Raw genomic sequence first — 922746 nt, forward strand, 5'->3', positions numbered from 1 at the left:
TCGCGTCGATCGACTACACCGGCCCCGTCACCCTGGCCTCGGCGATCGAATGCGGCCACGCGGCCGCCGAACAAGGCGACGACCCGCGCATCGGTGTGGCCTCGGCCGAAGGTCTGCAATTGCTCTCGCGCCAGGCCGATCGGCGCAGCGCGGACGTGGTCCAGGCGACCCGCCGCAGCGGCGTGCGCGTGGTCTGCAGCCAGGCGCACCGTCTGGGCGAAGGCGTGAGCTTCGGCGAGGCCGAAATCGGCGAGGAGCATGTCGCCCAGCGCTATCTCGCGCAGTTGCAGCCCGGACAGGCGGCGACGATCGAGAAGTTCGTCGTCTACGCCACCGACACCAACCCGCACGCGACCGACCTGCCCGCGCACGCCGCGCAGGCCTTGCATCAGGCGGTGGCGGACGGCTTCGATGTGATCGCCGCGCGTCAGGCCGCGTCGCTGGCGCAGTTCTGGGACGGCGCGGAATTGTTCATCGACGGCGATGCCGCCGCCGAACAGGCGCTGCGTTTCAACCTGTTCCATCTGCTGCAATCGGCCGGGCGCGACGGCGTCAACGGCACCGCCGCCAAGGGCCTGACCGGCGAAGGCTACGAAGGCCATTATTTCTGGGACACCGAAGCCTTCATGCTGCCGGTGATGGCCTACACCGCGCCGGACGTCGCGCGCGCGATGCTGCATGCGCGCTTTCTCGCGCTGGAACCGGCGCGCGAGCACGCGCGCGAGATGAACCATCCGCGCGGCGCGCTGTTCCCGTGGCGCACGATCACCGGCGGCGAATGCTCGGCGCACTACCCCTCCGGTTCGGCCGCGTATCACATCAATGCCGCGGTCGCGTATGGGCTGGGCCTGTACCTGGACGCGACCGGCGACCTGGATTTCCTGGTCGAATGCGGCGCCGAAATCCTGTTCGAAACCGCGCGCATCTGGCCGCAGATCGGCCACTTCAACCCGCGTCGCGGCGGCGCGTTCTGCATCCACGAAGTCACCGGCCCGGACGAATACACCGCGCTGGTCGACAACAACTTCTACACCAACCGCATGGCCCAGCAGCATCTGCTGCGCGCGGTGCGGGTGTGGGAACAGCTGCGGCGCGAACGTCCCGAGCAATTACAAGCCCTGGCCCAGCGCCTGCAATTGGAGCCGCACGAGATCGATACCTGGCGCCGCGCCGGCGAGCGCATGTTCCTGCATTACGACGACGCGCTGGGCATCTACGCCCAGGACGACACTTTCCTCGACAAACCGCGCTGGCCGTTTCCCAAGCACGAGGGCGAACACCGTCCGCTGCTGCTCGACTACCACCCGCTCACCTTGTACCGCCACCAGATCTGCAAGCAGGCCGACGTGGTGATGGCGCTGGTGCTGGCCGGCGACGGCATCGGCGCCGACGTCAAGCGTCGCAGCTACGACTATTACGAAGCGGTCACCACCCACGACTCGACCTTGTCGGCATCGGTGTTCGGCATCCTCGCCAGCGAAGTCGGCCACGCCGAGCAGGCGGCGAAATTCTTCGGCGACAACCTGCGCGTCGATCTGGACGATCTGCACGGCAATACCGATCACGGCGTGCATATGGCGGCGCTGGCGGGGACGTGGCTGGGTCTGGCCTCGGGTTTCGCCGGCTTGCGCACGGCCGACGGCGTGCTGAAATTCGCGCCGACCTTGCCGCGGCAATGGCGCGGTTTCGGTTTCGGCCTGCGCTGGCAAGGCCGGCGACTGCGCCTGCGGGTCGATCGCGACGGCGTCGAATACACCTTGCTCGACGGCGCGGCACTGCGCATCGAACACGCCGGCCGCGCGATCGAACTGAGCGCGCAAACGCCGGTGCGGGTCGCGCTCGCGCGGCCCGGCAGCCGGCCCGGCGACGACGGCAAGCTCGCGTTCCCGCGCCCGGCGCAGGCGCTGATCTTCGATCTCGACGGCGTGCTCACCGACACCGCGCAGACCCACTACCGCGCCTGGAAGCGCATGGCCGACGAAGAAGGCCTGCCGTTCGACCAGCACGTCAACGAGCAGCTCAAGGGCGTCGACCGGATGAATTCGCTGGAGATCATCCTGCGCCACGCCGGCAAGGTACTGAGCGCCGAGCAGAAACTTGCGCTGGCCGAACGCAAGAACGGCTACTACGTCGAGGCCATCGCCGAAGTTACGCCGAAGGATCTGTTTCCCGGGGTCGAACGCGTGCTCGAACAGGCGCGCGCGCGCGGCCTCAAGCTCGGCCTGGCCTCGGCCAGCCGCAACGCCGCCGCCCTGCTCGACCGCCTCGGCATCGCCGATCGTTTCGACTACATCGCCGACGCGGCGCGGATCGCCCGCGCCAAACCGGCGCCGGATATTTTCCTGGATGTCGCCGCCGCCTTGGGCGTCGCGCCGCCGCTGTGCATCGGCCTGGAAGACGCCGCCGCCGGCGTGGTCGCTATCAAGACCGCCGGCATGGCCGCGATCGGCATCGGCGACGCGGCGACGCTCGCGCGCGCCGACGCCTGTCTGCCCGACATCGCGTCCTTCGATCTGAACGCTTTCGTTTCGCCCTGACCGCGTCGGCACGTACCGCCGCGGCAGACCGCCTTGCAGTTCAACAATCCATAACAACCGGGTGGGGAGATCACCATGCACCACGCAGCCTTCAAGCAAACCCGTCTGATGCGTTACGCGCTGTCCGCGGCGATCGCCGCCGCGCTCGCGCCAGGCCACGCACTGGCCCAGGACGCGGCCGCCGCCGCGCCGCAGGACGCCGCGCCGGCCGAAACGTCGGCGACCACTCTCGACGCGGTCGTGGTCAGCGGCACCGCGCGCTTCAAGGGCCTGCGCAAGCGCGACGCGAGCTTCTCGATCACCACCGCATCGCTCGAGCAGATCCAGGAAGCCGTGCCCTTGAGCACCGCCGACGCGCTCAAGGTCGTGCCCGGCATCTGGGCCGAATCGGCCGGCGGCAGCACCGGCGCCAACATCTTCGTGCGCGGCATGCCCTCGGAAGGCGACGCGCCGTTCGTGACCGTGCAGATGGACGGCGCGCCGCTGTTCCCGCCGCCGACCCTGTCGTTCCTGGAAAACTCCACGCTGTTCCGCATGGACGACACCATCGACCGCATGGAAGTGCTGCGCGGCGGCCCGAGCCCGATCTTCTCCAACGGCCAGCCCGGCGCGACGGTCAACTTCATCCAGAAGAAAGGCGGCGAAGACCCCGCCGGCAGCGTGCGTGTGGGCGTGGGCAGCGACAATCTGCGCCGGGTCGACCTGTTCAACAGCGGCAAGCTCGGCGAAGGCTGGTACTACAGCGTCGGCGGTTTCTACCGCAGCACCGACGGCGTGCGCGACACCCAGTTCCCGGCCGACAAGGGCGGCCAGCTCAGCGCCACCCTGACCCACAGCTGGGACAAGGGCGAAATCACCGTGTACGCGCGCCACACCGACGACAAGAACGCGTTCTTCACTCCGATCCCGCTGCTTTCGCGCAATAACGGCGGCAGCCTGTCGAGCTTTCCCGGCCTGGACGCGCAGACCGGCACCCTGCTCGGCAACGATTTCCGCCACGTCACCATTCCGACCGGACCGAACGGCCAGACCATCAGCCGCGATCTCGCCGACGGCCGCGGCATCAACCTCGACGTGTTCGGCGCGTCGATGGATTTCTACGCCGGCGACTGGACCATCAGCGACCGGGTCAACTTCGTCAGCGGCAGCGCGCCGACCAACGGCCTGTTCACCGGCGCCAGCCCGCAGACGCTGGGATCGTTCATCGCCGGCTACGGCAGCGCCGGCACCGCGACCTACGTCAACGGCGGCGGCGCGGTCGATCCGAATCAGCAGGTATTGACCGCCGGGTTCTGGGTGGTCGACAAGGAAATCGAATCGTTCACCAACGACCTGCGTTTCAGCAAGGATCTGTTCGAAGGCAACACCCTGACCGCCGGCGTGTACTTCGCCAAGTATTCGTCCAAGGACACTTGGTACCTGGGCAACAACATGCTGCTGACCGCGCAGAACAACGCGCGCCGGATCAATCTGACCCTGGCCGACGGCCGCCAGGTCACCCGCGACGGCTTCACCGGCACCTCGTTCTTCTCGTTGCGCGGCGACTACGACGGCCAGAACACCGCGGTGTTCCTCGCCGACGAATGGCAGATCAACGACCGCCTGCGCCTGGACGGCGGCATCCGCTACGAGTGGCAGCAGGTCGACGGCACCGTCCACGACACCGCCACGGTCGACCTGGACGGCAATCCGAACACGCTGTACGACAACGCCACCTCGATCTCGCTGCCGGGCAGCCGCCGCATCGACCAGGACGACAAGCATTTCTCCTGGACCCTGGGCCTGAACTACAAGCTCAACGACAGCTCCAGCGTGTTCGCGCGCGCCAACTCGGGCTACAAGCTGCCGACCTTCGATGCGTTGCGCGACGGCAACAACAAAGTGCAGGAAATCGACCAGTACGAACTGGGCTTCAAGTCCGGCAACTCGGTCTACGACTTGTACCTGACCGCGTTCTACAACAGCTTCACCAACTCGCCGTTCCAGGCCTTCCTCGACGACGGCACCAACTTCACCACCGCCGGCGATTCGCGTGCCTACGGGATCGAGGTCGAAGGCGCGGTGCGGCCGGTCGGCGGGCTGGAACTGGCCCTGACCGGCGTGTGGCTGGATGCGAAGTACGAGAACTACCGCGAGTTCACCGGCAATCAAGTCATGCGCCAGCCCAAGCAGCAGTTCCGCTTCACTCCGAGCTATTTCTGGACCCTGCCGTTCGGCGATCTGAAGATCTTCGCGACCTACTCGCGCATCGGCGATCGTTTCGCCGATCTGGCCAACACCCAGAAGCTGCCGTCGTACGAAACTTTGGATGTCGGCGCGAACATGCATGTCGGCGACAACTGGGAGTTCGCGCTCAGCGGCAGCAACGTGACCAACGAGCTGGGCCTGACCGAAGGCAACGTGCGCGTGCCCGGCGCGGCGACCGGCGGCGTGTTCATGGGCCGGCCGATCGCGGGGCGTTCGTATCTGTTCTCGGCGGCGTATAAGTGGTGATCGCGCGCTGAGTCGACGTGCTCAAAGCCCCTCTCCCGCTTTGCGGGAGAGGGGTTGGGGTGAGGGCAAGATCATCGCCACGCGCCCTCATCCGCCCCGTCGGGGCACCTTCTCCCGCGCGCGGGAGAAGGATTCACTCTCGATACGTTCAAAGCCCCTCTCTTGCGAAGCGGGAGAGGGGTTGGGGTGAGGGCAAGATCGCCACGCGCCCTCATCCGCCCCTTCGGGGCACCTTCTCCCGCACGCGGGAGAAGGATTCACACTCTGGATGCGTTCAAAGCCCCTCTCCCGCTTTGCGGGAGAGGGGTTGGGGTGAGGGCAAGATCATCGCCACGCGCCCTCATCCGCCCCGTCGGGGCACCTTCTCCCGCACGCGGGAGAAGGATTCAATACGCGGTAGATGATTCGCCGGAGCCCGCATGACCGCCACCGCCACCGCCGCCAACCGCCGCCTGATGATCGTGGCGATGATCCTGACCTACATGATGTTCGGGATCCTGCTCAACAGCGTGGGCACGGTGATCCTGCAGTCGATCCAGGGCTTCGGCATCAGCAAGGGCGACGCCAGCATCCTGGAGGCCTTCAAGGACCTGCCGATCGCGGTGGTGTCCTTCCTCACCGCCGCGCTGATGCCGCGGCTGGGCTATCGCCGCGCGATGATGCTGGGCCTGGGCATCGTCGGCGTCGCCTGCGCGCTGATGCCGCTGCTGTCCTCGTTCTGGATGACCAAGGTCTTGTTCATCGCCACCGGCGTGTCGTTCGCCCTGACCAAGGTCTCGGTGTATTCCTCGATCGGCCTGCTGACCGAAGGCAAGCAGGCGCATGCCAGCCTGACCAGCATCATCGAAGGCTGGTTCATGGTCGGCGTGCTCGCCGGCTACTGGATCTTCGCCTGGTTCATCAACCCCGATTCGCCGGCCGACCCGGTCTGGCTGCGCGTGTACTGGCTGCTCGCGGCGATGGCCGCGTTGATCGTCGTGCTGCTCGCGTGTTCGCGCATGGACGAATCGGCCGCGCGCGACGGCCATGCCGCCGCCGATTCGTTTCTCGACATGTTCCGCCTGGTCGCCCAGCCGCTGGTCGCCGCGTTCCTGGTCTCGGCGTTCCTGTACGTGCTGATCGAACAGAGCGTCGGCACGTGGCTGCCGACCTTCAATCGCGAAATCCTGCACCTGCCCACGACCATGAGCGTGCAGGCGGCGAGCATCTTCGCGGTGTCGCTCGCGCTGGGCCGGCTCGCCGCCGGCCTCGCGCTGCGGCGCGTGCCGTGGCACTGGCTGTTAATCACCTGCGTGGTGGCGATGGCGTTGCTGGTGATCGTGGCCCTGCCATTGGCCGGTCAGGCACGGCCGAGCGACGACATGACCTGGGCGCGCGCGCCGCTGGCGGCGTATGTGTTCCCGCTGATCGGCCTGTTCATGGCGCCAATCTATCCGGCGATCAACTCGGTCGTGCTCAGCTCGCTGCCCAAGTCGCGGCATGCGGCGATGACCGGCCTGATCGTGGTGTTTTCCGCGCTCGGCGGCACTACCGGTTCGTTCATCACCGGCCAGTTGTTCGCGCGCATCGGCGGCGGCACCGCGTTCTATCTGTCGCTGCTGCCGATGGCGCTGTTGCTGCTGGCGATCGCGATGCTCAAGCGCCAGTCCGCGCGCGCCGAACGCGCGATCGCGGCCGCCTGAGCGGGCGCGCCGTTCGCGACCGATCATCGGCATTCTGTTTCTCCCAGGGCTGGGCTATGCTCGACCTCGTGGCTATGGGCGTCCTTCCTTCTACTTGAAACTAGGGTGCCCGCTTCCCACACAGCCCGCCTCCCGGCGGGCTTTTCATTGAGGACCTCGCGGAGGCACGGCGAATGAATGGAATCTACCTGCGGCGACGCGGCAAGCTGTACGTCAAGCCCGGCGACGGCGGCGTCAGCACGGCCGAGGTGGCGATGGTGCAGAAGGAAACCGAAGCGCTCGGCTACGTCTTATCCGAGGCAGCAGTCGAGCGCCTGAGCACGCTGTCGATCGAGCAACTCACCCGGGTGCTGCGCGAACTGCGCAAGCATCTGGCGCCGATGACCGGCGCGCACCGCAAGCACAGGCCCTTGTTTCCGGATTTTCCGAAGGGCTCGCTGGCGCTGGCCGAAGCCGAGTTGTACCTGCGCGCGGTCTACCACTACCTCACCCATCGTCGCCTGCACCTGCAGCAACCGTCGCAAACCACGCCGCTGCTGCATGGCCGCGAGCCGCGCGAGATCGACCTGGGCACGACGGAGGATTTCGAAGCCATCTGCACCCGGCTGGCCGCCGCGCCCACCTCGCTGTCGGCGCAGGACAAGACCGATCTGCTGTGGTTCATCAAGCAGTACCAGGCCCAGGTGCTGCGCCTGTTGCCCGAACAAATTCCGTTCAAGGAGAACCTCGCGCTGATTGGCGCCGGCCTGCTGCGCTACGCGCCGGGCGCGGCCGCCAATGCGTTCGTCGCCACCCGATTCAAGACCGCGACCGACCTGCTGCGCCTGGCCGTGGCCTTGAACGACGGCGACGTCTCGCTGGCCGAACCGACCCGGTTCAAGGCGATGAAGCGCGCGCATCGCCGGCTGCTGCTGGACGGGCTGGAAGCCTGCGGCGATCCGACCGAGGACATGCGCCGTTGGCGCGAACGCTGGAAGCGCCTGGGCGAAGTGCTGCATCCGGGCGATTACCGCGAACGCTGCCCGAACACCTGGCGCGCGTTCCAGGTGCTGCGCGAGGACCTGCCGTTCGAGAGCTTCAACAGCGCGGTCGAACGCGAACTGGAGCAAGGCCGCACCGATGCGGTCGCGCAACGATTGCTCGCGCGTCCGGGCGAACTCGCGCGCCGGCTCGATCATCTGCTGCGCGGCGACGCGCCGGCGCGGGCCGTGCTCGATCACTTCCGATCTGTTGCCGAACGAGTGTCCACACCGGTGCTGCTGCAGGCCTTGAGCCAGTTCGAACATCGCGGTGAATCGTCGTTGCGCACCTTCTTTCCGAAGGGCGACGCGGCGCGCGCGTGGACGCTGCACGATCGACGCGCGCCGATCGACCCGACCGTGCTCAACGACGTCATCGCACTCTGCCGCGGCGCCCTGCTCGCCCGCTTCGCTCAGCGCGCGCCACTGGGCCGCTGCTACGTCGACCCGGCCCTGGCCGACATGCGCGTGCCGCTGGTCCAGCGCTCGGCCTCGCGCGCGCTGCGCACGCTGGTGCGCGGCAGCCGCCTGCCACTGCCCGACACCCGCTTCATCCGCCTGTTCCTGTGGTGGACCAACGGCCGCGAGCGCACCGACATCGATCTGTCGGCGGCGTTCTTCGATCGCGACTTCGTGTTCCGCGATGTCGTCGCCTACTACAACCTCAAGGGTTACGGCGGCCATCACAGCGGCGACATCGTCGATGCGCCGCGCGGCGCGGCCGAGTTCATCGATCTGGACCTGGCGCGCTTGCGCGAGCTCGGCCTGCGCTTCGTCGTGGTCAGCATCCACAGCTTCACCAATCAGCCGTATTGCGACCTGCCCGAATGCTTCGCCGGCTGGATGGCGCGCAGCGATGCGAACTCGGGCGAACCGTTCGAAGCGCGCACGGTCGAAGACCGCCTGGACCTGGCCTCGAACCAGCAAAGCTGCCTGCCGTTCGTGCTCGATCTGGAAACCGACCGGATCGTGTGGACCGATATCGGCCTGGGCGGTTTCCCGCGCTGGAACAACGCCGCCAACCATCTGTCCGGCATCTCGCTGATCCTGCGCGCGATGACCGCGCTGGCGACGCCGGACCTGCGGACCTTGTTCGAACTGCATGCGCGGGCACGCGGCGAGCTCGTGGATACGCCCGAACAGGCCGATACGGTGTTTTCGATGAGCGAGGGCATTACGCCGTTCGACCTGGATCGGATTCGCGCGGAGTTTCTTTGATCGCTCTTATGTAGGAGCGGCGCGAGCCGCGACCGCGCAGCGGCCGATCGCGGCGGACACCGGCAATCGCGCATGACTTCACATGCGGATGGATCGGCCAAACCACGACGTGCGGTGACGGGATCGATGCAGGTCTCGCCGGCTGGCGTGGGTGCGCGGTCGCGGCTTGCGCCGCTCCTACAGGGAGCGCCGGGCTGCACCTCGTCTAACGCGGGTCAGGCGTTTTGCTTCAACGCGATCAGGCTTTGCGCGGTCGCGATCAACGCGTCCTCGCGCGGTCGCGGCACCCAATCCAGCACGCGGTGGGCCTTGGCGCTGCTCGCGTTCTTGCGCTTGCCCAGGTCCGGGATCACCTGCCGCACCGCCGGATCGCGCAGCGCGGCCAGGCGCACCATCCAGTTCGGCACCTCGCGTTTGGGCACCTTCGCCGCGGCGGCGCCGAGGTGGTTGCGCAGGGTCTGGGCCATCTGCAGCACCGACATGAAGTCGCCGGCGACGGCCAGGAAACGTTCGCCGTTCGCGGCCGGATCGGTCATCGCGCGCAGGTGCAGGTCGGCGACGTCGCGCACGTCGACCGCGCCGAAATGCAGTTGCGGGCAGCCGGGCAAGCCGCCGTCGAGCATGCGCTGGATCAGGCCGATCGAGGTCGAATAGTCCGGCCCCAGCACCAGGCCGAACACGGCGACCGGATTGACCACCGCCAATTCCAGCGCCCCGCCCTCGCGTTCGATGAAGTCCCAGGCCGCGCGTTCGGCCAGGGTCTTGGATTTCGGATACGCGGCCACCTCTCCGCTCAGGTCCGACCACACGCTCTCATCGAAAGGCTCGGTGCGCCCGGGATGGCCGTAACCGATCGCCGCGAACGACGAGGTCAGCACCACCCGCTTGACCCCGGCGTCGCGCGCGGCGCGCAACACCCGCAGGGCGCCGTCGCGCGCAGGCACGATCAGATCGTCTTCGTGTCTGGGCAATCCGGGCGGAAACGGCGAGGCCACGTGCAGCACGTAGTCGCAATCGGCCATGGCCTGCGCCCAGCCGGCGTCGTGTTCGAGATCGGCGACGACGAACGACAGGCGCTCGTCCGGATCGACCCCGGCCCGCCGCAACATCGCCCGCACCGCGCCTTCGCGCTCGAGGCTGCGCACGCTCGCGCGTACGCGATGGCCGGCCTGCAACAACTGGACGATGCAATGACTGGCGATGAAGCCCGAGCCGCCGGTGACGACTACGGTGTACATCGGTGGCGTCTCGCATTGCAGCGGCGCGACGATCGAATGCGGCGCGGTCGCGTGGCGATCGGACACGCGGGATTACTCCGCCCCCGCCGGCTCGAGCAGCACGTACTCGCCCTTGGCCCCGTAAGTCTTTCCGGCGCGCGCACACAGCGCTTCGCCGCAGCGGGTCAAGGCGCCCGACTGGGTCGCGTGCAGGATGTCCTTGGCGAACTGGGCGCGCTCGATCTCGCGCATCGACTTGCGCATGAAGTACCAGCTGCTGCCAACCGCCAGGATCGAGCCGACCAGCAAGGCCGCCACGCCCTTGTAGATCAGCCCCTGCTGCGAGCGCAGCAGGCCGATGTGCTGGTCCTCGAGCGCCTTGGCCGCGCGCTCGGCGAGTTCGGCGCTTTCGCGCAGTTGCGTGCCGATCGGACCGAAGGTCTGATCGACGCCGCGGCCGATCGCCTCGCGGGTCTGGTTCTGCACCGCGTTGATCAGCTGGTGGGTCAGTTCCTGCGCGTCGGCGCCCATGCCCTGGGCGGTGCGATGCAGTTCGTCGGCGCTGCGGTCCACATGCTGGACCGCGCGTTCGCTTTGTTCCTGCATGTGCTGGGCGAACACCGCCAGATCGGCGGCCAATCGTTTCAGGTCTTGCGCGTCCTGCACTTCGTTCTCCGTCAGGGTTACAGGCCCGGCGCGCGCGGATGCGCGCTGGGCGGTTCTTGCTGCGGCGGCGGCTGTTGTTGCGTCGGCGGCGGCTGGGTCGGTTGCTGCGGCGCCGCCTGCGCCTGCTCGGCCTTCATCTGCTGGTATTGCTCGCGTCCGTTCTGCAGCCAGGCCTGGCCGGCGTCGGAACGCGCATGGTCCTGCGCCGCGGCGCGGAACGCACCGTCGTCGCGATTGCGCGCCGCTTCGGTCAGGCGGGCGAAGGTGCGGTCGATGTCGCTGCCTTCCTGCGCGGCCGCTTGCGGCGTCGCCTGCTTGCCCGGGGTGTCGCCGATCGGCACCGGCCGGCGCTCGAAGCGGCCGTCCATGCGCTCGTCGATCGGCTCCTTGCGGGTCGGATCGGGCACCGAGTGATCCTTGACCTGCTGCTTGCTCGCGACGATATCGGTGTGGTCGCGCTGGCCGTCGCGGAAATCGCGGGTGGTGTAGAAGAACTGGTGCTTGTCGGACCGATGCACGACGTTGAGTGTCGGGTCCTGCGGCTCGGCGCGCTTGTCCAGAAACGGTTTATCGCTGAGCCCGTTGAGGTAATCGGTCATCAGATTGCCGCTTCGGATCGACAGGCCGTTGAGCTCGTAGCTGCCGCCGATGTTGCTGTGCGCGCCGCCGACGGTGACGTTGAGGAAGCGTTTGTCCTCGCTGAAGCCCTCGCGCAGGATGCTGGTCGACTTGAACAGGTCGCGGCGTTCGTCCTCGGCGGTGATCTGGAACGCCGACATCACCGACGGCGGCAGGCGCCGGTCGTGATTGCGCGGCTCGCCGGTGCCGACCGGGTCGAACAGACCGACCGCCTGCGGCACCTGCCCCGGCGCCACCAGCGGCGGCTTGCTGAACTCCACGCCGGTGATGTTGCCGTCCTTGTCCTTGCTGTAGGTCGCGCCGCTCGGGTCCTGGATGCCACGCTCGTGGACCAGCCGCGCGAACGCGGCCTCCTGTTCGGCGCCGCGGCTGAAACCGATCCCGGCCACGTTGATCTGCGCCTTCGGGTCCTGATCGAGCCACTGCTTGGACTGCTCGGTGAACTGCCGGTACATCTGCTCCACGCGCGGCTCGAAGGTGCGCCCGCTCATCTGGTCGCGGGTGCTCTTGAGCCAGCCGTCCTGAGTGCCCGGGCCTTCCACGTAGCCGTAGCCGATATTGCGGTGCATGCCGGCTTCGAGTTGCTGCACGACCCCGGCCACATTGGTGTGGTTCTTGGGGTCGTCCTTGTACATGCTGTTGCCGGTGCCATCGAAGGCGGCAACGAACAGGCGCGCATGCGGATCGCTGGAATCGAGCAACAGCGGCGCGCGCAGCTGCGACAACTGGCCGCTGGCCTGCACGTAGCTGTCGAGGTCGTGCTGGTCGGCGGGATAGGTCTTGACGCCGTCCGGATTCTTTTCGCCGCCCATCGCAAACTCTCCTTAGCGCTGCGGTTGTGGTACTGCCGGGTGCTGCGGCTCGGGGCTGCGGCTCAGTAGGTCTGGCTGAAAACCTGGATCAGGTCGGCACGGTAATCGCTGTTGGGATTGCCCGGATCGCGCGGCGCCTTCAACGGAATGAAGCTGCGCATGTAGACGTTGATGGTGCGGTCGTCGACTTCCAGGATGATTTCCGGATCGTTGATGCTCACGCCCGGCGCGATGTCCTCGCGCGCGACCTCGTGCCGCACCAGCCGGTCCTTGAAGATCTCGCCGATGTCGATGCGCGCGCTGTGCTCGCTTTGGTCCTTCGAACGCCAGCTGACCTCTGCCGGCGGCGGGAAGTTGACGATATCGATGTGGCCGGCCTTCATCAGGCTGCGGTAATCGGCGCCGAACGACGCGGTCGAGGCGCTGAGTTTGCTTTCGTCGGGCTTACCGTGCGGAAAGCCGTGATAGACGATGCGGCAGCCGTAGGTATCGAAGCAGTAGGCGCCGAAGCGGTGGCGCTCGAAACGCAGCGGCCATTCGGCCGAGGTGCCCGCGCCGGCTTGCGCGGCGGCGGACGGGCTGGAGGCGGCGGACGTAGACATGGCGGTTTGACATCCTGTTGCGGCAAATAGGGCAAGCATCGCGGCCAGTGCGCGCGCGCGGCGGGCATGCGCCTGCCGGCGATGCGGTTCGCAACGCGGCACGGCATGACGGCGACGGCGGCCGGTCACGGATTGACTGTCCATCTGGGTCCCTTCGCTGGCTCCGGCACACTAGCATCGGCGGGTGGGCGAACCCACTGTACGGATAGTTCCCCTTCCGTACTGCGCTGCGATGTGCCGGAACACGAGACCGGAGTTTGCACGCAATCGGCGACAAGACTCAACTGATGTGCCGGTCTGTCACTTGGCGCTGAGAGGTTTGTGCGTATTCGCGTGCCGGGTTTGCGCTGGTGGCGGCGCGGCTATCGAGCGGTCCTGGCCCGGTCGTGTGGCGACCGGCAGCGGGCCGAGTCGGCAAACAGGCGCGTCCTTCGCCATCTGCGGATCTGCGACCGATCGCACCGTTTCGGGGGCGAGACGCTTCCAGCAGGAACTGCGTCTGATGGCGCTGTCGGGGCGTGCTGGCCTGGGAAACACGGACGAACTGATCGCCGCGCTTTGCCGGGGCGAGACGGTCACAGACTTATTGGTGCTGGCGCAATTGATCGCCGTTATCGCGCGAAAGTCGCTGGATTCCCGCGTTCGCGGGAATGACGTTCTGATAAGACCTGGCTATTTGAGTGAGTTGAGTAATCAGCCTTCAATCCCGCGCCACTCCCAGCCCGTCATTCCCGCGAACGCGGGAATCCAGGGACTTTCGTGCGAAAGAGTACGAAGTCGCAAACGTTCCCGTTTCAATCTTTCGCTTGTCGCGTTGCCTGCGTGAAAGCAGAGCGCATCGACTTCAGGCGTTCTCACTCGAAAAGCCCTGGATGTTCGGCTTCGCCGAGGTAAAGCAGAGCCCGCCTTCGTGGGAATGACGACTGAGAGTGACGCGGCGAACCCGAACTTCACTGCTCCGGCAACAGTTCCCTACAACCGCAACTCGCTCTCCCGATCAAAGAAATGCATCCGTTCCGCCGAATACGCCAGATGCACGGTGTCGCCGACCTTCGGCAAGTGGAACGGCGGCAGGCGCACCACCAGGTCGCAGCCGCCGCAGCCCAGGTTCAAGAACGCTTCGTTGCCGACCGGTTCGACCACCTCGACTTTGGCCGGCAAGGTGTCCGGGCCGGCCTCGGCCGGATGCATGTCTTCCGGGCGCAGGCCGATCATCAGCTCGCGGCCAAGATAAGCGCGGACTTTCTCCAGCAACTCGCCTTCCGGCCGCAGGCGCAGTTCGACGCCGTCGGCGATGCGCAGGTACAAGGCGTTATCGCGTTCGACCACCTGGCCCCACAGGGTGTTCATCTTCGGGCTGCCGAGGAAGGTCGCCACGAACAGATTGACCGGCCGGTTGTACAAGGCCATCGGCGTGTCGATCTGCTGGATCTTGCCGTCCTTCATCACCACGATCCGATGGCCCAGGGTCATCGCTTCGACCTGATCGTGGGTGACGTAGATCATCGTGGTCTCGAGCTGCCGGTGCAGGCGCGCGATCTCGACCCGCATGGTCATGCGCAGCTTGGCGTCGAGGTTGGACAGCGGCTCATCCAGCAGAAACACCTGCGGCTTGCGCACCAAGGCGCGCCCCAGCGCGACGCGCTGGCGCTGCCCGCCCGACAACGCGGCCGGCTTGCGGTCCAGCAGCGATTCCAGCTCGAGCGTCGCCGCCGCCGCCTTGACCCGCTCGGCGATCTCGACCTTGCTCGCGCCGCGCAGTTTCAGGCCGAAGCCGAGGTTCTCGGCCACGGTCATGTGCGGATACAGCGCATAGCTTTGGAACACCATGGCGATGTCGCGATCCTTCGGCGGCATGTCGTTGACCACCCGGTCGCCGATGCGCAACTCGCCCGAACTGATCGACTCCAGCCCCGCAACCATGCGCAGCAAGGTGGATTTGCCGCAGCCCGACGGGCCGACCAGCACCAGCAACTCGCCGTCGTCGACCTCGAAACTGGCGTCGGCGACGCCGACGTAACCGTTCGGATAGACCTTGCGCAGCTGCTGCAGAGTGACCTTCGCCATGAATTCTCCCGACAATGCGATCGAGGCGATGCATTTGTGCCCGCCCTGGGCTATTCTGCCATGTAACCGTTTTCATGCACGCCCGCTTCCAATTCGATTGGCTCCGGAGGCCACGACGAATGACCGATTCACGCAATGCCGCCGACCGCACCTTCCCGAACGGCTTTCTGTGGGGCGCCGCCACCGCCGCGCACCAGATCGAAGGCTCGCCGATGGCCGACGGCGCCGGTCCCAGCATCTGGACCCGCTTCGCCCACACCCCCGGCATGACCCTCAACGGCGATACCGGCGATGTGGCCTGCGACCACTATCGACGCTGGAAAGAAGACGTCAAATTGATGAAGGAGCTGGGCCTGCAGGCGTATCGCTTCAGCGTCTCGTGGTCGCGCATCCTGCCCGAGGGCACCGGCCGGGTGAACCAGGCCGGCCTGGATTTCTACTCGCGCCTGGTCGACGAACTGCTGGCCAACGGCATCGAACCGCTGCTGACCTTGTACCACTGGGACATGCCGGCCGCGCTCGACGATCGCGGCGGCTGGCTCAACCGCGACTGCGCCGACTGGTTCGCCGAGTACGGCCAGGTCATGTACCGCGAGCTCGACGGCCGGGTCAAGAAGTGGGTCACGCTCAATGAGCCGTGGGTGATCACCGACGGCGGCTATCTGCACGGCGCGCTCGCGCCGGGCCATCGCAGCCGCTTCGAAGCGCCGATCGCCTCGCACAACCTGATGCGCGCGCACGGCGCGGCGGTGCAGGCGTATCGCGCCGAAGGCAAGCACGAGATCGGTCTGGTGGTGAACATCGAGCCCAAATACGCCGCCACCGATTCGGCCGAGGACGCCGCCGCGGTCAAGCGCGCGCACGCCTACATGAACGAGCAATACCTCGATCCCGCCCTGCTCGGCACCTATCCGCCGGAACTGCGCGAGATCTTCGGCGAAGCCTGGCCGGAATGGCCGCAGGCCGATTTCGACCTGATCAAGCAGAAGCTCGACTTCATCGGCGTCAACTACTACACCCGCAGCGTCACCAAGGACGCGGTCAGCTACCCGCTCAACACCGGCGTGGTGCGGCAGCCGTCGGGCACCTACACCGAAACCGGCTGGGAAGTGTTCCCGCAGGGCCTGACCGACACCCTGACCTGGGTCAAGGACCGTTACGGCGACATCCCGATGTACATCACCGAAAACGGCGCGGCGTTCTTCGATCCGCCGGTGGCCGAGCCCGATTCGACCGGCCAACGCCGGGTGCGCGATCCGCTGCGCATGGACTACCTGCAAAAGCACATCGGCGCGATCCACGACGCGATCCAGGCCGGCTGCGACATCCGCGGCTACATGGTGTGGTCGCTGCTGGACAACCTGGAATGGTCGCTGGGCTACTCCAAGCGCTTCGGCGTGGTGCACGTGAACTACGCCACTCAGGACCGTACGCCGAAGGACAGTGCGCGCTGGTATTCGAAGGTGATTGCCAGCAATGGCAAGTTCCTGGAAGAGCCGTTGCCTTGAGGCGGGATTTGAGATTTGGGATTTGGGATTTGGGATTCGAGATTGGAATTCGAGAGTCGGAAGTCAGTATCCGGAACCCGGGACACGGCGAATCCGACATTCGACATCGCATCCCTAAGGAACGTCATCCCCGCGAACGCGGGGATCCATCGACTTTCGTGCAGGTCGCGACAAAGACACTGGATATTCGGCTCCGCCGAAGTAAAGCGGAGCCCGCGTTCGCGGGAATGACGGAGTGATGGTTCGCGGCTGAAGCCCTGATGGCCTCGCCGCGATAACGTCAACCACCCGCTCCACGGCACGTCGCCGCCCCACTCCGCTCCCTGAGCCCAGCAGCACCTCAAACCCACCAAGACCGATACCCCCGACACCCCCAAACCCCGCACCAACCGACATCCATAACAACGAATACTCGCCCCGACCCCGAGCGGCGATATGCTTGGGGCCCGAGCCGGGAGCCCTTCCCGGCGCACGATCGAACGCAGTTGCCGCGCCCGATCGCTGTTTCCCCCACTTTCAGAGCTCGCGGTTCCATGCACGACACCCTGCTGCTGTTCGGCGCCACCGGCGATCTCTCCCAGCGCTATCTGTTTCCGTCGCTGGTCCATCTGTGGCGCGATCGGCTGCTGCCGGCCGGGTTCCGCATCGTCGCGGTCGGCCGCCAGGAGCTGTCCGACGACGAGTTCCGCGCCTGGCTGCGCGAGCACATGGCCGGCGAGGTCGCCGACGATCCGGCGCTGGTGGAAGACCTGCTGTCCAAGATTGCCTACGTCTCGGTCGATCTGCGCGACGAGACCTCGATCGCCGCGGCGCTGTCGAAATACGCCGACCGCCCGAGCGTGAGCTACCTGGCCACGCCGCCGGACCTGTTCGTGCATTGCGCCAACGGCCTCAAGGCCGCCGGCCTGCTGGAGGGCGAATCGCGCCTGGTGCTGGAAAAACCGATCGGCCGCGATCTGGCCTCGGCGCGCGAGATCAACGCCGCGCTGCGCGCCTGCCTGGACGAATCGCGGATCTTCCGCATCGACCATTACCTGGGCAAGGCGGCGGTGCAGAACCTGCTCGCGCTGCGCCTGGGCAACACCTTGCTCGAAGCGGTGTGGGAACACCGCTGGATCGAATCGGTCGACATCCTGGTCGCCGAAACCGCCGGCGTCGACGGCCGCGAAGGCTATTACGCCGGCTACGGCGCGCTGCGCGACATGGTCCAGAACCACATGCTGCAATTGCTCGCGCTGATCGCGATGGAGCCGCCATCGGTGCTCGACGCCGACAGCATCCGCGACGAGAAGCGCAAGGTGCTGCGCGCGCTGCGGCCGATGAGCCGCGACGACGTCGCCGCCCGCACCGTGCGCGGCCGCTACGGCGCCGGCGTGGTCGAGGGCCGCGCGGTCAAGGGTTTCGTGCACGAATCCACGGTCGAGACCTTCGTCGCGGTGGAAACCTATATCGACAACTGGCGCTGGGCCGGTGTTCCTTTCAGGCTGGTCACCGGCAAGCGCCTGGCCGAACGCGCGACCGAGGTGGTGGTCTCGTTCCGTCCGACCTCGCACTGGCTGTTCGAACGCCCGCGCCGCGGCCGCGAACGCCCCAACCGCCTGCGCATGCGCCTGCAACCCGACGAAACCATCGAGCTGGGCCTGATGGGCAGCCTCGCCGCGCCCGAATGGGGCGCGATGGAGCTCAAGCCGATGTCGCTGGATCTGTCGATGTCGGGCTCGCCGCAGCGGCGCATCGCCTACGAGCGCCTGCTGGTCGACGCGCTGCGCGGCAACCAGACCCTGTTCGTGCGCGACGACGAAGTCGAAGCGGCGTGGCAATGGATCGACAGCATCGAAGGCGCCTGGAGCCAGACCGAGCAACCCGCGCTGGACTACCCGGCCGGCTCCTGGGGCCCGGCCGAGGCCGAACGCTTCCTGCCGCCGACCAATGGCTACAAGTCCGGCGGAGGTTCGGCATGAGCGGCGCGTTGCTGGCCGACATCGGCGGGACCAACGCCCGCTTCGCCCTCGCCTCGTCCGATCCGGCCGTGCCGGCGCTGTTGCCCGACAGCGTGCAGGTTTTCTCGGTCGCCGACTTCCCGTCGCTGGCCGACGCCGCGCGCCATTACCTCGACCGCATCGGCGCCAGCCCGACCGATGCCGTGTTCGCGGTGGCCGGGCGCGTCGATGGCGACGAGGCGCGAATCACCAATCACCCGTGGGTGATCTCGGCCGAACGCACCCGAATCGCTCTGGGGCTCACCCAGCTGCGTTTGGTCAACGACTTCGCCGCGCAGGCGATGGCGGTGTCGCTGCTGCAACCCTCCGACGTGGTGCCGATCGGCGGCGTGCGCTGGAACGGCTGGAGCGGCGACGGCGACCGCACCTACGCGATCATCGGCGCCGGCACCGGCCTGGGCGTGGGCGCGCTGCTGCGCCGCGACGGCCGCTATTACCCGCTGCAGACCGAGGGCGGCCACGTCAGCTTCGCCCCGGGCACGCCGGAAGAAATCGAAGTGCTGCAACGCCTGTCGGGCGAATTCGGCCGGGTCTCCAACGAGCGTCTGCTCAGCGGCAGCGGCCTGGTCAACCTGCATCGCGCGCTGAGCCAGATCGCCGGCGAAGACCCCGGCCCGCTGCAGCCGCAGGACATCACCGCGATGGCGCGCGAGGGCGACGTGCGTTGCCTGCGCGCGATCGACGTGTTCTGCGCGGTATTCGGCGCAGCCGCGGGCGACCTCGTGCTGACCCTCGGCGCCTGGGACGGCGTGTTCCTGCCCGGCGGCCTGGTGCCCAAGCTGATGCCGTGGCTGGCGCATTCGGGCTTCCGCCAGCGTTTCGAACACAAGGGCCGGTTCTCGCCGACCATGGCGCGGGTGCCGACCCTGGCGGTGACCCATGCGCAGCCGGGCCTGCTCGGCGCGGCGGCGCTGGCGGCGCGGCACGCGCCGATGGCGGCGCCTGCGAGCGAGGTCAGCGCGGGTTGAGCGGCGCTGCCGCGCTTCGCCGTTATCGGCGCGGCGCGGTCGCGGCTTGCGCCGCTCCCGCAGGTAGTGGGCGCGGATTCCAGATCGTGATGTGACGCAGGCCGCGACCACCCGGCCGCGCCACGACATGGCCTTAAACAAGCCCGTGCGACGATGGACGGATGCTCGACGACTCCGCCCCCGTCCCGCACGATCCCGCCCTGCCTCAGGCCGCGCCGTATCGCTGGCATGAGCATCGCAGCGTCGACACCTGGGTCTGGGCCAGCGCGGTGGCCATCGCGGCCGAACTGCGGCGCGATCTGGCGCGGCGTTCGCGCGTGCGCCTGCTGCTGTCGGGCGGCACCACTCCGGCGCCGGTCTACCGCGCCCTGTCGCGCGCGCCGCTGGACTGGGCGCGGGTCGATATCGCCCTGGTCGACGAACGCTGGCTGCTGCCCGACGATCGCGACAGCAACGCCTGGCTGGTCCGCCAGTACCTGCTGCGCCACAACGCCGCCGCCGCGCGCTTCGAAGCGCTGACCGCGCCCGGCCGCAGCCTCGAGGAAGCCGTCGCCTTCGCCAATGCGCACGCACGCCAGAGCGCCAGCGCGGCGGTGCTGGGCATGGGCGAGGACGGCCACACCGCATCGCTGTTTCCCGGCCTGCCGGGCCTGGATCGGGTACTGGCGTCGAAACAGCCGTATGTCGCCATCGACGCCACCACCGCGGCCGGCGCCAGGCAATGGAGCAAACGCATCAGCCTGACGCCCGCTGGCTTGGCGTATGCGCAATCGCGGTTCCTGCTGATTCAGGGCAAGGCCAAGCGCGAGGTGTTCCGTCAAGCCATCGCCAGCGGCGAGGTACAGCGCTGGCCGGTACTGATCGGCATGCAGGGCGACGTCGGCCTGGATGTGCATTGGTGCGAGTGATTCGATCGGGCTGTGCGTTCTGCCCAGAGCAACTACCTCGGCTTGTCGATCCGCCTTAGCCCCTCTCCCGCTTGCGGGAGAGGGGTTGGGGTGAGGGCCGCCCACTGCGGCGCACCGCCCTACTCCATCTCCACCACCACCCGCGCCGGCACCTGTTCGATCTTCAACTCGCCGTCCATCCACGCACGTTCGCGCCCATCGACCCGGGTCTTGCCCGGGGCGCGATCGAACGGCCACTTCACCATCACCCCGCCCGGCGGAACTTGCAGACCGGGCGACAACTCCAGCGACACGCGCTTGCCGTCGCGCTTGAATCGATAGCCCAGTTCGCCATACGGCGTGCGCAACTTTTCGACCGACACGCCCTCGCCGTCCAGCCACGCCGCCGGCACGCCGGCCGCGATCACCAGCGCCTGATCGACGTCGCGGGTGTAGGCGAACATGTCCAGCGCCGAGCGCACATAGTCCGACTCGACCCAGGCATGCGGCAGATCGCCGACGAAGAACGGTTTGCGCGGCGTGCGCGACACCACCTCGGCCCATTGGTTCCAGCCGCGCGGTTGCTGATCCTTGAAGAAGAAATCCAGCGCCTCGTGCGCGCGATCGCGCCAGCCCAGGCGGACGAAACTGCCGATCGTGCGCAGTTCGTACGGCGTGTAGTCCTTCCACTCGCGGCGGCCGTCGCGGCGATCGACGAACTCTTTCCAGTAGCGCTCGAAGGTGTTGTTCAACAAGGTGGGCGGCAACAAGCCCTGCTCGCCGCCGGGCGCGAGCGCGATCGTGGTCGAGGTCGCGTCGAAATCGCCGAGTTCGGCCGCGCCGGGAATGTAGTCGATGCGGTGTTGCTGCGTTGCCGATTGGATCGAACGGTATAGATCGTCGCGGAACTGATCGCGCGACGCGGTGTAGGCCTCGGCCGCCTCGTCCTCACCCAACCACTTCGCGATCTCGACCGCGTCCTTGTAACCGCGCAGCGCCCAGAAATTGTCCCAGTACGAATGCATCGGCTTGGCCGAATAGCCCTCGTGACTGATCGAGGCCGGCATCATGCCGTAGAAGGCCGGATTCAAGGCGCGGTTGGCATCGGTGCGCTCGCTCGATCGCAGCTCGTCCATGTAGCGCACCGCGCCCTGCACGTGCGGCCACATCGCCTTGAGCAGTTCGCGATCGCGGGTGTAGCGATAGACCTCGGCGACGGTGAAGATCAGTTCGCCGTGGCTGTCGTTCTCCGGCACCGGATCGCTGCCGCGGTCGTCGACGCAACACGGCACCTTGCCGTTTTCGAACTGATACGGCGCGTACCAGCGCAGGAAATCCTCGGCCACGTCTTCGCGGCCCATGCGCAACAGGCCCTCGCCGATCATCGCGCCGTCGCGGATCCACGCACGCGCATACGAGCGCGTACCCGGCTGCAGACGCGGGCCTTCGCGGCTGATCAGCATATGCGCCAGCCCGGTGCGCAAGGTGTCGACCACGTGCTGTCCGGCCGCCGGCACCCGCAGCTTCACCCGGTCGAGTTTGTCGCGCCACATGCGCGCGGTCGCGGCCTGCCACTTGATCGCGTCGGCGGGATCCAGGCTGGGCAACGACGCGCCCGGATCCTGCGGCAGATAGATGAACACCTCGCGGCTTTCGCCCGCGGCCAGACGCATCGGATACAACATCGCGCCGGACGCCAGGCCATCGGGATCGACCACCTCGCTCTTGGCGTCCGCGACCCGCCCCGAACGCAGACGACCGACCACTTCCCCGCTTTGCAAGCCCGACACCAACGCACCCGCCACCGGCGTCAGCGATTGCACGCCGGGATTGCCGTTGACGGTGGCCAGGCCATTGCCGACGCCGTCGCGAGTTTGGTCGGCGACATCGATGCGCAACCGACGAATACTGCTGACCCCGCCGGTGGTGCTCAGGAACTGGGTCGGCGGATTGACCTGGAACGGCCGCACCGCCAAGGCCAAGGTCAGCGCGCGCGCCTGCTTGCCGGTGTTGCGCACGCGATAGCGCGCGACGATCTGCTCCTGCCCTTCGAATTCGGGCGAGAACGCGGTGACGGTCAGCTTCAGATCGCCGGCATCCCAATGCACGCTCGGGATCGGCAGATAGCCGTCCTGCAGACTCTGGGTGATCGCCACGTCGGCCCAGGTCTTGAGTTCGCGTCTGGACGCGTCTTCAAGCAGCAGCAACGGCTCGACGCTGAAGCCGGCCTTGTAAACCTCGATCGCACCGTCCTCGCCGATCAGTCCCTGTTGCAGGCCGCCGTCGGTGCCGACGATGGTCCAGTACGGCTGCTCGCCGCTGAAACCGCGCGGGTAGTCGCCGCGCGGCGCGCGCTTGGCCAGTTCCTTGACGAAATCGTTGGGCGTGGCCGCGAACGCCAGCGGCTGCACGCTCAACTCGGCCAGGCCGAAACCCAGACCGAGGCCGCGGATCGGCACCACGCGCAGATAGCGCGCTTGCGCTTCAGGCAAGGCGATCAGATCGGTGCCGCCGTCGCCGTGATCGACATGGCCCGCGTTTTCGCGCCACCGCTTGCCGTCATCGGACAGATCGATGCGGTAGTCGGAGGCGAACTCGTCGTCGGCCCATCGCAGCACCACGCCGCCGAACTCGCGCACGCGGCCGAGGTCGAGCGTCAACGCCGGCTCCGGATCGGTTTCGAAACCCGCGCGCCAGGCCGTGGCCGGATCGCCGTCGATCGCATAGTCGGCGCGGCTGCCCTGCGCGGTCGTGGTGGCGACGACGGTTCCGGTCAACGGCGAGCCGTCGTCCTTGGCCAGCGGTTGAAACGTCAATTGATCGAAGCAGACCGAGCCCTTGCCGCCGGCACTGTTGTAGACGGTGAATTCGAGCTTGGCGCTCTTGCGCAGCGCCGGATCGGGCGCCGGCCCCCAGGCGCGGCTGATATGCCGCTGCTTGTAGACCACCGGCGTCCATTGCTTCGGATACTCGTACTTGGGCCGGTTCACCCACCACACGTTGTCGCCGCTGGCGTCGACCAGCTTGAACTGCAGATCGTTGGCCGGCGAATCGCCGCGCATCTGGAACGCGAACTGGTAATTGTCCGGATAGTCCAGCGGCAATTCGCGCTGCAATCCGGCGTAACCGGACACGCCGTTGAAATCGTAGTCCAGGCACAGCGCGCGCCCCTTGCTGCTGTCGACCGGGCGCAGGCTCGCGGTGACCTGGTTGGAGGTCACCACGGTCCACGGCTTGGCCGATTCGAAATCGTCGAGCACCCGCGGTTTCTGCGCGAACGCCGCGCCGCCGCTGGAAAAAAATGCGAGCAACGACAACCAGGCCACCGCCACAACGGACTTCGCTGCAGCGCGCCGCGCCGATCGAGGCGATGCGGCGACGGGATGCGATGCGGCGACAACCCGCGCCACGACCGATGGGTAGCGTTCCGACATCGAGTTCACTCACCTTGTTCGCGCCGCATCATCGCGGCAGACGGTTCAACCCTTGACGCTGCCGACCAGCAGACCTTGCAGGTAGTGGCGTTGCAGCACCAGGAACAGCAACAGCACCGGCACCACGGTGACCACCGAGCCGGCCATCATCATTTCGTTGTCCTGCACGTGCTCGCGCGACAGCGACGCCAACGCGACCGGCAGGGTCTGCAGGTTCTCGTCGCTGAGCACGATCAGCGGCCACATGAAATCGTTCCAGGCGCCCAGAAAACTGAAGATCGCCAGGGTCACCAGGATCGGCCGCAACGCCGGCAGGACGATCTGGAAGAAGATGCGCAACTCGCCGGCGCCATCGATGCGCGGCGCCTCCAGCAGCTCATCGGGAATCGAGCGCGCGTACTGGCGGACCAGGAAAATGCCGAAGATGCCGGCCATGCCCGGCACCACCGCGCCGGCATAGCTGTTGATCAGGCCCATCTGCTTGAGCATCAGGAACAGCGGCATCATCGACACCTGCGCCGGAATCACCAGCGCCGCGAGCAACACACGGAACACCCGCTCGCGCCCGCCGAAATCGAGTTTGGCGAAGGCATAACCGGCCAGGGTGTTGAGCAGCACCGCGATGATCGTGACCAGGGTCGAGATCAGAAAACTGTTGAACAGGTAGCGGCCCATGCCCATGCGCGCGAACAGTTCGTGGTAGTTGTGCAGGGTCGGGCTGGACGACCACAGCGGCGGCGGAAACGCGCTGGCCTCGCCGGGCTGCATCAGCGAGACCGCGAACATCCACAGCAACGGCGCCAGGCTCAGCGCGGCCAGACCGACCAACAGGCCGTTGACGATCGCCTTGGCCAGCCAGGCCGGCATCCCGTCGCGATTCATTCGACCCCCTTGCGGCGCGCGATCCACATCAGGCCGCTGGTCGCCACCGTCATCAACACGAACAGCAGGAACGCCACCGCCGAGGCGTTGCCGAGGTTCCACCACTTGAAGCCTTCCTCGTACATCAGGTACAGCACGCTGACCGTGCTCTGCAGCGGCCCGCCCTGGGTGATGACGTAAGGTTCGGCGAACAACTGGAAATAGCCGGCCAGGGTCAGGATGCTGACCATCAACAGCACCGGCCCGAGGATCGGCAAGGTGATGTAGCGGAACTGCCGGCCGTGACTGGCGCCGTCAATGCGCGCGGCTTCGTACAGGTCTTCCGGGATCGCCTGCAGGCCGGCCAGGAAGATGATCATGTTGTAGCCGAAGTTCTTCCACACCGCGAACAGGATGATGCTCGGCATCGCCCAGTGCGGGTCGCCGAGCCAGTCGATCGGGTCGATCCCGGCCCACGACAGAACCCAGTTCACCAGGCCGTAGCGGGTATGGAACAGATAGCGCCAGATCACCGCGACCGCGACCACCGTGGTCACCACCGGCGCGAAGAACGCGGTGCGGAAGAACGGCTTGAAGTAGCCGAGCTTGGAATGCAGCAGCAAGGCCGCGCCCAGCGACACGCCGATCGACAGCGGCACCCCGACCACGACGAAATACATCGTGTTGCCGAGCGCGCGCCAGAACAGCGGATTGTTGAGCAGGTTGATGTAGTTATCGAAAGCGACGAAGCGCAGGTTGTCGATATGCGCCAAGGCGTAAATATCGAAGTCGGTCAGGCTCAACGCCAGCGCGGCCAGCACCGGCAGGCCGAAGAACAGGCCGATCACGGTCAATGCGGGCGCGGCGAACACCCAGCCGGCGGTGGACGGTTTCATCCGCCCTCCTTGTTGCTCGCGGCCGGCGCGGTCGTGGTCTTGATGGTCTGGTGATCGAGCATCCAGCGGCGCTTTTCGAGAATGCGGTCGGCGCGGCGATCGAGTTCTTCGGCCGCCTGATCCACGCTGACGCGCCCGTTGGCCAGTTGTTCGCCGACCAGTTTGATTTCGGTCGCGATGCGCTCCCACTCCGGCACTTTGGGCGCCGGCCGCGCGCGTTCGAGCTGATCGCGGAACGCGCGCGCGTACACATCATTGGCCAGAGCCGGCGTGGCCCAGGCCGCGCGCCGCGGCGGCAGGTTGCCGGTCAGGCCGTGGAAGCGCACCTGCACCTGCGGCTCGGACAGGTACGAGATCAGTTTCCAGGCCGCGTCCTGGCGCTTGGAACTGCGGAACAGCACGAAGCTCGCGCCGCCGGCGACCGAGGCGCCCAGGCCGTGTTCGCCCGGCAGCGGCATGGTCATCCATGAGGCCTGCTGCTGCGGCGGCAGTCGTTTCTTGAATTCGGCGATGTTCCAGGGGCCGTTGACGTAGAAACTGAAATAGCCGCGGCCGAATTCGTTCCACACATTGGCGATCTGGGTATTGCTGGCCAACGGCGCCCACTTGTTGTCGAAGACTTCGCGATAGAACGTCAGCGCGCGCTTGAACCCGGGGCTGCGAAAATTGCCGTAGCGCCCGTCGTCGCGCAGCAGCGGATCGGGCGACTGGATGCCCAGGTTCAACAGCGGCTCGGCTTCGTTGAGCGGCAGCAGCGCGGCATAGCGGTCGGGCCCGACCTCGCGCTTGATCGCCGCCATCGCGATCTTCCATTCGTCCCAAGTCTGCGGCGGCCGCGCGATACCGGCCTGCTTGAGCAGATCCTGGCGATAGAACGGTAGCCGCGTTTCGACGTACCACGGCACCGCGTACACGGTGCCGCCGATCACGCCGGTGTCCCAGGCGCCGGCGAAATAATCACGGCTTTGCAAACCCGGCGTTTGCGCCAGGCGCGGATCGAGCGGGATCAAGGCATCGAGCAAGGCGAACTCGGACACCCAGGTATTGCCGATCGCGCACACGTCCGGCAAGGCATCGCCGGCGAACGCGGTCAGCAGCTTCTCGTGCGCGGCGGTGATCGGCAGTTGCTGCACTTCCACCCGGATGCCGGGATTGCGCCGCTCGAATTCCGGAATCAGCTGGGTGACGACTTCGCCCTCGTAGCCCATCGCCCAGAACCGCACCAACTCGCGCCCATCGTCGCGCCGCGTGCAACCGCCGAGCAGCACGACCGCGCACACAAGGATCAAACCTCGTACCGCCCCGTAGCCCGCGCCACCACCACGCCCACCACGACCCAGTTCCCCCCTTTGCAAAAGGGCGGCCAGGGGGGATTTGCTCTTGGCCACGACCTCGCGCGAACCCGCGCCCATCAAGCGCCGCCTCAGCGTCCGCACACACCCCAACGCATAAGCCGCCACCACGCTCACGCCGTCATTCCGGCTTCGGCGCATTCTGCTTCACCGGCGCATTGGTGCGCCCGGAGCGCGACTCGGCCTCGCCCAGCGCGCGCGCCGTGGCCGGGTCCATGGTGCCGGCCGGCTTGACCTCCGCCTTGGCCTCGCCCTCGCCCGCCTTCTTGTCCTTGCCGTCCTTGGCGTCCTTGCCCTGCGCATCCACCGGCGTCAGCCAGCCGCCCTTGAACCCCGCGCGCTCCAGGCCGCTGCGGATATAGGGATTGCGCTTCATCACGTTCCAGACGAATTCGTTGCGGTAGTTGCTGATCATCGCCAGGATCGGGCCCTGATCGATGCCGATGTAGTCGCTGGCGACCCAGCCGTGATCGGGCACCAGGCGGCCGGTCTTCAACGGAATGTCGTAGTTGAAACTGGGATTGAACGAATCCAGGAAACCGTAGCTGGAATAGATGTACTCGCCGTAGCGCTCGTGCATCGCCACGGTCGTCGGAATCACGATCTCCGGCGCGAACGGCAGGGACGCGATCGCCGCGGTCGGGGCGATGGTGCCGTCGTCGAAATTCTCGCGCAGGCCGGCGCCGCGCGCCGAATAGTGGCGGAACTGGCGCTGCTCGCCGCGGTAGGTCTGCAAGGTCTGCTGCGGGCCGTCGCTCGCGGTCAGGCCCCACAGCTCCGGGCCGTAGCCCTCCCACTTCATCGGGTTGGCGATCGCATACGCGCGCTGCGCGTACGCGGCGCGGCGGCTGTTCTCGAAATAATCGATGCCGCGCTCGCGGATGTATTCGTCCTGGATGCCGCGGAAATCGATCCAGACATGGCTGTACTGATGGCCGAACAAGGGACCGAAGGCCAGGAATTCCTCGCCCTGGTACACGCCCCACACGTCGTTGTAGGTGCGCGTCCATACCGTCCAGGCTTCCGGCTCGACCGGGTGCGAGGGCGAACCCAGCGCCAGCACGTACAACAGCATGGCCTCGTTGTAGCCCATCCAGTCGTGCTTGATGAAACCGCTCTCGGGAAACCAGCCCATCGAGATCAGCGGCTTGTTCTGCTGCAGCCAGGTCCAGTCCACGCGCTTGTACAGCGTGTCGGCGATGTCGCGGATTTCCTTTTCGCGCGGGTCGTCTCGGTCGTAATACGACTGGGTGAACAGCACGCCCATCATCAACAGGCCGGTGTCCACGCTCGACAGCTCGACCCAGCTGTTGAAGCGCTCGCCCTTCTGCATGTCGAGGAAGTGATAGTAAAAGCCCTTGTACGCGCCCTTGCCGGTCGGCTGCGGGCCGCTGGGCAGATCGCGCAGGAACTTCAAGGTGGTCAAGGTGCGATCGACCGCCTGGGTGCGATTGACCCAGCCGCGCTCGATCCCGATCGGGTACGCGGTCAACGCGAATCCGATCGAGGCGATGCTCGCGAACGGCCGCGACGGGTAGCGGTCGGGGGTCAGGCCGTTTTGTTCGTTGGTGGTGTCCCAGAAGAACTGGAACGTGCGTTTTTCGATGTCGCGGAACAACGGCGGCAGTTCCAGCCGTTCCTGCTTGAGCGGTTCGATCACCACCGGCTCCGGACTGACGATCGGCTGGGTCTGCGACTGCGTCTCGGGTTTCTTGCATGCGGACAAAGCGAGCAGCAACGTGCTCAGAACAGCGAATGAGACTGCACGTGTTGTCGGCTTGGCGCGTTGCATGAAACTCGAAACCCCTGTGTTGTGATTGGAACCCGATGCCGGTGACGCTATCTATGACCGGCGAAGCGGCCCATGGTTCTTTGCCGATGCCGGCCGTCCGCGAACGGACGGCCGGGATGCGGGTTACCAGCTGAAGCCCATCGACAGCTTGAACATGCGGGTCGGCAGGATGATGCCGTCCTGGTGATCGCCGAAATTGGCGTTCGGCGCGTTCAAGCGGCCGGCGAAGGTGTCGTACTGGTTGTAGTTGCGCGCGTTGGTGACGTTGAGCACGTCGCCGCGGATGCGGAACTTGATGCCGGCGCCGGTATCGAACTCCTTGGTCACCGCCAGATCGAGCTGCTTGAAGCCGATGGTCTTATCCGGCTTGAACTGATCGGTGAAGCAGAAATTGTCGTTGGGCCCGGACTGCGAGCAGTTGACGAAGTAGTAACCGGTCGGGCTGGCCAGGGTCATCTTGCCGGAGAAGGTCAGGCCCCAGGGACCATCGTAGATACCGGTTGCGACCAGCCGATTACGCGGCACGCCCTTGGCATCGTGCCAGCCGAACCCGGACAGGTTCGGATGATCGAGCGAGAACGACTCGCCGTTCTCGCGGTTTTCCTCGGCATCGGTGAAGGTGTACGCGAGGGTCACGCCCCAGCCCGATTCGCGCGTGTACGGCTTGTCGATCTTGACCAGCAACGAGTTGGCGCGGGTTTCGATGCCGTTGACGCCCAGGATCAGCGCGCGGCCGAATCCGGGAATGCCGGCGCCGAACGGCGCGCCCCACACCGCGTCGGGCGCCGGATAGAACGAGCCGTCCGGATTGCGATTGCCCAGCAGGAACGCGAAACCGTCCTTGCTGACGATGCGCGACACGCCGATGTCGGTCTGCCATTCGGTCTCGCCGATCATCACCGCGTTGCGCATGCCGATGCTGTACTGATCCGAGTACGGCGTCTTGAGATCGTTGTTGAGCAGGAACACTTCGCGGCCGGTGTTCGGATTGGCCGCGACCAAGGCTTCCAGCGCCTCGCGGCTCAGCAGGCCGGGATTGAAGGCCAGGCAGTCGCCGACGCCCGGCGTGCAGGCATGACCGGGCTGATTGAACCGGAACGAATAGGTCGGGAACGTGCCCTTGGTGGTTTCCAGCTGCAGATTGTTGAAGATGTTGCGGTCGTAGGCGCGACCGGCGCCGCCGTAGATCACATGCCGCTGGTCGGCGTTGAGATCGTAGGAGAAGCCCAGGCGCGGCTGGAACGCGTCCTTGAAGTTGCTGCGTTCGCGGCCGGTGCTGATGTAATCGTTCAGATCGACGCCGCCGCGCGCCAACGTCTGGCGATAGGTCTGCCCGGACGGTGCGCGCGGATCCTGGCTGTTGAGCGCATTGACCACGTCGTTCGGCGTGCGGTAGTCGGTGTAGACGTCGCTGGTCTCGTAATCCCAGCGCACGCCGAGGTTCAAGGTCAGCTTGTCGTTGACCTCCCAGTCGTCCTGGATGTAGATGCCGAACTGCTTGTTGTTCGACTTGACGCTGCCGTCGGCGATCCCCGGCAGACCGGCGCCGAAGCGCACCAGATAGGGCGAGGCCAGATCGCCATTGATGTCGTAGAAGAACTGCGGATTGAACGGGATCTGCTCGGTCGCGCTGATGTCGATCGACTTGTACTTGATGCCGGTCTTGATGGTGTGGCTGCCGTGCCACTGCAGGTCGGTGAAGGTCAGGTCGTCCTGGAACGAATACCCCTTCTGCGCCTTGTCCTGGAAATTCTCGCCCGGCCCGGCGTTGAGCACGCGCTTGTCGCCGGTCGAGTTGATGTCGGCGCGGGTCAGCACATAGCCGTTACCGAACGAATTGGCGCGCGGGTTGTAGCTGCCGTCCTCGTAGGTGATGTGGGCATCGTTGAGCCAGCCGTTGCCGGTGTACTGGTAACGCAGGTCCAGGCGCTTGTCGCTGTTGTCCTTGGCGGTGCCGAACGGAACGGTGCTGATGCCGTCCACGCCGGTGATTTCGGTTTCGTCGCGGTACTTGCCGGTCAGTTCGAAATAATGGTTTTCGCCGAGGGTCAGGTCGACCTTGCCGAAATACAGGTCTTCCTTGAACGGCGCGTTGACGCCGCCGACCAGCGATTGGAACTGCGCCGGCAACTGCGCGGCGGTCACGCCCTCGCCCGGCTTGATCGTGAACGGCGTGTTGTATTCCTTCGCCTCATAGGCGACGAAGAAATGCATCTTGTCCTGGATGATCGGGCCGCCGAAGGAGATGCCGTACTGCTCTTCCTTCGAGTCGGTCTTCTTGCCGGACTTGTCTTCGGCCGGGGTCGGCGAACGCCACTTCTCGGAGGTGTGATCCCAGAAGAAATCGCCGTGGAATTCGTTGGTGCCCGAACGGGTCACCGCGGTGATCGCGGCGCTGCTGAGCTGGTCGAACTCGGCCTTGTAGTTCGAGGTGATGACCTTGTACTCGCCGATCGCCGACTGCGGGAACGGATTGCCGCGGGTGTCGTCCTGGCCGCCGACGCCGCCGGGCAGCACATAGTTCTTCTGGCCCACGCCGTCGATGTAGACGTTGACGCCGTTGGAGCTCTGCGCGCCGCTGCGGATCGAGGTCGAGCCGTTGCCCGATTGCACGAACTGCACGCCCGGCACGGTATCGGCGAAGGCGAGGAAGTTGCGCGTGCCCTGCGGCAGCGATTCGATCTGCTTGTTGGAGATGTAGGTGGCGTTCTCGGAGGTGCGCACTTCGGCCAGCGCCGAGGACGTCACCGTGACCTTGTCCAGATCGGTCGCCTCGCCCGCCGGCGCGGTCTCCGCGACGCCGCCGGTCGACAGGTTCAAGGTCGCCGACTGGCCGACCGCGACGGTGACGTTGCGGGTGTTGCTTTGCCCATCGGCGTTGACGTCGATGCGGTAGGTGCCCGGCGGCAGGCCGGCCAGGGTGTAGTTGCCGTCGGCGGTGGTCTGCACCTTGCGGACCAGGCCGCTGGCGGTGTTGGTGGCGGTCACGCTGGCGTTGGCGGCGGGACCGGCGTTGCCGCTGATCGTGCCGCGAATGGTCGCGGCGGTGCTTTGCGCCAAGGCGACCGGCGCGGCCATCGCCAGGCAGCTGGCGAGCGCGCAGGCCAGCAGGTTGCGGCCGGTGTCGAAGCGCAAGCCGGATCTGGGGCGTTGCGGGGTTTGCGGATTGGTCTGATTCATGAGCGTTCCTCCCTCCAAGGAGCACGTACTGCAAGGTTGCGTGGTGGTGCGGCTGTTCTGGTGTAATCGCTTACACGCGCGACCAAATTTTTTTCGCCGCGATCAGGCACCGCCCCCTCGGCGAACTCCCGACTCGCGCACGATCAATTCCGGCCGCAACGGCTCGCTACGCCGCGGTTCTTCTTGGTTGTGTTGCGATTCCTGCACGCCGGTATCCGCGCTCAGACGCGTCAGCAACAGACGCGCCGCGCGGGCACCGAGCTGGGCGATATTGACCCGCATGGTCGTGAGCGTCGGGTGGACGTAACGGGCCAGCGGGATGTCGTCGAATCCGGCCAGGGCGATATCGTCCGGCACCTTGACCCCGGCCTGCACGAACGAAAACAGACAGCCCAGGGCCATCATGTCGTTGGCCGCGAACAACGCATCGGGCCGTTGCCCGGCGGCGAGCAAGGCCTGTCCGGCGGCATGGCCGGAGGCTTCGTCGAACGCGCCCGGCAGCACCCATTCGGACGCATCCGGCAGCAGACGCGCGAGCGCTTCGCGGTAGCCGCGCAGGCGCTCGTGGGCGTCGAAATTGTCTTCGGGGCCGGCGATGAAGGCGATCCGGCGATGACCGCAGGCGACCAGATGCTCGGTCATGGCCTGGGCGCCGCCGTAATTGTCCACGCTCAGCGACAGCACGTCGGGCGACGCGTCCTGGGTGTTGATCAGCACCACCGGCAGCGCCGAGGCCAGTTCCTCGACGATCGACACCTGCGCGGCGGCGTACGGCGACATCACCAGCAAGCCGTCGACCCGGCCGCGCATCGCGCGCAAGGCGGCGACTTGCTCGTCCGGTCGGCCGTGATAGCTCGACACCAGCAGATGCAGGCGGTGTTCGCGCGCGACCAGATCGACGCCGCGCACCAGTTCGGAAAAGAATTCGCCGTGCAGATCGGGCAGCACCACGCCCAAAGTGTGGGTACGCCGGCTGCTGAGGCTGCGGGCCGCGGCATGCGGCGTGTAGCGCAGGTCGTTGGCGACCGCGAGCACGCGCCGACGCACGTCCTCGGCCACGTTGCCGTGGCCGTTCAAGGTCCGCGATACGGTCGCCACCGACACTTGGGCCGCGCGGGCGACATCTTTGATCGTCACGCTCACCACTGTCCTGGCCGCCCCTCGCGGTTGGAAAGTGGGACGACTGTAAACGTTTTCAAGAACGAGTGTAAAGCGCTTGTTATGTAAAGCGCTTAGGGCGTCCGCGCTGGACCGCGGCGTGCTGCGATGCAGCACGAAGTGCCGTCATGGTGAGCGACGAACACGCCACGCGATAGGCGATGGCATGTCGGTGCGATCAGTCGGTACGCGAACCGTGCACGCATGCCGACACGACGACGATGGTGTCATCGGCCGCGAGCGTGGGATCCGACCGACGTCGCATTCCGCGCACCGCCCTGCCCGATCCACCGCTTACGACCGCGCCGCTTCCTCGGGCGTCTGCGCGCTGATCGACAGCGCGTGGATGTCGGTGGTCATCAACTCGCCGACCGCCGCGTACACCGCGCGATGGCGCGCGATCGGCGCGAGCCCGGCGAACGCCGCGCTGACCACGGCGACGCGGAAATGACCGCGCCCGTCCTGGGCGCCGGCGTGACCGGCATGACGATGGCTTTCGTCTTCGATCTCCAGCGCGGTCGGCGCCAACGCGGCCTCGATCGCCGCGCGGATCGCGGCGACGCGCTGATCGCGCGGCAAGGTCACGGCAGCACCTTGCGGAACGGACGCACCTCGACCCGCTCGTACACGCCGGCGGCGACATACGGATCGGCATCGGCCCAGGCGCGCGCGGCGTCGAGCGATTCGAATTCGGCGACGATCAGACTGCCGCTGAAACCGGCCGGACCCGGGTCTTCGGCATCGATCGCCGGGCACGGGCCGGCGAGCAGCAGACGGCCTTGATCGCGCAGCGCGGTCAGTCGTTCAAGATGCGCCGGGCGCGAAGCGCCGCGCTTGGGCAGCGCGTCGGGGAAGTCGTAGCCTTCGATCAGATACCACATAAGCCCTCTTCGCGAGACGTCGCGCGCGGCGCCGCCCCTGTGAATTCCAGCGATGGCGGCCGCCATCGTCGCCTGCGTCAGGCGCGCTCATGATACATCCGCGTCTACGTGTCGATCCGGACCGGATCGGTCGGCTCGCTGTGTCCACAGCCATGCGAGCGTCGCATGCGCGCTCGCCCGCGACGAAGGCAGACAACCGCGACGCGGCGATCGCAAAACAAACGGCCCGCATCGTCACGATGCGGGCCGTCGATAACACCGACGAGCGACAGCGGCTTACGCCACCATCGATTTCGCCTGCTGCGGCTGCTGCGCCGGCTGCTGGGTCTGCTGCGGCACGTCCTGCTGCAGCTTCTGGGTCGATTGCTCGATCGTCTGCTGGGTCGCCTGCTCTTTATTGACGAAGGCGCGATGGCTGGCCGGGTTGCCCAGTTCGCCCTGCACCGCGAACAGGCCGGTGCCGTTGGCGTTGGGGACGACGTGGTCGATCTTGTTCAGACCGCTCACGCGCGCGTCGTAGGTCAAGGTGGCCGCGGCGCGCTCGAGCGCGGCGTGGTCCTTGAAACCGGCCTGCGGGCCGAGTTTCTCCAGGCCTTCGACCGCCTGCTTGTACATCGCGTTGTTCGGATGCGCGGCGTCCGACAGCAGCGGGCCGCGCACGGCCGGATCGACGTTGCCGACGGTCTTGGGGTCGGCGGTCTTCGGATCGGCATGCGGGTGGGCATGATTCGGCTGCGCGGCCTTGAGCGCCTTGAGCGTGTCCGGACCGGCGATGCCGTCTACGTCGAGCTTGTGGTCGCGCTGGAAGGCTTCGACCGCTTCCTTGGTGTGCTTGCCGAACTTGCCGTCGGTGCCGAGCGCATGGCCCTGCGCATCCTTGTAACCCAGCGCGTTGAGCCGTTCCTGCAGCGCCTTCACCTCCGGACCGTGCTCGTCCTTGCGCAGCACGCCGTCGGCCATCGGCGCGGCGGCCGTGGTCGAACCGGCGCCGCCCGGGCTGTGCACGTTGCGGCCGTTGCCGGAGACGTTGCTGACCTGGGTGTGGCCGGTGGCGTTTTCCTGGTGCGGCGGGCGCTTGTCGGTGGTGATCGCGCCGCTGTCCATGTCGCGCACGTAGCGCTCCATCTGCGGCAGGTAGCTGGTGTTGATGTCGATGTGGACGTGCTTGCCGAACGCGTTCGGGTTGCCGTTGTTGAAGCCGCCCTGGATGCCGAGCGGCTGGCCGTATTCGACGTGCTGCCCGACCTTCAGTTCGGTATTGCGCAGGTCCATGTGGCGGTACTGGGCGATCATCTCGCGGCTGGGATCGTTGGCCGGCTTGTCGTATATCTGGACGATGCCGTCGCTGGGATCGATGCGGCCGATGTAGCCGTTGGCCACCGCCGGCACCTTCACCGCCGAGGAATTGCCGGCCTGCAGCACGAAATCCTTGGACACGTAGTAATCGCCGTCGCGCGAGACGGTCGGGGTGCCGGCGTAGTTGCCGAGCAGCTCTTCGCGCTCGCCGTTGACCGTGCCGTAGACGCGGCCGCGCTCGTTGCCGCGGCTGGGGTGGTGACGCTCGATGTCTTCGTAGTCGTGGACGTGCTGGACGCCGCTGCCGACCGATTCGACGATCTTGTAATTGGGCATCGTACTTCTCCTTGTCGATGAACTTCAGATTTGGGCGCGCATGCCCGCGATGTATTCGAGGCCTGCGTTGCTGCGAACTGCTGTGATCCAGGGATCGGTACGGCCCCGCCTGGGTCGAGCAGGCGGGACGGGATCAGCGCAGCTGCTGGGTGAGTTGCCAGCAGCCTTGCTTGAATTCGAATACGTAGGCTTCGGGCTTGCCCAGGGTCTTGGTCACTTCCTCGTCGGGCGAGAACTCGGCCTTGACGAAATCCACGCGCATGCGGTCGCCGTTGAGCGTGCGGTCCATCTTGACCCGGGCGAACTGGCCGGCGTCCTTGCCCGGTTCGTTGTAGGACCACTGGTTGTCGACCATCGCGATCCGGAACGGGCCGGGCTGCTCGGAACCCAACAACTTGGCCGGGTCCTTGATGTCGCGCACTTCCACGGTCGGCGCGCTGTAGGCCGCGCGCACCGGCGCTTCGTAGACGAACTGCTCGAAGAAGCTGGCGAAGCCGTCCTCGCTCTTGACGCAGGCCTCGGGCGGTAACTGCACGGCCGGAGCCGCGGGCGCGGCGGTCGGCGCGGCGGCGGTGGGCGCGGGCGCCGGAGCGGCGGTCGTTGCAGGCGCCGCGGCGGGCGCGGCCGGCGCTGGCGCGGCGGGTGCTTCTGGTGCAGCCGCTTTACAGGCCGTGAGTGCCAACACCAATACGGCGATGGCGGTCCTTGCTGGTTTCATCGTGCGTCCCCGGTCCCTTATTTACCCCAGACGTCAGTCTAATGCGGTTGCGGACAGATTTGGCCGGCGGCGGCGCCGACTTCGACCGGCCCCTCCCACGGGCCGAACCCGACCGATCGGGGCTGAACACTCGCCCGTTGCGGACAGCCGCGCGGGCCGCGGCATTCATACCGGCGCTGGACACTGCCGCCCCCAGCCCTTACCCTAAACCTCAATTGCCGTCAGGCCGGATGCAGCAAGCCCCGTCGCGACCGGAACCCCACACCGTCGCCACGTCCGCACCCGTACTTCCCCGCACATCATCGGTGCGCCAGTACGCAGTGCATCGCTGCAGAGCACCGGTCCGCGCCCGCAACCCCCTTCAGTCTTACGCCGCCACGCCCCGCGTGTCGGGCAGGCCGGGGCCGTTCGGGCCAAGCACCCGCCTTTTATGAGTGGTCCGTAGCACCCGTAGGGACGCTTCGATCCGGTCTTGCACGACCGGACCGCGTGCGTTCCGATGCGGCCCGGCGCCGCATGCATCGTCGCAACAGCAGTGCCCACGGCCCGGAGGGGCCGGTCTCGAATGACCAACGAATCCGCGCTCGCCGCGACCGAATCCAATGTGGGGCCAAACCCGGGCCCGACCGCGCCTCAGCAGCAGGAAATGCCGCTGGCGGTGGTGCATGGCCAGCCGGTGCTGCAGATCCCACAGGACCTGTACATCCCGCCGGACGCGCTGGAAGTCATCCTGGAAGCCTTCGAAGGCCCGCTCGACCTGCTGCTGTACCTGATCCGCCGGCAGAACCTGGACATCCTCGACATCCCGGTCGCCGAGATCACCAAGCAATACGTCAACTACATCCAGGCCATGCACGAGATGCGTTTCGAGCTGGCCGCCGAATACCTGGTCATGGCCGCGATCCTGGCCGAGATCAAATCGCGCATGCTGCTGCCGCGCGCGCCCAACGAAGAAGGCATCGAGGAAGACCCGCGCGCCGAGCTGGTCCGCCGCCTGCAGGAATACGAGCGCTTCAAGCAGGCCGCCGAGGACATCGACGCCCTGCCCCGTCAGGACCGCGACACCGTGCCGGTGCAGGCCTTCGTGCCGGACCGGGCCTCGGTCAAGCTGCCGCCGCCGGTCGACCTGAAGGAAATGCTGCTGGCCCTGCACGACGTGTTCAAGCGCGCCGAGCTGTACACCCAGCATGCGATCAAGCGCGATGCGCTGAGCGTGCGCCAGCGCATGGGCGAGCTGCTCACCCGCATGAGCGACGGCGTGTTCCACCGGTTCGAATCGCTGTTCACGGCCGAGGAAGGCAAGCTCGGGGTGGTGGTGACGTTCCTGGGCCTGCTGACCCTGGCCAAGGAACAACTGATCGAGATCGTCCAGGAGCTGCCCGACGACGCCCATTCGGGCGCGACCAAGCCGCCGGCGCCGATCTACGTCAAGTCCCTGGCTCTGATGAAGGACCCCGACGAGATCGAACTGAGCAGCGAGTTCGACGACGCCGCCAACGACGACCGCGCCTCGTGATCGCCCGCGCCCGACTGTCCGCACACCGGACCTCGCCAGCGCCCGGCACGCCATCGCCACCCGCAGCACCGCGCCCCGCGCCATCGGGCACGTCCGCTTCACGCCCGACCGGCCGGCGCTGATCCGCCGCCCGCGAACCACCGCACGAATCCCTACTCCCGAATCCCGAATCCCGGCTCCATGGACCAACTCCTCGTTACCCGCATCGTCGAAGCCTCCCTGCTCGCGGCCACCCAGCCGCTGACGCTGGCGCAATTGCATGCGCTGTTCCCCGAGGACCAGCCGGCCCCGGCCGACAGCGTCGAGACCGCGCTGCAGATCCTGCGCGAAGGCTGCGCCGATCGCGGGGTGGAACTGGTCGAACTGGCCTCGGGCTTCCGCTTCCAGGTCCAGGCCGACGTGCATCCGTGGGTCGCGCGCCTGTGGACCGAGCGCCAGACCCGCTACACCCGCGCCACCCTGGAAACCCTGGCGCTGATCGCCTACCGCCAGCCGATCACCCGCGGCGAGATCGAACAGGTCCGCGGCGTGGCGGTCAGCAGCAACATCATCAAGGCGCTGGAAGAGCGCGAGTGGATCCGCGTGGTCGGCCACCGCGACGTGCCCGGCAAGCCGGCGCTGTTCGGCACCACCAAGGCCTTCCTCGACTACTTCGGCCTCAAGCGCCTGGACGAGCTGCCGCCGCTGTCGGAGCTCAAGGACATCGGCGAACTCGAGCCGCAGCTGCAGTTCGGCGCCGAAGCGATCGCGGCCGGCGGCATCGGCGGCGGCGATGAGGCGGGCAACAGCGAGCAGGCGAATGCCGAGGGCGAATCACAGGATGGCGAAATCGCCGCCGCGGCCAACGACGAAGCCCTCGGCCACGCCGATGCGCCTTCCGACCAATCCGGGCAAGACGATGCAGACGCGGCCGCGCAATCCGGCGCCGCCCAGATCGATGACACCCACGCCGATGAAGCCCACGCGGCCCCGGCCACCGCCGGCGAAACCGCCGAGGCGCACGGCGCCGACGATGCGGGCGACACCGCCGCTTCCGAGACCGATGAAACCGTCGCCGACGCACCCGCCAGCGACGAGCACCACCCCCAATCCCACGACGCCGACGAGCCCGAGCCCGCCGACGCCGAAGATGCCAACGAACATACCGTCCTGTCGGACGACCCCGAAGCCGCGCCGGGCAAGCGCGCGGCGGACGCGAACGATCACGAGCAAGACCAACACGCCGTCGAGACGACGACCGTTCCGGAACTTGAGGCTGAGTCCGAAGACGACCAGCCGGAGCAACAGAAATGACTGACGAAAAACCCCGCAAGCTCTCTTTGAAGCGCAGCGGTGACAGCGCGGCCCCCGAAGCGCCGCGCCTGGAAGAACGCCTGCACAAGGTCCTCGCGCAAGCGGGCCTGGGCTCGCGCCGCGCGCTGGAACAGCGCATCGCCGACGGCCTGGTCAAGGTCAACGGCGAGACCGCGCAGGTTGGCATGAGCATCAAGGGCGGCGACAAGATCGAACTCGACGGCCGCAGCTTCGTCGCCAGCGCGCTGACCGAACCCTCGCGCGTGCTGATGTACAACAAGCCCGAAGGCGAAGTCACCACCCGCGAAGATCCCGAAGGCCGGCCGACCATTTTCGATTCGCTGCCCGCGCTCAAGGGCGCGCGCTGGATCGCGATCGGCCGCCTCGACATCAACACCACCGGCCTGCTGCTGCTGACCACCGACGGTGAGTTGGCCAACGCGCTGATGCATCCCTCCTTCGAGGTCGAGCGCGAATACGTCTGCCGCGTGCGCGCCCCCGAAGGCCAGGAGACCGTGCCCGACAACCTGGTCGACCGCCTCGCCCGCGGCGTTTCGCTCGACGACGGCCCGGCCAAGTTCGACGAAATCGAACGCATCGGCGGCAGCGACTCGCACGACTGGTTCCGGGTCGTGGTCAAGGAAGGCCGCAACCGCGAAGTCCGCCGTCTGTGGGAATCGCAGGGCTGCCAGGTCAGCCGGCTCAAGCGCATCCGCTACGGCACCGTGTCGCTGCCGCGCGAACTGCTGCGCGGCCACTCGCAGGAACTGGTCAACGACAAGGTCGACGCGCTGCGCGCGAACCTCGGCCTGGAAGACGGCACCCCGTCGGCGCTGACCCTGCAGCCGGTGATCGGCCAACGCAAGGCGGCCAAGTCGACCGTGCATCTGTCCGGCAACGAGCGTTCGGCCGGTTATGTCGGCGGCCACAACACCGCCGACGAAGGCCGCGAACTGCGTCGCTTCGACCACGTGCGCGAAGACCGCAACGGCCGCGGCCGAGGCGGTCCGCGCAAGCCCGGCGGCCTGACCGTCAGCGGCGAAGCCGCGGCGCGCCAGTCGCAGAAGCCGTTCAAGCAGCGCAAGGACAAGGGCGCCAACTCGCTGCCCGACGGCAACCCGGCGGCGTTCCGCACCTGGTACGTGCCCGAAGGCGTCGAGACCGGCCCGAGCGGCCATCGCAATCCCGACGGTCGCGGCAAGAAGCCCTACGCCGGCAAGCCCGGCGGCGGCGCCGGTCGCGGCCCGGCCGGTGCCGGCGCGGGTGCCGGTCGCGGCCGTGCGCAAGGCGGCGGCTTCGGCGGCGATCGCAACGGCAACACCACCGGCGGCGGCAACGGCCCCTACGGCGAGCGCCGCAGCGGCGGCGGTCAGGGACAAGGCCAGGGTCAGCGCAGCTCGCGTCCCTACGGTCACCCGGGCAACGCGCCGAGCTTCCCGTCCGATCACGCCAATCCGGGCTTTACGCCTTACGGCAGCGAGCGCCCGGCACGCAACAACAACGGCCCGCGTCCGGCCGGCGGCAAGCCGGGCGGTCGTCCCGGCGGCCCGGGCGGTCCGCGTCCGGCCGGCAATGCGCGTCCCGGCGGCAACCGTCCGCCGGGCGGCGCGCCGCGTCCGGGCGGTCCGCGCGGTGGCGGCCGTCCCGGCGGCGGTCGCGGTCCGCGCGGCTGAGGTCGCGAAGGCTGATGCGAGGCCCGCGGATTCGCCGGCGATCGCAGTGACTTAAAGACAAGGGCGCTTCGGCGCCCTTTTCTTTTGGACGTCGCGCTCAAACCGCCGCTCTGCTGCAGGTACGCACGACCTTGGTTTGCGCCGTGGTTCAAGTGACGTGGTCGCGGCTCGCGCCGCTCCTACAGTGACCGTCGCCAACTTGCCGAAAGCCACATGGGCTACCTGTAGGAGCGGCGCAAGCCGCGACCGCGCCATCCCGGCAACGACGCAAGCTGCGCCGGAAGCCGCATCCCCATGCTTGCGACGCACGCCCTGCGAGCACCCCATCGGCAAACCGACTGTCCGCATTCGGTAAACCCCGCGCCCTACCCTGCAATCACCTGCGCCACGCCACGCTTAACCACAATCCCGCGCGCGGCATGGCAGTGTTTCACCGTCACCGCTTGTAGCCGGCGAAGCCGCAACCAGCTTCGCACTGTCTTTCCGTTGGCATAGGCAATCCCCCCATGAATCTGCCCGCTTCCGCCCCGATCGAGTCGCTCGCCGCGCTTGAACCGCCCGCCCCCACCGTGCTGCGCGACCGCGTCGACGATGCGATCGACCGCGCCATCGCCGAGCGGCGGCTGATCGGCGCGGTCGTGCTGATCGCCCGCGACGGCGTGCCGGTCTATCACCGCGCGGCCGGCCTGGCCGATCGCGAATCCGACCGGCTGATGCGCGAGGACGCGATCTTCCTGCTGGCCTCGGTGACCAAGCCCTTCGTCGCCGCCGCGGCGATGAAACTGGCCGAACAAGGCCGCATCGACCTCGACGCACCGGTCACCCAATGGCTGCCGCGGTTCCGCCCGCGCCTGGCCGACGGCACCGCGCCGGCGATCAGCCTGCGCCAATTGCTAAGCCACACCTCGGGCCTGAGCTATCGCTTCGGCGAAGCGCCCGGCGGCGATTACGACACCCTGGATATTTCCGACGGCTTCGATCAGCCGGGCCTGGGCATCGAGGAAAACCTGCGCCGGATCGGCGAAGCGCGGCTGCGCTTTCCGCCCGGCCAGGGCTTCAAGTATTCGATCGGGATCGACGTGCTCGGCGAAGCGATCGCGCGCGCGACCGGCACGCCGCTGCCGAAACTGATCGAAGAGTTGATCACCGCGCCGCTGTCGCTGCACGACACCGGCTTCCACATCGCCGATCACCGCCGCACCGCCACGCCGTACACCGACGGCGTGGCCGCCGACGGCTCGCGCCGGCCCGCGCGCATGCTCGACGGCGCCACCGTGCCCTTGTTCGACACGGTGCTGCGCTATGCGCCGAGCCGCTTGGAACACCCCGCCTCGTATCCGTCCGGCGGCGCCGGCATGGCCGGTACCGCCGCCGACGTGCTGACCCTGCTGGAAACCCTGCGCCAGGGCGGCGGCGCGATCCTGCAGCGCGAATCGGTCGCGGCGATGATGCGCGAGCAGGTGCCCGCGCCGATCGAAGGCCTGGATCCGGGCTGGGGTTATGGCTACGGCTGGGCGTTGTTGAACGACCCGCTCGCGACGAACACGCCGCAGTCGCCGGGCACCATCGCCTGGGGCGGCGTGTACGGCCACTCGTGGTTCGTCGACCCGCAGCGCCGGTTGAGCGTGGTCGCGCTGACCAACACCGCCATCGAAGGCATGCAGGGCGAATTCACGATTGATCTGCGCGATGCGGTGTATGCGGGCCTGGGCGCGGATTGACTTTAATCCCGTCGCGTAACCGATCCCTGTAGGAGCGGCGCAAGCCGCGACCGCGAATCCACACCGGCGTCGTTGCTTTGTCTCATGCGACGTTGCTGCGGATACGTCGGCACTTCGTCGCATACGACGTTGACGTGAATTCGCGGTCGCGGCTCGCGCCGCTCCTACAGTCGCTTCGCCCAGCAACGACTACGCCCCAGCGCGAATACGTCGTCGCATGCGACGTTGCCGCGGATACGCGGTCGCGGCTTACGCCGCTCCTACAGTCGCTCCGTGCGGGAACGACTGCATTCCTGGCGCGGATACGTCGTCATGTCGTCGCATGCGATGTTGCCGCGAATTCGCGGTCGCGGCTTGCGCCGCTCCTACAGTCGCTCCGTCCGGCAACGACTACATCCCTAATTCGCTCAAGCCGGGATGATCGTCCGGCCGGCGGCCCTGCGGCCAATGGAAGCGACGTTCGCTCTCGGCGATCGGCCGGTCGTTGATGCTCGCCAGACGCAGCCGCATCAGCCCGTCGTCGCCGAATTCCCAGTTCTCGTTGCCATAGCTGCGATACCACTGCCCCGAATCGTCGCGCCACTCGTAGGCGAAACGCACCGCGATGCGCCGGCCTTCGAACGCCCACAGTTCCTTGATCAGCCGGTACTCGAGCTCGCGGTTCCACTTGCGCCGCAGAAACGCCACCGCCGCGTCGCGGCCCTCGACGAATTCGGCGCGGTTGCGCCAGCGCGTGTCCAGCGAATAAGCCAGCCCGACCCGTTCGGGATCGCGCGAATTCCAGCCGTCTTCGGCCAGGCGGACTTTCTCGATCGCGCTGTCGCGCGTGAACGGCGGCAACGGGGGACGGGTTTCCATGACGGCTCCTCAGGCATGTAGACAGATCGGTCTACATAACATTAATCAATGTGGACAGGTTTGTCTACTGCGAATGGAAAAGGCAGACGAAGCGGTCTACGATCGCGGCATGAGCCGAAAACCGACCGCCTCCGCCCGCCTCGCCGATGCGCCTTCCGCGCGCGAGCGCATCCTGCAGACCGCGCACGACCTGTTCTACCTGGAAGGCATTCGCGCGACCGGCATCGACCGGGTGATCGCCGAATCCGGCGTGACCAAGGTGACCTTGTACCGGCATTACCCGAGCAAGAACGACCTGATCCTGGCGTTCCTGGACTATCGCCATCAACGCTGGATGACCTGGTTCGACGGGGCCCTGCATCGTTTCGGCGCCGACGCGGCGGCGCTGCTGCCGACGATGGCCGAATGGTTCGCCCATCCGCAGTACCGCGGCTGCGCCTTCATCAACACCGTCGCCGAACTAGGCCCGGTGCTGCCCGAAGCAGTGCAGCGCGCACGCGACCACAAACGGCAGATGCAGGCCCGCATCGCCGAATTGCTGCCGGCGAGCGAGGATCGCGAGGCTCGCGCGCAGGCGCTGGCGATCGCGGTGGACGGCGCGATCGTGCGCGCGGCCTGCGATGCGTCATCGGATGCGGCGTTGGCTTCGTTGAAGATGGCCATCGATGCATTCGCGTATGCCGGTGATCGCAGTTCGTCATGAATCGTCGTCTGCGATAGAACGAAACCGGACACGCGCAAACCATTGCCCACTTTGGAAAAGGGGGCACGCGCCCGGCGCAAGTTCGTTTCTATGCGTTAAGCGGAGCGCGGGGGATTCGCTTTGGCTTGGGGCGAAAAGCGAATCCCCCCTGCCCCCCTTTTCCAAAGGGGGAACAGCAAAAGCGGATGCACAGGGATGGGTGAATGCGCGAGCCACACACTTCACACAGCCCCCATACGCGCTTCGTACTGCGCTCCCACACTGCGTCGCAACTCCCACGACAAGGTGCGTCCATGAACTCCGATACCGGCCGTTACGATTGCGATCTGGTCGTCGTCGGCGCCAGTTTCGCCGGCGCCGCCTGCGCCTTGGCCGCGGCGCGCGCGGGGCTGCGCGTGGTGGTGCTCGAGCGCAAGCGCGATCCCGGCGACAAGCTGCGCACCACCGGCATCGTGGTCAAGGAGGCCGCCGAGCAGACCTGGCTGAGCCGCGCGCCGGCCGGGTGCGTGCATCGGGTCGAACGCGTGCGGCTGTATTCGCCGAATCTGCGCAGCATGGCGTTGAGCGCGCCGGGTTATTACTTCCTCACCACCGACACCCCGCGGCTGATGCGCTGGCTGGCGCAGGAACTGGTCCGCCACGGCGTCGACCTGCGCCTGGGCGCGTCGTTCAATCAGGCTGAACGCGACGGCGACGGTTGGCGGGTCGAAGGGGTCGGCCGGTGCCGTTTCCTGGTCGGCGCCGACGGCGCCAAATCGCGCGTCGCCGAGCGCGCCGGGCTGGGCCGCACGCGCGAATTCCTCTACGGCATCGAATACGAATTCCCCGGCCTGTCGCTGCCCGAATCCGGCGCCCTGCACTGCTTCGTCAGCAAGCGCTATGCGCCTGGCTACATCGGCTGGATCGCGCAGAACCCGACCGGCGTGCAGGCGGGCCTGGCGCTGCGCCACGATCCCGAGCGCGCTCGCGTGCCCGATATCGACGGCTTCCTCGCCCGCGTCGGCGCCGCGGTCGGGCTGGATCCGCAACTGCGTCCGAGCGCGACCCGCGCCGGCCTGATCCCCTGCGGCGGCCCGGTGTTTCCGCTGGCGCGCGACGGCGTGATGCTGACCGGCGACGCCGCCGGCATCGTCTCGCCGGTCACCGCCGGCGGCATCCACTCGGCCTGGGCACACGGCGAAACCCTGGGTCAGGCGATCGCGCTGCACGCGCTCGGCCACGGACCGGCGCCGGAAATCGTGGCCCGCGACAGCGCGCCGCGGTTCCGCCGCAAGCGCGCCCTGCGCTGGGCCTTCGACCGTTTCCAGTTCGACTGGCCGTTCGATCTGCTGCTGCATTCCGCGCCGCTGCGCTGGGCCGCCGAGCAGGTGTATTTCCACAAGCGCGGCTCGCGCGAAGACGATGAGCCGGCGCGTGCGCCGCGCTCGTCGGAAACGTATTGAGGCGGGTGTCGCGGGCTTGAGGTCTACGAGGCCGCGCGTCGAGCTGCCAGGCCCGCTTCGTCGATTCGCGTGGGGCCGGAACAAATCCGGCCCGCCGCCTTCACGGGCGGGAAGCGCAATTGAAACTTGGCGGCGATGCGTCGTTTTGGCGGTGGCTCGCGCGCGCGGCGCGGGGACGGCGTACATTCGGCGGATGAAGACACTCACCGCGCCCGCCCGTTTCGTCCTGTCCGCCTGTCTGTTCGCGGGCCTGTCCATCGCTCAGGCCGAACCGGCCAATGGCCTGAGCCTGCAACCCGATTCGCGCAATCGCGACGTGGTCGCGATCGTCGGTTCGCAGCGCAAGCCCTTGCTGCTGTGGAAGGTCGCCTCGATCAAGGGGCCGATCCAGGGCCAGACCTTGATCGCCGACTCCGGCCCGGGCAAGGAACGCTACATCCTGCTCTCGGTCGATTCGCGCAGCGGCACCGGCCCGGCCGACGGCCCCTGCGGTAAGGGCGTGGAAACCGATCTAATCTGGCTGGCCTTGAACGACAAGCTGGAGGTTCGCAAGAACGACACCTACCGGATCGCGTCCTGCCTGGAACCGCTGGAAGGGTTGAAGCGCGAAGACCAACCCGACGGCTCGGTGCGCGCCACCTTGGTGCGTCCGGCGCATGGCGGCGAACCCAGTCGCAATGTCACCGTGCGTTACGACGCCGCCGATGCGGCGCAGGGGTTGCAGGTCCACGACCGGGTCAATTGATCGGGCACCGACTGTAGGAGCGCCGCGAGTCGCGACCGCGACATCGCGCTGACGAGGTAACTGTGATGTCGCGGTCGCGACTTGCGTCGCTCCTACAGCGGGTATAGGTGAGCACCGCATCCACTCACGCCAGCTCGAACCGATCCCCATCCAGCATCGCCGGGAAACGCTCGCGGTGCGCGGCCAGTTCGGCGGCCTGCAAGGTGGTGGTGACCACGACTTCTTCGTCGGTGCATTCGCTCACCGCATGGCCGAGGAAATCGATCACCGCGCTGTCGCCGGCATAGTGCAGGCCGTTGCCGTCGTCGCCGACGCGGTTGAGGCCGGCGACGTAGCACAGGTTTTCGATCGCGCGCGCGCGCAGCAGGGTCTTCCACGGGTAGGCGCGCGCCGACGGCCAGTTGGCCACGTACAGCAGCAGGTCGAAATCCAGCGCGCCGGGGCGCTCGACATCGAAACGGTTGCGCGAAAACACCGGGAACCGCAGGTCGTAGCAGACCAGCGGACAGATCCGCCAGCCCTTCCATTCCACGGTCAGGCGCTCGCGGCCGGCGGCATAGCGCTCGTGTTCCTTGGCGTAACGGAACAGGTGGCGCTTGTCGTAGGTCTGCAGCCCACCGTCGGGCGTGGCGAACAGCAGCCGGTTGAACACGCCCTCGTCGGTGCGCAGTTGCACGCTGCCGGTCACCGCGGCGCCGAGCCGGGCGGCCTGCTCGCGGATCCAGGCCACGGTCGGCCCGTCCATGGTTTCGGCGTTGCCGATGGCCTCGTTGCTGAAACCGCTGGTGAAGGTTTCCGGCAGCAGCACCAGGTCGGTGATGCCGCGCAGCGAGGCGAGCAGATGACCGTAATACTCGCGATTGCCGGCCGGGTCGTGCCAGCGGGTCGCGCCCTGGACTAAGGAGATACGCAGATCTTTCATGGCGGGTCGGCCTGACGTACGTGCAGTCCGCATTATGCCGCGCGGCCGAGGCGATGGATCAGGTCACCGGTGCAAAAAGCGCGCGTCGAGATCCTGTGCTCAGAACCCATCGTCATGACGCCGCCATCGGCTCGGACCTGGGTTCGGTTTTGCCATCGCCATAAACCAGAACGCCGCCGCGATGAGCCATCGCGGCGGCGTGCGGAGTCAGACGTTCGCGCCGATCAGACCTTCAGGTCCAGCATCGGCACCGTCACCTTCGGCAACAGCCGCTGGGTGAACATCTTGTCCTGGTAGTACTTGATCTTGTCGCACTTGACCGGGTGCGGGATGCCTTCGTACAGGAACACCTCGGTGTCGAAGCCCATCGCCTTGAGCTCCTGCGGCAGCATCAGCGCGCGGCGCTCCTCGGACTCGCTGCGCGAGATGTCCTTGCCGCGGGTGATGTTCTCCTTGCGCACGGTGGTGTAGCCGAGCATGTCGGAGTAATCGTTGGCGTCCTGCTGTTCGCGCGGCGCGTAGATGATCTGCAGCGCGTGGTTGGTGATGATGGTGCGCGAGATGTCCTTGCCGTAGGTCGCGTCGAGCTGCGACATGCTCTGGATGATCGGCAGCAGACGGATGTTGTAGCCGGCCATGTACGACACCGCCGAGGCGATGATGTCGACCTTGCCGATGGAGGTGAATTCGTCCATCAGCAGCAGGCACTGGAACTTGAGCTCGGGATTGTTCTGCGGCAGCTCGCGGGTGTTGAGGTTGATGATCTGGCTGAAGAACAGGTTGATGATCAATCGGCTTTCGGCCAGCTTGTTGGGCTGGATGCCGACGTAGATCGTCATCTTCTTCTTGCGCAGGTCGGTCAGCAGGAAATCGTCGGTCGCGGTGGCCGCGTCCAGCACCGGGTTGATCCAGGGGTTGAGCGGTTCCTTGAACGTGCCCAGGATCGAGGCGAAGGTTTCATCGGCCTGCGAGAGCATGTTGGCGAACGCCGAGCGCGCGTTGGAGCTGAGGAACGGACGCTCCGACAGGCCCTTGAGGAAGGGCTTGAGTTCGCTCTTGCCGTCGCCCGAGGACAAACGGTAGACCGCGCCCAGGGTCGGGATGGTGCCGAACGGGAAGCCGACCTTGTTGGCGTCGTCGTAGGCTTCGAACAGGTACAAGGTGAACGCCATGAAGGCGTTGCGGGCCTGGCTGACCCAGAACTTCTGATCGTCCGAGCCGTCCGGATACAGCATCGCGGCGATGCTCATCAGGTCGGACACGCGGAACGCCGGATCGGCCGAGACGTAGGTCAGCGGGTTCCAGCGATGGGTGCGGCGGTCTTCGGCGAAGGGGTTGAACAGGAAGATCTCCTGGCCCTGCTGCGAACGCCAGCCGCTGGTCAGGTCGAAGTTTTCCTGCTTGATGTCCAGCACCACCATCGAGCCCTGGTAGTTGAGCAGGTTCGGGATCACGATGCCGACGCCCTTGCCCGAGCGGGTCGGCGCGGCGAGGATCACGAACTGCTGGCCGCTGAGCTGGACCAGCTGGCCGTTGTACTTGCCGACCACGATGCTGGTCGGGGTCGACTTGAACATGTCCTTCTTGCTCAGGTCGCCGCCGTTGGCGAAGCGCGCATCGCCGTGGATCGACTTCTTGGCCGGCTTGAACATCAGGTACAGCAGGCCCAGGTAAGCCGCCACCAGCAGGCCGTAGCCGATGAAGCCGCCGGCCTTGATCTTGCCGGCATAGGGCTTGTACTGGGGAACGTCGAGCACCTTGAGGTAATCGAGGTAGGTGTTCCACTTCAACGCCGCGGTGTCGATCTTCATCAACATCAACGTCAGGTATCCCGACAGATACGTCCCCGCGACAGCCACCAATACCAGCGCCACCAGGGCGAAAATCGCTTTCCCTTTCACGTTTGTTTCCTGCTTGTGTCCCCGAACCCGCTGTCGGTCAGCGTCGCTTCCGGCCTGCCCGGAGCCCGGAAGACTCCGCCGGGCGCGATGGCGCCATCATATCCGGGCCGGCGCCGCCGCTGGAGACCATTTCTCTGACAATCCAGTCGTCGAGCCAGATCTGGGCGTCGCTGAGGGTCAATTCCTGGCGCATTTTGACCCCCGACGACGACATCACCGCGTAGGCGTAGATGTCGTTGGGATCAAAGGACGCCTCGTCGGTCAGGGCCACGATCTGGTAGCGGCCCTTGGTCAGTACGTGGTGCTGGTACTCGTTCATTGCAGCCTCCTGGGCCGCGCGCCCGGGTGCGGGTGCGCGCGGCGGGTGTCAGTCCTTGTCCTTGAACAGGCTGCGCGCCGGCGCGGATTGCTCGCGTTCGTTGCGCTCGCCCTGCTGTTGCGCCTGGGTCCCGCCCTGGCGCTGTTCGTGTTCGCGCTGGCGCTCGAGCAGGTCCTGCTCGCGATTGAGCTGGGCGAACTGTTCGCTGCTGCGCTGCATCGACTGGCTCGCCGCCTGATGGGCGTCGACGTAACTCATGCGCCGGCTCGGCGAATCGGGGTCGCCCTCGACCGCGAACGCGCGCGCGCCGTCCTTGCTGAATACGACATGGTCGACGCCGTGATGGCCTCGCGCGGCTTCCAGCGCCAGCGCGGCGGCGAGATTGTCGCGTTCGCCGCTGCTGTACTGACGCGCCATCTCCTGCTTGTCCAGGCACACGCGCGTGGTCGAAAACAGATCGTGCTGCGGATGGCTCGGGCTGCTGAGCAGGTTGCGCTGCTCGCCGCGGCGCATGTCGTCCAGGGTCTGGCTGCTGGCCCCGGTGCCGATGCCCAGATGTTGATCGGGTGGATTGGCGTTCATCGCTGCGACCCTCCGCTGGTTTCGTGGGCGACGCCGGCCGCGTGTCCGCCACGCCTGCCGATCCCGTCGACCTGTATATATCCGATTGCCCGTCGGCGCATTACCGCTGGTCCCACCGCGCGTGCCGCCCCACGTCGGCGCGACGCGCGCCCGGCGCCGCCGAAGCGACGACAAAGCGGCAGCGGCAGGCTCGATCTCCCTAGCGATCGAGCCTGCCGTGCCCACCCCGCCCTTGCGGGAGGAGCAGCGACATCCCTGTCCAGGACTCCACAGCGACTGCAAAGCCGTCCATGGCCTGCGAAGCCCTCAAGCCGAACCGGACGACCGCCTCCACCGATGGTTGCGGGCGCCGGCTCGGACCAGCTGTCGAAGCGGCGGCGCCCCACGCGCCACCGCCCCTTGAATTAGTGCCGCGACGCATCCGTGCGCCGCTTTCCTTGCCGTCCGGTCCGATCTCGCGATCGAGCCGGTTCCTGCAACACCGATCAGGCTCGCCAGCCGCGGCCTCCGTCGCCGCGCCGTTCGATCCCGCTGTCGATCAAGCAACGACGCATGCCGCGTCGCCGCCTGTTGAATGGGTGCCGCGACGCATCCGTGCGCCGCTTTCCTTGCCGTCCGGTCCGATCTCGCGATCAAGCCGGTTCCTGCAACGCCGATCAGGTTCGTAGGCCGCGGCATCCGTCGCCGCGCCGTTCGATCCTGCTGTCGATCAAGCAACGGCGCATGCCGCGTCGCTGCCTGTTGAATGGGTGCCGCGACGCATCCGTGCGCCGCTTTCCTTGCCGTCCGGTCCGATCCTGCGATCGGGCCGGTTCCAAACCGAACTTGCTGCGTACATCCACATCGGGCGTCACGGTGAAGCGGATCGCGCCGAGGCCTCCAGAATCTGTCGCCGCGACGCATCCGTGCGCCGCTCTCCCTGCCGTCCGACCCGATCCTGCGATCGCGCCGGTTCCAAACTCAGACCGAAGCCGTCAAATCAAACTCATCTTCGGCGACGCCTGCTGCTGCGCCTGCTGTTGTTCCTGCTGCTGTTGCTGCGCCTGCGCCAGCTTCGGCGCGTCCTGCTGCAATTTCTGCGAGGACTGCTCGATCGACTGGCTCATCGCCTGATCCTTGTCGGCGAACACGCGCTGGTGCGCCGGATCGTTGAGCCCGCCCTGGACCGCGAACAGGCCGCTGCCGTTGACGCTCGGCACGACGTGATCGATGCGGTTCATGCCGCTCATGCGCGCTTCGTAGGTCAAGGTGCCGGCGGCGCGCTCGAGCTGCGCGTGATCGCGGAACCCGGCCCGCGGCCCGAGCTTCTCCAGGCCGTCGACCGCCTGCTTGTACATAGCGTGGTCGGGATGGCTGGGGCTCGACAGCAGCTTGCCCTGATCGTCCTGGCGCGGGGTCGCGTGCTTCATCGCGTCCAGGGTCTTCGGACCGGCCACGCCGTCGTCCTTGAGCCCGTGTTCGCGCTGGAACGCCTGCACCGCCTGACGCGTGCGCTCGCCGAAATCGCCGTCGGCGCTCAATGCCTTGCCTTCGCCGTCGCGATAGCCCAGGCGATTCAAACCTTCCTGCAAGGCGCGCACGTCCTGGCCGCGCTCGCCGGCGTGCATGACGCCGTCGTTGGGCTTGTGCTGTTCCGCGCCTGCCTGGTTCGCGCTGCGCGCGCCGGTGGTCTGGCGCTGGTTCCAGAACTCTTCCGGATTGAGGTTACGGCCTTGCGGATCCTTCATCTGGTAATGCACGTGCTGGGCGTACTGCGCCTCGCCGTTCGGGCCGCGCCCGCCCATCGTGCCGATCACCGCGCCGGCCTCGATGCGCTGGCCTTCGACCACCGACTGGCTCTGCGTGTGCAGCAATTGATGACGGTTGCCTTCGGCGTCGCGGATCGAAATCGTGCCGTAACGGCCACCGACGAATTCGACCGTGCCCGCGACCGGCGAATGGATCGAGGGATGCTCGAGATTGACCCCAGCCTGGCCGCCGACGTAATTGAAATCCGAACCGCCGTGCGGACCGCTTGCGCGATGCTCGCCGTAGTGGCCGGTGATGTGCGACGAACGCCCCTGCTGCGGCGGCAGAATCACGTTCATGATGTCCTGGTACGACATATCGATGTCCTCTCAGCTCAGAGCGAATCGTCGCGCTTGCGGTACAGCGTCCAGCACTCGCCCTTGCGGAAGAAGAATGACAGCTGGTAGTCGGTATCGGGCTTGACCAGCATCACTTGCTTGTCGCCGTTCAACTCGGTCTGGCTCAGGACCAGGCCATCGTTCTTCTGGGTCTGGCTGCTCGGCATGACCGGGAATTGCAGCGCATCGCCGTCGAGCATCGCGGTCACCTGCTTGGGCTCGGGATCGGCGTTGGGATCGACGCTGTCGCTCTGCAGCGGCCGCTGGGTGTGCGCCTTCTGCACTTCGACGTCGTCGGTGAAGGCCTTGAGGAAGGCATCGAAGTCCTGCGACGGGCAGGCGATCGCGGCTTTCGCCGGTGCCGCAGCCGGTGTCGTCGCCGAGGGGGCCGCAGCCTGTGTGGCCGGCGCCGCTTGCGAACTTTTGGACGCGACATCGCAACCGGCCAATGCCAGTGAGCCAAGCAACGCGGACAACAACAGCAACTGATTGCGCTTCATCATTTGAGCTTCCGTCGGATCATGAGTGGTTCGCCTTACCGGCCCAGGTCGGCCTTGAACGTTGCCTGGAAATCGATGCGCTGGTCCGGCGCGTCGAGCAGGAAGTACTGCCCCGCCACGATCAGCTGACCATCGTCCCAGCGCAGGTGCTGCGCGCCTTCGGCGACGACCGCCGAGTACGCGCCCTGCGCGCCCGGCACCGCCACATCGCCACCGCCGCGCACCGCGCCGTTGCCGGCGTCGAGCTCGACCACCCGCAACAAGGTCTGCGACAGCGACTGCTGCGGCTGGGTGTCCGACTGCAGCAGCACGTACAAGGCGTCGTCCTGGTGCAGGCAATGGGTCGCGCGGCTTTGGTACGTGTCCTTCGGCAATTCCAGCGTGCGCGTCCACACCGGCTTGCCCGAGGTCTGTTCGATGTAGACCACCGGCTTTTGGTTCATGCCGTCCTCGTCGACCGCCGCGCCGACCACGCACTGCCTGCCGTCGCCGATCGATTCGCTGGCATACGAGGAAAAACCCGCAGGAATGACCGTTTCGGTGGCCGCTCCGCTCGCGCTCGCAGCCGGCGCGGCCGGGCCCGCCGTAGTCGCGCCCGCCGCAGTCGGCGCCACCGGCGCGACGTCGCCGTGCGAGGACGAATCGCAGGCGACCAGCGCCAGCGATGCCATGCACACGGCCATCAGGGACATGCGGTGGTGCTTATTCATCGGAACAATTCATAACGGCAGCGAATCCAGGCCATCGATCATTAATAACCAAACAACATAAAACCTTTGCGACGCAGGTTGCGGAACCATCCCGATGTCCGGGATGACGCGCCCGCCGGATTGCCCGGCGGACGCGCCATCCCCAACCCGTGCCCGCGCGCCGGTCTCGACGCGCGGGACTTGACTCATGCCGCGATCAGACCAGCACCGGCTTGGCCGGCTGACGCTGTTCGGCGTCCTGCGCCGGCGCGGCCTGCGGCTTCTGCGCCGGCACGTCCTGCGCCAGCTGATGGGTCGAACGCTCCACCGGCTGGCTCACCGCGGTGGCCTTGTCGACCAGCGCGCGCTTGCTGGCCGGATCGCCCAGTTCGCCCTGCACCGCGAAATAGCCGGTGCCGCTGGCGTTCGGCACGACGTGGTTGATCTTGTCCAGACCGCCCAGGCGCGCTTCGTAGGTGATGCCCGCCGCGGCGCGCTGACGCTCTTCGGCGTTCTTCAGGCCGCTGTTGGCGCCGAGCTTTTCCAGACCCTTCAACGCGTCTTCGTACATGCCGTGATCGGGGTGCCTGGCATCCGACAGCAGCGGCGACTTCTGCGCGTTCTTGAGCGCTTCCAGGGTCTTCGGGCCGGCTTCGCCGTCGACGGTCAGGCCGTGCGCCTTCTGGAACGAACGCACCGACTCCTCGGTGTGCTTGCCGAAATCGCCGTCGGACTTGAGCGCATTGCCCTGCGCGTCGCGGTAGCCGAGCTTGTTCAACGACTCCTGCAACTCGCGCACCGCGGTGCCCTTCTCGTTGCGCTCGAGCACGCCGTCGGCGTTCGCCGCCGCGGCGGTGCGGGCCGGCGCCGGGTCCTTCTTGGCTTCGGTCTTGGCGGCCGGATCCTGGCTCTGGGCCTGCTGGTTGTCCTTGAGCAGCGAGCGCGATTCGGCCAGCGGATCGGTGGCGTACAGCTTGACGCCGTTGGCCTGCTTGCGGCTGAGGTAGGTGTCCAGCGACGACAGCTCCACGCCTTCGCCGCCGCGCGACTGGCTGATCATCAGTTCGTTGGTCTTGGGATCGCGCACCACCATGGTGATGTGGTCGATGCCCTTGAAACGGCCCTTGTCCCAGCTCTTCGGACCGTTGTCCTCGCCGATGATCATGCCTTCCTTGAGCACGTCGCGGGTCACCGCCTTGCCCTCGATCATCACGCCCGAACGCTGCTGCGCCTTGTCGACGATCATCGCCGCGCCGTCGTTGCCGAGATTGAACTTGTCTTCCTTGCCGAAGACTTCGCGGCCGGCCTTCTTGTTGATCTCGTTCATGGTCGCGTTCTGCATCGTCGCGACCCAGCCCGAGCAATCCACATAGCCCTGGTCGGGATGCTTGCCGTCGACGCCCGGGTACTTGCCGCTCATCGCGTACTTGACGTTGTCGTACTTGACGCTGAGGTCGTGCGCGGCGGTCAGCGAGATGCCGGCGCCGGTCTGGGCCTGAGTCTGCGTCTGAGCCGGGGCGGTCTGCGTCTGCGACGGCGCGGTCTGGGTCTGGGTCTGGGTCGGCGCGGTCTGGGTCGGCTGACGGTTATCGGTGATCGGCGCGATGCCCTTTTCCGGAATCGCCACGCGGTCGAACTTGGTGTCCCAGTACTGGGTGAACGTGGTCGCCATGTCGCGATCGGACATGCGCGAGAACTCGGAGTACTTGTGCCCGGTCACGCGCTCGAAATCGCGCGAGCTGACGTTGTTGAGGATGTTCGAACGGGTGTCGTCGCGCGAGAAATGACCGGTCGCGATCGCCGACTGGATCGAGCGATAGCCCGCGCCGCCCTGCTGATGCGCCATGTACATGTCCAGGCCATCGGGTTCGGGCTTGCCCGACAGGTACGGACGGCCGTCGCGCTCGTGGCGGTTGACCAGGGTGTTGCGGTTGTCCAGGTACAGGCGCGCGGCGGCGTCGGTGTTGGCGACCGCATCGAGCTCGCGGCCGCGGATGCCGTAGGCCTCGGCGGTCGACGGCACGAACTGGAACAGGCCCTTGGCGCCGGCCGCGCCGCGCGAAGCCTGTTCGTTGAAGCTGCCGCCGGTTTCGATGTAGGCGAAACGCATGAAGTCGTCGCGCGGGATGTGCCGCTCGGCCGCTTCGCGTTCGATGATGCCCAGGACTTCAGTGCGGGAATAGTCGCGTGCCATGTCTCAATCTCCTTATGAGTGCCGCTATGTCTTTGTGGGCCGCCGTGATCGGATCGGCCCGCCGGTGTGAATGTGGTTACTGCGCGCTGGGCTGATACTGGTTTTCGGTCGCCACGTAGCGGTACTCGAGCGCATCGGCCGGGCCGAGCGTGCGCACCTTGCCGGCCGCGACGATCCGGGTGCCGCTCATCGCGACATGGATCAACGGCAGGTCGTCGCCATGCGGTTCGAAACTCAGCGCGCCGAAGCTGCGCGCGCACGGCTGCTGGTCGTCGTCTTCGTCGCAGCTGGCGCCGTTGTCTTCGCCGGCGGCGACGCTGCCCAGATAGGTCCAGTGGGTCGTGTTGGGATCGGTCAGGTCGGCCGGATCGAACGCGAACAGGTCGTACGCGTCCACGCGCACGCCGCCGCTCAGCGACCAGGTCGGCACCGCGAGCACGAACTTGCCGTCCGGGGTGTTGTAGGTCTGCGGCTTGCGCTTGTCGTCGATCGCGTTGCCGCGCTCGAACGCGCCGAACTTGCCGATCGAGAATTCGGCCATCTCGAAGCCCCACGAACGCGCCGCGCCGGGCTGCGCCAACGAGAACGTCGCCTGGCTCAGGGTTACCTGCGTGTCCGGGGTCGGATCGGCGTCCTTTTCCGCGTCGTTGTATTTTTCCGGGGTTTCGGCGACGAAACCGGTGTAGTAGCCGGCGCCGTCGAGTTCGAAGGCATGGCCGAACCAGAACGTGGCCACGCTGCCGTTCTCGATCTCGTACGAGTCCGAGCCGTCGCCGGCGATGTCGTGGATGGCGTTGATCACTTCGCCCGGTGTCGGCGGCGTCGCGGCGGAAAGCAGTTTGGCGATTTCAGACATGAAGAACATCCTGTTTTATGCGGTTTTTTGAACACCGCACGCATGGGTTGGCGAGGCTTCGACCAGCTCGGCATATGCCGGGCGCATCGTGGTCGGAACAACTCAAAGCCAGGCACGACGTGGGCGAGCGGTGCGGGCATCCGACGACGCGTAAGCGGCGGCGATGAAACCCGATGGATTCAGGCGAAGGTCGGAACGACGGATTCGAACGGCTGACAGGCCACGCGACGACGCGAACGTCGACGCGGCACGATCGGCTGCGCGCAGGCAGCGGAGCGTTCCGCGCTACGTGCCGAGGACCTTGCCGGGCTTGGGCTCTTGCGAGGCCTGAGCCGGTTGCGGCGCGTCCTGCTTGGCCTGGAAGGTCGATTGTTCGATCGGCTGACTCGCCGCCTGCGCCGTATTGGCGTGGACGCGAAGATGGCCGGGATCGTTCAAGGCGCCCTGGACCGCGAACAAGCCGGTGCCGTTGGCGGTCGGGACCACGTGATCGATCCTGTTCAGACCGCTCACCTTGGCCTCGTACGTCAACGTGCCCGCGGCGCGCTCGAGGTCTTCGCGATTCTTGAACGCCTGCGGGCCGAGTTTTTCCAGCCCTTCGACCGCGCCCTTGAACATGCCGTGATCCGGGTGCGCCGGACTCGACAGCAGCGGCGTGCGCTCGGCCTGCTTCAACGCATCGAGCGTCTTCGGGCCGGCAATGCCGTCTTCCTTCAAGCCATGGGCCTTCTGGAACGCCTGCACCGCTTCCTTGGTGCGATCGCCAAAATCGGCGTCCGCGCTCAACGCACGTCCGTGCGCATCGCGGTAGCCGAGCTTGTTGAGGCCTTCCTGCAGCGCGCGCACGTCCTGTCCGCGTTCGCCATGCTTGATCACGCCGTCGGCGGCCGCATTGGTGCGGGCCGGCGTGGGTTTGGCGTCGTCCGGGGCCTGGTTGAGGCTTTTCGGATCGCGCGTCATGTACTGGTTCAGACCATCGCGGTTGCGCGTGATGTCGTGCAGATAGTCGTAATTGCTGGTGCCGTTGGCGTCGCGGATCGCGCGGCCGCCGGTGACGGCCGCCTTGGCGCCGCCGTAGCCGGCGATGTGGCGGGCCTTGAGGAAACCGGCCACGGTTTCGGCCTTGTCGTCCTCATGCAGCACGCCGTCCTTGATCGCCTGGCGATAGGACTTGTCGCTGTTGATCTTGAAGGCCTTGTCCTGCAGATCGCCGGAGGCCTTGTACTTGTCCAGGCTCAGGCCGTCTTTCCAGTTATGGGAATCCTGGAGAAAACGCGACATGCCGCCGCTGCTCGCCCACTTCCACTCCGCCCCGCGCACTTTCTCGGGGTCGAAGCCGTCGTGTTTCATCGCAGCGTCGAGCTTGTGCTTGTCGACATAGCCGGCATCGGACAGCCAACCGGCTCCCGCCTGGTAGCGTCCTACATAGCCTTGCTTGTTGGTGATGGCCAGATCACCGCCGTTGCTTTCGGTCATAACCGTGGAAGCAACCAATCGTCGGGTCATCGCGGCATCCAAGCCGGCGATATTGCCCTGGTCGTACTCGTTGGCAGTGGCCACTGCCTTCTCTCGTCGATCAGCCATGACGCTGTCCTCTTGGATTGACGAAGTTATTGGGTTGTGTGGGTCTTGGGAGACCGCGTACCGCACCGCTTAGGGTCTTATGACTCCTTGCACCGCATCGAGGCGATCTTCTGCGTCGGGCGACTGGTGGTGAATTCGAAGGTCGTGGTGCCGGGGCCTTGATTGCCGCCGTCGTCCACATAGCCTTCAGCATACACGATTTTTGTGTTTGTCAAACTCAGCTTGAAGAACTGGTTGGCCTGGGTGTTTTCGGCCGTGGTGCCGTAATCGAGCTCGCATTGGCCCGCGATCGGCTCGACCGTGGCGCCCGGCCCGAACTGGCGCTGCAGCACCTGCTGGTAGTCCTCGTTGGCGTAGAACTTGACCAAGGTCACGGAACGGACCTGGTCGGCGCTGCCGTTCAAGGTCACCCCGACCTCGCCTTCGTTGGCCTGCTTGGTGCCGGCCTCGGCGCCGACCTTTCCGTCGGGCACCTCGACCACGCCGAAGCCCGCGAGCAGCAGATTGCCGCTGCGGTAGCGCGCGTTGTCGGGCGAATTGGAATCGGGATTGTCCTGCGGCGCGGGATCGCGCCACTGCACGCCGGCGGCGTGATCGAACGTCGACCAGGCCGCACCGTCTTTCGCGAGAAGTAGATCCAGTACACCTTCCAGCGGACTCATCTGCTGCTTTCCTTGCTGATCTGCGGCTGCCGGAGCGGCGGGAGACGGGGCCGTAGCGGCCGAAGAAGGCGCCGCGGCCGCGTCCGGTGCCTTATCCGGAGCTCGGCTACAGCCTACCACCAGCGACGTGGCGAGCATCAAGGCGAAATGCGCTGAGTACTTCATGGGGTCCTCGTGTGCGGAGCTGACTGCGTTGCTCGTACCTCAATAGCATAGACGCACGCGGTAGCGCTGGGTGAGACCGAAGGGCTTGGGTGGCATGCACGAGGCGTGAAGACGAAGCGTCGTTCGCAGCGCGCCTCGTCGGGCCGGTTGTCGTGGCCAACGGGCAGATCTGGCAAGACCGCGTTGTACTCATGAGCGCGGTATGTCGCATAGCTCCAGGCTGACATCGTGACTGCGGTAGCGCGGTCGCGGCTCGCGCCGCTCCTACAAGAATCACCCACCGCCACGTTACTGCAACGCAGCGACTGTAGGAGCGGCGCAAGCCGCGACCGCGCCACTACGCCGACGTCGCCAATCCGATGATCCCGGCGCAACCAGCATCACTACGATGCGATGTTCCGCGCGACGAGTTGAAGCGGCATCGACCTTGGTTTTTCGCACTGGGCACGCAAAAAAACGGCGAGCAAGGCTGTTCGTCGTCTATTTTTACTTCCTGATGCAGTGCTCTCAGTTCGTCATTCCCGCGAACGCGGGCTCCGCGTTACTTCGGCGGAGCCGAATATCCAGTGCCTTTGACGCCCTCGCACGAAAGTCGCTGGATTCCCGCGTTCGCGGGAATGACGGGCCTGGGAGGCATCACGCGAACTTGAAACATCCAGCAGTCAGACCGACCATCGCTCCCTACCCCAACCGCCCACTACCGGCCGTCTCCTACCCCGGCCGCTCCCGCACCGGCCGCTTAGCCAACCGCCGCTGCAAGGTCCGCCGATCCACACCGAGCACCCGCGCCGCAGCCGAAACGTTGCCTCCGCATTCGGCCAGCACCCGCTGCATGTGCTCCCAGCCTTGGCGACGCAGCGAGGGCGGATCGCTCGGCGGCTCCGGCGGCGGCGTTTCCGGCGCCGATTCGAAGGCTTGGGTGAGCGCGTCGATGTCGAACGGCTTGGGCAGATAATTCCAGGCGCCGCGACGCATCGCATCGACCGCGGTGGCGATGCTCGCGTAACCGGTCGCGAGCACGATCCGCGCCTGCGGACGGCGCGCGAGCAGATCCCGGATCAGCAGCAGTCCATTATCGGCGCCGAGCTTGAGGTCCAGCACGATGCCCTCGGCGGCGAAATCCTCCAGCGCCGCCAGGGCGCTGGCCGCGTCGTGGCGCGCCTGCACGCTGATGCCGCGCCGCTGCAACAAACGCGCCAGCACCTGGCAGAACGCCAGATCGTCGTCGATCAGCAGCATCTTGCCGGGCAGGCTCATGCCGGCAGTTCCACCAGCGGCAGATCGACCTCGGTCACGCAGCCGCCGCCTTCGCGTTCGACCTGGCGCATCCGGCCGCGGTTGCGTTCGATGCTGGCCTTGGAAATCATCAGGCCGATACCGAGCCCGGGGCCCTCACGCTCGCGCCGCGGCAACGCGGTGATGCGCGCCGGGCCCGCGCCGCGGTCGAGAATCGACACGATCAGCCAACCGTCGCGGACTTCAGTCGCGACTTCGACCGGTCCGTCGTGGCCGCGCCCGGCATTGGCGTCGGCGGCGTTGTTGATCAGATTGATCAGCGCCTGCGGCAAAGCGGCATCGACGCGGACCGCGCGATCGGCCGCGGCCGGCGTGAAGATCGCGCTGGCATTGGGCCGCAGCAGACGCCAGCGATCCACGCAGGCATGCACGAAGTCGTCGGCGGCTTCCACCGTGGCTTCGCCGGCCGCGCCGCGTCGCGCCATGTCGGCCAGGGCGCGCACGTGATCGCGGCAATGGGTCAGTTGCGAACGCAGCAGTTCGATGTCCTCGCGAGAGGGCGTCTGTTCGCTGCCGATCCAGTCGTCGACCAGCAGGCTCATCGTCGCCAGCGGCGTATTGAGTTCATGCGCGGTGCCGGCCGCGAGCGAGCCCAGCGCCGACAGCGATTCGTCGCGGATCGCGCGTTCGCGCGCTTCCGACAAGCGCCTGCGCTGATCGCGCACGATGGTCATGAACCGGCTCAGCACCACCACCATGATCCCGGCCGAAAGCAGGAAATTGACCCACATCCCGGTCACGTGCAGTTGGAAATCGCTGCCGTGCACATGCGGCAACGCGATGTGATGCCGCAGCAGCCAGGTGTACAAGGCCGCGGTCAGCACGGTCAGGCCGAGCATCGGCGCGATCTCCAGGCCGATCGCCGCGACCGCCACCGGCAGCAGGTACAGCGAGACGAACGGATTGGCCGGTCCGCCGGAGTAATACAGCAACGCCGTCAGCGCGAGCAGATCGACCAGCAACTGCAGGACCAGGGTGCGGGTGCCGGAGTCGCGATGACGCAGCCACCACAGATGGCTGACGAGGTTGAACGCCAGCAGCGCGCCGGAGATCGCCAGCAACGGACGCACCGGCACCGGCAGGTTCAAGCGCTCCACGACGAACACGACCGTGAGCATCTGCCCGGCCACCAACAGGTATCGCAGGTAGATCAGCAATTGCAGCACGGGGCCGTCCGTCAGGCGTGAGGGCACGATTATCGCACCCGCGCCGGGTCCGGCCCGCCGGTGTTGCGATGGCGGTCACGCCGGCCTGCGACATTCGGACGCAGCCGCGGTTTTCGCGGCGGTATTCTCGTTGCGCCAGGGTCGTCTGGCGATCACAGGAATGGATCTCATGGAATCGAAGATCATGCAAACAACACGATGGACTGTCATGAATGCCCTGCTGTGCGGCGCGCTGGGCCTCACCGCGCTCGGCACCAGCGCACCCGCGTCGGCGCAGCCGAATCCCACCGGCACGGTGCTGCACTGCTACGTCAGTCCGAACGATCAACCCATGCCGCCGGGCAATCTCGGCCGCTGCACCTCCTTCTATCCGAGCCCGCAGGGCTATGTGGCCGAGTTCGAAATCCGCAATCTGCCGGCCGGCAGCTACAGCTTCGTCTGGACCTCCGACCTGGGCGTGGTGCTGCCCTGCTCCACCGCGTATTGCAGTCAGCGCTATCGCGGCGACATGGCGGTGTTCGACTTCGTCACCGTGACGTATACCAACCTGGTTACCGGTGAGGTCAAGAGTCTCAGTCGCGGGGTCAGGATTGGTGGGCCGTTGTGAGGTTTGGGAATCGGTAATTGGTCAATGCGTGACATTGCCGCCTCGATGCCGCGCCAGGCATCCATGGTTTCAACTGTCTTCTTGTATCTAAAAAGCGGGCTCAGGCCCGCTTTTTTTGATGGCACGAATCACGCACGGCTTGCCACATCGGCATCGATCGAAACGCCAGGATCGGCTATTCATGCGCCTATCTTCGCGGCCGGACCTCGTAAGGCGCGGCCCATGCCACTGCGTTCCACGCGATCGCGACGCCTGTCAATTCCAACAGTTCGCGTGCCGCGCGACAGCCCGACGTTATCCTCGTCCGGCCAGATTCTTCTGGCGATCACAGGATCGGATCTCATGAAATCGAAGGTCATGAAAACAAACGGATGGACTCTCATGAACACCGCGCTGTGCGGCGCGCTCGCCCTTGCCGCGATCGGCTCCAGCGCAATCGCTCCCGCGGCCGCGCAATCGTTCCCGAGCGGGCCGGTATTGCACTGCTACATCAGTCCGAACGATCAACCGATGCCGCCGGGCAACTTCGGCCGCTGCGCGTCGTTCTCCCCGGGCCACAGCAGTTACCGCGCCGACTTCGAAATCCGCAATCTTCCGGCCGGCAGCTACACCTATGCGTGGACCACCGAGATGGGCCTGGTGCTGCCATGCAACACCTCGCGTTGCAGCGTGACCTACCGCGGCAACGCGCCGGTCTCCGACATCGTCAACGTGACCTACACCAACCAGGCCACCGGCGCGGCCAACACGCTCAGCCGCAGCGTGCAGATCAACGGGCCGCTGTAACCCGTCGCGGCGCCTTGCAAAGAAAAAGCGGGCATGCGCCCGCTTTTTCTTTGTATCTAACAACGTCAGGCTCCCTCTCCCGCTTGCGGGAGAGGGCTGGGGTGAGGGTCGGCGAGCGCGGTAAAACTGCCGAGCGCCACCCTCGCCGCTCCACCCATTCGTCAATTGAACTTGTAATTCGCCTCCAGCCAGAACTGGCGGCCGTACGGATCGTAGTTGCCGACCGGATAGAACGGCCAGCCGCCGCCGCTGCGATCGGCCGGCGGCCGCGAGTCGCGCAGGTTGTTGACGATCAGCGACACGCTGGCCTGATCGCTCAGGCGATACGACACGCTGCCGTTGTAGCGGGTGTACGGCGCGATGCGGCCGCTGCCGTCGCCGTTGGGCAAGCTGCCGTAACGCAGCGCGGTCAGGTTGCTGTTCCAGCGGCCGATGTTCCAGCCCAGGCTCGCGTTGACCTTGCTGCGCCAGTCGGTGTAGTCGAGCGAATTGCGCACGTCGATCTTGGGATCGTCGGAGAATTGCTGATAGTCGTGCTTGAGCACCAGGGTATAGCCCACACGCGTGTTGAAGTCGCCGAAACGGCCGGCGCTCCAGCGGAAATTGCTCTTCAGGTCGATGCCGTCGGTGCGTTCGGAGGCGGCGTTGATCGCGTTGATCAGCACGCGTCGCACCTGGTCGGGCTGCACCGGCGCATCGGAAGGATTGCGGATCACCCGGCTCAGCACATCCTGGCAGTTCGGCGAATTGATATCGCGCGGCTCGCCGCCGATGGTCTGGCCCAGGCGGCAATCGGCTTCCTCGCGCAGGATGCGGCTGCTGCTGAGGTTGGTGACCTGATCGTCGAGGCGGATGCTGTAGTAATCCACGGATACATCGAAATGATCCGACGGCGACCAGACGATGCCGAAGCCGTAGGACTTGCCGTTTTCCGGCTTCAGATTGGGGTTGCCGGCGCTGGTGTAATCGATCGACAGGCCCGAGTAATCGCAATCGTCGAAGTCCTGGCCGGCGGTGCGGCAGCGCCAGTAGTCGGTCATGCCCGGGTTATAGCCGCGGGTTTGCGCGGCGAAGATATAGTTCATGTCCGGCGCGCGGAAACTGGTCGCGGTGGTCGCGCGCAGCAGCAGGCTTTCGATCGGGCGGAATTCCAGGCCGACGTTCCAGGTCGCCTTGCCCGACTTGCGTCCGGCGAAACGGAAATCGTCGTAGCGCGCGGCGGCCGAAGCGGTCAATGTGCTGAAGATCGGCACGCTGATTTCGGCGCCGATCGCGTAACGGTCGCGTTCGCCCGAAGCGCTCACGCCCGCGGTGGTGTTCCAGAACGTGCCGTCGCCCAGACGCGGATCGGGCAGATTGCGATAGCCCTGGTTGCCCGCCTCGATCACGCCGGCGAAACCGACCGGACCGGCCGGCAGGTCGAACAACTCGCCGTTGACGGTGAAGCTCAGGTTCTGGATCCAGGCGGCGTTGTCGCTTTCGTAGAAGCCGGTCAGGCGCTGGTAATCGGCCGGGGTCAGCGGCGTGTACAGACGCGCCGGATCGGGGTTGTAGATGCCGATGCCGGACGCGGTCGTGCCCAGGCGCGGGCCGAGGTAGAACTCGTTGATGCCCGACAGGAACTGGCGACGCTTGGTCAGGTTCTGATAACGGCCGCGGTTGTAGGCCAGTTCGTAATCCCAGTCGGACTCGCCGAAACTGCCGCGCACGCCGGCGCTGAACGACCACGAGCGCTCGAGGAAGCGGTTGTTGTTGGCGTGCGCCGAACCGATTTCCTCCGGCGCGATGCGGCGGTACCAGATCTCGTTGAGGCCAGTGGCCTGGTTGAGGAAGTAGTTGTTGTCCGACGTCCAGCTCGGCGCGCGGGTATTGTTCTCGATGCTGGAAATGCCCAGTTGCAGATCGGCGAACACGTCGGTGCGATCGGACACATGCCAGGTCAGCGAGCCGTAGGCGTCGGCGTTCTTCTTCTGCGTCTGCACGGTCCAGAACGCCGGCGAGGCTTCGTTGCTGCCGCAGTACCAGCCCTGACGCGGGTTGTTGGCGCGGAAAGTGGAGCCGTGATACAGGCCGCCGAGATTGTCGCAGTTCGCACCCGGATCGATGTAACCGTTGGTGCGCGCGTTGCGGCGGAAACCGACCTGGGTCGGCGGCAGCGGATCGCCGGCCGGCTTGTCGAGCAGCGAATCCATGAAGTCGCGCTGATCGCCCCAGATCGCTTCGCGATGCGACAGCTCCAGGCCGTAGACCGCATCGATGCGGTCGTTGGAATAACCGCTGACCACTTGCAGGCGCTGGTTCTGGCCGCCGCCGGCCTCGGTGCCGCCGACGCGCAGATTGATGTCTGTGCCGTCGAACTTGTCCTGCAGGATGATGTTGACCACGCCGGCCACCGCATCGGAGCCGTACACCGCCGAGGCGCCGCCGGCCAACACTTCGATGCGCTTGATCAAGGCGCTGGGAATATTCGCCAGATTGACCACGTTGACCGAGCCTTCGTAGGCCAGCGGGTAATCGGCCAGGCGCCGGCCGTTGACCAGCACGAGGGTGTGATTGGGGCCGAATCCGCGCAGATTGATGGTATTGGCCGCGGGCGTGAAGGTGTTGCCGTAGTCCTCGCCCTGCACCGAGCCGGTGTTCTGGGTCAGCGCGCTGATCGCGTCGAACGCGCTGCGATAACCCTGCGCATCGATGTCCTGCTTGGTGATCACGGTGACCGGCGACGGCCCTTCCAAGGTCGCGCGCGGAATGCGCGAACCGGTCACCACGACCTGATCGAGCAAGGTCGCCGGCTGACCGTTGTCCGAAGCGGCCTGGGTCGGCGTGCGCTCCTTGGCGGTCTGCGCCTGAGCGACGGCGGAAGCGAGAAAGGCCGGCAGGGCCAGGGCGACGAAGACGGTCAACGGGCGGCGTCGCAGCCGTGGAGTGGCATGCATGAATATTCCTTCGAAAGGGGGAATTCGCGCCGGCGGGTTGTGATCCCCACGTCCGCCGTCGCGAGGTTGCACGCATCTTTGTTGCCCCGCAGCAAACGCAGAAATGAAGGCGCGGCATCTGCATATGGCGACGGGGCATTTGCGCTGCGCATGGCAGTCTGCCGAACACGCCGCAGCGGGCCTGTGCGCGCGGACACGAATCGCGGCGCGGGCGTGGACGCGACGCGCGCGCTCAAGCCGACACAATCGGCAAACCGACACAGTGCCTCGCTCGACTCGCGCGCACTGCCGGCGTGATCGCGCGCACGCACGACCCGGTATGCGCGGCCGCGAACGTGTCGCAGATGTAAACACCGCGTTGAGAACAGTGACGCAGCGCATGCCGATGCGCGGCGATCTGTGACGCAGCCGGGGCTTTGCCGCTTGCCGGCCGACATAAGCTCGCGCTCCCCGAGCCACCACAACAAAGGAGTGCGCCATGACCCGCTCCATGTCCGTTTCCGAACAAGCGGCGATCCGCAGTCATCTGTTGCAGCGCTATGGCGCGCTCGGCCGCGCCGTGCCGTCGACGGCCGCGCGCAGCAAGCTCGACAGCGCGCTGGACAGCGCGCGCGTGACCGCGCCCGATGCGCAGGCCTGGCCGGTGATGCCGTTGCCGCTGGACCTGCCGCGTCCGTCGCTGGCGATCCGCGTGCTGGGCAATCTGAGTTACGGCGCCACGCCGCAATCGATCGCCGAATTCAACGCGCTCGGCAGCACCGATGCGCAACGCCTGGCCAACTACGTCGACTGGCAGCTCGACTGGGCCGCGATCGACGACAGCGCGGTCGAAACCCGTCTGACCAACGCCGGCTACACCACCCTGGGCAAATCGCTGACCCAGCTGTGGAACGATCACGTCAAGGCCGATCCCACCTATGACGTGCGCATGCGTCCGGCCTGGGAATCGCAGCGCGCGGCGCTGGTGCGCGCGGTCTATTCCAAGCGCCAACTGCGCGAGATCATGGTCAATTTCTGGCACGACCATTTCAACGTCACCGCCAGCGATTACGATGCCGGCCCGGTGTACGTGAGCTATCAGCGCGACGTGCTGCGGCCGCAGGCGTTCGGCAATTTCCGGGTCATGCTCGAGGAAGTCGCCAAGAGCACTTCGATGCTCTACTACCTCGACAACGCATCGAACACCCGCGCCGGCCCGAACGAGAATTTCGCCCGCGAATTGCTGGAACTGCACACCCTCGGCGCCGAGCATTACCTGGGTTTCATGGACCCGTTCCAGGTGCCGCCCGATGCCGAAGACCCGAGCTATCCGGCCGGTTACACCGATATCGACGTGTACGAGACCGCGTCGGCCTTCACCGGCTGGTCGGTCAAGAACGGGCATTGGCAGTATCCGGCCGAGAACGACGGCAACTTCGTCTACCGTCAGGCCTGGCACGACGCCGGTCCGAAATTCCTGCTCGGCCGCATGCTCTATCCCGAGCAGCCGGCGTTGAAGGACGGGCGCGACGTGCTTGATCGCCTCGCCAGCCATCCGGGCGTGGCGCGCTTCATCTGCAAGAAAATCATTCGCCGCTTCGTCAGCGATACGCCCGATCCGGCATTGGTCACCAGCGCGGCGACGATCTTCCGGCAGAACTGGCGCGCGGCCAATCAGATCGAACTGACCCTGCGGCATATCCTCACTTCGACCGCGTTCGCGCAGACCTGGGGCGCGAAATCGCGGCGGCCGTTCGAAGCGGTGGCCGCGGCGATGCGCGCGCTCGGCAGCGACTGGACGCTCAACGTCGGCACCGCGAAGAGCGACGAATTCGCCTGGCGCATGGGCTTCACCGGCCATGCGCCGTACGACTGGCCGGCGCCGAACGGCTATCCGGACACGCAACAGGCATGGTCGGGTTCGAGCAGTTACGCGATGACCTGGAAGATCCTCAACTGGCTGACCGAAACCAGCGACAACGCCGTGCCGCTGGCGCCGATCCTGGCGACCACGCGCGCGCAGGTGCCGTCGTGGACCGCGACCAAGCTGGTCGACTTCTGGTGTCAGCGCATCCTCGGCTACGCGCCGACCGCGGCGCGGCGCCAGACCCTGATCGCCTTCATGGCCCAGAACGGCGACCCTGCCAGCTACGTGATCACCGACACCAACACCTGGGCCGCGACCGATCTCAAGCGGCACTACAACCAGGAACGTCTGCGCAGCATGGTCTCGCTGATCCTGATGTCGCCCGAATTCCTCAGCCGCTAGCCGTAACTCAGCCAGGACGCCGACATGACCCTGACCCGACGCGAATTCCTCAAGGGTACTTGCGCCACCGCCGCCGCAGGCGCGGTGGGCGGACCCGCCCTGCTGTTCGCCGATTCCGCCATCGCCGCGCCCAACGGCCACGACACCGTCGTGCATCTGTTCCTACGCGGCGGCCTGGACGGCCTCAACCTGGTGGTGCCGATCGACGGCGCCGACCGCGGTTTCTACGAGCAGGCGCGGCCGAACCTGGCGATCGCCGCGACCGGCGCCTACGGCGCGCTGCCGCTGACCCTCGCCAGCGGCGCGGGCACCGGCTTCGGCCTGCATCCGTCCGCGAGCGGCCTGCGCGATCTGTGGAACGCCGGGCATCTGGGCATCGTGCATGCCTGCGGCCTGTTGACCAGCGTCACCCGCAGCCACTTCGACGCGCAGTTGTACATCGACCTGGGTACGCCCGGACAACAGGGCATCGGCAGCGGCTGGCTCGCGCGCGCGATGAACACTCAGCCGAATTTGAACGGCGCGGAGAAATTGCCGGCGCTCGGCGTCGGCGCGCGCCAACCGGTCGGATTGCTCGCCTCGGTGCAGGCATTGACCATGGCCAGTCCGTCGGACTTCGCGCTCAATGCAGGCGCCTGGTCGTGGCAGACCGTGCGCGCGGGCGCGCCGACCGGATTCGCCGGCGTCAACGAAACCCTGGCCGCGTTGTGGAACGGCAGCACCGCGCTGGAACTGGGCGGACAACGCGCCGATCGCGCCTTGAAGGTGATCGCGCAGCAGACGTACAGCGCGCCGCCGACCGGCTGGCCGACCGGCGCCTTCGCGCAGCAGATGTGGACGATCGCGCAATCCATCCAGTTCAACCTGGGCCTGCATTACGCGACGCTCGATCTGGGCGGCTGGGACACCCATGACGGCCAGGGCACGGCCGGCAGCGGCTATCACTACTACCAGAACAAGATCGCCGAACTGTCGCAGGCGTTGTCGGCGTTCTACGCCGCGCTCGACGCCAGCGGCCACGCCGGACGCGTGACCGTGGTGGTGCAGTCCGAATTCGGCCGGCGCGTGCGCGCCAACGCCAACGGCGGCACCGACCATGGCTACGGCAATCCGGTGCTGGTCCTGGGCGGCGCGGTCAACGGCCGGCGTTTCTACGGTTCGTGGTCGGGCCTGGACCCGGAGATCCTGTCGCCGCATTTCGGCGACGTGCCGGTGACCACCGACCACCGCCGGGTGCTGTCTGAGATTCTGGTCAAACGCATGGGCAATGCGAATCTGTCGACGGTATTCCCGGGCTATAGCGGCTATGCGCCGTTGGGGATCGTGCGCGATTTCGGCGCGGTGGCCAAGCCGATGCCGGGCATCTCGACGGAGTTGCGGGCGCGTTCGGCGATGGCGGCGCAGCCGCGGGTGGAGGATCCGGATTTGCTGGAGCGGTTGATGCGGTATATGCGCGAGTTGGTGGACTGACGTCCAGCGCGACTGGTGCGAGGCCTAAGCTTGGGCTTGGGCTTGGGCTTTGGCTTTAGCTTTGGCTTCGCTTTAAGCCACGTTTCGCGCATCACATCCAGCGCTGCGAGTCAGAGAACTCGCGTTGACAAAAGCACACCCGAAGGGCGGCGTGCAGGATGCACGCCGTGCGCCACCGGGACAAGGATGTCCCGTGTGGCGCATGCCTGCGTCTGCACCGATCGCGCGGGCTCTTGATTCACAAAAAAGCGTTTTTCTTTGGTTACCTTTCTTTTGTCGCTTTTGACAAAAGAAAGTAACTCGGCCGCTTGCGGACGAAAGCTGTTGATCTTGCCTTTGGCTTCAACAGCTCTAGAGCTTCAAAGCTTTGAAGCCTTTAAAGCTGCAAGCAGGATCAAAAGCGTTCCGCCGCTGAAGCGGCGGGTCACTTTCTTTTGTCTAAAGCAACAAAAGAAAGGTAACCAAAGAAAAATGCTTTTTTGTGAGTCAAGGGCCCGCAAGATCGTTGCAGACGCGGGCATGCGCCACACGGGACATCCTGTCCCGGTGGCGCACGGCGCACATCCATGTGCGCCGCCCTTCGGGTGTGCTTTTGTCAACGCGAGTTCTCTGCCTCGCAGCGCTGGAGGTGAGGTAGGAAATCGGGGCTTAAGCCAAAGCAGTAGCCACAGGCAAAGGCAAAGGCAAAGGCGAAACCAGATGAAGTGGACGCGCGATGGCGATCCTCTTCACCGCGATGCCACCACTCACCAGCGACTACGCCACCGCCGCGGAACCCCCAAACTTGTCCGCAAACACCCCCGACACCCAATCCACGAACACCCTCACCCGCGGCGACAACTGCCGATGCTGCGGATACAACACCGACACCGGCACCCCCGGGCTCGCGAATTCGCTCAACACCTCGATCAAACGCCCATCGCGCAGATAGGTTTCCACACCGTGCCGCGGCAACTGGATCAGGCCGCAACCGCGCAGCGCCGCGGCGGTGTAGCAGGCGGCGTCGTTGACGCTGATCCATGAGCTGAGTTGATACTCGCGCAATTGCCCGTCCACGGTCAGTTCGAACGGATAACGCAGATCGCGGTTGCTGGCGAAAAAACCGACCGCCTGATGCGCCGACAAGTCGTCGGGATGCCGCGGCGTGCCGAAGTTCTGCAGATACTCGGGGCTCGCGCACACCACTTCGGGCATCGTCGCCAGACGCTTGGCGATCAGCGAGGAATCGCGCGGGTTGCCCGAACGCACCACGCAGTCGATGCCCTCCCGGACCAAGTCGACCAGGCGATCGCCGCTGCTGATCACCAGGTCGATGTGCGGATAGCGCGCGCGGAATTCGTTGATGCGCGGCAGAATGATGCCGGTCGCGTGGGTGCCGTGCAGGTCCAGGCGCAGGCTGCCGCGCGGGTTGCTCGCGAGCGAGCGCAGCGCCGACTCGGCGTCGTCGAGTTCGGCCAGCACGTGCATGCAGCGTTCGTAATAGGCCTGCCCGTCCAGGGTCGGGCGCACCTGACGCGTGGTGCGTTCGAGCAGGCGCACGCCCAGGCGGGCCTCCAGTTCCTTGATCGCATGGGTCGCGGTGGCGCGCGGCAGGTCCAGCACCGCCGCGGCGCGGGTGAAGCTGCCCAGTTCGACGATGCGGGTGAACAGGCGCAAGGCTTCGAAACGGTCCATGACGGCTCCCGGGCCGCCCATCCGGCAGCCATTGTTGGCAATTATTGAATTGTATTGCCAATACAGCCTGATTTATCCAGACACGCGCAACCTGCAAACTGTCTCCACCGCGGAACCCCTGGCATCCCGCCAGCGCCGCCCGACCTGGAGAGCCGTCATGACCCCTCAATCGTCCACTCAAGCCGTGACCCCGAAGGCCGCCTTGGTCACCGGCGCCTCGCGCGGCATCGGCCGCGCCATCGCCCTGCGTCTGGCCGCCGACGGCTATGCGGTAGTGGTCAACTACGCCGGCAACGCGGCCTCGGCCGATGCGGTGGTCGCGCAGATCGAAGCCAACGGCGGCCAGGCCATCGCCGCCCAGGGCGACGTCGCCGATCCGGCCGACATGCAGCGGGTGTTCGAGCTCGCGCTGCACACCTACGGCCGCCTCGACGCGGTGGTCAACAGCGCCGGCGTGATGCCGTACGTACCGATCGCCGGCGGCGACCTGGGCGAATTCGACCGCGTCATCCACACCAACCTGCGCGGCAGTTTCATCGTGCTCGGTCTGGCCGCGCAGCACCTGAGCGACGGCGGCCGCATCGTCGCGCTGTCGACCAGCGTGATCGGCAAGGCGTTTCCGAACTACGGGCCGTACATCGCGTCCAAGGCCGGCGTCGAAGGCCTGGTCCACGTGCTCGCCAACGAACTGCGCGGCCGCAACATCACCGTCAACGCGGTCGCGCCCGGCCCGGTCGGCACCGAGCTGTTCTTCAACGGCAAGACCGAGGAACAGATCGCCCATTTCGTCAGCCTCGCTCCGCTCGAACGCCTCGGCCAGCCCGAGGAAATCGCCTCGGCGGTGGCGTTCCTGACCGGCCCCGACGGCAGCTGGGTCAACTCGCAGGTGCTGCGGGTCAACGGCGGCTACGTGTTCTGATCGATCTGGCCCATCGGCGTTCGCATGCGCGTGGATGCGTGCGGACCCGTCTTCGCGCATCGCTTCGTGATCGATCGATGTGGCAAACCATCGACACCACGCGCGGCCGCGATCCGAAAGCCGCCATCGCAGTATCCGGCGCCGCATTCGCCACGCCGCCCTCGCCTTCCGATCCCTCATCCCGGACGTCTTCGCGACGTCCGTCAGCGGAGCATTGCCATGAACCAGCAGCAGATCGTCCTCATCACCGGCGCCTCCAGCGGTTTCGGCGCCCTCGCCGCGCGCGCCCTCGCCCGCGCCGGCCACACCGTCTACGCCAGCATGCGCGAAACCACTGGCCGCAATGCCGCCCAGGTCGAAGCGGCGCATCGCTACGCCGACGACCATCGGGTCGACCTGCGCACGCTCGAACTCGACATCGCCTCGCAGGCCTCGGCCGATGCCGCGATCGCGCAGTTGATCGCCGCGCACGGCCGCCTCGACGTGCTGATCCATAACGCCGGGCACATGGTGTTCGGCCCGGCCGAAGCGTTCACGCCCGAACAGTTCGCCCAGCTCTACGACAGCAACGTGATCGGCGCGCAGCGGGTCAACCGCGCCGCGTTGCCGCAGATGCGCGCGCAGCGTCGCGGCCTGTTGCTGTGGGTGTCGAGCAGCAGCAGCCGTGGCGGCACGCCGCCGTACCTGGCGCCGTACTTCGCCGCCAAGGCGGCGATGGATTCGCTCGCGGTCAGCTATGCCGGCGAGCTCGCGCGCTGGGGCATCGAAAGCTCGATCGTCGTGCCCGGCGCCTTCACCTCGGGCACCAACCACTTCGCCCACGCCGGCACGCCCGCCGACAGCGCGCGGCTGGCCGATTACGACACCGGCCCGACCGCCGGGTTCGGCGAGGAAATCCTGCGCAAGCTCGCGGGCAGCGTGCCCGAGGACGCCGACGTGGCGAGCGTGGCCGATGCGATCGTCGCGATCGTCGGCGCGCCTTACGGCCGTCGACCGTTCCGTGTCCATATCGATCCGGCCAGCGATGGCGCGGAGGTGGTCAACGCGGTGGGCGATCGGGTTCGCGCGGAATTTCTGCGCAGGGTTGGGCTGGGCGACTTGCTTGCGCCGCGGATGGATCGGGCTGCGGATGCGGATTTCGACGCAACGTGACGTACGCCGTTATCGCAGTCTGCATTTCCCGCCGCGATTGCCGTTGCCTCAAATCTTTGGCTTTGGCTTTTTGCTTGGCTTTGGCTTGAGTCCGAAGCCGCGCAGTTCATCCAGCGCTGCGAAGCCACTGACTCGCGTTAGCAACAGCACACCCGAAGGGCGGCGTGCAGGATGCACGCCGTGCGCCACCGGGACAAGGATGTCCCGTGTGGCGCATGCCCGCGTAAGCCCCGCACTTGCGGGCACTTGATTCACAAAAAAGCATTTTTCTTTGGTTACCTTTCTTTTGTTGCTTTAGACAAAAGAAAGTGACCCGCCGCTTTAGCGGCGGAACGCTTTTGATCCTGCTTGCAGCTTTAAAGGCTTCAAAGCTTCAAAGCTCCAAAGCTTTGAAGCTTTGAAGCTTTGAAGCTTTGGAGCTTTGGAGCTTTGGAGCTTTGGAGCTTTGGAGCTTTGGAGCTTTGGAGCTTTGAAGCTCTAGAGCTTTTGAAGCCAAAGGCAAGATCAACAGCTTTCGTCCGCAAGCGGCCGAGTTACTTTCTTTTGTCAAAAGCGACAAAAGAAAGGTAACCAAAGAAAAACGCTTTTCTTTGAATCAAGGGCCCGCAAGTGCCGTGCTTCCGCAGGCATGCGCCACACGGGACATCCTGTCCCGGTGGCGCACGGCGCACATCCATGTGCGCCGCCCTTCGGGTGTCCTCTTGTTCTCGCGAGTTCCGAGCTTCGCAGCGCTGGATGAACTGCGCGGCTTCGGGCTCGAGCCAGAGCCAGAGCCAGAGCCAGAGCTAGAGCTAGAGCCAGCGTCACCGAAGTTTGGCGACTATCGGACGCCGCAGCGGCATCCCAACCTGCCAGGCGACATCCCCGCCTCATCCCACCCGACCGGCAATCGGACGGCACAAGCACACACGCGCAATCGCTTCTATGATCCGCCGATCACCTCGACGGAACGATATCGACCATGAGCGACACCACCCGACACGGACGCGTTGTGATCTGGCTGCTCGCGCTGGCCGCGACCGCGGCCGGCATGTACTACTGGGGACGCCGCAGCGGCGAAGAACAACTCGACTCGCGCGCGCCGGTCGCCGAAACCGCCGCCGAGGGCGGCAGCCGCGCCGCGCCTGCGAGCGCCTCCGGATCGGCGCCGGCCGCGATCCCCCGCTACACCGGCACCGCCGCACGGCCGCTGCCCTCGCTCGACACGCCGCTGCGCCTGGTGCTGCCGGAACTGCAGCGCCGCGCCGCCGACGAGCCGGCCGCGGCCTGTCGTCTCGCCGCGGAAATGGAGTATTGCGACGGCCTGCGCCAGCGCCTGTCCGGGGCCGAGAGCAATCTCGACAACCTCGAACGCCAGCTCGAACGCATGCCCAACGACACCGCGCAGCAACGCGAGCAGCGCCAGCGCATGGCCGACGGTTACCAGTCGATGACCGAAAAGCTGCTGAGCCAATCCGAACATTGCGCGCAGGTGCCGCCGATCACTCCCGAGCAGCGCACCGCGTACTGGCGCCGCGCCGCGCTCGCCGGCCATCCGGCGGCGATGCGTCACTACGCCAGCGGCAACGCGTTCCGCTTCGCGCAGTTGCTCGACAACCTGCCGGCGCTCGCGGTGTACCGCAACGAGGCCGAATCGGTCGCGCGCACCGCCGCGCAACGCGGCGATTCGCGCATGCTCGCGTCGCTGGCGTATGCCTATTCGCCCGGTCGCGACGGCGGCCGGCGCAGTTTCCTGAGCCAGGCGGTGCAGCCCAATCCGGTCGAATCGCTGAGTTTGTTCCTGCAATTGCGCGACGCTCTGCCTGCAGCGCAACCCGGGGCAACGCCCGAACCGGTCTCGCCTGGCGGCGGTTGGCGCGGTGGTGGCGGTCGGCGTGGGTTCGGGGCGGGCGGCGGGCTACCGCCGCGCGAGGCGATCGATGCGCAGATCAGCGCGCTCAGTCGCGATCTGTCGCCCGAACAGGCCAGTCAGGCGCGCGAACGCGCGGCCGAACGCGCGCAGAGTTGGACGGCGCCGGCCGCGGCCAATGCACCGGTGGGTGCTGGTGGGGCGCCTTCGCCGATGTTTTTGTTTCAGGGGGCGGTGCCGGATGTGCAGCGGCAGGAATGTGGGCCTACCTGAGGCTCAGCGCCATGCCTGACATCTGTCGTTAAAAAACTCTGGAGCTTCGGGGCTTTCGAGATTTTGAGAGCTTTGAAGCTTCAAGCAACATCAGAAGCTTCCGCCGCTGAAGCGGCGGGTCACTTTCTTTTGTCTAAAGCAACAAAAGAAAGGTAACCAAAGAAAAATGCTTTGTTGTGAATCAAGGGCCCGCAAGCTCGGTGCCTACGCGGGCACGCGCCACACGGGACATCCTTGTCCCGGTGGCGCGCGACGCGCATCCATGCGCGTCGCCCTTCGGGTGTGCTTTTGTTCTCGCGAGTTACAAGCGTCGCAGCGCTCGATGAACTGCGCGGCTTCGGGCTCAAGCTAAGCTAAGGGTTGGTAGATCGGATTTACGATGCGATCGCCTCGCTGACTGCATCGGCCGTCACCGCGTGCGGCCTCAAGACTTCGCCGCGGACGCATCCAGGTCATAGCAATGATCGCCAGCCGGATGACGCCAGCCTTTGCCCAGCCACGGCATCGGATCGCGCATTGCGGTCGCTCCTTGCGCGGTGTCGGTGGCGAACCTGGCGCACAGGCGGAAGCGTCCGTTCTGGCCCGGTTGGTAGGCATACGGCGCGGTCGTGTCCGGGTCGCGGATGCTCAGCGCCAGACCCGGCTGCGCGGCCAGTTTGGTCAGGTCCGGCGGCAAGGCCTTGTGCACGTCGAAATAGCTGCGCAGTTCTTCGACGATACGGCTCAAATCCTGCACCCGGCGCTCGTCCAGGCGCATCTGCCGCTGCGCGCCCGGCCCGCCCATCTTCACCACCGCCATGGCGATCGCCGCCACGATCACGACTCCGGCCGCGATCAGCAGCCCACGTCCGACCGATACGCTCATGCCTGATTCTCCTCGCGACGCAGATCCCACAGGTAATAGCCGAACACGGTGCCGGCGATCACCGCCACCACCAGCACCTTCAGCACGAAGCGCACGCTCAATTCGCCGCCCAGCAGGTTGTAGACCAGCGAGGTCATGTCGCCGATCAACACCGCCGCGGCGATGAACAAGGTCAGGTAGGTCAACCATCGCCGCACCGGCGACAGGCGCTTGATCGGGTAGCGGGCGACATCGCGCGCGACCCGGTGCGAGACGAACGCGAACACCGGGAACGCGATCACCAGCGCCGACACCGACCAGCGCAGCGAATCGGCGACGTTGCGATACCACAGCTGAAAACCGCTTTCGGCCGGGTCCGGCCAACTCAGGTTGATCAGATCGAACAGCAGGCTGCCCAGGTGATAGGCGACGAAGTACAGCGTCGAGAACATCACCAGATAGGCGAAGGCCTCGCGCGCCGACAGCGACGCGCGCGGCTTCGGCACCGGCACCACGAAATCGACATCGGCGTAGGCGTCGAGCGCGCCACGGGTCTGCTCGGGACTCCAGCCCGCCGCCAGCGCCTGCGCGGTCGCCTGTTTCGACTGCCCACGCAACAAGGCTTCGCGTACGAAGCCATCCAGTTCCAGACTTGCCGAGGCCATGCGGGCGGCTCCATTGAGTGACGCCCGGAATTTAACAGCAAGCCGACGCGGTACGCGGCGCATCGTCGAGGTAGCGCGGAACGCTACCTGGCGGATACAGGCGGACTACGTTCTGCCGGGATCGCGAACGCATGCATCGGCCAGTGAGTTGCGAGCCTTTCGCCTCATCGCAACAGGCTTCCAGCGCAATCCACCGGCGTGACCGCCGCCGGCTGCCGCGCGTACGTGTCGCTGTTCGCCAGTACGTATCGAAACGGGCGAATACCGCCGTCAGCGCTCGCGCGCGGCGGATCGAGCGTCATATACATCCGATTCGGCCCGGTATTCGGCCGACCATTCCAGCAGGTCCGGCCGTTTCAGCCAGTACGACTCGCCGACGATGCGCAGCATCGCCCAGTGCCATGCGTGGTCGTGGAACACCAGCCCGCGTAAATGTTTCCCAGCCGGCTCGTAGGGATAGAACGACTGCGCGGCTTCGCGCGCATCGGATGGCAACAGGCCTGCGTAGGCGACAAGGCACCACGCATACATGTGCCGCTCGCTTTCGAGGTAATCGAGGTATTCCTGCTCGGTCCAATTGGCTTGGATGACGGCATCTCGGGCGCGTGTGGCGAATATTATAAACGAAGCCGGCGCGCGCCTTGGCGCTGGCTCCGCGGTGCGCATTCCCCGGCCCGCGCGGCCGATCCATGCCGGGTATCGCAAAACGGCAAAAACGCGGTCTTCGCCTTGCTCCGGCCAGCCGGATCGACGGCCCGCGCGCCGCGCCCGGCGCTGATCATGAACGCGGAAAACCTGTGTTATGTTCGCGCCCAGCCGCACTTAACCCGGATCGAGACGGCCGCGAATGTGACAAGGACCCCGTTGACCACGCGCCTGTTCCACCCTGCCGCCACGACCGCGACGCCCACTGCGCGATCGCGCCGCGCACTGCCGTTCCTGCAATCCCGATCCATGCGCGCAAGCGCGCTGCGCTGCGCCGTGCTCCTCACCCTTTTGCTATCGGCCTGCACCATGCAAACCACAGCCCCCTTCGATTCCGCCAGCTGGAAATCCCAACGCGGCGCCGACGCCCAGCACAACCGGCGCGGGACCATGGTCGCCGCGCTGGAAAAATCGATCGCGGTCGGCATGCCGCGCGCGCAGGTGCTCGGCCTGCTCGGCGAACCCGACTCCACCGATGCGGCCAGCTCGACCGATGTGTACGAACTCGGCGTGGCCCAGTACGGCGTCGACGAAGAGTTCTACCAGATCCACTACCAGGACGGGAAAGTCGCCTCCCATCGCTGGGGCCGCCGCTAGACCCCGCCCGCACTCACACAACCGACGCGTACGACTGAAGAATCAGGGAGCCTGCCATGCCGACCCGGCCCGATCTGGCGAACGTCCGCACCACCTACCAAGTCGCCGACGATCAGATGATCGATTACCGGCCGCGCTTGTACGGCGCGGTCGATATTCCGTTCACCGATTCGGTCAAGGTCACCAAGACCGAAGGCGCCCTGCTCGACAAGCTGACCCAGGATCACGGCTTGATGGGGCTGAAGGATTTCGACGGCATGCGCAAGCTGGCTTTCAGCGAGGGCGTCGCGCGTTTTCCCGACAATCCGCTGCCGGCCACTGTTCCGCCGGACCGCGCGCGCGAATGGCAAGGCAACGACGGCCATCGCGATGCGTTCCGCCACGCGTACTGGAACGCGCAGATGGCGCAGAAGTACGGCTCGCAATGGTCCGAGGCCTTCGCCACCGCGCACGAAGGCGTGCCGGGCAACACCGCCAATCGCGAAGCGATGGATCTGTACAACAACCAGATCGGGCGTTCGATCGGCGCCGGACACCCCAACGCCACGCCGAAGGAACTCGCCGATCTGGTCGAGCAATCCTTGAACCAGGGCAAGCTGGTGGTGATCGATCGCAACGGTCAACTCGAATGGAGCGATCGGGTCGCCAAGGGCCAGCACGGACTCGCGCCGGACGAGGTGATCGGGCCGCATCTGCGCACGCCCGGGGTCGTGTCCACCGACACTTCGATCAGCGCCAACACCGCGCCGCCCGCGCCCGGTCAGCCCGAGACGCGCTTGGCCGCGACGGACCCGTCGGGCAGCGTCGAGCGGATGCGTCAGGACCCGATGTACGCGCAAGTGGTCGCGGCGATGGAAGCCAAGGGCCTGCGCGACGACGGCCTGGCCGCGAACTTCTATGCCGGCGCGACCCGCGAAGGTCTGTCCGGCGTGGCCAGCATCGAGATCGGCAAGCCGGTCAACGACGCCCGCGGCCAACCCGACCGCAATTACTTCGTGATGGAAGGCAGCACCGGCCCGCTCGGCCCGGCGCACGCCCGCGTCAGCGAGAACGAAGCGCGCGCGACTTCGGTGCAGGTGGCGGCGAACAACGCCGAGCAGGCGCGCAGCCAGCAGGTAGCGGCCGCCGATCAACAGCAAGAGCGCAAGCCGGTTTCGTTGAACGTCTGACGCCGCCTGAACCGGCCGGTCACGACCGACCGCGCGGTCGGCGTGGCTTCTCATGCCGCGCGGCGGTGGCTGCGTTGCCGCCGCCGTGCCTTAGTTGAACACCCTGCCCGACTGCGCGCTGATCTGGCTGTCCGCATAGCCCGACGCCCGCAACTGCGCATACGAGGCCGGCGCCATGTCGGCGAAGGTCGCCATCGGCTGGGCGCAACCGGGACAGGCGAATGCGATGACCTCGGGCCGTCGCAGATCGACCATCTCGCCGGTCTCATCGCATACACCGAACAGCGCGCGACAGCGCGGGCAACACGCGAGGATCAACGCGCCTTCGCCGCGGCAGCACGGGCAACGCGGTAGTTTCAGGGTGTAGTGGGTGATTTCAGACATGGGGCTCAGGTGGATTGCGGGAACGCGGCCGACGCCAGTTCGGCCGCGAGCGACTGCTGCCGTCGATAGAACAAGGCCATACGAGGTTCGCCGCGCAGTGGTTCATCGCTTGCGCGGCGGGGGGATCCACTTCAACGGAATGCTGGCGCGGATGGCGGTGAAACAATCCGCGCCTTCGCGCCCGGAAACAAACGTATCCAGACAGGAGGCCCGGTCGCTGTACCGCACCGCCGAGGGTTCGACCGGTTGCAGATCCTCGGAGAAACGCCGGTTCAGCAGAACCAGCGCCGCGCCGACCAGGGCGACGCACTCGGGCATGATCGCCGCGGCCGGCGGCCTGTCGAAATGCATCGGGCAATCGACAGCGACCGCGGCATCGTTGGATCGCAGATCGCGCTCGGAAGCGGCGGCCACGTCGTAGACATCGCACCAATCACTGTTTTCCTTGCTGCATGCCCCGCTGGAATCGGAGTCCGGCACGGTCGCGCAGCCCGAAACAGAGAGCATCGCAAGCAATGCCCACGGCATGCCCGCGCGCATCGTGGCGCCACCGGCCCGGTCGACGCGCAAGCGGGCGACAGGTCGATTCGATGGCGCGATCGCCGCTGCGAATTTCATGGCTGCATCCAATGCTGTAAACCGCGACCAATATCAGTCCCACCAGGTTATGACAACCTGATCGCTCTCGCTCGCCGCAGCATAGAATTTAACGAGTGCGGACGCATGCCGCCGGATATACGCGGGAAAATCGTCGGGTAGCTCACGATCAGGATGAGCCGCACGTACTGAGGCGCGGGTTTTCGTCATCGATGCGATGGGCAGACGCGACAGTTCGGTCGCGATCTTCTTGACCGTATCGCGCTGATGCATCGCGATTTCACTGTAAACCCGATGGGTCGGCGTTCCGTCCGGGTAATCGGCATTGAGCCGTTCCGCACCGTCGAACGCCTGTTCCACTACCGCGGCCAAATCCGCTTCGTTCATGGCATACAGCGACCAATACAGAACCTGCGGCGACCAGTCGAAGTCGGCGAATGCGTCGTTCCCGGCGATATCCAAGGACACGATGGACTCCAAAGCGGCCGCGCTGCCGCGTGCGCAAGATGCTCTGAGGGCGCTGATTCGAGCCAACTGCTGGGTGACGGCCATTGCCGATGATCCTTGAATCGGTTTCGCAGGCAAGTCGAACCTGCGTATTGCAAACCCTGGCCGCTTCAGACTTCGTCGATTGCCGCGGTCACTCAATACGACGACGCCGGCAAGATCAGACCGCTCCGGCACTCACCGCGACCCCATGCGCGAGCGCATGCGCCAGGAACGCCGACTCCAGCCCCCAACGCGCATAGAGCACTCCGAACAGAAAACCGGGGACGGCGTTGCCGACGATCGCATAGATCACCACCTCCGGATCGAGCCGTATGCCCATTGCCGAGATCGCCGGAAGGTGACCGATTCCGAACAGCAACGCGGCCACCAAGGCGGCGCTCCACAGATGGACCGGCCGCGGCATGCCCGCACCGCGCGCAACGATTCGCCAACCCAGCCAGGCCAGTAGCGTCATCAATCCCCAACGCATCAGGATCTCTTCGGTGATGCCGCCGTAGAGCAGCCGAGCGGCGAGCGGGATCGTCAACGTGGCGCCCGCCTCGCGCAGCGCCGCGGGCGCGGCGTTCACCGCGGACACCAGCATCGCGCCAGCGACGAGGCCGCCGATGAGGCCCGGAACGATTTGCGGTTTTGCCGTGCTCCACCAACCCGATCGATCGGCGATCGCCTGCATCACCGGCGCCCTGAGCCCCAACGGTCGCGACAGCGCGACACCGGCCCAAACCGCCAGCGCCAGCAGCACGCCGCTTTGGACCAGGCTCGCGGTGAGGATCAACCACACAGGAACCGGGACCGGCCCCTTGAGCAAAAGCTGCGGAACGACGGTGAGCGTCAGCACGATCACCCCGGCCATGCCGGCCAGCCAGATGACGCCACCCAAACGCAGTCCGGGGCGAATACCCATCCCGTCCTTCTCAAAGCCCGCGATGCCGCCAGTCTAACCCTGAGCATTTCGCGGCGACGCCGGTTCTGTCGCGCCCCTCGCCGGCTTCATCGGAAAGTATTCCGTCGCGGACGAGCCTGTTCTTCGTGTTTTCGACACATGCCGTGCGAGACAGACCGCGTCTTGGGCGCCCGAGCCCGCTCGAACGCGCCCACGGGCCCTGGTCTATGGAAGCTCAACGGGCTTGCGGATGATCACGCCGCTTCGCCGATCGCGTCGCGGCTCACGTCCTGAAGAATATTCATCGTCCGCCGGCACGCGGCACCGGCGCGTATCTGTCGGCGCGAATCCGAGCGAACGCAGGGACCTTGGCCGCTATCGCATGCCCGCCGAGACGTAGCGACGATCGCCGCCACGTCCCTGCCGTCCAGCCCGTATCGCCCGATCAGTTCACCTGGCAGTCGAAGCTCAAGGTCGCGCTCTGGCCCGCCGCCAGCGTCGCCAGCACGATGCCGCCGGCGCCGGTCAGATCGGCGACGGTGAACGAGCCCGGCGGGACGCCATTGCCGGTGATGGTGACCGGGTTGCCGGGGGCGCAGGTGATGCCCGCGGTGGGCGCGTCGCGCACCACCGCGCCGGTGATCGAGCTCGTACCGTTGTTGGTCGCCACCAGGGTGTAGGTCGTCGTCTGCGCGGCGTTGACCGTGTCGCCCGCCTGATCCAGCGGGCCGGCCGCCGGCGTATTGGTCTTGGTGATCGACAGGTCGGTACTGCGGTGGGTATTGGTGTAGGTGCACACGATCGCCGTATCGGCCGCGCCGACGCTGAGCCCGTCGGCCGGATTGGTGTCGGCGGCGCCGGTACAGGCCAGGACGGTGTCGTACGCGCCACCGTTCGCGGCCGCCAGGGTCTCGGCCAGGGTCAGGTTGTCGCCGACGAAGCTCACCGTCGGCGTGGCGTCGGTATCGAGTTCGTTCGGGGCGCCGGCATCGGAATCGAAGGTGTCGATGACCGTGCCGCCACGCGAGGCCGTGATCGTCGCATCGTCGCCGACCACCGCGGAGGCCCATTGCTTGCGCAAGGTCAGGTTCACGGCGCGCGGCGCGTTGGTAAAGGTGCACTGGATCTGGCGTCCGCCCGTGGTCACCGACAGGCCGGCGAACGGCAAGGTCAACGTGCGCGTGGCGGCGGTGTAGGTCGCGCTCTGCCCGGCCGCCAGCCCGGTGCACGACGGCGTGCCGCTCACGTCCCAGCCGGCCGGCAGGGCGGTTTCGGTGACCGTGGTGTTCGCGGTCAGGCTTGCGATCGTCAAGGTCTGCGCCGCGCCCGCCGTGCCCGGCGCGCCGGCCGCAGTGGTGACGATGGTGTGGTTGGCGATGCCGTTGTTGCCGCTGAAGCTGAAGCTGCCGGTGGTGTCCTGCGAGATCTTGGTGACGGTCAGGCGGTTGACCACCCACTCCATCGCAACGGTCTGCAGTGCCAGGTTGAGGCCGGTCGAGGTGGTGATGTTGTCCACCGCGCCGTCGCCGTTGTTGACCACGTTGTTGAACACGCCGGCCGTGTTGCTGACCACGTCCACGGCGATCGTACAGGCGGTGGCGATGCCGCCGTTGCCGCTGGGGGTGCCGGCCGGCAGGTTGCCGTTGGTAACCGTAAGCGTGGTGCCGCCGGCGGTGGCGTTGGTGGTGGCCGTGCAGCCGGGGGTGCCGCCGACCACGATGTTGGGCGTGGCGGCGATGGTCACCCCGGCCGGCAGGGTTTCGGTGAAGGCCCAGCCGTTCTTGAGCTGGTTATCGCCCGCGGTGTTGGTGATGGTGAAGGTGATTCGCTTGGTCTGGGTGACGTAGTCGATCCCGTCCACCGCCTTGGAAAGCGTGGGCGAAACGTCCACCGCGGTGAAGTTGTCCCAGGCCCAGTCGTTGCCCGCGCCGGAGGCCTGCTGGTTGGCGATGCTGAAGGTCATCGCGGCGTTGACCAGCCGGGCTCCGGCGCCGGCTGGAAAGTAAGTGGCCACCCGGCCAGTGATCGCAGCGGACACCCCTTTGGGCGGGATGTTATAGGTTCTGACATCCGAGCCCATGGTGCATAAATCGGTATTGCCGGCGCCGAGCTGGGTGCCGTTGAGCGAGAACGTGATCAGCGGGTGGGCCGCCTGGCAGTTCTGCGCGGCGGCGATGAAACTGAAGGTCACGAAGCGGCCGGTGCCGCCGGGCGGACGGGCCGGCAGCGGGATCGTCGCCGCGTTGGTGATCACGGTATTGGGAGCGCCCGGGTCGCCGCCGGTATAAGCGGTCAAGGCCAGGTTGTTGGTCGCCGTGGCGCCCGCGTTGACGGGGTCCTGCCCGCCGGGGAGATTTGCCTGGTAAGCGCCCAGGCTGAGCGCGAGGCCTTGCACGCGGTTCCAGTTCACCTGGCCGCCGCAGGCCGTGGAGCCCGTGGCGTTGTTATCGGTCATCGCCCAGGACGTTACCCGGCCGTTGCAGTTATTGGCGGTGCCCGACCAGACCGGGTTATTGGCCGTGTAGGTCATGTTGGTGGGAGCGGCGCCGGTGAAGTTGGTGATCGACGCCGGATCGCTGGTCGGCGTGACCGGAGTGCCGCTCGAGGTGACGCGACCGCCGCTAAACGTCTCCTGGAAGATGGCTGTCTGCGCATAGACGGGAGAAGCCGCGCCCAGGCCGCAGGCCAGCAGCAATGCGAGCGGGCCCCGCCGCAGTCCCGACGAAGCCGTCGCCCGCCGCGCGCGCGCCGCAGCGCCGTCCAAACGTCCCGCCGAGGCCGCGACACCCGCGCGCGCGCCCATCTTCCCCGATCGCTTACCCATTGCATCCCCTGAGCATTGCCGAGGCGAAATCCGCCTTATTGCTTGCTATCGCCGAAAGCCCGGCGATCAGGACATGACCTGGGCGATCGCATCCGTCGCCACCGCTTGAGCGGATTGGCAAGCACGCCCGGCGGACGCAGAACACGATTTTGGTGAGCGCAGGCGCAGCGCGAAACGCGCGAACCACCCAGATGGCCCGCCACAAACGAAAAAACGGGCCGAAGCCCGTTTTTCCGAATCCGACAATGACGCGCGGCGATTACTCGGCCGCGACGCCCTCGCCTTCTTCCACGGCCTTGATCGACAGGCGGATGCGGCCCTGCTTGTCGACTTCCAGCACCTTGACCTTGACGATGTCGCCTTCCTTGAGCTTGTCGCTGACCTTCTCGACGCGCTCGCTGGAGATCTGCGACACGTGGACCAGACCGTCCTTGCCCGGCAGGATCGTCACGAACGCACCGAAGTCCATGATCTTGGCGACCTTGCCCTCGTAGATGCGGCCCGGCTCGACGTCGGACACGATCTGGTCGATGCGCGCCTTCGCGGCCTGCGCGGCGGCGGCGTTGACCGAGGCGATGACGATGGTGCCGTCGTCCTGGATGTCGATCTGGGTGCCGGTTTCCTTGGTGATCGCCTGGATGGTCGAGCCGCCCTTGCCGATCACTTCGCGGATCTTGTCCGGATGGATCTTCATGGTCAGCAGACGCGGCGCGTACTCGGACAGCTCGGTGCGCGACTCGGTGAGGGCGTGCGCCATCTCGCCGAGGATGTGCAGACGGCCGGCCTTCGCCTGGTCCAGCGCGACCTTCATGATCTCTTCGGTGATGCCCTGGATCTTGATGTCCATCTGCAGCGCCGAGATGCCCGTGGCGGTGCCGGCGACCTTGAAGTCCATGTCGCCGAGGTGATCCTCGTCGCCCAGGATGTCGGACAGGACGACGAAGTTATCGTCTTCCTTGACCAGGCCCATCGCGATGCCCGCGACCGGCGCCTTGATCGGCACGCCGGCATCCATCAGCGCCAGCGAGCTGCCGCAGACCGAGGCCATCGAGGACGAGCCGTTGGACTCGGTGATTTCCGAGACGATGCGGATGGTGTACGGGAACTCTTCCATCGTCGGCATCACCGCGAGCACGCCGCGCTTGGCGAGGCGGCCGTGGCCGATTTCGCGACGCTTCGGGCCCATCATGCGGCCGCACTCGCCGACCGAGTAGGGCGGGAAGTTGTAATGGAACAGGAAGTGTTCCTTGTACTCGCCCGAGACGGCGTCGATGATCTGACCGTCGCGCGCGGTGCCCAAGGTGGCGACCACGATCGCCTGGGTCTCACCGCGGGTGAACAGCGAGGAGCCGTGGGTGCGCGGCAGCACGCCGACGCGCGAGGCGATCGGACGCACGGTGTCGAGCGCGCGACCGTCGATGCGGACCTTGGTGCTGAGCACCGAGTTACGCATGGTCTGGTACTCGAGCTCGCCGAATTCCTTCGACAGCTCGGCGGTCTGCCAACCGTCGGCTTCGGCGCGGCCGGCGAGGCTCTGCAGCACGTCCTTCTTGATCGCGCTGATGGCGTCGCGGCGCTGCAGCTTGTCGCGCACCTGGAAGGCCTGGTCGAGCTGGCTGCCGACGGCTTCCTTGAGCGCGCCGATCAGCGCCTGGTTCTTGGCCGGAGCTTCCCACGACGACGGCTTGGTGCCGGCTTCGACGACCAGCTCGTTGATGATGTTGATGACCTTCTGCATTTCGCGATGGCCGAACATCACCGCGCCGAGCATGACCTCTTCGGACAGCATCTTGGCTTCGGATTCGACCATCAGCACCGCGTTGGAGGTACCGGCGACGACGAGCTCGAGCTCGGAGTCGGCCAGTTCGGTCGCGGTCGGGTTGAGCAGGTACTGGCCGTTCTTGTAACCGACCTTGGCCGCGCCGATCGGGCCCTGGAACGGGGTGCCGGCCAGCGCGAGCGCGGCGGACGCGCCGATCAGCGCCGGGATGTCGCCGTCGACTTCCGGATTCATCGACATGACGGTCGCGATGATCTGGACTTCGTTCTTGTAGTCTTCCGGGAACAGCGGACGGATCGGACGGTCGATCAGACGCGAGATCAGCGTCTCCTTCTCGGTCGCGCGGCCTTCACGCTTGAAGAAGCCGCCCGGGATGCGACCGCCGGCGTAGAACTTCTCCTGGTAATCCACGGTCAGCGGGAAGAAGTCCTGGCCCTCGCGCGCGCTCTTGGCGGCGACGGCGGCCACCAGCAATACGGTGTCGTCCATCTTGACGATCACGGAACCGCCGGCCTGACGGGCGATTTCGCCGGTCTCCAGGGTTACCTGATGGTTGCCGTACTGGAAGGTCTTGGTAATTTTTGCCACGTTGGGTTCCTTCGGTATCTATGCGTTCCGGTCGGGGCCCTTGCCCCGCTCCGGTCGGCCGCCGGCGCAGCGACCTAGGGTTGGTGTGTCTCGCGCGCGTTCCGGTGCGCGGCGTCGCACGTGGCCTCGTGGGGCCGGTCCAGTTCGACGGTCGCGCTTGCGTACCGGCGCTGGCGGCGCTGCATCCTGCAGAGCCTGCGGACTTTCATGCCCGCCAAAACAAACCGCGGCGCATCGCTGCGCCGCGGTTGGGTGTCCGATTAACGGCGCAGACCGAGCTTCTCGATCAGGGCCTTGTAACGCTCGGCATCTTTACGCTTGAGGTAGTCGAGCAGGCTGCGACGGCGGTTGACCATCATCAGCAGGCCACGACGGCTGTGGTGATCCTGCTTGTGCTGCTTGAAGTGACCGGTGAGCTGCTCGATGCGAGCGGTGAGCAGAGCGACCTGGACTTCCGGCGAACCGGTGTCGTTGGCGCCGCGCTTGTTGTCTTCAATAACCTTGCTGGTGTCGATCGACATGACTTATGTTCTCTGTAGATGCGGGGCCCGCAGAAGCGAATCGGTCGCGGAATTACCGCCCCGACGCACCGCCTGGCCCGCCGCTTGCTTTAAGTGAGGATTGCCGTCCAAGCGGCCTTCGAACCGAGGGCCGGTGCGAAGTGCTTGAAAAGCGGCGGAATTGTAACAGCCCGTGGCTGCGATTGCGACCGTGGTTTGGTGCGCATCGGCTATCGCGGGCGTGTATCGCGACGACTCGCGTCATGCCGACCGCCCCCGTTCAGGACCGCTCAACCGCCCTGCGCGGCCCAGCGGAACAGGCGCTGTGGCTGCAGCCGGCCATCGGCCTGGCGCAGGCCCAGGCCGAGGCAGCGCCCGGCTTCGCCGAAGATCGCCACCTGACCCGGCTCGCCGGCCTCGCAGGCCACCGCCTGGCCCTGACCGAGCCGGTGCGCGGCGGCCAGGTCGATCGAGACCCGGGCGAATTCGCTCAGGCCGGCTTCGATCGGCAGCAGATGGGCGTCGAGGGCGACGTCGCTGCCCTGTTCGGCCAGTGCGCGCAGTTGTTCCAGGGTGATCATGCGCGGCTGCATGAACGGCTCGACCCACAGCCGCCGCAGCACGCTGACATGGGCGCCGCAGCCCAGGGTCTCGCCGAGGTCGCGGACCAGGCTGCGCACGTAGGTGCCCGAGCCGCATTCGATGTGCAGTTGCAGACGCGGGCCGTCGCGGCCGGTCAGGCTCAGCCCGTGCACGACCACGTCGCGTTCGGGCGCCTCGATCGCTTCGCCGCGGCGGGCCTTGGCGTACAGCGGTTCGCCGCCCTGCTTGAGCGCGGAATAGATCGGCGCGCGCTGGCGGATCGGGCCGCGCAGCGGCGCCAATGCGGCTTCGATCGCGGCCTCGTCGAGGTCGGGCACGGGGCGTTCGAGCAGCGGCGCGCCGTCGGCGTCGTCGCTGTCGGTGGTCAGGCCGAGCACCGCGGTGGCGGTGTAGGCCTTGCGCGCGCCGAGCAGCAGGCCGGCGATCTTGGTCGCCTCGCCGAAGCACAGCGGCAACAGGCCGGTGGCCAAGGGATCGAGACTGCCGGTATGGCCGCCCTTCTCGGCGCGGAACAGGTGGCGCGCCTGTTGCAGGGCCTGGTTGGAACTCAGGCCCTGGGGTTTGTCGAGCAGCAAGATGCCGTCGACGTTGCGCCAATTGCGTTTACGCGTCGTGTTCAAGCAGCTCGTCCGCCCGTGCCTGCGCGATTTGCGCGTCCTGTACCGATTGCATGCCGGACACTCCGAAGGCGCCGATGAGGTCGCCGCCAACGGCAGCGGATTTGTCCATCCCGAGCCGCCGCATGCCCAGTCCGCCGACGGCGACCGTGTTCTCGAACGATCGGATCGGGCGAGGCGACGCCAGCGCCGTCCGGCCTCGGCCCGCGTCATGGAGATGCTGCCATATTGCGCCCGATCGGGCGTGTGCGGCATCGCCCTATGGCCGCCACTGCGGCCGATAGCGATCGCCTTCGGCCAGGGCCCTCGACGGGACTGTCGGTCCGCTCAGACCGACGAGCGGCCGGTCACTCCGGCTTGCCGCCGCCCTCGCCTTCGCCGCCGTCTTCGCGATCGACCAGATCGGGATGATCGCGCAACAGGTTGTCGATGCTTTCGCCGCGGTCGACCGAGTCGTCGTAATGGAAGTGCAGCTCCGGCACATGCCGCAGCTTCATCGCCTTGCCGAGCTGGTAACGCAGGTTCGGCGCGAGTTCCTTGAGGTCCTTGACCGCCTCGAGCGAACGCTCGGGCTGCAGCGCGGTGACGAAGACCTTGGCATGAGCCAGGTCGCGCGAGATTTCCACGTCGGACACGCTGACCGACGGCAGGCCGTGCTCGCGCACGGCTTCGTGCACGATCTTGCCCAGCTCGCGACGCAGCTGGGCGGAAACGCGATCGGTGCGGTGGAACGATTTACTGCTAGGCATTGGTGTCCGGGAATCGGGAATCGGGAGTCGGGAATCGTAAAAAGCAGGGAGAGAGTCGGAGAAATGGGAAACCGCCTTCGGCGATTCCCCATTCCCGATTCCCGGCCTTACAGCGTGCGCTGAACCTCGATGCGCTCGAAGCACTCGATCTGGTCGCCCGGCTTGACGTCGTTGTAGGCCTTCACGCCGATACCGCATTCGGTGCCGTTGCGGACTTCGTCGACGTTTTCCTTGAAGCGGCGCAGCGATTCGAGTTCGCCTTCGAACACGACCGCGTTGTCGCGCAGCACGCGGATCGGCTTGGAGCGCTTGACCACGCCCTCGACCACCATGCAGCCGGCGACCGCGCCGAACTTGGAGCTGCGGAACACGTCGCGAACCTCGGCGATGCCGATGATCTCTTCGCGGATTTCCACGCCGAGGATGCCCGATGCCACCTGCTTCACCTGGTCGATCACGTCATAGATGATCGAGAAGTAGCGCAGGTCGACGCCGTTGCCTTCGATGATCCGGCGAGCGGACGCGTCGGCGCGGACGTTGAAGCCGATCACCGTGGCCTTGGCGGTCGCCGCGGCGTTGGCGTCGGACTCGGTGATGCCACCGACGCCCGAGCTGATCACGTTGATGCGGATCTGATCGTTGGACAGCGCGACCAGGGCCTGACGCAGCGCCTCGACCGAACCTTGCACGTCGGCCTTGATGACCAGGTTGAGGCTCAGCTGGCCCTCGCCCTTGCCCATCTGGGCCATGATGTCTTCCATGCGGTTGCCGGCGGCGGCGACCAGGCGCGATTCGCGGCGCTTGGCGTCGCGCTGCTGCGCCACGTCCTTGGCCAGACGCTCGTCCTCGACCACGACGAAGTCATCGCCGGCATCGGGCACGCCCGACAGACCGAGCACCTGCACCGGAATCGACGGACCGGCTTCTTCGACCTGCTTGCCGGTTTCGTCGAACAGCGCGCGCACGCGGCCGTACTGCACGCCGCACACGAGGTAGTCGCCCTTCTTGAGCTGGCCCTGCTGGACCAGCACGGTGGCGACCGGGCCGCGGCCCTTGTCGAGCGAGGATTCGATCACCGTGCCGATGGCGCGGCCGACCGGCACCGCGCGCAGTTCCAGCACTTCGGCCTGCAGCGAGATCGCGTCGAGCAGATCGTCGACGCCGTCGCCGGTCTTGGCCGACAGCTCGACCATCTGGGTGTCGCCGCCGAAATCCTCGGCGACCACTTCCTCGGCCAGCAGTTCGTTCTTGACCCGCAGCGGATCGGCGCCGGACTTGTCGATCTTGTTGATCGCCACGATCAGCGGAACGCCGGCCGCCTTGGCGTGCTGCACGGCTTCGCGGGTCTGCGGCATGACGCCGTCGTCGGCGGCGACCACCAACACGACGATGTCGGTCAGCTTGGCGCCGCGCGCGCGCATCGAGGTGAACGCCGAGTGGCCCGGGGTGTCGAGGAAGCTGATCACGCCGCGAGCGGTTTCGACGTGGTACGCGCCGATGTGCTGGGTGATGCCGCCGGCTTCGCCGGAGGCGACCTTGGTGCGGCGGATGTAATCCAGCAGCGAGGTCTTGCCGTGGTCGACGTGACCCATGATCGTGACCACCGGCGGACGAGCGACCTTCTCGCCCTGCACTTCCTCGGCGTGCGCGATCAGCGCGTCCTCGGCGGCATTGGCGTTGGTGCGGACCACGGTGTGGCCGAGTTCCTCGGTGACCAGCGCGGCGGTGTCGAAGTCGATGCTCTGGTTGATGGTCGCCATGACGCCCATCTTGAACAGCGCCTTGACCACGTCGCCGCCCTTGAGCGCGAGCTTCTGCGCCAGATCGGCGACCGTGACGGTGTCGCCGATCGCGACGTCGCGCACGATCGGCGCGGTCGGACGCGAGAAGCCGTGCTGACCGCCGCCGGAACGCGCCTGCTCGTTGGAGCGACGCTGCTGCGGACGGTTGCCGCCCTTGCCGCGCGAATTGGTGGTGCGACGCGCGCGATCCGACGGGCTCAGGTGCAACTGGCCGGCGAAGCGGTTGGCCGCATCGTCGTCCTCGACCCCGGCGACCATCGCGTGCGAGCCGCGGGTCTTGTTACGCGGCGCATTGTGGTCGACGCGGGCCGGCGTGGCCGGCGCGGGCGGCTTGGGATGGCCGTGACCGTGCGTCGGCGCGGGCTTGCGCACCGCCGCCGGCGTCGCCGCCGTCGGCGCATCGCTGACGCTCGGCGCGACCGCGCTGGCGTCGGCCAGCTTGAGCTTGAGCTCTTCCTCGGCCTTGGCGCGCGCGGCGTCTTCGGCCGCCTGTCGCACCGCCGCGGCGGCATCGGCGCGACGCTTGTCGTCGGCGGCCAGTTTTTCCTGCTCGGCGAGGTTGCGCTGCTTGGACTCTTCGAGCTTGCGCAGGATGTCGGCGCGCTCATCGCTCGGCGACATGGGGCCGTCGTTCGGCTTGACCAGCGTCACCTTCTTGCGCACGACCACATCGACGGTGGTGCGGTTCTTGCCGCCACCGACGGTGATTTCCTGCTTGCGGCTGCGATTGAGCGTGATCTTCTTCGCCGCTTCGTCGGTTTCGGCCGGTTTATCGGCCTTGCCATGCGAGCGCTTGAGGAAGCCGAGCAGCTTGACTTTCTCGATACTGGTCACGACCTGATCGGGGCCGCTGAACTTCATGCCGGCCTCGGCCAGCTGTTCCAGCAACTTCTCGACCGGCGTGTTCACCAGTTCGGCCAGCTTGCGGATGGTGGTTTGCTGCGACATTCGGTTTTCCGTGTCCTTCTTGGCGTGGGACGCATCCCGCGCGTGATGGCGCCATTCTAGCCCCGCGCGCGCCCTTGCACCGGCTCGCGCAAGCCTTCCGGCCTGCCCGCGGACCGGGCCGATGCCCGATCCTGCGAATCCGGGGCCGGCCCAAGACCGTCCCCCGGTTTGCCGCAAGACGCCTCGCCGGGCCTCTTGCGACGCATCTCACCTCATTCGAACCAGTGCTTGCGCGCTTCCATGATCAGGGCGGCGGCACGTTCCTCGTCCACGCCTTCGATATCGGTCAACTCGTCGGTCGCCAGATCGGCCAGGTCGTCGCGCGTGACCACGCCGCGCGCCGCCAGGGTGAAGGCCAGCGCCTCGTCCATGCCTTCCAGCGACAACAGGTCGGCGGCCGGCTGGTGCTCGTCGAGCTCTTCCTCGGCGGCCAGCGCCTCGTTGAGCAGGGCGTCGCGGGCGCGGGCGCGCAGTTCCTCGACGATGTCCTCGTCGAAGCCCTCCACCGCCAGCAGCTCGCCGACCGGCACGTAGGCGATTTCCTCGACCGTGCTGAAGCCTTCCGAGACCAGGATGCCGGCGATTTCCTCGTCGACCTCGAGCTTGTCCTGGAACAGCTGACGGGCCGAATTCTGCTCGGCTTCCGACTTGGCCGTCACCTGGTCCTGGGTCATCACGTTGAGCTGCCAGCCCGACAGGCGGCTGGCCAGGCGCACGTTCTGCCCGCCCTTGCCGATCGCCTGGGCCAGACGGTCCTCGGCGACCGCCAGGTCCATCGAGTGCTTTTCTTCATCGACGATAATCGACTGCACTTCCGCCGGCGCCATCGCGTTGATCACGAACTGGGCCGGATTGTCCGACCACAGCACGATATCGACGCGCTCGCCGTTGAGTTCGTTCGACACCGCCTGCACGCGCGAACCGCGCATGCCGATGCAGGCGCCGATCGGATCGGTGCGGTTGTCGTGCGCGAGCACGGCGATCTTGGCGCGGTCGCCCGGATCGCGCGCGCAGGCCTTGATCGAGACCAGGCCCTGGCCGACTTCCGGCACTTCGAGCTTGAACAGCTCCATCATGAATTCCGGGGCGGCGCGGCTGATGAACAGCTGCGGGCCGCGCGGCTCGGTGCGCACGTCGAACAGGAAACCGCGCACGCGGTCGCCGGCGCGCAGCACGTCGCGCGGAATGCCCTTGTCCTTCGGGATGATCGCCTCGGCGTTGCCGCCCAGGTCGACGTAGATGTTGCCGCGCTCCACGCGCTTGACGATGCCGGTGACCAGTTCGCCGACGCGATCCTTCCAGCCGTCGACGACCTGCGCGCGCTCGGCTTCGCGTACGCGCTGCACGATCACCTGCTTGGCGGCCTGCGCGGCGATACGGCCGAAATCGGGGTTTTCGATCTGCTCTTCGATGTAGTCGCCGACTTCCACGCCCTCGACTTCGTCGATCGCGTCCATCAGGCGGATCTGCCGGTCCGGCGATTCCATGACCACGTCGTCGGCGACGACTTCCATGCGGCGGAAGGTTTCGTAGTTGCCGTCTTTCTGGTCGATGCTCACGCGCACCAGCACGTCTTCGTCGTGATAGCGCTTCTTCGCGGCCGACGCCAGCGCCGCTTCGATGGCTTCGAAGATGACCTCGCGCGGCACGCCCTTTTCGTTGGCGACCGCATCCACCACCAGCAACAGTTCCTTGCTCATTTCGTCACTCCGCACGGGTCGGCTCGCGGCCGCCGGCTATTCGGGTTGGTAATAGGCTGAAGCTTGGTACCGCTCTAAATTCTCGTACTTCTGAATTCGTGTTTACTTCTTTCGCGAAGCACCCGGCTTCGAGGGTTTGTTCTTGCCCGGCCGGGCTTTGGGCTTGGGCTTGTCGGCGCGGGCCGGCGGCGGTTCGCCCTTGCTCGGCGCGAAACCCAGCGCGGCCCAGTCCGGCACGATGCGGCCCTTGTCGATATTGCTGAACGGCACGGTGAAATGGCTGCCGTCCGGCGTGCCTTCGATCGCGAACGTCACTTGCTCGCCTTCCACCGCGACGATCTCGCCCTGCAGGCGGCGGCGGTTTTCGTGCGGCAGCTTCAGCGTGACCTTGGCGGTCTCGCCGACGAAGCGGCGGTAGTGCTCGAGCGTGAACAGCGGGCGGTCGATGCCGGGCGAGGACACTTCGAGGGTGTAGTTGCTGCTGATCGGGTCTTCGACGTCGAGCTGGGCCGACACTTCGCGACTGACCGCTTCGCATTCCTCGATGGTGACCGAGCGCGGCGGCTCGCCTTCGGCGTCGACATGCGCGGCCGGCACATCAATGTAGATGCGCAAGGTCGCGTTGCCCGCCGCCGGCAGATATTCGATGCCGAGCAATTCCACGCCCAGCGACTCGACCGTCGGGGCCAGCAATGCGGCGATTTGCGTTGCCTTGTCCGTCACTCGCCAGCTCTCCGTTAGCGTTTGTAGGTAGGGGTGCGACTGGTGCAGCCGATCTTCGGTACGCGAGGTTTCCGCAAATGGTTGCGTGCTCCGGCGCGATAAGAAAAGCCAGCGCGCGGCACGTAGCGAATCGCGGAAACCGAAAAACAACAAGGGGCCCATTGGGCCCCTTGTCCGTACAACTGGATTTCGGTGTGTTCGCGCGAGCAGAGCGCGATCACAAAGCCCAAGCCGGCGGCCAAAAAAGAAAGCCTCGTGAGAGGCTTTCCATCAGCCGAAGCTGGTAGCGGGGGTAGGATTTGAACCTACGACCTTCGGGTTATGAGCCCGACGAGCTGCCAGACTGCTCCACCCCGCATCAGGCCGACCACTATAACGGCCGGCGGAACTTCCTGCAAGCGTTTAATCAGATTTACTTGATTCTCGCCTGCCGCTTCGAGACCGTTTATTTCCGCCGGAAACTGCGCGGAAACGATGTCATTGCGTGAGCCCGCAATAATAGAGCGTGTTCAAAATATTTCAAGTCTTTTTTCGGTAATGGCATGACGCGCGAATACCAGCGAGGCGCTGGGCGTGTCAGGCGCGTGCATAGCCGCCAACGCGACGGTCGTTGCATCTGCGCTGCGACAGCCACGGGTAGGAGCGGCGTGAGCCGCGACCGTGGGGTGACCGGTCGCGCCGCAACCTGCGCCGCAAGCGTGGTGTCGTGGTCGCGGCTTACGCCGCTCCTACAACGGCTGCCCCACTACGATTGCGGCTCGCCACACGGCATTTCGGCGGCCCTGTAGGAGCGGCGCAAGCCGCGACCGCGGGGTGTCCAGTTGCGTCGAACCTGCGCCGCGAGCGTGGTATCGCGGTCGCGGCTTACGCCGCTCCTACAGGTTAGGGCCTCTAAAACGCATCGGGCCGGCATAAAGCCGGCCCGATGGCGAATCGATATGGTCGGCCCGGATCAGGCCTGGAACGCGCGCAGGCACCATTCCATGATCGGATTCCAGGTCAGGCCCAGGGTCAGCAGCGCGAGCGCGTTGACCGCGAAGACCACCCGCAGCGGACGGTCCTCGCTCGGCGCCGGCATCTTGCCCTCGGGCTCGTCGAAGTACATCGCCTTGATCACGCGCAGGTAGTAGAACGCACCGACCACCGCGAACACCACGCCGACGATCGCCAGCCACAGCATGTCGCCGTGCAGCGCGGCCTTGAGCACCGCCAGCTTGGCCCAGAAGCCCAGGAACGGCGGCAGACCGGCCAGCGAAGCCATCACGCACAGGATCATCGCGGCCAGCCACGGGTTGCGCGCGTTGAGGCCCTTGTAATCGTCGATCTTGTCAGCCTCGAAGCCGCGGCCCGACATCACGATGATCGCGCCGAACGCCGCCGCGGTCATCAGCGAATAGCTGATCACGTAGAACATCGCCGCGGCGAAGCCCTGCGGGCCGCCGCCGGCCATGCCGATGAACAGGAAGCCCACGTGCGAAACGGTCGAATACGCGAGCAGTCTCTTGATATTGGTCTGCACCAGCGCGCTGAGGTTGCCGATCGCCAGCGAGATCACCGCCAGCCCGGCCAGCAGCAGGCGCCAGTGGGCGTCGAGGCCGGCGGCGCCGACATCGAGCAAGCGGTAGGTCATGCCGAACGCGGCCAGCTTGGGCGCGGCGCCGATGAACAAGGTGATCGGAGTCGGCGCGCCCTGGTAGACGTCGGGCAGCCACATGTGGAACGGCGCGGCGCCGAACTTGAAGGCGATGCCGGCGACCACGAACACCACGCCGGTGACCATCATCAGCGAGGACGGACCGACCGAGCCGGCGACCGCGATCTGGTCGAGCATCAGGCTGCCGGTGGCGCCGTAGATCAGCGACAGGCCGTACAGCAGCAGGCCCGAGGCCAGCGCGCCGAGCACGAAGTACTTGATCGCCGCTTCCGAGGCCAGCGGGCTGTCGCGGTCCACCGCGACCAGCGCGTAGGAACACAGCGCCAGCATTTCCAGGCCGACGTAGACCATCACCAGGCTGCCGGCGGAGACCAGGAACATCATGCCGGCGATCGCGAACAGCATCAGCACCGCGACCTCGCCCTTGTACAGGTTGCGCGCGCGCAGGTACGGCCAGGTGTAGATCAGCGACAGGATGCCGACCACGCCGATGCCGAGCTTGAGCCCGTCGGCGGCGGTGTCGCGCACGAACATGCCGCTGAGCACCGTGCCCTGCCCGCCCACGTCGAAGGCGATCAGCGCGGTCGCGATGGCGACCACGACGATCGAGGCGACGTGGGTGATGACGCGATTGCGCTCCTCGACGAACAGATCGAGCATCAGCAGCGCGAACGCGCCGATGACCACCACCAGTTCGGGCAGCAGGGGCATCAGGTCGGCGAAGGTCCGTACGGGCATGTTCATTAGTGAATCTCTTGGCGGATCAGGCCCGGTTCGAGCCTTGCTCTAGGAACGAGTGGAGAGGAGTGAGAAGTGAGCTGCGGTGCCCGCGCTTGCCTCTCGTTCCTCACTGCTCGCTTCTACTCACTTCTGCGCGGGCGAGGCCCGCGCCTTACAACTTGCTGGCGACGATCTGGGTGGCGAGATTGGCGATCGCCGGCTCCATCAGGTCGGTCAGCGGCTTGGGCCACAGGCCGAGCACCAGCACGCCGGCGGCGAACACGCCCAGCACGAAGGCTTCGCGCGGGTTGATGTCTTCCAGCTCGGCGACGTGCGCGTTGCCCACTTCGCCCCAGATCACCCGCTTGACCAGCCACAACGTGTAACCCGCGCCGACGATCAGCGTGGTCGCCGCGCCGAAGGCGATCAGCGGATGGGCCTGGAACGAGGCCAGGATCACCATGAACTCGCCGACGAAACCCGAGGTGCCCGGCAGACCGGAGTTGGCCATCGCGAACAACACCACGAACGCGGCGAACCACGGCATGACATTGGCCACGCCGCCGTAATCCTTGATCATGCGGCTGTGCATGCGGTCGTACAGCACGCCGACGCAGGTGAACATCGCGCCCGACACGAAGCCGTGGCTGATCATCTGCACCATCGCGCCCTGCAGGCCCAGGCGCGCGGCATCGCTGCCGTGGACGTCGCCGTTGTGCACCAGGGTGAAGGCGATGAAGGTGCCCAGGGTGACGAAGCCCATGTGCGAGACCGACGAATACGCGATCAGCTTCTTCATGTCTTCCTGGACCAATGCGACCAGGCCGACGTAGATGATCGCGATCAGGCTCAGGCCGATCACCAGCCCGGCGTACTCGTGGCCGGCGTCGGGCACGATCGGCAGGACGAAGCGCAGGAAACCGTAGCCGCCGATCTTCAGCATGATCGCCGCCAGGATCACCGAACCGGCGGTCGGCGCCTCCACGTGCGCGTCCGGCAACCAGGTGTGGACCGGGAACATCGGCACCTTGACCGCGAACGCGATCAGGAAGCCGAAGAAGATCCACATCTGCTCGGTCGCGGTGAGCTGCAGCGCGTACATGTCCGCCAGCTGCCAGCTGCCGCCCTTGAGGTACAGGTAGATCAACCCGACCAGCATGAACACCGAGCCGAGGAAGGTGTACAGGAAGAACTTCACCGACGCGTACACGCGGCGCGGGCCGCCCCACACGCCGATGATGATGAACATCGGGATCAGCATGCCTTCGAAGAAGACATAGAACAGCAGCGAGTCCAGCGCCGAGAACACGCCGACCATCAGGCCTTCGAGGATCAGGAACGCGGCGTAGTACTGGCTCACGCGCTTGTCGATCGAGGTCCAGGCGCTGATCAGCACCAGGGTCGAGGTCAGCGTGGTCAGCGCGATCAGCGCCGCCGAGATGCCGTCCGCGCCGAGGTGGTAGCGGATGTCGTAACTGGGAATCCACGCGCGCTGCTCGACCAGTTGCATCGAGGCGCTGGTGAAGTCGCCGTGGGTGAACATCGTCAGGCTCAGGCCGAAGGTGACGATGGCCACGATCAGCGCGAACCAGCGCGCGGCGTTGGCGCGTTCGTTGCCGAACGCGAGGGTGGCGAAGCCGCCGAGAATCGGCAGCCAGATCAGGAGGCTAAGCAAGGGCACGGGGCTCACGTCTCGGGTCCTTGTGTGGTTATTGCCAGAACCGGATGACGACGGCCAGAAGCACAATCAGGCCGATAATCATCGCGAAGGCGTAGTGGTAGAGGTAACCGGACTGGACCCGGCGGGTCAGGTTGGCGACGAAGCCGACCAGACCGGCGCTGCCGTTGACGATCGCGCCGTCGATCAGCTTGCTGTCGATCGCGCGCGAGGCCTTGCCGACCTGCACGCCGCCGCCGGCGAAGCCGTCGATCCAGAGATTGTCCATGCCGTATTTGTTTTCCAGGATGCGGATCGGCAGCTTGAACAGCTTGGCGGCCTTGGCCGGAAGTTCCGGTTTCCACAGGTACATGATCGTGGCCAGCGCGAAGCCGGAGAAGGCGAGCCAGAACGCCGGCGCGGTGAAGCCGTGCAGCGCGAACTTGATCGGGCCGTGCCAGGCTTCTTCGCCGACCTGGGCGATGGTGTCGCGCGCGGCCGACAGGTCGATCGCGCCGAGGAAGAACGGCAGCTGCTTGTGGTGACCGAGCCAGTCGGTGCCGAACAGCATCGGACCTGCGGTGAAGAAACCGATCAGCACCGACGGGATCGCCAGCAGGATCAGCGGCAAGGTCACCACCCACGGCGATTCGTGCGGCTCGTGCGCGCCATGGTGGCCGTGATCGTCGTGGGCGCCGCCGTCGTGGGCATGATCGTCGTGCTTGTGCCCGTCATGCGCATGCGCATCGTGCGCATGATCGTCATGGCCGTGCTCGGCATGCGCGTCGCGGAAACGCTCCTTGCCGTGGAAGGTCATGTACAGCAGGCGGAAGCTGTAGAACGCGGTCACGAAGGCGCCCAGCAGCACCGCCCAGTAGGCGTACTGCGAGATCCAGCTGGCATGTTCGCCATGCGCGGCATGCGCGGCGGCTTCGATGATGGTGTCCTTCGAATAGAAACCGGCGAAGAACGGCGTGCCAACCAGAGCCAGGGTGCCGAGCAGGCTGGTCCAGTAGGTGATCGGCATGTACTTGCGCAGGCCGCCCATCTTGCGCATGTCCTGCTCGTGGTGCATGCCGATGATGACCGAGCCGGCGGCCAGGAACAGCAGCGCCTTGAAGAAGGCGTGGGTCATCAGGTGATACACCGCCGCCGAGTACGCCGACACGCCGAGCGCGACGGTCATGTAGCCCAACTGCGACAGGGTCGAATACGCGACCACGCGCTTGATGTCGTTCTGCACGATGCCGATCAGGCCGGTCCAGAACGCGGTGGTGGCGCCGATGAACAGCACGAAGTTCAGCGCGGTCTGCGACAGCTCGAACAGCGGCGACATGCGCGCGACCATGAAGATGCCCGCGGTCACCATCGTCGCGGCGTGGATCAGCGCCGAGATCGGGGTCGGGCCTTCCATCGAGTCGGGTAGCCACACGTGCAGCGGGACCTGCGCCGACTTACCCATCGCACCGATGAACAGACAGATGCAGATCGCGGTCGGCGCCGACCATTCGACCGGCTGGTCGAGCAAGGTCCAGGTGTGGCCGAACAGGCTCAGGCTGCCGCTCCACACCGGAATGGTCTTGTCGGCCAGCGTGCCGGCGTTGGCGAACACGATGCCGTAGTCCAGCGAACCCAGGATCGACAGCACCCCGGCGATGCCGAGCAGGAAGCCGAAGTCGCCGACGCGGTTGACCAGGAACGCCTTCATGTTGGCGAACACCGCGGTCGGCTTCTTGAACCAGAAGCCGATCAGCAGGTACGACACCAGGCCCACCGCTTCCCAGCCGAAGAACAGCTGCAGGAAGTTGTTGCTCATGACCAGCATGAGCATCGAGAAGGTGAACAGCGAGATGTAGCTGAAGAAGCGCTGGTAACCCGGGTCCTCGGCCATGTAGCCGATGGTGTAGATGTGCACCAGCAGCGAGACGAAGGTGACGACCACCATCATCATCGCGGTCAGCTTGTCGACCATGAAGCCGACGTGGGCCTCGTAGCCGCCGATCTGGAACCAGGTGTAGATGTTTTCGTTGAACGGGACGGCGCCCTGCCCGACCAGCTGCCACAGCACGAACATCGACATCGCGCAGCTCGCCGCGACGCCGAGGATGGTGATGCTGTGCGAGCCGGCGCGGCCGACCTTGCGTCCGAACAGGCCGGCGATGATGGCGCCGAGCAACGGCGCAAGCACGATCGCGAGCAGGAGGGACTTGGAGAGTACGACGGGTTGCATGCCGGTCAGCCCTTCATCGTGTCGATTTCAGCGACGTTGATCGTGCGCCGGTTGCGGAACAGCGTGACCAGGATCGCCAGGCCGATGGCGGCCTCGGCGGCGGCGACGGTGAGGATGAAGAACACGAACACCTGACCGGCCGGATCGGCCAACTGGCGCGAGAACGCGACGAAGTTGATGTTGACCGCGAGCAGCATCAGCTCGATCGACATCAGCAACACGATCACGTTCTTGCGATTGAGGAAGATGCCGGCGACGCTGATGCAGAACAGCACCGCGCCCAAGGCCAGATAGTGGCCGAGGGCTAAGCCCGACCCGATGAATTCGTTCATGGCTTGGCCTCCTGCGCGGCGGGCTCGGCGGGCGTGGGTTCGACCACGGCGGGCTTCGTCGCGTCCATCTTGATCATGCGCACGCGGTCGCTGGCGCGGACCCGCGACTGCTCGCTCGGATTCTGGTGCTTGGCGCCGGGACGGCGACGCAGGGTCAGCATCACCGCGGCGATCACCGCCACGGTCAGGATCACCGCGGCGACCTCGAACGGCAGCAGGAAGTCGGTGAACAGCGCCATCGCCAGCCACTTGGTGTTGGAGCCGCCGGAGGCGTCGGCGGTCAGCGGCGCGACGATGCTGGCCTTGACCCCGATCAGGGTGACCATCTCCACCAGCATCACCACCGCGACCAGCAGGCCGACCGGCAAATATCTGACGTAGCCCTCGCGCAGCGGCGCGACGTCGATATCGAGCATCATCACCACGAACAGGAACAGCACCATCACCGCGCCGACGTAGACCAGGATCAGGGCCACGCCGAGAAATTCGGCGCCGGCGATGATCCACACGCAGGCGACCGAGAAGAACGTCAGCACCAAGCTGAGCGCGGCATGGACCGGGTTCTTGACGCTGATCACGGCCACGGCCGATAGCGTGGCCGCGGCGGCGAAGACGAAGAAGGCGATCTGGGCGAGATCCATATCAGTACTCAGCGGAAGGCGGCGTCGGCGGCGCGGCGCTCGGCGATCTCGGTCTCGAGACGGTCGCCGATCGCCAGCAGCTGCGGTTTGGTGACGATGTTCTGTCCGCGCTGTTCGAAGTGGTATTCGTGGATATGCGTTTCCACGATCGAGTCGACCGGGCACGACTCCTCGCAGAACCCGCAGAAAATGCACTTGAACAGGTCGATGTCGTAACGCGTGGTGCGGCGGGTGCCGTCGGCGCGCTTTTCCGAGTCGATCGTGATCGCCAGCGCCGGACACACCGCTTCGCACAATTTGCAGGCGATGCAGCGCTCTTCGCCGTTGGGATAACGGCGCAGCGCGTGGATGCCGCGGAAACGCGGCGATTGCGGGGTCTTCTCCATCGGGTACATCAGCGTGTACTTGGGCTTGAACAGGTACTTGAGCGTCAGCCCGAGGCCCTGCATCAGCTCGATCAGGAGCAGACTCTTGAAATAGGAAACGATGCGATTCATGTCGAGGATGCCTGTCCTTACACGTTCGGCAGGAACACTTTGTAGTACGCCATGACGGCGACTACGCAGATCCAGGCGATGGTCAGCGGGATGAAGACCTTCCAGCCCAGCCGCATGATCTGGTCATAGCGGTAGCGCGGGAACGAAGCACGGAACCAGATGAAGCAGCTGGCGAAGAAGAACACCTTGGCGAACAGCCACCACCAGCCGTCGACCGACAGCAGCGGAATGCCCAGGCCCTGGAACGGGCTCAGCCAGCCGCCGAGGAAGAAGATCGCGGTCAGGAAGCTGATCAGGATCATGTTGGCGTATTCGGCCAAGAAGAACAGCGCGAACGCCGAACCCGAATACTCGACCATGTGACCGGCGACGATTTCCGACTCGCCCTCGACCACGTCGAACGGCGCGCGGTTGGTCTCGGCCACGCCGGAAATGAAATACACCACGAACAGCGGCAGCATCGGCAGCGCGAACCATTCCAGCGCGCCGGCGTTGCCCGACTGCGCCATCACGATGTCGGTGAGATTCAGGCTGCCGGCGCCGACCATCACGCCGACCATGGCGAAGCCCATGGCGATTTCGTAGGACACGACCTGCGCGGCGGCGCGCATCGCGCCGAGGAAGGCGTACTTCGAGTTCGACGCCCAACCGGCGAGGATGATGCCGTACACGCCCAGCGAGGTCATCGCCAGCAGATACAACAGGCCGGCGTTGGCGTTCGACAACACCGCTTTCGCATCGAACGGCACCACCGCCCAGGCCGCGAACGCCGGCGCCAGGGTCAGCAGCGGCGCGAGCTTGTACAGGAACGACTCGGCCTTGGTCGGCTGGATCACTTCCTTGAACAGCAGTTTGAACACGTCGGCGAAGGCTTGCAGGACGCCCATGCCGACGTACATCGGACCGCGGCGCACGTGCATCCAGCCGATCAGCTTGCGTTCCCAGACCACGTAGAACGCGACGGTGATGATCACCGGCATCGCGATCAGCAGGATCTTGAGCACGATCCAGGCCACCGCGCCGGCCATGCCGAACGACAGGAACCATTCGCGCGTCGGGTCGACGACCTGGGTGAAGAACATTCCGTCGGCCATGGTTTAAGCCCTCCCCGCCTGCACGCGGCCGGCACCCAGCGGTGCGGTGGCGCCATGCCCGCTTTCGATCCATACCGTGCCCGGCGCGACCTGCGCGCTGAGCACGACCGGCAACGTCGCCGTGCCGGCGTCGGCGCTGAACTTGCCGACCATGCCGTCGCCGAAACCGAGCGCGGCCGCATCGTTGGGATTGAGCACGGCGCGCGGTTCCAGATTGAGCGGATGCGATTGCAGCGCCGGCGCGCGGCGCACGGTCGCGTCGCTGCGGTAGATCGCGGTCGACACCGCGACTTCGAGCCCCTCGCCCGCCACCGTGGGCGCGCGGCCCGCGGCCGGCGTGACGGCGCGCGGCGCGATGCCGGCGCGCAGACCGGCCAGATCGGTGAAGGCGAAGCCATCGGCGTTCAACTCGCCGCCGAGCGCGCGCAGCACGCGCCAGCCCGGACGCGCTTCGCCCGGCAGCTTGCCGCCGGCCGACGCGTTCTGGGCGATGCCGTCGAGATTGGTCAAGGTCGCATCGACCTCGGGCAGCAGGCCGATCGGCAGGATCACGTCGGCGACGGCCTTGGTCGAACGACAGGCGTAATGACTGAAGGCCACGACCTGGGCCGCGCCGAGCGCGCGCAGCGCGCTTTGGGTGTCGGCGAAATCCAGACCCGGCTCGATGCCGTAGATCACATAGGCGCTGCGCGCATCGCTGAGCATGCCGCCGGCGTCGCGCGAACTCGGCAGCACGCCGTACTGGGCGAGACCGACCGCGTTGGCGCCCTGCGGAATGCGGCACAGCTTGGCGCCTGTCGCAGCGGCCAGCGACTTCGCGGCGGCGCGGATCGACGCGGCGTACGGGCCGTTCTCGGCCAGCGCGCCGACGATGATCGCGGCGTGATTACCGGCCTTGGCGACTTCGCGCAGCGCCTCGTCGCCGAGCGCGGCGGCGAGCTGCGACGGCGCGACGATGCGCTTGCTGGCGATGTCGAAGGTGAAGTCAAAATCGACCGGGTTGACTACGTGAATCTTGGCGCCGCGGGTGAACGCCTTGCGGATGCGCTGATGCACCAGCGGCAGCTCGTGACGCAGGTTGCTGCCGACGATCACCACCACATCGGCCTTGTCGAGCTCGGCGACCGGCATGGCGAAGGTTTCGGCGACCGCGGCGTCGGACAGATCGTGCTGCGAGATGCGGTGATCGATATTGCCGGTGCCGAGCGCTTCGGCCAGGCGCGCGAGCAGCGCGCCCTCTTCGTTCGAAGTCGCCGGATGCGCGAGCACGCCGAGATTGTCGCCGGCGTTGTCGCGCAGGATCTTCGCCGCGCGCGCCAGCGCTTCGTCCCACGAAGCCTCGCGCCATTCGCCGTTGTCCTTGACCAGCGGACGCTGCGCGCGATCTTCCGCGTACAGGCCCTGGTGCGAGTAGCGGTCGCGATCCGACAGCCAGCACTCGTTGACCGCTTCGTTGTCGCGCGGCACGGTGCGCAGCACGTCGCCGCGGCGCAGATGCAGGAACAGGTTGCTGCCGAGCGCGTCGTGATAACCCAGCGACTCGCGCGCGGTCAGTTCCCACGGACGCGCCTTGAACTGGAACACCTTGTTGGTCAGCGCGCCGACCGGGCACACGTCGATGACGTTGCCCGACAGCTCGGTGGTCAACGGCTTGCCGTCGAAGGTGCCGATCTGCAGATTCTCGCCGCGGTACATGCCGCCGAGTTCGTAGGTACCGGCGATTTCGGCGGTGAAGCGGACGCAGCGCGTGCACTGGATGCAGCGGGTCATCTCGGTCGCGACCAGCGGACCGATATCCTCGTCGGGCACCACGCGCTTGCGCTCGGAGAAACGGCTGACCGAACGGCCGTAGCCCATCGACAGGTCCTGCAGCTCGCACTCGCCGCCCTGATCGCAGATCGGGCAGTCGAGCGGATGGTTGACCAGCAGGAACTCCATCACGTTGCGCTGCGACTTCAACGCCTTTTCGCTGCGGGTGACGACCTTCATGCCGTCCATGACCGGCGTGGCGCAGGCCGGCGCCGGCTTGGGCATCTTCTCGACTTCGACCAGGCACATGCGGCAGTTCGCCGCGATCGCCAGCTTGTCGTGATAGCAAAAACGCGGGATCGGAATGCCGGCCTTGTCGGCGGCCTGGATGATCATCGAACCCTTCGGCGCGGCCATCTCGACGCCGTCGATGAAGACGGTGACGTGATCGGGCGGCAGGTTGGGGTTTACCGGTTGGGCGCTCATGCAGCCACCTTCTTCTCGACCACGGTGCCCGCGGCCTGATCGTCCACCAGGAATCGCTTATTGACGATCGCGTACTCGAACTCGTCCCAGAAGTGATGCAGGAAGCCCTGCACCGGCCACGCCGCGGCTTCGCCGAACGCGCAGATGGTGTGGCCTTCGATCTGGCCGGCGGCGGCGCGCAGCATCTGCAGGTCTTCCAAGGTCGCGTGCTTGTCGACGATGCGGGTCAGCATGCGGTACATCCAGCCGGTGCCTTCGCGGCACGGCGTGCACTGGCCGCAGCTTTCCTTGAAATAGAACCGCGCGATGCGCTGACACGCGCGCACCATGCAGGCGGTTTCGTCCATCACGATGACCGCGCCCGAGCCCAGACCGGAACCGGCCTTCTGCAGCGAGTCGTAGTCCATCGTGCAGGCCAGCATCTGTTCGGCCGGCAGCACCTTCATCGACGAACCGCCGGGAATCACGGCCTTGAGCTTGTTGCCGTTGCGCACGCCGCCGGCCATCTGCAGCAGATCGGCGAACGGGGTGCCCAGGCGGATTTCGAAATTGCCCGGATTATTGACGTGACCGGAGACCGAGAAGATCTTCGGACCGCCGTTGTTGGGCTTGCCCAGGTTCAAGAACCACTCCGCGCCGTTGCGCAGGATCGCCGGCACCGAGGCATAGGTCTCGGTGTTGTTGATCGTGGTCGGCTTGCCGAACAGGCCGAAATTCGCCGGGAACGGCGGCTTGTAGCGCGGCTGGCCCTTCTTGCCTTCCAGCGATTCCATCAGCGCGGTTTCTTCGCCGCAGATGTAGGCGCCGGCGCCGAGCGCGCCGTAGATGTCGATGTCCACGCCGCTGCCGAGCACGTTCTTGCCCAGCCAGCCGTTCTCGTAGGCTTCCTTCAGCGCCTGCTCGAAATGCTCGAACGGCTCGTGATGGAATTCGCCGCGCAGATAGTTGTAGGCCACGGTCGAGCCGGTCGCGTAGCAGGCGATCGCCATGCCTTCGACCACCGAATGCGGGTTGAAACGCAGGATGTCGCGATCCTTGGCGGTGCCCGGCTCGGATTCGTCCGAGTTGCACAGGATGTACTTCTGGGTGCCGCTGCCCTTGGGCATGAAGCTCCACTTCAGGCCGGTCGGGAAACCCGCGCCGCCGCGGCCGCGCAGGCCCGAGGCCTTGACCGCGTTGATGATCTCGTCCTGCGGGGTTTTCTCGGTCAGGATCTTGCGCAGCGCGCTGTAGCCGCCGGTCTTCAAGTAGTTATCGTACGACCACGGCGTGTCGTAGTGCAGCGTCGTATAGACGACCTGGTGCTCCTGCGGAGCCGGGCCGACCGGGCCGTAGCCCTTGGAATAGTCGTGGTGACCGTGAGCCATCTCGCCCGACCTCACTTCAAACCATCGAGCAGCTCGTCGACTTTCGTCGCGTCGAGCTTCTCGTGGTAATGACCGTTGACGACGACCACCGGCGCGCCGCAGCACGCGGCCAGGCATTCTTCCTCGCGCTTGAGGAAGACCCGGCCATCGGCGGTGGATTCGCCGAGCTTGCAGCCCAGCTTCTTCTCGGCGTGGCGGACCAGGTCTTCCGCGCCGTTGAGCCAGCAGCTGATATTGGTGCAGAACGCGACGTTGTTGCGGCCGACCTTTTCGGTCTCGAACATCGAGTAGAAGCTCGCGACCTCGTAGGCCCACACCGGCGGCAGGCTCAGGTACTTGGCGACCGCGGCGATCAGCTCATCGGTCAACCAGCCGCCGTTCTGCTCCTGCGCCGCATGCAGGCCCTGCAACACGGCCGAGCGCTTGCGGTCCGGCGGGAACTTGGCCAGCCAGTGGTCGATGTGCGCGCGCGTGCCGTCCGACAGTGCCACCATCGGATCGACGTGCTGTGCGGCCTCGAAATTGCCTGTCGCTTTCATAGGGGTAAAGCCGGGAATCGGGAATTGGGAATCGGGAATCGGTTGGAGCGGGACGCAGGAACTTGGGATATCCGCAGCGATCGATGCTCGGCGCGTTGCGCAGCCTCAGCTTTATCGATTCCCGACTCCCTGTTCCCGATTCCCGTCTTCACCGATCGATCTCGCCGAACACGATGTCGTAGGTACCGATCATCGCCACGACGTCGGCCAGCATGTGGCCCTTGACGACTTCGTCCATCGACGACAGATGCGCGAAGCCCGGCGCACGCAGCTTGCAGCGGAACGGCTTGTTGGCGCCGTCGGAAACCAGGTAGCAGCCGAACTCGCCCTTGGGCGCTTCGACCGCGGCGTAGGTCTCGCCGGCCGGCACGCAATAGCCTTCCGAGAACAGCTTGAAGTGATGGATCAGGGCTTCCATGTCGTCCTTCATCTCCTCGCGCTTGGGCGGGGCGACCTTGAAGTTGTCGACGATCACGGGGCCGGGATTGGCACGCAGCCACTTCACGCACTGCTTGATGATGCGGGTGGATTCGCGCATTTCCGCGATGCGCACCAGATAGCGGTCGTAGCAGTCGCCGTTGACGCCGACCGGGATGTCGAAATCGACTTCCGCGTACTTGGCGTAGGGCTGCTTCTTGCGCAGATCCCAGGCGATGCCCGAACCGCGGATCATCGGGCCGGTCATGCCCCAGGCCAGTGCCTGCTCCGGCGGAATCACGCCGATGCCGACGGTGCGCTGCTTCCAGATGCGGTTGTCGGTCAGCAGGGTCTCGTATTCGTCGACGCGCTTGGGGAAGTCGTCGGCGAAGGCGTCGAGGTAATCGAGCATCGAGCCTTCGCGCCAAGCGTTGAAGCGCTTGAGGCCGGCGCCCTTCTTCCACGGCGATTCCTTGTACTGCGGCATGCGCTCGGGCAGGTCGCGGTAGACGCCGCCGGGGCGGTAATACGCCGCGTGCATGCGCGCGCCGGAGACCGCTTCGTAGCAGTCCATCAGCTCTTCGCGCTCGCGGAACGCGTACAGGAACACCGCCATCGCGCCCAGGTCGAGCGCGTTGGAACCGACCCACATCAGATGATTGAGGATGCGGGTGATCTCGTCGAACATCGTGCGGATGTACTGCGCGCGCTCGGGCGCTTCGATCCCCAACAGGGTCTCGATCGCGCGCACGTAAGCGTGCTCGTTGCACATCATCGACACGTAGTCCAGCCGATCCATGTAACCGATCGACTGGTTGAACGGCTTGGACTCGACCAGCTTCTCGGTACCGCGATGCAGCAGACCGATATGCGGATCGGCGCGCTGCACCACTTCGCCGTCCATCTCCAGGATCAGGCGCAGCACACCGTGCGCGGCCGGATGCTGGGGACCGAAGTTGAAGGTGTAGTTGCGGATCTCGGCGTTGTTGAGGCCGGAGGTGCCGCTGTTGACCAGCGGCATGTCGGTCGCGGGATTGCTCATCACTTCACCTCGCCACGCTGGGCGGTTTCGCCCTGGGCGGTCTGGTAGCGCGCGTCGTCGCGGATCACGCGCGGCACGCCGACGCGGGGATCGATCGACACGGGCTCATACACCACGCGGCGCTTTTCGGCGTCGTAACGCACTTCGACGTTGCCGATCAGCGGGAAATCCTTGCGGAACGGATGGCCGACGAAGCCGTAATCGGTGAGGATCCGACGCAGGTCCGGATGGCCTTCGAACACGATGCCGTACAGGTCGAACGCTTCGCGCTCGAACCAATTCACGCCGGGCCAGATGTGGCACAGCGAACCGACCACCGGCAGATCGTCGTCGGCGGCGAAGGTCTTCAGTCGCACGCGCTGGTTGTGCTGGCACGACAGCAGATGCGCGACCGCGGCGAAACGACGCGCCGGCAGCGAATCGGCGGCGCCGTTGGGCGACTCGCCCCAACGGAAACGGCCGGCGCTCTTGCCTTCCACGCCACGCGAGAAGCCTTCCGAGGACACGTCGGTGTCCCATTCGTCGCTGCCGTAGCTCAGGTAGTCCACGCCGCTGACGTCGACGCACTGTTCGAAACCGAACTCGTCGCGCAGCGCGAGCGCCGCGGCGAGCCATTCGGTGGGCGCGACTTCCAGGGTGATCTCGCCGCGCGGCTGCGCCACGATGACCGAAGCGCCGGCGAAGCGTTCGTTCAAGCGCTGGGCGAGCTGCGCGCTGCTCGGAGCAACGCCGCTCATTCGCGCACGCCCTGCTTGTTGTCGCCGAAGTTGGTGCCGCGACGGATCTTGCGCTGCAGCTGCAGGATGCCGTAGACCAGCGCTTCGGCGGTCGGCGGGCAGCCCGGCACGTAGACGTCGACCGGGACCACGCGGTCGCAGCCGCGCACCACGGCGTAGGAGTAGTGATAGTAGCCGCCGCCGTTGGCGCAGCTGCCCATCGAGATCACCCACTTCGGGTCGGGCATCTGGTCGTAGACCTTGCGCAACGCCGGGGCCATCTTGTTGACCAGGGTGCCGGCCACGATCATCACGTCGGACTGGCGCGGCGACGGGCGGAACACCACGCCGTAACGGTCCAGGTCCAGGCGCGAGGCGCCGGCGTGCATCATCTCGACCGCGCAGCAGGCCAGGCCGAAGGTCATCGGCCACATCGACCCGGTACGCGCCCAGTTCCACAGCGTGTCCAGGTTGGTGGTGACGAAACCCTGCTGCAGCAGCGGGTTTTCGCCTTCCGGTCGCAGGATGTCGTCGAGGCGTCCTTCCGGAATCGGGTTATGCATCAGGCCCGACACGGTGTCGCTGACGGTTTGGATCACTCCCATTCGAGCGCTCCCTTCTTCCAGACGTAAACGAAGCCGAGCAGGAGCATGCTGGCGAAAATGCCCATCTCGATGAGCCCGACCGGACCGAGATCGCGGAACACGGTGGCCCAGGGCACGATGAAGATGATTTCCAGATCGAAGATGATGAACTGGATGGCGATCAGGTAGTAGCGCACGTCGAATTGCATGCGCGCGTCTTCGAAGGCTTCGAAGCCGCATTCGTAGGGAGACAATTTCTCCGCGGTCGGGCGCTTGGGCCCGAGCACATTGCCTACCACCAACAGGGCGACGCCGATACCACCGGCGACGATCAGGAACAGCAGAGTCGGCAGGTATTCGGCCAGCACGCGGTGTTCTCTCGGCTACTTGTTCGGCTACATGGGCGCGTTTCCGCGACCTTGGCTTGGCGCCACAGCGCCCAGTCGTGTGGACACGCGGCGCGGCCCGCCGTGCGTGCCGCACCTGCGTACCGTGGTGCGAGTTGCGAATAACTCGATAAAGCTGACAGTTGGATGTGGTGCCCAAAGGGGGACTCGAACCCCCACGACCTAAGTCGCTACCACCTCAAGGTAGTGCGTCTACCAATTCCGCCATCTGGGCACTGCTACCAACCTGCGGCCATCCTGGCCTGGACTTCGTAAGCGCTTTGCGAAGCCGCCTGGTCATCGCTGACCGATCCTGCCATCCGAAGCAGGATACTGGAACTCTATTTTAACCTGTTTATCTCAGCCGCCAGTAGCCGGCTGCTTTGCCGGGACTGCCTGCTGAGCCGGCGCCTGCGCGGGCGTCGCCGACGGCGCGGCCGGAACCGTGCCCGTGGGCGCCGGAGCAGCCTGACCCGTCGGAGCCTGCGGGGTCGCGCCGGCCGGAGCGGTGCCGGCCGGAGCGGTGCCGGCCGGAGCCGTACCCGTCGGAGCGGCCGGGACGCCAGTCGCGGGCGCGGCCGGCGTACCGGTCGCCGGCGCGGGCTGGGTCGCCGGGATCTGCTGATTCATCAGGCTCTGATCGAGCGCCTTCGGCGCGGCGGTGGTGACGCGACTCGCCTGCCAGGCCATGAACAGGCTGATCACGAAGAACGCGATCGCCAGCCACTTGGTGGCCTTGGACAGGAAGTTGGACGAGCCACGGGCGCCGAACACGGTCGCCGAGGCACCGCCGCCGAAACCCGAGCCCGCCTGCGCTCCCGCGCCGCGTTGCATCAGGATCAGCGCGATCATGGCGATCGCGATCAACACATAGATGACGTTGAGGAACAACAGCATCGTTAGGGATTCTTCGCTGGGTGGAACTCGTTACGACCGCGTCGGCCCGGACAGGTTCGCCGGAACGTCGCGATCAGGGTGCCGCCGCTGCCGCGATGGCGTTGAAGTCCGCTGCGACCAAGGAGGCGCCGCCGACCAGGCCGCCATCGACGTCGGGCTGGGAAAACAGCGCGGCGGCATTGTCGGCTTTCACGCTACCGCCATAAAGGATCGGTAGCGAGCCAGCAATTCTAGCATCGTGCGCCGCGATTTCGCTACGGATGAATGCGTGCATTTCCTGGGCCTGCTCGGGGCTGGCGGTTTTGCCGGTGCCGATCGCCCAGACCGGTTCGTAGGCGAGGATCGCGCCGTCCAGACCGAGCACGCCGACCAGTTCGAAGATCGGCGCGAGCTGTTCCTGCAGGCGCCATTGCGCCTTGCCGTCCTCGCGTTCGCTCAAGGTCTCGCCCACGCACAGGATCGGCACCAGCCCCGCGGCCTTGGCCGCGGCGAACTTGCGCGCGACCAGTTCGCTGCTTTCGCCGTGGTACTGGCGGCGCTCGGAATGGCCGACCAGGCCATAGACCGCGCCGACTTCCTTAAGCATCGCCGCGGAGACTTCGCCGGTGTAGGCGCCCTTGACGTTGCAGCTCACGTCCTGCGCGCCGAAGTTCAGGCCGCGCTCGCCGTAGTGCTCGACCAGCTCGCCCAGATACGGCAGCGGCGGCAGGATCACCCGCTCGACCCCGGCCGGCGGCGTTTGCGCCGCGACTTCATCGAGCAGGGCGAATGCGAATTCGCGGCTGCCATGCAGCTTCCAGTTTCCGGCGACGATCCTGCGGCGCATGGCCACTCCCTTGGTGCGAAGACGGCGCAGTCTAGCGGCTGGGCGGCGTTTGGGCTAACCCGGTCGCCGCGCGGCGACGCGAGCGAATTGCGGCGCGGGCACCTTGCGCGCCGCGCGATCGGCGTCACGAACGGAGCCGTTCGCCCCACTCCGCCTTTGCCGGACGCGGTTCCGCCCCCATTGCATCGGCATGGCCACGACCTCCAACTCAGCCGTGCTGCACAGCTTCGCCCCGATCCAGTCGCCACGGGCGCGGGTGCTGATCCTGGGCAGCATGCCCGGCGCGGCTTCGCTCGCCGCCGCTCGTTATTACGCGCATCCGCAGAACCGGTTCTGGCCGATCATGGGCGCGCTGATCGGCGCCGGGCCGGAACTGGAGTACCCGCGGCGGATCCAGGCCCTGCGCGCGGCAGGGATCGCGCTGTGGGACGTGCTCGCCCAATGCGAGCGCGAAGGCAGCCTGGATTCGGCGATCCGCGACGACACCGCGGTGGCCAACGACTTCGCCGGTTTCTTCGCCGGCCACCCGCGGGTCGCCACGGTGCTGTTCAACGGCGCCAAGGCCGAGGCCAGCTTCCGCCGGTTCGTGCTCAAGCCGCTGGCGCGCCCGGACTTGACCTTGCTGCGCCTGCCCTCGACCAGCCCGGCCAATGCCTCGCAGCGTTACGAGGCCAAGCTGTCGGCCTGGCGCGAGGCCTTGCGCGCGGCCGGGGTGGCGGTGCGCGAGGCCTGAGGGCGCAGATCGCCCGCAACCATCCCGCGATTTGGGTTGCCGATGACGGCTTGCCGGACCCGAGCTGCGTGACGGCTCAGCGCAAAGCACCAGGGCTGAAGTCCCGCGCGAGCCGTCGCCCACATCGGCCCAATCTCGCATCGGCACCCCGAAATCGCGTTGCATCGATGAAACACCGCGACCCCGCGTCGCGGTCCGGAGCGCCGCACTCAAACCCTTGCCGGCCAAGGCTTTGCGGCCGATGAACCGGTGCCCGGCGGCGGCCCGGCGCGGCCGCGCTCGCCGCTTTTCTTCGCTGCCGCGCTGTCCTGCGACCGCGCGCACCGCCGTTTCCTGGGGTTAGCCGCCCGCAAGGGGGCCGCCCATCACCGAACGATCGCTTGCGCCGCGCTTGAGGCGGCGTGGGAGGCCGGGCTGTTGCCCGCCACCTGGCGATCGCTCGTGGATCGGAGTTTCAACGCCGGCGCGCCGCTCGGGTCGAGCGCGCCGGACGCCACAGTCGTCGACCCGTCAATCGCCAATGGAAGCGATACCACAAGGAGCTCCACCATCATGAAGTCGCATCGCATCAATCCCCCGTGCCGTCTTTCGCGCAAGCTCGCCTTGCTCAGCGGCATCGCGCTGCTCTCCTCCGCCGCCCTCGCGATGGCCGGCGAAAAAGTGATCCGCACCGCCTACGGCGACGTCGCTTCGATCGACGCCCCCAAGTCGCAGCAGCTCAACGCCAAGAACGCCCAGGCCCACCCGTTCGCGACCGCGCGCCAGCGCGCCGCGGCCAAGCCGGTGATCTGGGTCGACCGCGACAGCAAGGCCGGCCCCGCCGCTTCGGCCGAACTGACCGACAAGCTGGTCCGCACCGCCGGCAGCGCGCCGGGCGGCGACGCGCCGGCGTTCGGCAACTACCTCGCCCGCACCCATTTCCGTGCCACCTGGGACAAGCTCGACGCGCTGGACGCGCGCCAGGGCGCCGCCCCGGACGTCTCGATCTCGCAGGAGAAGGACGGCGCGCACTACGGCTACACCCGCACTCTGGGCAACTACTACACCACCCAGTGGAAGGCGGCGCCGTGGAACAAGATCGGCAAGCTGTACTTCACCAAGCCCGACGGCAGCGGTTCGTACTGCACCGCGCAGGTCTCCAGCGGCACCGCGGTGCTGACCACCGCGGCGCATTGCGTCTACACCTTCGGCTCGGGCTGGAACTCGAACTTCCTGTTCGTGCCGGCCGAGCGTTACGGCGAGGCGCCGTACGGCAAGTTCGGCTGGAGCACCGCGCGCGTGCCGACCAACTGGATCAACCAGGGCACCCGCCGCTGGGACGTGGCGGTGATCAAGCTCACCGGTGAACAGGTCAGCGGGATTCCGGTGACCAGCTATGTCGGTTGGCTCGGCCGCGCCTGGAACCAGCCGTATTCGCTGTTCACCTACTCGCACGGCTACGCCAGCAATCTGAGCACGCAGTACACCAACATCTGCGCCGGCCAGACCTACGACTCGGTGTCGGAAGGCACCAACGTGGTGGTTCAGGGCTGCGACATGACCTACGGCGCCAGCGGCGGCGCGTGGCTGATCAACTACACGCCCAACTCCAGCGCCGGCAATCAGGTCAACAGCGTGGTCAGCGGCCCGCACATCGGCGCCTTCGGCACCGCCTGGGTGGGCGCGCGCTTCAACGACGACAACATCGTCGCGCTGTGCACCGCGATCGGTTGCTGATCGCGGCGTGACCGCCTCGTGGCGGCGGGCGCGAGGGAGCGTGCCCACCGCCATCGCGGTGATCGCGCTTGCGGCCGAGGGATCGGCCGACTCATCGGGCTCCGGAGACGGGCTCGCCGCGCGGCCCACTATCGAGGCCGCGGGCTGGGGCAAGGACGCCCGCGATACCTCGACGAAGCCGGCCATGCGCCGGCTTCGTCATGTCCGCGGCGGTGAAGTCCGGTGCCTCGCGGTCCGTGCCCGACCATCGGCAAGCGCACCTGGTCAGCGACGATCCGCACACCGGACACGCCCGAGGCCGAGGTTACGTACAAAGGATGCGGCGCTACGTCGCAATATCGGTGCAAATAGAATGCCGCCGTGGCGAGCGGCGGCAGGCGGCGTGGTTAGAGTGGGCACCATGAAACCGATCCCGCCCCGCCCGCTGCTGCCGATCCTGCCGTATCGCAAGCCGACACCGGGCCGCGACTACTGGGTCGTCGACGATGTCCTGCCCGACCCCGACGGCGTGCGCGCCCGTTTCCTGGCCAAGACCGACTGGAGCCAGGGCTACCCGTACAAACCCGAAAGCTGGCCCGGGCAGCGCGCCATGCCCGGCCTGAGCGAGGAGGAACTGGCGATCGTCGAGACCCGGGTGCGCGAGGCGCTCGGCGCCACCCGCCTGTGGGTCGGCGCCGCGCCGGACGGGCAGACCCTCAATCACAACTGCGTGCAGGTGGTCGGCATCGACGAATGCGAACCGCGCCCGCATACCGACTCACGCACGATGTGCCGCTACGCCGCGGTGCTGTACCTGAACCCTTCGGTGCCGGATCACTGCGGCACCGGTTTCTATCGCCAGCGTCTGGGCAACGGCCAGCGCGGCGGCAATACCGTGTCGCCGCCGCACGCCAATCTGGTCGAAGCCCTGGGCACCCGGTTCGTCGCGCCCGACGCCTTCGTCGAGGACGTGGTGGTCCCGCACCGCTACAACCGCCTGCTGCTGTACCGCGCCAACCTGATCCACAGCGCCAGCGGCTACTGGGGCCGGACCCTGGACACCATGCGCATGGCCGCGGTGTTCTTCTGGATGGTCTGAGCCGGGCGCGTGCGGTTTCGCACGAGGCCCGACAAGACGAAGCCGGCGCAAGGCCGGCTTCGCGACGAACGCAAGCGCTGCGGACGCTTACTTCAGCTTGATCTCGCGCAGGCGTTCTTCCAGATAACCCTGAGCGGTGATCGGCTCGGGATAGCGGCTGGGGTTGTCGGCGCTGATCGTCGAGGGCAGCACGTCGATCAGGAAATCCGGATTCGGGTGCAGGAAGAACGGGGTCGAATAGCGCGGCTGGCGCGCCTTCTCGCCGGGCGGGTTGACCACGCGGTGGGTGGTCGACGGGTACACGTGGTTGGTCAGGCGCTGCAGCATGTCGCCGATGTTGACCACGATGGTGTCGGCGTCGGCGGTGAACGGCACCCACTCGCCCTTGCGCGATTTCACTTCCAGGCCGGCGGCGCTGGCGCCGACCAGCAGGGTGATCAGGTTGATGTCCTCGTGCGCGCCGGCGCGCTCGTTGGGGATGTCGTCGGCGGTGATCGGCGGGTAGTGGATCGGGCGCAGGATCGAATTGCCGAAATCGGTCTTGTCGGCGAAATAGGTCTGCGGCAGGCCGATGTGCAGGGCCAGCGCGCTGAGCACGCGCGAACCCAACTGGTCCAGGGTGGTGTACAGGCCGTAGGCCTGCTCGCGGAACTCGGGGATCTCGTCGGGCCACAGGTTGGCCGGCATCTCGGCGGCGTACTTGGAGTCGCGCGGGATCTCGCGGCCGACGTGCCAGAACTCCTTGAGGTCGAAGTGCTTGGCGCCCTTGGCGGTCTCGACCCCGAACGGGGTGTAGCCGCGCGCGCCGCCGCCGCCGGGCACGTGGTACTTGCGCTTGACCTCCTCGGGCAGGGCGAAGAAGCGCTTGAACACGTCGTAGGACTGATCGATCTGCTCGGCCGGGATGCCGTGGCCGTTGATGCCGGCGAAGCCCCATTCGCGGTAGGCCGCGCCGAGTTCGGCGACGAACGCCTCGCGGTCGGTGTCGAAGCGGCGAATGTCCAGGGTGGGAATCTGACTCACGTGGGATGTCCTGTTGGTGTCTCGTCCGAATAGGCCGCTATCTTCGCTCAAAGCCGCCATCGGCGCGCAAGCCCGCCGGTGGCACATCGAAAGCCGCCGGCGCGGTGGCCCTGGGGATGAACGAAACCGCCCCAGCCTGAACCACTTGGCACACAAGCCGTGAACAGATCGACCGGCCCGTCCAAAGGTGGTGTTTTAGCGCTGTGCGACAGGCTAAAGTCGCGCCCCCGACCCGGCGATGTCCGCCGGTTGCAGCACTGCCCGCCGAGGCCCGTACCGCATGCAAGACCCCGCCGCTCGCCCCGCCACCCCGGCACGCCGTGCCCTGGCCTGGTTGACCGGCTTCACCCTGGGCAATGCGGCGGTCGCGATCGCGATCGCCGCCTCGAACATTCCCTTCGCCCACCTGGCCGCGCACTGGAAGGCGGCGTTCTTCCTGACCCTGGCCCTGCCCGGCCACTTCGTGTTCTTCGGGGCCCTGCTCGGCCTGATCCCGTCGCTGCTGGGCCGCCTGAGCCGGCGCGCGAGCTGGATGACGGTCGCCGCGGTCGTGTTGCAGACGGCTTGGCTATGTCTGTTGGTCGCCGACGCCAAGGTGTTCGCGCTGTACCGCTTCCACCTCAACGCGATGGTCGCCAACATGGTGTTCGGCGGCGCGATGCAGGACCAGGTGGTGTTTTCCGGCACGGTCTGGGGCCTGATCGCGCTGGCGATCGCCACCGTGCTGGCCCTGGAAATCGCCGCGGCCTGGCTGTGCTGGCGCTGGATCGAGCGGCGCCCGGGCGCGGTCAAGATCCTGCGGGCCTGGTGGGTCGCGCTCGCGGTGATGCTGTTCGGCCAGGCCATGATCGCCTACTACGATGCGCGCGGCGATCGCGCGGTGTTGTCGCAACTGCCGTACATCCCGTGGGCGCAGCCGATCACGCTGAAGGATTCGCTGCACCGCTTCGGGGTCAAGAACAACCCCAACTCCGCCCTGCCCGTGCTCGGCTCGGGCCTGCTGGCGTATCCGCGCAAGCCGCTGGACTGCGAGGCCGCGCCCAAGCTCAACGTGGTGGTGATCCTGCTCGAATCGCTGCGCCACGACGCGCTCGATCCGACCGTCATGCCCAACACCTGGCGTTACGCCCAGCAATCGCAGTGGTTCGACGACCACTACAGCACCGGCAACGCGACCCGCTTCGGCCTGTTCGGCCTGCTGTACGGCCTGCCCGGCGGTTACTGGCACCCGATGCTGGCCGAACAGCGCGGCTCGGCCTTCATCGGCCAGATGAAGAAAGACGGCTACGCGATGCACATCTACGGCAGCGCGCCGCTGTACAACCCCGAGTTCGACCGCACCGTGTTCTCGGAGGTGCGCAATCACGTCGTCAACGGCCCGCGCGAACGCCACAGCGCCGAGCGCGACCGCGCGATCATCGACCGCCTGCGCGGCGACCTCGCCGCGACCCGGCCCGACCAGCGCTTCTTCGGCTTCGTGTTCCTGGACTCGCCGCACCAGCCCTACTACATGCCCAAGGGCTACCCGCCGCTGTTCAAGCCGATGGCCGATTCGATCAATCCGCTGGAATTCGGCCCGGACCACGACCCGATCCCGGACTTCAACCGCTACCGCACCGCGGTGCATTACAGCGATTCGCTGATCGGCGATTTCCTGGCCAGCCTGCGGGCCAGTCCCTTCGCCGACAACACCGTGGTGCTGATCACCGGCGATCACGGCGAGGAGTTCAACGACCTCAAGCAGAACTACTGGGGCCACAACGGCAATTTTTCCGACTACCAGCTGCGCACGCCGTTCGTGCTGCACTGGCCGGGCAAGCCGCCGCGCAAATTCATCCACACCACCTCGCACCAGGATTTCGTGCCGACCGTGATGCAGCATGCCTTGGGTTGCCGCAACGATCCCAACGACTACAGCACCGGCCGCGACCTGTTCGGCCCGGCCCAGACGGCGCGTCCGCTGCTGGTCGAAAGCTGGTCGCAGCGCGGCATCCGCCAGGGCGACCGGATCTACCTGTTCGACAACTACGGCGCGGCGACGGTGGTGGATCGCAACTACCGGCCGCTGCCGGACGCGAAAGTCGACCCGGCGGCGGTGAGTCAGTCGTGGGAGATGTTGACGCGGTTTCAGCAGCGGTGAGGTTGGGTGTTTGAGGGCTTGAGGGTTTGAATCGCGCCTGTTGCGTACCCGAGTGATGGCGGCGATACGCGAACCCCATCGCCCACTTTGGAAAAGGGGGCGCGCGCCCGGCGCCGGTTCGTTTCGATGCGAACAATTGGAGCGCGGGGGATTCGCTTTTCCGCATGACGCAGTGTGCTTGGAGGAAAAGCAAATCCCCCTGCCCCCTTTTTCAAAGGGGGGGAGTGCATTCCGGTGATCTGGATGGGTTGCCAGATACATCGCTCCGTTATGAAAGGAGCGATGCATCCAGGTGCTTTAGGGGAACGCCGCTGTTCTGCCTAAACCCGCCACCGCGCAACTCAAACCGCCGCGCGCACCGCCGCCGCAAGACTGTCGAGCGTGTTCTGCATCAGCGTCGCATCGTCGGCTTCGACGGTGACGCGCACCACCGGCTCGGTGCCGGAGGGACGCAGGAAGGCGCGGCCATGGCCGGCGACGGCCGCTTCGGCTTGCTTCAGCGCGTCTTTGACCGAAGCCGCTTCGGTGGGCTTGGACGTGCCTTCGAAACGCACGTTGACGGTCTTCTGCGGTACCCGGCTCAATCCGTCCAGCGCCTGGCGCAGGGTCAGGCCGGTGCGGCCCAGCACTTCCAGCACCTGCAGCGCGCTGACGATGCCGTCGCCGGTGCTGGTGCGGTCCAGACACAGCAGATGACCGGAAGCTTCGCCGCCGAGGGTGCCGCCGTGCGCGATCAGTTGCTGGTGCACGTAGCGGTCGCCGACCTTGGCGCGCAGGAAACCGATGCCGCGTTGTTCGAACGCGCGCTCCAGGCCGTAATTGGTCATCAAGGTGCCGACCACCGGGCCCTGCAGGCGTCCGCTGCGCTGCCAGTCGGTCGCCAGCACGTACAGCAGATCGTCGCCGTCGCAGATGCGGCCTTCGCCGTCGACGAACAGCACCCGGTCGCCGTCGCCGTCGAAGGCGATGCCCAGGTCCGCGCCGGTGGCCTGCACGCGTTCGACCAGGGTCTGCGGATGGGTCGAGCCCACGCCGTCGTTGATGTTCAAGCCGTTGGGATCGATGCCGATCGCATCGACCCGTGCGCCGAGTTCGCGCAACACCAGCGGGCCGGTCTGGTAGGTCGCGCCGTTGGCGCAATCCATCGCGATGCGCATGCCGCTGAGGTCGAAACCGCGCGGCACCGAGTTCTTGCACGCTTCCAGATAACGGCCGATCGCGTCGCGGGTGCGCACGGCCTTGCCGAGGCGTTCGGACTCGACGGTGCGGAACGGTTCTTCCAGCGCGGCCTCGATCGCCAGCTCGGTTTCGTCGTCGAGCTTTTCGCCCTCGGCCGAGAAGAACTTGATGCCGTTGTCGTAATGCGGATTGTGCGAGGCCGAGATCACGATGCCGCCATCGGCGCGCAATGACCGGGTCAGGTGCGCGACCGCCGGGGTCGGCATCGGCCCCATCAGCTGCACGTCCACGCCGGCGGCGACCAGGCCGGCTTCGAGCGCGGCCTCGAACATGTAGTTCGAGATGCGCGTGTCCTTGCCGATGATGACCATCGGGTTGCGCCAGCCGCGCCGGATCAGCGCGTGGCCGTATGCGTTGCCAAGGCGCAGGACGAAATCGGCGGAAATCGCGCCTTCGCCCACGCGTCCGCGGATGCCGTCGGTACCAAAATATTTACGAGTCATGTGTTCGGTTCGGGAATGGGGAATGGGAAATCAAAGCCACGCGGCGTGGTACGGCGCGGTGCCGTCGGGGGATCGCCGCAGCCCGAGTTTGCCGCATGCCGCATGCGCTACGGTGCCGCGCAGCTGAACGACGCCGCGTAGCGCTTCCGGGTTCACAGTTCCGTAAAGCGGGAATGGAGAATCGGGAATGGAGAATCGAAAAAGCCAAAGCGCGCGCCGCGGCTTTGGCTTTGGTTTTGGTTTTTCCGATTCCCGATTCCCCACTCCCGATTCCCGTCGAAGCGGCCGCTCAGGCCGCCTCGACGTCGTCCTCGGGCTGCGGCTGCTTCATCATCATCGCCAGCAGATGGGCGAGACGATCGCGCAGTTCGCGCCGGTCGCAGATCTGGTCGACCGCGCCGTGATCGACCAGGAATTCGCTGCGCTGGAAGCCTTCGGGCAGTTTCTCGCGCACGGTCTGCTCGATCACGCGCGGGCCGGCGAAGCCGATCAGCGCTTCGGGCTCGGCCATGTTGATGTCGCCGAGCATCGCGAACGAGGCCGACACGCCGCCGGTGGTCGGATGGGTCATCACCGAGATGTACGGCAGGCCCGCCGCGCGCAGGCGGCCGAGCGCGGCCGAGGTCTTGGCCATCTGCATCAGCGAGAACAGGCTTTCCTGCATGCGCGCGCCGCCGCTGGCGGAGAAGCACACGAACGGGCTGCCGATCTGCAGCGCGGTCTCGGCGCCGAGGGTGAAGCGCTCGCCGACCACCGAGCCCATCGAGCCGCCCATGAAGGCGAAGTCGAACGAGGCGGCGACCAGCGGCCGCTGCTTGAGCGTGCCGCGCATCGCGATCAGCGCGTCGCGCTCGCCGGTGGCTTTCTGCGCGGCCTTGATCCGCTCGGAGTACTTCTTCTGGTCCTTGAACTTGAGCACGTCGACCGGGCCCAGTTCGGCGCCGATCTCGACCGTGCTGCCCGGATCGAACAGCGCGTTCAGGCGGACCCGGCCGCGGATCGGCATGTGGAAGCTGCACTTCGGGCAGACCTCGAGGTTTTCCTCGAGCTCGGGGCGATACAGCACGGCGCCGCAGCGGTCGCACTTCTCCCACAGACCCTCGGGCACGCTGCGCCGCTTGGCCGCGACCGTTTCGGTGCGGATGCCGGACGGCATGAGTTTCTTTAGCCACGACATGCGTTGGGGGTTTCCTATTCAAACGTGTTCAGGCGGTCCCGATGCTGCGGACCGGAGCGCCGCGAGCCATGCTCGCCGGCACGTGATGGGTTGAGTCTAACGCAGCCGGCCGCGGCGCCCGCCGCGCCCGCGTTCAGCCGGCGGCGCCGTCCAGGGCCTGGCGCAGCGGCGCGAGGAAGGCGCCGGCCGCCTGCGCGGCCGCCGCGGCATCGGCGGTTTCGGCCAGCACCGCGACCAGCGCGCTGCCGACCACCACGCCATCGGCCTCGCGCGCCATGGTCGCGGCGCTGGCAGCGTCCTTGATCCCGAAACCGGCCACCACCGGCACCTTGCTGCGCGCGCGGATGCGGAGCAGGCGGTCGTTGGCGGCGCCGGTGTCGAGCAGGTCTGCCGCGCCGGTCACGCCGGCGAAACTGACGTAATACAGATAGCCCTGCGCGTCGTCGCACAGCAAGGCGATGCGTTCTTCGGTGGTGGTCGGCGAGGCCAGCAGGATCAGCGCCAGTCCGGCGGCGGCGAAGGCCGCGCGCAGTTCGGCGGCTTCTTCCGGCGGCAGGTCGACCAGCAGCACGCCGTCGACGCCGGCCGCGACCGCGTCGGCGGCGAAGCGGGTCGAACCGCGGATCTCGATCGGATTCAGATAGCCCATCAGCACCACCGGCGTATCGGCGTCGCGGCCGCGGAACTCACGCACCGCTTCGAGCACCCAGCTCAATCCGGCGCCGCGCGCGATCGCGCGCTCGGAGCTGCGCTGGATGGTCGGGCCGTCGGCCATCGGATCGGAGAACGGCACCCCGAGTTCGATCACGTCGGCGCCGGCGGCGACCAGCGCGTGCATGACCGGCACGGTCGCCTCCAGCGACGGATCGCCGGCGGTGACGAACGGGATCAGGGCCTTGCGGCCGGCGGCGTGCAGGTGTTGGAACTTGGCGTCGATTCGATTCATGCGTAGGTCAAAGCTTCTGCTTTTAAGCCCCTCTCCCGCGTGCGGGAGAGGGGTTGGGGTGAGGGACCGGCGGCGGGCGTGGAGTTCGAAAATTCGAACATTGGAGCAACAATGCCGTGCGTATATCGCAGCTGCGTCGCCCTCATCTGCCCTGCGGGCATCTTCTCCCGCGAGCGGGAGAAGAAAAATCCGACGATCAGAAGTGCAAGCCTTCGCGTCCGGCGATGGTATGCACGTCCTTGTCGCCGCGACCGGACAGGTTGCACAGCACCACCTGATCCTTCGGCATCGTGCGCGCGAGCTTGATCGCCTGCGCGATCGCGTGGCTGGACTCGAGCGCGGCCAGGATGCCTTCGGTGCGCGCCAGGGTGCGGAACGCGTCCAGCGCTTCCTCGTCGGTGATGCCGAGGTACTCAGCGCGGCCGGTGTCTTTGAGGAACGCATGCTCGGGGCCGACGCCGGGGTAATCCAGGCCCGCGGAGACCGAATGGGTTTCGATGATCTGGCCGTCGTCGTCGCACAGCACATAGGTGCGGTTGCCGTGCAGCACACCCGGGCGTCCGGCGGCGAGCGAGGCGGCGTGGCGGCCGGTGTCGATGCCGTCGCCGGCCGCTTCGGCGCCGACGATGCGCACCGAGGGGTCGTTCAAGAACGCATGGAACAAACCGATGGCGTTGCTGCCGCCGCCGACGCAGGCGGTGATCGCATCGGGCAGGCGGCCGTATTCGGCCAGCATCTGCGCCCTCGCCTCGCGCCCGACCACCGCGTTGAAGTCGCGGACCATGCGCGGGTACGGATCGGGGCCGGCGACGGTGCCGATGATGTAGAAGGTGTCGCGCACGTTGGTGACCCAGTCGCGCATCGCCTCATTCAGTGCATCCTTGAGCGTCTGCGAACCGCTGGTCACCGGCACCACGGTCGCGCCGAGCAGCTTCATGCGGTAGACGTTGATCTTCTGCCGCTCGATGTCGGTCGCGCCCATGTAGACCACGCATTCCAGGCCCAGGCGCGCGGCCACGGTGGCGCTGGCGACGCCGTGCTGGCCGGCGCCGGTCTCGGCGATGATCCGGGTCTTGCCCATGCGGCTGGCCAGCAGGGCCTGACCGATGGTGTTGTTGATCTTGTGCGCGCCGGTGTGGTTGAGGTCTTCGCGCTTGAGCAGGATCCGCGCGCCGCCGACTTCGTCGCTCAATCGCTGGGCGTGGTAGATCGGGCTCGGCCGGCCGACGTAATGAGCCAGGTCGTTTTCGAATTCCTTGATGAAGGCCGGGTCGACGCGCGCGGCGTCGTAGGCCTTGGCCAGTTCCTCGATCGGCGCGATCAGGGTCTCGGCGACGAAACGCCCGCCGTAGCGGCCGAAGTGGCCGTTGGCGTCGGGATAGGCATGGAAGTCGATTGGCGGGGCGATCGGTTCGGCGGACATCGGCTGGCGTTCGTTCGGCAGACGCCACGCGGCGCGCGGCGGAACCGCCAGTTTAGGGCATCGCGACGCCGACCGTACGCATCGCGGCGTGTCGGAATGGGCTGCGCGGTTGCGCTGTGATCGGGTGGGCAGGGGCGAATTCCTACCGACGCCCCTGTTTCAGACTGGGGACGTGTCCAGAAGGACGGCGCAGCTGGCCCGACGCCGCAGCCCGCGAACTCCATCGCCCCTTTCCAAAGCGGCAATGCATTCCGGCGATCAGGGTGGTCCGCGAACTCCATCGCCCACTTTGGAAAAGGGGGCGAGCGCCCGGCGTTTGTATGTTTCGATGCAAAGAATCGGAGTGCGGGGGATTTGCTTTTATTCGCACGACGCTGGGCGCTTGAGGGCAAAAGCGAATCCCCCCTAGCCCCCCTTTTCCAAAGGGGGGAATGCATTCGGGCGATCGGGATCGTCCGCGAACTCCATCGCCCACTTTGGAAAAGGGGGCGCGCGCCCGGCGTCGGTATGTTTCGGTGCGAACAATCGGAGCGCGGGGGATTTGCTTTTATCCGCACGAAGCGGCGCGCTTGAGGGCAAAAGCGAATCCCCCCTAGCCCCCCTTTTCCAAAGGGGGGAACGCATTCCGGCGATCGGGATCGTCCGCGAACTCCATCGCCCACTTTGGAAAAGGGGGCGAGCGCCCGGCGTCGGTATGTTTCGATGCGAAGAATCGGAGCGCGGGGGATTCGCTTTTATTCGCACGACATGGCGCGCCCCGCAGGACACGGCGCGCTGGGGGCAAAAGCGAATCCCCCCTGCCCCCCTTTTCCAAAGGGGGGGAAAGCATTCATTGCGCCGCGCACCTCAATCGACGTGGCAATCGGCCTTGCGCACTTGTTCGACGAAGTGACGCATCTTGTCGCCGTCCTTCAGGCCCGGCGCGCTCTCGATGCCGCTGGACACGTCCACGCCCCAGGGCAAGGTCGCCAGGATCGCTTCGAATACGTTGTCCGGGGTGATCCCGCCGGCCAGCACGAAGGGTTTCTGCACGCCGACCGGGATGCGCTTCCAGTCGAAGGTCTTGCCGCTGCCGCCGCTGCCGCCGTGGGCATGGCTGTCGAACAGGAAGCCGGCCGCGCCCGGGTAGCGCATGTGCAGCGCCGAGGGGTGCTGGTCGGCCAGTTCGCCGCCCATCGGGATGGCTTTCAGGTATGGCACGCCGAAGCCGCGGCAGAACGCGTCGTCCTCGTTGCCGTGGAATTGCAGCAGGCTCGGCCGGACCTGGCGCACGACTTCGCGCACCTCGTCGACCGGGTTGTCGCTGAACAAGGCGACCGCGTCGACCAGCGGCGCCAGCGCCTGGCGCATGGCGCGCGCTTCCTCGGGCGCGACCCGGCGCTTGCTGCCGGCGGCGAACACGAAGCCGATCGCGTCGGCGCCGAGCTCGCAGGCCAGGCGCACGTCGCCGGGACGGGTAAAACCACAGAACTTGATGCGGGTACGGAACAGGGTACGGGGCTGGCTCAAAGGGTGACCTCGGCAGGCAACTGACACTCGACGGGGTAGCGCGGCCCGACGAACACCAAGCCCGACGAGGGCGCCGTCGGGCCGGCGACCGTGCGGTCGCGACCGGCCAGCAACTCGGCGATCCAGGTTTCAGGTTGTTCGCCGCGGCCGACCAGCAGCAAGCTTCCAACAATGTTGCGCACCATATGGTGAAGAAAGGCATTCGCCTGCACCTCCATCTCCACCACCTCGCCGTCGCGGCGCAGGGCGATGTGCTGCAGGTCACGGCGCGCATGCGGGGCCTGGCAGTGCACGGTGCGGAACGCCGAGAAGTCGTGTTCGCCCAGCAAGGCCTGGGCGGCGCGGTGCATGGCGTCGGCGTCGAGCGGGCGCCGCTCCCAGGTCAGGTATTGGCGTTGCAACGCCGGCCGCACCGGCCGGTTGAGGATGCGGTAGCGGTAGCGACGGGCGCGCGCGGAAAAACGCGCATGGAACCCGGGCGCGACCGGCACGCACCAGCGCACGCACACCGACGGCGGCAGGCGCGAGGTGGTGCCCAGCACCCAGCCGCGCGGCTCGCGTTCGACCGGGCTGTCGAAATGCACGACCTGGCAGGCCGCATGGACCCCCGAATCGGTGCGTCCGGCGCAGGTCACATCGATCGGCGCGCCGGCGACGAAGCTCAGGGCCTGCTCCAGGGTGGTCTGCACGGTCGCTTCGCCGCGCAGGTCCGGCTCGCCCGGACGCACCAGGCGCTGCCAGCCGGAGTATTCGCTGCCGTCGTATTCCACGCCCAGGGCGTAGCGCCGCACCGGTGCGGCGCCGTCGCTGGTCTGAGGCTGTTGCTGCTCTACCGCCATCGGTGGTTGCCCCGCCCGCTCGCCGCGCTGGCGCGCTTCAGCTGGACGCCTCGATCTCGCGCAGCAGGCGCGCGGCCTGCTGGCGGGCGGCGTGGTCGCCGTTGATCAGCACTTCGCCGAGCAACTGGCGGGCGCTGCTTTGATCGCCCAGGTCCAGGTAGGCGCGGGCGAGTTCGATGCGTTCCTGGCCCGGATTGGCCGGGGCCGGGCTAGCCGGAGCCTGACTGGCTTGAACCGGCGCGGCCGCAGCGGCGACGGCCGCCGCGGGCGCGACCGCCGGTTCGACCCGCGCCGGCGCCGCGCCGCTGCGCGCCGGGCTGGCGCCGACTTCGCTGGAATGCCAGGTCGGCACCTTGGACTTGGTTTGCGGCTCGGCCTTAGGCGCGGTCCAGAACGGCGCGCTGGCCGCTTCCTCGGCGACCGCCGCGGCCGGGACCGGTTCGACCGGTTCGACCGGTTTGGCCGGACTGTCGGCCGCGGGTTCGCCGAGCAATTGCGCGACCGGATCGACCAGCGGCGCGGCCGGCTCGCTGCGGCGACGCAGCGAATCGACCGGATCGGCCAGCGGCGCGGAGCGCTCGCTCGCCGCGTCGGAAGCCGGCAGCGGCGCGCGGAACGCCGGCTTCTTGGGTTCGCGCCGGCTCATCACCCAACCGCCGACCAGCAACGCCAGCACGCCCAGGCCGCCGAAGATCCACGGCAGCGGCGAACCGCCGTCGTTGCGCGCCTGCTGTTCGGCCAGGCGCTGCTGGCTCGCGGCCAGCTCGCTGTCCTTCATCGCGATCAGCTTCTGCTGCTTGCTCTGCAACTGTTCCAGATCGGCGACCTTGCTCTTGAGCTCGGCCAGTTCCTGCTCGCGCGCGGCGAGGGTCTCGGTGGTCTGCTGGATGTCCTGACGGACCATGTCGCCCTCGCCTCCGGCGCTGATGCCGGACTGTGCCCCGGCCTGGGTCGCGCGACTGGCGCCCGGCGGAACGATTTCCAAACGTGCGTCGTCGCTGCGCGCCGCGCTGGCGGCCGCCGGCGCGACCGGCGCCTTGGCGACCGCGTCGGACTCCAGGCCGATCGGCTGCGGCACCGGCGCGCTGGCCACGCCCTGGCGCCACTGCTGCACCTGGACCCGGACCAGCTCGCTGGCTTCGCGCGGATCGAGCGTGGCCAATTGATTGGTCGGCGGCAGCCGCAGCACCGCGCCCTGCCTGAGCCGGTTGATGTTGTTGCCGATGAACGCCTCGGGGTTGGCCCGCAGCAAGGCGATCATGGTCTGGTTGAGCGTGTGCGGGCCGCCCAGGCTGGCGGCGATGCCCGACAGGGTCTGGCCGCCCTGCACGGTGATGTCGCCTTCGGCGGCGACCTTCGGCGCGGCCGCGACCGGGCGCGGTTCGCGCGGCTCGCGTGGAATCTTGCCGGCGTTGGGACGCTGCGGCGCCGGTTGCACGGGCGCGGCGGGGACCGGAACCGGGTCGGCCTCGACCGCGATCGGCTCGGCCGGCAGCGGTTGCGCCCGCGGGTCGCCCGGCGCGATCACGCTGCCGGGGTCGTAGCGGTCGAGCTGGTTCTCCACCGCCAGCGGATCGGTCGCCTGCGGCTGGGCGCCGAACGGCAGCGGCGCCTCCAGCGGACGTTCGATGGTGTTGGGGTTGGCGCCGGTCGCGGCCTGGATCGGCGGCTGCATCGGCGCGGACACCGTGCGCGGCGCGTCGATCAGCGCGGAGTATTCGCGGGTCAGGCGGCCTTGGCCCCAGTCGACTTCGATCAGGAAGGTCAGCGCCGGCTGATTGACCGGCTGGGTGCTGGTGACGCGGATCACCGGCTTGCCGGCGGCGTCCAGCGCCAGGGTGAAGCGCAGGTCGGTGACGATGCCCTGCGGCGCGTCCAGGCCGATGCGGCGGAAGGTTTCCGGCGAGGCCAGGCCGGCGCGCAACTGCGCCAGTTCGTCCGGTCCGGTGGAAATCACCGGGATCTCCGCCAGCAAGGGTTGGCCCGCGCGCGACTTGACCTCGATCTGGCCCAGACCCAGCGCACAGGCCGCTCCGCTGGCCAGAGCCAGCGCCAGAGCCAGGGCGGTGCGTGCGAAACCCGATCTCACGGACGACATCTTGCGGACGATCCCCATTACCTAAAGTCAGGCGGCGACTCTAGCGGTCGGCGGGCGTAATGCGCAACGCGGAGTGAAGATTTCGTTGCGAACGCCGGGCGATCCGGGCGCCGGAACGCGGCTTTGTCGCCGCCGATCACGTTATCGAGTCGCGGCTTCATGCGGAGCATCGAAGCCCGCGCTGGCAAGGCGTCGCCATCGCGCTCATTGAATGAGTGCGCGCCGCAAACAAGATCGGGCCCCGCGGGGCCCGATCTTCAACCGCGACAACCGGCCCCGGCGGGGCCACCGGCGATCAGCGCTCGTTCCAGACCAGTTCGGCCAGTTGCACGGCGTTGGTCGCCGCGCCCTTGCGGATGTTGTCCGACACCACCCACAGCGACAGCCCGCGCGGATGCGAGATGTCCTCGCGGATGCGGCCGACGAACACCGGGTCCTGCCCGGAGGCATGGGTAACCGGGGTCGGATAGCCGCCGTTGACCGGTTCGTCGACCACCACCACGCCCGGCGCCTTTTCCAGCAGCGCGCGCGCGTCCGCGGCCGAGAGCTTGTCGCGGGTCTCGATATGCACCGCCTCGGAGTGGCCGTAGAACACCGGCACCCGCACCACGGTCGCGTTGACCCCGATGCTGTCGTCGCCGAGGATCTTGCGGGTCTCCCAGACCAGCTTCATTTCCTCGGTGGTGTAGCCGTTGTCGGTGAAATCGCCGCCGTGCGGAATCACGTTGAAGGCGATCTGCACCGGATACACCTGCGGATCGATCTGCTGGAAACTCAGCAACGCGGCGGTCTGCTTGCCGAGTTCCTCCATCGCGCGCTTGCCGGTGCCCGACACCGACTGGTAGGTCGCCACGTTGATGCGCTCGATCTTGGCCTGGCGGTGGATCGGCGCCAGCGCGACCAGCATCTGCATGGTCGAGCAGTTCGGATTGGCGATGATCCCGCGCGGGCGATTCTTGGCCGCTTCGGGATTGACCTCGCTGACCACCAGCGGGATGTCGTCGTCGTAGCGGAACGCCGAGGAGTTGTCGATCACCACCGCGCCGGCCGCGGCGAACTTGGGCGCGTATTGCTTCGACACCGAGCCGCCGGCCGAGAACAGCGCGATGTCCACGCCGGCCGGATCGAACAGCGCCAGATCCTCGACCACGATGGTTTTGCCCTCGTACTCGAGTTTCTCTCCCGCCGAGCGTTCGCTCGCCAACACATGCAGCTTGCCGATCGGAAATTTGCGCTCGGCCAGCACCTTGAGCATGGTTTCACCGACCGCGCCGGTAGCACCGACCACGGCGACATTGCAGGACGTCTTGGCGTTCATCTGTTCTCAGTTACCTGACTTGTGGGGACCGCCGGACCCATTTCCGGCGGGTGTTGCTATGGAGCGGGAATCGGGAATCGGGAGTCGTAAAAGCGCTGCGTCACTTCGCGGCATTCCGTTTCCCAATCCCGAATCCCTAATCTCGAATCCCGGCATTCAACAGCGATGGCGGCTTGCCGGCATTCGGGCCGTGGCCCAAGGCCGCGATCAGATTGTCGACCGCCAACGAAACCATCGCCCGGCGCGTGGCCAGGCTGCCGCTGGCGATATGCGGGGTCAGCACCACCCGGCGCTGCTCGAGCAGGCGCGGGTTGAGCCGGGGCTCGCCTTCGTAGACATCCAGTCCGGCCGCGGCCAAGCGCCCTTGTTCGAGCGCGTCGCACAGCGCGTTTTCGTCGACGATGCCGCCGCGCGCGATATTGGTCAGCGTCGCATGCGCCTGCATCTTCGCCAGCGCCGCGGCGTCGATCAGATGATGCGACTGCGGCGAGTACGGCAGCACCAGGATCAGATGATCGGCGCGGCCCAGCAGTTCGTCGAAGCTCACATAGCGCGCGGCGCATTCGCGCTCGACCGCCTCGGGCAGCCGGCTGCGGTTGTGATACAGCGTGCGCATGCCGAACCCGGCCGCGCGGCGCGCGATCGCCTGGCCGATCCGGCCCATGCCGAGAATGCCCAGGGTCGAACCATGCACGTCGCCGCCGAGCAGACTGTCGAAACTCCAGCGCTGCCAGTGGCCCTCGCGCAACCAGCGCTCGGCCTCGGAAATCCGCCGCGCGGTCGCCATCATCAGCGCCCAGCCGAAATCGGCGGTGGTTTCGGTCAGCACGTCGGGCGTGTTGGTGGCGAGAATGCCGGCCGCGCTCAGCGCCGGCAGGTCGAGATTGTTGTAGCCGACCCCGACGTTGGCGATCGCGCGCAGGCGGGTGGCGCCGGCGATCTGCGCCGCGCCGATCGGATCGTTGAGGGTGACCAGCGCGCCGTCGGCCTCGCGCAGCGCGGCGGCGACGGCCTCGGGCGCGTGCTGGGTCACCGCGGTCGTCGCCGACACCTCGAAATACTCGTCCAGCCGCGCGATCACATCGTCGAACAGCGGCTGCGAGACCCACACGCGCGCACGCTCAGACATCGCCGTCGAACTCCGGCGTGGCGGGAATGCGCGGGGTGATCGTGCCGACATCGCCGCACTGGGCGCGATGGCGCAGGGCCTGGTCGATCAGCACCAACGCGACCATCGCCTCGCAGATCGGCGTGGCGCGGATGCCGACGCAGGGGTCGTGGCGGCCGGTGGTGATCACCTCGACTTCGTTGCCGTGGATATCCACGCTGCGGCCCGGCAGACGCAGGCTCGAAGTCGGCTTGAACGCGGTCGAACAACGCAGTTGCTGGCCGGTGCTGATGCCGCCGAGGATGCCGCCGGCGTGATTGCTGGCGAAGCCTTGCAGGGAAATCTCGTCGCGGTGCGCGCTGCCCTTCGACGCGACCGAGGCGAAGCCGTCGCCGATCTCCACGCCCTTGACCGCGTTGATGCTCATCAGCGCCGCGGCGAGTTCGCCGTCGAGCTTGCCGTAGATCGGCTCGCCCCAGCCCGGCGGCACGTTGTCGGCGATCACGTCGACGCGCGCGCCGACCGAATCGCCGGACTTGCGCAGCGCGTCCATGTAGGTTTCCAGCTCGGCGACCTGGGCCGCATCGGGCCAGAAGAACGGATTGCTTTCCACCACCGACAAGTCGTATCCGTTCGGCACGACCTCGCCGATCTGCGACATGAAACCGCGCACGACCACGCCGAAACGCTCGGCCAGCCACTTCTTGGCGATCACGCCGGCGGCCACGCGCATGGTGGTCTCGCGCGCCGAGGAACGCCCGCCGCCGCGCGGATCGCGCAGGCCGTACTTCTGCCAATAGCTGTAGTCGGCGTGGCCGGGACGGAATTGTTCGGCGATCGAACCGTAGTCCTTGCTGCGCGCATCGGTGTTGCGGATCAGCAGCGCGATCGGGGTGCCGGTGGTACGGCCTTCGTAGACGCCGCTGAGGATTTCGATGTCGTCGGTCTCGCGCCGCGCCGAGGTGTGGCGGGTCTTGCCGGTGGCGCGGCGGTCCAGATCGTGACGGAAGTCTTCCGGCGCGATCGACAGCCCGGGCGGACAACCGTCGACCACGCACCCGATCGCCGGACCGTGGCTTTCGCCGAAGGTCGTCACGGTGAAGAGCTTTCCGAAGCTGTTGCTGGACACGACGGGGTTCCTGGTGCGTGCCGGTCGCGGCCGGCGTGTGGGGCAAGAAGAATGTTCGGTGCTGCGCGTGTGGTTTTTATGAAGTGGGTCGTGGCTTGCGTCGCGCGTATCGCTTCGATGGTATGACGCGGGGTTCGCGAGGGGAAATGAGCATTGGTGTGGGCTCGGAACCACGAGTGATGCAGTCGTGGCGGCTTGGCGTTGGCCCTCACCCCAACCCTCTCCCGCAAGCGGGAGAGGGAGCTTGAGGCGCGGCAAACCCGGATAGGCGCGTCACTACCAAGCGACGATGCACTACTCCCTCTCCCGCTTGCGGGAGAGGGCTGGGGTGAGGGGCCGAAGTCTCAAGCCATGAACACTCCCGCCAACACCCGCAAACCTTCGTCGCGAACGCACCACCGGCCCAAGCCACGATAGCCGACATGGCCGGTTTCCGCTGTAACGAAGGCCCGCGCGCATCCGCCACGGAGGGCGAACCCCGCGGGCATTCGACGGAAAAAGTCGCTTCCGGCGCTCACCCGCGTGCGACGGACCCAGCAACAGCGGGCCCGTCAACAACAGATAAGTTCCGACCGGCTCGGCGCCGGGACGCAGCGCTGGCGATCAGCGCAACGCGCGGCGCTGCGAAAGGCGTGAACCGCCTTTCGCTACCGGCCGCCGACGCGCGTGGCTCAGGCTCGCGCGTCGGCGAGCCGTTTGATGGCGTCGTGGTGTTCGACCAGATCGTGGCGCTGGGCCACGAAGATGCCCATCTGGCCGACCTTGAATTCGACCCAGTCCAGCGGCAGCTGCGGCAGCAGTTCGACCAGGGCGCGCTCGGCCTCGCCGACTTCGCAGATCAGCACGCCGTGCTCACTGAGGTGATCGGGCGCGTCGCGCAGGATCTTCAGTGCCAGGTCCAGGCCGTCGTCGCCGGCGCGCAGGCCCAGCTCGGGCTCGTGCGAATACTCGCGCGGCAGCGCGTCGGTTTCGTCGTTGGTCACGTACGGCGGGTTGGTCACGATCAGATCGAAGACCTCGCCCTGCAGGCCCTGGAACAGGTCGGACTTGCGCAGCTCGACGTTGCCGGCGTGCAGGCGTTCCTTGTTCTCGGCCGCCAGCGACAGCGCCGCGTCGTTGATGTCGGCGCCGATCACCTGCCAGTCGGGATGGTAATGCGCGGTGGCGATGGCGATGCAGCCCGAACCGGTGCACAGGTCCAGCACGCGCTCGACCTCGCCGCCGCCGAGCCAGGGCCCGAAGCCCGACTCGATCAGTTCGGCGATCGGCGAACGCGGCACCAGGGCGCGGCTGTCGCTCTTGAAGCTCAGGCCGGCGAACCAGGCCTCGCCGGTCAGGTAGGCGGCCGGGATGCGTTCGCCGATGCGGCGCTCAAACAGCGCCAGGACCGCGTCCTTCTCTTCGGTGGTGACCTTGCCCTGGCCGTAGACCGGGCTCAGGTCGTGCGGCAGGTGCAGCGCGTGCAGGACCAGTTGGGTGGCCTCGTCCAGGGCATTGTCGTAGCTGTGGCCGAAGGTCAGCCCGGCCGCGCTGAAGCGGCTGGCGCCGTAGCGGATCAGGTCGACGAGGGTCAGCGATTCGAAGGAGACGGAAGCGGGCACGGTGGGTCCAGGGCGAAACAAGGCGCGCAGTATACCGGCGGCGCGGGCGTTATCGCAGGGATTGCGCGGTTTTCGGGTGGGTTGGCTTGCGTTTGCGATGGATGCCGCAGGGCCGCGGGGCGCGAACTCGCGGCTCCTGGTTGAACCCACCCGAAGGGTTCCTCCCTTTGGAAAGGGGGACCAGAGGGGGATTCGCTTTTGGCTCGGAGCACGTCGTTTCTACGGAGCTAAAAGCGAATCCCCCCTGCCCCCCCCTTTTGCAAAGGGGGGAAAAGCACGGGCCGTTGGGGTGATCGCCGGTATCATGGCCCGGCACACACGCTGGAACCGCCATGTTCAATCGCACCACCGCCATCGTCCTCATCGCCGCGCTCGCCGCCGCGCTCGGCCTGTGGGCCTCGCAGAAGTATTTCGGCAGCGTGCGCCACGCCTCGCTGCCGCAGACCGAAGCGGTCCGCCTGATCGAACCGCGCCGCACCCTGCCCGCGTTCTCGCTGCGCCAGTCCGACGGCACCCAGCTGATCCCCGGCGAACTCAAGGGCCACTGGACCCTGGTGTTCCTCGGCTTCACCCACTGCCCCGACGTGTGCCCGACCACCCTGGCGCAGATGTCGGTCGCGCAGAAGGCCTGGGAATTGATTCCCGAAGCGACCCGGCCGCGGGTGCTGTTCGTCTCGGTCGACCCCGAGCGCGACACGCCCGACAAGATCGGCGAGTACGCCCACGGCTTCCATAAGGACACCCTGGCCGCCACCGCCGATGTCCCGGCGCTGGAGAGCTTCGCCAAGTCGCTGAGCATGGTGTTCGCCAAGGTGCCGGCGCCCGACGGCGCCCCGGCCGACCAGTACACGCTCGATCACAGCGCCAGCATGGTCGTGCTCGATCCGCAGGGCCGCATGGCCGGGCTGCTGCGTCCGCCGTTCGACCCGAACGTGATCGCCAAGGACATGGCCGTGCTGACGGAGGCCGCGCCTTGAGCCTCGTCACCACCCTGACCTACGTCCTGCCGCATCGCCTGATGTCGTCGCTCGCGCGCGCGCTGGCCTATTCCGAACGTCCCGGCGTCAGCCGCTGGCTGATCGACACGGTGACGCGCAAGTTCGGCGTCGACCTGGGCGAGGCGGCCAACTCCGATCCGCGCTCGTACCCGACCTTCAATGCCTTCTTCACCCGCGCGCTCAAGCCCGGCGCGCGCGTGCCCGATCCCGATCCGCGCGTGCTGCTGATGCCGGCCGACGGCCGCATCAGCCAGTGCGGGCCGATCCGCGACGGCGAGATCTTCCAGGCCAAGGGCCAGTCGTTCACCGCCACCGAACTGCTCGGCGGCGACGAAGCGGCGGCCGCGCCGTTCCGCGACGGCGTGTTCGCCACCGTGTACCTGTCGCCGAAGGACTACCACCGCGTGCACATGCCGTGGGCCGGCACTCTGCGCGAAACCGTGCATGTCCCGGGCCGCTTGTTCAGCGTCGGCCCCGACGCGGTGCGCAACGTGCCGCGCCTGTTCGCGCGCAACGAACGCCTGGTCTGCCATTTCGACACCGAGTTCGGGCCGATGGCGATGGTGATGGTCGGCGCGCTGCTGGTCTCGGGCGTGGAAACGGTCTGGAGCGGCGTGGAGATTCCGCGCTACGGCGACATCGTCACCACCAAGGACTATCGCGGCGAAGCCGTCACCCTGGAGCGTTTCGCCGAAATGGCCCGCTTCAACTACGGCTCGACCGTGATCGTGCTGTTGCCGCCGGGCGTGGCCGCGCTGGACCCGGGCCTGGGCGCGGAAACCGCGGTGCGCCTGGGCCAGGCGCTGGCCCGGCGCAGCGACTGAACCTTATCAACGCTTTCCTAAGGAAGGGACCATGCCATCGACCCACCGCCCGGCGCTGCGCCGGGCTTGCCTGAGCGCGACCGTCGCGCTGCTCACGTTCGCCCTGGCCGCGTGCGGCAGCAAGAGCGAAACCGAACAACTGGCCGAACTGCGCGACGGAATCGCCTACACCCAGTACCGCCGATTGTCCGAAAACGGCCTGCCCGGCGGCTTGGCCGCGTACCAGAAAGGCCTGCGGTGGACCGGCGAAAACTGGGCGTCCAAGAATCCTGTCGCCGACCTGCCCAAGGGCGATTTCAGCGAAGCCGACCTGTGCGTGGTGCATGTGCTGATGGCCTACGGCGCGCTGATCGCCAACAAGAACACCATCGCCCTGGCCGAAAGCGACATCGTCGAAGGCCAGTCGTGCAGCGCGTTCAATCGCGCCGCGGCGACCTCGCTGCGCGCGGTGGTGTTCCAGCGCGAACAATGGCCGGGACTGGCCAAGCTGGAGGGTCAGAAGGCCTGGGCGCTGCCGAAGCAGGCCGGCGAGGATCTGCCTCCGGCCGAACACATGCTGGTGCTGCACGCGGCGCTGGCGTATTTCGCCGCCAGCGAGCAGGAATGGGAACGCGCCCAGGTGCATTTCGACGCGCTCGGCCATTTGCTGGGACAGCCGTGGTTCGCGCAGATACCGCCGGTCGGCATCGCGTTCAAGGAAGGCCGCACCCGCGACGGCCTGAGCGCGCTGAAGAAACTCAGCGTCGATCCGAGCGCGCCGGCGGAAGTGCGCAAGGAACTGGTCGCGCTGATCGCGAAGGTCGAAGCCAAGGGCGGCGATGTCGACTCGGCGATCTTCATGCCGCGCCTGGTCGCGACCTTGACCTGGGAAATGATCGCCGCCGAAGGCCCGCAACTGCTGCGCACCGCGACCGGTTTCGCCGAGGAGCAGGCCGACTGGGCGGCGCTGAGCGACTCGGTCAAGGACGGCACCGGCAAGGCCAAGGCCACCGCGGCGCAATGGTGGAACAAGGCGCGCGAGGCGGTGTCCTCGCCGAACCAAACACCCGCGGACGACACCACCGATACTCCGGCCGAAACCGACGCCCGTTCCAGATAGCCGCGCGGACCCGCGCCGCGGCGACGATCGCTAGTGGATGCCGGCGCGGGCGCAGGCCGATGCAATCGCCGCAGGCGTGCGGCGTTGCATCTAGCGATTCCACATCAGCGACGGTTTGCACGGCGTAACTCGCGACCATGCCGCAACTCGCAGGCACAAGGTGCCTGGTTCGTGCCTGTCAGAAATCACGACCTCTTAAAATCGCACTTATTTTGCGCTTCGACGCAATAGAGAAACGTTCGCGCGAAGGGCATTCGCCGCCGGCCCAGCGCTGATTTAGCCGGGATTTGATCCGCTCAAGCTCTCCACGCGTCGGCAACCTGCACTGAGTTTCCAATCGCCGCGCCATCAATCACCACGCAGGCACAACCGCCGCGCGCGAACGCCCGACCCATGCACCGACGCGCTTGACCGATCCGGCCGGCCGCGTACCATCGGGCAAGCTCCGCAATGCGCGTCGATCGAACTCGAGTGCGGGCGCGCAACATACGAAGAGGCGTGGCATGTTGCAGGGGATCTACAGCGGATACCTGGTGGCGATCTCATACGTCGTCGCGGCGCTCGCCTCGTATGTCGCGCTCCAGTTGGCCGGTCGCGCGACGCATGGCGACGGCGCGGCGCGCTGGTGGTGGCGCATCGGCGGCGGTTGCGCCATGGGTTTCGGCATCTGGTCGATGCATTTCATCGGCATGCTCGCATTCCATTTGCCGATACCGCTGGGCTACGACCTGCCCAAGACCGTCTACTCGCTGATCGCGGCGTGCATCGCCTCGAATTTCGCGCTGTGGCTGGTGACGCAACGCGAACTGCCGCCGCTGCGGCATGCGCTGGGCGCCGTGCTCATGGGCGGCGGAATCGCCGCGATGCATTACACCGGCATGGCCGCGATGGAGATGAACCCCGGCATCGTCTGGAATCGATTCTGGTTCGTCTTGTCCATCGTCGTCGCCGTGGTCGCCGCCGGCACGGCGCTATGGATCGCTTTCAGGTTGCGCGGCGAAAGCCGCGACGCATGGCGCATGCGCATCGTCGCGGCGATGGTGATGGGCTTGGCCGTGACCGGCATGCACTACACCGGCATGGAGGCGGCGGGGTTCCCGGAAGGCAGCATCTGCACGGCGGCCGGGCCGAACGGCATGCCGGTGAAATGGCTGGCCACCTTGGTGACGATCGCCGCTTTCGCGATTCTCGCGATCGCGTTGATGACCGCCGTGCTCGATCGGCGCCTGCAAGAGCGCACCTCGCGGCTGAGGTTCTCGCTCGGCAAGGCCAAGGATCAACTGGTTTTCCTCGCCCTGCACGACAATCTGACCCGGCTGCCCAATCGCGTGCTGCTGGAGGACCGCATCGACGAAGCGGTACAGAAGAGCGCCCGTTCCGGCGCCCGCTTCGCTGTGATGTTTCTCGATCTGGACGGCTTCAAGGCGGTCAACGACGTGTACGGCCATCACATGGGCGACCGCCTCTTGCGCGAGGTCGCCGCGCGCCTCACCGCTGCATTGCGGGCTCAGGACACCGTGGCGCGCATCGGCGGCGATGAGTTCGTCGTAGTGATGGAACTGGGCGAGCCGGCCGACGCGGCGATCGTGGCCGGGAAACTCATCGGCGTCATGAGCGCGGACTTCCACATCGACGGCACGCACATCCGCGTGTCGGGCAGCCTTGGCATCGCGATCCACCCGCAAGACGGCGCGGATGGGCGCGAACTGCTCACCAACGCCGACGCGGCGATGTACCACGCCAAGGAACACGGCCGCAACGGCTTCAGATTCTTCGAGCCGTCGATGAACGAAGGCGTGCGCGAGCAGCTGAGCCTGATGCAGGATTTGCGCCATGCGATGGAGCGCAACGAATTCGCATTGCACTACCAGCCCAAATACGGCGCGCCGAACGGCCCGCTGATCGGCGCCGAAGCGCTGCTTCGCTGGTATCACCCGACCCGCGGCATCGTGCCGCCGGAGCATTTCATCGTGCTGGCCGAGAAAAGCGGCACCCTCGTCAAGCTCGATGCCTGGGTGCTCAACGAGGCCTGCCGCCAACTGCGCGTCTGGCACGATGCCGGATTGGTCCTGGCCGGGATCTCGGTCAACCTGTCGCCGGCGCAATTCGAATCGACCGAACTGTTCGATCTGGTGCGCGATGTCCTGGCGCGGCACCGGCTGGAACCCGGCGCGCTGACCCTGGAAGTGACCGAATCGACCGCGATGAAAGATCCCGAGTCGAGCCTGGTGATCCTGCGGCGCCTGAGCGATCTGGGAGTGCGGATATCGATCGACGACTTCGGCACCGGCTATTCCAGCCTGCTTTACCTCAAGCGCCTGCCCGCGCGCGAACTCAAGATCGATCGCGGCTTCATCCGCGACTTGAGCCAAGGCACCGAAGACGCGGCGATCGTGTCGGCCATCGTCGAACTGGGGCGGATGCTCGATCTCAAGATCATCGCCGAAGGCGTGGAAACCACCGCGCAGGCCGGGTTGCTGGCCGACCTGGGCTGCGACTCGCTGCAGGGATATCTGTTCAGCCATCCCTTGCCGCCGGACGATTTCATGGCGCTGGTCGCTCGCGAAGCGGTGCATTGAGCCACGATGCGCACAGGTTTAACCCGGAAGAGCGTCTTCGCGGCTTGAGCGCGGCCGCGATGGCCTGTCAGGTTCGTCGCTGGCCCGACTGCCGCACGGACGAGCCGATCAACAGCTGGGCGATCCAGTAGGTCGCCAGCACCACCGCCGATGCCGCGCCGAACGGCGCGGCGAAGCGGTCGATCGCAAGCGTCGCGTCGGATGCGACGAAGAACGCGCCGCCCAGCGCCGCGAGCGCGGTCGACTGCGAGCGCCCGCATCGCCATACCACCGCCGCCTGCGCCGCCATCGCCGCGAGCACCGTCACGTAAACGATCACCGGGATGCGCAAGTCGCCCGGCAGATGCGCCCACAGCACGCTCAGCACCGCGCCGGCCAGCAGCGCATAGGCCAGATACGGCCAGCCCCGCGCGAACAGGCGCGCACGCCGCGTCAGCCCGAGCAGATAGGCGATGTGCGCGCACAGGAACGAGCCCAGGCCGAACACGAACCAGTCGCCGGGCAGCATCAGGAACACGTCGCCGCAGGTCGACAGCAGCAGGCCGATCACGATCGCGCGGCGATACGCGGGCTCGGCCGCGCCGCCGTGGCGCCAGACCATGGCCACGATCAGCAGCGTGGTCAGCGGTTTGAACAAATAATGCAGCCACGGCGAGGCGTAGGCGCCGACGATCGCGAGCACGGCCGCAACGGCCACCGTCGCCAGCCATGCGCGCGGCACGGTCACGGCATCGTCGATCGGCTGATTCATGCGCCTGCATCCTGGGTGATCGCGACGGGTCCGCGTACCGGCGTCGCGCCGGCTCCGGTATCGGGGCCGATACCGGCTTCGTCGATTATGGCGGCGATGCGTTCGCGCAAACGTGCTTCGCTCTTCAGCGTCGAAGCGAGGCCCGAGTTATCGGCACCCAAGACTCCGTCGCCGCGACGACGGAGCCTTCTTCATCGGGTCCATGTGCGTGCATGCGTCAGGCCACCGCCCCGCGCGCGGCGCGGATCAGCCCCCGCAGCCGCTCAACTTGAGCGTCTGCCCCGGCTTGACCATATAACGCGGGCCCTTGATGCCGTTGGCCTTGGCCAGCTGCTTGGTGTCGCACTGGAACTTCTGCGCGACGTCGGTCAGGGTCTGGCCGCGCTGGACTTTGTGAGTGCGCGGCGTGGCGGGCTTCTTGGCCGGCGCCGGCTTGCCGGTGGCCACCGTGGTCGGCACGCCGGTGGCGACGGTGACCGGCACCGTGCCGTCCTCGCCCGTGGCCTCGGCCGGCAACACGGTCAGCGGGCCGGTGCGCACGATCGCGGTGGTCGCATCGCTCATCACCAGGGTGCGCGCGAGTTCGGCGCGCTTGCCCTGCACGCACCAGCGGTTGTACAGGCTGACCATCTTCGGCGTGGCGTTGAGCGTGGTGCCCGCGGCCAGGTAGCTTTCGCCCTTGTAGCGCGGATTGAGGTTGCGCAGCGCGCGCATGTAGCCGTCGCGGCTGCCGCTGCTGCCCATGCAGATGGTCAGCTCGTAGATCGAGGTCGGCTTGACCAGGCGCATCGTCGCCGCCTTGTTGTCGATCTTCGGAAACTGCAGGCCGTATTCGCGCGGATGCAGGAACAGCCAGGCCGCGGCGATCACCATCGGCACGTAGTCGCGGGTTTCGGCCGGGAACTGGTTGTAGACCGATTCGTCCCAGAAATTGCGTCCGCCGCTGGCGTTGTTGATGCGCAGCGCGCGGCCTTCGCCGCCGTTGTAGGCGGCCAGCGACATCTCGATGCTGTTGTTGAGCTGCCCCAGGCGTTCGTTCAAATATTCCGCCGCCGCCTGCGAGGACGCGCGCGGATCGTAGCGGGTATCGAAACCGCTGCCGTCGTCGCCCAGGCCGAAGCGCTTGCCGGTGGCGAACATGAACTGCAACGGCCCGGCCGCGCCGGCGCGCGAGGTCGAATGCACGCGGCCGTTGGATTCCTTGGCCATGATCCCGAACAGCAGCGCCTCGGGCAGGCCTTCGCGCTCGAACGAGGGCCACATCATCTGGCGCATGTACTGATAGTTGTCGTAACTCTGCATCAGCGGGCCGCGCATGTCGGTCAGCCAGCGGCGGATGCCGGCCTGCACCGCCGGGTTGTACTGGACCATCTTGACGAAGCGCTGGCCGTCGTCGCTGAGCAGCGCGGCCGCGCGCGCGGCCTCAGGCACGTCGGCGGCGAAGTTGTCGCTGTCCAGCGCGGTGGCGTCGTCGCTGTCTTCGTTGCTGACCGCCGAGGCGTCGGCGTTGGCCTTGAGCAGGCGCTTGTAGCCGGCCAGCATGGTGTTGACCTGGCAGCCCTTCTGCTTCAGGCAGACTGCGATCACGTCCTCCATGTCCTCCAGCGCGGCGTCGCTGTCCTGGCGGCCGCTGGGATCGGCGTTGCGGATCTTGACCAGGGCCGACTGGTAGCGGGTCTCGGCCGATTGCATGCGTTGGGTCAGCGCGTCGACCGCGGCCTGATCGCGCTTGGACAACGCGGCGGCTTCGGGAGCGAGACAGCACAGGGCCAGTGCGACGGCGAGCGGCGCGAACAAGGCGCGGCCATTGAACGAAGCGAAGCTTAAGGAAACGGGCATGAGGGCGCGCGGCAGGTCCTTGTTGCGGGGGGCCAGGGTAACGGCGCGGGTCCGCGCGCGGCAAGAACTGCGACGCGATCGGGTTTTCCGTGCGTGGCGAGTGGCTCGGCGGTCTTGACGGCCATCGACACGCCGCCGGCGTTCACGAACCACCCACGCCTGCCGCTAGAATCGGCGGCTTGCTCCCACTCGAACCACGGACGCGGACATGGCCCCGACCCCCGACGCACGCCCGAACGACATCCTGCTCGGCAAGGCCGTCACCACGCCCGACAGCGGCCTGGTCTACCTGCACACCAAGCTCGGCAATCGTCACGGCCTGGTCGCCGGCGCCACCGGCACCGGCAAGACCGTCACCCTGATGACCCTGGCCGAAGGTTTTTCGCGCCAGGGCGTGCCGGTGTTCCTGGCCGACGTCAAAGGCGACGTGGCCGGCCTGGCGATGCCCGGCGCGGCCAACGACAAGCTGCAATCGCGGCTGACCGAGATCGGCATCGCCGACTGGGCCCCGGGCGCCAGCCCGGTGGTGTTCTGGGATCTGTTCGGCAAGCTCGGCCATCCGGTGCGCACCACGGTCAGCGAAATGGGCCCGACCCTGCTGGCGCGCATTCTCGAACTCAACGACACCCAGTCCGGCGTGCTCGACATCGTGTTCAAGCTCGCCGACGACCGCGGCCTGCTGCTGCTCGATCTGGAAGATCTGCGCGCCCTGCTCGGCCTGGTCGCCGACGAGCGCAAGGACATCTCGACCAGCTACGGCCTGGTCAGCACCCAGTCGGTCGGCGCGATCCAGCGCTCGCTGCTGCGCCTGGAGCAGGAAGGCGGCGATCATTTCTTCGGCGAACCGGCGCTGCAGTTGGCCGACCTGATGCGCACCAATACCGACGGCCGCGGCGTGGTCAATGTGCTCGCCGCCGATTCGCTGATCCTCAAGCCGCGCCTGTACTCCAGCTTTTTGCTGTGGCTGCTGTCGGAACTGTTCGAACAGCTGCCCGAAGTGGGAGATATCGACAAGCCCAAGCTGGTGTTCGTGTTCGATGAGGCGCATCTGTTGTTCGACGATGCGCCGCCCGCGCTGCAACAGCGGGTCGAACAGGTCGTGCGCATCATCCGTTCCAAGGGCGTGGGCGTGTACTTCTGCTCGCAGTTCCCCGACGACATCCCCGACAACATCCTCGGCCAGCTCGGCAACCGGGTGCAGCACGCGCTGCGCGCGTTCACCCCCCGCGACCAGAAGGCGGTCAAGACCGCGGCGGAAACCTTCGTGCCGAACCCGGCCTTGAACGTGGCCGAGGCGATCTCGCAGCTCGGCACCGGCGAGGCGCTGGTCTCGACCCTGCAGGACAAGGGCGTGCCGATGCCGGTCGAACGCACCCTGATCGCGCCGCCGCGCTGCCGCATGGGCGCGATCACCGAGGCCGAACGCGCCCAGGTGCGCGCGACCAGCCCGATCGGGCCGAAGTACGACACCGCGATCAACCGCGAGTCCGCCGCCGAGATGCTGCTGCAGCGCGCCCAGGCCGCGACCGAACAGGCGCAGACGCCGCCGGCCAAGACCCGCGAACAGGACGATCAGGAAGAAGGCGGCTTCGGTCAGGCGGTCAAGGACGCGGTGTTCGGCACCAAGCGCCGCCAGGGCATGGTCGAGGCCATGGCCAAGCAGACCGCGCGCACCGTCGGCAACCAGGTCGGCCGGCAGATCCTGCGCGGCCTGCTCGGCGGCATCTTCGGCGGCAAGCGCTGAGAGCGCCCGCACACGCGACCGCATCGCTCGTTTCAACCCGACACCCGTTCGTTTCCACTCATTGCACAGGAAGCCGCACATGAATCAGAAACTGCTCGCTCTCGCCTGCCTCGCCGCGCTCGCACTGAGCGCCTGCAACAAGCCCGCCGAAGCGCCGGCCGCGCCGGCCGAAACCGCCAAGGCCGCCGAACCCGCGCCGGCGCCCGAGCCCGCCCCGGTCGCCGAAGCGCCCAAGCCCGGCTTCGACGTCGCCGCCTTCGCCGGCAGCTTCAGCGGCACCCTGCCCTGCGCCGACTGCAGCGGCATCGACACCAAGATCGAATTCAAGGCCGACGGCAGCTACGCCATCGACGAGACCTACCAGGGCAAGAAGGACGGCGCCGCCAAGGGCGACGGCACCTGGACCGCCGAGGAAGACGGCAAGCGCCTGCGCCTGGATCCGAACAGCAAGACCGATCCCGATCGCCTGTTCGAGGTCGTCTCGCACGAGGAAATCCGCCAGCTCGACACCGAGGGCAAGGCGATCACCTCGCAGGCCAACCTCAGCCTCAAGCGCGCAAGCGCGGCGCAGTAAGGCCGACATGGGTCGCTGGCGTCCTCCCGCCGAACACGGCACGGCCCTGATCACGCGGGAGGGCCACGCGCGGCTCAAGCACGAACTCGACGACCTGTGGCGGATACGCCGGCCGGAAGTCGTCAAAGCCCTGGCCGCCGCGGCGGCCGAGGGCGATCGTTCGGAAAACGCCGAATACACCTATCGCAAGAAGCAGCTCGGCGAAATCGACCGGCGCGTGCGTTACCTGAGCAAGCGCCTGCCGCTGCTGCGGGTGATCGAGACCACGCCGAGCGACCCGCAGTCGGTGTTCTTCGGCGCCTGGGTCGAGGTGGAGAAAGTCGCCGACGGCGAGCTGGCGCGGTATCGGATCGTCGGCCCCGACGAAACCGACGCGCGCCTGGGCCATATCAGCATCGATTCGCCGCTGGCGCGGGCGATGCTCAAGCGCCGGGTCGACGACGAATTCGAAGCGATGCTGCCCGGCGGCATGGCGCGGTTCGCGATCGTGCAGGTCGACTACAGCGGCCCGGGACCGAACGCGCCGGACTGAGCGCGGCGCACCGTCGCATCGCGCCAGGCCGATGCACGAGCGCATAAAGCGCTCAACGCGGGCGAGGCGAAACCACCCCGACGAAATCGGTCGGCACCGCGAAGCCTTCCTTGCGCATCCACGGCGCATGCACCGGACTGAGATCGCAGCGGAAGTCGCGGACCATCATCGCGCAGAACAACACCAACTGGGCATGCCCGACCGAGGCGCCGACGCACGAGCGCGGGCCGAAACCGAACGGCACGTAGGCGCCCTTGGCTTCCTGCCGTCGCGACGACAGCCAGCGGTCGGGATCGAACACTTCCGGCTCGTCCCAGTACTCCTCGGAGTGATGCAGGATGTACGAGCTCAACTCGTAGATCTGGTCTTTCCTGACCGACACGCCGTCGAGCTCGATGTCGCGCTGGGCGACCCGCCGGGTCACGAACGGCGTCGTCCACAGCCGCATCGCTTCCTTGATGAAGCGCATGGTGTGCGGGAGTTTGCGGATCGGCAGGGTGTACAACTCCTCCCACTCCAGCGCGTCCATTTCCTCCTGCAGGTGCTCGCGCCATTGCGGGTACTGCGACATCGCATACACCAGACAGGCCGCCATCATGCCGGGCACGCCGGAGATCGCGATCATTTGCACCGTGACCAAGTAAGTGACGCGATCGACCCCGATGCGATCGACCAACCCGAGCAAGGGCTGAGTGAAGTCGTCGCGTGATTCGCCACGCGCGACACGTTGTTTGATCTGCCGCGTGATCGCCCGCGTCGCCGCGCGGTGCAGCAGGAAATCCGGAATGCGCCGCCACAACGGCACGTGTTGTTCGAGCTGGACGCGAAAACGCAGTTCCTGCTCGGCGATCAGGGTGCGCAGATCGCGGCCGTCGATGCCGTCGATCGCCAGCGGAATCAGCGCGCGCGACACCGTGCGCCACATCAGCTTGGTCAGGTCTTGCTCGGATCCGGTGTGTTCACCGAGATAGGCCTGCATGCGCTGGTGCAATGCGCGCATCTGTCCGGGCGTGACCAGGGCGCCGCTGCGCTCGGTCAACAGGGTGCGCACTTCGCGCCAGGTCACCGGTTCGGACTTGCGCATGCCGAGCACGTCGGCGAGCGAATCGATGACCTTGAGATCGTCGGAATTGATCTTGTCGACCTTGTTGGCCAGGGCCGGGCTGAAAATGCCGACGACGCCTCCGGGCAACGGAAGCACCGGGCCTTCGCGACGCACGCGCTCGAGCAGGCGCGCCGCGGGATCGTCCGCGGGATCGGGTTGGGTGGTCAAGGAGCGCCTCTGTCTGAGAGGAAGGCGACCGGCGATCGGCCGCCCTCCTTGTTCACATCGTCCTGATCACATCGTCCTGAACGCGTCAGGCAAACGTGCGGATAGAGCCCAGGATCAGAATTCCACCCACAGCGGCCACGTCTTCCACAGGCTGCTGGTTTCGTTGGGATGGATGTTCATAGCGACACGAGCAGCGCGGAGCAACCTTGCCATCTCTCATCTCCTTGTCTATGAGTACGTATCAGTACGCAACGGTGGACTGCGCGGCGAAAACCGCACAGTACCGGCCTTATAGCACCGCGTTTCCGCAAGGGTCTACCTGTCAGAAATACGCTTGCCACGACGTGTTGCGACAATGGAAATCTTCGTGCGCATCACAGAAAACCGCTGACGAGGCGACTACTTTTGTCGGCTGTCCGCTCGCCTCACGCCGCCTTGAGTTGGCGGCGCAACCCGAAGAACTGCAGCTCGGCGAACACCGCCACCACCGCCGCCTGCGCCAGCACGAAGGTCAGACCCAGCGCGTTCGGCGCGATCGCCCCCTCGACCAGCACCAACACCGAGCCGGCGACCCAGGCGAGATTCACCCCGATCACCGTCCACGCCAGCGAAGGCGCGATCGGCTTGCGCGTCGCCACCCAGCCCACGAACAGCATCCAGGCCAGCAGCACCGCGCCGCCGCCGCGCAGCCAGCCCGGATCGATCGCGAGCAAGCGCGACAACGGCGCGGTCGCGGCGAGCTGCAGCAAGCCGGCGGCGCCGGACACGCCGGCGTCGAGCACCAATGCGCGGCGCAACAAGGTCGAAGCCTGCGATTGGAAGGTAATGGCCATGATCGTTCTCCTGTGGGTGATCGTCGTGATCGTTCGTGTTTGCTTGACGCCATCACACACCCGCGCCCGCGGCCGGTCGATTACGTGCCAGGTAATGCCAACGCGCACCGCCGCTGGGCTATCGTGGCCGGCATGAACGATCAACGCCCCGTGGGCGAGCTGCTGCGCGATTGGCGCCGCCGCCGCCGTCTGACCCAATTCGATCTGGCCGGCCTGGCGCAGATCTCGACCCGCCATGTCAGCTTCATCGAGACCGGCCGTTCGCTGCCGAGCCGGGCGATGCTGCTGCGCCTGGCCGACCGCCTCGACGTGCCCTTGCGCGAGCGCAATCAGCTGATGACCGCGGCCGGTCTGGCGCCGATGTATTCCGAACGCAGCCTCGACCATCCGGCCCTGCACGAGGCCCATGCCGCGATCGAACTGGTGCTGTACGGGCACGAGCCGCATCCGGCGCTGGCGGTCGACCGGCACTGGAATTTGATCGCGCACAACCGCGCGGTCGCGCCGCTGCTCGCAGGCCTGCCCGACTTCCTGCTCGCGCGGCCGGCCAACGTACTGCGCGCGAGCCTGCATCCCGAAGGCCTGGCCACGCGCATCGTCAATCCCGGCGAATGGCGCGCGCACATCCTGCATCGGCTGCGGCATCAGATCGACACCACCGGCGACCCGGTGCTGCAGGCGCTGTACGAGGAACTCGCCGCCTACCCCGCGCCCGAGGATTACGACGAAACCGAACTGCCGTCGTCACTGCACGTCGCCGTGCCGTTCCGCCTGCGCAGCGAACTGGGCGAACTGGCCTTCATCAGCACCACCACCGTGTTCGGCACGCCGATGGACGTGACCTTGTCGGAAGTGGCGATCGAATCGTTCTTCCCCGCCGACGCCGCGACCGCGCAGGCGATGCGCGCGTTCGGCGCCAGCCTGACGCCGGACGATCCGGCGCAAGGCCGCATGCGCGACGGGCACTGATCGCGATGCACTGGCGGTTCGACCCCGAAACCCGCGCCGCGCTGCAGCGTCACGGCTGGCGCGACGATCGCGACGTCGAAGTCGGCGCGATCCAACGCGCCTGGGAGAGCGACGGCTACGACGTGTTCGCCAGCGGCCTGCGCTTCGCGCGCGCTTTCGCCGGGTTGCGCCTGCGCCATCCGTCGTGGTCCGGCGCCGATACCGATGAGTCCGTCTTCGACCCGATCCTCGCGGTCGCGCGTTTCGACCGCGCCTGGGCCGGCGAGCGCTACCAGCCGGCGGCGAAGCAGCGCCTGCTGCCGATCGGCCAGGGCTACAGCGCGCATCTGACCTATCTGATCGGCGACGACGGCGCGATCTTCGGCGGCTACGACGACAGCCTGCGCCGTTTCGGCGACAGCGTCGAAGATGCGCTCGGGAATATTCTTCTGCGGCGCAATCAGCGCATCGTCGCGATCGCGCTGGATTGAGCAGGGTCTGGCGCGGCGGCGATCGTTCGCGGCGTCGCTGGACGTACGCGACGCGGTACATCGCGCCGCCGTGGGCGAGCGCGCATCGCACGATTGCTTCGCGGGCAATCGCTCGACGCGCATCCGATCGGCTCGATCAAGGCGAACGACGGCCGTCGCCCGCTTCGCCGGCCCCTAGGCAGCAAGCCCTCATCCGCGCGTAGAGCGCGACCACCGAAGCGCTTGCCGAGACCGCGCCGCGCGCTTAACGGCTAAGCTGTAAACCCGTCATCGCCAAACCGAGGCCGCGCGTGTCCTTCGTTCCTGATCTGTCCGCCGATGCAAACCTGCCGGCCCGCCGTGTGCGCTCGGCGCTGCGCCGCGGCCTCGCGGCCTTGCCGCTGGCCTTGGCGCTGGCCGCCGCGACCGTGAGCCTGAGCGCCTGCAAGCGTCCGGCCGCGCAAGAAGAGCAAGCCGCCGCGCCGAAGGTGTTCAGCGGCCGCATCGCCCAGTTCCAGACCATCGACGAACGCCCGGGCACCGGCGCGGTCGCCCAGTCGGGCCAGGAAGTGATCGTGCAGTACACCGGCTGGTTCTACGACGAAAAGGCCGTGAACAAGCGCGGCAGCAAGTTCGACAGCTCCTACGACCACGGCAAGCCTTTCAGCTTCCTGCTCGGCGCCGGCCGGGTGATCCGCGGCTGGGACGACGGCGTGGCCGGCATGCGCGTCGGCGGCAAGCGCGTGCTGATGGTCCCGCCGGACATGGCCTACGGCCGCGACGGCGCCGGCGGCGGCGTGATCCCGCCCGACGCCTCGCTGGTGTTCGAGGTCGAATTGCTGGGCGTGCAGGCGCATTGAGTCGGCGCACGGGCCCGGCCCGCTAGCCGGCCAATCGAATCGCCGGATGCGATGTTCGCGACTGTAGGAGCGGCGTAAGCCGCGACCACGACACTTCATCTGCATCGATACCAGCGCCGAAGGCGTTGTCCCGCGGTCGCGGCTCACGCCGCTCCTACAGGGGGCGGCCCTGAATCACCGCGACCGGGGTGCGAGGTTCGCGACTGTAGGAGCGGCGCAAGCCGCGACCGCGACACTTCATCTGCATCGATACCCGCGCCGAAGGCCTGATGCCGCGGTCGCGGCTCGCGCCGCTCCTACAGGGGGCGGCCCTGAATCACGACGACTGGGCTGCGACGTTCGCGACTGTAGGAGCGGCGTAAGCCGCGACCGCGACACTTCATCGACATCGATACCGGCGCCGAAGGCCTGATGCCGCGGTCGCGGCTCGCGCCGCTCCTACAGGGGGCGGCCCTGAATCACGGCGACCGGGATGCAACGTTCGCGACTGTAGGAGCGGCGCAAGCCGCGACCACGACACTTCATCTGCATCGATGCCCGCGCCGAAGGCGTGGTCCCGCGGTCGCGGCTCGCGCCGCTCCTACAGGGGGCGGCCCTGAACCACGGCGACCGGGCTGCGACGCTTGCGACTGTAGGAGCGGCGCAAGCCGCGACCGCGACACTTCATCTGCATCGATACCCGCGCCGAAGGCCTGATGACGCGGTCGCGGCTCGCGCCGCTCCTACAGGGGGCGGCCCTGAATCACGGCGATCCGGATGCAACGTTCGCGACTGTAGGAGCGGCGCAAGCCGCGACCGCGACACTTCATCTGCATCGAGACCCGCGCCGAAGGCCTGATGCCGCGGTCGCGGCTCGCGCCGCTCCTGCAGGGAGCATCCCCAAAGCCAGCGCTCGCGCGACTCGAACCGCCCCAGCACCAACAAAACTTTGCTTATCCGGTCGTTAGCAAGCGACTGCAAAAACTGACAGTGGGTCGGTGGTTCCTGTCCGCCACTTGCCCTACACTGTGACGCAATGCATATTTTTTTGTGATTTATTACACTAATTAGTCACAGCACAATCTGCGTCAAGCGTGCTCAGGGGATCGCAAGGACATGCAGCAAACCACGGTGGAATTGTTGTTGGGGCGACTGGAATCGTCCCACCGTACCGAGAATTCGCTCGGCGTACTGCTGACGGAGGAACTCGCGCGCTGCAAGCAGCGGCTGCCGGACCTGCGCACGATCTGCGTGTCCACCGCCGACGGCCGGCCGCTGGCCGAACTCGAATCCGGCCAGGCCGATGCGCGCCGGATCGCGGCGATGGCCAATTCCTTTCTGACCCTGGGCGAGACCCTGGCCAAGGAGGTCAAGCTCAGCGGCGCCGATTACGCGACGGTGTGCACCTCGCGCGGCAACATCGTGCTGTTCCGCATCGATGCGCCCAAGCCGCTGACCCTGCTGGCGATGGCCGGCAGCGACACCAACCTGGCCTTGCTGCTGGTCGCCACCCGCGACTGCGCCACCCGCATCGGCGCCCTGCTCGCGCGCCGCTGATCCCGTATACGCCGCCCTCGCGCGCATCCGCGCGCGCGCGGCGAATGCGCGCAGCGGCCGCAACCGCGCCACCCGCTACACGCCCGACCCACCGCACTTCCCATCGAACCGCAACGGAGCCGCACATGTCGAAACTGCAACTGGACGAACTCAACAACCTGGCCGGCTTCGTCGGCGCTGCGCTGGTCGACAGCGACAGCGGCATGGCGCTGGCCACCTCCGGCGGCGGCAACGTCGATCTGGAAGTCGCCGCGGCCGGCAACTCCGAAGTGGTGCGCGCCAAGCGTCGCGTCGCCGAGCAGCTAGGCCTCAACGACACCATCGAAGACGTCCTGATCAGCCTGAGCAAGCAGTACCACCTGATCCGCCCGCTCGAAAGCAACCCGACCTTGTTCCTGTACGTGGTGCTGGACCGCTCGCGCGCCAACCTGGCGATGGCCCGTCACGAACTCAAGTCGTTCGAAAAGACCCTCGACTTCAAGTGATGGCCGCGCGGCCGCGCGCCATAACCGCCACCGGTTGATGCGAGACACGCGCATGCCATCGTCCAAACGCTACCTCGTCGTCAGCGCCGATCTCGACAAATCGCGGCATGCGCGTCTGCATGCCGCGTGCGTCGGCCTGCGCGAGCAAGGCATCGAGATCGACCTGCAGGCGTGGAGCGATCGCCCCGCGCATCTGCTGGTCACCGGCACCGAAACCAGCCTGAGCCGCAACGCGGTCGAGCAGGCGATGCGCCGCGGCATTCCGGTGTTGCGCATCGGCCGTCTGCCGTGGGATCCCGATTCGGTGCATTCGGTCGACATCAATATCGAGGCCGGCGAGCTCGGACGCAGCCTGCGCGAACGCCTGCGCCACGGCCGCGACGACGCCGAGGCCAACGGTACGAGCGCCGCCGGCGCGCTGCCGTTCGTGCAACACCTGTTGAGCGCGCCCAAGGGCCTGTACCTGTTCGAATCGGGGCTGTTCCGCCTGGTCGCCGATCTGGGCGCCTCGCGCATGCACATGATCCGGCGCATGCCCTACCCGGAGTTGGTCGCCGAAGCGATGAGCCCGAACTGGTTCATCACCGCGCTGACGCAGAAGCAGTACGTCGAGAAATACCGGCAGGACGTGACCCAGAGCTATTCGCTGGAATCCTTGCTGTGGGACATCGCCATCGCCCACGACGCGCCGCTGGCGCAGGTCGATCCGCTGCGTCCGCTGCAACTGCGCGGCTGGCCGCTGATGCCGTCGACCGCGTTGCCGACGCAATGGCTGCTGCCGCTGGGGTGTCTGTTGCGCGGTCCGTGGTCGCTGCCGGCGCTGGCCGAGGCCACCGCCACGCCGCACGCCGAATTGAAGCGGCTGTTCGCGGTCGCCCTGGCCACCGGACTGGCCGAAGCCGCGCCCGCCGCGATGCCCGCGCATCGTCAGGGCGGATCGTCCGAACTGGGTTTGATCCGACGCCTCGCGCGCCGGTTCGGCCTGAATTTCCTGGGAGCCGGCAGTGGCCAGTGACGTGATCAAACTCGCCTTCGTCGGCGGCATGGGCGCCGGCAAGACCACCGCGATCCGCGCGATCTCCGACGTCGAACCGGTCAGCACCGAAATGCCGATCAGCCATGCGCTGATGGGCGAGAAGACCCACACCACGGTGGCGCTGGACTACAGCACCATCGAACTGGACGGCGGCGAGCTGCTGCACGTGTACGGCGTGCCGGGCCAGCGCTACCTCAACTTCATGTGGCCGCTGGTGTGCGACGGCGCGGTCGGCATCATCGTGCTGGTCGCGGCCGATGCCGGCGATATGGTCGCGCAAACCGACATGCTGCTGGTCGAGTTCGCCAAGATCGCGCCGCAGGCCTCGTTCGCGGTCGGGGTCACCCACACCGACGTGAGCAACGATTTCGGCCTGCTGCATTTCCGCGACGCGCTGACCCAGCTCGGCCACAAGCTGCCGGTGGTGCGGCTGGACGCGCGCGACGGCGCGCAGGTCGAGGCCTTGATCCGGATATTGCTGTCGTACCGCTACGCCGAGTCGGTGGTGAACCAGCGCGCGTCGACATCGGTCTGAGCCGACGCCAAGACAACCACAGCGCAAGGCTCGCCGCGGCGAGCCCTGCGTGTTGTCGCCGTAACGACTAAGCGATCGCCCGCAACGCCTGCGCCGCCAGTTCGAACGAGCGCAGCCGCGCGCCGTGGTCGAACACGTTCGCGGTGATCATCAGTTCGTCCGGCCGATGCCGCTCGATGAAGGCGGCGATGCCTTCGCGCACTTCAGGCGGGTCGCCGACCACCGCGCAGGCCAGCGCCTGGGCCACGCCGGCTTTCTCGATCGGCGTCCAGAAGGTTTCGATGTCATCGATCGGCGGCGGGATCAGCCCGGGCCGGCCGCGACGCAGATTGACGAAGGACTGCTGCTGGGTGGTGAACAGACGCTTGGCCTGCGCGCTATCGTCGGCCGCGACCACGTTCAAGGCCAGCATCGCGTGCGGCCGCTGCAGGCGCGCGGAGGGTTTGAAATCGCGCCGGTACAAGGTCAGCGCTTCGTCCATCGCATCGGGCGCGAAATGCGAGGCGAATGCGAACGGCAGGCCCATCGCCGCCGACAGGCGCGCGCTGAACAGACTCGATCCGAGCAACCACACCGGCACTTCCAGCCCGCCGCCGGGCACGGCCTGCACGGTCTGACCCGGCTGCACCGGGCCGAAGTAATGCAGCAGTTCGGCCACGTCCTGCGGAAAGCTATCGGCGCCGTCGTAGTAGCGACGCAGCGCGCGCGCCGTGGCTTGGTCGGTACCGGGCGCGCGGCCCAGGCCCAGGTCGATGCGGTCCGGGTACAGCGATGCCAGGGTGCCGAACTGCTCGGCGACCTGCAGCGGCGCGTGATTGGGCAGCATGATCCCGCCCGCGCCGACCCGGATCGTCGAGGTGCCGCCGGCGATATGGCCGATCAGCACCGCGGTCGCGGCGCTGGCGATGCCCGGCATGTTGTGGTGTTCGGCCAGCCAGTAGCGGTTGTAGCCCAGCGCTTCGGCATGACGGGCCAGGTCCAGGCTGTTGGCGAAGGCCTGACGGGCGTCGCTGCCCTGGGTGACGGGGGCGAGGTCGAGCACGGAATACGGCAGCATGCGGAAGTGTTCCGGGGAGAGTGCATACGATCTGGGGGCCATGGCGCGCGATTCCAGCGGCGTATTCGGTCCGGATCGGCGTTTCTGTGTTGCCTTGGTGGCCCTTATCGCAGGATGCGGCATTGCCGCGCCCTCGCCCCAACCCCTCTCAGCTAGCGGGAGAGGGGGCTGGAACGCAGTGCAGGAAGCAAGACGATGACCGTCGTGGGCTTCAGAACAGGTCGAACTTCAAACCCTCGCGCTCGTTGTCCCAGATCGTGCAGAACACCCACCAGCGCCCGTGCTCATGGCACAGCTGGATGCTGTTGGCGCCGCGCTTGAGCAGCACCGGCGAATCGGCGCTCGGGCGCGCGTCGTACTTGCTCCACACGTGCGCGATCTGACCGAAGCGCTCGATCCGCTGGTCGGTCTCGACCTCGTAGAAGGACTGCGTGGCGAACAAGCCCTCGACGTCGGCGATATAGCTTTCCACGTCGAACACCACCGCGCGGGTCGAGCCGTCGGCCTCGACCACGGTGCGCAGGCTCAGGCCGCGCGGGTGATACAGATAGCGGAACCGCGCCCAGTCGCGCGGCGCCCCGGCCGGGCCGGAGATGCATTCGTAGATCGCGCGGACCAGGCGACCGATGTCCTGGGTGTCGGCGATCCATTGCGCGGGCACGGCTTGATGCGAGTCGTTCATGACGCGGCACACTCCTCGGTGATGATCTGAATTCGAATCGACAACCAAGCGGACACCGATGCCGGCCTCAGCCCGGCATCGGCCAGCCCGCGAGCGGCGCGATCAGCCAGTACAAGCCGCCGATCACCAGCAGCCACATCGCGCCCTTGAGCAGCAAGCCGACCAGTTTGAACGCCAGATACAACCCGGCGATTACGACGAGGATGGCGACGATGTCCATGCAGGCTCCAGCAACAAAACGGCCCCGAGCTTAGAACGTGCGGCTGTTACCGACCAAGTGCCACAGGCAAGGGGTGTCGTCGCAGGGCTGAAGCCGCGGGCAAGGCATCGCGGCGACCACAGGCATGCACCTGCCAGCTTTGTCAGGTCGCGGCGCGAAAGCGCGCGACTTGCTGTCACTATCAGGCCATGGCCCGGACCAGAGCGGCCTCGCCACCGGGTCGGTCAGCGCGTTCGCAGCCCGGTCTTCGACCCGCCGCCAACCGCCGCCGACACCCCGCAATAAAAAAATCTCGACAAGCCGACGAACGGCAGGAACAATTTCCTAACATTTGGGTCTACCGCATCGATCGATACGCGTATGTGCCGCAAAGCACACCCCGCGCGATCGAAACGTAGTCGAAACTCTTGGGGACCGGCCGGGCAGGATCGCCCGGCCCGGCACTAGCCACCGCACCACGGATCGGAATCTCCGCAATGCAAACCTCTGCCCCGCCCCCGCAACCGGCTCCCGCCGCGGAGTCCGGCGACGCCGGCCGCCCGAAACCTTGGACGCGCGCCAGCCGCGCCGTGTTCGGCGACATCGCCTGGTCGCCGCCGTCCTGGCTCGCCGCGCTGTTCGCGCGCATCCGGCAAAAACCCGGCCTGTATCTGGGCAGCCTGCTCGGGCTGATCGTGGTCGGCTCGCTGAGCTATTGGTTGGTCACCCGGCCCAAACCGGTCATCCCCGGCGCGCTCACGATCGAACTGCACAGCCCCGAGCTCACCGATTACGACCGCACCCCGCCCAAGGTCGACAGCCTGCGGCTGAGCTTTTCCGACTCGGCCGCGCCGATCAAGCAAGTCGGTTCGGCGCCGGTCGGGGTGACGATGACCCCGGAACTCAAGGGCGCGTGGACCTGGGAAGACGACAAGACCCTGGTGTTCACCCCGTCGGAAGACTGGCCGGTCAAGACTAAGTATTCGATCGAACTCGATCCCAAGCAGACCGTCGCGCCCAAGGTCGTGCTGCAGGAGAACGCGTTCGAATTCGAGACCGCGCCGTTCAAGGCCGAGATCGCCAACAGCGAGTTCTATCAGGACCCGCAGGACCCGGCGCTCAAGAAAGCCGTGTTCGAACTCAAGTTCTCGCACCCGGTCGATGAAACCGAACTGCAGCGGCGCATCGCGCTGAAGCTGGCCGACGGCGCGTCGACCGCGCTGGCCGCGCCCAAGTACACCGTCACCTACGACGAACGCAGGCTCAAGGCCTGGGTCCATTCCGAACCGCTGACCCTGCCCGAGAACGGCGGCACCGTGGTGCTCGACCTCGCCGCCGGCGTGCCCGCCAAGCGCGGCGGCACCGGCAGCGCCGACAAGCTCAGCGCCAGCGTGCGCCTGCCCTCGCTGTACAGCGTCAACGTCAGCGACGTGGCCGCGACCCTGGTCGAGAACGAGCGCTTCGAACCCGAACAAGTGCTGGTGCTGACCTTCAACAACGCCATGCGCGACACCGACGTGGCCGGCGCCGTGCGCGCCTGGCTGCTGCCGGCCAAGGACCCGCGCCGTCCGGCCGCGCAGCAGAGCGGCAATTACAGCTGGTCGCAGAGCGATGTCGACGAAGCCGTGCTCAAGGCCGCCACCGCGCTGCCGCTGAGCGCGATGCCGACCGAGCGCGAATACATCGAAAGCCACAGCTTCAAGTTCCAGGCCCCGCCGGGCCGGCGCATCTACCTGCGCGTCAACAAGGGCCTGAAGGCCTTCGGCGGTTTCATGCTCGGCGCCAACTACGCCAGCGTGCAGACCGTGCCCGAGTACCCCAAGCTGCTGCGTTTCGTCGGCGACGGCGCGCTGCTGTCGCTGCGCGGCGAACGCCGGATCAGCGTGGTCTCGCGCAACGTGCCGGCCGCGCGCCTGGAGATTGCACGCGTCCTGCCCGATCAAATTCAACACCTGGTGTTCAACAACAACGGCAGCTACGACAAGCCGACCTTCTACAACCTCAGCGCCGACAGCCTGGTCGAACGCGAGGAAAAACGCCTGGTGCTGCCGGCCGAGAACCCGGCCAAGGCTCATTACGAAGGCGTCGACCTGGGCCAATACCTCAAGCCCAACCGCCGCGGCGTGTTCCTGCTGAGCCTGCGCACGATGAGCGAGTCCGACCGCAATCGCAGCGCCGCCGAAACTTTGGCCGACGACGCCGGCAGCGAGGAAGACACCCGCCTGATCGTGCTGACCGACCTGGGCATCGTGGTCAAGCAGGCGATGGACGGACGCCGCGACGTGTTCGTGCAGTCGCTGTCCAACGGCACGCCCGTGGCCGGCGCGCGCGTGCGCGCGGTGGCCCGCAACGGCGAGACCCTGATCGAAACCGACACCGACGCCAGCGGCCGCGCGCAGTTGCCGTCGCTGACCGGCTTCAAGCGCGAAAAACAACCGGCGATGCTGACCGTCAGCCAGGGCGAGGATTATTCGTTCCTGCCGATCGACGACTACAAGCGCAAGCTCGACTACTCGCGCTTCGACATCGGCGGCGAACCCAACGACCTGGAGGCCGGCGCGCTCAACGCCTTCCTGTTCTCCGATCGCGGCCTGTACCGGCCGGGCGACACCATCAACATCGGCATGATCGTGCGCGCCGCCGACTGGAAGCGTCCGCTGACCGGCCTGCCGCTGGAATGGGAGTTCACCGATCCGCGCGGCAACGTGGCCAAGCGCGAGAAGCTCAAGCTCAGCGAACAAGGCTTCGAAAGCGCGAGCTTCGCGCCGAGCGACAGCGCGCCCAGCGGCACTTGGCAGATCCAGTTGTTCCTGCTCGGCCGCGACGATCAGCGCACCACGATCGGCTCGACCTCGGTGCAGGTGCGCGAGTTCGCGCCCGACACGATGAAGGTCAGCGCCAAGCTGTCCTCGGATAACCCCAACGGCTGGATCAAGCCCGAGCAGTTGTCGGCGACGGTCGAGGCCGAAAACCTGTTCGGCACCCCGGCGCAGCAGCGCCGGGTCGAAGGCACGATGGTGCTGCGTCCCTACTTCCCGAGTTTCGCCCAGCACCCGGGGTATCAGTTCTTCGACCCGCAGCGGGCCAAGGAAGGTTACGACGAAGCGCTCAGCGACCAGACCACCAATGCCGACGGCAAGGCCGAGTTCAAGCTCGACCTGACCAAGTACGAACGCGCGACCTACCAGCTGAGCTTCCTGGCGCGCGCGTTCGAACCCGGCAGCGGCCGCAGCGTCGCCGCGCAGACCACCGCGCTGGTGTCGAACAACGATTTCCTGGTCGGCATCAAGCCGGTCGACGATCTGAACTACGTCAAGCGCGGCGCCAAGCGCGCCCTGCAGTTGCTCAGCATCGGCCAGGACGGCAAGCCCAAGGCGGTCGACGGCCTGCATGCGGTGGTGGTCGAGAAGCGTTATGTGTCGGTGCTGACCAAGCAGGATTCGGGCCTGTACCGCTACGTCTCGCACGAACGCCGCTACGACCTGCGCGATCAACCGGTCGCGATGGCCGGCGGCCGTCAGACCGTCACGCTGCCGACCGACCAGCCCGGCGACTTCGTGCTCGAAGTGCGCGGCGGCGACGGCAAGGTGCTCAACCAGATCGGCTACCGCATCGCCGGCGCGGCCAACCTGAGCCGTTCGCTGGAACGCAACGCCGAGCTCAGCCTCACCTTGTCCAAGCCCAGCTACAAGCCGGGCGAAACCATCGAGATCAGCATCCGCGCGCCGTATGCCGGCAGCGGATTGATCACCTTGGAACGCGACAAGGTCTACGCCCACGCCTGGTTCCGCGCCGACAGCAGCGCCAGCGTGCAGAAGATCACCGTGCCGGCGGATTTCGAAGGCAACGGCTACATCAACGTGCAGTTCCTGCGCGATCCGAACTCCGACGAGATCTACATGAGCCCGCTGTCGTACGGCGTGGCGCCGTTCGCGGTCGATCGCAGCGCGCGCACCCAGCCGCTGACACTGGATTTGCCCAAGGTGACCAAGCCCGGCACGCCGATGACCGCGGATGTCACCACCGACGGCAAGGCGCGCGTGGTCCTGTTCGCGGTCGACGAAGGCATCCTGCAGGTCGCGCGTTATCGCGTCGGCGAGCCGCTGGATCACTTCTTCCGCAAGAAGGCGCTGCAGGTCGACACCGCGCAGATCCTCGACCTGCTGCTGCCCGAGTTCAGCCGCATCGCCGCTTCGGCCGCGCCCGGCGGCGACGGCGAAGGCGGCATGTCCAAGCACCTCAATCCGTTCAAGCGCAAGACCGAGAAACCGGCGGTGTGGTGGTCGGGCATCGTCGATGTCGACGGCGCGCATCAGTTCAAGTTCACCCTGCCCGATCACTTCAACGGCAAGGTGCGGGTGGTCGCGGTGGCGGTCACGCCCGAACGCATCGGCGTGATCCAGCGCGATGCGATCGTGCGCGGCGATTTCGTGCTGACCCCGACCGTGCCGACCCATGTCGCGCCCGGCGACGAGTTCGACCTGCCGGTCGGCGTGGCCAACACCATCGAAGGCGCCAAGAGCGCGGCGCAAGTCGCGGTGAGCCTGCAACTGCCGCCGTCGCTGACCCTGGTCGGCGCGGCGCCGGCCGCGGTCTCGATCGCGCCGCGCAGCGAAACCACGGTGCGGTTCCGGGTGCGCGCCGGCAATGCGCTCGGCGCCTTGCCGATCGGCATCCAGGCCGCCTCGGGCAGCGCGTACAAGGCGCAGCGACGGATCGAACTGTCGTTGCGACCGGCGCTGGTCGCGCGCCAGGACCTGATCGCCGGCCGCGCCGACAAGCGCACGGTCATCCAGCCGCTGCGTTCGATGTACGACCAGCACGCCACGCGCCAGGTCTCGGCCTCGGTGTCGCCGCTGGTGGCGCTGGACGGGCTGAGCGCTTACCTCGGCGATTATCCGCACCAGTGCAGCGAGCAGTTGCTCAGCGGCGCGTTCCCGGCGCTGGTGCTGCAGTCGCATCCCGAACTGGGCAAGGTGATCGGCCCGGGCGCGGGCAATCCCAGGCTCGGCATTATCGACGTGCTGCGCTCGCGCCAGAACAGCGAAGGCGGCATCGGTCTGTGGACGGCGACGCCGGACGCCGACGATTTCGTTACCGGTTACGCGGCGCTGTACCTGCTCGAAGCGCGCGACCGCGGTCAGGCCGTGCCCGACGACCTGCTGCGTTCGCTCAACAGCTATCTGGAACAGATGGCCGCCGACCGTTCCGGCAACGATCTGGCCTCGCTGCGCAGCCGTGCCCTGGCCGTATACCTGCTGGTCCGTCAGGGCCGCACCGCAAGCAACCTGCTCAGCGGCGTGCATGAGCAGATCAAGCGCGATCAGCCCAAGACCTGGGAAAACGACGTGGCCGGTCTGCTGATCGCGTCGAGCTACCAGTTGTTGCAGCAGGACAAGGCCGCGCGGCCGCTCGCCAACAAGGCGCTGATCCGCGCCAACCGCAACGCGCCGGCCGCGGCCAGTGCGTACGCGGATTACTACGACAACGGCATCGACCAGGCCTGGACGGTGTACCTGCTCAATCGCCACTTCGCCGCGCTGTCCAAGGAGCAGCTCAAGCCGGCGGCGCTGGAACGCCTGCTCGATCCGCTGCGCAACAACAGCTACAACACCTTGTCCTCGGCGCTGACCGTGCTGGCGATGGACGCCTACGCCGGCGCGCAGCCGCAGCAGCCGCTGCCGGTGCTGGAAGCGGCCGGCAAGGACGGCAAGTCGCGGCGCATCGGGGCCGCCCAGGGTTCGATCGCGCGCGGCGGTTTCGCCGGCGGCGATTTGCGCCTGTGGGTCGCGCCGGGCGGCCCGGCGCCGGCCTGGTACCTGGTCAATCAAAGCGGCTTCGATCGCGCGCTGCCCAAGGCGGTGCAGGACAAGGGCCTGGAAGTGATCCGCGATTACCTCGACGACGCCGGCAAGCCGATCGCCGCGCTCAAGCAGGGCCAGGAAGTCACCGTGCGCCTGCGGGTGCGCGCGTTGGGCGCGCAGGCGCGCGGCAATATCGCGGTGGTCGACCTGCTGCCGGGCGGTTTCGAACCGGTGATGCAGTACGCCGCCGCGCCGACCGCCAGCGATGCCGGCAGCAGCGATTCGGAAGAGGAAGGCTGCGAGGAAGAGTGCGGCGACAGCGAAGGCGGCGATGAAGACGGCCAGCCTTCGCGCGACGGCGCGGATCCGAACGCCGCGCCGCAGCAGACCCTCGCCCTGCCCGGTTCGACCTTCACGCCCGAGCATGTCGAGCAGCGCGAAGACCGCATCGTCCTGTACGGCGATGTCGGCAGCGCGGTCACCGAGTTCAAGTACAAGGTGCGCGCCAACAACAGCGGCAAGTTCGTGGTGCCGCCGGTGTACGCCGAGTCGATGTACGAGCGCTCGGTGTACGCGCAGGGCGGCCCGGCCGGTGAGTTGCAGGTGACCGTGCCGACGCCATGACCGTGCGCGCAATCCTGCGCCGCGGCCTGCGGCGATGGCGGTGGTGGCTGCTGAGCCTCACCGTCCTCGCCGCGATGCTGATCGGCGCGCGGTGGTGGCCCCACCCGTCGTTATCCGAATCGATTCCTCTATCCACCGTCGTGCGCGATCGCGAGGGCCGGCTGCTGCGGCTGACCCTCGCCAGCGATCAGCGTTACCGGCTGTGGGTGCCGCTCAAGGACATCTCGCCGCAACTGGTCGAAGCGGTGATGCTGCAGGAAGACGCCTGGTTCCGCTGGCATCCGGGCTTCAACCCGATCAGCCTGGTGCGCGGCGCGTGGTCGACCTATGGCAGCGGCGAGGCGCGGATCGGCGGCTCGACCCTGACCATGCAGCTCGCGCGTCTGCGCTGGCGCCTGCAGACCCGCGACGTGCGCGGCAAGCTGGTGCAGATCGCGCGCGCGCTGCAACTGGAATTGTTTTATTCCAAGGACGAGATCCTCGAGGCCTACCTCAACTTCGCGCCCTACGGCGGCAATATCGAAGGCGTCGGCGCGGCCAGCCTGATCTACTACCGCAAGCCACCCGATCGCGTGACGCTTCCCGAATCGCTCGCCTTGGCGGTGCTGCCGCAAGCGCCGTCGCGCCGCGGCAAACTCGCCGCGCGCGAAGACGACGCCTTCTACATCGGTACCGGTCTTGAGGCCGCGCGCGCCCGCCTGTATGCGCGCTGGCGCGAGCGACACCCCGAAGACCTCGCCGAGGACGCGCTGCTGAATCTGCCGCTGCGCCTGCACAGCGCGCGCGAACTGCCGTTCCGCGCGCCGCATCTGGTCGACCGGGTATTGGCCGAACGCGCCTGGCATCCGCAGGCCGGGCCGGAACTCAAGACCACGCTCGACGCGCGCCTGCAACGCCTGCTCGAAGAACGCGTGCGCAATCATCTGCAACGCGAACGCAGCCGCGGCCTGCGCAACGCCAGCGCGATCCTGATCGACACCCGCGACATGGGCGTGCGCGCGCTGGTCGGTTCGGCCGATTACTTCGACGCTTCGATCCAGGGCCAGGTCAACGGCAGCGACGCCAAGCGTTCGCCCGGCTCGACCCTCAAGCCCTTCATCTATGCCCTCGCCCTCGACCAGGGCGTGCTGCATCCGCAGACCGTGCTGCGCGACGTGCCCAGCGCGTTCGGGCCGTACACGCCGGAGAATTTCGACGGCCGCTTCATGGGCCCGGTGACCGCGACCGAGGCGCTGGTGCGCAGCCGCAACATCCCCGCGGTCAGCGTCGCCGCGCAGCTCAAGCAACCCACGTTCTACGACTTCCTGCGCCAGGCCGGGGTCAGCCGCATGGCCAGCAAGGATCACTACGGCCTGGCCCTGGTGCTAGGCGGCGGCGAAGTGACGATGGAGGAACTCGCGCGCATGTACGCGATGCTCGGCAACGACGGACGCTTGCGCCCGCTGCGCTGGCGCGAGGACGATCCGCAGGAGGAAGGCGCGCGCCTGCTCAGCGCCGAGGCGTCCTACATCACCCGCGACATGCTGCGGCAAAATCCGCGCCCCGACGCGGGTTCGCAACCGGCCTCGCGGCCCTTGCCGGTGGCGTGGAAGACCGGCACCTCGTGGGCGTTCCGCGATGCCTGGAGCGCCGGCATCGTCGGCCCTTACGTGCTGGTGGTGTGGCTGGGCAATTTCGACGGCTCCAGCAATCCGGCGCTGATCGGGGTGGAAGCCGCCGCGCCGCTGTTCTTCGACATCGTCGACGGCCTGCAGGCCGCGCGCGTGGATCTGGCCGAACCGGCGCGGCAATGGCCGATCAACATCAAGCGGGTCGAAGTGTGTCGCGCCAGCGGCGATCTGCCCAACGCGTGGTGCCCGCAGCGCGGCATGACCTGGTTCATTCCGGGCAAGTCGCCGATCCGGATCAGCACCGTGCATCGCGCGATCGCGCTGGACCGCGCCACCGGCCGACCGGCCTGCGGACGCTTCGACCCGAGCACGATGCGCACCGAGGTGTTCGAATTCTGGCCGTCGGACCTGGCCCAGGTGTTCGTGCAGGCCGGCATTCCGCGACGACGGCCACCCGCCGGCCACGAGTGCGGCGGCGCGCAGGACTGGCTGGGCTCGGCGCCGAGCATCACCTCGCCCTACCGCGCCACCCGTTACACGATGCGGCTGTCGCATCCCGACCAGGTCAACCTGAGTCTGGCCGCGACCGTCGACGCCGATGTGTCGAAGGTGTTCTGGTTCGTCGGCAACACCTTCATCGGCAGCGCCGACGCCGGCAAGGCGCTGGCGTGGACGCCGGACCGCACCGGCCAGTTCCGTCTGTCGGTGGTCGACGATCATGGCCGCAGCGACGAACGCGAGATCGAGGTCGCGGTGGTGCAGTAGCGCCGCCGCCCAGGGGTCTGAGTGGCGCTGGCGAGAGCCTGTTGGAAGTCGCTGAAAAATAGGCTCGTCATTTCCGCGAATGCGGGAATGACGAGCAAAAAACGCGGGTGCCGCGATCCGGCCGACCCTGGCGTAGGATGACGTTCGCCATCATCCCAAAGCCCCTCATGCCGCGTTCGCCGAGCGTTTGCCTATCGCCCGCCCTGCTGGCGCTGGTCGTGTCGATTCCCGGTGCGTTCGCGATGTCGCCCGCCTCCGCGGCCACTGTCTCCAACGAGCAATCCGTCGCCACACTCGCCCGGGGCTGCTGGGCCATACGCGGCGCCGCCGACGACGGCGTGGCACGCCGATTGAACTGGCGCGAAGCGAAGCTATCGCCCTCGGGATTGTTCGGCGAAATCCACCGCGTCGTCCCCGACCCGCGCGAGCGTTCGCTGCAACTGGCGCTGACCAATCACGGTTCCCAGTTGATCATGGCGGTTCTTCCCGACGGCGCCAACGACGACGGCGCCACCCTCGCCTGGCCGGCGAAGATCCCCCTGCAACCTGCCGATCCACGCACGTGGCGGCCCATCGACAGGTTGCAACTCTCGTTCACCGCGCGCGCATGGCGCATCGTGTTCGAGCACGGCGATATGCCGACCACGCTCAGCGACCGCCCGGCGATACCCGGTACGCACACGGCCTATTATCAGCAGCGGCACGGCCCGATTATTCTCCGGCTCGAAGTATCGGCCGACCGATTGCGGATGCAGACGATCCTGCTGGCGGAGCGTCTTCCCGATCCCACCATCGGACCGCAACTGGAGTTGCTGTTCGAAGGCCGGCGCGAGAGCTGCGATGCGGCGACCGCCACGCCGCCCGCATCCGATCCCCGTCTACCGAAGCGGCGACACTGAACGCCATCGTGCCCGCGCGCGCCGGCCTTCACGACAAGCAGCGCGCGAACGCCTAGTGTGGTCGTGTGCGCCACCGGTCCCTTGCGAGAACCCCGCCATGCCGCGTTCCCTGATTGCTTTCACCCTCGGCGCGTCGCTGCTCGCGCTCGGCTGCTCCCATGCCGAAGCCGCCAAGCGCCCCGCATCGCCGCCGTCGCCGGCCGCGCCGGCCGATATCGACGCGGTGCGCGGCTGCTGGATCCAGAAAGTCGAACCCGACGGCCGCGCCACCTTGCTGCTGCGCCTGCTGCCCGACCGCGAACGCGCCGATTGGCTCACCGGCCAGTTGCAGCGCGCCGACGGCGACGATCCGGACAAACGCCTGCGCCTGATGTTCTCGCGCGACGGCCAGCACGCGGCGATGGCGACCGCGCCGATCGTGTCGGCGCCCATGAGCGGCCACGCCGACGCGCCGGTCAAGACCCTGCGCTCGGCCAAGGCCCGCAAGCCCGGCGCCGATCTGATGCCGACCTTGGTCGCCAATCCCAGCGGACAAGTCGAATACGTCCGCTCGGCCACGACCGCGGCGCCGGCGAAGAATGCCGCGGCAGGCACGCGGGTGATCGAATACCTCGAACGCGGCGGCGGCAAGCGCCTGCGGGTCGAAGTCTCGGCCGAACACCTCAAGCTCAGCGTCAGCGCCACCGGATTGCGTCCGCAAAACGCGAAGGCGCAGCAAGCGGTGCTGTTCGACGGCGGACGCGACGGCTGCGATTGATCGCGCGTCCGCGTCGAACGTCGCGACCCACGCCTACTTCGCCGCGGTCACCCGCCACACCGTATTGCCGACATCGTCGCTGACCAGCAAGGCGCCGTGCTTGTCCAGGCGCACGTCCACCGGCCGCCCTTGCGCGTCTTCCTCGGCATTGAGGAAACCAGTCAGCACATCGACCGGCGCGCCATCGGGCTTGCCGTTCTTGAACGGCACGTAGATCACCTTGTAGCCGCTCTTGGGCTTGCGGTTCCACGAACCATGCTGGCCCACGAACAAACCGTTCGCGAACGCCGCCGGCAGGCTGGTGCCCTGCGAGAACGCGATGCCGAGCGAGGCGGTATGCGGCCCGAGCGCGTAATCGGGCACCAAGGCCTTGGCGACCAGTTCCGGGTTCTGCGGTTTCACCCGCGCGTCCACATGCTGGCCGTAGTAGCTGTAAGGCCAGCCATAAAACCCGCCGTCCTTGACCGAGGTGATGTAGTCGGGCACCAGGTCGCTGCCGATCTCGTCGCGTTCGTTGACCGCGGTCCACAACGCGCCGGTGCCCGGCTCCCAGGCCAGGCCGTTGGGATTGCGCAGGCCGGTCGCGAACAAACGCTTTTCGCCGCTGGCGCGATCGAGTTCCCAGATCGCCGCGCGGCCCTCTTCCTTGTCCAGCCCGTTCTCGCCGACATTGCTGTTGGAACCGACGGTGATGTAGAGCTTGGCGCCGTCGCGGCTGGCGATCAGGTTCTTGGTCCAGTGATGATTGAGCCCGGCCGGCAGGTCGGTGACCTTGACGCCCTTGTCGGTAATCGTGGTGTCGCCGTCGCGGTACGGAAAACGCCACACCGCATCGGCGTTGGCGACGTACAGCTCGTTGTCGACCAGGGCCATGCCGAACGGCGAATGCAGGTCCTTGAGCAGCACCGTGCGCAATTCGGCGACGCCGTCGTTGTCGGCATCGCGCAGCAGACTGATCCGATCCGCGCTGGGCACGGCCGCGCCGGCCTTCTTCATCACCCGGCCCGCCATCCAGGCCTTGAAACCCGACGGTTTTTCGCCGTCGGACGGCGCATTGCTTTCGGCGACCAGCACATCGCCGTTAGGCAGCACCTGCAGCCAGCGCGGATGATCCAGCCCGACCGCGAACGCGGTCACCGCCAGCCCCGGCGCCGGCGTCGGCTTGGCGCCTTGCGGCCAACCGATCGCGGGCGCGATGTTGACGGTCGGCAGCGTGGTCGGATTCGGCGACGGCAAGGTCGGCGACGCGCCGGTGCCGTCGGAGACTTGCAGGCGCGCGCTTTCGCCGCAGGCGGTCAGCGCGAGTGCGGCGGCGATCGATAACGCGGTCACGCGCGGCGAGCGGATCATGGTCGGACTCCTGGGGCGAGCGATGCTTGCCGCGAGAATGCGGCGAAGGAAGTAAAGCCGGCGAGAAACGCGGCGAATCGGCGCGAATCGGTACGGGTAATGTGAAGCCCGCCGGTTTTGTACGACCGCCCGCGCCTGCTACGCCGTTGCGGGTGGAGTTGAGCCGCGCGGCCTTTCGATCGGTACTCGATGGAGTTTCGACGCGATCGGAACAAAAACGCCCGGACTTACGCTTCTCCCGCCAGTGTTGTCGGAATCAATGCCCGCACTGATTCTCACACGGCTCGCCGTCACCGTCGCCGTCCATCTCGGTATTGGGGCAGTGCTGCACAAAGAACCGCGCTTCTTCGCAGGAGCTCATCTGCAAGCAACGACTGCGCCCGTCGCAAACGAATGTTGGCCGAGTGCGTGAGCTGGCGGCCGCGGATTCGGCCGACGACTTGGGCAATGCCCGATGGCGGTCCGATACGGCGGCGGCGTCCGCGGGTTCGGCCATCGGCGCGGTCATGGCATCGCGACGGCCGAAGTAATGGTTGTAGCCCACCAAGCCGATCGCGGCGACCGCCGCGAGGCTCAGCGCACTGCCGATCAGCCCCGAACGCGGCGCGGCCGCGTCGCGTGTCGATCGACCACGGGTCGGCCGCGAGGCTTCGCCGGCACGCATCACATTGATCGCTTCTTTCTTGCCGTCGGGCTTGATGCGTATTTCGAACGACACCAACTCGTTCACCCGCGGCCGCGCGCCACCGCGCCGGAACGCGGACACATGCACGAACAGTTCCTCGCTGCCCTGCGCCGGGGCGATGAAACCGAAGCCGCGCTCGTCATTCCATTTGACCAGGGTTCCGTGGGTTCTCATATGCGGTGCAGGCAAGCGAGGTCGTCCCAGTATTCGCCGGGAAATACCGCCATACAAGGCCCGTAACACAGCGCAGCGGCAGCGCTCGTGCCTAGAATGCAGGCATGAAAATCACCCTGGACGAATTGCTGGCCTTCGCCACCGTGGTCGACACCGGTTCGATCACGGCCGCGGCCGAGTCGCTGGAGCAGACCGTGTCCGGGGTCAGCCGCGCCCTGAGCCGGCTGGAGGAAAAGCTCGGCACCACCCTGCTGCGGCGGACCACGCGCCGGCTGGAGTTGACAGAGGAAGGCCAGGCCATGCTGGCCCGCGCGCGCGCGATCCTGGCGTCGGTCGAGGACGCCGAGGAGCAGATGGCGCTGCGCCGGCAGCAGCCGGCCGGGCGCTTGCGGGTGAATGCGGCGTCGCCGTTCATGCTGCACGCGATCGTGCCGTTGGTCGGCGATTTCCGTATCAGGTATCCGCAGATCGAACTGGAGCTCAACACCAACGACCAGATCATCGATCTGCTCGAGCAACGGACCGACATCGCGATCCGGATCGGCGCGCTCGCCGATTCGACCCTGCACGCGCGGCCGCTGCCGAGCAGCCGCCTGCGCGTGCTCGCCAGTCCGGCCTATCTGAAAGCCTATGGCACGCCGCGCGAGGTGGCCGATCTGGGCGCGCACACCCTGCTCGGTTTCGCGCCGACCGCGACGCTCAACCGCTGGCCGTTGCGCGACGCGCACGGCAATGAACTCGACATCGCGCCGAACCTGCACGCGTCCAGCGGCGAGACCCTGCGTCAGCTCGCGCTGGCCGGGGAAGGCATCGTCTGTCTTTCCGACTTCATGACCCGACTCGACCGCCACGACGGCGCGCTGGTGCAGTTGTTCGCGCGCGAGACCCTGGACGTGCGCCAGCCGATCAACGCGGTGTATTACCGCAACACCCAACTGGCGTCGCGGATCGCCTGTTTCCTGGATTTCGTCGCCCAGCGGCTGACGCCTAGCGGTGGCGAGGCTGCCTGGGAATGAGTCTGGCTTGTCCGGTCCGGGTTCGTCTGGGCTTGCGCGCACGCCGATCCGCAACGAGAAAGCCCCGCACCGCGTAGCGCCGCGGTGCGGGGCCGGAAGTGGCGAGCGGGCACGGTCCCGCTCAACCACAAGCGGCCGCCGGCGTCCTGGAGCCACGCCGACGGGCGGACCGGACCGTAGCCCAGTCCTAGACAACAACGACGCGGGCGGCGCATCTCCCTACCCCGTCGCCGGCCACGATCCTGCGATCGGCCGAGGCGAAGCCCCGTGGCCTGGGATCGGGCGCAGGCCGGTCTCGCGAACACCCACCTGGGACATGCGCTGGTCCGGCGAGTTCCGATCAGCGACTGAAACGCGTCAGACCGCGCGGCGTCGAATCCATCGTGCGCGCGGCTTCAAGCCCGGCCCTCAACCACCGCACTCGGCGAAGCTCGCACATGGCATGACCCAACTGCGCGCGACCGAACCCGAATCCCTCACCCCGCCTTCTTGTCCGCATCCGGCTTCGCCACCGGCGTCAAACGCAGATCCTGGAAATCGAAACTGAAATCGGTCAGCGGCGAGATCGCCTCCATCCGCACCTCGCGCACCTTGCCGTCCGGGGTCAGCGAGAAATTGACGAACGCGTCGGCGTTGAGCCAACGCTGATCCCAGCGCACCACGAAGGTGTCGTGCTGCCACGGGGTGAGTTCGCCGATCAGGTCCTTGGTGCGGCCGAAACGCAGACGCAGCTTGCCGCCCGCGGCCGCTTCGACGTAGACATCGCCGTACCACGGGTCGCGATAGGTGCCGGCGTAACCCGACAGCGGCAGCGACGGCTTCGATGTCGCATCGCGCGCCTTGAGGTGCTGGTTCCAGTCCTCGTCGGCCTTGCCGCGGCTCTTGGCCAGCGCCGCGCCGTACGCGGCGTTCCAATCGGTTTTCGGCGCGCCCAGATACGCATCGAGCGCGCGCATCGTCACCGCCTGGAACGCGCCGCCGAGTTCGGCGTTGGTCAGCACCACCACGCCGAGTTTGTGCTCGGGCACCAAGGTCACCCGCGAGACCATGCCGGGCCAGCCGCCGGTATGCCAGACCAGTTTCTTGCCGCGGTAGTCGGTGAGCTGCCAGCCTTCGCCGTAACCGGAGAAATTCGGCTTGACCGGCGCGAGTTCGGGCACCGCCGGTTCGGCGATCGGCATCGGCGTGACCACCGACCACATCTCCTTCTGGCGCTTGGCGCTGAACAGCCGTTGCTCCTTGTCGCCCTCGCGCGCGTAGACGCCGCCGTCGAGCTGCACCCGCATCCACTTGCTCATGTCGTGCACGCTGGAATACAGCCCGCCCGCGCCGGCCACGTTCGACCAGGTCATCCGCGGCGCCGCCTGCAGGTCCTTGAAATCGGCCTTGGCGTGACCGCTGGCGACGTTGTCGCCGGCGCGCAGCGCATCGGAGTTGTAGCGGGTCTCGTCCATGCCCAGCGGCTTGAAGATGCGCTGGGTCAGGAACTCGCGATAGCTCTGGCCGCTGGCCTTTTCGATCACCAGTTGCGCGACGCCGTAAAGAATATTGTCGTAAGCGTATTGGCCGCGAAAGCCGCCGCTGAGCGGCACTTCGGCCAGGCGCCGCGCGACTTCCTCGTTGCTGTAATCGGTGCCCGGCCAGTACAGCAGATCGCCCGCGCCCAGGCCCAGGCCGCTGCGATGCGCGAGCAGATCGCGCACGCGCATTTCGCGGGTGACGTAGGGGTCGGACATGCGGAACCACGGCAGCTGATCGATCACCCGGTCGTCCAGGCTCAACTTGCCTTCGTCGGCGAGCATCGACAGCGAGGCCGAGGTGAAGGCCTTGGTGTTGGAGGCGATCGCGAACAGCGTGTGCGCGTCGACCGCCTCGGGCTTGCCGAGTTCGCGCAGGCCGTAGCCGCGTTCGAGCACGATCCGGCCGTCCTTGACGATCGCCACCGCGATGCCGGGCACGTCGAACTGCTTGCGCACCGCGTCGACGTAGGCGTCGAAGTCCTGCAGTTGTTCCGGCAGCGCCTGCTCCGGCGCGGCGCTCATGCAGATCAGCAGGCCGGCGCCGTGCGCCTTCCAGTCGGTGGCTCGCATCGTGTCTGTATCCCTGGTCAAACCGTCAAGGCATCACTGTCGGCGATCGCGGCGGCGGATGCCAGAGGCCCGCCGTGCGTCCAGGCCGCATAATGTCCGACCGTTCCGCGCGACCGCCTGTCCCAGCATGTCCGTTCCTATGCCCTACCCGCCCGACACGGCCCTGCCCGGCCTCGCCGTGATCGGCGGCGGCCCCGCCGGCCTGATGGCCGCGCAGGTCGCGCGTTCGCTGGGCGTGCAGGTCGATCTGTTCGAGGCCAAGGGCTCGGTCGGGCGCAAGTTCCTGATCGCCGGCAAGGGCGGGCTCAACCTCACCCACGGCGAGCCGCGGCCGGCGTTCGACCGACGCTTTGGTGCGCGCAGCGACGCGGTCGGCCAATGGCTGGACCGTTTCGACGCCGACGCGCTGCGCGAATGGGCGCGCGGTTTCGGCGTGGACACTTACATCGGCAGCTCCGGCCGGGTGTTCCCGATGGACCGCAAGGCCGCGCCGCTGCTGCGCGGCTGGGTGCGGCGCTTGCGCGAGGACGGCGTGCGCTTCCACGTGCAGCACCGCTGCCTGGGCTGGAGCGAGGACGGCGCGCTGCGTTTCGAAACCCCGCACGGCGAAACCCGGATTCGCGCGCGCGCCAGCGTGCTCGCGCTCGGCGGCGGCAGTTGGCCGGAGCTGGGTTCCGACGGCGCATGGACCGATTGGCTGGGCGAACGCGGCATCGACATCGCGCCGTTGCAGCCGTCCAACTGCGGTTTCGACATCGGCTGGAGCGAGCATTTCGTCGCTCGCCATGCCGGCGCGCCGCTCAAGGCGGTGATCGCGCATTGGCGCGACGAGCGCGGACAGGCGCAGGCGCTGCAGGGCGAATGCGTGGTCAGCGCGGACGGGATCGAGGGCAGCCTGATCTATGCCTTGTCGGCGACGTTGCGCAAGGCGATCGCGACGCTCGGCCACGCCGACTTGCAACTGGATCTGGCGCCGGGCCGCGAGCTGGACCGGCTGCAACGCGACTTCGCCCAGCCGCGCCGCGGCCGCAGCGTCGGCGAACATCTGCGCCGGCAGACCGGGCTGGACGCGGTCAAGACCGCGCTGGTGTTCGAAGTGCTCGGCAAGGACGGTCTGAACGATCCGGCCGTGGTAGCGGGCACGATCAAGCGCCTGCCGCTGCGCCTGCTGCGCGCGCGCCCGATCGCCGAAGCGATCAGCAGCGCGGGCGGCGTGCGTCTGGAAGCGATGACCGCCGAACTGGAATTGCGCTCGTCGCCGCGCGGCGTGTTCTGCGCCGGCGAAATGCTGGATTGGGAAGCGCCGACCGGCGGTTATCTGCTGACTGCGTGTTTCGCCAGCGGGTTGATCGCCGGACAGGCGGCTGCGCGGCATTTGCTGGGCGGATCGGGTGGTTGATTCGCGAAGCAACAGCAAATCCCCCGGCGCACTCACACAAGCGCCACCAAACAGATACGCAGGCGCCAGCCCCTTTTTTCAAAGTGGGCTCATTGACGCGCGCTTTGACCGTAGCGATTGAAGCGCTCGATGTAGCTTGCGCTGTTGGATTTCGAGCACGCGTTGAAATCCACGAACCCATGAATCCCCGAGGCCGATTCCCCCCTTTGAAAAAAGGGGGGCCAGGGGGGATTTGCTTTTGCTTTTGCTTTTGCTTTTGCCTGCGCAAGCAACAGCGAATCCCCCGGCGCACTCACCAAAGCGACATCAAACAGATGCGCCGGGCGCCAGCCCCCTTTTGCAAAGTGGGCTCATTGACGTGCGCTTGGATCGTGGCGATATCAAAGCGGTGCGTTGATCGGGGCTTGGAGCGTTCGATCGACGCGTTTGGCAAGACTATCGACGCGCTCGGCAAGACTCGGGCAACTGGATTTGCGAGCCCATGAGCCTGCAAACCCACATCACGTCTGTGCGAACAACCAGCGGCGATCGCTACGCCGCCGAACCCGATCGCCTCAAGCCGGCGCCTTCTCAGCCGCCTTGCCCATATAGAACATCGAGGCGCACAAGCCCACGCCCTGCGCGGTCGCCGCGGGCAGGTCGCTGCCCTGCAAGGCGATCAGCTTGACCACGTCGCCGGTCGATTCGGTGACCCTGGCCAGGGCGATGAAGCCGGTCGGCACGGTGCCGCAGAACGCGTTGGCCGGGGTTTCCTTCGGCGGGACCTGTTCGATCACGCGACGCAGTTCGATGGTCTGGCTGGCCTCGACCTGCATCGTCGCGCCGTAGGTCTGGCCGGCCGAATACTGATCGCCGCCACGCACGATCGCGACTCGCTCGGTCTTGTACAACGAGCCGTTTTCGCCCTTGAGCTCCAGGTCGTCGATGGTCAGCTTGCCGGTGGTGGCCTGGGCGACCGGGTTGCCCGGTTCGAAGGTGCCCAGCGCGACCGGGGTCAGGGTCGGCGGCGAAGCGCGCGCCACCGGATCGGCGTCCGGATCGGGCACCGACTGTTGCGGCGGCGGCGGAGCGGCGGTGGTTTCCTGCGGGGCGGCAGTGTTGACCGGCGCACCCTGGCTGCATGCGGCGAGCGCCAATACGGCGAGCGCGAGCACGGTCGGGGCGGGGAACAAGCGTCGGTTCATTCGGGGTCCTCGTAGCTGATCGACTGGGCCTGCGCGGACGGCTCCACAAGGGTTACCGCTGGAACGCGAGGCCTGGCTGCATTCGCTGCGCGCGGGGGATCGGCGCGGGGGCGCCGGCGCGGTGCGAACGCGCAGCCTAACCGCTGGACCGGTTTGGACGGGTTAATAGTTTGTAATAAATGGCAAAAACGCCGACCGCTCAGGCGTCGCGATCGTGCAAGGGCTGCAATTGCGGATCGAGTGCGATCCGTTCGTCGAACACGAAACAGCGGCCCTGGTAGTGCTTGCCGCCGACCTGTTCGAAGTAGCTCAGGATGCCGCCGTCGAGCTGCAGCAGATTGTCCATGCCGTCCGCGCGCAGCCATAACGCGGCTTTTTCGCAGCGAATTCCGCCGGTGCAGAAGCTGACCACGGTGGCCTCGCGCAGTGCTTCGCGGTGTGGGGCGAGCGCTTCGGGCAGGTCGGTGAAGTTGTCGATCGGCAGGGTCAGGGCATTGTCGAAACTGCCGTAGCCGACCTCCTCGCGGTTGCGGGTATCGAGCAGCACCACGGGCCGGCCGTTGTCGTCGCTGCCGCGATCGAGCCAGCGCTCGAGTGTGTCCGGCGTCACGCTTGGCGCGCGCTGGAGCAACGGCGAGGCGTGTTCGCGCCGGAACGCGATGATCTCCTGCTTGAGCTTGACCTTGAGCCGCGCGAACGGTTGCGCCCGGCTGTGGCTGTACTTGACGTTGAGCCCGGCAAAACGCGGCTGCGCGCGCAGGCCGTCCAGCAAGGTCTCAACCGCGGCGGCGGCGCCGGCCAGGAACAGGTTGATGCCCTCGCCCGCGACCAGCGCGGTGCCGCGCAGTTCCAGGGCTTGCGCCTGTTCGCGCAGATGGGCGGCGAGCTGCGGCGGATCGTCGATGACGGTGAAGTGGTAGGCGGCGATGTTGACGATCATGGCCGCCATTCTAAGCCAGCGCCGTCGCGGGCCGGCTTTGCGGACTGGGCCCGGGCGGCGAACCGGCGGCGCCTTTGCGAGCCTGACACGACCCGGCTGGGCCGGACCTGAACCGCGCCGCGAACCTTCCGGGCACCCGGCTGTCCCAATGCTTGCGTGGCCGCCAAGCGAAAACGCGAGCCGCGCAAGGTGCCGCAGCGAGGGCCAAACGCCCGAGCTTGCGGGCATCGTCCTGATCTCACGCCACAAGGAGGCGTTTGCATGAAGGTACAGCTCAACACCGATCACCATCTGCGCGGCGACGCGTCGCTCAGCCAGCACGTCGCGGGCGTGGTCGATCATTCCCTGGCGCGGTTCCGCGATCAGGTCACCCGGGTCGAAGTGCATCTGCGCGACGTCAACGGCGCCAAGGCCGGCGGCGGCGACAAGCACTGCACCATCGAGGCGCGGCTGGAAGGCCGCCCGCCGGTGGCCGCGACCCAGGACGCCGACACCATGCGCGCGGCGATCAGCGGCGCGGCGCGCAAGCTGCAGCGGGTGCTGGACAGTTCGCTGGGTCGATTGTCGAGCTGAGGGTGCTGGTTCGCGCGCGGTCGGCCTGGTAGCGATCGAATCAATACGCCCGGGTGGATGCGTCGGTGAAACGAAGCCATCCCAGCCGATAGCGCTACGGGCGGACCGCCGTTTACGAATCCGCGAAGCAGATGCCGTGTTGGAACCGCGCCAGCCTGGGTAACCGCTGGCGCGTACGGACCCGATCCGATCGCATCGGATTTCGCCAGGCTCCATGCGAGCCTGGCGATCGCGGGGACCTCGATGCAGCCGTGCAGGATTTCGGCACCCGCGCGCATCGTTTCGATCCGCTGATCGCGGGCGCTCAAGACCGCGAAGTTCGCGCGACGACGCCGTCGTCAGGCCGCCTGCATCGGTCCTGGATCGGAATGCGGCAGCGCGCACCGGAAAAAATCGCCCCAGCCATCCGGCCCTGTTAGCGGCGGCGCACGGCCTTGATCGCACGACGATTTTTTCGCCAACGCGGTGCATCCGCGCGACGTTCCGGCACCGATCGCAAGACCGCCGTACGCACTCGCTCCACACGCGGTATTTTTGATACGAATCAGGTATTTACAAATAAAAAAACGAATCCGAAGCTGGCCGTTCCTTAAGCACCGCGGATGCCTGCCGTGTCGCGACTGGCCCAGCTTCGTCTGTTGTCGATGGCCGCTCTCGGCCTGATCGCTCCCTGCGCGCAGGCCCTGGACTGGTCGAGCACCGAACTGCAGTGGCAGCGCGGCCGGCTCGAGCTTCCCTATTCCGACAACGCCAGCGCGCAGACCACCGTGTGGACGTTCCAGCACGCCAACGGCTGGAAGTACGGCGACAACTTCGGCTTCATCGACTTCAGCCGCGGCCGCGGCGACCTGGATGCCTACGGCGAGTACTACGGCCACTTCAGCCTCGGCAAGATCCGTGGCGCGAAGACCGGCTGGGGCCCGGTCAAGGACATCGGCCTGCTGGCCGGGGTCAACGCCGCCGAAGAGGCCAAGGTGCTCAAGTACCTGCCGGGCCTGCGCCTGTCGCTGGACGCGCCGGGCTTCGCCTTCCTCAACCTGGACATCACCGCCTACCTCGACGACAGCCGCGGCGTGCGCCACGGCGGCGCGCCGAAGGAAGGCGACAGCTGGATGGTCGACCTCAACGGCGCGCGTGCCTTCAAGATCGGCAAGGCCGGCTTCAGCATCGAGGGCCACATCGAGTACGTCGCCGCGCGCCGCGACGAATTCGGCCAGCGCGTACCGGCGCATGTGCTGGCCCAGCCGCAGATCCGCTACGACCTGGGCGAACGGCTGTGGGGCTGGCCGAACCAGGTGTTCGTCGGCGTGGAGTATCAGTATTGGCGCAACAAGCTGGGCGATGCGAACACCGACGAATCGGCGATCCAGGCGCTGGTGGTCTGGCGTCTGTAAGCGCGCGGCTCAGCGCTTGGTGGTGATCGCGCGGCGCAGGTTGTTGCGCGCGGCCGCGTCGAAGCGTTGGTGGTAGTGGTCGCTGAGAAAGATCCGTTCGCGCTTGAGCAGCGCTTTGAGGAAGCGGCGGCGGTTGAGCCGGAACAAGGGACCGGGCACGTGGCCGCGGTATTCGGCGGCGATGCCGCGGTCGTAGGCGTCGAACGCGGACGGTTCGGCGCCGAGGATGGCCATGTCGCCATCGAGGAACAAACGGGTTTCTTCGTCGACGTCGTCGCGCGCGATCGCGCCGTGGCGCGCGGTCAGTTCGATCAGTTCGGCGACGCGGTCGGCGTCGATGCCCTCGCCCGCCAGCCAGCGCGCGATGTGTTCGCGCGCCAGCAGCGCCGAGCGGGCTTCGTTGTCGCGTCGGCCGGCGTCGTAGATCGCGTCGTGGTACAGCACCGCCAGCGCGACTTCGCGCGGCTGGCGCCAGCCCGGGCCAGCGGCGACGTCGGTGTAGTGACGCAGCACTTCGGCGACGTGGCCGATGTTGTGGTAAGCGCGCGTCGGGGTGGCGTAGGCGGCTTCGAGCGCGGCGCGTTGTTCCGCCGACAGGGACAGCGGCAACGAGGCTAGCGCTGTCTCGGGCAGGCGGCCTTGGGATTCGCTGGCGGGGTCGGACATCGCGGCATGCACGCTTGGGTCGGTGCGGGCATCTTGGCATTTTTGCGGGTTTGGCGGTTTGTGCTGGTTGTCGTAACCGTGGTGTGTGTTGGTCCTTCCGTGGCGCTGTGGTCGCCGATGCCGTTGGTTTGGTGTCGTTGTCTCGGTGTCGTTGGTCTGGTGCCGTTGTCTAGGCTTCGTCGGCTTGGTTTCGTTGGTTTCGTTGGCGCCGTCACTCTCTTGGTTTGATGTCGTTGATGTCGCTTGCTGTTGGCCGCGACGAAACCCCCAAGTCGTCATCCCCGCGAAGGCGGGGATCCAGAGACTTCAGAGCCATGCCGCGGTGAAGCCCTGGATCCCCGCCTTCGCGGGGATGACGGTCTTTGGAGAATCGCGTGGGAAATGGATGCACCGTTGCCGTTGCGGCGAGAGCAGCGGTTGCGGTGGTGCCGCAGCTAACTGGATACACCGTTGCGGTGGTGTCGCAGCTAGCTGGCTACACCGCGGAAAGTCACAGGATGTTCGGCTTCGCCGAAGTAAGGCGCAGCCCGCGTTCGCGGGAAGGACGACCTGAAAGAGACGCGGCGAAATAAAGAACGCCGTTGTTGCTGATGCGAAACGAGCGATTGCAGTTGGGTCGCGATGAAGTCTTGGATCTCCGCCTACACGGCGGTGATGTCGATCTCGAAAAAACGCGAATGGACAATAGATGCATCGTTGCCCTCCCGCTTCCCAACTCCCGACTCCCGACTCCCGACTCCCTACTCCCTACTCCCTACTCCCGACTCCCTACTCCCGATTCCCGATTCCCGCCACCCGGGCGCGGCCCAAAAGCCGCGCCCGGCACTTCGATCAGTACTTCTTCTCAAGATTGATCATGAAGCTGTTGTCGTCGTCGTTGCCGCTGCCGAACAGGCCGCGGTATTCGAAACGCAGGACCCAGTCGCGCTCGGTCTGCAGGATCGCGCCGAGGCCGAACACGAAGCGGTTGCGGTCCAGGCCGTCGATGCGGGCGCGGTAGAACGGGCCGCCGACCATGTCGGCATAGCTCATCGTGGCGAAGCTGTCGTCCTGGAAGTCGTGCTGGTATTCCAGGCGCAGCTGCGGCGCGAACGTGCCCCAGCGGACCGGGTAGCTGTAGTCCATGCGCAGGCCCAGGCTGGTGGTGGTCGTGTCGATGTCCTGGTCGCGATAGTTCAGCACGTACTGCGCGTCGCCGCGTTCGGTGTAGCCGTCCAGGCGCGCGCGGGCGACGTCCAGGCGGGCATACGGGGAAATCCGCAGGCGGTCGCGCTGGTAGTCGGCGCCGGCCGAGATCGAGACGAACCACTGATTGCCGTCGCGCGAGCCGGTGACCATGCCGCCGGTGTCGGTGACGAAGCGGCGCGAGTCGAACGACAGCCATTGGTAACCCAGCAGACCATCGAGATAGAAACTCTTGCCCGGGTGGTAGCTGGCGTACAGCACCGCGCTGTAGCCGTGGGCCTTGCTGCGGCTGCCGTGCTGGCCGACTTCGGTGTCGTCGCGGCCGTAGCCGATGCCGCCGCCCAACGCGAAGTCGTCGCGCAGGCGGTAGTCGGCGCCGGCGCTGATGCCGGTGGTCTCGAAGTCGATGCCGCTCGCGCCGCCGCTGCGGCCGTCGCGGTTACCGCTGTTCAAGGTACCGCCGGTCCACAGGCCGTAACGCGAGCCCGTGCCCTGCACCGGCGGCTTGGACTCGATCGCGGCGCGTTCGTCGCCGAGCATCGGCTGACGGCAGTCGTTGCCCGGGGTGCGCGGCGCGTCGTCGCGGCAACGCGGGTCGATCGAGAAGCTCAGGCCGTTGTCGAAGCGCGCGCCCTCTTCGCCGCCGCCGTGCAGGCCTTCCAGACGCTGCTGGAAGTTGCCGATCTGGGTGGTGGCGAAGCGACGCGTGGCCGAGGTCTGCGCCGACAGCACGCCGAGCACTTCGGCGTCCTTGGACGGATCGCTGCGCGGCATGACTTCGACTTCGATCGTCGCCACCGCCGAGGTGGCGAAGGCGTTGTTGAGGGTGAAGCTGGCGACCGCGATGCCGGAGTAGCCGATCACCGGGGTGTAGGTCAGCTGATAGCTGCCGCCCGAGCCGCTGACCGCCGCCGTGCCCGACGATGCCGGGGTCAGCGAGACCAGGTTCGCGCCGGTGAACGGACCGCCGGTGGCGCCGGCGACCAGGTCGACGGTGATGGTCGCGCCGGCGACCGTGCGCACCCGCCGCGACTGCGCGACCGGCACCGCGTTGACGGTGATGGTCGAGGTGATCGGCGCGGACGGACCGAAGGCGTTGTTCAAGGTGTAGGTCAGCGCGATCGCGCCGACGGTGGTGGCCGCGGGCGTGTAGACGATCTGGGTGCCCTGCACCACCGCGGTGCCCGAGCTCGGCGGATTGAGCAAGGTCACGCCGGTGAACGGCGAGCCGGTGGCGCCGGCGGCGGCGTCGATGGTGACCGGCTGGGTCGACAGCGTGGTCGCGGTCTGCGGCTGGCCCTGCGGAACCGGCAAGGCGTTGACCGTGATCGTGACCGTGGCCGGCGCCGAGGTGCCGCCGGGGCCGCTGGCGGTGTAGGTGAAGCTGTCGCTGCCGAAGTAGTTCGCGGCCGGCGTGTAGATCACGTCGGTGCCGCTGACCGTGGCGGTGCCGTGGGCCGGCGCGGTGCCGAGCGCGATCGAGGTGATGATGCCGGTGTCGTTGGCGGTGACATCGATCGTCACCGGCGCGTTCGACAAGGTGCTCGCGCTGTCGTCGACCGCGACCGGCACCGCGTCGGCGATGACGATCGTGTACGGCGCGGTGGTGTTGTAGCCGGCGTCGTCGGTCGAGCGGATGTTGGCGGTGTAGCTGCCGGCGGTGGTCGGAGTGCCGCTGAGCACGCCGGCCGAGCTGAAGCTCAGACCGATCGGCAGGTTGCCCGAGACGATCGAATAACTGTACGGGGCGATGCCGCCGCTGCTGCTCAGGCTCTGGTTGTAGGCCACGCCGACCGTGCCGCCCGGCAACGTCGCCGGCGCGATCGTGATGATCGCCGGGTCGATGGTGAAGGTGTAGACCTTCGACGCGGTCTGACCGTTGCTGTCGGTGGACCGCACGGTCACGCTGAAGTTGCCGTCCGAGCGCGGGATGCCGGAGAACGCGCCGGCCGAGCTGAAGCTCATGCCGATCGGCAACGCGCCGCTGAGCAGCGAGTAGCTGTACGGCGCGACGCCGCCGGTGCTGCTGAGGCTGGCGTTGTAGGCGACCGCGGCGGTGCCGTTGGGCAGGGTCGGCGGATCGATCGCGATGGCCGGGGTGGCGACCACGATGGTGTAGTTCTGCTGTAGGGCGAACGGCGCGCCGGCGCCGGTGCTCGAATCGAGCACGCGCACCGCGATGTTGTAGTTGCCCGGAACCGTCGGCGTGCCGCTGAGCACGCCGGCCGAACTGAAGCTCACGCCCACCGGCAACGAACCGGCGGCCAGGCTGAAGCTGTACGGCGCCGAGCCGCCGCTGGCGGCGAAGTTGATGGTCGAGGCGACGCCGTAGTTCATCGGCAGGTTGCCCGGCGCCGGAGTCATCGCCAGGGTCGGCGCGCCCACCGTCAGGGTGAAGATCTGGCCCTGGGTGAACGGGCCATTGCCGGTGCTGCTGTCGGTCGCGCTGGCGTTGAGGCTGAAGCTGCCGGCCGCGGTCGGCGTGCCGCTGACGGTGACGCTGTCGGCGGTGGTGCCGGTGACGCTCAGGCCGCCCGGCAGGCCGGCCACGTTGAAGCCGGTGTACGGCGAGGTGCCGCCGGCCCAGGTGAAGGTCTGGGTGTAGGCGGCGCCGACCTGCGCGGTCAACGGACCTGAGGCGGTCACGGTGATGGTCGGGTTGCCGACCGTGATCGTGACCGTCGCCGGAGCCGAGGTGCCGGCCACGTTGGTCGCGGTGTAGGTGAAGCTGTCGGGACCGGCGTAACCGGCGGTCGGCGTGTAGGTGATCGTGGTGCCGCTGGCCGTCGCGGTGCCGTGCGCGGGCGCGGCGGCGACCGCCACCGAGGCCGGAATGCCGGCGGTGATGTTCAAGGTGATCGGATTGGCGGTGCTGTTGAAGGCGACCGTGGCCGAGACCGGATTGGCGACCGGGACGATGTCGTTGACCTGCAGCGCATAAGTCTGCGGCGCCGAGGTGTACGGGCCGGTGCCGGTGCTGCTGTCGGTCGCGCGCAGGCTGAAGCTGTAGCTGCCCGGCGCGGTCGGCGTGCCCGAGATCACACCGGCGCTGCTGACGCTGAGGCCCGGCGGCAAGCTGCCGGCGCTGACCGCGTAGGTGTACGGCGCGGTGCCGCCGGTGGCGGCGTTGACGGTGGCGCTATACGGGTTGGTCACCGTCGCCGCGGCCAGGGTGGTCGGCGGCAGGATCACCGTCGAGGCCGCGATGGTCACGCTGTAGGCGCGCGAACCGGTGTACGGGCCGCTGCCGGTGCTGCTGTCGGTCGCGGTGATGGTGAAGTTGAAGGTGCCGCCCGCGCTCGGCGTGCCGCTGACGGTGCCGTTGCTGGCCAGGCTGAGGCCGGCCGGCAAGGCGCCGGCGGTGATCGCGAAGGTATAGCCCGCGGTGCCGCCCGACGCGGTCACGGTCTGGCTGTAGGCCTGGGCCACGCCGCCGCCCGGCAGGGTCGCCGGGCTGACCACGATCGTCGCAGCGCTGACGGTCAGGGAGTAAGCACGCGAACCGCTTTGCACATTGGCGTCGCTCGCGGTCACGGTGAAGTTGAAGGTGCCGCCCGCGGTCGGCGTGCCGGCAACGGTGCCGGCGCTGCTCAGGCTCACGCCGGGCGGCAAGGCGCCGGCGGTGACCGCGAAGGTGTACGCGCCGATACCGCCGCTGGCGCTCAAGGTCTGGCTGTAGGCGGTCGCGACCTGCGCACCCGGCAAGGTGGGCGGTGCGATCACGATGGTCGGCGCGGCCACCTGCATGACGTAGTTCTGGGTACGTGCGAACGGAGCGCCCGTACCGGTGGAACTGTCGCGCGCCCGCACCGAGAAGGTGAACAAGCCAGTCACGGACGGCGTGCCCGAGAGCACGCCGGTGTTCGCGTCCAGGCTCAGGCCGGCCGGCAATGCACCCGCCGACACGCTGTAGTTGTAGGGCGCGGTGCCGCCGCCGGCGACGAAGGTCTGGCTGTAGGCGGCGCCGTAGCTCGCGTTGAGCGTGCCGGCCGCGGGCGTCAGGGTCAGGGTCGGCGCGCTGACCGTCAGGGTGAACGCCTGCCCGACCGTGAACGGGCCGTTGCCGGTGCTGCTGTCGGTGGCGCTGGCATTGAGGGCGAAGCTGCCGGCCGCGCTCGGCGTGCCGCTGACGGTCGCGCTGTTGGCGGTGGTACCGGTGATCGACAGGCCCGCCGGCAAGCCGGTGACCGCGAAGCCGCTGAACGGCGAGGTGCCGCCGGTCCAGGTGAAGGTCTGGGTGTAGGCGACGCCGATCTGCGCGGTCAGCGGGCCGGACGCGGACACCGTGATCGTCGGCGCGGTCACCGTGATCGTGACCGTGGCCGGCGCCGAGGTACCGGCGCTGTTGGTCGCGGTGTAGGTGAAGCTGTCGGGACCGGCGTAACCGGCGGTCGGGGTGTAGGTGATGGTGGCGCCGGTCGCCGTCGCGGTGCCATGCGCGGCCGCCGTGCCGATCGCCACCGAGGTCGGAATGCCGCCGGTGATGTTCAAGGTGATCGGATTGGCGGCGCTGTTGTAAGCGACCGTGGCCGAGACCGGATTGGCGACCGGCGGGATGTTGACGACCTGCAAGGTGTAGCCGCGCGGGGCCGAACTGTACGCGCCGCTGCCGGTGCTGCTGTCGGTCGCGGTCACGGCGAAGTTGAAGGTGCCCGGGGCGGTCGGCGTGCCCGACAGCGTGCCCGTGCTGCTCAGGCTCATGCCGGGCGGCAAGGCGCCCGCGCTGAGGGCGTAGGTGTACGGCGCGGTGCCGCCGCTGGCGGGGTTGAGATTGGCGCTGTACGCGACCGCGACGGTGGCGGGAGCGAAGCTGGTCGCCGGCAGCAGCACGGTCGGCGGCGCGATCACCAGCGCATAGGCGCGCGCACCGGTGTGCGGCGCGCCGGTACCGGTGCTGCTGCCGGTCGCGGTGACGGTGAAGTTGAAGGTGCCGCCGGCGGTCGGCGTCCCGCTCAGGGCGCCGGCGCTGCTCAGGGTCAGACCGGCCGGCAAGGCGCCCGCGGTGATCGCATAGGTGTACGGCGCGATGCCGCCGCTGGCGGTGATCGCCTGGCTGTAAGCGGCCGCGACCGTGCCGTTGGGCAAGGTGGTCGGCGCGATCAGCGTGACCGGCGGCGCCACCACCAGGCTGTAGGCGCGGGTGCCGAAGAAGCTGTTGGCGTCGGTGGCGCGGACGGTGAAGTTGAAGGTGCCGGCCGCGGTCGGGGTGCCGATCAGGGCGCCGCTGGTGGTGTTGAGGCTCAGGCCGGCCGGCAGCGCGCCGGCGGTGATGGCGAAGGTGTACGGCGCGGTGCCGCCGCCGCCGGTGAAGGTCTGGCTGTAGGCGACGCCGACGGTGGCGCCGGGGATGGTGGCCGGGTTGACGACGATGGTGGGTTCGAGCGCGACGGTGACGTTATACGTCTTGATACCGAAGGCGATCGCGGGAACGCCCGGGCCCAGATCGCTGTCGTCGACCGACTTGACGGTGAAGCTGTAGTTGCCCGTGGTGGTCGGCGTGCCGGTGATCGCGCCGCCGGCGCTCAGGCTCAAGCCAGGCGGCAGCGCCCCGCTGTTGATCGTGTAGGTATACGGCGCATTGCCGCCGGTGCTGGTGAGCTGGGCCGAATACGGATAGTTGCGGGTCATCGCCGGCAACGGGTCCGGGCCGATGACCGGCTGATTGTTCGGGATGGTGATCTGGTACGACTTCACCACGCTGATCGCGGTCGGCGTGGTCGAATCGGTCACGGTGATCGCGATCGGGAAATTGCCACGCTGCCGCACCGTGCCGCTGAAGGTGCCGTTGCTGAAGTTCAGACCGTTCGGCAGGGCGCCGCTGGTCCGGACATAGGTATAGGGCCCGACGCCCCCGGTGGTGGTCATGGTCTGGCTGTAAGCCACGCCCAGGGCGGGATTGATCGTCGCCGGACTGACCGTGAGCGGGCTGACGCCCGGCGCGATCGTCACGTTGACCGTGATGTCGCCGCCGTTGCCGTCGGGCACGATGAACGTGTCGCTGAGCGCGCTGTCGCCGTTATGGGTATAGGTGAGCGTCTGCACGCTCTGGGCGACCGTCTGGACGGCGGCGGAGCCGTGCGGGGTCGGGTACGTAGCCACGGCCAGGCCGAAGTTGGCCGGTCCGTCGCAGGTACTCACGTCGATCGTCTGGTTGCCGCCGTTGGCGACCGACATGGTGAGCACAGGGCAGAACGCCGAGGGTCCCGCCGCGGCCGACCCGGCCCATAGGGCTATCAGTCCGCATAGCGCGAACAAGCCGGAGCGAAGTACGGTGTGCAGGCGCGAGACGAAAGAACCGCCCGCATGGCGCGCTGACTGCTGTTGCATGTTGGTCATCCCCTGACGGGGCGGCCCCGGGCGTCGTGCCCGGCTCCGCCACCGTGTACCCAATGATCGATCTGGTCCTGGTCTGCATGCCGCGTGCCCCTGGCATGCCCCTTTCCATGACCTGATACGCAGTTCGGCAGGAAAACCGGCCGCCTTCGCCGCCGATCTGCGTTAAGCAAGATCATGGCGCTCACGCGCCATGCCTGGCCCGGTCGGACCGGCCCGTTCCCGCCGTGCGCGGACGGGGCGTGCGGCGGAGGCACGGTATTTCATCCGGAAGCGCGCACGGCGCCCGGAAACATCCTCTGGGGGAAGAGATGACAGAAGTATTCCTGGGACAGATCATTACCGTCGGGTTCGGTTTCACGCCCAAGGGCTTTGCCCCGTGCAACGGCCAACTCATGCCGATCGCGCAGAACCAAGCGCTGTTTTCGTTGCTGGGCACCATGTACGGCGGCAACGGCACGACGAACTTCGCATTGCCGAACATGCAAAGCCGTACGCCGGTGGGGGCCGGCGCGTCGGCCGACGGAAGCTGGAATCCGTCGCCGTATCAGTACGGCGAAACCGGCGGCGTCGAAAACGTCACCCTGCTGACACCGCAGCTGCCGGCCCACAACCACAACCTGTGCGGCGTCACCACCGCCACCAACGCACGCAACCCGACCAGCAATTTCTACGGAACCACCTCGACCGCGATCTATGCGAACACCGGGAAGGCCCAGGTGGCGTTGTCGCCGGCGACCATCGGTCAGACCGGCAGCACCACGCCGCATCCGAACCTGCAGCCGTATTGCGCGATCAACTTCTGCATCGCCTTGCAAGGCATCTACCCGTCGCGCAACTGAGCGCCGGGCGGGCAACAGACAGAAGGTCGCGCGAGGCGGCCACACCTTTCAGAATTCAAGGTTCCGGAGTAACTACTATGAGTGAGCCCTTTGTCGGCGAAATCCGACTGTTCGGCTTCGGCCGCGTTCCCAACGGCTGGTTCGCCTGCGATGGCTCGTTGCAGTCCATCGCCGAATACCAAGTCCTGTTCACGCTGATCGGCACGACCTACGGCGGCGACGGCATCAGCACCTTCGCCGTACCCGATCTGCGCAGCCGGGTACCGATTCACCAGGGCACCGGACCCGGCCTGAGCAACTACGTGATCGGCCAGGCGTCCGGCACGGAGAGCGTCACCCTCACCCAGCAACAGATGCCGGCGCATGGCCACACCCTGCTGGCGACGACCGAACTCGCCGACGCGACCCAGATTGGCGCCGGCGTCGAGCTCGGCGCGCTCAACGGCGACACCATGTACGTCACCGACACCACCGATTCCACGTTTGTGCCGATGAATCTGGCCGCGTTGACGACCAGCGGCGGCAGCCAACCGCACAACAACCTCATGCCGACATTGACGGCGCTGTTCTGCATTGCCTGGGCCGGCATCTTCCCCCAGCAGAACTGATCCCATTCGCCACGCCCTGCGCCGCGTCGCGCGAGCGCATGGCAGATTCAAGAGGACATCGTCATGACCGAACCTTTCATCGGCCAGATCCAGATTTTCGGCTTCAACTTCGCTCCACGCGGCTGGGCCGCCTGCAACGGCGCAACGCTGACGATCCAGCAGAACACCGCCTTGTTCGCCCTGCTGGGCACTCAGTACGGCGGCAACGGCCAGAGCACGTTCCAGTTGCCGAACTTCGCCAACCGCGCGGTCGACAGTGCCACGCTACCCACCACACCTCCCCCGCCTGGTCTGACTCAGCGCTCCATGGGCGAGACTTTCGGCTCCAACTCGGTCACCCTGACCACCCAGGAAATGCCGAGCCACACCCACGGCGTGAACATCTCCAACCAACAGGTCGCCACCAAGAAAGCCGCTTCCCCCAGCGCCGGCAACGCGCTGGGCTCGCCCAACGCGAACGCGTTCGTAGCCGGCACCGCCGCCAACGCGCAATTCTCGCCGACCCTGGTCCTGCCCACCGGCAACAACCAGCCGCACGAAAATCGTCAGCCCTATCTCGCGATGAACTTCTGCATCGCGCTGGAAGGCATCTTCCCCTCGTTCCCATAAACCTTGCACGCAAACCCGACCACCGCGCCGCTGTCGTTCCCCGAGGAGCGCGGCGGCACGTTCGACCTTCCCGCGTCGCTATGGCGACGCGGGATCGGCCTGCGCGCGGCGCATAGCCAGGACATCGCCTGGCTGCGTCTGCTCTATCGGCAATTGCGCGGCGTCGAATTCGCGCCGATGGGCTGGCCCGAGCCGGCGCTGCATGCCTTTCTCGACCAGCAGTTCGCGCTGCAGCACATCCACTACACGCGCCACTATCAGGGCGTCGACTTCCTCATCATCGAACGCGACGGCCAGCCGGTCGGACGCTTCTATCTGCAGACCAATCCGCCCGATCATCTGCTGGTCGACATCAGCCTGGGCGACGGCGCGCGCGGGCAAGGCATCGGCACCGCGCTGATCGGATGGGCGCAGCAGCAGGCGCAGGCCGCGCGCTGCGGCATGCGCCTGCATGTCGAGCACGGCAATCAGGATGCGCTGCGCCTGTATCGCCGGCTGGGCTTCGGCGTGGTCGAGGCGATGCCGACGCATGCGCTGATGCGCTGGCGGCCGGAGTTCGGTTGATTCGAACTGGCTCGATTGAGCCGGTTTGATTGAGCCGGCTTGATTCGGGCTGACTTGGTTGAACCCGGCTCGATTGAGTCGGGCTCGATTGAGTCGGGTTTAATCGAATCGGGCTTGATCCGGCGCGAGCGCCGCATCGTCAGCCGTGATCGCATTTCGATGGGCGGCCGGGGATGCATGCGCGCAGCTGCCGCGATTTTTTGCCCGTCATTCCCGCGAAGGCGGGAATCCAGGACTTCACCCAGGCATGACTGTGAAGTCTCTGGAGACTCGGCTCCGCCGAAGTAAAGCAACGCACGCCTTCGCATGAATGACGAGCAAGCAACGAGTCGCCGCGCGCGCCGCTCGACGCAAATCGATCAGTTGAAAATCGCCTGATACAAAAACCCCTCGCGCTCGCGCGCGACCGGAACCAGGAAAATACCGACCTCGCCGATCGACGCATGCCGCATGACATAGGTCTGCTGCGGAAACAGGAACGCCGAGGCATTGCGGAACAGCAGCGAGAACGGCGCCCGCACCGCCTGCTGCGGCTGCGTGCTCAGCGCGCGCGCTTCGACCAGCACGAACGGTACTTCGCCGTCGTTGAGCACGGCCGAGTAGGTCTCGTTTACGTGCGAGCTGAAGTGATCGAGCGTCAACAGTTCCATCGCGGGGCCTCCCCAAGCCGAGGACGCATCGTCGTCGCGCGCGGCCTGCGATGCAAGCCCCATGACAGGTTTTTTGCACGAATGCGTGGCGGATGGACGTTCCATCCGGCCCGAACGGGGCCACGACCGGCGGCGAGGCGATCGGTTCGATCTGTCCGGGACCGGGACGACGCGGCCGTCCCACTGTGATCGCCCGGCAATGCGCAAACCGCGGCAACCAACACCGCACACCATCGCCGGCTCCGGCCGCCCCGCCGCAAGCCCAGTTGCGGCGGGACAACGGCCGGAGCCGCCAACAGCGCGGGCTTCCCTGCCCGCTTCGGCTTTCATCACTGACGGAGATGAAAGGCGTCCAAACCTTGCGTGGCGCCATGAGGCGTCACCTGACCCGCATGGCGGTCCGTGCCGGCCGCGGCGCCCGCCTGGCGAAACGCCGGCGAACGCCGCGAACCGGTCGACACCGGGGATCGCGCAATCCCGTCCCGGACGGCGCACGTCGCGCCGGCCCGATCGGCCAGGCCATCACCACGACGAGATGGCCGGCGGACCGGCCGCGCCATGCGCGCGGTCCGATCCGGGTACTGCGTATCGGCGCGCGCCTGTGCGCGGCCGTCCCCTACCCCTTTCCGAGGGGTACCGGTAGCGTCGCCGCGATCCGTGCGGCGACGGTGAAACCTGCGGCACGAGCCGCGTCGGGCGGGTTACAAAACGGCGGCCGCGGTCGCCGGCAGCACGCGGTCGCGGATCGCGGTCACCGCCACCACCGCTTCGGCGCTGTCCTGACCGGACTGCACGCGATAGGTGTAGGTGTCGACGCCTTCGAAGCCCGGATCGGGGATGTAGGTCGCACGACCGTCCCGAATCCGCACTTCGCCGTGCCGCGGCGCCTGCGCCAGGCTGTAATGCATGGCCGCGCCGTTGCCGATCGAGCCGCGCAAGGCGACGGTCGACGCGGCGCCGTCCAGGCTGTGGGTGACCAGATCGGCCGCGGCGAGCGGCTCGTAACGGCGCAGGCCCTGGATGTCGTTCTGGATCGACCGCGCCAGCGCCTGACGCCCGCGCTCGGGCGCGACCGCCTGTTCGAAACGCAAGCGCGCCTGGTGGTGCGGCGAAATCTCCTGGATCGAAGATCGCAGCGGCTGCGAAGCCGGACTGCGAGTCTGGCTCACGTTCGGGGCACCGGACGCACCGACGGCGGACGCGATCAGCGCCAGACTCAGTACGAGGGGCCCCTGGATACTCTTGTACGGCATGCCAACTCCTTCTGGGTTGCAACGATGGGGGATGTTCCGGATCGCGCGTCCTTGCGCCGCATCGCTTGCGCGATGCGAGCGAGCTCGCGATTGCCGAACTGTTGCTCGGCGGGTTCTTGAGGGGCGGGCTCTGCCGGGTTCCGGACCCGGTGCGACGTCCTGTCGCCACCGGGAAAACATGATCCCATCCGGGTGTCGCACAGACCGAGATTGGGCCGCCGCGCGAGCGCGAAAATCGCCTTCGTGACGGCTTTTCGATGGGCGTCACAGCGTCGTCGTCGACGCGATCGATCAGCGGCGAAAAGCGCGCGCGGATCGACAGTGAAAACACCACGCGGCGACGGCGAACAAGCAAGCGTTGTTCGCGAAATTCATGCAATGCGATGCGCTGTCGCGCTGGCGCGAATCGCGTGGTGTCGACCGGATCGGTGGCGGCGACCCGGCGAGAATAAACGCGGTTCGCCGCATGCCCGGATCGAGGCCCGCGTGCGGGTCTGAAACTGCGCGGCCAATGATGCGTTCAAGCGCTCGGATGCGCTCGCCGAACGCGGGGCTTGACGGCGCGAAAAACCGCGCCGACCCGTCAGGAAACCTGGGCCGGCAGGCCATGCGCAGTGAGGCGACGCCGGAAATCGAATCGATTGCTCAAGCAAGCGAGCGTTTCAGCTGCCCGCGGCGTACGCGGCAGACGATTCCTCTCCGCCGATCGCGACCGCGGCGCCGAAACGGCGCCGCGGTGGCTTCAACTCAGTACCTGTCGCCTCAGTACTTGCCCATGTAATCTCGCTTGCCGATGTTGACGCCGTTGCCGCGCAAGATCGCGTAGGTGGTGGTGACGTGGAAGAAGAACTGCGGCAGGCCGTAATGGACGAGGTAATCGGCGCCGCCGAAACGGCGTTCCTTCGGGGTGCCCGGGCGCAGCACGATCTCGCGGTCCTGCGCGCCTTCGAACAGCGCCGGTTCCAGGCTGCCGACGAAGTCGAGGGTCTTGGCGATCAGCGCCTGCAGTTCGGCGAAGCTGCGCTCGCTGTCGTCGTACACCGGCACTTCGACGTCGGCCAGACGCGCGCTGATGCCCTTGGCGAAGTCGCAGGCGATCTGGACCTGGCGCAGCAGCGGGAACATGTCGGGGAACAGACGCGCCTGCAGGTAGGCGTCGGGGTCGATCTTGTGTTCGCCGGCGTGGGCTTCGGTCTTGGCGAGGATCTCGGCGAGGCTGCCGAGCAACTGCTTGAGCACCGGTACGCTGGCGGAGTACATCGAAAGGGTCATGGCGATTTCGTCGTGCGGAGGGAAGCGCTCATGGTACGCCACGCGACTCGATCGCGACGGCGATAGCGACGCGTTATCCAGGCGCGCAACGGGCAGCACCCGCTTTTCGCGAGCACTCGGATCAAAGCAGCACGCGAGGTGTCTATTCCGCGCGCTTACCCCCACGCCGCGGCTTGGCCTGCTGCAACGCCGCCGCCCAACGCTGCGCGCCCGAGCCCTGCTCGCCCCAGGTGTCGTCCGGATTGGCCAGGCGGCAACGATCGATCGACAGACAACCGCAACCGATGCACTGGTCCAGGGTGTCGCGCATCAGGCTCAGGTTGGCGATGCGTTGTTCGAGTTCGTCCTTCCACGCCGCCGACAGGCGCACCCAGTCCGCGCGCGTGGGCGCGCGCGATCCGGGCAAGGTGTCGAGCGCTTCGCGAATCGTCGCCAGCGGCATGCCCACGCGCTGGGCGACGCGGATGACCGCGATCCGGCGCAAGGTGTCGCGGCTGTAGCGGCGCTGGTTGCCGGCGGTGCGCAGGCTGTGGATCAGGCCCTTGGCCTCGTAGAAATGCAGGGCCGATACCGCCACGCCGGAGCGTTCGGCCACCTGGCCGACGGTGAGTTCCATGTTCATGCGCATCCGCCCGGGGGGTTGACCTTAACCAATGTTGAGGTTTTATCGTGCGCTTCGACCTCTTTCGACGTCAAGCCATGGCCACCCCGCACGCCGATCCACGTCCACCCGATGCTTCCGCGCACGCCGCCCGCGTCAAGGCGGTGGTCTTCGATCGTTACGGCGCGCCCGAAGTGCTGCATGCGATCGAATTGCCGATGCCGCAGGCCGGTCCCGGCGAGATCAGGGTGCGGGTGCGCGCGGCCGGGGTGCGGCCCAGCGACATCGCCGCGCGCAGCGGTCTGGGCCGCGACAGCGAATCGGGCGAAGACGGCCGACCGGCGTTTCCGCGCCGCCTGGGCAACGAATTCGCCGGTGTCGTCGATCAGGTCGGCGCCGGAGTCGATGCGTTCGCGCCCGGCGACGAAGTGATGGGCTGGGCGGTGGCGATGAGTTACGCCGAGGTCCTGACCGTGCCCGCCGAACAGGTCGTGCACAAACCGGTCACAATGAGTTGGGCGGTGGCCGGCGCGTTGCCCTCGACCGGCCAGACCGCGCACGCGGCGCTGTGCGATCTGCGCCTGCGACGCGGCGAGCGCGTGCTGATCCATGGCGCGGCCAGCGGCATCGGCAGCGTCGCGGTGCAGTTGGCGCGCGCCTGGGGCCTGCGGGTGATCGGCAGCGCCGCGGCGGGCGATCACGACTACCTGCGCGCGCTCGGCGCGCAACCGATCGACGACGACCACCGCGGCATCGCGCAGGCGCGGGTGCTGGCGCCCGACGGCGTGGATGCGGTGTTCGATGCGCTCGGCGTCGATCGCTTCGACGACTGGCTCGCGCTGTGCGGCGATCCGGCCCGCATCGCGACCCTGTGCGATTCGCCGCGCGCGCATCGCCTCGGCCTGCGGACCGTACGCAGCCGACGCAGCCGCGCGCGCCTGGCCGAACTGGTCGCGATGCACGAACGCCATGGCCTGCTGGTGCATGTGCGCGAGATGTTTCCGTTGACCCGCGCCGCCGAAGCGCATCGCGCGGTCGAGCGCGGGCCGGGGCGCGGCAAGGTCGTGCTGATGGTGTACGCGCCGTTGACGCTGAGGTTCTGCGCATGAACATGGTGATCATCGCCGTATCGCGCTCGACCGCGGAAGGCGCTCCAGCCCCGATGTCCGACGAACAACTGCTGGCTAGGCGGAGCGGTCGCATCGGGTCTGGAGCGTCTTCCGCGGTCGAGCGTCTGGCGACGACAGCCGTATTTGCCCGATCGGGCGGCAACGGCTGAGGCCGTCGGCATGGAAACCACCCGGCTCATGATGGCGGACCGTCCGACGCCGGCCGGCGATGCGGACATGCGCGCGTCCGAATCCAGCCGCGTCGGGGCGGGTGCTCCGTCCAGTCACGATTTCGCGCAGGAGTTATGCGCGCAAGAGTCCGCGGCCACCAATCCATCCTTGCAGGAAAACCGCTCCATCAAACACTCCGCCGAAAACGCAAACGATCGCGAGCTCTCGAACACCGAGGCCAACACGGCCGACACCGCTGACAGCCTGTTCGCGCCGCGCTATCGCGGCCTGAGCCTCGGCGCCGTGGCCCTGGTCGCGCTGGTCGCGTTCGAAGCACTGGCCGTGACCACCGCGATGCCGACCGTCGCGCGCGCGCTCGACGGCTTGCCGCTGTACGCGCTCGCGTTCGGCGGCACCCTCGCCGCCAGCGTGGTCGGCATGGTCGCCGCCGGGCGCTGGGCCGATGCGCGCGGTCCGGCCGCGCCGCTGCGCCACGGCATCGCCTGGTTCGCGCTGGGCTTGATTCTCGCCGGGCTGGCGCCGTCGATGCTCGCGCTGATCGCCGGCCGCGTGGTCCAGGGCTTCGGCGGCGGATTGATCTCGGTCGCGCTGTACGTGGTGGTCGGCCGGGTCTATCCGGTCGCGCTGCGGGTCAAGGTATTCGTCGCGTTCGCCGCGGCCTGGGCGGTGCCGGCGGTGGTCGGCCCGGCGATCAGCGGCGCGATCGTCGAACACCTCGGCTGGCGCTGGGTGTTCCTGTCGGTACCGGTGGTGGCCTTGGTCGCGGCCTGGCTGGTGCTGCCGTCGCTGCGCGGGCTCGGCCCGTCTGCGCCTCGCGAAGCGACGCACAGCGCCGGCCAGCAACGCACCCGGCTGCTGTGGGCGCTGCTGACCACCGCCAGCCTGCTCGCGCTGCATTACGGCGGCCAGCAACGCGGCTGGCCCGCGCTTGCGTGGCTGGCGCCGGCGATCGCGCTGCTCGGCTGGGCCGCCTCGCGGCTGCTGCCGGTCGGCGCGCTGCGCGCGGCGCGCGGCCTGCCGGCCGTGGTCTCGCTGCGCGGCATCGCCGCGGGCGGGTTCTTTCTCAGCGAAGCCTACATCCCGCTGCTGTTGTCGCAGGAACGCGGGCTGTCGCCGACCTGGGCCGGGCTGGTGCTCACCCTCGGCGCGATCGGCTGGTCGACCGGTTCGTGGTATCGCGGCCGCAGCAGCGATACGGGCGCGCCGCAGCGGTTCCTGCAGGCCGGTATGGCGATGCTCGCGCTCGGCGTGATCGCGATCGCCGCCTTGATCTGGCCGCACACCCCGCTCGCGCTCGGCGTCGCCGGCTGGGTGCTGTCCGGGCTCGGCATGGGCCTGATCTATCCGACCTTGTCGGTGCTGATGCTGGAACTGTCGCCGCCCGAGCAACAGGGCGTGAACTCCTCGGCGCTGCACCTGGGCGATGCGATCTACACCGCGACCGCGTTGGCGGTCGGCGGTTCGCTGTTCGCCGCGTTGCTGGGCCGTTCGCACACGCTGGCCTATCTGTGCGGCTTCGCGATCGCTTTCGCGCTGGCGTTGCTCGGGTTGGTGCTGGCGACGCGGGTGCGGGTCGATGCGGCTTGAGATGGGTCGCGGGTCTTGAGGTTGATGAAGTTGTATTCCGCGGTCGCGGCTTGTGCTCCAAGGAAGTCCAGCAGGACGCCGCTCCTACAGGTAGGCATGTCGCTTTTGCTTGGGCTTGAAGTCTCGCAGTTCATCCAGCGCTGCGAGGCCACTGACTCGCGTTAGAAAAAGCACACCCGAAGGGCGGCGCACATGGATGTGCGCCGTGCGCCACCGGGACAGGATGTCCCGTGTGGCGCATGCCCGCGTCTGCTCCGCACTTGCGGGCACTTGATTCACAAAAAAGCATTTTTCTTTGGTTACCTTTCTTTTGTTGCTTTAGACAAAAGAAAGTGACCCGCCGCTTCAGCGGCGGAACGCTTTTGATCCTGCTTGCAGCTTTAAAGGCTTCGAAGCTTTGAAGCTCTAGAACTTTTGAAGCCAAAGGCAAGATCAACAGCTTTCGTCCGCAAGCGGCCGAGTTACTTTCTTTTGTCAAAAGCGACAAAAGAAAGGTAACCAAAGAAAAACGCTTTTCTTTGAATCAAAGGCCCGCAAGTGCGGAGCAGACGCAGGCATGCGCCACGCGGGACATCCATGTCCCGGTGGCGCACGGCGTGCATCCTGCACGCCGCCCTTCGGGTGTGCTTTTGCTAACGCGAGTTCGATGCTTCGCAGCGCTGGATGAACTGCGCGACTTCTGGCTCGAGCTGAAGCTCATGCCAAAGCTAGAGCTAAAAGCCAACGAAAGTAATTCGCTGCTTGCTGCTCCGCGCAGGCATGGGCGGCTCCGCGTTCGCCGCGTCGGAAAGGCGTCCCCCGCCACGATCGAAGCGGCCACGCCCGCCGCGCGCAAGAACGACTCGGCCAAAGGCGATCCCGCCAACGGCCGCTGCGCCCTCGGTATGCGGGACTTTTCGCCCTCGCCTCGCCCGCTCAGTCAGCCCGCAATCTCGGGTTCGTCCGCCGACACCGGCCGCGGCAACGACTTCGCCTGCGCCAGCCGCTGATACAGCGCCACCACCTGCTCCATCAAGCCCTCGGTGCTCCAGGCCCGCGCATCCACCGGCCCGGCCGCGGACAACTGCGCGCGCAGTTGCGGCGAACGCAGCACCGTGGCGAGGTGGCCGGCGAAGGCCTCGACGTTGTCCTCGCTGACCACCGCGCTGCGCGCGCCGCGCAACACCGTCGCGGTGCCCATCACCGCGGTCGACACGATCGGCACGCCCAGCGCCATCGCCTCGATCAGCACCAGCCCCTGGGTTTCGGTCGGCGAGGCGAATACGAACGCATCGCCGGCGCGGTAGGCATCGAGCAGGCTGGTGCGGCGGTCGAGATTGCCGAAGAAACGCACGTTGCGTTCCAGGCCGTGTTCCTTCGCCAAGCGCTTGAGCCGCTCCGCGTCCGGCCCTTCGCCGGCGATGACGAACATCAACTCGGGAAACTCGCCGAGCAGGCGCTTGGCCACCTGCAACAGGAACGCGATGTTCTTCTCGACCGCGAGCCGGCTGACCGTGACCACGGTCGGGCGATTGGCGGCGATGCCGTGCTCGGCGCGAAAGCGCGCGCCGTCGCCGCGCGCGAACTCGCTCAGGTCGATTCCGGTCGGCAGCACCGTCGACGGCGTGCGGATGCCGTAGCGATCGAGCACCTCGACCATCTGCGCGGTCGGCACGATCAGATGATCGACGCCGTGGCACAGCACCCGCGAGAGTTTGCGCGCGGCCATCCGCAACAGCGGCGCCGGCGCCCACGGCAGGTAGTGACCGATGTATTCCTCGAAATAGGTGTGGTACGTCTCCACCGTCGGCCGCCCGGTCTGCGCGGCCAGGCGCACCCCCAGGCCGTGCGCGCGGAACGGGGTGTGGATGTGGATCACGTCCCAATGCCGCCGCGCCAGTTGCGGCTGGATGCGGCGCAGCTCCGGCGCGCGGATCAGCCGATCCTCGGGATCGAAGAAGATCACCCGCGAGCCCAGCCGGATGATCTCGAACTCGCCGCTGTCGTGCTGTTCCTGGCCGCTGTCGGGCCCGTAATCGGGCGCCACCAGAGTCACCGAATGGCCCATGCGCGCCAGCGACTGGGCGAAGGTGCGGATCGAGCTCGACACCCCGTTGACCCGCGGAAAATACACGTCAGACAGCATCAGGATGTCCATCCGGCCAGCCTAGGCGGGCGACATGACCGATTTGTGGCGGTTATCGCGGCAAACGCCGCTTCGGTTCAGTCCGGACAGGCGCGCGCGGCGCGCGGCTGCGACAATGCCCGTCCCCCATCCGTCGCCGTATCGCTCATGTCAGAAGACGTTGCCGCCATCGACTCCCCGCCGCCGCGCCGCCTGCGCCGCTGGCTCAAGCGCGCGACCGCGTTGCTGCTGGTGGCCTGGATCGCGATGGGCGCCTACCAGGTCTATAAGCCGCTGCTGCCCGGGATCAGCCAGGCCGGCCCGCTGCGCAGTGCGACCGACGTGGCCCTGCTGACCGACATCACCTGGGTCGACGCGGCCAATCAACGCCACAGCGATCAGCACGTATTCGACGAAACCCTGCGCCTGATCGGCCAGGCCCAACGAGTGATCGTCGCCGATCAATTCCTGTTCAACGACTTCGGCAGCCAGGGCGGCGAGGTCGAATACCGCAAGCTGAGCCAGCAACTCACCGACGCGTTGATCGCGCGCAAACGCGCCGTGCCGCGGTTGCATGCCGTGCTGATTACCGACCCCATCAACACCGTGTACGGCGGCCTGCCGTCGCCGCGACTGGACGCCTTGCGCGCGGCCGGGGTCGAGGTGGTGACCACCGACCTGCGCCGCCTGCGCGCGCCCAATCCGGCCTGGTCGGGGCTGTGGCATCTGTGCTGCGGCTGGGCCGGCAACAACGACCGCGACGGCTGGATCGCCAATCCGCTCGGTCCGGGCAAGGTCACCCTGCGCAGCTGGCTGAGCCTGCTCAATCTCAACGCCAATCATCGCAAGACCTTGGTGGTCGACCAGGGCGACACCTGGACCGCGCTGGTCGCCTCGGCCAATCCGCACGACGCCAGCAGCCTGCACGGCAACGTCGCGCTGCGCTTCAGCGGCGCGGCCGCGCTCGACCTGCTCGCGAGCGAACGCGCGGTGGTCGCGCTGTCGGGCGGGTCGTGGCCGCAAGGCCTGCCGACCTCGGTGCCGCCCGACAGCATCGTCGACACCACCTCGGCGCCGCGCGTGCAGATACTGACCGAAGCCAGGATCCGCGACGGCCTGCAGGCGGCGATCGACGGCGCCCACGGCGGCGACCGGATCGATATCGCGGTGTTCTATTTCTCCCATCGCCGCCTGATCGATGCGGTCATCGCCGCGCACAAGCGCGGGGTCGGCGTGCGCGTGCTGCTCGATCCGAACGAGGACGCGTTCGGACGCAAGAAGAACGGCGTGCCCAATCGCCAGGTCGCCTCGGAACTGCACGCGGCCGGCGTGCCGCTGCGCTGGTGCGACACCCACGGCGAGCAATGCCACGCCAAGCTGCTGCTGCGCAGCGATCGCGACGGCGGCATCGAACTGATCGCCGGCTCGGCCAACTACACCCGCCGCAATCTGGACGATTACAACCTGGAAAGCAGCGCGCGCGTGGTCGCCGAATCCGACGCGCCGGTCGCGCGTCAGGCCGCCGAGTATTTCGAACAAAGCTGGAGCAACGGCGCCGGCCGCGGCATCAGCGCCGACTACCCACGCTACGCCGACGAATCGCAGTGGCGCAAGCTGTGGTATCGGTTCAGCGAGGCCAGTGGGTTGTCGAGTTTCTAGTCCTCGGCAACGGCGGGTCCGATCACTGCCGCCTGCTCGGCGATGTGCCTGTCCAGCCAGCCGAGAAACCGCTGGAAGTGCTCCACCATTTCTTCGTCGCGATACAAATAAGGCAGATTGCCTGGCGTGTATTGCGCCAGGCGATCCAACATGCGCGAAGCCGGGGTGTCGTGGTCCTCGCCGAACAAACGCAGAAGTTCGCCCTCAAGCGGATAACGCAGATCTCTACTGGTATTGCCGGCCAGAAATTGCACGACCATGGCACGCAGCGCCGAATAATCGTCCGCGATTCCGCCAGTCGTCATGGCTGCCGCGTCTGGCTCGAGGCCAAGTAGGTTTCCAGACTCGGCCGGCCCTGCCGATGCCAGTCGGGATAACTCATCTGGAAGTAAGCCGTCATCGTGCCCGGCAGGCTGTCGCGCGCGGCCTGCGCGCCACCGCGACGATACAGCTCGCCGATGCGCTGCTGCTCCTCTTTCAGCCGCTGTACTTGCTGCGGCGAAGGAGCGAGCCTGAGTGGCAATTGCGGCCGGGGCAAAGGGTCCAGCGCGGAGCGAATCCGCGCCAGCGCGATCAGCGATTCGGTATTCCCGATCTCGCCATCGCCCAGATCGGCTACCGCCAGGGCCAGCTCGATCGCCGACCGGCGGTGCTCGGTCAGCGCGCTCGCTTCCGACAAAGGCTGTCGATACAGTGGATGCGGAGCCAGCGCCGCGAGCCATGCCGCTTGGGTCCGCGCGCAATAGCCGTGCTCGAACAACAGATCGTGCAGCAGCCAGATATCGAGTGCGGCGATGCCGCGCAGACTCACATAGTAGATTTCCAGCTCGTCGTACTGCGCTTGCGGATACTCGCTCAGTCGCTCGGCATGCTCCTGCCCCTTGCGCACCATCGAGTCCAGAAACTGGGCCGTGCCCAGCTCGTGATAAGGCAATCCACGGACCGTCCATAACGCGTCCTGCGCCAGATAATGCATACATCAAGGTCCGTTGCGATCGAAGGCCGCCCCAGACTAGGGCCCGCCGATCCGCGATTCAACCGATTCGCGCATCGGCTTGCTGCAGCGCAATGTGCCCCATCGGACGATGGCGCCGACCTGCGCGCGGTGGCCCACTGCGGCCACGCCGGAATCGCTGCCGGCCTGGGGAGTCGACCGCATGTCCGTTCGCCTGAGCAGGACCCGTCCCGCATCCTGGTATCACGCCGTGATCGCATTGACCCTGGCGCTGTGCGGTGTCGGCGCCGCGCACGCGTCGACCGAAGTCACCGGCTTCGGCAGCAATCCCGGCAATCTGCGCATGTTCAAGTACGTGCCGCCTGGACTACCCGCGCTACGCCGACGAATCGCAGTGGCGCAAGCTGTGGTATCGGTTCAGCGAGGCGAGCGGGCTATCGAGTTTCTGATCGATCGACCGGCGATGCTCATGGCGTCGCGCGAACGCCTTGCAGATACCGCTCCATGCTGGGATAGCCAAGGCGTCGCCAAGCGGCATGGCTCAGGTTGAAAAAACCAATCACCGTTCCCGGTATCGCATCGCGTGCTGCTTGCGCGCCGTGTCGACGGTAGATCTGGCCGACCCGTTGGCGGTCCTCTTGAAGCTGCTGCAACTGCTCCGGCGTCGGCATGAGCCGCAGCAGCACCATTGGCTTGGGTAGCGGGGCGAGCGCTTCGCGGATGCGTTGCATGCACGACGCGGCCGAACCCGCATCGCCGACATCGTCCGATTCCTCGTAAGCGGAAAGGGCCAGCGCGAGCAACCGCGCCTGACCGCGCTGATAACGCTCGTCGTTCAGCACCCGCGCCTGCGCCTCACGCAGCAACGGCTCGTACAGCGGGTGCGGCGACAAGGCCGCGAACCACGCACCGGCCAGCAATTGTTGCGGCATGAGTTCGAACAACAGATCGTGCAGCAGGCACAGGTCCAGCGCGGCCATGCCGCGCAGGCTCAGGTAGTGCTGTTCCAACGCGTCGTACTGGCGTTGCGGATATTCGGCCAGTTCCTGCGCATGCTGTTGTCCGGCAAGATCCATGTCGGCCAGGAATTCGGGCCGGCCCAGGACACGAAACGGCAGCCCGGACGTGACCCAGAACGCATCGTCGGGCAGATAGTGCATTCAACGAGGCCCTGGGCTACGACGGGACCGCCAGCCTACGCAGCGCGGCCGCATCGCTCAAGCCCACGCCGCGCTGCGCGCAGGCGATTGCTGCGGCGCAATGTGCCCCATCGGACGATGGCGCGCGCTGCCGCGCGGTGGCCCACTGCGGCCACGCCGGAATCGCTGCCGGCCTGGGGAGTCGATCGCATGTCCATTCGCCTGAGCAGGGTTCGTGCCGTATCGCTGTATCCGTCGCTGATCGCAGTGACGCTCGCGCTATGCGGCGTCGGCGCGGCGCAGGCCTCGACCGAAGTCACCGGCTTCGGCAGCAATCCCGGCAATCTGCGCATGTTCAAGTACGTGCCGCCTGAGCTTCCGGCCGATGCGCCGCTGGTGGTCGCGATGCACGGCTGTTCGCAGAGCGCGGCTAGTTACGACGCGGAGAGTGGCTGGGAACTTCTGGCGCAGCGCTGGCATTTCGCCGTGGTCCTGCCGCAGCAGCAGAGCGCCAACAATTCCAGCGCCTGCTTCAACTGGTTCGAAACCGGCGACACCACCCGCGGCCAAGGCGAAGCGCTGTCGATCAAGCAGATGATCGACAAGATGCGCGCCGATCACGGCAGCGCCGCCGATCGCGTCTACGTCACCGGCCTGTCCTCCGGCGGCGCGATGACCGCGGTGATGCTGGCGACCTATCCGGAAGTGTTCGCCGGCGGCGCGATCGTGGCCGGCATTCCGTATCGCTGCGCGACCAGTTCCAGCGCGGCGTTCAGCTGCATGTCGCCCGGCAGCGACCTCACCCCGGCGCAATGGGGCGACAAGGTGCGCGCCGCGAGCACGCATACCGGGCCGTGGCCGATCGTATCGATCTGGCACGGCGACGCCGATTATGTCGTGCGTCCGGCCAATGCGGCCGAAAGCCTGCAGCAATGGACCAATGTGCATGGCATCGATCAGGTCGCCGATGTCGAGGACAGCGTCGCCGGTTATCCGCACAAGGTCTATCGCGACGCGCAAGGCCGCGCGCGGGTCGAAACCTACACCATCACCGGCATGGGCCACGGCACGCCGGTCGATCCGGGCACGGGCGAAAGCCAGTGCGGCAGCGCCGGCGCGTACGTGCTCGACGTCAATATTTGTTCGAGCTATTACATCGGCCGGTTCTGGGGCCTGGACGATCTCGACTCGAGCCTGCCGCAGGTCGCGCTGACCGCGCCGGTCGACGGCGCGGCGGTCAGCGGCACGGTCGCGCTCAGCGCGAACGCGAGCGACGACGCGGGCGTGGAACGGGTCGATTTTCTGCTCGACGGCGCGTTGATCGCCAGCGACGCGCAAGCGCCGTACACCGCCAGCTGGAACAGCGCGAGCGCCAGCAACGGCGCGCATACCCTGCAGGCGCGCGCCGAGGACATCGCCGGCAACACCGCGACCTCGGCGGCGGTGCACGTCACCGTCAGCGGCGGCACCAGCGGCCCGCCGCAGGTGCTGAGCTTCGACAACGAAGACGCCAACGACGGCTACGTCAAGGCCAACGCCGATGGCGGCGCGCCCGCGGTCGGCACCCTGGAAGCCAGCCTGGGGCTCGCGCTCGGCCGCGGCACCGACGGCAAGTTCAACCGCAGCGTGCTGTCGTTCGACACCTCGGCCCTGCCCGACGGCGCGACGATCGTGTCGGCCTCGCTCAGCGTCGCCTACCGCAGCGCCAACGGCGATCCGTGGAGCCAACCGGCCGGCAATCGCCTGTTGATCGACGTGCGCAACGGTTGCCTGGGCGGCTGCGCGATCGAGGCCGGCGATTATGCGGCCGCGGTGGATGCGTCCACGGTCGCCGAACTGGCGCGTTTTACCGGCGGGACCCAGAGCAGCAGCGTGTTCAATGCGGCGGGGCTGGGCGCGATCAATCGCGGCGGGCGCACGCAGTTGCGGCTGCGCTTCGAACAGTTGCCGGGGGCTACGAGTTATCTGTGGATCGATCGCGGCGCGAGCGCGAAGTTGCGGGTGGAGTATCTGCCTTGAGTGCTGTGTACGCCTGAGCCGCCCTCACCCCTACCCTCTCCCGCAAGCGGGAGAGGGAGTCGAAACGGCCACAAAACGCCGTGTCGGGCGAAATGTTCGGCCAACCTCGCCGCCCCGTCTCGCCCCCAGCCACACCGATGCCGTATCGTTCGCGCATGGACGAACTTCGCTACCTGCGCGGCTACGGCGAGCGCGTGATGGATCAGGTCCGCGCGCTGATCGACAGCGGGCGGCTGGCCGAAGTGCTGCGCAATCGCTACAGCGCCAGCCACGAAGTGCGCGACGACAAGGCCTTGTTCGAGTACGTGGTCGCGATCAAGGAGCGCTACATGCGCAAGGCCGAGCCGCTCAACAAGGTCATCTACGACAACAAGCTGCATGTGGTGAAGCATGCGCTGGGCACCCATACGGCGATCTCGCGCAATCACGGCGGAAAGCTCAAGGCCGCGCGCGAGATCCGCATCGCCACCTTGTTCCGCGATGCGCCGGCCGAATTCCTGGAGATGATCGCGGTTCACGAACTGGCTCATCTCAAGCATCGCGATCACGACAAAAGCTTTTATCAGCTGTGCGAGCACATGAGCCCGCACTACCACCAGCTCGAATTCGACCTGCGCCTGTACCTGACCCAGCTCGAGCTGGCGGCCGCGCCCTCGCGCGACCGCGACGGCGCGGCCGGCGCCGACTGATCCGCATCTCGTTATCCGCATCGTCACCCGAGTCACGGTCGCCGACGCGATCGATCGCCGATTCAGCCGGCATACGTAGCCGCGCCCGGCACGCGCTGGAGCGACCGGACACGGCACCGCCCCGGCACGCCGCAACACCGGCAACGCCGCGTTCGGGCAAATCCCGACAAATCGACCGGGCCGTCATGCGAGCCGGGCACCGACGAAGCGACCCGATACGCCCGCAGGCCCTCGCGCAAGGCCCAGCCTCATTCGCCCGACACGCCCCATATGCGAATAAACGCATAAACCGCACCCATCCCGTGCAGCATCGTTGCGGCGGAATTGCCGCGACGACCCGGGCGAGGCGCATCGGTTAGAATCCGCCCTGTTTCGTCCCCTTCAGCGGCAAGCAAGCTTATGGATCGCATCCAGATCGGCGCCTTGATCGAGCGCAAACTCGAACAGCAGGCCCAGCAACTCACCCAGCAGTGGCACCAGGCCGCGCCGATCCATCATTTCGTCATCGACGATCTGTTGCCGCCCGAACTGGCCACGCGGATTTTCGCGGCGTTTCCGCCAGCCTCGAAAATGATGCTGCGCAAGAATCTGCGCGAACTCAAATACGTGTCCGCGCAGATGGATCAGCACGATCCGCTGCTGGAGGAAATCGTGTTCGCGTTCCAGCAGCCGGGCGTGCTCGAGGCCATTCGCGCGATCACCGGGCTGCGCTCGCTGTACCCCGACGCGCATCTGTACGCGGGCGGGATTTCGGTCATGGGCCAGGGCCATTTCCTCAACCCGCATCTGGACAACTCCCACGACAAGGATCGCGAGCGTTACCGCGTCCTCAATCTGCTGTATTACGTCAGCCCGGATTGGGAACAGGCCAACGGCGCCAATCTGGAACTGTGGCCCGACGGTCCCGATGGCGAAGCGAATACCATCGTCAGCCGTTTCAACCGGCTGGCGGTGATGGTGACCAACCAGCATTCGTGGCATTCGGTGTCGGCCAATACCACCGATCGGCCGCGTTGCTGCGTGTCCAATTATTATTTTTCCGATCATCCGGTCGGCGCGGGCGAGTACTTCCATCCGACCTCGTTCCGCGGCCGTCCCGAGCAGCCGCTGCGCGACCGGGTGCTGCGCGCCGACGCGATGCTGCGCGGCTGGGTGCGTAAGCTCTTCCCCAAGGGCGTGCGCGCGACCAAGCACGTCTACAAGAAGGACGAGTGAACGCCGATCGGCGATCGCCTGTCAGGGCGATCGCGACCGGGCGAGCCGGGTTGATGTCCACCGATCCGGCTTGAACCGACAGCTCCGTTTCAAGGACGAAAACGGCAAGGCCGCCGTGGACGGCGACCTCAGCCCGAGTCGCCCTCGCGCACCATCAACAGCGCGATCAAGGTCAACGCCCCGGCCGCGGCCAGGTAATAGCCGACATAGGCCAGGCCATACCGGTTCGCCAACTGGGTCGCGATCCACGGCGCGAACGAAGCGCCGAGAATGCCGGCGAGATTGAACGCCAGCGAGGCGCCGGTATAACGCACCGCGGTCGGGAACATCTCGGCCAGGATCGTGCCCAGCGGGCCGTAAGTCAGGCCCATGATGCCCAGGCCCAGACCGAGGAACAGCAAGGTGCCCCAGGCGCTGCCGGTCGAGAACAACGGCGCGAAGAAAATGCCGAAGCCGATCACCGCCACCGTCGACAGGATCATCGCCAGACGCCGCCCACGGCGATCGGCGAACAGTGCCGACAGCGGAATGGTGATGGCGAAGAACACCACGCTGCCCAGTTGCAGCAGCAGGAACTGTTCGCGGGTGTAGCCCAGTTTCGAAGTGCCCCAGCTCAACGCGAACACCGTCATCAGATAGAACAGCACGAAGGTCGCCAGGGCGCCGAAGGTGCCGGCGACCAGCGCGCCGGGGTGATTGCGCAGCACCTGCAGCATCGGCAGCCTGACCCGCTCGTGCTGGTCGATCGCGCGCTGGAACGCCGGGGTCTCGTTGATCCGCAGCCGCACCCACAGGCCGACGAACACCAGCGCCGCGCTGGCCACGAACGGAATCCGCCAGCCCCAGGCGAAGAAGGCTTCGTCGCCGAGGGTGTCGGTCAGCAGCAGGAAGATCCCGGTCGAGAGGAAAAACCCGATCGGCGCGCCGAGCTGCGGAAACATGCCGTACCACGCGCGCTTGCCGGGCGGCGCGTTCTCGGTCGCCAGCAGTACCGCGCCGCCCCACTCGCCGCCCAGCCCCAGGCCCTGGCCGAACCGGCACAGCGCGAGCAGCGCAGGCGCGAGGATGCCGATGCTGTCGTAGGTCGGCAGCAGGCCGATCGCGACCGTCGACAGACCCATGGTCAGCAAGGCCGCGACCAGGGTCGCCTTGCGGCCGATGCGGTCGCCGTAATGGCCGAACACCGCCGCGCCGACCGGACGGGCGATGAAGGCCAGGGCGAAGGTCGCCAGCGACTGCAGCACCGCCGTGCCCGGGTCGGCGCTGGTGAAGAACAGCTTCGGAAACACCAGCACCGCGGCGGTGGCGTAGATGTAGAAATCGAAGAACTCGATGGTGGTGCCGATCAGGCTCGCGAACAGCACGCGGGCCGGGGAGTTGCTCGGGGCCGAGGCCGGTGCGGCTGCGCTCATCGAGACGTCCGATTGGGGGGGGATCGGTGAATTGTTACCCGATCCGCACCCGCTTCGGCAAAGCGACCGCGCAAACCGTGCCGGCCGCATCCGGCGCTGGCCGCGCGCGCCGCGATCCGGCAAGGTGTGCCATCCCCCGCATGAGTTCGCAGCATGAGCGCGCCCGCTCCCGTCCGCGTGGCCCTGATCGGCTACGGTTTCGCCGGCAAGACCTTCCATGCGCCGTTGATCTCCGCCACGCCCGGCCTGTCGCTGGGCGTGGTCGGCTCGCGCGATCCGGCCAAGGTCCACGCCGACTACCAGTACATGAGCGTGGTCGACGACCCGTTCGCCGCCGCCACCGACCCGCGCGTGGAGCTGGTGGTGATCGCCACCCCGAACGACAGCCATGCCCCGCTCGCGCGCGCCGCGCTGGCCGCCGGCAAGCACGTGGTGGTCGACAAGCCGTTCACCCTGGACCTGGCGCAAGCGCGCGAGTTGATCGCATTGGCAAAGCACCATCGGCGCGTGCTGTCGGTGTTCCACAACCGCCGCTGGGACAGCGACTACCTCGGGGTCAAGCAGGCGATCGAGGAAGGCCTGCTCGGCCCGGTCGTGCATTTCGAATCGCATATCGACCGCTACCGCCCGCAGGTGCGCGAGCGCTGGCGCGAACAGGCCGGCCCCGGCACCGGCGTGTGGTGGGACCTGGGACCGCATCTGGTTGATCAGGCCTTGCAGTTGTTCGGCCTGCCCGAGCGCGTCGTCGCCAGCCTGGCCACGCAACGCCGCGACGGCCAGGTCAGCGACTGGGCGCATGTGCTGCTCGACTACGGCCAGCGCCGGGTGATCCTGCACGCCAGCATGCTCGCCGCCGGCGGCAGCGCGCGTTTCACCGTCCACGGCGAGCGCGGCAGCCTGATCAAACCGCGCGCCGATCAACAGGAAGCGCAGCTGCTGGCCGGCGTGGTGCCCGGTTCGCCCGGCTGGGGCGCGGACGGCGACGACCTGATCTTCCACGACGGCGAAGGCTCGCGCCGCCTGACCACGCCCTCGGGCGATCAGCGCCGCTATTACATGGCGGTCTTCGATGCGATCCGCGAGCGCGGCGACAACCCGGTGACGCCGACCCAGGCGCTGGCGGTGATGGCGGTGCTGGAGGCGGCGGTGGAATCGGCGGCGACGGGGCGCGCGACCGCGCCGGCGCTCGATGCGGACGAACGCGCGGCGTTTAGCGGCGGCGCCTGAGCCGCTGCGGGCTTCGCATGCGTCGCCGGCAATGCTCGTAACGATAGGTTACGGCTGTCGCATTACGGCCTGACCGGGCTGCCTTCAACTGGTTCTTACATTCATGACGCTACCTTGCGTACATGAATCCAATGAACCGACCGCAGTTTCATGTGCAGCGCCCGATGAGCCCCGCTCCTTTGAGCGTGTTTCCATGAGCGTGCTCCGATGAGCGCGCAATGCGAGTACAGCTTCGGCATCGAGGAAGAATTCTTCCTGGTCCGCCCGCATTCGCGCCTGCTCGCGACCCAGGTGCCCAGCCGCCTGCTCAAGCGCGCGCGCGCCGAGCTGGGCGAATCGATCGAAAGCGAACTGCTGCAGGCGCAGATCGAGATCGCCACGCCGGTGCAATGCGATATCGCCCAGGCCCAGCGGCAGCTCAGCGAACTGCGACGCGGTCTGTCGTCGCTGGCGCACGATCATGGGCTGGCCTTGCTGGCGGCGGGCACGCACCCGCTGGGGCAATGGCGCGAACAGATTCATACCGACAAGCCGCGTTATCGCCGCTTGGTCGAGGATTTCCAGATCGTCGCCCGCCGCAGCCAGGTGTGCGGGCTGCACGTTCATGTGCAGCTGCCCGACGACGTCGACCGCGTGCAGGCGATGAACCGGGCGATGCCGTGGCTGCCGCTGCTGCTGGCGTTGTCCACCTCCTCGCCGTTCTGGGACCGCTTCGACACCGGGCTGATGAGCTACCGCCAGGCCATGTACGACGAATGGCCGCGCACCGGCATCCCGGATTTCTTCGAGGATCAGGCCGACTACGACGCGTTCGCCGCGGTGCTGGTGCGGGCCGGCGCGATCAGCGATGCCAGTTCGTTGTGGTGGGCGATCCGGCCTTCGCCGAATTTCCCCACCGTCGAACTGCGCATCGCCGATGCCTGCACCCGGGTCGAGGACAGCGTGGCGATCGCCGCGTTGTACCGCTGCCTGATGCGGCATATCGCCATGCGCCCGGCCGATGCGCCGCCGTGCAACGCGAGCACGCGCCGGATCATCGACGAAAACCGCTGGCGGGCCAAGCGCTTCGGCCTGCAGGCGAGCTTCCTCGATGCGCAGGGCAATACCGAGCCGGCGGTCGATCAATTGCAGCGCCTGCGCGCGCTCTGCCACGAGGACGCGCAGGCCCTGGATTGCGTCGACGCGCTCAAGACCCTGGACGCGATCGTCGAACGCGGCAGCAGCGCGCACACGCAGTTGCAGGTCTATCGCGAACAACGCCAGCACGGCGCCACCCGCGCCAACGCACTCAAGCATGTGGTCGACTGGTTGCTGGAAACCACGGTGCCCGCCGCATGACCTCGCCACCTCGTTCATGCCCCGCTCCGACTGCCCCGCGAATCATCCGACTACGGATCCTCTGATTCCGAACCATTCCGTTCCGATTGCAAAGCGCCACCCGACCTCGCTCTGGATACCCCCGCCATGCCCGCTTCCGCCCGCAAACTGCTGATCGGCCTGTCGCCGCGCCTGATGCGCAACCTGCCGCCCGAATACGGCTTTCGCAACAAGACCCTGCAATACCTGGAGCAGTCCATGGCCCATTGGGTCATGGCCAGCGGCGCGCTGGTGGTGATGATTCCCACCGTCGACGCCACCGGCGCGGTCCAGGCCACCGATCTGGCGGTGCGCGACTACGCGAGTTCGCTGGACGGGCTGATCCTGCAAGGCGGCGCCGACATCGACCCGCAGGCCTACGGCGAGCGCCCCAGCGAAATGCTGATGACCACCGATCCGGATCGCGACCGCTTCGAGTTGAACCTGCTGCGCGCCTTCGTCGACGCCGGCAAGCCGGTGCTCGGCATCTGCCGCGGCATGCAGCTGATCAACGTCGCCCACGGCGGCAGCCTGTACCAGGACTTGGTCGGCGGCGGCGCGACCCGCGCGCAGCACTACATCCCGGCGCAGTACGACGAACACGCGCATTCGCTGCGCATGCGCGAGGACGGCTGGCTGGCGTCGCTGTATCCGCAGGCCGCCGATCCGCGGGTCAATTCGATCCATCACCAGGGCGTCAAGAGTCTCGGCGCAGGCCTGGACGTGGAAGCCTGGTCGGAAGACGGCATCCCCGAATGCATCCGCGGCAGCGGCGACAGCTTCGTAGTCGGCGTGCAGTGGCATCCGGAGTTCCACGATCATCGTTTCCCGGAATTGCTGCCGGGCCGGCCCTTGCTGATGTCGTTCATGGAAGCCGCGCGCAAACGCGAACAAGCCTTGGCCGCCTGAGTCATCACGCCAGCCCCCTGTAGGAGCGGCGCAAGCCGCGACCGCGAAACCACGCCTGCATCGCAAGCCGAATGTCGCGGTCGCGGCTCGCGCCGCTCCTACAGCCGGAGATGCGATGTCGACATGTGGCTGTGCAATACCGAAAACGATCAAGCGGCGTGAACCACCCGGATCGCCAATCGCATCCACCACGCAGCCGCACGCCGGCTGCGCAAGCCACGTATCCCCCTGTAGGAGCGGCGTGAGCCGCGACCGCGACATCACGCATTCGACGCAATCCGGATGTCGCGATCGCGGCTTACGCCGCTCCTACAGCCGGGGATGCGATGTCGACATGTGGCTGTGCAATACCGAAAACGATCCGGGCGGCATGAACCACCCGGATCGCCAATCGCATCCACCACGCATCCGCACGCCGGCTGCGCAAGCCACGTATCCCCCTGTAGGAGCGGCGCAAGCCGCGACCGCGACATCACGCATTCGACGCAATCCGGATGCCGCGGTCGCGGCTCACGCCGCTCCTACAGCCGGAGACGCGATGTCGACATGTGGCTATGCAATACCGAAAACGATCAAGCGGCGTGAACCACCCGGATCGCCAATCGCATCCACCACGCATCCGCACGCCGGCTGCGCAAGCCACATATCCCCCTGTAGGAGCGGCGTGAGCCGCGACCGCGAAACCACGCCTGCGACGCAAGCCGGATGTCGCGGTCGCGGCTCGCGCCGCTCCTACAGCCGGAGACGCGATGTCGACATGTGGCTGTGCAATACCGAAAACGATCAAGCGGCGTGAACCACGCGGATCGCCAATCGCATCCACCACGCATCCGCACGCCGGCCGCGCAAGCCACGTATCCCACTGTAGGAGCGGCGCAAGCCGCGACCGCGAAACGACGCCTGCGTCGCAAGCCGGATGTCGCGGTCGCGGCTCGCGCCGCTCCTACAGGGGGCCGACGAAACCACAAGGCCATCGAAACGAAACAACCCGGGCAGCCTGAGCCACCCGGGTCGCAAAGCGCATCAACCACGCGATCGATACGACGGCTTACAAACTCGCCGCGCAGTTGTAACAGACCAGCGCGAAATCCTGATCGGTATCGTCGCCGGCATTGGGCAATCCATTCGAATTGATGTCGGTCGCGCGCACCACGACGTTGACGCTGCCGCCGTGCTGCGCGGCCTGCAGGAACACGCCTTCGCCGTTGTTGCGCGCATCGGCGGCACCGCCGGTGGCCGACCAGCCGGCGCTGTTGAACACGTTGCCCAGGTAGGTGTTGCCGCCCGCGGTCACGCGCAGATCCAGGTTGTTGTTCCAGGCCGGCGTGGTACCGCCCAGGCCGTGACCGGGCGCGTCGGTCCACACCAGCATGACCCGCACCGGCTTGCTCGGATCGGCGGCGGTGAAGGTGCGCGTCCAGCTCTCGCCGGTGTTGTTGAACACATGGGTCTGATCGACGTACTGCACCGCCTGCGCCGGACGCAGCACCGGGTCGATCAACATGCGGCCCCAACCCTGCTTGCTGTCGGGCGCGGTCGCCAGGGTGCCGCCGTCGGCGTCGAGTTTGCCGACCAGGTTCTGCGCGACCGCGGTGAACGCGGCCTTGGTCAACGCCGGGCTGGGATCGACGCTGAAACGATTGCGGTAGTACTGCACGAACAAGGCACTGGCGCCGGCCACCTGCGGCGAGGCCATGCTGGTGCCGCACATCAGGCCATGACCGGTCGCGCTGTTGGCCGAATCGATCGAACACCCCGGCGCGACCATCGCCGGAATACGCCGGCCGTCCAGCGCCGGGCCGTGCGCGGTGTTGCTGGACAGATCGTTGATCGCCGCCAGTTGCACCGTCGCCGAGGTCTGGCCCTTGGTCGAGCCGATGGTGAAGGTGTTCTTGGCTTCGTCGGGCGAACCCTGGCTCTGGGTGCCGCCGTTGCCGTTCATGAACGACAGCACGTAGGCTAGCGGCTGATCGCCGGGCGCATCGGGATCGGCGTCGCGCACGCCGACATCGACCTGGCGCGTGTCGCCGTCGTAGCCGCGCGGCGAACCCGCCGGGCCCCAGCTGTTGCCGGAAATCACCGCGCGGTTGCGCACCGATTGAGTCATCAGCAACAGCATGCCGCCGGCCTGAGTGTAGAACGGCGAATAGCGCTGTTCGACCAGCTTGGCGCCGGGCGCGACGCCGAGGCCACGCAGGAAGCTGCCGGTCGACGCGGTGGCACGCACGTTCGAGGCGCCGTCGCCGGCCATGATCGCGGCGGTGTGGGTGCCGTGCGCGCTGCTCGCGCTGCCGCCGCAGGTGGTGCCGGTGCAGGCGGCCATGCGCGCGACCAGATCCGGATGGGTGTGATAGATGCCGCCGTCGACGTTGGCGATGATCACGCCGGTGCCGTTGACGCCCGCCGTGCTCAGATAACTCACATAACCGGGCACCGCGAGATTGCTCGCGTTGAGGTTGCCGGCGTTGATCTGGCTGCTCATCTCGCCGCGCAGGCCGCCGTCGGTGGGCACGCTCTGCACGCTGTACACGCCCGGCGTCTGCGCGAGCGCGGCGAGTTGATCGGCGGGCAGTTGCACGGTCTGCGTCTGCAGATGACGGTCGACGATCTTCGCGCCCAGGCCGGTATCGGCGATGCCGATCTTGGCCAGGTTCGCGCCGAGCGCGCTGCCGCGATGGCTGATCACATTGACCTGCACCGGCCCGGTCGCGGCCTTGCTCAGCGCGGCCGCGCGCAGTTCGGGCTGGACCCGGTACGCCGGCAGGAAATCGCCGCTCCAGCGCACTTCGCGCTGTCCGGCCAGACGCGCGAGCGCGTCGCGCTTGCCCCAGGCGATGTAGGTATAGGGATGCACGTACTGCACCGGTTCCAGTCCGGCGCGACGCAGCTCGTCCAGCCACGCCTGCTGCACGGGACCGGTGAACTGGACCATGCGCCAGTCCTCGCCGTCGGCGCGCGCGCGGCCCCAGGCGCTGGCGGCCTGCACCGGTTTGCTGGTGAGCGGATCGAAGCGCAATCCGCCCAGATCGAGTTCGAAACCGCCGGCGGGCGGCGCGGCTTGCGCGGCGAAAAGCGGCGCCAGGCCGATAGCCAGGACGATGGCGGTGTGCAGATGGCGACGGGTCATGGGAGTTCTCTTGGAAGGCCGAAGGAACGCCGCCCGAACGGGCGACGACGCGTTGAAGCGATCTGGGAAAAACACCGGAATGCGGCGTTCGGACTGCGGGCGTGTCGCGAGCGTCGCCGAACGCCCATCGACACTGCGCCCGCGCGATGGCCGCGTCCACGCAATTCCGAACGTCGCTTCGAAATGATCATTGAGAGTGATCACAGAATCCCGAACGCGCGCTCACGGCCCGATGCGTGCGTCGCATTCACACGCATGACCCGCGATCGCGCGCGCGTACCGCGCAGGCATGAGACCTGCGGAGAACATCGCGTTTTTTGCCGATTTCCGGTTGCGGCGACGCGACGCGGCGCAATCGCGGGCCTGCATCACATTCGCGATTCGCCATGCATCGCGCGCCGAATCACCTATTGAGGACGAACGACACACTTACGGCACGCTAATGACTTAAACATCTCGTCGTTTTTACGCGAATACCCGACCGCGAACGTGCAACGGCATTTTTAGTGGTTGATCCGGCCGCGTTTGTGTTCTTACATTCGTCCAGCGTCGCGTCGTTCTGCCCGACACGACCGCGCGCACCGAACCAGGGGATCAGCACCATGAACCATCGATCTCTATGCACGCTCGGCCTGTGGCTTGCGATCAGCGGCACCGCGATCGCGGCCAGTTGCCCCCCGGGCCAGCGCGCCACCTCGCGCGGCGCGAACGCAAGCAAGACGTCCTGCGCCACACCGTCGCGCCCGCGCGAACGCAAGCCCGTCGACCAGGCGCGGGTCGCACCGGCGCGCATCGAATGGTCCGACCGCTGGGGCGCGATCGCCACCGGCCATGGCAACGCGTTCGGCGTCGCCACGGAAAAGTTGAACAAACACGACGCCGAAACGACCGCGCTGGCGCAATGCCGAGGCGCGACCGGCGGCGACTGCGCGATCGCGCAGAGCTATTCCAACCAATGCGGCGCGGTGGCGCACCATGGCGCGGGTGCGTCCTCAGCCGGCGCGGCATCGGCGAGCGCGGCGACCATCGAGGAAGCCGAGCGGCTGAGCCTGCAGCGCTGCGAAAAAGCCGCGGCGTCCGCGGCCGCGGTCGATTGCCAGGTGGCGTATTCGGGCTGCAGCTATCCGGCTCGTGCCGATTGATCGCTCGCTGTAGCCGCAGCGGCCGCCCCTACCCCAACCGCTTCGTTGCGACGATTGCGTATAGGCCGTTTCCTTTAGGCCGGCCTTTGTTGGTCAGGAACCTTGTTCCGTGATCTGTAGTTGTCGCCGCAGAGACCGCAGAAGACGTTCTCGTCGCCATCGCCATCGCCAGTCCTCATCGCGACCAGCTCTAAGCTCGAAGCCGCGCAATTCATCCAGCGCTGCGAAGCCACTGACTCGCGTTAGCAACAGCACACCCGAAGGGCGGCGCACATGGATGTGCGCCGCGCGCCACCGGGACATGGATGTCCCGTGTGGCGCGTGCCCGCGTAAGCACCGCACGCGCGGGCACTTGATTTAAAAAAAAGCGTTTTTCTTTGGTTACCTTTCTTTTGTCGCTTTTGACAAAAGAAAGTAACTCGGCCGCTTGCGGACGAAAGCTGTTGATCTTGCTTTCGGCTTCAAAAGCTCTAGAGCTTCAAAGCTTCGAAGCCTTTAAAGCTGCAAGCAGGATCAAAAGCGTTCCGCCGCTGAAGCGGCGGGTCACTTTCTTTTGTCTAAAGCAACAAAAGAAAGGTAACCAAAGAAAAATGCTTTTCTTTGAATCAAAGGCCCGCGCGTGCGGTGCTTACGCGGGCATGCGCCACACGGGACATCCTTGTCCCGGTGGCGCACGGCGTGCATCCTGCACGCCGCCCTTCGGGTGTGCTTTTGCTAACGCGAGTCAGTGGCTTCGCAGCGCTGGATGGACTGCGCGGCTTCAGGCCGAAGCCGAAGCGGCATGGCCTACCTGTAGGAGCGGCGCGAGCCGCGACCGCGCCATGACGAGAACCTCGCAACCTGCGCCGTAGCTGCGTTCCCGCGGTCGCGGCTCGCGCCGCTCCTACAGTCGGATTGCGCGGCATACGATCGCTCCAACCGAACGACCAACGTCCCATCAACCAAAAATCGAATCACGCCCCGCCAAACCGTCCGCGACACATCACCGTCGCGGACGATCCCAATCGGATCAAACCGCCGCCGTCACCACGATCTCGACCCGAAACTTCGGATTGGCCAACGGCGCCTGCACCGTCGCGCGCGGCGGCGTGTGGCCGGGGACCACCCAGGCGTCCCACACCGCGTTCATGCCGGCGAAGTCGGCCATGTCGGCCAGGAAGATCTGCGCCATCAGGATGCGGCTCTTGTCGGTGCCGGCGCGTGCGAGCAAGGCGTCGATCGACGCCAGGGTTTCGCGGGTCTGACCGGCGATGTCCAGGTCCTCGCTGTCGGGCACTTGCCCGGCCAGATAGACGGTGCCGTTGTGGATCGCCATTTCCGACAGGCGCGCGCCGACGTCGAATCGCTGGATCATGTGTCACCTCATGCGTATGGGGCGCCCATTGTGGGTCAGATCGGCGCCGCGTACACCTCGGGCCGCGAGCGATGTCGCGCGGGCATCGCGGCATGCCGCATCGGCAGCGCAGGCCGCATCCTCGGCACGAGCGGCTTCGCCGATGCCCTATACCCGCTCCCCTATTCCCGATCAGCCCAAACCGCTACAACTCCGGCGTGCTGGAACGAATGATGCGCTCGTTCTCGGCGCGCTCGGCGCTGCGGTCCGGGCCGGCCAAGGCCGCGTCGGCATTGGCGCGATGCTGGGCGCGCACTTCCGGCGGCAGCACGTCGATCTGGCGATTGCGCTGCATCATCGCGCGTTCGCCCGGCGGCAGCTGGCAGTTGCGGCTGAGGATTTCCAGTTCGTCGCCGGTGCGGGCCGCGCGGCTTTGCAGATTGACCACCACGCCGAGGGTATCGCCGAGCGGTTCGAGCTGGGTGCAGATCGCATCGATGGTGTCGTAACTGCGCTGGGTGTTCTGGTTGACCAGCGCGAGCAGGTTCTCGCCGTCGATCCACACCACCGAGTTGACGCCCTTCACGCTCTTGGCGGCGACGCGCGCGTTCTCGCGATCGACCTTGCGCGCCTGATCGGCCAGACGGATCGAACGGCTGACATCGTGATTGAGCCCTTGCAGATTCTCCTGCAGGCCCTGCTGATCGCCGGCGAAGGCCTGGGCGCGCATCTTGACCAGGCGCTCGGCGGTCTTGGCCGCGTCCAGCGGTTGCCCGGCGCGTTCGGGCTTGGGCGGCGCGGCGGCCTGCGGCGCGCTCGCGCGGTCGCAGGCGCTCAGCGCCAGGGTCGAAGCCAGCAGCGCGGCGGCTGCGATTGCGCTTGCGTGGTTCATCGCTTCACCTCGTGATCTGGGAGGGCCGGCGTCGCGCCCTGCGTTGCCCGGGTTTTATACCGCGCCGCAGCGCGAAAGGGTTGCCGCATCGCAACGCGAATGCGACCGGGGTCGCGACTGCGCATCGCCGCCGTACGCCATCGCGCCGCCATCGCGCTTTTCGCGACCGCCGCCCGGATTCAGCCGCAAACGCGCCGCTACAGTCGCCGGCAGGTCGCTCGCGACCGTCGCCACCGCCGATCGTCCGTCAATGGCCCGCAACGGCCGGCAACGGGCGCGGAACCGCCCGGCTATCGCCCCGGTCGCGGCGACGGACCGCCATCGCGGCCGCCGCGTTCATAACCATAAGAAACATCGCTCGCAACACACGCATCCGTCATCGCTGCATGGCGTGCGTCGCCCGGGGGGACTCGCGCCCACACCCTGAGGATACGTAATGAACGCACGCATCAACCCGCGCGGCCCGCGCGCCTGGGCCGGACACGGCCTGCTCGGCTGGTTCGGCCTGCTCTGCATTCCCGCCGCCTACGCCGCGCCGCAAGCGCCGACCGATCTGGCGCCGGCCGGCTACACCAACTTCGCCGTGGTCGCGCCCGCGGCGACCTGCACCTTCGTCACCTGGACGCGCGGGGTCAACTATTCCCTCGGCACGATCGTCAAATACCCGCCGAACAATCAGTACTACAAGCTGGTCAACGTCGGCACCAACGGCAGCGACGGCACCGACCCGACCATCAGCACCTGGTACTGGCAACCGACCAACTGCGACACCACCACCCCGCCGACCGGCGGCTTCGTGGTCACCGAAGCGCAGTTCAACCAGATGTTCCCGAACCGCAATTCGTTCTACACCTACGCCGGCCTGGTCGCGGCGATCGGCTCGTATCCGAATTTCGCCAAGGAAGGCGGCGACACCATCGCGCGCCAGGAAGCGGCGGCGTTCCTGGCCAACGTCAATCAGGAAACCGGCGGGCTGGTGCATATCCGCGAATTGAACCAGGCCAACTGGGATCACTATTGCCAGCCGCAAGGCAGCTGCGGCGGCAAGCAGTACTACGGGCGCGGCCCGATCCAGTTGAGCTGGAACTACAACTACGCCTCGGCCGGCAGCGCGCTGGGCCTGGACCTGCTCAACAACCCCGACCTGGTCGCGACCAATTCGGCGATCTCGTGGCAGACCGCCTTGTGGTACTGGATGACCCAGCGCGGCGGCGCCAGCAACACCCCGCATCAGGCCATGGTCAACCTGCGCGCGTTCGGCGAAACCATCCGCGCGATCAACGGCGGCATCGAGTGCAACGCCACCGGCATCGGCCATCAGCAGATGCTCAATCGCGGCGCGTATTACCGCAATTTCGCCGCGATCCTGGGCGTGGCGCCGGGCAACAACCAGACCTGTTGATCCCACTGCGCGCCCGGCCGCGACAGGTGGCCGGGCGCGGAATTCGCAGCGGTTCGCGCAGCGACGACAGCTTCCTGCAGGAGCGACGCGAGTCGCGACCGCGTCATCGCGGTTACGACGAAACATTGCTGTTTCCACGCGATTGACCGTCGCGGCGTTAGCGAAACCTTCGTCACCCTTCGAAATTCGCGGTCGCGGCTCGCGCCGCTCCTACAGGTAGATTGCGTCGCCTACGGCGCGATCCGCGGCAACGGCATTCACATATCGAACGCCGCGCAACCGATCTCCTGCGTACCGGGCGTGTCGCCATCGCGCACGAACTGGATATCCGGCATCGGCGTGTCCTCGCTCGGCGCCGCGGTCGGTACGCCGAGCCGGTAATACTCGCGATAGACCTGCGCCAGCGGTCGCGCGCCGATCGCGGCGCGCGCCTGTTCGGCCGAGGCCCGCACCACCACGGCGAAGGTCGAACCGCTGCCGAAGTCGTAATCGACGCGCACGATCGGCAAGCCGAACAGCTTGGTCGGCGCGCGCGGGGTCAGGCTGCCGCCGCCGGGCCCGACTTCGCCGATGGTGCTGTCGGCGCTGACCTCGATGCCGGCCGCGCTCAACGTGCGCGCGAACGCGGGATCCTGCACGTCGGCGAAATACTCGCCCTTGCACGCGGCGTTGGCGGCGACCCAGGTCGCGAAATCGAAACCACCCGTTGCCGCGGACGCGCTGGCGTCGGATGCATCGGCCGACGCGCTTGCCGTGGCGGCGTCGGCCGATGCGCTCGCCTCGGACGCGCCGGCCGTCGCATCGGCCCCCGTCCGCGCCGCTGCCCGCGAAGCAACCCTGTCCTCACCGCCCGACCCGCCACAGCCAGACAGCACCAACGCCAGCGGCCACAGCGCCCAACGCGCGACCGAATGCTTCATGCCCGCCTCCCGGATACCCGATCGCCAGCCTACTACCGAAGCAGTACGCCGCGCCGCCGTCGCCACGATCAGCGCTCGGCCCGGCCCAACCCCGACCCGCGAACGAATACGAACGCAAAGCGAGCATCGCGCCACATTTCCGCGTCGGCCATCGCAACCGACTCACCCGCGCCGGCGTACAAGCAGCACACGAAGGCGAGCCGCGCGCCGCTTTCGCCTCCTGCGGGCCGCAACGGTCCGCCACTCAAACGCACCCGCATCGCCCAAGGAAAGGAGCCCGTCATGTGCACCAACTTCTTGCTCGCAGTGCCCACCGTTCCAGCCGTCCAAGGCAACCCGACCCAGTTCATCTCCACGCGCTGCATGGAACTCACCGGCGGACTGGCGACCAACCTGTACCTGGTTCCGGCGCAACAAACCTTTCCCATCGTCGCCAACCAGTCGAAAGGCTGGACCGGCAGCTACGGTTTCGTCGGTCTCGGCGATCCGCAGTCGATGGCGAAAACCCCGTGTTTCGTCGACGGCATCAACGAAGTCGGTTTGTCCTGCGCGGCGTTGTGGCTGCCCGGCACCCAATACCCGAGCAGCGCCAGCAGCAATCCGCTGGAGTTCTGCGATATCGCCGCATGGGCGATGAGCCAGTTCGCCACCGTCACCGAGGTGGTCGCCGCGCTGGCCGATGTCAACGTGATCGGCCCGGCGGTCGGCGTGCAGGGTTATCTGCCGCTGCATTTCATCGCCACCGACGCGACCGGCGCCAGCGTGGTGATCGAATTCGTCGGCGGCGCGATGAACGTGTATCCGCCCGACTACGCCAACGGCGCCACCAGCGACGGCGTGCTGACCAACGCGCCGCCCTACGACTGGCAACGCGTCAACCTCAGCAGCTACGTGCATCTGAGCGTGGAAGGCGCCGGCACCAGCATCTCCAACGATTCCGGCCCGCCGGTCGGCAGCGGCCTGCTGGGCCTGCCCGGCGACATCATGTCGGCCTCGCGCTTCGTCAAGGCCGCGACCTTCCGCCAGGGCTTCGGCCTGCTGCCCGACGACGGCGCCGGCTGGTTGCCGACGCCCGCGACCGCCGGCGCCACCGGCAGCACTCAGACCATCGTCAACGTCGCCCTGCAGATGGTGCAGATGATCCAGGCCACGCCTTACGGCACCGCGCTGCTGAGCCCGACCCACCCGTCGCTGCCGCAGTCGCCGCATCCGCACCTCAAGACGCGTTCGCCGAGCGTCGGCGACTGGACCATGTGGCAGGTCGCGCGCGACCACACCAACTTCGTTTACTACTACAGCACCGCGTTCAACAGCATCGTGCAGAAGGTCGACCTGGCCAGCGTGGATTTCGGCGGCGGCAGCGTCGCGGCCGACGCGCTGAAATCGATCCAGGTGATGCCGGCCAGCAGCGCCTGGTACAACGACGCGAGTTCCAGCTTCGCTTGAGCACGCCGCGCCGATCGCCATGGCGCGCCCGGCTGCAACGGAACGACGCCTCACCGCATCCTCGGAAACTACGCACCCGCATGCGCGGGCCCGCAAACGGCAAGCCCGGCGCGATCGGGCTTGCCTCATCCGTCGTGCCCGCCGCCCGCATGCGGCGGGTTCTTCCGAGGAGGTTTCATGCGCGTCGTTCCGCGGTATCCCGTTTTTCTGCGCAATGCACTCAAGTGCTCGGCGCTGCTGTGTCTGTCGCTGCTGTCGGCCGCGGCGCAGGCCGCCACGCCGTCGCCGCGCGCGACGGTCAGCGAAGTCGCCGATGCGATCCAGGCCTACTACTACGACATCGAACGCGCCAAGCAGATCGCCACCGCCTTGCGCGGTGAAGCCGCTCAGGGCCGTTACGACCGCTACGCCGATCCACGCGATCTGGCCACCGCCTTGAGCGAACGCATCCGCCCGCTGGACGGCCATTTCCGGGTCAACTGGCGCGCGCCCGATGCCGCCGGCCAAGCGCCCGGCCCGGGCATGCGTCCCGGTCCCGGTCCCGGTCCCGGTCCCGGCCCTGGCCCTGGCCCTGGTGCCGGGCCCGGCGGCCCCGCGCCGGTCGACTTCAGCCCTCGCCGCAATTACGGCCTGCGCCGGGTCGAAGTGCTGCCGGGCAATGTGGGCTACATCGACCTGCGCGAATTGCCGCACTTCGAATTCGGCGACCCGAACGAACCGGCGCGGCGCGCGCTGGAAGCGGCGCTGCAACTGGTGGCCGCGACCGATGCGGTGATCATCGACCTGCGCGACAACGGCGGCGGCTCGCCGGCCGCGGTCGGCTATCTGACCAGCGCCTTCACCCCGAAGAACGCCGACATCTACAACCGTTTCCGCCTGCGCCGCGGCGACAAGATGCTGTCGGAATCCGAAGCGCCGGCGGACTGGTACCCGACCCCGCGCCTGCAGGTGCCGCTGTACGTGCTGACCAGCGCGCGCACCGGTTCGGCCGCCGAAGCGCTGGCGTACACGCTCAAGAACGCGGGCCGCGCGGTGGTGGTCGGACAGGCCAGCGGTGGCGCGGCCAATCCTGGCGGCGACATTCCGCTCGCCGCCGGCTTCAGCGTGTTCGTCTCGTTCGGTTCGCCGGTCAGCCCGATCACGCACGGCAACTGGGAAGGCACCGGCGTGATACCCGATGTCGCGGTCGCGCCGGCCGACGCCTTGTCGACCGCGCAGCGACTGGCGCTGGAAGCGGCGCTCAAGCAAGGACTCAGCGGCGCCGCCGCGGTCGACACGCGCTGGGCCCTGGATGCGTTGCAGGCTCAGGCGACACCGGCCGACAGCGCGAACCCGGCCGATTACCTGGGCCAGTACGAACGCATCCAGATCGGCCAGGACGGCGGCCGGGTGATCCTGCGCAACGGCAAGCGTCCGCCGCAGCCTTTGGCGGCGTTGCAGCGCGATCTGTTCTACGTGGCCGCCGATCCGAGTGTGCGGGTCAAGTTCGAACGCGCATCCGACGGCCGCGTCGCGGCGCTGGAAATCCTGCGTTCGGACGGTTCGTCCAATCGTTATCGGATGCAGAACACGCCTTGAGGGCGCGAACGTCGAGGGTATCGCCGGCGCTGTGTGTCGCGGTCGAAGTTGCAGCGCGCGATTCACAGCGCCGGCTTCGCGGCGTTCTCCCCAATGCAGGGCGTCGCGGCCGTGGTCTGCCCCCTATCCGATCGCAGTTGCCATGGCCGTCGACGCCCTGCTTCATCCCGCCGCGTGGTGGGACCTCGCGCGCGGGAGCCAGCCGGATCGCGCGGCTCCCGCGCCGTCGTTTGTCGCGACCGGCGGGTTATGGCGAAGGCGTTGCATGGATGTGGCTTGCGAGCGGTTGATTCGGGCCAGACGTCGCGATTGCGAATCCGAGGGTGTCGCGAAGGTTGCGTCGTAGACAGGGTGTCGCGGTCGCGGCTTGCGCCGCTCCTACAGTCGGATACGTGGCGTCGATAGCCCCGTGTAGGAGCGGCGCAAGCCGCGACCGCGCCACCCCGACTACGACAACACTTCCCGCCAGCGGTAAAACCTGCGATCCGCCAACGCCAGCAACTCGCGATCCTCGACCGTGTCGCCGTACGCGTGCACGCTCGCATAATCCTGCAAGGCAATCCGCTCGCGCACCCGCCGCGATTTTTCCGGGCCGCAGCAATCGCGGCCGAGGTAACGTCCGGTCAGCACGCCGTTGCGCGCCTCCAGATGCGAGCAGATGTATTCCAGCCCCTGCTGTTCGCACCAGGCCGACACGAACAGTTCCAGATTGGCGGTGACCACCACCACCCGGTCGCCGCGTTCGCGATGCCAGGCGATGCGCTCGAGCGCTTCGGGACGGATCTGCCGCGCGACCACTTCGCGCAGATAGGCTTCGGCGGCCGCGCGCACCTCGCTTTCGCGGCGGCCGCGATAGCCGAACGCGACGATGCGACGGCGCACCGCTGCGCCCGACACCCAGCCGAGCTTGTAACCGATCACGTACGGCGCCAGCAGCACGCCGCCCCAACGCAGCCGGCGGCGATCGACGCTGGCGCGCACGAACCCGGGAAAAGTTTCGCGGTCGGTGATGGTGCCGTCGAAATCGAACAGGGCCAGATCCATGCACGGCGCAACCATCGCGGGCCACGGCGGCCCGCGCGGAGTCTAGCCCGCCGCGCTCATCCGGCGAAGACGCCGCCGCGCGACCGCCGCGCGACTCACTTGCGCACCGCGACCCGCGCCGGCTCGTAGCCGCGCCCGTGCTCGACGATGCCGCGGATCTGGCTCAACGAAATCAGGATGCAGCCGCAGGCGCAGAAATCGCCGTGCCGCGCCGCCGCCTTGCCGTCGAGCAGATGCGCCGGATCGCCGGTCACGATCGTGGTCGCCCCGTGCACGCCGCACTGCACCGCGTCGCCCAGGCGCGCGCAACGCGCATCGATGCCGGCGCCGGGCGCCGCATCCGGGCGCGGCCCGCCCAACACCATGCCGCCGCCGCTGGTCGTATCGCCGACCGTGATTGTCTGCCGCATCATGACCCACCTCCGCTACCGGCTTCGTCAGATTCCATGCGGGAAAACGTCGGCGCGCCGCGCGCGTGACCGAGCCTTCCGCGTTGTTCGACCGGGATCATGTCTAACGGCCTTTTCGGTTGCGATCAAGAGCAACTGATAGTTGCATATCACCCAACCTCACGCTTTGTGTGCCCGACGTCATACGCCGGCGCCGAGCGCGATCGCCGACCCGGTAAAGGGCAATACGAGGTCGTACGTGGGCGGATGCGGCGCGATCGCGCGAAATGCGACGGGCACCGTGGAAGCGGTGCCGAACTGGGTGACGCCGCGGCCGAGCAACTGCGCCAGATCGTAGCGGCGGCCGCCGAATTCGAACGGCCGGCTGTCGATCAACAAGGCACTGAACACGTTGTCGGCGAGCACCGGCACCGCACTAGAGCCGACCTGCGCGCTGAGCGTGGTGCCGACCACCAGGCCGGTGCGGCGGAAGGTCGCGATGCGTTCGCCTTGGGCGAACGATTCGGGCCAGTCGAAATTGCCTACCGGCTCGCGTTGCAGGTACACCGAAAACTCGCCGGCCGGGTCCAGGCCCAGTTCCAGCGCGCCGTTGCTGACGCCGCCGGCGAGGAACGGCTTCGCGGCGAAGGTGAAATGCGCGGTGGTTTCGCCGATCGCGCCTGCGAACAGGTGGGCGTCGATGCCCGACAGATGCAGGAAGTAGCCGTAATCGGCCAGCCACTGATCGGGGCGACGGTAGAAGCGGCCGGTGACGTACCAGGCCAGTTCGGCGGGAGACAACAAGGGCATGGCGGAGCTCGCTGCGTGGGGACGGCGTGGGCCGGGCGCGACGCGGGACGGCGTCGCATCCGGTCAACGCACGCGGGCGGCGATGGGAGGACACGGCCGCGGCCTCCAATATCGCGAACCGTGCGCCAGCGCTCACTCTGCGTGGCCGGACGCGTCGCGCCGGCCGCGCGGCGGCGCTCAGTCGGTCGCCGGCTTGTCGCTGGCGAGCTTGTCGCTGGCCCGACCCTCGGCCGCTGGTTTGCTGAGCGCCTGCTTTCCGATCCGGGCGACGAACTCGTCCAGATCGGTGGCGTCGGTATTGGCCAGCACGACCACCGTCAACTCGGCTTCGACGATGCGATACAGCTGCGCCTGCGCGCCCATGATCCGGCCGGGCCGTTTGACCGCGTGGTAGGTTCGGCCGTCGATGCGCACCGGGTACGACCACACGCCGAAACCGTAGTCGTCCAGGCCCGGCGCGATCATCGCCGCCAGCGCCTTGTCGCCGATCAAACGGCCGCCGAACCACGCGTCCGCGAACTTCGCCAGATCGGCCGGGGTGGAATACATCGCGCCGGCCGCGTACCAGTTTTCCGGGTACGCCGGCAGGTCCGGCGTCAGCGCCTTGCTGTCGTCGCGACGGAAATAGCTGTCGGCCAGGCCGGCGACGATGTCGCGCTGGTGCAGCATGCCGGTGTCCTTCAACCCCAGCGGACCGACGATGCGCTCGCGCAGCACCTGTTCGTAGCTTTGGCCGTAGATCCGCTCGACGATCTGACCCAGCGCGATGTAATCGCAGTTGTTGTAATCGAACTTGCTGCCGGGCGCATGCACCAGATCGCCGCTGCAGTAATCGTCGAGCAACTGCCGCGCGGTATGCGGCAGTTGGTAATTCGGCAGGCCGCTGCCGATGGCCTGCGCGGCATCGGTGACCTGATCGAAATTGACCAGCCCCGAGGTGTGGTTGAGCAACTGCCGCACGCTGACCCGGTCGCCGCCGCTGCCGCGGTAATCGGGCAGATAGCGGCGCATCGGCGCGTCCAGGTCCAGCCGGCCTTGTTCGTGCAGTTGCAGGATCAGCACCGCGGTGAAAGCCTTGGTGATCGAGGCGATCTTGTACTTGGTCGATGCGTCGTTGTGTATCGCGAACGCGCGGTTGGCCAGGCCGTACTGGCGCGCGAGCCGTGGCTTGCCGTGCTGGACGATGAGCACCGAACCGCTGAAATCGTGCTGGCGCGCGTAATCGTCGACGAAGGCGAGCAGCTGCGCGGGCTGGGCCGAAGTCGGCTTCAAAGTCGTCTGCTTCGAAGCGGCCTGCGCAAACGCGGCGTTAGCGGCGAGCATCGCCGCCAGGGCGACGGCCGTGATCGTCTTGATCCGCAAACAGCGCATGCCTGTGTCTCCCTGAAGTTCGCCGACGTCGGACGCTGCGCTGGCGCATGCCATCGGCGCAGGCCTGTTGCGAAGCAGGGATACGCCCGGCGCGCGAGCGGTTGCAAGCGAGATCGCGCGGCGTGCGCGAGGCGATCGGCGCATGCGACGATGCGGCCTGCGCCAAGGAGGCACTATCGATGCAGGTCTATCTCAACGACGAACGCGCCACGCCCGAGGGTTGGGTCCGGGTCTATTGGCCTGACGAGGCCATCGCCTTGTTGCAGGCCGGCGAAGTCACCCGGATCAGCCTGGATCACGACCTCGGCGACGACGCGCGCGGCACCGGTTACGACGTGATCGTGTGGATCGAGGAAGCGGTGATCGCGCGCGGCTTCCGTCCGCCGCAAATCGCCGTGCATTCGGCCAATCCGGCCGCGCGGCTGCGCATGCAGGCCGGGATCGAGGCGATCGCGCGGGCCTGGGCGGATCGGGCCACCCAAGCCGGGTGAAATCCGGCGCGGATGTCGCGGCCGCGGCGTTGCCTACAACACCTGTCTGAAACCACCGACAGACCGCATCGCGGATCAAGTCACCCGCCCTCCATGACAGATGCCACCTGTTGCCGCGACCCACGCAAAAACGGGACTTCCGGCCGAAGCAAGACGCAGCGCGCGCTGTCACAGTAGCCTCCAGCACACTTCGTTCAACGGACCCCGCCATGCGCCGACTGCTGTGTAGCCTGCTGCTGTGCCTGCCCTGGGCGGCATTCCACGCGGAGGTGCGCGCCGATCCGCGCAAGGACTGGGACGACTTCCGCGCCGGCCTGACCGAACAGGCGGCCGGGCCGACCGGCATGTACGCGATCCAGGACGTCGCCGTGATCGCGCCGGGCGAAGCGGCGCATCTGCCGGCGGCGGCGCGTGCGGCCGACCTGCGCTGGGCCAGACAGCGCGGCGATGCCGGCGCGGTCACGCTGAGCTATCGCGACGGCAAGGCCATGCTCGAAGGCAAAGGCGTCGCCGCGATCGACCTGATGCAGGCCAAGGACCATCAACAGACGCTGCCGAACGGGCTGACGGTGCGGATCACGCCCTACGAGGATTCGCTCAAGGCCTGGCTGTACAACCCGGCGCTGACCGCGCAGCGCTTCAAGGGCTTGTCGTTCTTTCCCTACGATCCCAAGGGCGTGGTCACCGGCCGCTTCACCCGCAAGGACGTGCCGGTCGCGGTGAGCCATCTGGATTCGCGCAATCACACCGGGGTGATGTACTGGGTCGGCGACGTCGCCCTGCCGATCCAGGGCAAGACCTACACCCTGCGCGCGTTCAACAAGCAAAAGGACTGGAAGCGGATCGACCACGTGCTGCTGTTCTTCACCGACAAGACCTCGAAGAAGACCAGCTACGGCGGCGGCCGCTCGCTCGAGACCCACTTCCCGGCCGGCGCCGCGCCGTCGTCGATGACGTTCAACTTGAACACGATGTACAGCTTCCTGTGCGCGCATTCGCAGTACTACAACTGCCCGATCAACCTGACCACCTTCGTGCCGGTGGAGTTGAAGTACGGCGAGAAGTATCCGCCGTCGGGGAAGTAGGCGCAGGCACACGTTTGCCGCGCCGGGGTTCCCCCCTTTGAAAAAGGGGGGTTAGGGGGGATTTGCTTTGGCTGTTGCCTTTGAGCAGCAGCGCAGAGCAACTGCAAAAGCAAATCCCCCCTGCCCCCCTTTTTCAAAGGGGGGAAAAGCACGGCGACTTTTAGGATTTGTCGGGCACAGACACGACATAACCGCTCAGTCGTAAAGCGCCTTCGGCCGACCGGAAAGCACCAACAGATGAGGCCGTTCAAGCAGCAAGGGCAACTACAGCCTGCGTTAGCATGAACTTCTCCCCGCAAACCGCCAGCACCCTGATGCCGCAGCAACATCCCGACCGAACCCGTCTTGCGCTGTCATGGATCGGCGGCGTACTGCTGTGCTGCGCAGCGCTGCTGTCGATCGCGTACGCCTGTTTCGACTACAGCCAAGGCGAAATACGCCTTTCCAGCAACTCCTATCTGCGTGTGCAAGGGCCATGGTTCGACCTGATACTGCCGATGGCCGGCGTATGCGTGGCCCTGGGCGCGACGGCATTGATTTATTCGCGACTCCGCCGCGCTGGCTGATTGCGACCGAGGCGATCGACTCGCGACGCCTGGCGACTTGGCCACGCATTGGCTTTCGCCCAACCCGTCAAACCGGCAACGCACTCGCCTCATACTGCTCGACGAACTCCCCGCTCGGCGCGATCGGCGTGATGATGTCGATCAGCACGCCATTGGGATCGGCGGTGATGAAGTGGCGCTGGCCGAAGGCTTCGTCGCGCAGACTCAACAGGATCGGCAGGTCGGCGGAGCGAAGCCGCTCATGCACCGCATCCACGTCCTGCACTTCGAAGTTCAAAAGCAAACCGCTGACCCGTCCGCGCGCCGCCTCGGGAATGGTGTGGTGGGCGCCGTCGAGCACGGCCAGATTGATCGAGGGGTCGGCGGCCGACTGCAGATGCACGTACCAGTCGGCGGTGAACAGCGCGACGAAACCGAAGTGAGCCTGGTAGAACGCGGCGGTGCCGGCGACATCGTGGGTCATGATCACCGGGTAATAGCTGGTCACTTGCATGATTGTGAGCCTCGATTGAGTGACATACAGTCTGTATGTAGATAGAAATTAACATACAGGCTGAATGTATGCCAGGCCCGAACCGTACCAACCCACCCCGAACCAACCTCGAACGCACCCAGGCCACCCGCCACGCCTTGCTCGAGGCCGCCCGTGCCTTGTTCGTGGAAAAGGGCTACGCCGACACCTCCACGCCCGAGGTTTCGGCCGCCGCCGGCACCACCCGCGGCGCGCTGTATCACCATTTCGTCGACAAGCGCGACCTGTTCCGGCACCTGCTGCTGCGCGAGGCGCAGGCGGTCAAGGCCGACATCCTCGCCGCCAGCGTCGATGGCCTGAGCCCGCGCCAGGCGCTGATCGACGGCGCCCAGGCCTACCTGCAGGCGATGACCGTCCCCGGCCGCACCCGACTGATGCTGATCGACGGCCCGGCCGTGCTCGGCCTGAGCGAAGCCACCGCGATCGACGACGACAACGCCGCCGACACCTTGCGCGAAGGCTTGGCCGCCGCGCTGGATCGCGACCCCGCCCAGATCGACGCCCTGGCCAGGCTGCTGTCGGCCGCGTTCGACCGCGCCGCGTTGGAAATCGACGCGGGCGCGGAACCGCGGGCGATGCGGGAGTCGATGCTGTGGTTGTTGCGGCGGGTGTTGGGAGAAAGCGACGAAGCGGCCGATTGATTGCGCTGCGGCGTCAGTGCGCGTCTGCAGTTTCTGTATCAACGCAAGCATCTGCGCATTCGCTCGTCGCGCCGTCGCATCTCTACTGACAAACCCTGTCAGCGGCGCCGCCTAACGTGATCAGGCACCGGGCATCTCCCCTGCCCGCGCCTTCCATCACGCCGGAGCTTCGCCATGACCGATCCCAACTTCGTCCTGCTCTACGTCGACCGTCCCGAGGCCAGTGCCGACTTCTATGCCGGCCTGCTCGAGAAAACCCCGGTCGAACGCTCGCCCACGTTCGCCTTGTTCGTACTCGCTTCGGGCATGAAGCTCGGCCTGTGGTCCAAGCACACGGTCGAACCCGCCGCGCCGCCGGCGTTCGGCGGCGCCGAGCTCGCGTTCCAGGTCGGCGACTACGCGCGGGTCGATGCGATCCATGTCGACTGGGCCGCGCGCGGGCTGCCGATCGCGCAGGCGCCGACCGATCTGGATTTCGGCCGCAGCTTCGTCGCGCTCGATCCCGACGGCCACCGTCTGCGCGTGTATTCGCGCGCGCCGGAGTAAGTCGCATGCGTGTCGGCGGCCTGCGTCATGCGCGGCCGCCGGCACCTCGTCGCGCGCCGAAGCTTAAGCCGCCGCGCGCGCGATCCAGGCCGCGAACGCGTTCGCGCCGTCGCCGACCGGCTTCAAGACCAACCGCGTCAGCCAATAGCCGCCCGCATCGAGTTCCACCGCGAACGGCTGCACCAGCCGCCCTTCGGCGAGCTCGCGTTCGAACATCGCCGGCGGCGCGAGCGCGATGCCCAGGCCCTGCAGCGCGCACTGCACCATGGTCAGCGACGAATCGAAGATCGGGCCGTTGATCGGCCCGTCGGGCACCGCGTCCGCGGCTTCGAACCACAAACGCCAGTCGTCGACGAAGTACGAACGCAGCAGCGGGAACCGCGACAGGTCGGCGGGGTCGCGCAACTGCGCGGCCAGTTTCGGCGTGCACAAGGGCGAGAGCGGCGCGGGCATCAGGAAATCGGCCTGCATCCCGGGCCAGGTGCCGCGTCCGTAGCGGATCGCGAAATCCAGGCCCTCGGCGGCGGGATCGACGCGGTTGTTGTGGGTGCTCAAACGCACGTCGACCTGCGGATGCAGATGCGCGAACTCGGCCAGCCGCGGCAGCAGCCAGCCGCTGGCGAAGGTGCCGACCGCGCCGACATGCACCACTTCGCGCGCAAGGCCGTCGCCGACCCGATCCAGCGCGGTGTCGATGCGCCCGAACGCTTCCTGGATCGCCGGCAGCAGGCTCAGGCCCTCGTCGGTCAGGGCCAGGCCGCGCGGCAGACGCCGGAACAGTTCGACCCCGAGCTGATTTTCGAGCAGGCGCACCTGATGGCTGACCGCCGCCTGGGTCACGTTGAGTTCGTCGGCGGCGCGGGTAAGGCTCAAGGCCCGCGCCGCGGCCTCGAATGCCTTGAGTGCTCCGAGGTTGATCCGTGTATGCGCCATTGCCGCTCCAGTGCCAAACAAAAAGTGAATGCAGCCGCGCGGCCGCGCCGTCGCGGTGCGAATCAAGAGACCGCGACGGACCGCATCGATGAGGCGCGTGCAACCCGACAACGCAATGCCAGCTTCGCAGCACCGCGTCGCGCATCATCGCGCGTATCGAATCCGAACCCGCATTATCGCCGCGATCGACGCAGGCGACGACACTTCAGTCGCGGCGATCGGCAGCCTTCGCCGCGTCGGCCACCGGCACCCGCCATCCGACCTCCGGCTCGCCGCCGAGCTCGGCTTTTTTCTCCAGCAGATAGCCGTACCACTCGGCCTGTACGCGATCGAGCGGGCCGATCGCCGCTTCGAAGGCGGCGACCGAGCCGTCGCCGCGCAATAGCTGCCGATAGCCGCGCGCATATTTGCCGCGTTCGTAATGGAACAGGAAGTGCGACAGGCTCCAGTACTCGATGTAGTACACGTTCAAGTGGCGGCCGGAAATCGGCGGACCGGTATTGGCGATCAGATCGCGCAGCCCGATCAGCGCGCCTTGTTCGAGATCGCGCTGCAGCGCGCCGCTGAGCGGCATGTCGGCCACCCACCAGATCGGATAGGCGTCCGCATCGATGCTGCCGGGCGCGAGCACGCCGTCGCGCAGGCGGCTGGCGCCGAAATAGCTCGCCAGACCTTCGTTCATCCATTTGGCCTTGGCGATCCCGGCGACCTCCGCGTTCAACTGATGGGTCGCCTCGTGCAGCATCCAGTGGTACGGGTTCGCGACGCCATGGGTGTAGTAGGCATGGCAGTACGGCGTGCGGTAATAGGCCTCGGCCCAGGGCATGCTGGTGTTGTAGGCGGAAAATTCCTGGCGGTCGCGATACAGGATCAGCTTGAGTTTGCGCGCGCGGCCGGCGTCGGCGGGCAACTCGAAGAAGGCGTGATACGCGCCGTACAGGCTTTCCACCGCGGCGGCGACCGCCTGCGTGGCCGTGTCGGTCGTGGTGCTGGAAATCGTGTAGTGCTCGGTTTCGAACGGCTTGGCGTGAGCCGGCACGATCGCTCGCGCGGCGGCTTTGGGCGCGGGCGTCGGCGATGCGCTCGTGGGCTCAGGGGCCTTGCCGCAGGCGACACAGGCCGCCAGCACCAGCCACACCGCGGTCGGACGATTCCATCGCATCGCATTCTCCCCTGCCCATGGCCAAGCTTGCATCACCGCGAGCTCGCTCGAAACCCCGAGACCGGGGCGAGCGCCCTGCTTCGAGCACAAGTGGCCTGGCCCGCGCGCTCAGACTGGCCCTGTCCCGCGCGCAGCGCAGCGCGCAGATTGCCGCGATACCGCTCAATCGAGCCATCGAGGTCCGCCATGACCATGACCGCCCGGATCGCCAGACTGTTTCGCGTCGCAGCCACGCTGTGCGGCTTGATCGCCGCGTTGGCCGTTCTCCCCGCGAGCGCGCAGCGCCCGTCCGAACCGGCCGCCGCCGGCGAACGCAAACCGAGCTTGCCCGACGGCCCGGGCGGCTTCGACTTCGAGATCGGCCGCTGGAACAGCGTGATCAAACGCCTGAAGCGCCCGCTGAGCGGTTCGCACGAATGGGTCGAACTGAGCGGAACGACGGTGGTGCGCAAGCTGCTCGACGGCCGCGCCAATATCGCCGAACTGGATATCGCCGGACCGTCGGGGCGCATCCAGGGCGTGTCGCTGCGCCTGTACGACGCGCAGTCGCGGCAGTGGAGCATCCATTACGCCAATATCGCCGCCGGCGCGTTGACCGCGCCGATGCTCGGCGACTTCAGGCACGGCCGCGGCGAGTTCCACGGCGACGACACCCTGGACGGACGTCCGATCAAGGTCCGCTTCGTGATCGAGTGCGACCGCCGCGAATCGTGCCGGTTCGAGCAGGCGTTTTCCGCCGACGCCGGCAAGACCTGGGAATTGAACTGGCTGGCGACCGACACCTTGATCGAAGCGCCCGATCCTTCGCCGCGCTGAACCCAGCGCCCGCCACGACGACCGATTCGGCAAAGCCCAACCCAGGCGCCGCTCACCGCGCCCGTGCGATGCCGCGTGCCTGAAAACCGCGCTTGTCAACGCCTGACGCGGCGCGCGCATCTGCCTACAATGCCGCCCCCATTGCAGCAACGCGGCCGGTTTCATGGACATCGTCATCAACGAATCGCTCAAGGCCTATATCGACCCGTTGACCGCCGACGAGTACCAATCGCTGGAGCAGAGCATCCTCGCCGAAGGCTGCCGCGACGCCCTGGTGCTGTGGGGCGAGATGCTGGTCGACGGCCACAACCGCTACGGCATCTGCCGCAAGCACGGCCTGCCGTTCCAGACCGTGCAGAACACCCGCTTTCGTTCGATCGAAGACGTGCATCTGTGGATGATCGACCAGCACCTGGGCCGGCGCAGCGTCTCGGATTTCCAGCGCGGCATCCTGGCGCTGCGCAAGCGCGAGATCCTGGCCGAACGGCGCCGCGCCGAGGCCGAGGCGCAGCCCGCACAAGAAAGCCAAACGCCGGCGGCCGTCGAAGAGCACGACGACAGCCCGCCGTGGTCGACCGATGCAAGCGCATTCGACAGCCGCGAAGCCCTGGCCAAGGCCGCGCGGCTGAGCAGCAACCAGGTCGGTCTGATCGAGAAGATCCAGAAACAGGCCACGCCCGAAGTCGTGGCGGCGGTCAAATCCGGCGCGATCTCGATCAACGCCGCCGCCGCGGTCGCCACCTTGCCGGCGGAGGAACAACGCGCCGCGGCGATGGCCGGCGGCAGCGAGCTCAAGGAAGCGGCCAAGCGCGCGCGCGAGTCCAAGCGCAAACCGCGCGAGCCCAAGGAACCCGCGCCGCAGCCGCGCGACGACGCCGCCGACAACGAACTGCACGCACTGCGCCAGCGCGTCGCCGAATTGACCGCCGAGAATCAGGCCTTGCGCGACGAGATCGCTCAGTTGCAGGCGGCGCTGGCCTGAACCTTCAGCGCCGCGGGTGACGCCGAGCCGTGCGCATTACTCCGCCGGCTTTTCGCACTTCCCATCGCGGAACAACGCCCACTCCTCGCATACGCGTCCATCGGGCAGGTTGCATAGACCGTACTGGCCGCCGTCCTTGCCGGTGCGGATCTCGAGTTTGCCGCCGAGCGTGGTGCAATGCACCGAGGCCGGGTTGGCCATGCCGACGCGGGGTTCGACCGGTTTGGCCTCGGCGGCGGGCGCTGGCTGAGTCGATGAGGGCGCGGTCGGCGACGCCTGCTTGGATGCATTGCATGCGGCCAGCCCCAGCGTCAGGGCGATCAGCGCGAGCGGCAGGCCAAGGCGGTTGGTCAGGCGATAGCGGTTCATGGCGAGGGCACCGTTGAAGTGGCGATCACTATAAATACGGCCGGCGTCATGGCGCGGTGACGCAGCCACCGCCATGAATCGGACCGATCGCCGGATGGTTCGCTTCGGCGCAACCCCACGATGGCTGACAGTGCCCAGGCCGAGCATTCACCGCATCACGCCGTCTTCGACAAGGATTGATACGCACCGAAGCCCGCCATCGCCCCGGCCGCCAGCGCCAGGGTCGCGCTCTGCATGGCCGCGGCCGCATCGCCGGCGGCGAACACGCCGCTGACGCTGGTCGCCTTCATCGGATCGACCCGCACGTAACGGCCCAGCGGCCCGTCCTCGAATTCGCAACCCAGTTGCTCGGCCAACGGGCTGGCCATGCGGCTGGTCGGCGCGGTGAACAAGGCCGCCAGTTCGATCACCCGGCCGTCGGCGAGCCGCACGCCGTCCAGATGCGGCGCCGAGCCGAGCAGTTCGACCACCGGCACGCGTTCGATCGTCACTCCGCGTCGGGCCAGATGCGCCGCTTCGGCTTCGTCGGGCTCGAACCGGTTCTGGGTGAAGTAGGTGGTCGGGCCCCAATCGGGAATCATCCCGGCCTGATGCGCCGACAAGGGATGATTGGCCAGCACGCCCAGGGCGCGGTCGGCGTATTCGAAACCGTGGCAGAACGGGCAATGCAGCACCGTCGCGCCCCAGCGTTCGCGCAGCCCCGGGATCGCCGGCAATTCGTCGCGGATGCCGGTGGCCAGGATCAGGCGCGATGCGTTGCGCTCGCTGCCATCGTCCAGAATCAGCGCGAAGCCGCCTTCGTGTTCGCGCGCGGCGGTCGCGGTGGCGTTGACGAACTCGACGCTCGGATACGCCAGCAACTGCGTGCGCCCTTCGTCGAGAATCTGCGCGGGCGATTTGCCGTCGTGACCGAGCATGCCGTGCGCCGCCGACGAATAGCGATTGCGCGGCAGACCGGCATCGACCACCAGCACGCGACGGCGCGCACGCGCGAGCTGTAGGGCCGCGCTCAGGCCGGCGAAACTGCCGCCGACGACGGCTACGTCATGACGCATGGCCACTCCCTCCGATTTTCATATGGCGCCTGCCGTGCAGACGTTGGGCATGAGCGGCCAGATCGGCCAGCGTGAGCGTGGCGAGGCGGCGATCGAGCACCTGCTCGGCTTCGCGCATCGCCTCGTCGAGCACGTCGACCACGGCGCGCACGATCAGGCACTGCGGCGCATCGTGCTTGGCCGCGAGCGGCACCATGCGCTCGCCGAGCGCCTGCTGGATCTCCGCCAAACTGACCTGATCGGGCGCCCGCGCCAGCCGCCAGCCACCGCCGTGCCCTTTCACCGAACTGACCACGCCGGCCTCGCGCAAACCGGCGAAGCTGCGGCGGATCACCACCGGGTTGGTGCCGACACACGCGGCCATTTCTTCCGAGGTCATCGGCTGTTCGGGCCGCTCGGCCATGTGCAGCAGCACGTGCAGGGCGACGGACAGGCGTTCGGGTGTTTTCATGTAACTTACATTATTACGTGAAAAGACCCGCGTCAACCGGGGCGCTCATGGCGTCGTTATCCAGCCCCTGCCCTGCGGCAACGATGAGTGCGTACGAGCGAGCCATGCGCGAACGTGTTCGACGATCAGAGCCGAGGTCGGTGATGCGCACGAAGCGCTGTTCGCTACACAAGCAAACGCCGCGCAGCTCGCGCCGCGCGGCGTGGTCACAACCTCGACAACGCGGCCGCGCTATCGCATCACGACGCGGCCTTCAGCGATGTCTCCAGGGCCATGTGCTGCTGCATCTGATCGGCCCATTGCACGTCCGCCGAGGCCGGCGGGAAGGTGCTGATCATGGTCAGCGAGGCATCGACGTAATCGGGAAACTGCCCGGCCCACTGCTGCGGGTTGTTGGGCAAGGCATTGCTCAGCACCGTGGTCAGATTGACCAGGGAGTGGCGCGACAACAGATGCGGGAACCACTCGCCGGCGACATAGAACGCAGTGCGGAACCCGATGCCGACCGCGCGGTAGTCGAACTGCGACGGCGGCAGCGACGGCACGTAGTCCCAATAGTTGTAGACGCGCAGGCTGGCGCTGTCGGCGATGGTCTGCTCGTACGCGGTCTGCCAATCCTCGGTGCCGACCATCGGGCTGGAGAAATTGAGATTGAGCGAGGGCAGCGGCTGGCTGATCGCCAGGTCGAGCGAGAACAGCTGGCTCAGCGCCGCGCCCAGGCTGTGGCCGGTGACGTACACGTAATTGGGCGCGTACTGCTCGAGCAAGGCGAACAACTGCTGGCGCATCGATTGGCTCATGCTTCCGCCGACGCCGTCGTAGATGCCGTAGAACCCCGACGACACCCGCGGCGTGGGGCTGATGCTGCCCTGGGTTGGAACGAAATCGGTCGGAATGAAATGCACGTCCTCGTAGGCGTCCATGTCCGAGTCGGTGCCGCGGAACGCGAAGATGTAGGTGCCCGGATCGTCGATCGCCTGGAACACCAGGCCGTACTTCTCTTCCGAACCGCTGAACAGAATCGAATCCCAACCGGTCCACGCGCCGACCTGCTGGTAACCGTCGGGCGAAGTGAACGGCAGGCCCTGGTAGTAGTCGTAGGCGGCCTTGGAGGCGATCGCCAGGGCGATGGTCAAGGCAGGATCGAGTTCGGGCTGGGCGTTGCTGACGGTGTTGGGGCTCATGAAGTTTTCCTCGTCGAAGGGAAGACGAATGCATGACCATGCGTGCGACGCATCGGCGATACGCGCGACGGCATACGCTCCGCGGTGTCGCCGCATCGCGGCATCGAGCATGCCGCCGGGCCGCGGCGCGCCGCCTCCCTTACAACGCGAAACCGTTGGACCTCAGGCCAAGACACGCACAACGAAAAGGCAGGCATGGCGGTGCACGCCGCCAGCCTGCCCTTGCTCGCCATCGCGCCGGCTCATACCGGCGCAGCGGCTTGCTTTGCAACCAATCAAGAACCGGGCCCTGACTTCGAATCCCGAATCCCCAATCCGGGCCGTTAAAGCGGCGTGTCCTGCAGCACCAGATCGTCGAGATAGAACGAGGCGCCGATCCCGGCCGAACCCGAACCCACCACCACGATCCATACGCTCGCGGTCGCCGGCGGCGGCACCACGTCGCTCACCACCTGCTGCCAGTCGCCGCTCAGGGCCGGCAGATAGACGTTGCTGACCGAGGTGTCCGGGTCGCCGGTCGCGGCGCTGCCGTCTTCCTTCGCCCAGCGCAACTGCACCCGCGCATTGCCGGTCGGCAACGGCGTGCCGCTGGCGTGCTTGACCCAGAAGCTCAGGCGCTTGCTGCCGCCGTCGGAGCGATAGCCGGGATGATTGGCGACCTGCACGCCCCAGTAGCTGTCGTCGACGGTCACCTGCAAGCCATAGGCGCCGCCGTGGGCGACGCCGACGCGGGCGAGTTGCGCGCCGTACCAATCCGACCACAGGCCCGCCGAGGCTTCCAGCGTCGCGGTCGGCGTATCGATCACGTTGAACAGCGCGCCGTCGGTGGTGCTGCCGGCATCCTGCAGATACGGCGCGGCCCGCCAGACCGGAAAGCTGATCGCCTCGCCATAGCGCTTGGCGAAGCGCCACGGGCCGTAGTAGTGATTGTTGCTGAAGCGGTTGTTGTTGTTGAACATCACGTCCTGCTGCACCTGCTGCACGGTATACGGCGACCAGGCGATGTTGTCGGTGCCGGTCGCGTACAGCGCCTGCGCGCCGCAATAACCCGAGCTTCCGCACGGCACCACCGCGGGATCGAAGTAGAACTCGTTGTTGCTGACTTCGATGTTCTGCGCGCGCCAGCGGCAATTGGCCTTCAAGGTCGCGTCGCCGCCGATGTCGGTGTAGCACGGGTGCAGGTTGCTGACCGGGTCGGGATAGACGCTGGGATGCGCGGGATCCGGACGGGTAATCACCGACGGGTGCACGAACGGCGTGCAATAGGTCGAACTGGTGTTGCCGTTGGAATTGCAGAAGCGGTTGGCGTTCTCGTAGATGGTGATGCCGGAGAAATTGTTCTCGAAATAATTGTCCTGCACGCGCAGCTGGGTCGAACCCGACACCGCGCTCGCCAGCCGGCTGTCGCCGCCGGATTCGGACAGATAGATCGCCGGCGCCGGCGAACCGGTGTCGCGGTTGCCCGAGGCCCAGGCGTTGTTGATGAAGGTATTGCTGCGGATGGTGGCGTTGTAGCTGATCTCGTACCACAGCCCCACGCCGTCGTTGTCCTTGATGTAATTGCCTTCGAACAGGAAATCGATGTTGTTGGTGTCGGCCCACAGGCCGGTGCCGTGGTTGCCGTGGACGTAGTTGCTCACCACCCTGGCCCCGCCCACGTCCCAGAACTTGCCGCCGCCGGTGCAGCCGCACTGGGTCGAGGTTTCCCAGTCGTCGGTGTTGTTGCCGGTGATTTCGTTGTGGCTCAGCTCGATATCGACGATCGCCGAACGGCCCGGCACCTGCTCGCCGGGCTGAGGCGCGGTGCTCGGCACCGGCGGCTTGTACATGCTGAAACCGTACTGGCCGTTGTCCTTGAGGCAGTTGAAGCGGACCGTGTTGTGGCTGCCGAGGAATACGCCGGCGCCGTCGTTGTCGATGATGGTGTTGTATTCGACGGTCCAGTGGTCGCCGGCGTCGTGGTTGACCACCGCCTGGTCGAAATTGTCGCGGCCGCGGCCGAAATTGCGGATGGTCAGGTAACGGATGGTGACGTTGCGGGCGGCGTTGGTGAAGGCGTACAGGTTCTTGTTCTGGCCGTCGAGGATCGCGCCGGGCGCGCCGAGGTAGACGTTGTTGTCCTGGGCGATGATCTGGCCGTAGATATCGTCGCTGAAGGTATGCACGCCCGGTTCGAACCAGAACGTGGTGTTGGCGCGGCGGAAGTCGATGTTGCTGTTATCGCCGGCCGGCACCCGCACCGCGTTGGCGGGCATGGGGTCGGGATTGCTGAGCAAGGCGGTGTTGCCGCAGATCCGCGCCGGCGGTTCGGCCGGCCACAGCGCGCCCAGATGGGCCTGGCCCTCGCCGCCCACGCGTTGCGCGGCGGCGGGCATGGCGATCAGCGAGCCCAGCAGCAACGCCGGCAGGCTCAGCCGGGCAAGGCGGGTGTGGAAGAAGCGTTCGGGTCGTTCGGTGGCCACTGCGTGAGTCCCCATGGTGACGAGCGTTGCGAAGATGGAAGGCCGCGGCGCGACGACGCGCGGGCGCCTGGATCGCGCTACGCGCGCCCGCGCGGGTCGGGCCTGCGCGATATCCCATGCCGTGGCGGCGGCCGATAGTGGTCGCTGTCATCCCTCGCGGGTGATAGCGGCGAAGCTGTGACCCGAATCGCAATCCATTGCGGCCTCGGTCGCGATCGTCGTTCCGCGCCGCCATCGCAGCGAGCTCGCATCGATGAGGTCATCGCGCCGAAGCGCCCGCGATTGGCCTGGATTGCGCTTCGAATCGTCCGCGATCGCGAGCAGGGTCAATTGTCGGCGTCGAGCAGGCGGCTTCGCGATGTCGGCACATCGCCGGCCGATCGCCTTGGTTACCGTGCGTCCACCCTCAGCAAGCACACAAAGGAATGGCCATGACCCACCGCATCACCCGCACCCTGCTCCCGTTCGCCCTGTCCGCGCTGGCCGTGTGCATCAGCGGCGGCGCATTCGCCGCCGGTCCGGGCAACGCCGCGCCGCAGAGCCTGAGCGGCGACAATATCCTCAGCCGGATCTGCGCGCGCCAGTTCGAAATCGCCCAGCGCACCGACATGGAGTCGTTCCGCGACTACGACGCCGAAACCTTCCGCGCCGTGCACGACGATCGCGCCATCACCGTGTTCGACAGCGGCGCGACCCGCATCGGCATCGACGCGATCATGACCGCGCTGGCCAGCCACTTCTCCGGCCGCGAAGCCAAGTGGAGCTGGACCGAGCGCTACCGCGTCGTCGACGGCTGCAGCTCGGCCTACATCCTGTACGAAACCACCTACGAGATTCCGCGCATCGGCTACAAGCAGAAAGCCTTGACCGGGGTGACCTACAGCCATAACGGCCTGCGCTGGCTGGCGATCGCCGATCAGGGCACCAAGTTGCCCTGAGCCGGCGCACGCGTCGCGCGTATTTCGACGCGGGCATCGATGCAAAGGCGGCTTCGGCCGCCTTTTGCTTTGCTGAAAGTATCCGTCGGGCGCGGTCGCATTCTTCTATCGCCGGTATCCGGCGGCCCCGGCCGCCTTCTCCCGCATGACATGTGTCAGGGGGCCGCGGCCGGTTTTTTACCTAATCTGTATCAGGCGGCTTCGGCCGCCTTTTTGCTTGTGATGCACACACTCGTCAGCGATCTCAAACCATGATCCACCTGCATGGCCCCGGGCCGCGCCAATGTCGAAAGTAACGCCCGCCTGCGTGCAACTACCGCGCGCGTGGACGCATCACCTTCATCAACGCAAGCCAATACTCGGATCGCCGCCGCCATCGCGATGATCCACCTGCCCCACCGCCCCGCCCCGAACCCGCGCACGGAGTCCCCCATGAAGACGATGCATCTGCTGATCGCCCTGCTGTTCTGCCTCGCGCCCGCGGCCCAGGCCGCCGAATGCAAGGACACCTCCGGCTACGCCAAGGCCCGCGCGATCATCGAAGACTTGAACCGCATCGTCGCGCCGAACGGCATCCAGGAGTCCTACGCCACCCGCATCGGCGGCGTCGACCAGTGGATCAGCGTCCGCGGCCAGGACAAGGCCAATCCGATCGTGCTGTTCGCCCACGGCGGCCCGGCGGCGCCGCTGATCCCGGCGATGTGGCAGTACCAGCGCCCGCTCGAGGAATACTTCACCGTGGTCAACTGGGACCAGCGCGGCGCCGGCAAGACCTTCGCCTCGCACGACCCCAACGCTTACGCCGACACGCTGAAGATCGACCGCTACGCCGACGACGCGATCGAAATCGCCGAATACGTGCGCAAGCGCTACGGCAAGCGCAAGCTCATCCTGATGGGCCACAGCTGGGGCACGGTGGTGGCGATGAGCGCGGCGCTGAAGCGGCCGGACCTGTTCTACGCCTACGTCGGCATCGGCCAGGTCATCAACGTGCGCGAGAACGAACGCATCAGCTTCGAATTCGGCCTGCAACAGGCCAAGGCGCGCGGCAACACCGAGGCGGTCAAGGAAATGGAGACGATCGCGCCGTATCCGGGCGATCAGCCGATCACCCGCGAACGCATCATCACCGCGCGCAAGTGGGCGCAGTACTACGGCGGCATGACCGCCTACCGCAACGAATCGCCGTATTACTTCCGCGCGCCGCTGCTGTCGCCCGAGTACGACGACTGCGACCGCGCCGGCGTCGACCGGGGCAACGAATTCAGCCTGGGCAGGATCCTGCCCGAATTTCTCGATGTCGATTTCAGCAAGGTCAAGGCCTTTCCGATCCCGGTGGTGATGTTCATGGGCCGCCACGACTACACCACGCCCTCGCAGCCGACCGCCGACTGGCTGGCGCGGACCCAGGCGCCGTTCAAGCAGGGCGTGTGGTTCGAAAATTCCTCGCACATGATCATGTGGGAGGAGCCGGGCAAGACCCTGGTGAGCCTGCAGCAGTATGTGCGACCGTTGACCGACGAGGCGAAGGCGGAGACGAAACGCCAGTCGGGCGCGGACTGAGCGCGATCGGGCGGGCGTTGGACGCGCATGCCGAGTCAGGCATGCGCCGCCTGCGGCTCGGGCTGTGAAGACGTTCGGGCCGGGCTCTAGATCGGTGCGAAGATTTTCAACGGCAGTCGGCGATGGGACCGCGACTGGGCCATGGCGCGGTGCGAGTTTATTCCCTCACCCCGGCCCTCTCCCGCAAGCGGGAGAGGGAGAATGGTTCGCTGGCGTGCGCAGGCGTCCGCCTTGACTGCATGACGCCTCAACGCTGGCTGTCGCGCTCGCGGCAACTCAGACTGGCGTACTTGCCCTTGGGCAGGTCGTTGGCGATGTCGAAGCCCCGCAACTCCGCGCCGGGGTCGTCGATCTCGCTGTAGCCGCAGGCGTTGTCCTTCGCGAACGCCTTGAGCTTGTCGGCGCTGCCGTCCAGCCGCACCGTCACGCCGACGCCTTCGCTGACGCAGCAGCCGATGTAGGCGGTCATGTACTCCTCTTCGATCACCACCAGCGGATGACCCATCAGGGTCGCCGGCTTCTTCAACAGCCGGTAATCGGTGTAATCGGCACGCGCGTTGGGCTTGGCGTCGAGGTAGCCCGCGCGGATGTAGGCCTGCAGCGCCGGACCGGAGGGCGCGACGCGCTCCTGACGCTTGGCGTCGAAGCGCAGGGCGTCGATCAGGCCGCTCTCCATCGTCTGCCCGCCCTGCGCGCTGGCGAGGGGCGAGGTGGCGATGAGCAGCGCGAGGGCGGTCGAAGTGATTGCCTTGATTCTGGATTGCATGCGAGGTTCCTGCCTTGGAAGATCGCGTCCGGACCAACGGGTGGCGGACGGCGTGTCGGGGCGGCAAGCGCGATCGCGCCGCCGCCTGGTGAAAAGTGGGCGATGCCGTCGCGCTTACGCCGCCGCGAAGAACATCAGATAGACCAGTCGGCCGTTGTGCAGACTGTCGCCGAAGCCCTGCCCGGCCGTATGCCACAGCCAGGGGCGCAACAACAGCAGCCGGTTGAAACGCATCGGCACGCTCATCGTCGTTTCCCAGCAACTGTCGTCGAGGCCGTCGCGCTCGATGATGTCGCGGTGGGATTCCTCGATCGAGCTATACCCCATGTCCGCGAGCTCTTTCTCGTTCATCGCCCGGCGGTCGGTGTTGGTGCGGCGGTGACGGAAGAAGTCGGTGCCGCCGCGGCAATCCTCCGGACGGCTGAGGTAGAGCACGCCGGACCAATACCCCGGGTCGACGTGAACCTTGCCCTTGCCCTCGTCGCTGGCCAGGGTGATGCGGAACTTGGCGTGCGAGCCCGGCGGCGTGATCAGCTTGAGCCGCTCGCCGACGATGTTGGATATGTGTCCGGCCACGCCTTCCAGTTCGATCCGCTCGAGCGAATTGCGCCCCGGAAACGCGCCCTGCTGCTCGGGATAGGTCAGGCGCAGCGCCGCTTCGCGCAGTTGCGCCGCTTGTTCGAGGAAATCATCGACGACGATCAGGGAAGTGGTCATGGGCCGGCGGAGACAGGACGGGAAGCGACGAAAGTCCCGCCATGGTAGGCGAGCGGCGGCCCGCAGGCGATGCCCCGGCGATGTTGCCGCCGCGCGGCGCACATCGCGGCATGGACGACGCGCGACCTGCGGGCGCGCCGCGAGTCCGCCATCGCGCATGAAAAAGGCCGGCGCCTCGCGGCAGCCGGCCTTCGTCGTCCATGGCGCCGTGCTCAGCCGCTGGACTGCTGCAACTGGATCTTGTGCTTCTTGGCGTAGGCCATCTGGGCGTCGTTCAAGGCCGTCATCTGGCTGTCCAGCGCCTTGCCCAGACGCTCGAGTTCGGCGCCCAGCGGCGCGAACTGTTCGTCGGCGAAACCGTCCGGCAACGCGGCGACCTTCTGCATCGTCTCGTAGAGGCTGTCGGCGGTCTTCAGGTAGGTCACGGTCATGTCGCGCAGCGCGACCGCATCCTCCGGCGGCGGGAAGGTCTGCACCTGCACCAGCACCTGCGCCAGTTCGGCGCGCGCATGGCCCAGCGGGCTGGCGTACTGCTTCAGGCCCTTGCGTTCCTGCAGCGACCGGGTCAATGCCTCGCCCTGCTCGCCGCCGGTCCAGCGGTTGACGTATTCGGTCACGCCGTTCCAGGCCGAGACGTTGTGCAGCAGGTATTCGTCGGGGGTCATGGTGCTGCGGCCGCCGCTGGAACAGGCGGCGACGAGCAACGACAGCAGGCCGATCAGTACGAGGGAACGAAACTTCTTCAAGACGATGTCCTTTCAGTGAGGTGAATGCTTCCGATGCCGGACCGCGCCCATGCGCGATCCGCGGGTATCGAAGCCGATGACGAACGCGGCCGTCCTGACCGATCGCGCGCGGCCCCGCGCCGCCGTGAGTCACGGCGGCATCGATGTCGGCGGAACGGTGCGCGAGCCGCAAGCGCGGATTCGCGGGAACGAACACAAGGGCGATGAAATCGCGCGGGCATGGTAACCCGCGGCTGTTCGGCGACCAAATCCGGGCACGGACACGGCCGACTCGGCAAATGCGGCGATCCGCGGCGACGGCGGCCGGCGAGGTCGATTGGGTCGTGCGCACGCCGTGACGAATGAGCTCGAACGCACCATGACGCAAGCCATGTCGTTGCTCCGCATCCGCCCAATGGCCGCGCCACACTGCCTCTTCGCACTCGCGACGCGACGGTTGCGGATGGCGGGCCGCGACTAACCGTTTCTCACCATCCGCCGATGTTTTCAGCCGTCCGTCGCCTGCTCGCCAGTCAACGGCGCGCGCGATCGATCGCGCTATCGCGCATCACAGTTCGCCGGACCATCCGGGACTAGGCTGGCTCCAGCAACAGGCCGGCGTGGACGACACCCGCCTTTCCGGACAGCGCCCGCGCCCGCCCCAACCTATTGGCCTGCGCTCGCACGAGCGCCAACGGGAGCGTGCGATGAAACCGATCCGCCGAAGTCCAACGACCCACAACCCTGCGTTTATCCGCGACACCTCACCCGCCCGTCGCACGCCGCGACGATGCATCCTCGCCGGCGTTTGGCTCGCCGCGTTGCTCGCGCCGACCGCCGTGGGCGCGACCTGCTCCGTCGCCACGATCAACCAAAGAACAGTGGTCACCGCGACCGTCGTGCTCGGCCTGAGCGAACACTGCGAAGCGACGATCCCGGCGTTTCCGGCGCCCTTCACCTGCGAGACCGAACTGATCGGCACGCGCTCGGGCGGCAGCGACTCGTATCACCTGTACGACACCGGCATGATCGATCTGGCCGAATGCGTCACCGGCGACGACATCGCCTACTGCTACGCCGACGGCGCGGCGCCGCCGTCCGGAGTCACGTTCCAATGCGTCGCCGAAATCCACCGCTCCCTGCTCGACCTGTTTCCGGCGACCGCGCAATCGTGGTGCGGCTGCGCTTCGTTGAAGCAGGCCGGCGAGTAATGCGACAGCGGCTGCGGTTCCGGCCGCGGCCCTCGCCCATAGGTGCAATACCCAAGCCGTCCCCCCAGGCCCACCATCGGCGCGATCCGATCCGTTGTCGTCGAACAGCCTGGGGAGGCGCTCATGTTCCGCAACACGCTTACCGATACGCTCACGCTCGTATCGTCCGCTCTGGCGGACGTTCGTCGCCGGTCCGCGCTCGCTTCGGGCTTCGCTCTCGCCGCGCTGTTGCCGATGGTGGGCGGCGGCGCGCTGCTGATGCCGTCCAGCGCGCAGGCTCTGGATTGCGGCAGCAACAACGGCTACACCTGCCTCGGCGCGGCCAGCCAGTACGCCGGCGGTTTCAGCCCCGGCGTCGGCAGCGGCGGCTTCGGCGGCGGCGACTGCATCGCCACCCGCACGCCGGTGGTGTTCGTGGCCGGCAACGGCGACAGCGCGATCAGCTTCGACATGCCGCCCGCCGCGGTCAGCGGTTACGCCACGCCGGCCAACTCGGTCTACGACGAACTCAAGGCGCGCGGCTACAACGATTGCGAACTGTTCGGCATCACCTACCTCAACGCCGACGAACGCGGCTCGCCGCAGAACAACTACCATCAGCCGGCCAAATACCAGATCCTCAAGACCTTCATCGACAAGGTGAAGACCTACACCGGCCGCGGCCAGGTCGATATCGTCACCCACTCGCTGGGTTCGTCGATGACTCTGGCGATGTTGAAGTACCACGGCTACCAGGCCAGCGTGCGCCGCTTCATCAACATCGGCGGCGGCCTGCGCGGCCTGCAGACCTGCCTGAGCACCGGCTACCAGTCGCCGTACGCGCCGACCTGCAACGCCGAAGCCTATGTGTTCCCGTACGACTACTACACCTTCGGCCTGTACCCGAGCAGCGGCGTGGCCTATTACGGCTACAACCGCTGGACCGGCAGCGGCAGCAACAGCCTGCGCGCGATGCCGACGATGTACAGCTCGATCTCGTTCTACACCATCACCGCCGGCCTCTACGATCAGGTGCAGTGCTTCACCACCAGCTACTCGGCCGGCTGCAGCAGCGGCGCGCTGTTCAACGCGGCGAGCAACGTCAAGGCGCAGGTCGACATCGGCGTGGGCAGCAGCGCCTACGCCTACGACTGGAACTGGAGCGACGGCAGCCCGTACAACGCCGGCGGCGGCGACACCAGCAACGGCATCGGCCATTTCCGCTCCAAGACCAACGCCGGCCGCATCGTCTACAACATGCTCGCCACCACCTGCACCACCGGTTGCGCGAACGGCTACGTCGGCGTCAACGGTCCGGCGGTGAATCGCTGATACCCGCGCGCTCGCATCGCGGCACCGGCGCGCTCATTCGCGCCGATGCCGCGATCGCCGCTCAGCGGGTCATCCGGATCGCCAGCAGCAATACCGACAGGCTGTTGACGTACGGGGTCATCTGATCCTCCGGCGAACCGCCGGCCGCGGCGAAGGCGTCGCAGCCCCCGGCCGGGTAGGCGTTCGCGCCGAAGCCGCTTTGCACCACGCCGTTCGCGGCGCCGACGACCAGGGCGCGATACGGCGCCAGCAGCGCCGGATCGGCGTCGTACGCCTGCAGTGCATAGCGCATGAACACCGCCACGCCGGTCGCGTAGTTGGCGTAATCGTCTCCGGGCGGCGACGCGGTGTAAGCATCCCCGACGCCGATGTCCAGCCACGGCAGCGGATAACGGCCCGGGATCGCGCTGTAGCTGCGCGGCTGGTACACGTTGTCGAATACGCCCTGGACGATCTGCGGATACAGCGCCAACGATGCCGGCGGCGCGCCGTTCCAGGCCGCCTTCGACTCGCGCAGCGCCCCGAGCAGCGTGTTCATGAGAGGCCCCTTGTTGCGTCGGGAGTTGATCTGCCGGGCATGAACACGTAGGTGGCCGCCGTGGATCGCGGCATCGCGGCGGCGACCGCCGGCGAGCCAACATGACGAAGCCGTCGCCCATCCGCTTGATCGTGTCCGGCGCAATCTCGCCGCAACGCGCCAGCGTCGCCGTGCAAGACCACGATAAGCACGGCAAACCCGCCGGGTTACGGCCACCGAAATGAAATACGGCATTCGTCGCGACATCGCCCCGCGACCGCGCAGCATCGCTGCGCGGTCGCGGGGCTCGTCAAGACCTGAGCGTGCCTGCGATCAGCCGAGGGAGGCCGGTTCGATCCAGTCGATATCCACGTTGGTCAAGGCCAGCGTGAACGAGTTCATGATGGCCGGCGCGCTTGTCTGGTGATCCTTGCTGGTGCCGTGCCAGGCGTACAGCGGCTGCGCGCGATGCCCCGATTCGGGATACGGCAGCGGGCACGAACCGGTCAGCCCGTTGGGAGTCGGCCTGGGGGACACCATCACGCCGCCACCGATCATCACCGAGTGATGGACGCCATCGCCCGAGGCAATATGCTGGATGTCGTGATCGTGATGGGCGCTTTCGCGGAATTCGTGCACGCGGTATTCCCAGGTGAGCTTCGCGCTGCCGCGCGGACGCAACCCGATCGCATACGCGGTCAGGTTGTGTGGGCATTTTTTGATCACATGATGACTGTAGACCGCGTAGTGGCAGCGCTCCTGCGGCGGACCGGGCTTCGCGCCAACGGGGCAATAGCTCATTCCACCCAGCACCGCGGTATCGGTCACGGCCGTCTCCTCCACCCTGCCGCCGCCTCCGGTAAAAAGATAGCCGTCGTTCGGTGCGAGCTTGAAGTAATGATCCTCCTTGAGCGCATCACTGGACTGACTGAAGATCCGCACATCCCATTCGTCGTTCGGATCGTACAAGGCGATCACCCGGACGACGTGCTCGACCGGGGAACTGTCCTTGATGCTCTTCATCAGCACCTGCCAGCTCCAGCGCTGGTCCTTGCCGGTGCCGGCCACCGACGGGTGGCTGGCGATCAGGAAATTGCCGGCCTTCTGCTTAACCGCCGACGCGCCGCCACCAAGGATCTTGTAGCCCGCCGGCAACTGCACGCTGGTGTCGAGACGTTCGCTCGGCTGGCGGAAGTATTTCTCGAACAAGGCCAGTTGCATGTTCGGCATCTGGGTCATGCTGCGGATCTCGCGCGCCAGCGCGGCGGCGGTCTTGAGCGCCCGGTTGATCAGATGCTGGCGCAGGCCCGGCAGTTCGACCGAGGGGATGAAGATATCGTTGACCCACACGTCTTCGAGCAGCTCGGCCAGCGCCGCGGTGGCGATCGGCGCATTGCCCTTCGCCTCCTCCTTCACCTGCGCCAAGGCCTGCGGCAAACGTAGGATCTCCCACACCGCCTTGTCGTAGGACCGATCGATCACCTGCCAATGCGCATCGGGCTTGAGGCTCGCCAGCCACAGCTCGCTGGGCAACTCGGCCATGCCGCCGAGCACCGACACCGACAAGGCGACGCTCTGCTCGTTGAACTTGTAACGCGTGACCGAGGAACCGGCGCTCGCCTGGCTGTCGCTGCCGCGCCCGGCGCCCGCGGCCGAACCGCCGCCGCCCAGGCCGTGGTAAGACGCCGATGCCGAAATCGCCCAATCGGTGGCGCGGCTGACCGCTTCGTCCAGGGTGCGCTGACTTTCGGTCGACGTGCTGCTGGCCTTGGCCTCGTACTTGTACCAGCCGCCGAGCAGCACCCGGCAGAACACGTGGCTGCCGAAGGAACGCAGGAAGAACTCGGCCGCGGCGCGGCGTTGCGCCGTCTGCGCGGCGGGAATCGCATCGATCACGCGCAGCCCGGCCAGCGCCGCGTCGCTGAACGCCAATTGATCGCTCGGCAGGTCCATCGTCGCCTGCTGCGATTTGCGGTAATGGGTCTTGATGCGGGTGGCGATCTGGCGCGCGGTGGTCGAGCTCTCATCGCGCTGGCTCTGCTGGGCCGCGGCGTAGCTCGCCATCAGGCTGAAGGCGCCGATGCCCGAACCTACGAACGCCGCGCCCTTGGCCGTGGCCGAGGCGGCGAACGCCGACGCCGAGGTCTCGAAGCGCTGCGCCGCCTGCTTGCTGGCCTGTTCGCTGGAATAGTCCAGCTGCACATTGCTCAGCGCCGAGGCGCGCAGCAGACGGCCGCCCATGTTGAGCACGTCCGAGCCGGTGGCCTGCTCCAGGCTCGCGGCGGTCACGCAGAAGCCGCGCAGGATCTGCTTCTCGTCCAGCAGCTCGGCGATGCTGCGCGGCCGCTTGTCGAGAAACTCCTCGAGCTTCTCGGCGATCTTGTTCTGCAGCCCGAGCTCGATCTGTTCCAGCGTGGCGCTGAGCTTGTCCAGGCTGGCGAACGACAGATCGACCGAGGCCAGCAGGTCCTTGGCCTTGCATTGGGCGAGGATGCGCTCGAGTTCGGTGCGGCTGAGCTTGATCAGCGCATCGCGCTCGGCGCCGGTCGCGGTCAGGCAGGCCTGGCGCAACGCGTCCACCTCGTCGATGGCCTTGGTCAGCTGCGCCTTCTTTTCGTCGAAGACCTTGCTGTCCTGCGCCGCGCTGCGGCCGTTGGCGCGATCGATGCGCGCCTGCACCGTGGCCGCGTCCAGGTCCTCGATCGCCTCGGCGGTCTGCTCGTGGGCCAGATCGGGCTTGTCGCCGCGGATCTTCTTCAGCAGCGCGAGCTTGCGCTCGGGCGTGTGGCAGGCGCGCTGCAGCGACATCAACGAACCGATACCCGCATCGCGCACCAGCTTGATCTGTGGGCTGCGCAAGCCCAGTTCGCGCAGGAAATTTTCCAATGGAATGACTTGCGATTCTTCTGCGATCGCGACCGGCATACAACGTTCCCCTGTGAGTGCGCCGCCACACGATGTGGAGGCTGCGTCCTGATAACGGCGACGACACGAGGATGTGAAGCCGTCGATAGGAAGCCGTCGACGCGAAGCGGCGCAGCGCGGAATGAGGCCTATCTCGACGGCGCGCAGGCCCGGCTTGCGATTCGCCCGGGCATCGCGCCCACCCGCCCGCTTTTGTGACTTCAATTGCAAATCGAAAGCGCGCGCGCGATCGGTGTCCGTTACCCAGCCGACGCGCCGTTCAAACAAACGACGCTCGATCCGGATCGGCGCGGGCAACCGTCCACAGCGGCGATGCGCCGTCGCGACGGATCGCCGATCGCCACCACACAGGGGAGCACCGCCCGATGCGCTACACACGCCGCGACTTCATGACCACCGCCGCCACCGCCGTGGCCGGCACGATGCTTCCGCTGGGTTCGCTGCTCGCCGCCGGCCCCGGCGCGCAGGGCTCGGAGCCGACCGCGCGCTATCGCCGCCACGACGTCGCCACGCCCGAAGGCCAGCGCATGTTGATCAGCTATGCGCGCGGCGTCGAGGCCATGCTCAAGCTGCCGGCCGAACATCCGCACAACTGGTTCCGCAACGCCTTCACCCACTTCCTGGATTGCCCGCACGGCAACTGGTGGTTCTATGTCTGGCATCGCGGGTATGTGGGCTACTTCGAGCGCAGCATCCGCAAGCTCAGCGGCGACGCCAGCTTCGCCATGCCGTTCTGGGACTGGACCCGGCATCCGGAAATTCCGGCCGGCATGTTCGACGGCGTGCTTACGCCCACCGACAGCGCCTATGCGCCGTTCACCGGCAACCTGCTCAAGTTCACCGAATTCGTCAAACCCTCGCTGCTGAAATACTGGAACAGCCTGAGCAGCGATCAGCGCGCGCAGTTGAACTCGCGCGGCTACCCGACCTTCGACGACGCCTGGAACGACGTCACCGGCTACAGCGTCGCGCACAAAGCCGGCCTGTCGGGCAACCAGAGCTACGCCATCACCTGCGGCGCGCGCTATCTGTCGCGCTCCAATCCCAAGCTCGACGCGAAGACCGCCTACGACGTGTCGCCCGATATCGTCAGCTCCGGATTGACGCCGACGCTGTTCTACGATCCGAGCATCAGCAACAGCTTCGCCAGTTCCAAGACCGCCACCCACCTGGTGCAACCCGACGGCTCGACCAACTTCTCGATCCTCGAAGGCTTCCCGCACAACAAGGTGCACAACTACATCGGCGGAGTCGGCGCGATCGACCCGGGTCCGTACGGCAACATGACCAACTTCCTGTCGCCGGTCGATCCGATCTTCTACCTGCACCACTCCAACATGGATCGCTTGTGGGACCTGTGGACCAAGAAACAGCTCGCCGCCGGCCTGCCGTTCCTGCCGACCGGCGCGGACCTGGCGACCTTCATGGCCGAGCCGTTCCTGTTCTATGTCGACGGCGACGGCGGCTTCGTCGGCCCCAGCAAGGCCGGCGACTACGTCAGCACCAGCGTATTCGACTACGACTACGGCCCGGGCTTCGGCAGCGAGCTGACCACCGCGCCCAAGCGCAAATCCGGGGCAACGAAATACGGCGTGATCAAGGGCGGCATCGAGGCCGGCGCGGCCTCGGTGCTGCTGCCCAACGCGATGGTCGAACAGCACTTGGCCAGCGCGCAGCCGGCTTCGTTGATCGCCGAAGTCACCCTCGACCGTCCGGAAGGTCTGGCGGTCACGCGCGAGTTCGACGTGCTGGTCAACGCACCGGCCGATGTCGAACGTGTCGATGCGAACAGCCCCTACTACGCCGGCACCCTCGCCTTCTTCGGCCCGACCATGCCGAACATGGCGATGTCGCATTCGGCGACTTTCGCCGTTCCCTTGCCCAAGACCCTGCGCGCGTTCTCCAACGCCAAACTGCTCGGCGCGAACGCGCAGTTCAACATCCGCCTGGCGCCGTCGGGCCAGCAACCGGCCGATCCGGTGCCGGTGCGCGGCGTGTCGATCAAGCCGGCCGGCTGATCGCCATGCAACGCGGCGCCATCGCCCTCGCACTCGCCCTGCTGATCGCGCAGGGCGGGTGCGTGGCGAGCGGCGGCGTACGCACGCTCACCCTCCCGAGTGCGCTCGATGCCGCAGGCAGCGTTTATCTGGAAGTGCGGCTGGGTGCGCTCGCCGGCGGGCAGGAGATCGAACTGAGCACCGATGACGGCCGCCGTCTCGGCGTGATCTCGCCGCACGGCATTCGCCCCGGACGCAACGCGGGGACCTATACCGTGCCCGTGCCCGCCGACGCGATTCGCGACGGCCGGGTGCGCATTCGGCTGATCACCACGCCGGCCGGTGGGGCGGCGCGGGATGCGAGTGCGGATGAGGTGCTGGAGGTTCGTTTGGTCGTAAACGCAAACAAGGCAAATCGACAACAGAATCCGTGACGACCACAGCCGGATTCATTTCCGAAAAAAAGGGTCCGGCCGTTCGGAGTGCTGTGTTTGAATTTTCATGAGCGAGGCCCGCGCCAGATCCAGACTCGCGTACTTCAGTAATGCCTCGGATGGTTCCGCCGGGTCACGGCTCACGAGCGCTTCGAAGTTCGACAACACCACGCCGATATTGCGGAACAGGCCGATCGGCGACCACCAACCCCAAAGAGCACTGACAATCAGCGCGGATCGCAACTCTCTTTGATAGCAGCGCCGGCAACTGCAACGGTCGTAAGACTGATACATAAAGACCACTATCATCGACACCAGCCGCTCAACTCTGCGCACCTCCACTACATCTCCCAAACGCATGCACTTCGGGCAACGATCATTCCTGATATGCCGGGCGTGTTCGGCGATGACCTGAGGTTCGAAATCCAGCGCGATCACCGACAGCTCCGATTGGTGTCGGCAAGCATCACTGCAAAATTTCTGTCCATCCACGACGACCAACTTCTGGCGAATCACCTCGCCGCAGTAGTCGCAATCGCGCGTCACTCCCGTTCCTTGCAGATGCGTGCGCAAGACTTCCTTTGTCTTCTCTCGCACAACCTCCCCGGTCAACCCACGTTCGGCCAATATCTCCGACGTCGCCGCCATCGCCTCTTCAGTCAGCGGACGCGATGCGTTGAGAATCAGCTCCTCCGTATCCATGGCACGGAAGCGCTGCTTGAATTCTTCCTTCGTGTACATCGTGTCCCCACAACCCCTGTCGCCGCCGTAAACGGCGCCCCGGGTACGAATACTAATCAAAACAGGGCGGCCGACACATCCGGGAACGCCGTATGCCCATTCATCGCATCGGCAAACGTTGCCCTGGACGAAAAGACATGCGATACGGCAGTTGGACCGCGCCTTCCCGGCCGAGAACCTGCCCGCCCCGTCCAGAGACCGCCGCCATGCTCAGACACCCCGCCCTGGCCTTGCTCCTGCTCTGCCTGCCTCAGCTCGCGCTGGCCCAGGACGAAGTGTTCGACGTTCACGTCCATGTCTGGCAGGGAGAAAAGTCGCTGCGCGAGTACTACGACCAGTTGCAGACGACCCACCAACCGGTCGCCCGCCACAGCGGCATCCACATGGCGGTCAAGGGCGAACTGGCGCAGACCCGGGCGAAGAACGACGAACTGATCGCGCTGTCCAAGCGCTACCCGAAGCTGATGCCGATCGCCTCGGTGCATCCGCTGGACGATCAGGCAGCGACCGATGAGCTGAAGCGGCTCGCCGGCCTGGGCGTGAAAGCGATCAAGCTGCACCCGCACACCCAGAAATTCGACATCGCCGACCCCAAAGTGCGCGCGCTGTGCAAACTGGCCGGCGAGCTGGGCGTCGCGGTCTTGTTCGACAACTTCAACATCGTCCCGGGCGACAGCCAGCACCTGTTCAATCTGGCGGTGCAATTGCCCAAGACCCACTTCATCTTCGCCCACATGGGCGGCATGGACTTCCGCTTCTGGAACTCGCTGTTCATGGCCAGGACGGCGAAGGATTTCTTCTTCGACAACATCCATTTCGACATCTCGGCCACCGCCGTGCTGGTGGCCGATTCGCCGCTGGAAGCCGAATTCGTCTGGACCATCCGCAACGTCGGCATCGACAACGTGATGCTGGGCTCGGACTATCCGCAGCTGTCGCTCAAGCAGGCGGTCGATGCCTTGGAGAAACTCGACCTGACCGCGGAGGAGAAGCGCAAGATCCGCTGGGACAACGCCAACCGCTTATTCGGCGACAAGCGCTGATGCTGGTAAATGACTGCGCCGCGCCCCGCGCCAGGGGGCGCAGCGGTTCGCGATGTCGCGTATTGCGGCCGTTGCGACATCGATACCCCCGCGATCACCCGCGCCAACCTCATGCTTTTCTCGTACCCTAGCGAAAAGGGGACATGATCATGCGAACGATTCCAGGCGCACTGCTGATCGCGGTGCTGACGCCGACCGCCATCGCCGCTGTCAACCTGCGGGTTGAGACACATCAAATCTCGCAAGACCGATACGATCTCATCGTGCGGTTGCCGTCCGGCATCGACGCCGTTCGCGTGCAATCGATGCTCCGCCCCGCCGCAGACCAGGTCTGCGAAGGCCGGGCATGGCAGTGGGGCCCGCATCGATTCGAATCGACAGCGCGACTGGGTCCCGGAGAACCGCAGGCCGGCGAACAGACCTTCACTCAACAGGTGGATTGCGGCGCAACCGCCACGCAGGACCTGACGGCCGTTGCGGCGCCCGACGCCCCGGCCACGGCGGACGACGAGCGTCGAGTGAAGGAAACCACGCTGGCTTACCTCTTGGCCAAGGACACCGGCGATTTCGCCAAGGCGCGCTCGATGCAGACCGAAGAAGCCAAGCTCTCCATGCCCCCGGACTGGAGCGAATCGCGCGCGGCTTTCAACCAGCAGGCCGGCCAACCGGCCCAGCGCCAGGTCGTCCGCCTGACCTGGTACGACAATCCGCAGGGCGCGCCGCGCAAAGGCCGCTATGTCGCAGCCGACTACCGCGGCGATTACCGACACGCCGGCTTCTACTGCGGCTACGCGATGTGGTATCGGGAAGCCGACGGCAGCTACCGCCTCGTGCGCGAGGAAGAGGGCCAGGTGTCTGACGAAACCGCCAGCAAGATTGCAGCGGCCGACCTGCCTGCGTTTCGCAAACCGCTCGGTTGCCGCGATTGAAGCGTGATCGAGGCGCGCCAAGCGCCTCAATCATCGGGCGCGCCGCGATCAGCCCTTCGCCAACGCGAAATCGATCGCCGCGCACACCGCCGCCGCCTGCGCGGCATTGCACTGTTCCGGCGTCGCGCGCGGGCTGTCGGGATAGACCTCGGTGGTGGTGCGGTAGCGCGCATCGGTGATGCCGGCGCACAGGCCCAGCGAACGCACCGGGTAATTGATCACGCCCGGCGCGACCACGGTGGCGCCGATGATCTCGCCGTTGGCGTCGGCCGGCGCGATGTGGGTGACCAGCGCCACCGCCGCGACCACCGCCTGCTGGAATTCGGGCTGCGGGTCTTCGCTGTCGCCGACCAGGTAGAACCCGTCGGGGATTTCGCCCGGCTCGTACGGCTTGCCGTCGCGCGCGGCCAGCGCCGGACGGAATTCGGATTCGTCGCTGTCGGTGGTCTCGTGCAGGTCGATATGCATCAGCACGCCGGCGCGCAGCGGCGCGATCAGCTGCATCAGCGCGGCCGATTCGCGCGCCGGGCTGTCGTCGCGGAACGAGCGGTTCGGATCGATCGCGTCAACGTTCCAGCGGTGAATCCGCTCGTAGGCCCAGGGGCTGATGCACGGCGCGATCAACACGTTGGCGCGGCCGGCGTAGTCGGCGGCATGGCGCTGCGCGAACAACAACGCGCCGTGCACGCCGCTGGTTTCGTAGCCGTGGACGCCGCCGGTCACCAGCATGGTCGGCAGGTCGTCGCGCCAGTCGCGGCTCTTGAGCGCGAACAGCGGATAGCTGTCGGGCGCGTAGTCCAGGCGACCGTACTGCAGCACCTCGAAACGCGGGCGCAGCGTGTCGATCACGCTCAGCACGTCGGCCTCGTAGCTGCGCTGGCGGACCTGCGTCGATCGCCACTGCGCGACCTCAACGGCGGTCCAAGGCTGGCCGGGCGTACCGATCGGATAGAAGGCTTGGGCGGTCATCGCGTCGCTCTGGGTGGATGGCGGGAAGGCCGGCATTTTAACATCGTCGTCGCGGCCGCCCGCGGCGTGGCCGAAATGCCGGCCCGCTTACGTCATGATTGAGGCCGGACGCGCATTCGCAGGGACGGGCGACAATGAACAGAGCAGTGCTTTTGATCGGCGTAAGCCAGGCCGGCGGCTTGGGCAAGCTCAAGGCGGTCGAGCCGTCGATCGACAAGATGGCGGCCTGGGCCAAAAGCCAGGGCATTCCCGACGATCAGATAATCCGCCGCACCGACGCCGGCGGCCTCAAAGTGACCGTCGCGGACTTGTTCAACGACATCAAGGCGCTGGCCGATCGCGACACGATCGAGCAGTTGATCGTGTATTTCTCCGGCCACGGCGTGGTCAACAACCGGCAGGAATACTGGCTGCTGTCGGACGCGCCGGTGAATGCGGCGGCCGCGGTCAATATCGAAGGCAATGTCTCGCTGGCGCGCGCCGGGGCGTTCGAGCATGTGGTGTTCCTGTCCGACGCCTGCAGGACGCCGACCCAGGGCGTGCAGTACGGCCGCATCATCGGCAGCGACATCTTCCCCAACATCGAAGACGCCGAGCTGGAGCGCTCGGTCGATATCTTTTTCGCCACCTCGCTGGGCGCGCCCGCGCTGGAGGTGCGGCAATCCGAACAGGGCCAGCAATATCAGGCGATCTTCACCGAAGCCCTGCTCGACGCCTTGAACGGCAGGATTCCCGAGGCCATCCGCGACGGCCGGGTGCGGCCGCGCCCGCTCAAGAAAGCGCTGCCGAAAAAAGTCTGGGACAAGTTGAAGGCCAGCGGCCTGTCGCTGTCGACCTCGCAGACGCCCGACGCGCGCATCACCTCCGAAGACGAGGCCTGGCTGGCCAGCCTGCCGCCGTCGGTGCCCGCCACCGCGACGCCGCCGGATATCGACGTGACCAGCGCGACGCCGCCGGATTCGGCCGCGCCGTTGTCGACCCGCGAAGTCGCGCAACTGGTCGTGGAAGAAGCGCTGCGCAACGAAAGCTACGGCCGCGCCGCGACCACGCCGGTCGAGGTCAAGACCCTGACCGGCCGCGGCGTGTCCAAGAACGCCACCGCGATGCTCAAGAGCATGGCCCGCGTCGTCGGCAACCGGCTGCCGCAGCCGCTGCCGGAAAAACCCGGCTTCGAGATCCACGGCCGCGGCGTGACCGGCGTGACCTGCACCGACGGCGCCGCCCATCTGGGCCAGCAAGGCGATGCCGTCACCGTCAGCGTGGACACCGACGAACGCCAGAGCCAGGCGCTGATCGAATTCGACGACGGCAGCGGCGTGTTGCTGCCGGTGATCGCCGGTTTCGTCGGCGTGCTGCGCCTGCACGAACGCGGCCTGGACGAAGTCTGGTACGAACCGGCCGACGAATTCGACGCCTCGCTGAGCCGCGAGGAACTCGACTATCTGCGTCAGGCGGTGATCAAGGCCTCCTCGCTCGGCGTATTCGCGCTGGAATCCGACGATGCCGATGCGCTCGCGGTGCGCATGCAGAACCTGAAGTTCCAGGACCCCGCTCTGGCCGTGTATGCCGCTTACGCCTATCACGACATCGGCCAGCTGAGCCGCATCGCGCAGATGCAGGGCTACCTGCAAGATCGCCTGCACGTGCGCTTGTACGACCTCGCCCTGCTCTCGCGCGGCCTGCTCAAGGACGCCGATCTCGCCGCGGCCGTGGTGCCCGCGTTGCCGATGCTGTCGCAAGGCTGGGCCCTGACCGGCGCGCTGAGCGGACGCATTCCCACCGAACTCGACGGTCTGCGCCAGCAACTGCGGCCGTCGTTGTGGTCGCTGTACACCCCCGAAGGCGTCCAGGCCATCCGCGCATGGATGCGCCACGCCGCCGAAACATCCTCTTCCCTCACCCTGGGAGCTGCGTAATGAAGCAACTGGTGTTCATTCACGGACGATCGCAAGCCGGCAAGGACGCGGTGACGCTGAAAGCGACCTGGATCGATGCGTGGAAAAAGGGCCTGGCCAAGAGCGGCCTGGAACTGCCGATCCCGGAAGAGCGCATCCGCTTTCCGTATTACGGCGACACGCTGCAGCAGATGGTCGACGGCGCCAGCGCCGAAGAGGCGGCCAAGATCATCGTCAGGGGCGCGCAGGACGACACCGCCGCGCAGGCCTTTTTGTCGGCGATGCTGCAGGAGTACATCGACGCGGCCAATATCAGCGACGAAGAGATCGAACAGGAACTCGACCCCGCCGACGCCGCGGTGATCGAACGCGGACCGCAGAACTGGCGCTGGGTGCAGGCGGTGCTGCGCGCGATCGACAAGCACACCGACGGCGGCAGCGCGATGATCGCCCTGCTGACCAACGACGTGCATCAGTACCTGAGCAAGGCGAACCTGCGCGCGCATATCGAAGACGGCGTACTGCAGGCCATGGACCTGGCGCGGGAAAACGTCGTGGTCGCCCACTCGCTGGGCACCGTGGTCGGTTACACCCTGCTGCGCCGGCTGGAGAAGGAAGGCCAGGCCTGGCGCGTGCCGCTGCTGGTCACGCTCGGTTCGCCGCTGGGCATCCGCGCCCTGCGCGGCAAGCTGCGCCCGATCGGCCATCCGGCCAGCGTGACCGCCTGGTTCAACGCCTACGATCCCAACGACGTGGTCTCGCTCAATCCGCTGGACAAGGACAACTTCGCGATCACCCCGGCGATCGAGAACAAGGGCGACGTCGACAACTGGACCGATAACCAGCACGGCATCATCGGTTATCTGGACGACAAGGTCGTGGCGAAACGGATCTACGACGCGCTGGTCTGACCCGATGCCTTGAACCGAGCGGTTGCGCTTAGACGTAGCGCAGCGCGATCGCCGCCACGACCGCGTAACGCGCGGTCTTGGCGATGCCGACCAGGATCAGGAACGTGGACAGACGCTCGCGCATCACCCCGGCGGCCAAGGTCAACGGATCGCCGACCACCGGCAGCCAGCTCAGCAACAGGCTCCATTTTCCGTAACGGCCGTACCAGGCCCGGGCGCGCGCCAGCGCCCCGGGCTTGACCGGAAACCAGCGCCGGTCGCCCAAACGCGTCAGCTCGCGGCCGAACCACCAGTTGAGCAGCGAGCCCAGCACGTTGCCGACACTGGCGACCGCCAACAACGCCCACACCGCGTAACCGTCCACGATCAAGCCCGCCAGCAGCGCTTCGGACTGCGCGGGCAGCAAGGTGGCGGCGATAAAGGCCGCGACGAACAATCCCAGGTAGACCATCGAATACGTCCAGTGGCGACGGTGTTTGGATGTCGCGGTCGCGGCTCACGCCGCTCCTGCAGGCAGGCTCATATGGGAGCGGCGTGAGCCGCGACCGCGAACCCACAACCACGCCGCAACTGCCTACTCCCGCGTTCCCACAAACCACCAAAAACGAAAGGGCGAATCCACCGCCCCACCGGCCGGCAAACCCGCCCCCTCGCCTTCACCCGCGGCCCGCAACCGCGGGCCGCGCCCGAATCACCAGATCCGCACCCGCTGCTCCGGCGCGACGAACATCTTGTCCTCCGGCTTCACATCGAACGCCTTGTACCAGGGGTCGAAATTGCGCAACGGCCCGTTCGCCCGGTACTGCGACGGCGAATGCGGGTTGGTCTTGATCAGGTTGAGCAAGGCCTCATCGCGGTACTTGCCCTTCCAGATCTGGCCCCACGACAGGAAGAAGCGCTGATCGCCGGTCAGCCCGTCGATCACCGGCGCCGGCTTGCCGTCCAAGCTCAGCTGATAAGCGGTGTAGGCCATCGAAATGCCGCCGAGGTCGCCGATGTTCTCGCCCATGGTCAGCGCGCCGTTGACGCACTGGCCCGGCAACGGACAGAACGCGTTGTACTGCGCGCCCAGCGCCTTGGTGCGCTGCTCGAAACCGGCACGGTCGGCGTCGGTCCACCAGTTGCGCTGGATGCCGGCCGAGTCCGACTTGCTGCCCTGATCGTCGAAACCATGGCCCATTTCGTGGCCGATCACCGCGCCGATGCCGCCGTAGTTCACCGCCGGATCGGCGTTGAGATCGAAGAACGGCGCCTGCAGGATGCCGGCCGGGAACACGATCTCGTTGAAGGTCGAGTTGTAATAGGCGTTGACCGTCTGCGGCGTCATGAACCACTCGTCGCGGTCCGGACGCGTACCGATGCGACGGACCTGATCGTTGCGGCCGTAGCGGCGCAGCTGCATCACGTTGGCCATCAGATCGCCTGGCACGATGCTGACGCTGCCGTAGTCGCGCCACTTGTCCGGATACCCCACCTTCGGACGGAAGGTCGACAGCTTGCGATAGGCCTCGGCCTTGGTCGCATCGCCCATCCAGTCGATCTTCTCGATGTTGCTGCGCAGCGCCTTGCGCAGGTTCTCCACCAGCGCCTGCATCGCCGCCTTCGACTGCGGCGAGAAATGCTTCTCGACGTAGAGCTTGCCCATCGCATCGCCCAGACCGTCGCTGCCGGTGACCGCGGCCACCGCGCGCTTCCAGTCGTCGCGCTGCGCCTTCTGGCCGCTGAGCACGGTGCCGTTGAAGGCGAACGCCGCGTCGTCGATCTCGCGGCTGAGCAGCGTGGCGTTGTTGCGCACCGCGTGGAAGGTCAGGTAATCGCGCCACACCGGCAGCGGCGTGCGTTCGATCACCTGCACCACCGGCTCGACCGCGCTCGGGGTGATCACGTTGACCCGGTCCAGCGCCGGCAGGCCCTGCGCCTTCGCCTGCGCGGCCCAGTCGTAGCCCGGGTACTGCTTGCCCAGTTCGGCGAAGCTGGCGACGTTGTAGGTCTTGTCGCGATCGCGCAGTTGCGCGCGCTCCCACTGCGGCTTGGCCAGCTCGGTTTCCAGCGCGAGCACGGCCTGCGCGCGAGCCTTCGCGTCCTTGACCCCGGCGAAACCGAGCATGCGTTCGATATGCGACACATACGCGGTGCGGATGCCGACGAAACGCGCATCCGGGTTGAGGTAGTAATCGCGGTCCGGCAGGCCCAGCCCGCCGACGCGCAGACCGACCAGGTACTTGTCGGGATCCTTGCGGTCCAGATCGACGCCGAACCGCAGCGGCGCGGTGGTGCCGTCGAGGTCGCTGGCGCCGAAGGCATCGATCAATGCGCCCTTCGAATCGATCGCGGCGATCTTGTCCAGCACCGGCTTGAGCGGCGCGATCCCGGCCGCATCGCGCGCGGCGCGGTCCATGTAGCTGGCGTAGTAGTCGCGCAGCTTCTGCGCGTCGCTGCCCGGCGCCAGGTCCTTGCGCTGCCGCAGCGATTCGATGATCGCGTGCACCTGCGCCTCGGACTGATCGCGCAGCATGTTGAACGAACCGAAGGAAGTCTCGTAGTCCTTCAACTGATACGTGTCGAGCCAGTGACCGCTGACATAGCGATTGAAATCGTCGCCGGGCTTGACGCTCTTGTCCTGCGCGCTGAGGTCGACGCCGAAGCTCCCCAATTGCGGCTTGCCCTTGGCCCCGCTGCCGGCGGCATGGACGGACGAAACGGCGAGCGTGGCGGCCAGCGCCAGGCTCAGACTCAAACGTGAAGGCTTCATGGGCGGTCCCCGGTGGAAAGACAGGAGCCTAGCTCAGTGGGTGCGGGGGTGTCGTGGGCCGTTGGTTGGGAGCCAGGCTCTGCCCTCGCCCCCAGCGATATCCTTTGAACCGGTCGGTTATTCGGGCCGGGGCGCAAAGGTCCCGGACGTTGGACTCACAAAAAATGAGCCCTATCCCCCAGGTTTCCGCGGCATTTGGCGCTTCCAGCAGCCGATCTGTGTACCCGGAAACCGGTTGGCTGTATGGTCTGGTAAGCCAACAGGAAGGCGCCCAGCGCAGGGAGAAATCGATGGGAAAGCTCATTCCCAACCGCAGTGCGTGTCTGCCCAGGATGAATCCGGGCGAACGGCGTCTGGCGCACCGCCTGGAAGACAAGCTCGATGAGGACTACTTGTGCTGGTATGACGTGCCGGTGGGGCCCCGTCAGCGTTATCCCGACTTCGTCGTCCTGCATCCCAGTTGCGGCTTTCTGATACTGGAAGTGAAGGACTGGAAACTCGACACGATCGCGGAGATCGACCGCTCTAGGGTAACCCTGCACACCGAGCGCGGCCGATCGGTGGTCGAGAATCCGCTGATGCAAGCGCGCGCCTGCGCGATGGAAGTCAAAAACCTGCTCGAACGCGACGCGGCTCTGCGCCATCCCGAAGGTCACCGCCACGGCGGCAAGCTGATCATTCCCTGGGGCTGGGGCGTGGTACTGGCCAACATCACCCGCCGCCAGTTCGATGAAGCCGAGCTGGAAAACTTCATCCCCGCCCATCTGGTGTTGTGCAAGGACGAAATCACCGAGTCGGCAAATCCCGAGGGCTTTCAGAAAGCCTTATCGGATATGTTCATGATGCCGTTTGCCTGCCAGCTCACCCTGCCGCAGATCGATCGCTTTCGTTGGTCGCTGTTTCCGCAACTGCGCGTCCCCGAACAGGGAAAGATGTTCGACGCGCCGGCCGAACCCGCCGCGGAACTGGCCAGCGTTCCCGACCTCATCCGGGTCATGGACCTGCAGCAGGAACTTCTGGCCCGATCAATGGGCGACGGCCATCGCGTGATCCATGGCGTGGCCGGATCGGGCAAGACGATGATCCTCGGCTATCGCTGCATCGAACTGGCCAAGCGCCACGGCAAACCGATGCTGGTGTTGTGCTTCAACAAGACGCTTGCCGCCAGGCTCGAACAATTGATACGCGCCGCGGGCGTCAGCGACAAAGTGACCGTGGCGCATTTCCACGGCTGGTGCGGCCAGCAACTGTCCGCGTATGCCGTCAGGAAGCCGCTGCCCAATCTGCCGCCCGGCGAATACGCCGACGCGATGGTGGAAGCGGTCATTCGCGGCGTGGACACCAAGGCGATCCCACGCGCGCAGTACGCGGCGGTAATGATCGACGAAGGCCACGACTTCAAACCCGAATGGCTGCAACTGATCGTGCAGATGGTCGATCCACAGACCAACTCCTTGTTGCTGCTGTATGACGACGCGCAGAACATCTACGAAGGCCAGGGCCGCAAGAAATTCAGCTTCGCCAGCGTGGGCATCCAGGCGCAGGGCCGTACCACGATTCTGCGTCTGAACTACCGCAATACCTTGGAAATTCTCGCAACCGCGAAAGCTTTCGCCCACGACCTGGTGAGCGAGCACGAGAGCGACGACGACCACGTTCCGCTGATCGCCCCGGAAAGTGCCGGCCGTCGCGGGCCTATGCCGGAACTGCTGCAATGTCGGACGCCTTGGGACGAAGCGGCGACCATCGCCGATCGCATCGGCGCGGCGCTTCGCGAGGGCGCCAGTCCCGACGACTTCGGCATCGTATGCCGATCTCGCCACATCGGTGAACGGATCGCCGGCAAGCTCATCCAAGCCGGCATCCCTTGCGTGCTGGCTGGCGGCGACGCCAAGCGCCATCTTTTCGACGGCCCAGCCAGGGTCAAGGTGATGACGATCCATTCCAGCAAGGGTTTGGAATTCGACACCATTTTCGTCCCGGGTCTATGCGGGATTTCGACCAGCGAAGATCTCGAAACCCGGGCCAGTGAAGCACGCTTGCTCTACGTCGCGATGACCCGAGCCCTGGGCAAGCTCGTCATGCTGCACCACCGGCCGGCTCCGATGGTCGAGAAGGTACGCAATGCGATCGCCCAGGTCCGACAGCATCTGGAAGCGGTGTGAGGTAAGACCGGAAGGAAGCCGAAAGAGAGCGTTCGCGACGATAGTCGCCGCGACCGTCATGGCGTTAAGCCGTTGAACTCCAGCGAAAGCGCCAACCGCGGCAAATGCAGCTGCAAATCGGCGAACGCGGCCCGCAGCGTTTCTTCCCTGAGCACCGGATCGGCAATCACGCTCGTATCGAGGCTGAATTCCATCCAGGTACCGTCCGGGCGATCGGCAGGCTGCACGACACAAGGCCATTGCTGGACACCGCGCTCGAACCGCAAGCGCGTCCAATGGCCCTCATCGACGATCTCGACCTCCATTTCGGCGCACATTGGATTCAACACGCCCAGGCCGATCTGACAGAATTGCGAACCGATCTCGATATGTTTCTTCCGCGAGCTGCAGGCGCCCAGAATCCGCAGGAACGTCTCGGCCACGGTCCGACCCGGGTATTCGTGGTCCACATGCAAAGGCATGCCGCAGTCATAGTGAACGCTGACCCTTTCTCCATCGACCTGCATCCGGATCGAGGTACAACGCCCGTCCATAGCCTCATCGACGGCATGGCACAGCGACTGCATCGCCAGGACGCTAGCCAGCCCGGGCAACTCCGGATCCATATACATGCCGGGACGCCTGCGTACCGCTTCCGAGGCCGACAACACTTCGATTCGGTTCGGGTCAAATTCACTCATCGCCGTATCCATTGGGATTCGACAGGTATTATGCGCGCGGATTCACTGGACGACGCCCTGCACGCACGCAGTTCCACGGCACCCCCGAACAAAGAGGACGCTGTTTTTGTAGCGACAGGAATCTGCCCGTTTTACGCTCGTGAACACTCTACCCTTTAAAGGAACCACCCGCCGTGCCGCATTACTCAGGCCCCCTGCTCACCCGCCCCATCGCCGAGGAACTGCAGGCCGCGCGCGATGCCGGCAGCGGCGCGTGGACCGGTTCGCTGAACCTGGGCCGATCGGACGGCGAGGCGCTGCTGGAGGCCGAGGCCTGGATCTGGCGCGAGCAGCGCTACCCGTATCCGGCCAAGCTCAAAGACCGCACGATCTACCACTGGGACGGCGAGGAATTCGCGCCGGTATCGCGCTTCTCCGGCTCGCTGATCAAGCTGGTGCCGACCCAGTGGGGCGCGCCCACCTTCGAGATCGACGGCATCAAGATGCTGCCCACGATGAAGGCCTCGCCGATCGAGGACGCGCGCGTCAAGGTCGCGCTGGTCGAACCGCGCGGCAAGGTCGTGCTCGATACCTGCGGCGGCCTGGGCTACTTCGCCGCGTGCTGCCTGGAAGCCGGCGCGAGTGCCATCTACTCGTTCGAAAAGAACGAAGACGTGCTGTGGCTGCGCACGCTCAACCCGTGGTCGCCCGACCCCGACGCGGCCAGCAGCGGCGGACGCCTGCGACTCACCCATGCCGACGTGTCGCAGGCGATCGCGCAAATCGGCGACGCCTCGGTCGATGCCCTGCTGCACGACCCGCCGCGCTTCGGCATCGCCGGCGAACTGTATTCGCAGACGTTCTACGACCACCTGGCGCGCGTGCTGCGTCGCGGTGGACGCCTGTTTCACTACACCGGCAGCCCGAACAAACTCACCAGCGGCCGCGACGTGCCGCGCGAAGTGGCGAAACGGCTGGAGAAGGCCGGGTTCAAGGCGCAGCAGGCGCTGGACGGCGTATTGGCCAGCAAGCGCTGAATCACTCGCTGCTCATAATCCCGCGCCGCCTCAAGGCACCTCGCAGGTCCAGATCGAATCGGCGAGCCACAGATTGGCGCGGGTGACATGGCTGTACACCTCCTGGATCGGCGTTCCCGCTTGCGCGGCGCATTCAGCAGCCGCGTCGGCGCGTGCATCCTCGAGCGCAATGCCCGGGTCGTAGCTCTGACCGTGCCCGCTGACGTGCACCACGGCGGCCAGGGCCGAGCTTGAGATCAAGAACAACGACGCGAAAACGACCATGGAACGCTTCTTCATCGCCATTCTCCCGACAGGATCGAGCGTCCATTCGACCATGCCACCCGAAGGTGGCCGTGAAGACAAGGTAATCGCGCGGTAAAAACCGGACCCACGTCGCTTCGGTCACAAGCCGATGCTGAGAATGACACCGCCTAGTTGCCCGACGACGGCGTTGCCCAGTCGATGAAAGCCCCTATAAAAGAAACGAGGGATCAGCGCTTTCGTCAGCATTCTCCGGCGGCGGGCCGCCAATCATGCCGGCAGCCGATTGAGTTCATCCGCGCGCTTGCGCAGGCGGTCTGCGCAAGCGCGTAGCGTGCCGCCCTCGGATCTTATGGATTTCGCAGCGCCAAGCCGAAACCCAGGACGATCAAAAGCAAGGACAGCGCCTTTATCCCGACCGGTGCCGCAGCTATGGCCGCAACCGACGCTTGCGACATGGCCTTGCCCTTGTCGAGCGCGTCGACGAGCAGCGTGAAGGGAAACGCCCGCGTTGCGGCTCCTTGCGCGGGTGCGGATGCGGATGCTTGCGCGGCAAGCGTGCCGCCTTCATTCCCGCCGGCCGGAGCGACGGCCACCGTGCTATCGACCGGAATGCTCACCCGGATCGGCACGTTGGCGTAGAGCGCTTCCTGGTAGCCAAGGCTGGGACCGTCGTCGGCATCGGGCAGCGGCACGCGGATATGGGAAATTCCTGCCGATGGCCGAGTCACGCTAATGGGCTTGCCCGCGCGGGGGACTATGCCCGGCAAGACATGCTCGTACATCCCCGGCTTGAGCGCGACCGACAGCGTGATGTTGAGTTCCTTCGCGGACAGGTCGTGGATCGGATCGCTGGCGCTCAGATCCCAACTCGTTCCATTGTCGTGGAGTTGGATCAGCGCCGGCTGATCGACCGTGACCGTCATGCCCGCGCCCCAGGTCGCGGCACCCTCGGCATGGAAAGCCAACTGCAGCGTCCGCGTGCCGCGATCGTAAATTCCCTGGAGCTTCTCGTCGTTGGCCACCACCTTGATCCGCTCCTGCAGCGCGAGCAGACGCGCGGGCATCTGTTCGATGCCGATGTTCGGCACGATTTCGTAGTGGTAGTTCGCTGCTTGCGGGTGGGTGCCGTGATCGATCGCCAGGTGGATCAGATTGACCGCGGGATCCGCGTCGGTGTCGGTCGGGACGATGGCGCTGCCGCCGCGGATGCGCACCTGCTGGGCCTGCGTCGGAAACACGAAATAACCCGTTCGGCCCTGATGGAACCAGGAAGGCGCGTTGACGGCGAGGGTCTGATCTAGCGCGGCTCCCTGGGTCACCGTCGTTTGCGCGCCGCCGCCGATCGAATAGGTCAGATTGCCTGCCCAGCGAGTCTGATCCAGGGTGGTGAGAATCGCACGACCTTGCCCGGCGGCGCGGCGCGCGATGCCGCTGCCGAGCGCGATCGCTTCATCGCCCGGAAAGAACCAGGCCTTGTCCGCGCGCGCGCTCGCGTAGGTTTGGGTGTCGGCGGGACGGTAGTGCATGGCGGCGAACCCGCGCACGCCATCGGAGGCCGTGCCGGCATAGGCGCTGCCATCGATTTGATCGGCATGCGCGTCGCCGGGGATCGCATCGGTGCGCAGTTCTTCGGTCAATCCGGGCAAGGCATGCCAGTCCCAGCGTTTGCGCGCATCGAGCGCATATTCCGTTCCCGCCGTCCTGGCGAACAACAGGCCGCTGGAGGCATGGAACAGCTTGGGCGGATCGTCGAAATCGTCGGTCGCCCCCATCGCGTCATTGCCCATGACCACCGAGAACATATAGGAGCCGGCATCGCCCGCCTGCCCGCCCTTGCGGTGCACCATGTAATTGCCGACCCAAAACGGAAAATTGCCGCTCGCCTGCTGGGTGCCGCCCTTCAACGCGGCGCCCCAAGCCACCAGTTCCTGCTCGCGATCGATCGGTGTGGTCGCCGGCCTGGCGGCGATCATCTGGTTGATGGTGGCGGGCATGGCGGCGGTGAACTTCTTCACATCGCCCAGATAACTGCGTCCCAGCAGCGCTGCATCGATCTCTCCGCGGTAGATCAGCTTGTCGTAGGTGTACAGGTACATATTCGAAATCAGGCTGAAGTCGCCGCCGCCCGCGTCCAACCCCAGCCGCTTGAACAGCGCATTGCCGTCGATGGGAGCGACCATCCACTCGTAGCCATAGGCCCACATCGCGCGGCCGTCCACGCCATCATCGTAGTGATGGGTGATCATCCCGTCCGGATGAAATCCGGACTGCGGATACAGGTGCGCGGGCACCAGAATGTTCGTCGTCCAGAACCGCAAGTCCTGCAGCGAACCGCGCGGCGACCAGCCCGGGCGGAGCTGAAAGCCCGGATAGGCCGAGAAATATCCGTCGTACCAGTACGGAACATAGGTGATCGGGCGGTTGTAATCGGCCCAGATCGTCGGCAAGGCCAGCCATCCGCGCAAGCGGTGGAAGTGATTCGCGTCGGCGAACGCGCCTTCGGTGTAATTGGCGTTGACGAGTTGGCCCCAACGCGCGGAAGGATCGTTGACCTCGCGATTGTCGATCGGCAGGCCGTACCCGATCTGCAGAAATCGCACCAGACTCTCATGCAGCGCCTTCGCCGCGGCGTCGCCTCGGGCGATGTCGTTCAGCAGGTCGGCCTGTAGCCATACCGCCGGCCCCGTCACCGCGTCCGTCCATATCCACGAGTGCGTGGTGTCGTTGTAGCTCAGGATCTTCTTTTCCCACAGACGCATGATGCCGTCGCCGTAATCGCCGCCGATCGGCGAACCGTTGACGATCACCTGCGCCGGATCGATCGGCACCTTGTCGAGGTATTCGCGCAGCGCGGCATACAGCGCATTCTTCAGGCGTTCGTGATTCGCCGGCGTTCCGTTCGGGCCGTAGGTCAGCGGATACTTGCTGTCGGTATTCTGATAGGCAAAACCCAGTCCACCGATCTTGCTGGCCACTTCCTGCCACTGCGTCGACAGCGTTTTTCTCCCCTGCCCGGTCCCCGGCCCGCCGGGAAGGTAGTCGGTGATCGGCCGGGTGTAGAACTCGTAGCCGCTGAAGCGGCCGCCGTTGGTCTCGGTTTCGACGATCAGGCGGGTAATCTCGGCCTCGGCGTAGCGAGCGCGGCCGAACAGTCGATCCTGATTGACGCAATAAGCCTTCGTGTACGCCAGCATCTTGTCCAACTGGGTCTGCGCCAGGGCGCGCACATTGAAGGACGCGGTCGCCAGCGTCACGCCTCGCTGCTGCAAGGCGACGGTCAGCGGATAGTCCGCGGGTGCGGCGGGCACGGTCTGGCCGGCTTTCACCCGCAAGGCGCCGAACAATCGGCTCTGGGCATCGCGCTGATTGACGATCTGGAAAAGATTGGAAGGATCCGAGGCGATCGCCAGCGTGTAGTCCGCCGGCACCGGCGTCTTGTGCGCATCCTTGTTGCTCAGCAGATTGACCTTGCCAACGACCTCGGTCCCGGCGGCGCTGCCGGTCTTGATGTCGAAGTACTCGGCGAGCAGCGTTTCGCCGGCGAACGCCGTGGCACTGAGCGAAAGCAGGCAGGCCGCCAGCGCCGGCAACAGCACGCGTTGGATGAGTGTATTCATATCGATCCTCGCTTGTGATGACCGCTACCGTATCGATGGGATCGTGCTCTTGCCGCGCCGCGACGAACACAAAAGCTCCACTGCTTTCATTCGCCTGATCCGCCGGTGGGCCGCCAATACGTTGCGGCCGAATGACTCAACTGCGGACTTGCGTAATCGGCCTTGGTGGCGAGGCGCATTGCGAATCGTCGCTCCGGCAAGCCGTACCTGTACAGCCCTACCGACGGCTTCGAACCGACGCGGCTCACAATTTGCGCTTGTATTCCACGTAACAGTAACTAGCCGGCATGCCTAAACTGCGGCTGCAGCCGACGTTTCCGCAATGACCGCGATCCTGCCGGCGCCCTGTCGATGCATGCGGCAGACAACATCGTCATCCATCGGTGCCGGATGCACGGATGACCCGGTACGCTGCTGACGGGAAACGAAAACCCCACCGAATGACGCGTCCTCGGTATCGCGAGGCGGCGGTGCCAGTCGACGACCGGCAATATGAAAGAATCGTGGATCACACTGCGGCGTCATGACCAAGAGTAGCCACGTGAGTAACAACCCCGACACCAACTCATCCATCTGGAACGTTCCGGTCTTCCTGCCGTCACTTCAGCCCGACCTCACCGACGATGCGATCGCCGACGTCGAGAGCCGACTCGACATCGTATTGCCCGCGGCCCTGATCGCGGTGCTGCGAGAACAGAACGGCGGCTATCTGCGGCGCACGCTCGCCGACAGCGGCAACCGGATGATCTGGGGCATCGGCCCGCGCGCGCCGAGCATCGGCGACAACTACTGGTGGTCGCTGCTCGACGAACCCGAGGCCTGGTATCCCGCCGATGGCTGGCTTCCGGAACAACCGCGTCGGCTGGTTCCGTTCGACAGCGATGGGCACTGGTACCTCTGCCTCGATTATCGCAACGACGGCGAGCCCTGCATCACCTGGTTCGATCTCGACGAACAGGCGGAGCAATCGGTGGCCGCGAATATGACCGCGTTTCTGGCCATGCTGCGGGCACACGACAAGACGAAACTGGGTCTGGTCACGGATCTGTCGCTGGACGATTGCGCAAGCCGCCTGAGCGATATGTTCGGCCGGCCATCAGAACCCCGCGAGCCCGACGATCTCTATGGGTATGCGTTCTTTCGCTGGTTTATCGAGGACGGCTGGATTCAGCTGGAACCCAATCGGTTCGCACGCGGCTTCGTTTCCAGACAGGACGAAGCGACCTATCAGGAGCTCAAGGATCGACTTCCCGGCACCGCCCTGCGTTTCCCCGAGCATCCGGACGCCGCCTTGATCGTCCATTGCGGCAACGAACGCACGGCCGTGTCGACCGAAGCGGCGCTGGTTCGCGCGGGATTCGACGTTCGCCGTTTGCAGACGCCCAAGACGCAGGGATAAGAGCGCGCATCCGCTCGACCGGAATGCGCGAATGGCATTCGCCAGTCGCCCGCCCCGCTGCCCGTTCCTCTATCCACCGCGCATAATCGCCGCCATGCCCAGCAACGTCATCGAAGAATCCCGACGGCTACCCGCGCTCAGCCAGCTCGGCGTGTCGCCCGCATTGCTGCAGATGGCCTCCGGCCAACTGCCCCATCCCGCGCTCGTAAGCTGTTCTTCCGGAGCGCCCTATTACCTCTACCACGGCGCGGAGGCCCCCGACGGCCCGCAAGTGCTTCCCTTGTGGGACATCGCCGATCAGGTGATCGCGATCCGCGCGCGGGCAAGCGGCCTGGAATATATCTGCTTCAGCATCGAAGCTCCGGACGAGGTCGAGCAGCTGGCCAGCACAGAGCAAGGATTCTGGGCGACCCAGTTCGATTTCATGTACGAACTGGACATGGAGATCGAAACGCTTCACGCCGTTGCCCAGGCGGTCGGTTATCGATTCCTGCAGATGCAGCTCGACAGCCGGGAGGCCGTGGAATCGCAGCTCAGGTCCTCGTCCCGCCACAGCGCGTGGTTGTCCGGGCTGGTCGCGTCCATCGATGCAACGCGGTAGAACGCACCCTCAAACTCGACCAATGTCGCAAATAAGCGCACACGCGTTTCGCCGATCGCGGCGCCAGCATCCGCGCATCAACGAAAGCAGCCGGCCTACCCAAAGACCGGCAGCTGTCGCCCGCTCAACTCAGAACTGATACTTGACCGTAGCCAACAGCTCACGCTCGCTGCCCGGGTAGTAACCGCCGTAAGCGCGCGAGGAGGCGTACTTGCGCTGGGCCAGATTGTTGACGTTTAGAGCGAAACGCCACGACCCGAATCGGTAATGCGCGCTGGCATCGAGCAAGGCGACGCCGCCCTGCGCGCTGGTGTTGGCCTCGTCGTTCCAGCGGCGACCGATGTAGCGCACGCCGCCGCCGAGGCCGAAGCCGTTGTCCATCGTGTAGTCCAGCCACACCGCGGCATTTTGCTTGGGCACCTGGATCGGGGTTTTGTCCAGTTCGACCGTGTTGGCGCTGTCGGTCACTTTCATATCCAGCCAGGTGTACGACGCGGTCAGGTCCAGCCCCTGCGCCAGTTCGGCCTTGGCCTCCAGTTCGACGCCGCGCGAACGGATGCGGCCGATCTGGCGGCCCTCGAAGGTCTGTTGATCGTAGGTGACGACATTCGACTTGCGCAGGTCGAACACGGCCGCGGTAACCAGCATGCGCGCGCCGTCCGGCTGAAACTTCACGCCCGCCTCCACCTGCTTGCCGCGGCTGGGCTGGAACGGCCGCGCATTGGCGTCGGCACCGGTGGTGGGCAGGAACGATTCGCCATAGCTCAGGTACGGCGCCCAACCGTTGCCGACCAGATAGGTCAGGCCGGCGCGCGCGCTGAACTGATCGTCGGTCTGGGTGGTGCGCGTGGCGCTGAGCTGATCGCGGGTGACCGTCTCGACGCGATCCTGCCGCCCGCTGAGCGTGACCACCCAACGATCGGCGATCTTGATCTGATCCTGCGCGTACACGCCGGTCTGCCGGGTGGTCTGCTTGTAGTAGGTGCCGAGCAACGACGGCTCGGCGATGGGCTGGCCATACACCGGCGCCAGCAGATCGATGTCCGGCGCCGGGCCGGAATAGGATTTGGTCTGATAGCCGATGCGGGTCCAATCGATACCGAACAACAAGGTGTGCTCGGCGCCGCCGGTGCTCACGCGGCCTTGCAGATTGGTATCGACCGTGACCTGGTGGACGCGGTCGGCATCGTAGCGCGCGGTGCGCGTACGGCTGAGGCCGTTGCCCGACAAGCGCGACAGCATATGATGCTTGTCGGTATCGAAGGCGTTGTAACGCAGGTTCTGATGCACGGACCACGCATCGCCGATGCGGTGTTCGAACAGATAACCCAGCGCGTGCTGCTCCTGTTCGATCCAGCTGTAGCGCGGCTCGCCTTCCTTGACCTTGGTCGGCCTGCCGTTGGCATCGACCACGTAACCGGTGTCGTCGCCGGCCTTGCTCTTGAAGTACTCGCCCAGCAACGTGAACGAGGTGGCGTCCGATGGCTGCCAGCGCAGCGAAGGCGCCAGATAGTGGCGCGTGATATCGACTTCGGCGCCGTTGGGATAACGCTCCTGCGTATGCGTGTCCAAGGTGGTGCCGACCACGCGATAGCTCAGCGTATCGCTCAACGCGCCGCCCACGTCCGCGGCCAGGCGCTTGCGCTCGAAACTGCCGAGCTGCAACTCGATCTCTTGCGCAGCGGCGGGATTAGGCGTCTTGCTGACCCGGTTGACGACGCCGCCGGCGTCGCTCTGGCCGAACGTGACCGATGCCGGGCCGCGCAGCAATTCGACCCGTTCCAGACCATAGGAATCGGTCAGCGAATACGCAGGCATCAACAGGCCATCGCGGAACATCGCATTGGTGGCGTCGAAACCGCGGATCAGCAGCCAGTCGATGCCGCGCGCGTCGTAGCCCCAGTTGCCGACCGCGACACCCGGCGCGTAGCGCACCGCTTCCATGATGGTCTGCACGCCGCGCGCATCGAGTTCCTCGCGACCGATCACTGAAATAGATTGCGGCGTTTCCAGCAAGGGCGTGTCGGTCTTGGTGCCGGTCGCGCTGCGGCGCGCCACATAGCCGGGCACCGGCCCGTTGGCGGTTTCGTCGATGGACACGCCATGCACCTGCACCGCCGGCAACGTGCTGCGCGCCTCGCCCGGCGAGGCCGTTGCCTCAGCCGATGCGGCCTCCTGGGCAATGGCAGGAGCGCTGGAAAGCGTAAATGCCGCCGCGATGGCAGCCGCAAGCGTGGCCGTCGGCAAAGCGCCGGGCCGGGAAGGTGAAGGCATGTGGGGGCGTTCCAAACCGAGAAGTCGCGCCCATAATAGTGAGAACCATTCTCATTTCAACCCGGTCCGCCATTGGAGCGACTCGCGGCAGCGAAGAACGCTTACGCGAATCGGGCGGACGAATGGATTGCGCCGACTGTGCGGGACCTTCTATCCCGCCACCACTGACACGGCATGTCCCCCCGCGCGCAGCCGCTTAGTCCTCCTTCGGCGCATCCTCGCCAGGCAACGGCTGATGGCCCTCGCCTTCCGGCAGATCCGCGTTCTGGACATGCTTGCGTTTGCTGCGCCCGTCATCGGCGGGCGGATTCTCGCCCGGCAGCGGTTGATGGCCCTGGCCGTCCGGCGGTCGCGCCTGATCGTCCGGCTTGCCGTGCTGCGCGGCTTGTTTGGCGTCGTGATCGGGCCGGTTCCGGCCCGCGGTGTCGTTGCCCATCTCAGTCGCCCTCGTTGGACGCCGGCCCGACCATCGGTATCGGCGATAGCCCACGCTGGGCGCCGGACGGTTAACGGCGAGTCGTGTACGCACGCCGCCATCGTCACGTGCGCCGAACATCGACGTATTCATCGACGCGTTTCGCGATGCCGGTGTCTTCGGTCATCGGTGAAAGCCGTTTCGCCTCGGGCGCTGTCGTGCTCGCCGAAAGTCGATGCGTATGCCATCTGCGCACCATGCTTCGCGCGCGAAGACCGTGACGAATGCGAGCGTGCCGCGAACACATGCGACCGCGCGATTCGCCGAAGCGAGCCGCATCGACAACGCGCTGCGCCGCTGATCGCGCAGCGTCGCCACACGGAATCGCAAAACAGCCGGTGGCGGAAAACACACCGAACGCGGGTCGCATAAGCGCGCCGCGAAGCAGCACTACACGCAGCACGCAGCGCCGCGATCCACTCGACCCGGCCGATGCCCGCCCCCCCCACCAACCTTGCCGCCCACCATTCACGCCTCGCGCAATCGCAATGGCTTCACGCCCCCAAAGCCATTCATGTACCCAAACGCACGCCACTCACGAAACGCAGCTCACATCACGATAAAAAGAGCATGAAGTCGCACTTCACAGGTAGGGACACGCCGATTGGTGCCCGTTGTAACCATTAGGTCCGCCCAAGCGCCGCCCCTACGCCGATCCACCGGCGCCGGCGTTGGACGTGCCGCACAGCAGTTCGCGTCCCTCTCGCCCAAGGAGTTTTGGAATGCGTAAGTTCAGTTTGTCGATCCTCACCGCCACCGTCGCCATGACCGTCTCCGGCGCGGCCCTCGCCGCCGACGACCTCGCGCCCGGCCTGAAGGCGGCCATGCAGCGCGACCTCGGCCTGTCCGGCGCCCAAGTCACCGAATACCTCAAGGCCGAGCGCTTCGCCGCCCAGCAAGAAAAAGCATTGGAGAAGCAGCTCGGCCGCAACTTCGCCGGCACCTGGCTGGAGCGCAAGGCCGACGGTTCGTTCGGCGTCGTCGCCGCGACCACCTCGATCAAGGCGGCCAAGGCCGCGGCCGGCGTCGAGACCCGCCAGGCCCGCCACAGCCTGAGCGCGCTCAACGCCGCCAAGGGCCAGCTCGACAGCCAACTGGCGCGCAACGGCAAGGCGCCGAAGGGCGTGTACAGCTGGGCCGTGGACCTGCCGAGCAACAGCGTGATCATCGGCGTGGCGCCGGGCGCCGAAGAGGCCGCCGTCGATTTCGTCGCGCGCAGCGGCCTGGACACCACCTCGGTGCGTTTCGAAACCATGGCCGAAGCCCCGCAGCGCCGCATCGCCATCCAGGGCGGCCGCGGCTACCTGCGCCAGCCGGGCGACGGCTACCTGTACGCCTGCTCGGTCGGTTTCCCGGTGACCAAGGGCACCACGCCGGGCTTCGCCACCGCCGGCCACTGCGGCAACGCCGGCGAAGTCGTCTACAACGAAGACTCGCAGTGGGTGCCGGGCGTGCGCCTGGGCTCGTTCGCCGCGTCGAGCATGCCCTCCGGCAACGGCACCGGCCCCGACCGCGGCTGGGTGCAGGTCGACAGCACCCACACCCTGTCGGCCAGCGTCTACGGCTACGGCAGCGGCGACGTCACCGTGCGCGGCAGCACCGAAGGCGCCGTCGGCGCCGCGCTGTGCCGCTCGGGCCGCACCAGCGGCTGGCGCTGCGGCGCGATCCGCAGCAAGAACATGACCGTGTCCTACGTCGACGACGCCGGCAACCCGGACGGCACCGTGACCGGCCTGACCCAGACCACCGCGTGCGCGGAAGGCGGCGATTCGGGCGGCTCGTTCATCACCACCGCGGGCCAAGCGCAGGGCGTGCTGTCCGGCGGCAGCGGCAGCTGCAAGGGCAAGCAGGGACGCACCGGCGGCGGCAACAGCTACTACACGCCGATCAATTCGATCCTGAGTGCTTATGCGTTGACGTTGCGGACCAGTCCGTAATTCGAAGCGGTTGGAGTTTGAGTTGAAGCGCCCCGGGATTCCGGGGCGCTTTTTATTTGCGCGGATGCTTTTCGCCAAGATCACCGTTGGTATCGATCGGGACCAATGCGTGGCCTCCTACCGCGCGATCTTCCGCATCAAATGTGCCGCAATGGATAGCGAGCGCAACTCCTGTTTGCCCTTGCGGTTAATACGCAAATCGGGAACTCTTCGGACATCCGCTCAGCCCCTCAGCAAGAGATCGCTGCATGGCATTGCTCCCGGCCAAACTGCATTCGCATTACCTCCACACCGGCCGCGCTTTATGCTGACGTTCGCTTGTATTCGCCAGCACCCTTAAAAGGACGCCAGGCATGTCTCACCTGCAAAAGATGGTTCCGCTGCTGGCGCTCTCCTTGATGTTGCAAGCCTGCGGAACGACCAGGCCTGGCAAGCAGTCTCCGCAAGAAGAGGCGATAGCGCCACCCGCAGCTAAGACGGGGTCGATCACCGTTGAAAATCTATTGCGATGGCCGCTTGAAGGGACCGGCGGAACGGAAAAAATCCTTGCCGCGCTGGACCAAGTGTTCGAGATGAAACCCTTGCGCGCATCGCAGTCATCCGGACAAGGCCCTGTGCGGCTCGCCGACGGTCACGTGCTCAGCTTCGCTTACGTGCGAAAGCTATCCGGCGACATCGATATCGGCATCGACCAAAACGCCTGCGTGTCGCCCGACTGGGCCGTCAAGGTGACTGGCGCGGTATTGAATCCGGTGTATCAGGATGCCCATGGCGTCGATCGCGGCAAACAGTACGACGCTACCGGCAATGGAATGGCGTTGCGTATCAATACGACGCCTGAAACCTACCGCTGCGTGACCGCACTGCATATCTACCCATCGCCGAAGGAACGGCCGTGAACGCAACGCTTGACCGCGACAACGCTCATCTCAAGAAGAGCGCTCAATTCGAGTCCATGCCCGAACACGTTCAACGCTGGGTTCTGGCGTCGCCACATGCCACAGAAGCGTTCTCGGAATTTTTCGACAAGGGTGGGCGGTTCGCTCCCAATCCAGACAATGGACTTCCCTACTACACCCCGACGAACCCACCCACCATCGCGGTCGATCAGGCCCAATGGACGCAACTGCAAGCACCCGATGCAGCCGAGTATCCGCAACGCCATCTGTTCGGCACATTAGCTCACGAGATAGGCCACGACCGCTTCAACACCGGCAACATCCTGTTCAAAGGCGGCTCCGCCGACGACTACGTGCAGTACCGGGCCGGCCTGGAAGCGCAAGCGATTTTCACCGCCTTCCCGATCTTCAAGGACCTGGAGAAAGATCCCGCCTTCGCCAAGGAGTTCCCATTCGGCTCAATCGGCTACCTCAACGGGCTGGAACTGGGCACGCTGTACAAGTCCTGGCGCAGCGGCGAGCTGGACGACAAAACCGTCGTCGACCGGATCGCGGCCAAGGTCCCCGCCTCCACGTACACACTCGGCAACCCACCCGCGGATTTGAACCAGGACGGCGCCATCACCCATCGGGATGCCTATCTGCGCGACTACCAGCGCATGATCGACCAGCGTCCGGAAATGGCAAAACCGCCTCAGGCCCAGTCCCAGATTTCCGTGGCGGCGCCCACCCACCTCAATGAGCACGATCAGAGGATGCTGGACCAGATCCGCAGCGGCGCGCTCACCGCCCTGCAAGGAACCGGGCGGACCCTCGACGGCGAAACACTTGAACGCCTGAGCCATTGCCTTCTTGCCGAATGCAAGGACGGCCGAGACAGACATCCCGGAGCGCACGACTATTCGTATTCAAGCAATGCCTTGAACCGAGTCGACCACGTAGTCACGAGTAAAGACGGCCACAACCTGTTCGCGGTCGAAGGCCGATTGGGTGATCCGGCCGCAAAGTTCGCCGTGGTGTCGGTCGACAAAGCGATCCAGACGCCCATTGAACTGTCAGATCAAAAACTCCTTGCCGCGAATCAAAGCATCGCTCAAGAACGCGCATCGATACAGCAACAAGGCTTAGGACTGGACCAGGGTGATCCAAGTCGAGGCGGGCCGATGCGATAGCGATCCAGGTTGCATCCCTCGCACCCAGCTCGATTGTCGCCTGCACTACGAACTGCGACACGACAGGCTAGAACGCACCGATGACATGAACTTAAAGAATTTCACCGCAATCATTGTCACAGCACTGGGTTTGACCGCGTGCCAGCAAGGGAACGCTACGGCAGATCGCTTAGATGGCGGCAATCCCATCAGCGTCGCGAAGCAGGCCGCGCCATCCGAAGCGAGCGACTTGCAGACCCTCGCCACCGTGTTCGCAAGCGACAAAGGCCGAGACTGGACTGCGTACCGCTCGCTGCCCAGAATCGACTGGGCCGATGCCACTCACACGCAGCGCCAAGCCGGCCGTTATTCGCAGCGCGCAACTATCCTGTTGCGGGGGTTCTCCGTTCGGGAGATACCCAATGGAAGACCTGGGTCGGACTACAAAGTCGTCGAACGCAACGAGGGCGAATCCACGCTCTCCATTGATGGGTCTGAGTCGGAGGTGGAATCCATTTCCATCAGCAAGCCCTTCTACTCCGACGACTACTTGAACATCCTCAAGACGCAGTTCGGCGCTTCAGCCGCGGTCTCCCTGGTTGCCGACCAATGCGCCCCTGGCGAATACGAAGAAGGTGCGGGAAGCGGCGCCTTCTTCGCAATTTCTCTCGGCGACGGCAACAAGCTCTATGTCGAGGCCAGCCAGCAGGATGGTGGCAAATACACTGCAGGCTTTACCGTGTTCAAACTGACACGAGCCCCGCCATCCCAGGCCATAGCCCAATTGAACTGCAAGCAAGGCAGATAGCGACGTGGAACGGGGGATCACCATGTATTTCAACGAAACCACCACGTCGGCACTGTGTGGATCTACAAAGTCCGGTCCCCGAAGCCTGCCTAAACCGACACCCAGGTATCCGACGCGTACGCGATCGGCCAGTCTCGCATTGCTATGCTTCGCCTGCCCTTCTACATAACACAGCCATGGATGCCGAGTCGTTCCGCAGCACATTCGAAAACTTTCTAGGCACAGAGCGCTTCGTCAAATTCGTCCGCCAAGGCGCGGTGCCGCGCCTGCTGTACTGGCAGGAGCGCGAGTGGGATCGCTTCATCGAGAAACACCCGGAGTTTGCCTCCGCGTTACCCCAGTTGGAGGTGCTGCTGCGCTTCTGTTTTCTGCACCGACAAGAGTTGGTACAGGACCGCATCGAAGTGTTTCACGGCACCGTCCGATATGACGATGCATACATGGCCGAGCATAAACGTCTGTTTCCCTACGCAAACGCCGCGCCTTACATCACTCACGGCCGCAACTATCCAGACGACACCATCGAAGTATGGCATTGCCCGCGCTGCCGGCAGCTCGCGGCTCGCTATACGTTCGGAAGGGAAGATTAAGTTCCTGCTGACGACACGTACGATATCGGCCCTGCAGGCTCTTTTAATCCGCTGCCGAAAAATTCGCCATCTGGTCCGCATGCGCTTCCACGAACGCTGGGCGACTCGTGCCGCGGGCTATGTAGTCGCGGCAAGCCGAGGCTCAATCAGTCGTTCGACCAGAGACAGCATCTCGCAGATGAGGGGGCGGCGACGAAGGACATCCGCGCCAGCCCACGCGCGCTGCACCAACACTGCCTCCACGGGCTCCAGCGGCTTATTGACGGTAGAACAGGGGGCAGAGTGCAATTTTTTCAGCAGCTAAATTGCACTCTGACCCCTGTTTTCGATCAACTCGGGCATGCGGCGTCTCCCGGTGTGGAGCGCCGTAATGTGCCGGCGCTGAAAATTGTGCCAACGGTAACGGTTGTGATTCGCGCGCTGTTAGCGCTAATGCATTTTGGGACCGAGTGCACCGATGCTAGGACTCCAACGGCGTCACCGCCTGGGCGACGCAGTCGATCTCGTCGGCTAAGCGGTCGAAGCAGTGAGCCAGGGCGTCGGCGGAGAGGTAGACGACGTCGAGGCTGTTCCCGCCTTGGGGTTCGGTGAGTTGAGCTAGGAGGCGGAGTTGGTCGCGGATTTGGGTTAGAGCTAGGTGGGCCGCGGCGGGGAGCCGAAAAGTCTGAATTAGCGCTGGCATACGGCGTCTATCATTCATAAATGATCCTATGAGTCACGGTGCGCCTAATGCTAACCGTAGCTCGAGAGCATTCAAAATTCGAATAAACCGGAACCTTTCACACCCACCCGCACACCTCACGGCATCAATTAAGCCGGTGATCCCAGGATCCAGATTTAATCTTAAAATCGATTCCAACCGTGGCCCCCAACGGCCAGCCACTCTCATCTCGCCAAGTATCATCACGGACGGAATTAAGCAATTGGACATCTCGCTGCCCCGCCCTGCAAGACAACTCATAAACAACTTCTGTTTTCCAATTGACCCCCTCGAGACTGCGATAAGAAGTTATTATTTGCACATCAACTGACCGCCTCGCTGTCAACTCACTTAAAAAATAATCCAGATCCGCATCACGCAACTTCAATTCAATCGGCATTTCTTGAACACCGCCCTGCAATAAAGGCTCATCGATAGAAAGCGTGCAATATACTGCCCGCGTCCGAATTTTTATTTTTGCCAAAACATTGAGAGCGGCATCTGTAGTTTGATTTTGTAACCCTAGACTAAATTTTATAGACATGGGATTTCCTTCAACATGCACATCAGGGCGGAAAGCTTCAACCCCCCCTTCTCTAGATAGCGACCCAAGCACTAATGGCTTCCTGGACTCTCGCCTAGAGCGCGACTCCACCCACAACGTGAGCGCAATTGCGCCCAGCGCCAAGCCAGAAAAAAGTGCGTTAATAGCACCGAACATATCTCCGACAGCGCCGAACGCCGATAGATCAGCGCATTTGTTTGCATCGCGCGTTGCGGCAACACAATCGGAAACTCCAGAACTCAAATAGGATGCAATGTGCGGAATAAGCAGCAGTGAGCCAAGCCATATACCAAAAACTGCAGCCACCGCAGTAAGCACCAAGAAAAATCGCAAAAGGCCACTCATTAGACTCCTCCTGGAATCACACGCCCGAACATCTCCGCATACTTATCCGGCCCTCGCTCAAGGGAAGGCAAATCGATAAACTGGGTCTCATAGCGATCTTGCAATGCTTCTTGGCTAATCCCGTACGCCATGGGGCTATGCTGAACCTTGGTGAGAGTACGATCGGACTCTCCAGACAGGACGATTAACTTATTGAAGCTGTCATGCACTCCGACTTTGACAAGTCGATTTCCCTCGATAATTCGAAAAGCAACCGAAGTTGCTTCATGAAGGGGGCGACCTGAAATAGGATCTATCGCGCCAGCACTAGCTAAAAGGCAAGCAAACGCTTTCATTGCCAAGCCGTTGCGCTTGGCCGGCTGTTCATAAATCGAGAAATCAGCTGCATATCTTTCTCTAGCTAAATCGCTTCCACGGCCTTGGAAAATTTGATCCGCGTCAGAGACTACTTTAGTATTTGCAGCCTGTGAATAAGTCTGAGTAAATGCACTTCCCCAGAACCATCCTTTAAGCGCGTACTCATCCATGCCGTAGCGATCGCTAGCATGGAGCCATGCCGCCACCCCAAGGATCATTGCTGCGGATGGAATCACATCTGCGCAAAAAACCCCTAATTCTCTCTTCGCATATTTTAGCGCAGCTTCGTAGAGATTAACTGCAGGCCCCCACGCGTCGCGAATCCGCTGTTTATCGAGCTGTAACAAGTCCCCTTGGCGTACGCCTCTTGACTCATTGCGCCCCGCTTCGCCGCGAATGAGTAATGCCACCAACTTAAGTACCTCCAAAGGATCCACACCGAACAGGCTAATAAGATCACAGCGATCTTGAGCGGCTTCCCATTCATCACGGAGATGAAAGCCAGTGGGATACATGATCGCAACAATCAAATCAAACGCATTAAGCTTTACTCCTGTTCGATTCAAAGTCTCAAAAATCCTGGCCAAGGCCTCCAACTGGATCTTCTGATCCAACTGAATACCCATAACCTTATAAACTTTTGCCTGGAGCCCAGCAAGCGAAGTTTCTCGCTGTTTCACATACAATCGTTGCAAGCGAGGATCTTCAATCTGCTCAAGCCAAGAGTAAAAATTATCAAGCTCCCAGACATCCGAAATAAGGGCGATCCGAGCATCTGCGCGAGAAACAACCGATCCAAACTGCTTCTGAAAAGATTGTCGCCTATCCCACTTTATGTAATCTTCGCCATATTGCGTAAGAATATTAAAATCAACATAGTAGCAAAAATCGGAAACATCATTGACGGCATGAAAAAGAGACGTGAGCCGTTGCTGGCCATCTAGGACATACAGATCTAACTCGCTATCTCCAACTGGAGGCGCACTCTCGATGGCTCGTACACCAAAAGGCTGAGGCCCACTTAATAGCAGAAGCGAGCCGATCGGCCATTGTTTTGCGACGCTATCAAGTAGCTCTACGACGCGAGAGGGGTTCCAAACGAAATCGCGCTGAAAATCCGGAAGCGCCAAGCGCCCGGTACGAATCCACTGAATTAATTTATCTACAGAATACTGTACCGACTGGAACTCCATCTCTCCCCCAATAGTTCTGCTTAAGTGAAAAATTCACTCATAGCAAAAAGCAATAGCAACAAACTCCTATTAAAACTGATCCAACAGAATTCAACGATAAACGTTAAAAACGGCTATTCCACAATCTCATATTCAGACATTTCCTTTGCCGCAGACGGAAAGTCCACCGATCTCACCACCGACAAAATGACTGATCCTTGCCTGATCAAGAGTCTTATCCACTCCGCCGCAGTTTAAGACAGCAGCAGGATCACAACTTTACCACCCAGAGACCTCAATCTGATCTCTATTTTCTGCACACCCATAATCTCAAACAATCATAATGCTGCGAAAATTCTATTGAAGATCTCTGAGTTGCTCAATTCGTTGCTGCAACTCTTTGCTCGAAGCATTTAGCACGTCGAATTCAAAAATTGAGGCCATAGTTTTATCGGCTCGCATTCCACCGAATTTCAAACCCGCCTTATTAACAAGTGCCACGGCTTGCTCCATGTTCCCGAGTCTAGCTTCCTCAGCACTTTGGAAAAAAGTTGAAACCAATGCCGCAGTACGATCCTTCCTTTTCTCAATCATGTCACTAGATTTTGCGTAACTAGCTCTACCATCTTCAATCAATCCTTGCCTATACAACAACAACCCGTTAGTAGCCAGCCAGACTACGTAGTTTGCCGCATCCTCATTAGGCATTCCCAACCGAGTAAATTCTTCCAATGCGTCGCCGACCTTACCTAGCGACGCCAAAGCAACCACCTTATTATTCTTCAAACCCCAAGATTCAGGATTGGAAATCAACCCAAAATTAGCAATATCTAAACACATATGGAAGTCGCGAAGATATGTTGCTGCAATGAAGGAACCATGAATCGCGGGCTCGACCGAGAATGGCTCGTAGCTCAACCACTCAATCGCATATTTTGCTGACTCAGCCCAAGCCCCCTTGTAGTACGCTTCCCATGAGCGAGCCTCAAACGCCAAGCTTGCTGATGCGACCACATCCTTTTGCACAATATCCGCATGCAGTTTCGAAGCGAGCCAAACCCCTTGCGCAAGAGCATTTTCCGTCGGTAGAAAGCTAGCCTCGCGAGCAATTACCTTTGCTTTTTTATTTCTTCCCAGAAGCATTTCTTGGGTAGCGAGCGCCATGCCCAACTCGGATGACTGGAGTCTATTCGTCAATTGCTCATACAGCCGACGAGCAACAGTAAGCTGACCGCTTTCTTCCCCCGACGCCTGCGCTACTGCTACATGAGCGGCCAACAGCCAGGGATCCTTACTGAAACCCTGAGCTCGGCGCAGTACTTTCGAAGCTGATTCAGGGTCACTTTGGTGCATATAGAATCGCGACGCGCTCCTTGCAATAACTCGATGAGATGAGCTGACTCTAAGAGCAACTAGCATGGCGCGCTCTGCCTTCCGTTGCTCCCCTAAAAGGTTATACATATAAGACAGATCATGCCAAGCAAAGGCATTCCCTGGAAACTCGACAACCCGCTTTCGCAGTCTAGAGACATAGCGACTGACGGCCTCCTTCTCAACTTTGACGCTCAAATCAAATTTAGCATTAGAAACAACTTCCGCGTCATCGTGGAGTACATTAAGAGCTAAGCGCTGCAATCCTTTCGGAATCCTGTCACCCAGATCAAGAATTTCCCTTGAAAGATATGGCAAGTCATCTTTCTTGTCTTCTACCAAGGCAGTCGAAAAAAGATCAGCAAGATATCCGGCCGATCGATTATTTAGCCAATCCGCGCGTGCTTGTTCATACCAACCACTCAACGGTGACCTTGATTTTCCTACACCTAACGGAGAAGCTTCAGCTGAAGTAGAAAAGGACGAAGAAGTCCGCCATCGAGGCAAAATTGACCTCTTAACCCCAGTCCATATGACGCTCATCTCAACACCATTTTTGATTGAATTTCCGCTTTACGGCGCAAGTTGCCAAATCGGGAGACATACTTTCTAACATCATATTGCTCATCGGTCCGGCCAATGTGGCGTGGATCACCTCGCCTCAACGGATTTGGCTCACACAACTGCTTAATGATGGCAAGCACTGACACTGCTACATCTCCATCAAAGCAATCGCTCATTTCTTCAAATGCCGAAGAATATGCGTCAACAATGAACGGTAGAACTTCTCTGTACGTCCCCCGCCACGATAGGTAGTCATGTTCTGCCGGGATGTGTCGTTTGACAATCGCATTCATGCTCGCACCGGTGAACAAAAAAACCGCTAGGCTACCGAGTGAATAAAGATCCGCAGCAACCCGAGAAATTACCCAGTCGGCATTTTTCTCCCCATAAATTAACTCTGGCGGGGCTACCGACCATGCACCGGGCACCCGATTTCCATCTCTTGGGCAGGAAACGCCTTTACGAGAAGCGCAGCCAAGATCCGAAACCTTAAACCGAGAGGCGGATTCAAATGTCAACACATTCGAAGGCTTAATATCCTGATGCGCGACTTGCGCATAATGCAATTGCTCCAACCCCAGAGCAACCTCATGCAATATACCCAAGGCCCAAGCAAGTTGAACCTGTCCAAATTCGACAAGAGCCTTGCGAAGATCCCCCTCTGCCGGCTCGAACAACAAATAAGGAACGCGACCGAGTTGCGAATCATCTACCTTTATATATCCACTATCCAGCGCAGTAACGACACGAGTCATTTTTCGATTTGCACAGAAGCCGAGAAGCTCTTGTTCAAACTTAAACGCACTGACGGCTTCTTGTAGTGCGTGAAGAAGATCTTCCTCCTGCAATGCCTTCGAAAAATCTAGCGCTTTTAAGAAAGCAATCTCACCATTTTCTGAATTCTTTGCCAGATAGCCAATCGAAAAGAATGATCCGGTCTGACCATCCAATCGCTCTATACGATTAACGACGCTCCAGCCTGAATCTAAATTCAACCCAGCGAGTCTCGCAGCTGGCGGCAACTCACCGTCATCTACACTCCCAAAGCCCATTTTAAGCCCCTGTCATTTTCTATGTATCGTTAATATCTATTAGGCGAAACATAATACAACAAAGCCACATTATTGTTCGGCGCGGCGCTTTTAAAAGAACATGTAGACGGCTCGGATTACACATTAATTATTACATAATGAGTGGAGCCATTGAGAGCCTTAAACACTCCTGTGATGCTCAAACGCAATAGGGTGCCGAACTAGGCCGCGAATTGACGAGTCGTGCGTTCACCATGGATTCGGCGCGGGAAAAAGGTGGTGTTCTTAACTAAAGACATCTACGAAAATTCACCATACACCCGTTAGCGGCGCGCATCCTCTTGCGAAAGGAGTGGCGGCAGCGTCTACGGCTAAAGCAAAAAGCCCCGCAGAAGCGAGGCCATCGATGAATCGACTCGTTGCCGTTAGTGAACCCGTTTCGCCCTATCACCGCCAATTGGCATGCGTCCGCCAAAATTCAACGCTGCGCAAATAAGCCGCCCGATCCAACCCCACCCCAGACCCACCCTCTTCCACCCCAAGCGCATTACGCATCATCGTAATCGGCGCCATTGGCGTCTCGACCGGTTCGGCGGTGTACATGCAGCCGACCACGCCCCAGTCGGCGGTGGTGTCAGTGCCTTCTTTCGCCAGTTGTTCGCGGCTGTAGAGGATGACGATGAGGTAGTCGGCCACGGGCGGGTCGATGCCTTCGAACCAGCGCACCAGCACGGGCAGTTCGTCCTTGGTGCGCGCCTCGTAGTCGCTGCGCAGCAGGTGGCGGTTGGCGTCGGTGATCGGCGCAGTCAGGCAGCGGGTGCTGGTCCAGTTGCGGTGGACGTGCAGTTTGCAGAACGGGGCGTAGCCGTCGAGGACGGTCAGCGGCGGGACGTCGTTGAGGTGGCGCTCGAATTGCTCGGGCGTGATGTCCTGGATGGTGTTGCGGCGCGGTTCGCGCGGGAACAGGCGGGCGCGGGCGAAGTCGGTGAGGATGATGGTCATGGGGGGATTATCGGGCAGCGCGCGCCGGGCCGTCTGGGGCGGGTCGACTGCTCTGTGTTTTCGGGCGACGGCGCGTTTGCGTCCGCGGATGGGCTTGTGCGGAGGCCGCCTTTTCGGCGGCGGCTGCGGTGCTGTCGCGGCCCACCCGGCGTGGCCCGGTATCCGCGGCCACCGGTCAGATCGCTCCGGAGCCATCGATCCATGCGTACAGTCCGCTGATTTCGCGATCCGGCGATTGCTCGGCGTCCATCGAGAACAACTGCCAATGGGCTTCGCGGCCTGGCGGCAGCGGGATGCATGAAATCCCGGGGGCCTTGATCGAGCAAGGCCGCTATGCGGTTGGCGGTTACGCGACGGCCCGGCTCGTGGGGTTGTGTGAAATCGGCGGGTGGGGTTGCGCCGGCGGTTGTGGGGGCGTGGTCGCGGCTTGCGCCGCTCCTACAGTCGGGTGCCGGGCTGTGTCGTGGTTGCAATAAAAAAGGCCCGCGGGGGCGGGCCTTTTTTGGATGGCGATGGGGTTACATGTTGCGTCGGTATTCGCCACCTACGTCGTACAAGGCGTGGCTGATCTGGCCGAGGCTGTGGGTCTTCACCGCTTCCATCAAGGACGCGAACACGTTCTTGCGGTCGCGCGCGGCGGCCTGCAGGCTGCGCAGGCCTTCGCTGGCGTAGTCGTTGCGGCCTTGCTGGTACGACAGCACGTTGTCGATCTGCTGGCCCTTTTCTTCGGGGGTCGAGCGGATCAGTTCGATCTCGGTGACGATGTCGCCGCCGTGGTCCTTCGGCAGGAAGGTGTTGACGCCGACCAGCGGCAGGCTGCCGTCGTGCTTCTTGTGTTCGTAGTAGAGGCTTTCTTCCTGGATCTTGCCGCGCTGGTACATGGTGTCCATGGCGCCGAGCACGCCGCCGCGCTCGCTGATGGCTTCGAATTCCTTGTACACGGCTTCTTCGACGATGTCGGTGAGGTAGTCGACGGCGAAGCTGCCCTGCCAGGGGTTTTCGTTGAAGTTGAGGCCCAGTTCCTTGTTGATGATCATCTGGATCGCGACCGCGCGGCGCACGCTTTCTTCGGTCGGGGTGGTGATGGCTTCGTCGTAGGCGTTGGTGTGCAGGCTGTTGCAGTTGTCGAACAGCGCGTACAGGGCCTGCAAGGTGGTGCGGATGTCGTTGAACTGGATTTCCTGCGCGTGCAGGGACCGGCCGCTGGTCTGGATGTGGTACTTCATCATCTGGCTGCGCGGGTCGGCGCCGTAGCGCTCGCGCATGGCGCGGGCCCAGATGCGGCGGGCGACGCGGCCGATGACGGTGTACTCCGGGTCCATGCCGTTGCTGAAGAAGAACGACAGGTTGGGCGCGAAGTCGTCGATCTTCATCCCGCGGGCGAGGTAGTACTCGACGATGGTGAAGCCGTTGCTCAGGGTGAAGGCGAGCTGGCTGATCGGGTTCGCGCCGGCTTCGGCGATGTGATAACCGCTGATCGACACCGAGTAGAAATTGCGGACGTTCTTGTCGACGAAGTACTGCTGGATGTCGCCCATCATGCGCAGGGCGAATTCGGTGCTGAAGATGCAGGTGTTCTGGGCCTGGTCTTCTTTCAGGATGTCGGCCTGGACGGTGCCGCGCACGGTGGCGAGGGTCTTGTCCTTGATGCGCTGGTAGGTTTCGGCGTCGACGACCTGGTCGCCGGTGATGCCCAGCAGGCCCAGGCCGAGGCCGTCGTTGGTTTCGGGCAGCAGGCCGCTATATTGCGGGCGCTTGCGGTCCTTGAAGATGGCTTCGATCTTGTCGTGCGCGGCGTCCCAGCGGGCGCCGTCTTCGCGCAGGTATTTCTCGACCTGCTGGTCGATGGCGGTGTTCATGAACATCGCCAGCAGCATCGGCGCTGGGCCGTTGATGGTCATCGACACCGACGTGGTCGGCGCGCACAGGTCGAAGCCGGAGTACAGCTTCTTCATGTCGTCCAGGGACGCGATGTTGACGCCGGAGTTGCCGATCTTGCCGAAGATGTCCGGGCGCACGGCGGGGTCTTCGCCGTACAGGGTGACGCTGTCGAACGCGGTCGACAGGCGCGCGGCGGGCTGGCCGACCGACAGGTAATGGAAGCGGCGGTTGGTGCGCTCGGGCGTGCCTTCGCCAGCGAACATGCGGATCGGGTCTTCGCCGGTGCGGCGGTACGGGTACACGCCGCCGGTGTAGGGGTAGTAGCCGGGCAGGTTTTCTTTTTGCAGGAAGGTCAGCAGTTCGCCCCAGCTCTTGTAGGTGGGCGCGGCGATCTTCGGGATTTTCTGGTGGCTCAGGGAGTCGCGGTAGTTTTCGACGCGGATGGCTTTGCCGCGGACTTCGTATTCGGTGATGTCGTCGGTGATGGATTTCAGGCGCGCGGGCCAGTCGCGCAAGAGCTTGAGGGCTTCGGACGAGAGGGTCTGGACGGCGTCGTTGTAGCGTTGGCGCAGGGTCAGCAGGGTGCGGTCTGCGGTGATCGGGCTGCCCTCACCCGCGCCTTCGGCGCGACCTCTCCCGCTTGCGGGAGAGGTATTCGACGCAGTTTGGGTGTTCGAAGCAGTTGGGGTGTTCGACGCGACGGAGGTATTCGACGCGGCTCCTGCTCCCTCTCCCGCTTGCGGGAGAGGGCTGGGGTGAGGGTGCGAAGCCAACAACGCATCGGCGGCGAACAAGTCCAGCGCCTTCGGCAACTCCGGATCGTTCAGATCGTGCAGCGACTGCCAATACGACTGCGCGCGATCGGCGACTTCCGACTGGCTTTCGATCTGACGATTGATCGACCGGCCCTGCTCCGCGATCTCGGCGAGGTAACGCACCCGCGCGCCGGGAATCAGCACGGTCGCGCGCGGCTCCTTCAACGAAGTGTCGACGTCGGGCGTCCACTTCTCGGCCGGCAGCGAGAGTTTCTCGCGCAGCAGGCGGCACAGGTTGACGAACATCCAGCTGATGCCGGGGTCGTTGAACTGGCTGGCGATGGTCGGGTAGACCGGCACGTCTTCGTCGGGCGTGGCGAAGGCGACGCGGTTGCGCTTCCACTGTTTGCGCACGTCGCGCAGCGCGTCTTCGGCGCCGCGCTTGTCGAACTTGTTGAGCACGACCAGTTCGGCGTAGTCGAGCATGTCGATCTTTTCCAGCTGGCTCGGCGCGCCGAAGTCGCTGGTCATGACGTACATGGGGAAGTCGACGAGGTCGACGATTTCCGAATCGCTCTGGCCGATGCCGGCGGTTTCGACGATGACCAGGTCGTAGCCCAGGCCGCGCAGGAAGCCGATGCAGTCCTTGAGCACGGTGTTGGTGGCCGAGTGCTGGCGGCGGGTGGCCATCGAGCGCATGTACACGCGCGGGCTGCGCAGCGAGTTCATGCGGATGCGGTCGCCGAGCAAGGCGCCGCCGGTGCGGCGACGGGTCGGGTCGACCGAGATCACCGCCATGCGCATGTCGGGGAAATTGGCGAGGAAGCGGTTGAGCAGTTCGTCGGTGACCGAGGACTTGCCGGCGCCGCCGGTGCCGGTGATGCCGACCACCGGGGTCTTGCCGCCGGCGAGCTGCCACTGCTTGCGCAGGTGCGCGAGCTGGCTTTCGTCGAGCAGGCCTTCCTCGATCGCCGAGAGCATCTTGCCGATGGTGATTTCGTCGTCGATCGCGGCCGGCTTGTCGGGCGTGGTGTCGGCCTGGCGGCCTTCGCTGGCGCGGCGCACGACGTCTTCGATCATCGCCACCAGGCCCATGTGCATGCCGTCGTTGGGATGGTAGATGCGCTCGACACCGTAGGCCTGCAGTTCGCGGATTTCCTCGGGCGTGATGGTACCGCCGCCGCCGCCGAACACGCGGATGTGGCCGGCGCCGCGCTCGCGCAGCATGTCGACCATGTACTTGAAGTATTCGACGTGACCGCCCTGATAGCTGGACAGCGCGATGCCGTCGGCGTCTTCCTGCAGCGCGGCGCGCACGACGTCTTCGACCGAGCGGTTGTGGCCGAGGTGGACGACTTCGGCGCCCTGCCCCTGGATCAGGCGACGCATGATGTTGATCGCGGCATCGTGGCCGTCGAACAGGCTGGCGGCGGTGACGAATCGCAGCGGGGTGGCGTCGGCCTGGGCGGCGGGAAGGTTGGCTGCAGTCGTGCTCATGGCGGTCTCGATACGCAGTACGGGCTGTGCGTATTGTAGCTCCGTGAAGCAGGCACGGTTTGGCGGGTGGCCGTGCGGTGCAGGATGGGCGGCTGCGTTACGGCAGTCGGGGTGGCGGCGTCAATGGGGTTTGGGGCGGCTGGGATGGGTGGAAGCGTGGTGGGGTTGGCGGTGAGGGAAGTCCGACCGCTGCGTTCGCTGTCGGTGGTTTGGGTGCTTGCGTCGGTGCTCCGCCGAGAAGGCCGTGGGATGCCCGCATCCTCCGGACCGTCATTCCCGCGAACGCGGGCTCCGCTTTACTTCGGCGTAGCCGAATATCCAGTGACCTCAAACGCACTGACCAGAAAACTTCGGACCAAGCGCGTTCTGGGGAGTCATGGGCCGAGCCGACTAACCCCACTCTTGCTGCGGCGTTGAAGTCACTGGATTCCCGCGTTCGCGGGAATGACGGTTGGGATGTTTCGCAGACTGTCGGCAGGTTTCGCAACGACCTCAATGTCGCCCGTCATGCAGCCGGCCTTCAGCAATCTGGCGTGGTCATGAACGCGTCCCGCGCCTGCGTCAACAGCGCCGCGGCCACGACGTTGCCATCGACACAGGCGGGTGGCCGCCGAGTCGAGGAGAAGGGTCATGGCAATGCGTCCTTTGGTGTTGGCGGCGATGATCGGCGTGGCGTCGCTGGCGGGTGTGCATGCGCCCGAAGCGCAGGCGCGTACGTATGTGGGCGTGGATGTGCGGGTGGCGCCGCCTCCGCCGCGCTACGAGCGGGTGCGGGTGCGGCCGGGCTATGTGTGGGCGCCGGGGCATTGGCGCTGGGACGGTCGGCGTTATTACTGGATCGGCGGCAGCTACGTACCGGCGCGTCGTGGGTATGTGTATGTCGCGCCGCGCTGGAATGCGTATGGGCCGGCGTGGCGGTTCAATGAGGGGCATTGGCGTCGGCGTTGAGGTTTGCGCGACGCGTTGGGTTGGGTTGAGGTGGCGTGCGCTGAGGTCGCGGTCGAACGGATGTCGCGGCCAACGTCGCTTGCTTGAGCCCTGCCCGCTTTTGTCTGAGCTCTGCTTTAACAGTACTGCGCGCCGCTCATGAAAGCGGCCGTTCCCCCTTTGAAAAAGGGGGCCCAGGGGGGATTTGCTTTTGGCGCTTTGGCGCGAAAAGCGAATCCCCCGGCGCAGTCGTAGTCGTTGGACTTCGTGCTTGCGCAGGCGCCGCGCCCCCTTTTTCAAAGTGGGCGATTGTTTGCGCTGTGGGCGTTGGGTTGGGGCGTTGGGTTGGGCTGTGGTGTCGGAGCGTTTGTATTGGGGAGTGTTTTTGCTGCAGGCGTCTGTGTCGGGAATGGGAAACGCCACTCCCGCGAAGCGCTCGGTCTCCACGAAAGCCTTCTGCGCCCGCGAAGCCTTCGGCCAGTCAAGGCCGGCGTCATCCACGACCACCTCGCCCAACCCGTTTGGATCGTGGCAACCGCCCATCCCGGCAAAGCCGCCGATGCCGCATCCGGCCGCCGCGGCACGCATACCTAGCCGTATTGCCCGATTGCTTTAGACTAGCGCCCCTGCGACGGGCAGCACGGCGCCGCCGCACAGGCGAATTCATTTCTTTTCAACGACTTAACCACACCCAGGCGTGACGCGCAGGCGGAAAATCCCGCGCAATCCCGCCCGGTCCGGAGCACCCGATGATTTTCGAAACCCTCGACACCTTCGGCCATGAGCAGGTCGTCTTCTGCCATAACAAGGACGCCGGCCTGAAGGCCATCATCGCGATCCACAACACCGTGCTCGGCCCGGCGCTGGGCGGCCTGCGCATGTGGCCGTACAAGACCGAGCAGGACGCGCTCAACGACGTGCTGCGCCTGAGCCGCGGCATGACCTACAAGAACGCGGTCGCCGGCCTGAACATCGGCGGCGGCAAGGCGGTGATCATCGGCGATCCGTCGGCCGACAAGTCCGAGGCGCTGTTCCGCGCGTTCGGCAAGTTCGTCGATTCGCTGGGCGGCCGCTACATCACCGCCGAGGACGTCGGCATCGACGTCAACGACATGGAATACGTGTACCGCGAGACCGAATACGTCACCGGCGTGCATCAGGTCCACGGCGGTTCGGGCGATCCCTCGCCGTTCACCGCCTACGGCACCCTGCAGGGCCTGATGGCGGCGCTGAACAAGCGTTTCGGCGATGAGGAAGTCGGCAAGTACAGCTACGCGGTGCAGGGCCTGGGCCACGTCGGCATGGAATTCGTGAAGCTGCTCAAGGAGCGCGGCGCGAAGATCTTCGTCACCGACATCAACAAGGGCCTGGTCGACAAGGCCGTGTCTGAGTACGGCGCCGAAGCGGTAGGCCTGGACGAGATCTACGACGTCAACGCCGACGTCTACTCGCCGTGCGCGCTGGGCGGTACCGTCAACGAGCAGACCCTGCCGCGCCTGAAGGCCAAGATCATCTGCGGCGCGGCCAACAACCAGTTGGCCAACAACGCCATCGGCGACGAAGTCGCCAAGCGCGGCATCCTGTACGCGCCGGATTACGCGGTGAACGCGGGCGGCGTGATGAACGTGGCGCTGGAACTCGACGGCTACAACCGCGAGCGCGCCATGCGCATGATGCGCACGATCTACCACAACCTCGGCCGCATCTTCGAGATCGCCGAGCGCGACAGCATCCCGACCTACACCGCCGCCGACCGCCTGGCCGAAGAGCGCATCACCGCGATCGGCAAGCTCAAGCTGCCGATGGGCCGTTCGGCCCCGAGCTTCCGCGGACGAATCCGCGGCGGTCACTGAGTAAAACTTCGACGGGGCCAACGGCCCCGTCGTCGTATCCGGCGTAGGGTTTTCGCGCCGGCCCGCGTTGAAAAGAATGCGCGGGCGCGGCGCGACCGATGCGCGGTAGTGCGATACATCTCCCAATGTTGTGCAAATGTAAGGACATTCGACATGCGCAAACACGCACTCGCCACCTTCGTGGCACTGAATATGGCCTTCGGCGCCTATGCCGCCGAGCCGGCCAAGCCGGCCGCGCCGGCCCATCACGATGCGCTCGATTACGAACACCAGGAGCAGTGGCAGGCCGCGCACGACAAGTCGCAGTCGCCGATCGACATCGTCACCGCCGGCGCCGTCGACGCCGCCGACAACGAGCCGCGCGCGCTGCAGTTCGAGCACACCCGCGGCGCGGTGGATTCGGTCGAGGACAACGGTCACGCGGTGCAGGTCGACACTCACGCCACGCAGGCGACGATCCGCGGCCGTCATTTCACCCTGGCCCAGTTCCACTTCCACGCCGCCAGCGAGCACACCCTGGACGGCAAGCATTTCCCGCTCGAAGGCCATTTCGTGTTCAAGGCCCAGGACGGACGCCTGGCGGTGGTCGGAGTGATGTACGACGTCGGCGCGGTCAACCCGGTCGCCCAAGAGGTGCTCAACGACCTCAAGCCGAAGAAGAAAAAGGCCAAGCCGGCCCAGCACGAGATCGACATCGAGGGCCTGCTGCCGAAGTCGCGCGGCTACTACCACTACCTGGGCTCGCTTACGACTCCGCCTTTGACCGAAAATGTCGAGTGGTACGTGATGCCGGCGCCGGTGACCATGTCGAAGAAGCAGATCGACGCGTTCCTGAGCCACTACCGCCGCAACAACCGCAACATCCAACCGCTCAACGGGCGGCCGCTGATTCGTTACGAGGGCTGATATGCGCAGTTTTCCCCTGGGTGAAGAGATCGACGCGCTGCGCGATGCCGTGCGCCGTTTCGCCGACGCACAGATTGCTCCGCGCGCGGAGCAGATCGATCACGACAACGCGTTTCCGCAAGACCTGTGGCTCAAGCTGGGCGAGATGGGCCTGCTCGGCATGACCGTGCCGGGCGAATTCGGCGGCAGCGAAATGGGTTATCTGGCGCATCTGGTCGCGATGGAGGAAATCTCGCGCGCATCGGGTTCGGTCGGTCTGTCCTACGGCGCGCATTCCAACCTGTGCGTGTCCAACCTGTACGCCAACGGCAATCAGGCGCAGCGCGAGAAGTACCTGCCCAAGCTGTGCACCGGCGAATGGAAGGGCGCGCTGGCGATGAGCGAACCCGGCGCGGGCTCGGACGTGGTCGGCTCGATGAGCTGCCGCGCCGAACTGCGCGACGGCGTGTGGGTCGCCAACGGCAACAAGATGTGGATCACCAACGGCCCCGAGGCCGACGTGCTGATCGTGTACATGCGCACCGCGGGCAAGGATGCCGGCAGCAAGTGCATGACCGCGTTCATCGTCGAAAAGGGCATGAAGGGGTTCAGCACCGCGCAGAAGCTCGACAAGCTCGGCATGCGCGGGTCCAACACCTGCGAACTGGTGTTCGAGGACTGCGAGATCCCGGCCGAGAACGTGCTCGGCGAGGTGCATCACGGGGTCAAGGTGCTGATGAGCGGCTTGAACACCGAGCGCCTGGTGCTGACCGGCGGCCCGATCGGCCTGATGCAGTCGGCCCTGGACATCGCCCTGCCCTATGTGCGCGAGCGCAAGCAGTTCGACGTCGCGATCGGCACCTTCAGCCTGATGCAGGGCAAGATCGCCGACATGTACACCGCGCTGCAGTCCAGCCGCGCGTTCGCGTATCAGGTCGGTCGCGATTTCGATGCCGGACACAAGAGCCGGATCGATTCGGCCGCGTGTCTGCTGCATGCGTCCGATGCCGCCGTGCAGGTGGCGCTGGAAGCGATCCAGACATTGGGCGGCAACGGCTATATCAACGAGTACCCGACCGGGCGGATTCTGCGCGACGCGAAGCTGTATGCGATCGGTGCGGGTACGAACGAGATCCGGCGGATGTTGATCGGGCGGGAGTTGTTTGACGGCAAGAGCTGAGGGATCTTCGGCTTGGGTTGTCTGGAAACGCCGTCGCGGCTTCGCGGCGGCGTTTTTGTTTGGGGATTCGGGATTCGGGATTCGGGATTGGGGTTCGAGTTGCGGGATGCGGGATTAGATGCTGGGAATTTTGAGTTGCGGTGCTGGGCGTGGGTCTGCGATGCGCTGCTTGGGGATTGTCGGCGCTTGAAAAGCGAATCTCCCCCAACCCCTCTTTTACAAAGAGGGGAGCTGATTTTGGTGATCGGGGTGGTTCGTCGGCGCGCTTACGCGCGAGCGGGATTTCGCTGCACATACAGCACAATCGCCGGATGGACACGATCGCCGCGAATGCGCTCCCCTCTTTGGAAAAGAGGGGTTGGGGGAGATTCGCTTTTCCTGTCCGAAGCTGCGTATCAGCACGCAAGCCAAACAACCGCCCGACGCCGTCCTGACAAATCATCCAGCAGGCTTCAACGAACCCGCCTCGCTCCCATCCGACTCAGAACGAAAACGACCAATTCGCCAACGCGCGCGGATACGGCTGCCCGAACTCGTAACGATTATCCAAGTCCAGGCTCAACACCCCACCGCGCGCAAACCGCGCGCTGAGCCCCAGGCCCAGCACTCCCGCCTCGCGCGCGAACGGATCGCTCGCGATCGGCGACCACACATCCAATCCGGTGAAACGCGCATCGATGTAACGACCGGACTGGGCCAGCGTGCGTTGCCATTCGGCGCGGCCGCTCAGGGTCAACGATGTCGAGCCGAGCAGCCACTCGCGCTGCACCCGCGCGCCGGCCAGCAGTTGCGTCGCGCTCAGGCTGGAATCGTCCGCGCTCAGGCCGAACCCGGCCGCGCCGTCCTCGGCGAAACCGCCGCGCTGCAGACGCAGGCTCTGCACGCCGATATACGGCGTCAGCAAACCGTTGCGCGATTCGAAGCGATGACCGGCCTGCACGCCCAGGGTCAGATAGCGATCGGCGTAGTTCGAACCGGTGCCGAACTGGCTGTCGCCCAGCCGGATGTCGCGGCGCATGTCGCGATCCATGCGGCCGAACGCGGCGCGGCCCAGCAAGTAACTGCCGGCGCGGTCCCAACTGGCATAGAACTGGCCTTCGATCTGGCGATTGCGTTCGCGATCGCCACGCAGGCGGGTGTAGGCATAGCCGTCGGTCTGGCTCAACGCCGCGCCGACGCGCAGCGAATTCAAACGCTGGTCGTGACCGACGATCCAGCCTTTGGCATCGAGGTCGAAACGTCCCGCCGCCGCGCGCTGGGCGTCGATGCGGTCGGCCCAGGCGCCGTCGCGAGGTTGCAGGGATTGCGCATCCAGACGCGATTCCAGCGCATGTCGGTTGCCTTCGATCGCCATCATCGCGAAGGCGACATCGGCGCTATGCAATTCGCCCGACAGGCTGGCCAGCGATTGCTTGGCGATCTGTTCGCTCGCCGACTGCTGCAAGGCACCGGCCGCGGCGCCGAACGCACCCGGCGCGCCGCCCGCCGCCGCGCCTTGATCAAGCCCGCGCAAGGCGTCGTCCACGCGCACCGCGGCCGAAGCCGCGGCGCCCTGCACGCCCATCGCCTGCGCGGTCGCGCTGATGCTCAGGGCGGAGATGTCGAGCCAGGCCTGGGTCGCGCTGTAACCCACCGTCGCGGTCAGGAACACGCCCGGCGCGGTCGACAGCGAGCCGAATTGCCCGCTGACGCTGCCGGCGTTGAGAAACACCTCGCGACTGGAACGCACATAGCCCGGCAATTGCCCGAGCACGCGCGCATCGCCGGCGAGGCTGGCGCTGCCGCCCACATCCAGCTTGGAGCCGATGAAGAACTGCAACTGGCCGGCGGCGGATTGTGCGTAGTTGCCGTCGATGCGCAGGCCAGCGCCGTCCAGACGCAGCGCGCCCTGATTGTCGACGCGATTGCCGATGCGCGCGCCGTTGCCGCCAGCGAAGGTCGCGCCGTTGCGGATGGTCACCGCCGAGGCCAGGCTGCCGCCGTCGTTCAAGCGCAGGCTGCCGGCAGCGACATCGGTCGCGCCGGTGTAGGTGTTCGCGCTGGTCGCGTCCAGGCGCAGGGTGCCGCTGCCGTCCTTGATCAGGCCGCCGGCGCCGCTGATCGGGTTCGACCAGGTCGATGCGCCGTCGAAACTCACCCGCACGTCGCCCCAATCCAGCCGCCGCAAACCGCGCACGGCGGCGCCGACATCGAGCAGGCCCTGGCCGAACACCGGATCCACCCCGGGCGCGCCCAGGTCTTTCGCGTTGCCGAGCAGCGCCTGCCGCACCAGGTCGTTGTTGAAATACGGAAACGCCTGCCACACCAGCGCGGCCGCGCCCGACACCTGCGGCGCGGCGAACGAGGTGCCGCGGATGATCCAGTAACTCGGGCTGCCGACCGCGTCGTTGACCCCGGTCGCCTGCACGTTGCCGGGCGCGACCAGGCAGTAGTTCATAGCGATGCCGCAGGCGTTGGAGTAACTCGCCAGTTGCGTAGGCGTGTTGGTGTCCAGCGCCGCCGCTGCGATCCAGCCGCGTTCGAGCACGTTCGCGCCGGCGCCCTGGCTCGGCAGCGAGGCGTTGTCGGACGGCTGCGGCTTGGCTTCGTTGCCGGTGGCGAACACCACCAGGCCGCCGTTGTCGATGAAGGGCTTGTAGGCGTCGATGAAACTGCGGGTGACGTTGTCGCCGCTCCAGTACAGGCCGCCCCAGGAGTTGTTCATGATCCGCACGCCGGCGTTCATGAGGTCGCGGCTGACGATGTCCAGGCCGCCGTTGCTGGTGGCCAGGTTGCCCTGGCCGGAGCCGTCGTCGGGCGGGCTGACGTCGTTGAGGATGCGCGCGGAGACGATGCTGGCGCCCTGGGCGATGCCGCCGGGCCAGGCCCCGACCGGCGTGCCGGCGATGATCTGCGAAACATAGGTGCCGTGACCGAGCACGTCGTCGATGCGATGGTTGTTGCTGCGCGGATCGGTGTAGAGCAGATGCGGTCCGACCCGCCCGCTGAGCGCGGGATGGTCGCGACGCACGCCGCTGTCGACCACGCCGATGCGCACGCCCTGCCCGGTCAGCCCCAACGCCTGCGCCGAGCGCGCATTGGTGATGTCCAAGTGCGCGCCGATCGGCGGCGGCGGCGAGGTAGGCGGCGGCGGTGTGGTGGGTGGCGGCGTCGTGGTCGGCGGCGGCGTGGGTTTGACGCCGCCACCGCCGCCCCCACCGCCGCAGGCGCTGAGGATGGCGACGCTGAGTACGCACAGCGTCAATCGCGAACTACGCCGCACTGCCGATCCGTAACCGTTCATGGCTCACCCCGCTGGCGGCGCGTCTCGTCCGCTCCCCAGCGGATCGATCGCACCTCGCATTCGTTTTAATCCAAGCATCGCGAACCGACAATCGATTCGTTGGTTTATTACGCAGAACCGGGAGAATCCGGATGCGCGTGTCGGCGCGGGGCGGCTGGCGCTGCTGGATTGCCGGGGCAAGCGCCGAGGTTCGAGCACGGCATGGGCGGCCCGATCGGTCGGCCAAACCCGCATCCGGATGCGATTCGCCCGCAAACACGCCGATGGGCGGCCGCGGTATCCGCGCAAAATCCGACCCTCGCCGCCGAGCGCCGCCCCTGTAATCGGTTTCGCAGTACCGCCGGGAAATCTCCCCATTCAGCTGAGCGCCGGTTAGCGACCGCCCCAAACCGCCGATTCGTTAACTTTCCGCTAATCCAAATCCATCCCGCAGCGGATGTTTGCGGCACCGCAGCATGGCGCCGCATAATCGATGGGTTCCGGCCACCACCCTCGCGGGCCGGCCCTCACGCCACAGTTTCGGAGTTCCGCCATGAGCGATGTCGTCATCGTCGGTGCCAAGCGCACCGCCATCGGTTCCTTCCTCGGCCAATTCACCGGCGTCCCGACCCCGACCCTGGGCAGCGCCGCGATCACCGGCGCGCTCGAGCAGGCCGGCGTGGCCGCCGACCAGATCGACGAAGTCATCATGGGCTGCGTGCTCCCGGCCGGCCTCGGCCAGGCCCCCGCGCGCCAGGCCGCGCTCGGCGCGAACCTGCCGGTTTCGGCCGGCTGCACCACCATCAACAAGGTCTGCGGTTCGGGCATGAAGGCGATCATGCTGGGCCACGATCTGATCAAGGCCGGCTCGGCCAAGCTGGTCGTCGCCGGCGGCATGGAGTCGATGACCAATGCCCCGCACGTGCTCAACAATTCGCGCACCGGCATCCGCTACGGCAGCGCCGAAATGCTCGACCACATGGCCTGGGACGGTCTGACCAATCCCTACGACGGCAAGGCCATGGGCGTGTTCGGCGACGCCGCCTGCGCCAAGTACGATTTCGACCGCGCCGCGATCGACGCCTACTCCGAAGAGAGCGTCAAGCGCGCTCAGGCCGCGCAGAATGGCGGCCATTTCAAGGACGAAATCGTTCCGGTGACGGTCAAGGGCCGCAAGGGCGACGTGGTCGTCGACGCCGACGAAGAGCCGGCCAAGATCGATGTGGCCAAGATCCCGACCCTGCGTCCGGCGTTCGGCAAGGACGGCGTGCTGACCGCCGCCGCGTCCTCCAAGATCTCCGACGGCGCCGCCGCCACGCTGCTGATGTCGGCCGAGGAAGCCGCCGCGCGCGGGCTCAAGCCGCTGGCCCGGATCGTCGCCCACGCCGGCCACGCGCAGGCCCCGGAATGGTTCACCACCGCGCCGGTGAAAGCGATTTCAAACGTGCTCGAAAAGGCCGGCTGGACGGTCGCCGACGTCGATCTGTTCGAGATCAACGAAGCGTTCTCGGTGGTCGCCATGGCGCCGATGAAGGACCTGGGCATCAGCCACGACAAGCTCAACGTCCACGGCGGCGCGGTCGCGCTGGGTCACCCGATCGGCGCCAGCGGCGCCCGCCTGGTGGTCACCCTGATCAACGCCCTGCGCATCCGCGGCGGCAAGCGCGGCGTCGCCTCGCTGTGCATCGGCGGCGGCGAAGCGACCGCGATCGCGATCGAACTGCTGTAAGCAAGAAGTTAAAAACGCGTTGCACAAAAAAAACCGGCATGCCGCTTGACACACGTCACCGGCTTGTCATCATGTTATCGGCGCGCAACTGCGCGTTGCCTAACTAAACGACGAGGAATCCGACATCATGAATTTCAACAAGGCGCTGATCGCCCTGGCTCTGGGCCTGGCCCTGGCCGCTTGCTCGAACCAGAAGCAGGCCGAAGAAGCTTCCGCCGACGCCGCTGCCGCTTCGACCGAAGCTCAGGCCGCTGCTGACACCGCCGCTGCCGCTGGCGACGCCGCCACCGCCGACGCCGCTGCTGCTTCGGCTGACGCCGCTGCCACCGCTGCCGACGCCGCTGCCACCTCGGCCGATGCCGCTGCCAACGCTGCGACCCCGGCTGCTGCCGACGCCGCTGCCGACGCCGCCAAGAACGCTGCCGACGCCGCTGGCCAGGCTGCCGAAGCCGCCAAGGACGCTGCCGCTCCGGCGGAAGCTGCCAAGGAAGAAGCGAAGAAGTAATATCGCGCAAGCGATACTGCTAGTTCCGACGCGAAAACCTCGTGTCGAACGGGAAAGCCGCCGGTTATCCGGCGGCTTTTTCCGTAAGGTCAGTGAACGATCGAAGCCGGCTTGCCGGACCGCTGCGAGCACTGGCGTTGCCTGACAGATCCACTAGACGTTTTATCTCAGACAACTCCTCAGGAGACATCTCATGAAGACCCATCTCTACGTCCTGCTCGCCGCCGCCGTCCTGGCACTGTCGGCTTGCGCCCAGAAGTCCGAAGAAGCCAAGGACGCCGCTGCCGAAGCCTCGGCCGCCGCCGAGCAGGCGGGCGATTCGGCCGCCAAGGCCGCTGACGCCGCCGGCACCGCCGTCGCCGAAGGCGCCAACGCCGCCGCTGCTGCCGCCTCCGACGCCGCCGCCAATGCCGGCGCCGCCGCCGACAACGCCGCCGCTGCCGCGGGCAACGCCGCCGATTCGGCCGCCGCCGCCGCCGGCAACGCTGTCGACTCCGCCGCTGCCGGTGCCGCCGACGCTGCCGCCAAGGCCGCCAACGCGACCGCCGACGCTGCGAACAAGGTCGCCGACAAGGCCGACGCTGCCGCTGCTGAAGCCAAGAAGGAAGAAGCCAAGCACTAATCGGCTTGCGTTTCGTTCACTGAAAGGCCCGCGCAAGCGGGTCTTTCTTTTTGTGGGCGTGGCTTTGTCGCAGATACCAGACCCGCGAGAGCGGGTTTTTGTTTGGGTGGCTTTGGTACGGACGTGCGGCGACGCTGGCGCTTGCGGACCCTCACCCTAGCCCTCTCCCGCAAGCGGGAGAGGGAACACGTCGCAGTTACCCAAGCAGTCGCCGAGATCCGCTTCGCGCACAGTTACATGCAATTCGCGAACACGCTCCCTCTCCCGCTTGCGGCGACCGAAGGGAGTGCAGAGCTGAGAGGGCCGGAGTGAGGGCGTCAGGCCGATGGACTGATTCAACAACTCCATCACTCACTCGCGCAACACGGATCGCCCACACGCCACCCCAACCGCATCTCATCCCCACCAGACACACGCTCCGTGCGCATACGCTTGCGTGCGTTGCGAAATTCGAGGCGAAAGTGATTGGCCCGCGACGGCGCTTTATGCTTTGATGCCGCGTCCAAGCATCCGGCCGTCACGCAATGCCCGCGATCACTTCCCAACTCGACCCGCGCTCGCAGGATTTCCGCGACAACGTGGCTTATCACCAGGCCCTGGTCGAGGAACTCGATGCGCGGCTGGCGCGCGCCACGCACGGCGGCGGCGACAAGGCCCGCGCCAAGCACACCGAACGCGGCAAGCTGCTGGCGCGCGACCGCATCGCCGCCCTGCTCGATCCGGGTTCGCCGTTCCTGGAAATCGCTCCGCTCGCCGCCGAAGGCATGTACGACGGCGCCGCGCCGGCCGCGGGCATGGTCGCCGGCATCGGCCGGGTCCAGGGCCAGGAAGTGGTGATCGTCGCCAACGATGCCACCGTCAAGGGCGGCACCTACTTCCCGATGACGGTGAAAAAGCATCTGCGCGCGCAGGAGATCGCCCGCGAGAACCACCTGCCCTGCATCTACCTGGTCGACTCCGGCGGCGCGTTCCTGCCGTTGCAGGACGAGGTCTTCCCGGACAAGGAACACTTCGGCCGGATCTTCTACAACCAGGCCCGGCTGAGCGCGGAGAACATCCCGCAGATCGCCGTGGTCATGGGCAGCTGCACCGCCGGCGGCGCCTACGTGCCGGCGATGTGCGACGAATCGATCATCGTCAAGGAACAAGGCACGATCTTCCTCGGTGGCCCGCCGCTGGTGAAGGCCGCGACCGGCGAAGTGGTCGACGCCGAAGCGCTCGGCGGCGCCGAAGTGCATACCACCGTGTCGGGCGTAGCCGATCATTTTGCGCAAGACGATCGCCACGCGCTGCAGATCGCGCGCGAGATCGTCGCCAACCTCAACCGGCGCAAGGTGTTGCCGGTCGCGGTGCAGCCCTCGCGCGAACCGCTGTACGCCGCCAACGAGCTGTACGGCATCGTGCCGAAGGATACGCGTCGCCCGTTCGACATCCGCGAAGTGATCGCGCGCATCGTCGACGGCAGCGAGCTGCAGGAATTCAAGGCGCGCTACGCCAAGACCCTGATCACCGGCTTCGCCCACGTGCACGGTTATCCGGTCGGCATCGTCGCCAACAACGGCATCCTGTTCGCCGAAAGCGCGCTCAAGGGCGCGCACTTCATCGAGCTGTGCAACCAGCGCGGCATCCCGCTGGTGTTCCTGCAGAACATCACCGGCTTCATGGTCGGCAAGAAGTACGAGAACGCCGGCATCGCCAAGGACGGGGCCAAGATGGTCACCGCGGTGGCCTGCTCGCACGTACCCAAGTTCACCGTGGTGATCGGCGGCAGCTTCGGCGCCGGCAATTACGCCATGTGCGGCCGCGCTTACGGCGCGCGCTTTCTGTGGATGTGGCCGAACGCGCGCATCAGCGTGATGGGCGGCGAACAGGCCGCCTCGGTGCTGGCGACCGTGCGCCGCGACGGCATCGAAGCCGCCGGCAAGGTGTGGACGCCGGAGGAAGAAGAAACCTTCAAGTCGCCGATCCGCGATCAGTACGAGAGCCAGGGCAATCCCTACTACGCCAGCGCGCGGCTGTGGGACGACGGCATCATCGATCCGGCCGACACCCGCCGCGTGCTCGGCCTGGCCTTGTCGGCCAGCCTCAACGCGCCGATCGAGGATCGCACCCGCTTCGGCGTGTTCCGCATGTAATGTTCCGCCTGTAACCGGCTGCAAGAGACCGCTTGGCATGATCGTCGGGATAGACCTGGGTACGACCCATTCGCTGATCGGCGTATACGGGCCCGACGGCCCGCGCCTGATCCCCAATGCGCTGGGCTCGTTGTTGACCCCGTCGGTGGTCAGCGTCGGCGACGACGAGGAAGTCATCGTCGGCCGCGCCGCGCGCGAACGGCTGGTCTCGCACCCGCAGCGCAGCGTCGCCGCGTTCAAGCGCTGGATGGGCACCGACCGGGTCACCGCGCTGGGCACGCACCGGTTCCGGCCGGAGGAACTGTCGGCGCTGATCCTCAAGTCGCTGATCGCCGACGCCGAGGCCGAACTCGGCGAGAAGGTCGCCGAAGCGGTCATCAGCGTGCCGGCGTATTTCTCCGACAGCCAGCGCAAGGCCACGCGCATCGCCGGCGAACTGGCCGGGATCAAGGTCGAGCGCCTGATCAACGAACCCACCGCGGCGGCGCTGGCCTACGGCCTGCAGCAACGCGAGGGCAGCGGCCGCTATCTGGTATTCGATCTGGGCGGCGGCACCTTCGATGTCTCGATCCTGGAATTGTTCGAAGGCGTGATGGAAGTGCATGCCAGCGCCGGCGACAACTTTCTCGGCGGCGAGGATTTCACCCAGGCCCTGCTCAACGCGTTTCTCGCCGACAGCGGCCTGTCGGCGAGCCAGCTGGCATTGAGCGAACTGGCGACGCTGGAGCGCCGGATCGAAACGCTCAAGCACGATCTGGCGCGCGGCAACGAAGCCACCCTGGAACTGCCGCTGGCCGGCGAGCCGCGCCAATGGCGGATCGACGAAGCCGGCTTCGCCCGGGTCAGCGAACCGCTGGTGCAGCGCCTGCGCGCGCCGCTGGAACGCGCGATGCGCGACGCCAAGCTCAGCCCCGGCCAGCTCGACGAAATCGTCCTGGTCGGCGGCGCCTCGCGCATGCAGCTCAGCGCGCGCCTGGTCTCGCGCATGTTCGGCCGGCTGCCGCTGCGCCACGTCAATCCCGACGAAGCCATCGGCCTGGGCGCCTGCGTCGCCGCCGGGATGAAGGCGCGCGATCAGTCGCTGGAGGAAATCATCCTCACCGACGTGTGCCCGCACACCCTGGGCGTGAACACCACCCGCGAATCGCAGGGCGGTTACACCTCCGGAGTGTTCTCGCCGATCATCCATCGCAACAGCACCGTGCCGGTGAGCCGGGTCGAGCGCTATTACCCGACCCACGACGGCCAGCGCCAGGTCGAGATCCAGATCTATCAGGGCGAGAGCCCGCGGGTCGAAAACAACGTGCGCCTGGGCGCGATCTCGATCGACCTGCCGTCGCGGCGCCGCGACGAGAACGCGATCGACGTGCGCTTCACCTACGACATCAACGGCCTGCTGCAGGTCGAAGCGACCCTGGCCTCGACCGGGCTGCGCCACGAAGTGCTGGTGGAAAAGAACCCGGGCGTGCTCAGCCAGGAGGAAATCCGCGAACGCCTGGCCGCGCTGGCCGCGCTCAAGGTGCACCCGCGCGACCAGCAGGAAAACATCGCCCTGATCGCGCGCGCCGAGCGCCTGTACGAGGAACTGCTGTGGGCGCGCGAACAGTTGCAGGCCGCGCTGGTGCAGTTCCGCGGCGTGCTCGACCTGCAGGACAGCGCGGTGATCAGCGAGCACCGCGGCGAATTCGTGCGCTTCCTCGACGCGGTCGAATCCCAGGGCTACACATGAACCCGTTCGTCCGGCTGGGGCTGTCGGCGGACGCGGACGAAGCGCAGATCAAGCGCGCTTACGCCAGATTGCTGCGGATCACCCGGCCCGACGACGACCCGGCGGGTTTCCAGCAATTGAACGACGCCTATCAACGATGCCTGGCGCGCGCGCGGCAGCGCGCGGTTGCGACGGCCGAGGTCGGTTTCGATGCGCCCGATCGGCGGGGCCACGAGGACGACGCGCGGGCCGACGATGCCTGGACCGCGGCCGATGCGTTCGAGTTCAAGCCGATCGCGATCGAACCGCGCGTGCAGGCGCCCGAGGTCGGTCGCGAACCGCGTATCGTCGCGCCGCCCGATCCGTTCGCCCGACCGAACGCGGCAGCGGGCGCGTCCGCGCACACCGCCACGCATCCCAATCCGCTACTGGCCGACCTGTACGCACTGGCGACGGCGACGGCCGTGCATGCCGAGCCCGCGTTCGATCTGGCCGGGTTTCTCGACGAGCTCAGCCACGCCGCTCAGACCAAGCCCCCCGAAGCGCTGCAGCGCTGGCTCGATCATCACCCGGAGCTGTACTCACTGACCCAGCAGCAAGCCGTGGCGCGCGAGTTGGTCGCCCATCTGAGTTATGCGCCGTCGCTGTACATCGCCCAACTCGACATAGTGCTGCGATTCTTCGGCCTGGACACCGTGGGCGAAGGCGTCGCGTCGACGCAGATGCGGATCGACGAACTGCGCGCGCGGGCCAAGGCGCGCGGCGGCGATTTTCGCGAGATCAAGTTCCAGCACGATCCGCGTCCGAGCGAACGCGGCGACCACCCCATATCGCTTCCCTGGGGAGCCATCGGTTTTTTCCTGGCGATGCTGGTGCTGTCGATCGCCATGACGATGCGGACGGCCTACGGCGGATGAGTCCGTTCGAACGCCTCGGCCTGACCACGGACGCCGACGAGCGCGAGATCAAGCGCGCCTACGCCCGCGAACTCAAACGCGCGCGCCCCGATGAAGACCCGCAGGGTTTCCAGGCGCTGCACGACGCCTATTCGCAATGCCTGGCCTGGGCGCGGCGAACGCCGGGCGACGCCGACGACGATGAAGACGACGAAGAGGTGTTGAGCTTTCATCTGGACGAAGACGAATTCCGGCGCATGCTCGACCGGGTCGCGCACGCCGAATTCGAGCCCGAAACCATCCGCGCCACGATCGATCCGACAACGCCCGCGGCGCCGTTGCCGATCGATCCCGACCTCGCCGAACCGATGCCGTCCGCGCCGTGGCGTTACCAGCGGACATCGCCCGCGCCCGGCCCCGAGGCCTGGCCGCCGCTCGATATTCCCGTCGCGAACGAAGCCCCCGCCATCGCCTGGCAGGGCGAATTCGAATCCACCGGACTGCTCGAGGAACTGATCGACCTCGCCCGCCGCCGCCCGGTGCAGGAGATCCAGCGCTGGCTGCATGCGCATCCGGACTTGTACTCGGTCCAGCACAAGCAGGCCGTGGCCAACGCCCTGGTCGAGCATCTGCTGGACGAACCACCGCTGCCGCTGGCGGCGCTGGAAACCTTGCTGCGGTTCTTCGATCTCGACGCCATCCACCCCGGATTCCCGCGCCGGCACGAAGACGTGGCGGTGCTGCGCACCCAGTCGCTGCACCACGGCATGGTCGTCGATGAATTGCGCCACGAAGGTCGCGGCCCCGCCGCGCATCGCCGTTATCGCAGCGGCGAAGTGCGCTGGTTCTGGTTCTGGATCGCGGCGATGTTCGCCGTCGCCATCGTGCGCGTGTTCAGCGCGGCGCGTTCGCTATGAATCCGTTCGAGCATCTGGGCATCGAGGCGAGCGCGGACGAGCGCGAGATCAAGCGTGCCTATGCGCGCCGGCTCAGGCAGGTGCGTCCCGACGACGATCCGGCCGGCTTCCAGGCCCTGCACGAGGCGTATCAGGCTTGCCTGGGCTATGCGCAGCATCTGCGCTGGCAGGCGATGCAAGACGCCGAGGCCGGATCGGACGAACCGGCGCCCATCAGCCACGCACACGAACACGAACACATCGCCAGCGACGAAGCCCCGGCGTCGCAAGCGCAGGATCAACCCGATCGCGCGCGCGCAACACGAACCGACGACGAGCCCGGCCACGCGCCCGAGCATGAGCATGAGCATGAGCCGGACGAGCTTGCGCCATCGCCGAACGAGTTCGACTTCAACGCGTTCATGCACGAACTGCTGCAACGCGCCGCCTGTCAACCCAGCGCCGGCCTGGCGCGCTGGCTGCGCGAATCCGAGCCGCTGTACTCGCTGGACCTCAAGCTCGCCCTGCGCGCGCCGGTCTCGCAGGTGTTGGCGCAGATCGAACATCCGCTGCCGGTCGAAGCCACCGCGGTGATCTTCGAATTCTTCTCGCTCGACGTGGTCGGCGAGCACGACGCCTGGCTGCACGAACACGCGGCGCGGGCGCGCGACCGGGCCGAGTCCAACCAGCGCTTCCACTACACCCTCCAAGCGCTGCAATCGCCGCGGGTCAAACCGGTCGACCGCTTGCTGACCCGCGAACTGGCACGGCCGCGACACTGGCCGCGGCGTGTGTTCATCGCCCTGGTGCCGTTGCTGCCGATGCGGCTGATCGGCGCGCTCAAGGCGCTGCAAGGCATCGATGCGCAGCAGGCGGCGCTGCAACTCAATGGCGAAAGCGTGAGCTTCTGGCAGCGCGCGACCGATCCGCTCCGGCTGTCGCGGCCGCGGCTGGCGATCGCATCGATACGGATCGTGGCGTATTACCTCGCCCTGATCGGCCTGATGAATCTGCTGATCGCCGATCTGGCGCCTTCGCCCGTGCGCGATCTCAGCGTCGCCTTCGCGATCTGGGCCGGCTGGGCCTGCGCGCAGGCGGCGAGCCTGCGCTGGTGGCCCACCGTCCTGGTCGAGCGCCTGGATCGTCGCACCGTGTTCTCGACGGTGGCCTTGATCGGCGCCGCCGTGCTCGCTCCCATCGATCCTTTCGTCGCCAGCGGGCTCGGCCTGGTGATCGCGCTGATGGCCGGCTCCGAACGCAGCCCGACCCACGGCAGTCTCGCCCAATACGCCACTTACGCGATGTGCGCGGCGCTGGGCACCGTGCTGCTGCTGACGACCGGCTCGTGGCGCGTGACCATCCCGTACGCGCTGATCGGCACCGGCGCGCTGCACATCATCCATTCGGTGGCTTATGCGTGGTACCGCGGCATCAGCGTGCCGCAGGCGCGCACCCAGGCCGGCTGGTACTGGTACCTCGTCGGCGCCTCGGGCGTGGCGATCGCGGTGGGGTTGTACAAGATGGCGAACGGTTAGCGCCGCATCGCGCGCCGTGCATCGCAACCCCGCTCGCTCCGCGAAACCGGTTCGATCAGCCAGCTCAGCCCGTTCATCGTCCTGAAAAATTTCTGAATTATTTTCGCCATGGGCAAGTCGTCGCGATTGGCTGAACACGCGTCATTGCGGGTGCTTTCGCATTCGCGCCGTTGCCTGCGAAAACTGAATCGGAGTCGCCTTTTTCCGCAACTCAGAATGGTGAGATTCATCACAGTGGGCGCTTCGTATCAGCGTGTTAGGCTCCAAAGTTCACGCGTGTCATCACCTGATCCCCCGACCTGAGGAACACCGCGTCATGGCCATCTTCAACCAGCCCGCCCCGCCCAAGCGCGACAATCCGGTCCCGCCGCCGCAGCCCGAAACCGCGCTCAAGCGCGAACCCGACACGCTCAACGAATTCTCGTTCGGCCAGCCCGCAGCGCCGGCGCCCGCCGCGCCCGCACCGGCGCCCTCGCCCGCGCCGGCGCCGCGTCAGGCCGAACAGCCGGTGGTCAAGGAGTCGCTGATCGCCTCCGACCTCACCATCGAAGGCAAGATCCACGGCTCCGGCCACATCCGCATCGCCGGCCGTTTCAAGGGCGACGTGCAGGTCGACGGCGATCTCACCGTCGAACTCGGCGCCAAGCTCAACGGCGGCGTGCGCGCGCGCAAGGTCGTGATCGCGGGCGAACTGGAAGGCAATATCGACGCGGCGCAGCGGGTCGAGCTGCTCGAAAGCGGGGTGATGATCGGCGACGTCAAGGCCGGCGTGGTCACCGTCGCGGCCGGCGCGCGGGTGCGCGGCCAGGTCGAGTTCGGCTGGGAAGACAGCGGCAAGGCGGTCGCGCGCAACGACGGCGGCAAGTCCGACAAGTCGTCCGACAAGGGCGACAAGAACGCCAAGACGGAGACCAGCGCCGACTCATGAGCGCCGTTCGCCAGGGCATGCCCGGGGCGACGCGCATTTGTCCGCATTGCAAGGCGACGATCCTGGAAACAGCGAGCGTCTGTCCGGCCTGCCGGCACCATCTGCGTTTCGATTCCGATGCGAACGCGCGCGCGGCGGCGAGGTTCTCGCCGCTGCACGTGGAGGGCACGATTCGCCATCCGCCCAGCGATGGCGCCTGGGAATATTCGATGGTGCTGTCGATCAAGAACGAACGCGGCGAGGAAATCACCCGCCAGGTGGTCGGCGTCGGGGCCTTGTTCCCCGGCGACGAACGCACCTTCACCCTCTCGGTCGAAGCATTCGAAGCGGTCGGCTACAAGGCCGCGAACAAAGGACGGCTGCGTCGCTGAAGCCCCGCCACGCCGCACTCCAGGAAAGGACCCCACTCGATGTCGGAACCCGCTTCGTTGTATGCGCGATTCACGCTCAGCCATGAGCAGTACGAAGCGTTCATGAATTCCACGCCGGCGCGTCCGGCGTCGTTCGACGACTGGCAGGCCTGGTTCGATCGCCGTTCGATGGCCGGCGACGGCCGGGTCGGCGCGGACATGCTGGCCGAGCTCGACGCGGCCACCGTGGCCGACGTGATCAAGGCCTGGCGCGAAGACCCGTGGACCGGCACACCGCCGGTCGAATACGACGAGCTGCGCCGCACCTTGCGCATCGCGATGCTGCAGGCCTCGGAGAACTACATCGAGATGCTGCGCCTGCTCACGCCGCTGCGCGGCGCGGCCGCGTTCAACGAGGCGAGCGCCGACGATTTCGTGCTGATCTTCGATTACCTGTGGGGCGACAGCGAGATCAGCGCCTATCTGCTGCTCGACCAGGGCCGCAGCCGTTTCGCCGATGCGTGCGCTCCGCAACATATGCACGAAGCGCGCGGGTATCTGGAAGAAGCCTTGGATTACATGCAGAGCCGGGGTGGCTGAGTCGCGCTCGACGGGTTATCCGCACATTGGGCTTGCGGCGCGAACCCAACCATGACGATCGCGGCTTGCGCCGCTCCTACAGTGCGATACGCGTCCTGCGCGACAAACGACCGGCACGTTCGTGCCCTACCTGTAGGAGCGGCGCAAGCCGCGACCGCGACATCGCGCTTACGGCGAAATCCCAACCGCGACCGGCGACGTCGCGAGTACCGCGAAAATCCAAACGTGATCGCGACATCGCGCTTGCGACGCAAATTCGGACATGACGGTCGCGGCTTGCGCCGCTCCTACAGTGCGATACGCGTCCTGCGCGGCGAACGACCGGCTCGTTCATGGCCTACCTGTAGGAGCGGCGCAAGCCGCGACCGCGACATCGCGCTTACGGCGAAATCCCAACCGCGACCGGCGACGTCGCGAGTACCACGAAAATCCAAACGTGATCGCGGCATCGCGCTTGCGACGCAAATTCGGATATGACGGTCGCGGCTTACGCCGCTCCTACAGACAGTGCGATACGCAACGTCCGCGGCGAACTCAGGGCTTTATCGCGGCCCGACTCCGTCTCAATCCGACGGCCCGCAATTATCGCAACCGCCGCAATTCGGCCCGCCTGCGCGCGGCGCGGGCGCGATGCGTTTGCCCAGTTCGCGCATCCAGCGCGGCCGGCCGTCGCGCACCAGCGGCAAGGCGCAGGCGATGCGCAGCCGGCGCACGCCGCTCGGGAATTGTTTGCGCGCGACCACCACCGCGCTGACCAGCACCGCGATCGCGATCACCACGTACTGCGCGAACAGGCCGGCGTCCATGCCGATCAGCCCGCGCCCAGCGCGACGGCGACCTGATAGGTCAGCAGCGAAGCCAGATACGCCAGCGCGAACAGGTAGCCGGCGCTGATCCCGACCTGCTTCCACGAATTGGTTTCGCGCCGGATCGTGGCCAGGGTCGAGATGCACTGCGGCGCATAGATGAACCACACCAGCAGCGACAGCGCGGTCGCCAGCGACCAGCCGTCGGTGATGATCGGGGTCAGCGCCTGCGCGGCGGCTTCGTCGTCGGCCGCCGACAGCGCATACACCGTCGCCAGCGAGGCCACCGCGACTTCGCGCGCGGCCAGCCCGGGGATCAGCGCGATGCAGATCTGCCAGTTGAAACCGATCGGCGCGAACACCGTGGTCATCGCATGGCCGATGCGGCCGGCGAAGCTGTAATCGATCGCCGGCAAAGTCGCGCCTTCGGGCGCGCCCGGGAACGACAGCAGGAACCACAGCAGCACGGTCAGCGCCAGGATGATGCCGCCGACCCGGCGCAGGAAGATCCACGCGCGTTCCCACAGGCCGATCAGCAGATCGCGCGGATGCGGGATGCGGTACGAGGGCAGCTCCAGCAGCAGCGCATGCTCGCTCTTGTCGCGACGCCACTTCTTCATCACCCACGACACCATCAACGCGCTGAGGATGCCGGCCATGTACAGCGCGAACAGCACCAGGCCTTGCAGGTTCAGCAGGCCCCAGACCTTTTGCTGCGGAATGAACGCGCCGATCAGCAAGGCATACACCGGCAGACGCGCCGAACAGGTCATCAGCGGCGCGACCATGATCGTAGCCAGTCGGTCGCGCGGGTCCTGGATCGAACGGGTCGCCATGATCCCGGGAATCGCGCAGGCGAAACTCGACAGCAGCGGAATGAACGAGCGGCCCGACAGCCCGGCGCCGGCCATCATCCGGTCGAGCAGGAACGCCGCGCGCGGCAGATAGCCCGATTCCTCCAGCGCCAGGATGAAGGCGAACAGGATCAGGATCTGCGGCAGGAACACCACCACCCCGCCGAGGCCGGCGATGATGCCGTCGACCATCAGGCTGCGCAGCGGCCCGTCGGGCATGTTGGCGCCGACCCAGCCGCCGAACCACGCGGTGATCGCCTCGATCCCGTCCATCAGCGGCGTCGCCCAGGCGTATACCGCCTGGAAGATCAGGAACATCACCAGCGCCAGCGACATCAGGCCGAGCACCGGATGCAGCAGCCAGCGATCGAGCGCGTCGTCGATCTTCGCCGTGCGCGTCGGCATGGTGACGGTGAGTTCGAGCAGGCGCCGGGTCTCGGCGTGCAAGTCGGCGCCTTCGCTCAGCTGCACGGTCGGCTCGTGCGGTTCGCGCGGCGCCACCGCGATGCGGTCGAGCATCGCGACCAGCGCCCGCGCGCCGTTGCGCTTGACCGCGACGGTCGCCACCACCGGCACGCCGAGTTCGCGCTCCAGCGCGACCAGGTCGATGTCGATGCCGCGACGCTTGGCCGCGTCCATCATATTGACCGCGATCACCATCGGCCGGCCGAGCTGGCGCAGTTCCAGGGCGAAACGCAGATGCAGGCGCAGGTTGGTCGCGTCGACCACGCACAGCAGCACGTCGGGCGCGCGTTCGCCGGGATAGAAGCCGCGCAGCACGTCGCGGGTCACCGCTTCGTCCAGGCTGGCCGCGCTCAGGCTGTAAGCGCCGGGCAGATCCAGCACCGCGTAGCTGCGTCCCGACGGCGCATGCAGCCGGCCCTCCTTGCGCTCGACGGTGACGCCGGCGTAATTGGCGACCTTCTGCCGGCTGCCGGTCAGCAGATTGAACAAGGCGGTCTTGCCGCAATTGGGATTGCCGACCAGGGCCACGCGCATCGGCTGCGCGGCGGTGTTCGACGGACCGGCGACAGCGGGGGCGGCGGCGCTCATGCGGACTCCTCGATCAGTCGTACTTGAACGCGCGCGGCTTCGCTGCGGCGCAAAGCGAAGCGGGTGTAGCCGATCTGCACCAGCAACGGTTCGGCGGAGATCGGACCGGCGGCCATCACTTCGACCCGCTCGCCGGCGACGAAACCCAATTCGCGCAGGCGTCTTGCGATGGTGTCGTTGGACGTGTGGTCATCGACGGTCTCGACCGTGGCGGCGGTGCGGCGCGGCAGTTCGGACAGCTTCAAGAGGCGGCTTCCACGAAGGGTGGCGTCCCAAATGGGAATTGTTCTCATTCTAGCACCGACCGCCGTACAGGGGCGGATGCGATGGGGGCAACGCTATGATTCGCCAACTCCCACAAACTCCCCCTTCCTGATGAGCCACCCGCTGCTGAGCCTGCGCGAAGGGCCTGTCGCCCGCCTGCGCCTGAACCGCCCCGAATTGCACAACGCGTTCGACGCCATGCTGATCGCCGCGCTGACCGGCGCCCTGGACGCGGTCGCCGCCGACGACAGTGTGCGGGTGGTGGTGATCGAGGGCGAAGGCGCCTCGTTCTCGGCCGGCGCCGATCTTAACTGGATGCGCGGCATGGCCCAGGCCGGCGAGGACGCCAACCGCGAGGACGCGCTGGCGCTGGCGCGGTTGATGCGCACGCTCAACGAACTGCCCAAGCCGACCCTGGCCCGGGTCCAGGGCGCGGCGTTCGGCGGCGGGGTCGGCCTGGTCGCCTGCTGCGACATCGCCATCGCCGCGCCGGAGGCCAAGTTCGGCCTGACCGAAAGCAAGCTCGGCCTGTTGCCAGCGGTGATCTCGCCGTACGTGATCGAGGCGATCGGCGCGCGCGAGTCGCGGCGCTGGTTCGCGACCGCGGAAATCTTCGACGCCGCCACCGCGCTGCGCATCGGCCTGCTGCACGAGGTCGTCGCCGCCGATCAGCTCGATGCCGCGATCGACCGGCAGATCGGCCTGCTGCTCAAGGCCGGCCCGCTTGCGGCCGCGCAGGCCAAGACGCTGGTGCGCCGGGTCGCCGGCGAACGCGACGGTGCGCGCCTGGACGCCGACAACGCCGCGCTGATCGCCGGCCTGCGCGTGTCTGCCGAAGGCCAGGAAGGCCTGTCGGCGTTCCTGGACAAGCGCAAACCCGCCTGGTGCCCCTGATCCCATCGCCGTCGTCCGTCTAAATCGTCCGCCACGCCCGCTCGCGCGGGCGCGCCCTGCCCCGCCGCTTTCGCAAGGTGTACGCCATGTTCGACCATATGGGTTTCGCCGTTTCCGATCTGCAACGCAGCCACGATTTCTATCTGCACGCCCTGGCCCCGCTCGGCTACGGCCTGGTGATGTCGATCGGCAAGGAACAGACCGGCGGTTACGAAGGCCACGCCTTCGGCCCGGCCGGGCAACCCGCGTTCTGGATCGGCACCGGCGAGGTCACCTCGCGCGGCCTGCACGTCGCCTTGCGCGCGCAAAGCGCCGAGCAGGTCGAAGCCTTCCACGCCGCCGCCCTGGCCGCGGGCGGGCGCGACAACGGCGCGCCGGGTCCGCGCGAACACTACGCGCCTGGTTATTTCGGCGCGTTCGTGCTCGATCCCGACGGCAACAACGTCGAAGCGGTATACCGCGGCCCAGCCGCGTGACATCGCTCGCGGCGGCCGCGACGATGCGCACCAAAAAAGCACGATCGATGCTCCGCGGCGTGCCGCAAACCGATTCCGCGACCGCCACGCGCTACAAACCCCACTGATTTCGGCGAGAATCCGCTTATCGCGCGCGCCGTTCCGCGGTCCGCACCTCCTTCCACCGCGCCCCGGCGCGACTGACTTGCGACCCGACCTGACATGTTCGAAAAGATCCTGATCGCCAACCGCGGCGAGATCGCCTGTCGCGTCATCCGCACCTGCCGCAAGCTCGGCATCCGCACCGTCGCGGTCTATTCCGAAGCCGACGCCGATGCCCAGCACGTGCGCCAGGCCGACGAGGCCTACCCGATCGGCGGGCCGCGTCCGGCCGACAGCTACCTGCGCGGCGACGCGATCATCGAAGTGGCGCGGCGCAGCGGCGCGCAGGCGATCCATCCCGGTTACGGCTTCCTCAGCGAGAACGCCGATTTCGCCGACGCGGTCGAAGCCGCGGGCATCGCCTTCATCGGCCCGAAAGCCGCGTCGATGCGCAAGATGGGCAGCAAGGCCGGGGCCAAGGAACTGATGCAGGCCGCCGGCGTGCCGGTGGTGCCCGGTTACACCGGCGAAGATCAGGACCCGGCCCATCTGCACCGCGAAGCCGATCGCATCGGTTATCCGCTGATGATCAAGGCCGCGCACGGCGGCGGCGGCAAGGGCATGCGGATCGTGCGCGACAGCGGCGACTTCCTCGCCAATCTGGAAAGCTGCCAGCGCGAAGCGCGCAACGCCTTCGGTCGCGACCGCGTTCTGCTGGAGCGCTATGTCGAACAACCGCGCCATATCGAAATCCAGATCTTCGGCGACGCCAACGGCCAGGTGATCCACCTCAACGAGCGCGAATGCTCGGCCCAGCGCCGCTATCAGAAGGTGCTGGAAGAATCGCCCTCGCCGTTCCTGAGCCCGCAGCAGCGCGCGCAGATGGGCGCGGCGGCGGTGATGGCCGGCCACGCGATCGATTACGTCAACGCCGGCACGGTCGAGTTCATCGTCGGCCAGGACGGCGGTTTCTATTTCATGGAGATCAACACGCGCCTGCAGGTCGAGCATCCGGTCACCGAACTGGTCACCGGCCTGGACCTGGTCGAATGGCAGCTGCGCGTCGCCGCCGGCGAGCCCTTGCCGCAGCCGCAGGACGCGATCGTCCAGCGCGGTCACGCGATCGAAGTGCGGCTGTACGCCGAAGATCCGGAAGCCGGGTTCCTGCCCGGCTCGGGCAAGCTCGAACGCCTGCGCCTGCCGCAGGCCGATGCGCACGTGCGCCTGGATTCGGGCGTGATCGAAGGCGACACGGTGACGATCTTCTACGACCCGATGATCGCCAAGCTGATCGTGTTCGACCTCGATCGTCCGCGCGCGCTGGCGCGTTTGCGCGCGGCGCTGGCGCAGTGCGAGATCGTCGGGCCGAAATCCAATATCGAATTTCTCGAACGCCTCGCGCGTCATCCGGCGGTGGTCGGCGGCACGATCGACACCGGCTATCTGGATCGCCATCTCGACGAGTTCATGCCGGCGGCGAAGGGCGACGACGACGACGGCGATCGCGACCTGCTGATCGGCGCGACCGTGGCCGAACTGCTGAGCCAGGAACAACGCACCCGCGAAGCGGCATCGGCGTCGAACGACCCGAGCTCGCCGTGGGCGATCGCCGACGGTTGGCGCCTGGGCCACGGCGGCCGCCGCAGCCTGGCCTTCGTGCGTCGCGACGAACGCCTGGAACTGCAGGCGCAGGGCAGCGGCGGCGAATACCGGATCGAAATCCCGGCGCAGTCCGAAGCCGCTTACGTGGTCAACGGCGCGCGCCTGCGCGGCAGCGAACTGAGCCTGCGCATCGACGGCCGCGCGCGCCGGCTGAGCGCGCTCGGCGACGGCACCCGCGTGGTCATGCATGACGGCGAACGCCGCCTGCGCCTGGACGCGGTGCCGAGGTACCACCACCAGCAAAGCGCGGCCGCCGGCTCGGGCAACCACGTCAACGCGCCGATGCCCGGCCGCGTGGTCGTGGTCAAGGCCGCGCCCGGCGACAGCGTCGAAGCCGGCCAGGAGGTGATGGTGATCGAGGCGATGAAGATGGAGCTGAGCCTGAAGGCGCCGCGCGCGGGGACGATCGCGGAAGTGCGCGCGGCGGCTGGGGATTTTGTCGAGGCTGATGCGGTGTTGGTGACGTTGGAGATTGTTTGAGTTTGCGAACGCACGCGCGGACCGCTGTGGCGGTCTGCGCGCAGGGTTGCGCCGTCGGCAGTGAGACGAATGGCTTAGATCGCAACTTCAAGATCTGCACGTCCTTTCCTACCGTCATTCCCGCGTTCGCGGGAATGACGACCTGAAAGATCACGCTGAAGTCTCTAGATATTCGACTGCGCCGAAGTAAAGCAGAGCCCGCCTTCGCGGGAACGGCGGCCGCCTCGAAAGACCGACGCAACCCCACCCGCTTGACCGCAACCCCCATCCGCGCCGAATAATGCTCGCGCAAACGCTTCAATCCCGGCTGGGAGCGCCGGATTCCTCGGCCGCCGAACCATGGCGGCCCCTGGTCTGTGTGTTCTATGGAGGGACGTCCCATGCGTTCATGCGCGCTATCGTCGCAAGTACGAAAGCTGTTCGCCGCCGGCCTCGCGCTGGCCCTGCTGAGCGGATGCAGCACCACCACGTTCGAATCGCCGCCGAGCGGCACCCAGGTCGCCTGCGACCCTCGCCTGGTCGGCCAATGGCTCAGCGGCGAATGGACGGAACGCGACGCGCGCGAACCCAGGCGGGGACATGAAGACACCGATCGGATCAGCATCCTGCCCAAGGATTGCGGCTTGATCCGGCGCGACACCGGCCAGTGCCCTTCCGATCTGATCGGCTACCGGTTCTCGTACTTGCCCGATGCTGCCGGCGGCTACATCGTCGCGACCCAGGCCACGCCCGCGACGCAACCGGCGTCGTGCCGGCGCATGCAGGACGACGACTCGGAAGACGACCGCGAACCGCGGCAAGACGGTTACATGATCCTGCGTTATGCCGTCGCTCCGGACCGGATCGCCATCCACAGCATCGACACCGTGCGCGTGGCGCGGTTGATCGCCGAGGGAACGCTACCCGGCAGCGTCGAGAACACCGAGTTCGGGGTCGAAGACCGCAAGATCGCATCAGTCAAGCAACTCGACGCGTTGCTACGCGAAACGAAAGCGAACGACGAAGAGCCGCAGATCGGCGCAGCGGTGAAAGGCAGCAGCCGGCAGATAGACGCGCTGTTGGCCTCGCGCAAGGACCTGTTCTTCGCCACGCCGGGCGTCATCCTGCGCCGCGACGGCAAGACGCCGCCTGCGCCACCGCGCAAGCCGGCGACGAAACCATCGCCGCGCGCAAACCGCTAGCGCATCGAACACGAATCTGTAGCGCGCCCACCGAGCCGGCTTGCGCGATCGCACCGATCCGCGCAACGCCGCGCACCCGTTTACGACCGCGATGCGGCTTGAACGCCCGTCGCGAGCCGCCATCTTTTTACCGAGACTCTGCATGCCTGCCTACGTCCACCCGATCGCCCGCTTGCGCGCACTGACCGCGGCCGTCGTCCTGTCCGCCTCGCTCGGCGGCTGCCTGATCGCCGAAAATCCGCCGTCGGCCGCCCTGCCCTGCGATCGCGCCCTGGTCGGCGACTGGGGCCTGATCGAGGGCGAGGGCATTCTCGGCGCGTCCACGGCGGACGCCGAGGATGGCGATTTCAGCCAGGACGACGAACGCCGCCTGCGCATCGATGCGCAGTGCCGCGCTCATCTGCCGCCCCGATTCGAACCGCGCCAAGTCCAGTTGCAGGTGTTCAAGGTCGACGGCCATCGCTATCTGGGCCTGTCCTTCGCCGACGTCGCGGTGCTGCTGGCCGGCAAACAAGGTGCGCGGGACGTGGCCGACGACAGGCTCAACGCGGAATTCCCGCACACCGTGAGCCTGCTGCGCTATCAGGCCGACCCCGGGTTCCTGACCGTCGACGTGGGCAATCCCGATCAACTCAGGCAAGTGGTGACCGAGCGCAACGCCCGCGACGGGACCGCCGAAGCGGACGCGCCGGACTTCCTGACCGGCGACCGCCGCGCGATTGCCCGGCAATTGCGCGATCATCCGCAACTGTTCGAGGCGCCCGGTCGCAGTACCCTTTACCGTTTCAAGCGTATATCCCCTGCTGCGCGCTAAGAGGCTGCCATGACCCTGCCGGATCTCCGCCTCTCCATCGCCGCCGCCCGCCTCGCCGATCCTTGCGTCCCGGCGCCCGGCCCCCGCCAGGGCAACCGCGGCCTGCCCAGGCCCGCCCGCCTGCTGCGCGCCGCGCTCGTCGTAGCGCTGGCCGCGCTGAGCGGCTGCGTCGCCTTCGAACGCGCCCCGGTCGAGGAACTCGCCTGCGACCCCGACCTGCCCGGCACCTGGAAGCTCAAGGCCGACGGCGTCGCCAAGACCATCCACATCGACGCGCGCTGCCACACCGAGGACTGGCCGAACATGGGCGAGCAGACCATGGCGCTGGACCTGACCGGCTTCGTCCTGGGCCGCGACCGCTACATCGTGGTGCCGCCGTCCGTCGCCCAGCGCGCGATCGGCGCGCCGGGCGATGCGCTGATCAAAGGCACGCCGGCCGGCTCGGTGTTCCTGATCCTGTACCGTATCGACGACGGCCGGGCCCGGGCCTGGCTGCCCGATTCCCAGCGCGCGCTGGAGGCGATAGCGGCCGGCACCCTGAGCGGGCGTAAACTCGACGAGAAATTCGCGCTGATCGAAGGGTCGGCGCAGGACATCGGCGCCGCGCTGTCGCAACACGGCGCGGTGTTGTACGACACCCAAAAGGAGGCGATCGTGCTGCAGCGCGCCGCCCCTGCAAGCGCAGCCCCCGCAAGCAAGGATTCCAGATGACTCAAGCCGCTTCCGTACGCATCGTCGAAGTCGGTCCGCGCGACGGACTGCAGAACGAGAAATCGCAGATCGCCACCGCCGACAAGATCGCGCTGATCGACCGGCTGTCGGCGACCGGGCTGCGCAGCATCGAAGCGACGAGTTTCGTCAGCCCGAAGTGGGTGCCGCAACTGGCCGACGCGGCCGAAGTCTTCGCCGGCATCGCGCGCCGGCCCGGCGTGCATTACCCGGTGCTGGTGCCCAACGAACAAGGCTACGAGCGCGCGCGCGCGGTCGGGGTCGAGGAGATCGCGGTGTTCACCGCCGCATCCGAAGCGTTCAACCGCACCAACATCAACGCCAGCATCGACGAGTCGCTGGCGCGGTTCGCGCCGGTGATGGCGCGGGCCCAGGCCGACGGCGTGGCGGTGCGCGGTTATGTGTCCACCGTGCTCGGTTGCCCGTACCAAGGCGAAGTGCCGGTCGCCGATGTGGTGCGGGTGGCCAAGGCGCTGCACGCGATGGGCTGCTACGAGGTTTCGCTAGGCGACACCATCGGCGTGGGCACGCCGGGCAAGGCGCGCGCGATGTTCAAGGCGGTCGCCTCCGAGGTGCCGGTCGCGGCGCTGGCGGTGCATTTCCACGACACCTACGGCCAGGCCCTGTCGAACATCCTCGCCTGCCTGGAAGAAGGCGTGGCGGTGGTCGATTCGGCCGTCTCCGGCACCGGCGGCTGCCCTTACGCCAAGGGCGCCAGCGGCAACGTCGCCAGCGAGGACGTGGTCTACATGCTGCACGGCCTGGGCATCGAGACCGGGGTGGACTTGAACGCGCTGGCCGACACCGGCCGCTGGCTCGCCGGCCTGCTCGGACGCGAAACCGGCAGCAAGGTCGGCAAGGCGCTGGCGGCCGCGTGAACGCCGACGCGCCCGCCGATCGCCCGCCCCCGCCCGCCACCGAGGCGGCGACGGGCTCGACGGACGCAACGATCGCGGCGCTGCGGCGCGCGCTCGACGAACCCGGCCTCAGCGACAGCCTGCGCGCGACCTTGACCGACGCGATCGACGCGCTGCGCCGCAGCGACGACTCGCTGTACCGCGCCGCCTTCGACGCGATTCCCGACCTGGTCACCGTGCTCGACGAAGTCGGCACCGTGATCGAGATCAACCGCGAAGGCACCCGCGCGCACCGGCGAGTGCGCGAGGAAATCGTCGGCCAGCCGATCCACGTGCTCAATCCCGAACTGCCGCGCGAGCACCTCGCGCCGGTGTGGGAAACCTTGAACCGCGGCGAGAGCTACATCATCGAGGTCACCAACAAGCGCGGCGACGGCACCCGCTTCCCGGTCGAAGTGCATTCGGCCGGTTTCGAACACGACGGCCAGCGCCGGATCATCGCGGTCGCGCGCGACCTCAGCAGCCGCGCCGACACCGAGATGCGTTTCCGCGAACTGGTCGAATCGATCGATCGCGGCGTGATCGTGCAGGACCACTCGCTGCGGATCATCTACGCCAACAGCGCGGCGATGCGCCTGCTGTCGCTGCACAGCGGCATGAGCATCGCCGACGAACTCAGCTCGGGCGACTGGCTGCTGGTCGACGAACGCGGCCACGAACTGGCCACCGACCAATACCCCTCGCAGATCGCGCTGACCACCGGTTGCGTGGTCGACAGCACCGTGCTGGGTCTGTATCACCGCGAGCGCCGCGAACTGATCTGGCTCGCGGTCACCGCGGTGCCGCAGTTCCCGCCCGGCGGCGACCGCCCGCACCAGGTGTTCGCGCTGTTCTCCAACGTCACCGCGCTCAAGCGCGACAGCGCCCTGTTCGACCGCGCCCAGGCCCTGGCCCACATCGGCGGCTGGGAATGGGACGCCGGCCGCGATCGCCTGTACCTGACCTTCGAAGCCGCGCGCATCATCGGCCGCGAAGCCGAACCCGAGCAGATCGACGACCTGCTCGAATGCCTGCTGCCGCTCGATCGCCACCGCCTGCGCAACGCGCTCGAACGCACCCTGGCCGGCGGCCGCGGCATCGACATGGAACTGCAGGGCATGCGCGCGGACGGCAGCGGTTTCTGGGTCCGCGCGATCGGCGACGCCAGCGCCGCCGATCCGGTCCGGCAGGTGCTCACCGGCACCTTGCAGGACATCACCGAACGCAAGCACGAAGAAGAGCAACTGCGCATCCAGGCGCGCAGCGATCCGCTTACCGGCCTGCTCAACCGCGACGCGGTCCAGGCCGAACTCGAACGCCGCCTGGACATCTACCCGCACTCGCCGCTGGCGGTGCTGTACATCGACCTGGACCGCTTCAAGGTGGTCAACGACGTGCTCGGCCACGCCGCCGGCGACCGCCTGCTGGCCTCGGCCGCGCGCCGCATCCGCCTGGCCGCCGGCGATCAGGCCTTGATCGCGCGCTTCGGCGGCGACGAATTCCTGCTGGTGTGCTCGCTCGACGACGATCCCCTGCGCGGCGAACGCCTCGCCGACGCGATCCTGGAGATCTTCGGCGACAGCTTCCGCGTCGACGGCGAGGAATTCAGCATCACCGCCAGCATCGGCATCGCCCAGGCGCCGCTCGACGGCCGCACCGCGCAGCAGCTGATCCAGAGCGCCGACGTGGCCATGTACGACAGCAAGCGCCGCGGCCGCAACAGCTGGCAGGCGTTCACCCCGGAACTGGCCGAACAGCAATTGCACCGCCTGCAACTGGAAACCCATCTGCGCCGCGCGGTCCACAACGACGAATTCCATCTGGTCTATCAGCCGCAGGTCGATCTCAGCGACGGCCGGGTGGTGGCGATCGAAGCGCTGATCCGCTGGCGCAACCGCTCGCTCGGCGAAATGCGCCCGGACCGTTTCATCGACCATGCCGAAACCACCGGCGACATCGTCGGCATCGGCGGCTGGGTCCTGCACGAAGCCTGCCGGCAACTGCGCGCCTGGCGCGACGAGGGCCTGCAAATCGAACGCGTCGCGGTCAACGTGTCCTACCGCCAGTTCCTCGGCGACGATCTGGCCAACAACGTCGGTGCCGCCCTGGCCGAATACGGCCTGCCCGGCAGCGCGCTGGAGCTGGAATTCACCGAGCGGGTGTTGATCGAGGACGCGCCCGACACCGTGCGCACCTTCACCCGCCTGCGCGAACTCGGGGTCAGCCTGTCGATCGACGATTTCGGCGAAGGCTACAGCGCCCTGAACTATCTGCGCCGCCTGCCGATCCACGGCCTCAAGCTCAGCCAGTTGTTCGTGCAGGGCGTGCCCGACAACCAGTCCGACGTCGCGGTCTGCCAGGCCGTCACCGGCATCGCCCGCAGCCTGGGCCTGGGCATGGTCGCCGAGGGCGTGGAAACCGAACGCCAGCGCGTGTTCCTGCGCGAGCTCGGCGTGCTGATCGGCCAGGGCTTCCTGTTCGCGCCGGGGCTGGCGCCGGACGACCTGCGCGATTACTGCCGGGCGCAGAAGCGACTGTGACCGGATTGGGTGGCGAGCACGCCATCGGCTGACGCCTCGGCATCGATCGGCGGCAATGGGGCGAGTCTCGCTTGCGCCAGCATGATCGGCGCTCACATGCATCGCTGCGGACGCGGCCGCGATCATCGATGAAGGCATTGCGCGTAGACAACGCGACGGCCTACGGCTCGCGCCTGCGGTCGTGAGTCCAGCAGCCGGCGCCGATCCAGGTTGAACTCGGTCCTCCGACAGCGAGTGCAGGTTCGTTCAACCCACTTCACGACGTCGCGATCGCGACGTTTGAACTCTCGTGCATGACACGAATGCGCGCGCGATCGACGCGATCGGCGACGCCGTGGCCGCGCACACGTTCCCTCCCAGCCGCCCGCAACGCCGCGCGTTGCGCATCCGCGCACACGTCCTGCAGGTTTCGGGACATCGCATCCATCAGGAGTTCCAACATGCCCATCACTTTGTACCGCGGCGATTCGCGGCCACCCGATCCGCTCAACCCGGCCGATCCGCCCACCGCCGCCAACAGCATCCGCGGCGCCGGCGGATTCCAGCCGTGGGTGATCACGCCGCTGGCGACCGGACGCGAAGTCATCAACCGCTGCATCGTGCCGCGCGGCCCGGTCCCGGCCCTGCCGCCGCCGGCCGACCAGACCAGCCTGCAGGCGCTGCTGACCACGTCCAACGTCAGCCTGATCGACGTGTTGCGCAACATCAAGGCGGAAAAAACCCGTCGCACCATCCACCTGTCGACCGACACCACCATCGACTCCGGCGGGTATCCAACGGGCTACGTCTATCAGATGCAGTTCAATCTCAACGTCCAGGCCCTGGGCCAGGGCGCGGTCACGGCGGTCAACGCCGACACGCAACTGGCGTCGGCGACCAAGGCCAATGTGTTCTTCGACGGCGCCACCCTGGCCACCTCGACCCTGTTCGGCATCTCCGGCGGCCCGGTCAACCCCGGCGTGGAAGCCGCCTTCCTCACCGTGATCCCGATGGCCTACATCACCCACTACTGCATACCGGGCAAGGCCGATGCGGGCAGCGCGACGAGGCCGTGGATCGCGTTTTGACGCGATGAGGTGGGATGCGACGCGATCGACAAAATCGAGCGATAGCGCGCTAAGCGTCGATGCTTTCGGAGCGTGCGGGCTTGCAAGCAGATCGCGCTTCGGTCCGAACCCGACGGTGCGCATTGAAAAGCGCACCGTCGGCCGTGTGCTTCGCTCAGCCGGCTCGCACGCCGGCGGCCATCGCTCAGTACCGCTCGTCGAACTCGCAAAACAACTCGCTGCGCCCCAGTTCCGCGAGCCGGGCTTCGACCTCGGCTAACCACTGCGATTCCGGCCGCCGGCTGGCCCAGGCATAAGTCCGCGGCACCACAATGGGACGGTCGTCGAAGGCGGAGATAAGCGTGGTGTTGAGCGAATCGGTCGCGATCGCTTTGCGACCGGGTATCCCGAGCGCCAACTCATCGGCATGCCGTTGGAACGAGGCGAGTATCGCCTGCTGAGTAATCGGCTCGTCTGCGATCGGGTACTCGTAGGCCGAACACGCCACTAGGAAATCGGGCGGGCGATCTTCCAGCAACGCCGCCTGCAGACGATCATGGCCATCGACGATCACATACGCCTGCAGGCAATCCAGCCGCCACAGCAGTATCGGCGGCAGCGCGCCTTCGCGCGCCTTCTTGCGCCACCATTTGACCCGGCCGTCGTCGGGCGGCGACGGCGCGCGCAGATTCAACAGTTGATCGATGGGATGCTGGCCGCCCCAATCGATGAAGAACACCGGATCGGCACGCAACGCGTCGCGCACGCCGCTGATCGGCCAGTGCCAATGATTCAGACGCAGCTTTCCGGCCTCGAACTTCCAGGCGTCCGCAAGCGGACGCGCGCCGATGAACATCCACGGGCCCGCATGCAGGAACGACGCGGGACCTTCGCCCAACGCCTGGGCGAACACGCGGCTCCAACTCGCCAGCCGCTGCGGCTGCGGCAATGCGGCATGCCGTTCGACCACTGCCGAATCCAGCGCCGAGGCAGGCACCGGCGACTCGACCGGCGCATCGCTGCGCAACAGATGAACCCCGTAATAGTCGCTCAGCGGCGTGGCCCAAAACCGCGTCACCGGTTCGCCGCCATCCGCTCGGTCCTGCACCAAGCGGATACGAGCGTTGTGCCCGCTCTCCAGACGCAAGGCCGGCTTGCGATGACCGCCATCGTCCTCGCGGCATTCCAGCGCCAGGCCGAACCAGCGGCCCGCATCGGTTTCGATGTCTTTCCAGTACACACTCATGATCGCGCTTGTTCCGTGAGCGGGCGCAGACCCGCATTGATCCTTATCGTGGCGCCAGCAACCGCTCGATCTGTTCTCTTTCGTCCATCGAACGCTGAAACCGGCCGCAAGTATCCCTGTTGCGGCGCGGACTGTCGAAGCACCCAGCGCCCCCAATCGCGACGCCGCCGCGACACCCCCTGTAGGAGCGGCGCGAGCCGCGACATCGCAACCGCGCCCACCGCGCCGCCCGCATCGCGCATCGCATCCACCCGCGAAACCATGCGGCCGCGTTTCCGGCGCAGCAACCAGACATGCCCCGCCGCCATTTGCGAACGGTCGAAGCCCCCCCAGCGAATCGGTATCATCGCCCGCACAGGGACCTGTCCGTTGGAGCACACACCATGCCCGGCAAGACAACGAAACCGTCAGCGAAGAGCGCAGGCAAGACCACCGCGAAGAAAGTCGCGAAAAAAGTCGTAAAGAAAGTCGCGAAGAAAACCGCCGCCAAAACATCGAAACCGCGCAAGGCGCCGGCCGAATCGCAGCCCGAAAAAACCGCCACGCCGCGCCTGCTCTCCGGCGGCAATCCGCAGATCGCCAAGGCCTATGGCGATGCGCCCGTGCAGGCCTACATCGCGGCGATGCCGGGCTGGAAAAGCGCGATCGGCCGCCAGATCGACACCCTGGTCGAGCGGGCCGTTCCCGAGGTCTACAAGGCGGTCAAGTGGAACTCGCCGCTGTACGGCATCGAAGGCGAAGGCTGGTTCCTCAGCCTGCACACCTTCACGAATTACGTGAAAGTGGCGTTTTTCCGCGGCACCTCGCTCGATCCCATGCCGCCGGGCGAATCCAGGACTCCGCACACGCGCTACCTCGACGTGCGCGAGCGCGAGCCGATCGACGAAGCCCAGTTCATCGCCTGGGTGAAGCAGGCCCGGAAACTGCCCGGTGAGAAAATGTGAGCGGCCCCGGCCGGACGCATGCGTAGCATGTGCGCGCCGGAACCTCCCGTCGCACCCGACACCTCCTCAAACGAAGCCATCGCCATGAAGAAAACGACCACGCTCGACAAGACCGCGGACGCCGGCGCGCAAACGTCCGCGTCCGAACAGATAGACGCGAAAATCCAGGAACTGGGCGATTGGCGCGGCGAGACCCTCGCGCGCATCCGCATGCTGATCAAGCAGGCCGACCCCGACGTGATCGAGGAAGTGAAATGGCGAGGGGTGCCGGTGTGGTCGCATGACGGCATCGTGTGCACTGGCGAGACCTACAAGGCCGCGGTGAAGATGACCTTCGCCAAGGGCGCGTCGCTGGACGACCCGGCCGGGCTGTTCAACTCCAGCCTCGACGGCAACACCCGGCGCGCCATCGATGTCCACGAAGGCGACAAGCTCGACGAGAAAGCCTTGAAGACGCTGATCCGCGCCGCGGTCGCGCTGAATACCGCCGCGCGCGCCAAGCCCCGCGCCACCAGCGCCGCGAAGAAAGTCACGAAAAAAGCCGCGAAAAAAGTCGCGAAGAAAACCAAAAGCGAGTGATCGCCTCGAGCGGCCCGCTTAGCCCGCTCGCAGCATCAACACCACACCGGTGACGGCCTGCACGGCCGTCCATGCGCGAGCGGGCGTGCGTCCGCTCATCCAGCGCGGATGCAGCGCGATACCGCGACACACACCGGTCGCGATGGCGCCGGTCGTGACCAGCATGGCCGCCAGATGCACGCCGACGGCGGCCAGTCCGAGCACGAGGGAGCCCGACGCGGTAATGTCCCGCGCCGGCGTGCCGCTCATGCAGATCGGCACCAGAGCCGGCACCAGCATCAAGCCGGCGCCGTGCGCGGTGGCCATCAGGCACGACCACAGCGCGATGCCGATGTGGCCGGTGGGCGTGCGGATACGAAATCGACCGGCAAGCGCCGCGCCTGCCGTATTCGCCGCGGCGCCGCGCAGCCAGCGATGGACCGCCACGCCGATCAGCAAGGCGCCAGCCACACTCTGGACCCATGCGCGATCCATCAACATGCCCTGAGCGACGGCGCAGACCACGATCGCGACCGAGACCGCATGGCCGATCGCGATCGGCAGCAAGGCGCGTCGCGCCTGAGCGTCGTCGCGCGCATGCACGCCGCAGGCGGCGGCGAACATCCAGCCGTTCGCCGGGCTCGCGCCATGCAAAGCGCCAAGTCCGGCGATGCTCAGCCATGCCCACCCGATGTCCATGATCCGTCCTCGCCAGGGCGCCGCGGACTCATGCCTTCGAACAGCACGCGGCTGTCGTCGGCGCCGTGCTCACGGACGCAGCCGGTTCGTAGCGATCGTGATGGCGCACCCATGCCATCGGGTAATCCAGCCCGTCCTCGTCGCGGCCCTTGGGCGTGAGTTCCAGCAGCGCGTAGGTGTGCATCATCGTTTCCACCCCGCGGCCGTAACGCGAGTAGGTGTGGAAGACCGCGCCCGTTTCGTCGCGATGGAACACGCTGATGCCGGGCGCCTCTTCGTGCGGAAACGGCTGGCGCACGTAGTTGTAGTCGACCTTGCCGCTGGACAACTCGTCGTGGCTGAAGCTCACGCCGAAATCGCGGTTGAAATCGCTGCCATGCGATGACACCCATCCGAACCGCCAGTCCATGCGTCGACGAAAACGTTCGATATCGGCCAGCGGCGCGCGCGAGACCGCGAGCAAGGTGACATCGCGCTGGGCGAGATGAAGATTGGCGCCGTCGTTGTGATCGGCCATGTAGGAGCAGCTCTTGCAGCCCTGCTCCCAGCCCGGCGCGAACATGAAGTGCTGCACCAGCAACTGGCTGCGTCCGTCGAACAGGTCGGCGAGGCGACGCGGCCCATCGAGGGTTTCGAAGACGTAGTCCTTCTCGACCCGCACCCATGGCAAGGCGCGGCGTTCGCGCGCGATGTCGTCCTGCAGGCGGGTCAGTTCCTTCTCGCGTGCCAGCAGAGTCTTGCGTGCGGCCAGCCATCGTTCGCGGGACACGACCGGGTGATCGACGATGTTCGTTTCGGCTATCGCGGTATTCATGAGGTGCTCCTCGGCCCGATGGGCCTTCGTGATGCGATGCGTGCCCGACAGCGGGCAAGGCATCGCCGTCTCCGATCGTTCGACCGGATGGACAGGACAGGTTGGGACGCCGCCCGACAGGCGCATGCGCGTCAGGATCGGCGACGAATCGCGCCTCAGCGCATTCGTTGCGATGGCCGGCCGCGTCGCACGCGGCGCATCGCGTGGACCGTTATCGCGTCGCCGATTTCGGCCGGCGCACGGCGCGGACCTTGCCGCTGGATCCGCCGCCGCAATAGAACAGATCCGCGCCGTCGGATTCGAGCCCGCTGACGCCGATGCCGTGGGGGAGTTCCAGGCGTTCGAGCACCGCGCCGTTGTCCGGATCGATGCGGCGCAATTCGTTGTCGTCGCCGTCCCAGGTCGCGTGCCACAGCTCGCCGTCGACCCAGGTCACGCCGGTGACGAAGCGGTTGGATTCGATCGTGCGCACGATCGCGCCGGTGGCCGGATCGATCTGATGGATCTTGCGATCGCGGTACTGCCCCACCCACAAGCTGCCCTCGGCCCAGGTCAGGCCGGAATCCCCGCCGTTGCCCGGCGCGGGAATCGAGGCGACCACCGCGCCGGTGGCCGGATCGATCTTGTCGATGCGCGTTTCGGCGATCTGATACAGATGGGTGCCGTCGAACGCGGTGCCGGCATGCGCGGCGCAATCGAGCCTGCGCACGACCTGGCCGCTGTCGGGGTCGAACGCGAGCACGTTCGCTTCGGTGGCGGCCCACACCCGCTGGCCGTCGTGGGTGACGCCGTGAATCCGCTCGGCGCCGTCGAACGGGCCGTATTCGCGCACGATTTCGGCCGCGCGGGTCGGGACTTGCCGGGTTGTGTCGTCGTTGCTGCTCATCGTCCAGCTCCTGGGGCGCGCGTAGCGGCGCCGTGAGGACAATCTACTCAGGCGGCAGCGCGGCCGGGAGTAACAAGATCGTCGTGAATCCCACCAGCGGCGGCGCCAGCCAGCGCTGCGCGCGCGCATGCCCGATCGAACGCACCTGCGCGGCCGCCTCCAGTTCGACCAGGGCCCGCTGCACGGTGCGCTGGCTGTCGCCCAGGGCCAGCGCCAGCGCCGAGGTCGACCACGCCGCGCCATCGCCGAGCAAGGCCAACAGCGAGGCCTGATCGCCATCGATCGGCGGCATCAGCACGACCACGGCGCGGCCGTCGCGCGGGACCAGTTCGAAACCGCGCGTGCTCGCCTCAACCGCCGCCAGCGGCGCGATCAAGGCGCGCAGCCGGCCGATCTCGACCCGCAAGCGCGCGCGATGGGTTTCGTCGGGATGTTGGGTCCGGAACACGCGGGCGATCAGCGCCCCGCGTTCGACATCGCCGGGCCAGCCTTCGGCGAGTGCGCACAATAGCGCGAACAACACCGGCCGCCGTGCGAGCGACTGCCAACGATCGCCGGCGCGCAGGCCTCGACGGCAGGCATCGACCACCAACGCATCCGAGGCCAGCAACGCTTCGACCTGATCGAGCCGCAGCGGCTGCTCATGACCGGCGTGAATGGTGCGCGCGGCGCTGCGGTCGAGCGCGGCGCGCGCCTCGGCGACTTCGGCGATCAAGGCCGGCACGCGGGCACGCTGCGCCGCATCTAAGGCGCGCTCCATCGCCGCCCGCGCCACGACCGTGCGCAGCGAGCGCAACGCCAGCTCGGCGGCCGCCAACTCGGCCACCGCCGCCAACGAGGGCGGCAGGCCCGATGCATCCAGTCCGGCCAACGAAACCGCGGCCTCATCGAGCCGGCCGAGCAGAAGCTGCCGGCGCACCGCGATCAGACGCGCCTGCATGGCATTGGCGCGATCGTCGCGCGCCTCGAGCGCAGCCGCGGCCTGCGCGAGCAGTCGCGGCGAGCCGCCCAGGTCGCGCATGGCCAGCGCCACTTCCGCCTCGGCGACGACGCAACGCGCGCCGGCCAAGGCTTCGCGCGCGCCGAAGCCGCGCGCGGCGCGGCGCAGCAACTCACGGGCGCGCGGGTACTCGCCCAACTGGGCCATCGCGATCCCGCGCAAGGCGAGCGCCGGCGGGTCGTCGCGCAGCGCGACACGGTCCAGCGCGCCGAGCGCGTCGCCGACGGCCAGTGCGCGCCCCGCGGCGGCGATCAGGGAGTCCATCCGGGCAGTCTACTGCGCGTCGCGCCGCCAGCGGGTAGGCGAGCCGGCGACCGGCTCATGCCGCCTCTGGCCGCCGCGTGGATGCAGAGGCCGAAGAACTCCCCTGCCCTGTGCGGCCTGATCGTTCAACGGCAGCTGGTATTGCCGTAAGCATCCGTGCTGCATCGCCGGGTGCTGCCGTCGCTATGGCGATAGGTCGTGTTGCCGTAAGCGTCGGTGGTCGCGCGCGTGGTCGTGCCGTCGCTATGGCGATAGGTGGTATTGCCATAGCCGTCGGAGCGGCCGCGCGTGACCGAGCCGTCGCTGTGACGCAGATAGGTGTTGCCATAACCATCGGCGCTCGCGCGGGTGCTGGTGCCATCGCTGCGGCGATAGGTGGTGTTGCCATACCCATCGGACCGCGCGCGCGTGGTGGTGCCGTCGCTGTTGCGGCAATCGGTCCTGCCATACCCGTCGCTGGAGCAGCGCGTCTGCCCGGCCATCGCGGCGTCCGCGGCGAACACTAAAGACAAGACCAGTACGAGTCGTTTCACGCGATTGCTCTGTGAGTGGATGGCAGCAAGTGCACAGTGAAGCAGATCATCGGTCAAGTCGACATCATGGCCGGCTGGCTTTGCCAAACTCGGCGATTGCGGCCTTGAGCCCCGCATCGCCCGGATGGCTGGCGAGCAAGGCGTCGGCGAATTTCGCGACCGGCACGGACGGTCCTTTGAATACATCCGTCGCCGCGACCAGCAAGGCATACCGGCCGTTGTCGTCAAATGCTCCGGGACCTCCATATCGCCATGCATCCTGAGGTTTCGCTCCATCGAGCCGATACCGGGAAAGTAACGGAGTGTCTTGCGCGGCGCCAGTCGGCGTCCACGGGCCGGACATTCACGCAAACGACAAGACAGACGACACGCAGCGCGCGCGACCGCGGGAGCGCGCTTGCAAGCGGATTTTCTGATTCAATGCGCCGGCACGTCGCGCCTGATCCAGGCGCCGAACCACAGGAGATTGATCGTGGGCTGGGCCAAGAACTACATCGCCAGACTGCAGGCCGGCGAGACCGTGGCGTTTCGTCCCACCGGCGGCTCCATGACAGGCAAGATCGAGTCCGGGCAACTGTGCACCGTAGCCCCGGTCGATACCGCCACGCTGCGCGTCGGCGACATCGTCCTGTGCCGCATGGACAGCAACGACTACCTGCATCTGGTGAAGGCGATCAATTCCGGGGAATTCCAGATCGGCAACAACCGCGGCTTCATCAACGGCTGGATCGCGGCTTCGGAGATCTTCGGCAAGTGCGTTCGGATTGAGCCGTAGATCGCGACGACACGGCGGCTCGCTCGGCCCGAGCCGGAATACCCTGCCCCACGCCGCGCTCAATCTTCGCCTTGCTGTTCAAGCGTTTGCCTCTCGCGGATCGCAATGGCCTGCTGGTTTTGACTCCGCGGTCCAGGTGCGGGATCAGGCGTCGTTCCGCACGCGCTATTGCCCAGGGATCGGCCAGACATAGACCAGTCGGACCCCTTGCTCCCCGCCGACTTCGATCTGGTAGTCGCCTTTGGGAAAGTCCGCAAACATGCCGGCCTCAAGGCTCACGCTCCACGCCCCCACTGTTTTGACGCAGGCGCCCGACAGTACGTAGAGCCTGCCTGCGATGCTTGCGCCGGGAACGACGCTGTGGGCCTCGTAGCTTTTTGGGCTGATGCGATAGTGCGAGGGCGGCACGTGAAGCGCGCGGATGGCCTCGAGCGTGAGCGGGATCGAGTAGACATCGCTCCAACGTTGAGCATTCTCAGTCATGGGCGCGTTGTGCCTGGTCATCGAGCGAAGGCAAAGCGCACGACGAGTGCGACAGATGCAAGATCGGGTCGCTGCTCACAGGCCCTCACCCGACTAGAGCTGCCACAAGCCGTGATCGTTGCCGCCCTGCAGGTAAATGGCGAAGGTTCCGTGCCCGGGGATCAGCATCGGCTCAACGGCGATCTGACCGCCAGCCTCCACCACGGCGGCGACGGCGGCTTCGATGTCCTTCACCAACCAATAAGGCCGAACCACCGGCGCCTCGGTCGTGCGCAACGGCGCGCGTACTCCGACGAAGCCGCCGCCCGCCAACGGCGCGGTGCGCGCGTTGCCGAGGCTCGCGTCGGGTTCGCCGAACTGCACGCCATGGGTCGATGCGTAGGCAGCGCATACGGCATCGACTTCGTTGCTTACGATTTCGAGGTAGTGGATTTGCATGGGGTTGCATCCTGCGCTAGTTGGGATATCAGTCGCTTCTGACCCCAGTTTTCGCCTTATGTAGGGCAAGGCTCCGCAGCGAGCGAGCATACCTGCAGGACGGCCGCCCTCGGCTCTGCGTGCTTGGGGAGCGCGCAGCCGTCGAACCAAACCAAGACGTGCTGTCCCGGCGCGAGCTCTTCGGCATCGACGCCGCCACCGTACACCGTGAAAAGCTCCGTATCCGGATCGACCAGGATTCGAACAGGCTTGGACTTGCCGGCGACTTTGACCATGACCTGCCCCGGCTCGGCGCGGACGATCTTGCCGGTCAACGAGGCCGCGGATGGCTCGACGTCAGCCCCATCGGCAACCGGCAGCACGCACTCCTTGGCAGTCGCCATGCCCGAAGCGACGGCCAATGCAATTGCCAGGGATGAGAGTATTTTGCGGCGAGTGAACGCCATCTTCCGCTCCATCCGAAATGTCGTCATGTGCTTTTTCGCAGATGCCTTCGGATCATGCAAGCGCTATGCATTTTTCGCGAATGAGGCCGCGAGTTCGGCAGGCGCGGGCGGAACCACGTTGTACCAATCATAGGCATAGACCTGCTCGCGCGCGCGATCCATGATGCTGGGATTAACCGGAATGTCGGCTCCCGGCGTACCGCGCCCCTTGCCCACGACGATCGATGTCAAGGCAGGCAGACGATGATCCTTGCAGAAGAACGCGACGTGTCCCAGGATCTTGTCCAGCACACCCGCCGCGTCCTTCTGGTACATCAGGCGCGACAGGCCCTTATAGGTAAGGGTCTGACGGCTCATGGCGGCGGAGATGAGAATCTGCCAGGCCTGTAAGGCGCGATCGGGATGGTTGGACGACGGGTTGAATTTCCTCACCGACGAAAGTCCTTTATCGAGTGTGGAGCGGGTGCCGATACATACTTTACTACTCGCATGCGACAAGGACTGAGCTGCGTCGTCGGACGCTTGAACGACCGCAGCAGTACGTTGGCTATCGCGCCCTCATCCGCCCCTTCGGGGCACCTTCTCCCGCGAGCGGGAGAAGGATTCCGCAATTGCAAGGCTCAACCGGTCTGACGTTCAACGGGCGTGAGGCTCAATCCGCGTCGCGGGCGACCTTCGGCAACGGCTCCTCCGCCTGCAATTCCTTCGCCGCCATCGCCGACACGCCGCGTGCGTGCAAGGTCTTCATGACCGGCTGGCTGCGCAGATTCTGGTAGAAGTTGCGGATGCCGCCGGTGAGTTGCAGCGAGTAGTCGGTGGTCACGAAGCGTTCGTTGTTCTGCGTTTCGATGTGGGCGCCGCCGGGGATCGGTTTGAAGAATTCGTCGAACTGGCTCAGCGGGAAATCGCTGGGTTTGCTCGCGGCGAAGTACGCCATCGCCATCGGTTGCCCGCTCTTGGGGCCGATGGTGGTGTCGGCGTGGGTGCCGGCGCGGCCGTGGCAGGAGATGCACGAGGACACCGGGCTGTCGATCGGGCCGTTGACGCGGCCGCCGAGGCCGTGATGGCGGACGTAGGCGCGGTTGCCGTAGTCCCAGCCGGTCTGTTCGACCAGTGAGGACGTGATGCGGGCCTGGGTCAGCGAGGTGTTGACGAACACGCCGTCGCGGTTGGCGTCGGTGCGATCCTGCCGGTCGTCGCCCCAGCTCAGGCCGACCGGCACCATGCGATCCCACACGGTCTTGCCGGCGCCGCCGCCGTCGTAGACGAAGGTGCCGTAGATCCAGCCGGTGGTGTCGGCCACGCGCGGGTCTTTGACCGCCACGTCCAGTTGCAGCAGGCGCATGGGTTTGTCGACGCGCGGTTTGTTGTACGCGGTGTCGGGGTAGATGTTGGCGGTCCAGGTCTTGCTGCCGACGAGGTAGGGGATCTGTTCGACGCTGGCGTCGGTGAACAGCAATTTGCAGGCGACGGAGTTCTCGGGGAAGGTCGAGGCATACGGATCGGGATAGCCGCTGGCGGTGCGCCAGACCTTGCCCAGCGCCGTGCCGCCGCGGTCGTTGTAGAAGCCGACCGCCCAGTTCTGCCCGGGCGCGCTCTGGCTGCGATGCAGTTCGAACGGGCGCGCCTTGCGCTCGCGGGTCAGACCGTGGTGGTACTCGCGGCCGGCGCCGAATTGATCGCCGTCGTCGTGCAGCCACGGGGCGTGGTACCACTTGCGCACCTTGTTGTCCTGCACCTTGAAGTCGACGTCGACGTTGCCTTCCAGGCAGTAGCTCAGCACCGCGCCCATGTATTCGGTCGGGAAGGCCTTGAAGTCGATCGCCGACCACGGGAAGGTTTCTTCCTTGAAGGTCTTGGGGTAGTCCTGGCTGAGCTGGAAGACATCGGGCGTCCCCGGCGGCGGCGGGTAGTGCGGGTCGAAGCTCGGAAAGCGCGAGGGCGCCGGGTTCGGCGTGGCGAGCAGCTTGCGCTGCAGTTCGGTGCCTTGATCGGCGGGCTTGTTGACCTCCAGTGGCGCGGCGGCGGCCACGACGCACACGAGCATTCCCACCGCGGCTATCGCTGTCTTCATGTCCACTCCCCCTGTTTCGGCATCCAACGTTGCCATTGCTAACGCGATTGGGCGTGGCCAGGGGCCACGGCCGGGACAAGCGTGACGCAGCGCAGGTTTTGATCCGCGCGGTGGCCGCGCGCTTCGTCGACGCGGGCGGACGACTGCGCGCCGGGTCGTTGACGGCGCGGATCGGTCGGCGAGGCATCGCGCGTTGCGTCGGATTTGCGTCGGTCGTATTGCGGATGGATGACCGCTGCATGCCTAAGCCAAGACACCAGGCCGCGTCGGCAAGCCAGTCTCGCGATCGAAGCGAGACCACGCAGTTGGTCATCGATGCCATCGCGGTTTCGATGTTGCCAGGCGACACGGATTCGAGCGACTCATCCGATGAGATGTGGATGCGCAATCATCCAACGCCGCAACGCTCATCCATCGCCTTTCATCCATATGCAACGACGACGATGGCGACCGCCGCGAAGACGCAACGACCTACGCATTTTTCATTCGATGTCTTTCGATGTTTGCCGCATACGCCTACGCATCCACCTCGCGTATCGCCGCATGCATTCGCCGCATCGACCCCATCGCGTTTCACCCATGCAACCTGCCGACCGATCTCTCACTCGCACCAAGACCATGAACGCTTTCGCGCAAATCTCCGGGAAAAAGATGCTTATTCATGCAAACGCTTGCGATTGAGTGAGCGCGATACCGTTCGTAAGCACAACCGATGCACAACTATTTTTTGTCTACGACGAATGATCGATATGCCGTCACAGTTCCCGAATTATTCGGTGGCATATGAAAATAGCGCGAAGTAACTTTCACGCCGCTGCGCAACTGGCAGTATTCGCAAGAGCAAAGGACAGACTCGGCATGGCCGAACAATGACAAGGAACGTTATGTCCGCAAGACCGAAATCCACCGAACCGATCGCGTCGCATCGCCGTCGGTGTTGACCGCAACCAACGCGCAACACCGCGCCTGAGCCGCAAGGCTTGGAGCGCGCTCCCCCGCCACATCCCACAGACCTACTTCGTACTCATGAAGTCGGCGGCACCGCAGTGGCCGCTCGACCGGGAGATCGCACGTCATGGAAGCCGTATTTGAAACCCCGTTGAAGACGCTCGACGTCGCGACGGCGCTGTTCGCACCGTTGCAGAAGAAGCTCGACGAGCTGCGTGAAAACGGCCTGTATCGCACCTTCTACGAGTTCTCGCACATCAGCGAGCACCCCGGCCATACCGCTCACGGCGGCCGGGTCGTGCAGGTGTGGAGCGGCAACGATTACTTCGGGCTGGGTCAACATCCCGACCTGATCAAGGCCCAGATCGAGTCGACCCAGCTGCACGGCACCAGCAGCGGCGGCTCGCGCAACATCGGCGGCACCAGCGTCTCGCACGCCGAGCTGGAAAAACGCATCGCCGCATGGCATGGCAAGGACCGCGCGCTGGTGTTCTCCAGCGGTTACGCCGCGAACTTCGAAACCTTGAGCACGCTGATCGCGGCCATCCCCGACATGGTCGTGTTCTCGGACCGCAACAACCATCGCTCGCTGATCGAGGGCATCGCCCGGACCGGCTGCACCAAGCACGTATTTCCGCACAACGATCATGAGGCCCTGGACCGCATGCTCGCCGGTTACGAGCGCGAGCGGCCGAAGCTGATCGTGTTCGAGTCGGTGTATTCGATGGACGGCGACGTGGCGCCGCTCGGCGCGTTCTTCGATCTGGCCGAAAAGCACGGGGCGCTGACCTTCCTCGACGAAACCCATGCGATCGGCCTGATGGGGCCGACCGGCGCGGGCCTGGCCGAGGAGCTCAACGATCACCGCGCGACCTTCGTCCAAGGGGTGTTCAGCAAGGCGCTGGGCACGCTGGGCGGCTATGTCGCCGGCCCCGACAGCGCGATCGACTACGTACGTTCGCATGCGCCGGGCTTCATCTTCAGCTCGACCATGCCGCAGGCCGTGCTCGACGCCACCCTCACCGGACTGGACATCGTGCAGCGCGGCGACGACCTGCGCCGCGGAGTGATGGACAACGTGATCCGGCTGAAGAACGCGCTGCGCAAGGCCGGGCTGCGCTTCCTCGACGGCGGCACCCACATCGTGCCGGTGATCGTGCCCGGCGGCGAGCGCGTGCATCGGGTGTCGCGGCGCCTGCTCGACGAATTCGGTATCTACGTCGCGCCGGTGACCTACCCGTCCGTGCCCAAGGGCACCGAACGCTTCCGCGTCACCATCGCGCCGTTCCGCACGCCGGAACAGATCGAAGCCTTCGTGAGCACGCTGCAGCTGTGCCTCGAACAGGAATGACCAACCGATCGCAAGGAGAACGACCGTGGCTTTGACTCAGATCACCCCCTTCATCGGTGCCGAGTTCACCGGTTTGACCTATGAAGACTTCCAGCAACCCGAGCTGTGGAACCAGTTCGTCGAGCAACTGCACCAGCGCGAACTGGTGGTGGTGCGCAGCATCGCGCTGACGCCGCAGCAGCAGCTCGAACTGGCCGCGCGGCTGGGCCGGCCGATTCCGTTCGTGCTGGACAAATACCGCCATCCCGAGTTCGAGGAGATCATGATTTCCTCCAACGAGGTGCGCGACAACAAGCCGATCGGCATCGCACGGGTCGGCAATTTCTGGCATCAGGATTCCTCGTTCGTCGCCAATCCGGCGCCGTACACCCTGCTGCACGGGATCAAGGTGCCCAGCGACAGCGGCCACACCCTGTTCGCCAATGCGGCCGATGTCTACGATCGCCTGCCCGAGGAATGGAAGAAGCGGATCGAGGGACGCAAGGCGCTGCATACGGTGTCCAAACGGCTGCGCATCCAGGCCGAGCATGTCGGCCTGTCGGTCGCCGAGTTCAAGGCCTGGATCGAGACCAAGCATCCGAAGGTCGAACACGATCTGGTCAAGGTCGATCCCGACACCGGCCGCAAATATCTGTACGGCGCGCCGGAGTACCTGGACTCGGTGATCGGCCTGGACGCCAACGACAACGCGGCGTTCTTCGCCTTGATCGACGAACTCATCCAGACGCCGCAGCGGGTCTATACCCACGAGTGGAGCAACAACGATCTGGTCGCCTGGAAGACCCAGACCACGCTGCACGCGGTGACCGACGTCGAGCCGGGCGTGGACCGCACCGTGCATCGAATCAGCATCGAACTGCACTGACGCCATGGCCCGTGCGATGAACGGAATCGTCGACTTCGACCTGAGTTATCCCAGTGCCCGCGCCGAGGTGTCGAGCATGCACGCCGCTTGCGGCGTGCCGGTGGACGACATTCTGCAGATCACCCATTGCGATAGTTTTCCCGTGCTCGGCGACGACGAGCGTTCCTGGGAACTGGCGCTGGACGCGGCGCGCGCGGTGATGCGGCGCAGCGGCGTGGACCCGGCCTCGATCGCGCAGGTGATTTACGCCGGCGCCGGCGAATGGGAGACGCCGTTCTGGTCGCCGGCGGCCAAGGTCGCGCACGAACTGGGCATCGAGCGGGCGCATTGCTTCGAGGTCGCCAACTTCTGCAACGCCGGCATGGCCGCGGCGCAGATCGCGCTCGACCGGATGGCGCGCAACGAAACGGCGCGCGATGGCAGCGGACGCGAACACGGCGGCTATGCGCTGGTGCTGCTCGGTGACCGGCTCAGCCGCATGGTCGACTACGCCGACCCGCAGGCCAAGGCGCTGTTCAATTTCGGCGATGCCGGTGGCGCCATGCTGCTGGGCGGCGGCGAGCGCTGCAGCTTCGCCCTGCTGCATTCGGCGATGCGCACCGATCCGAGCTGGTCGGACTATTACTTCGGCGAACGCCGCGACGGACGCATCGTGATCCGTCGCGGCGAGCATCGCGAGGGCCTGGCGGCGGCGTATGTCGACAACTTCGTCGGCCTGCTCGACGACACCTTGAAAGCGCTGGACCTGACGATCGACGACTTCGCCTACCTGTTGATCAACCACGGCGACAAGAGCATGCACGAACGCCTGCTGGCGGCGATCGGGCTGCCGCGCGAGAAGAGCGTCTTCAACTACCACCGCCTCGCGCACATGGGCTCGGCCGACACCTTGATCGCGTTGCGCGATCTGGTCGACGCGCGCCGCCTCGCGCGCGGCGACCGGGTCCTGCTCGCCACCAGCGCCATGGGGTTCAGCTGGGGCATCACCGCGCTGGAGTGCCGGCAATGAAGATCCTGATCATTCACCAGGTGCCGTATCGGAAAATCCATTACCACTTGGGCATCGATCATCAACGGCACGAGGTCACCTACATCGGCCAGCCGGCGCGGATGGCCGATCTGCCCGCCGATCTACGCTGCACGCGCCTGGTGCTCGATCCCGGCGAGGACTTGGTCGCCGGCATCCTCGCCCGCACCTCGCGCGAGGACGGTTTCGAGCGGCTGCTGTCGCTGTCGGAATTCGGCATGATCGAATCCTGGCACGTGCGCGAACACCTCGGGCTCGGCGGCGCCTCGCTGGCGCAGATCGAGCGGGTGCGCGACAAGGTGCGGATGAAGCAGGCCCTGGCCGACTCGGGCCTGCGTTATCCGCGATTCGTTTCCGCGCCCGACGATGCCGCCGAACTGCCCTGGTCGGGCAAGACCGTGGTCAAGCCGCGGCAAGGCGCATCCAGCGAAGGTGTCAGCGTGCATGCCAGCGCCGCGGACGCGTTCGCCGCCTGGCGCGAACTGGCGCAGCGCGAGGACTACCAACTCGAGGAATACATCGAAGGCGAACTGCTGCATGCCGACGGTTTGATCCACGACGGCGCGCTGGTCGACCTGGTGGTCAGCCGCTACGTCAACAAGCCGGTCGACTTCGCCTTTGGCGTGCCGCTGGGTTCGTATCAGTTGCCGGACGAGCCGCGTTATCGCGAGTTCGCCCAGCAGGTGATCACCCAGTTGGACATCCGCGAAGGCTGCCTGCATCTGGAGATGTTCGAGACCGCCGACGGCGAACTGGTGTTTCTGGAAGTCGCCAATCGCATGGGCGGCGCCGGCGTGGTCGATGCGCACCAGCGCCATAGCGGCCTGCACCTGCCGTCGCACGAGATCGCCATCCGCCTGGGCCTGGAACGCCCGCCGGCATTGCCGCGCTCGGGGCGATACCACGGTTGGCTGGTGTTTCCCGGCCACCATCTGCCGCGCGAGGCCGGGCATCGGATCGACGTGCCGGCGCCGCTGCGCGAACACGCGTGCATCGATCGCCTGCATCAGCTGGCGCCGGAGCAACCCTTGCCCGATCACATCACCTATCAGGAATGGCTGGCGCCGGTGTTCGTCGAGGCCTCGCATCACGATTCGCAAGCGCTGGGGCATTTCCTGCACGAATGCGCCCAATCCATCTCGATCCAGGCCGGAGCGCCGCAGTGACCCGCCCTTCCCCATCGCCACGCTATTACCCCACCGACTTGCTGCTCGCGGTCCAGCGCGCCGAGCGCGCGCTCATCGACCCGGATTCGGCGCTGACGCGGTTGCTGCGCGTCCACGACCTGAGCTCGGTCGGCGGCCTGTTCGCCGCCGCTGAACTGACCGAGGCGCTCGACCTGTGGTTCGGTGGTCTGAGCCAGTACCCGTGGCAGCCGCTGATCGACAGCAACGACGTCGATCAGTTGTCGCCGGTGGGCACGATCGTGCTCGACGACCACCGCGTCGCCAACACTCTGCGCGGGCTGCTGTTCGCCTGGGCCGCAGGCAACCACGTGCTGATCCGCTCGCGCCGCGATACGTTCTGGCAGGGCCTGACCACGATCCTGCGCGACTACGGCTTTCCGCTGCCGGAGGCGTCGGTGCTCGACGAGCGCGCGCAGTCCGAGCATCGGACGATTCATGTGCCCGACCTCGTGCCGGTCTCAGCGTCGGGCGCGGCGATCTGGAACGAACCCGATCTTTACGGCGACGACCTCGACGACGCGGGCAATCTTCCGATCCGGCTGGGCGTTCCGGTGCGCGAGGATGCCGCAAGCTTCCTGCGCACCGTTGCAAGTCTGGATGCGCGCGCGTCGTGGACGCGGGCGCTGATCCGTCGCGAGTACCTCGCCGGCACCCGCCTGGCCGATGCGCGCGAAGCCGACGACGCGCACGGCAGCGGGCGTCTCGACGCCAAGCTGCGTTATTTGATCGGCCAGGCCCGGCGCACGCCTTATTACCGCGACCTGCCGCAGATCCACGGCGTGGCCGAGCTGGCGCAACTGCCGATCCTGGAGAAGCGGCAACTCGACGCCAACACGCTGCCGCTCAACCGCAACCTGTACAGCGACGCGCCGCCGAGCGGCGAGGTGCTGCGCAGCGGCGCCACCTCGGGCGATCCGCGCTATATCGTTTACTCGCGCGGCGACTGGGCCAACATGGTGCGCGAGGCGATTCCGCTGTGGTCGGTGCTGGGCCTGCGCAAGGGCGACCGGGTGATCAATACGCTGTTCGCCGGCAGCCTGTACGGCGGTTCGATCACCAGCAGCTGCGAGTTCTCGCAGATGGCGGTGGAGTGCTACACCACCACCCAGGCCTGTACCGTCGACGACCTGTTGATGCTGCATCACCGGTTCCGCGCCAATACCGTGATCGGCCTGCCGACCCTGTTGATGCCGCTGCTGCGCAAGGCCAAGGCGCAGGACCCGGCGCTGCGCATCGAGAAGGTGCTGTACGGCGGCACGCCGATGGCCGAGTCCGACAAGGCCTGGCTGCGCGAGCATCTGGATACGGACGTGGTCGCGAGCGTGCTGGCCGCCAACGACGGTGCCCAGCTCGGCTTCCAGTGCCCGCACATGGGCGGCACGCTGCATCACATCTGCGACGACTACAACCTGCTGGAAGTGGTCGACGACGACGGCCAGCCCGTGCCCGACGGCGAGGTCGGCCACTTGCTGATCACCAGCCTGCAGAAGTTCGAGGCGCCGCTGGTGCGTTACCGGATCGGCGACATCGGCCGGGTGTTCCATCGCGACTGCGCCTGCGGTTTGTCGGGTCGGGTGATGGAATACCTCGGGCGGTCGGACGGCATCATCAAGTTCCTCGGCTCGACCGTGCGCCACCGCGAACTGCACGACGCACTGGAGACCTTCGAGGTGTCGCAGCTGCAGGTCGAGATCGACAAGCGCGACGGGCGCGAGGCCTTGATCGCGCGGATCGAATCGGCGCGCACGCTGGACCCTGACCAGATCCGCGCGCATCTGATCGCGCAGTTCCATCAGCTGCGCACCCTGCTCGGCTTCGGCGACAGCGTGTTCGGGCTGGTGGTCGAATGCCATCCCGAAGGCGCGCTGCGCCGCGACGCGGTCAGCGGCAAGGTCAAGACCGTCATCGACCGCAGGCTGGGCTGATGATCTGGCGCAACCCTCCGGCCCGCGCGCTGCTGGTATCGATCCTGCTGTCGAGCATCGGCATGGGCGTGTACGTGCTCGCGCTGGGGCAGATGCTGTTCGCGCTGACCGGCAGCGCGCAGGCGTTCGCGATCGTGCTGACCTTGCAAGGCATCGGCGCGGTCTGCGTGCTGCCGTTCTGCGGGCCGCTGGTCGACGCGCTCGATTCCCGGCGGGTCTATGTCGGCTGCGGCCTGGCCCGCGCCGCGACGGTGCTGGCGATCGTGCTGGCCGACATCGCCGGCACGCCGGCCTCGGTGCCGATGATCGGCGCGGCCGCGCTGGCCCTGGCGGTGTTCGACAACATGCAGCGCGCGGCGTTGTTCAAGTTTTCCGCGCGCCATATCGACGACAGCTTGCGGGTGCGGGTCAACGGCCTGCTCGGCGCGGCCATCCAGGCCGGCGCATTGACCGGCATGGCCCTGCTCGGGGTGATCCTGAGCGTGGCGCCGCCGACGCGGGCGCTGTTGGTCGACGTGGCGATGGCCTGCGCGGCGGCGGCGGTGATGGCGTCGATCCGCCTGGACGCCTCCGACGCCAACCGCGCGCTGTTGGCCGGCAGCCGGCTGCGCTCGCTGTTGCCCAACGCGCTGCGCGACTGGCGGCAGATGCTCGCCCAGTACCGCAACGAAACCGTGGTGCTGGGCATGGTCGCGCTGTGCGCGGCGGATTTCTTCTTCGCCAATGGCTTGAGCACCCTGGTGGTGCCGCTGGTCCATCGCTCCTACGGCGGGCAAAGCTGGTACATCGCCGCGCTGGAAGCGACCTTCGGCATCGGCATGCTGGCGGCCTCCACCCTGACCCGCCACACCGTGCGGCAATCGCTGCTGCCGCTGTGGCTGCTGGTCCAGGCCGGCACGGCGCTGCTGCTGGCGCTCAGCCGCGATCCGTTCGCGCACTTTCTCGCGTTCTTCGTCGGCGGCTTCGCCAACCTCAACAGCCTGACCTGGCTGCTGACCACGCTGCAACAACACGCGAACCCCGGCGACAAGGCGAAGATGGCCTCGCTGCGGCTGCTGGCGATCGGCATCGGCACCATCGCGCTGATGCCTTGGCTCGGCCATGCCGCGCGGGTGTCGCTGGACAGCGCGTTCTTCAGCGTCGGCGCGGCCATGGCGGCGTTCGCGCTGGCCAGCGTGTGGATCGCGATCGGATTCCGCCCGCATCAACGCACGATCCTGGCCGCGAGCCAGCCATGACCTTTTCGCCAGGAGCCTTTGCATGAGTCCTTCCCAAGTCAGTCACTCCGGATCGCGCGCGGTGCATCAGGTCCGCCGGCCGCAAGGCGAGCCGGTCGCGGACGACTTCGCCTGGGTCGAGCAAGCGCTGCCCGAGCCCGGCGCGGGCACCGCGCTGGTCGAGAACCTGTATCTCTCGGTCGATCCGTACATGCGCGAATGCATGGACGCGGTATGGCCGCTGCACGCGCCGCTGGAAGGCCGCTCGGTCGGACGGGTGATCGCGTCGCGCGAGCCGCGATTGGCGGTCGGCGATCTGGTGTTCCATCGCCAGGGCTGGCGCACGCATGCGCTGGTCGGCTACGACGAGGCGCGGATTCTGCCGGCGCTCGACGGCGTGCCGCTGAGCCATTGGCTGAGCGTGCTCGGCGGCACCGGCCTGACCGCGTACGTCGGCCTGACCCGCATCGCCGAGTTGCGCGCGGGCGAAACGCTCTACATCTCGGCCGCGGCCGGCGGCGTGGGCAGCATGGCCGGCCAGTTGGCGCATCTGCTCGGCGCCGGCCGGGTGATCGGCAGCGCGGGATCGGCGGCGAAGGTCGCGCAGTTGCGCGACGTGCTCGGCTTCGATGCGGCCTTCAACTACCGCGACGGCCCGATCGCCGAGCAACTGGCCCAGGCCGCGCCCGACGGCATCGACGTGTATCTGGACAACGTCGGCGGCGATCACCTGGAGGCGGCGATCGGCCAGATGCGTCCGCACGGCCGCATCGCCTGGTCGGGCGCGATCGCGCAATACAGCACGCAGCCGCCGCCGGCGCCGCGCAATCTGTTCGAAGTGGTGGAGCGAAGCCTGCGCCTGCAGGGCTTCCTGGTGCGCAATTACGGCCACCTGCAAGGCGAGCTGCAGGATTTCGTCGTGCCGCATCTGCGCTCGGGCCGGCTGCTGCCGGTGGAAACCGTGGTCGAAGGTTTCGATGGCATCGTCGATGCGTTCCTCGGGGTGCTCAGCGGCCGCAATCTCGGAAAGATGCTGGTCAAGGTCGCCTGACCCGTCGCCGTGCTTCCCCATCAAAAGGACTTGATCATGCGGTTGCTGCCGTCGCTCGCCTTGCTCATCTCGCTCACCGCCGCGGTAACGCCGGCCCGCGCCGACACCCTGGCGGTGGTCCGCGACGGCCGCACCCAACCGCAGTATTCCTATGCCGACGCGATCCGCGAAGTGGTGCACGTGGAAACTTCGGTGGACAGCGACGGCGACGGCCGTCGCGATCGCGTCGCGGTGTTCGTGACCCGGCCGCGCCAGTCCGATGGCGCTCACAAAGTGGCGGTGATCCTGGAAGCCAGCCCGTATTTCGGCGGCCTGATCGAAGCGCCGCACCATCCCACCGAAATCGTCGATCAGCCGCGGCTGTCGCCGTGGACCCCGCCCACCCACGCCAAGCCCGCGGTCGATTACGCACGTTCCAACTACGACAATTATTTCGTCGCCCGCGGCTATGCCGTGGTCGCCGCGAGCAGCCTGGGCACCGGCGATTCCGAAGGTTGCCCTTCGCTGACCGGGCCCGATGAGATCGAGGCGATGAAGGCGGTGGTCGACTGGCTGAGCGGCCGCGCCCGCGCCAACTACGGCGATGGCCGCGCAGCGCGGGCGGAATGGTCGACCGGCGCGGTGGCGATGGTCGGCAACGCCTACAACGCCACGCTGGCGCTGGGCGTGGCGCAGACCGGGGTCGGCGGGCTCAAGACCGTCGTCGCCAACGTGGTGACCTCCAACTGGTACGACTACTACCGCGCCAACGGCGGCGTGGTCGAACCCGATGGGTTTCCCGGCGAGGACGCCGACCTGCACGCGAAGGTGGTGCTGACCCGCGCGCGGCCGGCGCAGTGCGCGGCCGCGATCGCGTCGATCGAGCAACGCATGGATCGCGTCAGCGGCGACTACAACGGGTTCTGGGCGCAGCGCGATTTCACCCGACATATCGACCGGCTCAGGCGTCATGGCATCAGCGTGTTCCAGATCGCCGGCCTATCCGACTGGAACGCGCGCACCAGCCAGTTCGCGCAGTTGTGGGACGCCTTGGGTCGGCATCGGGTCGATCGCCGGCTGTGGCTGTATCAGGCCGGTCACGCCGACATCCTCAACGTGCGCCGGCAAGCGTGGCTGGATGCGGTGCAGGCGTGGCTGGACCATGCGCTGTACGGCGTCGACAGCGGCACGCAGGCATGGCCACAGGTCCAGCTCGAAACCGCGCCGGGCCAGTGGCAGCCGTACCCGCAGTGGCCGCGTCCGGGCGCGCGCGTGGTCACCTGGCAGTTGCATGCGCAGGCGGACGCGGATTCGGCGCATACGCTGCGGCGCGCGCCCGACCATCGCAGCGGCGCTCAGGCCGAAGAACGCGCCTTCGTCGATGCGCCTTCGCGCAAGGCCGCCGAACTGATCGCGCATCCCGATCGCGACGATCCCAATCGATTGATGTTCCTGAGTGAACCGCTCGCCGACGACGCCCAGTTGTCCGGCACCGCGCAGGTCAGCGTGCAGGCCGCGCTCGACGGCCCCTCGCCCTATCTCACCGCATTGCTGGTGGACTACGGCGAGGACGCGCGCGTCACCGGTTTCGCCGCGACCGCGCAGACCTGGTGCTTCGGCGACAGTCTGCCGAACAACTCGGGCTGCCGGCCGATCTATGCCTATACGACCGCGCCGACGCCGTACCAGGTGGTCACGCGCGGCTGGATCGATGTGCGCAATCGCCATGGCCGCGAGCGCAGCGAAGCGATCCGCGCCGGCGAGTCCTACGCCTTGCGCTGGGCGCTGCAACCGGGCGACTACCGCTTCAAGGCCGGCCATCGCATCGGCTTGGTGCTGCTGTCCAGCGACCCGGGCTACACCTTGCGCTATCGGCCGGGCACGCGGGTATCGGTGCGGCTGGATGCATCGTCGCTGAGCCTGCCGCTGGTCGAACCGGAGGTGCCGTCGCGGTCGACGCCGACCGCCGCGCGCTGATCTTCGCTCGCACACCTCGCGTTTCGTTCGCACGTTTCCCATCGCTCGTGCCCATCGCCCGCGTCGATGCGGCCGCGCGCGCCACCCTTCTGTCTTCGATTCCGATCCCCATGCGCACCCTGCTGATCTTCGCCACCTTGATGGCTGCACCGATACCCGCCTGCTGCGCCATCCTCGTCGACGGCCGGCTCGATCCGGAGGAATGGCGGGAGGCGCGCAGCATCACCGATTTCCGCCTGACCCAACCGCTGTCGCGCCTGCCCGCGCCGCAACCGACCCAGGCCTGGGTGCTGGCGACGCCGCAGGGCCTGGCGGTGAGTTTCCGCAATCTGCAGGACGCCTCGGTGCCGCGCACGCGCCAGCGCACCCAGCGCGACAACAGCGAGGCCGCGGTCGACCGGGTCAATCTGTACGTCGACTTCGACGGCGACGGCCGCGGCGGCTACAACTTCACCCTGACCCTCGCCGACGGCATCGTCGACACCACGGTCAGCAACGAAAACCAGTTCAACGACGACTGGGACGGCGACTGGCACCACGCGGTCAGCGAGGACGAAACCGGCTGGTCGGCGGAAATGCTGATCCCTTGGCATATCGCGCCGATGCGCGACGGACGCGACGGCAAGCGCCTGCTCGGCATCGCCCTGGACCGGGTGATCGGCGCCACCGGCGAGCGCGCCTCGTGGCCGGCGGTCAGCCTGACCGAAACCCGGTTCCTGTCGGTGTTGAACAAGATCGAAGTGCCCGAATACGGGCAGTCGCTGCTGACCATCACCCCCTACGTCAACGGCGTGCGCGATTTCGTCGGACGCGATTCGGATTTCGACGCGGGCGCCGACCTGTTCTGGAAGCCCAACGGCCGCTTCCAGCTCAGCGCCACGCTCAATCCCGACTTCGGCCAGGTCGAAAGCGACCGGCTGGTGGTCAACTTCGGCGCGGTCGAGACCTTCTTCGACGACAAGCGCCCGTTCTTCACCGAGAACCAGGGCTTCTTCGAGGTTCCGTTCGGCTCGCTCAATCCCAACAACCGGCTGATCTACACCCGCCGCGTCGGCGGCCTGAGCGACGACGCGATCGGCTCGGGCGATGTCGCCGCGGCGGTCAAGCTCAACGGCAGCGCGGGCGGCGTCAACTACGGCGTGTTCGCCGCGAGCGAGGCCGACTCGGTCGGGCGCGACTTCTACGCGGTGCGCGCGAGCCGCGACTTCCTGCGTCACGGCATCGGCGCGATGGTCACCCAGGTGAAGCGGCCGTTCCTCGATCGCGAAGCGACCGTCTACGAATTCGACCACCGCTGGACCCCGAACGAACGCTGGGCGGTACGCAGCACCGTGGTGGGCTCCAGCGTCGACGAGCGCGGGCGCCGGCTGCGCGACAGCGGCGCGCAAGTGCGGGTGGACTACGACCGCGGCAACGGCTGGCGCCATCAGTTGTATGCGCTGCACCTGGGCGGCGACCTGCAACTCAACGACTTCGGTTATCTGGAACGCAACAACTACAACTATCTGCGCTACGACCTCGGCCGGCGGGTGACCGCGCTGCCGCCGGATTCGCCGTTCACCGCGCACGACTGGCATTACTCGGTATCGCATCGGGTCAACGACGACGGCGTGCATATCGCCGACGCGCTCGCCGTCAACCGGCGCAGCGAACGTCGCGACGGCGGCAATCAATTCATCGAAGTCGGCACCCTGAGCCCGGGTCACGACGATCTGATCACCCGCGGCAACGGCGTGGTCGACATGCCGCGGCGCGTGTTCGCGGTGTTCGAACGTTTCCGTCCGCGCCAGGGCGACAGCCCGTGGGCGTTCAACCTGGAGATGCAGTACGACGCCGATGGCCTGAGCGGCTGGAATCGCGGCCTGCGCAGCGTGTATCTCGAACCGAGTTATCACATCAACGACCGGCTGAGTCTGTTCAGCGGGGTACGGGTGGAACACCACCCGGACTGGACCTTGTGGCGGCGCGAGGTCGGATTGCTCGGCACCTACCGCTCCAACCAGCTCATGCTCAACGCCGGCGCGGCCTGGCTGATCAACGATCGGCAGGAACTGCGGGTGCGGCTGGAGGCGATCGGCCTGGAGGCGCAGGCGCGCAAGGCCTGGCGGGTGGCGCCGGACGGGGAACCGGTCGCGGTGAACAACCCGCTCGCCGACTTCGCCCTGCGCAACCTCGGCTTCCAGATCCGCTACCGCTACGAACTGGCGCCGCTGTCGTATCTGTACGTGGCCTACGTGCGCGGCGGCTCGCTGCTGGAGGACGGCAGCGGTTCGATACGCGCCGCCAGTTCCGCGACGCGTTCGAACTGCGCGACAGCGAACAGTTGCTGGTCAAGCTGTCGTATCGCTTCGAGATATGAGCCGGCGCGGGCTCAGCCTTGCCACAGGCGCAAGGCTTCCTGCGCGATCACCTCGGGAAACTCCTCCTGAAAGAACAGCTTCGCCCCGGCGACGCGGCGTATGCCGCGCGAGTTCGGCAACAGCCGGTCGAGATAGTCCGCGTCGGACTGGGCGAAGATGTCGTCGCTCGCGCCCCACACGATCCGCACCGGCGCGCGGCAGCGCCGCAGCGAGGCCTCGATGCCGGCCAGCGGGTTCGGCGCGAGCGCGATGTGGAAGGCGTGGTATTGCGCGCGCCGCAGCGGCGAGGCCACCAGCGGGCTGACGTAGTACTCGATGGTTTCGTCCGCGAACCCGGCCGGATCGCGGAACACCGCCGCGCCGAAGGTCGAACGCGCCAGCGCCTTGTCGGTCAGCCATTGCGCGGTGGCGTCGGCGAGGGTGCCGGCGCGTGCCATCTCGATGGCCGGCATCACCTTCGGCGGCGGGCTGTCGGGTTCGACATCGCAATTGCTCAGCAGCATCGAGCGAACCCGCCGCGGGTAACGCACCGCGAACAACTGCGCGACCGCCCCGCCGCTGTCGCTGGCGACGAGGTCGACCGCATCGATCGCCAGCGAATCCAGCAACGCGGCGAGCATCGCGGTCTGGGCGTCGGCGGCCAGCGATTGCCCGGCGTGAATCTCCGAATAGCCCAGGCCCATGAAGTCCGGGGCGATGCAGCGCCGATGCGCGGACAGGCGATCGATCGCGCCGCGCCATTGGTAGCCGTTGAGCGGCGCGCCGTGCAGGAACACCGCGGCCGCGCCCTCGCCGCGTTCGATATAGGCGATGCGGCCGAACGGCAATTGGGCGAAACGCCGCGAGGCGCGGTACGCCGCCGCGTCCAGCGGCCGGGCCGGGCCGGTCGCGGCCCCGTCGAGGCGCGCATCGCGCAGCGACGCGCAGCCGCCGACGGCGCCGATCACGCCCCCGGCCACCAATGCAGTCGCGGCGGCGACCATGAACTGTCTGCGTTGCATTTCCACTCTCCTGGCGGGCGATGACCTGACCCCATCCTGGCGAGACGCCCGCGAGCCGGCGCGCACCCACGGCCGGCGACGGACACGCGCGTATGATTTTCGTCACTTGCCGCCGGCGCGGCCGAAGCCAAGCATCGTGCGATGAGCGACCGGCCCGCCTGTTACCCCCGCCCCGCGACCGCGCCCCCGCCGGCGATCGTCGGCGCCGACCGCGCGCCCTTGCTCGACGTACTGACCTCACCGGTGCCGGGCGGGCATTTCGATTCGCCCTTGGACGGCCGCCACGTGCTGTGTCTGCATCTGGGCGAGCCGGTCCCGGTGTCGTATCGCCGTGACGGGCGCGAGCATCAGGGCCTGCGCCTGCACGGACGGTTCTGCGTGGTGCCGGCGGGTTCGTCGACCCGCTGGATCCTGTCCCGGCCCGCGACCTCGCTGCTGCTGCGGCTGACGCCGTCGCTGCTGAGCGCGACCGCCGACGCGATGGGCGTGAGCGCGCGCAGCGACGGCCTGGCGCCGTCGATCCATGTGCGCGATGCGCAGATCGAACGCATCGGCTGGATGATGCAGGCCGAGGAGCACGACGCGTACCCCGGCGGACGCCTGTTCACCGACAGCCTCGCCGGCGCGCTGGCCGCGCGCCTGCTCGCCTTGCAGACCCGCGGCGCGCCCGCGATCGAGCGGCCTGCGCGCGCGCTGCCGGCATGGCGATTGGGTCACGTGCTCGACTACATCGAGGCGCATCTGGATCAGCCGCTGTCGCTGGCCGAACTCGCGCGGGTGGCCGGTTTCAGCCTGTCGCACTTCAAGCCCTTGTTCAAAAACGCCACCGGCCTGCCGGTGCATCGCTACGTGCTGGAGCGGCGGGTGGAGCGCGCGCGCGGCCTGTTGCTGCGCGGCGAACGGCGCATGGGCGAGATCGCGCTGGACGCCGGGTTCTCGCATGCGAGCCACATGGCGCGCTGCATGCGCCGGGTGCTGGGGGTGAGTCCGGCGCAACTTATCGCTTCGTATCATTGATCGATCGGCCCGGCGAAGCGGCGATCGGGCGGTGTTCGCTCGCGGCTCGCGAGGTTGCTGCATGGAATCAAAGAGCGGTGGCACGTACCTACTCGTCGTAGACCGACTCGCTTGCGGCGCCGCAACGTCAAAACCACGCAGGCCCGGCCAATGCCGCGCATCGACGCGCAGAATGCGAATGCCGTCGAAGTCCGGGTCTCGATCACGGCGCAGTGACGCGGCGCCACCCTTCGCAATCGCCTTGGCTTGAGCGAGGATGCGGCATCCGCGATAAGGAAACCGCCATGACCCTGCCGCCCGGCGTCGTACTGCGTCCGATCCAAGCGCGCGACGATGCCACCGTCGCCACGTTGATCCGTCAGGTGATGGCCGAGTTCGGCGCGGGCTCGATCGCCGACAGCGAAATCGACGCCATGCAGCGTTCTTACAGCCTGCCGCGCAGCGCGTACTACGTGGTCGAACGCGAAGGACGGCTCGCCGGCGGCGCCGGGGTCGCGCCGCTGCTCGGCGGCGAAGACCGGGTGTGCGAACTGCGCAAGTTCTACCTGCCCCCCGCCTCGCGCGGACTCGGACTGGGCCAGGCCTTGCTGGAGCGCTGCCTGCTGACCGCGCGCGGCTTCGGTTTCGCTCAGTGCTATGCCGAAGCCCTGGACCGCATGAGCGACGCCCAGCGCCTGCTGGAAAGCAACAGCTTCCAGTTGCTGGAAGCCCCCATGGGCTACGGCGGATTGCGCGGCTGCAATACCTGGTATCTGCGCACGTTGTAGGGCCTGGGGCGCCCGCAGCCGCGCCACGGCGGCCAAAGTGATCGCGACCACCCCGGCCCTGCAGAACCCGCCCACCGGCCCGGCGGCAGCAAGCCTGCCCGGCCCGGGCGGCGATCGCCCCCGCCCGCCATCGGCCACGCCGTCGATTCGCCCGGTCCTTTAGAATGGCGACTTTTCCGCCTTCAGGACCGCCCATGCAACTCGACAACGCCCGCGCCGTGATCACCGGCGGCGTCTCCGGCCTCGGCCTGGCCGTGGCCCAGCACCTCGTCGCCCGCGGCGGCAAGGTCGCGCTGTTCGATGTCAACGACGACAAGGGCGCGCAGGCCGTGGCCGCGCTCGGCGCCGACAAGGCCCGCTATTTCAAAACCGACGTCACCGACGAGGCCGGCGTGGTCGCCAACCTCGCCGCCGCCCAGGACTTCCTCGGCGGGCTCAACGCGGCGATCAACTGCGCCGGCATCCTCGGCGCCGGCCGCGTGCTCGGCAAGGAATCGCCGATGCCGCTGGCGCAGTTCCAGACCACGGTCATGGTCAACCTGATCGGCAGCTTCAACGTCGCCAAGGCCGCGGCCAACCTGATGCAGCACAACGAGGCCGGCGACGACGGCGAGCGCGGCGTGATCGTCAACACCGCCTCGGTCGCCGCCTTTGAAGGCCAGATCGGCCAGGCCGCGTACTCCGCGTCGAAAGGCGGCGTGGTCGCGATGACCCTGCCGATGGCGCGCGAACTGTCGCGCTTCGGCATCCGGGTGATGACGGTCGCGCCGGGCATCTTCTGGACCCCGATGGTCGACGGCATGCCCGAGTCGGTGCAGCAGTCGCTCAGCGCCTCGATCCCGTTCCCCTCGCGCCTGGGCCAGCCGGAAGAATTCGCCGACCTGGTGGCTTACATCCTCGGCAACCGCTATCTCAACGGCGAGACGATTCGTCTGGATGGCGCTACTCGGTTGGCGCCCAAGTAACGGCGGGAATCGGGAATTGGGAATCGGGAATCGTCAAAGCGATTCCGTCCTCACTTCACGATCTCCACGTCACCACTTTACCGATTCCCTATTCCCGATTCCCCATTCCCGGCCAGAACCCATGAAAGCCTACGACGTAAAAAAAGGTAACGTAATCGAGCACAACAACACCGTGTACCAGGTGCGCGATATCGAACGCAGCTCGCCGCAGGGCCGCGGCGGCAACGTCAAATTCCGTTTCACCATGTACTCGGTGCCCGGCGGGACCAAGTACGACCTCAGCGTCGGCGGCGACGACGAGTTGAAGGAAGTCGAGCTCAGCCGCCGCCAGGTGACCTATTCCTACAAGGACGGCGATGCGTTCGTGTTCCTCGACGACGAGGACTACACGCCGTACACGCTCGATGCCGACGTGGTCGGCGACGACGCCGGCTACATCATCGACGACCTCAGCGGCTGCTACGTGCAGATCATCGACGAACAGCCGGTGGCGCTGCAGTTGCCGGCCAGCGTGGCGATCGAAGTGATCGAAACCCCGCCCGAACTCAAGGGCGGCACCGCCACCAAGCGGCCGAAGCCGGCCAAGCTGTCGACCGGCCTGGAGATCATGGTGCCCGAGTACATCAGCAACGGCGAACGCGTGCTGGTCAATACCGCGACCGGCGAGTTCGCCGGCCGTGCGGACTGATTGGCGTCTGAGCGTCCGCGTCTGCGTTTACACGCTGACGCTGGCGCTGCTGATCGGGTGCCAGCGACCGGCACCCGATGCGTCCGGCGACACCGGCGGTTGCCGGACGCCGGCGCAATTGCCGCAAATGCATCGTTCGGGCTGGTGCGCGCTGCCGTCCGAGGTGCGCGCGTTCGCGAGCGAACACGAAGACCTGCGCGGTTTCTCCGGCGGCGAGCCGTTCGACCACGAGTCGATGCAACACCTGCAACAACAAGCCGAGCAGCGCCTGCTGCACGAACGCGCGCAATGGGCGCGCCTGCGCGCTCGCCATCAGCACGACAAGGCCACGGCCGCGTGGCTGGACCGCTACGGCGAGGAGACCGAACTGCGATGAACCCCACCGATTCTTCCGCCGTCGACAGCGGCGGCTACGTCTTCGCCGCCGCGACCGAGGCCGACCTGCCGCGCCTGATCCCGGTGCTGCGCGCGTTCTACGAAGTCGAGCACCTGCCCTGGAACGAACCGGCGTTGCGCCGCGCCTTGTCGGTCTTGATCGGCGATCCAAATGCCGGGCGCCTGCGCCTGATCCTGCGCGACGGCGAGATCGCCGGTTACTTCGTGCTGGGCTTTTGTTTCAGCCTGGAATTCGGCGGCCGTTTCGGCCTGCTCGACGAATTGTTCGTGCTGCCGGCGCATCGCGGCGGCGGCCTGGCCAAGCGCGCATTGTCCGAAGTCGAAACGCTGTGCCGGGCCGAAGGCCTGGACGCGCTGCGATTGGAGGTCAACGACGACAATGCGCATGCGCGCGGAATCTACGAGCGCGCCGGCTATGTCGCGCATCCGCGGCGATTGATGACCCTGTGGCTGCAAGCCTGAACCGAGTCACCGCCGCGCCGCCCCACCGAACGAAGAAAGCTCGCTATCCCCTGTAGGAGCGGCGCAAGCCGCGACCACGAAACAACACAAACCCCGAACCCCGAACCCCGAACCCCGAACAGCCTGCGCAAACCGCGAAATCCGCGGCGTCACTGAATTGGCGCAATCAACACGATCGCAACTCACAACGCTTCCGCATCGGCATTCATCGCGCCAACCCGCGCACCGAAATACGAAAGAATTCGCGGCGACAAGGTTTCGTTTCATTGTTGCGATCATGCAGGCCGGCAAGCGACGCAACCCACGCGCAATGCAACGCCGCGGCGATCATCATGCTGAATCGCCGCGACAACGCGCGTCGCAATTTCCAAAGCGTGACTGGCAACGCTCACGGCAGTGCCACGATCCTGCAACCTGCGATCCGCACGCTGATGCGCTTTCCGACGGCACGATGCCGTACCCGCCCAGCTTCGGAGCAAGGCCTTGGTTTCCTCGAATCGTCGCGACTTCCTCAAACTCGCCGGCGGCGCCGCCGCGCTGAGCCTGCTTCCGCCCTCGATCCGCGCCGCCCTGGCCACGCCGGCCGCCCGCGTGACCGGCACCATTCAGGACGTGCAGCACGTGGTGATCCTGATGCAGGAAAACCGCTCCTTCGATCATTACCTGGGCGCCTTGCGCGGCGTGCGCGGTTTCGACGACCCGCGGCCGATCCCGCTGCCCGGCGGCAAGACCGTGTGGGAACAGCCCAAGAGCGCGACCAACCCGAACAACGTGGTGCTGCCGTTCCACCTGGACACCGCGAACACCGCCGCGCACTGCCTGGCCGACATCGATCACAGCTGGAAGGGCGCGTATTCGCGCTGGAAGGACTACAACGCCTGGATCTCGGTCAAGGGCCCGATGTGCATGGGCCACTTCACCCGCGAGGACATGCCGTTCTATTACGCCTTGGCTGATGCGTTCACCGTGTGCGATGCGTACTACTGCTCGCATCACGGCCCGACCAATCCCAATCGCATGCATCTGTTCGCCGGCACCAGCGGCATGACCGTGGGCGATTTCGGCGCACAGGCGGTCAACAACGCCGACGACGGCAACTGGACCGCCGACATGGCGCGCGACAAGCCGACCTTCGCCGGGCACAAGTGGACGACCTACGCCGAGCGACTGCAGAACAAGGGCATCACCTGGCGGGTGTACCAGGAACACGACAACTACGGCGACAACTCGCTGGCCTACTTCGCCAACTTCCGCAAGCTCGATACGAATTCGGAGCTGTACAAGCGCGGGCGGGCGTGGTCGCCGGGTTCGACCGCCGAGAACGCGACCGCCTCGCGCGGCGAATACTTGATCGCCGACTTCGCCAAGGACGTACGCGAGAACAAGCTGCCGGCGGTGTCGTGGATCGTGCCGTCCTACATCATGAGCGAGCACCCGGCGGCGACGCCGGCCTACGGCGAATCGCTGACCTCGCGCCTGCTCGAGGCGCTGGTGGCCAATCCCGAGGTCTGGTCGAAGACCGTGTTCATCATCAACTACGACGAGAACGGCGGGTTCTTCGATCACCTGCCGGCGCCGCTGCCGGCGATCAACGCCGACCTGGGCAAGAGCACGGTCGACACCGCCACCGAGAACTACAACGGCATTCCGGTCGGCTTGGGCGTGCGCGTGCCGATGTTCGTGATCTCGCCGTGGAGCAAGGGCGGCTGGGTCAATTCGCAGGTGTTCGATCACACCTCGGTGTTGCGTTTCCTGGAGGCGCGCTTCGGCATCGCCGAGCCCAACATCAGCGCCTGGCGCCGCACAGTGGCCGGCGATCTGAGCACCGCGTTCGACTTCGCCAATCCCAATGCGGCGTGGCCGGCGCTGCCGGACACCGCATCGACCATGGCCAACGCCGATGCCAGCTGCAAACTCGCCAAGCCCAGCGCGCCGGCGCAGCCGCGCATGCCGCGCCAGGAGCGCGGCCAGCGCCGCGCGCGCGCGTTGCCGTATGAGTTGCGCGTGGATGGCCGCATCGAAGCGTCGAGCGGCCGTTACTGGCTGGACTTCGGCAACGACGGCATCGCCGGCGCCTGCTACAACGTCTACGCCGGCAATCGCAGCGACGGGCCGTGGTATTACACACTCGATGCCGGCACCGAACTGTCGGATTACTGGAGCGCCCGGCAATACACCGGCGGCGTCTACGACCTGTCGGCGTTCGGCCCGAACGGTTTCCTGCGCGCGTTCCGCGGCGACCTCACCAAGGCGCTGAGCGCCAGCGGCGCCAATCCGGAAGTGTCGGTGCGGCACGATGCCGCCGGCGAGCGTCTGGTCCTGGAGTTCGTCAACACAGGCAAGGCCGCGTGCCGCCTGACCTTGAAGCCCAACCGCTACAGCACCGCCGCGGCGCGTCAGTACGCGCTGGCGCCGGGCGCGCGGCTCAGCGACCACTGGCCGCTGGCCGCGAGTCAGCACTGGTACGACCTAAGCATCACCTCCGATAGCGATACCGGTTATCTGCGGCGCATCGCCGGGCATGCGGAAAACGGCGCGGCGAGCTTCAGCGATCCGGCGATCGGGGCTTGACCGCATCTCGGATCAATTGCACTACGACCCGCGGCGCGGCACCGCGGGTCGTAGTGCGTCGACGCAGACCACAGACAGCGTCCAACGCGCAAGATCAGGGCATCGGCTCGGCCACATGCGGATACGACACTCCGCCCAGGCAGGTGCGTTCGGCTATCTTTTCCGAACTCAGCCCAAGCAACTGGTGCCCTGGCTGAGAATCAGGGTGAAGACGCCCGTACCGAACGGCCACCCGGTGCATGGGCACGCTGAAGTAGCTGAGGGAATACCGACGCTTCAGCCATATTCGATAGTCCGCACGTTGGTAGCCCTGGCGCGCCGATACGACGCTACGCGCGTAACCGCGTATCTCGGCCATGTCAGGCATCGAGCTGTAGCGGATCTTGCCCGCCAGCCTCCCGCCCGGCGGCTGACAGACGTCGATGAGGTGCAGCAGGAACCGATTGAGCAGATACGACTTGGTGAAATAATTTTCCTGGAACACGTGGTACACCACGCCGGTTCCGGCGAGCAGGATGTCCGCCACCGCTTGATTGATGCCCGGCTGCTCCGACAGCCGGCATGCAATCGCGCGACAACGCTGATCCAATACTTCATCCAGCACACCGCGATGAAAACGCGGCTTCCCTTTTTCCTCACTGACCTGGGTCCAACTTGCGGCGAGCCAGTTCTGCCGGTCGATCGCGGCGAGCTCGGGTTCGACCGCGGTCAGCGCCGCACGCGCCCGCGGATCGCGGCGAATCGCATGGATCGTCATCAAGGGATGCTTATGCCCGGTCAATGCACGCAGCGCGTCCTGCAGCGCACCGTCGCCGGCGCCAAACACGCCTACGTGATCGTCGGCCGACGCACCCAGCCAGCCGTCGTTGTCCCAGAACGACAGGCCGGCAGCCGGTCCCACGGCATCGAATTTGAAAGGATAGGCGTCCAGCTCGACCCGCTCTGGACCCGCGCCGCCGCCGAGGATCACCGCATCCACATCGCACGGCACGTTGTGTTCGGGCTGGCTGGTCAGCCAGTCGACGCCAGTGGCAACCCGCAAGTGCTGCCAGGGCCGGTAGCTTCCCGGAATCGGCGGCGAGCTCATGGATTGATACCAGCTGCCCATTTGCTTCGCAAATGCGCCTACGAAGCGCTTGATCGCGTCTGCATCGACCCGGGTCAGAATCTTGAGTTGCGCAGACGTCGGCGGGATCGCGGCCAGGTGCTCAAGCAGTCGCGCTCTGGCACGACGTGCCAACTCCTTGGCGGGCAGCGGCACCTGGCCTCGCAGCTCGCGCACGAACCACTCGTCCCAGTGGGGCGGCTCGGCCGGATACGGACCGTGGGAGCGCACGCCATGCAGGCGTTTCCAACGCTTGCGCCATGCGCCGCGGTCGCGTCCGGCTTGTTTCAAGGTCGCGATCGCGGGAGCGTCCCATAAGCCGGCCAGGATCGAATCGTCCGACCAGGCCGGCGCACCGGCGGGAGGATAGCTTTGGTCGTCGGCGTTGTGGCTGGGCCATTCGTACATGAAAGGGGCGACGTAGCGGTCCGACACCTTGCTCTGCAACTGAAAGGGCTGCCGGTTCACTTCGACCACCAGCACCTTGATCTTTTGCGCGGCCAACGCCATCGCAACGGAGACACCGGCGAAGCCGGCGCCGACCACCAGCACCGATTGCGGCGGCTTGGGCAGCTGGGCCAGATCGCGGGCGAGCAAGCGCGCGCGCACGACCTGATCGCGGATGCTGGCGTGGGTCATGTCGCTGGATAAATCAAAGACGTTCGGCGCGCACTTGAGCGCTATCAGAGCCAAGCTATTGATCGCGGTCATCAGTAACGCTCCAGCGCGCGTGCGATGGCGGCGTCGAAATCGTCCTGCGCCACGCAGAAGAGGACCGGATGGGCGATGACTTCCGCGACTCCGGAACCGCCGTCGTCACCATCACCGGGCTGCCTGGATCTCGGTGGCCCATCGGGCGGCTCGCCGTCGCGGCTGGCGCGGTACCGTGGAGGTTCGCTGTCATCCGTGGAAACGAGGCCGATCTGCGCGTAGTCGGCGAGGATGCTCACGGCCAACTCGCGAAGATTATTCCTCGTCCCCAATGACGCCGTATTGGCCTGGGGATAGGCGTCCCGCATCAAGGCTAGAGCCCGGTCCAACAATGTTGCAAGATCGAAACTGTCATGCCCGGCTTGACGTAAGGCGTGCAGCAGCTGAATCGCAAATGCCGCGGTCAGAAACGGCGGAGTCGTAAAGGCCATCGCGGAAACCCCCTTTCCGTGGGATACGGCAGTGTCACATCAAGCATCGTGGCGACACAACACGTCGCCGCGCGCGTGACCTCGCCGGACAGCGATCAAGATGCGACGATTGCGGGCTCGCGCGGCCAACCGATCAACGCAAGCTCGTCGATGCGCCGTAGCTATGACAAGCGCGTATCCGTGGGCACTTGCTCGAACCGGTCGTTACCGGCTTCAGCGATAGGCGCGACTGCGAGTTCGCCCTCAAGCATCCGCATCCGCACGGCGGGCACGACCATGCGGAAAACGGTTCGGCGAGCTTCAGCGATCCGGCGACAGGGCGGTAAACAAGCCGGACGACATCAGGTGGAACCGAACAGTCACCATCGGCACCGCCGGGCTCGTCCCTTCACATCCTGGGGTCGGCCCACTGCGCATGCGCCCAACTATCCAACACCTCGGGCGACAGGAACCCAAGCTGGCCGGACTCGGCGCGAAGGTCATGCATAAGCTCGAACATGGGATCGAAACTGGCGAGCAACTCCGCAAAATTCCGCTTCCGCGCAGACTTGCTCCAAGTGCAAAAAAGCGCGCCACGACTGCGCAGCTTTTCGAAGTCGGAGGAGTGCCTTGGAGTCAAACGCCGCCATTGGTCGACAACGGATTGTCCATTCGAGCCAAAATCCGCTCTCAGGCCCTGCTCAATCACGGACTCCAATGCATACGTTATGGCCTGATGACTCGCGGCGTGATCGAGGTACGCAAGAGACACGCGGAGCATTCGCTGCTGCAGCAGAAGCACCGGCCAAAGAATCTTGACCCCATAGCGCACCCCCATTTGCGGACAGTCGTCAGGCGGCACGATGATTTCACGCTCTTGTTCGTAGGCCTTGCGCGCGTCGAAGGCCAACGCGAGGAACGGACCATCTTGTTCCTCGATCAATGGAGATCGCAGATTTACGTCATGCACCACTTCGTGCAGCAACCGCAGCGAGGTGTAGTCGCCGATGAGCATGATGCCGGCGTGATTATTGGCCAACTGATACGAGAGCAAGGGGGACTCCTGTCCGCCAATCACGGCGCCGGCAAGAAGATTTGGATGATTTTATCGCTCAGCCGCCCGACCCGCCCCGCGCCAACCACTTCCCCGCCATCCGCCGCATCGACTCGTCGCTGCCCGGATCGTCGAGCAACTCGGAAATCTCGCGCCAGGCCAGGTCCAGCGATTCCTCGCTGATCACGTAGTCCTCGTTGTCGCCCGCGCGCACCACGTAGCGCAGGTCGTAATGCCAGTGGCCGGGCACGTCGCGGCGCTCGGGGATCCAATGACGGTCCACGTCGAACAACTGCGGGTCGACCGACAGCCCGGTCAGGCCGGATTCTTCCTCGGCTTCGCGCAGCGCCACCTGGGCCAGGTCGCGGTCGCCGTCGGCGTGGCCGCCCAGTTGCAGCCAGCGGCCGAGCTTGCGGTGGTGGGTCAGCAGCACCCGCCGGCCGGCGCGATCGATCAGCCAGGCGCCGCCGGTGAAATGGCCGGCCAGGCGCTCGCGCAGAAACGGGTCGGCCGGCGGCGGCGCGTCATGTTGCACCGCGTCATCGGCGCGACCGATGGCGTTGGATACGTGCTCGCCGGCACGCACGGCTTCATCGAGCAACGCCAGAAACGGCAGCGTATGTTCCGCCTCCGCCGGCCAACGTCGCGCATATTCGATGAGATTGGAACGAAGTTCGCCGATGGCGTCGGAATGTTTCGCTGGCATGCGCAAACTGCAGTGTGGCTGGCGGTGTGGGGCGCGATTATGGCGGCAAGAACCATGACGATGTGAGCTTGCCGGTGATTTCCACCCTGGGTTAAGGTGGCCCGCCGCCCCGCTCTGGGGTCGGTGATCGTCGTCATCAGAACGGCGGGCACGTAGATCACTTCTTACGAGAGAGAGGGGAGTTCGATGTCGAGAGGCCTGTTCATCACCAAACCCGTGGCGCCAGCCGGCCACGTGGACGCCGGCGAACCCGTGGAGGGCGGCCTCGAAGGCGAGGCGACACTCAAACGATCGTTGACCGCGACTCAACTGGTGATGCTCGGCATCGGCGCCGTGATCGGTGCCGGTATCTTCGTCCTGTCCGGCCACGCCGCGGCCGAGCATGCCGGTCCGGCGATCGTGCTGAGCTTCGTCGTCGCCGGCATCGCCTGCGCGCTGGCCGGCCTGTGCTACGCCGAGTTCTCGGCGATGATGCCGGTCTCCGGCAGCGCCTATTCGTATTCCTACGCCACCCTGGGCGAGTTCGTCGCCTGGTTCATCGGCTGGAACCTGGTGCTGGAGTATCTGTTCGCGGCCTCGACCGTCGCGGTCGGCTGGTCGGGCTATCTCAACAGTCTGCTCACCACCTTCGGCATGGGCCTGCCCGCCTCGCTCGCGGCCGCGCCGCTGAACGTGGTCGACGGCAGCATCGTCTACACCGGCGGCCTGATCAATCTGCCGGCGGTGGCGATCATCGCGGCGATCAGCGGCCTGTGCTACGTCGGCATCACCCAGTCGGCGTTCGTCAACTCGATCATCGTCGCGATCAAGGTCGTGGTGATCACCCTGTTCGTGGCCTTCGCCGCCAAGTACATCAACCCGGACAACTGGGTGCCGTTCATTCCGGAAAGCCAGGGCCCGGGCAAGTACGGCATCGACGGCATCGTCCGCGGCGCCTCGGTGGTGTTCTTCGCCTACATCGGCTTCGACGCGGTCTCCACCGCCGCCGGCGAGGCCAAGAACCCGCAGCGCGACATGCCGATCGGCATCCTGGGCTCGCTGGTGATCTGCACGATCATCTACATCATCGTCTCCGGCGTGCTGACCGGCCTGGTGCCGTACCACATGCTGAGCACGCCCAAGCCGGTCGCGACCGCGCTGGAAGCGTTCCCGGCGCTGGGCTGGCTGAAGTTCGCCGTCGAGATCGGCGCGATCGCCGGCCTGAGCTCGGTGATCCTGGTCATGCTGATGGGCCAGCCGCGCATCTTCTACTCGATGTCGAAGGACGGCCTGCTGCCGAAGTTCTTCGCCAAGGTCCATCCGAAGTTCCAGACCCCGTACATCGGCACCATCATCGTGGGCATCTTCGCCGCGCTGCTGGCCGGCTTCCTGCCGATCGGCCTGCTCGGCGAACTGGTGTCGATGGGCACCCTGCTCGCCTTCGCCACCGTCTGCATCGGCGTGCTGATCCTGCGCAGCACCCGCCCCGACCTGCCGCGCCCGTTCCGGGTGCCGCTGGCCGTGCTGGTGTGCCCGCTCGGCGCGATCGCCTGCCTGTACCTGTTCTGGAAGCCGTTCTCCGAGCATTGGCACCTGATGACCGGCTGGACCGTGATCGGCATGGTCATCTACTTCGGCTACGGCTACCGCAACAGCAAGCTGCGCAAGGCCGCCAACGCGGCCTGAGCGGCGCGCAGTCATCAAGGCCGGCGGAGTTTTCCGCCGGCCTTTTTCCTTTTCACAGTACTAACGCTCCACTGCGATCGGACTTCGAGCGCGCATTCTTGAACTCGTCATTCCCGCGAACGCGGGATCTGGTTTTCCCGGCGTAAGCCGGGTATCCGGCGAGTTCGGACGTTCTCGCACGAAAGGCACCGGATTCCCCCATTCGCGGGAACGACGAGCTGGAAGATACGCAACGCGGGCCGCAAGCAGCACCAGGAAGAAACACATGCTGGGACAACTCTGGGCGACCAAACACCCGCACGCCGCGCACACCGAGGCCGAGGGACTGAGCCTGCACCGCACGCTCGGCCCGTGGGGCCTGACCGCGCTGGGCATCGGCGCGGTGATCGGCGGCGGCATCTTCGTGATCACCGGCAAGGCCGCGGCCGAGCATGCCGGCCCGGCGATCATGCTGTCGTTCATTCTCGCCGCGATCTGTTGCACGTTCTGCGCGCTGGCCTATGCCGAGTTCGCGGCGATGGTGCCGGTCTCGGGCAGCGCCTACACCTACACCTACGCGACCCTGGGCGAGCTGGCGGCCTGGTTCATCGGCTGGATGCTGATATTGGAATACGGCGTGTCCGCCTCCGCCGTGGCGGTCAGCTGGACCGGGTATTTCCTGAGTTTGCTGGAACACTTCCACATCACATTGCCCGCGGCGCTGGTGCAGGCGCCGCTCGACGCCAAGCTGCGCCCGACCGGCGCGATCGCCAACCTGCCGGCGGCGGCGATCGTGCTGCTGCTGACCTGGCTGTGCTATGTCGGCATCCGCAAGTCCTCGGCCATGAACATGGCGATGGTGCTGCTCAAGTCGGGCCTGATCGTGCTGGTGATCGTGGTCGGCTGGAAGTACGTCAATCCCGAGCTGTGGACGCCCTTCATCCCCGAATCGCAGGGCCCGGGCAAGTACGGCTGGGAAGGCGTGCTGCGCGGCGCCTCGATGGTGTTCTTCGCCTACATCGGCTTCGAGGCGGTGTCGGTGGCCGCGCAGGAGTCGCACAAGCCGCAGAAGGACATGCCGATCGGCATGCTCGCCTCGCTGGCGATCTGCACCGTGCTGTACATCGGCATGGCCGCGGTCATGACCGGGCTGGCGCCGTACGCCACCCTGGGCACCGACGAGCCGGTGGTGACCGCGATCGCCGCGCATCCGGCGCTGGGCTGGCTGCGCCTGGTGGTCGAGATCGGCGCGCTGGTCGGGCTGTCGTCGGTGGTGCTGGTGATGATCATCGGCCAGCCGCGCATCTTCATGATCATGGCGCGCGACGGCCTGCTGCCGCCGGTGTTCACCAAGATCCACCCCAAGTACCGCACCCCGCATATCAACACCGTGATCACCGGCGTGGGCATCGCCCTGCTGGCGGCGCTGTTCCCGCTCGACATCCTCGGCGACATGACCTCGATGGGCACCCTGATCGCGTTCGCCGCCGTCTGCGCCGGCGTGCTGATCCTGCGCCGCACCCAGCCCGACCTGCCGCGCCCGTTCCGGATCGCCTTCGCCTGGCCGGTCTGCCTGGCCGGCATCGTCAGCTGCCTGATCCTGCTGTCGACCATGACCGCGCACAACTGGATGCTGATGGGCATCTGGACGGTGATCGGCTTCGCGATCTATTTCGCTTATAGCGTTCGGCATAGCAAGCTGCGTAAGAGCCGGGAATAGGGAATAGGGAATCGGACAGCGGCTGGGAGTCGACTGGCTCCGGCCAGCTCGCCGCGGCCTTTGCTCTTCCGATTCCCGACTCCCCATTCCCGATTCCCAGCCCCACAGACAACGCTGCGTTGCCGCAAAAACGAGGCAAGCGACACAGCGGGGCGCTAAACTCGCTCCATGAACAGCGCCCTGCCCTATGACCCGCAACGCCTGTCGCACTGCGCCGGGGAAATCATCGTCAACGTGCGCGAACTCGCGCAGCGCGGCTGGACCCCGGCCACGAGCAGCAATTTCTCGACCCGGATCGACGCCGGGCATGTCGCGATCACCGTGTCCGGCCGCGACAAGGGCCGTCTGACCGAAGCCGACATCATGGTCGTCGACCTCGACGGCACCCCGGTCGCGACCAGCCATCGGCCCTCGGCCGAGACCCTGCTGCACACCCAGCTGTACAAGCGCTACCCGCAGATCGGCTGCGTCCTGCACACCCATTCGCAGACCCAGACCGTCGCCTCGCGCCTGTACGCCGGCCGGGGCCATGTGCATCTGGAAGGCTACGAACTGCTGAAGGCCTTCAGCGGCAACACCACCCACGAAATGGCGCTGGAGTTGCCGGTCTATCCCAACACCCAGGACATGCCGACCCTGGCCGCCCAGGTCGACGCGACCCTCGACCAGCAGCCGATGTGGGGCTATCTGATCGATGGCCATGGCCTGTACGCCTGGGGCCGCGACATGGCCGAAGCGCGACGCCATCTGGAGGCGTTCGAATTCCTGCTCGGATGCGAACTCGAACTCAGGAGATTGCAGCGATGAGCCGTCTGCGCATTTTCGCCGAAGACCAGACCGACACGCCCCGGCTGACCACCTCCGATCAGGCGCAGATCGCGCGCGAGCTGGCCAAGATCGGCGTGGGCTTCGAACAGTGGCAGGCCGCGCAACCGGTCCAGCCCGGCGATGCGCCGGAAACGATCATGGCCGCCTACCGCGCCGACATCGACCGGCTGATCGCCGAGCGCGGCTTCAAGACCGTCGACGTGGTCAGCATCGCCCCGGACAACCCGCAGCGCGAGACCATGCGCGGCAAGTTCCTCGACGAGCACTACCACAAGGAAGACGAAGTGCGTTTCTTCGTCGCGGGCTCGGGCCTGTTCACCCTGCACGTCGAGCCGAACGTGTACGAGATCAAGTGCGAACAGGGCGACCTGATCTCGGTGCCCGACAGCACCCTGCACTGGTTCGACATGGGCCCGGAACCGAGCTTCGTGGCGATCCGTTTCTTCACCGAGCCCGACGGCTGGGTCGGCCATTTCACCGGCACCGACATCGCCCGGCAGTTTCCGCGCTACGAGAAGGGCCAGGCGGGCTGAGCCGCCTGGCTCGCGTCGAATACCGGTTCGGCCTCAGCCGCCCAGGCGCTTGAGCTCGATCACGTCGGCCAGCACCAGCGGGTCGAAGCGCCGCAGCTTGGTCACGTCGTCGAGCTGCCAGGCGGCCACGTCGCGGTTCATGCGCAGGTGCAGCTTCAGCTCGGGGCTGATCTCGTCGGACGGGATCTTGATCAGCACCTTGCCCGGCGCGATCCCGAACTTGCCGATCAGCTCGACCGCGTCGTTTTCGTTGATGGACCGGTTTTCCGGGGTGTCGGCGATGAAAACGAGCGCTTCGAGAGTCATGCGAATGGTCCGTTCGGACCGGAATGGCCCGCGTATGCACAACAACGTCGCCGCCGCCGCGGTGTGAACCCCGCCGGCCATCGTCCAACGCGCTTTTTTGCCTGAGCGTCGCGGTAAAGGCGACAATCGGCGTCCCCGTCTCGCCCCATCCCCGCCCCCATGCCCATCCGCGCCATCCTCACCGACATCGAAGGCACCACCAGCTCGATCTCCTTCGTCAAGGACGTGCTGTTCCCGTACGCGCGCCGCGCCCTGCCCGGCTTCGTCGCCGCGCGCGGACGCGAGCCGGGGGTGCGCAAGTGGCTGGACACGGTCGCGCTGGAGAACGGCGGCGCCTGCCAGGACTCGGTCATCGTCGAGGTGCTGCAGGGCTGGATCGACGAAGACCGCAAGCACACCGCGCTCAAGGCGCTGCAGGGCATGATCTGGGCCGACGGCTACAAGAGCGCGGACTTCACCTCGCACATGTACCCGGACGCGGCGCCCGCGCTGCGCCAGTGGAAGGACCGGGGCCTGCGCCTGTATGTGTACTCCTCCGGCAGCGTGCCCGCGCAGCGGTTGTTGTTCGGCCACAGCGATGCCGGCGACCTGACCGAGCTGTTCTCCGGCTGGTTCGACACCGAGGTCGGCGGCAAGCGCGAGGCGGCGAGCTATGCGCGCATCGTCGAGGCGATCGGTCTGCCCGCCGACGAGATCGTGTTCCTGTCGGACGTGGTCGAGGAGCTCGATGCCGCGCGCGAGGCCGGCGTCGGCACGGTGCTGGTGGATCGTCTCGACGATTACCCGCAGCCGCGCGAAGGCGAGGCCACCCATGGGCATGCGCGGGTGACGGGGTTCGATCAGGTCGCGGTTTGATCGATGGCGGTTGATGCGATCGTCTGATCGCTACGGTCGCAGCATTCGAGGTTTCGCGGTCGCGGCTCGCGCCGCTCCTACAGGCAGCCCATGCAGGAACGGCGCGAGCCGCGACCGCGCCGTTTCAACAACGGCGCAACCTAACGCAGGCAACGCACCCCGCAACCGCCGTCGACCGGCATCCCCTGCTACAACCGGCTCAAATTCCGCACCCGCACCTCATCGCGCTCCACCCCGTGCTCGTTCGCGGCGCGCTGGCGGATCAGGTTCAGCAGTTCGGCCGGATCGAACCCGCCGGCCTGAGCCGGCGCGTAGTCGAGCGTGGTCTGTCCCCACACGATGAAGCGGCCGCCGACCAGGATTTCGTAGTCGGCGAAGTAAAAATAATGCGCGCTCATGCTGCGGCCGCGGCTCAGGTGCCGACGTGGACGTCGTTGCCGCTGTCGGCGCAGCCCAGGTGCTCCAGCGCGATCGCCAGGGCCAGGGTGTAGCTCTGCGCGGAATAACCGTGCACCCGCCGCAGACGCTGGCCGCAGTGCGGCGCGATCGACAGTTCCGGCGCGCTCATGTCGTCGTCGTGGACCTCGATGTACGGCACCGGCAACCGCGCCAGGGCGCCGCGCAGGTCGGCGCTCGCCGGCAGGCAATCGCCCGGATCGAGCAACAGCAGTTCGGTGTTGGCCGCGCGCATGCCGCGCAGGCATTCGACCAGTTCGTGCTCGTTGCGGCAGCTGCGCACGCAGATGGCCTTGCCGGCGCTGGCCGCGCGTTCGACCAGCGCGGCGCGCACTTCGCCGGACAGCGGGGGCGCCATCGAATCGACGGCGGCATCGGTACCGGCTTGGACATTGGGGCCGCGCACAATCAGGATCGACACGTCGGGACTCACTGCGCACTCGGAGCGGTGCGCCTGGAGTCACTGTAGGAAGCGAGGGCGTAAAGGCGCTATTCGCGCGGCCGTGGGCGGCGTAAAGCCTGCGTCAATTCCTGGTGGCGGGTGTGGGTATGGTCGTGGCGATGCGTCTGGCGATTGGCGGCCCTCACCCGCGCCTTTGGCGCGACCTCTCCCGCTAGCGGGAGAGGTATTCGGATTGGCTCGATCGTTGAGATCTCCGGGACGGATTGGCTTGATCGCCGAGACCTCCGGGGCGGATTGGCTCGATCGTGGAGATCTTTGTGGGAGAGCTTCAGGCGCGATGCTTCTCTCTCCGATCGCCGCGAAAAATTCAGCTCGCGGATCCCCGGATCAATCGCCGCCTGAGCCCGAAGCGTCGGCGCTGAAAGCCCCCGCCCGCAACAGACCTCGAACGCCGAGAAAATTCGAACACCTCTCCCGCTCGCGGGAGAGGTCGCGCCGAAGGCGCGGGTGAGGGCCACCGGTCGTCGCCGATCCAGAACAAACACGAACCCGCAAAGTGTTTTACATGGGGCTTCGGCCCCGACGCTTATCTATCCGATAGCCGCGCAAGCACGAGCGCCGTCCCGAAAGATCAATCGCGACCCGAGCCGAAAGCACCGAGGCGGCGGCTCATCCCAGACCTCAAACGCCTCGACAACTGACCTATCGAGAAGTCAAAACGCACCAAAACAACAAGCCCCACCGATCACCCGTGAACCTTTTCCCCGCTCGCCAGCATCGCCACCAGCTTCTCGATCCGGCTCGCGCGGGTCTTGGGCGTTTTCGCGGTCATCACCCGCCACAGCACGGCGTAGCGGTTGGTCCGGTCGATCTGTTCGAAGAACGCGCGCGCCTCGGGCTGCGCGGCCAACGCCGCGGCCAGGTCGTCGGGTATTTCCGCGGTCGAGGCCGGGTCGTAAGCGGCATCCCAGCGGCCGTCGGCTTTCGCCGCGGCGACCTCGCGCAATCCGCCTTCGCGCATGCGGCCTTCGGCGGTCAGCCGCTCGACCTTGCCGATGTTGATCTTCGACCACAGCCCCTTCGGCCGACGCGGCGTGTAGCGCTGCAGGAAATAGCAGTCGTCGAAACCGCGGCGCTGGCCGTCGATCCAGCCCGTGCACAAGGCCACCTCGATCGCCTGATCGTTGCTCATGCTGGCGACGGTCTGGCCTTTCTTGGCGATCTTGGCCCACACGCCCTTGGCCTCGGGGTGAGCGAGTATCCAGCGTTCGAACGCGACGGCGTCTTCGAATACGATCACCGGCAGATCGTCGGCGGCGCCCTTGGGCGTCGTACTAACGTCACCCTTGGGCGCCGCGCTCGTACCGCCCTTGCGCGTTGCCCTGACACCGGCCTTGGTCTTCGCGCTCACATCGCCCTTGGACGCCCCGCTCACCCGTCCCTTCGGCGTCGCGCTCACGGCGCCGCCTCCAGCAACCGATACGAGCTGCGCAGACGCTGCTCGCCCTGCCAGCGGTCGAACACTCGCACTTCGATCGCATGCTCGCCGACGGCCGTATCGGTGGGCAGCGGCGCGTTCCACAGATGCGGGGTCGGCGTGGCGATCGCGGCGCGATCGTAACCGCGCAGCCGCTCGGCTTCATCGTCGCGCGCGTTCTCGGCCAACAGCGCCGGGTCGGGCTGTTCGACGCGCTTCATCGGCTTCCATTCGCCGTCGTCCAAACGGTACTCGACCCGGCTGTCGTCGGCGCCCATGTAGACATTGGCGTAGATGCCGCGGATCGGATACGAACCGCGGCGCAAGGTCTTCGGTGCGTACAGGCGCAGGTACTGATTGGCGACCGCATTGGATTGCAGCGCCTTGCCCGCGCCCGGCGCCGGATGCCAGCTCAATGCGTACTCGGCGTTCGCCCGCACCGACAGGCGCGCATAGCCGTTCGGCGTGCCGTCGCTCATGGTGCTGTCGGGCAGACCCTGCGCGTCCTTGACCCCGGACCAGAACGCGCCGCAGGCCGCGCCGACGTTGTACTCGTGCAAGGGCGTCGCACCGTGCCAGCCGTCGGCGGCATCGTGATAGACATGGCGCTGGGCATGGCTGTGTCCGCTCAGCACCAGCACATGCGGGAACTCGCGCAGCAGCGCGAACAGGCGATCGCGATCGGCGTGGCGGAAGGTTTCGCGCCCCGGCGCGGCGTCGAACAGCGGGATGTGCATCGCCAGCACCAGCAGGCGCCGCTTGTCGGCGCCGGCCAGATAGCGTTCAAGAAACGCGAACTGATCCGCGCGCAGACCGCCGATGTAATCGGGCTTGCTGCCGGGCTGATAGACCACGTCGTCGAGCACCACGAAATTCGCCTGCGGCTCTTCCCAGGCGAAGGTGTCGGGGCCGTAGACGTGGCGGAAGCTCAGCAGCGAGTCCTGATCGACGCTGGCGTCGAAGTCGAGATCGTGATTGCCCGGCGCGTGCAGCCACGGCACGCCCAGGCGCGCGGTCACTTGGTTGAGCTTCGGGTACAGCGACAGATCGTCGTGGGTGATGTCGCCCAGGCTCAGGCCCAGGTCGGCGATGTGCTTGCCGCGGCTTGCGGCGCGCAGGGGATCGACGATGTCGCGGCGGTAGTACTCGACATCCACCGCGCTCTTGGTCTGCGGATCGGCGAACACCAGCACGTCCAGGTCGGTGTCGCGGGGTTTGCGGTCGATCGTCAGCGGGTAGTCGCGGCAGCCCGCCGAACCTTCGGGCATGCCGCCGTATTTCAGTTTCGCGGTATCGCGCGCCAGGCCGTCGGCGGTGCGCAGGTTGAGCCAGTAATCCGGCAGGCCGCTGTCGCTGCGCGACGGCGTCGTATACCCCGCCGGCTTGATCAGGAACTGGCTGGTTTTGTCGGCCATCGGCAGGCGATAACGGCCCTGCGCATCGGTCGCGACGATGCGTTCGCCGTCGGACACGCGCTGATTCGCCAGGCCCGGCTCGCCGGCATCTTGGCGGCCGTTGCCGTTGCGGTCCTCGAACACCCTGCCCTCGCAGGACGGCGCGGCGGTCTGGGCCGCGACGGCCGGGGCGATCAGGGTCAGCAATAAGGCGGCGGATGCGAATGGGCGCATGGCGGGCTCCGTGGGTCGGGGGCCATTATGCGGCGGCTGTGTGTATCGCGTGCCTGCGCGGGTGTGCACAGGTGGGCGGGCGGCGGGCGGCGTTGTGGATGGGGTTGCGCCGTGAATGCGGTGTCGCGGTCGCGGCTTGCGCCGCTCCTACAGGGGGCGCCCTGTTGTCCTCGCGATCCGGCGTTTCAGACTGTAGGAGCGACGCAAGTCGCGACCGCGCCATGACGGCTACGGCGAAATCTCGTTTCGTCCGGATGGGAGTTGCGTCGTAGCCGCGGTTGCGCGGTCGCGGCTTGCGCCGCTCCTACAGGGGGCGTCCCGTTGTCGTCGCGATCTGGCAGTCAGACTGTAGGAGCGACGCGAGTCGCGACCACGCCATGACGGTTACGGCGAAACCTCGTTTCGCCCGGATGGGAGTTGCGCCGTAGCCGCGATTGCGCGGTCGCGGCTTGCGCCGCTCCTACAAGGGGCGCCCCGTTGTCGTCGCTATCCGGCAGTCAGACTGTAGGAGCGACGCGAGTCGCGACCGCGCCATGACGGTTACGGCGAAATCTTGTTTCGCCCGGATGGGAGTTGCGTCGCAGCCGCGATTGCGCGGTCGCGGCTTGCGCCGCTCCTACAAGGGGCTCCCCGTTGTCGTCGCGATCCGGCGTTTCAGACTGTAGGAGCGACGCGAGTCGCGACCGCGCCATGACGGTTACGGCGAAACCTTGTTTCGCCCGGATGGGAGTTGCGTCGTAGCCGCGGTTGCGCGGTCGCGGCTTGCGCCGCTCCTACAGTTTGTCTACGAGACTAGCGGCGTCTTGGGAGCAACTCCGGCGATCAACCGGCCGGCTGCGATCCGCGATGCGGCTTGCCATGCCGTTCGCGCAATACCGCGACCGCGTCGCCCAGCGACAGGCCGCGTGCGCGCAGCAGCACTTGCAGGTGAAACAGCAGGTCGGCGGCTTCGCCGCACAGGGCCGCGTCGTCCTGGGCGACCGCGGCCAGCGCGGTTTCCACGCCCTCTTCGCCGACTTTCTGCGCGATCGAGCGCACGCCCTTGTCGAACAGCGCGGTGGTGTAGCTGCCCTGCGGCCGCTCGCGTTCGCGGATGGCGATCAGCGCGTCAAGTTCGCCCAGGAACGCCAGCGCATCGTCGGGCGCGCCAGACGCCCCTGCCAGGCCCGACACATCCGGCGCGTTGGGAAAACAGCTGTCGCGGCCGAGGTGGCAGGTCGGGCCGTGCGGCTGCGCGCGCACCAGCAAGGTGTCGCGGTCGCAGTCGGTTTCGATCGATACCAGGTCCAAGAAATTCCCCGAGGTTTCGCCCTTGGTCCACAAGCGCTGCTTGCTGCGGCTGTAGAAGGTGACGTGGCCGCTGTCCAAGGTGACCCGCAGCGCGGCGCGGTCCATGTAGCCGAGCATCAACACGCGCAACGAGGCCGCGTCCTGGACCACGGCCGGGATCAGCCCGTCCTGCTTGTCCCAGTCCAGGGCGTCGATCTGTCGCGGCGTCAGCGACGCGCTCGCCGGGATCGTGGGTTCAGTGGAGTTCGCGGACAGTGACACCGTGTTCTCGCAAGGCTGCCTTGAGGACCGGAATGCGGATGCTGCCGGAGTGGAACACGCTCGCCGCCAAGGCCGCATCGACGTCGGCGTCGCGGAACACCGCGCCGAAATGCTCGATCGCGCCGGCGCCGCCGGACGCCACCAGCGGCACTTCGCAGATCGCCCGCACCGCGCGCAGTTGTTCGATGTCGTAACCGCTGCGCACGCCGTCGCTGCCCATGCAGTTGAGCACGATTTCGCCCGCGCCCAGTTGCTGCGCTTCGATCACCCAGTCCAGGGTGCGCTTGGCCAGGGCCTGGGTGCGCGAAGGATCGCCGGTGTACTGGCGCACGCGCCATTCGCCGTCGTCGTCGCGCAGGCTGTCGATGCCGACCACCACGCATTGCACGCCGAATTCGGCGGCGATCTCGCCGATCAGCTCGGGCCGTTCCAGCGCCGGGGTGTTGATCGAAATCTTGTCGGCGCCGGCGTTGAGCACGCCGCGCGCGTCGTCGACCGAGCGGATGCCGCCGGCCACGCAGAACGGAATGTCGATCGCGCGCGAGACCCGCTCGACCCAGCCGCGGTCGACGCTGCGGCCCTGCGGGCTGGCGGTGATGTCGTAGAACACCAGTTCGTCGGCGCCGTCGTCGCGATAGCGCAAGGCCAGCTCGACGATGTCGCCCATGTCGACGTGATCGCGAAAACGCACGCCCTTGACCACCCGGCCGTCGCGCACGTCCAGGCAGGGCACGATCCGGCGGCTCAGGTACGAGCCGCCGCGATCATCGGTGGTTGCGGCATTCAACATCGACGTACCTGTTTGAGTGCATCGGTCAATTGGAAGCGGCCTTCGATCAGCGCCTTGCCGAGCACCGCGCCGCTGCAGCCCACGCCGTCGGCGGCGACGATGTCGGCGATGTCGCGGATGCCGCCGGACGCCTGCAACTGCACGTCCGGAGCGATCGAATGGATATGCCGGTACAGATCGAGGTTCGGCCCGGTCATGGTGCCGTCGCGCGACACGTCGGTGCACAGCAGATGGCGCAGGCCGGCCTGGGCGTAGCGTTCGAGCAGGGTTTCCAGGCGCACGCCGCTGTCCTCGGTCCAGCCGGCGACCGGCAGTTCCCAGGCGCCGTCGGCGGTCTGGCGCACGTCCAGGGCGATGGTGATGCGCTCGGAACCGAAGCGCTTGAGCCAGCCGATCACCAGATCCGGGTCCTTGACCGCGAGCGAACCGACCACGACCCGGTCGGCGCCGGCGTCGAGGATCGCCTCGACATCGGCCTCGCTGCGCACCCCGCCGCCGGTCTGCACGCGCATCCAGCTGGAGGTGGTGATCGCGCGCAGCAGCGGCGCCAGGGTGTAGCCGCCGTAGCGCGCGGCGTCCAGGTCGATCAGGTGCAGCCACTTGGCCCCGGCCTCGGCGTAACGCGTGGCCAGCGCCAGGGGTTCGGTCTCGTAGCGGGTTTCCTGGGTGTAGTCGCCCTGGTGCAGGCGCACGACCCGGCCGTCGCGCACGTCGATCGCGGGGTACAGCGTGCTGTTGCCCATGTTCACGCCTCCAGCGCCAGGAAATTGGCGAGCAGGCGCGAGCCGACGGCGGCCGAGCGCTCGGGATGGAACTGGGCGCCGAAACAGCGCCCGCGCCCGGCCACGGCGGTGAAGCGCGCGCCATGCACGGCGCTGGCCAGGGTGTGTTCGGTCAACGGAGCGGCGTAGCTGTGGACGAAGTAGGCGTGATCGCGTTCGCCGATGCCGGCCAGCAGCGGCTCGCTGCCGGCCTGCGATTCATGCTTCTGAAGGAGATTCCATCCCATATGAGGCACACGTACTCCTGGCGCTGGTTGCAATCGGGTGATCCGGCCCGGCAGAAGTCCGAGGCATTCGACCTCGCCTTCTTCCGAGGATTCGTACAGCAACTGCATGCCCAGACAGATCCCGAGCAAGGGTTGCCGCAAGCGGCGGATCGGATCGACCAGTCCCAGCGCGTGCAATCGCGCCATCGCGGGGGCGGCGGCGCCCACGCCCGGCAGGATCACGCGATCGGCGGAGGCGATCGTTGCGGGGTCCACGCTCAGGATCGAACGCGCCCCCAGCCGCTCCAGTGCATAACGCACCGAGCCGATGTTCCCCCCACCCGAATCGATGACAGCTACGACCGTCATCACAAAACTCCTTTGGTACTCGGCAGTTCACGGCCTTGACGGGCGATGGCCTGACGCAATGCGCGCGCTACCGATTTGAAACACGCCTCGATTTTGTGGTGATCGTTATCACCTTCCACGTTCAGGTTCAGGTTCAGGCCCGCGGTTTCGCACAGCGAGCGGAAGAAATGCGGCACCAGCTCGGTCGGGACGTCGCCGACCCGCTCGCGCGCGAAGCTGCCGTTGAATACGAAGTAAGGACGCCCGGAGAAATCCAGCGCGGCGCGCGCCAGGGTTTCGTCCATCGGCAGCACGAATTCGTGCGCCGACGCGGCCGCCGCCGAGATCGAATTTGTCTCGATCGAATCTGCCGCAGACGAGTCCTGCGCGGACGAACCCACCCGATCGGGTTCCCCCCTTTGCAAAAGGGGGGCCAGGGGGGATTCGCTTTTAGCTTCTATCGCAACGCCACCCAACCCCGCACGCGGATCAAACCCATACCGCCCGATCCCGCGCTTGTCGCCCAGCGCCTCGCGCAGCGCCTGCCCCAGCGCCAACGCGCTGTCCTCGATGGTGTGGTGCTCATCGATATGCAGATCGCCCTCGCAACGCAGCTGCAGCGCGAAACCGCCGTGCTTGCCGATCTGCTCGAGCATGTGATCGAAGAAACCCAGCCCGGTATGCACCTGCGGCTCGCCGGCGCGGTCCAGATCGACCACGACCTCGATCCTGGTCTCGCGGGTATTGCGCTGCACGCGCGCGGTGCGCGGCCGATCGGCCAGCGCATGGGCAATGCCGGCCCAATCCCACTCACCGCCGAACTGCGGCGTGCGCAACTGGAACGCGCGAATGCCGAGGTTGGCGGCGAAGCCGTTGTCGGTCTCGCGATCGCCGACCATCGCCGAGCGTTCCCAATCGATGCTTCGATCCTTCAACAACGGCAGCGCCAGGCCGATGCCCGGCTTGCGCGTGGGCAGGTTTTCGGCCGGGAAACTGGTGTCGATCAAGACATCGCGGAACACGATGCCCTGGCTTTCGAACACCTGCATCATCAACTGGTGCGGGCCGTCGAAGCTCCAGCGCGGATAGGCGTCGGTGCCCAAGCCGTCCTGGTTGGTGACCATGACGAACTGATAGCCGGCGTCGCGCAGCTTGAGCATCGCCGGGATCACGCCCTGGACGAAGCGCAGCTTGGCGAAACTGTCGATCTGGAAATCGGCCGGCTCCTCGATCAAGGTGCCGTCGCGATCGACGAACAAAATCGGCGTGAGCGCGCTCATGCCGCGACTCCGCGCACCCGCGCCAGGCGGGTCAATACTTCGATCACCGCGGCGTTCTGCTCCGGCGTGCCCAGGCTGATCCGCAACGCATCGCCCAGCCGCGGCGCGGCGCGGAAATCGCGCACCACCACGCCGGCGTCGAGCAAACCGTCGAACGCGGCCTGCGCATCGTCGAAACGCGCGAGCAGGAAGTTGGCCTGCGAGGGATAGACCTGGCGCAGGCCCGGCAACACGCGCAACGCTTCGAACAGTTTCTCGCGCTCGCTGCGCGCTGTGGTCACCCGCGCCTTGGTGGTGTTGCGCGGCACCTCGGCCAAGGCGCGCAAGGCCAGTTGCACGCACGGGGTCGGCAGCGGATACGGCGCCTGGCAGCGTTGCAGCACGGCGATCAGGCCGGCGTCGGCGATCACGCTGCCGATCCGCGCCGCCGCCAATGCATGCGCTTTCGACAAGGTGCGCAGCACCGCGATATTGCGCCGGCGCGCGAGCAGCGTCGTCGCCGATTCTCCGTCGGCGTACTCGATATAGGCTTCGTCGACCACGACCAACGCGCGGCCGCGCAGGCGCTCGGCCAACGCGTCGATCTCGGCCAAGGGCAACAGCGTGCCGGAGGGATTGCCCGGCGAACACAGGAACACCAGCTTGGCGCCCTCGCTTTCCGCGGCCTGCGCGACCGCGGCGAAATCGCAGACGAAACCGGCCGGGGTGTCGCGCAAGGCGACCTCGACCGTGCGGGTGCCGTGCAAGCGCGCATTGACCGCGTACATGCCGAAGGTCGGCGGCGTGATCACGATCGCGTCGCCGCCGGGGCGGCAGAACGCGCGCACCAGCAGATCGATCGCCTCGTCGCTGCCGCGTCCGGCCAGCAATTGCTCGGGCGCGCAGCCGTACAACTCGGCCAGCGCCTCGCGCAGGCGCTGCGGCTGCGGATCGGGATAGCGGCGCACCGCGCCCTCGCCGTCGGCGACGCTGGGCCAGGCGGCCTCGTTGGCGTTGAGCCAGACCCGCCCGGCGCGTTTTTCGCTGCGCGCCGAGCTGTAACCGGCGAAATCGCGCAGATCCTCGCGCAGCAGTTGCATGGGGTTGTCGTCGATCATGGTCTTGCTCGTCCTGCCTGCGGGTTGCTGCACGATGCTCGGGCTGCGGTCTAAATATTCGGTCGCGGCGATCACACGGAGTGCGACGGTACGTCCTGACTGGATGCGTGCGAGGCCAGCGCGCGCTGGCGGATCTGCACCGCCTGGCGATGCGCGTCCAGCCCTTCGGCGCTGGCCAGTTCGACCGCGCACGGGCCGATCGCCTGCAAGCCTCGCGGGGTCACTTCCTGCACGGTGATCGCGATCTGGAAACTGGCCACGTTGAGCCCGCCGGCATAGCGCGCCGCGCCGCTGGTGGGCAGAACATGATTGGTACCGCTGCAATAGTCGCCCAAGGCTTCGGGCGCCCAGTCGCCGAGGAACACCGAACCGGCCGCCTCCACCGCCGGCAAGGCTGCGCGCGCATCGCGCAAGGCCAGGATCAGGTGCTCGGGCGCGTAGCGGTTGCTGACTTGCAGGGCCTGATCGATCGAATCGACCCGGATCGAACGCGACGACTGCAAGGCGCTGCGCGCGGTCGGCGCGCGCGACAGATCGGCCAGCTGGCGTTCGAGCTCGCGATCGACCGCGTCGAGCAGCGCGCTGTCGTCGCTGAGCAGGATCACCTGCGAATCCGCGCCGTGCTCGGCCTGCGACAGCAGATCGGCGGCGACGAAATCGGCGCGCGCGCCGCGGTCGGCGATCACCAGCACTTCCGACGGCCCGGCCGGCATGTCGATCGCCGCGCCGCCTTCGATCAGCGCGACCTGGCGCTTGGCCTCGGTGACGTAGGCATTGCCCGGTCCGAACAATTTGTCGCACTTGCCGATGCTGGCGCTGCCGAAGGCCATCGCCGCGATCGCCTGGGCGCCGCCGAGCTTGAACACGCGCTCGATGCCGCAGCGGCGCGCGGCGTACAGCACCGCCGGATCGGCGCTGCCGTCGCGACGCGGCGGCGTGCACAGAATGACTTCGCGGCATCCGGCCAGTTGCGCCGGCACGCCGAGCATCAACGCGGTCGACGGCAACGGCGCCGAACCGGCCGGCACGTACAGGCCGACCCGCTGGATCGGCCGCAGGATGCGTTCGCAGCGCACGCCGTCGGCGGTGTCGAGCGCATACGCCGGGGTCATGCCGGCGCGGTGAAACGCGGCGATGCGTTCGGCGGCTTCGTCGATCGCCGCGCGCAACGCGGGCGCGAGCTCGCGCTGGGCGGCGTCGAATTCTTCGATCGCGACCGCGAAGGCCTCGGGTACGCGGCCATCGAAACGCTCGGCGTAGACGCGCAACGCGGCGTCGCCGTCGCGACGCACCGTGGCCAGGATCTCGGCGACCGCGTCGGCGGTGGACTGGCGCGTCTCCTGCGCGGGCCGGCGCAGGATGCGCTCGCGCTCGCCCTCGTCCAGCGCGCTCCATTCGTAGCGCTGCATCAACCCGCTCATGCCAGCATGCCCTCCACCGGCAGCACCATCAGCCCGCGCGCGCCGGCGCGCTTGAGTTCCTCCAGCCGCTGCCAGGTCACCGCGCCGTGGCACAACGCCTGCAGGGCGATATCGTCGCCGTTGTCCAGGCGCATCACCGTCGGCGCCTCGGCGTCGGGCAGCATCGGCAGCAATTCGGCGAGCAAGGCGCGCGGGGCCTGGAACATCAGCAGCTTGCTGTTGCGCACCCGCATCGCGCCGTCGAGGCGGCGCAGCAGCAGGTCGGCCAGTTCGCCGCGCACGTCGTCGAACTTGTCGACCGGCCCGGCCAGCACCGCTTCGCTTTCGATCAGGGTCTGCACCGGCTTGAGCTGGTTGGCGACCAGGGTCGCGCCGCTGGACACCAGATCGCAGATCGCCTCGGCCTGACCCAGCCGCGGCGCGATCTCGACCGAACCCGACAGCAGCACCACCTGCGCATCCACGCCCTGCTCGGCCAGCCATTGCGACAGCAGCGCCGGGTAGCTGGTGGCGATGCGCTTGCCGGCCAGTTGCTGCGGGCCGTCCCATTGCCAGGCGTCGGGCACCGCCAGCGCCAGCCGGCAACCACCGAAACCGAGCGAACGCCATTCGCGGAACGCAGGCGCGTGGCCGCGGCCGCGGCGATCGCCGTCCTGCTCGAGCAATACGTTGCGGCCGACCACGCCCAGGTCGCAGACGCCGTCGGCGATCAGGCCGGGAATGTCGTCGTCGCGCACCAGCAGCAGATCGACCGGCAGGGTTTCGCCATAGCAGAACAGGCGGTCGCGGCTTTCGCGCCAGCTCAAGCCGCAGGCGGCCAGCAGCGCGCGCGCCGGCTCGGCGAGACGGCCGGACTTCTGGATCGCGATGCGCAAGCGGTCACGCGCGGCGGCGCTGGCGGGAGGGCTCATGAAGAAAGTCTCGAAAGGAAGTCGGTGCGGGGCGATGGCGGTGCGGTGGGCCGGTCGCGGCATCCGCAAGGAGAATCGGGGAGGGCGTCGGGGGCCGGACAGTCGGTATCGGCGTCAGCGATGTCGCGCCGCGCGCCGCTGCAGCGCCGCCGCGTAGCCGCCGGCGCCGCGTTCGAACACCCGCGCGACCCGCCCGATCGTGGTCACGCTGACCTGGGTGCGGTCGTGGATTTCGCGGTACGGCACGCCCTCGCTGAGCAAGGGCACGACCCGCCAGCGGTCGCTCATGGCTTCCAGCTCGGCCGGCGTGCACAGGTCTTCGAGGAAGGCGCGGACCTGCTCGGCCGTGCGCAGGCCGGCGAGCGCGGTGGCCAGGTCGGCGAGCGCGTCTTCGCTGTGGTCGGTGTCGGTGGAGCGGCGCTTCATCGTGGAAAACCTGTGCCTTTGTGCGTAGTGATCGTCGTGGCCCGGGCATAGTCCCGGCCGCGAAAGCTGAATGAACGCGTTAATGTACTAACGCGTTAATACATTAACGATCCGCCGAACGGTCGTCAAGCCGGCCTGAGCGGGGCAGGATTTGCGTTAAGAAGTCAGGCATGCCTTTCGCCCCGCGCCCCGCCCCATCGCCCTCCCCCACCTTGCCGCGACGCAATGGCCTGCGTCCGTTATCGCCACGGAAGATGAATACGAACCTCTGCCGCGCTCCGCGCCCGACCGACGCCGCCTCGCCGCGGCCACGCCCCCGCCTGCGCGATCGCTGGCGCGGCCTGCTGTTGCTCGTTCTGGCCGCGCTGGCCGCGCTCGCCTGGCCGGCCGCGGCGCAGAGCACGCTGGAACTGGACGGCGCCAGCCGCGAGGTCGCGCTAGCGCCGTTCACCGCCTACTATCACGACCGCGACGGCAAGCTCGACCTGGACGCCGCCCGCCGGCTGCAGGCGCAGGGCGGGTTCCGGCCGGTGCCCAACGGCAACAGCTCGTTCGGCTTCCAGCCCGGCGCGTTCTGGTTCCACATCACCACGGTCAACCACAGCGCCGAGGTGCCGCGCTGGCTGCTGGTGCAAGGCTTCGCGCTCAGCGACCGGCTCGATGTCTACACCCAACCGCGCAACGGCGGCGCGCCGACCCATCAGGCCGGCGGCGACAGCCAGCCGTTCAGCGCGCGCGCGATCCGCTACCGCCACCCGAATTTCTGGATCGACCTGCCGCAGGGCGAGCCGGTCGACATCTACGTGCGCGTGCGCAGCGAAAGCTCGATGCAGGTGCCGCTGACCCTGTACACGCCGACCGCGTTCACCGAACTGGCGCGCGACGCCCAGCTCGGCATCGGCCTGTACTACGGCATCCTGCTCGCGCTGTTCTTCTACAACCTGGTGCTGTGGCTGACCCTGCGCGACGCCAGTTATTTCTGGTACCTGTTCCATATCTGCGCGTTCGGTCTGGTGCTGCTGACCCTCAACGGCCTGGGCTTCGAATATCTATGGCCGCGCTCGCCGTGGCTGGCCGACCACTCGGTGCCGCTGTCGATCTGCCTGGCCCAGGTCGGCATGCAGCAATTCGCGCGCAATTTCCTGGGGCTGCAACAGCGCTGGCGATTCGGCGACCGGGTCGGCCTGGCGATGATCGGCTTCTTCGTCGTGCTCGGCATCGTCGCGACCCAGGCGCCGTACCGCATCGCCACCCCGATCGCCTCGGCGGCGGTGTTCGTCAGCATCGCCTGGATCGCGGTGGAAACCATCGTCGTGCTGCGTCGCGGCTACAAGCCGGCGCGATTGTTCCTGCTGGCGTGGTCGGCGTTCCTGCTGGGCACCGGCATGTTCGCGGCGATCGCGTTCGACCTGCTGCCGAAGATCTTCATCACCGAATACGGCGTGCAGATCGGCTCGGCCCTGGAAATGCTGCTGCTCTCGGTCGCCCTGGGCTATCGCTACGCGGCGCTGCGCAACGAGAACGAACGGGTGGTGCGCGAAGCCAAGGACCAACTCGAACACAAGGTCGAACAACGCACCACCGAACTGCGCAGCGCGCTGGCCCAGCTCGAGGACGTGCATGCGCGCCTGCGCGAGACCGCGCAGCGCGACGGCCTCACCGGCCTGCACAACCGCAGCCATTTCCGCGAGGCGTTCGAGGCGCTGCTGCATCGCTCGCGCCGGCAAAGCCGGCCGCTGGTGCTGATGATGATCGACCTGGATCACTTCAAGCAGATCAACGATCACCACGGCCATCTGGTCGGCGACGAATGCCTGCGCTGGGCGGCGGGCCTGATCGCCCAATGCCTGATCCCGCAGCACGCGCTGCTGGCGCGTTTCGGCGGCGAGGAGTTCGTCGCGGTGCTGCCCGACCACGACCTGAGCAGCGGCGCGCGCGTCGCCGAGGAACTGCGTGCGCGCCTGAGTTCGCAACCCTGCCCCAGCCGCAGCCACGACATCCCGGTCACCGCCAGCATCGGCGTCCACGAAATCACGCCGGACTCGGACATGGGCGTGGAAGCGGCGCTGCAGTTCGCCGATCAGGCGCTGTACCTGGCCAAGGCCGAGGGGCGCGATTGCGTGCGGGTGTGGGGCGCCGCGGCGACCGGCGCGGTCGCCTAGACGCGCGGACGGTCAGCTTCGCGGCGCGTACATCACGTCCGAGCGCAGCGCGTACTTGACGCCCTCTTCCACCGCCGCGCCCTCGTGCCAGGTGTCGTGCACGAACAGCAAGGCGTCGCCGGTTTTCGGGGTGACCCGGAACTGGCGGAAATCGGTATCGCCGCCGACGAAGCCGTCGTTGAGATAGACCAGCAAGGTCAGCTTGCTGCTCAGTCCGTCTTCGAGCCAGGGGCCGTCCTTGTGCATGCGAAAACGCTGGCCCGGCCAGTATTTGTAGAAACGCAGCAGGCGCGGCAGGCCGATCGCGACCTGGCCGTCCAGCTCGGGCAGATCGACCTGGGCCAGGCGTCGCCACAGCCGATCGACCCACTCGACCGACTCGAACACCACGCGTTCGTTGTTGCGCACATGCGGCATGGCTTTCTGCGCGCCGGCGGCGGTGCGCACGCCCGCGGATTCGAAGCCGTTGTGTTCGGCCAGCGCGATCAACGCTTCGCATTCGGCCGGCGACAGCATGGCCTGCAGCGTGAACGCGCGATCGGAATGGGCAATCAGGTTCATGGCGGTGGTTGGCTGGATGCACACCGCGCCAGCGTATTGGAAAGCGTCGCCATTGGCACGGGCGATGGCGTGGCGGCCCTCACCCCAACCCCTCTCCCGCGGGCGGGAGAGGGGCTTTGGTCTGCGCGGCGGCCTGGGCCGCACGCGCAGCGATGTCGCACTCGCTGGCGGACTCAGTCCCGCAGACCGGCCCGCACCGCCGACAGCACGATGCCTTCGCGCACCAGCATCACCGCCGTCGCCACTTCGCCGTCGAGGGCGCGATCGCGATCCAGGAACGGGATCGACTCGCGCAGCTTGGCGTGCGCGATCGCGACCGCGCGGCCCGGCCGGAACTCTTCGGCCGCCGACAACTCGGCGCGCAAGCCTTCGACCTCGGCGATGAAACCGGCATGGTCGGCCGCATCCGCGACCGGGCCGCCGAACACCTTGCCGGCCAGCACGTTCGCATCGGCGCGATCGGCCAGATCGCGCGCGGCGTTGATCATGTCGCGACGCAGGTCCAGCGCCTGAGCGGCGGTGTACAGCTCCAGCGCCAGCACCTTGCCCAGATCGTCGGCCATCGCCAGCACGTGACGCGCCTCGTTGGCGCCCATCGACACGTGGTCCTCGGCGTTGGCGCTGGTCGGAATCGAATACACCGACGCCGGGTGCGCGCGGCTGGCCAGGTCGTTGACGATCGCCGCGGCGGTGTACTGCACGATCATGTGACCCGACTCGGTCGCGTCCTCGTTGCCGATCAGGAAGCCCGGCAGGCCATCGTTAGTGGCCGGATCGACCAGCTTGTTGAGACGACGCTCGGAAATGCTCGCCAGCACCGGGATCGCGGCCTTGACGTAGCTCATCGCCAGCGCCAGCGGCATGCCGTGGAAGTGGCCGGCCGAGATCACCTGCTGTTCGACGTGTTCGGCCTGCGCATCCGGGAACACGATCGGGTTGTCGGTCAGCGAATTGAGTTCGACCTCGAACACCCGCGCGGCCTGCGCGATCGCGTCGCGCACCGCGCCGTGCACCTGCGGAATGCAGCGCAGCGAGTAACTGTCCTGCGGCTGATGCTTCTTGCCGCCGCGGAACGGACGGAAGCGCTGATAGAACTTCTCGCGGCCGTGGCGCTGGGTGAACGGCACCCAGTCCCAGCCGATGTCGAAGCTGAGCTGTTGCGCCGCCGGCGTGTCCCAACTCTGCGGCAGCCACGGGCGGAACCGCGGCACCAGGTGATACGGAATATCGGCCAGGGTCGAACCGTCGAGCAGGCGGCGCAGGTTCGCGGCCACTTCGACTTGCCCGGGATGCGGACGCAGCGCATGCACTTCCTGCGCGAACGCGCCCAGGCGGCCGGCGAAGGCGTCGATGGTCATCGCCGCGGCCAGATCGGCGGTGTCGGCGAGGTCTTCGAGCTTGGCCAGCGCGAGCACGCCGCAGGCCAGCATCTGCGCGGTGCCGTTATTGAGCGCCAGGCCTTCCTTGTACGACAGCTTGACCGGCGCCAGGCCGGCGCGTTCGAGCGCCTGCGCGCCCGGCATGCGCTCGCCTTCGAAGAAAGCTTCGCCGCCGCCGAGCAGCACGATCGCCAGATGCGACAACGGCGCCAGGTCGCCGCTGGCGCCGACCGAACCCAGTTGCGGCACCACCGGCACGATCCCGGCGTTGAGCATCTGCGCCAGCGCCTGCAGGGTCTGCACGCGGATGCCCGAGTGCCCGCGCATCAGGGTGTTGATGCGGATGCACAGCATCGCGCGCACGATCTCCGGCGCGAACGGATCGCCGACGCAGACCGCGTGGGTGACAATCAGGTTGCGCTGCAATTCCTCGTGCAGGGTTTCGGTTGCCGGCGTCGCGCCAGGCAACTGATCGCGCAGATGATGCGCACCAAGCAGACGGTCGGCATTGCTGCCAAAACCGGTGGATACTCCGTAGATCGGTTCTTCGCGGCGGACCTGTTCGGCCAGGAAATCGGCCGCGCGGGCCACCGCCGGCAGTTGCGCCGCGGCCAGTTCGACCTGTGCGCCGTAAGCCACGGCAACGAGCTGCGACCGCGTGAGCGAACGGCCATCGAGTTGGATCTTGTTCAAGTTGTAACCTCGCCTCGCACCCTGGCGATCATCTGAACGGCGGGCTTCACCGCGAACGGTTACACCCGGCCGAGCGTACTCGGGAGTCGGTGCGTCAATGACACATTGAGAACCGCGACGGCGGATGCGCGCCGCGGGGTGAAAGCGGTTCGCCGCGACGCCGGATTCCGCTCCGGCGCGCGGCGAACCGTACAGCGGACTCCGGACGCGAACTCCCGCGTCCGGCTCCGCGATCCATGCGCGCGAACGGCTGGCATCGGGATCGAACGATCCGCGCCGCCGATGCCGCTCGCACGCGGCATGCTCACTCCGCCGCGGCTCGCGGCATCACCCGCGACTGTTCCAGCTCGATCCGCAGCGTCCGCGCCAACTCGCCGCGCGGCACTTCGAACTGGTCTTCGCGGCGCAGGTCCTTAACCGTGGCCGTGCCCTTGGCGATTTCGTTCTCGCCGAGCACGACGACGAAACGGATGCCGGCGCGGTCGGCGTACTTGAACTGCTGCTTCAGCTTGGACGCCTCCATCACCACTTCGGTGTTGAGGCCGCCGTGGCGCAGCTCATTGGCCAAGGCCAGGCAATGCGGCAGGTGCGCGTCTTCCATCTGGGTGATCAGCACCTGCACGGTGCTTTCGGCGGTGCTGACGATGCCGGCCTTCTGCAACTGATAGAACAAGCGGGTCAGGCCGATCGAGATGCCGACGCCCGGCAGCTTGGACTTGGTGTAGTTACTGGCCAGGTTTTCGTAGCGGCCGCCCGAGCAGATCGAGCCCAGGCCCGGAAAGTCGTTGAGCGTGGTCTCGTAGACCGTGCCGGTGTAATAGTCCAGGCCGCGCGCGATCGAGAAGTTCAGCGCGTAGTTCTGTTCCGGCACGCCCAGCGCGCGGATCAGTTCCAATACTTCGCGCAACTCGGCCACGCCTTCGCGCAGCGTGTCGTTGCCCTCGCCCAGCGCATCCAGCCGCGCCAGCGCGTCGGCGTGCGAGGTCGAACGCACGCCGACGAAGTCCAGGATCGTCGCGACCGCCTGGTCACTGAGGCCGAAGTCCGGACCGGTCAGGGTCTCGCGCACGTAGTCGGCGCCACGCTTGTCGAGCTTGTCGACCTCGCGCAGCACCAGCGCCTGCAATTCGCCCTCGGCCACGCCCTGGGCCTGGAAGAAGCCGCGCAGCAGCTTGCGGTTGTTGAGCTGGATGGTGAACGCACCGATATCGAGTTCGGAGAACACCGCGTAGATCGTCGCCGGCAGTTCGGCGTCGTAACGCACGCTGAGCGAATCCTTGCCGACCACGTCGATATCGCACTGGTAGAACTCGCGATAACGGCCGGCCTGCTGACGCTCGCCGCGATACACGCGCTGCATCTGATACCGGCGGAACGGAAACGCCAGATCGTGCTCGTGCTCGGCCACATAGCGCGCCAGCGGCACGGTCAGGTCGAAACGCAGCGCCAGTTCGGGCGTGGCGCGCTCCTCGGCCTTGTTGTTCTTCGCGCGCGAACCGGTGGATTCGACGAAATACACCTCGCGCTCGGTCTCGCCGCCGCTCTTGGTCAGCAGCACCTCGGTCAGCTCCATGACCGGGGTTTCCACCGGCAGGAAGCCGAAACGCTCGAAATTGCGGCGGATCGTATCGAGCATGCGCTGGAACGCGATCTGGTCACGGGGCAGCAGCTCCATGACCCCGGGTGGGGTGCGAGGCTTGATCAAGCAAAACTCCAATACAACGTCGGATGGCGGGCTAAAGACACCATTAGCGGTGCTCATGGAGCAGCTAATGACGCAAGGCCGATAGTCTAGCGCCCGCCCGCTGTCCGTGGCTTGCGCCATCGAGCCGCCGCGCCCGCCCGGAAACGCCGCAGCGACGGCCCGGGACCGGGATATCGCAAATTTCTTTGCGACACCCCTTGCGCCGGCCCGGGGGTCGCCGCTAGAATTTGCGGCTCACGAAGTCGGGGTGTAGCTCAGTCTGGTAGAGCGCTACGTTCGGGACGTAGAGGTCGCAGGTTCGAATCCTGTCTCCCCGACCAATCGTTGAAAGCAGAAAGCCGGCCATGTGCCGGCTTTTTTGTTGCCCGGACCCGAGCCTCGCACCGAGGCGACTGATCCGGCCGACCACCTCGCCGCTGCCGGCGACGCGTCGACGAACCCGCCGATTCGGGCAAAGTCGCCGCCATCCAGGCGCAAGCCCTGCATTTGGGCCCGGTCCGCGCGCGGTGCTAGATTCGCCTCAGCTCCCAGATGGACAGGCGCATGACACGGCGACCGGCCTCTTTCCAGGAATTGCCCAAGCACGACCCGTCCCTTACCGGACCTCGGCGGCCTCGACCCGAATCCCCGCGCGCGCCCTTGAGCGCGCAACAACTGCGGGCCGCCGAAGTCGCGCAAGCGCAGGCGCAACTCAAACGCGAGTTGACCCGGGTCTACGCACAAGCCTGCAAGGCCTGCGTGCGCAAGGACTGATCCCGCGAAGCCCTTTCAGTGCGTCGTCACAACAAGGCGGTAGCGATGAACGCGATGTGGCACGACCCGGCAAGTTCACGGCTGATGTTCCGGCTGAATCTGGCGATGGCTTGTTTGTGCGCGCTGGAAAGCCTGTTCCTGTCGTCGACCTACGACTTGTACATGCCCCACATCGTCGGCCACTACATCCCCGCGGCGAGTGTGGTCGTGGTCGTGCTGTACGGCCTGCACTGCGCGCTGCTGTACTGGACTGACCATGGTTTGCGCCGACGATGGGAATTCAACGCGCTGAGCCTGCCGTTTGCAGGGGCGGCCGTGTCCGCCTGGATCTGCTATCAGCGCTACTTCGAGCAACTGTGACCAACACTGCGCCGCAGGTTGAACCTCACTCGGCGCGGAGAAACCGCCCCGCGGTGACGAACTCGTAACCCTGCCCGCGCAAGGCCGGCACCAGCCGGCGCACGATCTCGACGATGCCGTCGCGCGCCACGCCCTGCTCGTCGTCGCCGTCGTGCAGCAGCACGATCGCGCCCGGATGGATGCGCGCCAGCACCGACTCGACCACGCACGACACATAGCCGGGGGCCTGCGGCTCCAGCCAATCGCGCGGATCGACCGACCAGCCGACCACGGCATAGCCCTCGCCCGCCAACGCCTGGAACTGGGCTTCGTCGATCTCGCCGTACGCGGGACGAAACAGCTCGGGCGACCGCGCCAGGCCCGCCTCGCGCAACGCGACGGCCGCTGGCAGCACTTCGCGCGCCAGCCAGTCCTGGGCGGCGAAGCCGCGCGCGTCGGCATGGGTGAGCGAGTGATTGCCGATCTCATGACCCTCGCGCTGGATGCGCGCGATCAGCTGCGGATGCGCGCGCGCCGCCTCGCCGGTGCAGAAAAAACTGGCGATGACTTCCAGTTCGCACAGCAGATCAAGCAAGGCCGGCGTCGCTTGGCCGGGGCCGTCGTCGAAGGTCAGCGCGAGCGCGCGCCGGTCGGTCGCGCCACGGCCTAGATAGGCCTGTGGCGCGGTATGCAGGAATCGATGCCAATCCATGTCCGCCCTCAGCGCGTCATCCAGGTCTTGCGCTGCCCGCGCAATTCGTCGATCAAGCCGATCACGTTCGCCGGCAACAGCAGCACGTCGATCACGGTGTTGCAGATCGATACCAATACCAGATCCAGCGGCCCCAGCTGCAAACGGATGCGCGCATGCAGCACGGCGATGAAGTTGAGCGTCGCCATCAGCAGCCAGTTGAGCGCGGCCACGCCGAGCAAGGCATGGCTTCGATACAGCAGCGCGCCGGCGATCAGCAGCAGCAAGGTCGGCACCAGTGCCGACTGCGCCCACAGCAGCCACCACGGCAACATCTTCATCGTGCGCGGCCAGGAGATGCGCCAGGCGACGCGGAACGATTCCAGTCGCCCGCGCGCCCAGCGGCGGCGCTGACGGAACAGGCCGGTCAAGGTGGTCGGGCAGATCGTGTAGGCGACCGCATCGGGCGCGTAGGCGATCGAATAACCGTGAGCGAGCGCACGCCAGGTCCAGGCGATGTCCTCGACCAGCCATTCGCCCCAGCCGCCGAGTTCGCGGATCACCGAGGTGCGGTGCAACGAAAACGCGCCGGCCACCACGTTGACCACGCCGATCTTGCTCTGCACGTAGCGGATCGCCGCCAGCGCGCCGACATGTTCGTAGAACTGCAAACGGTGCAGCCACGAGTCGTGGCGACCGGCCGGCACGATCAGGCCGCAGGCGGCGGCGTGGCGCGGCGAGGAATACAGCGCCTCGACCGCGCGGCGCAGCGCGCACGGCGCGATCACGGTGTCGCTGTCGATCACCGTGACCACGTCCGAATCGGCCGCCAGCCACGGCAACGCCGCATCCAGCGCCAGGCCCTTGGCGCCGCCGTTGCGTTCGATCGACAGCAGGCGGTAGTGCTTGCGCCGCGGCTGCGCCAGCCATTCGACCACGCTCGCCGCGGTGGTGTTGGTCGAGCCGTCATCGACCAGCAGCACTTCGATACGGCCGGGATAGTCGCTGCACTCGATCGCCTCCAGGGTGGTGCGAAACGAGGCTTCGGGCTCGTTATAGAACGGCACCAAGATCGAGACGAAGGGATAGTCGGCGAGGGTCGGCGACGACGGCCGCCGCAGCATCCGATAGAAGGCCCAGCCGGCGAGAAACAGCAGGCAGCACAGCAATACGAGGGTCGAAAAACCCACGACCAGGGTCAGGACGAACTGGCTCAGCATGAGGAACGCGCATCCGGCAGCGCGACACGCGCAAGCCCGGCGCAAGCCGATGCGTTGCCGCGAATCGCTGGGTCTGATTGGCAGACCGGACGCGTCGATACGGGTCGCCGCGCATCACGCGGGCCCGCACGCCAGGTGCTTCATTGGGGGAGAGAACGGGTGGAACGTTTGCGTGGATAAGGTTGCTTGCGAAACCGTCGAACGACGAAACACGGTGCATAGCCGCGTTTTCGCAAGAAAGAATGAAAGCCGGGACGGATTTATTCTGTGACGACGCCGGGCAGTTCCGCGATCGTCATGCGTCGCATCGCTCGACACTTGCGCGAGGATCGTTGAAGAATCGAACACGCACGATCGCGTTCGATTGTTTCCCGCGCCCCGCCCTGGATGCCCTCCCCCATGAACGATTCCGCGACCGCTGCCGCGGCCAGCGCCGCCGCAGCCCATTCCGCCTCGCTCTCGTTCCGGCCGCGTTTCGATATCGGCGCGGCGCGCATCGATTGCGGCCATGAACCGCGGGTCGACACCCACGAGGCCGCCGACCAGCATGCGAGCTGGCCGGTGCTGGACTATTCCGAATGCGAGCCGACCGAGGACCAGGCCGCGATCAACCGCTGGCTGGCCTCGGCCGATCTGCGCGGCCGCGACATCTTGCACGTGGGCACCGGCAATTCCTCGGTCGCGCGCCTGCTCGCCGGCACCGCGCGGCGGATCGAGTCGGTCACGGTGGCGCGCAACGAATGGCAACACGGCAACGCGCTGAACCTGCGGGACTACCGCGTCCATCTGTTGAACAAACACAGCCAGACCTTCGCCGAACAGTTCGAAGCGGCGAGTTTCGACGCCATCCTCGACAACAACCTGGCGAGTTTCGGCTGCTGCCAGCGCCATGTGGAGCGCTATTTCGAAACCCTGGTGCGGCTGCTCAAGCCCGACGGCTTCGTGCTGACCCATTGGCTGGGCATGCAGTGGACGCTGGATATCGGCGTGGACGACGTCGAGCCGGTTTGGCGCCTGGACGCGGGCAAGTTGCGCGCGATCGCCAGCGCTTACGGCCTGGCGGTCGAACGCCAGGACGAATTGTTCTTCCTGCGGCGCGCGCGGGGCGCCGCGGCGGTCGCGCGGCTCTGATTCTCCGGGTCGTATCGAAGATACACGCGTGCCGGTGTCGGCCACGGTGCTGAGCAGGTCGCGCACAGTCGTATCCAATCGCCTGCACACGCTGCTGCGGATCGGCCGCATCGGCCTGCGCGATCGACGCTTCGGCTGGTTGCTGCTCGACAATCTGATCACCACCTTCGGCGCGAGCTTCACCCTGATCGCGCTGCCGTTCCTGGTCATGCGCCTGACCGGCAGCGCGCTCGATCTCGGCCTGACCGCGGCGATCGAAGCGCTGCCCAGTGCGTTGCTGCTGTTCTTCTTTCGCGGCGCGCTCGACCGCGCCGATCCGGCGCGGGTGCTGTGGTGGTGCCGCGCGCTCTACGTCGCGATCAATGCCGCGCTGGCGATCACCACCTGGTTCGGCTGGATCAGCATCGAGTTGATCTACCTGCTCGCGCTGATCAGCGGCCTGGTGTGGGCGGTGGCCTACCCGGCCGGACGCGCGGCCTTCGGCCTGTACATCCGCAAGGGCCTGTTGGCCGCGGGCAATGCGGTGTTCGCGGTTGCGTCGAGTCTGGCGACGATGGCCTTGCCGGTGCTGGCCGGCAGCCTGATCCTGGCGTCCAGCGGCGATCACGGGCTGGCGCTCGCGTTCGCGATCGATACCGCCAGCGTGGCGGTGTCGTTGCTGCTGATCGCCGCGGTGCGGCGGCGCGGGCCGGTGCGGCGGCGCGAGAGGTCGGTCGAGACGGTCGCGATCGATAGCGATGCGGTCGCGGCCACGCAGATTCCTCGTAGCTATTACCTGTACCTGTTGATCAGCACCGTGCTGGTGTTCGGACCGGTGCAGATCCTGTTGCCGGTGCTGCTGGTCGAACGCCAGGACCCGCGCTATTTCCTGATCTACGCCGGCCAGTTCGTCGGCATCGCGGTCGCCGCCGGCCTGGCTTCGACCGTCGGCGCGGCGATGCACGGCGTGCTGCGCAAGATCCTCGCCTGCTGGAGCCTCGCCGCGCTCGCCTACGGCCTGCTGGCCTGGAACGCGAACCTGGCGGCGACCTTGCTCGCGTTCTGCCTGCTGGCGGGCGCGTCCAATTTCTACGGCATCCAGTCGCTGTCGTGGCTGCAGCGCAACGCCGACGCGAGCCGCATGGGCCGCGAGATGACCTGGTTTTCGGCCGCGACCATGGGCGCGATGCCGCTGGCGACGCTGATCGCCGGCTGGCTGATCGAACGCGAAGGCCGGATGCATGCCGCGAAGTGGCTGGCCGTGTTGATCGTGGCCGCGGCGCTTGCCGGCGCGATCCACCTTTGGCTGCGGCGATATCGAACCGATCAACGAACCGCGCAGGCCGATGGCCTGCGCGGTCCGATGGCTTCATCGATGACGATCGACGATTAACGCGTCTGCAAGCCGTACATGAAGGTGCCCGGCCGGCCGTTGTCGCGGCCGTCGATGCCCGGCAACGGCGCGTTCCACGGACTGGACCCGTCCCAGTTGGCCTGACCGAGCGAATACAGCCCCGCGTTCACCAGGCCCAATGCGTTAAGCGCATCGCGCTCGGTCGGAGCCGCACCGTAGTACGTCACGAACGAACGTGTCGCGCCCACCGCCAGCGAACCGAGCCGGAAGTCCATATGCGAGCCCCGGTCGCTCGGGCCGCTGTCGGTCACCGCGCCGCTGCTGGGGTGGATCGCCAACGGGTCGAGCGAGGTGAAACCGTTGGTGTTCCATGCGAACAGCAAGGGCGAGCTGCCGGCCAGGGTGATGTACTCGGAGAAGGTATTGGGCGGCACGTCGTAGTCGATGCCACGGGTGTAGCGCAGATCCTTGATCGCCTTGCTGCTGACGTTCTGAATCGACACGTCCACGCGATACAGATACGGCGTCTGCGGCGCGGGCGTGAACCGGTGGGTGACCCGGAAGGTGTTGGCGACGGTGACCACCGAATTGGCCGTGTCGATCGGCGGCGAGGCCGGCGTGGTGAACGAATTCACCACCATGTTGACCGTGCCGTTGCAGCGCGAGGTGTGGCCGCTGACCGGCGCGGCCGGGTCGGCATTGGCGACGCCCCAGCCTTCGCAGGGCGTGCCCGGCGCGGAGGCTTCGCCGTTGGTGGGCAGGAAACGCAGGCCGACCAGGGTGGTGCCGTACAGGCCGCTGGACATCGGAATCGCCGGGCACTCGATGTTCAAGTACGCGGTCGGATGCACGCCGAGCATGACCGTGCCGTTGTCGATCACCCCGGGGCAACCTTCCGGCGGATCGAGTTCGCAGGCGTAGCCCCATTTGCTGGCCTTGTCCGGCGGCGTCTGGGCGGCGAAGAATTTTTCCACCCGCTCGTACTGCGGCCACAGGTCCTTGGGCGGCAGGTCGACGTTGACCGCCTGCGGATACCACTGGTCCGCGCACTGCGTATACAGCGCCGCATCCACCTGCACCAGATACAGATCCTGCGGATCGCCCTCGCCGGCCCAATCGGCGCCGGTGGCGCCGGCCATGATGAAGCGGTCGGCCTTGCGGTCGATCGCGTACAGGCTTTCGCGGAAGTTGTCGCCGTAGCGGCGCTGGACCAGCGCGCCGTATTCGCGCAGCGTCGCCGGATCGGCGGCGAGCACGAAACCCTGGCTGGAACCGATGGTGCCGACGACCGCGAGCGCGCCGTTGAGACCGTCCAGCGTCGCCGCCTCGACCACGTCATACGCGGTGAAGCTGGCCTTCTCGCGATCGTTCCAGACCGCCTGCACTTTCGGGCTGCAGCTCGCGCGCGAGTAACGCACCAGGTACGGCTGCGACGGCGCGCCTTCGCTGAAGCCGGTGGCCGCGCCGACCAGCACGGTCTCGCCCAGGAAGTTGCGTCCGAGCAACGGGGTCAATCCATTGAAGTCGCGATGCTCCTTTTCATCGCCCAGGGTCGTGCTGCACACCGGCGCGCCGACGCCGGTGGCGCGGAACATCAGCGCGTTGCGCACGCCGTTGGCCGAGGTGGCCGTGCCGGCGATCACCAGGTCGGTCCAGGCGCCGGTGTTGGCGAGGTTTTCGGTGACCGCGCGGAACTGCAAGGCCGGCCATTCGTGGCCGTCGTACTGATGGTCCCAGACCACGTTGCCGGTCAGGTCGACGCGCGCGATGCGGCCGACGGTGCGGCCGTTCTGGATTTCCTCGCCGACCATGACGATGTCGCCGCCCGCGGCGGCCCGGCTGGGCATCACCGATCCGCTCTGGATCAGGTCGTAACCGGTGGCGCGACTGGTCTGATCGCGGTTGTCGAGCAAGGTGGTCCACTGCGGATTGCCCTTGCAATCCAGGCGCATGACGAAGGCATAGCTGCCCTCGTCGGTGCGCAGGCTGCCGGTGACGGCGAAGCCCGCGCCGCCGGCGAGTTCGATGATGCCGTAGCCGGCGGAGTGTTTGCCGCCGCCGACGTAGTACGCCTGCTGCCAGGTGTTGAGCCCCGCGTTGTCGGTGACGCCGGTGTCGCTGACGCGCGTGACCAGCACCTGATCGGCGTCGCTGTTGCGGCGCGTGCCCACGGCGATCGAGCCGTTGCCGGGGCAGTACTTCACCGTCTTCACGTCCTCGCCGATATCGCGCCACTCGGTATTGCCGTAGTAGCCCTCGTAGTTCTGCGCCTGCGCCACCGGCGCGGCGAGCAACAAGCCCGATACCAGCACCGCGGCGTAACGCCTCAACGTCGCAACGCCAGGTCCTTTGCTTTCCAGTTCCATGGTGAGCCTCTTTAGCAGAATCGTTCTGCGTGGATGGGTCGACTGCATCGCCGAAGCTAGCGCGCGCGGAAGCGGGTTCCGAGGACGATTCAGGGGCGATACCGGGACACAACGGGAACGATTCGCGCAAGCGGCCGGCGCGATTTGCGACATTGGCATGAGGTTTTCGTAAAAACGTTAGGCGCGTCACAACCGAAGTGAGCGCGTATGCCGATCGCGATTCATCTTGCGCGGCTGGCCGACCGACGGCGCTGCGTGGTCGCCGATCGATCCCGCGACGACACACCAGGCGAGACCGAGGCTGCGATGCGCGGCTGTAGGTGCGCCGTAAGTCGCGACCGCGGGATCACGCTCGCGACGATAGTTCCGGCGTAGTTGCGCTGCCGCGGTCGCGGCTCACGCCGCTCCTACAGGGCAAGCCCGAAGCCACGATGTGCCGCTGTAGGAGCGACGCGAGTCGCGACCGCGGCATCACGCCTGCGACGAAATTCCCCCGTAGTTGCGTTGTCGCGGTCGCGGCTCGCGCCGCTCCTACAGGGCGAGTCCGAAGCCACGATGAGCTGCTGTAGGAGCGCCGTAAGTCGCGACCGCGGCATCACGCCTGCGACGAAACTCTCGTCGTAGTTGCGTTGTCGCGGTCGCGGCTCACGCCGCTCCTACAGGGCAAGCCCGAAGCCACGATGAGCTGCTGTAGGAGCGCCGTAAGTCGCGACCGCGGCATCACGCCTGCGACGAAACTCTCGTCGTAGTTGCGTTGTCGCGGTCGCGGCTCACGCCGCTCCTACAAGGCGAGCCGGAAGCCACGATGTGCCGCTGTAGGAGCGACGCGAGTCGCGACCGCGACATCACGCCTGCGACGAAACTCTCGTCGTAGTTGCGTTGTCGCGGTCGCGGCTCGCGCCGCTCCTACAAGGCGAGCCCGAAGCCACGATGAGCCCCTGTAGGAGCGACGCGAGTCGCGACCGCGGCATCACGCCTGCGACGAAATTCCCCCGTAGTTGCGTTGTCGCGGTCGCGGCTCGCGCCGCTCCTACAGGGCGAGTCCGACACTACGCTGTGCGCTGCAGGGATACGGCTCAGCGCGCCTCGCCCAGCAACTCGACTTCGGCCAACTCGATCCCACCCTGCCCCTCGCCGTCATTGACCAGACGCAATCGATACCGCGTAAACGCCCGTGGTTCGTGGATCGCGAACGCGCGCGTCTGCCGACGCCAGGCGAACGCCTCGTCGCGACGTTCATCTAGCGTGGTCCATTGCGCGCCGTCGTTGGAGCCCTGCAAAGCCCAGGCCTGCGGATCGCCGCGCTTGTTCGACGAGGTCAGCGTGTACAGGCGCACGCTGGCGGCGGTCTTGAAGCTCCAGCTCAGCAACGGCATCGGCGCGTTGAGCCGCACCGAGGTGGTCGCATCGTTGTCGAACAAACCCGCGGCCTGCTTGGCGTTGAGCCCGACCACCGTCGCGTTGTCGCGCCGGCTCAGATCCCGCAGCGGCGCCGGCATTTCGCCGTCGGCGCTCAGCGATTCGGGCAGCGCCTGCGGCGTGCTGGCCCAGTTCGACGGCGACGGGCCCATGCGGAAATCCAGCACCGCGCCCTGCGCCAGCAGCTCGTGCGGCAGGCTCAGCCGATCCCAGGGCTGGCCGTTGACCTTGAGCGACTGCACATAGCGATTGCGCTCGCTCACCTTGGGTGCGTTGATCCGCAGCTCCTTGCCGTTTTCCAGGCGAATGCTCATGTGCTCGAAGCGCGGCGCGCCGATCACGTACTCGGGCGAGCCCATGCGCAAGGGATAGAAGCCCGCGGCGCTGAACAACCACCACGCCGACATTTCGCCGTTGTCCTCGTCACCCGGATAGCCCTGGCCGATCTCGCCGCCGACGTACAGGCGATCGAGAATGTCGCGCACCTTTTCCTGGATCCGCCACGGCTGCCCGGCCGCGGCGTACATGTAGGGAATATGGTGCGAGGGCTGATTGCTGTGGCCGTACTGGCCCATGCGCACATCGCGCGCCTCGATCATTTCGTGGATCACCCCGCCGTAGCTGCCGACCTCGAACGTGCCCGGCGTGGCGAAGAACTGATCGAGCTTGTTGCCCAGCGCGGTGCGGCCGCCGTACAGCGCGGCCAGGCCGGCGCCGTCCTGCGGTGCGTGGAAGGCCATGTTCCAGGCATTGGTCTCGGTGTAGTCGCCGCCCCAGCGGGTCGGGTCGAATTCGCTCGCGGTGTAGCGCCAGCGGCCGTCGCGATGGCGGCCGACGAAGAAACCCACAGTCGGATTGAACAGATTGACGTAGCCCAGCGCGCGGTTGCGGTAGTACACCGCGTCGTCGGCGTAATGCTCGCGATACGGATCGACAACAGCTGGATCGTCGCCGGCCGGCTCGCGCGACAAGGCCGAGGCCAGCCGGCCGATCGCGAAGTCGTTGATGTAGCCGTCCATCGACCACGACAGGCCTTCGTCGACCGTGCTGTCGGCATAACCGCTGAAGATCGCGCGTTCGATGCCCTTGCGTCCGGCGCCCGGCACGGTGCTGACGCTGGAGGCGTTGCGGATCGCCGATTGATAGAACGAGCGCACATCGAAATTGCGCACGCCCTTGAGCCAGGCATCGGCGAAGGCGACATCGGAACTGGTGCCCACCATCAGGTCGGCATAGCCCGGCGAGGACCAGCGCGCGATCCAGCCGCCGTCGCGGTACTGCTGGACGAAGCCGTCGATCATCTCGCCGGCCGCGGTCGGCGTGAGCAGCACGTAGGCCGGCCACGCGGTGCGGTAGGTGTCCCAGAAGCCGTTGTTGACGTAGACCTTGCCGTCGACGATCGCCGCGCCCGTGCGTTCGCCGTCGCTGACGCCGGTCGCGGGCGAGAACGGGCTGGCGTATTGATAACGCGGGTTCTCGGCGCTGCCGGTGTTCTCGTAACCGCTGTTGGGGTACAGGAACAATCGGTACAGATTCGAATACAAGGTCGCGCGTTCGTGTTCCGGCGCGCCGTCGATGCGCACGATGCTCAGCTTCGCGTCCCAGGCCGCGCGCGCGCGTTCGCGCACCGTGTCGAAGCTGTCGTCCTGGGCGATTTCCAGCTCGAGATTGCGCTGCGCCTGTTCGACCGAGATCAGCGAGGTCGCGATGCGCAGACTGACCTGACGTTCGCGCGCCCGCCCCAGATCGAAATCGAACCAGGCCGAGACGCGGTCGCGGCCGGCGCTCGGCGCCTCGCGCTTGCTCTCGCGCGCCGGCTGGTCGAAACGCGCATACAGATACAGCCGGCTCGCGCCGGTCGACAGCTTGCTCTTGCTTTCGGTCCAGCCGCTCAGGCCGCGGCCGTCGGCATGCGCGACGATATCGCCGTGTTCGTCGCGCTGGTCGAACAGCAACCGCGCCCGCGCATCGGGATAGGTGAAACGCAGGATCGCGGCGTGGTCGGTCGGGGTCAGTTCGGCGATCAGGCCGTTGTCGAAACGCACCTTGTAGTAATCCGGGCGCGCGGTTTCCTGATCGTGGCCGAAGCTCAGCGCGCGCTTGCCGCGATCGAGTTCGACCGCGCCGGCTCCGAGCGCCGGCAGGATGTGGAAACTCTGACGGTCGCCCATCCACGGGCTGGGCTCGTGCGACAGCGCGAACGCTTCGATCCGCGGCCGGTTGTCGTCGCCGTTGCGCTCCTGGTACTGGTAGATCCAGTGGGAACCGGCGTTGGTGGTCGGCGTCCAGAAATTGAAACCGTGCGGCAAGGCGACCGCGGGAAAGGTATTGCCGCGCGAATAACGGCTGTTGGAATTGCTGCCGCGGCGGGTGTCGACGTAATCGCTGGGATGCTGCGCGGCCTGCGTGTCCGATACCGGCGTGATGGTCGCCGGCTCGATGCGCAGATCGTCCAGATACCCGCGATAGGCCAGGCCGCGATCGCCGTCGTGCACGACCAGAATCTGGCGGATGCGCCGTCCGGCCGCGACTTCGCCGATGCGGCTGGCGACCGCGTTCCATTGATCCGGATACAGCAGTCGCGCCTGGCCCTGTCCGCGCGCGGTCAAGGCGAAACCATGACGGTCCAGTGGCGCGCGCTGCGACAGGCGGCTGCCGTCGTCGAACAGCAGATCGATCGCGACATAGGTCGAGGCGTTGCGCAGATTGTCGAGCGGCGATACCGCGGGCTGTCCGGGCACGCCCGGCTGATTGGCGGCCGACAGCGGAAACACTTTGTAGGACAGCTCGCTGTCCTTGCCGACCGCGATATCGACATTGAACACCTGCGCCTGCTGCTCGCCGCCGCCGATGCCTTCATAACGCAGCGAACGCAGCCCGCTGAAACCGACCTCGGGCTTGGCGGTCAAGGCCGCGGCCGCGGGCGGGCCGCCGTCGGCGCTCAGGCGCGGGCTGTCGGCCGGGCCGAGCGCGAGCGGCGGATCGGCCGCTTCGAACGAGGTCCAGAAGGTCCGCGCCGGCTTGGCGACCGCGCCCTGGGCCATGGACATACCGATCAGACCGATCAGGGCCAAGGCGCCGGCGCGGTTGCCCGCCCTGCCGCCACGGCGATTGCTGCTGTAAGCCGACATGCCCGCTCCCGTTCGCGCGGGCGATCTCGCCCGTGATTCGCCGTGGCACTGAAAACGTTACCACCGCCCCTTGACCTCGATTTGAATCGATCTAAATCGGGCTTGTCAAACCGCGACGCAGCATCCGCAGACCGTTTCGCACTGCAAAAAAACCAATTCAGACAAGCACTTGTGGCATGCGATCAGGGCCGTGTTCACAGAGCTTTGGCACAGCTTTTGCGTCAATACCTCGCAATGTGATGCAAATCACATTTCATTTGGAACTGCTTCACCCTCTGCAACCTCCCCCCGCCACACGGAACTCGGTCGCCCATGCCGATACAGCATCGTCTTGCCCTCTCCATCGCCTTGGCGACCGCAGCCGCAACCTGTCCTGTTACGTCAGCTTTTGCCGTTACGCGTCACGAATCCACCCCCGACCCCCTGCCCGAAATCGAGCGCCTGCGCTCGGATCGGCAGTGGCTGGCCGCGCTTGCGCATATCGAACGTGCACAAACCCAGCGCCCGGATGATGAGCAACTGTACCGGCTGCAAGTCCTGACCCTGGCCGACCTGGGCGGCGCCGAGCGCGCCTGGTCCCTCGCGCAGGCCCGACCGGGCTTGTTCAGCGACGCCGAACGCCAACGCCTGAGCTCGGACCGCCTGGCGCGCCGGGTCCTGTGGGGCACCCTGTTTCCCGAGAACGAAGCCCAGCGCCTGTCCGAGATGCGCGATGCCCGCGGCATCCTCGAACAGCACCGCGCCGGCCAGACCCCGGCGCAGCAACAGGCCGAGCTGCGCACGCGGTTCGACGAACTGGTGATGCTCAACCATCTCGAGCGCCACGCCGAGGTCGTGCAGCGCTACCGCGCGCTGCAGGCCGAGAACGTGCAACTGCCGATGTACGCGCTGGCCAAGGTCGGCGCGTCGCTGCTCGCCGACAAGCATCCCGAGGAAGCCGCGAGCGTGCTCGAACACGTCGTGCGCGAATGGCCCGACGACAACGACTCGCAGCTGCAACTGGCCTACGCCTATTCCGAAAGCGAGCGCTTCGACGACGCCTACGCGCAACTGGACAAGATCAAGGCGGCCGAACCGGCGTTCGTGCGGGTCAAGGGCGCCAAGGAAAGCCACGAGAACTGGCGCCACTACGACGCCGACAGCCACCAGACCATGATCCGCCTGTACGGCGAAGACACGGTCGGCGCGCAGCGGCGCCTGGAGGAAATGGCCGCGATCGGGCCCAACAACGCCGGCCTGCAGAGCGACCTGGGCGTCACCTATCAAAAGCGCGGCTGGACCGATCGCGCGCTGGAACGTTTCCAGATGGCCAGCACCATGGAACCGACCAATGTCGGCGCGCGCATCGGCCAGATCGGCGCGTACCTGGAACACGATCGGGTCGACCTCGCCCGTCCGATCCACGACGAATTGCTGGCCAATCGCGCGCGCGACGTGCAGGTCAAGCAGATGGCGCAATCCTGGGATCAACGCCTGGGCTGGCAATGGCTGATCGGCACCGCCGGCGGCCGCAGCGACGCGCGCGGCGGCGGCGCGACCGCATCGCCGCTGGGCTCGCGCGATGGCGAGCACCGTTTCGAAATCATGAGCCCGCTGATCCACGACCGCTGGCGCCTGACCGCGCATGCGCGCGACGCCTGGGCCGATTACCCCGACGGCGCGCTGCGCACCGAGCGCGTCCACGACCGCCGCAGCGGCGTCGGCGGCCTGTACGCCTACGATCGCCTGACCGTCGGCTTCGGCGTCGATCGCGCCAACGATCGCTGGCTCGACCGTGGCGATCGCACCGGTTACTACCTCGATGCCGGCTGGCGCTTCAACGATCTGTGGCGCGGCACCGCGTCGTGGTATCGCGGCACGCCGGAGGCTTCGCTGCAGGCGCGCCGCGCCGGCATCGATGCCGACGCGTTCAGTCTGGGCCTGCGCTACACCCCGAGCGAACGCACATCCTTGAGCGCGAGCGCGCAGCAACTGCGCTACAGCGACGACAACACCCGCACCGCGTTCGGCCTGAGCGGCGCGCAGCGCCTGTACACGCAGCCGCATCTGCTGATCGACGGCCTGGCTGATCTGGCGACCAGCCGCGCCAGTCGCCGCGACAACGAGGTGCCCTACTTCAATCCCAGCCGCGACGCGTCCTTGAACCTCGGCCTGCGCATCGATCACCTGGCCTGGAGACGTTACGAGCGCCACTTCCGCCAGCGCCTGACCGTACAGGCCGGGCCGTATTGGCAGCAGGGCTACGGCAGCTACTGGGTGCCGCAGGTGCGCTACGAACACGAATGGCGTTTCGCCACCGGCCGCACGCTCGACTACGGCATCAACTGGTCGCGCCCCGTCTACGACGGCGTGCGCGAGGACCGGCTGGGCTTCGATATGACTTTCCGTTGGGGTGAGCAATGAGCGGTTCGATGGGCGGCGCGATGCGGCGCTGGATGATCTTCGTGTTGGTGCTTGCGATGACGAGCGTGGGTTCGGCCTGGGCCACGGATGCCGGCACGGCCGCGCAAGCGCCGGATATGACCCGGGTCGAGGTGGGCAACGGCGAACTGCTCGTGCTGAGCTACCACGACATCCGCGACGACGTCGCGCGCAAGGGCGACCCCGACGCCTACGCGGTCAGCACCCAGAACTTCGCCGCGCATCTGGATTGGCTGTCCGGCCACGGCTATCGCCCGGTGCCGCTCAGCGAGGTCATCGCCGCTTCGCGCGGCGGCAAGCCGTTGCCGCCCAAGGCCGTGCTGCTGACCTTCGACGACGGCCTGCGCAGCATCTACACACACGTGTTCCCGCTGCTGCGCGCCTATCGCTATCCGGCGCTGATGGCGGTGGTGACCGGCTGGGTCGATCTGCCGCGCGAGCAGCAGGTCGACTACGGCCCGCGCATGTTCACCCACGACGATTTCGTCACCTGGGACCAGCTGCGCGAAATGCAGGCCTCGGGCCTGATCGAGATCGCCTCGCACAGCGATAACCTGCACCGCGGCGTGACCTCCAACCCGCAGGGCAACACCATGCCCGCGGCGATCACCCGCGAATGGGACAGCAAGACGCAGCGTTACGAAACCGAGGCGCAGTACCTGGCGCGGGTGCGCAAGGACCTCACCGACAGCGCCGCCAGGATCAAGCGCGAACTCGGCGTCGCGCCGCAGTCGGTGGTGTGGCCGTACGCGGCCTACAACAGCCAGACCAACGCGATCGCCGACCAGCTCGGCATGACCGTGACCTTCGATCTGGAAGGCCGCCACCAGAAGATCGGCGCCGACCTGCACGGGCTGGCGCGTCTGCTGATGTTCGACAACCCGACCGTCAACGACCTGGCCTATGAACTGCGCCACGACGAAGAGCTCGACGGCGTGCGCGCGCTGCAGATCGATCTGGATTACGTCTACGACGCCGACCCGGCCCAGCAGGCGCGCAATCTCGACAAGCTGATCGAGCGGGTCAAGCAGATCGGCCCGAGCCACATCTTCCTGCAGGCCTTCGCCGATCCCGACGGCAACGGCTCGGCCGACGCGCTGTATTTCCCGAACCGGCACATGCCGATGCGCGCCGACCTGTACAACCGCGTCGCCTGGCAGCTCAAGACCCGCGCGCACGTCAAGGTGTTCGCATGGTTGCCGGTGCTCGGTTACGAATTGCCCGACGCGGCCCTGCGTGATCGTCTGGCGATCAAGGCCAGCAATCCGAAGGAAACCTTCCGCCTCAATCCGTTCGAGCCCGACACCCGCCGCATCGTCGCCGACATCTACGAAGACCTGGCGATCAGCGGTTACACCGAAGGCCCGCTGTTCCACGACGACGCCTTGCTGCGCGAGGACGAACTGCGCGGCCAGGCGCCGGCCGATCCGGCCGCGCGCACCGCCGCGCTGATCGGCTTCACCCAGGAACTCGCGCGCGCCGCCGGCAAGTGGCGGCCGAAGCTGATCACCGTGCGCAACCTGTTCGCCGCGCCCGTGCTCGATCCCAACAGCGAGGCCTGGTTCGCCCAGGACCTGGCCGCGTTCAACCGCGCCTACGACTACACCGCGGTGATGGCGATGCCGTGGATGGAGAACAGCCGCGATCCGCAGGCATGGATGGATCATCTGGTCGCGCAGGTCAAAAAGTCGCCGCGCGGCCTGGCGCGCACCATCTTCGAATTGCAGACGGTCGACTGGCGCCAGCGCGACAAGCCGATCCCCGCCGCGCGCCTGAAGGCCATGGCGCATCGCCTGCAGGCCGACGGCGCGCGCCACCTGGCCTGGTACCCGGACAACTTCATCGACGATCAGCCCTCGACCCGCGACGCGCGCGAAATCATGTCCGCGCGCGGCTTCCCTTACCTCGAGCGCTGAGCGGCGCCCCGCCGCCCAGCGCATCGGATCGATCGTCCCGAGACCGTCATGAATCAAGCCGCCAGCCCGCTGCTCGCCTTGCTGTTCCAGTTCGCGTTCTTCTACCCGATCGTGATGTCGTTCTTCTGGATTTCCGGCGGGCTGTACTACTACTTCCGCCGCGAACGCGGGTCGCTGCCGCGGACCACGCCGCCGGCGATGGACGACGCGCCGTTCGTGTCGATCCTGATCCCGTGCCACAACGAAGGCGACCACGTCCACGAAACCATCGCCGCCGCGCTGGCCCAGCGCTATCCGCAATTCGAAGTGATCGCGATCAACGACGGCAGCCGCGACGACACCGGCGACAAGCTCAATCGTCTCGCCGCCCAGCATCCGCAACTGCGCGTGGTCCATCTGGACCGCAACCTCGGCAAGGCCAACGCGATGCGCATGGGCGCGCTGGCCGCGCGTTCGGAGTATCTGGTCTGCATCGACGGCGACGCGTTGCTCGACGAGTACGCGACCCACTGGATGGTCTGGCATCTGTGCCAGGGCGCGCGGGTCGGCGCGGTCACCGGCAACCCGCGCATCCGCAACCGTTCGACCTTGCTCGGCCGCCTGCAGGTCGGCGAGTTCTCCTCGATCATCGGCATGATCAAGCGCGCGCAGCGCGTGTACGGCCGCATCTTCACCGTGTCCGGAGTGATCTGCGCGTTCCGACGCAGCGCCCTGCACCGGATCGGTTACTGGTCCGACAGCATGGTCACCGAGGACATCGACATCAGCTGGCGCCTGCAGATGGACCATTGGGACATCCGCTACGAACCCAATGCGATGTGCTTCATCCTGATGCCCGAAACCCTGAAGGGCCTGTGGAAACAGCGCCTGCGCTGGGCCCAGGGCGGCGTCGAAGTGCTGATGCGCCACACCCGCGATCTGTTCTCGTGGCGCAAGCGACGGATGTGGGCGGTGCTGGCCGAGTATGTGCTCAGCGTGATCTGGGCCTACACCATGGCCTTCATCATCGCGCTGTGGGCCATCGGCCTGTTCGTCGAACTGCCGGTGCAGTTGCGCGTGACCACGCTGTTGCCGTCGTGGCACGGCGTGATCCTGGCGCTGATCTGCCTGCTGCAGTTCGCCGCCAGCATCATCATCGACCGCCGCTACGAAACCGGGGTCGGGCGCAATTACTACTGGATGATCTGGTACCCGATGGCGTACTGGCTGTTGAGCTTCGCGACCACGGTCACCGCCGTGCCCAAGGCGCTGCTCAAGCGCCGCGGCACCCGCGCGACTTGGGTCAGCCCGGATCGGGGCATCCGATGAGTACGGATCAAATGAATACGGATATTCGCAACGCCGCCGGCGCAGGCGGCTCCGGCCGCCCGGTCAAGATGCCTCCGAACGCGCACAAGCACGACTCGCGCCTGATCCAGAAACCCGGCGCGCAGCGCGCGTTGCCGCGCACGATGTGGGGCGTGATCACCGGCGCGTTCTGGCTGGCGTACCTGTATCTGTGGACGCCGGTGGTGACCCTGGTGATGTGGCTGCTCGGCATCCGCAGCGTCGCCTCCGAGTTGTACCTGCGCAAGCACGAAGTCGACCCGTTCCTGATGCTCGCCCTGCCCGCCACCGCCGGCGTGGTGGTCGCGTTGCTGCTGATCTGGGCCGAGTACAACCGCTGGCGCTTCGCCGCCAAGAGCAGCGAACGGCGCGGGCAACAACGCGAAGTCGGCCTGGACGAAGTCGCGCGCGGGCTCGGCGCCGACGCGCAGGTCGCCCGCGCGCTCAACGCCGGCCGCGTCAGCGTGCTGCACATGGACCCCAACCACGCGGTGCCGCTGTCGGTCACCGCGGTCACGCCCACCCTGCCCGCGCAGCCGTTCCCGCCGACCGCGCCGATGCCGCGCTTCACCCGCCAGGCCGCGCCCGGCAACGGCTGGATGGTGGTGCTGGCGTTGGCCACGATCACGCTGGTGGTCGGCGTGCTGTTGCTGGTGTCGCAGGCGTATCGACAGATGGAAAGCAGTTCGCCGCTGCAAAGCATCGAAGGCACGCCCGGCATGGACCGGCCCGCATTGAGCGCCGAACAACTCGCCGAGCAGACCCAGGCGATGATGACGCGCCTGTCCGACGAACCGATCAAGCTCGCCAGGGCGATCGCTGCGGCGGTGGAAAAGGCTGAAGCCGAGCGCGCCGACGCCGAGCGCTCGCGCACCAAAACCCGCGCGAACGCCAAGCCGCTGGCCACCAACGCCAAACCGCGCCCGCTACCGGGATTCAGCCCGAAACCGCCGTACCCGCTGGAAGCCCAGCGCCATCGCGAAGGCGGCCTGGTGAAATTGAAGGTGCAGGTCTCGGCCGACGGCCGCGCGCTCCGGGTCGACCTGCTCAAGCGCAGCGGCCATCGCGACCTCGACCGCGCCGCGGTCAACACCGTGCGCACCTGGCGTTTCGCGCCGGCGGTGCGCAACGGCAAGGCGATCGCGGCGGTGGTGATCGTGCCGGTGGAGTTCAAGCCACGGGACTGAACATAAATCCAACCACCAGACCAACCGAAGAAGCGACAAACCCACCCCGCTCTTCCGCCCCCGGAGCGGCGCGATTTACACCATCGCCTATCGCATCACTCCACGGCCGTGGCCCGCCACAGCCGCAGCGCCGCATCAACCGCTACTTCGCCAGCGGCACCTCCAACCAACTCCCACCCAACCACTCGATCCGCAACGGCTCCCCCGCATCCGCCAGCGTCTCATCGCTGACATCCTTGCCGCTGCCGTAATTGATCTGGTCCTGCGGCGACTTGCCCGGCCACAGCAGCGCCACGACCCGGCTGCCGGGCTGGAACTGACGGCTGCCCAGCCGTCCCGCGCTGAAATCGAAACGCTCGCGTCGGCCCGGCGTGAGCAGGCGGCGGTACTCGGGATGCCCCTGATAACTCAGTCGCGACTGATACCGCGCCAACTCGACGTACTCGCCTTTCGCGGTGAGTTCGTACAGATCCACGTGCAGGTCGAGATCGCGCTTGTTGGTCTTGAGCTCCAGATGCCCACCGAACAAACCGCTGTATTCCACCGCCTGCGCGAACGGTTCGCTGACCAGCACCACGCTGCCGACCGTGTCGATGACCGTGTCGACCGCATTGCCGCCCGGACTGATCCGATCGACATCGCCGCGATCGGCCAGATTCAAGGTCTGCACGATCGGCGCCACGCCCTTGGACTGCTTCTCGCTGAGCACCCAAGTGCCGTCCTCGCGCGCCGCGCCGAAATGCAGGCGCAACCTGCGCGGCCCCATCGCCGCCAGCGACGGCGCATGCTTCCACACATTCGCGCCCATCACCTCGTAGTTGATCCGGTCCTTCAGCAACGCCGGCTTGGGCGCGCCCTTGAACACGTAATCGAACCACTGGTAGCGCAACTGACCGATGTCGATATGCGCGACCGGGTCGACGGTGTAACCGCGCACGCTGTTGCCGGCCACCACGGTGCCGCGCTGGCCGCTGAAATGATCGTACGGGCCGACCACCAGGTAATGCTCGGCCTTGGGCCGATAGCAATAGTGTTCGCGCAGATGATGCAGCGCGCCGATCTGGGCGCCGTCGAAATAGCCGGTGGTGGTCAGCACCGGGATATCGATCGCGCCGTACTCCTGGCGATACGGAATCATGCTCTGCCAATAGGCGTCGTAATCGGGATGATCGAGCCAGCGCCGATACAACACGTTGGTGGTTCCGTCGAGCTTGTCGCGTTCGCGATACGCACCGCCCTCCACATACCACTGCCGGAACATGCGCCGCCAACGCGCGTTGTCCTCGTACGGCGCATTGTCCAAGGTTTTGTTGTTGGCGACATAGAACGGCCAGTAATGCTGGAAGCCGTAGAAGATGCCGCCCTCCATCGGCACGTCGATCCCGGGCGCGCCGGTCACCGACGGCATCATCGCCTTGAGCGCCTTCGGCCGGTGCTTGGCCGTGGCCCATTGAGTAAAGCCCTCGTAGCTGCCGCCGAACATGCCGACCCGACCGTCGCTCCAGTCCTGCGCGGCGATCCAGTCGATCAACGCCGCCGCATCGGCGCCGTCGTGCTCATACGGCACCGGCGTATCGGGACTGCAGCCCTTGCCGCGGCTGAGCCCGGTCACGCCCGCATAGCCGTTCGACGCACTGCGCCGCGCTTCGTTGAGCATGGTCGACGCATTGGCGTAGATGGTGAAGTTGAGCAGCGTGGGAAGCCTGGCCGGCGCCTCGCGCTGGCGCACGATCAGCGCGCACACGGTCGCGCCCTCGGGCGTGCGCACCGCCACATCGCGCTGGATCAGGTAACGCCGCGCATCGTCGGCCGCCAGCAGGTCGGCGGCCTGCGCTTTGAAGTCGCCGTAGACCGTGGCGATCATGTAGAGGCGAACCAGCGCCAGCGCGGCCGCCTGATCGATGCGCGGCTTGTCCTTCTGCGCCGACAGCGCGGCGTCCACCGCCTGCTGCTGCGAGGCCAGATCGAACTGATCGCCGCCGAACCCGCGCATCGCGATGGCCGCGGCGCGATCGTCCATCGACCCGAACGCCGCCTGGAAACTGCGCCGGAACGCACTGTCGAAATCGACCCGTTCGCGCGCCTGCAACTGCTTGCTGGCCGCGTAGATCTCGTACTGCGCCATCGTCGCGCGCTGCTGCGGCGGCCCGCCGAGCGGCGACAATCGCCGTAGTTCCTCGATCGACGCCAGCGCCTGCGGGTACTGCCCGGCGACGATCTGCAAGCGCGCGGCGTTGCCCAGATAGCGGACCCGATCGGCATCGGCGTAATCGGCGAGGACCTGGCCGGCGAGCTTGGGCATGGCCCGATCCAGCTCGGCGCGGTTGTCGATCGCGGTGGCGGGGAATGGATAGTCGGGGGCGGCGAACGCCGGGCTGGACAGCAACGACAGCACTACAAGACAAACCGCGACAGCGCGAAGCATCCCTTTCTCCCCTGGCCGCGAAGGGCGGCCGTATTGCCATGGATGAGCGAACGGGCCAAATGGTCGCATGGCGGCGACGCGAACACGCGAATCGGGGTAACGGCGATGGGCCGATGCGACGGAACCGGCCGCAGGCGGAGCGAAACCGCCTGGAGACGGTGCGACCTCGGGGAAACACGACTGGCTGGCCCTTGAACACGGCACGGCGCGACGACGGCCGTTGCGGCGATGTCAGGCTGCAGCGCGCATGAGCCTCACCCGAGCCGCCTCCGTGTCCGATGCTCACGCCGATCTTCGTAGAAATACATGTCTTCCCAGGCGAGAGACGGTCATGACTCGAATATGGATGTCGATATTGATGGCAATCGCGCTGCTCGGCTGCGACACGCAGGCGTCCCCCGCGCACAGGCCCGGAGCCTCGTCAAAACCCGAGCGTCCGGCCGCGGCCGTATCGGGCAAGGCGCCGCAAGTCGTCAAGGCGATTCGAATTCCCGCGGGCGTCAAGTTCAATGAGAAGCTGGATGCGTCGGGAAAACTGCAAGGGCTCACGATCGTCGCTCGCGACAACTCTGTGCAGACGCTCGCTTGCGGCTGCAGCGGAGCCTGTAGGCCCAGCGGGTCCAATCCCTGCAAGGCGACCAAGCAAGAGCCCACCGGTTCGACGATTTACCAATGCTCGGGAAGCTGCGTCGGCAGCGAGCAAGGCCCATGCGGCCGATGCTCCATGCAACCCTCCGGAGACATCCTGACGCCTCACGATTTCAAACGTGTGCTGGGTGTCGAGGTCGTCGGCAACGCTCGGCCCGCCGTGCAACGCGATCCCGAACGGAACGAGCCGTAGCGCCGCCGTTTGCTTGGCGGCGAACCGATCCGCACGCTGACTGTCATGATTTCCAAGGTTCCCGCGCACGACTCGAAATAAGCCCACCGCTGCCGCCCATTGCATTCGCCGCGGGCGGCCGCGGTCTGCTGATCCGCGAACCGGATCTCCAGAACGTCTCGTGCTGCCCAATGCGGTTGCGCGGCGTCCAGGCTTGCCGATGGAACCGATGCCGAAAGCATCCAAGCCTGGCTCCAGAACAAAACCGAGTCCTGAAGCAGGCAATGAACCTGAGCCTTTTGCAGGTTTCGCTTCTACCCAACCAAGCCAGCGCTACGGGACTGAGGTCAACCTGAGCGTGTCGTATTTCTGGCGATACAGGTAAAGCATCGGACGCACGACCCGCACGTATTCCTCCATCGCATCGACATTGACCTGGTCGATGTTGCCCGCGTTATTTCCGGTCTGCACGAAGCGTATTCCGTACTCGCCGATATCCAGCAACTGCTCCGCCCACTGCGCGAGGGTTTCGTCCTGCTTCCATGACGCGGGATTCAGCATTCCCAGGATCGCCAACTGCTCCTGCGACAGCGCGCGGGGCTGGATCTTCTCGTTGACCGCGTTGCGGTAGCTTCCGATGTAATCCTTGGCGACTTCCGCCGCCATCGAGATCAAGTCGCCCACGCTGGCCGGGCCCGAGGTCGGTACGAAGGCAGTCATCGCCTTGACCAGCTCGCCCATCGACTCCTTTTCGCTATGCATTTGACCGTACACGCCCCAGACCAAAGCGACGCACTTCGCGCACTTCTGCAAGTTGCTCATATAGGGCTGCTGAAGGGTTTTCTGCACGGTGTTGATCTGCGCCGTCCACTGATCCGCGGGGATGTCCTGAACCCGCCTGAGCTGGTCGTACACCAGGACCTGGATGCTGAAGTTGCGCAAGGGAGTCTTTCCCTTGGCGTTGCTCGGATAAACGTTTTCCCATCCCATTACATTCTCCTTCGTGATAAATGAGCGCGCGGCTCGCTTGCGGCGCAAGAGGCGCCGCGCACCGGTGTGAATTCCCCGAAATATTCATGCGGCCATGTCGGTATCGACATGCATGGCGCGCGATCGCGCCGTGGCCCGAGGTGATGTTTCGCAAGGTTTGGATCCTCGCGCTCGGTCGCACGCCGACGTGGCGGCAGCCTCGCCCCCTTCGCCAGCTTGCGCCGCTCCCTGGTTAAACGTCGCGGCCGCGCCGATGTGAAATCGCAACGGATGCAGTCGTCCGAAAGAGATCGAACGATGCCCGGCTCCGTGGCCGACCGAGCGGAATCCACACGGCATGCATCGGCTTAGGTTCGCAGCCGACGGGGCCTCATCGCGGTCAAGAGCCGGCCTGCGGCCCGACCGCTAGTCCTGTTTCTCGGGAAACTTGAATCCGATATAGGTGCCCGAACTCAGGCCCATCAGTCCCAACAGCGTGGCGCTGAATTCCGGCATGGCCAGACTGTTGTAGACGGACGACATGAACATGATTCCGAGCACGATCGTCCAGGCGAAGATCTGGAAGCGATGGAAGGAATAACCATGGCGATCGGCCATCACATCGCGAAGAAACCCGCGTGTCGCGCGCGCCGACTTTGTCGACTCGAGCGATGAGAACTGCTGGTCTGTCTGGGCGAGCCGCATTCGGCCCTGCTGGATCTGCTGGTCGAGGCTGTCCCGATTGACCCGGTCGTCGGACGAGCTCGCGGTCGCCGAGTCCAGCCCGGCGCGCCTGGACTGCAAGTCGGCGACGCTCTGCCCGAGCGCCTGCCGTTCCGCCGACAGCTCCCGTCGTTGTTCCGAGCGCGCGGTGTCCTTGCTGGAATCGATCAGCGCTTCGCTCAGCGCGGTGCCGGCGCTGATTCCCATCAATCCGAGCAGCGATGGCGTGATCGTGTCGAGCCTGTCGGTGACCAGCCAGATCACCAGGTAGGAAACGTAGATAAGAAAAAACCAGAAGGCCATCTGGGTGCGGCCCAGGTTATAGGCCTTGGCTCGTCCGTCGGCCGGATCCGGGCCCGGGTCGCGAATGATGCTGGTCTTGCGCGCCAGCCGGACGAACAGCACGAGGGTGAGCAAGGCGACGATGGTCGCGGTCGCGCCGGACACGGGAGGGACGACCATCATCTGGACCCGATGGCCCTCGTCGTAGACGCTGTCGAACGGTGAGTGATCCTCCAGGCCGACGCTGAACCTCACCGGCCGCTGGATGCTGTCCGGCGCGCCGAGCAGATCCGTCCACAGCTCCGTGTTCGCGGCGGTGATCTTCAGATGGAAATAGAGACGGCCGTCATGCGGGTGGATTTCCTCCGGGTAGTTGCCGCGAATCGCCCTGCCGTCGATGAAAGGAACGAGCTTGGCCGGGTCGTGCGTGGCCGACCACTCTTTCAAGTTCGCGACCGTGACCTTGGCGATGTCGTTGAGCTGGATGATTTCATTCACGGTGGTCACTTTCGGGGCCACGATCGGCTTTGTCGCGGGGTTGCCCGCGCTTGCGCTTGCCGGAGCGGTGGGAACCGCGTCGGCGGATGTCGTGACGTCGGGCGCTTCGGCATCGCGTGCGTGCGCCGGTTGAAAGCTTGCGCACAGCAGCGTCAGCGCCAACACAGGAACGACGGCAAGCTGATTCGATACCCTGGTCGACATGATCGTTCTCCGCGCGAATCCTTGAAGCCCAATCCCCAGACATCCCGGCAAGCACGACGATCCGGTCATTGGCTCTGCGCGGCGAACCGCGCATAGGCCGTCGCGAGCTTGGTGTCGTAGCGATTCTTCGCAAACTCCGGTCCGTTGTACGCCGCCGCGAAGCCTTTCCAGTTTCGCCCCCGCAATGCATCGAGGAACTTCGGCCGCGAGATGAAGTGGGCGAAAGCGGCCAACTGGGCGTCCGCGCTTTCCTTGTGCGCGGCGACGAAGGCATCGACATCGTCGAATCCGCAAGCGGCGTAGTTGAAACCCATGATCTGGAACGCGCCCCAGCTCGCGGACTCCAGCGCGGCGACGCGGTCGAGCGCGCTGGCGGCGTCGAGCCGCTTCCATTCGCCCGCCATCGAACCGGAGTACTTGCTCCGGTCCCAGCGCGGGTAGCTCAGCCCGGGATGGCTGGCGCCGAAACGCCCCTTCGTCCGGCGATGGAACACGTGGCCTTCGAAAAGGATCTTGGGCAGTTGCGAAGGCGAGCGCATGAAGCCGCCGCCGGACGATTCGACCTCCGCGACTGCTTTCAGACAGGCCTCATCCACGCCAAGCGTTTTCGCTATCAGCTTCCACGCCTGTGGCGAGATGATCCGGTTCATGGCGCTCTCCTGCGAGATGGCGTTGATGCGAAGGGCGGACCGCGCGACGGCGCGGGTGGCTGGCGACGATGCGGGCGGCGAAAGCGCGAATCCCACGATCGACGCCTGCGGTCGCACGCACCCTCATCCAACGCCGCGGGGGTCGATGCGTGAACCTCGGCGTGTTCGGGCGCCGCCGACGACGGCCGCCGCGGCGATGGCGGCGGCCGCGCCCACGAGGTGGTCCGTGGCGAGTGCAGCGAATGCGTCTTCCGCAGCCTGCTACCGGCGCATGCCGGGCGAGGCGATGACGGCTTCTCGCGCGCGACGCGACGCATCTGAAACAAGCACAAGAAAACGCCCGCGGGACACGCGGGCGAAATTCGAGCGAAAGCCGAAGCATCGACGCGGGCCTGGCGCGGATGCCGGATGCGGCGCATCGCCCTTTGCCGCGAGTTCAGGCCAGCTTGATCTTGTCCAGCACCTTGTCGACCAGGCCCAGGAACTTGCTGGCCGCCTTGATCACCGCGGCGATCCTGGTCGCGGATGCGATAGCCGATTCCAGATCGCCGGTCGCGTCGATCACGCTTTCCACCTGCGTATCGATCTGCGCGCTGGTCTGCTTGAACAACAGGCTGCCGCAGGTCATCACGCGGAAGTTGATCTCGTGCATTTCGCGAACCAGGGCATCGGCCTCGTCCGAGGATCGCACCCGGCTCAGGCGATCGACCAACGCCTGCTGCTGCGCGATCAGCGCCTTATGCAGGTCCTTAACGCCTGCGTTGATCCGCGGCGCGGTGGTTGCGGTGTCGTTCATCACGATTCCCCCTCATGCTCGGCCGCTTCTTCGCGGCGCGCTTTCTCGATCTGTTCCTGCCGATCGGCCCATCGCGCATGCTCGTCCCGCAAGAGGGCGAGCAGATCGCGCGCCCCCTTGGCCCGCCCGGCCGCGAGCTCCGCGTGCGCGTCGGCCAGCAGACCGAGGGATCGGCGCAACGAAACCAGCGAAAGGTCGCGCGCATCGCGCTGATCGAGCGTGGCGATGAAACTCAGGCTGATCGCGCGCTTGTCGGCCTCGCTGGTGGCGCGAAGGAACTGCGCGGACTTGCCGGCCAGGACCACCTGCCAGGAACTTCGAACCGTGCCGCGAATCGCATCGTCCTTGTCTTCGCCGATGGCGGCCATCATGGTCTTGAATACCGCCTGGACGCCGGGGTCGGCCTTGCGTATCGCCGCCATCGCATCGCGCTGCGTCTTGATCTGCACCAGCAGGCCGCCCAGCGTCGAAAAGCCCGCCGCGACGCCGCTGGGAAGCTGATCGTCCCCGACTGTGCCGATCGCCGCTCCCAGACCGGCGAGTTCCTGCTCCACGCCCGCCCTGATCTTCGGATCCAGCAGGGCCTGTACGGATTGCGCGTACTTGTCCATGAGTCCGAAGGCGCGATGCCATTTCTCGACGTCTTCCGGCGCCAGCACCGTGACGATCTGGGTTTCGCTGATCGACGGCTGCAGCATCACCCGGTCGATCTGCCGCTCGCGCAGGAACGAATTGATCTCCACGAACGCCTGCGTGGTTTGTTGATCCGCGATCACCACGCCTTGGCGAAACGGCGGAATCTGCTCGACGTTCGGCGCCGTGGCGCATCCGGCCAGGGCCAATAGTGCTGATACGAGGCAGACGATTGGGCCGCGTCGGATACGAGCATCGGAAGCGAATTTTTCGCGCCTGTTGGACTGGAATACTGCTTGCATGTTGCTTCCCTATCGAGTGACTGAGCCGTCCGATGAGCCTGTGATGCGGCAGTGCGCATCGCCGCTACTGTGTGGGCCGCCCACGGCTCTCTAGATGACGCAACCCGCGAGTGATGTCCATGCGGACTGTGGACCCACGTAGAAACCAGTGCCTTCGGCCGGTTGCGTATTCAACCGAACTGCAAGGAGATAAATGCTCTCGGTGAATTCGAGGATCGTTCCGCGCCTGGGATGTACTGCAGTCGTGGAAACGAAAGAGCCCCGCCAGTGACGGGGCTCGACTGATCATGGCCCGAATTAGGCTCGATGTGAGTTCGCGGGACGTTTGGCCTCGTGGCAGGCACGGCTGAACGTCGTCGATGGGATTGTCGCGACAACGCGCTGAAGTCTCTGGATCCCCGCTTTCGCGGGGATGACGACTCCGTGGGCGGCGCCGTGGATTGGGGAACCGAAGTCGCGGGTGGAAACGGCCCCGCCGTTGTTCAATCGCGACCCGTCAACGATTCCGCATGCCGCACCTGCCCTTCCCCGCGCACGACGAAGCGTTCGATGGTCAGCGATTCCACGCCCATCGGCCCGTAGGCGTGCAGGCGCGTGGTCGAGATGCCGATCTCGGCGCCGAGGCCGAGCTGGCCGCCGTCGTTGAAACGCGACGAGGCGTTGACCATCACCGCCGAGCTGCGGGTGCGGCGCACGAAGGTTTCGGCGGTGGCGGCGTCGGCGGTGGCGATGACTTCGGTGTGGTCGGAACCGAAACGGGCGATGTGCGCCAGCGCTTGCTCCATATCGTCGACCACGCGCACGGCGATGATCAGGTCCAGGTATTCGGCGGCGTAGTCGGCTTCGTCGGCCGCGCCGATTCCGGCGGACGCCGCGCCCGCGAGCGCGCGCGTGCGTTCGCAACCGCGAACCTCGACGCCACGCGCGGCCAGCGCCGTCAATGCGCGCGGCACGAAGGTCCCGGCGATATCGCGATGCACCAGCAGCGTTTCCAGTGCGTTGCACACGCCCGGACGCGAGGCCTTGCCGTCGACCAGCAGGTTCAAGGCCAGTTCGGGATCGGCGGCGCGGTCCACATACAGATGACACACGCCCTTGTAGTGCTTGATCACCGGCACCCGTGCATGCTCGGCGACGAAACGGATCAGGCTTTCGCCGCCGCGCGGAATCGCCAGGTCGATCAGGTCCGACAACTGCAACAGTTCGAGCACGTGCTCGCGCGCGGTGTCTTCGATCAACGATACCGCCGCTTCGGGCAAGCCGTGTTCGCGCAAGGCCGCATGCAGGCAGGCGGCGATCGCGGCGTTGCTCGCGCGCGCCTCGGAGCCGCCGCGCAACAACACCGCGTTGCCGGCCTTCAGGCACAGCGCCGCGGCGTCGGCGGTGACGTTGGGGCGGGCTTCGTAAATCATCGCGATCAGGCCCAGCGGCACACGCTGGCGTTCGATCACCAGGCCGTTCGGCCGTTGTTCGCGCCGGGTCACCTCGCCGAGCGGATCGGCCTGCGCGGCCACTTCGCGCAGGGCGTTGGCGATCGCGCCCAGTCGCGCCGGGTCGAGCTTGAGCCGGTCCAGCATCGCGTCGCTGAGCTTCGCTTCGACGCCGCGACGCAGGTCCTCGGCGTTGGCCGCGAGCACGCGTTCGCTCGAGGCGTCGAGCTGCGCGGCCATCGCCTCGATCAGGCGGCGGCGCGTGGCGCCGTCCACCGACGCCAACACCGCCGAGGCTGCGCGCGCCTGTTCCGCCAACGCTCGTACGTAGCCGCTCATTGCGACAGCTCCTGTGACGGTCCGATCCGAGCATCGGATGCGTCGTCGTCGAAGGGTTGGGTCGGTCCGGGCGAAGCCGCCGCCGCGTCCGCGCGTTCGAGCAGCACCAGATCGTCGCGATGGACCAGCGATTCGCCGTAGCGAAACCCAATCAAGGCTTCGATATCGCGGCTGTGGCGGCCCTTGAGGCGGCCGACCTCGACCGAGTTGTATTGCACCAGGCCGCGCGCCAGTACCGCGCTGCCCTCGCCCAGCGCGCGCAGTTCCACCACGTCGCCGCGGCGGAATTCGCCTTCGACCGCGACCACGCCGCCCGGCAGCAGCGATGCGCCGCGCTCGTGCAGCGCCGCGATCGCGCCCGCATCGATGCGCAAACAACCGTTGGCCGGCGCATGCCGCAGCCATTGCTTGCGCGCGCGCAGGCGATCGGTGCGCGCGGCGACCAGAGTGCCGTGCAAGCGGCCCTCGCTGAGCGCGGCCACCACCTGCGCATCGCGACCGCAGAACAGCGCGGTCGCGACGCCGGCGGTCGCGGCTTTCGCCGCGGCTTCGAGCTTGGTGCGCATGCCGCCGGTGCCGAGCGCGCCGGCGCCGCCGCTGGCGGCGAGCAGCAATTCGGGCGTGACCGCGGCGACCTGCGAAATCGGCCGCGCATTCGGATCGCGCTGCGGGTGGCCGCTGTAGAGGCCGCCGATGTCGGTCGCGATCAGCAGCAGATCGGCATCGACCAGCGAGGCCACCGCGGCGGCGAGGTTGTCGTTGTCGCCGAGCTTGAGCTCATCGACCGCGACGGTGTCGTTTTCGTTGATGACCGGCAGCGCGCCCAGTCGCAGCAGCTCACGCAGCGAGGCGCGCGCGTTGAGATAACGGCGGCGGTTGCGCAGATCGTCGTGGGTCAGCAGCACCTGCGCGACCGGCACCGGCGACAGGCCCTGCCAGAACGCGATCAACGAAGCCTGGCCGAGCGAGGCCAGCGCCTGCCGCAGCACGATGCCGTTGCCGCCGGCCTCGATGCGGCTGCGTCCGGCCGCGACCGCGCCGGACGACACCAGCACCACTTCGCGCTGCTGCGCACGCGCATCGGCGATGAAGCGCGCCAGCCCGGCGGCGTAACGCGGATCGAGGCCACCGCCGCTTTGGTCGGCGAAACCCGCGAGCAGACTGCTGCCGACCTTGAGCACGGCGCGGCGCCAGGCGGGCAACGGTTGCGCCGGAAAGTCCGCTGCCGCGCTATGCATATCGGCGCCTGTCATGTCAGGTCCCGCAAGCGTCGTTGCAACTCGTCCAGGCGCAGATCGGCGGCCGCGCCGGGCGACACGCGCGCGGCCAGACTGGCTTCGGGATCGCCCTGCGCCCAGCGCGCCGGATCGGCGGCCTGCTTGTAGGCCTCGCGGAACGGCAGGCCCTGGCGCGCGAGGTCGACGGCGAGATCGGTCGAGTACATCGACGGATCGAGCGCGGCGCGCAGCTTTTCCGGCTTCCATTCCAGGTTGCGCAGCAGATCCGGCAGCAGTTCCAGCGCGCCCAGGCCGCGGCCGAAGGCGTGGAAGATCGCGCCCTTGGAGAATTGCAGATCGCGGTGATAGCCCGACGGCAGCGACAGCAGATGCTCGATCTCGCTGCGGCCGGCGGCGATGCTGGCGTAACTGGCGCGCATCAGCTCGATCACGTCGGGGTTGCGCTTGTTCGGCATGATCGAACTGCCGGTGGTGTACTCGGCCGGCAAGGCGACGAAGCCGAACTCGGCGCTGGTGAACAGGCTCAGGTCCCAGGCCAGCCGGCGCAGGTCGAGCACCGCGGTCGACAGCGCGTCGATCGCGCCGAGTTCGAACTTGCCGCGCGACAACTGCGCATACGCCGCCGACACCTGCATGCGGCCGAAGCCGAGCGCGGCGGTGGTGTGATCGCGCGCCAACGGCAGATTGACGCCGTAACCGGCGGCGCTGCCGAGCGGATTCGCGTCGACCCAATCCAAGGTCTGGCGCGCGCGCACCGCATTGTCGATGAAGCCTTCGGCCCAGGCCGCCCACCACATGCCGGCGCTGGACACGACCGCGCGCTGCAGATGGGTATAACCCGGCAGCGGCAGCGCGCGTTCGGCATCGGCGCGGGCCAGCGCGACTTCGGCGGTTTCGCGGCACAGCGCGTACAGCTTGCCCAGACGATCCTTCAACCACAGGCGCGTCGCAACCAGGATCTGGTCGTTGCGGCTGCGACCGGTGTGGATCTTGCGGCCGGCGTCGCCCAAGCGTTCGATCAAGCGGCCTTCGATCGCCGAATGGCCGTCCTCGAAACGTTCATCGAGCACGAAGCGGCCGGCAGTGAAATCGTCGGCCAGCACGTCCAGTTCCCGCGACAGGCCGTCGAGTTCCTCGCTGGTCAGAATGCCGATCTGCTGCAGGCCCTGCGCATGCGCGCGGCTGGCCTGGATGTCGAACAGGAAGAATTCGCGGTCGAGAATCACGTCCGCGCCGGCGAGGAAATTCTGGATGCGCGCGTCGACCTTGACGCCGGGTTTTTGCCAAAGCAGATCGGACATGGGGGCGTGCTCGGGAGGAGGAGAAAATAATTCACAGGAGTGAAGAGTGAGCAAGAGCGGTCGCGTCGGGTTGGCCTTTACTCGCTCCTCACTCCTCTACACTCGTTTTTCCTTACGCCGCAGGCGTAAGGACATGGGCCAAGGCATCGGCCGGCGACAGCTCCAGGCGTTCGCCGCCGGCGCGGCGCTTGAGTTCGACCACGCCGCGGCTCAGGCCGCGCTTGCCGACCACGATTTGCCACGGCAGGCCGATCAGGTCCATGCGCGCGAACTTGACCCCGGCGCGCTCGTCGGCGTCGTCGTGGAGTGCGTCGAGGCCGTGCGCCTGCAGGCCGGTCACGAGATCGGCGCAGACTTGATCGATCGTCGGGTCGCTGGGATCGAGATTGACGATGCCGACATTGAACGGCGCCACTGCGTCGGGCCAGACGATGCCGGCCTCGTCATGACTCGCCTCGATGATCGCGCCGAGCAGGCGCGACACGCCGATGCCGTAGGAGCCGCCGTGGATCGGCCGTTCCTCGCCTTCGGGCGTGGTCACCAACGCCTTCATCGGCGCGGAATACTTGGTGCCGAAGTAGAACACCTGGCCGACTTCGATGCCGCGGGTCTGCACGCGTTGCTCGGCCGGCACTTCGCGTTCGAAACGCTCGATGTCGTGGACGTCTTCGGTGGCGGCGTACGGCGTAGTCCATTGCCGGACGATGCCGCTCAGGTCGCCGTCGTAATCGGTGTCGGCGGCGGGAATCGGCAGGTCGAGCACGGCGCGGTCGCAGTACACCGCCGATTCGCCGGTCTGGGCCAGCACCAGGAACTCGTGCGACAGATCGCCGCCGATCGGGCCGGTCTCGGCGCGCATCGGGATCGCGCGGATGCCCATGCGCGCGAAGGTGCGCAGGTAGGCCACGAACATGCGCTGATAGGAGCGTCGCGCGGCGGCTTCGTCCAGGTCGAAGGAGTACGCGTCCTTCATCAGGAACTCGCGCCCGCGCATCACGCCGAAACGCGGACGCTGTTCGTCGCGGAACTTCCACTGCACGTGGTACAGGTTCATCGGCAGCGCGCGATACGACTTGACGTTGTTGCGGAAGATCGCGGTGATCATGTCCTCGTTGGTCGGCCCGTACAGCAGCTCGCGCTCGTGCCGGTCCTTGATCCGCAGCATTTCCGGGCCGTAGGCGTCGTAGCGGCCGCTTTCGCGCCACAGGTCGGCCAGTTGCAGGGTCGGCATCAGCAGCTCGAGCGCGCCGGCGCGGTTCATCTCGTCGCGCACGATCGCTTCGATCTTGCGCAGCACGCGCAGGCCGGCCGGCAGCCAGGAATAGATGCCGGCAGCCTCCTGGCGGATCAGCCCGGCGCGCAGCATCAGGCGATGCGAGGCGATCTGCGCGTCGGCGGGGTTTTCCTTGAGAGTCGGCAAGAGATAACGCGACAGACGCATGACTTTCCTCGATTTTCCGATTTACCTGCGCAGCACCCACACGCCGCGCAGCAGTTCCCCCCTTTGTAAAAGGGGGGTTAGGGGGGATTTGCTTTTGCTTGTGCTCTTTTGAATCAAGCAAAAGCAAAAGCGAATCCCCCACGCCCGCTTCGCGGTCGTTCGCCCCCTTTTCCAAGGGGGGCAAAAGCAACAGCAATCAACTCGACAGCAAAAATCGCTCAGGCCGGATCGATCTCGATCCCGGCCAGCTCATCGAATCCGAACGCCACATTCAAATTCTGCAAGGCCTGTGTCGCCGCGCCCTTGAGCAGATTGTCCAGAGTCGACACCACCACTACCCGGCGCCCGTCCTCCGACATCGTGAAGCCGCCGATATCGACATGATGCTTGCCGGCGATCCCGCTGACCCACGGCGCTTCGTCCAGCACCCGCACCATCGGTTCGCCGTCGTAATGGCGGTGATAGTGCTCGACCAGCTCCTCGCGATCGAAACGCCGCGACAGGTGTAGATTGGAGGTGATGGTCAGCCCGCGAAAATGCGCGGCCACATGCGGCATGAACTCGACCGGATGGCCCAGGTGGCGGGTGACTTCGCGTTCGTGCATATGCCCGGTCAGCGCGTACGGCATCAGGTTGTCGCGCAGTTTTTCGGGATCGTTCTTGTCCGACGGACTGGTGCCCGCGCCCGAATACCCCGACACGCCGAAGCATTGCACCGGGCCTTCGAGCACGTTGAGCAGCGGCGCGATCGCCAACTGCATCGCACTGGCGTAGCAGCCCGGATTGCTGATCCGGCGCTGGCCGTGATAGCCAGCGCGGGTGAGTTCCGGCAGGCCGTAGTACCAGTGATCGTCGAAGCGATAATCCGCCGACAGATCGATCAGCACCGGATCGGCGCCGGCCGCGTCGAACGCCGCCACGCAATCGGCGGCCTTGCCGTTGGGCAGCGCCAGCACCACCGCGTCGGCGCCCAGGCCCGGCAGTTCCTCGTGGCTCGGCGAGCCGTAGCGCAGTTCGGGATTCTTGGCCGCGTACTGCGGGATGTGATCGGCCAGCTTTTGCCCGGCCAGTTCGCGCGAGGACACGAATGCCAGCTCGAACCGCGGATGCGCGGCGATCAGGCGAATCAGGTCGGCGCCGACGTGACCGCGCGCGCCCACGATGCCTATGCTCTTAGCCATCTTGTCCGGCTCCATGCTGTTGCAGCTTGTATTGAAGATTACGCTTCACCGCCGGCCATTCGCCATCGATGATCGAAAACGCGACGGTGTCGCGCGCGCTGCCGTCGGCGTGGCGGCGGTGGTTGCGGATGATGCCGTCCTGCTTGGCGCCCAGACGCGCGATCGCCGCGCGCGAGGCCAAGTTGAACCAGCTGGTCTCGAAGCCGACGCTGATGCAGCCCAGCTGCTCGAACGCATGGCTCAGCAGCAACAACTTGGCCTGGGTATTGAGCCCGGTGCGCTGCACGCGCGGCGCATAGAAGGTATAGCCGATCTGGACGCGCGGAACGCTCGCGTCCATATCGTAGTAACGGGTGCTGCCGACCACCTCGCCGTCCGCGTCGAGCACCGCGAACGCCCAGGCCACGCCCTTGGCCTGCATCGCCAGCGCCGATTCGATGTAGGCGTCGACGCCGTCGGGCGCGGGCACGTTGGTGAACCAGATCCGCGCCAGTTCGCCGCCGGCCAGCGCCGCGCGCAGGCCGGCGGCGTGGGCGCGCGTCAACGGTTCCAGCGCGACGTGCTCGCCGCGCAACCGCGGCTGTGCGTCCCAGGCGCTGCCGCCGTGCTCGCTCATCTCAGTCCTCCAGGGTCGGTGCGCGGCGGCTGGAGTAATCGACGCAGGCGGCGATCTCGTCGAAGCCGTCCATGCCGTACCAGAACACTTTCCACTTCTCCTGCTTGAGGCAGCCGTCGGATTCGGAGTAGTAGAACGGATTGACCGAATTGCCGTGGCGCGAACGCCAGAACACGCTCGGGTTCTGCTCGCGCATGACTTGCCACACCGCGCGGCCGAGACCTTCGCCCTGGGCATCGTCGAGCACCGCGAATTTATCGAGGTAAGTGCGGCCTTCGGCCTCGATCAGGATCACCGCCGCGCGATAGTTCTCGCTGACGTAGGCCTGCTTGAGCGTGGTGCGTTCGAAGTAATCGTCGACCAAACGACGCCCGAACGCCGAATCGATCAGCGAACGCAGCCGCGGCAGATCCAGCTGATCCCAGCGCTGCGCCTGCAATACGCGCTCGCCGCGCCGCACCAGGGTGCCCGAGCCCTTGTGGGTGAACAGTTCCTTGGCCAGCTCGGCCGGCTTGGTGATCGACACCGACGAAGTCAGCGGCAACTTGTCGAGCAAATCCTTGATCTGTTCGATCTTGACCCGCATGCCGCCGTTGATCCACGGCTGTTCGATCAGGTGCTCGTACTCGGTCGACAGGTTGATCGAATCGATCACCTTGCCGTTGTCGTCGAGCAGGCCGCCGGTGCCGGTCAGGAACACGATCTTGTACGGCTGCAGCACCTGCACCAGCTCATTGGCGGCGAAGTCGGCGTTGACGTTGAGGATCTGCCCGCCCGCGGTTTCGCCGAGGCTGGCGATCACCGGGATCGAACCGGCCTGCAGGCTGGCCTCGATCGGCGCGAGGTTGACCTTCTTCACTTCGCCGACCAACCCATAGGTGTCGCGGTCCAGGTAGTCCGCCTCGAACACACCCGAGATGATCGACGTGGCGCGGCCGTCTCCCGATTGCAGCGCCTCGACCAGCTTGAGGTTCTGCGACTGGAACACCCGGCGCACGATCGCCAAGGCCTCGGGCGAGGTCACGCGCAGGCCGTTGACGGTCTGCTTGACGATGCCGGCGGCCGACAATTCCTCGTCGAGCTGCGGGCCGGCGCCGTGGATCACGATCGGGGTCAGGCCCACGTCCTGCAGGAACGCCAGCGACGAGGTCAATGCGGCCAGATCGTCGCGCAACACCGCGCCGCCGACCTTGACCACCGCGAAGCGCTTGGAATCGAGCTGGGAAAAGCGCTTGAGGTACTGCGAAATCTCCTTGGCGCTGGCCATGCTCGACAGCAGCCGCACGATGGTTTGTCGCGTCTGCAGGTGGGCATCCATCGAAACGCTCATTACCCGTTGCTCCCCATGATGCGCGCGACGCTGTCGGCGTAGCGCTGCAGTTGTTCCAGTGCGACCCATTCGTCGGCGGTGTGCGCTTGCGCGATGTCGCCGGGGCCGTACACGATCGCCGTCAGGCCGCCGGCCGAGAACAGCGAGGCCTCGGTCCAGAAGTCGACCGCGTTGCCGATGGGCAGGTTCAGCGCGTCGGCCAGATCGCGCGCTTCCAGGCGCCGCTGTTCGGCGTCGGCGACATTGCCGGCCGGCAGCGACGGGCCGCGGAAGGTTTCTTCGTAACGCTCGATCACCCCGGCCTCGCTGAGCGTGCCGAACAGTTCGTGCAGCGCATCGATCGACTGCGACGGCAGCGGACGGAAACCGAAGCGCAGCTCGGCGCTGGACGCGATCATGTTCGCCTTGATCCCGCCTTCGACCCGGCCGATGTTGAAACGCAGCCCGGTCAGGCCGCCGAAACGCTGGTGCGACTGCGATTCGACGTAGTCCAGGGCCTTGCCGCCCCAGCGGATCGCCTGATGCAGCGCGCTGGCCTGCATCGCATTGGCGCCGGAGGCGTGACCGGCGACGCCGCGGAAACGCAACTGCACCGAGCTGATGCCGCGATGCGCGAGCACCGCTTCGCACATCGTCGGTTCGGCGACGATGGCTTCGAGAAAGCCGTGTTCGGTGGCGAGGAAACCGTCGATGCAGCGCGCGTCGTTGGCTTCCTCGTCGGTGCTGAACAAGAACGCGGCATCGCCGTTGGTCACCGCGGCGGCGGCCAGCAAGCCGGCGGCGGCGCCCTTGATGTCGCAGGCGCCCAGGCCGATCGCGCGGTCGTCGGTGACGCGCAGCGTATGCGGGTCGGCGCTCCAGGCTTCCGAGGACGGCACGGTGTCCAGATGCACGTTGAACAAGCGGCACGGGTTGCCGCGCACGGCGAGCATCGACACCGCGCCGGCGCCGTGGTCGGTCACTTCGATACGGAAGCCGTCGAGCTGGCTGCGCAGATAATCGAATATACCGCCGGTGCCGATCTCGCGCGGCGGGTTTCGGGTGTCGTAGGACACCAGGGCCTGCAGGTGGTTGAGGACGTCGGGGAGCATGGGGGGTCGCGGCCAGAAATGAGTGGAGAGGAGTGAGGAGTGAGTAAAAACCGGAGCGCGGAGAGATCGGAGAAACGAGCTGTTGCCTCTACTCGTTCCTCACTCCTCTCCACTGATTCCTCAGCTTTTCCGATTGATCTCCGCCCACAACGTGCTGCTCATTCCGAACAGCTTGATGAAGCCTTCGGCCTCCTCCACGCCCCAGTCCGCCGCCTGCGCATAGGTCGCGCCCTTGGCATTGAGGATGTGCGGCGAGCTGATCGCGACCGCGTTGACCACGCCGCCGTTGGTTTCCAGTACGACTTCGCCGTTGACGGTGGACTGCGAGCTCGCGAGGAAGGCTTCCAGATCGGTCTTGAGCGGATCGTGGAAGAAGCCTTCGTAGACCAGTTCCACCCACTTGCGCGCGATCTCGGGCTTGAAGCGGTTCTGGTGCTTGCTCAGCACCGCTTCTTCCAGCGCGCGGTGCGCGGTCAGCAGCGCGAACAGGCCCGGCGCTTCATAGATGATCCGGCCCTTCAGGCCGATGGTGGTGTCGCCGGTGTACAGGCCGCGGCCAACTCCGTATTGGGCAAAAAGCCCGTTGAGCTTGGCCAGCATCTTGTGGCCTTCGATCTTTTCGCCGTCGAGCGCGACCGCTTCGCCGTTCTCGAACGCGATCGTGACCTTGAGCGCTTCGCTCGGCCACTGCGACCGCGGCTTGCACCAGCCGACCGCGCCCTCGCCCGGCGCCTGCCAGCGATCGATCTCGCCGCCGGACATGGTCAGGCCGAGCAGGTTCTCGTTGATGGTGTAAGCCTTTTGCTTGGCGCGCACGCCGAAGCCGCGTTCTTCCAGGTACTTCTGCTCGTAGGCGCGGACTTCGGTGTGTTCCTTCTGGATTTCGCGGATCGGCGCGACGATGTCGTAGTCGCCCAGCGCCTTGACCGCCAGGTCGAAACGCACCTGATCGTTGCCCATGCCGGTGCAGCCGTGCGCGATCACCTTGCAGCCCAGTTCGTCGGCGCGCTTGAGCGCGGCTTCGACGATCAGATAGCGGTCCGACACCAGCAGCGGGTACTGGCCCTGATAGCCCTCGCCGGCCCAGACGAAGGGCTTGACGAAGCCCGACCAGATCGCCGGGCCGCCGTCGACGGTGACGTGGCTGGCGACGCCGAGCTCGGCCGCGCGCTGTTCGATGAATTCGCGTTCTTCCGCGTCCACGCCGCCGGTGTCGGCGAACACGGTATGCACGGCCCAGCCGCGCTCTTGCAGGTAAGGCACGCAGAAGCTGGTGTCGAGGCCGCCGGAGAAGGCTAGGACGATGTTGCGCTCGGTCATGGGGGATTCCGGGGAGAAATGAGTGGAGAGGAGTGAGGAGTGAGTCAGAGCGGGATGGTGGAGAAGCTGGGAGAGGAGCAGTTTTTTACTCGCTCCTCACTCCTCTCCACTCGTTCCTAGATCAATGCAGCCATGATCGCCTTCTGCACATGCAGGCGGTTCTCGGCCTCGTCGATGGCGATGCACTGCGGCGAGTCCATCACGCCGTCGGTGGCCTTGACGTTGCGGCGCAGCGGCAGGCAGTGGCTGAACACGCCGTTGTTGGTCAGCGCCATCTTGGCTTCGTCGACGATGAAGTGCTGGTACTGGTCGCGGATCGGCTTTTCCGGGCCCCAGTTGCCGAAGTACGGCAACGCGCCCCAGCTCTTGGCGTAGACCACGTCGGCGCCGGCGTAGGCGCTTGCGATGTCGTGGCTGACCTTGAGCGAACCGCCGCTCTCGGCGACGTTCTGCTCGGCCCAGCCCATGTAGCGCTCATCGAGGATGTACTCGGGCGTCGGGCACAGCAGGGTCACGTCCATTCCCAACCGCGTGGCGATGGTCAGCGCCGAATTGGCGACCGCGGTGTTGAGCGGCTTGGGGTGATAGGTCCAGGTCAGCACGTACTTCTTGCCGCGCAGGTCGGAGGTGCCGAAGTGCTCCTGCAGGGCCAGCGCATGCGCCAGTTCCTGACATGGATGGGTGATGGTCTCCATGTTGATGACCGGCACCGGCGAGTACTTGGCGAAGCTGGCGAGCACCTTGTCCTGGCGGTCGTTGGCCCAGTCGACGAACTTCGGGAACGCGCGCACGCCGATCAGGTCGACATAGCGGCCGAGCACCCGCGCCACTTCGGCGATGTGCTCCTCGGTGTCGCCGTCCATCACCGTGCCCAGGTCGAACTCGATCGGCCACGCGTCCTTGCCCGGCTGCAACACCACCGCATGCCCGCCGAGCTGGAACGCGCCCAGTTCGAAACTGGTGCGGGTGCGCATCGAAGGGTTGAAGAACACCAGCGCGATCGACTTGCCCTTGAGCTGGTCGCCGAGCTTGCTGCGCTTGAACACGGCGGCCTGCGCCAGCAGCGCGTCGAGGTCGGCGCGCGACCAGTCTTGGGTGTTGAGGAAGTGTTTGGTCATTTTTCGGGAGTCGGGAATGGGGAATCGGGAATGGGAAAATCAACAGCGGGGCAGCGGACAGCGGCGTTGGCTTGGAAGTCGCGAGAGGAAGTGGGTTACGTCGATCCTGCCCTGACGATTCCCGACTCCCCATTCCCGATTCCCGTGGCGAAAAACAAAAAAGCCCAGCGCTAGGCTGGGCTTTTCGTGTGTGCGGCTTGTTACACGAACGACGGCGCGGGCCGTCACCCAGCGGATTGGCAGGGCAACGGTCGACGAGCACGCGAGGTCATTCCCGCCGCCATGTAGGCAGAGGTCAGCACGTCGGCGTCGGCGTAGTTCGGGTTCATGAGGCCGCGAATGCTCGCATGGGCGGGGGCACGGCGCAAGCCGCAAAATCGGGAAACGCGACCTGGGCCGGGGGCCGGATGCGGCCGCGAGCTCAACGCGAGGTGCTGATCGGGGTGATCACCGGGGTCACCGCGACCCGGACCTTGAGCTTGTTGCCCGGGTCCTCGGGCAGGCGCGAGCGGAACCGGCTGCCCTTGTAGACGTAGTCCACGTCGTAAGCGATCGGGCGGCGGAATTCGCGCTCCACCGGCACCGGCTTGCAGTTTTCGCCGGTGCTGGGCTTGGGGTCGCGTTCGCGGCCCAGGGCCTCGCGGACCGCCCCGACCACCCGCGACAGCCGCGAATCGGACTTGTCGGCCGGCTCGGGCTCGCACTGCTGCTCGACCGTGGTCGCGCGCAGGGTCTGGTAGATCGGGGTCACCCGCAGCACCTGGGCGTAATCGAACCGCACGTTCTCGGCCTGCAGCACGGTGGTGTGCGGCTGCGCCGCCACGGGCACCGTCCACAGCGAGGCCGCGGCGCTGACCAGCACCAGGATCGAGACCTGCAGGACGGTTCGGTTCATCGGGCTCGCGGAGTGGATTCGTGAATAAAGTGTAAGAGCAGTGTCCGCTAATGGCCTGAATCCCGCCTTTAGGCCCCGTCCGTCCGGGCCTTGCAAGCACCCCGATCGTGCGTGATTGCGACCGCGCGCTCGGCTTTCGCGCGCGCTTGCGCGGTTTCGGCCGGCCGCGACCGGGGCCTTGATCGGACGTCGGGCGTTGCCGGCCATGGCGAATCGGCCGCCGCGTTGCGCCGATCGGCCGTCGTGGCCGCGCGATCGCGCACGCGGGCCCGCGCGGCCCGCTAGAATGAACCCGACCCCAAGCCGCCTATCCATGAGCCTGCATCTCTATAACAGCCTGTCGCGACAGGTCGAAGCCTTCGTCCCGCTGGATCCGGCACGCCCGACGATGTATGTCTGCGGCCCCACGGTCTACAACTACGTGCATATCGGCAACGCGCGCGGTCCGGTGGTGTTCGGCGTGCTCGCCGACCTGCTGCGGCGACGCTATGGCGCCCTGGCCTACGCGCGCAACATCACCGACGTGGACGACAAGATCAATGCCGCGGCCGCCGAACAGGGTGTGCCGATCGCGGCGATCACCGACCGCTTCGCCGCCGCCTACCGCGAGGACATGGCGGCGCTCGGCGTGCGCGCGCCCGACCTGGAACCGACCGCGACCGGCCATATCGGCCAGATCGTGGAGATGATCGAGCGTTTGATCGACAGCGGTCACGCCTACGAAGCCGCCAACCACGTCCTGTTTTCGATCGGCAGCTATGCCGACTACGGCAAGCTCTCGCGCCGCGACATCGACGACATGCGCGCCGGCGCGCGGGTCGAGGTCGCGCCGTACAAGCGCGATCCGGGCGACTTCGTGTTGTGGAAACCCTCCACCGGCGACCTGCCGGGCTGGGATTCGCCGTGGGGCAGCGGCCGCCCGGGCTGGCACATCGAGTGCTCGGCGATGGCCGCCGCGCACCTGGGCGAGACCATCGACATCCACGCCGGCGGCGTCGACCTGCAGTTCCCGCACCACGAGAACGAGATCGCGCAGAGCGAATGCGCGCACGGCGGCAAGGTGTTCGCGCGCTGGTGGCTGCACAACGGCATGCTCAACTTCGACGGCGGCAAGATGTCGAAGTCGGTCGGCAATATCCAGAAAGTCCACGACCTGGTCGCCGAGCATTCGCCCGAAGCACTGCGCTATGCCCTGCTCTCGGCGCATTACCGGCAACCGCTGGAGTGGTCGGACGGGTTGATCGAGCAGAGCAAGCGCACGCTGGAACGGCTGTACGGCACGCTGCGCGATCTGGCGGGCGTGGATGCGGGCGCGATCGCGATCCCCGACAGCGTCGAGGCCGCGCTCGAGGACGACCTCAATACCCCGCGCGCGTTGGCCGAATTGGCGCGCATCGCCGGCGAAGCGCGCAAGGCGACCGATCCGGCCGAACAGGCGCGGCTCAAGAACGAATTGCTCGGCGCCGGCCTGGCCCTGGGCCTGTTGCAGCAAGACCCCGCCGCCTGGTTCGCCGGCGCCAGCGAAGACGGCGACGACGCCCGTATCCAGGCCCTGGTCGACGAACGCAACCAAGCCAAGAAAGACCGCGACTTCGCCCGCGCCGACGCGATCCGCCAGCAGCTCGCCGACGAAGGCATCCTGCTGGAAGACACGCCGGCCGGCGTGCGCTGGAAGCGTTCGCGATGAGCGAGGTCACGATCACCTCGCCCTTCCCCATCGAAGCCACCGCCGCGCAAGCGCAGGCCGCGATCCGCGAGGAATTCGCATTCTTCGGCGATTGGTCCGAGCGCTATCAGTACCTGATCGACCTCGGCCGCAAATTGCCCGACCTGCCCGCGCAGTGGAAGACCGAGGAGCATCGCCTGCTCGGCTGCCAGTCGATGGTGTGGATCGTGGTCGAAGGCGACGCCGAGCGGTTGACCTTTCACGCGATCAGCGATTCGGCCATCGTCTCGGGCCTGATCTATCTCGCGCTGCGGGTGTATTCGGGCCGCAGCGCGACCGAGATCGTCGCCAGCCCGGCCGACTACATCGCCGACATCGGCCTAGCCAAGCATCTGTCGCCGACCCGCAGCAACGGCCTGGCCGCGCTGCTCGCCTTCATCCGCGAGCAAGCGCAGCGCCGGCTGTGAGCGCCGACGCCTCCAACGACACCGACGGCGCGCCTGCCGCCAACCCGCCTCCGATCAGCGCCCTGCGCCTGCTGCGCAATCCCGGTTTCGCCGGGCTGCTGGTGTACCGGTTGCTGGCGATGCTGTCGTACCAGATCGTCGCGGTCACGGTCGGCTGGCACATCTACGAACTGACCCGCGACCCGTTCGCGCTGGGCCTGATCGGCCTGACCGAGGTCATTCCGTATTTCTGTTTCGCCCTGTTCGCCGGCTACGCGGTCGATCACCTGCCGCGGCGCAAGCTCGGCATGTTCGCCTGCAACGGCTTGCTGGTGACGACGCTGATGCTGGCCGGCGTCGCCAACGGCGTGCTGCCCACCGGAGGCTTCGGCTTCGACACCTTGACCATCTACGTGGCCATCGCGGTCAACGGCGTGGTCCGCGCGTTCCTGTCGCCGGTGTACATGTCGCTGTTCGCGCGGGTGCTCAAGCGCGAGCATTTCGCGCGCGGCGCCGGGGTCAGCAGCGTGGTCATGCAGACCGGGCTGGTGCTGGGGCCGGCGATGGGCGGCGCGCTGATCGCCTGGGGCGGCAAGACCTCGGCCTATCTGGTCGCGGCCGGTTTCGCCCTGGCCGCGGCGATCGCGATTATCACCCTGCGGGTCAGCGAGCCGGCGCCGCAGGCCGAGCGCGCGCCGGTGTTCAAGAGCATCGGCGAAGGCCTGCGCTTCGTGTTCAACAATCAGGTCGTGCTCGGCGCGCAGGCGCTGGACATGTTCTCGGTCTTGTTCGGCGGCGCGGTGGCGCTGCTGCCGGCGTTCATCCACGACGTCCTGCATTACGGGCCCGAAGCGCTCGGCGTGCTGCGCGCGGCGCCGGCCGCGGGCGCGGTGCTGATGGGGCTGTGGCTGGCGCGACGGCCGCCGCAGAAGAACGCCGGCCGCCTGCTGCTGTACGCGGTGGCCGGGTTCGGCCTGTGCATCATCGGCTTCGCCCTGTCGCGCGATTTCTGGCTGTCGGCGGCGATGCTGATGCTGTCGGGCATGTGCGACGGCGTGTCGGTGGTGCTGCGTTCGACCATCCTGCAACTGTCCACGCCCGACGAGATGCGCGGACGGGTGTCGTCGATCAACGGCATCTTCATCGGTTCGTCGAACGAGCTCGGCGCGTTCGAATCGGGCCTGGCGGCCAGGCTGATGGGACTGGTGCCGTCGGTGATCTTCGGCGGCTGCATGACCCTGGCCGTGGTCGGCGCGACCGCGAAGCTGGCGCCGAAGCTGCGGCGGCTGGATTTGCGCGATTTGCAGTAGCGGTGCGGGCCGCGGCTTGATCTAAGCCCTCGGGTGATCGTTCCGCGCCGATCCACGCGCAATCTTTAACTTGCCCACCATCTTCAACTCGCGCGAGCCGCGTCGCCCCAGCGGCGACCCGTGCCTCAGTCGCTGCGCAACCTGACGCGTTCACCATTCGACGCCTGCTTCGGCGCGACCGGTTTGCGCACGGCCGCGGCGACCGCGCCGATCAAGGCGAGCGCGGCGTTGAACGCGCCCGCGGCGAGCGCCACCAGGGCGTCGCCCTGAGTGTTGCCGAAGCTGCGTTCGAGCTGACTCGCCTGCCAGCACAGCATGCCGATCAGCGGCGAGGCGATCAGTCCGCTCAGCAGCACGAACATCGCCGCGCCGGCGAATCGGGTGTAGCCGCGCGACAAGCGCCACAGGCCGAAGTTCAGGCCGATCGCCAGTATCGGCATGGCTATGAGCAACAAGTCTTCATCCATTGAAGGGTCGTCGTTCCGAAGTGGAGGGCGGCATGGCCTGGAGCCGTTCGATGCCGATCCGACACCGTAGCGCAAAGTCCGGATCGGCGGCTATCCGGCGCAGTATCGCGATCTCCTGCTCGCGGATCGCGGGATGAAGCGATGCGAACGAGGCCAGGAAGCGGTCGAAGTGCGGCGGCGAGTTCAATATCCGGGTGTGCAGCAGCTCGCACCACTCCCGCGCCCGCGTCTGCAGCTCGGCCAGATGGCTTGCGAGTGCGCGAAAATACGCTTCGTCGGAAAAACGCTCGACGGCATGGACCACGCCGAAAACGACCTCGTGGAAGTCGCAATCGTCGTCCAGCCGCATCAGCAACGCCGGGATCAGCGCTTCGTCGCGCGACTGGCAGACTTCGGCCAGCAGTTCGTCGAACCGCGCGACGTTGGCCTCGTCGATAAGCCCGAACGCGTTCAGATCCTGGGCTATCTGGGCAGCGGTGCGCATCCTGGTGTCCAGCTTCGAGCCCTCGGCGAACCCGCCAGCGCGAAGGATATCGATCGCGGGCCGGCTTTTGGATCGGACGAAAGCAAAAAGCCCCGCTCACGCGAGGCTTTTTGCTGGATCGGGTCGGTCGAGGCGGGCCTCAGTCGCCCATCTGCTTCTGCAAATGCTCCCAACGCTCCTGCGCGTCGATGGTGCGTTCGGCGGTCAGGCGCGCTTCCAGGCGCTCCAGGCCGATTTCTTCGCCGGTGTCGACGCAGAAACCGTAATCGCCCGAATCCACCCGCTTGAGCGTGCTGTCGATCTTGCTGATCAGCTTGCGATAGCGGTCGCGGGTACGCAGTTCGAGCGAGTTCTCCGTCTCACGCGTCGCGCGTTCGGCTTCGTCGCCGACGTCGCGCACTTCGTCCTTGAGGTTCTCGATGGTCTGCTTGGATTCCTCGACCAGGTCGGTACGCCATTGCAGCAGGCGTTGACGGAAGTACTCGAGCTGCAACGGGCTCATGTACTCCTCGTCGGAGGCCGGCTTGTAACCGTCCGGCACGATCGGACGACCGGTTGCGGGATCGTTCTTGTAGGCCACGACCTTGACCTTGGTCTTGGGCGCGGGCGTCTGCTGGGTCTTGGCCGTAATGGCCACGGCGACCTTGCCGGCCGGGCGCGTGGCCGGGGCGGGGGTCGTTGTCGCGGGCTTGGCCGCGGGTGTCTTGCTGGATACTGGTTGGGTCACTGTGTTCTTGCTTTGGTCGGAGATGATGCTGTCGGCCGGTCCCGCGGAAGCCGCCTTGGCGGGCTTGGTCGGGGCGGGCTGTTTGTCGGCAGGCTTGGCTGCGGGCTTCACAGCTTCGGGCTTTTTCACTTCAACTTTTTTAAGCTCGGGCTTCTTTGTTCCGCTGGCCTTGCTCGCCGTGGGTTTGTTCGCCGCCGCCGGCTTGGACGGCGCGGGCGCCGCCTTCTTCGCCGCGGGCGCCACTGGCTTCTTCGCCGCGGGCGCCGCCGCCGGTTTCTTCACCGCGGCCGCCTTGGCGGGCGCCGGGGTGACTTTCTTCGCCGCCGCCTTGCTCGCCGTGGCCTTGCTGGCCGGGGCCGGCTTGGCCGCCGCCTTCTTCGCCACCGGCTTGGTGGAGACGGCCTTCTTCGGCGCGGGCTTGGCCGCGGGCGTGGCCGCCTTCTTCGCAGCCGGCTTGGCGGTCTTCTTGGCGGCCTTGGCGGCCTTCTTCGCAGGTTTTTTCACTGCCACGAGCGGCTTGTCCTTCTATTCCCTGAGGGCGCCTCCGGATGCGATCCGGAAGCATCGCGGGTCAAGCATGACCCACCCGGCCATCAAATGCACATGCGTTCGATGACCGCAAGTGAAATCCGGCCGATCGCCGGTTTTCGCCCGGTCCGCGCAGCACGGCAGCTTGGCTTCCAAGCCGCTGCGGACCTTCGTCTTGCACTTGCCTTGTTTGGGGAAAGCGCGCTGTTATACCCTGCTGCGACACCTGCGGCAACCACACCGACAACCGGCCGATCGCGGCGTAAAATAGCGGCTGCAACGGGGCTTGCGACATCGAGTCCCCGCACCCGTCACTACCGATGCCGGCATTAAGGAAACGTGATCGACCGCCTGCTCATCGCCCTGCTTCGCGGCTACAAACGCTGGATCAGCCCGCTGCTCGGCCAACGTTGCCGCTTCCATCCGAGCTGTTCGGCTTATTCGATGGAGGCGATCGGGCGCTTTGGCGCGCTCAAGGGCAGCTGGCTCACGCTCAAGCGCCTGGGACGCTGTCATCCTCTGCATCCGGGCGGCTTCGATCCGGTGCCGCCGCTCGATCCATCCGCCGATCCGCCCTCCTCCGAGCCTGGAAACCACTCATGTCATCGACACTGATCGTCAACGCCCGCCTGGTCAACGAAGGGCGCGAATACGACGGCGACCTGCGCATCGAGGACGGCCGCATCGGCCAGATCGGCGCCGGCCTGTCCGCGCGCGGCGGCGAAACCGTGGTCGACGCGCGCGGCCGCCGGCTGCTGCCGGGGATGATCGACGACCAGGTGCATTTCCGCGAACCGGGCCTGGAGTACAAGGCCGACATGGCCACCGAGTCGGCCGCGGCGGTGGCCGGCGGCCTGACCACGTTCATGGACATGCCCAACACCAGCCCGCCGACGCTCGACGCCGCCGCGCTGGAAGACAAGTACCGCCGCGCGGCCGGCCGCGCCTGGGGCAACTTCGGCTTCTACCTGGGCGCCAGCAACGACAACCTCGCCGCGATCCAGTCGCTGGACCCGCGCACCGCGCCGGGGGTGAAGGTGTTCATGGGCGCCTCGACCGGCAACATGCTGGTCGACGATCCGGTCACGCTGGATGCGATCTTCCGCGACGTGCCCACGCCGATCATCACCCATTGCGAAGACACGCCGATGATCGACGCCGAGCTGGCGCGGTACAAGGCGAAGTACGGCGATGATATCCCGGCGCGGTTCCACCCCGACATCCGCTCGCGCGAGGCCTGCAAGAAATCGACCGAGCTGGCGATCTCGCTGGCGCGCAGGCACAACACCCGCCTGCACGTGCTGCACATCAGCACCGCCGACGAACTGGCGCTGTTCCAGGCCGGGCCGATCGAAGGCAAGCGCATCACCGCCGAGACCTGCATCCACTTCCTGCGCTTCGATCGCGAGGATTACGAAACGCTCGGCCATCTGATCAAGTGCAACCCGGCGATCAAGGACCCGGCCGATCGCGAAGCGCTGATCCGCGCGGTCGCCGAGGACGTGATCGACGTGCTCGCCACCGACCACGCGCCGCATACCCTGGAAGAAAAGGCCCGCCCCTACACCTCGGCGCCGAGCGGCCTGCCGCTGGTGCAGTTCGCGCTCAACGCCGCGCTGGAACTGGTCCACGAAGGCCGCCTGACCACCGCCCAGGTGGTCGACAAGTTCGCCCACGCGCCGGCCAAATTGTTCGACGTGGAAAACCGCGGCTTCCTGCGCGAAGGCTATGCCGCCGACCTGGTGCTGATCGACGACACGCCCTACACCGTGCAGCGCGAGGACGTGCTGTCCAAGTGCGGCTGGTCGCCGTTCGAGGGCCGCACCTTCCACAGCCGCATCGCTTCGACCTGGGTCAACGGTGTGCTGGCCTGGGACGGCATGTCCCTGGTCGGCGCGCCCAACGGACAGCGATTGGCGTTCGCGCGATGAGGTTGGGTTTCGCCGCGCTCGCGGCGCTTGCCGCGACGGTGCTGTTGTCGCCGGTGCAGGTCGTGTTTGCGCAGCAGACGTCCGCGGTCGCGGGTTCTACGCCGGCCGATGCGAGAATCGTTTTTCCTTCGGCGGTATCGCAAGGCGGGTTGGTGATCGGCAAGGTGCCGCCCGGCAGCGTGGTGCGTTACGGCGAACGCCAGCTGCGCACCACCGCTTACGGCACCGTCGTGTTCGGCGTGGGCCGCGATGCGACCGGTCCGCTGAGCGTGCAGGTCGAGATCGCGCCGGGCCGCGTGCAGACCGCGAGCATCGCGGTCAGCAAGCGCGACTTCCCGACCGAATACATCAACGGCGTGCCGCCCAAGACGGTCAATCCGCCGCCGGAGATCGCCGCGCGGATCGAACGCGAGCAAGCGCAGGTGGTGGCCGCGCGCGCGCGCGACGACGACCGCGCCGATTTCGCCCAGGCCTTCATCTGGCCGGTGCAGGGCCGCATCAGCGGCCGCTTCGGCAACCAGCGCGTCTACAACGGCCAGAAAGGCTCCGGCCATTCGGGCATGGACATCGCCGCGCCCACCGGCACCGCGATCAAGGCCCCGGCCGCGGGCGTGATCACCTTCGTCGGCCCGGACCTGTACCTGACCGGCGGCACGGTGTTGCTCGATCACGGCCACGGGGTCAGTTCGAACTTCCTGCATATGTCGCGGATCGACGTGAAGGTCGGCGACCGGGTCACGCAGGGCCAGGTGATTGGCGCGGTCGGCGCGACCGGCCGCGCGACCGGGCCGCACCTGCATTGGGGCATGAACTGGTTCGATGTGCGGATCGATCCGCTGCTGATACTGGAACGCGCGCAGGCGACGCAGGCCGGCAAGAACACGCCTTGAGTCGGCGTGTCGGCGGATCGCCGCGGTCGCAATCGCGCAGCGGTTTCGCGGCTGCGCTACCGCTTGAGGCGGTGTGTCGCGGCTGAAGCCCTACACCCAAAACGATAAACCGCTGGCGCTATCGCCTGCCGCAACACCACGCGACCGGCGACTCAGTTCGTCGATTGCGCCGCTTGGAACAACCGCCCCAGCGGCTGCTGCGAAGGCGACAATTCCAGTTCGCGCAAGCGCAGCCATTTCGGGCTCGCCGCGCGCGGCGCCGCGGCCAGCAATCCCGCGCCGCGAGCCAACAGGCCCAGGCGCGAACGCGCCGCGATCAAGGCCTGTTCGAGCGCCGCCGCGTCGATCGGCGCATCGCCTTCGAAATCCGGCACCTCGCGCCGTTCTTCGGGCAGCCACGGCGCGATCTGCGACCACAACGCCGCCCAATCGATCGCCGGAAACGCCAGGGCGCGCGGCGAGGACGGCAGCAACTGCGGCGCCAGCCGCCCACGCGGCTGCACCGGGCTTTCGGCGAAACAGCGGTAGACGAATTCGCTGGCAGTCATCGCCTCCGCGCCGCTGTTGGCGACCCGCAGCAAGGCTTCGTGCAGCACCCGCCGCAACGGCGGCTGCGGCGGCAGTTCGCGTTCGCGCAAGGCCGCGAGCACGCCGAGCGCGCGCAAGGGATCGCCGGCGAAATGCGGCCGACGCAGCGACAGCGCATGCGCGAGCACCGCGATGCGGTCGTTGTCCTGCAAGACCTCGCCCTGCCCGGCCAACGGCCGGCGCGCGTCGACCACGAGCAGGTCGGGCGCGCGCAGGTACTCGTTCAAGCCCGGCTCGGACACCCCGTCGGCGGCGAATTCGAGCACGCAGCCGGCGCGGCCGATCAAGGCGACATGGTCGTAATCGCTGTCGCCGAACCACGCGGTCAACGCCGCCAGATCGCCGCGCCGGCGGATCAGCAGCAGATCGCCGGTGCGCAGTTGCGCGGCGGCGACAACGCCCGATCCGGCGCCATCGGGGGTCACGTCACCACCTCGCGCACGGTGTCCGGGCTGTGCCCGGTGACCCGGTCGCGACCGGCCGACTTGCTCGCGTACAAGGCCGCGTCGGCGCGTTCGAGCAGTTGTTCCGGGGTTTCGCCGGGCAGCAGTTCGGCCACGCCCAGGCTCAGGCTGACCGGCAGCAGGCGGCCATCGATCGACAAGGGGCTGCCGCTGACCGATTCGCGCAGATGCTCGGCGACCCGCACCGCATCGCGCAGGAAGGTGTCGGCCAGCACCACCAGCACTTCGTCGCCGCCGTAGCGGCCGAACAGGTCGTAGGCGCGCAAACGGTTGCGCGTGCGCAGCGAGACGATGCGCAGGGTTTCGTCGCCGACGCGGTGGCCGTGTTCGTCGTTGATGCGCTTGAAGTGATCGATGTCGAAGAACACCACCGACAACGGCCGGCGCGAACGCTGCGCGCTCTCGACCGCCTGACGCAGGCTCTGCGAAATCGCCGCGCGGGTCATCGCCCCGGTCAGGCTGTCGTAGGTGGCCAGGCGGTTGGCGGTGTCGCGGTCGCGACGCAGTTGCTGCAGTTTCGAGGTCAGGCCGAGCAGCAGGCCCAGGCCGCCGAACGCCAGGCCGACCGGGAACGCGTATTCGAGCCAGTGGTACTCCGGCCACCACTGATGGTGCGCGCCGACCAGGGCGACCAGCAGCGACATCAGCGGCAACCACGCCAGCAGCAGGAAATAGGCTTCGCGCTGGCGCCGCCACACCGCGACCGCGGCGCAGTACAGCACCAGCGCGATCACCATCAGCAGGTTGAGGTTGCCGTACAGCGCGCTGTACTTCCAGGTGCGAAACAACGACACCAGCAGCAGGCCGCCGAGCGAGACGCTGAGCCAGTCGAGGATCTGCGCGACCTTCGGCTGGGTCGTGCGCAGGCCGAGGAAGAACACCAGGAAGCGGATGCTCGCCAGCACCGCGGCGGTGTTGAGCACGATGTTGGTGCGGCTGTCGGGCGCGATCTGGTTGAGCCACGGGATCACCCGCATCTCGCCGCCGTCGGCGGTCAGGGTGAGGATCTGCAGCACCAGCGTGAGGCCCAGGTAGGCATAGCCGCGTTCGCGCAGGCCGGCCCAGAAGCCGAACGCGAGCACCGCGACCACGCCCATCGCGGTCAGCACCACGCTGCGCAGGCCGACGTGCAGCATGTCCTCGCGCTGGACCTTGGCCAGCGGCTGGATCAGCACATCCGACGGCAGCACGTCGGTGGCGAGCACGCGCAGGTACAGCGAATCGCCCTTGCGCAGCCCTTGCGGCAAGGGGAACACGATCATCCGGGTGGAATGATTGAAATCGGTGTCGGGGCCGTAGATCGAACGGCGCAGCGGCACGTCGTCGCCGGGACGCCACAGCTCGATCTCGCGCCGGTACGGCCGGTTGATGGTCAGCTGCGGCGAATCGACCGCGGCCACGTCCTCATTGAGGGTGACCCGCCACCACACCGGCTGGCGCTTGGGCGCCCAGATTTCGTGGCCCGACACCGCTTCGAAGCGGCTGTCGAATTCACCGGCGAGCACGCGCGCGGGCACCGGGTCCTGCCCCAGCCGCGCCAGACTCAGCGACGGGGGACGGTAACCGGAGGGATCGTACGGAAGGTGGCCGGTGGGTGCGGTTTGTGCTGCCGATTGAGCCACCGAGGACAGGCTTACGGCCTGCGCCGACGCGATCGCCGCCACCACCCACATTCCCAGCAGAACCAATAGGGTCTGCCAGCCACGACGCCAGGGTTTCCCCATGCCCCTTCCGGTCATTAAGTCTGCTGACCCGAGCATAGCCCAAGGGCCGCGCATTCCGATGGAGGGGGCCGTCACGCTTTCGGTGTTGGGCCTGCGCCTTCGCGCCGGGTTGCGTGCCTTGCCGCATTCGCGCGGCATCGTCGGCTACCGATTCGCATCGCCGATGCGTGGCTTTTCGGCCCATCGCGGACGTTGCACCGAGCCAACCGGCTAACAGTGCAAAGTCGACGTGAGGCGCACGGTTCGGTGCCGGGCATCCCGGCCCGGCCCGCGACTTTGGTTAAAACCGCCGACGCGCAGCGCCGGACGCGCGGATCAGTCGCGCGCGCCCTCGCCGGTGACCCGGGCCACCGCATCGTGTGCGTGCAGGCTTTCGAAGTGCGAGACCTGCGCATCGAAGCGTTCGATGCGCGGATCGCGCGCCAACGCCGCGGCGACACGGCGCGCGGCGTCTTCGCAGAACATCAGGTTCTCGGCGTTGAGGCGGGCGAAGGCCTGCTCGTCCTCGCGCTTGACCGCGGTCTGCACCGGCGTGCCGAGCGCCTGCTCGATCGCGTCGATCAACGCGGTCAGCGGCAGTTCGTCGAAGGCCGGGCGCAACTCGACGCGCACGTCGGCGCGGCTGCGCTGCGCATGCGGGGTCGCGGCCAGGCCGCGCTCGGACGCGAGCCAGTCGCTGACCACCGCGGTCGACAGCGGATGCACCGCGGCGAAGTCGGCGGCGAAGCGTTCGGCGTTGAGCTGGCGCGACAGCGCCGCCGAGGCCGGACAGGTGCTGGAGTATTCGACCGAAAAACGCAGGCCCAGTTGCAGGTGGCCGTCGATCAGCCGTGCGTCGATCTCGACCGGGTAGCGCTTCCAGCCGGCGTTCTGGCTGGCCAGGGCCGGACGCAGCAGCAGTTGTTCGTAGCGCAGGACCACCCGCGCGGCGCTGGAAATGCCGCCCTGGCCGTCGACCAGCCCCTGCAGCACGCGGCGCAGGCCGGCCGGGGTCAGGCTTTCGCTGGCGAACGCGGTCTGCAGTTGCAGGTACATGCGCGACATATGGATGCCGCGCGCGTTGGCGTCGCGCAGATCGACCGACACGTCGACCGAGGCCGCGACCTGGATCGCGCCGCCGTCGGCGCTGGCGATGCGCAGCGGCAGCGCGATGTTCGCCATGCCGACCCAGTCCAGCGGACGCGCGGCGGCGGCGGCGTCGAAGGCGACGTCGGGAAGGGTCGAACGGTGGGGCAGATGAGAAGTAGTCACGGCGACGAAGATGGGGGCGCGTGGGGGGAACGCAACGAAGGCCATTCTACCGGCCGGGGCCGGCGGGCCCCTGCCCGGCCCTGCAACGGTCAGTTGCGGGCGCCGCGCCAGGCCGCCAGCAATGCGGTCCAGGGCGACAGCGGCCGCGCCGCGTCGCCGCGCTGCAGGCGGGTATGCGCCAGCGCGGTCCACAGCCGCCGCGGCACGGTCGCGCCGCCGCGGTCGGGCCATTGCGCCAGCAGATCGCGGCTCCATTCGGCCGCCGCGCCCTCGCCCGGCCGCGCCATCGCGCGCGCGACCACGCTCAGCGGCACCGCCGCGTCGCCTTGCAGCACCAGCCGGGCTTCGAGCAGCGAGGACTGGATCGCCGGCACCGCGGCTTCGGCCAACTGCCCGGGCACCGGTTCGAACAGGGCCGCGTCGATCGCGCCGATCGCCTCGGCCACCGGCAGCAGATGATCGAAGGCTTCGCCGCGATCGCCGGGACGCTCGCGGCTGTCGCGCAGCGCCGGCAGCGCCGCGGCCAAGGCCTGCCACGGCGCGGCCTGACGTTGCAGCGCCAGCCCCAGCGGATGACGTCGGCGCCCCTGGCGCCAGCCTTGCAGTTCTTCCATCCACCAGCCCAGCTTGGCTTCGCCGGGCAAGGCGTCGCTGCCGCCCCAGGCGGCATCGGTGAGTTCCTGCTGCAGCGCCGCCCAGGCCACCGCGGTGGCGCGCTGGCTGCGCGGCACGAACACTTCGGCCACCGACCACTCCGGCCAGCGCGCGCGCCATTTGCCGGCGAAATCGTGCAGCGCCTGCTCGTCCCCGGCGGGCGCCGCGGTCGCGCTCATCGCGTCGCCGGCCATGCGCCCGCCTCGATCAGGTCCGACGGCGCGTCGATCAGGACATCGCCCTGCCACGCGATCGGGTCGTCCTCGGCCAAGCGATACCCCCACAGCGCGACTACCGAGGCCATGCCGGCCCCGCGCGCGGCGAGGATGTCGCGTTCATCGTCGCCGACGTAGACGCAATCGGCCGGATCGATGCCGATCTGTTGCGCGGCGACGGTCAACGGCAGCGGATCGGGCTTGCGCACCGCCAGGGTGTCGCCGCCGATCAGCACCGCGCAACGGGTTTCCCAACCCAGCAGCGGCATCAGCTTGCGCGCCAGGTACTCAGGTTTATTAGTGACGATGCCCCACGGCCGGCCGGCGGCTTCCAGCGCCGCGAGCATCGGTTCGACGCCGTCGAATGGCGCGCCGTGCAGGCCGAGCTCGCGTTCGTACAGATCGAGGAACTGATGCACCCAGCCGTCGCGCTCGCTCGCATCGACATGCGGAAACGCCGCGCCGAGCATCGCCCGCGAACCCTTCGACACGTGCGCGCGCAAGTCGTCGAGCGGCATCGGTGCGAGCCCGTGCTGCGCGCGCATGAGGTTGGCGACCGCGAGCATGTCCGGCGCGCTGTCGAGCAAGGTGCCGTCCAGGTCGAACAGCACCGCCTTGGGGAACGCCTGCGTCGCTTGAGCCGCTACCGCCGCGCTCATGCGCTGAGTTCCGGCTTGAACGCGCAGGCCAGGTAATTGATCTCAGTGCGCGAGGTGATCCGCGCGGTGTTTCGCCACGGCTCGTACATCAGCCCGCTGACGTCTTCCAGCTGCAGACCGTTGTCGCGCAGCCAGCCGGCCAGCTCGGACGGCTTGATGAAGTCGCGGTATTGATGCGTCCCCTTCGGCACCAGCCGGGTCAGGTACTCGGCGCCGACGATCGCCAGCGCGAACGCGGCCGGGGTGCGATTGAGGGTCGACACGAACAGGCGTCCGCCGGGCTTGAGCAGGCTCGCGCAGGCGCGCACGATCGCGGCCGGGTCGGGCACGTGTTCGAGCATTTCCATGCACGTGATCGCATCGAAACTTTCCGGCCGCTCTTGCGCCAACGATTCGACCGACTGCAGCCGGTAATCCACCGCCACGCCGGTTTCGAGCCGATGCAGCTTGGCGACCTTGATCAGCTCGGGCGCCAGATCGATCGCGCTGACCTGCGCGCCGGCGCCGGCCAGCGCCTCGCTGAGCAGCCCGCCGCCGCAGCCGACGTCGAGCACCTGCGCGTCGCGCAACGCCGCGCGCTGGGCGACGTAGTCCAGGCGCACCGGATTGAGCGCGTGCAGCGGCTTTTGCGGACCTTGCGGGTCCCACCAGCGGTTGGCCAGGGCGCCGAACTTGTCGAGTTCGGCCTGGCTGAAATTGTCGTGGCTCGCGCCGGTGCCGGACGAATCGCCGGAGGAAGTCGATGCGTTGCTGGCTGCGCTCATGAGTCCTGCTCGTGGTGTCCGTCGAGCGCCTGCGCACGGGTCGCGCAAGGCGTCGAGGTGGGGCCGATAGTGTGAGGCAAGCGCATCGGCAGCGGTGTTAACGCGACGCGATGACGCGGCGCGATACGTGTAATGCGTCGTGTTTCTCGGCGCGCGTTCAACGCTTGATCGCGGCGATCCGCTCGCGCCACTGGCGTGCGTTGGCGATCAGCGCCGCGGTGTCCATGTCGACCAGCCGGCGCTCGCGCAGCTTGGCGCGGCCGGCGATCCACACGTCGCCGACCTGATGCCGGCCGGTCGCGTAGATCAGCTGCGAGACCACGTGATGCACCGGCTGGGTCTCGATCTGGCCCAGGTCGACGCAGACCAGATCGGCCTGCTTGCCGATCTCGATCGAACCGACCTTGGCGTCGAAGCCCAGCGCCTTGGCGCCGCCCAGGGTCGCCGCGCGCAGCGAGGCGAACGCGTCCAGCGCCGAGGCGTCGTCGGCGACGGCCTTGGCCAGGATCGCCGCGGTGCGGGTCTCGCCGAACATGTCCAGGTCGTTGTTGCTGGCGCAGCCGTCGGTGCCGATCGCCAGGTTGACCCCGGCGTGGTGCAGCTTGCAGGCCGGGCAGAAGCCCGAGGCCAGCTTGAGGTTGGATTCGGGGCAATGCACCACGCTCACGCCGCGCTCGGCGCAAAGGGCGATCTCCGCGTCGGTGAGCTGGGTCATGTGGACCGCGATCAGGCGGTCGGTGACCAGGCCCAGCCGGTCCAGCCGCGCCAGCGGGCGCTGGCCGTGCTGCTTGATCGAGTCGGCGATTTCCTGCGCGGTCTCGTGGGTGTGCAGATGCACCGGCAGGTCGAGCTGATCGGCCAGCATGCGCACGCGTTCGAAATTGGCGTCGCTGACCGTGTACGGCGCATGCGGCGCGAACGCGGTCGCGACCAGCGCGTCGTCGCGCCACAGGTCGTGGACCTCGCCGGCGCGGTCGAAGTATTCGTCGGAGGTCTTGGCCCAGGCGGTCGGGAAATCGATCACCGGCAGGCCGACCCGGGCGCGGAAGCCGTGGCGCTTGTAGACCGCGGCCTGCACGTCGGGGAAGAAGTAGTTTTCGTTGGCGCAGGTGGTGCCGCCGCGCAGCATCTCGGCGATCGCCAGGGTGATGCCGTCCTCGACGAACTGCGGCCCGATCACCGCCGCCTCGACCGGCCAGATATGGCCTTGCAGCCATTCCATCAGCGGCAGATCGTCGGCGATCCCGCGCAGCAGGGTCATCGGGTTGTGGGTGTGGGCGTTGACCAGGCCCGGGATCAGCGCCGACTCGGGGCGGCTGACGGTTTCCGCGGCGGCGTAGCGCTCGCGCGCGTCGGCGATCGGCAGGATGTCGACGATGACGCCGGCCTTGACCGCGACGGCGTGGTCTTCGAGCACGACCGCATGCGGTTGGACCGGTACCACCCAGCCTGCTTCGATCAACAGGTCGCAAGGAACAGGGGCGTTCTCGGTCATCATGCGCGTCTCGATGCGGGTGTAAGAGAAGCCCGGCGCGTGGCGCGGGCGAACCGGCGATCAAGCTGGCATGCGCCGGTTACTGCTGGGCGACGCCGGGAGTGTGGTTCGCGGCGGCGCGGGTAAAACCAGTGGTTCGAAGAAGCGAAAGGCATTGCGTCGGGTCTGCGCGTTTCGCGCTCGCCCGGCCCGGCCCGGGCTGGTCGCCCGGGCGTTCGCGCAAGCGCGAGCCGGTGGCTCGCAAGCGCTTGCGCTCACCCCCCGCTTTCGCGGGGATGACGCATCGGCAAAGCCGTGGCCGCCTTGGGCGGCCACGGGCCGACACGCCATCAACAGCAGGTCACTTCACCCGGCTGACGTACTCGCCCGAACGGGTGTCGACCTTGATGATCTCGTCCTGGCCGACGAACAGCGGCACGCGCACGACCGCGCCGGTTTCCAGGGTCGCCGGCTTGCCGCCGCCGCCCGAGGTATCGCCGCGCACGCCCGGGTCGGTCTCGGTGATCTTGAGCTCGACGAAGTTCGGCGGCTGGACCGCGATCGGCACGCCGTTCCACAGCGTCACCACGCACTCTTCCTCGCCCTTGAGCCACTTCTCCGCGCCGCCCATGCCGGCCTTGTCGGACTGGACCTGCTCGAACGATTCCTGGTTCATGAAATGCCAGTACTCGCCGTCGGAGTACAGGTACTGCATGTCGGTGTCGACCACGTCGGCCTGCTCGACGTTGTCGGTGGCCTTCATGGTCATTTCGACCACGCGGCCGGACTTGATGCTGCGGTACTTGATGCGGGTGAACGCCTGGCCCTTGCCCGGCTTGACGTACTCAGTCTCGGTGATGATGCACGGGTCGTTGTTGACCAGGATCTTCTGTCCGGTCTTGACGTCGTTCATGCCTAGGCTGGCCATGCTGAAACTCCTGCGAAATGAAAGTATTGAGGCGATGAGGGTGCCGGTGGTCCGCGACCGTGGGGTCCGCAGGCTGCCGCTGGCCGTCGTGGCGGCGCCGCCCGGACCGGCCTGCGGCTGCGCGACGGGGTCCGTGGAGCGCCGGGGTCGGGCTCGCCCGGACCGCCGGATCGGCGACGGAAGGCTAGAATGTCGGGCTGCGCCGGCCCCGTCCGCAGCGGTACTCCGCGTGGTCGGGACCCGGGCGCCGGAACCCATGACGGCATTCGGAACCCTGAAGGCTAGCCCTGCATGATACCTGCTGCACCACTCGCCTTACACCCGGCCCCCACGGCCGCCACGCCCGCGCGCTGGCAGGCGCTGTGGCGCGACGCGATCCGCGACCCGCGCGAGCTGCTGGCCCTGCTCGGCCTGGACGGCGCCGGCCTAGCGATCAGCGACGCGGCCGCGGCCCAGTTCCCGCTGCGGGTGCCGCGCGGCTTCGTCGCGCGCATGCGCCACGGCGACCCGAACGACCCGCTGCTGCGCCAGGTCCTGCCGCTGGACGACGAGATGCGGCCGATGCCGGGCTTCAGCCTGGACGCGGTCGGCGACGGCGCGGCCAAGGCCGGCGCCGGGGTCATCCGCAAATACCGCGGCCGCGCCCTGCTGATCGCGACCGGCAGCTGCGCGGTCCATTGCCGCTACTGCTTCCGCCGTCACTTTCCCTATGCCGAGGAAACTGCCGCCGCGGCCGGCTGGCGCGAGGCGGTGGCGGCGATCGCCGCCGATCCGGACATCGACGAGGTGATCCTGTCGGGCGGCGACCCGTGGTCGCTGGCCACGCCGAAGCTGGCCGAACTCAGCCACGCCCTGGCCCAGGTCGGGCACATCAAGCGCCTGCGCATCCACACCCGCCTGCCGGTGGTGCTGCCCGAGCGGGTCGATGCCGCCCTGACCCAATGGCTGCGCGCCCTGCCGTGGCCGGTGGCGATCGTGCTGCATGCCAATCACGCCAACGAATTCGACGCCGACGTCGACGCCGCGATGCAGCGCCTGCGCGCAAGCGGCGCCACCTTGCTCAATCAGGCGGTACTGCTGCGCGGGGTCAACGACAGCCTCGAGGCGCTGGCCGCGCTGAGCGAGCGCAGTTACGCCGCCGGCGTGCTGCCCTACTACCTGCATCAACTCGATCGCGTGCAGGGCTCGGCCCATTTCGAAATCGGCGACGACGCCGCGCGCGAGCTGCATCGCCGGCTCGCCGCGCGCGTTTCCGGCTACCTCGTGCCCAAGCTGGTGCGAGAAGTGGCAGGCGACCCGGGCAAGCGACCGTTGTAAGGTTGTAATCTGTCGGGGGTTTGATTGGGGGCGTGGTCCGATGACCGCACGCGGGCGCAAGCACATGCGCCGGCAAAGCGCATCGGCCGCGTGATCGAACCCAACAACGGGTCACACATTTTCGTCCTTACATGGACGAGGCCGGCGCTTCGTGTCATAAAACCGGCCCACGGAGGTGGTCAATGCAATTCGGCAAAGACATGGTGTTGCGCTTGCTGATCGTCGACGACAGCGTCGAGGCGGCCGAAGCCATCGTCAGCGCGTTGCGCAACAGCGGCATCGCGGTGCGGCCGACCCGGCCGGAAAACGAACAGGAACTGACCGCGCTGATCCTGCAGCATCCGCCGGATCTGGTGCTGGCCGCGCGCAATTCGCGCAACGTCTCGATGCACAAGCTGATGCAGAGCGTCGACGCCAGCGGCAAGGACCTGCCGGTGCTGGTGCTGATGGAGACCGTCGACGAAGCCGCCTTGCTCGCGGTGATGGAGATCGGCGCGCGCGGCGTGGTCCTGCGCTCCAACATCGTGCATCTGCAGAACGTGGTCCGCGCCGAATGGGCCGACCTGGAAGCGCGCCGCTCGCTGCGCCGCCTGGAAGCCCAGGTGCGCGAGACCGAGCGCCGCTGCGACGCGCTGATCGATTCCTCGCGCGATCCGATCGCCTACATCCACGAGGGCATGCACATCCGCGCCAATGCCGCGTACCTGGAGATCTTCGGCTTCGAATCGTTCGAGGACATCGAGGGCATGTCCCTGCTCGATCTGGTCGCGCCCGGCCAGGTCGACGGCTTCAAGCAATTGCTCAAGCAGCTCAGCAAGGGCGACGCGCCGCCGCCGAGCTACGAGACCCAGGCCCGCGCGCTCGACGGCAACGCCTTCCCGGCGGTCATGGAATTCACCGCGGCCACCTATGAAGGCGAGCAATGCCTGCAGGTGGTGCTGCGCCGTCAGGAGATCGATCCGGAACTGGCGCGCGAAGTCGAAGCGATGCGCCAGCGCGATCAGGTCACCGGCCTGTTCAACCGCGCGACCTTCCTGCGCTCGCTCGAGGACGCGGTCGCCGATGCGGCGCAGAACTCGGCCCATCACGGCCTGCTGCTGATCGAGCCCGACCATTACAACCAGTTGCTGCAGGAAATCGGCCTGGACCAGGCCGACCAGCTGATCAAGGCCTGCGGCGAGCGCCTGCGCGAGGCGATCGGCCCGGACGACGTGGCCGCGCGCTTCGGCGAGCACCAGTTCGCGGTGCTGACCCTGCACAGCGATCACTCCCATACCTCCGAGCTGGCCGACAAGCTGCGCGAAGCCTTCGCAGGACGCGTGCTGGAAACCGACCACCTCTCGCTCAGCGCCACCGCCAGCGTCGGCGGCGTGCAGATCGGCGAGAAGATCGCCAGCGTCACCGCGGTGCTGGGCAAGGCCAGCCAGTGCCTGCAGTCGGCCAGCGACATCGGCGGCAACCGCACCGAACTGTTCGATCCCGGCGCGGTCGATCGCGCCGAGGAAGAGCGCATCGCCGCCTGGGTCGCGCGCATCCGCGACGCGCTCGACGCCGACCGCTTCGTGATGAACTACCAGCCGCTGATCAACCTGCACGGCGAGCCGATCGAGATGTACGAGGCCTACCTGCGCATGCAGAGCCTGGGCCCGGACGACAGCAGCGAACTGGTGCAGCCGCTGTCGTTCCTGCAGATCGCCGAGGAGCACGGCCTGCTGTGGGAAATCGACCGCTGGGTGGTGGGCAAGGCGATCCAGGTGATCGGCGAGCGCATGCGCCAGGGCCGCCAGACCACCTTGCTGGTCAAGATCACCCAGGCCTCGCTGCAGGACGAAAGCCTGCAGCAGCACATCGTCGAGCAACTGGCCAAGCACGGCGCCGACGGCAAGCTGCTGGTGCTGCAACTGTCCGAATCCAAGGTGTTCACCAACCTGCGCGCGGCGCAGGAGTTCCAGTCGCGGGTCTACCACTACGGCGTGCGCGTCGGCCTGGAGCAGTTCGGCGCCGGCCTGAACTCGTTCCAGTTGCTGACCCACTTCGATGCGGCCTTCCTCAAGATCGACCGCAGCTACATGGAAGACCTGACCTCCAACCCCGACCATCAGCAGCGCGTGCGCGAGATCGCCGAAAAGGCCCGCGAGCTGGGCCGCCAGACCGTGGCCGAATTCGTCCAGGACGCGGCCAGCATGAGCCTGCTGTTCGCCGCCGGCATCGACTACGCCCAGGGCCACTTCCTGGCCGCGGCGGGGCCGGAGATGGATTACGACTTCCAGTAGAGCCGGGATTCGGGATTGGGGATTCGGGATTCGGGGGTAAAGCCGGGAATCGGGAATCGGGAATCGGGAATCGGGAAAGCCTAAAACCTCGGCAACAAAAAACCCGCCATCTGGCGGGTTTTTCGTATCCGCTTCGCGAGCCGCGTTTGCGACTGTAGGAGCGGCGCGAGCCGCGACCGCGAATCCACGCCGACGACGCAACTGTAAATTCGCGGTCGCGGCTCGCGCCGCTCCTACAGCTTGAAACGAAACAGCTTCGCATCTGCCCTACCCTCGCTGTTCCCCCCTTTGAAAAAAGGGGGGCCAGGGGGATTTGCTTTTGCTCCTGCCTCAACGCGTAACCACACGCCCCGAGCCACGCACCGGCTCATCGACCGCACTCTGCAACGCCGCGATACGCTCCTCCAACGGCGGATGGCTGCGCATCAGGCGCGACAGACCATGCCCGACCGCGCCGCTGATACCGAACGCCTGCACCTGCTTGGGCAAGGTGCTTTCGCCATAGGTCTGGGCCAGACGCTTCAGCGCCGCGATCATCTTCGGCCGGCCGGCCAGACGCGCGCCGCCCGCATCGGCGCGGAACTCGCGATAACGCGAGAACGCCATCGCGATCATGCTCGCGAGCAGGCCGAACACGATGTCGAGCACGAACACGGTCACGAAGTAGAACAAGCCCGGGCCGCGCGATTCGCGGCCGCCGCTCATCATCGCGTCGATCCAGCCGCCGACCACGCGCGCGGCGACCAGCACGAAGGTGTTGAGCACGCCCTGGATCAGCGCCATGGTCACCATGTCGCCGTTAGCGACGTGGCTGACCTCGTGGGCGAGCACCGCCTCGGCCTCGTCCCGGGTCATCGCGCGCAGCAGCCCGGTCGACACCGCGACCAGCGAGTTGTTGCGATTGGCGCCGGTGGCGAAGGCGTTGATTTCCGGCGCGTCGTAGATCGCGACCTCGGGCATGCCGATGCCGGCGGCCTGCGCCTGCGCGCGCACGGTCGCGAGCAGCCATTGCTCGTCGGCGTTGCGCGGTTGGGTGATGACGTAGGCGCCGGTGGTGCGCTTGGCGATCCACTTGGAGCTCAGCAGCGAAATCAGCGAGCCGCCGAAACCGAACACCGCGGCCATCACCAGGATCGCGCCGTTGTTGCCCAGGCGGATGCCGAAAACGTTCTGCAGCACCGACATCACGATGCCGAGCAGGATCAGCACGGCCAGATTGGTGGCGAGGAAAAGCGCTATGCGTTTGAACATGGTCGTGGCTTGCTTGTCGTGCCGCGCACCGCGCGCGGCTTCAGGCGAACCTCCGTGTCCGGTTTTCGTGTCCAGTGGCGGCGTATTCGCCGCGTCGTCAGCTGTAAATGTGGCGAAGCGGCCGTTAATTCAACGAGAATCGCCACCACCCACACCGCCGCCCGAGCCTTCGTTCATTGTCCGGACATGCTGCCGCCGCCATCCGCCGCTACCGCGGCCGTTTCGCGCCCTCGCCGACCGGCGATCTGCACGCCGGCTCGCTGCTGGCCGCGTTCGGCAGTTGGCTGCTGGCGCGCCACCACGGCGGCGACTGGCTGGTGCGTATCGAAGACCTCGATCCGCCGCGCGAAGTTCCGGGCGCGGCTGAACGGCAGCTGCGCGCGCTGGCCGCGTTCGGCCTGGACAGCGACGAAACCGTGGTCCGGCAAAGCCAGCGTCACGCGCTGTACCAGCACGCCCTCGACCGTCTGATCGACCAAGGCCGCGCCTTCGTCTGCCGTTGCAGCCGCAGCGACCTGGCCGCGGTCGGCGGCATCCATCGCCGCTGCGTGACCTCGTCGGCCGAGCACAAATCCGCCGCGCCGCAGGCCGCGATCCGGCTGCGCGTGAACGACGGCGACATCGTCGCCTTCAATGATGCGATCCAAGGCCCGCAAGCGCAGGACCTCGCCCGCGAGGTCGGCGATTTCGTGCTGCGCCGCGCCGACGGTTACTGGGCCTACCAACTCGCGGTGGTGGTCGACGACGCCGATCAGGGCATCACCGACGTGGTCCGCGGCGCCGACCTGCTCGATTCGACCGGCCGCCAGATCCTGCTGCAACGCGCGCTCGGCCTGCCGACGCCGGCCTACGCGCATTTGCCGCTGCTGCTCGACGCGCACGGCCGCAAGCTGTCCAAGTCCGATGCCGCGCGGCCGCTCGACCCGGCCGACCCGCTGCCCGCGCTGCGCGCCGCCTGGCGGGCGCTGGGCCAGTCGACGCAGGCGCTCGATGCGGTGGCGAGTGTCACCGAAGCATTGGATGCCGCACGTGTTTCGTTCAATCCGGCACAGATTCCGAACCACGTTTCCGGTCTCGCCGCGATGCACAACGATCCTGGCGCAAATGCTGTCTAGAATCGGGCCGAGACCGCCCCCCGCGGTCAAGGAGAGCTCAGCATGCAGTCACGCGTTGCACTCGTCACCGGCGGTACCGGTGGCATCGGCACCTCGATCGTCAAGCGCCTGGCCCAGATGGGGCATAAGGTCGCGACCAACTATCGGGACGAAGCCAAGGGGCGCGCCTGGCAGGCGCAGTTGAAGGAACAGGGCATCGACGTGACCATCGCCCACGGCGACGTGTCCTCGGCCGAACACGCGCAAACGCTGATCCGCGATATCGAACGCCAGCTCGGCCCGGTCGACATCCTGGTCAACAACGCCGGCATCACCCGCGACTCCACTTTCCACCGCATGACCTCCGATCAGTGGAGCGACGTCATCGGCACCAACCTCAATTCCTGCTTCAACGTCACCCGTCCGGTGATCGAGGGCATGCGCGAGCGCAAGTGGGGCCGGATCGTGCAGATCAGCTCGATCAACGGTCAGAAAGGCCAGTACGGCCAGGCCAACTACGCCGCGGCCAAGGCCGGCATGCACGGCTTCACCATTTCGCTGGCGCAGGAAAACGCCAAGTTCGGGATCACCGTCAACACCGTGTCGCCGGGCTATATCGCCACCGACATGGTCATGGCCGTGCCCGAGGACGTGCGCAACAAGATCGTCGCCCAGATCCCGACCGGACGCCTGGGCACGCCGGAGGAAATCGCCTACGCGGTGAGCTTCTTCGTACCCGACGAAGCCGGCTGGATCACCGGCGCCAACCTGTCCGCCAACGGCGGCCAGTACATGGGCTGGTAAACCCGGCACGCGTCGCGCCGGAGGCCCTGTTCAGGTCTCCGGCGTTCGCGCATCGGCGTGCGCGATCAGCCGCGCGGCCGCATCCGACACTGACCGGTTCACGCTCCGACCACGCCCTCGCCGCCGCTTCCGCGGCGCGCTCCGCTCGCGCCGCGCGCTTGGATCACCCGCGCTTTTCCGCTGATTTTTCGCGATATCGCGTGTTCGCCGGCGCTCGCGCCGGATCGCTTCGTGCACTGCCGCCGGACGCGCGCGGCACGGCGCCCGCGTCCGGCGACACGCCCCAGTTGCAAGGCCTCACGGCCTGCGCCATGCTGCAAGGCACCACGTTTTAGAGCCAAAGCTCCATGGCCTCGACCCGCATCATCAAGAAGTACCCGAACCGTCGTCTCTACGACACCGAGATCTCCAGCTACATCACCATCGAGGACGTACGCCAGCTCATCGTCGACGGCGAGGAGTTCGAAGTTCGCGATGCGCGCTCCGGCGACGACCTCACCCGTCAGGTGCTTCTGCAGATCATCGCCGAGCACGAACAGGACGGCGAACCGGTGCTCTCGACCCAGTTGCTCAGCCAGATCATCCGTTTCTACGGCGACTCGCTGCAGGGCTTCATGGGCAACTACCTGGAACGCTCGATGCAGGTCTTTCTCGACCAGCAACAGCAGTTCCGCAACCAGATGGGCGGCATGCTCGGACAGACTCCGTGGGCGATGATGAATCAGCTCACCGAGCGCAACATGACCCTGTGGAAGGAATTCCAGCAGAACCTGTCCGGCAGCGTGGGCCAGCCGACCACGCCCAAGCCCAAGAGCGACAAGCGCGAACCGGACAAGCGCGAGCCCGACAAGCGCGGTTGACCCGCGCTTTTTTCTTGCGTGCCTGAAACGGCGCGCAACGGGCGACATCCGGTCGACGAACCGTGGGGACGGTTCGCGGCGCGTGCATCGACCGCGCCGCTTCGCACGCCACGAACCCATTCCGATCCAATCAGCACGATCGCATCCGCGTGATCCAGGCAGGGGCACGATTCCATGAGCAAACGCATCGCCGTGGTCAGCGGCGGCATCGGCGGTCTCGGCACCGAGATCTGCAAATCCCTGGCCCGCGCCGGCCGCCGCGTGATCGCGCTGGACCTGAGCACGCGCGCCGAACGCATCGCCGAATTCGCGCAACTCACCAGCGATTTCGACATCCGTTTCGAAGCGGCCAACGTCGCCGACTTCGACGATTGCGGCGCGGCGATCGAACGCATCGTCGGCGCCGACGGCGCGATCGACATCCTGGTCAACGCCGCCGGCATCACCCGCGACGGCAGCCTGCGCAAGATGGAAAAGCGCGCCTGGGACGAGGTGCTCAGCGTCAACCTCGACGGCGTGTTCAACCTGTGCCGGCACGCGGTCGACGGCATGGCCGAGCGCGGCTTCGGCCGCATCGTCAACATCAGCTCGGTCAACGGCCAGACCGGCCAGTTCGGCCAGACCAACTACTCCGCGGCCAAGGCCGGCATGCACGGCTTCACCATGGCGCTGGCGCGCGAAGTCGCGCGCAAGGGCGTCACCGTCAATTCGGTGTCGCCGGGTTACTGCGAGACCGCGCTGGTGATGGCGGTGCCCGAGGAGATCCGCAGCAAGATCATCGACTCGGTGCCGGTCGGCCGGCTCGGCCAGCCCAGCGAGATCGCGCGCACGGTGGAGTTTTTGACCGCCGACGATGCGGGGTTCATCACCGGGGCGAATATTCCGGTGAATGGCGGGTTGTTCATGAGTTTTTGAGGCGGGATTCGGGATTCGGGATTCGGGATTCGGGATTCGGGAAAAGATTACGGCCCCGGCAACGAACAAACCCGCCTTTCGGCGGGTTTTTCGTATTCGCCTCGCATGTCGCGCTTCCGACTGTAGGAGCGGCGCGAGCCGCGACCGCGAATCCTCAGCTACGTCGCCAGCGTGGGTTCGCGGTCGCGGCTTGCGCCGCTCCTACAGCTTGAAACGTGGCCGCATGGGGATCGGGCGGCAGTGGCTTGCCCGCATCCACGCCAACGACGTCGTTGCGGATTCTCGGTCGCGGCTCACGCCGCTCCTACCCTTGATTGAAAACGCGGGGAAGCGACTTCGCGATCAGCGGCTCGCCAACGGCTTGTTCGCGCAATTGGCCTGATAGAACTGCATCGCCGCCGGCATCAGCGCCTGTAGGGTCTGGATGCGGTTGGCCGGATCGGGATGGGTCGAGGCGAACTCGGGCGGGCGCTGGCCGCCGCCGAGCTGCGACATGCGCTCCCACAGCGGTATCGCCTGACGCGGGTCGTAGCAGGCCGCCGCGGCCAGCATCAGACCGACCTTGTCGGCCTGGGTCTCGTGGTTGCGCCCGTACGGCAACACCAGCCCGTACTGCGCGCCAGCGCCGAGCGCGCCCATGATCATCTGCTGCTGTTGCGGGTCCATCCCGCCCATCGCCACGCCGGCGGCCATCTGGCCCATCTGCACCAGCTTCTGCTGGGCCATGCGCTGCGAACCGTGGCGCAGCAGCGCGTGGGCGATTTCGTGCCCCATCACCACCGCCAGCGCATCGTCGTTCTGGGTCACCGGCAGCAGGCCGGTGTACACCGCCATCTTGCCGCCGGGCAGGCAGAAGGCATTGGCCTCCTGCGAATTGATCACCGCCACGCTCCACTGGAAGTTCTTGTAGTCCTCCGGCGCGGCCTGCTGATTCTGTTGCGCCAGGGTCTGGGTCACCTGCGGCACCTTGTTGATCAGGCGCTGGGCGATCTCGCTGACGTCCTGGCTCTGCGGCGAATTCGACGGCAGCAGCGCGCGCTGCGCGTTGGCGTCGCTGAGCACCTGCTGGAACGCCTGCGCGCCCAGTTGCACCTCTTCGTCGGCGCTGGCGCCGTAGTGCGCCTTCTCGCCGGTGTAGGGGTCGGTCTTGGCGCCGCCGAACCACGACACCAGCGCGTAGATGCCGAACGCCAGCAGGATCAGCCAGCGAAACCCGCCGCCGATGCCGAAGCCGCGCCGCCCGCCCTGCACCTGGTTGCCGTAGACACTCATCTGCACACTCCCGAATCCTGCTCGCGGACGTCAATCGCCCTGCCATCGGGCGCCGCGTCCGCCTGCGCGAACCGCACCGCCCTCGCTTCGCCAACCTGTCCCGCCTTGCCGCCGACCCGCCGCGGGCGGCCCATCATGGACCGCCGGCCGCCGATCTCAAATATCCCGCACCACGCGAAAACCCAGACGCCCGTTGGTGGTGTCGGCGCTGGTGCCCTGACGCCACGCCGCGCGTGTCTGCGCGGGCGAGCTCGACCACGAACCGCCGCGAAACACGCGCGTGCGGCAGCCCGGATTGAACCAGGCCGCGCCATCGCGCGGCGCGCGGCGGTAGTTGTCGTGCCAGCAATCGGCTACCCATTCGCTGACATTGCCGCCCATGTCGTGAAGACCGAATGCATTAGGCAGATAGCTGCCGACCGGCATCGGCCCCCAGGCGCCGTCGCCGTAGCCCTGGAACGCGTTGCGCCAATGCCGGCCGCTGGGCGAAACGTCCAGGCTGCCGGTCAGATTGCCGATCTTGTTGGTCGGCGCGCCGTCGCCCCACGGATAGCGACCCTGCTTGCCCGCGCGCAGCGCGTATTCGTACTCGGCCTCGCTCGGCAGGCGGTAGCGCTGGCCGGTGATCGCCGACAGCCACTCCACGTAGGCCGCCGCGTCCTTGGCGCTGACGTGGACCACCGGCAGATTGTCGGCCGCCGGCTGGCCGGCGTAATCGGACTGCCAGTCGACGCCGCCGCGCCGGACCAGATTGCCGCTGCGTTCGTCGTAAGCGGTCGAATAGCCGCGGCGGGTGGCGCGCGCGCGGTGCTTGCTGGAATTCATGAAGCGGCGGAACTCGCCGACGGTGATTTCGTAACGCGACACCGCCAGACCGCGCTCGAAGCGGATATTGCGCAGCGGCCGCTCGGCATCGCTGGAGTCGGCCTCGCCGACCGGCGCGCCCATCCGGAATGCGCCGTGCGGAATCACCACCATCGCCGGGCCGCGGCCGCCGAAGTTCATCGCATCGGTGAACACCTGGCCGGGGCGGAACAGGCCGTAATGGGTCGCCAGTTCGATCCGCTCGCGCAGTTCGGCCGCGGCCGGGTCGCCGGCCGGCGCGATCCGCAGCAAGGTCGCCAGCAGGCCGCGGGCCTCGTCGATGCCGCGCAGCTTGGGCAGCGCGGCGATGCCCTGGTCGCGCAGGCTGCCGATCCGCGCCCGACGCTGCTCGGCGATCCGTCCTTGCGCATCCGACACGGTCGACAGCTTGGGCCGCACCAGCGCGGCCTTGGCCAGCCAGCGCTCGGCGCCGGCGTAATCGTCGCGGTCGGCGGCGACCTCGGCGCGGCGGATCAGCGCGCTCTCGGCCGCGGCGATGCCCTGCAGCGCGCGCACGTCGCCCGGCCGCAGTTCCAAAGCCTCGCGGAACCGCGCCAGCGCGCCGTTCTGGCCGGCCTGGGCGCCCTCGCCGATCCGTCCGGCGTTGAGGTCCTCCTCGCCCAGCCGGTCGGCTTCCTGCGCCTGATCGGCGCGATCCACGCGTTCCAGATAGGCCTCGACCTTGCGATGCTCCGGCGCGACCGCGCGCGCCACCGCCGCCACCTGATGCGCGTCGCGCAGCGACAGCGGCTCGTCGTCGATCTTCTTCAGCGCGGCGTCGCCCTCGATCAGCAGCAGCGCGATGGCCCGATCCAGGCCGGCGGCGATGCGGCGGTCGTTAGGCGCGAACCCGCGCAAGGCCACGAACAGCGGGATCGCCGAATCGGCATCGGCGTACAGCTTGCCCACGCTCAACGCGGCTTCGGCGCGCTTGCGCAGGTCTTCGGCGTTGTCCGGGCTCACCGCGATCGCCGGCGCGCGCCACGGCGGCACCGGCGACACCGCCTGATCGGCGCTGACGGTCACGATCGGTTTGCGCGCGGCCGCCTCGGTCGAGGCCGCCTTGCCGGCGCGGTCGCCGCAACCGCTCAACAGCCCCAGGGCCACGATGCTGGTCCACATCAGTGCGCGCAAACCGCAACCTCTCCCGGATGAATTGAGCGATTGATGCAGCATATCGCTTCAGGGCCGGGATTCGGGATTGGGGATTCGAGAATCGGATAAGCCAAGGCCGCGTGCCGGACGCCGCGATGCGAGGTGCTTTTACGATTCCCGACTCCCCATTCCCGATTCCCGCCCACCCCAATCCCGGCCCTTTGAGCTATTGTCGCCCGCCCGGCCCCGCTAACGGCCGCGACCCGAAAGAACCGGAACATGCCCGACTGGATCACCACGCCCGCCGCGCTGCAAGCGCATTTCGAGGTCAAGCCCGCGCGCATCGGGCTGGATACCGAATTCATCCGCGAACGCACTTACTGGCCGCAACTGGCCCTGGTGCAGATCGCGATCGAACGCGAGGGCGAGGCCGAACCGACCATTCTGCTGGTCGACCCGCTACGTCCGGGCATCGCCGCCGCGCTGGCGCCGATCCTGGCCGACACCGACATCCTCAAGATCGTGCACAGCCCGAGCGAGGACCTGGTCGCGTTCAAGCACGCCTGCGGCGTGGTGCCCAAGCCCTTGTTCGACACCCAGCAGGCCGCGGCCCTGGCCGGCATCGGCAGCGGCCTGGGCTATCAGAAACTGGTCGAACAACTGACCGGCGTGGCCCTGGCCAAGGGCGAAACCCGCTCGGACTGGATGCGCCGGCCGCTGTCGCCGTCGCAGCTGGAATACGCCGCCGACGACGTGCTGCACCTGTTCGCGATGCACGACGCGCTCGACGGCATGCTCGGCCAGCTCGGCCGCCGCGAATGGCTGGCCGAGGACGCCGCGCGCACCGTGATCAACGCCGAGAACGAAGGTCCCGAGCGCTGGCCGCACCTGTCGATGCGCAGCGCCCAGTTCCTCGATCAGGCCGCGCAGCGCCGGCTGGTGCGGCTGCTGCGCTGGCGCGACGTGTACGCGCGCGACAGCGACAAGCCGCGCAGCTGGATTCTCGACAACGAACTGGCGGTGGCGATCGCGCGGCAGGCGCCGGCCGATCTGGACGCGCTGCAGCGCCAGCTCGACGCCCATCCCAAGGCGCCGCGCAAGCTCGGCGAGACGATCTGGGCCGCGCTGGCCGCGGTCCAGCCCGACGAAGACCAGACCCCGGACGCCGGCGTCGCCGAAACCCGCGACAAACAGCGTCTGCGCCTGTTGCAGGACGCCGTCGCCACGCGCAGCGCCGCGCTCGGCCTGCCCGACGGCGTGCTCGCCTCGCGGCGCTGGCTCGAGGCTCTGCTCGATCACGGCGACTGGCCCGACGCCCTGTCCGGCTGGCGCCGCGCCGCGCTGGAACCCGATCTCGCACCGTTGCTGGCCGCGCCGGCGAACGCATCGAGCAGCCGGGGCTAGCGCGAGCGGTTTCATCCCGCTAAACTTCGTCCCCTTGAAGTATGTGGGGCGGTAGCTCAGCTGGGAGAGCGTCGCGTTCGCATCGCGAAGGTCAGGGGTTCGATCCCCCTCCGCTCCACCACTTCATGCGAACAAGCCGACGAGCGATCGTCGGCTTTTTTGTTGTCCGCGCCCGGCCTGCCGGGGCTCTCGGTGCGCAGAGCGACGCTGTTGTCGCGCAGTGCGCGCAGTGCGACGAAACCGCGCATTCGCGCCCGATCCATCCACACACCAGCCGCTTGCGCCGGCTCAGATCGCCGTCACACTATGCGCCGGGACGACGGGCGCTCGATCGAACCATCGCTCCGCGCCAACACAGCCCATCCGCAGCACGTTCGACTCCAAGGACGTTTCACTCAACGGCGATCCGCCGCCACGCAGGAAGCAAGCCATGCCCCGTCGAATCCGCACCATCCTGAGTTCCGCACTGATCCTGGCCGCGCTCGCGACGACGCCGTGCGCAGCCGCCAGCTGGGGCAAAGTCGAGACACCTTTCGATGCCGCGCAAGCCGCGCAGATGCTCGAACCCGGCAGCGCCACCCTCAAGGGCCGCGGCTTCATGCGCCTGAAGGGTCTGATCGGCGGCAAGACCTACGCCGACAACACGGCGGTGTATCTGTTTCCGATGACCGGCTACATGCAGGAGTGGTATCGGCGTTTCAAGAACGATCCCGGCATCGGCTTCGATACCACTATCGGCTATGCATCGACCGACGCCTTGCGGGTCCATCGCCAGACCCGCACCGACGGCGGCGGGCAGTTCGCGTTCGACAAGCTCAAGCCCGGCAAGTATCTGCTGTATCTGGGCATCGGCTATGTGGTCACCGCCAGTTGGCAGGATCAAGTCGGCACGCAGACGGTCTATAACGGCTACGGCCAGGAACTGTCGTCCACGCCGATCTACGGCGGCGACGTGCATACCGGCAGCGCGCCGGTCACTCACCACATCCTGAAAATCGTCGAAGTGAAGCAGGACGGGCAGGCGCTGGATCTGGGCGATATCCGCTGATTCATACGGGCCGGCGCGGACAGGCCGCGTCGGCCTGGCTCGACTTGATCGCTTACCCGCGATCAGCCGCTGTCAATCGCTCACCGCCGCCAACGCCTCGAACGCCCGCGCCACCGCTTCGGCGCCCGGATCGATCGCGCCGGCAAGCGCGTGCTCGGGCACGTAGGACGCGCGACCGGCCCCGGCGCGCGTCATCGTCGCGGTGAGGACGGCGCCTTCGCGCGCCGCGCGCGCGGCTTCGACGAAACCCCGCGGCAAGGCCTGCACCGCCGGGATCAGCGCATCGAGCATGGTGCGATCGCCCGACCCCGCGCCGCCGTAATGGCGCATGCGCGCGATGCCTTCGTTCAAGGCCGCCGGCCAATCGCGACCGGCGGCGAGCGCGGTACCGGTGGCGGTAAATAGAATCGACAACAGCACGCCGCTGGACCCGCCCATCGCATGCGCGAGCACACGTCCGAGTTCGTCGCACAGGCGCGCGGGCTCGCCGGTGCTCAGGGCGTTGCGCTGCAACCGCGCCTGCACCGCGCGCGCGCCGGCGGCGAAGGTGCTGCCCGCGTCGCCGTCGCCGATACGCGCATCGAATGCGTCCAGGATTTTTTCCGCATCGAGCAAGGTCCGCGCCACCCGCTCGATCTTCGCCGCGACCGCGGTGTCCTGGGCGCCGGGCGCGATGCGATCGGCGGCGTCGAGCGCTACTTCGAACACGCCCGGTTCGCGCGGAACATACGTCCCCGGCCACGCCAGCGGTTCGACCGGCGCGCGCAACGCATCGAGGTATTCGGTTTCGGCCGGCAACAAGGTCACCGAGAAACCGTGCATGTCGAGCGAGGTCATCAGCGAGGCCGGACGCACCATCAGGGTGACGCGCGACGGGCCGATGCGATTGAGCACTTCGTCGGCGAGCACCGCCAGTTCCTGGGTCGAGCAGCCGCCCAGATCGTTGAGCATCGCGATCACCGGCGCGCCCGGGCCGTAACGCAGATCGGCGTGTTCCAGCAGCGGCGTCAGCACCATTTCCACCGCGCTGTTCGCATCGCGCGGACGGATTGCACGCGCGCCGCGTTCGTTGTGGATGCCCAATCCGAGTTCGGCGCCGCGCGGCTCGGGCGTGTGGCCGGGCAAGGTGCAACTCGCCAGCGACAGCCCCAACGACAACAGCCGATCGGCGAACGCCTGCGTGCGCGTCGCGACCTCGTCCAAGGCCCGCCCTTGCGAGGCCAGATACCCGGCGTATTTATGCACCAGCACGGTGCCCGCGATGCCGCGCGGTCGCGCGCTATCGGGCAGCGCGATATCGTCGGCGACGATGCACATGCGCACGTCCAGGCCTTCGCTGCGCGCCTGCTCGGCGGCGAGTCCGAAGTTGAGGCGATCGCCGGTGTAATTCTTCACGATCAGCAGGCTGCCGCCGCGGCCGGTGCAATGACGGATCGCGGCGAGCACCGCGGCGACGCTTGGCGAAGCGAATATTTCGCCGGAGATCGCCGCGCTGAGCATGCCGCGACCGACGAAGCCCGCATGCGAAGGCTCATGCCCTGCCCCGCCGCCCGACAACACCGCGACCTGCGCGCGATCCAGGTCGCTGCGCGCCAGGATGCGCATGCCCGATGCGGGAGCGGCGACGTCGACCGCCGCGCCGGCCGCGGTGCTGGCGAGCACCTGCCGAACCACATCGCCGGGATGGTTATAGAAACGATCCATGAGCTGCGCCTTGAGAGGTCGGTACGCAGTCCATGGTAAGTCAGCGATCGGGTCGGACAACATGCGATTTCGTTCCGAATGTGGCGATGCGAACGGCGCGGATGCGAGCAGATTGCGCAATAGCGAATTAGTCCAGAACAGATTCCGCCTCAAGCGCGAAGCCAGGGTCATGCGATCCATCAAATGGAAAACTCGATAACGGTTTTCGTCGTGATTCCAACGGGCGGCGCCCGTGACCGTGTTGTATCGGCCGGGCCTGTCGCGGACCTGTCGAATGCGGCGTTTGCGCGCGGCAGCGGTGGATACCGCGACGGACGTCACCACGGGGTGTGGACGTGGCTACGAATCGACGTCGGGTTGCCGATGCGGCAATGTCAGGCGAAACCGACGATGACGTGATCCCTCGCCCGCTGCCGACTGGCTACTTCACAAGGGCTATGCGACCAGTCGGCCTTGCGAATCGCCGAACCCCTGACACGACAACGCCGGACGCAGAGCGCCCGGCGGTCAGGTCGATTGTCGAATCCGGTCGCGAACGACCGCGCCCTCGGCGCGGCGGTGTCGCCATAGGCCGCTGCGGCGCCGTATCGCCGCTTCAGACGCTCACTGCGCAGACATGGCGCGAATCGAGACTGTCGACCACCGCGCCCGCGAGACGGCGATAGCTCACTTCCCCGGTGGCGAAGTGCATCACGAACAGCAAGGTCGTAATAGCGAACAAGACTTCGCCGCCGGGCACCAGGCCCGGCAAATGCATCACGAACGGCAGACCGGCCATGCTGAACACCACCGGCCAGGCGCTGAGCGCGGGCACGAACGAGGCCAGCAGATAGCTACGCAACTGACGGATGTCGTCGCGCCTTACGCCGCGCCAGGAGGCCTTGACGTACCGCCAGGCCTTGAACACCAGGCCGGTTTCGAGCACCGCTTCGCGCAGCCTCAGTAACGCGGCCAGCGCCGCGGCTACCTGCGCCAGCATCAGCAGCGCCCCGATGCCGGTCTTGAGCCAATACACCGCCAGCACGAACGCCGACATCATCGTGCAGAACGCCATCGCGGCCGTCCAGCGAATCCGCTGCAGCGTACCGACCCAATCGACGCGCTCCCATCCGTGGAATCGCGAGGCCATCAGAAGGTGGCTGCCGGGTCCGACGAACCGCCGCCCTTCTTGCCCGCGCCATGGCTCGGCACCATCGGCCGGCCACCGGCCATGCAGACGTACATGAAGGTGTTGATGTACTGGTAATTGACCGAGTAATACGGGTTGATGACCGTCCACAACCCCATCTTGCCGTTGATCGCCATCCAGTTATGCGCCGGATACCCGATCGTGCAGAACTTGTCCGGATTGTTGTTGTACGGCACTTCCTCGTACACACCGCGCTTGCCCTGCGCCATCGCCGGCGCGACCGCGAACAACGCCACCAGACCGAACGCCACGATTGAACGTTTCATGCAACTCTCCTTGTGAATACCGCACCTGATTTTGAACACGGATAACGAGCAAGAATTATCTTGGAAGCGCCACCAATCCACTCGAGCCCAACATCGCTGCGACAGCCGAAAGCCGGCACATCTATCTCACCTGCCCCGCACCGGATAACTACAACCAGAGTAGTAAACCTTGCAGTTCTCCAGCCCGTCACTAACACACTGTTTTAAGCCCAGATCAGCGGCTCGCTCAGCCGTCGCAGCCCTCATCGACGTATATCCCGCATTTCCCGCAACAAGAACGCCGCATTGATTGTAATAAGCCAAAACAACCTCGCACTGTGTCCCACCTTTAGAACGACAGTCATTCATGGCAGCCTCTTTCGCTTTACGCTGACTTGCCATCTCCACGGCGACACCGATGCCAGCGCTGTCTTTCGCATTGTCTACAGCAATTGCGCCCCAACGATCTTCCCAATGAACAGTTGGCGTACTAGACGAAGTCGAAGCGCCGGAATCCGACTGATAATAAGGAGAGCTTGGATTGTCGGGCGGGATGCAAAGCGGATTGTTTCCCGCAGGAATTCCCGCCGGACAACCTTGCGCTGCCGCCAGCCCGCTCAAGCTCAACATCGCTGCTATAGCCAACAACTGGTACACCTATCTCACCGGACACGTACAGGATAGCTGCAGCTTGAGTAATAGACCTTGCAGTCTTTTAGACCGTCGTTATTGCATTTTTCCATGCCTAACTTGGTTGCCTGTTCGACGGTCCCAGCGCGCATAGTGTTATAGCCAGACTCCGCCCAGACCAGCACTCCACATTGGTTGTAGAAAGACAAAGCGACTTTGCATTGCGTGCCACCTTTTCTTCGACAGTCCTGCAAGGCCGTCGTTTTGGCCTTACGTTCGCTAGACATCATTTCCGCGACACCAATGCCCACGCTATCTCGTGCGGTATCCATTGCAATGGCCCCCCATCGATCTGCCCATTTTGGAACTGGGACACTGGGCGTGCTGGGCAAGCCAGAATCTGGCTGATAGTACGGGGAGTTTGGATTGTCGGGCGGGATGCAAAGCGGATTGTTTCCCGCGGGAATTCCCGCAGGGCACTGCGCAAATACCGGCACCCCAACCAGCATTAGGCCGACTAAAAAAAAGCCTCTCATTACCTTACAAGCTCGGCAGGGCTGCAATCCGAAAAATATACATAACAACCTTGGTCCCCAGACCTCCGACATGTATCCATACCGATCTCAGTCGCACGCGCAACTGTTGGAGCGGCTGAAGTGCTAAAGGTCTTTGCCCCAGCAACAATCACCCCACATTGGTTGAAGTAGGTAAGCTCCACTTTGCAGGATGTGCCACCCTTTCTCCGGCATTCCGACATTGCGGCGGTTTGAGCAGCACGCTTACTACGCATGCTCTTGGACGCACCCAGGCCCGCCTTTAGATCAATAGCGAATGCACCCCAACGATTCTCCCAGCGCTCGACGGGTATCGAATTGGCTGCCCCCCCTGAGTCTCGATAGTAAGGCGAGTTCGGATTGCTGGGGGGAATGCACAAAGGATTATTTCCTGCGGGAATCCCTGCCGGACAACCTTGCGCCGCGACAGGGCTGCTTAGGCTCAAGCACACAGCTATAAATAAAATTTTACCCTTCATGACCTATTTATCCTGGGCGGTTTTCTGGTCAGTTTTGATCTGATCAGAGTTGCTCTGCGCAAGGTAGCCATAGCCCGGAGCGCCTTCAGATTTCGTTCCAATTTTTACTTGATCCAGGTTTTGCGGAATAGGTTGAGCACCTGTAGGGGGCGGCAAAGTTCCAATTTTTGCTTGCTCCTTAACCTCACCCTGCTGCTGAGACTGAGGCCTATGCCCATGCCCCACTGCAGCCTGCTGCGCTTCACCACCCTGCCCACGCGCTCCCACCGAGCCAAACACCGAAGTGGCACCAAACTGACCCAACGCGCCCTGGAAGAACGAGGCCGCCATCGGCGGAATCGTGACCAGAAGTACGGTGAGCACCAATCCGAGGCCCCCTTGCTGCATGGCCAGGGAGCTCACGCTGGGCATGTCCACGGTTACGCCCATCCCGTTGAGCGCCAGGGCGGTCGTGTATTTCATCGCGGTTTGCAGCGCTACCGCACCGACGATCTTCATGGCGATCGTCACCATGAAGCTGAGCACCGCCATCGAGAACATCGTGCCTATGCCGTAGAACAGCCATCGGCTGAACAGGCTCTTGGTCTGCTCGAACAGCAGGCTGAGGATGAACAACGGCCCCAGGCCGACGAACAAGGCCAGCGCGACCTTGTACATCAGCAGCAAGGCGCCGCCGATCACCGCCGGACCGGCCACGCCGATGCCGGTCATCAGCACCGCCTTGTCGATGTCGTTCTTGATGCTCTGATTTTCCAGCGCGGGCAAAGTCTCGATGGCCGCCATGGTGATCTGCATCTTGGCGAGATTGCTGTCGATCGAATCCGCCGGCGACGAGCGCTTGCCGGTGACGAAGTAGGAAACCTCTTCCTGAAGTCCGCTGGTCAACAGACCGTAGATATTGGCGTTGCCGAGCGTCAGCGTCGACGCGGCCACGATGATCAGGGTCGAACGCAGCGTGGTGACGACCAGTCCCATCATCGAGTCGCGCGACTGGCCGGTCAGAATGCGGAAGCCGTTGAAGATGATCCAGAACGTCATCAGCGTGGCTCCGACCGAACCGATCCAGAACGCCATGCGCGTCAGCATATTGTCCTGGAGCACCGCGATTTCGTTGTCGATGAACTCGAAGATCAGCTTGAAAAACGCCCACTCGCCGATCTGTTCGAAACCGGTGGCCGCCAGCGCACCTGGGATTGCTCCCGCGACATGCGAGATATCCATGATCAGTCCCGGGACTTCCAGGGGGACTTGATACGGCTGCTTTCCATCTTGTCCAATGCGTTTTTCAGCACGCTCGCGCCGATGGCCTCGCGACCTATCGAACCCAGCGCGCTATTGTCCTTGCCTTTCCCATTGACGACTTGATTGCTGACGAAATCTCGCACCGTTTTTAGATAGGTGGTGCGCGCGGCGTAAGCCTCCATGTAGAACCGGTACTGGTTCATGTCCAATTCCATGCGCGCCATCAGCGCCAGCAGGGCATTGGTGTTGTCCTGCAACTTGCCCTGGTCGGACGCGCTCAGGTTGCCGCGATTGGATTCGATCTCGTCAAGCCGCTCCTTGCGCTTCTTGAATATCTCGTACATCGCCAGCGAATAGTTGTATTGCGCGGTCTCGGTCTTGACCAGTTCCTCGCAGATGGTGTGCAAGTCCTGAAGCGACTTGTCGGATGTAGCCGAACTCGCGGGACAGCGATCCGCCACTTCCTTTTTAACCATACTGGGCTTGTCCTTCTGCAGGACCTCGGTCGGCTCCGGAGCGGCGTCGCCACTTTTCTTGGCGCTGCCGATCTTCATCATGTTGTTCAACTTGCCGTTGACATTTTCCTTGTCGGTCGAGCCCTTGGTGCCGAGACCATCACGGATTTCCTCCAGGTACTTGCCGGCCTGGCTGTCGTTGACCTCCCAGGTGTTCTGGGCGAATGCTTGACCTGCGGTCAGGCCGCAAACGAGCACTGCGGCGTTGCCGAGCGCGAGCAAAGTCGTGCGCGCGCCATCGATACTGATCCCGCTCATTCCATCTCCTTATTGAATGCAGCGCTTGCCTGGGCGGCCGTGATGCGTTGCGAAGCCGAAATCATTGAAACTGCTTTCGTATGCATTCGAACCGCCCGGATGGGCCGCAGGCCACTCGTTCGGGCGCGACACGGATCGCGCACCGAATACCCCAATGAAAATCAGGCTAGCACCACGCCGACTCGCTTCACAATGCCAAAATCGATCACAAATAAATTCCAACACTAAACGCAGGCAAACAGAGCGTACTAAATGCACATTAATTTCCCAATAAATACATCAAAACAAAAATAGTCCTGCGGCCGATCGACCTAAAAAACATACTCAGGCGTGAAAAACATCACTGTCACGCGATAACTTCAGCGCATATATGCGTAACAAATACACAGATCGTTTCGCGCCAATGAATGGCACGCAGCCATCAAAGAGCGGGCGCTCGCTTACGGACTCATGGAATTGGATTCGACCGGCAGGACTTTGGGCTCGTGGCACTGGGAAATGGCGGACGCCCTACTCAGCCGGATACGCGCTACAAGCTCCGAGGCGAAGCGAGGCGGATGCAGATAGGAAGACGCGACCGCAGATGCGGATGCGGATGCGGCCGTCGATGCCGATGCCGATGCCGATGCAGGCACATCGTAGATTCAGATACGTCGCCTGCTTGCAGTTGATCGCGCACGCCGACTCCGGACCTTACGCAACGCTTGCAACCGACTTGCGCGATCGCGGCAACCGCGACAGCCGCAGCGTCAACGCCAGCCGCATAAGCGCCGCGCCACGCAACTCAGCAGGACACCGCCGGATGCAGCGGATAACTCGGAAGCTCGATCCGGAAACACGCGCCGCCCAGCGACGACGGCGCCACCGTGGCGCGGCCGCCGTGCTTCTCCGCCACCACCCGCACCAGCGCCAGCCCCAGGCCGAAGCCGTCGGGGTTCTTCCGCAATTGGGTGAACGGCAGGAAGACCTGCTGGCTCAGGTCCTCGTGCACGCCCTCGCCGTCGTCGTCGACGCGGAACACGGTGCTGTCGCCTTCCTGCACGACGCTGACTTCGATCGTCGAGCGCGCGTGCCGCAGCGCGTTGGCGATCAGATTGCGCAGGGCCAGTTCCAGCGCCTCGCGATTGGCCTGGACGCTGTCGATGCCGCCGCGGTCGAAACGCAGATGCAGCGATGCCGGCGGCGCGAAGATGTCGGCCAGGTCGGCGAACAGCGCGCGCAGGTCGATCTCGCCGCGCTCGATCCCGACCATGCGGCCGATCCGCGCATAGGTGACGCTGTTCGCGGCAAGATGCTCCAGGCGCCGGATGTCCGCTTCCAGCCCGTGCTGCAGATTCGCGCGCTCGCGCTCGTCGTCGGCCGACTCCAGCATTTCCAGGGCGAAGCGCATGCGCGTGAGCGGCGTGCGGATCTCGTGCGCGACCGCCTGGGCGAGGATGCGCTGGCTTTCCAACACCTGCTGCACCTGCCCGGCCATGCGGTTGAGCGCGTGACCGAGCGGATTGACTAGGCGCGTGACCACTTCGGGCGCGCGCGCGTCCAGGTCGCCGGCGCTCAGCGCTTCGGCGGTCGCGCGCAGCTTGCGCAGGTCGCGCCAGAATCGGTAGACCAGAAAGTACAAGGGCAAGGCGATCGCCAGGAAGTACATCGCCAGCATCACCAGCGAATCGACGAAATCCAGATCGCGCCACGGCACGCCGTGCACGATCACCTCGTCGAAATCGCCCAGGGCCACGACCTGGTCGGTGCCCGGCAGCCGCTGATAGGTGTAGGCCTCGTTCTCGCTCTCCATGACCAGCGCGCCGCGCTGCAGGCGTTGCCATTCGGCCGGGGTCAGGTCGGCTTGCAGCGAGTCGAGCGGGACCAGGTTCAGCGGATAGGCGAAGTGCGCGCGCAGTTCGTCGGTCAACGCCGGCCACTGCGCCGGGTCGGTGTGCAGATAGCGTTGTTCGATCAGGTAATGGGTGCCGCGCATCTGCGCTTGCGAGTAGTCGCGGCTGTTTTCGTCGGTGATGTAGATCCAGGCCGACACGCCGCCGATGATGACCGCGGCATAGATCAGCAACACGGTCAGGTAATAACGCACGAACAGGCTGAAATGGCCGTGGCGGGATTTGCCGCCCGCGCCGTCGGCGGCGAACGCGCGGCGCAGCGGCGACGCCGGGCCGAACCAGCGCCAGGCGCGATCGACCCAGATCGAGCCGCGCCCGCCGCTCATTCCCAGGCGGCCCGGTTGAACAGATAGCCCTTGCCGCGCACGGTCTTGATCCGTTCGGGCTCTTCGGCCAGATCGCCGAGCTTGCGCCGCAGCCGCGAGATGCGCGCGTCGATCGAACGGTCCAGGCCGTCGAAATTGATGCCGCGCAGCGACTGCAGCAGATCGTCGCGGCTGAGAATGTGGCCGGCGCGATCGGCCAGCAACACCAGCAGGTCGAACTCGGCGGTGGTCAGTTCGATGCGCCGCGCGTGCAGGGTCGCTTCGCGGGTGCCGCGATCGATGCGCAGCTGACCGAAGCACAGCAGGTCGCCGCCCTGGCGCGCGGCGCTGTCGCGGCGCAGATGCGCGCGCAGGCGCGCCAGCAGCACGCGCGGCTCGATCGGCTTGCCGATGTAGTCGTCGGCACCCAGTTCCAGGCCCAGCACCTGATCGATATCGTCGGTGCGCGCGGTCAGCATGCAGATGATCCCGGCGTAGCGCGCGCGCACCGCGCGGCAGATCTCGAAGCCGTCCTGTCCGGGCAGGGAAATATCCAGCAACACCAGCGCCGGCGCGCGCTCGAGGATCGCCTGCACCGCGCGCGCGCCGTCGGCCTCGACCGCGACGCGATAGCCGTGCTTGCCCAGGTAATGCGCGACCAGCGCGCCGAGGCGTTCGTCGTCTTCGATCAGCAGAATGTCGGTCATGGGCGGAGCGCGCTCGCGATACGCCGCCGACCCGTCGCACGATCGTCGGTGATCGCCGGGGCCGCTGTTGGGGCGTGGTTCGCCCGATTATTGTCCGCGGCGATGCGGCCCGCGGCGGTCGCGCGACGCGGTCTTCAGCTGAAAGTCGGGCGGGCGGCGGCCCTGGGTGGCGCGCGGTTCGCTCGGAAAACATCCGCGAGCGACCCGCGCATTTGATGCGAACGGATGAATCGCGGACAACAAAAAACCCCGCGTGAGCGGGGTTTCTCGTTGGATCATCGCCGTGGCGATGATCGATGTAGTGGTGCCCAGGAGAGGACTCGAACCTCCACGGTTTTACCCGCTAGTACCTGAAACTAGTGCGTCTACCAATTCCGCCACCTGGGCCAATCGCTGCGGTTTCGATGAACCGTCGCCGCTGCGAGGGGCGTATGTTGCGTTGCGGCGGCGCGGCTGTCAACGGTTGTGTCACAACTTTTTCACTCGATCGCCAGAACCCGCAACGACCGCCCCGCCTCGCTGCGCCGTCCGCGGCGCGGGGCCTCGGGCCCGGCGCCGCTTGGCTGCCGGGATTACAGCGAGATTCCGCCCTTGGCGACGATCGGACCGGTCGGCGCGGCATGCGGCACGCCGCTCGACGGTTCCAGGGTGATGGCCAGGGTCGCGCCGGCCACCAGCTTGGCGATCAGCTCGGACGGAACCGCGACCGAATGGGCGACCTGGGTCGAGACCACGCCCAGCGAACGCGGCGCTTCGCCGCTCGGGATGATCCACAGCTCGGCGATCCGGCCCTGCGCGTCGGCCGGACCGGGCACCGGCACCATCAGCACCTTGCCGTGGCCGCGATCGACCGTGGCGAGCCAGCCGGTGCTGCCGTCGTCGCGCGCCAGCCGGGTGACCGGTCGGGTCAGCCCGGCTTCGTCGGGCTGCTGCACCGGCGGTTGCTGCACGATCACCGGCGGCTGGACCGGCGCCGGCCCGCGGCCGACCAACAGCGCGACCACCGCCAATGCGGCGGCGAGCGCGGCGGTGGCGCGCCAGAAGCCGACGCTGTTCAACAGCCCGCGCGGCGCGGCGCCGTCGACCGGCGACCAGCCCAGGCGCGTGCGCAAGCGCGGCCACAGGTGCGCGGGCACGGCGACGGGATCGATCTCGGCCAGCAGCGCGGCGAGGCGGCGCTCCCAGTCGGCGACCAACCGCGCGAACGCAGGCTCGGTCTCGATCCGCACCTCCGCCAACCGGCGTTCGCGCAAATTCAACACCCCCAGCACGTACTCGCCGGCATGCACATCGGCGCTCGGCGGCTCGCCATCGATATCGTGTTCACGAATAGTCATGGCTGCGCCTCACCGTTCCAGACAGGCGCGAAGCTGGATCAGGCCGCGCCGGATCCAGCTCTTGATGCTGCCCAGCGGCGAGCCGCTGCGTTGCGCCAGTTCTTCGTAGGTCGCACCGTCGAAGAAGGCGGTGCGGATCAGCTGGCGCCGGCGCGCATCGAGTTCCTCCATGCACAGCCGCAGGCGTTCGTTTTCGTCGGCGCTTTCGACCTGCGCCGACGGGCTCGGCGCGGAATCGGCGATTTCGTCGATCAGTTCGATCGGCGCGCGCTTGAGCGAGGACGGCGCGGCGCGCAGGCGATCGATCGCCTTGTTGCGCGCGATCATCGCCAGCCAGGTGATCGCGCTGGCGCGGCTGGCGTCGAACTGCCCGGCCTTGCGCCACACCGTGGCGTAGACCTCCTGCAGCACGTCCTCGGCTTCGCTGCGCTCGGGCAGCAGGCGCAGACACACGCCGAACAGGCGCGAGGAGGTTTCTCGATACAGGCGCTCGAACGCGCTCGCGTCGCCGCGTCCCACCGCGGTCAACAACTCGCTGGTTGGATCGGAGCCGCCGGAAAATTCGGTGGGCCGCGCGGCCGTGTAGTCGGTCATCGGGGTCTCGGTCGTACGTGCCGAAACGGCACACTCAGGCTGGGATACTAGTCGCGCTGCGGACAGATTCGGCAAACATCCGTCGCCGGCGTCAGCGAAGCGTGCGCCAGGGCGCGGTTGCGGGCGGCCCGGGCGCATCCGCGCGGCGGTGCCGGCCCGGCACGGCGGCGGCCCGGCCGGCCTGCGCGGACGCGACGAATCCCGCGCAGCGTCCTTCGGGCTTGCGGCGCGGAACGGGGTGGCGTTGTAGACGACGGCATCCATCGCGATTCACGAAACGGCCGTTGTCCGGCCCACGCGGATTGATACGGGCGGTGCGCGGCGATGGATGCGCGCGGACCGCGCCGGCGCGACACGGGACCGGCTTGATGAAGCCGGGCCTGCGGGCTATGGTCCGCAGCTACTCTCAGTCCACGGGTGGCGTACACGGTGCGTCGCCCGTTCTTGCTTTGGAGATCCACCATGAACGACCGTCATCTGCCCCACCCGTCCGGCCTGCCTCCTCCGCTGGTGATTTCGCGCCTGGATTGCGAGCGGCTCGAAGCGCTGCTCGAACACGCCTTGCCGGCCGGCGTCGATGCCTCCGGCCTGCGCCGCGAGCTCGACCGCGCCGAAGTGGTGGAACCCGCGCAGGTTCCCGCGGATGCGATCACGATGAATTCGGTGATCCGTTTCGTCGACGAAGCCAGCGGCGAAGAGCGCGAAGCCGCGCTGGTGTATCCGCGCGATGCCGACGGCAGCGCCGAACGTATTTCGATATTGGCCCCGGTCGGCAGCGCATTGCTCGGCCTGCGGGTCGGCGCGCATATCGCCTGGCCGTTGCCGGGCGGACGCAGCGCGCGCCTGCGCGTGCTGGGTTTGCGCTATCAGCCCGAGGCAGCGGGCGATCTGCATCGCTGATGCATGTGGCACGCGGTTCTTGCCGCGGCGCATGGTCTTGCGTTGGCGATGCTTTGGGAGCCGGGGCTGAAGCTCTCTCACCGACTTCACTGCTTTCGCGAAATCGCGCAGGCCTCTAAGCCGGCGAATGCGGCTGCGGCGTCGCCAGGCTGAACCCCACCGTGGTGCGGCCTTCGCGACTATCGGCGAACACCGTACCGCCATGCAGCGACGCGATCGCCTTGACGATCGACAGGCCCAGGCCGTGATGCCGCTCGCCGCGATGTTCGCGGGCGGCGTCGACCCGATAGAAGCGGTCGAACATCCGCGCCAGATGCTGCGGCGGCACGCCCGCGCCGTGGTTACGCACGGCCACGCGCGCGCCGGTGCCGCAGTCGCTGTGCGCCGCGTCGCCGCCGCGCAGTTCCACCACGATTTCCGAACCCGGGGTCGCATGCTGGACCGCGTTATGCAGCAGATTGGTCATCGCGCGGCGGAACAGCGACGTGTCGATCCAGGCGTCGACCGCGCCGTCGATACGCAACTGCATGCCCACTTCCTCGAGCAGGTATTCGAGGAATTCGCCGGTCTTGGCGACCTCCTCAGCCAGCGGCACGCAAACCCGGTCCAGGGCGATATCGCCCTGCCCGGCGCGCGACAGGAACAGCATGTCGTTGATGATGCCGCGCATGCGTTCAAGTTCTTCCAGGTTCGATTGCAGCACGTCCTCCAGCTGCGCGACCTCGCGCGGACGCGACAGCGCGACCTGGGTCTGGCCCATCAGATTGGTCAGCGGCGTGCGCAGTTCGTGGGCGACATCGGCGTTGAACGCATCCAGCCTGGTGTAGGCCGCTTCCAGCCGATCGAGCGCGCCGTTGAAGGTCCCGGTCAGGCGTCCGAGCTCGGGCGGCAGTTCGGTCGGCTGCAGACGTTGCGAGAGATTGCTCGGGCTCAAGGTCTGCGCTTCGTTCGACAGCCGCTGCAACGGACGCAGGCCGACCCGCGCGATCCAGTGCCCGAGCAGCGCGACCAGGGCGATGCCGCACACGCCCAGCGCCAGCATGATCAGGGTGAACCAACGCAGCGCCGACACGTAGGGTTTCGAATCGATCGCGACCGACACCCGCACCGCGGGCCGATTGCCCAGCGCCGGCACCAGCTCCTGCAAGGTGCGATACGGGTATTCGGCGCCCGGCAGGAGCAGGCGTCCCATGCCCAGATCGCGGCGGCTGGTCGCGCCGCTGATGGTCGGTTCGGCGTCGCCGATGCGGTAGTCCGGATTCGAACTCCAGGCCCAGACCTTGGTGCTGCGGTCGCTGGAAATCAGGTTCTGCACCTTGTCTTCGACCTTGAGCCAGCGCTCGTGCGTTTCGCACAAGGCCACGCTGCCGACCACATAGCGCAGCTTGGTCGCCAGTTCGGCGTGCTGGTAGCGCACGATCTGGGTCTGCAGCACGTGATACAGCGCGACCCCGACCAGGGCGAACACCAGCAGCGCGGCGAGCGCGAACATCGCCGCCAGGCGCTGGGCGATGGACAGATCGCGCACGCGCTTCATGCCGAGCCGCGTCCCGCGACCGGCGCGTCGTCGTCCTCGTCGCCCTCGCGCGCTTCCAGCACATAGCCCATGCCGCGCACGGTGTGCAGCAGCTTGTTGCGGAACGGGCCGTCGATCTTGGCGCGCAGGCGCTTGATCGCCACTTCGACCACGTTGGTGTGGCTGTCGAAATTGATGTCCCACACCTGCGCGGCGATTACCGTCTTCGACAGGATCTGGCCGCGCCGCTGCGCCAGCAGGGCCAGCAACGCGAACTCCTTGCCGGTCAGGTCGAGCCGGGTGGCGTCGCGAAACGCGCGGCGCGCGATCAGGTTGATCTGCAGGTCGCCGATCTGCAGTTCGGTCGGCTCCTGCTGGCGGCCGCGCCGCACCAGCGCTTGCAAGCGCGCCAGCAGTTCGATGAAGGAGAAGGGTTTCACCAGGTAATCGTCGGCGCCCGCGCCCAGGCCGTGGACGCGATCGTCGATGCGGTCGCGCGCGGTCAGCATGATCACCGGGGTCTGCTTGCGCAGGCGCAGTTCGCGCAACACCGCGAAGCCGTCCATGCCGGGCAGCATCACGTCGAGCACGATCACGTCGTAGTCGAGCTCGCGCGCCAGATGCAGGCCGGTGGTGCCGTCGCGCGCGACATCGACCGCCCAGCCCTGCTCGGCCAGACCGTCGCGCAGGTAATCGGCGGTCTTGGCTTCGTCCTCGACGATCAGCAATTTCATTGCAGCGACTTCATTGCGGCGTGGGTGTCCTGGCGCTGGCCCGGCTCGGGCCATCGTACAACCGCGCCAGGCGGCGGATCGAATAGGGGGCGGCGCCCTTGGAGAAAAACGCCGCCGATGGCGCCTGCGGGGAGGACAGGGCGCCATCGGGCGACTCTAGCCCCGCGCGGCCTACGCCACGCTGTCGCTTGGCTGACAAATTCGTCAGTTGGCGTGGGGCGGCGGCGCCACTGATCGACCGCGCTGTTCGACAGGCGCCGCGCTCAGCCCCCGCCGGCGCGCTTCGCCGCCGGCACCCGCTGGATCTCGAACAGGTCCGGCCACAGCTTGCCGGTCACGAACAGACGATCGCGCGCGGCGTCGTAGGCGATGCCGTTGAGCACGTCGACGCCGCGGTGGGGACGGCCGTGTTCGCGCAACAGTCCGCTCAGGTCGATCCAGCCGAGCACGTGGCCGGTCTTGGGGTCGATCCGCGCGATCCGGTCGGTCTGCCAGACATTGGCGTACAGCTCGCCCTTGACCCACTCCAGCTCGTTGAGCTGGTCGATCGGGCGGCCCTCGTCGCTGACGTCGATGCGTGAGCGCTCCTTCAACGTCGCGGGGTCGAGCACGCGGATCTGCGAACTGCCGTCGCTCATGTACAGCGCATCGGCTGAACGGGTCAGGCCCCAGCCCTCGCCCGGGTAGGCGAAGCTGCCGGCCTGGTCGAAACCGGGCAGGTTCAGCACATAGCCGACCCCGGAGGTCCAGGTCAGCACCAGCAGCTGCTGGCCGCGGTCGGCCATGCCTTCGCCGAACACCGACGCCGGCAGGTCGGTCTTGTGCAGGACCCGGCCGGTGTCCAGCTCGACCTTGCGCACCGACGACTGCCCGTACAGGCCGGTGCTTTCGTAAAGAAACCCGTCCTTGTAGATCAGGCCCTGGGTGAAGGCGCCCGGGTCGTGCGGATAGCTCGCCACGACCCGGTAGGAATCGACCGGGACATGGCTGCGCGCCTGCGCCGGGCCCTGCGAACAGGCGGTGGCGAGGGCCAGGATCGCCGCCGCGACGGCCGGCGAACGCATCCACAACAGGCTCACGGGCATGGGCGACTCCTTTAGCGGCCCTCGACGGGCCATCGACAGGCCGCCGAGGATACCGCCAAAGCCTTGCGCGGCCTGCATCGTCTCCCAGTCGCACCCGGTGAAACGCGTCCGCGGGTAGAATCCCCGGTCTGCCCTACCCGCCTCAAGGTTCCATGACTGATCCCGTACGTCCGGTGTTCCACGGCTTCGAACAGATTCCCTTGCGCGAGTACGCCGAGCGCGCCTACCTCGATTATTCGATGTATGTGGTGCTGGACCGCGCCCTGCCCTTCATCGGCGACGGCCTCAAGCCGGTGCAGCGCCGCATCATCTATGCGATGAGCGAGCTGGGCCTCAACGCCGCCGCCAAGCCGAAGAAATCCGCGCGCACCGTCGGCGACGTGATCGGCAAATTCCATCCGCACGGCGACAGCGCCTGCTACGAGGCGATGGTGCTGATGGCGCAGCCGTTCTCGTACCGCTATCCGCTGGTCGAGGGCCAGGGCAACTTCGGTTCCAGCGACGATCCCAAATCGTTCGCGGCGATGCGCTATACCGAATCCAAGCTGACCCCGATCGCCGAAGTGCTGCTGGGCGAACTCGGCCACGGCACGGTCGACTGGACCCCGAACTTCGACGGCACCCTGGAAGAGCCGACCTGGATGCCGGCGCGCCTGCCGCACCTGCTGCTCAACGGCACCACCGGCATCGCGGTCGGCATGGCCACCGACGTGCCGCCACACAACCTCAACGAAATCGTCAGCGCCTGCGTGCGCCTGCTCGACGACCCGGACGCGACCACCCGCGACCTGTGCGAGCACGTGCTCGGCCCGGACTACCCGACCCCGGCCGAAATCATCACCTCGCGCGCCGATCTGCTGCAGATGTACGAAACCGGCCTGGGCAGCGTGCGCGCCCGCGCCATCTTCGAGAAGGACGGCGCCAACATCGTCGTCACCGCGCTGCCCTACCAGGCCTCGCCGGGCAAGGTGATCGAACAGATCGCCACCCAGATGCGGGCCAAGAAGCTGCCGTGGCTGGAAGACATCCGCGACGAATCCGACCACGCCAATCCGACCCGGATCGTGCTGGTGCCGCGCTCCAACCGCGTCGACGTCGAACAGCTCATGGGCCATCTGTTCGCGACCACGGACATGGAGAAGAGCTTCCGGGTCAACATCAACATCATCGGCCTGGACGGCCGCCCGCAGGTCAAGGGCCTCAAGGCGCTGCTGACCGAGTGGCTGAGCTTCCGCACCGACACCGTCACCCGCCGCCTGACCCATCGCCTGGACAAGGTCGAGCGCCGCCTGCACCTGTTGGAAGGCTTGCTGGTCGCGTTCCTCAACCTCGACGAAGTCATCCGCATCATCCGCACCGAGGACGAACCGCGCGCGGTGCTGATGGCGCGCTTCGGCCTGAGCGAGGAGCAGACCGACTACATCATGGAAACCCGGCTGCGCCAGCTCGCGCGCCTGGAGGAAATGAAGATCCGCGGCGAGCAGGACGAACTGCAGAAAGAACGCGAACAGCTGATCGCCCTGCTCGGCAGCAAGGCCAAGCTCAAGAAGCTGATCAAGGACGAACTGATCGCCGATGCGAAGAAGTTCGGCGACGCGCGCCGTTCGCCGCTGGTCTCGCGCAGCGCCGCGCAGGCGCTGTCGGAAACCGAACTGGTCGCCAGCGAGCCGATGACCGTAGTCATCAGCGAAAAGGGCTGGGTGCGCGCGGCCAAGGGCCACGAGATCGACGCGGCCACCTTGAGCTATCGCGACGGCGACAGCCTGCTCGGCGCCGCGCGCGGGCGCAGCACGCAGCAAGTCGCGTTCCTGGATTCGACCGGACGTTCGTATTCGACGCTGATTCACAGCCTGCCTTCGGCGCGCGGCAACGGCGAGCCGTTGACGGGGCGGTTCGCGCCTGCCGCGGGGGCTTCGTTCCAGGCGCTGGCGGCTGGCGACAACGACATGCGTTTCGTTCTGGCCAGTTCGCATGGCTACGGCTTCGTGACCCGCTTCGAAAACCTCACCGGCCGCAACAAGGCCGGCAAGGCGATGCTGTCGCTGACGCCCAACGCCAAGGTGTTGCAACCGGCGCAGATCGGCGATGTCGAACAAGACCGCGTGGTCGCGGTGACCAACGTCGGTCACCTGCTCGCCTTCCCGGTCAACGAACTGCCGGAACTCGACAAGGGCAAGGGCAACAAGATCATCGACATCCCCAAGGCCAAGCTCGGCACCGAGCGCGTGGTCGCGGTGGCGGTGGTCGCGCCGGGCACGACCCTGAGCATCAAGTCGGGCGCACGCACGATGAGCCTGTCGTTCAAGGAACTCGAGCCGTATCTGGGCGCGCGCGCGACGCGTGGCGGTTTGTTGCCGCGTGGTTGGCAGAAGGTCGAAGGGCTGGCGGTGGAGTGATAGCAGGTCTGCAGTGAGGCCTTGGGTCTCGCGTCACACCTCGTCGCCGTAAGCATTGAAAAGCCGCCCCGTGAAAAGGGCGGCTTTTTTCATGGGCCGCGTTTGCAAGTTGAACGACAACAGCGGCGAAGTCCGGGGCCGGAATGGTCGAAGCCCGCGGCGGCGGCGCGCCTCATCCCTCGGTAATCTTGGCGATACGCCCCTTCGTATGCTCGACCGGATACTTCTTCGCGTTCGCGATCATCTTGCGCCGCGCGGCGGCGACCAGATCGATGTCCAGGCGCATCGACAATTGCAGCAGATACAGAAAGACATCGGCCATTTCCGCGGCCACCTCGGACCGCTTGGGCTCGTCCAGCGCCCAGCTTTGCGCCTCGGTCAGCCACTGGAAATGCTCCAGCAGCTCGGCCGCCTCCACCGACAAGGCGCAGGCCAGGTTCTTGGGCGTATGGAACGCCCCCCATTCGCGCTCGTCCGCGAATCGGCGCAGGTCGGATTGCAATGATTCGATCTCGGTGCTCATGGGGCCGGGGGCTCCTCGATGGTTGGCTGATCGTAACTGCGCGGTGCGGGCGGCAGCCACGTCGGCCGTCCGGGAATGCCGGATGGGCGCATGTCCGGCGAGGTTTGAGCGCGGTCGCGGTTCGTCGCGCGCTCAGGCCGAGCATGTCCTTGCCCTGTCCTCGGCCGGTGGCACGCAACGAAGCCCGTTGCCGCTATGCTCAGCCATGAGTCGGACCGCACGGCGGGCCACGCCGATAACGACTCGGACTTCCGCCTCGCAACTCCGACCAAAGCCGCGTTTGTCATCCAGCATGGGCGACATGATGAAAATAATTATCGCAGTCTTGGCTTTCCTCTTGTGCGCACCTGTCCATGCGCAAGATATCAAGACGCTGGCGGATGAACTGGCCGGGGAAATCGGCCGAGTCGACCTCAACGCAGGCATTACTCAGAAGCAGGCCGAAACAATGGCTCAGTATTACTGCCAGCGTTTTATCGGCGGGTGCGGCTCAGCCTATCCGGCCATCGACCGGAACCTGGATTGGGTAATGACACCAAAAACGGGAGTAGCCGGCGTCGCCGATCAAGATGCGATTCTCATCGGCAAACATACCGGGACGATCTCATGGAAGAGAGGCCCCGACCTGCGCCTGGCCGACCTTATCGGCTCCACGGAAACGGCGCCAAAACCGCTAAACATTAGCGGCGCCGAGCCGAGACACCTGCCCGATGACGCGCCTGTGCCGACGGCGAAACTCCAGTTTGTGGTATCGCCGTCCGGTGCCGTTACCCATACCAGGTTCAGGCGTTCATCCGGGAATATGAAATGCGATCTGGCGGCCAGGCGAATCGTCGAGAGTTGGCGATTTCCTCCGCGTAAACAGCCGATCGCGCTCGTTGCCAATGTAAAGAACTGCGCGCATTGATTTTTCCGCGCACGTCGGACATTGGCGTGGGCTTAATGCGCCACGCGAAGCCGACGCCAAAGACAGCGCAGCGTTTCGGCATTTGTTCGCATGAGCCCTGCCGCCCGCGCTGCGTCGGAACTCGAGCGCACAGGTCTTGTCGACTGTGAGCCCGCTTAGGCCCGGTCGAGCACGTCGCCAAGCGATCAAGGCGCAGATTTCGCAGACGCGGCGCTCGCCGCCGCATTCGACACAGGCGCATCGTCCACCGCTATCGTCATCTCGATCTCGTAGCTGCCGCCGGCAGTGGACGGATACGTACCCAACGCCATGACGAGCCGATGACCTTCCTGCTCACCGCGCCAACGTAAGCCGCTCGGCGCCGGTTCGCGCGTCCAGCCGCCCGCTTTGATCACGCCGGCATCGATGAGCTTTGACAGTGCATCCGCCGAGGTGGCAGTGGTGACTCGGTAGCGGATGCGCCATTGCCGCGCGTCGCCGACCGAGATCAGGCCTTCGAACTTGATGTCTTTGGGCCAGGCGACCACGGTGGAAAACTGCTTGGGAAAATAGCGATCGGCCATCTTGCTGCGCACGAAGCCGTGCTCGCGCTGCCAGTCGTACTCCAGGTGCAGCGCGGTCGCTCGGGTGAACTGGTCGCCACGCAGCTTCTCGACCACGTGCAAGGCCGCGTCGATGCCCGACGACAGGCCGGCGGCGGTGATGAACTTGCCGTTGTCGGCCCAGCGCACGTCCGAGATCACGTCGATCTTCGGGAACTCGGCGGCCAAGCCTTCGATCGCCGGCCGGAAGGTCGTCGCCTTGAGTCCGTCGAGCAATCCGGTCGCGCCGAGGATGAAGGCGCCGGTGCAGACCGACAGCACATAGCGCGAAGGCGTGGAACGCGCGCGGATGAAGTCGAGTACGGCGGCGTTTTTCTGCGCAGCATCGACGTCACCGCCGGGCACCAGCAGCACATCGAAGGCTGGCGCGTCGGCGAAACTCGTGTCCGGCGTGACCGTCAATCCCATCGCGGTCTTGACCGGCTTGCCGTCCGCCGACACCGTCGTCACCCCGAAGCCGGCGGTGCCGAAGACCTCGTACGGCCCGGCGAAATCGATGATCTGCACGCCGTCGAACAGAACGATGCCGACCCGTACCTCGGGTTTGGAATGCGGCGCGTGCGCGGCCCAGGCCGACAGCGGCAACAGCAGGAGCAACAGCGACAGCCACCACGTCGCCACGGTCGTCGATCGAGCGCGCATTCAACTCACCTTCGAAATCGTCCGGAAGGCGGTCAGCGTGCGCAAACACGGGATGCAAAGGCGGACATCGAAGCCGCGCTTTCGGACATCGGCGATCGGCGGGCCTCAGCGCCCCGCTCAGGGCGAACCGAAACGCTCGCGGTAATCGCTGGGGCGGATGCCGAGTTGGCGCACGAACGCGCGCCGCATCGCCTCATCGGATGCGAACCCGCAATCGGACGCGATCCGCTTGAACTCCTTGCGGGTGCTTTCCAGCAAGGGTTTAGCCGCCTCGACCCGCAGTTGCTCGATGTATTTCTGCGGCGTGGTGCCGAACACCGACTGGAACCGCCGGCCGAACTGACGCGGGCTCATATGCACCTGCTGCGCCAGCCGTCCCACGTCCAGGCGCGAGCGCAGATGCTCGCGCACCCACGCGGCCAGTTGCGCGAACTGATCGGGCAGATCGAGTTCGTCCAGTTGCCGGCTGAACTGGCTCTGCCCGCCCGAGCGCTTGCTCACCATGACCATGCGCTTGGCGACCTTCAACGCCAGCGGCATGCCGTGATCCGCGGCGACCATCGCCAACGCCAGATCCATGCCGGCGGTGATGCCGGCCGAGGTCCAGACCGCGCCGTCGTGGGTGTAGATCGCATCGGCCTCCACCTGCACCCGCGGATAGCGCTGGCGCAGTTCGGCCAGATCGCGCCAATGCGTGGTCGCCTTGCGGCCATCGAGCACCCCGGCCTCGGCCAGCAACAAGGCGCCGCTGCACACCGATGCGATCCGCCGCACCCGCGGCGCGATCTCGCGCAGCCATCGGACCAGTCCGGTATTCGCGCGCATCCGGTCCAGCGCATCGCCCATGCCGCCGCTGACCAACAGCGTGTCGACGGCTTCGGGCACCTGCGAACACAGCATATCCGGCAGCAATTGCATCCCCGACGCCAGCACGATCGGGCCGGCCTGCTCGGCCACCACATGCAGCCGGTACAGCGGCTCGCAGTCCGCATCGTCCTCCTGCGCCTGCCGGCTGGCGAGCGCGAACACCTCCAGCGGCCCGCTGATGTCCAGCGACTGCGCGTCGGCATACACCAGCATGCAAATGATCTTGGGCACGGCGCGGGTCGGCGGGAAAGGCGCTCAGGATGGACCAGAATGCGGGTGGATGGAACGTCCATCGATAGCCTGTGCGATGCGGCTTCGTTCCGGCGCTCGATGCGGTCGCCGTTCGGTCGGCGATGTTTGCGTTCGCGATCGTCGTTTGTCGTTTACGTACACTGATGCGATGGCCGATATCGCCAATGCAACCGCAATGCGAATCGGGATCGACAGCGCGATGTGTCGGCGCATCGAACCTGCTCGAAACGAGCAGGCAGCGGCTTGAAAGTCCCGCGCCCCCAATGGTCACTATTTCAACGCAACGCCGTCGATCCGCTGCTCGGCTTTGCCGAATCGGGCCAAGGCGCATTGCGCAATCCGTCGTGACGATTGTGCTGGCCCAATCAGTTCCATTTTCGCGATCCGCTTCCAGCGCACGCGGGCGTAGGCTGCAATTCATGCGCTCACCGCGTGCGGCGGGCGCTACCCGTACATCTCACAGGAGATCGACATGAATCGCGAACAAGCCGAACAAGTCGCAGCGCATCTGGCTGCGGGCATGCTGGCCAGCGGGCAATACGCCATGACCGACGATACCGGCAACGATGCCGAATTCGCCGCGTCGTTGTATCAGGCCATCCTTGATAAGTTGCTGGTGTCGCGTGCCGGAAGCGGCGCGGGATGAGGCGATGGCGTGGGCGTTGCTTTCGTCTTGAGTAACGTTTCGTCTTGAGCGACGTTTCGTCTTGAGTAACGTTTCGTCTTGAGCGACGTTTCGCCTTGAGTAACGTTTCGTCTTGAGTGATGTTTCGCCGTGGATGATGTTTCGCCGTGGATGATGTTTCGCGGTCGCGGCTTGCGCCGCTCCTACAGGGGCTGTTGTGGCGTTGTTGCTGGCCATGACGTGAGGCGTGATCTCGTAACCGGTTTGATCGAAGGAAATCTCGACACGGCCTCGCTCCTCCATAAAGCAAAACGCTCCACGGGCTTAACCGGGAGCGTTCGCTGGGCAGTCCGTTTTTTACAACCAGTTTCGTGGTCGGCGGTGGTGAAACCACATCGTCGCGTCGCCGCGCGTTCGATCCGCATGACCACTGCGCCGCTTGAACCCGCCGACCGGCACCGCGCGGTGCGGTGCCGGTCGAATGACTTGCTTATCCCGACAAGCCGGTCGTTGATCCGACCGGCTCGTCGCTCGCTCAACCGCAGGCTCGTTCAACGGCCGGTCTGCGGCTCCTTCGTCGATGCGGTCGCGTCCATCTGCTCGGCCACTTCCTGCGCGGTCGGCGCGGTCAGCGACGAGGGCTGGATGCTCGGCGAGAACGACAGCAGCAGGCCGAAGCTGGTGCTCGGGTCCTGGCCGTCGCCGTGCTGGCGACGCATCAGCAACGACAGTTTCCAGCCGGCGCGGAAGTCCATGTCCATGCCCGCGCCATAGGTCAGCGCGTTGTCGCCGTAGCTGCGCAGCGACAGGCTGTAGTCATTGGCGACCGGCATGACCACGTAGTTCAAGGCCACGTCGCTGCGGTTGTCGAGCGATTCGCGGTATTCGACCATCCAGTACGGACGGAAGATGCTGCCGCGGGTGGTCACGATCGGGAAGCTGCCCTCCAGGCCCAGCGAGGCGCCGTTGTTCTCGACCGTCTGCGAGCCGTAGTTCAGGTCGTAGATGCCCAGGCCGTGTTCGCGATAACCGTCGAGCTTGGTGCGGCTGGTGTCGAAGCGGCCGTAACCGGTCAGGGTCATGCCGTCGCCGTGATGCTCGTAACCGGCGGTCAAGGAACCGAAGACTTGGTCGCCGTCGCGCTCGGCCGTGGCGGTGGCCAAGGCGGTCGCGCTGTAGCGGCGGATGTCGAAGTCCAGACGGCCCCAACCGATGATGCCGTCGACGAACCAATGCTCGCTCGGGCGCCACAGGCCGTACAGCGACAGGGCGCGCTGCTTGGCGTCGAGCTTGGAACGTCCGTCGTCCAGGTCGGTGTCGTTCCAGCCGAAGCCGCCGGCCACACCGAGCAGGAAGCGCTCGCCCATGCGCCAGTCGGCGCCGACGGTGATGCCGTCGCTCTGGAAATCGAACCCGTCGCTGCGGCTGTTGGGTTCGCGCTGGCCGTTGGTGATGCTGCCCGCGGTCCACAAGCCCCAGCCTTCCGGCAGGCGCACGTTGTCGACCGAGGCGACCTGGCCGGCGGTCAGCGACATCGCGCCGCCCGAACGGTTGCTCAGGTTGAGGCTGAGGCCGTCACTCGAGTTGTTGGCACCGGCGAAACGCTGCTGACGCAGACGGTCGTGGATGTTGGACTGCTGCGCCGAAGCGAAGCGCACGCTGGCGTCGACCTGGGCCTGCAAGCCGCCGACGACGCTCGGGTCGCGGGTCGGATCGGGGCGGTCGGCGACGGTCAGGGTCGCGCTGATCGTGGTCTGCAGGTAGCTGCCGGCCGCGGCCTGGGTCGCGACCAAGGTCGCCACGCCCGCGCCGACGATGGTCACCGTGCGCCCGCTCACCGTCGCCACCGCGGTGTTGCCGCTGGAGAAGGTGAAGGCGCCGCTGCTGTTGCTGGTCGGGTTCGGCAGATCGAACGACGGCTCGCCGATGGTCTTGGCGACATCGCCGATCCACGCCAGGGTCGGCGTGCCGCCGCCGATCAACACCTGCAACGCGACTTGCGGCGCGGCGCTGTAGTTGCCGTTGCCGGCCTGGTCGGCGGTCAACGAACACGTGCCCGAGGCGAGCATGGTCACGGTGCTGCCGCTGACGGTGCACACCGCCGGCGTGGTGCTGGCGAACACCACCGGGTTGCCCGAGGCGCCACCGCTCGCGCTCACGGCGAAGGTGCCGCCCACGCTGTACACCGGCGCCGACGGATTCGCGCTGAAGTTGCTGATGGCCTGCGCGGCCGCGCCGATGGTCACGTCCAGCGTCACTTGCGGCGCGGCGCTGTAGTTGGCGTCGGCGGCTTGATCGGCGGTGAGCGAACAGGTGCCTGCGGTCAGCATCGTCACGGTGCTGCCGCTGACGGTGCACACCGAGGCGGTGGTGCTGGCGAACACGACCGGGCTGGTCGACGCGCCCGGCGTGGCCGAGACGGCGAAGGTGCCGCCCGGCGCGTACACCGGCGAGGCCGGATTGGCGGCGAAGTCGGTGATGGCCTGGCTGGCCACGGTGATCGCTACGTCGAGCAGGACCTGCGGCGCCGCGGCGTAGTTGGGATCGGCGGCCTGATCGGCGGTCAGCGAGCAGGTGCCCGCGGCGAGCGTCGTCACCGTGCTACCGGCGACGCTACACACCGCCGGCGTGGTGGTGGCGAACACGACCGGGCTGGTCGACGCGCCCGGCGTGGCCGAGATCGCGAACGTACCGCCCGGCGCGTACACCGGCGAGGCCGGATTGGCGGCGAAGTTATTGATCGCCTGGGTGCCCACGCCGATCGCAACGGCCAGGCCAACCTGCGGCGCGGCGTTGTAGTTGGCGTTGCCGGCCTGATTGGCGGTCAGCGAGCAGGTGCCCGCGGCCACGATCGTCGCGGTGCCGCCGGCGACCGTACACACCGCCGGCGTGGTGCTGGCGAACACGACCGGATTGCCCGACGCGCCGCCCGTGGCCGACAGGGCGAAGGTGCCGCCCGGCGTGTACACCGGCGCGGCCGGGTTGGCGGCGAAGCCGGTGATGGCTTGGTTCGCCAGGCCGATGGTCACCGCGAGGTTGGCCTGCGGCGCGGCGCTGTAGTTGGCGTTGCCGGCCTGGTTGGCGGTCAGCGCGCAATTGCCCGCGGACACCATCGTCACCGTGCTGCCGGCAACGGTACACACCGCCGCCGTGGTGCTGGCGAACACGACCGGATTGCCCGACGCGCCGCCGGTGGCCGACACGGAGAAGGTGCCGCCCGGCGTATACACCGGCGAGGCCGGGTTGGACGCGAACGCGGTGATCGCCTGGCTGGCCGCGGCGATCGTCACCGCCAGGTTGGCCTGCGGCGCGGCGCTGTAGTTGGCGTTGCCGGCCTGGTTGGCGGTCAGCGCGCAATTGCCCGCGGCGACCATCGTCACCGTGCTGCCGGCGACCGTACACACCGCCGGCGTGGTGCTGGCGAACACGACTGGGTTGCCCGATCCGCCGCCGGTGGCCGAGACGGTGAACGTGCCGCCCGGCGCGTACACCGGCGACACCGGGTTGGAGGCGAAGGCAGTGATGGCCTGCGCGCTCTGGGCGATCGCCACGGTGTAGGCGCGCGTGCCGCTGAAGTTGTTGCTTGAGGTGGCGCGTACGGTGAAGTTGAACGAACCCGCCGCGGTCGGCGTACCCGACAGCACGCCGCCGCTGGACAAGGTCAGCCCGGGCGGCAACGCGCCGGCGGTGATCGCGAAGGTGTACGGCGCGGTCCCGCCGTTGGCGCTGGTGGCGGTGAGCGTCTGCGAATACGCCGTGCCGAATGCGCCGTTGGGCAAGGTGGCCGGATTGACCGTCACCGCGACCGTGACGCAACTGAGCGCGACATTGGTGACGTCGGCGTTGATCGCCAGGCCGCTGGCCGGATTGACCGTGCATTGCTGGCCCGCGGGCGCGCTGAGCACGCTGACGGTCCAGTTGGCGCCCTGCGGCAGGCGCGTTGGGAATACGAAGGTCGTCGCGGCCTGCGCCACCACGACTTGCTGCGAACTGACCGGGTTGGTGCCGGCGAGCTGCAGGGTGACCGGCCCGGTCTGGCCGGTCGCGGTGCCGCCGACCGCGAACTGGGTCGGCGCGAAACAGATCAGCGCCGCGCCGTTGCCGGCCTGCACGCCGTTGTTGATGGTGACCGCGGTCAGACCGGTCGCGCCCGAGCTGCCGCCCGCGCCGCCGCCGCCGCCGCCGTTCCAGTTCTGCTGACAGCTGACGGTGCCCACGCCGGCACCGCCGCCGCCCGCGCCGACCGTCGCGCCGCCACCACCGCCGCCGCCGTAACCGGCATTGACGAAGGAGCCGGAGAAGTTGAAGGCGTCGCCGCCATCGCCGTTGGCTGCGTTGCCCGCGGTGGCCGGAAAGCTGCCGCAGCCGCCGCCGGGCGCGCCACCGGTGCCGACCGCGCCGCCGCCGCCGCCGAACGGACCGGCGCCGCCGGGCACGGTCGCGCCCGCGCCGCCGGTACCGCCGCCGCCGACACCGCCGGCGCCGCCGGCGATCACGCTGGTCGTGCTCCAGCCGGCGTTGCCGCCACCACCGCCGCCACCGGCGATGCCGACCCGGTTGCCGATGCCGTTGCCGCCCACGCGCAAATCGGTGGCGCCGCCGCCGATGCCGTCGACGCCCTCGCCGACGCCGCCGGGATTGACCGCCTGCGAACCCTGGCCGCCGACCCAGATCGACAGCGTCGCGCCCGGCGTGACCGCCAGAGTGCCGCGAACGCGTCCGCCCAGCCCGCCCGCGCCGCCCGGAGAATTCGGGCTGCCGCCGATGGTGCCGGCGCCGCTGCGACCGGCGCCGCCCTGCGCGCCGCTGAGGTACACGGTCAGCGAATGCACGCCGGCCGGGACCGTGGTGGTCTGCTCGCCGCCGGTGAACCCGAAGGCCGCCGGGACTTCACCGACCCCGCAGCTCTGGGCCTGCGCCGCGCCGGCCAGGCCGAGGCCCGGCAGCAGCAACACCCAGCCCAGTCGCGCCGCCGGACTCGCACTTACGCGCAGCGCCGCACGGGCGCGCAGCGCCCAATTCTTCAAACCGATCATGTTTTCCCCTAGATCGACCGCTTCCCCGCGGCCGAAAAAAACCGATGCCTCTGACTGCGCCGCGAACGGCGCGCCTCGAACATGCGACCCCAATCACACATTAAATACGTACCCAATCCACAGCAATCCCGTCCGTCGGGTGGTCGCCATGGCTGCCGTTACCGTCCTGAAACATCCAGGGTTACTGGCATGTAACGTAAGCAGGCGGCCAAAACGGCCGTCACAAATGCAATTAATGCGTAATTTATGTGCATGGGTGGTACGCCTTGATGGCGCGGTTGGATGCACGCGGCACGTCGGGGACAGCACGCCGGGGCCCTCGGGCGAGGGCCGCCATGGGGTGTGGAGACATGCAAACTGCGGCGCGCCGAACCGGCGGCGCAGCCACGAGGCCCTTTGCGGGCGGGCTTCAGGCCCCGCGTTTTCGATCCGAGGCGGCGTGGTTGGCCCGCGACCTGGGCCCAGAGCGTCGGGGCCGACGTCCATAAAGACTTTGCAGCTGTCGTGAACTCGCCGGTCGCCCTCGCTGATCGCCCCAGCCTGTCGTCGGCATGGCGCAGTCGCGCCCCACACGGGCGACGGCCGCTCGCGGGCGGTGGCTCGAACCGGGCTGGCGGCCCGCTCTCACCCGCGAGCAGCGGACCGCTTCGATCAGTGTGCGTTCTACCGGGATCAGCCCCGGTCGGATCAGTACGCGCCGGCCGGCCGGGGCCGCGGTTCGAACATCGGCACGACGACGCCCTTGGCCTCGCTGCCATCGGCCTTCCACACCAAGGTTTCGGCCGGGAACTCTTCCTTGCGGGTCATCGCATCGACCTTGCCCGCGATCAGCTTGACCGCGCTCTTGCTGTCGGGATTCCAGGCGAATACGCCGGCCGCGCCGTACCACACCGCCGGCGTCGCGGCATCGAGGCGACGGTCGGGACACATCGTGTAACTGCGCTGCGCCAACACCCGCAACGCGCCGACCGGAACCGCGCGGACGCCGGGCGTGGTGCGTTCCTTGGAATGGCCGGGACAGATGCGCGCGGCTTCGGCGATGGCCGATTCGTACACCTGCGCATCGCTTTGCGCATACGCGGCGTTGGCGGCGAACGCGAGCGCGACGACAGCCGCGGTCTTGAACAGCAAGGGGGATGAAGCCCGGGGGGAAGAGGACGTACGTCCGGATCGATCGAATGACATGCACTGCTCCTTGAGTTACTTCAGGGTCCCGACGGACCGGCGGATCGAATCCCTGGCTGCCGCGCCGCGCCGCGCATCGGCGCGGCGGACGACGCGGCAGACCGATCGCGTCGGGCCGAGCATAACCAGCCCGGATCAGGCGCTTGTGAGCGAAGCGTTACGCCCGCGCGGCGGTGAAATCAGCGTTTATGCGCCCTCGCCGCGCGCCGCGGCATGGCGGCGCGCGGGCCCGGCCGAGTACAATCCGGGCCGGTCGCGCCGATCGTGCCCGCACGGCGGCGCATCGCCGCGCGGGCTCCGGGATGGTCGATCCGGATCGTGCAACCGCTTGAATTACAAACCTTCGGCCCCGTAGCTCAGCTGGATAGAGCATCCCCCTCCTAAGGGGAAGGTCACACGTTCGAATCGTGTCGGGGTCGCCACCTCCACGGCCGCGCGCCCTGTCGCGCGCCGTCTGCGTCCACCGGACGCATGCCAATCCACCGCTATATGCCGCGCCACCGGCGTGCAATCACATGGAGCTTTCGGTATGACTCACCCCGTTCTCGCCGCACTCGGACTCAACGACACCGAGTCCGGCACCTACCTCGGTCACGGGCAATGGGCGACGACCGCCGACGCCGGCGTGCTGGAACCGGTCAACCCCACCGACGGCGAAGTGCTCGCGCGCGTGCAGGCCTCCTCGCAGAGCGACTACGACACCATCGTCGAGCGCGCCCAGGCCGCGTTCGCGGTGTGGCGCACCACCCCGGCCCCGCGCCGCGGCGAAGCCATCCGCCTGTGCGCCGACGCGCTGCGCAAGCACAAGGACGCGCTGGGTTCGCTGGTCGCGCTGGAAATGGGCAAGTCCAAGCCCGAGGGCGACGGCGAAGTGCAGGAAATGATCGACATCGGCGATTTCGCCGTCGGCCTGTCGCGTCAGCTGTACGGCCTGACCATGCATTCGGAGCGTCCGGGCCACCGCATGTACGAGCAGTGGCATCCGCTCGGCATCGTCGGCGTGATTTCCGCGTTCAACTTCCCCGTCGCGGTGTGGGCGTGGAACGCGTTCATCGCGGCGATCTGCGGCGACATCACCATCTGGAAGCCCTCGCCCAAGACCCCGCTGTCGGCGATCGCCTCGATGAAGATCTGCAACGAAGCGCTGCGCGCCGGCGGCTTCCCGGACATCTTCTTCCTGTTCAACGATGCCGGCACCGAGTTGGCGTCGAACTTCGTCGACGACAAGCGCATCGGTCTGGTCAGCTTCACCGGTTCGACCAAGGTCGGCCGCATCGTCGGCGAGCGCGTCGCGCGCCGCATGGGCCGTTCGCTGCTGGAACTGGGCGGCAACAACGCGATCATCGTCGACGCCTCGGCCGATCTGAAGCTGGCGATTCCGGCGATCGCGTTCGGCGCGGTCGGCACCGCCGGCCAGCGTTGCACCACCACGCGCCGCTTGTTCGTGCACGAGTCGATCCATGACGACGTGCTGGCCAAGCTGGTCGCCGCGTTCAAGCAGGTCGAGAAGAAGATCGGCGACCCGACCGACCCGGCCAACCTGATGGGCCCGCTCAACAGCCGCGACGGCGTGCAGGCGTATCTGGACGCGATCGAAAAGGCCAAGGCCAGCGGCGGCACCGTCGCCACCGGCGGCGCGGCGATCGAGCGCAAGGGCAACTTCGTCCTGCCGACCATCATCACCGGCCTGACCAACGACGCCGAAGTGGTGCAGACCGAAACCTTCGCGCCGATCCTGTACGTGATGAAGTTCAAGACGCTCGATGAAGCCATCGCGCTGCAGAACGACGTGCCGCAGGGCCTGTCGTCGTCGATCTTCACCGCTAATCTGAAAGCGGCCGAAGCGTTCCTGTCGGCCGCCGGTTCGGATTGCGGCATCGCCAACGTCAACATCGGCACCTCCGGCGCCGAGATCGGCGGCGCGTTCGGCGGCGAGAAGGAAACCGGCGGCGGCCGCGAGTCGGGTTCGGATGCATGGCGCGCGTACATGCGCCGTCAGACCAACACGATCAACTACTCCGATGCGCTGCCGCTGGCGCAGGGCATCAAGTTCGATCTGTAAGCCGACACGCCAAGCATGGCGTTTTTCGATCCGCCGCACGATCCATTGCCGCCGGGGTTTCCCCTGGCGGCAGTGGATGCGTCGGGCCGGCCTATCGTCGAAGGCAGCCGGGTCCGCATCCCGGTCATGCCGCACTGGCTGATCCACGATCTGCCCGCCGAGGACGTCGCGCGTCTGCGCGCCGTCGAAGGCCAGGTGCTGCCGGTGCTGGAAATCGATGGCTACGGCTATCTTTGGTTCGGCGAACACGGTCCTTGGTTCAGCCTGATGCCAACCGAAGTAGTTCTCGAAAGCGAAGCCCCCCAAAGCCGATAAACCACGGGCTTTGATTGAACGTGGCTCCCACGGCCAGCGCTACGCGCACCGCCGCACAGTCGACGGATTTCGACACGGCCACCCAGGCCTTGGTGAAGGATCATGACAAGCGAACACCGCAGCGACTCTCCAGCGACGCCTCACGACGAGGATGAGCTGTTTATGATCGAAGGCGTGCTGGATCAGTTGTATGTAGAAGACGCGTTGGACAAGCTGATGGCGCGGATCGATCCGCAACGGCAGAGCAAGCCGACGTCCAAGCGTGTTGTCGTCGCCGCCGCTGCGCCGTTCGCGCAGGCAACAGGCATCATCGAGCGCACGCTGGTGCCGTCGGACCCCGGGGAAGAACGCGACTATTTCGCTTGCCGGATAGAGGGGCAAGTCGTGTTCGGAAGTTTCGCCGGGGCCAGCAAGCTCAAACAAGGCCACCGCGTGAAAGTAGCGGTATCGCGCGTCGGTGAAGCCTTGCATGCGCACGGAATTCTGGACCCGCAACAAGGCTACGTCTGGGTCCATTACCCATTAGGCAGCGCCGCGGATGCCAAGGCGGGCCGCATGTTCGCGTTGTGGACGTTTTGTTTTGCGTATCCGTGCATGGCCGCGATGTTCTGGTTGATCGGGCCGGACGGTCCGGATGCGCTCGAACTTCAGCTGCTACCCCTGATCAGCTGCGTTGTCCTGTGCGGCGCCATGGCCTTGACCGGCAACTGGGGCATGCTGGCGCCCAGCGAAACGCCGACCCGCATCTTCGGCCTGCTCGGCTTCGTCGATCCGCAGCGCGTCGATCTGCTTCAGTATCGGATCTGGTGGGTGGAGATGTGCAAGTTTCGCGAACTCATCGCCGCCAATAAGAAAGCGCTGCGCTCGGGCCGGATGAAACCCATCGCGCAGCCCGAACTGCTGCGCGAATCCAGCGACAGCACTCGCCATGTCCACGATTACCGGCAGGCGATCGCGGATGGGAAAGTGGTGGTGATTCGCTGAGCGTCTTCGCTGGAAATCAGGGATGAGCCTCGTTCGTGAAAGCGGCCCGGCGTCGTTCACCGAGACCTCGACGGAACCCGCGCCCTCAAGATTCTTCGCACACCGGCCCGCGCCTTCACCTTCGACAGATCGCGATCCACCCAGCTGAATGCGCCATCCCGATCGCTGCGCGCATGCGTCATGAGCGCGCGGTCGCAGACTGCGAGCGCATCGCTTGACCCCTGCCCGCACGCGTGCCTAGCGTGGCCTCGCCAGATGGACTGGCGCCACATGAAGGACGTCTTGTGAACAAAGGGAACCGTAGCATTCGCTTGACCGCGGTCGCCGTCGGAGTATTCGGCTTCGCCGCCTCGCTCACCGCCTTCGCCGCCCCGTGGGGATGCGACCACTGCCTGCCGGGCTATTACGCCTGCCGCACCAACACGCCCGACGCGCAACCCAGTTGCCTGGAGCAGTTCTGGCAATGCGAGCAGGACGGCGGCTGCCCGATCAGCCTGCCGCCGGATTTCTGAGCATTCCGCGCGCGCTGCGACGCAAGGCCTGCGAAGGTCGATTCGCCGGCCTTGCGTCATCGCCGCGATAGCCGCGTCGACGGACGCCTCCACGATCCGGATCGACGCGTCGTCAATTGTTCGGGCAAGCCATTCGCATCCGCGATCCCACGTCCGTGGCGCGCGGATCGTTTCGACGTGTCCGAGCGAAAAAAACTCGCGGCCGATGCTCGCGAAACCGCAAGCGCAGACTGCGACGGCGTTGACTTGACCGCGCCCGTTCGCCTGCCTAGCGTGGCTGCGCCAGATGGACTGGCGCCACATGAAGGATGCCTTGTGAACAAGAGGACCCGTAGTCTTCGCCTGACCGCCATCGCCGTGGGCGCGTTCGGATTCGCCGCTTCGCTCACCGCGATCGCCGGGCCGTGGGGATGCGACCACTGCGTGCCGATTTACCACGACTGCGTCAGCGCCAATCCCGACAACCGCGACGGATGCGTGGCGGACTTCTGGAACTGCCAGACCTCGAACGGCTGCATGATCAGCCTGCCGCCGGATTTCTGATCGCGGTCGCGACCGGCGATCCCGGAGGCGTTATCGACAAAGCCCGCGAATGCGCATTCGCGGGCTTTGCCGTACTTGCACGGCCGGGCGATACGCCGCTTACCGGCCGGCGCATGCACGGCCCGCTCGCGCCCGCGCAGGTATGCTTTGGCGATACTCCAACGAAGGATCGTCACGCATGCAAGCACCCGTACGCGAAACCAACACCATGGCGGTGATCAGCCTGATCGCCGGCATTCTCAGCTGGATCGTGCTGCCGATCATCGGCAGCGCCGCCGCCATCGTCTGTGGCCACATGGCGCGCGCGCAGATCCGCCGCGAGCCGGCCCGCTACGACGGCGACGGCATGGCCATCGCCGGGCTGGTGTTGGGTTGGGCGTCGGTGATCGTGGGGCTGCTGACCTTGCTGGTCGTGGTGCTGTTCTTCGGCGGCCTGGCCGCGGTGTTCGCCTTCGCCGCCAATCAATGATCCGGTCGCGCGGATAAGCCCGGCCTCGGCGCGCGCGGCGACTTGGCGAATCTGAGCGGCGCGCGCCGTAATGTGCTGCGGCGCAGCTTGTTCCGCGCGCGCGGTCGTCACAAGCTTGGACTGGCCAGATGGACTGGCGCTAAGGACAGGACACATTCAATGAAGACATGGACCCGCACAGCCCGCCTGACCGCGATCGCGGCCGGCGTTTTCGGCTTCTCCGCCTCGCTGACCGCGTTCGCCGCGGTCGACAAATGCCACCAGTGCTACACCGACGTGCTGGAGTGGTGCGAGGCCAACACCCCCGATGCGACGCCGAGCTGCTGGCTGCAGTATCGCGCCTGCCTGACCGCGAACCGCTGCCAGATCGTCATCGAACCTTGAGCCTTCGGGCCGGCCGCGACCGAGGTCGTCGGCCGGCTTCGCCCGCGTGCGCACGGCGGTCCGCAGGCCGGCGCGCGCGTCCGACGCACGATCGATCAGCACGGCGTGGCCCGTGACCACGCCGGTTTCGCGCTGCCGGTACGCGCCGTCCGCGATGCACCGCGCCGCGCGAACGCAACCGCTTTCGCCGGGGGGTTTCGCCCGCCGCACGCACGCCTTGATTGCACCGCCGCACTCATCCCAACCAGGACCGACCCGATGAAGACCCGCAACCGCTCCACCCGCCTGGCCCTGATCGCCCTGGCCGCCTTCGGTTTCGCCGCCTCGCTGTCGGCGGTGGCCTCCGACGACGCCGCCTGCCGGCAATGCCGGCTCGAATACGAAAGCTGCCTGATGTACAGCGAAATTCCCGGCGGCGGCAATTGCGACGCGCGCTACGCCCAGTGCGTGCGCACGCTCGACTGCCCGTTCGAAGAGATCTGATTCGCGCCGCGAACCGCGCCGTCGCAAGCATGGCTTGTGCATGTCGCCGTGTTCGTCAGCATCTACGGAAGCCAAATACGATGCAGACCCAAAACCGCGCCAACCGTCTGGGCCTGATCGCCCTGGCGGCCTTCGGCTTCGCCGCGTCGCTGTCGGCGATGGCGGACGACCGGAACAGCTGCGAAAGCTGCCGGATCGATTGGGAGTACTGCCTGGGGACTTCCCTGCCCCAGGACGCCCACGTATGCGACATGCGTTACGGGCAGTGCGTGGTTCCCCTCAATTGTCCGATCTCGAATTATTGATCCTGTCCCGGACCGCGCCGGCATGCGGCGCGGTCCGGATTCGAGCGAAACCCGCCGAAACCGCTGTAGGAGCGGCGCAAGCCGCGACCGCGATATAGCAACTGCTACGCACCCACACTGTCCCGGCTTACGACCCGGGCGAGGTGTCGCGGTCGCGGCTCGCTCCGCTCCTACAGGTAGATACCCCAGCCCCCGGCGGTAAGCCACTCGCGTCGCACGAACGCGCCGATGCCGTCTAGCGCGCAACCACGGCGCATGCGCGAGCCGCACTGCCACGCAGCGCTCGCCCCCGGACGCCCGCATGGGCGATAATCCGCGTTCCCCGACCCGAGTGCCCCCCGACCTCGTGTATAGCCTTGCCCGCCCCTTTCTCTTCGGACTGGACGCCGAACGCGCGCACGGTCTCGGCCTGACGGCGCTGGAGACGGCTTATCGCAGCGGCCTCAACCCGCTGATGGCCCGGCCGCCCAAGCCGCTGCCGACCAAAGTCCTCGGCCTGAGCTTCCCCAACCCGGTCGGCCTGGCCGCCGGCCTGGACAAGAACGGCGCGCATATCGACGCGCTGCTGTCGCTGGGTTTCGGCTTCATCGAAATCGGCACGGTCACGCCCAAGCCGCAGGCCGGCAATCCCAAGCCGCGCATGTTCCGCCTGCCCGAACAGCAGGCGGTGATCAATCGCCTGGGCTTCAACAACGACGGCGTCGATGCGCTGGTGCGCAACGTCGCCAAGGCCCGGCGCAAGCGCGGCCTGCTCGGCATCAATATCGGCAAGAACAAGGACACGCCCAACGAGAGCGCCGAGGACGATTACCTCTACTGCCTCGAACGCGTGTACCCGCTGGCCGACTACATCACCGTCAACATCTCCTCGCCCAACACCGCGGGCCTGCGCGAACTGCAGGAAGAGCAGTCGCTGCGGCGGCTGGTCGGCAACCTGCGCGAGGCGCAGGAAAAGCTCGCCGCGCGCGAGGGCAAGCGGGTGCCGATGCTGGTCAAGATCGCGCCGGACCTGTCCGACGACGACATCGAGGCCGCCGGCCGCGTGCTCGGCGAGTTGCAGGTCGACGGAGTGATCGCGACCAACACCACCATCGCCCGCGACGGCGTGGAAGGCTGCGCGCACGCGAACGAGATGGGCGGCCTGTCCGGCCGTCCGCTGATGACCCAGTCGACCACGGTGCTGCGCAAGATGCGCACGCGCCTGCCCGAGAGCATCCCGATGATCGGGGTCGGCGGCATTCTGTCGGGCGCCGACGCGGTGACCAAGATGGCCGCCGGCGCGAGCCTGGTGCAGTGCTATTCGGGCCTGGTGTACCGCGGCCCGGCGCTGGTGCACGAGTGCGTCGACGCCATCCGCCGCCGCAAGGAAGCGCCCAGTCGCGGTCACGTGCCGCCGACGATCTGAGCCGCCGCCATCGCTTTCCAGTCCGCCCGCTTTCCCGACCTCACCCAATCCGGCCTTCGCGCATGACCGCTGAACCGCGCATCGTGCGCGACGCTGAGCTGCAACACCGCAATACCTTCGGCGTGGCCGCGCGCGCGCCCTGGCTGGTGTCGATCGACGACGCCGCGGCGCTGCCGCGGGCCCTGCGGACCGGGCCCTTGAACGACGGCATCGCGCTGACCCTCGGCGGCGGCAGCAACCTGCTGTTCGTCGGCGACCCTACCGGCGCCGTGCTCGAACTCAGCGGCCGCCGCATCGCGACCCTGGGCGGCGACGGCGAGCACGCGATCGTGCGCGCCGACGCCGGGGTGATCTGGCACGAATTCGTCATGCACAGCCTCGCTCAGGGCCTGGCCGGCCTGGAAAACCTGGCGCTGATCCCCGGCACCGTCGGCGCCTCGCCGATCCAGAACATCGGCGCCTACGGGGTGGAAGTGCGCGACTTCGTGCACGCGGTCGAAGCCTTCGAACCGGCCAGCGGCCAGTGGCATCGCTTCGACAACGCCGCCTGCGAATTCGCTTACCGCGACAGCCGCTTCAAGCAGTCGCCCGATCGCTATCTGATCACCGCGGTCGAATTCGCGTTGCCGCGCGCGCCCGCGCTCAAGCTCGACTACGCCGGCATCGGCGAGGAACTCGCGGCGATGGGCGTGAGCGCGCCGACGTCGCGGACGGTGGCCGATGCGGTGATCGCGATCCGCCGGCGCAAACTGCCCGACCCGGCGCTGCTCGGCAACGCCGGCAGCTTCTTCAAGAACCCCATCGTCGCCGCCGCGCAGGCCGAGGCCTTGCTCGCGCAATACCCGGCGATGCCGGTGTTCCGCGGCGCCGATGCCGACACGCGCAAGCTGTCGGCGGCCTGGCTGATCGACGCCTGCGGCTGGAAAGGCCATCGCGACGGCGACGCCGGCGTGTCGGCCGCGCATGCGCTGGTGCTGGTCAACCACGGCGGCGCCAGCGGCCTGCAACTGCTCGACCTCGCCCGCCGTATCGCCGAATCGGTGCTGGCGCGATTCGCGGTCGCGATCGAACCCGAGCCGCGCATCGTCGGCGCGCGCTGGTGAGCGCAACCCCGGCGCATCCGCTGCGTGCCGCCGGCCTGATGTTGGCGAGCACCTTGTGCTTCGGGGTCATGGCGATCGCGATCCGGCTGGCCTCGGCCTCGCTGCACACCTTCGAGATCGCGTTCTTCCGCAACCTGTTCGGACTGCTGGCGGTGTTGCCGTTGTTGCTCGGCGCGCAGCGCGCCGAACTGCGCACCCGGCAACTGCCGAAGTATTTCGTGCGTTGCCTGATCGGCATGTTCTCGATGCTGGCCGGGTTCTGGGCGCTGGGCCATCTGCCGTTGGCGCAGGCGATTTCGCTGACCTACTCCACGCCGATCTTCGTCACCATCGCCGCGGTGCTGTTCCTGCGCGAACACGTGCGCGCGCGACGCTGGCTCGCGGTCGCGGCGGGCTTCATCGGCGTGTTGATCATCGTGCGGCCGGGCTCGGCGGAATTCTCGGTCGACAGCCTCGCGGCGCTGCTGGCCGCGGTGCTCGGCGGAGTGATCGCGATCCAGATCAAGCAACTGTCGAAGGTCGATTCGGCCAACACCATCGTGCTGTACACCTATGCGTTCTGGGTGCCGATGTCGCTGCTGCCGGCCTTGTTCGTCTGGCAATGGCCGCACGGCATCACCTGGGTGTGGATCGCCACCGCCGGCCTGTTCGGCACCGGCGGCCAAGTGCTGTGGACGCATGCGCTGAAGCTCGGCGAAGTCTCGGCGCTCACCCCGATCAGCTTCACCCAGTTGCCGCTGGTCGCCGCCGCCGGCTGGCTGTGGTTCGGCGAAACGCTGGACATCTACACGGTGATCGGCGCGGCGATCATCCTCGGCTCGAACGCCTACATCGCCCATCGCGAAGCGGTGCTGGCGCGTCGGCGCGCATCGGCCGCATCGACCGCGGGCGCGGTGCCGGGCGAGTAAGCCACGCAGCGACCTGGGCTTCCTGTAGGAGCGGCGCGAGCCGCGACCGCGAATCACCCGATCGCGACGAAACCATCTTTCGCCGCGAACATGACGCAACGCGGTCGCGGCTTACGCCGCTCCTACAGTGCAATACGCAACCACGAGCTGCGCTCGTTGGGGCGGTGTTGGCGACGTGCCGTACGAGCAAGCCTCACGCCGCCGGTTGGCGACCCGAGCTACCTGTAGGAGCGGCGCAAGCCGCGACCGCGAACCACCCGATCGCGGCGCAACCATCTTTCGCCGCGAACGTGACGCAGCGCGGTCGCGGCTTGCGCCGCTCCTACAGTGCAATACGCAACCACGAGCTGCGCTTGCTGAAGCGGTGTTGGCGACGTGTCTTGCCAACAAGCCCCACACCGCCGGTTGGCAACCCGAGCTACCTGTAGGAGCGGCGTAAGCCGCGACCGCGAACCACCCGATCGCGGCGCAACCATCTTTCGCCGCGAAGGTGACGCAACGCGGTCGCGGCTTGCGCCGCTCCTACAGTGCAATACGAAACCACTGCGCGCTGTTGCGAAAAAAAACGCCAGTCGTGATCGCCAACCCATCGATCGCAACGAACACGCAACGTCGAAGCCGCGGCCCGCATCACATCCGCCCTCGCATCCGCCACAACAGCCTCACCGCCGACACGCAGTCGCAGTGACGCGGCACACGTGCGCGCAATTGGCGATGCGGATCACATGCTGCAGCGCACGAACCCGCGCGCGCATCGCGCCGTTTCGTGACGGTTTCAGGGGCAATAGCGGCCACCGGTAGCCGCAATCGCGGCCAATCTGCGGCGCGGCCGGTAAACACGCGCCGTCGCGATTGACCCGTCGCGCCGGCCCCGCTATTCCGGACGCTGCAGTACGGAGGGGAACCGGCCGCGCGCACGCCCTAGCTCGCGCCGAACACGCGTTTCGCTCCTCCCTTCATGACGATCCAAAGGAGAGAGACATCATGGCAGTAAGCCGCTATCTGGCCGTCGCCCTCGTGGGCGGCGCCGTCGCCTTGTCGAGCCTGCCCTCGCAGGCCGAACAGGGCGATTACGGATTCTTCCAGACCATCCGCAACCTGGTGTCGCCGCCCAAGGCCGACAACAAGGTCCAGGCCGCGCAACGCACCGGCCAATACCCGCTGCTCAGCCGCGACGCCGCGCGCGCCGACGGTTTCGACCCGGCCGCGTACTACCAATGGCAGACCGTGCAACTGCCGGCGGAAACCGGCGCGATCTGCGGCAACGGCTCGCCGTACAAGATCTTCGTCAACCGCGTACCCAACACCACCAACACCATCATCTACATGGAAGGCGGCGGCGCGTGCTGGGACTACGCCAGTTGCACCGGCGCGACCGGCGTGCGCGGCGCGCGCAATCCCAACGGCGTGCCCGACGACTACATGAAGCTGCTGAACCCCGGCGCCAGCCTGGTCAGCCCGTTCGTGACGCGGGTGAGCCCGTTCGATGCGGTCAAGACCCAGAACTGGAACATGGTCTACGTGCCCTACTGCACCGGCGACATCTACAGCGGCGACAAGGTCGCGATCTATCCCGATCCGAGCGGACAGCAGCAGCCGCTGGTGTGGCACCACAACGGCCTGCGCAACACCCGCGCGATGACCGCCTGGCTCAAGGACAACCTGCCGCGTCCGGGCCAGATGCTCAGCACCGGCTGCAGCGCCGGCGGCGCCGGCAGCCTGATCGCCTACGATTCGGTGCGCAGCGATCTGGCGCCGAGCAGCGCGTATCTGATCGACGACTCCGGCCCGATCTTCCCGACCCCGCGCAACGGCAATCCGGCCGAATATCCCTCGCAGCCGCTGATGAACAAGATCCGCGACGTGTGGGGCCTGGACGCGCCGAACGGCCCGCTGGCCTTCCTCGCCGCCGGTCTGCCGCAGATCGACCTCAACGAACTGGGTTCGATCTATCCGGCGCTGGCCAACAAGCACCGCAACGACCGCCTGGGCCAGACTCACTTCTGGCAGGACCTGAACTATTCGTCGTACTCGTACGAGCGTTTCCACGACGACATCGCGCAGGCGCCGAACCAGGCCGCGAAGGAAGCGCTGATCCACGCCAAGTGGGGCAGCGACACCACCCGCCTGGCCGCGCGCCTGAACACGCTGGACAACTTCGGCGGTTACTTCCCGCAGTACCGCGCCTTGAACGAGAGCCACTGCACGACCATCGTCGACTTCAAGAACGGCGACGTGCAGGCGCAGAACCTGGAGTTGAAGAACTTCATCGACAGCGTGCTCGACGGCAACGGCAAGGTGCTCGACGCCAGCGAAGCCAGCGACGCGGCCGACAAGGCCAAGCCGTTCAACCTGCTGTACTGGCTGGTCGACCAGCTGCTGGCCTGATGAGACATAAGGCATGAATCGCAACATCCTCATGCTGGGTCTTGCACTGACCGTCGCGGCTTGCGCCGCGGCGGTCAGCCTGGGCTGGAACCCGCTGCGTCCGGTACGCGCACAGGCCGCGCCGGTGGATACGACCGCTGCCAGCGCCGGCAAACCCGATCCCTCATTGCACAACCTGCTGGCGACGCCGAAAGCGCGCGATTACCAGCAACGCAAGCAGTTCCAATCCGATGCCCACGACTTCTTCCGCAAGGCCGCCTCGCTGGGTCCGGCCGAACGCGAACGCCGCGCGCAGGCGCTGCGCCAGGACATCGAACGCTACGAAAACGCGAGCGAACTGTCGGCCGGCGAATCGATGCTGCTGCGGATCGGCCTGATCCAGGCCACCGTCGCCGACGAAGCGCAGCAGGCGGCGATGGTCCAGCAACTGGCCGCGCGTTATCGCGCCGACGCGAAACGCCGCGAGCAGCAATGGATCGAACAGCAGCAACACGACGCGCGCTTTCAGGCTTACAAGCAGCGCGAACGCGTGGTGGTCGCCGAAGTGTTGGCGATGCAGCAGATTCCCGGTGGCGTCACTCGCGACGAGTATCTGCGCCAGCGGTTGCAGGCGGAGCGGGAGCGGCTGTATCGGTGAGCGCCGATACGAACGGGACACCGAACAACCACGCTTAGTCGGCTTGGCAATCACTTCTTCAATTCGCCCCCTTTGAAAAAGGGGGCTGCGCGCTGCGCAGGCGCGATGTCTGCATTTTGTCTGTTCGCGCGGGGGATTTGCTCTTCGGGCGGAGCGCTGCGATCTGCGGGTAAAAGCGAATCCCCCCTAGCCCCCCTTTTCCAAAGGGGGGATGCTTCGGCAAGCTTCGTTTTGGTTTGTAACTGCGTTTTCGTTCGGAATTGCCGCGCCATCTCGTACTCGCTGCGCAACCCGTCAATCAGCCCACTTTGGAAAAGGGGGCAGCGCGCTGCGCAGGCTGGATGTGTGTACTTGGCCGGTTCGCGCGGGGGATTCGCTTTTCGTGCAGACCGCTGCGATATGTGAGTAAAAGCAAATCCCCCCTGCCCTCCTTTTTCAAAGGGGGAATGCTTCAGGAAGCTGCGTTTTGGTTTGTAACTGCGTTTTCGTTTGGAATCGCCGCGCCATCTCGTACTCGCTGCGCAACCCGTCAATCAGCCCACTTTGGAAAAGGGGGCGGCGCGCTGCGCAGGCTGGATGTGTGTACTTGGCCGGTTCGCACGGGGGATTCGCTTTTCGTGCAGACCGCTGCGATATGTGAGTAAAAGCAAATCCGCCCTGCCCCCCTTTTTCAAAGGGGGGAATGCTTCGTGAAGCTGCGTTTTGGTTTGGAACTGCGTTTCGGTTTGGAATTGCCGCGCCATCTCGTACTCGCAGCGCAACCCGTCAATCAGCCCACTTTGGAAAAGGGGGCTGCGCGCTGCGCGGGCTGGATGTGTGTACTTGGCCAGTTCGCGCGGGGGATTCGCTTTTCGTGCAGGACGCCGCGATCTGCGGGCAAAAGCTAATCCCCTAGCCCCCTTTCCAAAGGAGGAAACGCTTCGGGAAGCTGCGTCTGCGAACTGGACGTTACACGTCCTCGGCGACGATCACCCGATTGCGCCCATTACGCTTGGCCGCATACAACGCCTGATCCGCGCGCGCGAACGTCGCGGCGGTCTCCTCGCCAGCGCGGTAGCTCGCCAGGCCGATGCTGACCGTCAACGGCAAACCGACCGGCAGGTTGGCGATGGCTTCGCGCACGAATTCGCATTGCAGCTGCGCCTGCGCCGACGGCGCTTCGAACAGCATCAGGAATTCCTCGCCGCCGTAACGCGCGACGCTGTTGGGGCCGGCCGAATACAGGCGCAAGGCGTCGGCCACGGCCTGCAGGATGCGGTCGCCTTCGGGATGGCCGTGGACGTCGTTGATGAGCTTGAAATGGTCGATGTCGAGCACCGCGACCTGCAGCGGCGCATTCGCATCGCTGCGCGCCACCGCCTGTTCCAGCGCCAGCGCGAAGGCGCGGCGGTTCGGCAGGCCGGTCAGCGGATCGGTGCGGGTCAAGGCGGTCAGGTCGGCGTTGCTGGCCTCCAGCTCGGCCTGATACTGAAGCAGTTTGTGCTCGTACCAATCGCTTTCCTGCAGCTGCTGGGCCAGCGCGCGGCTGACCCGGCGCAGTTCGAGCAGGCGCGAGGTCTGTTTCGACAACGCCTGCAGGGCGTCGAACTGATGCGGCTGCAATTCGCGCGGCTCGCTGTCGATCACGCACAAGGTGCCGATCGCTTCGCCGCCGGGCGTAATCAGCGGCGATCCGGCATAGAAACGGATATGCGGATCGTCGGTGACCAGCGGGCTATCGAAGAAACGTTCGTCGTTGCGCGCATCGGGCACGACCATGGTCCGGTTCGGCTCGAGGATGGCGTGCGCGCAGAAGGCGAGATCGCGTGGGGTTTCCTGCGCATCCAGGCCGATGCGCGCCTTGAACCACTGGCGATCGGCATCGATCAGGCTCACCAGCGCGGTGGGCACGTCGCAGATCGCCGCGGCGATCGCGACCAGGTCGTCGAAGTCCTGTTCCGGAGGAGTATCCAGGACGCCGTAATGGCGCAGCGCTTCCAGGCGCGCGGTTTCGTTGGCGGGAATCTGCGGTTTCTGCACGGCACCACGTCCGGTAAGTGTCCGGATTACGGCGCGTCGGCACCGTTTTCGCGGACGGCGGGTCACGGCGGCGAGTCTAACAAAACGGCCCGAACCGGCCGGTCGCCGCCCGGCCCGCCGGCTCGGCCGCAGCATGCCGGCCCGGCGGCGTCAATGCGACCCAAGCGCGACCGCCTCAACCATCGATACCCGTCACAGCGATTGCGCGACCGCGGAACGGGGCGCTGTCGCACTGCCTGCAATGTCGAACCGATAGACTCACCGCGGCAAGGCGATGCCGCGAACGAGCGCGGCGCCGGCCACGGATCGCCACGATGGAGGACAAGGTGCAGGTGGAAACGAATAATTACGTCGAGCTCAAGAGCGAGATCCTCGACGGCATGCGCAGCTACCGCGAAGACCTGGCGCAGGACGGCGTCGATGCCGGTTACAGCGTGCAGCAGATCGACGAGTGCGAAGGCATCATCGATCGCTTCCTGGAGACCATGAGCGCGGCGGCCGAACGCGGCGACAGCGCCGCCGCGCACGGCGCGGTCAAGGACGCGGTGTTGAGCTTGAACGCGCTCAACGCGCGCTGCGGGCACAGTCTGATCGAGACCGATCAGCGCGAAGGTTTGTGCGAGTTGATCCTCGGCGCGGCGGCGTTGGCCGGTCTGGGCGCGCCGGGCGAGGACATCACCGAGGAGTGGCGGGAGTGGTGAGTCGCGGTTGATGGGTGCGGTGCGCGGGTTCGAGCTTCGTCGTCGGTGAATTTTCGCGGTCGCGGCTCGCGCCGCTCCTACAGGAAGCCCATGTAGGAGCGGCGCGAGCCGCGACCGCGTCACCACGTCTACCGCGAAACCGAACGAAGCCCACGACGGTTAAGCCGTAGCGCAAAACGACTCTCCCGCGCGCAACAAAAAAGCCGGGCCCGCGCACGGACCCGGCTTTTCAAATGCAACGACTCAGCGCGCGGTGACCGTCAACGCCACCCGCAGCGCCACCTTCGGCCGGATCGGATCGTCGCTGGCCACGCACACGTAGCCGCTGTGCGCGCCCGGCGCCAGGCCGGCGGTGTTGATGCGCACCCGGTTGGCGAGGCTGCCGTTGCCCGGCACCCGGCCGAACGCCCGCTGCGGTGCGCCGATCCACGGCGCTCCGCACTCGCTCTGCCCGTCGATGCTGTAGGCCAGACCGGCGAAGCCCTCGCCCGCGCCCCAGGTGCCGACACCGCCCGTGTTCGGCGCGATGGTGCGGAACTGGTTGTCGCCGGTGTTCGAGGCGAACCACACCCAGCGGTTGGCGAAGCTGGTGCGCGCGCTCACCACCAGCCAATAACGGCCCGGCGCGAGTTCGACGTTCTGGCCGGCGGCGGCCAGGTCCAGGGTGATGTTGGCGCCCTGTACGCTCACGCCGGTCGCGGTGGGCGCGGCGGTGTAGCTCCACACCGCGTTGCCGGCGAGCGGATTGCTGCTCGGGCTACCGGCGTTGTCGGCGTACACCGCCCAGTTCAGGCTCGCCGCCGTGCTCGCCAGCGGCTGGCCGCTGGAGACGAAGCCCGCCGAGAACAGCTTGGACAGCTTGGTGGTTTCGGCCAGGGTGAAGTCGTCGCTGGAGAACTGCGCCGGCACGCCGGCGCTGGCCGGATCGGTGTAGATCGTGCTGCGGAAGCCGCTGTTGACGCCTTCGGCGCTGGCATCGATCAAGGTGCGCGACGCGGTGCCGGTGTTGTCGACCTGGAACTCCAGCGGCGCGGCGCTGGTGTTGCCGATGCTGAAGTCGGCGAACCCGCGGCTGCCGGCCGGCAGGGTCAGAGCGACCTGCGACGGGCTCAACGCGATCGCCGGCGGCGGCACCGAGACCGCGATCGGCAGATGCAGCTGCGGCGAGTTGCGGTTCAACAGCGGCTGCAGTTCGAGCTTGCCGAAATGCCAGCTTCCGTCCTTGGCGAAGTTCTGGCTCAGCACCAACACGTTGACCGTGGTGCTGCTGCCCTGCGCGGAAACGAAGATCGGCGGGAAAGCGAGGCCGTTGAGGCCCTTGACCTGCGCCAGCCACAGCTCCGGCTTGCCCTGGGCGTGGCGGAAGGTGCGCTTGAAGGTGCACGAGCCCACGCATTCGCTCTTTTCCAGACTGGCCAGATTGAGCGCGGACACGTCGCCGCCGGTGCCCGGATCGGCCGCCAGGAAGCGCGCGGTGGTCTCGTTGAGGACCAGACCGGCCTGGGTGGCGCGATCGACCTGGATGCGGCCCGAGCCCATGTCGAACGCGTCGGCCGGGGTGACCTCGTCCTCGCGGAACACCTCCTGCTTGGCGGTCATCATCAGCGCGGATTTGATCTCGGCCGAGGTCCAGTTCGGCTGCGCCTGACGCAACAGCGCGGCGGCGCCGGCCTGATGCGGCGAGGCCATCGAGGTGCCGCTGAGCAGGCCGACCAGGTTCTCGCTGCCGGTCAGGGTGGTGCCGGAAATCACCGCGAGCACGTTGACGCCGGGCGCGGTCACGTCGGGCTTGATCAGATCCAGGCCTTCGGCCGGCCCGCGCGAACTGAACGCCGCGAGCACGTCGGGCGTGTTCGGAATCGGCGACGGCGGGAAGTTGATGCCGCCGGTGGAGGTGTTGCCGTTGCCGGCGGCGAAATCGCGCAATGCATCGCTGTCGGTCTGCGAGGCCAGGAACGCCGGGATGGTCGTGCCCGGGACGCTGGGCGTGGTCAGGGTCGGCTGGTTGTTGGCGATCACCACCGCGACCGCGCCGGCGGCCGTCGCGTTCTGGATCTTGACCGAGAAGTTGCAGGTGCCGCGGCGGATGACCGCGACCGCGTTGCTGAAGGTGCCGGCGGCGAACGGGTTGCAGCCGTCGTCGGCGGCATTGATGCCGGCGCTGACCCGCAGCGGCGTGGTCGGCGGCAAGGACGCCGCGAACGCGGTGCCGCCGCTGCCCTCGGTCAGTTCGATCGCCTGCAGCGCCGGCGGCACGGCGCCCGGGCCGGTCACCTGCAGCAGATAGGCGAAGGTGCCGCGGCCGTGCTGGGCCGCCGCGGTGGTCGAGGTCCAGGGCTGGCGATGGCCGGTGGTGTTCGGGCCGGGGCCGGAGTTGCCGGCCGCCGCGGCGATGAAGATGCCGGCGTCGGAGGCGTTGAGGAAGGCCAGCGACACCGCCTCGCCCCACGGCGACGCGCCGCCGCCGATCGAGTAGTTGATGACGTCCACGCCGTCGGCGATGGCCTGGTCGACCGCCGCCACCGCCGAGGTGTTCGGGCATTGGCCCTGGTTGGTCGCGGCGATGGTGTAGCAGATGTCGTAGGCGATGATGTTGGCGTGCGGGGCGACGCCGGAGATGCGGATGTTGCGGCCCTTGAAATTGGCGGTCCAGGCGTTGCCGGCCGCGGTCGAGGCGGTGTGGCTGCCGTGGCTGTTGGTGTCGCCGAAGCCGGGTTCCTCGCGCAGGCCGGCCACGCCGCAGGTGTTGCCGGGCGGGCCGCAGACGAAGTCCCAGCCGCCGATCAGCTTGTCGTTGCAGCGCCCTTCGTCGACGCCGCCGGGCGCGCAGGTGCCGATGAAGTTGCCGCTGCCGTTGGGATTGACGTGGTGATAACCGGTGTCGTCGATCGCCGCGAACGCCGGGCTGCCGAAGTTGATGCCGGTATCGAGAATGCCGACCACCACGCCTTCGCCGCGGAAGTTGGTCGGGTTGGCGTTCCACAGCGCCGGCGCGCCGATCAGCTGCGGGCCGACGTCGGTGGCGAGCGGGTATTCGCGGTATTCCTCGACCAGTTCGACTCCGGGCAACTTGGCGATGCGCGCGGCTTCGTTCTGGGTCATGCGGGTGACCACGCCGTTGACCGCGTGGTGCATGCGCCGCTCGATCGCCAGCGGGCGGCCGATCAATGAGGTGATGCCGCGTTCGTGATCGCGCTGCACGGTGTCGAGATGGCGCACGTAGCTGCGCGCCTGGGCGCTGTGGACGTCGATGCGGCTGGTGCCGCCGCTGGCGCTCTTGGCCGCGGCGCTGTTGGCGTTCTGCGCGCCGGCCAGGCGCTGCGGCGCGGGCAGGCCGGCGATTTCGCCGTGATACGTGCTCAGCGGCGCTTCCTTGTACAGGACGATGTAGCGGCTGGTCTGGGTTTCCAGGCCGCTGTCGGCGCGTTGCGGCGACGGCGCGCCGCCGATCGCGCCGGTGTCGGCCGGGCTGTCGCCGCTCAGGCCGCGTACCGCGGCGCCGGCGAGCGCGGCCAGCCCGATCAGGCTGATTGCGATCGTCAATCGATTGACTGCATGTGGCATCGAGAGGTCCTCCACGTTCGTTCGCGAAGAGACCGCCTCCATGCCTGCCCTGTCCAGGCACGTCGCGGTCCAGAGTCGGGAGGGAGCATCGGCCCCGGCGAACGCCGGCGGCCCCGCACCGCGAACGCGCAGGCCGGCGCAATGCATGCGTCGGCCGATTGGCTTACGTCCCCGGCAGGCAGTCCCCACCTGCCGACACACTGCGCGAGAGCGAAACGTTACGGCGTGATCATTGCCACAGTTTCGGTGCCGATGCAGATGGTTTTTCTGCATGTTTCAGCGTTGAAACTTCATAAATCGGCATGCGGTGCGTTGGGGATCGCGAATGGTTTTTTTGCGCTCGGGGTTTTGCTGGCGCCGTGCCTGTGCGTATGGAATCGGGATGCTGCGGTGCATCGTGAGGACAGGTTTCAGCGTCGATGCTTTCGTTGTGTCGATTCGATTCATCCGACTTCAATCGCACGCGATCCGGGCCGATGCGATGCGTTGTGATTTTCAACAGGCCGACAAAAAAAACGGCGCCCTCGCAGGCGCCGTCATGGATCGCATCGCAGTGGTCGGACCGGCCGGTCGATTCACCCGACCGGCCGAGCCCGCGTCGGCGTCATCGCTCCCGAACCAGCCGTCGATGCGCCGTGCCGATCACCAGCCAAAACCCGCGCCGATGCCGACCGAGCTTTCCGAATCGCTGAACGCGCCGCCGACGGTGACCGTCGCGCGGTCGCTGATCGCGCGCTGGTAACCGATCGACAGCGCCTGCTCGCCGCCCTGGAAACCGGCGCCGACCGCGACCCGGTTGGTGGTGCGCAGGCCCGCGGCGCTGGCCGACATCTGCACCATCGCCGAGGTCATCGCGCCCATCCGGTCGATGCGCTGGTCCTGCTTGTTGAAACGCCAGTTCATGTCGTCGCGCAGGCGGTTCACCGCTTCGGTCGGCGCGGCCAGCATCTGGGTCACGCGCGAATCGGTGTAGGTGTTGGCGCTGCGCAGGGTATTGACGTCGCCGGCGTCGGCGTGCGCGTTGGCGCTGCTCAAGGTCGCCGCGTCGCCGGCCTGGACCTGGGCGACATTGGCCGCGTCGGTCGGCGCGGTGCCGGCGGCGACGTTGGACACGCGCGTGCCGCCCGCGCCCTGCAGCGAAACCTGACTGCGCGAGGCATCGTCGTAGGTCACCGACGAAGCCACGCCGGCGCCGACCCGGGTGTACAGATCGGTCAGGCGGCCGTCGACCGCGGCGAAGGCCGAGCCCACGTCGTTGTAGTTGCCGCCCTGGATCACGTAAGTCGGCGGGGTGAACACGCCGCCGCCGAAGCTGGCGCCGCCGCCGAGCGCGCCGGTCACGGTGTTGAGCTGCGACAGGTTGACCGCGTCGGTGTCCTGAGTGGCCGCGGCGACGTTGACGAGCTGGCGCTCGGCGCCGGCCGAGCCGATCGAGACGGTGTTGGCGCGGTCGGCGACCGAGTTGCTGCCCAGGGCCACGCTGTCGGCGGCGGTCGCGCTGGCGCTGTTGCCGACCGCGACGGCGTTGTCGGCGCCGGCGTTGGCGTTGTTGCCCAGCGCGGCGCTGTTGTCGCCGGTGGCGTTGGCGGCCGCGCCGACCGCGGTGGCGTTGACGCCAGCGGCGGTCGAGGAGCTGCCGGTGGCGACGCTCTGGTCGCCGCTGGCGGTCGCGCCGGTGCCGCTGGCGACGCTGCCCAGGCCGCTGGCGGTGGCGCCGATGCCGCTGGCGACGCTCTGGTCGCCGCTGGCGGTGCTGCCCGAACCCAGCGCCGATGCGGCCTGGCCGGTGGCGACGCTGCCCTGGCCAAGCGCGACGCTCAGATCGCCGGTGGACTGCGCGCCCGAACCGACCGCGACGCTGCCGAAGCCCTCGGCGGTGGCGCCGGGACCGCATGCGGTCGCGTCGACGCCGTTGGCGGTGGCGCCGGCGGAATTGACGTTGCCCAGGCCGTCGTCGACCTGGCAGGTCGAACCGGCCCAGGCCGAGGCGCTGGCCAGCATCAGTGCGGCGGCGAGGACGGAAAGCTGCATGTTCTTCTTCTTCATGAAGACCCCTGAAACAGGGCGGGCCGCGGCGAAGCGCGCGACGGCCCGCGGAATGCGGGAATGGACCGGCGCGACGCCGGTCCGATCGAAAGGCACCGCCGCCGGGTGGCGGCGGTGCCGGGTCCAGCCGTTACCGCGTCAGATCACGGCCCCGGCGTGACCGTCAACGCCACGCGCAGCGCCGCCTTCGGCCGCACCGGATCGTTGCTGGCCACGCACACGTAGCCGACGTGGTTACCCGGGGTCAGTCCGGCGGCGCTGATCTGCACCTGGGTGTTGATTCCGGTGGTCGGGTTGAGGCGGCCGAACGCGCGGTCCGGTGCGCCGATCCACGACGCGCCGCAGGCGTTGGCGCCCTGCAGGTTGAACGCCTGGCCGGCGAAGCCGGTGCTCGCGTTCCACACGCCGGTCCCGGCGGTACCCGGGGTGATCGCGCGGAAGATGGTGTCGCCCGTGTTGGAGGCGAACCACACCCAGCGGTTGGCGAAGGTGCTGCGCGAGTACACGATCAGCCAGTAACGGCCTGGAGCGAGGTTCACGTTCTGCCCGGCCGTGGCCAGGTTCAACGCAATATTCGCGCCGGTAACCGTGACGCCCGGGCCGGTCGGCGGCGCCGAGTAAGTCCACACCGCGGCACCGGGGCTGGTCTGCGGATTGCCTTCGGGGTTGCCGCCGACGTCGCGGTAGATCATCCAGGTCAGGCCGGTGGAGGTCGTCGCCAGCGGCTGGCCGCTGGACACGAAGCCCTGGGTGAACAGCCGGGTGATCTGGGTCGCTTCGGTGACGGTGAAATCGTCGGCCGAGTACTGGCCCGGACTGCCGGCGGTCGCCGGATCGATGTACTGGGTGCTGCGGAAGCCACTGCTGACTGCGCCGGCCGGCGCATCGATGTAGGTGCGGGTACCCGAGCCGGTGTTGTCGATCTGGTAATCGAGCGCGGAGCCACCGACGTTGTCGATGCGGAAGCTGATCGAACCGGTGCGACCGGTCTCCAGGCTCAATGCGACCTGGCCCGGATTCAACGCGACCACCGGCGGCGGCACCGAGACCGCGATCGGCAGGCGCAAGGTCGGCTGTCCGGTGTTGCCGCCCTGCGGCGTCAGCACCAGCTTGCCGAAGTTCCAGGAACCGTCCTTGGGCAGCGAGCTGGTCAGCACGGTGACCTTGACCGGCTTGCTCTCGCCCGGGTTGAGCACCAGCGACAGCGGCGTCACCACCACGCTCAGCCCCTCCCCGCGCACGTTCCAAGTCTGGCGCGTGCTCAGGGTGTTGCGGAAGGTGCGGGTGAAGGTGCAGCTGTTGGCGCACTTGGCCTTGCCCATGCTCGGCAGGTTGAGGCTGGACGGATCGCCGCCGGTGGCCGGATTGGCCGCGCGGTAGTTGGCGGTGGTCTCGTTGAGCACGAGGCCGGCCTTGATCGCCTGATCGATCTGCACCCGGCCCGAGCCCATCGCGAACGCGTTGGCCGGGGTCACCGAGTCTTCCTTAAACACTTCCTGCTTGGCGGTCATCATCAACGCCGACTTGACCTCCGAAACGGTCCAGGTCGGCTGCACCTGACGCACCAGCAAGGCCGCGCCGGCCTGATGCGGCGACGCCATCGAGGTGCCGTCCTTCAGGCCGATCTCGTTCTCGCTGCCGCTGATGGTGGCGCCGGCGATGACCGCGAGCACCGACACGCCCGGCGCGGTGATGTCGGGCTTGACCAGATCGAACGCGCCGGCCGGGCCGCGCGAGCTGAAATCGGCCAGCACGTCGGGCGTGTTCGGCAGCGGCGTGGTCGGATAGCCGATGCCGGCGGTGGTGGTGTTGCCGTTGCCGTTGGCGAAGTTGCGGATCGCATCGCCGTCGGCGACGGTCACGCCGAACACCGGCACGGTGGTGCCCGGCACGGTCGGCGAAATCGCCGCGGCGACGTTGTTGGAAATCACTACGGCGGTGGCGCCGGCCGCGACCGCGTTATTGACCTTGATGACGAAGCTGCAGGTGCCGCGGCGGATCAGCGCGGTCTTGCCGGTGAAGGTGCCGGCCGGGTACGCCACGCAACCGTCGTCGACGGTGTTGAAGCCGGCGCTCACGCTCAGCGGCGTGGTGTTGGGCAGCGCGGCGGTGAACGCCGTGCCGCCGTTGCCTTCGGTCAACAGCACCGCCTGCAGCGGCGCCGGCACCGCGCCGGGGCCGGTGACCTGCAACAGATAGGCGAAATCGCCGCGACCGTGCGTCGCCGCGGCGGTGGTGGCGACCCACGGTTCCAGATGGCTGGTGCTGCCCGCGACCGGACCGTCGTTGCCGGCCGCGGCGGCGACGTAGATGCCGGCGTCGCTCGCGTTCAGAAACGCCAGCGAAACCGCCTCGCTCCACGGATTGCTGCCGCCGCCGATCGAGTAGTTGATCGCGTCGACGATGCCGTCGGCGATCGCCTGATCGACCGCGTCGGCCGCCGAGACGTTCGGACACAGGCCCTTTCCGTCGGAGATGCGCGTGTAGCACACGTCGTAGGCGATGATGTTGGCGCGCGGCGCGACACCGGACAGATGCACTTGGCGGCCGCGGAAGGTGGCGGTGCGCACGTTACCGGCGACGGTCGAGGCGACGTGGCTGCCGTGACCGTTGGTGTCGCCGAAACCGGGTTCCTCGCGGATGTCGGGTTGGCCGCAGCTGTTCGCGCGGCTGGTGCAAACGAAGTCGTAGCCGCCGATCAATTTATCGTTGCAGCGGCCCGCATCGACGCCGCCGGGTGCGCAGGTGCCCAGGTAGTTGCCGGTGCCGAGCGGATTGACGTGCTGGTAGCCGGTTTCGTCGATCGCGGTGAACGACGGGCTGCCGAAGTTGATGCCCGAGTCGACCACGCCGATGACCATGCCTTCACCGCGGTATGCGGTGGGCGTGGCGTTCCACAGCGCCGGCGCCCCGATCAGGGTCGGGCCGGTGTCGGTGGCCATTTCGTACTCGCGGTATTCCTCGACCAGCATCACCTCGGGCATCGAGGCGACCTTGGCCGCTTCGTTCTGCGACAGGGTGGTGATCATGCCGTTGAGGGCGTGGCGCATGCGCCGTTCGACCCGCAGCTGACGGCCGAGCACGCGGTCGATGCGCTGCTCGTAGCCGCTCTGCAACGCGTCGAGGTGATGCACGTAGTTGCGCGCGTTGGCGCTCTTCACGTCGACGCGGCCCTCGCTCGCGGCGGCCATGCCGGTCATCGCGCCGCGCGCTTCCAGGCGCGCCGGCGCCGGCAGGCCCTGCAGGCCGCCCTTATAGGTGCTCAACGGCGCGTCCTTGTACAGGACGATGTAACGGCTGGCCTTGCTCTCGGCGCCGCTGCTCGCCGGCGCGGGCGCGCCGCCGATCCCGGCGAAACCCGCGCCACCGCCACCGCTCAATCCGAACACACTGGCGCCGGCGATCGCCGCTATGGCGGCGATACCGAGCGCAATCGAAGTTTTCTTAAACACCTGCTGCATCTGAAACGTCCCCCACTCCAGTTTGCAAAACAATCCGCTCCGCCCACGCACATGGCGCAAGCGGAGTGGTCCGTGATCATGATTCGACTGCCAGGTGCCCCACGCGTGTAATAAACACCCCTGATACCCACAACGCGTGCCAGCCGACACTACCCCACCCCGCGCTTGCGACGCGAATGCCGTTTCTGATGAACGGGTCATGCAGCGGCCCGACCAGCGGTCGCTCGGCGACCGCTTCAGGCTTGACAAGACGGGGATCGGGGCGCGAAAGCGCCGGTCAGCGCTGCGGCCAGGGACGCAGCAGGCCGCCGCGATAGACCACCAGGTACACCGCGACCACCCAGGCCGTGGCGACCGCCCAGCCGGCGAGGATGTCGGAGGGGAAATGCACGCCCAGGTACAGGCGCGAGAAGCCGACCAGGAGCACGAACGGCGCCATCACGATCAGCACCGGCCAGCGCCAGCGGGTCGTCCAGCTGAGCAGAATCAAGGTGACCGCCAGGGTCATCGACCCCATCGCGTGCCCGCTGGGAAAACTGTAGTTGTGTTCCGGCGCGATCGATTCCCACAGCGACGGACGCTCGCGGGCGAAGAACTGCTTGGCCGCGATATTGAGCAGCGCCGAACCGCCGAGCGCGATCGCGGCGAAGATCGCCTCGCGAAAGCGCCGACGCGCGACCAGCACCACGACTAGGCCGATATCGAACGGCACCACGCCGTACTGGTAGCCGAGCTGCGACACGATCACGAACAATTTGTCGTAGCCCTCGCGGGCCAGGCCGTGCGCGTACTCCAGCACCGGCACGTCGAAGACGATGGCTTCCTGCTCGTGGATTTCGTCGGCCAGTTCGGCGAAGCCCCACAGCGGCAGCAGCAGGCCGGCGAACACCAGCAGCAACAGCCAGCCGTGCCGGCGCAGCACCGTCGCGCCGAAGCGCGTGACCTGCTGCAGGGCGTTGCCGTTCGCAGCGCCGCGCACCGCCCTGGCCTGATCGGTCGCGGCGACGCGTTCGGCCGCGGCGCGCGACTCAGGCGCCGGCGACACGGGCACCGTAGTTGCGTTCGACGTAGGTATCGATCAAGGCGACGAAGTCCTGGGCGATGTGCTCGCCGCGCAGGGTCACGGTCTTCTCGCCGTCCTCGAACACCGGCGCCGACGGCGTCTCGCCGGTGCCCGGCAGGGAAATGCCGATGTTGGCGTGGCGCGATTCGCCCGGGCCGTTGACGATGCAGCCCATCACCGCCAGGGTGAGGTTCTCCGCGCCCGGATGGGTGATCTTCCACTCCGGCATCTTGTTGCGCACGTGTTCCTGCACGGTCTGCGCCAGCTCCTGGAAGAAGGTGCTGGTGGTACGGCCGCAACCCGGGCAGGCGGTCACCATCGGAGTGAACGCGCGCAGGCCCATGGTCTGCAGCAGTTCCTGGGCGACGATGACTTCGTTGTTGCGCGACTGGCCCGGTTCGGGCGTCAGCGAGATGCGGATGGTGTCGCCGATGCCTTCCTGCAGCAGCACGCCGAGCGCGGCGCTGGAGGCGACGATGCCCTTGCTGCCGATGCCGGCCTCGGTCAGGCCCAGGTGCAGCGCGTAATCGCCGCGGCTGGCCAGTTCGCGGTACACCGCGATCAGTTCCTGCACGCCGCTGACCTTGGCGCTGAGCACGATGCGATCGGCCGGCAGGCCCAGCTCGACCGCGCGCGCGGCCGAATCCAGGGCCGAGCGGATCAGCGCCTCGCGCAGCACCCGGCCGGCGTCCCAGGGTTCGGCGCGGGCGGCGTTTTCGTCCATCAGCTGGGTCGCCAGCGCCTGGTCGAGGGAGCCCCAGTTGGCGCCGATGCGCACCGGCTTGCCGTACTTGATCGCGAACTCGATCAAGGTGGCGAACTGGCTGTCCTTCTTCTTGCCGAAGCCGACGTTGCCGGGGTTGATCCGGTACTTGGCCAAGACCTCGGCGCAGGCCGGCTCGGCGGTGAGCAGTTGATGGCCGTTGTAGTGGAAGTCGCCGATGATCGGCACCTCGATGCCCATCATCGACAGCTTGTCGACGATCCGTGGCACCGCCGCGGCGGCCTCGACGGTATTGACGGTGATGCGGACCAGTTCCGAGCCGGCCCGCCACAATTCGCCGATCTGCTTGGCGGTGGAGGCGACATCGGTGGTGTCGGTGTTGGTCATCGACTGCACCACCACCGGCGCGCCGCCGCCGACCTGGACCCCGCCGACCGTCACCGATCGGGTCAGGCGTCGCGGCAGGGGGCCGAAACCGGGATGGGCGCAGGGCAAGGCGGCATCTGAATTCATGGGCGGCATTGTAACGCCGGGGCACGCGGGTTACGTGTCGCTCAGGTGAAGCGCGGGGGAACGGTGCGGTGCGGCGGCGGGTCGCGGTGGCGGTTCGCGACTTCTGATCGCGGCGACGGTGCGGCACCTGCTGGCCCGAGCCAAGGTAGCGCCGGCACAAGGTGAAGCCAGCAAAAAGCCCGCCGCGCTACCATCGACGGCGACGCTGCCGCGCTGGAATGCGCATCTCCGAGCCCGTCATTCCCGCGAAGGCGGGAATCCAGTGCCTTTCGTGCGAGAACGTTTGAAGTCACTGGATTCCCGCCTTCGCGGGAATGACGAGCGATGAAGTGACGTAGCCTTGCCTCTCTGCCACTACCCCACACCAAATGCCCCCCAGCCAAGCCGACGAAGTCCTCACCCCCAGCCAGCTCAACGCCCTGGCCCGCGACCTGCTGGAAGACACCTTCCCGCTGATCTGGGTCGAAGGCGAACTGGGCAATCTGTCGCGGCCGTCGTCGGGGCATCTGTACATGACCTTGAAGGACGCGCGCGCCCAGGTCCGCTGCGCGATGTTCAAGCCCAAGAGCAGCTGGCTGAAATTCGTCCCGCGCGAAGGCCTGAGGGTGCTCGCGCGCGGCCGGCTGACCCTGTACGAAGCGCGCGGCGACTACCAGCTCGTGCTCGATCACATGGAAGAGGCCGGCGAGGGCGCGCTGCGGCGCGCGTTCGAGGAACTCAAGGCGCGGCTGAGCGCCGAAGGCCTGTTCGACAACGAGCGCAAGCGCGAACTGCCGCGCTTCCCGACCCGCATCGCGGTGATCACCTCGCCCAGCGGCGCGGCGGTGCGCGACGTGCTCAGCGTGCTGGCGCGGCGCTTCCCGCTGGTCGAGGCCGAGGTGCTGCCGGTGCCGGTCCAGGGCGACGGCGCGGCCGAGCGCATCACCGCGATGCTGCAGCGCGCGCAGGCCTCGCAACGCTACGACGTGATCGTGCTCGCGCGCGGCGGCGGTTCGCTGGAAGACCTGTGGGCGTTCAACGACGAACGGCTGGCGCGCGCGATCGCCGCGTCCGCGGTGCCGGTGGTATCGGCGATCGGTCACGAAACCGACTTCAGCCTGGCCGACTTCGCCGCCGACGTGCGCGCGCCGACCCCCTCGGTCGCGGCCGAACTGCTGGTGCCGCAGCGCGACGACCTGCTGCACCGCCTGCGCGTGCTCGACGCGCGCCTGGCCAATCTGCAAGGCCAGCGCCTGCGCCAGGCGATGCAGCGCACCGACCGCGCCGGCCTGCGCTTGAACGCGCAACGGCCGCAGGCGCGGCTGGCCGCGTTGCGCACCCGCCAGGACGACGCGCTGCGCCGGCTGCAGCAGGCCTGGAACCTCAAGCTCGAACGCGAACGCGCGCATCTGCGTCATGCCGACGCGGTGCTGCGCGCGCGCCACCCGCGACGCCGCATCGCGCAATTGCGCGAACGCCTGGGCGCGCTCGCCCTGCGTCCACAGGCGGCGATCGCGCGGCGCCTGCGCAACGACGCGCTGCGCCTGCGCGGCCTGGCCCGCTCGATGGAAGCGATCAGCCCCTTGGCCACCGTCGCCCGCGGCTACGCCATCGTCCAGCACGAAGACGGCCGGGTGGTGCGCAGCGTGCTCGACGCCGCGCCGGGCGATCGCCTGACCGCGCGGGTGCACGACGGGCAGTTGAAGGTCCGGGTCGAGGACAAGGATTCGTAGTTGGCCGGCGCCTGGAATTCAAATCCGACCCATATTGATTCGTCGCGTATTCACCGGATTGGCTGATTGCCGAATTGCTGGATCGGCGAATTGGCGCGAGATCTCGAGGTCTTTTGTGGGCGGGGCTTCAACCCCGACGCTTTTCGGCCGACTCGCCCGAATCCCGAAACCGATTTGCCGAAGCGACCGTAACGAAAAGCATCGGGTCTGAAGCCCCACGAAAGACCTCGCGGCTTTACCTGATCTGGCGACGCGGTCACGTTCGGTCCGCACCGTTCCACCACCATCGCCCACCGCTAACACCGTTTGCGCGAGGATCAGACGATTCGGGCCAAGCCCGCATCCGGAGTCCCGCATGACCAAGGCGTCCGACCTGTTCGTCGCCGCGCTCGAGGCCGAAGGCGTGGAATACGTCTTCGGCATTCCCGGCGAGGAAAACCTCGACCTGCTCGAATCGATGCGTACCTCGACGATCAAACTCGTCCTCACCCGTCACGAACAGGCCGCCGGCTTCATGGCCGCGACCTACGGCCGCCTCACCGGCAAGGCGGGCGTGTGCCTGTCCACGCTGGGACCGGGCGCGACCAACCTGGTCACCGCCGCGGCCTACGCCCAGCTCGGCGCCATGCCGATGCTGATGATCACCGGGCAGAAACCGATCAAGACCAGCAAGCAAGGCCATTTCCAGATCGTCGACGTGGTCGACACGATGCGCCCGCTGACCAAGTACACCCGCCAGATCGTCGCCGCCGACAGCATCCCGGCGCGGGTGCGCGAAGCCTTTCGTCGCGCCGAGGAAGAACGCCCGGGCGCGGTGCATCTGGAACTGCCGCAGGACATCGCCGGCGACCCGACCCAGGCGCGGCTGATCCCGGCCTCGTTCTCGCGCCGCCCGGTCGCCGAGGACAAAGCGATCGAACGCGCCGCCGAAGCGATCGCGAACGCGCGCCATCCGATCCTGATGATCGGCGCCGGCGCCAACCGCAAGACCACCTCGAAAACCCTCGATGCCTTCGTCGCCAAGCTCGGCATCCCCTACTTCACCACCCAGATGGGCAAGGGCGTGCTCGACGAAGAAGGCCCGCTGTGGCTCGGCAACGCCGCGCTGTCGGACCACGACTTCGTCCATCGCGCGATCGACGCGGCCGACTGCATCATCAACATCGGCCACGACGTGATCGAGAAACCGCCGTTCTTCATGCGCGAAGGCCGGCGCACGGTGATCCACGTCAATTACGCCAGCGCCGAGGTCGACGCGGTGTATTTCCCGCAGATCGAAGTGATCGGCGACATCGCCCATTCGGTGTGGCGATTGTCCGAAGCGATCGAGCCGCAGCCGCACTGGGACTTCGCCTTCTTCGATCGCGTGCGCACGGCGATGCTCGAACACCTGCGCGATCGCAGCGACGACGACCGTTTTCCGCTGGCGCCGCAACGCATCGTCGCCGACCTGCGCAGCGCGCTGTCGCCGCGCGACGTGGTCTGCCTCGACAACGGCCTGTACAAGCTGTGGTTCGCGCGCAACTACCGCTGCCGCGAACCCAACACCTTATTGCTCGACAACGCCCTGGCGACGATGGGCGCCGGCCTGCCCTCGGCGATCGGCGCGCGCATCGTGTGTCCGGACCGCAAGGTCGTCGCGGTCTGCGGCGACGGCGGTTTCATGATGAATTCGCAGGAGCTGGAAACCGCGGTGCGGCTGGGCCTGGACCTGGTCGTGCTGGTGTTGCGCGACGATGCCTACGGCATGATCAAGTGGAAACAGGCGCACGAACGCTATCCTAGTTACGGCATGGACCTGGGCAACCCCGACTTCGTCGCCTACGCGCGCAGTTACGGCGCGCGCGGGCATCGGCCGCAATCCAGCGATGCGTTCTTGCCTTTGTTGCGTGAGGCATTGGATACGCCGGGGGTGGATGTGATCGAAGTACCGATCGATTACCGCGACGACGACCGCATTCTCAACGAAGACATTCCGCGGCTGGCCGCGGCGGTGCAGTGAGCGCGTCAGCGCCCGCGGTCCGACCCGACCCTCGATGCGAGCAATCTCCCCGACCTTGACCTCCCAGGAGAACCCAATGGCCAAGCCGAACAAGAAAAAACCCGCCAAGCCCGCCAAGGGACTCAAGACCAGTTATCCCTACTACCTGGCCAACCGCCCGGTCGCCGCCAACACCGAACTGGAAGTGCTGGACAAGTACACCGGCAAGCGCGCGACCCGCGTCGCCATGGCCGACGCGGCCGCGGTGCGCAAGGCGATCGTCGCCGCGCACAAGGCGCGCGAGGCGATGGCCGCGTTCACCCCCGACCGCCGCCGCGACGTGCTCGAACACTGCGTGCGCCGCTTCAGCGAGCGCTTCGAAGAACTCGCGCTCGCCCTGTGCATCGAAGCGGGCAAGCCGATCAAGGACGCGCGCGGCGAAGTCACCCGCCTGATCGACACCTTCCGCATCGCCGCCGGCGAAGCCACCCGCATCGACGGCCAGATCATCGAATTGCAGATCTCCGAACGCACGCGCGGCTATCGCGGCATGGTCAAGCGCGTGCCGATCGGGCCGTGCAGCTTCATCACTCCGTTCAATTTCCCGCTCAACCTGGTCGCGCACAAGGTCGCCCCGGCGATCGCCGCCGGTTGCCCGTTCGTGCTCAAGCCGGCGATCAAGACCCCGGTCGGCGCGCTGATCATCGCCGAGGTGCTGGCCGAAACCGACCTGCCCGAAGGCGCGTTCTCGGTGCTGTGCTGTTCGAACGAGGACGCGTCCTTGCTGGTCGAGGACGAGCGCATCAAGTTGCTCAGCTTCACCGGCGGCCTGATCGGCTGGGACCTCAAGGCGCGCTCGGGCAAGAAGAAAGTCACCCTGGAACTGGGCGGCAACGCGGCCTGCATCGTCGACGCCGATCCCGGCGTGAGCCTGGATCACGTGGTCGAGCGTCTGGTGTTCGGCGCGTACTACCAAAGCGGCCAGAGCTGCATCAGCGTGCAACGCATCTACGCGCATGCCGATATCTACGACAAGCTGCGCAAGAAGCTCAAGGCCGCGATCGGCGCGTTGCGCATGGGCGACCCGCGGGTCGACACCACCTTCATCGGCCCGGTGGTCGACGAAGACGCGGCCAAGCGCATCCAGTCGTGGATCGACGCGGCGGTCAAGGGCGGCGCCAGGCGCATCAACGGCGGCGCGCGCGAAGGCAACATGATTCCGGCGACCTTGCTGGAGAAAGTTCCGCTCGACGCCGATCTTTATCGCAAGGAAGTGTTCGGGCCGGTCGCGCTGATCGAACCGTTCGACGATTTCGACAGCGCGCTGGCGCAGGTCAACCGCAGCGACTTCGGCCTGCAGGCCGGCGTGTTCACCGGCCGCCTGGATCACGCGATGAAGGCCTGGGACGTGCTCGACGTCGGCGGCGTCATCGTCGGCGACGTGCCGAGCTTCCGGGTCGACAACATGCCTTACGGCGGAGTCAAGGATTCCGGACTGGGGCGTGAAGGCGTGCGCTATGCGATCGAGGATATGAGCGAGCAGCGTTTGCTGGTGATTCGCGACGCAGTGGCCTGAAGCGGCGACATCGCCAAACAACCGCGCAACCGAAAGCCCCTCTCCCGCAAGCGGGAGAGGGGTTGGGGTGAGGGGCTTCAAGCCATCGCGCCACCCTCATCCGGCCCTTCGGGCCACCTTCTCCCGCTCGCGGGAGAAGGACATGGCAAGCCGAAAGTTCATGCCCAGCCGGTGGCATCGCAGCCCCGAAAAAATCTTTCGCCACCCTCAACCCCACTGCCCACAGCGGCGCGTTTCATTCCCCAGGTCCACACACCAGGGAAGCCGCCATGCACGCTCGCACCTCGCCCGCCGCCTCACCGCGCCTGATCCGCAACCACCTCGGCGCGGCGCTGGCCGCCGCGCTCGCCCTGTCGCTGGCGGGCTGCCAGGCGACCGGCGATGTCGCCCCGTCGCAGTCGCAGGCAACGCAGGCGCCGGCCAAGAACCAAGCCGTCGGTACCGACGCGACCGCCGACGTCCGCTCGCGCAACGATGCGCCGGCCGATGCGGCCGCCGCGGCCGAGCCCGCCGCCAAGGCCGAAGCCAGGCCCGAAGCCGAACGCGCCAACCTGGGCGCCACCACCCTGGCCAAACCCGCCGGCAGCGTCGAAGCGAAATCCGTCGCGTCCGCGCCTGCGTACTACGCGACCCCGCGCGAGCAGTCGCTCGACCGGATCGAAGTCACCGGCTCGCGCATCGCCCCGACCTACGCCAAGCGCATGGCGATGCCCGCCGCCGTCGCCGCCGCCGCGCCGGGCTTCCTCGCGCCGCCCCCGCCGCCGCCCGCGCCGCCGTATTCGCAGCCGGCCAACACCGAAAAATACGCCCAGCGCGAAGACAATCCGGTCCAGCGCACCCGCGAGCAGCCGCTGTCGACCTTCTCGATCGACGTCGACACCGGCAGCTACACCAACGTGCGGCGCATGCTCAACGACGGCCTGCGTCCGCCGGCCGACGCGGTGCGCGCCGAGGAGTTCATCAATTACTTCGACTACGGCCACGCCGCGCCGACTTCGCTGGCGACGCCGTTCAAGGTCAGCACCGAACTCGCGCCGGCGCCGTGGAATGCGCAGCGTCAGCTGCTGATGATCGGCATCAAGGGCTATGAGGTGCCGAAGAAGAATCTGCCGCCGGCCAACCTAGTGTTCCTGATCGATACCTCCGGCTCGATGAATTCGCCCGACAAGCTGCCGCTGCTCAAGAGCGCGTTCTCGATGCTCGCAAAGCAGTTGCGTCCGCAGGACCGGATTTCCATCGTGGTCTACGCGGGTTCGGCCGGTCTGGTGTTGCCGCCGACCCCGGGCGACCGTCAGGAAGAAATCCTCGCCGCGCTCGATCGCCTGCAGGCCGGCGGCAGCACCAACGGCGGCGACGGCATCCGCCTGGCCTATGCGACGGCCAGGCAGGCCTACGTCAAGAACGGCGTCAACCGGGTGATCCTGGCCACCGACGGCGACTTCAACGTCGGCACGGTCGACAACAACGCGCTGGAGACCATGGTCGCCGATCAGCGCAAGAGCGGCGTCGCGCTGACCACGCTCGGTTTCGGCAGCGGCAACTACAACGACGAACTGTCCGAGAAGCTGGCCGATGTCGGCGACGGCAACCACGCCTACATCGATACCTTGCAGGAAGCGCGCAAGGTGCTGGTCGAGGAAATGGGCTCGACCCTGATGACCATCGCCCGCGACGTCAAGATCCAGATCGAATTCAACCCGGCGCAGGTCGCCGAGTACCGCCTGATCGGCTACGAAAACCGCCTGCTCAAGCGCGAGGACTTCGCCAACGACAAGGTCGACGCCGGCGATATCGGCGCGGGCCACGAGGTCACCGCCTTGTACGAACTGACCCCGGTCGGTTCCAGCGCGACCCGCTTGCCCGCGCTGCGTTACGCCAACGAGGCCGCGAGCAGCGGCGGCGGCAACGAGATCGCCAACCTCAAGCTGCGCTACAAGCGCCCGGGCGAGGATCGCAGCGTGTTGATCGAAACCCCGGTGCAGCGTTCCAGCCTGCGCGTGGTCGCGAGCGAACCGATGCGCATGGCCGCCTCGGTCGCCGCGTTCGCCGATGCGTTGCGCGGCGCCAGTCAGTACGACGGCTGGGGCTGGGAGCAGATCGCCGCCACCGCGCGCGGTCTCAAACAGGCCGACCCCACCGGTCAGCGCGCCGAGTTCGTGCGTCTGGTCGAACGCGCCAAGGCCCAGATCGGCGAACTCAAGCCGAGCAGCGGCGTGGCGATCAGCGAGTAAGGCTGCGGGCGTCGTCCGTGGCGGGTTCGACGATGTCAGGCTCGTCGAACTGCGCGCGGACGGCGCCCTCTTTTTGCCCGCCATCGGGCGGCGCGACCTCGCCCGAGGCCTCGCCCGAGGCGTCGATCGAACCGTCCACTAGGTCTTCGCCGTCGAAAATCCGCAGTTCGCTGCGGATCGCCTCGGCCGGACGTCCGAACAGATAACCCTGCCCGTAAGTGCAGCCGAGTTCGCGCAGGACCAGGCGTTGCGCGTGGGTCTCCACCCCTTCGCCGATGGTGTGGATGCCGAGCGTGCCGGCCAGCGCCTGGATCGCGCGCACCACCGCGATGCTTTCGGGGCGCGATTCGCCGACCAACCCCGCGACGAAACTCTGATCGATCTTCAGACACTCGATCGGGAATCGATGTAAATACGACAACGCCGAAAACCCCGTACCGAAATCGTCCAGCTGCGCCAACACCCCGTGCTTGCGCAAGGTCTGCAGCATCCGCAGCGCGCGCGGCACGTCGTCGAGCAGCGCCACCTCGGTGATTTCGATGCGCAGCCGGCGCGGATCGGCGCCGGCCTCGTCGATCATGCGCAGCAGGCGGTCGGCGAAATCGTGAGCGCGGAAATGCCGCGGCGACACGTTGACCGAGATATAGCCATGGCCGCCGCGCGCGAGCTGCGCGATCACCCGCGCGTACAAGATCCAGTCGGCTTCCTCGATCAGCCCGCTGTCCTCGCCCAGGCCGATGAATTCGCGCGGCAACAACAGCCCGCGTTTTTCGTGACGCCAGCGCAGCAGCGCCTCGTGGCCGATCACGGTCTGGTCGTCGAGCCGCACGATCGGCTGGTAATGGGCGATGAAGGCATCGCCGTTGATGGCGCGGCGCAGGTCGGCTTCCAGATCGAGGATGCGCAGCGCCTGCTCGCGCATCTCCTCGTCGAACACCGCGAAGCGGCCGCGGCCGGCGCCCTTGGCGCGGTACATCGCCGCGTCCGCGTCGCGCAGCAGCTCGGTGCCGCTGCGGTAGCGCGGATGCCACATGGCGATGCCGACGCTGGCCGAGGGGAACACCTCGCGCCCGGCCACCCAGCACGGCTCGCCGAGCGCGCGCAGCACGCGTTGGGCGAGGTCTTCGGCGACGATCAGGCCGTCGATGCTCTCGATCAGGATCGCGAATTCGTCGCCGCCCAGGCGCGCGACCATGTCGCCGCTGCGCACCGTGGCGATGATGCGCCGGCTGCTTTCGATCAGCAGCTCGTCGCCGGCCGAATGGCCGACGCTGTCGTTGACCAGCTTGAACCGGTCCAGGTCCAGGAACAGCACCGCGAACGGTCGGTTGTCGCGTTCGGCGTGGGAGATCGCGTAGTCCAGCCGTTCGAGCAGCTGGCCGCGATTGGGCAGCCCGGTCAGCGCGTCGTGCAGCGCCTGATGGGTCAGCTTCTGCTCGGCGCGCACGCGCTCGCCGATCTGGGCGACCAGTTCGGCGTTGGTGTGGGCGAGTTCGCGGGTGCGGGTGGCGACGCGTTGCTCGAGTTCGCCGTGCGCGGTGACCAGCCGGTCCTGCGCCTGCTTGCGCGCCAGGCCGATGCTGATGTGGTGGGCGACGAAGGTCAGCAGTTCCTGGTCGCGCGCGTTGAAGCTGATAGCGCGCGAATAGCTCTGGATCGCGATCACCCCGACCACGGTGTCGTCGCGGAACAGCGGCACGCCGAGCCAGCAATGCGCGGCCGAGCCGTGGCTGCGCACTTCGCCGCGGCTGTTGAGCTCGGCGATGCGGTGGCGGTCGGCCAGCAGCGGCCGGCCCTGGCGGATCACGTATTCGGTCAGGCCGTCGGCGAGCAGACGGGTTTCGCGGATCACGTCGAGTTCGTCGATCGAATACGGAAACTGCAGGCGCTCGCCGTCGTCCGACAGCAGCGCGATATAGAAATTGCGCGCGTACAGCAGTTCGCTGACCACGTCGTGGACCTGGGAATAGAAGCGTTCCAGGGTGTCGGAGGTGATGGTCAGCTCGGCGATCCGGAACAGCGCGCGCTGCAGGCGTTCGGAACGCTGGCGTTCGATGATCTCGGCCTGCAGGTCGCGGTTGCTCAGCTGCAGGGCGTAGGTGCGCTCGGTGACCCGGCGTTCGAGCTCCTCGCGGGCGCGGAAGCGGTCGAGCGCGGTCAGGATGTGCTGGGCGACGAACGACAGCAGCGCGCGGTCCTCGTCGCCGTAGCTGCCGGCGCTGTCGTAGTGCTGGACCACGATCGCGCCGCACACGCGTTCGTCGCGGCGCATCGGCACGCCGAGCCAGTCGGCGCTGTCGGGGCCGTGGTGGGCGTCGTCGGCCACGCCCAGGCGCTGGCGCAGGTCGGCCGAACTGCCCTGCAGCGCCTCGCCGTGGCGCAGCAGCGCCAGGGTCAGGCTGGTCGGCATCTCGTCGCCGCGGATCGCCTTGGTCGGGTCGGCCACGTAAGGGTCGTTGCAGTCGGCGAAGTACAGAAAGCGCATCGTGTCGAGCACGTCGTCGTACAGCACGATGTAGAAATTCTCGGCGTACATCAGCCCGCAGACCACGCCGTGGATGCGGCTGAGCAGGTCGGTCATCTCCAGCCCGGACCCGGCCAGGTCGGCGATGCCGTACAGGGCCTGCTGCAGGCGCTCGGATTTCTCCAATGCCTCGGCGCGGGCATGCGCGCGCACCGCCGACAGGTCGGCGGCGACGATCCGCCGCGCCATCGCCAGCCAGGCCGCGCGCAAGGCGGTCGGCAGGGCCTGCGGCAGGTGCGCGACGATGCTGGCGCGGCTGCGGTCCTCCAGCCACCAGGCCGCCTCGATGCGGTCGCCGTAGCGGTCGTCGGAGGCGCCGATCGCGGGCGGATCGCGTTCGAGCAGGACCCGCGCGGCGTCGCGCAGCGCGTGCTCGCCGCCGGGGGTGCACGATTCGGAAATCTGGCCGTGCGGCGCGGCGCGCCAGCACACCACCACCTGCGACCCGGCCGGCAGCGCTTCCTGCAGCGCGCAGGCCAAGGCCTCGTCGGTGGAGGTCTCGCTGACCGTTGCCCCTTGCATTACTTCGTTCCGCACCGGTTCGCCGCCTTCTACGCAGGACGCAGGATAACGCGAGCTTCACGCCAGCGCCGCAGGCCCGGCCCTGGCCGACAACCCCATCCCCGGCCCCGGGCCGTTGTTACCTGCATGCAACTGGCCCTGCAACCTTCGCTATACGACGCGCTTTGCTCGCGCAAGCGCTTCCCGTCGGCGCCGTCAGGCCGTACCCTGCCGCGGATGAATTCCGCTGCGGATGCGAGCGACGACGTACTCATGCTGGCCTGGACGGGCGGCGACGTCGCCGCGTTCGAGGTTCTGTACGCGCGCCATCGCGGCCCTTTGTACCGCTTCCTGCTGCGGCAGATCCGTGATTCGGCGCTCGCCGACGAATTCTTCCAGGACATCTGGCAGCGCGTGATCGGCGCGCGCCATGGCTGGAAGCCCGATGCGCAGTTCAGCACCTGGCTGTTCCGGATCGCCCACAACCGCCTGAACGATCACTGGCGCGGCCTCAAGCACCGCCCGCCGGCGCCCGACGACGGCGACGAGCGTGCCGCGCGCGTGCCCGACCCGACCACGCCCGAGCGCGAACTGTCCGAATTCGAACAGCGCCGCCGCCTGCAGCGCGCGATCGAGGAATTGCCCGAGGAGCAGCGCGAAGTGGTGTTGCTGCGGCTGGAACAGGAACTGAGTCTGGAGGAGATCGGCGAGATCACGGGGGCCGGCCGCGAGACAGTCAAATCCAGGCTGCGCTACGCGATGGACAAGTTGCGCGCGAGGTTGACCGAATGAACCGCCGTCCCGACGCCCCCGATCCCTTGTCGCCCGAAGAACGCGAGCTGGCCCAGCGCCTGCTGCGGCTGGGCCCGAGCGACGGCCCCTCGCCGGCGCTGGACGCGCGCATCCTCGCCGCCGCGCACGCCGCGGTGGCGACGACGCAGCAGCCGCGCCTGCGCGTGCAGCCCCGGCAACGCTGGCCGATGTGGATCGGCGTGGCCGCCTCGCTGTGCCTGGCGGTCGGCATCGCTTGGCAGCTGCGGCCGGCGGCGACGAAGATGGAAGCGGTCCAGCAGGAACAAGACGCCGCCGTGGTCGCGCGCGCCCAGGCCGAACCGGTCGCCGACAGCGGCGGTGCCCAGTCCGACGAAATCCAGGCCGACGCGGCTGCGGCGGCCCCCGCCCCGGCTGCGGCGTCGGTCGCCGCGCCGGCGAAGCCGACCGAGGCGATGCCCGGCGCCGACATGGCCGCCGACAGCGTGGCCGATGCCGTCGCGCCGGCGGCGATGACACCCGCTCCGGTAACCGCCCAATCGGCACCGCCCGCGTCGTCGGCGCCGCCCAAGGCGATCGCCGAAGAAGGCGAAGCCGCCAAGCGCAGCCGCGCCGAAACCCCGGCCAGCGCGCAGGCCGCCGCCGCGACCGAGGCACGCGTGTCCATACGCCGCGTGCAGGTCCCGCCGGCCGAACGCGAACTCAAGTCCGCCCCGGCGATGGCGCCGCCCCCGCCGCCCGCGCCGTCGGCGCCGATGGGCGTGATGTCGGCGCCCGTGCCGGTCGACGCCGCCGCCAACGCCGGATGGGCCTCGCCCGCGGACAACCTGAGCAGCAAGCGCGCGGCGAAGGCCGCGGCCGTCGCCGCGGACGCGGCGACCCTGGGCAAGGCCGAGGCCTACAGCGAGCGCGCCGATGTCCAGGCCGCGCCCGAGCCGTCGAGCAAGAGCAGCAATGCCTCGCCGACCCTCGATCGCATCGAAGTGACCGGCAGCCGCATCGGCAACGACGCCAGCGACGAAAGCCGTCTGGCCCCGGCCGAATGGCTCGACCGCATCCGCGGCTACCGCGACGACGGGCAGGCCGAGCGCGCACGCGAGAGCCTGCAACGCTTCCGCCGCGCCCATCCGCACACGCGGGTGCCCGACGACCTGCGCGCGCTGCTGAAATGAGCACGGCCGCCCTGGCGCGGCCGGCGGCGGCCCGGTGCGATGCATGCCGCGCGCGTCAGCGCCTGCGCATGAGCCCGCGCCGATGAGCGACGGCGCCCCGGGCGCGACCCTCGCCGCGCGCGCCAGTCACCAGATCGAGGTCAAGCACAGCCGCTTCCTGGCCCTAGCCGCGCCGGTGACCACCCCCGCCGACGCATTGGACTTCGTGCAGGACGTCGCCGACCCCGACGCCACCCACAACTGCTGGGCCTACCGCATCGGCGGCGAATACCGCTTCAACGACGACGGCGAGCCCTCCGGCACCGCCGGGCGCCCGATCCTGGCCGCGATCGACGGCCAGGGCCTGGACCAGGTGGTGGCCGTGGTGACGCGCTGGTACGGTGGCATCAAGCTCGGCGCCGGCGGCCTGGTGCGCGCCTACGGCGGCAGCGCGGCCGAATGCCTGCGCCGCGCCGAACGCCGCGAACTGGTTCAATACGGCGAACTCGACCTGGCCTACCCGTTCGAAGACATCGGCGCGGTCCATGCCGCGTTGAACGCCTTCGGCGCGCACAAAGACCACGAACGCTTCGATGCCGACGGGGTGCGCGTGCGGATTCGCCTGCCTACGTCGCAATTGCCCGCCTTGAAAGCGCAGCTGCGCGACGCCACTCGTAATCGCGTGCGCCTGGACGATCCCGGCGAACGGAGCCCCAGCCGATGAACGCCACCCGATGACAGACTCCAGCGCCGGCTACCGAGCCGACACCCGCCGCGACCTGCAGAAAGCCCCGATCGGCAGCCTGCGCACCTTGTGGCCGTTCGTTCGCAAGTACCGCGGCTTGTTCATCGCCTGGCTGTTCGCCCTGGCCGCGTCCAGCGCCGCGACCCTGAGCATGCCGCTGGCGTTCAAGAAAATGATCGACCAGGGGTTCGCCCAGAGCGCCGGCGGCGGCGGCAGCAGCGCGATCGACCAGGCCTTCCTGATCCTGTTCCTGGTCGCGATCGCGCTGGCCCTGGCCACCGCGCTGCGCTTCTACCTGGTCTCGCTGCTCGGCGAAAAAGTGGTCGCCGACCTGCGCGAAACCCTGTACAGCCACGTGATCGCGCTGGACGCGGGCTTCCACGACCGCACCCGCAGCGGCGAACTGGTCTCGCGCCTGACCGCCGACGCCGAACTGCTGCGCAGCGTGGTCGGCTCAAGCATGTCGGTGGCCTTGCGCAGCTCGGTCACGGTGATCGGCAGCCTGGGCATGCTGTTCTATACCAGCCCGCGCCTGGCCGCCTACGCCCTGGTCGGCATCCCGCTGGCGGTGCTGCCGATCATCGTCGGCGGGCGCAAGCTGCAGAAGATCTCGCGCTCCACCCAGGACCGCATCGCCGACGCCAACACCCTGGCCAGCGAAACCCTCGGCGCGGTGCGCACGGTCCAGGCGCACGCGCGCGAACCCTACGAACAAGGCCGTTTCAGCGAATCGCTGCGGATCGCGGTCAAGACCGCGCGCAAGCGCATCACCGCCCAGGCCCTGGTCACCGCGACCGCCATCACCCTGGTGTTCGGCGCGATCACCCTGGTGCTGTGGTCCGGCGCGCACGACGTGGTCGCCGGCCGCCTGAGCGGCGGCACCCTGGGTCAGTTCGTGCTGTACGCCCTGATCGGCGGCGGCTCGATCGGCGCGCTGGCCGAAGTCTGGAACGACCTGCAGCGCGCGGCCGGCGGCATGGGCCGGATCAGCGAACTGCTCAACGAAACCAACGCGGTGCAGGCGCCGGCGCAGCCGACCTCGCTGCCGCGGCCGCTGCGCGGCGAGATCGTGTTCGACCGCATCGCCTTCCACTACCCGCAACGCGTGGACCTGCCTGCGCTGCAGAACTTCAGCCTGCGGGTCAATCCCGGCGAGACCGTGGCCCTGGTCGGCCCGTCCGGCGCCGGCAAGAGCACCGTGTTCTCGATCCTGCTGCGCTTCCACGATCCGCAGAGCGGCGCGGTGCGCGTGGACGGCATCGACGTGCGCGACACCGATCCGGCCGACCTGCGCGAATCGATCGCGCTGGTGCCGCAGCAGCCGACCATCTTCGCCACCACCGCGCGCGACAACATCCGCTACGGCCGGCTCGGCGCCAGCGACGAGGAAGTCGACCAGGCGGTGCGCGCCGCGCATGCCGAGGACTTCATCCGCGCCCTGCCCGAGGGGTTGTCGACCGAGCTGGGCGAACGCGGCGCGCGCCTGTCCGGCGGCCAGCAGCAGCGCATCGCGATCGCCCGCGCCCTGCTCAAGGACGCGCCGATCCTGCTGCTCGACGAAGCCACCAGCGCGCTCGACGCGCAAAGCGAACGCGCGGTGCAGCAGGCGCTGGAAACGCTGATGGAAGGCCGCACCACCCTGGTCATCGCCCATCGCCTGGCGACCGTGCTCAAGGCCGACCGGATCGTGGTCATGGACCGCGGCAGCATCGTCGCCGAGGGCACCCATGCGCAGCTGCTCGCCGAAGGCGGGTTGTATGCGGACCTGGCGAAGTTGCAGTTCCTGGATTGAAGCGCCGGGCATAGCGGTTCGCGTCGACGATTGCGGATTCGCTTCGTCGATGCGGCGCGAAGCGACTGTAGGAGCGGCGCAAACCGCGACCACGCCAATACCACCGCCGGCGAAACCCGAGCGCGGCCGGCGTAACCACTTGGCCGACACATTCACCGACACCCCGGCTGACATCGCCCTCGGCATCGACGAAGATCGCCGCAACTCCATGCCGCCGTCGCCATGACCCTTACCGCCGTCGCTTCCCACCCCGCCCGCCTGCGCCGGCCCAGCTGGCTCCTGGCCGCGACTCTCGCTACGGCGACGAGCGCCCTACCGCCAACCGCCTGGGCCGCGCCGCCGCAACCCAAGGTGGAAACCCTCGGCGTCTACAGCAACGTGCGCATCACCGGCAGCGGCGACGACCCGCACGCCGAAGGCTACGACTGCGAGCTGTACCGCGAGAACGGCCAGCTGTTCGGTCTGTTCTATTCCTCGCAGGGCATGGTCGGCGACACCCCGCGCGGACGCCTGCAGGACGTTCGCTACGACCCGGTTAAGCGCACGCTGTTCTTCCGCGCCAAGCTGACCCTCGGCCAGGAGATCAATCGCGACACAGGCCCCGACGGCCGCCCCTCGCGCGACCTGTTCGAATTCGACGGCACCCTCGACGGCAAGCGCCTGAGCGGCAGCCTGACCCACCGCGATGGCTATCGCCCGAGCGAACCGGGCGAACGCGAAACCGTGACCCTCAAGCTCGATCGCGAACGCAGCGCGCAGGCGCGCGAGTCCGCACCGGCCAGCCGCAAGGCCTGGCAAGCCGAAGACCTGCCGATGGGGCCGCAGTGGTGATGGGTGACCGGCGGGTTTCGATCCTCCGCTGAGCGCTACACCGGTGCGCGATCGCGCGATCAGCCGCGACCGACAAATCCATCGTCCCGAACCACATGCGAAGCCTCCGACAAAAAACGCCCCGCGGATGCGGGGCGTTCGTGCAGTCAACTAGCGACCGAAGCGATCAGCTCGTGACCAGGGCCAGCCCGTACTGACTCAGGACCGGGTTGATGCGCTCGAAGTAGGTCTGACGCTGCGAGGTCGGCACCGAGCAATTGTCGTTCTGGCCCGCGGGCAGATTGCCGCCCGAGGTCAGGCCCTGAGCCTGGCCGGCGGCGGTAATCCACGAACCGCCCGAATCGCCGCGACCGGTGCAATTGTTGGCCCGGGTCAAGCCGCTCACGGTGCCGAGGGTGCCGTAGTTGACCGTCACGTTCTTGGCCGTGATCGTGCCGCACTTGTACTGCGTGGTGCGGCCCGAACGGCAGACCGCCGCGCCGATCGCCGCTTCGGTGCTGCCCTTCACCGCGACGCTGCCGCCGGTGTAGTTGGTGACGCTCCCGAGCAGCGTATGGGTCGCGCCGATCGTCACCCAGGCGCGATCGGTATTGGGGAAATGCGACGCGGTGAACGTGCCCACATTGACGCCGCTGATCTGCACGCTCTGACCGGCCTTGGCGCAATGCCCCGCGGTCGCGAAGCCCTTGATCGTGCCCTTGGTGACCGGGAACCCGACCGAACACAGGCCGACTCGGCCGGTGCCGTCCGACAGCGGCATGCGGTATTCGATGCCGCCCTGCACCGTCGCGGTGGTCTGCGGGGTGCCCACCGCTTCCTCGACCCGGATCGAACTGATATCGGCGCCGCTGACAGCGACGAAATCGATCGCTTCCTCATCCGCGCCCGGCGCGACGCTCACCACCACCGAGTTGGTGGTCGGATCGACGTACCACGACTGCACGCCGCTGCGCAGCTTGCTGATGCCCGGCACGCGGCGCCGCGCGTCGCGATCGAGCGCCGCCATCGAATCGTTGAGCTGCTTCAAGCTGTGCCGGACATGACGCAACTCGACGCCGGCCACCGCGACGCTCTTCTGCGCGCCCGAGGTCGCCGCGACCACGCGATAGCTGCCGTCGTCGTTGCGCTCGACCCAACTGCCGGCGTAGCCGCTGCCGAGCGTGCGACGCAGCGCGGCTTCCTGGGTGGTGGCGATGCGGTCGGCTTGCACCATCTGCGCGACTTGCGCCGACGACAGGCCCAGATCGCGTTGCATGGCGAGCTTGAGAGTCGGGTTGAGACCGTCGGTGGCCATGGCGCTGCCGGCGGACAACGCGGCGACGGCCGCGACCAGGCTGGCGCGCGAGCGCAGATTCGACTTCGATACGGACATGTAAGAACTCCTGACTTGAGTATGCGAACACGGTCGACATCCATAAGACGCGACCGCAACGACATCGCCGTGAGCGACAGTGGCCGTTGCTTCGAAGTGCGATGCTCAAACAAGCGACGCACACCAGGAAGCCGAACGACGCAACCAGATAAAGACGATGCCGTCGCGATTGGCAAGGCAAAGCGTCGCGCTGCGGCGACGAAAAAAACCGAGCCCGTCACAGGAATGCGAATGCCATGGCGAAAAAATCGCTATCGCATCGTCGGCAATCGGCCTGTCGCTCGCGGGAGTACTGATAAAGCTTCCATCCAGAGCGCCAATGCAGCATTAAAAACTGCGCAAATAGCACTTTGCGCGCACATCGTGCGGCGTATGGACGAATCAACGATCAACGCAAGCACACAACCGTGCCGACGCGATCACGCAAAGCGTCGCTTGCATGCGTTTCGACCAAAGTCGCAACCGATCGCGGACCCGCATGTCGATCTATCCGATCCGATGGTCGCTGTACTCGGCGGTGGCGCGACCGCGGGAGCGGCATGAACGACAACGCCCCGCGCGAAGCGGGGCGTTGTGGGTCGATCAAAGTGACGCTGTCGCGATCAGCTGGTGACCAGGCTCAGTCCGTACTGGCTCAGGATTGGCCCCACGCGTTCGAACAGGCTGCTGCGCTGCGAGGCGGGGATGCCGCAGTTGTTGCCGTTCGACTGCACGTTGCCGCCGGACATCACGCCCTGCGCCTGGCCGGCGCTGGTGAACCACGAGCCGCCCGAATCGCCGCGGCCCATGCAGGCATTGCCCTGGGTCAGGCCGCGCACCGCGCCTTCGGCGTAGTTGGCGGTGACGTTCTTGGCGGTGATGTTGCCGCAGCGATAACCAGTGGTGCGGCCGGAACGGCACACCGCCGCGCCGATCGCGGCCTCGGCGCTGCCGCGGATCGCGATCGTGCCGCCGCTGTAGTTGCTGACCGCGCCCTGCAAGGTGTGGGCGCTGCCCACGCTGACCCAGGCGCGGTCGTTGCCCGGGAACACGCGCGCGGCGAACGAACCGACCTGGGTGCCGCCGATGCGCACGATCGCGCCGACCCCGCCGCAGTGGCCGGCGGTGACGAAGCCCTTGGTGGCGCCGCGGGTGACCGAGAAGCCGACCGAACACAAGGTGGCGTTGTTGATCGAATACTCGATGCCGCCGAGCACGTTGACCGAGGTTTGCAAGGTGCCCGGCACTTCTTCGATCCGCACCGCGCCGGCATCGGCGCCGCTGATCGCGACGAAATCCACCGCGCGTTCGCTGGCGCCCTGATCGACCCGCACCACCACCGCGTTGCTGACCGGATCGACGTACCAGCTCTGCACGCCGTCGAGCGGCTTGCTGATGCCCTTGACCCGCGCATTCGACGCCGCGTCGAGCTGCGCCATCGAATTCTGCAACTGCTTGAGGCTATGCCGCACGGTGCGCAGCTCGACCCCGCCGATCGCGCTGGCCTTGCGGGCGCCCGCGGTCGCGGCCACGACCTTGAACGAGCCGTCGGCGTTGCGCTCGATCCAACTGCCGGCGAACTGGCTGCCCAGATCGCGTTCGATCGCCGCCGCCTGGGTGCGCGCGAGTTTTTCGGTCTGCAGGTACTGGGCGATCTGGCCCGGGAAAATGCCCAGATCGCGTTGCATCGCGAACTTCAGCTCCGGGCTGACCTCATCGGCGGCGAACGCGGCGCCGGAAGACAGCGTGGCGACGGCGGCCACGACGCAGAAAACGGAAGCGCGCGCGAAACCGCGCGCATTGGACTTCGATACGGACATGCGAAGAACTCCTGAAGGAATCTGACATGGGATCGATGGAATGAAGCCGAGCGGCTTCTCGACGCCGCGGCATGGCGGCGGCCTCTCGTCGGCGAACCCGCGCGCAATCCGGATGCACACTGTGTTCGCGAGGCCGTTCCAGCTAAAAAGATGTGCGCTTCATGCGCAAGGTCTGCGCACTAGGCGGGATCACACGCAGAGTCCGAGCCACGTCACAAGACGAGCTATTGGCATAAGGACATGAACCGTTCACGCCTTGGATGCGCCTACGTATCGTGCGTTTCGCGAACAAGATTTGCTGCGGTGCAATGCCGCGTCGCGGAATCGGCGCGAGTGCATTGATGCTGTCGTCGATGTTGCGCATTGCCGCACGAGCCGCATTACTCGAGGTAATTCGTTACCTCATCCGGCTCAGGCGTATAGATGTCCAGTTGCAGTTCGACGCCGCGTTCGCCAAGCAGACGAAGATTGGCCGGACTGATCGTCTCGCCGTTATTGCGTGCGTCCATGAACAAACCGCAGAACAGGTTCAGCTCGAAACGCGATTGCAATTGCGCCCACACCGCCGGGTCGCCGCTCAATCGGGCGAAGATCTCGTGGATCTGCGCATTCAGATCGCCGGGCAAGCGGTCCTGCGCCCGCAAGGACCACACACCGGTGCGGGCGACGCGGCGATGGCCGCTGGCCTTGCCGATCAGGATCTCGCCGCGGGTCCGCGCGCCGGTCGGCTCCGCGCCAAGCAGGCGGCTGACCTCATCGGGGATTAGATCGTCGCCGAGGATCTTCAAGCACGCCTTGGTTTTTTCGAGTGCGGGCATCATGAATCCAGTGGATGAAAAAATGCGGGCAGGCAGCGGCACGATGAATTGTTCGCGCCTTCGATGCGCCGCGCTACCGCGATCGTTTGCGCCGATGCGCCATCGCGGCGGAAATCGTTTGCATCGATCGATTCGCGGACGCGAACAATCGGCGCCCATCAACGGCGAAGTTTCCAGGCAGCGGGCGGGCAATACGGCGGAACGGATCGGAGCCGGAGGATCGCGCGCTACGACTACGACCCGCCGTGCATGCGGCCCGACTGTGCTCGCTTGAATTCGCTCAACAGCCACACTGTCAGCAGGCCCATGGCGACGACGCCGGCGCCACGGCCGAGCCAGAACAAGGCCAGGGAAAAGTCCGCGCCGTGCACCGGCGGCGGAATCGCGGCCAGCGCGATCAGCGCCAGGGCCTGGGATTTACGCGAACCACGCATGGTTGCACCTCCCGTCGCGGCCGGCATGGCCGCCTCACCGGACCTTACACCCATCCGGGCCAGGATGGACCGCCCCTGCCCCGCACAGGCGACGACCGGCAAGCGAGTCGCTGTATGCGCGGTCAACAGCCGATAAACCTCATGCGCAACGACAGCCCGATCCAGCCCTATCTCAATCTCAACGGCGACTCGGGCGTGCGCGGCTATGCCATCGGGCCGCGGGCGATCGCGGTCGAGTTCGCCGACGGCTCGGTCTATCTGTACACCGCCGACAGCGCCGGCGCCGAGGCGATCGCGCGCATGCACGAACTGGCGCGCGAGGGACGCGGACTGAACACCTACATCAACCGCTACGTCCGCGACGCCTATGCCGAACGCCTGCGCTAATCGGCGCAGGCGCGCACCGGTTTCGATCGACCGGCCTCAGCCGATCGAAGTGAACACGCTGTCGCCGCGCGCGGCCGCATCGGTATAGAACCCGATCAGCTCGGCGTAATACGACACTACGTAGTCCCTGGCCTCATCGCCGTCGCGCAGCCAGATCACGTCGGGGTAGATGTCCGCGTCCGCCAGCGCCTGCGCGTCATAGCGACGGGCGAACTCGTCCGCCGGCAACGTGGCCAGCGCGGCGGCGATCTGACGGACATGATCGGCCGGCACATGGCGCGGCGCGTCCTCATCCGGATCCTCCGAGACCGGCTCGCCGCCGAAGATCGCCCAGTTCCACGGCGGCTCGCCCTCCCATGCCGACTGGTTGAGGACGAAATGAATCGCATGCCAGGCCTTGTCCAGGTACGCCACGCGCCCGGCCGCCTTGTCCGCGTCGTAGTCCGCGTACAAGGTCTCGATGATGTGCTGTGGCGCGCGCAACAACGCGGCCGTGCGCTGCGCGTCGACCGCGGTCGCGCTCCATGTCATGCCCATTCGAACGCGCTCCGTAATGAAGGTCTGGATCAAGGTCTGATTGCAGGTTTATCGGCGGCCGTCATCGCTGCCGGGGTAGCCTCGCTCGCCGGTGGCGACATGCGCGCCGGCTCGCTTCGTCGTTGGATTCGCGCGGGTCGATGCGAAGCGGCCGGGTTGCCCCGGCCGCGCCTTGCGCTCGCGCCGACGAATCAGGGATTCGGATCCGGCGGCTGCGAGTCCAGCGGTTCGCATTGCAGCCTGGATTCGCCGGCCGAATTGGTGATCCATTTGCAGTCGAGCCAGACACCGTCCTTGTCCTGGACGATGAAGGCCGAGGCGCTGAAGCTCAGCAGCACCAAGGCCAGCGACAACAGCGCGGAAGCGAGGCGGATCTTCTTCATGGGTCTGTCTTCCTTGTCAGTGGAGTTTCACCGATGGGCACACGACAACATCGCGTCCGCGCGACCGGCCCTTACGCGGTGCGCTGCCGCACCTAGCCGTCGTCGCGGACACGCGCAGTCTGGCATGTCGCCATCGCAGCGGCTGATATGCGGCCGCGGCGAAGGCGGCGGCTCAGGGATTGATCCGGATCGGCGTTCCGGTCGGCACCAGGCTCCACACTTCCTCGATCTGCTGATTGGTCAGCGCGATGCAGCCGTCGGTCCAGTCGCGCCGATAGCCGGCCGGGGTGCCGCCGTGGATCATGATGTCGCCGCCCGGATCGACGCCGCGCGCGCGCGCCTGCTTGCGATCGGCTTCGTTCGGGTACGACACCCGCAGCGACAAATGGAAGCGGCTGTTCGGATTGCGCCCGCTGATGCGGTAATCGCCTTCCGGCGTGCGTTCGTCGCCCTGCTGGCGCTTGTGGCCGCTCGGCGCGTCGCCGAGCAGGATCGAATAGGTGCGGATCACCGTGTTCTTGTGGAACAGCTGCATGCGCCGCTGCGCCTTGTCGACCACGATGCGGTCGGCGCGTTGCGCGGCCGGCGCCATCGCCGGCGGGGTCAGCGCCCAGGCCGGCGCGCAGGCGAGCAGCGCGGCGAGAAAACTCACGGAAATCCGTTTCATACCGGCAGGCTCCTGCTCACGATCGCATCCAATTCCAGATCGTACGGCAGAGTGCCGAACCCCAGCCCATGCGCGCCGCCGACCCGGCTGCGGCAGAACCCGGCCGCGGCGGGACTGTCGGCGACGAACAGCAGCGCGGCCTGCAAGGCCAGCGCGAGCCGTTCGACGAACGCGCGCATCTGCGACTCATGCAACTGCGCCGTGCCGGTCAGCGCCGGCGCCAGTTCGTCGATGCGCGCATCCAGCGCATCGTCGCGGCCGCGCGCGCGTTCGAGTTCGACCAACAGCGCGCGTCCGGCCTCGGGTTCGCGGCCGAGCGCGCGCAGCACGTCCAGGCACTGGATGTTGCCGCTGCCCTCCCAGATCGAATTCAGCGGCGCCTGCCGGTACAGGCGCGGCAGGATCGATTCCTCGACATAGCCCGCGCCGCCCAGGCATTCCTGCGCTTCGTTGACGAAGGCCGGTGCGCGCTTGCAGATCCAGAACTTGCCGATCGCGGTGGCGATGCGCGCGAACGCGGCGTCGTGCGCGGACGAAGGCGCGCGATCGATCGCGCCGGCGACGCGGATCGCCAGCGCGGTCGCGGCCTCGGATTCGATCGCCAGGTCGGCGATCACGTTGCGCATCAGCGCATGCTCGATCAGCGGCTTGCCGAAGCTGCGCCGATGGCGCGCGTGATGCAGCGCCTGCGCCAGGGCCATGCGCATCTCGCCGGCCGAACCGAGCATGCAGTCCAGGCGGGTCAGCATCACCATCTCGATGATGGTCGCCACGCCGCGGCCTTCCTCGCCGATGCGCTGCGCCCAGGCGCCGAGGAATTCCACTTCCGACGACGCGTTGGACCAGTCGCCGAGTTTGTCCTTGAGCCGCATCAGCCGCAGCGCGTTCTTGCCGCCGTGCGGATGCCAGCGCGGCATCAGGAAACAGCTCAGCCCGCCCGGCGCCTGCGCCAGCACCAGGAAGCCGTCGGACATCGGCGCGGAGAAGAACCATTTGTGGCCGACCAGTTCGTATTCGTCGTTGCCGATCGGCGTGGCGACGGTCTGGTTGGAACGCACGTCCGAGCCGCCCTGCTTCTCGGTCATGCCCATGCCCAGGATCAGCCCGGCCTTGTCGCCGTAGCCGACATCGCGGCCGTCGTAATGCGGCGCGGCGGCCTTGCGCATCCACTCGTGCAGCGCCGGCGCGTGACGCAGCACCGGCACGCTCGCGTGGGTCATGGTCAGCGGGCAACTGGTGCCCGGTTCGACCTGATGGTGCAGATAGCTCAGCGCCGCGCGCGCGACGTGCGAGCCCGGGCGCGGATCGTGCCAGGACAGGCCGGCGACGCCGTGGCCGATCGCGTGGCCCATGATCGCGTGGTAATTCGGGTGGAACTCGACCCGGTCGATGCGATGGCCGTAGGCATCGAAGCTGCGCAGCCGCGGCTTGTCGCGATGCGCGTCGAAGCTCAGCTCGTAGAGTTCGCCGCCGGCGAGCGCGCCGTACGCGGCGAGATGTTCGGCGAAGCCCGCGCCGCCTTCGCGCTCGACCGCTTCGCGCAGCGCGTGGTCGTCGCGCCACAGATCGCGCGGCGCGAACGGCGGCGGTTGATTCTCGACCCGATGAGTGGCGAACGGGGGCAGCGTGTCCATGAGGGTGACTCTCCGTGGGGCTTTGCGCCGATTCTAGTGATTCCGCGGCGAGTTCGCTTTTTCGCTCTTCTTCGCAGCGAAGGTTTGCGGCATCCCGGGTTTCATCTCGACATGGCGCTCAAGCCACTGGATCCCCGCGTTCGCGGGGATGACGGTGTTGAGGGATGCGATTGTTCCTCGTCGCTACGTAGCTTCGGGTTGCCTCACGTCGGGGCCGCCGCGTGGTCTTGAGTTGCCGTGCGATCTCAAGCCGTGGCGTAGTCACTGATTGCTACGCAGGCTCGCTTCACAGCCCCTTCGCTTTGCTCGTCATTCCCGCGAAGGCGGGAATCCAGGGCTCCACCGCGGCATGGCCCTGAAGTCTCTGGATCCCCGCCTTCGCGGGGATGACGGTCGTGGAAGATCAGACTCGCCCACATTGCTACGCGGCCTTGGGTTACCGCGATTCAAATACCGACCGTTCGTTCGCAAACCCGCTCGCCACGCGCTGACTGCTGCACTGCGTCAAGCACATAGTGGCGAACCAACCAGCCAAAAAGAAAAAAGGCCCCGCCAGAAGCGGAGCCTTGGAAACTGTCCGATGCGATTCGGCCAGACATTGCCCCTAGGGGCAAAGGCGAATCAAACCACCGGAGCCACTTCGGACGCCTGCGCGCCCTTCGGTCCCTGGGTCAGCTGATAGCTGACACGCTGGCCTTCCTGCAAGCTGCGGAAACCCTTTGCGTTGATCGCGGAGAAATGCACGAATACATCAGCGCTGCCATCTTCGGGAGAAATAAAACCGAAGCCCTTGGCGTCGTTGAACCACTTCACGGTGCCGTACTGCATATCCTTATTGACCTCATGCTGGATGCGTTGACGTGCGTCGCCGCCGGATGTGGCGCGAGACGCACTACCGAGTATGCAAACTGTGCCGCTAGATGACAACGGTTCAGCGTGACAACATCCAGCACGTGTTTTGAAGCGATATCCGGCCACGCCGGATGCACCCGAATCGCATTTATGCGACTGGGGTCACCGAAGCGCCGAGGCGGTCGAGCAAGGCGCCGAGCAGCGCCGGCAGGCCGGCGGACGCCGCGGCCACGTTATCGAGCACGTCCTGCAGGGTGATCACTTCGTCCAGGTCCGGACCGGCGCCGGCCGCCCAGTTGGCGACGATCGCCAGACAGGCGTAATCCAGGCCGAATTCGCGCGCCAGCCCGGCTTCGGGCATGCCGGTCATGCCGACCAGATCGCAGCCGTCGCGGCGCATGCGCGCGATCTCGGCGCGGGTTTCCAGGCGCGGGCCCTGGGTGGCGCCGTAGCAGCCGCCGTCGACCAGGCTCACGCCCGCGCTCGCCGCCGCGGCGATCACGTCGGCGCGCAACGCGCGCGTGTAGGGCTCGCCGAAATCGACGTGCAGCACCTCGGTGCCCGGCTCCTCGCACAAGGTGGAGATACGGCCCCAGGTGTAGTCGATCAACTGATCCGGACAGCCCAGCACGCGCGGACCGAACCGTTCGGTGATGCCGCCGACCGTATTGAGCGCGAGCACGCGCTGCGCGCCCAGCGCCTGCAACGCGGCGAGGTTGGCGCGGTAGTTGATCTGGTGCGGCGGCAAGGAATGGCCTTCGCCGTGACGCGCCAGAAACGCCACCCGACGCCCGGCCAGGGTGCCGATCCGCACCGGACCCGACGGCGCGCCGTAACGCGTGACCGGCTGATGCGATTCCACGTCCTGCAGTTCGGCGATGCGGTACAGGCCGGTGCCGCCGATCAGGGCGAGGTCGATGGGTTGGGTCATTGCGGGAGTCCGGGGAGTGGAACAGGAATGAGTTGAGAGGAGTGAGGAAACAGTGGCGCGCGCAGGGCGTTGTGATGGCGCGGGTTTATCGGGCCTTCGCGCGCTGGGGCGGCCTCACTTCAAGGCGTAGATCGCCGGCAGGTTGCGGCCCTGCTCGTGGTAATCCATGCCGTAGCCGAATACGTAGCGGTCGGGCACTTCCACGCCGATGTAGTCGGCGCATACGCCTTCGACGCAACGGTCGTGAGCCTTGACCGCGAGCGCGGCGATGCGCACTTCGACCGCGCCCTGTTCGCGGCACCATTCGCGGATGCCGTGCAGGGTGTGGCCTTCGTCGAGGATGTCGTCGGCCAGCAGCACGCGGCGGCCGCGCAGCGGCGTGGCCGGGCGGTGCTTCCAGACCAGATCGGCGCCGGTGGTCGCGCCGCGGTAGCGGGTGGCGTGCAGGTAATCGAATTCCAGGTCCAGCCCGCGCTCGCCCAGCTCCATCGCCAGTTGCGCGGCGAACGGCATGCCGCCGTGCATGATCGTCAGATACACCGGACGGCTGCCGACGTAGTCGCTGCGGATCTTCACCGCCATGCGCGCGATCTCGCGCTCCAGGGTGCGCCGATCGAAAATCAGATCGGCGTTTTCCAGCGCCTGGGCCAGGTCGTGCCCGGACTCGTGTTTCACGTTCATCAAGCCAATCCTTCCAGACGGGTGCGGGTTTCGCCGTAATGGCTGTCGGCGATCAGGCCGTCCCAGCCCATCGCGCCGCGGCCGATCAGGCCCAGCAGCGCGGCGGTGTTGAGGCGGCGGCCTTCGACCGCGGCCAGCGACTCTTCTACCAACTGCGGATGACAGACCAGCACGACGTCGCAGCCGGCATCCAGATGCGCGTCGATGCGCGCCTTGATCCCGCCGACCGAGAACGCCGCGGCCATGCCGATGTCGTCGCTGAAGACCACGCCGCGGAAACCCATCTCATTGCGCAGGATCTCTTCGATCCAGCGCCGCGAATAGCCGGCCGGCTCCGGCGCGACCGCCGGGTAGGACACGTGCGCCATCATCACCGCGTCGGCCTTGGCTTCGATGCCGGCGACGAACGGGATCAGGTCGGTCGCGCGCAGTTCCTCCAGCGTGCGCGGGTCGACCGCGTCGTTGAAGTGGGTGTCGGCCAACACCGAGCCGTGGCCGGGGAAATGCTTGATCGTCGCGGCCATGCCGCGCGCATGCATGCCGCGCACGTAGGCGCGGGTGAACTCGGCGACGACCTGCGGATCGGGGTCGAAGGCGCGGTTGCCGATCGCCAGATTGCCGCGGCCCAGGTCGACCACCGGCGCGAAGCTCAGGTCGACGCCGCTGGCCTGCACTTCGGCGGCCATCAACTGCGCGTGCTCCTCGGCCAGCTTGAGCGCGCCGGCGGGGTCGTGCGCGTACTGCTTGCCGAACACCTCCAGCGGCGGCAAGGCGCTGTAGCCCTCGCGGAAGCGCTGCACGCGCCCGCCTTCCTGGTCGACGCAGATCAACTGCGGCCGCGGCGCGGCGGCGCGGATCGCGGCCGACAGCTCGGCGACCTGGGCCTTGGACGCGAAGTTGCGGCTGAATAGGATCACGCCGGCGCAGGCATCGTGCTGCAGCCAGTCGCGTTCCTGCGCGGTGAGTTCGGTACCGGCGACGCCGATCACGAGCATGCGGAACTCCTGAGGGAGAAACAGCGCGGTATGCGCAGGGTGCATTGTCGCGCAGATGGTGCGGCGGGGGCACCCTGCCCGTCCCGGGCGGCTGGCGTGACGGTTCCGGCGCCGCTGCGGCCCGCGGATGCCCGTGGGAACCGTGAAATCTTCGTGGCAGTGGCTTGAGCCCCGCCACGCTCGGCACGGCAACGGCGAAAGGACGCGGACCCGATCGGAAAACGCCGCGGCTCAAGCTCCGCCCACGCCGGCCTTGCGGCTACGCCAACGCCGTCAAACCGTGCCGTCGCGCTCGGCCTGGCTCCATTGCGCATACGGCCGGGTCGCCAGCGCCAGGTTGTAGTAACGAACCGCGTCGGTGACCTCGGCGCCGGCCCAATCGGGCTTGGCGAATTGGGTATCGGCGCTGGCCAGTTCGATCTCGGCCACGACCAGTCCGGCGTTGTCGCCGAGGAATTCGTCGACCTCCCACAGATGGCCCTGGTGCTCGACGTAATGCCGGCGCTTGTCGACCAGCCCGCCGACGCTCAAGGCCAGCAGGTCGCGCGCGTCCGCGACCGGAATCGGATAATCGAATTCCTGGCGCGTGTGGCCGAGCTCGCGCGATTTCAGATTGAGAAAGGCCTCGTCGCCGGCGATGCGCACGCGCACCGACGCCTTCATCGCCGCGCGGTCGCCGCTGGCGTCCATCGCCGCCAGATCGTTGAGATAACCCTGCGCCATCGGCACGACCTTGTGCGCGTGCGCGCGCCAACCGTCGCCGATGACCAGGAATTTGCGTTCGATTTCGATAGCCATGCGCCATTATGGCCCAGTCATCGGATGCAGTCGCGCCTGTAGAATGCGCGCCCCGCGCAGCTCGCGCGAATTCGCCGAATCGGCAAGGCCGTACGTGAAGCGCCAGGTTTTTTCCGAAATGTTGTTTGCCCGTGTTGTGGCCATCGCCCTGCTCGGCGCGACCGGCGGCGCGTTCGCCGCCGACGCGATGCCCGACGTCGCCCAGGCCAACGCGGCCTATCGGCGCGCGCTGGAGGCCGACATCCGCGCGAAATCCGAACCGCCGTCGCCGGTCTCGGCCTCGCTGCTCGCGGCGATGAAGATCGACGCCGTGCAAGGTTGCCAACGCGTCGATGCCGACTTCGTCGCCTGCATCGTGGCTGTCGACGCGGGCATGCGCCGCGGCTATCAGGCGTATCGGTTCGGCCGTGACGGTTCGGCCTGGACGCTGGCGAACAGCGTGGACGCCGCGATACCGGCCCCGAGCCTGGCCGATGCGCAAGGTCTGATCCGCCAGCGTCTGGGCGAAGACGGCGCGCGGCAGCAAGACCCCGCGCGCAAGGCCGAATTCGAACGCGCCGCCGCCGAGGCGACGGTGAGCGCGATGAATGCGTGCGAGCTGGATAGCGACAGTGGCGCGGTGGAATGCGAGGTGCGGCTGCGCTTGCCCGATGGCAGCGAACCTTCGGCGAAGCAGCGGTTCCAGTTGAGCGGAAGCGCGTGGTCGTTGCTGGAGCGTTGAGCCGCGAAGGATCGACGCGGCGCGGGGCGATTGCGCCGCGTCAGTGAGTCCGTGAGTTTCGACGGGTCGGGCAAGTTCGCGGTCGCAGCTTGCGCAGCTCCTACAGTCGCAATCGAAACGATCACCGCGCTGGCAACGGCAGCCCCCTGTAGGAGCTGCGCAAGCTGCGACCGCGCATCAACGACATCCGGCGAAACCAGGCAAGACGAAAGCGTCTAATTCACTGCGCCCCTAGCAAGCACCGCCGCACCACAGCCCCGCTCAGCGCTCGAACATCGCAATCGATTCCACATGCGCGGTATGCGGAAACATGTCCATCACCCCCGCCGCGCGCAATTTCCAGCCTTTCTCGCGCACCAGGTAACCGGCATCGCGCGCCAGCGACGCCGGATGGCAGCTCACGTAGACGATGCGCTTGAACTGCTTGAGCGGCAGCTGGGTCAGGACGAAATCGGCGCCCGAACGCGGCGGATCGAGCAACAGGCGATCGAAGCCCTCGCGCATCCACGGCTCGCCGCTGAGGTCCTTGGCCAGATCGGCGGCGTAGAACTTGGCGTTGCCCAGGCCGTTGTGCTCGGCGTTTTCGCGCGCGCGCTGGACCAGCCCGGCCTCGCCTTCCACGCCGACCACTTCGCGCACGCTGCGCGCCAGCGGCAAGGTGAAATTGCCCAGACCGGCGAACAGGTCGAGCACCCGGTCTTCCGGTTGCGGCTGCAGCAGGTCGATCGCGTGCTGGATCATGTGGCCGTTGAGGCCGGCGTTGACCTGGATGAAGTCGAGCGGACGGAACTTCAGTTCCAGATTCCACTGCGGCAAGGTAAACGCGAGCCGGGGATCGGCCGGCCACAGCGGATGCACGCTCTCGATCCCGCCGGGCTGCAGGAACACCGCGAACTCGTGCTGCTGGGCGAACGCCACGATCGCGTCGCGATCGGATTGCGACAGCGGCGACAGATGGCGGAAGGTCAAGGCGATGCCGCAATGCGCGTTGTCGCCGTGCATGCGGTCGCCGCCGATGAACTCGACCTGCGGAATTTCGCGGCGCGCCTGCAGGCCGTCGATCAGTCGCGCGAGCGCGCCGATCGCATCGCCGACTTCGGGGATCACGGTTTCGCAGCGCGCGATCTCGGCGACGAAGCGCGGATCGGTTTCGCGGAACCCGACCAGGGTCTTGTCCTTCTTCTCGACCCGGCGCACCGAGAACCGGCCCTTGCGGCGATAGCCCCAGGCCGAATCGGTCAGCGCCGGCAGGATCCGCTCGGGCGTGACATGGCCGATGCGTTCGAAGTTTTCCATCAGCACCTGCTGCTTGGCCACGATCTGCCGATCCTCGGCCATGTGCTGCAGCGCGCAGCCGCCGCACACGCCGAAATGCGCGCAACGCGGAGCGACGCGATCGGCCGCGGCCTCGAGCACCTCCAGCGTCACCGCTTCATCGAAGCTGCGCGAACGCGAGGTCTGCTTGGCCATGACCCGTTCGCCGGGCAGCGCGCCGGCGACGAACACCGCCTTGCCGTCCGCACGCCGGGCGACGCCACGGCCGTCGTGAGTGAGGCCGGTGATGGCGGCCTCGAAGGGAGTTTGATCGATGCGGGCCACAGCTGCTGGCAGGAATCAAAGGGGGCGCATTGTCGCAGATTCGGGATTTGAGATTCGGGATTCGGGATTCGGGGAATCGGGAATCGGGAATCGGGAATCGGGAATCGGGAATCGGGAATCGGGAATCGGGAATCGGGAATCGGGAAGAGCGTTGCGCCCAGACTGCTCCTACGCAAGCGTTGCGGCACAAAAAAGCAAAGGCCCGCCAGTGGCGGGCCTTTGGCCGTTGCTCTAACGATTCCCTATTCCCGATTCCCTATTCCCGGCCTCACTTCTGCTTCCAACCGCCACCGGCATCCTGATACCACCAGCCGCCCTTGGCGCTGTCGACCCACTGGCGGGCGAACACCTGGCGGATCTGGCCTTCCCATTCGGGGTGGTTGTTGGCGACCGCGATCTCGCGGTAGACCGCGGCCGAATCGCGGCCCTGGTCGGCCACGGCCTGATTGACGCCGACCCGGTCGGACAGCGGGATCTTCGAGGCGTCGCGCACCGCGACGGTGCCGTTGCTGGCGAAGCCGAGCGCGCCGGAATCGAAATGCGCGCGCAACTGGCTGTCGAACCGCTGCGCCATGCGCGACTGGATCGCCTGGATCGCCGGGGTCTTGATCGAGATGTCCGGCGACTGCGCGTGGGCGCTGCCGATGCCGGCCAGCGACAACCAGTCGATGCGGCTGGCCAACTGGCCCCATTCCAGGCCCGGGCGCTGCACGGACGCGCTGCCGCCGGGCTTGCCGCCGTCGCTGGGCTGGGCCTGTGGCGTGGCCGCGGGGGCTTGATCGCCGATCACCTTCTCGACGAACTCCTTGGCCGCTTCCTTGGCCTCGGCGGCCGGGAAATAGACATTGATGGTCACGCACGCCGTCAACATCACGGCGGCGACCGGTATTCCCATCCAACGGCGCATGAGCGAATCCTTGTGGTTGTGCGCGTCCTGCGCGGGTTCCGCCGCGTCCGGGCGGGGGCTGAGCGAGCGGTGCTTATTGGAGCATGGCGCCTATTGAACCACGGCGCTGTTGAACGACAAGGCTATTGCACCACCGGCTTGACCTCGCCCTTGCTGACCGCCTCCATGCGCTCGAGCAAGGTCGCCCAGTCGACCCGGCGGTTGTAGCCGACCACGTCCAGGTGCGGCACGCCCGCGCCCTGCACGATGGTGAAGCCGCGGTTGCCGTCGGGCGCGGCCTTGGCCGGGCCCAGGCCGTCCATGTGGCAGACCGCGTCGGCCAGGCGGCAGGCGATGCCGATGCGGGCGTAACCGAAGTCGTCGAAAAACCCGATCAGGCGATCCTGCAGGCTGCCGACGAAGGACGAATCGCCGACGCTGGACAAGTCCTGCACGGCACGCTGGCTGATCCGCTGGCGCACGCCCGGGGTCTTGCGCGTGTGCAGTTCGGCGTTGAACGCGGTCGGCTGCCAGTCGACCAGACGCACCTGATCGATGCGCCCGTACAAGCGGCCGGTGATGCTGCCGAAACCGAACACGCCGGTCAGCGATTCCAGGTCGAGATTGTCCAGCGCCAAGTCCGAACTCAGCGTCGGCGCGACCCCGAACGGGCGCTCCATCGCCAGCGACGACACCGCCACGGTGCCGCCGAACAGCTGCATGGTCAGGCCGCCGTCGAGTTCGAGCCGATCGGCGGCGTAATGCGCCTGCGGAATGCGCCCGCTGAGTTCGCCGGTGAACGCCGGCCAGTCCAGCGCCTTGGCCAACTGGCCCACGTCGAGCCGATCGAGATTGAGGCCGAAACGCACGTCCAGGCCCTTGCCGCCGGCCGGCGGGCGCAGCCGCAAGCCATCGAAACCGGCGCGGCCGCCGAGCATCGGAAAATTCACCGCGCGCAGCAGTCGCAGTTCGCCGCCGTCGCTGGAGAACGGCAAGGTCGCCGCGCCGAATTCCAGACCGTACAGCGCGCCGCCGCGCCAGCCCAGTTCGCTGCCGACCGCCGCGTCGGCCGAGTACCGCACCTGGCCATCGAGACCGTCGAAACGGAACCGGCCCTGCGGGTCCTTCATCGACACCTGTTGCAGGCTGGCTTCGGCGAGCTGCAATTCGTCGCCGCTCATGCGCACGCGTGCCTGCGCCGCGCCGGAAAGCTCCAGCTGCCCCAGCCCGGCCAGGCCGAGAAAACCCGACAGATAGCCGTCGCGCAACGGCGCGAGGTCGGCGCTGCGCAGGTCCAGATCGAGCGCGGCCAGACTGGCGTCCGGCGTCAACGCGGCACTGCCTTCGAGCGCGAGGATGCCGTCGTCGCGCCACATCAATCGCGGCAGCCGCCAGCCCTCGCCTTCGCGCTGTTCGGCCTGTACCCGCAGATCGACCGCGCGCTTGTGCAATGAAACGTAGGCATTGCCGAACAGCAGTTCGCCGCCTTGCAACTGCCCGTCGATCGCGACCGTGTCGGTGCGGTCGAGCTGAGCTGAAAGGTTCAGCTGCGCGCCGAGGTTCTCGGCCGCGATCAGCCCGTCGGGGGTGTCGAGCGCGCCGCCTTGCAGACGCAGCGGGCCGGTGATGCTCAACGGTTTGTGTTGCGGCGCGGCGATGTCGAGCCGGCCGTCGAGCGTGCCGGCCTTGATCCGCCCGGCCGGCCACGCCTGCGCGACCAGCGCCTGGGCCCATGCCAGCGGCACCCGGGTCAGATCGATCCGGGTCAGGTCGGGGCTGGCGGCCGCGCGCTGCAAGGCCAGCGCGGCCGCGCCCTGGCTCAAGCGCAGATCGGTGCTGGCCACGCCCAGGTCCAGCGCCAGCCGCAAGGGCTTGCCGCCGGCGCCGCGCAGTTCGCCGTCGCAGCGCCAGCCGCCGCGGCCGTCGCGCCGCAGCGGGCAGCGCCAGACCACGTCGCGAAAGCGATACCCCAGATCCGGCGCCTGGATATTCCCGGCCTGCAATTCCAGTTCGCCGTGCTCGGCCTGCGCGGGCCAGGACAGGCGAACCTTGACCTGCTCCAACGTCACCACCGCGGTCGCGACGCGCTGAATCCTGGCGTTCAGTGTGTACGCTTCAGCATGGCTCGACGCCGCCCACAACGCGGGCAGCGACAACAGCATCAACAGGCGTAACATGGTCCGCGGCATGGAAGCAGGATAGCGGGCGGAAGCGAACCGGCAATGAAGAATCCACAGGTCCCACGCGTATTGCTGGTCGAGGACGACCCGACCAGCCGAGCTTTTCTCACCGCCGCGGTCGAAGCGATGCCGGCCGAAGTCGACGGCGCCGACACCCTGGCCGCGGCGATGGCGCTGGGCAATGCCCAGGATTACCAGTTATGGCTGTTCGATGCGCACCTGCCCGACGGCAGCGGCATCGACCTGCTCGAACGCCTGCGCCGGCTGCATCCGGCGACCCCGGCTCTGGCGCATACCGCGACCGGCGAGAGCGAAGTGCGCAATCGCCTGATCGCCTCGGGTTTCTCCGACGTGCTGGTGAAGCCCTTGCCCGCCGCGGCGGTGCGTTGCGCGATCCGGCGCTTGCTGAGCCTGCCCGAACACGATGCGCCCGCATCGTCGGCGGCGGCATCGTCGCAGGAAGAAGCGCCGGTGTGGGACGACGATATCGCCGCGCGCGCGCTCAACGGCAACCGGGTCCACATCGCCACCTTGCGCGGTTTGTTCACCCAGGAACTGCCCAATGCGCGGCGTTCGATCTGTGCCGCGGCCCAGCTCGGCAACCTCGAAGCCTTGCGCGGGGAGCTGCATAAGCTGCGCGCGAGTTGCGGCTTCGTCGGCGCCGCGCGCCTGGCCCAGGCGGTGCAGGCGTTGCAGGCGCAACCCGATTCGAGTGTGTTGCTGCAGCGGTTCGATCAGGTGGCGTTGGATACGGCTGAGCAGATTGGTTGAGTTTTGCCGCGGCTTGCGGGCACGCGCCTTATGCGGGCTTCTTTCGATCGCGAGTTGCTGGCATGAACCGATGGGTTCGCGGTGTCGGGTGGTTCGCGGTCGCGGCTTGCGCCGCTCCTACAGGGGGCTGGCGTAGCTTGATCGAGTCGGGCTAGCGCTTCGGCATCAAGCGCTTGCTCACGCCCATTACGCTGACCTCAGCGTTCGCCGTCGGCGCCCGAATCCGGTTCCGGATCGACGGCTTCGCGTTTGGGCGCGACGCGCGCCAGTTCGGCCAGCATTTCCCAGGATTTCAGCCCGCGCGGGCCGAGGTGATGGCTCAGCACCGAGCGCATCGCATGACGCAATCCAGGCAGGTCCGACGGGTCCGGCGCGATGTCGCCGGTCAGCGCGAGCAAGGCGCGCCCGGTCGCCGCCGCGCTGCGTTCGCCGTGGCCGCGGTCGCTGAGCAGGCGGCGCGGGCCCTGCTCGGGATCGAGGCGGTAACGCGCGGCCGGATCGATCGCCGCGCCGTCGGCGTCGACGCTCCAGTCGAAACCCGATCCCAGCGCTTCGAGCAGATCGCGCTCGAAGCAACGCAGGCTCCATGCCAGTTGCCCGCCGCGCAGTTGCGCGCGGGTGCGCGCGTAGAGGTCGTACAGCTCCGGCAAGGGATCACCGCGCGGCACCAGCCGCAGCAGCAGTTCGTTGATGTAGAAACCGGCCAGCGAGGTTTCGCCGTCCAGGCGCGGCGCCGCGTCCAGCGCTTCGGCCGAAATCAATCGCGCCAACTCGCCGCGCAGCAAGGCGTCGAAGCGGATGTGCTGGAACGGTTGCAAGGCCGCGCGCAGCACCTGCCGCTTGGGGCCTTGCACACCGCGCGCGATCAGGCCGACCCGGCCCTGCCGCTCGCTCAGCACTTCGACCAGCAAGCTGGTTTCGCGCCAAGGGCGCGTGTGCAGGACGTAGGCGGATTCGGCGGTCAGACGCATGCGCTCACACTAGCGCAGAAGCTGTTCGCGCGAGACCCGCGCCATGGCGCCGCGACGACGCAAACGCATGCGTTCAAGCGCCATCGGTGGCGGCATCGCGCAGATGCCGCATCGCGGCCATCCGCGTCAGCAGCCAGCCGATCCCGATCAGGAACAGCGACAAGCCGCAAATCGCCAAGCTGCCCAGCGCCTGCCCGTAGCCGTAGCGATACGCCTGCCCGGCCGGCAGGACATAGTCCGGCGCGTAGATCATCGCCAGCCCGGCGCACAACGTCGCCACGCCCCACGCCAGCCCCGTCGCCAGGGCATACGGCCATACACGGTAGCGCCGCCGTTTGCCGTCGCGGCGCAGCCGCCGCGCGATCGCAGCGCCGATCCAACCGCATACCACGCCGCCGCCGAACACCACCGCGATCAGGCACAACACGCTCGCCACCGTGAGCGCGCGGTAAACGATGCCCGGCGGGGCCTGGGTGGTGATCGCGATGGCATCGGCGGGCAGGCCCGGGTAACGGCCGTGGTAGCTGTCGCGGGAGGTATCGGCGTGCTGCACGTCCTCGTCGTTCAAGGGCAGCGAGGTCTTGATCCGCCATCCCTCGGGCACGCTGACCGTCAGATGCAGGTTCGCGAAACCGGCCCAACTGCGCGCCGGCGCCAGCACATAGGCGAACTGATACAACAAGGTCGGGCCATAGCCCTTGCGCTGCATCGCATCGGCGCGGTAACTCACGCGCAACACGTGGCGTCCCGGCGGCAACACGAAATCCAGGCCCAGGCTCGAAGGCGCCAGGACCTCGTACGACAACGGCTGTTCGTCGATCAACGAAGGGGTGGTTTGCGGCGGTTGCCAGCTGCGCGGCAATGTCGGCAGGTCCAGCGGTCGCGCCGCGATCGCCCGGCCGTCGAGCGTCGCCTTGAATTGGCTGACTTCGGACGCGCCGGTGGCGAACACCGGTCGCAGGCGAACCGCCGGGCCGGGGTTGTCGAGCCAGTAGTCGACGTAAACCTTCGCCTCGGCCGACTCGTCGGACAGGCCGCTCAGGTCGATGTGCAGGCTTTCGCTACCGATCCGCACGGTATCGAAGCCCTGCGGCTCGGCGCTTACCCGCGCATCGCGCCACGGCCTGCCCATGTTCGCCCAGGCGGGCATCGCGCATTGCAGTACCGATAACAGCGCGATCAACAGCGCGAGCGCGGCGGATCGAAATCGCGCCGCCGCGCCTGCCGCCGTTTCAATCATGGTAACCAAGAGAGCGCAACGCGGCCTCGTCGTCCGACCAGCCTTCGCGCACGCGCACCCAGGTTTCCAGGAACACCTTGGAGCCGAACAGATGCTCCATCTGCACGCGCGCCTTGGCGCCGACTTCGCGCAGGCGCGCGCCGCCCTTGCCGATCACGATCGCCTTCTGGCCGTCGCGCTCGACCCAGATCACCGCGCCGATGCGCAGCAACGCGCCGTCGACGACGAAACGTTCGATCTCGACCGTGGTCGCGTACGGCAGTTCTTCGCCGAGCTGGCGCATCAGCTGTTCGCGCACCATCTCGCCGGCGAGGAAGCGCTGGCTCTTGTCGGTGATCTCGTCCTCGCCGTACAGCGCCGGCTGTTCGGGCAGCAGCGCCATCACTTCCTTGACCAGCGCGTCCAGGCCCTTGTTCTTGAGCGCCGAGATCGGATGCACCGCGGCGAAATCGCGGCCTTCGCTGACCTTGGCCAGATACGGCAGCAGCGCGGTCTTGTCGGTGATGCGGTCGACCTGGTTGACCACCAGCACCACCGGCACGCCGGCGTTGCGCAGGGCTTCGAAGGCGAGCGTGTCCTCGTCGTCCCATTGACCGGCGCGCACCACCAGCAAGGCGGCGTCGACGCCGTCGATCGAACCGCGCGCGGCGCGGTTCATCATCCGGTTCATGGCCCGCTTCTGTTCGCGGTGGATACCGGGGGTGTCGACCAGCAGCAGCTGGCCGTCGGGAAAGGTGGCGATGCCGAGCAAACGGTGGCGGGTGGTCTGCGGACGTGGCGAGACGATGCTGACCTTGGCCCCGACCAGGGCATTGACCAGGGTGGATTTGCCGACATTGGGGCGGCCGATGACGGCGACGTGGCCGGCGCGATACGAGGAAGAAGTCATGGCGCGGATTGTCCGCCCCTGGGGGCGGCAGGGCAAACGATTCCGGGAATCGGGAATCGGGAATCGGGAAGAGCGTCGTGGCCCAGAGTCGTCAATGCAAGCAAGTTGGATCCAGCAAACAAAAGGCCCGCCAGTGGCGAGCCTTTAGTTGTTGCTTGAACGATTCCCGATTCCCGATTCCCGACTCCCGCCCTTTCAATCATCCGCCTTAAGCTGACGCAAGGCATCGTCGGCGGCCAGCTGTTCGGCCGCGCGGCGCGATCCGGCCTCGCCTTCGGCGCTGATCGGCGGTTGGCTGAGGGTGCAGCTGACGCGGAAGGTCTTGGCGTGGTCTTCGCCGCTTTCCGAGATCAGCGCGTACACCGGCAAGGGTTTCTGCCGGCCCTGCAGCCATTCCTGCAGGCGGGTCTTCGCGTCCTTGCCGACCTTGTGCGCGGGCGGCAGTGCGTCCATCGCCGGCACGAACCACGGCAGCACCTGCGCGCGGCAGGTTTCGAACCCGGCATCGAGGTAGATCGCCGCGACCACGGCTTCGAGCGCGTCGGCCAGGATCGAATCGCGGCGGTGACCTCCGGACTTCATTTCGCCGGGGCCGAGGGTCAGGCGCGCGCCCAACTCCAGGGTGCGCGCGATCGGCGCCAGCGCCGATTCGCGGACCAGTTCGGCGCGGGCGCGGGTCAGCGCGCCCTCATCGGCCTGCGGCCAGCGCTGGTACAGCGCTTCGGCCACGATCAGATTCACCAGCGCGTCGCCGAGAAACTCCAGCCGCTCGTTGTGCGGGGCCCCGGCGCTGCGATGGGTCAGGGCTTGATCGAGCAGTGCGGGATTGGCGAAGCGATGGGCGATCCGATCAATCACCTTCTTTGGAGCTCAGCTGCTGCACCGCGTTGAAGTGACCCACCACGTCCAGGTTGGCGATCAGCTGACGGCGCACTTCGTAGTCCACGGTGATTTCCATGCCGCGGTCGGTGCGCTTGATCTTGAAGTTTTCCTGCTTGACGCTGTCGACATAGCTCATGTCCATGCGACGGAAGAACAGATCGCGCGCCTTGGCGCTGTCCATCTGCCCGGCGCCCGGCTCCTTGGCCAGGTCGGCAAGCGAGCGCTTGACCGAGTAGTACTCCGAATACATCGGCACCAGCTTCATGCCCATGTAAACAAACACACCACCCACGCCCAACATGATGATGAACCCGATCAGGGTAATGCCGCTCTGCTTACGCTTCATACCTTCGATCCCCAGTTGATCTCACTGCAGTTGATCCCACTACCGATCCGGATTTGGCCCAGGTCCAAACCGCGTCCCCACCGCGACGGCGACCGGCCGTTACGGAATGCTGTTGCCGATGCGCGAAAAATCCACGCCCCCATCGAAATTCATCCAGATCAGGAACGCCCGGCCGCGCAGGTTCTGCTCCGGCAGGAAGCCCCAGTATCGGCTGTCTTCGCTGTTGTCGCGATTGTCGCCCATCACAAAATACTCGCCCTTGGGCACGACCCAGTCGCCCTCGCCCTGGTCCAGCAGCGGCGACTCGGTGCGCAGCAGGATCCGATGCACATGTTTGCCGATCTGTTCGCGCAATTCCTGTGAGCCGGTCATCTCGGTGCCGTTGCCGCGGCCCTGGTAGGTACCGATCGGGGCGTAGATGATCGGCTCGCCGTTCACGGTCAGGCGACCGTCGCGGTAGCTGACCTTGTCGCCCGGCAGGCCGATGATGCGCTTGATCCAGTCCTGTTCGGGATGGTGCGGCGGGCGGAACACCACCACGTCGCCGCGCTCGGGCTCACCCATCGCCAGCACCTTGTGGTTGCTGATCGGCAGGCGCAGGCCGTAGGTGAACTTGTTGACCAGGATGAAGTCGCCGGTCAGCAGGGTCGGCATCATCGAGTTCGACGGGATCCGGAACGGCTCGGCGATGAAGCTGCGCAGGATCAGCACCACGAACAGCACCGGGAAGAACGCCTTGGAGTAGTCGACGAGGACCGGCTCCTTGCCGTCGTCGAGCAGGCCCTCGCGCGCGGCGCGGCGCTTGGCCAGCACCATCTTGTCGAGCAGCCAGACCAGGCCGGTGATCAGGGTCAGCGAGACCAGGGCGATTTCGAACCAACGCATGCGTGTTCCTTGGTGGCGGGAACGGCCGGGAGCCGGGAATCGGGATCGGGAATCGGCCGAAGCCGCTGCACCCACCCCCAAACCTGCCTCGCCCGCCTCCCGCGTTAGTTGATGGAGACGAAAACTTCAGAAAACCCGGATGCCGGCCGACGCGTCGACGATTCCCGATTCTCCATTCCCTATTCCCGTCCGAATTACTTGTTGTCGGTCGACAACACCGCGAGGAAGGCTTCCTGCGGAATCTCGACCCGCCCGACCTGCTTCATCCGCTTCTTGCCCTCTTTCTGCTTCTCGAGGAGCTTCTTCTTGCGGCTGATGTCGCCACCATAACATTTGGCCAAAACGTTCTTGCGCATCGCCTTGACCGTGCTGCGGGCGATGATCTGCGAGCCGACCGCGGCCTGGATGGCGACGTCGAACATCTGCCGCGGGATCAGGTCCTTCATCTTCTCGCACAGCTCGCGGCCGCGCCGGTCGGCGTGGCTGCGATGGACGATGATCGACAGCGCATCGACCTTGTCGCCGTTGATCAGCGTGTCCACGCGCACGAACGGGCCGGCCTGGAAACGCAGGAAGTGATAGTCCAGCGAGGCATAGCCGCGCGAGACCGACTTGAGCTTGTCGAAGAAGTCCAGCACCACCTCGGCCATCGGCAGCTCGTAGCTGATCTGCACCTGGCTGGCCATGTAGGTGATGCCGATCTGCACGCCGCGCTTTTCCTCGCACAACTTGATCACGCTGCCGATGTAGTCCGGCGGGGTGAGGATGTTGGCGCGGATCACCGGCTCGCGGATTTCCTCGACCATGTTGACCGGCGGTAGCTTGGCCGGGTTGTCCATGGGGATCACGGTGCCGTCGGTCTTGAGCACTTCGTAGATCACCGTCGGCGCGGTGGAAATCAGGTTGAGATCGTATTCGCGCTCCAGGCGCTCCTGCACGATCTCCATGTGCAGCATGCCCAGGAAGCCGCAGCGAAAGCCGAAGCCCATCGCCTCGGAGCTTTCCGGCTCGAAGCGCAGCGCGGCGTCGTTGAGGCGCAGCTTGTCCAGCGCCTCGCGCAACGCCGGATAGTCCTCGGCGTCGACCGGGAACAGGCCGGCGAACACGCGCGGCTGCATTTCCTGGAAGCCCGGCAGCGGCTTGGCCGCCGGATCGCTGGCCAGGGTCAGGGTGTCGCCGACCGGCGCGCCGTGCACGTCCTTGATCGAGGCGTTGATCCAGCCTACTTCGCCCGGACCCAGCCGCGCCAGGTCCTTGCGCTTGGGCGTGAACACGCCGACCTTGTCGACCAGATGGGTGCGGCCGGTCGACATGACCAGGATCTTGCTGCCCGGCACGATCTCGCCCTGCATGACCCGCACCAGCGAGACCACGCCCAGGTAGTTGTCGAACCACGAGTCGATGATCAGCGCCTGCAGCTTGTCGGTGTCGCGCGGCTTCGGCGGCGGGATGCGCTTGACGATCGCTTCGAGCACCAGATCGACGTTGAGCCCGGTCTTGGCGCTGATCGCGACCGCGTCCTCGGCGTCGATGCCGATCACCGCTTCGATCTCGGCCTTGGCGCGCTCGATGTCGGCGGTGGGCAGGTCGATCTTGTTGAGCACCGGCACCACTTCCAGGCCCTGCTCCACCGCGGTGTAGCAGTTGGCGACCGACTGCGCTTCCACGCCCTGGGCCGCGTCGACCACCAGCAGCGCGCCTTCGCAGGCGGCGAGCGAACGGCTGACTTCGTAGCTGAAGTCGACGTGGCCCGGGGTGTCGATGAAGTTGAGCTGATAGGTGTTGCCGTCCTTCGCCTTGTACGGCAGCGACACGGACTGGGCCTTGATGGTGATGCCGCGCTCGCGCTCGATCGGATTCGAGTCGAGCACTTGCGCTTCCATCTCGCGCGCTTCGAGACCTCCGCACAGCTGGATGATGCGGTCGGCGAGCGTCGACTTGCCATGGTCGACGTGGGCGATGATGGAGAAGTTTCTGATGTATTGCATGCTCAGGACCACGACACATCCGATTCCGTAACTCGCCATTGTTGCATGTCCGGATGCTTCTTGCATCTTAAAATATTTCGGCCTTTCGAATTATCAAAAATTGGGGCCTGAGCATGAAAAAAAGGGCGGCTACTCGCCGCCCTTGATTGGCCTAAGCCTGATAGGTTCGAGTCGGATCACTCCAAGTTATCGAACCATCGCTCCAACGGTATTCCGTGACCGACCAAGAAAGCCCGCCGCCATCGACCCAATTATGAAAAGTCATCGAAACGATAGTCGGATTAGGGTCATTAGGATTATCAATTTCAGCAAATGCAGGCATGGCAACCAACATTGACAAACCCAGCATAGCTGCAGAGATAAAACGCTTCATAACAATCTCCATTTGTTAATAATAAAATGCTCTATGCACACGCAACGAGCCATAAAATATTAAATCCGTGACAGGAGATCGTCTATCCACGCAAAACCCCACAATATTTACTCAGTCAAGGCACAGTAATTGCGATAAATTGCGAGGCTTGACCCCGTTGAACCAGGAACATCGCAGTTTGACCGGGTTTAAACCCGGCAACCAACCTTTCAAGAGCCGCAGCGCTGCTGACTCCCTTGCTGCCAACTGCGAGAATCACGTCTCCCGGCCGAAGCCCCGCGGTTGCCGCAGCCCCTTGAGCCTGCTCTATGCGCACCCCCTCATTGGCTCCAATGCCTAACCTATCGCGTTCGGCATTAGTTAAATCTGTTGTTTGCAATCCGAGTCGATTAACTCCCGACACATTGCGCCCATCGTCATCGCGCGCGTTTGAGTTCTCGCCCGAGACAACGCCTGCCGGTTCATCCAAGCCGCTCAGCCTTGCCGTTATTACTTGCTCTTTCCCGTCACGCAACACCTTAACTCGCACTTTGGAGCCTGGCGGCATGCCCCCGATCAAAGGAGGCAATTCCTCACGACTGTAAACTGCATGATCATCTACAGCGACAATCACGTCTCCACGCTTCATTCCGGCAAGGTCAGCAGCTCCTCCCACCACCACCTTCGCAACTAGCGCCCCAGACACGCGATCTAAGCCCGCCGCCTTCGCAAGCTCCCCATCCATTGTCTGTAGTTCCACGCCTAAAGCCCCGCGACGCACCTTTCCTGTTGCTCGCAATTGTTCAGCGGAACTCATCGCCACATCGATCGGAATGGCGAAGCTCACGCCCATGTAGCCGCCGGAGTTGGAGAAGATCTGCGAGTTGATGCCGACCACCTCGCCGCTGGTATTGAGCAGCGGGCCGCCGGAATTGCCCTGATTGATCGCCACGTCGGTCTGGATGAACGGCACGTAGCGTTGATCGGCGTACGGATTACTGCGCCCGACCGCGCTGACGATGCCGGCGGTGACCGAGTGATCCAGGCCGAACGGCGAGCCGATCGCGACCACCCATTGCCCGGCCTTGGTCTGCCCGGCCGCGGCGGCGCGCAGGAACGGCAGGCCCTTGGCTTCGATCTTGAGCAGGGCCACGTCGGACTGCTCGTCGCTGCCGATCACCTTGGCCTTGAACTCGCGCCGGTCGGTCAGCTTGACCGTGACCGTGTCGGCGCCGTCGACCACGTGATGGTTGGTCAGCACATAGCCGTCCTGCGAAATCAGGAAGCCGCTGCCGATCGAACGGCCGCCGCCGCGCGGCTGGCGCGGCCCCTGCTGGCCCGGGCCGCCCGGCATGCCGTCGGGACCGAAGAAGCGGCGGAAGAATTCGGGGATCTGGTCCTCGTCGGGCAGGCCGCCGCGGGCGGTCGCGCGCTCACGCTTGGGCGTGACTTCGGCGCTGATATTGACCACCGCCGGCCCGACCCGCTGGACCAGGTTGGTGAAATCCGGCAGACCGGCGACCAGCGGCGCGGCCGGGGTCGCCGCCGGCGGCGGCGCGATCGGGGTGGTCGGCGCCTGCGCGGTGCAGGCCACCGGCAGCGCGGCGATGATCGCGCCGAACAGGGCCAGCGACTGCAGGGGACGCGCGCGCCGCGGACGGGCCGGCGCAGGGCGGATGGACGAGCGGTTCATCGGCGATGGGGTCATGGGAGCGGCCTCGATACGACGTGGATTTCGGGGAAAAGGCTGGAAAAGGACAACAAGAACCCGCTGCGCGGCGACGCCGCGCATTGCACTGGAGGGTTGGAGCGCAGGGCCGGTAACTTCGGCCCGAACGCATGCGGTTGCGGCGCGGGTCGGCCTGGCGCTGACGGAGCAGCCGAGGCCGACGTCGACCGGGCCAGCTTACGGCGAGGGCTGCGGCCTTTCCTGGACCGGCGGCCGGGTTCGCGCCTCTTCGGCCTGGGTGGCGGGCTCGAAGGGATAGAACGAGGGCGAGTTGCCGTAACTGGCGGTGTAGCCGCTGCCCGCGGTCTGATAGTTCGGCAATGCCGCGCGCGGCCACGGACGCGCCGCCGGCGATTCGTTCTGCGGCTGCGGACGGAACGGGTTGGCGTGGGTCGCGTCGGCCAGCACCGGCGAACTGGCGCCGCCGGCCGCGGCGACCTGCACCGGCGCTTCGGCCTGGCGCTCGGAGGCACGCAGCGCGGCGCGCTGGCTCTGTCCGCGCGAACGGCGCTCGGCCAGGCGACGCGGAATTTCCGCCACCGCGACCGCGCCGGCGGCGAGGCCGGAGGCATCGGCCGAGGTCAGCGACGGCTCGGCATCGGCCAAGCTCGCGACCGCCTGCGCCGGCTCGGCCGGAATGGGCTGCGGCGCGGGCTGCTGGGTGGGCTGGGCATTCTGCGCCGGCGTCACCGTGGTGGTCTGGGCCGCGATCTGGGCCGGGTCGGTGTTGCCGCCGGCCTCGTCGGAGAACGGCCGCGCCACGAACAAGGCCGCGACCGCGACCGAAGCCGCCAGAGCCGCGCCACCGATCCAGCCGCGGCGCGAACCGGCCGCCCGGCGCGGTTTGATGCTGGCGTCCTGGGTAGTCGCGGTATCGCGCACGTTCTGCAAGGCCGCATCGGCGGCGATCGCCGCGGCGACGCGATCGGCGAAACCCGGATCGGCGAAACCGGGCGTCACGCCCGCGCCGGCCTGGCGGCGCAGCAGGTCGCCGCACAGCTGCCAGCGACCGCAGGTGTCGCGCCATTGCACGTCGTGGCCGAGCCGCTTGAGCGCGAAACGCGCCGCGTCGGCATCGAGCTCGCCGTCGAACAACGCGCTGAGGTTCTCGCGCTCGTCGCGGTGGGCATCGCTATGGAATGGGGTCGAAGTCATCAGTGGGCGCGCTCCCGGGGGCGGTGGTTACCCTGGTCTTGATTGTCCAACAGGGGCCGAAGTTCCGTATCGATCGCCTCGCGGGCGCGGAAAATCCGCGAACGCACGGTGCCGATCGGGCAAGCCATCTTCTGCGCGATCTCCTCGTAGCTCAGGCCGTCCACCTCGCGCAGGGTGATCGCGGCCCGCAATTCCTCCGGCAGCGAATCGACCACCTTCATCACGGTGCGTTCGATTTCCTGCCGCAGCAGTTCGTGTTCCGGCGTGTCGGTGTCGCGCAGACGGATGCCGGTATCGAACTGCTCGGCGTCGCCGGCGTCGATATCGTCGGTCGGCGGCCGGCGGTTCTGCGCTACCAGGTAGTTTTTGGCGGTATTCACGGCGATCCGGTGCAACCACGTATAGAACTGGGCGTCGCCGCGGAAATTCGCCATCGCGCGATACGCGCGGATGAAGGTTTCCTGGGCCACGTCCTGGCATTCGCTCCAGTCGGGAATGTAGCGCCCGATCAACGCGGTGATCCGATGCTGGTACTTGCGCACCAATACATCGAAGGCCGTGCTGTCGCCGCGCTGGACACGCCTGACCAGCTCCTGGTCCAACAACTCATTTTCGGCCATACCGCGCCGGCACTCCTGTCAGCTCGGCCATGGCCGAACAATGGGACAACCCTGTCGGGGGAAAGTTCAATCGCTGGATTAATGGGGCCACCGGCGACCTCGCGCAACCGCCAAGTGTCACATAAGCGATGCGCTGGCGGCCGGGACGGTCCATTGTGGTCGCCAATCCCCTCGTTTGCGTCGCGTTCCTGCCGGGCGGCCCGTGTCACTTCGGCGGTGCCGATTTGACGGCGACGAAACAAGATCGGGATGATAGCGACCTATTCCATACCTGAACGGATGGTGCGGCATGACTGCAGCCCTCGACGGCCTCCCCGCGTTTGCCGGGCTCCGTGCCCGGCACTGGCACACCCAACTGCGCGAGGACGGCGTACTGGTGCTTTCTTTCGACCGTGAGGGATCGCCGGTCAACACCTTCGCCCAGGACGTGCTGATCGAACTCGACGGGCTGCTCGAGCGCCTCGCGCTGGACCCGCCCAAGGGCCTGGTGCTGCGCTCGGCCAAGAGCAGCGGCTTCATCGCCGGCGCCGACATCAAGGAATTCCAGACCTTCGACGAAAAGGGCACGGTCGGCGACGCGATCCGTCGCGGCCAGCAGGTGTTCCAGCGTCTGGCCGAACTGCCCTGCCCCACGGTCGCGGCGATCCACGGCTTCTGCATGGGCGGCGGCACCGAGATCTCGCTGGCCTGCCGCTACCGCGTCGCCAGCAGCGACCCGTCGACCCGCATCGGCCTGCCGGAAGTGAAGCTGGGCATCTACCCGGGCTGGGGCGGCAGCGTGCGCCTGCCGCGCCTGGTCGGCGCACCGGCCGCGTTCGACATGATGCTGACCGGCCGCACCCTGTCGGCCTCGGCCGCGCGCGCGATCGGCCTGGTCGACAAGATCGCCGAACCGGCGGTGCTGGTCGACACCGCCGCCGGCCTCGCCCTGCGCGGCGCGGACCGTCCGTTCAAGCAGCGCTTCATGGGCTGGGCGACCAACACCTGGCTGGCGCGCAAGATCCTCGCGCCGATGCTGGTCAAGCAGGTCGCGCGCAAAGCCAAGAAAGACCACTACCCCGCGCCGTATGCGCTGATCTCGACCTGGGAGCGCACCGGCGGCGGCATCCAGGCCAAGCTCGCGGCCGAACGCAAGTCGGTGGTGAAGCTGTCGGGCACGCCGACCGCGCGCAACCTCATTCGCGTGTTCTTCCTGCAGGAACGGCTAAAGGGCCAGGGCGGCAAGGAGCACGGGATCAAGAACGTGCACGTGGTCGGCGCCGGCGTGATGGGCGGCGACATCGCCGCGTGGTCGGCTTACAAGGGCTTCGAAGTCACGCTGTCCGATCGCGAGCAGCGCTTCATCGACGGCGCATTGGAACGCGCGCAGGAACTGTTCGCCAAGAAGGTGAAAGACGAGGCCAAGCGTCCGGCCGTGGCCGCGCGTCTGAAAGGCGATCTGGCCGGCGCGGGCGCCGACATCGCCGACCTGGTGATCGAAGCGATCATCGAAAAACCCGAAGCCAAGCGCGAGTTGTACGACCAGGTCGAGCCGCGCCTGAAAGCCGATGCGCTGTTGACCACCAACACCTCCTCGATTCCGCTCGACGAACTGCGCGAACATATCCGCCGTCCGGCCCAGTTCGGCGGCCTGCATTATTTCAATCCGGTCGCGTTGATGCCGCTGGTCGAGATCATCCGCCACGATCAGATCGCGCCGGAAACCGAGCAGCGCCTGGCGGCGTTCTGCAAGGCGATCGACAAGTTGCCGGTGCCGGTCGCCGGCACGCCGGGCTTCCTGGTCAACCGCGTGCTGTTCCCGTATCTGCTCGAAGCCGGCAATGCTTTCGCCGAAGGCATCCCGGGCCCGGCGATCGACAAGGCCGCGATCAAGTTCGGCATGCCGATGGGTCCGATCGAACTGATCGACACCGTCGGCCTCGACGTCGCCGCCGGCGTCGGCGCGGAACTCGCCCCGTTCCTCGGCCTGACCGTACCGGCCGCGTTGAGCACGGTCGAGCCGGGCAAGCGCGGCAAGAAGGACGGCCAGGGTTTGTACAAGTGGGAAAACGGCCGCGCGCAGAAGCTGGAGTTGCCGAAGGATTACAAGGCCCCGACCGACCTGGAAGATCGCCTGATCCTGCCGTTGATCAACGAAGCGGTGGCTTGCCTGCACGACGGCGTGGTCAGCGACGGCGATCTGCTCGACGCCGGCGTGATCTTCGGCACCGGTTTCGCTCCGTTCCGCGGCGGTCCGATTCAGTACGTGCGCGAGACCGGGGTGGAGAACGTGCTAGCGCGTTTGCAGCAGTTGCAGGCGCGTTATGGCGATCGGTTTGCGCCGCGGCCGGGTTGGGATTCGGCGGCGTTGCGTAAGTAAACGCTCCAGGCGAATCGCAAACGAAGAAGCCGCGCAGTGCGCGGCTTCTTCTTTTTTTGGCGCCGCGATCGTGATCAAAGCTTTCGTTGTTGCCGTGATGGCGCGGTCGCGGCTCGCGCCGCTCCTACAGGGTGGCCATGCAAGTTCGGCCTGAGCTTGAAGCCGCGCAGTCCATCCAGCGCTGCGAAGCCCGGAACTCGCGAGAACAAAAGCACACCCGAAGGGCGGCGCACATGGATGTGCGCCGTGCGCCACCGAGACAGGATGTATCGTGTGGCGCATGCCCGCGGAAGCACCGCACGCGCGGGCATTTGATTCACAAAAAAGCATTTTTCTTTGGTTACCTTTCTTTTGTTGCTTTAGACAAAAGAAAGTGACCCGTCGCTTCAGCGGCGGAAGCTTTTGATCTAGCTTCAGCTTTGAAAGCTTCAAGCTTCAAAGCTTCAAGCCAAAGGCAAGATCAACAGCTTTCGTCCGCAAGCGGCCGAGTTACTTTCTTTTGTCAAAAGCGACAAAAGAAAGGTAACCAAAGAAAAACGCTTTTCTTTGAATCAAGGGCCCGCAAGTGCGGAGCTGACGCGGGCATGCGCCACACGGGACATCCATGTCCCGGTGGCGCACGGCGTGCATCCTGCACGCCGCCCTACGGGTGTGCGTTTGCTAACGCGAGCAAGTGGCTTCGCAGCGCTGGATGAACTGCGCCGCCTCAAGCCCAAGCAAAAGCGACATGGCCACCCTGTAGGAGCGGCGCAAGCCGCGACCGCGCCATCACGGCAACGGCGAAGCGTTCGTCGTAGCTGCATTGCCGCGGTCGCGGCTCGCGCCGCTCCTACAGGAGCTTCGACGTGACTACGCCGTCAATGCATATCTTTCGAACGAGTGCGCATCGCCAGGACTCGTCCCGACTAACTAGGAGGAAGTGTCTGGCAATGCTGAAGACAAGGCGCGCAACGGAATCAAACGCAGAGACTCGACGACCAAGCTCACCCGAGGGCCTTGAACGAACGGAGAGTGACAACGAATGCGACGGAACCGAATGCGACGGAGCGCAACAGCGACTACACCTCGCCACCCGCCACCAAAGCACCACCCTCAATCGAAAAAATCGAACACCGACCAATCGATGTCGGGAAACTCCAGCCACGACAGGTCGAAATCGAAGTCGAACCACCCGCCCTCGCCCAGGCTGACCGCCTGCAGCATCTGCGTCTTCATCGCCACGTAATCGCAGGCCTCGCCGAGCGCCGCGTGCATCGCGTCGAAATCCTCATGCGTGTTGAACAACGCATGCGACCAACACTCGACATCGAACGGCACCTGATTGCGACGGTTCGCGGCCTTTACTTCCTCGACGCTGTAGTAAGGCTTCTTGCCATGGTGGCGCAGCAAATCGTCGCCCACGCGCCGGGCCTGGGCGCGCTTGTCGCGTGGGGAAATGGCACACACTGAAGACATCCCGCCTCCTTGCGAGCGGATCGACCGCTGCGTTGCTCGACCGCAGTGTTACATGGTGTGCGTCGGCCGCTCGGCCGACAAGGTGCCAGCCAGCAAGGCCTCGATCTTGCCCTTGACCGCGTCGCCCTCGGCGGTCTCGGCGAACTGCACGCCGATGCCGGCCGCGCGGTGCCCCTGCGCGCCGGTCGGGGTGACCCAGACGACCTTGCCGGCCACCGGCATGCGCTCGCTGGATTCGGGCAGGGTCAGCAGCAGGAACACTTCGTCGCCGAGGAAATAGCGCTTGGGCGTGGCGACGAAGATGCCGCCGTATTTCAGGAACGGCATGTAGGCGCTGTACAGCGCCGCCTTGTCCTTGATCGTCAACGACAAGATGCCCTGCCGCGCTGCGCCCGCTGTTGCGTTCATGCCCTGCTTCCTCCTGCGGCGCGGCGCGCTTCGTCGGCGCGCCAGGCCATCAACAATTCGACGACGGCCAGATCGGCGCGGACCGTGGTCCGCAGTAAATCGCGGGTGCGGTTGGCGCGATCGAACCAAGTCGCAAGACTGCGCGCGCGGGCCGGGTCGGTCAAGCCGGACGCGGCCTGCGCGAGCGCGATGTCCGACGCGTGTCGCAGACGCAGCGATGCGTGTTCGTCGCCGACCCAGCGTTGCGCGACTTCCGGCGCGGAAGTCTCGCCGCGCGCGAGCTTGCTCAGGTCGGCGGCGACTTCGCGGCGCAGCTTGAGCCCGTCGCCGGTCAGCCATTCGTGGGCCAGGCCCGGATGCCCGCGCGCGGCGTCGAACGCCTCGCGCGCGCTGGCCTCGCTATGGCCCTGGGCCTTGAGCCAGGCCAGCGATTCGTCCGGCTGCGGCAGGCGGAATTCCAGGCGCTGGCAGCGGCTGCGGATGGTCGCCGGCAACCGCGCCGGGTACGAGCTGACCAGCCACAGATAACGCCCCTGCACCGGCTCTTCCAGGGTCTTGAGCAAGGCGTTGCAGGCAGCGTTGTTGATCGCGTCGGCCGGGTCGATGATCGCGATCTGCGCGCCGCCGTACTGCGGCGTCAGCGCCAGGCGTTCGGACAGGCTGCGGATCTGGTCGATCACGATTTCGGTGCGCAGCTTGGTGCCTTCCTTGTTCGGCACGAAGCTCACCAACTGGTAATCCGGATGGGTGCCGGCGGCGAGCAGCAGGCAGCTGCGGCAACGGCCGCAGGGTTCGCCGGCGGCGTCGCGGTCGCGGCACAGCAGGCCGTGCGCGAGGCGCTCGGCGACCGCGCGCTTGCCCAACTGCGCCGGGCCGCAGAACAACAGGCCGTGGCCCAGACGGCCGGCGTCGATCGAGGCCTTGGCTTGGTCGTAGATGCGCCGCTGCCACGGCGCGAACACGGCGGCGCTCATCGCGCGACCTCGGCTGATGAAGTCGCGGCGATCAGCGCGTGCAGACGCGCGACCGCCTGCGCGGCGACGGTGTCGGCCGGTTGGCTGGCATCGATCAGTTCGAACCGTTCCGGCTCGGCGGCGGCGCGGTCGCGATAGCCCTGGCGCACGCGCTCGAAGAAATCGTTGCGTTCGCTTTCGATCCGGTCGGCGGCGCCGCGGCCGCGCATGCGCTGCAGGCCGATCTCGACCGGCACGTCTAGCAACAAAGTCAGCGCCGGACGGATGCCGACCACGCGCCGTTCGAGTTCGCCGATGAACTGCGCATCCAGGCCGCGACCGGCGCCTTGGTAGGCATAACTGGCATCGGTGAAACGATCGCTGACCACCCACTCGCCGCGCTCGAGCGCCGGCAGGATCGTCGCGCGCACGTGCTGGGCGCGCGCGGCGAAGGCCAGCAGCAATTCGGCTTCGGGCGAGGCCGGCTCGTGGTGGGTATCGAGCATCAGGCCGCGAATCTGTTCGGCCAGCGGCGTGCCGCCGGGTTCGCGCGTGTACACGGCCTGGATGCCGGCGCGTTCGAACGCCGCGCGCAGGGCGCTGAGCACGGTCGACTTGCCCGCGCCTTCGCCGCCCTCCAGGGTGACGAAGCGCGCGTGGGTCCGCAGCGTCATCGGGTCGCCCCGGACGATGCCGGCGCGGGCGCCTGCGCATCGGTGGCTTCGGCCGCTTCCTCCAGCACCGCCTTACCCTCTTCGGGTTGGCCGCGGGTCTGGTTCTGGCGATAGCGCTGCAGGTAGATGCGCACATTGGCCTGATGCTGGGCGTAGGTCGCGGCGAACAGGCTGCGGCCGCTGCCGTCGCCGGAGGCGACGAAGAACAGCGCGTCGCCCGGGGCCGGGTTGGCGGTGGCCTTGAGCGCGGCCAGGCCCGGCATCGCGATCGGCGTGGGCGGCAGGCCGACGCGGGTGTAGGTGTTGTAAGGCGTATCGGTCTGCAGGTCGCGCTTGCGGATGTTGCCGTCGTAGGCCGCGCCGATGCCGTAGATCACGGTCGGGTCGGTTTCCAGCTTCATGCCGAGCTTGAGCCGGCGTTCGAACAGCCCGGCGATCTGCGCGCGCTCTTCGGGGATGCCGGTTTCCTTCTCCACGATCGAAGCCATGATCAGCAGTTCGGCCGGGCTCTTGAGCACGCTGTTGGGGTCGCGCGCGGCCCAGGCCGCGGCGACCGCCTTGTCCATCGCGGCGTAGGCGCGCTTGAGCACGTCCAGGTCGCTGTCGCCGCCGGTGTATTGGTAGGTCTCCGGCAGGAAGCGGCCTTCCGGGTGCTGACCGGGATGGCCGAGCGCCTTCATCAGCGCGCTGTCGTCGAGCTGCCCGATCTGCTGCTTGAGCGGGGTGGCGCGGGCCAGGGCCGCGCGCAGGTCGCGCATGTTCCAGCCGTCGACGATGGTGAAGCGGTAGCTGATGATCTTGCCGTCGCGCATCGCGATCAGCAGCGCGCGCGGGCTGGTGCCCGGTTCCAGCGCGTATTCGCCGACCTGCAGCCGCCCGGCCGCGCCGAGTTGCTTGGCCAGCACGCGCCATTGCATCGGCTCGCCGACCTCGACCCCGGCCGCGCGCAGCTTGCGCACCACCGTCGGCAGCGAGTCGCCGCGCTCGACCAGCAGGGTTTCGCCCTTCTCCAGCCCGCTCATCGGGGTGGCGGCGAAGGCGTCGTAACGCTGCCACAGCCACGCGCCCGCGGCGGCCAGGGCCGCCAGCAGCACCACGATCACGATCAGGCAACCGCAGCCGCGCTTGCGTTTCTTTTCTGCCACGAAACCTCCGTCATTCGAGTCGACCCGCCGCGCGCCGCCGCGACCGGCCGGCCGCGAGTGCGGCGCTAGTCGTCGAGCCCAGCGAAGGCGGGATGGCTTGAGCCGAGCCGGCGCCGCAACCCGGTCAGACCCGGATGCGGCGCCCATTGCCGCTCGCCGAGCCGCGCCACCGGCAGGATACCGCGCACGGCGTTACACAGGAAAATCGCGTCGGCCCGCGCGAGGTCGGCGGCGTTCAGCGGCCGCACCTGGATATCGGCCAGATCGATCAGGGCTTGGCGGCATACGCCGGCGACGCCGCAGCGGTCCACCGGCGGGGTCAGCCAGGCCCCGGCGCGCAGCATGAACACATTGGCCGCGGTCGCGCCGACCAGTTCGCCGTCGGTGTTCAGCAACAGCCCTTCATGCACATCGGGATCGTCCCATTCGGCGCGCGCCAGCACCTGTTCCAGGCGATTGCAGTGCTTCATCCCGGCCAGCGCCGGCTGCAGCGACACGCGCAGGTCGCACCAGCGCAGGGTCAGGCCTTCGCGCGGCGCGGGCGGCGGCAGCGGATGGCGCGAAATCGTCCACGACGCAATCGCCTGCGCCGGCGGCGCGTAGCCGCGGCCGCCTTCGCCGCGGCTGAGGATCAGCTTGAGTACCGCGTCCTCGCCGGCCAGCAGGGCCTGCGCTTCGGCGCGGACCTGGTCTTCCTCGGGCAGGATCAGGCCCAGCCGCGGCGCGCTGTGGCGCAGCCGCGCCCAGTGGCGATCCCACCACGGCAGCTCGCCGCGGTGCGCGCGCATGGTTTCGAACACGCCGTCGCCGTAGGCGTAGGCGCGGTCGGCGGGCGACAGCGCGTCGATGCGGTCGGCGCCGCGGAACAGGCGGAATTCAGTCATGGCGCGGGGATGCGGTCGGCATGGCGGCATCGTACGCGTTGGGGCTGGGGTTGTCGGAGCGGCGGCCGTGGGAATTTGGTTCTGCCACAAGCCGCGATTGGGGATTCGCGGACATGGCGGTGTTTCGACGTGGGTGTGGATTCGCGGTCGCGGCTTGTGCCGCTCCTACAGGTGGGCATCGTGGCATCGCAGACATGCGAAGGCCCGCGAAGTTGGACTTCGCGGGCCTCGCAACGACGCGGATGTTCGGGCGGATTACAGCCGCTTGAACACCAGCGTGCCGTTGGTGCCGCCGAAACCGAAGCCGTTCGACATCGCCACGTCGATCTTGACCTGACGCGCGGTGTTGGGCACGTAGTCCAGATCGCACCCCTCGCCCGGCTCGTCCAGGTTGATGGTCGGCGGGATGATGTCGTGATGCAGCGCGAGCACCGAGAAGATCGCCTCGGCGCCGCCGGCCGCGCCGAGCAGGTGCCCGGTCATCGACTTGGTCGAGCTCACCATCATCTTGTAGGCGTGATCGCCGAACGCGCGCTTCATCGCCAGGGTCTCGGCCAGATCGCCGAGCGGGGTGGAGGTGCCGTGCGCGTTGAGGTAATCCACGTCTTCCGGGTTGAGGCCGGCGTCCTTGAGCGCGGACACCATGCAGCGCGCCGGGCCTTCGCCGTTCTCGCTCGGCGCGGTCATGTGGAACGCGTCGGAGCTGGCGCCGAAACCGGCCAGTTCGCAGTAGATGCGCGCGCCGCGCGCCTTGGCGCGTTCGTACTCTTCCAGCACCAGGATGCCGGCGCCGTCGCCGAGCACGAAGCCGTCGCGTTCCTTGTCCCACGGCCGCGAGGCGTGGATCGGATCGTCGTTGCGGGTGGACATGGCCTTCATCGAGCAGAAGCCGCCGACCGAGGTCGGCGAGGAGCCGCGCTCGGCGCCGCCGGCCACCATCACGTCGGCATCGCCGTACTGGATCATGCGCATCGCCATGCCGATGGAATGGTTGGAGGTGGCGCAGGCCGAGACGGCGGAGAAATTCGGGCCCTTGATGCCGGTCAGCAACGAGACCTGGCCGGGCAGCATGTTGATGATCGTGCTGGGCACGTAGAACGGCGAGATCTTGCGCGGGCCGCCCTCGTGGTACTTGATGGTCTGCTCTTCGATGCCGAGCAGGCCGCCGATGCCCGAACCGATCAGCGCGCCGATGCGCTCGGCGTTGGAATCGTCGACGGTGATGCCGGCGTCCTGCAGCGCCATCAGCGATGCGGCCACGCCGTAGTGGATGAACTCTTCCATCTTCTTGGCGTCTTTCGAGCTCACCCCGTAATTGGTGATGTCGAAATTGCGCACTTCACCGGCGATGCGGGTGGTGAACAAGGCCGGATCGAAATGGGTGATCGGACCGATGCCGGAGCGACCATTGACGATGCCGTCCCAGCTGCTGACAACGTCGTTGCCGAGCGGGGAAACGAGACCGAGGCCGGTGACGACCACGCGGCGGTTGAAGGTACGGTTGGACATGCAACGCTGCCTCTGTTGATTCCGTCTGCGGACGCTACGCCGGCGTATTGACCGGCCGGAAAAGCACGGGGCCGCAATGCGGCCCCGAGTTGTCACTTGATAATGCGTGCTGCGCGCTTGCCGCAGGCGTCGTAACGCATGCGGCCAGCGCCAGGCGCGTTACGACTTGACGTGCGCCTTGACGTAGTCGATCGCCTGCTGCACCGAGGTGATCTTCTCGGCTTCTTCATCCGGAATCTCGCACTCGAACTCTTCTTCGAGCGCCATCACCAGCTCGACGGTGTCGAGCGAATCCGCGCCGAGATCGTCGACGAACGAAGCGTTGTTGGTGACTTCATCTTCCTTGACGCCGAGCTGTTCGACCACGATTTTCTTGACGCGTTCTTCGATGCTGCTCATGGATGCTGCTCCTCCCGTGAGGGGTTTTCGATGGAATAGTCTAATGGAATCGAGCGGTTTCGCGAGACCGGCTCCCGGTTTCGACGAAACCCCTTTGGGTTCAATCGCTTACTAGCCTACGCCAAGGGCTTACGGCATGTACATGCCACCGTTGACGTGGAGGGTTTCGCCGGTGATGTAGGCCGCCCCTGGGCTGGCCAGGAACGCCACGGCGCGGGCGATGTCGGCCGGTTCGCCGAAGCGACCCAGCGCGATCTGTTCGAACATGGCCTTCTTCGCGTCCTGCGGCAGGTCGCGGGTCATGTCGGTGTCGATGAAGCCGGGCGCGACCACGTTCACGGTCACCCCGCGGCTGCCGATCTCGCGCGCCATCGATTTGCTGAAGGCGATCACGCCGGCCTTGGCCGCGGCGTAGTTGGCCTGACCGGCGTTGCCGGTCACGCCCACGACCGAGGCGATATTGATGATGCGGCCACGGCGCGCCTTCATCATCGCGCGCATCACCGCCTTGCTGGTGCGGTAGACGCTGCTCAGGTTGGTGTCGAGGATGGCCTGCCAGTCCTCGTCCTTCATCCGCATCAGCAGGTTGTCGCGGGTGATGCCGGCGTTGTTGACCAGGATCGAGATCGCGCCGATGTCCTTGCTCACGCCGTCGATCAGCGCCTCGATCGAGGCGGCGCTGGCGACATCGACCACCCGGCCGTGGCCGCCGTGAGCGGCCAGGCGCTCGCCGATCGCCTGCGCGCCGGCTTCGCTGGTCGCGGTGCCGACGACGGTCGCGCCCTGCGCGGCCAGTTCGTCGGCGATGGCGGCGCCGATGCCGCGGCTGGCGCCGGTGACCAAGGCGATTTCACCCGAAAGCGGGGCAGTGCTCATGCATTCACTCCGTTCAAAACACGTGTCCGGTGCGGGCTGGGCCGGCGCGCGTTCGCGCGCAAGGGCCAAGCCCGATCGTATCGGGTCGCGGTCGCGGCGGCATCGCCGGGACTGTCGCCGCATGGGCGCCGGACCGGAAATGTTGCGACCGCAGCAAAGCGTACAGGCTGCGGGTGGCGATGAGTAGCGCGCGAACCGGCGCCGGCGCCGCCCTGGCGGCCCGCATCACGGATTGAACCGGACCGCGCGCGCATCCGCGCCAAGCGCCTGGCGCGCGCGTCGGCCGACGTGACGCAGACCGCGTTCAGCCGCGCCATGCGGGCGCAATACTCGCCGCTCATCATGGCCGCTGCCGCGTCGTTGCCGGCACGCCCGCACACCCCACCCTTCCCCGCTTCGCCCACTCTTATCAGGCGCGATCCATGACCGCGAGCCGCAAACGTTACGAAAACAAGATCGTGCTGGTCACCGGCGGTGCCACCGGCATCGGCAAGATCACCTCGGCCGCGTTCGCACGCGAAGGCGCGAGCGTGGTGTTCACCGATCTGTCGGCCGAGCACGGCCCCGCGTTCGAAGCGCAGTTGCGCGAACAAGGCTGGCAGGCGCAGTTCGTCCAATCCGACGTGACCGATCCGGCCCAATCCGAACGCCTGATCGCCGACATCGCCCAGCGTCATGGCCGCCTCGACGTCGCGGTCAACAACGCCGGCGGCATCCTGGCGCCGGACGAGTTGGGCACCGGCGTCCACGACACCCTGGAAGAAGGCTGGAACAAGAACATCGCGCTGAACCTGAGCGGCGTATTCCTGGGCATGAAGTACCAGATCCGGCAAATGCTCAAGCAAGGCGGCGGCGCCATCGTCAACACCGGCTCGATCGCCGGGCTGATCGTCGATGTCGACTTCACCAGCCTGTCGTACAGCACCGCCAAGGCCGGCATGATCCACATGAGCAAATGGGCGGCGGTGATGTATGCGAAAAACCATATCCGGGTGAACGTGGTGGCTCCGGCGGCGGTGGCCACCGAAGCGACCAAGGCCTTCCTGAGCGATGAAATGAAATCCTTCCTGGCCGGACAGTCGCCGATGCAGCGCATGTCCGAACCCGAAGAGATCGCCAACGCCACCTTGTGGCTGTGTTCGGACGAAGCCTACGGCGTCACCGGCGTGACCCTGCCGGTGGACGGCGGCATCGCGGCGAAATGACGGTGGGCCGATCGGTCCGCGCTCACTGCCAATCGGCGAGCGCGGTCTCGAAATCGGACGGCGTGCCGAGCGGGCGGCCGTCGATGCTCTTGTCGATGCGCTTGACCAGCCCGACCAGGACCTTGCCCGGGCCGCATTCGGCGATGCGGCCGACGCCGGCCGCGGCCAGCGCCTGCACGCAACCGGTCCATTGCACCGGCAGGTACAGCTGACGCACCAGCGCGTCGCGGATCGCCTCGACGCTGGCATGCACCTGCGCATCGACGTTCTGCACCACCGGAATGCTCGGCGCCTGCCAGGCCAGAGCGTTCATGGCCTCGGCCAGACGGTTGGCCGCTTCGCGCATCAGCGGCGTATGCGAGGGCACGCTGACCGCCAGCTTGACCGCCTTGCGCACGCCGGCTTCGGCCAGGCGAGTGAGCGCCTTGTCGACCGCGCCGGCATGGCCGCCGATCACGATCTGGCCGGGCGAGTTGTAATTCGCCGGCACCACCACTTCGGTGCCCGATACGGCCTGGCAGATCTCCTCGACCAGGGCGTCTTCGGCGCCGAGCACCGCGGCCATCGCGCCGGTGCCGGCGGGCGCGGCTTCCTGCATCAGCTGACCGCGCAGACGCACCAGATGCGCCGCGTCGCGCAGCGACAAGGCGCCGGCCGCGACCAGCGCGCTGTATTCGCCGAGGCTGTGGCCGGCGAGCAAGGCCGGCTGCGCGCCGCCGCGGGCCTGCCACAGGCGCCACACCGCCACGCCCGCGGCCAACAGCGCCGGCTGGGTGTATTCGGTGCGATTGAGCATTTCCTCGGGACCGCCCTGGCTGAGCGCCCACAGATCGACCCCGGCGCCATCGCTGGCCTCGACGAAGGCGTCGCGGATCTGCGGATGCAGTTCCGACAGCTCGGCGAGCATGCCGATGGCTTGCGAGCCCTGGCCCGGGAAGACGAAAGAAAGTCGCTGATCGGTCACGCGTGCTACCAGATCGGTGAGGATCGCGAATGATACGGGCGAACCGTCGCGATCGTCTGTACCCGACGGTACGGGGTCACATCCCGGCGCGATGCCGGGTGACTCGGCAGGCGCTGCGACCATGCAAACGATGGAGGCGCGATGGGCGGCGATGCACCCGGGCGCGTCGGATTGCCGTAGCGGTACGTCGATAACGATTGCGCAGTGCAAAGCGACGCGTACATGACGATTGCGCGGTGCGGACACGCGGCTTGCGCGGCGAACTCATGCCTGCGCGGTCGCGGCTTGCGCCGCTCCTACAGTGCGATACGCGGCTCACGTCCCGCGTGCGCCATGCCTGTACGAAAGCCGCGTATCCGCCTGTAGGAGCGGCGCAAGCCGCGACCGCGAATCAACAGCCGCATCGAAACCAACGGCCAGCCCGCGCGCACCGCATCGAATCGACAAGCTGCAACATGCAAGCTGCACTATGCGAGCCGAACCCGACAAGCCCGACCCGCGCGGAAATCCAGCCATCGAACGAGGACGGCCACCGCCGTCCCCGCAACCGGCAATGCATCAGTAACGCAGCAGCGCCGAGCCCCAAGTGAAACCGCCACCGAAGGCTTCCAGCAACAGCAACTGCCCGCGCTGCACCTTGCCCGAACGCACCGCTTCGTCCAGCGCCAGCGGCACCGAACCCGAGGAGGTGTTGCCATGACGATCGACGGTCACGATGACCCGATCCATCGGCATGTCCAGGCGCTTGGCCGTGGCTTCGATGATGCGCAGATTGGCCTGATGCGGGATCAGCCAATCGATTTCATGCCGGTCCAGACCATTGGCTTCCAGGGTCTCCTCGACCACCGAATCCAGCGCCTTGACCGCATGCTTGAACACTTCGTTGCCGGTCATCAAAACCTTGACCCCGACGTTGTGCTCTTCGGGCTTGAAGCCCACCGACACGCCGACCGGATTCCACAGCAATTCCTTCTTGCCGCCGTCGGCGTGCAGGTGGGTGCTGAGGATGCCGGTTTCGCTGTCGGCCTTGAGCACGACCGCGCCGGCGCCGTCGCCGAACAGCACGCAGGTGCCGCGATCGCTCCAGTCCAGCATCCGGGTCAGGGTTTCCGAACCGACCACGAGCACGGTCTTGGCCGCGCCGGAACGGATGAACTTGTCGGCGACGGTCAGCGCATAGACGAAGCCCGAACAGGCCGCATTGACGTCGAACGCCGGACAGCCGTTGGCGCCCAGGCGGTGCTGGAGCAGGCAGGCGGTGGACGGGAAGATCAGGTCCGGCGTGGTGGTGCCGAGCACGATCAGGTCGATCTCGCTGGCGTCCACGCCGGCCGCCTCGAGGGCGCGCACGGACGCGTGGTAGGCCAGGTCGCAGGTGGTCTCGCCTTCAGCGACGACATGACGCTCGCGGATGCCGGTCCGGCTGACGATCCATTCGTCGCTGGTATCGACGAATTGGGCGAGGTCGGCGTTGGTCAACACCTTTTCCGGCAGATAGCTGCCGGTGCCCGCGATACGGGCGTAAATCCGATCTGTCATCACCACTCCGCGGCGTTGCCGTAAGGCGGTCCGCAGGGTGCTTGCGCCTCAGCGCGAGACAGGCAAACGCGGGCCACCGGAAAACAGGACCGCCAGCATAAGCTGGCGGCAGGTAGAAGTCGCGGCGGCCGCAGGTCTGCTTGCGGTCGGGCCATTCTCAGCGAAGAGCCCGGATCGGCGCCGGGACGATGCGGATCGCATCGGCGCCGGCCCAGATCAGCGGCAACGCATGCCGCGATCGCGGCATGCGGCGCGGCTTGCAGACGAAGCTTACTCTTCGTCGGCGACGCGCGAAGTGGTCTCGATGACCTTCTTGCCGCGGTAGTAGCCGTCGGCGGTCACGTGGTGGCGGATGTGGGTCTCTCCGCTGGTCGGGTCGGTGGCCAGCTGCTTGCTGGTCAGCGCGTCATGGGCGCGGCGCATGCCGCGGCGGGACGGGGAAACGCGGGACTTCTGGACAGCCATGGTCTTGCTCCGGAAAAGCGGTCGAAACCTGAGGTGGATAGCGTAGCCCGATTAGCAGGAACGGCTTGCTGATTCGCCTGCAGGTCGGAAAGAAACTTGGGGTGAAACGTTTGCTGCGAGGTGTTGCGTGTTGCGTCAATTCTTCTTCAGCGAGGACAGCTGCGCGAACGGATTGGCCGCGTCGCGTTCTTCCTGCGGCGCCGGCCAGTCGCGCTCGATCGCCTCGGTGCCCGGCGCCATCGGCACCACCGGCACGGCGAGGATCAGCTCGTCCTCGACCAGCTCGGAGGCCCGCAGCATGCCGTCTTCGGGCATCAGCAGCGGCTCGTAGCCTTCCGGCAGCGCGGCTTCGTCGGCTTCCTCGCGGATCAGACCAAGGCGCTGCACCATCCGCACCGGGAGCAGGAACCGTTCCAGCGTGCGCTGGCACAGCAACGGCAACTCGGTATCGATCTTCAACTCGACGTACGGCACCTTGAGTTCGTCGGTGTCGAAATCCAGCGAGTACTCAACGAAACCTTCGGTATCGAGCAGACTGGCCTGCAACCGGGTCAGGGCTGACAACGGCAGACGCCCTTCCACACCGCGCCGGGACGCCACCAGGCGCCAGGCATCGAGAAGATCGGGCACCCGCCCGGATGGCACATCGGCTGACATAAGCCGCGGAATGTTAAAGACCGTCCGAGGCTGTGTCAAACCGTAAGCCCCGGGCCGCGCAAGGATTTGCCGCCGCCCCGGCGCTCCGTGCAGACTGCCCGGCCCACCGCCGCCGCGCCGAGTCCGCCCTTGACCCTCGTCCTGCTCCTGACCGTGGCCGTGCTGGCGGCCCTGGCGTCGGCCCTGATCTGGCAGTTCGGCCCGGCTCGGCGCCAGCGCGCGATGCGCGAGGTGCTCGACGCGGCCGATGCGCTGGAAGCCCGGCTGCGCACCGCGCGGGCCGAAATCGAGGCGGTCGCCGGCGACGAGGGCCGCGACCCGGTCGGCGACGCGATGCGCGAAATGCTGCGCCAGCGCCTGTGGCTGCGCGACCACGGCCGCCGCGCCAGCCCGGCCCAGCTGAGCGAGGTCCGCGCCTCGATCGACGCGGCCCGGGTCAAGATCGAGCAGTTGCTGAACGAGATCGAGCGGGTCCGGACCGCGCCGCTGGGATGAGTTCGTGTCGTCTCGACACGCTGCGAGACGAAAACCGGCCCCGCCCCACTGCTTTCCTCACTCCTCTCAACTCCTTTCTCGCCCCATGCCCCTGCTCCTGGCCTCCACCTCGATCTACCGCCGCGAGCTGCTAGCCCGCCTGGGCCTGCCCTTCGACACCGCCCGGCCCGAGACCGACGAAACCCCACTGCCCGGCGAAGCGCCGGCCGCGCTGGCCGCGCGCCTGGCCGTGGCCAAGGCCGCAGCGGTCGCCGCGCTGCATCCGCAGGCCTGGGTGATCGGTTCGGACCAGGTCGCCGAGTTCGACGGCCGGCCGATCGGCAAACCCGGCGACCGCGCCGGCGCGCTGGCGCAGCTGGCTGCGATGTCGGGACGCGAGGTGCGCTTCCTGACCGGCCTGTGCGTGCTGCGCCTCGGCCAGGCGCCGCTGACCGCGCTGGACACCACGGTCGTGCGTTTCCGCGAACTGGGCGCCGAGGAAATCGCGCGCTATGTCGACGCCGAGCAGCCCTACGACTGCGCCGGCAGTTTCAAGTCCGAAGGCCTGGGGATCAGCTTGTTCGAGGCGATCGAATCGCGCGACCCGACCGCGCTGATCGGCCTGCCGCTGATCGCGACGGCGCGGTTGTTGCGCGAGGCGGGGTATCGGTTGCCCTGATGCGGCGGCGGCCGAGGTCGCGATGGTTGCGCGCAGTTCGATTCGCGATCGATCGTGTCCAAGCCTCGTCGGCACGGCTTGAGCGCCGACGTTTTTCGATCGCGGCCCGATGCGGCATCGATGCGATCGCAACGAAACACTTCGGGATTGAAGTCGCTCCGATAAAAGTTTGCGCGGATTCATTCGCAGGCTTTGTCGATGCGCGAACACGCGTGCATGGCCTATCTGCAGGGGCCTTGTCCTACCGGATTTCCTTCGATCACAAGCCGCGGCCGCGAAACCGGCTTGCGTCGTAGCTGCGGGGTCGCGGTCGCGGCTTGCGCCGCTCGTACAGGGGGCGCTCGCGATTTCGTAGGCGCTTGAGTGGCCTGCACTGGCGACAAGCAAATCCAGTAGCCCGAGCAACGAACCTCATCGCCGCTTGACCTCGATCGGCTGCTCGGCCCAATCCTCGACGCTGCCATCGCGCCCGTGCAGGCGCAGCCCCAGCCAATGCCGGCCCGGCGGTTCGGCATCGAGCGCGATCTTCGCGCTGAAACCGATCTTCGGATGCTGCGGATCGCTCGAATACTTGCCGTCCGGCAAGGCCCAGTACTCGCGTATACCCGGCCGCTCGCCGCCGTAGTCGGCCTGCGCGACGACGCGTCCGTCGAGCATGATCTCGACCCGCGCCAAGCCGACGCCATCCTTGAAGGCCCAACCGTTGACCTCGAACTCGCGGCCGACCTTCGCGCCGGCGACGGGCGCATCGACCCAGGCCATCGCCGGCGTGGTGCATTCGCCTGCGCGCGGCGTGCCGTCGAAGGCGAACAAGGCGAAGCGCTGGCGGCCGTGATCAACGTTGAGGATCTGCGGCGGCGGCAACGGCCCGGCCATCGCGCACAAGGCGTGATAGCGCTGCAACAGGTTCTTGTATTCGACCTCGGTCACGCCGACCAACAACAGCACCGGCGTGGCGCCCCAGTCGCCGCGGCCGGCGCTGTGCAGTCCCCACAGCTGCAACTGCGGCGCGCGGCCGTGCTTGTGGTTGATCGGATGATCGAGCACCGCGATGCGCGGATCGTCCAGCGCGAATCCCAACTCGGCGCCGACCTTGAAATTGTCGGCGACGATCCGCGTCCCCGGCGGCATCGCGCGTTGACGCGCGCGCACCGTGCGCGCCAGTTCGTCCCAGCCGGCGAAATTGGACGGATACCATTTCTCGCCGGCGCTGTGCGCGCGCAGGCCCGGGATCGACACGGCGACGTAATAGCCCAGCATCGCCAGCAAGGTCGCGCCGGCCCAGGCGACGGTCAGCACTCGTGCCCAGCCCGGCCAGGCCGCGAGCACGCCCGGCAGCAACGGCAGCAAGGCCAGGAAGCCCGGCAGCGGCCAGTGAAAACTCACCCGCTCGGTGTCGGCGAAAAATCCCAGCACGAAGAAACCCAGCACGACCAGGCTGCCGAGCAAGCCGAAGTAACGCGTCACCGGCGACACCGCGCGCGCGCCGCGCGCGCCGGCCAGGGCGAGCGCGAGCAACAGCGCCGGCGTTACCAGCAGCGCCTGGATCGCGATGAACCAAAGGCCGTCGAGATGGAACGACCACGGATGCCGGTCGACCAGTTGGAAGCGCAGGCCCGCGTCGGCGTTGTCCATGTTCCAGGCCACCAGCGGCGCCCACGCCGAGGCGCCGATCGCGACCGCGATGATCAGGCGCACGTCGCGCAGCGCGCGCCGCCCTTCGGGCAACAACAGCAACACCACGAAGCCGACTGCGATCACCGCGATGAAGCGGTAATGACTCAACGCGCCCAGGGCCAGGCCGGCCGCCAGTTCGACCGCGGTGCGCGCATCGACCTCGCGCAACAAGCGCGCGCCCGCGTCCAGGCACAACAAGGTCGCCAAGGCCATCATCGCGTCGGGCAAGGCGAGCACGCCCAAGGTGCCCGACAGCGGCAGCAGGATCGCGAAGCAGCCGGCGATCCAGCCCTGGCGCTCGCCGAATTCGCGCGCGGTGATCCGCGCCAGCAGCCACGGCACCAGCGCGGCGATCAACACGAACGGCGCGCGCAGCGCCAGGGTGTGGTTGCCGCCGAGTTCCACGCCGATCCGCGCCAGCCACGCGGTCAGCCCGGGCAAGTCCGAATACGCCGCGGCCGGATGCCGGCCTTCCTGCCAGTAGAACGCTTCGTCGACGAACAGCGGCAGTTTCGCGGCGACCGCGAGCTTGAGCAGCAGCACCAGCGACCACAGACTCCAGAACACACGCTCAATGGGCAGATCGCGCAACGCGCCGGTTTCGTCCTTGTCCCGCATCGATACTCGACCTCGCTACACTTCGGATGGATGTTCGTGCCGGCGCGACCGGCGCTGCCCGCGATGGATGCCGTGGCTGTCGGCGACGTGGCGCGATCCGGGGAGCGCCATGACAGCGCGTTTGTTGACGCTCATCCCAGAAAACCTGTCGTCCAATGCAGCCGACGCAACCCGGGGGCGATCATGCCGCCCGCCTGCACCGCCGCACCGACCGCCGTGGCACGCGGTACGCTCGACCCTACAGACTCAGGACTTACGCAACGATGACCGCAGCACCGACGAGCGCAACACCGACGGCAGATTCCGCACACGCAGGCGCCACACTCGCGGCGACCCGCGCGGACAAGAGCGGCGCGGCGGGCAACGCCAGCATCCTACCCGATGCCCTGCGCGCGGCCCTCGAACAGGCCCAGGCCCAGGTCAACGGCCTGGTACTCGGCAAGGCGCAGGCGGTGCGGCTGGCGTTCGTGGCCTTGTTGTCCGACGGCCACCTGCTGATCGAAGACCTGCCCGGGCTGGGCAAGACCACCCTCGCGCATGCGCTGGCCGCGGCGCTGGGCCTGGAATTCCAGCGCGTGCAGTTCACTTCCGATCTGTTGCCGGCCGATGTGGTCGGGGTGTCGGTGTTCGATCCGCAGTCGCGCCAGTTCCAGTTCCATCCCGGCCCGGTGTTCACCCAGGTGCTGCTGGCCGACGAAATCAACCGCGCGCCGCCGCGCACCCAAAGCGCATTGCTCGAAGCGATGGCCGAACATCAGGTCACCGTCGACGGCCGCACCCATCCCCTGCCCGATCCGTTCTTCGTGATCGCCACGCAGAACCCGGTGGACCTGTCGGGTACGTATCCGCTGCCCGACTCGCAGCTCGACCGCTTCCTGCTGCGCCTGCAACTGGGCTATCCCGACGAAGCGGCCGAACGCGACCTGCTGTCGGGCGCCGATCGCCGCGATCTGATCGCGCAGACCCGGCCGGTGCTGAGCAGCGAGGACGTCAACGCGATCCGTCGCGCGGTCGACGCGGTGTACGCCAGCGAACAACTGATCGCCTACGTGCAGGCGCTGCTCGCGCGCAGCCGCAAGCATCCGGGCGTGCGGGTCGGCCTGTCGCCGCGCGCCGGCCTGGCGCTGCTGCGCGCCTCGCGCGCGTATGCGCTGCTGCTCGGCCGCGCGCATGTGGTGCCCGAGGACGTGCAGGCATTGTTCGCCGCGGTCGCCTCGCACCGATTGGTCGCCGAAGCCGATGCCGGCCCGGACATCGCCAAGTCCATCCTCTACGCGGTGGCGGTGGATTGAACCCGGCCATGGCCGCCCCTTCGCCGCAGTCGCCGCGCGCGCCGTCGCTGCGCACCCGCTACGCGCGGGCGTTGCGCAACCGGATGATGAGCTTGACCCGGCCGCGCCGGCCCGAAGCGCTGCCGGTGCGTTTCGACCGCCGCCGCATTTACGTGCTGCCGACCGGTTTCGGCGCGTTCTACGCCGCCCTGCTCGCGGCGATGCTGCTGGGCGCGCTGAACTACAACAACAACCCGGCGTTCCTGCTGGCGCTGCTGCTGGCCGGCGCCGGTCTGGCCAGCCTGATCGCGGCGCAGCTGCAACTGGCCGGTCTTAGCATCGTCGCGGTCGACGCCGAACCGGTTCCTGCCGGCACCGCGCTGCTGGTGCGCGTGCATGCGCGCGCCGCGCCCGACCGGGTGCGCCGCGGCCTGCACGTGGACGCGCCCGGCGCGATCGAATTGACCGGCGCGCGTCTCGATCTCGACCAGGGTGCGGGCGAAGCCGAACTGCGCGTGCTCACCGAACATCGCGGCTGGCTCGACCTGCCGAAACTGCGCGTGTCCACCACCCGCCCGCTTGGCCTGGCGCGGGCCTGGTCGCATGTGTGGCCGCAGGCGCCGCTGTTGGTTTATCCGACGCCCGAAGCGCACGGCCCGCCACTGCCGGTCGGCGGCGGCGATCAAGCGGTGAGCCGGCTGCACCCGGCCGGCGACGACGTGCATCACCTGCGCGCCTACCGCCCCGGCGACGCGCGCCGCGCGATCGCCTGGAAGCATTCGGCGCGGCGCGACACGCTGCTGGTGCGCGAATACGAACAACCGGTCGGCGCCGACATCGAATTGGAATGGCACCGACTGGTCGGCCTGAATCAGGAAGCGCGGATCTCGCGACTGGCGCGCTGGGTCGACGAAGCCGAACGCGACGGCTGCCGCTACCGATTGAATCTGCCGAACCAGCCCGCGCTCGGACCGGGCGCCGGCGCGGCGCATCGGCATGCCTGCCTCAAGGCGCTGGCGTTGTTGCCGCCGGGCTGAGGCCGGCGGCTACTCTCGGCCCTTACGCCTGGAAACGGTTCGCCGCCACGTCGAACCACGGCGTGCACAGCATCTGTTGTTTCCCGACCACCGCGAACGAGGCGCGCCACAACTGGCCCTGCGATGCAGTGTGCGGCTGGTCGAAGTCGGTTTCGTTGAAACGCATGACGCCCACGCACCAACGCAGGCGCTTCGGGGCAAGCGTGCCCTTGAGGGCGTATTCGAATCGCGCCGACACTTCCTTGCCCGGCTCGAGCCGCAGCGCGATCGGCGTGGGCGGAACGGTCGGTGACGGCCGACGCAGCGGCAGCACGCCGTGCATCAACTCGACGTCCTCGCCTTCGGTCTTTTCAGTCGGAATGCCGACCTCGCCGGCTTTCTGCCGTCCGGTATCGATCGCGTGGAAATTGCCCCGATCGAACACCGCCAGCGGCGCGTCGGCGGTATTGCGCAAGCGATAGCTCACCGCCACGATGCGCGCGGCGGGTTGATAGTCGAAGCGGACCTTCAACACGCTGCCTTGTTCGCCCTGCACGGTCGCCTGAGCTGCCGCTGCGTCCTGGATCGAGGTTGTGGAACTCATACTGCTCTCCGAATGCGTTTTCGACCGTTGCGTTTGCGCGCAGGCGGTGGCGATGCCCGCCGCCAGGACCGCGATCACTATCGATGCGCCGGCACGACAGGCCGGGCGGGCTGGGCGCGCGAGCTTCACCGCCGCGGCCCCATGGACAGCGGCGCTTCGCCCGGCGTGGCCATTTCCATCACCGGCCCAGCTTGCGCCTGCGCTTGCTGATCCACGGTCCTGATGGTTTCTTCGCGGAAGGACTGGCCGATTTCTCCGGATGCGACACGCTGGGTGGCCGCTCGCAGCGCCGCCGGATCGCCCGAGCCCAACGCCGCCAACAGACCGCTGACCCGGCTGTCGATCCCGGCGAAAGCCGTGCCGCCGGCAGCCGGCAAACCGGTCGGCACGTCAGCGCGCGCCATATCGCCGCTCCAGCCGCCGACGTTGTAGTTCGGACGTTGCGGCAAACCCATTTCCTCGCGCAGGCCGTTTTCGCTGAGCGCCTTGGGATTGGCGGTGGTCGCCGGGGTCGCCGGATCGCGATCGAAATCGAAGGCCGCGCCGCCGTTGTTGAGGCCGACCGCCTGCATCTCGTCGTTGTTGATGCCGTTGTCGGGACCGGCGCCGGCATAGGTGCCGCGCTGCGCGGTGCCGTTGACGCCGTTGTAGGCGTGCGACAACTCGTGGAACAGCACCACCGACGGAGCCGGAAACTGTTCGCTGTGGTTGGACGGGTTGTAGCTGACGGTGGTGTTCTCGCCGCCGCCGGCCACGGTGGTACCGCCCGGTCCGGGCCGCAGATAGGTGGGCGGCGTCACCGGACCGGCCGAGCCGTTGTATTCGTTCTGCAGCTCGGTGATGGTCGTGCTCTTGCCGGTGCCGGTGACCGGATCGGCGGCGCGGTCGAGCTCGCCCAGCATCTGCCGGCCGTTGGGCGAAGAGCGCAGCATCTCGATGTCGGCTTCGGTGCGTTGGGTAAACCCCGCCGAGCCGTTGACCGTGACGCTGGCGCCGATCGCGGCGCTCATGTCGACCTCGACCACGCGGTTGGAAGCGCCGCGCGCGACGGTGATGTTGTCGCTGCCCGATTGGCCGTAGATCACGTCGTTGCCGGAGCGGTTGTCGACCCGGTCCGCGCCCGCGCCGGTGTAGACGCGATCGTTGCCGCGCCCGCCGACGAGGTTGTCGTCGCCCAGGCCGCCGGACAGCACATCGTCGCCGCGGCCGCCGTCGATGCGGTCGTTGCCCTTGCCGCCTTCGATGTAGTCGCGGCCATCGCCGCCGAGTAACTGGTCGTTGCCGTCGCCGCCGTAGACCACATCGTTGCCGCGCCCGGCGTCGATGGTGTCGTTGCCGGTGTTGCCGAACACGTCGTCGCGGCCGTCGCCGCTGCGAATCGTGTCGTTGCCCTCGCCGCCGTCGATGCGGTCGCGGCCCGAGCCGGTGGTGATGGTGTCATTGCCGGCGCCACCGTCGACATCCATGTTCACGCTGACCCGCGGCTGGGCCGTGACGACATCGTTGCCGTCGCCCGTGCGCATGCCCAGTTCCTGCCCGGGCGCGAGGGTGATCTGGTAACGGCTGCCGTTGATGTTCACGTCGAGCACGCCGTTGCGGCGTTGATCGACATTGACCCGATCGTCGCCGGCGCCGGTGCTGATCACCACCTTGTCGCCGAATTGATCGCCGCCGATCACCTGCTCGCGGGTGATGACGACATCGCCGCGGCGGAACAATTCCTGCGATACGGTCGGCTTGCCGTCGGCGGTCGTGCCGTTGACCGCCGCGGGACCGCCGGCGGGGACGGTGCTGCCATGCACGACCGTGGGCGGCGTGCCAGCCGCGGCGCGGGTCGAAGAATCGGTCTCGGGTTCGCTGGCCATTACCACTCCCTGTGTCCGGCGCCACGTCGTCGTCTTCGACCGTGCGTGTGCGCCTGCGACTGCCTTGTTGCGGACGATGCCCTGAAGCTGGCCGTGCCATGGGAACACGTTTGCGGCGCCAGCGACAAGGCAGCGCCGGCCGCGGCCATGTCAGGACGCGGCGCGCGTCACTGTGCCGGCGCGCGCCGGGCTGCTCTACTATCGGCCGGTTTGATAGTGGTCGATTTGATATCGAACCGGTTAAGACCGGGCGGTTTCAAGACAAGCCAGTTTAAGATCGGTCCGCCGCGACGCAGCCAACGTCGATGCTTCCGTCCCCGCGTCGCCGCTGCATTGCGCGCAGCGACATCCATCGCAGTGAAACCCACCAGGAACCGATTCGGCCGTGACCGAGCGCGCACCGTCCCCGCCCGCACTGGAACCGACCTCGCGCCGCTGGGCGCTGCTGGCCGGCGCGAGCTGTCTGTTGCCGCTGCTGTTGCAATTGCCGCTGCAGATCGCCCTGACCATCGCCGGTGCCGGCATCGGCGTGGGCGTGCTGTCGTGGCGCAAACCGTTGCCGGCGCTGTTGCGATTGGTGATGGTGCTGGCGCTGGTCGGCACCGTGCTGGTGCTCACCCGCTTCGCCATCGGCCGCGACACCGGTTGCGCGTTGCTCGCGGCGATGTTCGCGCTCAAGCCGTCGGAGACCTACACCCTGCGCGACGCGCGCAGTCTGATCGGTTTCGCTCTGTTCGGCCCGTTCGCGACCTTCCTGCTCGATCAGGGGCCGTTGTCGCTGATCCTGGGCCTGGCCGCGGCCTTGTTCGCGCTGGCCACCTTGCAACGCCTGGCCGAAGTCGAAGCGCGTCCGGAACCGGGCCGCGCGGTCGAACCGGCGTTGTCGCCGTGGCAACGCCTGAGCGCGATCGGCCGCCTGGTCGGGATCGGCCTGCCGCTGGCGCTGGCGGTGTTCTGGCTGTTCCCGCGCCTGGGCTCGCCGCTGTGGGGCGTGCCCGAACGCGCGCTCGCGCGCCCGGGCCTGTCGGACAAGATGGCGCCGGGCGAGATGGTCGATCTGATGAACGACGAGACCGTCACCCTGCGCGCGCGTTTCCGCGGCGCCACCCCGCCGACCTCGCAGATGTACTGGCGCGGTCCGGTGCTGTGGAATTTCGACGGCCGCCAATGGACTCAGCCGCGCTGGTTCCGCGGCCTGCCGCCGGCGCCGGTGCGTTCGAGCCGGGTGCTGTGGGATTACGACCTGGAAGTCGAGGCCACCGACGACCGTCAGTTCGTCGCCCTCGACCTGCCGCGGGCCGCGCCGCCGAATTCGCGCCTGTCGCTCGATCACGGCATCTATGCCGAGCAGACCCTGACCTCGCTCACTCGCTGGCATCTGCAATCGTCGCCGCCGGTCAATTACGAACCCGAATTGCGCGAAACCATGCGCCGCGCCGCGCTCGCCCTGCCCGAGGGCTACAACCCGCGCACCCTGGCGCTGGCGCAGCGCTGGCGGCGCGAACTGGGCAGTAATGATGCGGCCATCGTCGAACGCGCGATGACGATGATCCACCGCGAGTTCGCCTACACCCTGACCACGCCGCTGCTCGGCCGGCATTCGGTCGACGAGTTCCTGTTCGACCAGAAAGCCGGCTTCTGTGAACACTTCAGCTCTTCGTTCGTGGTGCTGATGCGTTCGGCCGGCATCCCCGCGCGCGTGGTCACCGGGTATGCCGGCGGTTACTACAACCGGATCGGCGACTATTGGCTGGTGCGCCGCTCCGATGCGCATGCCTGGGCCGAGGTCTGGTTGCAAGGCCGCGGCTGGGTGCGGGTCGACCCGACCGCCGCGGTCGCGCCCGAACGCATCTACGACACCCTGGCCGATCGCGCGCCCGGCGCCAGCGGCCTGTTCGGTTCGATCGGCGCGGTCACGCCGCTGTTCAATCTCAGCGACTGGATGCGCCGCGGCTGGAACGACTTCGTGCTCGGCTTCGACGCCAACCGCCAGCAACGGCTGTTGCAGCCGTTCGGCGTGGATCGCCTCGACAGCACCAGGCTGATTGTGCTGTTTGTGTTGTTTGCGAGCGTCGCCGGGCTGTGGATGATTTGGCTCAGCAGCCGCGGCGAGCGCGAGCGCGACCCGGTGCTGCGCGCCTGGCATGCCCTGGGCCGGCGCTACCGCCGGCTGGGCCTGGAGCGCGAACCGCACGAGCCGGCCCTGGCCTGGGCTGAACGTGTCGGAAAGGCGCGTCCGGATTTGGCGATCGGCCTGCTCCAACTTAGCCAACATTTCAGCGATTGGCGGTACGCTGGTGGTCAAGCCGGGCGGCGCGAGGCCCGAGAACTGCGCAACGAACTGGTCCGGGCGCTACGCGTACACCGTCCGGGCCGCACTGGAGAACGTCGATGAAGCTCCGTCTTGCCTTGTTAGCCGCCAGCGTCGCGCTGCTCAGCGCGTGCGTGAGCGCACCCAAACCGCTGCAGGGCGCGTTCACCGCCCTGACCCCGGCCGACGCCGCCGCCAACGACAGCACCGGCGCGGTGGTGCGCTGGGGCGGCCGCATCGTCTCGGTCGAGCCGCAGGCCAACCGCACCTGCTTCGAAATGATCTCGACCCGCCTGACCGACACCGGCCGTCCGTACTGGGCGACCGACGACACCGGCGGCCGCTTCCTGGCCTGCCGCACCGGTTTCTACGATCCGGCCTTGTTCGAGACCAACCGCGAAGTGACCTTCACCGGCCGCATCTCGGGCTACGAAACGCGGCGCATCGGTCAGTACGACTACCGCTTCCCGCAGCTCGACGCCGAAGTGGTCTATCTGTGGCCGGTGCGGCAACAAGTCGACGTGATCGAACGTCCGGCGCCGTGGCCGTGGTGGGGGTGGTGGTGAACCTGTCGCGATGATCTATCGCGAAGCGTGAGGCGAACTGAAGGCGCGAAAGCGCCTTCGGTCGTTTTGGGGGGCCTGAAGCCAAGTGAGCATCGCCCCCTTTGAAAAAGGGGGCTGGCGCCTGCGATGCAGGAAGTCTTAGCAACGGCTCAATGCGCCGGGGGATTTGCTTTTTGTTGCGGGCGATTCGATCGTGAGGCGAACTGAAGGCGCGAAAGCGCCTTCGGTCGTTTTGGGGCTTGAAGCCAAGTGAGCATCGCCCCCTTTGGAAAATGGGGCTGGCGCCTGAGATGCATGAAGTCTTAGCAACGGCTCAATGCGCCGGGGGATTTGCTTTTTGTTGCGGGCGATTCGGGTGCTGGGGTTAAAAGCGAATCCCCCCTGCCCCCCTTTTCCAAAGGGGGGAACAGCAACGGCAACAGCTACAGCTACAGCTACAGCTACAGCAGAGGCAACGGCACGCGACGAGGTTGAGCGACATTGGGCAACGCCCATCATCGTCATCGTCAACCAACGCGATCGCCGATCAATGCGGCGTGCCGAACCGCCCCAGATGCGCGCCCGCCAGCAAATGCAGATGCAGTTGGAACACCGTCTGCCCGCCGTGCTCGTTGCAGTTCATCACCAAGCGATAGCCGTCCTGCGCGAACCCTTCGCGCTGCGCATACGCGGCGGCCGCATGCGCCAGTTTGCCGACGATCGCGGCCTGATCGGCCTGCAGATCGTTGAGCGTGGCGATCGGCGTCTTGGGCACGAACAGCACATGCACCGGCGCCTGCGGCGCGATGTCGCGGAACGCGATCAGCTCGTCGTCCTCGTACACGATGTCGGCGGGCAGTTCGCGACGGATGATCTTGCCGAAGATGGTGGAGTCGGTCATAGAGGGGCCGGGAATCGGGAATGGAGAATAGGGAATCGTAACGGTACACCGTAACCCTCAGGCTTTTCGCCCTACCGATTCCCGATTCCCCATTCCCGGCTCTCACCCCATCTCGCTGCGACTGCCAAACGCATGCGACAGCGTGCCGCGATCGACATATTCGAGTTCGCCGCCCAGCGGCACGCCATGCGCGAGCCGGCTCGGACGCACCTGATGCTGGCGCGCGAGCTGGGCCAGGTAATGCGCGGTGGCCTCGCCTTCGACGGTGGGATTGGTCGCGACGATCAGTTCCTGCACCTCGCCCTCGGCCAGACGCGCGGCCAGGCGGTCCAGGCCCAGTTCGCGCGGGCCGATGCCGTCGAGCGGGCTCAACCGGCCCTGCAGGATGAAGTACAGCCCGCGATAACCGGTGGCCTGCTCGATCGCCAGGCGGTCGGCCGGCGATTCTACCGCGCACAGCAGATGCGCGTCGCGCGAACCACTGGCGCAGGTCGCGCAGACCTCGGTTTCGCTGAAGTCCCGGCAGCGCACGCAATGGCCGATCTTCTCGATCGCCTCGGCCAGGGCGTTGGACAAGCGCTGGCCGCCCGCGCGCTCGCGTTCGAGCACGTGATAGGCCATGCGCTGGGCCGATTTCTGGCCGACGCCCGGCAATACGCGGAACGCGTCGATCAGTTGTTCGAGCAGCGCGCTGCTCATGCGCCGACCCGACGCGCGAACAGGCGCACGAGCCAACTACTATGCGCGGCGACCGGCACGGCGGCGCTCACTCCGACGGGGTGAAGTTGCTGCGCGCGACCGGCTCGCGATTCATCGCGCGCACCACGTTGAGACAGACGATCGCGCCCAGCAGCGGCAACAGCCAGACGAAGGCCGACTGCACGGCTTTCTGCGCGCCGGTCAGGTCCGGCTCGCGCCAGATCGCCCAGGTCGTGTAGACGTCCAGGCCCAGCAGGATCGCCGCGATCAGCGCAGCGGTGAGGCCGATATGAAAACCCATGTGATGCGTTCCGTGGTGGCGTGGTCAGGCGTCGTGATTGGCGGCGCGATCAGAACGGCAGCTTCATGCCCGGCGGCATCGGCATGCCGGCGGTGGCGGCCGACATCCGGGTCTGCGATTCGGCGTTGATCTTGTTCACCGCATCGTTGAACGCGGCGGCGACCAGGTCCTCGGCCATTTCCGCATCGCTGATCACCGACGGATCGATGCGCACCTTGCGGCATTCCATGCGCCCGGTCAGGGTCACGGTGACCATGCCGGCGCCGGCGCTGCCGGTGACTTCGATCTTGGCCAGTTCTTCCTGGGCGCGCTGCACGTTTTCCTGCATTTTCTGCGCTTGTTGCATGAGTTGGGCGATGTTGCCGCGCATGGTGTCCTGCCTGTCGTGAGTTGTCTGGTAGCGGGTGCGATGGCCGCGAGGATGGCGCGGCCACGCGTCATCGGTATGAATACCGATCCTGTCTTGGGCCGCAAGCGGCCCGACGCAAGGGGCGCGGCGGTCGCGCGGCCTCAGGCGTCGTCGAACGGCCGGATCGAGTCGGCCACGACCTTGGCGCCGTGATCCTCGATCAGCCGGCGCACATCGGGATCGTTCATGAACATGTCCTCGGCCGCCGCCTGACGCTGGTCGCGCGCGCGCTGGTTGCGCGCGTGCAGCGACTCGCCGGACTTGACGGTTTCGAAGCGGATCTGCGGCGCCACGCCCAGGCGCGTGGCCAGCGCATCGGCGACCCGCTGGACCAGGGCCGGCGCGCGCAGATGGTCGTCGTCGGGGCTGAGCGACAGGTTCAGCACGCCGTCGGCGTAGCCGATGAAACCGGCGTGCTCGGCCAGGATCCGGGCCGGGCCGCGCAGGCCGCTGGCATCGACGATGGCGTGCCAGGCGTCGTCGTCGGCGATGCCGGCAGACGATGAACCCGTCGCCGCAGCGCGCGCGGGCATGGTGATCGGCTCGGAGATAGATGCCGGTGCGGACGGGCTCGCGGACGGCGCGGCGAACATATCGTCGCGTGGCGGCTCGCTGGGGATCGGCGCTTGCACCGGTGCGGCTTGCGTCGGCGCCGGGGCGCGGACGGGTTCGCGCATCGGCTCGGCCCGGGTTTCGATCGGGGCCGGTTCGGCCTTCGCTTCGACCCGTGGTTCGGGCTTGGCTTCGACCGCTGCCGCGGCGACCCGCGCCGGCGGCTTGTCGTGCAAAGGTTCGTCTTCCGGCCACAGCGGCTCGTCGCGGACCGCGACGAAAGCATCCGCGGGCCTGGGCTCGCTGACCCGCACCGACGGCGCAGGCTCGCTGTCCGGGAAAGCCGGCGCAGTGCGCGGCGCAACAGGCTCGCTGCGCGACGGCGCGGGCGTTGCGGGTTCGGCGGATACCGGCGGCGCGGCGCGCGCAGGCGCCTGCTCGGGCAGCGCCCACGGCGGCCGATCGTCGGTCTGTTCGCGCGAAGGCATCGCCTCGCGCGACGGCGGCGCGGCGTCGCGAGCCGGGTTGTGTATCGGTGGCGCCTGTTTCGGTGCGGCTTGAACCGGCGCACTGTGGACCGATGCGCTCTGCGTCGACCCAGCCTCGCGGCCCGGCGTGCCCATCTCGCGAATCGCCGCGGCGGCCTGCGCGGCGGCATTGGCCGACCGCACCGGTTCGCTGCGACCGCCCGAGGACGGGCCGGGGCCGGGCGAGGCCGGTTCGCCCGCCGCGCTCGGCCGGAACGCGAGCATGCGCAGCACGCTCATCTCGAACCCCGCGCGCGGGCTCGGCGCCAGCGGCAGATCGCGGCGGCCGTTGACGCTCATCTGGTACCACAGCTGCACCAGCTCGGGCCGCAGCTGCGCGGCCAGATGATCGACATCGACCCCGTCGGCCTCGACCAGGGCCTCGGGCACCAGCTGCCGCACCTGGATCCGGTGCAAAGCGTCGCCGAGCGCCTCGAGCACGCTGCCCCAGTCCGGCGAGAATTCGGCCAGGGTCGCGACCTCATCGAGCAGACGCTGACCCTCGCCGTCGGCCAACGCCGACAGCACCGCACCGACCCGGGTGCGGTCGACCGAACCCAGCATCGCCGCGACCGCCGCGCCCTCCAGCGGCGCATCGCCGCCCGCGCCGGCGTAGGCGATCGCCTGATCGAGCAGCGACAGACCGTCGCGCAGGCTGCCGTCGGCGGCCTTGGCCAACTGGCGGATCGCCGATTCGTCCACGCCGATGCCCTCGGCGGCGAGGATGCGGGTCATCTGCCCGCTGATCTGCTGCTCGTCCAGGCGCTTGAGGTTGAACTGCAGGCAGCGCGACAGCACCGTCACCGGCAGTTTCTGCGGATCGGTGGTGGCGAGCAGGAATTTGACGTGCCCCGGCGGCTCCTCCAGCGTCTTGAGCAGCGCGTTGAACGCCGACTTCGACAGCATGTGGACTTCGTCGATCAGATAGACCTTGACCCGTCCGCGGCTGGGCATGTACTGGGCGTTGTCGATCACCTCGCGCACGTCGTCCACGCCGGTGTTGCTGGCGGCGTCGATCTCGAGCAGGTCGATGTAGCGGCCGGCGTCGATGTCCAGACAGGCGCTGCACTGCCCGCACGGGTCGGCCGAGGTGCCGTGCTCGCAGTTCAGCGACTTGGCGAAGATGCGCGCGATCGTGGTCTTGCCGACGCCGCGCGTACCGGTGAACAGGAAGGCGTGGTGGACGCGGCCGGTGCCGAGCGCATTGGTCAGCGCGCGTACCACGTGCTCCTGCCCGACCAGTTCGGCGAAACGCTTGGGGCGCCATTTGCGGGCGAGGACGAGATAGGACATCGGATCCTTGAAAACGTTGAGCAGGCGGGGCGGAAGAGCGACGGCTGGGGCGTGCGACGGACGGGCGGCGGGCGTCCGGACCGGCCGGATACCCTCACCGGCGACCGTCGCGGCCGCCGCGACAAGGGTCCCCAGGCGGACACCGCCGGCGGACCCAAACGCACCCGAGCATTGTGCCACGCCCCACCCTCGCGCCCGAGCGCCGCCCCCGCTCCCGGCGTCCCAACCGCACCGTGGCTTGTTACTGCGACCGCTCGCCGCTAGAATCCCCGGCTCTGCACGGCCCGCGCATGCGGCCGGACAGGTCCGGAGAGGTGTCCGAGTGGTTGAAGGAGCACGCCTGGAAAGTGTGTAAGCGTCTAAACCGCGCTTCGGGGGTTCGAATCCCCCTCTCTCCGCCAGATCAATGAACTAAGCCCATGATTTTCATGGGCTTTTTTCTTTTTCTCCTGTCCCGGTATGCCATCCAGTATGCCATGGCAACTTTGCTGCTGTTGGGGCCCGTTGCGTGGGGTTGTGCCACGGGCCAAGCGCGGCTACTACGCGCATGGGGGTGTCCAACTCTAAGTTCGGTCCTGGCCAGCCGAGCAACGGCCCCGGCTGCTGGAGTGACCGCGAAATCCCCTGTGCCGTCAGGCCGGGATTTCCGGAGCGATTTTCGGATCACCCCGTGAAATCCGCTCCTTATTCAATTTCCTCGCGCCTGCTCAGCATGTCCCTTGAGGACGGCCATCCCGGCTGTCCCGATCGAGGACAATCACATGCCACCCGGCACCGTTAACGAAATGGCCGCGCAGTTCACCGCGGCGTACCAAGCACTCAAGGACAAGAAAGAGGCCGAACGGCTCCTTACGCTCATCAAGCCGATGATCCTGTCAGCAAAGACCGACGGCATCAGTGACAAGGAGTTGATCGACCTGATCAATTCCCTGGGGCTCCGGGAGAAGTTCTATCCAGCCAAACTCAAGGAGCTGCGCGGGCGGCTCGCAAAGGCCGAGCCGGAGCCGCCCGCCAATGACGGGGAGGACCCGGCATCGATCGAGGGATCCCTTCACCCGCTCGCAGCCGCGCCCAGCGCCCGTCTCGATGGGGCTGCGGCATGAACATGCTTACTCAGCTCACAGCCTTCCCAGCACCCGACTACAACTTTGGCATGCTGCCACCGTTGGCCGGGGCTGCTGCAAAGGCAGTGTGCGCCAAGACCCCAGAAGCCTGCCCCGCCATGGTCCGAACGCACATGCTATCGGTGTTGTCCTCTGCGGTTGCTCCTCTCTACGTAATGTCGCCGCCCAACTGGACGCCCATTCCCATCGGCGTCAACACGCTGTGCATCGCCGATGTTGGTGGAAGTAAGAGCCCGGTACACGAGTGCATGATCCAGCCGCTCAAGGATCACGTTCGAGACAGCTTCGCTCGGTATGAGGTCGCGCGGACCGAAGCGAGCGCCGCGTCGGCCGAGCAAAAGTTCCACATCAAGCTCCTGAAGACCGAGATTGCGCGCCGCCTGCGCAAGCAGGAGCCCGCGCAGGATCTTCTTGCGACACTGGCCGAGCTGCACCGCACGGCCACGGCGGCCCCCAAACACCGTCCGCGCCTCGCGAGCAACCTTGACCTGGAAAGCCTGCTTGACCAGCTGGATGGCGAGTACGAAGCAGTCGATTTCCTTACCGACGAAGGTGACAAGCTGCTGAGCTCCAGCTTGATGCGCCACGTGTCGGATCTGGTTGATCTGATCGACGGAAAATCGCTGGAATTTCGGCGAGAGAAGAAGAGGCATCTCTATGCCAGCCAACCACGTGGCACGTTCGGCTTGCTGGCGCAGTCCGCCGCGATCGAGCCGTTCCGCCCCCGGTGCAAGCGCAATGAGTACACCGAGCACAAGGCCGTCAGGCTCGGCTTCTTCGCGCGTTTCCTCGTCTGCGTCGCCCAGCCGTCGCCTATGGGCAATCGATACGCACCCGCGGGCGACGATGACGAGGCTCTTTCGAATCTCCACGAGACGCTCAAGGAGCTTTACGACCTGCACCAGGACAACCAGGAGGCCGGTGGCATTGCGCCCATCGAACTGGCCTTCGCACCTGACGCGCTGGGCTACTGGGACGAGCTGTGCCGCATCACTCACAATCTCAAGTTCGGACAGCTCGCGCATATCGCCGACTTCGTCTCGAAGATGCTCAACTTGACCGCCCGACTGGCTGCGGTGCTGCATGTATGGGAAAGCCAGACCCACTACGTCTCGATCTCCTGCCTCCAACGTGCCTGGGCGCTTGTCTACTGGCATGCCACCCAGTACGAACTCGTGTTCGTGCCGCCGCCTCCCCTGCCCCAACAGGAGGCCGACGTGGCAGCCGTAATCGAGCACTTGAAGATCTTTCGCTTTGAAACCGACTACAAGGAAGTTCCCACGGAGCCCATTGGCCTGTTGCTTGGCATTCCCAGCAATCGTCTGCGCGCCGCCCTTCTACGCATGGAGCAGCGAGACCTGATCGAGTTGTGCGGCGGCAAGACAACGTTTATCAACTGCATGAAGATGTTCTCGCGATCGCGCAACATTACGTGGCGGTAAGCGTCACAGAGCAAACAAAATGTCCGGCAAGCGCCGGGCATTTTTTTATGCATGATCCGGCACTTCCGCATGATTGCGCTCGCTCGTCAGACCTCGATAGGTATAGTTTTCCAAACATCACGAGCCAACGTCACAAGCATCTCGTGCCGCTTTTCGATGGATGAAGCATCCCACGCAGGAAACGCCGCCAGCTTTTCATTGATTCGAGAGATAGACGTGTTCTGTCCGACGTCGGTCAGCGCCACCAAGCTTCGGGTTAGGTAGTTGCCGCTCTTGCCGTACTCGACCTGCTTGACAGTGTAGAAGTCGTTTCCCGCGACAATGTTGATCGGTTTTTCCAGCAAGGTCAGATTGCCGAGTCGATTCTTGTAGTCATCGTAGACCGCGTTCGGGCTTTCTGCCGCCCACGCGGCGCGCAGTTCCGCCTTCGGGTTGTCGGGGAGGATGTGCTCGATTTCCAGCTTGGTGAAAGGCTCCAGACTGCCCCGCGACTTCAGGCCGCTGAACGCCATCTCGACGTGCTGTGTTAGCCGTGCCAGCAGGTAGCGCGTGCGGTACTGCTGCATCGAATACAGCGTGAAACGCTTGAGGGCGTCGGCCAGCTCCTGTGCTTTGCTCGCCATGTTCGTCTCGAAGCGCTCGGCAATGAAGTCGTTGAGCTGCACCTTCTGTTTCGCCGGATCGCTGGTCTCGGCAATTGCGCGCAGCTCGTCGGCCCACTGAGAGAAGCTGCGTTCTAGATCCTTGGTCGGTGTCTTGGTGAAGATGTAGTAGAAGAGGAAGCTCTCCAGCTGCGCCACGAAATGGTCGAACAGCGGCTTGGGGAAATTCGCCGCCGCCAGCAGCAGGACAAAGTGCAAACTGAACGCACCGCCTGCCAGCCGCTTGAGGCTGTCCATCGCCAGACTAGGCTTGCCATCGTTGCCGAGGCCATTGGCGAAAGCCAGATAGTGCTCGACGTTGCGGATAACCTTGCGCACGAACTCGAAGGGCTTGCCTGCGTAATCGCACAGCGCCGCGTTGTCCTTGGCGATGAACCAATCGTAGATCTCGTCCTCACGCACTACCGCGTCGCCGCGCTCGTTCTTGATGACGTAATTGGCCATCAGGAAGTAGCGCAAGAAGCGCAGCGGCTTTTCCTTCTCCTTCTCAAGCGGCTTGGTGATCTTCTTCCACTCGTCCTTGAGCTGGGTGAACTGCCCCTGCTTGACCTGCGTGAACAGCAGGTTCTTCAGCAAGTCCATCGGGTTCAGTCCAACGCCGCGCTCGTTGATGGTCTCGAAGATCTTCAGCGCGCTGCTGACGTCGGTGGAGATCTGGATGAACACTACGTTGTTGGCCAAGTAGCCCCAATACTTCTTCAGTTTTGGCGCGTCGTCGTAGTTGTCCTTCAAGTAGCGATACAGCGTGCTGTAGGCGCTGACCAGATTTTCCAGCGAGCCAAAGCTGGCGATGCCTGCCGCCTGAATGCCCGCGCGCACCGCCTGAGGATCGGCGTCCAGCTCCACCAGCTTGGACATTACTTCACCCGCACTCTCGTAACGCGGCTCCAGCTTCAGGTTGGTGCGCACCTCGCCGTCGCTGTCCACGTAACTGGTCGAGATCAACCCGGAGATCATCTGCCGCTGCGGCTCGCCCTGGAACAGATGCTTCAGCGCGCACAGGAGCAGGAAGAAGGTGGTCAGACGCTGCTGGCCGTCGATCACCTCGTAATGGTTCTTCTGGTCGGTCGGCGACACCAGCACTGTGCCGATGAAGTATTCCCGCGTCGTGCCCGCATCGATCTGCTCCCCAATGTCCTCCAGCAACTGATGCACTTCCTTGTCCGTCCAGACGTACTCGCGCTGATAGTCCGGGACGATGTAGAAGCATTCCCGGAATGCTTCTTCGATGCTGTACTTGTGGTTTTCGATGCGTGCCATCTTTCTGTCCTTCTTTTTCTATTTGATCGGGCCGGGGCTTTGATTGGATCCAATTTGTGGCGGCTCGGATTGGGTGCTGCTTCGTTGAGTCGCCTCCAACTCAGAGATGCGGGCTGCCAGTGAATGCACATGTTGTCGCAGCGCTTCATTCTCACGCTCAACGGCTGAAAGCTGTTTGTTTCCTTGCTCGACCACAGTCAGCAGTTTTGCTTGCCACTGATCACCAGCGAGACCGTTGTTCCGATCTTGGACGTAGGCGAGGCCTGAGAGAATCAAGGCGAGCAACGCTAGTACAGCCGAAACGCCAACTGACCAAACAGCGATGGTGATCTGCTTTCGCGTGGACTTGTCTGCCTTGCGATCGCGCTCGTCGAACTGCTCCATCAGGGCACTCGCCGCCTCGGCCAAATCCTTGAGAGTCTTGGCCGATTCGGCGGTCATCTTCCCCGTGAGTCGGACCATCTCCAGCTCTTCCGCGCGCTCGCGCGCCATACGTGCGCTGTGCTCTGCGAGATGATTGCTTATCTCCAAGTGTCCACGGGAAAGCGACGGTTCGAGCGTTGGACGGGAAATGGCTTCAAACGCCTTCACTGTCGATCCAAGTTCCGTGTAGCTCTTTCGCACCTGATCGAAAAGTCCACGACTAGAGCCAAGGATCTTCTCTTGCAGCTGCTTTGCGGCTTGGTGCTGGTGTTCGACTTCGCCCTGCATCAGCCGAATCAGGTAAGCCGAGGCCGATTCACCATCCTCCCGCGCAACAGGCTTGCGATCCTCCGCACGTTCCCGGACTTTCTGCCATTCAGACGATTGAACATACGCTTCGGCAATCTGCTCGACTTCATCGTCTGAAAGCGTCTTTGTGATCTCCTGATCGAGAGGGATGCGTTCCGGCGCGTCATCTGTTTCCACGGTCAGGCTGCCGATGCTGGAGAGGAAATTCCTGACCTGACTGTATACCCCCGCAGGCTCCAGGCTCCCGAAATCAGTCATATCTCGGACCCGCAGCGGGTACAGATAGATACGGCCAATCGATGTCTCAACCTCGGTGATGGGCTTCGACCGCAGCAGTAACTTCAGCGATTTCTTCTTCGGCTCGTCGCCATGCGGTTGTGTCGGTTCCGTCATCGCCTAAGTCTCGTTCTCATATCGTGCTGCGCAATGCGACGAACTGGTTACTCGGACCTTCCGACCGAAGGATCAGGTTCGCACTGTTCGACACCACGTAGGCCAGAGGCCGCGTCAAGTTGAACGGGAACAGCACGGGCAGCGACTGCAGACTGGGTACTGAAACGGGCTTGCCGGCGTAGCGCACGGCCGTCTCGATCAACCAGGCCGTCAGTCCGTCGTTGTCGATCGCGGTTGGTGCCAGCCGGATGACCCGCTTGCCTTTCTCGACCCGCTCCACGGCGCCCCAACTCGCCTGGCTCTGGATGACCATGTTGGTCATGCGCCGAGTGCCTTCGCGCTCTCCGTAGGTCTCGCTCATCCGGCGATGCACTTCGGCGGACGCGCAGTCGCCCTGGATGGCGGAGAGGCGGCCCACCAGCTCGGCCACTTTGCCAAAAAACGGGTAGGTCGCCACCGACATACCCCAGCACAGCGCCGCGACCGGTATGTCCGGCTGCGTCTTGTGGATGGCCACGCCGCGATCCGCGTAATCGACCAGTTCGGCGCGCGGCTCCAGCCACAGCCGATTCAATACGGTGCGTGTTTTCTTCTTGGCTTCCACGCCAAGCTCGGCTGCATCGAGCAGTGCATTCAGATCATCTAGCCCAGCCGCGCCCGCACGAATATTCAGTGCCGCAGCCGCCCAATCAAGCTGAATGAACCGATCAAAGCCTATTTTTGGGGCTGATGAATTCATTCGGTACCAATCACATAACTGACTTTCACAAAGGGCACGATCAACTCTTCGATCGACACCCCGCCGTGGACCACCACCTGCTCGCCCTCCGGCACAAAGGCGGTTCGTCCGCCTGCGAATAGGGGCATGAAGTTCGCGGGTAGTCCAGCGATGTCCAACCTGACTGTGGTGGGATAGGCCGCAGCGGAATCGGCCAGCAACGGCTCACTCCGGTAGACCCGCACGCGCTCTCCACGCGTCTCGGCAATCACGCCCTGGTTGGGTCTGCCGACGCCGGTGGACTCCACATTGCCGTGGTCCGCCGTGAGATAGATGTGGTATCCCCTGTCCAGCAGCAGCGAGAACAGTCGGTCGACGAATCCGGTCGACAACCAGTTGCCGATCCACATCGCCACGTCCTTCTTAGACCGCTCCTTGTGGAGCCGATCGTCCACCTCATCGATGACCAGGCCCACCACCTTCGGACGCCGGTCGTTCAAGTCCGCCTCAAGCACATCCAGTTGATCAATCTGGCGCAGCGCGCGTCGGTACATCACCTCATTCGAGTTGACGCCTTCGTTCTGCCAGAACGTCTTCCACAAGGATTCCTCCTTGTCCGTCCTGTCGATGGAGTCGTCGAACTCACGTGGTTTCAGGCCAGAGAACAGCGCCTGGCGCGACACCGATGTCACGGTCGGCAGCCATGCGAAAGCGGTTCCTTCGTCGAACGCGAAGCACTTTGTGGTGGCGATCAGGCGCTCGCGGATCTGCACCCACTGATCGAAGGCCAGCCCGTCGAACACCAATAGAGCGACCTTGGTTTCCCCTGCGGACCGCCGATGGCGCAAGAAGCGCGGCACGTGGTGCACCATCACCGGGCCCTTGGTCACCGGCTGCAGGATCAGGTCGGCGTAGTGCTTGGCTGCGACCCAGGCTTGCAGATGCTCGTCCGATTGCGCCTGCAAGGTCTTGATCCGCTCCCGAATGACCGGCAAGTGTTCGCTGCCTTCCGTGCCTGGCAGGCCATGCGTGCGGGCCAGGATCTCACCGTAGCGCTTGGCGAACTCGCTCCAGTCCTTGTGCGAAGATGCCGCCGTTGGCGTCGCATCGATCAGGCCATCGATGCCTTTGAGCACCAACGCATGCAACGCCGCTGGGTCCTGAACGATCCCGGCCTTGATCCAACTCGGCACTCCAGCCGGGACGCTGTGCACCGCCAGCGGATGCAAGCTGCCGTCGAGGAACATGGAGTCGACCAGCACCTGCACATCGGAGTGGTCGAAGGGAATCTCGATCTTGGCGACGTAATCTGGCGGCGGAGGTTCGCCTGTACGGGTGCCATCCAGCCCCAATTTCGACAAGTAGCGATACCACGCGTCCTGCACCACACGCAGCAGCGCACTCTTGGATGCCAGCCATGTGGCGACGGGTTGGTCCGGGAACAGCCCTTTGTCTTGGATGATGCTCGCCGCGTGCTGGGCAAACAGGGGCGGCAACGAACGGTTGGCGAAGTGAAGCCGCAACAGCTCGCGCCAGAAGTCCACCTGGGTGCGGATAGACCTTGGCGCCAGTTGGTAGACGTGCTCGAGGATGAAGTCCTTCGATTCGTTCTCGCCCCGTGCATTCTGCAATTCCGTATGGTGGGCTTGAAACAGCCCGGCAAGATGCTCCGGCTCCACTTGTTGCACGGCGCTGTAAGCCAGCTTGGGGAACAGATCGGCAAGGCTGAGGCGCACCACACGACCGTGATGCACGATGTCCCACGGCAACGCATTCGCGTCGGCGCTGCGCAGATGCAAAACCAGAGAGGGCGCTGGTCCTTGCTCACCCCGATCCCATGCCGCGCGGTAGCGTTCCTCATATTCCGCGCGGAAGGCAAACGGGTCCTCGTAGAGCATCAGCTCAAAGCCGCGACCGCGTAGCTCGGTCAACAGCTTCTCGTCGAGCAACACATCATCAGGGTCGCAAGCCACCCATAGCCGGGTGAGATCGGCTGTGAAGTGGCTCAGGATGCGTTTCGTCCAAAGGCTCATGCATCACCTCCGACGCGCACCATCATCACGGCATTCAAATCCGGCACGCTGGCCTCCATGTCATCGAGAGCGGCCATGCGTGCATCGTGTTCTTGTTGCAGCCGCTTGCGCCGGTGCTCGCGCACGGCGGGCAAGCCAATTCGTCCAATCGCCTGGCTTCGTGCCTCGAACGCATACACCGCACGCTCGCGTTCTTCCTTCAGCCGGGCGCGGTGTTCGGTCAGCAGTTCAGTGAAGATTCGTTCACCATGGGTACTGGCGGCGGCATGCGATGCCTCGAACCATTTCACCGACTCCTCGGCACCGGTCACGGCAAGCACATCCACGGTTTCAGTCAGCAGCAGATCCCAGACGCGCTTGGCTGTCGGCACGAAGGGCCGGCCTTCCTCGTTGATGAACACCGGCAGGAAGCGCTTCCGACTCAAGCCTTCAGCCGCCAGACTGATCTCCCACAGCGACCAAATGCCGCGTACCGAATCCGGCAGCCCGGTCACGCGGATCACCGGCAGTGGCTGGCCGGCGACAAAGCGCGGCAGCTCGCTGATCACAGCACGGGCACGTGGATCTTCCATCGTGACCCATTCCAACTCCGGGTTCTCATCCGCAGTGCGGGCGTCAAAGCAGGCCTGCACCGATTCGCTGCCGTCTGCCCACTTCACCCGCCATGCATTGCCCGCCTTGATGGCGGAGCCACCGCGCGCAGCCAACCCGCTGGTGATGGCGCGCTCCAGCCAGAACTGCGCTGGGTGGTCGCGCCACTTGCGGGCATCGTCGGCATCCAGATCATGTTCAGTAGTGAGCAGATCGCTATTCTTCTTCGACTCTGCAAGGGTGGAGCGCAGTTGCGACACCACCGCGTCGCACTCCTGTTCGATGGCATCAGGGTTCTGCAGACCGTGCACGAACAGCTCGTCGAAGATCGGGTCGGCCTCAGCCGAATCCATCACATCAGCCGCCTTGTCGACGCCAAACTCCTGCGCGATGACCTCGAGCTTTTCCTCCAGCACCTGGCGCACGCGGTGTTCCACGGTGTCTTCAAGCACGAAATTGATGGCGCGGACCACGTGCTTCTGACCAATGCGGTCCACCCGGCCAATGCGCTGCTCGATCCGCATCGGGTTCCACGGCATGTCGAAGTTGACGATGACGTGGCAGAACTGCAGGTTCAAACCTTCACCACCGGCATCGGTGGATATCAGCACGCGCACATCCTTGGAGAACGCCTGCTGCGCACGGGTGCGGGTTTCCAGATCCATGCTGCCGTTGAGCGTTGTCACCGAAAATCCACGGCTCTCCAGGAAATCGGCCAGCATGGCTTGCGTGGGCACGAACTCGGTGAAGATCAGCACCTTCAGCGCCGGGTCGCCTTCCTCCTGCTGCAGCTTGTAGATCAGCTCCAGCAGCGCCTCGGCCTTGGCATCGGTGCCAGCGGCCTCGGTTTCCCGTGCCAGATCCAGCAGCATCTCGACTTCGGACTTCTCCAGCTCCCAGCCACTGGACTGCATGGCCAGATCCACCTGGGACTGGCCGTCGAGGTCCGCCCACTCGTCAGCGCTGGTGTTCTCGAACAGGTTGGCCTGCGGCTGCGGTGCTTCAAGCAGGGCCTGGCGCTTTTCCAGCGTGGTGCGGATGGCTGCCGTACTGGACGTCACCAGCCGCTGCATCAGGATCATCAAGAAGCCGATGTGGCGCTGCTTGGCCGCCATGGCCTGGTTGTAGCCGTGGCGCACATAGTCGGTCACCGCCTCGTACAGGCGCTGCTGCGAGCCATGTCGTGCCTGCCAGGCAACCGCCTGCAGCCGGGTGACACGCGGCTTGAACAGCGGCTGGCCTTCAGCATTGATCGATGCGCGCTTCTCGGTGCGGATCACGAAGGGGCGCACACGGTCGCGGCTGACGCTGCTCTCATCCGGGAAGGCCTCGCGGTCCAGTAACTGCATCAAGCGCATGAACTGATCGGTCTTGCCCTGGTGCGGCGTTGCTGAGAGCAACAAGAGATAGGGTGATGCTTCGGCCAGTGCGGCGCCCAGCTTGTAGCGGGCCACCTGCTCGGTGCTGCCGCCCATACGGTGGGCTTCGTCAATGATGACCAGATCCCACGATGCTGAGATCAGGTCCTCGAAGCGCTCGCGGTTGTAGGTGTTGAGTTGCTCCAGGCTCCAGCCGCGCCGGCCTTCCAGGGGCTTCACCGAGTCCAGCGAGCAGATCACCTGGTCGTGCATGCGCCACAGGTTTTCTTCCTCGCCCGCGCCGCCGCTGGGCCACTGGCGGAAGGCCGCCAGCTCGGACGGCTCGATGAACTGAAACTTCTCGCCGAAGTGCAGACGCATCTCTGCCTGCCATTGGCGCACCAGCCCCTTGGGCGCCACCACCAAGATGCGCTTCACCCGGCCACGCAACTTCAACTCGCGCAGCACCAAGCCGGCCTCGATGGTCTTGCCCAGGCCCACTTCATCGGCCAGCAGGTAGCGGATGCGATCACGGCTGATCGCGCGGTTCAGCGCATAGAGCTGATGCGGCAGCGGCACCACGCTGGACTGGATGGGCGCCAGCAGCAGGTTGTCCTCCAGCGCGTCCAGCAGCTTGGCCGCCGCCGTGGTGTGCAGGATCTGCTCCACGCTCGGGCGTACGCTTTCCAGCGAGGCAAGGTCCGCCGCCCGGGCGCGCACCACCGCGTCCTTGGCCGGCAGCCAGACGCGGTAAGCGACCTCGCCCCATACGTCCTGGCGCTCGATCACCCGGCAGGGCGATGCCTGCCGGGTGAACCAGCACCAGTCGCCGATGGTGAATCCGCCGCCGGCCACGCTCAGATCCCGTCTTCGGTACGGGTCAGCGCGAGGTCATAGAGGGTGAGCAGCTTCTCGTCCTCTTGCAGCGCCTCGTCAGGCACCTTCTTCGCGATGTCGATAATCGTCTGGTAGTCCTTATTGCCCCATGCGGCTCTGAAGCCAGCGCGCAGCGCTTCCAGGCGGAATTCCTTCAGTCGACGACCCGTGAATGCTCGATAGTGGTCGAACTCCTTGAGCAACGCCTTCTCGCGCTTCTTTTCCAAGTCCTGTGCTTTGTTCGGGTCGGGCACGTACCAACGATCCTTGGCCTTGGCCACGAGGGCTGGGCTGTTCTTCTCCAAGCCGCGCAGATCCTTGTGGTTGGTCGAGAGATAACTATGAATCTGGCTCGGGACCTCCCCCGTGCCGTCGTACTGAATGAAGTTATCTTCGAGCAAGGCGGCAAGTTCAGGCTTGGACTCATGCTTCTTCCAACCAGCCCCGAGTTGGCTGATGAAATCTGTGTGGATCTCTTGATAGGTTGAAGGGCCACGTTTCAAAAAATCGGACAACCAATCAATCGCACTGCGCTCATCAGATACGAACATCTCCATTTGAGGAGCGATGGCAACCTGCATACGCTTCTTGTCGTACTCGGTGACCTGATCCGGCAAAAAGACCATTCCATCCCGCTCAACAAACCGCTGAGTGAGACCTGATTGAAATTCGTGTGTCGACATTGGGACAGGTGTGTTGTGCAGGACAAACCAGGCCACCATGCGATCAAAGATTATTCGCGGATCGCGCTCCGCGATGAACTCAAGTTCTCCATCTTTGACTTTTACTCTCGGCAAATATCGCAGGTGGGTCCGAACGAAATCCCAAACAGATTCTTCAGTCCCTCCTGACTTGGAGAATCGGTCTTCAAGTCCGCCATTCGGTTTGTATGCAGAAATAACCAAATCTTGTTTAACTGCCGTTGTTGTCGTGATGGCTTTAAAGCTTCCTTTCTGCTTATCAAGAGCAGCAACGTTGGCGACTACGAACCCCGCTTCCTGCAACGATGTTTGAATTGCATTCCAAACACTTGCTTGCGTATTCGAAAACTCGATGGTGACCCAACGACCTGGCTTGAGTGCCTCGTAGACGTTTTTTAAACCGTCCGCCATCATTTTTCGATAGTCGTTCAACGATTTTGACTGTGCTTTGCTTTCGATCGCTTCATCTTTGGCATCGGTCAGCGCGCCAAGCCAGCCCTCCCAGAGCGCGTTAAGCTCCGAGTACATGATGTTGGCGCCAAAAGGTGGGTCTATGAAAGCATAGTCAATTGAGTTGTGCGGCAGCTTCAGTCCCTGCGTTGATTGCGTCGACAATATTGCGTTCAGCTCATTGATGTCTGTTTTTGATTCGCTCTTTGAGATTGCGTTATCGAGCATCTCAAACATATTCAGCTCTTTGACAAGAGATGGAATATAGAGGGTTCCATTAGTCGGCCCGCCCCCCGCACCCCAAGTACCTGCCTGATAAGTCAAGCCATATCTTTTTGTTATACGGAACGCGACCGTTGTCACCAGTGACTTTAGTAGCGGATGTTCGCACAAGGCATTAAATGCCGCCAATGCAATGCGATTTCTTCCCGTGTAGAAATGATGAATGTGAGTCAATCCATGGGACTCAATTGGTTGACGGGTATTAAAACCTGTCGGCAACTGGAACGTTGGACACCATTCGGTTGCCCTAAGAGACTCCGTTTTTAGAATCAGGGCAATGTCAGCTTGATCAGGAATCTTTTGAAATCTTTTCTTCCCAACCTTGTAGTTGATCATCACTGGAACCTGGACTGCCTGCTCAACTATATGCCCCAAGTATGGGTCCATCAATTTCTGCCATTTCCTTTCCATTGAGCGCTTCGTTAGTGAAGCGGCACATGAAGGACAGCTGAATTGATCGTTAACCTTCCCCCCCTCTATATCAACGGCAGTATTCCAAAACACAACATCGCCAGCGCATTCTGGGCATGTAAATACATCAGACCATACCGTGTAATTAACTCTGCCGACCGCACAAACTTTCCCTAGGTCGGGGACATCTTTTGAGTTGATCTCCTCTACGGCAAGCTGAAGCTGATCGTTAGTTGGGCTATGAGCCGTTTGAAACATCCACCCATACTTTTCCTCGGCTGCGCGAAGCACTTTTTGCGCATCGCGTTGAAATGAGATAGGGTCAGATGGGGTGTTGTAAACATATGAAATAAAACCAGCGACTGGAGATAAGTCGCTCAATATGGCTTTTCTTGCGCCGACCTTCGAAAACGGAACCCACGACTCTTTTCCGTCGACAATCTCTTCTCTCGAAACAACCCCATTCGAGTCCACTTTGTACCCAAGAGACTCAACAATGGCCTTATTTCCGCAAAGTTGGGCTGCGATTCCGGTTGCACCACTGCCCGCAAACGCATCCTGGACTATATCGCCCGGCTCGGTGTACTGAAGGATGTAGCGCATGATCGCTCTATGCGGAACTTTGGTGTGATACGGATGGAGCTTATATAGCGGGTCGTATTTGCCTTCACTCACATCTGCAAAGAATGGCTCTTTGAGATACTGGACGGATGAGTCGTATGATTTTCCGTAGTACTGAATAAAATCCTCGATGAAAGGATTCGGGCAGGCCGTGTAGTACGGCGGATCAGATAGAGCCAGGATGGCCTCGTCTGTACCCTGCGGAAAGCCTCCGATCTTCCGGAACGCCGGATCTTTCAACTTCTCGGCAAGCAGCTTCAGGTAGTGCTCGCGGCGAGCCTCATCACTCGGGAACGTTTGCCCGAGGCATTCAACCGGGCCGGATTTGGCCGCGTGGTTCTGGAAGAGATCACTCATCAGTCATTCCTCAAATTCTTGTTGTCATGGTCGAGCGTTCACCGTGTCACTCGATCACGAAGCGCAGCTTGGTGGCATCCTTGCCCTTGCAGCGCTCGTTCATGAAGGTGTCGAAGCGCTTGCGCAGGTCCTCCGGCGTGGCCGGGGAGCCGCCTTGCAGCAGCGCTTGCTTGATCTCGTCGCCCTTGACCGCGATCTTCTCCAGCCCCGACAGCGCCTCTTGCACGGCATTGGCGAACTCGGTGGTCATTGGGTCCGGCAGCTTGCGTGAGGCCAGGAAGGCATCGATCAGCTTCTTGGATGCGGGTGGCAACAAGCCCAGGCTGTCCTGCGTGAAGGGGTCATCCAGGTTCTCCAGCAGGGTTTGTTGCCAGTTGGTCACCAACTGATCCAGGTCGTCGTCCAGCTTGTGCAGGCGGTTGGCAGCCGGGATCAGCTCCAATTGCTCGGCAGACGGGCGGAACTGGCAGTGCGGGCAGACGGCGGCAGTGACCAGGGTCGGTTCGTCCAAGGAGGAACAGCTCTTGAGGCCGTTAAGCGACTCCTCGAAGGCAGTGAGTTGGCTGGTTGGCATCAGCGACACGCCGGCCAACACGCGCAGCGCCAGCAGGCGGTCGTCCTTGCGCAGGGCGTTGCGGGTCTTGTCCTCGGCCACGCCCAGACGCGCCTTGCTGTGGCTGGCGATGTAGGCGGTGATGTAGTCCTTCTTGAGCTGGTTAAGCGTCTGCCGGTATTCGGCAGCGTGCTCGGCTGTGCGGTCCTGGCTCAGCTTGTCCTGTAGCGCCTTGCGGGCGGCCTCGGCCTGTTTCACCCACGGGTGATCAGCGGGCAGCACCATTTCGGCCTGCGAGAGGTAGGATGCCGTGCTGCCCAGCTCCACCACCAGTTCGAGCAGACGCTCGACGGCTGCCAGGATCTCCAAATTCTTCTTCTGGCCGTCCAGGTCTTCCTGGGTGACGCGCAGGTTCTTGAGCTTGCCGACGGTGTTGTACGGTGCCAGCGACTCGCTGAACTTCTTCAGCGAATCCAGCCTGGCGTGCCAGTCTTTGGCTTCTTCTTCTCGCAGCAGGTTCTGGCCCCAAAAGCCCAGCTTGCCTTGCTGCAGGTCGGAGCCGGCCTTGAGCACGCGCGGCACCAGCGCACTGACTTTCTCCTGCAGTTTGATGACCGGCTCGGTGTCGCCCTGGCTGGCCTTCTGGGCCAGGCCGGACGGCAGATCGAACAACTCGAACAAGGCGCGCAGCACCGCGAGGTTGATCTCTTTGGGTGCCTCGACGTGCTTGAACTGCTTGAGTTCCTCCAGCGAGCGTTCCGCCAGCTGGGTCAATTTGCCGGAGTCTATCTTGTCGCCGGTGATCGACAGCACGATGTCGCCGGAGTAGACCAGGCCGCCCAGCACAGTGACCAGCAGATCGGGTTCCAGCCGGTACTTGATCGGCGCGAAATACTCGACATCGGACGTGCCCGACAGCAGTTCGCTGCGGTTGAGCACCTGGCCGTGCCCCTTGGCCTTGAGCCGCTTCAGCACCTCCTGCGCATAGCGGGAGTTGGCGGGGTCGACGCGATCACCATCGAGCAACTCCAGCGCATCGAGCATGGCGAGCGCATCTTTGGTGCGAGTACCGCCGGCCAGTGCGCGCAGTGCGTTGCCGATCAGTTGCTTGCGGTTGGCCTCGGTGACCAGCACCGAGAAGCTGGGGTACTCGGGCGAGATGTCAGCAAAGCGCTGGCCGAGTGCCAGGCCGGAGACGATGTTCACCACGTCGCGGAAGTTGATGCGCTCGTCCGGGCCCAGTCGCGCACGGTCGCGCAGGGACACGCCCTTGGACCAGTCCTGCAGCGTCTTGGTCTTACCCTGGTAGGTGACCTCGAACGCGGTCATCTGCTTTTCCTGCAGCCACTTGCTCATGGACCGCAGCGAGTCCTGAGCCTTGGACAGGTAGATGGCTTTCGCGCCGCCGCTGGCGGTGGACGCCAGATCCAGTGCCGCCGCGTATTGCGACAGGTAGCGCTTGTAGTCCTCGTCCGGTGACTTCAGGCGGAAGAACACTTCGTCAGCCAGGTTGTTGTCGCTGAACTTCGGCTTGTCAAAGGGCTGGATAAAGTAGATGTAGAAGTCGCGCTCGGGCTGGGCCGTGGGCCGATCGTTCGGTGCGCCAAAGAACAGGTAGCCCATGCGTTCGACGCGGCGCTCCTGCCACTCGATCTGGTACTGCCAGATCTGGAATCCGGGGTAACGCAGATCGTCGCTGCACTCCATCAGCGCCTTGATGGCGCTGTAGTAGGCGCGGTCCAGCGCGTCGTCGGACAGGGCTTCGGCGCGCTTTTCGATCTGCGCGTCGTAGTCGATGTCTTTCTTGAGATCGAGGTAGTACTGCTCGGTGTCCGGCGCCTTGGAGATGAACTGGCCGTTGACGGTCTTCAGCACTTCCCGCATGACGGTCTGGACCATCGCCAGCAGGTTCTCGGCCGGATCGCCCGGCATGTCCTCCACGCCCGGCTGGAACAGGCACAGGGCATCACGCAGCTCGGCACCCGTGGGGCCGATGGGCACATGGATGTCGCCGCCCGTGGTCAGGCGGTGGACTGCCAACGCGTTGATGACGCGCAGCGCCATTGCCTTGTAAGCCGGGCGCGTAAAGGCTTGCTGGACCCGCGACTCCAACACTTCGGAGACACGCATCACTTCCTTGATGTTGGGGTCAGCGCGCAAGACCGAGTTGGTCTTGATGGTGTTCCAGAAGCTCTCGTAGCTGATGAACAGAGGCTTGTCGGTGGGCACTTCCTGGTCGAGGATGGCCAGCATGGCGGCCTCGATGGTCTTGAGCGCGCCGCGCTTCTCGGTGAAGTGGATCTGCTCGAAGGTCTTCAGGTAATCCGGGTGAACCGGGAACAACCGCACGTACTCGTCCATGCGCTCGTTCATGGAGCCGTAGAACTTGGCGAACGGCGTGAGGTATTCGCGGATCTTGTTCTGCTGGTCAGCAGTCTTCTTGAGCAGGCGCGCGGAGACGACGAAGCTGACATCCTGGCGGTCGATCAGGATCTGGGTGAAGCGCTCGTTGACCCGGCGCATGCTGTCGGCCACATGCTGGAAGCGCACGCTGTCAAATATGGCTTCCTGCACACCAGCGACGAAGCGGAACTTCAGGTGTTTGGTGACCTCGCCGATCTGACGCAGGATGGCCAGATCCTGTACCAGTTCGTGATCGCGGCGGGACTGCAGGTATTCCAGGAACTCGTCGACTACGAGCAGCACACCTTGGTCCGGGAATTTCTCCGCGAACGCGGCCATCATCTCCTCGAAGGAGTCCTTGTTGTTGAGCTCCTTGTCGGCAGTCGGGAAGGTGTAGCCGACGCCGATCTTTTCGAGGAAACGCTCAAGCTGCAGTGTGATGATCTGGCGCAGCGGCATCTGCAGCCCGCCCACCTCGATGCGCAGCACCTTGAAGCGGCCAGCAATCGGGGCAACCGCCTCGGCGACCTTGGGGTGGCGGATCATCGGCGCATAGGCCGCATCCTCGGCCACCAGCGACAGCACCGACATCAAGTGCGACTTACCGGTACCGTAGTTGCCGACGATAAGAACGCCCTTGTGATCGACCGAGTCGTCGAAACTGAGCTGGGGAACCATGAGCTTGGAGATCCGCTCGGCCATGTCGTCGGAGATGACGTAGGTCGCGACGAGCTTCTTGGCCTCGTCCGGGCGCCCGGCATCGAGCAGCTGAATGACTGACTCGATCTGCTCGAACTGGATCAGATCTCCGTATTTCATGTTCTTGGCCATATGGTTCTCTCTTCCCCGTAGCGTCAAATTTCGAGTACGACCACGCCGTCGCGGCTGTAGTCACGATGTTCTGGATGGCTCATGTCGGCGTACACCAAGCGATCACCGCGCAGCTCGCCAGGCCAGACGGCCACGACGCGCTTGGAGTGAGCCAGCCGCCTGACGAGGTCAAGCGGATTGATCTGCAGGCCCGGCTCGAACAGCAACTCGAGGTTGTCGAGCAGCAGCGGATCTTCAGTTCGTTCCTTGTCCGCGATCTCCCGCAGCAGTTCGCCTGCCGAGAAGCCGCGCTTGTTGTTCGGCGTGGCAGCCAAACGGCGCCCCAACTCCAGGCCGACGTTGAGCGGCTCGATGTTGAGCTTGGCGCTGAGTTGGCGCAGCAGTTGGGTCTTGCCACTGCGGCTGGGACCGACCAGCAGGATCAACTTGCTGTTGAGGTCGCCGATTTCGCCGATGAGTCGTTCGAGTTTTGCGAGCATGCTCAACCCCTCAGTCCGACTCGGCTTCAAGCCGTTGTTGATCTGGGGATCGGTAGCCCGGCGCCAGCACGGCGTTGCGCACGCCGTAGATGGCCAGGTGGTCCTTCAGCCACAACCGATACTCGTGCCCACGCAAGCTGTGGTCGGGCGTGCAGTCCACACTCCATTGACGAAGGATGTATCCGGCCGTGGCGGCGCGCAGCTTCATCCGCAGTACCCCGTCGCGCATGCCGTAATCCATTTCGGTGATCTCCGGCCGGGGTTGATCCGGGTGCGGCACCAACTCCAGCTCGACGATCCGGGTCCACTGAATGTCTTGTTCGCTCATCTCGTGGGGTGCCACTGGCTGGCCTTTGAGCACGACGGGGCGTCTGATCCGAGTGATCACGAAATCCCGAAACTCCTGAGTGTTCCGGTCGAAGGCGCGGACGTGCCAGCGCAGGCCGTTGTCGATCAGCGCGAACGGGACGATCTCCCGCACGGTGCGGCCATTGGAGATGGAGTGGTACTCAACGCCGAGTGGACACTCCTGGTGAATCGCTCGGGTCACGCTCGCCAGAACATTCAGGTCCGGGTGCGTAAGCCGGGACGGGCTCTCGCTCGCCACCCACGCCTTGAGCCGCATCGGCTCACCATCGCCAAAACCCTGGGTCAGCCACGACAGCACCCGCTCGGGAGGGAAGTCGAATACGGGCCGGAAGTCCGGCCCCAGGACGTAGGACTTGCCTTTGGGGTCGTAGTCGATGTTGCCGGGCGCCAAGTCCTTGTACAGCGCGAGATCTCTGGATGCAGCGGCGGACTGGATCCCAAACCGCGTAACTAGGTCCTGGCGACGTATCTCCCCGATGAACAGCACGCGCAGCTCCACGAACGCGAGCCGGTCGCGTTGTGGCTGGGTCAGATCTGCAAGCTGTTCGTTCGACATCCTGGCTGGCTCGTTCGGTTAGCGAATGCTTGTAGGGGCTGTTTATGACAGCCTATGGTCTGCGATAGTAGCATGTACATGGATCTATTATGGCCCGTATATATGTCGCATTTTGATACCCATAAGCCGGGGGGGGGGGGGGGGGGGGGGGGGGGGGGGGGGGGGGGGGGGGGGGGCGGATCCGATATGCCTGAGTGGCGAAAGCAGCTGAACCGCGTCGCGCGGCCCGATTTGAGCGCGACGGAAGAATTTGAGACACCGGCACCTCCGGCCTGGTGCAGCAAGCGCCAGCAAAAACGCACGATCCAGGGGCGGTTTCTGGGCTGCTTGCTTGGTGGTGCAGTCGGCGATGCGCTGGGCGCACCGGTTGAGTTCATGAAGCGGACCGAGATTCTCCGTCGCTTCGGCCCCGAGGGCATCACTCAGTACGCACCGGCTTATGGTGGACTGGGTACGATCACCGACGACACGCAGATGACCTTGTTCACCGCCGAGGGATTGATCCGAGGCTGGGTGCGCGGCTGCTTCAAAGGCATCACGACCTACTCCGGGGTAACGGCCCACGCCTATTTGCGCTGGCTGCAAACTCAAGGCGAACGCCCTACATGCGACATCGACTTCGACACGGATGAGCCTGGTTGGTTGTTTCAGCAACGCCAACTGCACAGCCGTCGCGCACCGGGCAATACGTGCCTATCGGCGCTGCGGGCGATGAACTCCCTCGGGGAGCCGGCCCGCAACGACAGCAAGGGCTGCGGCGGTGTCATGCGGATGGCGCCGGTCGGTCTGTTCGCCTGGCGCCTGCGGCAGTACGAGTCTCCTCAAGCCGCCTTCCGGCTGGGTACAGAATTGGCTGCGCTGACCCATGGGCACCCGACCGGAGCCCTGACCGGTGGTGTGCTGGCGGTGCTGATCCTTGCGCTGACCGATGGTGCGTCGCTGCGCGAGGCACTGGACGCATCCAAACTCCTTCTGCGAACCGAGCCCGGCCACGAGGAGACGCTGCGGGCAATAGAGATGGCCGAGGAGTTAGCCGATTCCGGTTTACCAAATGAAGAAGCCATTACCCGGCTGGGCCAGGGCTGGATCGCTGAGGAGGCCCTGGCGATCTCCATCTATTGCGCGCTGGTCGCCCGCAATTTCAAACATGGCGTGATCCTGGCGGTGAACCACGATGGCGACTCTGACTCGACTGGATCGATCGTGGGCAACCTGCTCGGCGCCATGCACGGCGTGAAGGCAATCCCTGTCGAGTGGCTGGAGCCGTTGGAGTTACGCGATGTCATCACCGAATTGGCGGAAGATCTCTACGCGTTCAAGGACTGGGAGATCGGCGAATACAACGACAACGAAGATCTGAACCAGCGGATCTGGCGCAAGTACCCGGGATTCTGAGAGAGAGTGAACTGGCGTGGGCGAAATCGACGGCATCGCCCGTTGTGCCGAGCAGAGCCAAAAAAAATGCGGAACTCCCCCCAGATGGACACCGCGGCGTCCATCTGGGGTTCTCAGCACGCGCACCTTTCGACGCCTACCTAACATCGCTTGCTGGCCGCCCGGCTGTCGGGAGAAGGCAGCTACAGCCACCCTCTCTCTGCCAAGCTCACCGTCTGACGTCCACCCACGATGACGTGGTCAATAACTCGTACATCAACCAACGCCAACGCTTGCTTGAGCCTCGCCGTAACGACCCGGTCTGCGGCAGACGGTTCCGGGTCACCTGACGGATGGTTGTGAGCCAGGATGACCGCGGCTGCGTTTAGGCGCAGGGCCTGTTTCACGACTTCCCGGGGATGCACCTCGGCCCCGTCTATGGAGCCGTAGAACAGCTCCGTGTAACGGATCAGGCGATGCCGGGAATCCAGCATCACTGCAGCGAACACTTCGCGTTCTGCCCCGCCCAACTTGGCCAGGAAGAACTCAGCGGCGATCTTGGGGTCGCGGAAGCAAGTGCCCCGTTGCATCTTGGCGTCGACGATCTGCTTGGCCGCGGCCAAGACGGCCTCGGCATCCGCGGGGGCATAGTGTTTGGTGCTGCTGCGCACGTAGAGGCCCAGCACCGGTTCGTCTGTCATTTCGTGATCTCCAGTAAGCCAAAAAGGGCGCTCGCGCGCCCTTCGGTGGTGGTCAATGATTGGCGCCTGTGGTCGCATCGCCTGGTGTGGCAAGTCGTGTCAGCCGGTCCCAAGCCGGGCGACCTTCTCTTGCAGGCGCGCGCGCAGGGCTGGCGGCGGGGCCGGCTGCGCCCGACCAGGCTCGCCCTGCTCGGCATCGGGATAGAACTCCTCCACGAGGGCCGGCACGTCCTCCTCCAGCTCTTCGAACGCCCCATTGGCGAATCCACGTCGGGCCGCCTCGTCCAACGCGCCCTGGTCGACCCCGGCGGCGCGTCGCCGCGCGTCCAGCTCGCGGGCGTCAGCAATCGCCTGTTCCAGCGTCATGCCAGAGCGCACCACCAGATCCACGTAGTAGATCGGGGCGCGGTGGCTCATCGTCGTTGACTTGCCACGCAGCTTCAGCTCCAGCGGCATGCACGCCAACAGCCCACCGGAGACCGCGCTGTAGTACTGCATCCGTGCCGCCAATGTCCGGATCGTGTTGAAGGAAGTCGTCCGCAGCACGAAGCTCCCCAGCGCGTCCTCGTCGGCATCACCCACCAGGACGTTGAGACGCGCGTAGGCCTTGCAGTCGCCGGTCGCGTAAGGGCAGCTGGTCGGCCCCGGACACGGCAGCGAGGCGATCCCCTCCTGGGTGGTCCGACGACAGGTCTCGCCATTACCGACGCACAACGGGCGCCCCGTGGCGCGATCGAACAACGAGTAGTCGGCCCGGAGGTTCAGGCTCGGGTCGTTGAACATCAACCGGACGGGAATCGAGCGTAGCTTGCCCCCTGCGGCCTGGCGCAGCACCTCGTCCAGGGGGTGCAGGATCCAGCCGTCCCGGTTCTGGATCTGGCTGGTCAGGGTGAACTGATCATCCTTCTCCGGCAGGCGCTTGCCGTTGCGCTCGACCACGCGCCCGATGGAAATCCGCCCGACCACGGGCGGGGTAATCACAAGTCCCTTCAACATGGTGTCGCCCTCTAAGGTTGGTTGGGGGTGTCGGTGTGGACGGCCAGAACGAACCGGCGCGCTCCGGGACGCACGACCGAGTACTGGGCCGCGATGTCGGGGCGCTCGGCGGTCAGCCGCTTGGCGTCGAACGACGTGCCGTCCTTAGCCCGCCGGTAGGTGACCGAGCCATTGGCGAAGATCGCTTTGGATGCATCGCCCATGGCCTGCTGAATTGCCTGCTTGAGCGTTTCGGCCCGTTGTTGCTGGGCGTCGAGCTCCGAGCGCAGCCCGGCCAGCTCGTCGAAGACCTGGCAAAGCGCCACATCTCCTGTGAAGTCCAGACTGGTGTCGTTACCGGGGTACAGGTGGCGCAGGGCCCGGGCGGCCGACTCGCTACCGTCCGCGGCCGGCGGCGTGTCGGTCTCGACGCACTCCCAGAAGCGGGCCTCCAGCACCACCAGGCGGGCGATGATGTCTTCGTCCCGGACGATCCGGTGGATCTGCAGGTCCTGGCCGCAGAGCAGAACTGCCACGTCCGCGGCATGCTTGCCTGTAACTGCCAACTGGTGCTGGACCTGCAGCTGGACGTACTCGGGCACCCCGTCCTTCCACAAGCGCGACCCGAATTCCCCCGCGGTCTTGCACTCCAGTATCTGAACGTCCGGATCGCCCACGACCTCACGGTCGATGTTGGCGAGCATGAACGGCAGCGTGGGGTGCTGCAGGACAGCGTTGAGCTTGCGGACCTTGCGGCCCGTCTTCTGCTGGTAAGCCACGGCCACATACGGCTCCAGCAAAGTGCCCCAATAGCGCGGGTCCTCCATGCCGGGCTGTGCGTCGTTGGCCGGCTGCCGCCCGGTCTTCTCCAGCCATAGCTCCAACTGGCTCCTGTAAGGGTTCAGACCAACGGCCGTGGCCGCATCGGAGCTGCCGATGCCACCGCGGCGCACCTCAAGCCACTGTCCGCGGTCCAGCGTGCGCGTATCGACCAGGCGCAGCGCGTTCTGCTTCTTCATGTGCCATCTCCCAAATGGAAACGCCCGGCCAGATGGCCGGGCGTTATGACGTGCTGGACAAGGGCGGGAACCTCAGGACACCAGTTCCAAGACGCTTTCCCAGGCCTTCTGCTTGAATTTCGCACCTTGCCCGAACCACGCCGCGTCTCGACGGTGGTCGTCACTACGTGCGCGGCGGTGGTGGTCCACGAACTCCGTGACGCTATTGAGCAGGCCCCAGGCGGTGCCTCGGCTGGAGGCCAGCATTGCCCCGCGCCCACCGCCTTCGTACAAGGCCCGGGCATTCGCCATTGCCTGCTCGTTGACCACGGTCCCCTTGCCCTCTGCAACCGGGTAGGTCAGCACGCGGCGCAGCAGCCCGTCCACCGAGTCCGGATCCACCGGGCATTCGGCGAGCGCCTTCATCCGGGCGACAAAACCATCCCAAGCCGAGACGGTGATGCCGAGCTGCCGCTTCACCGTGCCCGCGTCGAAATGGCTGCGGTGCGGCACCTTGATCGCACCGCTGGCGCCACCCAGCGCAATCCGCAACGTGTTGTTGCAGACCACTCGCACCGATGTGAACTGGGCGGTGGTAGCGAGCGTCCCGTCACACGCCGTGGCCAGCAGCAGGTATCCGTCCACGCGGTCGCGCCCCTTTAGAACGGTGCTCTGCCCGGTCTTCGCCAGTGCCCAGAACTTACGGCCTTCCCGGAGCACGCCGGCCGTCTCAAGCTCGAAGCCACTATGTGCCGTCAGGTCGCGGTAGAACTCCAGGACCTCCCCCGGCTGCACCACCTTGAAGCGCTTACCGACGACGGCTAGCGGCGCTTTCGTGTCCGAGCGGTACAGCACCTTCTGCTCGGGGAAGGCGTTGATGATGCCCACATTGTTGCTGCCGGTGATGTAGCGCACATCGGACTCTTCGACCTCCCAGTCCATCCCGGCCTGCTCCCTCCAGACGTCGATCGGCTGGTGGTGTGCCAGCTTGTTGCCCAGGCCATGCCACGGCTTCTCGCCGGCGTAGGCCATCGATTGAACTAGATACATGGGAACTCCATTCGGTTGACGGCACAAAAGTAGAAGGCCCGCCGGTAAAGGCGGGCCTTCTACTGCCAGGACACTGGCTCAGGGAAGGCGAATATCTCGCTTAGTCAGCAGGCCAACCAGAATTACAGCGGCCAGCGTTACAAGCTGAACAATCGTCTCCTTGGTGTCATCGCGCATGGCTCTGACCTTGCCGTAAGCGCTTGGGACGTAGCGCTCAGACGTGAAGCGAGGACCTCCCGCTTCAATTAGGTATTAAGGGTTTGAGAAAATTTTGAATCGCGGCAACGCGAGGCGCGCAAAAGTAGCTCAGATAGGCCAAGCGCATTCGAGGCCTAGCCCCTTCGCCAGGCACCCCATCTGAAATTCTCACCCAGATCCAGCGTGCCCGGTTGAAATGCGCCCCCAGCCAAGGGCTGTCGCATGGCCTGCAGCACGGACGCCGATGTAAAAGCACTCCCGCTCGTCGGCATGGCCGTTGCCCCTCCAGCCGAAACTGCCGAAACCTGCCCGGGAACCCCGTCGCTGGCATCTCCTTTGGAGAAGTCGTTTTAGTGGAGCCATACGGACACGCCAAGGCTCAGACGACCCCGACACTGGGCTGTTCTGCTGTTCTGCTGTTCTGCTGTTCTGCTGTTCTGCTGTTCTGCCGTCCGGCCGACCAGGACCAGCGAGATCGACAGTCCGAACCTAATGCTAGCTCGACTACGACCTTCCAGCGCCGTCAGCGCGGAAACACAGTCAGTTGGGCCAGATTGGGGCGTCAAGTTGGTTCCTCCCCAGGGGGTTGGCCTCGATCGCCCGCGCGTTCGGTCACAACCGCCGGCCAGATGCCCGTGCAGCGATCAATTTCCCCACCTTTTTTCCCTCCGATCTCAGTTTTCCGCTCCTTATGCGTCGCCCCAGCAAAAGCGCATCGTGCCCGCAGACAGGCAAGGGGCCTGTCGCTGCACCGAGATCGCGTTATGAGCCTTCACTATAACTGTTCAACCCATACGACCCATTCGCAAGACACCGATACCGGGGGCGTCGCGCCCACGCTGACGCGCTCCAAGCGAGTCCTCCGCAAGAAAGACCTGGCGAAGAAGCTCTCGTGCTCCGAGAGCACCATCGATAACCGCCTGAACCCATCGAGCCGATGGCACGACGAGACCTTCCCGCGCCCGGTTCCGCTGGGCGCTGGCGGCTCGCGCAGTTCCGCCAAGGGCTGGATCGAATACGTCGTCGACGAGTGGCTGGAAAGCCGCATGGAGAGTGCCCGCAAAATGTAACGAGCTCACTAAGTCGACGCAGCAGCTCAGCACACAAAAACCCCAAGCTCCTTGGGGTTTTTAGTTTCTAGACACGGAGAAGCGGGCCCATCGATTCCGCCTGAATTCCGGTTTCTATCCTATTAGCAAATCAACCAGCACTTAACAGAGAAGCATTCACATGAACGAGATCGATAAGTCCAACTCGCACACCCAGGCAATTACCTTCGACTGTGACCTGCCTAAGGAGCAGATGGCCGACCTTCCCATTACGCTCCAGCCCAAGGCCACCCAGATGCCTCCGGCAGAGCAGGACCACCACCTCTTCGTACGTAAGACCAGTCAACGCTACGGACTCACCTGGATAGGGCACGAGCACGACTTCATCTACTGGCTACTCCGAGCGGAGAGGCTGGTCGACGCCATCGCCCGGAGCGACGACCAGCCCGTTGAAGTTACGCATGATCGAAGGGGACAGCCCCGCTATCAGCTGACCAAGATCGGCAAGGCGTTCTTTAACGTATGCAGGGGCTTCAACCAAGACAGTGCGGAGTACTACAAGCACCACCGCTTCAACCCGCCACTGACCGTTATCCTGAATGTCGTCGACCGGTGGTCGCCTGAGCTCCTGACCCACACGAACCGTAACGGCGATCCGGTGATGAGTGATCCACGAACGCGTGAGATTGTCGAGAGCGCGGCTTCCTCCATCCGCGCGTCATGTCGGAGCCAGGCATACAAGGACAAAGTCGACAATTACAAGCGCAACGAAGAGAAGAACATCGCGAGCTGCTGCGAGTATCTGGAAGCCCAGTTCCAGCGACGTTCGCAACTGCTTATCCTACGGATCGACCTCTACTTCCGGCCGGCGTTCAAGGGTTGGGGCTACACCCGTGAAGCGGACGGACACTACGCGAGGTTTCTGCGCGCCCTACGCGAGAATCGAATCGTACCGGACGTCCTCGGTTACATCAGCAAGCGCGAGGACGGGATCGATCGCGGCATCCATTTTCACGCCCTCATTGTCCTGGACGGGCACAAGCATCGCGATGCCGCCAACCTAACCCGCATGGTGGGAGAGGACTGGGTCCGCCGCTGCGGTCATGGGGACTATGAGGATGGCGTGGATGCCGGCGAGACGGGCAAGAAGGACAAGGCAAGCTATTTCAACTGCTACACCCGGATGGATCAGTACCGTTTCAACTGCCTGGGCCTGATCCATCCGACCGATGCAGACAAGCTGCGCGGCTTGCGCTTGGCGATCGAATACCTGTGCAAGGAAACAACGCAGCTCAAACCCAGTCCGCCGAAGTCCCAGGAAGGCGAGGAGGACGCCGACACCGCGAGCAAGAAGGGGATCCGCAACCTGCGCAAGGGAATCATGCCGAAGGGTCACAGCGGCCGTGGCGCGCCCAGGAGCAGCGGCCTGGACACTTCAGCCATTGATCGAGAGTTGTTGAAAAAGTGACCTCAAATCTAGCTTCCAGACGAAGGGCCGGCTTGCCGGCCCTTTCTCTTGACACGCCCCGGGGAGCACGCAGGAGCCGTGGTTACGCTGCTAGGAATCTAGCGAGCCTCAGCGGAGGCGCCCCGAAACAAGCACAACGTACCCCCAGCCACGATCACGAACACAGTCTGCCAGCGTCTCGTCGATTGAGTCCGGCCGGAACCGCAGGACCGCACTGACTTTCAGCGAAGCATTCGGTCCGCCGACTGCATGTTGCTTCGCAAGAAAGCCGACCTGTGTCAATTGTCCTGAACTCCCTCGATGCATGAAGGACTTGAACGCACCGCCCCCCCGGCCGCCAAGCACGATTGGATCACCTATCGCGACCTCAGTCTCGATATAGCGCTGACACTCACCCGGAGTTGGGTTGAATGCGTTGCGTTGCATGGCCCAACCGAGCGAGACATCCTCCATTGAACCGATCAACACCTGGCCGTCTGTGCGCAGGCCGTCATACGGCACAGGATCCTTCCTTCCCCAGCTCCGCTCGCGATCACCGCGGTAGTACGTCAGATTCCTCTTGGCCCGGGTCATTCCCACATACAGCAGCCGCGCCTCTTCCGCGGCATCGCCTTGGAGATCCGGTCCCAGTCGATCCCACCCTGCAACGCCGAACTGAATCATCGACGGCAGAATTACTACGTTGTCGAACTCAAGCCCCTTCACCTTGTGCAGTGTCGAAACTACTGCCGTTGACGCTTCATCGACCGTCCCCAGCAACCGCACGAGTTCATCGGTTCTCAATTCATCGACAAACTGAACGAGCGAGGAAAGATGGGGGAATGAACGCTCGCGGCAGCACAGCTCCCACAGATCGTCCAGCGTGACGTCGGACGTAGCCGGCCTGGAGTATTCCGGAACACCTCCAGCTTGCACCGTCCGGTTGAAGATCTCTCGCCGCAAATCCTCTGAAAGTGCGGCGTCGCCTTTGGCAGCAGCCTCCCGAAGATGGTCCAACCAGAGCGCCACGTGCCTCAGCTGGGCTACGCGCAGATTGGCGCCCCCTGCACCCTCAATTTCGGCAGCGCCTGGCTCAACAGTCTGTGCGCTTCAGCGACCTCAGCATTCGAACGACAGAGCACGGCGGTCGACTCGCCTTCGCGGCCGGTCAGGTCCTTTAGCAAAGCTGCAGTGCCTTCTACCGCCTCGCCCCACGTTCGACCGCTCCACTCGATCGCCTGGCACGCCCCTTCCCTGGCTCCCGCACGTGATCTCAACCGGGAGGACTTCAGACGCCGGGAGCGGCTCGTGCGCTCGAAGAACCCTGAGATCATCAACTGGCTGCGTTCGACAATGCTCTCGCCAGATCGGAAATTCACGCCCAGCAGGAACTCCTGGAAACTTCCTCCCCCGAAATCGTGCGTAAACTGATCAAAGTACTTCTCGGAGAACTGGTGAGCACTACCATCATTCTTCCGCTGCCAGCGCAGGATGTCCTGGTCGTCGTCACCAATCACCATGACCCCTGCCCTAGACCCGCTGCCGGAGTGGAGATACTTGATGACCTGATACACGTCATCCGTCACGTCCTGGAATTCGTCCACAAGGACACAACGTGCGCCGCCGGCTACCCTCTGGGCGAACGAAGGATCTTTCGACAGCCGACTGGAAAAATCAGAAAGCAGGGTTTGCACACTGTCTCTAGTAATCTCAACCCCCTCCCGCGCCAGGCTCCGCATAGCCAGCGAGTGGAAGGTCGAGACCCGCAGACGCCCCGCGTAGGCTGCATAGCCCAGCGACTTGAACAGCTCGCGAATCCGTCGCCTGATCTCAAAGACGACTGCGCGATTGAACGCAAGCACGATGATTTGCGAGGGATCGATGTTCTGCTCCCGGATCAGGTGCGCGATTCTTCCTACAAGGACAAAGGTCTTGCCAGCCCCGGGACCCGCGTTGACCATGATGTGCTGATCAAACGGCGCCTTGGCCACCTCCCATTGCGCTGATTCTTCCGAGCCCCTGAATCTCTCGAAGAACTCAACCGCTTTCGTGGCGCGGAGCTTCTCCTGCATCTCCAAGAGCAAGGTGGAGGGGCCGTCCCGATCCTCGCTGACTATTTCACCCAGTTGCGAATCAAGGAACTGCTTGATCGCAGGGCCATCAGCGGCATCGAAATACCCTTCGATGAAGACCGGGTGGGCATCCGTGTTCACGTTTGCGAACACCTCCATTGCCAGATTTCGTGCCTCTGCAAGTTCATTGACCTGCCTGAGCTCGTCCCAGATATCCGCCTGATCCTCAAGCCTGCCATCGACATTGGATACTGCTACGACATGTGACAGCGGAACCAACTCCGGCGAAATGCTGACAAGGCTCATTGCCGACAAGAGCGCGGCCACTTTGTTCAAGTCGGATTCGCGGAAACGGCCGTCATGGCTTCCGGCACGTAGCTGATCCACAAGTTTCGAAATCGGGATCGATCTCTGGTTTGCGACGGCCGCGAACAGGGACTTCGCCCCCTGCAGGAAACGTTGCCGTCTGGAATCTGCTTTGGACCATGACGACCGCGGAAGCACTGCCTCCCAGATGACTTTATCGTCGGCCCGAACCAGCTGGCGAAGCTTGACTCCGGATGCACGCGCAAGGCTTCTGAAGCCGTTAATGAACAATCTTTCATACATCCGGCGCTTGTCATCGCCGACCCGCGGCCCCTCTACGTCCTCGACCATCTCAAACGGATTGAACTCGATTCGCCCGTTCTTCGCGAGCCGGCGTATGAGTTCGGCTACTCCGCCATCGACGTACTGGAAGAGCTCGCTGATCTTGGTGGATGGCTCAGATGCAAGCTTGCGCGGAACAACGTCAATCTCGCGATTCAGCGATACAGCCCCACGCTTTTCGAGGTCGCCTAGGACTGCCAGCACATCTCCCATCGACTTGATCGCACTGCTGCGCAGCTTGATCTGGGAGAGATTGAGAATCACCGTCTTTGCCGTGGCGGCCTCACCGCTCGACAACCCGGCGTGTGCGGGACGTGGGCTTGGAAGCGACCGCGCCGGAGTTCTTGCCGAGCCATCGAACAGCATGCCCACCGTGTCGGACAAGCTGGAAAACAGCCGTCCGAGCACGTCGATCGTGCCGCCGAGAAGTCCTGCCGGGGTTGGAGAAGCGCCAAAAACGGAGCCGCCTCCAAGGGATGCACCTGCAAGCGAAGTGTCCACCGAACCAATTTTAAGAATCAAACCGGCTACTTCAGCAGCCAAACCATCCTCCTGGGATATCCGCTCAAGCGAGGACGGGTAGGCAGTCACCTCAATCAGATCCGGGACGGAACCGCACAGGCGGACGCGTTCGGCCCGTTCGAGCCAGTACAGCCCCATTCTGACTCGCGTCGCGGCCGCGCGTCTGGCGGCCGGACTTTGCCCCACGGGGTTCTGTGGCGTGCCGTAGCCCTCGGCAGGAACGATCGCGAGCTGCTGGCCATCCACCTGGTATGCGTGCTCGCACACCTTTTCGTGGAGATCCCTGATGATTGGAAGGGATAGGGCGCTGCGCGCCCGCAAACCCCGGATCGACTCGAAGTCCTGATCCGAGAATAGCAGCGTGGCGGAAAGCTTTTCGAGCTGCGCATTCTTACGCTCCCGCTCCCCGCGCCCGATCCGGCCAACCTCCTGCAGGTAGTCCTCGAGGTATCCCGGCGGTGCAAGGTGCACGACCCAATGGATGTCCGGAATATCCACGCCCATGCCGAAGGCCTTCGTCGCCACGAGGACATCAAGGTCACCGTCAAGAAAGCGCGTGTAGATCTCTTCCCGCGAGCCTGCATCCAAGCCCGCATGGTAGTAGTCGACCTGACCGCTGGTGGCCCGGGCAAGCCGCTGCGCCACGACCTCCGCGTGGTATCGGCTGGATACAAAAACTATGACGGCACTACGTTGACCCGTCGACGCCCGGTTGCGCCGTGCCGCCGATACGGCTTCTTCGATGTGAGGCAGACGCTCCGCCAGTGCCTTGTCAAAGTTCCGCCGGTCGTTGAGCATGCCACGCACACGACGCGGCTCAACGGCAATATGCGTTCGCAATGGATTGGAGAACGAGTCCGGCCTTGCCAAGAGCGGCAGTGGAGATCCCGTCTCTCCGGAATCTCCGGACATGACGGCCTGCAAACGGACCCTGTCGGACGCGGTGATCGTTGCCGACAGCAACAGGAAAGGCGTCGGCTCACTCAAATCCATTGCACGACACATGCGCAGCAACAGATTCAGCGCATGAAAGTAGTCCGGCCTGAACTCGTATCCCCACTGATTCACGCAATGGGTTTCATCCACTACTACATGCTCCAAGCCTTTGTCAGCTTGCATGCGTTTGTGAAGCACATCGAGGAAAACACTGCTGCGTGTCCGCTCTGGCGCGACATACAGCAGCACGATGCGATGATCGAGTACGCCCTGGATCACTTCGGCGATCTCGCTGGGCGGTCGATCACCGCTCAGATAGTCGACTGACTCGGAGAAACCCTGCTCCCGCAGGCGCTCCACCTGATCCCGCATCAAGGCCTTCAACGGCGAGATGACCAATGTCAGCCGTCTATTGCGTAGGCCACGGCAGAGCGCGGGAACTTGAAACAGCACCGACTTGCCCTCGCCCGTCGGCAACGAGACGAGAACATTAGCGGAGCGTTCGCAGATGGCTTCCATCGCAATCTTCTGCGACGGCTTGAAGCCGGTGACGCGATTCCCACCGCCCCCGCTTCGAGGCTGCCAGTTCGCCACCAGGAAGCGTTCCATAGCCTCGATGCCGGAAGGAGCCACCTCTCGCACCAGCTTGAACGGCGACAACACAAGCTCCAACCGTTGCGCCTGCTCAGCCAGGAATGGCGTCTCCACAAGCTGGAACGAGTCCGCCAAGTTCGACAGCCCCTTGGCCATGTCGCCCACGCGCGGATCAATAAGGATGGTGGGGAGCTGCGACGCTGACAGCCCCACATCGGCCATCCATCCATGCAACCGGGCCCGCAACAAGGCAGGCGCAGACTCAAGTACAGCAGCACCACTAACGACGGTGGCGCCGCCCGCCTTCTCGGTCTTTTGCCCAGAATCACAACCTGCCTGCGCGGCAGTGCGCGTCTCCGCACAGGCATGCCACTCCTCGATCGGCAGTGCCTCGACCACAGGTTGCAGCACCACGCCTGCCGACTGGGCAAGCGATTGCCAGACGGGCCACTGGTCGACCACGTCGACCAGCGCGAGGCCACCACTCGAGGCGCGAAGCATGTGTTCACGTTGGCTGCGGTGTTCCGGTTTCACCTCGCCAAGCCCGATCTCCGCCAGCCCAACTGTCAACAGATCACGCAGCGCCTCGCTTTGGGTACTCGCAATCAGGAGAATCGGAACGGTTCCCGCTCCAAACGTCGCCACTTCTTTGAACGTACGAAGCACCTCGGCCCAGTAGCTGCCCTGGTCCTCGGCCCGCGGATGCAACACGTGATGGCGCCGCGTTGCAACCTTCGGACGGCATGACGGAACCGGCGCGCCCTCGGCACGAACGATCGCCGCATCGCTGACGGGGAACGTCGTGAATGCAGCCAGACCTCCTCGGGAGTCGAGCACGTGTGCGGCACGGTCGACGAGCAACCATCGCAACGCAGATCCGGTTTCACCGATACGCATGAATGGCGCTGCGGGCATTTCACCCAGCGTCTGCGCAACATCGCTTTGCGCAACCTTCCGTCGATCGAGCACGAGAACATCATCGCTGAGCCCGGTCACCACGCATGACGATGGATCCCTGCTGGCCCACCAGTCAACGCTGGCGGGCAACGACGCGATACGCCAGCCCGAACCGGCCTTCGGCACTACGCACACCATGTCGACCGCCGACCGCAGGCTGGCGTCACGTTCAAGCAGCCAGACCGGAATCATGTTCCGCCGCAGCGCGATGCCCTGCGCGGCAGCCAGCTCCCCAACAGCCACCAGGACCCGAGCAGCCGGGTCGGACGCGGCGTCTGCCGGCAGGGCCTTCTTAAGCAAGGCAACGTCAACTTCCCGCCACTCGGCCGCCAGCCCTTCGCTGGGGTCCGCCGAGACCACCGACGCGCCCGGAACCCAGTCGATCTCCCCGAGCCTGCTCTCGGGCACGACGACCAGCTTTGCAGGCGAGGTTCCCTCCGCGGTCATGAAGCCCGGGAACTCGCGGGCAAAATCGCGGACGCCCCGCTGGGCCTCAATGACCGCATCCAGCAGTCGGGCAGAATCGGTGAACTCGCCGATCAACACCCTGCGTGCAATATCTTCAGGCAGGCCCTCTAGCTGTCGCTTGAACAGCTGCAAAGTGTCAAGTGCATCCCGGTCCGCATGATGCCGCCCACCGAGCGCGTGCGACGCCGCCTGCGGCTCCAGAAGGTACCCGATGAGCAACGTGTCCCAGATCAATGGCACCGAAGTCGGCGCGATGTGGCGGGCAACAATCGGCCAGTCCCATGCCAGGGCATTGTGACCTACCACCAATGGCGCAGCGTGGACTCGCTGCCCCAGGTCGGCCATGGCCACATCCAGGTCGGTCCCGCTACGCTCATCGTGAAGAAGGCTGGCCTGTCCGTTGCGTGCGCAGCCGATTTCCCAGATGCGCTTACCGTCGGTTTCCAGGTCAAACGCCAGTGACGCAGCGGTAAGCAGCGTCCTTGCACGTGATGGTTCCTGTTGGAGTTGCTTGTCCAGCCCTGCCGGATTCTTCCGCCACCCTGACACCAGAGAAACCTGGCGCGCGGCTGGAAGTCGATGAAACAGCGAAACCGATAGATCGAGATTACGGTCCGCCCACGCTTCAGCCTGTACTTCGGACAGCAATCCGTTACGCACGATCCTGTCCAGCCAAGCATCGATGAACGCATCCCGCGGGATGTCGTAGGCCAGGAAACGCGTTGCCAGCTCGACCTCGGATGCCTCGGCTCCTGGGAAACAGGACTCCCAGTTGCCACGCGGTTCCGACGAGGCCCGGCTGAGCAGGTGCCATTCAAGGAGGCGGGAGCGGGCGTCCGGAGAAAGCCTCTGGCGTTGAATCCACGAGGGGTTTGGTGTCCCCAGCACGGCCAGCTGTGCTGGCTCGAACACTTCCAGCATCCGCGTGAACGCGCAAGCCGGGCTGCCTGGCGACAGGCAGGCAGCAAACTGGTAGTGCGACTTCGCCAGCCGGCTACTGACCTGATGTGCTTCCAGATCAGCCGGCGACATCTCGGCCAGACGTTCGCAGACGACCTGTCCCAGTACCTCGTCTTCCAGGTCGGTGGGCGCCGGCGCATTTCCACCCCACGGCTTCGCGTACCACGCTGTTTCAAACAGGCCCCACAGCGCATCCCGCGGCAACTCACCTAGGCGCTTGCGCCGCAAAGCGTCCACAGATGTCTGATCCGTGGGCGCATTCCCTAGCGAAGCTGAAGAGATTTCGACGGGCGCCCACAAGACTGCACCCTTCTTGGGCTCGTGTGGACGCCGTGGGTCGCTGCCCGTAATGAAAAGCACCTGCGATCCCACAGGGGGAAGCTTTTTTCCGTCAGGTAGCCGGCCCGGATATCCCCTGAAGTGGAAGAACACGTCCTCGCGCGCGCCACCAGAGATGAAGCCGAAGCCCCGTTCTTCGTCGAGCCTGGCCACAGTTCCGAAGCGTGGCAGCTTCAAGAAGAGCATTCCCTCATCAGATTGTGGCTTCTTACCAGATCCCAGCGGCCGACCACCGGTCTTGGAATTGGTCTTCCTAGTGTCCACAACCTCTCGCTCGGTCGGCTGTAAGCCCAATGTCTTCAGCTGGTCGGCCAGCGTGCTCATGATTGTTCATCCCCTTGCTGGCACACACGCGTCTCCCAAAGTCTTGGCGAAATGGAAAATGACCGGGTGTGCGCGTTACCCATCCCCGGCTTGGCGTCACCCTCGATCGCTGCGGATGTGCCTAAAGTCGCTCTTGTGCTTGTTGCGCCGGTACTTTTCACCGGTGATGAAGTAAACCAACGACTGCACCTGATCACTGTCTTCCCGGTCAAAGAAGCCAAGACCAACCAAGAGATCCACCAATTTTTCCCGATCGCCGCCGAGTCCTGGTTCCTTAGCACCACTCCAACGGCAGGCGGCATATAGGAGTTTTCTGAGCTTGTGATTGATGAAATCCTGATCGAGGAATGTATCCGCCGGAACCTCTACGGCCTCTTCGGGAAGATCAATCTCCCCAAGGCCCTCGGACGAATAGTTGTAGCCGGGGTTGGCGAGCGTCGCCGCGAACTCATGCCGACCGTCGTTGAAAGGCTTGGGATTCTTCATGTAGCCGGCATTCAACTCTCGAAATTCTGCCGCAAGCGATGGCGCATCGATCTCACTGCGCGCCCTCCCTCGATTTCGATAGGCTTTGCGGAGGATCTCGTATACCAATGACGACGAATCTTTCAGCCCATAGGGGTCATCCGGCGCATCTCCACAGGCTGGCACAAGCACATCCTTAGCAGTCGGCGTGCTTTCCAAGGCGTCACTAAGTGCGGGCGCCTCAACGAAAACATCCTTGAAACTGACCCCGTGAAGAATGTACGAATACTGGCTTCTGATGCGATTCAACGTCTTCACGACCACAGGAGCACCCGAGCTGGCATCAAACTCGGTTGGCACCTTGTCGGCGATGGCCCGCTCGGTGGGCAAAAGGAAACCCAGCAAACCCTTTCGATACTTGAAATCGATTGAAGGAATGCCATCGTGCGTCAACGCGGATTCCAGACCTCCCGCACTGAATTGGTGCAATGCGATGGGGGGATATTCGAGAACGTCACGCAACTGCGATGTATCGAGCTGCAAATACCGTATCTGGGCCTGATTGCCATCAGCCCGCACGGGACCTTGGGTTGACTTCTGGGGCCACAGAAGCTGGTACCCAGGAGGAAAGGGGTCAATGGAGAGAAGGCTGACCCGAAATCCCTTCGGGACCTTGACGTAGAACCTGTCGTATCCAGCCTCAAGGAGCCTGTGAACGAACTCAACAGGGTCGTTCCCGTCAAGCATGCTGGCTAAGGGCCGAACTCGAATGGCTGGCGATTCAGGCGTCATGCGGCGAGGCATCCTTCTTGGGCTTCTTTGCAGGTGGGTGAACAAAGTCGGCCCAGGCCTGCATCATCGGACGACGTTGCTCCAAGAGATCTGTGCGGTGGTAGGCGGCCTCGACCTTGTCCTTGACCGTATGCGCCAACGCCCGCTCTGCCAGGTCACGGGCATAGCCTTGCTCGCTGCACCAGTCGCGGAAGCTCGAGCGGAACCCGTGGGCGGTCGCAATACGCCCAGGCGTGTCGCTCGGTGCGTTCGCTCTCCGCAACAAGGCTGTGAGCGTCATGTCCGACATGACCGAACGAGCCTGCACAGAGGGAAAGACAAGTTCGTCGTGATGGCCTTCCTGGCGCCTGAGCAGCTTGACGGACTGTTCCGACAATGGCACTCGATGAGGCTGTTTGGCCTTCATGCGAGCAGCAGGAATCGTCCACAGCTTCGCGCGAAGGTTCACTTCCGCCCACGTCATCCCGCGCACCTCGCCGGAACGACTGGCATTCAGGATCAGGAACAGCAAAGCATTTCGCGTGACTTCGTACTCGCCAGCTCCTGCAAGTTCTGCTTTCACGAACGATGGAAGCTTCGCCCAGGGCATTGCTGGCTGATGCTCCTGCCGGACAGACTTTCCCGGCTGCAGCGGAAGCAGATGTGTTACGACATCGACCGGGTTGGCTTGGTTAAATCCGTGCGCCCAACCCCACGCCATTACCGCGTGTAGCCGTTGCTTCACGCGACTTGCCGTCTCTGCCTTGTCGAGCCAGATGGGGCGGAGGACATCCGCAACGTGCCGCGGTTGCAACTGGTCGATGGGAAGGGAGCCAATCCGTGGAAACGCGTACTCAGTCAGCGTATTAAGCCACTGCTGTGCGTGCTTGGGATTCTTCCACCCGGGCTTTAGTTCCGCGTGGAGTAGCTCCGCTGCTTCCTGAAAGGTCGGTGTCTTCGGCTTAGCGTGGTCAGCCGCCTTAACCTCCAACGGATCCTGCCCACTCGCGATCTGCTCGCGCATTTCTCGCGCCAGTTTACCCACCAGAGCAATCCCAACTTCGGGGTAGGCACCCAAGCCGGCGTTGCGTCGCTTGCCCGTGGCAGGACTGACGTAGCGCAGCACCCACTTACCCTGCCCCTTCTGTGAGGGCGACGGATGCAGCGTCAGGCCAGTTATGCCTCCGTGCGGGACAGCCTGACCGCCAGGGCTCAGGCTGCGAGCCTTTGCATCCGTGATCAATCCCATGTCCTTCCTCGGCCCCCCTGTTTCCGGTATGCCATCGAGTATGCCATTTGATGTTTGCTTCCTTTAGGTGTCGTTGGGGTCGATTGGTACGCAGCTGTAGCTAAGTTGCTGAACCGCGTGCTAAAATTTTCAAAGGTTGAGATCGGCTGGGCCCCGTTGGGCATCGCCCGAGCAGTCCCTCTCTCCGCCAGACAAATGAAAAAGCCCCTGTTTTTCAGGGGCTTTTTTCTTTTCTAGACTTCCATACCCATCACCTTACCCAGCATCTCGGGCGCGCTTTCGGGCCGCAATGTAGGCCCGAATTTCCGATTCCAGCCAACGCACATTCGTGCCGTCTTCGTCTGGCACCGGCACCGGAAAGGCTCCTTTTGCGATGCGCTGGTAAATCGCCGACTTTTTGAGCCCGACGCGGGCCTCAACCTCCTGGCGCCGCAACAGGCGTTCGTATGCCGGCACTCGGCTCTGTGCTAACGCCATCACGCCCCTCGCCAGCAAGCCGACAGCGCACGACGGCGTCGGGGATCGGTCCGAACGGCGTTGTAGCGCCGCAGCCAGACGAGGAAGGCGCGGAGCCGGCACCAACGAGTCACGTCCCCGCCTGCGCTGTAGCAGATACGGCCGTTGATCGCGGCCACCACCCGCCGCGACGGGGTGCGGGTGCGCCGCTTACGGGCCACCCACACTTGCCCGGCGTCGATATCCGGGGTTCGGCTCATCGGCTGCACTCCGCGCAGGTAAAGACGTTGACCCGGCATCCGCGTTGCTGAACGATCCGCACCCGCCCGCCGCCGACCGCCCGCCGGGTATTGCAGCGGTGGCAGCGCCGAGCCACCACCGTCAACGGCGACCGGGCGCCGTCGTCTCGTTGGGCGGATACCGGCCCGGCGTCCCGTGGAGCATGTCGGCCGCCAAAGCGGTTCATGATCCTTCGCATGCTCAACCCCCACGGACGAGTGCGAGGGGGAATTGCAGAACACCCGCGAGCGCTACGGGCGTCGGCTGTGCGGCGGGCAATGCGGGGTCGCTGCGCCGCGTCAAGGTCCGCCGCTTGGCGTTCAAGATGCGCCACTCACTGAGTGCGACGCCGACCCCGGCGCATTTCGGTGTTTGCCGGCACTCGCACTCGATGAAATGCCCACCGCCTGCCTCGGGTCGTCGCAGGTCGTGAACGTGGCGGGCGGCATCCGCGATAGTGGCGTTGGTGGCTTCTAGCGCTCGTTGCAGCGCAGACGCGTTCGGTGGCAAAAGACTATTCATCAATGCCGCCCACGCGCACATCAACCACGACGCAGTGCGAAGCCTGCGTGCGATCGATCACGATATCGGCGGTCGGCGAATGCAGTTCAACACGCTGCACGCCTTCGGAATGCAGGACCGAATACAGGCCCGACTTCGGTACGTCGCGGCCGAGTCGGTGCGACTCTTCCACATAGCGATGCAGGCGCTTGATGGACTCGTCAATAACCAACGACGCGTCGGGTCCGGCGAAAGTGTAGACCGTCGCGCGCACCTCAAACGGCACGATGTGCGCCGACTGCACTTTGACGTAATCGGTTAAGGGCCGAATTCGGTCATCAGTCAACACCCGTTCTACCGCGCTCACCAGGGCCGGCGATGCAATGCCATCTCCTTCGCGGGCGAGCACGGTCACCAGCACTTCGCCGGGTGCGGGGCTGGTCGCGCTGGCGTCGAGAACGTTGGGATCAGCGCTCAACGCGTGGAGGATGTAAGCGCCCTCCGGCCCAGCTACGGAGAATCCTTCGGGCACCAACTGCACGCGGCGGCGGAAGTCAGCATCACTCTCGTAGGTGGGCGGAATGCCGCGCGGCGGGTCGCCCGGGTCCAGCACGTAACGCAACAAGTTGTCGCGGGCGGCGATGTGATCCAGATCGCTACCGATGGCGTACGCCAACATGCGGGCCTTCGCGGCATCGTTGACGCGTTGACGCCATATCAGTTCCTGATAGGCATTCTCCTGTAGGTGAATGATCGTCGGATCAGATTCGGCGAGTGTTTCGTGCGCCGGATAGAGCGAGCGAAATTTTGCGATCTGGCGCGCGAGGATGGTTTCATAGTCCAGCGGTTCAACCACCGCAGGCGGTGGCAGCCGGGACAGATCGACGGCGGTAAAGGTAGACATGGCCGGTCCGGTTTGAACTTCGGACAGACTCGCGCACGCACGTAGATTCCCCGAGCAAGGTCGAGCGTGTATGCGGCTTTTACATTCTCGCCGCGTGAGACGGCCGGGCGTAGACTCCGGGCGTAACGACCTAGTCGCGACGGCGATACGGAACGAACTGCGCGATCCCTACCTTGAGTCGGATTTATTGGAGTTGGCCGATTTAGCGCACTGTTATCCGAAACGGACCAGAGACGAGGAATTTATGTCGTTACCCACGGTTACAGATCGGCGAGGCAACGAGAGGAAAGAGATTTGGCTGAAAGAATCGGAGCTAGTTCCCATCTTGCACACGCGTCTTTTGCATGGGGATCGGCTGACGTGCTGTTGCGGCGACCTTCTTACCACGAACTATTACAGGTTTGATGTGCGCAGTCGAAGCACGGGAAACAGCACGAATATCGCTTATGCAGGCGACGGATGTTCAGCAAAGCTAATCGAGCTGTCGGGGCAGATCGGACGTCCGATTTCGAAGCTTCGCCTGTTCGATCCATTGGCTGCCGCTCCCCGTGCGGAATCGGGACGCGGAACGGGCGAGCAAGGAAACGGTGGTCGGGTTATCTGGTCGCCGGTCAATCGAGAACTCATTGATGCCATCAGCTTATTTTGCATCGCCTGGCGTAGGACATCGCTGCCTGATGTGCTGCTGACGATTAGAGACGAAGTAGAAAGCCGTCCCACCGTCCCCCACCTGCGCGGCGCGGCGGCGTTGAATACGATCCTTCGAAAGTTCGGTGGCGATCAAAGAACCTTGAGCCAGCGATTGAACGCGCTTAGGGTGGACAACCCGACACTTCGACACTTCCCCTTCGTGGAACTTCGGCGGATCCTTGAAGCAAGGCGCAACGACGACGACACGCCACCTACCGTCTACTTGTAGTGGAACCAGTTGTTTCACTACTCGGGAGATGCCTTGTTCGCTTCATACTGCTGTTTTATCCGAAAACCGTCGAACAGCAAGCGCCCGCCCGAACGTTTAATCATAGTCAACGCATCACATGGCTTGGCGGTAGACTCGCTAAATTTGAGCGGCTTGAACCTTGAAGCAACTAAGTTCAGCAAAATTAGAGTTGCGTATGCGGGAATCGCCCACGAAAAGAAAGGCGCACTCAATAAAAGCGTAGGAATTACGTCGAGCAATAGCAGAGTGATACAGATGTCAATCGCGAACTTCCAGCGAAAGTAAGAGTGATCTCGTGCCGTTGCTATTCGCAACCCCTTGACGAAGACAACTCTCCATCCGTACGGAATTCCAACCATTTTCCTACATCGCTTCACAACATTTAAGCGCTCCGCTTCACTCATTTCCCACTGCCCGACCAGAACGCGAGAAGATGAACCGAAAAGCGATTCAATAGGCTCTACTAATACTCCGGCATCCGTGGCGTGCACGATCTCTGAACTGCCGACATACATGGCAACATGACTTATCTCAGAGTTTGTGAGATACATGATTAGCCAAGATATGGGCGAATCCAATGTTTGGACTAGCAGTACATCCCCGGGGCGGAGCACCTTCAATAGGCTTTCGGAAATTTCGCCGTGGAATGCAGCCCCCATGTCGCTTTTTCTATAGTCATCGGAGAATCGCCCCGCTCGCCGTCTGTAGCCACAGAAATCGATCAACGCCCAAATCATGGAATTTGTCCGAATCTGAGAGACACTGTGATAGTGCCGATATTGAATCCATTCACGGACGGAAGCTTACGAATCCTGAATAAGCCATGTTCGAACCACAGAGAAACGCCACCAAAGCGCCTGTGGCGACCATTGCCGCCACTACGTGAAGCCCAAAACCAATTCGGTGCTGCCACTTCTTCTGCCCATCGTAAGCAAGCTGACTCAGATAAGTGATTGCGTATGCGGCAGCTGCCAGAAAAACACCGATTACAAACGCTTGCATAGCGTCTGCAAATGGCAGCAGTGAGACAGACTTTGATTTGTTGTTGATTAGGTTCCCAAGAAATGCAAGTAGTGCTACTGCAGCACCGCCGTTGATTAGCATAATGCTTTGAAGCGTCGACTGTCCTAGCGCGATCACTTGGCGGAAGCCTTCAAGGTTCCAGGAGTGGACATGGTTCTGGTAGGCCAAGCTACCCTCCAAATCGGATCGCAATTTTTCCAATTCAATCGGACTCGGCTGAGAAGGCCCTAGGTGCTCTTCAATATTGTTGAAGATCTCATGCAGGGTCGAAGCACCGATGGATTTTAGCCCTTGAGCTTCTGCTTCGCTCAAGGCTTTACGGTTAATGTCTATCAGCTGTTTTGCATCCATGTCCCTTTCCCCTCTTCTCGTCCAGACAAACCACCCATTCGCCACGCGGTGGCATTCTATCTGTCTCTTTATGGAATAAGCCGCGACAGCAGTGCCCGCCTAACTTTATCTCGATCCATCTCATTGAGGCCAAGCAGTTTCCGCCGAGCATATCGCACGACGGCACCGCTGGGTCGCGACTGTTCTGCACCACCCTCTTGATGAACACGTGCGATCCGCGCCACACGGCCTTGATAACCGACTTGCACTCCGTTCGGCATAATCTTTGCTTTCAGATAACGAGCCTGCCGGATGCGGTGAAACATCGCGCGCCGTGCATGGCCGGCGCGTTGCGGCCGACGCGCCACGTAGGCGCTGCCATCGGGGTTTTGTTGCCGTGCGATGCGCTCTTGCTGCGAGCGCCGCAGATCGACGGCCAGGGCACGCAGCAGTGTGCGCCGCGCCGCCGGACTTAGGGCGGCGATCAGCGGCGCGGCCCAGCCTTCCAGCGCGTCCAGATCGCTCATGGGGTCTCGTTGACGTGCGCCCAGGCCATCGGATCAAACATGGGTTCCGCCCACGGCACGACCTGCTCGCTGCCGTCCGGGGTTGTTACGACGCCAATGCGCTCGGTCAGCGACAAGCGAATTTCCACATCGGCGCGGTCGTGGTCGATCACGTCCACTTCAAACGCCAAATCACTGCGTCGGTCCGGGTTGCCGATCAAGTCGACTTGATGCACCGCGACCCAGCGAAGCACCGCCAGAAACAACCGCGCGGCATCACCGACGAAATCGACCAACACCAGCGACAAGCGATAGCGAAGTTCAAACGACGCGCTCGGCTGGACAACGAACCATTAGAGGGCGTCACCGCCCGCAACCGCTCTATCGTGGAGATGTTTTGAATGACCGAAGTACAACCGACCGAAGCCATCGCCCCGATGCCTGCGAAGGCGCAGGCGTTCACGTTTGGCGATCCGGTGCCCGTTCTGGACAGTCGTGGATTCTTGGAGCACACCGAATGCGCGAAGGTTGGTCGCTGGTACGAACCGCCAGTGTCACTGGACGGACTCGCGCGCGCATTCCGGTCGAGCCCGCATCACGCTTCGGCGATTCACACCAAATGCAACATCCTCGTTTCGACGTTCGTACCGCATCGGCTGCTCAGCAGTGAGCAATTCGAGAAATTGGCCCTCGATACGATCGCGCTTGGCAACGGCTACTTGGAACGCCGAAACGCACGCAGCGGTAAGCCGCTTTCGCTGCGCCACGCGCTCGCCCGGTATACCCGACGCGGCGTCGAGGACGGCCACTACTTCTTCAATCGGGGCTGGGAAGACGAACACGAGTTCGTTCCGGGCACCATCTTCCACTTGATGGAGCCGGATTTGAACCAGGAACTGTACGGAGTGCCGCAGTACGTGGCCGCGTTGCAGTCCGCGCTGTTGAATGAATCGGCAACGCTGTTCCGGCGAAAGTATTACCTCAACGGTAGCCACGCAGGCTTCATCATGTACGTCAACGATGCGGCCCAAGATCAGGCCGACATCGACGCCATGCGCCAAGCGCTCAAGGACGCCAAAGGTGTGGGCAATTTCCGCAATCTCTTCTTGTACTCGCCGAACGGCAAGAAAGACGGCGTGCAAGTCATCCCGATCAGCGAGGTCGCTGCCCGCGATGAGTTCTTGGGAATCAAGGGCGCAACGCGGGACGATATCTTGGCCGCGCACCGCGTGCCGCCGCAGTTGCTGGGCATGCCGCCCAACAATACGGGCGGGTTCGGCGACGTGGAGAAGGCCGCGCGAGTGTTCGCCCGCAACGAGTTGATTCCGTTGCAAACGCGCTTTTGCCGCATCAATGAATGGCTCGGCGAAGAAGTGGTGCGCTTCGTTCCGTATGATCTGGGCGGCCCAATCTAGTGTTTGTGTTGGGCGGCCACCACGGCGTGAGCGACAAACACCCCGCAACTACTGGACCTGCCCGGTCGATTTCGCCGCGCTTAGTTCAGCCGCTTGGTTCCCTGTATCGATTGACTTCTGCAATGTATCTACTGTCTTTCGGATTCCTGTTTTGTATGCTGCTTCTTGCGGAGTGTCATTCTCGGCCGCGGCAGCATGTACCGTCCCGAGCGTATTGAGAACCGAAAGCAACTTTTCTCGGTGGGGATGAGCCGCGAACAGCATTCCGCAAGCGAGCGTGATCGTTTCCAGAGTTCCATTGACCTGCGCAAAGAATTCATCTGCTGTCTGCGTCATCTCGATACCTTGTTCATTAGGGTTGGATTGTTGTTACGTGATTTCGCAATGACTGCCTTAGCCCACATCACTCGCAGGAAACATGTGAGATTTCTATAGAAAAGTCATTGGCCGCTCCCTGTTGATTAGTTCAGCAACTTCGATGACAACTTCAGCACAGTAGTCAAGAAACGCCCCATCGGCCAAAACTAACGTATTAACTTCGGAGACATCGCCTTCGTCAAACGCCACACCCGGCACCCCGACGCGAAAAGGAAGTTCGGATTGTCGGAGTAGGAGCGCATCATGGCTGCGACCGACGCCGTGTTTCAGCACGTTTATCGCGAGCCTCAAGTTGTCGAACTTTCGTGCCAGGTCCATATCGCCTGCGCCTTCTATAATCTTCATCCCCGCCACGAAACCATCGGGGCATTGCAATGCGTCTTGGATCGCAGCGTCGAACATGGCAACCATCCCAACGGCGACCATCGCCTGTTGAAGTTCTATCGCTTGTAGTGCCTTAACTAGCATGGTGGCCCCTGAGGTTTGCAGCTCCCTTAAAATGTGTTCCCGCGCCTCTTGGAGATTGCCTTGCGTAAGGGCGGCACATCGCATGGCAAGTTCTGAGTACCGATGCATACATTGTCCTGTTGGCGGGATTTTCGGGTGCCAGTTATTTATCTGCAATCATCGTTCAACCTCCCTCGCACCCGTTACCCGTCTGCGGTTGCGGCGAGGTAAAGATCACCGTTGGTGATCGCTACTTTCAGCACATCGCTCAGGCCGTTAACTTGCTCGCTCACGCGCTGCGCCGCAACTCCGTCGCCAGCCAGTGCGGCCTGCCAATCGTCTGTTGCTTCGATCTTGGCGAGTTGGGCCATCAAACCATCTGTGTAGCTTGACAGTGGCGTTTCGGCGTAAGGCGAAACACCCAACTTAATTGCCAACTCACGGGAAATCGGCAGATACATCGTATTGCGTGGGCCATCGACATCGAACATGCCGGCCTTGGTTAGCAGTCGCAGCAGTAGGCTTTGTTGAACTAGCTCCGGACCGATCAAGCGTTGCAGCTCAAAGACGGGTTCTTCGCTCACGGGTGTCATCCTTGAAAGAGTAATGGTCACGCATGCCGTGCGGATGCTTCATCCTGGACGTAACCGATAGGGCTACAGATAAATTACAGTTGCGGCCGCATCGCTGCGGTCTGCTTTTCGTTCTGTTGCTGCTGCTCCAACTCCCTTGCCTGCGCTTGTTGCTGCGCCTGCTGTTCGTTGAAAGTTTGGGTTTCGCGCAACGTATTTTCCAGTGACGGCGCTTGCTGCGAAAGCGTTGCGGCGGGCGTGTGGAATCCTGGGGTGTTTTTTTCTATCCATAGGGTGTCCCCCACCACGGCGACTAGCTTGATGCTCCCTGCATCGGGTATTTCGTTGCGTTTTGCAGCCAACATCGCCGCCGCGAGATGCTCATCGGACATGCCGTTGGGAGAGCCCTCGCGGATCTTCGCCATCATCGCTTGGTCCTCGCGCGAGAAGCGGGAGAGATCAACGGTCGGATCGGCTGTGGCGCGTTGAATGCCAGCTTGTGATTCGGCGTGACTGGGCGAGCCGCTGGCGTGCTTGGGTGGCGCGGCGCGCCTGTCGGGTTCGGATTCGTGATCGCCAAGCGGCGGTGCGAGCGTTCCAACCGGTTCGGACTGCCGCGACGTGTGGTCCGGCTCGGTCGGGCCTACATCGGATGCCGGCAGGCGCTCGGGGGCGGGATTGGCGGCCCCATGCTCCCGTGTAGAGAGCGCCGCAGCGTGGTTCGATTCCAATGGCTGAGACGGCGCAGGCTCTAACGCTTCGTGCGCTTCTATGCGGCGATCCGGCATAGATAGGGGCGGCGGCGCGACTGCCGTAGGCGCGGCGTCCTGAGCCTGCACGGTAGGCGCCCGCTCGCGAGCGGGCGCGGCGGGCTCTTCCCGCTGCTCTGTAGGCGCCGGGCGAACCGCGCGGCTCTGCTGCGCGACCGCCAGGGCTTGTACCGTGTCCGGGTCCACCATGCCCGTGGCGGGCAGGCGATTGGCTTCTTGAAATTGCCGCACGCCGTGCTCGGTAGCGGCGTCAAACCGGCCATGCTGCGGCAGGGGTGTTTCTCCCGGCCCGCGATAGCTCATGCGATCCAGGCGGTATTGCAGCAATGCCACATCCTGCCCCTCGCTGCCGCGTTGCAACGCGTCATCCGACGCGACAGGAGCGGCGGGCGTGCCGGGTGCGGGCTGCGTCGCTGCCTGAGCCGTGGGCGGTGCTAACGGGGGCTGAGCTTCGCTTACGGCGGCATGCGCTGGCTCGGTGGCCTTGCGCGCGTCTTCGGTAGGTGCCTGCGCTTCGCGTTGCTCCGCCAGGGGCTCGGGTGCGGCAATCGGCGGCGGTGACTTGCTGATTTCGGGTGATGGCGACTTAGGCTCGCGCCGGGGCTCAGGCGTCGGAGCACGCACGCGGATGTCATCACGCAGAATCACGATTTCCGGTTCGCGATCCGCTGCAATCGCCGCTGCCGCTGCATGCTGGGCGGCAAACTGGACATCATCGCGTGATAGTCCCATGCGTTTCGCTTCGCGAAGTGCTTGTTCCTGGGCGTCATGCTGCTGCGGCGATAGCGCTTCGATTCGTAGTTCGGGCGTGTCTGGGATCGGCGCCGCGCGGCCTTGCACCTCGGCCCGTGCCTGATCGATTTCCGCTGCGGTCGTGACTGCTGCGATGCGTGGCACGCCGTCTGAGTAGTTGTAGACGTGCGCGATCGAACTGGTGACGTCGTATCCTTTTTTGGCGTTGGGCTGAAGCTGATACGTCGTCATGCCGGGCGCAATATCGTTAGCCTCGCGCGTGCGTGCAATGGCGAGCATGGCCGCGTCCATATGCTGTTGCGTCGGCTCCACGCCGCGCTGCAAGTACGTGTCCAACAAAATCGCGCGGTCCCGGTCTCCGACGTCGGTGGACGGCGGTTGCAATGGCGCCAGCGATGCGACGTACTCTCGGTGTTGGGCCAGCTGCGGTTGCAAGGCCGTGTTCGTCCGCTCCAGTTCCAAGGGCAGATTGCCAGCGGCGGGAGTTCCGTCCAGGCTCAACCATTGACCGCTCTCGTCACGCCGGTACAGATCGCCGTTGCTCGCCCTCAGATTGCCTTCGGTTAGCACATTGGTCGCGGCCGGTAATTTCTCGCCCACCAAATCAAACCCGCTGGCCCGGTAGGCTATTTCGTAGCGGGCCGCAATGGGCGCCTGACCGCTGGCAATGTTTTCCCGGATGACTTGGTCGGCGGCCCGATCCAATTCGGCCGCCCGCTCTGGCGATGCGATTTCGCGCCGAGTGGCGTTGGCGGCGTGATCGAGCCGGCCCACGACCACATTGCGTTCCCATTGGTCGGTGCCGCTGTTGCGCGTCCAAGACGCAGGATCGAGGCTCGGGGTATCCCCCAGCGCTTGCGGTTGAGTGAACGGAGTGCGCGGCGGCGGTACATTCTTAAGTTCCAACGCAGTCGCCGCGTTGAGCGCATCCAAATACAGTTCCCGAGCCTTCTCCGGTGGCGCGGCGAACGTTGTTACTTCCGCATTGCTTCTATCATCACGTGAAATGTCCGCCGTTCGCTCGCGCACCCACTGTCGGCCGGTGAATTCCCACGACACGTTGTCGCGGGCTTGGTGATAGACCTGACGGTTATCCCACATCTTTGCGAGTTTCTCGCCGGCCTCACTGCCGGTATACGCACCAGCAGCGACCGTTAGAAGCACGCCAGGACCGGTCCAAGAGCCCGCAATCAGACCGGCGGCAGCGCCACCAATAGCGCCGCCAGCACCGCGCCCGGCAAAATGAACTGCATGGGATTTGGCAGCGAGCGGATTGTCTTGGTCCAGCGACGAAGAAATGCGCTCGCTTGCGTCTGCTGCATCGGCGAGGCTCATCGCCACTCCACCGACGACCAGCGACCTGAGTGCAGCGCCACGTGCTGCTGCTCGACCTGCCGTTGCCGCTTCTCGCGCATCAGCCTGTGCAACATGAGGGCTGAAAGCTTGTCGAAGTTCAGAAGTGGCCTGGACCGACACATCTAGCCGACCACCCGCATGCGCCTGATTTATCGCCTTACGCAAAGACGCGTGCCCATCGAATTCCTCGCCACCCGCGGGCTTGTATCCCGGGCGGTTCACAATCTCTGTCGCGCGCAATGTTTGTTGCTCAGATTGCAGCACGCTAACCCATTGCGCTTCAGGCGACTCTAGTCTTCCTATCTGCGCGATCTGTTCAGCGTGACTCACTCCGTAACCGTCGATGGAACGCTGAAAGTTCTGATTGGCCTTAAGTGTCTGGGCGTTGGGAATGCCGTGTGTATTGTTCGTATATAGGTCGCCATTAACCAATGCGGTTTTCAATGTGTCTTCGAGGACATGCACCCGTTGCGCAACGCGTCGCATGGCGTCGCTGTCACCTCGCTCCATGTATGACTGCCAATCGGCCCCGCGCTCGATCTTCTCCAATTCATCCACTACAATCTTGGTATAGGAATGAAGATGTCCGCCGGGATGCGGCGAAATACCAAGTTGCGCACCAAGGGCCTTCTCGCTCGGCAAATACACGGTATTTCGCGAGCTGTCTACGTCATATAACCCATTGCGCTTCAACTCTTGCAGCAGTTCGCTTCTTTCAAAAACATTATTCTGCTCAATGCAATGATGTAGTTCGAATGCGTGATCCAGCGACTCAGTCATAGCGGCATATCCTTTGCGCAATAGCAGGCGATTAGCTGCCCTAACGAACTGTTAGTAATCGCTTGCGTCCTCAGTCTCAACGCCGCTAAAGCCACCACTAACTAACGCGGCGCGCATTGATTCGTCGCAGAAGACGAAGCCTGAGTACGGAGTGCGGAACGTATGCGCCGATCCAATGACCTCGCGCCTAAAGATGAGGCTTGAACCCGTTGTGACGTGGTAAAACTTTCCATTGACGAAATCATCGCCAACATCAATCCTTGTTTCAGATCGCTCCTCGTCCAATGCATCTATGACGCGGAGAACATCACATAGATAGCGCTCGCCCGCGTCAGAACCGTCGGCCATCTTTACATCGCATCGAGCGAATGCGAAACCCTGAGGGTCATTATCCTCAAAAGCGTTTTTCAAACGGTCAGACACAAGCCAGTAGCCACTAAACGACGCTTCAAGATCGTCTAGAGTCGCTTTGCCTGATTGCTCCTGAATCAGGAGAGGCGTTTCCCTCAAAGGCGGAAAACCCCCTGCGGTTGGGCGAAGGATTCTGCGCGGCGGCGCAAGCAGGCTTTCTAGATTGGCGAATACCAAGCCGTGACCTGGTCCGCGGCCTGAGAATGAGGGACGCAATACGTAAATCGTTTCTACCGTTGCTTGACTGTCCATACCGTTATCCATTTCGGCACCGCCAAATAGACGGGGAACTGAGGGGCACGCTTAGCTGCCTGAGTATCGCTCAGTGGCCGCTCAGACGCGTCAGATTTTTCCTAGTCGGCTATCGGACAACACCATCACTTGAGTGGATCGGGACGGTACGCGCAACGAGTGCTACCGCCCAGGTCCGGGCGCTCTTGTGGGCGAGGCTCGCCGAGCGCCCTGCGGGCGGACCCGTTCAACGAGCTGGCGCGCGGTCGAGACCCCGCCACGCCTTCCTACTACATGTGCAGCTTTCGACTCAAATGCGAACCAGCACGAAAGACAGGCAAAGACACTCTCGGACGCGGATCGGACCGCTCGGCGCTCGCGACGCAGAGTGACGCACCCAACGGGCGGTTTCGGCGGCAGGACCGGGCCGGACCACGGCTTCCATGCGTGGCGTGCTCTGCAAGTCGCTGGCAGACGTCCATACCGGTCGCGTGGGTGGCCTCCGGGAATCGGTAACCTCGGTAACCTCGCCAGAAAACCATGGATAACTATCTGATCAATAAAGAAATTGGTGGTTACCGCATAGCGGTAACCATCGGTAACCCTTCGGCAACCGAAACGCAAGCTACTGATTTTAAAGGATTTAAAAAAGTACAAGTTACCTCCAAGAACGATAACCAGTTACCTCATAGTTACCGGAAAGGTTACCGCCCCCCTCTGTCAACTTGTTGATTTTACTAAAAAAAGAAGTGGAATATTACGCCGGTTACCGAAGTTACCGATTCCCGGGGCACCCCCAACTCCCTGGCGCTATAAGAGATGCAGCCAAAGTTGGCATATTCTCGACATAGGCAAGCGACGCGCCGCTACCTGCTTGGCCTGCCGTCCTGACGGGCATCGGCCGTTCTGAACACCGTACGACGTTGTCTATTTCGTGGGCTCTAGCCCCGCCCCCACTCAACCATTGCCAAGGAAGTCATGGCCTACGTCACGCCGCAGTCTCAGAATCTAAAAGTCGCGTTCTCCAGTCGTTATTCCCTTCCGCATTTTCAGCGAGAGTACAAGTGGGAGCCACGTCATTACGAAGAACTGATTAACGATATTCAAGACGCCTTTTTACAATCCTTCGATCCCGGGCACGGCCGGTCTCAAGTAGCAGACTATTCGCCGTACTTTTTAGGATCGGTGATCACATCGAGTGAGTCCGCGGGTAAGAAGCCACTGATCGATGGCCAACAGCGTCTGACATCTGCTTTTGTCCTATTGGCATATCTGGACAGGTACTCGCGAGAGAAGGGTATTACGGCAGCAGCGGATCTCCAAAATTACCTGGGCAGTGTCAGCTTTGGTGTCCGCGACTATGTGATAGGTTTTTCAGACGCCCGACGGCAGATCTTTGATTACTATCTTGATGTCACCAAAACGGCAGTAGAAGCGCTTGACGCGGCGGAAGAAATTAATGATCTCGATCACGGAGATCGACGGATCATTGAAGCACTGAGGGCTACTGAACCCTTGCTCGATCAGCGATCTTTCGATTACATCGCTTACTTTATCGATTTTGTCATCGAGCGCGTGTATTTGATCGATATTTCGGTAGCGAAAGAGTCGGAAGCGCATCGCGTCTTCGTCACGATGAATGATCGTGGTTTGCGACTAGGACCGATTGACCTGCTTAAGGGCGAAATACTTTCGCGAGTACATACGGCGGCTGAAGTTGAGGTCGCGCATAAGGCGTGGGTCGAAACAGTCAACAAACTTAGAGCTATCGATCCTGAGGAGGACTCGCTCTTCTTTCGCAACTTCTTTCGGGCCCAGTGGGGTGAGACCATCAGAGGCAAGTCGAAGGGCGATGCTGCCGGAGATTACGACATTATCGGTGACGCATACCATCGCTGGTTCACCGAAAATACAGCGCGCATTGGCTTAAAAACGGCGGATGACTACTTATCTTTCGCTAGAGATCAAATAACAAAATTCGCAGAGGTCTACATTTTTATCCGAGAGGCAGAGGAGACTTTGTCCGCCGGCTTTGACCACGTGTATTACAACTCAGCTCGCCGATATAGTTTCCAGTCGATGGTGCTTCTCGCCGCAGTCGCGGAAAGTGATAAGGGCAGCGAGTGGCGTCGGAAAATCGCCCTCGTCTCCAGATTGATTGATTTAATTCTTACCACTCGCACAATCGAAGGCAAGGAAAACAATTACGACAACCTCAAGGAGCTATCTTTTGGCCTTGCAAAGGAAGTGCGCGGTAAAGACGTAGCTGGAATAGAAGCTCTGGTACGCGATCATTGGGGCCGATACGCGCCGATAATTCCTCGCTTAGCAGAGCTAAGTTATAACTATCGCAATGACAATCGATCCCACTTGCTCTATGTGTTGTCACGTATTGCATGCTACTTGGAGACCAGTTGTGATTTAGTTGGCGCCGTTGGATTTGAAACGTACTGGCGCCGTGACAAGAGCTCGCGCACTTTCGATATCGAGCACCTTCTCAAATTTCAATTCGACCCAGCAACGTTGCCCGCGGCGCACGGATTTGCAGATCAAAGAGATTATTCGGATCAGAGGAATCGAATTGGCGCCCTAGCTTTGCTTCCAAGATCACGCAATCGCTCGCTGCAAGCGAAACCCTACAGGGAAAAGCTAGCCGTATATGCCAATGAAAACCTGCTTGTGCAAACACTCGATTCCGGCGTCTATACCAACAACCCAAAGTTTGCCGAGTTTTTGACAGATAATCCGCTCGTCACTTTTGGACCGATCGCAAAATTTAGTAAGGCCGACATAAGCACTCGGGCAGCCGCATACGCGGAAGTCGGGCGGTTGATTTGGCAGAGTCCTTGACCCCGTTGGGCCGCTCAGGGCAGCGCAAATTATTCTAATCTAGCCCCAGGCTTGGGCGGGCATTCAAGAAGCCGTCCCAGCCTTCTACTCAGTGATGCATTTGGTCGTGGTCGGTGCAGTCTACGAAAAGCAATCCGTCGTGAAAAAACAACAACGACCGACCTACTTTCGATTCCGCCGCAGTGCTTCGCTAGCTAGTTCGTCAGCGTAAGGAGTACTGCGCTCCTCTTCTACCAGCAAGCCAAGCCCCTTCAAGCGAATCTTTATTACGCTACGCGACACACCGAATACATCGGTAAGTGGCAACGCGATCCTATTAAAATCTGAAATGTTGCAAGGTTGATGATCCAGGTATAGGTGGCTACGTCCGCGAGGGCTAACACCGACCTTCCAAGCAATCCTATTCATCGACTCGATAAGTTGCTTTTGAGGCAGAAGCAAGGCTGCTGCGAAATAGTTCGCCTGCCACTCCATACGAACAATATCCTTGATCTCTATCCTCGCAAACCCATCTAAATCGATATCAGCGACGTGACAGACATCTCTCCTCATGTATCTGGAGTGACCCAATTCCAGATGCCCAAGCTCATGAGCGAGCGTAAAGCGTGCTCGATTCTCTCCCTCGGCTTGCGCCCTATCAATCTCGATCACCGTGGTGTCGAATGAAATAGTGCCAAGCACCCTGAAGCCAAGCTGGCCTCACGCACTTCCAGACCGCAAGTTTCTTGGAAGTAATTGCAAATAGCCTCAAGCGATACTCTACCGCGTTTGTAGCCGACAGCATCCCGAAGCATCTGGCAACGAGATTCGATCTCTTTCGCGTGAAGGAAAGGAACCAGGAAAAGTCCCGACGAGATTCGCTCTCGCGCCCCTCCGATTATCCCGATAATCTCGACAGCCTCTTCGGGCCTAAGCAGCTTGAGAAAAAGAGCATTCAATGAATGGCTGTAAATATCCCCTGAGTAGCAGCACAAGTCGTAATAGCGACTCAGATAGTCCTCTTGACGCAGGCCGTCATACGCCATTTTCGAATCAAGACTCGCATCGGACCGAACCGCCAAGCTCGATGGCGACCTGGTAAGAATCCAATGCAAAGATTCCGCAATGAAGTACCGAGCAAGACCGATTCCTTTAGAACGCGCAAAGTTGAACGCCCCCTCTTGGAATGAGTTTGTCGAGATGACCACCGCGTAGGTCTTTCCGGGCTTTATTTGCTCAGTCTTAGCGAAAAACTCCTCCACATCATCCACGGGCACCCTATGCCCGTAGTTCTTGCACTCTATTAGCCAAAGCGATGAATATGTAGCCTGCCCAGGGAGACTTATTTCGATCGCGATATCGAAGACAATGTCCTTCTCCCTGTCCTTGGAGTAGCAGGCTTTCTTTCTGAATATTCTGCACCGATCGCTCGGAGCTATGAATCTTCCTTCTGAAATGTCGCGCGAGAGCAGCGCGAAAACATCACTTTCAAACTGATCGCCTCGCAAAGTTGTACTCATGATTCTCCGTGCCTACGGAACATTCACTAAAGCAGCTCCTAATCTCAAAAGAGATCAACGAACGCCCCCAGGGGCTGACGCGCTCCATCCAGACTACCCTTTCCCCTCACACCGATGCACGAGCCACACCCAAAAGTTGCGCGATAAATAAATTGAAAATCGTTTTTCATCGAAGCCACTCAAGGAGCTACCAACGCCCCACGGCCAGCGACACCCCATCTATCAACCGGATCGCGGATCGACTAAAAAGTGACTTGTAGAGGCAAACTCATGCAGTCTGCATACTCTGCAGACCACACACAGACGCCACCGCCATACTTTTCTCTAGCCACCAATATCCCTAGATGTGACCCAACCCCACTTCACATCACCGAACCATCCCGTTTTAGCCAATTTTCTAGGGAATCCCCTAGTTGAATTAGATCGAAACAAATTCAACGCTCCAGTCATGCATGACAGAGCGTGGCGCCCGTCGCGCGAATGTCGTCTTCCTTCCCCCGTGAACACAGGTGACGATCATGGAAGCACTGGATGCCATCCGAGGCATAGTCGACGCGGTCAAGCTCGGCGTCGAGAAACAGGCCGACAACTATCATTCGCCCAGCCGTTCCGAGCTGGAGGATCTGGCGAAGGAGCTGCATTCGGTCGGCGACATCAAGCACAAGAAGGACGATTACGACAAACGTCTGGATGCGCTGGCGAGCGACTTTCTGCCCAAGCTCAGCGACGAGGACCGCGGCCGGTTCATGGGCGCGATCTTCGATGGCGATAAGGGCGCGACCGGTTCGTGGTTGCAGGGCGATCGGCTCGACAAGCTCGTCGCCGACGGCCGCATCAGCGCCGACGATCGCAGGACGGTGCTGTCCAGTCTGGCCTCGGGTTACAACAACGGGCACGTCGAGAAGGACGTGACCTGGGATTTCCTGAAGATGGGCGGCGTCGACGGCGAGATCGTCGACAAGAATCCGGCCGGCAGCCGCGCCGGCGCCGATTACCAGAACGAGAACAACACCGGCGAGGTGTTCGACCGCTTGCTGGCCGGTCTGGACGACGGCAAGGGCGGCGTGAATCAGGAGTTCTCGAAGTTCATCGAGAAGTTCTCGATCGACCAGATCAACGACGGCGCGCCCGGCAACGACAAGGACGCCAATTCGCGCGGCGATTACCTGGGCCTGCTGATCAACGCGGCCGATCGCGCCGGGCCGGACCAGTCGGTGATCAACAACATCCTGCACGGCGTGGACAAGGAGAAGCGCGAGCAGGTGATCGACGACATCAGCAAGGGCTTCAGCAAGGTGACCACGGAGAACGCGTGGCTCAACCGCGACGACAGCAAGCTGTCGGACGCCTATAACCGCGACCCGATGAACCTGATCATCAAGGCGGTCGCCAACGACAAGGAAAGCCGTTACTCCGACGACAAGCGCAGTTATGCCGGCGATCTGGCCGAATACGTCTACACCCAGTCGGCCAACAATCCTTACGGCGACAACGGGTTCTACACCGACAAGAACATGCCCAAGGAAGGTCGTCAGGAAGCCTTGAACGAACTGATGTTGAAGAAGGGCGCGGAGATCTTCGACACCAAGCGCCTGGGCGAATCGGGCATCGGCGAGGACGGCGAGACCAATTCCACCCGCAACGTGCGGATCATGGCCAATCTGGAACGCCTGACCGGCCTGTCGCCGACCAACGAGCAAGGCACCGAGGTGTTGAACAAGCTGGCGGGCAATGCGGACATGTGGTCGAAGGACTACATCAATGCGCTGAAGTCGGACAACGAAAACGAAAAGCTGCAGGCGACGCAGAAGCTGACCCATCTCATGGCCTCGACCGAGCAGGCGGTGCTGGACGGTTTCAGCGACAAGGCCGAGGACGACGCGGCGCGCAAGGCCGATCTGGAGTCGATGATGAATCTGTTCGTCGGCCTGTTGCCGGGCGGCGACAGCCTGGGCACCGGGCTGCGCTCGTCGTTCAAGTCGGTGTTCGGCGAGGACAGCGGCGCGGTGCGCGCGCTGGACAAGGTTCTGGAAACCGGCGCCGGCGAGGCGGCCGATGGCGCGGCCACGGACCTGCTCAAGGGCAAGGTGGTCGACGCGCTGTCCAAGTCCGGCAACGAGGACAAATACCTCAAGGCGTTTACCGAGAACGCCAATGTGTTTATCGAGGATCAGCTGCTGCGGGAGCTTTCCGGCGATCAGTACGCCGGTATCCGCCAGGAAATTTCCAAGGAAGCTTCTCAGCTGCTGGTGACTTCGTAGCGCATGGCCCGCGCCGGGCGCATTGAACTGTTCGCACGGTGCAATGCGCTCGGCTATCGGCGGGCGAAGTTTTTAATTCAATGATGATTTGAAGCGGCGTGGCGCGGATCGCCGCGCCGCTTGCCCTGCCCTCCGAAAACATTGGCTACGACAGGCATAGCGCGATAAATCGGCCGCGACACCGTCACTTCGGCTTGTTGCCGTAGGCGATGGGCAAGCGCAGCACCGAACGCACCGGCTTGCCGTCGACCACGGCGGGCACGTAGGTCCATTGACTTGCCGCCCACCTGGCGGCTTGGTCGATAGCCATATCGCCGCTGGACTTCGCGATCCGGACCGAATGCGCGCTGCCATCGCTTTCGAGCAGCAGCATCACCACCACTTCGCCGCTGAGCTGGTTCGCCTCGACCGTGCCGGGCCACTGCGGCGGATAGCGCTCCAGCGAGGACGCCTCGGGATAGGCCGGCGCATCGGGGACGGTTTTCGTCCAGCAGCTTTCATGTTCTTCGAAATCCAGCGGGATGCGGATTCTGTCCGCCTCGGTTTCGCCCTTCTCGTTGCGGGGCGGGATGTAGACCCAGTGGCGCGCGGCCTCCAGCGCCGCGTTGTCCAGGTGCCGGTCGCGGCTGGATTTCTCCACGACCGCGCGGACGAATCGCCCCTCGCCGTCCACGTCGACGATGATCACGGTCGTTCCACTCACGCACTTGTCGATCGCTTCTTGCGGGTAGACCACGGGCTGCCGCAGCCTGGATGCCGGATCCAGGCGCCCGTCGGTACTCGCGTATTGCGCGGCGGCCTGGCTTGCCGGGAATATCAACGCGCCGAGCAGGACCAGTCGGCATGCGTGCTTCATGTCGTTCATTCCCTTGATTCGTTCCTTGATTTTGAGGTTCGACGAAAGCCGCGGCGTTCGTCCCGACTGTTTGCTTGCCGATACCACCGCGCGGCTCAAACCCGTCCGGTCGCCAGCGCCCGCGCCCAATCCGGGCGGCCGTTGCGCAATGCGAGTTCGGCCGCGGCGTTCCAGTCGTAATCGACCGCGATCAGCTGCGCGTTCCATTCGCCGTCGCCGTTGCGTTCGACGATCGCATAGCGCGCCTGCGGCGTGCCGACTTCGACCCGGTGCGGATACGGATGTTCGCCGGTGTAGGCCTGCAGCCCCACGCTGCCGGGATTGACGATCAGGCGGCCGTCGGCCAGACGTAGGCTGCGTGGTACGTGGGTGTGGCCGCACAGGATCACGCGGGCGTCGCTGTCGCCGGCGCGCTCGGCCGCTTCGTCCGGGGTGGCCGCGCGCATGCCACCGGCGTCGACGGTTTCGATGAAGCATTCCAGGTCGCTGCGCGCGGTGCCGTGGACCAGCAGCACCTCGTCGTTCAAACGCAGGGTCGTCGGCAGGCCGCGCATCCACTCGCGCTGATCGGGACGGATCTGCGCGGCCGCAAACCGGTCGGATTCGCTCATGCGCTCGGGCGGATCGGTCAGCACCTGCCGCTCGTGATTGCCGGCGATGGTCGGCCAGCCCAGCGCGATCAGGCGGTCGGCGGTTTCGCGCGGCTGCAGCGGGCCCGACAGCAGGTCGCCGAGGTCGACCACCTTGTCGGCACCGCGGCGCTCGATGTCGAGCAGCACCGCGTCGAGGGCGGCGAGGTTGCCATGGATGTCGGATACGACGGCGATGCGCATGGCGGGATTCTATCCTTTGCGACAGCGCGGTCGCCCCGATGATCGGACTGCGCGACGCGGGGACGAGCGGGCCCGCAAAGGCCTCGCGCCGCCACGCGGACGGCGCAATCGCGCGGCCTCAACGCCTTGCCGCGCGGGCCGATCGCCAGCCCGGGCGCGGGCGCATTGCGCCGCGGCGATGGTTTCAGGCAGAATGCCGCCCCTCTGGAAGGAAACGGCGACGCCCCCGGCGCCACCGCCTCCGATCCGGACACCGCATGGCGCTCCGGCGCGTATGCGATCTCTATGGTGGCCCCGTTGGCGCCTCCGCGACGATAAGTTGAAAATCCCGCCAGGGCCGGAAGGCAGCAACGGTATCGACCGATTCGGGCGCCGGAGTCACGCTTGCGGGGCCGCCACCTTTTTGGGGATTCGGGATTGGGGATTAGGGATTCGGGGCGCGGCTGGCGGTGACGGTCGCCAGTTGGGGCTTGCGCAGTGTTTTTAGTGGCGAATCGGGCTGAGGTCCGACTGGGTCATCGCAAACTTCAGTGCCGATCTCGATCACGACGCCCATCAGGCGCCGCCATCAATCCGACCCCAAGGACAGCGCCAGCGCGTCGGGCTCGCGCCCGGTCTTCCATTGGTCGATCACCTTCCAGCGCTTGCGATCGATCACCGCGACCTCGTCGCCGCCGCTGATCGCCACATACACCCACGGCCGCTTCGGATCGGCGATCACCCCGATCGGCAATGCCGCGCGACCGAGCATGGTGTCGCGATACTCCGCGCCGTCGCGCCGCAGCGCGATCGTCGTCACCGGCTTCTTGCGCTTGGCATCGAACACCGACAGCGTCCCGGCGCGCGCATTGCTGACCAGCGCGTGGCGGCCGTCGGCGGTGAACACCACCCGGATCGGGAAGCCGGGGCTCGGCAAGGTTGCGCGGATCGCCAGCGTTTTCGCGTCGTGCACGCTCACGCTGCCGGCGTCGCGATTGCTGACCCAGACCTCGTCGCTGCCGGGCCGCACCGCGATGCCTTCGGCGCCCTTGCCGGCATCGACCTCGTCGGTCTTGCTGTTGTTGGTCAGGTCGATGCGGCTGACGGTGCCGCGATCGACCTTGCTCACATACGCGGTCTTGCCGTCGGCGGCGATCGCGACCATGTGGCCCTTGCCCTCGCCCAATGCGATCGCCGCGACGATCTTGCCGCTGGCGATATCGACGCGGAGCAAATGTTTCGACGCCTCGGTGGTGACCAGCGCCTCGCGATCGCCGGGCAGAAAGCGCAGCCCGTGCGGCCGGCCGTGTTCGCCCAGGTCGATCGATCGCGGCGGCGCGGCGCCGCGCAGATCGAGCACGCTGAGCGTATGCCCGGCCTGCTTGCCGCCGTAGTTGGCAACCAGCGCGATCGCGCCGTCGTGACTGACCGCGATCTCGTGCGGCGCCTGGCCGGTGGCGAACTCGCCGAGTTTGCGGCCGTCGTCCAGCGACAGACGCCAGACGGTGTCGGCGGCTTTGTTGCCGACCAAAATCTCGCCCGAAACCGCGGGCACCGAAGCGCAGAGCAACAAGCACAAGCACAGTGGGCGGAACATGCGCGCGACCGGTCTGACGATACGGAAGACCGACGCTACAACAAAGCCGCTGGCGCTTCATGTGCCGCGGTCTCGGCAACGAAAGTCGCTGGATTCCCGCGTTCGCGGGAATGACGGCTGGGGAGAACGAATCGGCGTGGGCAGGTACCGAAGCCGACAATCGAAAAGATTGCCGACATCTCACCCGACGTCATTCCCGCGAACGCGGGAATCCAGCGACTTCAAGCCTTAACCACAAGCAATCGCGTCCTTTGCACCTTTGAAACGCTTGCGTCCGTCAACTTACCTCTGGCGGCGTTGGATGCAACCAACCCGCCTCCCCATCCGCATAGCGCTCATGCTTCCAGATCGGCACCCGCCCCTTGGTTTCGTCGATGATGAAACGGCAGGCGGCGAACGCCGCATCGCGATGCGCCGCGCTGACGCCGACCCAGACCGCGAGTTCGCCTATCGCCAGATCGCCGACGCGATGCACGCAGCGCGCGTCGACGATGGCGAAGCGTTCGATCGCTTCGCTCAGGATGCGTTCGCCCTCGCTGTCGGCCAGGGCGGCATAGCTTTCGTAGCGCAGGCCGGCCACCGCGCGGCCGCCGTGGTGATCGCGCACCCAGCCTTCGAAACTGGCGTAGGCGCCGGCGTGGGCGCTGAGCAGTTGTTCGCGCAGCGGCGCGATCTCGAACGGCTGCGGCGACAGGGCGAATCGTTTCATCGCTCAGCCTCCCGACACCGGTGGAATGAAGGCGACTTCGCTGCCGGCGCGCGGCGCGTCGTCCCAGCGCGCGAACGCGCCGTCGACCGCGACCCGCAGGCGCTGCGCCGGCAGGGCGAAGCCGTGACGTTCGCGCAAGGTCTCGTACAGGCCGCGCAAGTCGGCGTTGTCGGCCTCGATCGATTCGCTGGCGACACCGGCGGCGTCGCGCAGGCTGGCGAAATACAGCACGGTCAGGCGGTTCATGCGCCGGCTCCTCGCGCGCCGCGCGTCGTGCCCGCGCGTTTGCGCGATGCGGGCTTGGCGGTTACGTGCTTGGCGGACGCGGATTTCTTGGCGACGCGCTTGGGCGCCGCGACCGCGGACGCCGCAGCCGACGGCTGGACCCGCTTGACCGCACCGCGTTTCGATTCGGCCTCACCCGCGTGCACGCCCGCAACCACCGCATCGCTACGGCCAAAATCGCGCTTGCCTCCGCGCTTGCCGAGCAATTGCGCCGGGCCGATCACGATCGCGTGCGACAGCGCCTTGCACATGTCGTACACGGTCAGCGCGGCGACGGTGGCGCCGGTCAGCGCTTCCATTTCCACGCCGGTGCGATGGGTGGTCTTGACCGCGCATTCGATCGACAGGCTGTTCGCGCCGTCCCAGTCGATGGCGAAGCGGCAACCGTCGATCGGCAGCGGATGACAGAACGGAATCAGTTCGTGGGTGCGCTTGACCGCCATGGTGCCGGCGATGATCGCGGTATCGATCACCGCGCCTTTCTTGCTGCGCAGCCCATCGGCGCGCAGTTGCGCGGCGACCGCGGCGGGAAAACGCACGCGGCAGCGCGCGATGGCTTCGCGCGTGCTGATCGCCTTGTTCGACACGTCGACCATGGCCGGGCGGCCGGCGCGGTCGACGTGGGTCAGGGAAGCTTTGGGTTTCAAATCGCCAGACTCCAACGCAGTGAGAACCCGGGGTCGCGCGGGCCGAACAGGAAATGCAGAACCCGCCGCCGCCCGCTGGGTCGGACGGCCTTGGATGAGGCATGCAGCAGCAACGGTCGCATGATAAGCAGATCGCCGGGCCGCGCGGTGCATTCGACCTCGCCGTGCGCGGCGCGCAGGCCGCGCGCCGTCTCCGGGCTAAGCCGGCCGTGACAATGCGAACCGGGCACCACGCGCAAGGGGCCGTCGCCGGCGCCGCAGGCGTCCAGATGCACGCGCACGGCGAGCATGCGTTCCAGCAGCGTCGTCGGCGGTTGCACGAAATGCCGGTCCTGCTTGAGCGACCAGCCGCTCAACGCCGGATGCGCGATGCGTCGCGCGACCGGAATCGACAGGTCCTGATGCAGGGCGACTTTCCAGTTACGTGCTTCGCTCTTGCGGAACAGGGTGCATTGCACGGCGACCGCGTCGTCGTCCAGCACCCGCGCGGCGCGCAAACCCTCGCGCAGGCGCGCGACCAGATCGCGGCACCAGGCGTGTTGCAACAGTTCGCGGGTGCCGGCATCGGCGTCGCCGCTGTCGGCGACTTCGGGTTGCGCCGCGGTCCGCGCCAAAACCCGCGAGCCGATCGCGTTACCGATCCGCTGAAAGCCTTCGGACGCGAGCGGATTGTCGGTCATGCGCTTGCGAAGACAGCGACACACGAGGCGATCGATTCCACCCTCAGCCACCGATCAGGAACATTTCCACATGCCGCTTCGAACGCGGCGCGTCCATCGCGCGCAGCTCGCTGTAGCGGTCGTTGCGGCGCGTCCACAACGCGGCCAGATGCTGCGAGAACGCCAGCTCGCCCTCGGCCAGCGCCGGGCGCAGATCGGCGCCCTCGGCGGCGAACAGGCAGGTGTACAGGCGGCCGTCGGCGGACACCCGCGAGCGGTGGCAGTCGCCGCAGAACGGCGCGCTGATCGAGGACACGAAGCCGATCTCGCCGCCGCCATCGGCGAAGCCGTAGCGCGAGGCGACTTCGCCGCGGTAATTGGCGTCGAGCGGGCGCAGCGGCCAGCGCGCGTGGATGCGGTCGCGCAGTTCCTGCGAGGTCACCACGCCCTGCTCGCTCCAACCGTTGCAGTTGCCCACGTCCATGTATTCGATGAAGCGCAGCACGTGGCCGCTGCCGCGGAAATGTTCGACCAAGGGCAGCACCTGGTCTTCGTTGACGCCGCGCTGGATCACGCAGTTGATCTTCAGCGAAGCGAACCCGGCCTCGCGCGCGGCCTCGATCCCGGCCAGCACGTCGGCGATTTCGCCGCGGCCGCCGGACAGGCGCCGGAACAAGTCGGGGTCGAGCGCGTCCAGGCTGACGGTCAGGCGGCGCAGGCCGGCCTCGCGCAGCGCGCGCGCATGCCGCGCGAGCAGCGAGCCGTTGGTGGTCAGGGCCAGGTCGTCCAGGCCGTCGATCCGCGCCAGCCGCGCGATCAGCTCGGGCAGGCGCTTGCGCAGCAGCGGTTCGCCGCCGGTCAGGCGCAGCTTGCTGACGCCGATACGCACGAAGCCGCGCACCAGGGTCTCGATCTGGTCGAAACTCAGGCGCGAGGCCGCGTCCAGGCCGTAGTCGTCGGGCACGCGCTCGGCCGGCATGCAGTAGGGGCAGCGGAAATTGCAGGCCTCGATCACCGACAGCCGCAGATCGCGCAGCGGCCGGCCCTGGCGATCCAGCGGGACCGACGGCAGCGACAGACCTGGGACGGCGTTCACACGAAGGCTCTCAATCGGTGGCTCTCAATCGAATGGCGCTCAATCGATGGCGTTCAAGCCAGGCGCGTCAATCGAACGGCGCCTGCGCGGCGGTGGGATCGGCGAGGTCGACGACCTCGCCGGGCCTGCCCACACGATACCCCCGCGCGGCCAGCGCGTCGCCCTCTTCGCGGCTGCCGTAGTGGTACAGCAGACAGCGTTCGAGCAGGGCGCGCGGGTATTCGCGCTCCAGGTCCTCGATGCCGCTGTGCGAGGGATTGCCCTCCAGCGCGCAGTCGTGGGCGATCAATTCGCCCGCATCGGCATATTTGGCCAGCATTTCCGGGATCGGCCGGGTGTCGCCGGTCCAGATCGCGCTGCCGCGCAGGCGCAGGCCGAAGCTGCTGTCGGGCCAGTGGTGGCGGGTCGCGAACACTTCCATGCGCAGGCCGCGGTGCCAGAAGTGACCGCTGACCGGGATCAGTTGGAACGCGTCCCAGAAATTCACCCCGCCCTCGGCCAGCACGTTGGGGTAGTCGGCCACGCGCTGGTGCAGCAGCGGCACGATCGGCGCCGGCACGTACAGGCGGACCTTGCCGCGCCGGGTTTCGTCGAAGTAATGGTCCACGAACAGGCGCTCGAAGCCGCCGATGTGGTCCAGATGGTTATGGGTGACGAACAGGGCCTCGGGCATGCGGCCGTAATGGGCGAGAAAGGCGGTCAGCCCCTCGCCGCCGCAGTCGACGGTCAGCCACGGCTCGCCGTCGCGTTCCAGCGTCGCCATCGCCGAACCCAGTTCCACCGCCGACGCATTGCCGACACCGTGCAGACGCAGCCGCCAAGTCATTCCAGCCCTCTTATTTCGCCCAAGTACTTAGTAACCACGTTCCCAGGCGCGTTCATAGGCCGTGCGCAATCGGCCGAAGTCGGCCTCGACCTGCTCGGGACTGCGCGAACCGCGCAATTTCAGCAGCGAACGCTTGAGCCGGGCGAGGTTGCGCTCGCGCCAGGCGGTGGCCGGAATGCGGATCGCGCCGCGGTCCAGGTCGATCACCCAGCCCTGGCCGGCGGTGTCGAACAGCAGGTTGGTGGCGTTGAGGTCGGCGTGGTCCAGCCCGGCGCGGTGGCAGCGCGCGATCAGCCGGCCGGCCTCCTCCCACGGCGCACCGTCGCCGGCGACCGCGGCGCGGTCGGCCAGCGAGCGCACGCCGTCGAGCCGCTCGATCATGATCGCCGCGTAGTAATGCAGGCCGTCGCGGCGGTACCAGGCCGCGACCGGCACCGGCACCGGCAGGCCCTTGCGCGCGAGTTCGCGGGTCAGGCGGAACTCGGCGAAGCTGCGGGTCTTGTTGGCGCCCTGCCACCAGTAGCGATCGCGGTTGAAGCGCGCGACCAGGCCGCCGCGCAGATAACGCCGCAGCACCACCTGGCCGAACGGCGCATCCACGAACCAGGCGCCGCCGCGGCCGCCGCTGTCGACCGGCCGCGCCTTTTCGCCCCAGTGCGCGGGCGAGAACCAGTCCGGCGCGGCTTGCTGCACCCGCGCGCGGTCGAACAGAATCGCGCCGTACCCGCTATCGTCGCGGTACGGCGTCAGTCCTTCTGCGGCGTCATAACCCGTCATCCGCCCGAGTCTAACAAGTCACGTGACCCATTCGTCTCTCAGTCCCGCTCCCACCATCTGCCTGCTGCGCCTGTCGGCGCTCGGCGATGTCACTCACGTCGTGCCGCTGGTGCGGACCTTGCGCGAAGCGCGGCCGCAGGCGGCGATCACCTGGGTGATCGGCAAGGGCGAACGGCGCCTGCTCGAAGGCCTCGAAGGCGTGCGCTTCGTCGAATACGACAAGAAGAGCGGGCTGGCCGGCATGCGCGCGCTCGGTCGCGAGCTGCGCGCGCTGGGCCTGGCCGACGGCCGTTTCGAAGCGCTGCTGCAGATGCAGGTCGCCGCGCGCGCCAATCTGCTGTCGGCGTTCGTCCCGGCGCGGCGCCGGATCGGCTACGACCGCGCGCGTTCCAAGGACCTGCACGGTCTGTTCGTCAACGAACGCATTCCCGATCGCCCCGGCATCCACGTGCTCGACGCGATCGGCAGCTTCTGCGAGCCGCTGGGCCTGCGCCAGACCCAGGTGGTCTGGGACCTGCCGGTGCCGGCGGAGGCGCGCGAATGGGCGCGTGCGCAGTGGCCGCAGGACGACGTGCCGACCTTGCTGATTTCGCCGTGCTCCAGCCACACCGTGCGCAACTGGCGCGCCGAGCGCTACGCCGCGGTCGCCGATCACGCCGCGCAGCGCGGCTGGCGGGTGGTGATGTGCGGCGGCCGCAGCCAGCTCGAACGCGACACCACCGACGCGATCATGGCGGCGATGAGCCATCCGGCGCTGGACCTGGTCGGCAAGGACACGCTCAAGCAATTGCCGGCGCTGCTCGAACGCGGCCAGCTGCTGATGACCCCGGACTCCGGCCCGATGCACATCGCCAACGCCATGGGCACCAAGGTGCTCGGCCTGCACGCGGCCAGCAACCCGGCGCGCAGCGGCCCGTACAGCGACCTGCGCTACTGCACCGACCGCTACGACGACGCCGCGCGCAAGTACCTGGGCAAACCCGCGAGCGAGATCGCCTGGGGCACCAAGATCGAACACGACGGCGTCATGGACCTGATCGGCGTCGACGACGGCATCGCCGCGTTCGAACGCTACCGCGCCGATCACCCGGGCACCTGAGCCCAGCACCGACAAGGATCTGTTGCATGACCCCACGTTCCCTCGCCGACCTGCGGGCCGCGCTGAGCGCCGGCGCGCGCTTCGACTATCTGTGTTTCTGGGGCCATCGGGTCGTGCCCGGCCAGGTCGGCAAGAGCTGCTTCAGCCAGTGGTATCCGGCGTCGTTCGAGCTCGACGGCCAGCGCTACGCCACCGCCGAGCACTGGATGATGGCCGGCAAGGCGCGGCTGTTCGGCGACGAGGCGATCCACGCGCGGATTGTCGCCAGCGACGACCCGGCCAAGGTCAAGGCGCTCGGCCGCAAGATCGCCGGCTTCGACGAAGCGCGCTGGGTCGCGCATCGCTACGAGCTGGTGGTGGCCGGCAATCAGGCCAAGTTCGAACAGAACCCGCGGCTGCGCGGTTTCCTGCTGAACACCGGCGAACAGGTGCTGGTCGAGGCCAGCCCGGTCGATCCGATCTGGGGCATCGGCCTGGCCGCCGATCATCCCGATGCGACCCGCCCGGAGGCCTGGCAAGGGCTCAACCTGCTGGGTTTCGCCTTGATGGACGTGCGCGAACGCCTGCGTGCAACGTCCGCATAACACGCTAGTCAACCACTACCAGCCCGCGAGACCGCCATGCCCCTGGGAACGATCGACGACGACTACGGCCCGCCTTCGCCCGAGTTGAGCCTGCTGCTGCGCCTGCGCGACAGCGGCGACGAGGATTTCAACGACGCGTTGTCGGACCTGGGCTATCGCCTGCTCGCCGCCGACGACGCGCCGACCCTGCTCCATCCCGACAGCTACCTCAGTGAAGCCGAGCGCGCCGATCCCTCGATCGCGGCCAACATCGTCGCGATCGACGAAGTCTGCGCGCGGATCAGCTTCTTCGCCGAAGACGACCAGAGCAATCTGTTCGGCTATTGGCACGGCCCCGAACGCACCGCGCTGGCCGCCGCGCCGATCGTCAAGTTCGACAACGAAGGCCAGTTCGCGTTGCTGCAAGGCCGCGGCCTGATCGAAGCGCTGATCGGCGACCGCGTGTTCGACGACGACGAAGCCTTCGCCGAGCACGCGCAATGTTTCCAGCACCTGGGCTTCGCCGTCGCCGCGCGCAACTGGCACGAACTGGCCGACCCGGACGCCGCCAGCGATCCGGCGCAATGCCACGAAGCCGGCTACGAACGCGCCCTGCCCGGTTTCCAATCGCCGCGGTGATCGACGACAGCCGTCAGGTCACCCGGCCCGGCCGGCGCGATCAGAACGCGCCGGTGCCGTAGTCCTGGTAGGACTTCTCTTCGACATAGGTCGAGCCCAGCGCCAGGTTGATCTCTTTCTTGACCCGCGCGCGCACGTCGTTCTCGACGTAGACCGAACGCGCCAGGGCGATGAATTCGGCGTCGAAGGCCTGGGCCTTCTCCTTGATCCGGATATCGTCCTCGATCACCCACAGGCGCTCGTTGACCGCCTTGAGCTCGGCGCGCAGGCGTCCGATGTCGCCGCCGGCGGCCGGATGGGCCATCCAGGTCTGTTCCAGCGCGCTCAGTTCCGCGCGGACATTGGCCAGCTTGGCCTCGTCGCTCATGCGCTCGGACTTGATCTGCAGGATCGAGATCTTGTCCAGCAGTTCGCCAAAGGACACCGGGACCAGGATTTCGGACATGGGACGCCGCCGTTTGCTAATCAGGGGGCCGCTTAGTGTAGCCCCGCCGGGCGCCCGAGCCGACGCCCCCGGGCCGGGCGGCACGGGGCCGGATGCGTGCCCCACGGGCCCGGATCGATCCGATGCGCGAGAAACCTTGTCGGCGGTCGCGACTATCCGTATCATTCGCGGCTCACTGCACCCGGAGAGGTGGCAGAGTGGTTGAATGTACCTGACTCGAAATCAGGCGTACGTTTATAGCGTACCGGGGGTTCGAATCCCCCCCTCTCCGCCAGATACGCACGACATGGGCCCTTCGGGGCCCTTGTTGTTTTGGGGCCTTCGCGCTTGGGCCCGGCATGGTTCGGGCCTGGGCGATCGCGCTGTTTCGGCGCCGACGGCGGCAGCCACTTTGCGCGCCGTGGCGGTTGGCTGCGCCGCGACGCGGGCCGCGGCGACCCGATCGGCATCGCGCTGTTGCGCCGAGCACTCACGTCGGCTGCATTCGTTGCGCATATCGGCTGCACTTTTCGGCGGACTTCGCGCAGATCCACCGTTCGGCGTCCACCGCTTTCGCTCACGCTTCACGCCTGGTTTGGTCGCGCTGAGCCAGGCTCGAGATCCGACTTGCGCCACCATGCAGGGCAAATGCCGCGGCCGGCCTCGCGCCGACGCCTTGCCAGGCGGGGTTCCACCGATCCGGTACACACGCGGTCTTCATCGAATCTCGGGCATGAAGCCGTGCAGGGATCACGCTTTCTTGTCACCAGGCCGTTGTGCCGCGATGATTCCGTTACTGCAATGGCAACCCCGACGAAGCGAATGGCATTGACCGGCAGATGATCGAATTCGGACACCTCACGCACGTCGGCTTGCGCCGCGAACTCAACGAAGACACCTATTACGGTGACAGCGAACTCGGCCTGTGGCTGGTCGCCGACGGCATGGGCGGACACGAATACGGCGAGGTCGCCAGCGCATTGGCGCGCGAGTCGATCGTGCGCGAGGTCCGCAACGGCACCGGTCTGGCCCAGGCCATCCGCATCGCCGACGAAGAGATCATCCGCACCTCGCGCCGGCGCAACGACGCCCTGCCGATGGGCACCACCGTGGTCGCCGCGCGCATCAACGGCAACCGCTTCGAGGTGGCCTGGGTCGGCGACAGCCGGGTGTATCTGTGGCGCGACGGGCATCTGGCCCAGTTGTCGCAGGACCACAGCTATGTGCAGGAGCTGATCGCCAACGGCGCGATCACCCACGAACAGGCGCGCAGCCATCCGCATCGCAACGTGGTCACCCAGGCGCTGGGCGTGACCGATCCGCGCAACCTCAATGTCGAGACCATGACCGGCGAACTGCGTCCGGGCATGCAGTTGCTGTTGTGCAGCGACGGGCTGACCGAGGAAGTCGACGACCGCAGCATCGCCCGGGTGTTGGCGCACAACGACTGCAGCGCGCAGGAATGCGTGGATTCGCTGGTCGCCGCGGCGCTGGATGGCGGCGGCTCGGACAATGTCACGGTGGTGTTGGTGCGCAGCCATTGAGGCTGGGTGGCGGCGGAGAAATTTAGACGGGTTTATCTTCGTCTAAATTTTTCCAGCGAAATTGTTTCCACGGATATCCGAGCTTTTGCGCCTCGCCGGCACGTGGCGTTGTTTGCGCGTTAGTTGCGGATTCGCGGTCGCGGCTTGCGCCGCTCCTACAGGTAGCCAACGAAGCTTCGACCGCCCCCTGTAGGAGCGGCGCAAGCCGCGACCGCGCCAACACGACGGCCGGCGCAACCCACCCATCGAACCGCCGAACGCCCGCCGCGATCGCGCGACTTACGCCTCGGCCACCACCGCCGGAGGATCGAACGCATCCCACACGCACTTGCCGGCCTTCTTGCGCAGCTTTTCCAACCGCGCCTGATGCGCGGCGAATTCGTCGGCGAGCACGATCACCCGCGGGCGCACCGCGGTCGGGTCGATCTGGAAACTCGCCGGGCTCTGCTGCGCGGCGATCGCGGCCGGATCGCCGAAGCCGATCTCTTCCTGGCCCGAGGTCAGGCCGATGTAGACCTCGCCCAGCAACTGGGCGTCGAGCAGCGCGCCGTGCAGCTGTCGGTGCGAATTGTCCACGCCCAGGCGTTTGCACAACGCGTCCAGCGAATTGCGCTGACCGGGATAGCGCTGGCGTGCGAGCAGCAGCGAGTCTTCGATGTTGGGAACGTGGTCGGCCAACTTGCCGTACTGCGGGCCGCAGATCGACAGCTCGTTGTTGAGGAAGCCCACGTCGAAGGCCGCGTTGTGGATGATCAGCTCGGCGCCCTTGATGAATTCGAGGAATTCATCGACCACCTGCTCCATCGTCGGCTCGTTGGCCAGACGCTCCAGCGACAGGCCGGTGACTTCCTGCGCGCCGGCCTCGAAATCGCAATCGGGCTTGATGTACTGGTGGTAGGTGCGACCGCTCGGGCGGCGCTCGACGAATTCGACGCAGCCGATTTCGACCACGCGGTTGCCGCGTTCCCAGCTCAGGCCGGTGGTTTCGGTATCTAGGATGATTTGACGCATTTTCCGATTGTCTCAAAAAGCTAGGAACGAGTTCAGAGGAGTGAGGAGTGAGTAGAGCCGCGGGGGCTGACACTCACTCTTCTGCACTCACTTGTGGTCCGGCTCGAGGCCGAAGAGCAGTGAGAAGTGAGTGGAGCCGCGGGGACTGGTACTCACTCTTCACTCCTCTCCACTCACTTCTGGCTTAGGGCCGATAGGCCCTGAGCCGCTCCGCCTGGACGCGCGCCAGCACGTCGACGCGTTCGTTCTCGGGTTGGCCGGAGTGGCCCTTGACCCACTTCCAGTCGATCGAATGGCGCAGGCTCGCGGCGTGCAGGCGTTCCCACAGGTCGCGGTTCTTGACCGGGTCGCCGCCGGCGGTTTTCCAGCCGCGCCGGACCCAGTTGCTCATCCACTCGGTGATGCCCTTGCGCACGTACTGCGAATCGGTGGTCAGCACGATCTTGCACGGCTCGCTGAGCGCTTCCAGGCCCATGATCGCGCCCATCAGCTCCATGCGGTTGTTGGTGGTGTCGGGCTCGCCGCCGGACAACTCGCGCTCGTGGCCCTTGTAGCGCAGCAGCGCGGCCCAGCCGCCGGGGCCGGGATTGCCGAGGCAGGCGCCGTCGGTGTGGATGCTTACGGTTTTATCGAGCTCGGAGGTGGTTTGGCTCACGCAACAGCTACTCGCTTTCGACGGCCGAGCATTATCGCTGTTGCGCACCGCCACGGGTCGCATCGGATCGGTCCGGAGCGATCCGCGCGATTCGGGCCACGGCCGCAGCGTCGTTGCGATCGGTCGCGGATGGGACGGATGCGCCCCGACGGGCGTCGCCGCGCCCGCTGTCGACCCGGCCGCTCTGGGCGGCCTGCGGCAGACCGGCGTTCGCCAGCCCGGCCTGGCCCAGCCCGGTCTGCCAGCGCAGTTGCTGCAGCCGGCCCGGCGGAATCGCGGCGTGCACGCGCTTGGTCAGGGTCAGGGCGACCCCGGCGCGCAGCACATCGGCCGCGCCGACCCCGGCCTCGCCGTGCGCGACCCGCCAGCGCGGCCCGAGCCACTGCAGGCTGACCGGGTCGGCGGCGAAGCCCGAGGCGCGCAGCATGGTCTGCCAGTGGCCGGCGTCGCGCGCGTGCAGGCCGCTGCCGGCCCAACGCAGGCGGTACGGGCTCCACGGGTTGAGGGTGGCCAGCCACAGCCGCCCGCCCGGGGCGAGGATGCGCGCGCATTCGCTGAGCAGCGGCGCGCAGTCGACGCCGTCGTCGAACACGTGCTGCAGCAGCACCGCGCCGAAGGCCTCGCTGGCCAGCGGCAGCGGCAACCGGCAGCGCACCGCGCCGTCGAAGCCGTCGGCGCTGCGCCGCAATGCCACCCCGCGGCCCAGCGGCGGCGAGGCCGCGGCGACCCCGAACCAGGCCCACGGCAGGCTCGGGCTGGCCGCGAGCACCCGCGCCATCGATGCCGACTCGACGTCGAGCAGACCGTGGCCGGGCACCTCGCCGAACCAGGCCAGGGCCGGGTCGGGTTCGCGATCGGGTTGACGGCCGTGGGACAGGGCGGGCATGGTCGCGTCTCGGTGGGGCCGGGATTTGGGATTGGGGATTCGGGATTCGGCGCAGCCACGGCGGCGCCCGCGGTCCCGATCTCGGTTCCGATTGCGCGGCCCCGAAGGTTTACCAAGGAAGCTCGGTACGGCCCAGGATGGCATGGGTCCGCGACGCCCCGACTGTGCGCCCGTGGCGCCGGTCAGGCAAGCCGAGCGCCCCCGCCCACCGCGACGGCTCCGGCCGCGCGCCGCCAGGAGTCCGACGATGCGGTTGCTCGCCCTGCCCGCCCTCAGCGACAACTACATCTGGGCCCTGTCGGGCGACGACGAATCGGCCCTGATCGTCGACCCCGGCGACGCCGCGCCGGTGCTGGCCGCGGCCGCGCACGGGCTGCGCCCGGTCGGGATCCTGCTGACCCACCACCACGACGACCACATCGGCGGCACCCCGGCGCTGCGCGAGCGCTGGCCCGACATCCCGGTGTTCGCCCCGGACGACGAACGCATCGCCAGCGCCACCGCGCGGGTCGGCGACGGCACCCGCCTGCACGTGGACGGCTGGAGCCTGACCGCCCTGGCCGTGCCCGGCCACACCCGCAGCCACGTCGCCTACTACATGGAACAAGACCATCTCGAGCGCGGCGGCCGCGCCACCGACCGGATCGTGTTCAGCGGCGACACCTTGTTCAGCCTGGGCTGTGGCCGCCTGTTCGAAGGTACGCCCGCCCAGATGCTGGTCTCGCTGACCCGGCTGGCCGCGCTGCCGGACGACACCCGGGTCTGCTGCGGCCACGAATACACCTTGTCCAACGCGGCCTTCGCCAGCGTGGTCGAACCCGCCAATCCCGCGCTGCGGCGCCGAATCGAACAGGCCCAGGCCATGCGCAACGCCGGACGTCCCTCCCTTCCCAGCTCGATCGGCGACGAACGCGCGACCAACCCGTTCCTGCGCACCCGCGAACCGGCGGTGATCGCCGCGATCGCCGCCCGGCTGGGCCGCGCGCCGGCCGACGAGACCGAAACCTTCGCCGAATTGCGGCGCTGGAAGGACGGGTTCCGCGCGTGAGACGCGGCGACGCCCGCGTTCGCATCCCTGCGCGCCGGCCGCTGCGCCTGGCGCTGGCGGCCTGCCTGGGCCTGAGCGCGGCGCTGTCGGCGCCGGCGATCGCCGCCGACGCGGCGCAACTGGCGGTCGCCGCGCCCGACCCGGGCACCGGCCCGAGTCGCAACGGCCGCGAGATCTACCAGCGCTTCCGCGACGGCCTGGCCGACAAGACCTGCGAACCCGGGGTCAGCAGCCGCTGGCGTCAGCACTTCTCGACCGCGCCCAAGCGCCTGGCCTCGCGCGAGGACGACCTGCTGCCGCTGTTCGGCTACGTCGTCGACGCGCTGCGCGAAGCGCACCTGCCGACCGAGTACGCGCTGATCCCGTTCGTCGAGAGCGGCTACAAGCCCGGCGCGCGCAGCCCCTCCGGCCCGGCCGGCTTGTGGCAGATGATCGCGATGACCGCGCGCAACCACCGCGTGCCGATGCGCGAGGGCTACGACGGGCGCCTGTCGCCGGTCGAATCGACCCAGGCCGCGGTGCGTTATCTGAAAACCCTGCACGGCATGTTCGGCGGCGACTGGCGGTTGACCGTGATGGCCTACAACGCCGGCGAGTACCGCGTGCTTAACGCGGTCAAGCGCAGCGGCCTGAGCATCGCCGACGTGCGCCACGATCAATTGACCGGCCTGTCCGACATCACCACGGCCTATGTGCGCAAACTGCACGCGCTGTCGTGCCTGATGGAGCAGGCCGACGACCGCGAGGAATGGCTCAGCGCGCTCGATCGCCCGGTGCCGCGGCTGGCCGCGGTGACGGTGCCGGCCGAGATCGACAGCATCGGCGAATGGGCCGCGCGCACCGACCAGGACCTGTCGCAGATCAAGCGCCTCAACCCGGTATTCGGCGACGGCCGCATCGCCCGCAGCGCCGGCAAGCGCGCGCCGCTGCTGGCGGTGGCGGCCAGTGCGATCGGCGCGCCGGGCGTGAGCGCGGCGGATATCGATCTGGCGGCTGTCGACCCGGCCAGCGTCGACAACGCAGGCGGCGACCGGCCGAGCGCGCCCGTCGCCAGCGGTTCGAGCAGTGCTTCGACCGCGATCACGAGCACGCGTGGATCGGTCGAGGCGTCGGAGCGTCCGGTGACGGGCGATCGGGTTGAACCTGCGGCCAAGGGTCGCGACCGGGTTACGCGCGGCGACGATGGCAAGCGCGCTGGCGAAAAATCCGTCGCCGATACAGGCTCGGCGAAAGCGCAGGCGCGTCGCCACACCGTCGGCCGCGGCGACAACGCCTGGACCATCGCCAAGCGCTATCGCATCCGCGTCGCCGATCTGCTCGAACGCAACGGCTTGGCCGCCAATGCCGTGCTCAAGCCGGGGCAGGCGCTGTTGATCGATGCGGGCAAGCCGGCGGGTAAATAGTCGCTCGCATGGATCGGTGATCTGCGATGCCTTCGGCATCCCTCACCCCTGCCATCAACGCCTCGCCGTACTAAAGCCCCTCTCCCGTTTACGGGAGAGGGGTTGGGGTGAGGGCCCGCTTCCGCGACGGCCACAGCATCGCCCCGATCGTCACCGCGCCCAGCAGCCAGCTGTAATGCACGTTGCCGATCAACTGCAGCGGCGAGACCTTGCTCAACGACGCCGCCAACAGAATCTGCGCCCCGTACGGCAACACGCCCTGAGTTACGCAGGCGAAGATGTCGAGCACGCTGGCCGCGCGCGCCGGCGGCACCCCATGCTGCTGCGCCACATCGCGCGCGAGGCCGCCGCTGATCAAAATCGCGACGGTGTTGTTGGCGGTGAACACATCGGTGGTCGCCGACAACGCGGCGATGCTGATCTCGCCCGCGCGGCGGCTGCGATGGCCGCGCGCGAACTTACCGATGGTCTGCGCCACCCAGGCCAGGCCGCCGGCGGCTTTCATCAACGCGCCCAGCCCGCCGACCAGCAGCGACAGCAAGGTGATTTCGACCATGCTCTCGAAGCCGTCCCAGATATGCGTGGTGTAGGCGGCGAAACCGAAATCCTCGGCGAAGAACACGCCGAACAAGCCGGCGATGACCAGGCCGATGCTCAACACGATGATCACGTCGATGCCGGCGATCGCCAGCCCGAGCACGACCAGGTACGGCAGGATCAGCCACGGCGACACCGGATCGGGCGTCTGCACCGGCGCGGTTTCGCCGAGGAAGCCCAGCAGCACCAAGGTGGCGATCGCCGCCGGCAGCGCCAGCTTGAGGTTCTCGCGGAATTTCTCCCGCATCGTGCAGCCCTGGGTGCGGCTGGCGACGATCGCGGTGTCGGAGATCACCGACAGGTTGTCGCCGAAGGTCGCGCCGCCGATCACCGCGCCGAGCACCAGCGCGCGATCCAGGCCCGACGCGTCCGACACGCCCAGCGCGATCGGCGCGACCGCGGCGATCGTGCCCATCGAGGTGCCCAGCGACATCGAAATGAAACCGGCGACCACGAACAACGCCGGCAACAACAACGCCGGATGCACGTTGCCGACACCGAGCGACACGATCGCATCGACCGCGCCGATCGCCTTGGACACTTCGACGAAGCCGCCGGCCAGCAGGAAGATCAGGCACATCAGCACGACGTTGTGGTCGCCCATGCCGCCCAGCAGGGTTTCCAGCGGCTTGATCCCGCGCCGCCAGGCGATGAACGCTGCCAGCGCCAGCGCCGGCAGGATCGCGACCGGCGCATGCAGCTGGTAGAAGCCCATCGCGTCGCCGTTGGCGGTGAAATACAGCCCGGCGCCGAAAAACAGCGCCAGGAACAGCAGCAGCGGCGTCAGCGCCAGGGCACTGGGGGTGATCGGGGTGCCGGGGCGGAGCGGCTCATTCATCGCTTCATCCGAATGGATTTTAAGACGGCGCGATTTTGCAGTGCAGCATGGCGTGTGTCGAGTGCCGAGGGTGGAACGCTTTGGGGGAGTTCATGGGGACGGGAGCGGTTCCTGCCCGCGTGCCCTCATCCGCCCTGCGGGCACCTTCTCCCGCAAGCGGGAGAAGGGACGGCGGGGCCGCGGCGTCAAAGCCCCTCTCCCGCTTGCGGCGACCGAAGGAAGTGCAGAGCTGAGAGGGGCTGGGGTGAGGGCCGACCAGACCGCCCCCCCCAAATGCAACGAGGCGCCCGAAGGCGCCTCGTCGTATCTCAGCGATAACCCGCCGATCAAGCCGTCGCGCGGCTCGCGATCGCCTTGGCGAACGACAGCGTATTGCCCTCGCCGCCCAGGTCCGGGGTCAGCGAATCCTTGGCTTCGAGCGTGGCGATGATCGCCTCGCGCAGCTTGGTCGCCTTCTCCGGCTGGCCGATATGGTCGAGCATCTGCGCCGCGCCCAGCAGCAAGGCGCAGGGATTGGCGATGCCCTTGCCGGCGATGTCCGGCGCCGAGCCGTGCACGGCCTCGAAGATCGCAGCGTCCGTGCCGATGTTCGCGCCCGGCGCCAGGCCCAGGCCGCCGACGAGGCCGGCGCACAGGTCGGAAATGATGTCGCCGAACAGGTTGGTGGTGACGATGATGTCGAACTGCTCCGGACGCATCACCAGCTGCATGCAGGTGTTGTCCACGATCATCTCGTTGCACTGGATGTCGGGGTACTGCTGCGCCACTTCGCGCGCGGTCTTCAGGAACAGGCCCGAGGTCGACTTCAGGATGTTGGCCTTGTGCACCACCGTGACCTTCTTGCGGCCGGTCTTGCGCGCCAGGTCGAAAGCGTAGCGCACGATGCGCTCGGAGCCGCGGCGGGTGATCTTCTGGGTCAGCAGCGCGGTCTCGCCGTCTTCCGACAAGGACTGGCCTTCACCGATGTACGCGCCTTCGGTGTTCTCGCGCACGGTGATCAGGTCCACGCCGCTCGGGAAGCGCGACTTGGTGTTCGGGAACGACTTGGCCGGACGCACGTTGGCGTACAGGTCGAAGCGCTTGCGCAGTTCGACGTTGATCGAGCTGAAGCCTTCGCCGACCGGCGTGGTCAACGGGCTCTTGAGCGCGATGCGGGTCTTGCGGATCGAATCCATGGTCGCGGCCGGCAGCAGCTCGCCGTGCTTTTCCAGCGCGACCAGGCCGGCGTCGGCGAATTCGTAGGACAGGCCCAGGTTCATCGCGTCGAGCACGTGCAGGGTCGCGTCCATGATCTCGGGGCCGATGCCGTCGCCACGGATGACCGTAATGGTTTGCGTCATGAGGGAGTTCTTCCAGCTGAAGGGCGCGGCGCAGGCGGCGCGGCGCACGAGGTGTTAGCCCCGTAATTATGCCGGAAGCGGCTTAACCCTGCATTCGGGGCAGTACTGGACGATGGTCGGGGGTGGTCAAGCGGCCCGATTCGGCATGGCGGCCGGGCGGTGGAAGTGGGTCTGGCCCCTGTAGGAGCGGCGTGAGCTGGGACCAACCGAAGAGGCCGAATACCACTCGACCCGCCGAAGCCGCGGTGACTGGCCAGCTCTCGCTCCAGTTGCTCGCAGCGAGCGGGCTTCGGACTAGCCCCTGTAGGAGCGGCGCAAGCCGCGACCGCGACATCGCAGCTACGACGCAAGCGCGATGTCGCGGTCGCGGCTCGCGCCGCTCCTACAGGGGCTAAACCGGGCTCAGCCGTGATCGTGGCCGGCCGGCGCGGCGGCCTCGCCCTGCTCCAGCTTGTCGAGAAAATCCACCGCGCGGCGCATATGCGGAATCACGATCGAGCCGCCGACCACCAGGCCGACCGAGAACGCCTCGAACATTTCCTCGCGATTGACCCCGGCCTCCTTGCACTGGGCGACGTGATAGCTGATGCAGTCGTCGCAGCGCAGCACCATCGAGGCGACCAGGCCCAGCAGCTCCTTGGTCTTCACGTCGAGCGCGCCGGCCTGATAAGTCTGGGTGTCGAGCGCGAAGAAGCGCCGCACGACCTGATTCGGCTCGGCCAGGATGCGTTCGTTCATGCGCTTGCGGAAGGCGGTGAATTCGGCGACGCGGTCGCTTTCGTTCTGGGTCGCGCTGTCGTCGGTACGGTCGTTGCTCACACAAGCTCCTCGAATAAGGGAAATACGCCCGCCGGGTGCGACCGCGGCGATCGGCGCGAACCGTCCGGCGCGCTCTTCGGCGAACCGTCACGCCCGGGCGGACATGGATCAACAGGCATCAGCGCAGGCAAGCGGGCGGCGACGAACGCCGCCCGACGGCGTCGCTCAGGCCGCGAACAGCGGTTCCAGCCCGCCGGCGCGGTGCAGCGCCATCATGTCGTCGTAGCCGCCGACATGGGTGTCGCCGATGAAGATCTGCGGCACGCTGGTGCGCTTGGTCAGCGCGACCATCTTTTCGCGCTCGGCCGGGTCCAGATCAATGCGCACCTCGCTCCAGGTCTGGCCCTTGCTCTTGAGGAAATTCTTGGCGGCGACGCAATACGGGCAGATCGCGGTGCTATAGATGACGATCTGCGGCTTGGGGGCGGTGTCGCTCAAAACGGTTCTCCTGCCTGAACTCTTGAAAGGGGTTGCGGTCGAAATATGGGCGTGCGGTCGGGCAGTTTAAAGCGCGCCGATGGAACGCAGTCCGGCCGGACTCAGTACGCTGGCGTGGGGTCGGCCGGTTTTTCCGCTTCGGGTTCGTTCTCGCGGTGGGCTGCGATTGAAATTAACGGCGCATTCACGCCATCGATCGCGGCGGACTGCATCCTGCCACCGAACCGCAGCGCGATGACCGCCACGATGCTGTACCCGCACCGCCCGTCGTCGTCCGCACCACCGCCGTCCCGAGGACTCATCGCTTGCGCCGCATCGCCCTGCTCACCGCCGCTGTAACCCTCGCCCTCGGCAGCGTCTGCGCGAGCGCGCAGGAAAACAAGCTGCCCGATATCGGCTCCTCGGCCGCGGAACTGCTGACCCCGGCCAAGCAGCGCGAGTACGGCTCGATGATGCTGGCGCAGCTGCGCCACTACGACTACCTGCTCGAAGACCCGCTGATCGACAGCTGGCTCGACACCCTGGGCACGCGCCTGGCCGCCAACAGCGACAAGCCGCGCCAGCCCTTTACCTTCTTCATGCTGCGCGAGCGCCAGATCAACGCCTTCGCCACTCTGGGCGGCTACATCGGAGTCAACTCGGGCCTGGTGTTGACCGCCGAGAAGGAGGACGAAGTCGCCGCGGTGATCTCGCACGAAATCGCCCACGTCACCCAGCAGCACGTGCTGCGCGGGGTCGAGCGCGCCCAGCGCGACCAGTTGCCGATCCTGCTGGCGATGCTCGGCGCGATCGTCGCCGCGCAGGGCGCCGGCAGCAATTCCACCGACGACGCGACCATGGCCGCGATCACCTCCGGCCTGGGCCTGATGCAGCAGCGCCAGATCAACTACACCCGCTCCAACGAGTCCGAGGCCGACCGGATCGGCATCCAGACCCTGTACCGCAGCAATTACGACACCAGCGCGATGGCCGGCTTCTTCGGCCGCATGCAGGTGGTCTCGCGCAGCAATGCGGCCAACTGGTACGGCGAAACACCCGACTACCTGATGACCCACCCGGTCACCACCACCCGCATCAGTGAGGCCAAGGAACGCGCCGAGCAGATCGCCAACAAGAACAGCGTCACCGCGGTCACCGCCACGCCCACCGAAACCCGGGTCGAGCGCATTCCCAAGGTGCCCTTCAGCCTGCCCGACACCGCCACCGGCACCGACAACCCCTTGCTGCCCAGCGGCCTGAAGATCTCCGACCAGGCGCTGACCGCCGGCGGCACCGGGCTGTTCGATTACGCCCGCGAGCGGATCCGGGTGTTCAGCGCCAATTCGCCGCGCGAGGCGGTGCGCGAATACGAAAAACTCGGCGCCAACACCGAGGCCCAGCGCTACGGCCTGGCCCTGGCGCGGATGCGCAACAACCAGTCCGGCGCGGCGATCCCGGCGCTGACCGAACTGCTGACCAAGCACCCAGGCCAGCTGTGGCTGAGCCTGGCACTGGGCGAGGCCGAGGCCCAGTCGGGCAAGAACGCCGCCGCCGACGCGCGTTTCGAGGCGCTGCTGCGGCAGACCCCGAACAACCGCGCGATCGCCCTGAGCTACGCCAAGGTGCTGACCGACCGCAGCACCGCCGCCGCCGGCCAGCGCGCCCAGGCCGTGCTGCGGCCGCTGTTCGGCAACCACAGCGACGACCCGCTGCTGCAGCAGACCTTCGCCCGCGCCTGCGAAATCGCCGGCGACTCGATCCGCGCCGGCGAGGCCTATGCCGAAGCCGCCTACCTGCGCGGCCGTCCCGAGCAGGCGCTGGTCCAGCTGAACACGCTCAAGCGCAAGCCCGACCTGGACTATTACGCCCGCGCCCGGATCGAGGCGCGGATCGCCGCGATCACCCCGACCGTGCTGGAACTCAAGCGCCAGGGCGTGCGCGACGAAGACCTGCGCCGGCAGTAAGCCCGGCCACCTCCCGACGCCCCACGCTTCCCGCCCGAACAGTTCCCCCCCTTTGAAAAAGGGGGGCCAGGGGGGATTTGCTCTGGCTCTTCGCATCGCCCAAGCAAGCGAAAAGCCAGAGCAAATCCCCCGCGCCGCCACCCTAGACAGAAACCAATCTGTCGCAAGGCGCCGCCCCCTTTTTCAAAGTGGGCAAACTTTCGTGGGATCGCTATCAATGTGAGTCAGTTCACAGGCGCCCCAAACCCGCGTTCTGCCATCGCGATGTAACCTGCGCGCCAAACTCCAGTTACCGCGATAACGACGGCAACGACGGCGAAAGCGCGCCCAACCCCGGCAGAACCGCGCCACGCCTGGATGCGTACGGACGACCCGTGCACAGCGGCACGACATCACAAAGCCGACAATGCCGCCTGTCCCGTGTCATGGAGTCGTCACAAAACGGTAGTGTACTGGCGCGGTTTCAAGGACGAACCCTTTCCGCCTCCCCCTCGGTGACCGTGTGCAGAAGCGCATCCTGATAGTTGAAGACGAGCCCGCCATCCGCGACATGGTGTCCTTCGCCCTGCGCAAGGGCGAATACGACCCGGTCCACGCCGGCGACGCCCGCGAGGCCCAGGCCGCCATCGCCGACCGCGTGCCCGACCTGATCCTGCTCGACTGGATGCTCCCGGGCACCAGCGGCCTGGAGCTGGCCCGGCGCTGGCGCAAGGAATCGCTGACCCGCGAGATCCCGATCATCATGCTGACCGCGCGCGGCGAAGAGAACGACCGCGTCGGCGGCCTGGAAGCCGGGGTTGACGATTACGTGGTCAAGCCGTTCTCGGCGCGCGAACTGCTGGCACGCATCCGCGCCGTGCTGCGCCGATCGCGCGAGGACGACGAAGACGGCAGCGTCGGCGTCGGCCCGTTGCGCATCGACGGCGCCGCCCACCGCGTATTCGCCCAGGCCGAAGGCGGCGAGCAGCAGCCGGTCCAGATCGGCCCGACCGAATACCGCCTGCTGCACTTCTTCATGACCCATCCCGAACGCGTCTACTCGCGCACCCAGTTGCTCGACCATGTCTGGGGCGGCAGCGTCTACGTCGAGGAACGCACGGTCGACGTCCACATCCGCCGCCTGCGCAAGACCCTGGAACCGCACCGTCTCGACGGCATGGTCCAGACCGTGCGCGGCGCGGGTTACCGCTTCTCCGCCTCGCTCGCCGCGTAAGCTGGAGGTATGCCGCCGCGCGCACGCTCCGCCTGGTTCCGCACCCTCGGTCAGCTGGCGCTGATCCTGGTCGGCGCGGCCGTGCTCGGGATCCTGGTCGGTTACCCCTGGCCCATCGTCACCGCCGCCGCGCTCGGCGTGGTCGCGTGGCATTACTGGCGGCTGCGGCGGGTGCTGATCCGGCTGACCGCGCGCCAGCGCCTGACCCCGCCGCTCGGCGAAGGCATCTGGAACGAACTCGACCGCCTGCTGCACCGCAGCCAGGCGGAAATGCGCGGACGCAAGCGCCGCCTGATCGAAATGCTGCGCGCCTACCGCGCCGCCGCCGCGGCGATGCCCGACGCGATCGTGGTGGTCGAACGCAACAGCCAGCGCATCCAGTGGTTCAACGAAGCCGCGACCGGGCTGATGGGCCTGCGTTATCCGCGCGATATCGGCGCGCCGGTGGTCAATCGCCTGCAACCCTTGCAGTTGTCGCACTGGCTGGCCTCGGGCCGCAACGCCGAACCGCTGGAAGCCGCCTCGCCGTGGAACCCGGCGATCACCCTAAGCCTGCGCCTGATCCCGTATTCGGAAAACCTGTGGCTGCTGGTCGCGCGCGACGTCAGCCGCCTACTGCAACTCGAACAGATGCGCCGCGACTTCGTCGCCAACGTCTCGCACGAACTGCGCACGCCGCTGACCGTGGTCCACGGTTACCTGGACATGCTCGATCCGGAGGAACATCCGGACTGGGCGCCGATGCTGGCCGAGATGCAGCGCCAGTCGCAGCGCATGACCCAATTGGTCGAAGACCTGCTGACCCTGTCGCGGCTGGAATCGCAGGACAACCTGCCGGCCGAGGACACCGTGTCGATGGCCTCGATGCTGTCCACGCTCAAGCGCGAGGCGAACGCATTGAGTCAGGGTCGCCATGAAATAGCGATGGACGACTTGGCCGGCGTGGATCTGTTCGGATCGAACAAGGAACTGCACAGCGCGTTCTCCAACCTCGTCGGCAATGCGATCCGCTACACCCCGGCCGGCGGCAGCATCCGCATCCGCTTCCGTCCCGAAAGCTCGGGCATCGCCCGCGGCGTGGTGCTGGAAGTGGTCGACAGCGGCTACGGCATCCCGGCCGCGCATCTGCCGCGCATCACCGAGCGTTTCTATCGCGTCTCGACCAGCCGTTCGCGCGAAAGCGGCGGCACCGGATTGGGCCTGTCGATCGTCAAGCATGTGCTGCATCTGCATCAGGCGCGCCTGGAAATCGCCAGCGAAGTCGGCCGCGGCAGCACCTTCGCCTGCCATTTCGGGGTCGACCGCATCCGCCGCCGCGACGCCTACGGCGAGGCGTATGCCGATAACCTTGCCTATCCCGCCCACCCTTCCGATATTTAAGCCTCAGGGAACCAGCGACAGCGCCATGAACGCGATGACGGACACCTCGCTCGACACCGATCCGCTGCGCGACAGCGCCCTGTACTTCAATCGCGAGCTGTCGCAACTGGACTTCAACTTCCGCGTGCTGGCCCAGGCCCAGGACCCGCAGGTGCCGTTGCTGGAACGGCTGAAGTACCTGTGCATTTCCTGCACCAACCTCGACGAATTCTTCGAGATCCGCGCCGGCACCTTGCGCCACGCCCAGGACCTCGGCCTCGCGCCGGGCCCGGACGGACTGGCGCCGCAAACCGTGCTATCGCGCATCCACGACCGCGCCGCCGAACTGGTCAAAGCGCAGTACGAATGCTGGAACGACGTGCTGCGCCCGGCGCTGCAGGAATCGGGCGTGCGCGTGCTCGGCCGCAATTCCTGGAACGCGCGCCAGACCCGCTGGCTGCGCGCGTACTTCCGCGACGAAATCATGCCGGTGCTGTCGCCGCTCGGCCTCGACCCGGCGCATCCGTTCCCGAAGATCCTCAACAAATCGCTCAACATCGTCGTCGTGCTCAAGGGCAAGGACGCGTTCGGCCGCGCCGGCAATCTGGCGATCGTGCGCGCGCCGCGCTCGCTGCCGCGGATCATCCAGATGCCGGAGAATGTCTCCGGCGGCAAGCACGACTTCGTATTCCTGTCCTCGGTGCTGTCGGCGTTCGTCGACGAATTGTTTCCGGGCATGGAGGTCAAGGGCGCGTATCAGTTCCGCGTCACCCGCAATTCGGAGCTGCTGGTCGACGAGGAAGAGGTCGACAACATCGCCCTGGCCTTGCGCGATGAGTTGATCGGCCGCGGTTATCTGCGCGCGGTGCGGCTGGAAATCGCCGAGCAGTGCCCCAAGCCGATCGTGCGCACGTTGCTTGAGAATTTCGATCTGCCCGAGAACGCGGTCTACCGCATCAACGGGCCGGTCAATCTCAATCGCGTGATCCAGGTCTACGATCTGGTGCAGCGCCCGGAACTGAAGTTCCCGCCGTACCAGCAGCGCGTGCTGCCGGGTGTCGACACCTTGTTCGACACCGTCGCCGAGGGCGACGTGCTGCTGCACCACCCCTTCGATTCGTTCGCGCCGGTGCTGGAGCTGATCCGTCAGTCCGCCGAAGACCCGAACGTGCTGGCGATCAAGCAGACCCTGTACCGCGCCGGCAAGGATTCGCCGATCGTCGAGCAACTGGTCCAGGCCGCGCGCAACGGCAAGGACGTGACCGTGGTGGTCGAGCTGCGCGCGCGCTTCGACGAGGAAGCCAATCTGGGCCTGGCCGACCGATTGCAGGAAGCCGGCGTGCAGGTCGTATACGGCGTGGTCGGCTACAAGACCCACGCCAAGATGCTGCTGATCGTCCGCCGCGAAGGCCGCAAGCTCAAGCGCTACGTCCACCTGGGCACCGGCAACTATCACAGCGGCACCGCGCGCGCCTACACCGACTTCGGCCTGATCACCGCCGATCCGGACATCGGCAACGACGTGCACATGATCTTCCAGCAGCTGTCCGGGCTGGCGCCGTCGCTCAAGCTCAAGTGCCTGCTGCAATCGCCGTTCACCCTGCACGCCGGGGTGCTCAAGCGCATCGACCGCGAAACCAAGCACGCGCGCGCCGGCAAACCCGCGCGCATCGTCGCCAAGATGAACGCACTCAACGAGCCGCAGGTGATCCGCGCGCTGTACCAGGCCTCGCAGGCCGGCGTGCAGATCGACCTGATCGTGCGCGGCGCCTGCACCCTGCGTCCGGGCGTGGAAGGCATCTCGGACAATATCCGGGTGCGTTCGATCGTCGGGCGGTTCCTCGAGCATCACCGCGTCTATTGGTTCGCCAACGACGGCGCGCCGGACCTGTTCTGCTCCAGCGCCGACTGGCTGGAACGCAACCTGCTGCGCCGGGTCGAGACCGGTTTCCCGATCCTCGACACCGATCTGCGCGCCCGGGTCTACGACGAAGCCCTGGCCAATTACCTCGCCGACAACCTCAACGCCTGGGAATTGCAGGCCGACGGCCACTACTCGCGGGTGCTGCCGCGCGACGGCGAAATGCCGCATTCGGCGCAATCGACCCTGCTAGCCAAGATCTGCGGATAAAATTCCGCGCATGAACAACCTTTTCCCGACCACCCGCCTGCCGCTCCAGGACGGCGACCTGCTCGCCGCGATCGACCTGGGATCGAACAGTTTCCATATGGTGGTCGCGCGGTACGTGCTCGGGCAGCTGCGCACGGTCGACCGCTTGCGCGAGACCGTGCGCCTGGCCGAGGGCCTGGACCGCAAGGGCGGGCTGGCGCCGGACGTGCGTCAGCGCGCGCTCGATTGCCTGTCGCGCTTCGGCCAGCGCATCCGCGACGTGCCGCCGCAGCGGGTGCGCGCGATCGCGACCAACACCGTGCGCCGACTGGCCGCGCCGCAGGCGTTCCTGATGCCAGCCGAATCGGCGCTGGGTCACGCCATCGAAGTCGTGTCCGGCCGCGAAGAGGCGCGCCTGATCTACCTGGGCATCGCCCACGCCCAGCCGTCCAAGCCCGGCGAACGCCGGCTGGTGATCGACATCGGCGGCGGCTCCACCGAATGCATCGTCGGCAGCGGGTTCGAGGCGATCGAGCGCGAAAGCCTGCAGGTCGGCTGCATCGCCACCACGCGGCGGTTCTTCGAGAACGGCAAGCTGTCGAAAAAGAAATGGCGCGACGCGCTGACCGAAGTGTCGGCCGAGTTCCAGCAATTCGCCGGAACTTACCGTGCGCTCGGCTGGCACGAGGCGCTGGGCTCGTCGGGTACCAACAAGGCCATCGGCGAAATCTGCGCGGCGATGAAACTGACCAAGGGCGCTGTCACCGCCGAGGCCCTGCCGCAGTTGCGCGACCGCCTGCTGCAGGCCGACCGGATCGAAGCCATCGACCTGCCCGGCCTGTCCGCCGACCGCCGTCCGGTGATCGCCGGCGGCATCCTGATCCTGGAGGCCGCGTTCAACGTGCTCGGCCTGCAGCGCATGGCGATCAGCAAGGCGGCGATGCGCGAGGGCGTGCTGTACGACATGCTCGGCCGCGGCGGCGCCGACGATCCGCGCGATGCCGCGGTGGTCGCGCTGGTCAAGCGCTACGGCATCGACGAACAGCAGTCCGCGCGGGTCGAGGCGACCATGCTGCGCTTGTTCGATCAGGTCGCCAAAGCCTGGAACCTCGACGCCGACGACCGCCTGATGCTGCAACGCGCGACACGCCTGCACGAACTGGGCCTGGTGATCGCGCACAGCCAGTACCACGTGCACAGCTCGTACGTGCTGGAGAACTCCGATATTTCCGGCTTCTCGCGCCAGCAGCAGCAATTCCTCGCCGCGCTGGTCCGCACCCATCGCCGCGGCATTCCCAAGAACGCCTTCGACGCCCTGCCCGACCGACTGCTCGCGGCGGTGCGGCGCAGTTCGGCCCTGCTGCGTCTGGCGGTGCTGCTGCATCGCGCCCACGAATCCGACCCGATCCCGCAACTCGACGCCCACGCCGACAGCAATACGCTGACCTTGACCGTGTCCAAGCGCTGGCTGGAATCGCGGCCGCTGATTCGCGCCGATCTGGAAGGCGAACCGCAGGATATGGCGGGGCTGGGGATTGCGTTGAAGTTGCTGGCGGCTTGAGTCGCTTCGCCTCGCGACGATCTGCGCATACCACCTGAGACTGGTCCGGAAGCGCAACTCGCGCTAGGCATCCTCTGTTCGCACTTGTCCGGCATAAGCAAGTGAAATAAATTGAAGCCACGAACGCAGCAGGAACGCTGCGTTCTTCGGCCGCATCCGGCCGATGTCGCGCGATCGGTTTTATCGCCGGCAATGCAGATTTATCCAGCCAAGGAAAGGCCATCCGCCATGCGCATCGCACGGTTAGCACCGCATCTATTCTCCACAACGTCCGGTCCGCCCGCGAGTGATCGTTCGCGTGCGCTCGCAAGCGAAAATTGCAAGCTCAGCGACTCGCGAACGCTTCAATAAGCGCTCTCCGTGACGGCATCGACCTGGCCTCGCACGCCGAGTCGCGGCAAACCGTTGCACGGCATCCACGATTCATGCACAGGAGGTGCAAGCGAAACTCTGACTATTGGTTCAAAGGCGACATCTCAGGAAGAGGAAGCGCCACCCGGTCCTCACGTGCTTCGCTCGCGCAAGCACCTGAGCGGCGCTCCCAAGCCACATCTCAAACGCAGAGGATCGCGCATGTTTAGATATCTCATTTTCGCGCTCGCCGTGCTTCATTCCGGCGGCGCGTTGGCCGTGGGTTGCAAAGAGGCGCCTCGCTTCGGCAACTCGCCCACAGTGACCGTGCTGAACGCGTCTCCCGAAAATCCACGCCCAGGTGACGAAATCACTCTGACCGCATTGGTCGAGGCGGCCGATGTATTCTCCGTCTCCTGCCAGAACCCGGACCATTCAGTACAGAGGATCGGCGGCATCATAGATGTGTTCGCCGGCGCAACGCGCATCGGCAGCGTCCAAATCGCGCCAGAAAACACACACCAAGTGTATCTTGGCACTTATTACGACCCGGCCTGCCCTCAAGGATTCACCTGCCCGTTCTTCTACTACGGCTTCAATACCACCAGCTACTCTGTGAAGTTCCGGATGCCGATGGATTCGACCCAGCAGACCTTCACCGCCAGCTTCAGCGGCGACAAGCATTTTTCGCGCGGCTCCAATTCACAGCCGTTGAACATGTCCGCAGCATACGCCGACAACAGCCCGATCATCAGTTACCTGCTGAACTGACATCTCAAACTCAGTCAACACATATCATTCAATTACTCAAAGGATTGATCGCATGAAGACCATTCTCACCACCCTCGCCGCCGCCCTACTCGCCGTCAGCGGCAGCGCTTCTGCCGAATTCATCGAAACCACCGAGATTAGCCAGATCGGCGCGTACCAGGCTGCCACCACGCACTACGTTTGGCTGTCCACCGGCATCTCCGCCGAATGCGCAGCCCAGGGCACCAATTCCGTCCTGGCGTTTGATGAAGCTCAGCCCGGCGGCAAGGGCTTGCTGGCGATCCTGACCAGCGCGCTTCTCAATAAGCGCAAGGTCTCGGTGCGCACCAGCGGCTGCAACATCGTCGAGGTTTACCTCAAGTAAGCGCATCGCGCGGCGATGTGTCTATCGCTGCGGAGAAGCCCGCCTTTAGGCGGGCTTCTCGTTTTTAAAGCGCTCGCGATGCACTGGGAAGAAAACAGGTAGCGCATCGCTTACCGTCGCGCGGCATCAGCCGCCACTGCTGTTTGCGGACATCGACAGCCGCTCGATCATCTTCTCGCGCATCACGAACTTCTGCGGCTTGCCGCTGATCGTCATCGGCAGGCTGTCGACGAATTCGATATAGCGCGGAATCTTGTACTGGGCGATGCGACCCTGGCAGAACGCGCGCACCGCATCGGCATCCAATGCCGCGCCGTCGGCGATGCGGATCCAGGCGCAGACTTCCTCGCCGAATTTCGCATCGGGCACGCCGAACACCTGCACGTCGGCGATCGCCGGATGCGCGTACAAAAATTCCTCGATCTCGCGCGGATACACGTTCTCGCCGCCGCGGATCAGCATGTCCTTCAAGCGTCCGACGATGTGGGCATAGCCGTCCGTGTCGATGATGGCCTGATCGCCGGTATGCATCCAGCCTTCGCCGTCGATCGCTTCGGCGGTGCGCTTGGGATCACCCCAATAGCCCTGCATCACCGAATACCCGCGCGTCAGCAGTTCACCGATCTCGCCGCGCGGCACGGTGTTGCCGTCTTCGTCGACGATGCGCACTTCCACGTGCGGATGCACGCGTCCGACCGAGTCCACGCGCCGCGCCAGCGGATCGTCCGGCACGGTCTGGAAACTGACCGGACTGGTCTCGGTCATGCCGTAGGCGATGGTGACCTGCTGCATGTGCATGCGCTCGACCACCTGCTTCATCACCTCGATCGGGCAATTCGAACCGGCCATGATCCCGGTGCGCAGGCTCGACAGATCGAACTCGCCGAAACGCGGATGCTCCAGTTCGCCGATGAACATCGTCGGCACGCCATGCAGGCCGGTGCAGCGCTCGTCGGCGACGGTCTGCAGCGTGACCAGCGGATCGAAGCCTTCGCCCGGAATCACCATGCACGCGCCGTGGGTGACGCAGGCCATATTGCCCAGGACCATGCCGAAGCAATGGTAGAAAGGCACCGGGATGCACAGCCGGTCGCGCTCGCTCAGGCGCATTGCCTCGCCGACGAAGAAACCGTTGTTGACGATGTTGCGATGGGTCAGGGTCGCGCCCTTCGGCGCGCCGGTGGTGCCGGAGGTGAACTGGATATTGACCGCATCGTCCGGCGACAGCCGCGTGGCGATTTGTTTGAGTTGCGCATGTGCGTCGGCATCGTCGCAGGCGGCGATCGCATCGAAGGCGTGCGCGCCCGCGGGCGGCTCGCCCGGCCCCATCGACAATACGTGGCGCAGGTCGGGCAAACGCCGCGCGCGCAACATGCCGGGCGGATGCCGGTCCAGTTCCGGCGCCAGTTCGCGCAGCATCTGCAGATAGTGCGAGGTCTTGAACGAAGGCACGATCGCCAGAGCCCGGCAGGCGACCAGATTCAAGGCATATTCCAGTTCGTGGGTGCGATACGCCGGATTGATGTTGACCAGGATCAGGCCGACACGCGCGCTCGCGAATTGCAGCAACACCCATTCGGCGCGATTGAGCGACCACACGCCGATGCGGTCGCCCGGGGCGAGGCCGAGTTCGAGCAGGCCCGCGGCGAGCCGATCGACCGCCGCATCGAACTCGCGCCAGTTCATGCGCACGCCTTGCGGCGGCACCACCAGCGCATCGCGCTCGGGCCAGGTCGCGGCGATGCGCGACAGCATCGCGCCGATGGTTTCGTCCAGCAACGGCGGCGTGGCGGCGCCGACGACGTGGCTCAATGCGGGGTCCGGGGCGGCATGGGCGGCGTTCATGGCCTTAGCATATCCGCAGGCCGCGCCTGCGTTTGGCCACGGCCGCGGCGCCGCGAGCTCAATCCGTGATTGCCCTCCACAACCGGCGCAACGCCTGGATCGGCGACGACATCGCCCGCATCGGCCACGACGCTACGATGGCCGGGTGCGGATACGCGAAAAACGCCGATCCGGCGATGATCCAAGGCGCGGCTTGCGTTCGACAACGCCGCGCAATTGCTTTCCGCGCGCAATTGCTCTTTGATTGCACGGGCATGACGGCCTCGGCGGCTGCGTTCGAGACCGCCGCGATGGATCGCCGCATGCCGTCCGCACTCATTCCAAGGCAGGAACCCCGCATGTCGATCGTCCATCCGCTGTCGCGCCTCGCGCTGTCCCTTCTCGTCCCGATCGCGCTGTCGATGCCGGCGCAGGCCAAGCAGCCCGCGACCAGCGCGCCCGCTACCGCGCAAAGCCGATCGGCCGCGAGCCTGAACTTCAACGGCGCGCGCTACCTGCATCGCTGGTCCGACAGCACCCAGGCCGAATTCACCCCCGCCGGCCAGGAAGACCTGAGCAAGTGGCAGGACATGATCACCGTGGTGACCAACGCCGGCGCGCGCGACGGCGAGCAACTGGCCGGATTGGCCGAAGCCGTGCTCGCCCGCTACAAGCAGGCCGGCAAGATCATCAAGACCGATTCCAAGCCGCGCACGCCGCAAAGCCCCGCCGAGCACCTGATCGTGGCCGTGCTGCCGGGCAAGGGATTCGTCGAGACGGTGTTCGCGCGGATCAAGCTGATCGACGACACCGGCACCATCGCCATCTATGCCCATCGCGTCTACGGCGAGAACGCCGCCAACGATTTCGGCGCGTGGCTGACCGCGAACGGCGAGGCGACCGAGCGGGCCGTGATGGCCTGGGACGGCATCCCGACGCCGGCCCAGTTGAGCGCGTTGCCGCGCAGCAAGTGATGCGCCGATCCTTGATGCGCCTCCCCTGAGCATGCAAAAGCCCGCCGAAAGGCGGGCTTTTGTTTTCACACCGCGGCGCCGCTGCGATCGCGCCGCGGCTCACCCCACACCGATCACGACGCCCCGCGCTGCGCCGCCTCGGCGCGCAGTTGCTTGGCCCGCACCAGCACCGGCGGCGGGGTGATCTCTTCGGGAATGCGGAAGATGCCGATCTTGCGCAGCCACAGCCCGGTGCTGCGCGCGGAGGTGAAGGCGACCACCGGGATCGACAGCACCAGGCCGATGATCACCGGCGACATCCACGCCGCCAGCGGCGGCGACACCACATAGGCCATGCCGCCGATCAGCACGCCGAGCAGGCTCAGGCCGCCGTAGCTGCGGATCAAGCCCGACAGCGGCAGGCTGCCGTCGTCGCGGCGCTGCGATTCCCAACCCGAGTCCTTGCCGGCCAGTACCTCGGCCACGCCGCGCGACTGCACGTACATGGTCACCGGCGCCATCAACGCGGCCAGCAGGGTTTCGAAGATCATGCTGAGGAAGGCGCGGATCGCGCCACCGCAACCGCGGCGGGTCTCGCGGTCGGTCAGCATCGCCAGGAAGCCCATGAACTTCGGCGCCAGCAGCACCGCCATGGTCGCGACGAACACCCACAGCACCCGGTCGGGGTCCTGATCGCGCCAGTACGCGCTCGGCGAAAACCCCGGCAGGCGGATGCTGACCCAGTTGAAGAAGCCTTCCTTGTCCAGCGGAATCGCCAGGCCGATCAGCATCAGCATCGCCCACATCGGCGCGGTGAAGTAATGGCCGATGCCCATCGCCATGTGCATGCGGCTGATCCAGTGCAGGCCCTTCGCCGACACCACCGCGCCGTGCTGCAGATTGCCCTGGCACCAGCGGCGATCGCGCACCAGCATGTCGGTCAGCGACGGCGGGCCTTCCTCGTAACTGCCGACCAGCCCCGGCACCATGTGCAGCGCCCAGCCGCCGCGACGCATGAACGCGGCCTCGACGAAATCGTGGCTCAGCACGGTGCCGCCGAACGGCTTGTAGCCACGCAGTTCCGGCAGGCCGGCGTGATCGGCGAAGGCCTGGGTGCGGATGATCGCGTTATGGCCCCAGTAGTTGCTTTCGGCGCCGTGCCACCAGGCGATGCCGTAGGCGATCACCGGCCCGTACACGCGCCCGGCGAACTGCTGCATGCGCGCGAACAAGGTCTGGCCGTTGACGATCATCGGCAAGGTCTGGATCAAGCCGACATCGGCGTTACGTTCCATCGCGCCGGACAGCTTCACGATCACCTCGCCGGTCATCAGGCTGTCGGCGTCGAGGATCAGCATCTGCGGATAGGCCGCGCCGAAGCGCCGCACCCATTCGGCGATGTTGCCGGCCTTGCGTTCGTCGTTGTTCTTGCGCCGGCGGTAGAAGATCCGCTCGTGCCCGCCGGTGCGTTCGCGCAAGGCGAGAAACGCGCGGATCTCGGCCTGGCGGATCGGCTCCTTGGTGGTGTCGCTGAGGATGAAGAAGTCGAAGCGATCGACCTGTCCCGTGGCGACCACCGATTCGTAGATCGCCTGCAGACCCGCCATCAGCCGCTCGGGGTCTTCGTTGTAGGTCGGCATCAGCAAGGCGGTGCGCTGGCCCAGCACCGGCAACTCGCCGCCCTGCTTGAGGCCGAACCGCCAGCGCCGCCGCGACAGGATCAGGCAGAACCCGGCCAGCGAACTGGTGAACGCCAGCGCGATCCAGGCGAACAGCGGCACGAACAGCACCAGCAGCATGCCTTCGAGCAGGCTCAGCCCGCCGACATACAGCACCCGCAGGATGTGATAACCGGCGGTCAGGGTCAGCAGCGCGGCGCCGCCGATCACGTACAGCCGGCGCCAGCCCATCGCGTTGGGCGCGCTCGGCAGCGGCCGGTCCGGGCGTTCGCCCACGCGCAGCGATTGCACCGGCATCGCCATCGGCGCTTCGGCCGGCAGCGCTTCGTAGGCCACGGCGGGCGTTGTTTTCGGGGGAGCGACAGTTGCGTTCATGCAGTCCAACGATACAGCCAAGTTTCGGAAAGGGGACCGCGCGCGTCTTCCAGCACGGCGCGCAGTTCGACCACGCGCGCGTCCCCGGGTTGCAGTTCGAACGACATCCGCCAGCCGCCGGTGCCGGCGTTGGCATGCGCCAGCGCGTTGACGACCCGGCCCGAGGAGGCCCACACCACCGCGCGCGGCCGCGCATCGGCGGCCAGCGCGCGCAAGCGTCCGCCGTCGAGATCGATCACCACCAGGCGCGCGCCATCGCCGCCGGCGCCGATGCGGGTACGGCGCACCGTCGCCAGCGTCGGCGCCCAGGCGTGCTCGGCGCACCAGTGCAGGCGATAGTCGAAACGGTGCTCGCGTCCGGCCGCGAGCGGCGCGCGCGGGCGCCAGAACGCGACCATGTTGTCGTGGTACTCGTCCTTGGTCGGGATCTCGATCAGATGCACCGCGCCCTCGCCCCAGTCGCCGACCGGTTCCACCCACAGGCTCGGACGGCGCTCGTAATGTGCCTCGCTGTCGGCGTAATCGGCGAACGCGCGCTTGCGCTGCATCAGTCCGAACGCGCGCGGGCTGCGGTCCTGGAACGCGCTTTCCTGCAGCGATGCGGGATTGTGCAGCGGCCGCCAGATCTGCTCACCGGCGCCGTTGTGCATTGCCAGGCCGTCGGAGTCGTGGACCGCGGGACGGAAGTCGTCGATGCCGACCCGATCGGTGGCATCGAAGTGGTACATGCTGGTCAGCGGCGCGATGCCGACGCGATCAAGCGCCACCCGCGGGTACAGGCGCAGCTGCGTATCGAACACCGTCTGCGTACCGGGCGTGATCGCGAAGCGCAGCGCGCCGGCCACGCTGGGGCTGTCCATCAGCGCATGCACGACGATCTGCTTCGCGCCGGCCGCCGGCTGTTCGATCCAGAACCCGGTGAACACCGGGAATTCCTCGTCGCCGCCGGCGCCGGTGTTCAGCGCCAGTCCGCGCGCCGACAATCCGTACAGCAGGTCCTTCGCCACCGCGCGGAAATAACTCGCGCCCAGGAACGCGCAGACCTCGTCGAAGTAATCCTTGCGATTGATCGGCGCATGCAGGCGGAAGCCGGCGAAGCCCAGGTCGTCCTGCGCCGGCTTGGGCGCCTTGCCGAAGTCGAACATCTGCGGCCGGTACACCACCGGCGTGGCCTCGCCGCCGTGCACCAGATGCATGTCGACGCGATGCTTGAACAAAAACGCGCGATGGAAGAACTGCACCTGGAACGGCAGGCCGTCTTTCTTCCACAGCGCCTGCGCTGGATCGAAGCGGATATCGCGCCAGGTGTCGTACTTGATCCGCGCCAGCGCCTCGGGCAGGTCCGCATCGGCGGGTCGGTAGGCCTTGGCGGCCAGCGCGCGCGCCAAGGCCGGCACCGTGCCGGCGTCGAAGCGCTGGGCGGGGCCCGCGGCGGCCAGGGCCGGCAGCCAGCAGCCGCCGGCCAGCGCGGCCAACGGCAGGGTCAGCCCGGCCTGGAGCAATTCGCGTCGCTGCAAGAACCACCTCGGATCGAATAAACCCGGCGATTGTAGGGATGCGCTTGTTAACAACCTGGAATACGCCGAACGCGCGGCGGGCTTGACGGATCGCGCGCGAACCCGCCGCGGGCGGGCGAATCGCCGAATCGATCACAAGAAAACGATTACCCGGCGACGTCATCGCCCGGTCATGCCAACGCCACAAGCGCGACACGGCCCACGCCCAGGATTGCCCAAACCGGGAGCCGCGGCATGCGCTACGCGATCGTCACCGAGACCTATCCGCCGGAAATCAACGGCGTGGCCCTGACCGTGCAAGGTCTGGAGCAGGGTCTGCGCGCGCGTGGCCACGAGGTCGGTCTGGTCCGCCCGCGCCAGCTCGGCGACGGCGCCCAGGCGCAGCCGCACGAACTGCTGGTCAACAGCCTGCCGCTGCCGCGTTATCCAGGGCTGCGCTTCGGCCTGCCCTGCGCCGGCCGCCTGGGCGCGGCGTGGACGCGCGATCGTCCCGACGCGATCTATGTCGCCACCGAGGGGCCGCTGGGCTGGTCGGCGCTGCGCGCGGCCAAGCGCCTGGGCATTCCGGCGGCGACCGGCTTCCATACCCGCTTCGACGAATACATGCGCGACTACGGCGCGCCGTTCCTTGCCGGCACCGCACTGGCCTGGATGCGCCGCTTCCACAACGGCGCCGACGCGACCTTGGTGCCGACCCGCGAGCTCGCCGAGTTCCTGCGTTCGCGCGGCTTCGAAGACGTGGTGCGGCTGCCGCGCGCGGTCGACACCCAGCTGTTCGACCCGCGACGGCGCAGCGCGTCGTTGCGCCGGCAATGGGGCCTGGACGACGACGGCTTCGCCGCGATCTACGTCGGCCGCATCGCCGCGGAGAAGAATCTCGAGCTCGCCGTGCGCGCGTTCCGCGCCTTGCAGCAGCAACGGCCGCAGGCGCGCTTCGTCTGGGTCGGCGACGGCCCGGCACGGGAAAAACTGCAGCGCGAACATCCCGATTTCATCTTCTGCGGCGTGCAGCGCGGCGAAGTGCTCGCCGAGCACTTCGCCAGCGGCGATCTGTTCGTGTTTCCCAGCCACAGCGAAACCTTCGGCAACGTCACCCTGGAAGCGATGGCCAGCGGCGTGCCGACCGTGGCGTTCGATTACGGCGCCGCCCGCGAACACCTGCGCGACGGTCTGCACGGTGCGGCGATCGCCGACGGCGACGATGCCGGTTTCATCGAGGCCGCGGTCCGCATCGGCAGCCAGGACGCACTGCGCGCGGGAATGTCCCGCGCAGGCCGCGACGCGATCAGCGGCCTGCGCCCGGCCCAGGTCGCGGCCGATTTCGACGCGCTGCTGCACGCGCTGGCGCAACGCAACCCGCGCAGTCGCAACACTCCGGCATCGCAACGCGACAAACCCAAACCCAAGCAGGAGGTCGTATGAACCGGTTGCCCTTGCGCAAGCGTCTGATCGCCGGCGAATCGGGTTGGTGCCTGCGCGCCAATCGCCTCGGCGAACGCAACAGTTCGCGCGCCTACTTCGCCGCGGTCAGCCGCCTGGGCGACGGGGTGTTCTGGTACGCGCTGATGGCCGCGCTGATCGTGGCCGACGGCTACGACGGCCTGCGCGCCTCGCTGCATCTGGCCGCGACCGGGGTGATCGCGCTGACGCTGTACAAACTGCTCAAGCGCTGGACACGCCGTCCGCGCCCGTTCGCCTCCGACCAGCGCATCCACGCCTGGGTCGCGCCGCTGGACGAATTCAGCTTCCCCTCCGGCCACACCTTGCACGCGGTGGCCTTCAGTCTGGTGGCGATGGCGCATTACCCGGTGCTCGCCTGGCTGTTGATTCCGTTCACCGCGAGCGTGGCGGCGTCGCGGGTGGTGTTGGGCTTGCATTACCCCAGCGATGTGGTGGCGGCCACGGTGATCGGGTCGAGTCTGGCGGGGGTTTCGTTGTGGCTGGTGCCTGGGGTGACGTTATTCGGTTGAGGCGATGCGCTGCGCGCGTGGCGTGCATTGGCCTGGCCGCGTGCCACGTGTGCAATTGCATCGCCGCCCGTGCAGGAGCGGCGCGAGCCGCGACTGCGGGAATGCGATCACGCCGTAACCTTCGTCGTAGGCGCATTGGCGCGGTCGCGGCTTGCGCCGCTCCTACAGGTAGGCCATGCGGCTTCGGCTTGGGCCTGAAGCCGCGCAGTTCATCCAGCGCTGCGAAGCCCGGAACTCGCGTTAGCAAAAGCACACCCGTAGGGCGGCGCACATGGATGTGCGCCGTGCGCCACCGGGACAGGATGTCCCGTGTGGCGCATGCCCGCGTCTGCTCCGCACTTGCGGGCACTTGATTCACAAAAAAGCGTTTTTCTTTGGTTACCTTTCTTTTGTCGCTTTTGACAAAAGAAAGTAACTCGGCCGCTTGCGGACGAAAGCTGTTGATCTTGCCCTTGGCTTCAAAAGCTCTAGAGCTTCAAAGCTTTGAAGCCTTTAAAGCTGCAAGCAGGATCAAAAGCGTTCCGCCGCTGAAGCGGCGGGTCACTTTCTTTTGTCTAAAGCAACAAAAGAAAGGTAACCAAAGAAAAATGCTTTGTTGTGAATCAAGTGCCCGCAAGATCGATGCAGACGCGGGCACGCGCCACACGGGACATCCTGTCCCGGTGGCGCACGGCGCACATCCATGTGCGCCGCCCTTCGGGTGTGCAGTTGCTAATGCGAGTTCGATGCTTCGCAGCGCTGGATGAACTGCGCGGCTTCAAGCCCAAGCCACATGGCCTACCTGTAGGAGCGGCGCAAGCCGCGACCGCGAATCCGCATCGACGTCGCATCCACTCGAAACCAAAAACACTCCACCCATCACCCAAACCGATCCACCTGCGCCCTTAACACCCCAGGCCGCAACTGCCCCACCCAATCGCGATCATTCGCCACCTGCGCCCGCGCCCGACTCGCCTCCAGCGCGACGAAATCCAGATCCGCATACGCCCACCGCTGCCCACCGCGCGTCTGCGCCAACACCCCGTCCGCCGGCAGGCCCACGTCCATCGGCGCATACACCGCCGCCTCGCCGGTGTTGGTGTCCAGGGCCGGACTCCACAAGGCCTCGCCCGCGGTCACCGCCTGCGCCACGAAACAGCGGTTTTCCAGCGCCCGCGCCAAGCACCCCACCCGCACCCGGGTCGCGCCGGCCGCGGTGTCGGTGCAACTGGGCGCGATCAGCAGACGCGCGCCGGCTTCGCATTGCGCGCGCACCGGCAAAGGGAACTCGATGTCGTAACAAATCGCGATGCCGGCGCGCTGTTCGCCCAACGCGAAGGTCTTGAGCGCATCGCCGGCCTCGATCACCCCGGCCTGTTTTTCGAAACCGGTGAGTTGCAGCTTGTCCTGCCACAGGCAACCGCCCTCGGGCGCGAACGCGTAACTGCGATTGCGGTACCGACCGTGTCCTGGATCGAACAGGAAACTGCCGGCGACGATATGCAGCCCCAGTTCGCGCGCCAGCAGGCCGAAAAAATCCAGCCAGGCGCCGTGATAGGCCTGGGTCGCGACCAGCGAAGCATGCAGGTCGCCCTGGGTCGCCGCGCCGAAGGTCGCGCCCAGTTCCAGCGACAGGTATTCGGGCAACACCGCCAGTTGCGCGCCGCTGCGCCGCGCCTCGCTGAGCCACTGGGTTTGTTTATCGGCGAATTCGGCGAACGTGCGCGGCGCGCCGATCGCGTACTTGGCCACGGCCACCCGCATCATGCGCGCCCCAGCGGCCGCAGCCAGAAACTCAGGGTGTGCTCGCGCTCGCCGCGTCCGACTTCGTTCCACGGCAGGCTCGCGCGCAGCTCCGGGCGATGGGTGTAGCCGCGTTTTTTCCAGAACACCTCGTTGCCGCGATGAAACGGAGGCTGGCGCGGATCGTCGGGTTCGCGTTCGACCGCGCAGAACGTGGTCCAGTTGAAACCGCCGAGCGCGCGCGCATGCGCCTCGCGCATGTCGAAGAACCGATGGCCGACGCCGCGGCCGCGATACTCGGGCAACAGCACCGATTCGCCGCAATAGAACACGTGATCGACATCGAGCAGGTGATCGTCGAACGCGGCGCGGAACTCGGGGATTTCATCGCTCATCGGCACGCCGGTGGACGCGCCGACCACGCGCGGGCCGTCGAAGGCCAGCACCGCGATGCTGCGCCACGAATCGCGATAGGTCTGCAGGTACTTGGCCTCGTAGGCCGCATCGCCGTCGTACAGATACGGCCAGTCGCGGAACACCGCGATGCGCAGCGCGGCGATCGCCTCCAGATAGGGCGTGATCTCGGCGCCGGCGTAGCTGCGGATCTCGGGCATCGGTTTCTTCATGTCGGCATCTTGGGTGAGCGCGGGCGGGTCGGGCGCGGCGGATGACGGGCCGGCCGCGCCGATGGTTGCGGGGCCTCATCTTCCGCCGTCGCCCAGGCCCGCGCCAATCGGGGCTGGCCCCAGGCGTCGCGCCGTGGCCGGGAAACGACAGCGGCGGCAGGCATCGTGCCTGCCGCCGCCGGGGGAACGGTCGCTTGCAAAAGCCGGCCGTTTACAGCGCCGGCGGGACGCTCGGATCGCGCGGCGGAGTCGGGCCGGCCGGCGCTGCCGCGACGCTGCGCTTGACCGCCGGGCCGGCATTGCCGCCGATCTGGTACCAGTCGACCTTGCGGGTCAGCGCCATGATCGCGGCCAGGATCACGAACAGCAGGCCGGCGCCGAGCACCAGTGCGTTGTCTTCCGAGATCAGCAGCCCGTACAGCGCGCCGTACAAGGTCACCAGCATCGCGCCGAAGCCCAGCGCGCGCACCACGCTGCGCAACACCGCGCTGAGGTAGAACACGATCAGGCCGATGCAGGCGACGGTCGCGGCCAGGTAGGACAGGCCGAAATCGATGTGCTCGCTCAGGCTGACCAGCAACAGGAAGAAGATCGCCAGCGCCAGTCCGACCAGGCCGTACTGGATCGGGTGGATGCGCAGTTGCTTGATCAGTTCGAACATGAAGAAGCCGACGAAGGTCAGCAGCACGAACAGCAGGCCGTACTTGGTCGCGCGATCGGCCTGCGAGTAGACGTTGACCGGGTCCTTCATGGTGACCTGGACGGCGTTGATGTCGCCGCCGGACGCGCTGTCGACCGAGTCGTCGCCGATCACCATCACCGACGGCATGATCGTGCCGGCCTGGTACTGGCGCTGGGCGTTGGTCGCGACCGACGACACCCGCCATTCGGCCTTGAAGCCCTTGTCGGTGATGCCGTCGGAGCTCGGCGGGAAGCTGCCGCCGAAGTTCGGATGCGGCCACGAGGAGTTCAGCGCGAAGCGGTTGTCCTTGCCCAGCGGCACCAGCGCCAGCGACTCGGTGCCGCCCAGCGCGAATTCCAACTGCGTCTGCAGGCGCAGTTGCGTGCCCGGCGCCGGCGCGACGAGTCGCGCATGGATGCCGCCGCCGTCGCGCGCGCCCAGGCCGTCTTCGATCGCCGCCTGCGCGCCGTCGAGTTTCAGCTTGGGATCGCGCAGGCCGCGCACGTCGGCGAAGGCGTAGCTCAGCCACGGCTTGCCGATCACGCGGGTGATGCCCGACACCGTGGTGCCGGCGGGGGCGACCGGATTGGCCGGGATATTGGCGGCGAAATCGGCCTCGGCCTTGCCTTGCCAGGTGTAGACCAGGACCTTGTGCAGGCCGAGCCGGCGGGTATCGGGATTGAGATCGCCGGTGACCGCGAGCTTGTTGGGGAAATAGGTCCAGCGGCCCTGTTCGCGATGCACGGTGTGCTTGACCGCGCCCTTGTCGTCGGTTTCCGCCTCGACCCAGGTGTCCTCGTACGGCACCACCAGCGCCGGCCCCGAGAACGCCTGCGCGCCGGCATAGCTGCGCGCCACCGTGGCGACCGCCTGGGCGCGGTATTGCTGCCGTTCGCTGATGATGCCGCCGATCATCAGCAAGGGAATGAGTATCGCCAGGGTCATGCCCAGCACCATCAGCATCTTCAACCACACCCGCATGTCGTACTCCTTCCGTGACGTTGGCGCGCAGCTTGGGGGCCGTGTGCGGGGAGGCGATGACGTTGCGGTGTTGCATCGGTGAAGTGGTGGTGAAGCGGGGGCAATGACGAATGCAGCCGCGACGATCAATGGCCCGCGGGCTTGGTGGAACGCGGCTCATCGTTGTTGCGATTGCTGTTGCTGTTGCCTTTTCTGTTGCTGTTGCTGTTCCCCCCTTTGGAAAAGGGGGGCTGGGGGGATTCGCTTTTGCTTTTGTTGTTCCACCAAGAAAAGCAAAAGCAAAAACAAAAGCGAATCCCCCGCGCCAGTCAGTCATGTACACACTTCATGCAACGCAGGGCGCCGCCCCCTTTTACAAAGTGGGCTGATTCTCCATGAAGCGAATCTTTCAGGGACGATTTCGCGATAGCGAGCGGACGCAACACAACCCAACCAACCGCCCTACCCCGGCACCACCAGACTCGCCACCGCCCCACCCTCATCGCGATTGACCAACGCCGCTCCACCGCCATGCAGCGACGCCACCTCGGCGACGAAGCACAACCCCAATCCGCTGCTGCGGCTGCCGCCGGCCGGACGCGGCAACGAATAGAAGCGCTCGAACACCCGCGCCAGCGCGTAATCCGGCACGCCCGGCCCGCGGTCGCTGACCTCGACCCGTTGCGCTTCGCCGTCGCGGCGCAGGCGCAACACGATCTCGCCCTGGGCCGGAGAAAAATCGGCCGCGTTCTCGATCAGATTGATCAGCGCCTGACGCAGCAGGAAACCATCGCCTAGCACCGGCGGCAGATTCGGCTCCAGATCCAGCAGCAGCTTCGCGCCGGTCTTGTGCAGCCGCTGCGCGCATTGCTCGGCCGCTTCCTGGGCGATCGCGGCCAGCGCCACCGGTTCGGGTTTCTCCAGCCGCTGACGATGTTCGACCGCGGCCAGCGCAAGCAGCTTGTCGATCATCTGCGCCAGGCGCTCGGCCTGGCCGCGGATGCTGCCGGCGAAGCGCGCGCGGTCGGCGTCGGCCATGGTGCCGTCGCCGGGCGGCGATTCGAGCAGCTCCGCGCTGCCGCGGATCGCCGCCAGCGGGCTCTTCATTTCGTGCGTCAGCGTATGCACGTACTGCTCGACGTACTGCTTGCCCTCCAGGCGCGTGCGCATGGTTTCCAGGGCGCGGCCGAGTTCGCCGAATTCGCCGGCCGCGTCCGGCGGCGGCGCGCGCGCGCCGGCGGTGACCGCATGCGCGTAGCGCCGCAGCAGGTCGATCTGGCGCGACAGCCACCACGACACCAATACGCCGATCAGCAAGGCCACGCCCATCAACACGAAGCCCCAGCGCATCACCACCGACTGGCTGCGGGCGATGAACGGCGCGATCGCGCTGTTGGGCTTGGCCACGGTCAAGGAACCCACGACCCGGCGCGCGTCGTCGCGGATCGGCGCGGCCACGTACATGATCGTCTCGTCCGCATTGCCCGGGGTGGCCGGGCTGGAACGCGCGCCGTAGCGGCCGCGCAAGGTCAGGTAGACGTCGTTCCAGCGCGAGTAATCCTGGCCGACATCGCGCCCGTCGCTGTCGAACACGACGATGCCGCGCGCGTCGGTGATGTAGACGCGATACGTGGTCGCGCGCTTGCGAAAGCCCCAGATCGCCGCGCCGACGTCGCGTTCTCCGAGCGCGCGCACGCGCTTGGCGAAGTCGCCGTGGTCGATGCGGCCGGCGAGGAAGTCGTCGGCCGCGAGCTCGGCCAGGATGTTGGCGGTGTCGACGAGGGTGTCTTCCATCGCCTGACGCACGCCGGGCTTGACCTCGGCGACGAACACCCGCGCCAGCAGCAGCGCGGCGACCGCGACGATCAGGAAATACCCCAGGAAGATCCGCAGGCCGATGCGCATGCCGGCGATCTCAGCCCAGCTCCAGCGAATAGCCCAGACCGCGATGGGTGCGGATCGGGTCGCTGTCGGGGCCGATTTCGCGCAGCTTGGCGCGCAGGGTCTTGATGTGGGTGTCGACGGTGCGGTCGCCGCTGTCGAGCGCATCGCCCCAGACCCGGTCCATCAGCTGCGCGCGCGACAGCACCGCGCCGGGACGCTGCAGCAGCGCGGCCAGCAGGCCGTATTCGTAGCGGGTCAGGTCCAGCGCCTGGCCGCGGTAGCGGATGCGCTTGCCCTCGCCGTCGTGGACGAAACCGGCCTCGGACTCGGCCGGAATGTTCGCCCCGCCCTTGCGCCGCAGCACCACCCGCACCCGGGTGGCCAGTTCGCGCGGCGAGAACGGCTTGGTCACGTAATCGTCGGCGCCGATCTCCAGCCCGAGGATGCGATCGGCCTCGGCGTTCTGCGCGGTCAGGAAGATCACCGGCAGGTCGCGATTGCGGCGCAGCTCGCGGCACAGGGCGAAGCCGCCGATGTCGGGCAGGCCGATATCGAGCACGGCCAGGTCATAGGCCACCCGCTGCGCCTCGCGCAGCGCCTCGCCGCCGGTCAGGCAGTGGGTGGCCTCGAACCCCTCGGCGCGCAGCGCATAGAGCACGGTGTCGGCGATGGCGGATTCGTCTTCTACTAGCAGGATGCGCATGGGGGGCCGGGAATCGGGAATCGGGAATCGGGAATCGAGGGAAAGCCTACTTGCCGTCATAATGATGCCCTGCCCGACCCAACGCCGGGGTTTTTGCTGTTGCCGATTCCCCATTCCCGATTCCCTATTCCCGGCCGCCCCTCATGAACTATCGCCACGCCTTCCACGCCGGCAACCACGCCGATGTGCTCAAACACATCGCCGTGCTGGCCCTGTGCGACGCGCTGACCGCCAAGCCGGCGCCGCTGTTCGCGCTCGATACCCATGCCGGACGCGGGCTGTACCCGCTCGACGGCAATTCGGCGCAGCGCACCGGCGAGGCCGAGGGCGGCATCGGCCGGCTGCTCGCCGAGGCGCCCAAGCAGCCGGCGATCGGCCGCTACCTCGCCGCGGTGCGCGCCTGCCGCGCCGAGCACGGGCCGGCTGCGTACCCGGGCTCGCCGTGGCTGCTCGCGCACGCCCTGCGCGAGGACGACCGCATCGCCGCCTGCGAACTGCAGCCGGAGGAAGCGGCCCAGCTCAAGCATCACTTCGACAACGACACCCGGGTCGCGGTCCACGCCCGCGACGGCTACACCGGGATGAAGGCGCTGCTGCCGCCCAAGCTCGGCGCGACCCGTTTCAATCGCGGCTTGGTCCTGATCGACCCGCCGTACGAAGCGCAGCTGGAAGAATTCGACACCGCCCTGGGCGCGCTACGCGATGCGCTGGCGCGCTGGCCGCAAGGCATTTACCTGCTGTGGTATCCGATCAAGCGTCGCCGCTCGCTGCAATCGTTCTACCGCCGCGCCGCGACCCTGCCGGCCAAGTCGGTGATGACCGCCGAACTGCTGGTGCGCGCCGACGATTCGCCGCTGCGCATGAACGGCAGCGGCCTGTTGCTGCTCAACGCGCCGTGGCAATTCGATCGCACCCTCGACGCGGTGCTGCCGGTGCTCGCGCGCACCTTGGGCGAAACCGCGGATGCGTCCGCCGCGATCACCTGGCTCAAGCAGGGCGATTGAACGGTCGGCCGGCGCGAGGCTGCGTGCCGGCCTTCTCCCACCGCCCGAGCCTCACGACTCAGGCGAGCGGATTCGGCGCGGACGGCAGCGACCCGACCTCCTCGCGCGATGCAAGCCAAGCCGTCTCCGCGCGCAGCGCCTTGTCGATCGATCACAAACGCAACTGCGTACCCGATCACAGCCTGCACTGCGGCGTCGCAAGAATCATCGCCGCAATACCGCGTTGCAGCGCAGCGAGACACCCTGCCGTGATGGCCGCCTAACGCCATCGCCGATTGCATTTCGCCGTCGCCCATCGCCATCGCGCGGCCGCGGCGCGCCGACCAGACCAGCGAAAACCGCTGAAAAACCGGCATTTTTACCTATCGCTTCATACCGGCCCAGGCTGCGCACCTGTCAGAAAACCGCCTTGCGGCGACGCCGAGGTTCGGCGTATGACGGCCCGTGCCCAATGACGGGCTCAGACAGGACGTTCCCATGATCAGGAAGAAATCCACCCTTCTCGCCCTGTGCGCATTCGCCTTCGGCATCGGCATGGCGACCACCGCGATCGCCGCGTGCAACAACACCTGCCGCCTGGGTTGCGAACGCGCCTACAGCCTGTGCGATCCGGCCACCACCGATTGCGAACTGAACTACAACCGCTGCTATCGCGGTTGCGGCTGCGTCATCCCCTGATCGCGGGATTCGATCGCGGCGATTCATCCGCGGCCGCGGAGCCACCTCCGCGGCCGCGAGCCACCCGGCGCGACGCCGGTTTCACCGTCGCGCCCGATTGCCGCGCGACCACCCGCCACCGCGCACACCACTCGATCCACTCGGCTGGACTGCATCAGCCACTGCCGCCGCGCAACGCCGCGGTCTTTCACGACACGCGGCAACGATGCCCGTCATCCGCATCGTTGCCGTGAATCCGCTCACATCGACAAAGGAATGCCCATGACCCGTTCGACGAAACGATCCAGGACCGCGCTGCTGTTCGCCTGCGCCTTCGTGTTCAGCGCCGGCCTGTCGACCACCGCGTTCGCCGCGCTGTGCACGCCGCAGGCGATCGTCAACTGCGAACGCATACAACGTAATTGCGAACTGGCCGGCGGCCCGCCCGGGGCATGCGAGCGCGCCTATCTGGGCTGCATGGGACGGGCCGGCTGCGAAGTGCCCTGACCTCGAACGGCTGCCGCCGTATCGCCAGGCAGCAGGCGGTACCGCGATGGCAGCGCGCGACGAATACCGCCCGGCCCGTGCGCGCGCATCGCCGCACGCGCGCCGGGCGAACTCGCGCGCCGTTGCGTCGGCGTTCGGGCTAAACGCCGCGCGCGCCTGGCGAGCGCGGCCACGGCACCGTCCGGCGCATTTCCACCAGGTCGTACCCCGGCGCGAAGCCGTCGGCCTGTTCGCGGGTCACCACGAAGCCGTAGCGTGCGTAGAAGTCGCAGCTGAAACGCGTGGTCTCGATCACCACCGCGTTGAAATCCTCGTCGGCATCGATCCGGCGCAGACGTTCGCGGACCAGAAAATCGCCGAGGCCGCGCCGGTGCAGATCGCGCCGCACCATGCCCCAGCACAGCGCCGCGACACCCGGCTCGTCGTCCACGCCGTCGTAACCTCCGCAGGCGACGATGCCCTCGCCGGCCAGTTCGATCACCCAATACCGATCCACCTGCTGCAAGGTCTGCAGGAAATCATCGATCTCGACCGCGGCGAAATACTCGGGCACGTTGGATTGGAACAGCGCCACGCAGGCGGCGTGGTCGCCCTCGCGGTACGCGCGCGCGACCGGCGCGCTCAATAGCAATCCCAGTGGTAGGACACGCGGCTGAAATCCGCGCGCGCCAAGTCGGCGGGGTCGATGAAGAAATTGGCGATGCCCGAATCGCCCCACATCAGCCCGTCGTCGCTGTCGAGCTGGAACAGCAGCACGCGCTTGTCGTCGGCGCCGCGCGGATCGTCCTGGGTGAAATCGGGATAACCGCCGAGCTTATGGCCGCTGCGATCGAGGTAGTCGGACACTTCGTCGCTGAGGTCCTCGGCGGCGACGCGATCGTCGACATTGGCGCTGATATAGCGCTCGGCCAAGGCGTCGATATCGGTGCCGAGCACCTTGGCCAGGCCGACATCGTGGATGCCCATGGTCTCGTGGTCGGCGCTGAAACGGATGCGGCGTGGCTTGGCCGGATCGAACGGCAGCGCGTCGAGGCCGACGGTCGCGGCCGGCGGCACGATCGCCGGCGCGCTCGCATCGGCCCAGTACACCACCCGGAACCCCTTCGGCTCGGCCAGTGCGTCCATCCGCTTGGGGCCGTGCGCCGCGTCGATGGCGGCGCCGTAGAAATCGTCGCCGGAGATGAAGAACTGCAGCATGCCGCGCTCGGGATAACCGGGCATCTTCGGCAATTCGCCGAGCTGGATCTGCGCCAGCAGGAACAGCGGCTGGCCCTTCGAATCGCGCGGATAGTCGCGCCCGGCCGCCCAGTACGCGCGGCCGCCGACCTTGCTGACCGCGACGTCGTCGGCCTTCATCGTTTCCAGTTCGATGCGCGCGACCGGCCGCTGGGTGTTCTGCAAGGCCGGTTCGATCGGCGCCAATACCGCCTTGGCGCGTTCGTCGTCGTCGTGGCTGCCGCATTGCGGCGCGCTGCGGTCGGCGTCGTCGCGCTCGGCTTCGGCCTTCATCTGCGCGGCCGCCTGCTTGCTGCGGCTTTCGACTTTGTTGTAGACGAAATAGCCCACGCCGCCGGCGACGGCGAGCACCGCCGCGATGATCCCCACCGACACCAATACCGCCTTGCCCGTCTTCATCGTCCGCCGTCCATTCGCTTGCCGGTTCTCCAGGCGGGATTATGGCCAGGAAAAGCCGCGAGCGTGAGCGTTGCTCGCCCAGAAAAAAGCCGGGGGAGCATTCGCTCCCCCGGCCGGCTTGTTGCGCGACGGCGCGAACGCTCAGTCGCCGAGCTTGAGGTCGGGCTCGAAGAAGCTCCAGCGCACTTCCGGGAAGGCCTGCTTCATCGCCCGCTCGACCGTGTTGATCTGCTCGGTCAGGCCGGCGACGCTGTGCTCTTCGCGCATCTGCGCCTGCACCGACACCATCACTTCGTTGCCGAGCTGCAGGGTGATCACGCTGATGACCCGGGCGATCTCCGGGCGCGAATCGAGGAACTCGCGGATCTGCTGCTGGCGCAGCGGATCCACACTCTGTCCGATCAGCATCGCCTTGACTTCGATCGCGACGAACACCGCGACGATGATCAGCAGCGCGCCGATGCAGATGGTGCCGATCGCGTCCCAGATCGGGTTGCCGGTGAACACCGCCAGCAGCACCGCGCCCAGCGCCAGCACCAGGCCCAGCAGCGCGGCCAGGTCTTCGCCGAAGATCACCACCAGTTCGGCCTGGCGGCTTTCGCGGAACCACTGCCACAGCGAGCGCTGACCGCGCGCCTTGGCCACTTCCTGCAGGCAGGCGCGCATCGAGACCCATTCGGCGGCGATGCCGAACGCCAGCACGCCGGCCGCCCACCACCACTGCTTCAGCGGCTCGGGGTGCTGCAATTTATGGATGCCCTCGTACAGCGAGAACATGCCGCCGACGGTGAACAGCATCACCGCGACCAGGAACGACCAGAAGTAGATCGCCTTGCCGTAGCCCAGCGGATAGTCCGGCGTCGGCGGCCGCTTGGACTGCTTGAGCCCCAGCAGCAACAGCCCCTGATTGCCGCAGTCGGCCAGCGAATGCACGGTTTCGGCCAGCATCGCGCTGGAACCGGTGAAGAACGCGGCCACGCCCTTGGCCACCGCGATCGCGAAATTGGCGCCAAGTGCGAACAAAATCGCGCGGGTTGAATCGCCACCACCTGCCATGACTGAACTGCTCCTTCGGGTCGAGCGGCGGAGTCTAGCATTGCCGATGCTGGCCTTTGGATAGGCCGGGGCGGGTGCCAGCGCGGACGTTGCGGGGTGTAAGGCGCGACGACGGCATCCACGCGGGCAGGCGAGTCCACGGCGTCGATGAAGTCACGCGGTGGCGGCTCGCGCCGCCCCTACACCAAGCCCATGCGGCTTGCGCGACCACCCGATCGCCGGCAAGCAACGCCTGCCCCCTGTAGGAGCGGCGCAAGCCGCGACCGCGCCAATCCACCCGCCGCGAGCCCCGCTGCAAGCAGCGCGCGATCAATATCCGGAATCAAAACCGGGACATCGCCGTCGCGTTTGCATCGCGCCCATCGCCGGCAACCTGATCGCCGAACGCACGGCGTAGACATTAGTTCGGCAAGGCAGGCATCACCCCAGCACCGCGTCCTTCGCGCCGACCTCGCCGGCCTGCATCGAGGCGAGCCTTGCACTCGATCGCGCAGGTTCTTCGCAATGCCGGCCTGCCGATTCTTCTTGCGTCTGTGGCACAGCGCCAGGCTCCGCACACACGGCCACCCATTCGCTGACTCGGCTTTCGTCCGCCAGCGCCGCCGGCAAGCTGAGCCAGGCCGGCCCAGGCGGATTGCCGCCTCGCCATCGGCACCGCAGGGCGCCCCGCCCATCGCCGGACCCAGCCGGCCGCGCCCAGGACGCAAAGGTCCGATCAAGGGCCCGGCGCCGGGCGCGGTCGAAAGAGGGCGGCTGGCTGAAGGCCGGCGCGCCAGGCACTGGCGTCCTGGCTGGCCGTGGGGGCATTGTCAGGCCGTCATCACCCAGCCATCATGCGAGCCATTCTCATTTCCACCGTGCATCGCGTCAACAAAACCGCTGTACTGGAGCCTGCGCCGGCCCACCCTTCACCGGCGCAGGTCCGATGAGCCGACCGCCAACGCGCTCAGCGCCGCCGATCGCACCGGCGAGCGCCCCTCACGAAGATGAAGGGCCAAATTCGTCACAATGTGCCACTATCCCAACCATGGCCACGCGTGAACGTTTGCCTCCCTGGCACGAACGCCAGCGTCTTCCCAACGGACGCGAAGTTCTGATCCGCCCGGTCCGGCCGGAGGATGCCGAGCCCCTGCGGGCCGGCTTCGCCCTGCTCCAGCCCGACGAAGTCCGACAGCGCTTCCTGTATGCGCTCAAGGAACTCACCCCGGACATGGCCGAGCGCTTCACCCGGATCGATCCGCGCACCGAATTCGCCCTGGTCGCGGCCGAGCCGCTGCCGCCGGGCGAGGCCCTGGTCGGCGCGGTCGCGCGGGTCGCGATCGACGAACGCACCCAGGACGCCGAGTTCGCGATCCTGGTCAGCCGCTACATCGCCAATATGGGCCTGGGCCGTTATCTGATGACCCGGCTGGTGAAATGGGCGCGCGGCAAGAAGGTGCATCGCCTCTACGGCGACGTGTTCGAGCACAACACGCCGATGCTGTCGCTGGCCCAGTCGCTGGGGTTCGAACGCGAATTCCAGCAGGACGCGCCGGGCCTGATCCGGGTGTCGCTGGACCTGCGCAGCAAACCCGCCGTCGACAGCCGCGCCGGCGGCGAGACCACGCCAGGCACTTGAGATAGTCCGGCTCGCGCTATGGCGCGGGCCCGATCGCCGTCTTCGTCACCGCCGCGGCTTGCCGCGCGCACGCGGCTTAGCAGCCAAACACCGCGAAAAAGCAAATACGTCGCGCCCGCGCGCAGCGGCCAAGTCCGGCTGCTAGGCTGCGTTCGTGTCGCCATGGCCGGATGCCGCCGCGATTGCTCCTGCGGCGCAATGCCGGTCGGCCGCACCTTCGACAACCGCGTACGACAAGGAGTCTCTTATGCAAACGACGACGCAGCGCTCGGGTTTCAAACGCATCGCCATGCTGGCCACGATCGTGGTCGGCGGATTGTTCTCGGTGGCGAGTTCGGCCTTGCCGGTCCCGCCGTCCGGCAGCGGCTGGCTGGTCTATACCTATTACGGCCCGGCGGGTCGCGACGACATCGAAAGGGTCGTCGGCATGCGCTACCAGGGCGCCGGCTGCCCCGGCCCGAGGCCGCTGGACTGGGGCCAGCAGACCGCGAAGTTCAGTTGGCACTACGCCACCTGCAACAACCAGAACTGATTCACCACCCGGCCGATGTGGCCCTGCCGTCTCCGACGGTCATCGGCCATGCAAGAACGACAAGGCGCCCGTTCCCGGGCGCCTTGTCACGGGCCGACTACGACCCCATTGAAACTAGCGCGGCACCGGTCAGAACGGCAGCGGCACGCTGTCCACGTCGTCGCACATGACCGTGGTGGTGTCCGAATACGGCGTCGAAGCGCCGATCAGGCTGCCGGAACTGATCGCCGGGCAATCCCCGTAGAAGACCACTCCGGCCACGTACGCATGCGAGGCATCGGTGTAGTAGCTGGTCACCGAGACCGCGGTCGGCGGACGCGGGGGTTGAGCCCACACCGACGCAGACGCCACGACCACACTCATCACACCCAACGCCAGCAACGGCCGGCGGAACCGCGAAACCAACGAATCGAGCTTCATGACTGCACTTTCCTCCATGATCTTCATGAGCGTAAGACCGATGCCGCGCGATGGCGGCTTCGGCCCGCGTGAGCCGGCCATCACAAGCGCCGGCCCCTGCGCCGGACGAACTGTTCCGGTCCGTCCTTCGGCGCCGCGCCATCATGCAGGCGAAAGCCCGCGCGCGCGACGTGACCTTATGTCCCCCGGCGGCTAACCTAGCCGCCCTCTGTGAGTTCCCCCAATCACGTGTCTGCCCTTTTGCCTAAAACCGGCCAGCAGCGCGCCTGGTGGCGCGCGCCGGCTTCGCCGTCCGCCCTGGCCTGGGCGATCGCCCGCGCCGGCGCCGACTACGACGGCCCGCTGCTGGCGGTCGCGCGCGACAACCACGGCGCGCATCAACTCGAATCCGACCTGCGCACCCTGCTGGGCGCCGACGCCGGCCACGACGGCGCGTTGCCGGTCCTGAGCTTCCCGGATTGGGAAACCCTGCCCTACGACTTGTTCAGTCCGCACCCGGACATCGTCTCGCAGCGTCTGTCGGCTCTGCATCGCCTGCCCTCGCTCAAGCGCGGCATCGTGGTGGTGCCGGTGCAGACGCTGTTGCAGCGGCTGGCGCCGTTGCGGCATGTGGTCGGCGGCAGTTTCGATGTGCGCGTCGGCCAGCGCCTGGACCTCGACAACGAAAAACGCCGGCTCGAATCCGCCGGTTACCGGCATGTGCCGCAGGTGCTCGATCCGGGCGATTTCGCGGTCCGCGGCGGCTTGCTCGACGTCTACCCGATGGGCGCCGACACGCCGTTCCGGGTCGAGATGCTCGACGACGAGATCGACACCATCCGCGCGTTCGATCCCGAATCGCAGCGCTCGCTCGACAAGATCGACCGCGTGCACCTGTTGCCGGGCCGCGAAGTGCCGCTCGACGACGTCTCGCTCAAGCGCGCGCTCGATGCGCTGCGCGAACGCTTCGATCTCGATACCCGGCGCAGCGCGCTGTATCAGGATCTGAAGGCCGGCATCGCGCCCTCGGGCATCGAGTACTACCTGCCGCTGTTCTTCGAACAGACCGCGACCTTGTTCGATTACCTCGGCGACAAGGTCCTGCCGGTGATCGCCGACGGCGCGCTGGAAGCGGCCGATCAATTCTGGAGCCACACCGGCGAACGCTACGAACAACGCCGCCACGATCTCGAACGCCCGCTGCTGCCGCCCGATTCGCTGTACCTGACCCCGGTCGGCCTGCGCGAACGCCTCAATCAGGCCGCGCGCATCGAACTGTGCGGCGAACAGCATCCGCAACGCGCCAAGGCCGTCGCGCTGGGCGATCAACCCGCGCCGACCCTGCCGGTGGCCGCGCGCGACGCCGCGCCGGCCGAAGCGTTGAAGTCGTTCCTGGGCAGCTATCCCGGCCGCGTGCTGATCGCCGCCGACACCGCCGGCCGCCGCGAAGCGCTGCTCGAAGTGCTGCAGGCCGCGGCGCTGAAACCCGATGTGGTCGCCGACTGGAAATCGTTCCGCGACGGCGCCAGCCGCTTCGCGATCGCGGTGGCGCCGCTCGACGACGGCTTCGCGCTCAGCGTACCGGCGCTGGCGATATTGACCGAACGCCAGCTGTTTCCCGAACGCGCCTCACAGCCGCGTCGGCGCAAGCGGGTCGGCCGCGAACCCGAAGCGATCATCCGCGACCTGGGCGAGCTGTCCGAAGGCGCGCCGATCGTGCACGAGGATCACGGCGTCGGTCGCTACCGCGGCCTGATCGTGCTCGAAGCCGGCGGCCAACCCGGCGAATACCTGGAAATCGAATACGCCAAGGGCGACCGGCTGTACGTGCCGGTCGCGCAGTTGCACCTGATCAGCCGCTACTCCGGCGCTTCGGTCGAAACCGCGCCGCTGCACTCGCTCGGCGGCGAGCAATGGACCAAGGCCAAGCGCAAGGCCGCGGAAAAAGTCCGCGACGTGGCCGCCGAACTGCTGGAAATTCAGGCCAAGCGCCAGGCCCGCGCTGGCCTTGCATTGGACGTCGACCGTTCGATGTACGAACCGTTCGCGGCCGGTTTCCCGTTCGAGGAAACGCCCGATCAGCATTCCTCGATCGAAGCGGTGATCCGCGACCTCGGCAGCAGCCAGCCGATGGACCGCGTGGTCTGCGGCGACGTGGGTTTCGGCAAGACCGAAGTCGCGGTGCGCGCGGCCTTCGTCGCCGCCACCGCCGGCAAGCAGGTCGCGGTGCTGGTGCCGACCACGTTGTTGGCCGAGCAGCATTACCGCAATTTCCGCGATCGGTTCGCCGATTGGCCGCTCAAGGTCGAGGTGCTGTCGCGGTTCAAGAGCACCAAGGAAATCAAGGCCGAACTGGAGAAGCTGACCGAGGGCAAGATCGATGTCGTGGTCGGCACCCATCGCCTGTTGCAGGGCGACGTGCGCTTCAAGGACCTCGGCCTGGTCATCGTCGACGAAGAACAGCGCTTCGGTGTGCGCCAGAAGGAAGCGCTCAAGGCGCTGCGCGCCAACGTGCATCTGTTGACTCTGACCGCGACGCCGATCCCGCGCACGCTCAACATGGCCATGGCCGGCCTGCGCGACCTGAGCATCATCGCCACCCCGCCCGCGCATCGCCTCGCCGTGCAGACCTTCGTCGTGCCCTGGGACGACATGCAATTGCGCGAAGCCTTCCAGCGCGAGCTGTCGCGCGGCGGCCAGGTGTATTTCCTGCATAACGATGTCGAGAGCATCGGCCGGATGAAGCGTCAGCTCGAGGAATTGGTGCCCGAGGCGCGCATCGGCGTCGCTCACGGCCAGATGGCCGAGCGCGAACTCGAAAGCGTCATGCTCGACTTCCACAAGCAGCGCTTCAACGTCCTGCTGTGCACGACCATCATCGAGTCGGGCATCGACATCCCGAACGCCAACACCATCATCATGAACCGCGCCGACAAGTTCGGCCTGGCGCAGTTGCATCAGCTGCGCGGCCGGGTCGGCCGTTCGCATCACCGCGCCTATGCGTATCTGGTGGTGCCCGACAAGCGCTCGATCACCTCCGACGCGCAAAAGCGCCTGGAAGCGATCGCTTCGATGGACGAGCTCGGCGCCGGTTTCACCCTGGCCACGCACGACCTGGAAATCCGCGGCGCCGGCGAGTTGCTCGGCGAGGATCAGAGCGGGCAGATGGCCGAGGTGGGTTTCAGCCTCTACACCGAATTGCTGGAACGCGCGGTGCGCTCGATCCGTCAGGGCAAGCTGCCCGATCTGGATTCGACCGAATCGCGCGGCGCCGAAGTCGAACTGCATATTCCGGCGCTGATTCCCGACGATTACCTGCCCGACGTGCACACCCGCCTGACCTTGTACAAGCGCATCAGCGGCGCGCGCGACAGCGAGGAACTGCGCGAGTTGCAGGTCGAGATGATCGACCGCTTCGGCCTGTTGCCCGACGCGGCCAAGCATCTGTTCGCGGTGGCCGAACTGAAGTTGATCGCGACCAACCTGGGCATCCGCAAACTCGACCTGGGCGACAAGGGCGGCCGCCTGCAGTTCGTCGAACGGCCGAACGTGGATCCGATGTCGGTGATCAAGCTGATCCAAGGCCAGCCGAAGCTGTATCAGATGGACGGGCCGGACAAGTTGCGGATCAAGCTGGACTTGCCCGATGCGCTGGCGCGATTGGCGGCGGCCAAGGGGTTGTTGACCTTGCTCGATACCAAGCACTGAGGTCGAGCACCGGACATAACGCGCCGCGCGTTACGTCATGCCCCCTTTGCAAAAGGGGGCGAGCGCCCGGCGTCGGCACGATGTGCGACTGATCGGTAGCGCGGGGGATTCGCTTTTGCTTCGTCGCGATGATCGTGAGCGAAAAGCAAATCCCCCCTAGCCCCCCTTTTTCAAAGGGGGGAACTGTTCGCCGCGAATTTCGCGGGCGCAGGCGTCGGAAATATCCGTGAGCCCCGCTTATGCGCCCCCGCGCCTATGTCATCTGCCCGCTTCGCTTTTACTCATTCCTCACTCCTCTCCACTCACTCCTCGCCCCACATAAGCCCTCATCCCCTGACATTCCACACTGCCCACCACCCCGCATCCGCCCTACCATCCGCGCTTCCCTACCTCGCCGCGCGCCTCATGCCGTCTCGCCACGCACGCTTCCTCGCCCTCGCGCTGCTGATGCCGGCGCTGTCCACGCTCGCGCTCACCGCAGCCGCCGCCATGAAGATCGAACTCAGCCAACGCACCACGCTCAATCTCGCCGCGGTCAAGCAGATCGCCCAGGCCGCCGAAGACAAGGCGCGCGCCCAGGGCTTGAGCGTGTCGATCGCGATCGTCGACGACGCCGGTCGGCTCGTGCACTTCCAGCGCATGGACGGCACGCCGAACTCCAGCGTCGAGGTCGCCATCGGCAAGGCCATGCATGCGGTCAATTACCGCCGCGATACCGCGTTCCACGAAAAGCTGCTCAGCGAGGGCAACAACGTCGTGCTCGGACTGCCGTCGATCACCCCGATCGAAGGCGGCGTGCGCCTGCTGCACGGCGATCAGGTGATCGGCGGCATCGGCGTGTCCGGCGCGCGCGCCGCGCAGGACGGCGAGATCGCCCAGGCCGGCGCCGATGTGTTGAAGTAGGCCGGTCGCAGCATCCGCACTTCGAAGCGTTTCAGGGATATCAGCATGGCTCCGATCACTCGTCTTTCCGCCCTGAGCTTGAGCGTCTTGCTCGCCGCCTGCGCGAGCGCGCCGCCGATACCGACGCAGAACTCGAGTTTCGTGATCGTGCGCCACGCCGAAAAAGCCAACGACGATCCGCGCGATCCCAACCTGAGCGAAGCCGGCCGCGCGCGCGCCGAGCGCCTCGCCGCCGCGCTGAAAAACCAGCCGGTGCGCGCGGTCTATGCCACCGCGTATCGCCGCACCCAGCAGACCGGCGAACCGACCGCGCGATCGCACGGCCTGCAGGTCGTCACCTACGACGCCAAACAGCCGGCAACCGATTTCGCCGCGAGCCTGCGACGCGAGCACACCGCCGGCACGGTGCTGGTGGTCGCTCACAGCAATACCGCGCCCGACATCGCCGCGGCACTGTGCCAATGCACGGTGGCGCCGATGGCGGAAACCGAATTCGACCGGCGCATGCGCATCGACTTCGATCGCGACGGCCATCCGCGCTACACCGAATCGCGCGATCAGTGACGCGGCGCGCGGCTGGACGCGCCATCGAAGATCGCCGAGCATGCTCCTGCCCGTTCGTTTGTCCGCCCGCAGGGAGTTCCGCCATGAAATTCGCGTTGATCGCCTTGATGCTGTCGTGCGTGTTCGCCCTGACCGCCTGCGCGCACGCCGCGCCGTCGGATCCCGCCGATGCCAAGCCCAACGGTGGCGACGCCGCCCGGCCGGGTCAGCCGCTGTCGATGCAACCCGGCGATGAAGTGACCCTGCCCGACCACTCGCGGCTGCGTTTCGTCGCCGTCACCGCCGATTCGCGCTGCAAGCCGGGCCTGCAGTGCATCTGGGCCGGCGATGCGACGCTCGAGTTCCAGTGGACCGCCAGCGATGGTAAGAAGACTAGCGTGTCGCTCAACACGCCGGCGGAACCGAGCAAGAGCGCGGGTGCGTGGACGTTCGAATTGCAGGCGCTGGATTTCGCCGAGCCGCCGCATGCGACGGTGCAATTCCAGGCGAAGTGATGGGCCGATCGTGGGCTCGGCGTCCACCGGATCGATAGCGGCCCAAGGCCGGCGACCACTGTCGCGATGGGCGCCATCTCGCTCGCTGCCGCACCGCATCGCGCACGCGGCGCAAGCACCCGGTCCCGTGCCTCGACCAAGCGCGGCAACTGCAACACCGAGTTGCAGCATCGACACCGCGAATGCATAAAAGTCATGCCAATCTGCGGGTATCAGTCCCGCAGGAGTCCGCCATGACCACGATCATCGCCCCGCGCATCCACGACCTGGGCGGGTTCCAGGTGCGCCGCGCCGTGCCGAGCGTGCAGGCGCGTTCGGTCGGTCCGTTCGTGTTCGTCGACCACATGGGCCCGGCCGCGTTCGAACCCGGCCACGGCATCGACGTGCGCCCGCATCCGCATATCGGCCTGGCCACGGTGACCTTCCTGTGGGCCGGTGCGATCGGCCATCGCGACACCCTGGGCAGCGTGCAGGACATCCATCCCGGCGACGTCAACTGGATGACCGCCGGCCGCGGCATCGCCCACTCCGAACGCACCCCGGACAAACCGCGCGCCGACGGCCATCCGCTGCACGGCATGCAGACCTGGGTCGCGCTACCGCGCTCGTTCGAGGAAACCGCGCCGGCCTTCCACCATCATCCCGCCGCGACCTTGCCGCAATTGCACCGCGACGGTGCCTGGTTGCGCGTGGTCGCCGGCCGCGGCTTCGGTCAGGAATCGCCGGTGCGCGTATTCGCCGACACGCTGTACGTGGCCATCGATCTGGACCCGGGCAAGGAGCTCGAGATCGAGGACAGCCACGCCGAGCGCGCGTTGTATCTGCTCGAAGGTCAGGCCCAGCTCGATGGCGCCGACCTGCCGGAAAAACACCTGATCGTGCTCGATCCCGGCAGCCGGCCGCGGCTGCGCGCGAAGACCCCGGTCAAGGCCATGTTGCTCGGCGGCGAACCGCTGGATGGGCCGCGCCATCTGTGGTGGAACTTCGTCTCAAGCTCGCGTGAGCGGATCGAACAGGCCAAGCAGGACTGGGCCGAGGGACGATTCGGTCACATCCCGGGTGAGCACGAATTCATTCCATTACCTGAACGGTGACTTTTCCGAATCTGGCGTTTGTCAATCCCCGCAAAGTGGACTAAGGTCACAACCTATAGGACTCGCAACACCGCTTAACCATACATCCGGTTGCAGGGGGAAGTGTCGTGAAGTCATGGGGAAAGAACCAGCACGCTGTGCCGTGGCTGGTGTTGTTGTTCGCATTGTGTGCCAACGCCAAAGCCCAGGACGCCGCTGCGGATGACCCGGGCAATTGCCCGGCGTTGCCCGCCAGCACCGGCTTGCGTTGGGAGTACCGCGCCAGCGCGGATTCGGATTTCTGCCGCGCTCTGCGCGCCGACGGCTCGGAAGCCTTCGGCCTGTACATCGCCAGCAAATCGCCGTTCTCGCCCAAACGCAGCGACCGTGCCGAAGCCAGCACGATCGACGGCAAGGCGATGTACTGGTATCGCGGCGAGCTCGCCGGCAAGCCCGATATCCAGGTCCGCGAGACGCTGATCGAAATCGGCTCGGGCAAGATCGCGCACATCTGGCTGCAGGCCTCCTCGCCCGATCAGCTCAAGGAGGTCATCGGCCAGACCGAGGGCCTGCGATTTCCGTCGGCCCAACTGAGCGCGAACAAGTAATTCAGGCAGTACGTCCCAACAAAGCGACCGCGCTGGCTCAGCGCGGTCGCTTTACTGTGTCCGCGCTCCACATTTGTGACGTGTTGCTCATTTTTGAGGAATCGGCCAGCATAAGAATGGCCTGGCTGAACAGGGTCGAACTGCCCCGTTCCAAGACTGAACAGGGTTGATCGTCGATCCGCAGGGCCTGCATGCCCCACTACCTCAAAGGATGACGATCATGATCAAGCGACTCGGTGCGGAGTTCATCGGTACCTTCTGGCTGGTGCTCGGCGGCTGCGGCAGCGCCGTGCTGGCGGCCAATTTCGGTGGCGCGGGCAATCCGCTCGGCATCGGGCTGCTCGGCGTGGCGCTGGCGTTCGGCTTGACCGTGTTGACCGGCGCGTATGCGTTCGGCCACATCTCCGGCGGCCATTTCAATCCGGCGGTGAGTTTCGGCCTGTGGGCCGGCGGCCGGTTCCCGGCCAAGGACCTGTTTCCGTACATCGTCGCCCAGGTGCTCGGCGGCATCCTCGCCGGTTTCATCCTGCTGCAGATCGCCAGCGGCAACGGCAGTTTCGCGATCGACCCCAACGCGGCCGGCACCTTCGCCAGCAACGGCTACGACCTGATGTCGCCCGGCGGTTATTCGCTGACCGCGGCGCTGCTGACCGAAGTGGTGATGACCGCGATGTTCCTGATCATCATCCTCGGCGCCACCCACAAGAACGCGCCGGCCGGCTTCGCGCCGATCGCGATCGGCCTGGGCCTGACCTTGATCCATCTGATCAGCATTCCGGTGACCAACACCTCGGTCAATCCCGCGCGTTCGACCGGCGTGGCCTTGTTCGCGGGCGCCGCGGCCATGAGCCAGTTGTGGCTGTTCTGGGTCGCGCCGATCGTCGGCGGCCTGCTCGGCGGCGCGGTGTATCGCTGGCTCGGCAAGGATTGAAACCTCGCTCGATTGGAAACGAAAAGCCGCGCATCTGCGCGGCTTTTCGTTTAGGTGAGGCGCTGGGCGCGCGGCTTCTCTGCGAGCAACGCGCGTCGATCGCTTGAGCGCGATGCGACCCGACCTGCACCGCAACGATCTGTGCGAAACGACGACGAACGCGCAAGATCGATGTTGCAACGATCCGCGCGCCCATGCGAGGTCGACTAATGCACCGCCTCGTTCGCGACCTCGATCGCGGTCTGCTGCAGCTGCGCGGCCAGTCGCGCGTTGCCGACCGCGTCGGCGGCGTTGAGCATCTGCGATACCGCCTGCAATTGCTTGATGCCGCGCGGCGGGATCTTCTTGAGTTTGCCGCCGACGATCATCCAGCCGCTGGCGCCGTTGGCGACGCCGGCCGATACGAAGGTGGCGACGAGGGTGATCTGTTTGGGGTCGAGCTGGGTGGCCATGCGATGTTGCTCCTTGTGACGCCCACCGCCGCCTGCGCGGCCGCGCGCGTGTCTGCGCCCATCGCCGCGGGCCTGCGTCGATGTTGCGTCCGATAGAAAACAACGCGCGCGCCAGCGGGCGGCTGACGTATCGCGGCTGAAACATCCGCGTTCAAGTACGCACGAAACTAGCCGCGCATGCGAATACCGGCGCGCAAAAACCAAAGGCCACGCTCGCGCGTGGCCTTTTTCGTCGCGGCTTCCTGCATCGATCGCGATCAGAACTTGCCTTCCTGGAAATCGACGAAGGCCTGCATCACTTCCTGCTTGGTGTTCATCACGAACGGACCGTAACGCGCGACCGGCTCGCGCAGCGGCCGTCCGGCGATCACGATCAGGCGGCTGTCCTGCTTCGCATCACCCAGCTTGAGCACGTTGCCGCCCGACAGCACGGCCAGTTCCTGCGCATCGACCGCGCGCGCGTCCTCGCCGTCGCCGATTTGCACGCCGCCTTCGTAGACGTACGCGAAGGCGTTGTGGCCTTCGGGCAATTCGTACTCCCAGCTCGCGCCGGCCTCGAGCGCGATGTCGAGGTAGACCGGGTCGGTCGCCGGCTGCGCGATCGGGCCACGCACATCACCGATGCGTCCGGCGATCAGCTTGATCCGCACGCCGTCGGCCGGCTGCAACTGGACGATGCGGTCGGGCGCGAACTCCTGGTATTTCGGTTCGGTCATCTTCTCGCGCGCCGGCAGGTTGACCCACAGCTGGAAGCCGCGCATGCGGCCGGCTTCCTGCTCGGGCATTTCCGAGTGCACCAGGCCGCGACCGGCGGTCATCCACTGCACGCTGCCGGGGACCAGCACGCCTTCGTTGCCGTGGTTGTCCTTGTGGCGCATTCGGCCGTCGAGCATGTAGGTGACGGTCTCGAAGCCGCGGTGCGGGTGCTCCGGGAAGCCGGCGAGGTAATCCTCGGGCTGGTCGGTGCCGAATTCGTCGAGCAGCAGGAACGGGTCGAGGTCGGGCAGCTGCGGGCCGCCGATGACCCGGGTCAGGCGAACCCCGGCGCCATCGGAGGTCGGCTGGCCGCGCAGCTTGCGGCCGACGCGGGCGTAAGCGGTGGGGGTGGCGGTGGCCATGGGTGGTTCCTATCGGGACGCCGGATTGGCGATGGGCATAGGATGCCACCGCATTTTCGGAACGACAGAGCACAAAATGCAATCATAAGTCACATAAACAGAACGATAAGCCGCCGTCGTCCGCTTACGTCTTACGTCTCACCCACGCAGCTTGTCCCCCTCTCCCGCTTGCGGGAGAGGGCCGGGGTGAGGGAAACGGGATTGCGCAGAACTTCGGCGGCTGGAGTGCCCTCACCCTCCCCTCTCCCGCAAGCGGGAGAGGGAAAGCGTTTGTCGGCGCTGGACACGGAGTCGCTCGCCTAGCTGTCGGCACTACACCCGGGTGTACACATACACCGTCGCCGGCGGCACATTGCGCAACACGAAATCGCCGCGCCGCACCTGCAGCCCCAGCGAGCGCGCGACCGGATCGGCCACCGGCGCGGCCGGGCCGTAGGTGAACTGCACGAACACGCCGTCCTCGCGCAGGCATTCGAACGCCGCGCCGAGGATATCGCGCTGCAGCGGGTGCGGCATCGTCAGCAAGCCAAGACCCGAGACGATCGCGTCGGCCGGACCGGTCCGCAGATAGCCGGCGTCGCGCGCCAACTGCGGCAACTCGCGCGCGTCGCCGAGCACCACCGGCACCTGCGGAAAACGCAGGTGCAGATGCGCGTGCAGTTCTTCGTTGAGTTCGAGCACCAGCAGGTCTTCGTCGCGGATGCCGGCATCGAGCAAGGCGCGGGTGATCGCGCCGGTGCCGCCGCCGAGTTCGATCACCCGGTTCACGTCGTCGGGCAATTCGGAAATCATCGCCGCGGCCAGCTCGGCGCTGGACGGCGCCACCGCCGCCACCCGCAACGGGTTCTTGAGCCACTGACGGAAGAAGGTCCAGGTACCGGGCTTGCGATGCGACTTCATGCGCGATGCTCCGAGCAACGCGCACGCGCGAGGCTGCTACGACGAAAAGGGGACGGCATCAACGCGGCTCCAACCGCCAGCAGCGGTGGATCCGGGCGTCGCGTTCGAAATCCGGCGGAATCGTCTGCGCGCTGATGTCCACGCAGCGGGCGAACTGGGCGATCGCCTCTTCGTCCAGACGGAACCGGCGGAAGTTGTTGGAAAAATACAGCACGCCGTTGTCGGCCAGGCGCGCGACCGCGGCGCGCAGCAGCCGCACGTGTTCGCGCTGGATGTCGAAATCGTCGGCGCGCGCGGAATTGGAGAAGGTCGGCGGATCGCAGAAGATCAGGTCGTAACGGCCGCGATCGGCCTCCAGCCATTGCACCGCGTCGGCCTGGGCCAGACGGTGCTGCGAACCGGTCACGCCGTTCTCGCGCAGATTGTCCGAACACCACTGCAGATACGTGGCCGACAGATCGACGGTGGTGGTCTCGTGGGCGCCGCCGACCGCCGCATGCACGGTGGCCGCGCCGGTGTAGCCGAACAGATTGAGGAAACGGCGGCCGCGCGCTTCCTCGGCGATGCGCAGGCGCATCGGCCGGTGATCGAGGAACAGACCGGTATCGAGGTAGTCGAACGGATTCACCCGCAGCCGCGCGGCGCCTTCGCGCACGACGATGAATTCGCCGCGCTGATCGAACTGGCCGTACTTGCTGCCGCCCTTGCCGCGCGCGCGGGTCTTGATCGCCAGCCGCTCGCGCGGCACCGCGAACACTTCGCGCGCAGCCGCGAGCAACTCGTTGAGACGACGGCGCTGGTCGGCTTCGGGAATGTCGGACGGCGCGGCGTATTCCTGCACATGCAGGTAGGTGCGCGGCTGCGCTTCGTCGGTGGTGTAGACGTCGATCGCGGCCGAGTACTCGGGCAGATCGGCGTCGTAGGCGCGGAAGCAGTCGACCGCTTCGCGCTGACGCCAGTTCTTGAGCTTGCGCAGGTTCTTGCGCAGGCGATTGGCGACCATCTGCGCGCCTTCGCTCAGCGGCTGCGGCGCGGCGTCTTCGGCCTGGGCCTTGCGCTCGGCGTGGCCGACGCGCGCGATCGGCTCGCACACGATCAAGGCGCATTCGATCGCGCCGTTGAAGATCTGATACTTCTTGCTGGCGCGCAGGGTCGTGGCCTGAGCCAGCGCCGGATCGCCGCACAGCAGGCTGGCGCGCCAGCTCGGCACGGTGCGCTTGAGCGCTTCGCCCAGGGCGCGGTACAGCGCGGGATCGGCGGCGAGGCGGGCGTCGTAGGGCGGGTTGCAGACGGCCAGGCCCGGAGTCTGGGTATCGCTATGCTCGTTTTTACCCGAGCCTGCGCCGGTCTCGGACGAGATCGCTTCTTCAAGACCGTCATTCCCGCGAAGGCGGGAATCCAGTGCCTTATCGCCATCCGCCAGCAAAGCCGCTGGATTCCCGCGTTCGCGGGAATGACGATCCGATACGGACGCAGGCGAAACCAATGACGCTTGCAGTGATGCGGGCAACGCCTGCAACGACTCCACCGCCGCCACATTCCACTCGATCACCCCCGCCAACCCGGCCTCGATCTCGTTATCGCGCGCCGCGCGGATCGCATGCGGATCGATATCGCTGCCGGCGAACACCGGACGCAGCGCGGCCAGTCCCGTGGCTTCGCGCTCGCGCGCCTGTTCGCACAACACCCGCCAGCGGGCGAAATCGAAACCGCGCCAACGCGTCGGCGGCAAGGCGCCGTGGCGCAGCAGACCCGGCGCGACGTCGGCGGCCATCAGCGCGCCTTCGATCAGCAAGGTGCCGCTGCCGCACATCGGGTCGAACAAGCCGCCGCCGTTGGCATACACCTTCGGCCAACCGCCGCGCAGCAACACCGCCGCGGCGAGGTTTTCCTTCAGCGGCGCCTCGCCCTGTTTCTGCCGCCAGCCGCGGCGATGCAGCGAACCGCCGCCCAGGTCGATCGAGACGATCGCCTTGCCCTTGCGGATCACCAGATTCAAACGCAGATCGGGCTGGTCGGTATCGACATCGGGCCGCGAACCGGTGCGCGCGCGCATCACGTCGACCACGCCGTCCTTGACCCGCTGCGCGGCGTAGCGCGCGTGGGTGATCGCCTCGCCCGACACGTGCGCGTCGACCGCGAGCGTATGCACGCTCTCCATGTGCGCGGGCCAGTCCAGCGCGGCGACGCCGGCGTACAGCGCGTGTTCGTCGGGACAATCGAATTCGGCGATCGGCCACAACACCCGGCTGGCCAGACGCGACCACAGCACCGCGCGCTGCGCGTCGGAGAGTTCGCCTTCGACGTTGACGCCGGCGGTGGCGGCGGTCGCGCGCTGGCAACCCAGCGCGATTAGTTCGTCGGCCAACAGGTATTCCAGACCCTTGCCGCAGCTTGCGTAGAACTTGCTCATGCTTGCGCGGTACTCACAATGTTTCGAGCAGGCGCGCAAACGCGTCGGCGCTGCCCTGCACGTGCGCCGTAAGGCGGTGGCTGTCGTCGACCAGGAGCAACCGCGCGCGGCGCGGATGGGCCCAGGCGACGACGTCGGCGGCCGGGATCAGTTCGTCGTCCCAGCCGTGAATGATGCTGATCGGCACATCGGCGGCCTGCAGCACCGGCGCCGGGCCCATCGCGATCGGCGGCGCCATCAGGAACAGCGCGGCGGGCCGGACCTGCATCGACACCGCGCCGGAAATATAGGCGCCCAGGCTGGACCCGGCGAGCACCACCGGCCCGCGCTCGGCAGCCTTGCGCGCCAGGCCGAGCAGGCGCTCGATGCGCGCGTAGACATCGCCCAGCTCGCTGACCTCGCGTTTGGCGTCCAGGTCGGTGTAATCGGGACGCTCATGGGTCCAGCCAAGACGCTGCGCCGCCTCGGCCAAGGCGGTGACCTTGGTCGCGTCGGGGCCGCTTTCGAAGCCATGAGAGAGGATGCAGTGACCTGGAGTGATCATCTATGAGCCGAGGTGGAGTATTTGCAGATCACTGCGAAAGTCCGGGAATGCAGTGACCTGGAGTGATCATCTATGAGCCGAGGTGAAGTAGTTGCAGATCACTGCGAAAGTCCGGGAATGCAGTGACCTGGAGTGATCATCTTTGAGCCGAGGTGAAGTAGGTACAGATCACGACGAAAGTCCGGGAACGCAGTGACTTTGAATGATCATCTTTAAGTCGAGATGAAGCAGGTACGGATCACCGAAAAAGTCCAGACACGCATGTCCTGACGCAATCATCCGAGAACCGATGTGAAACGATCGCGGATCGCATCGCGCCAACGAACAACAAGGCATGGCGACGATCGCGCATGAAATCCATCCCAACGGCCTCGATCGGTCATGCGCGCCGAAACGGGCATGTTCGGCCCGCGGTCACGAGGCGGCAACCGATCGCGAAAAAAACCAGCCAACCCGATCATCCGCAGCGATCGCGCAATCAAACCGCGACCGCATCGATCACCGGCACCAGCGCATCGCCGCGCCGGATCGTGCCGCCCTCGAGGATCCGCGCGCACAGGCCGCCGTGGCCGCGCATCGCGTTGAAACCGCCCGGGCCGAGCGCGGCTTCCATCATCGAACACGGGTCGCAGGACTCGGTCCATTCCAGCAGCGCGTCGCCGAGACGGAAGCGACGGTCCTTCAAGGCCAGCAACGGCAGCCCGGAGATCACGATATTGCGGCGCAGGAGCGCCGGTTCCAGCGACGCATGACCCGACAGGGCCGCGATCACCGGCAGGTGCTCGGCCTGGATCAGGGTCACGCCGCGCTTGCCGCTGCCGCCCTTGTAGCGGTCGCCGGCCAGGCCCGCGCCGGCCTGCGCGACGACCTCGTCCAGGGCCTGCATCCGCACCGCCCGCGCCGGACGCACGCCGATCCATTCGACCCGGCCGGGCCGCGGCAACGTGGCCATCAGTTTTCCTAGCGCGGAGTCGGCGGGCGGCAGGGTCATGGCGGGCTCCGTGGGAGGGCGAATGGTAGCATCCGCAGGCATGCCGCCCCTGAATCTCACGTCCGCGCCCCTGCCCTACGAAGCCCGGCTGACGCCGCGCGATCCGGCCTCGATCGACCTGGTGGTGATCCATTGCACCGAGTTGCCCGACCTGGCCACGGCGCGCGAATACGGCGAGCGGGTGCTGTACGACGAATCGGGCACCGGCAACAGCGGCCACTACTACATCGACCGCGACGGCTCGGTGCTGCGCTATGTGAGCGAGGACCGCGTCGCCCATCACGTGCGCGGCTACAACCCGCGCTCGATCGGGATCGAACTGGTCAATATCGGCCGTTATCCGCACTGGCTGGATTCGCGCCGCCAGGCCATGCCCGAGGACTACACCCCGGCGCAGATCGAGGCACTGATCGCCTTGTTGAACGATCTGAGCCAACGCCTGCCCTCGCTGCGCCTCATCGCCGGGCACGAGGACCTGGACACCGCCCAGGTCGAGTCCAGCGACGATCCTTCGGTGCTGGTCCAGCGCAAGCTCGATCCGGGGCCGTGGTTTCCGTGGCCGCGGGTGTTGGCGGCGTGCGGCCTGGAGCGGTTGCCGCGCTGAGGTATCGGCGCACCGCGCGGCGCCCGTGCGCAACACCACCGGCCCGCCGCGTGGCCCCGGACCGTGCCGGGCGTCCCGCTATACTCCACCCGACCTCCCAAACCGCGCGCCGATGACCTCCTCCCCCGTCTCCGAACTGATCGAACTGCTGTCGCTGGAACGATTGGAGGACAACCTGTTTCGCGGCCAGAGCCGCGATATCGGCACCAAGTACGTGTTCGGCGGGCAGGTGCTCGGCCAGGCGCTGTCGGCCGCGCAGGCCACCCTCGACACCGCGCGCGCGGCGCATTCGCTGCATGCCTATTTCCTCAAGGCCGGCGATATCGAAGCGCCGATCGTCTACCAGGCCGACCGCACCCGCGACGGCGGCAGTTTCTCGGTGCGCCGGGTCACCGCGATCCAGCACGGCCAGCCGATCTTCTTCCTGGCCGCCTCGTTCCACGAAGACCAGGACGGCGGCGAGCATCAGCTGTCGATGCCGGAAGTGCCCAAGCCCGAGGACATCGACCCGGCGCCCGCGGTGCCGGCGCAGGTCATGGCGACGCTGCCGACCAAGGTCCAGCGCTGGCTGTCGCGGCAGGGGCCGTTCGAGTTCCGCCACGTGTATCCGCGCGACGAGCTCAACCCGCCCAAGCGGCCGCCGTTCCAGCAGGTCTGGTTCCGCCTGAGCGAACCGGTCGGCGACGCGCCGGAACTGCACCGCGCCCTGCTGGCCTATGCCTCCGACTTCCATCTGCTCGGCACCGCGACGTTTCCGCACGGCATCAGCTACTACCAGCCGAACGTGCAGATGGCTTCGCTCGATCACGCCTTGTGGTTCCACCGTCCGTTCCGCGCCGACGACTGGCTGCTGTATTCGATCGACAGCCCCAGCGCGCAAGGCGCGCGCGGCTTGGCGCGCGGTCAGATCTTCGACCGTCACGGCCATCTGGTGGCCAGCAGCGCGCAGGAAGGCCTGATCCGCGTGATGGCCGCGCAAGCGCCGGCGAAGGGCTGACATGAGGCAGGTCTTCAGCAGTCCGCGACTGGAAAACGTCGAAGGCGTGGCGCAGTTGTTGCGCGATGCCGGGATCGAGGTGCGGGTCACCAACGATCGCTCCTACAAGGGCAACCGTCGTTCGAGTTTCAGTTATTCCGAACAACCCAAGGAGCGCCCGGCGGTGTGGGTGGTGCAGTCGAGCGATCAGCTGCGCGCGCGCGACCTGCTGCGCGAGGCCGGGCTGATCGACAGCACCCGCGCCGAGGAAGCGCATCACGCGCCGTTCCGTTTCCAGTCGAGCATCGACCAGACCCGCACGCCGGGGCAGAAACGCGCGTTCCGGATCAAGATCGGCCTGCTGCTGTGCATCGCGGTGGTGCTGGGCCTGGCGATGTTCCATAACCTGCGCAATCGTCCGGTGGCCGCGCCGGCGGTCGACCCGGCGATGGTCGCGCTGCAGACCCACAAGTTCGACGGCAGCGTCGCGGCGATACCGGCCGGGCTGGCCGCGGCGGTGTTCAAGCAGCAACTGGCCGAGGCCGACCAGCCGACCCAATGCCTGCGCGTGGACCGCAGCGACGCCTCGCGCAAACTGCTCACCGCGCTCGCGCGCTCGAACCTGCGCCTGTTGCCGGCCAGCCAATGCGTGGAAGTGCCCGACGAGGAAAAAGGCAGCCACGCGCTCGACGGCGCGCCGGCCGAACTGATCCAGGTGCATGCGTTCCGGCCGACCTCGGCGAGCACCGGCACGGTCGAGTATTCGGCGTACTTCAGCCGCTCGCAGGCGGTCTACAAGACGCTCGAGGTCAAGCTGGTCGACGGCAACTGGACGGTGGTCAAGACGGTCAAGACCGTACGCGCGATGGGGTGAGCGCGACACGCGCCGCGACTGCCGGCGTCGCGCATGCGAACGGACCGGCGCACCCGAGCGCGCGACGACGGTTCGGCTGGCGCACCACTGAAACAACGGCATGGCGAGCAGGCCGCCATGCCGTCGCGGGCGCATCCTGCGCCGCTTACATCCTGCCCGGGCGCGATGTTCCGCGCTGGCGCGATCGGCGCTTATCGCCGGTCACCGCTTATTTCCCGAACGGGTTAAGCACGAAGCGTTGACCGATGATCCTGCCGTCGACGATCAACGTGCCCTTGGTCTGAGTGACCCGGATTCTCGTCCCGAAAGGCGTCTTGTCCTCCGGCTGGGCGTCGTACTGCCAGTTCGGCGACATCTGATTGTGGAACATGAAATCTATGTTGCCGGCGCTGTGGATGCTCACCACCCGGCCCTTCGCCGTCGGCGTGGTCTGTCCCGGCTCGGGCTTGCGGGCGATATCGCTGATCCACAGGCCGGGCATGGTGCCGGCCGGAAGGTCGAAGGGAGGCAATTCGTTGATGGCACCGCGCGAGGACGCGCACCTGTCCGTTGGCGGCTGTATTTCCGCCGGATACCCCCACCCGTCCGTGATCAGTTCGAGCACCGCGGCGGTGCAGTCCAGTTCGTTGTTGGCGACCACCAGGTGGGTGTCGACGATCTGCTGCGAATCGACGATGTCGGGCCGCTCCAGCAACTGGGTGTAAAGCGGGCCCTCGTGGTTGGTGGAGTAAGAGGTCTTGGCCGTGCTGACAATCGGATCGTCGTTGGCGCGGGCCACCGACAGCGGCGCCATCGCCAACGCCGACAGCACCGCCAGGGGGAGGAGCGATCTTGCAATCATGAAAATTCTCCATGGCTACTTCTGTAATGAGACGCGGGCCTGTGTGCCCGCGCCGTCCGCGCCGATCGGCGCGGACGATTCATTAGAAATACGGGCGCGGGCCGGCATGCAGCGCCGGCGCCCCGATCACCGCGCGGTTTCCACCAACCGCATCGCATTGCATCGACTTTCTGACTCGTCCTATCCACGCATCGGCGCGCGCGAGACGACCCGCCCGGCCGGCGCTCGACGCCGCGCGCGCAAGCCCGCTTCGAACGCCCCGCTTCGAACGGCCGCTTGCCGCGGCCGCGCCGGTCGGTCACATTTCCCGGCGAGCCACGTCCAGGACTGCAGGCATCGCCGGATGCCGCATCCCGAGACCGCCCGCATGACACCCGCCCACCCGCCGCGTCGCCTCTCCACCTCTCCCGCACCCGCCCTCCGGAGCGCCCGGCGATGAATGCCGAAGCCCTGCACTCCCTGATCGACCACGATCTGCCGGCGGCCTCGCGCGGCGACACCGCCGCGTATTCGCGCATCGTCGGCGCCTGCCAGAACTCGATCACCGCCATCGCCCTGGCCATGGTGCGCGACGTCCACGCCAGCGAGGACATCGCCCAGGAGGCCTTCCTCAACGCCTGGCAGAACATCCGCAAGCTGCAGAACCCGTCCAGCTTCCTGCCGTGGCTGCGCCAGATCACCCGCAACCTCGCCACCGACCACCTGCGCACGCGCCAGCGCTTGCCGCGCGGCAGCGACGACTTCGACGCGGCCATCGCCGCCGCGGCCGATCCCGAACCCAGCGCGGTCGAACGCCTGATCGAAGCCGAGCGCGCCCAGGTCGCCGCCGAACTGATCTCGGCATTGCCCGACGAAAGCCGCGAGGTGTTGCTGCTGTATTACCGCGAAGGCCAGAGCTCGCAGCAGGTCGCCGCCCTGCTCGGCCTGAGCGACGCGGCCGTGCGCAAGCGCCTGTCGCGCGCGCGCAGCTCGGTGCGCGGCGAGTTGCTGGATCGTTTCGCGGTGTTCGCCCAGGCCAGCGCGCCCACGGTCGGTTTCACCACCCTGGTCGCCAGCGCGCTGGGCGTGATCGCGCCGGCCGGCACCACCACCGCGGCGATCGCGGCCGGTTCGATCGGCTCGGGCCTGGCCGGCAAGTTCGGCGTGGGCGGGCTCGGCACCGCCGGCACCTCCGGCGGCGTGGTCGGCAGCGTGGTGGTGTTCGTGGTCGAACGGGTGTTGTCGCCGGTGTCCGAAGCGGTGACCGGCGCGCCGCTGGATACCGCCTCGATCGCCACCCGCATGGCGACGATCGGCTCGCCGACGCTGGGCGGGGTGATCGGCGGCTTCGTCGGCGGCTTGATCGCGACGGTGCTGATCGCGCGCTACATGCTCGGCTTCGCCGCCACGCCGCAGGAGCGGCGCGAGATCGGCCGGTTGATCACGGTCATGAGCGTGACCAGCGCGCTGCTGGCGGTGGCCACCCTGGTCACGCTGGAGCTCAGCCACGGCTGGGTCGTACCGCTCAGCGTGACCTTGGCGGTGATCGTCGTGAGCCTGTGGCAATGGCTGGTCGTGGTGCCGCGCGCGCTGGCGTCGTCGATGGCGCGGATCCAGCGCGAAACCGGCCGCGATCCCAAGCACAGCCTGGTCTATCGCTGGGTGCTGGGGCCGCAGGCGATGGTTTGGAGCTCGCTGGTGATGCTCGCCTCGGTGGTGTACGTGCTGTACCGCGACGGCCGCTTCGGCTGATCGCGACCGGCCGCGATCGCCGCGACGGCGCCCTCCCTGCGCCGCCGCGGCACCGCTGCGCCCCCGCGCCGATATCGTCCCGCCGCATCGCGCGTTATCCGCGCGAGCATCGCTGTTTCGCATCGCGCGTTATCCGCTCGAACATCGCCCTTCCGCATCGCGCGCGAACCGCGCTCATGGCACATACGCCTCCGGCGCGGCGGCGAAGTTCACCGGCACGGTGATCGTCGCGGTCGCGCCGCTGTCCAGATCCACGCTCAGATTGACCGCGCCGCCGCCGGCCGCGCCGCCGCTGGCGGGATTGCACGCGCCGCTGCCGGCGCCGATCGCGCAGCTCCAGGCGGCGGCGAGCGTCGCGCCGTTGGGCAGCACGTCCTCGACCAGCGCGCCGGCCACCGCGTCGGGGCCGTCGTTGCGCACGGTGATGGTGTACACGGCGCTGCCGCCCGGCGTGTAGGTCGCGCTCGCGTCGCTCTTGACGATCGACAGCGCCGCCTGGCTGCGGGTGTTGGTGAAGGTGCAGGTCAACACCTCGTCGGCGACCACGCTGGCGCCGGGAATCGTGTAAACCGTGCCCGCGAGCGCGCCGACCACGGTGTTGCCGGCGTTGCGGCATACCGCCGAGGTCAGCGCATAGCCGGCCGGCACGCCGGTCTCGGCGATGGTCACGTCGGTGCCGGCCGCGACCACCGTATAGGCCTGCAAGCCGGCGGTATTGACGTCGCCGTCGACTTGGGCCGGCGTGCCCGCGGTCGCCGTAGTGACGTTGCCGGCGGCCTGCGCGGTATTGGTCAGCGCGAAGCTGAAACTGTCGACGCCGCGCAGGCTGGTCTTGTTGAGCACGATCCGCGGCAAGGCCGCGACCACGTTGCGGGTCGGTTGATCGCCGGGCGTGGCGGCGTCGGCGTCGCTGACGTCGAGCAGGTTCTCGCCCAGGGTCGCGGAACGATGCGCCACGCTCGCGCTGTTGTTGATCACCGTGCCGGCCGCCACGCCGGCGTTGACCCGCGCGCGGAAACGCAAGGAGAAACTCTCCCCGGGCGCGACCGTGCCGCCGCTGGCGGCGGTCGCGCCGGTGCCCAGGCGGAACACCACGCGATTGTTGCCGGCATCGAATTCGGCTTGATCGTCTCCGGCCGCGTCGCTGTGCGCGCCGGCGTTGGCGCCGCTGACGATGACCAGGCTGCCCGGCTCGTAAGTGGTGTTGGCCGGGATCACGTCGGTCAGCACGGTCTGCACTGAGGCATCGCTGCCGACGTTGGTGCTGCCGATGGTGAATTCGAGCAATTCGCCCGGCAACAGGCTGCCGCCGTTGAGGTCGGCCGAACTCTTGAGCAGCCGGTCCTTGAGATTGGGCCGCGACACGTCGGTGGCGCGGCTGATCATGCCGAAGATCAACACTTCGTCGATGCTGCCGCGGGCGCGGATCAAGGCCGAGTTCGCGCTGTTGGGCAAGGGCACGTTGGGTGGAGTGAAATCCAGGTCCATGCCCAGGGTGTCGAAATAGTTCGGCGCGCGCGCGCCGACGTTGGCGCCGTTGCGGGAGATCGAACTGTTCCAGAAGTTGTTGACCGGATTGGCCGCGTTGGACACGTTGTTGAGCGTGGCCGCGTTGCGGCCGTATTGCAGCCCGACCGCGCCGTCGACGGTATCGTCGCCGTCCCAGCCCAGCAGGCCGAGGGTGGTATTGACCGGCCCGGTGGCCGGGGTGATGAAGCCGCTGAAGGCGATGTCCACCGGCAAGGACGCATCGCTCGCGCTGAGCAGGCCGTCGTAGACATTGAGGTTGCGCGTCGCGGTCTGGGCCGGATCGCGGTAGGCGACCACCAGGGCCCAGCCGGCCCAGGTGCTGCCCGCCGAACCGATCCCGCGCTGGGTGGTCTGCACATTGGCGACGGTGTAGGTGCCGTTGCCCGCGGCCTGGACCAGCGCGGTGACGTCGTCGAAGCCCTGATACGCGGCATCGCCGAACGCGCCGGCCGAGTTCGTCAACAGTTCGTCGGCGCTGAGCGAGGCGTACACCGCCGAGCCGGGCGTGCGCAGGCGCACGCTGTTGCGCGCGAGCGAAAGGCTGATGCCGCTCCAGTACAGGCCGGCGAACAGCACGGTCGACCCCGCGGGCAAGGCGAGATTGGCGCTGCTGGAATTGAACGTGGTCGCATCGCTGTCGACATCGACATAGACCATGGCGATGGCCGGGTCCTGATTGACGACGGTGACACTGCCGCTTTGCGCCTGCGCGCACAGGGCGACGTTGCCGCCGCAATGCAGGTTGATGTTGCCGATGCCGGTGATGTCGCCATTGACGGCCGGGTTCTGGTAGCGCGGCGCGAACGCGCGATCGGCCTGCGCGGCCGGCGCCAGAATCGTCGCGACGATCGCGAGCGTCGCGACCGCGAGGCGGCGGCGCCATCCCGGCAAACCGCGAAATCCGATCGGCTGTGCATTGAACAGGTGCCGTAGCGCCATAGCATCGCTCCCCTATGCGACGTATCGGCATCTCTATTTGCGGATGCCGCGGCACTACTTCTAATCCTAAAGATTCGAAAACAGAAGGCTGCGCGCGGCCTCAGCGAAAATAAAATTGTTTCGCGCAATTTACGCTTTAAAAAGGCACTTTAGATCCACAAAGAAAACATGCTTTCGTAAAAAAAGACTGACTTTATGCGGGCAATTCATCCGGACCGAAACGACAGCTGCGCAAAACGCTTGCAACCGACTCGACGATCAGCCACACAAATCAAGCCAAAATAATCACGAATTTCATTCAACTTCGCCGGCGCGTTCATGCCCGCGCATGCGGCCTTGCACGAACCGCGCCGCGCGCCGCAGCGAGCCGGCGGCAATCGATCCGCGCCGCGATCGATGCACATCGTTCGATTGCGCTGAAACCACGCCGCGGCTCCGGGCCGCGAAGCGCCGCATCGGAATCGCAGCGGATTGCGATGCGGCGGAACCCAGTTCGCCTCAACGATGCGGCGTGGGCTTGAGATCGGCCTTGGTCAGGAAACCGTCGCGATCCTCATCGAGGAACGCGAAGCTCTTGGCCAGGCGCGGCATCTTTTCGTCGACTTCGATCTTGCTGAGCTTGCCGTCGTGATTGAGGTCGGCGGCGGCGAACTTCTCGTCGAAGCGCTTGGCGCGTTCGGCTTCGCGCTTGGGCCGTTCGCTTTCGAAATAACTACGCAACTCGCTGCGCACGATGTAGCCGTCGTGGTTGCGATCGATCTGCGCGAACTTCTCGCCCAGGCGCGGCGACTTCGCCGCTTCGGCCTGGCTGACTCGGCCATCGCCGTCGGTGTCGAGCGCGGCCGGGCCGCCATGGCCGCCGTGTCCGCCACGACCGCCGTGTTCGCGGCCACCGCGACGCTGCGGGCGTTCGCTCGCGTCGAGCTTGCCGTCGTGGTTCTTGTCGAGCTTGTCGAAGTTCTCGGCCAGGCGCGGCAGCTTGGACGCCTCCTCGCGGGTGATCACCCCGTCGTTGTTGGCGTCGAGCTTGATCCGCTGGCGCTGCGGCGCGGCGGCGTCGGTCTGGGGCGCGGCGATGGCCGCGCCGGCGAGCAGGGCCGCGGCGAACGCGGCGACATAGAGGGGGGAACGGGTCATGCGTTGACTCCTGCGGCAGGCGCCACCGTGGCGCCGATGAGCGGATCAACGTCCCCGCCGTAAGGCGGTTGACACGCCGGCGCGGACATTCATCGGCGCGACAGCCGGCCGATCTCGACCAAGCCGCCGCCGAGCACGCAAAACTCCGACGCCGGCCTGCGCATCGGGCGAACGCGGCGCTATGCTGCGCCCATGGGCACGCAACCTCAGCCTGACAGCGACGATCTCCGCCTGTTCCACACCGGCGAGCACGCCTGCGGCTACTGGCCCGAGCGCACCGCCCGCGACCTGGTCCTGGACCCGCGCGATCCGCGCCTGCGCGAGTGGTACCCGCACGCGCTGGGCTGGGGCTTCCGCCGCTCCGGCGACATCGTCTACCGCCCGCATTGCAGCGGCTGCCGCGCCTGCGTCGCGGTGCGCATCCCGGTCGACCGCTTCGTGCCCGATCGCAGCCAGCGCCGCTGTCTGGCGCGCAATGCCGCGGTGGAAATGCGGGTGCGCCCGGCCGAACGCGACGAGGAGCAACTCGCGCTGTACAAGCGCTACCTCGCCTCGCGCCATGCCGGCGGCGGCATGGACGGCCACGGCGCGCTCGAGTTCGACCAGTTCCTGATCGGCAGCTGGAGCGAGAACCGCTTCCTCGAACTACGCGAACCGGCGCCGCGCGGCCACGGCAAGCTGCTCGCGGTCGCGGTCACCGATGTGGTCGACAACGCGCTGTCGGCGGTCTACACCTTCTACGACCCCGACCTGGCCGATCGCAGCCTGGGCACGCTGGCGATCCTGCGCCAGATCGAATGGGCCAAGCGCGAACGGCGCGGCCATCTGTATCTGGGTTACTGGATCGCCGGCCATCCGAAGATGGATTACAAACGCCGATTTCGACCGTTGGAGGCATTCGATGGTCGCGATTGGCGGGTTTTTACACATTCGTAACACTCTATGCGTGCGGGTCGTGTATTTCGTAGCCGCGTCGTAGTCACGACATGCGGGAAGGCGCCGCTCAGGCCTGGCATGGAGCCGCCACCCTCATCACTCAACGCCACATGGAGTTTCCGCAATGAAATTGAACACCCTGTTCCTGGCTGCCGCGATCACCCTGAGCCTGGCCGCCTGTAACAAGCCCGCCGACAAGCCCGCCGACGCCCCGGCCGCCGACGCCGCTGCCGCGCCGGCCGCCGACCCGGCCGCCACCCCGGCTCCGGACGCCGCTCCGGCTGCTCCGATGGACCCGGCCATGCCGGCCGCCGCTCCGGCCGCCGCCAGCGTCGGCGTCGCCGAGTGCGACGACTACCTGGCCAAGGTCAGCGCCTGCCTCACCGACAAGGTGCCCGAAGCCCAGCGCGCCGCGTTCCAGACCGGTCTGGACCAGAGCCGCAATGCCTGGGCCCAGGCCGCCGCCACGCCGCAGGGCAAGGAAGCGCTGGCCAACGCCTGCAAGATGGCGCTGGACCAGAGCAAGGCTCAGTACGCCTCGTTCGGCTGCACCCTGTAATTCGAACCTTCGGGTTTGACGCGACGCCCCGGCTTGCCGGGGCGTTGTTGTTTGTGGGGTTGCAGGGGGCAGCGGGAATCGTGAGTCGGGAATCGGGAATCGGTTCTGGCGTGAGGCTTGCGATCCCGGATCGGGGCATCGACTGCGCGAACGACTGCGCGGTCCACGAGGTTTTGCGGGAAGCAATTCATCCCGGCGCTGTTGTTCCAGATCGCCCAGAACCGCCGACAACTCGCCCGGCTAACCGCCCGAAACTGTCACTAAGCCCGAATCGCGCCGTGCCATCATGCGCTCATGTCCCGACCACTTCCCTACGCCGCCGCGCTCCTCGCGGCCCTGCTCGCGGCCTGCACGCAAGTGAACGTCCACGGCGATCCCAAGGCCTGGGTCAAGGCTCAGAACGAGACCGCGCAGTTGCGCGTGGCGACCTACAACACCTCGCTCTACGACGACGCCGACGGCGGCCTGATCGCGCGCCTGCAAGGCGACGACGGCAACGCGCGCAAGATCGCCGCGGTGCTGCAGCGCGTGCGCCCCGACCTGGTGCTGCTCAACGAATTCGACTACGACCCGCAACACCGCGCGGCCGACCTGTTCCAACGCAATTACCTGGAAGTCGCCCAGCCCGGCGGCGGCGAAGCTTTGCGCTATCCCTACCGCTATCTCGCCCCGGTCAACACCGGCGTGCCGAGCGGGCTGGACCTGGACGGCGACGGCCAATCCGGCGATGCGAAGCGCGCCGACCGCGCGCGCGGCAACGACGCCTGGGGCTACGGCCTGCACCCGGGCCAGTACGGCATGCTGGTGCTGTCGCGTTATCCCATCGACACCGCCGCGGTGCGCAGCTTTCAGACCTTCAAGTGGAGCGCCCTGCCCGGCGCGCGCCAGCCACGCGATCCGGCCACCGGCAAGGCCTGGTACTCCGACAGCGTGTGGCCGCAGATGCGGCTGTCGTCGAAATCGCATTGGGACGTGCCGGTGAAAACGCCGCTGGGCGTGCTGCATTTTCTCGCCGCGCATCCGACCCCGCCGGTGTTCGACGGCCCGGAGGACCGCAACGGCGCGCGCAATCACGATGAAATCGCGCTGTGGGCGCGTTACCTCGACGGCGGCGCGCCGGCGTGGCTGTGCGACGACCAGGGCCGCTGCGGCGGACTGGCGAACGATGCGCGCTTCGTCATCGTCGGCGATATGAATGCGGACCCGATCGACGGCGACGGCGTACCGGGCTCGATCAAGCAATTGCTCGATCACCCGCGCGTGGATGCGAGCCACATACCGCACAGCGAAGGCGCCGCCGAACGCGCACGCTTCTACGGCTTCGCGCGCAAAGGCGACACCGCCCAGCACACCGGCGATTTCGGCCCGAAGGCCGGCACCCTGCGCCTGGACTATGTGCTGCCTTCGCGCGGCTGGCAGGTGAAGGACACCGGCGTGTTCTGGCCGAAGGCCGGCAGCGAGGACGCGAAGATTTCCGAAGCCAGCGACCATCACCTGGTGTGGGTCGATCTGAGTAATTGAGCACAGCGCAAGCGAGCAGCGACACCGCTTCGACCAAAGCGCGGTGCTGAAGATCACATTAACCGGACGCACACGCCTCAGAATTTCCGCCGCCACACCGGCATGCTGTGCAAGCCGGATCGATGTCCTGATCCGGACGCGCCGATCGAGTGATAGAACGCAGCTGTTGAACCCCACGCCGACGCCGCGCTTCGCGTCCGCCGCCCGATTCGATGAAGCGCCCGGCCCGATGCCCGCCATCGCGACCGGACAAGCAACGATTCCACCGCCATGACCGATGTCGACCTTGAATACTTCACGTCTTGAAACACTGCGCGAACGCATCCGTTCGCTGCCAACGACCCCACCGCCCGCGCCCTGGAAAGCGATCGCGAATGTCGCCGTCGGCGGATTGAGCTGCGTGGGCTTCGACCGCGATTGCGACCTGCTGCTGGTCGTGTCCAGCCAGGGGCGCGGCGTGTTCGATTGCCTCAGCGGCGAACGCGTGGCGCGCGATCGCGGCGATTACGAAGAAGACCATGCCCACCTGGAGGCGCAAGGCATCGGCCCCCTGCAAGGGCGCGCGATCCGCGTCGCCGGCGCGGCCGGCGGCGGACTGCCGAACTCCACCGCGGACGGCTGGGCCCTGCATCGGCTCGAACTGGATTGGCCCGGACAGGAACTGGTGCTGACCGAACCGGGCTCGCACCTGTTCGGCGATCTGTACGACGCGCCCGCGCCGCTGCACAAGATCCATCAGGACTCGACCGTGCGCGCCTGCGGCTTCTCCGCCACCGGATTGAGCCTGGTGATCGCCACCAGCAGCGACCTGCTGATCTTCGCGCGCGGCTAGAACGCGCCGGCCGCGCCTTTCGCGTTGTCGCGATCCGCGCCGCCGCCGGCATCGCCGTTCGCCATCGGCGCGCATGCGATCGGGACGATAGAATCGGCGCTCCCGTCATCGCACGCGCCCCGAGCGGCGAACCATCGCATGAGCACCACCGTCACCTGGGCCATCCAGACCAACTTCATCGCCGACGAGCAGATCCGCCGGGTGTGGAACGCCGCCGAGGATGCCGGCGCGCGCGTGCAGGACGTCCAGGTGATTCCCTTCTCCGATGAGCTGGGCAACCACGTGCCGCGGATCGACGGCGTGGTGATTCCCTACGGCGCGACCAAACTGACCCGGCTGGCGATGCAGCGCGGCTGGAGCGGGCTGTGCTTCGATCCGGAGACCTTCCGCGTCGACTGCTGGAACCGCAACCGCGACGACATGCTCAACCAGCACGTGCGGCAGATGAGCGTGCGCGAGTGCATGGCGGCGATGGAGCACGAGCCCGACGACAGCGTCTGGTTCGTGCGCCCGCTGCACGACCTCAAGCATTTCGACGGCACGGTCACGGTCGCCAAGGAAATCCGCCGCTGGATGAGCAGCGTGGACTCGGGCAACTTCAGCTTCGACGGCGACACCGAGGTGATCGTCGCGCCGCCGCAGAAGATCCACGCCGAGTGGCGCTATTTCATCGTCGACGGCACGGTCGTGGACGGTTCGTCCTACCGCATCGCCGGCCAGCGCATGGCCAACGCGGTCGCGCGCCCGGAACTGTACGAGCAGGCGCAGGCGCTGGCCGACGGCTGGCTGCCGCACCGCACCTGCGTGATGGACGTGGCCCAGACCGACGACGGGTTCAAGGTGATCGAATTCAACACCTTCAATTCATCGGGGTTCTATGCGCACGACATCGAGAAAATCGTCGCCGCGGTGACCGCGCATTTCGCCGCATCGCCCCGCGCAGCCGCGGCGGTCGAAGCCGATGCGCCCGGATGAATCGTGGTCGGCGGTCGAACGCTGGCTCGGCGCGCCGATCGCGACGCCGTTGCGCGAAGCGATCGCCCGCCACGGCGGCGGCGAGATCGGCGCGGTCCGGCTGTACGCCATCGACGAACTGATCGAACGCAACCAATGCTACGAAACCCAGGTCTATTGCCCCGGCTATCTGACCGTGGGCGACGACGGCGGCGGCCGCGCGATCCTCGTGCATGCGGCGCTGACGCCACCGGCCGTGTTCGTGGTCGGTCACGGCAGCATGAGCGAGGACGACTTCGTCGCGGTCGGCGACGATCTTGCGAGTTGGCTCCGTGCCGGCTGCCCGCTGGACTGAAGCCTGCGCGTCTGGCGCGTCGTGGCGCGGACGCGCATCGTCGCCAATGCAGCGGCGCTGCATCAGCAAGCATCCACGACTCGCTCGTCGCAATCCGGGCATCGCGCCGATGATCCTGGTTCGGCGGACGACGGATAAAAAACCAACCGTCGGCGCGAACCTGACGGGCCGCTCAAGCCGGCGATATCCGCGAACCGATACACCACGCTGACGAGCGCCGAGCCGCCGGCGCCGCGCGCGGCTCAGCCCTCAGGCCGGCCCATGGAATTCGCGGATGACCTCGATGGTGCCGACGATTTCGTCGTTGAGCGCTTCGAGTTCCTCCGCCGGCACCCACCACTCGGTGTGATGCGCGCCGCCGACTTTCTGGATCGGATAGCGGGCCATGAACGCGGCGCGCACCTGGAAGCGGGTGACCGCGCCGTAGCCGCTGTCCTTGATGTTCCAGCGCTCGGCGATCTCGGCCGCGTACTGTTCGTTGGTCACCGGATAGAAGATCGGCTGCTCGGGCAGACGCGGCGGCCAGCGCTTGAATGCGTTGTCGCGCAGCTTCGCCAGCTCCTCCGGGCCGACCGGCCGGTACAGCGTCACGGTGTCTTCTTGATGGCCGAAAGTATTCATGGGACTCCTTGTCCGCGCCGGATCCGCCTGCGAATCGCGGGACCGAACGCCATCGCCCGATCCGGGGTTGCGAAAGCTACCGCGTTCGCATCGACAGCGCTCGTCTTCGTCGCTGCAAGCGAGCGGCCGCGACGATGCTCAGTCGGGCTTGCTCGCCGCGATCACCGTCGCCGGCGCATCCGGCACCGCCGGTGCGGGCGTCGGCGCGGGACTCGGCGCCGCGGTTGCCGGCACGGCTTTCGCCGCGGCCTTCGGCGCGGGCTTGGGCAGGCTGGCGCCGAAACCGAACGAGCCTTCGCCATGCGCCGAGACGATCATGCGCACCATGCTGCCGGGCACCATCAACTCCAGCGACAGGAATTGTCCGTCGGCGGTGCGGCCTTCCAGGGTCATTTCAGTGAACGCGCCGCCGGTGTCGATTTCCTTGCACAGCACATGCGCGCCGGCCGGCCCGTCGAGCAGATACGGCCGGATCGCATCGCCCAGCACCTCCAACGCCTGCGGGAAGAAAAATACCGCGTAGCCCTGCGTGTCGTTCATCGTCGCTTCCCTGGAAGGTTCGGTACTGGGTGGTCCGGCGCGCGCGGCGGCGGACGGTGTCGCGCCGCGAATCGAGGATCGCGGCGCGTGCTCGCGCTCAGCGCAGTTCGATCCGCAACTGCGCCGCCGCTTCGCGCGCCTTGGCGCGCGCTTGATCGATGTCCGCGCCCAGCGCCAGGGTCACCGCGACCCGGCGTTGGCCTTCCACCCGCGGCTTGCCGAACAGGCGCAGCTGCGTGTCGACCTGCCCCAGCGCCGCATCGACGCCGGAGAACACCGGCACGCCGACGCCCTGGGCGAGCACCGCGCACGACGCGGACGCGCCGTGTTCGCGGATGGTCGGAATCGGCAGGCCGAGGATCGCGCGCGCATGCAGGGCGAATTCGCTCAGGTCCTGCGAGATCAAGGTGACCAGACCGGTGTCGTGCGGTCGCGGCGACACCTCGCTGAACCACACCTCGTCTCCCTTGACGAACAACTCCACACCGAACACGCCGTAGCCGCCGAGATCGTCGGTGATGGTGCGGGCGATCTGCTGCGCGCGCGCCAGCGCGACCGGATTCATCGGCTGCGGCTGCCAGCTTTCGCGGTAATCGCCGTCGCGCTGCAGGTGGCCGATCGGCGCGCAGTAAGTCACACCACCGGCATGGCGCACGGTCAGCAGGGTGATTTCGTATTCGAAATCGATGAAGCCTTCGACAATGACCCGGCCGGCGCCGGCGCGGCCACCGGTCTGGGCGTAGTTCCAGGCCTTGTCGATCTCACCCGGATCGCGCACCAGGCTCTGGCCCTTGCCCGAGGACGACATCACCGGCTTGATCACGCACGGCAGGCCGAGTTCGGCGACCGCGGCGCGGTATTGCTCGACCGTGTCGACGAAGCGGTACGGCGAGGTCGGCAGTTGCAGGGTTTCGGCGGCGAGGCGGCGGATGCCTTCGCGGTCCATGGTCAGGCGCGCGGCGCGCGCGGTCGGGATCACCCGGGTTTCGGTGCCGCGCTCGGCGAATTCGCGTTCCAGTTCGACCAGGGTTTCGGTGTGGATCGCCTCGATCTCCGGCACGATCAGATGCGGCCGCTCGGCCGCGATCAAGGCGCGGACGGCCTGGCCGTCGAGCATGTCCAGCACGTGGCTGCGGTGGGCGACCTGCATCGCCGGCGCGTCGGCGTAGCGATCGGCGGCGATCACCTCCACCCCGAAGCGCTGCAGCTCGATCGCCACCTCCTTGCCCAGCTCGCCCGAACCGAGCAGAAGCACGCGAAAGGCGTGCGGGGACAGCGGCGTACCGAGCGTGGTCATGGACGAAACCTCAAGTGGGGTGGGATGAGCCTAGTCTAACTTTCCGCGCCGGGGCGGCGTTCGCGGACTATGGCGGCACACAACGCCCGTGCGATGCTGTGGCCATGCCCTTTGCCCGACCTCGGCCCGCAGCGCGCGCCGTCGCCCCCGCATCGCCGGATGCCCCGCCGACCGCCCGCGCCGCCACCGCGCCGGGCGGCGTTCGGCGCCGGCTGGCATGGCTCACGGGCCTGCTCGGCGCGGCCGTGCTCGGCGCCGCGGCGCTGGGCGCGTGCTCGGGTTCGCACACGCCGCCCGAACCGGGCAGCAGCGAACTGGCCGGGATGATGCTGGACCCGCAGCTGTCGGAGATCAGCGGCCTGGCCGCCTCGCGCCGGCATCCGGATGTGCTGTGGATGCACGACGACGGCGGCAACCCCGAGCGCCTGTTCGCGGTCGCGACCAACGGCGACCGCCTGGCCACGTTGCGGATCGAGGGCGTGACCAAGACCGATTGGGAGGACATGGCCGCGTTCGAACTCGACGGCCGCTCCTACCTGCTGATCGCCGACACCGGCGACAACGGCGGCCTGCGCCGCAGCCTGCAGCTGCACGTGATCGAAGAGCCGTCCAAGATCGAGAACGCACGGCTCAAGCCGGCCTGGTCGATCGCGTTCCGCTGGCCCGACGGCGCGCGCGACTGCGAAGCGGTGGCGGTCGACGTGGCGCGCAAGCAGGTGCTGTTGATCTCGAAGAAGCGCCAGCCGCCGGAGCTGTTCGCGCTGCCGCTGATGCCGGCCGGCAACGCGCTGCAGACCGCGACCCGGCTCGGCGAATTGGCCGGCATTCCGCAGGCCGACGCGGCGCTGCGCAAATCCAATCCGGGCCGCGCCAAGCTGCAGGGCCAGGTCACCGCGGCCGATATCTCGCCCGACGGCACGACCCTGGCGGTGATGACCTACCGCTATCTGTTGCAGTACCCGCGCCAGCCGAAGCAGAGCTGGGCCGAGGCGGTCGCCGGCGCCCCGCGGGTCAGCGACCTGCCGTGGCTGCCGCAGGCCGAGGCGCTGGGCTGGTCGGCCGACGGCCGCAGCCTGTATGCGACCGGGGAGTTCATTCCGGCGCCGCTTTATCGGGTTACGCCGTAAGCCGAGAATCGGGAATCGGGAATCGGGAATCGGGAATCGGATGGAGCATGGCTGACGGCGGTTTGCGTCGGCAGGCGAATCGGCGCGGTCGCGGCTCGCGCCGCTCCTACATGGCCACCCAGTAGGAGCGGCGCGAGCCGCGACCGCGAAATCGCGAGCCACCGCGTAAGCCAGACCGGGCGTGCCACCTCGCCCGACGCACCCGTTCCGACGAACGGCCGTCCAAATCTGATATCAATCTGATATCAATATCTCAGTCACCGACCGAGCCGCCGCCATGAAAGAAAATCCGACCCATTCCCTGTCCGGCATCCCGGTCCTGATCGGCCTGTTGCTGGTGCTGCTGGTCTGCGCCTACGGCTTCGCGGGCGGGATCGTCGATCCCGGCCGCTTCGCGATCATGGTGGCTTCGGCGCTGATCGGCGCGCTCGCCGCGTTCTGCCTGCTGGGCCTGTACATGGTCGAACCCAACCAGGCCGCGGTGCTGAGCCTGTTCGGCAAGTACATCGGCACGGTCAAGGAAAACGGCCTGCGCTGGAACAACCCGCTGTTCGCCAAGCGCAAGGTCAGCCAGCGCGTGCGCAATTTCGAAAGCGGCCGGCTCAAGGTCAACGAACTCGACGGCAGCCCGATCGAGATCGCCTCGGTGATCGTCTGGCAGGTGGTCGATTCGGCCGAGGCGGTCTACAACGTCGACGACTACGAAACCTTCGTCCACATCCAGACCGAATCGGCGCTGCGCGCGATGGCCACCAGCTATCCCTACGACCAGCACGAGGACGGCCAATTGTCGCTGCGCAGCCACGCCGCCGAGATTTCCGTGCACCTGCGCGACGAGTTGCAGGAACGCCTGGCCGACGCCGGCATCCACGTGGTCGACGCGCGCATCAGCCATCTGGCCTACGCGCCGGAAATCGCCCACGCCATGCTGCAGCGCCAGCAGGCCAACGCGGTGATCGCCGCGCGCACCCGCATCGTCTCCGGCGCGGTCGGCATGGTCGAGATGGCCCTGGCCGAATTGCAGAAGAACGGCGTCGTGCAACTCGACGAGGAGCGCAAGGCGCAGATGGTCAGCAATCTGCTGGTGGTGCTGTGCGGCGACCGCAGCACCCAGCCGATCGTCAACGCCGGCACCTTGTACTGAGGCCCGCCCATGAGCACGACCACCCACGCCTTGATGTTGCCGGCGATCATGCTGATCAGCGCGGTGCCGACCCTGGTCGCCGCGGTCCTGGTCGCGCGCGGCAACCTGCACCTGGTCAACGGGCTCGATGCCTCGCGCCTGCGCGACCCGGCCGCGACCGCGGCGCGGCTGTCGCGGCTGCTCGCGCTGATCGCCATCGCGATCCTGCTGGCCGCGCCCGGGTATTACTGGGCGGCCGGCAACGACAGCCGCACCACCGGCGTCACCGTGGCCCTGCTGATCGCCGTCAACGGCCTGGTGGTGGCGTTGATGCTGGCGGTGGCCAAGGCGCGTCGCGATTACCGCGACCGCGACGCACGGCGCAACGACACGGCGAACGGATCGCGCGACGAGCGGACCGGCCGCCGGTGAGCGAGAAAAAAGCCTACCCGCTGCGCATCAACGCCGAGGTGCTCGCCGCCGCGCAGCGCTGGGCCGACGACGAGTTGCGCTCGCTCAACGCGCAGATCGAATATGTCCTGCGCGACGCGCTGCGCAAGAGCGGCCGGCTGCCGCGCCAGGACACCCCGACGCCCGAGGACGACGCATGAGCCGATGGAAGCACCACGTAACCGAACTCACCTATCAATTGTTCGAGGCGCCGATGCGCGAGCGCATCCAGCGCGAACTCGATGAGCGCGGCGAACAGGGCTGGGAACTGGTCGCGGTCGAGCACGACCCGGGCATCCTCGGCACCCGCCTGTATTTCAAGCAGCCGGCATGAACCGCCTTCGCCCCGCCCGCCCCGCGCCGGCCCTGACCGCGCCCGCCACCGTGGCATACCGCGGCCGCAGCCGTTAACCTGAGCCCATGCGCGGCCCCGGCACTGTCCTGATCAACACGCCCGAGATCGAACTGTGGCCGGGCGGCCTGCTGCGCGCGCGCAGCAACCACGACGCCCGCGCCCTGGCGCGCGCGCGGCACGTGCTGCGGCGCAAGCGCGACGGCCGTTTCCTCGCCGCCGACCTGCCCGAAGGGCTGCTGCCGCTGGTCCACCGGCTGATGCGCGAAGACGGCATCGACGCCGCGCTCGACGCCCTGGACCGCATCGTCGAATACCGCCGCGAAGGCCTGGTCCGCGTGCACGAGCTGCCGCTGGACCGGATCGAACACCGGCTCGACGCGCTCGGCCTGGACGGCGTCGCCTACGAACAACGCAGCGGCCTGGCCCTGGTCGCCGAACCCGACCGATTGGCGCTGGCCGGCGTCGACCGCTTCCGCCGCCCGCTGTGGCTGCACCCGGCCGCCGCGCGCGCCTGGACTCACCTGCGCGAAGCCGCGCAACGCGACGGCATCGTGCTCGACGCGATCTCCGGCTATCGCAGCCACGATTACCAACTGGGCATCTTCGAACGCAAACTCGCGCGCGGCCTGAGCGTCGAGGAGATCCTCACCGTCAACGCCGCGCCGGGCTACAGCGAACACCACAGCGGCCTCGCCCTGGACATCGGCGCGCCGGGCGAGCCGCCGGCCGAGGAATCGTTCGAACACACCGCGGCCTTCGCCTGGCTGCGCGAGCGCGCCGGCGGCTACGGCTATGCGATGAGTTATCCGCGCGGCAATCCGCACGGGATCGTCTACGAACCCTGGCATTGGCGCTACACGCCGGCCTGAGCGCGATGTCCGCCGCACCGGCCCAAGCGCATCGGCGCGACCGAGCAGGCGGCGATTTCGATGACCCAGCGCAACGACCTGGCGCCGAGTGTGCCGAAACATTCCACTCAGCCAGCGTTGTGGCACCACTAGCTACAAAACGGTACGCATCGCATGCGTACCGCCGCGGGACCAGGCGGGGTCGTCGAACCCAATCGAAATCCGATCCGCTCAAGGAGCGTCGCATGAGCACCCGCCGGTTCTGGCCGCTCGCCGCCATTCTGTTCGCGCTGCCGTTCCTGTATTTCTTCGCCCAGTCGTGGATCGCCGACGGCCACGGGCTGTCGCAGTCGCTGTACACCGGGGCGATGAATTTCTTCTACATCGGCCTGCCGCAGGCCCTGATCGCCCTGACCTGCCTGCTCGCCAGCGTGCGCCGCACCACCACCTTGGCGTTCCTGATCCTGGCCGACGGCCTGTTCGCGGCGTTCACGATCTGGACCTACGGCAAGGTCGACACCGCGATCGCCTGGTTCGTGCTGTACCTGCCCGGCTCCATCGCGGCGCTGGCCCTGGCCGGCCTGCTGTGGCTGGCGTACTCGACCTCGCGCCGCCGCGAAACCACCGCCGCGGAGGCTTGAGCCATGACCCGCACCCCACCGCGCCACAGCGACGCGCGCGTGCTCGAGGCCTGGCGCGAGAACGCCGCGCCGTGGACCCAGGCCGTGCGCGCGCAGGCGATCGAAAGCCGGCGCCTGGTCACCGACCGCGCCGTCGTCGAGGCCGCGCTGCGGCTGGCGCCGCGCAGCGTGCTCGACCTGGGTTGCGGCGAAGGCTGGCTGAGCCGCGCGCTGTGCCTGCACGGCATCGAGGTGCATGGCGTGGATGCGATAGCGGACTTGATCGATGCCGCGCGCCGCATGCGAACCGGCGCCGCCGCGCCCGAGCCGCGCTACGACTGCCTGAGTTACGAGGACATCGCCGCCGGCGCCCTGCAGGCGCGTTACGACCTGGCGATCTGCAATTTCTCCCTGCTCGGCGACGACAGCGTGGCCGGGTTGCTGGGCGCGATGCCGGGCGTGTTGAACCCGCGCGGCCGGCTGCTGATCCAGACCCTGCATCCGCCGCAAGCCTGCGGCGAGGCGTCCTACCTCGACGGTTGGCGCGACGGCAGTTGGGCCGGTTGCGACGCGGCGTTCGGCGAACCGGCGCCGTGGTATTTCCGCACCATCGGCGGTTGGGTCGCGCTGCTCGAACGCAGCGGCCTGCGATTGCGCGAACTGGCCGAACCGGTGCATCCGGTGAGCGGGCGGCCGGTTTCGTTGCTGCTGGTTGCCGATGCGGGCTAGGTGCTTGCGTCCTCTTCGGATGGGCGCAATGTCTCGCGCTCCAGCTCAAGTATCCAGATTGCGCGGCTATTTGAGACAAAAGCGTCGGGGCTCAAGCCCCTCCCACGAAAGACCTCGGGGCTTCGACGTATCGTCCCGAATCAGTTCCTGGCAAAGGCGCCGCTCTGCGCAGGAACCTTCGTGCACAAGAATTTTTCCCGCACGAGACCTTGTAGCCGCGAAGTCTTTTGCGGGCGGGGCTCGAACCCCGACGCTCTTGTCTCGGATCGCACGCACTCGCCCAGCAAAAACCCATCCACCGCGTGCATCGACCCAGCGTCGCTCAATCCTGCGAACGATTCGTCTTGGCCTTGCCGATCTTCGGTCCGTCGGCGATATCGGCGATCCGCCACAGATACAAGCTGGCATAGCTGCGATACGGCCCCCAGCGCTCGCCGAGTTCGGCCAGCGCCTTCGGCGCGGGCATCGCCTCGAGTTTGTCGACGCGTTGTGCGCCCTTGCGAATACCCAAGTCGTCGACCGGCAGGATGTCGGGTCGGCCCAGCCGGAACATCAGCATCATCTCCACGGTCCAGCGGCCGATGCCGCGGATCGGCACCAGCGCGGCGATGATCGCGTCGTTGTCCATGCTCGCCATGCGCCGCAGATCGGGAATCTCGCCGCGCGCTTCGCGCGCCGCCAGATCGCGCAGCGCCAGCAGCTTGTTGCCCGACACGCCGCAGCCGCGCAAGGTCGCGTCGTCGCAGCGGCCCAGGGTGTCGTAATGCAGGCGGCTCGCGCCGATCGCGGCTTCGACCCGGCCGACGATGGTCGAGGCGGCCTTGCCGCTGAGCTGCTGGAACAAGATCGCGCGCGCCAGCGCATCGACCGGATCGAAGCTCTTGCGCCAACGCGGATCGCTCGGGATCGGGCCGCCTTCGAGCGCGTCGACTTTCTTCATCCACGCACCGAGCTTGCGGTCGCGCTTGCTCAAGTGCGCGTAAGCCGCCTGTGCGTCGTAACCGCGAACCTGGCGCGGCATGCTCAGCGCCTCAGGGCATCGATGGCGTAGACCAGCCACGCCAGGATCATCAGGCTGCCGCCGTACGGCAGCAGAGCGGTCGATGTACGAAAGAAGTACGCACAGGCCAGGCCGCCGGCGAACACCAGCGTGCCGATCAACAACGCGATCAAGGCGTAACGGCTCAGGGCGCGGCGCGCCAACGGCGCCAGCGCGGCGAGCGCGATGCCGTGGCCGAAGGCGTACATCGCCGCGGTCTGCAGGCGCGATTGCCCGGCCGGATCGGCCACGTGCGCGGCGTAGGCCGACAAGGCGACCGCGAGCGCGGCCAGCAAGGCCCCGGCGGCGGCCAAACATCGCGACGAAAACGGCGGCGGGAACAACGCGGCTCGCCCATCGCGGGCGTCGTGCGCGGGAAGGTTCATGCGGGTGGAAACCATGGGATTCGCGGAACGCTACGATAGCAGCCGGGCCGCGGGCCGCGGCGCGCCGGGTCTGCGATCGGCGGTCGCATGCGCTCGCCTGGAATACGACGATCATCGCATCGCGCAAGCACCCGAGCCGAGCGGTTGCGGTGTTGCGCAGCAGCCGCAATCCGCCATCCACAATCGATCGCGTGATCGGCGCACGATCGGCGCGCGACAACGATGCGCAAAAAAAAACGCGCCGCGGAAAACCGCGGCGCGTTTTCGTGCGCGACACCGCCGTGGCGGCATCGCGATGTGGCGCGGCTTACTTGACCGGCCAGTACACGTCGAACTTGCCCAGCGCCGGATCGAAGCTTTCGTCGATGCCGGCCTTCCACGCTTCGTACGGACGATCCGTGGTGGTGTAGCCGCGGGTCAGCGCCCAGGCGCGGACCGCGTCGCGCACCGGCGGCAGCGCCGCGAAGTTGTGGCCGCTGCTGGAAGAGACGACGACCTTGGTCGGCGGCAGCAACTCGGCCTTGACCGGGTTGCCCGGGCCGTCGATCTTGACGTCGAGCTTGGTCGCTTCGGTGCTGGTGTCGCCGATCTTGCGCACCTGCTGGACCACGTCGAACGAATAGGTCTCGGCGCCGAACTCGTTGGTCACGATGCGGACCGGACCGACCGCTTCCAGACCGTTGGCGGCGATGACCTTCTTGATCCATTCCATGTTGGAGTGGATCTGGCCCTTGATCTTGTCGTTGTTGCGCTCGACCGCGGCGGTCACGCTGAGCACGTTCTCGGCCGGACGGTCGACGATCTTCGGCGCGCCGGCCGGATCGGTTTCGGACAGCTTGGAATAGTCGTAGTTCGGCACGGTCGCGAGCAGGTTGCTCAGGCGCGCCAGACCCATCTTGACGTCTTCGCCGACGTTGCTGCTCACGTACAGGCCGGAGTAGCGGCCCAGCAGGTCCCAACCGTAGTCGACGTCGTAGGTCTGGGTGATCTCGACGTTGCGGTTGTTCTTGCCGGTGGGCTTGAGGGTGAACTCCGAGCGCTTGTTGTCGCCGCGCTCGACGCTGCTGATCTTGTAGCCGACCAGCTTGCCCGGCTCGCTCTTGACGATTTCCCAGCTGCCGTTGCCCAGGCCGCGTTCCTTGGACGAATACTCCAGACGGGCGCCGACGCCCTCTTCCTTGCCGACCAGCTTGATCTCCATGTTCGGATCGCGCAGGGCCAGCGGGTTCCAATCCTTGAAGCGGCGCATGCTGTTCAACGTGTCGAACACGATGGTCAGCTTGCGGTTGGTCTCAACCGAGTGCGACAGATGGCGGCTCGACGGCAGCACGATGCCGACAACCAGGAACAGCACGGCGACGATCGCCAGTGAAATCAGAATCTCGATCAGACGGGTCATTCAGGTTCTCCAGGGCCGGGCCCGGATCGGGCCGGGGGCGCAGACCCACAATCGTAGCAAGATAAATCCCGGCTAGGACAGCCGTCACAGCGAAGAAAATTCGCCGAATCGCCCACTTGGACCATCGCGTCGCGAAAAGCCGGGAAATCACCGGCTTTTCGCCGCCCGCCGCGCGCATTCGCCCGGGTATGCGGATGCGGATGCGCAAATTCGGACAAGTCCACGAGGGCCGGGAGTGCGCGACAAGGACGCGCTCGGCGCCTGCGATGCGCCCGATGCGCGGCCGATCCGGGTGAACGGCGCGCGCGGACGCGCCGGGCCGGCGCGCCTGGATCAGACCAGTTGCAGCTCGAACGCCTTGAGCACCGCGCGGGTGCGGTCGCGCACGCCGAGCTTCGACAGGATGTTGGAGACGTGATTCTTGATCGTCCCCTCCGCCACGCCCAGCGAATTGGCGATTTCCTTGTTGGAAAAGCCGCCGGCCATCAGCCGCAGGATTTCGGTCTCGCGCTCGGTCAGCGGATCGGGCCGGTCCAGGCTGACGAAGTCGTTGCGCATGTGCTCCAGCCCCGACAGCAGGCGCTGGGTCACCGCCGGCTGGACCAGCGAACCGCCGTCGGCCACCGCCTGGATCGCGCCGACCAGTTGCGCCAGCGATACGTCCTTGAGCAGATAGCCCTTGGCGCCGGCCTTGAGCCCGGCCAGCACCAGTTGGTCGTCGTCGAAGGTGGTCAGGATGATGGTCGGCGGCAGGTAGCCCGCGCGCGACAGCGCCTGCAGGGCCTCCAGGCCGGACATCACCGGCATGCGCATGTCCATCAGGACCACGTCCGGGCGGATCTGCGGAATGATCTCGACCGCCTGGCGGCCGTCGCCGGCCTCGGCCACGACCTCGATGCCCTCGGCCAGGGCGAGCAGCGAGCGCACCCCCTGCCGGACCAGGGTCTGGTCGTCGACCAGCAATACGCGGATGGGGTTGGGGATCATGCAAGCGCTCCTTCGCGGGCCATGGCGGCCGCGGTGGCGGGGAGAGTCAGCTGCAGGCAAAAGCCCGCCTCGGCCCGGGTTTCGATGAGAAGTTGGCCGCCGTACTGCTGCAACCGCTCGCGCATGCCGCGCAAGCCGTTGCCGGCGATCAGGTGATCGGCGCCGCGGCCGTCGTCGCGCGCGCTCATGACGATCTGTTCGCCGCTGCGGCGCACGTCGATCCACAAGTGCTGCGCGCCGGCATGGCGCACGGTGTTGGTGATGATCTCCTGGGTGCAGCGCAGCAGCACGTGGGCGCGCTCGGGGTCGTCCAGGGTCAGGGGCGTTTCTATGTCCATGCGGATGTCCAGCGCCGGTACGTTTTCGGCCAGCGGACGCAGCGCCAGGGCCAGATCGATCGCGCCGTTCTCGCGCAATTGGCTGACCGCCTCGCGCACGTCGGTGAGCAGCAGCCTGGCCAGAGTATGCGCCTGCTGCACGTGTTCCTTGACCCGACCTTCGGACAGGTGGCCGGCGACTTCCAGGTTCAGGCTCAGCGCGGTCAGGTGGTGGCCGAGCAGGTCGTGCAGTTCGCGCGAGATCCGGGTGCGCTCGTTGATCCGCGCGCTTTCGGCCAGCAGCGCGCGGGTCGCGCGCAGCTCGGCGTTGAGCCGGCGCTGGTCCTCGCGGGCCTGGGCCTGCTGCATCGCCACCAGGGAGCTGACGAACACCAGGCTGGAGAAGCCGGCATAGGCCAGCGACTGCACGATCGCGACCAGCAGCGGCTGGCCGATGGCGATCACGAACACCGGGATGATCGACAGATTGCCCAGCACCAGCCAGGCCGCGCCGACCCGCAGCGGCAGCAGCCACGGCAGCAGCCCGGCCACGACCATCAGCAAAATGCTGCCGATGCCGCTGTTGGAGTAGTAGCCGACCCCGATCGCGCAGGCGGTCAGGACCAGGACCATGGCGTAGTCGGTCGGCCCCGGCCGGCGCTGGCCCAGGCCGCGGCTGGCCCACCAGTACACCGCGCCGAAGGCCAGGTGGATCGCGACCCAGCGCAGGATCAGCAGGAAGAAGGTGTGCTCGCTGCCGCCCGGCAGGGTGGCCGCCGCTTCCGGCTCCAGCCACATGATCACCAGCCAGCACCCCGCCATGCCCCAGGTGAACAGCCCGGCGAACCGCATGAGTTGAGTAGGAGTGAGGCGAGCCAGCATGAATGCATGCTAACGGCATGGGCGGTCCCGCCGAGCCGTCCAGAAGTCATGCACTTGCCGTTCGCCCCGGGCGGACGGCCATGCGATAATCGGGACGCCGGCACGGAACGCGTGCCGGTTTTTGAATACTTGGAGCGTGGAATGTCGATCGTCGTCCGCGACGTGCGTGAGCACGAGCTGGATTCCGTCCTTGCCCTCAACAACGCCGCCGGCCCCGCGATCCTGCCGCTGGATGCGGCCCGTCTGCGTCATTTCTTCGACAGCGCCGAATATTTCCGCGTCGCCGAGCGCGACGGGACCCTGGCCGGTTTCCTGATTGGGATGGGCTCGAATACCGATCACGACAGCAGCAATTTCCGCTGGTTTCGCGATCGTCACCCGGATTTCTTCTATATCGACCGCATCGTCGTCGCCAGCCGGCGCCGCGGCGGCGGTGTCGGCCGCGCGTTCTATGCCGACGCCCAGAGCTATGCCGAGCTGCGCTATCCGCAGCTGGCCTGCGAGGTGTTCCTGGAAGGCGGCAACGACCCGGCCCTGCTGTTCCATGGCAGCTTCGGTTTCCGCGAGGTCGGTCAGCACGTGATGGAAGAAGCCGGCGTGCGCGCGGCGATGCTGATGAAACCGCTGTGCAGCTACGCCTGGGTGCGCGAAACCTACGGCGACGCCCTGCCCGAGGCCAGCTGGCTGACCCGTCCGCGGGTGCCGGTGCGGCGCGTGCACGACCAGGCCGCGCAGCGGCCGACCGGGACGTGCCCGTGAGCGTAGCCGTGGATTACGAACAAGCCGGCGAACTCAAGATCGGCCAAGTCGGCATCGCCAACCTGCGCATCCGCACCCTCGATGTCGAACGCCTGACCGAAGAAATGCGCAGCCGCGTGCAGCGCGCGCCGAACATGTTCGGCCGCGCCGCGGTGGTGATCGACTTCGGCGGCCTGAGCCAGACCCCGGACGCGGTCACCGCGCAGGCGCTGCTCGATGGTTTGCGCGCCGCCGGCGTGCTGCCGGTGGCGCTGGCCTACGGCACCAGCGAGACCGATCGCCTGGCGCAGGCCCTGGGCTTGCCGTTGCTGGCCAAGTTCCGGGCGTCGTATGAAAAAGCCGAGGGCGGGGTCGAGCCGGTGGCGGCGGCCGCGCCCAAGCGCGAACCGGCGCCGGCACCCGCCGAACCGGCCAGAACCTCGCGCCCCGGGATTTCCGCCGCGGGCGCAGCGACGTCCACTTCGGTCGGACTGATCCAGTCCGCCCCGGTGCGTTCGGGCCAACAGATTTACGCCGACAACCGCGACCTGACCGTGCTGACCACGGTCGGCGCCGGCGCCGAAGTCATCGCCGACGGCTCGGTGCACATCTACGGCCCCTTGCGCGGACGCGCGCTGGCCGGCGCGCAAGGCAATACCAAGGCCCGCATCTTCTGCCGCGAGTTTCATGCCGAGCTGGTCGCGATCGCGGGCCATTACAAGGTGCTCGAAGACATCCCGAAGGAACTGCGCGGCAAGGCCGTGCAGATCTGGCTGGAAGACGAACAAATCAAAATTGCGGCGCTGGATTGACGCCGCACCATTGGAGGAACGTGTTTTGACCGAAATAATTGTTGTCACTTCGGGCAAGGGTGGCGTCGGCAAGACCACCACCAGCGCCAGCCTGTCTTGCGGCCTCGCCCGTCGCGGCCACAAGGTCGCCGTGATCGACTTCGACGTCGGCCTGCGCAATCTCGACCTGATCATGGGTTGCGAACGCCGCGTGGTGTACGACTTCGTCAACGTGGTCAACGGCGAAGCCAACCTCAAGCAGGCGCTGATCAAGGACAAACGGTTCGAGAACCTGTTCATCCTGGCCGCCTCGCAGACGCGCGACAAGGACGCGCTGACCAAGGAAGGCGTGCAGAAGGTGCTCGAGGACATCGCCGCCGAAGGCTTCGACTACATCGTCTGCGATTCGCCGGCCGGTATCGAAAAGGGCGCGTTCCTGGCCATGTACTTCGCCGATCAGGCGGTGGTCGTGGTCAACCCGGAAGTGTCGTCGGTGCGCGACTCCGACCGCATCCTGGGCCTGCTCGCGTCCAAGACCCGCCGCGCCGAGAACGGCGAGAAGGTCAAGGAGCACCTGCTGCTGACCCGCTACAGCCCCAAGCGCGTGGAAGACCAGGAGATGCTCAGCATCGGCGACGTCGAGGAAATCCTCGGCCTGAAGACCATCGGCGTGATTCCCGAATCCGGCGACGTGCTCAACGCGTCCAACAAGGGCGAGCCGGTGATCCTGGAAACCGAATCCGACGCCGCCCAGGCCTACGACGACGCCGTCGCCCGCCTGCTCGGCGACACCCGACCGATGCGCTTCACGCAAGTGGAAAAGAAGGGCTTCTTCACCAAGCTGTTCGGAGGCTGAGCTCATGGGTCTGTTCGACTTTCTGCTGGCCAAGAAACCCACCGCCAACGTCGCCAAGGAGCGTTTGCGGATCATCGTCGCGCACGAGCGCGCCGGCCGCGGCGGCGGTCCCGACTACCTGCCGATGCTGCAGCGCGAGCTGCTCGAGGTGATCCGCAAGTACGTCAACGTCGACGCCGAATCGGTCAAGGTCGATCTGATCGGCGAAGGCGACAACAAGGTGCTGGATATTTCCGTCGCCCTGCCGGAAACCCCGCACCAGGCGCAAGCCTGACGGCAAGCGGTCGGCCTCCCGACCGCTGTCCCATATCCTTCTGCAGGAGCGGCGCAAGCCGCGACCGCGACACTACGACGGCTGCGCAAACGCGCCCTGCGTCGCATCGCCCAGGCTTTGCGGTTTTGTTCGGGCGACTATCGCAATCCGCGCACCCGCGCAGAACTCGCCTGCGCAATCGCGCCTACCCCGCCCCCACCTAAAAACGCCCCGCGCCATGCTCACCCTGTCCGACATCGCCTTCGACGACGCCGCCGCCCTGCTCGCGCGCTACGACCTGCGCCTGGAGCGGGTCGCCGACGGCGAGGCGATCCCGGGCAGCTACTGGGGCGACAACGAAGCCGGCCTGATCGGCAGCACCGTGTACGCGCGCGGCGACACGCCGGTGCATTCGCTGCTGCACGAAGCCGCGCACCTGATCGTGCTGCCGCCCGAACGCCGCGCGCAGGTGCATACCGACGCGACCGATTCGGTCGAGGAAGAAGACGCAGTGTGCGTGCTGCAGACCCTGCTCGGCGACGCCCTGCCCGGCGCCGGCCGCGACCGCATCCTGGCCGACATGGACGAATGGGGCTACAGCTTCCGCATGGGCTCGGCGCGCGCCTACGTCGAGCAGGACGCGGAAACCTCCTGGCAATGGCTGGCCGAACACGGGCTGGTGCGGCTGCCTGAACGAGTCCTGGCGCTGTAAAACGCAGGCGGCGCCGGTCGAATCAGCGGCCATCCGGCGCATCCCGCGGCCGTCCGCGGGCGGTCGCAGGCGACCACTGTAGAATCGCCCCCTCGGAACCAGCCCTTCTAAATCGCGCACCCTCGCCGTGCGCCGCGGACCTTATCTTTTGAATACTCCCACCCACACCGCCCCGGACGGCGCCGACGCCGCCGCGCAGACCGACAGCCCGCCGCTGCTCGATCGCGTCCGCGCCGCGCTCGCCGTGCTCGAACAGCTCAACGCCGACCGCGCGATGCTCGACGCGCTGCCCGCCGACGAGCGCGCGCGCCTGCATCAGGCGATCGCCCAGGCCTTCCATCCCGAACCCAAGGCGCGGCGCAAGCAACTCAAGCAGCAGGCGCGCGAGCGGCATCAGGAAAAGCTGCGCAAGGCCGACGAACTGCTCAACCAGACCGGCATCCGCGCGCTGCGCCGCAAGCCGGTGTTCACCACGCCGAATTATTTCCCGCCGCAGCCCGCCGGCCAGCACGATCCCAGCAACAACACGCCCGAGCCGATCGCCTACAGCGAATCGCCCGAGCTGCTGCATTGCTACGTGTGCAAGAAGAAATACACCCAGGTTCATCACTTCTATGACCAGATGTGCCCGCCCTGCGCGGAACTGAATTTCTTCAAGCGCACCGAAACCGCCGACCTCAGCGGCCGGGTCGCGTTGCTGACCGGCGGCCGGGTCAAGATCGGTTATCAGGCCGGATTGAAGCTGCTGCGCGCGGGTTGCGCGTTGATCGTCACCACCCGCTTCCCGCGCGACTCCGCGCTGCGCTACGCGCAGGAGCCCGACTTCGCCCAATGGGGCCATCGCCTGGAAGTGTTCGGCCTGGACCTGCGCCACACCCCGAGCGTGGAAGCGTTCTGCAGCGAACTGCTGGCGACTCGCGAGCGTCTGGACTTCATCATCAACAACGCCTGCCAGACCGTGCGTCGCCCGCCGGCGTTCTATGCGCACATGATGGCCGGCGAAACCTCCGCGCTGCACGAGATGCCCGACGACGTGCGCCGCTTGGTCGGCCGCTACGAAGGCCTGCGCGCGTTCGACCTGCTGTCCGATGCCGGAGATAGCGCGAACGGCGCCGTGCAAGCGCAGGGCAACGTGCGCTCGCTGATCGACGCGACCGGCCTGACCCGCGCCGCCGAACTGTCGCAGGTGCCGCTGCTCGCCGACGAACTGCTCGGCCAGGCGCATCTGTTTCCCGAAGGCCGCCTGGATCAGGACCTGCAGCAGGTCGACCTGCGCGGGCGCAATTCCTGGCGCCTGCAGATGGACGAAGTACCGTCGGTGGAATTGCTGGAAACCCAACTGGTCAACGCGATCGCGCCGTTCATCATCAACGCGCGGCTGAAGCCGCTGATGCTGCGCGTGCCCGAGGGCGACAGCCCGCGCCGCGACAAGCACATCGTCAACGTGTCGGCGGTCGAGGGCCAGTTCTACCGCAACTTCAAGACCACCAAGCACCCGCACACCAACATGGCCAAGGCCGCGCTCAACATGATGACGCGCACCTCGGCCGCGGATTACCACGGCGACGGCATCCACATGAACTCGGTCGATACCGGCTGGGTGACCGACGAAGATCCGGTCGAGATCGCCGCGCGCAAGGTGATCGAGGAACGCTTCCACCCGCCGCTGGACATCGTCGACGGCGCCGCGCGCATCGTCGATCCGATCATCCACGGCTTCAACACCGGCACCCACGTGTGGGGCCAGTTCCTCAAGGATTACGCGCCGACGGACTGGTGATGCCGGCGCCTCGCGCGCGGCCGTTTCATCGATAGGCCGCGGTCGCGCGCGCGGCGGGAAACACAGCGGTCACCGACGCCTTCCGTGGCGCCGACGCCATTCAAACTGTGCGGAACGGATTATCCCCATAACCGGACTCCGACTTGCGCTGCTGAAGCGTACTGCTTGCTTCCCTTCCCCTGATTGCGCCATCCAGGCGCTTACTCCCACCGAGTTCCGTATCGGGTGTGCACCGGTTCGCGCTTCAGCGCGCCGCCGTGCGTTCGACCGGCGCCTTCAGGCGCGCGGCCGGGTGACCCGTGTTCGCGACCACCGACTCGACCTCGGCCTCGCTGACCGGATCGGGCAGCGCCTTGGAGAGCGAACGGTTCGGGCCGGCGTCGGCCGGCCCATTCATCATGACCACCCCGACCACCGCCAGCGCGAGCAGCGCGAACAGGGCGATACGGGTGTATTGGATTCGTGCGAACAGGCCGCGCGAGGTCGCCGGCGCTTGTTCGCGGGCCCAGCTCAGGTCGGCCGAGAACAGGCAGACCCCGCCTTCGCGCCCGCGCATCGGCAGGGCCGAGGCCAATGTGGCGGTGTGCAGCGTGCCGTTCGCAGTGCCCGTCGTATGTTTCATGCCTTACCTTTTAAAGCCAGGACCGTGCCGCCCGGAGCATGCCGTGTGGAGCCTGCCCCGCCCCACGCGGCGCAGCCGATGAGCGGCTGCCGTTCAACGTCACTTTTTCCGTTTTCGCGTCACAAATCAATTCCGTTTTTGTGACATGGACCGGTTCGGACCGACCTGCGCACGTTTCGAAAACTGAACAAACGCTAAGAAAAGCCGTCCGGCGTTGCGTGCAGCGCATGTGAATAACAGAAAAATAACGATCTAAACGTTTCCACGTAACGAATTATTTACGAAATTCCGCGACCGGGTTCGCGGGTCAAAATGCGCAATTCGCCTGAATCGGCCAAATTCGGCTTCCCCCTACCCGGGCCGTAACCGTTTTCAGTCCGGCAGCTGTGCCGAGTTTGCGCAAAAGTTCCTCACCGCCGCTCCGGCGTTCATCGGCCGGACGGACGATCCCGCCGGCTCGGCCAAGCCCGGCTTGCGCCGGACCGACCCGGCCTCTAGCCTTCTGGCTCGCGCGCGAAGCGCCGCACTTCTTCTGGAGAGAGCACACATGAAACATGTCCGCGCCTTGTTGGCGCTCGGCGTCGCTGCGGCCGTGATCGGCCTGAGCGGCTGCAAGAAGGAACCCGTCCCCTCCTCGAGCACCACCACCGCTCCGGCCGCCGCGCCCGAGGGCGAGACCGCGGACCAGTTCATCGCGCGCGTCAACGACGAGTACAAGAAGATGTATCCGGAGATGACCGCCGCGCAGTGGCTGTCGTCGACCTACATCAACGACGACAGCCAGTTGCTGTCGGCCAAGGCCAACGAGCGCTACCTCACCCAGCTCAACAGCTGGATCGAGCAGTCGAAGAAGTTCGAAGGCAAGCAGATGTCGCCGGCCACCGCGCGCGCGATCCAGCTGCTCAAGATCGGCACCGCGATGCCGGCGCCGAAGGACCCGGCCAAGCTCGCCGAGCTGACCCAGATCGCCACCCGCATGGAAGGCATGTACGGCTCGGGCAGCTATTGCAGCGGCCCTGGCGACACCGACTGCCGCCAGCTCGGCGATCTGGAGGACGTGCTGCGCAACAGCCGCGACTACGACGCCCAGCTCGACGCCTGGAAGGGCTGGCACACGATTTCCAAGCCGATGCGCAAGGACTACACGCGCTTCGTCGAACTGGTCAACGAAGGCGCGCAGAACCTCGGCTACGCCGACACCGGCGAGCTGTGGCGCTCGGGCTACGACATGAGCCCGGCCGAACTCGCGGCCGAGACCGATCGCCTGTGGGGCCAGGTCAAGCCGCTGTACGAACAGCTGCATTGCTACACCCGCTCGCGCCTGGAATCCAAGTACGGCGTCGACAAGGGCCAGACCGGCGGCGGCATGCTGCCGGCGCATCTGCTCGGCAACATGTGGCAGCAGGACTGGGGCAATCTGTGGGACGTGCTCGCGCCCTACACCGAGCAGCAGGCCGGCAGCCTGGACATCAACGGCGCGCTCGCGCGTCAGTACCAGCAGGCGCTCGACGCGCAGGAAGCCAAGTCCGGCGGCGAGCGCAGCCCGCTGGAACAGGCGCAGCTCGAGGTCGACGCCAACCTGGCCAACGCCAAGCAGATGACCGAACGCGCGCAGGACTTCTACGTCTCGCTCGGCATGCCCAAGCTGCCCGACAGCTATTGGGCGAAAACCCAGTTCATCAAGCCGCGCGACCGCGACGTGGTCTGCCACGCCAGCGCCTGGGACATGAACATGGGCGGCGACGTGCGCACCAAGATGTGCATCAAGCCGAACGAAGAAGACTTCACCACGATCTATCACGAGCTCGGCCATGTGTATTACTACCTGGCCTACAACAAGCAGCCGCCGCTGTTCCAGACCGGCGCGCACGACGGTTTCCACGAAGCCATCGGCGACACCATCGTGCTGGCGATGACGCCCAAGTACCTGCAGTCGATCGGCATGGTCGGCAATCAGCAGCAGAGCAACGAAGCGCTGATCAACGCGCAGATGCGCATGGCGCTGGCCAAGGTCTCGTTCCTGCCGTTCGGCCTGATGATCGACCGCTGGCGCTGGGGCGTGTTCGACGGCTCGATCAAGCCCGATGCGTACAACAAGGCATGGTGGGAACTGAAGGCCAAGTACCAGGGCGTGGCGCCGGTGCAGGCGCGCGGCGAGGAGTTCTTCGACGCCGGCGCGAAGTACCACGTGCCGGGCAATACGCCTTACACGCGCTACTTCCTCTCGCACATCCTGCAATTCCAGTTCTACAAGTCGCTGTGCGACGCGGCCGGCTACAAGGGCCCGCTGTACGAATGCAGCTTCTACGGCAACAAGGCCGCGGGCGCGAAGTTCGAAGCGATGCTGAGCAAGGGCGCGAGCCAGCCGTGGCAGCAGACGATGAAGGAACTGACCGGCGGCGAGAAGATGGACGCCACGGCGGTGCTGGAATACTTCGCGCCGCTGCAGACCTGGCTCAAGCAGCAGAACGAAGGCAAGAGCTGCGGCTGGCAGGCCTCGGCCGCGGGCGCTGCGGCGCCGGTGTCGCCGGCCAAGCCGGCGGCGAAGGCCGATGCCAAGGCGAAACCCGCCCAGGGTTAATCCGCGCGCAGCGGCGATCGATCGGGCCTGCGGGCTGGTCGATCGTTGCTCGCGACATTGAGGCGTTGCAGACAGGCCGGCTTATGCCGGCTTGTTTGTTTTTGGGGATCGGGCCTTGGCGCCCGGCTTGAGCAGTCACCGGATCGCTGATACCGGGATCGCGCAGACATCGACTGCTGGCCGATCCGCGCGGGCATATTCGTTGAAACACATCGATAGCCGCAAAAACGCCAGCGGGAAAAAGCACCGTTCATGCGTTCGGGCAGTTCACGCGGGCCCACGGCCTGACGTTTCTCGGGAAACAACGATGACTGACCAGACGCTCGATGCGTCGGGACGGCCTTGGCTGGATGGATGAATCCCGGTTGCCATCGGGAGCCACGACCTGCCGAACGCATGAAGCGACGCATCGAAATCCGGATGCGCCCCATCCGGATCGACGAACGCGCGTTCCTAGCGAAATGCGCGGGCGCTCGTCGGCGTCACCAAAGCCATCGTCGACCTGACCCGCAAGCCAAACCCGAACAGGCGCGCATTCGACCATGCCGAAGAACATTCTGATATTCGCGGACGGAACCGGCCAGATCGGCGGCGTGCGACCGGATCAGCAGTTGAGCAACATCTACAAGCTGTTCCGCGCGAGCCGGGTCGGGCCCGACAGCCCGATCGATCCGCGCGAGCAGGTCGCCTATTACGAGCCCGGTCTTGGAACCTCCAATGCGGCCGGCAGCGTCCGCCTGGGCCTGTGGGAACGATTGAAATCCTGGGCCGGGCTGGCGGTCGGCTTGGGCTTCAGCACCAACGTCATCGACTGCTACGAAGCCATCCTCAAACGCTACGAGCCGGGCGACCGGATATATCTGTTCGGATTCAGCCGCGGCGGCTACACCGTGCGCGCCTTGGCCAATGTGTTGAACCTGTGCGGGGTGCCGACCACCGACGGCAAGGGCGGAGCGCTGCCCAGAGCGGGCCGGGCGCTGCGCGTGATCGCCACCGAAGCGGTCGTGAAGGTCTATGAGCACGGCTCCGGCCATCCCCGCAAACGATTCGAAGCGCAACGCGAGGCGATCGCGCGGCGCTTTCGGTCCAAGTACCGATCCGGAAACGATCCCGCCCGTGGCGACGTCTATCCCGAATTCATCGGCGTGTTCGATTCGGTGGCGGCCTTGGGTCTGCCCGTGCCGGCGCGCTTGGCACTGTTGGCTGTCGCCGCCTTGGCGCTGGGCGCGGTCAGCATCGCGATCGCAGCGCTGACCAGTCATTGGTTCGATTGGACGCAATGGGCGGTGGCGACGTTCGTATTCCTGGCCGGCGTATCGGTGGCGGCGCTTTCCTATGCGCGCGTCACCTTTCGATGGGCATCGAAGGACGTGCGATGCGGCACCCGGCCGTGGCACTTCGCCGTGTGGAATTCGAAAAACTACGATCGCTATCTGGACCCGCGCATCCCCGTCGCGCGCCACGCGCTGGCCATCGACGAAACACGCCTTGCCTTCGGACGCGTGACCTGGGGCGGCAGCAGGAATGCCGATCAGCCCGGCGATACGCGCGGGCGCTTCCGCCAGCGCTGGTTCGCCGGCAACCACTCCGACATCGGCGGCAGCTATCCGGAAGAGGAATCGCGCCTGTCGGACATCGCCTTGCGCTGGATGATCGAAGAAGCCATGGCCGGGCCCCATCCGATCGTGCTGGACCGGAGCAAACTGCACCTGCATCCCGATCCGCTGGGGCCTCAGCATTCCGAGGTCTTCGCGCGGCAACAAGGCGCGTGGTGGATGCGCCTTTTCAAGTGGTCCAGCGCGCCTCGACCGATCCAGGAACAGGCCGAGCTCGATCCCACCGTGCTTGAGCGTTTCGCCGCCGCGCGCGTCGTTGCCTGCGATCGCACCGCGGCTTACCGGCCCGAGGCGTTGCGCGGGCACCATCGGGTCACTCACTTCTACTAGTTCGCGCCTCAAGGACTGCGGCGGAGAAGCCATTCGCGGCTGAAACGGACGCTTCGGCGTGGGCGATCGCGGTCGCGAAAGCCCCGATCCGATCCATCTCCCCCGCCCGATCGGGACTGGCGCGGGCGGCCGCGCCGCCGGATCATCGCTGCGGACCACGAACCGGAATCGCCGCATGATCGCCCCGCACCGCCGCCACGCCCTCGCGCTGAGCCTGCTCGCCCTCGCCTGCGCCGCCACGACCGCCCAGGCCGCTGAAACCGCCGACCTGCTGATCCGCCATGCCGCAGTGATCGACGTGAGCAACGGCAAGACCCGCGCGAACCAGACCATCGCGGTCAAGGGCGCGCGCATCCTGGCCATCGTCGACGACGCCAAGGCGAAGCGCTTCGAGGCCGCGCGCAGCATCAATGCGCAAGGCAAGTACGCGATCCCGGCGCTGTGGGACATGCACGTGCATTTCGGCGGCGGCGACAAGCTGATCGAGGAAAACAAGAACCTGCTGCCGCTGTATGTCGCCCACGGCATCGCCGCGGTGCGCGACGCGGCCGGCGATCTGAGCCCGAGCGTGTTCGCATGGCGCGAGGCGATCAACAACGGCTCGCTCGACGGCCCGACCATCTTCACCTCCGGCCCGAAGCTGGAGGGCTACAAGTCGATCTGGCCGGGCGATATCGAAGTCGGCAGCCACGCAGAGATCAGCAAGGCGCTGGACCAGCTGCAGGGCTGGAGGGTCGACTTCGTCAAGATCACCGACAACACCTTGTCGCCCGAGTTGTTCATGGACGCGCTCAAGCAGGCGCATGCGCGCGGCCTGCGGGTGTCGGCGCACGTGCCGTTCGCGCTCACCATCGATGAGGTCAGCGCCGCTGGGCTGAGTTCGATCGAACACATCGAGTACGCGTACAAGGCCGGCTCGCCGCAGGAAGCGCAGATCGGCGCGATGGTCCGGCGCGGCGAGATCGACAGCAAGGAAGGCTGGAACCGCATTCAATCCAGCTTCGACGAAACCACCGCGCGCGCCGCCTACAAGCGCCTGGCGCGACGCGGCACCGCGGTCACGCCGACCCTCAACGGCAGCTTCGTGACCACGTATCTGGATCGCAACGATCATCGCGGCGACGACTATCTGAAATACATCGGTCCCGGCCTGCAGGCGACGTATGCCTGGCGGGTGGAGCGCGCGGCCAAGGACGACGCGGCCGCGATCGAACGCCGCCATCAGCGTTACGAGCGCAACGCCGCGATCCTGCCCTTGCTGCAGCAGTCGGGCGTGACCGTGCTGGCCGGCACCGACGCGGGCTTTCTCAACTCATTCAATTATCCCGGCGTGGGCCTGCACGATGAGATGCAGCGCTTCGTCGAAAGCGGCCTGACCCCGCTGCAGACCTTGCAGGCGGCGACGATCAACGGCGCGCGCTTCCTGGGCCAGGAAAAACTGCACGGCACCCTCGCCGCCGGCAAGGCGGCCGACATCCTGCTGCTCGACGCCGACCCGTTGCGCGACATCAGCGCGACCCGCCGCATCGATACCTTCGTGCTGCGCGGCGAGGTGCATGACCGCGAGGCGCTGGATGGGATGCTGGAAGAGGTGCGCAAGCGTGTGGCGGCGCAAAAGGCGGAGTAAGTGGCGCTTTCAGGCGACTGACGAGTCGGTGCGGCCAGGTTCGCGCGGCTAAGGCTGTATGTCGGCCGGTTTTGTACCGGCTCTATCTTCATCCCGCTGCTCTACCCGTGTGCCCCGACCACTTCGAAACTGCTGTTGCTGTTCCCCCCTTTGGAAAAGGGGGGGAGGGGGGATTCGCTTTTAGCCCGGACGCTGAAGTCCTCTGCAGCAATCTCTGCAGCAAAAACGGAAGCAAAAGCAAAAGCAAATCCCCCCTGCCCCCCTTTTGCAAAGGGGGGAAAAGCACGGGGAGCGCGGATGGAAGTGGCGACCTTGTTACAACCGCCTGTCTACTTCACTTCCGAAACTTCTGCGGCGTCGTCCCGCTGAACTGCTGGAACATCGCGATGAACGCAGACACGCTGGCATAACCCATCTGCGCCGCCACCTGCTGCACGCTGCGGCCCTGCTCCAGCAGCGGGATCGATTGCTGGAAGCGCAAGCGCTGCCGCCACTGGCTGAAAGACATGCCCAGTTCGTCGCGGCAACGACGGCTCAAGGTGCGCTCGGTGGTGTGCACGCGCTGCGCCCATTGCTCCAGCGTGGTGTTGTCGCCGGGCGCGTGCTGCAAGGCGTCGAGGATCGGCGCCAGCAGGCGGTCTTCGCTCTGCGGCACGAACCGTTGCAGCATCGGCGTGGCCAGCAGTTTGTCGATCAGCACCCGCGCCAGACGCCGGTCGCCCGGCGTTTGCGGGATCTCGATGCCGCGATCGAACAAGTCCTCGACCCCGGCAATGAACAAGGCATGCAACCGCACGATGCCCGGCGCCTTGGGCAGCTGCGGCGTGTAGCGCTCGGCGATATTGATCAGCCGGCATTTCACTTCGCGCCGGTTGTGCGAGGTGTGGTCCATCCGCGGCGGAATCCACACCGCATACCCCGGCGGCGCGAAGAACGGCTGGCCTTCGACCACGAACGCCATGCTGCCGGATTCGACGAACGCCAGCTGGCCCCAGGGATGCTGGTGCAAGGCGCTCTCGGTATCGACCGCCAGCGCTTCGTAGCGCAGCAGCAGCGGGCCCGGCAAGGAGCGATAGGGATAGTGGAACTGGCGACTGCGGCGCATCTTGTCCGGGGCCCGTCATGGCCTGTCTGGTTATCGGCATCTGTCGATTACCCGACATTCTAGAATGAGCAGCCCCACGTTGTAACGGCTGCTCCAGCCAGGACGTCCCCCATGCACCTGCTCCTGCCGATCCTGGCCACGCTGATCTGGGCCGGCAATACGATCGTCAGCAAACTCTCGGCCGGCGCGATCGACCCGGCGGCGATTTCGTTCTACCGCTGGCTGGTCGCGCTGCTCGCGTTGACCCCGTTCCTGCTGCCGCGGGTCTGGAAACTGCGCGCCCAGGTGCGTCCGTACTGGCGCAAGCTGGTGGTGCTGTCGGCGCTGGGCATGGTGATGTACCAGTCGCTGGCCTATTTCGCCGCGCACAGCGTCAGCGCGATGTCGATGGGCTTGATCGTCGCGGCGATTCCGCCGATGACGATGCTGATCGGCATGGTCGTGCTCAAGACCCGGCCCTCGCCGGGCATGCTGATCGGCGCGCTGATCTCGTTCGCCGGCCTGAGCTGGCTGCTCAGCGGCGGCCATCCGGCGCGACTGCTGCAACAAGGCCTGGGCCGCGGCGAGTTGATGATGCTGCTGGCGGCGTTCTCGTATGCCTTGTACGGCGTGCTGGTCAAGCGCTGGGCGTTGCCGATTCCCAACGGCGAATCGCTGTACCTGCAGATCGCCTGCGGCACCGCGCTGTTGCTGCCGGGTTTCCTGCTGGCGCCGTCGGTGGCGCTGACCGCGCACAACCTGCCGCTGGTGCTGTACGCCGGCCTGCTCGCCTCGACCCTGGCGCCGTGGTTCTGGATGCACGGGCTGCTGCGCCTGGGCGCGGACAAGACCGCGGTGCTGATGAACCTCACGCCGGTGTTCACCGCGGTGTTGGCGGTGCTGTTGCTCGGCGAACCCTTGCAGGCTTATCACTGGATCGGCGGCGTGCTGACGCTGCTGGGTGTGACGGTGGCGCAGGTGTTGCGGCAAAAGCCGGCGGTGGCGTTGCGTTCGCGGGAATGCGCCGGCTGAGCGGATTGGAGCGGTCAGTGGGATGAGCCCTTGGTCTGGTGGTGGCCCGTCGCGGTTGGCGTGATGGCGCGGTGGCGACGAAAGGCTCGCCGTGGCCGCGGTGTCGCGGTCGCGGCTTGCGCCGCTCCTACAGGGAGGGTGGCGTTGTAGCGCTGCTGCTCGGGGATTGGGTCGGGAGCCGCGAATCGTCGCGGCCGCGAATCCCGGGTTACGACGAAAGTGGCAAGACGGCGGCACGATCGATGACGATTGTCAGGCGGCGACGGCACCGCCCTCGCCAATGTGAGCCGCGTCAAGTTCGGCGTCTGCGCGCGCTGCTAGGGTCGTGGCATGTCGACGCCACCCGACTGCAATCGTCCATCACCGCGACACCCGCAGCGTCTGCCGCGAACCGCGGTCGGCGTCGCGTCGGCGTGGGTCGACGCCGGCCGGGATGGCGCTGATGAGCATCGCCCGGCCCCGGCACGGCGACACCTATTTCCGGATCGCGCGCCGCGTCCGCTGGACGCGACTCTTGCGTGCGCTTCGACGAAATCTTCCTCGGCCCGGATGCCCCGGACCGTCCCTAGTTTCGCTATTGCTGCGGCCGATCCCCCTCTGCCGCCAGCGTCTGCCGGCCGCGGGGGGTGGCCCCCGGCCGGCTTTTTTTATTCCGCGCCGCTCGCAACGGCCTGATCGGACCGACTTGCTCGCACCGACTTGATCGGACCGATGCGATCGCGCTGGCCCGACTGGACCGACCCGATGTCCATGACGGCATCGCGATCCGCCACTCCCGCGACCGGCCCACCCTCGCCGCCGCGACCCACGCAAAACGGCACCGGCACCGGCCATCGCCGCGATCCAGTCCACGCACCGAACCGCCTCGCACAAAATTTCATCGATAGAACCACACGAATGGCGACAGGTTTGTTAGTTTGCGTGAGGCAAAACCCGCCTGCCTGACGCCGTGATGGGGTACGACGTTGCCGGCGGCCTGCCGCCTGTCACGCCGACTCGCTGCATCGGTCGACGCGGATGACGGGGGATGCATGACGGCTCATGCTCGCCGGCCCCGAACGCGAACGACCTTTCTCTAACGCGAGTGTGCATTGCGATGCCCCAACGCATCGACCGGATCAAGAACCTGGCGGCGGTATCGCAGTTCCGCATCGGCGCGCTGCTGGTGCAGCCCGACCGCCTGGCGATCGTGCGCGACGGCGTCACCACCGCGCTGGAACCGCGGATGATGGAAGTGCTGATCGCGCTGGCCGAACGCGCCGGCGAAGTCGTCAGCGCCGAGCAGTTGCTGATCGAAATCTGGCGCGGCACCTTCTACGGCGACAACCCGGTCCACAAGACCATCGCTCAGCTGCGCCGGCGCCTGGGCGACAGCAGCCGCGAACCGGACTACATCGAAACCATCCGCAAGCGCGGCTACCGGCTGGTCGCGCGGGTGACCTTTCCCGACGACTACCGCAGCGGCCTGCCGCGCGCGGCGGCGTGGACTCAGGGCAGCCCGTATGTCGGCCTGCGTTCGTTCGACCAGGCCCATGCCGGCGTGTTCTTCGGCCGCAGCCGCGCCACCGCCGAACTGCTGGCGACTCTGCGCGAACAACTCGACAGCCAGCGCCGCTTCGTCCTGGTGTCGGGCGCCAGCGGCTGCGGCAAGACTTCGCTGCTGCGCGCGGCGGTGATGCCGCTGCTGCAGCAGGACGGCGGCTTCGACGGACTGCACGCGCTGACCAGCGCCTACTTCGACCTGGGCGCCTGCCGCGGCGGCGACCTGCTCGCGCGGCTCGCCCAGACCTTGTGCGACTGGTCGCTGGACGGCCGCCCGCTGTACCTGCCCGGCGAGGCCGAGGTTCTTGCCAGGCAACTGCGCGATACCCCGAGCGCGGTGCATGCGCGCATCGACGACGCGTTCGCGCGCCGCACCGCGCATCTGGCCGAACGCGCGCATCTGCTGCTGGTGGTCGATCACGCCGAGGCCGCGGTCGCCGCGCCCGGCATCGACGCGCGCGACCGCGCCGAGTTCGGCGCCGCGCTGACCGCGCTGTGCGCATCGCCGCGGGTGGCGGTGATCGCGATCACCCGCAGCGACTTCTACCCGCGCCTGATCGAAAGCGTGCCGGGTCTGGCCGAACTCAAGGCCGGCGACGGTCACATCGACTTGCTCACTCCGCGCGAAGGCGAGATCGGCCAGATCATCCGCGCGCCCGCCGCGCTGGCCGGGCTGAGTTTCGGCGAAGACCCGGAAAGCTCGCTGCGCCTGGACGACCTGCTGCGCGACGCCGCCGCCCAGCATCCCGATTCGTTGCCGCTGCTGCAGCACACCCTGCAGGCGCTGTACGAACGCCAGGACGAAGGCGGCGTGCTCAGCGTCAGCACCTATCGCGAACTCGGCGGCCTGGAAGGCGCGCTCGCGCATCGCGCCGAACAGGTCTTTGCGGCGCTGCCGGCGAACGCGCAGGCCAGCCTGGAACGGGTGCTCGCGGCGCTGATCGTGCTGCGTCCCGACAGCGACGCGGTCACCGGCCGGCGCGTGCTGTGGTCGACCCTGGACGATGCGGCCGCGCGCGAACTGGCCGAGAGTTTCGTGCGCGCACGCTTGTTCGTCGGCGAACTCAGCGGCGGCGAACCGGGCTTCGGCGTCGCCCACGAAGCGCTGCTGCGGCAATGGCCGCGCGCGCGCGAATGGGCCAACGAAAACCGGCAACTGCTGCAGGCGCGCGAACGTCTGCAACGCGCGACCCGGCGCTGGGCATTGGAAGGCCGCCGCGCCGATCATCTGCTCAACCCCGGCCGTCCGCTGGCCGAAGCGCGCGAGGCCGCGCGCCGCCTGCCCGACGATCTGGGCGAAGACGACCGCCAATTCCTGCAAGCCTCCGAACGCCAGCAACGGCGCAAGCAATGGTTGCGCGTCAGCGCGATCGCCAGCTTGTGCGTGCTGACCCTCGCCGCGACCGGCCTGGGCCTGCAGGCCTGGCAGGCGCGGCGCGAGGCCGAGCAACGCCGCGATCAGGCCCAGCAACTGGTCGGCTTCATGCTCGGCGATCTGGCCGAGCAACTGCGTCCGATCGGCAATCTGAAACTGCTCGACAGCGTCGGCAGCCAGGCCCTGACCTATCTGGAGCGCATGCCCGAAACGCAGATGCAGCCGCGCGAACTGGTCAGCCACGCGCGCGCGTTGCGCACGGTCGGCGAAGTGCTGATGAACCAGGCCCGCTTCGACGAAGCGCACGCCGCGTTCGAACGCGCCGACGACGCGGCGCGGCGCGCGCTGGCCGGCGCGCCCGATTCGCTCGATGCCCTGGCCGAGACCGGGACCACCGCGTACTGGCTGGGTTACTACGCGTATCAACAGAATCAGTACGACCCGGCGGAAAAATACTGGCAGGCGTATCTGCACGCCAGCGAAGGCCTGGTCGCGCGCGCGCCGAAGGATCCGCGCTGGCAGCTGGAGCTGTCGTACGCGCTCAATAATCTGGGCACCCTGGCCTTCGTGCGCCTGCGCAGCGACGAAGCGGCCGAACTGTTCGCGCGCTCGGTCGCGATCAAGCGCGCCCTGCTCGCGGCCAAACCGGCCGACAAACCGCTGCGCTACGAACTGGTCGACAGCCTGTCGTGGCTGAGCAGCGCGCAGGACGCGCGCGGCCAGTTGGCCGACGCCGCCAAGGGCTACGCCGCGCAAACCGCGATGCTGCGCGAACTGGTCGACAGCGAACCCGAGGCCGACGCCTGGCGGCGCAAGCTCGCGACCTCGCTGCTGCGCAGTTCGGTGCTCGCGCTCGACCGCGGCCTGGCCGACGACGCCGAAAACGAAATCGCCGAAGCGATCCGCCTGCTCGGCGCGCTGGTCGAACAGCAGCCCGACAATCGCGACTGGCGCCGCAACCTCGGCCATGCCTACGCGCATGCCGGCTGGGTCGCGCACCTGCGCGGCGTGCCCGCGCTGGCCGACGAGCGCCTACGCCGCGCGCAGCAGGTGCTGGCGCCGCTGTTGCAGCAGACCGAACCGTTGCCGGACTGGCGCGTGCTCGACCTGCTGGTGCGGCTGCGCATGGATCAGATCGCCGCATCGCCGCCGCAGGCCGCGATCGACCGCCTGGTCGCCGACCTCGACGCGCTGCACCGGCAAACCCCGGACGACCCGCCGATCCTGTCGATGCTCGCGCGCAGCCTGGTCTGGCGCGGCGAGCGCTACCAGCGCGCCGGCAACGACGCGCGCGCGCGCGACGACTGGAACCGGGTGCGCGACCTGCTCGCCAAGCGCGTGGCCGACAGCCGCGACCGCAACCTGCTCGAAGCCTGGGTGCGCACCCAGGTGCACCTCGGCGCGCGCGCGCAAGCCTCCACCCAGATCGCCTGGCTGCAACGCGCCGGCTACCGCCATCCCGGCTTCGTCGCGTTTTACGAATGATTCCACGACGCGTTCGACGAAGCCGCTCCGCAGCAACCATACGCACTAGGAAACCGCTCATGGCCAGCAAGAAAGACAGCAAGAAATCCGCCGCCGCGCCGGAAAAGCAGAAGAAGTCGAGCAAGAAGGGCGATCCGGCGCCGATCGACATCGAACTGACCGTCGCCTACGTCGGCTTCGGCGGCAACGCCGGACTCGGCCAGTACTTCTACAGCTTCGCGCCGGACGTGGTCACGGTGCAGGGCGCCGGCCCGGTGGTGATCACCTACAAGTTCGAGGCGCAGGTACCGCAGCGCTTCCAGATCATCAGCGTGCTCAACTCCGACGCCTTCAAGCAGATCCACAAGGTCCGCGTGGCCGAGGACGGCCGCAGCGTGAGCATGCACAACCGCAACACCGTGCAGACCCTGATCTTCTTCACCGTGCTGGTGCGCGATGAGGAGAGCAACGATCTGCGGGTGATCTCCTGCGATCCGCAGGTCGGCAACGATCCGCGCACGGTGCCGCCGGGCATCATCAAGAAGCGCGGCTGATCCCAGGCGAATGCCGATGGCGCAGACGGCCCGTGACCGTCTGCGCCCTTGTCTCGTGCGGAGAGGGTTTTGAACTAGCGCCGCGGCGGTCGACCGAGCTGCACAAGCTCGCGCAACGATACGCAGCGCGGCAACACGGCAACCGCCGGCACTATCTCGCCGGCATACCGACCCGGCCGCGACAAGACAACGACGAAGACCGGGCGCATCCGCATCGACGCCGGCACGGGCCTCGACACGGATACGCACCCGGGGCCACCCGTGGCCCCGAACACGGACGCGCAACGCGTCCGCTCGGGCGAGCCAACGCTTACTTCTTGATCGTGCAGAACGCGCCGAAGCTGTCGCCGGTGTAATAGCGCTGGGTGATCGGCCGGCCCTTGGCGCTCTCCTGGACCAGATAGACCAGCCCCTGCGGCGAACCCAGCAGGGCCGGCGCGGCGCGCCAGTACTTCGGGCCGATCGGGCCGAGCGGCGGCAGCAGGCCCTTGTCGTTCTCGTAGACCCGCGCGTTCAATTTCAGCTTCTCGCAGGCGACGGTCGGGTTTTCGGTCCGCGCGCAGCTGTCGAACGACTGGATCATCTTGGCCACGTCCTTGGGCAGCGACTTGCAGGCCGGCGGCGCGGCCGCCAGGGCCGGCGAGGCGGCGAGGACCAGCACGGCGGACAGCGACCACTTCACGAGCTTGACGTTCATGACGTTCTCCTGGGTTGTGCATTCGACGCGACCGCACCGGGCGTCCCGATGCACCTGCCTCGCGCTGCGGCGATCGCCGCAGGCCGACCCTGCGCGCCCCGCCGCCCGCCCCGCCTTACCGCAACCTGACGGTCGCCGCCCGCCGCGACCGGGCCCGATCGCGCCCGCCGCCGGCGGTGATCGCGGGTAGTGAATCGGTGAGCCGCGCGCGCAATCGGCGCCCCGCGCAGGCCCGAACCGGCCCTCGCGAACCTGACGAGGCCGATACCAACTCATTGACTGCAAAAGGAAAACCGCTCCGTAAGGTTGCCGTAAGGCAGGCCCGCGGGACGACGGCCAACCTGCGCGGCATCCGGACCGCGGGTGCCACGGCCGGACACCGACACGCCGGCCGGCGCGCGGGGCCCGGGCACCACGCGCCGATCCGGCGATGCAGTCAGGAGTGCCGTCATGTCCGATTCCGAGTATCCCTACCCCTGCGCCAGCGACACCGACGATTCGCAGGACGACGTGGGTCCGCTCTCGCAATTCCGCCATGGCGCGCAGGACCGGCGCCTGCTCGAAGTCGCCCGCCTCGACGCCGGCATCGCCGCCAACAGCGACTTCGACGACAAGCCCTGGGGCCTGCTGTACCGCGCCCTGATCGATTCGATCGGCCTGTCGCCCGACGACTTCCAGCTGATGTACCCGTCGGTGCCGTGGGACTGGCCGCGCACCCAGGCCGGCTTCATCGCCGCGGCCCAGTACGACTTCTGCTCGACCGCGCCGCAATGGAGCGCGATCGGCGCCTACGTGTCCAGCGGCGACGCCGTGCACCAGGCCTACCAGCAATTCCTCAACGTGATCCCGGCCCAGACCGAGTACCGCAGCCTGCGCCAGCACCTGCACGACGCCGACGACGCGCTGGTGGTGGCGACCAATCACTACACCCTGGCCACGACCTCGGCCGCCTCGGCCTACGCCAATCAGGTCGACGATAACCGTCCCAGCTTCACCGAATGGCTCGGCAGCCGCGGCGGCGCCGGCTATCAGACCCGCATCGTCGCCGCCGAAGTGGCGATGAATCAGGCCCAGAGCCATTACGCCGCGCTGGTCGCGCAATGCGAATCGGCCGAACTCGGCCAGGCCCAGCTGCGCTGCAGCAGCGAACAACATCAGGTCCGCTTCGCCGACCTCAACCTGATCAAGCTGCCGAAGGTCCACGACTGGCAGGTCGAACAGCAAGCGGCGGACTGGGTCGCGAAGGTCCAGGCCGGCAACGGCCCCAGCGGCGTCACCCTGGGTTTCAGCAATCGCGAAGCGCCCTACGACTTCGGCCAGACCTGGGCCGGCCGCCGCAGCCGCATCCGCCAGTTGTTCTGGCAGGTGCGCATCAACGGCCGCTGGGAGCGCATCGACGAATTCGAATTCGACAACAAGCTCGAACTGTCGCTGGACTTCCAGGCGGTCGACCGCATCGGCATCCGCCCGGGCGGCTGGTACGACGGGCAATTCGCCCGCGGCATGATCGACGGCCCCTTCATCCACGGCTACAGCCCGTTCGGCGGCGACACCGTGGAAACGCGCGGCCAGCCGGTGTTCGGCGAAAAGGGCTTCTTCGGCCTGATCAAGAACGGCATGTGCGTGGGCTACAAGCCCTCGTTCGCGATCCGCACCACCACCTCGACCTTCCGCCGTTTCGCCGACCCGTTCCGCGCCGCCACCGGGCTGCGGATCGGGCCGTTCACCTTCGAAGCCGAAGGCGGCAGCCTCGCCGCCGGCTGGAAGGCCGACCCGGCGACCCAGACCTTCACCGGCACCACCAGCAGCGAGCGCGCTTTGATCATCGGCGCGACCGTGTCGGAATTGCCGAACGGGCCGGTGTAAACCGAAGCCCGGGTGGTGCGTTCGGAAAGGAGTCGAAGTTCCGTACCTCGTTCCAGCGGTCCGGCCGATGCGCGTCAGTGGGGACCTCCACGCGCATCGGCCGGAGTTCGCTCGACAGCGCAAGTCGGGCCGGGCGCGGCTGACGCCAGCTTCGTCTCAAGCGGAGTTGGCGCAGGCGGACGTGGCTCGGGGCTGCTCCGCTTGGGCGGCTAACGTCCGATCAGCAGCGCGCTCAGCTCAAGCGCGCTCGACAAAGCGCGAGCAGTGAAAGCAGGCCCGGCCAAAGTCGGCTCGACCGACGCACTCTCAATTCAAGCGCATCACGCCGTCGCAATAGCGGCCCAGGCAATCGCCGCGCGCGATGTCGAGCACCAGCGAATTGCCGGGGTCGCCGCTGGGCCGCGCGACCCGGTCGGGCACCACGAACACCGCCGGGCTCGCCTCGGCCATGCCCTTGGGCCACTTGAAACTGCTGACCACACGGTAACGCGGCAAGCCCGCCAGCCTCAGCTCGGCATCGGGCGCGAAACTCGCCGCCTGCGCGCGCGCCGAATCGGTCCACGCCTGCAGGTCGGCCGCGCCGGCGACTTTCAACAGGCCGATGCGCCACGCCGATTCGATCCGGTCGACCGCGCTGGCGCGCGAAGCGACGCGCTTCGCATCGGCCTTCTTCGCCGCCGCCGCGGCCGTGCGGATGGTCCGCCCGACGGCCGCCGGCACCGGCAACCGCGCGACCTGCTGGATATCGCCCGGCACCGACAGATTGCGCAGGTCCATCGCCGCCGCGCGAGCGCGCGCTTGCAACACTTCGAAGCGGGACCGCCCCGCCGCGCCGGCCGCATCGCCGACCGCGTCGATGGTCGCGGGCACGGCCCTGGCACCGCCCGCGCCGAATTGCTGGTCGGCCTCGATGGTCAACGCGCCCAGGGCCAGATCCGGATCGTCGTACAGCCAGCTCCAGGCCAGTCCGCGCCAGGCACCGTCGAACGACGGATTCATGCGCAAGGCATCGACGAACATCGCCCGTGCCGCGGTACTGGCCTCGCGCAGACGGTCGACCTGCGCCGGATCGCCGTCGGCATCGCCCTGGACCTGGCGCATGTAGGCGCGCAGGCGCCATGCGCCGAGCTCGCGCGCGGCCATCGCCGAATTCGGATCGGCGCTGCGCGCGGCCTGCAGATAATTTTCGGCCGGAACCTTTTCGCCCACCGGCCGCATCGCGACGGCCGCTTCGGCGCTGCGCCGGTAACGCTGCATCGCGGTTTCGTAGCGCGCGCCGTCGGCGTCGGCCGGCGCGCGCTCCTTGCGCAGCTCGCCGAGCATCGCCAGTTGCTGGCGAAAGAACGGATCGCCGCCGGCCGCGCTGCGCGCCGCGCCGTACACCAGGCGCTCGGCCAGCGCGTCGTAGTCGGCCGGCCGCAGCGGCGGTGGCGGCGGGCCCCACTTCGCCGGCGCGGTCTTCGGCGCGTCCGGCGCGCGGCTCGCGCGCGATGGCGACGGCGCGGCTTGCGCGCGGCCGGGCGCGGCGCGTTCGGCGCGCGGCGACGGCGAGCCGCGCGACGCCGGATAGGTCGCCGCCAGATACACCGCCAGAATGGTCGCGGCGATCACCGCGCGCTTGGTCAGATCGTCGTCGCCGTCCTCGCGCGCGCGCCACAGCACCGCGATCGTGCAGACCGCGCCGCCGACGGCCAGCGCGCCGCGGAACCAGCGTTCGCTCGGGCTGTGCCGCGAGGACGAGACCAGATAGCCGATGAAATCCATCAGCCACATCGGCATCGACATCAGCCAACCGGTCAGCGGCGCCAGGAAGATCACCACGAAGAACAGCAGCACCACCACCTTGACCAAGGCGAAGCGGGTCGGCGGCGAACGCAGCGGATGCCAGCGCGGAGGGCGGCCCTGCCAGCTCATCGGTTCTTGATCATCCGCGGCAGCACCACCAGGAACAGGTAGCAGAACACCACGAAGCCGATGCCCATCAGGGTCAGCAGGATCTGGTTCATCCAGCTGTCCAGCGGCGAGGTCGCCGCGCCGCGCAGGCTGGCGTAATAGCCCTGCAGCAGATACGACAGCGCGGCGAAGACCAGCGGCACCACCAGGATCATCGCCGCGCGCGCGGTCGCGACCAACCGGGAGGTTTGAAGTCGGTAGCCCCGCGTGGTCGAAGCCGACGACGGCATTTGCTGCTGCAGCAACGAAGGCGGCATCGATGAAGGCAGCGGCGGCCGCGCGCCGAAACGACGCGGCGCGGGTTGCGGGCGCGGCCGCGGTTGCGGCGTCGCCACCGGCGTGCGCATCACCGCGGCCCAGCCGCGCGGCAGATCCTGCGGTTGAGTGGCCGGACGCGGCTTGGCCTTGCGCGCGGTCTTGCTGAGCAGGTCCAGGCGGATGCACGAGGCGCAGGGCTGACCGGCGTAATGCTGATGCTCGCGATTGCGCCCGCACACCACGAGCCGCCCGCTCGACGGCTGCGCATACGCGCGCAAGGCATCGCGCCATTCCGACGACGGCGGCCGCGCAGACGGCGTGTCGCCGAACGCGCGATCGAACAGGCCGCGCAGTTCCCGCGGCATGCTCGCGTGCGCGCTGACCGGACTGGGCGCCATGATCCGGTTCGCTCGCAGCCCGTAGGCGTAGCAGCGTTCGCGGATGCGTCCGGGGATATCGGTCGGCACCCGATCCGACGACGGCTTGCCGCTGTAGGGATGGATGCCGAAGTTCAGCAACTGGAAGATCACCACCGCCAGAGCGAAGCGGTCCTGGGTTTCCTCGCCGGCTTCGTCGAGCTTGTGCGCCTGATACTCCGGCGCCAGGTAATCGGGCGTGTACTGCGGCGCCGAATAGCGCCGGCCGCGGCCCTGGATGCTGAAACCGTCGCAGTCGAGCAGCGCGATGTACAACGACGCGCGATAAAAACGCAGGTTGACCGGCTTGAGATCGACCACGCAGTGATGCTGCTGATGCAGCGCCGCGAGCACCGCGGCGAGATTGGCCGCGAGGGTGATCTTGTGGCCCAGCCCGACCGGCAAGCCGGCCGCGCGCGCCTGGCGTTCCTGCAGCACCTGTTCGAGTTCGGAGGTGGAATCCACGTCCAGCGCCGGCATGGTGAAGCCGGCGAACTTGCCGCGCTCGTCGCGCACCACCGCATCGGGCCAGGCGATCTGTACGTAGCGCTTGCCGCCTTCGATCTGGTCGGGCAAATGCGGACGCAGGTCGAGCATGGCTTCGATGCGATCGGTGTAGCTCGGCGGATCGACCCGCGCGTGGTAGATCTTCGCCACCGCGTTGGCATCGTCCGGCAGCAGGTAGACGCTGCCGGCGCCGCCGCTCTTGATCAGCTTGCCCAGGCGCGAACGGCGCGAGCCAATCAGGATGGTCTGGCCGCTGACCAAGCTCATGAGCGCGGGCCCGTGTGTTGCGGGTGGGTTCGCTGCGCATGCGACTGCCACGCGGCCATCGCGATATCGACCGCGACGGCATCGACCCCAGCCGCGCCGCTGACGACCTGGGAACGCATGGCGTCGGGGCTCATGGCAACGTGCTCATGACGTCGGACTCAGCCCCGCAACGCGATCAGCAGGGTCTTGTCGTCGGAGGTGATGCCGTGCGTGCGCGGGTCGTCGAGCGTGCCCAGCAGCGCGCGGCTGCCGTCGTCTTCGCCGACCGAGGCCAGATAGCGCGCGACCGGTTCGATGAAGGGCTTGAACAGGCCGGTATTGCCCTTGTCCATCGCGAACGGCATCGCGCCGTCGGACATCAGCGCCAGCCGCGCGGTCGGCGCGGTCACCGCGAGCACGCGCAGGTGCTGGCGCCAGGCGTCGCCGGTGACGAAATAGGTTTCGTTGGAGTACTCGCCGTTTTCCGGCGCCGACACCACGCCCGGCGCGTCCGCCGACTCCGCTTCGGCCACGCCGATGCCGTCGCCGATATGGAAGAACCAGCCGCGCTGCGCGTCGCCGGCGAAACCGACCAGGGTCGCGGCATAACTCGACAGCGAAGCCTTGTCCGCGTCGGCGAGCTCGATCAGGGCCGCGCGCGCGGTCTGAATCGCTTCGCTCGCGCTCGCCTCGAACGCGTCTTCATCGTCCAGCACGGCGCAATCGCCGCGCAGCCGTTCGCCGAGCACGCGCGTGACCGTATCGGCGACCACGCGCGAGCCTTGATCGCTGCGCGACGCCGAGCCGGCGCCGTCGCACACCACCGCGACCAGACGCTCGCCGTCCGCCTCGAACGCGAACGCGTCCTGGCAGGGAATGCCTTTACCGACGTGCGAGGTTCCGGTCGCCGATGCGGCGTAAATGCGCCAAGCCATGGCCTGCGCCCCGCCGCTCAGGTCGGCACCGAGGACCAGGTGTCGGTCGACGGCAGTTGCGCCTGTCCGCCCGGACGCGACTGCGACACCACCTGCATGCTCGCGCTGAGCCACAGGAACAATTCGCGGAACTGCAGCCCTTGCAGGCGCTTGACCCCGCCCTCGCCCTTGCCGCTGAACTGGCCCATGACGCCGACCTGCGAACCATCGCCGACCGCGATCGGAAAGATCGCGACCTTGTTGGCCTGCTCGGCTTCGCGCGCGCGCTTGGCCGAGGCTTCCCAGGTATCGGTCGGCACGCCGTCGGACATCAGGAACAGCCACGGCCGGGTGTAGGCGATGCCGGCGGCCTTGAAGCGCTGCTTTTCGTTCTCGACCTCGGTCAGGGCCAGGTCGATCGCGCGGCCGGTCGGCGTGGTGCCGTCGGCCTCCAGCACGGGCGCTGTGAAATCCATCGCGTCGCACCAGTCGCCGACCACTTCGGCGTGATCGAAACCGCCGTAACGCACCACCAGCACGCGCACCCGCTTGGCCGCGATCACGTCGCTCTTGAGTTCGGTCTCCAGCAGCTTGAGCCCTTCGTTCAACTGCTGCACCGGCGGGCCCATCATGCTGCCCGAGCAGTCCAGCACCAGCACCAGCGGCGTGCGCTGTTCGGTGTTGTCGACCAGGGCGACGTCGGGGATCACGGGCTGATTCATGGCATTCCTTTGCGAAGGGATCGATTCGGCAGTATAGCCACAGCGGCCACGGCGGGCACAGCGCGGCGGTTGCCGCTGTCGGCCGGCCCGCGGACGGATGCGATGCGGCGGGTTTCGACGACGTTGCGCGCGGGTTCGCGGCCGCTCGCGCCCACGCGGTCGCAGTTGCCGTCACGCCGGTGGGCCGCCGCGCGCACGGCATGGCGGACGCCCGGATACGCACGGACCAGCGAACGCCGATTCATCTCGCCGCCGCAGGTCGCGTCCCGCCGCCGGCCGCGTACCGCCGCGCAGCCGCGACCGCCATCGCAGCGCACTGCGCAGGCGCGCACAAGTCCGCGCACCGGTCCGCATGCGGTAACCGCACTGCCATCTGCGCCCAGCACCCTGCGATGGCGGTCGCCCGCCGCTCCCCCAGCCTCCCGCTTTCGAGCGGATTTATGCCCGGATTGTCATGACCGACTCGCACGATTCCCATCGCCGCAGCTTCCTGCGCGGCGCCGCCGGCGCCACCGCCGCCGGCCTGGCCCTCAACCTGTTCCCGCCCGCGATCCAGAAAGCGCTCGCGATCCCCGCCGCGCGCGTCAGCGGCACCATCCACGACGTCAAGCACGTGGTCATCCTGATGCAGGAGAACCGCTCGTTCGACCATTACTTCGGCGCGATGCGCGGCGTGCGCGGATTCGGCGACCGCTTCCCGATTCCGCTGCCCAGCGGCAAGCCGGTGTGGCGGCAGACCACCGCGCAAGGTCGCGAAATCCAGCCGTACCACATCGACACCAAGACCACGAGCGCGCAGCGCATCGGCGGCACCCCGCACACCTGGCCCGACGCGCAGGCGGCGTGGAATCAGGGCTTGATGGACAAGTGGCTGCCGGCCAAGACCGAGCGCTCGCTCGGCCACTACCGCGAAGCCGACATCCCGTTCCAGTACGCGCTCGCCAATGCCTTCACCCTGTGCGATGCGTATCACTGCTCGCAGCTCACCGGCACCAATCCCAATCGCCTGTTCCTGTGGACCGGCACCAACAACCCGGCCGCCGACCGCGGCGGCCCGGCGATCGTCAACACCTTCGACGATTCCGGCCCGGCCAGCGAAGGCTATTTCTGGACCACCTACCCCGAACGCCTGGAACAGGCCGGGGTGAGCTGGAAGCTGTACCAGGACATGGACGACAACTTCTCCGACAACCCGCTGGAAGGGTTCCGCCAGTTCCGCGCCGCCGCGCCGGGCTCGGCGCTGGCCGAAAAAGCGCTGAAAACCTGGACCCTGGACGATCTCGCCAGCGACGTGCGCAGCGGCCAGTTGCCGCAGGTGTCGTGGCTGGTCGCGCCGGCCAAGTACTCCGAACATCCCGGCCCGTCGGCGCCGATCTGGGGCGCGGACTACACCGCGCGCGTGCTCGAAGCGCTCACCGCCGATCCCGAGGTGTGGGCGCGCACGGTGCTGATCGTCAACTTCGACGAGAACGACGGTTTCTTCGATCACATGCCGCCGCCGGCGCCGCCGTCGTTCGACGCCGAGCACCGGCTGATCGGCGGTTCGACCGTGGACCTGCGCGGCGAACACCACATCGCGCGCAGCGGCCCCTCGCACGGCACCTCCAGCGACCCGGCGATCTATTACGACCGCCCCTACGGCCTGGGCCCGCGCGTGCCGATGTACGTGATCTCGCCGTGGAGCCGCGGCGGCTGGATCAATTCGCAGGTGTTCGACCACACCTCGGTGATCCGTTTCCTGGAAAAACGTTTCGGCGTGGCCGAGCCCAACATCAGCGCGTGGCGACGCGCGGTGTGCGGCGACCTGACCACCGCGTTCAACTTCCACGATCCCAATCACGAACCGATCCCGTCGCTGCCGGAAATCGGCGACGCCGACCGCATCGTCGCCGAACAAAGCCGCCTGCCCGCGCCGAAACCGCCCGCGGTCGCGAGCGCGCCGCGGCAGCAACCCGGCATCAAACCGTCGCGGGCCCTGCCCTACGACCTGCAGGTCGGCGAACGCTTCGATCGCGAAACGCGGCGGCTGCGCCTGAGCTTGAGCAACACCGGCCGCGTCGCCGCGGTGTTCCATGTCTACGACCTGCTCGCGCCCACCGCGATCCCGCGCCGCTACACGGTCGAACCGGGCAAGACGCTGCACGGCGACTGGACCTTGCAGCGCGACGGCGCCCGCGCCTACGCATTGCAGGTGTTCGCGCCGAACGGCTTCTTCCGCGAATTCCGCGGCTCGTTCGGCGGCGCCAACCCGACCGTGACCACCGTGCCCGACCTGCGCCTGCGTCGGCGCAAGCTGATCCTGGCCTTGCGCAACCCCGCGCTCAAACCGCTGCGCCTGAACCTCGCCGACCAATACGGCCTGTACGAACCGCGCCTGGAGCGCCTGGGCCCGGCCGCGGTGCATTACCGCCCGATCAAGCTCGACGAAAGCCAGCAGTGGTACGACTTCGTGCTGACCGACGCGAACGACCCGGAGTACTACCGTCGCCTGGCCGGGCGCATGGAAACCGGCGAGCATGGCATTACCGATCCGGGGTTGATCTAGGCGTCCGTGGCGCAGGAATGGCGTTGGTCGCGGCGACGGCCGCGACCTCTTGCATGCGTCGTCATTGACGTTGCGCGGTCGCGGCTCGCGCCGCTCCTACACAAAGCAGTCAGTTATCTGCCGATACGCATGCATCGGCCACCCCCTGTAGGAGCGGCGCAAGCCGCGACCGCGAAAACACAACTACGCCGCTACCTCGAATTCGCGCAAACGGCCCAAGCCGCCACGCCGCCAATCACATCGAATCCTGCGGCTCCACGATCACCGCGTCTTCCGGCATCCGCGCGCACGCGGCCTTCGAAACAAAGGCCTCCCAACGCCAGAACCCCCACGCCACCGCGGTCAACACCGACGCGGCGATCGCCAGATGCACGGCGCTGTCGCTGAGCCAGGGCGAGATCACCCCGGCCAGCAGCGCATTGACCACCAACCCCGAGAACGCCTGCAGCGACGAAGCCGAGCCGCGCTGATGCGGGTACATGTCGAGGATCGACAAGGTCACGATCGGGAACACCAGGGCGATGCCGAACGCGCCGATGCACATCGGGATAATCGCCCACGGCACCTGCGGCTGCGAGGTCCACAGGTTGTAGCCCAGGTTGATCGCCAGCGCGAGCGCGCAGAAACCGAAGCCGATATTGACCAGACGATCGCCGCCGATCTTGCCGGCGGCGCGACCGGACACGAACGAGCCCAGCACCATGCCGCCGATGGTCGGCACGAAGAACCAGGCGAACTGGCGCTCATTGAGCTTGAGGATGTCGAGCACGAACGCCGGCGCCGAGGCGATATACAGAAACAGCGCGCCGAAGTTGAACGCACCGGCCGCGGTCAACCGCTGGAAGCGCGGGTTGAGGAAGATCGCGACGTAGTCGCGCAGCAGCCGCTTGGGCTTGAGCGCCAGCCGCGCCTGCGGCGGATGGGTTTCCGGCAACAGCACGATCACCGCCGCCAGCAGCAGCACCGAGAACCCGACCAGGAACCAGAAGATCGCCGGCCAATGCGCCCAGCCGAGAATCCAGCCGCCGATGATCGGCGCGATCGCCGGGGCGATGCCGAAGATCATCATCACCTGGCTCATCAGCCGCTGCGCGTCGTCGCCGTGCAGCACGTCGCGGATCACCGCGCGGCCGACGATCAGGCCAACCCCCGCCGAAAGCCCTTGTACCGCGCGAAAGAAAAGCAAAGTAGGCAGATCCGTGGACAACGCACAAGCCACCGAAGCCAAGGTAAACACCGCCAACCCGCCAATGATCACCCGCCGCCGCCCGATCGCATCCGACAGCGGCCCATGCACGATGCTCATCAACGCATACGCGACCAGATACACGCTGATGGTCTGCTGCATCTGCAGCTTGTCCGCGCCCAGTTCGGCGCCCATCGCCGGAAACGCCGGGAAGATGGTGTCGATCGAGAACGGCCCGAACATCGCCAGGCCGCCCAGCAGCAAGGCCAGGCGACGGATCGACAACGGCACCTTGACGGAAGCGTTCATCAGGTGGCCGCGCCCGAGGCCTGTGTATCGATCGGCACTTCGTCCGGCGGGCCCTTGAGTTCGACCAGATTGCCTTCCGGGTCGAACAGATATTGCGAGGGGCCTTCGCCCTCGGCGCCGTAGCGCGAACCGAAATCGCCGATGCGCACGCCGTGCGCGTCCAGATGGGCCACGATCGCCGCGCGGTCGAAGGGCTCGGCGCGCAGGCACAGGTGATCCATGTTGCGGCCCTCCTCGCCCGGCGCGGCGCCGCCCATGCGGCCGATCTTGCCGTCCACGTCGACCAGATCGATCAGCGAAGCGCCGGCGCGCAACTGCACCAGCCCGATCGGGTCCTGGCGGCGCTCGATCGTGCAGCCGAGCACGTCGCAATAGAAGGCGATCATCGCCGCGGTGTCGCGCACGCGCAGCACCACGTGATCGAGTTGCATCAGCTGAAACGGTGGCGCGCTCATGTCGGCGTCGGGGGCTTGGGGGAGACTTCACAGCATACAACCGCGCGGGCGCGCGATCGGGTGGGAAGTTGTTTTGATTTGTCGATTGAGGGTGGTGGGTGCGGTGGCGGTGCGAGGGGCTTGAGCTTCTTTGGCTCTGACACCTTGTTGATCGCTCCTGCCGCTGCTCCGTCGCGCCGTCTTGCCCGTCGCTCATCGGGATTTTTTCGGCATCGTCGCCTTGCTGTCGTTACTCATACCGCGGCCATCTCTCCTATCGTCATTCCCGCGAAGGCGGGCTCTGCTTTACTTCGGCGCAGCCGAACATCCAGTGCCTTTCGTGCGAGAACACCTGAAGTCACTGGATTCCCGCGTTCGCGGGAATGACGATCGTGAAAGATGACGCTGAAGTCTCTGGATGTTCGGCTGCGCCGAAGTAAAGCGCAGCCCGCCTTCGCGGGAATGACGAACTGAAAGATTCGCACCTGTCGAAGGACTCGTGCCACGGCTTCCGTGTCCCGCGCCCGTCATGGCGGCATTCCCGGCCCGAACCCACCCCAACCTCACCCGACCGGCCCAACCCTGAACCCGCCCCAGCCCCTGCCCCCAGACCCCATCCCCGGCTATAATCCCCGGCTTGAAACACCCGGTGGGAGAAGCGGCCCGGCCCTCAAGCCTGGACCGCTGCCGAAGGCGCAACGCCCGTAATCGCTCAGGCCCCATACCGCCGTGTGTACAAACTCTGGAGAGACCGACCACCCGCGATCCAGCGGGCGGAACCGGCGCCGAAGGGGCACGAAGCCAGCGCGGAACGGAGCGGCCCCCAACGGCCATCCCTCCCCAGCCGTCACACCGCAGCCTGACCGCGGCGGCGCTTCCAAACTCTCAGGCAAAAGGACAGAGGGGCGCCTCGCGTGCGGCACCGCACGCTGCCTACGGACGCCCCCTGCCCATGACGAACGTATCCCTGCGCGACCTCGAGCACCACGACGCCTTCATCGAGCGCCATATCGGCCCCAACGACGCCGAAATCGGCCACATGCTGGGCAAGGTCGGCTACGACTCGCTCGAAGCGCTGACCGATGCGATCGTGCCCGGCTCGATCAAGTCGACCCAGCCGTTGGCCCTGCCGAGCGCGATCAGCGAAGTCGAGGCGCTGGCCAAGATCCGCGCCATCGCCACCCAAAACAAGGTCTTCCGCAGCTTCATCGGCCGCGGCTACTACGGCACCCACACCCCCAACGTCATCCTGCGCAACATCCTGGAGAACCCGGCGTGGTACACGGCGTACACGCCGTACCAGGCGGAAATCTCGCAGGGCCGCATGGAAGCGCTGATCAACTTCCAGACCATGGTCGCCGACCTGACCGGAATGGAGATCGCCAACGCGTCCCTGCTCGACGAAGGCACCGCCGCCGCCGAGGCGATGACCCTGGCCAAGCGTTCGGCCAAGTCCAAGTCCGATACTTTCTTCGTTTCGAATAACATCCACCCGCAGACGCTCGAAGTGCTGCGCACCCGCGCCGAGCCGCTCGAGATCAAGCTGCACATCGCCGACGACTCCGAAGCGCTGACCGTCGACGCGTTCGGCGCGCTGCTGCAATACCCCGACACCTTCGGCGGCGTCCACGATTACCAGGCCGTGTCCGACGCGGTGCACGCGCGCGGCGGCATCGTCGCGATCGCCAGCGACCTGCTCGCGCTGACCCTGCTCAAGGCGCCGGGAGAATTCGGCGCCGACATCGTCGTCGGCAACACCCAGCGCTTCGGCGTGCCGTTCGGCTTCGGCGGCCCGCACGCCGGCTTCATGGCCTGCCGCGATGCGTTCAAGCGTTCGATGCCGGGCCGTCTGATCGGCGTGTCGGTCGACACCGACGGCAAGCCCGCCTACCGCCTGACCCTGCAGACCCGCGAGCAGCACATCCGCCGCGAGAAGGCGACGTCGAACATCTGCACCGCGCAGGTGCTGCTCGCGGTCATGGCCAGCATGTACGCGGTCTATCACGGCCCCGACGGCCTGACCCGCATCGCCCGCCGCGTGCATCGCCAGGCCGCGATCCTCGCCGCCGCGCTGCGCAAGGCCGGCGTCACCGTCGCCGACGGCTTCTTCGACACCCTGCACATCAGCGGCGTCGATGCCAATGCGATCCACGCCAAGGCGCGCGCCGCCGGCATCAACCTGCGTCCGATCGACGCCGCCAGCCTGGGCCTGAGCCTGGACGAAACCGTCGCCCGCGACGATCTGAGCGCGCTGGCCGGCCTGTTCGGCGCCAGCCTCGACATCGATGCGCTCGACGCGTCCACCGCCGACGCGATCCCGGCTTCGCTGGTGCGCAAGTCCGCGTTCCTGCAACACCCGGTGTTCAACACTCATCACAGCGAACACGAGCTGCTGCGCTACATGCGCTCGCTGGCCGACAAGGATCTGGCGATGGATCGCACCATGATCCCGCTGGGCAGCTGCACGATGAAGCTCAACGCCACCGCCGAGATGATCCCGGTGACCTGGCCCGAGTTCGGCAACATCCATCCGCTCGCCCCGGCCGAACAGACCACCGGCTACAAGCAGCTGATCGAAGAACTCGAAGCGATGCTGGTCGAATGCACCGGCTACGACGCGGTCAGCCTGCAGCCGAACTCCGGCGCGCAGGGCGAGTACGCCGGCCTGCTCGCGATCCGCGCCTATCACCGCTCGCGCGGCGAAGGCCATCGCGACATCTGCCTGATTCCCGACTCGGCCCACGGCACCAACCCGGCCTCGGCGCAGATGTGCGGCATGACCGTGGTCGTTACCAAGACCGACAGCAACGGCAACGTCGATGTCGACGACATCCGCCGCAACGCCGAGAAGTACAGCAGCCGCCTGGCCGCGATCATGATGACCTACCCGTCCACGCACGGCGTGTTCGAGGAGGAAGTGGTCGAGATCTGCGAGATCATCCACCAGCACGGCGGCCAGGTGTACACCGACGGCGCCAACATGAACGCCCTGGTCGGCGTGGCCAAGCCCGGCAAGTGGGGCTCGGACGTGTCGCACCTCAACCTGCACAAGACCTTCTGCATTCCGCACGGCGGCGGCGGCCCGGGTGTCGGCCCGTGCGCGGTCAAGTCGCACCTCGCGCCGTTCCTGCCGAAGACCGTCGACGGCGAAGGCGTGGTCGGCATGGTCAGCGCGGCGAGCTTCGGCTCGGCGAGCATCCTGCCGATCTCGTGGATGTACATCACCCTGATGGGCACCCAGGGCCTGCGCAAGGCCACGCAAGTGGCGCTGCTCAACGCCAACTACATCGCCAAGCGCCTGGAACCGCATTACGAAACGCTGTACACCGGCCGCAACGGCCTGGTCGCGCACGAGTGCATTCTCGACCTGCGCCCGCTCAAGGACGCCACCGGCATCAGCGCCGAGGACGTGGCCAAGCGCCTGATCGACTTCGGCTTCCACGCCCCGACCCTGAGCTTCCCGGTCGCCGGCACCTTGATGGTCGAACCGACCGAGAGCGAATCGCAGCACGAACTGGATCGCTTCATCGACGCGATGATCCAGATCCGCGACGAAATCCGCGCGGTCGAGGACGGCCGTCTGGACCGCGAGGACAACCCGCTCAAGCACGCCCCGCATACGGCGACGCAAGTCACCGCGAGCGAATGGACCCACGCCTACCCACGCGAACTGGCCGCGTTCCCGCTGCCGTCGCTGAAGCTGCAGAAGTACTGGCCGCCGGTGTCGCGCGTGGACAACGTCTACGGCGACAAGAACGTCATGTGCGCGTGCATTCCGATCGATGCGTACAGGGAAGAGGAAGCCGAGGCGTAAGCGGCTTCGTTCCCACCTCGATGTAAGAAAAAGGGCTTCGCGGATGCGAAGCCCTTTTTCTTTGCGTTGCGTCGGGTCTGCCGCGCACAACGACCTCGGCGCCGTCACGACAGCGGCACCACGGCAAGGCGCCGATGCTCCGGCGGGTCGCACATCGCCATTCGCCACGAGCGAAAACGCATCCCGATCTTCGACCGCGCTCGCGATGCGTTCGCCGTCACCCTCGCGACCAACCAACTGCGCGCCCGGCGCCCTGCCCGGTTGTCCAACGGGTCCCGATTGTGCAGCGATTGATCCGCGCTGATCGACGCAGACACAAGGTTATCCAGCGCAGCCAAAGGTCGCGCTCGGACTGCATTGCGCACGCAACGCCACCCAATCCGCCCCGTGCGGTTTTTCCCAAGCGTTCGGATCATCAATAACGATCGCATCTTCCAAGCGAGCGATGCGTTAGTACCAAGCCCATTAAAAACAACCAACGAAGTAATTCGCTCGAATCGGCCACGCGATAAAAGCTCGAATCAACTTCACGACGGCTACATATCCGAACGCGTCGAACGTGCAAACAAAACATCTCACAGCCCGAAGCATCGCGCGACCCAATCCTCAGTTCACATGAGTCTGCGGTTGCATTAACCACACGCGCGCTATCGCGCCCTCGCTTTGCCGCCGCTTGTCACGTTATTGGCGAGTGCGAAGCGATAAAAGTGGTGCCACGAACTCACCGAAAGTCACACGAAAACCATTCCGTCCGACTTCGCGAAATTATTTTCAGAACCGTAAAAAACAGGGGGAAACTCATGGCCGCAACCGCGCGCCTTCCCAAGGCATTGCTTTGCGTTACCGCCGTTATCCTGATCGCGCTGGCGTGGAAACCCTGGCATAAAGATCCGCCCGCATACTCGCGCGACGCGTCGACGCCGGCCACGGTCTCCACACCAGCCGACTCGCCCAAACCCGCCGCGACAACGGCCGAAACCGCACCGGTCATGACCACCACGATGCGCGCAGCGGCCGTGGCGGCCGAACACACGCGCAGCGCGAGCGCGCAGGCGCAACCGCCTCGCAACTACATCGGACCGGACGGCAAGCAACACGAGATCGTCTACAACCAGGGCCTGAACCTGTCGCCGGGCGCGCGCGAACAACTCAAGCGCGAATTGCTGGCGCAGATGCGCAAACAACCCGAGGCGGTGTCGCGCATCTATCAGATCAGCCCGGCCGATATCGCCGCCGTCGTCGCCGGCACCAAGGCCTTCCCCGAGAAGTTGCTCGATCAGTAATCGGACTTGAGATTCGGCGGCGGACAGCCATCGAAGACCAGCCGTGCGTCAGCCCGGATGCGACCCCACACTAGCGTCCGGTTCGGAACGACCACCCATGGGCAATCGCCCGTGACCTTTATGGACGAGAGGGTTCCAATCATGAAAGCCTATAAATACTGCTTGTTGGCGGCGGCCTTGTGCTGCTCGAACGCGTTGGCGCAGACCAGCGACGGTTACGGCACCTCGCTGCGGATTCCGCTCGTGGTCAACAGCTCGTCGTATTCCTCCACCGTGTTCGTACGCAACGGCGGCGACAGCGACGCCAGCGTCAAGGTCACCTATTACGGCGCGCCGGGCACGCCGTTCGCCGGTACCCGTCCGTGCTCGACGCTGACCGTCGCCGCAGGCGCCGTGGCGAGCAGCGATCTGGCCACGCTGTGCTCGGTTCCGGTCAGCGCGACCAGCAATTACGGTCAGCTGGCGCTTGAGGAACAAAGCGCGGCCAACGTGGCGATCTCGGGCTATTCCCGTGTTCAATCGGTGGCCGGACAGGGCTTCTCGGTGGAAGCGTTCAAGGTCGGCTCGCTGAGCGGCGGCGCGACCACCTCCGCGGTCGCCGGCCTGCGCCGCCAGGCCGCCGCGCCGGGCTACCAGAGCAACTGCTTCATCAGCGCGCTAGGCGAGCCGGTGTCGGTGAGCTGGTCGCTGCGCACCGGAGCCGGCGCGCCGCTCGGCAGCCCGCAGGTCAGCAACCTCAGCGCCAACGAAACCATCCGCTACCTCGACGTGTTCAACGTGGTCGGCGCGGCCGCGGGCGATTACTCCAACGTCCAGGCGGTGTTCACCGAATCCACCGCCAGCACCAACCCGGGCTATGTGGCGTTCTGCACCACGCAGGACAACACCTATTTCGGCGGCGATTTCCGCATCGCCAAGGAAATCGATCCGTCCGATCAGCGTTCCAAGAAAGTCGGCGTGTCGCTGGACAGCTCGCTCGGCGTCCTGCTCGGCCTGGCCAGCGGCCAGGATCAATTCGGCCTGTACCTGCAGCATCCCGACTGGGTGCAGTGCCGGATCAACGGCACCGCCGCCAACCAGCTGGAAATGCGCCTGGAAGACCCGCAGGGCAACGTCGTCGCCGGCGGCAACAACGTCAGCTCGTTCCAGAAGGTCTATCTGGGCGAACGCAGCACCCGCAACGACGGCGCGCACGGCCTGTGGAAGCTCAAGGTCGAAACCCGCAACCTGCTGAGCCTGCCGGTGAATTACGGCCTGACCTGCGAGTCGGGCAACGGCTCCAACCCGCCGCTGTTCGTCAATCACTCGGTCATCGAAGAGTTCTGAGCAACGCCTGACCATCGCCTGTAAAACGGTTCCGCCCACGGGCGGAACCGTTTCGGCGTCAGCGACGGCGCATGCCCACGACGAAACTGAGCAAGGCGAACAGCGCCTCGGCGAACGTGATCGCCACGCGCCAGGCCAGCGCCAGCATCGCGGCATTGGCCGCGCCGAGCAGCGGACTCAGGCACCAGAACAGGCCGGCCTCGCGCACGCCCAGGCCCGCCGGCACGAACAGCGCGGCCACCCCGGCCAGACCGGCGAAGCACAACGCGGCCGACAGCCGTAGCGCATCCAACCGCAGCCCGAACGATGCGGCCAGCAGCGCGAATGCCGCGCACATCGCCACATACCCCGCCAACTGCAAGACCCACACCCGCCGCATCGTCGCCGCGTCCGGACACTCCGCGATGCCGTCGCGGACGATGCCCGGCAAACGAGCCATGACCGGCTCGGGCAGGCGCTTGAGCATCGCGATCCAGGTCAATGCCGCGGCAGCGGCGAGAAAGGCGCACTGAAACCCCACGCCCAGTCGCGGCGACAACGCGGCGGGAGCGGCGGCGGCGGCGATCAAGGCGCTGATGCCTAGCGACAACAGCTGCTCGCGCACGAACAACACGAACGCGGCGCCCGAACCGCGGTCGCGCGCGTACAGCGCACCTCTCGCCACGCCCTGCCAGATCTTGCCGGGCAGGTACTTGGCCAACAGGCTCTGCCCCCAGCGCAACTGATCGCCGAGCAATCGATCGCGCACCACCCGTCCATGCACGAACACGTGCCAGGCCAGACCCAGCAACAGCTGCATGATCAAGCACAGGCCCACCACCGCGGCGACATCGCGCGCCTGCAATTGCCGCCAAAACGGCAGCCATTGTTCCTGCCGCGACCACGCTTGCGCCGCGACCAGGGCAAGCGCCAGCAGGCCCAGCACCCATCCCAGGCTGCGCGCCAACGACCGGGCGAACTTAGGCCAGCGCATCCAGGCATTCGGCATAACGCCGCCCCATCTGTCGCCAGGAACAATGCGCGGCGGCATACGCGCGCGCCGCTTCTCCTTTTGCGCGCAGGCCTTGGCGATCGGCCAGCAACTCGACGATCGCCAGGGCCCAGACGTCGGCATCTTCCGTCGGCAGCAGACGGCCCAGTTCGGGATGCGCGACGGCATCGCGCAATCCTTCCAGATCGGCGGCCACCACATAACGCCGGCTCATGGCCGCTTCCAGCGCGACCAGCCCAAAGCCTTCCGGATCGCCTTCGACCCGGACGTTGGGCATCAGCAGCAGATCGCATCGCGCAAGCCGTTGCGCCTTGCTCGCCTCGTCGACATCGCCCCACAGCCGCACCGCGTCGTCCAGGTTTGCGTCCCGTATCGCTTGCGCGATCGCCGCGCGTTCGGGGCCGTCGCCGACGATGTCCAGGCGCGCCGATCCCAGCGATGCGCGCAGGCGCGGCATCACCTCGCGCACGAACCACAACGCGCCCTTGCGCCGGACCAATCGCCCGAGGATCAGCAAGGCGGGCGGCGAATCGTTCCCGCCACCGGTTTCCGCCATCGGCGATTCGCTCGCGCCGGGATGGATCAATACACATCGCGACTCGTCCACGCCGCGAGCGATCAATGCATCGAGCACGAACCGGCTGATGCAGATACAGCTGTCCATGCGACCGCGAAAGAATCGCCGCAGATACCATTGATAGCAGCGGTTCGGATAGGTCAGGTCGAGACCGTGAACCACCACCGCCACCGGTACTCCGGCCCAGCGCGCGGGAACCGCCAGCAGCGACAGCACCGGATCGCCCAGCAGCAGCACCCGGACCCGGCCGCGCAGCAGGCCCCAACTCAGGCTCAACAGCGCGCCGAGCACGAATATCGGCAATCCCCACTGCCCGGCGCGCCAGCGCAGCAAGGTCAGCGGCCGCAGGGCGCTCAGTTCGGTCGCGATGCGATGACTCAGTTGCTGCATGCCGCCGCGCGACGGCGGAAACTTGCGGGTGATGTACCAGATCGACTTCAAGGCATCTGTCGCCATTCCGCGCGGCGGCGACTGAGCTGTTGTTCTTCCAGCAGCCGGCGGTTGACCACCAGCTGATTCGCCAGCAGCCCCACCGCGCCGCCGATCGCACCGGCCAGCACCGCGGTCGCGGCCAGAATCAGCGACTGAATGTGGCCGTCGCCATGACCCTGAAGGTATTCGAACAGGAACTTCGCTCCGATCCCGAGGCCCAGCAATGCCGCCAGACCCGACGGCACCAGGAAGAACTCCAGCGGCCGATAGATCAGAAACGAGCGCAGGATCGTCAGAATCGAGCGGGCGATGTACTCGGGCACGCTGCGGATCAGCCGCGAAGGCCGGGTGGGCGGATTGACCTCGACCGGAACGCCCTTGATCCGCATTCCGGTCTGGCCGGCCTGGATCAGGGTTTCCAAGGTATAGGTGTAACGCGAATAGACGTTGATGCGCATCGCCGCGTCGCGGCTGTAGGCACGAAATCCGCTGGTGGCGTCCTCGATGGCGACATTGGATACCGCCCGCACCACCCGGCTGCCCAGGCGCTGCAGGCGTTTCTTCCACCACGGAAAGTGGCCGATGCGCTCGATCGGCCGGCAGCCGACCACGATGTCGGCGCGACCGGCCACGATCTCGGCGACCATGCGCGGAATCGCCGACGCATCGTACTGATTGTCGCCGTCGACATTGACGACGACATCGGCGCCGCGACGGCAGGCCGCTTCCAGCCCGGCCGAAAACGCATGCGCCAGCCCGCGATTGCCCGGAAAACGCAACACCGCATGCGCGCCGTGTTCCAGCGCGACCTGAGTGGTCTCATCGGTCGAACCATCGTCGATGACCAGCCACTCCACCGACTGCACGCCACCGATGAACGAAGGCAGCGCGGCGAGCGTTTCGGGCAACTGTTCGGCTTCGTCGCGGCAGGGAATCTGGATGACCACCTTGATCGGCCGGCGCGCGATCTTCTCGCAGCCGATCGCCAGCGGCTCGGACAGCACCGCGTTGCCGGCATAACGAACCGTGATGTCTTCCGTGAGAAACGATCTGCGAGCGTTCATCGTTCGACCTCCTATCCGATTCCATGGCGATGACTTCGCCTTGCTTGCGCCGGTGCGCGAGCGCGTGGGTCAACGTCCGCTTGCGAGGACGCAGCCCGCGCGGCCGCCTATGGGCCGATCTGGACCACCTTCCAATCGCTGATTTCTTCGTGGGCGCCGTGCGCCAACGGGGTCATCGAGGTGATCCGGCGCAGACGCCGGATCCGCAACGTCGCCACCTCGACCGCATCGGCGCGACCAAGGTCCATACCGGCGAAATGCACCAATCGGCAGCCGCGCGCCGTCGCACCGCACACCGCATCCGCTTGCGGACCCGACGCTGATGCGACCGGCACCACCCGCGCGCCGAATCCGGTGATCAACGCACTGGCCAACGGGCCGGCCGCGACCACATAGCTCACCTGATCGCGCGGCAGTTGCCCGGCGATCGCCGCGATCTGCGCGACCATTCCGGCGTCCTCGCGCAGCAACAACGTGTCGCGCTGCAGCCATAGCAGATTCGCGCCGAGCGCCAGACTGACCACGGCCACCGCGGCGTACGCATACGACGCACGCCACCGCCGCGACAAGGCCGCGCAGCCGAGCGCGGCAAACACGACGCAGGCCGGGAATACCGCCGGCGCCCAACGCCGCGCGGCCCAGATGTGGTCGGGCGACACCATCGGCTTCCACAGATAGACCAAGGTGGGCACCAGCAGAAACACCAGCACCCAGGTCCTGATCGAACCCGGCGTTCCGCGCAATGCCCATGACGATGCGAACGCCGCGCCAATGCCCGCGGCGATCGCCACCGGCAGCGACAGGTATGCGGCGACATTGACCAGACTCGCTTCGCGATAGTCGCGCAGTCCGTTCAACTGCGGCACCAGCTTCGACTCGATCAAGGCATACGGCTGCAGATGCGGGCGTATCCACATCGCGTAAACGAACAGCGCCACCATCGCCAGCGCGACCGGCCCCGCGCCGCGCTCGGCGAAACGTCGCGGAATACGCAACGCGGCGCTGGTCTGCGCGGCGCGCGCTAGGCAGGCGCACAACGCGGTCGCGATGATCGCGCCCAGCACCATGTCCGCCAGACCGACCAGATAAGGCTGCACGAAAGCGAGAAAATAGCCGAGCGCCAGCGCGGTGACCGCCGCGCATCCGAACGCGATTTCCTGCAACGCCGGATTGAACCGTTCGCTTCGCCGGCCGCGATCGACCGCCACCGCCGCCAGCCAGGCCGCGACGATCGCCAGCGGAAAAATGACCGCGTCGATGCGCACGAAACCGGCCATTCCGATCAACGCGCCGGCGCTCGCCGCGAGCACGCGCGAGCGCCTGGCCAGGGCGATCATCGCCAGCGTCGCGCCGTTGAGCACGAACCAACTGCAGAACGGCTCGCTCAAGCTGTTCCTGGAAATCCACACCTGCGCCGGCTGCAAGGCATACACCACCAACGCGGCGATCGCCCACACGCGCTGCGATGGCTTCAATATGCGCCGGACGAGAACGAAGAACGCCAGGCAGTTGAGCACGCCGACGATCGCATTGAAGCGGAATATTCCCTGCGGCCCGAGCACCGATCCGAGCATCGCCATCCACACCGGCGTCGCCGCCGAAAACTGGAAGGTCCATCGCCCCGGAGTCGGATAAATACCCGGCAATTCGGGCGCGCGGCCGCGCTCGATCGCAACGATGGCGGGATCACCGGCAACGCCGAGCGCCTGCAGATCGATAGCCGACCCGCCGGTGCGCAGCAGATGCAGCGCATGCTGCGCATAGATGCCTTCGTCGCGCTCGCCGAGCAGGCTTTCCTTGGGAAAGAAGGCATACAAGACACCGGCGGTCATCACGATCGCGGCGACAACGAGGATGCCGAGCGCTTTGGCGCGCGGCTTCGCGTGCATTCGAATCCGGCCTGCGAGCCCGATCCACGGCCGCGCCCGCCAACACCACAGGCCGGCCAGCAACCAAGCGGCGATCCCGATCCACAATGGCGAAAACAATCCGGCCAGGGCCAGCGCCATCATCGACAGCGTCGCCACCGCGCTGCCCGCGCACAGCACGATGAGCGCATGCGAACGAAGACCCCGGGTTTCATGTCCGATCGAGGCGAGCGTCCATGCTCCCAGCGGATACACCGCAAACCACACGCCCAGCTTGGCCAGCGCTCCCAGATAATCCATTGAAAGCCCTCAATAGAGGTCCGAGTCTACGTGGCGTTCAGCTGACTAACTGCACAACTCGTCAAGCTTCAAGGTGGCTTTCTTGTGCATCGCGAGCAAGTATTGAATCCATGAAATCGCGCACACAATCACTGCTGATGCCGTCGTGAATACAGGTGAAAACGGCTCGATTTCGTACTGTTGCCGCAGAACGGATTAGCGCTCGAAAACCGGACACGCGCGGACACCGCGCAATCGCGATGGCGTATCGCGGCGACTCGCTCTTCAGATTGCGCGGTCGGTCAGCGCCGATGTTGGGTGCCGACGACGATCCCGTTGTCGAAACTCGTCCAGCCGACGATCAGCGCTTGGCGCGCGTGGATATTTTTTTCTTGGGCGTCATGGCAACGCGTTGCCCCACCCGCCCCGACAGCAACAACTCGATAGCAAGCCCCGCATCGGCCGGGTCGACGCGCTGGTCGCTGATCACGTCGGCGTAGATGAACGACTCGGCCAGGCGAACCACCAGATAGGCCAGGGTGTCGATGTTCAACGGCAACTCGAGCGCGCCGCGTTCGCTTTCGAACTGCAGCAGGCCGCGCACCTTGTCGATCACCCGCGCCTGCAGCGGGCCGTGTTTGGAGGTCATCAGGCGCAGGGCGAATTCGGCGTCGAGTTCGATGAAGCGGCGCAGCGGGCGATAACGCAACATCGCGCGGATCGCGTACTCGCAGGTCGCCGCGACGCGCTGGGCGCCGTGTCCGTGCGAGGCCGCCGCGGCCTGATCGAGCAAGGGTTCGCACAGCGACCAGATCACTTCGCCGAGCAGTTGCTCGCGGCTGCCGACCCAGCGGAACGCGGTGGCGCGGCCGATGCCCAGTTGCGCGGCCAATGCGCCGATGTCGAGCCGTTCGCCATCGACCCAGCCCCGCCGCGCCAGTCGGAACAGGTCCAGCGGGCTGACCCGCGCCGCGCCGGGCTCGCGCAGGGCCTGGCCCAGGCGGGTCAAGGCGGCCGGTTTCGAGGCGGCCTGCTTTGATGCGACCTGCCTTGATCCGGCCTGTTTTGACGGAGCCTGCTTAGACAGCGCCGGCTTCGACGCGACCGATTTCGATGCGGATCTGGGCATTGCGGCAGCTTAGTCGAATCATGAACTTGACGCTAGATGAGTCGTATCGCATAAATGACTCACTCTCCGCCGGACCGCCGCCATGAGCTCCAGCCCCCTGATCGACCGCCGCCACCTCGATTTCATGCTGTACGAATTGCTGCGCGTGGACACCCTGACCGGTTACGCGCGCTACGCCGAGCACAGCCGCGAAACCTTCGACGCGGCGATCGAGCTGGCGCACCAGCTCGCGGTCAGCAAGTTCCTGCCGCACAACCGCAAAAGCGATCTGCACGAGCCGCATATGGTCGACGGCAAGGTCGAACTGATCCCGGAAATCGGCGAAGGCCTGCGCGCATTCAACGAAGCCGGTTTCATGGCGGTGCTGGCCGATTACGACGACGGCGGTATGCAGTTGCCGTTCGTGATCGGCGCGGTCTGCGACTGCATGTTCTCCGCGGCCAATCCGTCGACCGTGGCGTATCCGGCGCTGGCGCGCGGCGCGGCCAACCTGCTCGAAGCCTATGGCGACGAACAGCAGAAGCGCCTGTACATGAAGCCGATCGTCGACGGCCGCTACTACGGCACCATGTGCCTGTCCGAACCGCAGGCCGGTTCCTCGCTGGCCGACATCAAGACCGTCGCCGAACCGCAGGCCGACGGCAGCTATCGCCTCAGCGGCGCGAAGATGTGGATCTCGGCCGGCGATCATGAGCTGGGCGAGAACATCGTGCACTTGGTTCTCGCGAAAATTCCCGGCGGCCCGGCCGGCGTGCGCGGCATCAGCTTGTTCATCGTGCCGCGTTGGCGGGTCGACGACGATGGCGTCCGCACGCAACGCAACGACGTACGCCTGGCCGGGCTCAATCACAAGATGGGCCAACGCGGCAGCGTCAACACCTTCCTCAAGTTCGGCGAAGCCGGCGATTGCCACGGCTATCTGGTCGGCGAGCCGCATCAGGGCCTGAGTTACATGTTCCACATGATGAACGAGGAACGTATCGGCGTCGGCTTGGGCGCGGTGCAGCAAGGCAGCATGGCCTATCTGTACTCATTGCAGTACGCGCGCGAGCGGCATCAGGGCCGGCATCCCGATCAGAAGGATCCGAGCTCGGCGCCGGTGGCCTTGATCGAGCACGCCGATGTGCGGCGCATGCTGTTGCAGCAGAAGTGCTGGGTCGAAGGCGCGCAGGCGCTGGGCTTCTACACCGCGTTGCTGGTCGACCAGGGTCGCGATCCGGACGAGACCGTTCGCAACGAAAGCCATCTGTTGTTGGACCTGCTCACGCCGATCATCAAGGCCTGGGGCTCGGACTATTCGCTCAAGGCCAACGAACTGGCGATCCAGATTCTCGGCGGTTATGGCTATACCCGCGAGTATCCGGTCGAGCAGTGCTATCGCGACAACCGCATCAACCCGATCCACGAAGGCACCAATGGCATCCAGGCGCTGGACCTGCTCGGGCGCAAGGCGATGATGCACAACGGCGCGGCGTTGAAGTTGTTGCTGCGCGAGATCGGTTTGACATGTGCTGATGCTGGCTCGCTGTCGGAGCTTTCTGCGTTGGCAGCGCAGTTACAGGCTGGGGCGAAGCTGGCTGGGGAAACGACGCTGGCGGTGGGTCGGCGCATGGCCGCGGGCGAGGTTCGCCTGGCCTTGGCCAATGCGGGGCATTACATGACCTTGCTCGGGCATCTGACGATTGCGTGGTTGTGGTTGCGTCAGGCGGCGATCGCGCAGCGAGCGTTGGCGGGGGCGAATGCTGCCGATACGGCGTTTTATCTGGGCAAGTTGCAGGCTTGCCGGTTTTTCTTTGCTACCGAGTTGCCGCAGATTGAGTTGGCGGCTCGGTTGGTGGGGGAGGCTGAGCCTAGTGCTTATGAGATGCGTGCGGAGTGGTTTTGATCACCGCCGGTAGCTGTCGATGACGCTGCGCGGGTTGCTGCGTCGGTGCGCTTGCTTTCTTGAAAGCTAGATCAAAAGCTTCCGCCCGCAAGCGGGCGGGTTACTTTCTTTTGTCTAAAGCAACAAAAGAAAGGTAACCAAAGAAAAATGCTTTTTTGTGAATCAAGGGCCCGCAAGATCGATGCATTCGCGGGCACGCGCCACACGGGACATCCTGTCCCGGTGGCGCGCGGCGCACATCCATGTGCGCCGCCCTACGGGTGTCCTCTTGTTCTCGCGAGCTCCGAGCTTCGCAGCGCTGGATTAACTGCGCGGCTTCGAACTCAAGCAGAGCCACATGGTCTACCTGTAGGAGCGGCGCAAGCCGCGACCGCGAGACTACGGGCCACTTCGTGGCTTGCGGCGTAGTCGCAATCCCGCGGTCGCGGCTTGCGCCGCTCCTACAGGTAGGCCATACAGCTTTTGGCTTTGGCTTTGGCTTTGGCTTGAGGCGCTAGTTCACCACCAGCGCTGCGAGGCTTGTAACTCGCGTTAGCAAACGCACACCCGAAGGGCGGCGTGCAGGATGCACGCCGTGCGCCACCGGGACATGGATGTCCCGTGTGGCGCATGCCCGCGTCAGCACCGCACTTGCGGGCCCTTGATTCAAAGAAAAGCGTTTTTCTTTGGTTACCTTTCTTTTGTCGCTTTTGACAAAAGAAAGTAACCCGCCCGCTTGCAGGCGGAAGCTGTTGCCTTTGCTCCGAGAAGCCGTTGCTTCTTCTCCAAAAAAAAGCAAACACCCAAAAAAACGTGACCTGATCACGACTTGACCGCGAACATGGCCGCCCGAAAGCCCAATCCGCGTCATTGCCTATGTCGAACCCGACGTCCCAACTCCGCCGCCGCCGCGCGACCCGCGCCGCAGCCACGCGACATCACCCGACCGAAGGGGTCCCATGGCCAGCTCGCCCAGCCCATCCGCCACGCCCGACGCATCCACCGAACCCGACACCGTCGCAAAACCCAACATCCTGATCATCCTCGTCGACCAACTGCGCTTCCCGCGCTACGCCTACGGCGCCCAAGGCGGCTTCGTCGACGACCTCAAGGACATCGTCGGCTTCCAGGGCGAACCCGACGCCGACAACGATTACCGCCAGTACTTCCCCGGCCTGTGGTCGCTGCGCAAACATTCGGTGGTGCTGCGCAAACACACGATCGCCTCCTCCGCGTGCATTCCCAGCCGCACCGCCCTGATGACCGGCCAGTACGGTGCGCGCACCGGCGTGACCCAGACCGACGGACTGTTCAAGAACGGCGACGCCGCGGCATTTCCGTGGCTGGCCGCCGACGGCATCCCCACGCTCGGCCACTGGTTCCGCGGCGCGGGCTACAAGACCCATTACTTCGGCAAGTGGCACGTCAGCAATCCGCCCGAGCATTCGCTGCAGCGCTACGGCTTCGACGATTGGGAACTGTCGTGGCCCGAACCGCACGGTTCGAGCATCAACAACCTCGGCGCGTACCGCGATGTCGGTTTCCGCGATCTGGTCTGCGGTTTTCTGCGCGGCCAGGGCCTCGGGCTGCCGTACAACCGCCAACTCGCCCAGCACGATCAAAGCAAACCGTTGACGCCCGACCCGAGCACGCAGCCCAAGCCCTGGCTAGCGGTCGCCTCGTTCGCCAATCCACACGACATCGCGACCTATCCGGGCCTGCCGCGCGGACTCGATCCCGAGGCCAAGCCGATCGGCCCGCTGATGGTTCCGGCCCAGGGCACCTGGAGCAACACACCGACCGCCGGCACCCTGAGCCTGAACCTCAATCCGCTCGCGTTTCCGCAGGACAACGCCAACGTGCCGCCGAGCCTGGGCGATCCGCTGACCAACAAGCCGGCCTGCCAGTTCGATTACGCCTACAAGATGGGCCTGGCGCTCGCGTCCAAGACCGGCTTGTCGGCGCAACAACAGGCGGGGCTGGATGCGGTCAACGCGGCCTTGCTGTCGGGCATTCCGTTCCAGCTGACCGCCGATCCGCACAACGCCGCGCTGCGGTTCGTGCAGTACTACGCGTGGTTGCAGCATCTGGTCGACGGCCATATCCGAAGCGTGCTCGACGCACTCGACGAATCGGGCCAGCGCGACAACACCATCGTGGTGTTCATGGCCGACCACGGCGAATACGGCGGCGCGCACAACTACATGATCGAGAAGTGGCATACCGCGTATCAGGAAGCGCTGCACGTGCCGGTAGTGATCCAGTCGGCGAAGCTCAACATCGAACCCGACATGCGTCAGATCGATGCGTTGACCAGCCATGTCGACATCGTGCCGACCCTGCTCGGCCTGGCCGGCCTGAGCGAACAGGACGTCGCGCGCATCGGCGAAGAGCTGCGCCAGACCCGGCCGGTGCCGCCGTTCCCCGGCGTCGATCTGACGCCGGTGATCCGCGGCACCCAGAGCGAGCCGACGCGGCCCGACGGCCAGGTGCGCGAAGGCGTCCTGTTCGTCACCGACGACGAAATCACCGAACGTCTGCACGGCGATGCCGATCCGCATCAAGTGCATTCGGACCGCGAATTCAAGATCTTCCTGGAGATGGTCGACGTGGTTCGCGACGGCGGCAGCAAACTGCCGTTCAACGGCCCGGTGCCGCAGCTCGCGCCCGGCCCGGTGCGGCAACCCAACCACGTGCGCTGCGTGCGTTCGGGCGAATGGAAACTGGTCCGCTACTGGGATCCGAACCAGATCGAGGCCGACGAATGGGAACTGTACGACCTGCAGCACGACGGCTGCGAGATGACCAATCTGCTGGTCACCAACGCCAGCTTCCCGACCCCGATCGCGCAGCTGCCGTCGTATTACACCGATGCCGGCATCGTCGACACCGCCAATCGCCTGAACCGATTATTGCAGCGTTACGAGGCCGAAATGCTGTCGATGCCGGAAACGGTTTGAGCGGTGGATGCAGCGCCGGTTCGGGCCGGCGCGCTTAACAGGCAGGGATCTCGATCGGGAGGTCCCTTCTCGTCGCGGCGCGACGATGTGGCGATATGGAACGGCTTTCGGCGGCCGAAGCCTCAACCGTTCGCGGCCTCGATCAACCATCGCGCCAGTTGCGCCGCCGGCACCCGCAACAAGGTCGGATTGACCTGCATCGGCATATCGCCGCTGCCCGGATGAGCGCGCGGCAGGATCACCCCGCGCTTCGCCGCGCGTTCGGCCAGCGCGGTCGGCTGCACGCCCGCGACCTTCAACACGAACCGGCAGGTCCCGTCGGCGATGCGTTGCGCGGTGAAACGCGGATCGGCCTGCAACAGCGCGATCAATTGCTCGGCCACGCGCCAGGCGTTCGCGTAGTCCGCTTCGAAGCCCGGCGCGTAACGCGGCACCAGCGCCACTTCCGGCCACGCCTGCGGCAGCGATCCGCCGAACATGCGGCGCGTGTGGTACAGGCCGTCGATGAATGCCGCATCGCCGGCGAGAATCGCGCCGGACGCGGCGTTGAAGTGCTTCCACAGCGAGACATACACGGTATCGAACAACGCGGCGTGTTCGCGCACGCTCTTGCCCGAATGCAGCGGCAGGTTGAACAAGCGCGCGCCGTCGAGGTGCAGGCGGATGCCCTGCTCGCGCGCATAGGCGCTGATGCGTTCAAGTTCGGCGAATTCGAACATGCGGTGATCCATCCGTCGCACCGGGTTTTCGATCGAGATCGCGCCGACCTTCATCGCGACCCGGCCGCCGGCCGAGCGCTCGACCCAGTCGCGCACCTGCGACAGCTCGAAGCTGGCCCGGCCCGGCGCCAGCGGAATCAGATTCAGACCGCTGAGCACTTCGGCGCAATCGCCGCTGTCGTTGTACAGATGGCTTTCGGCCTGGACCAGCACGCGGCGGTCGTTGCCGGCGAGTTTGCGGATCGCGATCTGGTTCGCCAGCGTGCCGGTCGGCAGGAAGATCGCGGCCTGTTTGCCGAGCATCTGCGCGAAGCTGCGCTCCAGCTCGGCGACGATGCCGCCGTTGGAGTAATAGTCCGCGCCGACCGCGCCGGCGGCGACGGTGTCGTGCAACACGCTGGCGTATTCGACCGGGTCCAGGCCCAGGCCGTCGCTGGTGAAATCCACGCGTTTGGATCCCGCGCGCGGCGCATCGGCCCTGGCCTGCGCCGGCCCCAGATGCGCCAGCATCGGCATCGCGGCCGCCCACCCGCCCAGGGCGAAGAATCGGCGTCGGTCCATACCTGTCTCCTGACTGTTCCTGTCGTTGGCTTGCCGCATCCATGCATCGGAGCATGTCGCACAGCCGCGTGTCGTCGTCGAGCTTAGTCGGCGCGCGCGGCCAGCGACAAGCAAGCGCGATCCGCGGCGGGCATGGTATCGAAGCGGCCTTGCGATCATTTCGTGCAGCGCCGAGCCGCGCCTGTCCGTATCGCAGCGGTATTCGTCGTAGCGGCGCGAACGCGGGCGTTCCCGGGTTCGCGGCGACCCGGGTCGAAAGCGTCGGGCGGCTGAAGCTCGTTCCCACGAAATATCCCGCGGCCGCCTGATCGATTGCGAGACGGCTTTCAGCCCCCGATGCTGCCGTCTCCTATCACGGCAACCGGAATTCACCCGCCCCCACGCGCAGCCGCGCCGGCTTCACACTGCGCAACACCGGCTCCATCGCCGTATCGTCGTTCCGGTCGCAAGCCGCTTCCCCCGCGCGCGCGGCCCACTATGCTCTGTTCCACGCCTCCACCCGGACTCCACCGTGATCAAGAGTTTCTTCTTCGTCGCCCGCCTCGCCGCCGCCTGGTTCGGCCTGTTCGTGCTGCTGGCGATGTTCGCCTCGGCGGTGCCGGCATTGCAGCACGAGGACACCGGGCCGCTGTTCCTGCTGGCGCTGATCGTCGTCGCCATCGTCATCACCCACGCGTTCTCGCACCTGCGCCGGGTGCGCCTGATCGCCGGCGAGGTCAACGCCAGCGCCTTGTCCAACCGCCAGCGCCGCCAGATCGAGATGCCGTTCGATGCCGACGAGGCCTTCGACCTGCTCGACGCCGCCGTGCGCGAACTGCCGCGCACCTTCGAACTGGAAAGCGCGCGCGACAGTCTGCAGGTGCGCGCCAAGGTGCATCGTCCCGGCCAGCAAGGGCGCCACGCGCTCAGCCCGGTCACCCTGTACCACTGGTGGCTCGGCACCACCCGCAATCAGATCCTCGCCACCGTGACGCCGGGCGAAGGCACCAGCCGCATCACCCTGATCTGCGAACCCGATACCGGCGCGTGGAGCGACTGGTTCCGGGTCGACGAAGGCACCAACCTGGAAAACGCCGAAGCCCTGGTGCGCGCGATCACCCGCCGCGTCGCCGAGCGCCGCCGCCACGAACGCGCCGCGGTCACCCGCACCGTGGTCGAGAAGGAACTCGCGGTCGCCAAGCTGAGCCTGTTGCACGCCCAGGTCGAACCGCATTTTCTCTACAACACCCTGGCCAGCGCGCAGTACCTCGCGCGCAACGACCCGCCGCGCGCCGACGAAATGCTCGGCCACCTGATCGATTTCCTGCGCCGTTCGCTGCCGCGCACCGAGGACTCGCTGTCCACCCTGGGCGACGAACTCGATCGTTCGCGCGCTTATCTGGAAATCCTCAAGCTGCGCATGGGCGATCGCCTGAGCCTGCAACTGGACGTGCCCGAAGAACTGCGCGCCCTGCCGCTGCCGCCGATGATGCTGCAGACCCTGGTCGAGAACGCGATCAAGCACGGCCTGGAACCTAAGCCCGGCGGCGGCACCGTGTGGATCCTCGCGCGCCGCGGCGAGCATTCGATCGCGATCACCGTCGCCGACGACGGTCTGGGTTTCAATGCGCAGACCGCAGGCACCGGCATCGGCCTGCGCAACCTGCGCGAACGCCTGCACCTGGTTTATGGCGGCGGCGCCGTGTTGTCGATCGTCGCCAACTTCCCCAACGGCGTCGCCGCCACCCTGACCATCCCGTCCCTGCAACAAGAAGAAGCCGAACATGCCTAAGCCCCTCACCGCGGTGATCGCCGAAGACGAAGCGCTGCTGCGCCAGGCCCTGGTCGATGCCTTGCGCAGCGCATGGCCGGACCTGCGCATCGTCGCCGAATGCGAAGACGGCGCGGTCGCGCTCGAAGCGCTGGCCGAACATCGCCCCGACATCGCCTTCCTCGACATCCGCATGCCCGGCCTGAGCGGCCTGGACGTCGCGGTCGCCGCCACCGACGTCAGCCCCCAGACCCAGGTCGTGTTCGTCACCGCCTACGATCAATACGCGATCGACGCGTTCGAACACGGCGCGATCGACTACCTGCTCAAGCCGGTCACGCCCGAACGGCTCGCGGTCACCGTGCAGCGTCTGCAGGCGCGCGGCGGCGCGGGTTTCGGCGGAAGCGAAGGCGAGGCCGATGCGCTCGCCGTGCTTTCGCAACGCCTCGCCGCGCAGCGCGCCAAGGCCAGCGACAAGCCGGCGCTGACTTGGCTCACCGCCAGCGCCGGCCGCGAAACCCGGCTGATCCTGATCGACGACGTGGCCTACTTCCGCGCCGACAACAAGTACACCACCGTGGTCACCGCCGAAGGCGAGGCGCTGCTGCGCAAGCCGATCCGCGAACTGCTGGAAGTGCTCGACAGCAACACCTTCAAGCAGATCCATCGTTCGACCATCGTCAATCTCAAGGCCATCGCCGGCATCGTCCGCGACGAAAGCGGCAAAGGCACGGTGCGGTTGCGCAACCGGCCCGAGACCCTGACCGTCAGCCAGCCGTTCATGGCCCTGTTCCGCACGATGTGACGGTTCCGCCCCGCCTCGCCCGGCTCATCCAACCGAGATCGATCATGCGCAAGCTCATCGCCGTCCTGTGTTACTCGTTGCTGTTGGCCGGCTGCGACGTCGGCGGCAAAACCATCGTGCATCGCGAAAAGGACGACGGCGGCGACATCATCCACAGCAAGGTCAAGATCGACGAGCGCAGCGCCCGTTTCGCATGCATCGCCAGCCGCAGCGGGCAGTGCCACTACAGCTTGTTCCGCAAGGTGTGTCCGCAGGCGCCCGGCGCGGTCGCGTCCGTCAATGCGCTGGCGAGCGCGGCGACCAGCCCGGGCGGCCGCAAACCGGAGTGCGCCGATCGCATCGTCGAACGCTTCGCCGTCAAGGCCGGCACCATCCGCGCGGCCCTCGACATGAAGCCGGGCTTCACGGTCTGCGTGAAGCCCGACGACACCCCGGTGGCGGCCGATTGTAAGCCGCCGGCGTCGTGAGGACACGGCGGTCCGTACGCGGGCCGCCGTGGAGCGCTCAGTCATCCGCGGATGTGCTTGAACGCGGTTAGCGCATCGAACCGATTCGACTCAGCGCCTGCATCGGCCGCGACGATCATTCGCTGCGATCGCGCATCGCCAGCAAGGCCTGCTGTTCAAGACTGCATGAGTTAACGCTGATACCCAACTGTCCATTTCCCTGGACATCGACCGGCCAAAGCATGCCGTGATCCAAAATCCACCAGGGACTGAATACGGGAATAAAATCCCGCAGTGGTTCTATTTCGTGCGCCACCAAATGCTCGTACAGATCCTGCGATTCCCAACACCGCTCCTCGCGTGCGCGTTCGCGTAGATGATCGGTCAGAAACCCGGCCACCCGCCGGGCCGTCTTGGCCAGCGGATCCTCGCGCTCATCGCGATGCCAGCTGTTGGACAAATCGCGCTTGCTGGCGTCCGACAACTGCGACCACCAGCGGCGTACCGCCGGGTCGTTCGACTGCGCATAGGGCATGTTGATCGAGGCCATGGTTCCTCCTGTGGGTTTGGGAAGGCAAACATCTGCGCTACCGGTTCGAATCGATTGGATCCGGTCCGAGTCGGCGTCGTGCTTCGGGCAAATGAAGCGGCGGATTTACCGGCGCACGGGCATTGGAAAACACGAAGGCGGACACGAAGGCGAGTCGGCCATCGTGGTCGCGAAATGCGCTCAGTCGCTGGCGGCGGACTCCCCAGTCCACCGCATCGAGGCGCCCCAGGCGGGGCATGCGAAAACGAGCCGGCATGGTACCGCCGCCAACGCGAATTCGGCGCGGCCCGGCGCGCGGCACTTCAGCGCCGGTCGGGGCGAGTTGCGCTATGATTCTGCTGTCGGTGAACGCGGTCTCGCGCCCAGCCGAGGCCTCCAGAGCAAGCGTCCACTGCGTGAATACGCCGCAGTCGGCCCCCTACCCGCCCCTGTCCGACCTGCCACTAAGCGCGGCTCAAGCCTCGCGAACGCTACTCCATACCACGATCCGATCGCCGCGCAGACCGTCGTCGCTGCGCAACCACGGCTCGGCGGCGATCAGCGCCGTGCACGGCCCCAGGCTGCAGACCCGGATCGGACGCGCACGCGCGATCCCGCGCAAGCTATCGAGCACGCTGCGCAATACCGAGCCGGTGAACGGGGTGTACAGATAGAACACCGTGCCCGCGGAAAGATCGGCCGCGCGCGCATCGGCCTGGACGAAATCGGCCCGGTCCAGATTCAGGCCACGCGCGCTGCGCCGTGCGATCTCGACATAGGCCGGCTCCAGCTCGACGCCGAGGCTGCGCGCCGGCGTACACGCGGCGACCATCAGCGGCACGTGGCCCAGCCCCGCGCCCAGATCGACCAGCAGATCGTGCGCATCCAGATCCAATCGCGCGATCAGATCGAAGATATGCCGCGCGGGCGTGGGTTGGTAGAACACCATTTCCGCGGCCGGCTCGATGCCGTCGGCCTGCGGCGGTTCGAACTGCAACACACCGCTCAGCAGCGCATCGAGGTGATCGTAAGCGTCGCCGTCGGCATCGTACGCCGCATCGAAGCCGGCGCCATCGGACGCGTACTGCAACAGCCGTCGCGCGCCGGCACCGCTACGCAGGTCTTCGCGCAGGTCGCGGTACACCTCCTGATCGATCGCTTCCAATCGGGCCTGCAAGGCCTGGGCGCGATCGAGCAAGGCCTGATCGGGATCGACGCTTCCGGCCGCGACCGTCGGCAGATACAACATCGCGCGCTCGATCCGGTCCAGCGCCTCGGCGCGCTCGCGCAATCGCCCGGGCGCCTGCCACGACGGATCGCGTTCCAGTTCGGCGAGCAGGCTCTGCAATGGAGCGATCATCGTGGGGCTCGGATTCGACGGGTGCGCAACGGCCGGTCGCGCAACCAACCCATCATCCCGTCGCCACGCCGATCGCGCAATGCGCGCAGCCGTTCGCCGCCGTCGACAGCCTCAACGACCGGCCGCCGACACCGAATCCTCCAGCGCCCGCGCCTCGGCCGGATCGAGCGCATCGCGATGCGCCCGCAAGAACGTCCGCACCGCATCGCGATACTCGGCGGCGAAGCGCGGATTGCGCGGACTCACGGCCAGTTGCGCCGCCGCGCGCCGCACCGGCTCGCGATCCTGGTTCAAGCGATGGCGACGCCCGTACCCGGACTCATCGACCATGATCGCGATATTGCGCTCGAAACCAGGCACATAGCGAACCGCGAACGGGTCGCCCGGCGGCGGCAACAGATTGTTTGCGCGCGGCGGATACAAAGCGACATTCAAGGTATCGAAGTCGACGTTTACATCGGCGCCGTCGGCGGTCCTGAGCACCGCGCGATAAGCGAACACGGCCTGCTCGCTGTAGCTGATGGGAACCTCGTCGATGCCGACGACGGTCGCGCTGCCGGCGGTTCCACGGGCATGCAGGAACCATGCATTGAGATGGCGACCACCCGGTAGATTGGCGATGCCGGCCACCGCGCCGATCGCGCATAGCCACAGCCAGCGCTTGCTGCCGGTCCATTGGCTCAACAGCAGGGCCACGCCGTTGCAGCCGGCGATGAGCAGCAGCAAGGACCAGAACGGGTGGCGGCTGAGGAAGTAAGCGGCGGCGGACAAGGTGGCCATGGTGTCGAAGTTTCCCGCGGGCGCGGCGTGGCCGCGTCAGCTTGACGCGAGCCGATGACAGCGTCGCGTCAGCGGCGCGATCGCGCCAAGATCGATGCGCGGCCGGCATGCTTGCCTGCGCGCCATTCGACGGCGTCGCGAACGCGCGATCCGCGCCGTCAATGCCTCTGCGTCTTCACCTGCAGTTCGTCGAGGCGTTGTTGCAGCGACTGCACCTGCGCCGGATCGAGCTGGTCGCGATGCTTGTCGAGAAACGCCTCGACTGCTTGCCGGTACTCGGCGATGAATTCCGGATTGTCCGGACTGACCGCCAGTTGCGCCCGCGCGCGCTCTACCGGCTCGCGGTCCTGCGCGATCAAGCGCGCCTTGCCGTAGTCGGACTCGTCGACCAGGATCGCGACGTTGCGCTCGAAACCAGGCACGTACTTGACCACGAAGGTCTCGCCCTTCGGCGGAATCAGGATCGCATTGCGGATCGGATAGGTGCTGGCCGACATGGTGTCGAAGTCGAACTTCACGTCGCGTCCGTCGGCGGTCCTGAGCACCGCCGCGTACTCCCAGACCGGATTGTCGTTGAGGGTGGAACTGGTCGGGCTCGACTGCACGATCACCGCGGTGCCGCGGGTGCCGTAGGCGTTGAGGAAGGCCGCGTTGAGAAACGAACCGGTGAAGATGTTGGCCTGCGCCAACAACAGGCCGCCCAGGCTTAGCCAGGCCCATCCGCTGCCGGCGCGCCACACCGATACCAGAACGCCCAGGCCCATTCCGCCGAACAGGATCAGCAGGAACGACCAGAGCGGATGGTGCGACAGGAAATACAGGACCGACGACAAAACGACCACGCGTGCGACTCCGGCAGGGCTTGCGCGCATGGTCGCATGGCGTCGATGGCGGTCGCGACCGCGCTTCGACCCGGCGGCGGCGAATCGGCGCGCAACGCCGTGGTGGCGACAGCCCGACGCCAACACCGGTCGCGATGCTGATCCAGGCCTCGTTCGGCGGGCCATCGGGCGCCGCCTGCCAGCCGCCGCGTCGCCGCTCCAGACCGCCTGGGCCGCGGCCGCCGGCATTCCGTCCCTCACGCAGCGGCCTGCCGCGAATGCTGCGCCGCACAAGCCAATGCAGGGGTTTTTGCCCCGGTGATCGCCCCACGGCAGGCCTTGCCCCGTCAAACTTGACCATATTGAAAATTAATTTTCATATTCTGAAAACTGTCGACAGGCCGCTCGACCCGGTCTGAGGCCCAGTCCGACCACGCTTTCCGGCCCGCCGCGACGACACCACGGGTGCCGCCGAGATCCGTTCCGACCCCATTCGTGGAGTGCGCAATGCCGAAGCTCGCCGCCTCGTCCCGTCTGCAGCTCGCGCTGGCGATCGAACCGTTGCCGTTGAAAACGCCGTTCCGCATCGCCGGCCATCGCTTCGATGCGATGCCGGCGCTGACCGCGATCCTCAGCGACGCGCGTTGTTACGGCCGCGGCGAAGCCTGCGGCGTCTACTACCTCGACGATCGCCCCGAGACGATGCACGCCACTTTGCAGGCGCATCGCGACGCGATCGAGGACGGCATCGACCGCCAGCAACTGCGCGCGTTGCTGCCCGCGGGCGGCGCGCGCAACGCGATCGACTGCGCGCTGTGGGAACTGCAGGCGCAGCGCGAAGGCCGGCCGGTGTGGGCGCTGGCGCGGATGCCGCAACCGCGCCCGCGCGTCACCACCTTCACCCTCGGCGCCGACGATCCGGCGACCGTGGCCGCCAATGCACTGGCGTATGCGCAGGCGCGCGCGCTCAAGCTCAAACTCGACGGCGACCTCGACAGCGATATCGAACGCGTCCGCGCCGCGCGCCGCGCGCGTCCCGACACCACGCTGAGCGTCGACGCGAATCAGGCTTATCGCCTGGACACCATCGCGCCGCTGATCGCGGCCCTGGTCGATCACGGCGTCAGCCTGCTCGAGCAGCCGTTCGCGCGCGGTCGCGAGGCCGATCTGGACGCGCTCGATTGCCCGATCGACATCGCCGCCGACGAAAGCGTCCAGGGCCTCGACGAGGTCGACGCGCTGCGAGGCCGGGTCGATGTCATCAACATCAAGCTGGACAAATGCGGCGGCCTGACCGAGGCGCTGCTGATGGTCGAACGCGCGCGCGCGCTCGGCATGAAGACCATGGTCGGCAACATGCTCGGCACCAGCTGGGCCGCCGCGCCGGCGTTCGTGCTCGCGCAGGTGTGCGATGTGGTCGATCTCGACGGCCCGATCTTTCTCGCCGGCGATCGCGCGCAGGCGGTCGTCTATCGCGACGGCCATATCGATTGCCCCGCGCAGGTGTGGGGCAGCGGTGTCGCCGATGGCGGCGTCGCGCTCGAACGCGATGCCGTCATCGCGACCCACGCGCCTTCGTCTTGAACCGATTCGCTTCGAACCCAACCGCCGACTCCCCACTCCAGCACCGATCAGGCCCGCGACCATGACCCCCGACACCGCACGACTCAGCCGCCGCCGTCTGCTTCAGGCCACCGCCGCCGCGGCAACCCTGGCCCTGCCCTTGCACACGCTGGCCGCCGCCAAACCGGCCTCAAACCCCGGTACGAACACGCGCTCGACCACGACGAAGTATTCGCCGCGCGCCCGCGCCATCGTCGAACGCGCGCTGGTGATCGACATGCTCGCGCCGCTGCGCCTGGACCTGCGCGCCGATGCGTATGCGCTGCCGCTGAGCGACCAACACCTCGCCGACTTTCGCGCCAGCGGCATCGACGTGTTTCACAACTCCTGGGGCCTGGGCGGGCCGGATGCGCGCGAACGCGTCGCCGAACATCTGGCTGGCTGGAACGGCTGGATCGCCCGCCACAGCGACCTGTTCTGCCTGGTCGACAAGGCCGCCGACCTGGACCGCGCCAAGGCCGCGGGCAAGATCGCGGTGATCGCCGGGGTGCAGAACGCCGAACACTTTCGTAGCAAGGACGACGTCGCCTTCTTCCACGGCCTGGGCCTGCGCTGCGCGCAGTTGACCTACAACAGCCAGACCGTGATCGGCTCGGGCAGCACCGAGCGCGAGGACGGCGGCTTGAGCGACTACGGCGTGAGCGTCGTGGGCGAAATGGAAAAGGTCGGCATGCTGATCGACGTCTCGCATTGCGGCGACCGCACCACCCTGGACGCGATCGAACTGGCCAAGGGACCGATCGCGATCACCCACTCCAACTGCCGCGCGCTCAACGACCATCCGCGCCTGAAGACCGACGAGGCGATCCGCAAACTCGCCGCCAAGGGCGGGGTGATGGGCATCACCGGCGTGCGCATGTTCGTCAGCGCCAAGGAACCCACCACCCTCGACAGCATGGTCGATCACATCGATCACGTCGCCAAGCTGGTAGGCATCGAGCATGTCGGCATCGGCTCGGACGCGGACCTGTACGGCTACGACGCACTGCCGCCCGATCAACTCAAGGCATTGCGCGATTCCTACAAGGCCAGCTACGGCTTTCGCGAGCGCATCGACATCGAAGGCTTCGATCGCCCGACCAAGACTTATGAACTCACCGATGCGCTGATCCGCCGCGGCTACAGCGACGGCGATATCGAAGCGGTGCTCGGCGGCAACTTCCGCCGCCTGCTCGGTCAGGTCTGGCGTTGATCGCAAGGTCCGATCGACCGCGATAGGCCGATATCCAAACCACGCGACACGACGTTTCAGGCATCGCCACGACATCCGCTCTCCGGGGAGAGAATCATGCCGCAGCTCGATACGCGCCACACCGCACGCCATGGCCTGGGCCTGGCGATCGCCTTCGCCCTGACTACGTGGTCGTGCGCCGGCCTGGCCCAGACCACAGCGGACGCATCCGAAGAAAAGACGCCCGAGCGCACGAGCGCGCAACCCTCGGCGACCCTGGAAGCGGTCACCGTCACCGCGCAGAAACGTACCGAGAACGCGCGCAAGGTGCCCGCGTCGATCAGCGTGGTCAGTGAGCAGCAACTGGAAAACCAGCACGTCACCCAGTTGGCGGATTTGAACGGCTATCTGCCGGCGATGACCATCACCGATCGCGGCACGCCCGGCCAGACCGCGGTGTCGTTGCGCGGCATTCCGACCCTCGGTCCGGGCGCGGTGGTCGGCACTTATCTCAACGACACGCCACTGGGATCGAGCAGCAACTTCGCCCGCTCCAGCGGATTCGTGCTCGACCTGCTGCCCTACGATATCCAGCGCGTGGAAGTGCTGCGCGGCCCGCAAGGCACGCTGTACGGCGCCGGCGCGATGGGCGGCTTGCTCAAGTACGTGCTCAAGGATCCCGATCTCGACAGTTTCGAAGGCCGCGTCGGCGGCGGAGTGTCCAGCATCGACGGTGCCGGCGGCAACGGCTGGAACGTGCGCGCCGGCGTCAACGCGCCGCTGGTCGAAGGCAGACTCGCGCTGCGCGCCTCGTTCGCCAACGAGTTAACTCCCGGCTGGGTCGACAATGCCTACACCGGCCGCAAGGACATCAACGACACGCTTCAGCGCAGCGGTCACGTCTCGCTGCTGTGGCAGGCCAGCGACGATGTGAGCGTCAAGTTCACCGGACTGCATCAGACCGTCGATGCCGACGACAACAGCCTGTCCATTCTCGATGCGAACCGCCGCCCGCGCTTCGGCCTGGACGGCACCGACAAACCAGCCAGCGAATGCTTCGAGAAGAAGGTCGACTTCTTCGCCGCCACCGTCGACTGGAACCTGCAATGGGCCGACTTCGTCTCGGCCACCAGTTATTCCAGGACCAAGACCTACCAGCTCAACGATCAGAGCAAGACCTACGGCCCACTGTTTCCGCTGTTCGGCGCGCCCGAGGGCGTGTCGACGTTTCCGCTCAGTCTGGACCTGAAGAAATGGACCCAGGAATTCCGCCTGGCATCCAAGTCCGACGAGCACATCGAATGGATGCTCGGCGCGTTCTACACCCATGAAACCTCGGCCAATCATCAGGAACTCAGCGCGCGCTCCTTTGCCGGCGTGCCGGTCGCCGGGCTCGACCCGCTGGCGATCGTCGACTTGCCGTCGACGTACAAGGAACGCGCGCTGTTCGGCAACCTCACCTACAAATTCAGCGAACGCTTCGATATCACCGCCGGCCTGCGTTACGCCAGCAACGATCAGGATTTCAAGCAGATCGCCACCGCCGGCAGCCTGCTCGAACTGGGCACCACCACCGGTCAGTCGTCCGAGGACGTCGCCACCTACCTGCTCGGCGCGCGCTGGCATCTGGACAACGACAGCCTGCTGTATGCGCGCATCGCCAGCGGCTATCGTCCCGGCGGCCCCAACGTCGCCCTGCCGGGCGTGCCGCCTTCGGTCGATTCCGACAGCCTGGTCAACTACGAATTCGGCTGGAAATCGTTGTTTCTCGACCAGCGCGCATCGATCGACCTGGCCGCGTTCCTGATCGACTGGAAGGACATCCAGCTGTCCGCGTCCACTCAAGACGGACTGACCTACTCGGCCAACGGCGGCAGGGCGCGCAGCCGCGGCGTGGAGCTGACTTCGGCATTCAAGCTCACGCCGAACCTGCGCGTGGGTTTCAACGGCTCGTTCACCGATGCCTCGCTGAGGGAGGACGCGCCTTCGCTGAAAGGCCTGTCCGGCGACACCTTGCCGGGCATTCCGCGCTGGACCGCCGCGCTGAGCGCCGATTACGACTTCCAGTGGAGCGCCGGTTTCAACGGTCATGTCGGCGCCGGTTACCAGTGGATCGGCAAGCGCAAGACCAACGTCGATCACAACCCGAACGCCGCGCCATTGCCGGCGAGCGGCCAGCTCAACCTCAACGCCGACGTGTCGCGCGACAACTGGACGCTGCGCCTGTACCTGCGCAACCTCGCCAACGAACGCGATATCACTTCGCTCGGCCCGGTCACCAGCGCCACCACTGGCGCGATCGTGGAGTGGCAGGCCAACCGCATCCAGCCGCGCACGGTCGGGCTGGAATTCGACGTTTGGTTCTGAACGCAACGCGCGCCGCGAACCGCGCATCCCTTGATCGCGGCGCATCAGTCATCGAACCGGAGCGGCGAGCGCTCGGGTTCGCAGCCTCATCGACGACCGTGTCCCGCCACGGCCCGACCTCACAACGGAATGTCCGCATGCCGATTTACGCAACAACCGATGCCGCCACCTTCGAACCGCTCGACCTGCCCCAGCCTTATCTGTTGTTTCTGGGCGATGTCACCCACCCGGCCTACGCCAAGACCGCATTGGGCCTGCGCGACTGGGCGCCCGAGCGCTGCGTCGGCGAACACCGCCTCGATGACGCCGGCGTCAGCGTGGGCCTGCCGGCGATGACGCCATCGCAAGCGCGCGCGGCCGGCGCGCGCGCGCTGGTGATCGGCGTGGCGAATGTCGGCGGGGTTATTCCCGATCACTGGATGCCGGCGCTGCTCGATGCCTTGGCGAACGGACTCGACCTGATCAGCGGCATGCATATGCGCCTGGCCGACATCGCGGCCTTGCGCGAACAGGCGCGGCATCACGGCCGGCGCCTGATCGACGTGCGCGAACCGCCGTCGTCGCTGCCGGCCGCGAGCGGGCGCAAGCGCAGCGGCAAGCGCGTGCTGACCGTCGGCACCGACTGCGCGCTGGGCAAGAAATACACCGCGCTGAGCCTGGCCCGCGCGCTGCGCGAACTCGGTGTCGACGCCGACTTCCGCGCCAGCGGACAGACCGGCATCCTGATCGCCGGACGCGGCCTGCCGATGGACGCGGTGGTGTCGGACTTCGCCGCCGGAGCCGCCGAATGGCTCAGCCCCGATGCCGATCCCGCGCATTGGGACGTGATCGAAGGCCAGGGCTCGTTGTCGCATCCGGCCTACGCCGGCGTGTCGCTGGCCCTGCTGCACGGCAGTCAGCCCGATGCGATCGTGGTCTGCCACGAACCCGGCCGCCGCGACATGCTCGGTTATCCGGGTTATCGGCTGCCGAGCATCGAGGAAACGATCGAACTGAATCTGCTGCTGGGCCGTCGTACCAATCCGGCGATCCGCTGCGCCGGGATCAGCCTGAACACCTCGCAATTGAGCCCGAACGAAGCGCAGGCCCTGATCGCCAGCGAAAGCGCGCGCCTGGGCTTGCCGGTCGCCGATCCGATCCGCGGCGGCGCGGCCCTGCATGCGTTGGCGCGCGCCTGTCTGGACACGGCGTCGTGAACGCCGCGCGCGAGGGCCGCGCATCATGAGCGATCCGACCCGGCCGGCTACGTGGTTCCAGCGCTATCTGCTGCCCGGTTTCGCGTTCAAGGCGGTGGTGATCGGCGGCGGTTACGCGACCGGCCGCGAACTGGCCGAGTTCTTCCTGCCCAGCGGGCCCTGGGGCGGCGTCGCCGGCATGCTGCTGGCGATGGCGCTGTGGAGCGTGGTGTGCATGGCGACCTTCGTGTTCGCCCACAGCGCCCACGCCTACGACTACCGCAGTTTCTTCAAGCAGTTGCTCGGGCCGTTGTGGGGCTTGTTCGAGTTCGCCTATCTGGCCTTGTTGATCGTGCTGCTGGCGGTTTTCGGCGCGGCCTCGGGCGCGATCGGCGCGGCCATGTTCGGCTGGCCCGCGCTGGTCGGCAGCTTGTGCCTGATGGTCGGCATCGCCGCGTTCGTCAGCTTCGGCAACGAAGCGGTCGAACGTCTGTTCAAATGGGTCTCGTTCTTTCTGTACGGCATCTACGCCTTGTTCGTGCTGCTGGCGCTGTCGCGCTTCGGCGATCGCATCGCGGCCAACTTCGCCCTGCCGCACAACGGCGAGGGCTGGGCGCTCAACGGCCTGACCTACGCCGGTTACAACATCATCGGCGCGGTGGTGATCCTGCCGATCGCGCGCCACTTCCGCGGCCGTCGCGATGCGCTCGCCGCCGGCCTGATCGCCGGGCCATTGGCGATGCTGCCGGCCCTGTTGTTCTTCGTGTGCATGATCGCCTACTACCCGCAGATCGCCGGTGAGGCCCTGCCCTCGGACTTCCTGCTGCAACGCCTGCAGATGCCGTTGCTGCACGGCGTGTTCCAACTGATGATCTTCTCGGCCTTGCTTGAAAGCGGAACCGGCGCGGTGCACGCGATCAACGAACGCGTGGCCACGGTCTGGCGCGCGCGGCGCGGCGACGCGCTGCCCAAGCGCGCGCGCCTGGCGATCGCCGCGGCCTTGCTGATCGGTTCGATCTTCCTCGCCGACCGTTTCGGCCTGGTAGCCCTGATCGCCCAGGGTTACCGCGGCCTGTCCTATCTGTTGCTCGCCGTCTACGTAGTGCCGTTACTCACCTGGGGTCTGTGGCTGTTGGGGAACGGACGTCTGCGTCCGCCGCCCGCGACGCCGCCCCTCGCTCATTCCACTGGAGGACGTCCATGAAGTTGTCGCGTCTGAAATCCTTCGCCGGCGCGCTGTTGCTGGTCGCCGCCATCGGCGCCCCGCATGCGCAACCGGCGCCGTTGTCGCCGGCGCCGCCCGCGGCCGCCATGCCCGCGGTCGCGCCCGCTGCTGCCGCGTCCCAGCGACTCAACACCCAGGAGCTGGCGGCCTATGTCGACGGCGTGGTCGAGTCCTATCAGCGCCGCTTCGGCATCGCTGGCGTCACCGTGGCGGTGGTCGATGCGCAAGGGCCGCTGCTGCTGCGCGGTTATGGCATCGCCTCGCAGGACCCGCCGCACCCGGTGAGCGCCGATCGCACTCTGTTCCGGATCGGCTCGGTGTCCAAGACCTTCACCTATCTGGAAACGCTGAAACTGATCGACGCCGGCAAGCTCAAGCTCGACGCGCCGGTCAACGATTACCTGCCGGCCGATCTGAAACTGCCCGACGACGGCTACAAGCCGGTGCTGCTGCGCCATCTGCTCACCCACACCGCCGGTTACGAAGACTCGGCCTTCGGCCATCTGTTCGCCAAGGACCCGAAGCAGGCGCCGAGCCTGCACGACTATCTGCAAAAGCATCGTCCCGCGCGCGTGCGCGAGGCCGGCACCCGCGCGGTCTATTCCAACTACAGCGTCGCCCTGCTCGGCGAAGTGCTGTCGCAGGTCAGCGGCGTGCCGTTCGAAGCGCTGATCGAACGCGACCTGTTCGCGCCGATGGGCATGAGCCGCACCACCTTCCGCGAACCGCTCGGCGCGGGCGATCCGCGCGATTCGGGCGCCGCGTTCAAGGGCCTGTGGTCGACCGGGCATCAGCGCAGCGCGGGCGGGTTCGAGCCCAACGGCTTCGAGTACATCGCCCAGGTCGGACCGGCCGGCGCGGTGTCGAGCAATGCCGCCGACATGAGCCGTTATCTGCGCATGCTGCTCAATCGCGGCGAACTCGACGGGCGCCGCATCGTGTCGGCCGAGGCCTTCGCCAAGCTGGAAGGCGCGCCGCTGTTTCGCAACGCGCCCGACGCGACCGGTCTGGCCTACGGTTTCTTCCGTCGTCAGTACGGCCAGGTGCATGGCCTGGAACATGGCGGCGCGACCTTGTACTTCCATTCCAATCTGCTCGCCGTGCCCGAACTGGGCTTCGGCGTGTTCGTGTCGACCAACACCGACACCGGCGCGCGTCTGGCCGCGGAATTGCCGGCGCTGTTGCTGCAGCACTATTTCGAACGCGCCCGCCCGACCGCGCTGCCCAAGCCGGCGAAAGACGCGGCGACGGCGCTCGCGCCCTATGTGGGCAAGTACCTGAGCGAGCGCCGCAACCATCGCCAGTTCGAGAAACTGCTGACCGCGTCCAACGGCGACGTCGGCGCAACCAAGGACGGCTATCTGACCTTGAGCGCCGGTGGCGAGACTTCGCGCTGGGTGCAGGAAAAGGCCGACGTGTTCCGCGCGGTCGAAGGCCCGGGGCGGCTGGTGTTCCTGCGCGACAAGGGCGCGATCGTCGGCTTCGTGTCGCCGTACGGCCACGATGTGCTGGCGCGCGCCGGGGTGTTCGATACGGCGAATGCGCTGTACGGCTTGCTGGCGCTGAGCGTGCTGGCCTCGCTCGGCGTGCTGACCGGCGCCTGGCTGCGGCGGCGCGCATCGCCCAAGCATCCGTCTTCGCCGGCGCATCGCGGCGCGCGTTGGCTGACGATCACCGCGATCGCGTGGTTGTTGTTCGTTATCGCATTCGGCGTGTCGGTCGCGCAGATCGTCTCGGCCGGCAACGAGGCGATCTATAGCTATCCGACCGGCCTGCTGCGTCTGGCCGTGTGGCTGGGTTTGCTGCCGCTGCTGCTGAGCCTGCTCGATGCCGCGCTGCTGTGGCCGGTGTGGCGGTCGAAGGATTTCGGCGTGTGGCGCAAGCTGCGCCATACCCTGGTGGTGGCGATCTTCCTGCTGACCGCGTATGCGATGTGGAGGTGGAATGTGATCGGCTGGAAGTTGTAAGCCATCCAGGCGCGCGATATCGAAACCGATTCGCGGGCTGAAACCACGGCGTCGGGTCTGAAGGCCCTGTCACGACGGACCGCGCGAGCGCGGAATCGTTGGTGACAGGGCGCTTCGGCCCGGCGCTTTCGTTTGGATCGTCGTCAATCGCGAAGACGCCGTCGGCGCCCTGGCGCAACACCGACCACTCGCCCCGGCCCCGCTGTCTTCGATTTGTCACGAAACGGCCATAAATTGATGGAATCCCGCTGCGAATGGTCCGCGATCCGACCTGTCGAGCGCACTCAATCAAGGCCCTGCCCGCAATGCGTTATTTCAAGTTGGTTCTGCTGCTGACCCTGCTGCTGTCCGCGCCGCTTCAGGCCAAACCGCCGTACGTCGAACTGGAACAGCGGCTGACGCCGGAGCAGTTGCGCGAAGTCGGCCTGTCGGCCGAACAGCTCGCCACGCTCAACCGGATGCTGCGCGAAGCCGACGCCAAGTCCACGACCACCATCGCCGAGTCGGCACCGCAAGCCAGCGACGGCCCGCAAGTCGGCGCCGGCGCGCCGCCGGTGCGCGCGCCCGGCACGGGTCAGTTCATCGGTCTCAACGATGAGCCGATCAAGAGCCGGCTCAAGCACGACGTCAGCGGCTGGGAGCCGGGCACCGTGTTCGAGCTGGAAAACGGCCAGCAGTGGAAGGTGCTCAAGGGCAGCATGAAACTGAAGAAGCCGATGGTCACGCCGGAGATCGTCGTGGTCCCGGGCGTCGCCGGGCGTTGGTTCATGCAGGTCGACGAGGACATGCCCAAGGCGCGGGTGTACCGGATCGATTGATTCCGAATCGATCGATGCGGGATCGACGAAGCCGCATCGGTCACCTCGCATCGATTGATTCCGCGGCACGGACGCATCGCTGACACAGGCCGATGCTGGACTGTGCGGGCCGGCCGCGTTTCGGCCGGTCCACTCACGCCAGGAACCCGCCCATGCCGACACCCCGCATCGCCTTGCTCGCCCTCACCCTGGCCGCCTGCGCCGTCGCCGGCAACGCCGACGCGGCCAGCGCGCGCGACAGCTGGGTGGTCGCGCAGATCCGCGACTACAACCATCCGTATGCGGCCAGCGCGAGCGGCGAACTCGATACCAAGCTGGCGACGATGGCGCGCAGCGCCTACGACTTCTACCGCGGCAGCGATCCCATCTTCTTCCAGGACATGGCGACGCGTCCGGCCTCGGCCTATGCCACCGCGCAGACCGGCGCCACCTGGATCGGCGGCGACACCCACCTGGGCAACTTCGACGCCGCGCGAGACAGCAGCGGCAAGGCCGTGTTCAAGGTCGCCGATTTCGACGAAGGCTACCTCGGCCAGTACGTGTGGGATCTGCGCCGGCTCGCCGCCAGCATGGTCCTCGCCGGCCGCGACAACGGCCTGAGCGACGCCGACATCGGCGCCGCCATCGACAGCATGGTCGGCGCCTATCTCGACCAGATGGCGCAGTTCAAGGGCAGCAACGGCGAAGCCAGTTTCCGCCTGGACAAGGACACCACCACCGGCGTAGTCGACGACACCATCGACAAGGCCGACGGCAAGACCCGCGCGAATATGTTGGCGAAATACACCGCGCTCAGCGGCGGCGCGCGGCGCTTCCAGAACCTGTCGGACCTGATCGCGGTGCCGGCGGCGACCTACAGCGACGTGACCGCGGCGATGCCCGCCTACGTCGGTTCGATTGCCGCGTCCAAGCGCTACCCGAGCGGCTATTACACGGTGAAGGACGTGCATCGCAAACTCGGTTCGGGCGTCGGCAGCCTCGGCAAGCTGCGTTACTACGTGCTGATCGAGGGCGCGACCTCGTCGAGCTCGGACGATGTGATCCTCGAACTCAAGCAGCAGGCCGTCAGCGCGGTGGCGACCGCCGCGCCCGGGCGCCTGCCGTCGTCGGCGTACGAAAGCCATCAAGGCATGCGGGTGGCGCGCACGGCCAAGGCCCAGGTCATCAATGCCGAGGTATTGATCGGCCATGCCAGCATCGCCGGCCTGCCGTTCTACGTGCACGAGAAGTCGCCGTTCCAGGAAGACTTCGATGTCGCCAAACTCGACAGCGCGGGCAAGTTCGACACCGCCGCGCAGTATGTCGGCCAAGCTCTGGCGAGCGCGCATGCCTTGGCCGATCAGGACTACGATGCCACCGTGGTCGGCTACAGCATCGACAAGCAGGTCACCGAGGCGGTGACGAGCCGCAGCGGACTCAAGTCGGAACTGCGCGCGTTCGCCTTCGATTACGCCGCGCAGACGCAACTGGACTGGCAGGCGTTCGTGGATGCCTACGAGGCCGGCACGCCGCTGTACTGAACGCGGCCGCGCCGCTCAATCCAGGCCGCTGCGTCCCGGCGCCCAGTACGGCTTGCTGCGCAGTTGCGTGGCGTCGAAGCCGTGAGCCTTGAGCGCGCGGCCGACCCGCTGGATCGCCGGCGCGCGCCCGGTCAGCACGAAGCTGGTGCGGATCTCGGCGCTGCGCCGCACCGCATCGATGGCTTCGTCCATATGGCTGTCGTCGTCGCGGCGCTCGATCAGGCGCGCGTTGCCCAGGCCCAGCGCGTGCAGCACCGCGCGCGACTGGGTCGGCGATACCACTTCGAACACGCAATGCAGACCCGGTTCGTCGCGGCGCAAGGCCGCGGCCAGTCCGAACGAGGTTTCATCGCCGAACAGCACCGTGCACGAGGCGAGGTTCTGCAGATTCAATGAACCGCGCGGACCGAACAGCGCCCTCGCCTCGCCAGCGCGCGCGCCGCGCACCCAGTCGGCGCCCGGGCCGGGCCCGTGGCAATAGCCGACGATGCGCATGCGGCCGCTGTGCGGATCGAATTCGAACGGGGTGTAGGTGCGGGTCTGCAGACCGCCGTCGAGCTTGATCTGGACCTTGTCGCCGGGCATCCAGTCGTAGTGCCTGAGCGATTCGCCCTGCAGGGTGATGAAACGGAAATCCGGCTGCGGCGCTTCGACATCGGTGACCTGCACCATGCGCATCAGCAAGCGGGTGAAGGCGCGTTCGATCAGGCCGGCGCCTTGCGGCAATGACAGGGGAACCGCGGTTTGTCGCATACGCAATGAACTCCTGGCTCGGTGATGGCCGTGACGATCGGCGCGCCTACGCGCCGATCGTGCATGGGCGGCGCGCGGATACGCGTCGCTCAAAGGCCCGCGTTCGGCCGCGCGAAACAAACGCCGCCGGAAGAAACGGCTGAAGAAACCTCGTGCCCGCCGTGGTGCCCGGATCAGAAACTGCGCGACACGCCGAAGAACGCCTGGCCCACGCCGTCGGTGTCCTCGGCGATCAACGGGCTGTCGCTGATTTCATCGGGCAGCACCTGATAGGTCAGGTTGGCGATGAAGCGCCACTTCTGCGCGAACGGCTTGGCCAGGCTGACGCCGACATACGGAATGGTCACGCTGCCGGGGCGATAGCTGACCACGCCGCGCGCGACCTCTTCGTCCAGGGTGCCGTAGTAGTAATTGGCCAGGTCCTTGGACAGCATGCTGACGCCGACCGTGGGCGTGATCAGCAGGCCGGCGGCCTTCATCGGATAGCGGTAGCTCAGGTCGGCCTCGTAACCGCCGCTGACATCGGCGATGTCGCCCTTGAGTTCGAGCTGCACTTCGCCGGCCGAGCCGCGCCAGCTCGCCGACACGCCGGCATCGACGCTGTCGTCGCGGTCTTCGAGCAAGTCGCGATTGATGCCGCGGCGGGCCAGGTCGCGCCGGCCGAAGTCGTTGGCGTCCATCGCGTCCAGACGGCCGGACAGGAAGCCGTCGAGCACGAAGCTCTCGTTCTGGATCAGGTGATAGCCGGCGGTGATGCCGCGGAAATAGAAACGCTCGCCTTCGTAACCGAAGAACGGAATCGCGCGGGTGTGGTTGCCCTCGCCCGCGTACAGCTCGGTGCGGATTCCGCCGGCGATGCCGATGCTCCAGTTGGACGGCGCGACATCCGCGCGCTCCTCGCCCTCCTGCCGCACTTGGGCCGATACCGCAAACGGAAGCAGAAGCACGAACGGCGTTACGACGCGAACGAGGCGCATGGGAGAAGTCCTGAAGTGGGGGGAGGAATGAATCAGTGCGACGGCGGCGGCTTCGCACTCCCGCGAAACTAGCGAGCGGGCTTTAAGAGTTCTTTAAAAAACCGCCGTCTTGCTCGGCCATAAGTCCGGCAACCAGGCGCGGGTTTAGCGGCCGTTGTGGAAACTCCGGCGCGGATGCGCGACCACACCTTGGCGTATCCATCGGCGCGATGACGCATTGCGATGCGGCACGGCGGAGCAATCGCGTCGTGGTGCCCGGTCTGGATCTGTGACGCCGCGTGCAATCGCGGCGATCGCGCTACCGCGATGCGATGCGACCCGTCTAAGCCTCGCCGGTCAGCATATCGATCAAGGCCCGCGACGCCGCCGACAGGCGCCGGTGCGGCGCGTAGATCAGCGAGAACGGCCGCGAGCGTCCGCGCAATTGCGGCAGCAATTCGACCAGCACGCCGCGGTGCAGGCGGTCTTCGACGATGAAGTCGTAGCTCTGGCAGATGCCGGCGCCGTGCTCGGCCAGCGAGACCACGCCGAGCACGTCTTCGGACACGCGCAGCGTCGACGGCGGCGCCCAGTCGATATCGCGTTCGCCGTCGCGAAACAACCAGTTGGCGATGCGGCCGGTGCTCGGCATCTCGAACGGCAGGCAGGCGTGCTTCGACAGATCGTCCAGATCGCGCGGCAGGCCGGCGCGTTCGAGATAGGCCGGCGAGGCGACCACGCACAGCGAAGCATCCTCGAGCTTGCGCGCGACCAGCCCGCTGTCGGGCAAGGCGCCGAGCCGGATCGCCAGATCGAAGCCTTCGGCGACCAGGTCGACATTGCGGTTGGCGATGTTGAGTTCGACCTGCACGCCCGGATAGCGCTGCAGGTAGCGTTGCAGCACCGCCGGCAGGCGGTAATGGCCGTAGGTGGTCGGCACGCTCAGGCGCACGCGTCCGCTGAGTTCGCCATCCTGGCCCTGGATCGCGCGCTCGGCATCGTCGATCAGCGCGAACGCGGCGCGGGCGTGTTCCTGATACAGGCGCCCGGCCTCGGTCAGGCCCTGGCGCCGGGTCGTGCGCCGCAGCAGCTGCGTCCCCAGTCGGGTTTCCAGCCGCACGATCGCCCGGCTGATCACCGACGGCGTGGTCGCCAGGGCCACCGCCGCGGCGGTCAGCGAGCCGTGCTCGATCACCGCGATGAAGGCCTCCACGTCGCCCAGGTGGTCGAATCGACGGCTCATCTTTGCCTCCAAAGAACAAATTATTTGCTCATTCCTGAGTTTATCGCCGCCAATCGGCGCAATACAGTGCCCGCTCACTCTTCCACGCAGGTCAAGACCATGAACCCGACTTCCGCCGCCTCGCTCAAACCCGTGCTGTTCGTGCTGACCAGCCACGCGCTCAAGGGCGCCACCGGCCAGCCGACCGGCTACTACCTCGGCGAAGTCACCCACCCGATGGCCGAACTGGAGGCCGCCGACATCGCGGTCGAGTTCGCCTCGATCCAGGGCGGCGAGCCGCCGGTCGACGGCCTGGACGTGGACGATGCGATCAACGCGCGCTACTGGAACGACGAAGGCTTCCGTCAGGCCGTGCGCACGACCTTGAAGCTGGACGACGCCGATGCCTCGCGCTACTCGGCGATCTTCTTCGCCGGCGGCCACGGCGCGATGTGGGATTTTCCGGGCAGCGCCGCGGCGCAACGCGTTGCTCGTGAGATCTATGAGGCGGGCGGTGTGGTCGCCGCGGTGTGTCATGGGCCCGCGGCCTTGGTCAACGTGATGTTGTCCAACGGCGAGTACTTGGTCGCCGGCAAGCGCGTGAGCGCGTTCACCGACGACGAAGAACGCGCGGTCGGATTGGCCGACGAGGTGCCGTTCCTGCTCGCGAGCACGCTCGGCCAGCGCGGCGCGTTGCATCAGCCGGCGCCGGACTGGACCGCGAAGGTCGTGGTCGACGGTCGTCTGATCACCGGACAGAACCCGCAATCGGCCGCTGGCGTCGGCGCGGCCCTGCGCGACAGCCTGCTCGCGCGCGCGTCGGCTTGAATCCCGAATAGCACGCAGGAACCTTCGATGAAAACCTTTCACGCCCTCGCCGCTTCGCTGGCGCTGATCCTCGCCGCCGGCAGCGCCCACGCCGGCCACGTGTTGGTGGTGCTGTCCGATGCCGGCCAGCTCGAACTCAAGCACGGCAAGACCTTCGCCACCGGCTTCTATCTCAACGAACTGATGCAGCCGGTCAAGCTGTTGCTCGACGCCGGCCATCAAGTCAGCTTCGCCACTCCGCTCGGCCGCGCGCCGACGCTGGACCGCGGTTCGGTCGATCCGATGTACTTCGGCGGCGACGCGGCCGCGTTGCGGACGCATCAGGCCTTGCTGGAAAAACTCGCGCTGACCTCGCCGGAAACCTCGCCGGTGATGAGCCTGGCGCGGGTCGAGCAACTGGGCTACGACCGATTCGACGCGGTCTATGTCCCCGGCGGCCACGCGCCGATGCAGGATCTGCTGGACAGTCCCGCGCTCGGCCGCTTGCTGAGCGACTTCCATTCCAAGAACAAGACCACCGCGCTGGTCTGCCACGGCCCGATCGCGTTGCTGTCGACCTTGCCGCAGGCGCATCAGTTCAGCACGCGACTGGCGCAGACCGGCAAGGCGAGCGCGCCGCCCGATTGGATCTACGCCGGCTACCAGTTCACCGTTATCAGCAATCAGGAAGAAACCATCGCCAAGCCGCAACTCAAGGGCGGCGAGATGAAGTTCTATCCGCAGACCGCGCTGGAACAGGCCGGCGCGCGTTATCGCAGCAACACCCAGCCGTGGACCTCGAACGTGGTGACCGATCGCGAACTGATCACCGGGCAGAATCCGGCCTCGGCGGTGGATGTGGCGAAGGAGCTGTTGCAGCGGCTCAAGTAAGCCGTCGTGGGGGCACGCCATCGCGCCACGCCATCGCCCGATGGCGCGGCCGGCGGCGTCAGCGCCGAGGCGATCGTTTGCCGATGTCACACACGCGCCAGGTCGTTCGTCGAACCGATAACGACCCGCGTTGCAAACGCCCACCACCCCGGAGCCATCGCCATGAACCACCCGCCTCGCATGAACAACCCCGCCGTGATCCTGCCCGACACCATGAAGGCGCTGTGGGCGCTCAAGGCCTCGGTCGAGAACAAGGGCGTGGCCGACGCCACCTTGATCCTGATCGAATTGCGCGCCAGCCAGATCAACGGCTGCGGCGTGTGCGTGGACATGCACGCGAAGATCGGCAAGCAGCACGGCGAAACCGACGAACGCCTGTTCGCGGTCGCGGCCTGGCGCGAAGCGCCCTACTTCAGCGATGCCGAGCGCGCGGCGTTGGCGCTGACCGAAGCGCTGACCCGGATCAGCGACCGGCCCGAACCGGTGTCCGACGCGATCTGGGCCGAAGCCGCGCGTCATTACAGCGACACCGCGTTGTCGGCGCTGATCGTCGCGATCGCCAACATCAATGTGTGGAACCGGTTGAACGTCGCGGTGCGGCAGCCGGTGGGGTCTTGGAAGGTCTGAGGGTTGCGCGGAGACAGCGAAAGCGAGAGCAAGAGCAAATCCCCCGCGCCGCTCGGCTCACCTGCATCGCACTAACGACGGGCGCCCGCCCCCTTTTTCAAAGTGGGCGATCATTTACGCGAGGATCCATCGACATGGATCGCCGCCCCTCGAAATGGATCGCCGCTCCCCGAAGAATTCCCCTCTTTGAAAAAGGGGGACCAGGGGGGGATTTGCTTTTCCCGCCAGTTCGCCGCGCCATACGAGCGAAAGCAAATCCCCCGCGCCGCTCGGCTCACCTGCATCGCACTAACGACAGGCGCCCGCCCCCTTTTTCAAAGTGGGCGATCATTTACGCGAGGATCCATCGACATGGATCGCCGCTCCCCGAAATGGATCGCCGCTCCCCGAAGTATTCCCCCCTTTGAAAAAGGGGGGCCAGGGGGGATTTGCTTTTCCCGCCAGTTCGCCGCGCCACACGAGTGAGAGCAAATCCCCCGCGCCGCCAGGCTCACTTGTATCGCAATAACGACGGACGCCCGCCCCCCTTTTTCAAAGTGGGCGATCATTTACGCGAGGATCAATGCAATGCAGATCATTCCTGCCGCATAGCCCGGCAAGCCTGCTCACGCCGTCGAACTGGACCGCATCCCCGCCGCCGCGGACGTCACTCCTCGTGCAACACGCACCGATGCCGTCTCAACCGGCGCAGCAGATGACCCAGCACCCGCGCCCACACCCGCACCCGCATCGAGATACACCTGCACCGCCTCCACATCGTTGCTCTCGATCGCATTGCGCAACAACGTCTGCCCATCCTTCAAACTCGCATCCGGGTCCAGCCCGGCCGCGAACAGCGCCTGCAGGCACGCGGCCGAACACGGCAGCTTGAACTGACTCAAGCGCCAGGCGTTGAACAACAGGTTCGGCCGGCCGACCACCAGCGCGGCCAGCAGACGCCCAAGAATCAACGCCGGCATCTGCTTGTCCGCCACGGTGGCGTGGTTGCGATACGACTCCACGCAATCGAATTCGATCGCCGCGCGCGCAGGCCGCACCTCGCCCGCCTCGCGTTCGCGGCGGATGCGTCGCAGCGCCCAATGCTGGAACTCGGGCAACAGCACCAGCGGGTCGAACGCCCAGCGCAGGTCGCGCGCTTCCAGGTAATCGGGCAGGAACGCGAAATCCTCATCGGCTTCGCGCGGCGATTTCAGCACCGCCTGCCATGCGCGCAGACGGCCGCGCGCGGCGCGGTAGTGGCTGTCGGGAAACCAGTCGGCTTGCTCGTGATCGCTTACAGGCTGATCGCTCAGCGCGCGATACGCATCCAGACGCCGGCCGGCCTGCTCCAGGCTCGCCGCATCGGGCCGGTCTTCCAGCGCCAGCAGCGCGGCGGCGACATTGCTCACCCGCAGCAGCGCCGGTCGGATCGCGCCGATCGCGGCGGGCGGCTGGGCGAGCAGATCGAAGGCACTGGCCAAAGCGCGGCCCAACGTCCACGGATAACGGCTCCGGTCGCCGTCGGGCGCGCTCCATTGGATGGCGTCGCGGATATGGCTGGCAATATAGGCGTAGAGCACGACCGGATCGCGCGCAAAACGCTTGAGCCCGTCGTCGGCGACGCGGCGGCGGTTGCGGTTGCTGGAATCGGGAATCAGCAGTTCGGCCCGCAATGCGGGCAGATCGCCGGAGGCACGGTCCGTCATGCGAACGAGTCCTTTCGGGGGATGGACGTCCTTAGTTCAGACGAACCGGCGGCGCGTATCCCGCACCCCTCGCCTCAGGCGCGGTTTCAAAACCTGAATGAGATAAATGCAAAACGGCGACCACGAGGGCCGCCGTTCGCTTTGTTCCAGCGCGACGGCAACCCGAAGGCCGCCGTCCGTTCGCATCAATGCATGCCGATCAACTCATCACCGCGCGCCGCGTTTCCTGCTGCTGTTGCGTTTCCGCCGGCGCGGGCGGGTTGTGCGCGGCGACCTGCGGCGGCGGCGACAACGCGCGCGCTTCATCGACGAAGGCGCGGCGGCTGCCCGGGTCGGCCAGGCCGCCCTGGACGATGAAGAATCCACCGCCGTCGCGACCGGGCACCACGTGATCGATCCGATCCATGCCGTTGGCGCGCGCATCCAATGCCGCATGCGTGGCGGCGTTGCGATAGCCCTGCTCGCCGCGGAAATCCATCGCCTTGGCATCCATGCCGTGCAGGCCGCGCAGCGCCTGGTCGTACAGGCCATGGTTCGGATGCGAGGGATGCGACAACTGCGCCGTTGCCTGCGCTTCGCCGCGCGATCCCGCCGACGCGGCGATGCCGACCTCGGCGTTGGCATTGCCGCGCACGCTGCGATCGCCGTCGGCGCGCGCCGGATCGCTCGCGCTGATGCCGGTCGCGGTGCGCGCGGTTTCAGGCGAAGCCATCTCCTGCGCCTTGATGACCGCGTCGATGTAGTGGATGTCGATGCCGTGCTTGATGCCGTTGCCCGGGATCATCCGCTTCCAGAACGACTGCGGGTCCGGATCGGGCAACTCGATCTTGTGGCCGACCGCGTCGGGCATCGCCCACTTCAGCGGGATGCTGTGCTCCTGCAGCTCGGTCAGGATTTCGTTCTTGACCGAGTAGCGGCGGATCTGTCCATTGTCCTTGACCTCGTCCTTGGCCGCGTCGGCATCGATGCCGAGCCGCTCCAGGGTCTTGTCGTGGACGCCGGAGGAATTGAAGGTCACCGCCGGAATGCCGCTGGCGATCGAGGCCGCGCCGCCCAGGCCGCCGCCGAGCGAATGGCCGGTGATCACCACCTCATCGCCGAACGCGACCTTGGCCTCGCGCGCCAGCGCGATGGCCTGGTTGTACTGCGCGTCCTCGAAGCCCAGGCCCTGGCGGAAATTGGTCAGCCAGTCCTTGCCTTCGTCGGTGCCCGAATAGGCCAGCACGTAATGGCCCTTGTCGTCGCCGTAGACGCGGGCGAGGAAACCCGAATCCTTGTTTTCCAGCGTCGACGGATCGATGCCCGCGCCGCGCAACTGTTCGGCGCTGAGCGGCTTGAAGCCGTCGATGCCGGGGCCTTGATCGTAGAGGTCGTCCATGATGCGGGCGAGCGTCTTGTCGATCGGTTTGGCGTCCAGGCCGCGGACCTGGTCCGCGAACGAAGGCTCGCCACTGGCGGGTGGGATGGACTGCTGGCTCATGCTTCGATCTCCCTGAATCCTTGGAATTCCTGCTCGCTTCGAAAATATCGTTCGCGCCGGTCGCGCCCGCGCGGTTTCAACCTTCCACCGCGATACCGTGTTCGCCCAGCCAGGCGATCAGCGCATCGCGATCCTGCCGCGTCGTCGCGTTCAACACACTGACCGGGGTCATGAACAGATAACGCTGGAAGGTGACGTTCTGGGCGTTGCGCGCGCGCGCGTCGGCGCCGGCCTGCAACAGCGTCAGCGCGTGATTGGGTTGATTGATCTTGCCGGCCACGTGCAACGCGGTGTTGCCCATGCGGTCGGCGTGATTGACCTGCGCGCCCGCGGCCAGCAAGCGCTTGAACTGCGCCGGCCGCTCGCCCATCAGCGCCGCGCTCAACGGCGTCGCGCCGGTATGCGCATGCACGGTGTCCGGATCGGCGCCGTGCGCGAGCAATGCGTCCAGATACGCCGGATCGTTGGCCATCGCCGCCAGATGCACGACGGTGCTGCCGTCGATGCCCGGCTGCGCCGGATCGGCGCCCAGATCGAGCAAGGCGTTCAAGCCGTCGAGACTTTTGTTGAGCACCGCCCATTCGAGCAAGGTGACGTTCTTGTCGCCGTGGCTGCGCAAATCCACGCCTTCGGCCAGACGCCGGATATCGGCCACTTCGCCGTCGGCGACGGCTTCGGCCAGATCGGCCACCGCCGGATCGGCGAATACTTCATGAATATCTACCGCTGCCATTCTGGACTCCTCCTGAGCACCTGCTGGACTACCCCTACGCCCACCGACAGGCGGGACGTGTAGCGACTTCCCCGCCAATGGGCGGGAGATCGAGCGACGCGCACGGTGACTTTCCCCTGCCGTAGTGACGAGCACATACGGTTACGTACCGTGGCTTTGGGAGCCTAACAAGAACCCGCCGGCACATGCCGTGCTGACAAGCTGACGCCGGTCACAGTTCAGCTGCGCCACCGGTCAAATTGGACGGACGGCAAGATGAATGCGCGACCGCTTCGCGGGTTTCGCCGCGCCGAGACGCGACCGTCGCCCTCGCATCAGCATCGCCGTCGAACATGGCAGGCGTGCGGCGATGCGGCGCGCGATCGCATGCGCCGCGATCGGATTTCGCCGCGCGCCATGTCTCCATGGTTGCCAGTTGCCAGTCGCCAGCGACACCGGCAGCGCATGCGCTTCGCAGCTCGCGAAGATGACTGACGTCATGCGTAAACCGTCACGGTGACGTTCTGTGATGCCGCGCGCGGATGCATGGTGTCAACGTGATAAAAACGCGCGGTCGATCGTTTTGCGCATACGGACGGATGCGCGAAACGCTGCAAGCCTCACCGTCCAGCACATCGCATCACCACGCCACGCGAACCCGCCCGCGTCGTCGCGAACGGTTCGTACCACGCACTGCTAGGAGAGTTTCATGCCCATGAATGCGGAAATCTCACAGGACGTCCTCAACCGTCTGCTGTCCGAAAGCATCGGCTCGCCCGATCTGAGCGACGACAAGCTGGTGGACCTGTCCAGCAACCTGCTCAGCCTGTCCTGCGTCTACACCAGCTGCCACAACTGCCGCGAGTGAACCCGGCCTTCCTGTGATCGATGCGGGCTGCACCGCGAGGCGCAGCCCGCTTGGCATCCGGCCTACGGCGATACCCCGATCCTTCCGCACGAACACGACTCCATCGACCCGGCCCTGCGGCCGCTGCTGCGCTGGGCCGAACCGATCGTCGCGCCGGCGCGCGAGCGCTGCCTGGCGCAGTGGCGCGGCCATGCGCTGCGCGATCGGCATGCCTTCGACTTCGACCGTCTGCGCGCGAGCATCGAGCATGCGTTCGCGGCGCCTGCGTTGGCCTGGAGCCAACGCAGCCTGCTGCTGGAACTGGCGATCGCGCGCCATCGCGGCAGCTTGCTCGGCGATACGCCGCAACAACGTCACGAGTATTTTCTCGACTGGATCGACAGCGCCGCGGGCCGGCGCGAACTGGACGACCGCTATCGCCTGCTGAGCGCCGATATCGCCGCGCAGGCCTTGCGCACCGAAACCTTCCTGAGCCGATTCGCGCAGCGACTGACTGCGGATCGCGCGCAACTCGCGCCGCTGTTCGCGCACAACGACGCGCCCGGCCGCCTGCTCGACTTCGACTGCGGCCTGGGCGATCGTCACGATCACGGCGGCAGCGTGATCGATCTGCGTTTCGAACACGGGCGCGCCCTGTACAAGCCGCGTTCGCTGGCGATGGACGGCGCCTATGCGGCATTCCTCGCGCATTTGGCCGAACACGGCATCGAACCCGTGCAAGCCGCGGCCACGACCCTGGATCGCGGCGACCATGGCTACGCCGCCTGGATCGAACACCGGCCGCTCGCCGACGAGCAGGCCGCGCAACGCTACTACCAACGCTACGGCGGCCTGACCGCGATCGCATATGCATTGGCTTGCACCGACCTGCATCTGGAAAACCTGATCGCCTGCGGCGAATACCCGATCGTGATCGATCTGGAAACGGTGCTGCAGCCGTGGATGACGCGCGCCGCCGCATCGCAGCCGGCCACCCGATCCATCGGCCCTTACGCACCGTCGGTGGTGTTTTCCGGCCTGCTGCCGGGCGGCCGCAACGAAGCCGGCGCGCAGGACCTCAGCGGCCTGGCCTGGGCCGAATACCGCTTCGACACGCGATGCGCGGTCGATGCCGGCAGCGATCAACTGCGTCTGGCGCCGACCGAGTCGGTCGCGCCGCCGGGACGCAATCTGCCGCACTACGCCGACGGCCGCCGGATCGCGCCGCATCTGCACAGCGAGGCCATCGTCGACGGCTTCGACCGAACCTATCGCGGGCTGCTGCGGCTCAAACCCAAGCTCGATTTCGACGACGGACTGCTGGCGCCGTTCGCCAGCCTGCGAACGCGTGCCTTGCTGCGCTCGACCCACATCTATGCGCGCCTGCTCGATGCCTTGTCGCATCCGCAGCATCTGCAATCGCAGCAGCAACGCGACGCGGTGCTGGCGCGGCTCGAGGTCGGACAGCGCGAATGGCCGTTCCTCGCCCGCACCCAGGCCGCCGAGCGCGACGCGCTGCTGCGCGGCGACGTGCCGCGCTTCACCATCGCCGTCGGCGGCACCGATGTTGAGGACGGCGACGGCCGTCGCATCGATGCGGTGTTCGCGCGCAGCGGTCGCGACGAAGCGCGGCGTCGGCTGCGGATCCTGTCGGAGCGCGATCGCCAACGGCAGACCTATGCCTTGGCGCAATCGCTGGAAAGCCTGCGCCCGTGGTCGGCGATCGAACCCGAGCGCGACTGCGCACAGACCCGCGCGGCAAGCGATTCCGACGACGACGCACACCGCGGGCTTGCGCTCGATACCGCCATCGCCCTCGGCGACGAACTATTGCGCTTGTCGTTCAACGGCCGCGGCGAACGCGCCTGGTTCCAACCCGAATACCGCAACCGTCCCGAGCCCTCGCTTGCGCCGATGGGCCTGACCTTGTACGAAGGCCTGCCCGGCGTGATGCTGATGTTCGCCGAACTGGGCGCGCAAAGCGGCCTGCCCCGCTTCACCCGCGCCGCCGAAACCACGCTGGCCGCGTGCCGGCGTCAGTTGCGCGAAGACCCGCGCGCGCTTGCGTCCGTCGGCCCGTGGTCGGGATGCAGCGGCTGGATGTATGCGCTGCTGGTATTGGCGCGACGCTGGCAGCGCGCAGACCTGCTGGACGAAGCCGCGGCGGTCGTGCCATGGATCGCCGAACGCATCGCCACGGACCGCGATCTGGACCTGATCAGCGGCGCCGCCGGCGCGCTGCTGGTGTTGCTGGAACTGCAACGTCTGCGCCTGGACGCGCGGACACTCGCCGTTATCGAGGCCTGCGCGGCGCACTTGATCGAACACGCGCAGCACGGCGACGACGGCGCCTGGTGGACCTGCCCCGCCTCGCCGGATCGCGGCCTGAGCGGTTTCGCCCACGGCAATGCCGGCATCGGCGCCGCATTGGCGGGCCACGCGGCGCTCAGCGGCGATAAGACCGCGCTGCAGCTCGCACGCGACGCGCTGCGTTACGAACGCAATGCTTACCGACAGCGCGGGCAGCGTTGGTACGACCTGTTCGAACCTGCGGCCGAATCGGACGACAAGCCCGACAGCGCGCGCGACATCCATTCGTGGTGTCACGGCGCGCCCGGCGTCGGTTTCGCGAGACTGTTGCTGCCCGAATCGCTGCGCGATGCGGCCTGGCACGAGGACGTTCGCCAATGCATCGCCAGTACGCGCCAGTCGGGACTCAGCGGCGGTCACTGCCTGTGTCACGGCCAATGGGGCAATCTCGATCTGCTGATCCAGCACGCCGCGCTGCGCCGCGATCGCGACGCCCTCGCCGAGTGCCGCGCAATCGGCGCTTCCTTGATCGAACAGATTCACCCGCACTGGCATTGCGGCGGCCGCTCGCCACGCGAACGGCCGCTGGGATTGATGGTCGGCCTGGCCGGCGTCGCCTACGGTTGCCTGCGGCTCGCCGATCCGGCGAATGCGGCCTGCGTGCTGATGCTTTCGACCGGGCCGCAGCTCATCGCGACGCAGTGACTGCGATACGCCGCAGCTGCGTCGGCATCCGCCGATCGCAGCCATGGCCATGCCTCAATAATCGGCGGGATTGGCGCTGAAGCGCACCGGCACGTCGACCTCGATGCAGGCGCCGACCGGCAGCACCGCGCCGCTGATCTGCACGCTGTTGCCGCCGGCCGCGCCGCCGCTGGCCGGACAACTGCCGCCGCCGCCCGCGCTCGCGCAGGTCCACGGGCCGCTGAGGGTCGCGCCTGCCGGCAGGTTGTCGCTCACGGTCGCGCCGTTGGCCGCATCCGGGCCATCGGTGTTGCAGGCGCGCAATCGGTACGTGGCCAGACCGCCGGGTGTGTAGCTCACGTTGCTGTCGTTCTTGCTCAGCGACAACGACACGCACACCGCATCGACCGAAGCGCTCGCGCGGTTGTCGGCGTTGCCGCCGGGCGCGGGCGTGACGAAGCCGCTCTGCGCCGAACCGCCTTCGGCCAAGGGCGCGTTCGCCGCGATGGTCGACACGTTGGCGATCGCCGCGCATTGCCCGGCGCCGAGCGTGGCGTTGATCGTGTAGCTCAGGCTGCCACCGGCCGCGCCGTTGCCGGCCGGCAGATTCGCGTTGCCGCCGATCGCGCCGGTGCCGCTCGCAGCCGGACAGGTCGCGCCGCCGCTCGCAGTGCAGGTCCACGAGGTGAACGTGAGACCGGCCGGCACCGCATCGGACAGACTCGCGATCACATCGTGCGCGGTGGTGTCGCCCACGGTCGGACGCGCGGTGTTGTTGCGATACGTCACGGTGAACTGGGTGCCGCCGCCCGGCGCGGGCGCGGCGTCGGCGACCGACTTGGTGGTCGTCAGATCGACGTCGTTGTCGCTGATCGTCAACGTCGCCACCGTCTGGCCCGCGGCCGCCGAACACGTCGTTGTCGAGGTCAGGGTGTAGTTCGTTGGATCGGGCTGCACGGTGAAGACGACGGTTTCGTTGTTCTCGATTACCGCATCGTCGACGATCGCGACCGGCAAGGCGAAGCTGGCGTTGTCGTAGGTGCCGGCCGCGATCGCCACGTTGACCGTATTGCCGCTGCCGGAGGTGACGGTGAAATCGCTGCCGAGCGTCGCGGTGCCGCCGGTGATCCGCACCGGTACGACGATGCCGCCGGCCGGCACGGTGCCGATGATGCGCAGCTGCGGCAGGACCGCGGCCTGGCCTTCGCGGGTGGCGACGTTGGTGGCGACGAATTCGATGTACGGCCGCAGGGTGATCTGGATTTCGTCGAGAAAATTGCCCAGCGAAATGCCGCCGCTGCTGCTGTCGGCGGCGAAGCCGACCTGCTGCACGCCGCTGCCGCCGGCATAGGTGAAGCTGCCGCTGTAATCGCGCCAACCATTGCTGGTGGCGCCGATGGTCAACGTGCCCTGCGTGGCCGAGGACGCGGTGCCCGCGGTATCGACCCGATCGCTGCCGTTGTTGGTGGTGCCGATGCGCGCGATCTGACTGTCGACCGCGACCGCGGTGCTGGCGATGGCATTGATGCCGAAGCTCATCACGTCCGGCGTGGTCGCCGAATTGCGGCCGCGATGGCTCAGCCGCCAGCTGATCACCTCGCCGTTGGTCAGGCAGATGTTCTGGAAGATGCGCGAGGCCTGGCTGGCATTGAGTTCGGCGTGCTGCTTGCCGGCGCGCGCCGGCACCGAACCGAAGCTGTTGCCCCACAATTCGATCAGCGGACCGCTGGCCGGATTGCCGACGACACCGCAACCGCCGGTAACGCCGGACGGATGGGTCGTGTTCCAACCGGTGACCTGTTGCGGCCCGGCGAAGAATCCCACGCAGGCATTGGTGCCCAGATCGGGCTGTTCGAAACCCAGATTGACGAAGGTGCGCTGGACCTGCGCCTGCGCCGGCATCGCGGCCAGCGCCATCAACGCGAGCAGACCGAACCGGCGCCGCCCATGCGGCGTGCGCCGGGTGGAAGACTGGATCATCAACGACGTACTCCCCTGTAGGCAGCGATCGCCCGCTCCGCTCCCGTACGACGGCGGCTGCCCTGGCTGCGACCGCAGGCCTCGGGTGAACCCCCTACCGTCGAACGGCTGGCGCCGAACGCTGATGTGGTGATTTACGACACAAAATGTGTCGTACGTCGCATTTTATAAGCCAAGATGTGAGTGTTCTGTTGCAAGGAAGCAACATGAATGGGGCTTCGGGGACGTGGAGGCCGCATTCATCTTGGGAAATTTGGTCTTCGACCGGGGGAGTCCCCTGTTCAGCCGAGGCCTGGGCCGAAGGCTCCCGCTGCTCGACTCAGCCCGCCGCGGATCCACCTATCGCGCGTCATTTGAAGCACGCGGGCGAGCGGCCACATGGCCTACCTGTAGGAGCGGCGCAAGCCGCGACCGCGACATCTCGGCGACGTCGAGGTTTGCACCGTGGTTGCGTTCTCGCGGTCGCGGCTCGCGCCGCTCCTACAGGTAGGCCATGGGGCTTCGGCTTGAGCTTGAAGTCTCAGTGCACCACTGTGGCGCGTGCCCGCGTCTGCATCGACCTTGCGGGCAGCTGATCAACAACGAGGTATTTTTCTTCGGCCACCTTGCCTGCGTAGTAATTGCATTTTCGCGGTCGCGGCTCACGCCGCTCCTACAGGTAGGCCATGCACCTTCTGCTTGAGCCTGAAGTCCCAGTGCACCACTAGCGCTGCGAGGCTTGTAACTTGCGTTAGCAAAAGCACACCCGAAGGGCGACGCGCATGGATGCGCGTCGCGCGCCACCGGGACATGGATGTCCCGTGTGGCGCGTGCCCGCGTCTGCATCGATCGCGCGGGCTCTTGATTCACAAAAAAGCATTTTTCTTTGGTTACCTTTCTTTTGTTGCTTTAGACAAAAGAAAGTGACCCGCCGCTTTAGCGGCGGAACGCTTTTGATCCTGCTTGCAGATTTTAAAGGCTTCAAAGCTTTGAAGCTCTAGAGCTTTTGGAGCCAAAGGCAAGATCAACAGCTTTCGTCCGCAAGCGGCCGAGTTACTTTCTTTTGTCAAAAGCGACAAAAGAAAGGTAACCAAAGAAAAACGCTTTTCTTTGAATCAAAGGCCCGCGCGTGCGGAGCATTCGCGGGCATGCGCCACACGGGACATCCTGTCCCGGTGGCGCACGGCGCACATCCATGTGCGCCGCCCTTCGGGTGTGCTGTTGTTCTCGCGAGTTCCAAGCGTCGCAGCGCTGGATGAACTGCGCGGCTTCAGGCTCAAGCAACAGCCTAAATCTCAAATCCCGAATCTCGAATCCCGAATTGAAACCTCATCAACGCTCGTAATCGGCCACGCACGCCGACAACCGCTCCACCCCACCCCACGCCTCAAACCGCCGCATCGCCGCCGGATCGATCCGCTCAGGCGTCATGAACGGCGCAGCGCGATCGCCGCTGCCGGGAAAGATCAATACCACCGCCTTCGGCACGGTCCAGCCGCGCCCCACGAACGGCCGCTTGCCGCGTACTTCCAGATAATTCTGCGGCGGCGCCTCGCGCCCCAGCAGACGACCGTTCAAGGCGATCGACGCCTCGCCGAGTTGCCCCGACGGACCCGAATCGCCGATCACCGCGAATACCGGCCGCGCGCTGCCCGGCACCATCGCCACCGCGAGATCGCCGACCTTGGCGCGGCCGGCGAATGCCGACGGACGCTTGGGAATCACCAGCGCCGGCGTGACCAGCGCATCGACGTAATTGGCGATGTCGCAGACATCATTGACGGCCGGCGCGTGCAAGGCCGTGGCCGATACCAGGAAACCGTCCACCGGCGGACACGGTTTGCCGTTGCGGAACGGAATGATCGACGGCGAAATCCTGGTGGCGCGCAGCTGATCGGCCGGCCAACCCGCGGCGGCGGCCTGCTGGGTGGCGATGCGGCGCGCGCGCAGTTGCGCGCTGGACAAGCCGGCGCAGCCGTCGCTCATCGCATTGCACAAGTTATTGAGCGCATGCCGCTCGCCCCAGAAATCGTCGACGCTGTACGAACGCCGGGTGCCGTCGGTGTTGACGTTCAAGCCTTCGACGAACAACAGCGACGACGCGTTCGCATCGGCCCACACCTCAGTGCGTCCGCCGCGCGCGTTGCCGTCGGCCTGCTGAAACGACAAGCGCATGTCGCATTGCGCGCCGCGCGCGGGCGCGATCGCCGACAGGTAGATCCCGATCAACGCCGCCAACGGCAGCCAGCGTTTCACGGCGAATGATGAATGCGCAGCCATGGCGCGCTCCTTGTGCCCAGACCTTGAGGAGAACGCCGGCGCGGGCTCGGGCCGGCCAAGCCTCGTTGACAGGCCATACCGGCCGGGGTTCACTTCAAGGCGCCGCACCTTCGAGCGGCGCGGCCAAGGACGCATGCCCATGCTCGGATCGATTCCAGCAAGATCGATACTTCTGCTGTCGCTGCTGGCGCTCAGCGCCTGCGCCGCGGTCGACGCCCGATCGTCGAGCGCCGATCCGAGCGAAGACACCGCGGCAACCACGACCCGCTACGAATTCGAATTCGATTGCCCGCCTTCGGGCAAGTTCCGCATCGCCGGCACGACCCAGTGGGTGGACGATCACGGCTATCGCTCGCAAGTCAGCGAGCTGCGCATCGGCGCCAAACCGCTCGCCAAGCGCTGGATCGATGAGATCAACCGCCGCATTCCCGCCGAGGCGTATCAGGAGCGTCCCTGGCTGACCTGCAGCGGCGGCGGCGCGTCGATCGAGCTGCGTTTCGTCGATCGCAACGACGGCAGTATCGCGCGCTCGCCGCGCCTGAAATTCATCGTGCATCGCGAAGGAACCCTAGAGTTTTTGGATTGATTCCAGCCATCGAACGCAAGGAGCCCGCCATGGCGAAGATAGGACAGAACAACACCAACCCGGACCTGGCCCAGACCGAGGAGCTCGCCAAGGATCTGGCCAGGCAGATCGAGGCCAAGAAGGATCACGAAAAGGTCGAATACGTCGCCGTGGTGTACAAGGACGGCGACGAATTGAAGACCACGCAATTGTTCTCGAAGGGCAGCTACAACTCGGCGCCGCTGAGCGACGCCATCGCGGCGGCCGGCGGCAAGGACAAGGTGCTCGCCGTGGTGCACAACCATACGCAGAAAAATGTCGACATGCAGTTCGACAAATCCACCGCGCAGGCGATGGAACGGCTGCCGTCGTCGCGGCCCCACGACAAGGACAACCCCGCCGACTGGGATGTGGCGCGCAAGCAGTTCGGCGATCGCACGGACGTGGCCTATTACCTGCTCGATCCCAAGGACAAACTGCGCCGCTACGACTACGCCGACCGCGAGCATTGGATCGACGAAGTGAAACCGGCGACCGGACGTGAGGCGGCAAGCGGCAGCAAGACATTCCATCCTGCTCCGGAGATGGATATGCAGCCCTCGCTGAAGCCGGCGCAGCCGTCGACGACGCCCGCATCGACGCCGGCCCTGGGCGACGCCACGGTTTCGCTGTCCGACCCTCGCGCCACGCGCTTGCAGTCCCAGGCGCACGAAGCGGTCGCTCAAATGGAGACCGGCCTGGGCGTGGCCTGGACCGGCAACAGCGAACGCGTGGCCGCCTGCGTCGGGCGCCTGGCCTATCAACAAGGCTTCGACGGCATCGTCGCGGTCGCGCCCAATCGCGCCACCGCCGATCACGCCGCCGGCGAGCTGATCTGCGTGCAGGGGCGATCGTCGAGTCCGGACCCTTACGCCAATCGCGCCATCGTCGCGACCGCCGAAGCCATGGCGACGCCGGTCGAGGAATCGCAACGCCAGACTCTGGCGCTGCAGAACGAAAACGCGCGCCAGAGCCCGGCCGAGCCATCGCAGCAGGCTTCGATGTCGCGCTGAAGCCGCATCGCGGGCGACGATCCGTTCGGCAACAAAAAACCCCGCTTTCGCGGGGTTTTTCGTAACAACTATCGCGGCGAACTCACGCCCACGGATCGCGCAGCACCATGGTGTGGTCGCGGTCCGGGCCGGTGGAGACGATCGCCAGCTGGCAGCCGGCCAGTTCTTCCAGCGCGCGCAGGTAGGCGCGCGCGGCCGGCGGCAGCTTGTCCCACTCGGTGATGCCGTGGGTGTTTTCGTCCCAGCCCGGGAATTCCAGGTACACCGGCGTGCACTCGTCCCAGCCGGCCGCGTCCAGCGGCGCGTATTCGGTGCGCTTGCCGCGGTATTCGTAGGCGATGCAGATCTTCAAGGTCTTCATGCCGTCGAGCACGTCGAGCTTGGTGATGCACAGGCCGGTGATGCCGTTGATCGCGACCGCGCGCTTGAGCGCGACGATGTCGATCCAGCCGCAGCGGCGCGGACGGCCGGTGGTGGCGCCGTATTCCTGGCCGCGATCGCGGATGCCCTGGCCGACTTCGTCGTCGAGTTCGGTCGGGAACGGACCGCCGCCGACGCGGGTGGCGTAAGCCTTGGCGATGCCGAGCACGTAATCGATCGAATCCGCGCCCACACCGGTGCCGGCGAGCGCGCCGCCGACGGTGGTGTTGCTCGATGTCACGTACGGGTAGGTGCCGTGATCGATATCGAGCAGCGAACCCTGCGCGCCTTCGAACAGCACGCGCTTGCCCTGCTTGCGCAGGTCGTGAAGGATGCCGGCGACGTCGGACTTCATCGGCTCGACGTATTCGCCGAACGCCAGCGCTTCGTCGAGCGTCTGCTGATAGTCGACGGCGTCGACGCCGAGGTACTTGGTCAACACGAAGTTGTGGTAATCCAGCGCGCTGCGCAGCAGTTCGGCCAGCTGGGCCGGGTAATGCAGGTCGGCGACGCGGATGCCGCGACGCGCCACTTTGTCTTCGTACGCCGGGCCGATGCCGCGGCCGGTGGTGCCGATGGCCTTGCCGCCGGCGGCCTTCTCGCGGGCCTGATCCAGGGCGATGTGGTACGGCATGATCAGCGGCGTGGCCGGGCTGATCTTCAGGCGCGAACGCACTTCCACGCCGGTTTCCTCGAGCTCGCCGATTTCCTTCTTGAGCGCGGCCGGGCTGAGCACCACGCCGTTGCCGATCAGGCACAGCGCGCCTTCGCGCAGGATGCCCGAGGGGATCAGGTGCAGCACGGTCTTCTTGCCGCCGATCACCAGGGTATGGCCGGCGTTGTGGCCGCCCTGGAAACGCACCACCGCACCGATCCGCTCGGTCAGCAGGTCGACGATCTTGCCCTTGCCTTCATCGCCCCACTGGGCACCGAGAACGACGACTGACTGACCCATGAGTCCAAACTCCTGCGCTTGCTGTTGAAGCGGCGGTTGCCGCGAGGTCCGTCCGGTCCAGTCGCAGCCGATGCCGCGCCACAGGGCCATGAACGGAAAAAAGCCGGCGGGGATGGCCCCGTCCGGCTTTTGTGCATTATCCGGACTTCGGGGGGCCAAGGCCACCCCAAATCGGTCCGATCTTGGCCGGATCGGCGGCATCTGCGTGGCTTTGTTCATGCACAGGCCACGCAGAACCCTGGTCGGCCCGGTAATCCAGGGCCGACGACCCGTCCGGCCACGGAGCAAAACGCGGGCCCGGCCTTGCGCCGGGCCCGCCGTCGCCGGGCGGTCCGACGCGCCCGGCGACCTCAAGCGGTGTCGCGGTTTACTTCTCCTGGGTCTGCGGCGCCGGCTGCGGTTGCGCCCGCGCGTCGACGTAGTCGTCCACGCCGTTCTTGTTCTGGTCCAGGCGACGGCCGCTGAGCTGGTAGTAGGTGCGCGAGGTCAGCGGGCCATTGACGTAGGCGCGCTTCGCCGGATCCCAGTAGGTCGCGTTCGGCTCGACCGTATTGGCGGTGAAGTAGACCGTGGTCGACGGGAACAGGTCGATGCTGGTGCCCGGACGGCAGTCGGCGGTGTCGGGACCGTTGAGGAAGCTGTCGGACTGCGCGCGCTTGCAGTCGTCGGCGGTGATCACCTCGTACACGTGGCGCGCCTGGGTGAGTTTGGCGATCGGCACGCTGATGCCCTTGCCCGGCGACAGGGTGCTCTCGCGCACCAGGGTGCGGGTGGTGTTGGGCCACGGTTCGAACGGCTCGCCGGTGAAATCGGCGATGCGGCCGTTGGCGACCATCTGGTCCAGCGCCAGCACGCGCGGCAGTTCGCGCACTTCCAGGTTCTGCAGTTGCAGCGGCACCGCGGCGGGACCGGCGACGTTGAACACGCCCAGGTTGAGGTTGCCGTTGATCGTGTCCAGGGTGCCGGCATCGAAGGCGTGCAGGCGCGGGTTCAAGGCCAGCGGATTGCTCGCGCTGTCGCGCAGGGTGATGTCCTTGATCACGATCGGATTCAAGGTCGACAGGTTGAAGTTCACCCCGGCGAACGAAGCGCCGATGTGGAACAGCACGCCGCCGGGCGCCTGGCCCGGAGGACCCGGCAGGCCGACGCAGCTGCCGGTGGCCCAGTTCGGGTTGGGCGTGCTCCATTTGACGATGTAGGGATAGTAGGTGCCGCCCTGGAAGGTCTCCGACGGGCCGACCGGGCCGGTCACGGTCGGGGTGATCCACGGGCTGTTGCAGCCGCCGTAGAACCAGTCGATGGTCGGCGCGGTGGCGAGCGGATACAGCACGCGCAGTTCCAGGCTGTGGGCCGGATTCGCGTTCGGGTTGACCAGGTCCCAGTTCCACATGGTCTGCAGCGACAGGCCCAGGTTGGCGGCCAGGATCGAGAATTCGTTGTCGCTGAAATGGCGCCGATAGCCGGCGCGGTCCTCGGCGGTGAGGCTGCCGCCGGCGGGCATCACGTGGTGCTTGTAGGTGTCCTCGCCCGGTCCGACGATGGTGTTGTGGGCCAGGCCGTAGTTATGCCCGGCCTCGTGCGCGGCGGTGCCGCCGATCGCGTTGGCCCAGCGGTCCAGGGTCGAGTTGGCGCCGTTGAGCGCGCCGCCGGGGCCGCCGGTCCAGTCCTGGTAGGTCTTGCCCCAGACATAGGAATAGTCGACCGCGGTGGTGTCGTTGGTGTTGACCGCCTGGGCCAGGCCGAACAGGCCGTCGGCGATGTCGGACTTGGTCGTCACCGCGACGATATTGCGCCGCGGGAAGGTCGCCGGCGGCAGGGTCGTGGTGTCGAGCACCTGGACGTTGAATTCGCAGTAGTCCAGTTCGACCACGTGCTTGACCGCGCCGCGCAGGGCCGCGGTGGTGCCGGTGTAGCTCGGCAGGTCGGCGGCGCTGAAGGCCGCGGCCGGGTTGGTCACCGAGCCGGCCGAGAAGCCGAACGACGGGTACGCGATCGGCGCGGTCGGAAACACCAGATACAGCTTGTTGGCTTTGTTGGACGGGTTGTAGGCCGGGCAGGTCGCCGCGAGCGCCGATCCGCTCAGCGACAGCAGGGCGAGCGCGAGCGCGGTGCGCCGCAGTGGTACGCATTCCTTCATGACGCGACTCCATGGTCGTGTAGGTGCTGCATGGGTATGCGTCGCGACGCGGCGACGGGACGCGCCGCGCGAACGCGGCGAGTCGCGTGGCCTGACGTCACCGCCCGCGACGGAAGCGGCGCGATGCGCGCGTCGCGAACGGCCGTTGCCGTCGCCGCACGCATCCCTGCCGCGACCGTTTCTAGGCGCATGCGGGCGATGGCGACAGGGCGAAACCGGGATCGAGCCGGGACAGGCCGGGAAGGTTTCGCGTTCGCCGCGGCGTTAGGGTGATGGCGGTCGCGGCGGCGGCATGACCGGCGTCGAGAGTCGGTTAGTCAGGGTGAGCGAGTCGGGCTGGAGGTGGAGCGTGCGCGCACCGAGCGGCAGGTCGATCGAAGGCGGCCGCCATCAGACCAATGGCCGCAATGTTCACGGGATAAGCGCTGCCGCGATGCTCCCTGTAGGAGCGGCGCGAGCCGCGACCGCGACACTGCGCTTGGGTCGTGACCTTTGGATCGCAGCGCTTGGCGCAAGCGCTTGCTTCGCGGTACTCGCGTCATACCTGTGATGTCGCGGTCGCGGCTTGCGCCGCTCCTACAGGGGGCTGTCCGAACAATGGGGGCAGCTGCCGCATCGATCCAAGCGACGGACGCCAGGCTGTTGGCCAGAATGTTCACGGGATAAGCGCTGTCGCGATGCTCCCTGTAGGAGCGGCGCGAGCCGCGACCGCGACACTGCGCTTGGGTCGTGACCACTGGATCGCCGCGTCTGGCGCAAGCGCTTGCTTCGCGGTACTCGCGTCATACCTGTGATGTCTCGGTCGCGGCTTGCGCCGCTCCTACAGGGGGCTGTCCGAACAATGGGGGCAGCTGCCGCATCGATCCAAGCGACGGACGCCAGGCTGTTGACCGAGATATTCAAGCGAGAAGCGCTGCCGCGATGCTCCCTGTAGGAGCGGCGCGAGCCGCGACCGCGGCACTGCGCTTAGGTCGTAACCTCTGGATCGCCGCGTCTGGCGCAAGCGCTTGCTTCGCGGTACTCGCGTCATACCTGTGATGTCGCGGTCGCGGCTTGCGCCGCTCCTACAGGGGGCTGTCCGGACAATGAGGTGGGCATTCGCGGCGCTTGGTGTGAGCGCTGGCTTCGCGTTATTTACGCCGTTGCCGTGGTGCCGCGGTCGCGGCTCACGCCGCTCCTACAAGGGGCTATCGAAACCGCGCGGCGGGCGTCAGCTGCTGCGCAAGACCCACAGCGCGATCACCCCGACCGCGACGACGATGCCGCCGACGATACGCAGTTGCTTGTCGGGTAGCGCCTGCAATTGTTCGGCCGCGCGCTTCCAGCCGTTGGGCGCGACGAACAGGAACAGGCCTTCGAGCACTGCGACCAGGCACAGCGCTCGTATCAGTTCACCGGCCATGTCCGATCAGCGATCGGACTTGAGGTATTGCAGGAACGGATCGTCGCGGTCCAGCACGATCACGCTCTGGCCGTCGGCGAAGGACTTGCGGTAGCTCTCCAGGCTGCGCTGGAAGGCGAAGAACGCCGGGTCCTTGTTGGCGGCAATGCCGTAGATGCGGGTGGCCTCGGCATCGCCCTCGCCGCGCGAACGCTGGGCGTCGCGCTCGGCTTCGGCCAGGATCACGGTCTTGTCGCGGTCGGCGGTGGCGCGGATCGCCTGCGCCAGTTCGAAACCTTCGGCGCGCAGCTGGCTGGCGACCTGCAGGCGCTGCGACTTCATCTGGTTGTACACCGACGCCAGCACGTTGCTGTCCTGCGGCAGGTCGATGCGCTTGATCCGGATGTCCTTGATCTGGACACCCAGGGTCGCCGCGCCCTTGTTGATCGCGACCAGTTGTTTGCCGATCACCGCTTCGCGATCGCCCTTGACCACGTCGAGCAGCTTGAGCGAGTTGATCTCGTTGCGCAGCGAATCGCGGATGATCGGCGCCAGACGCTCGGCCGCGACGCTTTCGTCGCCGCCGGTGGCCTGGAAGAAACGGCGCATATCCTTGATCTGGCCCACGGCGAAGAAATCGACGCTGACGTCGAGCTTGTCGGCGGTCAGGTAACGCTCGGGCTCGGCCGGCAGGATCTTCAGGCGCAGGTCGAACACGCGCTGGCTTTCGATCAGCGGCCACTTGAAGTGCAGGCCGGGGCCAAGGTCGCTGCGCACCACGGTGCCCAGGCGGAAGATCATCGCGCTGTGACCGGCGTTGACCACGAACATCGACCCCATCAGGGCCAACAGCAGGGCGACGCCCGCGGCAATCAGGGCGGGAACTCTCATCGCATCACCTCGTCACGGGTCTTCGGGCGCGTCGGTCGGCCGACATAGGGCACGGTGCTTTCGGTCGCGGTCACCGGGTTGAGCAACTCGGGTTGAGTCAGCGGCACGCTGACCGGACCGGGGGTGACCGCCACGCCGTTGCGATCGGCCATCGGCACGTACAGCACCTGGCGCGAATCGCCGCCGACGATCTTGCGGTTCTGGCTCAGCACGTCCTGCACGGTGTCCAGCCACATCCGCTTGCGGGTCACGTCGGGCGCGTTCTTGTACTGGTCGACCAGCAGCGAGAAGTGGGTCGCCTCGCCTTCGGCGCGGGCCACGGTCGAGGTCTTGTAGCCCTCGGCGGTGGTGCGGATGCGCTGGGCGTTACCGCGCGCTTCGGGCACGATCTTCTTGGCGTAGGCCTGGGCCTCGTTGATCGAGGTGGTCTTGTCGGCGTTGGCCCGCTGAGCTTCGTCGAACGCGTCCTTGACCTCGTCGGGCGGGCGCGCGTTGGGCAGGTTGAGCTCGGTGACGGTCAGGCCGGTCTCGTAATCCTTGAGCGAACCCTGCAAACGCTGGCGCACCTGGGTGGTCAGCACGCTGCGCGCGCCGAGCACGGTGTCCAGGTCGGAGCGGCCGATCTGCTCGCGCACCGCGCTCTGCGCGGCCTGCTTGAGCACTTCCTCGGGTTCGCGCGAACCGAACAGGTACTGGTACGGCGACTCGATCCGGTACTGGACGTTGATCTCGACGTTGACCATGTTGCCGTCGCGGGTCAGCACCGGCACGGTCTCGCTATAGGCCTTGCTCTGGGTCGCATTGACCTTGCGCACGCTCTCGATCGGCCACGGCGCCTTGAAGTGCGGGCCGGGCTGGAGCACGCGCGAGAACACGCCGAAGCGCAGGACCACGCCGCGTTCCTGCTCGGTCACCAGCACGAAGCAGTTGAACACCATCCACAGGCCGACCAGCAACGCGACCCAGCGCAAGATGCCGCCGCCTCCGCCGCCGAACAGCCCGCGCAGCGGATCGATCAGCGCGTCGAGGCCGCGGCCTTGGGGTTTGCGTTGCCGCGACGGTCGGTTGTCGCCGGAATTGTCACTGCCGGGGGTGTTCCAGGCCATGCCTGCTCCTAAAGAAGTGGACGCCAGGCGGAACATCCGATGTTCCGCCTGCTGCACCGGCCCGCGGCGGGGCCGGCACCGGACCGTGGCGTGGGGCGCCACGGAGATACGCGCGCGGGTTACCGCGCGCGAACCTGTCGATTCTAGGTGGGGGCCTGAACGGTCTCAAGCAAGGGGCGCAATGCCTCGCCATTGGCCTGGGCGAACAGGCGCTCGGCGTCGGTCACCGCGAGGTCGACTTCGACCACCCAGCCGTGCTCGTCGGCCTGTTCGGAGCGCACCGCGCCGAGCTCGTGCAGGCGCGCGCGCAAACGCGCGTCCTGCGAGGCGATCCGCACGCTGCCGGTAACGTGGCGCAGTTGCAGGGCCTCGCCCAGCGCCTCGCGCAGCAGGTCCAGGCCCTTGCCGTCGCGGGCCGATACCCAGACCCGGTTCTTGCCCTCGCCCGGGCGGTCGATGCGCGGGGCCACGTCGTCGAGCCGGTCGATCTTGTTGAATACCAGCAATTGCGGCAAATCGCCGGCGCCGATATCGGCCAGCACCTCGTCGACCTGGGCGATGCGCTCGTCGCGCAGCGGGTCGGCGGCGTCGATCACGTGCAGCAGCAGATCGGCCTCGCGCGCCTCCGACAGGGTCGAGCGGAACGCGGCGACCAGGTCATGCGGCAAATCCCGCACGAACCCGACCGTATCGGCCAATACCGCGCCGCCACCGGGCAGATCGATCCGGCGCACGGTCGGGTCGAGCGTTGCGAACAACTGGTCGGCGGCATACGCGTCGGCGCCGGTCATCGCATTGAACAAGGTCGACTTGCCGGCGTTGGTGTAGCCGACCAGCGCCACCCGCGGCAGCTCGCTGCGCATGCGCGCGCGGCGCATCTGGGTGCGCTGCACTTCGACCTTGTCCAGGCGCTTTTGCAGTTGCTCCAGGCGTTTTTGCAGCAGCCGGCGATCGGTTTCGAGCTGGGTTTCACCCGGGCCGCGCAGGCCGATCGAACCGCCGCGCTGGCGCTCCAGGTGGGTCCAGCCGCGGATCAGCCGGGTCGACATGTGCTTGAGCTGGGCCAGTTCGACCTGCAGCTTGCCCTCGGCGCTGTGCGCGCGCTGGGAGAAAATGTCGAGGATCAGGCCGGTGCGGTCGACCACCCGCCGCTCCAGCAGCTTCTCCAGGTTGCGCTCCTGGCCCGGCGACAGCCGGTGGTTGACCAGGATCAGGTCGGCGCCGCTGGCGTCGGCCGCGGCCTTGACCTCGTCGAGCTTCCCGCTGCCGATGAGGATCGCCGCATTGGGCTTGTCGATGCGCGCGGTGATGACCGCGGCCACCGTGGCGCCCGCCGACCGCGCCAGATCGGCGAATTCTTCCAGAAGGTCCTCATCCGGCGCACCGCCGGCATGAGGCTGGATCAGCAGGGCGTGTTCGCCCTTCTTGGAACGCTCAAACATCGGGTATGGGCAACGAGTGGAGAGTGAGAACTAATGCAGATGGAGGCGACGCACCGGTTTCTCAATTCTCCCCGCCCGCGGCTCGCATCATTCCGCTTCGTCGCCGCCGTCGCTGCCGTCGGCCGACTGGACATAGCCGCCGCCCGGGCCGACGCGGACGTTGCGCGCGGGGACGACGGTGGAAATGGCGTGTTTGTAGACCATCTGACTGACGGTGTTGCGCAACAGCACCACGAACTGGTCGAACGATTCGATCGTGCCCTGCAGCTTGATGCCGTTGACCAGGTAGACCGACACCGGTACGCGTTCGCGACGCAGCGCATTCAGGAAAGGATCCTGCAGGGATTGCCCCTTAGACATCTTCTAGTTCCCCAGCATGTTCTAGTTATTAGGAACGGCGCGCCCTGCCCTGCGGTGCCCCGAAGGCAGGTGCTTCCGTATCGCCGGCTGTTGTCCCCACAGGGGCGACCGCCCGATGTTAACGCAAGTCCAAGCAAACATTGCGACCCGGTTCCGGGTTTGCGCGCTCCATTCTAAGCGGCGTGCCCCGCCCCGCGCAGCCGGGCGCCGGCGAACAGCCTCAAGGCATGCTCCAGTTCGGCCGCGTCGCGCAAAGGATCGAACCAGCGCGCGTCAAGTTCGCCGCGCAGCCAGGTCAGCTGGCGCTTGGCCAGCTGGCGGGTGGCGTAGATGCCGCGATCGCGGAACTCGGCCGCCGGGTAAGCGCCGTCCAGATGCTCCCAGGCCTGGCGATAGCCGACCGCGCGGATCGCCGGCAGGTCCAGCGGCTGCGGATGTGCCTGCAACTGCGGCAACGCGCGCAGGCCGCGGACTTCATCGAGGAAACCCTGCGCCAGCATCGCGTCGAAACGCTGCTCGATGCGGCCGTGCAGCACCGCGCGCTCGGCCGGCGCCAGCACCAGCTTGAGCACCCGATACGGCAATCGCGGCGGCGGCGCCTGCTCGCGCCAGTGGCTGATGCTGCGGCCGGACAGGCGATAGACCTCGAGCGCGCGCTGGATGCGCTGGGCATCGGTGGCGTGGATACGCGCGGCGGCCCGCGGGTCGATCCGGGCCAGCTCGGCGTGCAGCGCGGCCCAGCCGCGTTGTTCGGCCTCGATGCCGAGCTGCGCGCGCATCGCCGGATCGGCCTGCGGCATCTCCGACAGCCCCTGCAACAAAGCGTGGAAGTACAGCCCGGTGCCTCCGGCCAGGATCGGCAGCCGCCCGCGCGCGGCGATCGCGTCCATGGCGCGGCGCGCGTCGAGCGCGAACTCGGCAGCCGAATACGGCTGCCACGGCTCGCGCACGTCGATCAGGTGATGCGGCACCGCCGCCTGTTCCTGCGCCGACGGCTTGGCCGCGCCGATGTCGAGGCCGCGGTAGACCAGGGCCGAGTCGACGCTGACGATCTCCGCATCCAGCCGCCGCGCCCACTCCAGCGCGAGCGCGGTCTTGCCCGAGGCGGTCGGCCCCATCAGGGCGATGGCGAGCGGGCGTGGATCGGCGGAAACGTTCATTCGCGATGCGGGGTCATGCGCGGTGCGGGCCGCGGCGGTGGAATCAGCCGGCAGACTCGCACAGCCGGGTTGATGACGAAAGCGCCGCAGCGTCCGGCGCGAGCAGTGGACAACCACGGCGGGCGATCACCTCGCTTGCGCACAAAAGCTGTGGAGAACCGCTGGGGCAAGCCTGTTGATAAGCCCATCCGGCCCTTACGGCGCAACGCTTCGCGACTGTTTGTCGGTTTTTTGACCAAGCCGTTACGGTTGTCCACACAGCCTGTGGACAAGCCTGCGGACAGTTTCCAGATCACCCCCTTCGAAGCGTTGCGGTACAAGCATTGCAAGAGGTTTGGCGAAAATTTCGCCAGCGATTTTCGCTTGACGTGCGAGCGCTGATCGGCATCGCCGCGGTGGCCGGCGGCGATGCAGAAGCGCTTGGCGAATGCAAGCGTTTCGAACATTCCGCAGCCGGCGATCCGCCGAGGCCCGCGGCCGCTCGCGCCTGTCCACAATGCCTGTGGACAAAGCTGCGGACACACGCATTGCAATCGGGTTTCACGCCTTGCGTGGCAAGGGCTGGGCAAGTTTGGCTAATTTTTGATCACCCGCCGATACCTCGCTGATATTCCGCCGCGGCTCAAATTCCGCACGGGCAGTCAAGCGTTTTGGCTTCCTGTAGGAGCGGCGTGAGCCGCGACCGCGAATCATGGCTGCGACGTAGCTGCGAAGTGGTGGTCGCGGCTCGCGCCGCCTCTACAGGGGGCTCTCGGGTTTTCGCGTAAGCGTGCGGGCAAGCGCTGGTCGAATCTCGTCTGGCAACTCCCGTCGCCAGGCCATCGCGATGTCCACATTGCCTGTGGGCAAAGCTGCGGATACACACCTTGCAATCGGGTTTCACGCCTTGTGCGGCAAGGGCTAGATAAGTTTGGCTAATTTTTGATCACTCGCCGATATCGGCCGGCGACTCAAATGTCATCCGCACAGTCAAGTGTTTCGTATCCCACTGCAGGAGCGGCGCAAGCCGCGACCGCGAACCATGCCGACGACGCAGGTGCGAGGTCGCGGTCGCGGCTCGCGCCGCTCCTACAGGAAGCGCTCGGATTTTCGCGGAGGTATTCGGGGCAAGCGCTGGTCGAATCTCGTCTGGCAACTCCCGTCGTCAGACCATAGCGATGTCCACATTGCCTGTGGGCAAAGCTGCGGATACACGCGTTGTAATCGGGTTTCACGCCTTGTGCGGCAAGGGCTGGATAAGTTTGGCTAAATTTTGACCACGGCTGATATCGGGCCGCGGTTCAAATTTCGCGCGGGCAGTCAAGCGTTTTTTCTCCTGTAGGAGCGGCGTGAGCCGCGACCGCGAACCAAGCCCGCGACGCAGGTGCGAGGTCGCGGTCGCGGCTCACGCCGCTCCTACAGGGGCGCTCGAGTTTTCGCGGAGGTATCCGGGGCAAGCGCCGGTCGAATCTCGTCTGGCAACTCCCGCCGTCAGACCATCGCGATGTCCACATTGCCTGTGGGCAAAGCTGCGGATACACAACTTGCAATCGGGTTTCACGCCTTACGCGATAAGGGCTAGGCAAGTTTGGCTAATTTTTGATCACCCGCCGATATCTCGCTGATATTCCGCCGCGGCTCAAATTCCGCACGGGCATTCAAGCGTTTTTTCTTCCTGTAGGAGCGGTGTGAGCCGCGACCGCGAACCAAGCCCGCGACGTAGGTGCGAGGTCGCGGTCGCGGCTTACGCCGCTCCTACAGGGGCACTCGGTTTTCACGGAGGTATGCGGGGCGAGCGCTAATCAAATCCCGCCTGGCAACTATCATCGTCAAGCCATCGCGATGTCCACATTGCCTGTGGGCAAAGCTGCGGATACACACCTTGCAATCGGGTTTCACGCCTTGTGCGACAAGGGCTGGATAAGTTTGGCTAATTTTTGATCACGCGCTGATATCGGGCCGTAACTCAAATGCCATCCACATAGTCAAGTGTTTCGTATCTCCCTGTAGGAGCGGCGCAAGCCACGACCGCGAACCATGCCGACGACGTAGGTGCGAAGTCGCGGTCGCGGCTCACGCCGCTCCTACAGGCCCCGTGTTTTCGCGTAGGTGTGCGGCCAAGCGCCGGTCGAATCTCGTCTGCAATTACCGTCGTCAGGCCATAGCGATGTCCACATTGCCTGTGGGCAAAGCTGCGGATACACGCCTTGCAATCGGGTTTCACGCCTTGTGCGGCAAGGGCTGGGCAAGTTTGGCTAATTTTTGATCACTCGCCGATAGCGGCCGGGGACTCAAATGTCATCCGCACAGTCAAGCGTTTCGTATCCCTCTGTAGGAGCGGCGCAAGCCGCGACCGCGAACCATGCCCACGACGCAGGTGCGAGGTCTGGGTCGCGGCTAGCGCCGCTCCTACAAGGGCACTCGGAGGTTCGTGAATGCAGGCAAGGCACGCGATGGCCGAACGCCAATCTGGCAATGATCGTCAGGCCGTCACTATGTCCACAACGCCTGTGGACAAGCCTGCGGACACACGCCTTGTATCGGGTTCCACGCGTTGCGCCGCAAGGCATGCGCAAGATTGGCTAATTTTTAGCCACTCACATCGACGCATGCTCGCGCTCGCGGATCGACCGCCTCAGGGCGGCCTCATCGGCGACACGCCTGGAGCGTCCTCAACGCCAGCTTATTCGTCGTCCGGCCACTTCGGCATCGAAGGCGTCGACGCGCGCTTGGGCGCTTGTTGCGCGGCCACGGCCGCCCAGACCTTGAGGGCGTCGATGGTGGCGGCGACATCGTGCACGCGCAGCAGCTTGGCGCCGCGCTGGGCCGCGATCAGGTGCGCGGCCACCGAGCCCGCCACGCGATCGCGCGGATCGTCGCGGCCGGTGATCTGGCCGATGCTGCGTTTGCGCGAAAGTCCGGCCAATACCGGCACGCCGAGTTCGGCATAGCGTTCGAGCTGCGCGAGCAAGGTCAGGTTGTGCTGCAAGGTCTTGCCGAAACCGAAGCCGGGATCGACCACGATGCGCTTCTTGTCGATCCCGGCCATCTCGGCGGCGAAGATGCGCTCGGCCAGGAAACGATGCACCTCGGACACCACGTCGTCGTAGCTCGGCTCTTGCTGCATCGAACGCGGCTCGCCCTGCATGTGCATGAGCACCACCGGGACGCCGAGCGATGCGGCCATGTCGAGCGCGCCGTCGCGGCGCAGGGCGTAGACGTCGTTGATCAGGCCGGCGCCGGCTTCGATCGCGGCGCGCATGACCTCGGGCTTGGAGGTGTCGATGCTGATCGGCAGCGCGGTTTCGCGCGCCAGGCGCTCGATCACCGGGATGGTGCGGCGCAGTTCTTCTTCGAGCGGCACCTCGTCGGCGCCGGGACGGGTGGATTCGCCGCCGATGTCGAGCGCGTCGGCGCCCTCTTCGGCCAGCCTGAGGCCGTGCGCGACCGCCGCCTCGGTCGTGTCGTGCGCGCCGCCGTCGGAGAACGAATCGGGCGTGACGTTGACGATGCCGAGCACGCGCGGGCGATCGAGCAACAGGCGGCGGCCGTTGCAGTCCAGGGTCGGGGCTAGGTCGAACATGGGCGGTTCCCAGGGGGCGTCGAGAACCCGAATGCTACCCGCTTGGCGTGGGCCGGGCCGGTCGCTAATGGCGGCGGCGCGGGTTGCGGGCGTGGCATCTCGCCTATGTGCGACGGGGGCTCTCGTTTTGCGGCCTGACTTGCTGCTTGCGTCGTTACGCCTGTTTCGCGGTCGCGGCTTGCGCCGCTCCTACAGGGGATGTGGGGAATCGTCGGGACGTGAAAAACAAAAACGCCGGGGAGTGCCCGGCGTTTTGTTGGAGCGCGTTGAACGCAACTTCGGTCAGGTCTGCGCCGCGGGCCCGCCGATCGCGCCCGGACGGTTGTCGTCCTTGGACACGCGGCCCGACTTGGCCCAGTCGGCCGGCGGACCGGGCTCGCGGCCGGCCATGATCGCGTCGATCTGGGTCGCGTCGATGGTCTCGTACTGCAGCAGCGCCTCGGCCATCACGTGCAGCTTGTCCAGGTTGTCCTTGAGGATTTCCGAGGTGCGGCCATAGGCCTTGTCGAGAATGCCGCGCACCACTTCGTCGATCTTGCGCGCGGTCTCGTTGGACACGTTCTTGTGCTGGGTGACCGAACGGCCGAGGAAGACTTCGTCTTCTTCTTCGCCGTAGGCGATCGGGCCCATCTCGTCGCTCAGGCCCCACTTGGTGACCATGTTGCGGGCCATCTTGGTCGCGCGCTCGATGTCGTTGGACGCGCCGGTGGTGACCTTGTCGACGCCGAAGATCAGCTCCTCGGCGACGCGGCCGCCGTACAGCGAGCACAGCTGCGATTCGATCGCCACGCGGTTCATCGAGTACTTGTCGCCTTCCGGCAGATACATCGTCACGCCCAGGGCGCGGCCGCGCGGAATGATGGTGACCTTGTAGACCGGATCGTGCTCGGGCACGACGCGACCGACGATGGCGTGGCCGGCTTCGTGATACGCGGTGAGCTTCTTCTCGTCCTCGCTCATCGCCATCGAACGGCGCTCGGCGCCCATCAGGATCTTGTCGCGGGCCTTGTCGAAGTGCTCCATGCGCACTTCCTTGCCGTTCTCGCGCGCGGCGAACAAGGCCGCCTCGTTGCACAGATTGGCGAGGTCGGCGCCGGAGAAACCCGGGGTGCCGCGGGCGATGGTCATCGGCTCGACATCGTCGGCCAGCGGCAGCTTGCGCATGTGCACGCGCAGGATCTGCTCGCGGCCCTTGACGTCGGGCAGGCCGACCACGACCTGACGGTCGAAACGGCCCGGACGCAGCAGCGCCGGGTCGAGCACGTCGGGACGGTTGGTCGCGGCGATCACGATCACGCCTTCGCCGCCTTCGAAACCGTCCATCTCGACCAGCAACTGGTTGAGGGTCTGCTCGCGCTCGTCATGACCGCCGCCCAGGCCGGCGCCGCGATGACGGCCGACCGCGTCGATTTCGTCGATGAAGATGATGCACGGCGCGTGCTTCTTGGCCTGCTCGAACATGTCGCGCACGCGGCTGGCGCCGACGCCGACGAACATTTCGACGAAGTCCGAACCGGAGATCGAGAAGAACGGCACCTTGGCCTCGCCGGCGATGGCGCGGGCCAGCAGGGTCTTGCCGGTGCCGGGCGGGCCGACCATCAGCACGCCGCGCGGAATCTTGCCGCCGAGCTTCTGGAACTTGGACGGATCGCGCAGGAATTCGACGAGTTCGCCGACTTCCTCCTTCGCCTCGTCGCAGCCGGCGACGTCGGCCAGGGTCACCTTGACCTGGTCCTCGCCCTGCAGCTTGGCCCGCGAGCGGCCGAAGCTCATCGCGCCCTTGCTGCCGCCCTGCTGCATCTGGCGCATGAAATAGACCCAGATGCCGATGAACAGCAGCCACGGCAGCACGTTGATCAGGATCATGATCAGCGAGGGGCTGCTCGACGGCGGGGTCTGCTCGGTGACGACCTTATGGTTGATCAGGTCGTTGATCAGGTACGGGTCGCGCGTGCTGTAGGTCGTGAACGTGCTGTCGTCCTTGCGCTTGCCGGTGATCGTCGTGCCGTCATCGGAGATCTTGACCTCCTTGATGCGGTCGGTCTGGACCTGGTTGATGAACTGGTCGTAGGCGAGCACTTCCGAGCCCGCGGTGCGCGGACCGAACGCCTGGAACACCACCATCAGCACGACGGCGACGATCACCCAGAGCAGCAGATTCTTGGCCAAATCGTTCATGTATTTCCTACCCTGCGACCCCACCCGAAGTGGGAAGTCTCGTGTCCTCCGGCGCCTTGTGCGCCGGCGGTAACGCCCAGATTGCCATACAGCCACGCCGCGCACCTGCCGAGATTCGGCCGGTGGCAGCCTCGGCGCAATCACCCGATCGTCATGGATCAGGTCATCGCCGCCTTCTTGCCCTGCGCCAGCGCGTACACCTCCGGCGACCGCTTGCGCGACGCCGCCGGCTTGCGGATCGAGACCTTGGCGTAGCGACGGCGCAGTTCGCGCACGTAATCGTCGAAGCCCACGCCCTGGAACAGCTTGATCAGGAACGTGCCGTCGACCTTCAGATGCCGGTCGGCGAAATCCATCGCCAGCTCCGAAAGGTGCATCGCTCGCGGCAGGTCCACCGCGTCCACACCGCTCATATTGGGGGCCATGTCGGACAGAACAAGGTCCACCGGCTGCCCGCCCACGCTGGTCTCCAGCTGGGCCAGGACCTCGTCTTCACGGAAATCGCCGAGGATGAACTCGACCCCGGCCAAGCCGGGCATGTCCAGGATGTCCAGGGCGATGACCCGGCCGGGCTGGCGCGGGTTCAGCCGGTCCAGCTCGCTGCGCAGCCATTGCGACCAGCCGCCCGGGGCGGCGCCCAGGTCGACCACGATCATCCCGGGCTTGAGCAGACGGTCGCGTTCGACCAGTTCCTCGAGTTTGTAGGCCGCGCGCGAGCGCAAGCCTTCGGCCTTGGCCTTCTTTACGAAGGGGTCGGAGAAGTGTTCCTTGAGCCAGCGCTGGCTGGATTTGCTTCGGGTCGCCATGAGCGGGCGGCCGTCCCGGTAGGGGTTAGGGACGCCATGATACCCTGAGCGCCCTTTACGCTTAGTACGTGTGACCCGATGCCCACCCTGTTGACCTCCGCCCAGACCCGTTTCCTGCGCGGACAGGCCCACGACCTCAAGGCCATGCTGCAGGTCGGCGGCAAGGGCATTACCGATGCGCTGCTGGCCGAAATCGACCATGCGCTCGAGCACCACGAGCTGATCAAGGTCAAGGTCGGCGCCGACGACCGCGAGGTCCGCGACGCCATGATCGCCGACATAGCTGAACGGACCGGCTCGGCCCTGGTCCAGCGGATCGGCCACACCGCCGTGCTGTACCGCCCGAGCAAGGAAAAGCGCCAGATCGTGTTGCCGAGGTCTTGATGAAGCCGGGAATGGGGAATCGGGAATAGGGAATCGGAAAGCCTCCCGCCCTGCTCCGCTCCGGTTTTGCCGATTCCCGATTCCCCATTCCCGATTCCCGCCCCAATGCAACTGACCCTGGAACGCCCCGACCACGAATTCTTCCTGCGCGGGGCCGACGGCCAGGTCGCGCTGGTCAACGACCGGCGGCTGCAGCGCAGTTTCGTCCTCGCCCCGAACCGGCTGATCGAGGACTGGGCGGTCAGCGACGTGCGCGCCCTGACCATCGACGACCTGGAACCGCTGTTCGCGCTGGAGCCGGAGCTGATCGTGCTCGGCGGCGGCGCCGCCCAGGTCTTTCCGCCCGCCGCGACCCTGGCCGCCTGCCTGCGCCGCGGGGTCGGGCTGGAAACCATGACCAATTCGGCCGCCGCGCGCACCTTCAACGTGCTGGCCGGCGAAGGCCGCAAAGTGGTCGCGGGGTTCGTGCTGGGCGCGTGAGCCGGCGCGGTGCCCGTTCGAGGCGAACCACCCATGCCGCGCCCGATACCTATCCCACGGTTCCGACTGCAGGAGCGACGCGAGTCGCGACCGCGACCTCGGGGCTGCGTCGAAACTGTGAGGCCGCGGTCGCGACTTGCGTCGCTCCTACAGGGGGCTGCCGGGAGAACGTCGAGGGCTTGAGCGCTCGCTTTGCCGCGGCGCGGCTTTTGCCGTTGCTCGTGGCGATTGCGATCGCCGGCTGTCGCGCGCCCTCGCCCAGCGAACGCTACGAACGGTGGCTCGCGGACGGCCAACGCGAGAAAGTCGCCGAATACCGCGGTTACTTGCGCGCTCAAGGCCTTGCCGAACTCCCGCCGATGCAGCAGTTGCTGCGTTCCGGACGACGTTGGCGCCGATGCGGCGCGGCCGAGTTCGCGCTGCCACCGAAACCGATGTGGCCCGAGACCGCGCGCACGCTGCGCTTGATCGCCGACTTGCGCGCCGCGGGCTTGCTCGAAGGCGTCGAAATCACGTCCGGGTATCGCAATGCGGCCTTGAACCGCTGCGAAGGCGGCAGTTCGCGCAGCCGCCACATGAGCGGCGGCGCCTACGACTTCGACCTCGCCCGCGATGCGGATACGCAAGCGCTGTGCGACTTCTGGCGTCGTCGCGGTCCGGCGAGCGGCTTCGGGCTCGGGTTTTACGACGCGCGCCATCTGCACATCGACACCGCCGGGTTCCGCACCTGGGGCGAGGACTACACGTACCGGACATCGCAGTGCGTGCCCGGCGCGCGCCTGAAACACGATGCGAACCAACCCGACGCCCCATGACGCGCGGCATCGCCCAGCGGGCCGGCATCCAGCCGCGGCGCGTTCCGCCACCGCCGTAAAGACGCGCGGGTAGTCAGAACCTCATCTCCCCGGTCAGGCCAACTTCGATAGTCGATGGCGAGTAGCCAGTCGACTCCCGCAGCCGTTCTTGCGAATCAGCGAGCGCCGCCGATCGCGGTCAATCCGATTTCCGGCGCAGCGAGTAGCTATAAGAGTCGGTCCGCAAATGCAGGATGGTCTTGCTGATCGGCGCGTAGACGATGCGCACCGCGTCTTCTGGCAGCAGCGCATGGAACAAGCGGTGTTCAACCACGAACACGATCGTCCGCGGCGGCGACTCATCGACCGTCACCGTGATGAAGCACAAGGGGCTGCCGCTTTCGGAGCTCTCGGCACGCATGTGGCTGATGCGGCCGCGGATGCTGAGCTTGATCCCCCTATCGAGATCGGCCTGCAATTTGTCGTCTTCGTTCGACACGACGAAAACCATCAGCGCCGCCGCCAGCACAGCGGCAACGACAATGACCGCGATCGCTCCTGCGCCCATGTCCTTCACGTCGGCCAACATCAGTACCGCCACGAAAATCAGGCCTACGCCCAGCAAAGCGACCATTCCGCAGCCGCCCGTCCGCCTCGGGGCCAAGGTATCGCGCTCGTGTTTGTTGAGCGTTCCGGTTTGGCGCGGCGGCGTGTCTTCGATGCTCGCGGCGACTTCGGAGAGAGGCGCTGCGGACGCCTGCTGGAGATCGGGATCCGATGACGCGGACAAGGTTTTCCGCCGCAACGCCCGCGCCGCATCGCGCTGCGCCCTGCGCTGTTGCAAACGCGAATCGGCTGAACTGTTGGGCTCCAGCGCGGCCTGCAGAGCCAAGTCCGGCGCGGCGAAATCGTACTCGCATCCCACCGCGACGACGCTGATGACGGTCTTGCTGGCCGGCGCGTAGGCGACACGGACTTGCTCGCCGTATTCAACCTCGAAGAACACGAGGTCTTGCGGGGTGAATTCGAGCGAGCACGGCGGCGTTTCCTCGGTCCGCAGCTCGATGCGGCAGCGCGATTGCTCGCCGTCATGAGCTACCTTCGTTACCGTCGCCACGGCGAGCCGCTTGATGCCGCCGTCCATGTCTGCCTGAAGGTTCGCGTTGGTGGCCCAGCTGACCAGCGCCGTCAATGCCGCCAGTGCGAGGCCAGCGACTACGGCCACCGCGATCAAGAAAGCGCCGTAACGCTCCCACGTCGTCCACACCATTAACAGCGTGATCACGACGATCGCTATCGCACCCAACACGCCGTTGGACTTGAGCGCATCCAGGCGAGCGATCTCGTCCTGGCTCAGCGGCTGCGTCTTGTTTTCCTCCGACGATGCCGTCATGGCGAGGTGCCCGCCCCGACCTTGTCTGGATCCGGACGCCGGCCATAGCGGCAATGCTCGGTCCTCAACTGAAGGATCGTCTTGCTGAGCGGAACATAGGCGATGCGCACTAGGTCGTCCTGCTTGACCTGCAGGTACAAGCGCTTTTCCACGAAGAATTTGATCTGTCGCGAAGGCGTTTCATCGATGGCCACGGTGAGGATGCCTGGACCGGTGGTCTCTTCGGAATCCATGCGGATGATGCGGCCCGAGGCGATCAACTTGATGCCCGCATCCAGGTCGGACTGCAGCTTGCCGTCCTCTTTCCGGATCATGAAACCCACCGCGGCCAGAAGGCAGACGACGCCCGCCGCGATGCCCGCGACAGCACCCATGTCGAGGGTGAAAATTCCGCCCAGACCCAGGCAGATCGCAATGATCAGAGCCATCGCGCCCAGAAAGCCGATGATTCCGCTGCAGCCCTCGCGCATGGAGGCCAACACCACCGTGTCGTGCATGCTGAGCGGCCGGGTCAGGATTTGCCCCGACCTGCCATCGCTGTCGTCCGCGACGTCCCATTGAAGATCGTCGCCCTCTTCGAACGAGTCCGGCGGCGGCTCGATCTGGGCTTCATCCGGCGGTGTCGACATGCTGATCCTTCAGGCGGTTTCGCCGGCTTATTCTGCACCGATCCGGCCCACCGCATGCTGGCGGCGAGAAATGATCGTTCGATGCCGCCGAGCGGCTCGCGGGCGGATGCGTCCGCGTTCGAACATCGAGCCGCGGCGTACCGTCAAACAGCAGAGGCGGCAACGATGCGCGTCGACACCTAAAGCGGCGCCAGCCCCAACTGCGACAGTTTTCGCGCCATGCCTTCGGGCGTATTGAGCGTATGCAAGCAACCGCCGTCGGCCCGCCGATACGAGATCAAACCGCCATCGGTCAGCCACGCGACCAGAATCGCGTCGCGCGCCAAGGCGCTGCGGTGTTCGGACACGGGAATATCGGAACCAAGCAGGTCTGCGGGCATCAGCGCGGGATCGGCCTGCTTGAGCACGAACCGGCCCGGACAGTCGACGATGTCGGTCCATGGCCAGGCCGCTTTCACAGTCGCGAAATCCATGGGCTCGCCCGGCGCCCCGCGACGGCGGGTGCGCGATCGGTTATTTCGCCGGCAGGTACAACAACGGATCGACCGGCTTGGCGTTGTAGCGCACTTCGAAATGCAGCATGTCGCGCGCGGCGCCGCTGCGGCCCATCTCGGCGATCTGTTCGCCGGCCTTCACCAACTGGCCTTCGTTGACCAGACGCTTGCGGTTGTGGCCATAGGCCGACAGCCACTGCTCGTTGTGCTTGACGATGATCAGTTCGCCGTATCCGACCAGACCGGTGCCCGAATACACCACCACGCCATCGGCCGCGGCGCGCACCGGGGTGCCGCTGGCGCCGCCGATGTCGACGCCCTGCTTGGTCGGTTCGTTGGCGACGTAGCGGCCCAGCAGCGGACCGTCGGCCGGCCAGCGCCAGCGGATGCCGCTGTTGATCGGCGCGGCCGGGGTCGGCGCGGGCGTGCTGGTGCGCGGCGGCGTGGTGCCGGCCGACGACGAACCCGAGGACGCCGGCGGGCGGCTGCCGTTGGACGGGTACAGGCGCAGGCGCTGGCCCGGATACAGGTTGTACGGCGGCGACAAGTTGTTCCAGGCGGCCAGGTCGGCCAGCTGGATGCCGTTGTTGGCGGCGATGCGGTACAGGCCTTCGCCGCGCTGCACGGTGTAGGTGGCGCCGTACTTGGGCTTGGACGCCGGCTGCGACGGGGTGGACGGGCGCGAGCCGCCGGGACGCGCCGACGTGCCCGGACGGCTGTGGCCGCCGCGCGAGGGCTCGCGCACGACCGTGCTCGAACAACCGATCAGGGCGAGCGCGGCCAGCACGCAAGCGGCCATCGCCAGGGTCGGGGTTCGGGTCGTGTGGGTCATGCCTGTCCTCGTGCCGCGGCGATCGTCGCGCCGATCGCCTCGGGTTAATTCCTGAATTGGGTGCAGCCGTCGCGAACAGTCTGGCGGCAGGCGCGGCTTATTGCTGTGAACGCCACACCAGCCAGGCGATCGCGCCGGCCACGATCAACGTGGCGATCCAGCCGATCGGCTCGATATAGCGCCGCAGCGCCTGCTCGGCGCGTTCGCCGCCGATGCGGATCGCTAGCGCCAGCAGGTACACACGCTTGCCGCGGCCGATCAACATGCTCGGGATGTATTGCAGCATAGGCACGCCGACGATGCCCGACGCCCAGGTGAACACCTTCATCGGAATCGGCATGAAACCGCCGAGCACCAGGAAGGTGAACACCGCCCAGGGCGACTCGACCATCTTGGCCTGGACCGTGGCGATGCCCGCCTCGATGCTGGTCAGCATGCCCAGCGAGGCGAACACCGGCTTGAGCGCTTCGAACGCGTAGTGGCCCAGCGCATAACCGACCAGCGCGCCGGCCATCGAGCCGATCAGGCTCAAGGTCGCGAACCAGAACGCGCGCCGCGGCTGGGCGACGCACATCGGCGCGAGCATCACCTCCGGCATCACCGGAAAGATGATCGCCTCGATGAAGCTCAGGCCGGTGAGGTAGGCCGGGGCGTGCTTGTGCCGGGCCCAGGTGATGGTGCGCTCGTAGAGCGGTCCGAAGATCTTCAAATCGTGCCTCTGTCGCGAATCGTGTTCAGTCGATCATGCCCGACAGCAGCGGCACGAAGACCACCGGCGCGAGCGTGTGTTGGCTGATGGTGCCGTCGGCATCCTTGCGCAGCTTGAGCAGCGACTGCGACGAAGCCGCGCCGACCGGCGCGATCAAGGTGCCGTTGGGCGCGAGCTGATCGGTGAGCGCGTCGACCAGCGCGGGCGCGGCGGCGGTGACGATGATCGCGTCGAACGGGCCGTTCTCGGGCCAGCCGATGCGGCCGTCGTCGTGCTTGCTGCGCACGTTGAGACCGAGCTGGCGAAAGCGCTTGCGCGCGGTGCGCAGCAGTTCGCCGATGCGTTCGACGGTGTGCACTTCCAGGCCCAGCGCGGCCAGGATCGCGGCCTGATAGCCCGAACCGGTGCCGATTTCGAGCACCTTGCCGGGAATGCCGTCCTCCAGCAACGCCTCGGTCATCTTGGCCACCACCCACGGCTGGGAAATGGTCTGGCCGTGGCCGATCGGCAAGGCGGTGTCTTCGTAGGCGCGCATCGCCAGCGCTTCGTCGACGAACAGATGGCGCGGCACGGTGCGGATCGCGTTGAGCACGCGCTCGTCGCGCAGGCCCGATTCGCGCAGGCGCTCGACCAGGCGGTCGCGCACCCGCTGCGAGGTCAGGCCGCTGCCGATCGCTTCGGGCTGCAGACGCATGCGCTGGATCATCGCGGCCGCTCCGCGCCCGACGCCGCGCCATCGAGCGCGCCGGCCAGGCCGCCGACCCAGCTGGCGACCTGCTCCAGGGCCTGATAACGGGTCAGATCGACGTGGATCGGGGTGATCGAGATATTGCCGGTGCGCACCGCGTTGAAATCGGTGCCCGGGCCGGCATCGGCCTCGGCGCCGGCCGCGCCGATCCACCACCACTGGCGGCCGCGCGGGTCTTGTTGCTGCACGCAGGCTTCGGCGCGATGGCGATTGCCCAGGCGGCTGACTTCGAACCCGGCGATCTCGCTCCACGGCAGATCGGGCACGTTGACGTTGAGAATGGTGTCGGCCGGCAGCGGGTCGGTGCGCAGACGGGCGATGATCTCGACCGCGGCGCGCGCGGCGCTTTCGTAGTGACGGCCGACGTGGTCGGCGGTCGCCAGCGAGACCGCGACCGCGGGCAGGCCGAGGAAGCGGCCTTCCATCGCCGCGGCGACGGTGCCCGAATAGATCACGTCGTCGCCCATGTTGGCGGTGTTGTTGATGCCCGACACGACGATGTCGGGCTCGACCTCGAGCATGCCGGTGATCGCCACGTGCACGCAGTCGGTCGGCGTGCCGTAGACGCGCCAGGTGCTGTCGTCGAGCTTGCTCACGCGCACCGGCATGTCCAGGGTCAGCGAATTGCTCGCGCCGGAGCGGTCGCGGTCGGGCGCGACCACCAGCACTTCGTGACCGGCCTCGCGCAGGCCCTGGGCGAGGATGCGAATGCCGGGGGCGTCGACACCGTCGTCGTTGGAGACCAATACGCGCATGAGACTCCGCAAGTAAAAAGCTGGCAAACCAGCCCCGGATGATACCCGATATGGCCGGCGCCCCCGCGCCGCACGCGGCGGCCGAGCGGCGTTATGATGAGCCCACGACCGCCGGGACGCAGGTACACAGCACGGCATGGAGTATTGGGATCATATCGATCGGGTGATGCGCGCCAACACGATGGACGAGGTGAAATCGTTCACCGCGGCGTACACCAAGGCCATCGGCTTCGAGCATCACGGCTACGCGACGAAACTGCGCGAACCGCTGAGCGGCGGCGCCGATTCCCTGTTCTTCGAGGATTTCGACAGCGACTGGTCCAAGACCTATCCGCGCCTGTTCACGCCGCAGGCCGAGCAGACCGATCCGCGCATCGTGATGTCGCGCGAAGGTTTTCCGGCGGCGGCGTGGAATTCGCGCGGCCGCACCAACTACGAGCCGCCCGGCGCCTCGTTGGCCCAACGCACGCGCAAGACCCTGATCCAGGCCGGCGAATTCGGCCTGCACGGCGGCATCACCGTGCCGAGTTGGTCGCCGTCGACCCATTGGGCCTTCACCACCTTCACCCACAAGGCCGTGCTCGATCCGCGCGAGCTGATCCCGCTGATCGGCGAGTCGGTGTATTTCGTCAGCTGCATGCATGCCGCGATCGATCGCCTGCTGCGGCGGCCGCGCAGCGCGCCGCGCCTGAGCGAACGCGAGTGCGAAGTGCTGCGCTGGTCGGCGGTCGGCAAGACCTCGTGGGAGATCTCGATGATCCTGCGCATCAGCGAGCGCACGGTGAATTTCCATCTGCAGCAGGTCTCGCGCAAGTTGGGCGTCAAGGGCCGGCGCGCGGCCTGCGCGCGCGCGGTGGCGCTGGGGCTGATCCTGCTGTGAGTCATCGAGGGCGCGCGCGATGCGCGGTTGCTCAAGCCGTTCACGAGGCGTTTCGCTCGAATCGCCGCGATCTGGAACAGGAGCGTCGGGCTTGAAAGCCCGCCCACACCAAGCCTCGCGGCTTCGACGTCTTTTGTGGGCGGGCGCTTCAGCCCCGACGCTTTTCGCTCAGGTCGCCGCGATCCGGAACAAGAGCGCCCGGCCCACGGCTTCCAACATCAACCGCACCGATCGAACTTTGCCGAATCGGTCGTTTCGCCGCCGGTTCGCGCTGGAATGCAGCGCACTCGAGCGGATCGGCCGGCCGATACGACGAAGGCAAACGTAACGCGTTTCGCCGTACGCCCACGCATTCGCCACCCATCGTTCTGTCCCTTATCGCCCCGTCGCCACCGCGCAGGCATCGAGTATCCGCCTGTCAGTTCTTACAGGCGCCACGTCGGTGCCGCGCCCGCCCATGCTCAACTTCGCGCCGCGGGATACGTCGAGGCATGCGCGCTTGCGCGAGGGGACTTGCCGACCGATACCGCGGCAGCAAGTTTTCCCCGGTGCCGGCCCGATACCGACGGTCCGCAAGTCCCAAGGAAGGGCCGGGGCTTTTAATCGCGCGAGGTTTCAATCGCGCTGCTTTCGACGGCCCCGGTTTGGACGGTGCCGCTTCGACGATGCGGCTTCGACACCACGACCATTGCCTGCACCGTGGCCCGGCGCCGATTATCCTGTGGCCATGACGCCCCCGCCCGACCGACCCGACGACGACAGCGACGACGCGGCCCTGTTCCGCGCCGCGATCGGCGAGGTCCGCCGCCTGCCCGATGCCGCCCTGCCGCCGACCGCGCCCAAGCCGCGGCCACGCGCGCGCATGGCCGAACGCGATGAGGCGCTGGCGCGCGAGGAATTCCGTCACGCCCTCGACGAGAGCCTGCTCGAAGCCGGCGACGCCCTGAGTTATCGCCGCGACGAACTGCCGCCGCGGGTGTTCGCGCGCCTGCGCCGCGGCGAGATCTCGGCGCAGGAGGAACTCGACCTGCACGGCAGCCCGGCGCGCGAGGCCGAAGCGTTGCTGCGCGCTTTCCTCAACGACGCGCGCGAACACGGCCTGGGTTGCGTGCGGGTGATCCACGGCAAGGGCCGCAACGGCGGCAGCGACTATGTCGACAGCCGCGGTTCGCCGGTGCTCAAGAATCTGGTCGACCGGATGCTGCGCCAGCGCGCGGACATCCTCGCCTTCCACTCCGCGCCGCCCGCGCAGGGCGGCACCGGCGCGGTGCTGGTGTTGCTCGCGCCGCCGCAGCGGCGGCGCTGAGCGGCGCGACGATTTGCGCGATCGCGCTTATTCGACCTGCTGCGCCACGGCGCGTTCGCGATTGGGCGGATTGATCCACACCACGCCGATGCCGCGGCGACGGGCGATGCGCTCGACCGTGGCGATGTAGCGATCGTCGCGGCTCATTTCCGAGGATGCCTGCGGCGCGACGCTGGCGGGTTCGACATAGCTGCTGCGGGCCTGGGTGCCGGCGCAAGCGGCCAACCCCAGAACGGACAACGACAGGACGGCAATACGCGATAGAGCGTTCATGACCTGGGCTCCCTGACGTGCATGGAACCCGGTCCCGAAACCGGAGCCGGGCGGCAGCCGGCCCCTGCCGACTGTTACTTGGCTTATACGCCCGCTGAAATCGTGATCCAGTGCCGGCCGATACCACCCGACGAGCGGTCGTTTGGCTGCCGGGATTGGGGATTCGGGATTAGAGATTCGGTCATGCGTAGGCGTCGGATTCGATGTCGGCCCGTTCGGTCAGGACGAGAGTCGCGTAGGCGTTAACAGGCAAGGCGACGCCGACTTCCAGCACGTCATCCTCGAGCCAGCGCCACGCCGGCGCGTCCGGACGCAGCCGCAGCGCGCGGCGTTACTGACCCGGGCCGGCCATTGAGGGGCTGGGCTTCGGGATTTGCGATTTGGCTAGGCGTGGGCACCGGATTCGATCTCGCCCAGCTCGGCCAGCACCACGGTCGCGTAGGCGCCGGCCGGCAGCGCGAAGCCGACTTCCAGCACATCGTCCTGAAGCCAGCGCCACGCCGGCGCGTCCGGGCGCAGCCGCAACGCGCGGCGTTCCTGATCCAGGCCGGCCATTTCCAGGCCCGCGCGCAGCGCCGCGGCCTGTTCGCCCTGCAGGGCCGACAGCTCCAGTTCGCGCACTTCGTCCTGGCTGCGCAGCTCGCCGCGGCCCCACAACGGGCCGCTGGGATGCAGGTCGAATTCGGCCAGGCGCTGGACCAGGGTGTCGTTCCACGGCTCCGGCCCGAACACGCTGCGGCTGCCGGCCAGCGCCCAGACCTCGCCCGCCAGCGGCGCTCCCTCGCGCAGACCGCTCCAGCTGCGGTCGTTGACGCGCGCGGCGAGCACCCGATTGAACAATTCCGAACGCGCCGCCGACAGCAGCATGCTGCGCTGCTCGCGGCCCATGCGGCGGCCGGCGAACATCGCCAGCGCATTGGCGACGTTGTCGCCGCCGCGGCCGAAGCGTTGTTCGCCGAAATAGTTGGGCACGCCGTGCGCGGCGATCCGCGCCAGCCGCGCTTCGATCGCCGCGCGCTCGCCTTCGACGTTGCGCAGGGTCAACACGAAGCGATTGCCGGCCAACGCGCCACGCGGCAGTTTCTTGGCGTGCCACTGGTGTTCGAGCACGCGCAGGTCGTCGCTTTCCAGCAAGGCCAGATCGGGCGCGACGCGCTTGGGCAGATGCACGCTGAAACGCTGCACGGTGACCGCGTGGCGATCCTTCATCCCGGCATAGCCGATGCCGACCTCGCCGATGCCGGCCCAGGCCGCCAGCCGCTTGGCCGCGAACGCGGTGTTCATGCCGCGCTTCTCGATGGTCAGCAGCAGATGCTCGCCGCTGCCGCTGGCGGCGAAACCGGGCAGTTCCTCGACCCGGAAATCCTCGGGCGCATTGCGGATGCGCGCGCGCAGCGCGGGCGCGCCGTGGGCGCGCGGCAGACTGTGATCGGGCGCGGACGCCACTGCCGTGTCGGTGGTCGAAGGGTCGTGCGAGGTCTGGTCAGGGGAATTCAATTCGTGCCGATCCGTGAAGAGGTGTTGCGGTGAAGTGGCGTGATCGGGCGGGACGCGGCGCGCTCAGGCGCGCAGCAGCAGGCACACCGCCATCGCGGCGATGCCTTCGCGGCGGCCGGTGAATCCCAGTTGTTCCGAGGTGGTGGCCTTGACGCTGATGGCATCGACCTCGACGCCCAGATCGGCCGCGATCGCCTCGCGCATCGCCAGCGCATGCGGGCCGACCTTCGGCCGCTCGCAGACCACGGTGATGTCGGCGTTGCCGAGGCGGTAGCCGCGTTCGCCGATCAGGCTGTTGCAGTGGCGCAGGAAGGTGCGGCTGTCGGCGCCGCGCCAGCGTTCGTCGCTGGGCGGAAAGTGCTGGCCGATGTCGCCGAGCGCCAGCGCGCCGAGCATCGCGTCGCACAGTGCGTGCAGGACGACGTCGCCGTCGGAATGCGCGAGCACGCCGCGGTCGTGCGGCACCCGCACGCCGCCGAGCATGACGTGGTCGCCGTCGCCGAATGCGTGGACGTCGTAGCCTTGGCCTATGCGCATGGGGTGGGGTCTCTGGGGGTGGGAACGGGGAACGGGGAACGGGGAACGGGGAATCGGGAATCGGGAATCGGGAATCGGGAATCGGGAACAGCGTACTTACCTATCGTCATTCCCGCGAAGGCGGGAATCCAGTGACTTTCGTGCGAGAACGTTTGAAGTCACTGGATTCCCGCCTTCGCGGGAATGACGAACTGGAAAGATCATGCTGAAGTCTCTGGATGTTCAGCTCCGCCGAAGAAAAGCGAAGCCCGCTTCCGCGGGAATGACGAACTGGTTGGAACACTGAAGTCTTCGTCTACGAAAAAGGCAACGGCGCAGCACTCGACACTGATCGATCCGCAACCAACTGATCGATCGGCAACCAAAGTACCGCCAATCAATCCCGCCCCGCCCTCAACAAAAACTCCGCCAGCACCAGATCCGCCGGCGTCGTCACCTTCAAATTATCCTCGCGTCCCTCGACCAACAGCGGCTTCGCGCCGACGCGCTCCATCGCCGAGGCTTCGTCGGTCACGATCACGCCCTGCGCCGCCGCGTCGCTCAGCGCCGCGGTCAGCGCGCCGCGCGCGAACGCCTGCGGGGTGAACGCGCGCCATAGGCCGTCGCGCGGTTCGGTCCTCGCGATGCGGCCGGCCTCGGCGCGCTTGAGGGTGTCGCGCACCGGCGCGCCGAGGATCGCGCCGTCGGCGCCGGACTCGGCCGCGGCGATCAGCCGATCGATGTCGTCGCCGCGCAGGTTGGGCCGCGCCGCGTCGTGCACCAGCACCAGCGCGTGCTCGCCGACCTGCGCCGGCAAGGCGTGCAAGGCGGCCAGCACCGAGTCGGCGCGTTCGCCGCCGCCGACGCAGCGCAGCACCGGTTTGCCGCACAGTTCGGTCCAGCCCGGCCAGCGCTCGTCCTCGGCCGACAACGCGACCATCGCCCCGGCGATGCGCGGATGCGACAGCAACGCGCTCAGCGCGTGTTCGATCAGCGGCTTGCCGGCCGCCTGCAGGTATTGCTTCGGGGTTGGCCCGCCGAAGCGCCGGCCGCTGCCGGCGGCGGGAATCACGGCCCAGATCATGCGGCGCTCCAGAAGATCATGCGCGGTGCGCCTCGACCGGACCGGCTCGCCTGCGCGCGGGCGATGCCGATCGGATCAATGCGCGGGAGCCGGCGCGGGGTGAGGTTCGGGCGCGGCCGGCGGCAGTTCGGTCGGCGGCTCATCGACCTGCTCTTCCAGGCCCGGCTCGGCGTCGGCATCCGGCGACTCCTGCACCGCGCCGTTCTGCACCGCGCTGACCGCCGCCGCCGCGTTGGGACCGGGCGCCGATGGCCGCGCTTCGACCACGCGATAGAAGGTCTCGCCCGGTTTGATCATGCCCAGCTCGCTGCGCGCGCGTTCCTCGACCGCGGCTTCGCCGGACTTGAGGTCCTCGACTTCGGCCGCGAGCGCATCGTTGCGCTGCTGCAATCCCTGGTTTTCGCGGACTTGGCCGTCGACCTGGGCCTGCAACGCCGACACGCCGCCGCCGTTGCCGCTGGCCCACCACAGCCGGTACTGCAGAAAGGCGAGCAGGGCCAGCAGCGCCAGTACCAGCACGCCCAGCCAGCCCCTGCCCGTCTTCTCCGTCATCGTGGCGGACCCGGCCGCGCTCAGCGACGCAGCGACACGAACGCGTCGCGGCCGGCATAACGCGCCGACGAACCCAGTGCTTCCTCGATGCGCAGCAACTGGTTGTACTTGGCCACGCGGTCGCTGCGGCACAGCGAGCCGGTCTTGATCTGGGTCGCGGTGGTCGCGACCGAGATGTCGGCGATGGTGGTGTCCTCGGTTTCGCCCGAGCGGTGCGAGACCACCGCCGCGTACTTGGCGCGGTCGGCCATGGCGATGGCTTCCAGGGTTTCGGTCAGGGTGCCGATCTGGTTGACCTTGATCAGGATCGCGTTGGCCACGTGCTTGTCGATGCCTTCGGCGAAGATCTTCGGATTGGTCACGAACAGATCGTCGCCGACCAGCTGCACCTTGTTGCCGATCTTGTCGGTGAGCAGCTTCCAGCCGTTCCAGTCGTCCTCGGCCATGCCGTCTTCGATGGTGATGATCGGGTACTGCGCGGCCCAGCCGGCGAGGAAATCGACGAACTGCTCGCTGGTCAGGCGCTTGCCTTCGCCGACCAGGTGGTACTTGCCGTTGTCGTAGAACTCGGTGGAGGCCACGTCCAGGCCCAGCAGGATGTCTTCGCCGGCCTTGTAACCGGCCTTGCCGATCGCCTCGAGAATGGTTTCCAGCGCTTCTTCGTTGCTGCGCAGGTCCGGCGCGAAGCCGCCTTCGTCGCCGACCGCGGTGCTCAGGCCGCGGCCCTTGAGCACCGACTTGAGCGCATGGAACACCTCGGCGCCGGCGCGCAGCGCCTCGGCGAAGGTCGGCACGCCGACCGGCAGGATCATGAATTCCTGCAGGTCGACGTTGTTATCGGCATGCGCGCCGCCGTTGATGATGTTCATCATCGGCACCGGCAGCATGGCCTGGCGATCGCCGGCCAGGTACTTCCACAGCGGCAGCTTCTTCGACGCGGCCACCGCGTGGGCGTTGGCCAGCGAAACCCCCAGCAGCGCATTGGCGCCCAGGCGGCCTTTGTTCTCGGTGCCGTCCAGATCGATCATGCGACGGTCCAGGCCGGCCTGATCGGTCGCGTCCAGGCCCTTGAGCGCCTGGGCGATGGTGGTGTTGACGTTCTCGACCGCCTTGCGCACGCCCTTGCCGAGGTAGCGGGTCTTGTCGCCGTCGCGCAGTTCCACGGCTTCCTTGCTGCCGGTGGAGGCGCCGGACGGGACCAGGGCCCGGCCGAAGCTGCCGTCGGCCAGGGTGACCTCGGCTTCCAGGGTCGGGTTGCCTCGGCTGTCGAGGATTTCGCGGGCGTGGATCTGGGTGATCGAGGTCATGGGGTCGAGGAGGTCTGAGTGGAAAGGTGGTTTTGCAGGTCGGCGAGCTTGGCTCGGCTGGCCGCAGTGTCGTCGAGTTTGAACGAACCGGCCAAGGGACGTATGCCGTCGTTCGCATTTTTCGGCGGGTTGGCCAGGATCAGGTAGTCGGCGCCGGCGCTGAGCGGGAAGTCGCAGTTGCTGACGCCGCTGTGCAACACCACAGGCGCGGAGGCCGCTGTCTCGCCGTGTCCCGCGCCCTTGAGGGTGCGCTTCAACGAGGCATCGGCCAGTTGCGTCGGCAAGGCGAAGCTCACGTTCATGGGCACATTGCCGGTCATGATCCGCACCGCCAACTCGTCCTGTTCCGGAGTCAGCGGGCGAACCGTCTCGACATGGGCGATGAAGATCCATGCGGCGGTATCGGCCACCTCGATCGCAGCCGGCTGCTGATGCGCGGGAGCCGTGCGGCAGGCCATGGCCGGGGCGCAGGCCAGGCTCAGGCCGGTAAACAGCCCGAGTATCCGCAACACCCCGACTCCCCAGCCGCGCGTCATCAGAAATCCTGCTCCAGGAAACCGTTCTTCTTGGTGATCCGGTCCAGTTCGACCAGGGTCTCCAGCAGGCCGCGCATCTTCGGCAGCGGCACCGCGTTGGGGCCGTCGGACAGGGCTTCCTCGGGGCGCGGGTGGGTTTCCATGAACACGCCCGACACGCCGACCGCGATCGCCGCGCGCGCCAGCACCGGCACGAACTCGCGCTGGCCGCCGGACTTGCCGTCCATGCCGCCGGGCAGCTGCACCGAATGGGTCGCGTCGAACACCACCGGGCAACCGGTGTCGCGCATCACCGACAGCGAACGCATGTCGCTGACCAGATTGTTGTAGCCGAAGCTGGCGCCGCGTTCGCAGGCCATGATCTGCTCGTTGCCGACCGCCTTAGCCTTGGCGGTGACGTGCTTCATCTCCCACGGCGACAGGAACTGGCCCTTCTTGATGTTGACCGGCTTGCCGGCGCGCGCCACGTTCTGGATGAAGTCGGTCTGCCGGCACAGGAACGCCGGAGTCTGCAGCACGTCCACCACCGAGGCGACCTCGGCCAGCGGCGTGTATTCATGCACGTCGGTCAGCACCGGCACGCCGATCTGGCGCTTGACCTCGGCCAGCACCTTGAGCCCTTCCTCCACGCCAGGACCGCGAAAACTCGTCGCCGAGGTGCGGTTGGCCTTGTCGAAACTGGACTTGAAGATGAAGGGGATGCCGAGCGCGGAGGTGATCTCCTTGAGCTGGCCGGCGACATCGAGCTGCAACTGCATCGATTCGATCACGCACGGGCCGGCGATCAGGAAGAACGGTTGATCCAGGCCGACGTCAAAACCGCAGAGTTTCATGGTGTGTTTCCAATTGGACAGGACCCGGTCAACAGGCCGGTCAGGGTGCCGATCCGGGCGCCGATCCGGCGCCTCGGCGACTGCGTAGATGCCTCGCCGTGCCGATCACCAGCACGACCACGGTGATCAGCAACAACGGTACTTCGATCATCAGCGTGCCGATCAGGAACCACATCGCCATCATCGCGTAGGCGTCGCCCGCGCCGGTGGTTTGCTGCCACTGGTGATACAGCGCCGCGCTCAACAGCGGCACGGCCAGGCAGGCCGCCGCCAGCCAGGCGCCGAGTTTCAGCGCCGTGGAACTGGCGGGCGCGGCCTGCGCGGCCGGGGTCATCCCCGCACTTCCTTCAACAGCTTGCCGCCGGCCTTCGCCTCGCGCGCGGCGCGCACGAAACCGATGAACAGCGGGTGGCCGTCGCGCGGGGTCGACAGGAATTCCGGGTGCGCCTGGCAGGCCAGGTACCACGGATGCGCGGCGCGCGGCAGTTCGACCATTTCCACCAGCAGGTCGTCCATCGACTTGGCCGAGATGATCAGGCCGGCGTCTTCCAACTGGGTGCGGTAGCGGTTGTTGAATTCGTAGCGGTGGCGGTGACGTTCGCCGACCACGTCCTTGCCGTACAGCTCGCGCGCCAGGGTGCCGGGCTTGATCCGCTGGTCCTGCAGGCCCAGGCGCATGGTGCCGCCGAGGTCGCTGGTTTCGCTGCGGCGCTCGACTTCGCCGGTGGCGGTGCGCCATTCGGTGATCAGGCCGATCACCGGGTGCGGGCTGTGCTTGTCGTTCTCGGAGCTGTTGGCGTTGTCCAGGCCGACCACATGGCGCGCGTAATCGACCACCGCCGCCTGCATGCCGTAGCAGATGCCGAAGTACGGGATCTTGTTTTCGCGCGCGTACTTCGCCGTGCTGACCTTGCCTTCGAAGCCGCGATCGCCGAAGCCGCCCGGCACCAGGATGCCGTCGACGCCCTTGAGCGATTCCACGCCGTCGCGCTCGATCTCGCTGGATTCGAGCCACTTCAGCTTGACCTTGGTGCGCTGGCGCAGGCCGCCGTGCTTGAGCGCCTCCGACAGCGACTTGTACGCGTCCTGATGATCGATGTACTTGCCGACCACGGCGATGGTGACCTCGTCGACCGGATGTTCGCTGGCGTCGACGACTTCGTTCCATTCGGCCAGATTGGCCGGGCCGGGCTGCAGGCGCAGGCGGTCGAGCACGATGGCGTCGAGGCCCTGCTCGTGGAACCACTGCGGCAGCTTGTAGATGTTGTCCAGATCGACCGCGGAAATGACGGCCTTTTCCGGCACATTGGTGAACAAGGCGATCTTGCGGCGGTCGCTGTCGGGCAGCGGCTGTTCGCTGCGGCACAGCAGCACGTCGGGTTGGATACCGATCGAGCGCAGTTCCTTGACCGAGTGCTGGGTCGGCTTGGTCTTGAGCTCGCCGGCCGCGGCGATGAACGGCACCAGGGTGAGGTGCATGAACAAGGCGTGCTCGGGGCCGCGCTCGGTGCGCAGCTGGCGGATCGCTTCGAGAAACGGCAGCGACTCGATGTCGCCGACCGTGCCGCCGACCTCGACCAGGGCCACGTCGAAGCCTTCGGTGGCCTCGACGATGCAGCGCTTGATCTCGTCGGTGATGTGCGGGATCACCTGCACGGTGCCGCCGAGGTAATCGCCGCGGCGTTCCTTGCGGATCACGTTCTCGTAGATCCGGCCGGTGGTGATCGAGTTCTTGCGGCTCAGGCGCGTGCGCAGGTAGCGCTCGTAATGGCCCAGGTCCAGGTCGGTCTCGGCGCCGTCGTCGGTGACGTAGACCTCGCCGTGCTGGAACGGGCTCATGGTGCCCGGATCGACGTTGATGTAGGGGTCGAGCTTCATCATCGTCACGCGCAGGCCGCGCGCTTCGAGGATGGCCGCCAACGAGGCCGCTGCGATGCCCTTGCCCAAGGAGGACACCACGCCGCCGGTGACGAAAATCAGGGGAGTCATGGATTTTGCTGCCGCTGGAAAGCCGTAGTTTACAGGGCCGAAGGTGAAGCCGCGACTGCTTGACGGACGCCACGCCGCATGAATGAGCCGGCGGCGGCGCCGAACTCATGGATTCGACCGTATTTTTCTCGCCAGGCCCCGACCCGGTGGCCCAGCTGTCGCGCCCCTCCATTCGTCCCATCCAAGCGGCGGAAGCGGCCCGATCAGGCCAGGGCCGGTGGCGTCAACGAGCCGGGACTTGGATCTGGACCCAGCGCACCGGCAGTTCGGGATGCGCCGCGACCAGCCGCTCGATCGCGGCGGAGGCATCGCCGCACTGCGCGCAATCGGGTGTCAGGAACTGCAAAAACAGCAGACCTCCGGGCGGCCCGCGCATGGGCTCGGCGTGCGGAAGCAGTCGGCCTATTTCGCATTGTCCCAGCCATGGAACTCGGTAAAACTGCCGATCGACCACCTCGCCCCAATACGCCTCATCGCGCAGGCGCTCGAAGGTGGGATCGGCCGACCACCACGTATTTCCCGCATCCGGCCCGGTAATGTGCTCGCCACGGGCTCCGAAAATATACACAGGCGGTACCGGCAGATCCTCTTCGGGCAGTAACGACGCCACCAGCCTGACAGCGCGTCCCGGGGCGCCCGGACCATGCGTCGCGGGACCGGCCGTATCCAAGGCGGCCGGGGTCGTCGGATCGCCAGGAACACCTGAGCAATCGGCCAGCCAGTCCTTGGCCTCAGCCTTCGGGTTCGACGCGCAGGCCGCCAACACACATAAGGCCCCGGCGATCGCCACGGCACGCCGGACACTCGCGAATCGACCTTCCCAAACGGTTTTTCGCATCGGCTTAATCCTCACTTGCGCAGGTCGCGAATTTCGCGCCCTTGCCCCTGAGCAACTCGCGCAGAATCGAACGATGGCAATGCGATTCGTCCTCGCAGTAGCAACCGACCGAGAAATCGCTGTGATGCGACAACTTCGCCAGCAATTCGATCGCGTGACTGGCGTCCGGCGCGGCCATCTCCGCCTTGTACTTGCGCACGAACGCGTTCCACTGCGCCGGCGTCCGCGCGGCCTGGGCCTGTTTCATGGTTTCCAGGCTGGGGGCGAGGTTCGGGAACCACACGTCGTACCAGTCCCGTGAGGCGAACTCGGCCTTCGGCACGCCCCGCGGCGGCCGGCGCACGGTGCCGATGCGGGTGCCTTCACTGGCTGCCCGCGAGGTGCCGAGTCTGACGATGCGGATAGCCATCGATACCGTCCCCTATGCCGCCCGAGCCTGGATGTCGGCGCGAGCAGCTGGCCACAACTGCCGCGCCCAACGATAGCCGAGCACGATGCCCCCGGCCAGGGCGGCGCTGGAGATCACTATCTGCAACAGACGTTCGGCCACCCCGTCCATATAGGTTTCTTGACCCAGCTTTATTTCGGACCATTGGTCGAGGCTGATGAAAACGGCCCACAACGCCCAGAACAGCAACAAGGCGGGCAGCAGGATATATCGGCGCGCGGCCAGCCCGCAGACCGCGCCGGTGATGCCCACGATGCAGAAGAACAGCAGCATCGAACCGAAGCCCTGCTGATCGAACTCGTCGCTCATCGGCAGAAACCGCAGCGCGCAGAACAGTCCGACGATCTGCAGACACAGGCCGACGACGACGCGCATCGCCGCGAACAGCATCCGTTTCATGCATCGCTCCCCGAGCAGGCCCCGCCATCGCAGCAGGCTGCCGCGATAGTAGGCCGCCCCCATCGCCACGGCGCGTGGACCGGCAATCCGCAGCAGAAGTAGCGCATGACGCTACCGCGAGCCGCGGCATCGGCTACCGCCGTCCGACCGCTATGTCCCGGCGGACCATGGCTTGCGTACGCGCGACGGCAAGGGCGAACGACAGACACGAAAAAGCCCCGGCGAACCGGGGCTCTTGCTCATCGCGTGCGAATCAGGCGACGGACTTACTTATCGCCTTCTTCTTCAGGCTCCACGCCGCGATCGCCGGACTTCTTCTTCTCGGCATCGGCCTTCTTCTTGGCTTCGGCCTTCTTCGCGTCCTCGGCCTTCTTGGCGTCTTCGGCCTTCTTGTCGGCCTGCGGGTCCTGCTGGGCGAACGCGGCGGGCGCGATCAGCACGGTCAGGGCGGCGGCGATGACGGCGGGCAGCAACAGCGAACGAATCTTCATGGTGAACTCCTGACAAGTGAAACCGGCGCCGGGCCGGCGCGGGACGCGCCTGGCCCGTTGCAGGGCGGTCGGGGCGTGCAACGCATGCATCGACGCCGCGAACCCTAGCCCCGCCACCCTCGCTGAGGCCTGAACGGGGGTCCGGTCGGCCGGGGCGTCGCGGACCCGTACCGATATAAGGCTGGGTGCGCGCGAGTTCAACGATACCGGCGCCGCCAACCGCCATGCCTCAATAGCGCGCGCTGAACATCCCCGTTACCGACTGCATCGCCGTGCGCCAGCGCCCCAGCAGAGCCTCGTCGGCCTGATCGTCGTATTCGCGCACGGCCAGCAGCAGGCTGTTGATCCAGTACGGATACAGGCCCGGCGCGACCGGGGTGCGGCCGCGCCGGCAGTGCGCATCGGCCATTTCCTCGCAGGTCCGCCGCACCACCGCGCTGCCGGCGGCGTGGAAGATCGCCACGCTGATGCCGCGGCGCAGCGCCAGCCGCTGCTTCTGGAAATCGGTGCGTTCGAACAGCGGCGCCACGTCCGGGTGGCTGGCCATGAAAATCTCGTAGAACCGTTCGATGAAGCCCTTGCGGACCAGACAGCGTCCATAGCTTTGCTGCAAATCGTCGTAGGAATCCTGGACCGACACGGTGCCTCCTGCATGGCTGAAAACGGCGCGCAGGATGGCAGCGTCCGGCCCGACCGACCTTGCGCCAGATCAGCCCCAGGCTTGCCGAAAACCACCGTTGGATCGCGCACGCGGGCTGCCGCGCGACCGGTTCGGCGGCGCGTTGGCGCCACGTTCGCGCTCGCTACCTCCGATTTCGGTGTGCATACCCGACGATCGCGGCGCGACCCCGGCCGCGTCGCCGCAACCGCTGCGACGATCGGACGCAGCCCCGGCGAGGACCTCGGGCGGTCGCCCGGGACGATCGCGCACCGCGCGTCACCCCACCCCCGACACCCGCCAGCGCGAGCGTCGCAGCCGGCGAGACGCCGGCCCGGCACGCTTTTCATTCGCCCATCACGCCGGCCGGCTTGACCACCCCGCCCGCCGTCTTCATCCTCGCCGCTCCGAACCCCACGGCCAGACCCAACAGTTAATGAGCAGTCGCTATAACGCCGCCGACATCGAAGTCCTTTCCGGCCTGGATCCGGTCAAACGCCGCCCGGGCATGTACACCGACACCAGCCGGCCGAACCACCTGGCCCAGGAAGTCATCGACAACTCGGTCGACGAGGCCCTGGCCGGCCACGCCCGCAGCATCGAGGTGATCCTGCACGCCGACGGCAGCTGCGAGGTCTCCGACGACGGCCGCGGCATGCCGGTCGACATCCACCCGGAGGAGAAAGTCCCCGGCGTGGAGCTGATCCTGACCCGCCTGCACGCCGGCGGTAAGTTCAGCAACAAGAACTACACCTTCTCCGGCGGCCTGCACGGCGTCGGCGTCAGCGTGGTCAACGCGCTGTCCAAGCTGGTCGAAGTGCACATCAAGCGCGACGGCAACGAATACCGCATGACCTTCAACAACGGCGACCGCGCAACGCCCTTGGAAGTGGTCGGCAGCGTCGGCAAGAAGAACACCGGAACCCGCGTGCGCTTCTGGCCCGACGCCAAGTATTTCGACACGCCCAAGTTCAACCTGCGCTCGATCAAGCACATCCTGCGCGCCAAGGCGGTGCTGTGTCCGGGCCTCAACGTCAAGCTGTTCGACGAAGCCACCGGCGAACGCACCGAGTGGTATTACGAGGACGGCCTGCGCGATTACCTGTCCAGCGAACTGCGCGACGGCCAGCCGCAGCGCGAGCTGCTGCCGCCGGACCTGTTCGTCGGCCAGCTCAAGAAAGAAAACGAAGTGGCCGACTGGGCCGTGGCCTGGGCGCCGGACGGCGAGCTGACTCAGGAAAGCTACGTCAACCTGATCCCGACCGCCCAGCACGGCACCCACGTCAACGGCCTGCGCACCGGCTTCACCGACGCGCTGCGCGAGTTCTGCGACTTCCGCAACCTGCTGCCGCGCGGGGTCAAGCTGGCGCCGGAAGACGTGTGGGACCGGGTCGCCTTCGTGCTCAGCATCAAGATGACCGATCCGCAGTTCAGCGGCCAGACCAAGGAACGTTTGTCTTCGCGCCAGGCCGCCGGCTTCGTCGAGGGCGCCGCGCACGACGCGTTCTCGCTGTGGCTCAACCAGCACACTGAACTCGGCGAAAAAATCGCGCAGCTGGCGATCGAGCGCGCCGCCGCGCGCCTGAAGACCGAAAAGCAGATCACCCGCAAGAAGATCACCCAGGGCCCGGCCCTGCCCGGCAAGCTCGCCGACTGTTCCTCGCAGGATCTGTCGCGCACCGAGCTGTTCCTGGTCGAGGGCGACTCGGCCGGCGGCAGCGCGCGGCAGGCCCGCGACAAGGATTTCCAGGCGATCCTGCCGCTGCGCGGCAAGATCCTCAACACCTGGGAAGTCGCTTCGGGCAGCGTGCTGGGTTCGCAGGAAGTGCACGACCTCGCGGTCGCGATCGGCTGCGATCCGGGCAAGGAAGACATCGGCGGGCTGCGCTACGGCAAGGTGGTGATCCTGGCCGACGCCGACTCCGACGGCCTGCATATCGCGACCTTGCTCAGCGCCTTGTTCCTGCGCCATTTCCCGGCGCTGGTCGCGGCCGGCCACATCTTCGTGGCGATGCCGCCGCTGTTCCGCGTCGACGTGGGCAAGACCGTGTTCTACGCGCTCGACGAAGAGGAAAAGCGCATCCTGCTGGAAAAGATCGAACGCGAAAAAGGCGATCGCAAAAAGGGCCTGAGCGGCGCGGTCAACGTCACCCGCTTCAAGGGCCTGGGCGAGATGAACGCCTCGCAGCTGCGCGAGTCGACCATCCACCCCGACACCCGCCGCCTGGTCCAGCTAACCATCGACGACAACGCCCAGACCCACTCGCTGATGGACATGCTGCTGGCCAAGAAGCGCGCCAGCGACCGCAAGGCATGGCTGGAGACGAAGGGCGATCTGGCTACGTTGGAAGTCTGACCGATACGCGGCGCGGCACGGCTTTCCGAACCGTGCCGCGCCCATCGGCCTGAGCGCGCCGACGATTACGACACGGCGCCCTGCCCCGTCGCTGACGCCATGGCTCACTCCCCGCGAAGGCATCGCGGCATCACTCCGACGCGATGTTGCCGCCGGCAAGCCAACGCGCTGTCTTAGCGAGTGATTCGTCGATACGCGATAGTGTTCGGCGGTCGAGAGCTCTCTCTACCGCCTGTAAATCCAGCCTGCGGCACATTGCAGTCGAGTCGGCAGCACCGCTGCCTTTTCTCAATCAGATTGATAAGGACATTGCATCATGCATCTGAAGTTCGCCCTGCCGCTGCTGTTGCTGGCGGCCAATCTCGCTCACGCCCAGACCACCGCCGACGACCTGCTGCAGGCGCCCGCCGGGCTCGGCCAGATGACCCGCCAGGACGGTCAGTGGGTTCGCCTGAAGGGCCTCAATTACAATCTCATCCAGCACACCCAGAAGCGCCCGGTCGACCTCAAGCAGCTCGATCGCTACAAGTCGTGGGGCTTCAATTTCGTCCGCTTTCCGATCAACTGGAATTTTCTCGAGCCCACTCCCGGCAACATCGACTGGAGCTATGTGGCCGAAATCGAAACCCTGGTCGCCGAAGCCGACAAGCGCCAGATGTGGGTGCTGATTTCGATGCATCAGTGGAACACCTCGCAATGCTTCCAAAGCGACTGGGGCAGCGGTTTTCCGGGATGGTTCGTCGAGGACATGCTGGCCGGCGCCTGCACCTCGTCCAATCAGCTTGATTTCTGGGATGCGTTCTGGAGCAATCAGACCGTCAGCGCCGGCCCGCACGCCGGCCAGAAAGCCTGGGACGTCTATTCGGATGCCTGGCGCACGGTGGCCTGGCGCCTGCGCAACTATCACAACGTCGCCGGCTGGGACGTCATCAACGAGCCGCACTCCGGTCGCACGATCGGTTCGGGTCAGCTCAACAGCGCGATCCTCCCGCAGTTCTACCAGTACGTGGGCACGCGCATCCGCTGGTCCGACCGTCGCGACCTGGACAACAAGAGCCACATGCTGTTCGTCGAGGGCGATGTGGGCACGGTGCGGCCGGAACTCGCCAAGCCCGACCTGACCAATTTCGTGCTGACCCCGCATTTCTACCCGCAAGCCGATCAGGGAGCCGGAGCGGTCGCTTACAACAACCGCGATTGCGCCGGCCTGGTCACGGTGATCCAACCGCTGCTGGACAAAGCCAGCGCCTGGGGCGTGCCGATGGTGATGGGCGAGTTCGGCGCCGATGTCGTCCAGGACGGCAACAAGGCGCTGTCGCTGGCCAAGCACACCTCGCGCATCGTCAGCGCCAATGGGCAGAGCTGGGCGTGGTGGCCGTTCGAGGACTACGCGGTCGAAGACTTGCCGTACCGTCCCGAAGTCGCCGAATTGCAGAACAATCTGCTGGTGTTCAGCGGCGACAAGTGCGTCCCCTGAAATAGCCGCGGTCGGTCCAGGCCGCCGATTCGTACCACGCAACGGCCGCCCCTCCCCGGGGCGGCCGATGTCGCTACCGCCGCGATTCGCGCCGCCCCGCCGCGCGGCGCATAATCACGCGGCCCAGCGTGGCGATGCGGCAATCTTCCCGCATCGATTCGGCTTCACAGGAGATCGACATGACAGGACGCCACCCCGCCCATTCGTGGGCCGCACGCCTAGCCCCTCGCGAGGCCCGCCGCCATGGTCACTGACAGCGACGCGATCCGACGCAAACCGCCGGCCGACACCGCCGGCCGCCTGTTCGGCGTGCTCGCCTGGTTCGCGCTGCTGCTCGGGCCGTTGCTGGCGTGGGCGATCGTGTTCGGCCTGACCCCGCAGAACCAGTGCGGCGACTGGAGCCTGCACTGCAGCGGCAAGGCGATCATGTACAGCGCGGCCAGCTGGCTGTTCGGCAGTCTGTTGGCGATCACCGCGTTGTTCCGCGGCGAGCGGCGCGGCATCGCGGTGCCGGCGCTGGTGCTCAACATGATTCCGCTGCTGGGGCTGGTCGCGGCGTATGTGCTGATCGCCAAGGGCATCTAGGCTCGATCCCCTCACCCCGACGCGCCGACGACAATCGCGAGTCGGCGCCCGCGCCACGTTCCAGGACGATCGCCGTATGCCGGTCCTGCACGGCCCCAAGCATCTGGACGAATTTCTCGGCTCGCCCGATCAAAGCCTGCAGGTGCAGGCCGCGACCTTGGGCGAAGCGCTGGCCGCGTATCAAGATGCGTTCCGGGTGCGGATCGCCCCGGCGGTCGGCTACGACGGACGTTACTTTCTCTATTTCGAACTCGATAGCGGCGACGAGCTGCTGATCGACATCCACGTGCGGCGCGGCGACGACGAATTCTGCGTACGCCAGGACCTCGACCTGCCGCTGCAGGACGACGATGTGGTCCTGCTGATGGCTTTCAGGGTGTGTTGATCCGCGCATGACGCCGGCCTGCGCGCCGCAACCACGCGGATCGTCACCGCCCCGGGCGCTCAGCCCAACGCCGCCAACGCAGATCGCAGCGGCTTGGCGAACGCTGCCGGCCGGCAACGCGTCAGCTTCACCGTCGGGGTCTGATGCCAGCGCGCGCAATCGTCGATCGCGCGGGCGATGTCGGCGGCCAACGCCTCGTCGCCGTCGAGGCCTTCCTGCAGATACAGCGCCTTGACCTCGAACACGCCCTGGGCGCGATGCGCCTTCGCGTCCAGGCGTCCGACCAACCGGCCGCGCACCAGGATCGGCAACACGAAATAGCCGTAACGACGCTTGGGCTCGGGCGTGTAGCACTCCAGGGTGTAATCGAAGTCGAACAGTTCGCTGGCGCGTTCGCGATCCCAGACCACCGGGTCGAACGGCGACAACAGGGTCGAATGACTGGCGCGCAGGCGGCCGGCGGCGGCCTGGGCCAGCGCGGCGGCATGATCGGCATGCACGTAACCGGGCGCGTTCCAGCCCTTCACCGCGACCCGGCGCAGCACGCCTTCGTCGACGAAACCGTCGAGGTCGGCATCGCGCAGGCGCGGCTTGGTGCGGTAGTAATCCGCTATCCAGCGCGCCTGGGTGATGCCGAGCGCCTTGACCGACTTGAGCACGGTTTCGCGCCGCACCTGCGCCGCGTCGAGCACGCTCGTGTCCCAGCCCGGCACGGCGACGCCGGCCACGCGTTCGCTCAGGTCGTAGACGCGATGGAAATTCTCGCGCCGCGCGACCATCAGCTCGCCCAGCGCAAAACCGGTTTCCAGCCAGCGCTTTTCGTCCTTCCAGCCCCACCAGCCGCCGCCGCTGCCGCGCTGTTCGCGTTCGAAGTCCGACGACTTGACCGGGCCGAGTTCGCGGATATGCGCGAGCAACCGGTCGATCTGCTCGCCGTGACTCTGACGATGCTGGCGCGCGTTGCGGATCGCCCAGTGGTGCGCGCGTTGCTCCAGCGCATTGCGATGCAGCAGGTAATCGTCCATCGGCGCGAAGCAGGCTTCGTGCGCCCAGATCTCGAAGATCGCGCGCTGCGCCAGCAATTCTTCCAGCCACTGCGCCGGGTAACCGCCCAGTCGCGAAAACAGCACCAGATACGGGCTGCGCGCGACGACGTGGATGGTGTCGATCTGCAGCAACTGCATGCGCGCGATCGCGGCCAGCGCATCGGCCCGGGTCGCGCGCTTGCGCGGCCTCGTCAGCAGGCCCTGCGCGTGCAGGTGCAGGGCGCGCGCCTGGGTCAGCGAGAGGGGCGCGTGCGTCTGCGCGGCCGGATCGCCCGACGCCGCCGCGTCCGTTACAGGCGTCGCGGTCGCGCGCGCGGCGCGGGCAACGGCCACGCGCTTCGGACTCATGCGTCCTGCGAAGCCAGAGTCGCGCTCAGCAGCTTGCGCAGCAGCGGCTGCAGGCGCGCGGCCTTGGCTTCATCGTAGGCGAAGGAATCTTCGTCCATGTAGTTGCGCTGGCTCAGCTCCAACTGCACCGCCTGCACGCCGATCTCCGGATCGCCGTAATGACGGGTGATGTAGCCGCCCTTGAAGCGGCCGTTGGCGATCCAGTCGTAGTCGCTCTGCGCGGCCAGCAGGCCTTCCAGCGCGGCCTGCAACTCGGGCAGGCAGGTCTTGCCGCCGGAGGTGCCGAGGTTGAGATCGGGCAAGCGGCCTTCGAACAGGAACGGCACTTCGCCGCGGATCGAATGGCCTTCCCACAACACCGCGCGGCCGTGCTCGCCGCGGATGCGGTCGAGTTCGGCGACCAAGGTCTGGTGGTAGGGGCGCCAATACAGCTCGACCCGTTCGGCGACTTCCGCTTCATCCGGCGACTGGCCGTCGAGGTAGACCGCCTCGCCGCTGAACTGCACCGCCGGACACAGGCCGGTGGTGTTCTGGCCGGGATACAGCGAGGTGTCGTCCGGCGGCCGGTTCAGATCGACCACGTAACGCGAATAGCGCGGCACCAGGATCGATGCGCCCAGTTCGCGCGCGAAATCGTACAAACGCGAGACATGCCAGTCGGTGTCGGGCGCGCGTCGCGCCGATTCGACCATGCGCGCCTTCAACGACTCGGGGATCACCTCGCCGTCGTGCGGCAGGCTGATCAGCAGCGGCGCGGTGCCGCGATGCAGCTGGAATACGGGCTCGGTCGGATGCGCAATGGTCATGAAGGCGACTCAGTCGGCGCCGGACTGCAGATGCCGGCGGAAGAAGTCCATGGTACTGCGATGCACCGCAAGCCAGGTCGCGTAACGCAGGAAGAAGTGGTCTTCGTCCGGAATCACCAGGGTTTCCACCGGCGCCTTGCGCGCGCGCAGACGCTCGACCAGATCGATGCTTTGGGAGAACTTGACCGCGCGATCGTCGTCGCCGTGCACGAACAGCACCGGCGAACGCCAGCCGTCGACGAAGGCGACCGGCGAGGACTTGAACGCCAGGTCCAGTTCGTCCGGCCCCAGTCCCCACAGGCCGCTGTTGTCGCCGCCCTTGGCGCTTTCGCGCCAGTCGTGGACGCCGTGGCGATCGACGCCGGCCGCGAACAGATCGGAATTGCGCGACAGCGCCGACGCGGTCAGGAACCCGCCGTAGGAGCCGCCGTAGATGCCGATGCGGCGCGCGTCGACATCCTCGCGCTTGGCCAGATACGCCTGCGCGGCGAGCACGTCCTGGTATTCGCTGGCGCCGCGCGGGCCTTGTTTCTCGGCCAGCCGGAAGCGCTGGCCGTAACCCGTGCCATCGCGGTAGTTCAAGGCCATCACCACATAGCCGCGGCTGGCCAGCCATTGGTTGCTGGCGTAGTCGTTGTAGTAATAGCTGCTGTAGTGCCAGCCCGGCAGCATCTGCCGGATCGGGCCGCCGTGCACGTAGATCAGCGCCGCGCGCTTGCCCTTGAAACTCGCCGGCGGCTCGAACACGGTCGCGTGCGAGGTCACCCCGTCGCTGGCTCGCAGGCTCAGGGTCTTGGGTACAACGAGGCGATCGATCGGGAACAGCGCGGGCAAGCTCGCCGGGAAAATCCGCCTGGGCTCGCCGCCGCCGCGCGGCATCACCGCGATCGCGGTCGGCCGGCGCGCATCGGCGTGGCGGAACGCGATCCACTGGCCGCCCAGCACCACCGGCTCGGTAGAAATCTCGTCCTTCGCGCTGAGCAGGGTCTGCGCCGCGCCCTTCGCATCGACGCTGAAGAGCTGGCGGTGATCGATCTGCGCGCAGTTGCCGCTGAACACGAACGCGCCGTCGTCGTCGGCCACGGCGACGGTTTCGGCCTCGCACTCGCCGCGGCTCAGCGGCGTGGGCTCGCCGCCCTCGGGCGCGATCGCGTACCAATGCAGCCAGCCGCTTTGTTCGGAGGCGAAGATCAGGCGGTTGTCGCGGCTCCACAGCAAGGGCGCGGCACCGTTGAACTGGGCGTAGCCGCCGGCTTTCTCGCCCGATCGGAAGACTTTTTGCGCAAGCCCGGTGGCGACGTCGGCGGTCCAGATTTCGAATGGGTTGGCCTGGGTCAGGTCGAACTGTTCGCCCGGGCGATTGGCGGCGCTGCGCAGGAACGCGACCCGGCGGCCATCGGGCGAGAACACCGGATTGCTGTCGTTGTAGAAATCCGCGCCGAGCCAGCGCACTTCGCGCTTAGCCAGATCGAGCACGCCGATGAAGCCGTGATCGCCGCGGTTGCTGGCGAACGCGAGCAGCTTGCCGTCGGGCGAGAACCCGGCGGCGGCGTTGGCGCCGCGGGTCTTGATCAGCGCTTCCTTGCACCACGCCGGCGCGGTTGTGCCCGGCAGCGGATAACAACCGACGCCGCGGCCCTGCACGATCAGGGCATCGCCCTGCGGCGCGAACTGCACCGAGCGCCCGGCGGCGATACGCTGCGGCTTGGACGAGCCGTCGCTGGCGACCAGCCACACCGCCTGTTCCTGCCCGTCCGGATCGCCGGTGGGATTGCTGTTGTTGCCGGCCGCGTCGGGCCCGCCGCCGCGCACATAGGCAAGCCAACGGCCATCGCGGCTGAGGCGCAACGCGCTGAGCAACTGCCCGTCGTCCTCGTCGAACGCGGTCAGCTGGCGCGGCGCGAACTGCGGCGCGCGCGCCGACCACAGATTGCGCACGCCGCGTTCGTTCGACACCCATGCGATCACCGGCGCGGCGCCGGCGCCGACGAGTTGTTCGGGCTGCGGCGCGCTGAGCAGATCGGCGATGTCGAACTCGCCCGGGGCGGCGCGGGTTTCGGCGGCGTGCGTTTGAGCGGCATGTACCAGGCCCACACAGGCGATCGCCAACGCCACCGCTGCATGAACCGCGCCGCGCAAGCGCCAAGGCCGTGTGTTCTCGCGATCCCTACCCGTCATGCCGCCTGCTCCCGTCGCTTCGTTGGTTCAACGCATCAGCACCACTTCTTCGGCGCTGGTCGGATGGATGGCGACCGTATCGCGCAGGTCGTCCAGGGTGATGCCGCGCTTGAGCGCGACCGCGAAGCCCTGCAGCATCTCGTCGGCGGCCTCGCCGAGCAGATGGATGCCGACCACGCGGCGTTCCTCGCCGACGCAGATCAGCTTGAACAGGCTGCGCTGCGGCGATTCGGCCAGGGCGTACAGCATCGGCCGAAATCCGGCGCGATAGATGTGCAGATTGTCACCATGTCGCGCCCGCGCCTCGTCCTCGGTCAAACCGACCTTGCCGATCGGCGGATGCGAGAACACCACGGTCGGAATATCGTTGGGATCGAGCCGGCCCTCGCGCTGGCCGTAGACGCGATCCATCAGCCGGCGCGCGGCGGCGATCGCGACCGGAGTCAGCGGCAGATCGGTGGTGACATCGCCGATCGCGTTCACGCCCGCGACGTTGGTCGCGTGCAGCTCGTCGACGAGGATGTGGCCGTTGGGATCCAGCGCCAGACCGACCCGTTCCAGGCCGATGTTCGCCGTATTCGGCCGCCGTCCGGTCGCGAACAGCACCTTGTCGAAGGCGTCGCTGAGCGAACCATCGATGGCGCGCAGCCGCACTCGCTCGCCATCGGCTTCCAGCGCGGCGATCGCATGACCGAAATGCAGATGCACGCCGCTCTGGGTGTAATCGTCGGCCAGTTGTTTGCTCAGTTCCTCATCGAAGCCTTGCAGAAAACGCTGGCCGCGCGCGAACACCTCGACCCGGCTGCCCAGCGCCTGCAACACTCCGGCCAGTTCGACCGCGATATAGCCCGCGCCGACGATCGCCACGCGTTCGGGCGCGGCGCACCAGTTGAAGAAATCGTCCGAGGTGTCGCCGAGCTCGGCGCCGGGAATCGATGGTTTGACCGCATGTCCGCCGGTCGCGATCAACACGCGCTGCGCCCGCAGGCGCACGCCGTTCTCGCATTCGATCGTGTTGGCGTCGATCAGGTGCGCGCGCATCGGCTGGACCACGATCCCGGCCGCGTCCAGACGCCGGCGGTAACTGTCGTGGATATTGGCGATGTAGCGCTGGCGATGGACGATGAAGGTCGGCCAGTCGAGTTCGCAGGGCTTGTTCGGCGGGCTGTCGATGGCGAAGCCCAGCGACTGGGCCATGCGCAATTTGCCGGCGATGTCGGCCGCCAGCCACATCGCCTTCTTCGGCACGCAGCCGACGTTGACGCAGGTGCCGCCGAGCAGATGCGGTTCCAGCAAGGCCACGCGCGCGCCGTATTCGGCCGCGCGGAACGCGCCGGCCAGGCCGCCGGAGCCGCCGCCGATCACGATCAGGTCGAAGTGGGCGGGTTCGGATTTGAGTTGGGCTTCGTCTGCGTTCAAGCGAAACGCTCCGGTCGATAGGGATGCGGGTCGATCGCGGGCGCGCGCCCGGCGATCAGGTCGGCGATCAGCTGGCCGGTGCCGGCGCTCATGCTCACGCCCATCATGCCGTGGCCGGTCGCCAGCCACAGGCCGTCGCGGCCGGGCACGCGGCCGATCAGCGGCACGTCGTCCAGGCTCATCGGCCGCCAGCCCTGCCAGCGCTCGCGCTCGACCGGGCCGACGGGTTGATGCAGGTATTCGGCCGCGCCGCGTTCCAACGCCGCCAGCCGGCGCGGGTTGAGGCTGGCGTCGAAACCGGAAAATTCCATCGTGCTGCCCAGACGGAAACCGCTTTCCCACATGGTCACGCAGACCTTGCGTTCGCGCAGCACCACCGGCCGGCGCGGGGTCAGCGCGGGTCGGTCGTAGGTGATCGAATAGCCCTTGCCCGGCTGCATCACCCGCTTGAGCGAGGGCAGCCCGATCGCGTCGGACAACTGCGGCGACCACGCGCCCAGCGCGATCACCGCCTCGCGCGCGCGCATCGGCCCGCCGGTGGTGTCCAGTTCGAGCGCACCGTCGCGGCGCTGCACGCCGCGCAGGCCGCATCGCTCGACGATCTCGCCGCCGCGCTCGCGCACGCTGCGCGCGAGTTCGTCGACGTACTTGTCCGGGCGCAGCACCGCGTCGTGATCGAAGCGGATCGCGCCGGCCAGGCCGGGCTTGAACGCCGGGTCCTGGGCGTTGTACGCGGCGCCGTCGATCAGCTCGATGCCCACGCCGAATTCGCGCAGCAGATCGAGTTCGTGCTGGCCGGCGGCGAACGCCGCGGCGTCGCGGAAGACGTAGTCCACGCCGGAGCTGTCGAATTCGCAGACCAAGCCATACCGCGTCACCCAGTCTTCCAGACGAGCGCGCGAGTCGTTCAACAACGCCGCCTTGGCCTGCGCGCTGCTGCGCCAGTCGCGCGGATTGCAGCGCGCGGCGAAACCCAGTAGCCAGCGCCACAGCTGCGGGTCGAGTTTCGGATGTACGTATAGCGGCGCGTCGGGCGTCAGCATCCAGCGCAGCGCCTGAGCGATCACCCCGGGCGCGGCCAGCGGCGTGGCATGGCTCGGGGTGATGGTCCCGCAATTGCCGTGCGAGCTGCCGGCGCCGGCCGCGCGCGCGTCGATCACCCGCACCGCGCGGCCGCTGTCGAGCAGCGCCAGCGCGCAGGTCAGCCCGATCACGCCCGCGCCGACCACGATCACGTCCTCGCGGCGGCCCGCGACGGCGGCCGCCGAATACTCACCCACCTGCACTGCGCCCATTGTGCTCCGTCGCCTGGTTCGAACCGATCCGCGCGCGGCGGCGCGGCATTGCCATGGGCCGTTTCGTGCGGCGCCGCGGACATAGTAACGAGCACGCGCGGATGTGATTGCGATGTGGATCGGATACAGGGTTTCAGCGATGCGCGCTTGCGATGCGGCCGAGCGCGTCGGCGCAGTTCCAGCGCGGTTTTTCGATGCGACCTCGCCCGGGTCGCGATCGGATCGGAACCGATCCGCCGGTGCGTATCGCCGGCCAGGCGCCAGGCGACGATCGCGCGAAGCCGCCAGGCACCCGCCCGCAATCCCATGCCGCAATCGGCAAAGCCGTCCGGGCAATCGACGGATCGCGCGAGGGATGACGTATCCGGCGCAGCGCGCAACGGGCTTAAGACTCGTCCGAACCCATCAATTATGTGATGAATTCCACATTTTCTATTTTCGAAAATATTATTTCTTGGCCCGCAACCCGGGCGCAGCTCTTAGCGTTGATCCCGACGCGCCGCTACGACCGCCCGACGCCACCGAGGCAGCCGCGCCGCGTCATACCGGCCTGCCAAGCCGCGCCCTCGCGCCGGCATGGGGAGCGCCGTCTTTCCGCACTATTTCCAGGGGAATCGCTTCCATGCAGTTGAAGACCGCACTACTCAGCACCGCCGTGATCGCCGGACTCGCCGGTTTGGCGGTGTACGGCACGCAGTCGAACGCCACCCTCGACACCTCCGCCGCCGTGGCCGGCACGCAGGGTCGCTCGCTCGCCGCGCCGGCCGCCTCGGCTCACGCCTCTGCCGCCGCCGCGCGGAACACCGCCGCCCTGCGTGCCCTGATCGACACCTCCGCGCGTCCCGGCAGTCGCCAGGCCTGGGCCAGCCGTTCGCCCGAGCAGGCCGACCGCAGCGCCGCCGCGCAACGCGCCCGCGAACTGCTCGCCACCGCCGCCGCCCGTGAGGTCCATCTCGCCCAGGCCGACGGCTTCGCCGCGCGCGAGGTCATGATCGACCGCGACGGCACCGAGCACGTGCGCATGGAACGCAGCTACGAAGACCTGCCGGTGATCGGCGGCGACATGGTCGTGCATTCGCGCGACGGCCAACTGCTCTGGGTCACCCAGGGCAACAACATGCGCACCAGCGCGCGCCCGCGGCTCACGCCCGGCATCAGCCCCGCGCAGGCGCAGACCGAGGCCGGCGCGCGGTTCGACGGCCGCGTCGCCCAGGTCGATCCGGCCAAGCTGGTGGTGTACGCGCGCAACGGCATGGAACCGACCCTGGCCTATCGCGTCGGCCTGCGCGGCGCCCGCAACGGCAGCCAGGATCCCGGCGTGATGTCGTACTACCTCGATGCGCGCAACGGCAGCCTGCTGCAGGCCGAGGATCACTTCCACACCGCCGCGGCCAACGGCACCGGCAAGACCCTGACCCTGGGCAACGTCGGCATCCTCACCGATTCGACCGGCAGCGGCTACCGCATGGTCGACGTGGCGCGCGGCAACTCCGAGACCCGGGATATCTTCAACACCACCGGCTCGACCGAAGCCGAGATGGCCGCGGCCAAGATCTTCACCGACACCGACAACGTGTGGGGCAACAACCTCAAGACCGACCGCGCCACCGCCGCCGCCGACGTGAACTACGGCGTCGCGTCGACCTGGGACTATTTCAAAGTGGTGCACGGTCGCGACGGCGTCGCCAACAACGGCCAGGGCATCGTCAGCTACGTGCATTACGGCCGGAACTATTTCAACGCCGGCGCCGGCATCTTGGAAGACGGCACCATGGTCATGGTGTACGGCGATGGCGATTTCACCAACGGCAACACGCCGCTGGTGGCGCTGGACGTGGCCGCGCACGAGATGGGCCACCTGGTGAACAGTTCCAGCGCCAACCTGGGCTACTACGACATCAAGGACAGCGGCGGCATCAACGAGGCCAGCTCCGATATCTTCGGCACCCTGGTCGAGTTCAGCGTCAACAATGCCAAGGACGCCGGCGACTACCTGCTCGGCGAAAACGTCTATGCGCGCCCGGACGGCAAGCGCGCCTTGCGCGTGCTGTTCCAGCAGAACGCCGACGGCGTCTCGTTCAAGTGCTATCCGGTCGGCGGCTTCAGCGGCAGCGCCACCGCCGCCGGCGGCCGCTACGATCCGCATAACACCTCCGGCGTGGGCAATCTGTATCAGTACCTGCTTACCGAAGGCGCCAAGGTGCCGGCCAACTTCGCCACCACCTACCGGCCGTCGGATCTGGTCTGCAATGGCGACACCGCGATCGTCGGCATCGGCCGCGCCAAGGCCGGCGCGATCTGGTATCGCGCGTTGACCAAGTACTTCGTCTCCAGCACCGACTACCCGCAGGCGCGCGCCGGCACCCTGCAGGCCGCGGCCGACCTGTACGGCGCCAACTCGATCGAGTACCAGACCGTGGCCCGCGCCTGGTCGGCGGTGAAGGTCAACTAAAGCGCGAACCCGCCATCGCGTCGGAAGACGCGGCGCGATACCGGACGGCCCGCGCAAGCGGGCCGTTCGTTGTTTGGCGAACCTAGTGGCGAACGAAACCCGTCGCCGACGACCCGGCGCGCGGGTCGGCCACGACTCGCCGCGACGAACACAAACAGCAGCGATCACACATCACAACCGTGCCACGCCGCGCAATCAGATTCTCGTCACAACTCGGAAAAACACATCCATCTCATCTTGTCAGCACGGCTTGTGCTGATGCGCCAACGCGGCGTCGCGCCGTGCCGAAAAGCGACGAATTCCGCCGGCGAAACGGCAATATCCGGTTCTGTGATAAGCCCCGCATTAACCTGCGTTTATCGCCCGCGCACGGACGGCCTCGGGTCTGGACGACGGCCTAAGGTGGTGTCGACGCATCGCGCGCGCTCCACCATGAAGAGCGCAAGGCGATTCGTCCGCTGCACGCGGAGCGAGCGCGACCCGTCGCCTTTGCATCCGCTCGGCAGCGTCCGTCATCACTCATTGCTCGCTCTTTCTTGAAGGGGATCACACATGCAGTTGAAGACCGCTTTGTTGAGCACCGCCGTCGTCGCCGCTCTGGCCGGCGTGGCGTTCCACTCCGCTCGCTCCGACGTTCCGGCCGGCCCTCTCGCGACCACCGCGTCCACCGCCGGCAGCGTAGCGTCCGTCGCCCACGACACCCGCCTCACCACCAATGCGAAGCACGCCAGTTCGCACATGGCGGCGCTCAGCGACACCGGCGCGCGCGCAGGCAGCGAGCTGGCGTTCTCCAGCACCTCGCCGGCCGAGGCCGATACCACGTCGGCGGCCGAACGCGCCCGCCAGTTGCTGCGCAACGCCGCGGCCAAGGAAGTCAACCTGGCCGCCGCCGACGGCTTCGTCGCGCGCGACGTGATGATCGACCGCGACGGCACCGAGCACGTGCGCATGGAGCGCACCTATGAAGGCCTGCCGGTGATCGGCGGCGACATGGTCGTGCATTCGCACAACGGCCAGCTGACCTCGATCACCCAGGGCGACAACATGCGCACCACCCTGCGTCCGTCGCTCAAGCCCGGCATCAGCGCCGAGCAGGCGCGGATCGAAGCCGGCGCCAAGTTCGACGGCACCGTCGCGTCGCTCGATCCGGCCAAGCTGGTGGTGTACGCGCGCGGCGGCGGCGAGCCGACGCTGGCGTACCAGGTCGGCCTGCAGGGCGCGCGCAACGGCGATCAGGCGCCGGGGGTGATGTCGTATTTCCTCGACGCGCGCACCGGCGCGCTGCTGGAAGCCGAAGACCACTTCCAGACCGCGGCCGCCAACGGCACCGGCAAGACCCTGACCCTGGGCAACGTCGGCATCGTCTCCAACTCGGTCAGCGGCGGCTTCCAGCTCACCGACCCCAGCCGCGGCAGTGGCCAGACCCTGGATGCGCGCAACAGCACCAGCACCTTCAGCGCCGTCGCATTCAACGACGCCGACAACATCTGGGGCAACAACACCACCAGCGACCGCGCCACCGCCGCGGCCGACGCGCACTACGGCGTCGCTGCGACCTGGGACTATTTCAAGAACGTGCACGCGCGCAACGGCATCTTCAACGACGGCCGAGGCGTCAAGAGCTATGTCCACTACGGCAGCAACTACTTCAACGCCGGCTGGAACGGCAGCTACATGGTCTACGGCGACGGCGACTCGAGCAACGGCAACACGCCGCTGGTCGCGCTGGACGTGGCCGGCCATGAAATGTCGCACGGCGTCAACTCCGCCACCGCCAACCTGGGCTACTACAACGTCAAGGATTCCGGCGGCATCAACGAAGCCAACTCCGACATCCTGGGCACCCTGGTCGAATACAGCGTCGGCAATGCGATCGACCAAGGCGATTATCTGATCGGCGAGGAGGTCTATCCGGCCTCGCAGGGCGCGACCAAGGCGCTGCGCACCATGTTCAAGCAGGACGCCGACGGCAAGTCGATCTCGTGCTACCCCGTCGGCGGCTTCTCGGCCTCGCTGACCGGCCGCGGCGGCAAGTACGACCCGCACTTCACCTCCGGCGTCGGCAACCGCGCGTTCTTCCTGTTCGCCGAAGGCGTCACTCCGCAGGCGGGCTTCAACTACACCAAGGCCCAACTGGTCTGCAACAACGACACCACCATCGTCGGTATCGGCCGGGCCAAGGCCGGCGCGATCTGGTACCGCGCGCTGACCCGTTACTTCGTTTCCAGCACCACCTACCCGCAGGCCCGTGCCGGCACGCTGCAGGCGGCGGCGGACCTGTACGGCAACGGCTCCACCGAGTACCAGACCGTGGCCCGCGCCTGGTCGGCGGCCGGCGTCAACTGATCCATCGTCAGGCGACACGAAAACGGCCCGCATCGCGGGCCGTTTTTTTGTCTCGCCTCGTTCGCGCGCGCACCGTCACCCGCGCCGCGCGATCGCGCATCAACCTTGGCCGCGCACGCGCAACGGCGGCCAGCGGCCGTACGCGAACGCGCGCCACAACCATTCCACCGGTCCGAAACGAAACCGCCGCAGCCACCACGCGCTCGCCGCGAGCTGCGCCGCGAACAGCACCAGCGCCGCCACGATCAGCGTCGTGTACGACCAGCGTCCCCATTGATTCAAACCGTGGTGATACAAGACCCAGGTCGCGATCAGCGATTGGCTCAGATAATTGCTCAGCGCCATCCGCCCGGCCGGCGCGAACACGCGCGGCCAGCGCGCGCCGTCGTGCAATAGCAGCACCACCGCCGCGACCAGCGCCAGCGCCACCGGCAGGCCGGCGAGCATGTGCAAGGCCTGAGCGAAGATCGACGACGCGCTGAATAAGGCCAGCGACGGCGCGCTGTCGATCGCCACGCTGATCGCGGTCAGCACGATGCCGGCCGGCAGGCCGTGCACGATCAGCGCGCGCAGCACCCAGCGATGCCGCGCCGGATCGGCGATCACCCCGCCGCGCACCAGCGAAGCGCCGATCAGGAACAGCCCCAACGACAGCGGCAGCATCATGCTCCAGCCGGCGATCGTGCTGTCGAAAAAGAACTCCAGGCGCTGCGCGGTGACCGCGGCGTAATCGCCATGCGCATACGCGGCCACCTCGGCCGCGCGCAGCGCCTGCGCCTGGGCCAGATCGGCCGCATCGCCCTCGGCCACGCCCGGCAGGGTCAGCGCCGCGGCGATGATCAGCATGTAGCCGATCGTGCCCAGGTACAGGGTCAGGCCCAGCTTCAGCCAGAAATCCAGCGACAACGAACGCAGCGCCAGCAACGCGAACGCGCTCAAGGCATACGTGACCAGGATGTCGCCGCCCCATATCAGCCAGGCGTGCACCAGGCCGAGCGCCAACAAGCCGAAACTGCGACGCAGATAGACCGCGCCGAAACCGCGACCGGCCACGCGCGCGCGTTCGAGCATGACCGCGAAGCCCATGCCGAACAGCAGCGCGAACAAGGTCCAGAACTTGTCGCGCACCACCAGATAGACGAACGCCGACAACACGCGATCCGAACCGCGCAAGGCCGGATCGATGCCTTCGCGCAATTCGTTCAACGGCCCGGCGAAGCCCGACACATTGCTCAGCAAAATGCCGAGCAGCGCGATCCCGCGCAGCGCGTCGAGCGCTTGCAGGCGGTCGCGTTCGGGGATCGGCGCGAGTTCGCAAGGAGCCTCGGCGTGAATCACGATTTCGCTATCCGCTGCATCTCAACTGTGTGTCCTGATGGAACTCAACGCCGCCTGAACCCGCCAGCACGCCGTTCGGGCCAGCGCAGCCTGCGCGACGGCGACTGGGTAAAAAACAGATGCGCCGATCGCATCCGCCTTGAACCGATGCCATCGCGATGGTTTCGCACTGCCCTGTCGATGGACGCAGGCTTCGCGATCGGCTCGCACGCATAGATTCCCATGAACTCAAGGATCAGAACACATGGCAACCGACCATATGAGCGCTTGCGTACACCCGACCGGCAAGGAAACGCCGAATCCCTCTGCATCGGACACCTCGCCGCGGACAGCCATGCTGGCCACCGACGCGGCGGACGTTCTCTACACGCCCGCGGCGACCGGCATTGCTTCCAACGTCGCCGCGTTTCTCGACAGCCTGTGGGCGCCCGGCAACGCTACCGGCTCGGCGCTGATCCGCTTTCTTCAGCAAGGCAGCGGCGCCCGCGCGCGCGGGCTGCAAGACAAGGTCCGCGAGCAGGTGAGCGTGAAGGATTACGGCGCGATCGGCGATGGCGGCTCGCATCCGCTGTCCTCGCGCTATCCCGATCTGGCCGCGGCCCAGGTCGATTATCCGTTCGCCACCTCGCTGAGCGACGAAATCGACTGGGCCGCGTTCCAGTCCGCGGTCAATCAGAACGCGGGCAAGGGCATCTTCGTTCCCGGCGGCGTCTATGTGATCAACCGCGCCGTCTCCATCACCCAGGGGTCGACCAGCGTGTTCGGTTCGAACCGGCTGGCTCCGATCGTGCGCACCACCTCGGCGACCGACGACATCTTCCGCATCGATACAGGCACCGCGCCAGTGAGCGGCGTGTCGATCCGGCACCTGACCCTCGACGCCACCGTGGCCAAGACCGACGGCGCCGGCATCCGCGTGGCCGCGTCCACCGGCGGCACGCTGTATTGGGGCCTGTTCGAATACATCCACATGTCGAACAAGATGGCCTATGGCCTGGACGTGCAGTCGGCGTTCTATCTCGAACTCAACGAGATCGTCGTGGCCGGCGTCGCCGCCAACAAGGCCGGCCTGCGATTCGCCGGACTGAACGCCACCTCGAAGATCGTCAATGTCTTCATGCGCAATATCAAGGTCGTTTCCGGCAGCCACGACGTGGTCACCATCGGCCTGCTGATCAGCGATCACGCCGAGGGCTTCTACGCATCGAACGTGTCGCTGGAGTCGGCCGGCCTGGATTACAGCCTGTATGTCGCCAACCCGTCGACGCTGTTCGGCAACGCCGCCAAGAACCTGTTTTTCCATAACACCATCACCGACAACGCCAGCAAGAACGGCATCGTGATCGAAAACTGCCAGACCGCGCGCTTCGTCGACGTGTGGGCCACCTCCCACGCCGGCACCGGCATCGACTTGATCGCCGGCACCGACATCGAATTGTCCAGCGTCAGCGTGATCGCCAACGGCCTGCACGGAATCCAGGTCGGCCCGGGCGTGAGCCAGCTGCGGGTCCTCGGCGGTTGCGTCGAAGCCAACAGCGCCAAAGTGCCCAACAGCGCCGCGGGCATCAATGTGCTCGCGGGCACCAGCTCGTTCACCCTGCGCGACATCGACTTCCTGCGCGCCGGCGGCGCGCCGCAGCATTACGCCGATATCCATGTCGCCGCCGGCGCGTCCAATCAGTACATCATCGAAAGCAACCGTTGCCTCGGCGGGGTGACCCATCGCATCTTCGACGGTGGCACCGGCGCGCAGAAGTTCATCCGCGGCAATCTCGGCTTCAATCCGCGCGTGGGCAACATCGCCACCCCGGCCATGGCCGCAAGCGGGGTCGCGGTGACCAACGCCACCGGCATGGATGTCGCGGTGTACCTCAACGGCGGCAACGTCAGCGGCATCGCCGTGAGCGGGACGCTGACCGGACTGGCCGCTTCGCCGGCGACCGTGGTCGTCCCGGCCGGGGCTTTCGTCCAGGTGTTCTACAGCGCGGCGCCGAGCTGGAAGTGGATCGGCAACTAGTCCGCACACGGTTGACCGCGGCGCAAAAACGAACGGCCCGCTCGCGCGGGCCGTTCGGTCTGGGCGTCGTCGGCGACCGCCGCGCCTGGATCAGTGGGCGTGACCGCCGTCGCCGTGGACGTGGCCGTGCTCGATCTCTTCCTTGGCCGCTTCGCGCACTTCGACGATCTCGACCGCGAAATGCAGGTCCTTGCCGGCCATCGGGTGGTTGAGGTCGACGTCGACCACGCTCATGCCGATCTTCTGGATGGTCACCGCGCGCGGGCCGAAATTGGTCTGCAGCACCGCCTGCATGCCGACTTCCAGCTTGGTGTCCTTGAAATACTTCTTCGGCACGCGCTGGGTCAGGCCGTCCTGGCGCACGCCGTAGGCGTCGGCCGCGACCACGTCGACTTCGAACTTGTCGCCGGCCTCGTGGCCTTCCATCGCCTTTTCCAGGCCCGGAATGATGTTGTTGTGGCCGATCAGGATCGCCAGCGGATCGCGGCCTTCCGAACTCTCGAGCGGCTCGCTGCCCTGCTCGGAAACGGTGTAGTGGAATTGAACGACGCGATCTTTCTCGATTTTCATGGCAAATCCGGCTGGGAAGACCGCCCCGTGGCGATCAGGAAAGGAACGGCGGTGCCGCAATGAGCGGGCCGCCACAAAAGGTCACATCTAATTGTCTTGTCGCCGCTGCCGTTAGCCGCCAAGCTATCGGCCGTGACGAAGGCCGCGCATTATCCCGGCAACACCGCTCCCGCGCCAGCACGCGGGCCATTGCCGTGGCCGGCGCTGGTCGCCGGGCTGAGCCTGTGCGTGCTGCTCGCGGCCTGCGGCGGCGGCAAGCAGATCGTCCGCCGCGGCCCGGCCCCGCAGCCGCCCGCGCGGGTCTGGCCGCACGTCGAGCCGGAAAACCCCGGCGCCTCCAACGCGGTGCTGATGCGGGCGATCAGCCTGGTCGGCACGCCGTACCGCTACGGCGGCAACACCCCCGACAGCGGCTTCGACTGCAGCGGCCTGGTCAACTACGTCTACCGCGACATGCTGGCGCTCAACCTGCCGCGCACCTCGCGCGACCTGGCCGGCTACCAGGGCCCGAAGATCGAGCCGACCCGGCTGGCCTCGGGCGACCTGGTGTTCTTCGGCAGCTCGGGCAACGTCAGCCATGTGGGCATCTATGTCGGCGAAGGCCGCTTCGTTCACGCCCCCAGCAGCGGCGGCACGGTCCGCCTGGACCGGCTCGACGGCCCGTACTGGCGCGACCACTACAGCGGCGCCAAACGGGTTCTCAGAAAGAACTGAGATCACTTCCTGAATGCGGGAAGGCTCTCATACTCGTCAGAAATGTGAGCAAAATCACATACCTGTTAACGGGCCTCTAACGAAATTTGAACCAACCTCTCGCGCTTCACGGGCATGATCCCCTACCGGTGACGACTTCGTGATGACTAAGTGACGACCCAAACCCATCGCCACAACCGCAAGGCTGCCCCCCCCCAAGCACCGCGCGCTACCGCCCAAGGCCTCTCGGCCCGGGCCACCCAACGACTTTTGCTGACCGCCTCGCTGGCGGTTTGCGCTCTGCCCGCCTTCGCCCAGCAGTCCTCTGCGCTGGCCGCGACCGCCGGCGCCCTCCCGTCCGCGACCTCGCTGCGCAACGATTCGGCCGATGCGCCGCAGCCGTCGGCCAGCAACATGCTGCCCGAAGCGATGACCCTGTCCGACCGCGCCCTGCTGCTGGCGACGGACCTGAACCGCCTGCTGGGCCAGGGCCAGGACGTGGCCCTGAGCAAGACCGACATGCCGGTGGCCGAACAAGGCCGCATCAAGGGCATGCTGCAACGCGCGCTGGCCCTGCTGGGCACGCCGTACCGCTGGGGCGGCACCTCGCCGGACCAGGGCTTCGATTGCAGCGGCCTGGTCGGCTACGTGTTCCGCAACGCCCTGGGCATCGAACTGCCGCGCGTGTCGCGCGAGATGGCCAAGACCGGCGAAGTGATCGCCCGCGATTCGATGACCGAAGGCGACCTGGTGTTCTTCGGCCGCCGCGGCCGGGTCGACCACGTCGGCATCTACCTCGGCGAAGGCCGCTTCGTGCATGCCCCGCGCACCGGCAAGGACGTGACCGTGTCGAGCCTGGACAGCGGTTACTGGAGCGGCAAGTTCATGGAAGCGCGCCGGGTCGACGGGATCTGAGGTCGCGTTTCAAGATTCAAACGCAACAGGCCGCCTTCGGGCGGCCTGTTGCGTTGTGGGGGGGGCCGCGGTCTTGGCTTGCCGCGTTGGCGGTGCTGTTTTCGACAGGGCGGTGCGGACTTGTGCTTGGAGGCCGCGGCGGAAATCGGCGCCCACTTTGGAGAGGGGGCGGGCGCCCGGGGCGGTTCGATCCTGGGTATTGGTCGGTGCGCGGGGGATTCGCTTTTGGGCGGTCGGCTGTGTGTTTAGCGAAAGCAAAAGCGAATCCCCCCCTCCCCCCCTTTTCCAAAGGGGGGAAATGCAAAAGCAAAGGGCTCGGGCTCGGGCTCGGGCTCGGGCACGGGCACGGGCACGGGCACGGGCACGGGCACGGGCACGGGTACGGGTACGGGTACGGGTACGGGCACGGGCACGGGCACGGGTACGGGTACGGGTACGGGCGGGCGGGCGTGTGCGTGCGTGCGCTGGTGCTGGTGCTGGTGCTGGCAAAGGAGACCATGCTTGCCGAGACGCACGTGGCTACGGATGAATTACGAAGCCGACTATTTCTCGCCCGAGGCCGCGGCTGAAATCGGCGCCCACTTTGGAAAAGGGGGCGAGCGCCCGGTATGGCTCGATCCTGGGTATTGGTCGGTGCGCGGGGGATTCGCTTTCAGGCGGTCGGCGCTGTGTTCAAGCAAAGCAAAAGCGAATCCCCCCTGCCCCCCTTTTGCAAAGGGGGAAAAGCAAAAGCAAAGGCGGACGTAGTTGGGGTGGCGTGCTAGCAGGAACGCGCGACGCGCGCTCGGAATGCAAAAACGGCAAAGCGCCGCCTTACTTCCCAGCATCGCCCTCATGCACATACCGCTCCACCGTCGCCTCGATGCCCTTGCTCAGCTCCATCACCTTGAGCGCGTATTCGGCCAGGCGCTTGTCGTCCTCGGTTTCCGGCGTCCACGGCGGCACCGCGGTCGGTTTGCCTTCGACCTGGTCCATCGCCACGAACACGATCACGCAGTGCGTGCACAGCCGCTCGTCTGGCTCGCCGTCGTCCAGGCCCGGGTCGCGCGCTTTCACGTCGACCGCGAAATGCATGCTGCTGTTGCCGGTCAGGATCAGCTTGGTGTGGACGGTGACCAGATCGCTGATCCGGATCGGCGCGACGAAGCGGATGCCGCCGACCGCGACGGTCACGCTGTACTTGCCGCTCCAGCCGACCGCGGCGGCGTAGCCGGCCTGGTCGATCCATTTCATCACCATGCCGCCGTGGACCTTGCCTCCATAGTTCACGTCGGTGGGCTGGGCGAGAAAGCGCAGGTTCAATTCGCGTTGCTGGCCTTTCATGCGCTGGCTCCCGTCGCCGTGTAGACCTTCAGATGCCGCACCACCGCCGCGCCGACCCGATGCACGGCTTCGCGCGCGCGTTCGTCGTCCAGCTGACCGTAGTCGTGCAGCTTGTCGGCGGCCTGACCGACCGCGACCTGCTGCGGCACCACGATCAGACCCAGCTTGGCCAGCGCGTCGCGCAACACCAGCAGCGAACGCAACCCGCCCAGCGGCCCGGGCGAGGCCGAGACGATGCCGGCGACCTTGTCGGCGAACAGCGTGGTGCCGGACTGGCCGCCGGGCATCGGCCGCGAGATCCAGTCGAGGGTGTTCTTGACCAGCGCCGGCATCGATCCGTTGTATTCGGGCGTGCTGATCAACAGGCCGTCGTGTTCGCCGAGCAGCGCCTGCAGGCGCAGCGCGTTCTCGGGCAGGCCTTCGGCCTCGATGTCGCCGTCGTAGATCGGCAGCGGGTAATCGCGCAGCTCGATCAAGGTCACCTGCGCGCCGGCGGCGCGCGCGCCCTCGGCCAGCACCGGGATCAGGCGGCGGTTGTAGGAGCCCGCGCGCAGGCTGCCGGCGAAGGCGAGCAGACGCGGGGACGGGTCGAGCGGGCTGGCGGACATGCGGTGCTCCGTGGCGAATCGCCCGATTATGCGCGAGCCGCCGCCGAGCCGGGTGAGCGCATGGCTCAAAGTAAACGCCCCGGCCGGGGCCGGGGCGTCGTCGTTTCCAGGCGATGCGGCGGCCTGCGCGGCCGCGCGCACGCTCAAGCCGCGCTCACTTCTCCAGCTTGAACTCGCCGTACTCCTTGAGCTGGCTCTGCACGGCCTTGTAGTCGCCGACCACGATGATCGACTGATCCTTGGTCGCGTAGTACTTCTTCGCCGCTGCCTGGACCTGATCGGCGCTGACCGCGCGCACCTTCGGCACGTACTCGCCGAGGAACTGCGGCGGCAGGCCGTACAGCCAGTTGCTCGCCAGCGACGCGGCCACCGATGCCTGCATCTGGTTGCCGATCAGATAGCCGCCGGCCACATAGCGCTTGGTGTCTTCCAGTTCCTGCGCCGGCACCGGGTAATCGTTGAGCTTGCCGAATTCGTAGATGAATTCGCCGATCGCAGCGCCGGTGACTTCGTTGCGCACGTCGGCCGAGGCCTGGACGATGCCGCCGGCGCGCAAGGCGTTGAGTCCGCCGCGCGCGCCGTAGGTGTAGCCCTTGTCCTCGCGCAGGTTCTGCATCAGGCGGCTGCTGAAACCGCCGCCCAGGACGATGCCGGCCAACTGCGCCGGAATGTAGTCGGCGTCGGTGGCGGCGATCGCCGGACGGCCCAGCCGCACCGCCGACTGCACGCTGCCGTCGCGCTGCACGAACAGGCGTTGCGGCTTGGCTTCGCGCCGCGCCGGCGCGGTGTCGGCGATCGGCTCGCCGCTGCCCTTCCAGCCACCGAAGGCGGCTTCGGCGTACTTGAAGCCCTCCTCGGCGCTGATCCGCCCAGTGACGATCAACAACGCGCGTTCGGGACGGAAACGGCGCGCGTGTTCGGCGCGGACCTTGTCGGCGCTGACCGCGTTGATCGCGGCCTCGGTCGGCTGGGTGTGGCCGTAGGGATGATCGCCATAGGTCGCCGCGAGCAAGGCGCGGGTGGCCTTGAAGCCCGGCTGCGCCTGCGAAACCTTCAATTCCTGCAAGGCATTGGCCTGGGCGAGCTTGACCTCGGCGTCGGGGAAATTCGCCTGCTGGGCGACTTCGGCCAGCAGCCGCAGCATCGCTTCGGACTGGGTCGGCAGCGCATAGCCGCTGAGGATCACGCCGTCGTTGAGCGCATTGGCGGCGAGCGTGCCGCCGTAGCCCTGCGCGGCCTCGGCGATCGCCTTGGCGTCGCGCTTGGGCGTGCCCTGGGTCAGCAACTGCGCATACAGCGACGCGAAGCCCGAAGCGTCGGCCGCATCGGCGGCGAAGCCGGCATTGCGCACCGCCAGCACGTAGTCGACGCGCGGCAGGCCCTTGCGCGGCACGACCCAGACTTCCAGGCCGTTGGCGAGCGTCTTCTGCGCGATCTGCGGCACCGGCAGGGCCTTGTCGGCGGCCAGCGGTGGCAGCTGCGAAGGCAGTTTGGCGGTCGGGCCGGCGAGCGCGACGCCGCCGGTCGCGACCAGAGCCAGCGAGGTCGCCAGGGCGAGCAGATTCTTGTGCATGTTCATGTCGTCTCCTCGCTCAGTTCTGGCCGGACGGCGCGGCGGCGGCGGGCGCGGCCATGGCGGTCGGCCGGCGGTCGATCACGGTGCGGTTGGCGCGGGTCAGGTAGGTCTTGGCCGCGCGCTGCAGATCGGCCGAGGTCACCGCTTCGATCCAGCCGGGAATCTTGTTGACCACGTTGGCGTCGCCCCACAGGGTCTGCATGCGCGCGACGGTGTCGGCGCGGTCGATGTAGCTTTCCAGGCCGTTGTACCAATCGGCCAGCATCTTGGTCTTGACCCGCTTGAGCGTGGCCGCGTCGACCCCGCCCTGGGCAATCTTCGCCACTTCCTCGTCGATCGCCGCGAGCACCGCGTCGGCGCTGCTGTCGGGTTTGTACAGCGCGAACAAGGTGTACAGGGTCGGGCCGTTGTAGGTCCACGGATCAGTCAAGCCGTACAGCGCCTCGACGCTGAGCGCGACCTGCTTGCGCTTGACCAGGCTCTGGTACAGACGCGAGGCCTCGTCGCCGGCCAGCACGCTGCCGAGCACCGCCATCGGCGCGTGATCGCGGCTGCCGCGCGCGGGCATCTTCCAGGCCGCGGCGATCGCCGGCACCTGCGCCAGCGCGTCGGTCTGGTTGACGCGTTTTTCCTGGGTGTTGAGGCCTTCGCTGTAATCCGGCGGCGGCGGGGTCGAACGCCCGGGGATCGCGCCGAAGTACTTGTCGGCCAGCTCGAACGCCTCGGCCGGGGTGATGTCGCCGGCGATGCCGAGCACGGCGTTGTTGGGGCCGTAGTAGTCGCGATGGAACGACTGCACGTCGGCCAGGCTGGCGTTTTCCAGATCCTGGAAGCTGCCGTAGCCGTCGTGGTTGTTCTCCCACTTCTGGAACGCGTGCTGGCCGATGTCGATCCACATGAAGCCGCCGTAGGGCTGGTTCTTCACGTTGACGCGGATTTCCTCCTTGACCACGTCCTGCTGGTTCTTCAGCGTGGTCGGGTTGAAGTCCAGGGTCTTCATGCGGTCGGCTTCCAACCACAGGATGCGGCCGAGCGCCGACACCGGCGCGACTTCGATGTAGTTGGTGAAGTCGGCGCGGGTCGAGCCGTTGTTGCGGCCGCCGCCGCCGCTGATGACCTGGTCGAACACGCCCTTGGGCGCGGTCGGCGTGCCCTGGAACATCAGGTGTTCGAACAAATGGGCGAAGCCGGTGCGGTTCTTGGGTTCCAGCCGCATGCCGACGTGATAGACCACGCTGACGCCGACGGTCGGCGAGCTGTGGTCCTCGGAGACGACCACGGTCAATCCGTTGTCGAGTTTCTTGACCGCCACCGGCACCTGCCAGCGATCGCTCTCGGCCGCGGACGCAGGAGCGAACGCGGCGGTCGTGATCGTGGTCAGTCCGGCCAGCAGTACGCTCAGATGACGCGTGCGCATGGATGGCTCCCTGTTCCTGTCGAGATGGTCTGTCGAGATGAGTCGGATGATGATGCTTGTGCGGGTCTGGCGAATGGCGTCGCGCTGCCTCGACACGCCCCGGGCCCGCGCACCTTAACCTGCCCGGGCGGGCCGCGCATGCGGGTCGAAAGTCACGTAGGGGGATGGCGCGCACGGCCCGGCGCTGGCCGTCGCCGCGCGAATCGCCGACACTGTGCGCCCCGTGTCCTTGCCCCACCGACCCGCCGATGCCGTACACGCCTATCGTGGCCACCCTGGGCTACGTGCTTTCGCCCGATGGCCGCCAAGTGTTGATGGTGCATCGCAACGCCCGCCCCGACGATCACCAGCTCGGCAAGTACAACGGCCTGGGCGGCAAGCTCGAGGCCGACGAGGACGTGGTCGCCGGCATGCGCCGCGAGATCTTCGAGGAAGCCGGCATCGACTGCACCGCGATGCAGTTGCGCGGCACTATTAGCTGGCCGGGCTTCGGCAAGCGCGGCGAGGACTGGCTCGGTTTCGTGTTCACCATCACCGCGTTCGAGGGCACGCCGTTCGCGAGCAATCCCGAAGGCTCGCTGGAGTGGGTCGACCTCGACCGCCTGCACGAACTGCCGATGTGGGAAGGCGACCGCGAGTTCCTGCCGCTGGTGTTCGACGCCGATCCCCGCGCGTTCCACGGGGTGATGCCGTATCGCGACGGGCGGATGGTGTCGTGGAAGTATTCGCGGGTTTGAGCGGCGCGTGGGCTATCGAGCCCATTCACGAATCGCTACTTGGGCCGCTTCGATACAGGAAAGCCCGCCCGCTCAGGCGGCGCGACTCGCATCGAACCGCTGTTCCACTTCGCTCCAGGGCAGCGCCAGAACCCGATGGGGGTCCGGCAGCGGCCAATCCGCGTCCCACACCGCACGCACGGACACATCGAATGCCCGCCCGCTGAAAGTGCATTGCAGCAACAGACCCGAGACCGGCGCATGCAGGAGCGTCAAGCATTCGCTCGGCCGAATCGGTTCGCGCGCGCGATCGTTCGGGCCAGAGTCGTTCGGGTCGGACGCATCGCGTTCGCATTCGTAGACCACCAGGCTGTGCAGGTCGTCGATCTTCATTACGTGCATGAGATCGACCACCTTGCTGTCCAGCGAAAACGTCCTGCACTCGCTGAAACGGCAATGGCGCTGGATCACCTGGCCGTGTTCCACATCCTCGCGATAGACCCGCCCACGCTCGGGCCAATGCCGCGCGACATCCCTGGCGTACCCGAATACGTACCAGGCGCAGCCCAGGACCACGAACGCCACCGACGAAGCCAATGCGGCGACCATCGCGTCCGCTGGAAAAGCGAAGCCGCCGACAAGCCTGTTCGACATCCACATCACCAACACAACCAGCGGCAGCACCAGCAGGCCGCGGGTCAGCGACATGAAAAGCCACTTTCGCAGCATCGGCGCGAACATCGAGGGCGCCGGGCCGAAGTCTCCGTAACCGGAGAGCCGTTGAATTTCATCCGCGGTCATCGCACGCGTAACCGTCTGCATCGCCGCCGCGCCGCGGTCGCTGTCGAGCGCCATGACCGCGCCCTCAGTCACCGACCCGCACCGTGCCCTTGCCGTCCTTCTGTTCGAACACGAAGCTGAAAGCCAGGCTCACCGCGACCGCTTCTTCCTTGCCGGTCACGCAGCCTTCTTCCTGCGGCCTGGCGCCTGGATAGACGCAGCGGAACGCCGGATCGAAACGCCACTGCCGCACCGCCGCCTGCGCGGCTTCGACGAACTGCGGGGCGGCGGCGGTCGAGGCCGGGCAGCCCTGCTCGATTCCCACTGGATGGCTGCCGCTGACCCGGCCGTCCGCGCCGATCGCCACGTTCAGGCAGACCGTTTGCGGCGCCAATCGCTGCGCGAGCAATTCCCGCGGATAGGCCGGCGCGGCGTTGTCGCGTTCGGCCAGCGGCATCTGGAAGGTTTCGTTGTCGGCCAGTTGCATGCGTTCGGGCGCGGTCAGCAGCTTGTCGATCGAACGCACGCCGACCGCGCCGGTGTGCGGGTCGTCCTGCGTCGCGGCGTGCGGCGGCGCGCTGGCGCAGGCGCTCAACATCACCACGCAGCCGCTGAGCATCCATGAGTTGAATCGCATCGTTGTCTCCATGACTACGTGAATATCGTTGTGTCGCCGCGATGGGGTCGGCCGATGGCCGATGTCGCCGGCGTGTCCATGAACCCTCGCGTCTGGCGGCTTGCACGGCCTCGAGGCGGCGCTTGATTTTGTCGGAGGCGACGCTTTGGATGTTGCCATGATCGGGCGGTTGCGGCATCTCGTGGGTCGGTGTCTGGGTCGGTGTTTTGGCGAAGGGAGGCCCGATTCGATGCTCGTCGGGTCGTTTGTTCCGACGTAATGTCGTCGTCGCGGTCGCAGTGTCCGGTGCGTTGCCTGATTTGGGCCATGGGTCGCGATGGTGATGACCTTCGTCGATGTCGGGACGATGTGCGATTGGCGGATGTCCCTTTGGGCGCTACATCAATCGCTGGCCGTTAGATCGCTGGCTGCAGTTTGCGACTGCGCCATGAGCTCGTCGTTGTCGTGATGACGTGGTCGCGGCTCGCGCCGCTCCTACAGGGAGGCCATGTGGCTTTTGCTTGAGTTTGAAGCCCTATTCCACCACCAGCGCTGCGAGGCTTGTAACTCGCGTTAGCAAAAGCACACCCGTAGGGCGGCGTGCAGGATGCACGCCGTGCGCCACCGGGACATGGATGTCCCGTGTGGCGCATGCCCGCGTAAGCACCGCACTTGCGGGCCCTTGATTCAAAGAAAAGCGTTTTTCTTTGGTTACCTTTCTTTTGTCGCTTTTGACAAAAGAAAGTAACTCGGCCGCTTGCGGACGAAAGCTGTTGATCTTGCCTCTGGCTTCAAAAGCTCTAGAGCTTTGAAGCTTTGAAGCTTTGAAACCTTTAAAGCTGCAAGCAGGGTCAAAAGCTTCCGCCGCTAAAGCGGCGGGTCACTTTCTTTTGTCTAAAGCAACAAAAGAAAGGTAACCAAAGAAAAATGCTTTTTTTGAATCAAGGGCCCGCGCGATCGGTGCTTACGCGGGCATGCGCCACACGGGACATCCTGTCCCGGTGGCGCACGGCGCACATCCATGTGCGCCGCCCTTCGGGTGTGCTTTTACTAACGCGAGTTACAGGCCTCGCAGCGCTGGATGTGATGACTGAAATGTGGCTCGAGCAACAGCAACAACTCCAACGGCAACGGCAACGGCAACGGCAACGGCAACGGCAATCGTCAGAATGATTCAAGGCACCGCCGACACCAACGTCGCCGTCGGCGGCGTATCCAGCCGGACACTCACCGTGCTCGACAAGCCCGGACGCAACCGCGCCAGCTCGGGCTGACCCGGATCGAACCGAATCCGCACCGGCACGCGCTGCACGATCTTGGTGAAATTGCCGGTACCCGGCTCGAACGGCAGCAACGAAAACTGCGACCCCGAGCCCGGCGCGAAACTGTCGATGCGCCCGTGCAAGGTCGTGCCGGGCAAGGCGTCGACTTCGATGTTCGCGCGCTGGCCCGCCATCATCCGCGCGGTCTGGGTTTCCTTGAAATTGGCGACCACGTACAAGGCGCCCAGCGGCACGATGCTCATCACCCGGGTGCCGGGTTGGACGTAATCGCCCTGCTCGATCTGGCGGTCGGCGACGACGCCGTCGATCGGCGCGCGGATCAAGGTGTGGCGCTGATCCTGCAAGGCCAGATTCAACGCCGCCTGCGCGCGCGCAACGTTCGCCTGCGCCTGCGCCAGGCCGGCTTGCAAGCTCGAGCGCTTGGCGCGGGTGACATCGGCCTGGTTGCGGCTGACCTCGAACTCGGCGCGGCTGCGCTGCGCGCCGACCTGGGCGGTGATCGCCGCGGCGCGGAACTGCTCCACGTCCTGACGCGCGACCGCGCCGGACGCGACCAGGTTGTCGTAACGCCGACGATTAGCCTGGGCGACCTCGCTCTGCGCGTCGGATGCGCGGATCGACACCTGCGCGGCGTGCACGGTGGATTGCGCCAGCCGCTGCTCGGCATCCAGCGACACCAGCGCCGCCTGCGCGGCCTGCACCGCGGCGCGCGCATCCTGCAGATCGGCGCCGGCCGAGGCGACCTTGGCGTCGAACTCCTCGGCGTCGATGCGCAGCAGGGCGTCGCCGCGCTTGACCACCTGGTTGTGGTTGACCAGCACCTGCGCGACCAGGCCGCGCACCTTCGGCGCGACGATCGAACTGTCGGCCTGCAGATAGGCGTTGTCGGTGGAGACCGAACGCTTCGGCGAGAGAATGTAGGCCGCGCCGCCGATCGCCAACGCGACCGCCACGGCGACCGCGATCACCGCCTTGCGCGAAGGCCGCCAGCGCGGCTTGGCCGCGCCATCGACGGCGCCACCGCCCGCGGCGTTCACCGCGGTGTTCATCGCTCCATCACCAACAAGGTCGACGTCGCCGAGGCATGCAAGCGGCCACTGGCATCGATCAACCGCGCTTCGGCGAATGCCGCGCGGCGGCCGATGGATACCACATGGCCTTCGGCGCGCATCGGTCCGCTCTGGTCGGTGATCGCCTTGTGGTAGGCGACCTTGATCTCCAGGGTCGTGTACAGCTGCTGCGCGCTCAGGCGGGTATGCACCGCGCAGCCGCAGGCCGAATCGAGCAAGGTCGCGGCGTAACCGCCATGGATCATGCCGATCGGGTTGTAGGCGTGCTGGCCGGGCGTGCCGACGAACACCGCGGTGCCGTCGCCGACTTCGGCCAGGTTGAAATCCAATGCGATCGCGATGCCCGGACGGCGTCCGGCGGCGATCAAAGCGCGCAATTGTTCAATGCCACTCAAACCCGCGCCGGTTTCATCAACAAGACTCATCGCTGCGCTCCCCTTTTGTTGTCGTCCAGACCCGCGTCATCCAAACCCAGCCGGCGTTTGAGCAAGCCGCGCGCGTCGGCGAGGATCGCGTCCGAACGCGCGCCATCGGGTTCGCTGCGCGCGATCGCCAGGGTGCCCAGCAATTCGGCCAGGACCGAACGCGACAAGGCCGCCGCATCGGCGTAACCCAATTGCGCCAACGGCGCGGCGATGCGCTCGCTCAAGGCGGTCACGCCGGCGCTGAAACGTTCGCGCGAGGCCGCGCCCAGGCGCGGCACGTCGGCGGCCAGCGCCGCGACCGGGCAGCCCTTACCCATCGCGTCGCGATGGCGCGTCGACAGATAGAAATCGATATAGGCCGTCAACGCCTGCGCCGGCGGTTTGTCGCCGTAAACGTGATGGTCGATGCGCGCGCGCGCGTCGATGAACATGTGATCGATCGCGGCGGTGATCAGCTCGTCCTTCGAAGCGAAATGCGCGTAGAAGCCGCCGTGGGTCAGGCCGGCCTCGCTCATCACCGCGGCCACGCCGACCCGGTGCGGGCCCTGGCTGCGGATGGCGTTGGCCGCGACCGCGAGCACGCGCTCGCGGGTCTTGAGTTTGTGTTCGCTGTCGTAGCGCATGGCTTGACCGCCAGACTTAGTATGACGATCATCATACTAAGTCCATCGCGCTTGGCAAGGCCCCCATGAGCACCTCCCTGCCCACGCCCGCCGCGGCCGACGCGATCGCCCCGGCCGACCTGCCGAACGCGCGCAAATTCCTGATCTTCGCGGTCATGGCCTTCGGCCAGTTCATGGCCCTGCTCGATATCCAGATCGTCGCCGCCTCGCTCAACGAGGTGCAGGCCGGGCTGTCGGCCGGGCCGGACGAGATCAGCTGGGTGCAGACCGGTTATCTGATGGCCGAGCTGGTGATGATTCCGTTCTCGGCGTTCCTGGCCCAGGCCTTGTCGACCCGCGTGCTGTTCGCCTTGTCGGCGGGCTTGTTCACTGTGTCGAGCGCGCTGTGCGGGCTGGCCTGGGACATCGATTCGATGGTCGCGTTCCGGGTCGTGCAGGGCTTCGTCGGCGGCGCGATGATCCCGACCGTGTTCGCCACCGGCTTCGCCCTGTTCACCGGCAAACAGCGCGCGATGATCCCGGCGATTCTCGGCATGGTCGCGGTGCTGGCGCCGACGCTCGGGCCGACCGTCGGCGGCTGGCTGACCGAAGTCGCCGGCTGGCGCTGGATCTTCTACATCAACATCCTGCCCGGGATCGCGGTGACGGCGCTGTCGTACTCATTGATCCGCGTCGACCGGCCGAACCTGCCGATGCTCAAACGCATCGACTATTCGCACCTGGCGGCGATGGCGGTGTTTCTGGGCTGTTTGCAGTACGTGCTGGAAGAAGGCCCGCGCCACGACTGGTTCGAGGACGGAGGCATCGTCATGGCGGCGTGGTTTTCGCTGGTGGCGTTCGGGTTGTTCCTGGAGCGTTCGTTTCGCTCGAAGGGGCCGATCGTGCGGCTGTCGCCGTTTCGCAATCGCAATTTCGTGTTCGCGTGCGTGTTCAACCTCGTGATCGGTTTCGGCCTGTACTCATCGACCTATCTGATCCCGGTGTTCCTCGGCCGCGTGCGCGGCTACAACAGCCTGGACATCGGCACCACCGTGTTCGTCACCGGCATCGCCCAGTTGTTCGGCACGGTGCTGGTCGCGCGCCTGTCGCAACGCGTCGACGCGCGCCACATGATCACCGTCGGCCTGCTGCTGTTCGCGACCAGCCTGTGGTTGACCTCGCAACTCACCGCGCAGTGGGGTTTCGCCGCCCTGCTCGCGCCGCAGGCGCTGCGCGGCTTCGCGATCATGATGTGCATCGTGCCGAGCGTGAACATGGCCCTGTCGGGTTTCGCCATGACCGAACTGCGCTACGCCTCGGGCCTGTTCAATCTGATGCGCAATCTCGGCGGCGCGCTCGGCATCGCCATCGTCAACACCTGGCTGGGCGATCACAGCCGCATCCACGCGGCGCGGTTCGGCGAGAGCCTTGGCGAAGCCGGGCGGCATGCGGGCGGCTTCATCGCCGCGTTGGCGGCGCGGGTCGGCGAATACACGCCCGATCCCGCGCAGGCCTTGCTGATCGCGCAGGGCGAAATGGCCAAGGTGATCGCGCGTCAGTCGCTGACCCTGGCGTTCAACGACGTGTTCCGGTTGATGGCGTGGATCTTCCTGGCCGCGCTGATCATGGTGCCGCTGTGCCGCAGCAGCCTGGCGCCGGCGCCGCCGAATGCCGATGCGCATTGAGGCCGGGCGGGCTCAGCGTCCGGCGTCGGCTTTCGGGTCCGGTTCGATGGCGTTCGTGACCTTCGGCGCCGCTCCGGTGCTCAGGCGACGCAGCGGCACCAGGCCGTAGTACTGAAAGAAATAACCCGTGGTGTTCGGCACGCATTCGCCCTGAAAGTCGATACAGGGCTCGGCGTCGCGCGGGACGTGCAGGATCACCAGATTGTCCCGGGTCACCAGGCCTTCGTCGTCGATCTTGCGGCCGTAACCGTAAATACCGCGGCGCAGATGTTCGCTGGCCGGATACAGCCGCACCGGCTCGCTCCAGGTGTCGCGGTCGGTGCGCATCGCCAGACGGTAGCCCTGCGCGTCGCGCGAGATCTCCAGGAACGCACCGGGCTCGTCGTCGTCGCGATCGCGCTGGTAGGTGCCGACGAAGCGGTCCTGCATCGGCGCGGCCGCGGCGGGACGCGTCGGTGCGGCGCAACCCGCTAGCCACACCGCCAAGGCCGCGGCGATGACGGGCAATGCGATGCGAGTCGATGCGCGTAGGTTCGAACGGTGTTCCTTCACCACGAGCGTCATCGCCGCATCCGGCTCATGCGCGGGTTTCTTCCTCGATCCCGACGTTGGTCGGCGCCGCGTCGTAGACCGCCTTGTCGAGCAGACCGGTTTCCTTCGCCACCAGCACCGGCACCAGCATCTGCCCGGTCACGTTGGTCATGGTCCGCATCATGTCGAGCACGCGATCGATCGCGTACAGATAACCGATCGTCTCCAGCGGCAGGCCGGCGGCGCTGAGCACCACGGTCGCCATGATCACCGCGGTGCCGGGCACGCCGGCGGTGCCGAAGCTGCCGAGCACGGAGGCGATCATCACGATGAAGTACTGGTCGGCGGTCAACGGCGTGCCGGTGTATTGCGAAATGAACACCGCGCACAGCGCCGGATAGATCGCGCCGCAGCCGTCCATCTTGATGCTCGCGCCCAAGGGCGAGGCGAACGCCGCGTAATCCTTGTTGACGCCGAGGTTATGGGTGATCGACCGCATCGCCACCGGCATCGCGGCGAAGCTCGAGGAACTCACGAACGCCACCTGCATGCCCGGCGCCGCGCCGCGGAAGAACTTGAGCGGGTTCAGCCCGTGCGCCAGCAACAGGCCGCTGTAGACCACGACGATGTGCAATGCGCAGGCGACGTACAGCGCCAGCACGAAACTGCCCAGCGGCAGCAGCTTCTCGAACCCGTACGCGCCGACCAGCGAAGCGATCAGGCCGAAGGTGCCGATCGGGGTGACTTCCAGCACGAAGCGGGTCACCTGGATCATCAGGTCGCTGGTCTCGCCGACCAGCTTGCGCACGCCGGCGACTTTCTCGCCGAGCTTGACCATGGCGAAGCCGAGCAATCCGGCGAAGAAGATCACCGGCAGGATCGAGCCCTTGCCGGCGGCGAGCACGGTTTCGCCGGCCGCGTTCTTGGTCGCGCCGATGCCGGTCAAGGCGTAGAACGGATTGCTCGGCACCACGTCGAGCAAGACCTTGACCACGCTGGGCACGTCGCGCGGCTTGTAGCCCGAATCCACCGCCAGCCCGGTCACGCCGGCGCCGGGCTGCATGATCGTGCCGACCGCCAGGCCGATGCCGACCGCGAGCACCGCGGTGATCGCGAACCAGGCGAAGGTGCGGCCGCCGAGCGCGGCGATCGATTTCTGCCCGTGCAGGGACGCGACCGCGTTGATTACCGCAAAAAACACCAGGGGCACCGCGATCATCTTGATCAGGGTGACGTACAGATCGCCGAGCGGCCCGAACCAGGTGTCGGCTGCCGGACCGAAGGCCCAGCCGGCCAGCGCGCCGAGCACGAAGCCGGCGACCACGCGCTGCCAGAACGGGATGCGGAACCAGGCCGAGAACAAAGCGGTCATCGCGGGCTATCCAATGAGTGCGTCGGTGAATGCGTCGATTGGTACGAACCGGACGCGGCCGATGGCGGACGCGTTGACGGATGGGTGGGACGACACGATAAACAGCTTCGCCGCGGCGCTGCCTGATCTGAGCGCATAAGCCGGCAACGAAACATTATTACTGCGGACAGCTTCGGCAAACCAGCCGGGCTGCGTTGGGACAATAGTGGATCGGTGGGGCGATGCGAGGAACGAGTTCAGAGAAGTGAGAAATGAGCGGATGCCGGCGGCCTTACTCGTTTCTCACTCCTGTGAACTCGTTCCTGCCCTTCAACCTGCCTCAAACGGCAAAAGCCCGCCCAACCGCGGTCACACGCCCGATGCATAATCGCCGGCTTGTCATTCCCAACGCCCGGCCCGCCCATGTCCAAGCTGCGTTCCGCTTCCGTTCTGCTCGTCCCCGCGCTGCTCACCGCCTGCGCCGCGGCCGCTCCGACCCGACCCGATGCGCCCGGCGCCGGCGTGGCGGTCGATGTCCCGGCGATCCAGCACCCGCAGGGCGAAACCCCGGCCTGGTGGTATCGCGACGGCGCCGCCCAGGCCGCGCAGCGCGGCACCTCGTCGGCCAAGGCCAAGAACGTGATCCTGTTCGTCGGCGACGGCATGAGCCTGACCACGGTCGCCGCCGCGCGCATCCTCGCCGGCCAGCTCAAGGGCGCGCCCGGCGAAGAAAACCGCCTGAGCTGGGAACGCTTCCCCTCGACCGCGCTGAGCAAAACCTACAACACCGATTCGCAGACCCCCGACTCGGCCGGCACCATGAGCGCCATGGCCACCGGGGTGAAGACCCGCGCCGGCGTGCTCAGCATCGGCCAGAAGGGCCTGCGCGGCGACTGCGCGGCCGCGTTGCAGGCGCCGATGCTGACCTTGTGGGAACTCGCCGCGAGCCAACGCCTGGCCACCGGCGTGGTCACCACCACCCGCGTCACCCACGCCACCCCGGGCGCGACCTTCAGCCATTCGGCCGATCGCAACTGGGAAAACGACATGGACCTGCCCGACAAGGCCAAGTCCGAAGGCTGCATCGACATCGCCCGGCAGATGATCGAATCGCCCTACGGCACCGGCCCGGACGTATTGATGGGCGGCGGCCGCGGCAACTTCATGACCGTCGAGCAGCGCGACCCCGAGTACGACGACAAGGTCGGCCAGCGTCTGGACGGCCGCGACCTGATCGCGACCTGGAAGCAGCGCCACCCCGGCGGCGAGTACGTGTGGAACGCCAAGCAGTTCGCCGCCGCGCCCAAGGACCAGCCGCTGTTCGCGCTGTTCGAACCCGACCACATGCAGTTCGACCACGACCGCCCGCAGGACGGCGCGGGCGAACCCTCGCTCGCCGAAATGACGGTCGCGGCGATCGAACGGCTCAAGAAGGTCAAGGGCGACAACGGCTTCGTGCTGCTGGTCGAGGGCGGCCGCATCGATCATGCGCACCACATGGGTAACGCCTATCGCGCCTTGACCGACACCATCGCCCTGAGCGAAGCGGTGGAAGCGGCGAACAAGGCGACCTCGGCCGACGACACCCTGATTTTGGTCACCGCCGATCACTCGCACACCCTGAGCTTCGTCGGCTACCCGACCCGCGGCAACCCGATGCTCGGCAAGGTGCGCGGCAGCAGCGGCGAAGACGGCGATCCCAACGACTACGCCCGCGACGCGCTCGGCAAGCCCTACACCACGCTCAACTACAGCAACGGCCCGGGCTACACCGGCGCCAGCTCGCAGCAGCCCGAAGGCCCGCACAAATTCCCGCACACCGCCAGCGGCATGCAGGAAATCGAGAAGGGCCGCCCGGACCTGAGCAACGTCGACACCCAGGCGCCCGACTACATGCAGGAAGCCCTGGTCCCGACCACCGCCGAAACCCACGGCGGCGACGACGTCGGCATCTGGGCGCGCGGCCCCGGCAGCAGCGCGGTGCGCGGCAGCGTCGAGCAGAACACGATCTATCACTTCCTGTTGCAGTCGATGCCGAAGCTGCGCGCTTCGCTGTGCGCGAAGGGCGATTGCGATGCGAACCAGGTGCCGGTGATGTTGCCCAAGGCGGATCAGTTCAAGAATTGAGTGGCGCAGTGAACTGATCGAAAAGCGAATCCACCCTGCCCCCCTTTTGCAAAGGGGGGAACAGCACGGGCTTGGGAATGAAAACGGCGACCACGAGGTCGCCGTTTTCTTTTGCATCACGTTCGGGGCGAATCTTCAACAACCCGCGGATGCTCAATGGATCGACATTGTTGACGTTATCGCCAGCACACCACGCAATCTGCCGCAGCAACGAATGCAGTCTCCCCCTTTGCAAAAGGGGGATTAAGGGGGATTCGCTTTTGCCCTTGCTCTCACCTTCGGCCGCGCCAACCCCATCCCTCAAAACGGCTTGGCCAACACCAACCAGACAATCGCAATCAACGCCAGCAACGGCAGCTCATTGAACAAGCGCAAGGTCCGCGACGAAGGCAGCGCCCGCCCCTTGTCCACGCCCTTGAGCCAGCGCCCGGTAAAGATGAAATACACCAGCAACACCACGACCAAGGTCAGCTTGACGTGCAGCCAGCCGCCGACCGCGAACATCTGCGGCAGCCCGTCGCCGAACACCCGATAGCCCTGCCACATCAACAGCCCGCACAAGAACGCGATGCCGAACATGACGTGGCCGAAGCGATACAGCTTGCGCCCCATCAACACCAGCCGCGCGCGCACCGCCGGCTCGTGACCGACCTCGGCGATGTTGACCAGGATCCGCGGCAGGTAGAACACCGACGCCATCCAGGCGATAACGAACACGACATGGAAGGTCTTGGTCCACAGATAGGCATTCATCGCGGGCTTCCTGATTGGGGCTGGCGGGTGGATACAAGGACGAGGGAACCGGCTGCGAACCGCCGCGCCGCCGACGCGCGATCACGCCGATATCGGCATGGACTCGCGGCGGCGATCGAACTTGCCGCCGCAGCGATCCCGCAGCGCGTTAGGATGCCACGCTCCACCGCAAGCCACCGCCACGATGAGCAAACAGTACGACGCCGCCTATTTCCAGCGCTGGTACCGCGACCCTACCCTGAAGCATCAGGCCATCGGCGGCGCCGCGCGGCTGGCGCGCAAGGTCGCGCTGACCGTCGCCACCGCCGAATACCACCTCGAGCGCCCGATCCGCAGCGTGCTCGACATCGGCTGCGGCGAAGGACCGTGGCGCGCGCCGCTGCTCAAGCTGCGCCCGCGCCTGCAGTATCTGGGATTCGACAGCAGCGAGTACGCCACTGCGCGCTTTGGTCGCAGCCGCAACCTGCACCTGGCGCGGTTCGGCGATTTCGAATACCTGCGCCCGTGCGCGCCGGTCGACCTGCTGATCTGCAGCGACGTGCTGCATTACCTGGACACCCGCGAACTCGACCGCGGCCTGCCCGGCCTGGCCGAGCTGTGCGGCGGCGTCGCGTTCCTGGAGACCTTCACCCGCGAGGACGGGATCGAAGGCGACACCGACGACTTCAAGCGCCGCCCGGCCGCGTTCTATCGCGAGCGCTTCGCCGCGCAGGGCTTCACCGCGCTGGGCTCGCACCTGTGGCTGGCGCGGCGTTTGCGCTTCGGCACCTCGGCGCTCGAGACCGCCGGTTAAGTTCGTAGCCCCCCTGTAGGAGCGGCGCGAGCCGCGACCGCGCCACCACGCCTGCGACGCGCCCGGCCGCAGACCCGATCCCACGCTCATCGCTCCAGAGGCTCCAACAGCATCGGTTCGGAGAGGGGCGCCGCGACCGAAGTGGCGCAGTCGCGGCTCGCGCCGCTCCTACAGTGGCGCCTTCGTGGACTCGCGGCATCTGCACCGTCTCACCACCTCGTGGCACGCAACCCACCACCCGCCGCGCCATTCACGCGACCGCCGTCCCAATCCGTTATGCTGCGCCGCAGCAAACCGCAGGCCCCGGAACCCGCTACGCTCCGGCGCCAGTTCGCCCGCCAAAGAGAGTCCGACCCGATGCTGCTTTATCAGATGCACGAATTCGGCCGCGCCTGGATGGCCCCGATGACCTACTGGGCCGATGCCGGCGCGAAGATGTTCGCCGCGCCCGGCAGCTGGCTGTCGACCGTACCGGGCGCCTCGCGCCTGGCCGCCGGCTACGAACTGCTCTACCGCATCGGCAAGGATTACGAGAAGCCCGAGTTCGGCATCCACTCGATCCAGATCGACGGCAACACCTACCCGGTGATCGAGCGCGAGATGCAGCGCAAGCCGTTCTGCCGGCTGCTGCGCTTCAAGCGCTACGCCGACGACGCCGACAACATCGCCGAGCTCAAGGACGATCCGCCGGTGCTGGTGGTCGCGCCGCTGTCGGGCCATCACAGCACCCTGCTGCGCGACACGGTCAAGACCCTGCTGCGCGACCACAAGGTCTACATCACCGACTGGATCGACGCGCGCATGGTGCCGACCGAGGACGGCGCGTTCACCCTCGACGATTACGTCGGCTACATCCAGGACTTCATCCGCCTGATCGGCGCCGACACCCTGCACGTGATCAGCGTCTGCCAGCCGACCGTGCCGGTGCTCGCGGCGGTGTCGCTGATGGCCGCGCGCGGCGAACCCACCCCGCGTTCGCTGGTGATGATGGGCGGCCCGATCGACACCCGCGAAAGCCCGACCAAGGTCAACGACCTGGCCGTGCACAAGCCGCTGTGGTGGTTCGAGAACAACGTGATCCATCACGTGCCGGCGAACTTCCCCGGCCGCGGCCGCCGCGTCTATCCCGGCTTCCTGCAGCACAGCGGCTTCGTGGCGATGAACCCGGAGCGGCATTTCCAGTCGCACTGGGATTTCTACCAGGACCTGCTCAAGGGCGACCTGGAGGACGCCGACTCGCATCGGCGTTTCTACGACGAATACAACGCCGTGCTCGACATGCCGGCCGAGTACTACCTCGACACCATCCGCGTCGTGTTCCAGGAACACCTGCTGCCGCGCGGACTGTGGGACGTGGCCGGCGAGCGCGTGAACCCCGGCGCGATCAACAACACCGCGCTGCTGACCATCGAAGGCGAACTCGACGACATCTCCGGCCAGGGCCAGACCCGCGCCGCGCACACGCTGTGCACCGGCGTGGCCGAAGCCGACCGCCAGCACATCACCGTCGACGGCGCCGGCCACTACGGCATCTTCAGCGGCCGTCGCTGGCGCGATCAGGTGTATCCGCAGGTGCGCAACTTCATCGCAAAATACGCGGCGAAGTAAACCGCCGCATCCCGCACGACTGCGCGTTATCGCGGTCCGCCCGACCTAAGGCGTCGGGCGGACCGTTTTGTTTTGCGCGCCGCGGAATACGTAGACGGCGCGCGGCTTGCGGTCTCCCGTAAGCGAACGCGCGAGTGCGCAACCGTTAGCCGTCGGCTGGACGGCCTGCGTGCATCCGTACTCCGCACGGCTTTGCAATCCCTGCCGCTGCGCGCTCCGCGGCGAGAAAACAGCGACACGCGCCGTTAAAAACTGTCGACTGCGCATCAATTACGCACGGCCATGACGGCAGCCGGCACCGGGATGGCTACAGTCGCCTCAGCCGCGCGGCGAACGAGTCCGCGCGATCGCAGGATGACGATTCCCATGCAGCTAAGGAGAGCTGGATGAACCCTCACGCAGGCAGCGCGCGCATGGCGCACGCACACGGCCGCAAGCGTCGCGACCGATCGTCGTCATCCCTCATCGATCCAGCCACGCCGCCATATTCGCGGCGGTCGCCGCGCACGCATTTGATCGATCGCAGCTGAAACCACCGCATGCGCCGCCCGCGCCATGACGGCGCGGTCGGCGCACTCAGCGCGCGAACGCCGCAGAGGCTTCGCGCATTACCCACGCAAGGAGAGCCCACATGAAATCCGTTATTCCGTTCCGCGCCCCGCGCCTTACACGATCCGTAGTCGCATCCGCCGCGCTGTCGGTATTGCTGCTGTGCAGCGGCGCCGCCGCGGCCAATGCAGCCTGCGTTTACGCCGGCCAGGACTGGATGGACGCGTTTCAGGAGAAGGACGTGGCCTGCTCGAACCAGGGCCCGAACAGCGCGAGCTGCGACGCGCGCGAAGCCGAACAGGCCGCGGCCATGCAGGCGATGAACAGCAGTTGCCCGCCGCTGGACGACTACTGCACCGTGGTCCGCGATCAATACGAAGAAGCCGCCGCGACCCGCAGCTTCGAATGCCGCCAGGCCGGAACCGCGCTCGATCCGCAATGCCAGGCGCTGCGCCAGGCCGAGTTCCAGCAGTTCAAGCGCTTCGTGCGCGAATGCATGGTGTTTTGAGCGCGCCGCCGGAAACGCATCCGCTCCAGCCTGCGTGGCCGCGCTCGAGCACGACGACGATCTGTACTACGCCGTCTCGCGGCCCTGACGAACATCGTCGCGCCGCGCCGGGTGTCGTCGCCGCGCGCGGCCCGGCATCAATCGTCCCCGCATCAAAATCAACGCGTACTCCGCTGCCCATATCGCCACCGACAAGGAAGATCGCCATGAAGCTCCGAACCCTTTGCGCAAGCCTGTTCGCCGTCGCGGCCTGCGCCGGCGCCGCCCACGCCGCCACGCCCGCCTGCGCCAGCGCGCGCCTGCAAGTCGAAATCAGCCATATCCAGCGCGTGCAGGCCTGCACCGCGCAAGGCCCCAACAGCCCGGTGTGCCGCCAGAACGAGCAGGTCGAAAAACTGCAGTGGCAGATGATGGATGCGGTGTGTCCCTCGCCGACGCCGCAATGCGCGGTCAACCGTCAGCTGTACGACATCGTGTCGCAGCAGCGCGCGATCAAATGCCAGCAAGCCGGATCGTCGACCGCGCCGGTCTGCCAGGCCGCGATGCAGCAGGAGGACGCGAGCTTTCTCCAGGTCAAGCTGAGCTGCTTCATGCAGTGATCGGCGCGGACGGCGCGCCGGCCAGGCGCGCCGTCGCCTCGCGTTCCCGATCGGCGTGCTTTGCCGATCGTTCGATTCCCGACCGACCCACGACCAAGCACTGGAGCCGTCCATGAAGACCGCATCGCTGGCCTTGCTGGTTTTGTCCCTGTCGTTCTCCGCCGTCGCGCCCGCGAACCCGTGCGCGCCGGTGGTGGACGAGATCATCGGCTTGCGCGACGTGCGCATCGAGCTTTGCCAGATCAATGGCCCCAACCATCCCGACTGCCTCGCCCAGGAGGCCTACGAATTCGACTTCGTACGCTCGGTAATCCAGCAGTGCCCGTCCACCCGCTACGAATGCCAGCGCGCGCCGCTTGCCTATGTCGCGGCATGGAGCCAGCGCCACAACATCTGCCACAGCGCGGGATCGTCCAGCGATCCCGCCTGCGTCAGCGCGCAAGCCATCGAAGACAACCGGTTCTATCCATTCGCCGTATGCCTGCTCAACGACTGGTAGTCCGCGCCGCATGCGCTCGTGCCCGATAGCGCGAAACCGGCGAACGAAAAAACGATCAGCCGGCCTCGCGGCCGGCTGATCGATGGGTGACGCGGACGACGCGGCGGTTTCAGTCGTGCTGCGCCCACCGCACCAGCAGGTGCTTGGCCAGCTGGGCATGCGCGAAGCCGATCAGGCGCGCGGCGTGCAGGGTCAGGAACAGCAGCACGACGCCGATCGCGGCGAACACCGGCCAGGCCCAGGGCTCCCACGCGCCGGTCATTTCGATTCCGTCCAGATACACGCCGTGGCCGATCAGGCCGAACAACTGCGCGAACGGCAGCAGGATCAGCGACAACGACAGGCTCAGGCCGACCACCGCGATGACGAAGTAGATCGTGCCCAGCGGCAGCATCAGCAGCATGTACAGCAGCGTGCCCCAGGTGCGCGGGTCGACGAAGATCTGCTTGATCCGCTCCATCACCGACAGCTCGCGGTTGGTGTACAGCGGCCGGCGCGGCATGCGCTCGCCGAGCATCACCTCGATGATGCGGCCCTCCACCAGCGCCAGCACCCGCACCGAGCCCAGGAACAGGATCAGCAACGGCACGCCGATGATCAGGATCAGCAGCCCCAGCGACAGCCAGATGCCGGTATTGACCCAGGTGAAGTAGAACGTGCCGGTCGCCAGCGACAGCAGCATGTAGAACAGCGCGCCGTAGGTGCGCGGTTCCAGCGCCACGCCGAAGAAACGGCCGAGCAGCGACTTGCGCTTCTTCGGCGCCGGCGGCCGCAGCGCGGTCTGCACCTTGATCTCGGTGTCGCGGTAGATGTCGGCGACTTCGTCGGGCGCGCCGTAGCTGCCGGCGACCGCGGCGATCACCTCGGCCTCGCTGCGGTCGGGGTTCTCGGCCAGCTCCGAGCGCAGGTATTCCTCGGCGTCGTACAACGCATCCTGGACCAGCGCCGGATCGGCGCCGCGCAAGGCCGCGCGCAGGCGATCGAGGTAGTCGGGAATCGAACGCGGCAGGCCCGCGTCGGCGAAGGAATCGGTGTGGCCTGCGTCGGTGATGGCGTTCATGCGTTCAGCCCCTGGAGTACGGAATCTACGGAGTCGCGGGTCGCGCGCCAGGCGGCTGTCCACTCGCGCAGCGCAGCCTGTCCGGTGTCGGTGATGGTGTAGTAACGGCGCGGCGGACCGGTCACGGACGGCTCGACGTGGCTGTCGAGCAGCCCGGCCGCGCCGAGGTTGCGCAGCACCGGGTACAGCGCGCTTTGCTTGCCGCTGAGCACGCCCTCGCCCTCGCGCTCGAGGCGCTTGGCGATCTGGTACCCGTACATCGGCTCGCGCGCCGACCCCAGCACCGCCAACAAGGCCAGTGAGACGGTGCCGGCGCTGAGCTCCTTCTGGAACTTTCGCAATTGGCTGTCGAGCTCGGTCACGGCAGGCTCCTCTAGGTTGGAGCTGATGCTAGTGCTAAGTTCGGTATAGTGAATGTGCCAGTAGTCATTGTGGCGGGTGGCTGGGGTTGAGGAGGAACGAGTTCAGAGGAGTGAGGAGTGAGTCCGTGCCGGGCGATCGGCTACGCTTCGGCGACCCTCGCCGCCAGGACCCGTCATGCAGCCGCAACGCCCCGCCGCCGACCAACTCGCCCGACTGCACCGGTTCGCCGGCCGCTGGGCCGGGACCGAACACGCCTCGCCTTCGCCCTGGGGTCCGGGCGGGCCGTCGATCGGCCGCAGCGCCTTCCATGTCGCCCTGGGCGGCACGGCGCTGATGCAGGAGTACCGACAGGAAAAGGACGGCGTCGTGGTGTTCGACGGCCACGGCGTGTTCCTGATCGAACCCGACAGCGGCGACGTGCTGTGGTGGTGGTTCGACACGATGGGATTCCCGCCCGAACCCGCGCGCGGCCGCTGGCAGGGCGACACCCTGCATTTCGAAAAGACCACCCCGCGCGGCGAAGCGCGCTACCGCTACGAATTCGCCGAGGATCGCTATCGCTTCGTGATCGAGAACCGCTTCCCCGGCCAGAACGAGTTCGCCGAATTCATCCGCGCCGACTATCTTCGCCAGGACTGAAACGCGGCCGGCGCGGGGATGCCGTCGCCGCGCCGATTCGCTCCCCGTCCGGGCATGCCCGGGCGCATCCGCATCGTCACCGCCCACCTTCTTTCAGGAAACCGCATGAAGCGTTCGCTTTCCCAGGCCGTGCTGCTGGCCCTCGCCCTGACCCTCACCGCCGCCAGCGCGAGCGCGCAGACCGCCGCGCCGGCCAAGCCGCGCGGCATGCAGGACATCCTCGATGCCAGCCGGCCGGCCGACTGGCGCGCGCTGGACCCGAACAACACGCTGTATCTGGAACTCGAGCGCGGCCGGGTGGTGATCGAACTGGCGCCGCAGTTCGCGCCCGCGCACGTGGCCAACATCCGCGCGCTGGCGAGCAACGGGTACTGGAACGGGCTCAGCATCAACCGCTCGCAGGACAACTACGTGGTGCAGTGGGGCGATGCCAACGCCGAGGACGCGAGCAAGCGCAAGCCGTTCGGCGCGGGCTTCAAGCCGAAGCTGCCGGCCGAGGTCTCGCGCAAGAGCGCGGGCCTGAACATGACCGTGCTGCCCGATCCCGACGGCTGGGCGCCTCAGGCCGGCTTCGCCGCCGGCTTCCCGGCCGCGCGCGATTCGGCGACCGGTTCGAGCTGGCTCGCGCACTGCTACGGCACCGTCGGCGCCGGCCGCGACATGGCCATCGATTCGAGCAACGGCGCCGAGCTGTATGTGGTGATCGGCCAATCGCCGCGCCATCTCGACCTCAACATCACCACGGTCGGCCGCGTGGTCAAGGGCATGGAGCTGTTGTCCTCGCTGCCGCGCGGCACCGGCGCGCTGGGCTTCTACGAAACCGCGGCCGAGCGCGCGCCGATCAAGGCGATCCGGCTGGCGGCGAAGGTGCCCAAGGCCGAACGCAGCGACCTGGAAGTGCTGCGCACCGACACGCCGTTGTTCGCTGAGTTGGTCGAATCGCGGCGCAACCGCCAGGACGATTTCTACAAGCGTCCGGCGGGGTACATCAACATCTGCAATGTGCCGCTGCCGGTGCGCGATCGGGCGGCGAAGAAGAAGTAAGCGCGGCGTCGCGAGCCCTCATCCGGCCCTTCGGGCCACCTTCTCCCGCAAGCGGGAGAAGGACCGCAAAGCCCCTCTCCCGCTTGCGGGAGAGGGGTTGGGGTGAGGGCCGCAAACCCTCAAACCCCAGCACCACGCCCCGCGCTGCTCTGCCCCAACGCCTGCGGCTGAAACAGACACATCCGCACCACGTCGTGATAGCGCCCGTCGCTGAAGAATTCGTCGATCAACACGCCCTCGCGCTGAAAGCCCGCGTCCTCGTAGATCTGGATCGCCCGGTGGTTGTCGACATCGACCAGCAAGTACAGCTTGTACAGATTCAACACCCGGAACGCGTAGTTGATCGCCAGTCGCGTCGCCGCGCGCGCATAACCGCGCCGCTGCTGTTCGGGCGAAATCATGATCAGGAATTCCGCGCGCCGGTGCAGATGGTCGATCTCGACCAGTTCGACCAGGCCCACCCGCTCCTGGCCGCTGTCCTGGACGATGAAGCGGCGCTCGGACTGATCGTGGATGTGCTTGCGGTACAGCTCTTCGAGTTCGACGAAGGACTCGTACGGCTCCTCGAACCAGTAACCCATCACGCTGCGATTGTTGTTGAGCACATGCACGAAATGCAGGTCGCCGCGCTCCAGCGGACGCAAGGTCACGCTCGGCGCGGGGGCCGACGACGGCGGCGATAACGGCGGCGAATCGGAGGTCGTGTTCATGCCGTTTAGCCTACTCGCGCCGCATGCAGCCGATGTGACGTTTCACACGCTCTTAGCCGGACGATGCCTAGCCTGCCCACTCCCCTCGCTACCAGGCCGCCCGCATGCCCCAGCTTCGCATTCGCATCACCGGCACCGAAGACGACGCCCGCGCGATCAGCAATCTGCTGTCCAGTCTGGAGGGCATCGAACACGTCGAGGAAGTCGCCGACCTGATGCCGCACATGGACGACAGCGACTCCAGTTCGGCCGGCCTGCCCGACGACGCCGGTCCGGGCTCGCACGAACTGGAGATCGACGCGCCCAACGCCTCCACCGCCAACAAGGTGCGCGAGGCGGTGGAAGCGTTGGCCTTCGACCTGGACGTGCTGGTCGAGTTCGAGACCGAGGAAGAACGCTGACCCAGGCCGCCGGCTGAAACCGATACGACCGGGCCGCGGCGAGACGTCCCGGCCGTGCGCGGCGCGACTCAGCCCTTGCGGCGCGCGCGCCGGATGCGGCGGATCACCACCACCAGCACGATCAACACCAGCGCCACCGGCAACAATGCGGCGAAGGCGCGGATCAGGAAGGCGATCGTGCCGGTGACGATGCCGCCGACGTCCTTGAACGCCTCGCCGACCTCGCTGGTGTTTTCCTGCGCGCGCGTGGTCTGAAAGCTCAGCGTGACCAGTTGCGTGGAAATACGCCGCTGCTGCTGCGCGGCTTCCTGCTCGGCGGCCTGCAGCTGCGATTCGATCTCGGCGATGCGACTCGACAGGGTCATCACGTCGGCGATCTTCAGATCCTTGCGGTCCTGGAACTCGAGCAGGCGCGCATGCTCCTTGCGCAGCCGGTCCTGGCGCAGGCTGTTGTCGCGCACCGCGGTGGCCAGATCCTCGGCCTGGATGCTGCGTTCGGCGATTTCCTGGCCCTGGCCGGCCAGCGCGATCAGCTTGTCGACGCCTTGCGGCACGATCCGCACCTGCAAGGTCGCCGACGGATCGTCGCCGCCGCTCTGGCTCATCCCCAGCACCGCGCAGGCGCCGAACTTGCCGCTGTTGCAGGCCGACTGCACCGCCGTGGCCTGCGCCGCGATGCGCTCGCCGGGCATGCGGATGCGGACTTGATGTTCGTAGGCCAGCAGCACGCCCAGGTCGGGCTGCGCGGCGCCGCCACCGGAATCGGGACTGGCCGCGCTGGCCTCCGGCATCTGCGGCACCTGCACCGCTTCGTCCATCGCGGGACTCTCGCTGCGGTTCTTGCCGCAGCCGGCCAGCAGTCCGCCGGCCAGCATCAGCGCCAACACCAGCCCGGTGATTTTATTCCTGTCCATCGCGCCCATCTCCTCAGCCGTCAGTGGCAGGCGGCACTATGCCATCGCGGCGCGCCCGAATCAGGTCCCCACGGGCGCGCCTTGCCTGTCGATGCCTTGAGCGAACGCGCGCCGGGCGCCAACGGGGTTGGCGTCGGCGCGCGGCCGTGCGCGGCGGACGGTCAAAACTTGTGCTTGACCCCCACGGTGACGAAGCGGCCCAAGGCGTCGTACTGGCTGATGTCGTACGGCAGCGCGCCGCCGGCCGGATCGAACGGCGGGTCCTTGTCGGCCAGGTTCTGCACCGACAAATACAAGGTCGTGTCGCGCAGGCCCTCGTAACCCAGGTACAGATCGAACTGGTGGTGATCGTCGACCTTGTCGCTCAGGCCCGGATTGCTGCGCGCATCGACCACCTGCTGCTTGTAGCCGCCGATATAACGCCACGACAGCTGCGCGTTCCAGTCGCCGCGCGCATACGCCAGCGAGGTGATGCCGCGCCACTTCGGCAGCGCGCCGAAACGGTTGCCGCCGGCGCCTTCCAGCGCGCCCTGCCCGGCCACCTGCGGCTGCTCGTAGCTCAGCAACCGGGTCCAGGTGCCGTCGAGGGTCCAGCGGTCGTCGCCGGCATGCCAGACCTTGCGGCCTTCGATATCGAAACCAGTCGTGGTCAGCGTGCCCTGGTTGGAGTAGCGGTTCTCGACCAGTTGCAGCCGGCCCTGCGCATCGCGCGTGATACGGCCCGGATTGCTCTGCGGATTGGACACCACGAACTGCACGTTGTCCGGCGCGATCAGGTCGTCCTGACGGATGCGATACAGATCCACGCCGAGGCTGGTGTCGGCATCGGGCGCCCACAACACGCCCAGGTTGATGTTGCTGGAACGCTCGGCCTTCAGATCCGGATTGCCGGCGCGCAGCACGGTCACGCCGCGCGAGGCGCCCGGCTGCACCGGATCGAACGGATCGATCACGCTGCCGTAGCTGATCGTGGTGCTCTGGGCGATTTCCGGCAGCGACGGCGCGCGGAAACCGCGCGAGGCGTTCAAGCGCAGCAGCCAATCGTCGCTGACCTGCCAGCGGATGCCGAGCTTGGGCGAGAACGCGCTGCCGAAGTCGCTGTAATGATCGCCGCGGCCGGCCAGTTGCACTTCCACCTGTTGCCACGGTTTCAGGCTCAACTCGAAGAACGCGGCGGCGACGCGGCGATCGCCGTCGATCAGATTGATCGCCGGGCGCAGCTCGGTGCCCGACAACACCTGCGGACTGGTGCCCGCGTCCTGGGCTTCGTCGCGGAATTCCACCCCGGCGGCGACGCCGACATCGCCCGCGCGCCATTGCCACGGGAAACCCGAGACCTTGCCGCTGAGCGTGCTCAGGCGATACGTGCCCGGGCGGCGCGTCGACAGACGCAGCGCATCGAGCGCGCCCGGCGTGCGCGAGGGATTGAGGAAATCGTAGCTGCCGTCGGCCAGCACCTGCTGGAACGCATAACGGTTGAGGAAGTTGCGCACGTACTCGCGCTGCTGGCTTTCCGAATGGCTGGCGGCGACGTCCCAGTCCCACACCTCGCCCTTTCCGCGCAGGCCGAACAGGATGCGCGAGAACTCCGACTTGTTGATCTTGTAGCGCGCGCCCAGGTCGAGGAAGGAATACTCGAACGGCGTCGGCGTCGCGTTCGGGTTGTTCGGATGCCCGACCGGCAGCACCGCCGGAATATCGACCAGACGGCCGGAACTGCGATCGTAGGCGCGCAGGCCGGCGCCGACCGTCATCGGCGCGCTGAAATACGTGCTGTTGTTACTGGTGCTGTAGAGGATCTCGGCGAAGCCCTGGACCTTGTCGTTGAACCACACGTCGCCGGCGACCAAGGCCTGATAGCGCTCCACCTCGGGAATCAAGGTGCGGTACGGCTGAGTGTTGAACGCGCAGGCGTTGCCCGGCAGCGGGCTGCCGAAGTCGCTGTACGGACGCGACTGGGTACCGGGTTGGCACGGGAACGCGACCGGCGCTCGCGGATTGGCCAGAAACGCGCCGCCCTGGGTCGACCAGCCGGCCAGGCGCCCGCCGGGTTGATCGCGGTAATCGCCGTCGCGGGTCAGCGCGCGTTCGTCGCCGTTGAGTTGCCCGCGCTTGAACACGTCGAGGCTGAAACGCAGGCTGTAACCGTCCTTGTCCGGATCGCCGTGACCGGCGCGCAGGCCGAGGCTTTGTTGATCGATGCCGCCCTGGGTGGCCGCGCCGTAGGACGCATCGACCTCGACGCCTTCGATCTTGCGCCGCAGGATCAGATTGACCACGCCGGCGATCGCGTCGGAACCGTACAGCGCCGATGCGCCGTCCTTGAGGATTTCCACCCGCTCGATCGCGCCCAGCGGCAGCGCATTGAGATCGACGAAATTGTCCTGGGTGTTCTGCGCGAAACCGTACGAGGCCACGCGATACCCGTTGACCAGCACCAGCGTGTTCTTCTGGCTCAGGCCGCGCAGCGATACCCCGGCCGAGCCGTTGGCGAAGCTGCCGGTGTATTGCTCGTTGAAGCTGTTGCCGCTGTTGACGGTGAGGCTGCGCAGCAGATCCGACACGGTGACCTTGCCGCTCTTTTCGATCTGCACGCGATCGATCACCAGCACCGGATTGACCCCGGCTTCGTCGCTGCGCTTGAGGTTGCTGCCGGTGACCTGGACCGCATCGAGGGTGACGCCGGGCGCGGCGGTCGCCGCGGCTTCGTCGGCCTGCGCCAGCGGCGCGGCGAGCGCGATCGACAAGGCCAGGGCGAGACGTCGGTATGGCCCGGTGCGAGCGGGCGCGGAGCGTGGTGCGTGTACGAACGGCATGGACGATTCCTGCAAGACGTGGGGAAGGAAAAGCGAAGATTTTTTAAAAGCAGAAGGAACGCCCGCCCGGAACGGCGCGCGGCCGCCGGCGCTGCGCAAGCGCAGTGCAGTCACGAGAGGGGAGACAGACGCGAAACGGCGATGCCGTCAGCCGCGTGCCGATCCGGGACGGGCGAAGAAAGCGGCAGGTTCAGCCCGTCAGGGCATCACCCGCCGGGTACACATCGACCGATCGCGCGGCGCGGGCGCGCGCCAGGCATCGGTCGGAGCGTTGAAGATCGAGATGGCATTCGAAATGGACATGAGGCAGCACCGGAACAGAAGACGAAGGGCGATGGCGCGACGCGGACGGGCGGTCAGCGGCAACACATGGCCGTGCAGCTCTCGCCATGGAAGCGGCGCAAAACGGCGGTCGGATTCGTCGGGGCAACTGCGTTCACGGTGATGTCGTTCGATGCGGAAGGAAGGTCGGACACGGGACGCGGCGACGGGCTTTATGTTGCATCGCGATAAAACGATGTCAACGAAGCGCGAACGGGAGAATGGCGAATATTTCGCCAACGGCCGACCACGCCCCGACCATGCCGGATCGGCGCGCAACCGCCCTGTTCAGCGGCAACGCCCGTGCCGCAAAGCGATCGCGCCGTTTTACCGGCGGGCTGGCGATACCTTCGCGCAATGCGAATCCCGGCGCGCGCGCATGACCGCATTACCGATCGTTATGTCGGCGCCGCCGCCGAAAGCGACGAAATCCAACCACCGACACGGCAACTGCGCAAAAACCACATCGCGCAAAAACCCTCGCCCGCCCCCTGTAGGAGCGGCGCGAGCCGCGACCGCGACCTCACGCATACGACGCAAGCAAGTTTCGCGGTCGCGGCTCACGCCGCTCCTACAGTCGGGTCTGGTTACCACCGGTTTGCCCGTATTGCCGGTTGCCTTGACCGCGAAACCACACACCGCGCAAACCTCCCCACGCCGGCCGCACACGACATGGCCCGACGAAAAACACCAGCCGTCACGGCCAGCCCGGCGACCCGACCAATGACCCATGCGGGCGCGACCGGCTTGGCCTATCCTGCGCGCAACCCGGCCCGCCACCGACCCGAGAATGGATATGCGCCCGTTGCGCCCTACGCAGCTCGCTTGTTTGCTTAGCCCCGCCCTGCTCGTCCTCGCCCTGTCGGCCTGCGGCTCGCGCGAACCGGCCACGCCGCCGGCCGCCGCCGCGCCGCAAGCCGCGGGCGCCGCCGCGAATCCGTCCGACCCGGCCGTCGACACCGCGTTCGCCGCCTTGTCCAAGCGCTGGCTCGACGGGGTGATGCAGATCAATCCGATCGCCGCCACCCAGATCGGCGATCACCGTTTCGACGGCGAAGTCGACGACTACAGCGCCGCCGGCCGCCAGCGCCAGCTCGATTTCAACAACAAGCTGCTGGCCGAACTCGACACCATCGACACCACCAAGCTGTCGCGCGAGAACCAGGTCGACGCGTTGATCCTGCGCAATCGCCTGCGCTCGGACGTGTGGTCGATCCAGACCCTGCAAAGCTGGGCCTGGGACCCGATGGTCTACAGCGGCCTGGCCGGCGATGCGATCTACAACCTGATGGCGCGCGAGTACGCGCCGCTGCCGCAGCGGCTCAAATCGGCGACCGCGCGGATGGAAAAAATCCCGCAGATCTTCGCCCAGGCCCGGGCCAATCTCGATCCGGCCCGGGTTCCGAAAATCCACGCCGAAACCGTGGCCAAGCAGAACGCCGGCGTGTTGAGCCTGATCGACACCTTCATCACGCCCAACGCCGGCCAGCTCAAGGGCGCCGAGCGCAAGCGCCTGGACGACGCGGTCGCCGGCCTGCGCAAGGCCGTGGCCGAGCAGCAGGAGTGGCTGGACAAGACCCTGGTGCCCAACGCCAAGGGCAACTTCCGCATCGGTCAGACCTTGTACGACGAGAAGCTCAAGTTCTCGCTGAACTCCTCGCTGTCGCGCGCGCAGATCATGGAACGCGCCAAGGCCGAACTGGCGCGGGTGCGCGGCGAGATGTACGCCATCGCGCAGAAGGAACTCAAGGACAAGCCCGGCGCGCCCGCGCTGCCCGACAAGCCCACGCCCGAGCAGCAGCAGAAGGCGATCGAAGCGGCGCTTGAACTCGCCTATGCCGACAAGCCGCCGCGCGACAAGGTCGTCGATTTCGCCAAGCAGACGCTCAGCGACGCCACCGCGTTCACCCGCGCCAAGAATCTGGTCACCGTGCCGGACGCGCCGGTCAAGGTGATCCTGATGCCGGAGTTCCAGCGCGGCGTGGCGCTCGCGTACTGCGATTCGCCCGGTCCGCTCGATAAAGGTCTGGACACGTACTACGCGATCTCGCCGATTCCGAAGGAATGGAGCGACGACCAGGTCAATTCGTTCCTGCGCGAATACAACACGCGCATGGTCCATCTGCTGTCGATCCACGAAGCGATGCCGGGCCACTACCTGGAAGGCGCGCATTCGGCCAAGGCGCCGTCGACCCTGCGCGCGGTGCTACGCTCGGGCGTGTTCGCCGAAGGCTGGGCGGTCTATACCGAGGACATGATGGCCGACGCGGGGTATCTCGATAACGACCCGCTGTTCCGCCTGGTGCAGCTGAAGTTCTATCTGCGCACGCTCGGCAACGCGATCCTCGATCAAGGCGTGCAGGTGGAGGACTGGAGCCGCGAGCAGGCCATGACCTTCATGACCCAGCAGACCTTCCAGCAGGAACGCGAAGCCGCCGGCAAGTGGGTGCGCGCGCAGCTGACTTCGGCGCAGCTGCCGACCTACTTCGTCGGCGCGCAGGAGCATTTCGACATGCGCAAGGCGGTGGAGGCCCAGCTCGGTCCGAAGTTCGACCTCAAGGCCTATCACGATCAGGTGCTGTCCTACGGCGCCCCGCCGGTGCGGTTCGTGCGCGAGCTGATGCTGGACGAACCGATTCGCTGATTGCGCAACCTCGACGGTCTGGTCGAAACAGCTACCACGAAGGCGCGGGCAACCGCGCCTTCGTCGTATCGGCATCACCGATGGAAACAATTCACGCCGCGACCGGACTCATCACGGTCGCGGCTCGCGCCGCTCCTACCGCCGCGAACGAATCTTTCACTCCATCGTGTAGGAGCTGCGTAAGCTGCGACCGCGGCAATCGGACTACGGCGAAACCTCATCGCAGCCATCGGCCCAACCAGCAAAACGATTCACACCGCACCCGTCACCCAAACACCCCCCGCGCCGAAGCGAACGCCTCGAACAGATCCTGCGCCGTGCCGCAGCGATCGGCGTCGTACCCCGGCAACCGGCCGAGCTCCTGGCGGAAACGCTCGCTGCGCAGGATCGCCAGCACCTCGGCCAGTCCCGGCGACTCCAGCGTTTCGGCGCGCGCCAGAAAGAAATAATGCTCCGAGGCGATCGGCACGAAATCCTGGCCATAGCGCCGCGCCGGCGTCTCCAGCCCGAACCCGGCATCGGCCATGCCGCTGGCGACATAGGTGGCGACCGCGGCATGGGTGAGTTCGTCGATGCCGCAACCGCGGATGTCGCGGATGCTATGGCCCTGCCTGGCCAGCATGTGTTCGAGCAGCAGGCGCGCGCCGGACCCGGCCTGCCGATGGATGAAACGCACGTCGTCGCGCAGCAGGTCGGTCAGGGTGCGGATGCGCTTGGGATTGCCGGGCGCGACGATCAAGCCGATCCGCCGCGTCGCCAGATGCAGCACGCGATCGTTGAGCGGATCGATGCGGTCGGCGTAGTGCGCGAGGATGTCGTGTTCGAATTCGCCGATCGGCAGATGCACGCCGGCCAGATCGCAATCGCCCGAACGCAGCGCCGCCAGGGCCTCGCCGGGGCTGCGGTATTTCAGATCGACCGGGGTGCCGGCCTCGTCGAGAAAGCGTCGCAGCGTTTCGACCGCGAAGCCATGCGCGGCGTGCAGCCGCTGCGGCGCCGATTGCGCGCTGAGGGTGCGTTCGAGTTCGACTTCGACCTCCGAGGCCAAGCTGTCAAGGGTCGGCGCCAGGCGCGCGGCGATGCGTTGATCGGCCCAGACCAGGCGTTCGCCCAGGGCGGTCAGCTTGGCGCCGCGTCCGCGGGTCATGCGCAGCAGCGGCGCACCGAACAGCGTGCGCGAGGATTGCAGCAAGCCCCAGGCATAGCGATACGACAGATCCAGATCGCGGCAGGCCGCCGCCAGCGAACCGGTCGCATGCACGCCGAGCAGCAGGTCGATCAGCTTGGGCGGCAACGGCCGGCCGTCGGCGGCGTGCAGGGTCCACTTGGGTTGGATCAGGATTTTGAACATGGCCGCTCCGTTGATTTGCTGCGTGCATGAAGGCCGTTCGCGGCCGCGGCCGGCGTCGAGCCGATACGATGAAGCACCCGGCGCGCGCGTTCGACCGGTGCTTGACCCATCCACATGCGGGCTCGATAACGATCGCACTCGTGCATATCGTTGCGGCATCGCAAACCGCGGGCGGCGCGAGTCGAACTGCGCGCACGCCTCCGCACCCCGAACAGGACGCCGCCCCCATGCCGATCGCCGCAATCAACCCGATCAAACGCATCGCGCGCGCCTCGTGCGGTGTCGCCGCAGTGTTCGCGCTGCTGGCATGCGGCACCGCGCCGCACGCGACGAGCGATGCGATGCGGCCGGGCACGCTGCGCATCACCGAAATCCAAGCGCCTCGGATGCAGGACTCGAACGACGCCGCGCCCGAGCGCGAAAGCCTGGCGCGCGCCTGCAAGGCCTGGCGCCTGAGCGAGGCCGACGCGGCCCGGTTCTTCGCCCTCGCCCAGGAATACCCCGACGGCCTGGGCGATGCCTATTACTGGTTGCCGTGCTCGATCAAGGGTCGCCTGATCGCCGACGGCCGCGCCTGGGAATTCGAGATCAATGCCGCCGCGACCGCGACCTGGCGCGACGGCGAGACCTACCGGCGTTGGGGCTGCAGCGCCCGCGCCTGCGCGCCGCTGGCCTTGCTGATGCCCGACGGCAACGGCCCCTGAGCCGCGACGCGAGGTTCGCGGCCGGGCTGGGCGCCCGGGCACCAGCAACCGAGTGCCAGTTGCGCAGACGCATCGCGGATCGAGTACAGCGACGATGTGGATGAGGTCCTGCATTCGTACGCCCAATCGGCTTTTCAGAGCCGATTATTAGACTACCCGGTGATATACGTCACGCCCCTGCACGCGTTAGCCTCGCAAACAATTCCGGGCAGCCCCCTACTTTATGCCCTGAAGCACATATTTGAGGTCAGGCCGGCGGCACGTACTAGAGGGGTCCACGCATGTCCAATCAGAGCGCTGTGATTGCAGCATCGCCATCGGCCACGGACGGCTTGCTGTCCAAGGAACGCATCGTCGCCAAGCCCGGTTTCAACCGCTGGCTGGTCCCGCCGGCCGCGCTGGCGATCCATCTGTGCATCGGCATGGCGTACGGCTTCAGCGTGTTCTGGCTGCCGCTGTCGAAGGCGATCGGCATCGAGCAACCGCTCGACTGCGCCAAGGACATGAGCTTCTTCGCGCGCATGGTCGCCACCGGCTGCGATTGGAAGGTCAGCGAACTGAGCTGGATGTACACCCTGTTCTTCGTGCTGCTGGGCTGCTCGGCGGCGATCTGGGGCGGCTGGCTGGAACGCGCGGGGCCGCGCAAGGCCGGCGTGGTCTCGGCGGTGTGCTGGTGCGGCGGCCTGGTGATTTCGGCGATCGGCATCAAGACCCATCAGATCTGGATGCTGTGGCTGGGCTCGGGCGTGATCGGCGGCATCGGCCTGGGTCTGGGCTACATCTCGCCGGTGTCGACCCTGATCAAATGGTTTCCCGACCGCCGCGGCATGGCCACCGGCATGGCGATCATGGGCTTCGGCGGCGGCGCGCTGATCGGCAGTCCGCTCGCCGACATGCTGATGAAGCACTACGCCACCGCGAGCTCGGTCGGCGTATACGAAACCTTCCTGACCATGGCCGCGCTGTATTTCGTTTTCATGATGGGCGGCGCGTTCGGTTACCGGGTGCCGCCGAGCGGCTGGAAACCCGCCGGCTGGACGCCGCCGGCGGCGAGCAGCAACGCGATGATCACCCAGCAGCACGTGCACGTGAAAAAGGTCTGGGGCATCCCGCAGTTCTGGCTGCTGTGGGGCGTGTTGTGCCTCAACGTCTCCGCCGGCATCGGCGTGATCGGCATGGCCTCGCCGATGCTGCAGGAAGTGTTCGGTGGCAAGTTGATCGGCGTCGACGGCGGGATCAAGTCGCTCGATGCGACCCAACTGGGCCTGATCGCCACCATCGCCGCGGGCTTCACCGGATTGCTGAGCCTGTTCAACATCGGCGGGCGGTTCTTCTGGGCCTCGACCTCGGACTACATCGGCCGCAAGGCGACCTATGTGGTGTTCTTCGTGCTCGGCTTCGCCTTGTATGCATCCGCGCCGACGGCCGGTTCGGCCGGCAGCATCGGTTTGTTCGTGGCGATCTTCTGCGTGATCCTGTCGATGTACGGCGGCGGTTTCGCGACCATCCCGGCGTATCTGGCCGACCTGTTCGGCACCCAGATGGTCGGCGCGATCCACGGCCGCCTGCTCACCGCCTGGGCCACCGCCGGCATCCTTGGGCCGGTCGTGGTCACCTACATGCGCGACTACCAGCTCGGCCTGGGCCTGCCGCCTTCGCAGGTCTACAACACCACCATGTATATCCTGGCCGGGATGCTGGTGCTGGGCCTGTTGTGCAATCTGATGGTGCGCCCGGTCGCGCAGAAACATTTCATGACGCCGGAGGAACTGGCGCGCGAAAAAGCCCTCGCTCACGAGAAGACCGGCAGCAACGGCGGCGCCTTGTACACGCCCGAGCAGATGGCGCAGGTCGGCCATGGCGGCAACCCGCTGCTGGTGCTGGCCGCCTGGGCCGCGGTCGGCATTCCGCTGGCCTGGGGCGTGTGGGTCACCTTGCAGAAAGCCTTCGTGCTGTTCCACTGAGGTCACCGGCCGGACGCTGAGCGCAGCGTCCGGCGCTCGACATCCCATGAACCGATCCTCGCCGACACCGCATCCGTCCCACCCCGCCGATTCGTCGGACGATGCGCATGCGCCCGCCGCCGCGACCGCGGCCGGCGCGGTGCAGCGCAAGGTGCAGCGGCGCCGCGGCGAACGCGTGGCCGAGGCGCTCGACGCGATCGCCGCCGAAGTGCCAGTCGCGCTGGCCTACAACGGCACGCCGTTCGCGGTGATGATGGCCACGCCCGACGATCTGGCCGATTTCGCCCTGGGTTTCTCGCTCAGCGAAGGCATCGTCGCGAACGCGCAGGAACTGCAGGTCGACGCCATCGACACCTCGCTCGAAGGCATCGCGATCGCCCTGAGCATCCCCGAGTCGCGCGCCGCCGCGCTCGAGCAACGCCGCCGCAACCTGCAGGGCCGCAGCGGTTGCGGCGTGTGCGGCACCGAAAGCATCGAGGCGGTATTGCGTCCGCCGCCGCGCCTGCCGGGCAGCGCACCGATCCATCTGCATGCCCTGCAACGCGCCTTGCGCGAATTACGCCAGCAGCAACCGCTCAACGCGCTGACCGGCGCCACCCACGCCGCCGGCTGGGCCGATCGCGATGGCCGCGTAGTGTTCGTGCGCGAAGACGTCGGCCGCCACAACGCCCTGGACAAGTTGATCGGTGCGCTGTCGGCGCGCGCGATCGACCCGCTGTCGGGGTTCGCCGTGGTCACCAGCCGCGCCAGTTTCGAGATGGCGATGAAAGCCGCGCAAGCCGGCATCCCGCTGTTGGCCGCGATCTCCGCGCCGACCGCGCTGGCGATCGCCCTGGCCGACTCGGCCCACCTCACCTTGATCGGCTTCGCCCGCGACGACGGGCATGCCGTTTACACCCACGCATACCGGCTGATCGACGACCCCGTCGACGCCAGCGGCGAAGCCGCCGCATGAATCTGGAATCGCGCCCATGAGCAAGAACCCGATCCGCCCCTACAACGGCCCCGCCGGCGGCTGGGGCGCGCT

785 protein-coding genes, 8 tRNA genes, 1 other RNA gene, 6 pseudogenes and 1 riboswitch (2 of these 801 running past the window's edge) are annotated in these 922746 nt (G+C 66.6%); of the genes and pseudogenes, 339 read left to right on the plus strand and 461 right to left on the minus strand.

Going from position 1 to position 922746, the window contains the following annotated elements; genetic code table 11:
- The 4 genes from pgmB to IEQ11_RS13390 all read left to right on the plus strand — a co-directional run.
- On the plus strand, nt 1-2537 hold the 3' portion of the coding sequence (gene pgmB, locus IEQ11_RS13375; RefSeq protein ID WP_191822982.1) for a beta-phosphoglucomutase. Its footprint begins 475 nt before the window's first position; only the last 2537 of its 3012 coding nucleotides appear in the window; its start codon lies beyond the left edge, outside the window; its stop codon occupies nt 2535-2537.
- Nucleotides 2538-2645: 108 nt separating this feature from the next.
- Complete coding sequence (locus IEQ11_RS13380) at nt 2646-5030, plus strand: TonB-dependent receptor (RefSeq protein WP_191822987.1); 2385 nt, start codon at nt 2646-2648, stop codon at nt 5028-5030.
- A 419-nt stretch (nt 5031-5449) separates the two neighbouring features.
- A complete protein-coding gene (locus IEQ11_RS13385) occupies nt 5450-6712 on the plus strand; it encodes an MFS transporter (RefSeq protein ID WP_228464900.1) in 1263 nt (420 codons plus the stop codon).
- Between the two features lie 173 nt (nt 6713-6885).
- Nucleotides 6886-8949 carry a TerD family protein gene (locus tag IEQ11_RS13390; RefSeq protein WP_191822981.1) on the plus strand — a complete coding sequence of 688 codons (2064 nt, stop codon included), beginning with the start codon at nt 6886-6888 and terminating at the stop codon, nt 8947-8949.
- A gap of 215 nt (nt 8950-9164) precedes the next feature.
- Here IEQ11_RS13390 and IEQ11_RS13395 read toward each other — a convergent pair whose 3' ends face one another.
- The 5 genes from IEQ11_RS13395 to IEQ11_RS13415 all read right to left on the minus strand — a co-directional run bounded on the left by IEQ11_RS13395 (nt 9165) and on the right by IEQ11_RS13415 (nt 14952).
- A complete protein-coding gene (locus IEQ11_RS13395; protein WP_247024541.1) occupies nt 9165-10253 on the minus strand; it encodes an SDR family oxidoreductase in 1089 nt (362 codons plus the stop codon).
- 6 nt (nt 10254-10259) lie between these two features.
- On the minus strand, nt 10260-10832 hold the full coding sequence (locus IEQ11_RS13400; RefSeq protein WP_036113004.1) for a hypothetical protein: 573 nt from the start codon (nt 10830-10832) through the stop codon (nt 10260-10262).
- Nucleotides 10833-10849: 17 nt separating this feature from the next.
- A complete protein-coding gene (locus tag IEQ11_RS13405) occupies nt 10850-12283 on the minus strand; it encodes a phospholipase effector Tle1 domain-containing protein (RefSeq protein WP_052756248.1) in 1434 nt (477 codons plus the stop codon).
- Between the two features lie 62 nt (nt 12284-12345).
- Nucleotides 12346-12885 (minus strand): hypothetical protein, encoded by a 540-nt coding sequence (locus tag IEQ11_RS13410; RefSeq protein WP_191822980.1) that lies wholly within the window; start codon nt 12883-12885, stop codon nt 12346-12348.
- A gap of 972 nt (nt 12886-13857) precedes the next feature.
- A complete protein-coding gene (locus IEQ11_RS13415) occupies nt 13858-14952 on the minus strand; it encodes an ABC transporter ATP-binding protein (RefSeq protein WP_191822979.1) in 1095 nt (364 codons plus the stop codon).
- A gap of 119 nt (nt 14953-15071) precedes the next feature.
- On the opposite strand from IEQ11_RS13415, the gene IEQ11_RS13420 reads away from it, so the two are divergent.
- The 4 genes from IEQ11_RS13420 (at nt 15072) to pgl (ending at nt 20336) form a co-directional block, all read left to right on the plus strand.
- Nucleotides 15072-16460, plus strand: a complete 1389-nt coding sequence (locus tag IEQ11_RS13420) for a GH1 family beta-glucosidase (protein WP_191822978.1) — start codon at nt 15072-15074, stop codon at nt 16458-16460.
- 533 nt (nt 16461-16993) lie between these two features.
- Nucleotides 16994-18421, plus strand: a complete 1428-nt coding sequence (zwf, locus tag IEQ11_RS13425) for a glucose-6-phosphate dehydrogenase (RefSeq protein ID WP_191822977.1) — start codon at nt 16994-16996, stop codon at nt 18419-18421.
- A complete protein-coding gene (gene glk / locus IEQ11_RS13430; RefSeq protein ID WP_191822976.1) occupies nt 18418-19428 on the plus strand; it encodes a glucokinase in 1011 nt (336 codons plus the stop codon). Before zwf ends, glk begins: the two co-directional genes overlap by 4 nt.
- 161 nt (nt 19429-19589) lie before the next feature.
- Nucleotides 19590-20336: a 6-phosphogluconolactonase gene (pgl, locus tag IEQ11_RS13435; protein ID WP_191822975.1), complete on the plus strand. Its 747-nt coding sequence runs from the start codon at nt 19590-19592 to the stop codon at nt 20334-20336.
- A gap of 119 nt (nt 20337-20455) precedes the next feature.
- Here the strand turns inward: pgl and IEQ11_RS13440 are convergent, their stop codons facing one another.
- The 11 genes from IEQ11_RS13440 to IEQ11_RS13490 form a co-directional block, all read right to left on the minus strand.
- The gene (locus IEQ11_RS13440; RefSeq protein WP_247024543.1) at nt 20456-23641 is read right to left on the minus strand and encodes a discoidin domain-containing protein; all 3186 of its coding nucleotides are present in this window, start codon (nt 23639-23641) and stop codon (nt 20456-20458) included.
- Nucleotides 23642-23794: 153 nt separating this feature from the next.
- Entirely contained in the window at nt 23795-24631 is an 837-nt protein-coding gene (locus IEQ11_RS13445; RefSeq protein ID WP_036112987.1) for a carbohydrate ABC transporter permease, read from the minus strand.
- Nucleotides 24628-25506, minus strand: coding sequence for a carbohydrate ABC transporter permease (locus tag IEQ11_RS13450; RefSeq protein ID WP_191822973.1), 879 nt, complete (start codon nt 25504-25506; stop codon nt 24628-24630). Before IEQ11_RS13450 ends, IEQ11_RS13445 begins: the two co-directional genes overlap by 4 nt.
- A complete protein-coding gene (locus IEQ11_RS13455) occupies nt 25503-26795 on the minus strand; it encodes a sugar ABC transporter substrate-binding protein (protein WP_228464896.1) in 1293 nt (430 codons plus the stop codon). The genes IEQ11_RS13450 and IEQ11_RS13455 overlap by 4 nt, the downstream gene beginning before the upstream one ends.
- 184 nt (nt 26796-26979) lie before the next feature.
- Nucleotides 26980-28650 carry a glucoamylase family protein gene (locus IEQ11_RS13460; protein WP_046656760.1) on the minus strand — a complete coding sequence of 557 codons (1671 nt, stop codon included), beginning with the start codon at nt 28648-28650 and terminating at the stop codon, nt 26980-26982.
- Between the two features lie 123 nt (nt 28651-28773).
- Entirely contained in the window at nt 28774-31830 is a 3057-nt protein-coding gene (locus tag IEQ11_RS13465) for a TonB-dependent receptor (RefSeq protein ID WP_191822971.1), read from the minus strand.
- A 102-nt stretch (nt 31831-31932) separates the two neighbouring features.
- Nucleotides 31933-32973 (minus strand): LacI family DNA-binding transcriptional regulator, encoded by a 1041-nt coding sequence (locus tag IEQ11_RS13470; RefSeq protein ID WP_247024545.1) that lies wholly within the window; start codon nt 32971-32973, stop codon nt 31933-31935.
- Between the two features lie 309 nt (nt 32974-33282).
- Nucleotides 33283-33567, minus strand: a complete 285-nt coding sequence (locus IEQ11_RS13475; RefSeq protein WP_191822984.1) for a BolA family protein — start codon at nt 33565-33567, stop codon at nt 33283-33285.
- 2 nt (nt 33568-33569) lie between these two features.
- Nucleotides 33570-33869 carry a YciI family protein gene (locus IEQ11_RS13480; protein WP_036112979.1) on the minus strand — a complete coding sequence of 100 codons (300 nt, stop codon included), beginning with the start codon at nt 33867-33869 and terminating at the stop codon, nt 33570-33572.
- A gap of 276 nt (nt 33870-34145) precedes the next feature.
- Nucleotides 34146-35501 (minus strand): peptidoglycan-binding domain-containing protein, encoded by a 1356-nt coding sequence (locus IEQ11_RS13485; protein ID WP_052756252.1) that lies wholly within the window; start codon nt 35499-35501, stop codon nt 34146-34148.
- A gap of 133 nt (nt 35502-35634) precedes the next feature.
- A complete protein-coding gene (locus tag IEQ11_RS13490) occupies nt 35635-36036 on the minus strand; it encodes a hypothetical protein (protein WP_051547767.1) in 402 nt (133 codons plus the stop codon).
- A gap of 748 nt (nt 36037-36784) precedes the next feature.
- On the opposite strand from IEQ11_RS13490, the gene IEQ11_RS13495 reads away from it, so the two are divergent.
- The 4 genes from IEQ11_RS13495 to IEQ11_RS13510 all read left to right on the plus strand — a co-directional run bounded on the left by IEQ11_RS13495 (nt 36785) and on the right by IEQ11_RS13510 (nt 42422).
- Nucleotides 36785-37735 (plus strand): segregation and condensation protein A, encoded by a 951-nt coding sequence (locus tag IEQ11_RS13495; protein WP_191822969.1) that lies wholly within the window; start codon nt 36785-36787, stop codon nt 37733-37735.
- Between the two features lie 180 nt (nt 37736-37915).
- On the plus strand, nt 37916-39028 hold the full coding sequence (scpB, locus tag IEQ11_RS13500; protein ID WP_191822968.1) for an SMC-Scp complex subunit ScpB: 1113 nt from the start codon (nt 37916-37918) through the stop codon (nt 39026-39028).
- Nucleotides 39025-40701, plus strand: coding sequence for a pseudouridine synthase (locus IEQ11_RS13505; protein ID WP_046656763.1), 1677 nt, complete (start codon nt 39025-39027; stop codon nt 40699-40701). The genes scpB and IEQ11_RS13505 overlap by 4 nt, the downstream gene beginning before the upstream one ends.
- A 506-nt stretch (nt 40702-41207) precedes the next feature.
- Nucleotides 41208-42422 (plus strand): serine hydrolase domain-containing protein, encoded by a 1215-nt coding sequence (locus IEQ11_RS13510; RefSeq protein WP_191822967.1) that lies wholly within the window; start codon nt 41208-41210, stop codon nt 42420-42422.
- A gap of 390 nt (nt 42423-42812) precedes the next feature.
- Here the strand turns inward: IEQ11_RS13510 and IEQ11_RS13515 are convergent, their stop codons facing one another.
- Entirely contained in the window at nt 42813-43280 is a 468-nt protein-coding gene (locus tag IEQ11_RS13515) for a nuclear transport factor 2 family protein (RefSeq protein WP_046656764.1), read from the minus strand.
- On the opposite strand from IEQ11_RS13515, the gene IEQ11_RS13520 reads away from it, so the two are divergent.
- The 3 genes from IEQ11_RS13520 (at nt 43279) to IEQ11_RS13530 (ending at nt 46170) form a co-directional block, all read left to right on the plus strand.
- Nucleotides 43279-43983: a TetR/AcrR family transcriptional regulator gene (locus tag IEQ11_RS13520; protein WP_247024547.1), complete on the plus strand. Its 705-nt coding sequence runs from the start codon at nt 43279-43281 to the stop codon at nt 43981-43983. The two genes, IEQ11_RS13515 and IEQ11_RS13520, sit on opposite strands and share 2 nt — an antisense overlap.
- Before the next feature lie 293 nt (nt 43984-44276).
- Complete coding sequence (locus IEQ11_RS13525) at nt 44277-45425, plus strand: NAD(P)/FAD-dependent oxidoreductase (RefSeq protein ID WP_036112957.1); 1149 nt, start codon at nt 44277-44279, stop codon at nt 45423-45425.
- A gap of 193 nt (nt 45426-45618) precedes the next feature.
- On the plus strand, nt 45619-46170 hold the full coding sequence (locus IEQ11_RS13530; RefSeq protein WP_096414714.1) for a hypothetical protein: 552 nt from the start codon (nt 45619-45621) through the stop codon (nt 46168-46170).
- A 124-nt stretch (nt 46171-46294) separates the two neighbouring features.
- Here IEQ11_RS13530 and IEQ11_RS13535 read toward each other — a convergent pair whose 3' ends face one another.
- From IEQ11_RS13535 to IEQ11_RS13595, 13 genes are all read right to left on the minus strand, one after another.
- Nucleotides 46295-47092, minus strand: coding sequence for an amidohydrolase (locus tag IEQ11_RS13535; protein WP_057921798.1), 798 nt, complete (start codon nt 47090-47092; stop codon nt 46295-46297).
- 224 nt (nt 47093-47316) lie between these two features.
- Nucleotides 47317-48993, minus strand: coding sequence for a type IV secretory system conjugative DNA transfer family protein (locus IEQ11_RS13540; RefSeq protein WP_046656766.1), 1677 nt, complete (start codon nt 48991-48993; stop codon nt 47317-47319).
- A gap of 37 nt (nt 48994-49030) precedes the next feature.
- Nucleotides 49031-49312 carry a hypothetical protein gene (locus tag IEQ11_RS13545; RefSeq protein ID WP_046656767.1) on the minus strand — a complete coding sequence of 94 codons (282 nt, stop codon included), beginning with the start codon at nt 49310-49312 and terminating at the stop codon, nt 49031-49033.
- A 48-nt stretch (nt 49313-49360) separates the two neighbouring features.
- Complete coding sequence (locus IEQ11_RS13550; RefSeq protein ID WP_036112945.1) at nt 49361-49894, minus strand: XVIPCD domain-containing protein; 534 nt, start codon at nt 49892-49894, stop codon at nt 49361-49363.
- 974 nt (nt 49895-50868) lie between these two features.
- Nucleotides 50869-51981, minus strand: coding sequence for an XVIPCD domain-containing protein (locus IEQ11_RS13555; RefSeq protein ID WP_247024549.1), 1113 nt, complete (start codon nt 51979-51981; stop codon nt 50869-50871).
- Nucleotides 51982-52016: 35 nt separating this feature from the next.
- Entirely contained in the window at nt 52017-52523 is a 507-nt protein-coding gene (locus IEQ11_RS13560) for a hypothetical protein (RefSeq protein WP_191822965.1), read from the minus strand.
- Between the two features lie 32 nt (nt 52524-52555).
- The gene (locus IEQ11_RS13565; protein WP_191822964.1) at nt 52556-53230 is read right to left on the minus strand and encodes a hypothetical protein; all 675 of its coding nucleotides are present in this window, start codon (nt 53228-53230) and stop codon (nt 52556-52558) included.
- 196 nt (nt 53231-53426) lie between these two features.
- Nucleotides 53427-55403, minus strand: coding sequence for an XVIPCD domain-containing protein (locus IEQ11_RS13570; RefSeq protein ID WP_191822963.1), 1977 nt, complete (start codon nt 55401-55403; stop codon nt 53427-53429).
- 76 nt (nt 55404-55479) lie between these two features.
- Nucleotides 55480-56259 carry a porin family protein gene (locus tag IEQ11_RS13575; RefSeq protein WP_036113218.1) on the minus strand — a complete coding sequence of 260 codons (780 nt, stop codon included), beginning with the start codon at nt 56257-56259 and terminating at the stop codon, nt 55480-55482.
- Nucleotides 56260-56544: 285 nt separating this feature from the next.
- A complete protein-coding gene (locus tag IEQ11_RS13580; RefSeq protein WP_082124350.1) occupies nt 56545-57843 on the minus strand; it encodes a peptidoglycan-binding domain-containing protein in 1299 nt (432 codons plus the stop codon).
- A gap of 77 nt (nt 57844-57920) precedes the next feature.
- Nucleotides 57921-58670: a hypothetical protein gene (locus IEQ11_RS13585; RefSeq protein ID WP_191822962.1), complete on the minus strand. Its 750-nt coding sequence runs from the start codon at nt 58668-58670 to the stop codon at nt 57921-57923.
- Between the two features lie 711 nt (nt 58671-59381).
- On the minus strand, nt 59382-59927 hold the full coding sequence (locus IEQ11_RS13590) for a response regulator transcription factor (RefSeq protein ID WP_046656770.1): 546 nt from the start codon (nt 59925-59927) through the stop codon (nt 59382-59384).
- On the minus strand, nt 59924-61132 hold the full coding sequence (locus IEQ11_RS13595) for an ATP-binding protein (RefSeq protein ID WP_096414722.1): 1209 nt from the start codon (nt 61130-61132) through the stop codon (nt 59924-59926). Before IEQ11_RS13595 ends, IEQ11_RS13590 begins: the two co-directional genes overlap by 4 nt.
- Nucleotides 61133-61340: 208 nt before the next feature.
- Here IEQ11_RS13595 and IEQ11_RS13600 point away from each other — a divergent pair, with 208 nt between their 5' ends.
- Both IEQ11_RS13600 and IEQ11_RS13605 read left to right on the plus strand, forming a co-directional pair.
- Complete coding sequence (locus IEQ11_RS13600) at nt 61341-61739, plus strand: hypothetical protein (protein WP_191822961.1); 399 nt, start codon at nt 61341-61343, stop codon at nt 61737-61739.
- Nucleotides 61740-62120: 381 nt separating this feature from the next.
- A complete protein-coding gene (locus IEQ11_RS13605) occupies nt 62121-62525 on the plus strand; it encodes a hypothetical protein (RefSeq protein WP_036112928.1) in 405 nt (134 codons plus the stop codon).
- Between the two features lie 161 nt (nt 62526-62686).
- Here the strand turns inward: IEQ11_RS13605 and IEQ11_RS13610 are convergent, their stop codons facing one another.
- A complete protein-coding gene (locus IEQ11_RS13610) occupies nt 62687-65461 on the minus strand; it encodes a TonB-dependent receptor plug domain-containing protein (RefSeq protein WP_191822960.1) in 2775 nt (924 codons plus the stop codon).
- A gap of 478 nt (nt 65462-65939) precedes the next feature.
- Here IEQ11_RS13610 and IEQ11_RS13615 point away from each other — a divergent pair, with 478 nt between their 5' ends.
- Both IEQ11_RS13615 and IEQ11_RS13620 read left to right on the plus strand, forming a co-directional pair.
- Nucleotides 65940-67709 carry a DUF1800 domain-containing protein gene (locus IEQ11_RS13615; RefSeq protein ID WP_191822959.1) on the plus strand — a complete coding sequence of 590 codons (1770 nt, stop codon included), beginning with the start codon at nt 65940-65942 and terminating at the stop codon, nt 67707-67709.
- A 24-nt stretch (nt 67710-67733) separates the two neighbouring features.
- Complete coding sequence (locus tag IEQ11_RS13620; protein ID WP_051547761.1) at nt 67734-69179, plus strand: DUF1501 domain-containing protein; 1446 nt, start codon at nt 67734-67736, stop codon at nt 69177-69179.
- A 756-nt stretch (nt 69180-69935) separates the two neighbouring features.
- Here the strand turns inward: IEQ11_RS13620 and IEQ11_RS13625 are convergent.
- The gene (locus IEQ11_RS13625; RefSeq protein ID WP_046656774.1) at nt 69936-70853 is read right to left on the minus strand and encodes a LysR family transcriptional regulator; all 918 of its coding nucleotides are present in this window, start codon (nt 70851-70853) and stop codon (nt 69936-69938) included.
- A gap of 157 nt (nt 70854-71010) precedes the next feature.
- Between IEQ11_RS13625 and IEQ11_RS13630 the strand changes: the two genes are divergently transcribed.
- From IEQ11_RS13630 to IEQ11_RS13640, 3 genes are all read left to right on the plus strand, one after another.
- Entirely contained in the window at nt 71011-71772 is a 762-nt protein-coding gene (locus IEQ11_RS13630; protein WP_191823913.1) for an SDR family oxidoreductase, read from the plus strand.
- A 219-nt stretch (nt 71773-71991) separates the two neighbouring features.
- Nucleotides 71992-72924, plus strand: coding sequence for an SDR family oxidoreductase (locus IEQ11_RS13635; protein ID WP_191823912.1), 933 nt, complete (start codon nt 71992-71994; stop codon nt 72922-72924).
- A 961-nt stretch (nt 72925-73885) separates the two neighbouring features.
- A complete protein-coding gene (locus IEQ11_RS13640) occupies nt 73886-75046 on the plus strand; it encodes a hypothetical protein (RefSeq protein ID WP_191823919.1) in 1161 nt (386 codons plus the stop codon).
- Nucleotides 75047-75470: 424 nt separating this feature from the next.
- Here IEQ11_RS13640 and IEQ11_RS13645 read toward each other — a convergent pair whose 3' ends face one another.
- From IEQ11_RS13645 to IEQ11_RS13655, 3 genes are all read right to left on the minus strand, one after another.
- Complete coding sequence (locus tag IEQ11_RS13645; RefSeq protein WP_191821862.1) at nt 75471-75911, minus strand: hypothetical protein; 441 nt, start codon at nt 75909-75911, stop codon at nt 75471-75473.
- Nucleotides 75908-76555: a DUF5671 domain-containing protein gene (locus IEQ11_RS13650; RefSeq protein WP_191821861.1), complete on the minus strand. Its 648-nt coding sequence runs from the start codon at nt 76553-76555 to the stop codon at nt 75908-75910. The genes IEQ11_RS13645 and IEQ11_RS13650 overlap by 4 nt, the downstream gene beginning before the upstream one ends.
- Before the next feature lie 270 nt (nt 76556-76825).
- Complete coding sequence (locus IEQ11_RS13655; protein WP_228464621.1) at nt 76826-77221, minus strand: hypothetical protein; 396 nt, start codon at nt 77219-77221, stop codon at nt 76826-76828.
- Between the two features lie 114 nt (nt 77222-77335).
- Here IEQ11_RS13655 and IEQ11_RS13660 point away from each other — a divergent pair, with 114 nt between their 5' ends.
- The gene (locus IEQ11_RS13660; protein ID WP_191821860.1) at nt 77336-77857 is read left to right on the plus strand and encodes a hypothetical protein; all 522 of its coding nucleotides are present in this window, start codon (nt 77336-77338) and stop codon (nt 77855-77857) included.
- 56 nt (nt 77858-77913) lie between these two features.
- Nucleotides 77914-79026: a DUF6973 domain-containing protein gene (locus tag IEQ11_RS13665; protein WP_191821859.1), complete on the plus strand. Its 1113-nt coding sequence runs from the start codon at nt 77914-77916 to the stop codon at nt 79024-79026.
- Nucleotides 79027-79116: 90 nt separating this feature from the next.
- Here the strand turns inward: IEQ11_RS13665 and IEQ11_RS13670 are convergent, their stop codons facing one another.
- The 31 genes from IEQ11_RS13670 to tpiA form a co-directional block, all read right to left on the minus strand.
- The gene (locus tag IEQ11_RS13670; protein ID WP_036108518.1) at nt 79117-79410 is read right to left on the minus strand and encodes a hypothetical protein; all 294 of its coding nucleotides are present in this window, start codon (nt 79408-79410) and stop codon (nt 79117-79119) included.
- Nucleotides 79411-79512: 102 nt separating this feature from the next.
- Complete coding sequence (locus tag IEQ11_RS13675) at nt 79513-80028, minus strand: hypothetical protein (RefSeq protein ID WP_191821858.1); 516 nt, start codon at nt 80026-80028, stop codon at nt 79513-79515.
- 33 nt (nt 80029-80061) lie between these two features.
- The gene (locus tag IEQ11_RS13680) at nt 80062-80559 is read right to left on the minus strand and encodes a hypothetical protein (RefSeq protein ID WP_191821857.1); all 498 of its coding nucleotides are present in this window, start codon (nt 80557-80559) and stop codon (nt 80062-80064) included.
- A gap of 115 nt (nt 80560-80674) precedes the next feature.
- Nucleotides 80675-81421: a CPBP family intramembrane glutamic endopeptidase gene (locus IEQ11_RS13685; protein WP_191821856.1), complete on the minus strand. Its 747-nt coding sequence runs from the start codon at nt 81419-81421 to the stop codon at nt 80675-80677.
- Between the two features lie 424 nt (nt 81422-81845).
- Complete coding sequence (locus tag IEQ11_RS13690) at nt 81846-84095, minus strand: beta strand repeat-containing protein (protein ID WP_191821855.1); 2250 nt, start codon at nt 84093-84095, stop codon at nt 81846-81848.
- 388 nt (nt 84096-84483) lie between these two features.
- On the minus strand, nt 84484-86592 hold the full coding sequence (gene pnp, locus IEQ11_RS13695) for a polyribonucleotide nucleotidyltransferase (protein WP_036108530.1): 2109 nt from the start codon (nt 86590-86592) through the stop codon (nt 84484-84486).
- A gap of 260 nt (nt 86593-86852) precedes the next feature.
- Nucleotides 86853-87113 (minus strand): 30S ribosomal protein S15, encoded by a 261-nt coding sequence (gene rpsO, locus IEQ11_RS13700; protein ID WP_036108532.1) that lies wholly within the window; start codon nt 87111-87113, stop codon nt 86853-86855.
- A gap of 269 nt (nt 87114-87382) precedes the next feature.
- Nucleotides 87383-88315, minus strand: a complete 933-nt coding sequence (gene truB, locus IEQ11_RS13705) for a tRNA pseudouridine(55) synthase TruB (protein ID WP_228464619.1) — start codon at nt 88313-88315, stop codon at nt 87383-87385.
- A complete protein-coding gene (locus tag IEQ11_RS13710) occupies nt 88299-88424 on the minus strand; it encodes a heme-degrading domain-containing protein (RefSeq protein WP_228464617.1) in 126 nt (41 codons plus the stop codon). Before IEQ11_RS13710 ends, truB begins: the two co-directional genes overlap by 17 nt.
- A gap of 235 nt (nt 88425-88659) precedes the next feature.
- Entirely contained in the window at nt 88660-89061 is a 402-nt protein-coding gene (gene rbfA, locus IEQ11_RS13715) for a 30S ribosome-binding factor RbfA (protein WP_056112576.1), read from the minus strand.
- Between the two features lie 107 nt (nt 89062-89168).
- Nucleotides 89169-91811 (minus strand): translation initiation factor IF-2, encoded by a 2643-nt coding sequence (gene infB / locus IEQ11_RS13720; RefSeq protein WP_046656788.1) that lies wholly within the window; start codon nt 91809-91811, stop codon nt 89169-89171.
- A gap of 212 nt (nt 91812-92023) precedes the next feature.
- Nucleotides 92024-93511, minus strand: a complete 1488-nt coding sequence (gene nusA, locus IEQ11_RS13725; protein ID WP_036108539.1) for a transcription termination factor NusA — start codon at nt 93509-93511, stop codon at nt 92024-92026.
- A gap of 102 nt (nt 93512-93613) precedes the next feature.
- On the minus strand, nt 93614-94234 hold the full coding sequence (gene rimP / locus IEQ11_RS13730) for a ribosome maturation factor RimP (protein ID WP_036108540.1): 621 nt from the start codon (nt 94232-94234) through the stop codon (nt 93614-93616).
- 281 nt (nt 94235-94515) lie between these two features.
- Nucleotides 94516-94592: transfer RNA gene (locus tag IEQ11_RS13735), tRNA-Met, on the minus strand.
- A 594-nt stretch (nt 94593-95186) separates the two neighbouring features.
- Nucleotides 95187-96632: an NADH-quinone oxidoreductase subunit NuoN gene (gene nuoN / locus IEQ11_RS13740; protein WP_191821853.1), complete on the minus strand. Its 1446-nt coding sequence runs from the start codon at nt 96630-96632 to the stop codon at nt 95187-95189.
- Nucleotides 96633-96780: 148 nt separating this feature from the next.
- Nucleotides 96781-98298, minus strand: coding sequence for an NADH-quinone oxidoreductase subunit M (locus IEQ11_RS13745; RefSeq protein WP_057921823.1), 1518 nt, complete (start codon nt 98296-98298; stop codon nt 96781-96783).
- 19 nt (nt 98299-98317) lie between these two features.
- Nucleotides 98318-100495: an NADH-quinone oxidoreductase subunit L gene (gene nuoL, locus IEQ11_RS13750; protein WP_191821852.1), complete on the minus strand. Its 2178-nt coding sequence runs from the start codon at nt 100493-100495 to the stop codon at nt 98318-98320.
- 5 nt (nt 100496-100500) lie between these two features.
- Complete coding sequence (nuoK, locus tag IEQ11_RS13755; RefSeq protein ID WP_036108545.1) at nt 100501-100827, minus strand: NADH-quinone oxidoreductase subunit NuoK; 327 nt, start codon at nt 100825-100827, stop codon at nt 100501-100503.
- Nucleotides 100824-101468 carry an NADH-quinone oxidoreductase subunit J gene (locus tag IEQ11_RS13760; protein WP_036108546.1) on the minus strand — a complete coding sequence of 215 codons (645 nt, stop codon included), beginning with the start codon at nt 101466-101468 and terminating at the stop codon, nt 100824-100826. The genes nuoK and IEQ11_RS13760 overlap by 4 nt, the downstream gene beginning before the upstream one ends.
- Before the next feature lie 8 nt (nt 101469-101476).
- Entirely contained in the window at nt 101477-101965 is a 489-nt protein-coding gene (gene nuoI / locus IEQ11_RS13765; protein WP_036108548.1) for an NADH-quinone oxidoreductase subunit NuoI, read from the minus strand.
- A 17-nt stretch (nt 101966-101982) separates the two neighbouring features.
- Nucleotides 101983-103047: an NADH-quinone oxidoreductase subunit NuoH gene (gene nuoH, locus IEQ11_RS13770; protein ID WP_096414742.1), complete on the minus strand. Its 1065-nt coding sequence runs from the start codon at nt 103045-103047 to the stop codon at nt 101983-101985.
- 15 nt (nt 103048-103062) lie between these two features.
- Nucleotides 103063-105294, minus strand: a complete 2232-nt coding sequence (gene nuoG, locus IEQ11_RS13775; RefSeq protein ID WP_191821851.1) for an NADH-quinone oxidoreductase subunit NuoG — start codon at nt 105292-105294, stop codon at nt 103063-103065.
- On the minus strand, nt 105291-106661 hold the full coding sequence (gene nuoF, locus IEQ11_RS13780) for an NADH-quinone oxidoreductase subunit NuoF (protein ID WP_191821850.1): 1371 nt from the start codon (nt 106659-106661) through the stop codon (nt 105291-105293). Before nuoF ends, nuoG begins: the two co-directional genes overlap by 4 nt.
- An 11-nt stretch (nt 106662-106672) precedes the next feature.
- Nucleotides 106673-107200 carry an NADH-quinone oxidoreductase subunit NuoE gene (gene nuoE, locus IEQ11_RS13785; protein WP_046656793.1) on the minus strand — a complete coding sequence of 176 codons (528 nt, stop codon included), beginning with the start codon at nt 107198-107200 and terminating at the stop codon, nt 106673-106675.
- A gap of 148 nt (nt 107201-107348) precedes the next feature.
- Nucleotides 107349-108638 (minus strand): NADH-quinone oxidoreductase subunit D, encoded by a 1290-nt coding sequence (locus IEQ11_RS13790; protein WP_046659110.1) that lies wholly within the window; start codon nt 108636-108638, stop codon nt 107349-107351.
- A 20-nt stretch (nt 108639-108658) separates the two neighbouring features.
- Nucleotides 108659-109396, minus strand: coding sequence for an NADH-quinone oxidoreductase subunit C (locus tag IEQ11_RS13795; RefSeq protein ID WP_036108555.1), 738 nt, complete (start codon nt 109394-109396; stop codon nt 108659-108661).
- Nucleotides 109393-109980 carry a NuoB/complex I 20 kDa subunit family protein gene (locus IEQ11_RS13800; protein ID WP_036108556.1) on the minus strand — a complete coding sequence of 196 codons (588 nt, stop codon included), beginning with the start codon at nt 109978-109980 and terminating at the stop codon, nt 109393-109395. The genes IEQ11_RS13795 and IEQ11_RS13800 overlap by 4 nt, the downstream gene beginning before the upstream one ends.
- Nucleotides 109971-110327: an NADH-quinone oxidoreductase subunit A gene (locus IEQ11_RS13805; RefSeq protein WP_036108557.1), complete on the minus strand. Its 357-nt coding sequence runs from the start codon at nt 110325-110327 to the stop codon at nt 109971-109973. Before IEQ11_RS13805 ends, IEQ11_RS13800 begins: the two co-directional genes overlap by 10 nt.
- 168 nt (nt 110328-110495) lie before the next feature.
- Nucleotides 110496-110580 (minus strand) — tRNA-Leu (locus IEQ11_RS13810).
- A gap of 125 nt (nt 110581-110705) precedes the next feature.
- A complete protein-coding gene (secG, locus tag IEQ11_RS13815) occupies nt 110706-111242 on the minus strand; it encodes a preprotein translocase subunit SecG (protein WP_191821849.1) in 537 nt (178 codons plus the stop codon).
- Between the two features lie 73 nt (nt 111243-111315).
- A complete protein-coding gene (gene tpiA, locus IEQ11_RS13820) occupies nt 111316-112068 on the minus strand; it encodes a triose-phosphate isomerase (protein ID WP_036108560.1) in 753 nt (250 codons plus the stop codon).
- 190 nt (nt 112069-112258) lie between these two features.
- On the opposite strand from tpiA, the gene IEQ11_RS13825 reads away from it, so the two are divergent.
- The 3 genes from IEQ11_RS13825 to IEQ11_RS13835 all read left to right on the plus strand — a co-directional run bounded on the left by IEQ11_RS13825 (nt 112259) and on the right by IEQ11_RS13835 (nt 115595).
- A complete protein-coding gene (locus IEQ11_RS13825) occupies nt 112259-112801 on the plus strand; it encodes a DNA-deoxyinosine glycosylase (RefSeq protein ID WP_191821848.1) in 543 nt (180 codons plus the stop codon).
- A 552-nt stretch (nt 112802-113353) separates the two neighbouring features.
- Entirely contained in the window at nt 113354-114517 is a 1164-nt protein-coding gene (locus tag IEQ11_RS13830) for a trypsin-like serine peptidase (RefSeq protein ID WP_051547462.1), read from the plus strand.
- Between the two features lie 400 nt (nt 114518-114917).
- Nucleotides 114918-115595: a DUF6445 family protein gene (locus IEQ11_RS13835; RefSeq protein ID WP_096418407.1), complete on the plus strand. Its 678-nt coding sequence runs from the start codon at nt 114918-114920 to the stop codon at nt 115593-115595.
- An 87-nt stretch (nt 115596-115682) separates the two neighbouring features.
- On the opposite strand, the gene IEQ11_RS13840 is transcribed toward IEQ11_RS13835, so the two are convergent.
- Nucleotides 115683-116618 (minus strand): isopenicillin N synthase family dioxygenase, encoded by a 936-nt coding sequence (locus IEQ11_RS13840; protein WP_036108566.1) that lies wholly within the window; start codon nt 116616-116618, stop codon nt 115683-115685.
- Nucleotides 116619-116898: 280 nt separating this feature from the next.
- Here IEQ11_RS13840 and IEQ11_RS13845 point away from each other — a divergent pair, with 280 nt between their 5' ends.
- Nucleotides 116899-118758, plus strand: a complete 1860-nt coding sequence (locus tag IEQ11_RS13845; RefSeq protein WP_191821847.1) for a DUF3413 domain-containing protein — start codon at nt 116899-116901, stop codon at nt 118756-118758.
- Nucleotides 118759-119099: 341 nt separating this feature from the next.
- On the opposite strand, the gene glmM is transcribed toward IEQ11_RS13845, so the two are convergent.
- From glmM to prmB, 11 genes are all read right to left on the minus strand, one after another.
- A complete protein-coding gene (gene glmM / locus IEQ11_RS13850; RefSeq protein ID WP_191821846.1) occupies nt 119100-120440 on the minus strand; it encodes a phosphoglucosamine mutase in 1341 nt (446 codons plus the stop codon).
- A 289-nt stretch (nt 120441-120729) separates the two neighbouring features.
- Nucleotides 120730-121617, minus strand: coding sequence for an acetyl-CoA carboxylase, carboxyltransferase subunit beta (gene accD, locus IEQ11_RS13855; protein ID WP_036115846.1), 888 nt, complete (start codon nt 121615-121617; stop codon nt 120730-120732).
- A 133-nt stretch (nt 121618-121750) separates the two neighbouring features.
- A complete protein-coding gene (gene trpA, locus IEQ11_RS13860; protein WP_191821845.1) occupies nt 121751-122563 on the minus strand; it encodes a tryptophan synthase subunit alpha in 813 nt (270 codons plus the stop codon).
- A gap of 196 nt (nt 122564-122759) precedes the next feature.
- A complete protein-coding gene (trpB, locus tag IEQ11_RS13865) occupies nt 122760-123986 on the minus strand; it encodes a tryptophan synthase subunit beta (protein WP_036115852.1) in 1227 nt (408 codons plus the stop codon).
- A gap of 846 nt (nt 123987-124832) precedes the next feature.
- A complete protein-coding gene (locus IEQ11_RS13870; protein WP_046656801.1) occupies nt 124833-125495 on the minus strand; it encodes a phosphoribosylanthranilate isomerase in 663 nt (220 codons plus the stop codon).
- Nucleotides 125492-126334, minus strand: coding sequence for a tRNA pseudouridine(38-40) synthase TruA (gene truA / locus IEQ11_RS13875; RefSeq protein WP_046656802.1), 843 nt, complete (start codon nt 126332-126334; stop codon nt 125492-125494). The genes IEQ11_RS13870 and truA overlap by 4 nt, the downstream gene beginning before the upstream one ends.
- Before the next feature lie 37 nt (nt 126335-126371).
- Nucleotides 126372-128432 (minus strand): motility hub landmark protein FimV, encoded by a 2061-nt coding sequence (locus IEQ11_RS13880; RefSeq protein ID WP_191821844.1) that lies wholly within the window; start codon nt 128430-128432, stop codon nt 126372-126374.
- A 295-nt stretch (nt 128433-128727) separates the two neighbouring features.
- Complete coding sequence (locus IEQ11_RS13885; RefSeq protein ID WP_036108573.1) at nt 128728-129750, minus strand: aspartate-semialdehyde dehydrogenase; 1023 nt, start codon at nt 129748-129750, stop codon at nt 128728-128730.
- A gap of 136 nt (nt 129751-129886) precedes the next feature.
- The gene (locus tag IEQ11_RS13890; RefSeq protein WP_191821843.1) at nt 129887-130879 is read right to left on the minus strand and encodes a 2-hydroxyacid dehydrogenase; all 993 of its coding nucleotides are present in this window, start codon (nt 130877-130879) and stop codon (nt 129887-129889) included.
- Nucleotides 130872-131987 (minus strand): chorismate synthase, encoded by a 1116-nt coding sequence (gene aroC, locus IEQ11_RS13895; RefSeq protein WP_036108576.1) that lies wholly within the window; start codon nt 131985-131987, stop codon nt 130872-130874. Before aroC ends, IEQ11_RS13890 begins: the two co-directional genes overlap by 8 nt.
- A 671-nt stretch (nt 131988-132658) precedes the next feature.
- A complete protein-coding gene (gene prmB / locus IEQ11_RS13900) occupies nt 132659-133588 on the minus strand; it encodes a 50S ribosomal protein L3 N(5)-glutamine methyltransferase (protein WP_191821842.1) in 930 nt (309 codons plus the stop codon).
- Nucleotides 133589-133920: 332 nt separating this feature from the next.
- Here prmB and IEQ11_RS13905 point away from each other — a divergent pair, with 332 nt between their 5' ends.
- The 4 genes from IEQ11_RS13905 to IEQ11_RS13920 all read left to right on the plus strand — a co-directional run bounded on the left by IEQ11_RS13905 (nt 133921) and on the right by IEQ11_RS13920 (nt 139088).
- Nucleotides 133921-134565, plus strand: a complete 645-nt coding sequence (locus tag IEQ11_RS13905) for an SCO family protein (protein WP_191821841.1) — start codon at nt 133921-133923, stop codon at nt 134563-134565.
- Nucleotides 134562-135410: an archaetidylserine decarboxylase gene (gene asd, locus IEQ11_RS13910; RefSeq protein ID WP_191821840.1), complete on the plus strand. Its 849-nt coding sequence runs from the start codon at nt 134562-134564 to the stop codon at nt 135408-135410. The genes IEQ11_RS13905 and asd overlap by 4 nt, the downstream gene beginning before the upstream one ends.
- Before the next feature lie 31 nt (nt 135411-135441).
- Complete coding sequence (locus tag IEQ11_RS13915) at nt 135442-136509, plus strand: hypothetical protein (protein WP_191821839.1); 1068 nt, start codon at nt 135442-135444, stop codon at nt 136507-136509.
- Between the two features lie 506 nt (nt 136510-137015).
- The gene (locus IEQ11_RS13920; protein WP_228464627.1) at nt 137016-139088 is read left to right on the plus strand and encodes a putative bifunctional diguanylate cyclase/phosphodiesterase; all 2073 of its coding nucleotides are present in this window, start codon (nt 137016-137018) and stop codon (nt 139086-139088) included.
- A gap of 67 nt (nt 139089-139155) precedes the next feature.
- Here IEQ11_RS13920 and IEQ11_RS13925 read toward each other — a convergent pair whose 3' ends face one another.
- The 3 genes from IEQ11_RS13925 to IEQ11_RS13935 all read right to left on the minus strand — a co-directional run bounded on the left by IEQ11_RS13925 (nt 139156) and on the right by IEQ11_RS13935 (nt 141678).
- The gene (locus IEQ11_RS13925) at nt 139156-139839 is read right to left on the minus strand and encodes a lysoplasmalogenase (protein ID WP_191821837.1); all 684 of its coding nucleotides are present in this window, start codon (nt 139837-139839) and stop codon (nt 139156-139158) included.
- Nucleotides 139836-140000: a hypothetical protein gene (locus IEQ11_RS13930; protein WP_160309479.1), complete on the minus strand. Its 165-nt coding sequence runs from the start codon at nt 139998-140000 to the stop codon at nt 139836-139838. The genes IEQ11_RS13925 and IEQ11_RS13930 overlap by 4 nt, the downstream gene beginning before the upstream one ends.
- 85 nt (nt 140001-140085) lie before the next feature.
- Entirely contained in the window at nt 140086-141678 is a 1593-nt protein-coding gene (locus tag IEQ11_RS13935; protein WP_191821836.1) for a transglycosylase SLT domain-containing protein, read from the minus strand.
- A gap of 208 nt (nt 141679-141886) precedes the next feature.
- Here IEQ11_RS13935 and IEQ11_RS13940 point away from each other — a divergent pair, with 208 nt between their 5' ends.
- From IEQ11_RS13940 to greB, 3 genes are all read left to right on the plus strand, one after another.
- A complete protein-coding gene (locus IEQ11_RS13940; RefSeq protein WP_191821835.1) occupies nt 141887-143422 on the plus strand; it encodes a helicase HerA-like domain-containing protein in 1536 nt (511 codons plus the stop codon).
- A 79-nt stretch (nt 143423-143501) separates the two neighbouring features.
- The gene (locus IEQ11_RS13945) at nt 143502-143996 is read left to right on the plus strand and encodes a copper resistance protein NlpE (RefSeq protein WP_191821834.1); all 495 of its coding nucleotides are present in this window, start codon (nt 143502-143504) and stop codon (nt 143994-143996) included.
- A gap of 7 nt (nt 143997-144003) precedes the next feature.
- Complete coding sequence (greB, locus tag IEQ11_RS13950) at nt 144004-144528, plus strand: transcription elongation factor GreB (protein WP_046656812.1); 525 nt, start codon at nt 144004-144006, stop codon at nt 144526-144528.
- A gap of 52 nt (nt 144529-144580) precedes the next feature.
- Here greB and IEQ11_RS13955 read toward each other — a convergent pair whose 3' ends face one another.
- Both IEQ11_RS13955 and IEQ11_RS13960 read right to left on the minus strand, forming a co-directional pair.
- A complete protein-coding gene (locus IEQ11_RS13955; RefSeq protein WP_191821833.1) occupies nt 144581-145801 on the minus strand; it encodes a cytochrome P450 in 1221 nt (406 codons plus the stop codon).
- 425 nt (nt 145802-146226) lie between these two features.
- Complete coding sequence (locus tag IEQ11_RS13960) at nt 146227-146634, minus strand: hypothetical protein (RefSeq protein ID WP_191821832.1); 408 nt, start codon at nt 146632-146634, stop codon at nt 146227-146229.
- Nucleotides 146635-146766: 132 nt separating this feature from the next.
- Here IEQ11_RS13960 and IEQ11_RS13965 point away from each other — a divergent pair, with 132 nt between their 5' ends.
- The 7 genes from IEQ11_RS13965 (at nt 146767) to IEQ11_RS13995 (ending at nt 152504) form a co-directional block, all read left to right on the plus strand.
- A complete protein-coding gene (locus IEQ11_RS13965) occupies nt 146767-147603 on the plus strand; it encodes an MmyB family transcriptional regulator (RefSeq protein ID WP_191821831.1) in 837 nt (278 codons plus the stop codon).
- A 5-nt stretch (nt 147604-147608) separates the two neighbouring features.
- Nucleotides 147609-148073 (plus strand): SUKH-3 domain-containing protein, encoded by a 465-nt coding sequence (locus IEQ11_RS13970; protein WP_191821830.1) that lies wholly within the window; start codon nt 147609-147611, stop codon nt 148071-148073.
- Between the two features lie 467 nt (nt 148074-148540).
- Nucleotides 148541-148912 (plus strand): FKBP-type peptidyl-prolyl cis-trans isomerase, encoded by a 372-nt coding sequence (locus tag IEQ11_RS13975; RefSeq protein WP_247024853.1) that lies wholly within the window; start codon nt 148541-148543, stop codon nt 148910-148912.
- Nucleotides 148913-150007: 1095 nt separating this feature from the next.
- The gene (locus tag IEQ11_RS13980; protein WP_051547469.1) at nt 150008-150448 is read left to right on the plus strand and encodes a roadblock/LC7 domain-containing protein; all 441 of its coding nucleotides are present in this window, start codon (nt 150008-150010) and stop codon (nt 150446-150448) included.
- Between the two features lie 125 nt (nt 150449-150573).
- On the plus strand, nt 150574-150933 hold the full coding sequence (locus IEQ11_RS13985; protein WP_036108591.1) for a roadblock/LC7 domain-containing protein: 360 nt from the start codon (nt 150574-150576) through the stop codon (nt 150931-150933).
- 52 nt (nt 150934-150985) lie between these two features.
- Nucleotides 150986-151948: a hypothetical protein gene (locus IEQ11_RS13990; protein ID WP_191821829.1), complete on the plus strand. Its 963-nt coding sequence runs from the start codon at nt 150986-150988 to the stop codon at nt 151946-151948.
- A gap of 28 nt (nt 151949-151976) precedes the next feature.
- Entirely contained in the window at nt 151977-152504 is a 528-nt protein-coding gene (locus tag IEQ11_RS13995) for a GTP-binding protein (RefSeq protein WP_046659115.1), read from the plus strand.
- A gap of 67 nt (nt 152505-152571) precedes the next feature.
- Here the strand turns inward: IEQ11_RS13995 and IEQ11_RS14000 are convergent, their stop codons facing one another.
- From IEQ11_RS14000 to IEQ11_RS14010, 3 genes are all read right to left on the minus strand, one after another.
- Nucleotides 152572-153561, minus strand: coding sequence for an LLM class flavin-dependent oxidoreductase (locus IEQ11_RS14000; RefSeq protein ID WP_191821828.1), 990 nt, complete (start codon nt 153559-153561; stop codon nt 152572-152574).
- A 211-nt stretch (nt 153562-153772) separates the two neighbouring features.
- On the minus strand, nt 153773-154243 hold the full coding sequence (locus IEQ11_RS14005; protein WP_052756263.1) for a hypothetical protein: 471 nt from the start codon (nt 154241-154243) through the stop codon (nt 153773-153775).
- Between the two features lie 67 nt (nt 154244-154310).
- A complete protein-coding gene (locus IEQ11_RS14010) occupies nt 154311-154463 on the minus strand; it encodes a DUF4175 domain-containing protein (protein ID WP_160309480.1) in 153 nt (50 codons plus the stop codon).
- A gap of 476 nt (nt 154464-154939) precedes the next feature.
- Here IEQ11_RS14010 and IEQ11_RS14015 point away from each other — a divergent pair, with 476 nt between their 5' ends.
- From IEQ11_RS14015 to IEQ11_RS14030, 4 genes are all read left to right on the plus strand, one after another.
- Entirely contained in the window at nt 154940-160870 is a 5931-nt protein-coding gene (locus IEQ11_RS14015; RefSeq protein WP_191821827.1) for an alpha-2-macroglobulin, read from the plus strand.
- Nucleotides 160867-163245, plus strand: a complete 2379-nt coding sequence (gene pbpC, locus IEQ11_RS14020) for a penicillin-binding protein 1C (protein ID WP_191821826.1) — start codon at nt 160867-160869, stop codon at nt 163243-163245. Before IEQ11_RS14015 ends, pbpC begins: the two co-directional genes overlap by 4 nt.
- A gap of 137 nt (nt 163246-163382) precedes the next feature.
- The gene (locus tag IEQ11_RS14025) at nt 163383-164144 is read left to right on the plus strand and encodes a hypothetical protein (protein WP_191821825.1); all 762 of its coding nucleotides are present in this window, start codon (nt 163383-163385) and stop codon (nt 164142-164144) included.
- A 97-nt stretch (nt 164145-164241) separates the two neighbouring features.
- Nucleotides 164242-164901 (plus strand): hypothetical protein, encoded by a 660-nt coding sequence (locus IEQ11_RS14030; protein ID WP_191821824.1) that lies wholly within the window; start codon nt 164242-164244, stop codon nt 164899-164901.
- Nucleotides 164902-164934: 33 nt separating this feature from the next.
- Here the strand turns inward: IEQ11_RS14030 and IEQ11_RS14035 are convergent, their stop codons facing one another.
- Nucleotides 164935-166251, minus strand: coding sequence for a PQQ-dependent sugar dehydrogenase (locus IEQ11_RS14035; RefSeq protein WP_194735111.1), 1317 nt, complete (start codon nt 166249-166251; stop codon nt 164935-164937).
- A gap of 256 nt (nt 166252-166507) precedes the next feature.
- Nucleotides 166508-167167 (minus strand): cold shock domain-containing protein, encoded by a 660-nt coding sequence (locus IEQ11_RS25905; protein ID WP_281439875.1) that lies wholly within the window; start codon nt 167165-167167, stop codon nt 166508-166510.
- Between the two features lie 47 nt (nt 167168-167214).
- Between IEQ11_RS25905 and IEQ11_RS14050 the strand changes: the two genes are divergently transcribed.
- Nucleotides 167215-168126, plus strand: coding sequence for a LysR family transcriptional regulator (locus tag IEQ11_RS14050; RefSeq protein ID WP_191821823.1), 912 nt, complete (start codon nt 167215-167217; stop codon nt 168124-168126).
- Nucleotides 168127-168602: 476 nt separating this feature from the next.
- Here IEQ11_RS14050 and IEQ11_RS14055 read toward each other — a convergent pair whose 3' ends face one another.
- The gene (locus IEQ11_RS14055) at nt 168603-170216 is read right to left on the minus strand and encodes a serine hydrolase (RefSeq protein ID WP_191821822.1); all 1614 of its coding nucleotides are present in this window, start codon (nt 170214-170216) and stop codon (nt 168603-168605) included.
- Nucleotides 170217-170355: 139 nt separating this feature from the next.
- On the opposite strand from IEQ11_RS14055, the gene IEQ11_RS14060 reads away from it, so the two are divergent.
- Nucleotides 170356-171615 (plus strand): TIGR03862 family flavoprotein, encoded by a 1260-nt coding sequence (locus IEQ11_RS14060; RefSeq protein WP_191821865.1) that lies wholly within the window; start codon nt 170356-170358, stop codon nt 171613-171615.
- Nucleotides 171616-172169: 554 nt separating this feature from the next.
- On the opposite strand, the gene IEQ11_RS14065 is transcribed toward IEQ11_RS14060, so the two are convergent.
- Nucleotides 172170-172799: a hypothetical protein gene (locus IEQ11_RS14065; RefSeq protein WP_191821821.1), complete on the minus strand. Its 630-nt coding sequence runs from the start codon at nt 172797-172799 to the stop codon at nt 172170-172172.
- Between the two features lie 199 nt (nt 172800-172998).
- Nucleotides 172999-173739, minus strand: a complete 741-nt coding sequence (locus tag IEQ11_RS14070) for a sulfurtransferase (protein WP_191821820.1) — start codon at nt 173737-173739, stop codon at nt 172999-173001.
- Between the two features lie 261 nt (nt 173740-174000).
- Between IEQ11_RS14070 and IEQ11_RS14075 the strand changes: the two genes are divergently transcribed.
- A complete protein-coding gene (locus IEQ11_RS14075) occupies nt 174001-174312 on the plus strand; it encodes an HPF/RaiA family ribosome-associated protein (protein ID WP_036108656.1) in 312 nt (103 codons plus the stop codon).
- A 611-nt stretch (nt 174313-174923) separates the two neighbouring features.
- A complete protein-coding gene (locus IEQ11_RS14080) occupies nt 174924-175706 on the plus strand; it encodes a hypothetical protein (RefSeq protein WP_228464615.1) in 783 nt (260 codons plus the stop codon).
- A 9-nt stretch (nt 175707-175715) separates the two neighbouring features.
- Here IEQ11_RS14080 and IEQ11_RS14085 read toward each other — a convergent pair whose 3' ends face one another.
- Nucleotides 175716-176372, minus strand: a complete 657-nt coding sequence (locus tag IEQ11_RS14085) for an HD domain-containing protein (protein ID WP_191821819.1) — start codon at nt 176370-176372, stop codon at nt 175716-175718.
- Between the two features lie 831 nt (nt 176373-177203).
- Nucleotides 177204-183731, minus strand: a complete 6528-nt coding sequence (locus IEQ11_RS14090) for a putative Ig domain-containing protein (RefSeq protein WP_191821818.1) — start codon at nt 183729-183731, stop codon at nt 177204-177206.
- Between the two features lie 470 nt (nt 183732-184201).
- Here IEQ11_RS14090 and IEQ11_RS14095 point away from each other — a divergent pair, with 470 nt between their 5' ends.
- The 4 genes from IEQ11_RS14095 to IEQ11_RS14110 all read left to right on the plus strand — a co-directional run bounded on the left by IEQ11_RS14095 (nt 184202) and on the right by IEQ11_RS14110 (nt 186513).
- The gene (locus IEQ11_RS14095) at nt 184202-184732 is read left to right on the plus strand and encodes a phage tail protein (RefSeq protein ID WP_046656834.1); all 531 of its coding nucleotides are present in this window, start codon (nt 184202-184204) and stop codon (nt 184730-184732) included.
- 77 nt (nt 184733-184809) lie between these two features.
- On the plus strand, nt 184810-185340 hold the full coding sequence (locus tag IEQ11_RS14100) for a phage tail protein (protein WP_046656836.1): 531 nt from the start codon (nt 184810-184812) through the stop codon (nt 185338-185340).
- Between the two features lie 63 nt (nt 185341-185403).
- Entirely contained in the window at nt 185404-185949 is a 546-nt protein-coding gene (locus IEQ11_RS14105) for a phage tail protein (RefSeq protein WP_057921864.1), read from the plus strand.
- Between the two features lie 3 nt (nt 185950-185952).
- Complete coding sequence (locus IEQ11_RS14110; protein WP_228464613.1) at nt 185953-186513, plus strand: GNAT family N-acetyltransferase; 561 nt, start codon at nt 185953-185955, stop codon at nt 186511-186513.
- Between the two features lie 359 nt (nt 186514-186872).
- Here the strand turns inward: IEQ11_RS14110 and IEQ11_RS14115 are convergent, their stop codons facing one another.
- The 4 genes from IEQ11_RS14115 to soxR all read right to left on the minus strand — a co-directional run bounded on the left by IEQ11_RS14115 (nt 186873) and on the right by soxR (nt 190310).
- The gene (locus IEQ11_RS14115) at nt 186873-187163 is read right to left on the minus strand and encodes a DUF6916 family protein (RefSeq protein WP_036108616.1); all 291 of its coding nucleotides are present in this window, start codon (nt 187161-187163) and stop codon (nt 186873-186875) included.
- A 701-nt stretch (nt 187164-187864) separates the two neighbouring features.
- Complete coding sequence (locus IEQ11_RS14120) at nt 187865-188416, minus strand: Ig-like domain-containing protein (RefSeq protein ID WP_191821817.1); 552 nt, start codon at nt 188414-188416, stop codon at nt 187865-187867.
- 762 nt (nt 188417-189178) lie between these two features.
- Complete coding sequence (locus IEQ11_RS14125; RefSeq protein ID WP_036108666.1) at nt 189179-189688, minus strand: DUF1993 domain-containing protein; 510 nt, start codon at nt 189686-189688, stop codon at nt 189179-189181.
- Between the two features lie 142 nt (nt 189689-189830).
- Nucleotides 189831-190310: a redox-sensitive transcriptional activator SoxR gene (soxR, locus tag IEQ11_RS14130; RefSeq protein ID WP_036108619.1), complete on the minus strand. Its 480-nt coding sequence runs from the start codon at nt 190308-190310 to the stop codon at nt 189831-189833.
- A 77-nt stretch (nt 190311-190387) separates the two neighbouring features.
- Here soxR and IEQ11_RS14135 point away from each other — a divergent pair, with 77 nt between their 5' ends.
- Both IEQ11_RS14135 and IEQ11_RS14140 read left to right on the plus strand, forming a co-directional pair.
- Entirely contained in the window at nt 190388-191398 is a 1011-nt protein-coding gene (locus IEQ11_RS14135; protein ID WP_191821816.1) for an NADP-dependent oxidoreductase, read from the plus strand.
- 180 nt (nt 191399-191578) lie between these two features.
- The gene (locus IEQ11_RS14140) at nt 191579-193177 is read left to right on the plus strand and encodes an MFS transporter (RefSeq protein ID WP_228464611.1); all 1599 of its coding nucleotides are present in this window, start codon (nt 191579-191581) and stop codon (nt 193175-193177) included.
- A gap of 919 nt (nt 193178-194096) precedes the next feature.
- Here the strand turns inward: IEQ11_RS14140 and IEQ11_RS14145 are convergent.
- The gene (locus IEQ11_RS14145) at nt 194097-195314 is read right to left on the minus strand and encodes a glycosyltransferase (protein ID WP_191823818.1); all 1218 of its coding nucleotides are present in this window, start codon (nt 195312-195314) and stop codon (nt 194097-194099) included.
- A 135-nt stretch (nt 195315-195449) separates the two neighbouring features.
- On the opposite strand from IEQ11_RS14145, the gene IEQ11_RS14150 reads away from it, so the two are divergent.
- Nucleotides 195450-196940, plus strand: coding sequence for a phospholipase D-like domain-containing protein (locus tag IEQ11_RS14150; RefSeq protein ID WP_191823817.1), 1491 nt, complete (start codon nt 195450-195452; stop codon nt 196938-196940).
- On the opposite strand, the gene IEQ11_RS14155 is transcribed toward IEQ11_RS14150, so the two are convergent.
- The 3 genes from IEQ11_RS14155 to IEQ11_RS14165 all read right to left on the minus strand — a co-directional run bounded on the left by IEQ11_RS14155 (nt 196937) and on the right by IEQ11_RS14165 (nt 199055).
- Nucleotides 196937-197245, minus strand: coding sequence for a hypothetical protein (locus IEQ11_RS14155; protein WP_191823816.1), 309 nt, complete (start codon nt 197243-197245; stop codon nt 196937-196939). The genes IEQ11_RS14150 and IEQ11_RS14155 overlap by 4 nt on opposite strands.
- Nucleotides 197242-197916: a hypothetical protein gene (locus tag IEQ11_RS14160; RefSeq protein WP_191823815.1), complete on the minus strand. Its 675-nt coding sequence runs from the start codon at nt 197914-197916 to the stop codon at nt 197242-197244. The genes IEQ11_RS14155 and IEQ11_RS14160 overlap by 4 nt, the downstream gene beginning before the upstream one ends.
- A 446-nt stretch (nt 197917-198362) precedes the next feature.
- A complete protein-coding gene (locus IEQ11_RS14165) occupies nt 198363-199055 on the minus strand; it encodes a hypothetical protein (protein ID WP_191823814.1) in 693 nt (230 codons plus the stop codon).
- A 189-nt stretch (nt 199056-199244) separates the two neighbouring features.
- Here IEQ11_RS14165 and IEQ11_RS14170 point away from each other — a divergent pair, with 189 nt between their 5' ends.
- The 3 genes from IEQ11_RS14170 to IEQ11_RS14180 all read left to right on the plus strand — a co-directional run bounded on the left by IEQ11_RS14170 (nt 199245) and on the right by IEQ11_RS14180 (nt 202957).
- Nucleotides 199245-201053, plus strand: coding sequence for an extracellular catalytic domain type 1 short-chain-length polyhydroxyalkanoate depolymerase (locus IEQ11_RS14170; protein ID WP_191823813.1), 1809 nt, complete (start codon nt 199245-199247; stop codon nt 201051-201053).
- Nucleotides 201054-201190: 137 nt separating this feature from the next.
- Nucleotides 201191-201742 carry a YgjP-like metallopeptidase domain-containing protein gene (locus tag IEQ11_RS14175; protein ID WP_411920780.1) on the plus strand — a complete coding sequence of 184 codons (552 nt, stop codon included), beginning with the start codon at nt 201191-201193 and terminating at the stop codon, nt 201740-201742.
- A 399-nt stretch (nt 201743-202141) separates the two neighbouring features.
- Nucleotides 202142-202957 carry a 2OG-Fe(II) oxygenase gene (locus IEQ11_RS14180; protein ID WP_036115535.1) on the plus strand — a complete coding sequence of 272 codons (816 nt, stop codon included), beginning with the start codon at nt 202142-202144 and terminating at the stop codon, nt 202955-202957.
- Nucleotides 202958-203085: 128 nt separating this feature from the next.
- Here the strand turns inward: IEQ11_RS14180 and IEQ11_RS14185 are convergent, their stop codons facing one another.
- On the minus strand, nt 203086-204369 hold the full coding sequence (locus tag IEQ11_RS14185; protein ID WP_191823811.1) for an MFS transporter: 1284 nt from the start codon (nt 204367-204369) through the stop codon (nt 203086-203088).
- A gap of 153 nt (nt 204370-204522) precedes the next feature.
- Here IEQ11_RS14185 and IEQ11_RS14190 point away from each other — a divergent pair, with 153 nt between their 5' ends.
- The 3 genes from IEQ11_RS14190 to IEQ11_RS14200 all read left to right on the plus strand — a co-directional run bounded on the left by IEQ11_RS14190 (nt 204523) and on the right by IEQ11_RS14200 (nt 207861).
- Entirely contained in the window at nt 204523-205596 is a 1074-nt protein-coding gene (locus IEQ11_RS14190; protein WP_191823810.1) for an oxidoreductase, read from the plus strand.
- A 207-nt stretch (nt 205597-205803) separates the two neighbouring features.
- Nucleotides 205804-206934, plus strand: coding sequence for a carboxylate-amine ligase (locus IEQ11_RS14195; protein WP_191823809.1), 1131 nt, complete (start codon nt 205804-205806; stop codon nt 206932-206934).
- A gap of 126 nt (nt 206935-207060) precedes the next feature.
- Complete coding sequence (locus tag IEQ11_RS14200) at nt 207061-207861, plus strand: gamma-glutamyl-gamma-aminobutyrate hydrolase family protein (RefSeq protein WP_096414799.1); 801 nt, start codon at nt 207061-207063, stop codon at nt 207859-207861.
- 1048 nt (nt 207862-208909) lie between these two features.
- On the opposite strand, the gene IEQ11_RS14205 is transcribed toward IEQ11_RS14200, so the two are convergent.
- Entirely contained in the window at nt 208910-210988 is a 2079-nt protein-coding gene (locus IEQ11_RS14205; protein ID WP_191823909.1) for a S8 family serine peptidase, read from the minus strand.
- 602 nt (nt 210989-211590) lie between these two features.
- On the opposite strand from IEQ11_RS14205, the gene IEQ11_RS14210 reads away from it, so the two are divergent.
- Nucleotides 211591-212130 (plus strand): DUF4189 domain-containing protein, encoded by a 540-nt coding sequence (locus IEQ11_RS14210; protein WP_191823908.1) that lies wholly within the window; start codon nt 211591-211593, stop codon nt 212128-212130.
- A 1009-nt stretch (nt 212131-213139) separates the two neighbouring features.
- Here IEQ11_RS14210 and IEQ11_RS14215 read toward each other — a convergent pair.
- Both IEQ11_RS14215 and IEQ11_RS14220 read right to left on the minus strand, forming a co-directional pair.
- Nucleotides 213140-213484: a RidA family protein gene (locus tag IEQ11_RS14215; protein WP_036111114.1), complete on the minus strand. Its 345-nt coding sequence runs from the start codon at nt 213482-213484 to the stop codon at nt 213140-213142.
- A gap of 184 nt (nt 213485-213668) precedes the next feature.
- Nucleotides 213669-214355 carry a hypothetical protein gene (locus IEQ11_RS14220; RefSeq protein WP_051547642.1) on the minus strand — a complete coding sequence of 229 codons (687 nt, stop codon included), beginning with the start codon at nt 214353-214355 and terminating at the stop codon, nt 213669-213671.
- Nucleotides 214356-214791: 436 nt separating this feature from the next.
- Between IEQ11_RS14220 and IEQ11_RS14225 the strand changes: the two genes are divergently transcribed.
- Nucleotides 214792-215757 (plus strand): chitinase, encoded by a 966-nt coding sequence (locus IEQ11_RS14225; RefSeq protein ID WP_191820892.1) that lies wholly within the window; start codon nt 214792-214794, stop codon nt 215755-215757.
- A 257-nt stretch (nt 215758-216014) separates the two neighbouring features.
- Here IEQ11_RS14225 and IEQ11_RS14230 read toward each other — a convergent pair whose 3' ends face one another.
- Nucleotides 216015-216677, minus strand: coding sequence for a hypothetical protein (locus IEQ11_RS14230; RefSeq protein WP_191820891.1), 663 nt, complete (start codon nt 216675-216677; stop codon nt 216015-216017).
- Nucleotides 216678-216959: 282 nt separating this feature from the next.
- Here IEQ11_RS14230 and IEQ11_RS14235 point away from each other — a divergent pair, with 282 nt between their 5' ends.
- Both IEQ11_RS14235 and IEQ11_RS14240 read left to right on the plus strand, forming a co-directional pair.
- Complete coding sequence (locus IEQ11_RS14235; RefSeq protein ID WP_191820890.1) at nt 216960-218123, plus strand: linear amide C-N hydrolase; 1164 nt, start codon at nt 216960-216962, stop codon at nt 218121-218123.
- Between the two features lie 177 nt (nt 218124-218300).
- Complete coding sequence (locus IEQ11_RS14240) at nt 218301-219701, plus strand: S41 family peptidase (RefSeq protein WP_191820889.1); 1401 nt, start codon at nt 218301-218303, stop codon at nt 219699-219701.
- A 447-nt stretch (nt 219702-220148) separates the two neighbouring features.
- On the opposite strand, the gene IEQ11_RS14245 is transcribed toward IEQ11_RS14240, so the two are convergent.
- The 4 genes from IEQ11_RS14245 to IEQ11_RS14260 all read right to left on the minus strand — a co-directional run bounded on the left by IEQ11_RS14245 (nt 220149) and on the right by IEQ11_RS14260 (nt 223315).
- Nucleotides 220149-220745, minus strand: a complete 597-nt coding sequence (locus tag IEQ11_RS14245) for an HAD family hydrolase (RefSeq protein WP_191820888.1) — start codon at nt 220743-220745, stop codon at nt 220149-220151.
- Between the two features lie 95 nt (nt 220746-220840).
- The gene (locus tag IEQ11_RS14250) at nt 220841-221158 is read right to left on the minus strand and encodes a PAAR domain-containing protein (RefSeq protein ID WP_191820887.1); all 318 of its coding nucleotides are present in this window, start codon (nt 221156-221158) and stop codon (nt 220841-220843) included.
- 177 nt (nt 221159-221335) lie between these two features.
- On the minus strand, nt 221336-221944 hold the full coding sequence (locus IEQ11_RS14255; RefSeq protein WP_191820886.1) for a hypothetical protein: 609 nt from the start codon (nt 221942-221944) through the stop codon (nt 221336-221338).
- Nucleotides 221945-222121: 177 nt separating this feature from the next.
- The gene (locus tag IEQ11_RS14260) at nt 222122-223315 is read right to left on the minus strand and encodes a serine hydrolase domain-containing protein (RefSeq protein WP_191820885.1); all 1194 of its coding nucleotides are present in this window, start codon (nt 223313-223315) and stop codon (nt 222122-222124) included.
- Between the two features lie 122 nt (nt 223316-223437).
- Here IEQ11_RS14260 and IEQ11_RS14265 point away from each other — a divergent pair, with 122 nt between their 5' ends.
- The 3 genes from IEQ11_RS14265 to IEQ11_RS14275 all read left to right on the plus strand — a co-directional run bounded on the left by IEQ11_RS14265 (nt 223438) and on the right by IEQ11_RS14275 (nt 225457).
- Nucleotides 223438-223806, plus strand: coding sequence for a cyclic-phosphate processing receiver domain-containing protein (locus tag IEQ11_RS14265; RefSeq protein WP_247024552.1), 369 nt, complete (start codon nt 223438-223440; stop codon nt 223804-223806).
- Nucleotides 223807-224015: 209 nt separating this feature from the next.
- Entirely contained in the window at nt 224016-224891 is an 876-nt protein-coding gene (locus IEQ11_RS14270; protein ID WP_191820884.1) for a DUF1684 domain-containing protein, read from the plus strand.
- A 281-nt stretch (nt 224892-225172) separates the two neighbouring features.
- Nucleotides 225173-225457: a hypothetical protein gene (locus IEQ11_RS14275; RefSeq protein WP_191820883.1), complete on the plus strand. Its 285-nt coding sequence runs from the start codon at nt 225173-225175 to the stop codon at nt 225455-225457.
- A 67-nt stretch (nt 225458-225524) separates the two neighbouring features.
- Here IEQ11_RS14275 and IEQ11_RS14280 read toward each other — a convergent pair whose 3' ends face one another.
- Nucleotides 225525-225950 carry a VOC family protein gene (locus tag IEQ11_RS14280; RefSeq protein WP_191820882.1) on the minus strand — a complete coding sequence of 142 codons (426 nt, stop codon included), beginning with the start codon at nt 225948-225950 and terminating at the stop codon, nt 225525-225527.
- A gap of 68 nt (nt 225951-226018) precedes the next feature.
- Between IEQ11_RS14280 and IEQ11_RS25910 the strand changes: the two genes are divergently transcribed.
- Together IEQ11_RS25910 and IEQ11_RS14290 are read left to right on the plus strand one after the other, a co-directional pair.
- Nucleotides 226019-226630: a TetR family transcriptional regulator gene (locus IEQ11_RS25910; protein ID WP_191820881.1), complete on the plus strand. Its 612-nt coding sequence runs from the start codon at nt 226019-226021 to the stop codon at nt 226628-226630.
- Between the two features lie 174 nt (nt 226631-226804).
- Entirely contained in the window at nt 226805-227176 is a 372-nt protein-coding gene (locus tag IEQ11_RS14290; protein ID WP_096414814.1) for a VOC family protein, read from the plus strand.
- Between the two features lie 63 nt (nt 227177-227239).
- Here IEQ11_RS14290 and IEQ11_RS14295 read toward each other — a convergent pair whose 3' ends face one another.
- Together IEQ11_RS14295 and IEQ11_RS14300 are read right to left on the minus strand one after the other, a co-directional pair.
- The gene (locus IEQ11_RS14295) at nt 227240-228109 is read right to left on the minus strand and encodes a LysR family transcriptional regulator (protein WP_191820880.1); all 870 of its coding nucleotides are present in this window, start codon (nt 228107-228109) and stop codon (nt 227240-227242) included.
- 205 nt (nt 228110-228314) lie between these two features.
- Entirely contained in the window at nt 228315-229271 is a 957-nt protein-coding gene (locus tag IEQ11_RS14300; protein WP_191820879.1) for a hypothetical protein, read from the minus strand.
- Between the two features lie 186 nt (nt 229272-229457).
- Between IEQ11_RS14300 and IEQ11_RS14305 the strand changes: the two genes are divergently transcribed.
- A complete protein-coding gene (locus IEQ11_RS14305; protein ID WP_191820878.1) occupies nt 229458-230087 on the plus strand; it encodes a hypothetical protein in 630 nt (209 codons plus the stop codon).
- Between the two features lie 163 nt (nt 230088-230250).
- A complete protein-coding gene (locus IEQ11_RS14310; RefSeq protein WP_096414818.1) occupies nt 230251-231069 on the plus strand; it encodes a ParB N-terminal domain-containing protein in 819 nt (272 codons plus the stop codon).
- 36 nt (nt 231070-231105) lie between these two features.
- On the opposite strand, the gene IEQ11_RS14315 is transcribed toward IEQ11_RS14310, so the two are convergent.
- The 6 genes from IEQ11_RS14315 to IEQ11_RS14340 all read right to left on the minus strand — a co-directional run bounded on the left by IEQ11_RS14315 (nt 231106) and on the right by IEQ11_RS14340 (nt 236920).
- Nucleotides 231106-231438 (minus strand): putative hemolysin, encoded by a 333-nt coding sequence (locus IEQ11_RS14315; RefSeq protein WP_082124366.1) that lies wholly within the window; start codon nt 231436-231438, stop codon nt 231106-231108.
- Between the two features lie 155 nt (nt 231439-231593).
- Nucleotides 231594-232493: an NAD(P)/FAD-dependent oxidoreductase gene (locus tag IEQ11_RS14320; RefSeq protein ID WP_191820877.1), complete on the minus strand. Its 900-nt coding sequence runs from the start codon at nt 232491-232493 to the stop codon at nt 231594-231596.
- A complete protein-coding gene (locus IEQ11_RS14325) occupies nt 232483-232980 on the minus strand; it encodes an Rrf2 family transcriptional regulator (RefSeq protein ID WP_228464431.1) in 498 nt (165 codons plus the stop codon). The genes IEQ11_RS14320 and IEQ11_RS14325 overlap by 11 nt, the downstream gene beginning before the upstream one ends.
- Before the next feature lie 203 nt (nt 232981-233183).
- Entirely contained in the window at nt 233184-234128 is a 945-nt protein-coding gene (locus IEQ11_RS14330; RefSeq protein WP_191820876.1) for a lipase family protein, read from the minus strand.
- A gap of 323 nt (nt 234129-234451) precedes the next feature.
- Nucleotides 234452-236605, minus strand: coding sequence for a right-handed parallel beta-helix repeat-containing protein (locus IEQ11_RS14335; RefSeq protein ID WP_191820875.1), 2154 nt, complete (start codon nt 236603-236605; stop codon nt 234452-234454).
- Between the two features lie 132 nt (nt 236606-236737).
- Nucleotides 236738-236920, minus strand: a complete 183-nt coding sequence (locus tag IEQ11_RS14340; protein ID WP_191820874.1) for a hypothetical protein — start codon at nt 236918-236920, stop codon at nt 236738-236740.
- A gap of 101 nt (nt 236921-237021) precedes the next feature.
- Between IEQ11_RS14340 and IEQ11_RS14345 the strand changes: the two genes are divergently transcribed.
- The gene (locus IEQ11_RS14345) at nt 237022-237528 is read left to right on the plus strand and encodes a hypothetical protein (protein ID WP_191820873.1); all 507 of its coding nucleotides are present in this window, start codon (nt 237022-237024) and stop codon (nt 237526-237528) included.
- A 432-nt stretch (nt 237529-237960) separates the two neighbouring features.
- Nucleotides 237961-239091, plus strand: a complete 1131-nt coding sequence (locus tag IEQ11_RS14350; protein ID WP_228464430.1) for an alpha/beta fold hydrolase — start codon at nt 237961-237963, stop codon at nt 239089-239091.
- A 247-nt stretch (nt 239092-239338) separates the two neighbouring features.
- On the opposite strand, the gene IEQ11_RS14355 is transcribed toward IEQ11_RS14350, so the two are convergent.
- From IEQ11_RS14355 to IEQ11_RS14365, 3 genes are all read right to left on the minus strand, one after another.
- Nucleotides 239339-239857: a hypothetical protein gene (locus IEQ11_RS14355; RefSeq protein WP_096414827.1), complete on the minus strand. Its 519-nt coding sequence runs from the start codon at nt 239855-239857 to the stop codon at nt 239339-239341.
- 114 nt (nt 239858-239971) lie between these two features.
- Complete coding sequence (locus IEQ11_RS14360) at nt 239972-240574, minus strand: DUF6445 family protein (RefSeq protein ID WP_096414828.1); 603 nt, start codon at nt 240572-240574, stop codon at nt 239972-239974.
- A 212-nt stretch (nt 240575-240786) separates the two neighbouring features.
- Entirely contained in the window at nt 240787-241320 is a 534-nt protein-coding gene (locus tag IEQ11_RS14365; protein WP_096414829.1) for a hypothetical protein, read from the minus strand.
- A gap of 49 nt (nt 241321-241369) precedes the next feature.
- Here IEQ11_RS14365 and IEQ11_RS14370 point away from each other — a divergent pair, with 49 nt between their 5' ends.
- From IEQ11_RS14370 to phaZ7, 3 genes are all read left to right on the plus strand, one after another.
- The gene (locus tag IEQ11_RS14370; protein ID WP_157754018.1) at nt 241370-241546 is read left to right on the plus strand and encodes a hypothetical protein; all 177 of its coding nucleotides are present in this window, start codon (nt 241370-241372) and stop codon (nt 241544-241546) included.
- Nucleotides 241547-242006: 460 nt separating this feature from the next.
- Nucleotides 242007-242510: a hypothetical protein gene (locus tag IEQ11_RS14375; protein ID WP_247024554.1), complete on the plus strand. Its 504-nt coding sequence runs from the start codon at nt 242007-242009 to the stop codon at nt 242508-242510.
- Between the two features lie 123 nt (nt 242511-242633).
- Nucleotides 242634-243821, plus strand: a complete 1188-nt coding sequence (gene phaZ7 / locus IEQ11_RS14380; RefSeq protein ID WP_191820871.1) for an extracellular native short-chain-length polyhydroxyalkanoate depolymerase PhaZ7 — start codon at nt 242634-242636, stop codon at nt 243819-243821.
- A 61-nt stretch (nt 243822-243882) separates the two neighbouring features.
- Here the strand turns inward: phaZ7 and IEQ11_RS14385 are convergent, their stop codons facing one another.
- Together IEQ11_RS14385 and IEQ11_RS14390 are read right to left on the minus strand one after the other, a co-directional pair.
- Entirely contained in the window at nt 243883-244359 is a 477-nt protein-coding gene (locus tag IEQ11_RS14385; protein ID WP_191820870.1) for a hypothetical protein, read from the minus strand.
- 312 nt (nt 244360-244671) lie between these two features.
- Entirely contained in the window at nt 244672-247263 is a 2592-nt protein-coding gene (locus tag IEQ11_RS14390) for an MAC/perforin domain-containing protein (RefSeq protein WP_191820869.1), read from the minus strand.
- A gap of 365 nt (nt 247264-247628) precedes the next feature.
- Between IEQ11_RS14390 and IEQ11_RS14395 the strand changes: the two genes are divergently transcribed.
- Together IEQ11_RS14395 and IEQ11_RS14400 are read left to right on the plus strand one after the other, a co-directional pair.
- Nucleotides 247629-249281 (plus strand): tyrosinase family protein, encoded by a 1653-nt coding sequence (locus IEQ11_RS14395; protein ID WP_191820868.1) that lies wholly within the window; start codon nt 247629-247631, stop codon nt 249279-249281.
- A 5-nt stretch (nt 249282-249286) separates the two neighbouring features.
- Nucleotides 249287-249694, plus strand: a complete 408-nt coding sequence (locus tag IEQ11_RS14400; protein ID WP_191820867.1) for a hypothetical protein — start codon at nt 249287-249289, stop codon at nt 249692-249694.
- Between the two features lie 15 nt (nt 249695-249709).
- Here the strand turns inward: IEQ11_RS14400 and IEQ11_RS14405 are convergent, their stop codons facing one another.
- Nucleotides 249710-250435: a hypothetical protein gene (locus IEQ11_RS14405; RefSeq protein ID WP_191820866.1), complete on the minus strand. Its 726-nt coding sequence runs from the start codon at nt 250433-250435 to the stop codon at nt 249710-249712.
- 206 nt (nt 250436-250641) lie between these two features.
- Between IEQ11_RS14405 and IEQ11_RS14410 the strand changes: the two genes are divergently transcribed.
- Together IEQ11_RS14410 and IEQ11_RS14415 are read left to right on the plus strand one after the other, a co-directional pair.
- Entirely contained in the window at nt 250642-251478 is an 837-nt protein-coding gene (locus IEQ11_RS14410) for an amidohydrolase family protein (protein WP_191820865.1), read from the plus strand.
- A 143-nt stretch (nt 251479-251621) separates the two neighbouring features.
- Nucleotides 251622-252407 (plus strand): DUF4019 domain-containing protein, encoded by a 786-nt coding sequence (locus IEQ11_RS14415; RefSeq protein ID WP_191820864.1) that lies wholly within the window; start codon nt 251622-251624, stop codon nt 252405-252407.
- 48 nt (nt 252408-252455) lie between these two features.
- Here IEQ11_RS14415 and IEQ11_RS14420 read toward each other — a convergent pair whose 3' ends face one another.
- On the minus strand, nt 252456-253376 hold the full coding sequence (locus IEQ11_RS14420) for a M14 family metallopeptidase (protein WP_191820863.1): 921 nt from the start codon (nt 253374-253376) through the stop codon (nt 252456-252458).
- A 134-nt stretch (nt 253377-253510) separates the two neighbouring features.
- Between IEQ11_RS14420 and IEQ11_RS14425 the strand changes: the two genes are divergently transcribed.
- The gene (locus tag IEQ11_RS14425) at nt 253511-255292 is read left to right on the plus strand and encodes a caspase family protein (RefSeq protein ID WP_191820862.1); all 1782 of its coding nucleotides are present in this window, start codon (nt 253511-253513) and stop codon (nt 255290-255292) included.
- A complete protein-coding gene (locus IEQ11_RS14430; protein WP_191820861.1) occupies nt 255292-256182 on the plus strand; it encodes a hypothetical protein in 891 nt (296 codons plus the stop codon). The genes IEQ11_RS14425 and IEQ11_RS14430 overlap by 1 nt, the downstream gene beginning before the upstream one ends.
- Before the next feature lie 28 nt (nt 256183-256210).
- On the opposite strand, the gene IEQ11_RS14435 is transcribed toward IEQ11_RS14430, so the two are convergent.
- Nucleotides 256211-256633 (minus strand): YqaA family protein, encoded by a 423-nt coding sequence (locus IEQ11_RS14435; protein ID WP_191820860.1) that lies wholly within the window; start codon nt 256631-256633, stop codon nt 256211-256213.
- Nucleotides 256634-256873: 240 nt separating this feature from the next.
- Nucleotides 256874-258934: a M13 family metallopeptidase gene (locus IEQ11_RS14440; protein WP_191820859.1), complete on the minus strand. Its 2061-nt coding sequence runs from the start codon at nt 258932-258934 to the stop codon at nt 256874-256876.
- A gap of 332 nt (nt 258935-259266) precedes the next feature.
- Here IEQ11_RS14440 and IEQ11_RS14445 point away from each other — a divergent pair, with 332 nt between their 5' ends.
- Nucleotides 259267-261099 carry a DEAD/DEAH box helicase gene (locus IEQ11_RS14445; protein WP_191820909.1) on the plus strand — a complete coding sequence of 611 codons (1833 nt, stop codon included), beginning with the start codon at nt 259267-259269 and terminating at the stop codon, nt 261097-261099.
- Between the two features lie 56 nt (nt 261100-261155).
- Here the strand turns inward: IEQ11_RS14445 and IEQ11_RS14450 are convergent, their stop codons facing one another.
- A complete protein-coding gene (locus IEQ11_RS14450) occupies nt 261156-261779 on the minus strand; it encodes a DNA topoisomerase subunit B (protein ID WP_191820858.1) in 624 nt (207 codons plus the stop codon).
- A gap of 173 nt (nt 261780-261952) precedes the next feature.
- Between IEQ11_RS14450 and IEQ11_RS14455 the strand changes: the two genes are divergently transcribed.
- The gene (locus tag IEQ11_RS14455) at nt 261953-262795 is read left to right on the plus strand and encodes a class I SAM-dependent methyltransferase (RefSeq protein WP_191820857.1); all 843 of its coding nucleotides are present in this window, start codon (nt 261953-261955) and stop codon (nt 262793-262795) included.
- Nucleotides 262796-262825: 30 nt separating this feature from the next.
- On the opposite strand, the gene IEQ11_RS14460 is transcribed toward IEQ11_RS14455, so the two are convergent.
- Both IEQ11_RS14460 and IEQ11_RS14465 read right to left on the minus strand, forming a co-directional pair.
- On the minus strand, nt 262826-263074 hold the full coding sequence (locus IEQ11_RS14460; protein WP_191820856.1) for a hypothetical protein: 249 nt from the start codon (nt 263072-263074) through the stop codon (nt 262826-262828).
- A 314-nt stretch (nt 263075-263388) separates the two neighbouring features.
- Nucleotides 263389-266631 carry a polysaccharide lyase family 8 super-sandwich domain-containing protein gene (locus IEQ11_RS14465; protein WP_247024556.1) on the minus strand — a complete coding sequence of 1081 codons (3243 nt, stop codon included), beginning with the start codon at nt 266629-266631 and terminating at the stop codon, nt 263389-263391.
- 568 nt (nt 266632-267199) lie between these two features.
- Here IEQ11_RS14465 and IEQ11_RS14470 point away from each other — a divergent pair.
- Nucleotides 267200-268057: an SMI1/KNR4 family protein gene (locus tag IEQ11_RS14470; RefSeq protein WP_191820854.1), complete on the plus strand. Its 858-nt coding sequence runs from the start codon at nt 267200-267202 to the stop codon at nt 268055-268057.
- 94 nt (nt 268058-268151) lie between these two features.
- Nucleotides 268152-268658 (plus strand): hypothetical protein, encoded by a 507-nt coding sequence (locus tag IEQ11_RS14475; protein ID WP_191820853.1) that lies wholly within the window; start codon nt 268152-268154, stop codon nt 268656-268658.
- A 129-nt stretch (nt 268659-268787) separates the two neighbouring features.
- Here the strand turns inward: IEQ11_RS14475 and IEQ11_RS14480 are convergent, their stop codons facing one another.
- Together IEQ11_RS14480 and IEQ11_RS14485 are read right to left on the minus strand one after the other, a co-directional pair.
- Entirely contained in the window at nt 268788-270758 is a 1971-nt protein-coding gene (locus IEQ11_RS14480) for a TonB-dependent siderophore receptor (RefSeq protein WP_247024558.1), read from the minus strand.
- A gap of 370 nt (nt 270759-271128) precedes the next feature.
- Entirely contained in the window at nt 271129-271368 is a 240-nt protein-coding gene (locus IEQ11_RS14485; protein ID WP_191820851.1) for a hypothetical protein, read from the minus strand.
- A 761-nt stretch (nt 271369-272129) separates the two neighbouring features.
- Here IEQ11_RS14485 and IEQ11_RS14490 point away from each other — a divergent pair.
- From IEQ11_RS14490 to IEQ11_RS14510, 5 genes are all read left to right on the plus strand, one after another.
- Nucleotides 272130-273344, plus strand: coding sequence for a S1 family peptidase (locus tag IEQ11_RS14490; RefSeq protein WP_191820850.1), 1215 nt, complete (start codon nt 272130-272132; stop codon nt 273342-273344).
- A 353-nt stretch (nt 273345-273697) separates the two neighbouring features.
- On the plus strand, nt 273698-274243 hold the full coding sequence (locus tag IEQ11_RS14495) for a hypothetical protein (protein ID WP_191820849.1): 546 nt from the start codon (nt 273698-273700) through the stop codon (nt 274241-274243).
- Entirely contained in the window at nt 274240-275415 is a 1176-nt protein-coding gene (locus tag IEQ11_RS14500) for an XVIPCD domain-containing protein (RefSeq protein WP_191820848.1), read from the plus strand. The genes IEQ11_RS14495 and IEQ11_RS14500 overlap by 4 nt, the downstream gene beginning before the upstream one ends.
- 85 nt (nt 275416-275500) lie before the next feature.
- Nucleotides 275501-276202, plus strand: coding sequence for a hypothetical protein (locus IEQ11_RS14505; RefSeq protein WP_191820847.1), 702 nt, complete (start codon nt 275501-275503; stop codon nt 276200-276202).
- Between the two features lie 176 nt (nt 276203-276378).
- Entirely contained in the window at nt 276379-276792 is a 414-nt protein-coding gene (locus tag IEQ11_RS14510) for a hypothetical protein (RefSeq protein WP_191820846.1), read from the plus strand.
- A gap of 460 nt (nt 276793-277252) precedes the next feature.
- On the opposite strand, the gene IEQ11_RS26015 is transcribed toward IEQ11_RS14510, so the two are convergent.
- From IEQ11_RS26015 to IEQ11_RS14545, 8 genes are all read right to left on the minus strand, one after another.
- A complete protein-coding gene (locus tag IEQ11_RS26015; RefSeq protein WP_425494643.1) occupies nt 277253-277492 on the minus strand; it encodes an XAC0095 family protein in 240 nt (79 codons plus the stop codon).
- A 106-nt stretch (nt 277493-277598) separates the two neighbouring features.
- The gene (locus IEQ11_RS14515; RefSeq protein WP_191820845.1) at nt 277599-278402 is read right to left on the minus strand and encodes a hypothetical protein; all 804 of its coding nucleotides are present in this window, start codon (nt 278400-278402) and stop codon (nt 277599-277601) included.
- Nucleotides 278402-279952: a GmrSD restriction endonuclease domain-containing protein gene (locus IEQ11_RS14520; RefSeq protein WP_191820844.1), complete on the minus strand. Its 1551-nt coding sequence runs from the start codon at nt 279950-279952 to the stop codon at nt 278402-278404. Before IEQ11_RS14520 ends, IEQ11_RS14515 begins: the two co-directional genes overlap by 1 nt.
- Nucleotides 279953-280288: 336 nt before the next feature.
- Nucleotides 280289-281728: a tetratricopeptide repeat protein gene (locus IEQ11_RS14525; RefSeq protein WP_191820843.1), complete on the minus strand. Its 1440-nt coding sequence runs from the start codon at nt 281726-281728 to the stop codon at nt 280289-280291.
- Between the two features lie 113 nt (nt 281729-281841).
- Nucleotides 281842-282861 (minus strand): protein kinase domain-containing protein, encoded by a 1020-nt coding sequence (locus IEQ11_RS14530; protein ID WP_191820842.1) that lies wholly within the window; start codon nt 282859-282861, stop codon nt 281842-281844.
- Nucleotides 282862-283344: 483 nt separating this feature from the next.
- The gene (locus IEQ11_RS14535) at nt 283345-283899 is read right to left on the minus strand and encodes a DUF3228 family protein (RefSeq protein WP_191820841.1); all 555 of its coding nucleotides are present in this window, start codon (nt 283897-283899) and stop codon (nt 283345-283347) included.
- Between the two features lie 518 nt (nt 283900-284417).
- Complete coding sequence (locus IEQ11_RS14540) at nt 284418-288032, minus strand: methylmalonyl-CoA mutase family protein (RefSeq protein ID WP_191820840.1); 3615 nt, start codon at nt 288030-288032, stop codon at nt 284418-284420.
- Between the two features lie 419 nt (nt 288033-288451).
- Nucleotides 288452-288664, minus strand: coding sequence for a hypothetical protein (locus tag IEQ11_RS14545; RefSeq protein WP_191820839.1), 213 nt, complete (start codon nt 288662-288664; stop codon nt 288452-288454).
- On the opposite strand from IEQ11_RS14545, the gene IEQ11_RS14550 reads away from it, so the two are divergent.
- From IEQ11_RS14550 to IEQ11_RS14565, 4 genes are all read left to right on the plus strand, one after another.
- Complete coding sequence (locus tag IEQ11_RS14550; protein ID WP_036110971.1) at nt 288663-288980, plus strand: YXWGXW repeat-containing protein; 318 nt, start codon at nt 288663-288665, stop codon at nt 288978-288980. The two genes, IEQ11_RS14545 and IEQ11_RS14550, sit on opposite strands and share 2 nt — an antisense overlap.
- A gap of 728 nt (nt 288981-289708) precedes the next feature.
- Nucleotides 289709-290812, plus strand: a complete 1104-nt coding sequence (locus IEQ11_RS14555) for a Glu/Leu/Phe/Val dehydrogenase dimerization domain-containing protein (RefSeq protein WP_036110968.1) — start codon at nt 289709-289711, stop codon at nt 290810-290812.
- A gap of 153 nt (nt 290813-290965) precedes the next feature.
- Nucleotides 290966-291718: a carbonic anhydrase gene (locus tag IEQ11_RS14560; RefSeq protein WP_191820838.1), complete on the plus strand. Its 753-nt coding sequence runs from the start codon at nt 290966-290968 to the stop codon at nt 291716-291718.
- Between the two features lies 1 nt (nt 291719).
- Nucleotides 291720-292877, plus strand: coding sequence for an isovaleryl-CoA dehydrogenase (locus tag IEQ11_RS14565; protein WP_036110963.1), 1158 nt, complete (start codon nt 291720-291722; stop codon nt 292875-292877).
- A gap of 481 nt (nt 292878-293358) precedes the next feature.
- Here IEQ11_RS14565 and IEQ11_RS14570 read toward each other — a convergent pair whose 3' ends face one another.
- Complete coding sequence (locus IEQ11_RS14570; RefSeq protein WP_228464428.1) at nt 293359-296160, minus strand: autotransporter serine protease; 2802 nt, start codon at nt 296158-296160, stop codon at nt 293359-293361.
- Nucleotides 296161-296692: 532 nt separating this feature from the next.
- Between IEQ11_RS14570 and IEQ11_RS14575 the strand changes: the two genes are divergently transcribed.
- The 11 genes from IEQ11_RS14575 (at nt 296693) to IEQ11_RS14625 (ending at nt 308043) form a co-directional block, all read left to right on the plus strand.
- The gene (locus IEQ11_RS14575; protein ID WP_096414865.1) at nt 296693-297868 is read left to right on the plus strand and encodes a thiolase family protein; all 1176 of its coding nucleotides are present in this window, start codon (nt 296693-296695) and stop codon (nt 297866-297868) included.
- Between the two features lie 127 nt (nt 297869-297995).
- A complete protein-coding gene (locus tag IEQ11_RS14580; protein WP_036110958.1) occupies nt 297996-298373 on the plus strand; it encodes a hypothetical protein in 378 nt (125 codons plus the stop codon).
- 193 nt (nt 298374-298566) lie between these two features.
- Nucleotides 298567-298995, plus strand: a complete 429-nt coding sequence (locus tag IEQ11_RS14585; RefSeq protein ID WP_096414866.1) for a hypothetical protein — start codon at nt 298567-298569, stop codon at nt 298993-298995.
- 524 nt (nt 298996-299519) lie between these two features.
- Entirely contained in the window at nt 299520-301130 is a 1611-nt protein-coding gene (locus IEQ11_RS14590) for a carboxyl transferase domain-containing protein (protein ID WP_191820836.1), read from the plus strand.
- A gap of 37 nt (nt 301131-301167) precedes the next feature.
- Nucleotides 301168-302859 (plus strand): molecular chaperone HscC, encoded by a 1692-nt coding sequence (locus IEQ11_RS14595; protein WP_191820835.1) that lies wholly within the window; start codon nt 301168-301170, stop codon nt 302857-302859.
- A complete protein-coding gene (locus IEQ11_RS14600) occupies nt 302856-303755 on the plus strand; it encodes a J domain-containing protein (RefSeq protein WP_191820834.1) in 900 nt (299 codons plus the stop codon). Before IEQ11_RS14595 ends, IEQ11_RS14600 begins: the two co-directional genes overlap by 4 nt.
- Entirely contained in the window at nt 303752-304651 is a 900-nt protein-coding gene (locus IEQ11_RS14605; RefSeq protein ID WP_191820833.1) for a J domain-containing protein, read from the plus strand. The genes IEQ11_RS14600 and IEQ11_RS14605 overlap by 4 nt, the downstream gene beginning before the upstream one ends.
- On the plus strand, nt 304648-306165 hold the full coding sequence (locus IEQ11_RS14610; RefSeq protein WP_191820832.1) for a J domain-containing protein: 1518 nt from the start codon (nt 304648-304650) through the stop codon (nt 306163-306165). The genes IEQ11_RS14605 and IEQ11_RS14610 overlap by 4 nt, the downstream gene beginning before the upstream one ends.
- 316 nt (nt 306166-306481) lie before the next feature.
- Nucleotides 306482-307093: a polymer-forming cytoskeletal protein gene (locus IEQ11_RS14615; RefSeq protein ID WP_191820831.1), complete on the plus strand. Its 612-nt coding sequence runs from the start codon at nt 306482-306484 to the stop codon at nt 307091-307093.
- Nucleotides 307090-307464, plus strand: a complete 375-nt coding sequence (locus tag IEQ11_RS14620; RefSeq protein ID WP_036108424.1) for a hypothetical protein — start codon at nt 307090-307092, stop codon at nt 307462-307464. Before IEQ11_RS14615 ends, IEQ11_RS14620 begins: the two co-directional genes overlap by 4 nt.
- Nucleotides 307465-307503: 39 nt before the next feature.
- A complete protein-coding gene (locus IEQ11_RS14625) occupies nt 307504-308043 on the plus strand; it encodes a hypothetical protein (protein WP_191820830.1) in 540 nt (179 codons plus the stop codon).
- 563 nt (nt 308044-308606) lie between these two features.
- Here IEQ11_RS14625 and IEQ11_RS14630 read toward each other — a convergent pair.
- The 3 genes from IEQ11_RS14630 to IEQ11_RS14640 are packed head-to-tail and all read right to left on the minus strand — an operon-like array spanning nt 308607 to nt 311001.
- On the minus strand, nt 308607-308849 hold the full coding sequence (locus IEQ11_RS14630; protein WP_046656963.1) for a DUF6587 family protein: 243 nt from the start codon (nt 308847-308849) through the stop codon (nt 308607-308609).
- 5 nt (nt 308850-308854) lie between these two features.
- A complete protein-coding gene (feoB, locus tag IEQ11_RS14635) occupies nt 308855-310756 on the minus strand; it encodes a ferrous iron transporter B (RefSeq protein WP_191820829.1) in 1902 nt (633 codons plus the stop codon).
- A complete protein-coding gene (locus tag IEQ11_RS14640) occupies nt 310753-311001 on the minus strand; it encodes a FeoA family protein (protein ID WP_046656967.1) in 249 nt (82 codons plus the stop codon). The genes feoB and IEQ11_RS14640 overlap by 4 nt, the downstream gene beginning before the upstream one ends.
- A gap of 130 nt (nt 311002-311131) precedes the next feature.
- On the opposite strand from IEQ11_RS14640, the gene IEQ11_RS14645 reads away from it, so the two are divergent.
- The 8 genes from IEQ11_RS14645 to IEQ11_RS14680 all read left to right on the plus strand — a co-directional run bounded on the left by IEQ11_RS14645 (nt 311132) and on the right by IEQ11_RS14680 (nt 320773).
- Nucleotides 311132-311914 (plus strand): enoyl-CoA hydratase-related protein, encoded by a 783-nt coding sequence (locus tag IEQ11_RS14645; protein WP_036108416.1) that lies wholly within the window; start codon nt 311132-311134, stop codon nt 311912-311914.
- Nucleotides 311915-312000: 86 nt separating this feature from the next.
- The gene (locus IEQ11_RS14650; protein WP_191820828.1) at nt 312001-312390 is read left to right on the plus strand and encodes a VOC family protein; all 390 of its coding nucleotides are present in this window, start codon (nt 312001-312003) and stop codon (nt 312388-312390) included.
- A 201-nt stretch (nt 312391-312591) separates the two neighbouring features.
- Nucleotides 312592-314613 carry an acetyl/propionyl/methylcrotonyl-CoA carboxylase subunit alpha gene (locus tag IEQ11_RS14655; protein WP_191820827.1) on the plus strand — a complete coding sequence of 674 codons (2022 nt, stop codon included), beginning with the start codon at nt 312592-312594 and terminating at the stop codon, nt 314611-314613.
- 380 nt (nt 314614-314993) lie between these two features.
- Nucleotides 314994-315794, plus strand: a complete 801-nt coding sequence (locus IEQ11_RS14660) for a hypothetical protein (protein WP_191820826.1) — start codon at nt 314994-314996, stop codon at nt 315792-315794.
- Nucleotides 315795-315834: 40 nt separating this feature from the next.
- A complete protein-coding gene (locus IEQ11_RS14665) occupies nt 315835-316608 on the plus strand; it encodes a hypothetical protein (RefSeq protein WP_191820825.1) in 774 nt (257 codons plus the stop codon).
- Between the two features lie 9 nt (nt 316609-316617).
- Complete coding sequence (locus IEQ11_RS14670; RefSeq protein ID WP_191820824.1) at nt 316618-317319, plus strand: hypothetical protein; 702 nt, start codon at nt 316618-316620, stop codon at nt 317317-317319.
- Nucleotides 317316-318215 carry a hydroxymethylglutaryl-CoA lyase gene (locus IEQ11_RS14675; RefSeq protein ID WP_036108398.1) on the plus strand — a complete coding sequence of 300 codons (900 nt, stop codon included), beginning with the start codon at nt 317316-317318 and terminating at the stop codon, nt 318213-318215. Before IEQ11_RS14670 ends, IEQ11_RS14675 begins: the two co-directional genes overlap by 4 nt.
- Nucleotides 318212-320773 carry a sensor domain-containing protein gene (locus IEQ11_RS14680; RefSeq protein ID WP_191820823.1) on the plus strand — a complete coding sequence of 854 codons (2562 nt, stop codon included), beginning with the start codon at nt 318212-318214 and terminating at the stop codon, nt 320771-320773. The genes IEQ11_RS14675 and IEQ11_RS14680 overlap by 4 nt, the downstream gene beginning before the upstream one ends.
- Before the next feature lie 256 nt (nt 320774-321029).
- Here IEQ11_RS14680 and IEQ11_RS14685 read toward each other — a convergent pair whose 3' ends face one another.
- On the minus strand, nt 321030-321215 hold the full coding sequence (locus tag IEQ11_RS14685) for a hypothetical protein (protein WP_191820822.1): 186 nt from the start codon (nt 321213-321215) through the stop codon (nt 321030-321032).
- On the opposite strand from IEQ11_RS14685, the gene IEQ11_RS14690 reads away from it, so the two are divergent.
- Nucleotides 321214-321840: a hypothetical protein gene (locus tag IEQ11_RS14690; RefSeq protein WP_191820821.1), complete on the plus strand. Its 627-nt coding sequence runs from the start codon at nt 321214-321216 to the stop codon at nt 321838-321840. The genes IEQ11_RS14685 and IEQ11_RS14690 overlap by 2 nt on opposite strands.
- 184 nt (nt 321841-322024) lie before the next feature.
- Here the strand turns inward: IEQ11_RS14690 and IEQ11_RS14695 are convergent, their stop codons facing one another.
- Nucleotides 322025-323065: a hypothetical protein gene (locus IEQ11_RS14695; RefSeq protein ID WP_191820820.1), complete on the minus strand. Its 1041-nt coding sequence runs from the start codon at nt 323063-323065 to the stop codon at nt 322025-322027.
- 293 nt (nt 323066-323358) lie between these two features.
- Here IEQ11_RS14695 and IEQ11_RS14700 point away from each other — a divergent pair, with 293 nt between their 5' ends.
- Together IEQ11_RS14700 and IEQ11_RS14705 are read left to right on the plus strand one after the other, a co-directional pair.
- A complete protein-coding gene (locus IEQ11_RS14700; protein WP_228464427.1) occupies nt 323359-324009 on the plus strand; it encodes a DUF1801 domain-containing protein in 651 nt (216 codons plus the stop codon).
- 84 nt (nt 324010-324093) lie between these two features.
- A complete protein-coding gene (locus IEQ11_RS14705) occupies nt 324094-324588 on the plus strand; it encodes a DUF1801 domain-containing protein (RefSeq protein WP_191820819.1) in 495 nt (164 codons plus the stop codon).
- Between the two features lie 18 nt (nt 324589-324606).
- On the opposite strand, the gene IEQ11_RS14710 is transcribed toward IEQ11_RS14705, so the two are convergent.
- From IEQ11_RS14710 to IEQ11_RS14730, 5 genes are all read right to left on the minus strand, one after another.
- Nucleotides 324607-325191: a hypothetical protein gene (locus IEQ11_RS14710; RefSeq protein ID WP_191820818.1), complete on the minus strand. Its 585-nt coding sequence runs from the start codon at nt 325189-325191 to the stop codon at nt 324607-324609.
- A 103-nt stretch (nt 325192-325294) separates the two neighbouring features.
- The gene (locus IEQ11_RS14715) at nt 325295-326080 is read right to left on the minus strand and encodes a DUF899 domain-containing protein (protein ID WP_191820817.1); all 786 of its coding nucleotides are present in this window, start codon (nt 326078-326080) and stop codon (nt 325295-325297) included.
- A 211-nt stretch (nt 326081-326291) separates the two neighbouring features.
- Nucleotides 326292-326966 carry a Vgb family protein gene (locus tag IEQ11_RS14720; protein ID WP_051547454.1) on the minus strand — a complete coding sequence of 225 codons (675 nt, stop codon included), beginning with the start codon at nt 326964-326966 and terminating at the stop codon, nt 326292-326294.
- A gap of 43 nt (nt 326967-327009) precedes the next feature.
- Nucleotides 327010-328230, minus strand: a complete 1221-nt coding sequence (locus IEQ11_RS14725) for a helix-turn-helix domain-containing protein (protein WP_191820816.1) — start codon at nt 328228-328230, stop codon at nt 327010-327012.
- Between the two features lie 125 nt (nt 328231-328355).
- Nucleotides 328356-328763, minus strand: a complete 408-nt coding sequence (locus IEQ11_RS14730; RefSeq protein WP_148650417.1) for a hypothetical protein — start codon at nt 328761-328763, stop codon at nt 328356-328358.
- A 472-nt stretch (nt 328764-329235) separates the two neighbouring features.
- On the opposite strand from IEQ11_RS14730, the gene IEQ11_RS14735 reads away from it, so the two are divergent.
- A complete protein-coding gene (locus IEQ11_RS14735; protein ID WP_191820815.1) occupies nt 329236-329538 on the plus strand; it encodes a hypothetical protein in 303 nt (100 codons plus the stop codon).
- A gap of 165 nt (nt 329539-329703) precedes the next feature.
- On the opposite strand, the gene IEQ11_RS14740 is transcribed toward IEQ11_RS14735, so the two are convergent.
- The 5 genes from IEQ11_RS14740 to IEQ11_RS14760 form a co-directional block, all read right to left on the minus strand.
- A complete protein-coding gene (locus tag IEQ11_RS14740; protein ID WP_191820814.1) occupies nt 329704-330021 on the minus strand; it encodes a hypothetical protein in 318 nt (105 codons plus the stop codon).
- 93 nt (nt 330022-330114) lie between these two features.
- Complete coding sequence (locus tag IEQ11_RS14745) at nt 330115-330459, minus strand: VOC family protein (RefSeq protein WP_191820813.1); 345 nt, start codon at nt 330457-330459, stop codon at nt 330115-330117.
- 56 nt (nt 330460-330515) lie between these two features.
- Complete coding sequence (locus IEQ11_RS14750) at nt 330516-330905, minus strand: hypothetical protein (protein ID WP_191820812.1); 390 nt, start codon at nt 330903-330905, stop codon at nt 330516-330518.
- 63 nt (nt 330906-330968) lie between these two features.
- Nucleotides 330969-331337, minus strand: coding sequence for a hypothetical protein (locus IEQ11_RS14755; RefSeq protein WP_191820811.1), 369 nt, complete (start codon nt 331335-331337; stop codon nt 330969-330971).
- 220 nt (nt 331338-331557) lie between these two features.
- On the minus strand, nt 331558-332979 hold the full coding sequence (locus IEQ11_RS14760; RefSeq protein WP_191820810.1) for a hypothetical protein: 1422 nt from the start codon (nt 332977-332979) through the stop codon (nt 331558-331560).
- Nucleotides 332980-333032: 53 nt separating this feature from the next.
- Between IEQ11_RS14760 and IEQ11_RS14765 the strand changes: the two genes are divergently transcribed.
- The 10 genes from IEQ11_RS14765 to IEQ11_RS14810 all read left to right on the plus strand — a co-directional run bounded on the left by IEQ11_RS14765 (nt 333033) and on the right by IEQ11_RS14810 (nt 346935).
- Nucleotides 333033-333782, plus strand: coding sequence for a hypothetical protein (locus IEQ11_RS14765; RefSeq protein ID WP_191820809.1), 750 nt, complete (start codon nt 333033-333035; stop codon nt 333780-333782).
- Nucleotides 333783-334054: 272 nt separating this feature from the next.
- Nucleotides 334055-335278, plus strand: a complete 1224-nt coding sequence (hemA, locus tag IEQ11_RS14770; RefSeq protein WP_191820808.1) for a 5-aminolevulinate synthase — start codon at nt 334055-334057, stop codon at nt 335276-335278.
- A 25-nt stretch (nt 335279-335303) separates the two neighbouring features.
- Nucleotides 335304-336143: a TauD/TfdA dioxygenase family protein gene (locus IEQ11_RS14775; protein WP_247024561.1), complete on the plus strand. Its 840-nt coding sequence runs from the start codon at nt 335304-335306 to the stop codon at nt 336141-336143.
- Nucleotides 336144-336159: 16 nt separating this feature from the next.
- Nucleotides 336160-337152, plus strand: coding sequence for a 3-oxoacyl-ACP synthase III family protein (locus IEQ11_RS14780; protein WP_191820807.1), 993 nt, complete (start codon nt 336160-336162; stop codon nt 337150-337152).
- Entirely contained in the window at nt 337149-338336 is a 1188-nt protein-coding gene (locus IEQ11_RS14785) for an ATP-grasp domain-containing protein (RefSeq protein ID WP_191820806.1), read from the plus strand. Before IEQ11_RS14780 ends, IEQ11_RS14785 begins: the two co-directional genes overlap by 4 nt.
- Complete coding sequence (locus tag IEQ11_RS14790; protein ID WP_191820805.1) at nt 338333-340282, plus strand: phenylacetate--CoA ligase family protein; 1950 nt, start codon at nt 338333-338335, stop codon at nt 340280-340282. The genes IEQ11_RS14785 and IEQ11_RS14790 overlap by 4 nt, the downstream gene beginning before the upstream one ends.
- The gene (locus tag IEQ11_RS14795) at nt 340282-341520 is read left to right on the plus strand and encodes an MFS transporter (protein WP_191820804.1); all 1239 of its coding nucleotides are present in this window, start codon (nt 340282-340284) and stop codon (nt 341518-341520) included. The genes IEQ11_RS14790 and IEQ11_RS14795 overlap by 1 nt, the downstream gene beginning before the upstream one ends.
- Nucleotides 341521-341542: 22 nt before the next feature.
- Nucleotides 341543-342550, plus strand: coding sequence for an NADP-dependent oxidoreductase (locus IEQ11_RS14800; protein ID WP_096414901.1), 1008 nt, complete (start codon nt 341543-341545; stop codon nt 342548-342550).
- Between the two features lie 36 nt (nt 342551-342586).
- On the plus strand, nt 342587-344506 hold the full coding sequence (locus IEQ11_RS14805; RefSeq protein ID WP_191820803.1) for a CocE/NonD family hydrolase: 1920 nt from the start codon (nt 342587-342589) through the stop codon (nt 344504-344506).
- A 110-nt stretch (nt 344507-344616) separates the two neighbouring features.
- Complete coding sequence (locus IEQ11_RS14810) at nt 344617-346935, plus strand: DUF5916 domain-containing protein (protein WP_228464426.1); 2319 nt, start codon at nt 344617-344619, stop codon at nt 346933-346935.
- Here IEQ11_RS14810 and IEQ11_RS14815 read toward each other — a convergent pair.
- Nucleotides 346878-347867, minus strand: a complete 990-nt coding sequence (locus IEQ11_RS14815) for an alpha/beta fold hydrolase (protein WP_191820802.1) — start codon at nt 347865-347867, stop codon at nt 346878-346880. The two genes, IEQ11_RS14810 and IEQ11_RS14815, sit on opposite strands and share 58 nt — an antisense overlap.
- 141 nt (nt 347868-348008) lie before the next feature.
- Between IEQ11_RS14815 and IEQ11_RS14820 the strand changes: the two genes are divergently transcribed.
- From IEQ11_RS14820 to IEQ11_RS14850, 7 genes are all read left to right on the plus strand, one after another.
- Nucleotides 348009-348884, plus strand: coding sequence for an AraC family transcriptional regulator (locus IEQ11_RS14820; RefSeq protein WP_191820801.1), 876 nt, complete (start codon nt 348009-348011; stop codon nt 348882-348884).
- 284 nt (nt 348885-349168) lie between these two features.
- A complete protein-coding gene (locus tag IEQ11_RS14825) occupies nt 349169-349651 on the plus strand; it encodes a GNAT family N-acetyltransferase (RefSeq protein WP_191820800.1) in 483 nt (160 codons plus the stop codon).
- A gap of 194 nt (nt 349652-349845) precedes the next feature.
- Nucleotides 349846-350616: an SDR family NAD(P)-dependent oxidoreductase gene (locus IEQ11_RS14830; RefSeq protein WP_191820799.1), complete on the plus strand. Its 771-nt coding sequence runs from the start codon at nt 349846-349848 to the stop codon at nt 350614-350616.
- Nucleotides 350617-350737: 121 nt separating this feature from the next.
- The gene (gene yeiP, locus IEQ11_RS14835; RefSeq protein ID WP_036108330.1) at nt 350738-351304 is read left to right on the plus strand and encodes an elongation factor P-like protein YeiP; all 567 of its coding nucleotides are present in this window, start codon (nt 350738-350740) and stop codon (nt 351302-351304) included.
- Nucleotides 351305-351431: 127 nt separating this feature from the next.
- The gene (locus IEQ11_RS14840) at nt 351432-351680 is read left to right on the plus strand and encodes a hypothetical protein (protein WP_191820798.1); all 249 of its coding nucleotides are present in this window, start codon (nt 351432-351434) and stop codon (nt 351678-351680) included.
- On the plus strand, nt 351677-352162 hold the full coding sequence (locus IEQ11_RS14845; RefSeq protein WP_157754041.1) for a GNAT family N-acetyltransferase: 486 nt from the start codon (nt 351677-351679) through the stop codon (nt 352160-352162). The genes IEQ11_RS14840 and IEQ11_RS14845 overlap by 4 nt, the downstream gene beginning before the upstream one ends.
- A 483-nt stretch (nt 352163-352645) precedes the next feature.
- The gene (locus tag IEQ11_RS14850) at nt 352646-354733 is read left to right on the plus strand and encodes a phosphocholine-specific phospholipase C (RefSeq protein WP_191820797.1); all 2088 of its coding nucleotides are present in this window, start codon (nt 352646-352648) and stop codon (nt 354731-354733) included.
- A gap of 94 nt (nt 354734-354827) precedes the next feature.
- On the opposite strand, the gene IEQ11_RS14855 is transcribed toward IEQ11_RS14850, so the two are convergent.
- The 4 genes from IEQ11_RS14855 to IEQ11_RS14870 form a co-directional block, all read right to left on the minus strand.
- Nucleotides 354828-356549, minus strand: coding sequence for an NAD(P)-binding protein (locus IEQ11_RS14855; RefSeq protein WP_191820796.1), 1722 nt, complete (start codon nt 356547-356549; stop codon nt 354828-354830).
- Nucleotides 356549-356980, minus strand: a complete 432-nt coding sequence (locus tag IEQ11_RS14860) for a hypothetical protein (protein WP_046657005.1) — start codon at nt 356978-356980, stop codon at nt 356549-356551. Before IEQ11_RS14860 ends, IEQ11_RS14855 begins: the two co-directional genes overlap by 1 nt.
- A gap of 388 nt (nt 356981-357368) precedes the next feature.
- Nucleotides 357369-358013 carry a DUF6904 family protein gene (locus IEQ11_RS14865; protein WP_082124715.1) on the minus strand — a complete coding sequence of 215 codons (645 nt, stop codon included), beginning with the start codon at nt 358011-358013 and terminating at the stop codon, nt 357369-357371.
- 58 nt (nt 358014-358071) lie between these two features.
- On the minus strand, nt 358072-358719 hold the full coding sequence (locus IEQ11_RS14870; RefSeq protein WP_191820795.1) for an NUDIX hydrolase: 648 nt from the start codon (nt 358717-358719) through the stop codon (nt 358072-358074).
- 186 nt (nt 358720-358905) lie between these two features.
- Between IEQ11_RS14870 and IEQ11_RS14880 the strand changes: the two genes are divergently transcribed.
- The 4 genes from IEQ11_RS14880 (at nt 358906) to IEQ11_RS14895 (ending at nt 363444) form a co-directional block, all read left to right on the plus strand.
- Nucleotides 358906-360384: an amino acid permease gene (locus IEQ11_RS14880; RefSeq protein WP_191820794.1), complete on the plus strand. Its 1479-nt coding sequence runs from the start codon at nt 358906-358908 to the stop codon at nt 360382-360384.
- Between the two features lie 265 nt (nt 360385-360649).
- Complete coding sequence (locus tag IEQ11_RS14885) at nt 360650-362083, plus strand: amino acid permease (protein WP_191820793.1); 1434 nt, start codon at nt 360650-360652, stop codon at nt 362081-362083.
- Nucleotides 362084-362251: 168 nt separating this feature from the next.
- Nucleotides 362252-362890 (plus strand): methylthioribulose 1-phosphate dehydratase, encoded by a 639-nt coding sequence (locus IEQ11_RS14890; protein ID WP_036108310.1) that lies wholly within the window; start codon nt 362252-362254, stop codon nt 362888-362890.
- Nucleotides 362887-363444, plus strand: coding sequence for a 1,2-dihydroxy-3-keto-5-methylthiopentene dioxygenase (locus IEQ11_RS14895; RefSeq protein WP_036108307.1), 558 nt, complete (start codon nt 362887-362889; stop codon nt 363442-363444). The genes IEQ11_RS14890 and IEQ11_RS14895 overlap by 4 nt, the downstream gene beginning before the upstream one ends.
- Before the next feature lie 33 nt (nt 363445-363477).
- Here IEQ11_RS14895 and IEQ11_RS14900 read toward each other — a convergent pair whose 3' ends face one another.
- Complete coding sequence (locus IEQ11_RS14900; RefSeq protein WP_046657011.1) at nt 363478-363750, minus strand: hypothetical protein; 273 nt, start codon at nt 363748-363750, stop codon at nt 363478-363480.
- Nucleotides 363751-363909: 159 nt separating this feature from the next.
- Here IEQ11_RS14900 and mtnC point away from each other — a divergent pair, with 159 nt between their 5' ends.
- Nucleotides 363910-364605, plus strand: coding sequence for an acireductone synthase (gene mtnC, locus IEQ11_RS14905; RefSeq protein ID WP_057921955.1), 696 nt, complete (start codon nt 363910-363912; stop codon nt 364603-364605).
- A gap of 188 nt (nt 364606-364793) precedes the next feature.
- Here the strand turns inward: mtnC and IEQ11_RS14910 are convergent, their stop codons facing one another.
- From IEQ11_RS14910 to IEQ11_RS14970, 13 genes are all read right to left on the minus strand, one after another.
- Nucleotides 364794-365003, minus strand: a complete 210-nt coding sequence (locus IEQ11_RS14910; RefSeq protein WP_046657016.1) for a hypothetical protein — start codon at nt 365001-365003, stop codon at nt 364794-364796.
- 14 nt (nt 365004-365017) lie between these two features.
- Nucleotides 365018-365482, minus strand: coding sequence for a type II 3-dehydroquinate dehydratase (locus tag IEQ11_RS14915; RefSeq protein WP_191820792.1), 465 nt, complete (start codon nt 365480-365482; stop codon nt 365018-365020).
- 727 nt (nt 365483-366209) lie between these two features.
- Complete coding sequence (locus IEQ11_RS14920) at nt 366210-366923, minus strand: YdeI/OmpD-associated family protein (RefSeq protein WP_247024563.1); 714 nt, start codon at nt 366921-366923, stop codon at nt 366210-366212.
- Nucleotides 366920-368569 (minus strand): calcineurin-like phosphoesterase C-terminal domain-containing protein, encoded by a 1650-nt coding sequence (locus IEQ11_RS14925; RefSeq protein ID WP_191820791.1) that lies wholly within the window; start codon nt 368567-368569, stop codon nt 366920-366922. Before IEQ11_RS14925 ends, IEQ11_RS14920 begins: the two co-directional genes overlap by 4 nt.
- An 822-nt stretch (nt 368570-369391) precedes the next feature.
- Nucleotides 369392-370087, minus strand: a complete 696-nt coding sequence (gene hisIE / locus IEQ11_RS14930) for a bifunctional phosphoribosyl-AMP cyclohydrolase/phosphoribosyl-ATP diphosphatase HisIE (protein WP_247024857.1) — start codon at nt 370085-370087, stop codon at nt 369392-369394.
- A 7-nt stretch (nt 370088-370094) separates the two neighbouring features.
- Nucleotides 370095-370910, minus strand: coding sequence for an imidazole glycerol phosphate synthase subunit HisF (gene hisF, locus IEQ11_RS14935; RefSeq protein WP_191820789.1), 816 nt, complete (start codon nt 370908-370910; stop codon nt 370095-370097).
- The gene (gene hisA / locus IEQ11_RS14940; protein ID WP_046657022.1) at nt 370904-371653 is read right to left on the minus strand and encodes a 1-(5-phosphoribosyl)-5-[(5-phosphoribosylamino)methylideneamino]imidazole-4-carboxamide isomerase; all 750 of its coding nucleotides are present in this window, start codon (nt 371651-371653) and stop codon (nt 370904-370906) included. The genes hisF and hisA overlap by 7 nt, the downstream gene beginning before the upstream one ends.
- 2 nt (nt 371654-371655) lie before the next feature.
- The gene (hisH, locus tag IEQ11_RS14945) at nt 371656-372267 is read right to left on the minus strand and encodes an imidazole glycerol phosphate synthase subunit HisH (RefSeq protein WP_036102629.1); all 612 of its coding nucleotides are present in this window, start codon (nt 372265-372267) and stop codon (nt 371656-371658) included.
- A complete protein-coding gene (hisB, locus tag IEQ11_RS14950; RefSeq protein WP_191820788.1) occupies nt 372267-373526 on the minus strand; it encodes a histidinol-phosphatase in 1260 nt (419 codons plus the stop codon). The genes hisH and hisB overlap by 1 nt, the downstream gene beginning before the upstream one ends.
- Entirely contained in the window at nt 373523-374623 is a 1101-nt protein-coding gene (hisC, locus tag IEQ11_RS14955; RefSeq protein WP_036102836.1) for a histidinol-phosphate transaminase, read from the minus strand. Before hisC ends, hisB begins: the two co-directional genes overlap by 4 nt.
- A 71-nt stretch (nt 374624-374694) precedes the next feature.
- The gene (gene hisD / locus IEQ11_RS14960; protein ID WP_191820905.1) at nt 374695-376032 is read right to left on the minus strand and encodes a histidinol dehydrogenase; all 1338 of its coding nucleotides are present in this window, start codon (nt 376030-376032) and stop codon (nt 374695-374697) included.
- Between the two features lie 8 nt (nt 376033-376040).
- Nucleotides 376041-376955, minus strand: a complete 915-nt coding sequence (gene hisG / locus IEQ11_RS14965; protein WP_036102631.1) for an ATP phosphoribosyltransferase — start codon at nt 376953-376955, stop codon at nt 376041-376043.
- Between the two features lie 114 nt (nt 376956-377069).
- Nucleotides 377070-377381, minus strand: a complete 312-nt coding sequence (locus tag IEQ11_RS14970) for a YerC/YecD family TrpR-related protein (protein ID WP_036102632.1) — start codon at nt 377379-377381, stop codon at nt 377070-377072.
- Between the two features lie 254 nt (nt 377382-377635).
- Here IEQ11_RS14970 and IEQ11_RS14975 point away from each other — a divergent pair, with 254 nt between their 5' ends.
- Nucleotides 377636-379543: a sensor domain-containing diguanylate cyclase gene (locus IEQ11_RS14975; protein ID WP_191820787.1), complete on the plus strand. Its 1908-nt coding sequence runs from the start codon at nt 377636-377638 to the stop codon at nt 379541-379543.
- 12 nt (nt 379544-379555) lie between these two features.
- On the opposite strand, the gene IEQ11_RS14980 is transcribed toward IEQ11_RS14975, so the two are convergent.
- The 3 genes from IEQ11_RS14980 to hisS form a co-directional block, all read right to left on the minus strand.
- Nucleotides 379556-380104, minus strand: coding sequence for a prolyl hydroxylase family protein (locus IEQ11_RS14980; protein ID WP_228464425.1), 549 nt, complete (start codon nt 380102-380104; stop codon nt 379556-379558).
- Nucleotides 380105-380277: 173 nt separating this feature from the next.
- Nucleotides 380278-382176, minus strand: a complete 1899-nt coding sequence (locus IEQ11_RS14985) for an HAL/PAL/TAL family ammonia-lyase (protein WP_191820786.1) — start codon at nt 382174-382176, stop codon at nt 380278-380280.
- A gap of 304 nt (nt 382177-382480) precedes the next feature.
- The gene (hisS, locus tag IEQ11_RS14990; RefSeq protein ID WP_191820785.1) at nt 382481-383881 is read right to left on the minus strand and encodes a histidine--tRNA ligase; all 1401 of its coding nucleotides are present in this window, start codon (nt 383879-383881) and stop codon (nt 382481-382483) included.
- Between the two features lie 243 nt (nt 383882-384124).
- On the opposite strand from hisS, the gene IEQ11_RS14995 reads away from it, so the two are divergent.
- Nucleotides 384125-384201: transfer RNA gene (locus tag IEQ11_RS14995), tRNA-Pro, on the plus strand.
- A 478-nt stretch (nt 384202-384679) separates the two neighbouring features.
- The gene (locus tag IEQ11_RS15000) at nt 384680-384994 is read left to right on the plus strand and encodes a hypothetical protein (RefSeq protein WP_191820784.1); all 315 of its coding nucleotides are present in this window, start codon (nt 384680-384682) and stop codon (nt 384992-384994) included.
- Between the two features lie 25 nt (nt 384995-385019).
- Here IEQ11_RS15000 and IEQ11_RS15005 read toward each other — a convergent pair whose 3' ends face one another.
- Together IEQ11_RS15005 and IEQ11_RS15010 are read right to left on the minus strand one after the other, a co-directional pair.
- The gene (locus IEQ11_RS15005; RefSeq protein WP_191820783.1) at nt 385020-385685 is read right to left on the minus strand and encodes a polysaccharide deacetylase family protein; all 666 of its coding nucleotides are present in this window, start codon (nt 385683-385685) and stop codon (nt 385020-385022) included.
- Nucleotides 385686-385693: 8 nt separating this feature from the next.
- Nucleotides 385694-386884 carry a glycosyltransferase family 2 protein gene (locus IEQ11_RS15010; RefSeq protein WP_057921968.1) on the minus strand — a complete coding sequence of 397 codons (1191 nt, stop codon included), beginning with the start codon at nt 386882-386884 and terminating at the stop codon, nt 385694-385696.
- A gap of 399 nt (nt 386885-387283) precedes the next feature.
- Here IEQ11_RS15010 and IEQ11_RS15015 point away from each other — a divergent pair, with 399 nt between their 5' ends.
- Together IEQ11_RS15015 and IEQ11_RS15020 are read left to right on the plus strand one after the other, a co-directional pair.
- Nucleotides 387284-388015 (plus strand): methyltransferase domain-containing protein, encoded by a 732-nt coding sequence (locus IEQ11_RS15015; protein ID WP_191820782.1) that lies wholly within the window; start codon nt 387284-387286, stop codon nt 388013-388015.
- 28 nt (nt 388016-388043) lie between these two features.
- The gene (locus IEQ11_RS15020) at nt 388044-389387 is read left to right on the plus strand and encodes an MFS transporter (protein ID WP_191820781.1); all 1344 of its coding nucleotides are present in this window, start codon (nt 388044-388046) and stop codon (nt 389385-389387) included.
- On the opposite strand, the gene IEQ11_RS15025 is transcribed toward IEQ11_RS15020, so the two are convergent.
- Nucleotides 389384-391714, minus strand: a complete 2331-nt coding sequence (locus IEQ11_RS15025) for a hypothetical protein (RefSeq protein ID WP_191820780.1) — start codon at nt 391712-391714, stop codon at nt 389384-389386. The genes IEQ11_RS15020 and IEQ11_RS15025 overlap by 4 nt on opposite strands.
- A gap of 1076 nt (nt 391715-392790) precedes the next feature.
- Nucleotides 392791-396264 (minus strand): GH92 family glycosyl hydrolase, encoded by a 3474-nt coding sequence (locus IEQ11_RS15030; protein WP_228464424.1) that lies wholly within the window; start codon nt 396262-396264, stop codon nt 392791-392793.
- 312 nt (nt 396265-396576) lie between these two features.
- On the opposite strand from IEQ11_RS15030, the gene pgaA reads away from it, so the two are divergent.
- The 4 genes from pgaA to pgaD are packed head-to-tail and all read left to right on the plus strand — an operon-like array spanning nt 396577 to nt 403114.
- Nucleotides 396577-398667, plus strand: a complete 2091-nt coding sequence (gene pgaA / locus IEQ11_RS15035; protein ID WP_191820779.1) for a poly-beta-1,6 N-acetyl-D-glucosamine export porin PgaA — start codon at nt 396577-396579, stop codon at nt 398665-398667.
- 20 nt (nt 398668-398687) lie between these two features.
- Complete coding sequence (pgaB, locus tag IEQ11_RS15040; protein WP_425494685.1) at nt 398688-400601, plus strand: poly-beta-1,6-N-acetyl-D-glucosamine N-deacetylase PgaB; 1914 nt, start codon at nt 398688-398690, stop codon at nt 400599-400601.
- Nucleotides 400602-400649: 48 nt separating this feature from the next.
- A complete protein-coding gene (pgaC, locus tag IEQ11_RS15045) occupies nt 400650-401909 on the plus strand; it encodes a poly-beta-1,6-N-acetyl-D-glucosamine synthase (RefSeq protein ID WP_036102659.1) in 1260 nt (419 codons plus the stop codon).
- Between the two features lie 11 nt (nt 401910-401920).
- Nucleotides 401921-403114: a poly-beta-1,6-N-acetyl-D-glucosamine biosynthesis protein PgaD gene (gene pgaD, locus IEQ11_RS15050; protein ID WP_191820778.1), complete on the plus strand. Its 1194-nt coding sequence runs from the start codon at nt 401921-401923 to the stop codon at nt 403112-403114.
- A 142-nt stretch (nt 403115-403256) separates the two neighbouring features.
- Here the strand turns inward: pgaD and IEQ11_RS15055 are convergent, their stop codons facing one another.
- A complete protein-coding gene (locus tag IEQ11_RS15055; RefSeq protein WP_191820777.1) occupies nt 403257-405539 on the minus strand; it encodes a CocE/NonD family hydrolase in 2283 nt (760 codons plus the stop codon).
- A 358-nt stretch (nt 405540-405897) separates the two neighbouring features.
- Here IEQ11_RS15055 and IEQ11_RS15060 point away from each other — a divergent pair, with 358 nt between their 5' ends.
- The gene (locus tag IEQ11_RS15060; protein ID WP_191820776.1) at nt 405898-406380 is read left to right on the plus strand and encodes a hypothetical protein; all 483 of its coding nucleotides are present in this window, start codon (nt 405898-405900) and stop codon (nt 406378-406380) included.
- Nucleotides 406381-406692: 312 nt separating this feature from the next.
- Here the strand turns inward: IEQ11_RS15060 and IEQ11_RS15065 are convergent, their stop codons facing one another.
- The 16 genes from IEQ11_RS15065 to IEQ11_RS15140 all read right to left on the minus strand — a co-directional run bounded on the left by IEQ11_RS15065 (nt 406693) and on the right by IEQ11_RS15140 (nt 424716).
- The gene (locus tag IEQ11_RS15065; protein ID WP_191820775.1) at nt 406693-407349 is read right to left on the minus strand and encodes a hypothetical protein; all 657 of its coding nucleotides are present in this window, start codon (nt 407347-407349) and stop codon (nt 406693-406695) included.
- A 405-nt stretch (nt 407350-407754) separates the two neighbouring features.
- Nucleotides 407755-409035 (minus strand): hypothetical protein, encoded by a 1281-nt coding sequence (locus tag IEQ11_RS15070; protein ID WP_191820774.1) that lies wholly within the window; start codon nt 409033-409035, stop codon nt 407755-407757.
- Nucleotides 409036-409100: 65 nt separating this feature from the next.
- Complete coding sequence (locus tag IEQ11_RS15075) at nt 409101-409781, minus strand: N-acetylmuramidase family protein (RefSeq protein WP_247024565.1); 681 nt, start codon at nt 409779-409781, stop codon at nt 409101-409103.
- 340 nt (nt 409782-410121) lie between these two features.
- Nucleotides 410122-410481 carry a hypothetical protein gene (locus IEQ11_RS15080; RefSeq protein ID WP_191820773.1) on the minus strand — a complete coding sequence of 120 codons (360 nt, stop codon included), beginning with the start codon at nt 410479-410481 and terminating at the stop codon, nt 410122-410124.
- The gene (locus tag IEQ11_RS15085) at nt 410481-411416 is read right to left on the minus strand and encodes a hypothetical protein (RefSeq protein WP_191820772.1); all 936 of its coding nucleotides are present in this window, start codon (nt 411414-411416) and stop codon (nt 410481-410483) included. Before IEQ11_RS15085 ends, IEQ11_RS15080 begins: the two co-directional genes overlap by 1 nt.
- Before the next feature lie 482 nt (nt 411417-411898).
- A complete protein-coding gene (locus tag IEQ11_RS15090) occupies nt 411899-413185 on the minus strand; it encodes a glutamate-5-semialdehyde dehydrogenase (RefSeq protein WP_191820771.1) in 1287 nt (428 codons plus the stop codon).
- A complete protein-coding gene (gene proB, locus IEQ11_RS15095) occupies nt 413182-414423 on the minus strand; it encodes a glutamate 5-kinase (RefSeq protein ID WP_228464423.1) in 1242 nt (413 codons plus the stop codon). Before proB ends, IEQ11_RS15090 begins: the two co-directional genes overlap by 4 nt.
- Before the next feature lie 11 nt (nt 414424-414434).
- Entirely contained in the window at nt 414435-415724 is a 1290-nt protein-coding gene (gene argH, locus IEQ11_RS15100; protein ID WP_191820769.1) for an argininosuccinate lyase, read from the minus strand.
- A gap of 112 nt (nt 415725-415836) precedes the next feature.
- Entirely contained in the window at nt 415837-417165 is a 1329-nt protein-coding gene (gene proS / locus IEQ11_RS15105) for a proline--tRNA ligase (protein WP_191820768.1), read from the minus strand.
- A 218-nt stretch (nt 417166-417383) separates the two neighbouring features.
- Entirely contained in the window at nt 417384-418346 is a 963-nt protein-coding gene (argC, locus tag IEQ11_RS15110) for an N-acetyl-gamma-glutamyl-phosphate reductase (protein WP_228464422.1), read from the minus strand.
- Nucleotides 418339-418962: a GNAT family N-acetyltransferase gene (locus tag IEQ11_RS15115; protein ID WP_191820766.1), complete on the minus strand. Its 624-nt coding sequence runs from the start codon at nt 418960-418962 to the stop codon at nt 418339-418341. The genes argC and IEQ11_RS15115 overlap by 8 nt, the downstream gene beginning before the upstream one ends.
- Before the next feature lies 1 nt (nt 418963).
- Nucleotides 418964-420292, minus strand: a complete 1329-nt coding sequence (locus IEQ11_RS15120) for an acetylglutamate kinase (protein WP_036102682.1) — start codon at nt 420290-420292, stop codon at nt 418964-418966.
- Entirely contained in the window at nt 420292-421383 is a 1092-nt protein-coding gene (locus IEQ11_RS15125; RefSeq protein ID WP_191820765.1) for an acetylornithine deacetylase, read from the minus strand. The genes IEQ11_RS15120 and IEQ11_RS15125 overlap by 1 nt, the downstream gene beginning before the upstream one ends.
- Before the next feature lie 120 nt (nt 421384-421503).
- Nucleotides 421504-422703: an argininosuccinate synthase gene (locus IEQ11_RS15130; protein ID WP_191820764.1), complete on the minus strand. Its 1200-nt coding sequence runs from the start codon at nt 422701-422703 to the stop codon at nt 421504-421506.
- A 116-nt stretch (nt 422704-422819) separates the two neighbouring features.
- Nucleotides 422820-423821 (minus strand): N-acetylornithine carbamoyltransferase, encoded by a 1002-nt coding sequence (locus tag IEQ11_RS15135; protein ID WP_191820763.1) that lies wholly within the window; start codon nt 423819-423821, stop codon nt 422820-422822.
- A gap of 421 nt (nt 423822-424242) precedes the next feature.
- Entirely contained in the window at nt 424243-424716 is a 474-nt protein-coding gene (locus IEQ11_RS15140) for a hypothetical protein (protein WP_228464421.1), read from the minus strand.
- 313 nt (nt 424717-425029) lie between these two features.
- Here IEQ11_RS15140 and cysS point away from each other — a divergent pair, with 313 nt between their 5' ends.
- The 3 genes from cysS to IEQ11_RS15155 are packed head-to-tail and all read left to right on the plus strand — an operon-like array spanning nt 425030 to nt 428138.
- Nucleotides 425030-426403, plus strand: coding sequence for a cysteine--tRNA ligase (gene cysS, locus IEQ11_RS15145; protein WP_191820762.1), 1374 nt, complete (start codon nt 425030-425032; stop codon nt 426401-426403).
- Nucleotides 426400-426849: a SufE family protein gene (locus tag IEQ11_RS15150; protein ID WP_036102697.1), complete on the plus strand. Its 450-nt coding sequence runs from the start codon at nt 426400-426402 to the stop codon at nt 426847-426849. Before cysS ends, IEQ11_RS15150 begins: the two co-directional genes overlap by 4 nt.
- Complete coding sequence (locus tag IEQ11_RS15155) at nt 426846-428138, plus strand: MFS transporter (protein ID WP_425494644.1); 1293 nt, start codon at nt 426846-426848, stop codon at nt 428136-428138. Before IEQ11_RS15150 ends, IEQ11_RS15155 begins: the two co-directional genes overlap by 4 nt.
- 125 nt (nt 428139-428263) lie before the next feature.
- On the opposite strand, the gene IEQ11_RS15160 is transcribed toward IEQ11_RS15155, so the two are convergent.
- From IEQ11_RS15160 to dksA, 3 genes are all read right to left on the minus strand, one after another.
- The gene (locus tag IEQ11_RS15160) at nt 428264-428593 is read right to left on the minus strand and encodes a hypothetical protein (protein WP_191820761.1); all 330 of its coding nucleotides are present in this window, start codon (nt 428591-428593) and stop codon (nt 428264-428266) included.
- Nucleotides 428594-428597: 4 nt separating this feature from the next.
- Nucleotides 428598-429089 carry an Imm30 family immunity protein gene (locus IEQ11_RS15165; RefSeq protein ID WP_191820760.1) on the minus strand — a complete coding sequence of 164 codons (492 nt, stop codon included), beginning with the start codon at nt 429087-429089 and terminating at the stop codon, nt 428598-428600.
- A gap of 139 nt (nt 429090-429228) precedes the next feature.
- Nucleotides 429229-430326 carry an RNA polymerase-binding protein DksA gene (gene dksA, locus IEQ11_RS15170; protein ID WP_191820759.1) on the minus strand — a complete coding sequence of 366 codons (1098 nt, stop codon included), beginning with the start codon at nt 430324-430326 and terminating at the stop codon, nt 429229-429231.
- Nucleotides 430327-430683: 357 nt separating this feature from the next.
- Between dksA and yidD the strand changes: the two genes are divergently transcribed.
- The 3 genes from yidD to IEQ11_RS15185 are packed head-to-tail and all read left to right on the plus strand — an operon-like array spanning nt 430684 to nt 433165.
- Entirely contained in the window at nt 430684-430959 is a 276-nt protein-coding gene (gene yidD, locus IEQ11_RS15175; RefSeq protein ID WP_057921995.1) for a membrane protein insertion efficiency factor YidD, read from the plus strand.
- A complete protein-coding gene (locus IEQ11_RS15180; protein ID WP_036102704.1) occupies nt 430944-432275 on the plus strand; it encodes a dihydroorotase in 1332 nt (443 codons plus the stop codon). Before yidD ends, IEQ11_RS15180 begins: the two co-directional genes overlap by 16 nt.
- Nucleotides 432272-433165 (plus strand): M23 family metallopeptidase, encoded by an 894-nt coding sequence (locus IEQ11_RS15185; protein WP_191820758.1) that lies wholly within the window; start codon nt 432272-432274, stop codon nt 433163-433165. Before IEQ11_RS15180 ends, IEQ11_RS15185 begins: the two co-directional genes overlap by 4 nt.
- A gap of 152 nt (nt 433166-433317) precedes the next feature.
- Here IEQ11_RS15185 and IEQ11_RS15190 read toward each other — a convergent pair whose 3' ends face one another.
- The 8 genes from IEQ11_RS15190 to efp form a co-directional block, all read right to left on the minus strand.
- Complete coding sequence (locus IEQ11_RS15190; protein ID WP_191820757.1) at nt 433318-434178, minus strand: hypothetical protein; 861 nt, start codon at nt 434176-434178, stop codon at nt 433318-433320.
- On the minus strand, nt 434175-435941 hold the full coding sequence (locus IEQ11_RS15195; protein ID WP_160329685.1) for a sensor domain-containing diguanylate cyclase: 1767 nt from the start codon (nt 435939-435941) through the stop codon (nt 434175-434177). Before IEQ11_RS15195 ends, IEQ11_RS15190 begins: the two co-directional genes overlap by 4 nt.
- Before the next feature lie 315 nt (nt 435942-436256).
- Nucleotides 436257-437192, minus strand: coding sequence for a GTP cyclohydrolase FolE2 (gene folE2, locus IEQ11_RS15200; protein WP_247024567.1), 936 nt, complete (start codon nt 437190-437192; stop codon nt 436257-436259).
- An 89-nt stretch (nt 437193-437281) separates the two neighbouring features.
- Complete coding sequence (locus tag IEQ11_RS15205) at nt 437282-438040, minus strand: isoprenoid biosynthesis enzyme family protein (protein ID WP_057921998.1); 759 nt, start codon at nt 438038-438040, stop codon at nt 437282-437284.
- Complete coding sequence (locus IEQ11_RS15210) at nt 438022-438720, minus strand: phosphoglycolate phosphatase (protein ID WP_191820755.1); 699 nt, start codon at nt 438718-438720, stop codon at nt 438022-438024. The genes IEQ11_RS15205 and IEQ11_RS15210 overlap by 19 nt, the downstream gene beginning before the upstream one ends.
- Entirely contained in the window at nt 438717-439484 is a 768-nt protein-coding gene (gene ubiG, locus IEQ11_RS15215; protein WP_191820754.1) for a bifunctional 2-polyprenyl-6-hydroxyphenol methylase/3-demethylubiquinol 3-O-methyltransferase UbiG, read from the minus strand. The genes IEQ11_RS15210 and ubiG overlap by 4 nt, the downstream gene beginning before the upstream one ends.
- Before the next feature lie 157 nt (nt 439485-439641).
- Nucleotides 439642-440979, minus strand: coding sequence for a TRZ/ATZ family hydrolase (locus IEQ11_RS15220; RefSeq protein ID WP_191820753.1), 1338 nt, complete (start codon nt 440977-440979; stop codon nt 439642-439644).
- Nucleotides 440980-441319: 340 nt separating this feature from the next.
- Nucleotides 441320-441886, minus strand: coding sequence for an elongation factor P (efp, locus tag IEQ11_RS15225; RefSeq protein WP_036102715.1), 567 nt, complete (start codon nt 441884-441886; stop codon nt 441320-441322).
- Between the two features lie 291 nt (nt 441887-442177).
- On the opposite strand from efp, the gene epmB reads away from it, so the two are divergent.
- Nucleotides 442178-443203 (plus strand): EF-P beta-lysylation protein EpmB, encoded by a 1026-nt coding sequence (epmB, locus tag IEQ11_RS15230; RefSeq protein ID WP_191820752.1) that lies wholly within the window; start codon nt 442178-442180, stop codon nt 443201-443203.
- Between the two features lie 182 nt (nt 443204-443385).
- Nucleotides 443386-445476, plus strand: coding sequence for an EAL domain-containing response regulator (locus IEQ11_RS15235; protein ID WP_036102719.1), 2091 nt, complete (start codon nt 443386-443388; stop codon nt 445474-445476).
- A 330-nt stretch (nt 445477-445806) separates the two neighbouring features.
- Here IEQ11_RS15235 and htpX read toward each other — a convergent pair whose 3' ends face one another.
- Nucleotides 445807-446727, minus strand: coding sequence for a protease HtpX (gene htpX, locus IEQ11_RS15240; protein WP_046657077.1), 921 nt, complete (start codon nt 446725-446727; stop codon nt 445807-445809).
- A 176-nt stretch (nt 446728-446903) separates the two neighbouring features.
- On the opposite strand from htpX, the gene gluQRS reads away from it, so the two are divergent.
- The 4 genes from gluQRS (at nt 446904) to phbB (IEQ11_RS15260) (ending at nt 450400) form a co-directional block, all read left to right on the plus strand.
- Complete coding sequence (gene gluQRS / locus IEQ11_RS15245; RefSeq protein ID WP_194735059.1) at nt 446904-447842, plus strand: tRNA glutamyl-Q(34) synthetase GluQRS; 939 nt, start codon at nt 446904-446906, stop codon at nt 447840-447842.
- A 42-nt stretch (nt 447843-447884) separates the two neighbouring features.
- Nucleotides 447885-448625 carry an acetoacetyl-CoA reductase gene (gene phbB, locus IEQ11_RS15250; RefSeq protein ID WP_036112326.1) on the plus strand — a complete coding sequence of 247 codons (741 nt, stop codon included), beginning with the start codon at nt 447885-447887 and terminating at the stop codon, nt 448623-448625.
- 347 nt (nt 448626-448972) lie between these two features.
- Entirely contained in the window at nt 448973-449485 is a 513-nt protein-coding gene (gene phaR / locus IEQ11_RS15255; protein ID WP_036112324.1) for a polyhydroxyalkanoate synthesis repressor PhaR, read from the plus strand.
- Between the two features lie 174 nt (nt 449486-449659).
- Nucleotides 449660-450400 (plus strand): acetoacetyl-CoA reductase, encoded by a 741-nt coding sequence (gene phbB / locus IEQ11_RS15260; RefSeq protein ID WP_191820751.1) that lies wholly within the window; start codon nt 449660-449662, stop codon nt 450398-450400.
- Nucleotides 450401-450742: 342 nt separating this feature from the next.
- Here phbB (IEQ11_RS15260) and IEQ11_RS15265 read toward each other — a convergent pair whose 3' ends face one another.
- Entirely contained in the window at nt 450743-451672 is a 930-nt protein-coding gene (locus IEQ11_RS15265) for a M48 family metallopeptidase (protein ID WP_036112317.1), read from the minus strand.
- A gap of 156 nt (nt 451673-451828) precedes the next feature.
- Nucleotides 451829-453670 carry a formylglycine-generating enzyme family protein gene (locus IEQ11_RS15270; RefSeq protein ID WP_228464420.1) on the minus strand — a complete coding sequence of 614 codons (1842 nt, stop codon included), beginning with the start codon at nt 453668-453670 and terminating at the stop codon, nt 451829-451831.
- 240 nt (nt 453671-453910) lie between these two features.
- Here IEQ11_RS15270 and rnd point away from each other — a divergent pair, with 240 nt between their 5' ends.
- From rnd to IEQ11_RS15285, 3 genes are all read left to right on the plus strand, one after another.
- On the plus strand, nt 453911-455035 hold the full coding sequence (gene rnd / locus IEQ11_RS15275) for a ribonuclease D (RefSeq protein ID WP_046657088.1): 1125 nt from the start codon (nt 453911-453913) through the stop codon (nt 455033-455035).
- A 45-nt stretch (nt 455036-455080) separates the two neighbouring features.
- A tRNA-Ala gene (locus IEQ11_RS15280) sits at nt 455081-455156 on the plus strand.
- 309 nt (nt 455157-455465) lie between these two features.
- Nucleotides 455466-456083 (plus strand): hypothetical protein, encoded by a 618-nt coding sequence (locus IEQ11_RS15285; protein WP_191820750.1) that lies wholly within the window; start codon nt 455466-455468, stop codon nt 456081-456083.
- Nucleotides 456084-456155: 72 nt separating this feature from the next.
- On the opposite strand, the gene IEQ11_RS15290 is transcribed toward IEQ11_RS15285, so the two are convergent.
- From IEQ11_RS15290 to IEQ11_RS15340, 13 genes are all read right to left on the minus strand, one after another.
- Nucleotides 456156-457787: a dihydroxyacetone kinase subunit DhaK gene (locus IEQ11_RS15290; protein WP_191820749.1), complete on the minus strand. Its 1632-nt coding sequence runs from the start codon at nt 457785-457787 to the stop codon at nt 456156-456158.
- 595 nt (nt 457788-458382) lie between these two features.
- Nucleotides 458383-458841 carry a hypothetical protein gene (locus IEQ11_RS15295; protein WP_191820748.1) on the minus strand — a complete coding sequence of 153 codons (459 nt, stop codon included), beginning with the start codon at nt 458839-458841 and terminating at the stop codon, nt 458383-458385.
- A gap of 74 nt (nt 458842-458915) precedes the next feature.
- Nucleotides 458916-459242: a hypothetical protein gene (locus IEQ11_RS15300; protein WP_191820747.1), complete on the minus strand. Its 327-nt coding sequence runs from the start codon at nt 459240-459242 to the stop codon at nt 458916-458918.
- Between the two features lie 126 nt (nt 459243-459368).
- A complete protein-coding gene (locus IEQ11_RS15305; protein ID WP_191820746.1) occupies nt 459369-459878 on the minus strand; it encodes a DUF4189 domain-containing protein in 510 nt (169 codons plus the stop codon).
- A gap of 5 nt (nt 459879-459883) precedes the next feature.
- The gene (locus tag IEQ11_RS26020) at nt 459884-460459 is read right to left on the minus strand and encodes a DUF4189 domain-containing protein (RefSeq protein WP_425494645.1); all 576 of its coding nucleotides are present in this window, start codon (nt 460457-460459) and stop codon (nt 459884-459886) included.
- The gene (locus tag IEQ11_RS26025) at nt 460387-460884 is read right to left on the minus strand and encodes a DUF4189 domain-containing protein (RefSeq protein ID WP_191820744.1); all 498 of its coding nucleotides are present in this window, start codon (nt 460882-460884) and stop codon (nt 460387-460389) included. Before IEQ11_RS26025 ends, IEQ11_RS26020 begins: the two co-directional genes overlap by 73 nt.
- 3 nt (nt 460885-460887) lie before the next feature.
- Nucleotides 460888-462105: a TrbL/VirB6 family protein gene (locus tag IEQ11_RS15310; RefSeq protein WP_191820743.1), complete on the minus strand. Its 1218-nt coding sequence runs from the start codon at nt 462103-462105 to the stop codon at nt 460888-460890.
- A 2-nt stretch (nt 462106-462107) separates the two neighbouring features.
- A complete protein-coding gene (locus IEQ11_RS15315; RefSeq protein WP_191820742.1) occupies nt 462108-462899 on the minus strand; it encodes a hypothetical protein in 792 nt (263 codons plus the stop codon).
- Between the two features lie 784 nt (nt 462900-463683).
- Nucleotides 463684-465117 carry an ATP-binding protein gene (locus IEQ11_RS15320; RefSeq protein ID WP_191820741.1) on the minus strand — a complete coding sequence of 478 codons (1434 nt, stop codon included), beginning with the start codon at nt 465115-465117 and terminating at the stop codon, nt 463684-463686.
- Nucleotides 465114-465803, minus strand: coding sequence for a winged helix-turn-helix domain-containing protein (locus IEQ11_RS15325; protein WP_057922007.1), 690 nt, complete (start codon nt 465801-465803; stop codon nt 465114-465116). Before IEQ11_RS15325 ends, IEQ11_RS15320 begins: the two co-directional genes overlap by 4 nt.
- Before the next feature lie 302 nt (nt 465804-466105).
- Nucleotides 466106-466190: transfer RNA gene (locus tag IEQ11_RS15330), tRNA-Leu, on the minus strand.
- A 185-nt stretch (nt 466191-466375) separates the two neighbouring features.
- Complete coding sequence (locus IEQ11_RS15335; RefSeq protein ID WP_191820740.1) at nt 466376-467140, minus strand: anti-sigma factor; 765 nt, start codon at nt 467138-467140, stop codon at nt 466376-466378.
- Between the two features lie 9 nt (nt 467141-467149).
- A complete protein-coding gene (locus IEQ11_RS15340) occupies nt 467150-467734 on the minus strand; it encodes a sigma-70 family RNA polymerase sigma factor (RefSeq protein WP_046657095.1) in 585 nt (194 codons plus the stop codon).
- A gap of 462 nt (nt 467735-468196) precedes the next feature.
- Between IEQ11_RS15340 and rnk the strand changes: the two genes are divergently transcribed.
- The gene (gene rnk / locus IEQ11_RS15345) at nt 468197-468634 is read left to right on the plus strand and encodes a nucleoside diphosphate kinase regulator (protein ID WP_051547718.1); all 438 of its coding nucleotides are present in this window, start codon (nt 468197-468199) and stop codon (nt 468632-468634) included.
- Between the two features lie 115 nt (nt 468635-468749).
- Here the strand turns inward: rnk and IEQ11_RS15350 are convergent, their stop codons facing one another.
- From IEQ11_RS15350 to IEQ11_RS15360, 3 genes are all read right to left on the minus strand, one after another.
- Nucleotides 468750-470171 carry a heavy metal sensor histidine kinase gene (locus IEQ11_RS15350; RefSeq protein WP_191820739.1) on the minus strand — a complete coding sequence of 474 codons (1422 nt, stop codon included), beginning with the start codon at nt 470169-470171 and terminating at the stop codon, nt 468750-468752.
- The gene (locus IEQ11_RS15355; RefSeq protein ID WP_191820738.1) at nt 470168-470884 is read right to left on the minus strand and encodes a heavy metal response regulator transcription factor; all 717 of its coding nucleotides are present in this window, start codon (nt 470882-470884) and stop codon (nt 470168-470170) included. The genes IEQ11_RS15350 and IEQ11_RS15355 overlap by 4 nt, the downstream gene beginning before the upstream one ends.
- Before the next feature lie 263 nt (nt 470885-471147).
- Nucleotides 471148-471969 (minus strand): glutaminyl-peptide cyclotransferase, encoded by an 822-nt coding sequence (locus IEQ11_RS15360; protein WP_228464419.1) that lies wholly within the window; start codon nt 471967-471969, stop codon nt 471148-471150.
- 152 nt (nt 471970-472121) lie between these two features.
- On the opposite strand from IEQ11_RS15360, the gene parC reads away from it, so the two are divergent.
- Nucleotides 472122-474365: a DNA topoisomerase IV subunit A gene (gene parC / locus IEQ11_RS15365; protein WP_046657103.1), complete on the plus strand. Its 2244-nt coding sequence runs from the start codon at nt 472122-472124 to the stop codon at nt 474363-474365.
- Nucleotides 474366-474537: 172 nt separating this feature from the next.
- Here parC and IEQ11_RS15370 read toward each other — a convergent pair whose 3' ends face one another.
- Nucleotides 474538-474888 carry a nucleotide pyrophosphohydrolase gene (locus tag IEQ11_RS15370; protein WP_036112284.1) on the minus strand — a complete coding sequence of 117 codons (351 nt, stop codon included), beginning with the start codon at nt 474886-474888 and terminating at the stop codon, nt 474538-474540.
- A 292-nt stretch (nt 474889-475180) separates the two neighbouring features.
- Here IEQ11_RS15370 and IEQ11_RS15375 point away from each other — a divergent pair, with 292 nt between their 5' ends.
- Entirely contained in the window at nt 475181-475795 is a 615-nt protein-coding gene (locus IEQ11_RS15375) for an energy transducer TonB (protein ID WP_191820737.1), read from the plus strand.
- A gap of 185 nt (nt 475796-475980) precedes the next feature.
- Here the strand turns inward: IEQ11_RS15375 and IEQ11_RS15380 are convergent, their stop codons facing one another.
- Nucleotides 475981-477039, minus strand: a complete 1059-nt coding sequence (locus IEQ11_RS15380; protein ID WP_191820736.1) for a DJ-1/PfpI family protein — start codon at nt 477037-477039, stop codon at nt 475981-475983.
- 117 nt (nt 477040-477156) lie between these two features.
- Entirely contained in the window at nt 477157-478137 is a 981-nt protein-coding gene (locus IEQ11_RS15385) for a GlxA family transcriptional regulator (protein WP_247024569.1), read from the minus strand.
- A 493-nt stretch (nt 478138-478630) separates the two neighbouring features.
- Between IEQ11_RS15385 and IEQ11_RS15390 the strand changes: the two genes are divergently transcribed.
- The gene (locus IEQ11_RS15390) at nt 478631-478804 is read left to right on the plus strand and encodes a hypothetical protein (RefSeq protein WP_191820735.1); all 174 of its coding nucleotides are present in this window, start codon (nt 478631-478633) and stop codon (nt 478802-478804) included.
- Between the two features lie 530 nt (nt 478805-479334).
- Here IEQ11_RS15390 and IEQ11_RS15395 read toward each other — a convergent pair.
- Together IEQ11_RS15395 and IEQ11_RS15400 are read right to left on the minus strand one after the other, a co-directional pair.
- The gene (locus IEQ11_RS15395) at nt 479335-483819 is read right to left on the minus strand and encodes an autotransporter domain-containing protein (RefSeq protein WP_191820734.1); all 4485 of its coding nucleotides are present in this window, start codon (nt 483817-483819) and stop codon (nt 479335-479337) included.
- Between the two features lie 687 nt (nt 483820-484506).
- Nucleotides 484507-484950 (minus strand): hypothetical protein, encoded by a 444-nt coding sequence (locus tag IEQ11_RS15400; protein ID WP_191820733.1) that lies wholly within the window; start codon nt 484948-484950, stop codon nt 484507-484509.
- Between the two features lie 399 nt (nt 484951-485349).
- Between IEQ11_RS15400 and IEQ11_RS15405 the strand changes: the two genes are divergently transcribed.
- From IEQ11_RS15405 to IEQ11_RS15475, 15 genes are all read left to right on the plus strand, one after another.
- Nucleotides 485350-485426 (plus strand) — tRNA-Arg (locus IEQ11_RS15405).
- A gap of 107 nt (nt 485427-485533) precedes the next feature.
- Entirely contained in the window at nt 485534-487066 is a 1533-nt protein-coding gene (gene amaB / locus IEQ11_RS15410) for an L-piperidine-6-carboxylate dehydrogenase (protein ID WP_057922016.1), read from the plus strand.
- Between the two features lie 15 nt (nt 487067-487081).
- Nucleotides 487082-487381, plus strand: a complete 300-nt coding sequence (locus tag IEQ11_RS15415; protein WP_191820732.1) for a hypothetical protein — start codon at nt 487082-487084, stop codon at nt 487379-487381.
- 102 nt (nt 487382-487483) lie between these two features.
- Nucleotides 487484-488365, plus strand: a complete 882-nt coding sequence (locus tag IEQ11_RS15420; protein ID WP_191820731.1) for a hypothetical protein — start codon at nt 487484-487486, stop codon at nt 488363-488365.
- 311 nt (nt 488366-488676) lie between these two features.
- A complete protein-coding gene (locus IEQ11_RS15425) occupies nt 488677-488877 on the plus strand; it encodes a hypothetical protein (RefSeq protein WP_036112261.1) in 201 nt (66 codons plus the stop codon).
- 51 nt (nt 488878-488928) lie between these two features.
- Nucleotides 488929-489420, plus strand: a complete 492-nt coding sequence (locus IEQ11_RS15430; protein WP_191820730.1) for a hypothetical protein — start codon at nt 488929-488931, stop codon at nt 489418-489420.
- Nucleotides 489421-489598: 178 nt separating this feature from the next.
- Complete coding sequence (locus tag IEQ11_RS15435; RefSeq protein ID WP_096414979.1) at nt 489599-489889, plus strand: DUF4190 domain-containing protein; 291 nt, start codon at nt 489599-489601, stop codon at nt 489887-489889.
- A 159-nt stretch (nt 489890-490048) separates the two neighbouring features.
- Nucleotides 490049-490273 (plus strand): hypothetical protein, encoded by a 225-nt coding sequence (locus tag IEQ11_RS15440; RefSeq protein ID WP_036112252.1) that lies wholly within the window; start codon nt 490049-490051, stop codon nt 490271-490273.
- A 258-nt stretch (nt 490274-490531) separates the two neighbouring features.
- The gene (locus tag IEQ11_RS15445; protein ID WP_046657118.1) at nt 490532-490756 is read left to right on the plus strand and encodes a hypothetical protein; all 225 of its coding nucleotides are present in this window, start codon (nt 490532-490534) and stop codon (nt 490754-490756) included.
- A gap of 80 nt (nt 490757-490836) precedes the next feature.
- The gene (locus IEQ11_RS15450; RefSeq protein ID WP_191820729.1) at nt 490837-491061 is read left to right on the plus strand and encodes a hypothetical protein; all 225 of its coding nucleotides are present in this window, start codon (nt 490837-490839) and stop codon (nt 491059-491061) included.
- Between the two features lie 346 nt (nt 491062-491407).
- On the plus strand, nt 491408-492466 hold the full coding sequence (locus IEQ11_RS15455; protein WP_036112239.1) for a quinone-dependent dihydroorotate dehydrogenase: 1059 nt from the start codon (nt 491408-491410) through the stop codon (nt 492464-492466).
- Nucleotides 492467-492528: 62 nt separating this feature from the next.
- Entirely contained in the window at nt 492529-493569 is a 1041-nt protein-coding gene (murB, locus tag IEQ11_RS15460) for a UDP-N-acetylmuramate dehydrogenase (RefSeq protein ID WP_191820728.1), read from the plus strand.
- Between the two features lie 38 nt (nt 493570-493607).
- Complete coding sequence (locus IEQ11_RS15465) at nt 493608-494477, plus strand: DMT family transporter (RefSeq protein WP_191820894.1); 870 nt, start codon at nt 493608-493610, stop codon at nt 494475-494477.
- Between the two features lie 984 nt (nt 494478-495461).
- Nucleotides 495462-496865 carry a pectin acetylesterase-family hydrolase gene (locus tag IEQ11_RS15470; RefSeq protein WP_036112234.1) on the plus strand — a complete coding sequence of 468 codons (1404 nt, stop codon included), beginning with the start codon at nt 495462-495464 and terminating at the stop codon, nt 496863-496865.
- A 13-nt stretch (nt 496866-496878) separates the two neighbouring features.
- Complete coding sequence (locus IEQ11_RS15475) at nt 496879-497502, plus strand: hypothetical protein (protein WP_191820727.1); 624 nt, start codon at nt 496879-496881, stop codon at nt 497500-497502.
- A gap of 948 nt (nt 497503-498450) precedes the next feature.
- Here the strand turns inward: IEQ11_RS15475 and IEQ11_RS15480 are convergent.
- Nucleotides 498451-499521 (minus strand): sensor domain-containing diguanylate cyclase, encoded by a 1071-nt coding sequence (locus IEQ11_RS15480; RefSeq protein ID WP_247024571.1) that lies wholly within the window; start codon nt 499519-499521, stop codon nt 498451-498453.
- Between the two features lie 314 nt (nt 499522-499835).
- On the opposite strand from IEQ11_RS15480, the gene IEQ11_RS15485 reads away from it, so the two are divergent.
- Nucleotides 499836-500222, plus strand: coding sequence for a hypothetical protein (locus IEQ11_RS15485; protein ID WP_191820725.1), 387 nt, complete (start codon nt 499836-499838; stop codon nt 500220-500222).
- Between the two features lie 243 nt (nt 500223-500465).
- On the opposite strand, the gene IEQ11_RS15490 is transcribed toward IEQ11_RS15485, so the two are convergent.
- The 6 genes from IEQ11_RS15490 to ispG form a co-directional block, all read right to left on the minus strand.
- A complete protein-coding gene (locus tag IEQ11_RS15490) occupies nt 500466-503786 on the minus strand; it encodes a S8 family serine peptidase (protein ID WP_191820724.1) in 3321 nt (1106 codons plus the stop codon).
- Between the two features lie 276 nt (nt 503787-504062).
- Nucleotides 504063-504233 carry a hypothetical protein gene (locus IEQ11_RS15495; protein ID WP_247024573.1) on the minus strand — a complete coding sequence of 57 codons (171 nt, stop codon included), beginning with the start codon at nt 504231-504233 and terminating at the stop codon, nt 504063-504065.
- A 195-nt stretch (nt 504234-504428) separates the two neighbouring features.
- Complete coding sequence (locus tag IEQ11_RS15500; protein ID WP_228464417.1) at nt 504429-505817, minus strand: YadA-like family protein; 1389 nt, start codon at nt 505815-505817, stop codon at nt 504429-504431.
- Between the two features lie 158 nt (nt 505818-505975).
- Complete coding sequence (locus IEQ11_RS15505; protein WP_191820722.1) at nt 505976-509293, minus strand: S8 family serine peptidase; 3318 nt, start codon at nt 509291-509293, stop codon at nt 505976-505978.
- A gap of 277 nt (nt 509294-509570) precedes the next feature.
- A complete protein-coding gene (locus IEQ11_RS15510) occupies nt 509571-510245 on the minus strand; it encodes a phosphatase PAP2 family protein (RefSeq protein ID WP_191820893.1) in 675 nt (224 codons plus the stop codon).
- A 76-nt stretch (nt 510246-510321) separates the two neighbouring features.
- On the minus strand, nt 510322-511593 hold the full coding sequence (gene ispG, locus IEQ11_RS15515) for a flavodoxin-dependent (E)-4-hydroxy-3-methylbut-2-enyl-diphosphate synthase (protein ID WP_051547712.1): 1272 nt from the start codon (nt 511591-511593) through the stop codon (nt 510322-510324).
- Nucleotides 511594-511961: 368 nt separating this feature from the next.
- Here ispG and xseA point away from each other — a divergent pair, with 368 nt between their 5' ends.
- The 4 genes from xseA to IEQ11_RS15535 all read left to right on the plus strand — a co-directional run bounded on the left by xseA (nt 511962) and on the right by IEQ11_RS15535 (nt 519093).
- Entirely contained in the window at nt 511962-513305 is a 1344-nt protein-coding gene (gene xseA / locus IEQ11_RS15520) for an exodeoxyribonuclease VII large subunit (protein WP_191823346.1), read from the plus strand.
- A 355-nt stretch (nt 513306-513660) separates the two neighbouring features.
- Complete coding sequence (locus IEQ11_RS15525) at nt 513661-515307, plus strand: acetolactate synthase large subunit (protein ID WP_191823345.1); 1647 nt, start codon at nt 513661-513663, stop codon at nt 515305-515307.
- A 76-nt stretch (nt 515308-515383) separates the two neighbouring features.
- Nucleotides 515384-516862: an aldehyde dehydrogenase family protein gene (locus IEQ11_RS15530; RefSeq protein ID WP_051547711.1), complete on the plus strand. Its 1479-nt coding sequence runs from the start codon at nt 515384-515386 to the stop codon at nt 516860-516862.
- Between the two features lie 269 nt (nt 516863-517131).
- Nucleotides 517132-519093, plus strand: a complete 1962-nt coding sequence (locus IEQ11_RS15535) for a vWA domain-containing protein (protein WP_343226507.1) — start codon at nt 517132-517134, stop codon at nt 519091-519093.
- Here the strand turns inward: IEQ11_RS15535 and IEQ11_RS15540 are convergent.
- Entirely contained in the window at nt 519083-522139 is a 3057-nt protein-coding gene (locus tag IEQ11_RS15540; RefSeq protein WP_191823344.1) for an EAL domain-containing protein, read from the minus strand. The two genes, IEQ11_RS15535 and IEQ11_RS15540, sit on opposite strands and share 11 nt — an antisense overlap.
- Nucleotides 522140-522355: 216 nt before the next feature.
- On the opposite strand from IEQ11_RS15540, the gene IEQ11_RS15545 reads away from it, so the two are divergent.
- The 5 genes from IEQ11_RS15545 (at nt 522356) to IEQ11_RS15565 (ending at nt 527408) form a co-directional block, all read left to right on the plus strand.
- A complete protein-coding gene (locus tag IEQ11_RS15545; RefSeq protein WP_036112363.1) occupies nt 522356-522910 on the plus strand; it encodes an RNA polymerase sigma factor in 555 nt (184 codons plus the stop codon).
- Entirely contained in the window at nt 522907-524061 is a 1155-nt protein-coding gene (locus tag IEQ11_RS15550) for a hypothetical protein (RefSeq protein ID WP_191823343.1), read from the plus strand. The genes IEQ11_RS15545 and IEQ11_RS15550 overlap by 4 nt, the downstream gene beginning before the upstream one ends.
- A gap of 82 nt (nt 524062-524143) precedes the next feature.
- Complete coding sequence (locus IEQ11_RS15555; protein ID WP_036112218.1) at nt 524144-524764, plus strand: IMPACT family protein; 621 nt, start codon at nt 524144-524146, stop codon at nt 524762-524764.
- Between the two features lie 10 nt (nt 524765-524774).
- Nucleotides 524775-526577, plus strand: coding sequence for an ABC transporter transmembrane domain-containing protein (locus IEQ11_RS15560; RefSeq protein WP_191823342.1), 1803 nt, complete (start codon nt 524775-524777; stop codon nt 526575-526577).
- A 351-nt stretch (nt 526578-526928) separates the two neighbouring features.
- Complete coding sequence (locus IEQ11_RS15565; RefSeq protein WP_191823341.1) at nt 526929-527408, plus strand: hypothetical protein; 480 nt, start codon at nt 526929-526931, stop codon at nt 527406-527408.
- A 166-nt stretch (nt 527409-527574) separates the two neighbouring features.
- Here IEQ11_RS15565 and IEQ11_RS15570 read toward each other — a convergent pair whose 3' ends face one another.
- Nucleotides 527575-528780 (minus strand): S1 family peptidase, encoded by a 1206-nt coding sequence (locus IEQ11_RS15570; RefSeq protein WP_191823340.1) that lies wholly within the window; start codon nt 528778-528780, stop codon nt 527575-527577.
- Nucleotides 528781-528849: 69 nt separating this feature from the next.
- Here IEQ11_RS15570 and IEQ11_RS15575 point away from each other — a divergent pair, with 69 nt between their 5' ends.
- On the plus strand, nt 528850-529323 hold the full coding sequence (locus tag IEQ11_RS15575) for a hypothetical protein (RefSeq protein ID WP_191823339.1): 474 nt from the start codon (nt 528850-528852) through the stop codon (nt 529321-529323).
- Nucleotides 529324-529382: 59 nt separating this feature from the next.
- Here IEQ11_RS15575 and IEQ11_RS15580 read toward each other — a convergent pair whose 3' ends face one another.
- From IEQ11_RS15580 to IEQ11_RS15590, 3 genes are all read right to left on the minus strand, one after another.
- Nucleotides 529383-530579, minus strand: coding sequence for a S1 family peptidase (locus IEQ11_RS15580; protein ID WP_191823338.1), 1197 nt, complete (start codon nt 530577-530579; stop codon nt 529383-529385).
- A gap of 380 nt (nt 530580-530959) precedes the next feature.
- Nucleotides 530960-531556: a DUF4279 domain-containing protein gene (locus IEQ11_RS15585; protein ID WP_228464985.1), complete on the minus strand. Its 597-nt coding sequence runs from the start codon at nt 531554-531556 to the stop codon at nt 530960-530962.
- Between the two features lie 74 nt (nt 531557-531630).
- Nucleotides 531631-531831: a hypothetical protein gene (locus IEQ11_RS15590; protein ID WP_036112207.1), complete on the minus strand. Its 201-nt coding sequence runs from the start codon at nt 531829-531831 to the stop codon at nt 531631-531633.
- Between the two features lie 141 nt (nt 531832-531972).
- Here IEQ11_RS15590 and IEQ11_RS15595 point away from each other — a divergent pair, with 141 nt between their 5' ends.
- Entirely contained in the window at nt 531973-532218 is a 246-nt protein-coding gene (locus tag IEQ11_RS15595) for a hypothetical protein (RefSeq protein ID WP_194735210.1), read from the plus strand.
- 36 nt (nt 532219-532254) lie between these two features.
- On the opposite strand, the gene IEQ11_RS15600 is transcribed toward IEQ11_RS15595, so the two are convergent.
- From IEQ11_RS15600 to IEQ11_RS15640, 9 genes are all read right to left on the minus strand, one after another.
- Nucleotides 532255-532755 carry a YfbM family protein gene (locus IEQ11_RS15600; protein WP_191823337.1) on the minus strand — a complete coding sequence of 167 codons (501 nt, stop codon included), beginning with the start codon at nt 532753-532755 and terminating at the stop codon, nt 532255-532257.
- Nucleotides 532756-532946: 191 nt separating this feature from the next.
- A complete protein-coding gene (locus IEQ11_RS15605; RefSeq protein WP_057922041.1) occupies nt 532947-533138 on the minus strand; it encodes a hypothetical protein in 192 nt (63 codons plus the stop codon).
- Nucleotides 533139-533310: 172 nt separating this feature from the next.
- Nucleotides 533311-533805: a L,D-transpeptidase family protein gene (locus IEQ11_RS15610; protein WP_191823336.1), complete on the minus strand. Its 495-nt coding sequence runs from the start codon at nt 533803-533805 to the stop codon at nt 533311-533313.
- Nucleotides 533802-535439: an acyl-CoA dehydrogenase family protein gene (locus tag IEQ11_RS15615; protein ID WP_191823335.1), complete on the minus strand. Its 1638-nt coding sequence runs from the start codon at nt 535437-535439 to the stop codon at nt 533802-533804. Before IEQ11_RS15615 ends, IEQ11_RS15610 begins: the two co-directional genes overlap by 4 nt.
- 621 nt (nt 535440-536060) lie before the next feature.
- Nucleotides 536061-536267: a cold-shock protein gene (locus IEQ11_RS15620; protein WP_031373678.1), complete on the minus strand. Its 207-nt coding sequence runs from the start codon at nt 536265-536267 to the stop codon at nt 536061-536063.
- 172 nt (nt 536268-536439) lie between these two features.
- Nucleotides 536440-537222: an S-methyl-5'-thioinosine phosphorylase gene (locus IEQ11_RS15625; RefSeq protein WP_051547707.1), complete on the minus strand. Its 783-nt coding sequence runs from the start codon at nt 537220-537222 to the stop codon at nt 536440-536442.
- Between the two features lie 114 nt (nt 537223-537336).
- Nucleotides 537337-537903: a hypoxanthine-guanine phosphoribosyltransferase gene (locus IEQ11_RS15630; protein ID WP_191823334.1), complete on the minus strand. Its 567-nt coding sequence runs from the start codon at nt 537901-537903 to the stop codon at nt 537337-537339.
- Nucleotides 537903-538898, minus strand: a complete 996-nt coding sequence (gene nagZ, locus IEQ11_RS15635) for a beta-N-acetylhexosaminidase (RefSeq protein WP_191823333.1) — start codon at nt 538896-538898, stop codon at nt 537903-537905. Before nagZ ends, IEQ11_RS15630 begins: the two co-directional genes overlap by 1 nt.
- Before the next feature lie 273 nt (nt 538899-539171).
- Nucleotides 539172-539696 carry a CYTH domain-containing protein gene (locus IEQ11_RS15640; protein ID WP_191823332.1) on the minus strand — a complete coding sequence of 175 codons (525 nt, stop codon included), beginning with the start codon at nt 539694-539696 and terminating at the stop codon, nt 539172-539174.
- Between IEQ11_RS15640 and IEQ11_RS15645 the strand changes: the two genes are divergently transcribed.
- The gene (locus IEQ11_RS15645) at nt 539695-540417 is read left to right on the plus strand and encodes a hypothetical protein (protein WP_247024575.1); all 723 of its coding nucleotides are present in this window, start codon (nt 539695-539697) and stop codon (nt 540415-540417) included. The genes IEQ11_RS15640 and IEQ11_RS15645 overlap by 2 nt on opposite strands.
- A gap of 261 nt (nt 540418-540678) precedes the next feature.
- Here the strand turns inward: IEQ11_RS15645 and rlmD are convergent, their stop codons facing one another.
- The 3 genes from rlmD to IEQ11_RS15660 all read right to left on the minus strand — a co-directional run bounded on the left by rlmD (nt 540679) and on the right by IEQ11_RS15660 (nt 545079).
- On the minus strand, nt 540679-542028 hold the full coding sequence (rlmD, locus tag IEQ11_RS15650; protein ID WP_057922044.1) for a 23S rRNA (uracil(1939)-C(5))-methyltransferase RlmD: 1350 nt from the start codon (nt 542026-542028) through the stop codon (nt 540679-540681).
- Nucleotides 542029-542284: 256 nt separating this feature from the next.
- Nucleotides 542285-542923: a DUF1318 domain-containing protein gene (locus tag IEQ11_RS15655; RefSeq protein ID WP_191823330.1), complete on the minus strand. Its 639-nt coding sequence runs from the start codon at nt 542921-542923 to the stop codon at nt 542285-542287.
- 122 nt (nt 542924-543045) lie between these two features.
- Complete coding sequence (locus IEQ11_RS15660; protein ID WP_191823329.1) at nt 543046-545079, minus strand: translocation/assembly module TamB domain-containing protein; 2034 nt, start codon at nt 545077-545079, stop codon at nt 543046-543048.
- Nucleotides 545080-545124: 45 nt separating this feature from the next.
- Between IEQ11_RS15660 and IEQ11_RS15665 the strand changes: the two genes are divergently transcribed.
- Nucleotides 545125-545853, plus strand: a complete 729-nt coding sequence (locus tag IEQ11_RS15665; RefSeq protein WP_191823328.1) for a response regulator — start codon at nt 545125-545127, stop codon at nt 545851-545853.
- A 197-nt stretch (nt 545854-546050) separates the two neighbouring features.
- Here IEQ11_RS15665 and recO read toward each other — a convergent pair whose 3' ends face one another.
- The 11 genes from recO to rpoE all read right to left on the minus strand — a co-directional run bounded on the left by recO (nt 546051) and on the right by rpoE (nt 556910).
- On the minus strand, nt 546051-546824 hold the full coding sequence (gene recO, locus IEQ11_RS15670) for a DNA repair protein RecO (RefSeq protein WP_191823327.1): 774 nt from the start codon (nt 546822-546824) through the stop codon (nt 546051-546053).
- Between the two features lie 73 nt (nt 546825-546897).
- On the minus strand, nt 546898-547974 hold the full coding sequence (locus IEQ11_RS15675) for a hypothetical protein (protein WP_191823326.1): 1077 nt from the start codon (nt 547972-547974) through the stop codon (nt 546898-546900).
- Nucleotides 547975-548056: 82 nt separating this feature from the next.
- Nucleotides 548057-548953: a GTPase Era gene (era, locus tag IEQ11_RS15680; protein WP_036112168.1), complete on the minus strand. Its 897-nt coding sequence runs from the start codon at nt 548951-548953 to the stop codon at nt 548057-548059.
- Nucleotides 548954-549148: 195 nt separating this feature from the next.
- Nucleotides 549149-549811, minus strand: coding sequence for a ribonuclease III (rnc, locus tag IEQ11_RS15685; protein ID WP_046657176.1), 663 nt, complete (start codon nt 549809-549811; stop codon nt 549149-549151).
- Entirely contained in the window at nt 549804-550181 is a 378-nt protein-coding gene (locus IEQ11_RS15690) for a DUF4845 domain-containing protein (RefSeq protein ID WP_046657178.1), read from the minus strand. The genes rnc and IEQ11_RS15690 overlap by 8 nt, the downstream gene beginning before the upstream one ends.
- 99 nt (nt 550182-550280) lie before the next feature.
- The gene (gene lepB, locus IEQ11_RS15695) at nt 550281-551066 is read right to left on the minus strand and encodes a signal peptidase I (protein WP_096415009.1); all 786 of its coding nucleotides are present in this window, start codon (nt 551064-551066) and stop codon (nt 550281-550283) included.
- Between the two features lie 194 nt (nt 551067-551260).
- A complete protein-coding gene (gene lepA / locus IEQ11_RS15700) occupies nt 551261-553054 on the minus strand; it encodes a translation elongation factor 4 (protein WP_191823325.1) in 1794 nt (597 codons plus the stop codon).
- Nucleotides 553055-553205: 151 nt separating this feature from the next.
- Nucleotides 553206-553427, minus strand: a complete 222-nt coding sequence (locus IEQ11_RS15705; RefSeq protein ID WP_191823324.1) for an invasion associated locus B family protein — start codon at nt 553425-553427, stop codon at nt 553206-553208.
- A 115-nt stretch (nt 553428-553542) separates the two neighbouring features.
- A complete protein-coding gene (locus IEQ11_RS15710; protein ID WP_228464984.1) occupies nt 553543-555114 on the minus strand; it encodes a Do family serine endopeptidase in 1572 nt (523 codons plus the stop codon).
- 198 nt (nt 555115-555312) lie between these two features.
- Nucleotides 555313-556290, minus strand: a complete 978-nt coding sequence (locus IEQ11_RS15715) for an RseA family anti-sigma factor (protein WP_191823323.1) — start codon at nt 556288-556290, stop codon at nt 555313-555315.
- Nucleotides 556290-556910, minus strand: a complete 621-nt coding sequence (gene rpoE / locus IEQ11_RS15720) for an RNA polymerase sigma factor RpoE (RefSeq protein ID WP_046657182.1) — start codon at nt 556908-556910, stop codon at nt 556290-556292. The genes IEQ11_RS15715 and rpoE overlap by 1 nt, the downstream gene beginning before the upstream one ends.
- Before the next feature lie 289 nt (nt 556911-557199).
- On the opposite strand from rpoE, the gene IEQ11_RS15725 reads away from it, so the two are divergent.
- Complete coding sequence (locus IEQ11_RS15725; RefSeq protein WP_191823322.1) at nt 557200-559269, plus strand: 3-hydroxyacyl-CoA dehydrogenase NAD-binding domain-containing protein; 2070 nt, start codon at nt 557200-557202, stop codon at nt 559267-559269.
- Nucleotides 559270-560361: 1092 nt separating this feature from the next.
- Here IEQ11_RS15725 and IEQ11_RS15730 read toward each other — a convergent pair.
- The 9 genes from IEQ11_RS15730 to fabG form a co-directional block, all read right to left on the minus strand.
- On the minus strand, nt 560362-560724 hold the full coding sequence (locus tag IEQ11_RS15730) for a hypothetical protein (RefSeq protein ID WP_157754060.1): 363 nt from the start codon (nt 560722-560724) through the stop codon (nt 560362-560364).
- Nucleotides 560725-560772: 48 nt separating this feature from the next.
- Nucleotides 560773-561132: a PilZ domain-containing protein gene (locus tag IEQ11_RS15735; protein WP_036111958.1), complete on the minus strand. Its 360-nt coding sequence runs from the start codon at nt 561130-561132 to the stop codon at nt 560773-560775.
- Nucleotides 561129-562106: a DNA polymerase III subunit delta' gene (locus IEQ11_RS15740; protein WP_191823369.1), complete on the minus strand. Its 978-nt coding sequence runs from the start codon at nt 562104-562106 to the stop codon at nt 561129-561131. The genes IEQ11_RS15735 and IEQ11_RS15740 overlap by 4 nt, the downstream gene beginning before the upstream one ends.
- Nucleotides 562103-562759, minus strand: a complete 657-nt coding sequence (gene tmk, locus IEQ11_RS15745) for a dTMP kinase (RefSeq protein WP_191823368.1) — start codon at nt 562757-562759, stop codon at nt 562103-562105. Before tmk ends, IEQ11_RS15740 begins: the two co-directional genes overlap by 4 nt.
- Nucleotides 562756-563904, minus strand: coding sequence for an endolytic transglycosylase MltG (gene mltG, locus IEQ11_RS15750; RefSeq protein ID WP_247024577.1), 1149 nt, complete (start codon nt 563902-563904; stop codon nt 562756-562758). Before mltG ends, tmk begins: the two co-directional genes overlap by 4 nt.
- Nucleotides 563905-563969: 65 nt before the next feature.
- Complete coding sequence (pabC, locus tag IEQ11_RS15755; protein WP_191823366.1) at nt 563970-564788, minus strand: aminodeoxychorismate lyase; 819 nt, start codon at nt 564786-564788, stop codon at nt 563970-563972.
- Between the two features lie 255 nt (nt 564789-565043).
- A complete protein-coding gene (gene fabF / locus IEQ11_RS15760; protein WP_036111967.1) occupies nt 565044-566297 on the minus strand; it encodes a beta-ketoacyl-ACP synthase II in 1254 nt (417 codons plus the stop codon).
- A gap of 159 nt (nt 566298-566456) precedes the next feature.
- Entirely contained in the window at nt 566457-566696 is a 240-nt protein-coding gene (gene acpP, locus IEQ11_RS15765; RefSeq protein WP_036111977.1) for an acyl carrier protein, read from the minus strand.
- Between the two features lie 129 nt (nt 566697-566825).
- Nucleotides 566826-567572 (minus strand): 3-oxoacyl-ACP reductase FabG, encoded by a 747-nt coding sequence (fabG, locus tag IEQ11_RS15770; RefSeq protein ID WP_096415017.1) that lies wholly within the window; start codon nt 567570-567572, stop codon nt 566826-566828.
- Between the two features lie 422 nt (nt 567573-567994).
- Here fabG and IEQ11_RS15775 point away from each other — a divergent pair, with 422 nt between their 5' ends.
- Nucleotides 567995-568777, plus strand: a complete 783-nt coding sequence (locus IEQ11_RS15775) for an SDR family NAD(P)-dependent oxidoreductase (RefSeq protein WP_191823365.1) — start codon at nt 567995-567997, stop codon at nt 568775-568777.
- 22 nt (nt 568778-568799) lie between these two features.
- On the opposite strand, the gene fabD is transcribed toward IEQ11_RS15775, so the two are convergent.
- The 4 genes from fabD to IEQ11_RS15795 form a co-directional block, all read right to left on the minus strand.
- A complete protein-coding gene (gene fabD, locus IEQ11_RS15780; RefSeq protein ID WP_191823364.1) occupies nt 568800-569741 on the minus strand; it encodes an ACP S-malonyltransferase in 942 nt (313 codons plus the stop codon).
- A gap of 558 nt (nt 569742-570299) precedes the next feature.
- Nucleotides 570300-571280 carry a beta-ketoacyl-ACP synthase III gene (locus IEQ11_RS15785; RefSeq protein ID WP_036111988.1) on the minus strand — a complete coding sequence of 327 codons (981 nt, stop codon included), beginning with the start codon at nt 571278-571280 and terminating at the stop codon, nt 570300-570302.
- A gap of 270 nt (nt 571281-571550) precedes the next feature.
- Nucleotides 571551-571745, minus strand: a complete 195-nt coding sequence (gene rpmF, locus IEQ11_RS15790) for a 50S ribosomal protein L32 (RefSeq protein ID WP_036111991.1) — start codon at nt 571743-571745, stop codon at nt 571551-571553.
- 135 nt (nt 571746-571880) lie between these two features.
- Complete coding sequence (locus IEQ11_RS15795) at nt 571881-572402, minus strand: YceD family protein (RefSeq protein ID WP_036111995.1); 522 nt, start codon at nt 572400-572402, stop codon at nt 571881-571883.
- Between the two features lie 129 nt (nt 572403-572531).
- Here IEQ11_RS15795 and IEQ11_RS15800 point away from each other — a divergent pair, with 129 nt between their 5' ends.
- Both IEQ11_RS15800 and IEQ11_RS15805 read left to right on the plus strand, forming a co-directional pair.
- Nucleotides 572532-572897, plus strand: a complete 366-nt coding sequence (locus IEQ11_RS15800) for a hypothetical protein (RefSeq protein WP_148650443.1) — start codon at nt 572532-572534, stop codon at nt 572895-572897.
- 85 nt (nt 572898-572982) lie between these two features.
- The gene (locus IEQ11_RS15805; protein WP_191823363.1) at nt 572983-573555 is read left to right on the plus strand and encodes a Maf family protein; all 573 of its coding nucleotides are present in this window, start codon (nt 572983-572985) and stop codon (nt 573553-573555) included.
- A gap of 411 nt (nt 573556-573966) precedes the next feature.
- Here IEQ11_RS15805 and IEQ11_RS15810 read toward each other — a convergent pair whose 3' ends face one another.
- Nucleotides 573967-575850, minus strand: coding sequence for an ArnT family glycosyltransferase (locus IEQ11_RS15810; protein WP_191823362.1), 1884 nt, complete (start codon nt 575848-575850; stop codon nt 573967-573969).
- Between the two features lie 386 nt (nt 575851-576236).
- Between IEQ11_RS15810 and IEQ11_RS15815 the strand changes: the two genes are divergently transcribed.
- Nucleotides 576237-577142 (plus strand): AAA family ATPase, encoded by a 906-nt coding sequence (locus tag IEQ11_RS15815; protein WP_036112103.1) that lies wholly within the window; start codon nt 576237-576239, stop codon nt 577140-577142.
- 8 nt (nt 577143-577150) lie between these two features.
- Nucleotides 577151-578158: a DUF58 domain-containing protein gene (locus tag IEQ11_RS15820; RefSeq protein ID WP_425494646.1), complete on the plus strand. Its 1008-nt coding sequence runs from the start codon at nt 577151-577153 to the stop codon at nt 578156-578158.
- Between the two features lie 22 nt (nt 578159-578180).
- Here the strand turns inward: IEQ11_RS15820 and IEQ11_RS15825 are convergent, their stop codons facing one another.
- Together IEQ11_RS15825 and IEQ11_RS15830 are read right to left on the minus strand one after the other, a co-directional pair.
- Nucleotides 578181-578741: a hypothetical protein gene (locus IEQ11_RS15825; protein ID WP_191823361.1), complete on the minus strand. Its 561-nt coding sequence runs from the start codon at nt 578739-578741 to the stop codon at nt 578181-578183.
- Between the two features lie 125 nt (nt 578742-578866).
- Nucleotides 578867-580606 carry a M91 family zinc metallopeptidase gene (locus IEQ11_RS15830; RefSeq protein ID WP_191823360.1) on the minus strand — a complete coding sequence of 580 codons (1740 nt, stop codon included), beginning with the start codon at nt 580604-580606 and terminating at the stop codon, nt 578867-578869.
- 385 nt (nt 580607-580991) lie between these two features.
- Here IEQ11_RS15830 and IEQ11_RS15835 point away from each other — a divergent pair, with 385 nt between their 5' ends.
- The gene (locus tag IEQ11_RS15835) at nt 580992-583001 is read left to right on the plus strand and encodes a transglutaminase TgpA family protein (protein ID WP_191823359.1); all 2010 of its coding nucleotides are present in this window, start codon (nt 580992-580994) and stop codon (nt 582999-583001) included.
- The gene (locus IEQ11_RS15840; protein ID WP_046657215.1) at nt 582998-583483 is read left to right on the plus strand and encodes a Slp family lipoprotein; all 486 of its coding nucleotides are present in this window, start codon (nt 582998-583000) and stop codon (nt 583481-583483) included. The genes IEQ11_RS15835 and IEQ11_RS15840 overlap by 4 nt, the downstream gene beginning before the upstream one ends.
- Nucleotides 583484-584009: 526 nt before the next feature.
- On the opposite strand, the gene IEQ11_RS15845 is transcribed toward IEQ11_RS15840, so the two are convergent.
- From IEQ11_RS15845 to dnaX, 5 genes are all read right to left on the minus strand, one after another.
- The gene (locus IEQ11_RS15845; protein WP_036112012.1) at nt 584010-584363 is read right to left on the minus strand and encodes a histidine triad nucleotide-binding protein; all 354 of its coding nucleotides are present in this window, start codon (nt 584361-584363) and stop codon (nt 584010-584012) included.
- A gap of 102 nt (nt 584364-584465) precedes the next feature.
- Nucleotides 584466-585062: a recombination mediator RecR gene (recR, locus tag IEQ11_RS15850; protein WP_046657220.1), complete on the minus strand. Its 597-nt coding sequence runs from the start codon at nt 585060-585062 to the stop codon at nt 584466-584468.
- A 67-nt stretch (nt 585063-585129) separates the two neighbouring features.
- Entirely contained in the window at nt 585130-585363 is a 234-nt protein-coding gene (locus IEQ11_RS15855) for a hypothetical protein (RefSeq protein ID WP_036112016.1), read from the minus strand.
- Nucleotides 585364-585412: 49 nt separating this feature from the next.
- Nucleotides 585413-585733: a YbaB/EbfC family nucleoid-associated protein gene (locus IEQ11_RS15860; RefSeq protein WP_036112019.1), complete on the minus strand. Its 321-nt coding sequence runs from the start codon at nt 585731-585733 to the stop codon at nt 585413-585415.
- A gap of 140 nt (nt 585734-585873) precedes the next feature.
- The gene (gene dnaX / locus IEQ11_RS15865) at nt 585874-588144 is read right to left on the minus strand and encodes a DNA polymerase III subunit gamma/tau (protein WP_191823358.1); all 2271 of its coding nucleotides are present in this window, start codon (nt 588142-588144) and stop codon (nt 585874-585876) included.
- Nucleotides 588145-588452: 308 nt separating this feature from the next.
- Between dnaX and IEQ11_RS15870 the strand changes: the two genes are divergently transcribed.
- The 3 genes from IEQ11_RS15870 (at nt 588453) to IEQ11_RS15880 (ending at nt 590710) form a co-directional block, all read left to right on the plus strand.
- Nucleotides 588453-588545 (plus strand) — tRNA-Ser (locus tag IEQ11_RS15870).
- 360 nt (nt 588546-588905) lie between these two features.
- Nucleotides 588906-589247, plus strand: a complete 342-nt coding sequence (locus IEQ11_RS15875) for a hypothetical protein (protein ID WP_191823357.1) — start codon at nt 588906-588908, stop codon at nt 589245-589247.
- Nucleotides 589244-590710: a YfjI family protein gene (locus tag IEQ11_RS15880; protein ID WP_191823356.1), complete on the plus strand. Its 1467-nt coding sequence runs from the start codon at nt 589244-589246 to the stop codon at nt 590708-590710. Before IEQ11_RS15875 ends, IEQ11_RS15880 begins: the two co-directional genes overlap by 4 nt.
- A gap of 86 nt (nt 590711-590796) precedes the next feature.
- Here the strand turns inward: IEQ11_RS15880 and IEQ11_RS15885 are convergent, their stop codons facing one another.
- The 9 genes from IEQ11_RS15885 to IEQ11_RS15925 are packed head-to-tail and all read right to left on the minus strand — an operon-like array spanning nt 590797 to nt 607346.
- Nucleotides 590797-592632: a DUF262 domain-containing protein gene (locus tag IEQ11_RS15885; RefSeq protein WP_191823355.1), complete on the minus strand. Its 1836-nt coding sequence runs from the start codon at nt 592630-592632 to the stop codon at nt 590797-590799.
- 18 nt (nt 592633-592650) lie between these two features.
- Entirely contained in the window at nt 592651-593757 is a 1107-nt protein-coding gene (locus IEQ11_RS15890) for a hypothetical protein (protein ID WP_191823354.1), read from the minus strand.
- Nucleotides 593758-593773: 16 nt separating this feature from the next.
- Nucleotides 593774-594496 carry a hypothetical protein gene (locus IEQ11_RS15895; RefSeq protein ID WP_191823353.1) on the minus strand — a complete coding sequence of 241 codons (723 nt, stop codon included), beginning with the start codon at nt 594494-594496 and terminating at the stop codon, nt 593774-593776.
- Nucleotides 594493-596508: a BREX-3 system phosphatase PglZ gene (pglZ, locus tag IEQ11_RS15900; protein ID WP_191823352.1), complete on the minus strand. Its 2016-nt coding sequence runs from the start codon at nt 596506-596508 to the stop codon at nt 594493-594495. The genes IEQ11_RS15895 and pglZ overlap by 4 nt, the downstream gene beginning before the upstream one ends.
- Nucleotides 596505-599312 (minus strand): DEAD/DEAH box helicase, encoded by a 2808-nt coding sequence (locus IEQ11_RS15905; RefSeq protein WP_191823351.1) that lies wholly within the window; start codon nt 599310-599312, stop codon nt 596505-596507. The genes pglZ and IEQ11_RS15905 overlap by 4 nt, the downstream gene beginning before the upstream one ends.
- A gap of 2 nt (nt 599313-599314) precedes the next feature.
- Nucleotides 599315-602155, minus strand: a complete 2841-nt coding sequence (locus tag IEQ11_RS15910) for a DNA methyltransferase (protein ID WP_191823350.1) — start codon at nt 602153-602155, stop codon at nt 599315-599317.
- 46 nt (nt 602156-602201) lie between these two features.
- Nucleotides 602202-605942: a DUF6079 family protein gene (locus IEQ11_RS15915; RefSeq protein ID WP_228464986.1), complete on the minus strand. Its 3741-nt coding sequence runs from the start codon at nt 605940-605942 to the stop codon at nt 602202-602204.
- Between the two features lie 23 nt (nt 605943-605965).
- A complete protein-coding gene (gene brxF, locus IEQ11_RS15920; protein WP_029404808.1) occupies nt 605966-606421 on the minus strand; it encodes a BREX-3 system P-loop-containing protein BrxF in 456 nt (151 codons plus the stop codon).
- A 10-nt stretch (nt 606422-606431) separates the two neighbouring features.
- Nucleotides 606432-607346, minus strand: a complete 915-nt coding sequence (locus IEQ11_RS15925; RefSeq protein WP_049407026.1) for a BrxR family transcriptional regulator — start codon at nt 607344-607346, stop codon at nt 606432-606434.
- Between the two features lie 186 nt (nt 607347-607532).
- Here IEQ11_RS15925 and IEQ11_RS15930 point away from each other — a divergent pair, with 186 nt between their 5' ends.
- Nucleotides 607533-608741 (plus strand): ADP-ribosylglycohydrolase family protein, encoded by a 1209-nt coding sequence (locus IEQ11_RS15930; protein WP_191822873.1) that lies wholly within the window; start codon nt 607533-607535, stop codon nt 608739-608741.
- A 182-nt stretch (nt 608742-608923) separates the two neighbouring features.
- Here IEQ11_RS15930 and radC read toward each other — a convergent pair whose 3' ends face one another.
- The 4 genes from radC to IEQ11_RS15950 form a co-directional block, all read right to left on the minus strand.
- Complete coding sequence (gene radC / locus IEQ11_RS15935) at nt 608924-609421, minus strand: RadC family protein (protein ID WP_049406747.1); 498 nt, start codon at nt 609419-609421, stop codon at nt 608924-608926.
- A 99-nt stretch (nt 609422-609520) separates the two neighbouring features.
- Nucleotides 609521-610417 (minus strand): recombination directionality factor, encoded by an 897-nt coding sequence (locus IEQ11_RS15940; protein ID WP_191822874.1) that lies wholly within the window; start codon nt 610415-610417, stop codon nt 609521-609523.
- Between the two features lie 11 nt (nt 610418-610428).
- Nucleotides 610429-611415, minus strand: coding sequence for a YqaJ viral recombinase family nuclease (locus IEQ11_RS15945; RefSeq protein ID WP_191822875.1), 987 nt, complete (start codon nt 611413-611415; stop codon nt 610429-610431).
- 72 nt (nt 611416-611487) lie between these two features.
- Nucleotides 611488-612444 carry a DUF932 domain-containing protein gene (locus IEQ11_RS15950; protein WP_191822876.1) on the minus strand — a complete coding sequence of 319 codons (957 nt, stop codon included), beginning with the start codon at nt 612442-612444 and terminating at the stop codon, nt 611488-611490.
- Nucleotides 612445-613406: 962 nt separating this feature from the next.
- On the opposite strand from IEQ11_RS15950, the gene IEQ11_RS15955 reads away from it, so the two are divergent.
- The gene (locus IEQ11_RS15955) at nt 613407-613712 is read left to right on the plus strand and encodes a helix-turn-helix transcriptional regulator (protein ID WP_049406757.1); all 306 of its coding nucleotides are present in this window, start codon (nt 613407-613409) and stop codon (nt 613710-613712) included.
- 160 nt (nt 613713-613872) lie between these two features.
- Nucleotides 613873-615159 carry a YagK/YfjJ domain-containing protein gene (locus tag IEQ11_RS15960; RefSeq protein ID WP_191822877.1) on the plus strand — a complete coding sequence of 429 codons (1287 nt, stop codon included), beginning with the start codon at nt 613873-613875 and terminating at the stop codon, nt 615157-615159.
- Between the two features lie 108 nt (nt 615160-615267).
- Here the strand turns inward: IEQ11_RS15960 and IEQ11_RS15965 are convergent, their stop codons facing one another.
- The 7 genes from IEQ11_RS15965 to IEQ11_RS15990 form a co-directional block, all read right to left on the minus strand.
- On the minus strand, nt 615268-616167 hold the full coding sequence (locus IEQ11_RS15965) for a 3'-5' exonuclease (RefSeq protein WP_191822878.1): 900 nt from the start codon (nt 616165-616167) through the stop codon (nt 615268-615270).
- Nucleotides 616168-616181: 14 nt separating this feature from the next.
- On the minus strand, nt 616182-622958 hold the full coding sequence (locus IEQ11_RS15970; protein WP_191822879.1) for a UvrD-helicase domain-containing protein: 6777 nt from the start codon (nt 622956-622958) through the stop codon (nt 616182-616184).
- Nucleotides 622959-623054: 96 nt separating this feature from the next.
- Nucleotides 623055-624215 carry a hypothetical protein gene (locus tag IEQ11_RS15975; RefSeq protein WP_228464871.1) on the minus strand — a complete coding sequence of 387 codons (1161 nt, stop codon included), beginning with the start codon at nt 624213-624215 and terminating at the stop codon, nt 623055-623057.
- Entirely contained in the window at nt 624205-625443 is a 1239-nt protein-coding gene (locus IEQ11_RS15980) for a tyrosine-type recombinase/integrase (protein ID WP_043033702.1), read from the minus strand. Before IEQ11_RS15980 ends, IEQ11_RS15975 begins: the two co-directional genes overlap by 11 nt.
- Nucleotides 625444-625698: 255 nt before the next feature.
- Nucleotides 625699-625920 (minus strand): helix-turn-helix transcriptional regulator, encoded by a 222-nt coding sequence (locus IEQ11_RS26030; RefSeq protein ID WP_191822880.1) that lies wholly within the window; start codon nt 625918-625920, stop codon nt 625699-625701.
- Complete coding sequence (locus IEQ11_RS15985; protein WP_191822881.1) at nt 625920-626159, minus strand: hypothetical protein; 240 nt, start codon at nt 626157-626159, stop codon at nt 625920-625922. The genes IEQ11_RS26030 and IEQ11_RS15985 overlap by 1 nt, the downstream gene beginning before the upstream one ends.
- A 533-nt stretch (nt 626160-626692) precedes the next feature.
- Nucleotides 626693-627583 (minus strand): baseplate assembly protein, encoded by an 891-nt coding sequence (locus IEQ11_RS15990; RefSeq protein WP_191822882.1) that lies wholly within the window; start codon nt 627581-627583, stop codon nt 626693-626695.
- Nucleotides 627584-627827: 244 nt separating this feature from the next.
- On the opposite strand from IEQ11_RS15990, the gene IEQ11_RS15995 reads away from it, so the two are divergent.
- Nucleotides 627828-628502, plus strand: coding sequence for a hypothetical protein (locus IEQ11_RS15995; protein ID WP_191822883.1), 675 nt, complete (start codon nt 627828-627830; stop codon nt 628500-628502).
- Nucleotides 628503-628519: 17 nt separating this feature from the next.
- Here IEQ11_RS15995 and IEQ11_RS16000 read toward each other — a convergent pair whose 3' ends face one another.
- From IEQ11_RS16000 to IEQ11_RS16015, 4 genes and pseudogenes are all read right to left on the minus strand, one after another.
- Entirely contained in the window at nt 628520-629260 is a 741-nt protein-coding gene (locus IEQ11_RS16000) for a C40 family peptidase (RefSeq protein WP_191822884.1), read from the minus strand.
- A 52-nt stretch (nt 629261-629312) separates the two neighbouring features.
- On the minus strand, nt 629313-629897 hold the full coding sequence (locus IEQ11_RS16005; protein WP_191822885.1) for a hypothetical protein: 585 nt from the start codon (nt 629895-629897) through the stop codon (nt 629313-629315).
- A 68-nt stretch (nt 629898-629965) separates the two neighbouring features.
- A complete protein-coding gene (locus IEQ11_RS16010; RefSeq protein ID WP_191822886.1) occupies nt 629966-630403 on the minus strand; it encodes a phage virion morphogenesis protein in 438 nt (145 codons plus the stop codon).
- A pseudogene (locus IEQ11_RS16015) lies at nt 630400-630708 on the minus strand (phage tail protein); the annotation flags it as partial. The pseudogene IEQ11_RS16015 and the gene IEQ11_RS16010, both read right to left, overlap by 4 nt.
- A gap of 75 nt (nt 630709-630783) precedes the next feature.
- Between IEQ11_RS16015 and IEQ11_RS16020 the strand changes: the two are divergent.
- The gene (locus tag IEQ11_RS16020; protein WP_191822888.1) at nt 630784-631797 is read left to right on the plus strand and encodes a phage portal protein; all 1014 of its coding nucleotides are present in this window, start codon (nt 630784-630786) and stop codon (nt 631795-631797) included.
- A 48-nt stretch (nt 631798-631845) separates the two neighbouring features.
- Here IEQ11_RS16020 and IEQ11_RS16025 read toward each other — a convergent pair whose 3' ends face one another.
- The 5 genes from IEQ11_RS16025 to IEQ11_RS16045 all read right to left on the minus strand — a co-directional run bounded on the left by IEQ11_RS16025 (nt 631846) and on the right by IEQ11_RS16045 (nt 637516).
- A complete protein-coding gene (locus IEQ11_RS16025; protein ID WP_191822889.1) occupies nt 631846-632133 on the minus strand; it encodes a hypothetical protein in 288 nt (95 codons plus the stop codon).
- Between the two features lie 93 nt (nt 632134-632226).
- Nucleotides 632227-632751 (minus strand): hypothetical protein, encoded by a 525-nt coding sequence (locus tag IEQ11_RS16030; protein ID WP_191822890.1) that lies wholly within the window; start codon nt 632749-632751, stop codon nt 632227-632229.
- A 74-nt stretch (nt 632752-632825) separates the two neighbouring features.
- Entirely contained in the window at nt 632826-633206 is a 381-nt protein-coding gene (locus tag IEQ11_RS16035) for a hypothetical protein (protein WP_191822891.1), read from the minus strand.
- An 83-nt stretch (nt 633207-633289) separates the two neighbouring features.
- Complete coding sequence (locus IEQ11_RS16040) at nt 633290-636853, minus strand: peptidoglycan-binding protein (protein ID WP_191822892.1); 3564 nt, start codon at nt 636851-636853, stop codon at nt 633290-633292.
- A 51-nt stretch (nt 636854-636904) separates the two neighbouring features.
- Complete coding sequence (locus IEQ11_RS16045; RefSeq protein WP_191822893.1) at nt 636905-637516, minus strand: imm11 family protein; 612 nt, start codon at nt 637514-637516, stop codon at nt 636905-636907.
- Nucleotides 637517-638035: 519 nt separating this feature from the next.
- Here IEQ11_RS16045 and IEQ11_RS16050 point away from each other — a divergent pair.
- Together IEQ11_RS16050 and IEQ11_RS16055 are read left to right on the plus strand one after the other, a co-directional pair.
- Nucleotides 638036-638227, plus strand: a complete 192-nt coding sequence (locus IEQ11_RS16050; RefSeq protein ID WP_191822894.1) for a hypothetical protein — start codon at nt 638036-638038, stop codon at nt 638225-638227.
- Between the two features lie 246 nt (nt 638228-638473).
- Complete coding sequence (locus IEQ11_RS16055) at nt 638474-640345, plus strand: DUF262 domain-containing protein (protein ID WP_191822895.1); 1872 nt, start codon at nt 638474-638476, stop codon at nt 640343-640345.
- Between the two features lie 162 nt (nt 640346-640507).
- On the opposite strand, the gene IEQ11_RS16060 is transcribed toward IEQ11_RS16055, so the two are convergent.
- On the minus strand, nt 640508-640996 hold the full coding sequence (locus IEQ11_RS16060) for an ImmA/IrrE family metallo-endopeptidase (RefSeq protein WP_191822896.1): 489 nt from the start codon (nt 640994-640996) through the stop codon (nt 640508-640510).
- Complete coding sequence (locus tag IEQ11_RS16065) at nt 640993-641844, minus strand: restriction endonuclease (protein ID WP_191822897.1); 852 nt, start codon at nt 641842-641844, stop codon at nt 640993-640995. The genes IEQ11_RS16060 and IEQ11_RS16065 overlap by 4 nt, the downstream gene beginning before the upstream one ends.
- A gap of 518 nt (nt 641845-642362) precedes the next feature.
- On the opposite strand from IEQ11_RS16065, the gene IEQ11_RS16070 reads away from it, so the two are divergent.
- The gene (locus IEQ11_RS16070) at nt 642363-644105 is read left to right on the plus strand and encodes a hypothetical protein (RefSeq protein ID WP_191822898.1); all 1743 of its coding nucleotides are present in this window, start codon (nt 642363-642365) and stop codon (nt 644103-644105) included.
- A gap of 184 nt (nt 644106-644289) precedes the next feature.
- Here the strand turns inward: IEQ11_RS16070 and IEQ11_RS16075 are convergent, their stop codons facing one another.
- Nucleotides 644290-644970, minus strand: coding sequence for an energy transducer TonB (locus IEQ11_RS16075; protein WP_191822899.1), 681 nt, complete (start codon nt 644968-644970; stop codon nt 644290-644292).
- Between the two features lie 86 nt (nt 644971-645056).
- Nucleotides 645057-645794: a metallophosphoesterase family protein gene (locus IEQ11_RS16080; protein ID WP_191822900.1), complete on the minus strand. Its 738-nt coding sequence runs from the start codon at nt 645792-645794 to the stop codon at nt 645057-645059.
- A 295-nt stretch (nt 645795-646089) separates the two neighbouring features.
- On the opposite strand from IEQ11_RS16080, the gene ffs reads away from it, so the two are divergent.
- Nucleotides 646090-646186: signal recognition particle sRNA small type (gene ffs, locus IEQ11_RS16085), an RNA gene on the plus strand.
- 176 nt (nt 646187-646362) lie between these two features.
- Here ffs and IEQ11_RS16090 read toward each other — a convergent pair.
- The 8 genes and pseudogenes from IEQ11_RS16090 to IEQ11_RS16125 all read right to left on the minus strand — a co-directional run bounded on the left by IEQ11_RS16090 (nt 646363) and on the right by IEQ11_RS16125 (nt 652369).
- Nucleotides 646363-647328: a YncE family protein gene (locus IEQ11_RS16090; RefSeq protein ID WP_191822901.1), complete on the minus strand. Its 966-nt coding sequence runs from the start codon at nt 647326-647328 to the stop codon at nt 646363-646365.
- A gap of 319 nt (nt 647329-647647) precedes the next feature.
- The gene (locus IEQ11_RS16095) at nt 647648-648079 is read right to left on the minus strand and encodes a molybdenum cofactor biosynthesis protein MoaE (RefSeq protein ID WP_191822902.1); all 432 of its coding nucleotides are present in this window, start codon (nt 648077-648079) and stop codon (nt 647648-647650) included.
- A gap of 3 nt (nt 648080-648082) precedes the next feature.
- The gene (locus tag IEQ11_RS16100; protein WP_191822903.1) at nt 648083-648325 is read right to left on the minus strand and encodes a MoaD/ThiS family protein; all 243 of its coding nucleotides are present in this window, start codon (nt 648323-648325) and stop codon (nt 648083-648085) included.
- Between the two features lie 209 nt (nt 648326-648534).
- A pseudogene (moaC, locus tag IEQ11_RS16105) lies at nt 648535-649011 on the minus strand (cyclic pyranopterin monophosphate synthase MoaC); the annotation flags it as partial.
- Nucleotides 649008-649691, minus strand: coding sequence for a phytanoyl-CoA dioxygenase family protein (locus IEQ11_RS16110; protein ID WP_228464872.1), 684 nt, complete (start codon nt 649689-649691; stop codon nt 649008-649010). The gene IEQ11_RS16110 and the pseudogene moaC, both read right to left, overlap by 4 nt.
- Before the next feature lie 43 nt (nt 649692-649734).
- Entirely contained in the window at nt 649735-650766 is a 1032-nt protein-coding gene (gene moaA / locus IEQ11_RS16115) for a GTP 3',8-cyclase MoaA (protein WP_281439886.1), read from the minus strand.
- A 67-nt stretch (nt 650767-650833) separates the two neighbouring features.
- On the minus strand, nt 650834-651592 hold the full coding sequence (locus IEQ11_RS16120; protein ID WP_036112037.1) for an MBL fold metallo-hydrolase: 759 nt from the start codon (nt 651590-651592) through the stop codon (nt 650834-650836).
- 27 nt (nt 651593-651619) lie between these two features.
- Nucleotides 651620-652369: a 3-deoxy-D-manno-octulosonic acid kinase gene (locus tag IEQ11_RS16125; RefSeq protein ID WP_046657246.1), complete on the minus strand. Its 750-nt coding sequence runs from the start codon at nt 652367-652369 to the stop codon at nt 651620-651622.
- A gap of 22 nt (nt 652370-652391) precedes the next feature.
- On the opposite strand from IEQ11_RS16125, the gene IEQ11_RS16130 reads away from it, so the two are divergent.
- Genes IEQ11_RS16130 through IEQ11_RS16140 form a run of 3 tightly spaced genes read left to right on the plus strand, consistent with a single transcriptional unit; the run spans nt 652392 to nt 654670 of the window.
- Nucleotides 652392-653468, plus strand: a complete 1077-nt coding sequence (locus tag IEQ11_RS16130) for a glycosyltransferase family 9 protein (protein ID WP_247024580.1) — start codon at nt 652392-652394, stop codon at nt 653466-653468.
- 26 nt (nt 653469-653494) lie between these two features.
- On the plus strand, nt 653495-654052 hold the full coding sequence (gene ybiA, locus IEQ11_RS16135) for a riboflavin biosynthesis intermediates N-glycosidase (RefSeq protein WP_191822905.1): 558 nt from the start codon (nt 653495-653497) through the stop codon (nt 654050-654052).
- Nucleotides 654053-654088: 36 nt separating this feature from the next.
- A complete protein-coding gene (locus tag IEQ11_RS16140) occupies nt 654089-654670 on the plus strand; it encodes a hypothetical protein (protein ID WP_191822906.1) in 582 nt (193 codons plus the stop codon).
- Between the two features lie 40 nt (nt 654671-654710).
- On the opposite strand, the gene IEQ11_RS16145 is transcribed toward IEQ11_RS16140, so the two are convergent.
- Complete coding sequence (locus IEQ11_RS16145) at nt 654711-655115, minus strand: DUF6165 family protein (protein WP_036112047.1); 405 nt, start codon at nt 655113-655115, stop codon at nt 654711-654713.
- Nucleotides 655116-655298: 183 nt separating this feature from the next.
- Here IEQ11_RS16145 and IEQ11_RS16150 point away from each other — a divergent pair.
- Both IEQ11_RS16150 and IEQ11_RS16155 read left to right on the plus strand, forming a co-directional pair.
- A tRNA-Ser gene (locus tag IEQ11_RS16150) sits at nt 655299-655389 on the plus strand.
- A gap of 544 nt (nt 655390-655933) precedes the next feature.
- Nucleotides 655934-656638: a PP2C family protein-serine/threonine phosphatase gene (locus IEQ11_RS16155; RefSeq protein WP_046657254.1), complete on the plus strand. Its 705-nt coding sequence runs from the start codon at nt 655934-655936 to the stop codon at nt 656636-656638.
- A gap of 279 nt (nt 656639-656917) precedes the next feature.
- Here IEQ11_RS16155 and dnaQ read toward each other — a convergent pair whose 3' ends face one another.
- The 3 genes from dnaQ to IEQ11_RS16170 all read right to left on the minus strand — a co-directional run bounded on the left by dnaQ (nt 656918) and on the right by IEQ11_RS16170 (nt 659190).
- On the minus strand, nt 656918-657649 hold the full coding sequence (dnaQ, locus tag IEQ11_RS16160; RefSeq protein WP_096415040.1) for a DNA polymerase III subunit epsilon: 732 nt from the start codon (nt 657647-657649) through the stop codon (nt 656918-656920).
- Between the two features lie 184 nt (nt 657650-657833).
- Nucleotides 657834-658304: a ribonuclease HI gene (gene rnhA / locus IEQ11_RS16165; RefSeq protein ID WP_036112053.1), complete on the minus strand. Its 471-nt coding sequence runs from the start codon at nt 658302-658304 to the stop codon at nt 657834-657836.
- Between the two features lie 31 nt (nt 658305-658335).
- Entirely contained in the window at nt 658336-659190 is an 855-nt protein-coding gene (locus IEQ11_RS16170; RefSeq protein WP_191822908.1) for a methyltransferase domain-containing protein, read from the minus strand.
- A 247-nt stretch (nt 659191-659437) separates the two neighbouring features.
- Here IEQ11_RS16170 and gloB point away from each other — a divergent pair, with 247 nt between their 5' ends.
- Both gloB and IEQ11_RS16180 read left to right on the plus strand, forming a co-directional pair.
- The gene (gene gloB, locus IEQ11_RS16175) at nt 659438-660238 is read left to right on the plus strand and encodes a hydroxyacylglutathione hydrolase (protein ID WP_046657259.1); all 801 of its coding nucleotides are present in this window, start codon (nt 659438-659440) and stop codon (nt 660236-660238) included.
- Complete coding sequence (locus tag IEQ11_RS16180; RefSeq protein ID WP_247024582.1) at nt 660235-661641, plus strand: lytic transglycosylase domain-containing protein; 1407 nt, start codon at nt 660235-660237, stop codon at nt 661639-661641. The genes gloB and IEQ11_RS16180 overlap by 4 nt, the downstream gene beginning before the upstream one ends.
- An 88-nt stretch (nt 661642-661729) precedes the next feature.
- Here the strand turns inward: IEQ11_RS16180 and IEQ11_RS16185 are convergent, their stop codons facing one another.
- The 5 genes from IEQ11_RS16185 to IEQ11_RS16205 form a co-directional block, all read right to left on the minus strand.
- Entirely contained in the window at nt 661730-663076 is a 1347-nt protein-coding gene (locus IEQ11_RS16185; RefSeq protein ID WP_096415043.1) for a Na+/H+ antiporter NhaC family protein, read from the minus strand.
- A gap of 326 nt (nt 663077-663402) precedes the next feature.
- Nucleotides 663403-664416 (minus strand): isocitrate dehydrogenase, encoded by a 1014-nt coding sequence (locus IEQ11_RS16190; RefSeq protein WP_036112137.1) that lies wholly within the window; start codon nt 664414-664416, stop codon nt 663403-663405.
- Between the two features lie 402 nt (nt 664417-664818).
- Entirely contained in the window at nt 664819-665154 is a 336-nt protein-coding gene (locus IEQ11_RS16195) for a carboxymuconolactone decarboxylase family protein (protein ID WP_082124718.1), read from the minus strand.
- Nucleotides 665155-665400: 246 nt separating this feature from the next.
- The gene (gene grxC / locus IEQ11_RS16200) at nt 665401-665673 is read right to left on the minus strand and encodes a glutaredoxin 3 (protein WP_036112064.1); all 273 of its coding nucleotides are present in this window, start codon (nt 665671-665673) and stop codon (nt 665401-665403) included.
- A gap of 101 nt (nt 665674-665774) precedes the next feature.
- Nucleotides 665775-665975 (minus strand): hypothetical protein, encoded by a 201-nt coding sequence (locus IEQ11_RS16205; protein ID WP_191822909.1) that lies wholly within the window; start codon nt 665973-665975, stop codon nt 665775-665777.
- A 3-nt stretch (nt 665976-665978) separates the two neighbouring features.
- On the opposite strand from IEQ11_RS16205, the gene IEQ11_RS16210 reads away from it, so the two are divergent.
- The 7 genes from IEQ11_RS16210 (at nt 665979) to IEQ11_RS16240 (ending at nt 675345) form a co-directional block, all read left to right on the plus strand.
- Nucleotides 665979-667616 (plus strand): M48 family metalloprotease, encoded by a 1638-nt coding sequence (locus IEQ11_RS16210; RefSeq protein ID WP_191822910.1) that lies wholly within the window; start codon nt 665979-665981, stop codon nt 667614-667616.
- Between the two features lie 502 nt (nt 667617-668118).
- The gene (gene phoB / locus IEQ11_RS16215; protein ID WP_036112073.1) at nt 668119-668829 is read left to right on the plus strand and encodes a phosphate regulon transcriptional regulator PhoB; all 711 of its coding nucleotides are present in this window, start codon (nt 668119-668121) and stop codon (nt 668827-668829) included.
- Between the two features lie 9 nt (nt 668830-668838).
- Nucleotides 668839-670209 (plus strand): phosphate regulon sensor histidine kinase PhoR, encoded by a 1371-nt coding sequence (gene phoR, locus IEQ11_RS16220; RefSeq protein WP_191822911.1) that lies wholly within the window; start codon nt 668839-668841, stop codon nt 670207-670209.
- Nucleotides 670210-670234: 25 nt separating this feature from the next.
- Complete coding sequence (ppk1, locus tag IEQ11_RS16225) at nt 670235-672319, plus strand: polyphosphate kinase 1 (RefSeq protein ID WP_036112076.1); 2085 nt, start codon at nt 670235-670237, stop codon at nt 672317-672319.
- Between the two features lie 10 nt (nt 672320-672329).
- Nucleotides 672330-673859, plus strand: coding sequence for an exopolyphosphatase (gene ppx, locus IEQ11_RS16230; RefSeq protein ID WP_191822912.1), 1530 nt, complete (start codon nt 672330-672332; stop codon nt 673857-673859).
- 573 nt (nt 673860-674432) lie between these two features.
- Nucleotides 674433-674981: a hypothetical protein gene (locus tag IEQ11_RS16235; protein ID WP_148650447.1), complete on the plus strand. Its 549-nt coding sequence runs from the start codon at nt 674433-674435 to the stop codon at nt 674979-674981.
- Between the two features lie 52 nt (nt 674982-675033).
- Nucleotides 675034-675345 carry a hypothetical protein gene (locus tag IEQ11_RS16240; RefSeq protein ID WP_057922090.1) on the plus strand — a complete coding sequence of 104 codons (312 nt, stop codon included), beginning with the start codon at nt 675034-675036 and terminating at the stop codon, nt 675343-675345.
- A 126-nt stretch (nt 675346-675471) separates the two neighbouring features.
- Here IEQ11_RS16240 and IEQ11_RS16245 read toward each other — a convergent pair whose 3' ends face one another.
- On the minus strand, nt 675472-677190 hold the full coding sequence (locus IEQ11_RS16245; RefSeq protein ID WP_191822913.1) for an AMP-binding protein: 1719 nt from the start codon (nt 677188-677190) through the stop codon (nt 675472-675474).
- Between the two features lie 338 nt (nt 677191-677528).
- On the opposite strand from IEQ11_RS16245, the gene IEQ11_RS16250 reads away from it, so the two are divergent.
- Nucleotides 677529-678143: a hypothetical protein gene (locus tag IEQ11_RS16250; protein WP_191822914.1), complete on the plus strand. Its 615-nt coding sequence runs from the start codon at nt 677529-677531 to the stop codon at nt 678141-678143.
- Nucleotides 678144-678256: 113 nt separating this feature from the next.
- Here the strand turns inward: IEQ11_RS16250 and mdoH are convergent, their stop codons facing one another.
- Together mdoH and IEQ11_RS16260 are read right to left on the minus strand one after the other, a co-directional pair.
- Nucleotides 678257-680176, minus strand: a complete 1920-nt coding sequence (mdoH, locus tag IEQ11_RS16255; protein ID WP_096415049.1) for a glucans biosynthesis glucosyltransferase MdoH — start codon at nt 680174-680176, stop codon at nt 678257-678259.
- Complete coding sequence (locus tag IEQ11_RS16260; protein ID WP_191822915.1) at nt 680173-681693, minus strand: OpgD/OpgG family glucan biosynthesis protein; 1521 nt, start codon at nt 681691-681693, stop codon at nt 680173-680175. Before IEQ11_RS16260 ends, mdoH begins: the two co-directional genes overlap by 4 nt.
- 234 nt (nt 681694-681927) lie before the next feature.
- Between IEQ11_RS16260 and IEQ11_RS16265 the strand changes: the two genes are divergently transcribed.
- A complete protein-coding gene (locus IEQ11_RS16265; protein ID WP_191822916.1) occupies nt 681928-683115 on the plus strand; it encodes a glycosyltransferase family 4 protein in 1188 nt (395 codons plus the stop codon).
- Nucleotides 683112-683663, plus strand: a complete 552-nt coding sequence (locus IEQ11_RS16270) for a phosphatase PAP2 family protein (protein WP_191822917.1) — start codon at nt 683112-683114, stop codon at nt 683661-683663. Before IEQ11_RS16265 ends, IEQ11_RS16270 begins: the two co-directional genes overlap by 4 nt.
- 858 nt (nt 683664-684521) lie before the next feature.
- Here IEQ11_RS16270 and IEQ11_RS16275 read toward each other — a convergent pair.
- The 3 genes and pseudogenes from IEQ11_RS16275 to creD all read right to left on the minus strand — a co-directional run.
- Nucleotides 684522-685406: a carbon-nitrogen hydrolase family protein gene (locus tag IEQ11_RS16275; RefSeq protein WP_191822141.1), complete on the minus strand. Its 885-nt coding sequence runs from the start codon at nt 685404-685406 to the stop codon at nt 684522-684524.
- A complete protein-coding gene (locus IEQ11_RS16280; protein ID WP_096418460.1) occupies nt 685406-686011 on the minus strand; it encodes a GNAT family N-acetyltransferase in 606 nt (201 codons plus the stop codon). Before IEQ11_RS16280 ends, IEQ11_RS16275 begins: the two co-directional genes overlap by 1 nt.
- Before the next feature lie 298 nt (nt 686012-686309).
- A pseudogene (gene creD / locus IEQ11_RS16285) lies at nt 686310-687674 on the minus strand (cell envelope integrity protein CreD); the annotation flags it as partial.
- 128 nt (nt 687675-687802) lie between these two features.
- Between creD and IEQ11_RS16290 the strand changes: the two are divergent.
- Nucleotides 687803-688042 (plus strand): hypothetical protein, encoded by a 240-nt coding sequence (locus tag IEQ11_RS16290; RefSeq protein WP_191822136.1) that lies wholly within the window; start codon nt 687803-687805, stop codon nt 688040-688042.
- A 73-nt stretch (nt 688043-688115) separates the two neighbouring features.
- Here the strand turns inward: IEQ11_RS16290 and creC are convergent, their stop codons facing one another.
- On the minus strand, nt 688116-689558 hold the full coding sequence (gene creC, locus IEQ11_RS16295) for a two-component system sensor histidine kinase CreC (protein WP_191822135.1): 1443 nt from the start codon (nt 689556-689558) through the stop codon (nt 688116-688118).
- A 10-nt stretch (nt 689559-689568) separates the two neighbouring features.
- On the minus strand, nt 689569-690240 hold the full coding sequence (gene creB / locus IEQ11_RS16300) for a two-component system response regulator CreB (RefSeq protein WP_191822134.1): 672 nt from the start codon (nt 690238-690240) through the stop codon (nt 689569-689571).
- 143 nt (nt 690241-690383) lie between these two features.
- Between creB and IEQ11_RS16305 the strand changes: the two genes are divergently transcribed.
- The 3 genes from IEQ11_RS16305 (at nt 690384) to IEQ11_RS16315 (ending at nt 692408) form a co-directional block, all read left to right on the plus strand.
- The gene (locus tag IEQ11_RS16305; protein ID WP_096415055.1) at nt 690384-691244 is read left to right on the plus strand and encodes a 23S rRNA (adenine(2030)-N(6))-methyltransferase RlmJ; all 861 of its coding nucleotides are present in this window, start codon (nt 690384-690386) and stop codon (nt 691242-691244) included.
- A gap of 477 nt (nt 691245-691721) precedes the next feature.
- A complete protein-coding gene (locus IEQ11_RS16310; RefSeq protein ID WP_096415056.1) occupies nt 691722-691922 on the plus strand; it encodes a hypothetical protein in 201 nt (66 codons plus the stop codon).
- Between the two features lie 261 nt (nt 691923-692183).
- Nucleotides 692184-692408, plus strand: a complete 225-nt coding sequence (locus IEQ11_RS16315) for a hypothetical protein (protein ID WP_191822133.1) — start codon at nt 692184-692186, stop codon at nt 692406-692408.
- A 139-nt stretch (nt 692409-692547) separates the two neighbouring features.
- Here IEQ11_RS16315 and IEQ11_RS16320 read toward each other — a convergent pair whose 3' ends face one another.
- The 3 genes from IEQ11_RS16320 to IEQ11_RS16330 form a co-directional block, all read right to left on the minus strand.
- A complete protein-coding gene (locus IEQ11_RS16320; RefSeq protein WP_228464697.1) occupies nt 692548-693033 on the minus strand; it encodes a GNAT family N-acetyltransferase in 486 nt (161 codons plus the stop codon).
- The gene (locus tag IEQ11_RS16325; RefSeq protein WP_191822132.1) at nt 693030-694043 is read right to left on the minus strand and encodes a YwqG family protein; all 1014 of its coding nucleotides are present in this window, start codon (nt 694041-694043) and stop codon (nt 693030-693032) included. Before IEQ11_RS16325 ends, IEQ11_RS16320 begins: the two co-directional genes overlap by 4 nt.
- 141 nt (nt 694044-694184) lie before the next feature.
- A complete protein-coding gene (locus IEQ11_RS16330) occupies nt 694185-695099 on the minus strand; it encodes a cation diffusion facilitator family transporter (protein WP_046657287.1) in 915 nt (304 codons plus the stop codon).
- A gap of 1027 nt (nt 695100-696126) precedes the next feature.
- On the opposite strand from IEQ11_RS16330, the gene IEQ11_RS16335 reads away from it, so the two are divergent.
- Nucleotides 696127-696717 (plus strand): GNAT family N-acetyltransferase, encoded by a 591-nt coding sequence (locus IEQ11_RS16335; RefSeq protein ID WP_096415058.1) that lies wholly within the window; start codon nt 696127-696129, stop codon nt 696715-696717.
- Between the two features lie 247 nt (nt 696718-696964).
- Entirely contained in the window at nt 696965-697249 is a 285-nt protein-coding gene (locus IEQ11_RS16340; RefSeq protein WP_051547525.1) for a hypothetical protein, read from the plus strand.
- Nucleotides 697250-697378: 129 nt separating this feature from the next.
- Here the strand turns inward: IEQ11_RS16340 and IEQ11_RS16345 are convergent, their stop codons facing one another.
- Entirely contained in the window at nt 697379-697669 is a 291-nt protein-coding gene (locus tag IEQ11_RS16345; RefSeq protein WP_148650448.1) for a hypothetical protein, read from the minus strand.
- Between the two features lie 210 nt (nt 697670-697879).
- Here IEQ11_RS16345 and mfd point away from each other — a divergent pair, with 210 nt between their 5' ends.
- The 7 genes from mfd (at nt 697880) to aqpZ (ending at nt 705929) form a co-directional block, all read left to right on the plus strand.
- Nucleotides 697880-701356 (plus strand): transcription-repair coupling factor, encoded by a 3477-nt coding sequence (mfd, locus tag IEQ11_RS16350; RefSeq protein ID WP_191822131.1) that lies wholly within the window; start codon nt 697880-697882, stop codon nt 701354-701356.
- 405 nt (nt 701357-701761) lie between these two features.
- A complete protein-coding gene (locus tag IEQ11_RS16355; RefSeq protein ID WP_191822130.1) occupies nt 701762-702259 on the plus strand; it encodes a GlcG/HbpS family heme-binding protein in 498 nt (165 codons plus the stop codon).
- A gap of 45 nt (nt 702260-702304) precedes the next feature.
- Nucleotides 702305-702823 (plus strand): histidine phosphatase family protein, encoded by a 519-nt coding sequence (locus tag IEQ11_RS16360; protein WP_191822129.1) that lies wholly within the window; start codon nt 702305-702307, stop codon nt 702821-702823.
- Between the two features lie 83 nt (nt 702824-702906).
- A complete protein-coding gene (locus tag IEQ11_RS16365; protein ID WP_191822128.1) occupies nt 702907-703317 on the plus strand; it encodes a hypothetical protein in 411 nt (136 codons plus the stop codon).
- A 233-nt stretch (nt 703318-703550) separates the two neighbouring features.
- Nucleotides 703551-704411, plus strand: a complete 861-nt coding sequence (locus IEQ11_RS16370; protein ID WP_191822127.1) for a pirin family protein — start codon at nt 703551-703553, stop codon at nt 704409-704411.
- Between the two features lie 107 nt (nt 704412-704518).
- Complete coding sequence (locus IEQ11_RS16375) at nt 704519-704998, plus strand: hypothetical protein (RefSeq protein ID WP_157754069.1); 480 nt, start codon at nt 704519-704521, stop codon at nt 704996-704998.
- Nucleotides 704999-705218: 220 nt separating this feature from the next.
- Complete coding sequence (gene aqpZ, locus IEQ11_RS16380; protein ID WP_036109456.1) at nt 705219-705929, plus strand: aquaporin Z; 711 nt, start codon at nt 705219-705221, stop codon at nt 705927-705929.
- A gap of 206 nt (nt 705930-706135) precedes the next feature.
- On the opposite strand, the gene IEQ11_RS16385 is transcribed toward aqpZ, so the two are convergent.
- The 7 genes and pseudogenes from IEQ11_RS16385 to IEQ11_RS16410 form a co-directional block, all read right to left on the minus strand.
- Nucleotides 706136-706381 carry a hypothetical protein gene (locus IEQ11_RS16385; protein WP_191822126.1) on the minus strand — a complete coding sequence of 82 codons (246 nt, stop codon included), beginning with the start codon at nt 706379-706381 and terminating at the stop codon, nt 706136-706138.
- 257 nt (nt 706382-706638) lie between these two features.
- Nucleotides 706639-707499 carry a pirin family protein gene (locus IEQ11_RS16390; RefSeq protein WP_191822125.1) on the minus strand — a complete coding sequence of 287 codons (861 nt, stop codon included), beginning with the start codon at nt 707497-707499 and terminating at the stop codon, nt 706639-706641.
- 312 nt (nt 707500-707811) lie between these two features.
- Nucleotides 707812-708399 (minus strand): class I SAM-dependent methyltransferase, encoded by a 588-nt coding sequence (locus tag IEQ11_RS16395; protein WP_057922105.1) that lies wholly within the window; start codon nt 708397-708399, stop codon nt 707812-707814.
- 58 nt (nt 708400-708457) lie between these two features.
- Complete coding sequence (rlmKL, locus tag IEQ11_RS25955) at nt 708458-709936, minus strand: bifunctional 23S rRNA (guanine(2069)-N(7))-methyltransferase RlmK/23S rRNA (guanine(2445)-N(2))-methyltransferase RlmL (protein ID WP_425494687.1); 1479 nt, start codon at nt 709934-709936, stop codon at nt 708458-708460.
- Nucleotides 709910-710812, minus strand: a pseudogene (locus tag IEQ11_RS25960) (THUMP domain-containing protein); the annotation flags it as partial. The gene rlmKL and the pseudogene IEQ11_RS25960, both read right to left, overlap by 27 nt.
- 13 nt (nt 710813-710825) lie before the next feature.
- Nucleotides 710826-711353, minus strand: coding sequence for an alpha/beta hydrolase (locus IEQ11_RS16405; protein WP_191822139.1), 528 nt, complete (start codon nt 711351-711353; stop codon nt 710826-710828).
- Nucleotides 711354-711834: 481 nt separating this feature from the next.
- Nucleotides 711835-712347, minus strand: a complete 513-nt coding sequence (locus tag IEQ11_RS16410) for an MOSC domain-containing protein (protein WP_036109291.1) — start codon at nt 712345-712347, stop codon at nt 711835-711837.
- 22 nt (nt 712348-712369) lie between these two features.
- Between IEQ11_RS16410 and IEQ11_RS16415 the strand changes: the two genes are divergently transcribed.
- The 3 genes from IEQ11_RS16415 to IEQ11_RS16425 all read left to right on the plus strand — a co-directional run bounded on the left by IEQ11_RS16415 (nt 712370) and on the right by IEQ11_RS16425 (nt 714801).
- Nucleotides 712370-712951 (plus strand): N-acetylmuramoyl-L-alanine amidase, encoded by a 582-nt coding sequence (locus tag IEQ11_RS16415; RefSeq protein WP_228464693.1) that lies wholly within the window; start codon nt 712370-712372, stop codon nt 712949-712951.
- Nucleotides 712952-713063: 112 nt separating this feature from the next.
- A complete protein-coding gene (gene tesB, locus IEQ11_RS16420) occupies nt 713064-713948 on the plus strand; it encodes an acyl-CoA thioesterase II (RefSeq protein ID WP_046657312.1) in 885 nt (294 codons plus the stop codon).
- A gap of 1 nt (nt 713949) precedes the next feature.
- Nucleotides 713950-714801 carry a hypothetical protein gene (locus tag IEQ11_RS16425; RefSeq protein ID WP_052756312.1) on the plus strand — a complete coding sequence of 284 codons (852 nt, stop codon included), beginning with the start codon at nt 713950-713952 and terminating at the stop codon, nt 714799-714801.
- Nucleotides 714802-715009: 208 nt separating this feature from the next.
- Here IEQ11_RS16425 and IEQ11_RS16430 read toward each other — a convergent pair whose 3' ends face one another.
- On the minus strand, nt 715010-715642 hold the full coding sequence (locus tag IEQ11_RS16430) for a hypothetical protein (RefSeq protein ID WP_191822122.1): 633 nt from the start codon (nt 715640-715642) through the stop codon (nt 715010-715012).
- 435 nt (nt 715643-716077) lie between these two features.
- Here IEQ11_RS16430 and IEQ11_RS16435 point away from each other — a divergent pair, with 435 nt between their 5' ends.
- Nucleotides 716078-717373 (plus strand): RNA polymerase sigma factor, encoded by a 1296-nt coding sequence (locus tag IEQ11_RS16435; protein ID WP_096415071.1) that lies wholly within the window; start codon nt 716078-716080, stop codon nt 717371-717373.
- A 174-nt stretch (nt 717374-717547) separates the two neighbouring features.
- Here the strand turns inward: IEQ11_RS16435 and IEQ11_RS16440 are convergent, their stop codons facing one another.
- Together IEQ11_RS16440 and IEQ11_RS16445 are read right to left on the minus strand one after the other, a co-directional pair.
- Nucleotides 717548-719794, minus strand: a complete 2247-nt coding sequence (locus IEQ11_RS16440; RefSeq protein ID WP_191822121.1) for a prealbumin-like fold domain-containing protein — start codon at nt 719792-719794, stop codon at nt 717548-717550.
- A gap of 546 nt (nt 719795-720340) precedes the next feature.
- On the minus strand, nt 720341-720979 hold the full coding sequence (locus tag IEQ11_RS16445) for an EF-hand domain-containing protein (protein ID WP_191822120.1): 639 nt from the start codon (nt 720977-720979) through the stop codon (nt 720341-720343).
- A 192-nt stretch (nt 720980-721171) separates the two neighbouring features.
- Between IEQ11_RS16445 and IEQ11_RS16450 the strand changes: the two genes are divergently transcribed.
- The 6 genes from IEQ11_RS16450 to IEQ11_RS16475 all read left to right on the plus strand — a co-directional run bounded on the left by IEQ11_RS16450 (nt 721172) and on the right by IEQ11_RS16475 (nt 726136).
- Nucleotides 721172-721915: an arginyltransferase gene (locus IEQ11_RS16450; protein WP_036109306.1), complete on the plus strand. Its 744-nt coding sequence runs from the start codon at nt 721172-721174 to the stop codon at nt 721913-721915.
- A 124-nt stretch (nt 721916-722039) separates the two neighbouring features.
- Nucleotides 722040-722474 (plus strand): hypothetical protein, encoded by a 435-nt coding sequence (locus IEQ11_RS16455; protein ID WP_036109309.1) that lies wholly within the window; start codon nt 722040-722042, stop codon nt 722472-722474.
- A 294-nt stretch (nt 722475-722768) separates the two neighbouring features.
- Nucleotides 722769-723995 (plus strand): endonuclease/exonuclease/phosphatase family protein, encoded by a 1227-nt coding sequence (locus tag IEQ11_RS16460; RefSeq protein WP_191822119.1) that lies wholly within the window; start codon nt 722769-722771, stop codon nt 723993-723995.
- 286 nt (nt 723996-724281) lie between these two features.
- A complete protein-coding gene (locus IEQ11_RS16465) occupies nt 724282-724827 on the plus strand; it encodes a hypothetical protein (RefSeq protein WP_191822118.1) in 546 nt (181 codons plus the stop codon).
- A 138-nt stretch (nt 724828-724965) separates the two neighbouring features.
- Entirely contained in the window at nt 724966-725802 is an 837-nt protein-coding gene (locus IEQ11_RS16470) for an ATP-grasp domain-containing protein (protein ID WP_191822117.1), read from the plus strand.
- Nucleotides 725789-726136: an SMI1/KNR4 family protein gene (locus IEQ11_RS16475; protein ID WP_191822116.1), complete on the plus strand. Its 348-nt coding sequence runs from the start codon at nt 725789-725791 to the stop codon at nt 726134-726136. Before IEQ11_RS16470 ends, IEQ11_RS16475 begins: the two co-directional genes overlap by 14 nt.
- Nucleotides 726137-726385: 249 nt before the next feature.
- On the opposite strand, the gene IEQ11_RS16480 is transcribed toward IEQ11_RS16475, so the two are convergent.
- The 3 genes from IEQ11_RS16480 to purT all read right to left on the minus strand — a co-directional run bounded on the left by IEQ11_RS16480 (nt 726386) and on the right by purT (nt 728594).
- Entirely contained in the window at nt 726386-726757 is a 372-nt protein-coding gene (locus IEQ11_RS16480) for a hypothetical protein (RefSeq protein WP_191822115.1), read from the minus strand.
- A gap of 138 nt (nt 726758-726895) precedes the next feature.
- Nucleotides 726896-727297: a hypothetical protein gene (locus IEQ11_RS16485; RefSeq protein WP_191822114.1), complete on the minus strand. Its 402-nt coding sequence runs from the start codon at nt 727295-727297 to the stop codon at nt 726896-726898.
- A gap of 97 nt (nt 727298-727394) precedes the next feature.
- Nucleotides 727395-728594, minus strand: coding sequence for a formate-dependent phosphoribosylglycinamide formyltransferase (gene purT / locus IEQ11_RS16490; RefSeq protein ID WP_057922117.1), 1200 nt, complete (start codon nt 728592-728594; stop codon nt 727395-727397).
- A 104-nt stretch (nt 728595-728698) separates the two neighbouring features.
- Here purT and IEQ11_RS16495 point away from each other — a divergent pair, with 104 nt between their 5' ends.
- The 8 genes from IEQ11_RS16495 to IEQ11_RS16530 all read left to right on the plus strand — a co-directional run bounded on the left by IEQ11_RS16495 (nt 728699) and on the right by IEQ11_RS16530 (nt 733846).
- Nucleotides 728699-729721 carry a hypothetical protein gene (locus tag IEQ11_RS16495; protein WP_191822113.1) on the plus strand — a complete coding sequence of 341 codons (1023 nt, stop codon included), beginning with the start codon at nt 728699-728701 and terminating at the stop codon, nt 729719-729721.
- Nucleotides 729722-729998: 277 nt separating this feature from the next.
- The gene (locus IEQ11_RS16500) at nt 729999-730865 is read left to right on the plus strand and encodes an SPFH domain-containing protein (RefSeq protein WP_036109323.1); all 867 of its coding nucleotides are present in this window, start codon (nt 729999-730001) and stop codon (nt 730863-730865) included.
- Between the two features lie 9 nt (nt 730866-730874).
- Nucleotides 730875-731276 (plus strand): hypothetical protein, encoded by a 402-nt coding sequence (locus tag IEQ11_RS16505; RefSeq protein ID WP_057922120.1) that lies wholly within the window; start codon nt 730875-730877, stop codon nt 731274-731276.
- A complete protein-coding gene (locus IEQ11_RS16510; RefSeq protein ID WP_036109329.1) occupies nt 731273-731455 on the plus strand; it encodes a type II toxin-antitoxin system antitoxin in 183 nt (60 codons plus the stop codon). The genes IEQ11_RS16505 and IEQ11_RS16510 overlap by 4 nt, the downstream gene beginning before the upstream one ends.
- Nucleotides 731452-731628, plus strand: coding sequence for a hypothetical protein (locus IEQ11_RS16515; protein WP_157754072.1), 177 nt, complete (start codon nt 731452-731454; stop codon nt 731626-731628). The genes IEQ11_RS16510 and IEQ11_RS16515 overlap by 4 nt, the downstream gene beginning before the upstream one ends.
- Before the next feature lie 86 nt (nt 731629-731714).
- Nucleotides 731715-732518 carry a M15 family metallopeptidase gene (locus IEQ11_RS16520; RefSeq protein ID WP_096415080.1) on the plus strand — a complete coding sequence of 268 codons (804 nt, stop codon included), beginning with the start codon at nt 731715-731717 and terminating at the stop codon, nt 732516-732518.
- A 224-nt stretch (nt 732519-732742) separates the two neighbouring features.
- Entirely contained in the window at nt 732743-733138 is a 396-nt protein-coding gene (locus tag IEQ11_RS16525) for a hypothetical protein (protein WP_191822112.1), read from the plus strand.
- Nucleotides 733139-733141: 3 nt separating this feature from the next.
- The gene (locus tag IEQ11_RS16530; protein ID WP_191822111.1) at nt 733142-733846 is read left to right on the plus strand and encodes a class I SAM-dependent methyltransferase; all 705 of its coding nucleotides are present in this window, start codon (nt 733142-733144) and stop codon (nt 733844-733846) included.
- 322 nt (nt 733847-734168) lie between these two features.
- Here IEQ11_RS16530 and IEQ11_RS16535 read toward each other — a convergent pair whose 3' ends face one another.
- From IEQ11_RS16535 to IEQ11_RS16555, 5 genes are all read right to left on the minus strand, one after another.
- The gene (locus tag IEQ11_RS16535) at nt 734169-734867 is read right to left on the minus strand and encodes a DNA-3-methyladenine glycosylase family protein (RefSeq protein ID WP_057922123.1); all 699 of its coding nucleotides are present in this window, start codon (nt 734865-734867) and stop codon (nt 734169-734171) included.
- 2 nt (nt 734868-734869) lie between these two features.
- Nucleotides 734870-735271 (minus strand): DUF423 domain-containing protein, encoded by a 402-nt coding sequence (locus IEQ11_RS16540; RefSeq protein ID WP_191822110.1) that lies wholly within the window; start codon nt 735269-735271, stop codon nt 734870-734872.
- 307 nt (nt 735272-735578) lie between these two features.
- A complete protein-coding gene (locus IEQ11_RS16545; protein WP_036109342.1) occupies nt 735579-736670 on the minus strand; it encodes a polyketide cyclase in 1092 nt (363 codons plus the stop codon).
- 333 nt (nt 736671-737003) lie between these two features.
- Nucleotides 737004-737657 (minus strand): response regulator, encoded by a 654-nt coding sequence (locus tag IEQ11_RS16550; RefSeq protein WP_036109344.1) that lies wholly within the window; start codon nt 737655-737657, stop codon nt 737004-737006.
- The gene (locus IEQ11_RS16555; protein ID WP_036109347.1) at nt 737654-738856 is read right to left on the minus strand and encodes a sensor histidine kinase; all 1203 of its coding nucleotides are present in this window, start codon (nt 738854-738856) and stop codon (nt 737654-737656) included. Before IEQ11_RS16555 ends, IEQ11_RS16550 begins: the two co-directional genes overlap by 4 nt.
- 141 nt (nt 738857-738997) lie before the next feature.
- On the opposite strand from IEQ11_RS16555, the gene IEQ11_RS16560 reads away from it, so the two are divergent.
- The 6 genes from IEQ11_RS16560 (at nt 738998) to IEQ11_RS16585 (ending at nt 743986) form a co-directional block, all read left to right on the plus strand.
- A complete protein-coding gene (locus IEQ11_RS16560) occupies nt 738998-739615 on the plus strand; it encodes a GNAT family N-acetyltransferase (RefSeq protein WP_036109350.1) in 618 nt (205 codons plus the stop codon).
- Complete coding sequence (minC, locus tag IEQ11_RS16565) at nt 739606-740406, plus strand: septum site-determining protein MinC (protein WP_425494647.1); 801 nt, start codon at nt 739606-739608, stop codon at nt 740404-740406. The genes IEQ11_RS16560 and minC overlap by 10 nt, the downstream gene beginning before the upstream one ends.
- Before the next feature lie 25 nt (nt 740407-740431).
- The gene (gene minD / locus IEQ11_RS16570) at nt 740432-741241 is read left to right on the plus strand and encodes a septum site-determining protein MinD (RefSeq protein ID WP_036109357.1); all 810 of its coding nucleotides are present in this window, start codon (nt 740432-740434) and stop codon (nt 741239-741241) included.
- 4 nt (nt 741242-741245) lie between these two features.
- Entirely contained in the window at nt 741246-741515 is a 270-nt protein-coding gene (gene minE / locus IEQ11_RS16575; protein ID WP_036109358.1) for a cell division topological specificity factor MinE, read from the plus strand.
- 217 nt (nt 741516-741732) lie between these two features.
- Nucleotides 741733-742206, plus strand: coding sequence for a hypothetical protein (locus IEQ11_RS16580; RefSeq protein ID WP_036109360.1), 474 nt, complete (start codon nt 741733-741735; stop codon nt 742204-742206).
- 148 nt (nt 742207-742354) lie between these two features.
- On the plus strand, nt 742355-743986 hold the full coding sequence (locus IEQ11_RS16585; protein ID WP_191822108.1) for an SDR family NAD(P)-dependent oxidoreductase: 1632 nt from the start codon (nt 742355-742357) through the stop codon (nt 743984-743986).
- Between the two features lie 244 nt (nt 743987-744230).
- Here IEQ11_RS16585 and IEQ11_RS16590 read toward each other — a convergent pair whose 3' ends face one another.
- Entirely contained in the window at nt 744231-744608 is a 378-nt protein-coding gene (locus IEQ11_RS16590; protein ID WP_036109364.1) for a hypothetical protein, read from the minus strand.
- Nucleotides 744609-745155: 547 nt separating this feature from the next.
- On the opposite strand from IEQ11_RS16590, the gene IEQ11_RS16595 reads away from it, so the two are divergent.
- From IEQ11_RS16595 to IEQ11_RS16605, 3 genes are all read left to right on the plus strand, one after another.
- Nucleotides 745156-747189, plus strand: coding sequence for a M2 family metallopeptidase (locus IEQ11_RS16595; RefSeq protein WP_051547532.1), 2034 nt, complete (start codon nt 745156-745158; stop codon nt 747187-747189).
- A 542-nt stretch (nt 747190-747731) separates the two neighbouring features.
- Complete coding sequence (locus tag IEQ11_RS16600; protein ID WP_191822107.1) at nt 747732-749135, plus strand: phospholipase effector Tle1 domain-containing protein; 1404 nt, start codon at nt 747732-747734, stop codon at nt 749133-749135.
- Between the two features lie 175 nt (nt 749136-749310).
- On the plus strand, nt 749311-750762 hold the full coding sequence (locus IEQ11_RS16605; protein WP_191822106.1) for an amidohydrolase family protein: 1452 nt from the start codon (nt 749311-749313) through the stop codon (nt 750760-750762).
- 334 nt (nt 750763-751096) lie between these two features.
- Here IEQ11_RS16605 and IEQ11_RS16610 read toward each other — a convergent pair whose 3' ends face one another.
- On the minus strand, nt 751097-751867 hold the full coding sequence (locus tag IEQ11_RS16610) for a helix-turn-helix domain-containing protein (protein WP_036109371.1): 771 nt from the start codon (nt 751865-751867) through the stop codon (nt 751097-751099).
- A 111-nt stretch (nt 751868-751978) separates the two neighbouring features.
- Between IEQ11_RS16610 and IEQ11_RS16615 the strand changes: the two genes are divergently transcribed.
- From IEQ11_RS16615 to IEQ11_RS16625, 3 genes are all read left to right on the plus strand, one after another.
- Complete coding sequence (locus tag IEQ11_RS16615; protein WP_191822105.1) at nt 751979-752878, plus strand: DMT family transporter; 900 nt, start codon at nt 751979-751981, stop codon at nt 752876-752878.
- Between the two features lie 1096 nt (nt 752879-753974).
- Nucleotides 753975-757280 (plus strand): nSTAND1 domain-containing NTPase, encoded by a 3306-nt coding sequence (locus IEQ11_RS16620; RefSeq protein WP_191822104.1) that lies wholly within the window; start codon nt 753975-753977, stop codon nt 757278-757280.
- Nucleotides 757281-757339: 59 nt separating this feature from the next.
- Nucleotides 757340-757813 (plus strand): hypothetical protein, encoded by a 474-nt coding sequence (locus tag IEQ11_RS16625; protein WP_228464692.1) that lies wholly within the window; start codon nt 757340-757342, stop codon nt 757811-757813.
- Nucleotides 757814-758123: 310 nt separating this feature from the next.
- Here the strand turns inward: IEQ11_RS16625 and IEQ11_RS16630 are convergent, their stop codons facing one another.
- Complete coding sequence (locus IEQ11_RS16630) at nt 758124-758510, minus strand: hypothetical protein (RefSeq protein WP_191822103.1); 387 nt, start codon at nt 758508-758510, stop codon at nt 758124-758126.
- 450 nt (nt 758511-758960) lie between these two features.
- On the opposite strand from IEQ11_RS16630, the gene IEQ11_RS16635 reads away from it, so the two are divergent.
- Nucleotides 758961-760376, plus strand: a complete 1416-nt coding sequence (locus tag IEQ11_RS16635) for a hypothetical protein (RefSeq protein WP_096415090.1) — start codon at nt 758961-758963, stop codon at nt 760374-760376.
- Between the two features lie 306 nt (nt 760377-760682).
- Here IEQ11_RS16635 and IEQ11_RS16640 read toward each other — a convergent pair whose 3' ends face one another.
- The 5 genes from IEQ11_RS16640 to IEQ11_RS16660 are packed head-to-tail and all read right to left on the minus strand — an operon-like array spanning nt 760683 to nt 765392.
- Nucleotides 760683-762290, minus strand: coding sequence for a hypothetical protein (locus IEQ11_RS16640; RefSeq protein WP_191822102.1), 1608 nt, complete (start codon nt 762288-762290; stop codon nt 760683-760685).
- On the minus strand, nt 762287-763777 hold the full coding sequence (locus tag IEQ11_RS16645) for a DNA-binding protein (protein ID WP_191822101.1): 1491 nt from the start codon (nt 763775-763777) through the stop codon (nt 762287-762289). Before IEQ11_RS16645 ends, IEQ11_RS16640 begins: the two co-directional genes overlap by 4 nt.
- A complete protein-coding gene (locus IEQ11_RS16650) occupies nt 763774-763911 on the minus strand; it encodes a hypothetical protein (RefSeq protein ID WP_187313237.1) in 138 nt (45 codons plus the stop codon). Before IEQ11_RS16650 ends, IEQ11_RS16645 begins: the two co-directional genes overlap by 4 nt.
- Nucleotides 763912-763935: 24 nt before the next feature.
- A complete protein-coding gene (locus tag IEQ11_RS16655; protein ID WP_191822100.1) occupies nt 763936-764691 on the minus strand; it encodes a PP2C family serine/threonine-protein phosphatase in 756 nt (251 codons plus the stop codon).
- 17 nt (nt 764692-764708) lie between these two features.
- Nucleotides 764709-765392 (minus strand): vWA domain-containing protein, encoded by a 684-nt coding sequence (locus IEQ11_RS16660; RefSeq protein WP_046657356.1) that lies wholly within the window; start codon nt 765390-765392, stop codon nt 764709-764711.
- A gap of 454 nt (nt 765393-765846) precedes the next feature.
- Between IEQ11_RS16660 and IEQ11_RS16665 the strand changes: the two genes are divergently transcribed.
- Nucleotides 765847-767937 carry a phosphocholine-specific phospholipase C gene (locus IEQ11_RS16665; protein WP_191822099.1) on the plus strand — a complete coding sequence of 697 codons (2091 nt, stop codon included), beginning with the start codon at nt 765847-765849 and terminating at the stop codon, nt 767935-767937.
- A 235-nt stretch (nt 767938-768172) separates the two neighbouring features.
- Here IEQ11_RS16665 and IEQ11_RS16670 read toward each other — a convergent pair whose 3' ends face one another.
- Together IEQ11_RS16670 and IEQ11_RS16675 are read right to left on the minus strand one after the other, a co-directional pair.
- Complete coding sequence (locus IEQ11_RS16670; RefSeq protein ID WP_191822098.1) at nt 768173-769432, minus strand: multidrug effflux MFS transporter; 1260 nt, start codon at nt 769430-769432, stop codon at nt 768173-768175.
- Nucleotides 769432-769887: a VOC family protein gene (locus tag IEQ11_RS16675; protein WP_191822097.1), complete on the minus strand. Its 456-nt coding sequence runs from the start codon at nt 769885-769887 to the stop codon at nt 769432-769434. The genes IEQ11_RS16670 and IEQ11_RS16675 overlap by 1 nt, the downstream gene beginning before the upstream one ends.
- 619 nt (nt 769888-770506) lie before the next feature.
- Nucleotides 770507-770603, plus strand: a riboswitch (glycine riboswitch).
- A 215-nt stretch (nt 770604-770818) separates the two neighbouring features.
- On the opposite strand from IEQ11_RS16675, the gene gcvP reads away from it, so the two are divergent.
- The 3 genes from gcvP (at nt 770819) to IEQ11_RS16690 (ending at nt 776289) form a co-directional block, all read left to right on the plus strand.
- A complete protein-coding gene (gene gcvP / locus IEQ11_RS16680) occupies nt 770819-773680 on the plus strand; it encodes an aminomethyl-transferring glycine dehydrogenase (RefSeq protein WP_191822096.1) in 2862 nt (953 codons plus the stop codon).
- 989 nt (nt 773681-774669) lie between these two features.
- Complete coding sequence (locus IEQ11_RS16685; RefSeq protein ID WP_191822095.1) at nt 774670-774963, plus strand: hypothetical protein; 294 nt, start codon at nt 774670-774672, stop codon at nt 774961-774963.
- 141 nt (nt 774964-775104) lie between these two features.
- The gene (locus IEQ11_RS16690; RefSeq protein ID WP_057922140.1) at nt 775105-776289 is read left to right on the plus strand and encodes a hypothetical protein; all 1185 of its coding nucleotides are present in this window, start codon (nt 775105-775107) and stop codon (nt 776287-776289) included.
- 58 nt (nt 776290-776347) lie between these two features.
- Here IEQ11_RS16690 and IEQ11_RS16695 read toward each other — a convergent pair whose 3' ends face one another.
- From IEQ11_RS16695 to IEQ11_RS16715, 5 genes are all read right to left on the minus strand, one after another.
- Nucleotides 776348-777262, minus strand: coding sequence for a lysylphosphatidylglycerol synthase domain-containing protein (locus tag IEQ11_RS16695; protein WP_191822094.1), 915 nt, complete (start codon nt 777260-777262; stop codon nt 776348-776350).
- The gene (locus IEQ11_RS16700) at nt 777249-778298 is read right to left on the minus strand and encodes a glycosyltransferase family 4 protein (protein WP_191822093.1); all 1050 of its coding nucleotides are present in this window, start codon (nt 778296-778298) and stop codon (nt 777249-777251) included. Before IEQ11_RS16700 ends, IEQ11_RS16695 begins: the two co-directional genes overlap by 14 nt.
- Nucleotides 778295-779353, minus strand: coding sequence for a glycosyltransferase family 2 protein (locus tag IEQ11_RS16705; protein ID WP_194735137.1), 1059 nt, complete (start codon nt 779351-779353; stop codon nt 778295-778297). Before IEQ11_RS16705 ends, IEQ11_RS16700 begins: the two co-directional genes overlap by 4 nt.
- A gap of 107 nt (nt 779354-779460) precedes the next feature.
- Nucleotides 779461-781521 (minus strand): hypothetical protein, encoded by a 2061-nt coding sequence (locus tag IEQ11_RS16710; RefSeq protein ID WP_191822092.1) that lies wholly within the window; start codon nt 781519-781521, stop codon nt 779461-779463.
- A 340-nt stretch (nt 781522-781861) separates the two neighbouring features.
- Nucleotides 781862-782509, minus strand: a complete 648-nt coding sequence (locus IEQ11_RS16715) for a QsdR family transcriptional regulator (RefSeq protein ID WP_191822091.1) — start codon at nt 782507-782509, stop codon at nt 781862-781864.
- Nucleotides 782510-782711: 202 nt separating this feature from the next.
- On the opposite strand from IEQ11_RS16715, the gene IEQ11_RS16720 reads away from it, so the two are divergent.
- Nucleotides 782712-784514, plus strand: a complete 1803-nt coding sequence (locus tag IEQ11_RS16720) for an acyl-CoA dehydrogenase (protein ID WP_194735136.1) — start codon at nt 782712-782714, stop codon at nt 784512-784514.
- 938 nt (nt 784515-785452) lie between these two features.
- Nucleotides 785453-787453 (plus strand): sulfatase-like hydrolase/transferase, encoded by a 2001-nt coding sequence (locus IEQ11_RS16725; RefSeq protein WP_191822171.1) that lies wholly within the window; start codon nt 785453-785455, stop codon nt 787451-787453.
- A gap of 122 nt (nt 787454-787575) precedes the next feature.
- Here IEQ11_RS16725 and IEQ11_RS16730 read toward each other — a convergent pair whose 3' ends face one another.
- Nucleotides 787576-788733 (minus strand): threonine aldolase family protein, encoded by a 1158-nt coding sequence (locus tag IEQ11_RS16730; RefSeq protein ID WP_191822172.1) that lies wholly within the window; start codon nt 788731-788733, stop codon nt 787576-787578.
- 53 nt (nt 788734-788786) lie between these two features.
- On the opposite strand from IEQ11_RS16730, the gene IEQ11_RS16735 reads away from it, so the two are divergent.
- From IEQ11_RS16735 to IEQ11_RS16750, 4 genes are all read left to right on the plus strand, one after another.
- Nucleotides 788787-789041: a hypothetical protein gene (locus IEQ11_RS16735; RefSeq protein WP_191822173.1), complete on the plus strand. Its 255-nt coding sequence runs from the start codon at nt 788787-788789 to the stop codon at nt 789039-789041.
- 203 nt (nt 789042-789244) lie between these two features.
- Nucleotides 789245-790504, plus strand: coding sequence for a sensor histidine kinase (locus tag IEQ11_RS16740; RefSeq protein ID WP_232526145.1), 1260 nt, complete (start codon nt 789245-789247; stop codon nt 790502-790504).
- A complete protein-coding gene (locus tag IEQ11_RS16745) occupies nt 790497-791288 on the plus strand; it encodes a LytR/AlgR family response regulator transcription factor (RefSeq protein ID WP_191822174.1) in 792 nt (263 codons plus the stop codon). Before IEQ11_RS16740 ends, IEQ11_RS16745 begins: the two co-directional genes overlap by 8 nt.
- Before the next feature lie 44 nt (nt 791289-791332).
- On the plus strand, nt 791333-791755 hold the full coding sequence (locus IEQ11_RS16750) for a hypothetical protein (RefSeq protein ID WP_191822175.1): 423 nt from the start codon (nt 791333-791335) through the stop codon (nt 791753-791755).
- A 115-nt stretch (nt 791756-791870) separates the two neighbouring features.
- Here the strand turns inward: IEQ11_RS16750 and IEQ11_RS16755 are convergent, their stop codons facing one another.
- The 4 genes from IEQ11_RS16755 to IEQ11_RS16770 form a co-directional block, all read right to left on the minus strand.
- Complete coding sequence (locus tag IEQ11_RS16755) at nt 791871-792284, minus strand: hypothetical protein (RefSeq protein ID WP_191822176.1); 414 nt, start codon at nt 792282-792284, stop codon at nt 791871-791873.
- A 454-nt stretch (nt 792285-792738) separates the two neighbouring features.
- A complete protein-coding gene (locus tag IEQ11_RS16760; RefSeq protein ID WP_191822177.1) occupies nt 792739-793623 on the minus strand; it encodes a methyltransferase domain-containing protein in 885 nt (294 codons plus the stop codon).
- Between the two features lie 111 nt (nt 793624-793734).
- The gene (locus IEQ11_RS16765; RefSeq protein WP_191822178.1) at nt 793735-794403 is read right to left on the minus strand and encodes a hypothetical protein; all 669 of its coding nucleotides are present in this window, start codon (nt 794401-794403) and stop codon (nt 793735-793737) included.
- Nucleotides 794404-794561: 158 nt separating this feature from the next.
- A complete protein-coding gene (locus tag IEQ11_RS16770) occupies nt 794562-795245 on the minus strand; it encodes a hypothetical protein (RefSeq protein WP_191822179.1) in 684 nt (227 codons plus the stop codon).
- A gap of 486 nt (nt 795246-795731) precedes the next feature.
- Between IEQ11_RS16770 and IEQ11_RS16775 the strand changes: the two genes are divergently transcribed.
- From IEQ11_RS16775 to IEQ11_RS16810, 8 genes are all read left to right on the plus strand, one after another.
- A complete protein-coding gene (locus IEQ11_RS16775) occupies nt 795732-796808 on the plus strand; it encodes a dipeptide epimerase (protein ID WP_191822180.1) in 1077 nt (358 codons plus the stop codon).
- Between the two features lie 61 nt (nt 796809-796869).
- Nucleotides 796870-798039: a dipeptidase gene (locus IEQ11_RS16780; protein WP_191822181.1), complete on the plus strand. Its 1170-nt coding sequence runs from the start codon at nt 796870-796872 to the stop codon at nt 798037-798039.
- A 96-nt stretch (nt 798040-798135) separates the two neighbouring features.
- Nucleotides 798136-800385 carry a TonB-dependent receptor gene (locus tag IEQ11_RS16785; protein WP_191822182.1) on the plus strand — a complete coding sequence of 750 codons (2250 nt, stop codon included), beginning with the start codon at nt 798136-798138 and terminating at the stop codon, nt 800383-800385.
- 137 nt (nt 800386-800522) lie between these two features.
- A complete protein-coding gene (locus IEQ11_RS16790; protein ID WP_191822183.1) occupies nt 800523-801581 on the plus strand; it encodes an N-acetyltransferase DgcN family protein in 1059 nt (352 codons plus the stop codon).
- 25 nt (nt 801582-801606) lie between these two features.
- Nucleotides 801607-802764, plus strand: coding sequence for a YkvI family membrane protein (locus tag IEQ11_RS16795; RefSeq protein ID WP_191822184.1), 1158 nt, complete (start codon nt 801607-801609; stop codon nt 802762-802764).
- Entirely contained in the window at nt 802761-804752 is a 1992-nt protein-coding gene (locus tag IEQ11_RS16800) for a serine hydrolase domain-containing protein (protein WP_191822185.1), read from the plus strand. The genes IEQ11_RS16795 and IEQ11_RS16800 overlap by 4 nt, the downstream gene beginning before the upstream one ends.
- 305 nt (nt 804753-805057) lie before the next feature.
- Nucleotides 805058-805570, plus strand: a complete 513-nt coding sequence (locus IEQ11_RS16805) for a hypothetical protein (protein WP_194735144.1) — start codon at nt 805058-805060, stop codon at nt 805568-805570.
- A gap of 152 nt (nt 805571-805722) precedes the next feature.
- A complete protein-coding gene (locus tag IEQ11_RS16810; RefSeq protein WP_191822186.1) occupies nt 805723-807090 on the plus strand; it encodes a DUF2252 domain-containing protein in 1368 nt (455 codons plus the stop codon).
- Nucleotides 807091-807105: 15 nt separating this feature from the next.
- On the opposite strand, the gene IEQ11_RS16815 is transcribed toward IEQ11_RS16810, so the two are convergent.
- The 3 genes from IEQ11_RS16815 to IEQ11_RS16825 all read right to left on the minus strand — a co-directional run bounded on the left by IEQ11_RS16815 (nt 807106) and on the right by IEQ11_RS16825 (nt 810042).
- Nucleotides 807106-807843 (minus strand): siderophore-interacting protein, encoded by a 738-nt coding sequence (locus IEQ11_RS16815; protein WP_051547243.1) that lies wholly within the window; start codon nt 807841-807843, stop codon nt 807106-807108.
- A gap of 173 nt (nt 807844-808016) precedes the next feature.
- Complete coding sequence (locus tag IEQ11_RS16820) at nt 808017-808820, minus strand: MipA/OmpV family protein (RefSeq protein ID WP_036105700.1); 804 nt, start codon at nt 808818-808820, stop codon at nt 808017-808019.
- A 322-nt stretch (nt 808821-809142) separates the two neighbouring features.
- Nucleotides 809143-810042: a LysR family transcriptional regulator gene (locus IEQ11_RS16825; RefSeq protein WP_191822187.1), complete on the minus strand. Its 900-nt coding sequence runs from the start codon at nt 810040-810042 to the stop codon at nt 809143-809145.
- Between the two features lie 99 nt (nt 810043-810141).
- On the opposite strand from IEQ11_RS16825, the gene IEQ11_RS16830 reads away from it, so the two are divergent.
- From IEQ11_RS16830 to IEQ11_RS16840, 3 genes are all read left to right on the plus strand, one after another.
- Nucleotides 810142-810849 (plus strand): type 1 glutamine amidotransferase domain-containing protein, encoded by a 708-nt coding sequence (locus IEQ11_RS16830; protein WP_191822188.1) that lies wholly within the window; start codon nt 810142-810144, stop codon nt 810847-810849.
- Between the two features lie 27 nt (nt 810850-810876).
- A complete protein-coding gene (locus tag IEQ11_RS16835) occupies nt 810877-811719 on the plus strand; it encodes a type 1 glutamine amidotransferase domain-containing protein (RefSeq protein WP_191822189.1) in 843 nt (280 codons plus the stop codon).
- A gap of 162 nt (nt 811720-811881) precedes the next feature.
- Nucleotides 811882-812346 carry a carboxymuconolactone decarboxylase family protein gene (locus IEQ11_RS16840; RefSeq protein WP_036105687.1) on the plus strand — a complete coding sequence of 155 codons (465 nt, stop codon included), beginning with the start codon at nt 811882-811884 and terminating at the stop codon, nt 812344-812346.
- Between the two features lie 605 nt (nt 812347-812951).
- On the opposite strand, the gene IEQ11_RS16845 is transcribed toward IEQ11_RS16840, so the two are convergent.
- The 4 genes from IEQ11_RS16845 to IEQ11_RS16860 all read right to left on the minus strand — a co-directional run bounded on the left by IEQ11_RS16845 (nt 812952) and on the right by IEQ11_RS16860 (nt 816724).
- The gene (locus IEQ11_RS16845) at nt 812952-814031 is read right to left on the minus strand and encodes a hypothetical protein (protein WP_191822190.1); all 1080 of its coding nucleotides are present in this window, start codon (nt 814029-814031) and stop codon (nt 812952-812954) included.
- A 199-nt stretch (nt 814032-814230) separates the two neighbouring features.
- Nucleotides 814231-815511 carry a Tle-like phospholipase domain-containing protein gene (locus tag IEQ11_RS16850; protein ID WP_191822191.1) on the minus strand — a complete coding sequence of 427 codons (1281 nt, stop codon included), beginning with the start codon at nt 815509-815511 and terminating at the stop codon, nt 814231-814233.
- 76 nt (nt 815512-815587) lie between these two features.
- Complete coding sequence (locus IEQ11_RS16855) at nt 815588-816244, minus strand: ankyrin repeat domain-containing protein (protein ID WP_191822192.1); 657 nt, start codon at nt 816242-816244, stop codon at nt 815588-815590.
- Nucleotides 816245-816478: 234 nt separating this feature from the next.
- The gene (locus IEQ11_RS16860) at nt 816479-816724 is read right to left on the minus strand and encodes a hypothetical protein (protein WP_191822193.1); all 246 of its coding nucleotides are present in this window, start codon (nt 816722-816724) and stop codon (nt 816479-816481) included.
- Nucleotides 816725-816932: 208 nt separating this feature from the next.
- On the opposite strand from IEQ11_RS16860, the gene IEQ11_RS16865 reads away from it, so the two are divergent.
- Nucleotides 816933-817091, plus strand: coding sequence for a hypothetical protein (locus IEQ11_RS16865; RefSeq protein WP_157754082.1), 159 nt, complete (start codon nt 816933-816935; stop codon nt 817089-817091).
- A gap of 144 nt (nt 817092-817235) precedes the next feature.
- Nucleotides 817236-820085, plus strand: a complete 2850-nt coding sequence (locus tag IEQ11_RS16870) for a type 2 lanthipeptide synthetase LanM family protein (RefSeq protein ID WP_281439944.1) — start codon at nt 817236-817238, stop codon at nt 820083-820085.
- Between the two features lie 54 nt (nt 820086-820139).
- Here IEQ11_RS16870 and IEQ11_RS16875 read toward each other — a convergent pair whose 3' ends face one another.
- Both IEQ11_RS16875 and IEQ11_RS16880 read right to left on the minus strand, forming a co-directional pair.
- Entirely contained in the window at nt 820140-822044 is a 1905-nt protein-coding gene (locus IEQ11_RS16875) for a DUF11 domain-containing protein (protein WP_191822194.1), read from the minus strand.
- Nucleotides 822045-823355: 1311 nt separating this feature from the next.
- On the minus strand, nt 823356-824303 hold the full coding sequence (locus IEQ11_RS16880) for a glycoside hydrolase family 75 protein (protein WP_191823827.1): 948 nt from the start codon (nt 824301-824303) through the stop codon (nt 823356-823358).
- 139 nt (nt 824304-824442) lie between these two features.
- On the opposite strand from IEQ11_RS16880, the gene IEQ11_RS16885 reads away from it, so the two are divergent.
- Entirely contained in the window at nt 824443-824889 is a 447-nt protein-coding gene (locus IEQ11_RS16885) for a hypothetical protein (protein WP_191823828.1), read from the plus strand.
- Nucleotides 824890-824918: 29 nt separating this feature from the next.
- Nucleotides 824919-825920: an XVIPCD domain-containing protein gene (locus IEQ11_RS16890; protein WP_191823829.1), complete on the plus strand. Its 1002-nt coding sequence runs from the start codon at nt 824919-824921 to the stop codon at nt 825918-825920.
- A gap of 82 nt (nt 825921-826002) precedes the next feature.
- Here IEQ11_RS16890 and IEQ11_RS16895 read toward each other — a convergent pair whose 3' ends face one another.
- The 12 genes from IEQ11_RS16895 to rlmE all read right to left on the minus strand — a co-directional run bounded on the left by IEQ11_RS16895 (nt 826003) and on the right by rlmE (nt 842318).
- Nucleotides 826003-827295 carry an adenylosuccinate synthase gene (locus IEQ11_RS16895; protein WP_036114191.1) on the minus strand — a complete coding sequence of 431 codons (1293 nt, stop codon included), beginning with the start codon at nt 827293-827295 and terminating at the stop codon, nt 826003-826005.
- 367 nt (nt 827296-827662) lie between these two features.
- Nucleotides 827663-829432 (minus strand): hypothetical protein, encoded by a 1770-nt coding sequence (locus IEQ11_RS16900; RefSeq protein ID WP_191823830.1) that lies wholly within the window; start codon nt 829430-829432, stop codon nt 827663-827665.
- 1210 nt (nt 829433-830642) lie between these two features.
- On the minus strand, nt 830643-830834 hold the full coding sequence (locus IEQ11_RS16905; protein WP_036114125.1) for a DUF2065 domain-containing protein: 192 nt from the start codon (nt 830832-830834) through the stop codon (nt 830643-830645).
- 6 nt (nt 830835-830840) lie between these two features.
- Nucleotides 830841-831704, minus strand: a complete 864-nt coding sequence (hflC, locus tag IEQ11_RS16910; RefSeq protein WP_036114122.1) for a protease modulator HflC — start codon at nt 831702-831704, stop codon at nt 830841-830843.
- Complete coding sequence (hflK, locus tag IEQ11_RS16915; RefSeq protein ID WP_191823831.1) at nt 831701-832810, minus strand: FtsH protease activity modulator HflK; 1110 nt, start codon at nt 832808-832810, stop codon at nt 831701-831703. The genes hflC and hflK overlap by 4 nt, the downstream gene beginning before the upstream one ends.
- 143 nt (nt 832811-832953) lie before the next feature.
- Nucleotides 832954-834252: a ribosome rescue GTPase HflX gene (hflX, locus tag IEQ11_RS16920; RefSeq protein ID WP_036114116.1), complete on the minus strand. Its 1299-nt coding sequence runs from the start codon at nt 834250-834252 to the stop codon at nt 832954-832956.
- Nucleotides 834253-834339: 87 nt separating this feature from the next.
- Complete coding sequence (gene hfq / locus IEQ11_RS16925) at nt 834340-834612, minus strand: RNA chaperone Hfq (RefSeq protein WP_036114113.1); 273 nt, start codon at nt 834610-834612, stop codon at nt 834340-834342.
- 173 nt (nt 834613-834785) lie between these two features.
- Nucleotides 834786-835772 carry a tRNA (adenosine(37)-N6)-dimethylallyltransferase MiaA gene (miaA, locus tag IEQ11_RS16930; protein WP_191823832.1) on the minus strand — a complete coding sequence of 329 codons (987 nt, stop codon included), beginning with the start codon at nt 835770-835772 and terminating at the stop codon, nt 834786-834788.
- Complete coding sequence (locus IEQ11_RS16935) at nt 835769-836218, minus strand: hypothetical protein (protein WP_191823833.1); 450 nt, start codon at nt 836216-836218, stop codon at nt 835769-835771. Before IEQ11_RS16935 ends, miaA begins: the two co-directional genes overlap by 4 nt.
- A 2216-nt stretch (nt 836219-838434) precedes the next feature.
- A complete protein-coding gene (gene folP / locus IEQ11_RS16940; RefSeq protein ID WP_191823764.1) occupies nt 838435-839334 on the minus strand; it encodes a dihydropteroate synthase in 900 nt (299 codons plus the stop codon).
- Between the two features lie 282 nt (nt 839335-839616).
- Complete coding sequence (gene ftsH / locus IEQ11_RS16945; protein ID WP_036114102.1) at nt 839617-841512, minus strand: ATP-dependent zinc metalloprotease FtsH; 1896 nt, start codon at nt 841510-841512, stop codon at nt 839617-839619.
- Between the two features lie 158 nt (nt 841513-841670).
- Nucleotides 841671-842318: a 23S rRNA (uridine(2552)-2'-O)-methyltransferase RlmE gene (rlmE, locus tag IEQ11_RS16950; RefSeq protein WP_046657431.1), complete on the minus strand. Its 648-nt coding sequence runs from the start codon at nt 842316-842318 to the stop codon at nt 841671-841673.
- Between the two features lie 78 nt (nt 842319-842396).
- On the opposite strand from rlmE, the gene yhbY reads away from it, so the two are divergent.
- The 3 genes from yhbY (at nt 842397) to IEQ11_RS16965 (ending at nt 843997) form a co-directional block, all read left to right on the plus strand.
- Nucleotides 842397-842702 (plus strand): ribosome assembly RNA-binding protein YhbY, encoded by a 306-nt coding sequence (gene yhbY / locus IEQ11_RS16955; RefSeq protein WP_036114097.1) that lies wholly within the window; start codon nt 842397-842399, stop codon nt 842700-842702.
- A gap of 105 nt (nt 842703-842807) precedes the next feature.
- Nucleotides 842808-843182, plus strand: a complete 375-nt coding sequence (locus IEQ11_RS16960; RefSeq protein WP_046657433.1) for an Mth938-like domain-containing protein — start codon at nt 842808-842810, stop codon at nt 843180-843182.
- A gap of 221 nt (nt 843183-843403) precedes the next feature.
- Nucleotides 843404-843997, plus strand: coding sequence for a D-Ala-D-Ala carboxypeptidase family metallohydrolase (locus IEQ11_RS16965; RefSeq protein WP_247024865.1), 594 nt, complete (start codon nt 843404-843406; stop codon nt 843995-843997).
- A gap of 178 nt (nt 843998-844175) precedes the next feature.
- On the opposite strand, the gene IEQ11_RS16970 is transcribed toward IEQ11_RS16965, so the two are convergent.
- From IEQ11_RS16970 to surE, 7 genes are all read right to left on the minus strand, one after another.
- Nucleotides 844176-845369: a hypothetical protein gene (locus IEQ11_RS16970; protein WP_191823766.1), complete on the minus strand. Its 1194-nt coding sequence runs from the start codon at nt 845367-845369 to the stop codon at nt 844176-844178.
- Nucleotides 845366-845998, minus strand: coding sequence for a hypothetical protein (locus IEQ11_RS16975; protein ID WP_191823767.1), 633 nt, complete (start codon nt 845996-845998; stop codon nt 845366-845368). Before IEQ11_RS16975 ends, IEQ11_RS16970 begins: the two co-directional genes overlap by 4 nt.
- Nucleotides 845999-846177: 179 nt before the next feature.
- Nucleotides 846178-846471: a hypothetical protein gene (locus tag IEQ11_RS16980; protein WP_191823768.1), complete on the minus strand. Its 294-nt coding sequence runs from the start codon at nt 846469-846471 to the stop codon at nt 846178-846180.
- Nucleotides 846472-846511: 40 nt separating this feature from the next.
- The gene (locus IEQ11_RS16985) at nt 846512-847324 is read right to left on the minus strand and encodes a peptidoglycan DD-metalloendopeptidase family protein (protein WP_046657441.1); all 813 of its coding nucleotides are present in this window, start codon (nt 847322-847324) and stop codon (nt 846512-846514) included.
- A 97-nt stretch (nt 847325-847421) separates the two neighbouring features.
- Nucleotides 847422-848033 carry a YqaA family protein gene (locus IEQ11_RS16990; protein ID WP_036114082.1) on the minus strand — a complete coding sequence of 204 codons (612 nt, stop codon included), beginning with the start codon at nt 848031-848033 and terminating at the stop codon, nt 847422-847424.
- 25 nt (nt 848034-848058) lie between these two features.
- Nucleotides 848059-848739: a protein-L-isoaspartate(D-aspartate) O-methyltransferase gene (locus tag IEQ11_RS16995; protein WP_036114076.1), complete on the minus strand. Its 681-nt coding sequence runs from the start codon at nt 848737-848739 to the stop codon at nt 848059-848061.
- Nucleotides 848736-849536, minus strand: coding sequence for a 5'/3'-nucleotidase SurE (gene surE / locus IEQ11_RS17000; RefSeq protein ID WP_096415137.1), 801 nt, complete (start codon nt 849534-849536; stop codon nt 848736-848738). Before surE ends, IEQ11_RS16995 begins: the two co-directional genes overlap by 4 nt.
- Before the next feature lie 136 nt (nt 849537-849672).
- On the opposite strand from surE, the gene IEQ11_RS25915 reads away from it, so the two are divergent.
- Nucleotides 849673-850416, plus strand: coding sequence for a helix-turn-helix transcriptional regulator (locus tag IEQ11_RS25915; protein ID WP_057922188.1), 744 nt, complete (start codon nt 849673-849675; stop codon nt 850414-850416).
- Nucleotides 850417-850466: 50 nt separating this feature from the next.
- On the opposite strand, the pseudogene IEQ11_RS26100 reads toward IEQ11_RS25915, so the two are convergent.
- A pseudogene (locus IEQ11_RS26100) lies at nt 850467-850523 on the minus strand (DUF6053 domain-containing protein); the annotation flags it as partial.
- A gap of 26 nt (nt 850524-850549) precedes the next feature.
- Here IEQ11_RS26100 and IEQ11_RS26040 point away from each other — a divergent pair.
- Nucleotides 850550-850744, plus strand: a complete 195-nt coding sequence (locus IEQ11_RS26040; protein WP_425494688.1) for a DUF6053 domain-containing protein — start codon at nt 850550-850552, stop codon at nt 850742-850744.
- 399 nt (nt 850745-851143) lie between these two features.
- A complete protein-coding gene (locus IEQ11_RS17015; RefSeq protein WP_046657442.1) occupies nt 851144-851722 on the plus strand; it encodes a Smr/MutS family protein in 579 nt (192 codons plus the stop codon).
- A 27-nt stretch (nt 851723-851749) separates the two neighbouring features.
- On the opposite strand, the gene IEQ11_RS17020 is transcribed toward IEQ11_RS17015, so the two are convergent.
- From IEQ11_RS17020 to IEQ11_RS17090, 15 genes and pseudogenes are all read right to left on the minus strand, one after another.
- The gene (locus tag IEQ11_RS17020; RefSeq protein ID WP_148650462.1) at nt 851750-851995 is read right to left on the minus strand and encodes a hypothetical protein; all 246 of its coding nucleotides are present in this window, start codon (nt 851993-851995) and stop codon (nt 851750-851752) included.
- A 384-nt stretch (nt 851996-852379) separates the two neighbouring features.
- A complete protein-coding gene (truD, locus tag IEQ11_RS17025) occupies nt 852380-853417 on the minus strand; it encodes a tRNA pseudouridine(13) synthase TruD (protein ID WP_194735242.1) in 1038 nt (345 codons plus the stop codon).
- Nucleotides 853418-853555: 138 nt separating this feature from the next.
- Nucleotides 853556-854029: a 2-C-methyl-D-erythritol 2,4-cyclodiphosphate synthase gene (gene ispF / locus IEQ11_RS17030; protein ID WP_036114063.1), complete on the minus strand. Its 474-nt coding sequence runs from the start codon at nt 854027-854029 to the stop codon at nt 853556-853558.
- Nucleotides 854030-854405: 376 nt separating this feature from the next.
- Nucleotides 854406-855092 carry a 2-C-methyl-D-erythritol 4-phosphate cytidylyltransferase gene (ispD, locus tag IEQ11_RS17035; protein WP_191823300.1) on the minus strand — a complete coding sequence of 229 codons (687 nt, stop codon included), beginning with the start codon at nt 855090-855092 and terminating at the stop codon, nt 854406-854408.
- Between the two features lie 180 nt (nt 855093-855272).
- Nucleotides 855273-855644, minus strand: a pseudogene (gene ftsB / locus IEQ11_RS17040) (cell division protein FtsB); the annotation flags it as partial.
- A gap of 20 nt (nt 855645-855664) precedes the next feature.
- Complete coding sequence (eno, locus tag IEQ11_RS17045; protein WP_036114056.1) at nt 855665-856951, minus strand: phosphopyruvate hydratase; 1287 nt, start codon at nt 856949-856951, stop codon at nt 855665-855667.
- Nucleotides 856948-857487, minus strand: a complete 540-nt coding sequence (locus IEQ11_RS17050) for a hypothetical protein (RefSeq protein WP_191823301.1) — start codon at nt 857485-857487, stop codon at nt 856948-856950. Before IEQ11_RS17050 ends, eno begins: the two co-directional genes overlap by 4 nt.
- Nucleotides 857487-858320, minus strand: a complete 834-nt coding sequence (gene kdsA, locus IEQ11_RS17055; protein ID WP_036114047.1) for a 3-deoxy-8-phosphooctulonate synthase — start codon at nt 858318-858320, stop codon at nt 857487-857489. Before kdsA ends, IEQ11_RS17050 begins: the two co-directional genes overlap by 1 nt.
- 40 nt (nt 858321-858360) lie before the next feature.
- A complete protein-coding gene (locus IEQ11_RS17060) occupies nt 858361-858654 on the minus strand; it encodes a hypothetical protein (protein ID WP_191823302.1) in 294 nt (97 codons plus the stop codon).
- Nucleotides 858651-860309 (minus strand): CTP synthase, encoded by a 1659-nt coding sequence (gene pyrG / locus IEQ11_RS17065; RefSeq protein ID WP_036114040.1) that lies wholly within the window; start codon nt 860307-860309, stop codon nt 858651-858653. The genes IEQ11_RS17060 and pyrG overlap by 4 nt, the downstream gene beginning before the upstream one ends.
- 223 nt (nt 860310-860532) lie before the next feature.
- Nucleotides 860533-861147 (minus strand): hypothetical protein, encoded by a 615-nt coding sequence (locus IEQ11_RS17070; RefSeq protein WP_191823303.1) that lies wholly within the window; start codon nt 861145-861147, stop codon nt 860533-860535.
- 4 nt (nt 861148-861151) lie between these two features.
- Nucleotides 861152-861556, minus strand: coding sequence for a DUF488 domain-containing protein (locus IEQ11_RS17075; protein WP_191823304.1), 405 nt, complete (start codon nt 861554-861556; stop codon nt 861152-861154).
- Between the two features lie 12 nt (nt 861557-861568).
- On the minus strand, nt 861569-861994 hold the full coding sequence (locus tag IEQ11_RS17080; RefSeq protein WP_191823305.1) for a hypothetical protein: 426 nt from the start codon (nt 861992-861994) through the stop codon (nt 861569-861571).
- 266 nt (nt 861995-862260) lie between these two features.
- Entirely contained in the window at nt 862261-862485 is a 225-nt protein-coding gene (locus tag IEQ11_RS17085) for a hypothetical protein (protein WP_046657466.1), read from the minus strand.
- A 229-nt stretch (nt 862486-862714) separates the two neighbouring features.
- The gene (locus IEQ11_RS17090; protein ID WP_036114024.1) at nt 862715-863125 is read right to left on the minus strand and encodes a globin family protein; all 411 of its coding nucleotides are present in this window, start codon (nt 863123-863125) and stop codon (nt 862715-862717) included.
- Between the two features lie 454 nt (nt 863126-863579).
- Between IEQ11_RS17090 and parE the strand changes: the two genes are divergently transcribed.
- The 4 genes from parE to IEQ11_RS17110 all read left to right on the plus strand — a co-directional run bounded on the left by parE (nt 863580) and on the right by IEQ11_RS17110 (nt 867946).
- The gene (gene parE / locus IEQ11_RS17095; protein WP_036114020.1) at nt 863580-865499 is read left to right on the plus strand and encodes a DNA topoisomerase IV subunit B; all 1920 of its coding nucleotides are present in this window, start codon (nt 863580-863582) and stop codon (nt 865497-865499) included.
- A 316-nt stretch (nt 865500-865815) separates the two neighbouring features.
- Nucleotides 865816-866976 (plus strand): glycoside hydrolase family 5 protein, encoded by a 1161-nt coding sequence (locus IEQ11_RS17100; RefSeq protein ID WP_046657471.1) that lies wholly within the window; start codon nt 865816-865818, stop codon nt 866974-866976.
- A gap of 243 nt (nt 866977-867219) precedes the next feature.
- On the plus strand, nt 867220-867561 hold the full coding sequence (locus tag IEQ11_RS17105; RefSeq protein WP_191823306.1) for a hypothetical protein: 342 nt from the start codon (nt 867220-867222) through the stop codon (nt 867559-867561).
- Nucleotides 867562-867637: 76 nt separating this feature from the next.
- Entirely contained in the window at nt 867638-867946 is a 309-nt protein-coding gene (locus IEQ11_RS17110; protein WP_096415146.1) for a hypothetical protein, read from the plus strand.
- 59 nt (nt 867947-868005) lie between these two features.
- Here the strand turns inward: IEQ11_RS17110 and IEQ11_RS17115 are convergent, their stop codons facing one another.
- From IEQ11_RS17115 to IEQ11_RS17135, 5 genes are all read right to left on the minus strand, one after another.
- Entirely contained in the window at nt 868006-869340 is a 1335-nt protein-coding gene (locus IEQ11_RS17115) for a winged helix-turn-helix domain-containing protein (RefSeq protein WP_191823307.1), read from the minus strand.
- The gene (hutG, locus tag IEQ11_RS17120; protein WP_046657475.1) at nt 869337-870146 is read right to left on the minus strand and encodes an N-formylglutamate deformylase; all 810 of its coding nucleotides are present in this window, start codon (nt 870144-870146) and stop codon (nt 869337-869339) included. The genes IEQ11_RS17115 and hutG overlap by 4 nt, the downstream gene beginning before the upstream one ends.
- A gap of 9 nt (nt 870147-870155) precedes the next feature.
- On the minus strand, nt 870156-872240 hold the full coding sequence (locus IEQ11_RS17125; RefSeq protein ID WP_191823308.1) for a S9 family peptidase: 2085 nt from the start codon (nt 872238-872240) through the stop codon (nt 870156-870158).
- A gap of 111 nt (nt 872241-872351) precedes the next feature.
- Nucleotides 872352-873743, minus strand: a complete 1392-nt coding sequence (gorA, locus tag IEQ11_RS17130) for a glutathione-disulfide reductase (RefSeq protein ID WP_191823309.1) — start codon at nt 873741-873743, stop codon at nt 872352-872354.
- Entirely contained in the window at nt 873740-875029 is a 1290-nt protein-coding gene (locus tag IEQ11_RS17135) for an NAD(P)/FAD-dependent oxidoreductase (RefSeq protein WP_425494689.1), read from the minus strand. The genes gorA and IEQ11_RS17135 overlap by 4 nt, the downstream gene beginning before the upstream one ends.
- 631 nt (nt 875030-875660) lie before the next feature.
- On the opposite strand from IEQ11_RS17135, the gene IEQ11_RS17140 reads away from it, so the two are divergent.
- Both IEQ11_RS17140 and IEQ11_RS17145 read left to right on the plus strand, forming a co-directional pair.
- A complete protein-coding gene (locus IEQ11_RS17140) occupies nt 875661-877490 on the plus strand; it encodes a M4 family metallopeptidase (RefSeq protein WP_228464977.1) in 1830 nt (609 codons plus the stop codon).
- A 738-nt stretch (nt 877491-878228) separates the two neighbouring features.
- Complete coding sequence (locus tag IEQ11_RS17145; protein ID WP_191823320.1) at nt 878229-879836, plus strand: M4 family metallopeptidase; 1608 nt, start codon at nt 878229-878231, stop codon at nt 879834-879836.
- 99 nt (nt 879837-879935) lie between these two features.
- Here IEQ11_RS17145 and IEQ11_RS17150 read toward each other — a convergent pair whose 3' ends face one another.
- Nucleotides 879936-881174: a DUF418 domain-containing protein gene (locus tag IEQ11_RS17150; protein ID WP_191823311.1), complete on the minus strand. Its 1239-nt coding sequence runs from the start codon at nt 881172-881174 to the stop codon at nt 879936-879938.
- Between IEQ11_RS17150 and IEQ11_RS17155 the strand changes: the two genes are divergently transcribed.
- Complete coding sequence (locus IEQ11_RS17155) at nt 881166-881390, plus strand: hypothetical protein (RefSeq protein WP_191823312.1); 225 nt, start codon at nt 881166-881168, stop codon at nt 881388-881390. The genes IEQ11_RS17150 and IEQ11_RS17155 overlap by 9 nt on opposite strands.
- 28 nt (nt 881391-881418) lie before the next feature.
- Entirely contained in the window at nt 881419-883191 is a 1773-nt protein-coding gene (locus tag IEQ11_RS17160; protein WP_191823313.1) for a right-handed parallel beta-helix repeat-containing protein, read from the plus strand.
- Between the two features lie 90 nt (nt 883192-883281).
- On the opposite strand, the gene IEQ11_RS17165 is transcribed toward IEQ11_RS17160, so the two are convergent.
- Nucleotides 883282-883761: an FKBP-type peptidyl-prolyl cis-trans isomerase gene (locus IEQ11_RS17165; protein ID WP_036114005.1), complete on the minus strand. Its 480-nt coding sequence runs from the start codon at nt 883759-883761 to the stop codon at nt 883282-883284.
- A 189-nt stretch (nt 883762-883950) separates the two neighbouring features.
- Between IEQ11_RS17165 and IEQ11_RS17170 the strand changes: the two genes are divergently transcribed.
- Both IEQ11_RS17170 and IEQ11_RS17175 read left to right on the plus strand, forming a co-directional pair.
- Complete coding sequence (locus IEQ11_RS17170) at nt 883951-884475, plus strand: C40 family peptidase (protein WP_191823321.1); 525 nt, start codon at nt 883951-883953, stop codon at nt 884473-884475.
- A 249-nt stretch (nt 884476-884724) separates the two neighbouring features.
- On the plus strand, nt 884725-885369 hold the full coding sequence (locus IEQ11_RS17175; RefSeq protein WP_036114149.1) for a C40 family peptidase: 645 nt from the start codon (nt 884725-884727) through the stop codon (nt 885367-885369).
- An 813-nt stretch (nt 885370-886182) separates the two neighbouring features.
- On the opposite strand, the gene IEQ11_RS17180 is transcribed toward IEQ11_RS17175, so the two are convergent.
- The 4 genes from IEQ11_RS17180 to IEQ11_RS17195 all read right to left on the minus strand — a co-directional run bounded on the left by IEQ11_RS17180 (nt 886183) and on the right by IEQ11_RS17195 (nt 890293).
- Complete coding sequence (locus IEQ11_RS17180) at nt 886183-886692, minus strand: acyl-CoA thioesterase (protein WP_036114002.1); 510 nt, start codon at nt 886690-886692, stop codon at nt 886183-886185.
- Nucleotides 886689-887300 (minus strand): NADPH-dependent FMN reductase, encoded by a 612-nt coding sequence (locus IEQ11_RS17185; protein ID WP_191823315.1) that lies wholly within the window; start codon nt 887298-887300, stop codon nt 886689-886691. The genes IEQ11_RS17180 and IEQ11_RS17185 overlap by 4 nt, the downstream gene beginning before the upstream one ends.
- A gap of 154 nt (nt 887301-887454) precedes the next feature.
- A complete protein-coding gene (locus tag IEQ11_RS17190) occupies nt 887455-888879 on the minus strand; it encodes a M16 family metallopeptidase (protein ID WP_228464979.1) in 1425 nt (474 codons plus the stop codon).
- Between the two features lie 13 nt (nt 888880-888892).
- Entirely contained in the window at nt 888893-890293 is a 1401-nt protein-coding gene (locus IEQ11_RS17195; protein ID WP_036113996.1) for a M16 family metallopeptidase, read from the minus strand.
- A 248-nt stretch (nt 890294-890541) separates the two neighbouring features.
- Between IEQ11_RS17195 and IEQ11_RS17200 the strand changes: the two genes are divergently transcribed.
- Nucleotides 890542-891030 carry an NUDIX hydrolase gene (locus IEQ11_RS17200; protein ID WP_191823316.1) on the plus strand — a complete coding sequence of 163 codons (489 nt, stop codon included), beginning with the start codon at nt 890542-890544 and terminating at the stop codon, nt 891028-891030.
- 72 nt (nt 891031-891102) lie between these two features.
- On the opposite strand, the gene IEQ11_RS17205 is transcribed toward IEQ11_RS17200, so the two are convergent.
- From IEQ11_RS17205 to IEQ11_RS17225, 5 genes are all read right to left on the minus strand, one after another.
- The gene (locus IEQ11_RS17205; RefSeq protein ID WP_191823317.1) at nt 891103-891864 is read right to left on the minus strand and encodes a hypothetical protein; all 762 of its coding nucleotides are present in this window, start codon (nt 891862-891864) and stop codon (nt 891103-891105) included.
- Nucleotides 891865-891874: 10 nt separating this feature from the next.
- Nucleotides 891875-892426: an energy transducer TonB gene (locus tag IEQ11_RS17210; protein WP_191823318.1), complete on the minus strand. Its 552-nt coding sequence runs from the start codon at nt 892424-892426 to the stop codon at nt 891875-891877.
- 1153 nt (nt 892427-893579) lie between these two features.
- Complete coding sequence (locus tag IEQ11_RS17215; protein WP_191822314.1) at nt 893580-894737, minus strand: HlyD family secretion protein; 1158 nt, start codon at nt 894735-894737, stop codon at nt 893580-893582.
- Nucleotides 894734-895183, minus strand: coding sequence for a PaaI family thioesterase (locus tag IEQ11_RS17220; protein ID WP_057922210.1), 450 nt, complete (start codon nt 895181-895183; stop codon nt 894734-894736). The genes IEQ11_RS17215 and IEQ11_RS17220 overlap by 4 nt, the downstream gene beginning before the upstream one ends.
- Complete coding sequence (locus IEQ11_RS17225) at nt 895180-895806, minus strand: TetR/AcrR family transcriptional regulator (RefSeq protein WP_191822315.1); 627 nt, start codon at nt 895804-895806, stop codon at nt 895180-895182. The genes IEQ11_RS17220 and IEQ11_RS17225 overlap by 4 nt, the downstream gene beginning before the upstream one ends.
- Nucleotides 895807-895871: 65 nt before the next feature.
- Between IEQ11_RS17225 and IEQ11_RS17230 the strand changes: the two genes are divergently transcribed.
- The gene (locus IEQ11_RS17230; RefSeq protein WP_191822316.1) at nt 895872-897470 is read left to right on the plus strand and encodes a DHA2 family efflux MFS transporter permease subunit; all 1599 of its coding nucleotides are present in this window, start codon (nt 895872-895874) and stop codon (nt 897468-897470) included.
- 12 nt (nt 897471-897482) lie between these two features.
- Here the strand turns inward: IEQ11_RS17230 and IEQ11_RS17235 are convergent, their stop codons facing one another.
- On the minus strand, nt 897483-898034 hold the full coding sequence (locus tag IEQ11_RS17235) for a hypothetical protein (RefSeq protein ID WP_191822317.1): 552 nt from the start codon (nt 898032-898034) through the stop codon (nt 897483-897485).
- Between the two features lie 13 nt (nt 898035-898047).
- Nucleotides 898048-899373 (minus strand): dicarboxylate/amino acid:cation symporter, encoded by a 1326-nt coding sequence (locus tag IEQ11_RS17240; RefSeq protein ID WP_046657498.1) that lies wholly within the window; start codon nt 899371-899373, stop codon nt 898048-898050.
- A gap of 402 nt (nt 899374-899775) precedes the next feature.
- On the opposite strand from IEQ11_RS17240, the gene IEQ11_RS17245 reads away from it, so the two are divergent.
- Nucleotides 899776-901479 carry an alkaline phosphatase gene (locus IEQ11_RS17245; RefSeq protein WP_191822318.1) on the plus strand — a complete coding sequence of 568 codons (1704 nt, stop codon included), beginning with the start codon at nt 899776-899778 and terminating at the stop codon, nt 901477-901479.
- Here the strand turns inward: IEQ11_RS17245 and IEQ11_RS17250 are convergent.
- Nucleotides 901469-901690 (minus strand): hypothetical protein, encoded by a 222-nt coding sequence (locus IEQ11_RS17250; RefSeq protein ID WP_191822319.1) that lies wholly within the window; start codon nt 901688-901690, stop codon nt 901469-901471. The two genes, IEQ11_RS17245 and IEQ11_RS17250, sit on opposite strands and share 11 nt — an antisense overlap.
- Nucleotides 901691-901779: 89 nt before the next feature.
- Nucleotides 901780-902232 (minus strand): CopD family protein, encoded by a 453-nt coding sequence (locus IEQ11_RS17255; RefSeq protein WP_191822320.1) that lies wholly within the window; start codon nt 902230-902232, stop codon nt 901780-901782.
- A 184-nt stretch (nt 902233-902416) separates the two neighbouring features.
- On the opposite strand from IEQ11_RS17255, the gene IEQ11_RS17260 reads away from it, so the two are divergent.
- From IEQ11_RS17260 to IEQ11_RS17280, 5 genes are all read left to right on the plus strand, one after another.
- Nucleotides 902417-903025, plus strand: coding sequence for a class I SAM-dependent DNA methyltransferase (locus IEQ11_RS17260; RefSeq protein ID WP_191822321.1), 609 nt, complete (start codon nt 902417-902419; stop codon nt 903023-903025).
- 360 nt (nt 903026-903385) lie between these two features.
- Nucleotides 903386-904633 carry a polyhydroxyalkanoate depolymerase gene (locus IEQ11_RS17265; protein WP_036110688.1) on the plus strand — a complete coding sequence of 416 codons (1248 nt, stop codon included), beginning with the start codon at nt 903386-903388 and terminating at the stop codon, nt 904631-904633.
- A gap of 631 nt (nt 904634-905264) precedes the next feature.
- A complete protein-coding gene (locus IEQ11_RS17270; RefSeq protein WP_191822322.1) occupies nt 905265-905690 on the plus strand; it encodes a hypothetical protein in 426 nt (141 codons plus the stop codon).
- A 206-nt stretch (nt 905691-905896) separates the two neighbouring features.
- On the plus strand, nt 905897-906289 hold the full coding sequence (locus IEQ11_RS17275) for a hypothetical protein (protein WP_191822323.1): 393 nt from the start codon (nt 905897-905899) through the stop codon (nt 906287-906289).
- 112 nt (nt 906290-906401) lie between these two features.
- Entirely contained in the window at nt 906402-906788 is a 387-nt protein-coding gene (locus IEQ11_RS17280) for a hypothetical protein (RefSeq protein WP_191822324.1), read from the plus strand.
- A 109-nt stretch (nt 906789-906897) separates the two neighbouring features.
- Here the strand turns inward: IEQ11_RS17280 and IEQ11_RS17285 are convergent, their stop codons facing one another.
- Both IEQ11_RS17285 and IEQ11_RS17290 read right to left on the minus strand, forming a co-directional pair.
- Entirely contained in the window at nt 906898-907848 is a 951-nt protein-coding gene (locus IEQ11_RS17285; RefSeq protein WP_191822325.1) for a sensor domain-containing protein, read from the minus strand.
- Complete coding sequence (locus IEQ11_RS17290; RefSeq protein ID WP_036110555.1) at nt 907845-908210, minus strand: PadR family transcriptional regulator; 366 nt, start codon at nt 908208-908210, stop codon at nt 907845-907847. The genes IEQ11_RS17285 and IEQ11_RS17290 overlap by 4 nt, the downstream gene beginning before the upstream one ends.
- A 175-nt stretch (nt 908211-908385) precedes the next feature.
- On the opposite strand from IEQ11_RS17290, the gene IEQ11_RS17295 reads away from it, so the two are divergent.
- Both IEQ11_RS17295 and IEQ11_RS17300 read left to right on the plus strand, forming a co-directional pair.
- Nucleotides 908386-908850 carry a DUF1579 family protein gene (locus IEQ11_RS17295; protein WP_096415168.1) on the plus strand — a complete coding sequence of 155 codons (465 nt, stop codon included), beginning with the start codon at nt 908386-908388 and terminating at the stop codon, nt 908848-908850.
- Between the two features lie 54 nt (nt 908851-908904).
- A complete protein-coding gene (locus tag IEQ11_RS17300) occupies nt 908905-909894 on the plus strand; it encodes a peptidylprolyl isomerase (protein WP_425494648.1) in 990 nt (329 codons plus the stop codon).
- Between the two features lie 119 nt (nt 909895-910013).
- Here the strand turns inward: IEQ11_RS17300 and speG are convergent, their stop codons facing one another.
- Entirely contained in the window at nt 910014-910604 is a 591-nt protein-coding gene (gene speG, locus IEQ11_RS17305; RefSeq protein WP_191822327.1) for a spermidine N1-acetyltransferase, read from the minus strand.
- A 104-nt stretch (nt 910605-910708) separates the two neighbouring features.
- Between speG and IEQ11_RS17310 the strand changes: the two genes are divergently transcribed.
- Nucleotides 910709-911005, plus strand: coding sequence for a hypothetical protein (locus IEQ11_RS17310; protein ID WP_046657510.1), 297 nt, complete (start codon nt 910709-910711; stop codon nt 911003-911005).
- A gap of 68 nt (nt 911006-911073) precedes the next feature.
- Here the strand turns inward: IEQ11_RS17310 and IEQ11_RS17315 are convergent, their stop codons facing one another.
- A complete protein-coding gene (locus IEQ11_RS17315; RefSeq protein WP_228464749.1) occupies nt 911074-911919 on the minus strand; it encodes a DUF4349 domain-containing protein in 846 nt (281 codons plus the stop codon).
- Between the two features lie 161 nt (nt 911920-912080).
- Nucleotides 912081-914735, minus strand: a complete 2655-nt coding sequence (locus IEQ11_RS17320; RefSeq protein WP_191822328.1) for a TonB-dependent receptor plug domain-containing protein — start codon at nt 914733-914735, stop codon at nt 912081-912083.
- Between the two features lie 1117 nt (nt 914736-915852).
- Here IEQ11_RS17320 and IEQ11_RS17325 point away from each other — a divergent pair.
- Nucleotides 915853-917700: a DUF885 domain-containing protein gene (locus IEQ11_RS17325; RefSeq protein ID WP_191822329.1), complete on the plus strand. Its 1848-nt coding sequence runs from the start codon at nt 915853-915855 to the stop codon at nt 917698-917700.
- A 265-nt stretch (nt 917701-917965) separates the two neighbouring features.
- Here IEQ11_RS17325 and IEQ11_RS17330 read toward each other — a convergent pair whose 3' ends face one another.
- Nucleotides 917966-919051: a substrate-binding domain-containing protein gene (locus IEQ11_RS17330; RefSeq protein WP_191822330.1), complete on the minus strand. Its 1086-nt coding sequence runs from the start codon at nt 919049-919051 to the stop codon at nt 917966-917968.
- 227 nt (nt 919052-919278) lie between these two features.
- Here IEQ11_RS17330 and IEQ11_RS17335 point away from each other — a divergent pair, with 227 nt between their 5' ends.
- From IEQ11_RS17335 to IEQ11_RS17350, 4 genes are all read left to right on the plus strand, one after another.
- The gene (locus tag IEQ11_RS17335) at nt 919279-919755 is read left to right on the plus strand and encodes a hypothetical protein (protein ID WP_191822331.1); all 477 of its coding nucleotides are present in this window, start codon (nt 919279-919281) and stop codon (nt 919753-919755) included.
- 281 nt (nt 919756-920036) lie between these two features.
- On the plus strand, nt 920037-921719 hold the full coding sequence (locus IEQ11_RS17340) for an OFA family MFS transporter (RefSeq protein ID WP_096415173.1): 1683 nt from the start codon (nt 920037-920039) through the stop codon (nt 921717-921719).
- 139 nt (nt 921720-921858) lie between these two features.
- Entirely contained in the window at nt 921859-922674 is an 816-nt protein-coding gene (fdhD, locus tag IEQ11_RS17345; protein WP_247024867.1) for a formate dehydrogenase accessory sulfurtransferase FdhD, read from the plus strand.
- A 16-nt stretch (nt 922675-922690) separates the two neighbouring features.
- On the plus strand, nt 922691-922746 hold the 5' portion of the coding sequence (locus IEQ11_RS17350) for an FdhF/YdeP family oxidoreductase (RefSeq protein ID WP_191822333.1). 2296 nt of this gene lie beyond the right edge of the window; 56 of the gene's 2352 nt are visible here — the first part of the coding sequence; it begins with the start codon at nt 922691-922693; its stop codon lies beyond the right edge, outside the window.

Origin of the sequence: Lysobacter capsici (assembly GCF_014779555.2) — a bacterium.
GTDB lineage: Bacteria > Pseudomonadota > Gammaproteobacteria > Xanthomonadales > Xanthomonadaceae > Lysobacter > Lysobacter capsici.

Bases quoted from the DNA above. Each gene is read 5' to 3' on its own strand.
- IEQ11_RS13380 (WP_191822987.1), top strand. From the start codon at position 2,646: ATGCGTTACGCGCTGTCCGCGGCGATCGCCGCCGCGCTCGCGCCAGGC.
- IEQ11_RS13385 (WP_228464900.1), top strand. From the start codon at position 5,450: ATGACCGCCACCGCCACCGCCGCCAACCGCCGCCTGATGATCGTGGCG.
- IEQ11_RS13390 (WP_191822981.1), top strand. From the start codon at position 6,886: ATGAATGGAATCTACCTGCGGCGACGCGGCAAGCTGTACGTCAAGCCC.
- IEQ11_RS13405 (WP_052756248.1), bottom strand. From the start codon at position 12,283: ATGGGCGGCGAAAAGAATCCGGACGGCGTCAAGACCTATCCCGCCGAC.
- IEQ11_RS13410 (WP_191822980.1), bottom strand. From the start codon at position 12,885: ATGTCTACGTCCGCCGCCTCCAGCCCGTCCGCCGCCGCGCAAGCCGGC.
- IEQ11_RS13415 (WP_191822979.1), bottom strand. From the start codon at position 14,952: ATGGCGAAGGTCACTCTGCAGCAGCTGCGCAAGGTCTATCCGAACGGT.
- IEQ11_RS13420 (WP_191822978.1), top strand. From the start codon at position 15,072: ATGACCGATTCACGCAATGCCGCCGACCGCACCTTCCCGAACGGCTTT.
- zwf (WP_191822977.1), top strand. From the start codon at position 16,994: ATGCACGACACCCTGCTGCTGTTCGGCGCCACCGGCGATCTCTCCCAG.
- glk (WP_191822976.1), top strand. From the start codon at position 18,418: ATGAGCGGCGCGTTGCTGGCCGACATCGGCGGGACCAACGCCCGCTTC.
- pgl (WP_191822975.1), top strand. From the start codon at position 19,590: ATGCTCGACGACTCCGCCCCCGTCCCGCACGATCCCGCCCTGCCTCAG.
- IEQ11_RS13445 (WP_036112987.1), bottom strand. From the start codon at position 24,631: ATGAATCGCGACGGGATGCCGGCCTGGCTGGCCAAGGCGATCGTCAAC.
- IEQ11_RS13450 (WP_191822973.1), bottom strand. From the start codon at position 25,506: ATGAAACCGTCCACCGCCGGCTGGGTGTTCGCCGCGCCCGCATTGACC.
- IEQ11_RS13460 (WP_046656760.1), bottom strand. From the start codon at position 28,650: ATGCAACGCGCCAAGCCGACAACACGTGCAGTCTCATTCGCTGTTCTG.
- IEQ11_RS13465 (WP_191822971.1), bottom strand. From the start codon at position 31,830: ATGAATCAGACCAATCCGCAAACCCCGCAACGCCCCAGATCCGGCTTG.
- IEQ11_RS13480 (WP_036112979.1), bottom strand. From the start codon at position 33,869: ATGTGGTATCTGATCGAAGGCTACGACTTCCCCGACGCGCTGCCCAAG.
- IEQ11_RS13485 (WP_052756252.1), bottom strand. From the start codon at position 35,501: ATGCCCAATTACAAGATCGTCGAATCGGTCGGCAGCGGCGTCCAGCAC.
- IEQ11_RS13495 (WP_191822969.1), top strand. From the start codon at position 36,785: ATGACCAACGAATCCGCGCTCGCCGCGACCGAATCCAATGTGGGGCCA.
- scpB (WP_191822968.1), top strand. From the start codon at position 37,916: ATGGACCAACTCCTCGTTACCCGCATCGTCGAAGCCTCCCTGCTCGCG.
- IEQ11_RS13505 (WP_046656763.1), top strand. From the start codon at position 39,025: ATGACTGACGAAAAACCCCGCAAGCTCTCTTTGAAGCGCAGCGGTGAC.
- IEQ11_RS13510 (WP_191822967.1), top strand. From the start codon at position 41,208: ATGAATCTGCCCGCTTCCGCCCCGATCGAGTCGCTCGCCGCGCTTGAA.
- IEQ11_RS13520 (WP_247024547.1), top strand. From the start codon at position 43,279: ATGACGGCTCCTCAGGCATGTAGACAGATCGGTCTACATAACATTAAT.
- IEQ11_RS13515 (WP_046656764.1), bottom strand. From the start codon at position 43,280: ATGGAAACCCGTCCCCCGTTGCCGCCGTTCACGCGCGACAGCGCGATC.
- IEQ11_RS13525 (WP_036112957.1), top strand. From the start codon at position 44,277: ATGAACTCCGATACCGGCCGTTACGATTGCGATCTGGTCGTCGTCGGC.
- IEQ11_RS13530 (WP_096414714.1), top strand. From the start codon at position 45,619: ATGAAGACACTCACCGCGCCCGCCCGTTTCGTCCTGTCCGCCTGTCTG.
- IEQ11_RS13535 (WP_057921798.1), bottom strand. From the start codon at position 47,092: ATGAAAGATCTGCGTATCTCCTTAGTCCAGGGCGCGACCCGCTGGCAC.
- IEQ11_RS13545 (WP_046656767.1), bottom strand. From the start codon at position 49,312: ATGAACGAGTACCAGCACCACGTACTGACCAAGGGCCGCTACCAGATC.
- IEQ11_RS13550 (WP_036112945.1), bottom strand. From the start codon at position 49,894: ATGAACGCCAATCCACCCGATCAACATCTGGGCATCGGCACCGGGGCC.
- IEQ11_RS13555 (WP_247024549.1), bottom strand. From the start codon at position 51,981: ATGAACGTGATTCTGCCGCCGCAGCAGGGGCGTTCGTCGCACATCACC.
- IEQ11_RS13560 (WP_191822965.1), bottom strand. From the start codon at position 52,523: ATGATGAAGCGCAATCAGTTGCTGTTGTTGTCCGCGTTGCTTGGCTCA.
- IEQ11_RS13565 (WP_191822964.1), bottom strand. From the start codon at position 53,230: ATGAATAAGCACCACCGCATGTCCCTGATGGCCGTGTGCATGGCATCG.
- IEQ11_RS13570 (WP_191822963.1), bottom strand. From the start codon at position 55,403: ATGGCACGCGACTATTCCCGCACTGAAGTCCTGGGCATCATCGAACGC.
- IEQ11_RS13575 (WP_036113218.1), bottom strand. From the start codon at position 56,259: ATGTCTGAAATCGCCAAACTGCTTTCCGCCGCGACGCCGCCGACACCG.
- IEQ11_RS13580 (WP_082124350.1), bottom strand. From the start codon at position 57,843: ATGGCTGATCGACGAGAGAAGGCAGTGGCCACTGCCAACGAGTACGAC.
- IEQ11_RS13585 (WP_191822962.1), bottom strand. From the start codon at position 58,670: ATGAAGTACTCAGCGCATTTCGCCTTGATGCTCGCCACGTCGCTGGTG.
- IEQ11_RS13590 (WP_046656770.1), bottom strand. From the start codon at position 59,927: ATGAGCCTGCCCGGCAAGATGCTGCTGATCGACGACGATCTGGCGTTC.
- IEQ11_RS13600 (WP_191822961.1), top strand. From the start codon at position 61,341: ATGAATGCCCTGCTGTGCGGCGCGCTGGGCCTCACCGCGCTCGGCACC.
- IEQ11_RS13605 (WP_036112928.1), top strand. From the start codon at position 62,121: ATGAACACCGCGCTGTGCGGCGCGCTCGCCCTTGCCGCGATCGGCTCC.
- IEQ11_RS13610 (WP_191822960.1), bottom strand. From the start codon at position 65,461: ATGCATGCCACTCCACGGCTGCGACGCCGCCCGTTGACCGTCTTCGTC.
- IEQ11_RS13615 (WP_191822959.1), top strand. From the start codon at position 65,940: ATGACCCGCTCCATGTCCGTTTCCGAACAAGCGGCGATCCGCAGTCAT.
- IEQ11_RS13620 (WP_051547761.1), top strand. From the start codon at position 67,734: ATGACCCTGACCCGACGCGAATTCCTCAAGGGTACTTGCGCCACCGCC.
- IEQ11_RS13625 (WP_046656774.1), bottom strand. From the start codon at position 70,853: ATGGACCGTTTCGAAGCCTTGCGCCTGTTCACCCGCATCGTCGAACTG.
- IEQ11_RS13630 (WP_191823913.1), top strand. From the start codon at position 71,011: ATGACCCCTCAATCGTCCACTCAAGCCGTGACCCCGAAGGCCGCCTTG.
- IEQ11_RS13635 (WP_191823912.1), top strand. From the start codon at position 71,992: ATGAACCAGCAGCAGATCGTCCTCATCACCGGCGCCTCCAGCGGTTTC.
- IEQ11_RS13640 (WP_191823919.1), top strand. From the start codon at position 73,886: ATGAGCGACACCACCCGACACGGACGCGTTGTGATCTGGCTGCTCGCG.
- IEQ11_RS13645 (WP_191821862.1), bottom strand. From the start codon at position 75,911: ATGAGCGTATCGGTCGGACGTGGGCTGCTGATCGCGGCCGGAGTCGTG.
- IEQ11_RS13650 (WP_191821861.1), bottom strand. From the start codon at position 76,555: ATGGCCTCGGCAAGTCTGGAACTGGATGGCTTCGTACGCGAAGCCTTG.
- IEQ11_RS13655 (WP_228464621.1), bottom strand. From the start codon at position 77,221: ATGCGCACCGCGGAGCCAGCGCCAAGGCGCGCGCCGGCTTCGTTTATA.
- IEQ11_RS13660 (WP_191821860.1), top strand. From the start codon at position 77,336: ATGAACGCGGAAAACCTGTGTTATGTTCGCGCCCAGCCGCACTTAACC.
- IEQ11_RS13665 (WP_191821859.1), top strand. From the start codon at position 77,914: ATGCCGACCCGGCCCGATCTGGCGAACGTCCGCACCACCTACCAAGTC.
- IEQ11_RS13670 (WP_036108518.1), bottom strand. From the start codon at position 79,410: ATGTCTGAAATCACCCACTACACCCTGAAACTACCGCGTTGCCCGTGC.
- IEQ11_RS13675 (WP_191821858.1), bottom strand. From the start codon at position 80,028: ATGAAATTCGCAGCGGCGATCGCGCCATCGAATCGACCTGTCGCCCGC.
- IEQ11_RS13680 (WP_191821857.1), bottom strand. From the start codon at position 80,559: ATGGCCGTCACCCAGCAGTTGGCTCGAATCAGCGCCCTCAGAGCATCT.
- IEQ11_RS13685 (WP_191821856.1), bottom strand. From the start codon at position 81,421: ATGGGTATTCGCCCCGGACTGCGTTTGGGTGGCGTCATCTGGCTGGCC.
- rpsO (WP_036108532.1), bottom strand. From the start codon at position 87,113: ATGTCGATCGACACCAGCAAGGTTATTGAAGACAACAAGCGCGGCGCC.
- IEQ11_RS13710 (WP_228464617.1), bottom strand. From the start codon at position 88,424: ATGGACAAATCCGCTGCCGTTGGCGGCGACCTCATCGGCGCCTTCGGA.
- rbfA (WP_056112576.1), bottom strand. From the start codon at position 89,061: ATGCCTAGCAGTAAATCGTTCCACCGCACCGATCGCGTTTCCGCCCAG.
- infB (WP_046656788.1), bottom strand. From the start codon at position 91,811: ATGTCGCAGCAAACCACCATCCGCAAGCTGGCCGAACTGGTGAACACG.
- nusA (WP_036108539.1), bottom strand. From the start codon at position 93,511: ATGAGCAAGGAACTGTTGCTGGTGGTGGATGCGGTCGCCAACGAAAAG.
- nuoN (WP_191821853.1), bottom strand. From the start codon at position 96,632: ATGAACATGCCCGTACGGACCTTCGCCGACCTGATGCCCCTGCTGCCC.
- nuoL (WP_191821852.1), bottom strand. From the start codon at position 100,495: ATGCAACCCGTCGTACTCTCCAAGTCCCTCCTGCTCGCGATCGTGCTT.
- nuoK (WP_036108545.1), bottom strand. From the start codon at position 100,827: ATGAACGAATTCATCGGGTCGGGCTTAGCCCTCGGCCACTATCTGGCC.
- IEQ11_RS13760 (WP_036108546.1), bottom strand. From the start codon at position 101,468: ATGGATCTCGCCCAGATCGCCTTCTTCGTCTTCGCCGCCGCGGCCACG.
- nuoI (WP_036108548.1), bottom strand. From the start codon at position 101,965: ATGAATCGCATCGTTTCCTATTTCAAGAGTCTGCTCCTGATCGAGCTG.
- nuoH (WP_096414742.1), bottom strand. From the start codon at position 103,047: ATGTTCTTCACCCAGGTCGTCGACCCGACGCGCGAATGGTTCCTGTCG.
- nuoG (WP_191821851.1), bottom strand. From the start codon at position 105,294: ATGAGCGCCCAACCGGTAAACCCCAACCTGCCGCCCGATCACGTCACC.
- nuoF (WP_191821850.1), bottom strand. From the start codon at position 106,661: ATGGCTCACGGTCACCACGACTATTCCAAGGGCTACGGCCCGGTCGGC.
- nuoE (WP_046656793.1), bottom strand. From the start codon at position 107,200: ATGAAAGCGACAGGCAATTTCGAGGCCGCACAGCACGTCGATCCGATG.
- IEQ11_RS13790 (WP_046659110.1), bottom strand. From the start codon at position 108,638: ATGCCGCTGGTCAACAGCGGCACCTCCGGCCTCAACAACGCCGAGATC.
- IEQ11_RS13795 (WP_036108555.1), bottom strand. From the start codon at position 109,396: ATGAGCGGCGTTGCTCCGAGCAGCGCGCAGCTCGCCCAGCGCTTGAAC.
- IEQ11_RS13800 (WP_036108556.1), bottom strand. From the start codon at position 109,980: ATGGGAGTGATCCAAACCGTCAGCGACACCGTGTCGGGCCTGATGCAT.
- secG (WP_191821849.1), bottom strand. From the start codon at position 111,242: ATGCTGTTGTTCCTCAACGTCATCTATGTGTTGATCGCGATCGCCATG.
- tpiA (WP_036108560.1), bottom strand. From the start codon at position 112,068: ATGCGCCGCAGGATCGTCGCCGGAAACTGGAAGCTGCATGGCAGCCGC.
- IEQ11_RS13825 (WP_191821848.1), top strand. From the start codon at position 112,259: ATGGCCACGACCTCCAACTCAGCCGTGCTGCACAGCTTCGCCCCGATC.
- IEQ11_RS13830 (WP_051547462.1), top strand. From the start codon at position 113,354: ATGAAGTCGCATCGCATCAATCCCCCGTGCCGTCTTTCGCGCAAGCTC.
- IEQ11_RS13835 (WP_096418407.1), top strand. From the start codon at position 114,918: ATGAAACCGATCCCGCCCCGCCCGCTGCTGCCGATCCTGCCGTATCGC.
- IEQ11_RS13845 (WP_191821847.1), top strand. From the start codon at position 116,899: ATGCAAGACCCCGCCGCTCGCCCCGCCACCCCGGCACGCCGTGCCCTG.
- glmM (WP_191821846.1), bottom strand. From the start codon at position 120,440: ATGACTCGTAAATATTTTGGTACCGACGGCATCCGCGGACGCGTGGGC.
- accD (WP_036115846.1), bottom strand. From the start codon at position 121,617: ATGTCGTGGCTAAAGAAACTCATGCCGTCCGGCATCCGCACCGAAACG.
- trpA (WP_191821845.1), bottom strand. From the start codon at position 122,563: ATGAATCGAATCGACGCCAAGTTCCAACACCTGCACGCCGCCGGCCGC.
- trpB (WP_036115852.1), bottom strand. From the start codon at position 123,986: ATGTCCGCCGAACCGATCGCCCCGCCAATCGACTTCCATGCCTATCCC.
- truA (WP_046656802.1), bottom strand. From the start codon at position 126,334: ATGGCGGTAGAGCAGCAACAGCCTCAGACCAGCGACGGCGCCGCACCG.
- IEQ11_RS13880 (WP_191821844.1), bottom strand. From the start codon at position 128,432: ATGTCGTCCGTGAGATCGGGTTTCGCACGCACCGCCCTGGCTCTGGCG.
- IEQ11_RS13885 (WP_036108573.1), bottom strand. From the start codon at position 129,750: ATGAACGCCAAGACGTCCTGCAATGTCGCCGTGGTCGGTGCTACCGGC.
- IEQ11_RS13890 (WP_191821843.1), bottom strand. From the start codon at position 130,879: ATGTCTGAGCGTGCGCGCGTGTGGGTCTCGCAGCCGCTGTTCGACGAT.
- IEQ11_RS13905 (WP_191821841.1), top strand. From the start codon at position 133,921: ATGTTCAATCGCACCACCGCCATCGTCCTCATCGCCGCGCTCGCCGCC.
- IEQ11_RS13915 (WP_191821839.1), top strand. From the start codon at position 135,442: ATGCCATCGACCCACCGCCCGGCGCTGCGCCGGGCTTGCCTGAGCGCG.
- IEQ11_RS13925 (WP_191821837.1), bottom strand. From the start codon at position 139,839: ATGAATCAGCCGATCGACGATGCCGTGACCGTGCCGCGCGCATGGCTG.
- IEQ11_RS13935 (WP_191821836.1), bottom strand. From the start codon at position 141,678: ATGCCCGTTTCCTTAAGCTTCGCTTCGTTCAATGGCCGCGCCTTGTTC.
- IEQ11_RS13940 (WP_191821835.1), top strand. From the start codon at position 141,887: ATGGCCCCGACCCCCGACGCACGCCCGAACGACATCCTGCTCGGCAAG.
- IEQ11_RS13945 (WP_191821834.1), top strand. From the start codon at position 143,502: ATGAATCAGAAACTGCTCGCTCTCGCCTGCCTCGCCGCGCTCGCACTG.
- greB (WP_046656812.1), top strand. From the start codon at position 144,004: ATGGGTCGCTGGCGTCCTCCCGCCGAACACGGCACGGCCCTGATCACG.
- IEQ11_RS13960 (WP_191821832.1), bottom strand. From the start codon at position 146,634: ATGGCCATTACCTTCCAATCGCAGGCTTCGACCTTGTTGCGCCGCGCA.
- IEQ11_RS13965 (WP_191821831.1), top strand. From the start codon at position 146,767: ATGAACGATCAACGCCCCGTGGGCGAGCTGCTGCGCGATTGGCGCCGC.
- IEQ11_RS13970 (WP_191821830.1), top strand. From the start codon at position 147,609: ATGCACTGGCGGTTCGACCCCGAAACCCGCGCCGCGCTGCAGCGTCAC.
- IEQ11_RS13980 (WP_051547469.1), top strand. From the start codon at position 150,008: ATGCAGCAAACCACGGTGGAATTGTTGTTGGGGCGACTGGAATCGTCC.
- IEQ11_RS13985 (WP_036108591.1), top strand. From the start codon at position 150,574: ATGTCGAAACTGCAACTGGACGAACTCAACAACCTGGCCGGCTTCGTC.
- IEQ11_RS13990 (WP_191821829.1), top strand. From the start codon at position 150,986: ATGCCATCGTCCAAACGCTACCTCGTCGTCAGCGCCGATCTCGACAAA.
- IEQ11_RS13995 (WP_046659115.1), top strand. From the start codon at position 151,977: ATGGGCGCCGGCAAGACCACCGCGATCCGCGCGATCTCCGACGTCGAA.
- IEQ11_RS14000 (WP_191821828.1), bottom strand. From the start codon at position 153,561: ATGCTGCCGTATTCCGTGCTCGACCTCGCCCCCGTCACCCAGGGCAGC.
- IEQ11_RS14005 (WP_052756263.1), bottom strand. From the start codon at position 154,243: ATGAACGACTCGCATCAAGCCGTGCCCGCGCAATGGATCGCCGACACC.
- IEQ11_RS14010 (WP_160309480.1), bottom strand. From the start codon at position 154,463: ATGGACATCGTCGCCATCCTCGTCGTAATCGCCGGGTTGTATCTGGCG.
- IEQ11_RS14015 (WP_191821827.1), top strand. From the start codon at position 154,940: ATGCAAACCTCTGCCCCGCCCCCGCAACCGGCTCCCGCCGCGGAGTCC.
- pbpC (WP_191821826.1), top strand. From the start codon at position 160,867: ATGACCGTGCGCGCAATCCTGCGCCGCGGCCTGCGGCGATGGCGGTGG.
- IEQ11_RS14025 (WP_191821825.1), top strand. From the start codon at position 163,383: ATGACGTTCGCCATCATCCCAAAGCCCCTCATGCCGCGTTCGCCGAGC.
- IEQ11_RS14030 (WP_191821824.1), top strand. From the start codon at position 164,242: ATGCCGCGTTCCCTGATTGCTTTCACCCTCGGCGCGTCGCTGCTCGCG.
- IEQ11_RS14035 (WP_194735111.1), bottom strand. From the start codon at position 166,251: ATGATCCGCTCGCCGCGCGTGACCGCGTTATCGATCGCCGCCGCACTC.
- IEQ11_RS14050 (WP_191821823.1), top strand. From the start codon at position 167,215: ATGAAAATCACCCTGGACGAATTGCTGGCCTTCGCCACCGTGGTCGAC.
- IEQ11_RS14055 (WP_191821822.1), bottom strand. From the start codon at position 170,216: ATGCGAGCCACCGACTGGAAGGCGCACGGCGCCGGCCTGCTGATCTGC.
- IEQ11_RS14060 (WP_191821865.1), top strand. From the start codon at position 170,356: ATGCCCTACCCGCCCGACACGGCCCTGCCCGGCCTCGCCGTGATCGGC.
- IEQ11_RS14065 (WP_191821821.1), bottom strand. From the start codon at position 172,799: ATGAACCGACGCTTGTTCCCCGCCCCGACCGTGCTCGCGCTCGCCGTA.
- IEQ11_RS14070 (WP_191821820.1), bottom strand. From the start codon at position 173,739: ATGATCGTCAACATCGCCGCCTACCACTTCACCGTCATCGACGATCCG.
- IEQ11_RS14075 (WP_036108656.1), top strand. From the start codon at position 174,001: ATGAAGGTACAGCTCAACACCGATCACCATCTGCGCGGCGACGCGTCG.
- IEQ11_RS14085 (WP_191821819.1), bottom strand. From the start codon at position 176,372: ATGTCCGACCCCGCCAGCGAATCCCAAGGCCGCCTGCCCGAGACAGCG.
- IEQ11_RS14090 (WP_191821818.1), bottom strand. From the start codon at position 183,731: ATGTCGGTCGCCAACGGCGGCAACCAGACGATCGACGTGAGTACCTGC.
- IEQ11_RS14095 (WP_046656834.1), top strand. From the start codon at position 184,202: ATGACAGAAGTATTCCTGGGACAGATCATTACCGTCGGGTTCGGTTTC.
- IEQ11_RS14100 (WP_046656836.1), top strand. From the start codon at position 184,810: ATGAGTGAGCCCTTTGTCGGCGAAATCCGACTGTTCGGCTTCGGCCGC.
- IEQ11_RS14105 (WP_057921864.1), top strand. From the start codon at position 185,404: ATGACCGAACCTTTCATCGGCCAGATCCAGATTTTCGGCTTCAACTTC.
- IEQ11_RS14115 (WP_036108616.1), bottom strand. From the start codon at position 187,163: ATGGAACTGTTGACGCTCGATCACTTCAGCTCGCACGTAAACGAGACC.
- IEQ11_RS14120 (WP_191821817.1), bottom strand. From the start codon at position 188,416: ATGCCGTACAAGAGTATCCAGGGGCCCCTCGTACTGAGTCTGGCGCTG.
- IEQ11_RS14125 (WP_036108666.1), bottom strand. From the start codon at position 189,688: ATGACCCTTTCGATGTACTCCGCCAGCGTACCGGTGCTCAAGCAGTTG.
- soxR (WP_036108619.1), bottom strand. From the start codon at position 190,310: ATGAACATGGAACTCACCGTCGGCCAGGTGGCCGAACGCTCCGGCGTG.
- IEQ11_RS14135 (WP_191821816.1), top strand. From the start codon at position 190,388: ATGGCCACCCCGCACGCCGATCCACGTCCACCCGATGCTTCCGCGCAC.
- IEQ11_RS14140 (WP_228464611.1), top strand. From the start codon at position 191,579: ATGGAAACCACCCGGCTCATGATGGCGGACCGTCCGACGCCGGCCGGC.
- IEQ11_RS14145 (WP_191823818.1), bottom strand. From the start codon at position 195,314: ATGGACATCCTGATGCTGTCTGACGTGTATTTTCCGCGGGTCAACGGG.
- IEQ11_RS14150 (WP_191823817.1), top strand. From the start codon at position 195,450: ATGTCAGAAGACGTTGCCGCCATCGACTCCCCGCCGCCGCGCCGCCTG.
- IEQ11_RS14155 (WP_191823816.1), bottom strand. From the start codon at position 197,245: ATGACGACTGGCGGAATCGCGGACGATTATTCGGCGCTGCGTGCCATG.
- IEQ11_RS14160 (WP_191823815.1), bottom strand. From the start codon at position 197,916: ATGCATTATCTGGCGCAGGACGCGTTATGGACGGTCCGTGGATTGCCT.
- IEQ11_RS14165 (WP_191823814.1), bottom strand. From the start codon at position 199,055: ATGCACTATCTGCCCGACGATGCGTTCTGGGTCACGTCCGGGCTGCCG.
- IEQ11_RS14170 (WP_191823813.1), top strand. From the start codon at position 199,245: ATGTCCATTCGCCTGAGCAGGGTTCGTGCCGTATCGCTGTATCCGTCG.
- IEQ11_RS14175 (WP_411920780.1), top strand. From the start codon at position 201,191: ATGCCGTATCGTTCGCGCATGGACGAACTTCGCTACCTGCGCGGCTAC.
- IEQ11_RS14180 (WP_036115535.1), top strand. From the start codon at position 202,142: ATGGATCGCATCCAGATCGGCGCCTTGATCGAGCGCAAACTCGAACAG.
- IEQ11_RS14185 (WP_191823811.1), bottom strand. From the start codon at position 204,369: ATGAGCGCAGCCGCACCGGCCTCGGCCCCGAGCAACTCCCCGGCCCGC.
- IEQ11_RS14190 (WP_191823810.1), top strand. From the start codon at position 204,523: ATGAGCGCGCCCGCTCCCGTCCGCGTGGCCCTGATCGGCTACGGTTTC.
- IEQ11_RS14195 (WP_191823809.1), top strand. From the start codon at position 205,804: ATGAGCGCGCAATGCGAGTACAGCTTCGGCATCGAGGAAGAATTCTTC.
- IEQ11_RS14200 (WP_096414799.1), top strand. From the start codon at position 207,061: ATGCCCGCTTCCGCCCGCAAACTGCTGATCGGCCTGTCGCCGCGCCTG.
- IEQ11_RS14205 (WP_191823909.1), bottom strand. From the start codon at position 210,988: ATGACCCGTCGCCATCTGCACACCGCCATCGTCCTGGCTATCGGCCTG.
- IEQ11_RS14210 (WP_191823908.1), top strand. From the start codon at position 211,591: ATGAACCATCGATCTCTATGCACGCTCGGCCTGTGGCTTGCGATCAGC.
- IEQ11_RS14215 (WP_036111114.1), bottom strand. From the start codon at position 213,484: ATGATCCAGCGATTCGACGTCGGCGCGCGCCTGTCGGAAATGGCGATC.
- IEQ11_RS14220 (WP_051547642.1), bottom strand. From the start codon at position 214,355: ATGAACCACGCAAGCGCAATCGCAGCCGCCGCGCTGCTGGCTTCGACC.
- IEQ11_RS14225 (WP_191820892.1), top strand. From the start codon at position 214,792: ATGAACGCACGCATCAACCCGCGCGGCCCGCGCGCCTGGGCCGGACAC.
- IEQ11_RS14230 (WP_191820891.1), bottom strand. From the start codon at position 216,677: ATGAAGCATTCGGTCGCGCGTTGGGCGCTGTGGCCGCTGGCGTTGGTG.
- IEQ11_RS14235 (WP_191820890.1), top strand. From the start codon at position 216,960: ATGTGCACCAACTTCTTGCTCGCAGTGCCCACCGTTCCAGCCGTCCAA.
- IEQ11_RS14240 (WP_191820889.1), top strand. From the start codon at position 218,301: ATGCGCGTCGTTCCGCGGTATCCCGTTTTTCTGCGCAATGCACTCAAG.
- IEQ11_RS14245 (WP_191820888.1), bottom strand. From the start codon at position 220,745: ATGGATCTGGCCCTGTTCGATTTCGACGGCACCATCACCGACCGCGAA.
- IEQ11_RS14250 (WP_191820887.1), bottom strand. From the start codon at position 221,158: ATGATGCGGCAGACAATCACGGTCGGCGATACGACCAGCGGCGGCGGC.
- IEQ11_RS14255 (WP_191820886.1), bottom strand. From the start codon at position 221,944: ATGCCCTTGTTGTCTCCCGCCGAACTGGCCTGGTACGTCACCGGCCGC.
- IEQ11_RS14260 (WP_191820885.1), bottom strand. From the start codon at position 223,315: ATGCGCTGTTTGCGGATCAAGACGATCACGGCCGTCGCCCTGGCGGCG.
- IEQ11_RS14270 (WP_191820884.1), top strand. From the start codon at position 224,016: ATGCGCCGACTGCTGTGTAGCCTGCTGCTGTGCCTGCCCTGGGCGGCA.
- IEQ11_RS14275 (WP_191820883.1), top strand. From the start codon at position 225,173: ATGAACTTCTCCCCGCAAACCGCCAGCACCCTGATGCCGCAGCAACAT.
- IEQ11_RS14280 (WP_191820882.1), bottom strand. From the start codon at position 225,950: ATGCAAGTGACCAGCTATTACCCGGTGATCATGACCCACGATGTCGCC.
- IEQ11_RS25910 (WP_191820881.1), top strand. From the start codon at position 226,019: ATGCCAGGCCCGAACCGTACCAACCCACCCCGAACCAACCTCGAACGC.
- IEQ11_RS14290 (WP_096414814.1), top strand. From the start codon at position 226,805: ATGACCGATCCCAACTTCGTCCTGCTCTACGTCGACCGTCCCGAGGCC.
- IEQ11_RS14295 (WP_191820880.1), bottom strand. From the start codon at position 228,109: ATGGCGCATACACGGATCAACCTCGGAGCACTCAAGGCATTCGAGGCC.
- IEQ11_RS14300 (WP_191820879.1), bottom strand. From the start codon at position 229,271: ATGCGATGGAATCGTCCGACCGCGGTGTGGCTGGTGCTGGCGGCCTGT.
- IEQ11_RS14305 (WP_191820878.1), top strand. From the start codon at position 229,458: ATGACCATGACCGCCCGGATCGCCAGACTGTTTCGCGTCGCAGCCACG.
- IEQ11_RS14310 (WP_096414818.1), top strand. From the start codon at position 230,251: ATGGACATCGTCATCAACGAATCGCTCAAGGCCTATATCGACCCGTTG.
- IEQ11_RS14315 (WP_082124366.1), bottom strand. From the start codon at position 231,438: ATGAACCGCTATCGCCTGACCAACCGCCTTGGCCTGCCGCTCGCGCTG.
- IEQ11_RS14320 (WP_191820877.1), bottom strand. From the start codon at position 232,493: ATGCGTCATGACGTAGCCGTCGTCGGCGGCAGTTTCGCCGGCCTGAGC.
- IEQ11_RS14330 (WP_191820876.1), bottom strand. From the start codon at position 234,128: ATGAGCCCCAACACCGTCAGCAACGCCCAGCCCGAACTCGATCCTGCC.
- IEQ11_RS14335 (WP_191820875.1), bottom strand. From the start codon at position 236,605: ATGGGGACTCACGCAGTGGCCACCGAACGACCCGAACGCTTCTTCCAC.
- IEQ11_RS14345 (WP_191820873.1), top strand. From the start codon at position 237,022: ATGACCCACCGCATCACCCGCACCCTGCTCCCGTTCGCCCTGTCCGCG.
- IEQ11_RS14350 (WP_228464430.1), top strand. From the start codon at position 237,961: ATGAAGACGATGCATCTGCTGATCGCCCTGCTGTTCTGCCTCGCGCCC.
- IEQ11_RS14355 (WP_096414827.1), bottom strand. From the start codon at position 239,857: ATGCAATCCAGAATCAAGGCAATCACTTCGACCGCCCTCGCGCTGCTC.
- IEQ11_RS14360 (WP_096414828.1), bottom strand. From the start codon at position 240,574: ATGACCACTTCCCTGATCGTCGTCGATGATTTCCTCGAACAAGCGGCG.
- IEQ11_RS14370 (WP_157754018.1), top strand. From the start codon at position 241,370: ATGCGCGATCCGCGGGTATCGAAGCCGATGACGAACGCGGCCGTCCTG.
- IEQ11_RS14375 (WP_247024554.1), top strand. From the start codon at position 242,007: ATGAAACCGATCCGCCGAAGTCCAACGACCCACAACCCTGCGTTTATC.
- phaZ7 (WP_191820871.1), top strand. From the start codon at position 242,634: ATGTTCCGCAACACGCTTACCGATACGCTCACGCTCGTATCGTCCGCT.
- IEQ11_RS14385 (WP_191820870.1), bottom strand. From the start codon at position 244,359: ATGAACACGCTGCTCGGGGCGCTGCGCGAGTCGAAGGCGGCCTGGAAC.
- IEQ11_RS14390 (WP_191820869.1), bottom strand. From the start codon at position 247,263: ATGCCGGTCGCGATCGCAGAAGAATCGCAAGTCATTCCATTGGAAAAT.
- IEQ11_RS14395 (WP_191820868.1), top strand. From the start codon at position 247,629: ATGCGCTACACACGCCGCGACTTCATGACCACCGCCGCCACCGCCGTG.
- IEQ11_RS14400 (WP_191820867.1), top strand. From the start codon at position 249,287: ATGCAACGCGGCGCCATCGCCCTCGCACTCGCCCTGCTGATCGCGCAG.
- IEQ11_RS14405 (WP_191820866.1), bottom strand. From the start codon at position 250,435: ATGTACACGAAGGAAGAATTCAAGCAGCGCTTCCGTGCCATGGATACG.
- IEQ11_RS14410 (WP_191820865.1), top strand. From the start codon at position 250,642: ATGCTCAGACACCCCGCCCTGGCCTTGCTCCTGCTCTGCCTGCCTCAG.
- IEQ11_RS14415 (WP_191820864.1), top strand. From the start codon at position 251,622: ATGATCATGCGAACGATTCCAGGCGCACTGCTGATCGCGGTGCTGACG.
- IEQ11_RS14420 (WP_191820863.1), bottom strand. From the start codon at position 253,376: ATGACCGCCCAAGCCTTCTATCCGATCGGTACGCCCGGCCAGCCTTGG.
- IEQ11_RS14425 (WP_191820862.1), top strand. From the start codon at position 253,511: ATGAACAGAGCAGTGCTTTTGATCGGCGTAAGCCAGGCCGGCGGCTTG.
- IEQ11_RS14430 (WP_191820861.1), top strand. From the start codon at position 255,292: ATGAAGCAACTGGTGTTCATTCACGGACGATCGCAAGCCGGCAAGGAC.
- IEQ11_RS14435 (WP_191820860.1), bottom strand. From the start codon at position 256,633: ATGGTCTACCTGGGATTGTTCGTCGCGGCCTTTATCGCCGCCACCTTG.
- IEQ11_RS14440 (WP_191820859.1), bottom strand. From the start codon at position 258,934: ATGAAGCCTTCACGTTTGAGTCTGAGCCTGGCGCTGGCCGCCACGCTC.
- IEQ11_RS14445 (WP_191820909.1), top strand. From the start codon at position 259,267: ATGAATCCGGGCGAACGGCGTCTGGCGCACCGCCTGGAAGACAAGCTC.
- IEQ11_RS14450 (WP_191820858.1), bottom strand. From the start codon at position 261,779: ATGAGTGAATTTGACCCGAACCGAATCGAAGTGTTGTCGGCCTCGGAA.
- IEQ11_RS14460 (WP_191820856.1), bottom strand. From the start codon at position 263,074: ATGAAGAAGCGTTCCATGGTCGTTTTCGCGTCGTTGTTCTTGATCTCA.
- IEQ11_RS14475 (WP_191820853.1), top strand. From the start codon at position 268,152: ATGCCCAGCAACGTCATCGAAGAATCCCGACGGCTACCCGCGCTCAGC.
- IEQ11_RS14485 (WP_191820851.1), bottom strand. From the start codon at position 271,368: ATGGGCAACGACACCGCGGGCCGGAACCGGCCCGATCACGACGCCAAA.
- IEQ11_RS14490 (WP_191820850.1), top strand. From the start codon at position 272,130: ATGCGTAAGTTCAGTTTGTCGATCCTCACCGCCACCGTCGCCATGACC.
- IEQ11_RS14495 (WP_191820849.1), top strand. From the start codon at position 273,698: ATGTCTCACCTGCAAAAGATGGTTCCGCTGCTGGCGCTCTCCTTGATG.
- IEQ11_RS14505 (WP_191820847.1), top strand. From the start codon at position 275,501: ATGAACTTAAAGAATTTCACCGCAATCATTGTCACAGCACTGGGTTTG.
- IEQ11_RS14510 (WP_191820846.1), top strand. From the start codon at position 276,379: ATGGATGCCGAGTCGTTCCGCAGCACATTCGAAAACTTTCTAGGCACA.
- IEQ11_RS26015 (WP_425494643.1), bottom strand. From the start codon at position 277,492: ATGAATGATAGACGCCGTATGCCAGCGCTAATTCAGACTTTTCGGCTC.
- IEQ11_RS14515 (WP_191820845.1), bottom strand. From the start codon at position 278,402: ATGAGTGGCCTTTTGCGATTTTTCTTGGTGCTTACTGCGGTGGCTGCA.
- IEQ11_RS14520 (WP_191820844.1), bottom strand. From the start codon at position 279,952: ATGGAGTTCCAGTCGGTACAGTATTCTGTAGATAAATTAATTCAGTGG.
- IEQ11_RS14535 (WP_191820841.1), bottom strand. From the start codon at position 283,899: ATGACCATCATCCTCACCGACTTCGCCCGCGCCCGCCTGTTCCCGCGC.
- IEQ11_RS14540 (WP_191820840.1), bottom strand. From the start codon at position 288,032: ATGAGCACGACTGCAGCCAACCTTCCCGCCGCCCAGGCCGACGCCACC.
- IEQ11_RS14550 (WP_036110971.1), top strand. From the start codon at position 288,663: ATGGCAATGCGTCCTTTGGTGTTGGCGGCGATGATCGGCGTGGCGTCG.
- IEQ11_RS14545 (WP_191820839.1), bottom strand. From the start codon at position 288,664: ATGACCCTTCTCCTCGACTCGGCGGCCACCCGCCTGTGTCGATGGCAA.
- IEQ11_RS14555 (WP_036110968.1), top strand. From the start codon at position 289,709: ATGATTTTCGAAACCCTCGACACCTTCGGCCATGAGCAGGTCGTCTTC.
- IEQ11_RS14560 (WP_191820838.1), top strand. From the start codon at position 290,966: ATGCGCAAACACGCACTCGCCACCTTCGTGGCACTGAATATGGCCTTC.
- IEQ11_RS14565 (WP_036110963.1), top strand. From the start codon at position 291,720: ATGCGCAGTTTTCCCCTGGGTGAAGAGATCGACGCGCTGCGCGATGCC.
- IEQ11_RS14570 (WP_228464428.1), bottom strand. From the start codon at position 296,160: ATGAACGGTTACGGATCGGCAGTGCGGCGTAGTTCGCGATTGACGCTG.
- IEQ11_RS14575 (WP_096414865.1), top strand. From the start codon at position 296,693: ATGAGCGATGTCGTCATCGTCGGTGCCAAGCGCACCGCCATCGGTTCC.
- IEQ11_RS14580 (WP_036110958.1), top strand. From the start codon at position 297,996: ATGAATTTCAACAAGGCGCTGATCGCCCTGGCTCTGGGCCTGGCCCTG.
- IEQ11_RS14585 (WP_096414866.1), top strand. From the start codon at position 298,567: ATGAAGACCCATCTCTACGTCCTGCTCGCCGCCGCCGTCCTGGCACTG.
- IEQ11_RS14590 (WP_191820836.1), top strand. From the start codon at position 299,520: ATGCCCGCGATCACTTCCCAACTCGACCCGCGCTCGCAGGATTTCCGC.
- IEQ11_RS14595 (WP_191820835.1), top strand. From the start codon at position 301,168: ATGATCGTCGGGATAGACCTGGGTACGACCCATTCGCTGATCGGCGTA.
- IEQ11_RS14600 (WP_191820834.1), top strand. From the start codon at position 302,856: ATGAACCCGTTCGTCCGGCTGGGGCTGTCGGCGGACGCGGACGAAGCG.
- IEQ11_RS14605 (WP_191820833.1), top strand. From the start codon at position 303,752: ATGAGTCCGTTCGAACGCCTCGGCCTGACCACGGACGCCGACGAGCGC.
- IEQ11_RS14610 (WP_191820832.1), top strand. From the start codon at position 304,648: ATGAATCCGTTCGAGCATCTGGGCATCGAGGCGAGCGCGGACGAGCGC.
- IEQ11_RS14615 (WP_191820831.1), top strand. From the start codon at position 306,482: ATGGCCATCTTCAACCAGCCCGCCCCGCCCAAGCGCGACAATCCGGTC.
- IEQ11_RS14620 (WP_036108424.1), top strand. From the start codon at position 307,090: ATGAGCGCCGTTCGCCAGGGCATGCCCGGGGCGACGCGCATTTGTCCG.
- IEQ11_RS14625 (WP_191820830.1), top strand. From the start codon at position 307,504: ATGTCGGAACCCGCTTCGTTGTATGCGCGATTCACGCTCAGCCATGAG.
- IEQ11_RS14630 (WP_046656963.1), bottom strand. From the start codon at position 308,849: ATGGACGCCGGCCTGTTCGCGCAGTACGTGGTGATCGCGATCGCGGTG.
- feoB (WP_191820829.1), bottom strand. From the start codon at position 310,756: ATGAGCGCCGCCGCCCCCGCTGTCGCCGGTCCGTCGAACACCGCCGCG.
- IEQ11_RS14645 (WP_036108416.1), top strand. From the start codon at position 311,132: ATGAGCCACCCGCTGCTGAGCCTGCGCGAAGGGCCTGTCGCCCGCCTG.
- IEQ11_RS14650 (WP_191820828.1), top strand. From the start codon at position 312,001: ATGTTCGACCATATGGGTTTCGCCGTTTCCGATCTGCAACGCAGCCAC.
- IEQ11_RS14655 (WP_191820827.1), top strand. From the start codon at position 312,592: ATGTTCGAAAAGATCCTGATCGCCAACCGCGGCGAGATCGCCTGTCGC.
- IEQ11_RS14660 (WP_191820826.1), top strand. From the start codon at position 314,994: ATGCGTTCATGCGCGCTATCGTCGCAAGTACGAAAGCTGTTCGCCGCC.
- IEQ11_RS14670 (WP_191820824.1), top strand. From the start codon at position 316,618: ATGACCCTGCCGGATCTCCGCCTCTCCATCGCCGCCGCCCGCCTCGCC.
- IEQ11_RS14675 (WP_036108398.1), top strand. From the start codon at position 317,316: ATGACTCAAGCCGCTTCCGTACGCATCGTCGAAGTCGGTCCGCGCGAC.
- IEQ11_RS14690 (WP_191820821.1), top strand. From the start codon at position 321,214: ATGCCCATCACTTTGTACCGCGGCGATTCGCGGCCACCCGATCCGCTC.
- IEQ11_RS14685 (WP_191820822.1), bottom strand. From the start codon at position 321,215: ATGTTGGAACTCCTGATGGATGCGATGTCCCGAAACCTGCAGGACGTG.
- IEQ11_RS14695 (WP_191820820.1), bottom strand. From the start codon at position 323,065: ATGAGTGTGTACTGGAAAGACATCGAAACCGATGCGGGCCGCTGGTTC.
- IEQ11_RS14700 (WP_228464427.1), top strand. From the start codon at position 323,359: ATGCCCCGCCGCCATTTGCGAACGGTCGAAGCCCCCCCAGCGAATCGG.
- IEQ11_RS14705 (WP_191820819.1), top strand. From the start codon at position 324,094: ATGAAGAAAACGACCACGCTCGACAAGACCGCGGACGCCGGCGCGCAA.
- IEQ11_RS14710 (WP_191820818.1), bottom strand. From the start codon at position 325,191: ATGTTCGCCGCCGCCTGCGGCGTGCATGCGCGCGACGACGCTCAGGCG.
- IEQ11_RS14715 (WP_191820817.1), bottom strand. From the start codon at position 326,080: ATGAATACCGCGATAGCCGAAACGAACATCGTCGATCACCCGGTCGTG.
- IEQ11_RS14720 (WP_051547454.1), bottom strand. From the start codon at position 326,966: ATGAGCAGCAACGACGACACAACCCGGCAAGTCCCGACCCGCGCGGCC.
- IEQ11_RS14725 (WP_191820816.1), bottom strand. From the start codon at position 328,230: ATGGACTCCCTGATCGCCGCCGCGGGGCGCGCACTGGCCGTCGGCGAC.
- IEQ11_RS14740 (WP_191820814.1), bottom strand. From the start codon at position 330,021: ATGACTGAGAATGCTCAACGTTGGAGCGATGTCTACTCGATCCCGCTC.
- IEQ11_RS14745 (WP_191820813.1), bottom strand. From the start codon at position 330,459: ATGCAAATCCACTACCTCGAAATCGTAAGCAACGAAGTCGATGCCGTA.
- IEQ11_RS14750 (WP_191820812.1), bottom strand. From the start codon at position 330,905: ATGGCGTTCACTCGCCGCAAAATACTCTCATCCCTGGCAATTGCATTG.
- IEQ11_RS14760 (WP_191820810.1), bottom strand. From the start codon at position 332,979: ATGAAGACAGCGATAGCCGCGGTGGGAATGCTCGTGTGCGTCGTGGCC.
- hemA (WP_191820808.1), top strand. From the start codon at position 334,055: ATGGAAGCCGTATTTGAAACCCCGTTGAAGACGCTCGACGTCGCGACG.
- IEQ11_RS14780 (WP_191820807.1), top strand. From the start codon at position 336,160: ATGAACGGAATCGTCGACTTCGACCTGAGTTATCCCAGTGCCCGCGCC.
- IEQ11_RS14785 (WP_191820806.1), top strand. From the start codon at position 337,149: ATGAAGATCCTGATCATTCACCAGGTGCCGTATCGGAAAATCCATTAC.
- IEQ11_RS14795 (WP_191820804.1), top strand. From the start codon at position 340,282: ATGATCTGGCGCAACCCTCCGGCCCGCGCGCTGCTGGTATCGATCCTG.
- IEQ11_RS14800 (WP_096414901.1), top strand. From the start codon at position 341,543: ATGAGTCCTTCCCAAGTCAGTCACTCCGGATCGCGCGCGGTGCATCAG.
- IEQ11_RS14805 (WP_191820803.1), top strand. From the start codon at position 342,587: ATGCGGTTGCTGCCGTCGCTCGCCTTGCTCATCTCGCTCACCGCCGCG.
- IEQ11_RS14810 (WP_228464426.1), top strand. From the start codon at position 344,617: ATGCGCACCCTGCTGATCTTCGCCACCTTGATGGCTGCACCGATACCC.
- IEQ11_RS14815 (WP_191820802.1), bottom strand. From the start codon at position 347,867: ATGCAACGCAGACAGTTCATGGTCGCCGCCGCGACTGCATTGGTGGCC.
- IEQ11_RS14820 (WP_191820801.1), top strand. From the start codon at position 348,009: ATGAGCGACCGGCCCGCCTGTTACCCCCGCCCCGCGACCGCGCCCCCG.
- IEQ11_RS14825 (WP_191820800.1), top strand. From the start codon at position 349,169: ATGACCCTGCCGCCCGGCGTCGTACTGCGTCCGATCCAAGCGCGCGAC.
- IEQ11_RS14830 (WP_191820799.1), top strand. From the start codon at position 349,846: ATGCAACTCGACAACGCCCGCGCCGTGATCACCGGCGGCGTCTCCGGC.
- yeiP (WP_036108330.1), top strand. From the start codon at position 350,738: ATGAAAGCCTACGACGTAAAAAAAGGTAACGTAATCGAGCACAACAAC.
- IEQ11_RS14840 (WP_191820798.1), top strand. From the start codon at position 351,432: ATGCATCGTTCGGGCTGGTGCGCGCTGCCGTCCGAGGTGCGCGCGTTC.
- IEQ11_RS14845 (WP_157754041.1), top strand. From the start codon at position 351,677: ATGAACCCCACCGATTCTTCCGCCGTCGACAGCGGCGGCTACGTCTTC.
- IEQ11_RS14855 (WP_191820796.1), bottom strand. From the start codon at position 356,549: ATGACCGCGATCAATAGCTTGGCTCTGATAGCGCTCAAGTGCGCGCCG.
- IEQ11_RS14860 (WP_046657005.1), bottom strand. From the start codon at position 356,980: ATGGCCTTTACGACTCCGCCGTTTCTGACCGCGGCATTTGCGATTCAG.
- IEQ11_RS14870 (WP_191820795.1), bottom strand. From the start codon at position 358,719: ATGCCAGCGAAACATTCCGACGCCATCGGCGAACTTCGTTCCAATCTC.
- IEQ11_RS14880 (WP_191820794.1), top strand. From the start codon at position 358,906: ATGTCGAGAGGCCTGTTCATCACCAAACCCGTGGCGCCAGCCGGCCAC.
- IEQ11_RS14885 (WP_191820793.1), top strand. From the start codon at position 360,650: ATGCTGGGACAACTCTGGGCGACCAAACACCCGCACGCCGCGCACACC.
- IEQ11_RS14890 (WP_036108310.1), top strand. From the start codon at position 362,252: ATGAACAGCGCCCTGCCCTATGACCCGCAACGCCTGTCGCACTGCGCC.
- IEQ11_RS14895 (WP_036108307.1), top strand. From the start codon at position 362,887: ATGAGCCGTCTGCGCATTTTCGCCGAAGACCAGACCGACACGCCCCGG.
- IEQ11_RS14900 (WP_046657011.1), bottom strand. From the start codon at position 363,750: ATGACTCTCGAAGCGCTCGTTTTCATCGCCGACACCCCGGAAAACCGG.
- mtnC (WP_057921955.1), top strand. From the start codon at position 363,910: ATGCCCATCCGCGCCATCCTCACCGACATCGAAGGCACCACCAGCTCG.
- IEQ11_RS14910 (WP_046657016.1), bottom strand. From the start codon at position 365,003: ATGAGCGCGCATTATTTTTACTTCGCCGACTACGAAATCCTGGTCGGC.
- IEQ11_RS14925 (WP_191820791.1), bottom strand. From the start codon at position 368,569: ATGCGCCCATTCGCATCCGCCGCCTTATTGCTGACCCTGATCGCCCCG.
- hisF (WP_191820789.1), bottom strand. From the start codon at position 370,910: ATGTTGAATGCCGCAACCACCGATGATCGCGGCGGCTCGTACCTGAGC.
- hisA (WP_046657022.1), bottom strand. From the start codon at position 371,653: ATGGGCAACAGCACGCTGTACCCCGCGATCGACGTGCGCGACGGCCGG.
- hisH (WP_036102629.1), bottom strand. From the start codon at position 372,267: ATGACGGTCGTAGCTGTCATCGATTCGGGTGGGGGGAACATCGGCTCG.
- hisB (WP_191820788.1), bottom strand. From the start codon at position 373,526: ATGAGCGCGCTCACGCCGATTTTGTTCGTCGATCGCGACGGCACCTTG.
- hisC (WP_036102836.1), bottom strand. From the start codon at position 374,623: ATGATCGACGACAACCCCATGCAACTGCTGCGCGAGGATCTGCGCGAT.
- hisD (WP_191820905.1), bottom strand. From the start codon at position 376,032: ATGCAGCGCTACGAATGGAGCGCGCTGGACGAGGGCGAGCGCGAGCGC.
- hisG (WP_036102631.1), bottom strand. From the start codon at position 376,955: ATGAGCCCTCCCGCCAGCGCCGCCGCGCGTGACCGCTTGCGCATCGCG.
- IEQ11_RS14970 (WP_036102632.1), bottom strand. From the start codon at position 377,381: ATGAAGCGCCGCTCCACCGACACCGACCACAGCGAAGACGCGCTCGCC.
- IEQ11_RS14975 (WP_191820787.1), top strand. From the start codon at position 377,636: ATGAATACGAACCTCTGCCGCGCTCCGCGCCCGACCGACGCCGCCTCG.
- IEQ11_RS14980 (WP_228464425.1), bottom strand. From the start codon at position 380,104: ATGAACCTGATTGCCCATTCCGATCGCGCGTTCACGCTGCAGGCCATG.
- IEQ11_RS15000 (WP_191820784.1), top strand. From the start codon at position 384,680: ATGAACGCGATGTGGCACGACCCGGCAAGTTCACGGCTGATGTTCCGG.
- IEQ11_RS15005 (WP_191820783.1), bottom strand. From the start codon at position 385,685: ATGGATTGGCATCGATTCCTGCATACCGCGCCACAGGCCTATCTAGGC.
- IEQ11_RS15010 (WP_057921968.1), bottom strand. From the start codon at position 386,884: ATGCTGAGCCAGTTCGTCCTGACCCTGGTCGTGGGTTTTTCGACCCTC.
- IEQ11_RS15015 (WP_191820782.1), top strand. From the start codon at position 387,284: ATGAACGATTCCGCGACCGCTGCCGCGGCCAGCGCCGCCGCAGCCCAT.
- IEQ11_RS15025 (WP_191820780.1), bottom strand. From the start codon at position 391,714: ATGGAACTGGAAAGCAAAGGACCTGGCGTTGCGACGTTGAGGCGTTAC.
- IEQ11_RS15030 (WP_228464424.1), bottom strand. From the start codon at position 396,264: ATGTCGGCTTACAGCAGCAATCGCCGTGGCGGCAGGGCGGGCAACCGC.
- pgaA (WP_191820779.1), top strand. From the start codon at position 396,577: ATGCCGATACAGCATCGTCTTGCCCTCTCCATCGCCTTGGCGACCGCA.
- pgaB (WP_425494685.1), top strand. From the start codon at position 398,688: ATGCGGCGCTGGATGATCTTCGTGTTGGTGCTTGCGATGACGAGCGTG.
- pgaC (WP_036102659.1), top strand. From the start codon at position 400,650: ATGAATCAAGCCGCCAGCCCGCTGCTCGCCTTGCTGTTCCAGTTCGCG.
- pgaD (WP_191820778.1), top strand. From the start codon at position 401,921: ATGAATACGGATATTCGCAACGCCGCCGGCGCAGGCGGCTCCGGCCGC.
- IEQ11_RS15055 (WP_191820777.1), bottom strand. From the start codon at position 405,539: ATGCTTCGCGCTGTCGCGGTTTGTCTTGTAGTGCTGTCGTTGCTGTCC.
- IEQ11_RS15060 (WP_191820776.1), top strand. From the start codon at position 405,898: ATGGCAATCGCGCTGCTCGGCTGCGACACGCAGGCGTCCCCCGCGCAC.
- IEQ11_RS15065 (WP_191820775.1), bottom strand. From the start codon at position 407,349: ATGGGATGGGAAAACGTTTATCCGAGCAACGCCAAGGGAAAGACTCCC.
- IEQ11_RS15070 (WP_191820774.1), bottom strand. From the start codon at position 409,035: ATGTCGACCAGGGTATCGAATCAGCTTGCCGTCGTTCCTGTGTTGGCG.
- IEQ11_RS15080 (WP_191820773.1), bottom strand. From the start codon at position 410,481: ATGAACGACACCGCAACCACCGCGCCGCGGATCAACGCAGGCGTTAAG.
- IEQ11_RS15085 (WP_191820772.1), bottom strand. From the start codon at position 411,416: ATGCAAGCAGTATTCCAGTCCAACAGGCGCGAAAAATTCGCTTCCGAT.
- IEQ11_RS15090 (WP_191820771.1), bottom strand. From the start codon at position 413,185: ATGAGCGGCTACGTACGAGCGTTGGCGGAACAGGCGCGCGCAGCCTCG.
- proB (WP_228464423.1), bottom strand. From the start codon at position 414,423: ATGCATAGCGCGGCAGCGGACTTTCCGGCGCAACCGTTGCCCGCCTGG.
- argH (WP_191820769.1), bottom strand. From the start codon at position 415,724: ATGTCCGATCTGCTTTGGCAAAAACCCGGCGTCAAGGTCGACGCGCGC.
- proS (WP_191820768.1), bottom strand. From the start codon at position 417,165: ATGCGTCTGTCGCGTTATCTCTTGCCGACTCTCAAGGAAAACCCCGCC.
- argC (WP_228464422.1), bottom strand. From the start codon at position 418,346: ATGGCTAAGAGCATAGGCATCGTGGGCGCGCGCGGTCACGTCGGCGCC.
- IEQ11_RS15115 (WP_191820766.1), bottom strand. From the start codon at position 418,962: ATGAGCGAGCACGGCGGCAGCGCCTGGGACGCACAGCCGCGGTTGCGC.
- IEQ11_RS15120 (WP_036102682.1), bottom strand. From the start codon at position 420,292: ATGAGCGTTTCGATGGATGCCCACCTGCAGACGCGACAAACCATCGTG.
- IEQ11_RS15125 (WP_191820765.1), bottom strand. From the start codon at position 421,383: ATGCTCCCCGACGTCCTCAACCACCTGCAGGCCCTGGTGTCCTACGAC.
- IEQ11_RS15130 (WP_191820764.1), bottom strand. From the start codon at position 422,703: ATGACCGAGCGCAACATCGTCCTAGCCTTCTCCGGCGGCCTCGACACC.
- IEQ11_RS15135 (WP_191820763.1), bottom strand. From the start codon at position 423,821: ATGACCAAACACTTCCTCAACACCCAAGACTGGTCGCGCGCCGACCTC.
- IEQ11_RS15140 (WP_228464421.1), bottom strand. From the start codon at position 424,716: ATGAACCGAACCGTCCTGCAGGTCTCGATCCTGGTGCTGGTCAGCGCC.
- cysS (WP_191820762.1), top strand. From the start codon at position 425,030: ATGAGCCTGCATCTCTATAACAGCCTGTCGCGACAGGTCGAAGCCTTC.
- IEQ11_RS15150 (WP_036102697.1), top strand. From the start codon at position 426,400: ATGAGCGAGGTCACGATCACCTCGCCCTTCCCCATCGAAGCCACCGCC.
- IEQ11_RS15165 (WP_191820760.1), bottom strand. From the start codon at position 429,089: ATGCGCACCGCTGCCCAGATAGCCCAGGATCTGAACGCGTTCGGGCTT.
- IEQ11_RS15180 (WP_036102704.1), top strand. From the start codon at position 430,944: ATGTCATCGACACTGATCGTCAACGCCCGCCTGGTCAACGAAGGGCGC.
- IEQ11_RS15185 (WP_191820758.1), top strand. From the start codon at position 432,272: ATGAGGTTGGGTTTCGCCGCGCTCGCGGCGCTTGCCGCGACGGTGCTG.
- IEQ11_RS15195 (WP_160329685.1), bottom strand. From the start codon at position 435,941: ATGGGGAAACCCTGGCGTCGTGGCTGGCAGACCCTATTGGTTCTGCTG.
- IEQ11_RS15205 (WP_057921998.1), bottom strand. From the start codon at position 438,040: ATGGCCGGCGACGCGATGAGCGCGACCGCGGCGCCCGCCGGGGACGAG.
- IEQ11_RS15210 (WP_191820755.1), bottom strand. From the start codon at position 438,720: ATGAGCGCGGCGGTAGCGGCTCAAGCGACGCAGGCGTTCCCCAAGGCG.
- ubiG (WP_191820754.1), bottom strand. From the start codon at position 439,484: ATGAGCGCAGCCAGCAACGCATCGACTTCCTCCGGCGATTCGTCCGGC.
- IEQ11_RS15220 (WP_191820753.1), bottom strand. From the start codon at position 440,979: ATGACCGAGAACGCCCCTGTTCCTTGCGACCTGTTGATCGAAGCAGGC.
- efp (WP_036102715.1), bottom strand. From the start codon at position 441,886: ATGGCCAGCCTAGGCATGAACGACGTCAAGACCGGACAGAAGATCCTG.
- epmB (WP_191820752.1), top strand. From the start codon at position 442,178: ATGATACCTGCTGCACCACTCGCCTTACACCCGGCCCCCACGGCCGCC.
- IEQ11_RS15235 (WP_036102719.1), top strand. From the start codon at position 443,386: ATGCAATTCGGCAAAGACATGGTGTTGCGCTTGCTGATCGTCGACGAC.
- htpX (WP_046657077.1), bottom strand. From the start codon at position 446,727: ATGTTCAAACGCATAGCGCTTTTCCTCGCCACCAATCTGGCCGTGCTG.
- phbB (WP_036112326.1), top strand. From the start codon at position 447,885: ATGCAGTCACGCGTTGCACTCGTCACCGGCGGTACCGGTGGCATCGGC.
- phaR (WP_036112324.1), top strand. From the start codon at position 448,973: ATGGCCTCGACCCGCATCATCAAGAAGTACCCGAACCGTCGTCTCTAC.
- phbB (WP_191820751.1), top strand. From the start codon at position 449,660: ATGAGCAAACGCATCGCCGTGGTCAGCGGCGGCATCGGCGGTCTCGGC.
- IEQ11_RS15265 (WP_036112317.1), bottom strand. From the start codon at position 451,672: ATGAGTGTCTACGGCAACCAGGTGCAGGGCGGGCGGCGCGGCTTCGGC.
- rnd (WP_046657088.1), top strand. From the start codon at position 453,911: ATGCCCGACTGGATCACCACGCCCGCCGCGCTGCAAGCGCATTTCGAG.
- IEQ11_RS15285 (WP_191820750.1), top strand. From the start codon at position 455,466: ATGCCCCGTCGAATCCGCACCATCCTGAGTTCCGCACTGATCCTGGCC.
- IEQ11_RS15290 (WP_191820749.1), bottom strand. From the start codon at position 457,787: ATGGATCGTTTCTATAACCATCCCGGCGATGTGGTTCGGCAGGTGCTC.
- IEQ11_RS15295 (WP_191820748.1), bottom strand. From the start codon at position 458,841: ATGGCGTTCTGCACGATGATGTCGGCGTTCGTGCTGGCGGTGTATTGG.
- IEQ11_RS15300 (WP_191820747.1), bottom strand. From the start codon at position 459,242: ATGAAACGTTCAATCGTGGCGTTCGGTCTGGTGGCGTTGTTCGCGGTC.
- IEQ11_RS26020 (WP_425494645.1), bottom strand. From the start codon at position 460,459: ATGTCGGAGGTCTGGGGACCAAGGTTGTTATGTATATTTTTCGGATTG.
- IEQ11_RS26025 (WP_191820744.1), bottom strand. From the start codon at position 460,884: ATGAAGGGTAAAATTTTATTTATAGCTGTGTGCTTGAGCCTAAGCAGC.
- IEQ11_RS15310 (WP_191820743.1), bottom strand. From the start codon at position 462,105: ATGGATATCTCGCATGTCGCGGGAGCAATCCCAGGTGCGCTGGCGGCC.
- IEQ11_RS15315 (WP_191820742.1), bottom strand. From the start codon at position 462,899: ATGAGCGGGATCAGTATCGATGGCGCGCGCACGACTTTGCTCGCGCTC.
- IEQ11_RS15320 (WP_191820741.1), bottom strand. From the start codon at position 465,117: ATGAGCGGCGGGCGCGGCTCGATCTGGGTCGATCGCGCCTGGCGCTGG.
- IEQ11_RS15325 (WP_057922007.1), bottom strand. From the start codon at position 465,803: ATGACCGACATTCTGCTGATCGAAGACGACGAACGCCTCGGCGCGCTG.
- IEQ11_RS15335 (WP_191820740.1), bottom strand. From the start codon at position 467,140: ATGACTATTCGTGAACACGATATCGATGGCGAGCCGCCGAGCGCCGAT.
- IEQ11_RS15340 (WP_046657095.1), bottom strand. From the start codon at position 467,734: ATGACCGACTACACGGCCGCGCGGCCCACCGAATTTTCCGGCGGCTCC.
- rnk (WP_051547718.1), top strand. From the start codon at position 468,197: ATGAACGACCGTCATCTGCCCCACCCGTCCGGCCTGCCTCCTCCGCTG.
- IEQ11_RS15350 (WP_191820739.1), bottom strand. From the start codon at position 470,171: ATGAAGCGCGTGCGCGATCTGTCCATCGCCCAGCGCCTGGCGGCGATG.
- IEQ11_RS15355 (WP_191820738.1), bottom strand. From the start codon at position 470,884: ATGAAATTGCTGATCGTCGAGGACGAAGCCAAGACCGCCGATTACCTG.
- IEQ11_RS15360 (WP_228464419.1), bottom strand. From the start codon at position 471,969: ATGCCCGTGAGCCTGTTGTGGATGCGTTCGCCGGCCGTCGCGGCGGCG.
- parC (WP_046657103.1), top strand. From the start codon at position 472,122: ATGACTGATCCCGTACGTCCGGTGTTCCACGGCTTCGAACAGATTCCC.
- IEQ11_RS15370 (WP_036112284.1), bottom strand. From the start codon at position 474,888: ATGAGCACCGAGATCGAATCATTGCAATCCGACCTGCGCCGATTCGCG.
- IEQ11_RS15375 (WP_191820737.1), top strand. From the start codon at position 475,181: ATGGGCGACATGATGAAAATAATTATCGCAGTCTTGGCTTTCCTCTTG.
- IEQ11_RS15380 (WP_191820736.1), bottom strand. From the start codon at position 477,039: ATGCGCGCTCGATCGACGACCGTGGCGACGTGGTGGCTGTCGCTGTTG.
- IEQ11_RS15390 (WP_191820735.1), top strand. From the start codon at position 478,631: ATGAATCGCGAACAAGCCGAACAAGTCGCAGCGCATCTGGCTGCGGGC.
- IEQ11_RS15395 (WP_191820734.1), bottom strand. From the start codon at position 483,819: ATGATCGGTTTGAAGAATTGGGCGCTGCGCGCCCGTGCGGCGCTGCGC.
- amaB (WP_057922016.1), top strand. From the start codon at position 485,534: ATGACTCACCCCGTTCTCGCCGCACTCGGACTCAACGACACCGAGTCC.
- IEQ11_RS15415 (WP_191820732.1), top strand. From the start codon at position 487,082: ATGGCGTTTTTCGATCCGCCGCACGATCCATTGCCGCCGGGGTTTCCC.
- IEQ11_RS15420 (WP_191820731.1), top strand. From the start codon at position 487,484: ATGACAAGCGAACACCGCAGCGACTCTCCAGCGACGCCTCACGACGAG.
- IEQ11_RS15435 (WP_096414979.1), top strand. From the start codon at position 489,599: ATGCAAGCACCCGTACGCGAAACCAACACCATGGCGGTGATCAGCCTG.
- IEQ11_RS15440 (WP_036112252.1), top strand. From the start codon at position 490,049: ATGAAGACATGGACCCGCACAGCCCGCCTGACCGCGATCGCGGCCGGC.
- IEQ11_RS15445 (WP_046657118.1), top strand. From the start codon at position 490,532: ATGAAGACCCGCAACCGCTCCACCCGCCTGGCCCTGATCGCCCTGGCC.
- IEQ11_RS15450 (WP_191820729.1), top strand. From the start codon at position 490,837: ATGCAGACCCAAAACCGCGCCAACCGTCTGGGCCTGATCGCCCTGGCG.
- murB (WP_191820728.1), top strand. From the start codon at position 492,529: ATGACCGCTGAACCGCGCATCGTGCGCGACGCTGAGCTGCAACACCGC.
- IEQ11_RS15465 (WP_191820894.1), top strand. From the start codon at position 493,608: ATGTTGGCGAGCACCTTGTGCTTCGGGGTCATGGCGATCGCGATCCGG.
- IEQ11_RS15470 (WP_036112234.1), top strand. From the start codon at position 495,462: ATGGCAGTAAGCCGCTATCTGGCCGTCGCCCTCGTGGGCGGCGCCGTC.
- IEQ11_RS15475 (WP_191820727.1), top strand. From the start codon at position 496,879: ATGAATCGCAACATCCTCATGCTGGGTCTTGCACTGACCGTCGCGGCT.
- IEQ11_RS15485 (WP_191820725.1), top strand. From the start codon at position 499,836: ATGGAGGACAAGGTGCAGGTGGAAACGAATAATTACGTCGAGCTCAAG.
- IEQ11_RS15490 (WP_191820724.1), bottom strand. From the start codon at position 503,786: ATGCCACATGCAGTCAATCGATTGACGATCGCAATCAGCCTGATCGGG.
- IEQ11_RS15495 (WP_247024573.1), bottom strand. From the start codon at position 504,233: ATGAATCGAATCGACACAACGAAAGCATCGACGCTGAAACCTGTCCTC.
- IEQ11_RS15500 (WP_228464417.1), bottom strand. From the start codon at position 505,817: ATGCAGCTTTCCGTCCTCGCCGCCGCACTGATGCTGGCCAGCGCCTCG.
- IEQ11_RS15505 (WP_191820722.1), bottom strand. From the start codon at position 509,293: ATGCAGCAGGTGTTTAAGAAAACTTCGATTGCGCTCGGTATCGCCGCC.
- ispG (WP_051547712.1), bottom strand. From the start codon at position 511,593: ATGAATTCAGATGCCGCCTTGCCCTGCGCCCATCCCGGTTTCGGCCCC.
- xseA (WP_191823346.1), top strand. From the start codon at position 511,962: ATGCCCCCCAGCCAAGCCGACGAAGTCCTCACCCCCAGCCAGCTCAAC.
- IEQ11_RS15525 (WP_191823345.1), top strand. From the start codon at position 513,661: ATGACCAAGGCGTCCGACCTGTTCGTCGCCGCGCTCGAGGCCGAAGGC.
- IEQ11_RS15530 (WP_051547711.1), top strand. From the start codon at position 515,384: ATGGCCAAGCCGAACAAGAAAAAACCCGCCAAGCCCGCCAAGGGACTC.
- IEQ11_RS15535 (WP_343226507.1), top strand. From the start codon at position 517,132: ATGCACGCTCGCACCTCGCCCGCCGCCTCACCGCGCCTGATCCGCAAC.
- IEQ11_RS15540 (WP_191823344.1), bottom strand. From the start codon at position 522,139: ATGCAAGGGGCAACGGTCAGCGAGACCTCCACCGACGAGGCCTTGGCC.
- IEQ11_RS15545 (WP_036112363.1), top strand. From the start codon at position 522,356: ATGAATTCCGCTGCGGATGCGAGCGACGACGTACTCATGCTGGCCTGG.
- IEQ11_RS15550 (WP_191823343.1), top strand. From the start codon at position 522,907: ATGAACCGCCGTCCCGACGCCCCCGATCCCTTGTCGCCCGAAGAACGC.
- IEQ11_RS15555 (WP_036112218.1), top strand. From the start codon at position 524,144: ATGAGCGACGGCGCCCCGGGCGCGACCCTCGCCGCGCGCGCCAGTCAC.
- IEQ11_RS15560 (WP_191823342.1), top strand. From the start codon at position 524,775: ATGACAGACTCCAGCGCCGGCTACCGAGCCGACACCCGCCGCGACCTG.
- IEQ11_RS15570 (WP_191823340.1), bottom strand. From the start codon at position 528,780: ATGTCCGTATCGAAGTCGAATCTGCGCTCGCGCGCCAGCCTGGTCGCG.
- IEQ11_RS15580 (WP_191823338.1), bottom strand. From the start codon at position 530,579: ATGTCCGTATCGAAGTCCAATGCGCGCGGTTTCGCGCGCGCTTCCGTT.
- IEQ11_RS15585 (WP_228464985.1), bottom strand. From the start codon at position 531,556: ATGGGCGCCGATTGTTCGCGTCCGCGAATCGATCGATGCAAACGATTT.
- IEQ11_RS15590 (WP_036112207.1), bottom strand. From the start codon at position 531,831: ATGCGTGGTTCGCGTAAATCCCAGGCCCTGGCGCTGATCGCGCTGGCC.
- IEQ11_RS15595 (WP_194735210.1), top strand. From the start codon at position 531,973: ATGCGCAACGACAGCCCGATCCAGCCCTATCTCAATCTCAACGGCGAC.
- IEQ11_RS15600 (WP_191823337.1), bottom strand. From the start codon at position 532,755: ATGGGCATGACATGGAGCGCGACCGCGGTCGACGCGCAGCGCACGGCC.
- IEQ11_RS15605 (WP_057922041.1), bottom strand. From the start codon at position 533,138: ATGAAGAAGATCCGCCTCGCTTCCGCGCTGTTGTCGCTGGCCTTGGTG.
- IEQ11_RS15610 (WP_191823336.1), bottom strand. From the start codon at position 533,805: ATGAAACGGATTTCCGTGAGTTTTCTCGCCGCGCTGCTCGCCTGCGCG.
- IEQ11_RS15615 (WP_191823335.1), bottom strand. From the start codon at position 535,439: ATGGACACGCTGCCCCCGTTCGCCACTCATCGGGTCGAGAATCAACCG.
- IEQ11_RS15620 (WP_031373678.1), bottom strand. From the start codon at position 536,267: ATGCAGTACGGCACCGTGAAGTGGTTCAACGACGCCAAGGGCTTCGGT.
- IEQ11_RS15625 (WP_051547707.1), bottom strand. From the start codon at position 537,222: ATGACCCAACCCATCGACCTCGCCCTGATCGGCGGCACCGGCCTGTAC.
- IEQ11_RS15630 (WP_191823334.1), bottom strand. From the start codon at position 537,903: ATGAACGTGAAACACGAGTCCGGGCACGACCTGGCCCAGGCGCTGGAA.
- nagZ (WP_191823333.1), bottom strand. From the start codon at position 538,898: ATGCTCGTGATCGGCGTCGCCGGTACCGAACTCACCGCGCAGGAACGC.
- IEQ11_RS15645 (WP_247024575.1), top strand. From the start codon at position 539,695: ATGCGCCATTATGGCCCAGTCATCGGATGCAGTCGCGCCTGTAGAATG.
- IEQ11_RS15640 (WP_191823332.1), bottom strand. From the start codon at position 539,696: ATGGCTATCGAAATCGAACGCAAATTCCTGGTCATCGGCGACGGTTGG.
- IEQ11_RS15655 (WP_191823330.1), bottom strand. From the start codon at position 542,923: ATGCGCCGTTGGATGGGAATACCGGTCGCCGCCGTGATGTTGACGGCG.
- IEQ11_RS15660 (WP_191823329.1), bottom strand. From the start codon at position 545,079: ATGTTACGCCTGTTGATGCTGTTGTCGCTGCCCGCGTTGTGGGCGGCG.
- IEQ11_RS15665 (WP_191823328.1), top strand. From the start codon at position 545,125: ATGAAGAATCCACAGGTCCCACGCGTATTGCTGGTCGAGGACGACCCG.
- recO (WP_191823327.1), bottom strand. From the start codon at position 546,824: ATGCGTCTGACCGCCGAATCCGCCTACGTCCTGCACACGCGCCCTTGG.
- IEQ11_RS15675 (WP_191823326.1), bottom strand. From the start codon at position 547,974: ATGCCCGCCTGGGCGAACATGGGCAGGCCGTGGCGCGATGCGCGGGTA.
- era (WP_036112168.1), bottom strand. From the start codon at position 548,953: ATGACTTCTTCCTCGTATCGCGCCGGCCACGTCGCCGTCATCGGCCGC.
- IEQ11_RS15690 (WP_046657178.1), bottom strand. From the start codon at position 550,181: ATGAAGCGTAAGCAGAGCGGCATTACCCTGATCGGGTTCATCATCATG.
- lepB (WP_096415009.1), bottom strand. From the start codon at position 551,066: ATGCGTTGGTTCGAAATCGCCCTGGTCTCGCTGACCCTGATCACCGGC.
- lepA (WP_191823325.1), bottom strand. From the start codon at position 553,054: ATGCAATACATCAGAAACTTCTCCATCATCGCCCACGTCGACCATGGC.
- IEQ11_RS15705 (WP_191823324.1), bottom strand. From the start codon at position 553,427: ATGAAGCGTTTTATCTCTGCAGCTATGCTGGGTTTGTCAATGTTGGTT.
- IEQ11_RS15710 (WP_228464984.1), bottom strand. From the start codon at position 555,114: ATGACCCCATCGCCGATGAACCGCTCGTCCATCCGCCCTGCGCCGGCC.
- IEQ11_RS15715 (WP_191823323.1), bottom strand. From the start codon at position 556,290: ATGACTTCGACCCCATTCCATAGCGATGCCCACCGCGACGAGCGCGAG.
- rpoE (WP_046657182.1), bottom strand. From the start codon at position 556,910: ATGGCCGAAAATGAGTTGTTGGACCAGGAGCTGGTCAGGCGTGTCCAG.
- IEQ11_RS15725 (WP_191823322.1), top strand. From the start codon at position 557,200: ATGACTGCAGCCCTCGACGGCCTCCCCGCGTTTGCCGGGCTCCGTGCC.
- IEQ11_RS15730 (WP_157754060.1), bottom strand. From the start codon at position 560,724: ATGTCTTCAGTGTGTGCCATTTCCCCACGCGACAAGCGCGCCCAGGCC.
- IEQ11_RS15735 (WP_036111958.1), bottom strand. From the start codon at position 561,132: ATGAACGCAACAGCGGGCGCAGCGCGGCAGGGCATCTTGTCGTTGACG.
- IEQ11_RS15740 (WP_191823369.1), bottom strand. From the start codon at position 562,106: ATGAGCGCCGCCGTGTTCGCGCCGTGGCAGCGGCGCATCTACGACCAA.
- tmk (WP_191823368.1), bottom strand. From the start codon at position 562,759: ATGACGCTGCGGACCCACGCGCGCTTCGTCACCCTGGAGGGCGGCGAA.
- pabC (WP_191823366.1), bottom strand. From the start codon at position 564,788: ATGACTGAATTCCGCCTGTTCCGCGGCGCCGACCGCATCGACGCGCTG.
- fabF (WP_036111967.1), bottom strand. From the start codon at position 566,297: ATGTCCAACCGTACCTTCAACCGCCGCGTGGTCGTCACCGGCCTCGGT.
- acpP (WP_036111977.1), bottom strand. From the start codon at position 566,696: ATGAGCAGCATCGAAGAACGCGTCAAGAAAATCGTGGTCGAACAGCTC.
- fabG (WP_096415017.1), bottom strand. From the start codon at position 567,572: ATGAGCACTGCCCCGCTTTCGGGTGAAATCGCCTTGGTCACCGGCGCC.
- IEQ11_RS15775 (WP_191823365.1), top strand. From the start codon at position 567,995: ATGACCGCGAGCCGCAAACGTTACGAAAACAAGATCGTGCTGGTCACC.
- IEQ11_RS15785 (WP_036111988.1), bottom strand. From the start codon at position 571,280: ATGACAGATCGGATTTACGCCCGTATCGCGGGCACCGGCAGCTATCTG.
- rpmF (WP_036111991.1), bottom strand. From the start codon at position 571,745: ATGGCTGTCCAGAAGTCCCGCGTTTCCCCGTCCCGCCGCGGCATGCGC.
- IEQ11_RS15795 (WP_036111995.1), bottom strand. From the start codon at position 572,402: ATGTCAGCCGATGTGCCATCCGGGCGGGTGCCCGATCTTCTCGATGCC.
- IEQ11_RS15805 (WP_191823363.1), top strand. From the start codon at position 572,983: ATGCCCCTGCTCCTGGCCTCCACCTCGATCTACCGCCGCGAGCTGCTA.
- IEQ11_RS15810 (WP_191823362.1), bottom strand. From the start codon at position 575,850: ATGCGGGACAAGGACGAAACCGGCGCGTTGCGCGATCTGCCCATTGAG.
- IEQ11_RS15820 (WP_425494646.1), top strand. From the start codon at position 577,151: ATGGCCGCCCCTTCGCCGCAGTCGCCGCGCGCGCCGTCGCTGCGCACC.
- IEQ11_RS15825 (WP_191823361.1), bottom strand. From the start codon at position 578,741: ATGAGTTCCACAACCTCGATCCAGGACGCAGCGGCAGCTCAGGCGACC.
- IEQ11_RS15830 (WP_191823360.1), bottom strand. From the start codon at position 580,606: ATGGCCAGCGAACCCGAGACCGATTCTTCGACCCGCGCCGCGGCTGGC.
- IEQ11_RS15840 (WP_046657215.1), top strand. From the start codon at position 582,998: ATGAAGCTCCGTCTTGCCTTGTTAGCCGCCAGCGTCGCGCTGCTCAGC.
- IEQ11_RS15845 (WP_036112012.1), bottom strand. From the start codon at position 584,363: ATGACCGACTCCACCATCTTCGGCAAGATCATCCGTCGCGAACTGCCC.
- recR (WP_046657220.1), bottom strand. From the start codon at position 585,062: ATGAGCAGCGCGCTGCTCGAACAACTGATCGACGCGTTCCGCGTATTG.
- IEQ11_RS15855 (WP_036112016.1), bottom strand. From the start codon at position 585,363: ATGGGTTTTCATATCGGCCTCACCGCTGCGCTGATCGCGGCGATCCTG.
- IEQ11_RS15860 (WP_036112019.1), bottom strand. From the start codon at position 585,733: ATGCGCGGCAACATCGCCCAACTCATGCAACAAGCGCAGAAAATGCAG.
- dnaX (WP_191823358.1), bottom strand. From the start codon at position 588,144: ATGTCCTATCTCGTCCTCGCCCGCAAATGGCGCCCCAAGCGTTTCGCC.
- IEQ11_RS15875 (WP_191823357.1), top strand. From the start codon at position 588,906: ATGCCACCCGGCACCGTTAACGAAATGGCCGCGCAGTTCACCGCGGCG.
- IEQ11_RS15880 (WP_191823356.1), top strand. From the start codon at position 589,244: ATGAACATGCTTACTCAGCTCACAGCCTTCCCAGCACCCGACTACAAC.
- IEQ11_RS15885 (WP_191823355.1), bottom strand. From the start codon at position 592,632: ATGGCACGCATCGAAAACCACAAGTACAGCATCGAAGAAGCATTCCGG.
- IEQ11_RS15890 (WP_191823354.1), bottom strand. From the start codon at position 593,757: ATGACGGAACCGACACAACCGCATGGCGACGAGCCGAAGAAGAAATCG.
- IEQ11_RS15895 (WP_191823353.1), bottom strand. From the start codon at position 594,496: ATGAATTCATCAGCCCCAAAAATAGGCTTTGATCGGTTCATTCAGCTT.
- pglZ (WP_191823352.1), bottom strand. From the start codon at position 596,508: ATGAGCCTTTGGACGAAACGCATCCTGAGCCACTTCACAGCCGATCTC.
- IEQ11_RS15910 (WP_191823350.1), bottom strand. From the start codon at position 602,155: ATGAGTGATCTCTTCCAGAACCACGCGGCCAAATCCGGCCCGGTTGAA.
- IEQ11_RS15915 (WP_228464986.1), bottom strand. From the start codon at position 605,942: ATGGCCAAGAACATGAAATACGGAGATCTGATCCAGTTCGAGCAGATC.
- brxF (WP_029404808.1), bottom strand. From the start codon at position 606,421: ATGCTCGCAAAACTCGAACGACTCATCGGCGAAATCGGCGACCTCAAC.
- IEQ11_RS15925 (WP_049407026.1), bottom strand. From the start codon at position 607,346: ATGTCGAACGAACAGCTTGCAGATCTGACCCAGCCACAACGCGACCGG.
- IEQ11_RS15930 (WP_191822873.1), top strand. From the start codon at position 607,533: ATGCCTGAGTGGCGAAAGCAGCTGAACCGCGTCGCGCGGCCCGATTTG.
- radC (WP_049406747.1), bottom strand. From the start codon at position 609,421: ATGACAGACGAACCGGTGCTGGGCCTCTACGTGCGCAGCAGCACCAAA.
- IEQ11_RS15940 (WP_191822874.1), bottom strand. From the start codon at position 610,417: ATGTTGAAGGGACTTGTGATTACCCCGCCCGTGGTCGGGCGGATTTCC.
- IEQ11_RS15945 (WP_191822875.1), bottom strand. From the start codon at position 611,415: ATGAAGAAGCAGAACGCGCTGCGCCTGGTCGATACGCGCACGCTGGAC.
- IEQ11_RS15950 (WP_191822876.1), bottom strand. From the start codon at position 612,444: ATGTATCTAGTTCAATCGATGGCCTACGCCGGCGAGAAGCCGTGGCAT.
- IEQ11_RS15955 (WP_049406757.1), top strand. From the start codon at position 613,407: ATGAGCCTTCACTATAACTGTTCAACCCATACGACCCATTCGCAAGAC.
- IEQ11_RS15960 (WP_191822877.1), top strand. From the start codon at position 613,873: ATGAACGAGATCGATAAGTCCAACTCGCACACCCAGGCAATTACCTTC.
- IEQ11_RS15970 (WP_191822879.1), bottom strand. From the start codon at position 622,958: ATGAGCACGCTGGCCGACCAGCTGAAGACATTGGGCTTACAGCCGACC.
- IEQ11_RS15975 (WP_228464871.1), bottom strand. From the start codon at position 624,215: ATGACGCCTGAATCGCCAGCCATTCGAGTTCGGCCCTTAGCCAGCATG.
- IEQ11_RS15980 (WP_043033702.1), bottom strand. From the start codon at position 625,443: ATGGGATTGATCACGGATGCAAAGGCTCGCAGCCTGAGCCCTGGCGGT.
- IEQ11_RS26030 (WP_191822880.1), bottom strand. From the start codon at position 625,920: ATGGCGTTAGCACAGAGCCGAGTGCCGGCATACGAACGCCTGTTGCGG.
- IEQ11_RS15985 (WP_191822881.1), bottom strand. From the start codon at position 626,159: ATGAGCCGAACCCCGGATATCGACGCCGGGCAAGTGTGGGTGGCCCGT.
- IEQ11_RS15990 (WP_191822882.1), bottom strand. From the start codon at position 627,583: ATGTCTACCTTTACCGCCGTCGATCTGTCCCGGCTGCCACCGCCTGCG.
- IEQ11_RS15995 (WP_191822883.1), top strand. From the start codon at position 627,828: ATGTCGTTACCCACGGTTACAGATCGGCGAGGCAACGAGAGGAAAGAG.
- IEQ11_RS16000 (WP_191822884.1), bottom strand. From the start codon at position 629,260: ATGATTTGGGCGTTGATCGATTTCTGTGGCTACAGACGGCGAGCGGGG.
- IEQ11_RS16005 (WP_191822885.1), bottom strand. From the start codon at position 629,897: ATGGATGCAAAACAGCTGATAGACATTAACCGTAAAGCCTTGAGCGAA.
- IEQ11_RS16010 (WP_191822886.1), bottom strand. From the start codon at position 630,403: ATGAGCGATCTGGACGCGCTGGAAGGCTGGGCCGCGCCGCTGATCGCC.
- IEQ11_RS16020 (WP_191822888.1), top strand. From the start codon at position 630,784: ATGACCGAAGTACAACCGACCGAAGCCATCGCCCCGATGCCTGCGAAG.
- IEQ11_RS16025 (WP_191822889.1), bottom strand. From the start codon at position 632,133: ATGACGCAGACAGCAGATGAATTCTTTGCGCAGGTCAATGGAACTCTG.
- IEQ11_RS16030 (WP_191822890.1), bottom strand. From the start codon at position 632,751: ATGCATCGGTACTCAGAACTTGCCATGCGATGTGCCGCCCTTACGCAA.
- IEQ11_RS16040 (WP_191822892.1), bottom strand. From the start codon at position 636,853: ATGACTGAGTCGCTGGATCACGCATTCGAACTACATCATTGCATTGAG.
- IEQ11_RS16045 (WP_191822893.1), bottom strand. From the start codon at position 637,516: ATGGACAGTCAAGCAACGGTAGAAACGATTTACGTATTGCGTCCCTCA.
- IEQ11_RS16050 (WP_191822894.1), top strand. From the start codon at position 638,036: ATGGATAACTATCTGATCAATAAAGAAATTGGTGGTTACCGCATAGCG.
- IEQ11_RS16055 (WP_191822895.1), top strand. From the start codon at position 638,474: ATGGCCTACGTCACGCCGCAGTCTCAGAATCTAAAAGTCGCGTTCTCC.
- IEQ11_RS16065 (WP_191822897.1), bottom strand. From the start codon at position 641,844: ATGAGTACAACTTTGCGAGGCGATCAGTTTGAAAGTGATGTTTTCGCG.
- IEQ11_RS16070 (WP_191822898.1), top strand. From the start codon at position 642,363: ATGGAAGCACTGGATGCCATCCGAGGCATAGTCGACGCGGTCAAGCTC.
- IEQ11_RS16075 (WP_191822899.1), bottom strand. From the start codon at position 644,970: ATGAACGACATGAAGCACGCATGCCGACTGGTCCTGCTCGGCGCGTTG.
- IEQ11_RS16080 (WP_191822900.1), bottom strand. From the start codon at position 645,794: ATGCGCATCGCCGTCGTATCCGACATCCATGGCAACCTCGCCGCCCTC.
- IEQ11_RS16095 (WP_191822902.1), bottom strand. From the start codon at position 648,079: ATGAAACGATTCGCCCTGTCGCCGCAGCCGTTCGAGATCGCGCCGCTG.
- IEQ11_RS16100 (WP_191822903.1), bottom strand. From the start codon at position 648,325: ATGAACCGCCTGACCGTGCTGTATTTCGCCAGCCTGCGCGACGCCGCC.
- IEQ11_RS16110 (WP_228464872.1), bottom strand. From the start codon at position 649,691: ATGACCGACAATCCGCTCGCGTCCGAAGGCTTTCAGCGGATCGGTAAC.
- IEQ11_RS16120 (WP_036112037.1), bottom strand. From the start codon at position 651,592: ATGACTTGGCGGCTGCGTCTGCACGGTGTCGGCAATGCGTCGGCGGTG.
- IEQ11_RS16125 (WP_046657246.1), bottom strand. From the start codon at position 652,369: ATGACGGGTTATGACGCCGCAGAAGGACTGACGCCGTACCGCGACGAT.
- ybiA (WP_191822905.1), top strand. From the start codon at position 653,495: ATGACCCCACGTTCCCTCGCCGACCTGCGGGCCGCGCTGAGCGCCGGC.
- IEQ11_RS16140 (WP_191822906.1), top strand. From the start codon at position 654,089: ATGCCCCTGGGAACGATCGACGACGACTACGGCCCGCCTTCGCCCGAG.
- IEQ11_RS16145 (WP_036112047.1), bottom strand. From the start codon at position 655,115: ATGTCCGAAATCCTGGTCCCGGTGTCCTTTGGCGAACTGCTGGACAAG.
- IEQ11_RS16155 (WP_046657254.1), top strand. From the start codon at position 655,934: ATGATCGAATTCGGACACCTCACGCACGTCGGCTTGCGCCGCGAACTC.
- dnaQ (WP_096415040.1), bottom strand. From the start codon at position 657,649: ATGCGTCAAATCATCCTAGATACCGAAACCACCGGCCTGAGCTGGGAA.
- IEQ11_RS16170 (WP_191822908.1), bottom strand. From the start codon at position 659,190: ATGCCCGCCCTGTCCCACGGCCGTCAACCCGATCGCGAACCCGACCCG.
- gloB (WP_046657259.1), top strand. From the start codon at position 659,438: ATGCGGTTGCTCGCCCTGCCCGCCCTCAGCGACAACTACATCTGGGCC.
- IEQ11_RS16185 (WP_096415043.1), bottom strand. From the start codon at position 663,076: ATGAATGAGCCGCTCCGCCCCGGCACCCCGATCACCCCCAGTGCCCTG.
- IEQ11_RS16190 (WP_036112137.1), bottom strand. From the start codon at position 664,416: ATGACGCAAACCATTACGGTCATCCGTGGCGACGGCATCGGCCCCGAG.
- IEQ11_RS16195 (WP_082124718.1), bottom strand. From the start codon at position 665,154: ATGAACGAACGCATCCTGGCCGAGCCGAATCAGGTCGTGCGGCGCTTC.
- IEQ11_RS16205 (WP_191822909.1), bottom strand. From the start codon at position 665,975: ATGAGTCCTCGGGACGGCGGTGGTGCGGACGACGACGGGCGGTGCGGG.
- phoR (WP_191822911.1), top strand. From the start codon at position 668,839: ATGCCGCCGCGCGCACGCTCCGCCTGGTTCCGCACCCTCGGTCAGCTG.
- ppk1 (WP_036112076.1), top strand. From the start codon at position 670,235: ATGAACGCGATGACGGACACCTCGCTCGACACCGATCCGCTGCGCGAC.
- ppx (WP_191822912.1), top strand. From the start codon at position 672,330: ATGAACAACCTTTTCCCGACCACCCGCCTGCCGCTCCAGGACGGCGAC.
- IEQ11_RS16235 (WP_148650447.1), top strand. From the start codon at position 674,433: ATGTTTAGATATCTCATTTTCGCGCTCGCCGTGCTTCATTCCGGCGGC.
- IEQ11_RS16240 (WP_057922090.1), top strand. From the start codon at position 675,034: ATGAAGACCATTCTCACCACCCTCGCCGCCGCCCTACTCGCCGTCAGC.
- IEQ11_RS16245 (WP_191822913.1), bottom strand. From the start codon at position 677,190: ATGAACGCCGCCCATGCCGCCCCGGACCCCGCATTGAGCCACGTCGTC.
- IEQ11_RS16250 (WP_191822914.1), top strand. From the start codon at position 677,529: ATGTCGATCGTCCATCCGCTGTCGCGCCTCGCGCTGTCCCTTCTCGTC.
- mdoH (WP_096415049.1), bottom strand. From the start codon at position 680,176: ATGAACGCAACTGTCGCTCCCCCGAAAACAACGCCCGCCGTGGCCTAC.
- IEQ11_RS16265 (WP_191822916.1), top strand. From the start codon at position 681,928: ATGCGCTACGCGATCGTCACCGAGACCTATCCGCCGGAAATCAACGGC.
- IEQ11_RS16270 (WP_191822917.1), top strand. From the start codon at position 683,112: ATGAACCGGTTGCCCTTGCGCAAGCGTCTGATCGCCGGCGAATCGGGT.
- IEQ11_RS16275 (WP_191822141.1), bottom strand. From the start codon at position 685,406: ATGCGGGTGGCCGTGGCCAAGTACGCGATCGGCGCGCCGCGCACGTTC.
- IEQ11_RS16280 (WP_096418460.1), bottom strand. From the start codon at position 686,011: ATGAAGAAACCGATGCCCGAGATCCGCAGCTACGCCGGCGCCGAGATC.
- IEQ11_RS16290 (WP_191822136.1), top strand. From the start codon at position 687,803: ATGGCCCGCGGGCTTGGTGGAACGCGGCTCATCGTTGTTGCGATTGCT.
- creC (WP_191822135.1), bottom strand. From the start codon at position 689,558: ATGCGCATCGGCCTGCGGATCTTCCTGGGGTATTTCCTGATCGTCGCG.
- creB (WP_191822134.1), bottom strand. From the start codon at position 690,240: ATGCGCATCCTGCTAGTAGAAGACGAATCCGCCATCGCCGACACCGTG.
- IEQ11_RS16305 (WP_096415055.1), top strand. From the start codon at position 690,384: ATGAACTATCGCCACGCCTTCCACGCCGGCAACCACGCCGATGTGCTC.
- IEQ11_RS16310 (WP_096415056.1), top strand. From the start codon at position 691,722: ATGATCAGGAAGAAATCCACCCTTCTCGCCCTGTGCGCATTCGCCTTC.
- IEQ11_RS16315 (WP_191822133.1), top strand. From the start codon at position 692,184: ATGACCCGTTCGACGAAACGATCCAGGACCGCGCTGCTGTTCGCCTGC.
- IEQ11_RS16325 (WP_191822132.1), bottom strand. From the start codon at position 694,043: ATGAAGACGGGCAAGGCGGTATTGGTGTCGGTGGGGATCATCGCGGCG.
- IEQ11_RS16330 (WP_046657287.1), bottom strand. From the start codon at position 695,099: ATGGCAGGTGGTGGCGATTCAACCCGCGCGATTTTGTTCGCACTTGGC.
- IEQ11_RS16335 (WP_096415058.1), top strand. From the start codon at position 696,127: ATGGCCACGCGTGAACGTTTGCCTCCCTGGCACGAACGCCAGCGTCTT.
- IEQ11_RS16340 (WP_051547525.1), top strand. From the start codon at position 696,965: ATGCAAACGACGACGCAGCGCTCGGGTTTCAAACGCATCGCCATGCTG.
- IEQ11_RS16345 (WP_148650448.1), bottom strand. From the start codon at position 697,669: ATGAAGCTCGATTCGTTGGTTTCGCGGTTCCGCCGGCCGTTGCTGGCG.
- IEQ11_RS16355 (WP_191822130.1), top strand. From the start codon at position 701,762: ATGCCGTCTCGCCACGCACGCTTCCTCGCCCTCGCGCTGCTGATGCCG.
- IEQ11_RS16360 (WP_191822129.1), top strand. From the start codon at position 702,305: ATGGCTCCGATCACTCGTCTTTCCGCCCTGAGCTTGAGCGTCTTGCTC.
- IEQ11_RS16365 (WP_191822128.1), top strand. From the start codon at position 702,907: ATGAAATTCGCGTTGATCGCCTTGATGCTGTCGTGCGTGTTCGCCCTG.
- IEQ11_RS16370 (WP_191822127.1), top strand. From the start codon at position 703,551: ATGACCACGATCATCGCCCCGCGCATCCACGACCTGGGCGGGTTCCAG.
- aqpZ (WP_036109456.1), top strand. From the start codon at position 705,219: ATGATCAAGCGACTCGGTGCGGAGTTCATCGGTACCTTCTGGCTGGTG.
- IEQ11_RS16385 (WP_191822126.1), bottom strand. From the start codon at position 706,381: ATGGCCACCCAGCTCGACCCCAAACAGATCACCCTCGTCGCCACCTTC.
- IEQ11_RS16390 (WP_191822125.1), bottom strand. From the start codon at position 707,499: ATGGCCACCGCCACCCCCACCGCTTACGCCCGCGTCGGCCGCAAGCTG.
- IEQ11_RS16395 (WP_057922105.1), bottom strand. From the start codon at position 708,399: ATGAAGTCGCATCGCAAGCCCGGTACCTGGACCTTCTTCCGTCAGTGG.
- IEQ11_RS16410 (WP_036109291.1), bottom strand. From the start codon at position 712,347: ATGACCCTGCCGCCCGCCGACTCCGCGCTAGGAAAACTGATGGCCACG.
- IEQ11_RS16415 (WP_228464693.1), top strand. From the start codon at position 712,370: ATGGTAGCATCCGCAGGCATGCCGCCCCTGAATCTCACGTCCGCGCCC.
- tesB (WP_046657312.1), top strand. From the start codon at position 713,064: ATGACCTCCTCCCCCGTCTCCGAACTGATCGAACTGCTGTCGCTGGAA.
- IEQ11_RS16425 (WP_052756312.1), top strand. From the start codon at position 713,950: ATGAGGCAGGTCTTCAGCAGTCCGCGACTGGAAAACGTCGAAGGCGTG.
- IEQ11_RS16430 (WP_191822122.1), bottom strand. From the start codon at position 715,642: ATGATTGCAAGATCGCTCCTCCCCCTGGCGGTGCTGTCGGCGTTGGCG.
- IEQ11_RS16435 (WP_096415071.1), top strand. From the start codon at position 716,078: ATGAATGCCGAAGCCCTGCACTCCCTGATCGACCACGATCTGCCGGCG.
- IEQ11_RS16445 (WP_191822120.1), bottom strand. From the start codon at position 720,979: ATGACCCGTTCCCCCCTCTATGTCGCCGCGTTCGCCGCGGCCCTGCTC.
- IEQ11_RS16450 (WP_036109306.1), top strand. From the start codon at position 721,172: ATGGGCACGCAACCTCAGCCTGACAGCGACGATCTCCGCCTGTTCCAC.
- IEQ11_RS16455 (WP_036109309.1), top strand. From the start codon at position 722,040: ATGAAATTGAACACCCTGTTCCTGGCTGCCGCGATCACCCTGAGCCTG.
- IEQ11_RS16460 (WP_191822119.1), top strand. From the start codon at position 722,769: ATGTCCCGACCACTTCCCTACGCCGCCGCGCTCCTCGCGGCCCTGCTC.
- IEQ11_RS16470 (WP_191822117.1), top strand. From the start codon at position 724,966: ATGAGCACCACCGTCACCTGGGCCATCCAGACCAACTTCATCGCCGAC.
- IEQ11_RS16475 (WP_191822116.1), top strand. From the start codon at position 725,789: ATGCGCCCGGATGAATCGTGGTCGGCGGTCGAACGCTGGCTCGGCGCG.
- IEQ11_RS16480 (WP_191822115.1), bottom strand. From the start codon at position 726,757: ATGAATACTTTCGGCCATCAAGAAGACACCGTGACGCTGTACCGGCCG.
- IEQ11_RS16485 (WP_191822114.1), bottom strand. From the start codon at position 727,297: ATGAACGACACGCAGGGCTACGCGGTATTTTTCTTCCCGCAGGCGTTG.
- purT (WP_057922117.1), bottom strand. From the start codon at position 728,594: ATGACCACGCTCGGTACGCCGCTGTCCCCGCACGCCTTTCGCGTGCTT.
- IEQ11_RS16495 (WP_191822113.1), top strand. From the start codon at position 728,699: ATGCCCTTTGCCCGACCTCGGCCCGCAGCGCGCGCCGTCGCCCCCGCA.
- IEQ11_RS16500 (WP_036109323.1), top strand. From the start codon at position 729,999: ATGAAAGAAAATCCGACCCATTCCCTGTCCGGCATCCCGGTCCTGATC.
- IEQ11_RS16505 (WP_057922120.1), top strand. From the start codon at position 730,875: ATGAGCACGACCACCCACGCCTTGATGTTGCCGGCGATCATGCTGATC.
- IEQ11_RS16515 (WP_157754072.1), top strand. From the start codon at position 731,452: ATGAGCCGATGGAAGCACCACGTAACCGAACTCACCTATCAATTGTTC.
- IEQ11_RS16520 (WP_096415080.1), top strand. From the start codon at position 731,715: ATGCGCGGCCCCGGCACTGTCCTGATCAACACGCCCGAGATCGAACTG.
- IEQ11_RS16525 (WP_191822112.1), top strand. From the start codon at position 732,743: ATGAGCACCCGCCGGTTCTGGCCGCTCGCCGCCATTCTGTTCGCGCTG.
- IEQ11_RS16530 (WP_191822111.1), top strand. From the start codon at position 733,142: ATGACCCGCACCCCACCGCGCCACAGCGACGCGCGCGTGCTCGAGGCC.
- IEQ11_RS16535 (WP_057922123.1), bottom strand. From the start codon at position 734,867: ATGCCGCGCCAGGTTCGCGGTTACGACGCACAGGCGGCTTACGCGCAC.
- IEQ11_RS16540 (WP_191822110.1), bottom strand. From the start codon at position 735,271: ATGAACCTTCCCGCGCACGACGCCCGCGATGGGCGAGCCGCGTTGTTC.
- IEQ11_RS16545 (WP_036109342.1), bottom strand. From the start codon at position 736,670: ATGACCCGTCTGATCGAGATTCTGATTTCACTGGCGATCGTCGCCGTG.
- IEQ11_RS16550 (WP_036109344.1), bottom strand. From the start codon at position 737,657: ATGATCCCCAACCCCATCCGCGTATTGCTGGTCGACGACCAGACCCTG.
- IEQ11_RS16555 (WP_036109347.1), bottom strand. From the start codon at position 738,856: ATGCTGGCTCGCCTCACTCCTACTCAACTCATGCGGTTCGCCGGGCTG.
- IEQ11_RS16560 (WP_036109350.1), top strand. From the start codon at position 738,998: ATGTCGATCGTCGTCCGCGACGTGCGTGAGCACGAGCTGGATTCCGTC.
- minE (WP_036109358.1), top strand. From the start codon at position 741,246: ATGGGTCTGTTCGACTTTCTGCTGGCCAAGAAACCCACCGCCAACGTC.
- IEQ11_RS16580 (WP_036109360.1), top strand. From the start codon at position 741,733: ATGCTCACCCTGTCCGACATCGCCTTCGACGACGCCGCCGCCCTGCTC.
- IEQ11_RS16590 (WP_036109364.1), bottom strand. From the start codon at position 744,608: ATGAAACATACGACGGGCACTGCGAACGGCACGCTGCACACCGCCACA.
- IEQ11_RS16595 (WP_051547532.1), top strand. From the start codon at position 745,156: ATGAAACATGTCCGCGCCTTGTTGGCGCTCGGCGTCGCTGCGGCCGTG.
- IEQ11_RS16600 (WP_191822107.1), top strand. From the start codon at position 747,732: ATGCCGAAGAACATTCTGATATTCGCGGACGGAACCGGCCAGATCGGC.
- IEQ11_RS16605 (WP_191822106.1), top strand. From the start codon at position 749,311: ATGATCGCCCCGCACCGCCGCCACGCCCTCGCGCTGAGCCTGCTCGCC.
- IEQ11_RS16610 (WP_036109371.1), bottom strand. From the start codon at position 751,867: ATGCGCCGCAGTCGCCAGTTCCACTATCCCTATCGCTCCTTGCCGGGC.
- IEQ11_RS16615 (WP_191822105.1), top strand. From the start codon at position 751,979: ATGCACCTGCTCCTGCCGATCCTGGCCACGCTGATCTGGGCCGGCAAT.
- IEQ11_RS16620 (WP_191822104.1), top strand. From the start codon at position 753,975: ATGCCCCAACGCATCGACCGGATCAAGAACCTGGCGGCGGTATCGCAG.
- IEQ11_RS16625 (WP_228464692.1), top strand. From the start codon at position 757,340: ATGGCCAGCAAGAAAGACAGCAAGAAATCCGCCGCCGCGCCGGAAAAG.
- IEQ11_RS16630 (WP_191822103.1), bottom strand. From the start codon at position 758,510: ATGAACGTCAAGCTCGTGAAGTGGTCGCTGTCCGCCGTGCTGGTCCTC.
- IEQ11_RS16635 (WP_096415090.1), top strand. From the start codon at position 758,961: ATGTCCGATTCCGAGTATCCCTACCCCTGCGCCAGCGACACCGACGAT.
- IEQ11_RS16640 (WP_191822102.1), bottom strand. From the start codon at position 762,290: ATGAGCTGGCAGGGCCGCCCTCCGCGCTGGCATCCGCTGCGTTCGCCG.
- IEQ11_RS16645 (WP_191822101.1), bottom strand. From the start codon at position 763,777: ATGAGCTTGGTCAGCGGCCAGACCATCCTGATTGGCTCGCGCCGTTCG.
- IEQ11_RS16650 (WP_187313237.1), bottom strand. From the start codon at position 763,911: ATGAGCCCCGACGCCATGCGTTCCCAGGTCGTCAGCGGCGCGGCTGGG.
- IEQ11_RS16655 (WP_191822100.1), bottom strand. From the start codon at position 764,691: ATGGCTTGGCGCATTTACGCCGCATCGGCGACCGGAACCTCGCACGTC.
- IEQ11_RS16660 (WP_046657356.1), bottom strand. From the start codon at position 765,392: ATGAATCAGCCCGTGATCCCCGACGTCGCCCTGGTCGACAACACCGAA.
- IEQ11_RS16665 (WP_191822099.1), top strand. From the start codon at position 765,847: ATGACCGACTCGCACGATTCCCATCGCCGCAGCTTCCTGCGCGGCGCC.
- IEQ11_RS16670 (WP_191822098.1), bottom strand. From the start codon at position 769,432: ATGAACGCTTCCGTCAAGGTGCCGTTGTCGATCCGTCGCCTGGCCTTG.
- IEQ11_RS16675 (WP_191822097.1), bottom strand. From the start codon at position 769,887: ATGAGCGCGCCACCGTTTCAGCTGATGCAACTCGATCACGTGGTGCTG.
- gcvP (WP_191822096.1), top strand. From the start codon at position 770,819: ATGACGAACGTATCCCTGCGCGACCTCGAGCACCACGACGCCTTCATC.
- IEQ11_RS16685 (WP_191822095.1), top strand. From the start codon at position 774,670: ATGACCACCACGATGCGCGCAGCGGCCGTGGCGGCCGAACACACGCGC.
- IEQ11_RS16690 (WP_057922140.1), top strand. From the start codon at position 775,105: ATGAAAGCCTATAAATACTGCTTGTTGGCGGCGGCCTTGTGCTGCTCG.
- IEQ11_RS16695 (WP_191822094.1), bottom strand. From the start codon at position 777,262: ATGCGCTGGCCTAAGTTCGCCCGGTCGTTGGCGCGCAGCCTGGGATGG.
- IEQ11_RS16705 (WP_194735137.1), bottom strand. From the start codon at position 779,353: ATGAACGCTCGCAGATCGTTTCTCACGGAAGACATCACGGTTCGTTAT.
- IEQ11_RS16710 (WP_191822092.1), bottom strand. From the start codon at position 781,521: ATGGATTATCTGGGAGCGCTGGCCAAGCTGGGCGTGTGGTTTGCGGTG.
- IEQ11_RS16720 (WP_194735136.1), top strand. From the start codon at position 782,712: ATGAGCTCCAGCCCCCTGATCGACCGCCGCCACCTCGATTTCATGCTG.
- IEQ11_RS16725 (WP_191822171.1), top strand. From the start codon at position 785,453: ATGGCCAGCTCGCCCAGCCCATCCGCCACGCCCGACGCATCCACCGAA.
- IEQ11_RS16730 (WP_191822172.1), bottom strand. From the start codon at position 788,733: ATGGACCGACGCCGATTCTTCGCCCTGGGCGGGTGGGCGGCCGCGATG.
- IEQ11_RS16735 (WP_191822173.1), top strand. From the start codon at position 788,787: ATGTCGCACAGCCGCGTGTCGTCGTCGAGCTTAGTCGGCGCGCGCGGC.
- IEQ11_RS16745 (WP_191822174.1), top strand. From the start codon at position 790,497: ATGCCTAAGCCCCTCACCGCGGTGATCGCCGAAGACGAAGCGCTGCTG.
- IEQ11_RS16750 (WP_191822175.1), top strand. From the start codon at position 791,333: ATGCGCAAGCTCATCGCCGTCCTGTGTTACTCGTTGCTGTTGGCCGGC.
- IEQ11_RS16755 (WP_191822176.1), bottom strand. From the start codon at position 792,284: ATGGCCTCGATCAACATGCCCTATGCGCAGTCGAACGACCCGGCGGTA.
- IEQ11_RS16760 (WP_191822177.1), bottom strand. From the start codon at position 793,623: ATGATCGCTCCATTGCAGAGCCTGCTCGCCGAACTGGAACGCGATCCG.
- IEQ11_RS16765 (WP_191822178.1), bottom strand. From the start codon at position 794,403: ATGGCCACCTTGTCCGCCGCCGCTTACTTCCTCAGCCGCCACCCGTTC.
- IEQ11_RS16775 (WP_191822180.1), top strand. From the start codon at position 795,732: ATGCCGAAGCTCGCCGCCTCGTCCCGTCTGCAGCTCGCGCTGGCGATC.
- IEQ11_RS16780 (WP_191822181.1), top strand. From the start codon at position 796,870: ATGACCCCCGACACCGCACGACTCAGCCGCCGCCGTCTGCTTCAGGCC.
- IEQ11_RS16785 (WP_191822182.1), top strand. From the start codon at position 798,136: ATGCCGCAGCTCGATACGCGCCACACCGCACGCCATGGCCTGGGCCTG.
- IEQ11_RS16790 (WP_191822183.1), top strand. From the start codon at position 800,523: ATGCCGATTTACGCAACAACCGATGCCGCCACCTTCGAACCGCTCGAC.
- IEQ11_RS16795 (WP_191822184.1), top strand. From the start codon at position 801,607: ATGAGCGATCCGACCCGGCCGGCTACGTGGTTCCAGCGCTATCTGCTG.
- IEQ11_RS16800 (WP_191822185.1), top strand. From the start codon at position 802,761: ATGAAGTTGTCGCGTCTGAAATCCTTCGCCGGCGCGCTGTTGCTGGTC.
- IEQ11_RS16805 (WP_194735144.1), top strand. From the start codon at position 805,058: ATGCGTTATTTCAAGTTGGTTCTGCTGCTGACCCTGCTGCTGTCCGCG.
- IEQ11_RS16810 (WP_191822186.1), top strand. From the start codon at position 805,723: ATGCCGACACCCCGCATCGCCTTGCTCGCCCTCACCCTGGCCGCCTGC.
- IEQ11_RS16815 (WP_051547243.1), bottom strand. From the start codon at position 807,843: ATGCGACAAACCGCGGTTCCCCTGTCATTGCCGCAAGGCGCCGGCCTG.
- IEQ11_RS16820 (WP_036105700.1), bottom strand. From the start codon at position 808,820: ATGCGCCTCGTTCGCGTCGTAACGCCGTTCGTGCTTCTGCTTCCGTTT.
- IEQ11_RS16825 (WP_191822187.1), bottom strand. From the start codon at position 810,042: ATGAGCCGTCGATTCGACCACCTGGGCGACGTGGAGGCCTTCATCGCG.
- IEQ11_RS16830 (WP_191822188.1), top strand. From the start codon at position 810,142: ATGAACCCGACTTCCGCCGCCTCGCTCAAACCCGTGCTGTTCGTGCTG.
- IEQ11_RS16835 (WP_191822189.1), top strand. From the start codon at position 810,877: ATGAAAACCTTTCACGCCCTCGCCGCTTCGCTGGCGCTGATCCTCGCC.
- IEQ11_RS16840 (WP_036105687.1), top strand. From the start codon at position 811,882: ATGAACCACCCGCCTCGCATGAACAACCCCGCCGTGATCCTGCCCGAC.
- IEQ11_RS16845 (WP_191822190.1), bottom strand. From the start codon at position 814,031: ATGACGGACCGTGCCTCCGGCGATCTGCCCGCATTGCGGGCCGAACTG.
- IEQ11_RS16850 (WP_191822191.1), bottom strand. From the start codon at position 815,511: ATGAGCCAGCAGTCCATCCCACCCGCCAGTGGCGAGCCTTCGTTCGCG.
- IEQ11_RS16855 (WP_191822192.1), bottom strand. From the start codon at position 816,244: ATGGCAGCGGTAGATATTCATGAAGTATTCGCCGATCCGGCGGTGGCC.
- IEQ11_RS16860 (WP_191822193.1), bottom strand. From the start codon at position 816,724: ATGACGTCAGTCATCTTCGCGAGCTGCGAAGCGCATGCGCTGCCGGTG.
- IEQ11_RS16865 (WP_157754082.1), top strand. From the start codon at position 816,933: ATGCCCATGAATGCGGAAATCTCACAGGACGTCCTCAACCGTCTGCTG.
- IEQ11_RS16875 (WP_191822194.1), bottom strand. From the start codon at position 822,044: ATGATCCAGTCTTCCACCCGGCGCACGCCGCATGGGCGGCGCCGGTTC.
- IEQ11_RS16880 (WP_191823827.1), bottom strand. From the start codon at position 824,303: ATGGCTGCGCATTCATCATTCGCCGTGAAACGCTGGCTGCCGTTGGCG.
- IEQ11_RS16885 (WP_191823828.1), top strand. From the start codon at position 824,443: ATGCTCGGATCGATTCCAGCAAGATCGATACTTCTGCTGTCGCTGCTG.
- IEQ11_RS16890 (WP_191823829.1), top strand. From the start codon at position 824,919: ATGGCGAAGATAGGACAGAACAACACCAACCCGGACCTGGCCCAGACC.
- IEQ11_RS16895 (WP_036114191.1), bottom strand. From the start codon at position 827,295: ATGGGTCAGTCAGTCGTCGTTCTCGGTGCCCAGTGGGGCGATGAAGGC.
- IEQ11_RS16900 (WP_191823830.1), bottom strand. From the start codon at position 829,432: ATGAAGGAATGCGTACCACTGCGGCGCACCGCGCTCGCGCTCGCCCTG.
- IEQ11_RS16905 (WP_036114125.1), bottom strand. From the start codon at position 830,834: ATGGCCGGTGAACTGATACGAGCGCTGTGCCTGGTCGCAGTGCTCGAA.
- hflC (WP_036114122.1), bottom strand. From the start codon at position 831,704: ATGAGAGTTCCCGCCCTGATTGCCGCGGGCGTCGCCCTGCTGTTGGCC.
- hflK (WP_191823831.1), bottom strand. From the start codon at position 832,810: ATGGCCTGGAACACCCCCGGCAGTGACAATTCCGGCGACAACCGACCG.
- hflX (WP_036114116.1), bottom strand. From the start codon at position 834,252: ATGTTTGAGCGTTCCAAGAAGGGCGAACACGCCCTGCTGATCCAGCCT.
- hfq (WP_036114113.1), bottom strand. From the start codon at position 834,612: ATGTCTAAGGGGCAATCCCTGCAGGATCCTTTCCTGAATGCGCTGCGT.
- miaA (WP_191823832.1), bottom strand. From the start codon at position 835,772: ATGAACGTTTCCGCCGATCCACGCCCGCTCGCCATCGCCCTGATGGGG.
- IEQ11_RS16935 (WP_191823833.1), bottom strand. From the start codon at position 836,218: ATGTTCGAAACGCTTGCATTCGCCAAGCGCTTCTGCATCGCCGCCGGC.
- folP (WP_191823764.1), bottom strand. From the start codon at position 839,334: ATGTTCGACCTAGCCCCGACCCTGGACTGCAACGGCCGCCGCCTGTTG.
- ftsH (WP_036114102.1), bottom strand. From the start codon at position 841,512: ATGAACGATTTGGCCAAGAATCTGCTGCTCTGGGTGATCGTCGCCGTC.
- rlmE (WP_046657431.1), bottom strand. From the start codon at position 842,318: ATGGCGACCCGAAGCAAATCCAGCCAGCGCTGGCTCAAGGAACACTTC.
- yhbY (WP_036114097.1), top strand. From the start codon at position 842,397: ATGCCCACCCTGTTGACCTCCGCCCAGACCCGTTTCCTGCGCGGACAG.
- IEQ11_RS16960 (WP_046657433.1), top strand. From the start codon at position 842,808: ATGCAACTGACCCTGGAACGCCCCGACCACGAATTCTTCCTGCGCGGG.
- IEQ11_RS16970 (WP_191823766.1), bottom strand. From the start codon at position 845,369: ATGACGGCATCGTCGGAGGAAAACAAGACGCAGCCGCTGAGCCAGGAC.
- IEQ11_RS16975 (WP_191823767.1), bottom strand. From the start codon at position 845,998: ATGTCGACACCGCCGGATGAAGCCCAGATCGAGCCGCCGCCGGACTCG.
- IEQ11_RS16980 (WP_191823768.1), bottom strand. From the start codon at position 846,471: ATGGATTTCGCGACTGTGAAAGCGGCCTGGCCATGGACCGACATCGTC.
- IEQ11_RS16985 (WP_046657441.1), bottom strand. From the start codon at position 847,324: ATGACCCACACGACCCGAACCCCGACCCTGGCGATGGCCGCTTGCGTG.
- IEQ11_RS16995 (WP_036114076.1), bottom strand. From the start codon at position 848,739: ATGATCCAGCGCATGCGTCTGCAGCCCGAAGCGATCGGCAGCGGCCTG.
- surE (WP_096415137.1), bottom strand. From the start codon at position 849,536: ATGCGCGTATTGGTCTCCAACGACGACGGTGTCGACGCCCCCGGCATT.
- IEQ11_RS25915 (WP_057922188.1), top strand. From the start codon at position 849,673: ATGGAGTATTGGGATCATATCGATCGGGTGATGCGCGCCAACACGATG.
- IEQ11_RS17015 (WP_046657442.1), top strand. From the start codon at position 851,144: ATGACGCCCCCGCCCGACCGACCCGACGACGACAGCGACGACGCGGCC.
- IEQ11_RS17020 (WP_148650462.1), bottom strand. From the start codon at position 851,995: ATGAACGCTCTATCGCGTATTGCCGTCCTGTCGTTGTCCGTTCTGGGG.
- ispF (WP_036114063.1), bottom strand. From the start codon at position 854,029: ATGCGCATAGGCCAAGGCTACGACGTCCACGCATTCGGCGACGGCGAC.
- ispD (WP_191823300.1), bottom strand. From the start codon at position 855,092: ATGATCTGGGCCGTGATTCCCGCCGCCGGCAGCGGCCGGCGCTTCGGC.
- eno (WP_036114056.1), bottom strand. From the start codon at position 856,951: ATGACCTCGATCACCCAGATCCACGCCCGCGAAATCCTCGACAGCCGA.
- IEQ11_RS17050 (WP_191823301.1), bottom strand. From the start codon at position 857,487: ATGACGCGCGGCTGGGGAGTCGGGGTGTTGCGGATACTCGGGCTGTTT.
- kdsA (WP_036114047.1), bottom strand. From the start codon at position 858,320: ATGAAACTCTGCGGTTTTGACGTCGGCCTGGATCAACCGTTCTTCCTG.
- IEQ11_RS17060 (WP_191823302.1), bottom strand. From the start codon at position 858,654: ATGACCCCGGCCGCGCAGGCCGCGCCCGCCAGTTCCACGGCGCTGAAA.
- pyrG (WP_036114040.1), bottom strand. From the start codon at position 860,309: ATGACTCCCCTGATTTTCGTCACCGGCGGCGTGGTGTCCTCCTTGGGC.
- IEQ11_RS17070 (WP_191823303.1), bottom strand. From the start codon at position 861,147: ATGCGAAAAACCGTTTGGGAAGGTCGATTCGCGAGTGTCCGGCGTGCC.
- IEQ11_RS17075 (WP_191823304.1), bottom strand. From the start codon at position 861,556: ATGGCTATCCGCATCGTCAGACTCGGCACCTCGCGGGCAGCCAGTGAA.
- IEQ11_RS17080 (WP_191823305.1), bottom strand. From the start codon at position 861,994: ATGAAACGGATGCTGTTCGCGGCGATGCGCGTCGTCGTCGGCCTGTGT.
- IEQ11_RS17085 (WP_046657466.1), bottom strand. From the start codon at position 862,485: ATGAAGATTCGTTCGCTGTTGCTGCCCGCCGTCATCGCCGCCGCCCTG.
- parE (WP_036114020.1), top strand. From the start codon at position 863,580: ATGAGCAGTCGCTATAACGCCGCCGACATCGAAGTCCTTTCCGGCCTG.
- IEQ11_RS17100 (WP_046657471.1), top strand. From the start codon at position 865,816: ATGCATCTGAAGTTCGCCCTGCCGCTGCTGTTGCTGGCGGCCAATCTC.
- IEQ11_RS17105 (WP_191823306.1), top strand. From the start codon at position 867,220: ATGGTCACTGACAGCGACGCGATCCGACGCAAACCGCCGGCCGACACC.
- IEQ11_RS17110 (WP_096415146.1), top strand. From the start codon at position 867,638: ATGCCGGTCCTGCACGGCCCCAAGCATCTGGACGAATTTCTCGGCTCG.
- IEQ11_RS17115 (WP_191823307.1), bottom strand. From the start codon at position 869,340: ATGAGTCCGAAGCGCGTGGCCGTTGCCCGCGCCGCGCGCGCGACCGCG.
- hutG (WP_046657475.1), bottom strand. From the start codon at position 870,146: ATGACCATTGCGCATCCGACCGAGCCCGTATTCCAGCTGCATCGCGGC.
- IEQ11_RS17140 (WP_228464977.1), top strand. From the start codon at position 875,661: ATGCAGTTGAAGACCGCACTACTCAGCACCGCCGTGATCGCCGGACTC.
- IEQ11_RS17145 (WP_191823320.1), top strand. From the start codon at position 878,229: ATGGCGGCGCTCAGCGACACCGGCGCGCGCGCAGGCAGCGAGCTGGCG.
- IEQ11_RS17160 (WP_191823313.1), top strand. From the start codon at position 881,419: ATGGCAACCGACCATATGAGCGCTTGCGTACACCCGACCGGCAAGGAA.
- IEQ11_RS17165 (WP_036114005.1), bottom strand. From the start codon at position 883,761: ATGAAAATCGAGAAAGATCGCGTCGTTCAATTCCACTACACCGTTTCC.
- IEQ11_RS17180 (WP_036114002.1), bottom strand. From the start codon at position 886,692: ATGAAAGGCCAGCAACGCGAATTGAACCTGCGCTTTCTCGCCCAGCCC.
- IEQ11_RS17185 (WP_191823315.1), bottom strand. From the start codon at position 887,300: ATGTCCGCCAGCCCGCTCGACCCGTCCCCGCGTCTGCTCGCCTTCGCC.
- IEQ11_RS17190 (WP_228464979.1), bottom strand. From the start codon at position 888,879: ATGAACATGCACAAGAATCTGCTCGCCCTGGCGACCTCGCTGGCTCTG.
- IEQ11_RS17195 (WP_036113996.1), bottom strand. From the start codon at position 890,293: ATGCGCACGCGTCATCTGAGCGTACTGCTGGCCGGACTGACCACGATC.
- IEQ11_RS17200 (WP_191823316.1), top strand. From the start codon at position 890,542: ATGCCGTACACGCCTATCGTGGCCACCCTGGGCTACGTGCTTTCGCCC.
- IEQ11_RS17205 (WP_191823317.1), bottom strand. From the start codon at position 891,864: ATGGCGCTCGACAGCGACCGCGGCGCGGCGGCGATGCAGACGGTTACG.
- IEQ11_RS17210 (WP_191823318.1), bottom strand. From the start codon at position 892,426: ATGCGATTCAACTCATGGATGCTCAGCGGCTGCGTGGTGATGTTGAGC.
- IEQ11_RS17215 (WP_191822314.1), bottom strand. From the start codon at position 894,737: ATGAACACCGCGGTGAACGCCGCGGGCGGTGGCGCCGTCGATGGCGCG.
- IEQ11_RS17220 (WP_057922210.1), bottom strand. From the start codon at position 895,183: ATGAGTCTTGTTGATGAAACCGGCGCGGGTTTGAGTGGCATTGAACAA.
- IEQ11_RS17225 (WP_191822315.1), bottom strand. From the start codon at position 895,806: ATGCGCTACGACAGCGAACACAAACTCAAGACCCGCGAGCGCGTGCTC.
- IEQ11_RS17230 (WP_191822316.1), top strand. From the start codon at position 895,872: ATGAGCACCTCCCTGCCCACGCCCGCCGCGGCCGACGCGATCGCCCCG.
- IEQ11_RS17235 (WP_191822317.1), bottom strand. From the start codon at position 898,034: ATGACGCTCGTGGTGAAGGAACACCGTTCGAACCTACGCGCATCGACT.
- IEQ11_RS17240 (WP_046657498.1), bottom strand. From the start codon at position 899,373: ATGACCGCTTTGTTCTCGGCCTGGTTCCGCATCCCGTTCTGGCAGCGC.
- IEQ11_RS17245 (WP_191822318.1), top strand. From the start codon at position 899,776: ATGTCCAAGCTGCGTTCCGCTTCCGTTCTGCTCGTCCCCGCGCTGCTC.
- IEQ11_RS17255 (WP_191822320.1), bottom strand. From the start codon at position 902,232: ATGAATGCCTATCTGTGGACCAAGACCTTCCATGTCGTGTTCGTTATC.
- IEQ11_RS17260 (WP_191822321.1), top strand. From the start codon at position 902,417: ATGAGCAAACAGTACGACGCCGCCTATTTCCAGCGCTGGTACCGCGAC.
- IEQ11_RS17270 (WP_191822322.1), top strand. From the start codon at position 905,265: ATGAAATCCGTTATTCCGTTCCGCGCCCCGCGCCTTACACGATCCGTA.
- IEQ11_RS17275 (WP_191822323.1), top strand. From the start codon at position 905,897: ATGAAGCTCCGAACCCTTTGCGCAAGCCTGTTCGCCGTCGCGGCCTGC.
- IEQ11_RS17280 (WP_191822324.1), top strand. From the start codon at position 906,402: ATGAAGACCGCATCGCTGGCCTTGCTGGTTTTGTCCCTGTCGTTCTCC.
- IEQ11_RS17285 (WP_191822325.1), bottom strand. From the start codon at position 907,848: ATGAACGCCATCACCGACGCAGGCCACACCGATTCCTTCGCCGACGCG.
- IEQ11_RS17295 (WP_096415168.1), top strand. From the start codon at position 908,386: ATGCAGCCGCAACGCCCCGCCGCCGACCAACTCGCCCGACTGCACCGG.
- IEQ11_RS17300 (WP_425494648.1), top strand. From the start codon at position 908,905: ATGCCCGGGCGCATCCGCATCGTCACCGCCCACCTTCTTTCAGGAAAC.
- speG (WP_191822327.1), bottom strand. From the start codon at position 910,604: ATGAACACGACCTCCGATTCGCCGCCGTTATCGCCGCCGTCGTCGGCC.
- IEQ11_RS17310 (WP_046657510.1), top strand. From the start codon at position 910,709: ATGCCCCAGCTTCGCATTCGCATCACCGGCACCGAAGACGACGCCCGC.
- IEQ11_RS17315 (WP_228464749.1), bottom strand. From the start codon at position 911,919: ATGGACAGGAATAAAATCACCGGGCTGGTGTTGGCGCTGATGCTGGCC.
- IEQ11_RS17320 (WP_191822328.1), bottom strand. From the start codon at position 914,735: ATGCCGTTCGTACACGCACCACGCTCCGCGCCCGCTCGCACCGGGCCA.
- IEQ11_RS17325 (WP_191822329.1), top strand. From the start codon at position 915,853: ATGCGCCCGTTGCGCCCTACGCAGCTCGCTTGTTTGCTTAGCCCCGCC.
- IEQ11_RS17330 (WP_191822330.1), bottom strand. From the start codon at position 919,051: ATGTTCAAAATCCTGATCCAACCCAAGTGGACCCTGCACGCCGCCGAC.
- IEQ11_RS17335 (WP_191822331.1), top strand. From the start codon at position 919,279: ATGCCGATCGCCGCAATCAACCCGATCAAACGCATCGCGCGCGCCTCG.
- IEQ11_RS17340 (WP_096415173.1), top strand. From the start codon at position 920,037: ATGTCCAATCAGAGCGCTGTGATTGCAGCATCGCCATCGGCCACGGAC.